The following is a 922,746-nucleotide window of genomic DNA, read 5'->3' on the forward strand; positions in this document are numbered from 1 at the left end:
ATAAAATCCATCATATAATTATCTCCTTATCTAAACTGAAAATTCCCTGCTAATTGATTGTCTTTATCTCTTAGTGAATTTGCTGCATCACTAATTTCGTCCCCAAATCTACTTAAACTTTTTTGTTCTTTTCTTAAAAGATGAATTAATTCTTCTGCTATGTGTACATCGTGAAAATAGTCATTTCCACCTTCTTTCGTTCTGGCAATTCGTGAGATGGCTTCATCTATTTCGTATGCTTCTAATAGATGATATTTCCCACCTGGCCCTGTTTCATATTTTAATTGACTTTTCAACTTTTGAACCGCTTCAGCTTCTCTTCTTTGAAACTCTTCTATATTTTTTGCGATATCTGATAATCGATTACTGAGCAATTGGATTTTTTGTGCTTGTCTTATAATATCTTCAGGCTCTAATTTTAATAGGGGACTTCCATTTGAATGAAATGTTCCTCTAAATGTATCTCTGCCGTGTCCGTCCATAGTTAAACGTGTAAAAAGTCCTTGTTTTGTATCGTTCTGTCTCACTGTGTATTGCTTACCAATTAGAGGTGCACCGAATTGAGTGTGGTTACCAATTGGGTCATTCTCATGTGTATAATCCGTAGCCTTATTTTCCATCTCCCCTTTATCTACTCGTTTTTTTGCTTCAGGACTTAGTATACGATAAGGATTTGGTGCAGCCCATGTAGTTGCATAACAATCTAATTCTGCAGCGATAAGGTCTGCTTCTGCACCACCTTTACTATGTCCAGTGGTATGAAGAGAAGAAGGGTTATATTTTGCTACGATGTCATTTTTTGCCCATTTTAATCCAGTATCAAATGATGTTTCAGAATTAGGTTTTATAGTTTGACTGTTACTTGGAGTAATTACTTTAGAATGTGTTTTAATTCCAAACGTAATCTGATCGATATCTGTTTCGAAATCTGCTAATTGCGTAGGCTCTGTTCCACGAAATGCTAGGATTATATCATCATAATGTGTTGCATTTTCTTTGTAATCTTTTTTCGGTACTACTGCAATAGCTTCTAATCCATTTTTTACTTTTTGACAATCTGCATTAATTGATTCTATAACTACCCATTTCTTACCATCGACCCCTTTTATTTCCGCTCCTTTGTGTAAAGAATCATCGTCATAAACGTTACTTGATAACTCGAAATAATCTTCATCTGTCGCAATTGGATTTTTTTTGAATTCACTCATATGTTTCAACTCGTTTCATGGTATATTTTAACTATATTTAAATACAAGGGGATTTTAAATGAAAAAGAAATTGGTAATTATTTTATCCATTATTTGTATTATAGCAGGAGGATATTTTACTATGGAATACTTAAAACAAAAAGAAGAAGAGGAAAAGTTTTGGAAAGTACAAGAAGTACGAGTAGAAAAGTATATTCGTTATAATATTCAGGATGTAAAATCTATCACATTTACAGAACATAAAGTAAATCCAATGGGTATTCCTTATATAAAAGGATATATAAATGATGATAAGGAATTGTGGTTTAATGCTAGTATAAGTACTACAGAAAACTTTGAAGATAAATTCTCGCGTTCTGGAGAACTTGGAAAACTAATAAAAGACCCTGAAAAATCAGTATCTGAAATTGAAAAAGAAGAGAAGGAAAAGAAACAAGAGTAGTCTTTGCACTACTCTTTTCTTCTCTTCTCTATCCCATTTTAAGAAGAATGCAATGGTAATTTTTTTATAAGGGGAATTTCTAATGAAGAAAGTAATGATTTTGGTTGTATCTGTTGTGGTGCTCATAGCAGGAGGGTATTTTACTATGGAATACTTAAAACAAAAAGAAAAAGAAGAAAAGTTTTGGAAAGACCAAGAAACACGGATAGAAAAGTATATTCATTACAATATTCAAGATGTAAAATCTATTACGTTTACAAAACATGATATAAGTCCGATGGGTGTTCCTTCTGTAGAAGGATATATAAATGATGATAAAGAATTATGGTTTGATGCTAGTATAAGTACTACAGATAATTTTGAGGATAAGTTTGGGTGTTCAGGGGAATTATATGATAAGTATGTAAAAAAACCTGAAAAATCAGTATCCGAAATTGAAAAAGAAGAGAAAGCAAAAAACCAAGAGTAGTTCTTGAAACTACTCTTGGTTTCTGTACCCTATTTTAGAAAGAGCATATGTTAACTAGCTTTGAATATAAGGGGATTTCTAATGAAGAAAGTAATGATTTTGGTTGTATCTGCTGTGATACTCATAGCAGGAGGGTATTTTACAATGGAATACTTAAAACAAAAAGAAAAAGAAAAAGAAGAACAATTTTGGAAAGTACAGGAAGCACGAGTAGAAAAGTATATTCGTTATAATATTGAAGATGTAAAATCTATTACGTTTACAAAAAAAGATGTAAGTCCAATGGGAGTTCCTTATTTAGAAGGCCATATAAATCATAATGAAGAATTAGATTTTATAGCTAGTATAAGTACTACAGAAAATTTCGAAGATGATTTCACACGTTCTGGAGAACTTGGAAAACTAATAAAAAAACCAGCAAATTCTGTATCCAAAATTGAAAAAGAAGAGAAAGAAAAAAGACAAGAGTAGTCTTTGAACTACTCTTTTTTTGTATCCCATTCTAAGAAAAATGCATTGGTAAGTGTTTTTTATAAGGAGAATTTCCAATGAAGAAAGTAATGATTTTAGTTGTATCTGCTGTGATGCTCATAGCAGGAGGGTATTTTACTATTGAATACTTAAAACAAAAAGAAAAAGAAGAAAAATTTTGGAATGAACAAAAAGACCGAGTAGAAAAGTATATTCACTATAATATTAAAGATGTAAAATCTATTACATTTACAGAAAATAAGATAAGTCCAATGGGAGTTCCTCATATAAAAGGCTATATAAATCATAATAAAGAATTAGATTTTATAGCTAGTATAAGTACAACTGAAAACTTTGAAGACAAATTTACGCGTTCTGGGAAATTAGGAAAACTTATAAAAAATCCTGAAAAATCAGTATCTGAAATTGAGAAAGAAGAGAAGGAAAATAAAAGAGTTGAAAATATGAAAGTAAACTAATAATAAAAAGTTTGCTTTCAAATTAGAAAAGGTTAGTCCCTCACTTCACTCCAGCTAAAAACCTCACACCCAAAAACAAAGGGGAACTCAATTGTTCAAACTCATATAAAGTTTCAATTTTGTCTAAGCATCCATTAGGATATACAATTGATCCTCTATTTTTCTTTACATAATCTCCAGATACAGTCCATATCAACTATAGATTCTTGTCTTATGCTAAATGTAATCAAAAAGCAAGTAGATAAAGATAATGACTAAAACATTAACTCTAGATACTTTTTTGATGAATATTAAAAATAAACAGGAGGTAATGAAAAATGATTAAAACGTTATTAGCAGGGACACTTTTAAGTACAGGATTGGTAGCGGGAGGTGCAGTAGGTGCAGATGATGCGAAAATGGACAATTTAAAGTCAAATGAAAATAGTTCAAATCAAGTAATTACACAGAGTGCAGATGGAACAACGTCTTTCTCACAAAACTTTGATTTACCTAAAGATGCAGTGCCAGCAACTCCTAAAGGAGACGCAAAAACTGTTGAAAGAACAGAAGGTACAGGTTCTCAAGAAGGAAAAATGGTACCAACAAAAGAAGGTACAGATTCTCAACCTGGATTTGAAATGGGAGCCCCTGAAAAACTAGAACATGCAAAAACTGTTGAAAGAACAGAGGGTACAGACTCTCAAGAAGGAAAAATGGTACCAGCAAAAGAAGGAAATTAAATAATATATAGTTATAACGAAGAGCATCCAAAAAGTGATGCTCTTTTTATATTATAGGGATCAACTGGTTTTACTTAATATAGAACTGTAGCGGGAATTCAAGCTAGAATATGGGTTACTGTCTCTTCAAATCATGGTGTTGGAAGCGCTAGTTTTGGTGGTAACGTTACAACATAAACATTTTATTAGAAATTTTTTAAATTTACATACACTCTAGGTAAACTACATATCAACTTCAGATACTTGTTTTATGATACAAGTAATCAAACAAAAGGAGGGCAATACAAAATGATTACAACAGTATTAACAGGGCACTCTTTTAAGTACAGGAGATTATTAACAGGTGGAGAAAATGTTGAAGATGTACAGACAGATCAACATATTCCATATGAACAAAATGAATTGCAGCGAACTCTAGAAAAGTACGATTCGAAGAAGTTTGAGTTATAAAAAGAAAATAGATAAATATAGTGAAAATAGATAAATTAACAAGAGGAAAGTATTTTGTGTATATAACAGGTGATTTTCATTTGGATATAGGACTTGAATCAAACTTTTATACTAAAATATATACGGTAAAAAGGAGGGAGTACATTGCACAAAATTATTTATGGAATATTAATTTTAATTTATACTTTGTATTCATTTTTTGTAAGTGATGGAAGTGAAGTAAGATTTATTATGGTGTTAACTATAGTACTTATCTTTTCTGTGGTTTTAGAAAAAGGAAATGCAAACAAAACGACTGATTAAAGGTCTTTTTGTTTGCATTTTTTAGTTGGCTATTAAAATCCAGATGTTTTAGAGATAGCACCAAATCGCCATCAAGCTTAAAGAACGATTTATCTCCAAACAATAAAAATGAGCCTTTTATTACAAGTTAGCACCAAATTTCGTTTTTGGGACACTATTAAATTTTTAGTTGATGAAAACACCCGCCTAAAATAGAAAACTTTTAATCTATTATCATTTATTCCGTAGCTTTTAAGGTATTTAACACGACTTTGGTTGCGTCTGCAATAAGTTTATCATCGTATTTAGCATCCTCTTTATCATGATTAGAAAGTATAGCAAGAACAATTGGTTTTTTATTTGGTGGCCAAATAATTGCGATATCATTTCTTGTTCCGTAAGATCCCGCGCCTGTTTTATCAGCTACTTCCCATCCTTTTGGTACGCCCGCACGAATCAATTTATCTCCAGTTGTATTTCTCTTCATCCAATCTACTAATAGTTCACGTTTTTCTATTGGAAGTGCAGTTCCTAATGTAAATGATTGAAGTGTCTTAGCTATCGCTTCTGGTGTACTGGTATCATGTGTTTCTCCTGGATGCACTTCATTTAATTCAGGTTCAAATCGTTCTGAAGTAGTAACAGTATCTCCCATTTCTCTCAAGATTTTTTCAAATTCAGAGGGCCCTCCTAACTGTTTAAGAATCAAATTATGTGCTGTGCTGTCACTATATCGAACTGAAGCATCTGCAAGTTCTTTTAATGTCATTCCTGTATCAACATGCTTTTCAGTAATTGGATTATAATTAGAAAGATCTTCATGAGTATACCTAATCTTTTGATCAAGAGCTTCTAATGAGTTCTTGATCAAAAGAGCGCCCACAGCTAATGATTTAGATGTAGATGCAAATGCAAAACGATCATCTGAATGATAAGCAACAGTTTGATTCGTACCTGTGTCCAGTGCATAAATACCAAGCTTAGCATCATATTCTTTTTCAAGTTTAGCAAAAGATTGATTACCTGTATTTTCTTGTTTAATTTGATTAGCTTGATTCGTTTGTTTAGGTGATTCAGATTGAGCATTACTATTGGAACAGCCTATAAGTGATACACATGAAAGTAATACTACAGGCACAATCTTTTTGTAATGTAAAATGTTAAAGAACTTGTTTAAAACGAACATAAATTTTCAACCTCTTTCAAGAATATATGGATTTTGTCTAGGTATTCTAAATACCAATGCAATTAAAGATGGCATAGGGGAACAATACTACTGCAGCTAAAATCTCACAGGTTAAATAACATCCAAAACGTTTATCCCGCATTAACGAGCAGCCCGATTGGTGAGGGCTGATTAAAGTTTCACTTTATATGATTGATAATTCACGGTTTGGGTTGTTTCTTTTTTGTTTTCACTTGTAATGGTTCACCTGTGAAAGTATTAAACTTGCAATACTTAACAGTAGTATTACGATGTATATTTTTCACTTTTTGGGATAATAAGTCCTTTCATTTTTTTGTAATACATAAAAATAGATGTCAAACGGGATATGTTGTATCCAATTTGGACAACTCATATTAGAAATACACTTATTAGACACTCTAAGTGATAAATTTGTTCCACTTTAAGATGAGGGAGAATTTTGGGTTTGTAAAATAACAATGGAACTACGTGTTTTTTCTTCATACAAAAACCTCTACATATAAGTAGAGGTTTTTAAATTATATATGAATGAATTATGCTTTTTTAGATAAACGAAGATAATAGAATACATAATTTTAACTAGATTTATTGTTAACTAATTTATCCCCGCCACCAAGCTCCGCCTCAATCTGCGAAGTCTTCGATGACTCATCCATACGCCAATACGTAATAAAGCTGATTGCGATACATCCAGCTACGTAGAAATAGAATAGTGATTCCATTCCGATACTCTTTAGCCATAATGCGATGAACTCAGCTGTTCCGCCGAATATCGCAACTGTTAGTGCATATGGTAAACCTACGCCGAGTGCGCGAATTTCAGTTGGGAAGAGTTCTGCTTTTACAATTGCGTTAATCGATGTGTAACCAGTAACGATAATGAGACCGACCATCATGAGTAAAAATGCTACGATTGGTTCTGTCGTTTTTTCCATGAAGAAGAAGATCGGTGCTGTTAGTAATGTTCCGAGAATACCGAAAGCCATTAATAGTGGGCGGCGTCCAATTTTATCGGATAATAGCCCCGCAATCGGTTGAAGTACGACGAAAATAAGTAGTGCGACAAAGTTAATCCAGCTTACAACTTCTTTCGGAAGACCGACTGTGTTTACCATGAACTTTTGTAAATATGTTGTGTATGTATAGAATGCGACAGTGCCTCCTAAAGTTAGGCCGACTACTGTTAATACTGCTTTCGGATGTTTCATAAGAGCGCTAATGGTTCCTGCGCTTTCGCTTTTTTGTGATTTTATGTTTGAGAATTGCTCCGATTCATCCATTGTGCGGCGAAGCCATAATACAGCTACTGCACCCATCGCTCCAATAATGAACGGAATGCGCCATCCCCAAGCTTTCATATCTGGTTCGCTTAGTAATTGTTGAAGAACAATTTGAACGCCTAACGCAACCATTTGTCCAGCAACGAGCGTTACATATTGAAAACTTGAATAAAAACCACGGCGGCCACTACTAGCCATTTCAGATAAATACGTTGCGGAAGTCCCATACTCTCCGCCGAGTGATAATCCTTGCAGTAAACGAGCAAGAACTAAAATAATTGGCGCCATAATACCGATGCTTTCGTAACTCGGTGTACAGGCGATAATTAAAGAACCACCGGCCATAACCGTAATGGAAAGAGTTAATGCTGCCCGGCGTCCGTGCCGATCTGCATATCGTCCCATTAGCAAACTGCCGATAGGGCGCATTAAAAATCCAACTGCGAAAATAGCTGCTGTGTTCAGTAACTGACTCGTTGGATCTCCTTTAGGAAAGAACTCTGCTGAAAAATAAACAGCGAAAGCAGAGTAAACGTACCAGTCGTACCATTCAATTAAATTGCCGACAGAACCTTTGAAAATATTACCGGCGACTCGGTTAGATTTTGCTTGAGCCATACTAATTCCTCCTCTTGCTTATAAATAAAATGATATTTATGAAAGCGCGTTCAATATAGTTGAATTGTACTGTTCATGAATTAAAATCTCAATATTATGACAATTTTATTCTTTTTGTACTTTATGAACATGGATATTTTTAATAGTTGCTTCATTTTCAGTTTTGTCATAATAATAGAAAAAGGAGATTGATAGTTTTGAATATTTTATCAAAGGATATGAAATATGAAGAAATCAGGCAAAGTATCATTGCAAACGAAAATAGTAAGCTTAATTATTACGTTAATTTTATTTGTCGTTCTCCTATTAGCAGGAATATTTGTTTACATTCAGTCCGTTGATACGAAACGTCAAGTGGAACAGCTAGCACTGCAAACGGCGAAGTCACTTTCTTTTATGCCAGCTATAAAAGAGGCCTTTCAATATAACGAGCATAAAAGTACCATTCAATCTATTGCGGAACAAGTTCGTGAGCAAGCTGGTGCAGATTATGTAATTGTGGAAGATCGCTATGGGGTTATGTATTCCCATTCTAATTCTGAGTTGATTGGAACAAAGAGTAACAACCCGTATAACTATGAGGCACTTACTTTTGGTGGTTATTATACACTCAAAGGAAATGGTACAAGTGGCCCAGCTTTAATGGCGAAGGCACCTATTATTATTCATAACGGAGATTACGATCAAGTAGTAGGCGTTGTGACAGTAGAGTTTCTAATAAAAGGCATTGAATCTAACATACTGAGCAGAACGAAAGAAATTATCCTCTTTTCCTTAGCGGTCTTATTAGCCGGAATTGTTGGTGGCATTCTTTTAGCGCGTAGCATTCGTAAAGATACACTCGGTTTAGAGCCCAATGAAATCGCAGCGTTATACCGGGAACGAAGTGCGATACTACTATCTATAAAAGAAGGAATCATCGCCATTGATCAAAACGGTTTTATTACGATGATGAACACCTCGGCAGAAGAAATGCTTCATGTAAATGATGATTATATGCAGCAGCACATTTCAAAAGTTTTACCTGATTTTAATATGGAAAGAGTGCTAGAAACCGATCAAGAAATCGCATTTCAAGATAAAGTGTTTATTTTAAACATGACGCCGATAATCGAAAACAACAGTACGGTAGGTGTTGTATGTAGTTTTAGAGATAAAACAGAACTGCAAAACCTTGTGAACACAATATCTGAGGTAAGAAAGTATTCAGAGGACTTACGTGCTCAAACGCATGAATTTACAAATAAACTTTTCGTCTTATCAGGATTACTTCAGTTAGGGCACTACAAAGAAGCGATTGAATTTATCCAGCAAGAATCTACTATTCATCAAAGCCAAAATCATATTTTATTTCATCAAATTCACGATGCAAAAGTACAAGCTATTTTATTAGGAAAAATCGGAACAGCATCTGAAAAGAAAATTGATTTTCATATTGAAGGAGATAGTGCGCTTCATCCGTTACCAGACCATATAAAAGTTTCGCACCTTATTACGATCGCTGGAAACATAATCGACAATGCATTTGATGCGGTGAGTGAACGAGAGGAAAGGAATGTTTCCTTCTTTGTTACGGATATTGGGCACGATATTGTGTTTGAAGTAATAGATAGCGGGATAGGAGTACCAGCAGAAAAAATAAGTACCATTTTTCAAAAAGGGTTTTCGACGAAAGGAAGAAATCGTGGCTACGGATTAGCAAACGTGAAAGAAATGGTAGATTTACTAGGGGGAACAATTGAAATTCAAAACGAGAAAAATGGGGGAGCGATTTTTACAATTTACCTCCCGAAAACATTGAGAGAAAGTACATGACAAACAGGGGGATGGGCATATGTTGAAGGTTGCAATTGCAGAAGATGATTTCCGCGTCGCGCAAATTCAAGAGGAATTTTTATTAAAAATAAAGGACGTAAAAGTGATTGGAAAAGCATTGAACGCGAAAGAAACGATAGAACTACTACAAAAGGAAGAAATCGATTTGCTTCTATTAGATAACTATTTACCAGATGGAATTGGTACCGACTTATTACCACAAATTCATGCTGACTTTCCAAACGTTGACGTCATTATGGTAACGGCGGCGAATGAAAACTATATGCTAGAAAAAGCAATTCGAAATGGCGTAAGCAACTACCTTATAAAACCGGTCACGTTAGAAAAATTTGTTCGCACAATTGAAGACTATAAAAGAAAGAAGCAACTATTACATAGTAACAATGAAGTGAATCAAACACTCATCGATAACTTCTTCGGCACTTCGCAAATACAAGATATGAAAAACTTACCGACAGGTGTCGATCCATTAACACTGCAAAAAGTGAAAGGAATTATAAAAGGATTCGAAGAGGGAATTACAATAGAAGAAATGGGAGAACAAATGGGAGCTTCCAGAACAACCGCAAGAAGATATTTAGAATACTTAGTAGCGACAAACGAATGCACAGTAGAGTACACATACGGCATTATCGGACGACCAGAACGAAAGTATCGAATAGGACGAGGACTATGAAAAAACGATTATTACTATGTATATGGATCATGACAGGAGTAATAGCTGGTTGTTCTTCGGAAAAATCCCATACGAATACAGTAAACATAGACAAAGTAGAAATCGTTGCGCCAAACGTTCAAGGAGCAGGATGGGACTTAACGGCACGAGCGATGCAAAAAACACTAACAGAAGAAAAAATCTTCACAAAGCCAATCACAGTCACAAACAAAGTAGGTGGCAGCGGTGATGTCGGATGGAAATATACGAAACAAAAAGGTGGTCACGTACTGGCAATTAACTCAAGCTTACTCATAACGAACAACCTACTAGGCCACAGTAAACTAACATATAAAGACTTCACGCCGCTCGCAACACTCGCATCGGACTGGGAAGTCGTTGTCGTATCAAAAGACTCGAATATAGAAAATGCAAAACAACTAATGGAACAACTAAAACAAGACAAGAAAAACTTCAAAATCGGCGTTGCCCCCGGCCTAGGAAACGACGATCACCTATCCTTCGTACAAGTAAGCAAAGCCTTCGGCATAAACCCTGCCGAACTACAATTCTTCGTCTACGAAAACAAAGAAAAAATCATAAACGCCCTAAAGAACAAACAAATAGGCGCCGCAACAATGACCCTATCCGAAGCCGAAAAACAATACAAAGCCAGCAAAATAAAAATACTAGCCGTATCCGCACCAAAACGACTAGACCGACTACCAGAAATCCCAACATGGAAAGAACAAGGAATCAACGTCGTCTTCCAGCACTGGAAAGGGATTATGGGGCCGAAGGATATGACGGAGGAAGAGGTTGCTTATTGGGATGGTGTGATTAAGAGGATGGTGGAGAGTGAGAGTTGGAAGGGGATTTTGAGGGAGCGGGGGTGGGAGAGTTTTTATAAGGGGAGTGGGGAGAGTAGGGGGTTTTTGGAGGAGAGTGATTTTAGGTACGAGGAAATGGTGAAAAAAGAGGCTTAAAAGGGAAGTGTTCAATCAGGCTTTATTTTTGTAGTTACTTCTATATAATATAAAAGAGATGAGAGTGTTAGGCTAATTACATTAAAAGAGCTAGATAGGGATAGATAAAATCTAGCTTACTGATTAAAAATATATTAGTCGTTAAAAGATATAAAAGGCATTTTTCAGTCTATAAAGTGTGGAAACATAAAGTATAGAGTTTCTGTGAGATTTAAGGAGGACATAATGAAGAAAAATATTTATGTTGTTGGAGCAGTAATTGTTCAAGATGAGAAAATTTTATGTGCACAAAGAGGACCATCTAAATCGCTACCTCTTATGTGGGAATTTCCAGGTGGGAAAATAGAAGAGGGAGAAACACCTCAAGAGGCGTTAAAGCGTGAAATTGATGAAGAAATGCATTGTAGCGTGCAGATTGGTGAGCAAATTGATTATACAGCCTATGAGTATGATTTTGGTATTGTTCATTTGAAAACTTTCTATTGTAAACTTGTTGAAGGAAGTCCGGTTCTAACTGAGCACGTAGCAATTAAATGGTTATATCCGAATGAACTAGCAGCTTTAGAGTGGGCACCTGCGGATATCCCGACTATTGAGAAATTATCAAAAGAATCGATTGTAAAGTAATTTGAAAAAAACTATTCGTTTTATACGGATAGTTTTTTATATTTGTAATAAATTTGCACTTTAAATCAGTGAGTAATACAATTAATATAAAAAATTGTCATAAATGGTGATCATATGGAGAATTTTATTCAAAAATTAGAGGGGTCTTTATATAAAGGGTTTATTGATCAAAAACATAATCATCCTGGAATATATAAGCCGAAATTATTAGTAAACAATACGAAAAAAAATGAAAATGTTTTAAGCTCATTATTGGAGGAGCTAGAAAATAGTACATCTTTTATTTTCTCAGTAGCTTTTATTACAGAAAGTGGGCTAGCGACTTTAAAATCACATTTCCTTGATCTTAAACAAAAAGGGGTTAAAGGACGTATATTAACATCTACATTCTTAAACTTTAATACACCAAAAGTGTTTAGAGAGTTAATGAAACTTGAAAATGTAGAAGTAAGATTAACAAATTTATCTGGTTTTCATTCAAAGGGATACATATTTGATAACAAAACACATTGTTCATTAATAGTTGGTAGTTCAAATCTGACTGCACATGCTTTGAAGGTAAACTATGAATGGAACGTCAAGTTAACATCGCATGAAGATGGAGAGATTGTTCAACATTTTAAAAATCAATTTGAAGAAGTTTGGGAGCATTCTCAAGTATTAACTGAAGAGTTAATTGGAAATTACGAAACAATATATGAACAAGTTGCAGAAAATAAGTTACTAGATCGAGTTATAGAATTACCTGGTCAATATCATAATTCAATTGAAGAAGCTTTGAAAATTACCCCAAATAAAATGCAACAAGCTGCGTTAAAAGAAATACAAACTATTCGAGACGCTGGAAAAGAAAAAGGATTAGTTATCTCTGCAACAGGAACGGGGAAGACATATCTTTCAGCATTTGATGTCAGAAGTTTTGCACCTAAACGGATGCTATTTATTGTTCACCGAGAGCAAATATTAAATAAAGCAAAATCAGATTTTCAAAAGGTTCTTGGTGGAGTAGATGAGGATTTTGGAATTTTATCAGGATCAAATAGGCAAATAAATGCTAAATATTTATTTGCGACAATCCAGACTATTTCAAAGGAAGAAAATTTACATCAATTTGATCCTGGGTTATTTGATTATATTTTAATAGATGAAGTTCATAAAGCTGGTGCTAGTTCTTATCATAGAGTCATTGATTATTTTAAGCCGAAATTTTTAATGGGAATGACCGCTACACCTGAACGTACAGACAATTTTAATATTTATGAGCTATTTGATTACAACATTGCTTATGAAATTCGATTGCAAGAAGCACTTGAAGAAGATATGCTTTGTCCTTTTCATTATTTTGGAGTTACTGATTTTGAATATAATGGTGAAAAGATAGATGACACTACTGTTTTATCTAAGCTTGTTACGGAAGAACGAGTGGATCATATAGTTGAAAAAGTAAAATATTACGGTTTTTCTGGTAAGAAAGTAACAGGACTAATGTTTTGCAGCCGAAAAGATGAGGCAGAACAATTATCACATGCCTTAAATAATAGAGGTTTTCGCACATTTGCATTAACCGGCGATCATTCCCAAGAGGAAAGAGAACTGCGGGTGAATCAATTAGAAAATGGCATACTGGATTATATTTTAACAGTAGATATTTTTAATGAAGGTATTGATATTCCGAGTGTGAACCAAGTTGTTATGTTGAGACAAACTCAATCAAGCATTATCTTTATACAGCAGTTAGGGCGTGGACTTCGAAAACACGATTCGAAGGATTTTGTTACGATTATTGATTTTATTGGAAACTATAAAAATAACTATTTAATTCCGATTGCCCTTTCAGGAGATAGATCACAAAATAAAGATAATATACGTAGATATACAAATGACACGAGTTATATTAAAGGTATTTCAACAGTTAACTTTGAAGAGATAGCGAAAAAGCAGATCTTTAAAGCGATTAACAATAGTAATTTAACAGCAATGAAAGTATTGAAGGAAGCTTTTGCTGAGTTGAAAAATAGAATAGGAAGAACTCCATATCTATATGACTTTATAGTAAACCATTCTATTGATCCAGTTGTACTTGCAGAAGGATATTCGAACTATTATCAGTTCTTATTGAAAATGAAAGAAGATGTCCCTGCATTAACAGAGTACGAAAATAAAGTTTTAACGATGTTTTCATTGGAAGTATTGAATGGAAAACGTAAAAACGAAATCGTTTTGTTAGACTTATTATTAAAGCAAGAAAAAGTTGATAAGGATGAGTATATAAAACAACTTGAAGAATCTAATTGCTTAACAGATGATGAAACGATTACTTCAGTACAACGAATTTTTGAATTAGAGTTTTTCTCACAAAACAGTCAAAAGAAATATGGAGAAAAGCCAATTCTCTCTTTACAGGACGATAAGATGTATATGTTTAATGATTCTATCCGAAAAAGCTTAGAACAAAATCAATACTTTAAGCGTATGGTTATGGACATTATTAAAAGTGCAAGGAAAAAGAGCAAAAACTATGAGTGTGATAGTAACCTTACTGTATATAAAAAATACTCAAGAAAAGATGTGTGTAAACTTTTAAATTGGCATAATGACGAGAGCTCAACTATGTATGGTTATAAGACAAAGTACTATACTTGTCCAATATTTATCACATACCATAAAAATGATGAGGTAGAATCCAGTGTGGACTACGGTGATGAATTCCTTAATCAAGATGTTCTTAAATGGTATACAAGAAGTAATAGAACATTAAAATCAAAGGAAGTTCAAACAATTATTGATGCTAAAGAAAATAATATTGACGTCCATATTTTTGTGAAAAAAGATGATGACGAGGGAAGCGACTTTTACTATTTAGGAAAAGCGACACCTGATAAAGCAAGTGTAGAACAAACTGAAATGAAAGATAAAAATGGAAAAGAACTACCTGTTGTTACGATGAATATGATTATGGAGAAATCAATTGATAATAAGATCTATGATTATATAAAGGACGGTAATGTTTTGTAGGTATATTAAATTTTTAATATCTTTATGTTTCTAAAATTATTAAGCGAATATAGATGGGGCTGTATCAAAATGACATCGGAGTATGCTTTTGATATGGTCTTTTTTATTGGAATTTAATATGTTTTTTATTAGATTTGTGGATTCATTTAATTGGTTTAAGCAGAATGTGGAGATGGGTCTTTCTAATCGAAGTAACCGATAACTAACCCCTCCTAAGCCCCTTCCAAGCCCCCACTAAGTAATAAATCACTAAGAAAAAACACAACAAAACAAAAACACCAACAAACACCGTAGTAGGAGTCAAAAAAATTTTGAAATAACACGCCAAAAACCTGGCCCTCCTTCCTATATATAGTACAAAGAGGGATTTTTCATTTTTGAATGGAGACAGGAGGAATTAGGATGGCGGTGTATCGTAATGTGCAGGTGAATTTTTGGCAGGATGATTTTGTTTTGGATTTGACGCCGGAGGAGCGGTATTTTTATATTTATTTGTTAACTTGTTCGAAGACGACGCAGTGTGGGATCTTTCCTTTTCCGAAGCGGTTAGCTGAGATGGAGACGGGGTATAACCGGGAGACTGTTGATAAGCTCTTGCAGCGCTTCATTGATTATGGAAAGATCCTTTATGATGCGGAGACGCGGGAGTTATTCATTTTAAATTGGCTTCGTTATAATCCTGTGACGAATACAAATGTGGAGAAGTGTGTGCTCCGTGAGCTGAAGGGTGTGAAGAATAAGGAGTTTATACATATGTTTTTGCAGAAGTGCGTAGAGGAGGAGCTGAATGTTCCGATGCTTTTAGCACATTTCGGTATGCCTAGTGATTTGGCTATGGATGATGTTGATTCAGTTTGCGAGGAAACAGTGGAAGAAGAGGTTATAGAGGAGGAAACGGGAAGTAAGGTGTTCACGTTTTATGAGCAACATTTTGGTAGTTTGTCTCCGTATACGGTAGAGGAATTGAATGCGTGGATGAATGATTTGTCAGAGGAGCTTGTGCTGAAGGCTCTTCAAATTTCGTATGAGAATAAAAACCGAAAGATGGCTTATGTGAAGGGGATTTTGCGGGGATGGCACGGGAAAGGATTTACGAAAGTGTCTGAGGTTGAGGCGGATACGGCAAGGTTTCGAAAGAAGGAGTCGTCTGTTAGTAGCGGAGAGACGGAGAATTTTTTGGCGAAGTGTGAGGAGTGGGAGAAGAATAAGCCGTCAGAGGAAGAGTTGCAGCGCTTTTTAGCGGAGCGCGGGTGGCGGCCGTGAGTATTCAAAATGTGGAGGCGGAAAAGACGGTGCTAGGTTCTCTATTACTTGATGGAGAGCATATGAAGGAGTGCCGTTTGAAGGAGCACTATTTTTCTATGCCCGTGCACAAGTCTATATTTCAGTTAATGCGAAAAATGGAAGAGGAAGGGCAACCGATTGATCTTGTGACATTCATTTCTAGAGTAGATCCGAATTTTTTGAAGGGGATCGGAGGAATGGAGTATTTTATAGGATTAATGGATGGTGTGCCTACAACTAGCAACTTCTCTTATTATGAGGGGCTTGTTAGAGGTGCCTGGAAAATGTATCAGGCGGGTGTTCTCGGGCACAAGATGGGAGAGCGTCTTATTGCGGAGAAGAATGAGAAAGTTATTGGTGAGACGATTACGGCACTTTGTGAGTTAGAGGAAAAAGACTGTGTATGTGAGTTTGATTTGAAGGATGCGTTAGTTGGTTTGTATGAAGAGCTTCATCAAGATACGAAGGAGAATACTGGTATTGAGACTGGTTATATATCGCTAAATAAGATGACGTGCGGATTGCAGGAAGGTGATTTTATTGTCCTTGGTGCGCGCCCTTCTATGGGAAAGACTGCGTTTGCGTTAAATGTTGGACTGCATGCGGCGAAGTCTGGAGCGGCGGTTGGATTGTTTTCGTTAGAGATGAGTAGTAAGCAATTGTTAAAAAGAATGGCTTCTTGCGTAGGGGAAGTGTCAGGTGGTAGGCTGAAAAATCCGAAGCACCGTTTTGCGATGGAAGACTGGGAAAAGGTGAGTAAGGCGTTTACGGAAATTGGGGAATTACCACTTGAGATTTACGATAATGCAGGCGTTACGGTGCAAGATATTTGGATGCAAACTCGTAAGTTAAAGAGGAAGCATGATGATAAGAAGCTTTTAGTCATTGTAGATTATTTGCAGCTTATTACGGGAGATCCAAAGCATAAGGGCAATCGATTTCAGGAAATTAGTGAGATTTCTCGTAAGCTTAAGTTATTAGCGCGTGATTTGAATGTTTGTGTAGTGGCGTTGTCGCAATTGTCTCGTTCTGTAGAGTCGCGTCAAGATAAGCGCCCTCTTTTATCTGATTTAAGAGAGACGGGACAAATTGAGCAAGATGCGGATGTCATTATGCTTATGTATCGAGAGGATTATTACGATAAGGAAACGATGCAGAAAGAGATGACGGAAATTCATGTGGCGAAGCATCGGAATGGACCTGTGGGGAGTTTTAAGCTGCGATTTTTGAAGGAGTTTGGGCGTTTTGTGGAGAAGGGGAATTAGTTTTGAAAATAGTATTTGCATGTGAACCAAAGTTGTAATGCCAATTTTATAAGTTATATAATAAAGAAAATGACAACTAATAGTTAAGGGGGATTAGCTATTGGCAGGGAATGATATTTCTTATCATAATAAAGACATTCTTATGAAGTTTTTAAGTGAATGTTATAAAGACAAAGGGCTTGAAGCATATGGATTAAAGGGTTTTCCAAGAATAAAAGAATTGATGCCAAATGAATTCTCGAGAATTCGTGCAGATCAAAGGCGCTCAGATACTTTATTTGAAATGGAAGACGGTTCAATCTTAATGTTAGAGTATGAAAGCAATGCCCGTTTCCTTGAAAATCATTTAAAGTATATGGATTACGCGAATCAAATTATGTATCGTTACTATAATAAGAACAAAGAGTTGCCTGATATTCGAATCGTGGTTATTTATACAAGCGAGGTAATGAATCCGATAGAAGAAATAGATGTATGTAGTATACGTTTAAATTCCAAAGCTGTTTTATTAAGCGAATACAATGGTGATGCTATCCTTCAAAAGGTTATTAGGAAAATGGAAGAAGGAAAATCTTTGACGGATGAAGAAATCATGAAATTAATACTTGTACCACTTATGCATAGTAGAGAGAAAAGACAAATTTTAATTGAAAAAACGATAGAAGTAGCAAAGTGTATCTCCGATGAGCAAGAACAAATTCAAGTTATTGCTGGGATTCTTGTAGCTACAGATAAATTTATTGATGAAGACTACGCGAAAAAGGTAAAGGAGTGGTTACGGATGACAAAAGTAGGTCGTTTATATGAGCAAGAGAAGCAAGAAGAAATTGATAAAGCACTTTCGGCAGCTGGAATGCTCTTTAAAGGAATGAGTGTAGAAGAAATAGCTGAAAAATTAGATGTAACAATTGAAAAGGTGAAAGAGTGGGAGAAGCGTTTATCTCATTAATCGCTGGGGTAATGGCAGCGTCTGTATAAATTTATATAAAAATAGCCGACTATTTACTATATAATAGTCGGCTATTTTTGTACGGAGAAGTTGTTAGGTTTAATACGCAAATTTTTTGGGTTGCTCTTGAATATGCTTCTTATTTTTCCATAAAGAAAGATTTTCTCTCTGCAGTAATCCATTGCTGCAAGTCATCTTGGCTACGTCGGACAAGTCGATTTACTAAAACATCATGCCATACGTAATCCTCTAATAAGTATATATGAACGGGGTCATCTGTATAAAAAGCAATATTACGCTCTTCAAGTGATGGTCCATAAATCATCTCTTTAGAATCTATCGATAAAACAAACCAATGTTCTGTAGACAAGGTTTCTGTATAAGGTGTTATGCGATGGGCTTCTAGATTTTTAATGGGATTTTCAACATGTAGGGTAATACCTTGTATTGTAACTTTATCAGCTACTTCAGATAGATCTTCTTTTAACGCTTCATACATCTCATCCCACATTGAAATGACAATACGTTGTTCTGCTTTTTTTATTAATGCCTGACAATAGCTAATGATTGTTTTATTGTCTTTTAAAGTAATCACGCGATTATCCGTTTTTTCCTCGGAAGTTTCTAGTTTTTTTAATGAATCACTTATTCCTTCATAAGTAGACTGCCATTCTGATTGAGCCTTCTGTAAAAAGATTTCAACAGGTAGAGGTGAATATCGAGTGGTGTCATTTATTTCTTCCTTCATGACAATTCCTTTTTCTACAAGGTTACCTAAAATCTCATAAATGCGCGCTCTTGGGACACCCGAATCCTTACTCACTTGATAGGCTGTGACAGGCCCCTGTTTAACAAGAGATACATAAGATTTAGCTTCATATTCATTGAAACCAATTTTTTTTAGCTGTTGCACTATGTAGTCCACTTTTTTCGTCCTCCGATGTTTGCTTTTATCCCGCTATTTGCCGGGCAGTAAGACTCCCACCTCAAAATTTAGCGGAAGCAAAGAAGTTAGGTGGGGGTCGGGCTGCCCGTAAAAGCCCGATTGGTGAAGGCTAATAATCAGTGGGGATGAACAAAACCCCCACTGATTAAAGTTTCACTTTATATTTCAACGTTACAATAACTGTTTACATTTAGCAAATTATTAGTTACTATTCCAATAGTGACTAAAGGGGAGGTTAATAGTATGGATTTTTATTTAGACCCATCCGTATTAATTATTTTGATTGCTTTTGGATTTTTAGCTGCATTTATTGATTCAGTTGTAGGTGGTGGAGGACTCATTGCTTTACCAGCTTTATTATTTACAGGACTGAATCCAGCAAGTGCAGTAGCTACGAATAAACTAGCATCGACAATGGGGTGTGCAACTAGTAATATTGTGTTTTATCGTTCTGGTAATCTTGATTTGAAATCGGCGTTTAAATTATTTCCACTCACTTTCATAGGTTCCATAATAGGGGCATGGACCGTTCATTTAATGAATCCAGAAATACTGAAGCCATTGATGCTGATCATGCTTGGTGCGGTGGCTATTTATACGATATTTAAAAAGGATTGGGGTAGTATTTCCACTCATAAAAAATTGTCTGGTCGACACGTCATTATTTTTACTTTTTTTGTTTTTACTATTGGTTTTTATGATGGATTTCTAGGCCCTGGAACAGGTTCGTTTTTAATGTTTTCTCTTTTATTTATTGGGTATGACTTTTTAAAAGCAGCAGGTAATGCGAAGCTTCTTAATTTAGGAAGTAATGTTGGTGCATTGTTGATGTTTATGTATGTAGGGCAAGTAAATTATGCGTATGGTTTTATAATGGGGGTTGCTCAAATTGCTGGAGGAATTGTTGGCTCCAAATTTGCTATAAAAAAAGGCAGTGGGTATGTTCGTGCCCTTTTCATTACAGTAACTTGTTTACTGTTAGCGAAAAATCTGTATGACTATATTCAGTAAGTAATTTTGAACATCTTCACTTCAAAGAACGTAGAAAAGGTAAAATATGAAGGCTACATAAAATATAAGAAGATACTAGTGGAAACTTCCTTTTAACATTTTTTAGATGCTACCTTATTCGAAGATAGCATCTAAAAAAAAAATCTAAGTGAAGAGAATGAAAATAATACAAACTCATATTTTTCTGGGTATGTTTATCTATCGTAGTAAAATATTTACTCCACATTCTTCTTATAATTAAGCCTCAACAAACCCTTAAAATCCATCTCAGCAATCAACACACTCAACAATATAAGCGTAGCCCCTAAGTATCCTTTTCCTGTCAGCGTTTCACCTGTGAAAACGAAAGCAAAACCTGCGGAAAAGACAGGTTCTAATGAAAAAATAAGTCCTGTATGTGTAGGCGTAGTGTATTGCTGGGCGATCACTTGCACGATGAATGCGACTGCGGTACAAAATATGCTTAAGGCTAAGATAATTAACCATGAGTTGGTTGTGCTAGGAAGTTTTGGCGTTTCTATAATGAATGAAAATATAAGACTAAATAGACCGACGAAACCGAGTTGTATGACTCCAAGTGCAATGGAGTTCACATGTTTCGTTACGCTTCCGGTAATGATGACGTGAATGGCATAAAATAAGGCTGACAGTATGCAAAATATATCGCCGTTACCGATTTTGAATTCGCTCGTTAATGTTAATAAGCCGATTCCTATTATCGTTAAAATGATTCCTACTATAACTTTCTTTTCCGGAATGTGTTTTAAAAATATAGCTGATAATATCGGAATGAAAATGACTGTTAGACATAGTAAGAAACCAGCATTAGAAACACTCGTATACTTTGTGCCGAAAGTAGCGAAAATGTAAACGATAAATAAAACAGAAGCGAGTATAAATGCATATTTTACCGTTTTAAAATCGATTTTGAATAAATGTTTGTAAAATATTAAACCTGATAAAAGAAAGGCAATAATGAATCGTAATGCGATTAAATTGTATTCTTCTATGCCTTCGAGTCCAACTTTTGTAAGTAAGATGGATGCACCCCAAAAGAATGTAACTAGTAGTAGCCCTAAATCTGCTTTTAATTGTAGTTTCATTTCTATTCCCTCGTTATGTATAAATTTTATGATCCCATACCCCTATCCCTATTTTTTTATTTTAATATCAATTCTGAATATTTAAAACGTAAATTTATCGACGGTTTTTTCTTTTCCGCATAATTGGGAAGTAATAGTGTGTATAAAAGCCTAGTTTAAGGGCTTTTTTCTATGTGAAATTTCATTTGTTTTGTTTACATAATATCTTTACAATTATTTGATAAAATAAAGTCAATTGCATATTGTGAGGGTGGGTGGTTATCCCTTCTTTCTATTTGGAAGGAAAGGAGGTGATAATATGGAGTTTTTGTTTGAACTTGTAGGAAAGTTTGTCAAAGCGACTGTGCGCGAAGTTTCAGCGCATTTTTTGCGGAAGCAACTTCTAGATAAGGACAACAAAAAACCCACTCCGCGCCGTAGGAAACAGAAGGGTGGGTTTCGTAAAAAGAAATAGCTTATAATAACTACCACCCATACCGTAGCAGTTAGGGAAGAGATGTTATCGCATCTCTTCTTTTATTATATGCCATTTTATTTGATGTCATACTTATATAGCATTCTACCGAAAATATATCATATTCCTATTTTGTGGTCAATTTGATTGCATAATTGAAAAGGTGTAGTCTTATTCCTCTTCAAACTGAAAAATATCCCGATTAATAAGTTGATGGAGATATTGGTCCATTTCAGCAGCAGAAACGCTTCTTTCATTTTTAAACCACCATGCGCTTAATGAGGTGATCGCCCCTGAATAAAATTCAATGATTAAATCATTTGGCATCGTATAATTTTTACAAAGTTGATTTAAAGCTTCTATTTCTTGTTTTCTCGTTTCGTGACTTAAATATTGTGCACGGCTAATAAATTGTTCATCAGACATTTGCGTTTCTAATATTTTACCGATTTCTTCATGATGTAGGAATTGTTCCATTACTTGAAATGGTTTACTTAATCGATCTGAAACCGGTATTTCAGCAATCATCTTGCCGTATCGTTTAAATCCAAATGTTAATAAAGCATCTTTATCTTCAAAGTGTTTATAAAAGGTTGTTCGGTGTACCATCGCACGATCACAAATTTGGTTAATCGTGATGGTACTATATTTTTGCTTTGATTGCGTCATTAATTCGAATAAGGAATCCCATAGTAATTTATGTGTACGTCTAATACGTAAATCAAGTTGTTTTTCATTATCATTCATCTACAATTCTCCTTTTTCGTAGATTAAGTATACAATGGCTGAAAATTGATTCTCCCTTTTTAATCTACATATGTATATTATATTACATGTGTTCGTGTTTATATAAAGCTTTTTAAGTAAGAAACAGGAGGAGAATTTGTAAATGAATATGACAACTAAGAGCCCTGCATGTGGCAAAGTTGATACTTCTAATATAAAACATACCCCCATTTTAATTGCATTACTTCTAGGGGCAATGGTTGCATTATTAAATGAAACGTTACTTGGTAATGCATTAACGGTATTAATGAAAGAATTTGACGTAACAGCTTCAACGATTCAATGGCTTTCTACAGCTTACATGTTGGTGGTTGGGGTTTTAGTCCCAATTACAGCGTTACTTCAGCAATGGCTCACAACGAGACAGATGTTTTTGATCGCTATGGTAACATTTTTAGTCGGTACATTAATTGCGGGATTCGCACCGACATTTTCTGTTTTATTAGTAGGCCGTATCGTCCAAGCTGTAGCGACCGGGTTAATTTCACCGTTATTAATGAATACGATTTTAATCATTTGTCCGCCTGAAAAACGTGGTGCCACAATGGGATTAATCGCACTTGTGATGATGTCTGCTCCGGCAATTGGTCCTACATTATCTGGAGTAATCGTTGACTCACTGAACTGGCGCTGGTTATTCTATATCGTTATTCCTATCGTGATCATTTCAATTATGATTGGGATGAAGTACATTCAAAATGTTTCAGAGTTAACAAGGCCAAAAGTAGATTATCCATCTATCCTTTTATCGACATTAGGATTTGGTGGGCTTGTGTATAGCTTTAGTGCATCGGGTGATTTAGGATGGTCTGATGCGAAAGTGTATGGCACTTTACTTGTTGGGCTTATCTCATTATTCATTTTTGTCGTTCGACAATTAAAAATCGAGAATCCAATTTTAGAACTACGTGCATTTAAAGTTCCGATGTTTACATTATCGGTTGGATTAATTGTCATTGTGATGATGTCGTTATTTTCAACGATGACTTTATTACCGATGTTCTTGCAAACAGTTTTACTCGTTACAGCTTTTAAATCAGGAATTATCATGCTTCCGGGAAGTATTATTAGCGCCATAATGGGACCAATCGCGGGTAAACTATTTGATAAATTTAGTCCGAAAGTTATTATCGTTCCTGGCATTGTGTTAGTAGGGATTGCAATGTTCTTATTTAAAGACATTACGCCTGACACATCAATGTTACAAATTATTGTCATGCATAGCGTATTAATGGTTGGACTCATGTTTGTCATGACAGCACAAACATACGGCTTAAATCAATTAACACCAGATCTATATCCGCACGGAACAGCGTTGTTTAATACGTTACAGCAAGTAGCTGGCGCAATTGGTACAGCTATATTTATATCGAAAATGTCTTCAGGAACAACTCAGTATATGGAAAGCGTAGCAAATCCAATGGACCCAGTGGAGAAGTTAAACGGTTTAACGTCAGGGTTCCAAGGTGCATTTGCACTTGGATTAATCTTTATTGTTGTTGCTTTTATCGTATCGCTATTCTTAAAAGAAGAGAAAAAGGGAGTAGAAGTAAAGGGGGTTTTACAGAACGAAAATTAAGGTTTATAAAAAAAGACATCTTTACGATTAAAGATGTCTTTTTTTATTTCTTTCGTAATAATAGTTCAAACAGCCGAGGGAAATGTGGTGTATGTATTGTCTGTTTTTTAGTAAGAAGAACTATTGAGAATAACGATGTAAAGCTTTACTAATAACTAAAAGTCCAATAATGAGGGAAAGTGTTCTTATAATAAGCTCTGCAACTAATAAGTCACCCATCGTTTTAGTGACATCATACATAGTCCCTGTAATGAGAATAGGTGCGATCATAATGGTAATGCCAATTACTATTTGAAGAAGTAAATTCACGTTTTTACTCAAGATAATCACCTCTAAAAATATTATAAAATAAAATATTGAATTTTCTGTATCATATATTTATTATACTGTGTCGAATTAAGATTATGGTAATGTTTCTAAAGTAAAAAAGAGGTGTCACATAGTTATAAGGTGACACCTCTTTGTAGCTAGTATAAATTAAAGATGCTTCAATAATATAGCGATCTGGGGCATCACCGATGTAGTTAAAGGGGTAACAAGTTGTTAATGTTAGTTTCTCTTTTTTTACAATGACAGTTCGATCTTCTGCATCTGTTATCCAATGGGTGTTAACCTTACATTTCCTCCGTAACATCATACCGCAACAATTGCCCCTGATCATAAAACTTCTCAAAAATAAGGCCCATTACATAGAAGAATACTAAACCGAAGCAAATGTGAATAAGTGTGAAAGTAGCTCCAAATGAAGAAAATTCATATACGATAATTGGTAATTTTGCAGTTGTCCAAACGCCTAAGAAAAATACGATGTATTTAATGCTCGCCCCTTTTTTCAAAAGTAATGCGGCGATTGGAAAGGCGACGTAGAGGGGGCCAGCTGCAATTCCGCCTAATAATAGAGAGAATAAGATACCATATATGCCCGATTTTTCGCCCATATATTTCATTAACGTTTCTTTCTTCACCCATTGATCAAGTAATCCTACAAATAGTAGGACAGGAGGAAGGAGAAACAGCATATCTAAAATGCTATTCCCTGTTAGTTGTAATGCCGCCTTGCCTAAAGATTGATTTATAAAAGTTAATATAAAGAGCCCCAGTAGTAAAACGAAAAAGAAGCGATATCTTTTTAGTTCGTTCATACCATCACCACCCAAATAATATAGGAGAATAGGAGAGACATGAGCAGAGCAGATGCATTACGTGCGTAAGCGAAGCTTCGCCCAAATATCTTTTGTTCCATCGGCATAGTTGTAAGCCCTACTGACATGAGTGTAGATATAAGTGCCGCAACTTGAGGAAGACCTGCACCATGTTGAACTAATGTATTTCCAAGAGGGAATACGACAAAGCTTGGGATGAGTGCCACAGAACCGAGGATTGCAGAATAAATAATACCTAACAATCCAGACTGCTCTCCAATGATGGAAGAGATGAAGGACGGCGTTAATACGGAAAGTGATAAGCCAACGAAAAGCATGATGGAGAGCATGGCAGGTAGAAGATTGCGAAACATTTTCCATGACTTAAATAGAGCATCTTTCGTTTTATTACGATCTTTTATAAAAGAAATTCCCGTAAGGACAATGGCTAAAGTGTAAAGGATCATACCGTTAATCATGATCGGATTCCTTTAAGTCTGTATATTTGTCTAGGAAAAAGGATAAGTTCTTCATTTTTTCTTCAATATCCATTTGAAAATCTGCTAATTGTTCCTTTCCAGCAGGGGTAATTTTGTACATCTTTCTCGGTTTATCTTGATGAGCTGTACTTACATAAGATGCAATCGCACCTTCGTTTTCTAATTTCTTTAGTGTGCGGTATAGGATGGCACTATCGATTGGATTGACCGGAAGTTCTTCTTCACACTTTTGCAATAATTGCCCGCCATAGTGATCCCCCTCGGCTAGAAATAATAAAAGGAATGCCCCTGTATGTCTTCCTGTATGTTTCATAAATAGACCTCCTAAAATAGATTGTTTTACTGTTGATGACAGTATACTGTTGTTAACAGTATATGGTGAATGAAATGCTATGTCAATTTTAAAATGTGCAATTTTTGAGAGGGAAAATAACAATAAATATGAAACAAACAATACAATGGGGGTGCACTTCATTGTGAAAGTAGCCTTTAGTGCTGGGAAATTACTATATGAAGTAATATGTATGTAGAACATAAAAAAAAGACACTCTCAAGAGTGCCTCTCCTTAGCAGCCGAATCCGCCGCCCCAACAGCTAGCTCCAACGATGATTAATAAAATAAAGAGTACAACAAGTAGGGCGAATCCGCCACCGAAACCACAGCCTCCACCACAACTACCGCCATAACCCATATTAACTCCTCCTTCCGTAATGGATTTAATTCACTTTATGTTTTTACGGATAAACTTGAGCAGGTCCTTTTGAAAAATAAAAGTACTTGGGATTTTATCCCGCATTAATGTGCAGTAAAACTCCCACCTCAAAATTTGGCTGGAGCAAAGGAGTTAGGTGGGAGTCGGGCTGATTAAAGTTTCACTTTATAAGAGTTGACAAACTTATTTTTGTCACCGGTATTTCGTCGTTTACATATTGTATTTTATTCTGTGTATTGGGAGAAGGAGGATCTTTATGGCTAATTCTGAGATGATTTTACGCTTACTTACAGATTTAAAGATTGAACAGCAAGCTTTAAGAGAACAGCTGGAGAAAATGCAAACAGCTTTGACTATTCTTGAAGAAAAACCAAATACTCCTGAAGAGAAATCAACTATTATTGAAGAAAAACCAGCTGTTACAAAGCAAAGAGCTTATTCTGGACGCCCAACATCTTTTCGTGATTGGAGAGCATCAACTCAAAAGAATTCATAAAAATATAAGAAAAGAAGACACCCATTAAGGTGTCTTCTTTTCCTTGTACAATCCAAATGCGATTAGAAGGTATATCCATATTGCTTTAAAACTAAGAAGAAAATAACAATTATCGACTCCAGTTTTAGTATAGCATGTAATAATAAATAATTTTATGTAATGTTGCATATATATAGATTAAAGAATGTTTATTCGTATATATTTTAGTTGTCTGTTATTTCTTTTAATTCATTTACTTATATTATTTTTTGAGCGCTCCAGTAATGGGGCCTTTTTTTAGTTATTATTCATGCAGTTCGATTGCTTTACATTGAAATTTTTATGATAGTTTTATTAAGAAATAGATTCATATCTTTTAGGGCAGAAATGAGAACTACTCAAATGCGGAATGATATACTTGAGTGGTTTTGTGTATGTAATATTATTTATAAAAGTTTACAACAATATAAATATATGACCTTTTACTTTTCTCCTATATCATATATGATATAGTCTGGGACGCCACTGCACTTATGTATATTTAGGAGAACTAGAATGAATAGGAATGATTACACTCAAAGGTTACTATTTAACGAACCTATTGTTTGAATATAAATCTAGTGTATTTAATATTCGGAAGATAGAATGTATAAAACAAGAGAGAAGTTAATTTTACTAATGCATTGTAGTAAGTTTCCGAAAAATCTGTTCTTTAATTTTGGTGGTATCAGATGCATGAAATGAATGTTCTATTTCATAAATCTGGAAGTGAAAAAATCATGTATAGGGGAGGAAGGTATTACTACTAATCTAGTAAAATATACCGTAATAACTATGACAAGAAATCTAGGAAAATACGTAATTACTTTAACAACAGGACTAACTTTATTATCAACTGTGCCATTAACAACTTTAGCAGAAGAGAGTGTTAATCAACCGAATCAATTGTCAATTGCAGACGGAGAAAAAGACGCACATGTTCATGGTGATATAGAGACCGTTAAAGAAGCTAAGACAGGAAAAGTCACGGAAGCGGAAGCTTTAAAAAATATTGAAAATGCGTTTAAAGATGTAGATGGTAAAGGAGATGGAAGCTCTCGCTCTATGCAACCCAAAATGCGTAGTTCTAACCGTATAGGGTATTCAGCAGCAGATCCATCAGCAACGAAGAAAAGTGGAACAATTAGTGGAATTCCGTTTGTAGAGTGGATTATACCAGCTGGTAACACAGATATTCGACCTGCAAACCCAATGAAAGCAAAGTATATTACGATTCATGAAACAGCAAATACGGCACCGGGTGCGAATGCTGAGAGTCATGCAAAGTATTTATACAATCAAGCAACAAGCGGTACTGTTAGAACGGCTTCTTGGCATTTTACTGTAGATGATAAAGAAATTTATCAGCATCTACCAACAAATGAAAATGGCTGGCATGCAGGTGATGGTGGTACAGGTACAGGAAACAGAGAATCAATCGGTATTGAGATAGCGGTTAATCAAGATGGCGACTATAATAAAGCGGTAGAAAACGCGAAAAAATTAGTAGCGCATTTAATGAAACAAGAAGGAATCAGCGCGAGTAATTTACGACGCCATGAACAATGGAGTGGAAAGAAGTGCCCTGATATTATTATCACAAGGGGGACTTGGAATTCATTTGTAGAAGGCGCTAATGGATATCTGAATGGGGGTACTGGAACGAATCCTCCGTTAGTAGACGAAAAAGAAGATGTAGATGGTAACGAAACAAACCCAGCTGAGCCAAATATTGAGTTAGAAATCACTGGTACAAGCGTGAATGTTCGTAGTGGTGCAGGAGTGAATTATGGAGTTGTCCGCATTGCTAAGAAGGGTGAAAAATACAAAGTGTTATCTATTAAAGATGGCTGGTATGAAATCAAGAAAGGTGAGTGGGTGAAATACGATCCAAGCTGGAGTAAGCTCACTAACAATGCTCAAGATAAAGACCCTAATACAACAAAAGAAGGTTGGGTATTTAAAAATAACAATTGGTATTATACAAACAGTGATGGCAAAATGGCTACTGGCTGGAAAAATGTTGGTGGTGCATGGTATTACTTAAATAGTAGTGGTGCAATGGTAACAGGTTGGCAATCAATCGGTGGTGCATGGTATTACTTAAATAGTAGTGGTGCAATGGTAACGGGTTGGCAATCAATCGGTGGTGCATGGTATTACTTAAATAGTAGTGGTGCAATGGTAACGGGTTGGCAATCAATCGGTGGTAAATGGTATTACTTAAATAGTAGTGGTGCAATGTTAACGGGCTGGCAATCAATAGGTGGTAAATGGTATTACTTAAATGGTGAAGGTGCAATGTTAACGGGCTGGCAATCAATAGGTGGTAAATGGTACTACTTAAATGGTGAAGGTGCAATGTTAACGGGCTGGCAATCAATCGGTGGTAAATGGTACTACTTAAATGGTGAAGGTGCAATGTTAACAGGTTGGCAATCAATCGGTGGTAAATGGTACTACTTAAACGGTGAAGGTGCAATGTTAACAGGCTGGCAATCAATCGGTGGTAAATGGTACTACTTAAATGGTGAAGGTGCAATGTTAACGGGTTGGCAATCAATTGGTGGTAACAAATACTATTTTGACCAATCGGGTAGTTGGATTGAAGGAAAACTCTAAATAAGTATAGGTCGATAAGGGAACTTGAAAGATAGTCGAGCTCAAGTTTGATATATTTTGTGTATAAAAGAGATAACTTCTATGAAAAAATAATGAATAGAATGTAAATAAAAAAGACACTGTAAAGTGTCTTTTTTATTTAAGTTATGCGCATTGCTTAATAAGACGCTAGTTCCTCAGTCTGACTATGAGTAACTATGTAGGGTGATTTAATTATAACATTTTAACCAGTAATGGGTCTATATGGAATTTTATCGATAATTTTGTTTGATTATTCAGAATGATACATGTGGTAAAATATATATATTACCTATAGTAATTGTAAAATATAATGATGTATATAACTAGCCTTGTAATGAATTTCTATTATATTTAAGATTGAAATATAATAGAAAAGTACAAAGAAGGGGCTGTGGAATATGGGCGCTTGGGGAACTGGGTTATTTGATGATGATACAACTTGTGATGTGAAAGAACAGTTTATTGAGTACTTAGAGGATAATAGTGTAGAAGAAGCAACTAAGCTCATTTTAGAAGAGTATTTAGATGAGTTTGATATAGATGAAGATTTAGAGGTTATGTCTTTAGTATATATTGGTCTTGCGGCAATACAATTGGAGAAAGGGTGTCTTCAGGATGAGGTTCGCAACAATGCGATTGCATTAATTGAGCGAGGGGCTGATCTTGAGCTTTGGGAAGAAGCAGATGCAGAAGATTATGAAGAGAGAAAGAAAGTTTTAAATACATTAAAACAACAGCTGATAAACTGTTAGTATATCGAAAAAGGAAAAATACTTTTTGAAATGATTAGTCTTTGTTTTCTCTTGTAAAAAAATGTTCAATAATTTATCATTGCAAACGCTTACTTGTTGTGTATAATAAAAGTAAGTTAATAAGTAAAAGGATTGTTACTGTTCGGCAGGCAAAACCTAAATTGATCTAGAGGCTACGGGTGTAGTGTAGCTTTTGGAATCAGTTTAGGTTTTTTTATTACCTTTTGTGACTTTAAGAAGAAGAAGGCGGAACAATATGAGAATCCATAAAATCTTAAATAACAATGTTGTTTGTACGATGAAGGATAATGAGACAGAAGTTGTACTTATGGGCAGAGGTTTGGGGTTTCAGAAAAAAGTAGGCGATGCGATTGATGAATCTAAGATAGAAAAGACCTTTGTGCTAGAAACAAGAGAATTATCAGAGAAACTCGCTAGATTACTAACTGAAATTCCTGTAGAAAATTTAGAGATTACAGAGAGAATTATTCAGTTTGCTAAGACAGTTTTGCCGGGGACTTTAAGTGATTATATTTATCTTACATTAACGGATCACTTAAGTTTCGCCTTAACTCGGCATAAAGAAGGAATGGATCTGAAAAATACTTTGCTTTGGGAGATTAAGAGATTTTATCAGAAAGAGTTTGAAATTGGTCTACAAGCTTTGAACATAATTGAAGAGGAGACTGGCTTTAGACTTTCTGAAGATGAAGCAGGGTCAATTGCCTTGCATTTCGTGAATGCGCAGCAAGGAGAGCCGGCAATGCAGCAAACGGTGGCGATGACGAAAATCGTCCAAGATATTTTAAATGTTGTAAAGTACCACTATAAGATGAACTTAGATGAAAATTCATTTAATTATAGTCGGTTCGTAACGCATTTACGATACTTTGCCCAGCGTTTAATGCAGAAGGAATTGCATTCGGCAGAGGATGATTTTTTATACGAGCAAGTGAAAAGTAAGTATGAAGAGGCATATTGTTGTACAGAAAAAATTGAAGCATACTTACAAAAAGCACATAATAGTCATCTTTCAAAAGATGAAAAAGTGTACGTAACGTTGCACATTCATCGTGTAACGAAACGCAATGAATTATGTAATTGAATAAACGGGATTGTTACTGTTTGGCAGGCAAAACCTAAATTGACTTGTAATGGAGTGATTCGTATGTATCACGTCGTTACGGTTAGTTTAGGTTTTTTCTTTTACCCACCTCAAAATTCGGCTGAGGCCAAGAAGTTATGTGGGAGTCGGGCTGCCCTAAATGCCCGATTGGTGAAGGCTAGTAATCAGTGGGGGATGAATACCCCCACTGATTACAGTTTCACTTTATAAAAATGATAAATGGGATGATTGTAGGGAGGCGAAATAACTATGAAGTATGAAAAATTAGCAAAGGACATACTGAAACATGTTGGCGGGAGAGAAAATATAAATAGCGTTGTACATTGTATAACTCGCTTACGATTTCAGTTAAAAGATGAGGGGAAAGCAAATACAGAAGTACTGAAAAGTATGGAAGATGTTGTGACTGTTATGAAAAGTGGCGGACAATATCAAGTTGTAATTGGTAACCATGTATCCGACGTATATAAAGCGGTTATTGCTGCTGGAGGGTTTCAAGAAACAGAGGAAGAAAGTGCGAGTGAGAAGAAAAAGAGTAGTCTTATAGATATTCTTTCTAGCATTTTCACTCCCATTTTAGGAGTACTAGCTGCAACTGGGATGATTAAAGGATTTAATGCACTATTTGTAGCGCTAGGCTGGTTAAGTACGCAGTCAGGAACGTATCAAATATTAAATGCAGTTGGCGATTCATTATTTTATTTCTTCCCAATCTTCTTAGGATATACAGCAAGTAAGAAATTTGGAGGATCACCATTCATTGGTATGGCAATTGGGGGAGCGTTAGTGTATCCGGCTCTATCCGGTTTAAAAGCAAGTGAGCCATTATATACGCTATTTGCAGGAACGATGTTTGAATCACCAATTCATATTACGTTTTTAGGAATTCCAGTTATTTTAATGAACTATGCATCATCTGTTATTCCAATTATTCTTGCTACTTATTTTGGAGCGAAAGTAGAAAAGTCTTTAAAGAAAGTCATTCCAGATGTTGTGAAAACATTTGTACTACCATTCTTAACGTTACTAATCGTTGTACCAGTTACATTTCTTGTTATTGGTCCGATTGCGACGTGGGCAGGTCAATTTTTAGGACAGGCTACACTTTGGGTTTATCATTTAAGTCCATTAGTAGCAGGGATAGTACTTGGTACTTTCTGGCAAGTGCTCGTTATTTTCGGACTTCATTGGGGAATTGTCCCGATTGGCTATAACAATTTAGCAGTGCACGGTATTGATCCTATATTAGCGCTTATATTCGCTACTTCATTTGCTCAAATTGGGGCTGTTCTTGGAGTTTGGATGAAAACGAAAGATCGGAAATTAAAAACACTTAGTATTCCAGCTTTTATTTCGGGTATTTTCGGTGTTACAGAGCCGGCGATTTATGGTGTTACACTTCCTCTTAAAAAGCCGTTTATTATGAGTTGTATTGCGGGAGGAATTGGCGGCGGAATACTTGGCGTATTCGGTACGCAAGCTTATATGACAGGTGGACTTGGTATATTTGCGCTTCCAACATTCATTAGTCCGAAAGAAGGGATTACAGCTGGATTTTGGGGCGCGATTATTGCGATGGTTGTCTCTTTAATATTAGGTTTTGTTCTTACTTATTTATTTGGTTTTACTAAAAAGAAAGATTCTACAGAATCAGCTGAAACAATTGATAAAATTGCTGCATCAAACGATGATGAGGCAATTCTGAGTCCATTTCATGGCGCCGTTATGCCACTTCAAAATATTGACGATGCTGCATTTGCATCAGGTGCGTTAGGTGAAGGGGTTGCGATTGAGCCTTCAGAAGGAAAGTTGTTTTCACCAGTTTCAGGTACGATTTCTGCACTTTTCCCGACGAATCATGCAGTAGGAATTACGGCGGATTCAGGTGCTGAAATTTTAATCCATATTGGAATGGATACTGTGAAATTAAATGGCGAATTTTTCTCCTCTCATATTGAACAAGGAGCGAGAGTAGAAAAAGGGCAATTACTTATTGAGTTTAATATAGCTGAAATTCAAAAGGCGGGTTATGTTGTGACAACACCAGTTGTTGTTACAAATTATAATAAATATAGTATTAAAAAAACTGAAGTAGAAAAGATTCAAGCTGGAGATTCCTTACTAGAGTTAGGAGTTAAATAGTAGTTACATTTCATACAGGTTCACACGAAGAAAGGTATTCTTTAAAACTTACAATGCCTTTCCTCGTTAATTCTTATATAAAGGAGTTTTTCTATATGTCTAAAGTTATTTTTCCTAAAGGATTTTTATGGGGTGGAGCAATCGCAGCCAATCAAGTTGAAGGAGCATATTTAGAAGATGGAAAAGGATTGACGGTAGTTGATCTATTGCCAACTGGTGAAAAACGTTGGGATATTATGAAGGGGAATATTCATTCCTTTACACCGGCAGAAGGGGAGTTTTATCCATCACACGAAGCGATTGATTTTTATCATCGTTATAAAGAAGATATCGCGCTGTTTGCAGAAATGGGATTTAAAGCGCTACGTGTATCTATCGCTTGGACACGTATTTTCCCAAATGGTGAAGATGAAAAGCCGAATGAAGCAGGATTACAGTTTTATGATAATTTATTTGATGAACTGTTAAAGCAGGGCATTGAACCAGTCGTTACGATGGCTCATTTTGATGTTCCTATTCATTTAGTAGAAAAGTATGGAAGCTGGAGAAGTAGAAAACTTGTCACTTTCTTTGAGACGTATGCAAAAACGATTTTTAATAGATATAAAGATAAAGTGAAATATTGGATGACATTTAACGAAATTAATATGCTTTTACATTTACCTTTCATGGGTGCAGGGCTAGCATTTAAAGAAGGTGAGAACAAAAAACAAATTCAGTATCAAGCAGCGCATCACCAACTTGTCGCAAGTGCGTTAGCTGTAAAAGCGTGTCATGAAATGATTCCAGACGCAAAAATCGGTTGTATGCTTGCTGCTGGTGCAACGTATCCATACACATGTAATCCAGACGATGTTTTTCGTGCGATGGAACAAGACCGTGAATCATTCTTCTTCATTGATGTACAAGCAAGAGGACAATATCCTGGATACGCAAAACGCTTCTTTAAAGATAACAATGTAACAATTGAAATGGAAAAAGAAGACGAGGAGATTTTAAAAGAGCATACAGTTGATTATATTGGATTTAGCTACTATTCAAGCCGAGCAACAAGTACAGATCCAGAAGTGTTAAAAAGCATAACGAGCGGGAATGTATTCGGTTCTGTTGAAAATCCATATTTGGAAAAATCAGAGTGGGGATGGACGATTGATCCGAAAGGCTTCCGTATTACAGCGAACCAACTTTACGATCGTTACCAAAAACCTTTATTTGTTGTTGAAAATGGTCTCGGTGCAATCGATCAATTAAATGGTGAAGACGAAGTGAATGATGAATACCGTATTGATTACTTGCAAAAACATATGATCGAAATGTCAGAAGCAATTCAAGATGGAGTAGATATTATCGGGTATACAAGCTGGGGCCCAATTGACCTTGTAAGTGCTTCTACTGGAGAAATGAAAAAACGTTATGGATATATATACGTTGATAAAGATAATGAAGGAAAAGGTTCATTAAAAAGATCGAAGAAAAACAGTTTCAATTGGTATAAAGAAGTAATTGAGACGAATGGTGAGAGTTTGGAGTCTTAAGTATGGAAAGGAGACATCTTAAATGATGTCTTCTTTTTTCATTGTAAATAAAGGATAGAGCTATATTTCCCTTTACACGAACATAACGGTATTATATAGTTAAGTTAAGTGAACTTAACTATATAACGAAACGAAATAACAGCATGGAGGAAGAATGCTATGACTAGATCGTATAAAGAAGTAATTAATGAAATGAACCGGGCTTATAATGAATTTTACATTTTACTATTTCAGGAGCTAAAAGATGAGTACGGTCTTACAGGACAGCAAGAGAGCATGCTATTTCATATTAATTTAAATGAAAATACGACAGCGAATCACATTGCGACTACTTTTAATATATCGAAAAGTGCTGTGAGCCAAGTTTTATCGAAATTGGAAAAACAGAAGATGATTTCGAAACAAGTAAACCCTAATAATAAACGGGAGTATTTCCTTACACTTGGTCCAAACGGTAGTAAGTATATAGAGCGGTTGTCTGATTTAGATGATGTATTAATTGAGAAGTACTTTTCGAAAATCGATATACATGCTTTAGAGCAAATGACCGATACGTTAACGAAAATAAATAAAGTTATATTAGAAGAAAAACAGAAGGATCTTGATTCTAATGAGTAAGAACGTAGATGAAGCAATTAGTAGAAAGGAGGAGAAGCATGTTATGAGTTACATACCAAATATGATTACGATAGCAAATTTTGTATGTGGGCTTTTGGCTATTTACGCTGTTTTCGTTCACGATATTTATTTAGGAGCAGTTTTTATTATTACAGGTATGTTATTTGATTTTTTTGATGGTATGGTCGCTCGGAAACTTGATGCTGTTTCGGAAATTGGCGGAGAGTTGGACTCGTTTGCGGATTTAGTTACCTTTGGTGTGGCACCGTCTATTCTTGCATATAGTGTCGCATTGAAAGATTTGCAGTCTATCGGGATGATATGTGCGCTTGCTTACAGTATTTGTGGCATGCTTCGGCTTGCGAGATTTAACACGCAGCAAAGCAAACTCCCGACATTTATCGGAATGCCAATACCATTCGCGGCAATGTGTCTCCTCATTTTATGCTTTTTGAATAATCCAGTTTCCGTGGCGTTTGGCACATGCGTACTCGCTTATTTAATGGTGAGCAAAATCAAATTCCCTCATTTTAAAAAAGATATATCGGAAAGCTTGAAGTTCGAAAGATGGGACTAATGAGAAAGGTAAGGAGCATTGCATGATTCGTATGGCATTAAGATCATTTAACATACAAATGTATTGTTTGCTAGGGGTGATGGTATTAGGATGGCTTATGACACCTTTTTCAGCCCAGTTTGTAGGGGGGGGCATTGGCCTTTTAGTGAGTATGTATTGCGCCTGGATTTTAGGAAGGCGTATTGAAAAGTTCGGAGACAGCATTGTGAAAAAAGAAAAAGCGCCGATGCTTGGAATGATAAATCGGTTTGCAGCCGCAATACTCGGCGCGATTATTATGTATGAAATTGAACATCATGATTTCATGTGGACATTTGCTGCTGGAATTATGGTTGGGTATTTCTTAATTATTATTAATTTAGGATATTACAGCATGAAAGATGTGAAGGAATAAAGAGTTGTGTGAATCACTAATTTGGATGACTTACATGTATAAACGTAAAAGCTTTCCTTTATGGAGAGCTTTTTTATTATAAAGAAAAGACACCCTGAGGTGCCTTTCTCCGACTTGAACCATTTTCATTTCATACGAATCTATCCGTATTACCCCTTTGTTATAAATGTAAACACACCCTATAAAACAGAATTGTTTATATACATCAGATTGTTAGTTCATAAAATAAAAGAGATTTGAGATCAGTATCGGAGTAACGCCACATCCCCTATAATGATTGATATGTTACGCCTGTCAAAAGAATCTGCTTTATAGAATATGTCCACAATTTATATTTTACTATATTTAATATTCATTAAGTGTATCTTTTCACTAATATGTATAATTACATAAAGTTTACGGGGAAAAGAGAGTATACTTTAATATTGTGTAATAAAGATAAAGGCCACCTACGGAAATAGGGGGCCTTTTAACGTAAAAAGAAAAGACACCCATATATGAGTGTCTTTTCCGATAGTTTTTTAGCAGAAGCAAGAAGCTCCAACGATGATTAATAAAATAAATAATACAACTAATAAAGCAAAGCCTCCAGAAAATCCACAGCCGCCACAACTACCACCAAATCCCATAATAGTTCCTCCTTTTAATAAGAGGGGAAAACAAAAGGTCACTCATGCATTTTAACGGATTCAAATTACTTTATGTTTTTTACGCAATAATTGAGCAGGTCCTTTTGAAAATAAAAAAAGACACTCTAAGGTAACTTTGTCCAACTTGAACTACTTTCATTTTAATAATATCGTTGTAAGTTTAAAAACTATAGAGATTTTTCCTGTGGGCTTTGTAAGTAGTTTTTACGAGATTATGAGTGTTTTTTATTTTGTATTTCAATTAATTCATCTTTAGTCATTTGTATATAATGTTCTTTTTCTGTTAGTTCAAATATAAATAATGCTTTTTTCATGTTATTCACAACATCTTCTTCATCATGTTGTTTAATCTTTAATAAATACTGACCTTTTAAATAGAATAGTTCACCTAATAGGTATAAAGTGTTTAGATTAATAGCTAATTTGATGCCCTTATCAAGGTGTTTTATTGCTTCTTCATGTTGATAGGTGAAGTCTAAACATTTTGCTAAATTTAAAATAATTTTTAATTTAATTTCTTTATCTCTAGGAAAATCTAACTTATTAAAATTAGTTAAACATTTTTTTAACATATTAATACTTTTTTCGTATTCTTTGTTTTCCGCATACAATATAGCAGTTGATTGCATAATATCTATTTCTCTTTCTGATAAACAATCAACATTGGTTAAAGTTAGTTTTAATGCATTATTAAGAAGAGTTAAAGCCGCTTTTGTTGAGTTATTCACACGATATATAGCAATTGCTTCATACCATATTAGAAATTGTTTATCTTCTGTTAATTGGAAATTGTTTTCGTTTTTCTCTTTTTTTACTATTTCATAAAGTTCTTTATATTGTTTTTGCTTTACACAATCTCTCATTACATATTTTACATTTTTTACGTATTTTAATTTTTTGTTTTGAGTTAGTGCAAATATATTATTTGGATCAACACCAAGTCTTTCTGATAATTGATATAACAATATGCTAGATGGATAAATCATACCTTTTTCTATCTTGCTAATTTGACTTTGTGAACATATGCCATGACATAATTCGGATTGTGATATATTTTTTTTAATTCGAAGTTCTTTAATGGTAATACCCAAATCACAAAATTCCATTTTTCCCCCTACTATTTAGCGCTTTATTAGTATAATAATATTCTCCATCCTTAATGTAATGTAAAATTAATATAGTTGCAATTATTGTTTTTTAAGGCCTTTTTATAAAATTTCATTATAAAAGGCTCCTTCTTCCGAATCGAACCATCATGCATAAGTATAAAATTACATAAAACCCACCTACGGAAATAGATGGGCCTTACTATTAGGTGTTACTCCTTCATTGTACAGAAGGGAATTTGCTAGCATATCCTTAAAGTTCTTACATTGAGAAATAAAGAAAAGACACCCTGAGGTGCCTTTCTTCGACTTGAACCATCTTAATTTTAATAATATTGGGATTCTCATCCCAATATTATTTTACCATGTTAAGTTATTTTATTCATTGAGAAATATGTTTCAAATATATATTTTATTGGGATTTTTTTATATAAGAGGCTATATTTAAACTATATGTAAGTTTTTTAATAATAATATCTTATGAAATTCTGTTTCTCTCCTTTAAATGTAACAATTTATGAGTATAAGAATATTTTTCAACTTTTAATATAATGTAAAATTAGTATGGAACTTATTTTATGAAAAAACGTTAACCGAAAGAGAGTTTGAATTGGCTATTTGAAGAAATTAATAATATCATGTGTGTTGGCTACATTCTGTCTAAATATGGTAGGATGTTCTAATAGTATGGGTACACTAAGGGATAAGTCTAAAAATTCAACAACTGTGAAGTGTGAACGTATCAACAAAGCGTGGTACAAACATATGTAATAGTTTAAAGAAATTTGAAACGGTTGATGTTAAAGGGCATAAGGAAAAATTAATTAGGCCGATAGTAGATGCTGATAATTGGAATAATGATAGTACTTAGAAATCCAATGAAAGCTTTTCTATTCATATTGTTTATTCCTCTCTTTTGTTGATCTACATAGTAAAAGCACTCATCTGAGTGCTATCACTTACTTCACTACTTTGTTCATAATCCCCTTATAAAGGTAATGTGAACTTTAAAAATGTTTATTGTAGATTTTTTGTTTTCATCTGTTCTTCATAAACAAACTTAGCTGTCATAAAATCGTTAGGAAAATCTTTTAATGCGTTTTTCATCATGTTCAATTCTTCTTGTGATTTTATTTCAATGCCATATAAGAAATCGTACGCTTTCGTTTGCTCACTAGCAACAAAGTTTTGAGTCATGTAATCATCTTTGAAGTATTGCTTCGCTTTTTCCTTCACTGGATTTGCAAATGAACCTGTAGATTGTTGTTGTTTAACTTCTTCTTTCTTTTCCGGTTGAGCAGCAGGTTGTTGCGTTTCGCGCTTTTATTCTTCTTTTTTAGGTTGTTCTTTCTTTGCTAATTCTTCTTTTAATCTTTTCACTTCAGCATCTAGCGTTTTATTTTGCGTTTCCAATAGTGATATATCCCCTTTTAATTTATCCCGCTATTTGTGGGGCTGCCCGTAAACGCCCGATTGGTGAAGGCTAATAATCAGTGGGGATGAACAAAACCCCCACTGATTAAAGTTTCACTTTATCAATCTCTTTAGATTTATCATCAGTTTCTTTATAAACGATATCTAATAGTATGTTGATCTTTCACATGAAAATTTAGAGCTAATACCATTCCTGTTATGATTAGCAAAATGAAGATACAGTTGATACTCCAAATACAGCCAACGGTCGTAGAAATGGTCTTTTAACATATTAATCCCCCCCTCAAGTATGGAACGATATACTAGAGGGGGGATGGGTGATTACAATCATGCTATTAATAAGAACCCCATAAATGATAAACCATTCCACTAACAAAAAACACTAATCCTAAAACCAAAACAATTATAGCAAGTATTCCATTTTGATTATGCTCCATAAAGTAGCTCCTTTGAGATTTATTTTTAACCCGCATTAACTGCCTGTAAAAGCCTGATTAAAGTTTCACTTTATATACAAAAAAGCCTTTAGTCGTAATTATGGCTAAAGGCTTTGAGCATTATACTTTTTAGTTTGGAAAATCTTATAAGAAGAATAACCTGTATGTTATATAGAGAAGAATTTATAATATTTTTATCAAATTTGGAACTGTAATGTACTAGCTTGATAATGAAGCTGGACTATTGGAATTGAAAAATTTTAGTTTTATTATAACTAATAGAAAGGAAAGTAGTGTGAATAGAAATCCACTCCAAATAAGCTGGTGAATACCTAAGTTTGAAATGAACCAGCCTCCAATAGTTGTTCCTAAAGTAATTCCGAGATTTGAGAATGAAACGAATAGGCTATTACCAAATTCAGGTGCTTCTTTTGCTTCACTTATTAACCATGTTTGACCAACAATTAATCCGCCAGCATGCACGATTCCCCAAATGAATACTATAAAAATCATTGGAACAAGGTAGGAACCTAAATAATAAACTAATATGTAAACGATAGAATATAAAATAGGGAAGGATAGTACTGTATTTACTATACTTTTTTGCAGGAGACTACCAAATAAATGATTACCTAAAATCATAACTATACCAAATATGAATAGCATAATACTGATGAGAGATCCATTCATGGAAGTTACTGTTGCAAGGTATTCAGCGAAGTAGCTGTATACGGAAAACATGGCTGCAAAAAGGAATGTGACGGTTAAAATATTTAACCATAATCCTGGTTTGCCGAGTATACGAATTTGTTTGCCGAAAGAAATTTTTTCTGTAACAGGCATAGAAGGAAGGTAGATTAGTATTCCAATGAATGCAAGAGTGTTAACGAATGCTCCGAATAAGAAAGCAATTTCTAGTGAAAATTGGTCTGCAAGGTAAGAGGTTAATGGTACGCCTAGAGCAAAACCAACTGTAATTCCCATGAAAACTTTTGTAACGGCTTGACCACTCTTCTCAGGAGGGACAAGTTTAGCAGCTGTTACAAGAGCGATTGAAAAGAAGAGTGGATGAAGCGCTGCCGGTAAAATACGAAAAATAAGCATGATTTCAAATTGTGTTGTATAAGCGTAGATTAAATTTGAAATAACAAATATGAAAATTGCTGTTAATAAAATTATTTTGCGATTAATCCCAGAGACGAGCAAAATTAAAAACGGACCAGAAATAGCAACAACTAGTGCGAATATACTTACTAAAAATCCTGCTTGTGCAGTTGAAATGCCGAATTTCTGAGTGATTTGTGGTAATACACCGACAATACCCATTTCGGTAGTAATAATTCCGAACACACCTATTGCGAGTGTCAGAATAAGTAAAGGATTTACTTTTTTCATTTATAAAACTCTCCATTCGTACTAGTATTTTGAAAGTAAATTCATTAACAAAGAAGCATTATTGCAAGCATGATTGGATGTCAATATTATTAGGACTATGTAATTTGAAATACAATAACAGATATCTAAATAATTAGATATGATGTGTTAAAAAAATTTCTCCTTTCCATGTTTCTTGCTTTTATAGGTAGTGCAATTTTATAAAAAAGCAGAATGTGTGAAGGCTAATAATCAATTGGTATGCTAATTGATTATTAGCTTTCACTTTATAATTCGTTTTGGACGTATTCAGAAAACTCTTGTATTGTTTTTTCATTTCGACGATAGTAAGTCCATTTTCCAATTCGGTCAGAGTCTAGTAGTCCTGCCTTTTTCATAGTTAATAAATAACTAGAAATAACCGATTGGGCTAAACCAGTTTTAAGCTGGATATCTCCTACACATACTCCAACTTGAAAGTTAAGGCCTTGCTCTAGATAAGGTTTTTCATCGAAATAGTTTTCTGGATTTTTCAACCATGATAAAATTTGACATCTTGTTTCATTTGACAATGCTTTATAAATTAATAAAGGTTCCATAAGGAAATTATATCTACTTTTACAGATTTGTAAATGGGTTTTGGTGATTTTAAGGGAAGAAGGTATAGTTGATCCCTTTGAATAGGCATAAGGTGTTCTTGATCTGTACTCTTTGTAAAGGACATTCTAAAAAAAGTTAGGTAACCTAAAAAAGATGATTTCTGTATGCGAACAGGAGTCATCTTCTTTAAATTCTATTGATAGCAAGAGTGATTATAGTACGTCATATATTTCTTAATTTCATGTTTTAACTGAACAAACGATTCACATGATTTTATATATGTTTCATCGATTAAAGTACTACGAGGATTACGTGCAAAAATGATAATCTTGTTACGTTCAAGCATGTTGTTGCCTAGCTATCAATGGCGGATTCCTAAGAAGAGTAATAATAAAACTCAACTGAAGATTTAAGAAAAATTTTATGTTTCCCCCACTTTTTATTTTAGAAGTTTTTCCTATCCTATAAATGAGTTACATCATGAAGGAGACTAAAAACGACAAAGTCATAGATGAAAATGTAAAGTTAGGGGATTCTGCATGCATACAGAAGTTTTGATGAGTTATTTGTATACTTATTTCTTTACTGTTATTTTTTGTATTGTATTTCAAATTGGATTTTATTTTAAAACGAAAAGAACTATATCTATTTGGCATTTTCTATGGGTGTATGTTTTTCTGTTTTACCTTTCGCTAGTGTATGGGGTGACGCAGATCGCGACAGTATGGGATATAAGTAGAAATGAAACGTGGATTCGTGTAAGTCAAATTAACTTGACTTTATTTGATACTGCAGGTAGTACTGCATACCTTTTGAACATTGTACTGTTTATGCCGTTAGGTTTTTTATTACCGACTATTTGGCCGCAGTTTAGAAAAATGAAAAATACTATATATGCGGGATTCTTTTTTTCACTTGCAATTGAGTTAAGTCAATTACTAAATAGTAGAATTACAGATATTGATGATGTATTTACGAATACTCTCGGGGCGATTATTGGGTATGTATTATATAGAGTTTTATTTAAACTGATAGATAAAAGAGAGGGGAAAAAGCTTGATACTAACACTTCTCTAGCTATACAATACGAAGCTGTTTTTTATTTGGTTTTCTCACTTGTAGGTGTGATGTTAATTTATTATCCTGGAGACCTGTAATCTTCCAATGAGATGATTACGAATTTATTTTTAACGCTCGTGCGATATTTCAATTTGTAAAAAAAGCCTTTAACTGGTTATAGCTAAAGGCTTTTCTCATCATAATTTTAGTTACCAATTACCCACTCCAACATCCGCATTCAACCACTTCACCCAATCCAAATCCTCTACCTTAAGCAAACTGAGCGAAACACCTTTCATATCTAAAGAAGTTAGAAGGGTACCGACTTTTACGAACTTCACATGTAATCCCTCCAGCTCACATAAACGGCGAATATCATTTGCGAAAATGTATTGTTCCATTAATGGTGTGGCACCGAGTCCATTAATGAGAATAGCGAAGTTGTCGCCTTTTCTCCAGCGATAAATGCTTTTTAGTTTGTTCATTAGTTCGATTGCTAATATTTCAGAAGAGGATAGTGCTTCTTTACGGTATCCTTTCTCTCCGTGAATGCCGACGCCGTAAAAGACTTCATCGTCGTTTAATGTGAATGAAGCTTTTCCTTTCACTGGATCGTTTGCAGGTGAAAGTGCGACTCCCAATGTGTGTAAGTTTTCGGTGATAGAGCGGCCAAGTGTTGTTAGTTCTTCTAAAGAATGTCCGCTCTCAGCAGCCGCACCAAGTATTTTTTGAACGAAAACAGTGCCAGCGACGCCGCGTCTTCTTTTATTAAAAGAAGCATCATCTTCAATTGAAACGTCGTCATTTACGATGATGTGGTCAATTTGTCTTCCTTCTTTTTTGGCAATTTGCTTCGCCGCTAGAAAATTCTCAACGTCATCTTTAAAGTTTTTAATGATGAATAAAATACTTTTATCCTTTGGTATAAGGTGAGTAGCTGCGACAATTTGTTCTACTGTAGGCGGAGTGAAAATACTGCCATTTACTGCCGCTGTAAGCATTCCTTTTCCTACATAACCAATATCAGCAGGTTCATGTCCGCTACCACCACCGCTTATAATAGCGACGTCTTGCTTCAGTTTGTCGATATCTTTTACATAAATGATGTTGTTTGTTTCGTCGTAATTTAATTTGTCGTTATGTTCAAAATAAAAGCCATGCAGCATATCTTGAACGATATGTTGTACATCATTCATAATCTTTTTCATTGCTTTTGCCACCCTTTAATTACTTTGCTGATTGCTCCAGTAATAGTAGTAATTGATTGTTGATCATATTTTTCATGAGAGAAGACATAATGGAAGGATCTACTTCGCATTTGCTTTCAATCCAATCCTTTATCGTTCCAACGAAGCCGTGACTATAAAAGGAGGCAATCGTATTTTTTGTCTCGTCAGAAAGGCTGAATCCACAGCTCACGGATAGTTCATCAATAATCTTCATATATAAGTTTTTCGTATGCTCAAATAAATAGTGATTAAACGAGTTTTGTTCAATGACTTTAAAAGCATTTCGGTAAAATTTTTGATTTTCATAAAAGTAATCAAATAATAAATCGAAAATGTTTTCCCACGTTTCATAGTCGAGAAAGTCGATAATGTTTTCTTTCGTTTCTTCTCTATAAATCCAGCTTAATAGTTCAAATTTATCTTTAAAATGATAATAAAAAGTTTGTCTACGCATTTGACAGTGTAACATAATATCGCTTACTGATATTTTATGAAACGACTCTGTTTCCATTAAATATTTCAATGAGTTCGCGATTATCTTTTTAGAAATTATAGAAGAGGTCATCTGAATCATCCCTAGAATGTTATTAATATAAAAATCCTATCTATAAATGAGAGCGGTGTCTTTAGACAGATTGTCCATTTTGTCCGTTTACTATAAAACGCTTTCATTTTAACATGGTTAGTAAGAAGAAGATTTCAAATATATCACAATATATTAAAGGAATTGAGGGAGAATCACAATGAAAAAGATTATAAACAAACCAGAAACATTAGTTATGGAAATGTGTAACGGAATGGTTATGGCTCACCCAGAGCTTGAGCTTTTGAAAAAATATAAAGTAATTAAGAAAAAAGAAATGAATGAAAATAAAGTAACGTTAATTAGTGGCGGCGGTAGTGGTCATGAGCCAGCACATGCAGGACTAGTCGGAAAAGGAATGTTAGATGCGGCAGTGTGCGGAGATGTGTTTGCTTCTCCTTCGCAAATTCAGGTATATCAAGCAATTAAAGAGACAGCTAGTAAAAAAGGTACGTTATTAATTATTAAAAACTACAGCGGCGATATTATGAATTTCAAAAACGGTGCGCATTTAGCCAAGGAAGATGGAATTGAAGTCGATTACGTAAAAGTTGACGATGATATTGCGGTAGAAGATAGTCTGTATACAGTAGGACGCCGCGGCGTTGCGGGCGTTATTCTCGTTCATAAAATTGCCGGCGCAGCAGCGGAAGCAGGTATGGATTTAGGCGCGGTGAAAGCTGTAGCGGAAAAAGCAGCGGCTAACGTGCGTACAATCGGTTTAGCGTTAACGTCTTGTACAGTTCCAGCGAGCGGATCACCTACTTTCACACTTGCGGAAGATGAAATGGAATACGGCGTTGGTATTCACGGCGAACCAGGAATTAAGCGTGAAAAAACGATGTCAGCTGATGAGTTAGCTAAACGTATGACAAATGATTTAATAAAAGATTTAGGAGTAAAAGATGGCGAGGAAATTGCGCTTCTAGTAAATGGTTTTGGTGGTACACCACTGCAAGAACTATACTTATTTAATAACGCAGTTACGAGAGAATTAGCTGCTAGAAACATTAAAATTAATAGAGTATTCGTCGGTAACTATATGACGAGTATTGATATGGCTGGTATGTCTTTAACAGTGATGAAGTTAGATGATGAGCTAAAAACATTACTATCGAAAGAATGTAATACACCAGCGTTTAAAGTAGATGGACCAGTTGAAAGTGTAGAGTACGTGAATGTACTTGAAGAGGCAGAAGAGAAAGAAGTTTCATTTGAAATAGAAACAGCGGAAGAGCACGCTGTGATTAAAGATAATATCATTACATTAAACAACATGATTTATCTCGTTGATAAAATGAGCGACATTATTATTAAAAATGAAGTACCGTTCTGTGAGTTAGATACACATGCAGGTGACGGCGACTTCGGAATGAGTGTTGCGAAAGGATTTAAGCAATTAAAACGTGAGTGGCATTCTATTGTAGAACAAGAAAATGTAACGATCGGATCATTCCTTGACGGTTGTTCCATGATTATTATGGAACATTGCGGCGGCGCATCTGGTCCAATTTGGGGCGGTGCATTCCGCGCAGCTAGTAAAGCAGCAGGCGAGAAGCGTGAGTTAACAGTGAAAGAATTTGCTGAAATGTTGCAAGCAGCACTGCAAGGCATACAATCTATCGGTGAAAGATCGTTCGGTAGAGGTGCAGTAGTTGGTGATAAAACACTTGTTGATGCACTTGCTCCATGTGTGGATTCTTGGTTAGCTAGCGCTTCAAACGAAGTAGACATGAAAACTGCCTTTGAAAAAGGTGCAGAAGCAGCCGTTAAAGGAGCAGAGTACACGAAAGAAATCGTAGCTCGCATGGGCCGCGCCGGTACAGTTGGTGAAAGAAGTTTAGGCTATCCAGATGCAGGTGCACATGCGCTTGGAGTTATCTTTACGGAGATTGCGGGTAGTTTGAAATAGGAATTAGAAGATCCCCTCTGCCTTAAGGTGGAGGGGATCTTTATTTATAATCATCATTCTTCCAGTGAAAAATTTTATTTGTTAGCCAATCTAGAAGCTGCTTCTTCAACTTCTTTATACGCATTTTGTAATACTTCATTTGGATCTAGTACTGCTGTTCCTTGTGCACGAACGATTTGATAATCTTCAATACCAAAGAAATTAAACATTGCTTTTAAATATTTATGAGAGTATTCCACTTCTGTATACCAATCATCATTTGTATAGATCCCGCCACTTGCTTGTATAACAAGCATTCTTCTTCCATCTTTAAGTAATCCAACTGATCCAGTTTCAGTATATTTAAATGTTTCACGTGCAATCATGATATTGTCCATGTAATCTTTTAACTTTGATGGAATATTAAAGTTGTGCAAAGGTAATACGATAACATACGTATTTGCACTTTTAAATTGTTGTAAAATCTCGGACATACGCTCTGTTACTTTTTGTTCTTCATCAGTTAACTTTTGTCCATTTCCTTGCTTTTCCCATGCGCTTAAAACAGTTTTATCTATCATTGGTACTACATCATCGTATAAATTAATCTGTTCAATCGTTTCATTATGAGGAATTAATTCTTTATAAGATACTAAAAAGTGGTTAAGAACCTTAATGCTGACTGATGATGGATCATCCACTTTCGGATGTGCGTTTATGATAAGTGTTTTGTTCATTTGTATTTCCCCTTTTTAAAAGTTTTTACGTTTTAATTGCCGACTAAGTTAATCGTCGATTAACTTAGTCTTTAATATAAGCTCTGAAATTATTTTTGTCAAATGAAATACATACTATTCTAAAAGAGCCTTTTTTTATTTGACTAAAATTCTAAATGGTCCTAAGATACAATTTGATAACCCTTAAAATAAAAAGCAGGTGATTTGTATATGCAATATAGTGTTGGGGTTGAATATGCCTTGCATTGCCTAGTTTATTTAATTAATACTCCTTCCAAGGAAAGTGTTGGAATAAAGGATTTGGCAGAGTTTCAAGGACTTTCTGAAACATTTCTTTCAAAAGTTTTCGGTAAATTATCTAAAGCTGGCATTGTGAATTCTGTCCCAGGTGTAAAGGGAGGGTATAGGTTAGCTAAGTCTCCAGAAGATATCTCTTTTTGGGATGTAATAGAAGCTGTCGAAGGTCCAAAACCTATTTTTCAATGTAAAAATATTGTGCAGAATGGCCTACTATATCGAGACGAGGCTTGTAATTCTTGTGAACCTAGCAATTCTTCTTGTACAATTAACTTAGTAATGCTTGAAGCAGAAGAACACATGCGTGAGTTTCTTCGTAAAAAGACTCTTGCATGGTTAGATAAAGAACTTGATATTGTTTTACCTGAAAAGATAAGGGGAGATACTCGTGAATACTTCAAACAAAAAAACTCTAACTAAATCGCCATGACGAATTAGTTAGAGTTTTTTTGTTTTTTAACATGAATGCCATCATGTGAGTTCCTAAAAATATGGAATTCACGTTGCTTAATTATATTTTTTAATCTTCGTGATCGATTTCTATTGTGCCTGTTCTAGCGCTAACTTTTAAAACATTCAATAGATTATCAGGTGTCTTGATTTCCACTTCATATTCGAATTGAGATTGTGTTAAGTTGTCATCTTCTAATTCAAATTCTTTTTTCACATGAATAATTTCTCCATTTGTTTGTGCTAAAGCAATTTCACGAACTTGTTTTTCTGTGTAGTTGTCATTCTTTTTTGCATAATTGTAACCCATACCAAAATATCCACCAACAATAGCAATACCAATTACTAAAGTAGCAATTACACTTATCATTATTTTCTTTTTATGTTTTAACATTTTCATTCACTCCTTAATGATTAATCATCTATTCCAAATCTTGCTTCAAGTGCATTTTCTGCTTGCTCTAATTGATCTTCTAGTATATCTTGTTCTCTTTCTTGTGTTTGATATTGTTCAACAGTTATCGTTCCAGCGCGATAATCTGCTTCTAGCTGATTATCAGATAAATCTATTTTGTCATCTAATTGGTCAATTTCTTTTTTTGCTGCTAAGTACGTATTTAAGTCCTCTTCTTTTGTTCCAACTGGTTTTGTGTTATGTGCCTTTTCTATAATAGATGAGACTTCATTTTTGAAATCTTGTATTTGCTTCGTATCATTCGTAGCAGGCTCTGTTTTGTTTGGTTCTTTTTGTAGTTGAGCAACTTCTTTTTGTAATTTATCATTTTCCGTTTTCAGTTGTTGTACTTCTGTATTGTTATCAGATTGAGTAGAACAAGCTGTTAAGAATAAACAAGACATTGCTCCAATTATCATCCAGTTTCTCATTATGTTTTCCTCCCTTTAATTGAGCACCTTATCCTTGCCTTTATATTACTGAACAAACATTAAAGGAAGATTAATGTGCCAAAAAATAAAATGATATAATTAAATCGTTTCTAATCTTTCTTTAATGTTTTGGAACTATAGTGATATATATAATAAGAAAAAAGGAGGATGCTAATGCGAGTTCTTATTGTCGAAGATGAACAAGACTTACAAAATATATTAGTAAAACGATTAAATGCAGAATATTATAGTGTCGATGGATGTGGGAATGGAGCAGATGCCTTGGATTATATAAGCATGGCTACTTATGACTTGATTGTGCTTGATATTATGATTCCCCGAATAGATGGGTTACAAGTGTTACAAAGATTACGCGCAGACAATAATACAACTCCTGTCTTGCTTCTTACAGCTAAAGATACAATTGATGATCGCGTAAAAGGACTCGACTTAGGTGCGGATGATTATTTAGTAAAGCCATTTGCTTTTGATGAACTATTAGCAAGAATTCGAGTGTTGATGCGAAGAAAAACAGGGAATACCTCTAATGTGTTTGAAATTGCTGATCTAGTGGTGGATTGCAATATGCATAAAGTAACAAGGGGAGAGCAGGTTATTAATCTTTCCAGTAAAGAATTTGCTATTTTAGAATATATGATTCGTAATAAAGAAGTTGTGTTGACACGAGATAAAATTGAGCAACATGTGTGGAATTACGACTATGAAGGTGGCTCAAATATTATTGATGTTTACGTCCGATACCTTCGTAAAAAAATTGATAGCCAGTTTGAAACGAAGTTAATTCATACAGTACGAGGCACTGGTTACGTATTGCGAGTAGAGTCATGAAAAAACTATCAATAAAAATGAGAGTAACCCTTTGGTATACGGGGTTAATTGTAATTATTATGGCACTCGTGTTAGCTTTTATTTTAGCTTCTTCAGATAAAGTTGTGCTTTTTAATATGAAAAATCAATTAAAGAGCACAGTAAAAGAAAGCATGGAAGATATCAAATATAAGCATGGGCAGTTAAAGATTGACGATGAGTTTGAAACTTTAGAAGATGGAGTAAATCTCCTCATTTATAGTAAGCAAGGTGAGCTACTGGCAGGAAATAGTCCAACAAGCTTTAATAAAAAGATATCGCTTAAATCCGATGAAATACAAACCATTAAAAATGGTAATAAAGAATGGATCGTATATGATTTTCTCCATAACGTAGGCGGCGATGAGCAAGTCTGGGTTCGTGGAATAATGACGATGAACCAATTATCATCAACGATGAATACGCTTATCGTGGTAACACTCATCTCTTTCCCATTACTTATTCTCATTGCGGCAGTGGGAGGATATTTTATTACGCAAAGAGCGTTTCGACCTGTGAAACAAATGAGTGATTCAGCTAGTGAAATTGGTGATGGTAAAGACCTTTCGAAGAGGATTAATTTACAAGGTTCATCGAAAGACGAAATTTATCATTTAGCACAAACCTTTGACAACATGTTTGAGCGATTGGAGAAATCATTTGAAAGTGAAAAACAATTTACATCTGATGCATCTCATGAATTAAGAACGCCAACATCTGTGATTATTTCGCAATGCGAATACGCCTTATCGCAGAGGAATAATCCGAAAGAAATGGAAGAATCTTTAGAAGTAATTTTAAGGCAATCACGTAAAATGTCCTCGTTAATCTCGCAACTTTTATTATTAGCACGAGTTGATCAAGGAAAGCATGATACTTTTCAATTTGAATGTATCAATATGAGTGAATTAACGGAAATCGTTGTAGAAGAGCTTTCATTAATGGTTCAAGAAGCCTCGATTGATATAACAACAAATATAGAGGAAGACCTGTTTATTAAAGCAGATCAAACATTGATGATGCGTTTATTAATGAATTTATTAACGAATGCGATTGCTTATGGTAAAGAGAATGGTAGTGTGAATATACAACTATGCCGTGATGGAACGAACATAATAGGTAAAGTCTCCGATAATGGCATAGGCATCAGCGAGCAACATATTACGAAAATATGGGAACGCTTCTATCGAGTTGATGCAGCACGAACATCTTCAAACATGGGAAACACAGGTTTAGGATTGTCGATGGTAAAATGGATTGTCGAACTACATGGAGGAGAAATTACCGTTGAAAGTAAATTAGGGGAAGGCAGTACTTTTACATTTAAACTACCAATTGAAAAACGAGCATAATGTATGCTCGTTTGTAGCTTTAGAATAAAGATGGATTTAAAAGCTCTCTTTAATCTTTATTTAAAAGTAAATGAAAGTAAATCGATTTAGTTATAAATTATGTTTTCAACATGATACAATACATTCCTTTTTAGTATGAAATTGAAACAACAAGAACAGATGATTAGTCTGTTTCTAACATCATAGATTTATATTTTCGAACGTGTTGCGCAAATGATTTCGGTGCGGAGTTCAAGGTTAAATGGGCTGAAGTTAATAAGTAGTCTGCTATATGTTGTCTATTAATTAGGAAAAGGGCACTCCATTGAGGGAGTGCCCTTTTCCTAATTAATGATGGTAACAGATAAAAAACTCTTTGTATTACCAGGAGTCACCGTGGCTTGATTGCATGTACATAATTGTACTAGATTTAGTCGAATCAACTTGTTTCTTAGAATCTGATTGTGAAGGGAATGCTAATCCAATAGATAATGCAACTGAAAGTGATAAACCTAAAATCGTTCCAAAAAGTTTTTTCATTATTTTAACGCTCCTTTTTCAAAAGTTTTTTCTTTAGCTTGATGACTAATATAAAAGTATTTACTAGCTTTTACAGTGTCGCTTTCTTCGTAAAACTTGATTGCTAATTTTTCAGTGTATTCTTGTGTGTAAGTATAGAGTTGTTGTGTGTCGAAAAATGAGATAGCTTCCAAAGATAATTCTTCGAGAATAGCAGCCGAAACACCTTTATTTATACAATCTAAAAGTTTGAAATGATATAGGTATTCTTTATTGTCTAGCTTCTCACAAATTGATAATCCTCGTTCGATTAACTCGGCCGACTGTTCAAGTTCCCCAATCTTTAAATGTTCTCTAGCCTTAAGAAAAATGGCCCTAAAATGCTCTGGAGTTTTAGTTGTTACTTCTGATAAGTGTCGAATTGCTAAAGCGGATAAGTTTTGGCTACTATATAAAAAACCTAAATTATTGCGGACTCTTAATATTAGGGAATCCTCATTATTTTTACGTAAAATATCTATTGCAGAATTAAATTTTTCTTCTGCTACAGGGAATTGTTTTATATTAATACATGCTAAACCGTATAAGTTCTCACAAGCGGCAACATTATTTTCATAGCCATTATGTTTAGAGAAGATTTCTTTAGCTTTAGTCACATGTTGAATTCCTAATAGAGGTTGATAGGTATGAAGATAGAAGTTAGCAAAACGATAGCTAAACTCGGCTATTTCAAGATCGTCATGAATATGTTGTAATAGTGTTTCGGCTTTTTCGTAGTATTCCCAGGCTTCATTGTTGTTGGAAATTAGTGTGGCATGAATCCCTTTGAAAAAGTGATAATAATAAGACAACGATTCATTTTTTGGTATATCCAGTGAATCAATTGCCTGGAAGCTTGTGGGTGTGATGCTTAAATGATCGAGCAAAACTTTAAAGCGAAAAGTAAGAAGTGAGTAATGGAATAGTAAATTTGGATCTTCATTAATACTTTTTATGTGTGTATCAATCTCTGTTTTTAAATGTTTTGCTTCTTTTAGGTGCTGGGCACGTATCTCTTGATACCAATTATTTAAAAGTTGTGTGATTATATCTTTTGGTTTTAGATGACTTACCATAATTCTCCTCGCTTTCTACTATATTTATTTGTATATTGATATGTATATACTAGCAAGAAATTAAGTGTGTTAGAGTGATAGATAGCAAGAAAAAACTTTTTCAATAATTTTCTGATAATTTAAAAGGTAATTAGAATATAAATAAGATTCCTTAGATGGTGATCATTTATTTATTGCCAAAAAATAAGTGCATCGAGCAAGTATGACTATTGTACTTAAAACAAATAACAGCCTGTTTGTATGTTGTATTTCCTTAGTATTGTAAATAAGCATTTTACTCCATCGCTATCCATTTGAAAGAACAAGTGATCCCACTTTATGGTTATATGCAAAACTTAAAAAACATAAATAAGCAGAACCTTTGTATTTTGCTATCTTACGTATTTCATCCTGCACAAAAAATATTTCTCAACATTTTGTCCGTTTAAAAAGATTGAATATTCGTATTATAACGAATATTATGTTGTTATCGACAAAAAAACGATAATTTGCAGACACTGGGGAGGAAATGCATTGAAAAAGGATAAGAAGTTAAAACCATTATCAGTTTTAGCAACAGCGGCAGTACTAAGTAGTAGTTTTGCTTTTGGAAGTCATGCAGCGTATGCTGATACGCCATCATCTCTACCGATAGATGAGCATTTAATACCGGAGGAGCGTTTGGCAGAAGCGCTAAAACAACGGGGCGTAATTGATCAATCTGCATCACAAGCGGAGACGTCAAAGGCTGTCGAAAAATATGTTGAGAAAAAGAAAGGGGAAAACCCTGGGAAAGAAGTCTTGACAGGAGATAGTCTTACGCAAGAAGCTTCTGATTTTATGAAAAAAGTAAAAGATTCAAAAATGAAGGAAAATGAACAGGCGCAGCAGCCAGAAGTAGGACCAGTAGCTGGACAAGGTGCAGGATTAAATCCAGGGAAATTAAATGGAAAAGTACCTACTACATCAGCGAAGCAAGCTGAGTACAATGGAGCTGTCCGAAAAGATAAAGTACTTGTTTTACTCGTAGAATTTAGCGATTTTAAGCATAACAATATTGATCAAGAGCCAGGATACATGTATTCTAAGGACTTCAATCGTGAACATTATCAAAAAATGTTATTTGGTGATGAACCGTTTACGTTATTTGATGGATCGAAGATTAACACATTTAAACAATATTATGAAGAACAATCTGGTGGTAGCTACACAGTTGATGGAACTGTAACGGAATGGCTTACTGTTCCAGGAAAAGCTTCAGATTATGGTGCGGATGCTGGAACTGGTCATGATAACAAAGGTCCTTTAGGGCCACGTGATTTTGTGAAAGAAGCATTAAAAGCAGCGGTAGCAAAAGGGATCAATTTAGCAGATTATGACCAATTTGATCAATACGATCAAGATGGTGATGGAAATAAAAACGAGCCAGATGGCATTATTGATCATTTAATGGTTGTACATGCTGGTGTTGGTCAAGAAGCTGGTGGCGGTAAATTGAAAGATGATGCAATTTGGTCTCATCGTTCAAAACTTGGGTCAAAACCATATGCGATTGATGGCACAAAATCTTCTGTTTCAAATTGGGGCGGAAAGATGGCTGCATACGATTATACAATCGAGCCTGAAGATGGAGCGGTTGGTGTGTTTGCGCATGAGTATGGTCATGATTTAGGCTTACCAGATGAGTACGATACGAAGTACTCAGGACAAGGTGAACCTGTTGAGTCTTGGTCTATTATGAGTGGCGGTAGCTGGGCTGGAAAAATTGCAGGAACAGAGCCAACAAGTTTCTCACCACAAAATAAAGAGTTTTTCCAAAAGAATATGAAGGGCAATTGGGCGAATATCGTTGAGGTAGATTACGATAAACTTCGCACGGGAGTCGGTGTTGCAACATATTTAGATCAAAGTGTTACAAAATCAAAACGACCAGGAATCGTTCGTGTTAACTTGCCGGACAAAGATATTAAAAATATCGAATCGGCATTTGGTAAGAAGTTTTACTACAGCACAAAAGGAAATGACATTCATACAACACTTGAGACACCAGTATTTGACTTAACAAATGCAACGGATGCTAAGTTTGATTATAAGGCATTCTACGAACTGGAAGCGAAGTATGATTTCCTTGACGTATATGCGATTGCAGAAGATGGAACGAAGACACGCATTGATAGAATGGGCGAAAAAGATGTAAAAGGCGGCGTGGATACAACTGATGGTAAGTGGGTTGATAAATCATACGATTTAAGCCAATTCAAAGGGAAAAAAGTAAAACTGCAATTTGAGTATTTAACAGATATTGCAGTAGCTTATAAAGGATTTGCATTAGATAATGCTGCATTAACTGTAAATGGAAAAGTTGTTTTCTCAGATGATGCAGAAGGCCAACCAGCAATGACACTAAAAGGATTTACGGTGTCTAACGGATTTGAACAGAAGAAACATAACTACTATGTAGAGTGGAGAAATTACGCTGGTTCTGACACGGCTTTACAACATGCGCGTGGTCCAGTATTTAATACAGGAATGGTTGTATGGTATGCGGATCAAAGCTTTACAGATAACTGGGTAGGGGTTCATCCAGGTGAAGGATTCTTAGGAGTAGTAGATTCTCATCCAGAGGCAATCGTAGGGACATTAAATGGACAACCGACTGTGAAGAGCAGTACGCGTTATCAAATTGCTGATGCTGCATTCTCATTCGATCAAACACCAGCATGGAGAGTAGATTCGCCAACTCGCGGTATCTTTGACTATAAAGGATTACCAGGTGTTGCGAAATTTGATGATTCTAAGCAGTATATCAACAGCGTGATTCCAGATGCAGGACGTAAGTTGCCGAAACTAGGATTAAAGTTTGAAGTAGTAGGCCAAGCAGAAGACAAGTCTGCAGGTGCAGTTTGGATTCATCGATAAAATAAGGTGAAGTGAAGAGGAGCTGTCTCATAAGTTGGTGAAACCGACTTATGGACAGCTCTTTTTTTTATTGTAGAAAAGGGACCTTTTAGGAACTAGTTCATGGAAAAGAATGATATAAAATTTATCCCGCTATTTGCCGGGCAGTAAGGCCCCCACCTCAAAATTCAGCGGAAGCAAAGAAGTTAGGTGGGGGTCGGGCTGCCTGTAAACGCCCGATTGGTGAAGGCTAATAATCAGTGGGGATGAACAAAACCCCCACTGATTAAAGTTTCACTTTATTTTCAATACGAGTGAACAAACGTAAACTTAAATATTAGAAAATATAGATGAAATTCCGCTATTATACCTTTCAATAAAATAATAATAGCATTATATATTATAAGGAATGCTTGTCCTTAATTGTAAATGAAAGGGGGAAATTGATATGAGTTATGGCTATGGTTATTCTTCTAAAAAATGTTGTAAAAATTACAATGAAACGTTATCAACGGGTGTATTACGTAGACATTCTGCTACTTTATTTCTTACTGTTGATGCTATGAATGTTGATCCAGATGATACTCATAGAGTAACTGTTGAAATGTTTGATTGGTCATCTGGTTCTCCTGTATTGTTACCATTAGTAGATCCTTCTACACGAACATTAGCACCTAATCAATATGTTACTTTTCGTTCGGCAGCTCTTCCTCCAGGACTTTTTGCTTACGAAGTAAGAATAATTCATCCAAATGATAGAGATGTTGTTACGAATGTTTTTGGTCTTAGTGCAATCGTATTTAATCCACAAGAAGGAAATAATGTTTTACAACATGATTTAGCAAAATTAGACCTTAAATAGATTTTATAAAAGTCTAAATATGGAAATGGTTAAGTAAAGGAAGTAGGATGTAAAGCTACTTCCTTTACTTAACATCAACTATATAAAAAAATTTAGTGTCATCATCGGTACATAGGACAGCACGATTTAGCAAATCAATATTAACGATAGTCATATAATTAAAGAGTAAATAACCGTCTCCATAATATATAATTAATATTTCTTCTTCGAATGATAAGGAGCATAACAATAGTATGTATTTCGTTTGCTTGTATAAAGCAAATTGTATAAAGAGAAGAAGGATCTCCTTAAAGGAGATCCTTTTTACGTTTTATCATTTTTAAAGAAATCTTTCATCATTTTAGAGTGTTTCATGTTTAATGTCACAGCTTCTACTTTACCTTTCTTCTCATCTTTAGCGATTGTAATTTGCTCCTTATTATCGATCCAGACAAGAAACTCTTCTTTTGCGTCATCTTTACATGTAACGGTTATAGTAGAATGTGCCGATTGTTTCTTTTTTTGATCTAATGTAATTGTTTTCGAGGTTCCATTTTGAACTGCCGAAACGATAGGTTTTATCATTTCTTCATTGTCTGTTTGAGATTTGGAAATAGTATTATTTGTTGTTTTCAGTATTTCAATGTCTGTAATATTAGCGGAATTTAATTGAAATGTATTTTGTGTATGTTCTTGCTTAACTTGTGAAGCTTTATCTGTAGCCGAGGAGCTTGTACAACCTATTAAAGTGAAAGATAGAGCGGTTAGAGCGCATATAGATATGATTTTTTTCATAGTATCCCTCCTTATGTTTAATTATAACAATTTTCTGTTAATTTAGGTAGTTATTGTAAGGAGAAGATGTTTTAAAGTGGTAAATGATGTTGTTCATTTTCTATTAAAATTAAAATTCACATAACTTTTTTCATATTTTATGTTTAACATTTCGAAAATAGGTGTACTACATATAATATAACAAATAATTCATTTTAAAGGAGGAAGTTAAAGATGGAAACGAAGTATAGTAAACCTTTTGTATATGAATTTATTACGGAGAAAGAGGTCATGAATGCGGCAAATGATCTAGTGAAGAAAGGAATAGAACAAAAAGATATTTACGTGTTAACACATGAGAAAGAGAGGACAGATAGAATCGCAGATAATGCAGACGTGAACACGATTGGAATAAAAGAGGAAGGACTTGGGACAAGCATTATTAATGTCTTTCAAAAAACGGGAGATCAGTTAAGAAATAAGATGCAAGAGTTAGGACTTAATGAGGAAGAAGCTAACTTTTATGAAGAAAAGCTGGATGAAGGGAAAATCTTGTTATTCGTTAAGGATTTAGAAAGAGTCGGTGAATGGCTACAAGAAAGAAGATGCACGTATTCTCTTTAAATTTGTATCCTTTACATCTATAAATCTATTACGAAAAGGAGATTGGAAATATGAGTGAGAGCGGTCTAAAAGAACAAATTACGGGTAAAGTTGAAAAGAAAAAAGGACAAGTAAAAGAAGGGATTGGTGAAGTTACAGAAGATAGAGAGTTGAAAAATGAAGGGAAGTGGGAGAAGACGAAGGGAACTATAAAAGAAAAAGTCGGAAAAGTGAAACAAAAGATAAGTGATGGATTGGATAATAAAGAATAATACATGTTTATCAAGCTTTGGTTACATACCAAAGCTTGATAAATCAAATATAAAAACAATATAGGAGGTTTAATTGTGGGACTTATTATTACGTGTATTGTAGGTGGACTTATTGGTGCGTTAGCTGGAATGATTACGGGGAAAGACTTTCCTTTAGGTATAGTTGGTAATGTAATTGCTGGTTTAATTGGATCTTGGGTAGGTAGTGCGTTATTTGGTCATTGGGGTCCTGAATGGGGAGGCATTTTTGTTCTTCCAGCGTTATTAGGTGCAATCGTCTTTATTTTAATCGTTACATTCTTCTCTAGAATGCTACGGAAAGCGTAAGTATGATAATGAATAGTAATCTTAAGTTTATTATATATAACTATAAAGTGAATGAACTGATAAATATACATAAAAAAGCATCCAATTAAACTAATTTGGATGCTTTTTTAATGTAATCTGCATAGGAATGAGCGGGGGATGAAGGCCCCCGCTCATTGAAATTACACTTTTTATTATGTATTAAATCATCGTTACTTTTTCACAATTATTTATTCTTACGACTTGCCTTGGCTCTATATGAGATAAGTCCTCGCTATTACCTATATCAACTACAATTGTATTTGTTAGTATGTTAATAATGGAACCAACTAACGTTGTAGCATGATCGTGTCGATAAGAAAATTGAACGAAATCTCCCTTTTTAAAGCTGTGCTCTTCCATAGATAGATCCCCCTAAAAATAATGTTTATACATTATACATACACAAATTTATAAGTTTTAAACATTTGATAGTATTTTTTAAGTGTTAAGCCGAGAAAGGTGTGGGGAATTTATTTATAATTAAAATAAAAAATATGTTTAAAACTAATTTTTATGGGTAATTAAATAGTAAAAGTTTGAGATAAGGGGGCGGAAATGATGAATTTGGAAATAAATATTTTGCAAAATGATGTAGGTTATACGGTACAACTTAATGGTGAGATTGATGCGTATACGGCATCAGATTTGAAAAATAAGGTAATGCCTATTACAAGTGAAAAAGAGGTTCATATTGTAGTAGATTTTCATAACGTAGATTATATGGATAGTACTGGTTTAGGTGTTTTTATAGCACTATTAAAAGCAGTTAAGAAAAATGATGGAAAGCTAGAGTTTATCGGTGTATCTAAAAGATTAAAAAGATTATTTGATATTACAGGGTTAACAGAAATATTAAACTTGAATTCGGATTTTGAAAAAGTAGAAAGAAGGTGACTAGGGATGATGGAGAAATTTGAAAAGATAGAAATGAAAATTCCTGCAAAGGCAGAATATGTGGCTATTATTCGTTTAACAATGGCTGGTGTTGCGAACCGAATGGGCTTTGCTTATGACGATATAGAAGATATGAAAATTGCTATTAGTGAAGCATGTACAAATATTGTACAACATGCATATAAAGAAGACGTTGGAGAAATTACAATTGTCTTCGGCCTATATGAAGATCGATTAGAAATTATGGTTGCGGATAATGGGGTTAGCTTTGATTTTAATAACTTAAAAAGGAAAGTTGGTCCGTATGATATTAGTAAACCAGTAGAACATTTGCCGGAAAATGGTTTAGGTTTATATTTAATTAATACGTTAATGGATGATATACAAATTATGCATGATGAGGGCATGACAGTTTTAATGACAAAATATATACAAAGAGAGCAGGTGGAGAATGATGGAAATCCAATCTCAACCTACAACTCTTACTAAAGAAGACGTTATTAAGCTAATTGCAGAATTCCAACAAAACCAATGTAATGAAGCACAGGAAAGGTTAGTTGATCATTATAAAAATCTCGTACATTCCATTGCATATCGCTATTCAAAAGGCGGGCCGATGCATGAGGATATTATACAAGTAGGGATGTTAGGGCTCTTAGGCGCAATAAGAAGGTATGATTATTCGATAGGGAATGCTTTTGAGCCGTTTGCAATACCTACAATAGTAGGCGAAATAAAGAAGTATTTACGTGATAAAACTTGGGGCATTCACGTTCCAAGGCGAATTAAAGATTTAGGCGGGAAAATTAAACTTGCGATAGAGGAGTTAACAGATCACCTGCAACGTTCACCGAAGATAATAGAGATTGCGGATCATTTAGGACTATCCGAAGAGGAAGTGCTAGAAATTATGGAGGCGAAAAATAATTATCGAGTATCTTCCTTAGATGATGTAGTTGAAAATTCATCTGATGGAAGTTCGGTAGCGAGAATTGAATCTGTAGGTGAAGTAGAGCAAGGATATGAACAGACAGAAAGACGTCTCGTTTTAGAGGATATTTTTAACGTATTAAATGAGACAGAAAAGAGTGTTATTCATTATATATTTGGAGAAAATTTAAATCAAAAAGATACAGGGGAACGGTTAGGTATTTCGCAAATGCACGTTTCTCGTATTAAAAGACAAGCGATAAGTAAATTGAAGCAAGCTGCATTTTTAGATACATAAAAATTTTAAATAATTATGTTTAAAACATGAGGAAAGGGGTACTTATTAAGTATAGGAGGAGATATGAAAATGTCACACGATGTGAAAGAACTAATCAAAGGATTGAATGAAGATTTAGCAGGAGAATACTCAGCAATTATTATGTATAACCATAATGCTGCTACAGTTTCTGGTATATATAGACAAGTGTTAAAACCTTTCTTTGAATCTGAAATTAGTGATGAACAAGGACATGCCCTATATTTAGCGGAGAAAATTAAGACGCTAGGTGGTACACCTACTACGATCCCTTTACCAGTGAAACAAGTGGAAGATGTTCGAGAAATGTTAGAATACGCTAGACAATCAGAATATGAAACAATTAAGCGTTATGAAACGAGAAAAGAACAGGCAGCGAAATTAAATATGACAGAGTTAGTTGTAAAACTAGAAGATATGATTGCAGATGAAACAAATCATATGGAAGAATTAGATCGTCTTTTAAATGATAAAGCAATGGTGTTAAATTAAAAGTGGAAATTTACCCCACTTTAATGGGCAGTAAGACCCCCCACCTCAAAATGCAGCGAAAGCAAAGAATTTAGGTGGGGGGTTAACTGCCCATAAAAGTCCGATTGGTTCAACTAATAATCAGTGGGGGATGAAGAAAACCCCCACTGATTAAAGTTTCACTTTATAGAGTGAAAGAACAAATTCCTATTTCTAGGGGTTTGTTCTTTTGTTGTATAAATATGTTTGAGTACGAAATTTTCATTTTGTAACTGAGTATGTAATACTAGAAAAATAGAAAATTATAATAGATTTACATTTTAAATAAGAAAAGGGGAAATAACTTGTGTCCATTTTAATTGTTGATGATAATCCGGTTAACATATTTGTAATTGAGAAAATTTTAAAACAAGCCGGATATCATGATCTTGTATCGCTCAATTCTGCACAAGAGCTCTTCGAATACATACAGTTTGGAAAAGATTCTTCCAGGCATAATGAAATTGACTTAATACTATTAGATATTATGATGCCTGAAATTGATGGACTTGAAGTTTGTAGGCGATTACAAAAAGAGGAGAAGTTTAAAGATATCCCTATTATTTTTGTTACAGCTTTAGAGGATGCAAATAAATTAGCCGAAGCTCTTGATATGGGGGCAATGGATTATATTACGAAACCTATAAATAAAGTTGAACTATTAGCGCGTATGCGTGTAGCATTACGCTTGAAATCGGAATTAAATTGGCATAAAGAACAAGAAGAAAATCTTCGGAATGAACTAGATTTAGCTACACAAGTACAAAGAAACTTATTAAGTAGCCCATTAAGAGAAGATCATATAAAAATTGAAGCAAGTTACTTACCGTCATTCAAACTAGCTGGAGATATGTATTATTGGTACAAAATCGATGAAAATCGCTACGGTATTATATTATTAGATGTGATGGGACATGGTATATCTGCTTCATTAGTTTGTATGTTTATTTCTTCTGTATTACGCGAAACAATTAAATGTTTAATTGATCCAGAACTCGTCATTAAAGAATTAAATAAATATATGACCCTTTTACATAATGACAATGATAATATTCCATATTATTTTACGGCCATATACTTAGTTGTTAATACAGAAGATAGAACGATTGAATATGTGAATGCAGGACATCCTGCTGGATATGTTTTAGTTGATGAAACAAATGTAGTTGAACTGAATCGCGGGAGTTGTGCAGTAGGGTTTTTTGATGAAATAAAGGTAGAAAAGACAGTCATACCTTTTAATAAGAACGCTCAAATATTATTATTTACAGATGGTGTTCTTGAAGCAATTGCAAATGATGAATTTGAGTCTGAAGAGAAATTACGTGCTTTTACAGAAAGAAAATGGGGGGATTTAGAAGAAGAGATAGAAGGGTTTTATAAGGAAGAACAGAAGAAAACACAATCAGATGATATATGTCTCATTATGATAAAAACGAATGCGAAATAAAAAGCGTATGAAATCCAAACAGAGGATTTCATACGCTTTTTATTGTATTTTTTGATAAATTTGTTCACTAGGATTAAATTGGGTATAATGCGGCATTATATTTGAAAAACGAAGAGTTTCTTTATTCCCCAAACATAGGAATCCATTGTGGCCTAAACTTTCATAAAATAGTTGCTGTACTTGATTTTGAAGTTTACTTGTAAAGTAAATTAAAACGTTACGACAAAGTATAATATGAAATTCGTTAAAAGATTGATCAGTTACTAAATTATGCTGTGCAAAAATAATGTTTTGTAAAAGTGATGGATTAAAATAAGCAAAACGATTATCTGTTGAATAATAGTTAGAAAATGCTTGTGTACCGCCAGCTTGTAAATAGTTTTTCGTATAAGTTTGCATTTTATTTAAAGGGAGGATAGCTTGTTTTGCTTTTTCTAACACATTTGTATTCATATCTGTTGCGTAAATAACCGACTTTTCACTTAATCCTTCTTCGTGAAGTAAGATGGACATTGATAATACTTCTTCACCAGTTGCGCATCCAGCATGCCAAATTCTAATTTCAGGATTCTTTTTTAATTCAGGAATTACATGCTCTCTAAGCGCTTTAAAAAAGGCAGGGTTACGGAACATCTCAGTTACATTAATCGAGAAGTCATTTAATAACTGTTCTAAAACCCCTTCCTCGTGAATTACTTTTTCAATTAATTTTGAAATGGTTGGGATATTAGAGAGCTGCATTCGATTACAAATCCTTCTATAAATAGATGTGCGAGCATATTGGCGAAAATCAAATCCTGATAGTTTAAATACCGCTTCTAATAGTAATTCAATTTCTAAGTTCGTGCGCTCATCCGTATCTACTGATGGATCAAAATTATAATACTTATTTTCCACTCCAACTAAACCTCACTTATTTTATTAACCATACACTCATTACCGAATAGAGTTGATGTAGATTTAATGGTTTACTTATATAATCTGAAGCGCCAGCAGATAAACATTTTTCCTTATCATTTGGCATTGCTTTAGCAGTTAATGCGATAATAGGTATTTCATTTAACCCTAAATTCATTCGGATATTTTCCATCGTTTCATAACCGTCCATATTCGGCATCATAATATCCATTAAAATAAGGTCAATATTTGTATTGCTTTTTAGTATTTTTAAACACTCTATGCCGTTTTGGGCAGTAATAATGTTGGCATTTTGTTTTTTTAATGCATTTTGTAAAGCAAATATATTTCGATGATCATCATCGACAATTAAAATGGTTTTCTCTTGGAAGACGTTATTTGTTTCGGTAGTAACGATAGTTTCCTCAATAACTTCAGCAGGAATAACATCTTCTATCGTTGCTGCGACTTCTAAATTGGATACTTGGATTTCATTTAAGCCATTTGGAAGGTTAGGAATATATACCGTGAAAGTACTACCTTCTCCTACATTACTCTCTAATGTAATCCAACCACCTAACAATCTAGCAAACTCTTTACAAATAGATAACCCTAAGCCTGTACCACCATATTTCCTAATTGTTGCTCCATCTGCCTGTTGAAAGGCTTCGAAAATAAGTTGATGCTGTTCTTTAGCGATACCAATACCAGTATCTTTTACTGAAATTGTAATCCAATCTTTACTTATAGACTGCATATCATGACTTAAATTGCTTGTTTCTATCGAATCGAAATGTAAAGAGACAGATCCTTTTTCTGTGAATTTAAATGCATTGGATAATAAGTTTTTAATAATTTGTTCAATCCGTTTTGCATCTGTATAAAACAGGTCAGGAATGGTGTCACTGTCTTCAATAGTAAATTCGACATTTTTTTGTGCAGCGATATGTAAAAAGTTTTGATGCATATTGGCTGCCATGTCACTTATGTTCGTTGCTTCAAAAATGATGTCTAGTTTGCCTGCTTCTACTTTAGATAAATCTAGTATGTCATTAATTAAAGTAAGTAAGTCTTTCCCTGATGAATGAATGACAGTTGCTAGTTCAATTTCATCATCCGATAAATGATTATCATGATTTTCTCTTAACATTTCAGATAATAGTAAAATACTATTTAACGGTGTGCGTAATTCATGTGACATATTTGCTAGGAACTCAGATTTGTATTTTGAGCTGCGTAACAACTCGCTTGCTTTTTCTTCTAATTCTGATTTGGTAATTTGTAAGTCAGCTGTCTTTTGTTCAGCTTCTTCAGTTCTAGACTCTAATTGTTCATTCGTTGTTCGTAATTCTTCAGCTTGCATTTGTAGTTCTTCAGCTTGCGTTTGTAATTCTTCTGATTGAACTTGTAACTCTTCTGTCATTGCTTGTGATTCATGTAAAAGAGTTTGAATTCGCATACGTCCTATAATGCTATGGATTGTTAAACCTAGATTATCAATAGTTTGTTGAATTAAATCTTGATGTAAGTCTGAAATCTCAGTTACACTTACTAACTCCATTACTGCAATTACTTCATCCTCAAATAAGATAGGGATGACTAGTAGATTTTTAGGACGTATTTCTAATACTCCGCTAGTGACATAACGAAACTCTTCGGGTATGTCACTGAGAATAAAACTTTTCTTTTCTAAGGCAGACTGTCCAATGAAACCTTCACCCATTTTAATAGATTGTTTTCCAATATCAGCACCTTGATCGGCGAAAGAAGCTTTTTTCACATAGTAGACAGTTTCTTCATATTCTTCACGTACATAAAATGCACCGCAAGAAGTTTGCGTTTTTTGTATAATTCCACTAAGAATTTTTTTACCTAACATCTCAATAGAAGATACACCTTGATACATTAAAATTAATTCTGCAAGCTCAGTTTGTAACCACTCTCTTTTCGATATTTCATCTAGTAGGTGATTTGTTGTATGAGCAAGATCTTTTATTTCATCATGTGTATTTACATGAATTCTTTCCGTAATTTTTTCTTTAGAAGAAATGGATTTAATAGCTTGAATTACATTTTTAATCGTTTTTGTAATGGAATTCGAAATATAGAGTGAAACGATAATGGAAATACAAGAAAGTAAGAACAATAAACTGTATAACCAAATCTCTAATTTATTATTTTCAATATCTAATTGTGCAGCTCTTTTTTTCGTTAGTTGCTCCTCAGTGCTCCGGAAGTTAGTTAGCTGCGACTGTAATGACTGAATTTGAGTCGTGTCGATTGTTTGTACATTATTACTATTATTATTTGTAATGAGTGGGTGAATCTCTTTATTAATCCAACTAGTAATGTTTTCGTTAATCTGTTTTAATTTTTCTTGCTGAGAGGGGTTATCCTCTAATAGAGCAAAAAGATCTTGATAATGTTTTTCGTAATCTTTTTCCGCGGAGTTAAGGGATTGCACGTAATTTGGGTTATTAGAAATGATAAACCCTTTCGCTTTATTTTCAATTGTTAGAAATTCTTTCTCCACTTGATTCGTTAAATTAAGAACTTTAAAATCGTGATCAATAATAAAATTACGAGATTTTTGTAAACTGGAAATCTCATTGTTTAGCATAATGAAAGAGATAAGTAAGAACAAAATGATAACTAAATAACCAGCCATAATTTTGTAGCGAATACTAAATTTTGCTTTCGAGTTCATTAAAAATTCCTACCTTCAAGGTTATTAAAACTTTTCTATTTTAAAGAATGAAAAACGTAATATATATTATATCAGTTTTCATAAGGCTAAACTAGAAATCCCCCTATTGTATTAGGGGGTTCTTTTTTAAGAGAGGAAATCATTTTGAAATATAAAACTATATATGAAAAGTAACAATCGAGGGAATAGGGGATAACAAAACTTTTAAGAAGGAAAGAGTGTTCTTAAAGCTCTTTTTGCATCTATTCCTTCAAAGATAAATAATACAAGCTCTCTCTTTTTTACAGTAAGGAAAAAGGATACTAGAGTGCTTAAGTTTTTAATAGAAGTAAGTGCTCCGTGTTTACCTATAAATACATTCGTTTGAAATGTTGTCATTAAAGCATAAAAATGATGGATCTGCGTTATTGTAGGTATTTCATTATAAGAAATAGTAGTAGAGTGAATGGCGTTCATTGCAATATTCCTTTCCATATAGTAAGCATAACAATATAAACATACCCGTTTTAAAAAATGTTAAACATATAAATAAGAAAAAATATAAGTATAGTTTTTTACGTTTAGAAAAGGTTAGGAAGGGTATACATATACTACAAAGAGATTGACTGAAGATGAATTGTAAGATGTCTATGTTTAGTAGATTAGTCTATCAAAATATACTTTTACTTTAAATAAAAAGGAGCCTGGTATACATGAATGAAATGATGATTGATATTACGTTTGATTTAATTTACTTGTTAAGTAGTTCGCTTGTAATACTGTTACTATTCGCTTTTTTCGTAAATGGTTATGTTAATAAGAAGATTAGTGTATACAGAAATGAAGAAGGATAAAGATGCATTATAAAAATAAAAGGGCGTATATGTATATAAAAATTTAGGAGGTTAATAGTTATGAATGTAGATAGAAAAATAGTAGGTGTTTTTAGAACAATTGATGATGCGGCACTCGTTATTAATGAATTAAATGATAAAGGATACTCAGCAGATAACATTTCAGCTATTGCGAAAGATCAAAAGGAAATTGAACATCTGGAAGAAAAGTCGGGTGAAAAAGTGAATAGCGAAACTGCACATAAAGCAGATATCTTTTCAGCGACAGGGCTTGTAGCAGGAGGTGTAGCAGGCGGACTCGGTGGTTTATTAACAGGTCTTGGTGTACTTGCCGTTTCTGGAATGGGTCCAATTGTAGCAGCAGGACCGATCGCGGCAGCTATTGGAGGAGCCGGTATTGGCGGAGGAGCTGGAAGTTTAATAGGAGCATTTATAGGGTTAGGAATTCCAGAAGAACATGCTAAAAAGTATGAAGAATATATTTACGATGGAAATATATTAATTTTAGTAGATGCAAAGTTAGATGATAAGTTAGAAATCTATAAAATATTTGATAAGCATAATGCCTATAACTCTGATTTCTTTAAATAATATGTACTTCATATATCAATTATGAAAAATGTGGAAATAGTGAATATCGTTTTTGATCTTACAACTTTGGCGCGGCCGAGGAGTCGTATGACTATAAGAGAGGAAGGGCTTATAGTAAAAGATCAAGTTCTATCATGTTATTTAAAAGGGAAGAGGTGCCTTTTCGTGATTGTAAAAATATTAAAGGATAGCAGTAATAGTTTCCTTTGTACAGTTCAAAACAAAAATGGAGACCAGTATGTGAAAAAATGGTTTAGTAAACATGAAAATAACAAAGAATTAGGGCGACCAACTTTTAAAGAAGTAGAAAAGGATTGGAAAGAAAATAGAGAATCGTTTATGTATCCCAATATTAAAGCGCTTTATTAAAATTAAACATAATGCGCGCTTTATTATTACAAAACTGTCACATTCCTGTAAGGTAATTCAATAGATTAGTTGCTTGTTCCATGCCATAATAAAGACATAAGAAAGCTAATTAAAACTACAACTTATTAGGAGAGTGTCAGTCATGATTGTAACAACAACGTCTGGAATTCAAGGTAAAGAAATTATTGAGTATATCGATATTGTAAATGGTGAAGCTATTATGGGTGCAAATATTGTCCGCGATTTATTCGCTTCTGTTCGTGATGTTGTCGGCGGTCGTGCTGGTTCTTATGAAAGCAAGCTAAAAGAAGCTCGTGATATCGCAATGGATGAAATGAAAGAACTTGCAAAACAAAAAGGTGCGAACGCTATTGTTGGTATTGACGTAGATTATGAAGTAGTTCGTGATGGAATGTTAATGGTTGCTGTAAGTGGTACAGCTGTACGTATATAAGTAAATAAAAAAACAGGCTCCCCCTCGAAGCTTATGCTTTGAGGGGATTTTTTTGTTTTCAATTTGTAGAAGTAAAGGAATGAGCTGGATCCTTTAGGAAAAAGCCCATTCTTTTCATTTAAGCTATTTTCGCTTCTATCTTTCTTTTGTTCATGACTAAAGTTAAAATGAACAAAACTAAGCTTAGAAGTGCCATTATAATAAAAATTTGCGTATAACTATTAAAATAGTCACGAGCGATTCCTGCTAAGACAGGAATGAATCCGCCCATAATGTATCCTCCTGACTGCATCATAGCAGTCCATGCACTCGCATCTTCGGAAGTTTTTGTTTCGTATAGCGGTAGCATGAGAGCGAGTGGAAATACGCCGCCGAGCCCGATACCTAATAAAATAGAAGGGATCCATGGTGTAGTTAGTGGGTAAATCATAAGCGATAAACCTGCGAGTACAAAGCATATACTCCCTAATAACCAAAGTGGTCTGTTTTTATAAATATCGGCTAATGTTGGAATTAAAAAGCTGCATATCATTTGAATAACTGTAAATACAGTTATTAGAGTACCAGCCTGTCCGCTACTGACACCCATACTTTGATTTGCTGGTGCTAGCCAAGTCGTAATGGAATAAAAGATTCCTGATTGTAGGCCGAAAAAGATTGTGAACAACCATGCTTTTTTATTTCTTAAAGGTAAATTATTATTCTTTTTATTTTGTATGCTCGTATTCTTTTTTCGTTTCATAACCGGATACCAAAATATAATAGCGATAATAGTAAGTACACCCCAAAAAGCGAGTGCCATATTCCAAGATCCTTTTAATACATGTTGTAAAGGAAGCGTTAATCCTGCGCTTAAAGAAGCGCCAGTTCCCATACCTACTGAATATATTCCAATCATTAAGCCGATTTTCGTAGGGAATTTTTCCTTAATAAAACCTGATAGTAACGGCCCTGCAAGTGCAATTCCAATGCCGATAAATAAAGCGCTTGTGAATAAGGTGAGAATGGAAGAAGTAAAAGCTCTCATACATGTTGCAAAGCCAATTAAAATAAGACAAGCCATAATTGCTTTTTCTGCCCCATATTTTTTAATTACCTTCCCGGTTAGTAAGGCGAATGTCCCCATACAAAAAACAGGAATGGCTGTTAAAAAACTAACGGAAAAATTGCTTATATTTAAGTCTTGTCGGATTGTTTCTAATAAAGGTGAAATAGATGTAATTCCGATACGTAAATTAATAGAAGTAAAAAATAGTGCTAGTATATACAAATAAGTTCGTTCTTGATGTTTCAATTTCATTTTCTCCTCTCTTAAACATCAGATGTTATTGAGTATATCATCTGATGTTTAAGTGTAATATATAAGGAGCTTATTTCAGCTCCAAATTTTGAACAACGTATGTTCGAGCCTCTTCGGCATTTTGTTTTAATATAGCTTGGAATAATTTTTCATGAATTTCAGAGTTATCTTCATAGTCAGCTGTATTTAATATTAATTGGCTTAAAATATGACGAAGGGCAGGCACGAAAGATTGATATAAATCAAGTAGAACTTCGTTTTTGCTCGCCGTTGCAATTGCTAAATGAAACTGAATGTCTGCATCTATGTAAGCTACATAATTTCCTTCTCGAAGGGCATTTCTTCTTTTATCCAAATGTCCTTTTAAGTATAAAAGATCCTCTTCGCTTCGGCGCTGTGCCGCTAACATAGCTACTTCTTTATCTAACATATTTCGTGCTTCATACACATGATTAATATTTGCTGCCTGCAATCGTTTTTCAAATGAATCTTGCGTAGTATTTAGTGAGACAATACGAGTACCTTGTCCTTGTCGAACTTCTAAGATACCAGCATGTACTAATATCTTTATGCTTTCTCGCAGCGTCGAACGCCCTACACCTAACTCTTCCATTAATTGGGGCTCTGTAGGGAGGCGATCACCAACTTCGTACTCGCCAGAAAAGATTTTTTCTTGTAGACGTTCCAACACTTCATCGACTAATTTTCGTCGAGAAACTTTTGAAAAAGATTTCTTTTCATTTATATTCATCTGCTCATCTCCTGTTATATTCGCTTTTATAATAACCAATTTAAGTTCTGTTGACAATGTTATTTTTTAGGTGGTTGAAGCGGAATACTAAAATCAGATTTATAAGGCATAAAAAAATCCATTTTGAAAAAAATCAATCAAAATGAACTCTTCAACCGCATTTAATAACTCGTCAAAAATACTTTTCCTTTTGCTTTCTCAGCAGACTGCACAACATCAACCGCAGTTTTCACATCCGCTAAGTCATACGTAGAATGTACTGTCATAAAACGTAATTTTTTATCCTCAACTAAACGAATTAAGTGACGAAACGTTTCTTGCCATTTATACGGTGACACGTCTGTATTCCAATGTCGTAAATGAAATATGTTAGCATGCACCTTTGCTTTCGTAACAATTTCGGCCCAGTTTATTTGTACGCCTGATAGAAGACCGATAGTTAAAAAGTGTCCATTTGGACGTACACAAAATGCTAATTCATTTCCATCGGATCCTCCAATAGAATCAATCGCAGCATCTGCGCCTATCCCGTTCGTTAACTCCAAAACGGTTTCATAAAGCGGAACAGTGGAAGTATCTATTACATATTCAGCACCGAGCTGAAGTAATTTCTCTGTATGTTTACTATTTCTAGTCACTGCAATGAGTCGAAAGTTTAAAATTTGTGATAACTGTGCAAAAAGATGACCGATAGCGGATCCACAAGCGTTTACTAATAAAACGTTATCTCGTTTTAAGTTTAGCGTTTCTGTACACGTAACCCAAGCTGTTAATGGGTTGATGTACATTTGTGCAGCTGTAAAATCATCAATTGAATCGGGAATAAGAACTACAAAATCAGCTGATGTCTTCACATATTCTTGCCAAGTACCTTCCCCGCGTAAAGGTAGCACGCGTTTACCGATAAGGTCTCTAGAAACACTCGCACCAACATCTTCAACAATACCAACACCTTCATAACCAGGTATGTTAGGCAAAGGAATTCTATGTGCATACGCTCCAGTTACAGGAATTAAGTCAGATGGATTAATCGGTCTAACTAACATACGAACTAGCACTTCATTATCTTTTACTGGTTCTATATTTTTATATTCAACTTGTAATACATCTTTTGGGCTACCAAACTTATGAAATTGAATGCATGTTCCGCGCAAAATAATGGTTCCTCCTTAATGTAGTCAAATGTATTATAGCATTTTTAGCTTGGCTACTTATTTCGTTATATATATAAGGGAATAGAAATTTTAAAGAGGGAGTAAACATGAAGAATTAGCCCAATAAAAACTAAAGTTAAAGGCACCCGAACGAGTGCTTTTATTTTGTTTTTACCAATATAATTTAAAGATTATACATAAATGGGGGAGTCAGCATGAATAAAAAGATAATCTGGGGAATTTTAGGGATTGTTGTGATCATGATAGCCCTTGTGAGTATGAATGTATTACAAAAAAATGCCAAAGAAGCAGAGGAAAAGAAGAAACGTGAAGCTAGCTATGTTCAAGCCGCAGCGGAATTTTATAATAATATTGAATTAATGGGATTTGTTGCTGATTTTGTTTTACCGCAATATTCAGAGTCCTGGTCTAAAGCTATTGATGAACGCCGAAATTTTAACATAGCTTTAAATGCTAAGAAAAAATCTCTAAATTCAATGGTGGCTCAATCTTCTGTAATATATAGTGATATGGAAGGGCAATTAAAAACGGTATCTGAAGCTGCGAAAGAAAATCCAAATAAGTACAAAGAACTTTATGATGAATACAAGAAGATGTATGGAATTATTACATCTTTAAAGGAACAAACAGAATCTCCTAGTGGAACTCTGATAACGTTTAATCAAAATGCAAACATGTTATTCCAAGAATACAAGAAATATAAAGGGAATATTGATGTGGCTATATCAGAGGATATAAAAAATGAAGTAGAGAAGATTCAAGAAAAAAACAAAAAATAATCGCAAAATAAAATATATGGCCTAAAAAGAACAATTTTAAATTCTATTATATAATGAGGGCTTTAAAAGTTTGTAATGGGGGAATTATAGATGGAGCTATTTAAAGGTAAAGTTGTTTGTCCAAGATGTGATGGGAATGGTCTCGTTTGTAAAGTTGAAATAAAAGACATTGATAAAGTTGTATATGTTTGTGATGAATGTGACGCAACGTGGTTACATAAGGATAGGTTTGGGATGAATAATTTTGTGAACTACGAGACGTTTCTTAGAGAAAATTCATTGTCTTATATGGAGGCTAATGTTGTTCGTTTAGGCTATGATTGGTACAAAGGATAAGCGATTTTTCAAATAGAAGAAGCTACTTTTAAAGTAGCTTCTTCTATTTGTCTATTAAGCCGAAGCCTTCTTCATTCTCTCAAGTAAACTAGATAAAATATGCGTACGATAAGATTCTAGTTTTTTACCTTCATAAGTACGGATACCTAATTTTTTAAGTTCTTTTACATACCAACCTTTGCTTCCGAAATACATGTGATCGCTCCCCTTCAACTTTGTTTTATTTGTTCTGATTGTACTTGGAGGTACAGGTAATATAATGAAGGAAATGAATTTCGTGCGAAAATGGTTAACTTTGTTGCAAAAGACATATATACTAAAGGTAGTATATAACGAGGTGGGCAAGACGTGATTATAGAGAAGCACGAAATTCAAATTGACCAAATTACGAGCGGTAAAGTGAATATCTTTACTTTCTATAGAAATAGAAAGCAAATTGATGATCATTTTTTACGTTTACAAGAACCATCGCTTACAGCAAACTACTTCTTCCATTTTCATTTTGATGCAGAGAGCTTACACCTTCTGCAGGAAGAGTTTCCGGGCATATATCCGTACGACGGTAGTGAAACGATTCATAACTGGACGGAAAAGATGAAGGCAGAATTGCAACATCAGATCCAAACAGGTAAATGGAATAAACGCGTACGTATCGGTAATCGCATTCTAGATGTGGAGTTTACGTGGTGCGACGAAGATATAGTAGAGTGAAAAAGAAGCGGATGACGCTTCTTTTTTTAGCGCTGGAATAAAACGAGCTTACCTGCAGAAGATGTGCAGCGATGTGTTTTTTCGTGCAATCCTTTTTCTTGTAAAATAGATTCACCTTTTGCTTTCGCTTCTTTTTCAGTTGCCGCCTCAAATGATTCGTCCAATGCTTTTGAACCATCTTTTTCAAAGACTGTTAGAACGTATACTCCCATGAAAATTCCCTCCAAAAATTAAAATCAGAATCTTATAACTATTTTGGCATAAATCACTAGAATATGCAAAGAAATATATGACATTGCATGTTACAATAAAGTGACACTTTAATAAGCAGGGGAGTTTTTCATCCCCTGCTTATTATTAGTGGAACCAATCGGGTATTTAAGGGCAGTTAACTTTCAGATTGCCTTCCTTGCCTATTGCCCGTTAGTACGGGATAAAATGAAACTTTTGAAATATAGAAAGGATCGTTATTTGTGAAACAAGTGAAGTTTATACATGCGGCTGATTTGCATTTGGATAGTCCGTTTAAAGGGATGGAAATGAATGTACCGCAGTCTGTTTGGGAGAGAATGAAGCAAAGTACGTTTGAATCGTTCGAACGTATTATTGATAAAGCGATTCAAGAGCGCGTTGATTTCGTATTACTAGCCGGGGATTTGTATGATGCGGAGACGCGAAGTTTGCGGGCGCAAGTGTTTGTGCGTGAGCAAATGAAGAGACTTTCGCAGTACGATATCCCTGTTTTTATTATTCATGGTAACCATGACCATTTAGGGGGGAGCTGGGCTGCAATTGAGTTTCCAGAAAATGTTCATGTGTTTACGGAGCCTTATGTAGAAGAGAAATCATTTTATAAAAATGGTGAACTGTTAGCTTCTATTTACGGATTTAGTTATTTGCAGCAAGCAGTAACGGATAATATGACAGCGCAGTTTACGAGAATGAGTGATGCGCCTTTTCATATTGGCATGCTTCACGGAAGTGTGGAAGGAGATGCAGAGCATAATCGCTACGCACCGTTTCAAATTCGTGAGCTGAAAGAAAAGCAGTTTGACTATTGGGCTCTTGGCCATATACATAAACGTGAAATTTTATCAGAAGAGCCGTACATTATTTATTCAGGTAATATACAAGGGCGTCATCGTAAAGAGACAGGAGAAAAGGGTGCGTACCTTATTGAACTTACGAAACAAGGAACGCATTGCTCATTTTTCCATACGGCAGATGTTGTATGGGATGAAATAGAAGTGAATATTGATGGACTTGAAACTGTTGATGAAATTATGACGAGCATATCTACTGCGATGAATGAGTGCCGAAGAGAAGAGGGAGGGACGCTTTTAACTGTCGTATTCACAGGGCAGGGCCCACTTTCTCCTTATTTGCGTGACGAAAAGCGTGTGGAAGAGATTTTTCACATTTTAGCATCTGGAGAAGAGCGAAAAGATTTCGTATATGCGATGAAATGGAAAAATGAGACGGTTTCTTTTGCAGAAATAGAGCGTTTGAAAGAAGAAAATCATTTTGTCGGTAGTGTACTGAAAGAGTTAGAAGCTTTCACAAATATGGACGGCGTGTTGCGCACCATTTGGACATCTCCTGTAGCGCGTAATAGTATTGAATCTTTTACAGAAGAAGAGAAGAAAGAGATTCAAAAGGAAGCGGAAAATATTATTTTAGAACAATTATTCCAGCAAGAGAGGGATAAGAAATGAGAATGGAAAAACTCCATATTTATGGATACGGAAAATTAGAAAATGTGGAAATGGATCTGTCGATACTGACGGTGTTGTACGGTGAAAATGAAGCGGGGAAATCGACAATTCGCTCATTTATGAAAAGTATTCTGTTCGGTTTTCCGACGAGAGGACAGCGCCGTTATGAGCCGAAAGAAGGCGGAAAGTATGGTGGTGCAGTTACTGTACAAACAGAGAAGTACGGCCGTTTGAAAATTGAACGATTACCAAAGACGGCAGCTGGTGAGGTGACCGTTTATTTTGAAGATGGAAAAACGGGCGGCGAGGAAATTTTACACGATATATTAAGCGGGATGAATGAAAGTTTATTTGAATCTGTTTTTTCTTTTGATATGCATGGGTTGCAAAATATTCATCAGCTTGGTGAAGCGGATATCGGAAATTATTTATTTTCGGCAAGCGCAGTTGGAAGCGATGCGTTATTACAGCTCGATAAAAAGCTAGAGAAAGAAATGGATCAGCGCTTTAAGCCGAGTGGTCGTAAGCCAGAGATTAATATGTCACTGCAAGAGATGAAGAAGCTTGAAGAGAAGATGAAAGAGTGGCAAGGGAAAATTGGCACGTATGAAAAACAGGTCGAGCAGTTAAAAGAGGATGAAGAGAAGCTTGCCTCTGTTCGTGCGGAGAAGGAGAACGCGGAAAAGCGAAAGCAAGATTATGAAATATTAGCAGCGCTTGAGCCTCTCGTTATTGAAAAGCATGCGCATGAGAAAGTGTTAGAATATGAAAAAAGGCAATTTCCTGTAAACGGAACGGCGCGCTATGAAGCGATAAAGGCGAAGATGGAGCCGCTTCAATTACAAGTTGATTCGCTCCATAAGAAAATAGAGACAGTGCAATCGGAAATTGCCTCGATTCAAATAGATGAAGAGTTTTTACAAAAAGAAAGTTATGTAGAAGAACTTCGCATGCAGCATATGTCGTATGAAAATGCACGCCAAGAAATGCGAGATATGACGGGGAATATTGCGAATATAAAAGAAGAAATAGCAGAATTAGAGCAACAAATTGGTGCTACTTTTGAAAAAGAAACAGTTCTTTCGTTTGATATGAGTTTGGCAACGAAAGAGCTAATTACACAAACAGTGCAAAAAGCGCGCGAATTAGAAACGCAAAAAGCACAGCTCGATGATCGCTTCAAAGTAGCGCAAGAGCAGTTAGAAGAACAAGAAGAAAATATAAGACAGATCAAGAAACAAATGTTAGCTGATGAAGAGCGTGCTACATTAGCTGAGAAAGAAAAATCGTTCCAAGACGCGGCGTTTATCGGTATGGGTGCGGATAGAATGAAGCGTAAGTATGAGGAAAAAGTAGGAGTGGCTACGCAAAAGAAAAAGCAGTGGCAAAGAGTTTGTCTTCTGTTACTTCTTATTAACACAGGTGTTTTATTCACGAGCTTATTTATAGATAACCGCCAGCTTTTATTTATTAGTGTCATTGTTTTTGTAGGGATTGTTCTCGCCCTTGTTTTATATAAAGATCCATCAAGCGGATTACAAGAAGAGCTTCTTACTCTTCAGCAAAGTGCTGGCGGAAGACAAAGTGAAGAAGCGATGTCCGTTCGCTATCAATTAGAAAAAGATGAAGAGATCCGTAAGCTATTTGAGCGCGAGTCATATAAGTTACAGCAAATGGAACGAGCTTATGATAAAGTCGTTTCATCGTATGAGGAATGGGAGAGAGAAACGTTCCGCGCAGGAGAACAAGTCGATGCGTATAAATCGCGCTATATGTTCCCTGAATTTTATACGTATGCACACATATTGCCGGCATTTGAGCGGATTGAAAAAATGCAGCAACTGTATCGTGAAGTAGAGAAACAAAGCACGCGGAAATCTTCATTATATGAAATGATTTCGCACTTTGAACATAAACTAGAAACTGTTATCGGTAGCGCGGAGTATAATAAGCTGCACGAGGCACAAAGTCGTATGCAAAATGAGAAAGAAAAGCGCCAGACTTGTAAGCAACTAAAAGAGAAGTTGACGGAATGGCAAGAAGAATATGAGTTCATGCAAGGGCAATTGAAACAGCTACTAGTAGAACGAGATAGTTTGTGGCATATTGCAGAGGCTACAGATGAAGAGATGTTTTTAGAAGCAGGTAAACTGGCAGAGAAATGTGAAGATGCAGAGAAACAAGTGGGGCGTTTATTACCGCAAATTGAGCTTTTAGAGCAGCGTTTAACGAGTTTGTCATTAGCTGAACATTATGAAGCTGAAGGTTATGAGGAAAAATTAAAGCGAGAAATGACAGTCGTGCGAAACTGTCTTGCAAAAGAGAAAGAACTGACAGAGCGCATTGCGAAACATCGTATGGAAATTGAGAATTTAGAAGAAGGCAGTACGTACGGTGATTTAATGCATGAATGGGAAATGAAAAAAGCGCAAGTGCGCGAACAAGTGAAAAGGTGGGCTGCTTATGCGGCAGCAAAGACGGTGTTAACGAAAACGAAGCAATACTATCATGAGGTACATTTGCCTCGTATTTTACAAAAATCAGAAGAGTATTTCGTCTATTTAACGGGCGGGCGCTATAGTAAAATCTTTTCACCGTCAGAGGCGGAGCCGTTCATTGTTGAACGTAACGACGGTATACGTTTTTACAGTCATGAACTAAGCCAAGCGACAGCGGAGCAATTGTATTTATCGTTACGATTTGCATTAGCGAAAACATTTGAGCATGATTATCCATTTATTATTGACGATAGTTTCGTGCATTTTGATGTGGTAAGGACGAATCGAACGATTGAACTAATAAAGGAAATTGCGAAAGATAGACAAGTCATCTTCTTTACATGTCATGCGCATTTGTTAACGTATTTCACAGAAGAACGGATTATAAAATTAACGCATAAGCGTAAAGAAAATGAGTTGTAGTGTGCTATACTAAAAGTAACTGATTTGGTGGAGGAATTCGAATGAAAAAGAAAATTGCAGAATATGAAGTTGGTGAACAAGTCGATGTTTTCTTGTTAATTAAAACAGCGACAAAAGGTCTCGCAAGTAATGGAAAGCCGTTTTTAACAGTAATTTTACAAGATCCAAGTGGAGATATTGAAGCGAAGCTATGGGATGTATCACCGGAAGTTGAGAAACAATATGTAGCAGAAACAATCGTTAAAGTAGCTGGAGATATTTTAAACTATAAAGGACGTATTCAATTACGTGTGAAACAAATTCGAGTTGCGAATGAAAATGAAGTAACAGATATTTCGGACTTCGTAGAAAAAGCACCAGTGAAAAAAGAAGATATGGTTGAGAAAATTACGCAATACATATTTGAAATGAGAAACCCGAACATTCAGCGTCTAACAAGACATTTATTAAATAAGCATCAAAATGAGTTTTTAGAATATCCAGCAGCGACGAAAAATCATCACGAGTTCGTATCTGGACTAGCTTATCACGTTGTATCGATGCTAGATTTAGCAAAAGCTATCTCGGCTCTATACCCATCGTTAGATAAAGACTTACTATATGCAGGCGTTATTTTACATGATCTTGGTAAAGTAATTGAGCTATCTGGTCCAATTTCTACAACGTATACGTTAGAAGGAAATTTACTAGGCCACATTTCTATCATGGTGAACGAAATTGGGAAAGCAGCAGACGAATTGCAAATTGATGCAGAAGAAGTATTAATCTTGCAGCACATCGTCCTTTCTCACCACGGAAAAGCAGAATGGGGTAGCCCAAAACCACCATTAGTAAAAGAAGCAGAAATTCTGCACTACATCGACAACTTAGATGCAAAAATGAACATGATGGACCGCGCATTAGGACGTACAAAACCAGGTGAATACACAGAGCGTGTCTTCGCACTTGATAATCGTTCATTCTATAAACCGACGTTCCATAATTAAGATTGTAAATAGAATGGCCTCATTAAGCGTTAAAAGCTTAGTGAGGCTGTTTTTGTATTAAAAATTGAATGAAATAGTTAAGAAGTACGCATGGGGTTAACGAAGAACGATTAAAACATATCTCACCACTAGAATGGGAGCATATCAACTTTAATATGGCAGATACTTAGAATCGCTTCAGCCTGTACAATAGGCCTAAAAATAAGAGTTGAAATTTGTTTAGCATATATTTTGGTTAAAAGGTGGGAGGGATCCCTATATAAAAAAGACACCCTAAGGTGCCTTTCCTCGACTAGATCGGAGTACCGCCAGCATTTCAGAAAAAATACAATAAGCTGTCCATATGGGCAGCTTATTTACATAATTCTCGTTCTCGGAAGTTGATCTTGTAGCGTTCTTTCTCGTAATTCACTATGTTTTCCAAAGAAAATAGTGAAAGGCAAGGCGCTGAATACATTTACAAAATGACAAAACTGTAAGAATACACGAATGTTTGTAAGAAAGTTCGATGTTTTCCTTTTTCTTTTTTTATTATAGTGAAAAAGAAGAACGAAATATTCTCTTATGTAGGAAAGGAAGATAATAATGATTGATCTATTAAATAAATGGATGTTAGAAAGTACAGGCAATTTCAATATCGTTGTAGGACTTACAGCACTTCTATTTTTGGGTTCAGTAATTGCACTTATTATTATTTACAAAAAAATTGGTAAACCATATGAAAGAACAAATGCTATTTATTTAAAAATTACTTCTCGTATGTTTACTATTCAGATTCTAATGAATGCTATATTTATTTCTTTAGTTGGTAAAGATATTGAGAATTTCCGTCAAATCTTTATATTATTTGAAGCTTTTGTATTCTTTATTGGAGCTATTTATTCGTTTAAATTATATAAACAGGAATGCAAATAATTCACTTATAAGAAACAATAAAAAATGTAAACTTTTCATTTTTAGTTAACTGTATATTCTATACATATGGGGTTAACATAACGTCTCATTATGAGGAGTCAATCTATCTAGAAACCTAGAAAAGCCCCTTCAGATTTTCTCAAGGGGCTTTTCGTTCATATAATCAGTGTTATCGGTAGTTAGGTCTCTTTAGTTGAATGGGAATATTTTGATCCAGTAGAAGAACGCAAAACCTCCAGCTACAAATAAAGCAGCTAAAATGAATGTTATTAGAGGTATTTTATTTTTCATACTTCCCTCCCTTTTTTCCTAATTGTACCATTTAGAGGAAGTGATATGTTGTATAATTTTGGTTGTATATGATATTCATGTAAGGTTAACATAACGTCTTATTATCGGTAGCAAGGACAAGGAGGATCCCCTATTTTCACAAGGGAACTTCCTTTTTTTTGTTTTATGGATCTATGCATTTTTTAATACATTCCTATCCTGGAGTGGCTTTAGAGTCCTCGTTTGTTGCTGAATTAGCTGAAAAACTGTACTTGCATACTCTTAGCGTGTTTTTTCAAAAATGCTGGCGATATCCTACATCCATCAACTTATGGATTTTATAATGTCCTCAAACCAAGAACCTCGCGTGTTTTTAGTCCAAGAACGTTAGTTATTAGATCTTAAAAGAACAGCCCTTCAAAATAAGGGATAGCACTAACAAAATCTATATTTTCTAGTTTATGGGAAATGTTTATTGTGATAAAACATCAGAAAAATCAAATAACATAAAGGAGATAAGGAATATGAACATATTAGAAAAAATTAAAGAAAACGTTTCAAAGGTTATTGTAGGAAAGGAAGGAGTAATTGATTTAGCGATGATTGCATTAGTTGCAAATGGACATGTTTTATTAGAAGACGTACCAGGAACAGGGAAAACAACATTAGCCAAAACTCTTGCGAAAAGTATTGATGGGGCTTTTTAGCGTGTTCAATTTACATCGGATACGTTGCCGGGTGATGTAGTAGGATTAGAATACTTCGATATGAAAGAAAGTGATTTTAAAACGAGTAGGCTATGCACCAGAAGATCTTCTCTGAGTTAGTATCTCTCATTTGTGGTAGGAAGAAAAATAATATAACTCCTCATCGCCATCAGATTAAGAATTTCATTATTCTCCAAAACGACAAAAGTACACTGAATTCTCATAAACAACCAACTGTGGTGAGATAAAATTTTTGTTTTGGGGCATGGGGAGCCTGGAGTCTTTAGCTTGATAGTGATGTGACGCTATCCCACATAGAGATTAATGATTTTACACCCTAAATGTTATTTAACTAAAAAAATATCTCAAATTCGAGATTTTTCGCTTGCTTTTTAATCACTTGAGTTGTAAAGTGATAGTAACGAAAGCAAATGAGTCATATGAAAAACATACACTCAGTTGTTTTCGTCTTACACAGTAAAATAATGTATGAATGAATTCAATGCAGCTTATTTAGTAAAAACTACGACTAAGTTATAAAAACATAATGAGAATAAATTGAAAAGCTAAGAAGCATATTATTTTTTTGGTTATCACTTGACTAGTAAAATGAAACGGAGGAATGACCGATGTATGAAATTAAAGGGCATCATCACATTTCAATGGTTACGAAAAACGCAAATGAAAATAATCACTTTTATAAAAACGTGCTTGGTTTACGTCGTGTGAAAATGACGGTAAATCAAGACGATCCGTCAATGTATCACTTATTTTACGGAGATAAGACAGGAAGCCCAGGTACGGAGCTATCATTTTTTGAAATTCCTTTAGTAGGAAAAACATATCGTGGTACGAATGCGATTACTCGAATTGGATTACTCGTTCCGTCAGAGGACAGTTTGCAATACTGGAAAGAACGATTTGAGGAATTTGGTGTGGAACATAGTGAAATGACAACATATGCAAATCGTCCTGCTTTGAAATTTGAGGATTTTGAAGGACTTCGTTTCGTACTACTCGTTTCAAACGGCGAAAAAGTGAAGCATTGGGAAACGTGGGAGAAATCAGAAGTTCCTGCAAAGCATCAAATTCAAGGAATGGGTGCTGTGGAAATGACAGTGCGTAGACTTGATAAAATGGCGAGTACACTTACAGAAATGTTTGGTTACACAGAGGTTAGCCGAAATGATGAAGAAGCAATTTTTCAGTCTATAAAAGGAGAGGCCTTTGGAGAAATCGTTGTGAAATATTTAGATGGTCCTTCTGAAAAGCCGGGCCGCGGTAGTATTCATCATTTAGCAATTCGTGTGAAAAACGATGCAGAGCTTGCCTATTGGGAAGAACAGGTGAAACAAAGAGGCTTCCATTCTTCAGGAATCATCGACCGCTTCTATTTTAAAAGCTTATATTTCCGTGAATCAAACGGAATTCTATTTGAAATTGCGACAGATGGACCAGGATTTACAGTTGATGGAGATGTGGAGCATTTAGGAGAAAAACTTGATTTACCACCATTCTTAGAAGATCAGCGAGCAGAAATTGAAGCAAATTTAGCTCCGATTGAAGAGAAGTAATAGAAGAAAAAATACAAATTTAATATATAAATGAAAACCATTGGAGGAATAGAAAATGAACCAATTAAAAGGAATTCACCACGTTACAGCGATTACAAGTAGTGCAGAAAAGAACTATGAATTTTTCACTCATGTTTTAGGAATGCGTTTAGTTAAAAAAACGGTAAACCAAGATGATATTCAAACGTACCATTTATTCTTTGCAGATGATAAAGGTAGTGCCGGAACAGATATGACATTCTTTGACTTCCCAGGTGTTCCAAAAGGAGTACACGGTACAAATGAAATTTCAAAAACTTCATTCCGTGTTCCAACGGATGCAGCATTATCATATTGGGTGAAACGCTTTGATCGTCTTGAAGTGGAACATACAGGAATTAAAGAGCAATTTGGTAAGAAAACTCTTTCTTTCGTTGATTTTGATGATCAACACTATCAATTAATCTCGGATGAAGTTGATAAAGGGGTAGAATCAGGTACACCATGGCAAAACGGGCCAGTGCCATTAGACTATGCAATTACTGGTTTAGGACCTGTATTTATTCGTATCGCAAACTTTAGTTTCTTTAAAGAAGTGTTAGAAAAAGTTCTATTATTTAAAGAGATTGCTCAAGAAGGAGAATTCTATTTATTTGAAGTGAATGAAGGTGGAAACGGTGCATCTGTCATTGTAGAACATAATACAGTTCTTCCTGAAGCACAACAAGGTTTTGGTACAGTTCACCATGCTGCATTCCGTGTAGAAGATCGCGCTGTATTAGAAGAATGGATTGAAAGAATAGGTAGCGTTGGTCTCCCTTCATCTGGTTATGTAAATCGTCACTTCTTCGAGTCATTATACGCAAGAGTTGCACCGCAAATTTTATTTGAATTCGCAACAGACGGTCCTGGTTTTATGGGAGATGAGCCATACGAAACACTTGGAGAAAAATTATCTTTACCTCCATTCCTAGAGCCAAAACGTGAAGAAATTGAAAAATTAGTTCGTCCAATTGATACAGTGAGAAGTACAAAGGAATTTATTAAAGAGTAAAAATAGAGATAATAAGTAGGAGAGCAAGTAGTTTTAGCGAATAGCTGAAATTGCTTGCTTTTTTATTGGTCGATAAAAATTCTGATAATTATTTCTCAAGTTTTGTAATAGGAAATGTTTAGTATAATAACAATAAAATATTAAAAATTCTGATAATAATTTTTCAATACATGCTAATGGGCGATGATATACAATTTGAATAATTGTATAAATATCCCAAATTTATAAATTGGGGCAAGGGGGACGCGAGGTATGGGAGCAGATGTAGTAACGAAGGAGCAAATGAAACATTTTTTAGATGATTGGTATCGTGTAATGTTGCAGCAACATATAGAGAAAGCTACAGAAATGAAAGAGGAGATTGATAGTAAGATTAGTGGTTTGGAAGTGGATCAAGATGTATCGCTTTATCATGCGTTATTGAAATTCAGATATGATGCATTAGTTGATTGGATTGCAGTTAGAGAAGATAGTTTTGATAAAGTAGAATCTTTCGGAATTCCGACAGAAGGCTTTCTAGCGTATTACTATCACTTCTTTAAAGGATTTCATTGTACATTAATTTCAAATTATAACGAAGCGAAAGAACAGTATGAAAAAGCTGAGAAGTTATTGAAATATATTGCAGATCCGATAGAGCATGCAGAGTTTAATTATCGGATGGGGAACTTTCATTATCATTCCTATCAACAAATTAATGCGATTGATTATTTGAAAAAGGCAAAAGAAGATTTTATGAAGCAATCAGGATATGAGATTAATTTTGCCTTATGTGAGAATATTTTAGGGTTATGCTATGTTGATTTAAATCAATTTGAGTTAGCAGAGGAGATATTTAATAATTCATTAAATGTTTTTCAACAAATTAATCATGAAAAATATATTTTAATGGTTAGAAATAACTTAGGGTTGCTATATGCAAATCAGAATTTATCTGAGTTAGCCATTCGCCATTTATCCGAAGTAACAAAGAAAGCTCCTAATCATTTTAGGGCACTGTACTTGGAGGCTGATGAATATTTAAAAATAAAAGAATTTGAAAAAGCGAGTGCCATAATAAGTAAAGGATTGCATATTTGTAATCAGTTGAAGAATCAAGAATATCAATACCGATTCATGGTTTTAAATGAAATGAATACAAATATTGATGCATTAGAAGAGGTTGTTATAGCAGGTATTTCTTACTTTGAAAGAGAAGAGTTATTTGACTGTATTCAGGAATATACAGAACGCTTAGCAGATAAATTTTATGATATAAACAATCATGAAAAGGCTAGTAAATATTATCGTATGAGTAAAGAAGCGAGGCAAAAACAGATGACAAAAGGGGCGTTAAAGTAATGAAAAAAATTGTGTTAACAGTAATTGGATTTGCATTTACTTTCTCAGTTTTAGGTTCCCATGATTTTAATGCTATTGCTCTTAATAAGGGAGATACAGGTGGAGCGCCAGCAGGACCAGAGTATTCTGGTTTTAATAAGGGAGATACAGGTGGAGCACCAGCAAGACCAGACTACGTTAACATTGGAGACACGGGTGGAGCACCTGCAGATAATAGAGGCGACGGCGGCGGAGTAAGCCAACTATAATAAAAATAAAGAAGGGACTTCATATGGAAGTCCCTTCTTTATTTTTTGGCCATGCAGAGAAAAGAATTGACTTACTTTTAATATGTAACTATAATAGTTACAAAGTAACCATCAGTAATAGAGATGAGTTATATTTTTTTTATATAATTGTAACTGATTCAGTTACAATTAAAAATCAATCATAAAACAACCAAAAAATGTAAAAACTTTAAATAGCAACATGAGAAAGGAGACGGAAATTTTGAAACGGTTTCAGTTTTATATGATTAGCGGTATTGTGCTCGTTTTGTTAGTAGTATGTAACTTCGTCGATAAGCCGATTGCGAAGGTTAGAGAAGTGAAAGATACTGTTATGATGAAGCTGAATACGAAAGAGAGTATGGCACAGATTGATGGGCAGACGATTTACTTTAAGCAAATTGGTGAGGGGAAGCCGCCTTTACTTATGCTTCATGGATTTGGTGGTTCTTCAGATGGGTTTAGTGATATATATCCGGAACTTGCGAGAGATCATACGATTATTGCAGTTGATATTTTAGGATTTGGGCGTTCTTCTAAGCCGGTTGATTTTCAGTATTCGTTTCCTGCGCAAGTAAATTTATATTATAAGTTAATGAAGAAGCTCGGATACGATCAGTTTGCGGTACTTGGTCATTCGATGGGGGGAGAGATGTCCCTTAATTTAGCGTATTTATATCCGGACGCAGTGACACATCTCGTTTTGGCGGATTCTACAGGAATCGAGTCTTTCCAGCAAAAAGAAAGTTATGAAGTGTCGCCCTTATCAACGGATCTTCAAACAGTAACAGAGATTACGGATTATAATAAAAATGAAGTGAAAAATAGTCGTGATGATAAAGAGCATTACGATCAGCTTACGAAAATGAGAGAGCGCCGCATTGCGATGGAGGCCGATAAAATTAAAGTACCGACTTTAATTATATGGGGACGACATGATAAGAGCGTTTCTTGGAAAAACGGTGAGCTGTATCATCAGTTATTTACAAATAGTACATTTCATATTATTGAAAAAGGATACCATGCTCCGTTCCGCCAAGAGCCAATCGAATTTATGGAATATGTACAAGCATTTTTCTCAAAGCATCCACAATAAAAAGTTTTTAAGCATAAATCCACTTCTTTCCTCATACAGTGAAACTAATAAGGCTTGTCTAAAGAAAGGAATGAAGTGATTTGGAAATTTTACCATGGTGGGTTTATCTTGTAATTGTTGGGATTGTACTAAGTGGCTACATGGTTTTATATACTTCAAAAAAAGAGCAAGAGATGGATAATGAGTTTATTGAAAAAGAAGGCGAAGTATATATGAAACGTTTAGAAGAAGAGCGTGAGAAACGTAATCAGGATAGTGATAAGGATTCGGTATTACTTTAATAGAAACTTTTGAAGAAGAGAAAAGAGTTTAGTTTCTCTTCTTTTTATTGTTCGGGAAATTATTATAGAAGAAAAATATAAAAATTTGCATGACATAAAGTGCGCAATGGCTCTATGTTAAGGTGTAACGCATAAGTTGCGTAGGTTATGCAACGATAACTAGCTTTACTCTTCATCATTTGTTTGACCATACTAGGCGTAGAGAGGTGATAAACGCAGTATGATTTTTAGCGAGCGTTTAAAAGAAGAAAGGGAAAAAAGAAATTGGTCGCAAAATGATTTGGCTGAAAAACTTCATGTAAGTAGGCAGTCTGTTTCGAAATGGGAAACAGGAAAGAACTATCCGAGCATTGAAATTATTATTCATTTAAGCGATCTGTTCGGTATTACGATTGATGAGTTATTGAGGAGTGATGAAGAGTTGACACAGAAAGTTATTGAAGATAGTAAGCAATTGGCATATCCAAAATGGAAGGTGTTTTTTGATAGTTTATTTATAATGGGCGTATTTTTGTTTGTTACAAAAATCGTTGTGTGGATGTTAAATAAGTTTGCAGGAGCGAGCATTACAATTGTAGCAGACGCACCGTATATGATGAACTTTCTACCTCTTATATTAATGATCGTAGGTGGCACGGTTTCTGATAAGTTGAAGAAAAGATATAAATAGAGGAAAGGTTTGAAAGAAATTCCCTACACTAGCTGTTCTTTTCATATAAATTGTGTACTATAAAGGATAGGATGATATAAAGAAGGGGACATTTAGAATGGAATTTCATGAACAAAAGATTTTGCCAGCAGTGAGGCAAATTAAAGACTTGGAAAAGCTATTACATAGTTCGTATGAATATATTGTTATTTTAGATATTCATGTTGGTCAATTGAAGAGTGTTGTTTCACTCGCGAAGCAACACGGTAAAAAGGTGTTTTTACATGTTGATTTGATCCATGGGTTACAAAGTGATGGGCATGCGACGGAGTTTTTATGCCAAGAATATAAACCGTACGGGTTATTGTCAACAAAGGCGAGCGTAATTATGAAGGCGAAGCAAAAGGGTGTCGTCTCCATTCAACGCATCTTTTTGATTGATTCTAGTGCGATGGAAAAGAGCTGTAATTTGTTAGAAAAGACGAAACCGGATTATATAGAGGTGCTTCCTGGTGCGCTAACGGATGTGATCGCTGAAGTGAAAGAGCGTACAGGTGTACCGATTTTAGCGGGTGGTTTTATTCGTACTGTGGAGGATGTTGAAAGAGCTTTACATGCTGGTGCGACAGCGATTACGACATCGAAAAAAGAATTATGGAAACATTACCAAAAAAAGTGACGAAAATGTGAAAAGATTCTGTTGACACCGCTTTCATTAACGGTTAACATTATAGACAAGTTAATAAACGTGACGGAGAAAAGAAGAGATCCACATTTCATTGTTTCTATATACTTTTATATAGAAGCGTGTAAGCTGTGGATCTTTTTCTTTTGAAAAAAACGAATGGCCATTCATTTTACCTCTATCACATTTGAAAGCATTTAAATTGATTGTGGAGGGATTTTATGTCAGCATTTTTAGGGGAATTAATAGGGACAGCGTTGTTAATCGTACTTGGTGGCGGCGTTTGTGCTGGTGTAAGTTTAAAGAAGTCGTTTGCGAAAGATTCTGGTTGGATTGTAATTACAATGGGCTGGGGCTTAGCGGTAGCGGTTGCAGCGTATGCGGTTGGATCAATTAGTGGGGCACATTTGAATCCAGCTTTAACGATAGGACTAGCATTTAAGGGAGCGTTCCCATGGAGTGACGTACCAGGTTATATCGCAGCACAAATGATTGGGGCAATTATCGGGGCAATTATCGTATATTTACACTATTTACCACATTGGAAAGAAACAGAAGATCCAGGAACAAAGTTAGGCGTATTTGCAACAGGTCCAGCAATTCCGAACACATTTGCAAACCTTTTAAGTGAAATGATTGGAACATTCGTTTTAGTATTTGGTATATTAGCAATTGGAGCAAATAAATTTGCAGATGGATTAAATCCATTTATCGTAGGTTTCTTAATTGTAAGTATTGGTTTATCATTAGGTGGAACAACAGGATACGCAATCAACCCGGCTCGTGATTTAGGTCCGCGTATTGCACACTTCTTCCTTCCGATTGCAGGAAAAGGCGGTTCAAACTGGAAGTATGCATGGATTCCAGTAGTTGGTCCGATTTTAGGTGGATCACTTGCAGGTTTATTCCATCAAGTTGTATTTGAAGGAAAACAAAATTCAGCACTTATTTATGTAATTATTGCAACTGTGGTTGTACTAGCAATCTCATATATGACAAGTAAAAAAAGTGGAAGCACTACAAATAATAGAAAAGTAGCATAGGGGGAAACCGATATGAAAAAATATATTCTTTCATTAGACCAAGGAACAACTAGCTCACGCGCAATTCTTTTCAATAAAGCAGGGGAAATCGTTCATTCAGCTCAAAAAGAATTTACGCAACATTTTCCAAAGCCAGGCTGGGTAGAACATAATGCACAAGAAATTTGGGGATCTATTTTAGCAGTTATCGCAACTTGCTTAAGTGAAGCGGATGTAAAACCAGAGCAAATCGCAGGTATCGGTATTACGAACCAACGTGAAACAGCGGTTGTATGGGATAAAACGACTGGTAAACCAATTTATAACGCAATCGTATGGCAATCTCGTCAAACAATGGAGATTTGTGATGAGTTAAAAGAAAAAGGTTATAGCGAAATGGTTCGTGAAAAAACAGGTCTTTTAATTGACGCATACTTCTCTGGTACGAAAGTAAAATGGATTTTAGATAACGTTGAAGGTGCAAGAGAAAAAGCAGAAAACGGTGAGTTATTATTCGGAACAATTGATACGTGGCTTGTATGGAAACTATCTGGTGGTAAAGCGCACGTAACAGACTACTCAAATGCATCACGTACATTAATGTTTAACATTCACGACTTACAGTGGGATGATGAGCTTCTAGACATGTTAACAGTACCAAAGAGCATGCTTCCTGAAGTACGTCCATCATCTGAAATATATGGTGAAACAATTGATTATCACTTCTTCGGTCAAAATATACCGATTGCAGGTGTAGCTGGTGACCAGCAAGCAGCATTATTTGGACAAGCTTGTTTCGGTGAAGGTATGGCGAAAAATACTTACGGAACTGGTTGCTTCATGTTAATGAACACAGGTGAAAAAGCAGTAGCTTCTGAGCACGGTCTATTAACAACAATTGCATGGGGTTTAGATGGTAAAGTAAACTACGCATTAGAAGGAAGTATTTTCGTAGCAGGTTCTGCAATTCAGTGGTTACGTGACGGAATGCGCATGTTTAAAGATGCAAGTGAGAGTGAAGTGTACGCATCACGCGTTGAATCAACTGATGGTGTATACGTTGTACCAGCATTCGTAGGACTCGGAACACCTTACTGGGATAGTGAAGTACGCGGCGCTATGTTTGGCGTAACACGCGGTACGACGAAAGAGCACTTCATTCGTGCGACGCTAGAATCTTTAGCATACCAAACGAAAGATGTACTTTGTGCAATGGAAGCAGATTCAGGTATCGAACTAAATACATTACGCGTTGATGGCGGAGCAGTTAAGAATAACTTCTTAATGAAGTTCCAAAGTGATATTTTAGAAGTTCCTGTAGAGCGTCCAGTGATCAATGAAACGACAGCTTTAGGTGCAGCATACTTAGCAGGTCTTGCGGTTGGATATTGGAAAAACCAAGATGAAATTAAAGCGCAGTGGCATATGGACAAACGCTTTGAACCAACGATGGAAGCGGAAACAAGCGAAGAGCTATATGCTGGATGGAAAAAAGCAATTGAAGCAACAAAAGCTTTCAAATAATCATAAACAGTGTTATAATGATGACAAGTTAATAATTCGGTAGGAGATTTGGAGAGACCACAACACGCTATAGAGGCGAAATCTATAGCGGAGTTCGTGGTCTCTTTTTTCGTTATCAAAGGGAGGAATTACCATGAAATTTTCAAGTAAACAACGTAAAGACGTATTAAACGGAGTAAATAAACAAGAGTTAGATGTGATCGTAATTGGTGGAGGTATTACTGGTTCTGGTATTGCATTAGATGGGGCAACACGCGGGTTATCAACAATTGTGTTTGAAATGCAGGACTTTGCAGCAGGTACATCAAGTCGTTCTACGAAACTTGTACACGGTGGTCTACGTTATTTAAAACAACTTGAAGTGAAAATGGTAGCAGAGGTGGGGAAAGAGCGTGCGATCGTATATGAGAACGGTCCCCATGTAACAACACCAGAGTGGATGTTACTTCCGTTCCATACAGGCGGTACGTTCGGATCATTCAGTACATCAATTGGTCTTCGTGTATACGACTTCTTAGCAGGTGTAAAACGAAGCGAGCGCAGAAAAATGTTTAACCGTGAAGAAACATTAAACAAAGAGCCTCTTGTGAAAAAAGAAGGATTAAAAGGCGGCGGTTACTACGTAGAATATCGTACAGACGATGCGCGTCTTACAATTGAAGTAATGAAAGAAGCAATTGAGCATGGTGCGAAAGCTGTTAACTACGCAAAAGTAGACAGTTTCTTATATAAAGATGGAAAAGTATGCGGTGTACGTGTAATCGATTTACTAGACGGAGAAGTGTACGAAGTTTACGGTAAGAAAATTGTAAACGCAGCTGGTCCTTGGGTAGATACACTTCGTGAAAAAGATAACTCGAAAAAAGGAAAAGTACTTCAGTTATCAAAAGGTGTTCACTTAGTAATTGATCAAAAACGTTTCCCATTAGGTCAAGCAATTTACTTCGATACACCAGATAAACGTATGGTGTTCGCGATTCCTCGTGGCGGAAAAACATACGTAGGTACAACAGATACGTTCTATGATAAAGATGCAGCTGTACCACACATGACAACAGAAGATCGCACATACATTATTAATGCGATTAACTACATGTTCCCAAGCGTGAAAATTACGGAAAAAGATGTTGAATCAAGCTGGGCTGGTGTACGTCCATTAATTTATGAAGAAGGTAAAAATGCATCTGAAATTTCTCGTAAAGATGAAATTTGGACTTCTGAATCTGGTTTAATTACAATCGCTGGTGGTAAATTAACAGGATACCGCAAAATGGCTGAGATGGTAGTAGACTACGTAACAAACTTACTACAAAAAGAAGGTCATAGTGCATATCCGAAGAGTGACACGAAACATATGCCAATCTCTGGTGGACATGTAGATGGTTCACACGGATTCCCAGCATTCGTTGCGAAAAAAGCAGACGAAGGTACGAAATCTGGTTTAACGAAAGCGCAAGCAGAAGAGTTCGCGAAATTCTACGGCTCTAACGTTGACGTACTATTCGACTTAGCGAAAAAACATAAAGACGAAGCGAAAGAATATAACATGCCGCTTGACGTTCTAATCCCACTTGTATACGCAATGGATTACGAAATGACAGCAAAACCAGTAGACTTCTTCGTACGCCGCAGAGGTGCTGTATTCTTCAACATCCACTGGGTATACGAGTGGAAAGAAGCAGTAATCAACTACATGGCTGCGAAACTAGGCTGGAGCAAAGAAGAACAAATGAAATACACAGCAGAATTAGAAAAAGCATTAACAGACGCTGTAATTCCTGTAGATCAACAAGAGCAGGCAGCTGCGTTAGCTTAAAATAGAGAACCACCTGAAGGAGAGCCCTTTAGGTGGTTTTTCTCTTGACTAAAAATAAATAAAATGTGTTACAATGATGATAGAGTATATAGTATGGATTTTGCATAAAATAAAGAAGACAGAAGCCTGAGAAACTTCTGCCTTGTGTAACCTAACTTGCTATTGTGGTGGTAGTAGGTGCGGTTATAAGACAATTACATTAACGTTTTAGCCGAGAACCGCCCTTACCTTTTCCACGAAGCAGGGTGGTTCTCGCTTTTTTGTATACAGAAATTAGCCACGGACCGACGTATCTTCTACCGATGACAACGCCAGCTCCGGTTAGGATACCATACACTAATTTAATTACAAACATCGCGATCATATTATCACCTCCCCCCTTTTTTCAAAATGGAAGAGATGATTACCACACCTACTAGTTATAGCGTTAGTAAGTTACTTTTTAATTGTATTATTTTTCAAAATAAGGGACAAGACATATATGTAAAAATAAATGACTCATTCGTGTGTAAAGTGAGGGGGCGATGAGCAAATAAAGATTGATTTTACTCATAGTAAAGAAAAATTAAGAGTTCAAAAAACGGTATGGACATTGCTAACCGTTCTTTTTTTTATGAATGTATAAAACTTTTCCATAGAGTGCGGCGTCTAATATATGGGAAGGAGGAAATAGTGTGGATGAATTAACAGTAGAGATGTTTGAAATAGAAGATAAAGAGGACACCTTGATGATGATCAAGGTGTTTTTGTTATATGTAAAAAGAATTCACTATTTTGATTAAGTACAAACGTAAATAGATAGCAAAAGAGGGTTATGATAAATAACCCTCTTTTCGTGTTTAAATAAGTGCACTTGCTTTTATAGAAGTACATAATTCAGAACGAGAGATTGATTCAGCTAGTTGTTGTAAATAGGCGTATTCTTCCGCATCTTTTTCAGAAGTGTTAGGATCTAATAAATGAGAAGAAAGAAGTACATCAATTGTCAGTATATCCGAATCATGAGAAATGACTTTATACCCTGCAAATACAGGGTATTTTAAATCTTTTACTTTTTGAATCATCTGATGGAAATTCGTAACGTTTATATTGATTTTTGCTAATGGAAAGCATTTTTCGGTAGGATTCTCGATGGTCTTTCTAATTTTATAATCGTATACGTAGCAGTACTTTTCTTGCTGCTCAAGTGCTTGTAATTCCTTCGTTAATAAGTGGTATTTATCTGTAAGTCCAGTTGTGAGTGCATCGTTTTCTTCTCCAACTACTAATGTGAAAAGTGTTGGTGATGAAATTGAAATGGTGCGGACGTTTAAATCAATAAAAGTGGGGTTCAATTGTAAAATGGTATGTAATTTTTCGGTAGGAAACTCACCGTCATAAATAGCAATGAAATAATGATTCATTTTTCCACTCCTTATTTTTTCTAAAATGATATATTCTATTTTGAAGTTGTAAATCCTGCATAAAAAAGAAACACCTTGATTCGTATCAAGGTGTTGTAATAAGTTCAAAGCTCTCTGAAGCAGCCCCGAGTATAAAAGGACTAACCTCGCCAACGCTATAAAGTTGTAATTCATGCATAGCTCGCGTACAAGCAGTGTAAAACAATCTACGAACGCTCTCATCACTGTACACATCTTTAGAAGCATTATAAATAATAACAGCGTCAAATTCGATACCCTTCGCTAAGTAAGCCGGGATCACGACAATACCTTGCTCATACTCGGCGGAGTTACTTTTCACGAGTTTAATATTCTCGATATGATTAAGTGCTTCGTAGGCAGCGGCACTTTCAGCTGCGGATTTACATATAATTGCGATTGTATTATGCTGTTGTTTTTGAAGTTCAGCAACTTTGGAAGAAATACAGTCGTGCAGTTCGCTATCATTCGCTACTTTCGTTACTGTAGGCTTCTCACCGTCACGTTCAAATGCGTTAATGTTTTTTCCTTGCGGTACGAGAGCGCGTGTAAATTCAATAATCGGTTTTGTGGAACGATAGCTACGAGTTAAGTTGATGCCGTTCGTTTCATCGGGTCCGTATAAGCTAGTAAGTGTATTGAAGTTCACTGTTTCACTCGCATGGGCAAATATCGCTTGGTTAAAGTCTCCGAGCACTGTCATTTTTGCGGCAGGGAAGAGACGTTTTAAAAACTCGAACTGAAACGGAGAATAGTCTTGCGCTTCGTCTACGAGTACGTGTTTAATCGATCTATTCGTTTGGAAGCCTTCAATTAGTTCTTTTAAAAGTAAAAATGGAGTCGCATCCTCGTAATATAATTTTCCTTCATCAAGCATGTTCACAGTTAATGAGCAAATGTCGTCCCATTCTTTTGGCTTTTCTCCAGTAACCCATGATGCATCTGTGAAGAGTTGTTTATATATGCCTGTAAAATTGATGAAACGTAATGTTTGAACGCCTTTACGTAACGGCTTCAATTTTTTACGGACAATCATACGTCCAAGTACTTTCGTTTCTTTCTCATAATCATTAAAGGAGTTATCTTCAAACTCGCCTTTTTTCTGTAAGTATTTATAAGCTTTTTGATATTCATCTTTACTAAGTAATTCAATTTCTTCTTCTACCCATGGCTTTTTCAGTTCTGTTTTTTCGATTGCGTCTATTTGTTTGTTTAGCCAATCCGTTAACTTCTCGATTCTATTATGGAAGCGGAGGGAGGAATCCGTATTATAAAATTGCTCTGTAATTTCTTTAGCAGAGGCAATCAATTTCCCTCTAAATTTCATTCCTCTAAATAGCATGCCTGAAGATTCAAGAGATTGTCTGTACGCTCTAATCATCTCGAAAAATTGAGTAGATGCTTTAAATCGAATGCTCGCATTTCTCGTTTTATAAGCAGGGCTATTCGTTTCAGTTAGCATATATTCTAGTTGTTCATAAGGATCTTCAACATCAAACGATTTACTTAGTCTATGGTTTAAATATTCTTGGAATGTGACTTGCTGCATATTTTCTTCGCCGAGTTCTGGCAGTACGTTAGATACGTAACTGTTGAACATAGAGTTAGGGGAGAAGAGAATAATTTGGTCCGCTTTTAGCCATTCGCGATATTTATATAGTAAATAGGCAATACGTTGCAGGGCAGCTGACGTTTTACCACTACCAGCAGCTCCTTGCACGATAAGGAGTCGGCCTTCATCGTGACGAATAATTTCATTTTGCTCGCGCTGAATCGTAGCGACGATACTTTGCATATGTTTATTCGTACCTTTTCCAAGCGCCTGTTGCAGAATTTCATCGCCAATTGTAAGGCTCGTATCGAACATAGAATCAATCTCGCCATTTTGAATAATGTACTGTAATTTTTTCTCCACATTACCGCGAACTACGCCTCCTGGTGTTTTGTATTCAGCTGGTCCTGGTGGATAGTCGTAATAAACGCTCGAAATAGGTGCGCGCCAGTCGTATATGAGGAAGTTTTCTCCGCTAGCATCGGTAAGCGTAGCGACGCCGATATAAATTTCCTCTGCGGCAGGTTCACCTTCTTCTGTAAAATCAATGCGTCCGAAGTAAGGGGCTTTATGCATACGTCTTAGTGCAGCGAGTCGATTGAAAGTGTGCTTATGTGTAATTTGTGTTACAGCAAGGGACTGAGCTTGTTGCCTTAAGTTGATAACTGTTTCAAGATAATCATCAAAAGTATCAGTATTCACTTTCACGTCATCCCAGAAATGTTTACGAATATGGATTACTTCTGCCCGGCGTCTGCCAGTTTCGTTTTCCAGTTTATCAATTTGCTGCGTAATCGTTTCGATTACGGTATCCAATCTTTTTTGCTCTAGATCAAGTTTTTTGTTCATACGGTAGCACTCCTTTAAAAGTGAAAAATAGAGGTTGACTGAAGATGTGTTTTGGTGTACAATTAAGATACGGATAAATACGTTCTTTGCGTTTTGTAAAATGTGTTTCTGTACTAATTTAACATAGTTTTTTCATTTAATCAATGATAATAAGATAAACCTTGGTTCCATGCTACGTGGATCAAGGTTTTTTTGTTTTTGTAGAGGGAGTCACGCTTGTTGTCGTTTTTTGTCGGTAAGTCGATATATTTCGAAAATCGCCGATATAATTCATTCAGAGGACCAACTATATAATTTCATTTACCGAATCTGGATATAACTCCCGAGAGAAGAGGGTATACAAAAAAGCTCAGGCCTAAGCCCGAGCTTTTTATTTCATTATTTCTTTTCTTCTTTTTTCTCGTCAGCTTTTTTCTCTTCGAAAAGATCTTTCAAATCTTTATCGTCAACTTTTACGTCAGCTTTTTTGATTTCTTTCATCATAAGATCGTTCATGAATGCGCCATCTTGCATTTTCTTCGCAATTAGTTCTTTTTTGATGTCAGCTTTAGATTGTTCGAATGATTTTTCTGGCTCTTTAATGTCTGTAACTTTAATGATGTGGTAACCGAATTGTGTTTTTACAGGTTCGCTTACTTCATCTTTTTTCAGTTTATAAGCAGCATCTTCGAATTCTTTAACCATTTTACCATGTTCGAAGAATCCTAAGTCTCCGCCTTTTTCTTTTGAACCAGTATCTTCAGAGTATTGTTTCGCTAACTCTTCGAAAGATTTACCTTGTCCAAGTTCTTCTTTAACTTTCTTCGCAGTAGCTTCATCTTTTACAAGAATGTGGCTTGCTTTAATTTCAGGTTTGTAGTTTTCTTTTAGTTCTTTATCAGTGATTGTTTTTTCAATTGCTTTTTCTTGAGCTAATTGAGCACGTAACATATTTTTAAATGTTTCTTCTTTCATACCTTGTTGTTTTAACAGTGTATCGAATTGATCACCAACTTGTTTTTTCGTTTCATCGAGCTTTTTATCTACTTCTTTGTCGTCTACTTTGTAGTTTTTGATAAGTACTTTTTCCATAACCATACCTTGTAAGACTTGGCTACCAGCTTTTTGCTTCATTTCATTGTAGAAATCTTCTTTCGTAATATCACCAGCTTTAGAAGTAACAACTTTGTCTGATGATGATGTTCCACATGCTGATAATGCGATTACACTTGTTGCGGCTAAGGCAAGCATAGCTTTCTTCATTCAATAAACACTCCTACTATTATGTATTTTTAATTTATCCTACACCAATGAACTTAAGTTCATAAGAGCCCGATTAAGTCTCACTGATACTTTTGCTTTTTATATTGTTAAAGCGCGCTTAACAGGGCTTACCGAGGCTGAGGATAAAGTTTTGATGGATGTTATTTGTTCTATAGTATAAGCAATATGTACAAAGTTTAATATATCATATTTCGACTCGTTTTCATATTGATAAAGAAAAATTAACCATATCGTGTCAGATTTTGAAAGTGTGCCATATTGGGCGGATGCCGCATATACAGAATAGAGGAGGGGATGGGGATGAATTCTCAACTTATTTTATTACTTGTACTGTTTATTTTATTGGTTATAGTAGGTATAATTTGCTTATAGAGGAAAAAAGTGAGGAAGGGGCTTTCCTTCCTCACTTTCCATGAAATATAATTTCTATATAACTAGAAATTAATAAAATTGTTATACATACATTAATAACCCGAAAGACACCGGGCTGGCGGCTCGCAGCTATTTGTTTTCGTTCACACAGTGTATGTGTCATGAAATTCGTGTAAAATATAACAAGAAGTGCGAATGCGACAAAAACAACTGTTATAAGTGTCATGAGGCGAGACCTCCTTTTGGCTAAAATACATATACTTTATATATTGTATCATACGATATTTTGTTCGTGTTATAAAATTCAGAAATAGAAGACTTTGTGTTAGAAAGTGAGGGAGAAAATGGACGTTGTTAGAAGATTAGAACAAGCTGAATACTACGTAGACCTACTATTTAAAATGATTGATGAAGAAAAGTGTCCATTTTATTCTTTAATCATAAAGAAAAAAGCCCGTAAAAAAGATATTGAACGTATACTGAAACTTTGTGAAACATTGAACGAACAATATGTAGCGGAGAAAGCAGAAGGCCTTTTATTGTTCGATGCGCTGTTAGATCAATTTGAAAAAGCGCTTCCACATCAGCTCGAAGTAAACGAAACTGCGGAAGCGCTAGCAAAACAAGGTTTATTTAACCCACTTATGAATGAATTCTTACGCATGAGTGCGAAAAAATAAATAGATTATTTCTTAACTAACTTCTGATCGGATTCCGTAAAATTCTCCTCAATATCTTCTAATGATTTCTCAAAAATATCGATGAAGTCTTGTCCGTAAATATTGCGCAAGATAGCAATCAGCTCGATATTTTCTGGGAACTTCCCATAAAAATTACGAAGTGCAAGAGCCCCATTAAACACTGAATTACTTTCAGGGTCATACTCCTCCATTAAGCGAAGTAGTAATTCTTCCCCTTTATCTGTAATTTCAATGTACGTATTTCGTTTATCATCTTCTTTTTTCGAGAATACAAGATAGCCGCGTTCCTCAAGCTTTTTCGAGAAGTTAAACGCCGTTGATACGTGCATAACTCCAAACTTAGCAATCTCAGAAATAGAAGCCCCTTTTAAATGATAAGCGATTGTTAAAATATGATGCTCATTAATATTTAAATCGTAAGGTTTAATCCACATTTGCCAATCTTTCTCTACACATTTCCATAACGCTTTCGATAATTGAGCAATGCGTTGGCTGAAAATCATCGCTTCTTTTACCGAGTAATCTTTTTCTCCACTTTTCATTTACTCACCCACTTTAACATTCTTTTTCATTACTATCTATTATGCCAGTAAAATAAAAATTAATAAAGTCTTTTTGTGAGAATTGTGAAAATTTTTTAAAAAAATGACATTCTATACAAATCATGCATAACTATGGAAGCGGTTTATGAGTCGTGAGTACATGTGTTGTCCTTACATGTTAACGGCTAACATATATTGTAAATGCATAAAAACACGGCATATCTATGTGATATGCCGTGTTAAGGTCAATTTATATAAAAAATATTTGTTATATGCAAAAACTAAGCAGGAATTTGTTTACGCTTTTTCTGGAACAGCTTCTTGTAGTTTCTCAATTGACTTTTGAATGTCCAAAATTTCTTTTTCAATATGGCGCTTGTTTTGAGAAATATCTTGTTTCCAGTTAGAAAGCGTGTCTTGCATGTCGTCTTTTAATTCTTGAAACACTTCTTTACCTTCTGAAGCAGTTTCAACGATTTGACGCTTTAATAACTTTGTATCAGCTGTAATATCAGCTAAAGTCTTTTTAATATCATTTCCTTTTTCTTTTAACTTGCCGCGCATGGCTTTGCCAGAAGAAGGAGTAGAGAAAAGAACTGCTAATCCAGCAACTGCTCCGCCGCAAAGGACACCTGTAATAAAGGATTTAGCTTTTGACATAAAAAGAGACCTCCTTATTTTTCGTTCGTATTCATGATGTGAAATAGTATGCATATCTTTAAAACAAGAGAAAGAAAAGAGAACTTTTCCTTCTTGTAAGTGCGCTATGCACAGAAAAGTATACCCCGGTATATGGAGTGAAGAAACAAGCCTTGCAATATGTAATTACTTCGGGGAATTGGCTTGTTTTATGTATTACGTCTTCTTATAGTGTCACTATTTCACACTATTTGCAATTGTGTTTGCGATGTTTTGTAAATTTTCCATTGTATATTCATTTTGGTGTGATTTCCAAACGGCACCGAAACCATCGTTTTCACCGTAGCGTGGAATTAAATGAAGGTGGAAGTGGAACACAGTTTGTCCAGCTTTTTCACCGTTATTGTTAAGTAGGTTAAAGCCAACTGGATTAAACTCTGCTTTAATCGCATTTGCGATTTTTGGAACGACAGAAAAAATGTGTGATGCGATTTCTGGCGTTAACGCAAAAATGTCTTGTTTGTGAACTTTCGGAATAACAAGAGTATGTCCTTTTGTTACTTGACTAATATCTAAAAATGCAAGCACATGTTCATCTTCGTATACTTTTGAGCAAGGGATTTGCCCGTCAATGATTTTACAAAAAATACAATTGTCTGCTGTATGATTCATTGATCTCATCCTTTCAAATATCCTTAGCCGTATTTTACCATAATTACATAAGAGAACAAACACGAAAAACAGGAAGCTGAGTCAGCTTCCTGTTTTCTGAAGAGGGATTGAAAAAGCATTATCGTAATTTACGTTTCGCAGACACCCCATTTATTTAAGAAATGCATGGTAAATCGGCTAAAGTTTCTGCCGTAGACACCCCATTTTCAAGTGAAATGAATTGCAATCTTTTTAAAATGAAATTGTTTATTTTTTAAAACAGTATATGCTCTTTCGGAGACACCCCGTTTCGAAAATGAAACAAATAATCTGGTTATGTGTAAATTTCATTGTCCAACATGGACACCCCATTTCATGATGACTTCACTATGTTGTTATACTCATCAATTGGTGGTTGCTTTTTCAATGTGTTCCTTCTTCACTAATTATGATGTCCGCTTTCGTAAAAATATATGCTAACAAATTTAAATTTTTTTTGAACACATCGATACTATGTAGTACAGCGCAATTTTTGGTAAGATGAATATAGAATGAATACTAATGAAGAAAGTGGTGTCGTATGAGCGAGTTATTGCGTGTAGAAAATGTTACAGGAGGATATACGAAACGACCTGTATTAAAAGACGTTTCGTTCTCTGTTAATAAAGGCGAACTTGTCGGCTTAATCGGTTTAAATGGGGCTGGTAAAAGTACGACGATTAAACATATTATCGGTTTAATGGAACCGAAAAAAGGAACTGTCACAATTAATGGGAAAACAATTCGTGATGATATGACAGCGTACCGTTCTAGCTTTTCATTCATTCCAGAAACACCGGTATTATATGATGAGCTAACGCTAGAAGAGCATTTGAAATTAACAGCGATGGCGTACGGTGTCGATGAAAAACAGTACGAAGAACGTGTAGGACAACTATTACAAGAATTTCGTATGAAAAATCGTTTAAAATGGTTTCCATCTCATTTCTCAAAAGGGATGAAACAAAAGGTAATGATTATGAGTGCATTTTTAGTGGAGCCATCTCTTTACATAGTAGACGAACCTTTCGTTGGACTGGATCCGTTAGCAATTCAATCTCTACTTCAAATGATGGATCAAATGAAAAAGAGCGGCGCAGGTATTTTAATGAGTACACATATTTTAGCGACGGCAGAACGTTATTGTGATTCGTTCATTATTTTACATCAAGGCGAAGTAAGAGCGATGGGAACATTATCTGAACTGCAATCACAGTTTAATATGCCAGGTGCAACGTTAGATGATATTTATATTGCCTTAACAAAGGAAGAAGATTATGAATAGTACAGCATTATGGAAAGAACGATTTCGTCACTTTCTAAAAGAAGTTCGTACATATAGTAAATACGTATTTAACGATCATTTGAAATTTATTTTCGTGTTTATCATCGGTGCGGGAGCGTATTATTACCAACAATGGTTACAAACGTTAACACCTTCGTTTCCAACTGCGCTCGTGATGGCAGTGTTAATTGGACTAGTTTTAACAGCTGGATCAATGCAAACGTTATTAAAAGAAGCAGACCTTGTTTACTTACTGCCAGTTGAAGAGAAGCTAAAGCCTTACTTCACAAAGGCCTTTCTCTTTACGTTTATGATTCAGTTATACATAATCGCAATCGTAGCAGCTGCGCTTGCCCCGTTATACTTCCAGCAAATGAAGCAAACAGGAGCGGCTTACATATGGATTGTAATCGCGTTTGTTATTGTGAAAGCTTGGAATTTATTTATAGCGTGGGAAAAGTCCTTTTTAACAGATCAAAATGTACAAAAGGCGGATTGGTTCATACGTTTTATCTTAAACGGTTTATTTGTATATTTCCTTGTAGAACGTACTTCAGTTCTTTTTATTGGCGGAATTGTTCTATTCATGGTGTTATACCTTGCTATCATGCATCAAATGGTGAAAGGGAAGCCACTGAACTGGGAGTATTTAATTTCTGAAGAAGGTAAAAAGATGATGTTACTGTACCGCATTGCGAATATGTTCGTTGATGTACCAGCATTAAAAGAGAGAGTATCCCGCAAGAAATGGCTTGATTTCATTCTTTCGATAATCGGCGAAAAGCGTACATATTTATACTTATATACGAGAACATTTTTAAGATCAGGTAACTATTTTGGATTATATGTGCGTTTGCTCGCTCTTGGAGGAGTTATTCTTTACTTCATTCCATTTTTATATGGACGATTCATCGTGAGTTTTATCTTCCTATACTTAATCGGCTATCAGCTATTAACTTTATGGAAACATCACCGCATGAAAATTTGGCTTGATTTGTATCCAGTAAAGGTAGATGAAAAGAAGAAAGATTTTCTTACTTTATTAAACGCGATTCTAATCATCGGGAGCGTAATCTTTACAGTTATATTTGCACTAGCAACGAAAGATTTCATGATGACAGGAATTTTACTTATCGTAAGCATATTATTTAGTATCGGTTTCGTTTACCAATACGGGGCGAAGCGCATTGAGCGTTTAAATTGAAAGGAATGAACCTATGATTACATATGAAGAGAAGGTTATAAAAGAATTGGAGCAGTGGAAAGCTACATTCATGAAAGATTCTTCTATGATGACACGGTTCTCCAAAAAAGTGCAGACGAAAGTACAACAGCTCATTCCGGCGAAAGTACAAAAGGTGTTAACAGAGACGATTCGTATGATGGTGCAAACGATCAGCGCCGGATCAAACTTTATAAAGCCGAAATTAAAAGAGACGACATGGTCACTGCAAAGACGTGACGATGAAGTACGCAAAAAAATGGATGAGTACAAAAAAATAGCAGCGGCGGAAGGGGCTGGGACTGGAGCTGGTGGTATTCTCCTTGGCCTTGCTGACTTTCCGCTTTTACTCGGCATTAAAATTAAATTTTTATTCGATGCAGCAACGTTGTACGGATTTGATACGAGTAACAAAGAAGAGCGCCTTTTTATCCTTCACGTTTTCCAACTCGCCTTTTCAAGTGATGATCATCGAAAAGAAATATGGAAAGCCATCGAAACGTGGGATACAGAAGAAGAAAATCATATGGACTGGGAAAAGTTCCAAACAGAGTACCGAGACTATATCGATTTAGCAAAAATGCTTCAGCTCGTACCGATAATCGGTGCCCCGGTCGGCGCATATGCGAACTATCAATTACTGCAAAGACTTGGAGAAGTGACGATGAATTGTTATCGTATGCGATTGTTGAATAGGGATTAAAAAGAAGGCGTCCTACATGTGTAATGTAGGACGCCTTTTCTTAGAAGCCAAGTCCACTATAGCTAGCTCCAACTATAATTAATACGATAAAGAGTACAATGATGAATGGAAATCCGCTCTTACCAGCTTGTCCAGCTTCACCGCCGCCAGTTCCGCCGCTACCGCCTTTACCACCAAGTCCCATATGAACATCCTCCTTATTGTTATATATTGCTTTTACTTTATGTTTTTCTACATTTACCAATAACCCCCCTTCTAAAGTGCTAACTAACTTGAAAATCATTTCGTTTCATTTTATAATTTACTTACCGACCGGTAAGTAAAAACAAGTGAGGTACAGTATGACAAAGAATTTACAAACATCGCAGAACATTGTAGAGGCGTCATTTAAACTTATGGCAGAGCACGGTATTGAGAAAATGAGCCTTTCCATGATTGCGAAAGAGGTAGGTATTTCAAAACCGGCCATTTACTATCATTTTTCTTCTAAAGAAGCGTTAGTAGATTTTTTATTTGAAGAAATTTTTTCTGGGTATCATTTCTCTTCTTACTTCGATAAAGATCAATATACGAAAGAAAATTTTGCAAAAAAGTTAATTGCAGATGGTTTACATATGTTGTCTGAGTATGAAGGACAAGAAGGTATATTACGCGTCATAAATGAATTTATCGTAACTGCGGCGCGAAATGAAAAGTATCAGAAACGTTTATTTGAAATACAAGAAGAGTTTTTAAATGGCTTTCATGATTTATTAAAGCAAGGTGTAGAACTTGACGTTGTGTCACAACATGCAACAGAAGAGAATGCTCATACGTTAGCGCTCGTTATCGATAATATGAGCAACTACATGTTAATGGGATTCCAGTTAAAGTATAAAGAAATTTGGATTCGAAATGTGAAAAACGTCATAAAGGAGGAGTAAAAGTGAAAATGCAAAAAAACTGGTGGCTCGGTTTTCTTGGATTCATTGGAGTGTATAAAATTCCAGGTATGATAGAGGCTTTTCAGGCGGATGGAAGTTGGCTGAAGTTAATCGGTTTCATTTGGTTACTTTGGTTCGGATATTTTATTCCAGAGAAGAAAGATAATTAAATTTCAATTTTCTGTAAAGTTATGTAAAATATAGATTGAGAGTATTCATATATTAGATTACTAGATTTGGAGTGGTTACATGGATCCATTGAAAAATGAAATTCACCCTGACATGGTCAAGGTGTGGAAAACGCGTTCCTTAATTGAGTTAGGAATTAGTATTATCGTCATTTTGGCATATCTTTTCTTTATGATTAAGTTTAATTGGTGGGCTTGGATTTTTTATGTGCTCATCGGATTAACAATTGTATATACGCCGCTTGATTACTTTACATTCCCGAAATTGCGTCAACGTTACTATAGCTACCAACTAAATGAAGAAGAACTTGAAATTCAGCACGGTCTTTTCGTCGTAAAACGTGTATTAGTACCGATGATTCGTGTGCAGCACGTTACAATTGAACAAGGGCCAATTATGAGGAAATACGGATTAGCAGAATTACACATTTCAACAGCGGCGACTTCTCATAGTATCCCAGGTTTAACGATGTATGAGGCAGAAATGTTGAAAACGAAAATCGCAGAATTAGCGAAAGTGAGTGATGAGGATGTATAAGAGGCAGCATCCAATCACGATGTTATTAGAATTAAAAATAACAGATTTTATACCATTTATTATTTTTCTTTTTAGTTTAAAAGGAAAGTTTCCATTTTGGTATTTAGTTCCTATCGGTTTTGCGGTAATCACGATTGTTTCAGCTATCGTAGGCTGGTACTACAAAGTATATTGGGTCGAAAATAACGTATTACATATTAAAGAAGGGCTCTTTGTGAAGAAGGAGAGCTACTTAAATAAAGAACGTGTTCAAACGATTAATACAAGTTCAGGCATGCTGTACCAAGTGTTAGGACTAAAGAAAATTAAAATTGAAACAGCTGGCGGAGGAAATGAGCCGGAAGTTAGTTTAGCTGGTATTACGGTAGAAGAGGCAACAAAGCTTATTACAATGTTAAATGAGCCAACCTCGGTAGTAAAAGTAGAAGAAACATCAGAAGAAGTAGTACAAAAAGAAATTATTACAGAGGAAAAACAAACGACAGAGTACAAGTTAACGTGGAAAGAGATTTTAATAGCGTCTGTTACATCTGGTCAATTTGGATTATTATTCTCTTTAATATTTTTCGTTTATAACCAAGTGGACGAGTATATTCCGAAATGGATCAAAAATAGCGTAGAGTCTTATGTTATGGATCATGATATATATGGCTGGATTTACATGGTAGCTATTTTACTTGTCGTTTCTTGGATTATATCTACAATTGGATATGCGTTAAAACATGGGGATTTCACAGTCAATCGAAAAAATGATGAAGTCCGTATTTCGCAAGGATTACTGGAGAAAAAAGAACTCGTATTAAAGTTACACCGCATTCAAGGTATTACGATAAAAGAAGGTATATTACGCCAACCATTCGGTTATTGTGCTGTGCAAGTAGAAGTCATTCAAAGTGAAGGAAAAGAAGAAAAAGTTACGCTACATCCTATCATTCGAAAAGATCGCGTGCAACAGTTACTCACGCATTTACAATTACCATATGAACTGAATACAAATATTATTTCATTACCAAAAGCAGCATTGCGGCGCTATCTCATTGATAGTTTCATCTTCTTCGCCATGCTAGCAATTCCGCTGACAGGAATCAGCATATACTTTGAAAAGTATTACATCATGTGGGCATTATTACCGCTCGCGATCCTCATCTTTACACTTGGATACGCAACATTTAAAACAAATGGTTACGGTGTAAACGGAGAACAAATTACATTTGTGTATCGTAGTATTGGAAAATATACAGGACTTGTAAGAAGAAGACACGTCCAATCAATGGAGAAGACACAATCATATTTCCAGCGCCGCGTAGACTTATGTACGTATAAGTTTTCTAGTGCATCATCGAATTATAAATTAGAGCATACGAGAGTAGAAGATGCAGAGAGAATGCAGGATTGGTATAAGAAGAGAATAAGTGAGGATTAGTTTAAAAAGGCTTGCCTAGTATGATAGGCAGGCTTTTTTATAGAGAAATGAGTAGTTTACAATTGAACTAAGTTTTCTTTAGTCCAATCCATATATGAGTACTACAGCGCACATAAATGAATATGTATCAGGGAAAAGGAAGTATACTTCTATTTCAGGGAAATTCGTGAAATATTTGATATAAATGGTATACTAATGTAGAAATAATATTAGGAGGCTATGTATGATAAGTCAGTTGAAAAGATAAGCACTTGATGCATTAAAAGGAAAATGGGGATTAGCGGTAGGAGCAACCTTATTAATTGGAATTCTTATTGGAGCTGTGGAATTTCTAACCACAGGTATTTTCTCAATGTTTTGGGGTTGGGAAGAAGCAAGTGATTCGCTTACAGTAACTATTATTGCAATGCTTATTATCGGTCCGTTAACAACGGGTGCTTATTACCTAGTTTTAAATGTAATTCGTGGAACTAATGCTAGTATTGGTCATGTATTTAGATGGTTTAGCGATGGAAGTAAGTTTATGAAGGCATTTTTAACATATTTACTAATGTATGTATACGTAATTCTATGGACATTACTTCTTATTATTCCGGGTATTATTAAATCATTTTCTTATTCTATGACGTATTTTATTTTGAATGATCATCCAGAATACACAGCGAATCAAGCAATTACCGAAAGTCGCCATATGATGAACGGACATAAAATGGATTACTTTTTACTATGCTTAAGTTTCCTTGGCTGGTTCATCTTAAGTATTCTTACTATAGGAATCGGTTTCTTATGGTTAGCACCTTACTTCTATTCGACATCGGCAGCGTTTTATGAAGAGATTTCAAAAGAATATTACAAAAAAGAAGGTACTACTTTCTAATAAAGTTCAACTAATCGGGTGTTTACGGGCAGTTGATTCCTCACCTAACTTCTTTGCTTTCGCTAAATTTTGAGGTGGGGGTCTTACTGCCCGCAAATAGCGGGATAAAACATCTAAACCGAATATAGGGAGCAGATGGTTTAGGTGTTTTGATATGTGTTCTGTTTTCGGAATTCACTTCAGGATAAGGTATAGGTTTTTATATAGAAATTCTTCCCTCTATGTTTTATCATAGAGGGTTATTTTTTTATGTGAAAATGATAGAAAATAGTGAATAATATATATGAAAGGAAAAAAGTGAGGTGAATGAGAGTGAGCAAATTTTTAATTCCGTATTCATTTTCTATATTAAGTTTCTTTATTTCAGCAACGGCACTTGATTTATATGATAGGATGGGAAAAAATAATGAGATGATTTCGCCGAACATACTTGGAAAGATAATTCAATCTATTTCGCAAATGGGAGTCCTTACATTGTATTTCGGAGTACCTATTATTTTAGGTGGATGTCTTCTTGGTGAGATATTGTTTAGAGGTATCATTTTACGATTTAAATTGAGCTATATTATATCTGTATTATTATATTTACTCTTAGCTTTTAGTATTGTTTTCATAACGGTAGGGATTCCAAATACATATGAAGATTCCAATATTTTTTTCATGGGGATAACTATGATTTGTGCTGTTACATTCTTTGTGGGTCGGGATATATGGGAGAAAAAACAAGTTAGTAATGGAGTGGGAACATGAAATACACTTGTCTTTGTTGTGGGTATAAGGTGAAACTTTAATCAGTGGGGATTTTGTTCATTCCCCACTGATTATTAGCCCTCACCAATCGGGCATTTATGGACAGTTGACCTCCCGCCTAACCCCTTTGTTCTAGCTGAATTTTGAGGTGGGAGTTTTACTGGCCGGCAAATAGCGGGGTAGAACAATAGAAGAAGAACCCCCAGGTCCAGAAAAACCGGAAACAACAGATCCAGAGAAGCCTGGAACACCAAATCCAGAAAAACCTGAAAAAGAATTACCGAAGACAGGACAGAAAATGCCTGTGGAACCATATATGGGAGCATTTCTTGTAATGATGAGTTTTGGATTACTCGTATTAGGTAGAAAACAGCAGAGATAATAAAAGTGAAAAGGTATCCTTCAAGTATTTGAGGATACCTTTTTTATTTTATTTGGCATAAAAAAAGCATCTAGCAAAAGTACTAGATGCAAATAAAAATACAAGGGAAGATAAATGTCCTCACGTTTTCATAGTGTTTTGTTGAAAAAAGGGCTATCTATTTAATTAATTTTAACGCGTAAGGAAAGAAGTTTCTTTCCTTACATGTTTGAAGGGGGATAGTCCAACGGTAGGTAGGGAAAATAATGTAAAAAAAAACTATTGTATGTTTAAAAACGTTATGTTACATTTGTGTTACAGATAAGTTACAAAACGTAACTTTTGTTACGTTTTGTTTTCTTATGTTTTCGATAGATTACGAGTTGTAGTTCGTATTTCCAATCAACTGAGAATATTTAAAGTTGAAGAAATAACAAACTATAAACTAAAAATGGTTTTTCTATGTGTATGAGAGTGTGTAGTAAAGATTTTGAGTGGGAGCTTTATCCGCATTATTAAAATTCTTTTCGGTCTTAAAAGAAGAAGACTACCAACTATTTAGGAGTTTTAAGTAATGATAGTAAATGAAATGTACTTCCTTTCCCGCACACAATGTAGTACATATTTTACTGTTAGTCTAAGTACTACACAGACTTTTATACATATGATGTTATTGTTTTAGGAGTATATAGGGGGAGAGAAAATGAGAAAGTTATTAACGGTAATTGGACTTACATTTTTAATGTTGGCTGGATGTAGTAATGGGAACTTTGAAAAAGCAATGGATGAGGGAAAGACTGCACTAACGAATAAAGAATATAAAACAGCCTTATCGTCATTTGAACGAGCGCTAGATGAGAAAAAAGATGATTCAGATGTAAAAGTACTTGTAGAACAAACGAAAGCAATGATTGAAGCAGTGAAGTTAAAAGAGGAAACAAAGGTAGAAGAGTCAATCAAGTCATTTGAAAAAGTAGAGAGCGTGAAGAATGGAAGTAATACGCTGTTAAAACAAGCGAAGGAAGAACGAACAGCATTACTAGCCATCTTAGAACAAAAAAAGAAATATAGCGAGCAACTGACGAAAAGTGAAGAGTTCATAAGTAAGAAAAATTATGCAGAAGCGAAAGAGATATTAGATAAGCTAGTTTCCGAAACGAAAGGTAACAAGAACTTTGAAGAATATAATAAAAAAGCTGTAGGATTAGTTACTAAAATTGGTGAAGAGGAAAAAACTGCAAAGAGTGAAACAGCAGCACCGAAGGCACAAAAAACAGATGCAGGAACGAGTCAAAAAGTGGAGCCTGAAAAGAATCAAAAGGTAGCAACAGAAAAGAACCAAAAAGTAGAGGCAGAAAAGAATCAAAAGGTAGCAACAGAAAAGAACCAAAAAACAGATCCAGAGAAGAATCAAGAGGTAGAGACAGGAAAGAATCAAGATGCATTTACTTTTGAGAAAGCTAAAGAATATATTAAAAATGAATATAAAGAAGAATATGATTACACGTTAGAGAATACGCAAGTAGAAAATGGAAAGAAATATTATCAAATAAGAGTGCGTACGACATATAAAATAGAAGGTGCAGCTGGATCAGGATTTACTGGTGTATTCAAAGTATTCGAAGATGGTACAATTGTTGAAGTGCACTAGATTGATGAAAAGAATATGATACAAAACAGTAATCTGTCAAAAATAGAGATAATAAAAAGGTATCCTTCAAGTACGAGGATACCTTTTTACATTTTAAATCGTTCTTTATGACTAATCTTTAATTATTAATCCGAGTAATGTTGCAAACTGAATAGCTTGATATGATGATACTTTACATCCTCTTAGATTGTTCACTGAAACGGTAAGTGTATCAAAATTAGAAGAACTAATATCTATTCCCTTCAGTGATGTTTGATCAAAATTTGCTTCGTCAAGGCTACATGAATTGAATTCAACTTTTTTTAGTTTACAGTCAAAAAAATCTGCATTATTTAATGAAGTTGCATTAAATATGATCTTTTCTAGTTTAGAATTTCCAAGTGAAGCTAAATTCAAAATTGAATTTTCAAATGTAACATTTCCTAAGCTAGATTCTGTAAAATTAACGCCAATTAATTTACTGTTTTTAAATTCGACTCTGTGAACAGAAGAGTTGCTTAAATTAACATTTGATAAATCGCAGTTCTCAAAACAAACATCTGTAATATCAATACTGCTAAAGTCTGTATTGGTAAACTTACAATTTTTTATCACTGCATTATATAAACGCACTCTATCTACAGATTCATTTTCAAAAGTGGAATCGATGATTTCACACATTTCTAATGTTGAATCTTCTTCATAAAAAATATCGTGAAAATTCTTTAAAGATAACTCTGGCGAAATTTTTGGTCTATCAATTTTCATATTATATCCTTCTTTCATTGAATTAGTTAGCTAGAAAAAATGGTATGTTCTATACATAGTTAGTACGCAGCGAGCAAGCGCCGTGTTGAAATTTCATCTCTTATTTTAAATGATTTTTTATGACTATACTTCGATTAACTTTAGCAATAAAAGCATACTCATGTATTCTCTAAAAATTAACGGTTCATTTCACGTTGTAGTATTTCAAAAAACAACGATACATGATAGCCATCTACTGTTGCATGATGAACTTTAATATTCACTGGCATTAGCAACTGTGAACCAACTTTTTCGTACTTTCCACTAGTAATCATTGGTGTTACATTATTTTTGATAGCTCCTTGATGAGATGAAAAATGTTCAAAATGCATCCAAGGAATGGATGAAAGATTTACCACGTTGGGCGGAACAACTCCCATTGGTGCGATATCTGTTGTGTTTGCATAGTTTTTTATAAGCCTTTTGTACTCACGATCAACTGATCTATAATCTGTTAATTCTTCCAACCATAAACTATAAAATAGCCCTGTTTCTTGATTAAAGTTCGTAAATGTCGGCACTAATTCTTGCCATTCTACTAATTGCTTATTTATGTGGGCATACTTCAAATTCGGAATCTTGTTAACCGATTTAGTTACATTAAAAATAGAGAAAAATAATGTAACAATTAAAAATTGCATTGAAGTGGAATTATTAGATGAGTTTTTTAGTACGGATTCTTACAGTTGCCAAATGCAATTGCTTATAGAGAATGAATGAAAACGAACTTTAGAGTATACTCAGAAATAATATAAACTAGAAAATGAAGCTGGATTATGTAAGTACAATTGTTGAAAAGGTATCCTCACATACTTTGAGGATGCTTTTTTAGTATAAAAAAAGGCATCTAGCAAAAGTACTAGATGCAAATAAAAAACACAAGGGAAGACAAAATTCTTCCCTTTTCCCGTATGTAATTATATCAAAAAATTTATAAAAAACTAGCTTTATTTTTTATATAATTGATGTGTGAAGCCGTGAAAGGAAAAGATTACACTATTTTCGTAGTTTTTTGTTAAAAAAAGGAGCTGTATATATGATTAATTTTAAACCAGAAAATTTAAATCAATTATTAAAAGTGACGCTCATAAGTGCGAATAAGTCTTATGATGCGATTAAAGATTATGAGTTTACAAAAGAAGCAGTAGTATTCCGTATAGACTTCAAATATATTGGCGTTTCTCTTATGATTGTAGATATGCTAGGAAGATCGGCGGCGAGATTTAACATTTTGCCATTTGCTAAACCAGATACGAATGAGATAGATTACATCCAGTTTCAAGTGTATTCGATTAATGAAGGGAATTTTAAAGAAATGCTTGATACGATGTAAAAAACTATAATTTTACAAAAATGTATATACCAACTAATATATAAGTAATACATTCATATAATTGGAGTGATGAGATGCAGCCGTTAGAAAGGGAGATTCATTCTAATATGCTGAAAGTGTGGCGAATTCACGCTTTAATTGGGGCGGCAGTTATACTAGCAGTCGTAATTGCGTATTTCTTTTTTATGATTAACTTTAACTGGTGGGGTTGGCTGTTCGGATTGTTAGTAACAGGCGCTATTACATTTATCCCGCTTGATTATTTTGTATTTCCAAATTTACGTCAACGCTATTATAGTTACAGATTAAATGAAGAAGAGATTGAGATTCAAAAGGGAATGTTCGTTGTAAAACGTGTACTTATTCCGATGATCCGTGTGCAGCACGTAACGATTGAGCAAGGGCCGATTATGAGAAAGTATAATTTAGCAGAATTACACATTTCAACAGCAGCAACTTCTCATAGTATTCCAGGTTTAACGAAAGAAGAAGCAGAACAGCTGAAAAGACAAATTGGAGAACTTGCGAAAGTGAGTGATAAGGATGTATAAGAGGCAGCATCCGATCACGATATTATTGAGTATTCGAATTTCGGGTTTATTTCCTTTTATCCTTCTTGTAATATTTCGCTCTGATGAAAATGAGCCTTGGTATTTATTTTATTTTGTTTTGTTGTTTCTTTTATTCGTGATGGCTATTTTCTCCGCTGTGAAATGGTATTTCAAAGTGTACTGGATTGAGAATAATATTTTACATATAAAGCATGGTGTGTTTGTAAAGAAAGAAAGCTACTTAAATAAAGAACGTGTGCAAAATGTTAGTACATCTTCTAACATCATTTATCAAATACTTGGACTTCCAAAATTAAATATAGAAGTTGCAGGCGGCGGTAGTGAGCCAGAAGTGATGTTAGCTGGTATTAAAGAAGATGAAGCGAAGGCACTAATTGCTTTATTGCATAAAGAAAGAAGCGTTGTGGCTGAAGAGGTGCCTGCGGAAGAAGGTAGTAAGACAGTTTATCAGTTAAAAGCGAAAGAAATTTTATTCGCATCTATTACATCTGGTAGATTTGGATTAGTGTTTTCTATGTTAGTAATCCTTTACACAGAGTTTAATCAATTTCTACCAGAATGGTTCATTAATAAAGTGGAAGCGTATGTGATGGATAACGGTGTATATGAATTAATCGTTATGGCAGCAATTTTAATGGCAATTTCTTGGGTTATTTCAACAGCAGGCTATGCGTTAAAATATGCAAACTTTAAAATTGAGCGAAACGGAAATGAAATTCGCATCGTACAAGGGTTATTTGATAAGAAAGAGTTTGTGTTAAAATTGCACCGTATTCAAGCAATTACTGTGAAAGAAGGCATTCTCCGTCAGCCTTTCGGTTATTGTTCTGTGGAAGTAGAAGTCATTCAAAGTATAGAATCCGCTGGGAATGAAGTGATGCTACATCCTTTTATGAAGAAAAAAGATGTGCAGCAGTTACTCGCATATTTACAGTTGCCGTATGAAATGGAAGAGGAAATCGTTTATTTACCGAAAGCGGCATTGCGCCGTTACATCATCATGGGCTGGATTACAACTGCTGTGCTCGCTGTGCCGATCGTTAGTGCGAGTATATATTTCAAACAATATATCGCGTTATTCACTCTTATCCCGCTATGTATCGGATTTACAATACTCGCATACGCTCGTTATACTAGCGGCGGTTATATGATGAGAGAAAATCAATTAACGATGGTGTACAGAGGTCTTGCGAAATATACAGGAATCATGCGTAGAAGGCATATTCAAGCGGTGGGGTACAATCAATCATATTTTCAAAAGAAAGACGAGTTATGTACAGCTGCCGTATCGGTAGCAGGGCATCGTTATAAAGTGAAGCACATGCGAAAAGAGGACACACTTCGTATATATAATTGGTACAAAGAAAAAGGAAACACCGGTGTGTAGTGGTGTTTCCTTTTTGTTATTAAATGGATATCTTTAGTCGAATCGTTGATATATTTCAAGATGTGATAGATATATTCGAAAAATCGTTGGTATAATTTCACGTACTCCTAGTGTTGTATTACTTTTTAATTAAACTAACACATCAAAAGTAGTCACAAAAGAAGGACGAGAGAAAATACTCTTTTGCTGTTCTGCATGTGGATGCGCCTGAGCCTGAGCCTGTGATTGTCCCTCTGCTTGTGCAGGACGTTTTTTATGAGCGTTTTCGAATGAACGTGATTCTGTCCAGTCTTTAAAGTTTTGCTCTGTTTCCCACATCGTTAAGATGACATATGTATCGTTACTTAATGGGCGTAGAACGCGGATCGCTTGAAATCCTGGTTCGTTTTCAATAAGGCCTGCACGGTTTTTAAAACGGTTTTCAAATACAGGGCGACCTTCGTCTGTGACAGAAATGTTGTTACAAACGATATAGCCAGGTTGTCCTTTAAATTCGCCAACAGCATCTAGTACGTCATATTGAAGAGATCCTTCTACAGATTCTTCTGTATTTTCTTTATAAAACATATCTTTTTCATTATTTTTTGCAGTGAAATGTGCTTGTTCTAGAGGTGTTTCGTATGAAATAATAGCCTTCATTTTAGTGCCCCCTTACTTATTTGTTTCTATTATATCAACTCTCTTAAAAAACTTCGAAGATTATATACATAAAGATACTTCTTTTTCAAATAATAAATGTACCATCATTTGGAAAGAAGGCCGATGTATGAAGAAAGTAAAGTGGACTTTATTAGGTGGGTTAGCGACGCTTGTATTAGCGATTGTAATCTATAAACTTATTGTGTTAGCTGGTGGCTATATGATGGATGAAAAGCAGCTCGTTTTCCACTCTTCATCACGTATCGTTGACCAGAAAGGGAAAGAAATTACGAAATTATACGTAGAAAATAGAGACCTCGTACCAATCGAGCAAATTCCAAAATACGTGCAGCAGTCGTTTATTGCGGTGGAAGATTCTCGTTTTTATGAGCATCAAGGAATTGATTATCCGTCAATATTCCGTGCTCTTTATAAAGACACGTTAGCTGGAGAGAAGGTCGAAGGCGGTAGTACGATTACGCAGCAACTTGCTAAAAACGTCTTTTTAACTCGTGAAAAAACATTTACGCGTAAGTTGAAGGAAGTCGCAATCTCCCTTCAATTAGAGCAAAAATATACGAAGCAACAAATTCTTGAAATGTATATGAATCATATTTATTTTGGACATGGAGCTTACGGTATTCAAGCTGCAGCAAAGTTGTATTTTAATAAAAATGTAGAAGATTTAACAGTAGAAGAAGGGGCAATGCTTGCAGGTCTTCCGAAGTCGCCAAACGGATATTCACCGTATTTTTCTCCAGAGAAGAGTAAAGAACGCCGTGATCTAGTATTGTCACTTATGCATAGACAAGGTTATTTGACTGCTGAAGAAAGCGTTCGCTATCAAGGAAAGACAATTGCTCTATATAAAAACTTAGATGAGAATGAACTCGCATATATGCCGTATATTGATATGGTCATAGATGAAGCGGCTCGTTTATACGGATTGTCTCATCAAGAAGTACTTCGCGGAGGATATACGTTTGTCGTATCGATGGATGAAAAGATTCAAAAGGTGGCGTATAACCAGTTTCAAGATGCGCGCAATTTCCCTGGTAAAGAAAATGGGGCGCAAGGTGCATTTTTATTAATGGATAATCGTACGGGCGGGATTAAAGCTGCGATTGGCGGAAGAAAGTATGTCCCGAGAGGATTTAATCGTATTTTTGCAAAAAGGCAACCGGGCTCTGTTCTGAAACCACTTATCGTTTATGCACCAGCATTAGAAACGAAAAAGTATAATCCGTATTCGTTATTAACAAATGACAAAGCTTCTTTTGAAGGTTATGAACCTCGAAATTACAATCGTCAATATACGAAAGAAATGACGATGTATGATGCGATTTTAGATTCAGCAAACGTACCGGCAGTTTCTTTATTAAATGAGTTAGGGGTCGAAGAAGGAAAGCAATATTTAGAGAAAGGAAATGTTCATATTGCAGATACTGGGTTAAGTACAGCGCTTGGTGGGCTGAAAAACGGTGTTTCACCATTTGATCTTGTAAAAATGTATCGTGCATTTTTAGCAAACGGCAATATTATTGAGCCACATGTTATTGATAAAGTGTTAAATAGACACGGCGCAGTCATTGGAGAATCGCCAAAAGTAGAGACGAAAGTCTTCTCGAAACAAACAGCATGGTATATGACGAAAATGTTAGAAGGAGTTGTAAAGGAAGGGACAGCCAAAGTAGGTGTCTATAACGGTGCGTTGGCTGGAAAAACGGGTACCACTTCAATTCCTAATGATGATAATGGAGCAAGGGATATGTGGTTTGTTGGATATACGCCGAATTTAGTGGGAGCAGTTTGGGTCGGCTATGATCACACGGATAAAGAGCACAAATTGCAAGGCGAAAGTGCAGCTGCAACGAAGTTATTTAAGAAAATTTTAACGAAGGCAAATGTAGAACAGAAAGAAAAGTTTATGCAGCCAGAAGGTGTAGAAACGATTGGTGCCCCAATTCGGTTGCGCAAGATTGAAGATGTAAAAATGAAACTATCATTTAGTCCTTTCGGTTTATTTAAAGCAAAATTAAGCTGGACACCACTTCCAGATGAAAGAATTATGTATCGAATTTATAGAGTGGAAAACGGAATTCATACGCATGTGAGTACTGTAACAGGTGTCGGAGAATATGAGGAAAAGTTTATTAACATATTCTCAAAACCGAGTTTTTACGTTGTGCCATTTAACACACAAACGAACCGTGAAGGAGAAAAGTCAAAAGTAGCTAAACCATAGATTTTCTCTGTGTTATAATAAGAATGTTGTGAAAATAGTAAGCGGTTTTACGAATGTTTGTGTCAATTTCATGAACAACGTACATAATGTTATGCAATTTGTTTTTACAAGCTGTATAGTAAAAAAAGATAAATATCGGAATAGAACGTATTTAAAGCAAAAGCATTGGTAGGGAAGGGAGCAAGGGTCTTGGTAAGAACTATAAATGAGACATTTTTAAAAGCATGTAGGGGGGAACGTACAGAGTATGTACCAGCATGGTATATGCGTCAAGCAGGTCGTTCGCAGCCGGAATATAGAAAGATAAAAGAAAAATATTCTTTATTTGAAATTACACACAATCCAGAGTTATGTGCTTACGTTACAAAGTTACCAGTTGATCAATATAACGTAGACGCAGCAATTCTTTATAAAGATATTATGTCACCACTACCTGCAATTGGTGTGGATGTAGAAATTAAATCTGGTATTGGACCAGTAATTGATAATCCAATCCGTTCTTTACAAGACGTAGAAAAACTAGGGGAAATCAATCCAGAAGATGACGTACCGTACATATTAGATACGATTCGTTTATTAACGACAGAAATGTTAGACGTACCGTTAATCGGTTTTTCAGGAGCTCCATTTACGCTAGCGAGCTATATGATTGAAGGCGGTCCATCTCGTAACTACCATAATACGAAAGCGTTTATGTATGCAGAGCCGAAAGCTTGGTTCGCTTTAATGGATAAGCTTGCTGATATGGTTATTACATATTTAAAAGCGCAAATTAACGCAGGAGCAAAAGCAGTTCAAATTTTCGATTCATGGGTTGGAACAGTAAATGTAGTAGATTATCGCGTATTTATTAAACCAGCAATGGAACGTATTTTTGCAGAAGTTCGTACGATGGGTGTACCGATGATTATGCACGGCGTAGGAGCTGCACATTTAGTGAACGAATGGCATGATCTGCCTCTTGATGTAGTCGGTTTAGACTGGCGTTTACCGATTGAAGAAGCGCGTGCACGCGGCGTTTATAAGGCGGTACAAGGTAATATGGATCCTTCGTTCTTACTTGCACCATGGTCTGTTATTGAAGAACATGTAAAAGGTATTTTAGATCAAGGGATGAAGCAGCCGGGTTATATCTTTAACTTAGGTCACGGTGTATTCCCAGAAGTAAATCCAGATACATTAAAACGTTTAACTACATTTATTCATGAGTACTCTAAAGAACAGTTAGCGAAGTAAAGGAGATTGGCTGTATGAAAAAGAAAATTGGTTTGCTTGTAATGGCATACGGAACGCCATATAAAGAAGAAGACATTGAACGTTACTATACACATATTCGCAGAGGAAGAAAGCCAAGTCCTGAAATGCTAGAAGATTTAACAGAGCGTTACCGTGCAATTGGTGGTATTTCTCCTTTAGCTACTATTACATTAGAGCAAGCTAAAAAGTTAGAAATGCGTTTAAATGAAATACAAGATGAAGTAGAGTACCACATGTATCTTGGTTTAAAACATATTGAACCGTTTATTGAAGATGCGGTACAAGCTATGCATAACGATGAAATAGAGGATGCAATCGCACTTGTTCTTGCGCCTCACTATTCTACATTTAGTGTGAAATCATATGTTGGACGAGCGCAGGAAGAAGCTGAGAAACTTGGAAACTTAACAATTCATGGCATTGATAGCTGGTATAAAGAACCGAAGTTTATCCAGTATTGGGTCGATGCAGTGAAAGGTATATATAACGGTATGTCAGAAGCAGAACGTGAAAAAGCAGTATTAATCGTATCTGCTCACAGCTTACCAGAGAAAATTATCGCACTCGGCGATCCATATCCAGATCAATTAAATGAAACAGCTGATTATATTGCAAGGGGCGCTGAAGTAGCAAACTATGCAGTAGGATGGCAAAGTGCAGGAAACACGCCAGATCCTTGGATCGGTCCGGATGTACAAGATTTAACGAGAGAATTAAATGAAAAGTACGGTTATACTTCATTTGTTTATGCACCAGTTGGATTTGTTGCGGAACATTTAGAAGTTTTATATGATAATGACTTTGAGTGTAAAGTGGTGACTGATGAAATTGGCGCGAAATATTATCGTCCAGAAATGCCAAACGCATCGGATGCATTCATTGATTGCTTAACGGATGTTGTATTAAAGAAAAAAGAATCTGTATTGTAAGAAGAAAGGGGGAGCCTGCTTGAGGAAAAAAGTTGTGATCATCGGCGGTGGTATCACAGGATTAACAGCTATGTATCACTTACAAAAAGACATTCGTGAGAAGGACTTGCCGATAGATACATTACTTGTAGAAGCGTCGGGTAAACTTGGCGGGAAAATTCAAACCGTTCGAAAAGATGGATTTACAATTGAACGCGGACCGGATTCTTTTTTAGCACGAAAAGAAAGTGCGTCTAGATTGGTGAGAGAATTAGGTCTTGGCGATGAACTTGTAAATAATAAGGCCGGTCAATCATTTATTCTCGTAAACAATCGGTTACATAAAATGCCGAGTGGATCAATGATGGGAATTCCAACGCAAATTACGCCGTTTCTATTTTCCGGGTTGTTCTCCCCAATTGGTAAATTAAGAGCTGGTTTTGATCTGTTAATGCCTAGATCAAAACCAGTATCTGACCAATCACTCGGGCAGTTTTTCAGACATCGCCTCGGAAACGAAGTGGTTGAAAACTTAATAGAACCATTACTATCGGGTATTTATGCAGGGGATATTGATGAAATGAGCTTAATGTCGACCTTCCCGCAAATGTATCAAATTGAGCAGAAACATCGTAGTATTTCACTCGGTATGCGTACGCTCGCTCCGAAAGAAGAGAAAGCTGAACCGAAAAAAGGAATCTTCCAAACGGTGAAAACAGGTTTAGAATCTATAGTAGAATCTCTCGAAGTGAAGATGCATGAAGGTACGATAATAAAGGGAACTCGCATTGAAAAAGTTGCAAAACTGGGGGATGGTTACACGATTACTCTTAGTAACGGAAAAGAAATAGAAGCGGACGCCATCGTAGTGGCAAGCTCACATAAAGTATTGCCTTCTATGTTTGCGCAGTATAAACAATTTCGTTTCTTCCGCAACATTCCGTCCACATCAGTTGCGAATGTAGCACTTGCTTTTCCGAAATCAGCCATTCAGCGCGATATTGATGGAACGGGATTTGTCGTATCACGAAATAGTGACTTCTCCATTACAGCATGTACGTGGACACATAAAAAATGGCCGCATACAACGCCAGAAGGTAAGGTACTTCTTCGCTGTTACGTTGGACGCCCTGGTGATGAAGCGATTGTAGAACAAACCGAAGAGGAACTCGTTCAGCTCGTACTAGAAGACTTACGAAAGACGATGGATATTATAGAGGACCCGGAGTTTGCAATCGTAAGCCGCTGGAAAGAAGCGATGCCTCAATATACAGTAGGTCATAACGAGCGAATGAAAAAGCTTACAACATTTATGGAGAAAGAATTGCCAGGTGTGTACTTAGCTGGAAGTTCTTACGCTGGTTCTGGTTTGCCGGACTGTATTGGGCAAGGTGAGTTGGCAGCGCAACGTGTGTTATCACATATTGAAAAAATAGTAGAATGTGAACGAGATGCTTTGAATGTATAAAAAACTACCACTTCCTAATGAAGTGGTAGTTTTTTATTGGAAAATAGAAGTTTGTACCTTACATATTCCATCTGTTTTTAGCATAAGTAATTTTTGTTTTAAACGTATAGCTGAGATTAATTTTTTGTAAAACTTGTCGAAATATAGTTCTATATAACGAATCATTTGTTATGATAGATATGCTGAGAAAATATGAAATAGGGAGAGGAAAATAGCTGTGAAGAAATTGTTAAGTGTCTTTTTATCATTATTACTATTACTATCATTTACTGGAACTTTAGCACAAGCAGAAGAAACTACTTCTATGTCGGTAGAAAAAGCAATTCAAGTATTCAAGCAGCAAGGGAAAACGAAGGGGATAGTGGAAGGATATATTGTCGGATATACGCAAAGTCCTTCTAAGTACACGAAGGATCCGGCTAAGTTTGACGACACAAATGTGGCAATTGCCGATTCACCAAACGAAACAAATCCAGATAAAATCATGCCTGTTCAGTTGCCAAAAGGCGATGTGAGATCGGCAGTGAATGTGAAAGATCATCCTGAAAATATTGGGAAGAAAGTTAGCTTAACAGGGACGCTTGAATTATATTTTAGTAGTCCGGGTTTAAAATCAGTAACAGCTCATAAGTTTCAAGGGGAAGAACAAAACCGTGTTAGCGATGTAGTGGCTTCACCTGGGGGCGGGGAAGTTGCGAAAGGAACAGCGGTAACATTAACAACGAATACAGAAGGAGCAACAATTTACTATACGTTAGATGGTTCTAATCCTACAAATAAAAGTGTTCGCTATAACGGACAAATTGTAGTGAATGAAAATAGTGTAGTGAAAGCAATCGCAGAGAAAGAAGGACTTACTTCTTCGGCGATTTCTACATTTTCATTTATTATTGTAAATAATGAACCAGTTCGTATTCATGATATTCAAGGGAAATCACATATTTCTCCTTACAAAGGGAAGAACGTATACAATGTGGAAGGCGTTGTAACAGCGCTTGATAAAAATGGTTTTTATATAGAAGACAATCAGCCGGATAATGATCCAGCTACTTCAGAAGGTATGTACGTATACAAAAAAGATGCAAATGTAGCAGTTGGAGACCTTATTCAAGTTGATGGAGAAGTAGAAGAATATGTTGGGCCTGGATATGCAGAAAGGTTTGAAACAGACTTAACAACGACGGAAATTAAGGCGAGTCGCGTTGCTGTAATCGCAAAAGATCAACCTTTACCAGCACCCATTGTACTCGGAGAAAACGGTGTGAAAATTCCTGATCAAATTATCGATAATGATGCATTCGGTTTATTTGATCCAAATGAAGATGCAATCGACTTTTATGAAAGTATAGAAGGTATGCGCGTTACGATGCCAACACCAAAAATTATTGCACCTCAGAAAAACGGAAATTTATATGTAACAGTAAAAAATAGCGGGGATAAAGTAGTAACGAAATATGGTACACCTCTTTTAGATGAAAATCAATTAAACCCAGAGCGTCTTTCTGTAAAAGTACCTCGTGATTATGTAGCAAAAGTAGGAGATACTTTCACAGGAGATATAACAGGGGTAGTAGGATATGATTACGGTTCGTTCCGTATTTCGCCAGTGACGGAATTACCATCTGTAGTGGACGGTGGGTTTAAGCGAGTAGGGGCAAATATTCAGCCACGTCTTGATAAATTAACAGTTGCTACATATAACATTGAAAACTTCTCAGCAAATAAAAAAGAAACGACGGACGAAAAAGTAAAAGAGTTAGCGTATTCTATTAAATACAATTTAAAAATGCCAGATATTATCGGTGTAGAGGAAATGCAAGATAATAATGGATCAATTAATGATGGGACAACAGATGCTTCATTAAGCGCAAAACGTATCATTGATGCAGTTCTAGAAATTCGCGGACCGAAGTATGAGTATGTAGAAATTGCGCCAAGCAACAATCAAGACGGGGGAGCGCCTGGAGCTAACATTCGCGTCGGTTTCTTCTATAACCCATCACGTGTGAAATTAGCAACAGTACCGAAGTTACTTGATAAAAATGTAGTTCGTATTGGAGACGAAAATGCATTATTTGATAGTACACGAAAACCGTTAGCAGCAGAATTTACATTCCAAGGACAAAACGTTGTTGTCGTTGCAAATCACTTAAACTCAAAACTAGGAGATGCAACGCCATTTGGAAAAGTGCAGCCGCTCGTATTAAAGAGTGAAGAAAAACGAATTCAATTAGCGCAAGAAGTAAATTATTTCGTACAAGGTATTCAGAAAAAGAATGCAAATGCACCTGTTGTTGTATTAGGTGATATGAACGATTTTGAGTTCTCGAAACCACTAAAAGCATTAGAGGGAACAATCTTAAAAGATATGCTAAACACTGTGCCGAAAGAGAATCGTTACACGTACATTCATGAAGGGAATGCACAAGTGTTAGATCATATTTTAGTAACGAACAACATCGCACCGCACACAGTTGTAGACCCAGTACACTTAAACTCAAACATTATGAAAGAGCATGGACGTGTAAGCGACCACGACCCAGTACTTGCTCAAATTGATTTGAAGAAAGCTTCTTAAAGTGAGAGAACGCTTAGGTAACTAAGCGTTCTTTTTTTGTTTTTGCATCGTCATTTAATTACAAAGAGGAGATTCCTTTTTTTGTAATCTGACGATATAATTAATAGAATATTCTGTTTTGTAGAAAGGGAGGTGTAGATATATGGTAGCCCAACTAAATGGGAAATTAATGAATCAACTAGCGATTTTTTTGAGTGTTTTTATATTGATTCAGTTTGTAGCTGATGTAACAGGTCTTACGCAATCACTAGGTATTCATTATTTAGGTACAATAAGACAGAGCATCACTTATACAGCATTTGGTTTAGCTGTGATTTTTACTATATTGGGTATGAAAAAGGAATTAAGTAAATATGCAATTATTTCTTTATGTTCGGCGATAGGAATACAAATAATTTATATAGTTGTTATTGTGGTTTTATGGATGTTGGCAGGGACACCGTAAAGTATTGTTCGTTTTTTTATAGAAAAACCTATTATTATGAAGTGCACCTCCAATTGTTAGACACGGTCTAACAATTGGAGGTGCACTTTTATTCCGATTATTAGTCTTCACCAATCGGGCTTTTACGAGCAGTTGATTTCCCACCTGACTCCTTGTATTCACTGAATTTTGAGGTGGGCATCTAGCTATTTAGAGCTTGATTTCTGTGGGGAATTTTAGGGTTTCTTAAGCAAACCGTAGCGGTGGTCATTTTATTTGGAAAATAGAGTGTAACTAATTGCAAAAGATTATATATAGAAACTCTTTTTTGTAAAATTCATGGTAAAATTAATTGAATATTCAGGTTTATAAAAGGGGGGGCAACGATGCAGGTACAATTAAATGGAAAATTAATGAATCAAATCGCAATCTTTTTTAGTAGTATTGCCATGCTTCAGTTTATAGCTGAGGTAACAGGATTTACGCAAAATTTAGATATTACGTATAACTTAATAAATACAACAACGTCATATATAACATTTAGCTTGGCAGTGATTTTTACTTTAATAGGTGCAAGAAGAGAATTGAGTAAATATGCAATTATTTTATTATGTTTAGTAGTAGCTATTAAATCGATTTATTTTGTAGCTATTGTTATTTTATGGGGATTGGCTGGTACGCCGTAAATGAATAAAAAACCTAATTTCCAAGAAGACATGAGGAAATTAGGTTTTTATGCTTGAAACGCTTTTCTACACCGATCCCTTCTTTGCAATCTTCTTTTGTACCTTTTTCTATCACGCTGTACGCCTTTTATATACATGCATAGGCTGAAGAAGAAGAAGAAGGCACATTGTATCGTTAATATATACGATGACATGCCCTGTAACGGTTGCTTTGGATCATATAAATGAATAGGTGCTCCGCCTATTGTAGGGAATATTGTATTGAGCAGGACGTAAGGAATGGAGGTAACTGCAAATGGAAACAGAATCGCCATATAGTCCTTTTGTGACCATGCAGATGCAGCAAGTCCTAAAAGAGCCATTAACCCTGCAAATAAAAAATTAATTCCGATATATACAATAATATAAGTGATGGGGGAGCCGTAATATAAGTTTGCGAACATCCCGTTGTCATTTATAATACCTGAACCCGCTGCGGGTGCTCCGTTTGGAATGGTTAATTTGCAAAATAATAATGATAAGATAAATGGAAACGTATAAAGAAGTCCTCCGCAAAAAAATGTAACGATATATTTCGTTACTGAATAAGGAAGTAACGAAATTTCTTTACTTATAAATGTCTTAAAACCATCTGATTTATCTGAGTTGTAACTTGTACTAAAGGGAAGACTTGCAATAACTGGCATTAATAATAAATAAACATCCATTTCATTGTCGCGAAATCCAATCCATTTAAAAGCCGTTGTTACAAACGCATCCGTTCCGTCTCCAATATAACGAATTACATAATAATAATGATAGATAGAGATAAGAGCTAATCCACTAAACATAATAATTAAAGAAACACGATTACAAAAAGCTTGCTTTATACTTAAACGAAGCGCACGCATCATGACTGAAAAAGCCTCCACTATTTTGATAAACTTGTCTATTTTCTATATTACTATTAATTGTAAAGATTTTCTTGTTTTTTTATTTGATTATTTGAAAAAGAGGAATTTTGTTGTTGTTAAGTAAGGTTTATCTATACATCTTAAGAACACCTTTTCTTTTTCTCTTTCCATCTGATACACTATGACAGTATTATATGAATGGACTGGAATTTTTTTATACTGGAAATAATAAAAAAGAGAACTTGTATAGAATGTAAGCGTGTGGTAATATCAAAGATGTACTAATTGACTATATTATCCAATTGGTCATTTTTGGAGGTGACGATGTGGCGATAGATCGAAAACGTTCTATTATTGAAGCTGCAACAAAGTCTTTTTCAGCGTTCGGTTATAAAGCAACAACGATGGATCAAGTAGCGAAATTAGCGAATGTAGGAAAAGGAACGATTTATACTTTTTTCAAAAATAAAGAAGAGCTATTTGGCGAAATTATTTCTAATTTAATTACAGAAATGAAGCAAGTTGCAGAAAACGCAATTCGTTCAGATGTTTCATTTTTTGAAAATGTACATAAAGCATTATATAGCATCTTAGAATTTAGAAAAGAACATCAGCTCATGATTAAGTTAATTCAAGAAGAGCGCGATATGGGAACGAAAGAAGTACAAGAAGTGATGCAACAAGTAGATGTGGAAATCGTTTCTGTCATTCAATCGTATTTAAAGATTGCGATTGAAAAAGGTGAAATTAGCAAATGTGACCCAGAAATTACAGCATTTATTATGCTTCGCCTATACGTATCGCTCATTTTTGATTGGGAAAAAAATCATGAACCGCTAGAAAAAGAAAAAATTGCAGAATTATTTGAACTTTATTTATTAAAAGGATTGTCAAACTAAGATAATCCTTTTATTATTATAAAAAATGACCAATTGAACAAAGTAGTCATATATTTATTTTAGGAGGGATAATATAAATATTCACTTCATAGTAAGGAACAGTTGCATAGTATAAATTCGGGGATAAGGCATATGTATGAATAAGTATAGCCTTTTTGTTTGGGTGAAAATGACTAAATGAACATTTTAGTCATTTTGATAAAGGGGGAGAAATGATGAAATGGAATCAGTTACTTCGTAAAGAGTTTACTGAAATTATAAAAAGTAAAAAAATATTAATTCCAATTATCGCGGTATTATTCGTACCAATTTTATATGCAGGTATGTTTTTATGGGCCTTTTGGGATCCGTATAAACAGTTAGATGATTTACCAGTTGCGGTAGTCAATTTAGATAAAGGTGCAGTATTTGATGGAAAACCAATTGAGGTCGGAAAAGGGCTCGTTGATAATTTAAAAGATAACACAAGTTTTAAATGGGAATTTGTAAGTGAAAAAGAAGCGAAAAAAGGAATGGAAGGTAGAAAGTATTACATGCTAGTACGCATTCCAAATGACTTCTCAAGTAACGCTACAACGTTATTAAAAGATGATCCCAAACCATTAAACTTAGAATACATTCCAAACGAAAGCTTAAACTTCTTATCTTCACAAATTGGCGGAACAGCCATTGAAAAAATTAAAGGTGAAGTAGCAAGTACGTTAACGAAAACATATGCAGAGAAAATGTTTGATTCCATTAAAGACGTCTCAAAAGGATTAGCAGATGGAGCGGAAGGTGCAAGTAAACTACACGACGGATCAAGTGAGCTGCATGATGGTTCAAGTAAAGTGACGGATGGCCTTCATACACTTCAAGGGAAGTCTGGGGAGATGAAGGATGGAGTTCAGAAATTAGCAGATGGATCAAATAAATTAGTAGATGGGTCAGGAAAAGTAACAGATGGTTTAAATACATTAAATAGCAAAACAGGTGAAATGCAGGTAGGTATAGGGAAATTAGTAGACGGGTCAGGAAAAGTAACAGATGGTTTACATGTATTAAATAGCAATACTGGTATCGGAAAATTAGTAGATGGCTCCGGAAAAGTAACAGGTGGTTTACATGTATTGAATAGCAATACTGGTATCGGAAAATTAGTAGATGGCTCCGGAAAAGTAACAGATGGTTTACATGCACTAAATAGCAAAGCAGGTGTAGGGAAATTAGTAGATGGCTCCGGAAAAGTAACGGACGGTTTAAATACGTTAAATAGCAAAACGGGTGAAATGCAAAAAGGAATTGGCGAATTACGTGATGGATCTGAGAAAGTGACGGATGGCTTGAACAAATTAGTAAGTAAATCTGGTGAATTTAAAACAGGAACAACTGATTTATCAAATGGTATGGAACAGCTGGTTGGGGGACAAAGCAAACTAGAGGAAGCTTCTCAAAAAATTGAAAAGGGTTTGCAAGATTTGAATAGCAAAGTGAAAAGTTCTGCTGCCGGTTTAGAGGAAATGCAGTCGAAAGGCCCTTCTATATTGAATACAGTAAAAGAAAAAATAGATGGAGCTGGGGCAAATGTAAATCAATTAAATGAACTTACGCAATCAACAGCAGGAGATGCAAAAAATGCAGCGCAAGATGTAGCGAATTTACAAAAGCAAATTGAAAGTTTACCGAAAGAATATCAAGAGCAGTTACAACCATTCATAACAACTGCTGTAAAAAGTACAGTGACAGTTCAGCAAAAAGCTGCCGGAGTAGCAGGTGGAACAAATAAATTAAATGAAGAAGTAAAACAATTAAAAGGTGAAATAGATCAAAGAACAAGTGATGCACAAAACAAACTACCGAATACAGCAGGATTGCAAACTTTAACGAGTGGTATTGATGAATTAGCTAGTGCACAAAAGGGGTTTGTTGAAAAGTTCCAAGGATTTGGAAGGAATTTAAATGTAGCAAAAGAAGGCGCAAATAAATTTAAAAACGAATCCGGCCAATTTATTGATGGAATAAATCAATTAGCAGATGGCTCAGGTCAAGTAACAGACGGTTTAGGTACATTATCTGAAAGAGCAAATCAAATGGCAGGTGGAATAAATCAATTAGCGGATGGCTCAAGCCAAGTAACAGGTGGTTTAGATACATTATCAGTAGGAGTATCCAAATTAGCAGATGGCTCAAGCCAAGTAACAGGTGGTTTAGGTACATTATCAGTAGGAGTAACAAAATTAGCGGATGGCTCAAGCCAAGTAACAGGCGGTTTAGATACATTATCAGTAGGAGTATCCAAATTAGCAGATGGCTCAAGCCAAGTAACGGGTGGTTTAGGTACATTATCTGTAGGAGCCAACCAAATGACAGGTGGCATAACGCAATTAGCGGACGGTTCAAGTCAAGTAACAACCGGATTAGGCACTCTAAATGGCGGCCTAAATAAAATGTCAACTGGCTCAACACAGCTAATCGACGGCGTAAATAAACTAGCAGATGGATCAGGAAAAGTAACAGATGGCCTCGTCAAAGTAAACGATGGTTCAGGTGAACTTGCTGAGAAACTTGGCGAAGGAGCAGAGAAAACTGGTGAAGTGAAAGGGACAAATAAAACGTATGATATGTTTGCAAACCCTGTAAAAGTGAAGACAGAGAAACTAGCGGAAGTTCCAAACTACGGAACTGGATTTACACCGTATTTCTTATCACTCGGTTTATTTGTTGGGGCATTACTATTATCTATCGTATACCCATTACGCGATACAGTCGGCGTTCCAAAATCAGGATTTAGCTGGTTTATTAGTAAGTTCGGCGTTTTACTATCAGTCGGTATTATTCAAGCGATAGTAGCAGATGTCATATTACTGTTCGGATTAGGTGTAGAAGTGCAAAGTATTCCATACTTTATATTATTTAGCATCGTTACAAGTTTAGCATTTATCGCATTAATTCAATGTTTAGTAACAGCATTCGGTGATGCAGGGCGTTTTATCGCCATCATCACATTAATTATTCAGCTTACAACAAGTGCTGGAACATTCCCACTAGAATTGATTCCGAAGTTTTTACAACCATTTAATACGTGGTTACCGATGACATACTCTGTATCAGGATTGAAAGCAGTCGTATCAAGCGGAGACTTTAACTTCATGTGGCAAAACATAGGAATACTCATGATCTTTATCGTCGTATTATCACTTGGAACAATCGCTTCCTTAACTTGGATGCACAAACGACAATTTAGAAATGTTGTTGAAAATCAATCGATTGAAGTTTAAAAAAAGCACCTTGTAGGTAAATATTTATAATAACGAAACATTGGAATGAAAAGCCTGTATCAATAATTACTCAGTGATTATCGATACAGGCTCTTTTTATTGGATCTGTTCATAAAGATTTTTGTTACTAGAGCATTTTTCTTTTCGTTCTTTCATTCCATTTTTATTCTTTTTCTTTTTAATGCTAATTCAGCTGCCATTTTCCCGTTATGTTGTCCGTGCTCTTTAACCCAATTTAGTTTTTCGCTAGCTGGCACATATCTATGGAAACCTAGAATTTCAGCCGCTCTCTCTTGTATCCACATATCCGATTCGTCCAAGAGGGGAAGTATTTCATGCAATTGTGCATAAGGAGTTAAAGTGATAATTGAAAATAAATATTGAGCTCTTTTTTCTTCCGTTAATTCAGGTTTTTTAAGAAGGTTTTTCAATTCTTCAATGGCTTGTACATCTTGCTGTAGTTGCAGTTCATCCGTATTTTCTTTGGAACAAGGATAATCTTTAACTTCTAATTGCAGTCTAAACGAAAGAAAAGGACTTACAGCAATTTACAGAGAAAACTAGAATAGGGGAGTTGATATGATGAAACAAAAATCTCGCTTCTATTTTATAATATATCCACTAATCACCTTCTTGGTTTATACACTATATCCGATTTTATTTCACAAAAAAGAACATACGAGCATGAAGGATATATTGGGAATGATTGTAACGTATTACATTTTAATTAGTGGATATTACTTTATTGATTTTTTAAGTGAAAGAATAAAGAAAAAAGGTAAAGAAAAACAGTAAAGTTTCACTATTTAAAAGCTGATGGAGGATAACAAAATGACCGAAAGCGAAATGAAATTTAGGGATACGAACATTCGTAACTTTTTCGATAAAGAGAATCGTTTAAAATCGATTCTCTTTATCGAAAAAGTTAGTGTTATTAGAACATTTGATTAGCAAGTTAAACGTTGAAAATCAATATACAGAGAAAGAAATAAATGTGTTCATAAAACAATATCATGATGATTTTTGTACGATTAGAAGAGAATTTATCGTGCATGGGTTTATGGATCGAGAGGATAATATGTACCATATAAATGGGAGAGAAGTTTGGACGAAGTGGGAGGAGTTATAAATGTAATGAGTAATTCCTAGTTTGCCTCTCTTATCTAAAGAAGGAAATATTATGGGCTTTGGTGGTAGTTGCGGTGAATTTGCTTTATTAGTTATATTGTTTATTTTATTAATCATCGTTGGAGCTGCTTGCTTTTGCTAAAAACTATGGAAAAGACACTCTTATAAGAGTGTCTTTTCTTTATGAAGACGTAATCCCACAAAAACATTTATTTATGGGGGCTTGCCAAATACTCATCAACCTAAGAAAATAGATCACTCCATAATGAAAAATTCACGTTTTTACAGTTAGTACTGAAAATTCGGCTCATCCTTTTCGTTTTAGAAAAAGTAATATTTTAAGTTGATAGATGTGTAATATTACCTATATTGTAACGTATAAGTGAATTTAATGACTTTAACTATACTTTTGTTTCGTTTCATTTAAAAATATTACGATTATATTACAAAAACTATTGATTATATCTAAATAGCGTAATATAATACTGTTTGTGGAAATAAAAACAAAAATTATTCATTATTTGGGGGATATGGAAAATGAAGAAAGTTATTTTACCAGTTTTAATGTCTGCTATGGTTATAGTTCCGGCAGTATCACATGCTGAAAAACAAGATAATGTGAAACAGACTACTGCAAAAGCAGAGCAGACAATTCAGCAAAGTGGTTGGGTAAAAGTAGGGGATACATGGTATTTCTATGACCAAAAAGGTATGAAGAAAACAGGCTGGTTACAAGATGGTGGAAAATGGTATTATTTTGATGGTAATGGAAAAATGCAAACAGGTCATATTGTATATCAATATGAGGGTTACTTACTGGGAGCAGACGGTACAATGTATGCCAATGAAGGTTGGATTCAGTATGGTGGAAAGTGGTATTATGTACATCAAGGTGGAAAGCTACATTACGGATTGCTTGAATATAATGGGAAAACTTATTTTTTAAATCCAGATAATGGGCAGATGTTTACGAAAGCTTGGATTGGGGAATATCATACAGGCAATTATTTTCTCGAAGATGGATCAATGGCAATAGGTTGGACTTCAATTGATAATAAGTGGTACTATTTTAACGATAAGGGGCTTAGTTATAATGACTGGCTAAGCTATAACGGAAGCTGGTATTATTTTGTAGGTGGTAAGATGCAAACAGGTTGGGTACAAGATAATGGAAAATGGTACTACATGAATACAGACGGCACAATGAAAACAGGCTGGGTAAAAGAAAATGGAAAATGGTATTATCTGAACTCAAATGGCACGATGAAAAGTTCAGAAAATGGATGGAAAGACTGTTGGTTAGATGAAGGAGGAAAGCGCTACTTTTTCGATGACAGTGGTGCTATGCGTACAGGGAAACTAGCTGAAGGCGGCACTTCATGGTATTTTAATCCAGATGGATCTATGGTGACTGGATGGAAAATAGTGGATGGTGACTGGTATTACTTTGATGAGAAAAGTGGAGCGAATCATGAAGGTTGGTTAAACTACAATGGCAAGTGGTATTACTTTTATGATGGCCCAATGACAACTGGTTGGGTACAAGTGAATGGCACATGGTACTACTTGAATGAAGATGGAACGATGAAAACAAATTGGTTACAAAAAGATGGAAAATGGTACTATTTACAATCCAATGGTGCAATGGCAGTGGGCAAACATTTCATTAATGGAAAATGGTATTCATTCAAAAATGATGGCGTTATGATGTAACAAAGATTTTTAATTGAATAAATGACAATAGATATCTATTTTAAGATATTTCTATGATGAAAAAAACACCTGTGAAGGTGTTTTTTTTCATCTTTACAGTTAGTTATTACTTATTCCTCTTATTCTTGCACTTTTCGTTTTCACTAGTTTATTAGCGAGCATGGCTGGATTTATGCAGGAAATATCTAAACTGTAAGGATATGTGGGAAGTAGAATTATAAAACTTTTGTTTCCAATCTTTCTTTCTGACGAAGATGATGTGCAAAATGCATAGAAATGAGCTGAAACCATTCTGCCGCATTTAAGTAACCAAGCCCAGGGTGTTCGACTTTACAAGCACTTCGAATAGAAGTAATTGTTGGTTCAATGTCTTTAACAACTGTAATTAATTTCAGAAAACGCTCTTGTACTTCTTCTTTGTTAATTGGATTTTCTGGCGTATATCCAGGATGATTTGGTACTTTGATTTGTATGTCTGGGAAAGCACCAAGTTTATATACTTTTTCATCCATATCCGTTTTTTTGTTAGTTACTGATGGTGTTTCGCCTTTACATTTTGTGATTGCATCTAATTGCATGTATGTGGAAGCAATTAGATGATTATACATTTGACCGAGAGACCATTCCTCACTAGAAGGCTTCATCCTAAATTGCTCTATAGAGTATTTTTCTAATTCCTCTATGTAGTACGCTGCTAACTCTTCAAAATTCTTCATATCACTAACTCCTTTTTATGAAAATGTATTTGTTACTACCTACTATAAAGAAGTAATGCTGACAACATTATGTCAGTAGTGAAATATAAAAATTAAAGTTTTAACATTTTTTTTGCTTCATCACGGATTTTCTCAGAAAGAATTTTTGGCTCAAGTACTTGCACTTGGCTCCCAAAGCTTAATACCCACTGAAATACTTCGTCTATGTTTCTTGATTTCAAAAAGACATGGAAACCATTATCTTTATGCTCGTATGAATCTATAAAAAAGTATCGGGATTCAATAATTTTATGTGCAATATGAGTTGGAAACAATAAATGAATCGTAACAATACGATTGTTTTCAGGTTGATAGTCTTGTAAAGAAAAGTCTTTCGGTTTTGTAAAAAATTCTTGTTTTTGCTGTAATGTATCCATACGGTCTAAACGAAAATTACGTATTTGTTTCCGAAGTAAGCAATGAGCAACGATGTACCAAATTCCTGAAATATTGACTAAACCGTAAGGATGAACAGTCCGCTCTATTTTTGTGGTTTCTCTTGGCTTACGATAAGAAAAAGAGATAGCTTGCTCGTTTTGAATTGCTTCTTGTAGCAAGAAAAGTTGGTTCTCTAGTTTTTCTTGCTCGGCTTGCTGGTTTGAAAATATAGGAGAAAGGAAACGGAAAGTACCTCGTAATCCCTCAACTTTCTTTTTTTGATCAGTAGGGAGGATAACCTCAAGTTTCTCTTTTGCTGATCGTGCATGTACAGAAAAAGAAGAAGTGAAAGTTTTCTCGATATAATCACCGCCTAATAAAAGAGTAACAGCCTCTTCAGGCGTAAGTTGAATGGGTGGTAAGAAATAACCATCCATTAATGAATAGCCGTAGCCAGGCATTGAATAAATAGGAACACCCGATTCGTTAAGTGCATCCATATCTCGATAAATAGTTCTTATACTAGTTTCGAATTTTTCAGCCAAGCTTTGTGCTGTAACAGTTTGTCTTCTTTGTAATTCAATTAATATCGCTAATAAACGATCTGTCCGATTCATGGAATATCACCTTCAAATTTTTATAAATATACCTACTGTAAATTTCTAAAAGCAGTATAAATTCCCCTGCATTAACAGACTTTTTCCTATGTATAATATTAATATAGTAAAATCATAACAACCGATATTGCAGTTTCCAATAATATACTATATAATCAATTTAAGAAAACGTTTTCATGCAAAGGGGGAGAATTTCGTGTCGACTATCGAGGACGTGGCGAAATTAGCGGGGTTATCAAGGACAACGGTTTCTAGGGTGATCAATAATCATCCATATGTTTCAGATGAGAAGAAAAAAAGGGTTCAATTAGCAATGAAGCATTTAGGCTTCGTTCCTAATTCTGCGGCGAGAAGGCTTCGTAAACAAAAAACAGAAACAATTGCGGTGCTTGTTCCAAGGATTACAAATCCTTTTTTTAGTAGATTTATTGAAGCAATCGAGATTGCTGCTTCTGAGCATAAATATAAACTGATTATTTGTCAAACAAGATATTTACCAGAAAAAGAGATGGAGTATTTACAATTATTATCTACGAAACAAGTAGATGGGATTATTCTATGTTCACTAGAAAATCCATGGGAAGATGTAGAGCCGTACTTACAGCACGGTCCAATCGTGTTATGTAATGAATATATTGAGGAAGCAAATGTTCCAACAGTGAAATTTGATCATGCACAAGGAGCATATATAGCTGCCAATCATGTATTAGAACAAGGATATCGTAATCTTATTTTTTGCCGTGGTAACGAAACCAAAGTTGTTAGCCAACAGCGGAAAATGGGCTTTTTACGTGCAATAACTGAGAAGAGCCGCCAAGTAGAAGCGATTGATTTTCTTGAAAACGCTTTCTCTTGGGATGATGGGAAGCGAATATTCCATGAAGTATTAAAGGACAAAAAAAATCCTACCGCGATTTTGGCAGGAGGCGACGAGGTTGCAGCTGGAATTATCTCAGAGGCGAAGCGCCATAACTGGAGTATTCCAGAGGATCTCGCTGTTATCGGTTTTGATAATCAAATTTTATCGCAGATTACTGAGCCAGGTATTACGACAATTGAACAGCCAATTGATGAAATGGCTCGAAAAGTTGTCGACCTGATGATGGATAAAATCCATACGAAAAATTATCGTAAAAAAGAATTGTATGAGTTTGAACTGGAGCTCTTGGTGAAAGGTTCAACGATGAAGGATACGATGTTATTAGCCTAGTAGACTATGTCTGCTAGGTTTTTTTTCTGTTCACAAACTACTACTCTTCGTGAACGCAGTCATCACATTTGTTATGGTATGCTTCGTGCTGCTCATCAATTTCTTTCCCGCAGTGCGCACAAGTTTTCGTCGGTAAATTTCTGAAAAACTCCATTGGTTGATCGATCATGTCAATTCCTCCATTTCCATTTCTTACTATCATTGTATTAGTACAAAAAAATAAAAGTCAACAACTGTTTTATAACAAATTGAAAATTAATGAAAAAGTTTAGGAAATGGATTATAGTTAACAATGTAGGATGTAAGTAAAAAACTTTCTCAAGTACGGAGAAAAACTGCATTCCTACTCGGTTTTAGAAAGGATGGATACATATGAAAATGACTGTTGTCGGCTTTTGGGGCGGCTTTCCAGAAGCGGGAGAAGCAACGTCGGGGTATTTGTTTGAACACGATGGTTTTCGTTTACTTGTAGACTGTGGTAGTGGTGTACTAGCACAGCTTCAAAAATATATAACACCATCTCATATAGATGCAGTTGTACTTTCGCATTACCACCACGATCATGTTGCAGACATTGGGGTATTGCAATATGCGAGATTAATTACAAGTGCGACAAAGGGACAACTACCGGAATTGCCAATATACGGTCATACGTTTGACGAGAATGGATTCCATTCTTTAACGCATGCACCGCATACGAAAGGAATCGCGTACAACCCAGAAGAAACACTTCAAGTTGGACCTTTTTCTATTTCATTCTTAAAAACTGTTCATCCTGTTACATGCTTTGCGATGCGTATTAAAGCTGGTAGTAACGCTGTAGTATATAGCGCTGATTCCAGTTATATTTCTGAATTCATTCCATTCACAAAAGATGCTGATCTTTTCATTTGTGAGTGTAATATGTATGCACACCAAGAGGCTGCAAAAGCAGGGCATATGAATAGTACAGAAGTGGCAAGTATTGCGAAAGATGCGAATGTAAAAGAACTTTTATTAACGCACTTACCGCATATAGGAAACCCATCTGATTTAGTAACAGAAGCAAAACAAATTTTCAGTGGCCATATTACGTTAGCTCATAGTGGCTACGTATGGAATTCATGAGGTGATACGATGTTATTTATTGATAATAAAGGGATTACAGATCCTAGAATAAACTTAGCGATTGAAGAATATTGTGTGAAGAATTTAGATATTAACGAAACATATTTACTGTTCTACATTAACGAACCTTCCATTATCATTGGTAAAAACCAAAACACAGTAGAAGAAATTAATGCAGATTACGTAAAAGAAAAAGGTATTCATGTCGTTCGTCGTCTATCAGGCGGGGGCGCGGTATATCATGATTTAGGAAACTTAAACTTCAGCTTTATTACGAAAGATGATGGAGACAGTTTCAGCAACTTCAAAAAATTCACAGAGCCTGTAACGAAAGCGCTTGGTAAATTAGGCGTAAATGCAGAACTAAGTGGTCGTAACGACATTTTAGCTGAAGGTAGAAAAATTTCAGGTAACGCGCAGTTCTCAACGAAAGGTCGTATGTTCAGTCACGGTACGTTACTATTTGACTCTGAAATCGATCACGTCGTATCGGCATTAAAAGTAAAAATGGATAAGATTCAATCAAAAGGAATTAAATCAATCCGTAGCCGCGTTGCGAATATTACAGAGTTCTTAAACGAAAAAATGACGACAGAAGAGTTTAGACAACTTCTTCTAGAAACCATTTTCGAAGGTGAAACAGAAATTCCAACGTACGAATTAACAGAAGCGGATTGGAAAGAAATACATAAACTTTCTGAAGAGCGCTACCAAAATTGGGATTGGAACTACGGAAAATCTCCGAAGTTCAACTTACAACATTCACACCGCTTCCCAGTTGGACAAGTTGACGTTCGTCTTGAAGTGAAAAAAGGAACAGTAACAGAATGTAAAATTTACGGTGACTTCTTCGGATCACTAGATGTTCATGACATTGAAGAACGCTTAACAGGCGTACAGTTCGATAAAGATGCATTCACTGCAGCTTTAGAAGGCGTAGATATCGCACGCTACTTTGGTAATATTACAACAGAAGATTTCTTACATTTATTCTTCTAAAAATGGGGGAGGCTGTCATAAAGGGCAGCCTCTTTCTTTTTGTGTGGATTGTCACTTTTGGTTTTGAGTTGCGGCTAATATAATTTCACTTATCACAAATATCTTCCTCAAAACACCACTCACGAGTCATCTGCCCCTTATAAAGGAATATACATAATAAAAGGAGGTGGATCAAAATGAAAAGAATAATGTGCGTTGTATTATTGCTCAGCTTCCTCATCGGGATGACAGCGTGTAACGATGAAACCTCCTCAAGTCGTACAACTTTATCTATTGGAAAACCAGCGAAGGATAATGTTATATATTATACGCATACGGATAACAAACGAAAGATAGATGATATACAAACTATGTTTCAAAGTAAGAAATGGAAAAGAAATGAAATGTTTAGTACTGTTGGTAAAATACCAGATGTTGTCTTGTCTATAGATGAAAACGATACAGGGTTACCGACAGTATATGTTACAGTGTACTTTCATGAAAATGGAGCGGACGCGATAAACTTGTATGGAGAGCATACAAGTTTAAATAAAGAAGAACTTGAAAAGCTTAGAGAAAAGATAGGTGCATATTATCCTAAAATGATTTCTGTCCTCGTTTAATAATTTGCTGGTAAGTGAAATCACTATATTTTTCCAAAGTTATTCAATAGGAAGTACGCCGTGTATATGCAGTTAATAGGATATTACTTGCCACTTTAATTTTCTTTTAATATAATTAATTTAGAATTTTTAAATATTCTAAATTTTATAAAGGTGGGGTTTGTGTGAATCTCGTTCAATCTTTGGCTGAAACGGCAAAACAGAAGGGGGATAAACCGGCTTATGTTTTTATGGATCAGTCGGTCTCGTATGACCAATTAAACAAAATGGTCACAAGGTTTTCTAGCAATTTAGCAGAAATGGGCATTGGAAAAGGGGACAATGTCGCATTAGTTGTTGGGAATTCACCACATTTTTTAGTCGGTTTATACGGAACAATGAAAGCTGGGGCAACTGTTATACCAGTTAATCCAATTTATACAGCAGACGAAATGCATTATATTTTACAAAATGGAGATGTAAAAACAATCATCGTACTCGACGTCCTTCTACCTGTTATACAATCTCTTACAACAAGACTTCCTTCACTAGAGAACATCATCATATGCGAAACCTCATCAGATTTTAATCATATAGAAACCGAAAAAATGAAAACGTTTACTAGTTTTATAGGAACTGGAGATGCGACTTACGAAGGTCCGGAACTAGATGAAGAAGATGTAGCGGTTATCCTCTACACTTCAGGCACAACTGGAAAACCAAAAGGTGCTATGTTAACAAATAAAAATTTATATAGTAACGCAAGCGATGTGGCGTCGTATTTACAATATACGGCCGATGATCGCGTCGTTGCGGCACTGCCTATGTTCCATGTATTCTGTTTAACAGTTGCGGTAAATGCACCGATTGTGAACGGGGCAACGATTTTAATGTTACCGAAATTTAGTCCGAAAGAAGTGTTCCGTATTTGTCGTACGTATGAACCAACGATTTTTGCTGGCGTACCGACGATGTACAATTATTTATATTTATTTGAAGAAGCAAGCGCAGAAGATGTGAAGACGCTTCGCCTTTGTATTTCAGGTGGTGCGTCAATGCCTGTTGCTCTTCTGCAAAACTTTGAAAAACGTTTTGACGTAATTGTTTCAGAAGGATACGGTTTATCAGAAGCATCACCAGTTACTTGTTTCAATCCGTTAGATCGCCCGCGTAAACCAGGGTCAATCGGCACAAATATTTGGCATGTAGAAAATAAAATTGTGAATGAACTTGGGGAAGACGTACCAGTCGGCGCAGTCGGTGAATTAATTGTTCGTGGACCTAATGTTATGAAGGGTTACTATAATGCACCAGAAGATACAGCTGCGACATTAAAAGATGGCTGGCTATATACAGGAGACTTAGCGAAAATGGATGAAGAAGGTTACTTCTATATCGTTGATCGTAAAAAAGATATCGTCCTAGTTGGTGGTTATAACGTCTACCCTCGTGAAGTAGAGGAGGTACTATATACGCACGAATCAGTAGCTGAAGTTGTCGTAATTGGTGTACCAGACGAAAACTTAGGAGAAGCAGTGCGTGCTTTCGTCGTTCTGAAACAAACGAACGTAACAGAAGAAGAGCTGATGCATTATTGCACGTTACATTTAGCAAAATATAAAGTGCCAATGAGCATAGAGTTTTTAACAGAATTGCCGAAGAATACGACGGGTAAGTTGTTAAGAAGAGCTTTGAGAGAAAAAGCGATGCAAGTGTAAGAATGGGGGGCAACCAGCTTTATGAAGTTGGTTGCCTCTATTTTTTTGCATTGGTTAAGCTATGACGCCATATATTTAAACCGTAATATGACTAGTAGGGAGGAGATATACATGGAGCAGAAGGAATTACGTTTGCGGCGAGTGCAATATCTTATTTGTGACATTATGGATGAAATGAACGCTGAAAATGAGAAGAAAAACTTAGAAACACTGCAGAAAGTAATTGACCAGCTTTCAGGAGCAATTGGTGATTTAGTAGATCCATCTGGTACGTATTCAATTGATTATTTGGAGAGGAAAGTTCATACAGCGCACTATTTATTATTTAAAAATGATCGTAAAGCATATTTGTGTAATAAATAAACATTCATCATTTGATGGGGTGTTTATTATTTTTGATATTTATTGATAATTATTATTAATAAAAGGATGAGTACAATGGGTTTAAGACGATAAATTAATCTGCTTATAATTGTACTTATAAATAATAAAGCTCGAAATAAAAGCCTTGCTACACGTTTGTAGTAAGGCTCTTTACAGTTGTTTTGTTCTTAATGAATGAAAGCACCTGCCACTTTTTAGTTGGAAAAGTTACTCATTAGAAGTGTTATTAATCGCTTGAATAGCAAGTTCCAAAGATTTAATCCTTCTTTCTAAAAGAGTTCTTTGAGGACTACCAACCTTTGACTTAACGTAAATTTTTTCAATTGATGGAAGCAAACCGATAAGAACATTGCGAGCTTCTGCTAAATCTTCCTGGTTGTAATGATGAGGTTTTTGATTCCAAACACTATCTAGCATTGCTAAGCCGATACAAGCTGCCTGGAGGCGTTTCTTTACTAACGTAGTATTTGAGCCTTTCTGAGTCATTTGTGACAAGGCACTTTCGAGTTTACGGATTGTTGACTGTAAGGATTTTATTGATTCCTCTTTATGTAAATCTGATACGTTTTCCATGTTAGTACCATCCTTTCTTCGTTTTTAAATGATTTTGTTTAATACGTGATAAAATCGTTAAGGACAGAAACTTACTCGCAATATTTTAACATAAATAATGAACTTTCTTTGAGAGGGAGTCTTAAAGAGCTAGCTCAATTGTTGAAAGTAAGGTAACGAACTATAAAAACCGAACCGTCATCTAAGTGGCGGTTCGGTTTTCTTTATTTTTTCTCTACCAATTTTTTATTCTTCCAATCTAGTGTAAATGATTTATTAAATGTTTTTTGATCAACATCTTTTACGTTGTTTCCAACCCAACCTGCATCGCAACATATTCAATATCAATATCAATTTCGCCTAACACGTAAGATTCTAAAATGCCCATTACAGCAGTTCCTAAAAATTTTAAAACGCTGTGCTTATCAATGTTTTTATTGTGAAGATTGCTGTGCTTAATATTTACGTTAAACGTGCATAACAAGTTATAATAGAAGAAATCAATAAGGAGGCTAGCTGTGAAGAATCTTCGTTATTTCAATATATTTACTATGTTAATTATATACACGCTACTTATGTTTTACATCGGCTGGAACGGATGGGTTTGGCTTCATGCAGTATTTGGCTGGGAGTCCTGGGGGTATTATGCTTTCGTAGTCGGATTTATTTCTTATGCGTATATTCTCGTGCAAGTGTTTAAGTTTCTCCCATTCCTTCGAACGATTGGTTCAATTTGGTTTGCAGTCATACAATACGCCCTTATGTTATTGCCGTTAGCTGATATAACAGTCTTTCTTTTACAGTTTTCGGTTGAGAAAGAAACAGCAATTATTTGGACAGGGGCGGCTGTGTTAGCTGCGTTTATCTTTATCTTTGCATATGGAGTATTTAATGCGTATAGTCCAGTAGTAAGAAAATACGAAGTGCACATACCGAAAAAGGTAGAGGGGCGTAAAAGTTTACGTATTGCGATGGCTTCTGATATGCATTTCGGTAAACTGTCTGGCGTTTCGCATTTGAAAAGACTTGTTCGTCATGTAAATGAAATGGAACCTGATATTATTTTACTGCCAGGTGATATTATCGATGATCATCCAGGAGTATTCATTCAAAAAAACATGGGTCATATTATGAAACAAATGAAAGCTCCATTAGGCGTATATGGTGTTTTAGGAAACCATGAGTACTACGGCAGAGCGGTTCCAGAGTTTTTACAAGAGATGGATAGGATTGATATTCGTATTCTTTTAGATGAAGTGATCACAATTGAAGATGACTTTTATCTCGTTGGAAGAAGAGATAAAACAGAGCGAGATCGCCAAAGCTTTGAACAATTAATGAGTACGGTAGATAAATCGATGCCTGTTATCGCAATGGATCACCAGCCATTCGAGTTAAAACAAGCAGCGGCGGCAGGTGTAGACTTATTATTATCCGGTCATACGCACCGCGGACAAATGGCGCCAAATCATATTGTAACGAGAAGAATGTACGAGCTAGACTGGGGATACGCACAAAAAGGCGCATTCCACGCAATTGTTTCTTCTGGATTCGGATTTTGGGGACCGCCGCTTAGACTTGGTAGTAGGTCGGAGATTGTGCAGGTAGAAGTTACGTTTGAATAAGGTTAAATAAAAGGGATTATACATGATTAATATGTGTAATCCCTTTTATTTTTTATTTCGTAATCGCGACCTTTACTTGAATATAATCTCAATTAGTTGTTGTGGATGTGCATTAATTAATCCATGAACAATAATAATTACCCATACCTTGCGATAACGCGCCCACAAATATCCAAGGAATAGACCTACGATACTATGGTTCACAATAACCGTAGCTGTATCAATATCCCAATGACCAGAGCCGTGTAATGCAATATGCCAGCTTGCCCATAATAATGATGTAAGAAGTATAGCCGGCCAAGTGCCTAGTAATAGTTCCAAACGTGTTTGCAACCAAACTCTATAAAAAAGCTCTTCCAGTACACTATTTATAAGAAATCCTACAAGTAAAATTAAGATTAAAATCGCGGGTTCCATTCTCGCTGAAACAAATGGTGTAGAGAATGTAGAAAAGAAGTTGAAGTAACCCCAGACTATAATGACAATAAGTGGTGTAAACCGATACCATCTATTACCTCCCGTTGATTTTACAGGCTTTTGTCGTTCTTTTTCGGGGTTACTTTTATAAAACAAAAGAAGCATGAATGGAGTGAATAATAATAAAATAATTTTAAATATCATAAACCACAATTGTAATGTCATTCCTTTAAAGTTCGTGGTGAGGAGACAAATTGTGAAGAGGAAGCCACTCAAGAATAAAATAACAGTTTGAATTATGATGCGCCTTAGTTCAAATTGTTGAAGGGGATTATAGTTTTTATGATGAGATGGTAAGAAACGAACAAGGAGTATACCGACAATAACAGGGATCCACTTGTTCCAAAAAGGCAGTGTGCCCGTATGATCCCCACTGTAACGAATGTTTGTTTCTCCGATCCATATAAGCCAAAGAGATGAAAGCAAAATAAGAAGTATAATGATTCCACCAATGAGCTTCCCCGCTTTTGGAAAATAACTACCCATAGTTATCCGACCTTTCATACTATAATGGTGAATCGATTTTCAATTATTTCTGTTTTTAAATGAATATGCATTTATAAATCTATTAAAACAAAAAAGAAGAACTGTGGAAATATTTTAATTTTTATGATTTAACTTGATGAGAATAGAGGACCGCTTTTTTGAAAACAGAACGTTCATATTGGAATGACAGAATAGCATATTTACTCTTCTTTAAAAAAGAGATACTATAAAAAGACTCTGCTTGAAAAGGGGGACTGTAAGTGATCATATCAGATGTACTATACGGAGAATTTGAAGTAGATCAAGTGTTAGAAGAATTAATTTTAAGTAAACCAGTGCAAAGGTTGAAGGGGATTCATCAAGCCGGAGCAAGTTACTTAATGAATGAGAAATGGAATGTAACGCGATTTAATCATTCAGTTGGTGTTATGTTGTTAATAAAAAAACTAGGTGGTTCGGTAGAAGAGCAGATTGCTGGTTTACTGCATGACGTATCACATACTACTTTTTCTCATGTAATGGATTACGTTTTTGATAATATGAATGAAAGTTATCATGAAGAGATATTTAGTTCTGTTGTGAAAAACTCAGAAATTCCAGCAATTCTTTCAAAGTATGGTTATAACTATGAAGATATTTTGTTAGATGATTCGAAGTGGACGTTACTGGAAAGATCCGCGCCGGAATTATGTGCAGACCGGGTGGATTACACATTACGAGATATGTATACATACGGATATGTTTCTTTAGAAGAAGTTCACAATTTTTTATCGGATGTCATCGAAGTAGATGGGAAAATGGTTCTTCAAAATATCAAAATGGCAGAATGGTTTACAGAAACGTATTACAAAGAAGTAATCGATTTCTTTATGCAACCAACTAATATTTACGGAAATGATATGTTAGCTAAGACGTTAAAGTTAGCTCTTCATAAACAAGTTATTCATGCAGATGATTTTCTTCTTGAAGATCATGAGCTTATAGTAAAATTGCAGCTATGTAACGATTCAGAAGTACATGCTTTATTAAGAAAAGTCCATCCAAATGTAAAAGTAAGAGAAGATAGAAGTGAGTATGATTTACATCAGAAAAATAAAGTCCGTCTTATTGACCCGCCATTACTTCGTGAAGGGAAAATCATTCAGTCATCTGTCGTATCAGAAAAAATAAGAGAGATGAGCGATATCGCTTATGAAAAATCGGTGAGAGGGATGTATGTGAAAGTGATTTCTAATTAAAAAGAAGTAGAGCATCACTTTTGGATGCTCTACTTCTTTCCTGTTAATTATCAAACCAATTCCACATCTCAATATCTCCAAGAGTCGCATAACGTACGTGCGGGGAGTTTTGTAATTTTAATAACTCTTTCGATGGGCCAGTAATAACAATTCCGTATACTTTTACACCGTTATCTTTTACATATTGATAACGTTTATCTAAGTTTAGTTCTTTCTCAGAAAGCGCAGCTATTTTGCTTACTGTTTTTTTATGGATAGAAAGGACGCGCATCATTTCGATTACTTGATCTTCTTGCGTTTTCTGCTTGTCAGTATCATTATCGAGGAATCTTACATGTTCTGGAAATCCTATAGCTTCTCCGCCATGTAGGATATAGTCATCTACATTTTTTCTGTCTTGCCCTGTATCTAAAGCGTACCATACAGGAGTTGGAGGGAGTTCTTGTGCTTCAAATATGCTATATAAAAGCGGTTCTAATTCTTTTAAAGTGTAAGATTTATCAAAAGAAATTGCTACTTCTGCAACGGTTCCATCATGTACTTTTGCAAGTGTATCCCATACTTTTTTTGAGGAATCCTTTAAATAATCACCCTGCTTTGTTTTAGGATGAACAAAGAAAAGCTTTGGTTGATAGAACGGATTCATCCAAGTTTGTTTCGTGACATCTACAGATGATAAGAAGCTTTTTGTTTCTACTGTACCGAGTGGCATTTCTTTTTTACCGACGGTTCTTACTAAATCAAAGCTGCTGTTCGTACGGAAAAAAGCTTCTACACTTGTTCCGCCCCCCATAACGCGGCTATTTGGGATCGTTGCTTCAAGTGCAAGTGAAGGAACCTCTCTAATTTCTTCTAGCCTTTTATCATTATTAGCTTGAAAATAAAAGGCTGATAATACCCCACCGATTATATATATAACGATGCAAATGGATAATATAAAACCAAACGTTTGTAATCGATGTTTCCACTTAATTCTCCAAAAAGGAACTTTAAGATCTTTTGGCGGTAATTTTTTCTTTACGGGTTCACTCTTCGTAAGCAATTCATCTAAATGAGCTTCACATTCTGCACAAGTTTCTATATGACTTTCTAACTGTTCTTGCTCATCACGTGTGAGCGTTCCTTTTTCATATTTCTCCCAAAGTTTTTTAAACTCTGCACAACCCATCTGTATCACTCCTTTATGCTTTTTGCTTCTTTTCGTCCGCGGTGTAATTCAATTTTTACTTTCGCTAATGAGAGACCAGTCATTTCTGCTATTTCCTTATAGGAGAATCCGTAGTAATCTCGTAGTAACAGGACATTTCGTCTTTCGAGCGGAAGAGAAGATAAACCTTCTAACCAACTAGCAATCTCATGTTTTACGAAATAAGAGTGCTCTGTACTTGGCACGTGTGGTAAATGGAATTCTTCAATTTTCGTTGTTTTATATTTTTTCTCTTTTCGGTACCAATCGATAAAGGCGTTGTAGGCAATTGTAAATAACCAAGGTCTAATTTCTTCTCCTTTATAATAGTCAATATGGACGAGCATTCGGTAAAATGTTTCTTGCATAAGATCTTCCGCGTAGTGGGAATCTCCGGTTAGGGAGAGAAGATAGCGAAATAAATCATGCATATGATCTGAATAAATGTCTTCTAATGATTGTTTGCGTTTCACTAATTTCCCTCCCTTCATACATAACAACGAAATACATATAAAAAAGTTACATTTGTTTTTAAAATTATAGTAAAAAACGTCAAGAATTGGATAGGATTCTCTTTTATCATAATACATATAAGGCGGGTGAACAGAGATGGAAAGCTATGAAACACAAATTCAAAGGTCCATTGATTATATTGAGGAGGATGTAATGGAAAAACAGACGCTGCGTAATTTAGCTCGCATTGCAGGTTTTTCTGAGTCGCATTTTCATCGTGTATTTCAGGCGTTAGTAGGTGATACAGTAATGGAGTATGTTCGAAAGAGGAGGTTAGCCCGGGCAGCTTATCAACTTTCTCATACGGATGAAAAAGTTATTGATATCGCGTTTGAGCATGGCTTTCAATCTCATGAAACGTTCACGAGAGCCTTTAAAAAATTATTTCAAATGACACCGAGTGAATATCGAAAACAAGAAATTGAAACACCGATGTATTACAGTGTGAATGTAAAACAAAGAAAATTAAATCCGTATTTAGGGGGCATACAAATGGAATATCGTATTGTAAATAAACCAGAATTTTTAATGGCAGGTTATGAACTGAAGACGACAAGTAAAGAAGGGAAAAACCACCAAGACATTCCAGCATTTTGGCAAGAATATTTACAAAAAGATCTTGGAACAACGATTCCGAATCGTAAAGATACGAGCCAATGGGTAGAACTTGGATTATGTACAGATTTTAATTTAGAAACAGGGGACTTCACTTATATTATCGGAATGGAAGTTACAGACTTTGAAAATGTACCAAATGAGGTTGCAAAGCGTACTTTCCCGGCAGCAACATATGCCGTATTTACAACACCGAAAGTTCCTCATGCAGAAATGGTGTCGTCTATTCATCAAACGTGGAATGCAGTATTTTCAGAATGGTTCCCGCATTCAGGATATGAACATTGCGGCGTTACAGAGTTTGAACTATATGATGAGCGTTGCCACGAAGATAAGAGTGAGTTCGCTCAAGTAGAGCTTTGGATACCGGTGAAGAAAAAATAATAATAGGGTAAAAGCGAATCATTGGGAGATGGTTCGCTTTTTAATAAAGGGGAAATGGGAAGATGTTCAAAAAACTAGAATGTGTATCTATACATACGAAGGATATAGAGAAGTCGGTTTCTTTTTATAAAGAAATGGGAATGAAGCAAAACTGGATTATAGAAAGAGAACTAGAAGAAGGGGTTATTTGGACGTTAATAGGATTGAAGTTTCTAGATGAAAAAAGTTCGGAGTTAGTAATAAGTAATCATCCGGATATTAATTTTATGGAAGTCGAAGTATTAGTAGAAGATGTACAACAAACGTATGGAAGTTTAAAAGATAATAAAGATGTAAAATGGATTCGTGAACCATTTCCAACAGAATCAGGACATGTTGCGGTAATGGAAGCGCCTGATGAGAATGTGTTTGTGTTAGTAGGGAAATAGGAGAGAAGACATAGTAAAAATTAACATGGACTTCGTCAAAAGCTTGAATATTTAAAAGAAGAGTTAGAAATACCATACCCATCGGAAGATATAGAAAGAATTGAAGAGGAATATAAGACAGATTCTTTTGTGGAGGATTTTTACAGTTATACGTCATTAATAGATGGGAATTTGAGTTATGTTCTTTTTTCTAAAAAAATTCTGGAATTACAAAGAGAGTTGTTGTATAAAAGCTTTTTACAAGCGTATCCAGAATATTTATTTATAGGTATATGGAACAATATGTGGAATTGAATCGCCAACTAAGCATATATGAACAAATCCGGAAGTTATTAATTGTTATAATAGAAGAGTATTAAAGAAAAGGTGCTTTTGTAAAGCACCTTTTTTATGAACGAAACGGAAATACAAGAACAATCGTCGTTCCTTTCCCGAGTTCACTATCAATAGAAATTGTCCCGTTATGGGCATGAACGAGCTGTTTCGTAATGGCGAGACCAAGTCCAGTTCCGATGTTGCTTTCTTCTGTATTAGTCCCTCTGTAATATCGCTCGAATAAAAGTTCTTTCGTTTTATCGTCCATTCCTTTTCCGTTATCTGAAATAGATAGTGTAAATGAATTTACATCCTGCGAAAGCTTTACGATTACATTTGTCGTTTCATTATTATGTTTCACAGCGTTTGCTAGTAAGTTTTCGATAATACGCTGGAACCATTTTTCTTCAATGAAATATTGAATTTTATTTGAGCTCGGTACGAATTCAATATTTTGATTTTGCAGTGTCGGATTATTAATAAATTGTAATAATACTTTTTGGACGAATTGATTCATTTCAATGTTTACGTGCTGGGCAGGAAGGCTGTTATTTTTTAATTGATACGTTAAGCTTAAATCGTCAATTAGTGTAGTCATATATTGAGATTTCTCTTTCATAACGCTGCCGAATTGCTGAATGTCACGATCAGTCCAGTTATACTGCTTTGATTCTAGTAATAATGCGTAGCCATATATAGAGCTAAGTGGTGTTTTTAAATCGTGCGTTAGACCGGTAATCCATTCTTCACGTGTTTGCTGCAGTACTTGCCTCATCGCATCATTTTTTTTGAGTGTAATTGAAAGGTGCTCTAGTGAGCTAGTAACATCTCTAAATAAGCGAAATGACCATTTTTCTTTACCAGATCGCCTGAATCGAACTGGTTTTCCTTTTTTACTAACAGGCTCTTCATATTTTCCACCAGCGATATTTTTAAGCCAACGCATTGCGTGTAGTAACGGTTTCCCAAACTTATTTCCGTACCAAATAGATAGAATGACTAAATAAACAAAGACGATAAGAAGGATTAATCCGCATCCGATTAGAAACTTCTTAGTAAATACATCCTCAATTTCGTCATCTGGGTAGTATCGTTCATTTTTTGCTGTAACGACGAGAAGCTGACCACTATTTGCATCGTAAAAGCTAGACGTGTTTTCTTTATGATTCCACGGTTCTTTTTCGTTAAGAGCAGTCTGTATTGTAGAAAGTGTTTTTTTCTTTCCAGTTGGATAGGAAAAAACCTCTTCGCCACTATGATTAAATATTTGCAGCGTTGCTTTTTCTTTAGAGAGTAACTGTTTTTCTTGTTCTGTTAATGTGAACGAATCTGTAGGTACAGAAGAGTGTTCTTTCTGAATTGTTTTTAGTAATGCATTACTTTTTAACATACCGCCGTAAATAACAAGTACGTTTTTTTCTTCTACTTCAATTTCCCAATATGTAAATGTATAAGGGCTTTCTATATGATTCTGTATATGTGCGAGTAAAGATGTTTTCGTATAAGAAGTTGGGACATCACTTGGTGTATTAAATTGATAGAGGACTTTCCCGTTTTCCTCTACAATCTGAATCCAATCATTTTTCTCTTTAATTAAATCTTTTACTTCCGTTTTTAACGTAATATCGCCATCTTCTGAAGAGATATATCTTGAAATTGTAAAACTATCAGAATCCGGAATATTAGGTTCGTATGAAATACTAGTAACAAGAAAAATTAAATAAGTGAAAGCAGCGACTACAGCAATAAGTAATGTAACTAAAACAAAAACGTGTTGCAGTATAAATTGGATGATAAGTCGTTTATTAAGATTCATATTGTCACCCTACTTTGTAACGAACTTATAGCCAAGTCCGCGAACAGTTTTTATGTATTCTGGTTTACTTGGGTCTTGTTCAATTTTTTCGCGTAGCTTTCGAATGTGGACCATAACAGTATTGTCATCGCCATTATAGGCGGGTGCTCCCCAAACTTTTTCGTATATTTCTTCTTTCGAAAATACGTAGTTCGGATTCTCACAAAAGAAGAGTAGTAGTTGAAACAGTTGAGCGGAACATTCGACAACGTGTCCATTTACTGTAAGTTCTGCGGAATGTTGATCAATTTCAAATCTCCCAAATGAAATGGAGTGTGCTTTTTGTTCGTGTGGTACGGTTTGTTTCATATGTCTTCGAAGTTGTGCTTTCATACGAGCTACGACTTCTAATGGATTAAATGGCTTCGTAATATAATCATCTGCACCGTATGAAAATCCAGATATTTTATCTAGATCAGATGCCTTCGCTGATAGGAAGAAAATCGGACAATCTGTTTGTTGGCGAATAATTGGACAAATATCAAAACCAGATTGTCCAGGAAGCATGACATCTAAAATAATTAAATCGTAATTGTTTTGTTCGATGAGAGATAAAGCTAATTCAGCTGATGTTGCAGTTGTAATATGAGAAAAACCTTCTTTTTCAAGAATGGTAGTTAGTAGTTGTAAAATTGCTGTTTCATCATCGACGAGTAATATATTTGCTTGATACATAAGAATCCCCCTTAATTTCCTCGAATATCATATCATCTTTTTGTAACATATGGAATTTTTAAGGAAAATTTAAGGTTTTCTTTTATAAAAAATTAAGAATCAAATGATATGATAAAAGTAACATAGGGGAGGAGATGAGTGTGAATCCGTTTCAAATGATGCGAGCTAGATATTTTTTAATTGTATTTGCACTATTAATTTTAGTAGCGAGAAGTAGTGAAAAATTGCTAGAAAGTACATTTCATATACAAAATTCATCTTTTATAAATATACTTATATTTTATATCCTTCCGATTGCATGGATTTTTTATGAGTATAGAAAGCACCGTGTTTCATTTTCATTATTTCTTAATAAAAATGAAACATTTAACTTGGTGCAAGTTATATACATTACGATTATGTTGTGCATGTTCAGTTACGGGTATCTGATTTTATACATGTACAGCTTTGCATGGATTACACCAGATTTTATTATGAATGCTTTACACAAACCGATTGTAGATAGTGCCGGGGGATATATATATCAATTTATTATGGTTGTATTTATCGCACCTATTATTGGAGAATTTGTTTTTCGTGGATTTTTACTTCAGCGCTTTGCTGCGAAATGGGGAACGAGTATAGCGATGATTGCAGTGGCACTTTTATTTGCGATATTACATGTCGATTTTCTCGGTGCCGCCGTATTTAGTATCGTATTATCAATCGTATATATTCGTACGAAAAGCTTACTCATGCCAATTGCGATACATATGTTAAATAATACATTTGTACTTTGTGCATCGTTCCTAGTAAGTAGAGAAAAGATCATGAGTTTTGCAGATTTCTCAAACTATACGACGTTCTTTCCAGGACTGATTATTTTTATAACAGGATTAAATTTAGTACTCATCTTTTTATTTGTTAACCGCAAATACTGGAGTAAAGAAGTGCCAGTTATATACGCAGAGCAGGTAGAGAGTTTTGCAAATGTAGTGGGAGATAAATGAGACGAAGAAAACGATTGAAAAAATATTGAAAGACATTATAGATGCTACGTCTATTACAGATATGTGTGATAAAGGCTTTTGTCATTGGCTTTTTAACCTGTAGTAGATACAATTGTGTTTCCGGAGTATTACTTATTTTCTAGTACTCATTTAAAAGAAAATATTATTTCTCTTCTTATTGTATTAGGGATTTTAATAATATTCGGTCTAATGTTAGAAGTAATGATGAAGCGTATCTTCAGAAAAAATGAAGAGAAGTATGTGCGGGTTCATAAAGTATTCGCGAAAGTAATGGGAGCTTTCCTTTTGTTTTATGGTATGAAAACAATCATTTACTTTATAGCTTTGAGACATCATTAATTCTAAATTTGAAAGGAATGTATAAAATTATATGAATGAAACAATATCATCAAATAAGTTTTTTTATTTGATTTTACTTAGCATAGTGCTAATAACGACAGTAAATGTTATTCTCCGCTGGGAGGAAGCCTACTTTTTCATGTATTTAGCGCTCCATTTATTAGGGGTCTTATGTATAAGTGGTGGCATGGTTACTGAAAAAAAGGGTGACGAAAGTGTTAACTATATGTGTGTGATCGGTCTTGTTTTACTTTTAGCTGTACAAGGTATTATGAAATATAGTTCTTTTTCGGTACAAGATTTCAGTTTGTTAATAGATGTACTGCCTTAAGGGGGATAAGTATTTATGTTATCGAAGAAACAAATAGGGTATATATTTGTTTTAGTAGGTTTTTTTACGATTATTATAACGACGCTATTTTTTCAAGACTATGAATATGTAAAAGGCGCTGGTTTAATGTGCTGGTTTGTAAGTGCTTTTCTTATTCCGAATTATGAACCGAGGAAAGTGTCTAAAAATAGGTAAAACTCTTCTTATGTAGAAGAGTTTTTTTTATCCCGCATTAACGGGCAGTAAGACTCCCACCTCAAAATTCAGTGACAGCAAAGAAGTTAGGCGAGGGATCAACTGCCCGTAAAAGCCCGATTGGTGAAGGCTAATAATCAGTGGGGGGATGAAGAAAACCCCCACTGATTAAAGTTTCACTTTATGTAAATAGAAGGCTCTCGAGCAATTCTCGTAATTAGCTTGTTCTAATTTAGCGTGTACGAACTTACAATAATAATAGACAGGCAGCATAGAGGAGGGAATAACGTGAGGAAAGTTATTGGGTGGTCGCTTTTTTTGTACGTTGGATTTGCGTTATTTATATATTGGTATTTATTTGGATGGAATCATGAACTCATTCCGGACATGTATAAAGGAACGAGTGCAGATCCAGAAACCTTTATGAATGCGAAAGAGCTTACGCTAAGCCAAGATTATTCGCGCGTGAAAAATTTACTGTTCTTTTTAGCGACGCCTCTTGAATGGATTATTTTATTATTTGTACTCGTGCTCGGTATTTCAAAAAAGTTTGAGAAATGGTCAACGGAAACGACTAAAATAAGTGTCTTACAAGTTGCGATTTATTTCTTTTATTTATCATTACTCACAACGGTACTGGCATTACCGATGCAATGGATTGGGCGTAAAGTGTCGGTTGATTACGGTATTTCCACGCAAAGTACACAAAGCTGGATAAAAGATCACGTTATCGATTTTTGGGTTAATTATGCGACGATGTTACTCATTGTTACAGTTCTTTTATGGCTTATCCGTAAATTCCCGAAGAGATGGTGGCTAGCAGGATGGGCACTCTCTGTACCATTTACAATCTTTTTAACGTTCGTACAGCCTGTTATTATTGATCCACTTTACAATGACTTCTCGACGTTGAAAAATAAAGAGTTAGAAACGAAAATTTTAGCGATGGCAGACAAAGCTGACATTCCTGCTAAACACGTATATGAAGTAAATATGTCGGAAAAAACGAATTCGTTAAATGCATATGTAACAGGAATTGGCCTTAACTCGCGTATTGTAATGTGGGATACAACGCTTAAGCAATTAAAAGATAAAGAGATTTTATTTATTATGGCCCATGAAATGGGACATTACGTAATGAAACATATATATTGGGGCGTTGCGAGTTATATTTTCATATCGTTTATAGGTATGTATGTAATTAGTCGTATTTTAAATATGTGTATTCGAAAATGGGGAGATACGCTGCAAATTTCCAAAATGGCATGTTTTTCAATTTTACCTTTGTTTTTCTTAATTTCCTCTTTATTATCTTTTGCATCACAACCAGCAACAAACTACGTTTCACGAATAGAAGAACGAGCGGCAGATCAATATGCTTTAAATATGACGAAAGATGGGAAATCTGGTGTGAGAACTTTTCAATATTTATCAAAAACAAGCTTAAGCCAAGTGAATCCACCTGTGTTAGTCAAATTTTTCTTATACACACATCCACCAATTTTCGAAAGAATTCATACGTTTGAACAATATGAGGAACAAAAAAACAAGAAGTAGCGATTATGCTACTTCTTTTTTATAGAAATATAAGTTTGGTATTGGGAATATTTATCATTGCTTTTTATTGAGATTTTGTAAATAATAAGCTATAAAATTCTAAAAATCTATATATAAAGGAATAAAGGTGGAAATATGTATTTTTTACAAAATTTAAAAGTGAAACATAAATTATTCTTACTTATCTCATTAGCAGTTTTGGGCATGACAATTATGAGCTGTGTAGCAATTAATTCTATTAATAAGATTAAGCGCGATACAGAGATTGTAGTAGATGATTATCAAAATTCTGCAGTTATATTAGAAGGTATGCTTCGTACACAAAATTCACTAGAATATAACTTACTAGAATTAATTACAACGTCACAGAATGAGGGGACAAATAAAGAAGGGATTATTAGTAATGTTGAAAAGGATCTTAAAAAATATGATTCTTTATTAAAAGAATATGATGATGGCGTTAATTTAAGTAAGCAAGAGGATGAGCTGTTTCAGAAGATGAAGAAATCTTTGCCAAGTTATATGGAGACATATAAGAAGTTGTTTGACAAAGCGAAGGGAACAAATGAATCTCAAATGGTAAACGAATTTCAAAAGGACTTAAAACCGAAGGGAGTAGAGTTAGCTGGTTATGCTGTAGATTTAGAAACTTATGTTTCAAACTTAGCTGACCAAGTATTTAAAGATTCTCAAAAAATGATAGATCGCTCTGTTATTACCTTTATCATTCTTGCAGTAGTTACTACAATCATTATATGTATAGTAAGTTATATTATTAGCAAACTTATAGTTGCTCCTTTACAAACGGTTAGTCGTATGATGGAAAGAGCAAAAGAGGGAGATTTAACTGTACATGGTGATTATAATGCTAAAGATGAATTAGGTGTATTAGTAAGTGATTTTAACGAGATGATTGCAGGGCTAAGAACAAATATGCAAGAAGTAGAGAATAATATTCAGCTTTTATTCCAACATGCAGACGGAGTAGTATCTGCATCAGAAGTATCTAGCGGTGCAGCAAAGAAAATCACTATGGATATTGAAGAAGTTGCCAATGGCGCAGAGAGCCAAATGCAAGCAATGGAACAAACTGCGGGTGCGATGGAAGAGTTGACACAAGGAATGCAGAGTATAGTGAATACATCATCCTCTGTAAATGAATTGTCTGCTCAATCAGCACTAGATGCAGAGAGTGGTAACAAATTAATGAAACAAATGATTCAACAGATGGATACAATCCAAAATTCAGTACATAGCGGTGTGAAACAAGTAGAGACTATGAAAGAACAATCAGAAGAAATTGTTAAAATCATTGATGTTATGCAAGGTATTACCTCTCAGATTAACTTATTAGCATTAAACGCCGCAATTGAGGCTGCACGTGCTGGAGAAAGTGGTAGAGGATTTGCAATTGTGGCAGATGAAGTACGAAAATTAGCAGAACAATCTAGTGACTCTGCTAAACAAATTGAGAAGCTTATTACTCAAGTTATGGGAACAACGAATCATACGGTACATATGATGGGGAAAGTAGATAATGAGGTACAGGCAGGTACACAAGTAGTAATGCATACAGAAAAAGTATTTGGAACTATTACAGAAAAAGTGCAGCAAGTATCTGAGCAAATTCAAACGGTATCTATGTCTACAGATGAAATTGCAGCGAGTAGTGAGGAGATTTCTGCTTCTACAGAAGATATGGCGCAAATTTCTCAAAGATCATCTGATCGAACTGATAGGGTAAAAGAGTCTATTCAACAGCAAGAAAAATCTGTTCAAGAGATTTCGACTTCAATTGAACATCTGCACAACGTAGCAGGAGGACTAAAACAGATAGTTTCCCAATTTACTCTTCAAAAATAGTAGAGTATATGTAAGTCTTCATAAATATATAGACCTCTCAATACATATAAAAAATCATCCTGTGGAATACAAAAGGATGATTTTTTATTATGAAAATTTTGTGTGGATGTCAATCGTTATATTCTAGTTTTTTACAATTTTTTGATTGTAATATATAATAATAAGTAATGTTTTTAGAATTTTTAGTTTTATAAGAGAGTGATTGTAGGAGGAGAGAAAGGGTGTACAATAAAAAATCACTGCCGGCTATAAAAATGATCCTTTCGATGTCTATTTTCGGATCAATTGGATTTTTTTCTGTCCAAACAGGTTTACCGTCTTTTGAATTAGTATTTGTTCGTTGTATTTGTGCAACTATATTTTTAGCGTTATGTTGGTTAGTGACAGGACAATATAAAAATGAAAAGTGGAATAAAAAAGAGATTGTGCAAATATTAGCGTGCGGCGTATTTCTCGTTTTTAACTGGGTATTTCTATTTAAAGCGTTTGAAGTTATGTCAATTACAATTGCAATTTCTGTCTATCATCTCGCTCCAATTATCGTATTAATGATTGGGAGTATCGTATTTAAAGAGAGGCTAACAGCGTTTGCCGTTATGTCCATTGTCATTTGTTTCCTCGGCACGGTTTTAGTAGCTGGAGTAGATGGAAGTGTGTCGCTCGAGAAACTCATGTCATCTGGAATGGTATGGGCACTACTTGCAGCGTTATTTTATGCTTTTACGACTTTATTAGGAAAAGGAATCAAGCATACGAGTGCATATGCGATGACATTTGTACAAACGTTTTTAGGTATATTTTTATTGTTACCATTTGTGGATTTCGGACAGTTTCAAGGTTTAACAGAGACGAACTGGATGATGATAACGGCAACAGGACTTATACATACTGGGTTTGTATATTACTTGTTTTTTGACAGTTTAAGAGATTTATCGACGAGACTTATTTCTGTATTAGTGTTTTTAGATCCTGCTGTAGCAATTTTGTTAGATACGGTCTTTACCGGATTTAGACCGACTAGTATGCAAGTTGTAGGGATTGTCCTTATTTTTGTAGGAATGGCACTCACTTTTCGTAAAGGAAGAGAAAAGGAGCTATCGGTGAAGGGAAGTGCTACCTCTGAAATGTAAAGTTGTATTTGATATAATTTCATTTTTAATTTTGGAAGATGTTACGAAAAGGCCGTTGTTGTATAACAGTGGCCTTTTTTGTATGGAATAGAGCACGAAAGAACGGCGTTTTCAAAAAAAATGAAATGAATTTTCAAAAAAAACTTCCTTTTCTGAAGATTTGTTATATAATATAAAACATAAAATCAAATCTGTTATAAAACAGTTTAAGAAGGGGATGCTAATATGTCGACGCGAACTTCACGGGTTACATTGCCCGGAGAAATGTTACCAGCGTACAACGAAATATTGACACCTGAGGTGCTTAGTTTTTTAAAGGAACTACATGAAAATTTCAATGAGCGCCGCACAGAACTATTACAAAAACGTGTAGAGAAACAAAAAAGAATTGATGCAGGGGAGTTTCCGAAGTTTTTAGAAGAAACAAAGCACATACGTGAAGCGGATTGGACAATCGCCAATCTTCCGAAAGATTTAGAGGATCGCCGCGTAGAGATTACTGGACCGGTAGATAGAAAGATGGTCATTAACGCTTTAAATTCAGGAGCTCATCTTTTTATGGCGGATTTTGAAGATTCGAATTCACCAACTTGGGAAAATGCGATTGAAGGCCAAATTAACTTACGAGATGCAGTAAAGGGAACGATCTCACACAAAAATGATAAAGGAAAAGAATATAGATTAAATGATAAAACAGCTGTACTCATTGTGCGTCCAAGAGGATGGCATTTAGAGGAAAAGCATATGCAAGTTGATGGGAAAAATATGTCCGGCAGCTTAGTGGATTTTGGTCTGTATTTTTTCCATAATGCGAAGGCGCTTTTAGAAAAAGGAAGTGGCCCGTACTTTTACTTACCGAAAATGGAAAGTTATTTAGAAGCGAGATTATGGAACGATGTATTCGTATTTGCTCAAAAATACATCGGTATTCCAAACGGAACAATTAAAGCGACTGTGCTATTGGAGACGATTCACGCTTCGTTTGAAATGGATGAAATTTTGTATGAGCTAAAAGATCATTCTGCTGGCTTAAACTGCGGAAGATGGGATTACATTTTCAGCTTCTTAAAGGGTTTCCGTAATCATAATGAATTTTTACTGCCAGATAGAGCGCAAGTCACGATGACGGCGCCGTTTATGCGCGCGTATTCTTTAAAAGTAATTCAAACATGTCATCGCCGTAATGCACCAGCAATCGGAGGAATGGCAGCACAAATTCCGATTAAAAATAATCCAGAAGCGAATGAAGCGGCTTTCGAAAAGGTGCGTGCTGATAAGGAGCGTGAAGCTTTAGACGGTCATGATGGGACTTGGGTTGCCCACCCGGGACTTGTACCGGTTGCGATGGAAGTATTTAATCACATTATGAAAACGCCGAATCAAATTTTTAGGAAACGTGAAGAAATACGTGTTACAGAAAAAGATTTATTAGAAGTACCAGTGGGAACGATTACAGAAGAAGGTCTTCGCACGAATATTAGTGTAGGTATTCAATATATTGCATCTTGGTTAAGTGGACGGGGAGCAGCGCCAATTTATAACTTAATGGAAGATGCAGCAACTGCGGAAATCTCCAGAGCACAAATATGGCAATGGATTCGTCATGAAGGCGGAAAGCTAAATGATGGCCGCAATATTACGCTCGAATTAATGGAAGAATGGAAAGAAGAAGAATTAGTAAAGATAGAAAGAGAGATTGGTAAAGAAGCCTTTAAGAAAGGGAGATTCCAAGAGGCGACAACATTGTTTACAAACCTCATTCGGAATGATGAGTTCGTACCGTTTTTAACATTACCGGGTTATGAAATTTTATAAAGTGAAAAGGGGATGGAATAAATGAAAAACGAAAGAATCGATAAATTACAAGAGAACTGGGAATTAGATACGAGATGGAAAGGAATAACACGTCCGTATTCAGCTGAAGATGTAATTCGTTTGCGTGGTTCGATTGATATTGAACATACAATAGCACGCCGCGGGGCTGAGAAGCTTTGGACATCGCTTCATACGGAAGATTATATTAACGCACTTGGTGCATTAACAGGAAACCAAGCGATGCAACAAGTGAAAGCGGGATTAAAAGCAATTTACTTAAGTGGTTGGCAAGTAGCGGCTGATGCAAACCTTTCTGGACATATGTATCCAGACCAAAGCTTATATCCAGCGAACAGCGTACCAGCTGTAGTAAAACGAATTAATCAAACACTTCAACGTGCGGATCAAATTCAGCATATGGAAGGAAGCGATGATACAGATTATTTCGTACCGATTGTAGCAGATGCAGAGGCTGGATTTGGCGGACAATTAAACGTATTCGAGCTTATGAAAGGTATGATTGAAGCGGGTGCATCAGGTGTACACTTTGAAGATCAATTATCTTCAGAGAAAAAATGCGGACATTTAGGTGGAAAAGTATTACTGCCGACACAAACAGCGGTACGTAATTTAATTTCCGCACGCCTTGCTGCGGACGTAATGGGAGTACCGACAATTATCGTTGCAAGAACAGATGCAGATGCAGCCGATTTAATTACGAGTGATATCGATCCGGTTGATAAAGCGTTTATTACAGGAGAAAGAACACCAGAAGGATTTTATCGTACGAAAGCAGGACTGGATCAAGCAATTGCACGTGGTTTAGCGTATGCACCGTATGCAGACCTCGTTTGGTGTGAAACGTCTGAACCAAATTTAGAAGATGCAAAACGATTTGCAGACGCAATCCATAAAAAATATCCAGGGAAATTACTCGCTTATAACTGTTCACCGTCATTTAACTGGAAACAAAAATTAGATGAAAAAACGATTGCGAGCTTCCAAAAAGAAATCGCATCTTACGGTTACAAGTTCCAGTTCGTAACACTTGCTGGATTCCACTCATTAAACTACGGCATGTTTGAATTAGCGCGTGGCTATAAAGAGCGTGGCATGGCAGCATATTCTGAATTACAACAAGCGGAATTCGCAGCAGAGAAACACGGTTACTCTGCAACTCGTCATCAACGCGAAGTAGGAACAGGTTATTTTGATGAAGTAGCACAAGTCATTACAGGCGGTACTTCATCAACGACAGCGTTAAAAGGTTCTACAGAAGAAGCTCAGTTTACGAAATAAAAGGAAGGTGATCACAATTAAGTGATCACCTTTTTTATTACTCTTTATATAAACTGATAACATCTTCTCCCGTTAAATATATTACGGTTACTTTTTTATTATCCTTCTCATAAACTTTCATTCCACCCTCTGCAAAAGTCTTATCCCATCCCTTTAATTTTATATGTATTTGATACCATATAGATAAACCTGATTCAAAACAATCGCCTTTATATACATACTCACCTATCTCCTCAGTAGTATGAATTAATTTAGCTTCATAAGGTATAGGGAATCCTTTAATTTCAGAATCAATAGTCTTATTAAAAACTAGAAGGTATGTTAACGTAATAATAGTAGCCAATAACAAAAATAAAATCTTTTTCATGTATGTAAATCCCCCATGGCAAACGGCCTTGTAATTTTATCCCGCTATTTGCGGCAGTAAGACTCCCGCCTCAAAAGTTGGCTGGAGCAAAGAAGTTACGTGGGAGATGCACAAAACCCCACTGATTAAAGTTTCCCTTTAACTAGTTGTATTATAATATAATATTTTTATAATGTGATTTTAATTATTATAAAATTTTTGTGAAACGAAAAAATGGGCTGAATTCTCTTACATAACTATAGAAAGCTAAAATTTCGTTAGGGGGTATCTCGAGATTTTAGCTTGATAGTTCCGGTAGGAAAAGAAACGATATGAACGATTATTCGGATATATGTAACATAACTTAAAATATATTTACTAACAAAAATAGAAATAATATTAGATCCATTCTTTCCCATGCTTACGAATAAACGTCATATCTTTTTCATAATGATCTAGATGTCCTTCATCAATCATTCTTTGGAAATTTCCGTCTCCTTCTTGTGCTTTTCTTTTCACATATGTACATAACCCTTCTAAACGTAGTAACACCATTTCGAAGTAATTTTCGTCCATATCTTTATCGTAGGACTGAGCAAACAACTTTACTCTTTCTTTAATACGACCTGCATGTTGCGATGAGTCGTAATGAATTGCCTCACCTGATTCCGTATAATACACTCGACTTAAAGGTACACAAGTATAAAGCGTATAAGCGATATCCCACATTCTTGGACCAGGAGCAGCGACGTCAAAATCAATAATACCGACTGGCTTTTCATTATTGAAAATAATGTTATATATAGCAAAATCATTGTGGCATAAAACCTCAATGTTATGTGGGGTATGATCCATCGGTTTCCAATCAGCTAATAACGGAAAGTCACTTACAGCATCATGGTACAGACGGAGCATCTTTGCGATTTCTTTCAGCACATCATTAGACCACATGAATTCTTTTAAAGGATAATTGCCTGCGTCGCCTTCTATAAATGATAAAATCTCTCTATCTTTTTCATCTATGCCCAAAAACTTTGGGGCATAATGAAATCCTTTGTTTTCTAGATGACGTAATAGCTTATGAATTTTTGTACTGTCTGGCTTTAATTCCCGCCGAACAGTATTTTCAGAACGATATACGTTTGAGACGTTTCCCCCTGTTAGCTTTTCTTCTTGTTCGTAGTTTGACATGTGAAAATTCCCCCTATAATTAAAAAATCCAATTCCAAATAGTGAATATACCGACAATAGCAGAGAAAAGAAGGAAAGCAAGGAATACTAGACACCCAAGAGAGAGTAACTTATCTTCCCATGTTTCTTTATATTCATATACTAATTCCTCTGCTACTTTTTTTTGTACTGGAGATAAAGGCTGCTCTTTATACAATTTCTTTATCTTGCTAGAATCGCCTTTGAATTTTAAAGCACGCGCAATATGATAAGGATCATTTCCCATTGATTTTTCAAATAATAAACATGATTCATGCATAATATCTGTTTTATGCTCCTCTAGATACCAATAACGTCCAGCCATTTCTGGATATTGTAATTTATAATAAATGTCTCCGATTTGTTTTCGAAGATGTAATTCATTTGGGTATGTAAAGATGAGACCGTGTAATCTTTCTCTTGCCTTTCCGAGATTATTATTTTCAATATCCTCTTCAATTCTCTTTAATGTTTTTTTAGGAATTTTGGTTGTCATGAATTCCTCCTTATATAGAATAGAGATAATTTTATTTTATAAGAAATACTAAAAATTAGAAATTCTATTTTCAAAAAAGATTGTACATTTTATTTTAAGTATGCTATGATGATGTCAGTTGAATAGTTAAATTAAGCAATCCATATATTATCAAGTGCCGAAAACGAACGAGAAAAAGTATGTGAGAACTAGTTTATGTTTCGTGTTTGATAATGTGTGGATTCTTTTTTTATACAGGAAGACTAAAATAATTTGTATTTTCTTAGGAGGAAATAATCATGGCAGTAACAGGACAAGTAAAATGGTTTAACAACGAAAAAGGCTTCGGTTTCATCGAAGTTCCAGGCGAAAACGATGTATTCGTACATTTCTCTGCAATCGAAACTGAAGGTTTCAAATCTTTAGAAGAAGGTCAAAAAGTTAGCTTCGAAATCGAAGAAGGCAACCGTGGACCTCAAGCTAAAAACGTAATCAAACTATAATTTTATAGTTGATGATGGAAAAAAGGATGGCTCATGCCATCCTTTTTTTGTTGTTGAGATATATGTAAATGAAGTTGTACTCGACGTTTATAGAGGTAATGAAGAAGAGTAAAAGGCTTTCCAAAAAGGAAGGCCTTTTACTCTTCTTTTCCTGCTTTTTTCTTCTCGCGTTTTTTACATTCAGGACATTTCGATTTACGAAATGGTTTAGCGAAGAATAGCAGAATGAAAAATAAACCGAATATAATACTAGCTGAGTTTTTCACGATAATGACGCTACTATTTTTCATTTGAATCGATGGTTGGATCTCTTTTTCTTCCATAAGGGCCCTCCATATATTGGATTTATATTTTAATTATAGCAAAGTTAATTGTTGTAATGATGTAAAAAGAGGAAGGGATAATAAATATTTATAGGTAGTATAAATGCTGTTTTTATGGTTATAAAACTATTTAATTTATATATCGTGATTTTATTGTTTGACAAATGTTTGATAAATGATAAAAAATTGTAAAAAAGCGGAACCTGTTACCTATTTCCTTTTCATAGGTGCTAAAATTATATATGCAGCTGCTAATATAAATAGAAAATGAAAAAAGGAGATAATAGGATATGGAAAGTAAAGTAGAACGCTATGTCGAAAATTATGTTGTAACTAAAAATACAATGGCCTTACTTCCTGTTATTCTAAGTGAAAAGAAAATTGTTACGCGAGTTGTTGAAATGGAAGATTCTTTTTTCGTATTTCAAAAGCCTCTAGATATTATAGAGAGAAGTTGTCGTAAGCATGGATCTAGTTTTTTGGGCAGAAAAGAAGGAACGAAAGAGTTAACGCACATTACACATAAAGCACCGATTGCAATCAGTCCGACAGATCAACTTTATTTTTTCCCTACTTATTCTTATTCTAGAAAAGAGTGCGCGTGGCTGTCGCATTTTTATATCGAAAGTAATCGAGAATTAAAAGATGGAAATCTTATGATTCGATTTATAAATGGCTTTGCTGTGAAATTAGAAATATCAAAAAGTAGTTTTGAAAATCAACAAAATCGTACAGCGAAACTGCGTACAGAATATGAAGATCGAAAGAAGAAACAAGGAAATCCTTGTTTTAAAGAAATTGATAAAAGAGATGAATCAACATTAAGACCAGCTTATGAGAAAGTGTATTTTGTTAGGGAAGAAGATGTGTGAGAGGAAAAGGATGAGGAGACTCATCCTTTTTTTATTTCATTATATATACAGTTTACGCTGTAAGATTCATAAATAAACCGAGTGAGATGTACAAATATATTGTTCTTTAATGGAACAATATAATGGTAATTTCCTTATATATATTTAATGTAGTGTGGATATATATCATTTTATATTTGTGGCATACATGATACTTCTTTCTATATAGGTAGAAATACCCTTACGTGCAGTAAGGGTATTTTTTTGAAAAAGACGAATTATTCCTTTCTGTAGTTTCTGCTTTTTCATCAAACGTAACCGTTAAGTTACAATTTGTGTATAGTGTCTAAATTATCTTCATATCCTGTCGAATATTGAAAGATTATCATAGCTAAATAATGAAGGAATTCTAATGAAGGACATGGAAACTTAATAATTACATCTCCATATGTCGTATCTACCATTTCCTCTTTCAGAAAAGCAATGATACAGTAGAGGTAGTAATTAGAGTAAAGGGGTAAAGTGTAGAATGGATTTTCAGTCAATCAAAGAGTATTTTTCACCAGAAAATATGGATCATATTGTTGAAAGTTATAAGGCGTTCGGACCGCTTCTTGGCATCGGTTTGCCGATGATAGAGGCGCTTATTCCAGCATTACCACTTATTGTGTTTGTACTAGCGAATGCTGTTGCATTTGGATTTTGGCTGGGTTTCCTTTATTCATGGCTTGGATCAGTAATCGGTGCTATGCTTGTTTTTTTCATTATCCGCCATTTTGGACGAAGCCGTTTCTTTTCTTTTGTAAATAAGCATGAGAAAGTGCGCAAGGCAATGGGGTGGATTGAAAGGAAAGGATTCGCGCCAGTGTTTGTTATATTTTGTTTTCCGTTTACACCGTCTGCGCTTATAAACGTTGTAGCTGGTTTATCTCGCATTAGCGTAAAACAGTTCGGACTTGCGCTCGCATTCGGGAAGCTTGTGATGATTTTTATTTTAACGTACATCGGTCATGATTTAATGTCGTTTATTCATAAGCCGGTGAAATCAGTTATTGTAGCGATTGTTATTTTTATTTTATGGTATGTCGGTAAAAGAATTGAAGTAAAGTTAGAACTACATTAAGAATAGTCTTCTTTGTCCCACTATTTGAGGGCAGTGAAACTCCCTCCAAAAAATTCGGCTGAAGCAGAGAAGTTAGGTGGGGATCAAACTGCCCGATCGGTGCGGGATGAACAAAATCCCCACCGATTAAGTTTCACTTTATAAATGCAAGCTTCATTATTAAAGGGTAAGGGGAGAAGCGGATGAAGAAAACTTTGAAAAAAGAAGGCCTAGAGTGGATACGAACAATTTTAATTGGTGTACTATTAGCTGTATTTTTTCGAACGTTTTTCTTTTCAACGTACGTTGTAGAGGGGAAGTCAATGATGCCGACATTGCAGGATGGCAATATGCTCGTTGTAAATAAGGTGAGTTATCAAGTGGGGGACTTGAACAGGTTCGATGTCGTCGTTTTTCATGCGAATAAAAAAGAAGACTATGTAAAGCGAATTATCGGTTTACCTGGAGACCATATTGAATATAAGCATGATAAGTTGTATATAAACGGTCAATTTATTGATGAGCCTTATTTAGAGAAGTACAAGAAAGAGATAAATGGAAGGCAACTAACAGGTGATTTTACATTAGAAGAGTTAACAAAAGAAAAGGTGGTGCCAGCTGGTCATATTTTTGTAATAGGCGATAACCGCCTTGGGAGCTGGGATAGTAGACACTTTGGCTTTGTGAAGGCTGATACAGTTGTCGGTAAAGTCGATTTAAGATATTGGCCAATTCAAGAGGTGCAAACGAATTTTTCAAAAGGTTGATATAATGAAGTAGAAGTATAGAAAAGACAAACAACTCCGTTTGTCTTTTTTCGTGTACTATAATACAATTATAGTGGCAAACTAACGTTCGTTGTGTAAGTGAAAGGTGGGGTTACATGTCACTTCGATTGGTGATTGGTAGAGCGGGAAGTGGAAAGAGTACACTTTGTTTACGAGAAGTGCAAGAAGAGTTAAAACAGCGCCCGAGAGGCAAAACAATATTATATCTTGTGCCAGAACAGATGACATTCCAGACGCAGCAGGCGTTAATTGAAAGTGAGGATGTAAGAGGTTCTATTCGGGCACAAGTTTTTAGTTTTTCACGATTAGCTTGGAAGGTGTTGCAAGAAGTTGGCGGAGCGAGTCGTCTTCATATTGATGAAGCGGGTGTGCATATGTTACTTCGTAAAATTGTAGAATCTCGTAAAGATGGATTATCGGTGTTCCAAAAAGCAGCGGAGCAAAACGGTTTCTTTGAGCATCTTGGCAGTATGATTGCGGAGTTTAAACGTTACAATGTGACGCCATCTAACGTATATGAAATGTGGCAACAATTAGATGCGCATAGTAGCAGTGCTGAGCAAAAGTTATTAGCGAATAAAGTATATGATTTACAGCTATTATATGATGATTTTGAACGTGCTTTAATCGGGAAATATTTAGATTCAGAAGACTATTTACAATTGCTAGTGGAAAAGCTTCCGCAGTCTGAGTATGTAAATGGTGCTGAAATTTATATAGATGGGTTTCATTCATTTTCTCCGCAAGAACTTGAAATTGTAAGACAGCTCATGATTTGTGGAGCGAGAGTCACAATTACGTTAACGATAGATGAAAAAACATTAGCGCAGCCAGTGAATGAACTGGATTTATTTTATGAAACGACGTTAACATATGAAAAAATAAAACAAGTAGCGCGTGAAGAGAAAATAGAAATTGAAAAAACAATTCCACTTATGGAACAACCGCGTTTTCATTCTCCGGCATTAGCTCATTTAGAAACGCATTATGAAGCGCGTCCGAATGAAAAGTATTATGATGAAGCAAGTGTAACAATTAGTACAGCGGCGAATTTACGAGCTGAAGTAGAAGGGGTTGCTCGTGAAATTCGTAGACTTGTCGCGGATGAAACGTATCGTTATCGAGATATTGCAGTACTTCTTCGTAACGGGGAAAGTTATTACGATGTGATGCGAACGTTATTTACAGATTATAATATTCCACACTTCATCGATGAAAAACGCCCGATGTCACATCATCCATTAGTAGAGTGTATTCGTTCTGCCTTAGAAATTATTAGCGGAAATTGGCGTTATGACGCGGTGTTTCGCTGCGTGAAAACAGAGCTTTTATATCCATTAGACGTAAGGAAAGAAATGATGCGTGAAGAGATGGATGAGTTCGAAAACTACTGTTTAGCGTACGGTGTACAAGGGAAGAGATGGACTTCTGAGGATCCGTGGATGTATCGCCGTTACCGTTCACTTGACGATACAAACGGAATGATAACAGATATTGAACGTGAAATGGAAGAGAAAATAAACAGGCTGCGTGATGTTGTAAGAACGCCAGTTATTCGCATGCAAAAAAGGTTAAAGCGTGCGGGAACAGTGATGCAAATGTGCGAAGCGGTTTACTTATTTTTAGAAGAACTTGACGTTCCAAAGAAGTTAGAAGAATTACGTATACGTGCAGAAGAGAGCGGAGATTTCTTATTTGCAACAGACCATGAACAAGTATGGGAAGAAGTAATGAGCCTTCTTGATACGTTTGTAGAAATGCTTGGTGAGGAGAAAATGTCACTATCTATGTTCACGGACGTTATGTCGACAGGACTTGAGGCACTTCAATTCGCTAACATTCCGCCATCATTAGATCAAGTATTAGTTGCCAATATTGATCACTCCAGGTTATCAGATGTGAAAGCTACGTTTATTATCGGCGTAAATGAAGGAGTTATTCCAGCAGCACCGATGGATGAAGGGATGCTTTCTGATGAGGAAAGAGAAGTTCTTGGTGCGGCAGGAATTGAACTCGCGCCAACGACGAGACAAACTTTATTAGAAGAGCAGTTCGTTATGTATCAGATGGTAACGAGAGCGTCTGAGAAATTATATATTTCATGCCCACTTGCAGATGAAGAAGGAAAGACATTACTTGCATCTAGCTTTATTAAGAAAATAAAAAGAATGTTCCCTAATGTGAAAGACTCGTTTATTACGAATGACGTAAACGACTTATCGCGTTCGGAACAAATTTCATACGTAGCAACGCCAGAAGTGACGTTATCTTATGTCATGCAGCAACTACAAACGTGGAAGCGATACGGATTTGAAGGGAATCTAGATTTTTGGTGGGACGTCTATAACTTCTACGTCACTTCGGATGAATGGAAACAAAAAAGTAGTCGCGTGTTATCGAGTTTATTCTATCGAAATCGTGCGCAGAAACTAAGTACGGTAGTAAGTAGAGATTTATACGGAGATAAAATAAAAGGAAGCGTTTCTCGTATGGAACTCTTCAACCGTTGTGCGTACGCTCATTTCGCGCAGCACGGTTTATCGTTAAGAGAGCGTGATATTTTTAAACTAGATGCACCAGATATCGGTGAACTATTCCATGCAGCACTGAAGAGAATTGCAGACAGGCTATTACGCGAAAACCGCACTTGGGCGGATTTATCAATAAAAGAGTGTGAGCATCTTTCTGTTTTAGTAATAGAAGAAATCGCACCGTTATTACAAAGACAAATTTTATTAAGCTCAAATCGTCATTTCTATTTAAAACAAAAACTACAACAAATCATTTTCCGTACGTCAATCATTCTTCGTGAACACGCGAAGTCGAGCGGTTTCGTACCAGTTGATTTAGAGGTGCCATTCGGTATGGGCGGTACGGGATCGCTTCCGCCGATGGAATTCTCATTACCAAATGGTGTGAAGATGGAAGTTATCGGCCGTATTGACCGTGTGGATAAGGCTGAAGATGAAAACGGAACATTCCTTCGTATTATTGATTATAAATCAAGTTCAAAAGCGTTAGACTTAACGGAAGTGTATTACGGATTGGCACTTCAAATGTTAACGTATTTAGATGTCGTTACTACAAATGCACAAACGTGGATGAAAAAAGGCCACGCAGCATCACCTGCTGGTGTACTGTACTTTCATATTCATAACCCGATTGTTGAAATGAAAGGTGACGCATCTGAAGCTGAAATTGAAAAAGAAATTTTAAAGAAATTTAAAATGAAAGGCCTCGTACTAGGAGATGCTGACGTTGTTCGTTTAATGGATAACAAACTTTCAACAGGAAGTTCAGATATTATTTCTGCTGGTCTGAAAAAAGACGGTAGTTTTAGTGCGCGTTCTAGCATTGCAAGTGAGCAAGAGTTTAACGTACTGCAAAAATATGTACACCATACGTTTGAAAATATCGGAAAAGACATTACAGAAGGTGTTATTGATATTGCTCCTTACAAAAAGGGGAATAAAGCGGCATGTACGTTCTGTAACTTCAAATCTGTCTGTCAGTTTGATGAATCACTTGAAGATAATCAATTCCGTACGTTAAAAGATATGAAAGATAGTGAAGCGATGGAGAAAATTAGAGAGGAGGTTGACGGAGAATGATAGAGAATTGGCCTAAAAAACCAGAAGGTAGTCAATGGACAGATGACCAGTGGAAAGCCGTTGTAGCGAATGGACGTGACATTTTAGTCGCAGCAGCAGCTGGATCGGGAAAAACAGCAGTATTAGTTGAACGTATGATTAAAAAGATTATTAATGAGGAAAATCCAGTCGATGTCGATCGCCTGCTCGTTGTAACATTTACGAATGCAGCGGCGCAAGAGATGAAAAATCGAATTGGAGAAGCGTTAGAAAAAGTACTAATTGATGAGCCAGGATCTCAACATGTAAGAAAACAGCTGAGCCTATTAAATAAAGCATCTATTTCAACGATCCATTCATTTTGTTTACAAGTAATTAGAGGGTATTACTACATGCTGGATGTTGATCCTCGTTTTCGTATTGCAAATCAAACAGAAAATGAGTTGTTAAAAGAAGAAGTGCTAGATGACATATTAGAAGAAGAGTATGGAATCGAAGATAATAGTATTTTCTTTGAATTAGTTGATCGCTATACGAGTGACCGTAGTGATGATGACTTACAAAGAATGATTTTAGCGCTTCATACAGAATCAAGAGCGCATCCAAATCCGGAAAAATGGCTCGATAAATTAGTAGAAGCATACGACGTGGAAGGAAAGACAATTGAAGATTTAGTGTATGCTTCTTACCTATTAGAAGATGTGAGATTCCAGCTTGAAACAGCGGAACAACATATTCGTAAAGCAACCGAACTCGCAATGCTTCCTGACGGCCCGGCGCCTCGCGTTGAAACCCTGCAAGCGGATGCAGCTTTACTTGGAATGTTATCATCAGCAGCTCGTGAATCGTGGACAAGCGTGTATGAAGCGATGCAAAACGTATCGTGGCAAACGTTAAAGCGTATTAAGAAAAGTGATTACAACGAGGATGTTGTAAAACAAGTAGACTCTCTTCGTAATAAAGCGAAAGATGAAGTGAAGAAATTACAAGAAGAGTTATTTAGCCGCAAACCTGAAAGTTTCTTACGAGATTTTCAAGATATGCATCCTGTATTAGAAAAACTCGTGAAGCTCGTAAAAGTCTTTACAGAGCGTTTCCAAGCGATGAAGCGAGATAAAGGAATGGTTGATTTCACAGATTTAGAGCATTTCTGTTTGCAAATTTTAAGTGAACAAAGTGAAAATGATGAAGTGAAGCCATCAGCAGTAGCGCTTCAATATCGTAATAAATTTGCAGAAGTACTAGTCGATGAATATCAAGATACGAACTTCGTACAGGAATCCATTATTAAATTCGTAACGAAAGATTCTGAGAGTGAAGGGAACTTGTTCATGGTTGGTGACGTAAAACAGTCAATCTACCGTTTCCGACTAGCAGAACCAGGCTTATTCTTAGGAAAGTATAAACGCTTCACGCAAGAAGGATCGGGCGGCGGAATGAAGATTGATTTAGCGAAAAACTTCCGTAGTCGTCATGAAGTACTAGCAGGTACGAACTTTATATTCAAACAAATTATGGGCGAAGAAGTTGGGGAAATCGATTACGATGCTGACGCTGAATTAAAGCTAGGTGCTAGCTATCCAATAGGTGAAGATGTAGCAGCTGAATTATTATGCATTCAGCAAACGGAAGAAGAAGTACTAGAGGGTGAAGAAGGTACGGAAGTCGAAAAGGCGCAACTGGAAGCTCGTCTTATGGCGCAGCGCATTAAAGCGATGGTCGATTCAGGTTATGAAGTGTATGACCGAAAAACGGATAGTATGCGACCAGTGCAATATCGTGATTTCGTTATTTTACTTCGCTCTATGCCGTGGGCACCGCAAATTATGGAAGAGTTAAAACTACAAGGAATTCCAGTATATGCAGACCTTGCGACTGGTTACTTTGAAGCGACAGAAGTAAATATTATGATGAACGTATTCCGCGTTATTGATAATCCGATGCAAGATATTCCACTTGCAGCAGTACTTCGTTCACCGATCGTTGGATTAAATGATGAAGAACTTGCGACGCTTCGTGCTCACGGAAAGAAAGGGTCATTTTATGAAGTAATGAGCTCATTCTTAAAAGGTGCACCGCTTGAAGAAGAACAAGAACTTCATGAAAAACTAGAATGGTTTTATAACTTACTACAAGGATGGCGTGAATTCGCGCGCCAACAATCACTTTCTGATTTAATTTGGAAAGTGTACGGTGAGACAGGGTATTATGACTTTGTCGGCGGTTTACCAGCTGGAAAGCAAAGGCAGGCAAACTTGCGTGTATTATATGACCGCGCAAGGCAATATGAAGCAACATCATTTAGAGGATTATTCCGCTTCTTACGTTTTATTGAACGTATTTTAGAACGCGGTGACGATATGGGGACGGCGAGAGCTCTTGGTGAACAAGAAGATGTTGTTCGCATTATGACGATTCATAAAAGTAAGGGACTTGAGTTCCCGGTCGTATTTGTAGCTGGACTCGGTCGTCGTTTTAATACACAAGATTTAATGAAACGTTTCTTACTGCATAAAGACTTCGGTTTCGGTTCACAGTTCATTGATCCGCGTAAACGAATTAAATATACGACATTATCGCAACTTGCAATTAAACGTAAAATGAAAATGGAATTAATTGCGGAAGAAATGCGCGTATTATACGTAGCTTTAACGCGTGCAAAAGAGAAGTTAATTTTAATCGGAACAGTTAAGGATGCAAATAAGGAAATGGAAAAATGGCTCGATGCGAGGGAACATAGTGAATGGTTATTACCAGATCACATACGTGCTGGAGCGTCTTGCTATTTAGACTGGATTGCACCTTCATTATATAGACATCGTGATAGTGAAATACTTCTTGAATTAGGACAAGGAAGTATTCCAGATGAAATTTACGGGTATGACACTAGCTGGAAAGTAGAAGTTGTGGACGGTAACACGCTACTTGCACCAGAGCCAGTTCAAGAAGAGAAACAAGAGTTGTTAGAAGCACTTCGTGAGAAAAAGGCTGTGCCATTACAAAGTGAACGAAAAGAAGAAGTGTACGATAGGTTAATGTGGAAGTACGGGTATGAGGAAGCAACCTCTCATCGTGCGAAGCAATCCGTTACAGAAATAAAGAGAAATTATCAGTCTGAAGAAGGCAGCGATAACGCCTTTATTAAAAAACTACGTGCACCAATTAAAACACGTCCGCGCTTTATGGAGAAAAAAGGATTAACGTACGCAGAGCGTGGGACGGCAGTCCATACCGTTATGCAACATGTAGATTTGAAGAAGCCGATTACGGTTGAAGTTCTTCAAGAACAAATTGCTGGAATGGTAAATAAGGAATTGTTAACATTCGAGCAGGCGGAAGAAATAGCGATTGAAAAAGTAATTTCATTCTTTGACAGTGACCTAGGTAAAAGGGTATTAGCGGCGAAAAGTGTTGAGCGTGAAGTTCCATTTACGATGATGCTATCAGCAGAAGAAGCATATCAAGATTGGCAAGGGAATAGCGGGGAATCGATTCTTGTCCAAGGGGTTATCGACTGCATGATTGAAGAAGAAGATGGTATTACGCTAATCGATTTCAAAACAGATACGATTGAAGGTAAATTCCCAGGCGGATTTGAACAAGCAAAACCAATTTTAGAAGATCGCTATAAAGTGCAGCTTTCGTTATATGCAAAAGCACTCGAGAAAAGCTTACAACATCCTGTGAAAGAGAAATGTTTATACTTCTTTGATGGGAATCATGTTGTGAATATTGAGGAATAGACAACAGAAAGGGGCTATAAAAAATGGCAACGTTAAGAACTTGTGAACAGGGACACGAGTACTATAAAAGTAGCGATTGTCCAACTTGCCCAACCTGTGAGAAAGAGAGAAAGCCAAAAGAAGGTTTTCTCTCTCTTCTTTCAGCACCAGCAAGAAGGGCATTAGAGCACCATGGTATTCACACTGTAGAAGAGCTCTCAAAATATAGTGAAAAAGAAATTTTAAAACTGCATGGTATGGGCCCCGCATCTTTACCAAAGCTTAGAAAGGCTTTGGAGGAGGGCGGATTATCATTTAAATAAATGGTGATGTGATGAATAATTTTCAAAGAAAAGATCCGTTACTATTTCATATAAAAAAGAGGTGTCACCTATAGGAGACACCTCTTTTTTACGCTGTTCCAATCTGATCTTGATCTGCCACATCAGAATCAAACGTATTTGTTGCACTAACACCGTTAAACGTATTCACGACAAACCCAACATTGGAAGCTCCAGATCCGTTATAGGCTTTCGTGTTTTCTTTCGGAGACACGTTATAAAAATCTCCTAAATTGAAAGAACCGTTACTGTTTTGAACGACGAGATTTCCAACAACAGAAGGCATACCATCCACCTACTTTACTAAGCTTTTTAATTACTATATGAATTATTGAGCGGAAGGTTCATCCGTAATATATTGGCGGATTTGCATAATACGAGAGTTATTAAAAACATAATCAACATTTCCAATTTGAAAGCAACCAGAATTTAAAAGTGTTCGCAATTCAACGTTATTTACTTCAATAAAAGGGCATTCATTTATAATATTTAATTTGACATCTGTCGTTCGCTTTGGGATTGTAATGTGTTCATCTGTAAAGATTTCAAATGCATCTAAGCGCCCTTCACCTTTTATATAACAAGGGATTTCCCTGTGGACGGCAAGAGCTCTACTTTTTAATTCCATTTGATTTGCATCTCCAACTTGAAATACAGCAGTAATCCCTAAAGAAATAATAGAAACATTTTGGACAATAGACACATGATGTAACATAATTTCTCAGTCTCCTTAACCTGGAGTAGGAGGGACATCTGTTACTAATGGTACAAATGGACCCTCTGTAACAGTTTCAAACGGTGTATCAAGAATAGAAGATAAAATGAGGAAATTTGCATCCCCAATTAAAAAGAGAGCGGACGAAGATACACCGTTCATTTTAATCTGTCCGACTTTTAACTCGCGATTTACAACGTTAAGATTCATACATACTTACTCCTTTCGGAAATTTCCCGGTATGTGCTGAATAAAGGATAGAAAGGCTTTGTCGATATCTTGTTTCATTGCTTGAATAATGAGGTCTCGTAAATAATCTGGATCTGTTGAAATACCTTCATATGATTGAGCTTGTGATAAATAATAAGGAAGTCTATGCTCCATCTGTTTTTTTATGTCATCAACCATCATTTGTCGATACATTTCATCAAGCGGTGTTCTCTCTTCTTGTTCAAAATGGAGAATTCGATTATATGCTTCTTCATCTAAGTAGCGATGCATTTCTTGAAGGATACCTTGATAAAAGTCAGGGTTGGTGTCAGTTTCAGGATTGACCTTCAATGTTTCTGTATCAACTTGAAAATCTTCAATTTGTTGTCCTTTTGTTGAAAATGGATTTAAACCAATATTTAAAGTACCATTTAAATTTTCTACTTTTAATTGATCGAATTTGTATTCCACTTTTCCTATAGAAGAGGAGGGGCGACTTTTTAATTCATTAAGCTCTTCTTGTAATTGGCGGACTTGATCTTCTAGGCTAAGGATGGTTGCTTGTTGTATTTGGAGAGCTTGCTGAAGTTGGTGTAAGTAAGTATATATATCTTGATTCATTTTGTGAAACCTCCTTTTCAATAGGGAGGGTAAATATATTCCTGCTATATATTTATGACAAGGATGCCTTAAGAAGAACTGTTTGATGGTTTGATAGAAATAATTTGTCCTTTCGCCTGTAATGGGCGAAGAGGTTCTGTAAATCCACCCGTATTTGAAAATTTAGATAGAGCTTTAATACTTCCGGCCGTACCAATTTGGAATACAGAAGAAGTCGTAATGCTATCGATTCTAATACTGTTAATGATAATACTTTGGTTCACGTAAAAATTCAATGCAATTGCCTCCTTTAAGTTGAACCAATTATCGCTTGATCGATTACATCTGAATCATTGACAGTCGTTGCGCTTTGATAATTGTAGACAGAAACATTATCTCCAACGTTAAAAGAGCCGGCCCCAGCGAAAGCACGTGAATAACTAATAGGCCTAATCGCAAATACATCTCCAATGTGAAAAATACCACTTGACCCAATATTGACGATACGAATATGTCCGACCATAGCTGGCATATAAAACACCTTTCGTTTTTAAAATTTTCTTTTCTACTATTGTATGGGCGTTTTCAATAAAATGTGTGTTTTTTTGAAATAAAAGAAACACACACGTTATTACGTGTGTGTTTCGAATGTTTGATTAGGTTGAAAATCCGTATGTACATGCCAAATTACATTTAAGAGCCTGTCCAGTTCTTGGCTACAATCCACTGTTTTTTGAGAAGTCATTCCGTAGCGTTCAGCAAAATAGATCATTTTTTCACGTTTTTTTTCAATAGCTTGCTCAAACATTGAAATCGGCTCCATCTCTAAATGAAATTTTTAGTATATATGTAGTACATATTATACAAAAATCCCATAAAAAAGAAACAACTTCGCTAAAAAAAGTAAAATTTCTACATTTTATGTCAAATAACGAATGGTAACGAATAAGGTGCGAGAAGAATATTGTAAAAATTAGCGTGCATGAGAAGGTTTTTTTCTTATAGATGCGAATACAATTAAATGGTATGAGTTTTAGGATGGAGAGTGGAAATATTGCGTTTTGTAACGGCGAAGAAAGAGGAAAAGGTATTTGTAGGTATTGTAGACGAAGAGGAAGAAAAAGTACTGCACTTAAGAGAAGCGCAAAGACAAAAAGGGGAAAAGGTTACGATTCCGATTACAATGTTAGAGTGTATTGAAAGAGGGACTGAATGTCTTGAGAAAATATGTGAAATTGTAAATTGGGCAAAGGAAAATGAAGGGGTAGCGTATTATCCGTTAACAGAGGTGAAAATATTAGCACCAATTCCAAGGCCAAGAAAGAATATACTTTGTGTTGGGAAAAACTATCGTGAACATGCAATCGAGATGGGCGGAGTAGAGTCTATTCCGGAAAATATAATGATTTTTACGAAAGCACCAACAACAGTTATTGGAATTGATGAGAAAATCAATGGGCATTCCCACGCAACGAATGAACTAGATTATGAAGGGGAACTAGCTATTGTTATTGGTAAGCGAGGGAAGCAAATAAAAAAAGAAAAAGCGCTTGACCATGTTTTCGGATATACAGTTATAAATGATGTAACCGCTCGTGACATTCAAAGGAAACATAAACAGTTTTTCCTTGGGAAAAGCTTCGATACGTTTTGTCCGATGGGACCGTATTTAATGCATAAATCAATGGTTGAAACGCCGAACGCATTACACATCGAAACAGTAGTAAATGGAGAAGTAAGACAAACTTCAAACACAAATAAAATGATTTTTTCAATTGAAGAAATTATTTCAACGATAAGTAAAGGGATGACATTAGAACCAGGCGATATTATCGCAACAGGAACGCCGTCTGGTGTCGGAAAGGGCTTTACACCACCGAAGTTTTTACACGCTGGTGATGAAGTGGTCATTACAGTAGAGGGAATTGGTACTTTGCGAAATGTAGTGAAATGAAGAAAAAAGCTATCTTGTATAAAGATAGCTTTTTTCTATGGTCTCGGGTTATAGAGGTAATCGATAACGGCAAAAGTGTAAAGACCAATTAATGCAAGTGTACAAATGCCAAATAATATAACCGCAAGTGCGCTTTTTTCTCGTCCAAATCCAATAATAGTAAGAATAACAGCAGTCCAAAATGATGCTTTCAGTAGTGTGAGTGTAGTAGGAGTTGAGTAATGAAGCCATGTTGTGGAAAGGATGAAACCAAAGAATGTAACTAAAATAAAAGCTGTAGCTAAATAGTTAATATGTTTACCATATCTTAATAGCATGTCGCACCTCCTTCTATGAATGAAAAAACAGAAAATTACAATTGAACTTTAATATAAATCACTATAAAAGGAAAGAGGTTGTCCTAACGTGTAGGACAACCTCTCTATCATTACGATAAAACAGCTTTAATTTTTTGGAATGCCCACTCTAAATCTTCTTCAGAGATTACTAGAGGTGGTGCGATACGAATTACATTTTCGTGTGTTTCTTTACATAACAGACCAGCTGCTTTTAGTTGTTCACAGTAAGGACGAGCTGGCTCGTTTAATTCGATACCGATGAATAAACCTTTACCGCGAACGTCAGTAATCATTGGGTTATCAATTTCTTTTAATTGCCCAACTAATTTTTCTCCTAATTGAAGAGAACGCTCTGTTAATTTTTCTTCTTCTAACACTTCAAGAGCTGCGATAGAAACAGCACATGCAAGTGGGTTACCACCGAATGTAGAACCGTGAGAACCTGGCTCGAATACACCTAAAATGTCGCGGTTTGCTGCAACGCAAGAGATTGGGAATACGCCGCCACCAAGTGCTTTACCAAGTATGTACATGTCAGGAGTTACATCGTCCCAGTCGCAAGCAAATACTTTACCAGTACGGCCTAAGCCTGTTTGGATTTCATCTGCTACAAATAAAACGTTTTCTTTTTTACATACTTCAAGAGCTTCTTTTAAGAAACCAGCTGGTGGAATGTTAATTCCTGCTTCACCTTGAATTGGCTCTAAAATGAATGCTGCTGTATTTGGTGTAATTGCAGCTTTTAACGCTTCTAAATCACCGTAAGGAATTACAATAATGCCAGGAAGCATTGGACCGAAGCCACGCTTGTACTCTTCGTTTGATGACATAGAAACAGCACCCATCGTACGTCCGTGGAAGTTATCTTCACAAACGATGATTTCAGCGCGGTTTGCTTCTACTTTTTTCACATCATAAGCCCAGCGGCGAGCTGTTTTAATTGCAGTTTCAACAGCTTCTGCACCTGTATTCATTGGAAGTACCATTTCTTTATTAGTTAGTTTCGCAACTTTTTCGTACCAAGGGCCTAATTGATCACTATGGAAAGCACGAGAAGTTAACGTAACACGATTAGCTTGGTCAATTAAAGCGTTAATAATTTTTGGGTGACGATGACCTTGGTTAACTGCAGAATATGCACTTAATAAGTCCATATAGCGATTTCCTTCAGGATCTTCTACCCAAACGCCTTCTGCTTTAGAAATAACGATTGGAAGTGGGTGATAGTTATTTGCTCCGTATGTGTCTGTAAGTTCGATAATATCCTTAGTTTGAATCATGATTGTTCCCCCTTTTGTTATTACAAGAAGTTTGTAAATACTCTAAATATTATATCATTTAAATGTAAAAAAGCGAAACATTTCCTGAAAATAAATGAACATGTTATCATATAGAGTGAAAAAGTGTGAAAAGAGGAGGTAGGGGATACGATGGTACATATGCATATTACAGCATGGGCGTTAGGTTTAATTTTATTCTTCGTTGCGTATTCACTTTATTCAGCAGGAAGAAAAGGGAAAGGTGTACATATGGGGCTTCGTCTTATGTACATTATCATTATTGTGACAGGTTTCATGTTGTACATGGGTATTATGAAGACTGCAACAAGTAACATGCACATGTGGTACGGTTTAAAAATGATAGCTGGTATTTTAGTTATCGGTGGAATGGAAATGGTTCTTGTGAAAATGAGCAAGAATAAGGCAACAGGGGCAGTTTGGGGATTATTTATTGTCGCACTAGTAGCGGTATTTTACCTTGGACTGAAATTACCGATTGGTTGGCAAGTATTCTAATAAAAAATAAAACCACCGTATCTCTCAAATGTTTGGGGGATACGGTGGCTTTTATTTTTATGTCGCATCGATATGCAACTCTTCTCCATTTACTTTCGTAAAACGGAAAATATTTTTATTTGAAGAAGAGTGACGAACGAAATGGTGCTGCAGTGTACAGATCATCTCTTCATTATCAAATAAAAGAATATTTACGCCCTCGCATGCTTCCTCTTTCGGTAAGAAGGATAAATAATTATGGCAATACATGCAATCATATAGAGAGTAATGAAGTGATTGCAATGATTCTGTTAATAACGCAAAAACAGAATCGGGTAATTCCTCAAGCCATTCATGATAGCTAAGGAGTAATTTTTTACGAATGCGTATCATTTCCCCGTTTTGGAGGGGGTGTTGTTCATTTGCGATTTGCAATATGTTTTGTTCATAAAAACGAGCTGGTAGCCAGTTGTTGTTATATAAAACCTCAAAGCCATCTTCGGCAATATCTTCTAATAAAAATGCTTCGTCATTTTCATCATCAAAGAATACCCATTCATTGTTTATATATTCTACATTACCGACTGAATGAGCACGAGGCTGGTTATATAAAATATGTTTACGTTGTATCATACACGATTTCTCCTTTATGAAAAGTAGTTATTCTTGTTATAGACAGTTCGCGCGTTCTTTATAACTAGACACATCCGGACATAGGTGGGCATACAATAAAACACGTTTTACTGAGTGAAATTACTATTCCGTATACGGATGGTAGGTTATCGTCAAGTTTGTCATTTTTTTGTATCCGCACTTTTAGAGTGGGGATTACTGCACGTTCAGGAAAAGTAATAAGATGGAAGGATGATTTATATGTGCGGGATTACAGGATGGGTGGATTATAAACGCTCATTAGAAGGAGAAAGGGCCGTCGTTATGAAGATGGCTGAGACGTTAGCGAAGCGTGGCCCAGATGATAATAAAGTTTGGATTAAGGGTAATGTCGCGTTTGGGCATAAACGGTTAATCGTTGTTGACCCTGAGGGTGGTAAACAGCCGATGACTTGTTTAAAGGATGAAGCGAATTATGCAATTTGCTATAACGGCGAACTTTATAACACGGAAGACATTCGAAAGGAACTTTTAAGAAGAGGATATACGTTCAAAGGTCATTCTGATACGGAAGTATTATTAGCATCGTATATTGAATGGAAAGAAGAATGTGTCGATCATTTAAACGGTATATATGCGTTTGCTGTATGGGACGAACGGAAAGAACAAGTATTTATTGCAAGAGATCGATTAGGTGTAAAACCGCTATTTTATAAATATGATAGTGGACGATTACTATTTGGCTCAGAGTTAAAAGCGATACTAGCGCATCCTGATGTGAAGGCTGAAGTAACGTTAGAAGGGTTATCAGAAATATTCGGCCTCGGACCATCTAGAACGCCTGGTCACGGTATTTATGCTGGTATAAAAGAATTACGACCGGGCCACGCAATGACATTTTCAAAAAATGGTTTATGTATATGGAGATATTGGAATGTAGAAAGCAAAAAACATGAAGATTCCTTTGAAGAAACAGTAGAGAAAACACGCTTTTTATTACAAGATGCTATTACAAGGCAACTCGTTTCTGATGTACCGTTATGCACTTTTTTATCAGGTGGTGTAGATTCAAGTGCTATAACAGCAATTGCCGCAAAAGAATATGAAAGATCAGGGAAAGGGCCATTACACACGTATTCTATTGACTATGAAGATAATGAAAAATATTTTAAAGCAAATGCATTCCAACCCAATTCAGATGCGCCGTTTATTAACTTAATGACTGAAACGTTTCAAACGACTCACCATCGTTGCGTCATTTCAAATGAACTGCTAGCAGAGTGTTTAACAGAAGCGGTGCTCGTTCGTGATTTGCCTGGTATGGCAGATATCGATTCCTCATTATTATGGTTTTGCCGCGAAATTAAACAAGACTTTGTCGTCGGTTTATCTGGAGAATGTGCAGATGAAATCTTCGGTGGGTATCCATGGTTTTATAGAGAAGATGATTTACAATCAAGTGCATTCCCATGGATGCGCTCTACAGAAGCACGTGAACAACTTCTGAAGAAAGAATGGAGAAGTAAATTAAATTTACAACAATATGTACAAAGGCGCTATGAAGAATCCATTCAAGAAGTTCCTATTTTAGAGGGAGAAAGCCCACTGGAAGCGAAGAGACGACAATTATTTTATTTAAACATGGTATGGTTTATGACAACATTATTAGACAGAAAAGACCGCATGAGTATGGGAGCAAGCTTAGAAGTGCGCGTTCCATTTGCGGACCACCGACTTGTCGAATATGCGTGGAATATTCCTTGGGAAATGAAAATGTATGAAAACCGCGAAAAAGGTCTATTGCGTAAAGCTTTAGAAGGGATACTTCCACATGACATTTTATATAGAAAGAAGAGTCCTTATCCGAAAACGCATAACCCGCATTATACAAAAGCGGTAACAGTATGGCTACAAGATTTATTAACGGATAAAGGCTCAATTTTGCATGAATTGTTTGATAAAGAGCAATTGAATGGATTAATCCACTCAGGCGGAAGTGCATTCCAAACACCTTGGTTCGGTCAATTAATGACTGGGCCGCAACTTCTAGCTCATTTAGCACAAATTCACGTTTGGTTTAAAGAGTATGGGGTAAATATTAAAGAATAGCAAAAAAGCGGCTTACATGTACGTGAGCCGCTTTTTTTATTAAATAAATTGTCATATAAAATTAAAAATCACCTTATAAATAATATTTATTTAGAATTATTATTTTGACGTACTTATTATTGCTTGTTATAATTGGAAACAAATGTTCTTGAAAAAGATTCTCATTTTCAAAAATTGAGGTGTGAAATAGATGGCAAAGAAAAAAATAGGTTTACTCGTAATGGCGTATGGAACGCCGGAGTCATTGGATGATGTAGAAGCGTATTATACACATATCCGTCATGGGCGTAAGCCAACAGAAGAAGCGCTCCAAGATTTAATCGGGCGTTATAAAGCAATTGGTGGAATATCACCGCTTGCGAAAATTACGAAAGAGCAAGCGCATAAATTAACGGATTCAATGAATAATATATTTACAGAGTATGAATTTACTTGTTACTTAGGATTAAAACATATTGCACCAGTTATAGAAGACGCAGTAGAAGAGATGAAGAAAGATGGGATTGAGCATGCGATTAGTATCGTATTAGCACCGCATTACTCTACATTCAGCATTAAAGCATATAATGAACGCGCGATTCGTCTTTCAGAAGACATTGGTGGCCCTGTTATTGAACCAATTGAAAAATGGTACGATGAACCGAAGTTTATTTCCTATTGGGCAGATCAAATAAAAGAAACGTTTACAAAAGTTAAAGATAAAGAAAAAGCAGTCGTAATTTTTTCGGCGCATAGTTTACCAGAGAAGATTATTGCAGCAGGTGACCCATACGTAGAGCAATTACGGCAAACAGCAGATTTAATTGCTACAGAAGCAGGTGTAAAGCACTATACAATTGGTTGGCAAAGTGCAGGAAATACACCAGACCCATGGATTGGACCAGATGTGCAAGATTTAACGAGAGATTTATTTGAAGAGCATGGATATGAATCTTTCGTATATTGCCCAGTTGGATTTGTGGCAGAGCATTTAGAAGTTTTATATGACAACGACTATGAATGTAAGGTTGTAACGGATGAATTAAACGCCCAATATTTTAGACCGAATATGCCAAATGCACAACCTGTATTTATTGATTGTTTAGCTGAAATTGTTTCCAAAAAAATGAAGGGAATAGTTGACAAAGATTTAGTTTTGAATAATAATTAGTTTATAATAATTTTAAATAAATAATAATTACTACGAAAGAAAGAGGAGGATCCCCAGATGAATCCAAATAATCGCTTAACAACAAACCAAGGTGCTCCAGTTGGAGATAATCAAAACTCTCGTACAGCTGGTCGCCGTGGACCGGTATTGTTAGAAGACTATCATTTAGTAGAAAAACTTGCACATTTTGATCGTGAACGTATTCCAGAGCGTGTTGTGCATGCGCGTGGTGCAGGTGCTCACGGTGTATTCGTAACGAAAAACAGCATGAAGCAATATACGAAAGCCGCATTTTTACAAAATGAAGGAACTGAAACGCCTGTATTTGTTCGTTTCTCAACGGTTATTCATGGTCAAGGTTCTCCGGAAACAGCTCGTGATCCACGTGGGTTCGCTGTTAAATTTTATACAGAAGAAGGAAATTACGATATCGTAGGTAACCACTTACCAGTCTTCTTCATTCGTGATGCAATTAAATTCCCTGATATGGTGCATTCTTTAAAACCAGCACCTGATACAAACATTCAAACGCCAGATCGTTACTGGGATTTCATGACGTTAAGTCCGGAATCTACACATATGATGACGTGGGTATTTTCTGATTACGGTACACCAGCGAGTTATCGTGAAATGGAAGGTTTCGGTGTCCATTCATTTAAATGGATTAATGCAGAAGGTAAAATCGTCTATATTAAATATCACTGGAAACCACAGCAAGGTGTACGTAACTTAAATGCAAAAGAAGTGCAAGAAGTGCAAGGGAAAGACTTCAACCATGCAACTCGTGACTTGTTCGATGCAATCGAAAAAGGAAATTATCCGAAGTGGGATTTACACGTACAAGTGATGCAACTAGATGAAACGGATTCTTTAGACTTTGATCCACTAGATCCAACGAAAGTATGGCCCGAAGATCGTTTCCCATTAATGGAAGTAGGAACAATGACGTTAAATCGTAATCCGAAAAACTTCTTCGCGGAAGTAGAACAAGTGGCGTTCTCTCCGAGTGCAACTGTAAATGGTATTGAACCATCTGAAGATAAATTATTACAAGGACGTTTATTCTCTTACCCAGATACACAGCGTTATCGCCTTGGTGCAAACTACTTACAAATTCCTGTAAACTGCCCATATGCAGCTGTTCATAACCAACAACGTGATGGTGCAATGCAAGTAAATCAAAACCCATCTACGGTAAACTACGAACCGAGCCGTCATACGGAAAATCCGGTTGAAGATCCAACTTACCGCGATTCAACTATGAAAGTAGAAGGCTACGTATCTCGTGAAAAAATTGAGAAACCAAATGACTTCAAACAAGCAGGGGAGCGTTACCGTTCATTTTCTAAAGAAGAGCAAGATAACTTAATTGCAAACTTAACAAACGACTTAAAAGACGTAAATGAGCGCACGAAATTATTAGCTGTTTGTAACTTCTTCCGTGCAGATCAAGAGTACGGTATGCGTTTAGCTCAAGCGTTAAATGTTGATATTACGCAATATGTAGGGAATGCTCCGAAATAAATAGAAAAAGACGACCGGTTTTCGGTCGTCTTTTTATGTGTAAAATAAGCTTTACACGGGGTATTTTTCGTTTTCATCATGTCGGAATTTGTTGGTAAATCGATATTTTGTGTCGAAACGTCGATATAATGAAAGAATCGCTGATATATTTAAAAAATCGTCGATATATCCGAATAATCGCTGATATATTCATGAATATACCAACTAGGGTATACCACCGACAGTATAATAAAAAGAGATGCAATCTACTAGTAGTAGATTGCATCTCTTTTTTAATTCACTCGCTCAGTATACTCATAAGCCTTCTCACCGTGCATCGAAATATCAAGTCCCATATGTTCTTCGTGCTCATCTACCCGAACAGGGAGGAAGTAGTTGATCGCTTTAATAATGGCGTATGTCATTATAATTGTGAATGCATATGTTGCTCCGATTGCGACAAGTTGTTTAAATAGTAAAGCTGCGTTTCCGTAAAACAGACCGTTAGCGCCATCACCGTTTACAGTAGTAGTTGCGAAAAGTCCAGTTGCAATACCGCCCCAAGTTCCTCCGATGCCGTGACATCCGAATGCATCAAGTGTATCGTCGTACCCAAATTTCGTTTTCAAGAAGAAGACAGCACCGAAACATAATACGCCCCCGATTGCTCCGATAAGAAGGGCGGAGAAAGGTGTAACAAATCCGCAAGCTGGCGTAATTGCGACTAAACCGGAAACAACCCCGCAAGCAGCTCCCATCGCAGTCGGTTTCGATTGGAAGAACCATTCAGATAGCATCCAAGTTAGAGCAGAGGCAGCGGCGGCTATATTTGTATTAATAAATGCAGTTAAAGCGACGTCGTTTAATGATAATGCACTCCCGACGTTAAAACCGAACCACCCGAACCATAGTAAACCTGCACCTAACATCGTAAATGGTAAATGGTGAGGAGAGGTACCGTTTATGTTTTTTCGTTTTCCGAGGAAAATCGCTAATACAAGACCAGCAACACCAGAAGTGATATGAACGACATTACCACCGGCGAAGTCTAACGCGCCAAGTTCTCTTAGCCATCCGCCAACGCCCCATACCCAATGAGCGACGGGATTGTAAACGAGTGTTGTCCATAGAAGAATAAAAATAAGAAAGGCAGAAAAACGCATTCTTTCAGCGAATGCACCTGAAATTAAAGCTGGAGTTAAAATAGCGAACATGAGTTGGAACATCATAAATAAATTGTGAGGAATAGTAGATGAGTAGTCTGGATTTGGTGCGTAGGTAACTCCGTTTAAGCCGAACCAATCGAGATTGCCTATAAGTCCGTGCCAATCTGGTCCGAAAGATAAAGAATAACCGATTACAATCCACTGAATTGAGACGATAGCCATTGCGCTGTAGCTGTGCATCGTTGTGCTCAATACATTTTTACTACGAACCATGCCTCCGTAAAAAAGTGCTAATCCTGGTGTCATTAACATGACCATTACTGTCGTTATAAACATAAAAACTGTATCTCCCGTATTCATTCAATCCCCTCCTATAATGTTAGAAAATATTACATTATTTGTTATGTTTCATATCATATTCGAAATTGAGGTGAAAATCAACTGAATTTTTAGAAAATTTTATTAATCATGTAAGAAAGTCTAACATTATGTATTTTTGAAGGAATGAAATCAGCGTATGCGATTTGCTTGGATAATTGGTATAATATTCTTACAATTAAAAAACTTGGGGGATGCGTGTGGAAAAAATATGGACTAGGAACCTATTCATTTGTTTTTGTTTAGCTGTCGTTTTGTTTGTACCAATACATACTTTTGCAGATGAAAAAAGAGAGTGGCGAGATGAAGTCATATATTCGATTATGATTGATCGCTTCAATAATGGAGAACCGAAAAATGACAAGCAGTTAGACGTTGGTAATTTAGAAGGTTATCAGGGCGGAGATATAAGAGGGATTATAAAAAGGCTGGATTATATAAAAGAAATGGGTTTTACGACTGTTATGCTTTCGCCGCTTTTTGAAAGTGGACAGTATGATGGATTAGACGTGCGAAATTTTCAAAAAGTAAATGAACATTTCGGAACAGAAAATGATGTGAAAGAGCTTGTAAAAGAAGCTCACGAAAAAGGAATGAAAGTTGTATTTCAATTTCCATTTGGAGAAAACGAACAACAAGTAATCGACTCGATGAAATGGTGGGTAAAAGAAGTCGATTTAGATGGAAGTTATGTAATACATAGTGAAAAAAAGCCGCGTTCTTTCTGGGGTGACGTTCAAAAGGATATGCAAGTGATAAAGAAAGATTTTCGTATTATGACAAAAGAAGATAGTGAATACAATGAAAAAATAGTAGAATCGTTTTCCGAAGCGGATGTATCGGTGAAATCGTTATATGATGTGAGTAAAAAAGAAGAGGAGTTTGTTACGTTTTTAGATAATCAAGAAACAAAAAGGTTTGCACGTATCGCAAAAGAAAATATGTATTATCCGCCATCACGTTTGAAACTAGCTCTTACCTATTTATTAACATCACCAGGGATTCCGAATTTTTATTACGGAACTGAAATCGCATTAGATGGAGGAAGCGTACCGGATAATCGCCGATTAATGGATTTTAAATCAGATGAAAAGTTTATGCAGCACATAACAAAGCTTGGCGAACTTAGACAAATGAGACCATCTTTACGACGTGGTACGTTTGAACTTTTATATGATAAAGATGGAATGAGTATATTAAAACGAAAGTACAAAGATGAAGTAACATTAGTAGCAATTAATAATACGAAAGAAACACAAAAAGTTTCCTTACCTGCAAGTGCAATTGGTGAAAAACAACAGTTAAGAGGATTGTTAGAAGACGAAATTATAAGAGAAGAAAACGGGAAGTTCTATCTCGTTTTAAAGCGTGAAGAATCGAATGTGTATACTGTTAGTAAAGAAACAGGTGTGAATTGGTTATTTATCTCCTTAATCGTCGGTGTGAACGTATTATTTATTGCGTTTTTAATTGCGGTTAAAAGGAAACGTAGATGAGGTGAGATATTTGCAGAAAAAGAAGTTGCTCGCTCTATGTTCATGTCTTCTTATCGTATTTGTAAGTTTGTATTTTGGGGACATCGGTGACGATAGGGAATTTGTTCGGTGGGGTGATAGTATTCATTCTGTTGACACAGCAGCTCTTAAGAAAAATAATATTCAATACAAAATCGAAAATGATAAAGTATATATTCCGAAAAAATCATTTGATAAAGCGATATGGTGCTGCTCTTAATAAATACAAAAACTCCTCTAATTAAGAGGAGTTTTCTTTTTAGCGATAGTTAATGAATTGTACGTCAATCGGTAAGTCAGCACTGCGAACGGCTACGATTACTGCTTGTAAGTCATCACGGCTTTTCGCTGTAACACGTACTTGATCATCTTGTACTTGTGTTTTCACTTTTAATTTCATTTCTTTAATGATGTTGTTAATTTTTTTCGCGTTATCTTTATCGATACCTTGTTGTAACGTTGCGCGTTGGCGAACAGTGTTACCAGTCGCAGCTTCCACTTTTCCATAGTCCAAGTTTTTAATTGGAACGTTACGTTTTACAAGTTTAGAAATTAAAACGTCTTTTACTTGGTCTAATTTGAACTCGTCGTCAGAAGTTAAAACAAGTACTTCTTTTTCTAGTTTAATATCACTTTTACTTCCTTTAAAGTCATATCGGTTTTGGATTTCCTTTAATGCGATGTTAATTGCGTTTGTTACTTCAGGTAATTCTACTTTCGAAACGATGTCAAAAGAACTATCTTTTGCCATAGTTAGCACCTCCAAATAAATTTCTAATCTTTTTATGTACTGTACATACTAAAGTATAGCTGAAAACGAGCTTAGACTTAAGTGTTTTCATACTGATATTCATGTAACCTCACTTTATTATAGTGAATTTTGGGCAGTTGGACAAATAAAGGAAAAATCGTGTTATAATTAACTTTTGTTTGGAATGATAAAAAAGATAACTTTATATATATAGAAGGGAATTAAAAAATATGTATTTGCAATTAGGATCGATTGAACAGGTAACTGTTTTACGCGAAACGGAAATCGGATATATGGTTGGGAATGAAGAGGAAGAAATTTTCCTACATAAAAACGAAGTAGCTGGAGAAATTGAAGAAGGCGATACAATTGATGTATTCTTATACCTTGATCACCAAAATCGTATTTCAGCAACAATGAAGGAGCCAATTATTACAACACATGATTGGAATTGGGTAAAGGTTGTAGAAGTTATTCCTAGTTTAGGTGTGTTTGTTGATATTGGTGTATCAAAAGATATACTAATTCCACTTGATGAGTTCCCGATTTATATGCCAGTATGGCCAGAAGTAGGCGACGAATTATATTGTACGTTAAAATTAACGAATCGTGATCGTTTAATCGCTCTTCCAGCAAGAGACAGTGATATGCAAGAAATTATCGTAGATGCGACGCCATCTATGCGTAATAAAAACGTCAATGGACGTGTGTATCGTTCACTTCAAGTTGGTTCATTCATACTAACTGATGAGCATTTCCGTGCTTTCTTACACCATACAGAAAGAAAAGAACAAGTCCGCATCGGTGAGCGTGTAACAGGTCGTATTATTGACGTGAAAGATGACGGTACAATCAACATTTCACTTCTTCCTCGTAAAGAAGAAGGAATGGAAGATGATGCTGCAGTAATTTATGAATATATGGAAGAAAGAGGCGGAGCAATGCCGTTTTGGGATAAGAGCCACCCAGAAGACATTAAAGAACGTTTCAATATGAGTAAAGCTGCGTTTAAGCGGGCGCTTGGTAAAATGATGAAAGAAGAAAAGATTTACCAAGAAGAAGGTTGGACTTACTTTAAGAAATAAAGTGAATGAAAAAGAACTATTTTTTCTCTAAATTTTTAAGAGAAAAAATAGTTCTTTTTTTATTATAAAGTAGATAAAAAGTAAATAAGGTGTAATAAAACGTTTAATCTACAAATATTTTACTGTATTTATAAGGAAAAAAGAATATAAAATAGTAAATTGCCGGAAGATATACATTTTTAGAAAAAAAGACACAATATTGTCATTTTTATATTGAAGTCCCTCAGAAAATTCTTTAAATTGTTAATTGTAAGAATGAAAACAGATGAGAACGGCCACGTACGTACGTATATCGCACCGAATGATGCTAGTGCAACGTAGAATTATGATCAAACAGGGAAACTATCGGATTTAGCTATTGTAACAACAAAGCAAATGCTACTATTAGAGAAATATGAGTATGATAAAACAGGAAACCGTACGAAGATTAAACATGAAAGTTCTGATGGGAAAATAACGGAAACAAATTACGTATACGATCCAATTAATCAATTATTAAAAGAATCTACACCAAATGGAACAGTTAGAGACTACAGGTATGATGGATTTGGCAATCGTACGTGTGTGAAAGTAACAGAGAATGGAAAAGAGACGAAATCAGTAATCGCAACATTTAACAAAGGAAATCAACTTCTAAAATTCGGAAACGAATCGTTAACGTATGACGCAAATGGTAACCGTACATCAGATGGGAAATACACATACACATGAGACGAAGCAGACCAACTTGTTGCTGTAACGAAAAAAGGGGAGGGCAAACCGTTCGCAACATATAAATACGACAACGAAAACCGTCGTATTGAAAAGAACGTAAACGGACAAGTAACCCGTTACTTCTACGACGGTGACAGCATTAACCCGCTATACGAAACAGGCGGGAACGGAAAAGTCCTCCGTCAATACGTTTACAACAAAGGCGGTGTCCGCCTAGCAATGAAAATCCAAGATCAATCGGTATACTACCACTACAACCCGCGCGGTGACGTAATAGCAATGACCGACAAAGATGGACAAATAGTCGCAAGCTATGAATATGATGCATGGGGTAACGTCCTAAAGAGCGAAGCGAAAGGAATCGCAGCGGCCAATCCATTCGGATATAAGGAGAAAATATGGATAAATATATTGAAATACACAAACCTGCAACAGAAAATAACGAATATTTTCTAGTGTTAGATGAACATGATAATTTTGAATTGGTTATCAACGATTAATAGATATATAGTTGATGTTGATACAAGCATGGAACAATTTATGGAAACAATGATGTCGAAATTTCATTTATATCTTTTAGTGGATTGTGAAGGGGTTCAAGAAGAATTAACAAAGGTGCAAAATTATATTTGGGAAAAAGAATTAAAAGAGTTAAACTGGAAAAAGTCGACCGTAAAGAGCGCAATTTTAATAAAACAGAATGATCCTGCAACTGATATTTTCGATGTGATTTCTCCTGTATGTATGGAGGGAAGCCTCATGTTCCTTTTCTCTGAAAAGGAAGTAAACGAAAATGAATTAGAGAGTATTATAAAACATATAAAATTTGATCGGACAAGAGTATATTTCAATAAAGAAACAATTGAACTGGCGGGGGGAATGGGTTATATAGTAGGGCATTTTGAAGATGAGTATTATATAGTATCTTTACGTTCGGAAAAGCAAGTATTTGTTTGCTTTGCAGAAGAATGTATCATAGGCTAGAATACAAGCAATAAAACATGAAATAAAAAAAGCACAGTCTTATCTTTTTAAATAAGACCGTGCTTTTTTTAGTTTCCCCGCTCAAATATAAGAGAAAATGTATCGTTTAATTCACTATCATTTATTTTAATATTTGCCTTTTTTAATTCGTCTTGTAATAGTTTTTGACTGAATGTAGGGTCAGCGATACGTTCTTCTTCTAAGTTTTTACGAATGGAGTCTTTCACTTCATCGTAAGGCTTTAAATCCTTTTTATCAGTTAATTTAATAATGTGATAGCCGTTCGTTGATTTGACGGGATTGCTAATTTCGCCAACTTTTAATTTGTAGGCAGCTGTTTCAAATTCAGGCGCCATTGTACCTGAATTAAAGTATCCGAGGTCTCCGCCTTTTTCTTTTGATAGTAGATCTTGTGATTCTTGTTTTGCTAATTCTTCAAATGAAGCACCAGCGTCTAGTTTTTTCTTTATTTCTTTCGCTGCATTTTCATCGCTTACTAAAATGTGACTCGCTTTAATTTCTGGTTTATAGTGGTCTTTCACGTCTTTTTCTGTAACGCTTTTCTTAACGGCTTCATGCAGAGCGAGTTTGAACTTCATTTGATTTTTGAAATCAGCCTCATCTTTTAAACGATTGTTTTCTAAAAATCCTTTGAATTGGTCTCCAAATTGATTTTTTACTTTTTGGACCTCGTTATCTACATCATCGTCAGATACTTTATATTTTTTTGTAATAACGTCGTATGCCATCATTTCGTATAGCATGTCTTTTCCGTAACGATCTTTCAATTGTTTTTCGAAGTCGCTCTTCGTAATGGTTGAGTCTGTTGCTGTAGCGACTGTAGCTGATCCATTCTTTTGTCCGCAAGCAGAAAGCATTAATATACTTATTAGTGCAGTAATAATGAAAATATGTTTCCCTCTCATGCTAACACCTCATCCGAATATGTTATCGCTATTGTAGAATATAGAAGTGAACATGAAGTGAATTTTTAATGTTTTTTCCTGTGAAATGTAAAAAAAGTACATCAACAATTATGTTGATGTACGATGGGATCAAAGGTGATCAGTCTTCTTGGAATATGCGCGCTTGCCCTGCTGAATATTTTTTTGCTCTTGCTCATTTTTTTGCGTGCGTTTTGCATTATTATCGCGAGCTTTTTTGTCGTTATCACTCGTATGTGGCATATGTATCAACTCCATTTCTAAACGTTGTACGTTTATCATTTCCTTTTTCGTAAAGACTATGTATAGCGGTGCATTTATGAAGGGTAAAGGTGGATTAGAGATGGATTTGAAGTTGAATTATACCGAACTTATTAAGAAATTAATCGTTGTAATTATCGCAGGTTTATTAAATGCGATTGGAATGAATTTGTTTTTAACACCAGCGAAAGTGTACGCGAGTGGCTTTGCTGGATTGTCTCAATTACTATCACAAATATTAGGTGATTTTTTATCTATTCATATATCTACAGGGGTGTTGTTTAGTTTATTTAATATTCCTGTCGTTATTTTAGCGTGGAAAAAGGTTGGGAAGGCTTTTACGTTTTTTAGTTTTCTATGCGTTATATTTATGACCTTGTTTTTAGAAATTATCCCAGTTCGAGCGGTTTCGAACGATATTATACTAAATGCAATTTTTGGCGGCATTATTTCAGCGATTGGGGTAGGGGTTGCATTAAAATGGGGTGCTTCTACAGGTGGTTTAGATATCATTGCGATGATTTTATCTAAGATAAAAGATAAACCTGTCGGTACATACTTTTTCTTTTTTAATGCAATTATTATTATCGCTGCGGGTTATGTATATGGGTGGGAGAAAGCGTTATATACGTTAGTAACTTTATATGTATCAACGAGAATTATTGATGCCATCCATACTCGCCATGTGAAAATAACAGCGTTAATCGTTACGAAAAATGGTGCAGACGTACGAAAGGCGATTCACTCACGATTAGTGAGAGGGATTACAACTATACCTGCAACAGGTGCTTACACAAATGAAAATAAGGAAATGTTAATGATGGTTATTACTCGTTACGAGTTGTACGAATTAGAAAGGGTTATTAAACAAGTAGACCCAGGTGCGTTCACAAATATACTGCAAACGGTCGGGGTATTCGGATTGTTTCGAAAAGATTAAAGAGGACCAAAGCTGGTCCTCTTTTTTAATGCAAATTCGTAATGTTTTGCAACTGCTCCTGCATCTCGCGTAGCTGAACTTTCTCAGCAGTTGAAGAGTTTGCGTAAGCGGATTGCAAAGCGTTTTTTGCTGTATATACGAGATCTTGTTGTTCAGCGCCGCTTGAACAAGATACGGCATTTGCAACAGCATCTCTAGCTTGTTGGAATAGTAAGTTCCCCATTTAAACCCCTCCAAAAGAAGAGTTACTTCTCGCTTTTTCTGCCTCAGCTAATGTACCTCTGTACGGGAATCTTGCATCATGCTTCATAACAGCATCGGCTCCTTGTTGGATAAAACGTTTTGATTTGTTCTTTTTACCCATTCGAAAAACCCCCTTTATTTAGCTGAAAACAATTGACGCGTTAACTCGGCGTCTAATTATAGTATGAGCGTTTGGCGAGAAACTATAAGCAGGGAATTTTTAGATTACAATCCAAGAACCTCTTCTAAATATAGAGCGATGCCATCTTCTTCATTTGTTAATGTCGTATGATTGGCGAGTGATTTTAATTCAGGTATTGCATTACCCATTGCGATACCGTGACCAGCAAATTCAATCATTTCAAAATCATTATCTTCATCACCGAAAGCGATAATGCGCTCTTTTGGAATGTTGTAATGACTAGAAATTTTTTGCAATCCGACCGCTTTATTTAATCCACTTTTTACAATTTCAATAATTGGCCAAGGTGCGCCCCATTTTCTATGATCGATCACTTCAGCGTGCATATCAGTTAAATGTTGACGAATTGCAACGGAATGATCATCGTGTGCGTCAATTAATAAACAAGTCGGATGGTCGTTTAAAATATTTAATAAATCTCCTGTGAAAATCTTTGGAGAACCAAATTCGAAAATGTGTTTTTTATCTTCATCAATTTCACGAACGTACACATCATCCATCACTTCAGCGTATATATTTTTTACGCCGAAATCAAAGCAAGCTCGGACAATTTCTTGGGCTGTTGCTAGCTCAAGTGGAGAGTGATGTGTGCCCCAATTTGAATCAAGAGGGTGATGCACGTAAGCACCATTAAAGTTTACAATCGGTGTATTAAGATTAAGTTCTTTATAATAATCAAAACTAGCACGGAATGGACGTCCTGTTGAAATGACGACGATATGCCCTTGTTCCTTTGCTTTTGTAATTGTCTGTTTCGTTCGAGTGGAAATTATTTTGTTGTCTGTTAATAAAGTGCCGTCTAAGTCTAATGCGATTAAATGTTGTTTACTCATAATTTCACCTCTTATAATAATTTTTTTGTATCTATCTGTATTTCCGTTTTTAATATGCAGAAATAAGAGGTTAGACTGGGTGAGACCACCATAGATGGAAAGTTCACTATATATCCATCTTACGTCGCAAAGTACGGTGGTGTCTACTATTTCTCGTTGGAAATCAAGAAAAGTCAATATTTTTTTAGAAAGTTCAAACAATGTTTCTTTCATTATGTACAAATTGTGAAAAGGGTTACATTGCCCGTATGAGGAGGCTTATAATAAACATGTAATCTTCTCGTATATGTTTGACTCTCCTTTGAAGCTAGCCTACAGGTAGGTTGGTTTCTTTTTTTTCTACAAGTAAGGAAGTAATCCCTGCTTAAGCTTGTGTAATTATATATATTGTAAATCGGTGAACTGTAGTACTTGTTTCCTAAACATGACAGAAAAGCTTTCTTTTAAAATGGATATACTAATGAGGCAAGACGTCATGGAAGGAGAATGAAGATGGGACAAAATCGCAGGTTTCGTTCTGGACAAAAAGCGCCAAATGATGGCGTTTACGTAGAAATTGGTGAAACGGGAAGTATGGTAAAAAATCCGCAAATGGTACAATTAAATGCCGGTGAAAAGTTTCCAGATAACACGAATCATAACCGTCAGTGGACATATAAAAGAAAACCGTAACAGAAGCCGCAATCTTTATTGCGGCTTTTTTTTGTTACATAATATAATTTCATTTACTGTACTTTTTTAAGTAGCATAATGAATGCTCCCTTTTTCTTTTTCCAATAATAAGTTTGAAAATACATAGGCAAATTTATTGTATAAAAAAGTAAGTTGGCGTATAATCAAATCAAAGGTCAAAGAAAGTCAAACTTTTGGAGGGCTGTAAAGATGGACTTAAATCAAATGACAACGAAAACACAAGAGGCGATTATGAGTGCCCAATCTTTAGCGGTATCTCATCATCACCAAGAGGTGGATACTGTTCATCTATTACTTGCATTATTAGAGGAGCAAGATGGATTAGCAGTACGTATATTTCAAAAAATGAATGTTGATATAGAAGCATTGAAGCAAGATGTAGAAAATGTAATTAAAAAGAAACCTTCTGTAACGGGAAGCGGAGCAGAAGTTGGGAAATTGTATATAACAAGCAATCTGCAGCAACTGCTTGTAAGAGCAGGGAAAGAAGCAGAAAAACTGCAGGATGATTACATTTCAGTAGAACATGTATTGCTTGCTTTTTCTGAAGAAAAAGGCGATATCAATCATTTATTTACAAGATTGCATATTACGAAAGATAACTTATTACAGTCTTTAATGACAGTTCGGGGGAATCAAAGAGTGACTAGTCAAAATCCAGAAGCAACTTATGAAGCGTTAGAAAAATATGGCCGTGATTTAGTGGCGGAAGTGAGAGCAGGGAAAATTGATCCTGTTATCGGACGAGATAGTGAAATTCGCCGCGTTATTCGCATTCTTTCACGTAAAACGAAAAACAACCCTGTTTTAATTGGTGAGCCAGGTGTTGGTAAAACAGCAATTGTTGAAGGATTAGCACAGCGTATCGTGAAAAAAGATGTACCAGAAGGGTTAAAAGATAGAACAATCTTTGCATTAGATATGAGTGCACTTGTAGCCGGAGCAAAATTCCGTGGTGAATTTGAAGAGCGCCTGCAAGCTGTATTAAATGAAATTAAAAAGAGTGAAGGCCGTATTTTATTATTCATTGATGAACTTCATACAATCGTCGGTGCTGGTAAAACAGAAGGTGCGATGGACGCAGGGAATATGTTAAAACCGATGCTTGCTCGTGGTGAACTGCATTGTATCGGGGCAACGACATTAGATGAATATCGTAAATATATTGAGAAAGACCCAGCGTTAGAAAGACGTTTCCAACAAGTATTAGCAGAGGAACCGACTGTTGAAGATACAATCTCCATTTTACGTGGTTTAAAAGAGCGTTTTGAAATTTATCACGGTGTAAATATTCATGACCGCGCGATTGTAGCAGCATCTGTTTTATCAGATCGATATATTTCAGATCGCTTCTTACCGGATAAAGCAATTGACCTTGTTGACGAAGCGTGCGCAACAATTCGTACAGAAATTGATTCTATGCCAACAGAATTAGATGAAGTAACGCGCCGTATTATGCAGCTGGAAATTGAAGAAGCCGCTCTTGGAAAAGAGAAGGACTTTGGTAGCCAAGAACGTCTAAAAACATTGCAACGTGAATTATCGGATTTAAAAGAAGTTGCAAGTAGCATGAGAGCGAAATGGGAGAAAGAAAAAGAAGATATTCACAAAGTTCGTGACTTACGTGAACATTTAGAGCGTCTGCGCCGTGAATTAGAAGAAGCAGAAGGTAATTACGATTTAAATAAAGCAGCTGAACTTCGTCACGGAAAAATTCCTGCAATTGAAAAAGAATTAAAAGAAGCGGAAGAAATGAGCGCACATAATAAACAAGAAAATCGTTTATTACGCGAGGAAGTCAGTGAAGAAGAAATTGCTGATATCGTTTCACGCTGGACTGGTATTCCTGTCGCAAAACTCGTTGAGGGTGAACGTGAGAAATTACTACGCTTAGAGCAAATTTTATCAGAGCGTGTCATCGGACAAGAGGAAGCGGTAAGTTTAGTATCAGACGCAGTTCTTCGTGCACGCGCTGGTATTAAAGACCCGAACCGTCCAATTGGTTCCTTCATTTTCTTAGGACCGACAGGTGTTGGTAAAACAGAACTTGCAAAAACGTTAGCGCAGTCTTTATTCGATAGTGAAGAGCAAATGATTCGTATCGACATGTCTGAGTACATGGAGAAACATGCTGTGTCACGCTTAATTGGTGCACCTCCTGGATATGTTGGATATGAAGAGGGCGGTCAATTAACGGAAGCAGTAAGACGTAAACCGTATTCCGTTATTTTGTTAGACGAAATCGAAAAAGCGCATCCAGAAGTATTCAACATTTTATTACAAATGTTAGATGATGGACGCATTACAGATTCGCAAGGACGTACAGTAGACTTTAAAAACACGGTTATTATTATGACTTCAAATATTGGATCTGCTCATTTATTAGATGGATTAGAAGCAGATGGTTCCATTAAAGAGGAATCAAGAGAACTTGTCATGGGACAATTAAGAGGACATTTCCGACCAGAGTTTTTAAATCGTGTCGATGAAATTATTTTATTCAAGCCTCTTACAACGAATGAAATTAAAGGTATTGTTGATAAAATTGTAAAAGAATTACAAGGTCGTTTAGCTGACCGTCATATTACGGTAGAATTAACGGATTCTGCAAAAGAATTTGTTGTAGAAGCTGGCTTTGATCCGATGTACGGAGCTCGTCCATTAAAACGATACGTACAGCGTCAAGTGGAAACGAAATTAGCGAGAGAATTAATTGCAGGCACAATTACGGATAATAGTCACGTAGTTGTTGATGTAGAAAATAACGAATTAGTTGTTCATGTGAAATGAAAATAAAAAAGAGTTCGGATAAAATCCGGACTCTTTTTAGTGTTGTTCTACTGGCTCGTTTGGAATTGCAGCTGAAATCGCTAATACTAATACCGCAAGAACAACTGAGAAAATAGACGCTTGGTTAAAATCGTATGTACCGCCAGTCATAGAGCCGATTACGTAGCTCATCATATGTACAAGCGCGAACGACCAAATTAATGCCCAAATGAAACGCATATTTTACACCTCTATTCGTTCAATCTGTCCTTATTGTAACACAATTGAAAAAAGAATATAGAAAAATATTTGTAGATTTTTCAACGCAAATTTGCATTACGTTCATACATTATAAAAGAGTGGTTTTATACGTTTAGAAAATAAGGCGGGGGAAAAATGAGTATTACGGAACGTTTTTTTTACTTAGAAAAAGAACCATGTGTCATTTATTTACCGGAGAAGCCAAATGGGTTTTCAGTTATGCTCCTCGGTGATTACAACTACTTTATTGAGAATGGTACAAGTTTATGGACACAGCATGCGGGAAGATCTTATTTTTTACATGGCCTTATTGAGGAAGGCTACACGGTCTTTTCTTCTAATTTATATGGAAGACACTGGGGGAATGACCAATCTGTTCGTCTAGCGAAACGTTTATATGATGTTGTTTTGAGAAAAGAGACATTAAATACGAAAATGCACATTATGGCAGATGGTATGGGTGCGCTTGTAGCGCTTGAGATGATGAACAAATACCCTGAAAGTATACGTTCTGTCATTATGTTAAATCCGTGTTTAGATTTGCCAGAATATGTGGAGTTCGAAAAAGAGCATAAGTTTTTTTACAAAAGATTAGTGAAGGAATTAAGTTTGGCGTACGATTCCAAAGAAGAAGAATTAGAATCAAAAATAAATAAGAAATCTTTTACGCTTCTTCCGTCTTGTGTACCTGTTAAAATTTTCGTATCAACACAAGAAAAAAGAGGAAGAAAACAGTTGTTACGTAAATACGAGAAAATGAGGCAATTCAATCAATGTGATACTTCTGTCTTATTCCATCTCCAAGATGTGAAATATAAAATGGTTAGACAAACAACGGATTTCTTTAAAAAATATGAAGAAGAATTGTGAGGCTCCCATATACATAAATGAGGAGCTATTTGTTTCAAGGGGAAAGGGTTGGTGGTATGGAACGCGTGCTGATTATAGGTGCACTTACGTTTGTAGGTTATCACCTTGTGAATAAAATGATTGCAGAAGAAGTAGAAGTGTATGGTCTTGATTTTGATGAATATGATAGTATGACAAAAATTAATGAAGAGAAGTTATTGTTAATTGGGCGAAACGCTTTATTTACGTACTATCCAATAAGAGATGAAGATGGATGGAGATCAGTAGAGGAAGAGAATTTCGATGCAGTATACTTTTGTTTGTGTGAACCAAACCAGCAAAGTGGCTTTCGGAATGAAAGAGTCATATTACAATATTTAAAGCGGATTATAAAAATGTGTGAAGAAAATAAAGTAAAGCTAAATCTAATTTCTTCTATTGAGGTAGGATGCACAGGGGAATCCGAAAATAAACGCCTATTTTCGAAAGTAGAAGAAGGGTTAAAAAAAGGGGAATTACAATATAGTGTATTTCGAGTTCCTACATTATATGGTCCGTGGCAACCATCCTTTATGATGTATCATCAGCTCATTTTATCAGAACTGGATGAGAAAGAGTGCCGTTGTACGAGTGAGGAAAAAGGAAGCGATTTACTTTACATTGAAGATGTATGCGAATACTTATGGGGAAATGGAACGAACGGAGAGCATCTCGGTATATACAATTTACTTAGTGGTAAACGGTCGTTATGGGAAAAAGGGATGAATCTTTTACGTGCAGATGATAAAGTGAATAAAAATAATAAGGAAGAAAGAGATGAAGCGGCCGAGGATATTCCGATAAAAAGAAATACCCCGTTAGAATACGGTTTAAATAAACAATTGGCACATATGAAAAAATATAAAGAGTTATACGAAGGATAGTGCACGTGTTACACTATTGTATGGATTATGAATTGAAAGTTTTAAAGGAGAGGAAGAGTATAATATGAACGAAAAAAGCATGCAATTTTTACAAATCGCAATGAAGCATTTACCAGAGGCAAAGGCAATTTTAGATTCGAATGGAATTGAGCTTGATATGGAGAAGGCACAACCAGTGTTAGAGTTATTAATGAAAGTTATGAATGAAGCATATGAGCTTGGGAAAGCAGACAAAGAATAAAACCCTTCTTTTTGAGGGGAGAGAGGCTCGAACCGTGAGTAGAAGCGGTTCGGGTCTTTTTATATTTCGAGCGAAGTAAGGGGAAGAATAGTGGAAGGTATGTTTTCGTTGTTTTTACTGAAAAATAAAGAGAATAAAACGCTAGCTTTCTGTTTTAGCTGAAATATATTCTAGACAAAAGTAAATTTATGTTTTAAAATTAGTACCAAGTCATAATAATTGATATAAAACGGAGGGCTGCGATGTGAACGTGGGCATTTTAGGGATCGGAAGATATGTGCCAGAAAAAGTAGTCACAAATCACGATTTAGAGAAAGTAATGGATACATCCGATGAATGGATTCGTACGAGAACGGGAATTGCAGAGAGACGCATTGCCGATGAGACAATAGATACTTCATATATGGCCGTAGAGGCTTCTAAAAAAGCACTTGAAGATGCAGGGATTAGCGGAGAGGATATCGATCTTATTTTAGTGGCAACAGTAACGCCAGATCGTGCTTTTCCAGCAGTAGCTTGTGTGATTCAAGAGGCAATTGGAGCGAAACACGCAGCGGCAATGGATTTAAGTGCAGCGTGTGCTGGTTTTATGTACGGAATGATTACAGCACAGCAATTTATTCAAACTGGAACTTATAAAAATGTATTAGTAGTTGGTAGTGATAAACTATCTAAAATTGTAGACTGGAATGATCGAAACACAGCAGTACTATTTGGAGACGGAGCTGGCGCTATCGTAATGGGAGCTGTTTCAGAAGGAAGAGGCGTTTTATCTTTCGAATTAGGAGCAGACGGAAGTGGCGGCAAGCATCTTTATCAAGACGAGTATGTTATGATGAATGGCAGAGAAGTCTTTAAATTTGCTGTTCGTCAACTTGGAGATTCTTGTCTTCGTGTGTTAGATAAAGCTGGTCTTACGAAAGAGGATGTGGATTTCTTAGTACCACATCAAGCGAATATTCGTATTATGGAATCTGCGAGAGAAAGATTAAATTTACCACAAGAAAAAATGAGTATGACAATTGAAAAGTTCGGTAATACATCAGCTTCTTCCATTCCAATTGCAATGGTAGAGGAATTGCAAAATGGACGTATTCAAGACGGCGATTTAATTATACTTGTTGGTTTCGGCGGTGGATTAACATGGGGAGCAGTAGCTCTTCGTTGGGGTAAATAAGGATTGAGAGAAAAAAGGAGTGTATTTTGTATGGAAAAAAAGAGGGTCGTAATTACAGGACTAGGAGCTGTTACACCGATCGGAACAGATGTTGAAACAGCTTGGGAAAACATAAAAAAGGGTGTATCTGGAATCGGGCGACTTACAAGAATTGATCCGGAACTATTTCCAGCAAAAGTAGCAGCAGAAATTAACGACTTTGAAGTCGAGAAATATATTGATAAAAAAGAAGCGCGCCGTATGGATCGCTTTACACAATATGCAGTAGCAGCAGCGAAAATGGCAGTTGCGGATGCAAAGCTTGAAATTACAGAAGAAAACGGACCTCGAATTGGCGTATGGATTGGTTCTGGTATTGGTGGTATGGAAACATACGAAGAACAATTTAAGATTTTTACTGAGAAAGGTCCACGCCGCGTGAGTCCATTCTTCGTACCGATGATGATTCCAGACATGGCAGCAGGTCAAGTATCTATTGCGACTGGAGCGAAAGGAATTAACACTTGTTCTGTAACGGCTTGTGCATCTGGTGCAAACTCAATTGGTGATGCATTTAAAGCAATTCAGCGCGGTGATGCGGATGCAATGATTACAGGTGGAGCAGAAGCACCGTTAACAAGTATGGCATTTGCAGGATTTAGTTCAGCGAAAGCATTAACATTTAATGAAGATCCAGCAACTGCTTGCCGCCCATTTGATAAAAATCGTAGCGGTTTTGTAATGGGTGAAGGTTCAGGGATTCTAATTCTTGAAGAATTAGAGCATGCATTAGCACGTGGTGCTCACATTTATGCGGAAATCGCTGGTTATGGCGCAACTGGAGATGCATTCCATATTACAATGCCTGCTCCTGGCGGTGAAGGCGGAGTGCGTGCAATGCGTCAAGCTTTAGCGGATGCTGGTCTAGAGCCAGAAGATATCGATTACATTAATGCACATGGTACAAGTACAGATGCAAATGAAAAATACGAAACGATGGCAATTAAAGAAACTTTCGGTGAGCATGCATATAAAGTAGCCATTAGCTCAACGAAATCTATGACAGGTCACTTACTAGGTGCAGCTGGTGCTGTTGAAGCGATCTTCTCTATTAAATCAATTACGGACGGAGTAATTCCTCCAACAATTAACTATGAAACACCAGATCCAGAATGTGACTTAGATTACGTACCGAATAAAGCGAGACAGCAAGAAGTAAAAGCTGTATTAAGTAACTCACTAGGGTTTGGTGGTCATAACGCAGTATTAGTATTTAAATCGTATAAATAATAGATAAAATAAGGTGTTTTTTCGTAATAAACTACGAAAAAACACCTTATTTATTTTTACGCCTTTTTCTTCTTTTGCATATACATAAGAAAAAGGGGGGGGATAAAGATGGGGGTTGTTGAAACAGCCGAGTGGTTACATCTATATTATGGACGGCCAGAAAAGCTTTGTGAGAAATTTACGAAGTATATTCCACTACCAAAAGAAAGGTTGTATCGTTTTTTAATTTCTAAAGGTATGTATCGCCCAGTAATGCGAGGAGAACGTGAAATTAAAGAATTAGAGAAAAAAGAAATTTGGAAAGAGTTACGTATGGAGTATGATAAATTGAAAAATTGGTTAAAAGGTCCGGATGTCCCTATCTTTATTTTATTATCAGATTCGTATAATCGAACTGTACAAGAAGAGTATAACGGAAAAGCTGGATTATCTATGCGTCACGTTATTTTCTTATTCGTATGTGGACGGAATTCGGTGGAAGAATTAAAAGTGTTATTGGCACATGAATATCACCACATATGCAGGTTACATCAAATTGAGACGAAAGAAACAGAGTATACGTTACTTGATACGATGATTATGGAAGGGTTAGCTGAGCAAGCAGTAACGGAAAGATATACAGAAAAAAATAATGCACCGTGGACGAAATATCTTTCAAAAGAAGAGGCGATTTATTTTTGGCAAAACGTTGTTCAAGAAAGAATAAGTATAAAGCGAGGAACGAGGGAGCATGACGTATTATTAAACGGAATTCATTCTTATCCGAAAATGCTTGGTTATGCGCTTGGATTTCACATTGTAAAAGATTGTGTAGCGTTTGAAGGGGAAGATACACTGTCTTTATTACCTATAGATGCGAAAGAAATATTGAGTAAAGCAAATACATTTCGTATTCCATGAAAAACAGGAGGTCTATCTCCTGTTTTTTTAGATATTATAGAAGGAAAAATAATAATTAGAATATATTTCCTTAAGTGGAATAAAGTTAAGCGAAAATGAACATAATGATTGGTACAAACAGTAGTGAAGTGAGGGATAGAGAATGTTATATCTACATGATGTATGGGTAAATTGGTTTGAAGGTGAAGAAAATGGGTATAACGTTTGTCATTTTTACGAATGGCGGAAAGATGATACGATTGAACTATTAGATCAAGTGCCATTATTAAAAGTAGATGCCACATTATATCATTACATCGAGAACGAATTGTTAGAGCTTCCGCAAAAGTTGTTGGAAGACGTACATCATAAGGCTTATATTCGTAAAAATCATGAACGTTTGCAGCAAGAGTATTGCTTTGTTGTTACAGATGGAAAAGGAATTATTGCGATTGATACAATTGGTTACAATGTACCAATTAGAAAAAGTAGACTTATACCTCGCCAAGAGCAGATGGTATATGAGATGGTGGAAAACGTACAAGCAGAAAAGTATGAGTTCCAAGTAGAGGAAACAGAAAAGGAACATCATATTTTATCACCATCGCCTTTCATTATGAATGGCTTAACTCGTAAAGAGAGACAGCTAAAACAATTATTATTTATGGCGTTAGATCAATTACATACAACGAAAAACACAGCGGAAATTCGCTATTGGTACACAGAATGGGATCCGTCAGCATATGGAACGGTCCAACATATGGAATTTGAAGATATTTGGGCAAGACTATATGATGAAGCGAAATCAGGCTGGTCTGAGAAGCACGAACAATTATGCGAGCGCCTTGTAAAAGGACAGCCGTTTTTTGAAAAGTTATGGGAAATGGAAAATGAGCAAAAGGTAAATTAAAAAACCGCCAATTGGCGGTTTTTTAATTTGATGAAATCTAGCTTCAGCGGCAAGAATGTGCCTTCCTGCGAGGCAAAAAGCGCCTCTACGTCAGGAGCTCCATCCCCCTCACATTCTAAGCGAGCCGCTTCCGCTTTATATAGAAATCCAGCTTCAGCTCCTAGCCCTTCGCGTCTAAGAACTTTCCCCACTAGAAGGTAAAAAGCACCTTCTGTGGGAAAGAACCTTAGCCGTCAGGGCTAAACAGTCGCCTCCGCTTTATATGAAATCCAGCTCCAGCAGCCACCGAACATTATAAACGAGCCGCCTCTGCTTTATATATTATCTACGTTTTCTGCTTAGTCCCATTGCGTTTTCTACTTTGCGTAGTTGTTTGAATGCAACGCGGTTTGCTTTTTCGGCACCTTTGTCTAGAATTTCGTCTAGTTCTGGGGAGCTGATTAGTTCGTTATATTTGTCTTGGATTGGGCGAATTGCTTCTACGACTACTTGTGCTAGGTCGCCTTTGAAGTCGCCGTATCCTTTTCCTTCGTACATTGCTTCTATTTCTTCAACTGTTTTTCCTGAGAATGAAGAGTAAATTGTTAATAGGTTAGAGATTCCAGGTTTATTTTCTTTATCGAATTTCACGATACCTTCTGAATCTGTTACAGCACTTTTAATTTTCTTTTCAATTGTTTTTGGTTCATCAAGCATACTGATCATTGATTTTGGATTCGGATCAGATTTACTCATTTTTTTCGTAGGTTCTGTTAATGACATAACGCGAGCTCCTACTTTTGGAATACGAATTTCAGGAACTATGAATACTTCACGGAAGCGTTTGTTGAAACGCTCTGCTAGATCACGTGTTAATTCCATATGTTGTTTTTGGTCATCACCAACAGGTACGATTTCTGTGTTATAAAGTAAAATATCAGCAGCCATTAATGGTGGATACGTAAGTAATCCAGCTGGAACTGAATCTCTACCTGAAGCTTTATCTTTATATTGTGTCATACGCTCTAATTCTCCAACGTAAGCAACAGATTGCATGATCCATCCTAGTTGAGCGTGTGCAGGTACTTCTGATTGTACAAATAAAGTAGCTTTTTCAGGATCGATGCCGCATGCTACATAAAGTGCAGCAAGACTACGAATGTTTTTGCGAAGTTGTATAGGATCTTGAGGTACTGTAATGGCATGTTGGTTTACAATACAGAAATAGCAATCGTGTTCGTTTTGAAGCTCTGTAAATTGCTTCATAGCCCCTAAATAGTTTCCAAGTGTAATCGTTCCGCTTGGCTGAATACCAGAAAAGATAACTGACATAATTATTTCCTCCTAAATTTGAATGCGTGATAGGGAAGAGAAGGCAAACAAAAAAGCCCATTCATCCCAAAAAACTATAGGGACGAATGGACCGCGGTACCACCCTAATTATTTCACTACTGTGAAATCTCTCTAATCCATAGTAACGTCTGGATATAACGCCAAGGCCTACTACTTTCGGTTCGGTTTGGTGCTCAAAAGCCCATTCCACATTGTACAATTACTTGTTCACACCAGCCACAAGCTCTCTGAAATTGTTTCAATATGTACTCTTCTTTATCATCGCATACATATAAATTTATTTATTGTTAACTGAGCTCTTTTAATATGAAAGAACTAAAGTTTTATAACAAAATGTTTTGCTGATAATTATATCATATGGGATAGTGTTTGCAAACTACATCAAAATAGTAAAGCTAATGAGAGTCGAGAACGCTCCGAGTATGATACCTGTAATACAAATAGGATATGTCCATTTGAATGAATATGTTTTATAAATACGTTCTTTCTTATTCACCGGTTCCTCGGATTCTTCAATTAACGAGTCTATTTTTTTGTTCGTGCCAAATACTCTCTGGAAAGCGTAAAGAGTTACATTGAAAAATCCATTTTGAAATATGAATAAAAAACCACCTATCAGAATAAAAAATAGCGCGATATAAAACGAGATGTTGACAAAGTTCAACAAAAATTGAGATGAAATGAGGAATGCACCAATACTAGAAGCAATCATCGCTATAAAAATTAGTATACAAGTATGAAAAAAAACTTTATTCAAAATATTCCCCTCCGTCAAAATATTACTAGAATTATTATACTATAAAAGCTATAATAAGTACTAGAAATAATTTTTTGAAAATTATACGCAATTAAAGGTCTGATTTTAAGATGATGGTAGCAATGTTAACGTATCTCTTTACGAAAAATTAAAAATATAAACATTTTATTAAAAATTTTAACAAAAAAACAAAAAACTATATTCACAATCGTCGTATTATATGTATAATGAAAATTGTAGAAACTTGGAGATTATTCTTTCAATTCTACTTTTTAACAAGTGAGGGTACAGGAAGTGCAATTAGGGGAGGCAACACAACATGAAGAAAAAGATACCGTTATTACTTGCATCAACTTTAACTGCAAGTATGTTGCTTGGCGCGTGTAGCTACCAAAAAGATGACGCAAAAGCAAAAGGGAAAGAGAACGCTACGAGTAGTAGTAACGGAAAACAGATTCTTAATTTAACAGAGTTATCTGAAATTCCGTCAATGGATGCATCATTAGCATCTGACTCTTCATCTTCTACAGCATTAAATAATACGATGGAAGGTTTATATCGTATTGGCAAAGATCAAAAGAGAATGCCTGGCGTTGCAGAAGATGTCGAAAAGCTAGATGATGGGAAGAAATACATATTTAAATTAAGAAAAGATGCGAAATGGTCAAATGGGGAACCTGTAACAGCTAAAGACTTTGTGTATTCATGGAAAAGAGCCGTAAATCCAGATACAAAAGCAACGTATTCGTACATTATGTTCGATATTAAAAATGCAGAGAAAATTCATAAAAAAGAATTACCTGCTGACCAATTAGGTGTAAAAGCGATTGATGATTATACATTAGAAGTGGAATTAGACAATCCCGTTCCTTACTTTATCGATTTAACAGTTTATCCAGTATTTTACCCGCTAAATGAAAACTTTGTAAAAGCACAAGGTGATAAGTTTGGTTTAGAGGCAAATACAACATTATATAACGGTCCATTCGTTATGAGTGATTGGAAACATGAACAAAGTTTCCAATTCAAGAAGAATCCTTCATATTGGGATAATAAAACGGTTAAAATCGAAGAAATCAACTTTAATATTGTAAAAAATACAGCAACTGATGTAAATTTATATGAGACAAACGCGATTGATCGTGCGGCTTTAACGTCTGAATTTGTTGATAAGTTTAGACAAAGCCCAGAGTTCCAAACAAGAAAAGAAGCAGGGGTTGCTTACTTAAGATTTAATCAAAGTAATCAGTACTTAAGTAATAAAAACTTAAGAAAAGCAATTTCAATGTCCTTTGACCGTGATAACATTGCGAAAGTTATTTTAAATAACGGTGCAATTGGAGCTTACGGATTTGTTGGAAAAGATTTCGCTGAAGGTCCGAATAAAAAAGATTTCCGAGCTGAAAATGGAAAGCTAGTTGAAACAAATCCAAAAGAAGCGAAAAAGCTTTGGGAAACAGCGAAGAAAGAGCTTGGAACTGATAAAATCGAACTAGAATTCTTAAACTTTGATAATGAAGATGCTAAAAAAGTTGGTGAATTCTTAAAAGGTGAGATAGAAAAGAACTTACCAGGTTTATCAATTAAAATTAAACAGCAACCATTCGCACAAAAAAATAAATTAGAAGATTCTCAGCAATATGATATTGCGTTTGGTATTTGGGGACCAGATTTTCCAGATCCAATCTCATATTTAGATATGTTTGTTACGAATGGTTCTCAAAATAAAACAGGGTATTCTAATCAGAAGTATGATGAGTTAATCCTAAAAGCTAAAACAGATACAAAAGATTTACAAGCTCGCTGGAACAACCTTCTAGAAGTAGAGAAGATGTTAATTAAAGAGGATGCAGTTATCACTCCAATCTTCCAAAAAGGTTCAGCGTATGTAGTAAAAGGTGCCGTAAAAGATATTATCCCAATTAACTATGGTGGTAAATTAACTTACAAATGGGCATCTGTTGAACAAAAATAATCTTTTTTTTCCATCGTTTACAAGGGTATATGCCTATGATGGGCATATGCTCTTATTTTAAAAAAATAAAAGTAAGAATATTTTAAACTATCTTATTGCTTTTGAGAAAAACGGGGAGGTGCTTGACTATGGGACGTTATGTATTAAAACGTTTCGTGTACATGGCTTTGACATTATTTTTAATTACTACACTGACTTTCTTTTTGATGAAATTACTTCCGGGTTCTCCGCTTAAAAACCAGGAGAAGCTATCACCGGCACAAAAAGAAATCATTCTTGAAAAATACGGATTAAATGATCCGGTACCAGTTCAATACGCACGTTACTTAGGTAACTTAGCAAAAGGTGATTTAGGGGTATCATTCCAATATGATAACCGCCCAGTAACAGACATGATTGTGGATCGTATTGGACCATCAGCCCAATTAGGTTTACAAGCGATTATATTAGGGACATTTATCGGTTTAATTTTAGGTATTGTTGCCGCACTTCGTAATAATACGTGGGTGGATTATAGTGCAACAGTTATTTCGGTACTCGGAATGTCGGTACCATCATTCGTATTCGCCGCATTACTACAATATTTCGTAGGGGTAAAACTTGGTTGGTTCCCGGTAGCATTCTGGAAAGGACCAGAGTTTACTGTAATGCCTACAATTGCATTATCGATGGGAGTTATCGCAACAATCGCACGTTTCTCTCGTGCAGAATTAATTGAAGTTATGCAGTCAGACTATATTTTAACAGCGAAAGCAAAAGGAATTAGTCAAGGCGTTATCATTGTAAAACACGCACTTCGTAACGCGTTAATTCCAGTTGTAACAATTTTAGGACCAATGGTTGCAGCATTAATTACAGGAACACTTGTTATCGAGCAAATTTATGCTGTACCAGGACTTGGGGAACAATTCGTTAAATCGATTACTTTAAATGACTATACAGTTATTATGGGAACTACGATTTTCTATAGTGCAATCTTCATTTTAGTTATTTTCATTGTCGATATTTTATACGGAATTATTGATCCTCGTATTCGTTTAGCGGGAGGGAAAAAATGATGAAAGATGTACAAAAATTATCTCCAGATTTATTTCAACAAGCCAATCAAAATAATGTTGATAATGAAGTCATTGCCCGTCCAAGCTTAACGTTTTGGCAAGATGTAAGAAGACGTTTGTTCCAACATAAAGGTGCGATGCTTGGCCTTGTATTATTAGTAATCATTGCGCTATTGGCGATTTTTGGACCGATGGTAAGTAAACACTCGTATAAAGAGCAAGATTTAGGTCGTGCGAAATTACCACCAAAAATTCCAGTTATTGAAAATGTTCATTGGTTACCATTTGACGGTACAGATCAATATGGTGTTGACCAATATGAAAAACGTGATATTAAAGAGTACTTCTGGTTTGGTACAGATGATCTTGGCCGTGACTTATGGACAAGAACATGGGAAGGTACACGCGTATCATTATATATCGCTCTTTTAGCAGCAGCAATTGACTTAGTAATTGGGGTTGCATACGGAGGTATTTCAGCATTCTACGGCGGTAGAGTAGATAATATTATGCAACGTATTATGGAGATTATTAACGGTATTCCATACTTAATCATCGTTATTTTAATGGTAATCATTATGGGATCTGGTATTTGGTCGATTACACTCGCGATGGCGATTACAGGTTGGATAGGGATGTCGCGGATTGTTCGTGGACAAATCTTAAAGTTAAAAAACCAAGAATATGTATTAGCATCTCGTACATTAGGTGCAACGAACACGCAATTAATTGTAAAACACTTAATTCCAAACGTAATGGGACCTATTATCGTAATGACAATGTTTACAATTCCATCAGCGGTGTTTGGTGAAGCGTTCTTAAGTTTCATTGGTTTAGGAATTCAGCCACCATTCGCGTCACTTGGTTCTCTTGTAAATGATGGTTATAAATCTATTCAAACGTATCCACACATGATGTTCATCCCTGCGGTTGTCATCAGTATGTTAATTCTAGCATTCAACTTAATGGCAGATGGATTACGCGATGCGTTAGATCCAAAAATGCGTAAGTAAACGAGGAGGGAGAAGTAAAAATGAAAACATTGTTAGAGGTAAAAGATTTACAAGTCTCCTTTGATACACATGCAGGTGAAGTACAAGCAGTGCGCGGAGTTACTTTTGATTTGAAAAAAGGGGAAACATTAGCGATTGTAGGAGAGTCTGGTTCTGGGAAATCAGTTACTTCTAAAGCGCTAATGGGGTTAATCCCAAATCCTCCAGGCCGTATTAAAAATGGAGAGATTATATTTGACGGTCGTGATTTAACGAAATTAACGGAAAAAGAAATGCAGCAAGTTCGTGGTAAAGATATCGCAATGATTTTCCAAGATCCAATGACATCATTAAATCCAACGATGACAATTGGGAATCAAATTATGGAAGGTCTTATTAAACACCAAGGGATGAGTAGAGGAGACGCACGTAAAGTTGCGTTAGAATTAATCGACCTTGTAGGTATTCCAAATCCAGAAGCACGTTTAAAACAATATCCTCACCAATTCTCAGGTGGTATGAGACAGCGTGTAGTTATTGCGATGGCGTTAGCTTGTAACCCGAAATTATTAATTGCCGATGAGCCGACAACAGCGCTAGACGTTACGATTCAGGCGCAAATTTTAGAGCTTATGAAAGACATTCAGCAAAAGACAGAAGCAGCAATCATTTTCATTACGCATGACTTAGGTGTAGTAGCAAACGTTGCTGACCGAGTTGCGGTTATGTATGCTGGTAAAGTTGTTGAAATTGGAACTGTAGATGAAATTTTCTACAACCCAAAACATCCGTACACATGGGGCTTAATCGCATCTATGCCAAGTTTAGATGGATCAGAGGAAGAGCTATATGCGATTCCAGGAACGCCTCCTGACTTATTAAAACCGCCAAAGGGTGATGCTTTTGCACCACGTAACCCACAGGCGCTGAAAATTGATTTTGAAATGGAACCGCCTTTATTTAAAGTAAGTGATACACACTATGCGGCAACTTGGTTACTTCACGAGCAAGCACCAGAAGTAAAACCGCCGGCAGTTGTTGAAAAACGTATTCTTCAAATGAAAGCAGGTGAACAACATGACTAAACAACGTGAGAAATTAATTGAAGTAAAAAATGTAAAACAACACTTCGACGTGAGTGGTGGTGTTGTCAAAGCGGTTAATGATATTTCATTTGATATTTTCCGCGGAGAAACATTCGGGCTTGTAGGAGAATCTGGTTGTGGTAAATCAACAACTGGAAGAACGATTATTCGTTTATATGATGCAACTGCTGGTGAAGTGTTGTTCGATGGTGAAAACGTACATGGTAAGAAATCACGCGCAGAACTGAAGAAGTTCAACCGTAAAATGCAAATGATTTTCCAAGATCCATATGCATCATTAAACCCTCGTATGACAGTAGGGGATATTATTGCAGAAGGTATTGATATTCACGGATTAGCAAAAAGTAAAAAAGAACGTATGGACCGTGTTCATGAACTGTTAAACACAGTTGGTTTAAATAAAGAACACGCAAACCGTTTCCCGCACGAATTCTCGGGTGGACAACGTCAACGTATCGGTATCGCTCGTGCGCTTGCTGTAGAACCTGAATTTATCATTGCCGATGAGCCAATCTCAGCACTTGACGTATCGATCCAGGCGCAAGTTGTAAACTTACTGAAACAGTTACAAAAAGAAAAAGGTTTAACATACTTATTCATTGCCCATGATTTATCAATGGTAAAATACATTAGTGACCGCATCGGCGTAATGTATCGTGGTCAAATCGTTGAACTAACAACAAGTGATGAGTTATATGCGAATCCAATTCATCCATATACAAAATCACTATTATCAGCGATTCCGCTTCCAGATCCAGATTATGAGCGCAATCGTAAACGTATCGTATACGATCCATCGCAGCATGATTATGGTAATGAAGCACCAACAATGCGTGAAATTCGCCCAGGACATTTCGTATTATGTTCTGAAGCAGAGTACAAGAAATATAAAGAGATTTATCAATAAAAAAAAGGTCATTCTTCCGTTACGGAAGAATGACCTTTTTTACTATATTTGTCGATAAGTCGATATATTTAAAGAATCACCGATATAAAGTGTATTTATCAATAAATGCACCTTAATCAAAGAAGTGCTACTGCGCCTGAACAGAAACATTCTCTTCTTGCTCATTCGGTTTAACAAGTGTGTAACTTTCCCATGCTCTACTTCTCCAGCGGAAGAACATAATAATTGCCCGCGTCCATTCATCGATAGCAATCGCTAGCCAAATACCAACGAGTCCCATATCTAAATGGAAGGCGAAAAAGTAACCGAGTGGCAAACTCATTAACACCATAGAGAACGCACCAATTAAAACTGGATATTTTGCATCACCGGCTGCACGAAGGGAATTAATGATGACGATGTTCATCGTACGTCCTGTTTCGAGTAGTACACTTAGTAAAAGAACGCTTGCCCCTAGAGCGATAATATGAGGATTATCAGTAAATACCCCCATTAATTGTGTGCGGAATGTAATAACGAGAGCGACCATAAATAAAGTCACACCAATTGCCCATTGTACACTTTTCCATACACGTGTGTATGCTTCATCTTTTTCATTTCCGCCAACTAGGCGTCCCACGATAATAGCTGTTCCCATACCGATTGCAATTGCGAATAAATAAGTAAACATGGAAATGTTAGTAGCATATTGTCTAGCAGCTAACGATTCTGTTCCTAAGTAAGTTGCGTAGTACAGGAAGACAATTTGGCAAGCTTGATACATGACTTGTTCAAAAGCAGATGGAATGCCAATTTTTAAAATTTTCCCCACGTATTCTTTTGATAAGGTGAAGTAATATTGTAATTTTACACGGTATTCCATAACGCGGTATAGTAACCAGAAGAACACAATCAGTGCCAGTAGTCGACTGACAGCGGAAGAAATCGCGGCCCCTTGTACACCAAGTTCAGGGAAACCGAACTTCCCGAAAATAAGTACGTAGTTTCCGGCGATATGAATAATATTCATTCCAAGCGAAACAAACATTGCTTGCTTTGTAAAGCCGTGAACGCGAATAATTGCGGCTAACGAGTTAATAATAGCTTGAAGGAAAATGGCTCCTCCGACGATGGATAAATAGCTTTGTGCATACGTTAGTACATCGCCTTGTAAATTCATTGCCATCATCATATGTTTTGAAAATAAAAGAAAACCAGCACTTATAACGAGTCCGACCACTAAATTTAATGTGACGGCTAATGCTGATATTTTAGATGCTTCCATAAAACGTTTGGAACCGAGGTATTGAGATACGACGATCGCAGCGCCATTCCCGATTACTTCTAGTACCAAAATAGCGATATGAAGATATTGATTCGCTGCACCAACCCCAGATACAGCATCGTCTGATAATGCACTTAACATGAAAGTATCAGCGATCCCCATCAACATAAAAAGAAAAACTTCTAGAAAAATAGGCCATGTTAATAAGAATAAACTTAATTTTTCTGTCGGCCCGTTTTTTGAGTGAATTGCTGTCATGTCCGTCCCCTCTTTACCGATATCTATTTTTAGCAAAGTGTATCGTAACATACTTTCTTATCCTTTGCACTCATTTTAACCTACATATTTTTAATATGAAGAGACCTTCATTTTATGCTAAAAAGAGAAGGATAATTATACAAAAAATATTATAAAATATAAAATTTGTTTTTCTCTGATAATTTAGAAAAGTTTAAAATTTGTTATTTCCGACACTTCAGTCGGGTAAACTGGTAATATGAAACGTTTTCAAAGATTTATTTTTTCACAGGAAATTTTAATAAGATAGAAATATAAATATACAAAAAATATATTTGTGTGTATAATATGAATTATTAGAACATATATATATTTCTTTTTGTTTGAAAATGAAAGGGCTAACATTTTTATGGAGGGTGGAAATATGAAAAAAAAGATGCCGGTTTTTGTATTATCAACGGTAGCAATGAGCATGATTTTAGGGGCATGTAGTTATCAAAAAGATGAACAATCGCAAGCGAACGCAAAAGGGGATAGCGGGAAGAGCGGTGCGAAGCAAGTTATTAACTTAATTGAAACGCAAGAAATTCCAACGATGGATCCAGCATTATCAGCTGATGCAGTTTCTTCAAGAGTAATGACTAATACGATGGAAGGCTTATACAGTTTAGGAAAAGATGATAAGCTAGTTCCAGGTGTAGCGAAGGAATTCAAAAAGTCAGAAGACGGTAAAAAATATACATTTAAATTACGTGAAGACGCAAAATGGTCAAATGGTGAGCCTGTGACGGCGAAAGATTTCGTGTACGCATGGCAAAGAGCGATTAACCCAGACACAGCTGCGAAATCAGCGTACATTATGTATGATATAAAAAATGCAGAGAAAATTAATAAAAAAGAGATGAGTCCAGACCAATTAGGCGTAAAAGCAATTGATGACTATACATTAGAAGTGGAATTAGACAATTCAATTCCATATCTTGTAGATTTAATGGTATATCCAATCTTCTATCCTGTGAATGAAAAGTTTGTAAAAGAGCAGGGGACGAAGTTTGGTTTAGAAGCAAATACAACACTATATAATGGACCGTTTACACTAAGTGATTGGCAACATGAACGTAGCTTTAAAATGACAAAGAGCCCATCTTATTGGGAAAATAAAGAAGTGAAGATTGAGGAAGTAAACTTTAATATTGTAAAAGATACGTCTACGCCAATCAATTTATATGAAACAAACGCAGTCGATCGAGCGACGTTATTAGCAGAGTTCATCGATAAATATAAAGGAAAACCAGATTTCCAAACAGTAGAAGATACATCTGTATTCTTCCTTCGTTTAAATCAAAAAGATCCAGCGTTAGCAAATAAAAATATTCGTAAAGCAATTTCTCTTGCTTTTGAACGTAAGCCGTTTGTTGACACGCTATTAAATAACGGTTCTAAGCCAGCGACAGGATTAATTCCTGATAACTTCATTAAAGGACCGGATAAAAAGGACTTCCGTGCTGTAAATGGAGATATTGTAAAACCAAACGTGAAAGAAGCGAAGAAGTATTGGGAAGCTGGTAAAAAAGAGCTTGGTAAAAATGAAATCGAATTAGAGCTATTAAATGAAGACGTTGAATTATCGAAGAAAACTGGTGAATATTTAAAAGGTGAGTTAGAAAAGAATTTACCAGGTTTAACAGTGAAAATTAAACAACAACCATTTGCACAAAAACTAAAATTAGAAGATGCGGGCGATTACGTCATGTCATTCTCTGGATGGAGTGCAGACTTCCCAGATCCAGTTACATACCTTGATATGTTTGTAACGGACGGATCACAAAATAAAATGAAATATTCTAATCCGAAATATGATGAGATTATCATGAAAGCGAAGAAAGATGGAAGCGATGTAAATGCTCGTTGGAAAAACTTACTAGAAGCAGAGAAAATGTTACTTGATGATGCTGCGATTGTTCCAGTATATCAACGTGGTAGAGCATACTTACAAAGAGATTCAATTAAAAATATGTACAACCATAAATATGGTGGCGATTTAAGCTTTAAATGGGCGTCAGTAGAGAAATAAGAAAAAAGCAGGTGATTACCTGCTTTTTTTTAATACGTACGTTTCTTATAAATACCTTTCCCACCAACTTGGTTCCATCCGGATTGTACATCCAAACTTTTGTTAACAAACTTCATTTTTTCTTTTCCGCCAAAGAGTTTTTCACCGATGCTATTTGAAATGACACCAATCAATGCTGTGATTCCGATGATGAGGGCAGCAACAGTAACAAAATCAATAAAAAAAGCAATCATTTGCAAATTCCCCCTTTGCCTGTCTGTATTTTTATTGTATGAGATAAAAGATAAAAAAGAAAGAAATGTCAGAAAAATATTTGGTTTACTTTAGAAATCGTGTAGACAGGAGGGAGAATGTTTGTTAAAATAAGAACAAATGTTCCTTTTGATTCTCATTTATATAGTCTTACATTTCTTAATTGATTTATCAAGAAAAAGTAAGAAAACGTTCTCTTTTTTTTAGGTGAAATTATAGATAAATAACTATATATTATATGAAAAATCAATGGGAAGTGAGTATTAAAAGGTTTGAAGGCCATTGTTAAAGTACAGCTAAAGTGAGCGTAATCATGTTACATAGCAGTGGAATACGCGGAAGAGTTTTCTCAACTAGTAGGAAATTTACTGTATATTTCTTGCAAAATCTATTGTATAATGATTATAGAAGTTACTTATTAAAAGTAATTGTTGTTTATTATAAGTTGTTGCTTACATGAAATGCGATTTTTGTACTTTGTTATAAGACAAGTTATCGCGAAAAATTACTGAAGTTAGAATTTTAAACTGTAATTAGTACAGAATTTGTACTCTTTAAGGAGAGTGAGCTTTGTATGGTAACATTATATAGTTCTCCAAGCTGTACGTCTTGTAGAAAGGCGAAATTATGGCTAGAGGAAAATCATATTCCTTATACAGAACGTAATATTTTCTCAGATCCATTAACGATTGAGGAAATTAAAGAGATTTTACGTATGACAGAAAGCGGAACAGATGAGATTATTTCTACTCGTTCGAAAGTTTTCCAAGAATTAAATGTAAACTTAGAGTCTTTACCACTTCAAGATTTATATAAGATGATTCGTGACTATCCAGGGATTTTACGTCGTCCAATTATGATTGACGAGAAGCGTCTTCAAGTAGGTTACAATGAAGATGAAATCCGTCGTTTCTTACCACGTACAGTAAGAACGTTCCAATTACGTGAAGCACAACGTCTTGTAAATTAATTATAATAATATGAAAACCTTCTACCTATTATATAGTAGAAGGTTTTTTTTATTGTTTCACATTTCGTATGCGAACTTGTTGAACGATAATACCGATGCATAGAACAGTGAAAATGAACAAGAAAGGAATGCTTGTAGTGAAACTTGGGTTGTTATGAAAAAAGGTTGCAAGTCTGTCTTCGTGTGTAATCATCTTTCCAGCTGTATAGGCGAGTATCGCTGCTCCGCAATAAATGAGAAGTGGAAAGCGTTCCATAAGGATTAAAATAAGTTTGCTGCCCCAAATAATAATCGGAATAGAAATGAGTAACCCGATTATGACGAGTAATAATCTTCCGTGAGCCGCACCTGCAATAGCGATGACATTGTCAAACCCCATAACGAGATCCGCGAATACAATTGTACGCACAGCTTGGAATAAAGTTGTTTTCCCTTGAATAGAAGAAAGATCGTTGCTATTATCAGTTAATAAATTTACTGCAATGAATGTAAGTAAAACGCCGCCGATAAGCTGTAAAAATGGAATGTCGAGTAAGTAGACAGCTATTATTGTAAGAAGAATTCGTAGCACAATTGCTAAAAGAGTACCGATCAAAATGGCTTTATTTCGTTTTGCTTCAGGTAAATTCCGGCTAGCTAATGCAATGACAATTGCATTGTCACCACCTAATACAACATCAATACCGACAATCATTAGTACAGATGTTAAAAACTCTAAGTCCATTCGTCTGCCTCCATTTATGATGTTTTAATAAGCGAAATATATGTATGTGATGAAGAAAGTGGGAACTAAATAATCTCCTCTAATAGAAGTCTCACTTTATTACAGTGTACGGGGGAATATAGAAATGTATGTCCAAATTTTTCGTGTGTAAAGAATTGTCATAATGATATATTTATGTAGACAATCGAATAAAGATAGGCATATAACTATTTTTGTAAAATAAATCGATTTTATTTCCCTTCTGGAGAATCTTATCATAAAATGAGAGTACAAGAATCTATTGATTTGTCATATGAGTGGGGGATCCCTTCATAACAATTCTAAACAGGAAGGGAGAGTTGTATTTTGGAAATTGAAAGAATTAACGATCATACGATGAAGTTTTTTATTACGTACATTGATATAGAGGACAGAGGGTTTAATCGTGAAGAAATTTGGTATGACCGCGAACGTAGTGAAGAGCTCTTTTGGGAGATGATGGACGAAGCTCGTGATCATGATGACTTCTTTATTGATGGACCGTTATGGATTCAAGTGCAAGCAGTCGATAAAGGGATTGAAGTACTTGTCACAAAAGCCGAGCTCTCAAAGGATGGACAAAAGCTAGAGCTACCGATAGGTGTAGACAAAATTATAGACATTCCTTTAGATGAGGGTATCGAGTCATTATTCCAGCAAGAATTAGTGGAAGAGGTAGAAGAACAAACAGGAACAAACTTTAATGAAGATGGTACGTTTGGCTTTTTAATTAAGTTTAATGATTTTGAAGATGTTATTTCATTAAGTCATCGTCTTATCTTTGAAGATATAAAAGATGAGCTGTATTCATTTGATGACCGCTATTATGTATATGTGGAATTCGATGAAGTGCTACATGATGAAGAAGAAATTGATCGTATTTTAAGTATTATTTTAGAATATGGAGAAGAATCAACTTTAACAATTCATCGTGTGAGTGAGTATGGGAAACAAATTGTGAAAGAGCGTGCGCTTGAAACAATTCGCAATAATTTTCCTGCTAAAACGTAGGCCGATTTCTGTAGTATGAAATCGGCTTTTTATATGAAGAATAGGAAAGCTTTCTTAGTAAGGAGGTAAGAGATGAAAAATACGTTAAAGTTGATTTTCTTTGTTCTACTATTGTTCGCATTATTTGTTTCGTTACGTATGTTTATTGATGTAGCATTTTATTCGGATGTAATTGGGATAAAAGATGTTTCGATTTTAGGTATTATTAGTATTTTATTTACGGTATCTGCATTTTTAATTGGCTGCGTTATTTTCTTAGAAAACCGTCACCCGTCTAAAACACTTACATGGCTCATTGTGTTAGGTATTTTTCCGGTATTTGGATTCTTCGCTTATTTATTATTTGGACAAAACTTTCGGAGAAAGAGAATGTTCCAAAAGAAGGCGTTACTGGATGAACAGGCGTTTTTACAATATAAGGGGCATGAAGATTATGAAGAACGGATGTTACGTAATCATAAGCATCAAGAGCTGTTATTTCGTTTAGCGGACCGCTTAGGTGCTTTAAATATTTCATTTCAAACGGAAACGAGAACATTAACAAATGGGGATGAAACGTTTCAGGCCATTTTAGATGGATTAAAACGAGCGAAACACCACATTCATATGGAATATTACATTGTGCGTGATGATAAGCTTGGAACAGAAATTAAAGATATTTTAATACAAAAATCAAAAGAAGGCGTAGTCGTTCGGTTTTTATATGATGCGGTTGGAAGTTTTAGGTTATCGAATTCGTATATTGAAGAATTAAATGACGCAGGTGTCGAAATGATTCCGTTCTTTCCTGTGCGCTTTCCAATTTTAAACGATAAGATTAATTATCGAAACCACCGGAAAATCGTTGTTATTGATGGAAATGAAGGGTTTGTAGGTGGGTTAAATATTGGAGATGAATATTTAGGGAAGGATAAATATTTCGGTTTTTGGCGAGACACACATTTATATTTGCGTGGTGAGGCTGTTCAAAGTTTACAGCTTATTTTCCTTCAAGATTGGTTTTATATGACTGGTGAGGCAGTGCTGGCTCCAGAATATTTACAGGCAAAAGCAGTTGAAGGTGATCATTGGGGCGGAGTTCAGCTAATTGCAGGTGGACCAGATAATAAATGGGAAACGATTAAACATTTATATTTTGCAATGATCTCTTCTGCTCGGAAATCTATTTGGATTGCAACACCGTATTTCATTCCGGATGATGATATTTTATCTGCATTAAAGGTAGCGGCACTTGCTGGTATTGATGTTCGTTTATTAATGCCGAGTAAGCCTGATAAGCGCACTGTCTTTTATGCATCAAGATCATATTTCCCTGAGCTTTTAGATGCAGGAGTAAAGATATATGAATACGAAAAAGGTTTTCTTCATAGTAAAGTTGTCATCGTTGATTCTGATTTAGCTTCAATTGGGACAGCAAATATGGATATGAGAAGTTTTCATTTGAACTTTGAAGTGAATGCCTTTTTATATGATACAGATAGCATTCGAAAACTCGTTCAAGACTTTAAAGATGATTTAGAAGAATCAAGTGAAATTCATGTCGATCGTTTTCATAAAAGACGTCTTCATAGACGAATTGTTGAATCGACATATCGATTATTATCACCTTTATTATAAAAAGAGATGTCCGAAATTGGGACATCTCTTTTTTAAAAGGGATTTGTAATAAATTGTAGAATATAAGGAGCTGAAAGGGTGTGATTATAATGTTTATCGCTAAAAGAGAAAACGGAGAGAAAATTCATCTACTCTATAATCGAAATGAAGAGCTTTTACAACGTATGCGTAAAAGGGAGCGTTTCTTTTGTATAGCTTGTGGAAAGGAAGTGCAAATGAAATTAGGGAAACAAAAAAGTTGGCATTTTGCTCATAAGAAAGTGGAGTCATGCCTTGCTTTTTATGAAGCAGAATCTATATATCATATGCACGGTAAAGAATTGCTATATAGATGGTTGAAACGTCAAAATTTCCATGTGGATATAGAGCGTTACCTTCCAAAAATCCAGCAAAGACCAGATATTTTCGTAGAGAGAGCAGGTAGGGAAATTGCGATTGAATATCAATGCGCCAATCTCTCCATAGAACAACTTTCTAAACGAACATACTCGTATTGGCAAGCGGGCATTCAGGTCATCTGGATCATTGGTGGAAATCAATTAAAAAAGCAAGCTGCATATTGGATGAAATTTTCCTCACTTCTGGCTTTCTCCTTACAATCTTATCCTCAGCCATTTCTCATTTTCTTCTGTCCGAAACAAAAATCATTTATGAAATGTGCCTTTATCACTCCGTTTTCTACAAACGTCTCTTTCTCACATATTATGTATTTACCAAACGATACAACTACTTTTGAATTACTCTTTTCCCCTGTTCCTTTCCGGAAAGAAATATTAGGACAGGAATGGAAGAAGCGAAAGGACTACTTTCGGCAAAATGCCCTGTCTATTTGGAATTATAATCATAAGTCACTATTACGCCTCTTATATCAATTTAAATGTACTCCAGCGAGCTTTCCTTCTGAAATTGGTGTGCCACTCCCGTCTTCATTTGCTTTTCAAACAAATCCATTTACATGGCAAGCATTTCTATACATGAAGTGTATAGAAAAGCTTGCGGTAGGGAATTGTATTTCCCTTCAATATGTGTGTAGTTATGTAAAAAAATATACGAAAAGGCGCTTACTTCCGTACTTTTCACAACATATATGGAAAGTAGCGGTTACTGAATATATGACTTTTTTATGTTTTGTAGGCGTGTTGCGTAAAGTAGGAACTTATACGTACCGAAAAATGAGGAATATAGTTATGTTACAGACGGAGGAGGAAGTTAGGAAATATGATGAGATTTGCCTAACTTATGCGCTATCTCTATTTGAGACAAAGTTCAACATGGGAGAAGAAAAAGGGGATATAATAAAGAATGAACGTGAAGGAATTACATAAGAAAAACAGAATTGTACTTAAGTAGAGATATTTAAAGGAGGGCTTACAGAATGTCTGAACAAAATAAAGCAAAAACATTACCAGATCGCAATGAGATTGAAGAAGCAAGTACGTGGCGATTAGAAGATATTTTCCAAACAGATGCAGAATGGGAAAAAGAATTTCAAGCGATTAAAGAGTTACTACCGCAGTTAACTGAATTTAAAGGGAAGCTTGGTGACTCTGCGAACAACTTACTTGAGGCACTGCAATATGAAGATGAAATTTCAATGCGACTAGGTAAGCTATATACATATGCTCATATGCGTTACGATCAAGATACAACAAACTCTGTGTATCAAGCTTTAAATGATCGTGCGACGAATTTATATTCACAAGTATCTAGTAGCACAGCGTATATCGTACCTGAAATTTTATCTATTTCAGAAGATACACTGCAAGCATTTTTAAAAGAAAATAGAGACTTAAGTGTATATGAACATGCATTAGAAGAAATTACACGTCAACGTCCACACGTATTATCTGAGGCTGAGGAAGCTTTATTAGCGGAAGCATCTGAAGTAATGAGTTCATCAAGTAATACATTTGGTATGTTGAATAATGCGGATTTGAAATTCCCGTCTATTAAAGGCGAGGACGGAGAAGAAATAGAAATTACGCATGGTCGTTACATTCAGTTTTTAGAAAGTGATGATCGTCGTGTTCGCGAAGATGCATTCAAAGCTGTATTTGAAACGTATGGGAAATTTAAGAACACATTTGCAAGTACGTTAAGCGGAGCGGTGAAACGTAATAATTTCAATGCACGTATTCGTAAATATGACTCTGCTCGCCAAGCTGCATTGAGCAATAATAATATTCCTGAAGCAGTTTACGATCAACTCGTTGAAACGGTAAATGATCACTTACATTTATTGCACCGTTACATCGATATTCGAAAGCGTGCGCTAGGACTTGATGAACTTCATATGTACGATTTATATACACCACTTGTACAAGAAGTGAAAATGAATGTGAAATATGAAGAAGCACAAGACATGTTATTAAAATCTTTAAACGTACTTGGTGATGAGTATGTTGAAATTTTGAAAGAAGCATATGAAAATCGCTGGGTAGATGTGTATGAGAATAAAGGAAAACGAAGCGGAGCATATTCATCTGGTGCATACGGAACAAATCCTTATATTTTAATGAACTGGCATGATAATGTAAATAATTTATTTACACTTGCTCATGAGTTTGGTCATTCTGTGCATAGTTATTACACAAGAAAGACACAGCCGCACGTATACGGTGATTATTCAATCTTCGTTGCAGAGGTAGCGTCAACTTGTAATGAAGCGCTTCTAAATGATTATTTATTAAAAACGACAGAAGATAAAAAAGAGCGCCTATATTTATTAAATCATTATTTAGAAGGATTCCGTGGTACTGTATTCCGTCAAACGATGTTCGCAGAGTTTGAGCATATTATTCATAAGAAAGTACAAGAAGGACATGCTGTTACGCCAGATATGTTAACGGAGATCTACTACGATTTAAATAAGAAATATTTCGGTGACGCTTTAGTAATCGACGAAGAAATTGGGTTAGAATGGTCTCGCATTCCGCACTTCTACTACAACTATTACGTATATCAATATGCAACAGGATTTAGTGCAGCAACGGCTCTATCTAAACAGATTTTAGAAGAAGGGCAACCAGCGGTAGAACGTTACATTAATGAATTCTTAAAAGCAGGAAGCTCTGATTATCCAATTGAAGTGCTGAAAAAAGCAGGAGTTGATATGGCATCTCCTGAACCAGTGAAAGAGGCACTACAAGTATTTGAAGAGAAATTAAATGAATTAGAAGCGTTATTATTTGAAGAAAAGTAATGAGAAAAGACGAGGGATTTTATCCTCGTCTTTTTTGTTTAAAAATACAATTTGTCGATATTTGTCGAAATGAAAATCGATTTTCCTTACTATTTCTAAATTTGAAGACAGTTTTATAGTTAATTTTTGAATTCAAAATCCTTTAAATCGTTTTCTATGGTTGAAATAAGAGAGAGCGATGACGATGACTCCGAATAAAAGAGGAAAGGCGATAATTTTAGGAAAAGCTTGTAATAGAGAGAGAATGTACAAGAAAAAAGAAACAAGGACACATGAAAAAATTAGTAAAATATAGGATTTCTTTATGAAAAACACCTCCTAAAGGGCTTTTATATAGCTTATTCAAAAATGAAAACGTTTAGAATGTGACAAAAGTGTGAAATTCGACAAAAGGGGTTGTCATCTGACGTCGAATCTTGTAATATAATAAGCGTGAACGAATTCACATACAAACATATACCCCTTTGTTTGAACGTGAAAATTTCTCCCATCCCCTTTAATATTTTTATAAGCCGTAAAGAAAAAGACCTGGTGTTTACACCAGGTCTTTTTCTATTGCTATCCATTTCCAATAACGCTCACATTTTACGTCAATCATTTGTACTTTGCGTTTCAGTTGTAATTTTTTTAGTTCGCGCTCGATCTCTTGTTGCGAGCAGTCATATATAAATGCTACTTCTTTTGAAGATATAAATTGCGTTGCTTCTAGTAACATTTCTAAAGGCGGTAATGGTTCTGTCTCGATTTCACATTTTACGAGCTCTTTTAATAATTGTACGTATACATCATAGGAATAAGTTCCAGCGATTTTAATGCCTTCTTCATCTGAGTTCGCATGAAAAAAGACGAGGGAAGGTATTTCTGTAATATGCATTTCATTTGTGAATTTTAAGTCACATTGGAAAGCTTTTTTTGCGCTGGCGGAATGTAGATCTTTTTTAAATTCTTCTACATCAATATTGCTATCTTTTGCACATGCAAGCAATAATTCGCAGTCAGGGTTTGATACATTTTCAAGGAAAATGTATTCTTGGAGTTTTCGCAAAAACTTCGAACCTGCTTTTCGGCCTTGTAACTCCGCTGCTTTAATTGCCATCGAAACTAAATATGGTGTTGATGATGCCTCTTGCATATGTACTTTTCCATCACATGAAAAACCTTGTAAACTTGTCGTCTTTTCCCACACAAATCGAATATTAGCAGGTTTATTCCATTTGTGTGAGGAAGCGTTCGTTCCGTCCACTTTTCCAGTTACAATATGACGAATAGAGAAGTATTTCCCGTATTCAAGCCATAGTTTAATAATAAAGGGTTCAATTTCCCAGCAATCTTTACAAAGTGGATCAATAAATAAATATGCTTCTACAGACTTATGCTCACATGCGGAAGGAGATGGCATATTGATATGCTTTGCTTCCTGTTTATCCATTATATTTCACCTGTTTCGTTTGGAGTATTAACCATATGCTGAGCAGTTAATGCTAAACGTTCAAAAACGAACTCTCTTATATGACCGTGTACTCCTGTGTCATCCATTGCTTGCTCCATACATGATAGCCAAGCCTCTGCTCGTTTTGGCGTAATCTCAAACGGAAGATGGCGTGCTCTTAACATAGGATGACCATGTTCTTCAGTGTACAAATTAGGACCACCTAAATATTGTGTTAAAAATTGTTTTTGCTTCCTAGCTGTTTCTGTTAAATCATCCGGGAAGATGGGAGATAAGTCAGGGTGTTTACTGACATAGGAATAAAATGTGTCTACTAATATTGCAATGCATTGTTCACCGCCAATTGCTTCAAATGGTGTCATCGGTTGCTTGCTCATCCTTTATAAACTCCTTTTTCCATGAAATGTATATCTATTGTAGCAATGGAATGTTCGAGAGGGCAAATAAACAGCCTTCCTAACATTCTTTGCTTCTTCTACAGGTGTAAATGAACCTTTTACTTTTTAAGAAGTGAGATGTATCCACTAGTAGAACGGATTCACTAGTGGAATTTTCACTTTAGCGTGCTTTGTTTTGTTTGGCAAGGAAAAAGCGTTTTACTTTGTTATTTGTATGGCGAACTGGTACGTTATGCTGTGTTAACAAATGAATAAATGCAGCTTTTCCTGTTTCTTCGTCTTGCACTTCATATTCAATTTCATAATCATCGTGATTGTAATAGAAACTATGATCAAAGACAAGCGTTCCGCCTTCAAATAATGTTTCAGCTCTTTCAGTTGTTAAACTGCCCATATAAGTTAAAGCGGAAACAGGAATTTGTAATTTGTGTAGTTGGTCTACTACAGCACCTTGAATGATTGTGTTTGTTTCCATCATCATTTTTGCTTCGGCCTCGGTTACAACTTGATGCGTTTCTAACAAGCCGATTTCTGCAGGTTGTTTTAACGTTAATGTATAAGTTTCCCCTTTATGACGAATACGAAGTGCAGAACCAGCTTCTTTTAATGAAAAGTCGGGCGTTTCAAAGTAGTGATTCACTTGTTTCGTGAAAGCTTCAATAGAAAAAGATTTGCATAATGATTGGAATTCTTCTTCTGTAACGATATTTTTAAATTCAATTTCAATTTCTTGTGTCATTGTATGCGCTCCTTTTGAAAAATAATTCTTTACACATTATCGCTTTTTCACAAATTTGGTTCAATGTTTTATTTGTTTGCGTCCATGTTATGATACAATAATACTGTTAAGTAAGACAGGAAGTTGAGATGGAGGAGTTCGAGCATGCAAAATAAAATTCAAGTAAAGAGCGTAGAAATGAGAGAGAATGCGCTTATTTTTTGTGCGGAAAATACTGAAATAGAGGTAAAGGAGTTAAGTGCGCGTAATCACGTACTTGTAGACTCAGACAATTTATCATTTTTATATATCTTAGAAAACGAATCATCTTTCATATATGTAAGTATTCCGCATACATGCTGGGAAGCGATGCGTGAAGCAATGAATAAAGATACAGCGATGTTTATTCAAGTGAATGATGTTGAAATGGAATTAGAAGGTTTAAAAGAAGAAGTAGAATATTTAGTTGAAAATATTGAAGGTAATGCAAATTACGGAGAAGAACTAGTAACTGCTGTAGAAAAAGTATTTCTATAAGCAAATGGATTGATTTTGGTGGTGGTTGAAATGAATCGAAATTGGGAAGAATTTTTAGCACCTTACCATCAAGCGGTGGCAGAGCTGAAAGTGAAACTAAAAGGAATGCGTACTCAATTTGCAATGTTAACAGAGCATTCTCCAATTGAGTTTGTAACAGGAAGGGTAAAGTCGGTTGCAAGTATCATTGATAAAGCGGAGAAGAGGAATGTACCGCTAGACCGGCTCAGAGAAGATATGCAGGATATCGCGGGCCTTCGAATGATGTGTCAATTTGTTGATGAGATTAAGCCTGTTGTAGAATATCTCCGAAAACGAAATGACTTTGAAATCGTGGAAGAGCGTGATTATGTTACGCAAAAGAAAGATAGCGGTTATCGCTCTTATCACGTTGTTATTAGTTATCCTGTTCAAACGATTCAAGGGGAACAAAAAGTATTGGTAGAAATCCAAATACGCACGCTAGCAATGAACTTTTGGGCAACGATTGAGCATTCTTTGAATTATAAATATAGTGGGCGTTTTCCTGAAGATATTAAAATACGCTTGCAACGTGCAGCGGAAGCGGCGTTTTTATTGGATGAAGAAATGTCTTCTATTCGTCTTGAAATTCAAGAAGCACAAAAGGCTTTTTCAAGAAAGCAAGAAACGAAAGATTCCGAATCATAAACTAAAGGGTGTTGGCGATGAAATTTACAATTATGTCAAAGGGAGATCAATCATCAGATACACTAGCAAGCACGATGAAAGAGTACTTGCTAGATTTTGGATTCATTATGGATGAAAAGGAACCCGATATTGTAATTTCTGTTGGGGGAGATGGAACGCTTTTATATGCGTTTCATCGTTATTATAATCGATTGGATGAAACAGCATTTGTTGGTGTACATACAGGGCATTTAGGTTTCTATGCAGATTGGTTACCGACAGAAGTAGAGAAATTAGTAATTGCGATTGCTAAAACGCCATTCCAAGTGGTGGAATATCCGCTTTTAGAAGTGATTATTCGCTATGTGAATGGAAGTAAAGAGTCACAGTATTTAGCGATGAATGAAGCGACTGTAAAAAGTGCAGAGGGCACATTAGTAACAGAAGTGGAAATACGGGGAGAGTACTTTGAAACATTCCGCGGGGATGGTCTATGTATCTCAACTCCTTCAGGAAGTACTGCCTATAATAAAGCACTTGGCGGTGCAATTATTCACCCTTCTATTGAAGCAATTCAAATTGCAGAAATGGCATCCATTAACAACCGTGTGTTTCGTACTGTAGGCTCGCCGCTTGTATTGCCGAAGCATCATACATGTGTGTTGAAGCCGGCTCCAGGGATGAACTTACAAATTACGGTGGACCATTTAACGATGGTTCATCAAGATGTGAAATCAATCCAGTATCGCGTTGCAAACGAGAAAGTGCGATTTGTTCGTTTCCGCCCGTTCCCATTCTGGAAACGTGTCCGTGACTCGTTTGTTGCAGATAAATAGAAGGGGTTTATATATTGAACAGATTTACATTGAAATGGGATATAGAGTCAGCTGAAGAGGGAACTTTAGTTAGAGAATTTTTGAAAACAAAAGGGATTTCTAAAGCTGCTTTAACGGATATAAAATTTCATGGCGGAGCCATTGAAGTAGATGGTCAATATGCAAGCGTTCGTCATCAACTACAAGCGGGCGAACAGTTACGTGTTTTTTTTCCAGTGGAAGAAAGAAGTGAAGGGATGATTGCGGAAGATATCCCACTATGCATTGTATATGAAGATGATGCAGTTCTTGTCATCAATAAAGAAGCGAAGATGTCAACGATTCCGTCTAGAGAACATCCAGAGGGAAGTGTTGCTAACGCGCTTTTGTCTTATTATGATAAGCAGCATCTTGCCAGTACGGTGCACATTGTAACAAGGTTGGATCGTGATACGTCAGGACTCATGCTTATTGCAAAAAATCGTTTCGTACATCATCTTTTATCGAAACAACATCAACAAAAAGCTGTGAAACGAACGTATGAAGCAATTGTTCATGGAGAGATGATAAAACGTGAAGGAACGATTGATGCACCGATTGGTAGAAAATCAGATAGCATCATTGAACGAACAGTTTGTGAGGATGGACAGAGGGCAGTTACTCATTTTAGAGTGATTCATAGCTCCTCGCAAAAGACGCATGTATCTCTTGAACTTGAGACAGGAAGAACGCATCAAATCCGCGTGCATATGGCTCATATGGGACATCCGTTACTTGGTGATGACTTATATGGAGGAAGAAGGGATGAAATGAAACGACAAGCACTTCACAGTACATCTTTGGCGTTTTATCATCCTATTTTAGAAAAGGAAATGTCTTTTGCTACGACGATTCCAAGCGATATGCAGCAGTTATTAATGCACGCTTAAAAAGGGACCAAAATTCTTATGTAATGAAGAATTTTGGTCCCTTTTTTCTTAGCGGAATAATATTAAAATTTGATTATCATCCGTACGCTTAATAACGAAAAATCCACTTTCAGCTTTTGTAGCAATGCCGTCATCATTTGGACGACAATATCCATGCGGTTCGCAAGTGCCATCATCACGTACTAACATTTGTCCAATTAATCCGACAGGAAGCCAATCAGAACGGTCTTTTCTTGCTATATATTTGCAAGCTGGATCCCATTCTGTATTTAAAAGTGGTTGTATTTCTTGTGTTTCTGTACGTACATATTGACGCTTTCCAAAGTTATCTGTTTTATAGCGCTTTTGCCAACTTAAAGCACCACTATTTCCTATAATAGCGGGGGTTGCACTAGATATTCCTAAAATGAAAGAATCGTTTGAAGTAGCTATCCGAATTTTTTCTTCGCTACTAAATGTAACGAAATAACCGACATCAATAGCTTTATGGTCCGCGGTTTCAAACATTTGTGCAAAATCCGTTCCGCCTGCATTGTAAGAAGCACCCTCAATGTACATTTCTCCATTATGAGCAAGCCATTTAGCACCGATATTATGATCGGTATCTTTTGTTCCATTTGCAATAAACCAAGAATAGGCTTCTTCGGCCGTGCCGAATCGTCCCATAATATGGCTTCCTGCAAAATGAGCTGTTGATGTATGATTACCTTCCGCATGAGAAGAGAATCCATTAGCGATAGTTGCGGTTCCTTCTGCGTGTGCTGCTTCGCCTAAAGCAATCGTATGTTTACCTTCCGCGTGAGAATAAGAGCCGCCTGCTGTCGTTTCACTTCCTTCACTATGCGAACTATGTCCAGTTGCTTTTGTTTTCGATCCTTCTGCATGGGAGCAAGTTGCTTTTGCGTGTGTAAGAAGTCCTTCTGCATGTGAAACTGTACCCTCTGCATGAGAGTGAAGCCCCTCTGCATGTGAATATCGGCCTTCTTTTTTTACTTTCGTATTTTCAGGTGCAGGAGTCTGAATTATGATCGTTTTTTCTGTTTGTATATTATTTGATGGAGTTAATGCTTCTTTTATTTTTTTTACTTGGTTTATAATATCGGTTGGAATTTCTGGTTGTATTTTTTTATTTATTGCTACAGGAATGTTCTCTTCCGTATTTTCCTGTTTTTCTTCAGAATGCAGTATTTGTTCATCGTGATGAGAGAGATGTTTATTTTTTTGTTGCATCTTTACTTTTCTACGATTGATTATGCGACTCATTACAGCATTTTCTAAAGAGACATATTTTGTTTTAGCTTTGCTCTTTTTTGATGACTCTTGTTCTTCTAGTTCTTCTATAGCTGCAGCTCGAATGCCGCACCAGTTGTTAATTCCATACATGGGCTGATATAAAGGGTGGAATTTTCTTTTTTGTTTAGAAGATTTTTTCTTCATTCTGTCACCTCCTGCGACATTATATGTCGTGCAATTAAAAAAAGATGCACTTTATTGCATCTTTTTTTAATTGCTTTACCTAGATTTATATAGGATACATCTAGAAAATATGATAATCTCTCGTTATTCGTGAATTGTACGAAGTAGAGAGGATTATGAAATTGGGCGGAATTTCTCAGGGACAAAAGGAAGGGAAGAAGGGACAGAAACGGTCTCCATTTCAGGGTAACGTAATCCAGTTAGTTTACCTCCAAATACAGCGCCAGTATCGATATTGACTGTATGATTTACAAAACGAGGTTCTTTTACTGGTGTATGTCCATATATAATCCAAGCGTCGCCCTTATATTCTTTCGCCCAGTCGCGACGGACAGGAGAGCCATCATCATGTTTTTCACCTGTAATATCGCCATATAATACAAACGTTTGTACTTTTTTATCTTGCCTTCCGATGTAATCTTTCCGAATGCCAGCGTGACATACAATTAACCTTTTCTCATCGAGCACGTGATATAAAGGGGAATTTTCATAAAGGGTGATGAACTTTTCTTTTATGATTTGCTGTTTTTGAAAAGATAGTGCTTCGTATTCAGCAGCAGTTGTTTCAAGTCCGTGAGCGATTGTCACATTACGTCCGAGGAAAAATCGGTACAGCTTATTACAGTGATTTCCAGGAGCGTAATAAGCCTCTTTTTTATGTATGACAAGTTCCCATACAAGTTCAATCATATGTAATGAATGAGGGCCACGGTCTGTAATATCACCAACGAATGCCAGCTTTCGCTCGTCGGGATGAACTGGCATTCCACTATTCCATTTATATCCTAGTTTCGTCGTTAAGTTTTGAAACTCTTGGAAGCAGCCATGAATGTCACCTATAATGTCATATTTCATATGTAAACCTCCATCCTATTTTTCATTAGTATAACTAAAAAAGGATAGAGATAAAAATATCGTTTTTTGCACGATTTATTTAAACATAAAAACTTTCGTTCGTGAGCGAACGTTTAAAATAAATCCAATTGCAATCATGTATGTAAGCAACGAACTTCCTCCGTAGCTCATAAGGGGTAATGTGATTCCTGTAATAGGTAGTAATCCGATTGTCATCCCGATATTTTGAAATACTTGAAAAGTAAACATTCCGATTGTACCAGCGCAGATGTAACTACCGAAAGGGTCATTACTTTCTAAAGCGATATGAATCATGCGGAAAATAAGTAGGAAAAAAAGTGCAATAATGACACTTGCGCCTAAAAATCCGAATTGCTCAGCGACATTAGTGAAAATAAAATCTGTATGTGGTTCTGGAAAGTATACTTGTCCATTTTCCCAACCTTTTCCTTGCATTTCTCCTGATCCAGTAGCTAAAAAAGCTTGTCTTAATTGATAGCCTTGCGCGTCATATTCGTAAGGGGCCAGCCAACCATAGAAGCGGTTTAATTGGTATTCTTTTAAGATATACTCCTTAAAGAATTCTGTATGAGCAATATAAATATACGTTAAGGTAACACCTGCTGTGAAAATAACGGAGACTAATCCGAAAATAAAGCGCCAACGTATACCGGAAACTAGTATCATTGCTGCCAGCATCGCTGAAATTACCATTGTGTTTCCTAAATCAGGTTCTTTTGCAATAAGTAGTAGCGGTGGCAAACTCGTTGCGAATATTTTTCCGAGTAAGATAAAATCTTCACGAGGTGTTCGAAAAAAATATTTTTCGTTATGATTAGCTATAATTCGTCCAATGACGATAATTAAAAATAATTTCATAATTTCTGAAGGTTGAAAATTTCCGATGCCTGGGAGCCTGTACCAAGCGGTAGCCCCTTTAATTGTAACGGCACCTGGAACCTGAAGTTCTAGCCCGATAAGTAATATCATTGCAAAGCTATATAAATACCAAGCAATTTTTTGATACCGATCGAAATCGATAATCATAATAACACTAATAGCGACAAATCCAATGAAGTACCATTGTATTTGCTTGAGTGCAAAATTTACATTTTGTAAAAATGGTGGTAAAGAGGTTTGCGCACTTGCAATAGCAAAGCAACTAACAGTCCCAATGGCAAATAAAATGAATAGTAATACGTAGTCTATTTGATATTGAGAATTCGTATCTTTCACTGTATGTAATCCTTTCTATCGCCTAGTAAATATGTTGATGACGTCATTCTAAAAGTAATATAAGCAGACTGTCCATACATTTATTCCACTATTTATGTAAAGTCATACATAATAGGGAGGAATAGCTCCTCCCTTATGCAAAGCTATCGTGGATTTAGCTCTTTTATAATTATATTTAAACAACGAGAAAGACGTATATGTGCATCTGGAATGAGATTGGGGTATTGCTTATAAAACTCGAATGCACCCATACACCACTCATAGGCTTTGAGCAGACTAGTTCTATAATCATTGAAATCTTGTAAGAAACCATACTTTTTTGAAGTTAAAACGAGATGTGAAAAATCTTCAGATCCTTCAAGTAATTTATGGTGTACTTGCTGTCCATCATGAAAGCGAAAGGAACTTAAAGGTTCAGTGATATAAAATGCATCACCTTTTGAAAGTAAACCCATCCAAGAGGCCATATCAACACTACAACAATAGTTCCTTTCATTTAGAGTACCAAAAGGTTCTGTTAATAGTCGCCTTCGAAAGAGTACAGTCGTAGGTTCACCAATAATATTCTGTCCAGATAAAAGCATATGGTTTCCAAAATCTATCCCACTTAGCAGGGTATCTTCGCTATACAATCTATTTACAGCGGGATGGTTTTCAATTATATCTCCATTTTCATCAATCCAAGTGCGATATGATGTAATAAGTGCGAGTTTTTGATTTAAGTCTTGTTGGAAATAGAACATCATTTTCTCAATTTTATTACTATGGAATAAGTCATCGTCCATTAAGAAGTTTATGTATTCGCCACTAGACTGTTCTAAGAGCATGAGGTCATTATGGAATTGTCCTAAAGTAGTACTATTCCGGATATATGTTATATGGGAATGGTTTGGTAAGTATTTTTCATTCATTAATTTTTCAGTTTCATCATTCGTACTATCGTCTCCTACAATAACTTCAATGTTTGGATAAGTTTGTGCCAAAGCACTTTCTAAAGCGATTTTGAAATAATGTGGTCTATTATAGGTGGGAATAAGGATGGAAACAAGAGGTAGATTTTTTTCATTTGTCATACGTAACTTCCTTTCAGAAGCTTTTTTTTGTAAGAACAATATCTTGATAACTCGTATATTCATGTCGGCCGCACCATAAACCATAGTGTGGTTTATTCATTACCTCTAAGCCATATTTATTCAATAAAGCGCAAATATCTGTTTCAGGATAAGCAACTGCGAAATTAGGAATATCTTTATTTACGACATAACAATTTTCAATTTGATGATAAAATCCTAACGTACTTAGTCCTGCATTTAAATAATAGGATGACTCAGGGTTTATTAAAAAGAACGTAATAAAACATCTCCCGTCTTTTTTTAATACACGTGCAATCTCAGATACGTAATGTTCTAATTCTGTTGGGAGAAGGTGCGTAAATACAGAAGTTAAAAAGATGAAATCGAATGTCGCGTCTTCATATGGAAACTTATAGTGAGAGGCATCTTCTTTTCCTTCTGGATTGTAAAATTGATTGTATATGTCAACGTGTTCAAAATGAAAATTATTACGGGTAGTTGTAATATTATTTTTACACCAAGTGATACCTTCTTTAAACAAATCAAATCCATAATACGCTCCATCATCAGTTAAGTAATTCATTAATGGAACAGCCATTCGGCCGACGCCGCAGCCTACATCTAATACTTTTTCGTTTGACTTTAAAGCCCCAATTTGAATGAAATGCTTTAGGAATTCTTTACCGACCTTTTCAAAATCGCCACCTACATATTGGACGAGTTCAGGAGGGGGGAGTAATTTTATTTCTTTTTCAAGTTCGCTCATAAATACACTCCTTCCTTGTAGTAAAAAGGCAAACCAATACGGTATCCATATTATCTCGATATTTACAGACGAATCTCACCTCAAAACGAAGAGTATGGGGAAATTAAAGTTTTATTTGATAGCGAAAGAGGATAAGATGTGACCGCTTATTACATACAAGGAGATTCCTAAAACGGTTCATGTATTCAAGTATTAGATTAATAGGAATGGAACCTCCTTATAATCAAAATTTCTCTTATTCTTTTCGCCAATATACACCAAAGATATCAATTTTAGTAATAGGAGCTTTTAAGTTTCTTTGATTTCTAAAGTCCGTCACAGCTTCTGCACAAGCTGGTAGTCCATAGTCATCAATAATAATATAGCCACCTGTTGAAACTTTATCGTATAAGTTCACGAGACCATCCATCGTAGATTCATACATATCCCCATCAAGTCGTGCAATTGCAATCTTTTCTATTGGTGCTGTTGGTAAAGTATCTTTAAACCAGCCTTTTAAAAATTTTACTTGATCATTTAATAAATCATATTTTCTAAAGTTTCCTTGTACTTGTTCTAAAGAAACACGTAAATAATCGAATGTGTGTAAATAATCACCGTAGTCTTTCGGATATTGTTCTAAATTCGGTGCTGGCAAACCTTCAAATGAATCTGCAACCCAAATATTACGATCCGTAATGTTATTGGCTTGTAAAAAGCCATTCATAAAAATGCAAGAACCTCCGCGCCATACACCTGTTTCGATAAAATCTCCTTCTATATTTTCACGAACAACGGTTTCCATTGCCTCATGTAACTGATTCATACGTTCTCGGCCAATCATACTATGTGCTGCTCTTGGCCAATCCAGTCCATCATGACGTTCACTTTTTGAAACATCTGGCTTTACAATTTTTAAGCTATGATTTTCGGCATATTGCTTAATGAATAAAGGGAGTGGTACGGTAACTGGCTCGAATTGAAGTTCTTTTGATATATGTAGAGATGCAGGTAAGTACTCCTCATATTCTAACCATATTTCAAATAAAATTGTTTTCTTTAGCAATTCGAGATAAAGCTGAACAGCAGATTTATTTTCCATATTTATGCCTCCTGCAAAATGTCATACAACAATATGATTATGTAGATAGTAAAGATTTCATGATTGAATTCGAAATAGAAAAAGCAGTAAAACCAATATCAGTTTTACTGCTAAGTAAAAGATTAAGCGATTTTCTCAATAATAATAGATGCACTTGTACCAAGAGCTAGAGATAACCCAAGTCCTGTAACAACAGCTTCAACCATTGATGGAGTTATTGTAATTTGTGTAATTGCCTGGATAACGAGAGGCGCTCCAACTGAGATTAAGCTTGTGCCTGCACCTGGTACATTAACGCCATTAACTTGAATTGCAAGGCTACCTAATACACTTACTAATGCAGTATATGCGATAACAGTAATCTTGTAGAATCCAGTTTCACTTATGATGAAAGTATCAGCGTCCAATTGAGAAATTGCAGTACCAAACTGAGATCCAACCGTGTTAAACGGTACAGGATCATTAATTCCAAGAGCTAAAGAAACTGTAGCAGAGTTAAATGCATACAATCCTGCTGGAAGTCCTAATCCAGATGGCCCAGTCGGCCCAGTAGGTCCAGTTGGCCCAGTCGGCCCAGTAGGTCCAGTCGCACCAGTGGATCCAGATGGCCCAGTAGGTCCAGTTACGCCAGTACCTCCAGTCGGCCCAGTAGGTCCAGTTACGCCAGTACCTCCAGTCGGCCCAGTAGGTCCAGTTGCACCAGTACCTCCAGTCGGCCCAGTAGGTCCAGTTGGCCCAGTCGGCCCAGTAGGTCCAGTTGGCCCAGTCGGCCCAGTAGGTCCAGTTGGCCCAGTAGGTCCAGTCGGTCCAGATGGCCCAGTAGGTACGGTAGGTCCAGTAGGTCCAGTAGGTCCAGTCGGCCCAGTTGGCCCGGTTGGAAGTGTAAACGGTGGTATTGGTGGTAAAGTTGGACCTACAAGATTAGGATCAAATGCACTAGCTGATAATGATTCATCAGGATTTAAGCCATCTGAATAATTATTATTTGACATAAATTCACCTCCATAAAGCTTTCATTATATAGTAGATGCAAAATCGCAAGAAAATGACACGGACATTTGAATTATTGAAAAGAAATCTAAAATAACTTGAACAATATAAAAATGTGGAAAGTTTCGCGTTTGTATAACATATGATTGAGTTGGAAGAAGGTGATTATATTGAACAAGCAAGGCATTACAATTAGTTTATGTATGATAGTCCGAGATGAGGAAAAGACAATAGCTCGATGTTTGGATGGGATTGAAGAAATTGTTGATGAAATTGTAGTAGTTGATACAGGTTCTGTTGATCGAACGAAAGAAATTGTAGAGAAATACACTCCTAATATATATGATTTCCAGTGGATTGATGATTTTTCGGCGGCTAGAAATTTTGCTTTTTCAAAAGCGACGCAACAGTATATATTATGGCTAGATGCAGATGACGTATTATTAGAAGATGCTCAAGAAGCATTGAAACAATTAAAGGGCCAATTAGATTCTAATGTGGATGCTGTTTCGATGCCTTATCACCTCGTAATGGACTCTAACGGGAAGCCTTTATATTGCACAAGAAGGTATCGGCTTGTAAAGCGCGAAAAACAGTTTCAATGGTTTGGTAAAGTACATGAGTATTTAGCGGTTTCCGGTGAAATTTTTAATAGCAACATTGCTATTACACATAAAAAGGAAAAAGAAGTAACGGATCGTAATTTGAAAATTTTTCAAAATGCTGTAGCAGCTGGAGAAGAATTGAGTCCGAGAGATTTGTTTTATTATGCAAATGAATCTATGGATAATCAAAAATACAATGATGCGGTTCTTTTATATGAAACATTTCTGAATCAAGATGAAGGATGGTATGAAGAGAAAATCTATGCATGTGGTAAGTTAGGGGATTGTTATGCGAAGCTCGGACTGTGGGAGAAAGCAGTTGAGGCTTGTGCAAAATCGTTTCGGTACGATGTTCCTAGAGGAGAGAATTGTACAAGAATAGGATATATATATATGGATCAACAAAAGTATAATGAAGCGATATTTTGGTTTAAATTAGCAACGGAAGTGCCGCTGGCAAAGGATAGTCCGTTTCACAGTCCAGCTAGCTACACATGGCTTCCTTATTTACAAATGTGTATTTGCTACAGCAAGTTAGGGGAGCAAGACAAAGCTTATTATTACAATGAATTAGCAGCTTCTTATGTTCCGAATAATGCTGCAATCGAGTATAACCGTAAATATTTTCGAGGTGTTTTTGATAAACAATATAAGGTGTAATGCATGCTATTTTTAGGAAATAACTTGTCACGATTCTAATAATGATAGATTGGCTATATATTAGAGTATCGGCAGGGATGGTATTGGTTATAAAGTGTATTTTGTTCATATGAGATGTATATTTCAAATTCAATTTACATAAGGAGTGTGTGAAATGAATCGGGAAAAAAGTTCTTTATATGAAGAAAAATCTGATTTTTATTATAATGCAGCGAATCCAAATTTATTGAAGCATATAAAAAAGGAATGGAAAGAAGTTCTTGATATTGGTTGCTCGAGCGGTGCATTAGGAGCGGCTATAAAAGAAAATGGTACACGTGTATCAGGAATTGAGGCATTTTCAGAAGCAGCGGAAAAAGCAAAAGAAAAGCTAGATCATGTTGTTTTAGGTGATATAGAGACAATGGATATGCCGTATGAGGAGGGCCAATTTGATTGCGTCATATTTGGTGACGTATTAGAGCATTTGTTTGATCCATGGGCTGTGGTAGAAAAAGTGAAACCATATATCAAACAAAATGGTGTGATTTTAGCTAGTATACCGAACGTTGCTCACATCTCGGTGTTAGCCCCCTTACTCGCTGGAAACTGGACGTATACAGAGTATGGTCTGTTAGATAAAACGCATATTCGTTTCTTTACTTTTAATGAAATGTTAAGACTGTTTTTAAAAGCTGGATATTCAATTAGTAAAGTAGATCGTGTATATGTTGATCATAAAATATATGAGCCACTTATTGAAGAGTTATATGGAATTTGTAAAAAGTATCGTCTTGGAAGTGGCTTCATGGCTGAGACGGTTGTATTTCAATATATTATTGAAGCAGAAAAATCACAATTATGAGTGCGGCAGACAAAACAATATTATTTGTTACATGTATAAATGATCGGAAATTGTATGCACAATGTGCGCGACATATATTGAAATTGGCAGTACCTCCTGGATATACTATACAATTCATGCCGATTCGAAATGCAAAAAGCATGACGAGCGGATACAATCAAGCCATTTCACATCCAGCAAAGTATAAAGTGTATTTACACCAAGATGTATTTATTATAAACGCAGCCTTTTTATACGGATTAATTCAATTATTTGAGGAACATGAACATCTTGGAATGATTGGGATGGTTGGATCGCAATATGTTCCTCCAACTGGTGTATGGAACGAAGGGCGTGGGATTGTCGGGAAAGTCATTGGTTATATGAACGATTTGTTTTATATGGCAAGTTTAGAGCAACCATTTCATGAATCAAAGACGTTTATTCCTGTTGAATGTATTGACGGTTTGTTAATGGCAACACAATATGATATCCCGTGGCGAGAAGACTTATTTGACGGATTTGACTTTTATGATGTATCTCAATCATTTGAATTTAAAAAAGCAGGATATACAGTCGGTGTACCTGTACAGCGCGATGCTTGGTGTATTCATTATCATTTCGATGTGAATATGACAAACTATGAAAAATATAGAAAAGTATTTGTAGAAAACTATATGTCAGATGTGAATAAGGAAGAATAGAGGGGCTACAAAATGAAAGATCACACAATATTAGTCGTTGTTTGTGTAAATAATGAAAAGCTTTTCGAGCAATGCGAGAGGCAAATAAGAAACATTTTTGTTCCCCCTGGCTATGCTGTGCAAATTTTCCCGATACGAGATGCAAAAAGTATGGCAAGTGCATATAACCGTGCTCTTTCATTTCCAGCAAAGTATAAAGTATATATACATCAAGACACGTACCTTATTAATCGTGATATGTTTTATAATCTTATTTCTCTTTTTAAAGAAAATGAAAAACTTGGTTTAATTGGAGTCGCTGGTGCTCAGTTTTTACCGAGTAACGGGATATGGTGGGAAGGGAAAAATTTAGTGGGGAAAGTGATTGAGTATAGAAGACGGAATTATCAATTATTAAATTTAGATCAAGGGTTTTATGGAAATCAATCTTTTATGTCAGTGCAGGCAATCGATGGTTTACTCATGGCAACACAGTATGATATTCCGTGGCGAGAAGATTTATTTCAAGGATTCCACTTTTATGACGTTTCACAGTCTTTAGAGTTTCAAAAGGCTGGCTATCTAATTGGCATCCCTAATCAAGCAAATTTATGGTGTATTCATTATAACGGAGATGAGTTTGATGCCGATACATACGAGAAGTATCGGAAAGTGTTTGTAGAACAGTATAAAGATATACTATCTCCATCATAAGGGAGAGATGTAGGATGAAAGGGATTATTTTAGCGGGCGGAACTGGATCGAGACTATATCCAATTACGAAAGTCACGAATAAACATTTGCTTCCTGTTGGACGGTATCCAATGATTTATCATGCAGTATATAAGCTAAAACAATGCGGGATTACAGATGTTATGATAATTACAGGTAAAGAGCATATGGGAGATGTTGTTAGCTTTTTAGGAAGTGGCCACGAATTTGGCGTGTCTTTTACGTATCGGGTGCAAGATAAAGCGGGCGGGATTGCACAAGCTTTAGGTCTTTGTGAAGATTTCGTCGGAAATGATCGTATGGTAGTTATATTAGGAGATAATATTTTTTCAGATGATATTCATCCGTATGTTGAAGAGTTTACAAAGCAAAAAGAAGGTGCGAAAGTGCTATTGCAATCTGTAGAAGATCCTGAAAGGTTTGGTGTAGCGCATATTCAAAACCGAAAAATAATTGAAATTGAAGAAAAGCCGAAAGAGCCGAAAAGCTCTTATGCTGTTACGGGAATTTATTTGTATGATTCGAAAGTCTTTTCTTATATAAAAGAATTAAAACCTTCCGCAAGGGGAGAACTTGAAATTACAGATATAAATAATTGGTATTTAAAACGAGGAGTACTTACTTATAATGAAATGAGCGGTTGGTGGACGGATGCGGGAACTCATGCTTCTCTTCAAAGGGCGAATACGTTAGCACGGGATATGAACTTTGGGAAACAGTTTAACGGAGAATAGGTGAGAATATGAAAGTTGTAGAAACAAACTTTACCGATGCAAAATTGTTAGAACCGAGGTTATTTGGAGATGAGCGTGGCTTTTTTACTGAAAGTTATAATAAGAAGGTGCTAGAAACATTAGGGGTTACGTATTCATTTGTACAGGATAATGTTTCTTATTCAGCAGAAGCGGGAACAATTCGCGGATTACACTTTCAAAAAAATCCGAAAGCACAAACGAAACTTATTCAAGTTATGCAAGGAGCAATCTATGATGTTATCGTTGATTTGCGAAGAGATTCACCAACCTTTAAACAGTGGAGAGGATATATTTTAAGCGCAGATAACCACAGGCAATTATTAGTGCCAAAAGGATTTGCACATGGTTTTTGTACACTTGTCCCGCATACTATTGTTATGTATAAAGTAGATGAATATTATAGTGCTGATCATGACTCTGGTGTGCTTTGGAACGATAAAGAATTAGCGATTCCATGGCCAGTAACAAGTCCTATTTTGTCTGATAAAGATCGAATATTACCGTTACTTCAGGAATGTGAAGATAGCTTTTGAGTAGGAGAGTTGTTTATGAATATATTAGTAACAGGTGGGGCCGGATTTATTGGAAGTAACTTTGTCCATTACATGTTACAAAGCTATGAAACATATAAAATAATAAATTTCGATGCATTAACATATAGCGGGAATTTAAATAACGTAAAGTCTCTTCAAGATCATCCGAATTACTTTTTTGTAAAAGGGGAAATTCAAAATGGAGAGCTGCTGGAACATGTTATTAAGGAACGTGACGTGCAAGTAGTTGTAAATTTCGCAGCTGAATCACATGTAGATCGTAGCATTGAAGATCCGATCCCTTTTTATGATACAAACGTAATCGGGACAGTCACTTTATTAGAATTAGTGAAAAAGTATCCGCATATTAAGCTCGTACAAGTATCAACAGATGAAGTATATGGTTCTTTAGGGAAAACAGGAAAGTTTACTGAGGAAACCCCATTAGCTCCAAATAGTCCGTATTCTTCAAGTAAGGCGAGCGCGGACATGATAGCTTTATCTTATTATAAAACATATAAATTACCAGTTATAGTGACGCGTTGTTCCAATAACTATGGGCCGTATCAATATCCCGAAAAATTAATTCCATTAATGGTTACGAATGCGCTGGAAGGAAAAAAACTACCGTTATATGGTGATGGATTAAATGTAAGAGATTGGTTACATGTAAAGGATCATTGCAGTGCAATTGACATCGTTTTGCATAAGGGGCGTTTAGGAGAAGTATATAATATAGGCGGAAATAATGAAAAAACAAATGTAGATGTTGTGGAGCAAATTATTACTCTCTTAGGTAAAACAGAAAAAGATATTGAATTTGTTACAGATCGTTTAGGTCATGATCGTCGTTATGCAATTGATGCACACAAAATGAAGAATGAGTTTGATTGGGAACCGCAGTATACGTTTGAACAAGGGCTAAAAGAAACAGTGGAATGGTATGAAAATCATATAGAATGGTGGAAACCACTAAAAGAAAAGTAAGGGGCATGAAAATGAAAGAGCGGGTTATTATAACAGGAGCAAATGGTCAGTTAGGAAAGCAACTGCAAGAAGAGTTAAGTCCTGAAGAATATGACATATATCCTTTTGATAAAAAGTTACTAGATGTAACAAACATATCCCGAGTTCAACAAGTGGTACAAGAGATAAGACCACATATAATCATTCATTGTGCAGCTTATACGAAGGTGGACCGTGCTGAGAAAGAACAAGATCTTGCTTATTTAATAAATGCAATAGGAGCTCGAAATGTAGCGGTTGCTTCACAATTAGTAGGGGCTAAGTTAGTTTACATTAGTACCGATTATGTATTTCAGGGCGCAAGACCGGATGGGTATGGGGAATTTCATAATCCAGCGCCGATAAATATATACGGGGCCTCTAAGTATGCGGGGGAGCAGTTCGTCAAAGAGTTACATAATAAATATTTTATCGTTCGTACATCGTGGCTGTATGGTAAATATGGAAGTAATTTTGTGAAAACGATGATGCGATTAGGTAAAGAAAAAGATGAAATAACCGTTGTAGCGGATCAAATTGGCTCTCCTACGTACGTGGCAGATTTAAATATGATGGTTAATAAGCTCATTCACACTTCTTTATACGGTACATATCACGTATCCAATAGAGGATCATGTTCTTGGTTTGAATTTGCACAAAAAATATTTTCTTATGCAAATATGAATGTGAATGTATTACCTGTTTCAACGGAAGAATTCGGATCGGAGGCTGCGAGGCCGAAATATTCTATTTTTCAACATAATATGCTACGATTAAATGGTTTTTTACAAATGCCTTCTTGGGAAGAAGGATTAGAACGTTTTTTTATAGAAACAAAAAGTCATTAACAAATTTATGTTAATGACTTTTTTGTTTGCCTTTAAGCGGTTTTATGGTACTATAATTATAGTATCAGGTACTAATAACAAGTATAAGTATTTCTGGGAGGATATATCATGGAACTATTACAAGGGAAAACATTTGTTGTTATGGGCGTTGCGAACCAAAGAAGTATTGCATGGGGAATTGCTCGCTCTTTGCATAATGCAGGTGCAAAATTAATATTCACATATGCAGGAGAACGTTTAGAAAGAAATGTTCGTGAATTAGCGGACACATTAGAAGGACAAGAATCACTTGTATTACCTTGTGATGTAACGAATGATGAAGAACTTACAGCTTGCTTTGAAACGATTAAGCAAGAAGTTGGTACAATTCACGGTGTAGCACATTGTATTGCTTTTGCAAATCGTGATGATTTAAAAGGTGAATTTGTAGATACTTCTCGCGATGGATTTTTACTTGCACAAAATATTAGTGCATTCTCTTTAACAGCTGTAGCAAGAGAAGCGAAGAAAGTAATGACAGAAGGCGGAAATATTTTAACGTTAACATACCTTGGTGGTGAGCGCGTTGTGAAGAATTATAACGTTATGGGTGTTGCGAAAGCTTCATTAGAAGCGAGCGTAAAATATTTAGCAAACGATTTAGGCCAACATGGCATTCGTGTGAACGCTATTTCTGCAGGACCAATTCGTACGTTATCTGCGAAAGGTGTAGGCGATTTTAACTCAATCTTAAGAGAAATCGAGGAGCGTGCACCACTTCGTCGTACTACAACGCCAGAAGAGGTTGGAGATACAGCAGTATTCCTATTCAGTGATTTAGCACGCGGTGTAACAGGAGAAAATATTCACGTTGATTCAGGATATCATATTTTAGGATAAATATTGATTATAGTTTTTAAAGGACAGTCTCTAAAAGTTGAGGCTGTCCTTTTTTATTGTTCTCAGAAAGAACGATTTTTAACGAAAGTTCTTGCCACGTTATGAATATAACTATAATAGTACACGATTTATTCAGCGACGTATGGAAGTGGGAGGGACGAGTGTGAAGAATAAAAATAAAAGTTCAACAGTTGGAAAACCGTTGTTATATATTGCGCAAGTAAATTTAGAACTTGCTGCACCGAAAATAAAACGAATTATATTAACGAATTTTGAAGATGAGGACCGAGAAGAGAAAAGTAATAGAAACGAAAATGTTGTAAGTAGTGCTGTGGAAGAGGTGATAGAACAAGAAGAGCAGCAAATAGAAGAAAAAATAGAAGAAGAGGAACAAGAAGAGCAAGAAGAACAACAGCAAGTGAGAGCCGTCCCGTACAATAAATCATTTAAAGATATGAATAATGAAGAAAAAATTCATTTTTTATTAAATCGTCCTCATTACATTCCGAAAGTAAGATGTAGGATAAGAACGACTACCGTCTCATATATAGGATCGATTATATCGTATCGTAATGGCATTGTATCCATTATGCCACCAAATAGTATGAGAGATGTTCGGTTATCTATAGAAGACATCAAATCGATTGATATGGCCGGCTTTTAAATATGTAAAGGTGGTAGAAAGCTTCTACCACCCCAATAGTTTTTTAGTTTACTTAACTTATTAGATAGTAACGTCGCGTAGGCATTGAATCGCACAGAAGCAGCTTAAATCAACAGTAATGCAAGTAGATGTCGAGATTAATCTTGCATTTGGTACAGCTAAAAACGTACAAATTGGATCGTCACCAGGCGGTACAGGAGAACCGTCACCTAATACTACAGTTAACACACGCAGTACAGCACAGCTATCATCATCTACGCTTTCCACACGGAAAATTGGAGAACGGCAGCTAGTAAGGCTTGAAGATGGTGCAAATGCTTCAAAAGGTTCACCAGTTTTTGTGTATAAAATAAAAGGGCGTGTATTTGCTACTGATGCAGTATTGTGTGCTCCTAAAAATGGGATTTCACAACCAGATCCACACGTAGTAGTAGAGCAATCTTGTAATTCATTGATGAATTTTACAACGTCAACTACACAATGAGAAGAGCTATGGTGTTTATTTTCGTTACAACTCATTAATGTCACTCCTTATCTTCTTGTTTGTATTTACATTAATAAGATATTGGAGTCGGAGAGATTTGGTCACAATCTCAAGACCTTTTTTTTTAAATAGGCGAAAGAAGATAAGGGAAGGTGGATTCATGCTATTTACAAGCTGGCTTTTATTTTTTATATTCGCGTTAGCTGCTTTTAGGCTCACTCGTTTAATTGTTTATGATAAAATTACAGCTTTTTTGCGAAGACCGTTTATTGATGAATTAGAGATTACGGAACCGGATGGAAGCTTATCAACTTTTACAAAAGTAAAAGGTAAAGGATTAAGAAAATGGATTGGCGAATTATTAAGTTGTTATTGGTGTACAGGTGTATGGGTCAGTGCTTTTTTATTAGTTTTATATAATTGGATCCCGATCGTTGCGGAGCCATTACTTGCATTATTAGCTATCGCAGGTGCAGCTGCAATTATTGAAACAATTACAGGATATTTTATAGGAGAATAATATAGTTTCAAAATGTGAGAAAAAGCGGAGTTTAAAAGAATGAGGGAACGGATATAAGAAGTTGTTCATATAGTGAATAGACAGAATTGACAGTAGAGGAGATGTTTGCTGTGAGCAGTAATCAAAGGCAAAATTCATATGACCTGCAGCAGTGGTATCACATACAGCAACAACACCAAGCACAACAACAGGCATATCAAGAACAATTGCAACAACAAGGATTTGTGAAGAAAAAGGGATGTAATTGCGGGAAAAAGAAGAACAAAATAAAACAATATGAAGAATGAAACACTCATGTTACTGTGAGTGTTTTTTATTATAAATATAAAAAAGCGGTATTCCTGTTTTAGAAATACCGCTTTTTACTAGCTAATTTGTGCAACTGTTAATGCTGCCGCACGGACGTCTACAGTTCCAATCAATTCAACTGGTACGATTTGAATTAAGTCACCAGGGTTTAAGTTAATAAGAATAACACCACTGGATACGTCTACTTCACCAGTACCAATAACGTTAGAACGAACCGCTGTACCTGATCCAGGAATAATGTTAGCCGGCGTACCTAATGATAAGAAGAAACGACCAGCTTCTGGTGCCGTAGGAACGTTATCAAGACTAATTGTTAATGTATAACTAATTTGATAAATACCAGCTCGTAGAATTCGAATACCATCTCCGACACTTACTGTATCATTTATTACAGGAACAGTAATATTTGGGTTTGGACTTACGCTAGGTAATAGTAATGGTGTAAATAGTGAAGCGAACTGAGGTGCAGAAGCGTTGAAAGCAAAACCGAAGGCAGGTAGTGTACTAGCTGGTTTCGCTTCGCAATCAATCTTAGTAAATTCGCAATCAGAAGAGAACATGTTTTTCACTCCTTTATCTGTTTCTACTTTCAGTTAATGAAAAGGACAGGTTCTATGTTCTAGACAAGTTCCCAATTTTATAAAAAATACATAATAATACCTTTTAAGCATGGATTGGGTGGCAGAATTCTCTGCCACCCAATCCATGCTTAAATCGTTATTTAGTTTTAAATCGTAACATCACGTAAGCATTGAATAGCACAGAAGCAACTTAAATCAACCGTAAGACAAGCAGGGGTTGATACTAACCTTGCATTTGGTACATTTAAAAACGTACAAATTGGATCGTCACCAGGTGGTACAGAGGAGCCATCACCTAATACTACAGCTAATGCACGTAACACAGCACAATCATCATCATCGATGCTTTCAACGCGGAAAATTGGAGTTCTACAGCTAACAAGGCTTCCTGATGGTGCAAATGCTTCAAAAGGTTCTCCAGCCTTTGTGTATAAAATAAAAGGACGTGTATTCGCTACTGATGCAGTGTTATGTGCTCCTAAAAATGGAACTTCGCAACCAGATCCACATGTAGTGGTTGCGCATTCTTGTAATTCATGTATAAAACGAACGACATTAGATACACAGTTGAAATCAAAATCATGGTGATGATTATCTTCGTTGCAATTGCAGCTCATTATGTTCACTCCTTATCGTGAGTTCTGACATACACTATTACAATATGAACGGGATATGGTTGATATTACGTTAATTCTTATGATAAAAGCAGGTAATTTGAATAGGAGGGGGGAGTACGAGAAAAGACATCCTTATTTAGTGGATGTCTTTTCAGGTAAGTCTTTTCTTGTAGTATATAAAAAACGAGATATGTCTAATTTCTTTCCTCTGAAAAATTGCGGAGAAGAAATGTAAAGTTCTTCTTTCGCACGTGTAATTGCGACATAGAGTAATCGTCGTTCTTCCTCTAGTGCTTCAGAAGTTTCCGTTACACGGTCATTTGCGTCTTTTAAAGAAGAAGTATGCGGCAAAATACCATCGCTCGCTCCAAGTAAAAAGACGCATGGAAACTCAAGGCCTTTTGCGTTATGAATGGACATAAGCGAAACGGCATCTTTTTGCGGCATAGTTTTTAATGCTTCCATTTCTTTTTGACCTTGAATCGCCTCGTCGATAAATTGTAAGTAAGCTGGAATATCGGTGAAACGAGTTGCAGACTCCATTAATTCTTCTAACATTTCTTCTTGGATGTCTTTATGCATCGTAAAGGAAGAACGATCGTTACTTTGTAAGTACTCTAAATATTTTCCTTTACCATGAATAATTTCTTTTAATGCTTTTTTCGGTTCTAGTTCTTTTATAAATTTAATAAAATCAATGCGCTCATTTACCTTTTTTACTTGAAAAGGTTTCAAGCTCGGATTTAATAATAAGAAATGAAGAAGAGAAGGGAAACGACCTTCACCATATTTCCATTGCTCACGTTCAATAAAGGAAATGCACTCATCTCGGCCGATATACATAGTTGGTAATATGTTAGAAAGAGATTCTAGGCGAAACGGTTCAATCACGAGTCGTAAATGATCTAATACAGGTCTAATTAAAGAGTGCTCGTAAAAGGATTGACTCGCACCGTGTTTAATAAACGGGATTTTATGAATTGTAAGCTGATCAAGTAACGAACGGCTTACAGAATGTGTGCGATACAGTAAACAAAAATCTTTATAGTTTCGTTCGCCACTATCTACTTTCTCTTGAATGAGCTGTAAAATTTGATTTGCTTCATCAAGAGTTGTAGCTGGTCGTGCGTAAAATGGTTGTACACCTTCTTCACGAACAGAATATAGCTCTTTATCAAAACGCTCTTGATTTAGTTTGATAACTTCATTTCCAAGTCCAACGATAAATGGATTGGATCGATAATTCGTATTAAGCGCGATAATCGTTGTATTATCAAATTCCTTTGGGAAAGATAAAATAATTTGATGACTTGCTCCTCGCCAGCCATAGATCGCTTGATCATCATCACCTGCGATAAATAAATTATTTCTTGGCGTGGCTAACAATTTTACAATTTCATATTGTGCATACGATGTATCTTGGAACTCATCTACTTCAATATAGTGGAAACGTTGTTGTAATTGAGTAAGTAAGGGAGCGTTATTTTCTAACATATAATATGTTTCTAATAAGATGTCGTCGAAATCGATATAATTATATCGTTGTTTTACCTCTTCAAAACGTTCGTATACTTCTTTAAATTCTTGTTCAACTGGTGTTTTCGCTTTTACATCTTTCGGCCGATTTAAGTTGTTTTTTTCAAGGGAAATCATAGCGAGCATCGTTTCCGCATCATAACCGTCTTTTAAACGTAATTCTTTTAAAATTTTCTTTATCATAATTTGTTTATGTTTTTCATTTGCTAAAATTTGCTGATTATATCCTTGGCTACGAAGCAATTTTAAAAAGACAGAGTGGAATGTACCAGCAACAACATAGCTACTTGTGGCACGATTCATACCTGGTAAATTTGCTACACGACTTCGGATTTCTTCAGCCGCTTTTTGTGTAAATGTAAGCAATAAAATATTCCGTGGATGAACTTGTTTTACATTTACTAAATAACCAACGCGGGTTGTTAAAACAGATGTTTTTCCGCTTCCGGCACCAGCCAATGTAAGAACAGGACCTTCTGTCGTTCGCACAGCTTCTAATTGTTTTTCGTTTAGAAAAACATTTTGCTGTTCGAGAGCGCGGAAATACGCCGCATCTGCATCTTCTTCCATAATTAAATGGGTAGATGTTTTCGGAATATGATATGTCGCACGCGGAATATCAGCGTGTGTTAACGATTTTTGTGAAAATTTTTCTTGTGTCATATATTCACCTTCAAAACTATAGCATCAACATTTAACTTTAGCGGAAGAAAAAGAAAATAGCAATGTAAAAAACAGGAGGGGCTACCTCCTGTTTTCAAATTACAATTCTTTTATCATAACGATGTGAGGAATATTTGCTTCCATAAATACATCAGAACTCGTTACGTATCCAAGTTTTTTATAGAAATCTTCAGCATGTGTTTGGGCATGAAGTTTCAATTTTGGTAGCGAGTTTTTTTTTGCATATGCTTCAAGTGCATCCATTACAATTTTTCCAATGCCTTTTTTACGATGGGAAGCTAGTACGCAAATGCGTTCCATTTTTCCTATTCCATCAATGGTGCGAAAACGACCAGCACCAACTGGAACATCATTATCATATATAACAACGTGTGTTGATGTTTCTTCAAACTCATCATACTCTTCTTCAGCAGAAACGCGTTGTTCATTCACGAATACTTGCTTACGTACAGAGAATGCATCTCTTAGTTGTTCGTCTGTTTGTACGATCTGTGCGTGCAAATTAGTTGTTCCCCTTTCCAAGGTGGAATGTTTCGTGTACAGTCCATGTTCCGTTTTCTAATTGATATAGAAGATGGAAGCGATCAATTGGTTGTTCATAATAGAAATCTTTCATACGTAATCGACCTAATACATCAGCATGCTCTGCATCTGATAAACCTTGTCCGATTGTTAAATGAGGTACGAAAGCGTATTCGCGTTCTTGCGTGAATAATCCGCTATGCATTTCTTCATTTAAGAAAGTAAGTTCAGGTGTTTTTTCTACTTTAAAATAAAGAACATTATTAACAGGTGCGAATGAACCAACTTTTCCGACATGAAGGGTGAAAGGGTTCGTTTTATTTGCGATTGTATGTAGCTCGTTTACAATCGATTCTAATTGTTCATCTTGCGTCTCAAAGGGTGTTTTCAATGTAATATGTGGCGGAACTAATGCGTAGTGCGGATCATAACGCTTACGCAATCCGTTCGCTTTATCTTGAATCATTTTAGATGGAAAAATTACAATGCCTAATTTCATGTTCCAATTCCTCCCTTTGTAAGTCTAGTTAGATTTTGAGAAAAATAAATCTCTTTATCTATTATATCAAATTATTCTGAACACTGCTCTCTATTATTTCATTGATAGAATATGAGAGAAGGCTTTCGGTAAGTCAGCCTGCCAATACTTCCAAGTATGATTACCTTCAAACTCTTCGTAATGCGTGATGAAATTTCTATCTGTAAGAAGAGTATTAAGCTCACGGTTCGGTTCTACGAAATCAGATACTTGTCCATCAGTGCGCTTTACAGCTGTTTCTTCTGTACCAATGACGTGATAAAGTTCTAAAGCCTGTGGATCTTTGAATTCTTTTGCTAAGTTCATTACTGTTTCGTCAACAAATGGTGATTGCATAACAACTTTACCGAATGTATGCGGATACATAAGTGCAGTCATAAAGGAAACTGTACCGCCAAGAGAATCTCCAATTAAAACGCGACCTTTACCCATTTGATACGTTGGATAATTTTCATCGATATATGGAGCAAGCTCGTGAGCAAGGAAACGAATGTAAGCAGCATTCTTTACATCGCTTGGGAAATATTTTTCCTTACGATCGTGTACGTTTTTATATGGAATACCGACAATAATTGTGCGGTCAATTTCTTCAGTTTCACGAAGGCTTTCAATTACACGGTGTGCTTTACCGAGCTGAAAATAATCTCTACCATCTTGTGCAATTACAACTGTATGTTTGTGCAGTGGCGTGTAATTTACTGGTAAGTAAACTAAAAGCGTAACATCTTCTTGAAGTGATGCGCTATAAAATGAAATTTCCTCAATTCTCCCTATTGTTTGATTCATGTAGATCCCCCTAAATAAAAATTTACTGTAATGATTGTAAGGGCGACGCTTATAGTGAAAATGAAAGAACGATTCACTAATAGGTGCCTTAATTTCTATTTTACCATAATGGTACGAAGAATCTAAAAAATTAGTATTTAAGTTAGGAAAGAAAACGGATATAATGAAGTGGGATTTTTGACAGGTGAGAGGGGAGACAGAATTTGAAACAGGAAAGATCAATTGCACTACCGTTAGCCATTTCCATTATAGCTATTTCATTCGCAGCAGTTTTTGTAAAGATGTCCTCAGCACCATCTTCCATCTTAAGTATGTATCGTTTATGGATTATTGTACTTATTATGCTGCCTATCGTTTGGAAGAAGCGGGAAGAGTTCCAGAAGATTCAAATAAAAGATTGGGGATTTTTAATTGGATCTGGATTCTTTTTAGCGCTACATTTTCTTTTATGGTTTGAGTCTTTAAAGCATACAACAGTTGCTAGCTCGACAATTATTTTAGCACTTCAACCGATCGTGTCTTTAGTTGGAGGTTTTTTTCTATTTAAAGAAAGAACAACCTACTCAGCCATTGCAACGATGGGTATCGCTATATTAGGTGTAATGTGTATTGGTTGGGGAGATTTAGGTTTAAGTAAACAAGCAATTTATGGAGATATATTATCCTTTTTAAGTGTAATAGCGGTTGTCGGTTATTTATTTATCGGGCAAACGACAGTAAAGAAAGTCTCACACTGGATTTATAGCTTTACAGTTTTTGCATTCGCAGGTATTTTTATGGGGATTTATAATATCGTGCTGCAAGTGCCTTTTACAGGTTATACGAAGTGGGACTGGACCGTTTTTCTTTTACTTGCGATTGTACCGACAGTGTCACATGTCATTAATAATTGGTTATTAAACTACGTAAATGCAACAACAATTTCGATGAGTATTTTAGGAGAACCAGTTGGGGCGTCTATACTAGCATTTTTCTTACTGGGAGAAAAATTAAACGCAATGCAAATTATCGGCAGCACGCTCGTATTGTTTGGTGTATCTGTTTTCTTACTGCAGCAACAAAAAAGAACAGCAAAAAATGTGGTGAACGAGCCAGTGTATACACAGGATTTATAATGTTAGCGGAGAAAAGAGAAGTTAAGATACTTCTCTTTTTGTTTTGTAGAAATTTAGGTGAAGAAGGGGGGAGTGTAGTGGAATTTCCATCAAAAAAAGACGCATGGTTATATTCAATCTTTTTCATTATTTTAGGCGCCTGTTTTACTCCAATATTTGCAGGGAGAGAATATTTTCTTTTGTTTTTTACAATTCCATTGGCAATAGTATTTATTTGGAGTTGGTTTTCAACAAAATATATTGTCGGGGAAGAAACAATTACTATTAGATCAGGTCCCGTAAAAAAATGTATATTTATACGAGATATAAAACAAATTTCAAATACGAAAAACCCAATAGCAGCTCACGCATTATCATTCGATCGACTTGAAATTGTTTACGGCGTACATAAAACAGAGATTATTTCTCCTAAAGATAAAGAACAATTCATCAATCTCGTAAAAAGTAAAAATCCCCACATTGAAATAAAGTAAAAGAGTGGCTTCGTAGCCACTCTTTTACTTTGGGTTTGTCATATAAGGTTGTACATGAATGACGCATAGGTCACGAAATTTTCCTTCAGCAGTTGTAACAATTACGACTGCTCTTCCTGCACTTTTTCCAGTAATCGTTACCGTATCTCCTTTTGGATATATGGTAATGATGTCAGAATTCATATTTGTCCAAATAAGTTCTTTATTTGCTGCTTGCATTGGCAAAACGGAAGCTGATAAATCCGCACTTTGTCCAGTTTTTATTTTCAACTTATTTTTTTGCATATGAATACCGATAACGGAAATAACAGAAGGAGCAATTGAAATTTTGGGTGGATTAGGTTGAATGTTTAAACGAGAAGCAGAAGTATTTGTAATAGGTGAAAATTTTCTTATATGTTGTTGCTGGAAAGCTGCTAACATGTTGGAGTCCCCTTTCTGTATAAGTGCTAATACTAATACTATAAAGGAGTAGTGTTATGTTAAATTTAACGAAACATAAAGAATTTGTTAAATTTGAGAAGAAGATTGTCGAACTGTAAAAAAATCTCTGCTGTTACGATAACAGCAGAGATTTCTTTTTTATAGACTATCACTATGTTGTTTTTCGAAATTCTCAAATTGCTCTTCAACTTCTTTTGAAGGTTGTGTTAGTAAACTAACGATTACGATTGCTAGTAAACTAATTGTGAAACCAGGAATCATTTCATATAAGAAGTTTGTTAAGAATTTAAATTGAGTCCATATTATAACAGTAGCGGCACCAGAAATCATACCAGCAAGTGCGCCCCATTTCGTCATGCGTTTCCAATATAGACTTAATAAAATAGCTGGTCCAAATGAAGAACCAAATCCAGCCCAAGCGTATCCAACAAGAGCTAAAATCGTATCATTTTGTTTAAACGCTAATGCGCACCCAACTAATGCAATACCAAGAACAGCCATACGACCGACAAATACAAGCTCTTTATCAGAAGCAGAGCGTTTAAAGAAGGTACGATATAAGTCTTCTGTTACAGCACTTGAAGTAACGAGAAGTTGAGATGAAATTGTACTCATAATTGCAGCTAAAATCGCAGCTAATAAAAATCCAGTAATAAGTGGATGGAATAAAATTTTTCCAAGCTCAAGGAAAATTGTCTCTGGGTTAGATAATGTCAACTCTTGTTGTGAATAGTAGGCAATACCGATAAGACCAGTAAACATAGCTCCGACAACAGAGAAAATCATCCAGCTCATACCAATTCTTCGTGCGCTTTTCAGTTCTTTTACAGAAGAAATTGCCATAAAGCGTACGATAATATGAGGTTGTCCAACATAACCAAGGCCCCATGCGAATAAAGAAATCATTCCTAAAGTGGAGGCACCTTTAAAAATATCTAAACGTGTTGGATCTACAGAGCGAATTGTATCAAATGCAGGTCCAAGTCCGTTTGCATTCATAATTGTTACGATAGGAACAAGAATAAGAGCAACTACCATAATGATTCCTTGCACGAAGTCTGTCCAACTTACTGCTAAGAAACCACCAAATAATGTGTAAGCTACAACGACGCTTGCTACAATGAATAATCCAATATGATAGTTCATACCAAATGAATTTTCAAATAATACAGCGCCTGAAACTAACCCTGAAGCTACATAGAAAGTAAAGAAAATCATAATAACAAGTCCAGATACTAAGCGTAGCATGTGAGATTTGTCGTGGAAACGGTGTTCCAAAAATTCTGGGATAGTAATAGAGTTGTTTGCAATTTCAGAGTAGGTACGTAAGCGAGGAGCGACATATAGCCAGTTTGCGTATGCGCCTAGTGTTAGGCCAATTGCAATCCAACTACTACTTAATCCAACGCTAAACATTGCACCGGGTAAGCCCATTAAAAGCCAACCACTCATATCGGATGCTCCAGCACTTAATGCTGTTACTGCGGGGCCTAGTGTACGACCGCCAAGCATATAATCTGTTAAGTTGGATGTTCGTTTGTAGGCGAAATAGCCGATTACTAACATCCCGAGCATGTAAATAGAGATAGAAGTTAAAGTTAACATCTGCGTACTCATGTAGTTCCCCTTCCTTTTGTCATGTCTTTTGATGCATTTTGCATATTTATCCCGCATTAACGGGCAGTAAAACTCCCACAAGTTAAAATTGACTGGGCAAGGAAGTTAGGTGGGAGATCAACTGCCCGTAAATGCCCGATTGGTGAAGGCTAATAATCAATCGGGGATGAACAAAACCCCCACTGATTAAAGTTTCACTTTATAATCTATCATGATTATTCAGAAAAATCCATGCGCAAATACGAATTTTCTGAAATTTAAGCGTTTTTTGACAGTTCTTTACTTTTGGGATATATGACTTTCTAGCAAAAAACCTTAATTTTAATAGAGTATTTATTATATTTACATAAAAACACGTTGTTTTGTCAATATAATATTGAAAGAAGGGAAAAATATTTTTTTCGAAAAAAGTATTGACTTGTGAAAAAAGTTAAGTCTATAATGAGTGCAACTTAAAAAAATGCAAGCGTTGATGAAGAAGAGTACACATGATGAACATGTCAGAGAGCTGATGGTTGGTGCGAATCAGTATGGGATTGATGTGGAATGGGCTTCGGAGCTTCCAAACCGAAACGAAAGAAGTAGGCTTTGGCGACATGATCTCATCGATACAAGAGACACGTATTGTTTTTGATACGGTAAAGTGCGTTACATTCGTAACGAATTAAGGTGGCACCACGGGAGTACCCGTCCTTTCTATAGGATGAGTACCCCCTTTTTGTGTACAAAAAATTAAATATGTTAAATCGTTTAAGTAAGAAGAGTACGTATATTGGAGACGTTTTAGAGAGTCGGGGACTGGTGGGAGCCCGGTACGGTGCCATATACGGAATGGGCTTACGAGAGGTATGCTGAACAATTTTATTCGGTAGGCAACCCGGGTTCCGCCGTTACAAGGATAAGGTATATATTTTGTACCTGAATAAAGCGGGATGCTTTTGCGTCCAACATGAGGTGGTACCACGGTAAATTTATCGTCCTCTACATATTTCGATATGTAGGGGACTTTTTTATTTTTCAGAGTGAGGTGAAAGGCATGATGACAAAAGAGGAATTTATGAAGCAAAAAGAACAAGGAAAAACATTTTTAGTAATCGCTGAAGAAGAAGGAGATAGCATTACGCCAATTTCTTTATATAGACGTATGACAGGGAAGAAGAAGTTTTTATTAGAGAGCTCACAGCTTCATCAAGATAAAGGGCGCTATTCTTACTTAGGTTGTAATCCGTATGGAGAAGTGAAAAGCATTGGTATGGAAGTCGAACGAACGACACATGGGCAAACAGAAAAGTTGCAAGGTAACGTACTGCAAGTGTTAGAAGGGGTAATTGCATCATCGCAAGTAGAGAGCCCATTCCCATTTTGCGGAGGAGCAGTTGGTTATATAGGGTATGACGTCATTCGGCAGTATGAAAACATTGGAGCAGATTTACACGATCCATTAAATATTCCAGAAGTACACCTTTTACTATATCGTGAGTTTATCGTTTACGATCATTTACGCCAAAAGTTGTCGTTTGTATATGTATGCGGGCAAGATGATTCAGCAGATTATGAAGAAGTATACGAAAGGTTGCAAGTATACAAAGAAGAAGTGCTAAAAGGAGAAGAAGCGGAAGTAAAGGAAATACAATCAACATTATCATTCACTTCTTCTATAACGGAAAAAGAGTTTTGCATGATGGTAGAAACGGCGAAAGAGCATATACGAGCAGGGGACATATTCCAAGTCGTACTATCTCAGCGTTTGCAAAGCGAGTGTAAAGGTGATCCTTTCGCTTTATACCGCAAGCTTCGCATTGCGAATCCATCACCATATATGTTTTATATCGATTTTCAAGATTATGTTGTACTCGGTTCTTCACCAGAAAGCTTGTTATCAGTTAGAGACGATAAAGTGATGACAAATCCAATTGCGGGTACGAGACCGAGAGGGAAAACAAAGCAGGAAGATGCGGAAATTGAAAAAGAACTGTTAGAAAACGAGAAAGAACGAGCAGAGCATATGATGCTTGTGGATCTTGGACGAAACGATATTGGCAGAGTGAGTGAAATTGGATCTGTGACGATAGATAAATATATGAAAGTAGAAAAATATTCTCACGTCATGCACATTGTATCTGAAGTTTACGGAACATTGCGAAAACGAATGAGCGGATTTGACGCATTAGCGTATTGTTTACCGGCGGGGACGGTTTCGGGAGCTCCGAAAATTAGAGCGATGGAAATTATCAATACGTTAGAGCATGAAAAAAGAAATGTATATGCCGGAGCTGTTGGATATATTTCATTCTCAGGAAATCTTGATATGGCGCTCGCCATTCGAACGATGGTTGTAAAAGATGAAAAAGCATATGTTCAGGCAGGAGCAGGTATCGTCTACGATTCAGATCCGGTAGCTGAATATGAAGAAACGTTAAATAAAGCGAGGGCGCTTTTGGAGGTAATGAAATGATTGTACTCATCGATAATTACGATTCGTTCACATATAACTTGTACCAACTGTTAGGCGAATACGAAGAAGAAATTGTAGTCGTAAGAAATGATCAAATAACGATAGAACAGTTAGAAGAGATGAATCCAAAAGGAATTGTGCTTTCACCAGGACCAGGAAAACCAGAAGATGCTGGTATTTGTATCGAAGTTATTCGTCATTTCTATAAGAACGTTCCCATATTAGGGATTTGTCTCGGCCATCAGGCAATTATATCGGCATTTGGAGGAGAAATTGTAAGAGCGGAGCACATTAAACACGGAAAAACATCGCGTGTGAAACATAACGGAACGTCAATCTTTTCGTACGTGACGCAGCCACTAACAGCGATGCGCTACCATTCACTTGTTGCAGAGCAAGCGAGTTTACCACAATGTTTTGATGTGTTAGCAAATGCTATGGATGATGGAGAAATAATGGCGGTTCGTCATAATTATTATCCGCTTTTCGGGTTACAGTTTCATCCAGAATCAATCGCAACAGAAGAAGGCGGAAAGTTAATACGTGCTTTTTTAGGAGAAGTAAAAGAGGAGGAGAGAGTATGAATACCTATCTTCGTAAATTAGTGGAGGGACAACATTTAACAGAAGAAGAAATGTATGAAGCGGGACTTCTTTTATTAAGTGACAACATATTGGAAAGTGAAGTAGCAGCTTTCTTAGTATTACTGAAAGCGAAAGGTGAAACAGCAGAAGAAATATATGGCCTCGTTCGTGCTCTTCGTGAAAAAGCATTGCCGTTTTCAAACCATATAGAAGGCGCGATGGACAATTGCGGAACAGGTGGTGACGGTGCCCAAACGTTCAATGTAAGTACAACATCGGCATTCGTACTAGCAGGAGCAGGTGTAAAGGTGGCAAAGCATGGTAATCGTGCTGTTTCTAGTAAAACAGGAAGTGCGGATTTATTAGAAGAACTCGGTGTAAATATTAGCAGTACGCCAAGCGAAATTGATTATTTACTAGAGCATGTCGGTATCGCTTTCTTATTCGCACCAGCGATGCACCCAGCATTAAGGCGCATTATGAAAATAAGAAAAGAATTAAATGTGCCGACAATCTTTAACTTAATTGGGCCTTTAACGAATCCTGTTAACTTAGAAACACAATTTGTCGGTATTTATAAACGAGATATGTTATTACCAGTTGCGCAAGTATTACAGAAGTTAGGGCGGACACAAGCGCTTGTCGTAAATGGAAGTGGTTTTTTAGATGAAGCATCATTACAGGGAGAAAATCACGTAGCCCTTTTAAAAGATAATGAAATAGTAGAAATGAGTATCGATCCGGAAAAGTATGGTTTCTCAAAAGTGAAAAATGAAGAAATTAGAGGCGGGAATTCAATAGAAAATGCAAAGATTACGCTCGGCGTATTAAATGGAGAAAAGAGTGTTTACCGCGATACCGTTTTATTAAATGCAGGGCTCGCTCTTTTCGCAAACGGAAAAGCGGAAACGATTGAAGAGGGAATTAAACTAGCGACACATAGCATTGACTCTGGAAAAGCATTAGCCAAACTAAACTTATTAATTACAGCAAGCAACGAAAAATTAGAAAGGGTGAAGTAAGGTGGGGACGATTTTAGACAAAATTGTAGAGCAGAAGAAAAAAGAAGTTGCGGAGTTATATGAAACATATACACCAGGGAATGAAAAAAGAAAAACATACTCACTCGTAAAAGCTTTAGAGCAATTTACTGTCATTGCAGAAGTAAAGCGAGCATCACCATCAAAAGGAGATATTAATGTACACGTTGATGTACGAAAACAAGTGAAAACTTATGAAGAATGCGGTGCAGGAGCAGTTTCGGTTTTAACAGACGGTCAATTTTTTAAAGGATCGTTTCACGATTTACAAACTGCAAGAGCAGAAAGTAACATTCCGCTTTTATGCAAAGATTTTATAATCGATAAAATCCAAATTGATAGGGCGTATGAAGCTGGTGCAGATCTTATTTTATTAATCGTAGCGGCGTTAACGAAAGAAAAGTTAAAAGAGCTTTATAGCTACGTACTAGAAAAAGGATTAGAAGCGATCGTTGAAGTTCATGATGAACAGGAATTAGAAATTGCAATCCAATTAAATCCGCACGTTATCGGTATTAACAACCGTAATTTAAAAACATTCGAAGTCGATTTAAGCCAAACAGAAAAACTTGGAAAACGATTAAACGAGGAGAAATTACTTTGGATTAGTGAAAGCGGGATTCATTCAAAAGAAGATATTATTCGTGTCAAACGAGCTGGAGCGAAAGGTGTATTAGTTGGAGAAGCACTCATGACATCATCTTCTATTCGTACCTTTTTTGAAGATTGTAAGGTGAACATATGAAAGTGAAAATTTGCGGCATCACTGATGTTGAAACGGCAAACCGTGCTTGTGAATACGGAGTTGATGCACTCGGATTTGTTTTTGCAGAAAGTAAGCGGAAAATCACTCCAAGGCTAGCGAAAGAAATCATTCAGGAGATTCCAGCAAACGTATTAAAAATCGGTGTTTTCGTAAATGAATCAGTAGAAGAGATCCAGAAAATTGCAGATGAATGCGGGTTAACGCATGTGCAACTACATGGGGATGAAGATAATCATCAAATTAAAAGATTGAATATTCCGTCTATAAAAGCGCTAGGAGTAACTTCAGAGGCTGATATGAAAAACGCTCAAACATATGAAACGGATTATATATTGTTTGATAGCCCGAAAGAAAAGTTTCGCGGAGGAAATGGAAAGAAATTTTCATGGGCACTACTTGAGCATATGCCAAAAGAGTTGCGAGAGAAAACGATATTAGCTGGTGGATTAAACGCTCTTAATATAGAAGAAGCGATTCGAACTATTCAGCCGTATATGGTCGATGTAAGTAGCGGAGTGGAGACAGAAGGAAAGAAAGATTTAAAGAAAATAAAACAATTTATTAAAAAAGCGAAGGAGTGTTCCAAATGAACTACGCATATCCAGATGAAAAAGGCCACTACGGTATATACGGAGGACGATACGTTCCAGAAACGTTAATGCAATCTGTATTAGAACTAGAAGAAGCATATAAAGAATCGATGCAAGATGAAGCGTTTCAAAAGGAATTAAATCATTATTTAACAACGTACGTCGGAAGAGAAACACCGCTTTATTTCGCTGAAAATATGACGAAGTATTGCGGCGGTGCAAAGATTTATTTAAAACGTGAAGATTTGAACCATACAGGAGCTCATAAAATTAACAATACAATTGGTCAGGCACTTCTTGCAGTACGAATGGGCAAGAAAAAAGTTGTCGCTGAAACAGGGGCTGGACAACACGGAGTGGCAACCGCTACTGTATGTGCCCTACTTGGATTAGAATGCGTCATCTTTATGGGGGAAGAAGATGTGAGACGTCAAAAATTAAATGTGTTTCGAATGGAATTACTCGGAGCGAAAGTAGAAAGTGTAGCGGCAGGTAGCGGAACATTAAAAGATGCGGTAAACGAGGCGCTTCGTTACTGGGTTTCACATGTGCATGATACGCACTACATTATGGGATCTGTTCTCGGGCCACATCCATTCCCACAAATTGTCCGTGATTTCCAAAGTGTAATTGGGAAAGAAACGAAAAAACAATATGAGGCGTTAGAAGGAAAGTTACCAGAAGCAGTCGTTGCTTGTATTGGCGGTGGTAGTAATGCGATGGGCATGTTTTATCCGTTCGTACACGATGAAGAAGTCGCTCTTTACGGCGTAGAAGCAGCAGGGAAAGGCGTTCATACAGAACAGCACGCAGCGACTTTAACGAAAGGAAGCGTTGGTGTTTTACACGGATCGATGATGTACCTTCTGCAAAATGAAGAAGGACAAATTCAAGAAGCACACTCTATTTCAGCAGGACTTGATTACCCAGGTGTTGGGCCAGAACATAGCTTGCTAAAAGATATTGGCCGCGTTTCTTATCATTCCATTACTGATGATGAAGCGTTAGAAGCATTTCAATTATTAACGAAAAAAGAAGGGATTATTCCGGCTTTAGAAAGCTCGCATGCTGTCGCATATGCATTAAAATTAGCGCCGCAAATGAAGAAGGACGAAGGGCTTGTCATTTGTTTATCTGGCCGCGGTGATAAGGATGTAGAGAGTATAAAACGTTATATGGAAGAGGTGTAAAAAATGGGAGTAGAAAAAATTAAAGCAGTATTTGAAAATGGTAAAAAAGCATTTATTCCGTACGTAATGGGCGGAGATGGTGGACTTGAAAAGTTAAAAGAAAGAATTCGTTTTCTAGACGAAGCAGGAGCAAGCATCGTTGAAATTGGTATTCCATTTTCAGATCCAGTCGCAGATGGTCCAACGATTCAAAGAGCAGGGAAACGAGCGCTAGATAGCGGCGTAACAGTAAAAGGCATTTTTCAAGCGTTAGCAGAAGTAAGGAAAGAAGTGCAAATTCCATTTGTACTCATGACATATGTAAATCCAGTACTCGCATTCGGAAAAGAACAATTCATTGAGAGATGCTTAGAGGCAGGTGTGGACGGTATTATCGTTCCAGACTTACCGTATGAAGAACAAAATATTATTGCCCCGTTACTTCGAGAGGCAAACATTGCGCTAATTCCACTCGTTACAGTAACGAGCCCAATTGAGCGAATCGAAAAAATTACGAGTGAATCAGAAGGATTCGTTTACGCAGTTACAGTAGCAGGTGTAACGGGAGTGCGTCAAAACTTTAAAGAGGAAATTCATAGTTACTTAGAAAAAGTAAAATCACATACGCATTTACCGGTAGTGGCAGGGTTCGGTATTTCAACAAAGGAACATGTAGAAGAAATGATTACAATATGTGACGGAGTTGTCGTTGGAAGTAAAGTTATTGAGCTGTTAGAAAATGAAAAACGAGAAGAAATATGTGAATTAATACAGGCAACAAAACAAAAAGAAGAGGCGTAAGTCTCTTCTTTTTGTTTTGCGTAATAAATGTTAAAATATACAGAAAATACATATAATTTAGAGGGTGAGAAAGCATGCTAAGACGTAAACTACTATATCTTCTTTTAACTGTACCACTGTACGCTTGGCTTATTAGCATGACGAAAATAGAGTTGATGGCTCTATTTGTAGGGTATGTATTCATCTTTTCCAACTTAAATCGGATTCAAGAGCAATCTATTTTAGAAGTATGTATATTTTCAATTAGTATAGAACTATTTAGTATCGTTTCGATTGTATTATTAAATGAATTATTTCAATGGATTTATTCATTTTCATTAATGAAACTTGGGAATATTGTACTGCAAGCGATATGTGCTTACATTGTGTTTGTTGTGTTAGGAAAAATAATCGGACAGCAGACGGTTTTTGAGGATAATAGAAAATGGGAGTGAATCAAAAAGGAGCCAAACGGCTTCTTTTTGATTCTGTTGTAAAAACAATTGAAAAATATTACATCTGTTATATAATAGTTAAAAATTGTATTTTTAACGAAATGAGATGATAACATGGCCATATTGTTGGCACTTATCCCAATTATGATGATTTTCATTTGTTTATTTTTATTTAAACAAACGTCATTAAGGTCCTCATTAATTTCTTATGCGGTGTCTGTTGGAATCGTTTTACTCTCGCCAACGTTTCAATTAAGGATAAGTGAAACTGTGCATGCAACGATTAAAGGTTGGTTAATTTGTTTTATTGTCGGGTATGTTTTATTTTTCGGTATTTTTTTATTTCACCTCATGAACAAAATGGGGTACATCGATCAAGTAGCGCGTTTTTTAGAAGAAGTGACGCAAGATCGTTTATTACAAATGCTTCTTATGTGCTTTGGTATTTGCCCACTAATTGAATCGGTAAGTGGATTCGGAATTGGCTTCATGGTTGCAGCTCCTATCTTTCTTTCATTAGGCTATAAACCGTTTCAAGCTGTACTACTTTCATTTATTGGTTTACTAGCTAGTTCATGGGGCGCAATGGCAACTGGTACGATTATCGGTTCGCAGCTTATAAATATGCCGCTCACAACTCTTGGTACAAATACAGCATTATTAAGCATACCGATTTTCGCATACTTTATCATCCTTTCTTTATACGTTGTCGGTGGCTTTCAGGCAGTTATAGAAAAGTGGAAGGAAGGGATAGGATTCTTTCTATTATTTTCTCTCGGAATCTATCTTTCTAACGCATACGTAAGTGTTGAACTAGCAGGTATATTAAGTTCTATCGTTACCATTACATTTGGCTTTCTTATCATTAAACTAAAAGGGAAAAATGAGCAAACCTTTATAACAGAACATGCTGCGGCAACGGAGAGAGAAGTATCCATTATAAAAATTATTAGCCCTTATATCTTCTTAACAGTTTGTATTTTACTTTCTCGCCTCGTTCCACCATTACATGATTTGTTCAGATCATATGCAGTCCTTGATTTAAAATCATATTCTTACAAATTAGAAATGCTATATTCACCAGGTTTTTGGCTCGGCATGACTTGTTTATTTACAATTATTTTCTTCCGCATTCCATCTCATATTATGAAACAATCACTCTTGCAAACGATAAAACAATGGATTCCTTTTGCGATTACGACGACGATGTTTATCGCCATTTCAGAACTAATGGGTGCATCTGGTATGCATTCATTACTCGCAAAAACAGCTGGTGAAACATTTGGTACCTTTTTCGTTTTCGTTGCTCCGTTCATCGGTGGTATCGGTGGTTTTTTAACAGGTAGTAACGCAGGATCAAATGCGATGTTTATAAAACTACAAATGCAAACAGCACAAAACGTAGCACTCCCGTGGCAATACGTCACAACACTTCAAAACACCGCATCGTCAGTGGCGACAATCGCTTGTCCATCACGCATTACACTAGGTGCTTATTTATGTAATATCCCGTATCGTGAAAATGAACTATTAAAGAAGACGACGTTAATGATCTTTGGTGCGGTGTTACTTGTAGTGGTGGAGGTTATTTTTTGGTATATGTTGAGAAAATAAGAAATCCTCCTGAAAAAGGAGGATTTTCTTTTTATATGGATAATGCCTTAAGTATGAAAAGCTTCTACTAAATGAATAGGAGATGAAATGTATGCCCCTAAAAAACTACGGTGTGTTAAAAGGTACAGTTATACAATCAAAGATTGGAAAAGGGAAAACACCTCATTATCAAGTTCATTTACAAGGCGAAGCAGGAGTAGATTATCGTATTGCAATTAACGTGAAATCGCAAAGTTATCCGTCGGAAGTTTTATATTTTGCGAGTAACAATATTAGGTCAGAGGCGATTCATATTTTACCGACATTACCATTCGGTTTTACAGAAATAAAAAACAATGAACCGAAAGTAGCTTTAGATTATGTAAGAGGAAATCTATTTGACTCAAATCAAATGATCCCTTTACCACCTGAAAAAGCAGGAGCTGATAATGATTTAAATGAAAAAATTGAGCGGTATATAAAGCGAGCGATAGAAGAAAGTACGATTATTTACGCGTTCGGTGAAAGATGGGGGCCAGAAGAAAATACACCCGATTCTTACTTTCATTTTGAACCAGGAAACGGTATACATGATATTCATATGAATCAAGGAAATGTAGAAAAATGGCAAGGTGATGATGGTATATGGCAAGACGGAGGAATACTCATTCATTTTGAAAAGGAAGAAGAATGGATCGGTATCTTTCTTGCATTCCAGTCGCAGTCATGGTGTACGGATGAAGAAGGGCATGCTCGTGTTCCGGTTGAGAATTGTAATTATAAGAAAAATAATTGATGAAAAGAGCTCGTTCGACATGAACGAGCTCTTTTCGTTTCGAAAAAGAAGTAAATGGAAAAATCACACGTTACTTCTACGATGGTGACAGTATTAATCCGTTATACGAGACAGATGGTAGTGGAAACGTACTTCGTCAATATGTATACTCAATGGCCGGCGTTCGTCTAGCAATGAAAGCACAAGGACAAACGTTATTCTATCACTACAACCCAAGTGGTGACGTAGTAGCGATGACAGACCCAAATGGACAAGTTGTCGTAAACTATGAATATGATGCATGGGGGAACGTATTAAAGAGTGACGCAAAAGGTATCGCAGCAGAGAATCCATTTGGATACGCGGGATACATGTATGATAAAGAAATTGTTATGTATGGTGATCGCTATTGAAGGCATAGAAACTGTTCATGAATTATTAATAGTGGTATTTTTCATAATGATTGAAAATGATAACTTATAAAAGGTTTTTGATAGGATCAGAATTCATGGTCACTACTTTTTACTCTTTATAAGTCCTTTCTAATCCTTTGTCACATGTATGATTTATTAAGTGATTTTTACACATTGTGTAGTATTTGCATATGGTTACTTTTAATATAAGGGATATAGGGGTAGTCTGTAAATGATTTACGAGGAATTGTAGGAATATTTTCGTAATTACAAATGAAAGTGTTTCTACATGTAAAGTCTATCTTGTTTTTTTTATTCTTATCCTTTAATTTATGTAAGGGGATTGAACGGATGTTCTGTTTTTAATGGATAATAAAAAAGAATGGTAAGATAGTTTGGGAGTTTACTATATTATTCTAGACTTGTCTGTTTTCCACCCTGAAAGTCACAATTTTATGGATGCAGGAGGCTACATATATATGGGTACGAGGCAGAAAATTTTGATGCAAGCGATGATGCTTGTAGTCATGGTTATGATGAGTGTGGTGTTTAGTAAAGAAGTTGGTGCAGAATCAGAAAACAAGAGTGATTGGATCGATAGTGTTCATGTAACGCCAAGTGAGGTTTCTTTTGGTAATGAAATGAAAGTGAAAGTTACCGTCAAGGTTAATAATCCAAATGGCATAGGTTCTGATATAAGCATCAAGTATATCCTTCCTTATTTAGATGAAGAGGAAGAAGAAGTTTATGAGTATGTCAATTTAAAATATAATTCGGAAACAGATTTGTATGAAGGTGTATTAAATACTTATTTTGATTTTGAGCAGGTTGGAACTTGGGAAATTGATATGATCCATTCAGGAGTTTTGGGCTTAATAGCATATAACTCTAACGTTCATGAGCCACGAGATAGCTCAGAGAGAGAAAGCATGGAAGAACTGAGCAGTGGTAACATTACGTTATTGGAGCCAGTAGTTGGTTGGAATTATTTCAAGGAATATGGAGAAACACAAGGACACTGGTATTATTTTGATGAGAAAAAATTGGAATTTGTGACAGGTTGGTTTAAGGAAAATGGAAAACAATACTACTTGAATGACAACGGAATGATGGTAACAGGTTGGGTACTAGTAGATGGCAAGTGGTATTACTTGAAAGAAAACGGATCTATGGTGACAGGTTGGACGTTAGTAAATGGTGAGTGGTATTACTTAAGTGCAGATGGAGCAATGAAAACAGGTTGGACGCTAGTAGATGGCAAGTGGTATTACCTGAAAGAAAGTGGCTCCATGATGAAAGGATGGGCGTTAGTAAACGGTCATTGGTATTACTTAAATGCAGAAGGCTCCATGGCGACAGATTGGATATTAGTAAATAATACATGGTACTATCTAAACGCTAGTGGTTCTATGGTGACCGGTTGGTTACAAAAAGATCGAAATTGGTATTACTTACACTCTAATGGTGCAATGGCAGTAGGAAAACATTTCATTGATGGTAAATGGTATGGTTTTAAAGAAAACGGTGAAATGATGTCTGACTGGAAGAATGGAAAAACAGGATGGAGAATAGAAAACGGTAAACTGTATTATTTAAACCAGAAAGGTGTAAAAGTAACTGGGTGGCTACAAGATAGTGGAAAATGGTACTACTTTAATACAAAAGGTGAAGCGGTAATAGGTTCGGTGTTCAATAATGGTAAGGGCTATTATTTGCAAAATGATGCTTCGATGGCAATAGGGTGGATTTCTCTTGAGGGTGAAAAGTATTATTTTGATGAAAATGGAGTAAGGGCAGCAGGTTGGAAAGAGATAGATGGTAAGTGGTATTCTTTCTTCCCACCTACTGGAAAAATGAGCAAAAATACGTGGGTTGATAGCAAATACTGGGTAGATGCAAACGGTGTATGGACAAAGACAAGATAACTGAATAGTAGATAAAAAATACAAACCTCATTAAAAAGGTTTGTATTTTTTATGAGAACTAACAGGAATGGGAAAAATATATAATAAAGTAAAGAAGGGATTTTGTATGGGGCATGATCTGGGTGAAGAGGATGCCTCTGTAACGCAGAATGGGTATACGTATGGTGATAATAATCCAGTGATGCTGACAAATCCAGATGGACAGGCACCTTGGCTTATTCCTGTAGCGATAAGTGGCTATAGTGCTTATAAAGGATACAAAGGCAAATCACGTGTTAATTGATTAAGAAAGTCTTATAAGCAAATACGTCATACATTAAATAAAAAACGTTAGAAAAGGATGAAAAGCTACATGAATAGTATTAATATACAGTCTATATTAGATGATTTATGGGGCGCTACCATTTTAGAGACACATATAGATTTGTTAAATGATAATATTAAATTTACATTGCAGGTAATTGATAACGGAGTGATAAAAGATTATAAATTAGTATTGATATAAGTGTCATCGTTTTATTATGTTAAAGATGATGAAAAGCGTAGATTTGCATTTTATGATAGAGAAAAAGTAGATTATTTAGAATTAACAACGATTTATTATGAAGATCCAAATCTGAGTGAAGTTAAATTGAGTTTACAAAATGAGAAAGAATGGAGTAGCAAATATTCCACAGGAGTAAATATTATAATAGAGATTTGGGATTCTATTTTGTTAGTTGAAGCAAAACAATTTTCTCTTAATGGTAAAGTGATTAATCTTAAAATGTAGTTGTTTTTTAGTATAGTTATTTCGTTCGGAGCTGGGTATCGTTTAGGGGCAAAAAATTACAAGCTTGCCAACACACCTCCGTCCAATAAAAAGCACTTAAAACAGGGAATGCAAAAAGCTGGAACAAAACTAGAATTAAAAACAATGTGATTTAACATTTTCTTTGAGCAATTAGAGTGTAGTATATAAATTTATAATGGAGAGTAAGCATCAAATTTATTAATAATAAGAGGGTTTTGCAGCACCCTCTTATTAAAAAAGAAGAAGATGTACAATAAAAACTAACGAGCTGACTTTACAAATCAACTTTTTCCAATCCTTCTATGAACATGTTCCTTTATAAATTCCCCCTAAAAACTCAATATTAATAATTCGAATATTATACTATTAAATATCTGCAATGTTATAGTTGTTTTTTTCGTCTTCCTTGTTACAATAGTAGTTAGATAACTATTAAACTAAAAAATTAATAAAAGGAGTACTAGGAAGAAATGTTTAAAAAAGCTGCAGCAATTGTCTTAACATCTAGTATAATTTCTATTCCTATAACAGGTTTAGCTGAAACTGTAACAACTTCTAATACAGCAACTGTAAATGTAAATGCTGTAAAACAATCTGGATGGGTTCAACAAAATGGGAAATGGTATTACTTCAATCCAGATGGCACTATAAAAAAAGGATGGCTTCTTGATAATAATAAATGGTATTACTTAAATTCAAGCGGCATTATGCAAACTGGCTGGCTGTTTGATCAAGGGGTTTGGTATTATTTAAACGCTAGTGGAGCAATGCAAACTGGCTGGCTATTAGATCAAGGAGTTTGGTATTATTTAAATTCTAATGGTTCTATGAAAACGGGTTGGTTATTAGATCAAGGAGTTTGGTATTATTTAAACGCTAGCGGAGCAATGCAAACGGGTTGGCTATTAAATCAAGGAGTTTGGTATTATTTAAATTCTAATGGTTCTATGAAAACTGGCTGGCTTCTTGATAATAATAAGTGGTATTACTTAAATTCAAGTGGCGGAATGAAAATTGGTTGGCTACAAGATGGAAACAACCGTTATTACCTCCAAAATGATGGATCAATGAAAATCGGATGGCTGCAAGTGAATAATACGTGGTATTATTTAAACGCTAGTGGAGCAATGCAAACGAGTTGGTCATTTATAGATGGAAGTTGGTACTATTTACAAAATAATGGTGCAATGAAGACGGACTGGCTACAAGATGGCGATACATGGTATTATTTGCAATCCAACGGTATGATGCAAACTGGAACTGCTTCAATCAATGGAACGACGTACCATTTCGACAAGAGCGGTGCTTGGACTCCTGAAAATAACATCACTGCTACCACATATTTAGATCTTGATTTAACGTACGCTTCAAATGTGACTGGTGCAGAAATTGATGCTAATATTAAAAAATATCATCCAGACAGCCCATTAATTGGACATGGGAATGACTTTGTTGAAGCTCAAGCTAAACATGGTGTCAATGCTCTTTATTTAGCTGCACACGCTATTTTAGAATCGGGATATGGTAAATCTGAAATTGCATATCGTAAACATAACCTATTTGGGTTACGTGCTTACGATGCTGATCCATTTAAGTATGCGAAATATTTACCAACTTTCGGTGATAGTATTTCTTATAACGCAAACTACGTAAGAGAAAAGTACTTAGAAGCAAACGGATCATACTTTAACGGACCAACATTAAAAGGCATGAATGTCATGTATTCAACAGATCAAGAGTGGTCTGCTAAAATCGTAAAAATAATGGAACGTATTAAACCTTTCCAGAAAAAAGATTATGTATATGCGAAAAAATTACCTAAAAATCCAAACTCTTTAAATGTCGACGCCCTATCAAGTGATATTCCATATAAAACATACTCACAAGGAATGACAAAAACTGTTAAACTAGCTACTTCCTATTACGTTGTACCATATCCATTTGATGGTACAATTAAAAGTCAGTCAGTTACGAAAAATGATCAAGGTACATTAGCAACGGGTACACCTGTATTTATTTATCGTGAAGATCCAAACGGATGGATTGAATTCTCACTCACAATGAATGGAAATAAATATTGGGTATTAAAAGCTGGATTAAATATGTAAATAAAATACCCCTTTTAGAAAAAGCTAAAAGGGGTATTTTATATGTTTTAAATTATTAATAGGTTTGATGAGGTTAAAGTTGCTGTGCGCAAATATATGCACCTGTATAACTATCAAAGATTTCAAAAGAAATTAAATAACCTGAGTCCATATAAATATAGAACTCAGGTTGCTTAGTTGCGCTTTTTTAATACGGGGGCATTTCACAATGAACGCCCTCCTCTTATTTTATAAAACCCAAAACTAACAAGTGTAGAAATACAAGAGAACAGCAGTGCCACACTAGAAAATGCAATGAGATACATATTATATTTCATTACTTTCCCAATGAGTTGGTTACTGTCGTACTGAAAAAGTTCTGCTATTATATTAAATAAAAACAATACGATAAACATGACGATGACACCGTCAATGGATCCTTTAATGTCTGGTTTACTTAAAGCGATATGTGCAGAAATACAAATAGCGATAAATAAAAATAACCAAAAGGAAGGGTTCAATAAATTGTTTATTGTAAATAAGCTTTTCAATAATACGAACGTCGACAAGAGCATGTTTTGAACCATTTTTAAAGTAATAGAAGTAGATGCAATCGTCTTTTCGAGAGTTGTATTAAATAAAAAATATGACTCTGGTACGAAATAGCGCATGAAAAGGATTAATGCAGTAATACCAGAAATAATAGGGCCAATTCCAATGAAGAAATTCCCAATTCGTTGATATACACTTTTTTGATTGTATTGATGTTGTACGTAACCTAACGCACCTTGGCTCGTATCTGTTGGGAAGAACTGCGTTGCTACAATTTTATGACGAAATAGTACGCACATAATGGCATGTCCAAGTTCATGAATAGGAACACCAATCCACGCAGTCAAAAGAAATCCTTTTCTTCCGAAAGCCCTCGACCAATACATTCGTGTGAGAGATTCTAAATAACCTAATAGAAATCCGATTACAATGATGACTCCAATTAAAGAAAATAACTGGATCACGCTTGTAAGGAGTATTTGAAAAATTGAGTTTACAAATTCCATTGCCTTTCATCCAATCTGTTTAAAGTTTCACTTTAGTTGCTCTGTTTCATAATAGCATTATTTTTCTAGATTACTAGTCTATATATTTTCTTTCAAAAGCAGGATTTCATAATCTGTTTCTTGTAGTCATGTTTTATGTCCAAAGTCATATATTGAACTTGTAACATCTTATAAGATATATGCTTAAGGAGGGATGAGAGCGTGAAATGTCCAGCATGTCATACAGAAAATGCAGTAGAAGCAAAGTTTTGCGGGAATTGTGGACATTCGTTAACCGAAGAAGTAGTAGCAAGTGGTGTCCAAGAAGAAAATCAGCAATCATCGCATGCAGAGCAAGCGAAGGAAACTCGTCCAAATGAAACGGTAGAGCAAGCAAAGCGGTTTACGAGTGGCTATTTTCGGTTTTTTAAACAGGCATTTCAAGCACCGACAGCGATTATGCAAAGTGGCAATGTCGAAGTGCGAAATGGAATTGTCAGTCTTGTTCTTATTTGTTTTTTAGGAGCATGTATTTTTTATAGAATGATGAGTGCTGGTGCAGCTGTTACGAGAACGCTAGTGCCAGAAGTATATACTCCTACATTTTTTGGAGAATCTGTAACGGTATTTTTCTTTTTATTAATTTTAACTTTGTTTGTTGGATTCATTATTTTTATAAGTGGTAAGATGATGAAATCCTCTTTTTCGTTTCTTGAAGTATTTGGCATATGGGGAACGATAGCAACGCCGGTTATTGCTATATTAGTTCTTACTTTTCTTTTTAGTTTCTTATTAATCTTTTTCTTACCGATATTATTATCGTTAGCTACAACTTATATAGGGATTAGTATAATTGTAGCCATATTAAAATTAGATAATGGCGGATTAGATCTTGTTTACACACTTCTTATCGCAAATGTTTTCATTGGAATCGTAACATTTATTGTACTTTGGTCTTACATTAGCACTGTAATTCAAGCCTTTACACAGGGGTTAACTGGCTTCTAATGCAAAGGTGGTTGAATGGATGAATGTATGTACAAAGTGTGGAACGCAGTTTGTAGATGGTGTGCAATTTTGTCAAAACTGCGGTACCAAGAGAGAAATTCCAGTAGTGAAGAAGAAAATGGGGAGCGGTACAAAAATTGGCATTACATTTTTAGCACTACTTGTTATAGCGATTGTTGGATTGTATTTGTATGGATCATCGTATTATACGCAGGTGGCACAAGTAGACCGGATGATTACGATTTTACAAGAGAGAGATGGAGAAAAATTAGCTGAGATTATTACAACAGATGACCCATCGGTTATTGTAACGAGAGAGAGTTTCAAGCCTCTATTTTCATATATAAAAGAAAATCCGTCTTACGTGAATGAATTGAAACAATATTTAAAGCAAGGTGAAAAGCAAGGGGACGGAATTGAAAGAGCGGATTTTTCTTTAACGAAAGACGGGAAACATTACTTTATATTTGATCGATATAAATTGAAGGCAAGGACGTATTATACGACTTTGCTTTCAAATGAAAAAGGTGCATCTTTAAAAATGAACGGAAAAGAAATCGATAAGACAGAAGACAAAAATTTTCAGAAGCAATATGGACCATTTCTTCCAGGAGCTCAAGTGTTTCAAGTGGAATATAAAAATGACTATGTAAAACTATCACGCGAGGAAAAAGTTGTACTTATGAAACAAAGTCAAAATAATGTAACGATAGATTTAACGTTGCAAGGGCAATATATTACAGTTCAAACGAACGCGCCTGGTGCGACATTATATGTGAATCAAAAGCCAGTTACCGCATTGACCGGAGAAGAAATTACGTGGGGTCCCGTAGCAACTGATGGAAGTGCGACGATTTATTTAGAACGCAATGGAGAAAGCGGAAGGGAAACAACAAAAGTAGAAACGGTAACAGCACTTTCGGCTTATAACCTTCCATTCGAAAAGAAAAGCGTAGAAAAAACAGTCGTTTACAATGTTACTCCGCCACCTACGACTGGGTATGTATACAATGGTTTTATCTTCCCTGATAGTGATATTCGAAAATTAACGAATGCAGATTTAACGTATGTAACGAAAGAACAGTTGAAAATTGCTAGAAACGAAATATACGCAAGACATGGAAATATATTTCAAACGAAAGATATGCAAGCGTATTTTTCAAAACAGTCTTGGTACAGAGAAAATCCGTATTTTACAGGAAAGCTAACGGATATTGAAGCTTATAATGTTGAATTGATTAAATCAAGAGAATAGCGTTCGTGAAAAAGGTACAGTGTGTATTACTGTACCTTTTCTATGATTATTTAGCTGGACCAGGATCTCTTGAGAAAAAGATGTGAAAGAGAAATGTGACTTTACTTGCTTTTCCTGATGTACTAGCCTGTACGGCGGATAAAGAACTAGGTGATAAAGCTACTTCAGAATAGGGTGCTACGACTGTTTTGAGATTATGATCTGAATCTCCTGATGTAGTAACCGTTATTGTATCTGCAGATAAGTTAATAACTTTAATAGTACCACTTGGAAATATAGATTTACCAGCATGTGATGCTGAAGCGAAGCGAGTGCCTTTCCAAATATCTTGTGCGTAGGTATCGTTGTCAGATAACCAAGCACGAGCGCTGTATATGGTTGCGTTAATGGAAAATTCTTGGTCAAGTGGCGTGGCGGCTTTCGGTTCTTGCGGTTCATCTGGAGTTTGAGCGAGAAGGCCAGGGCACATGTATGTTTCACCTACTTTCAATAGTTACTGTTATAGCATATTAACCATGTTGGTTATAAGACACGACAGTTACCTATTCAGGCATAGGTTTGTGCACTAAATTTGTAGATGAAATATTATTTCTTTACAATGGGAATAGGTGTTATTTCTGTAAAATATGGAAATTGTAAAGAGTAGGTAAAAAAGAAGGAGTGGTAAAGTGAACTATGTCATTATTGGCGGAGATGCTGCTGGGATGAGTGCAGCTATGCAAATTGTAAGAAACGATGAAACTGCAAACGTTGTGACGTTAGAAAAAGGTGAAATCTATTCATACGCTCAGTGCGGATTACCGTATGTCATTAGTGGTGCTATTGCTTCGACGGAAAAATTAATTGCGCGTAACGTGAAGACGTTTCGTGATAAGTACGGAATTGATGCGAAAGTGCGACATGAAGTAACGAAAGTAGATACGGAAAAGAAAATTGTGTACGCAAAGCATACGGAGACGAAAGATGTTTTTGAATTTACGTATGACCGTTTATTAATTGCGACGGGAGTGCGTCCTGTTATGCCAGAATGGGAAGGACGAGAGTTACAAGGCATTCATCTTTTAAAAACAATTCCAGATACTGAGCGTATATTAAAAACGCTAGAAACGAACAAAGTTGAAGACGTAACAATTATTGGCGGCGGTGCGATTGGACTGGAGATGGCAGAAACATTCGTTGAACTCGGTAAAAAAGTGAGGATGATTGAGCGAAATGATCATATCGGTACGATTTATGATGCAGATATGGCGGAATATATACATAAAGAAGCGGATAAACATCATATTGAAATTGTAACGAATGAAAATGTAAAAGCGTTTAGAGGAAAAGAGCGAGTAGAGGAGATTGAAACGGATAAAGGTACGTATAAAGCAGATCTTGTTTTAGTATCTGTCGGAGTAAAGCCAAATACTGATTTTCTTGAAGGAACCAATATACGTACAAATCATAAAGGGGCAATTGAAGTAAATGCATATATGCAAACGAATGTGCAAGACGTATATGCTGCTGGTGATTGCGCGACACATTATCACGTTATAAAAGAAATTCAGGATCATATTCCAATTGGAACGACTGCCAATAAACAAGGACGACTTGCTGGACTCAATATGGTTGATAAACGAAGATCATTTAAAGGTACGTTAGGTACAGGCATTATTAAATTTATGGATTTGACACTCGCGAGAACAGGCTTAAATGAAAAAGAAGCGAAAGGGCTCAATATCCGGTATAAAACAGTTAAAGTAGATTCAACAAATATGGCGGGCTATTATCCAAATGCGAAACCACTTTACTTAAAATTACTATATCGCTCCGATACGAAGCAATTGTTGGGTGGACAAGTAATTGGGGAAGAAGGTGTAGATAAGCGTATTGATGTGATTGCAATGGCGCTTTTCAATAAAATGAGCATTCACGATTTAGAAGACGTCGACTTAAGTTACGCACCACCATATAACAGCGTTTGGGATCCAATTCAGCAAGCAGCAAGGAGAGCGGAGTAGCACTTTTAAAGTGCTACTTTTTTTGTAAAGGGAAGTAATCTTTTTTATTGAATAATAAAGAGGGGGATTTATAAAAATGGTTGTAGCACTTCAAAGAGTTCAAGAATCAGAAAAAGAAATATTACGTAATTTGTACGCATTATATCTTCATGACCTTTCCAAATTCACCACTAATATAACGATTGGAGTAAATGGTTTTTTTGGAATATAAAGATTTACACTTGTTTTGGAAAAATGACGGAATCACTCCATATTTTATAAAAATTGATAATAGTATTGTAGGATTTTTATTATTATTATTAGAACGTCCATTTTTGAAGAAAGAAAACGATTTTTGTATGAATGACATTTTCATATTGAATCAATATAGGGGAAAAGGAATCGGTAAACAAGTTATTGAAAATTTACTAGAAGAGAAACGAGGACAGTATTTCGTTATCGAACTTCTAAAAAATGTACCGGCAGTTTCGTTTTGGAAGAAAGTATATAGAGAGTTAAACATTGAATTTGATGAACGAAAACAAATGATTGATGATGAAGAATGCCTCGTTCAAACGTTTAAAATATAATGAAATAAGTGTTCCTCGTATATTACTTTGAAATTTAGCTTTATCCCGCTATTTGTGGGAGTCGGGTTGCTCGTAAACGCCCGATTGGTGAGGGCTGATAATCAGTGGGGGATGAACAGCCCTCCTACTGATTAAAGTTTCACTTTATTTTGAATATAAGGTTCACCCTTGAAAACAAAGTACGTATCGCTTATATTGTCATATAGTATTTGTTTTTTAACAAAGCAATGAACGAACCAGGGGGCGCAGTATGGCAATTAACATGAAAACAATCGAGGAATGGATTGCGGAATCAAACGCAAGACAGGAAGAAGATTTTGGACACGTTGTTGAAGAGATGAAAGAAGTATGTGTCGGACTTGATAATGCGACATTAATTTATACGAAAAATGTATTTTGCTTCGGTAAGAAAGTAGAAGTATTGTTTTTCTTCCAAGACCATGTCGTTATCGGACAAGAAAAAGACGAATATGTTGAGATTGAAAAATTAAAGTATGATGCCATTACAAATAGTAATTTAAAAACAAATGACAAAAATACAACGTTAGAATTAAAGTTTGCTAACGGACAAACTATCAATTTAGATAGTTTAAATGATAACTATGGTACGAAAAATTGGTTATTTGCAAGACAAATTAAGAGTATCTTTAAAGTAATCTAGTAAAAAAGCAGACTCTTAAGGGTCTGCTTTTTTACTTATTTCCGATTACACAGATACAACCTCTTTCTTCATAACATTTCACACTTTTAAATCCCGTCTTATAAAAAAGGTTTATTAATTCTTCCGTCGTTTTAAATTTCTTCATATGATATTGAATTTTGAAAGTTTCAGCCACTAATAAAAAGGATCCGTTCGGTTGTAAGACGCGAAGCACTTCTTTTATATCGTGTTCAACATCGGGCCAAAAATAATGAGTTTGAAAGGCGGTAATGAGATCGAAGAAGTTCGTATTGTAAGGAATAGAGGAGACGTTAGCTTGATGAATGATTACTTTCCCTGTTTTTACATCTTTCATATTTGCTTTTTTTGAGTTTTCAACAGCTTGATCGGAGTAATCAATCCCGTATATTTTCCCAAATGTAGTTCTTTTTGAAAGAGTGTGTATTGTTTTGCCTCCGCCACAGCCGATATCTAATATAACTGCCTCTGTCTTTATATGCACTTTTTGCAACGCCCACTTTGTTAATTTCGTATGTGCAGCGTTCATAATACAAAGCATGGAAGAACCAATTGTTCCACGAGGATTTTTTGCTTGCTGAATTAATTGTTGTAAAATGCTCAAATCAGACTCTCCTTTTATGTAAGAATATATACTTATTTCGCTTTTTATAAATTAAGTCCTTTAAAAAAGCACGCCGGTGGACGGCGTGCTTTTAATTATGCAAAGAACCTTTTAACCAATTCCGCACTCGATACGCCCCAACAGGAATTTGAATAAGTGATGTTTCATTTCCACCATCAATCCCGTACAATTGATCACAAGAATTTGTATCAAAACTTAGTAACGGATGACCACCCATCCCCATAGCGGTCGCAGCGAAAACGAGTTTATGAACGAGTATACCAGCTTCCATTTGGTGAATGCGATATCCTCTATAGCCTAATGCACGTGTGTAGTAATCCTTCTTTCCAACTACATGTAAGCAAAGTGGTACTTGAAAAAGGTTTACGTTATCCATCGTCATACTAGACTGAAGGGGGTAACGAAGGTCTCCATACCGAATTGGGTGTATGGAATGTGTTTTACTGTTATAAGCATAAGCCCCGTTTTCAATAGTTTTTACGTTATAAAAACATCCATATAAGGAGACGCGTGCATTTTCATTTATATACTTGCCATCAAGGTCGTTGTAATAGGGGAAGGAGAGACTCGCTTCTTGTAGTAAAGTAGCGAGCTCAGCTGCATCCCATTTCGTTAAAGTAAAGTCATCGTTAGGGGAGTACCGTTCTTTACAAAGTTGTAAGAAATTATACGATAAACGCTCTACTTTCGGTAGCTGTACAGTGTGCGCATGATGTTGATAGTACTCTTCATGAGCTAGTGTTTGGAAGTGTTCTGTCGATTCAATCATAGATGCTTCATTTATTTTTGTTATCATTGGATATCCTTCCACATGTTTGGAACGAATGAAATGCTCATGTGCTAAAGGTGGAATTTGCTGCAATAAGTCATGAGAAGTAACGGTTTTATTTTTACGATAATCATCGTGGAACCAATCTATATTCGGTTCTGTACTTAAAGGAATAACAGCATACACACTTTCTTCTCCTTCGGTCAGTCCGAGTAAATGATTGATTGCACGGTCTAGAAATTGAAAGTATATGCCATTTTTGTAACCGAACTGTTTCGCACATTCGAGTAATTGACCGATGAGAACGCCGCTATCTAATCCTTGCAGACGATACGAAAAGTTATTGTATTTAAAAAAGTTTTTCCAAAACATAGTGGATACAAATGCAGCACCAAAGCAAGAATGTATGTTACAGCGATTGCCGAGTGTGTCTATAAGATAAGAATCAAAATTTCCTTCGCGAAGTAAGATAAGTCGGTGATGCGCAGCGTCATAATGGTAAATGCCGTCTGGATAATGATTCAATTTTAAATATATATACAATTCATTCGGATATAAAGCACCACCTGAAGGGATAGACCTCCGGAATAAATTTCTTTCGCTATTGAGCTGACATAATTGGGTTATACCAAATGAATACAAAAGGTAAGCACCAATCTCATCCAAAGTAGGTGTAGTAGAAGAGTTTGGCAAAGATATTGGGATTTCTGAAGAGAGAGGGATGACAGGTACATTTCGATATAACTTATAAGGAAGCGGTGCGTCTTCCCAGTCCACCTCATGATTCGGCATAATTTCATCAATAGTGAAATGGAGATGATATAAAAAAGTATCTAGCTGCATGAAATCCCCCCTTTACTATGGAAATGGATGAGGATGTGGATTTAATTGTTCGTTTGTTAAAGGCTCAGCCCTATATCCAAGTGTCATCGGTACGGTGTACACTCTATCCAGTCCGGTAACACGAGTGAGATGGTGACCGAACGTCATCGGTAGCATGCCTGGGATCATGACTTTTACACAATGTAATCCGTTCTGCTCTATAAGGGGGACGGTTTGATCTACAACGATTACTTCGAGCCCAGATTGATGCAAACGATTTAAAAGTTGATGAAGATCAGATGTCAAATCCATATCAAACGATTGTAATGCATTCATTTCTTGGAACGATTGCACCGGAGCATCGTCACGTAAAAGGAAATGAAGACGTTCTTCCGTTTCTTTTAATCCGTACAGCATACTATGGTCTTCCATTTTATTAACGAGATAAGGATCTTGTAAGCATTTTTCGTAGTACTCTCTTTTTTGCTCGAGCTCATCATCTGCTATTAGTAACATGCCTGCTATTTCGTGAATTGCACTTTTTATAGCTCGAATAGGATCTAAATGAGAGCCCCCTGCACAAACAACGTTCATTCCATTTGCACGCGTATTTTTCGCAATTACCCATAAACTCGGGATGCCATGTTCCATCGTCGCGTTAAAAACGTGTAATTCATACCCGGTAATCGTGCGTAACCGCTGAATCATTAATTGTAATTCCGTATCGTTTGCTGAGCTAAGATCAAGGCGGGGAAGAGGTAATTCAGCATACCAAGTGAGCAAGAAGGCATCACGCTCTACAATTTCTAAAATGCCGTGAAAAATTGCTTCTTCTAAACTACCACCAATTGCACAACCATTGGATGTTTCATACACGAAAGCATCCCGATGACCGAGGCTATAATAAGCGATTGATTCTGGAACTAAAAGTGGCTTGTTTTGTGATAAAGAATAGCCCCATACCCAGTTTTGTTCATAGTCAGGATCAAACGGCTTAAACGGAAAACTATCACGATTATAATGTTCATTTGTATGTACACCGAGTGTGAGGGGATTCAGTGTATGATCCTCTAAATCATGAAAACTACCATGCACATTTGTCTTTTTTCCTCGAGGTGACATACCACAATATCGTTCTAAACCTTCTAAAATAGCAGTTGCTTCACTCAGTGCAAATGAATGGGTTCGACCTGCAACACCTTCATTCCCAAACATTAACGGCATGTTTATAATGACGTCAGCGAATGGTAATAAAGAATGCTGCATTTTTCCATTCAACATACCAACCCGGTAATCTAAATAGTCTCTCGTTAAAAATGTATTTAGTTCATGAATAGAACGACAGCGATACGTTTCAGCACTTGTTTTTAAGCTCGGTTGTAAAGAAATCTGTGCCGCATCCGCAGTATCAGTAGGTAAATTACTACATATAGGACAGAGAGGATCTGGAAGAAAAGAATGCCGCGTACATTGCAGTGTTTGTAAGTTTAGTAAAATGAGTTCATTTTCTAAAGAAGAATGTCCGTGAGCTAATATTTTCTCCGTTTCAGCATGAATGAGCTGGCACATTTGCAGAATGCCATTTTGGGTGGCGCGTACATCACGCCTCGTTACGTGCTCTGATTTCAATGCATATTTCCGCTGTAATTCCCACATTTCTTGTTGATCAAATCCGGCGATAAAGCGTCGTCCATCGGCACAATGGGTGCATCCCGTTGCAAGAGGATGAATATAAGGTCCGATAACACCTTCACCAAATGAAGTAAACGCACGTAGCCACGGAATATGATTGGAACGAAAAACAAGCTCAGCATCATGATGAATAGTAGAAGGAGAGCCGTCATGTAATACGAGAGCGAGGTTGATATTTTCAGGGAGTTCGTCTGTAATTGTATGTTGGCGAATGATGGAATATTGTTTGCGTAATTGATCATGTACATAGTCTGCAAGTAGGCCATCTCCTATAAGCAATATATGTTGAGTCATAGACCGTCCTCCTTTGCAATTAATACCCCGTACACACCATCTAAATTTTCTTTCAAAAATGATTCAATCGCTAAATCAAACACGAATGGATAAAAATTATGTTCTCCTAAATGCTGCAAGGCAAGCTGTAAAGATTGCACATCTGGAATTTCTTCGTCCGCTTGTATTTCTATTCGAAAAGAATCAGTGTCATATAAAATAATAGATGATTCAGGCAAAACAGTAGCTCTGTATGGAGTTTCTTCATTTTGAATGTGAAGAAGAGATAGTTGTAGTGCGTTACGTAACGCTAACGTCATATTAATACTGGATGCGCCATACCATCTATCATTTACACCGACCCAAACGACTGGAAAACTAAGAATCTCTTCACTCATTGCTATTTTAGGTGCTTCATGAATTGTAGAGAGAGCATCGTAATAAAACTTACAATGTGTATCATGAATTTCAGCTAGGTCGATCGTTGTAATTTCTTCTAGCATATGTGATTGCCGCTCATATAGTTTATTGTTTAAATGTTGTTGTAGTGCCCGGTATACACCTTCTGTCATCGTTTCCCCAGCACCAATACCGATATCGTTATGTTCAGGAATAAGGCGATGAATGATTTCAGCTACATATGTTTCAATTCCTGTTAAACCAGCTTCACGGCGAGCTTCATTATGAGTCAAACCAGCGCAAGTCATAAGAGGCAGGAGGGAAGCGGGACCATCGGATAGTGGTGTAGCTACTTGAATATTGCATTGTGATAACGGTAGTTGATATGAATTTTGTTCATCCCACACATGGAATATACCAGCTTCTTTAGAAGTTAATGAGTCGAAAAAACGGAACAATTCAGTTGAAGTATGTTGGTTGGACCGCTGCGCAAGTTTTTCGGTAAGATTTTCTATTGTATCAATTGTAAAACTTTCATCAGTTGCGAGAGGATGTTTTATAAAAGGATGCCATGTCCCTTCGAGTGTTTCACAGTTTAATAAAAAGAATTGTGGCTCTTTTTCTCGATATGAATCATCAGCGACGTGTTTAAATAATTCAAAAACAATTATATTTGCTAACATTGCGCCAGTAATTGGTGAAAAAGGAGCTGATGCATTTTCATTTTGCAAAGTAGTTTCATGTAGCCGATGCCAAGCTGATTCCCAGCATTCTTCACGATCAGCTGTTACGACAGGACCAGCCAAACCGAATGTTGATAAACAAATGGCGGGTATGAAGTTCTTTCCTACTTCCTTGCAAATCGTGTGAACTGTTCTTAAGCCTTCAATGTCTCCATTTTGAGAAACGTATAAAATCCAGTCAAAGGGTTCGAACACTTCATGCAGGGGGCGGTCAATTGTAGTATCTATTTCTTGAACAAGTACATTGTCATCAACTTCATATGCACGTTCTACTAGTTCATGAATTCGGTCGTAATTTGTTTCCATATAATCTGTGACAAGGTAATGAAATGTAGGTAATCCGGATTCTAGTAAAGAAGAAACTAAGGAAGTAAGCATATCCCCAGAACCAAGTATAAGGACATTTGCTGCGCGGTACGTCTGGAATTTTAAAGCACCTGAATGAGAATCAGCTTCTAGAAATTCAATTTGCGAAGCATACCTATCGAGTAATGCACTGTTTAATTCATGAGGTGCATCTTGACTTACATCACGAACAAAACCATTTTCATATAAAATCTCTCCAATTTCAAATACACGATGTTGATAGGGGAGAGGAAGACCATCGGTTACTTCTGCTAAAGAATGATCACCATTAAACATAGGCATTAATTTTTCAATCCAGTTATAAATTCCATCACCGTCCATGCGGAATGAACTGGCGTTATTTCGAAAATAGACACCCCCGTTTGAGTCGGGAAGGAAGAAAGTATCCTTATTTGCTTTAAGCTTTGCATGAGCTGGAAGGTTATTCATTTTAATCCTCCTTACGTTTTAAGCATACATTATTAGCTTATGTCATGAAATTTGTCCCGTATGAACGCAATAAAAAAAGGCTGTAGAATGATTTATTCTACAGCCTCTAATAGACTATTAGTCTATCAACCTTCTAATAATAATGATTTTGGATCTTCAAGCATATCTTTAACAGCAACAAGGAAGCTAACTGCTTCTTTACCATCAACAATACGGTGATCGTAAGATAGTGCAAGGTACATCATCGGACGATTTTCCATACGTTCTGCATCAATTGCAACGGGTCTTACTTGGATTTTGTGCATTCCTAAAATACCTACTTGTGGGCTGTTTAGGATTGGTGTTGACATTAGAGAACCGAATACACCACCGTTTGTAATTGTAAATGTACCACCTTGTAGCTCTTTTAATGAAAGTTTATTATCACGTGCTTTCATACCTAAATTACGAATTTCGCTTTCGATTTCAGCGAAGTTTAATTGGTTAGCATCGCGTACAACTGGAACAACTAATCCATCTGGAGCTGCTACTGCAATACCGATATCATAGAATTTTTTAATGATAAGCTCGTCGCCTTGAATTTCAGCATTTAATAATGGGAATTGTTTTAATGCTGCAACAACTGCTTTTGTGAAGAATGACATAAAGCCAAGACGTACATCATGTTTTTTCTCGAAAGCATCTTTACGCTCTTTACGTAATTCCATGATTGCACTCATATCAACTTCGTTAAATGTTGTTAACATTGCAGATGTTTGTTGTACTTCTACAAGACGTTTTGCAATTGTTTGACGGCGGCGGGACATTTTTACGCGCTCAACTGGTTTTTCAAATTCCGTTTTTGCAACTGGAGCAGGAGCTGGACTTTTTGGAGCAGCTGGTGCTTCTTTTGGTGCTGCAGCATGAGCTTGTACATCATGTGGTCTCACACGTCCAAGTGGATCTGTGCTACGTACGTCGTTTAAGTCGATTCCTAATTCACGAGCCATTTTTCTAGCAGCTGGTGATGCGATAGGACGGTTCGTATTTGGTAAACCTTGTAGAGCCGTAGCTTGTTCAGCAGTTGGAGCAGCAGCTTTCGGTGCTTCAGCTGTTTCTTGTTTTGGTTGCTCAGCCACTGGTGCAGGTGTACTTACTGCCACTGGTGCGCCATTTGCATCTAAAATTGCGATAGTTGCGCCAACTTCAACTGTATCCCCAGGCTCGCCTAGTAACTTTGATACAATACCTGAATCTTCTGCAATGATTTCTACATTGACTTTATCAGTTTCAAGCTCAACAACGCTGCCACCTTTCTCAACTTTGTCACCTACGTTGATAAGCCATTGTGAAATAGTTCCTTCTGTAATAGATTCTGCAAGCTCAGGTACTTTAATTTCGATCATTTTAAATGTCCTCCCCTTATTTGCCTAACGGTGTGTTTTGTCTTCTTTAATCTTCGGTAATCTCCATTTGTTAGCTCGACTTGGGCAGAATATCTGCCCAAGTCGAGCCGGGAAAAATTCATTGTTACTTTTAGTTGCTATAAACTTCAATTTCTTGTTTATCTTGACGGAAGTTATACTTCACATCTAAAGCGTGCGCCACAATTAGTTCTTGCTCAGCTTTGTGAGCGAACGGATCGCCACCAGATGGGCTAGAACGATCTGGGCGTCCAATGTAACCTGTTTTCACTGTATCTCCAGCTAGTTCGAACAGAATTGGAGCCATGTAATGCCATGCACCCATATTACGAGGTTCTTCTTGAACCCAAATAATTTCTTCTAAGTTTTTAAAGCGTTTCATAATAGATTGAACTTTTTCAGCAGGGAATGGATACAACTGTTCAATGCGAACGACATGAACTTCATCTAAGTTGTATTCATGTTTACCAGACTCGATTTCCGCTGCTAAGTCAATCGCCATTTTACCTGTACTTAAAACAAGACGTTTAACTTTATTTGGTTTCATGCCAAGGTTTTCTTGTTCTAAAGCAGGTTGGAAACGTCCTTCGCTTAACTGACTAGCAGTTGAAAGCGTAAGTGGGTGACGTAATAAACTCTTCGGCGTCATAAGTACTAAAGGTCGAACAGCTTCTGTTCCTAAAATAGATGCTTGACGACGCAAGATATGGAAGTACTGTGCTGCGCTCGTTAAGTTTGCAACTGTCCAGTTGTTTTCAGCAGCTAACTGTAAGAAACGCTCTGGACGTGCACTAGAATGCTCTGGTCCTTGACCTTCATAACCGTGTGGTAATAGAAGAACTAAACCAGATTTTTGACCCCATTTTGCTCTTCCAGCTGAAACGTATTGATCAAATAATGCTTGCGCAGTATTTGAGAAGTCACCATATTGCGCTTCCCACATAACAAGAGTTTCTGGAGCAAATACGTTATAACCATACTCGTAACCAACAACAGCAGCTTCTGATAACGGACTGTTATGAACAGAGAATGAAGCGTTAATGTTTGGTAAGCGATGTAATGGTGAATATGTTTCATTTGTATCAGTATCGTGTAATACGATGTGACGATGCGCGAATGTACCACGCTGTGAGTCTTGACCAGTTAAACGAATTGGTGTACCTTCTTGTAAAATAGAAGCGAATGCTAATGACTCAGCAAGTGCCCATTCAATTTTACCGTTCTCTTCAAGAGCATCTTTACGGCGTTCAAGAATTTTCTTCACCTTCGGATATACGTTAAAGCCTTCTGGCCAAGATAATAGACCTTCATTCATTGCACGAAGTGAGTCAAGTTCAACACCAGTATCAATTGGCTGAATGCCTTTTGCAACAACATCTGGTACTTTAACGTGAATTGTTGCATCGCTCGTATCAGCTGGTGGTACTTGTGCATAATCAGATTTTAATTGTTCTTGTATAAATTGAGTAATTGTTTCAACCTCATCTGCATTTAGAACACCAGCAGCTTGTAATTGATCTGCATAAATTGCTCTTACAGTTGGGTGATTTTTAATTTTTTTGTACACTTGTGGTTGCGTAACTGCTGGGTCATCCATTTCGTTATGACCGTAGCGACGGTAACCAATTAAATCGATTAAGAAGTCTTTTTTGAACAACGTACGATATTGAATAGCCAGGTTAGCAGCAGCAAGACAAGCTTCTGGATCATCAGCGTTCACGTGAACAATCGGAATATCAAAACCTTTTGCAAGGTCGCTTGAATATTTCGTAGAACGAGAATCATAGCTATCAGTCGTAAAACCAACTGCATTGTTTGCGATAACATGAATTGTTCCGCCCGTTTGATACGCGTTCAATCTGCTTAAGTTTAGTGTCTCAGATACAATACCTTGACCAGGGAATGCAGCGTCACCATGAACTAAAACTACGAATGATTTAGAAGTATCTTGTTCTGGAAGACCAGACTTTTTACGATTCTCTTGAGCTGCACGTGCGAAACCTTCCACAACAGGGTTAACGAACTCAAGGTGACTCGGGTTATTCGCTAATGTAACGCGAGTGCTAACTTCTTCATTCCCAACGACTTGTTCTCTACCTAAATGGTATTTCACGTCGCCAGTCCATCCAGCATTTGCCACTGCGCCTTCTATTTTTGCATGTTTGAATTCAGCAAACATGTGAGTATATGGTTTTTCTAATACGTGAGCAAGTACGCTTAGACGCCCGCGGTGAGCCATACCAATCATGACATCTTCAACGCCGCCTTTAGCACCTTCAAGGACAATTTCATCTAGAACAGGTACAAGCATATCAACGCCCTCGATAGAGAAACGCTTTTGCCCAACGAATGTTTTATGCAAGAATTGCTCGAAACCTTCAACAGCTGTTAAACGTTTTAAAAGAGCAGTACGTTTTTTATTTGATAATGGTTGACGCAATGAATTTGATTCCACCATTTGATGCAACCACGCGCGTTCTTCACTATCTTGTATATGTGAGAATTCATAAGCTAAAGATTTTGTATAAACGTCTTTTAATCTATGAATTACATCAAGTGCAGTGTGAATACCCTCTGGTGCATCTTGCCATACTGTTTTAGCTGGAATCGCTTTCAAGTCAGCATCGCTCAATTCGTTCATTGCTTTCTCAAGAAGAGATTGTCCGTTTGCAGCATCTTCCATCGGGTTGATGTGAGCCAACGTATGCCCGAAAGAACGAATCTGTTCAACAAGTTGAACGACTTTAAGAATTTTTTCAATGTTACCTGTGTTTTGAGGAGAAAAATGTGTTGCTGTGTTGTCCCCTGTTACGACATCATCTTGAAACGAAGGAGCTCCAAAAATTTCAAAAAGCTCTTGTAATTCCGGATCAACAGAACCTGCTCCAGTTACGTAAAGATCATACTGTTCAATAACATAACCAAGGTTCGGACCATGGAACTTGGCCCAAGGGTTTGTCGTTGTATTCTTCCTCGTCATTTGTTTAAACCTCCCAATGCATATAATCCTTTTCCTATACAAAAGGTGCATTTTGCTCTTTTTCAATAATTGATGAACTAATAATTAATGTAAATGTTGTCTTTACTCTTATGTTATTACAATAATTTACATAATACCAAACACTATTACTTATCTGTTTTGTAAAAAAACATTCACAATAACTTATCACCCAAGTTAATCTTTCATGTTATAAAGTAATTTTACAGAAAAATGGAGTGGATATATTTGGTATACCTACACTAACAACTATAATTGTTGCATTTACATATAGGTATAATAGTTAGAATGTTTCGATAAAATAAAGTTCGAATTATGTATATTGAAATAATAAGCGCTTTCATTGATATTATACAACAATATAACGGAATATAGTATAAAAAATAAAAGATTATGAATTTAGAGTAAACTTTATTTCGGTAGTGTTAAATATTGAAAGGAAAACGAAGGATTTCTACAAAAAAAGTGGCTAAACATAAAAAATGCTTCATAAACCGTTAGTTTCTATTAATATGCCGAAAAATACCGTAAAACAAATAACGCATTTCATCTAATAAAGCGGCAAATGAAATATTTTAAAAGGATAAAACAAATATGGAGATATTAAATTTTTATAAAAATGGAGAAGGGATATAGTAACGGATATATACATTGTTCCATGTTGCATTACAAAATAGACGTGCTGAAATTGAAAAAGTTTCTTCTATAATAAAGTGAAACTTTAATCAGTGTGGGGTTTGTCCATCCACCACTGATTATTAGCCTTCACCAATCGGGCAGTTATTTCCCACCTAAATTCCTCGTATTCACTGAATTTTGAGGTGGGAGTCTTACTGCCTGTTAATGCGGGATAAATAGCGTGAAACAAACTGAAATATATGTAATGGAAACTTGACGTAAAGTTTACTTTACATATATACTCGATATAAGGGAGGAGGGAGAAATTTCCTTGGAAAATAAAATGGTCGAATATCGAAAAAAATTTGGACTATCTCAAGAAAAATTGGCTGAGAAACTTGGAGTTTCCAGACAAACCATCATTTCAATTGAAAAAGGGAAATATGATCCATCACTTCCATTAGCATTTGAAATAGCGAAAACATTTCAAACAACGATAGAACATGTATTTATTTATGAAGGAAAAGAAGAGGGGGAGAAAGGATGAATGATTCACAAAAGTATTTTGTTATTATGGGAATTATCTTTTTAATTATGAGTGGATTTATGATACTAGCAGGTATAATGACACATTCAGCACCACCAAGTCCTACTTATACGTTACTAGCAATGATGATTATGTGATTCTGCTTAAGTTACTTACACCCGCAATTTAAAGAAAAAGATGAGCGAATGAAACTCATTCGTTATAAAGGGATGTTCTTCAGTTTTTTTGCATTAACAGCGTATTATCTCCTTTTCTCTATCGGCTTAAATTTAAAAGTAATGACACTATCTGCGGTTGAACTATTACATATACTTATGGCACTTACAATGAGTACCGTCTTTATCTCATTTGTTGTTTTGGCAAAAAGATATTAAGATGGAAGAGAGAAAGGAAGATTAACATATGCAAATGATGTATGCTTTTGGTATGGGGATCGTTTTATTTTTAGCGGTGTTCCTATTCATTCGTAAAGACGTTCAAGGCGGGACGTTAACGAAACGAGGATTTTATAAAATGATTGGCTGTTTAGTTGTTATGTTTATAGCGATCATCGTAATGATTGTATTAATTACTCAATCATTATAAATTTTAAAAATGAAACCTTACTTTTTGTAAGGTTTTTCTTTTTGTATAAAAACCTAAAAATTACCACAAAAACCATTTACTACATGGAAGCTATATTGTATAATCCAATAAAATAATAGAAAAGGAGAATAGTATATGAATAAAAAAGCTATCTTCTTTTTATTAACAAGTCTACTACTTGTAGCTAGTATTACTTATATAATATGTAACACACGAGAACAAGTACCACCTATATTAGTATGGGAGGACCAAGAATACTACGTTACGGATGAACCTGCTCAAGCAGAAGAAGTCGGGCAAAGGCTCGGAGAAGTGACAAAGAAAATTGAAGCAAGTAAAGCACCTACTAAAAATAGTGAATCTAATACATTACAAGAAAAAACAGAAGTATTCACAATGATTGAAGAAAAAAAAGATGATCAATCGCCTTTAATCATAAAGGAACCTTATGGTGATGAATATAGAATAGTAAGGCCGATGTTAAAGCAAGTACTATAATAGAAAAGGAGACTCATATGCAGACAATAGCTTCATATCCGTGGTCGTTAAGAAAAATATTTGTCTTTTTCCTTTGCTTTATTCTGCCTCCTATCGGTTTCATTTATATTTTGATGAATAGAGAAGCACTACAAAAGGGAGATTTCATTTTATATGTATTATTTGCTGCTATTAATATATCGCTTTGGTTATCATTGATGATTTTTGATAGGAGTATGTGGATGGTAGCGGGGCATGATGTGCTTAGCGTAATTGTTATTATTGTTTCGAATATGAATAAGGGATAACCCAGCAATTTTAAAGTTGCTGGGTTTTATTTTGATATTTATAATGAAATAACAAATCTTTAATAGAGAGTAGTGGCATTATGAGATGGAGAGCAGGAACGTTTGAAAAAATAGAAACAAACCATGCATCTATTGAACAAATTATAAATACATATAAGAAACAAAACTTAAATGGTGGAGCGGTTATAAGCTGTTTTAAAGTACATAACGAAAACTTTTTCAAAGAAATACCACATGGAGAAGATGGACACGAGCACTTTTTCAGAAGAATCTGCAACTCTTTAGATATAATCAATAACTTAGAAGAATTAAAAATACATACATCAGATAAATATAAGTTTCGTTTTAAAGAGCATCAGGCAGTCATGCTTGATGGTAGCATTGCCGCTCAAATTTTGTGGGGCGGAGCGTATGAAGCATTTCAAGAACGGCCGGTTGCTGCGAAGCAATTAGCGATTAATGTATGCCAATATATGTTCCAAGATCGATACGAAGATATTAAAGTGTTTGAAAGTGACCACCCTTGGACAGATTGGTTTTACGATGTTGTATGGGATGCTACTTGGATGGTATTAGATAGTAAGGAGCATAAAATGTGGTTAATTTGTGCTACGGATACGGATTAAAAGATAAAGAGTCTTGTAGAAATGCTACAAGGCTCTTTATCTTTTGGGAAAGAATAGAAAATAAATCGTATAAATGTTATACTAAAAAATGTTTGTAATGTAAGTTTTATACTGTTGTATAGTGATGGCTTACTAGAAAAGAAAAGGTAAGGTAAGAGGAGAATGAACGTGAAAAAGGTAAAGAAATTATTGCTACTAATGATGGTAATAGGGTTAACAGTTGGTGTTTTAGCAGGATGTGCAAACCCGAAAGATACTGCTGAAGAATTTTTAACAGCAATACAAAAAGGGGATGTAGAGAAGGCTCGTACATTCGTTGAAAGTGACAAGGAATTTAATAAACTAAATGAAAAAACAGATGATGCTGAAGCAAAAGAAATGCTAAGCGCAATTACGAAAAACTTTAAATTTGAAAAACTAGAAGAAGTATCAAAAACAGATGATAAAGCAGAAGTGAAAGTGAAAATTACATCTGCTGATCTATCTGTTGCCGTAACGAAAGCAATGGGAGAAGTTATGCCAATGGCCTTCGCTAGTGCCTTTAGCGAAGATAAAGAGCAATCTGAAAAAGCAATCGAAAAAACAATGACATCAGCTATCATTAAACATTTATCAGATAAAGATGCAATAATGGCAACACGCGAAGTTACATTGAACTTAAAGAAAAACAAAGATGGTGACTATAAAATCGTTGCTGATGATAACTTGAAAGAAGTATTGTTTGCGAATGCTAAAGCTTTGGAGAAGATGTTTGGTGGGAAGTGATTGACTTACATAAAAAAGAGACATCATATCACGTAGTAGGGTGATATGGTGTCTTTTTTTATGACCATGGAGAGGTTTGAACTCACGATATCCATTCTAAAAATTTTATATCATGTTTTTATAAATATATAACATAAAGCTAGTTGTAACAGGGAAGATACTGTATTCGATGTTTTCTTAGGCAGATCCTGTAACGTAGAAAAGTGAAATTTCTAGACCAGATTTTAATTAGTTTTCTTTCAGTTTTAATGAGGAGATGTACGAAGATGTTGTGACTATGCCTGCTGAATACTATTAATTGTGAAGTTAAATAAGACAACAATTTATTAGAGGAAGATTAGTTAGTTTAATTATAAGATTTAGGTGTTTAACAGGGTTACTAATTAATTTCAGTTCTCCCATGAAAAATTAAAGAAAAAGTATTGATTAACAAATTCGTGTTTTAAGTGAATGTGGGGGCTTCTTTAAATAAAGGTGGTCAACACTATGTAAATAATTAGGAGTGCTAAAATATGCAAAATTGCATATTAATTATTTTAAATCTTATGCTAACCTTATAATGCGAAATATAACATTTGTTGGTAATGATTCATTTTTGAAGGATAAAAAATGAGATATTACAGTGAATTGTGTGCCATCGTCCTATATTATAAACGATAATAACGAAAGCTATTTGAAGTCCTTTGAGGGAAATAAGTTATTAAAGAAGATACCATATAGAAGATTTTTCGGAATTTAAGATGTTACAAATGTCATCTTATTTTTAATGTCTGATAAAAGTGATGCCATTAGAGGGCAAAATATTGTGGTTGACTATGGATATACAATTGTATAAATAAATCATCTTGGGAATTAAGGTTGTGGATAATGAGTTTACTAATTAAAGATTTAACAAAGAAATTTGACGAGCATGTTGCAGTGAATAATTTGAATATCGAGATACCGAAAGGTGAAATATTTGGGTTCTTGGGCGGGAATGGAGCAGGTAAAACGACTACATTTCGAATGATACTTGGACTTTTATCGAAATCAAGCGGAACCATTTCATGGAATGGTAAACCTATAAATTATGATGTTACAGATAAGATTGGGTATTTACCAGAAGAACGTGGTCTTTATGCGAAAATGACTGTCAAAGAACAAGTTAACTTTTTTGCAAAATTAAAGAATATGAAAAGTAAAGATGCAGAAAAAGAACTGCACTATTGGCTGGAGCGTTTTAATATAACTGAGTATCTGAACAAAAAGGTAGGAGAACTTTCAAAAGGGAATCAGCAAAAAATTCAGCTGATAACAGCGATTATACATAAGCCTGAACTCTTAATTTTAGATGAACCATTTAGTGGTTTAGATCCAGTAAATGTTGAAATGTTAAAAGAAGCTGTTCTTGATATGCAAAAACAAGGGTCGTCGATTCTTTTTAGTTCACATCGTATGGAACATGTGGAAGAATTATGCCAACACATTTGTATCATGCACAAAGGAGTATCTGTTGTTCAGGGAGACATTGCCAAAATTAAAAGTGACTTTGGTAAAAAGAATGTTGTAATCGTTGGCGATCATGACTTTGATCATTTAAAAGAAATAAAAGGTGTGGAAAGTATGAAGAAACGTAAGAATGCAGTTACTCTTAAAATTTCATATGAAGAAGTTTCGCATGTTTTATTTAAAGAGATAACGAAATTAGGGTATGTTAAAAAGTTCGCAGTGGAAGAGCCTACACTAAATGACATCTTTATTGAGAAAGTAGGTGCACAGCATGAATAGTTTCTGGACGATTTTTTTACAAAACTATAAATCTAAGGTAAAAGCTAAATCATATATTGCTATTACAATCATAATTTCTATGTTAATTATAGGACTGATGAACTTTGACAAAATTTATAACTATTTTGTAGGTAACGAGGACGAGCAAGTTGTCATTGTTACAGAAAAAGAAGAATTATATACAACTATTCATCAAGTGTTTAAAAATGTCGATAGTAAGATGCATGTTAAACATAGTACGGATAAACAAAAAGCAGAATCGGGCGTTAAAAATGGTGATTATTCATATGCTATCGTTGTAGAGGAATTGGAAAATAAACAACTAAAGGCTACGTATATAACTGAGACAGATGTAAATCAGCAAGATGTTAGCAAGGTTCAAACGATTTTATCTCAAATACAATCTTCTAATTTCGCTCAGCAATTGAATCTATCGCAAGATGAATTAAAGGTGTTAACGACGCCAGTAGAAATTCATACCAAAACTGTTTCAGATAAGGTTAAAGATGGAGAACATACAGAGGGTGTAGGAATTTTAATTAATACCTTTATCATGCTAAATTATTTTATGATATTATTGTATGCTGCGCAATTAGCTACAGATGTTGCAACAGAAAAATCTTCTCGTGTAATGGAGTTAGTTGTTTCAAGTATTTCGCCTACAAAACATTTATATGCGAAGCTATTCTCAACATTATTGGCAGGTATTACACAAATGATAATTTGGGGCTTGGTCGCAACTGTTGGGTATAAAATAGCAATTAATGAATCGAAAAATGATATTTTAAATAGTATTGATTTAAACTCTGTTGCTCCTACTCTAGTGGCGTATGGGATTTTATTCTTCACATTAGGATTCTTATTATATGGCTCATTATCTTGTCTACTCGGCTCTATTATTAGTCGTATAGAGGAGTCTTCTCAAGCTGTTATGCCACTGATGTTTATGTTAATTGCTGCTTTGTATATCGCACTTTATGGAATGTCAAATCCAAGCAGCACGGTTGTTACCGTTACTAGTTATATACCTTTCTTTACTCCTATTGTTATGCTCGTACGAATTGGATTCCTCAATATTCCAGTATGGGAGATTGCGCTTACATTAGCAATTCTATTAGCAACAATATGTATGATGATTGGTTTAACGAGCCGTGTTTACCGCGGCGGCGTATTATTATATGGTAAAGGTGCATTTAGTAATATAAAGAAGGCAATCAAGTTAGGGAAGAAATAAGATTAGCTCATTCATTTTTGAGACTTATATTTACAAAGAACTACATGGTTAATCTATGTAGTTCTTTGTTTTTTGTAAAATGTATATAAATAAATATAAAAGAATGTGTTGTCAATTTAGAAAGCGTTGATAATTTAAAAAACCTTATGTTGTAAACGATAGAAAAAGAAGAAGTAGGATCATAAACACATATGCACCATTAGGTAAATACGTGGAATTTATAAAATAGGTAAGGACTGTTTCGTTCCCTACCTATCCATTTCTGAATATTAATATTCAATTTTATATATAAAAAAATAAGCTCCGAAAAGCTTATTTTTTCATGATTATTCTCCTCTTCCTATAACTGTCATTCCTGCTGTGTAAATTGTATCTACAGAACCATCAGCGCTTACAATTTCAACTTTGTAACGGTATGTTCCATTATCTCCAATATCTTCGCCATATCCTGTGAAAGTAGAAATTTCATCATTACTTCCAGCTGGAACCCATTGATTTTTCCAATTGAAGAAAGTATCATATTCTCCCCAGCTATCTCCATATTTCTTTTCGATGCTGACATTGTAATGAATATCCTCAGTTCGGTCATTTGTAATTCTTGCAATTACGTTTTGCCCAAATCGGTATTCCGTAGCGTGTACTTGAACTGTAACACCATTCACCGTTTCGCTAGGTCCACAGATATAACGACAGAACTCGCTTGCTCCGTCGGCATGTGCTTTAGTTGTATCAATGTTCATAACCGTGAAACCGCCCAAAGCTAAAGCTCCTGTTAATAATACTTTACCAAATGTTTTCACTTGAAATTCCTCCTAAGTATATTCTCAATTCGTTCAATAGATATCACATTAAGTAGTTTTATAACATGAATCTAATCGAACGCTGTTTTTCCTCGAATGTATTCGCTAGTAATCTTGTGTCGTGTAGTAATCTAATCTCTACATAAAATTCCATAGTTTTGATTCCATATATGTATCATGATTTACATAGAATAAATCTGTTAATACGTTTTGGGTATTTACTTATCCCACCTTCCTCTTTACCTTTTATTGGTAAAATATTATTTTTATTATATACTACTATTACCTATTTACAAGAGAAAATAATCCTGTATGCAAAAGTGCATAATAAAAAACGAACCAATACTATAGTTCGTTTTTCATCATGCTAAGTCTGATAAAGTCTCATTAACATTTTCTTTAATTTTTTGATGATACGATTTTTTAACATCTTCAATTATAGATTTGTACCCTCATTCCATATCCTTTAACCATTCTTCACGTAGAAATATACTCGTGCCTTTCGTCCGTCTGATGGGTTTGATTTGTCCCTTTTTCAATAGCGCATTCATACGAGCCATTGAAATCCTCAATATTTCAGTCACTTCCGAAGTCAATAAAATTTCTGTTTTGGCAAATTCCCTTTTATCGAATGGTTGCATTATATATACGTCGATCATAGCAATTACTCCTTATAAAAAATGGGCCTATGTCAAACATAGACCGTTGTATACCATTGTGCTGAGTAGGTGCTTGGGTTACCTCGTGAGATATGTTCAATTTGCTCAGCGGATTGAAAATCAAACAATTTTATTACATGCAGTAAATCACAGCATCTCGTTTCCTTGAGAATTTCCGCTACCAAACTTGCATCTTCTAACGGCCCCATTTCTACATAGCGCTCCATTGTTCTGATTCCTATTTCTGTATCTTGATGCACGTAAATATGGCCATCAAAGCATACACATTCATTTTTTAATCAATAAACCCAGTCATAAATAAAATTTGTTGTAATATCGGTCATATAGAATATTTGAGCATTTTGTGTTCCATGAAATGCTTTTATACTATTAAACATAAGAAGGAATTGATTCAATGATGTTGGGGCGTGAATTCTGTTTTACTTTACTATCAATAAATCTTTCGAATACGCGTTCAACAGAATATTCTTTTGAAATTTTGCTAGTTTTCCGTTTGTGGGGTTGTCGTTTTTTTACGATTTCTTTTTCTGTGAAGTATGTTAAAGACATAAAAAAACTCCTTCATTCTCATTTAGAGTTAAAGGAGGAGTCACGATCAAAACTTGAGCGGTACTCACCGTTAGTTTTGCTCAAAATATGAAATTATCAACAGTTGATACAAAAGGATATGACCCCGGAGAGGCTCGAACTCACGACCTCCACCCTGTCAAGGTGGCGCTCTCCCTGCTGAGCTACGGGATCTTCAAAAATACTTATGTAATAGCATCTTTAATAATAATGCTAAAGCAATTATATATAATTAACTGAAATTTTACAATATTTATACAGGAAGTTTTTAAAGATGGATCTTGTACAATCATGCTAGAAGTGAATAAAGGAATAATTAATAAGAAGGAAACTGAATAGAAAGTAGGTTTTAAATGTAGAGGTTATATTATTTACGATATTTATCCAAAGGGTTTTCATCGCTTAAATCAACAAGTAAAGGACATAAGAATAGCAAAGGTAAAGCAGCATTAGCATGATGAAAGGTATCGTTAGAAAGGTATTGCCTTCCAAAACAATACGGACAATCTTTTTCAAATGTCACAAGTATCGACCATACATCTTTTATTTTCCACTTCGTCTTACAATATGTACAATGTGCCATAGAATTCCTCCTCATTTTTAGTTTTTTTAATATATTCCATTTGATTGTACGAAAGCAAAGTGTATTTGATGTGATAAAATGAAAGTTGTGTTGTTTTTATACGGATGTATTTAGTAATGTATGACAAATTGTATAACGTGTGATGGCTATGTAGAATAAGGGATTTTCACTTTCGATATTCAAATTGGCCAATATATCCTTTTTACAATTTACTTAAAATCATGTATAACAGAGATACAAGATTTTTTTACCCCGCATTAACGGGCAGTAAGATCCCCGCTCAAAATTCAGCGAAAGCAAAGAAGTTAGGTGGGAGATCAACTGCTCGTAAAAGCCCGATTGGTGAAGGCTAATAATCCGTGGGGGATGAAGAAAATCCCCACGGATTAAAGTTTAACTTTATAAATATTCAAGAGTAGAGGGAGAATTATTGTAATGGTAAGAAAAACGTTCAAGATGCGCGTTTCTAGAAATAGAACGATTTCGATTAATGGCTCGATTCTTGATGTAGATGTTACGCATGATGAGTTTTTGCAAGAGCTTGTTGAGTGGGTCGATTCTAAAGGTTGGTCATTTATGGGGATGACGGATGAGATTACGCCTGAGGAAGCAAGTCAGAAGTTAATAGATTCGTTAATTGATGAGAAGGATAAGAAAGAGTAATTCCTTCTTATTTTTATTGTATAATTATGTCCTTTATCGTAAAAATATGATATAGTAAAAAATAGTGATTTTTCTTCCAATTTAATACAAATTACATATAGATTGGTAGATTCATTTTTTATTTGTAGGAGTAAAGTGAAAAGGGAGAGTCATATGGTAAATTTCAAGAAAATTTTGGTTTTTATTACAGTTATTAGTTTGTTTTTATTGACACCTATGACGTTGCGTGCTGAGACGAATATTGGAGTGAATCCGGAGCAAGTGGCACCACCACCTAAGGAAGGGCCAAATGTTTTTAGTCAGTTTGCAGCTACGATTGATGCGAAAACAGGTGATTTGTTGTATGACAAAAATGCACATCATCGTGCGTATCCAGCTAGTGTGACGAAAGTGTTAACAGCGATTTTGTTAATGGAGCATACGAAGCCAGAGGATCAGTTTACATTTTCGCAATTAGCATTAGATCAAGAGAAGAGCAATTATCAAATTGAGTTTCAACCCGGTGAGACGGTGAATAGAAATACCGCGCTTATGATTTTAATGGTGTTAAGTGCGAATGATGTGTCGTATGCGATTGCAGAGCATATTGGTGGAAGTGTTGAGAATTTTGCTAATATGATGAATGAAAAGGCAAAACAGTTAGGTGCTACAGATAGTCACTTTGTAACACCAAATGGACTGCATGATCCGAACCATTATACGACGCCGTATGATATCGCTATGATTACGAGAGGTGTGCAAAAGTATCCTGAAATTTTGCAAGCGATGAATACGAAAAGAACGACAGTTACTACATCTAGGCAGACGGTGTCTATTTTTAATAAATCTATTTATTTTGAGAACCCATATAGTATCGGCGGTAAGACGGGGTTTACGAATGAGGCACGTAATACGCTCGTTTTATTAAATGAGAAAGATGGAAATCGTATTATAAATGTAGTAATGGCTTCTCAAAGACCTGAAATCTATGAGGATTTAAAGCAGATGGCGGAATATTCTTTTGGGCAATTTACGAAACAAACGGTGCTAGATAAACATAGTTGGCATCAAAAGACAACGTATTTAAATAAAGATATTGATAGCGAACTTGAAAAAAGTGCAGAGCTTGTGCTTAAGAAAGATGAAGGGAAAAATGTGAAAACTATTTTTCGGGCCGCTTCATTAGATAAAGACTCTTTGTATCATAAGGGAATCCATCGTGGTGAGGTAGTTGGTGCAGTCGATATTACGAAAAATAATCAAACAATTGCGACGATAAATGTTCTTTCAAAAGAAGATGTTACTTTTGCGATGCCTAAAAAGGATACAATTGAGCCTGAAATAACAGAGTCAAATGTGAAAGTGATAAGTATTGGGATAGGTGCGATTGTATTAGTTGGAGTCATTTTATATGCTGTGGTGCGCCATAATAGACAAGGAATAAAATCAGAAGAAAAGTAAAAAAGCATGAGGACTGTGAAGAGATTTTGTCACAGTCTTTTTTATATACGGAAAAGAAGTTTAACTAATAATTGTAAATTTTCTTATTGCAATAACTCAAAGTTCGTTATATCATTTACTTGTGTTCTTGTTAAAGAACACAAGAAGCATTGCATACTTCAAATAATATAAAACAACGGAGAGGGAGAGAGACGATGAAATTAATTTGGAAGATAATTAGCAACGCGATCTCATTTGTTTTATTTGCATTGATGGTTTTCTTAGCTTTTGTAGTCATTTCTTCAAAAGCGAGCGGTGGGGATCCGACAGTGATGGGATATCAGTTTAAGAGCGTTCTTTCAGGATCGATGGAACCGACGTTTTTAACAGGATCAATCATTGCAATAGAGCCAAAGAAAGATGGTTCTAAATATGAAAAAGGTGATGTTATTACCTTTAAAGAGAAAGATCAAAAAATTATCACTCACCGTATTATCGGTGTGAAAGATACAAATGGAAAAGTAATGTATGAAACAAAAGGGGATAACAACAACGGACCAGATTTAGAACCAGTACTTGCAGAAAATGTAGTTGGGAAATATGCAGATATTACAGTTCCGTACGTTGGTTATTTACTGAATTATGCGAATTCAAAAGCGGGAGCAGCATTACTTCTTATTATTCCAGGCGTCTTTTTACTTGGTTATTCCGCGATTTCTATTTTTGGCGCTATTCGTAGCATTGACGGAGAAAAGAAAGATAAAAAAGTAGAACAATCCGTCTAGATCGTTTGGTTATACTTTCCGTTTAGGAAGTTAACAAATATATATATATTAAGGGGATATGGACATGACTTTAAAGAAAAAGTTAGGAATGGGTATCACATCAGCAGTACTAGGAGCAGCATTAGTTGGTGGAGGAACATTTGCGTTTTTCAGTGATAAAGAAGTGTCAAACAATACATTTGCGGCTGGTACACTTGATTTAGCATTAAATCCATCAACAGTTGTTAATGTATCGAATTTAAAACCTGGTGATACAATTGAAAAAGAATTTAAACTAGAAAATAAAGGCTCCTTAAATATTAAAAAGGTTCTACTGAAAACAGATTATAATGTAGAAGATGTAAAGAAAGATAATAAAGATGATTTTGGTAAACATATTAAAGTAACATTCTTAAAAAATGTAGATAAGCATGAGACAATTGTGAAACAAACTACATTAGATAAATTGAAGGGTGACACACTTACAGCCGTAGATAATGATTTAGCTGCTTGGTTCTGGGATGAAAAAGGTATTTCTGCAGGTAAATCTGATAAATTCAAAGTGAAATTTGAGTTCGTTGATAATGGGAAAGATCAAAATCAATTCCAAGGCGATAAGTTACAATTAAATTGGACGTTTGATGCACAACAAACAGCAGGTGAAGAAAGATAATAATAAAAAAGGGCTATCATATGGATAGCCCTTTTTCTATTTTTCTAGTATATAGCTATCATTTTATATAGTTCTTTATTATAATAAAGATAATGTTCTGTATAAAGAACGGAATGTTCGATGGGAGAGATTAAGATGCTGAAAAGACCACGTAATTTAAAAAAGATGCTTATATTGCCGTGTATGTGCTCTATTACGTTTTATTTAGGATCTCAAGTTATGACGCATACAGAAGCGGCATTCATTCATGAAACGAAAGTAGAAGCGAGTATTTCTACAGCAATTATATTTCCGAAAACAGTTACTACATTAAAAGAACAGGCTGAGCAACATAAAAAGTTTATTGAGCATGAGTATGGAACAATGAAGGGGAAACTGAAAGTAACTTCTATTGAAGAAATAAAACAGGCAATTTCTGTATGGCAACAAGGTCGTGAGAAAATTGTTTCTGAGAAGGAAGCCTTGCAAAATGTATATACTGAAATAGAAGCTCCTTACAACCAAATACAGGAAGAATTAAAAGTAACTAAAGATGAGTCGATTCAAAAAGTAGCCTTATATGTGAATGAAGGCTTTCAGATTATAAAAGAGAAGCGAGATTATATTGAGAAAGAAGTTAGTTTGAAAGCTATTGATGAGCAAATTCAGGCTCTACAGCAACAATTAAACGTTGCACTTGAAGCGGAAGGACAAAAGAAAGTAGAAGAACAGAAGAAAGTAGAAGAACAGAAGAAAGCAGAAGAACAAAAGAAAGTAGAAGAACAGAAGAAAGTAGAAGAACAGAAGAAAGCAGAAGAACAGAAGAAAGCAGAAGAACAGAAGAAAGTAGAAGAACAAAAGAAGGCAGAAGAACAAAAGAAAGTAGAAGAACAGAAAAAGCTAGAAGAGCAGAAGAAAGCAGAGGAACAGAAAAAATAGAAACAGATAAAAGCGGGGTAACTGCTTTAGTGAAACAGCTGGAAAACAAGAATGTGGTGCAAGAGATAACGAGCGAATAAGCAAAACGATTAATGTTTTATAGGAGTGTGAGGGAACGTTAGCCCTCACCTCTTTGTCTTTCTTTTTTCTTATAATATGAAATGTATTTGCGTGTGAAAAAAGTTATAAATTAGTATAAAGTAGTATATATTATTTTCTGAAAAATCAAAATAATATTGAGAAATAAAAATAATTGAAAATACTAAAAAATGTTGTTGTATTTACATAAGTTTGTTCGTTATAATGAACTTAAGGTTTTTGAAAAAGAACAAATATTAGCATCGCTAATATAGTTTTATTTACATCTCTTAATTTATATGAGAGATAGCAATGTAAAAATACAAAAAACAGCTAGGGGGAATTGATTGTGAGTCTGAAAAAGAAATTAGGTATGGGAGTTGCATCAGCAGCATTGGGGTTATCTTTAATTGGTGGAGGAACGTTTGCATTCTTTAGCGATAAAGAAGTATCAAATAATACATTTGCAGCTGGGACGTTAGATCTTACATTAAACCCTAAAACGCTTGTGGATATTAAAGATTTAAAACCAGGGGATTCTGTTAAGAAAGAGTTCTTACTAAAGAACGATGGTTCGTTAACAATTAAAGACGTTAAATTAGCAACAAAGTATACTGTGAAAGATGCAAAAAATGATAATGCTGGGGAAGACTTTGGCAAGCACATTAAAGTAAAATTTATTTGGAACTGGGATAAACAAAGTGAGCCTGTATATGAAACAACTTTAGCAGACTTACAAAATGCGGATCCAGATCTTTTAGCTAAAGACATCTTTGCTCCTGAGTGGGGAGAAAAAGGTGGATTAGAAGCTGGTACAGAGGATTATCTATGGGTACAATTTGTATTCGAAGATAATGGTCAAGACCAAAATAAATTCCAAGGTGATACATTGAATTTAGAGTGGACATTCAATGCTAACCAAGAAGCTGGGGAAGAAAAATAAAAAAAAAGCGGGTATCCCCCGCTTTTTTTTATAAAGAAAAAGAAGTGCCAGTTTGTAAGCACTCCTTTTTATATATTATTTTTGATTTTTCTTCCACTGTGTAAATTCAAGAAATTCACGAAACTGTTCTTTAGAGACACCAGAGTTCATTGCGTCTTTAACGAGCTGTGTCCATTCGGAGTCTAGGCGAGCTTCCTTTTCTGTTTCGTCATGAAGTAAAGTATCAACTGGAATTTGTAGAACTGCTGCGATTTTTTCAAGAAACTGAATGGAAGGGTTTTTTTGTAAATTTCGTTCTATAGAACTAATGTAAGATTTAGCAACACCAGCTTTTTCGGCAAGTTCAGTTAATGAAATACCTTTTTGTAAACGAAGGCGTTTTATACGTTCTCCAATCATGTTTGCGCACCTTTCTATCAATATGTCGTCGTCTTATGATGTCATTATTATAACATAAACTTCGTTAAAAAGAACAAGGCTATTGAGCTTGACTTGATGGCTTCACACGTTGGAAAAAGTGTTCGATATCTTGCAGGGCGATACCAGCATCTAGAGCTTCAAGTATTAAATCAATCCATTCTTGATCCAGTGTGTCCGTCTTATCTTTGTACAATTGTAATTCCTCCCTAATTATCGGTCATAACTGCTGCTACAGAATAAATGATAATAAAACCGAATTTTTTATTTTATGTATCGAATTATCAAATATTGTGTAGGTAAAACAAAGATAAAATCCCCATTAAACTCCCTCGATGGAAATAATTATAAATTGTTCGATAAAAACTTTCAATATTTTCAGAAAACATTGTTGAATTGTGATATATCCGTATACTAACTATGAAATTTTTACAAATATATTAAAAAAATTACATAATATAACTAAATATTGAAAAAATATTGAATTTTTAATAAAATTCAAATTGTAATACATATTATTTATTAGGGGAGGAAATAAGGGATGAACAAGAAACCATTCAAAGTATTATCATCAATTGCTTTGACAGCTGTATTAGGTCTTTCATTTAGCACGGGCACTCAGTCTGTGTACGCTGAAACGCCTGGGAATAAAGCAGCTACAAGCCCAGTTGATGACCATTTAATTCCAGAAGAGCGTTTAGCAGATGCACTGAAAAAGCGTGGGGTAATTGATTCGTCAGCTTCAGAGAAAGAAACAAAGAAAGCTGTCGAAAAGTATGTAGAGAACAAAAAGGGTGAAAATCCTGGGAAAGAAGCAACGAATGGGGATCAACTTACGAAAGAAGCATCAGACTTTTTAAAGAAAGTGAAAGATGCGAAAGCAGACACGAAAGAAAAACTAAATCAGCCAGCAACAGGGACACCTGCAGCGACAGGCCCAGTTAAAGGCGGATTAAATGGTAAAGTACCAACTTCTCCAGCAAAACAAAAAGCATATAACGGCGATGTTCGTAAAGATAAGGTACTTGTTTTACTTGTAGAGTACGCTGACTTTAAACATAACAACATTGATAAAGAACCTGGTTATATGTATTCGGAAGACTTTAACAAAGAACACTATGAAAAAATGTTATTCGGTGATGAGCCATTCGCATTAGAGGATGGAAGCAAAATCGAAACGTTTAAACAATATTACGAAGAGCAATCCGGTGGTAGTTACACAGTGGACGGAACAGTTACAAAATGGTTAACAGTTCCTGGTAAAGCTGCTGATTACGGTGCAGATGCTGCTACAGGCCATGATAATAAAGGACCAAAAGGACCACGTGATCTAGTAAAAGATGCATTAAAAGCAGCTGTAGATAGCGGTCTTGATTTATCACAGTTTGATCAGTTCGATCAATACGATGTAAATGGTGATGGAAATCAAAATCAACCGGATGGTTTAATCGATCACTTAATGATTATTCATGCGGGTGTTGGACAAGAAGCTGGCGGTGGTAAATTAGGTGATGATGCAATTTGGTCACATCGCTGGACAGTTGGACCAAAGCCGTTCGCAATTGAAGGTACGCAAGCGAAAGTTCCATATTGGGGCGGAAAGATGGCAGCATTCGACTACACAATTGAACCAGAAGATGGTGCGGTTGGTGTATTCGCGCATGAATATGGTCATGATTTAGGTCTTCCAGATGAGTATGATACAGACTATACGGGTCATGGTGAGCCAATTCAAGCTTGGTCTGTTATGAGTGGCGGTAGCTGGGCTGGTAAAATCGCTGGAACAACGCCAACAAGTTTCTCACCACAAAATAAAGAGTTTTTCCAAAAAACAATCGGTGGTAACTGGGCAAATATCGTAGAAGTAGATTACGAGAAATTAAATAAAGGTATTGGTCTAGCAACATATTTAGACCAAAGTGTTACGAAATCTAACCGACCAGGTATGATTCGTGTTAACTTACCAGATAAAGATGTAAAAACAATTGAGCCAGCATTTGGTAAACAGTATTACTACAGCACAAAAGGTGACAATCTTCACACGAAAATGGAAACACCACTGTTTGATTTAACAAATGCAACGAATGCGAAATTCGATTTCAAATCATTATATGAGATTGAAGCTGAGTATGACTTCCTTGAAGTACACGCTGTAACAGAAGATGGACAACAAACGTTACTTGAAAGACTTGGCGAGAAAGCAAATAGCGGAAATGCAGATTCGACAAATGGAAAATGGATTGATAAATCATATGATTTAAGTCAATTCAAAGGTAAGAAAGTAAAATTAACATTTGAGTACATTACAGATGGTGGTTTAGCATTAAATGGTTTCCTACTTGATAATGCATCATTAACAGTAGATGGTAAAGTTGCATTCTCAGATGATGCAGAAGGTACATCACAATTTAAATTAGATGGTTTCGTTGTTTCTAGCGGAACAGAGAAGAAAAAACATAACTACTATGTAGAGTGGAGAAACCATACTGGATCAGATAGCGCATTGAAATTTGCTCGCGGTCCAGAATATAACTCAGGTATGGTTGTATGGTATGCAGACTCAGCTTACTCAGATAACTGGGTTGGTTTACATCCAGGACACGGTTTCCTTGGTGTAGTTGATTCTCATCCAGAAGCAATTGTAGGAACTTTAAATGGTAAGCCGACAATTGACAGTAGTACACGATTCCAAATCGCTGATGCGGCGTTCTCATTCGACAAAACGCCAGCTTGGCAAGTTGTATCTCCAACGCGTGGAACGTATACGTACAATGGCTTAGCTGGTGTACCGAAGTTTGATGATTCGAAAACGTATATTAATCAACAGATTCCAGATGCAGGACGTATTTTACCGAAGCTTGGTCTTAAGTTTGAAGTAGTAGGACAAGCTGATGATAATTCTGCAGGTGCTGTTCGTTTATACCGTTAATACCGTAAAACTACCGAGAGATTTTCTTTCGGTAGTTTTTTGTGAGCAATGAATTTTATATAAAAGAAAAAATTATATATAATGTAATTTTACGAGTAAAAAAGTTCTATATAAATAATGAAAGAATTGGATAAAAATAGTGGGAGAAGGTGAATAGATGAGCATTTCTTCTATTGTAAATAAACAAAAGCAATATTTTTATAATGGATATACGAGAAGTATAGAAACAAGAAAAAATAATTTAAAAAAGCTTTATGATGGAATTCAGCGTTTTGAAGAAGAGATATTTCAAGCATTGAAATTAGATTTAAATAAGTCAGTTCATGAGGCGTTTACAACGGAAGTGGGATATGCATTAAAAGAAATTTCTTTTCAATTGAAACATATGTCATCGTGGAGTAAACCGAAGCGAGTTCGAACAGCATTAACTCATTTCGGATCGAAGGGGAAGGTAGTACCAGAACCGTATGGTGTGACGCTTATTATTGCGCCATGGAACTATCCGTTTCAGTTAGCAATTGCACCCCTAGTAGGAGCGCTGGCAGCTGGGAATACAGTTGTTTTAAAGCCGTCAGAGTTAACGCCTAACGTTTCAAAAGTGCTTACGAGAATGTTAGAGGAATTATTCCAAGAAGAGCTTGTAGCGGTAATAGAAGGCGGGATAGAAGAGAGTACGGCATTGTTAAAGGAAAGGTTTGATTATATTTTCTTTACAGGTAGTGTTGGTGTTGGAAAAGTTGTGATGGAAGCAGCAGCCAAAGAGTTAACGCCGCTTACGTTAGAACTTGGCGGAAAAAGCCCATGTATTGTACATAAAGATGCAAAAATAGATGTAACAGCAAGGCGGATTGTTTGGGGTAAGTTTTTAAATGCAGGGCAGACATGTGTAGCACCGGATTATATGTACGTTCATTCTTCCGTGAAAGAACAGTTAATCGAGGCGTTAAGACATGAAATTACGGAGCAGTATGGAAAAGAGCCACTGAACAATGACAATTACGTAAAAATTGTGAGCGAGCGTCATTTTGAACGATTATGTCGATTCTTACAAGATGGTCAAGTCGTAATTGGCGGGAACTATAAAAAAGATACATTACATATTGAGCCGACAATAGTAACAGATATCACGTGGCAAGATGCTGTTATGGAAGATGAAATTTTTGGTCCGATTTTACCGATTATAGAGTATGACAAAATAGAAGATGTTATTGGCACAATTCAGCAACATCCGAAGCCGTTAGCGCTATATGTATTTTCTGAAAATAAAGAAGTGCAAAAGAAAGTGACGAGTAATATTTCATATGGCGGAGGGTGCATTAATGATGTTGTCTATCATCTTGCAACGCCATATTTACCTTTTGGGGGCGTTGGAAGTAGTGGATTAGGTAGTTATCATGGGGAAGAAAGTTTTCGGACTTTTTCACATTATAAAAGCATTTTAGCCCAATCTACGGCATTCGATATGAAAATTCGTTACTCTTCTACAAAAAGTGCTTTAAAATTCATACGAAAGTTGTTAAAATGATGATGGTGTTTATCAGTAGGCGTAGCCGTATGATAATAGCCCCTTCGCAATGGAAGGGGTTTTTCTGTTCGACATTATGTATCATGAAAAAATGAATCAAACATACTACATAAAGAATAGAAGTGAACGCTTGCTAAATAACCATTTTGTTTGGATCGAAACAAAAAATAGTCTATAAAACATAAATATTTATTCATGAATATAAAAATTAAAATTTAAGGTAGATAGGACGGGAAAATGAAAAAAATTATTAAAGTTGAAGCAGTAGAAAAACATTTTGGAAATCAAGTGATTATCCCACCGCTTTCTTTAGATATTAAAGAAGGAGAGTTTTTAACAATTTTAGGGCCGAGTGGTTGCGGGAAAACGACGTTACTTCGTATGATCGCAGGATTTGAAACTCCAACTAAAGGGAATCTTTTATTAGATGATGAAAAGATTAACGATTTGCCGCCATATAAGCGTCATATGAACTTAGTGTTCCAACATTATGCACTATTCCCGCATATGAATGTGGAGAAAAATATTTGTTTCGGTATGAAAATGCAAAAAGTACCAGCGGCAGAACAGAAAGAACGTGCTGAAGAGGCAATGCGTTTAACGCAGTTACTAGAGTTCCGTAATCGTAAACCTATGAAGCTGTCTGGTGGGCAGCAGCAGCGTGTAGCAATTGCGAGAGCGATTGTAAATAACCCACGTGTATTACTATTGGATGAGCCACTTGGAGCGCTTGACTTTAAGCTAAGAAAAGATTTGCAACGTGAATTGAAAAACTTACAACGCAATTTAGGGATTACGTTCATATACGTAACGCATGATCAAGAAGAAGCGATGAGCATGAGTGACCGTATTGTCGTTATGAATAAAGGACATATTGAACAAATCGGAACACCGAAAGAAATTTATAATAAGCCGAAAACGTTGTTCGTTGCGACATTTATCGGTGAAAATAATATTGTGAAAAACGGGGAAGACTACGTAGCAATTCGCCCTGAAAATGTAAAGGTACGTTCGGTTGAAGAACCAATTTTAGAAGATTACCATCTTGGACATATTGAAGACATTGAGTTTGTTGGAAATATGGAAAAGCTTTATGTACGTGATGAGAAAACAGCAGAATTATTGATGGCGTATCAAACAGCTGAAGAAGCAGCACAGTGGAGCATTGGAGATAATGTATATGTAGGATGGGAGCAAGAGGACGAGGTGACCTTAAATTGAAAAAAGGGAAATTACTCGCACTACCTACAGTCGCGTGGCTGTTAATCTTCTTCCTAGTTCCACTTGTATTCGTATTGGGTTTTGCCTTCATGCAGCGCGGAGCATACGGAACAGTGGAAATGCAATTTACGTTAGATAATATAGTACGTGTGTTTGACCCATTGTATATGAGAACATTATGGGAAACAGTAAAGATTGCTGTTATTACAACAGTACTTTGTTTATTAATTGGTTATCCATTTGCGTATACAATTACAATTGTTGATCGTAAATATCGTTCTATTCTTTTATTATTGGCAACGATACCGTTTTGGATTAACTTCCTTGTTCGTTCATATGCGTGGATTGTTATTTTACGTTCACAAGGTCTTGTGAACACACTGTTATTAAAATTAGGTATTATTAGTGAACCGTTAAATTTACTATATAATACGCCTTCTGTAATACTTGGAATGGTATATTCTTTATTACCATTTATGATTTTACCAGTGTATGCAGCAATTGAGCAGCTGGATAAGCGTAAGCTAGAAGCAGCTTATGATTTAGGTGCAACACCAGTAAAAGCATTTTGGAATGTAACAGTACCAATGACGATGTCAGGAATTGCTACTGGTTCTATTTTAGTATTCGTTTCTTCTATCGGAATGTTTGTTGTATCAGACGTGATGGGTGGATCGAAAGTAGCATTAATCGGAAACGTAATCCAAAACCAATTCTTAGGTGCGCGTGACTGGCCGTTTGGATCTGCGTTATCTATGATTGTTGTTCTATTCTCTGTTCTGTTAATTTACTTATATTATCGTGCAACGAAAGTATATAAATATGATGGGAACGGAGGGGAATAGGCAAAAATGAAAAAGTTTTTAGTTTCTTATTCTTGGTTAATTTTATTGTTCTTGTATTTTCCAATGATGGTTTTAATGGTATATTCCTTTAATGATTCTCGAATTAATGCGGAATGGGAAGGCTTTACATTCCATTGGTATACAGATTTATTTCAAAAACAAGATGTTATTGATGCGTTTGTAAATAGTATGACGATTGCAGTTATAACAACAGTTGTAACAACGATACTTGGTATGTTTTTTGCGATAGCATTACATCGTTACAAATATCGTTTTGAAGGGGCCATTAATGGTCTTGTATATTTACCTATTTTAATTCCTGATATATTAATGGGATTATCTTTACTTATCCTATTTAGTCAATTAGGTATGGAACTTGGACAAACAACAATTATTATCGCACATATTACATTTAGTATTTCATTTGTTGTTGTTATTTTAGCGGCCCGTCTTTCTAGCATGGGACGTGATTTAGAAGAGGCTGCAAATGATTTAGGAGCAACGCCATGGCAAACGTTTCGCCATGTGACGTTTCCGGCAATTGCACCGGGAGTTGTTTCAGCAGCGTTATTAACATTCACATTATCAATTGATGATTTTGTAATTAGTTTCTTCGTATCAGGACCAGGATCAACAACATTGCCATTATACATTTACAGTATGGTTAAGCGCGGAGTATCACCTGAAATTAATGCCCTTTCTACAATTTTAATTGTTGTTATTGTAGGATTAATGGTGCTATCGGAAATCTTCCGTAACAAAGGTGCAGATGGTGAAGAAAACTCTGGAGGACACCTTCCTTTATAATACGAACGATATAAAAAGTACGAGGGGGTAAAACCGATGAAATTAATGAAAAGAATAGCTGGCGCAGCAATTAGTTTTAGCCTTGTTGCTGGTGTACTTGCCGGTTGTGGTGAAAAGAAAGAAGAGTTAAACATTTATAGCTGGGCTGACAATTTTGATGAGCAAGTGCTAAGAGATTTTGAAAAGAAATATAACGTAAAAATTAACTATGATAAGTATGCAAGTAACGAAGAAATGCTTGCGAAATTACAAGCTGGTGGCGCAAAGTATGACTTAATTCAGCCGTCTGATTACATGGTTAAGACAATGGCGAAAATGGATTTATTAGCGCCGTTAGATAAGAAGAATATCCCGAACATCGAAAATATGATTTCTAATTTCAAAACGCCAGCATTTGACCCAGAGAATAAATATTCTTTAGTATACACTTGGGGCGTAACAGGGATTGCATACAATAAAAAGTATGTGAAAGAAGCACCTACAAGCTGGGCTGACTTATGGAACGAGAAATATAAAGGACATGTAACATTACTAAATGATTCTCGTGAAGTATTAGGAATGGGTCTTAAGAAGCATGGATTCTCAAACAGCACGAAAGACGATGCAGAGTTAAAGACAGCAGCTACTGATTTACAGAAGCTACTTCCAAATTTATTAGCATTTGATACAGATAACATTAAACAAAAGTTCATTACAGAAGATGCTTGGATCGGAACAGTTTGGTCTGGAGATGCAGCATTTATCGCAAAAGATAATAAAGATGTAGAGTACGTTGTACCAAAAGAAGGCGGCACAATTTGGGCCGACACGTTAGCAATTCCAAAAGGTGCAAAAAACAAAGAGCTTGCAGAGAAGTTTATGAACTATTTATTAGATGAGAAAGTAAGTGTGAAAAACTACGAGTCAATTGGGTACAGTAATCCAAATGAAAAAGCCCACCCTCTTCATAGTAAAGAATATCGTGAGAACCATATGATCTTCTTAACGAAAGAAGAATTAGATCGCACAGAATGGCTTGTTGATGTAGACGATAAGTTAAAAGACTATGATCGTTACTGGACAGAATTAAAAACAAAAGGTAAATAAGTAAGGAAATGCGGTTTCTAAAGTAGAAATCGCATTTTTTCATAGTAGGAGGAAATCGTTTGAAGAAGAAGTTACATCAGTATGAGGTAATGTGTGTTATTTTATTACTTACGGTATTTAGTATTATTGCTTGGCGCGTACATGCAGGTGGCGTTACAGTGATGGATACATATGTCCGCGGATTAGTAAAGGGGTTACAAACGGAGAGCTCACTTACTTTTTTCTCATACTTTACAAAGTTAGGATCAGCAATTGGAATTGTAACTATACTTATTATAAGTTTGCTTGTTTTTTGGCAGAAACGTTATTATGCTGCAATGATCGTGTATCCAATGGGGGTTTTGATCACACATCTCGTTAATAAAGGAATAAAAGAAATTGTGAAAAGGGAGCGTCCGTCGTTAAATGAAGCATTAGATGCACTTGGGTATAGCTTCCCTAGTGGGCATGCAATGTTATCTATTATGACATTCGGTTTTCTTACTTATATCATTGCGGCAAATTTGAAGAGTGTAACTGGGAAATATGTTATAACCATTTTGATGGGTATATTAATTGTATCGATTGGATTAAGTAGAGTTATTTTAAATGTACATTATCCAACTGATATTTTAGCAGGTTATTGCGTAGGTGGTATTTTGTTAATTATCGCGATTTATTATCATCGTTTACTTACTAAGAGGCTTCAGCTCAATAAAGAGAGATAAAAAACGTCTGGAAAAACTATCATTATAGTGTTTCCAGACGTTTTTTGTTTGTATGAAGATGTGATACAGTATAAGTGATAATTGAATTATTTAAAGTAGGTGAAAATGTGTGAAGACAAATGTACATAAAGTGGATAAGTGGGGGAAGTTAGGAACTTTCTTGTATCAGTTTCGTTATACAGTAATTGTAGCGCTACTATTGCTTGCGATAGCACTCGGTATTTTTGCTCCAAAGCTACCGGGAGTATTAGGTGGTGATGGTTTTCAAACGGAAGGGGACTATCAAAAGACGAAAGAAATTTTAGATAAAGATTTTAAGAGGTCTCAAGATACGCTCCTACTCGTTTTTGAAAGGAATAAGGATGCTTCACATGAGGATTTTAAAAAGCAAATAGAGAGCATTGTAAAGAAGGTTGAAGAGAACGAGAAATATGAATCTTTCCATCATCCAGTGCAAAATAAAGAAATGTTACAAGATAATATCGGTTATGCGACAATATTATTTTCCGGGAAAACAACTAAAGAACGTATGGAAAAGACATTACAGTTCGCTGATACTATTGAGAAGGAAAGTAATACAGCATTAAAAGTAACACCTACAGGATTTCCAAAAATTAATCAAGAGATTAATGAAAGAACACAAAATGATTTAAAAGTAGCAGAGATGATTGGTTTACCAATTGCATTTCTCGTATTACTATTTTCATTTGGTAGCCTTTTGGCATCTATTTTACCGATTGTAAATGGCGCGCTTAGTGTCATTAGTACGATGGGGATTTTATATTTTATAGGTAGCGACAAAGAGTTATCTATTTTCGTATTAAATGTTGCACCGATGATTGGACTTGCACTATCCATTGATTTTGCACTGTTATTTGTGAATCGTTTTCGAGAGGAAGTTGCGAAGAGAACGGTGAAAGAAGCGATAGCGATTACGTATCAAACGGCAGGACGTGCGATCGTATTTTCAGGATTATGCGTATTCGTTGGTTTATCAGGCTTATTTTTCTTTAAAATTGATTATATTCAGTCTGTTGCCATAAGCGGGATGATTGTTGTGATTATGAGTATTTTATTCTCACTTACACTTCTTCCAGCACTATTATCTTTAATTGGAAAACGAATATTAAAAAAGAATCAAGTAGCACATACACCGGCAAAGGCATGGCGTAAATTTGCACAATTTGTAATGAAACATCCAATCATAATGATTATTGCTGTTACAACATTTATTGTTATTTGTTTATTACCGCTACGTACAGCTAATTTGCAGTTTCCTGGTGTTGAAGCGTTACCTGAAAAGAGTGACACTAGAGTTGCTTATGAGAAATATGAAGAAGCATTTAATAAAACGGTCCAAACACATGCTGATGTTACATTAGTAGTAGAGACGAAAAAAAATATAAAAGAAAAAGAGAGTTTACAAAAGATAGAAGAAGTTGTTCAAAAGTTAAAAGATGATGAGAAGGTATATGAGGTAAGAAGTTTATACGATGGGTTAACCGGAATGAAAGCAGATCAAGTTGCTGGTATATTGCAGTCGCCAGAAGCGGCAAAAATAGCTCCTGTATTTGAAGCGTACTCAAAAGGAAATAAGACAATAATAGAAGTCTTTTTGGATACGAAGCCTCGTACAGAAACTGCGAAACAGTGGGTTCGTGATTTCAAAAGTAATTATAAAGAAAATGATGTTACGTACTACCTAGGCGGAATGACGACGTTCCAAAAAGAGTTAGAAGATGAAATTAAAGATAAAGTTGCAATTGGTATGTCAGTTATATTCGGATCAACCTTTGTCATTTTATTATTCGCATTCCGTTCTATACTCATTCCAATTAAGGCAATTATTATGAACGTACTTAGTTTAAGTGCAACAATTGGAATTGTCGTTTGGTTATTTGAGGGTGGTCATTTTGGTTTAGAAGCGAGTCCTGTTTTATTTGTATTACCAATCTTCATTTTCGGCCTTGTATTTGGGCTTAGCATGGATTATGAAGTATTTCTTATTTCACGTATTCATGAGCTTTATGAAGAAACAGGAGATAATGATCAAGCAACGTTAGAAGGGCTCGTTTCAACGAGTAGAATTATAACGTCAGCTGCTTTAATTATGATCGTTGTAACGGGTGCGTTCGCATTTACTGATATTTTACCAGTAAAGCAAATGGGTCTTGGCGTGGCATTAGCGATATTCCTTGATGCAACCGTTATTCGTCTTATGCTTGTACCAAGCTTAATGAAGTTGTTTGGAGACTGGAATTGGTGGCTGCCATTTCGGAAAAAACGAGAAAAATCATCATAAAAAATACTCATCTTATAGATGAGTATTTTTTTATGAATAGCAAGGCCTACATTTTGCAAATAGTATGTGATAAGAACATTACATATAAGTAGGTGAAGGCAATGTTTCGTTATTTCAAATTTAAGCTAAATGATACAGTACAATTTTCAGAAAACGATGGGCATATGTATCGCATTGTCGGTTATCGATTAGAAAAAGGATTTTATCCAAAAGATGAATGGACTCATATCATTTATGAACTGCTTAGAGAGTTTGATGGATATACGATGGACGCAGAAGAGGAGGAACTTGTAAAGGTTATTCAAGTAGAGGATGAGTATTACAAAATACAAGAGCTATCGGGCTATCGGTATCCAGTAAAAATGAAGCAAAAGCAGCAAGTTATGAAAGGAGAGAAAATAGACGACTTATTAGATACATACAATGACTATAAACGATTGGCGGATTTCTTCAAAGATTTATCGTATGAGCAAAAAGCTGAAGAAGTATTGCAGGAAATGAAAAGGCTTAGAGCGTGAGGGGCAGTCGATTATAAGGCTGTCCTCTATTTTTGACGATGCATCAAAGCGTGTTTTCCGTTACAATGAGAGAATCAATAGAAATAAGGTGATATAGTATGGAAACAAAGAAGAAGGGCGAATGGTGCGAAATTACTGTACCGGCTAAATGGAATGGTATAAGTATCGAATCGTTATTAAAAGTAGAATGGGAACTACCGAAAAAGTTATTACATCAGCTTCGTATGGAAAAAGGTGTTACTGTTAACGGTGAACAGAGAAGATGGAATGAGCTTTTAAAAGAGGGCGATAAATTCCAAGTTCACATGTTTATGGAGGAAGAGTACGGTGTAGAGCCAGAATATGGTGAGTTACATGTAGTATATGAAGATGATCACGTACTTATCGTAAATAAACCAGAGAAAATGGACACACACCCTGCCGAAAAAGGTGGAACGGGAACACTTGCAAACCTTGTTGCTTTTCATTTTCAAATGCAAGGTTTAGAGACGAAGGTTCGCCATATTCATCGTTTAGATAAAGATACGACAGGTGGTGTCGTGTTTGCTAAACATAGAATTGCTGGCGCGATTATGGATCGTTTATTAATGGAACGAAAAATAAAAAGAACGTATGCTGCGCTTGTTGAAGGGAAAGTGAAAAAGAAGAAGGGTACAATTGACGCTGCTATTGGAAGGGATCGACATCATGCTACGAGACGTCGTGTTTCCCCAAAGGGTGATGAAGCTATTACATACTATAAAGTAGAAAAGTATTTTAAAAAGCACAATACAACCTTTGTAACCTTACAATTAGAAACAGGTAGAACGCATCAAATTCGTGTGCATATGAGCCATAATGGTAATCCGCTAGTTGGGGATGTGTTATATGGTGGACAAACAACATATATGTCAGGGCAAGCGTTACATGCAATGAAAATTAATTTCTTGCATCCAATTACGAAAGAAGAGATCGAAATTGATGTACCGTTTCCTACAAAATTAAACAATATAATGAAAGAATTTCAAAGGGAAAATGTGTAAAGTGTAAGTTTTAATTTGAGAAAAGTAAATTTTTGCAGGAATTTCTCTAAAAGAAGCGAAGCCGTAAAGAGAAAAGAGAGGTGAGAATTACTTGGTCAAATATAAATATATACTAGGAATATTTTTCGCTTGTCTTTTATTTACCCTATGCATCTATCCATATTTACCAGAACGTTTGGCAGTACATTGGAACGAAAATGGTGGGCCGAACGAATTTATGAGTAAACAAGTTGTTGTTGCATTTATTCCGGTTCTTATTATTTTTTTACATGGATTTGTGTATATTATTTCACATAATATATATAAGTTTAATGGAGGAGAGCATTTCATTATAGGCGGATTTATAAAGACGATTACTTTATTTATGTTGTTTATTCATATGCTTATTCTCGTTATTAATTTTGGAAGTTTTATATCCTTTCAGACAGGATTAACGATCGGGATTAGTATGTTTCTTTTTATGCTTAGCAAAGATTTTAAAAAGATAAAGGGTAAAGAAAAAGATCCAATTAAATTACAAAAAATTCGTTTAGTGAGTAGACGAATTTTTCAAGTGATGGCATGTGGTATACTGTTTTCCTTGTTTTTGAACTTGAAGTGGGGATTTTATGTATTGCTTAGCGTAATAAGTTGCGGATCTATTTTGTTTATGTCCTACATTTTATATTCATACATAATAGAAAGTTACGAAACTTAAAAGAGTCTTCTCATTATGAGAAGACTCTTTTTATCTATTTACTTCGTAATAAATTGTTGTGTCCAGTAGTTACCGCTTTCTACATAACCAACACCGATGTGAGTGAAGCCGTTATTTAAGATGTTTGCACGGTGTCCAGCACTGTTCATCCAAGCTTGTACTACCTCTTCAGGTGTACGTTGGCCTTGAGCGATGTTTTCACCTGCAGATGTATAAGAAATACCAAATTTCTTCATCATGTCAAACGGAGACCCGTATGTAGGGCTGTTATGATCAAAGTAGTTATTTTTTTGCATATCTTCAGATTTAACACGCGCTACTTTGCTTAATTCAGTATCGATTTTTAGTGCTGGTAAGCCTTGTTTTGTACGCTCAGCGTTTGTTAATTCAACAACACGTTGTTCGAACTCGCTTAAAGATTTTGCTTCTTCAGCAGGCTTTTGCTCAGCTGGTTTTTGTTCTGTAGGTTTTTGCGTATTATTGTTTTCAGCAGGCTTTTGAGCTTCTGGCTTTTGTTCAGCAGGCTTTTGCTCAGCTGGTTTTTGTTCAACAGGCTTTTGAGTTTCTGGCTTAGCTGTTGGTTGCTCAGTTACAACATTTTCAGTAGGTTGTTGAACAGGAACGAAGCAATTTGGTTGGAAGTTTCCTTGTTGCCATTGTGCTAATGATTCAACTCCCATAGATTGTAAGAATGCTTGTAACTCTTGTTGGTTCATTTGCTTCATCATCACTTTTGAATGCTGAATATTTTGAACCTTTACGTTAGATGGTTGTACTGTTGCAGCTTGTGCATCTAAAGAAGATACTCCTAAAGTAAGAGCTGTTGCAGCAGCTACAGATAATAAAACACGCTTTTTCATGATGTGTGTCCCCCTATATAAAGTTTTAATTTGTTTTCACACGATTTGTTTTTGACAGCCTGTCTGACTGACAAATCCATCGTAGCATACAATTTACGAGAAAAAAGATGGAAAAAAATTCATAGACTTAAAATTTACCTAATTTATCCTAAGGAGAGAAAAGGAGAGAAATAAGAGAAACGTAGAGTGTAAAAGGAATTTTCAGCATTTTTATACTTCGTTTTAATAGGAGGTTTTTGGATAAATGTACCTATATTGAAAATGAAGAATCCTATTGTATCAATGGTTTGAACGTTTTTTTAAGGAATATACTGGATTGTTTTTTACAAAACTGTAATGTTTCTGTTGTTCTTTTTTATAATAAAGTAACATATTTTTAATGTTGTAGCAGACAAAAAAGCGGCTATCTCTTTACATAGACGAAGGAGATAGCCGTTTTCCTATTATTACGTATGTTACGAGTTATTACGAGTTAGTTTCAATTGCTTCTAATAATAAATCTACAATGTGAATTCCTCTCATTTTATGAGAAAGACCTTCACGTTCAATACCTAGTTTCATTTGTAATAGGCACCCTGGATTTGCAGTGACAATTGTTGCTGCATCTGTTTCATGTACACGGTCCATTTTATAATCTAGAAATTCCATTGATAATTCTGAGTGTACAATGTTGTATATACCAGCCGAACCACAGCAGCGATCCGCATCTTTCATTTCACGGTATGTTGCGCCTTGAATGGCTTCTAGTAGCATACGAGGTTCAGAAGATGTTCGCATAACGTTACGTAAATGGCAAGAATCTTGATACGTAATAATTTGCGGCGTGAGTCGTAAGTCAGTTCGTTTATGGAAATCTAGTTCTACTAGAATAGCGGTAATATCTTTAATTTTAGTAACAAACTGCTTTGCACGTTCAGCCCATTCTGGATCATCTTTTAGAAGATAATCATAGTCTACGAGGTAAGCCCCGCAACCACCTGCATTCGTAATAATATAGTCGATGTTTAAGTCTTCGAATGCTTTTATATTTCGTTTCGCTAATTCTTTTGCTCCACTCTTTTCACCAGCATGTCCATGTAATGCACCGCAGCAACTTTGTGTTTGCGGGATAACGATATCACAACCGGCTAATTGAAGAAGTTTCATCGTTGCGTTATTTGTTTCTAAAAACATCGTATCCATTAAACAGCCTGTGAAGAATGCAACTTGTTTTTTCTTTGTACTTTCAGCAGATAAAAATGTAGGACGATCTTTCATTGCTTTCATTTTAGGGACTTTTGGTAAAACGAGATCCATCGTTGCAAGTGTTTCAGGGAATAACTTCATAATACCTGTTTTATGAGTTAACGTTTGTAAGCCGGAACGTTGGTAAAATCCGATAAGTCCAGTTAAAGTTCTCATTCGATTTTGATGTGGGAATAATCCTTCAAAAACGATTTTACGAACGGCTTTCACGGGCATAGAGAATTTTTTATTTTGATTAATAATATCACGGGCTTCTTCTAATAAATGTCCATAATTCACACCAGATGGACAAACAGGTTCACAAGCACGACAGCCAAGGCAAACGTTTAAAGTATTTTCAACATCTTCATCTGGCTCGATTAAACCATCAACGACAGCTTTCATTAATGCGATACGTCCGCGCGGCGAATGTGATTCTTTATACCCAGATTGAATGTAAGTAGGGCAAGTAGGTAAGCAGAACCCGCAGCGCATACAGTTTAGTAGCTCATCTTCACTTAATCGTTCTTTAAATTCCTTTTGAATGTTTTCTTTATTTAATGTTGTCATCGCTCAACCACCACTCTTTTACGAGTGTCTTTCGCGAACATCTTTCCAGGATTCATAATGTTATTTGGATCGAAGGCTTGTTTAATCCCTTGCATAGCGGCAATACCTTCTTTACCTAATTTCATTTCTAAATAGGGAGCTTTCATCGCACCAACACCATGTTCACCAGTAATCGTACCACCAAGCTCAATTGCTTTCGCAAATATTTCAGCAAAAGCTTGTTCAGCACGGTGCATTTCTTCTTCATTACGGGCATCTGTCATACAAGTTGGATGTAGGTTTCCATCACCAGCGTGTCCAAACGTACAAATAGGAATATTAAATTTTTTTGCGATGGCATTAATAGCTTCAACCATCGGAGCAATTTGTGAACGAGGTACTGTTGCATCTTCTAATATTGTCGTCGGTTTTAATCTTGCAAGTGCTGATAGTGCGCTACGGCGTGCTGTACGAAGTGCATCTGCTTCCGCTTCATCTTTTGCAACGCGAACATCAACTGCATTCATAGAGTGGCAAACGTTAGCCATTTTTTCAATATCTCGATCGACCACTTCGGGTGGACCATCTTGTTCAATTAATAAAATTGCTTTTACGTCAGTTGGTAAACCGATTTGTGCAAACTCTTCTACAACTTCAATTGTCGGTTGGTCTAAAAACTCAAGTGTCGCTGGAATAATTTTATTTGCAATAATAGAAGAAACAGCACGTGCAGCTTCATTAATATCTTCGTAGAGTGCCAGCATTGTTTTCTTCGTTTCAGGCATAGGAACAAGTTTTAATATCGCTTCTGTTACTACTCCAAGTGTTCCTTCAGAACCGATAAATAGACGAGTTAAATCGTAACCAGCAACATCTTTTGCTAATTTACCACCAGTACGAATGATATCACCATTTGGTAAGACAAGTTCAAGACCCATTACATAATCACGTGTTACACCATATTTTAACCCACGTAATCCGCCTGAGTTTTCATTAATATTACCGCCGATTGTAGAAATTTTCATCGAGCTTGGATCTGGCGGATAAAATAATCCCTTTTCTTCTACTGCTTTAATAATATCAAGTGTAATGACACCAGCTTGTACGGTAATTGTTAAATTTTCTTCATCAATCTCTAAAATATTGTTCATATGGCGGAAAATAAGGACGATACCGCCTTCTAGTGGACAAGTTCCTGCACAAAGGTTTGTTCCAGAACCACGAACATACACAGGGATTTTGTGAGAGTTACATACTTTTAACACTTCAGCTACTTCATTTGTATTACGAGGAGCAATGACTGCATCAGGCATTGCTTGGAAGTTTGGAGTGGCATCATAACTATAAGTTAAGCGCCCCATATTGGATGTATCTACATTATCTTCGCCAACAATGGATACGAATGAATGAATAATTTGCTTTTCTAACATTGGAAATCCCCCTCAAACTGTTAACGTGTTTAGTCATAATAAAAACGTTGTAACAGTGCTTTCATTATAATGATAAAAAAGTTGGAGGATTCTTTCTATGTATAATCATCTGAAGATTAATCTGTTTTATCGTTCTTTTTTGTATGATTATCTAATAAAAGGAGTGCGAAGTATAAAACATTTAAATCTTTGAATTGTTTCGGATCAAGTCCGGTATGTTCTTCAATTTTTTTTAGTCGGTAATGCAATGTATTAATGTGTATATGTAATTGCTCAGCTGTCTGTTTATAAGATTGGTTATAATCGATAAATAAACGTAAAGTGTGCATGAGCTCAGGAGATTGTACTAAGTTTTCAATGGTACGCTCTAGAAACTGTTCTCGCGTTTCGATAGAAATATCTTGTAAGCACATTTCTAAACGTAAATCTTCATTAAATACAATTTTTTTCGTTTCAAGTGACACAGAAAGCGCTCGTAGTGCTTGTTCATATGATATGTGCATCTTGCTTGGCGTAACGGTTTGCCCAATCCCGATATATAAAGGGATAGAAAATAAAGTTTCACAGTCATGTTTTAACCGTTTTAAAAATAGGTAAGTTTGTTCTTTAGAGCTCATCGCTGAAAATAAAATAAATCGATCATTTCCCCAGCGAACAAATAGATGGTCTTTTGCTAATAGATTGCGAATATGTTGCCAAACTTTACGCTGGAGCATCGTATCATTTTGATCAATCGAAAACAAAATAAGTTGTTTCTTCTTATATAAATCAACGCCAAGTGTTTTTGCACGATCGAGAAAACTTGAAGACCAGTCTGTATTTTGAAGCCAATCAAAGACAAATGCTTCATAAGAACGGTGTTCAAGTTCTAATTGCTCTAAAAAGTAGTTTTCATGAATTAATAATTCGGTCATCTTCCGTAATATTTCTCCGTATTGTGAAATATTGTCGGGTTCTCCTGTAATTCCAATAACACCAATTACTTCGTCATGAAATAGTAAAGGAAGATTCATCCCGGCTTTTACACCTTGCAACCGTCGTTCATCTTCTTTTGTAATGATGACGGTTTTCTTTTGTTTCGCGCAGCGGAGTGCTCCCTCATGAAATTGACCGATTCTTTTTGCATCTGTACTGGCGATAATAACACCTTGTATATTAATGATAATAATATTTTCTGTAATTAGTCTGCGTACTTCCCGTACAATTTTATTCGCTAAATCAGGAAAAAGCATAATTTGCACACCTCAAATTCTATTTGTTGTACATTATATATGTAAGTTGAATAAGAAAGGAAGATTTCACACTTTCCACACATTTATTTGTTATTTTACAATTATAACGAAATCATTCGAAAATGGAGGGAATCTTTTGAGAAAGTATGTTTTTCTTCTCTGTTTTTTATTTCTATTAGTAGGGTGTCAAGGAAGTTCATATACACCAATTACTGAAGATAAAAGTATTATTATAACAACGAATATAAAAGAAGGCAGTATTAGTTTTATTGATAAAAAAACTAATAAATTAATTACGACATGGGAATTAAATGAACCGATGGCAGGAATTGCACTACTTCCAAACGGCGAGGACATACTTGTATATGGTAAGCAGTTAGAATACATGTATGTATATTCACTAGCAGAAGGAAGGCAAGTGGAAAAATATAAAACTGGAAAAGGCATTGTAAATGTGGTTGTATCAGAAGATAAAAAACAATTGTTTGCCGCCGATCAAAATGCACAAAAGATAAGGTTCTTTACGATAGAAGGGAAAGAGACAGAAAGTGTTTCAACAGGAAAAGGACCGATAACCCTGGTAGAGTATCATAACCAGTTATCTGTACTAAACTTTTATGATACGAAGCTAACGACAATTGATACAAAGAAAAAAGAGGTTATACAATCCTTTATGATTCCACCAGCATCAACAGGAGCAACGATTAGTCCGGATGGAAAAGAGATATGGATTGGCGGACATGGTGATGGAAATCAAGTGAATGAGAAAGTATTAGTGTATTCTTTACAGAGCGGCGAAATGGTACGTTCTTTACACGCCCCGTTTATGCCTGTGAACATAACGAAAGATAATAAGTACGTATATGCATTAAGCCATGGTTCGAATACGCTTAGAAAATTTGATATTAGTACGTATAAAGAGGTAGCTTCCGTTGAAGTAGGCTCAAATCCATTTGCATTTTTGAAAAGCGGGGCAGAAGGATATGTAGCAAGTTATGATAGTGATGAAGTGTGCGTCATGGATATGAAGAGTATGAAAATAAAACAAACAATTAAAGTCGGAAAAGGACCATTTCAACTCATAGAGAGGGAAGGGAAGGACAATGGGTAAATATAGAGTGCTAGTTGTAGATGATGAAAGTGACATGAGGCAACTTGTCGGAATGTACTTAGATAACTTCGGATACGAGTGGGGAGAAGCTGAAAATGGAAAAGAGGCTCTAAAAAAATTAGAGTCAGATCATTATGATTTCGTTGTATTAGATATTATGATGCCAGAGATGGATGGACTTTCAGTTTGCAAAGAGATTCGAAAAACGTCAGATGTGCCAATTATATTTTTAACGGCAAAAGGTGAAGAGTGGAATAGGGTGAACGGTTTACGCATGGGAGCAGATGATTACATTGTAAAGCCGTTTAGTCCAGGTGAATTAATTGCTCGTATGGAAGCTGTACTAAGACGTTATACAAAGCAAGAACAGCAAGAGGAGATTCAATTTGGTCCCATTCTTATTAATGAAAAAAGTAGGAGGATTGAGGCAGATGGCGATCCGATTTCTCTTACAGTAAAGGAGTTTGATTTACTATATTTCCTTTGCCAACATACAGGACAAGTATTTAGCCGGGAACAATTGCTTGAAAAGGTGTGGGGGTATGATTATGCGGGAAGTACAAGAACAGTAGACACACATGTGAAAACGATGCGTTTGAAACTTGGAGAAAGTGGAAACTACATTCAAACTGTTTGGGGTGTAGGCTATAAATTTGAGGTGTAACGTATGTTTACGATGGTACAAAAGCTTTGGCTTACAGTAGTATGTGCAGTATGTGTAACAGTTTCCTTTCTTTATTTTGTATCTTTATACTCGTATGAAAAGTTATACGTTGATAATTTAAAAGACTCATTAGTAATGGAAGGAAAGCGTCTTGCAACGCAATATGATAAGAATGAAGGAATGTCAACTTTTGAAGAGAAAGTAAGAGCATTTGATCAAATATCTAGTTCAGACGTTCTTTTCGTTTCCAATCCTCGTGATCTAAGCGCATGTTTGCCTTTTGATGTGCATCATCATTCTCTTATAAGTGAAGGGGATAGACAAACACTACTAGATGGTAAAACGGTGACAAAGGTAGGATATGAAGAACATTTTGATCGGAATATTATGGGGGTTGTTATCCCTGTTTTAGATAATAAAAAGTTAGTTGGAATTGTATATTCTTATATTCCTTTAAAAAGTATAAAAGACTTAATATATGATATGGGTCTTATTTTAGCCCCGCTAGCAATTGCTATGATTTTAATTACGATATGGATTGGGAGAAAAATTATTATAGCGATTACGAAGCCGCTTTCGCAAATGGAGCGGGTTGCCAATCATTTCGCTACTGGAGATTTCTCGGAGCGGATTACCATTTCTTCAGAAGATGAAATTGGACGATTAGGAAAAGCATTTAATAAAATGGCGCATTCTTTAGAAACAGAAGATGTAAAGCGTAAGGAATTTTTGGCTAACGTTTCGCATGAACTTAGAACACCGCTTAGTTATATAAAAGGGTATAGTGAGGCTATCTTAGATGGTGTAGCAAAGGGACCGCAGCAAGAAAAAGTGACGCAGCTTATTCATAAAGAAGCGGATCGTATGCAGCGTCTCGTTCATGATTTATTAGATTTAGCGCAACTAGAAGGTGAACATTTTCCTCTAAAGAAGCAACCTATTGTGTTCTCGCAGCTTATTGAAGATGTGTTAGATACGTATGAACTAAAGTTTATAGAAAAAAAACTTCGTATTTCAACGAATTTAAATCCTGAAATTATCGTAATGATTGATGAAGATCGTATGCAACAAGTTCTTCATAACGTGTTAGATAATGCGATACGGTATACAAATCAAAACGGGAATATCATAATAACGCTAGAGCAAATAGACGATTACTGTGAGTTGAAAATAAAGGATACAGGAATAGGTATTGATGCAGAGCATTTAGAGAATCTTGGTGAGCGTTTTTACCGAGTTGATAAAGCGAGAAGTCGCCAACATGGTGGAACAGGTTTAGGGCTTGCGATTGTAAGGCAAATTGTTCATATACATGATGGTGAGTGGAAAATAGAAAGTGAAAAAGGTAAGGGAACAACAGTATTTATTAAGTTAAAAATACAAGATGAAGGAAGCATGTTCTAATGTAAAGGACATGCTTTTTCAATTGAATATAAATGAATATAGGAATAGATATAAATTAATAGCAAATAAATATTAAAAATTTGACTATTTTATGAACAAAACATTTGTACTTCTTACCAATTCGTTCTAAAATAGGTATGGATGCTAAGTTCTTATAAATCGTTTCAATTGTTGTTTGGAAGATACTGAGGTGATTTAACTGGAGTACAAATCTATTAAACCGAAAAAAATTTACGAAGAAGTATCTGAAGCTATTTTAACAATGATTAAAAATGGTACGTTAAAACCTGGTGACAAGCTACTTCCTGTGCATCAATTAGCTGAGCAGTTTCAAGTTGGCAGATCTGCTGTTCGTGAAGCGTTAAGTGCGCTAAGAGCGATGGGCTTAATTGAAATGAAGCAAGGAGAAGGCACATATGTGAAGAACTTTGATTCTTCTTCATTAACAAAATCATTAAACAATAGATTATTAATGAAGAAAGAAGATATTTTGAATTTATTAGAAGTGCGAAAGGTGCTTGAAGTGGGGGCAGTTCGAGCAGCAGCGGCAAAACGTACGGAAGATAATTTGCAAAATATGAAACATTGGTTAGATGAAATGGCAAAGAGCATTGGAGATGAAAAGGCTGGCGAAAAAGCAGATTTTCAGTTCCATATGGGAATTGCAGAGTCTTCGCATAATAGCATTTTGCTTGAACTCATGAATCATGTTTCAGAGATGATTGCTGAAACGATTGGTGAATCAAGACGCATTATTTTATATGGTGAACAAACGACATCAGAACGACTTATAGAAGAGCATCAAGTTATATATGATGCGGTTTTAAAACAAGATGTAGAATTAGCGCAGCAAGCAATGCTAGAGCATTTAACAAATGTAGAACATATTGTCACAGGTAGAAACGATATAAATTCGTAATTTAATCTTCAAAAAATCTAATTTTCTGATAAAATAGAGAAAGATTAAGTAAGCGTTTTCTTTAGAAAAGGGAGAGGATAGGCCATGGTTGAGCCTATTTCTTCTCTCTTAAGTCATCTGATGACCATATGTTTGTTGGCGAAGTTGTAAAGAGGGGGAGTAATAATTATGAAAGTTACTTTATTTGTTACTTGTTTAGTCGATATGTTTGAAACAAATGTCGGTAAAGCAACAGTTGAAGTATTGGAGCGTTTAGGTTGTGAAATTGAATTTCCGGAAGCACAAGTTTGTTGTGGTCAGCCTGCTTATAATAGCGGCCATGTAGAAGCAGCAAAAGAAGCGATGAAACATATGATTGAAACTTTCGAAGATGCAGAATATATCGTTACGCCATCTGGCTCTTGTGCGACAATGTTTCATGAGTATCCGCATGTTTTTAAAGATGACCCGAAATGGGCTAAACGTGCACAAAAGGTTGCTGATAAAACATATGAATTTACACAATTTATTGTAGATGTTTTAAAAGTGACAGATGTTGGTGCAAGTTTACCAGGAATAGCTACTATTCATAAGTCTTGTCATATGACACGCCTGCTTGGAGTAAAAGAGGCACCAGGAATTTTATTGTCTAATGTAAAAGGATTAACTGTGAGAGAACTGCCAAACGTGCAAAATTGTTGTGGGTTTGGGGGAACGTTTTCAGTTAAGATGACTCCGATTTCTGAGCAAATGGTAGATGAAAAAGTAGATAGTGTAATGGAAACAGGTGCTGATTATTTAATCGGTGCAGATTGTGGGTGTTTGTTAAACATTGGCGGACGTATTGAGCGTTTAGGAAAAGAAGTAAAAGTAATGCATATTGCTGAGGTACTGAATAGTCGCTCATGAAGGGGGAACATAAGCTATGTCTATGAAAATCAGTGAGAAAAAATTTAATGATCGCGTAGGCGATGGAATTCAAGATTCGTTTATGCGTGGAGCAGTATCTTCTGCACAAACGCGTTTATATACGAATCGATTAAAAGCAGCGGACGAATTGGGAAACTGGGAAGAGTGGCGTGAACTAGGTGAACAAATTCGTCAACATACGTTAGAAAATCTTGATTATTACTTAATGCAGTTAAGTGAAAATGTATCAAAAAGAGGCGGCCATGTGTACTTTGCGAAAACGAAAGAGGAAGCAGCAAAGTATATTCAAGACGTCGCGAAAAAGAAACAAGCGAAAAAAGTAGTGAAATCAAAGTCGATGGTAACAGAAGAAATTAGTATGAACCATGCGCTTGAAGAAATTGGTTGTGAAGTGTTAGAAAGTGACTTAGGAGAGTATATCTTGCAAGTAGATAACGATCCACCTTCACATATTATTGCGCCTGCACTTCATAAAAATAGAACGCAAATTCGCGATGTATTTAAAGAAAAACTTGGCTATGAAAATTCTGATGATCCATATGAGATGACAAAGTTTGTTCGTAAACAACTTCGTGAGAAATTTATGGATGCGGAAATTGGTGTGACGGGTTGTAACTTCGCTGTTGCAAATACGGGATCTCTTTGTTTAGTAACGAACGAAGGTAATGCGGATCTTGTTATGTCAATTCCGAAAACACAAATAGCAGTAATGGGTATGGAACGTATGGTTCCGACAATGGAAGAGTTAGATGTTTTAGTTGGTTTACTATGCCGTAGTGCGGTAGGTCAAAAGTTAACAAGTTATGTAACAGTAGCAGGACCAATTCAAGAAGAGGAAGTTGATGGACCTGAAGAGTTCCATTTAGTTGTTGTTGATAATGGTCGTTCTCAAATTCTTGGATCTGAATTCCGTTCAGTATTGCAATGTATTCGTTGCGCAGCTTGTGTAAATGTATGTCCTGTATATCGTCACGTTGGTGGACATTCATATGGATCGATTTACTCAGGACCAATCGGTGCGGTATTAACACCACTTTTAGGTGGATATGATGATTACAAAGAGCTTCCTTATGCATCTAGTTTATGCGGAGCATGTACAGAGGCTTGTCCAGTAAAAATTCCATTACATGATTTATTATTAAAGCATCGCCAAGTAATCGTTGAACAAGAAGGACGTGCGCCACTTGCAGAAAAATTAGCGATGAAAATGTTTAGTATGGGTGCTTCTTCAGCTGCATTATACAAAATGGGCTCAAAAATGGCACCAGCAGCAATGAGTCCATTCACATCTGGTAACCGTGTATCAAAAGGTGTTGGACCACTTAAAAACTGGACGGATATTCGTGAATTCCCAGCGCCAAGTAAAGAAAGATTCCGTGATTGGTATAAAGATCATAAGAAAGGCGGGAATAAATAATGGCAGGATTAATTCAAAACCGTGATTCCTTTCTAGATAACATTGCAAAAGAACTTGGGCGTGCGCGTAAAAGAGAAGGTGTCGAGCGTCCAGTATGGAAAAGTAATGTGAATATAGAAACGTTAAAAGATTATTCACAAGAAGAATTACTAGAAGTATTTAAAAAGCAATGTACAAACATTCATACAACTGTAGTAGAAACGACAAATGACCGTTTGTATGAAGACCTTCAAAAAGTAATCATGGAAAACGGCGGGGGACCTATTTTATTATCAGCAGATGAACGCTTTGATGCATATGGTTTAACATCTTTATTTAAAGAAGAACTTCCAAAGCGAGATATTGAAGTAAACGTATGGGATCCAGAGAGAAAAGACGAAAATATGCGTATAGCTGAAAAAGCGAATATCGGTATTGCATTTAGTGATTATACATTAGCTGAATCTGGTACAATTGTTGTACAAAGTCATAAAGGGCAAGGACGTTCTTTACACTTTTTACCGACTGTATACTTTGCTATTATTCCACGTGAAACACTTGTGCCTCGTATTACGCAAGCAGTTCAGGATATGAACTCACGTGTAGAAAATGGCGAGACAGCGGCATCTTGTATTAACTTTATTACAGGACCTAGTAACTCTGCTGACATTGAAATGAATCTTGTTGTCGGAGTACACGGACCATTAAAAGCGGTATATTTCATCGTATAAAAGAGGGGAAAGCAGGCCAGAAAATGGCCTGCTTTTTTAGTAGAATAAAGGATAATATGAAGTAGAAGTTCTCTCCTTTTTTTGTTATGTTCTTTTGGAAAGGAGAGGAAGGGATGTTCACTTATATATATGCATTGTTAGTGGGTATGGTGTTTGGTTCTTTTTTTATGCTAATCGCAATAAGGGTTCCTTTAGGCGAGTCTATTATTACACCGCGTTCGCATTGTCATTATTGTAAGTATGTACTAAAGCCAAAAGAACTAATTCCAATCATTTCATTTTGTATACAAAGAGGGCGCTGTACGAATTGTAAGAGGGGAATTCCGATTCTGTACGTAGTATTTGAATTTGTAACCGGTACAATATTTTTTCTTACTGTATATATGATTGGAGTAGAACGAGAGCTTCTCATCATTTTATCGCTTTTTTCGTTACTTCTTATTATCTCCGTTACAGATTATATATATATGTTAATTCCTGATCGTATTTTAATTTCGTTTGCTTTTCTGCTTATTTTAGAATGTATTTTTGTACCGTTAGTTACGTGGATAGATAGTATAGTTGGTAGTGGGGTTATACTCTTTTTGTTATATTGTATGCAAAAGATATATCCAGAAGGGCTTGGTGGAGGGGATATAAAATTACTCTCGCTACTTGGATTTATAGTGGGATTGAAAGGGGTTTTTATTATTTTATTTTTAGCGTCTTATTGTAGTCTTTGTTTTTTCGGGATGGGTATTTTATTAAAGCGTATAGAAGCAAGTAAACCAATTCCATTTGGCCCTTTTATTAGTCTTGGAGCAATATGTTATGTATTAATTGTGTATTCAAAATAGAGGGGGATAGAGAATGAATATATATATGGATGATCAAAGAGGTTGTCCGTTTGGATATGTGCCCGCAACTACAGTAGAAACTGCCTTGCAATTTGTTAGGGAGAATGAGGTAAATATTATTTCTCTCGACTTTAATATGGGATGGCGGCAGAGTAATGGATTTGATTTCGTAAATATTTTTTGTAAAGAGGGATTATATGTTAAGGAAATCCACTTTCACACAAATGATGTCATTGGTATGGATAAGATGAAACAAAGAATAGAGGGTGGAAAAAAACAAGGAGAGATTGAAGCAAGTATTATTGTGAAATATATGGGGAGCTAAAAACTCCAAAGTCTAACTTTGGAGTTTTTAATGTTTCATATGTGCTTGTAAAGGAATAATCTCTTCTTGTTGAGCTGCTGCGATTACAGTCTCTTCCTGTTTAACATCAGGTGTTTTCTTTGTTAAGTAGTGATATACCATACCGACAAATACGGACCCGCCAATAATGTTACCGATTGTAACTGGAATTAAGTTATGAATAGCGCCTGCAAAAGAAATTGTCTCAGGATGTGGTGATACTAAAGATAAAGCAAACAGTGATAAGTTTGCAATGCTATGCTCATAACCAGATAAAAAGAAAGTGAAAACGAGCATCATCATCATTAATATTTTGGCTGTGTCACCTTTCACTTGAGAAGGTAAGAAGCAGGCAAGACAGACAAGCCAGTTACATAAAATTGCTTTAAAGAATAATTGCATTGTAGGTGTATTCATCTTTCCTTCAACTACTTTATTCATTAAATGACCGTGATCAATCGCTTCGAAAATGCCAGTTGCGTAAAATAGTAAGGCAAAGAATAAAGCACCCGCTAAGTTACCTGCATAACATGCAATCCAGTTGCGAAGTGTATCAGAAATCGTTGTTTCTTTTCTTAAAGTTGCTACTGTGAAGTACATTGTATTTCCAGTAAATAATTCAGCACCACCATATATAATAAGTACGAGGGCAATCCCGAAAAACATGGAAGCAGCTAAATAAGTTGCTGGTGAATCTGCAATGTGAAAAAAGTTACCTAATTTAAAACATAGTACAATAATAAAACCGATATAAATGCCCGCAAGTGCAGCACGAATGAAATATTGCATCGGATTTATATCTAGCATTTTCTTTTTGCTCTTAGCCAGTTTGACAACATAATCTAATCCTTGTTCTAGCATGAGTCATACGCTCCTTTAGTAAATCTTCTATAAATACTCCTTATATGAATAAAGTACATGGATTCGTTCACAGTTTCAATAAGTTTGTTCAATGTTTCACAAAAAGGACATACATAAAATAAGAAAGCGATTACAAAAGGTAGTATAATGGAATTTTTTCTAAAAATAGAGAGGGAATTGAAATAAAAAAGAAAAAGCGCTGTAATTACAGCGCTTTTTCGTCTAAATTCTTTTCTACTTTTACTTCTACTTCTTTCGAGAAGAACCAACCGCCAACTGCGATTCCAACTAATACAATCCAGAATGTAAGTTTCCACGGAGTAGATTCTGGGAATGAATGCGGAATTACATTTAATGCAGGGTGTGCTAATGTATAGATTGCTAACTTCACACCAACCCAACCTACAATTAAGAATGCTGCAGTTTCAAGTCCTGGTTTACGTTTTAATATTTGTACGAAAGCAGTTGCTGCAAATCGCATAATGATTAATCCAATAAGTCCACCTACAAAGATGACAACGAATTGCCCAGTATCAAGACTACCAATTGTACCTAGTCCTGTTTTCGGTAAAGTCATTGCTAATGCAACAGCAGCTAAAATTGAATCAACTGCAAAGGCGATATCAGCAACCTCGACTTTAAATACAGTCCACCAAAAATTCTCTTGTTTTTTCTTTGCTTCTTTTTCTTCTGTGTCTTCATCCGTATTCTTTTTAACATACGTTTTAAATAAGTGATTACCAGCGATAAACATAAGGTAAATAGCACCGATTGCTTGCACTTGCCATACATCGACTAAGAACGAAATCATAAATAACGATCCGAATCGGAAAACAAATGCCCCCGCTAATCCGTAAAATAGTGCTTTTTTACGTTTTTCTTCTGGTAAATGTTTTACCATAATTGCAAGAACAAGCGCGTTATCAGCCGCTAAAATCCCCTCAAGTGCAATCAGGATGAGTAATACCCAACCATACTCCAATAATAATGATACATCCATGTACATTCTCCTCTCATTTCTATAAGTACTAAATAAGTGAAGAATTTCCCCACTATTTAGTTTCCCCATACTCCTGCCTATTAACTTCGGAAGAATTTGGTAATGAATACAAAAAAGACCTCTGCCGTTAATAGGCAAAGGTCTTGCTAGACATATGTAATAAAAATGCCAACAAAGCCGGAAGAACTAAGTTCTACGTAATGACGACTTTGTTTCCAAGAAATATTCTTGGACGCTACTCCCCTTTGGAGATATGCTATTGTACTCTCATTATATGGATAATTTATACGGTTGTCAACCTGTTAAAATATCTTCGTTCGGATATTTTATTTTCCGGTTCTTTTTGCGTGCAAATGAAAAAGCCAATGTTAATGGTCCCATTTTTCCAAAAAACATCATAAAGATAATAATAGCTTTTCCAATTATCGTTAAGTGTGGCGTTAAATTCATACTGAGACCGACTGTTCCAAATGCTGAAAATACTTCGAAAGCACTCATCAATAGAGGAACTCGCTCAGTAATACTTAAAATTAAAATAGCAGCAAAGATAAATGAAATGGAAATAATAGTAATGGTCAATGATTTGACAATGAGCGTATCTTTAATGGATTTTTTAAACACAACAATATCATCTTGTTCTTGTAAAAATTTAAATACGCCAAAAAACATAATTAAAAATGTTGTTAACTTAATTCCACCACCAGTTGAAGCACTACCAGCACCAATAAACATAAGAAGCATCATTAATAAAAGGGAAGGTTTTGTTAATGCAGAAATATCAACGGTATTAAATCCGGCAGTGCGCGTTGAAATTGCTTGGAAATAAGCAGCCATTCCTTCTTCAAATGGGGTAAAACCTCTCATAGAAAGAGAATTATGGAACTCGAATATGAAAATAAAAACGGTAGCAATAATATTGACGATTAGAGTAGAAGAGAGCATGAGTTTTGAATGTAATGTAAGGTTTTTAAAGTTCTTTTTTCTTTTTATATCTATAATCACTGTAAAACCGATTCCACCTAAAATTATGAGAGAAGAAATAACGAGATTGACGAGAATACTATGAGAATGGGACATTAAATTATCGCTCCACACAGAAAAACCAGCGTTGTTAAAGGCAGAGATCGAATGAAAAAAACTATAATAGAACCCTTTAGCAATTCCGTATTTTGGTACCCATTCAAAAGAGAGGAGCAAAGTAGCAATACATTCTACTGTAAAAGAGAATAGAAATAATGCTTTGGCAAGACGAATGACACCGCCGATATTCGTTTGATTTAGTGCTTGTTGTAACAAAATGCGATTCTGAAGACCGATTTTTCTGCCAAGCATAATTGCAATTAAAACAGCGAAGCTCATAATGCCAAGACCGCCAACTTGTATAAGTGTTAAAATTACACATTGACCAAATAAGGTAAATACTTTTCCAGTGTCCACAACACCAAGCCCTGTAACTGTACAAGCAGAAACCGTTGTAAATAAGGCATCGAGCCATGAAATAGATGTTGTTGTAGCAATTGGTAGTTTTAATAAGCATGTGCCGACAATTGATAATACAATAAAAGATAAAGTAAGAACACGAGGAGGGCTCATGCTAATATTAATCCGTTTCATCTCACATATCGTTCCTTTCAGTTTGTTCTTACTAGTATGTGAAAAAGCGCTATTATGTATGTTGCAAATAGAAAGAGGCAGAGAATATCTGCCTCTAAGCCATATGTTATAGTATTATCCGCGTAATTGTTGTTGAGCTAAAGCAACAAGACGTTTTGTTACTTCACCGCCAACGGAACCGTTAGAACGAGATGCTGTATCTGAGCCTAAGCTAACACCGAATTCTTGTGCAATTTCATATTTAAATTGTTCAAGTGCTTGTTCTGCACCTGGAACTAGTAATTTGTTTGTTTTTACCATGTTGACACACATCCTTTTGAGTAGTCCAGTTCAGCCAAGTTAAGTACTATCTAAACTGGTAACGTTATTTTATGTGGAAACGATGTACTCATACCCGGAAGTAATCGGTGTGATTAGAAGTTCTTGGATAGAAAAAAGAGTAGCAAATTTGCTACTCTTTTTTCAGTATTGTCGCTGTACCTTCCACGACAATATCATCGGATTGATTGTAGATGTTTGTTTGTAATGTAATGATTTTCTTATCATCACGTTTTTTAATGACTTCTGCCACTACACGAAGTGTATCGCCGATTTTGACAGGAGCACGGAATGAAACGTTTTGGGATAAATAAATCGTATTTTTTCCTGGGAGTTTCGTTCCAAGAACAGTAGAAATAAAACTTGAAACGAGCATACCGTGAGCAATACGTTCTTTAAACATTGTCGTTTTTGCAAAAGAGTCTAAAATATGAATAGGATTTACATCTCCAGTCAATTTTGCAAAATTGATAACGTCCTCATCCGTAATTGTTTTTGTTAGAGATGCTTGATCACCGACTTGAATCTCATCATAACGAAGCTCTGGAACAGTTTGTGCTTCTTGAAATGGATTCATTTTGTCCTCCTTCTTTTCCATATCGAAAAATGTAAGCCATCTTGATGTAGTAGGAGGAAGAAAGAGTTTTGTTTGTGCTGCAGTTAGTTGCCACATTTTTCTTACTTGATGGAAGTAAATAGATTTTTTGAGTTTTCCTCGAACTGCTTTGCGAGTTCTAGTTGTTTGGACTTGAACTCTCCCAAAAAAACTTCTAACTGTTTTTGAACCTCTTCGCGTTGCGATTGTTGTTGTTCAATAAAGTGTTTTGTTGTTTCTTCAAATTGACCGCTAGTTTGAGTAAGAATAGACAAAGATGTTTTTGTAGGAGAAACAGTAAGTTGATGCATTTGAGTAGAAAGCTCATTCCATTTCCCTTGCCACTCGTTAATTTGATCATTTAAGGAGTTTCCAGTTAATTGCTTCACGTAATCTGTATATTGGTTATTGAACTGAGCTGTGAATTGTTGTAGTTCTTTTTCTAGTTCATTTACTCCTGATGTTAATTTATGCAAAGCGTCTTGTTGTTGTTTTAACGTTTCTAAAGTAAGTTGCTCTAATTGTTTCCCAGCTGAAGAGAAGAGGGAAAGAGATTGAGACCAGTTTTTCCAAAATGCATCGACTAATTCGTATGGTTTAGTTTCCATTGTTTGACCTCCAAATGTTTTTTTGCATATTGTGAACGCAGATTACTCTGCTGTACCACCAGGTGAAGATGAAGAATCCTTTTCATCCTTTTCTGGAGAAGTAGAAAATGGAAAGAATGCATTGGTGTATAACGTGAAAAACGTCCGCAACATATTTTGATAATGTTCAAAAGAAGTCGCACATGTTGATAAATATTGCTCTCCATATTCAGTTAAAGAATAAATTCTTTTTGCTGGCCCTCCATCGCTTGTATCCCAAGTAGAAGAAATAAGGTTTTCTTTTTCTAACTTGCGTAGTGTTCTATAAACATTACCTTGGTCAACAGAAGAAAAGCCGATGTCCATTAGCATTTGAATGAGTTTGTAACCATGAAGACTCCAGTCTTTTAGACAGAGAAGTAAGAAAGGAACTAAGAAGTTTTTTGGCATGGAGTTTGGTTGTTTCGCTTGGTTTTTTTCCAAACTTTCTGGGTGTTCTGGTTCATTATGTAGCATGATTGTACATCACCTCATGAATCAGTTAGATGGAATTTTTTGCTTATAAGTGCAATTTACACCTATCTGTTTTTAATGTCAATACATTTGTTGGAAAATAAAGAAAAATAAAATATAGACTTGAAGTTTTATTCAGAATATTAGAAAATAGTGAATAGGTTGAATTGTTTCAAAAACAAAAAAGGGAGTGTAGGCGAAGTGATTGATCAAAAATTCGATCCATTGCAAGCATGGAAAAATGCTTATGAACAAACCGAAACATTTTGGGGAAAAGCGCTCAATGAAACAATTAAAACAGAAGAATATTCTGCTTGGATGGGCAGCGTTCTAGACTTGAATTTGTTTTATCAAAAAGCATTAAATGATACGACAAAAAGTTATTTAGAACAAGTGAACGTGCCAACGAAAGAGGATATCGCTAGAGTAGCTACGCTTGTTATTAACTTAGAAAATAAAGTTGATAATATTGAGGAAGTTCTAGAAGAGAAAGTGGATTCGTTAGGACAAGCTCCTACATTAAAGCGTGATGTTACGAAAGTAAAACAAGATATTCGCACGTTAGAAACGAAAGTTGATCAAATTTTAGAATTGCTAGAAAAGCAAAATGCAGTACTAGCTAAACTACAAGTACCTGTAAAAGAAGAAGTAAAGCCGGCGAATAAGCCAGAAAATAAAAAATGATAATAGCGTTTGTTTACAACGTGTAAAAGAGAGAGGGAGAATCTCGTTTTCACGTATAAACAACGAAACATAATTAATATATGGACTCTATTAGTATGGGTACCAAAATGATTCATAATAATCGTTCACAAATTCATTTAAGGGGGAAAAGAAATGGTTCAATTAAATGGCAAAGTAGCAATCGTAACAGGTGGGGCAAAAGGAATTGGAAAAGCAATTACAGTAGCATTAGCACAAGAGGGAGCAAAAGTAGTTATTAACTATAACAGCAGTAAAGAAGCAGCTGAAAACTTAGTAAATGAACTAGGAAAAGAAGGGCATGACGTTTATGCAGTTCAAGCGGATGTTTCTAAAGTAGAAGATGCAAACCGACTTGTAGAAGAAGCTGTGAATCATTTTGGTAAAGTGGATATTCTTGTTAATAATGCTGGTATTACAAGAGATCGTACATTCAAAAAATTAAATCGTGAAGATTGGGAGCGCGTAATTGACGTGAACTTAAGTAGTGTATTTAATACGACAAGTGCGGTACTTCCATACATATCGGAAGCAGAAGAAGGAAGAATCATTAGTATTTCTTCTATTATTGGTCAAGCTGGTGGATTTGGACAAACAAACTACTCAGCAGCAAAAGCAGGTATGCTAGGATTTACAAAATCATTAGCGTTAGAACTTGCAAAAACAAATGTAACTGTAAACGCAATTTGCCCAGGATTTATCGATACTGAAATGGTAGCAGAGGTACCAGAAGAAGTGCGTCAAAAAATCGTTGCGAAAATCCCGAAAAAACGTTTTGGACAAGCTGATGAAATTGCAAAAGGTGTAGTATACCTATGCCGTGACGGTGCGTATATCACTGGTCAGCAATTAAACATTAACGGTGGATTATACATGTAATGAAGTAAGAAAAAAGTGCATACCCATATCAGGAATGCACTTCTTTTTTTAGAAAGAAATCGACCGAAAAGGAGATAGAAAAATGACTACATTCGTAACAGAATGGGAAAAGCAATTGGAGTTGTACCCAGAAGAATATCGCAAAGCATATCGCCGTGTGAAAAGAGCGAGCGAAATTTTATTACGCGAACCAGAACCACAAGTTGGTTTAACACCGAAAGAGGTTATTTGGACGAAGAATAAAACGAAGCTTTATCGTTACATTCCAAAACAAGAAAAAACACAGAGAGTCCCAATCTTATTAATATATGCTCTTATTAATAAGCCATATATTATGGATTTAACTCCTGGAAATAGTTTAGTGGAATATTTAGTAGATCGTGGTTTTGATGTGTATATGCTTGATTGGGGTACATTTGGTTTAGAAGATAGTCATTTGAAATTTGATGATTTCGTGTTCGATTATATTGCAAAAGCAGTGAAAAAAGTAATGCGAACTGCAAAATCGGATGAGATTTCTTTACTTGGTTATTGCATGGGTGGAACGCTAACGTCTATTTATGCGGCACTTCATCCGCATATGCCAATTCGTAACTTAATTTTTATGACAAGTCCTTTCGATTTCTCTGAAACAGGATTATATGGTCCTTTATTAGATGAGAAATATTTCAATTTAGATAAGGCGGTTGATACATTCGGAAATATTCCGCCGGAAATGATTGATTTCGGAAATAAGATGTTAAAACCAATTACGAATTTTGTTGGTCCATACGTTGCTTTAGTTGATCGTTCAGAAAATGAGCGCTTCGTCGAAAGCTGGAAATTAGTTCAAAAGTGGGTTGGCGATGGCATTCCGTTCCCGGGTGAATCATACAGACAGTGGATTCGTGATTTTTATCAAAATAATAAATTGGTTAAAGGTGAACTCGTTATTCGTGGACAAAAGGTAGACCTTGCAAATATTAAGGCGAATGTCTTAAATATTTCCGGGAAACGTGATCATATCGCTCTGCCATGTCAAGTAGAAGCTTTACTAGATCATATTTCTAGCACAGATAAACAATATGTATGTTTACCAACAGGGCATATGTCTATCGTTTACGGTGGAACAGCTGTAAAACAAACATATCCGACGATTGGAAATTGGCTTGAAGAGCGTTCCAATTAAAAATAAAAAATCCAACTAGCGTTGTGTTAGTTGGATTTTTTTATGGAAAATAACAAAACATAGAAAGGAGAAATTTACATTTTAGGAGTATAATTATGAAGCTTATGACTGGTAAGTTGTTTTGGAATAGAGGAGTTTCTGTACCTTGTTATCCAACGTTAGAAAATGATATGATATGTGATGTGCTCGTAGTCGGAAGTGGCGAAGCGGGTGCTCATATAGCGTATTCATTAGCGAAGATAGGAATGCGTGTTACGCTCATTGAAAAAAGAGCAATTGCATGTGGTAGCACAGCTGCCAATACAGGTTTATTACAATTTCTTCATGATAAATCGTTAACCTCTCTTATTCATACATTTGGGAAAGTAAAAGGGGTACGGGCATATAGGCTTTGTTATGAAGCCCTTAGAACAATGGAGAAGGTTGTACCGACTCTCGATATTGATCCCCATTTTATTCCGCGAAATAGTTTGTATTATGCGAGTAGAGATGAGGATATTTCATTTTTACAAGAAGAATATAATACGTTACGCTATTATGAATTTCCAGTTGAATATTTTACAGAGTCTGATATTAAGAAACGTTATTCATTTGCAAAACAAGCAGCATTATATACAAGCGGTGACGCAGAAGTGAATCCATATTTGTTAGCACATAGTCTTTTGCATAAAGCAAAGCAAATGGGTGCTACTATATATGAACATACAGAGGCAATACATATTAAACAAATTCAAAATGATTTAATTTGTTACACAAAAACAGGAAATAAAATAGTAGCAAAGAATATTATTATGGCGACAGGTTATGAAGCGCTTTTTGGAAAGAAAGAAAAAAATACAACAGTAGAAACGTCTTATGCAGTCGTTACAAATAAGATAGATCAGTTCGAAGGTTGGCATGAGAAATCATTAATTTGGGAAACGGCACGGCCTTACCTATATTTTCGAACGTATCAAAACCGCATTATTGTAGGCGGATTAGATGAGGCGTTGAAAATTCAAAATATCGGCGATACGAAATTATTGCATAAGCGTGATATCCTTATTAATATTGTAAAAGAAATGTTCCCGCAGTTTAATAATATACAGGCAGAGTATTATTGGGCAGCAGCATTTGGTGGTAGTCATGATGGTCTCCCTATTTTAAAAGAAGATAAAAAGATACATAATTTATATTACGCACTGCCATATGGGGGAAATGGAACTGTATACGGAATGGTATTTGCAAAACTATTTCAGCAGTTATTTACAAATAAAGAAAGTGATGATTTTTCTTTATTTAATCGATAGAAAAAAGGTAGCGAAGTGATGGAATGAGAGATATAAAAAAGTTTTTACAAAAATTACGCCCCGTACAACTTATTGTTTTGTTTTATTTATTAGCAGTAGTCGTATCGGTAATATTACTTAGTTTACCATTTGTTACGAAGGATGGTGTGAAATGGACATTTATCGATGCCCTATTTACATCTGTTAGTGCGGTAAGTGTTACAGGACTTTCAGTTGTTACGATTTCAGATACGTTTACAACAGCAGGAATTATTGTATTAGCTCTAATTTTACAATTAGGCGGATTAGGCATCATGGCACTTGGCACATTCGTTTGGATTATAACGGGTAAAAAGATTGGTTTGCAGCGAAGAAGATTAATTATGGCAGACCATAATCAAGGAAATTTATCGGGTCTTGTAGAATTAATGCGTTCTATTTTAATTGTAATTATTTCGATAGAAATCATTGGAGCCATCCTGTTAGGTACAAGATTTTTACTGTACTTTCCGACTTGGCAAGAAGCTTATTTTCACGGTTTCTTTGCCGCTGTTAGTGCAACGACGAACGGTGGATTCGATTTAACAGGACAATCGCTAATCCCGTACAAAAAAGATTATATCGTTCAAATGATTCATATGTTACTCATTATTTTAGGGGCGATTGGCTTCCCTGTGTTAATGGAAGTGAAGCAATTTCTTAGTAAGAAGAGAGAACAACTTTTTCGTTTTTCGTTATTTACAAAATTGACGACAACAACATTTTTTGCACTTGTTGTTGTTGGAACCATCATGATTTTTTTACTAGAACGAAATCATTTTTTAGTAGGAAAGTCATGGCATGAAACGGTTTTCTATACGTTATTCCAATCTGTGACGACGCGAAGCGGTGGACTCGCTACAATGGATATACGTGAATTGTCACAACCAACGCTTTTATTTATGAGTATATTAATGTTTATTGGAGCATCTCCAAGTTCGGTTGGGGGCGGGATACGTACGACAACATTTGCGGTTAGTATATTATCGTTATATACATTTGCAAGGGGCGGTAGAACGGTTCGAGTCTTTAAACGACAGCTACATGAAGAGGATGTATTAAAAGCATCTGTCGTTATGACGATGGGGATATTATTATGTGCCACGGCACTATTTATTTTATCCATTACGGAAAATGTACCGCTTATGAGCTTGATCGTTGAAGTTTGTTCTGCTTTCGGGACGACAGGTTTATCGACAGGTATTACGCCAGATTTAACAACTGTGGGTAAACTTGTACTTATTGTACTTATGTTTATCGGACGCGTCGGTATTTTAACATTTATATTAGCTAGTGGTGGAAGAGAACAACCACCTCGCTATAAATATCCGAAAGAAAGAATTATTATTGGATAGTATGAAACCATTCTACCTGCGTTAGGTAGAATGGTTTTTTTAATCGTTAATTCCGAATTGGGGATGCATAAAAGCGTCGTTTTTATTATCAACTTCTTTTTTAAGTAATTCTTGATTTTCTTCTGCAATCCACCCGATATCATTTGTAGGATGGATCCATTCATCCCCAGCCATAATGGCAGGGTCTACCTCATCACTCCAATTGTTTAAGGGGCTGTTCTCGGAATTGTATTTACTGTCTCCAATTACAACATCATATTGATTTACAAAAGGTTGTTGCATCTTTTTTCCTGTTCCTTTAAAAGAAGGGAAGTTCATTTGATGAGGGAGCGTCTCGTCTAAAATTGGCGATTGGATTGTTTCTTTCTCTTTCAAAGTAATCGCTCCTTTTTGTAAAGGTTTGTTCGTATGTAGTATTTCCATCTATAAGCTCTTATGTACTTGTTAACACTTGCCAGTAATAGTTATTTCAGATTGCTCCAAACTAGAGTAGAAAGTAATTTCTTGAGAGCAGGTGAACGTATTGGTAAAAAGAAAAGTGAAACAAAATGCAGCAATTAACAATAATAAAACTCCGAAAGAAAGCTTACCAGATGCAGAATTTGCATTAGAGTATGAAGGAGAAAACAGTGCAAAGTATGCAAATCGAAATTCAAAAAAAGGTAAACAAAAATGAGGCGTTTTTTACAAACGCCTCGTTTTTTTGTGGGATTATAAAGGTTTTTTAAATTATTTGTAAATTTAATATTTTCTATTAGCAGAAAAATGTAAAAAAACATAGAAGTAGCAACGTATTACACAAAAACAAACAACAAACAAAAGATTAATGTTGGTTTAATACTGCTTTTACACTAATTGTTTATATTTGAGTTGTACATAAGATTTGTAAAAGGAGAGAGAGACAGTGAAAAAAACAATCTTTAAAGCTGTAGCAACTGGAATGGTATTTTCGTTATTAATGGGGTGTGGTGCAAAGAAAGAAGAAAGTGCTGGAGCAAAAGTGAAAGATGATAAATTATCTGGATCGTTAACTGTTTATACAGCGATTGAAGAAGAGCTTGTACCGATTTATCTTGATTCTTTCAAAAAGAAATACCCGGATGTGAAGTTGAACATTGTTCGTGATTCAACAGGAGTTATTACAGCGAAATTGCTAGCTGAAGGAAAAAATACACAAGCAGATGTTGTGTGGGGAACTGCGGCGTCTAGTCTATTAGCTTTAGAGAAAAAAGATATGTTAAAAGAATACTCTCCAAAAGGAGCGGATCGTGTCCTTCCGCAATTTAAAGATGATAAGAAACCTGAAAAATGGGTAGGTAATACTGCGTTTATGACGGGGATTGCTGTAAATAAAGAAGAATTAAAGAAGAAAAATTTACCGATGCCAGAATCATATGAAGATTTAACGAAACCAGAATATAAAGGAACACTTGTTATGCCACATCCAGCTTCTTCTGGAACAGGATTTTTAACAGTTTCTGCATGGTTGCAAATTATGGGTGAAGATAAGGGCTGGGATTACATGAAAAAACTTCATGATAATATGGCATCTTATACGCATTCCGGTTCAAAACCAGCGAAATTAGCAGGTGCAGGTGAATATCCAGTTGGTGTGTCAATGGTTTATAGCGCTTTAAAAGAGAAACAAAAAGGTGCACCAGTTGAAGTTGTACTGCCGAAAGAAGGACTAGGCTGGGAAGTAGAAGCGAATGCACTTATTAAGAAAGATAATGCGAAAAATGATAAATTAGCACAAGCGTTTTTAGACTGGGCAATTACAGATGATGTAATGAAGTTATACTTCGAGAAAAATGGATTTGCGACAATTAAAAATAACTATAAACTTCCAGATGGATTCCCGAAAGATGTGACAGAAAAGTTATACAAAAAGAATGACTTTAAATGGGCAGCAGAAAATCGCGACAAAATTTTAGAGCGTTGGGAAAAAGAGTTTGGTCAAAAAGCAGAACCGAAAAAGTAAGTGAGTGGGAGAGAGAAAAATGAGCGAATATTTATCAATTCAACACATTCAAAAACAGTTTGATACATTTACAGCGTTAAAAGATATTTCTTTTACAGTGAAAAAAAATGAGTTTGTTTGTTTATTAGGCCCGAGTGGTTGTGGGAAAACGACGTTGCTTCGCATTTTAGCAGGGTTAGAAGAAGCGACAACAGGTAGTATAGCTGTGAATGGAAAAGATATTACAGCATTGCCGCCTGGTAAGCGGAACTTCGGAATGGTTTTTCAATCGTATGCATTATTTCCGAATTTAACGGCGCTTGAAAACATTGAATACGGCTTAAAGACAAAAAAATATGAAAAAGCAGAAGTAAAAGAGAAAGCGCTATTGGCGTTAGAACTTGTTGACTTACTGAATGTAAAAGATAAATATCCTGCTCAAATATCTGGTGGACAACAGCAGCGAGTAGCACTTGCACGTGCGCTCGCTCTGTCTCCCGATATTTTGTTACTAGATGAGCCGTTATCTGCTTTAGATGCAAAAGTGCGTGAAAAGTTGCGTAGAGAAATGCGTGATTTGCAAGAAAAAGTCGGAGTAACAACTATTATGGTAACGCATGATCAAGAAGAGGCATTAACGATGGCTGATAAAATTGTTGTAATGAATCATGCGGAAATTATGCAGATTGGAACACCAGAGGAGATTTACCAAAGACCAGCCAATCCGTTTGTGGCAGATTTTATTGGTTCTATTAATTTCTTTTCGAAAAATAATGAAGAACACGCAATTCGTCCTGAACATGTAACAGTTGTGCACAATAATGGTATGAAAACTGTTGTAGAAAGCATGGAATTCCGGGGGGCTGTATACCGGACGGAAGTGCGGGTCATAGAAGAGAAAACACACCTTTATAACGAGAAAATCGTAGTGGATATATTGGCATCAGAAGTAGAAGCAACTTCTATTAGGAAAGGAAAGCAAATTCAAATCTCTTTCTCAGAAAATCATATGTTGTCATATGGAAAGAAGGTCATTGTATAGATGGAGATGTTAGAAAATTATCAGGTAGAAAATACGAAAAAAAAGATTAAGAGACGTATCGGTAAAGAAGAGTGGATACAGAGACTAGTAATTATCGGTATGCTTCTTTCATTTCTTATCATACTTGTATTGCCTTTATTACAATTGTTTACACAAGCCTTTTACGATAAAGATGGAGCTTTCGTTGGTGTTGCGAATTTCAGTAAATATTTCACAACATCAACTTTAGTTCAATCATTACAAAATACGATATGGATTTCGGGCGCGACAACAATTATTTCCGTTACACTCGCTTTCATTTACGCATATGCGATCGCTCGTACGAATGTTTTTGGAAAGCGCATATTTCAGTACGTAGCGTTATTACCATTATTCGCGCCAACGATGATGCACGGTATAGCACTTACATATTTATTTGGTAATCAGGGGCTAGTAACGAAAGGAATGTTTGGTTTATTTGAAGGTATACAAATCCCTTTATATGGACCGGTAGGAATTGTAATGGCTGAAGTTATGTATACATTTCCGCAAGCATTCCTTATTTTATTAATTGCTTTTCAAGGATCTGACTATCGTTTATATGAAGCTTCTAATATGTTAGGAGCGAGTAAAACAAAGCAGTTTCTTACTGTTACTTTACCTAGTGTAAAGTACGGATTAATTAGTGCAATGTTCGTTGTATTTACACTTAGTTTCACTGATTTTGGGGCGCCAAAAATTGTAGGAGGACAATATAATGTGCTTGCTACTGACGTATATAAACAAGTAATTGGACAGCAAAATATGCCAATGGGGGCAACTGTCGGAATGATTTTATTAATCCCAGCTATCTTTGCTTTTGCAGTTGATCGTATTACGCAAAGAAAACAGGCGAATTTTTTATCTTCAAAAGCAGTACCTTACAGAATAATAAATAATAAGAAAAGAGATGTTATTTCGTTCGTATATTGTAGCGTAATAACGCTTATGATTATTCTTTTATTCGTTGCAGTTGGTATTGCTGCAAGTGTAAAAGTATGGCCGTATAATATGAGTTTTACATTTGAGCATTTTAATTTTTCAAGTTTAACGGGAGATGGACTTGAAGCGTTTAAAAATAGTGTAATTGTTTCAGCGGTTACAGCGGTTATTGGGGCAATTTTAACATTTGTGTTCGCGTATGCAATTGAGAAAATAGACCAGCTACAATTTTTCCGAAAAACAGGTTACTTTTTCTCTATCGTACCTTTAGCAATACCAGGTTTAGTACTTGGGTTAGGCTACGTTTTCTTCTTTAGTCAACCAACAATACAAATATTTGGACTTTCCGTAACGAACCCGTTTCATTCTCTATACGGAACAATTGCTGTGTTAGTACTAGTTAATATCATTCATTTTTATTCTGTAACATTTGTTACGGCAACGACAGCTTTAAAGAAATTAGATCGAGAGTTTGAACTAGTTTCACAGTCGATGGGGATCCCGTTTTATAAAACATTCTTTCGAGTTACGGTACCGATGTGTCTACCAGCCATTTTAGAAATGGTAATGTACTATTTCGTAAATTCCATGGTGACTGTCTCGGCAGTTGTATTCCTATACGCAGCTGATTTTAAACTAGCTGCTGTGTCAATTGTAAATATGGATGATGCAGGAAATGTGGCACCAGCAGCTGCGATGAGTGTACTTGTTGTTGTTACTAATATTGTAGTAAGAGTTGTATATGAATGGGGAACGAAAGCACTTCGTAACCGAACGTCAAAATGGCAACAAAGATAAAGTGAAACTTTAATCAGTGGGGGCATCCCCCGCTGATTAATAGTTGAACCAATCGGACTTTTAAGGCAGCATGATTCCCGCCTAACTTCTTTACGAGGGGGAGTCTTACTGCCTGGCGAACAGCGAGATAAATAAGAAGGGTGATGGATAGAATGAAAATAGAAGCAGTTATTTTTGATTGGGCAGGTACGACAGTTGATTACGGTTGTTTTGCACCACTGGAAGTATTCATGAAAATTTTTCATAAACGTGGTGTTGAAGTTACAGCAGAAGAAGCACGTAAGCCAATGGGATTATTAAAAATAGATCATGTAAGAGCACTAACAGAAATGCCTCGTATTGCGAATGAGTGGAAGCGTGTTTTCGGACAATTACCAACAGAAGCAGACATTCATGAGATGTATAAAGAATTTGAAGAAATTCTCTTTGCTATTCTGCCAAACTATGCCACGCCAATTGATGGGATAAGAGAAGTGATGGCTTCATTACGTAAAAGAGGCATTAAAATTGGCTCAACAACTGGCTATACGAGAGAAATGATGGATATTGTTGCAAAAGAAGCAAAATTACAAGGGTATAAACCTGATTTTCTTGTGACGCCAGATGATGTTCCAGCAGGTCGTCCGTACCCGTGGATGTGTTATAAAAATGCGATGGAACTTGGTGTGTATCCGATGAATCATATGATAAAAGTGGGAGACACGGTGTCAGATATGAACGAGGGCAGAAATGCTGGGATGTGGACTGTTGGCGTAATTCTCGGTAGTAGCGAGCTCGGCTTAAGCGAGTGGGAAGTTGAAACTATGGATCCGGTAGAACTTCATGAAAAGATGGAAGTAGTTCGTAATCGTTTCGTTGAAAACGGAGCTCATTTTACGATTGAAACGATGCAAGAACTCGAGAACGTAATTGAACATATCGAGAAACAAGAACTTATTATTTCATAAAAGGGGCAAAGGATCATGAATGGAAATCACTACTTATTATTAACGCCAGGACCATTGACGACAACAAAAACGGTAAAAGAAGTTATGCTATACGATTGGTGTACATGGGATGTTGAATATAACACAATGGTGCAAGATGTAAGAGCTAAACTTGTATCGTTAGCAACGAAAGAAGAAGAGAAATATACAACGGTTTTAATGCAAGGAAGCGGTACGTTTTCAGTTGAAGCAGTGATTGGTTCTGTCGTTCCTAAAAATGGAAAGCTTCTTGTTTGTGCAAATGGTGCATACGGTAAGAGGATTGTGCAAATGGCAGAGATGTTACATATAAATGTGGTCGTGAGTCAAACAGAAGAGTGGGAACCTACTAATATTGCAGAAGTAGAAAAGTTATTGCAAGAAGATAAAGAGATTACTCATATTGCAGTAGTTCATTGTGAAACAACTACAGGTATTATTAATCCAATTGTAGATGTATGTAAATTAGGAAAGCGATACGAGAAGGTTACAATTGTTGATGCAATGAGTAGTTTCGGCGGGATTGAAATAGACATTGCTGATTTGCAAATTGATTTTTTAATTAGTAGTGCGAATAAATGTATTCAAGGTGTTCCTGGATTTGGTTTTGTTATCGCAAATCGTGAGGAATTACTAAAGTGTAAAGGGCAAGCACGCTCTTTATCTCTTGATTTATATGATCAATGGGAAACGATGGAAGAGCAAGATGGGAAATGGCGTTTTACTTCACCTACGCATGTTGTACACGCTTTTTATCAAGCCTTGCTTGAACTAGAAAAAGAGGGCGGAGTAAGAGCACGTTGCAATCGATATTATAACAATCAAAAATTATTGGTCAACAGAATGAAAGAAATTGGATTTAAGTCATTAGTAGATGAAAAATATCAATCTCCTATTATTACATCGTTTATTTACCCAGAGGGATTTGAATTTCAGGAGTTATATAACGAGTTAAAGAAGTATGGATTTGTAATTTATCCAGGGAAAATTTCGAAAGTAGATACGTTCCGTATTGGAAATATCGGTGATGTACATGAGGAAGATATAAATCGTTTAGTTGATAGTATCGCCAAAGGAGTTGTTATAGGTTGAAAGTATTTTGCTTAGGTGGAGCAGGTAAAATTTGTCGTGAAGCGATTTTGGATTTAGTTCAATTTTCATCTTTTGAGACGATTACAGTAGCCGATTTTAACGAAGAAGAAGGTCGTAAAGTAGTAGAATGGCTCAACGATCCTCGTGTTGATTTTGTGAAAGTCGATGTGACAAATCATGAGGATACAGTTGCAAAAATGAAAGGCTATGACATTGTAATGGATGGTACGACGATAAAGTTAAATGGATTGTCTACTCGTTGTATTGCGGAAGCTGGGTGTCACGGTGTGAATTTGAATGGATTTGGTGAAGAAAATGAATCACATGCTATATTTGTTCAAAATGAAAAAACATGTTTACCCGGATTTGGTATGACACCAGGTGTAACGCAAATGATGGCCATGCATGCAGCAAATCAGCTAGATACTGTAGAGTATGTTCGTGTAAGTCACGGTTCGTATCGTCCAATTGCTTTTTCTGCATCAATTACAGAAACAACGACATATGAATATGATCCAAATTTACCATCGCGTACAGTATATGAAGATGGTAAGTTTAAGCAAGTACCTCCTTTTGCGCGACCAAGAGAAATTGAATTGCCAGCGCCTTATGGTAAAACAATGCAGTATATCATTCCGCATTCTGAAACGATTACGTTAGCAAAGGCACTAGAAAATAAAGGTGTCAAACTGATAGAGACGAGAGGAACTTGGCCAAAGAAAAATATGCAGCTCGTACGTGCTTTATATGATTACGGCATATTGCGTAATGATCAAATTGAAATAAACGGGAAAGAAATTGGCATTATGGATTGTATTTCGCAGTATTTATTACAATCGAAAGAAGGTCAAGAGACGGAAGTATACGGTTATGCACTTCATGTAGAAGTAGTAGGTATGAAAAATAATGAGAAACAGAGACATGTATTATATCATACACATCCGTTATCTGATGGATCTATTGTAGGATGGGAAAATTTAAGAGCTTATACGAGAAACGTCGGTATTCCATTTGGAATTGCTACCGAGTTAATTGCAAATGGGAATGTAAATAAAATGGGTGTTGTTACGCCTGAAGAAGCTTTCGAAAATCCACAACTTGTTTTTGATGAACTAGAAAAGCGCGGCATTTATATTCATGAAGAGGTTTCTACTTACAAAGAAAATTATAATTTTGTATAAGCAAGGAACTTTATGAGGTAGATACAAATGGGGTGAAGCTATGTCTGTAGTAGGAGAAGAAAGAAAGCGGACTATTCTTGAAAAAGTAGAGTTTAAAGGAAAAGTAAAGGTTTCAGAATTAGCGAGAGAATTCGCTGTATCAACAGAAACAATTCGTCGATATTTAGAAGAGTTAGATCGTGAAAAAAAGTTGAAGAAAGTGTATGGTGGAGCTGTTCAACTTCCAGGTGCCGGGATAGAGGCGCCGATGTTAGAAAGAGAAATGCTACATATAGAAGAGAAGAAAAGAATTGGTTATAAAGCAGCAACATTTGTAGAAGATGGTGATGTCATTGCAATTGATGACGGAAGTACACCACTTCAGATGGTTCCATATCTTGTTCATCGAAAAAATTTAACGATTGTTACGAGTTCTTTTCCAGTAGCGACACAATTAATCTCTTCTATTAATAAAAAGATGTTTCACGGTGAAGTTTTATTTATTGGTGGAAAAGTATCACCAAAGCATTCGCGTGTATCAGGATCTATTTCTCAGCAAGTGATTCATCAATTTCATTTTCATAAAGCGTTTGTTTCGATTGATGGGTTATTACCTAGTTTTGGCGTTTCCAGTTTTGAATTAGAAAAAGCAAAACTGTCGGAAGCGATGATGAAATTAGCTGAGAAAACATATATTTTATGCGACCATACAAAAGTAGGTGTAAAAGGGAATTATAGAATAGCAGGATTTTCTCGTATTCAACATGTTATTTGTGATAAGAAAATGCCATATAGTTTTGAAGAAGAAGTTAAGAAGCATAATATTCAATGGACAGTGTGTTAAATAAAGTGAAAGCAGTAATGAAATAAAAGGTTTGCATTCATGCAAAAAGTGGACACATTTTCTCATTTCCTTCATATAATTTACCAATATAAAAAAAGTTGGCTGAAGGAAAGAAGGGGGAATATGTCAGAACGCATATATAATAAACTTGTATTGTATGCAAATATTTTACAAAAAATTGGTTTTATTAATGAGAAAGAAAAAAGTGAAATTCTTCATACGATAGGTAAAAAATCCCTTTGAATAAAGGGATTTTTATTGTGTATCGCTAGAAACATATTTTACATGTAATATTGCAGTTATCAATATAAGGGAATTTTATTTTGAAAAAATTATATTAAGGCGCTAGTAGTAGCAACATTAGGCGACAAAGAAACAGAGAAAGCAGATGATAACTCTAATTCATGCTATACGGAAACAAAGAATCAAGTGGATAGCCAAAATATGATAACAGATAAATAATTAAGAGAATTTGTTAATAAAAAAGTATGTAATAGAAAAGATTTAAATACACCAATTACGAAAGAAGAGTTATTGCAAGTAAAGGACTTGTTTTTAAATACGAATGAGATTATTGATTATCGTGCATTGAAATATATGCCGCATTTTAAATTTTTAACAGTTGCGAATGCGAAGATAAAAGATCCGTCATTCTTTACGAACTTAAAGCAAATGAGAAAAATACGTTATTCTTTCATTAGAAGAATAACGTATTTTTTATTGTAAAATGAAGTAGGACATGGACGGCGGGATTGGTATGTGAGTAGCCTATTTTTACGAGGAGCGTTGAAATCATATTGACAAAAAAGCATTCTCATGTGATAATTCAATTAAATTTTTAGAATAATCAAAAAATATTCCTTTTACATAGAAAGGATTCGAACATTATATAAATATTACGACGGGGGTGACGAAATGTTATTTTTTCTGAAGAAATGGAATGAATTAAAAGATGTGAAATCTGAATTGGCACTTCGTGATTGGTTTTATGGTACAAAAATTAGTTTATCGTTATGTACGTCAAAAGAGCCATTAACATTTTTAGTGAATGTCGAGGGAAGAGATAAAGGATTGTTTTCAGAAGAGGATTTTATTGTTGTCAATTGCATGTGTGAGCCAGTGTTTGAAAACGAGGAAAAACCAGCGGCAGAGTCATTTATGCATGCGGATATTTATAAAAAAAGCAGTGCGGAATGTATTTTACAAGTACAGACTGTAGATAGCCATTTAATATCAGAGTTATACGGAGAAGAAAGAGAAGTAACATTCGATAAACGTAGCGTGGAACGTGTTTTTGGAAAAGAAGGTATAACAGAAATGACAATTCCAATTGTAGAAGATGAAAAGAAATTTGCTGATTTGTTAGAAAGTAATGTTCCGAATTTTATTGAAGGTGGAGGAGTAGTTCTCGTTCATAATTACGGCATGATTGTGTGGGGGAAAACGCCAGAAGAAGCGAAAAAATGGCTAGAGGGTATAGAATATTTAATGAACTATCATGTAAAGTTGTTAATGATAAAAGGTGCGAAGAGCTCTGTTATATAAAAATGTTTGCGATGTTGTTACAATTCCATAAATAAATGAAAGCGTTTTAAAAATAATTTTACTCATAAAATATAGGTCTCCTTATTATATATAGATTACATGTTGACATGTAAGGAGGAACATATTTTGCGAGTTAAATATCATTTTCTGCCAAAACAGCAGGTGACTTATTGCAAGATAAATGATACTGGTGAAAAAGCATTACAAATTATGAATGAAACGGGATTTCGAGCAATCCCTGTATTAGCAGAAGATGAGAAGCTATTCATGGGGATTATTTATAAAGTAGATTTATTAGAAAAGAAGTGTAATAGCGGATTAAAGCATGTAAGTACAGGAGATATGTTAGAAAATTCCTCTGCATTTATTTTTGAAAAGGATTCTTTCTTCAGAGCTTTTTATGTGATTCGTCGTCTCCCATTTTTAGCGGTGCTAAATGATTATAATGAATTTGTTGGTATCTTAACACATTCCAATGTATTTGATGTTATTGAAGACTCATTCGGTATGCGGACGGGTGGTTATATATTAACAATTGCAACACAAGATTGTAAGGGAACGATTAAAGAGCTTGGGACATTGTTAAAAGCATATAATATCGGTGGGTTGTTTACGCTAGATAACGGTGATCAATATATTCGCCGTATTATCGTAAATATATCAGATGAGTTAGATGAAAAAAGATTAAAGAAATTAATCGAAAAAATAGAAAAAAAAGGATTCAGAGTGAGTCATGTAGATTATATTTAAGTGAAAAGGAAAGGTACCAATCTGCTATATGTAGAGTGGTACCTTTTTTTCGTGTAAGTGATGAATTGTCTCCCACTATTTTTGTGAGCACCGCCGCCCGTAAACGCCCGATTGGTGAGGGCTAATAATTAGTGGTGAATGCCCCACTAATTAAAGTTTCACTTTATTTTGAAACAGCAGGTGGAGATAATGCTAAATCAGACAAAAAAATAAAGTCTGCATGCTCGCGAATTTTGGGAATAGAGGTTTCTATAACACGTGATGTAATTTCACCTGGAGGCCCAACGTGTCCGATAGCTACCATAATTGGTTTTTCTTGAATTTTTTTGATAAGTAATTGAGCTTGTTTTGAAATATGTCCTGCTGTATAAACATCATCAAAAAATAGTTGGTTTTCAATAATAGGCACCCCTAATTCTTTTCCGATTTGTGGGACGACACTATTAGGGTTTGTTTTGCTATCTAAATAAAATAAACCGTGTTTTTTACAAGCTGTAAGTATAAGACGTACAATTCTTTCGTCAGCTGTTACTTTTGATCCCATATGATTGTTCATTCCAATTGCATGCGGTACTTCTTTAATCGCTTGTTCGAGTCGGTTGTTTATTTCTTCATCGCTTAAATCAGTTGTAAGTGCTTTTGGTCCAAGCCATTCTTTTTTACCTTTAATAGGTTCCATTGGCATATGTATAATAACTTCATGGCCTTTTTTATGGGCTGCTATTGCATCTTCTTTTGTAGAAGGAAGGAAAGGCATAACAGCAACAGTCAGTGGAATGGGAAGTGATAACATTTTATCAGTTCCCTTCATATTATTTCCGAAGTCATCAATGACAATAGCTACTTTATTTGTATGGGCATTGGCTTGAATCGGAAACAAGAAGGATGGTAAGAACATAGTAAAAATGAGCAATGCAATCGTATATTTGCGCATATAAATATTTCCTCTCTATTTTATCCCGCTATTTGCGGGCAGTAAGATTCCCACCTCAAAATTCGGCTGGAGCAAAGAAGTTAGGGGGAAGATCCACTGCTCGTAAACGCCCGATTGGTGAGTGCTAATAATCAGTGGGGGATGAACAAAACCCCCCCACTGATTAAAGTTTCACTTTATCAATCATCATTATGTTTTGCTTTTTTATATAAATTAAACAAAAAATGTCGAAGAAAAGTATATGGTAAATAGAGAAACCGCTATTTAATTGGTATTTGTAAAAAAAGAAGATGAAAAAAATGTCTATTATTGCGAATGTATTTACAAAGATAGAATAATTTGTAATAATTCTCAAAGTGAGGGTAAAGATTTGTAAATTACAGGGAGAAAATGTTTAATTTTCTGATTCTTCAAATTTGAATATGATTAAGCAGGTAAAAGGTCAATAGTGAAGTGAAGTTGAGAGCATGGAAGAATAATAAGGGGGATATGGATGTTTACTGTAAAAAGGAAGTACACATTAGAAAAGCTTTCACGTGATATTCATATGAAGCGTGAAGAAATGATTCAACTAGGATTAACAAGCGGGTTAACTAGTAGGGAAACAATTCAAGTTAGTCAAGAATTGGACAAGCTTATTTTACAATACCAGCGCTATAAAGAAAAACAAACACCAAAATGGTTTTCCATTATAAAGGTACCTATTTTCCAAATCGGATATGAAGGAAAATCGAATAATTTTTGGCGAATGCTTGTGGCGGGTTTTATGAAATAAGTATAATTACCCTTTTGTGATAAGGATAATTATACTTTATGTAACGGTATTTCGATATGAACTGTCGTTCCTTTGTTTTCTTTACTGTCAATAAAAATATGCCCATCGTACATCTCTACAATTCGTTTACATATGACAAGTCCAAGACCTGTTCCAGTATCTTTATTAGTAAAGAACGGATGAAAGAGGTGTTTTTGAATATGTTTTGGAATACCTTTTCCAGTATCAATAATTTGCAATTGTGCGTGTGTTTCATTGTCTGTTACGACAATGGTTAGTGTGTCACTAGAAGTCATGGCTTCAATTGCATTTTTTGTAATGTTTAAAACCACTTGTTTCATATGGTCTTTTGAGCAACGGATATGAACAGGATGGTCTGGCAAATGTAGATGGAATACAATGTTATGTAGATTCGCCTCAGATTGAATAATCAATGCTACCTCATTTAGAATAGTTCTCACATCATATGTTTGTTCAATGATAGCAGTTGGCTTTCCAAGAATAAGAAATTCACTTACAATTTCATTAATTCTCTCTATTTCTTGTTCGATGATGGAAAAGTAAAACTGATCCTGTTCATCTTTATATTTTTCTTTTAATAGCGCAACGAGTCCTTTAATTCCCGTAAGAGGATTGCGGATTTCGTGGGCTGTACTCGCTGCAAAAGTTCCAACCAATTCAATTTTTTGCAGTTCATTTTGTTGTCTTTCCAGCTTTGTTTGCCGTTTTAATAACATATATTGAGCGAGTAAAAATAAGATAGACATTAAAAATAAAGTAGCTATACATTCTATTGCAACCCATTGGTATAAAGTTTGCTTGTGGATAGGTAATGGAGAAACAGAGACCTTCCAATTTAACCTTTGGAGTGGGGTAGTGAGCATATTAGAATGCGCATCGCTTGTTTCATTATTGTCATCAGTTAGAAAAACTACATCATGTTTATCAGTTACTTCGAAATGGTATTGTGGTTTAATAGCATTTAAAGAAGATGAAATGTAGTCAAAGCGTAAACTTGCTAACAATAAGCCTGAGAGTTCCTTCTGTTTGTTAAATATTGGGGAAGCGATTATAATAGCTTGATGTCCAAGGACGCGATCTGTAATGACGGATGATACAGTTGTTTTCTTAGTTTGTAATGCGTCTTGAATATACTTGCGGTCTGAGACGTCTACAGGTCTTGATTCGCTTTCTGATGCGATGGTAATGATTCCTTCTGGTGTAACGTAATATAGACCAGAAAAGCGCGCATCGTTTCCATCTGTATCATGCACAATTTGTTTAATCCCATTTATGTTACCAGTCTCGGTACCTACGACTTTTGCAAGCATTTCTAAGGCAGAAATTGCTTCACCAAGGTGATGATCTAAATAGTCTCTATATAAAAAGAGAACCGTATGAGCAGATGTTTTGTTTTCCTGCTTCATTTTATACGTATGATAGGAATAAAATGTAGCACCAATCACTATCGTTGGTAGGATAACAAGCAATATATATAAAACTATGCTTTGGAATTTGACTTTCAAATGTGGTACTCCTTCTTTTTTTATTATCATTATATATAAACTATGTTAAAATTGTCATGTTTTTATTCAAGAATGATTCGTAATATATTAGGGGAGAAGAAATGGATGAGTGAATGCTCATTCGGAACTCACATGAAGTATTAAGCTGTATTTTCTTTTTATTGCTGAGAATTTAAGTGAAGGGTTGAAAGTTGTATGACATCAAATAATGAACGAGAAGATATTTCTCAATCTTTAAAAGTATTTATTGCATTATCTCGTGTACACCGTTCTGTTATGGATACTACAAATAAATCTATACAAAGTAACGGGTTAAATCCAACTGAATTTGCTGTATTAGAACTGCTATATCATAAAGGTGGTCAACCACTTCAGCAAATTGGTGAGCGCATTTTAATAGCTAGTGGCAGCATTACATATGTTGTAGATAAGCTGGAAAAAAAGGGATTAGTAAAGAGAATCCCATGTCCGAATGACAGACGTGTTATTTATGCGCAATTAACGGAGTCTGGGGAGAGTTTTATTGCTTCTATTTTTCCGGGGCATGAGCAAGTTATACATCAGTCTTTTGAAATGTTAACGAAGGATGAAAAGGATGAATTACTTGATTTGTTGAAAAAAATTGGAAAGTATGAAAAGTGATACTATGTTCCAAAGGAGCTTTGGATAAAAAATCCAAGGCTTTTTTGCATATAAGTAAGTAAGATGGCAGCTGCCGAATTTTGTTGAAAACTAAGAGGGGATTTGGGAAGAAGTATTGAATTATAGTAAAGGTATACATAATGGAGAGGAGGCTCGTTCATGTCATTTAAAGACTATGAATATAAACGGCCAAATATTGAAGAATTAAAAGAGAAATTTACTGTTGCTTTAGAGAAATTTGATAACACAAAAACTGTAGAAGAACAAAAACAAGTTATCAATTCAATTAATGAAATTCGCAATGATTTTGGTACAATGGGGAATCTTTGTTACATTCGTCATTCTGTTGATACGACAGATGCTTTTTATAAGGAGGAGCAAGATTTCTTTGATGAATACTCTCCAGTTGTACAAGGATATGGAACAAAATATTATAAGGCGTTAATTAGTTCTCCATTTCGTGAAGAATTAGAAGCCTATTACGGAAAGCAATTATTCGCTCTAGCAGAATGTGATTTAAAAACATATTCAGATGAAATCGTGAAAGATTTACAATTAGAGAATAAATTGTCTTCACAATATACACAGTTGTTAGCATCTGCAAAAATTGACTTTGCGGGAGAAGAAAGAACATTATCGCAACTGATTCCATTTATGCAAGGAAAAGAAAGAAGTGAACGTAAATCAGCAAGTGAAGCATACTACGGATTTTTAGCTGGAAATGAGGAAGAACTAGATCGTATTTATGATGAGCTTGTTAAAGTAAGAACGAAAATTGCGAAATCTTTAGGTTTCAAAAACTTTGTTGAACTAGGATATGCAAGAATGTATCGTACAGATTACAATGCGGAGATGGTTGCGAATTATCGTCAGCAAGTACTTGATTATATCGTTCCAGTTACAACGGAATTAAGAAAGAGACAAAAAGCACGTATCGGTGTAGAAAAGCTAGCATATTACGATGAAAACTTTGAATTTGCTACAGGTAATCCAACTCCAAAAGGAGATGCAGATTGGATTATTAATCATGGGAAAACGATGTATAAAGAGTTATCAGCTGAAACAGATGAATTTTTCAATTTCATGTTAGATAATGATTTATTAGACTTAGTTGCGAAAAAAGGAAAAGCTGGTGGCGGATATTGTACATATATCGAAAATTATAAAGCGCCATTTATTTTCTCAAACTTCAATGGAACATCTGGTGACATTGATGTATTAACACATGAAGCTGGTCATGCTTTCCAAGTATATGAAAGTCGTAAATTTGAAATTCCAGAATATAATTGGCCAACATATGAAGCGTGTGAGATTCATTCTATGAGTATGGAATTCTTTACATGGCCATGGATGAAACTATTCTTTGAAGAAGATGCAGATAAATATTATTTCTCACACTTAAGTTCAGCACTTCTGTTTTTACCATATGGTGTATCTGTCGACGAATACCAACATTATGTATATGAAAATCCAGAAGCATCACCAGCAGAGCGTAAGACAGCATGGCGTAACATAGAGAAGAAATATTTACCGCATCGTGATTATGAAGATAATGATTATTTAGAGCGCGGTGGCTTCTGGCAACGTCAGGGGCATATTTATAGCTCGCCGTTCTACTATATTGACTACACGTTAGCTCAAATTTGTGCACTGCAATTTTGGAAGCGCGCAAGAGATAATAGACAAGAGGCATGGGAAGATTATGTGAACCTTTGCCAACAAGGTGGAAGTAAATCATTCTTAGAATTAGTAGAAGTGGCAAATTTAACATCACCATTTGCTGAAGGTTGTGTGAAAAGTGTCATTACAGAAATTGAAGCATGGTTACATGCGATTGACGACACAAAATTGTAAAAAACATGCGCTTTTTTTCACATGTTTAACATCGACATAATGGGAAAATGATGAGATAATAAAAGAAAATTCAGAATACTAAAGAGGTGTTTCTAATAAGGAGCACCTCTTTTCACCAACAAAAAGGGGGGAAAGAAGTATGCTTCAATCTAATATGGATGTGAGTTTAGAAAGTTTGGTGAACTTATTGCAGTCTACCCGAAGCACGCTATTATCAGAAATTGAAATGTTAAATGATACAGAAGTGAATGTAAAGCCACGCCGTGATAAATGGAGTATTATTCAAATTTTACATCACTTACATTTAGTTGAACAATCTGTCACATCTGCCCTTGTATATGCTCTACACAAAAATGAAAGAAATGCGACTCCATTTAAAGACCTCCAACTTACGCTTGATCGCACACATAAAAGAGAAGCTCCTCAGCAAATGCAACCAACAGAAACTTTAATGAAAAAACAGCAAGGAATTCAATTGCTAGAACATTCACGACAAGAACTATTACATGCGCTTCATAGTATCATAGATGAAAAAGAATTAGTTGAAAATGGATTAAAGCATCCTGTTTTTAATGATTTGAATTTGTATCAGTGGGTTCAATTTCTTGATTTACATGAACAAAGACATCTTACACAGTTAAAAGAGGCGAAATACGCAATTTTGCAGCGATAAAGTGGAAGAAGTGGGAAACCACTTCTTTTTTGATACATGCATAGTTTTCTTTCTTACTTTGGAATACTACATGGAGAAAGAAAAGAAGGAGTTGAAAAGTATGTCCAAGAAAAAGAGAGAAGAAGAGCGTGCTTGGAAAGCACGTAAAGAGAATCAAAAACCACATGGAAAAGTGAAAGCTTTTGCTGAATTAGTTGAAGGAACAGAAAAAACGTGATGATTATTTCATCACGTTTTTTGTATGAGTGGAAAGGTTAATAAGAAGGTTGTACCGATTCCTTTTTCACTTATAATATCAATTTTTCCATTCATAGCTTGAACAACACTGAATACAACCATCATTCCAAGACCAGTCCCTTTTTCTTTCGTTGAATAGAAAGGAGAACCGAGGCGCTTCACCTGTTCTTGATCCATGCCAACTCCTGTATCTTTTATATATAGCTGGATATGCTTATGATCAGGAACTAATGTGAAATAAAGATCGCCACCTTTTGGCATAGCTTCAATGCAGTTTTTTAAAATATTTAATAAGCATTGGTTTAGTTTTTGCTTCTCTCCAGCGATAAAGAAAGAAGTACTTTGCTTTATGTAATGAGTACGGACATTTGTTAAATTGGCAAGTGGTGTAATTAAAGATAGTGCATGCAGTAATTCTTCCTCGAGTTGTAGTGTTTGTTCTTTTTCAATACTCGGTTTTGCAAAGGTTAAATAGTCTGTGAGAACATGATTTGCTTGCTCAATACCATTAATGGCAATATCGATATATAATTTCCGTTCTTGCTCGGTACATGTATCAGACTGCAATAGTTGTAAAAATCCTTTCGTTGAAGTTAAAGGATTGCGAATTTCGTGCGAGATGGAAGCTGCCATTTCACCGATTAAATGAAATTTCTCAGCGTTCATAAGCTCATTTTGGAGACGAACCTGAGTTTGTAATATGTGTAGTAAATATAAAATAAGGATCGTACCAAGCATCGTACATAACTCATACACAATAATATGGGGTATATAATCTACCTTATTTGTAACTTCTGAAAGGAAGAAGGGTATCCAGCTAAATCCATATGTGAGACTGTAAATAATAGCAAGTGCTATTTTTATACGATTAGAAGTTCGATTGAAAAATTTGTACGTTAATAGTAGAACAATAAATAGAACAATAGAAGCGATAAGGGATGGGAAAACACCTATTCCTCCTAATAAGAAGCGATATATGTTTAATACAGCTAAAATAGAACCACCAGCAATAGGCCCTCCTGTCAATGTACCGACAATTAATACGATATGACGCATATCAAATTGAAAACCATTATTTGTTTTTGCTGCAAAAGTGATACATAGTATTGTAGCGAGGCAACACAGTACAATAAATATAGCTGAATTTAATTTAGGAGACCGTTTCCCTTTTTGATTCCAAAATAAGTGATAAATAAGCATTGTAACGAGAATGGATAAAATATTTAAAAAGAGGTAAATAATAAAGTGTTTCAGTGGGATGCCTCCTCTCTCCGAATAGTAAATTAATCATACTATAAAATGAAAGAAATGGAATATAAAATAGCGGAAAAATCAGAAATTTTTTCTGGTAGTATACAATATGTTACAATATGTTTTGTCAATGAAAGAAGAAATTCCATGCACCGCATGGGAGAGGTTCGCGAACTCCCTCTATAAAAAACTATGGAAACAACAATATCCTTAGGTATTGTTTTGTTTTTTTATTGTGACAGTTCAAGAACGTTCTTTCTTCTTATTCGTAGTAGAGAAGGAGAATGAGTGAAATGAAAAAAGAAAAAGCAGTTGTTGTTTTTAGTGGTGGACAAGATAGTACAACATGTTTATTTTGGGCAATAGAGCAGTTTGCAGAAGTAGAAGCTGTAACATTTAATTACAATCAACGTCATAAATTAGAAATTGATTGTGCAGTGGAAATTGCGAAAGAGCTAGGAATTAAACATACGGTACTAGATATGAGTCTATTAAATCAACTTGCTCCAAATGCGTTAACGAGAACGGATATGGAGATTACACATGAAGAAGGTGAATTGCCATCGACATTTGTAGATGGACGAAATTTACTATTCTTATCATTTGCTGCTGTATTAGCAAAACAAGTTGAGGCACGTCATATTGTAACGGGTGTATGTGAAACTGATTTTAGTGGTTATCCAGATTGCCGTGACGTGTTTGTGAAATCGTTAAACGTTACATTAAATTTATCTATGGATTATCCATTTGTCATTCATACACCACTTATGTGGATTGATAAAGCAGACACGTGGAAATTATCTGATGAACTTGGCGCATTCGAGTTTGTTAGAGAAAAAACATTAACATGTTATAACGGAATCATTGGTGATGGTTGCGGTGAATGTCCAGCATGTCAACTTCGTAAAGCAGGATTAGATACGTACTTACAAGAACGCGAAGGAGCGAACAACTAATGGATAATTTCTTTGGATTTCGCATCGTAGAAAATTTGCAAAAAATGGACAAGGATATTCAACGTAAACAACTCAAATATCATAATAAAAGAGTAATGGTCAGCAAGGAATTTACATTTGATGCAGCGCACCATTTACACTGTTATGAAGGAAAATGTAAAAACTTACATGGTCACACATATAAAGTTGTATTTGGGATTAGTGGATATGTAAATGAAATAGGCCTTGCAATTGACTTTGGAGATATAAAAGAAATTTGGAAAAACGAAATTGAAATATATTTAGATCATCGTTATTTAAACGAAACATTACCAGCGATGAATACGACTGCTGAGAATATGGTCGTTTGGATTTATGAAAAGATGGCAGAAGCATTAACGAAAGATAATCGTGTGAACGAATATAAAGGAGCTCGTGTTGAATTTGTTCGTCTATTTGAGACGCCAACTAGTTATGCGGAAGTAAGACGGGAGTGGATGCTCGATGAGTAAAATTCCTGTCTTAGAAATATTCGGTCCGACTATTCAAGGAGAAGGCATGGTTGTCGGGCAAAAGACTATGTTTATTCGAACTGCTGGCTGTGACTATAGCTGTTCTTGGTGTGATTCTGCTTTTACATGGGATGGATCGGCAAAAGATCAAATTAGACAAATGCCAGCGGAAGACATTTGGAATGAGCTTGTTGAAATTGGAGGAGAAAATTTCTCTCATGTTACGATTTCGGGTGGGAATCCTGTTTTATTGAAAAATATTGAGTCGCTTCTTTCTATATTAAAAGAGAATGGGATGCGAACGGCGATAGAAACACAAGGGAGTAAATGGCAAGATTGGTTACTTCAAATTGATGAGATAACCATTTCGCCAAAACCACCAAGTTCGGGAATGAAAACAGATTATCAAAAGTTAGATGCTGTAATTCAGAAACTAGCAGGAAAAGATATTAGTTTAAAAGTAGTAGTATTCGATGATCGCGACTTTGAATATGCAGTTAAGATGCACGAACGTTATCCATCTGTACCATTTTTCTTACAAGTAGGGAACGATGATACGAAAACAGTGGATGATGCAATGCTTATTAAAAAATTATTAGATAAGTATGAGTGGCTTATTGAAAAAGCTGTTAATTGTAAAAAAATGAATGATGCGAAAGTATTGCCGCAGCTTCATGCGTTAGTATGGGGAAATAAACGAGGCGTATAAAGAGAAGGGATGTTTAAAATGGCAGGAAGATTAGATGAAGATTTAAAAGATGTAACATTATTAGGAAATCAAAATACAAAATATTTATTTGAATATAGCCCAGAAATTTTAGAGGTATTTGATAATAACCATCCAAACCGTGATTACTTTGTAAAATTCAATTGTCCTGAATTTACAAGCTTATGCCCGAAAACAGGACAACCAGACTTTGCAACAATTTATATTAGCTACATTCCTGAACAAAGAATGGTAGAGAGTAAATCTTTAAAGTTATATTTATTTAGCTTCCGCAATCACGGTGACTTCCACGAAGATTGTATGAATGTAATTATGAATGATTTAATTAAATTAATGGATCCGCGTTACATTGAAGTATGGGGCAAATTCACACCACGTGGTGGTATTTCAATTGATCCATATTGCAACTACGGTCGACCAGGAACGAAGTATGAACAAATGGCAGATTACCGTATGATGAACCACGATCTATATCCGGAAACGATTGATAATCGTTAATAGAAAGAAAAGTCCTGTATACTATACAGGACTTTTCTTTCTATTATATTATGCATTTTGATTAATGACAGTATAGTTTTTATGACTTACAACTGTAAGAGGTTCCATATCTAGTTCTCTAAAATTCTCCATAATTGTTATATCAACAATAACAGAGTTTTGATTTACCTTTTGAACACGGCCTTGCATTCCACCTTTAAATTCGATGATATCTCCAGTTTCTGCGATCTGCATAAGCAACTCTCCTTGTTACAGTTTTTCCAAAAAAGAATAATTTGGGATTTTTTATTTTCCTTTATTTTGAACTATGTTTCCTGTTTTGTAAATGTTTTCAAAGGAAAAAGTCGAAAAATATTCATATTTTATAAGATAATATCCATATTTCATATGATGCTGGAGAAAAAGTGTTTATATCTTTATAATGAAAATGGATGTTGGTCTGTTTAATAAGGGGGAAATAGGAGCGGTAAAATAATGTTTGAAATTATGGGGAGCTTTATAGCTTTGTTCTTATATTTATTTTCTTATACACAGTTGAAGAAAATTCGTCAACATGAAACGAATACATATTTTGATGGAATAGATGCTTCAGTTACTCATAGTAGTGGCGGAGATATGTAACAATATGTAACTTTTATTTTCAGCATGTTATGATGAATGTAAGAAATAGTACATAATATAGTTCGTAAGTGATGAATGGAGAGTGAAAAGAATGTGGATATCTTTTATTCGTCATGGTCGCTTGAATAGTATTATAGAACCGATGACAATTACTTCATTTCATGAATGGCTGAAGAGATATGATGTAGATAGTATGAGTAGGGAATGTAACATACCGATTGAAACAATTGAGGCAGTAGAATCGGCAAATTTAATTGTATCGAGTGATCAAAGACGTGCTGTACAGTCAGCAGCGGAATTAATGAATTCTTTGTCCTTTGTGCAAAATTCTCTTTTTAGGGAAGTAGAAGTACCGTCGAGTTTTTTTGCACCAGAATGGTTTAAATGTAAGCCGGGGACTTGGTTTTTTATTGGACGTGCTTTATGGATGGTTGGGTATCATAAAGATGTTGAGTCGTATAAGGAAGCAAGGGGAAGGGCAAAAGAAGCTGCTAACATGTTACATCACTATGCAATGGTGCACGGGAAAATCGCGATAGTAGGACATAGCTATTTTAATACGATGATTGGTGCGGAACTGAGGGCGATGGGATGGTCTGGACCTCCTATTTTTCATCGGAAGCCGTGGGGATATACAAAGTATACGTTCCATGAGGCGATGAATGGAAGTGTATTAAATACAAAATTAACTTAAAAGCACACGATTTTATATAAAATCGTGTGCTTTTTTTTAAGATATAGAAACTAATGTACGTAATGGTTTTATTAGATGAGCATAAGGTTCGCCAACGAGCATTACGGTTTTATCTTTGTTGTAACCTAGTTTTTCATACAGTGAAAAAGCACGCTTGTTTTCTAAATTAACAAGTAAGGCGATTTTTTCATAACCTGTTTCAGCTGCATGAAGTTCAGCTGCATCGATTAACTTAGAGCCAATGCCACGTCCGCCGTACATATTTGAAACTGACAACGTGTCAATATAATACTCATCAAGTTCAGCTTCTTTTTCTAACGTAATGGATTCATCTTCATGTAGTTCTCTTAAGTGGCGTATGATTGGTGCATCAAGTTGTTGAGCGTCACTACCGTGATAAGCGACAATAACCCCAACTACCTTTCCATCTTGTTCCGCCACTAAACAGTTTTCATAGCTCAATCGATTATTTTCTTTTACGAACCATTTTTCAAGTCCTAGTAATACATTTGCTTCAACTGTGCTACCAGTGATTTTTTCAGCAATTTCATGCAGAGCATTATACAATAAAGGAGATATTGCCTTTGCATCTGTCTTTGTTGCTTTCCGAATCATAGTATCCCTCCTAGTTCTATTTGTATATTGTAACATAGTGGTATGGAACTTTGTATGATTGAATGCCAAAATGTTTGATATAGAGAAGTAGCTATGTTAGTATATGATATTTAGTGGACATATAATAAAGCAATACTGCTTGTAAAATAATGAAAGTGAAATGAAGGCATAGCAACAGGAAAAATTTACAGTTGTTGACCTATAAAAGATACGATAAAATAAAATATTGCATAGAGGTGAAATACATGGATGAACAATTAGCAAATACAATTTTGGATCAGCTGAAAAATGGTGAGATAAAGGAGTATGTTGCAACGAAAGATGTATTTTATACGTTTAGGAAAGTTGTAGTAAGTCGAGAAGATTTTAAACATATTATTGGGAATGCACAACGCGGCGGACAGGTAATTTATACATATTCAAAAACGCCACGTTCATAAATAGAAGATAAAGGGGAGGAGAATTATGGGCGATTTTAAACAAGGCATTTTACCGCATTGGGATTATATGTGGAAAGATAGAGCCGGAAATAGATGTATGGGAATGGTTATGTATCCAGAGAAACGAAAATGTTCAACAAAAATGCTTCAGAAAATAAAAAGGGCGTATGAGCAAGCGGCAGAAATTAAAGTAACTGTACAAGTTCAACAGACATATGAGTACATAGAAGGAATGATCGTATACTTTGATGAAGAAGCTCCTGTATGTACAATGCTTGATAAAGATGAGAATCCGCATCACATATTTGTAAAAGATATTTTGCGTATTGAGCACTCTGAATAAACTTTTCATAAATAAATTGAAACGCCATAATAATAATCTTTTTCTATAATAGTTATCTTTTAGTATGTAACGAGCAACGAAAGTATATGTATAATATTTAATAAAGTAAAATTGATAAATGTAATCGTTTGTTAGAACAGATTATCGTTTCATGTCTGTTCTTTTTTGCGTGATGCTGGAGAAATATATTCCTCCAGCATTTGCCGTTTTATGACAAAATATATTGTTAACTTTTTTTAAAATGAGGTTAAATTCGTTGACAACTTTTTTGAAAAGCACTTTATTGACATGAGTTTTAGAATGTTGTTTCATAGTCATTGTATTGAAAAAAATCGGCGGTCTTGTCGAAAAGTAAAAGTTAAAAAAAGAAAGAATTTATACATATATCTTGTGTCTTATTTTGAAACGTAATACAATATATAGAGAAATCAAGAAATGACATACAAAGAGTATAGATTGGAGAGGGAGGGTCGGAAATGTTAGTTGCATATGATTCTATGACAGGAAACGTGAAGCGTTTCATTCACAAATTAAATATGCCGGCCGTTCAAATTGGTGAAGATCTAGTAATAGATGAAGACTTTATTCTTATTACGTATACAACAGGTTTTGGCAATGTACCAGAACGTGTTTTAGAATTTTTAGAGCGCAATAATGACAAATTAAAAGGCGTATCTGCAAGCGGCAATCGTAACTGGGGAGACATGTTCGGTGCAAGTGCTGACAAAATTTCTGCTAAATATGAAGTGCCTATTGTATCAAAATTTGAGTTATCAGGAACAAATAACGATGTAGAATATTTTAAGGAAAGGGTGCGGGAGATTGCGACACATTGAACTGAATAATGAAATCACGCAAATGCAGGACGGTTTTTATCAGCTTCATAAAGATAAAGAGGCATTAGAAGTCTTTATGGAAGAAGCTAGAGAGAATACCGTTCCTTTTAATAGCGTGGCAGAGCGAATGGAGTATATGAAAGAACATGATTACTATTACAATGTTCTGGACGAGTATAGCTTGGAGGAAGTAGAAGGAGTATATAACATCGCTTATGGTGAAAACTTCGAATTCCAATCTTATATGGCAGCATCTAAGTTCTACAAGGATTATGCGTTAAAAACGAATGATCAAAAACAATACTTAGAAAGCTATGAAGATCGTGTAGCAATTGTGTCATTATACTTAGGACGCGGTGATGTTGCGAAGGCAAAACAATTCGCAAGCATGATTGTAAAACAAAACTACCAACCAGCGACACCAACCTTTTTAAATGCGGGAAGAAGCAGAAGAGGAGAAATGGTGTCTTGTTTCTTGTTAGAGATGGACGATAGCTTAAATTCAATCGGCTTTAACATTAATACTGCAATGCAATTATCAAAAATTGGCGGGGGAGTAGCTTTAAACTTATCTAAGCTACGTGCGCGTGGTGAGCAAATTAAAGGGATTGATAACGCTGCAAGTGGTGTAGTACCTGTTATGAAATTGCTTGAAGATTCGTTTTCATATGCGAATCAACTTGGCCAACGAAAAGGTGCTGGTGCAGTATACTTAAACATCTTCCATTGGGATATTATCGAATTCCTTGATACAAAGAAAATAAATGCCGACGAGAAGAGCCGTATTCAGTCTCTATCAATCGGAATTATCGTTCCAAGTAAGTTCTTTGAGCTTGCTGAGAAAAACGAACCTTTCCATGTTTTCGCGCCTTATACGGTGTTTAAAGAATATGGCAAGCATTTAGATGATATTGATATTGATGAAATGTACGATGAATTAATGAGCAATCCGAAAGTGAAGAAGAAGCCGCTAGATATTAGTGCACGTGATATGCTTATTAAAATCGCAATGATTCAGCTTGAGTCTGGTTACCCATACTTAATGTTTAAATCAAATGCAAATAACCAGCATCCACTGAAGGATATTGGAACTGTGAAGATGTCGAACTTGTGTTAAATATGTAGCACCTTCTAGTAGAAATGCTAGTCGAAAACTCCGTTAAACGGGGAAAGCCTCAAGTTTGAGGTAACCTACCGTGCTAAATCTTATCTTAGAATGAGCATAGAAAAGTTCAGAATGTATCTTATTATTTTGTATAGCAGAGTGATCAGACAACATAAAGTAATAAGAGACTTTCTGAAAGATTAAGATAAGTAAAAGCCTAACGACTATCCCTTATGGGAGTAGAGCGCAAGCGATTGGCGTTCGAAAAGCGGAGCACCTAATCAGGTAATGCTGTAGGTGATGATATAGTCTGTCCTGTATGGTGACATACAGCAGTTGCATGAGCAACGGACTGAGGAGTAGCGAACTCGGTTGAACATTCGAGACAGAAATCTTCCAGCTACAAGAAACTTCTGAAATAAATGATTACGGTACAGATGACATTATCCGCCGCGATATTAACTGTAACTTAGGATCACTAAATATCGTAAATGTAATGGAAAATAAAGAAATTCGTGAAGCAGTTCATGCAGGAATGGAAGCTTTAACAGCTGTTTCTGATATGACAATCATTCCGAATGCACCAACTGTGAAAAAAGCAAATGATGAGCTTCATTCAGTTGGACTTGGAGCAATGAACTTACATGGATATTTAGCAAAAAATAAAATCGGTTATGAAAGTGCAGAAGCGAAAGAGTTCGCACGTACATTCTTTATGATGTTAAATTACTACTCTATTGAGAAAAGTATGGAAATCGCTAAAGAAAAAGGCGAAACATTTAAAGACTTCGATAAGTCTGATTATGCGAACGGCACATACTTTGAGAAGTATGAAACGACAGATTACAGCCCAGTAACTGAAAAAGTTCAGCAACTATTTGAAGGAATTCATATTCCAACAAAAGAAGATTGGACAAGTTTAAAAGAGCAAGTGCAGAAGAATGGATTATATAATTCATACCGTCTTGCTATCGCTCCAACACAATCTATCAGTTACGTTCAAAATGCAACTTCAAGCGTAATGCCGATCGTAAGTCAAATCGAATCAAGAACGTATGCGAATGCGACAACGTATTATCCAATGCCGTATTTATCAAAAGATACGTTCTGGTACTATAAATCTTCTTACGATATGAATCAGTTTAAATTAATTGATTTAATTGCAGAAATTCAAGAGCATATTGACCAAGGAATTAGTACAATTCTTTACGTCAATAGTGATATTTCAACACGTGAGTTAGCACGTTACTACATCTATGCACATAAAAAAGGCTTAAAGAGTCTGTATTATACGAGAACACGTAAATTAAGCGTGGAAGAATGCGTAGCTTGTACCGTTTAATATAAAAAAGTGAGACATTATGAGCAGGGTTTTCTGAACCCTGCTCATGCTTAGTTATCAATTTTTCATGTTTATTTAGAGAAGGGGCGATTGAATGCGTGCGGTAAACTGGAACAAAAAGGAAGATGATTTTAGTTTAATGTTTTGGAAGCAAAACATCGCTCAGTTTTGGACAGAAGAAGAAATCGCGGTGTCTTCTGACAAAAATACTTGGGCACAATTATCAAAAGAAGAGCAAATTGCTTATAAGCGTGTATTAGGTGGTTTAACACTTTTAGATACGAAACAAGGTGGCGAAGGGATGCCACTTGTACTTGTTCATCTTGAAAATTTACAAGCAAAAAGTGTATTAGCTTTCATGGGAGCTATGGAAGAAGTACATGCGAAGAGTTACAGTCATATTTTTACAACGTTAGCTACGGAAGAAGAAATTGATGATATTTTTGAATGGGTAGACAATCATCCATTACTTGAGAAAAAGGCTGGTATTATTACTCGTTACTATCGTCGTTTATTAAAGCCTCAAGTAACGAAAAAAGAGTTATACATGGCAATGGTAGCAAGTGTGTTCTTAGAAAGTTACTTATTCTATAGTGGATTCTTCTATCCACTTTACTTAGCAGGTCAAGGTAAATTGACGGCAAGTGGTGAAATTATTAACCTAATCATTCGTGATGAGTCCATTCACGGCGTATTCGTCGGTATTTTAGCACAACAACTTTTCGCAGAGCTTTCTGCAGAAGATCAACAAGAAGTGCAAAAAGAAACGCAAGAGTTATTAATGGAACTATATGAAATTGAAATGGCATACACAGAAGAAATTTACACTTCTATCGGTCTTGTAGATGATGTAAATCGTTTCGTTCGCTACAATGCGAATAAAGGACTTATGAATTTAGGACTTGAGCCGAAGTTTGAAGAAGAAGAAATTAACCCAATCGTTTTAAATGGTCTACGTACAGATACGAAAAACCATGATTTCTTCTCTGTAAAAGGAAATGGTTACGTAAAAGCAACGAACGTTGAAAAGTTATCTGACGATGACTTCGCATTCAATTTTTAATATCGTGTCATAGAAAAAGCTGTCTTTATAGAAAAGACAGCTTTTTTCTATGGATAGTTTACATAATGTTATTATTTCATGGAAATATTCCTATCTCATAAAAACCAAATTTGTAAGGGAGTGAAAATAAAAAACACGAATTAAAGTTTTATTTTTTATATTTAGCAGTATGAGAGATTGAATAACTTATGTCAAAATGAATAAAAAATGAGAAGAAGTGAGGCCTCATTCCACCTATATGTTTTCTTTCGAATTGAATTTTTTAATTACATACATTTTGGCTCGAAAATTGCATGATATTTAAAAACAAAAGGGAACTGTAATAGTTGGTGTGATGTATACAGCTATTTGAAAGCGTTTCCTTTTCGCTGTCGATTTTCAAATGAAAATGAGATAGAGAAAGTAGGGGGAATGATAGGTGGGAAAAGTAGTTGGTTTAAAACGTTCGTTAGGGCTTTGGTCAATTGTTATGCTAGGGGTCGGGTATATGACACCGATGGTTGGATTTGATACGTTTGGAATCGTTTCGGAAAAAACAGGTGGGCATGTTCCAGGAGCTTATTTGATTGCATTAGCAGGGATGTTGTTTACCGCTGCAAGCTACGGCAAAATGGTAAAGGTTTTTCCTACCGCAGGATCAGCTTATACGTATACACAGAAAACAATTAGTACAAGACTTGGGTTTCTTGTTGGATGGTCCGCATTATTGGATTATTTGTTTCTGCCGATGGTGAACGCACTATTAACGAGAATTTATTTGTCAGCATTTTTTCCAAGTGTTCCTAATTGGATATGGGTCATTGGTTTTATTCTACTGATTACACTTATAAATGTTATTAGCGTAAATGTTACTGCTAACTTCAATACGTTTTTAGTAATATTTCAAGTGTTAGTAATGGCCGTGTTTGTTTTTCTAGTTATAAAAGGTTTATTAGCGGGAGAGGGAACAGGAGAAGTTTTTTCCATTCAGCCGTTTTTTCAATCAGATATACAAATATCACCGTTAGTTGCAGGTGCAACAATTCTTTGTTTTTCATTTTTAGGTTTTGATGCAGTAACTACATTTTCGGAAGAGACACCAAACGCGAGGAAGACAATACCTCGGGCTATTTTTCTTACTGCTTTAATCGGTGGAGTTTTATTCATTACAACTACGTATTTTACACAATCTTTCTTTCCAGATACATCTGTATTTAAAGATAAAGAATCAGCGTCTCCAGAAATTGCGCTATATGTTGGTGGAAAACTATTTCAAGCTTTCTTTTTAGTAGGAACGCTTATGGGGACACTCGCGTCTGGTTTAGCTTCTCATACAAGTGTGTCTAGATTATTGTACGTAATGGGTCGAGATAATGTCATTCCGAAAAAAATATTCGGATACATTCATCCTCGTTGGCGAACGCCAGTATATAACATTATTATTGTAGGAGTTATTTCACTCTCTGCGATATTCATTGATTTAGAAACGGCAGCATCACTTATTAATTTTGGAGCGCTTATTGCATTTACATTTGTTAATTTATCTGTAATTTCCTACTATGTAATTAAGAAAAAAAGATATAAAACGATAAAAGACTGTTTAAATTTTTTAGTGATGCCTATTTTAGGTGCTGGTACTGTAGCAGTACTATGGTTTAATCTCAATGTTCATTCACTTATTCTCGGTATTTGCTGGGCTGCTATTGGAATGGGATATCTTTTATATATTACAAATATGTTCCGCTTAGCTCCTCCGCAAATGCATTTTGAAGAAGTGCAGGAAATGTAAAAAGCAAAAGACATCGGATAAATCCCGATGTCTTTTGCTTTTTATATTTAATAATCATGCAGTATTGCATAAGTCATTCAAAGCATCATAAGTAGGAGGGTGACACAATATGATTACCGTAGCATTTTCACTTGGCACGATTATTGCTTTGTATAATTAGTAAAAATAAAAAGCGAGGTGTTATCGTGCCGATTCAGTCAGAAAAACATACAGGTGAGGTTGAAAATCCTTTAGAGGAATTTCAAGCTATATTAAAAGAGGCGCTTCATTTTTTACATTATCCAGACGAAGTATTTGAATTTCTGAAAAAACCAATGCGTTTTTTAGAAGTAAGTATTCCTGTTCGTATGGATGATGGAACAACAAAGGTATTTCAAGGGTATCGTGCTCAGCATAATGACGCAGCTGGGCCAACGAAAGGTGGTATTAGATTCCATCCAGATGTTACGGCAGAAGAAGTAAAAGCACTTGCTGGCTGGATGAGCTTGAAATGTGGAGTGACAGGACTGCCATATGGAGGCGCAAAGGGCGGGATTATTTGTAATCCACAGGAGATGAGTTTTAGAGAATTAGAGTCATTGAGTCGTGGGTATGTAAGGGCAGTAAGTCAAATTGTGGGACCGACGAAAGATATTCCGGCTCCTGATATGTACACAAATGCGCAAATTATGGCTTGGATGCTAGATGAATATGACCATATTAGGGAGTTTGACTCTCCAGGCTTTATAACCGGGAAGCCATTAATGCTAGGAGGATCACAAGGACGGGAAACAGCAACTTCTAAAGGTGTATTGTATACGCTTCAGTTAGTAAGTGAGTTAAAACAAATTCCACTACAAAATATGAGAGTTATTATTCAAGGATTTGGGAATGTTGGAGGGTATTTGGCGAAATATTTATATGATATTGGTGTGAAAGTAGTTGGGGTATCAGATGCTATAGGAGGAATTTATAATCCAGACGGTTTAGATGTTCCTTATTTATTAGAAAACAGAGATTCTTTCGGTGTAGTATCGAATCTCTTTAGTAAAATAATTTCTAATCAGGAGTTGTTAGAAAAAGAATGTGATGTACTCATTCCAGCGGCAATTGGGGGAGTCATTACGAAACATAATGCAGGAAAGCTTGGATGTAAGATTATCATTGAGGCTGCAAATGGTCCAACAACAAAAGAGGCGATAACGATGTTAGAAGAAAAGGGAGTTTTGGTTGTTCCAGATATTTTAGCAAACTCGGGTGGTGTTATTGTTTCTTATTTTGAATGGTGTCAAAATAATCAAGGATATTATTGGACAGAGCAATATGTTGATCAATGTTTAAAGGAGAAAATTACATCTAGTTTTTCTAACGTACTTGACACTTCAAAACACTTTGGAGTAAATATGAAAATTGCTGCTTATATTGAAGGAGTTCGTAAGATTGTAGAAGCATCGCGCCTAAGAGGTTGGTTGCATTTTTAACCTAAAGGAGGGCTCAAATGAAACTGGATATTTTATTAGAAGAAGTGGAGAGACAACCAATCGGTTATTATTGTGTTTTGTCGAAAAGTCATCGTTACGATATAGCTGTTACGTATTCACAACAGTTTCTTGGAAAAGCAATGGTTACCTCTATTCAAAATGGGAGAATGATTTTATTAAGTCAAGAAGATATTGTAGAGGAACAATATTGGGCACCGAGGTTAGGAATTGAGATTGAAGACATAGAAGAGTTTCAAAGCTTTTTTTATATGATTCTTCAGTCACAAAGGTTAGAAGAGCAATATTAATAGAATAAAAGAAGGGGATGATTGATTATGTACTATGATATTATTACGAGTCCATGCTATGGAACAATTGAAAAAGTTTCTATTGTTAAGGATTCTCGAGTTTATGAATGGGAGCCATTATTTTCGATTAAAGATATGAATGGTAAACTGGAAGTAATTAAGATGGGATGTAGCGGAGAAGTTCACTCTTTAGAAGTAGAGGCAGGAGATAAAGTAATTCCAGGTATGGTATTAGCTTATATTCAAGAAGACCTTTTCGTTAGTGGTAGTGATTAATGATAGAACAATGAGGAAGATGGAGGTGCTCATCTTCCTTTTTTTATTAAGTAAAGGAAAGAATGTTTTGTTTTCAGATTAATTAAAAAAATCTGCATTTAATGATACAATACAAATTAAGTAGCCCAAAGGAGGAATAGCAGAATGTTTTCCATTGCTCGTAATAAAATTAGACCTATTGTTTCTCTACCTATCGATCAATCCGAAAAGGAATGGAATATAGACGTTGAAAATATAAAAGAACCTTTTCTATTTTTAAAAAGGGGAGAGAAATTATTTGCATACGTTCATGTCAAGGATCTGCTATCAAACAGTAAGGACTTACATTTCAAGGCATTGCTTGCAAATGCAGTTTCGCTAGATACAATATGTTATCTTAGTAAAAATATTTCTTTAACAGCTCTGTTTCAAATTATTGGAGCGCCGATTGCGATAGTGAAAAATGAAATGGATGAGTTAATAGGATATATAAGAAGAGAAGATGTTTTTGCAGAACTATTTAAACAAGAAAATCAGAGTGTTGATATATTAAAAATTATTTTAACGTCTATTCCAATGGGGATTTTTGTAGTGGATCGTGAAAAGAAAATTGTAAATTGCAATGAATCCGGTTTGAAGATGATTAAATCTACACCTGAAAGAGTAATGAATGTACCAGCAGAACAAATTTTTAACGAAGGACATATTAATAACGTATTTGCAACGGGAAAGACAATTTTGAATCAATTACAAATCACAAATGAGATGGGTGTATTAGTTGACTATAGTCCCATTCCAAACTTTGATGGAAATATTGAAGGAATGGTTATTATCGTACAAGATTTGCCGATGGTTGAGGACATGGCAATGGAAATTGAATATATAAAGGATTTAAACAAAGATTTGCATGCAATTTTGTCTAGTATTTATGATGAAATATTAGTTGTTAATCATAAAGGGGAATTAATTCGTTACAGTGAAACCGTTATTAATGATTTTTGGGGGAGTAATTTGAAGGATCTTTTAGGTAAAAACCTTTTAGACTTAGAACAGAAAGGGTTATTTAGTCCATCTGTTACGCGATTAGTATTGGAGCAACAAAAAAAGGTATCAGTTGTACAAGAAACAAAAAGTGGAAGAAAAATATTGGCAGTTGGAAATCCTGTATTTGATGAAAACGGAGAGCTTCATCGTATTATTATTGCTTCAAGAGATATTACAGAAGCTACGAGATTAAAGACGGAATTACATGAAATAAAGAGAATATCAGAGCAATATAAGAAGGAATTAGATGATTTTAAAAATAAAGATCGTTTTCTTAAGAAACTTATTTACTGTAGTCCGAAAATGGAGCATATTATAAACCAAGCTAAAAAAATAGCAGATTTCTCTTCCAATGTTCTTATTTCCGGAGAATCGGGCGTCGGGAAGGAAGTAATTGCTCAAGCAATTCATCAACTTGGAAAGCGATCTGCAAAGCCATTTTTAAAATTAAATTGTGGTGCAATTCCAGAAACTTTGTTAGAAAGTGAACTATTTGGTTATACGAAAGGTGCTTTTACAGGAGCAGATAAAAATGGAAAAGAAGGATATTTCAAGCGAGCTGATCAAGGTATTTTATTTTTAGATGAAATTGGAGAAATGCCTCTACATTTGCAGGTGAAATTGCTTAGGGTCCTGCAGGAACAAGAAGTAATTCCTATTGGAAGTACAATACCTACGAAAATAAATGTACAAATTATTGCCGCTACAAATAAAAGTCTGGAAAAGATGGTAGAGGCAGGAACGTTCCGTGAAGATTTATTTTATCGCTTAAATGTAATTCCATTGCAAGTGCCTCCTCTACGAGAACGAATGGAAGATGTCCCAGTACTCGCTTTTCATTTTTTACAACAGTTAAATGAAAAATATAATAAAAACTATCATTTAACTCCGGATGCACTTAACTTACTAGAGTTTTATTCATGGCCAGGAAATGTACGTGAATTACAAAATATGATTGAACGTTTAGTAGTATCAGCAGACGATCCAGTAATTGAAGCTGAGTTTGTTAGTAAGTTTTTAACCCCCGGTTATGACTTTAAAAAATCAAAACCAGTTATTACGAGAGTATTACCGTTACAAGAAGCACTACATTCTGTAGAAGAACAATTGATTTTACTTGCAATGAAGCAGTATAAAACAACGACTAAGGCAGCAAAAGCTCTTGGCATTAGCCAATCTTCAGTGAGTCGAAAATATCAAAGGATTGTCAGTGAAAAAGGAATGCCAACTGATATAATCTCGTATTCCTAAAAAAGGAGAAGGTCACATAGACCTCTCCTTTTTTGTTAGTTTAGCGAGTTTTCCACTATTCGTGGGTGGCAAGTACTATCATCTCACATTTCAGCAAAATGAAAGATGGTAATGGTACTGATATACGTTTTGTTTTATGCAAAATGGAATAGTGTATGCAACAACGCATATTTCTTTTTTATTACACGTAAGAATATAGTTAGTTTTTATAGGATTCCTTTGTGTTTTAAATGTTGGCATGAAACTTGCTTATAAATATATAAACGATCAATAAAGGAGGATTCAATATAGTGCTAGATTTAAAAATGTATGTAAACGGTGAATGGAGAGAGTCTAGTAATCAAGAAAAAAGAACAATAATTAACCCTGCGAATGGCAAGGGTATAGCATATGCACCTGAGGGAACAATTGAGGATACAAAATACGCGATCGAAGTGGCAAGAGCGACTTTCGATAGTGGAATTTGGTCAGAAACATCCACTGCTGAAAGGGCGTCATATTTATTTAAAATAGCAGATGAAATTGATAAAAATATGGAAGAGTTAGTGTATCTTGAAACAATGGATAATGGAAAAACATACCGTGAGGCAGAAGGAGATATTGGAGATGCAGCGGCTTGTTTTCGCTATTATGCTGGATTGATTACAAAGCCAGATGGGCAAACATATCATGTAGCCGATCCAATGCAAGCAATGGTTGTAAGAGAGCCAGTTGGTGTTTGTGGATTAATTGTTCCATGGAATTATCCGCTATTGATGAGTGTATGGAAAATTGCACCTGCTTTAGCAGCTGGAAATACAATTGTGTTTAAACCTTCTGAAGTGACACCAATTACTGCGACAAAGCTATTTGAAATCCTTGAAAAAGTAGGGCTACCAAAAGGTGTTGCTAATATGGTAATGGGGGCCGGCCCAATAGTAGGAAATGAAATTGCAGCGAGTAGTAAGGTGGATATGATTTCCTTTACAGGTGGAACAAAAACAGGTAAGCACATTATGAGAACGGCAGCAGATAATATGAAAAAGATTTCCCTAGAACTTGGAGGCAAATCACCGAATATTATTTTTGCAGATGCAGATTTTGAAACAGCTATTGATTATGCACTATTTGGTATTTATGCAGGTAGCGGACAAGTATGTTCAGCAGGATCGAGAATCCTTGTTGAAGAAAGCGTTTACGATAAATTTATTAATAGTTTTGTGGAGCGAGCGCAGCAAATTAACGTTGGGCCTGGTGATAATCCTGAATCAGAAATGGGACCACTTGTAAGTCAAGAACATATGAAAAAAGTATTACGCTACATTGAAATTGGGAAAGACGAAGGCGCAGACATCGCTTGTGGAGGTAAGCGAATACTGACTGGTGGAAAAAGTGAAGGTTTCTTTATTGAACCAACGGTCTTTGTCAATGTAAAACCCGATATGCGCATTGTACAGGAAGAAATTTTCGGTCCTGTTGTAGTAATTCAAAAGTTTAAAAATGAACAGGAAGCAATTGAGTTAGCAAATGGTACAGATTATGGCTTAGCTGGAGGGGTATTTACAGTTGATGGTGCGAAAGCAATGCGTGTAATTCGCAAGCTTCGCGCAGGAATTACGTGGATTAACAGCTATCATCCAACATACAATGAGGCACCTTGGGGTGGATATAAGCAAAGTGGTATAGGTCGTAGTCTAGGAACGTTTGGTTTAGAGGAATTTCAAGAAATTAAGCAGATTAATATAAATCTAGAAGTAGAACCTATTGGTTGGTTTGCAAATAAAAAGAATATAGGAGTGAAATAAATGGGAACGAACGTGGAAAATAAATTGAATGAACAAGATGTAAAAGGTTCAAATGTAAATGAGTATATTACGAAAGTACTACAGTTAATTGAAAAAGAAAAAGTTTCTGAAGAAGAAGCAAACTGGATTCAAAAAGAAACAGTAGATGGATTTAGAGAGCATGTGAATCCTGGTTTTCTAGCATATAGAAAAACAGTAACAAAGGATGGACAATTTGCGGCAGTAGAATGGTCTGATGAAGGATCTTGTTTTATGGATATTAATGGTAAAAAATATATTGACTGTTTAGGTGGATTCGGAATTTACAATGTTGGTCACCGTAATCCGAAAGTAGTAAAAGCTGTGACAGATCAACTAAAGCGTCAAGCATTACACAGTCAAGATTTACTAGATCCACTTCGAGCGATTCTTGCAAAGATTTTAGCGGATATTACACCTGGTGATTTGAAATATGCCTTCTTCACAAATAGTGGAACTGAAAGTGTAGAGGCAGCATTAAAACTAGCAAAAATGTATAGTGAACGAACAACTTTCATTTCTACAACTCGTGCTTTCCATGGTAAGAGCCTTGGTGCTTTATCTGGGACGGCAAAAGGAATGTTCCGCAAGCCATTTTTGCCATTAATTCCGGGTTTCCGTCATGTCCCATTTGGCGATATTGATATGATGAGAAAAACATTTGAGACATGCGCATTAGTGGGAGAAGATGTTGCAGCAGTTATTTTAGAACCAATTCAAGGAGAGGGCGGTATTATTTTACCTCCAGAAAATTATTTGAAACAAGTACGAGAGCTTTGTGATGAGTTTGGATCACTCCTTATTTTCGATGAAGTACAAACTGGAATGGGACGTACAGGGAAAATGTTTGCAGCGGAATTATATGATGTTGTGCCGGATATTATTTGTCTGGCGAAGGCATTTGGTGGAGGCGTCATGCCAGCAGGAGCTATCGTTGCGAAAGAAAAAGTATTCCAAAGTTGGTTTGAAAATCCATTTATGCATACAACAACATTTGGAGGGAATCCGCTGGCATGTGCGGCTGCAATTGCAACAATCCATGTATTATTGGAAGAGAAATTACCAGAACGTGCTGCTGAAGTTGGGGCGTATTTCTTAAATGGATTGAAACAAGCAGCAGAAGGGCACGAGGATAAAATCTTTGAAATTCGTGGTCAAGGTTTAATGATTGGTATTGAATTCCATAAAGACGAGATTGGTTACGAAGTGTCAAAGGCAATGTTTGATCAAGGTATTCTCGTTGCTGGAACGTTAATTAACTCAAAAACAATTCGTATCGAACCATCTCTTACAATTAGTTATGAAGAGGTAGATACAGTTATTAATACGTTTAAATCTGTACTAGCGCAAGTAAAAGGAAAGTAATTTTTGTATAAAATTATATACGGATTCAAACTAGTAAAACTATCATATTTTTTACTGTACTAGTTTTGATTGCAAGGAGGCAGTGTAACGAAAGTTGCACTGCCTTTTTATTACATTTTATTTGTAAGTATTTACATATACTCTGTCTTAGTGTACTATTTAACTAGTACACTAAGACAGAAGGAGGGAAGAAATGAAAATAGAATTTTCTCCAAATACACCCATTTACATTCAGGTAATGGAATACATAAAAAAAGAAATTGTAGTTGGGCATTTATCGCCTGGTGATAAAATTCCCTCTGTACGTGAATTAGCGAGTGAATTACAAGTAAATCCAAATACAATTCAACGAACATTTCAAGAATTGGAACGGGATGGTGTTGTTGTAACGCGTAGAGGAATGGGACGATATGTAACGAATGAAGGGGAGAAAATTATGGAGCTGCGCAAAGATATGGCGAAAGAATTACTTCATTCTTTTATAGATGGAATGGATAACTTAGGGTTTTCAGAAGACGAAATCCTTTCAATTCTTCGTTCTTCCTTACATGAGAAGAGGGAGGAGAGCGAATGACAGAACTATTAAAAATAGAAAACTTATGGAAGAGATACGGGTTAAAAGCAGTGATTCGTGAATTAAACATAGAGATTACGGAAGGAAAAATTATAGGGCTTGTTGGAGATAACGGGAGCGGGAAAACGACGTTATTGAAAATGATTGCAGGTTTGCAGCACCCTTCTGAAGGTAGCATTACAATTAACGGTAAAAAAGTTGGGTTAGAGACGAAAGAAATTGTTTCATTTATGTCCGATAAGCCAGTCTTTGATGATTGGATGACTATAAAAGATGCTTTATTTTTCTATCGAGATTTTTATAAAGACTTCGATATTCAAAAAGCGGTAGATACGATTGCGGAATTTAAAATACCGTTAGAAGAAAAAATTAAAGCATTGTCAAAAGGGATGATTGAGAAGCTACAAATCATTTTAACATTTTCTCGAAAAGCGAAGTTATACGTACTGGATGAACCGCTTGGCGGGATAGATCTCGTTTCTAGGGAACATGTACTTGAGCTAATCCTTAAATTTTATCGTGAAGATTGTACGTTGCTTATATCGACTCATTTAATAAGAGAAATCGAAAATATATTTGATGAAGTAATCTTTTTGAAAGATGGAGAAATAATATTGCATGAAAATGTGGAAGAACTACGATTTCAAAAAGGGAAAGCAGTACATGAGCTGTTTAAGGAGGCCTATGAGAAATGAATCAGCTTTTTCGTTATTTGTATAATTGTAATAAGAGAAAGATAGCCATTATTTACTTCGGATTTATTACAGTTTCATTAATTCTTTTATTTAATATGAAAGGAGTTTCAGGAGCTAGAATTTCAGGTAGGCAAGATATAATCATTATTATATTTTTTATCGTACTAGGTATAAATGGATTTGCAATTTTTCTAACAGGTATATCGTCTTTTCGAAAAATGCTAAAAAACTCTATGCTACGTTGTACTTCTATTTCAGCACAAAAGTATATAAGTGCAAATGTTTTATTTTCTGTACTACTCTTTATGATTTTACTAGGAATAGGAATCATTTTTCTATACTATTTTTCTTTAAATATTTACAATGGAAAAACAAATTTAGGTGTTCAGCAAGCGATCCACAGTTTATATGATTATGGAATATTCCATCATATGTTATCTATTTTCTTATGGGGACTAGATTTTGTTAATATGCTAGTTTCAGTTTATTTAATTATAGTAATTGTGAAGCTATTCAATGTGAAATCATCGATGAGTAAGATTGTTTGCGTAGTCTTATTCTTCATTTTTATCGCATTTAATGGGGGAATAACGTATATCTTTCAGCAAATAGAAAAGTATGTGTTTGCCATAAATAATATTGGATTTATAGATCAAAATGGCTTTTTAAATACATCATTCTATTCTGGTACAGATATTACAGTTTTAAATCTATGTTTTAATTGTTTATTAACAATTATATTACTAGTCATTACAGGTCGCATAATCGACAAAAAACTAGAAGTCTAAAGGAGGAATCGGCATTGGGAAATGTAGTAGTAAAATTAGAAAATGTTCGAAAAAAGATTGGTAGAACAGAAATCATTCGAGGTTTATCATTTGAGGTGCGAGAAGGGGAAGTGTACGGATTCCTTGGACCGAACGGTAGTGGTAAGACGACGACAATTCGTATGATGACAGGTCTTATTTCTATGACGGAAGGCGATATTACAATTTGTGGTCATAGCATTCGCACGGAACGTGAAAAGGCGTTAGAGCAAATTGGAGCGATTGTAGAAAATCCGGAACTATATGATTATATGACTGGTATGCAAAACTTAAAGCATTTTGCGAACATGGCAATTACACCTATTAATAAAGAGCGCATCGCTGAAATTGTAAAGCTTGTTGAATTAGAGCATGCAATTCATAAAAAGGTAAAAACATACTCACTTGGTATGAAACAACGTTTAGGAATTGCGCAGGCGTTACTTCATCAGCCGAAAATATTAATTTTAGATGAACCGACAAATGGATTAGATCCAGCTGGTATTCGCCAAATTCGTGATTATTTACAACGACTAGCGAAAGAAGAGAATATCGCGGTAATCGTATCGAGTCACTTATTAAGTGAAATTGAATTAATGTGTGATCGCGTCGTAATTATTAAACAAGGTGAGTTTGTACAAGAGTACAACTTACATGAACAAGCGAAACATGATGAGACAGTAGTAGTAGCGTTTGAAGTAGATGAAGTTCAGAAAGCGAATGAAATTATTAAAGGTAAAGCACAGGAGAATGTAATTGTGGCATCTGTAACAAAAGAGAGAATTCCACAGCTTGTAAAAAAACTTGTGCATGCTGATGTGCTTGTATATGGTGTTACCGTTCAAAATAAAACGTTAGAGGATGAATTCTTAGCGATTACTGGGGGAGTGAAAGCGTAATGTTTAAATTAATTCAAAATGAATTTTTAAAGTTACATGCGAAAAAAGGTATGTATATTTTAATCGGTGTCATTGCGGCACTCGAAATTTTAGGGAATTTAGCAATGATGAAGTGGGGAAAAGGTGATGAGTTTAAGGGGTCGTATTTAGATTATGCAAACTCAGAGATTGGTTTAATCGTTTTATTCGCAACAATTTTTGGGATCACACTTGCAGCCCGTACTCTTACTGATGAGTTCCAAAAAGGTACAATTAAACAATTGTTAATTCGTCCAAGAAAACGACTTACAGTTTTATTTTCTAAATATATTACTGTGTTATTAGCGATGCTATTTATCATATTTGCTGGTATGTTCATTGCAACGATTATTGGTGGTATTGTAATGGATGGTAGTAAAACAGATTTAACGTTAGGAATTGTTTTAAAAACGATGTTATATCAGCTTGTATCACCATTTTTCTTTGCAACACTTGCCTTTTTCTTAGCAAATGTATTTAGAAAATCCGTATTGCCATTAATTATTACGTTGTTCTTATATTTCTTGCAAGGAGCAATTACTATTGCACTAATGATGTTTGCAAAAGGTGTAGCGAAGTTTGTAGTATTCTTCCATTTAGATTTAAGAGCTTACGACAGTAATAAATTGGTAAGCGGTGGAATGGAGCCACCATTTGCAGAATTTACGTTTACAACTTCATTATTACTTTTAGCTGCATATTTTGCTGTATTACTTGTAGCATCAAGTGCATTATTCCAAAAACGTGACGTATTGTAATAAAAATCCCCGTTTGTAAAAACGGGGATTTTTATTACATAGTTTTTTACATTTCTAGTATTCTGTATTGTTAATTTGAGATGCTGTTAGCGATAGAATACCGGATCTTCTCCAGCTATTTAAGTACAGCAAATGTAAGTTGTAACGAAGTTGAAGAACTGTGATATGGTATATCCAATAAATTCGTTATTATATATGTTAAGAGATACGTTGCTCGAAAGTATTTGAGAAAAACAGGAAGATTTTCAACTATGTTCATATTATAATATAGTTATCCTGCTATTTGTAGGAGAAGGGTTCCCTATAACTGATTAAAGTTTTACTTTAACAATCTTTGGAGGTGTGCAATATTGCAATATGCATTTTCACGTATAAGACTACGTAGCTTTTTTGGATGGATGATGATAGGGTTGTTTCTTACGATGATTCCATTAGGTTTATCAAATGTTTCTGATAGCACGTTAGAGGTTATTTCACAAATAACTGTATTTTTTGTATTTCCGTTATTTTGGTTGTACGTAAAAGCGAATAAAAATAATGTTGTTTTTAAAAGTTTCTTTGATAAGCCAGGACGTTTACCGTGGGGACTCATTTTATTAGCAACGATAATGGGAATGATTTTTTCAGTCGGTATATCTCATATTCAATTTTACATATTAGCACATACGTTACCGAATTTCTTAGTTACCATGTTAGAAGATGGAACTGTTATTAATACGAGTAACATATATATGACGATATTTACTTTCATTTCAGCATGTGTATTAGCACCTATTATGGAAGAGATTATTTTTAGGGGATTCTTTTTACAGCGAATGGCTTATAAATGGGGGATTAAAAAAGCTGTAATTATATCTTCACTTATTTTTGGTTTAGGACACTTTGATGTTATTGGTGCTTTCATGTTTGGTGTTGTTATGTGCCTTTTATACATAAAAACGAAAAATATATGGACGAATATTGCTGTGCATGCTCTTAATAATTTAATTGCGACAAGTATGCAATTTGTCGGTGGAGAAGAAGATACTGCAATCTCAATTCCTGAATTACAAGCACAAAGTAATTTATGGATTGGTATCGGTCTTACAGTTGTTGGGTTACTTTGGTTAATTCCTTATGTTTGGAAACAATGGCGTACAGTAAAAGAAGTGGGTGTGCCACCAGTGCGCTTCATAAATGAAGAAAAGGTAGTGAATGCATCACAAGAAAATGAATTGTATAGTCAAGTGATCGTAACAGATAGATTGATGGCTGTAGAACTACCAGATGAAGCGGTAAATAAGCTTCGGTTAGAAGAAAATGATTATGTAACAGTTTCTGTAGAAGAAGATAAAATCGTTATAAAAAAAGCACATGATAGATAATTAAAAAACATCTCTCCTGTATAAAAGGAGAGATGTTTTTTAATTCGTAATAATTTCTACACGAAAATTATTACCGTTCTTTACATATTTAATATCTGTAACAGTGCGGACAGTTTTTAAAAGCTCCACTTTTTCACCAATTCGAGGGATCGTCGGAACATTGTCCCAAATACCAAGCAAGTCATCTAATTGTGCTGTTTTTTCATAAAACCAGATTTTCAATGTAAAGCCCCTTTCTCGAACTTTATGTATTTTAATACATAATATATTATTTTTATTCTTTTTGTAAGGGGTTTTTAGATTTTTTGTGAATAAAGTGAAACTTTAATGAGTTGGAGTTTTATTCATCCTCACCGATTATTAACCTTCACCAATTGGGCGTTTACGGGTAGCCAGACTCCCTATTAACTTTTTGGCTGCAACTGAATTTTGAGGTGGGAGTTTTACTGCCAACAAATAGCGTGATAAAAATAAATTAATTTTCTGGGAAGATATGCTCAATGTCTGGAGTAAGAGATACTTCTGATAATACGATATGAGAAACTGTCGTTGCATATGAAGAAACATCATTGATAAATTCTTCAAGTTCAACGAGTGAAGGAACAGAAATTTTTACAATGTAGCATAAGCTTCCTGTTACTCGGTAACAAAAACTTGCAGATGGATAAGATTGGATAAACTGTTGCATACGTGTTGTATCACCATTTTTTAAAGTGATTTCTAAAATACAATCTAAAACAAGTCCTGCTTTTTTATAATCAATATCGATTGTGTATTTTTGAATAATTCCTTCACTTTCAAGTTTACGAACACGTTCTGTAGTAGACGGAGCGGATAAGTTTACTCGCTTTGCTAATTCGCGCATGGAAAGGCGACTATCATTATATAATTCATTTAAAATCTTTCGATCAACACGGTCTAGTTGCATTTGTAAATATACCTCCAGCAAAATGATAATTTTTGTAAAGAAAAAATATGAATTAAGATTCATATGAAATGTAAAGTGAACTTCATTTATTTTACAATAAAATAGAAGGAAATAGGAGGGGAAATGATGGAGAGAATTTCATTATCAAATGTAGGAGATACAAAGTTTCAAAAGTTATTAGGCCATAATCCAGATATATTACATTCGTGGAGTACGTTAGAGGATACACTGTACAATAAAGGAACACTTTCAGCAGAGTTGAAGGAGCAAGTGAGAAGAACATTAGCGTATGGGAATGAATGTCCGTATTGCATGGCAAAGGGAAGACCTGATGATGTGCAAAAGGCAGAGAAGATTAGTGTAGCCGTTACTTTTGCGCATACATTTGTTCATGATCGAAAGGCGATAGATGATAATATGTTTCATGTATTAAAACAATATTGGACGGAAAAAGAAATTGTAGAACTTTGTGCTTATATTTGTTTTATTACTGCGTCGCAGCAATTTGGTTTTGTATTTCAACTACAACCAAATTAAGGAGAAAATGATGATTAATCAAATAGCACTTATCATAATTGATGTACAAAAGGCGTTTCAATTACCATACTGGGGGGAGCGAAATAATCTTTTTGCTGAAGAAAATATGAAAAGTTTATTAGAAGAATGGAGAAGAAGGAAGCGACCAGTTTTTCATATTCAACATGTAAATAAAGAAAATGTTCAGTCGATGTTTTATCAACAAGCAGAAACAGTAAACTTTAAAGAAGAAGTGAAACCACTGCGAGATGAAATAATTATCCAGTAATCCGTTAATAGCGCGTTCATTGGGACAAATTTAGAAGAACAATTAAGAGAGAAAAAATGTAATACGGTAGTGATTGTAGGATTAACAACAAATCATTGTGTGGAGACTACAACACGGATGGCAGGTAATTTAGGATTTACAACGTATTTAGTGAGCGATGCGACGGCTACATTCAATCGGAAAGGTCTGGACGGGGCAGAGTATAGTGCAGAGGACATTCACAATATGACACTTGTAAACTTACATGATGAATTTGCTAAAATCGTTACGACTGAAGATATCTTAAAATTATTTTAAGAAAATAATTACGGAATTATGTAGAAAAAAATAAGAATATTTCGTATAATCTAAGTATAATCATTTTGAAAATAGGGGTGGCATCATATGGAGCAAATTTCAGTAAAGAAAATAGAAAAAGTACTCGTTTTAGCAGGTGAGGATAAACAAAAGCAAAAGGAATTTTATGAATTGCTCTTATCAACGGAGTTTTATGTTGCTGGTTCACTTGAAGCAGAAGACGGGGCAACGGAAGGAACACTTCGTTTGCGTCATTTCCAAGGAGAGGGTAGATGGATCGTTCCGTTCTTTACACAATTGAAATTTGTAAAAGATGTGTTGCCAGAAGGTACACCCCTTATTACGATACGTGGAAAAGAATTATTTGGTGGCATTGAGAAGGATGCAACAGCTGTATTAAATGTTGGTACTGATATAAGTAAAACATTTATTCCGGAAGAAATTGCAGATATCGCATCTGGACGAATTTTTAATTATTATAAGTAAAAGGAAAAGCTTAATCGCTTTTCCTTTTTAATTTAAACATGGAGTGCTACGCCTGAAGAAATAGAGAGTGTTTTATTATTTGTATTTATTGTTGCTGTAGCTCCAAGGGGAATACCGATATTTGGATTTATATGTCCAATCGGTAAACCGAATAGGACAGGTATATCATATGGCATGAAATATTCATATAATATTGTTTGCAATGATGGAGATGGTTTAGAAGGGGTGCAATCATGACAACTTGAAAAAATAACGCCATTGCATTCATTAAACTTTCCAGATAAAAGTAGTTGATTTAACATACGATCGATGCGGTACGGTTCTTCCCCGATATCTTCAAGCAATAAAAGTGTATTGGCTGTACTTATTTCATAGGGTGAACCAATTACACTCGTTAAAACAGCTAAATTCCCTCCAACTAATGTACCGGTAGCTGTACAGGCTGAGCTAGGTACGATACATTCTGATGCAGATAAGATAGAAGAATACGGGTGGAAGAGCTGATTGAAAGAAGATAAAGAGAGAGAATCTATACCTTTGCCTACTTCTTCAATCATCGGACCATGAAACGTAACAAGCTTTGCATAACGTGAAAAAGCAGTATGTAAAGCTGTAATATCGCTGTATCCCCAAAAAATTTTTGGATTTTGTTGAATGATTTCATATTGAATGTGAGGGAGAAGACGAGCGCTTCCGTAACCACCTCGTGCACAGAAAATTGCTTTTACTTCATTATTTGTAAAGGCTTCATGTATATCATCAAGACGAACTTGGTCACTTCCAGCTAAATACCCATACTTTTCATAAATACTCTTCCCAATTATTACGGATAATCCCATCTCTTGTAATACATTTACACCTTTTAATACACTTTCAATTGTAGGTGGACCAGACGGTGCAATAATCATTACTGTATCACCATGTTTTAACGCATTTGGATAAATCATTGTTTTCAGCCTCCTTCTCTTTCAATATATTCGCTTCATATGAAGTTCAACCCTTGTAAAAGAAGGGGAAAGCTTGTCAAATAAAGAAGATATAAGGGGGATAGGAGGGGAAATGATGTTCACAAGTCGAGTAATAGACATATTGCAAATTAAGTATCCCATCATTCAAGCAGGTATGGCGGGTGCCATTACAACGCCAGAACTTGTTGCAGCTGTAAGTAATAGCGGAGGATTAGGAACGCTTGGAGCAGGCTATATGAGCCCAGAACAAATTCGTAAAGCGATTTATAAAATAAGGGAACTAACAAATAAGCCTTTCGGTGTTAATTTACTGTTAACGAAAGAGGTGCAGATAGAAAAAGAGAAGATAAATGAGGCGAAAGTCTTACTTAATGGAGTGAATAGAGAGTTAGGTATTGAGGAAGAGGATGTAGTAAATCTTCCAAAAAGTTATAAAGAACAATTACAAGTGTTAGCAGAAGAAAAGGTACCGGTCGTTAGCTTTGCATTCCAAACGTTAGAACAAGAAGAAATAGATGAATTAAAAAGAAGAGGAATAAAAGTCATCGGAACAGCGACTCATGTAGCAGAAGCGAGAGCACTTGCCGAGCTAGGAGTAGATATTATCGCCGGGCAAGGTAGCGAAGCAGGAGGTCATAGAGGAACGTTTATCGGGAAAGAACAAGATGCAATGATTGGTACGTTTGCGTTAATTCCGCAGTTAGTAGCGGCAGTTCCGCATATCCCAATTGTTGCAGCAGGTGGTGTAATGAACGGACAAGGGCTTGTTGCGGCATTTGCGTTAGGGGCAGAAGCTGTTCAAATGGGATCAGCTTTTTTAACGAGTGAAGAAAGTATTACACATGACGTATATAAAGAGGCTGTATTAAAAAGTACAGATACGAGTACAATTGTAACTCGTGCGTTTTCCGGGAAATATGCACGGGGTATTCGTAATGAATTTATAGAGAGACACGAAGGAAAAGAAGAAGGGCTTCCGATGTATCCAGTGCAAAACGTATTAACTTCTAAAATACGCCAAGAAGCAGCGACGCAAAACAAGGGAGAATATATGTCACTTTGGGCGGGACAAGCATCGGCATTAGCAAGAATTGAGCCAGCTCAGCACGTAGTGGAGCGGGTCGTGAAAGAAGCAGAGGATGTAATGGAACAATTACAAAATGTATATAGAAAAAGACCACTTGAATAATTCAAGCGGTCTTTTCATTAGTTTGCTTTATAAAATTGTTGGATGGCCTCGTCGATGTAAACCCAGCCTTTCCAACCTAAGTGCATATGATCTTTTAAGAAGTATTTATCATATTCATGGTTTGAGAAGTCGGCAATTGGATAACCAGCTTTCTCAATTTGCTCATGAACTTTCTTATAGTACGCTTCGCGGCGTTCTTTCGGGAATCCAGCGTAATCGTACCAAGGACCTTTTACAGGAACAGAAATGAAGAGTGGTTTTGCACCAGATTGTTTTAATAAATCAAGTACAAGTTGTAAGTCTTCATACTCTGGTGATTGGTCATAAGCATCATTTTTTAAGTAGCCTTCACGCTGCTTTAATTTCTTCTTAATTTTGCTATTGAAGTAATCGTCTTCAATACCGTATTCATTAGACCCTGATTCTGCTGCACCTGTTTGATCCGCATGTTTACGAGCTTCATCCCAGTTCATTTGTTTTAATGAAGGGTCAAGTTTTTCTTTATGCGGTTTAATATCAAACATTGCTGTAAATAAATCTTTACGATCTAAAATGTTACGATACACATAAGCGAAAGGTTTAGCAGCAAGTGCTTTTACTTTATGCTTTGTATCATCATAAGCGATACCTTCAAGCGAAACTTTAAGTAAAGTTTCTTTCTTAACGATCTCAAAGTTTAATAAACGTTTTGCAATTTGTTTTTTCATTTCAGGCTTTAAGTCATCATTGAAAAGGAAATGATAGCCTTGTTGTTTTGAAAAGTTAGGTGCAAAGTGTGTTTCATCAATACCTTGTGGCACAAACCATTGCGGAGAAAGAACGAATACCATTTTCTTGTCTTTCAATTGATCCATTGTAGATGCAAAGTTTAATACGTGTACAAGGTCTTGTGTTCCGCCGCGTCCAAGAAGGAATGGTGTGAACCCTTCAGGCTTTACTTTGAAATAATTTGATGGATGGAAAGCATCCATACGTGCGAATTCCGATGAACCGTACATCGGAAGATATTTCGGATCTGCTAACATCTTTTGCTGTAAAATCATACTTTGAATCTTTTCTTCTTTCAAAGAAGTTGCAGCTTGTTCTACTTTTTCATCACTTAAAAGTGGAAGTAGGAAGCGCGTCGGAATAAGTAAGAATACAGCAAAAAGGGCCAATGCTAAAAGCATCGGACCAAATTTTGCTTTGTTCATCGGATTTCTTCCAACTTCTTAATAACCATGTTTGGTGTAGCCCACTCGTCACGGTCAAAATCAGAAATAGAAACTTCAATATCTAAACGCTCTTGGAATTCAACTAATAAAGATACTACAGCGAAAGAATCAAGAATACCTTCTTCAAATAATTGAACATCTAAGTTTTCTTTCACAATATCGTTTTCACATACTTCTTCTAAAATATCTAATACTTGCTCTTTGAATTCTGCCATTTTTAAAATCTCCTTTATATCCGAATATATTATATGTGCAACTTCTTAATAGAATAAGAAGGGTGCATTAAAAGTATCTGTTAAGGTGTCCAGAGAAAATAAGGAAACCGAAACATACAACGTGGAACGTAATCACAATCGCAAGGACGTGTGTAAATTTATTGTTTGGCCAAAACTTATGCTTCTTGTTTTTTCGTTCGAAAATATCGAATAGAATAAACAGTGCGGCATGATATAGACCATAAATAACATACTGCGCAACAGCGCTTCCTTGGATGTGCCAAATTCCCATAATGAAGAAGTTTAAAAATGCACCGATATACGAAATAGTGTAACGGTTCTTAATTAACTTTTTCTTCGTTGCAAAAAAGACGAAACGCATGTAAATAAAGTCACGGAACCAGAATGATAAACTCATGTGCCAGCGGTTCCAGAAGTCTTTAATGTTACGACTAAGGAATGGCTTATTAAAGTTTTCTGGCGTTTTAATTCCCATCATGTAACTGATACCAATTACGAACGCACTATAACCTGCAAAGTCAAAGAATAATTGCATGCTAGTAGCGTACATGAAAATCGCATTAGATAAAAGTGTATCTTGATTGGCGAATACTGCCTTTACAAGATATGTTGTTATCAAGTGCGCGATTATAAATTTATACAGAAAACCTTGGAAAATACGGTTAAGCCCTGTATATAGTAACTTTTGATATTCCTCAGCACTAGGTGGCTTTTGGATATCTTTTTGGAATCTACGGTAACGATCGATAGGTCCACTTGAAATCGCAGGGAAGAATAAAACAAACTCCCAGAAATTAAAGAAGGAAAGTTCTTTAATTAAATTATCACGAACTTCAAAGACCATTTGTACAGCTCTAAATGTTACGTAAGACATACCTGCGAAAACAATAAAATGCAATTCAGGTACAAATGGTGCGATTTTTGCCAAAATAAGTGGCAAAATCGATAAAATAACAGCTATACAAAACATGAATGTACTATTATTTTGTTTTCTTAAAATTAAATAGCCTTTAATAAGGGCATATTGCCAAATAATAAATGCGGCTAACATAATCGCTTGCTTTGGTTTATCCGAGAAGATAATAGCAATCATGACTAATGTTAAAACGGCATTATATTTACGCAACATTTTACCTTTTAATCCAGCTATGATAGTAGGTATTAATAAAATGCCCACTATAGCGAAAAAATAAAATGATCCATATGCGGTCATGCTGTAACCTCACTCAATAATTTTTTGCGATCTACCTTTCCATTTGGTGTCATTGGAATAGAAGATTGATACATGAATTTACGTGGAATCATGTAGTTTGGTAATCGCTCATTGAGTTCTTTTTTAATTGCAGATGTTAATTTGAATTCTTTTTCAAACGAATGTTCTCCAGGAACAACAACCGCTAATAAATAATCGTATTTCTCACCTTTTTTAATCGGAACAATAACTGCTCCTTCTACGTAAGAACACGCACGAAGATGATGCTCAATTTCTTCTAATTCCATTCGATAACCATGAAGCTTAATTTGGAAATCAAGACGACCATTATAGAATAGAAGACCATTTTCTACATAGCCAGCATCGCCTGTTTTATAGGCGCGCTCACCGTCAATCATAGTAAATGCTTTTTCTGTTAATTCAGGGCTTCCTAAATATCCAACGCTTACACTTGGACCGACAATTACGATTTCACCTTTTTCACCATCAGGTGCAATTGTACCATCTTCTTTCATAATAAGAAGGCGACAGTCTGATTTACAGTAGCCAACTGGAAGTGATTTGTATTGATCAAGCACTTCTTCTGTAACGTGAATACCTGTTACAGCAACAGTAGCTTCTGTTGGACCGTACGTATTCATAATCGTTGCTTTCGGGAAACGCTCAATTAGTTTTCTAGCCACTTCATTTGGTAACACTTCACCGCAGAATAAGAATGTTTTCATGTTTGGTAGCATACTCTCAGAGAAAGATGCTTCCATTAAACACATTTCAGCGAAAGATGGTGTTGAAGTCCATACTTGAGTATCCGATTGCTCTAGAGAAGCAAACAAGTCTTTTGGACGTGCAATCATATCTTTATCGATTGCCCAAAGTGTACCGCCTGTTACTAATGATGGGTAAATATCCATTACAGATAAATCGAATGAGAAAGGTGCTTGGTTTAAGAATACTTGCCCTGTTTGTAAGTTGAAATCTTCTACAGCCCATTTTGTAAAGCTAACAAGGCAGTTATAAGTAATCTGAACCCCTTTCGGATTACCTGTACTTCCTGATGTGTAAATAATGTAGAAGTTCTCATCACCTTTTACCGCATGTTCAGGATTTGGAATGTTCCCTTTATGAGTAAAGAAAATATCTTTTAAGTTGTCTTCACTTACGATGCGAACTGGTAAATCAGTTACAGTTACTTCTGCAGCTGATAAAAGTAATTTCGCACCAGAATTTTCAGCGATACGTTGTACGCGATCAGCTGGGATAGATAAATCTACAGGAATGTAAGCATGTCCAGCTTTTACACACCCTAAAAAGTTTATAATCATTTCAGGTTGCATATGGCCATACACCATAATTGGTGAACGATCATCTGGATATTCAGAAGAAATCCAATGTGCTAACGCATCAGAATCTTCCTTTAATTGTTTGTACGTAATTTTCGCATCTCGCCAAACAAAAGCGGTTTGATCAGGCGTTTCTGCAGCCCACTTTTCAATTTGTTCTAATAACTTCATAACGTTCCCACCCTAGAATTCATTGTAAATAAATGTACTTGTGTTTGTATCATGGAATCCATACAACCAAAGTAATGCAAATAAAATTGCAAGATAATAAACCGTCTTTGCAACCCATTGTGTGAGTGGTCGAGACCATATCTCTTTTAATCTTTCCATGTCTTTCCCTCTCTTAATGAAATAATAGCTCTTTGTAGGTATCATGTCCTACATTATTGTGAAAAAAACAAAATTCCACATTTTAGGTAAAAATAAGACAAAAGGCTCTTTTCTGATATTAGCACTAAATACTAAAAAAGAAAATCCCTAACTTAGCAATTATATTACATTCGGCATGAATTTGTAATGGGTTTGACATGTAAATAGAAAGTGGATTGTATGAATACATAAAAGTGGATTGTGAGAAGGCGTGAAAAATATAATATTTGTTTTTTCATGCAATCAACAAAGGCTGAGTAAACTTTAAATTTCTAGCTCTTTTTTAAAAGGAGGAAATTATCATGAATAGAGTGTGGAAGAGTCTTATTTCAGAAGAAAATATTATGAAATGGAGACGGCATTTTCATAAGTATCCGGAATTATCGTTTCATGAAAAAGAAACTTCGCAATTTATATATGATACGTTATGTTCATTTTCTTCTTTTGAAGTAACAAGGCCAACGAAATACAGTGTTTTAGCAATTAAAAGGGGTGTGGAACAAGGTAAAGTAGTTGCGATTCGAGCTGATATTGATGCTTTACCAATTCAAGAGGAGACAAGTAAATCTTATACATCTGTTCATAAAGGAAGGATGCATGCGTGTGGGCATGATGCACATGCGGCTATTTTGTTAAGTACAGCAGAGGCGCTGTCAAATATGAAGGAAGAGTTTGTAGGGGAAATTCGTCTATTCTTTCAGCATGCAGAAGAGGTATATCCTGGTGGTGCTAGGGAAATGGTTGAGGCGGGTGTGATGGACGGTGTTGATTATGTAATAGGTTTACATGTTATGTCTGGATTGGAAAGCGGGAAGATAGGAATTGTATATGGGCCGATGATGGCAGCGCCAGACGTATTTACAGTTGAAATTCACGGTAAAGGAGGGCATGCAGCGCGGCCAGAAGAAACGATAGACCCTATTGCTATTGGAGCGCAGATTATTACAAATTTACAACATATCGTATCAAGAAATACAAGTGCTTTTATGCAGAGGGTAGTTTCAGTTACGCAATTTCATGGGGGAAAGGCTGACAATATTATTCCCAATACGGCAACTTTAATGGGAACTGTGCGTTCTTTTAATAAAACGTTAAGATTGGAAGCAGAAGAGAAAATTGAACAAATCGTGAAAGGAATTACAAAAGCACATGGAGGGGATTACACATATACGTATCGTTACGGATATGATCCTGTTATTAATAATGAATATATTACAAAAGTGGTAGAAGAAAGCGCACTATATTTGTTCGGGAATGAGCGTGTTGTGAAGCTTGAACCTTCTATGGGGGGAGAAGATTTTTCAGCATATTTAAGAAAAGCACCGGGTTGCTTCATTAAATTGGGGACGAGGAATCAAGAGGATAATACTTGTTATCCGCACCATCATCCAAAATTTGATGTAGATGAATCGGCTTTAATTTATGGAGTGGAATTATTTTTAGAGGCGGCCATAAGACTACTAAAATCATAGGTGCATATAAAAAAAGGCAACTGCGCTCTATCGCAGTTGCTTTTATTTCTTTCCGTCAGAGAGGGCTGAGAAAGAACTATGCTCATTTATAGTATATGAATAGCTAACGGACAAGCTTGTACATTTTAATCATTTTTTTAAAAATAGTTATTGACTTTGATAATCAATTTCAATTAATCTAATGTTACAGTTGAAATTGATAATTATTATCAATAGAATGGATGCGACATGTTAATGAGAAAAAAATATCACCTTCTGCGAAGGGGATTAAAAAATAAAAATAAAGATGTTGATCAGCATATGGAATGGCAACGAAATGTAATTCGTTCTGAATATGTAGATGAGAAGAATAAAATGCAAACAGAAAAAGCGATACATAGTAAAGGGAGAGATTCAGTTGAGTAAGCTAGTAATGATTTATGCAAGTATGAGTGGAAATACAGAGGAAATGGCAGATCATATTGCAGGCGCCATTCGTGAAACAGAGAATGAGATTGAAGTTATTGATATTATGGATTCACCAGAAGCTTCTATATTAGAACAGTATGATGGTATTATTTTAGGCGCTTATACTTGGGGAGACGGGGATCTTCCAGACGACTTCTTAGATTTTTATGATGCAATGGATTCTATTGATTTAACTGGTAAAAAAGCAGCGGCATTCGGTTCTTGTGATTCGGCTTATCCAAAATACGGAGTAGCGGTTGATATTTTAATAGAAAAGCTGCAGGAACGCGGAGCAGCAGTTGTGTTAGAAGGACTAAAAGTAGAATTAACGCCAGAAGATGAAGATGTAGAAAAATGTTTACAGTTTGGAGCTGAATTCGTAAAACACCTTTCTTAATGGCAGAAGGGAGATGAAGAGCAATTGCATGAGAAAATCGCAATAAAAACGATGACAGATTATCATTTGTATGATTTTATGCGTTGTCCACATAAATTTTATTTCCGTCATATAAAAAGAAGAGAACCTTCTTCATTTGAATGGCAACAAATAGCACAAATGATTGTGAATCAAATTATTAATGAGTATTACACGCTACCTGCGAGCCAACAAACGAAAATTGTACTTTTAATATTAATAGAAAAGTATTGGAAAAAGGTAAGGATTAGTATGTTTGCTTCGAAGACGGAGTACTATATTGTATTAGCAAAGCTAACTGATCACTTATTACAGTTTGTTGAAAGAGATGATAGTCAGACGCCACCATTGTTTTTGTATGAGAAGTTTCAAACATATATGGAAGAGTTAGGTGTCCACATGTCATTGACATTTGAAGTTGGTGAGTGGAGTACAGAGTCATTTGTAATTAAAAAATATGTTATTGATGCGGATGAGGAAATGCTAGCTCTTTGTCAGAAGTTAATGACAGTATTCAGTTATAAAGCTTTCGGCATTCTTCCAGGGAAAATTGAAATTATTAATTTAATAGAAGGAACTAAGTATGAATACATTCCGAAACAGGAAGATATTATAACTGGAATGGATGATTTATTTAGAATGAAAGAAATGTTACAGCAACCTGAGCACTATACAGAGCGTCATTTTCGTTCAGAGTGTACGAGTTGTGCTTTTCGTAGTGAATGCCAGGGGGAAGAAGTAAAGGAAGAAGCGAAGCAGAAGGAAAATATCGTACATTAAAGGATGCAAATTTGCATCCTTTTTGTTATTGACATGAAAAGCTTTTCATCATTTACGGTATATTTGCAGCAGATTTTAATGCGGGCTAATAATCAGTGGGGGATGCCCCCGCTGATTAAAGTTTCACTTTATAAGAGGAGGAATAATCAATGAAAGATGAAACGAAAGTATTTCAATGGTTAAAAGAACAAAATGCTCCTTTTGGAATTCAACTGCAAATTTTACAGGCATTTCAATTGTACAAAGTTATTGTTGAAATGGATAAAAAGTTAATGATGTATGAGGAGAAAGAATATAGGGAGAGAATTTAATCTCGTCCCTGTAATATCGCTTTTAGCTGTTCTGTATCTGCTATGAATTTAAGCGCATTCTTTGTTTCAAAGTTATAAATAATATTATGTAGTAAAGGGCTGTATTGATAAAAACTAGTGATACGGTGAATGAGTAATGGATCGTGGTGAGAAATAATTGTACTGTATTGTTCGTATACAGATGTAGTAAATTCACGTCCGAAATCATAATAGAGCCCGGCAAAATCAAAGGCAGGATCTCCAATTTGAGCATCACCAAAATCGATAATCCCTGAAATACTCTTGCTCTGCTTATTAAATAAAATGTGATGATGTGTAAAATCGGCGTGAATAATTGTATTTTGAAAAGTGGATGTAGCTATACAGGCAAAGAAATTTTCGAATAAATGATGTAAGGCTGATTTCTGTAATGAAGTAAACATGTTAGTAAGATACTGATTTAATTTTGTTTGTAGCTCTTTCCAGTAGGTAATTGTTTTTTCAATTGGAAATCCTAACGTTGTAACTTGTTTTACAGGAATATTATGTAGTGCCACAAGGAAAGTAGCTAATTGTGTAATGATTGCTTTCAATTCTTTTTTCTCTAGTGTGGTAACTATTTCTTTTTGTAACGGTTCACCATGAATGAGAGTATAGTAACTACAAAGCGGAATAGTATCAGTATCCTTTTTATATAATAGGTGATACTTTGGAACCTCAATTTCTTGTAGCGAATGAGAGAGAAGTGTGCATAGTTTTTTTTCTAACGGAATTCGTTTAGCATATTCCTATTTTCGTGGAAAACGAAACAGTAGGTCGTCATTAATTATAACCGCTATATTATCCCATCCTTCTTCATTTTGTTTATATGAATGTATAGAAAGATTAGGCAGAGCCTGTTTTATATACTGTTTGTAAGAGTCCATAATCGTTCCTCGTTTCTAAGTGAAAATTCTGATATTCCATTTTATAATATCAGAATTTTCATTCTATATGTTAATATGTAACTAACATTATGAATAGGGATGGGGTGTATGGTGAAGAAAAGAATAGTAATCATTTCTATATGTATCGCTTTTGGTTTGTTTTGGTCATATAAAGAGGCGGTTTTCGCTACCTTTAAATCGATAGATCAGTACGAGTTAAATAAGGAATTAAAGAATAAAAGTATAGAAACTTTAACTCATAAAGAAATGAAACAGGTAGGAGAGCACTTTGTGACAGCACAATTATCAGTGTTTGAGTTTCATAATAAAGAAGATGTGAAGCGAAAAGGCGAAGAGATATTTGTAAGTAGGGGATATGAACAATTAATACAAAATTATTATCCAAATCGTTTTCGAGATTTAGAGTATAAATTTACAAACGAGGAGATACGTGAAGTGACGGATGAGAGTTTTCTCTATCATGCTGTAGCGTATGTTGCGGGTACTGAAAATGGTAAGAGAAGTGAAATGAAAGTAAATTATGACGTGAAAGTTGTAAAGGTTAATAATATATTTAGGGTGCTCGAACAAAAGCAGTACGTACAATAAAGTGAAACTTTAATCAGTAAGGTGTTCACTCTTACTGTCCACAAATAGCGGGATAAAAAGCCCCCTCGAGGAGTAGAGGGGGTTAAAGATTTTCATTTTGTTGACCAAGTTCTTTTTGAGCAATGTATACATTTCCTTGCTCCACTTGTTTCTGTGTATAAACAGAATCGCCTACATATCCTTTTTCCGTTTTCACAGTTCTTTTTGAGTGATTTGAATCTTGTTTCTTCATATAATATGTCACCTTTCCTTAAAAATAGACGAAAATAATGAGTACGAGTAATACAGCAGCGAAAATAGTAATACCCATTAAAAACGAAGCGTTTTTATATTTAGGTGGTTTATGTATATCTTGCTGGTATCCAGGTGAGATTTCAGGGGCGAATTCTTCATCGAATGATTGATCTGTTTCTTTTTCGTCCATATGATATGTATCCACCTTTCTTTTTCATTATGTTATACGTTACAAGAAAAAATATGCATAAAGAAAACAGCCGCTCTAGCGTTAGCGGCTGTTTTGTGTTGTATATTTTCTTTGAACTTGGAAGAGACGGATTAGAAGGAAGCTAGCACCAAATGCTAGACCGATAATAAGACCAATCCAATATCCTTTTGCTGCCCAGTCAGTGTACGTTGCTAATATGTAACCGAGAGGGAGACCGATTACCCAATAAGCGACTAATGTCATAATTAACGCAACATTTACGTCTTTGTAACCACGTAGTGCTCCTTGTACAGGAGTTGCAATTGCATCTGAAATTTGAAATAAAATCGCAAATATAAGGAACTCTTTTGCTAAATGGTGAACATTTGCATCTGTCGTATAAATAGATGCAATTTCATCATCAAAGAAATAAAGAAGAATCGAATAGAAAAGAGCGAAAGCAAGGGCTAATCCAATGCCGATAAATCCATATTGTTTTGCGTTATCATATCGTTTTGCTCCAACTTCAAATCCAACTGCTATCGTCATTGCCATTGCTAAACTTAAAGGAGTCATATATAACAAGGAAGCGAAGTTCATAGCTGCTTGATGCGCTGCAATTGTTGTCGTACTAAAGTTACTCATCATTAGTGTAACTGCAGCGAAAATACTCGTTTCAAAAAAGATAGCAAATCCGATAGGGACGCCAAGTTTTAAAAATGATTTCCAACTCGAAAGAGAAGGACGATATAACTGTTTAAAAATATTAAAAGATGCGAATGGCTCTTTCGTACGAATAATAATGACGGTAATAATTAAAATGCACCAATAGGTTGCTGCAGAAGCAATTGCTGCACCGACACCACCGAGTTTAGGGAAACCAAAGTTCCCAAAAATTAATACATAATTTAATACTACGTTAATCGGTAATGATAGTAATGTAATGATCATCGTTGTTCGAGTTTTTCCTAATGCATCAATAAATCCACGCAAAACAGTATAAGTAAATAATGGGATAACTCCAATCGCGATAATACTTAAAAATTGTGCTGCAATACGTTCAACAGGTTCTTCTAATCGCATGCCATTTAAAATAGGTGGAACAACGAAGAAGCCAATAAGGATAACAACGAAGCTAGCGCAAACTGCTAAATAAACTGCTTGTATGACAACGTGAGGAACATCCTCTTTTTTCTTGGATCCAATGAGTTGGGCAACAATAGGAGTAGTAGCCATTAAAACCCCTGTTAATCCTGTACTAACTGGGAGCCATATACTCGTTCCGATAGCCACACCTGCTAAATCAATTGGACTGGCATGTCCGGACATTGTCGTATCAAAAAAGCTCATTGCAAATAATGACATTTGGGTTACGAAAATCGGGAAGAATAGTAATACAAAGTGTTTTAGCTTTTGTGAGAATGAAGTAGTTTCTTTCATAAAATCCCCTTTCCGATAAAAAAACAATCCTTCCTATCATACAATTTAATCAAAAAATAAAAAAGAAATACGCACCAGTATATATAAAAGCAATAAAAAAAGGATGCACATTGAAAAGGGATAAGGTATTATGATAAGGTGTGAAAAAATTACATATTCGTTATTAAGGAGGCACTACTCGTGGCTGATTGGTTAATTGGAATAATCATGGGTGCTGTTGAAGGTTTAACAGAATTTTTACCAGTTTCATCAACAGGACATATGATTTTAACAGGTCATTTACTTGGATTTGACGACGAGAGAGCGAAAGTTTTCGAAGTTGTTATTCAATTGGGATCGATTTTAGCAGTTGTTGTTATATTTTGGAAGCGTTTATGGTCTTTAGTTGGCATAGGTAAAGTAACAGACGGACCGTCGTTGAATTTATTACATATTATTATTGGGATGATTCCTGCTGGCATACTTGGCGTATTATTCCATAGTACAATTAAAAAAGTTTTATTTGGTCCAGGACCAGTTGTCATTAGCTTAGTAGCTGGTGGTATTTTAATGATTGTTGCTGAGAAATTTTCAAAACCAAGTACAGCAAGAACGTTAGATGAAATCACATATAAACAAGCATTTACAATTGGAATGTTCCAATGTTTAGCGCTTTGGCCAGGGTTCTCTCGTTCTGGATCAACAATAAGTGGTGGTTTATTAGCTCGCGTGTCTCATACAGCAGCAGCTGAATATACGTTCATTTTAGCAGTTCCAATGATGGTGGCTGCAAGTGGTTTAGATTTAATTAAAAGTTGGGATATATTAAGTACGGCTGATATACCGTTATTTGCAACAGGATTTATTACAGCATTTGTTGTTGCGATGTTTGCAATTGTTTCATTCTTAAAATTATTAGCACGTGTAAAACTAACACCGTTTGCTTACTATCGTTTCATTTTAGCTGCGGTATTCTATTTCTTCTTCATTATGTAAGAAGAAATCACCAGAAATACCCTATAGATTAGACGCTTGAAAAAGTCTACTCTATAGGGTATTTCTTTTATAGCAGGAGAAAATAAAGTTTTTGCTCTCATTTACTTGTATTTCACTATGTAAAATATGACATAATGATTTTGTTACATTAATATAGAGAAAATTTATAGGGTATTTGAGAGGAGCAGTTTAGTGAGTTTTGCAATAGAGATAGTAATTCCGGCACCAATTGATGTTGTGTTTGATTATGTACATAATGACGAGAAAATACTAGAATGGAGTACCTTTATGGTAGAAAATAGGTATCCTTCAAATATAGATGTTGAAAAACCTCGTGAAGGTGATAAATATATATCTGTGCAAAAAATGGGGAAGAAAATATATGAATTTGAGGCGGAAATTTTAGAGTATGATGAACCGTATATCGTATCAGTTGGATGTGAAATGAAACAAGGTTATACTGCTGCAACTTATATGTTAGAAGAGGATGAAGAAGGTACATCGCTTACTTTAATCGTAGAATTTGAACCGAAGAACTTTATATATAAGATTATGTACAAGTTGACTGGCTGGATGACGCGTGCGGTATATATGGGTGAGATGGAGCGTTTAGCAGAGTGCGTAGATGTTGCATATTCTCAGAAAAAAAGATTATGATTTTGCAAAAAAAACTGCCGATTTCGGCAGTTTTTTTATTTTACTATTTTTTCAATCATACTTTCCATTACATGTTCCCAAAGAGAAGTATCATCAGCTAATGTAGCACGGAAATTAGCATACATTTCTTTCTGTTTTTCTTCAAATGTTGGATCTTCTTTTTCAGGCAATGTAGCGCGCATTGAAGTTACTAATTCTTGTACTTTTGGAGCGCGTGGTCCAAAGACAGCTTGTTCATTTCCGTCTTTATCAATGAAAATAAAGATTGGAATTGCACGTGCTGTTCCATTTGTTAAGTATTGATCCATTAATTCTAAGTTTTCATCACGAATTAATAAGCTCATATCAATATTTGCAACTTCAGAAATTCGTTTCATAACAGGTACGCATAAAAGAGCATCTCCGCACCAGTCGGCTGTTAATACGATAACACGCCAGCCATCATTTTGGCGTTCTTCTAAAACTGGGAGTAATTCATTTGGAATTAAAAAGTTATTGTAAATATGTAATAGCTCATATTGGTTTACTTTCATTTCATTTACATATGTATCAAAGGACATACCTTTATCAGCCCATTGTTGTAAGTTCATAATTAACACCTCTTTAGTATGATTTGCTTTTATTGTACCAATTTTTATATAGAAAAGCTTGTATTCTTACTCTTTCTTATCACTAAATAATATATTTAGTGTGTAAAGGAATAGTGCGACACATAGTTCAGCTATGTTGGACATTTGTACGCTCTCTATCCAGTCGTCGGCAGTATGAATGACGAACCAATCTAGTGTAATTTCAATAATGGAGAGAAGAGCAATTGAGACCAATTTGGCATACTTGTCATCATTGGCTGTAGGAGCGATTTAAAGAAAATGAATATAAAATATGTAATACCATCTAATAAAAGAATAAGTAAAAAAAAGAGTAGTATAGCTGTTCGTGATGAGTATTCTATACCCGTAATTTGAAAGATTCCTACATATACAAAAAATATAAATGTAAATGTAAAAAATGTAATGAGAATAAAAACAACAAAACTAATAACGATAGTCCTATCTTTTAGACTGAGATTAGAAAATTTGTCTTCCTCACTCACTACCTCAACTCCTTTTTCTGGAAAATCAAGTTCATTGTATCACGAAATGCATATTAAAAAGCTACGAATTATGGGAAAATAAGGTGACAAAAAGTAAGATTTCATGTAAAATTATTAATAAGGTTTTTATTTAACTAAATGAAATAAAAGGGGCTGTCAAAGTTGTCTCAAAATAGAGAACAATTAATGGAAGAACTATCGACAAATGTTTTTGCGATGTTTCGCACGTTGCGTAATGACATTGGAAAAATATTTGGTGGTTACATACCGTGGAATGAGTTCATCGTCCTTAGAATATTGAATCGTACAAATAAAGAAATGGTATCACGTGTCGCTAATGAGTTAAATGTGTCGAATAGTCATATTACAGCTGTTACAGAAAAATTAATTAATAAAGGTTTCGTAACCCGTTCACGTTCTACATCAGATCGCCGAGTTGTATATTTAGAGATTACAGAACAAGGGAAAGATTTAGTTGCGAAAATGGAAGAGGCGAAAAAACGATACTTACAAGAAAGATTTTCCGCACTTTCAGAAGATGAAATGAATGTAATGATTTCTATTTCCCAAAAACTTATTTAATTAATTACAAACGAGAAAACGTTTACCTAGTGGAAAAGAAGACCTTCCTTATATGTGGAAGGTCTTCTTTCTTGTGTAATAGCTTATAAAAATAAAATGTGTATGAAAAAAGATAGAGCGCCATACTACTAATAATGGAAGGAGGGAGAAATATGACGAATCGTAATGGTAGTAAAGGAAGCGCGAATCAAGGTTCACCAAAATCAGGAAAGTTTAATCAGGAATTTAGTACTGAATTCGAAACTGGTAACGATAATAAAGGGAAAGAATATCGTTCAAAAAAAGGAAGTAAATCAAAAAAGGAGTGAATCATTTCACTCCTTTTTTGATTTAAGATGCTGCCGATTGATCTGTATTATATTTTTCTTCTGATTTTGCGACAATCATTGCGCAAATTGCATCACCGGAAATATTTACAGCTGTTCTAGACATATCTAGGATGCGATCAATACCGATAATTAAAGCAATACCTTCTACTGGTAGGTTTACTTGATTTAAAACCATTGTAAGCATTACAAGTCCAACACCTGGTACACCAGCAGTGCCGATACTAGCTAGTACAGCAGTTAATACGACCATGGCTAATTGTGCTAATGTAAGTTCAACTCCGTACACTTGAGCGATAAATACAGTTGCCACACCTTGCATAATGGCAGTGCCATCCATTAGTGGTTGTACAAAGGAGCTTATCGCTTTTGGAACTCCAAGTTTTTCTTGTGCCGTTTTCATTGCGAATGGAAGAGATGCATTAGAGCTAGATGTACTAAATCCAATTGCCATTACTGGTCCGAAATGTTTAAAGAAACGAATAATACTTTCTTTTGCTAATATCTTTAATAAGCCGCCATATATGAAGACACCGTGAATAATGAGTACTAACATAACGACTATCATATACTTGAACATCGCAGCGACGCCTGCAAGCCCCATTTTACCAACGGATGAAGCAAGCAAACCAAATGTTCCAATTGGGGCTAATTTCATAACGAGATTAACAAGATACATCATTAATTCGTTGCCCTGTTCAAGTAATGAATGGATACTTTGAACTCGTTTTCCTAAAACAGCTAAACCGAGTCCGATTAATGCAGCAAAGGCAATAATTTGTAACATGTTACCATCAGCCATCGCTTTAGCTGGATTATCTGGCACAATATTCAGCAATGTATCGACGAAAGATGTTTCAGTTTTTGCACCTTCATACGTAAGCCCGTCTGTTTTAAAGTTACCGCCAGTTCCTGGTTTGATGATAAGTGCAAATGTCACTGCAATAGAGATAGCAACTGCTGTTGTGACGAGAAAGAATGAAATTGATTTTAAACCGATTCTTCCAAGTTGTTTCGGATCTCCAAGACCAGCAGCCCCTAGTACGATGGAAATGAATACAACAGGAACAACTAGCATTTTAATGAGTCGAATAAACAGTTGGCCAATTGGGTTAAACACATATTGATTTAAAGGTTCAAAAATAGATGGTGCAGCTAAATTTAAAGTGAGTCCAACAATTAGACCAAGAAACAATGCAAGTAAGATCGCTTTTGTTTGCTTCAATAAAATCCCCCCTTGTTTTTGTACAATTACTTTCTAAATGAATTGTACCGAAAAAATCCCTGTTTTGACAATATTTTCTGAAAAATTCGCAAGGTTTTATTTGTTTTTATATGAATAGTCTGATTTTTCTGTAGTTTATAGAAAGAATAAATTTCAGAAAATAAAATAGACCATCACATAGGATGGTCAAAGGAAGGGGACAATTTATGTCAATTTAATTAGGGATGGAAGCTATTCAGAGACACTGGGGAATGTCTTAAATTAGGGAGGAACAGCTTCGATACATATACTATAAAAGATAGATGTGACCCTCGTGTGAACATAGAGTGAAAGAGAGAGGGAGTTTAAAAAAGGATAGAAAGACAAAAAAATAAGACCATCGTATAAAAGATGGTCAAAGGAAGGGGACAATTTATGTCAATTTAATTAGGGATGGAAGCTATTCAAAGACACTGGGGAATGTCTTAAATTAGGGAGGAACAGCTTCGATACATATACTATAAAAGATAGATGTGACTCCCATGTGAACATAGAGTGAAAGGTATGGGGATTTGAAAAATAGTACATATAAAATTATTGTTGCAAGAGTTGTAGAGTTAAGAGAAAGATAATAGAAAGTTTTTCTGTCATAAAATGAAGTAAAGTTCGAATATAAATAAAAGTTGAAATCTATGAAAAAAAGGATTATGCTCAACTATGTTATGAGAATATAAGGTTTATCCCGCTACTTGTAGGTTCTTAAAAACCTGTATTTATGAGAGGATAGAAGCTTCACTTAATAAAGGGAGTTAGTGATATGAAAGTAACAAAAAGACAAAGTTTGTATAATCGTTTTATACAATTAAACCCACCACAAATATTAGCATTAGGTTTTTTCTGCTTAATTGTGGCCGGAGGTTTGTTATTAAAGTTACCATTCGCAACGAAAGTACATATTAGTTGGGTAGATGCTTTTTTTACAGCAACGTCGGCAGCGACTGTAACGGGTTTAGGAGTAGTAGATACTGCAAGTACGTTTACGATGTTTGGTGAAATTGTTATTATGTTTCTAATTCAAACAGGTGGTTTAGGTCTTATGACAATTGCCATTTTAATTGTTTGGGTACTAGGTAAAAAAATTGGCTTACGCCATCGATTATTAATTGGAGAAGCATTTAATCAAACAAATATAGGTGGTCTTGTAAAATTAGTAAAACGTGTCTTTATTTTTTCTATTTGTATTGAATTCATTGGAGTCATCTTTTTATCGTTTCGCTTTATTCCAGAGTTTGGTTTTGGGAAAGGTTTATACTATAGTATTTTCCATGTAATTGCTTCCTATAATAATGCGGGGTTTGCTCTTTGGCCAGATAATTTAACAAGGTATGTAGGAGACCCTATTATTAATATTGGAATTTGTTCCTTAATTGTAATAGGAGGACTCGGTTTTACCGTATTAATTGATATATGGTATAGTCGTAGTTTTCGAAAATTATCACTTCACTCAAAAATAATGATTATTGGAACAGTAGCGCTAAATGTTATAGCAATGATTGTGATTTTTGTATTGGAATATAATAATGTGAAGACGTTAGGGAATTTATCTTTAAATGAAAAGTTATGGGCGTCTTTCTTTCAAGGTATTACACCTCGTACAGCTGGTTTTAATACAGTTGACTATGGAGGGATGGAAGAATCATCTATATTATTTACGATGGTTTTAATGTTTATCGGTGCAGGAAGTGTATCAACGGGTGGAGGTATTAAATTAACGACGTTTGTTATTTTAATTACATCTGTCCTTTCTTTCTTTAGAAAGAAGGAGGAAATTGTTTTATTTCAGCGTACAATTAAAATGTCGACAGTAACGAGAGCGTTAGCAATTGTCGTTGCCAGTCAAATACTTATTTTTACAGCAGTATTTGTATTAATGCTTACAGAAGACTTTAGCTTTATTCAGCTACTATTTGAGACAATTTCAGCATTTGGCACAGTTGGATTAACGATGGGGATTACTGCGAAGCTATCAGCATTTGGAAAATGTATTATTATGTTTGTTATGTTTTGTGGATTAATTGGACCGCTAACACTTGTGTTTTCTTTAGCACGCCCAGCAAAACAAAAAATAAAATATCCATCAGAAGATGTATTTACAGGATAAGGTATCTCGCATAAAGCGAGATACCTTTTTCTTTTTAAAAAAGGGAGAACAATAAACCGATAAGTGCTACACGGAATAAAATCGCGATGAGTGCAGCAATTCCACCAACAATGGCAGCGATACCACCAGTTACAGTAGCTCCGCGATTATAAGCGTAAATTCCTAGTAACACAGAAACAAGACCAAATAGTGTTGGGAAGGTGAAGAGTGATAATATAGATAAGGCAAGAGCGATAAAACCGGCAGTTGATCCAGCGGCAGACGATCTTACATCATCTTTATCTTCTTTCTTATCGTAATCATAATCAATGCGCTGTGGTGCAACTTCAGCTGCATATTCTTCTTTATAGTCACTATAATCACTATCTATTCTATCTCTTTTTTTGTAATCATCAAATTTCTCAGTCAAAGTCATGACTCCTTTCATAACAAGGTTCAATAGTAGTATGTATCTCTTTTTCTTTTTTATCCGAGGATAGGCAGGGAGTAATATCCATGTAGAAGAAAATTGTTTTTTTGAAATAGGAAAAGTTAGTATGACTTCCTCTATTTTGGAAAGTATAAAAAGGAATAATGAGGAAAGGGTGCAGTACATAATGGAACATCCAATTGAAAATTTAATGAAAACAGCAATGACAAATTTAAAAGAGATGGTAGATGTAAATACGATTGTTGGAAGTCCGGTTTCGACAGCTGACGGAAATGTAGTATTAACAGTATCTCAAGTGGCGTTTGGTTTTGGAGCTGGTGGAAGTGACTTTAAAGGGGATTTCATTACTGAAAAATATAATGGTGGACAAGGTCAGCATAAAGAGAATAAGCCAGGGCATCCATTTGGAGGCGGAAGTGGGGCTGGGGTTTCCATTAGTCCCGTTGCTTTTTTAGTAGTTGGTTCTAACGGAGTACAAGTATTGCATCTTAACAGTAGTACACATTTAATTGAAAAAGCTTTAAACACTGTACCAAGTACTGTAGATAAATTTGTGAATGGTCGTCAAAAGTGAACTTGCAATTTTTAGGAATTGTGATATATTAGAAAAAGTGCGCTTTAGGATGATCGGAATAATTGAAATGTAAATATATAATAAGATGTGTGGAATAAGGGAGAGGAATGTATGATTAATATTAAAAACTTAGTAGTTGGCTTATTTATGTTAGTAAGCGGCTTTGTTGTATATGTAATAAAAGAAAAAGCTCCATTCTAAAACAGACAAACCGTTACTGTCTGTTTTTAATTTGTAAAAAATATTGACAAGTTACTGTATTGGTGTTAAAATTTTAATTCGTGTCTCGGTTACAGCTAGTGTAAAGTAAATATCTCTTATGAATACAATACGAAAAGTTTGCGAAAGATCGGGTAATTTTATCAACAACTTTTGTGAACAAACCCTATAAATTGTATTTGTAAGCCATATATGTATACTAGTGAATCAAGGAGCGGTCATTGGAACCGTAATGATGAGAGAGAGGTAGGGCTTTCATCCAGTATATGTTACTTTCCCGTTAGGTGAATATAAAAAAGAGGACTCCTTTTTTAAAAGGAGTCCTCTTTCTTTTGTGTGTTATACCATAATGAGAAATGACTTTTAAATACGGTTCTCAACTTGCTGACAAATTTCATCTGTTGTTAAACCATGAGCTGTAATTATCGATCCTTTTATTGATGTATCTGCAATCCCCATCACATTAGAATCTTGCCCAGTTACAACACAACAATCGCAGCCTTGTGCATCATTTTCTGAGTTAAGTGTAACGACTTCATGTCCTTGTTGCTGAAGAGCTTGTTGAACATCTGTTAATGAGTTTTCAACGCCAATTCTAGCCATAATTCTCACCTCCTACCATCTAGTTGCTAGTATGCTCAAGTCTATAGCATATATTTATGAAAAGATGGTAGGAAGCATATATTTGTTTAGTCGTTATAAACACCAGTAAGCATTTGACTAACGAATTGATCGTTTAATGTATCCTGTGCGGAAGAAGGATTAGATTGAATATCGATTGAAGCGATAAAATTATTATGTTCTTTGTTATTCGGTTCTACCTCTACATAATTATCGAATTTACAAAAACCTTTCGTATCCATTAGATCAAATAGTTGTAGCATTTCAACTACCTCTTGTCTCGTTCCTTTAATTTGTACACACGCCATATTTATTTCCTCCTTCATTTTGACAAATTGTTTTTTTAAAATAGGATTATGATTTCGAAATGAAAAATATGAATGTTATTTTTACACAGCACTAATTTTTTTATTTTCCCCCTTTTTCAGCAAAAGTCGTTATATATTCCCGAATTTATAAAATCGGACGTCCGTTTATTGAATACAATAGATTCGTACCTCTTAGAGAAAATCCTTCTTTTAAACAAATATTTTTTTTAGTGGAAATTGGCGAAAAAAATTTTTTGACTTTTTGTAAACGTTAACAATGTTGTTAAATCAATATGATTAAAGATGTACGTACGATTAAAAATTAAAAATTTTCTAAAAATTCACTTGATTTATTTAGAAAGGAGAGTAAACTAGGAAACAATAAAAAATTCATAGAACATAGGAGGCGCTTTCCAGTGAACGAACAATGGATTTTCTTAAATGGAGAATTTGTTCCAAAAGACGAAGCAAAAGTTTCAGTATATGATCATGGCTATTTATATGGCGATGGAGTGTTTGAAGGCATTAGAGTTTATAGCGGTAATGTTTTCCGTTTGAGAGAGCATCTTGTCCGGTTATATGAATCAGCGAAATCCATCATGTTAGAAATTCCATATTCGTTAGATGAAGTAACGAATATTGTTGTTGAGACGATTCGAAAAAATAAATTATCTAATGGATACATTCGCCTTGTTGTATCGAGAGGAGCAGGAAATCTTGGGTTAGATCCTGATTCTTGTAAGACACCGAATGTAGTAGTAATTGCAGAACAACTATCTTTATTCCCACAAGAATATTATGAAAAGGGGATTCCAGTTGTAACAGTTGCAACGCGCCGAAATCGACCAGATGTTTTATCACCTCAAGTAAAATCTTTAAATTATTTAAACAATATTTTAGTTCGTATTGAAGCGAAATTAGCTGGAGTACAAGAAGCACTTATGTTAAATGATCAAGGATACGTAGCTGAAGGTTCAGGAGATAACGTATTTATTGTAAAAGGAAATAAATTAATTACACCACCAAGTTCTGCTGGAGCGTTAGAAGGTATTACACGAAACGCAATTTTAGAAATCGGCGAAAAACTTGGGTATGACGTAAGAGAAGAGTTATTTACAAGACACGATGTATATGTAGCTGATGAAGTATTTTTAACAGGAACAGCTGCTGAAGTTATTGCTGTTACGACAGTAGATGGTAGGACGATTGGTTTAGGAAAAACGGGACTACATACGAATCGTTTACTAGAAGAATTCCGTAAATTAGTTGTAGAAGATGGAGAGAAAATTTACGAAGAAAATAAAGTTGGATAATAACTCTTTATGAAATGAGAAAGCGTTGATAGGGAGGAGTAGTTGATTGTGAAGCCTCACAGAGAGTCGGTGGTTGCTGGAAACCGATGGTTCACGTCGACGAACATCGCCCTTGAGTGCTAAGCTGAAGCATTTGGTTAGGCTTAGACGGTAGCTCCGTTATTAGCTAGACTCATTTATGGGTCACTGAGGCAAGAGTATTCTTGCGAAGAAGGGTGGTACCGCGAAATCTTTCGTCCCTTCAGCACATAGCTGGAGTGTGGACGTAGGATTTTTTTTATTTATAAATTTTTTTAAAAAGGGGGCTTATAAGAACAATGTCTTCAAAAACGGAAGAGAAACTGGCAACTGGTGCACAGCTATTGTTAGAAGCGCTAGAAAAGGAAGGCGTAGAAGTGATTTTCGGTTATCCGGGTGGTGCCGTTTTACCTCTTTATGATGCGCTTTATGACTGTGAAATTCCGCATATTTTAACAAGGCATGAGCAAGGGGCCATTCATGCAGCTGAAGGGTATGCCAGAATTACTGGAAATCCAGGGGTTGTAATTGCAACAAGCGGGCCTGGTGCTACAAATGTTATTACTGGTCTAGCTGATGCGATGATTGATTCATTGCCACTTGTTGTATTTACAGGGCAAGTAGCAACAACGTTAATTGGAAGTGATGCTTTCCAAGAAGCGGATATTATGGGGCTTACGATGCCAGTAACAAAACATAATTATCAAGTGCGAAAGGCCTCGGATTTACCTCGAATTATTAAAGAAGCATTTCATATCGCTAGAACTGGAAGACCAGGTCCAGTCGTAATTGATCTTCCGAAAGATATGGTAGTAGAACAAGGGGAACGATGTAGTGACGTGCAAATGGATTTACCAGGGTACAACCCTAATTATGAACCGAATCTACTCCAAATAAACAAATTATTACAAGCAATTGAGATTTCAAAAAAACCGTTAATTTTAGCTGGAGCAGGTGTATTGCATGCGAAAGCTTCGAAAGAATTAACAAGTTTTGCTCGTAAATATGAAATTCCTGTTGTGCATACGTTACTTGGTCTTGGTGGTTTTCCGCCAGATGATGGACTATTTCTAGGGATGGGAGGAATGCATGGTTCTTACACAGCCAATATGGCGCTATATGAATGCGACTTACTGATCAATATTGGTGCGAGATTTGATGATCGTCTTACTGGGAATTTAGCTTATTTTGCTAAAGAGGCGACTGTTGCACATATCGATATTGATCCAGCAGAAATTGGAAAAAATGTGCCGACTGAAATTCCTATTGTTGCAAGTGCTAAGCGAGCTTTGAAAGTATTACTTCAATCAGAAGGGAAGAAAGAAAATCATCATGATTGGCTCATTTTATTAAAGGGTAGAAAAGAAAAATATCCACTCTCTTACAAACGAAATTCTGAAAGTATTAAACCTCAATACGCAATTGATATGTTATATGAACTTACGAAAGGAGAAGCGATTGTAACAACAGATGTTGGGCAACATCAAATGTGGGCCGCACAATATTATCCGCTGAAAAATCCAGATAAATGGGTAACTTCAGGTGGATTAGGAACGATGGGCTTCGGATTTCCAGCAGCAATTGGGGCGCAAATTGCAAAGCCTGAGGAACTAGTTATTGCAATTGTCGGTGACGCTGGATTTCAAATGACCCTGCAAGAATTAAGTGTCTTAAAAGAACATTCCTTACCTGTTAAAGTTTTTATTTTAAATAATGAAGCTTTAGGAATGGTAAGACAATGGCAAGATGAATTTTATAATCAAAGATACTCGCACTCTTTACTGTCGTGTCAACCAGATTTCGTCGCTCTTGCGAATGCGTATGGCATAAAAGGAGTTCGCATAGATGATCCACTTCTTGCAAAGAAGCAAATACAGCATGCGATTGAATTACAAGAACCGGTCGTAATTGATTGCCGTGTACTTCAATCAGAAAAGGTAATGCCGATGGTTGCGCCAGGGAAAGGTGTTCACCAAATGGAGGGAGTGGAAAAAAGGTGAAGAGAATTGTTACAGCGACAGTTCGAAATCAAAGTGGTGTGTTAAACCGAATTACAGGTGTTATGACACGAAGACATTTTAATATTGAAAGTATTTCAGTAGGTCATACAGAATCATCGGACATATCACGGATGACAATTGTTGTACACGTTGAAAATGAACAGCAAGTGGAGCAGTTAATTAAACAACTTCATAAGCAAATTGATGTTTTGAAAGTGTCAGATATTACAGAAGAAGCGATGATCGCAAGAGAACTTGCACTTATTAAAGTCGCAACATCAGTAGCAAGAGCAGAATTATATAGTTTAATTGAACCGTTTCGAGCCGCTGTAATAGATGTTGGGAAGGATTCCATAGTTGTGCAAGTAACTGGTACGCAGGAGAAAGTAGAAGCATTAATTGAATTACTTCGTCCATACGGTTTGAAAGAAATTGCTAGAACGGGTGTAACAGCATTTACGCGTAGTATGAAAAAACAAGATAAGCAAGTTATGTTAATTCAATAATCATTTAAATATAGGGGGAAATGAAAATGGCAAAGGTTTATTATGAGAAAGATGTAACGGTAAATGTATTAAAAGAAAAGAAAGTAGCAATCATCGGATATGGCTCGCAAGGTCATGCGCATGCGCAAAACTTGCGTGATAACGGATTTGATGTAGTAGTAGGTTTAAAAAAAGGTAAATCTTGGGATAAAGCGAAAGAAGATGGATTTTCTGTATATACAGTAGCAGAAGCAGCGGAGCAGGCTGATTTAGTAATGATTTTATTACCTGATGAACTGCAGCCAGAAGTATATGAAGCGGAAATTGCACCAAATTTACAGGCAGGAAATTCTCTCGTTTTTGCACACGGATTTAATGTTCACTTTGATCAAGTGAAACCACCAGCTAATGTAGATGTATTTCTAGTAGCGCCTAAAGGTCCGGGGCATCTTGTACGCCGTACGTTTGCTGAAGGCGGAGCCGTTCCTGCATTATTTGCCGTATATCAAGATGCGACAGGAGTTGCGACTGAAAAGGCACTTTCTTATGCTGATGGAATTGGAGCGACGAGAGCGGGCGTATTAGAAACGACGTTTAAAGAAGAAACAGAAACAGATTTATTTGGAGAGCAAGCTGTACTTTGCGGCGGAGTAACTGCGCTAGTAAAAGCTGGATTTGAAACGCTAGTTGATGCAGGATACCAGCCTGAACTTGCATATTTTGAATGTTTACATGAACTGAAACTTATTGTTGACCTTATGTATGAAGGTGGACTTGAAAATATGAGATATTCAGTTTCAGATACAGCGCAGTGGGGCGACTTCGTATCAGGACCACGTGTTGTAACGGAAGATACGAAGAAAGCGATGGGTGCAGTGCTAGCCGAAATTCAAGATGGTACATTTGCAAGAGGTTGGATTGCAGAGCATAAAGCAGGAAAACCAAATTTCCATGCGACAAATGAGAAAGAGAATGAACATGAAATCGAAGTAGTTGGACGTAAATTACGTGAAATGATGCCTTTCGTACAGCCGCGAGTAAAGGCAGGGGTCAAATAATATGAAGCAGATTTTGTTCATGGATACGACGCTACGTGATGGCGAACAATCACCAGGAGTGAATTTAAATGAACAAGAGAAATTGCAAATTGCAAGGCAATTAGAGAGACTAGGTATTCATGTCATGGAAGCTGGCTTTGCAGCAGCTTCCGAAGGCGATTTTCAATCGGTAAAGCGCATCGCAAATACCATTCAAAATGCTACAGTTATGAGTTTAGCTAGAGCGAAAGAAAGTGATATTCGAAGAGCATATGAAGCTGTGAAAGGTGCTGTATCTCCTCGTTTACATGTATTTTTAGCTACGAGTGATATTCATATGAAATATAAACTTTGTATGTCAAAAGAAGATGTGTTAGATAGTATTTATCGCTCGGTTACGCTTGGGAGATCTTTATTTCCGACAGTGCAATTTTCTGCAGAAGATGCGACAAGAACATCAAGAGATTTTTTAGCTGAAGCAGTAGAAGTTGCGATTCGTGCAGGAGCGAATGTAATCAATATTCCAGACACAGTAGGTTATACGAACCCAGAAGAATACTATTCCTTATTTAAATACTTACAAGAATCCGTTCCTTCATATGAAAAAGCGATTTTCTCTTGTCATTGCCACGATGATCTTGGGATGGCGGTGGCAAATTCGTTAGCTGCGGTTGAAGGTGGAGCACTGCAAGTAGAGGGAACGATTAATGGCATTGGAGAAAGAGCAGGGAATGCTGCACTAGAGGAGGTCGCAGTTGCTCTTCATATTAGAAAAGATTTCTATAAGGCGGAGCCTTCGATGACGCTAAAAGAGATTAAATCGACAAGTACATTAGTAAGTAGGTTAACGGGTATGGTTGTACCGAAAAATAAAGCGATTGTGGGAGCGAATGCTTTCGCTCACGAATCAGGCATTCATCAGGATGGTGTTTTAAAAGAAGTGACAACATATGAAATCATTGAACCAGCACTTATAGGAGAATCTCAAAACCTATTTGTACTTGGCAAACATTCTGGGCGTCACGCATTTACAGAAAAAATGAAAGAACTAGGCTATGAATTTACAAACGAAGAACGCGATGTGGTGTTTGAAGCGTTTAAAAAATTAGCTGATCGTAAAAAGGAAATTACGGAAGAAGATCTACGTGCACTTATGCTTGGTGAAGCAGCTTTTGCAGCGCAGCAATATAACATTACGCAATTGCAAGTACACTTCGTATCGAATAGTACACAGTGTGCGACAGTTGTATTGAAAGATGAGGCGGGAACTATATACGAAGATGCAGCGACTGGTTCTGGAAGTATTGAAGCAATATACAATGCAATCCAAAGAATTTTAGGATTAGAATGTGAATTGGCAGATTATCGCATACAATCTATTACACAAGGTCAAGACGCACTTGCTCATGTTCATGTTGAATTAAAAGAAGGAACGCATCAAGTATCAGGTTTTGGTGTTGCGCAAGACGTATTGGAAGCATCGGCGAGAGCATATGTTCATGCAGCTGGAAAATTGAAATCGTTTATAGCGCTTGTAAAATAAGGGTTTGATAGGTGAGTGAAGCTTTCCTCACCTATCAAAATAAAGTTCTGAAAATTCGGTTAAAAGGAGTGTTAAAATTGGAAAAACGTATCGTTTGTTTAGCTGGTGATGGTGTCGGCCCGGAAATTATGGAAAGTGCAAAGGAAGTATTGCATATGGTAGAGAGACTATATGGGCATCATTTTCATTTGCAAGATGAGCACTTTGGTGGTGTTGCTATTGATTTAACGGGGCAACCATTACCACAGCGAACACTTGCCGCTTGTTTAGCGAGTGATGCGGTTTTACTTGGGGCAGTTGGTGGACCTCGTTGGGATGGTGCGAAAGAAAGACCGGAGAAAGGATTATTAGCTTTAAGAAAAGGACTTGGTGTATTTGCGAATGTTCGCCCTGTAACGGTAGAAAGCTCAACTTCGCATTTATCCCCATTAAAAAATGCTGATGAAATTGACTTCGTTGTCGTTCGTGAATTAACAGGTGGTATTTATTTTTCTTATCCGAAAGAGCGAACGGAAGAAGTCGCAACGGATACACTTACGTATCATCGCCATGAAATTGAACGTATCGTTTCTTATGCTTTTCAATTAGCGAGTAAGAGATCGAAAAAAGTAACGTCTATTGATAAGGCGAATGTTTTAGAATCTAGTAAATTATGGAGAACTGTTACGGAAGAAGTCGCTCTTCGTTATCCTCATGTTGAGTTAGAGCATATTTTAGTAGATGCAGCTGCTATGGAGTTAATTCGGAACCCAAAGAGATTTGATGTTATCGTAACAGAGAATTTGTTTGGTGATATTTTAAGTGATGAGGCTTCTGTATTAGCAGGGTCATTAGGAATGCTTCCATCAGCGAGTCATGCGGAAAACGGGCCTTCTTTATATGAGCCTATTCACGGTTCAGCACCGGATATTGCAGGGAAAAATAAAGTGAATCCAATTGCGATGATGCGTTCGGTTGCGATGATGCTTGGGCAATCATTTGGATTAACGAGAGAAGGATATGCGATTGAAGAGGCAATTTCTGCAGTTCTTCAATCTGGAAAATGTACAGTTGATATTGGGGGAGATGAGACGACAACTTCATTTACGAAGGCGGTTGTTCAAGAAATGGAAGAGCAGGCACTAGTAGGGAGAGGAAGATAATGGGGAAAAGGTTGCTAGATAAACTTTGGGAAAGGCATGTAGTTACAACAAATGAAAATGGATTGGATTTATTATATATCGATCTTCATCTTATTCATGAAGTAACTTCACCGCAAGCCTTTGAAGGCTTGCGGCTTGCAAATCGAATTGTTCGGAGACCGGAATTAACGTTTGCAACGATGGATCATAATATTCCAACGAAAGATATTTGGAATATTACCGATCGCATTGCGAAGCAGCAATTGGATACACTTCGTGAAAATTGTAAACAATTTGAGGTGCGATTAGCTGATATTGGTGATGAAGAGCAAGGAATCGTTCATGTTATCGGGCCGGAACTTGGACTCACACAACCAGGGAAAACGATTGTTTGTGGTGATAGCCATACAGCAACTCACGGTGCTTTCGGTGCGCTAGCGTTTGGTATTGGTACGAGTGAAGTAGAACATGTATTAGCAACTCAAACGTTGTGGCAACGAAAACCGAAAGCGATGGGGATTGAATTAACAGGAAAGTTACCGAAAGGCGTTTATGCAAAGGATATTATTTTACATCTTCTCTCAAAGTACGGTGTAGCGGTTGGGACTGGGTATGTAATGGAATTCTACGGAGAGACGATTCGTGATATGGGAATGGAGGAGAGAATGACACTTTGTAATATGGCAATTGAAGGAGGAGCGAAAGCAGGCATTATTGCACCGGATGAAAAAACATTTTCTTATGTAAAAGGGCGTAAATATGCACCAAAAGACTATGAATCTTTCACGGAAAAATGTTCGGAGCTTTATACGGATTCAGATGCGATTTATGATTTACATATTTCAATAGATGTTACGAGTCTAGCTCCATACGTAACTTGGGGAACAAATCCTAGTATGGGTGTTCCTATTGATGAAAAGTTACCAGAAAAGCATAACGAAAATGATGAAAGAGCATTTTCATATATGGGATTGAGTCCTGGACAAAGTACGTTTGAAATTCCTGTTAAGCATGTCTTTATTGGTTCTTGTACAAATTCACGTTTATCTGACTTAGAAATTGCTGCATCCGTTGTAAAAGGGAAAAAGGTAAAAGAAGGTGTGCGGGCACTCGTTGTACCAGGATCAAAAAGTGTGAGAGAGCGGGCAATGCAAAAAGGCTTACATCACATATTTGAAGAAGCGGGGTTTGAATGGAGAGAGCCTGGATGCTCAATGTGCCTTGGGATGAATCCAGATCAAGTACCTGAAGGAGAACATTGTGCGTCTACTTCAAATCGTAATTTTGAAGGAAGGCAAGGGAAAGGGGCAAGGACACATTTAGTAAGTCCAGCTATGGCAGCAGCTGCTGCATTATATGGGCATTTTGTTGATATTAGAAAGGAGAGTTACGATGGAGCCATTTCGTATTCATAAAGGTACTGCCGCAGTACTTATGAATGATAACATTGATACAGATCAAATTATTCCGAAACAATACTTAAAGAGAATTGAAAGGACAGGATTTGGAAAGTATTTATTTGATGAGTGGCGTTACGATAATGAGCGCCATGAAAATCCTAATTTTCCCCTTAATGCACAAGAACGAAAGGGAGCAAGTATATTAATTACAGGTGATAATTTTGGATGCGGTTCTTCAAGAGAGCATGCTCCGTGGGCCCTTGCTGATTATGGTTTCCGCGTTATTATCGCAGGGGGATTTGCAGATATTTTTTATATGAATTGTATGAAGAATGGTATGTTACCGATTGTAATGGATAAAGAGATGCGTAAACAACTTGCTAAAATAAATGCGAGAGATCAAATAGAAGTCGATTTAGAGAATGAAGTCATTACTACAAATACGCACAGGTTTCATTTTACAATCGAGAAAATGTGGAAAGAAAAATTATTAAATGGTCTAGATGAAATTGCCATTACGATGCAATATGAACAAGAAATTGAAGAGTATGAAAGAAAAGTAGCTTTATATTAAGAAATAACGGAATATTAAAAATGTATTTACATTCAGAATTAACTGTTATATAATATGGAAAAATCAGAGGAGAAAGGGAGTAAGTATTATGAATATCGTACAATCTATTAAAATGCTTACACAACTACATCATCATACATGAAACCCTTGAACCTAACGTGAAAACGTGTAGGCACAAGGGTTATTCCCGTTGTACCTACACTCTACTAAAGAGCCTTGTAGGTATTTTGTCTACAAGGCTCTTTTTATTTTCGGTTTGGGTGAATGGAATGGGCATACATTAGAAAGGGAAGGGCGTGTGAATTCAGATGACAAAGTGGAAGCGGGCAAATCCGAATGGAACGAGAGATTACTTATTTGAAGAATGTACGTTAATTGAAGAAGTGGAACAAAAATTAAGACGTACATTTTTAGAGAGAGGCTATGAGGAAATAAGGACACCTACAATTGAATTTTATGATGTGTTTGCTTTTCAAAATCGGCCGATAGATGAAGAGAAGATGTATAAATTTTTTGATGAAAAGGGACGGATTATCGTGTTACGTCCAGATATGACGATTCCTTTAGCGAGAGTAATTGGAACGCAAAGGTGGGATACGCCTCTTAAGGTGACATATAGTGGAAATGTATTTCGGGCGAATGAGTCTCTGTCTGGAAAATATAATGAAATTGTACAAAGTGGTATTGAAATTATCGGGATTGATAATGTAAGAGCTGAAATTGAATGTGTGATAAGTGTAATGCAAGCACTACAAAGGTTGAAGGTACAATCTTTTACAATCGAAATTGGGCAGGTAGAGTTATATAAATGTATTGTAAAAAAGCTCTCTATTCATGATGAAGAAGAGAGAGTACTTAGAACGTATATAGAAAGCAAAAATTATGCTGCTCTCTCAAATTTTATCGGAGAAAAGAAATTAGATCGGTGCGATGAAACAGTAAAATTACTTGAGAAATTACCAAGGTTATTTGGGAATTTAGAGGTTATTGAGGAAGCAGAAAAACTCGCCTCAAGTAATGAAATGAAAATGGCCATTGCAAGAGTGAAAGAAATATATGAAGCGGTTGAAAGGCTAGGCTATGGACCTTATATATCCATTGATTTAGGCATGATTCAACATTTGGACTATTATACGGGTATTATTTTCAAAGGGTATATATATGAAATTGGAGAAGAGATTGTTAGTGGTGGAAGATACGATGAGTTAATTGGGAATTTTGGAGAGATGGTGTCAGCGGTTGGCCTCGCGGTGCAAGTAAATCAAATAGTCAAGGCACTTCAAGAGCAACAAGAATCTTATGAACGAGAGCCAATAGATATGATGATACATTATGAATTAAATAGATTAGCGGAAGCTGAAAGGTTAAGAAACTTACTTCGAAAGGACGGGAAGAATGCCCAGTTATCTTTATTCTCTAATTTAAACGACACATTTCAATTTGCAAGAAACAATAAAATAGTAACGGTCGTTGAGGCAAGGAATGAATCATTGGTGGAATATGTATGGAAAGAGAAATGGGTCGTTCAGAAAGAAGGGGAGACTTCATGCGTAACATTCAAATTGCGTTAACGAAAGGAAGATTAGAGAAACATGTTATTCCGCTGTTTGAGAAAATTGGAATTGATTGTTCAGAGCTTAAAGATAAAGGGAGAAAGCTTGTCTTTCAAAGTAAAAATACAAACATTTCATTTATTTTAGTAAAAGCGGTTGATGTTGCTACTTATGTAGAACATGGAGTAGCTGATATTGGGATCGTTGGAAAAGATATTTTAATGGAAAATGAAAAAGATATATATGAAATGTTGGATTTAGGAGTGGGTATGTGTAAATTTTGTGTCGCTTCTATTCCTACGTATAATCCGAAGAGTTACCGAAAGAAACGAATTGCTACGAAATATCCACACATCACTTCCAATTATTTTCACGAAAAGGGAGAAGATATAGAAATCATAAAAATAGAAGGTTCTGTAGAAATTGCTCCGCTTCTTGGATTAGTAGATGCGATTGTTGATATTGTTGAAACAGGAAAAACACTACAAGAGAATGGGCTCATTGTATTTGAGGAAATGTATTCTATATCCGCTCGAATGATTGTAAATAAGGCAGCTTTAAAAACTAAAAAAGACGAAATATTCAGTATTATAAATATGATGGAGCAAGAAATTTTATCAGGGAAATAGGAGGGCTTACAATGGAGATCATTTATGAAGACTTCAAGGAGGCATTATCCAAAATAAAAGTGTTGCGAGAAAACGCTAATATAATAGAAGAAACTGTTCAAAGAAGTGTAAGGGAAATCGTTCAAAACGTAAGAGAAAGTAAAGATGAGGCTTTATCTTTCTATACAAAAAAGCTTGATGGTGCGGATGTTAAAACTTTTCGTGTAAGTGAAGAAGAAATAAAACAAGCAAGTGCGTTTGTAGAACTTTCTTTTTTAGAGGCGCTACAAGAGGCGAAGAAAAACATTATCTCATATCATGAAAAGCAAAAGAGGCAATCTATGTTTGATTGCGAAAGTGATGGGATAATTAGAGGGCAGCTCATTAGACCGTTAGAAAATGTAGGTGTATATGTGCCAGGCGGGAAGGCATCGTATCCCTCTTCAGTATTAATGAATGTATTGCCAGCCAAACTGGCAGGTGTGAAAAAAATTGTAATGGTAACACCGCCAAGGCAAGGAGGAATTGACCCGCATATATTAACTGCCGCAGGTCTTGCAGGTGTAGATGAAGTTTATATGGCTGGTGGTGCCCAGGCAATCGCTGCTTTAGCGTATGGGACGGAATCGATTCCGAAAGTGGATAAAATAGTTGGACCGGGAAATTTGTACGTTGCTTTAGCGAAGCGAGAAGTATACGGAATAGTAAATATCGATATGATTGCTGGGCCATCAGAAATTGTAGTTATCGCTGATGAAACAGGCAATGCCAAATATATCGCTGCTGATTTATTATCGCAAGCAGAACATGACGAGAGGGCAACAGCGATTTGTATTACAACGAATATAGAACTAGCTAAAGAAGTAGGAAGAGAGATAGAAAGACAGTTAGAAACATTACCAAGAAGTGAAATCGCTCGTGAATCAATAAAAAGAAATGGAGCCATTTTTATCGTTTCTTCTTTAGATGAGGCACTAAAGTTATCAAATGAAATAGCTCCAGAACATTTAGAGTTACATATAAAAGAGCCAATGAATGCTCTAGCTTATGTGAAACATGCAGGCTCTATTTTCCTTGGGCCATATGCACCAGAGCCGCTCGGCGATTATTTGGCAGGACCGAATCACGTTTTACCGACAAGTGGAACAGCAAGATTTTTCTCCCCGTTATCAGTCGATGATTTCGTAAAAAAATCAAGCTTTCTTTCTTATACAGAGGAAGCGTTAAAAAATGTACAACATCATATTGTAGAACTTGCAAATAAAGAAGGTTTATATGCACACGCAAGAGCAGTCCAAATGAGATTTGAGGAGGAAGAATAATGCGACAGTCGAGTCAAGTACGTGAAACGACAGAAACAAAAATTAAATTAAGTTTGCAGCTTGATGAAAGTACGAATGTTTCTATTCAAACAGGAGTAGGTTTTTTTGATCATATGCTAACTTTATTTGCAAGGCATGGACGATTTGGTTTACAAATTGAAGCTGAAGGTGACGTGTTTGTCGATGCACATCACACGGTTGAAGATGTTGGAATTGTACTCGGAAATTGCTTGAAAGAAGCACTGCAAAATAAAGAGAGTATTAATAGGTACGGTTCCGCATATGTACCGATGGATGAATCTTTAGGTTTTGTCGCAATTGATATAAGTGGACGTTCCTATATTGTGTTTCAAGGCGAGTTAACAAATCCGAAATTAGGCGATTTTGACACAGAATTAACGGAAGAGTTTTTTAGAGCAGTTGCTCATGCAGCAAATATTACGTTACACGCTCGTATTTTATACGGAAGTAATACACATCACAAAATTGAAGCTTTATTTAAGGCATTTGGTCGAGCGCTTAGAGAGGCAGTCGAAAAAAATGACAACATTACTGGTGTAAATTCAACGAAGGGGATGTTGTAATTGATTGCTATTGTAGATTATGGGATGGGAAATATTTGTAGTGTGGAACAGGCATTAAAATATATTGGAGCAGAGTATATCGTAACGGATGATAGAGAGGAAATATTGAGAAGTGATGGCGTTATTTTACCAGGAGTAGGGGCATTTCCGAAAGCGATGGACGTTCTAGAAGAAAAAAAATTAGTATTTGTGCTAAAAGAGATTGGGAATTTAGGGAAACCGTTCCTTGGTATATGTTTAGGTATGCAACTTTTATTTGAAAAAAGTGAGGAATTAAAAGACTGTAGCGGATTAAGTTTATTGCCAGGTGTTATTCGGAAATTAAAAGTGCCTTATAAAATTCCACATATGGGATGGAATGAATTGAAGAAAGAAGGAGAAATACCACTTTGGAATGGAATAGAAGACGGTTCTTTCGTATATTATGTCCACTCTTATTATGCAGATTGTCCAAAGGGGATTGTGTATGGGGCAAGCGAGTATGGGGTGCAAGTACCTGGTTTTGTAGCGAAAGGAAATGTATTTGGAGCGCAGTTTCACCCTGAAAAAAGTGGGGAAGTCGGAATACAAATTTTAAAGAATTTTAAAGGGGTGGTAGAAGCATGGAAATTTTCCCAGCTATCGATTTAAAAGAAGGGCGATGTGTCAGACTTTATCAAGGAGAGTTTAGTAAAGAAACGGTTATGAATGAAGATCCGGTTGCGCAAGCGATCATATTTGAAAAGCTTGGAGCGAAAATATTACACATTGTTGATTTAGACGGTGCAATTGCTGGAGAGTCTTTAAATTTGTTTATCATTGAAAGAATATGCAGGGCGGTACGTATTCCTGTGCAAGTTGGAGGAGGGATTCGATCGCTTGTAGCAGTGGAGAAGTTATTGTTAGCAGGTGTAGAAAAAGTCATTTTAGGAACAGCTGCTCTTTATGATAAGTCATTTTTAGAGGAAGCAGTTCGGCTATATAAAGAGAAAATAATTGTTGGAATTGATGCGAAAAATGGTTTCGTAGCAACGAGAGGTTGGCTTGATGTGTCTGAAATTTCTTATATTCATTTAGCGAAGCAAATGGAGAGTATAGGTGTTCAAACGATTGTATTTACAGACATCTCGAGAGATGGGACACTTGCAGGACCAAATTTTGAGCAATTAGGGTTACTGCAAAAAAGTGTGGGTATTCGTCTCATTGCTTCTGGAGGAGTGGCGTCTATTCAAGATGTGAAAAGGTTAAATGATATGAATATACATGGTGTTATCATTGGTAAGGCTCTTTACGAGAATACAATTGATTTAGAAGAAGTGCTAGAGGTAACAAAGCTATGTTAGCGAAACGAATTATTCCATGTCTAGATGTGAAAGAAGGGCGAGTCGTAAAGGGTGTAAATTTTATAGGATTACAAGATGTCGGTGATCCTGTTGAAATAGCGGCTTTATATAATGATGCGGGAGCAGATGAAATTGTATTTTTAGATATTACTGCGACACATGAAGGGCGAAAAACGATGATAGATGTTGTAGAAAAAACTGCCTCAAAAATATTTATTCCTCTTACAGTAGGTGGGGGGATTTCTAATGTTCAAGATATATACAATCTGCTACGAGCCGGTGCGGATAAAATTTCAATTAATTCAGCAGCAGTACGGAATCCAAAACTAATTCAGGAAGGTGCAGAACATTTTGGCTCGCAATGTATTGTTGTAGCAATCGATGCTAGAAAAGTAGCAGAAGGTAAATGGAATGTATACGTAAATGGCGGGAGGGTTGATACAGGAATGGATGCAATCGAATGGGCGAAGCACGCCGTACAATTAGGGGCAGGAGAAATTTTGCTAACGAGTATGGATGCAGATGGAACGAAGGATGGATACGATCTTCAGTTAACAGAAGCAATTTCAAGTAGCGTTTCCGTCCCGGTAATTGCATCAGGAGGATGTGGTCATGCGGATCACATTATAGAGGTATTTAAAAAGACAACAGTCGACGCAGCGCTAGCAGCATCAATCTTTCATTATGGTGAAGAGACTGTGCAGGATGTAAAGAGAAAATTAAGAGAAGCAAACGTTGAGGTGCGACTATGAAGCCTAACTTCTCAAAAGGGTTATTACCAGCAGTGGTGATAGAGGAAGATACGAAAGAAGTTTTAATGCTCGCTTACATGAATGAAGAAGCGTATGAAAAGACGTTAGAAACAAAAAGGACGTGGTTTTATTCTCGCTCAAGACAATCGTTATGGAATAAAGGAGAAACATCGGGCAATATGCAGTATGTTCAATCCCTTTATTTAGATTGTGATCAAGATTCAATTGTAGTTGTTGTAAAGCAAGTAGGACCTGCTTGTCATACGGGAGAGAAAACATGTTTTCATTATAAAGTTATATAGGGGGATGAAGATGGAAGATGTCCTTAAATTATTATTTGAAACAATTGAAGACCGAAAGGAAAATCCAGTGCCAGAATCATATACAAATTATTTATTTTCAAAAGGAGAAGATAAAATTTTAAAGAAAATTGGGGAAGAGTGCTCTGAAGTGATCATTGCTTCTAAAAATAATGATAAAAAAGAACTAGTAAAAGAAATGGTTGATGTGTTTTATCACTGTTTTGTTCTATTAGCCGAAAAAAACATTTCACTAGAAGATGTTATGGAAGAAGTGAAAGAAAGAAATGGAAAGCTTTCGAGAGTAGGGGAACGAAAAGAAATAGATACGTTATAAGGGGGAATATGTATGAAAGTGGATTATCATCTTCATTTAGAAGAAGGGCCTTATTCAATAGGTTGGCTTGCCAAAATAAATGAAACGCTACAATATTATGAGCCGCTTCAAGAAGAAAGACATTCTATCGAATGGCTTATGAAGACGCAAGAACGCCTGCAAAGACGTGTGAAGGAAGGACCATTTACAGCGAAATGGATTGATTTATATTTAGAAGAGGCATTGCGAAAAGGTATAAAAGAAGTTGGGATTGTGGATCATTTATACCGCTTTCATGAGTCGAAAGTATATTATGAAAAATATGTGAATATTAGTGATTCGAAGCTTGGGCGTTTACAGAAGGAATGGTTAGACCAAGTAAGAGTAGTTTCACTATACGATTTTACAAAGTCGATTGAAGAGGCGAAAGAACGATGGAGTAAAAGAGGCGTTACACTTAAACTTGGAATTGAAGCGGATTATTTTATTGGCTGTGAAGAAGAGCTAAAAGAATTGTTAGCACTAGGAGACTTTGATTATGTAATTGGGTCTGTTCATTTTTTAAACGGCTGGGGGTTTGATAATCCAGATACGAAAGAATATTTTGAAGAGCATGATTTACATATACTATATGATACGTTTTTCAAAACAGTTGAGAGTGCAGTTCGTTCCGAGTTATTTGATATTATAGCCCACCTTGATAACATAAAAGTATTTAATTACAGGTTGGATGAGAATGAACAGCTTTCTTATTATAAGAAAATAGCCTGTGCATTAGTAGAAACCAATACCGCAACAGAAATAAATGCGGGATTGTACTATCGTTATCCTGTACGGGAAATGTGCCCGAGTCCACTGTATTTACAAGTGTTAGCTAAACATGGTGTTCCCATTACTATTTCTTCAGATGCTCATTATCCGAATGATTTAGGGAAATACGTAAAAGAAAATGTGCAAACATTACGAACTCACGGTATTACTCATATCGCAACATTTACGAAACGAGCAAGAGTAATGAGACTACTTGAAGAAGAAGTAACAATTTCAAAATGAACCACGATTTTTTGATGAAAACATTCCTTTTTGTTCAAAATAAGAAAGAAAAAAAGGAGGGTAAGAAATGGCGAAACAACAAAATAAACAAAATGTACAAGGTGCACAGCAACAAGCTTATACTTCTGAAACGAATGCTACATCTCAATCAGTTATTGAGGAGCAAATTAGCGATACAGTTGCAGAAGGAACAATTGATGTGAAGCTCGGAAAAGAATCGCAGGAAAAAGCGTAAGAAGAGGGGGGAGTTGCATCTCCTCTTTTTTCATGGAAAAGTGTCGATTTTCAAAACTATAATCAAATTCCTTGGTTTTTATAAGTGGATTTCTTACAATGAAATATAAGAGATATCTTATTTTCTATAGAAGAGGTGTTAGTAGTGGCAAAAATATTAGTAGCAGGGAAAATTCCAGAAATCGGATTAGAACTATTAAAAGATCATGATGTAGAAATGTATGATAAAGAAGAGTTAATTTCTTTAGATGAATTAACAGAGCGTGTAAAAGATAAAGATGCATTGTTAAGCTTACTTTCTACAAAGGTGACGAAAGAAGTTATAGATGCGGCACCTAATTTAAAGATTGTTGCAAACTATGGTGCTGGCTACGATAATATTGATTACTTGCATGCAGGAGAAAAAGGGATTGCGGTAACGAATACACCGAAAGTATCAACTGAAGCGACAGCAGAATTAACATTTGCACTTCTTTTAGCAGCAGCACGTAGAATTCCTGAAGGAGATACGTTATGTCGTACAACTGGATTTAACGGATGGGCGCCATTATTTTTCTTGGGCCGCGAAGTACACGGTAAGACAATTGGAGTTATCGGTCTTGGAGAAATCGGGAAGGCAGTTGCAAAGCGTGCGAAAGCATTTGGAATGAACGTTTTATATACAGGACCAAATCGTAAGTTTGAAGCTGAATCTGAACTAGAAGCGACATATGTAACATTAGAAGAGCTGTTACAAACGGCAGATTTTATTACAATTAACTGTGCCTATAATCCAAAATTACATCATATGATCAATGAAGAACAGTTTAAAATGATGAAGAAGACAGCATATATTATAAATGCTTCGCGTGGACCAATTATGAATGAATTAGCACTTGCTTATGCATTAAAAACGAAAGAAATTGAAGGAGCAGCTCTTGACGTATTTGAATTTGAACCGAAAATTACGGAAGAACTAAAAGGATTAAAGAATGTGGTACTTGCTCCTCACGTAGGGAATGCAACATTCGAAACTCGTGATGCGATGGCTGAAATGGCAGTAAGAAATATTTTAGCTGTATTAAACGGTGAAGAACCTGTAACACCTGTAAATCCAAAAGTATTAGTTACAAAATAAAGTGAGACTTTCATTTGTAAGGCCTCCCGATTAATCAGGTTGTCCGCAAATAGTGGGATAAAAAGAAACCTTCCGAATACGGAAGGTTTTTGTTTTTATTATTTTTCTTTATTCGCTTTTTTAGACGGTCTTTGTCTAATAAATTGAGATAGCATATACAAAATATATAGTGGAATAGCAATGAATAAGAAAACAGAAAAATTACCGATCCCTGTTTGATACATTGTGATAATGATTCCAACTAAAAATAATGTAATAATGATGCTATATCTTGGAATTGGTACATCTTTTAAACTTGGGATACGAATACGACTCACCATTAAAAATGCGAACGTTACAAAGACTGTAATAAGAACGATTTTGGGAATGGTATGTGAAAATAATGTTAAGAAAGCAACAAGCCCTCCCGCTGCTGTAATCGGTACTCCAGTGAAATATTTCATTGAAGTAGAAGATGGTGTTACATTAAATCGTGCTAAACGATATGCTCCGAAAAGAGGGAATAATCCCGCTATGTATAATCCGATGATTCCGTAGTTTGAGAAAGATGTGTAATACATTAAAACAGCTGGTGCTGCACCAAATGTTACGACATCTGCGAGTGAATCAAGCTCTTTTCCCATTTGTGAATCAACGCGTAATAAACGAGCAACACGACCATCAAGACTATCTAACATCATCCCGATAAGTACTAAAATAGCAGCTGATTTATAATATCCTAAAGATGCATAGCCGATTGATAAAAATCCGCTATATAAATTTCCGAGCGTAAATAAGTTTGGAATAGCTGCTCTATACAAAATCTGATCCCTTGCTTTCTGTAATAAATTCTTAATTAGTGTATGAAAGTTTACTTATTTTATCATACCATAAATTTCTTCCTCATACGAAAGAAATTACCAATTTGTGAAAGATTTCATGGGAGAATGATTTGGAAAATAAGTAGAAAAAGAAGCAACTTTTATAAAGTTGCTTCTTGCACTATTCAAATTTTGTTGTCATCGTTCCGGTTTTATATCGATTGTTAGGATCGAAACGTAATAAATCTCCATAAATGAGTTTATCGGATAATTTTAATTCTGTTTTTGCTTTTTCAATATACGGCTGACATAGTGATATAGCAGCTTCTTCACCTGTATTTCGTTTATAGCACATGTTTTTTGTATAAACATAATCTTCCGAAACAAAACTACCATCACGCATTACCATAAGTGGATCTTTTTCTTTAATAAATAAGTCCGTTCCAAATTCAACGGATTGATTTGTTTTAATCCCAAGTAAATGAAGGAGCGTTGGTTTAATATCAAGTTGACCGGATACTTTAGAAATCGTTTTTCCTTCTTGACCTGGCACATGAATAATGAGAGGGACGCGTTGTAATTGCATAGAATCAAACGGTGTAATAGCGTCTTTCCCAAGGAACTGGGCCATAGCTGCGTTATGGTTTTCAGAAATACCGTAATGATCACCATAAATGACAATAACTGAATTATCATACAGTCCTTCATCTTTTAACTGTTTAATAAATAATTTAAGAGCTTCATCCGTGTAACGAACAGTTGGAAAGTAACGGTTTAAAACACCACTGTCCGAATTAAACTCATCAACATATTGATCTTCTGGATTTAGAAGAAATGGAAAATGGTTTGTTAAAGTGATAAATTTTGTATAGAACGGTTGCGGTAAAGATTTTAACTTTGGAATAGATTGTTCAAAGAACTCTTTATCTTTTAATCCCCAACCAACAGACATTTGTTCCGTACCTACGTAATCATTTAAATTAAAGTAACGGTCATAACCAAGCGCAGGATACATTACGTCACGATTCCAAAACGTTTTATCGTTTGAATGGAAGACAGCAGAAGAATATCCGTATTTCTTTAATTGTTCTGGTGTGGCAGTATACTCATTTGTTGCATGAGTAAAGAATACAGAACCACGGTCTAACGGATAAAGTGAATTTTCAACGATAAATTCAGCATCAGAAGTTTTACCTTGTCCCGTTTGATGATAGAAGTTATCGAAATAAAAACTATCTTTAATAAATTCATTTAAAAATGGAGTAATTTCTTTTCCATTTATTTTTTTATTAATAACAAAACTTTGTGTAGATTCCATTGAAATTAAAATTACATTTTTACCTTTTGCAGCTCCAAATAAGTTTTTATCAACTTGCTTATCTTTTGCATCTGTATAGTTTTTAATTTCAGAGAATCCGTCGCCACTTGCGAATACACGTTCAGCCGAAGACTTAGATTGAAGCGTAATATCAAATAGATGATATGTGTATAACCCTAAATTTTTCACGACAGTTTGACGGTCAAATGAGCGTGAGAACATTTGTGGCTTATAAATAACTGAAACAACAATTTGTAGTGCTAATAACGCAGTTACACCGCTAAAGAAAGTTCTCTTCTCAGATCGTGAAAGTGGTGTTTTATCACCAAATGATGGGAATTTACGTGAAATAAACATTAAAATAATTGCATCTGCAAATAAAAGTAATGTTTTGTACGTAAAGAGCTCTTTTATGCTCGTCCCTAAATCAGCCATATTATTTGTTTGGAATAAAACCGGGAAGGTAACGAAATCGTTATAAAACCCATAAAACATTGCATTTCCAAATAAAATAAATGACAGTATAAAACTAATTCCAATTATAATTCGATTTCGATGCTTAGATGCAAATAAAGCTAAACCGAAAAATAAAAGTAACGCAGCTAGTGGATTAATAAACAGCATAAATTCTTCAAAGAAGTTATCAATTTTAATATCAAACGCTAGCTTGTACACAATATATGTTTTAATCCATAATAAAACGACTGCAACGAGTGCAAATCGTAATTTTGGAAACAGATGTTGTAGCATAATATACTCCTCTCCTAGAAAGCATGACAGTTCTTGCGAGCCGGTTTGATTAGCGCCTCACTTTATATATACGAACAGTCTTTTGTTATTATGATTATTATACTATGAGTATCATTATACGAAAATTAAAGAGGGTTGTGGGCTTTTTTTGCAACAATTGAGTAGAAAAAGAGAAGTAGGAGACAATAAAATAGAATTTCTATGCGCGATTATTGTAATTCATTAAACATAGAAAGTATCGCGTAATGGTGCGGAGGTTATAATGCGAAAATTATTTTATCTTATAATGTGCAGTATTTTTATACTCTTTGCTTCACCGAGTGTATCAGTAGCTCAGTATGATGCACCTCTTATGGAAGATGCACTTTATTCTGTTTTATTTCCGAAAATAAATAAAGCAATTGAAAAACAATATGGGAGTTTGAAACCTTATCAATGTCCTAAAATTATTAGTTTAAAAAAAGTGTATAGTGGTACATATTTATTTCAAACGGTTATTGAAGTGACGAAGTACGAACAGATTGGTGGGAAAATTGTTCCACCATTTGAAAAAGTAACTATTACGTTTAATAATGAAGAAGGCGAATGGGAAGTAACGAAGATAATAGTAAAGCGCTTACCAAATGATACGAAATTAAACTGTAAAAAAACAATATAAAAAATTGTTTGACAAATAAAATGGTCCTTTGGTATTGTTAATAGCAACAATTAGATGTTTGAAAATTAAATAGACTTACCTCATCTACTCTCAAAGGTAGAGGCCGCGATAGGAAAGAGTAAGCTATGGGAGATTTAGTGGAATCTGTGACCATGGGTTGAAAGGGACTATTGCCGAAATATAAGAATAACCACCTTATTCATATATTGGGACTGCATTGAATAAATGTAGTACTGTCATAAGATTTATTTTATGGAGAGCTATTTGGAGATGTTGATGCGGTTTCTTATTTTGAGAAGATAACAACTTGTTTATTTTTTCAATATATATTTTTCCTAATAAGAAACGCGTGTGAACATTGTTCCGCGCGTTTTTTGTCTATCTAAAAGCGTGCTGCAATGAATAGAAGATTGGGGTTATGAGTTTTAGAGGAAATAAGGGAGGAATTCAAATGTATTTACACGGCACAAGCCGAATCAATGGGCAAGGACACTTAGAAATTGGAGGGTGCGATACGACGCAGCTAGCAAAACAATACGGAACACCACTTTATGTATACGATGAAGAGTCTATTCGAGGGAAATGTCGTGCGTTTCATCGTGCTTTTAAAGAAAGTGGTTTCTCTTATCAAGTAGCATATGCAAGCAAGGCGTTCTTGTGCATGGAGATGTGCCGAGTAGCTCGTGAAGAGAACATGTCATTAGATGTTGTTTCGGGTGGGGAATTATATACTGCGCTCCAAGCAGGATTTCCAGCATCACGTATTCATTTTCATGGAAACAATAAAACAGAAGAAGAGATAGTGATGGCTCTTCAGGCGAATATCGGTTGTTTTGTAGTAGATAATTTCTTGGAATTAGAAGTTTTACACGATTTAGCAATGCAACATGGGAAATTTGTAAACATATTAATTCGTGTAACGCCTGGAGTAGAGGCGCACACACATGAATATATTACGACAGGCCAAGAGGATTCAAAATTTGGATTTGGCGTTTCAAATGGTCAAGCGATGCAGGCAATTGGGCTTGCTTTACAAAAATCAAATTATAATGTGTTAGGGATTCATTCACATATCGGATCACAAATATTTGAAACGGCTGGTTTTGTTCGAGCGATTGAAGTTCTTCGTAAATTTTTGGAAGAGGTGAGAGAGCAAACGAACTATGTAGTAAAAGTATTAAATGTAGGCGGAGGATTTGGAATACGCTATACAGAGTCAGATACACCATTAACTCTTGAGACATATGTGCGAGCTGTAACAAGTGCAGTGAGAGAACAATTTACAGTATGTGAATATCCATTGCCAGAAATATGGGTTGAACCAGGCCGTAGTATTGTAGGTGATGCGGGAACGACAATTTATACAGTTGGATCTGTGAAAGAAATTCCTGGCATTCGGAAATATGTATCCGTCGATGGTGGAATGACAGATAACTTAAGACCGGCTTTATATAACGCTCGTTACGAAGCGATGTTAGCGAATCGAGGAAATGATGAGAATGAGGAACTCGTTTCAATTGCTGGGAAATGCTGTGAGAGTGGAGATATGCTAATTTGGGATATTAATCTACCGAAAGTTGCTTCTTCTGATTTACTAGCAATTTCTTGTACGGGAGCATATGGGTACTCGATGGCGAATAATTATAATCGAATTCGGAGACCAGCCGTCGTCTTTGCGAAAGGTGGCACATCGCAAATTGTTGTGGAACGTGAAACGTACGAAAATATCATTGGGAACGATCGCATACGTATTAAAGAGCTTGTTTAAATAAGGAAAAGGAGTTGTTCGAATGGGCAATTCCTTTTTATAAAGTGAAACTATAATCAGTGGGGGGGATTGCCCGCAAATAGCGGGATAAAATAAAATAATTAAAATATATCGGAAAACTAGGATTGAAAAAAATCAGAATTGTGATAAAATACAAATACAAAGCTTATCAAGAGAAGCGGAGGGAACTGGCCCGAAGAAGCTCGGCAACCTGCTTATAGAAAGCAAGGTGCTAAATCCAGCAAAATGGAATCCATTTTGAAAGATAAGGTAAAATATATTACCGAACAGTCTTTTCGAAATGGGAAAGATTTTTTTTATGAATAAAAAGGGGGGGCTGTTCGCGTGAGCGTACGGGAACATTTTGATGAAGTATCTGAGAAAATTCAAGCGATGCTTGCTGATATGAAATATGGTTCAATTACAATTGTGGTGCAAGATGGAAAAGTAATTCAATTAGAGAAAAGTGAAAAAGTACGTTTAAAGTGAAAAGCGCTGACTAGAAAAACTAGAGGCGGTTTTAATCTATTTTAATAGATTAAAACCGTCTTTTTGCTTTTACAGGGGGAAAAAACATGTTGACGTATGAAACGTGGGAAGAAAATCGTGTTTCATTTTCAGAGGAAGATGAAACGAAAGGCGCGCTATCCGTATTAAGTTGGGCTTATAAAGAATATAAAGATGAAATTGTATACGCGTGTAGCTTCGGAGTGGAAGGCATGGTTTTACTGCATCTTATAAACCAAGTAAATCCATCTGCTAAAGTTGTATTTTTGGATACAAATGTTCATTTTCAAGAAACGTATGAATTAATTCAAAAAGTAAGAGAACGATTTCCTTCATTAAATATTATAGAAAAACAGCCGGAACTTACACTCGATGAACAAGCGAAGTTGCACGGTGAGAAACTATGGGAAAGCAATCCGAATCTCTGTTGTAAGATTAGGAAGATTTTGCCGTTAGAAAAATCACTTACAGAGGAAAAAGCGTGGATATCGGGCTTAAGAAGGGAACAATCAGAAACGCGTAAGCATACAAAGTTTATAAATCAAGATCATCGTTTTCAATCTATTAAAGTTTGTCCGCTTATTCATTGGACGTGGAAAGAAGTATGGCGATATGTATACAAACATAACTTGCCATACAACCCATTACATGATATTGGATATCCAAGTATCGGGTGTGAGAAGTGTACGTTACCTGTAGGTGCCGGTGGTGATTCAAGAGATGGTAGGTGGACCGGGAAAATGAAAACCGAATGCGGTCTTCATTACCAATAAGATGTATCTTGAAATAAAGCTAAGAGGGGATATAGAAAATGACTACAAGAAACGAATTAATAAACCGTGTAGATGAGACATACGACGTATCACAAATTGAAAAAGAAATTGAATTAGACAACATTGCATTAAGTGATTTAGAACTGCTAGCGACAGGGGGATATAGTCCGCTTACTGGTTTTTTAGGGAAAAAAGACTATGATTCGGTCGTAGAAACGCTTCGTTTAGCAGATGGAAGCGTATGGAGTATACCGATTACATTGCCAGTAACAGAAGAAGTAGCAGAGGGACTGAAAGCTGGAGAGGAAGTAAAACTTGTTAATGATAGAAATATATATGGTGTCATTCAAATAGAAGATATTTTTGCACCTGATAAAGAAAAAGAAGCTTTACTTGTATATAAAACGACGGATGAGGCTCATCCAGGCGTGAAAAAATTATATGAACGACCAGATGTTTATGTTGGAGGAGCTATTACGCTTATAAAACGCTTGGAAAATAAGCAATTTCCTTCTTATCATTTAGACCCAATTGAAACAAGAGAAGAATTTAAAAAACGTGGCTGGAAAACAGTAGTTGGATTTCAAACGAGAAATCCGGTACATCGTGCCCATGAGTATATTCAAAAATCTGCTCTTGAAATTGTAGATGGTCTCTTTTTAAATCCGCTCGTTGGGGAAACAAAGTCAGATGATATTCCTGCTGATGTAAGGATGGAAAGCTACGAAGTGTTGCTTCAAAACTATTATCCGAAAAATCGTGTCTTTTTAGGTGTATTTCCTGCAGCGATGCGCTACGCAGGACCAAGGGAAGCGATATTTCATGCATTGGTAAGAAAGAATTTTGGGTGTACCCACTTTATTGTAGGACGTGATCATGCTGGGGTAGGAGACTATTACGGAACATACGAAGCGCAGGAAATCTTTACGAACTTTACAGTGGAAGAGTTAGGGATTACGCCGCTATTTTTTGAACATAGCTTTTACTGTACGAGATGTGAAGCGATGGCTTCAACGAAAACGTGTCCGCATGGAAAAGAGGACCGTGTCATTTTATCAGGTACAAAAGTAAGAGAAATGTTAAGAAATGGTGAGATTCCGCCAAGTACATTTAGTCGTAAAGAAGTAGTGGAAGTGTTAATTAAAGGTTTGAAAAAAGAAGTAGTAACAGAATAGGGAGAGAACGAGATGGATACGAATATTACTTGGCACACAGCTTCTGTTTCGAAAAATGAGAGAAGAGTGAAGAATGGGCATCATAGTTTTGTAATTTGGTTTACTGGTTTATCAGCTTCGGGTAAATCTACAGTAGCGAATGCGGTTGCTCGTAAACTATTTGAAAAGAATATTGGAAATTATGTGTTAGATGGGGATAATATTCGCCATGGTTTAAATAAAGACTTAGGTTTTTCTGAAAGTGATCGTATGGAGAATATAAGGCGTATTGGCGAAGTGGCGAAGCTATTTGTAGATCAAGGTACTGTTGTTCTTACAGCGTTCATTTCACCATTTCGAGTAGATCGAAAACAAGTTAGGGATCTATTAGCGGCAGATGAGTTTATAGAAGTGTTTGTAAAATGTCCAATTGAAGAGTGTGAAAAACGTGATCCAAAAGGGTTATACAAAAAAGCGAGACAAGGTGATATTAAAGATTTTACAGGTATTGATTCACCGTATGAGGAACCAGATCGAGCGGAATTAATTGTAGAAACGCACAAGTATTCTATTGAAGAATGTGCAGAACAAATCGTGAAGTACTTACAAGAGCGTAGTTTTGTCCCGTTGTTTGCTGGGAAGTAAAACGCCCACCTCAAAATTTGGCTGGAGCAGGCTGTAAATGCCCGATTGGTGAGGGTTGATTAAAGTTTCACTTTATATAGGGGGATTTAAAAATGAGTTATGAAAAAGTATGGGCTAATAATGAAAAATTAAATCAGACTGAGAAAAATAAATTAGCAAAAGATGGTTTGGAAATTTTTAATGATATTCCTTACTATGCGGAAAATGGATTCGAATCTATTCCGAAAGAAGAGTGGGACGCATTTAAATGGGCAGGATTGTATTTGCAAAGACCGAAAGAAGCTGGCTATTTTATGATGCGTGTAAATATTCCTTCAGGGATTATTACAAATGCGCAGGCGGAAGTGCTTGCTTCTATCGCTGAGGATTATGGACGTGATGTAATAGATATTACGACAAGACAGGCGATTCAGTTTCACTGGTTAGAAATTCAGCAAATGCCAGATATTTTTAAAAGATTAGCAAGAGTTGGGTTATCTTCAGCAGGGGCGTGTGGTGATATAACACGTAATATTACAGGTAATCCACTTGCAGGAATTGATGCGAATGAACTGTTTGATACAACGCATATTGTGAAGGAGGTATATGACTATTTCCAACATAATGAAGAGTTTTCTAACTTACCACGTAAATTTAAAATGTCTATTAGTTCTAACGTTTATAACTCGGCAAACGCAGAGATTAACTGTGTTGCATTTACACCTGCTACGAAAGAAATAGATGGTGAGAAAAAAGTTGGTTTTCATATAAAAGTAGGCGGTGGATTATCAGCCCGTCCATATTTAGCTGATGAATTAGATGTGTTCGTTTTACCAGAAGAAGTGAAGGCGGTAGCAATTGGGATTGCTACTATATTCCGTGATTTTGGATATCGCGAGAAACGTCATTTAGCTCGTTTGAAATTTCTTGTTGCAGACTGGGGAGCAGAGAAATTTAAAGAGAAACTAATAGAGTATACAGGACCATTGCAAAGTAAAGGAGAAAGTGCACTTAAAGGATGGAATGCAGGCTATTTTTATGGTGTTCAAGATCAAAAACAAGATGGATTAAAATATGTCGGTTTTAATGTGCCGGTAGGTCGTTTACATGCAAAAGAAATGTTTGAGATTGCAAGAATTGCAAAGCAGTATGGAAATGGACAAATTCGTACGTGTAACTCACAAAACTTCATCATTCCGAATGTTCCACCAGAAAATGTAACGGGTTTATTAAGTGAACCGTTGTTTGAAGCGATATCTGCAAGTCCGAAATCATTTATTGGTCATGCGGTTTCATGTACTGGTATTGAATATTGCAATCTTGCTCTAGTAGAAACGAAAGAAAGATTACGGAAAATTGCAGAATACTTAGATACAGAAATTGCACTTGATGTTCCAGTTCGAATTCATATGGTAGGATGCCCAAATTCATGTGGTCAACGTCAAATTGCTGACATCGGATTACAAGGGGTAAAAATGAAAACGAAGGAAAAAGGGATTGTTGAAGCATTTGAAATATATGTAGGTGGAACGTTGTTAGATGGCGGTGCCTATAATCAAAAGTTAAAAGGGAAAATAGATGGCGAGGATTTACCGGATGTACTCGCATCATTTATAAGTTATTTTAAAGAGAATAAGTTACCTGCCGAAACATTTTATGATTTTGTCGGACGTATCGGTGTAGATACATTGCAAATAGCTTTAAATAACGTGTTAGAAGAAGTAATAGCGTCTTAGGAGGGGCAATATGGAATTATATCGATTTGAAGCTGTGTTAGCGAATAATATCGTTCCGATTGTTGTTGTTGCTCAAAGTGAAGAGCAGGCATTTAAGCTTGCGGAGATTGAGCTTGAAAAGCATTTTTTACCGTTGCCAGAAGTAAAGGAAATCTCCTTATTTGAAAAAAAGAAGATTCGAAAAGGTGCGGCATTTGTTGTTCATGAGTAAATAACATTGAAATACGAACGTATACTAACTTCCATTCATGCATAAGGATGGAAGTTTCATTTTAATAGTAGAAATGAGGAGAGATGATGGGGAAGGTGTATATAGTTGGAGCGGGTCCTGGCGATCCGGATTTAATTACTGTTAAAGGATTGAAATGTATTGAGAAGGCAGATGTTATTTTATATGACCGTCTCGTGAATAAAGAATTGCTTTCATATGCAAAGCCTGAAGCGGATTTAATTTATTGCGGGAAACTCCCGAATTATCACACGATGAAGCAAGAGACAATTAACACATTTCTTATTAAATATGCGAAAAAAGGAAAAGTTGTAACGAGGTTAAAGGGCGGTGATCCATTTGTATTTGGTAGAGGGGGGGAAGAAGCTGAAGCGTTAGCAAAGCAGGGTGTACCATTTGAAATCGTTCCTGGAATTTCAGCTGGAATAGCTGCACCTGCTTATGCTGGTATTCCGGTGACGCATCGTGATGCAAGTGCGAGTTTTGCGGTTGTGACAGGGCATAGAAAAGAAGGTGCTGAAGAGGAAGTGAAGTGGGAAAATTTAGCGAAAGGTGTAGAGACCTTGGCAGTATATATGGGAGTTAGTAATTTGCCCTACATATGCGAACAACTTATGAAGCATGGAAAAGATAAAGGTACACCTGCTGCTATTATTGAACGGGGAACGACGTCTATGCAGCGTACAGTTGTCGGGACGTTAGGGACAATTGTAGATGTTGCGAGAAAAGAACAAATTCAAAATCCGAGTATGATTGTAATTGGAGAAGTTGTCCGTTTTAGAGAGAAAATTCATTGGTTTGAAAAACAAACGGAACAGACTTATCAAGTAAGCGGAGTGTTATAAAATGAAAGCCATCTTATATATATGTCATGGAAGTCGTTTGAGGGCAGCGAAAGAAGAGGCAATTCAATTTATTACGACATGTATGAGCCGTATAGAAGCGGCTATTCAAGAAGTTTGTTTTTTAGAGCTGGCGAATCCTTCTATTGAAGAAGGATTTCGTACATGTGCGAAGCGTGGTGCGACAGAGATTATTGCTATTCCTGTTTTCTTATTAGCAGCAGGCCATGTGAAGAATGATATTCCTTTTGAATTACAAAAGTTAAATAATCAATACCCTAATATTAAAGTGACGTATGGTAATCCGTTTGGTGTATCAGAGACGCTTATAAAGTCGGTATATAACGGAAGTGGTATTGAAGAATATAAAGATGAAGTAACACTTTTACTCGTTGCAAGGGGTAGTAGCGATCCTGAAACTTTACAAGATATAAATCGGATCGCTACTTTATTTCAAGCAGAAGAAAAAATTGCTAAAGTAGAAGTTTGTTTTTTAGCAGCTGCGGAGCCGAAATTTGAGGAGAAATTAAAGGAAGTTGTAGAGCGAAAAGAAGGGTGTATTATTGTATTACCTTATTTGTTATTTACAGGCTTACTTATGAAACATATTGAGAAAGAAGTGCGTCAATATGAGTTGGATGAGATAAAAATAAGTCCGTATTTAGGAAAAAATGAAGTGGTTCAAGATATGTTAATTCAGAAAACGAAGGAGTTATTGAAGGGAGATTCATATGTATCCACTTACAGTGCAAGTTAATAAGAAACGGGTTGTTGTCATTGGTGGAGGAAAAGTTGCCGGATTTAAAATAATTCCTTTACTCAAACAAGGTGCGGATATAGTAGTAGTAAGTCCAGAATTAGATGTAAATTTAGTGAAACTTGTGGAGGAGAAGAAAATTCGTTGGTATCAAAGAGAGTATGAAAAAAGTGATATTAAAGATGCTTTTTTAGTTGTTGCGGCGAGTAGTGATTCTATATTAAATGAACAAGTTGCTGAAGATGCTGCAAAGAATCAATTGGTAAATGTTATTACGAACCCGGAAAGTGGCAATGTTCACTTTCCGGCAGCGATTCATCGTGGGTTACTTAATATAGCGGTTTCTACCGGAGGAGCAAGTCCAAAACTCGCAAAAAAAATTCGAGATGATATCGCGAATAAATACGATGAAACATACGAAATATATTTAGATTTTTTATATGAAGTAAGGGTGAAGTTAAAAGACTTACAGTTAGAAAAGAAAGAACGGCATATATTACTACAAGAAGTATTGAAATCAGCATATGTGCAAAATGAGAGAAAAAGAGAACAGTTTTTACAAGAATTAGAGGAGAGAGTTCTAAAGAGATAAAAAGTAAATAGCGCTTTACAAGTATAAAAATATAATTTATAATCACAAGTAACTTCAATAGATGAAATCGATGAGCAAGAAGAGTACGTATATTTGATGCGTTCAGAGAGCTGGGGTAAGGTGTGAGCCCGGTACGATAAAATATACAGAATGGGCTTGCGAGAGGTATGTTGAACATTGTAGTAGGCAACCCGGGTTCCGCCGTTAAAAGGATAGAGTATCGGAATGATTCCTGTACTTGAACAAGTGGGATTTATCAGTCCAATTGAGGTGGTACCACGGTATTTACATTACATATATCGTCCTCTACATGCATATTTGCGTGTAGGGGACTTTTTTATTTTCTAAAGGAGGTGTGCGAGTATGAAATGAAAGTGTATAATTGTTAAAAGTTTAAATATTCAGAAAAGGGGAATTTATGATGAAAGAAACACAGCAATGGACGTCGAAAATAGGCTTTGTACTCGCAGCAGCCGGAGCAGCAGTAGGTCTTGGTGCGATATGGAAATTTCCATATGTTGCAGGTAATGGCGGGGGAGGCGCATTCTTCCTAGTCTTCTTACTATTAACTATATTTATTGGGATGCCGCTATTACTAGCAGAATTTGTTATTGGTCGTAGTACACAAAAAGAGGCAGTTACAGCGTATAAAGTATTAGTGCCAAATAGTAAAGTATATCCTTGGATTGGTCGTATGGGAGTTGTAACATGTTTTAGTGTACTCTCTTTCTATAGTGTTGTAGGTGGATGGATTTTACTGTATTTATACTACAGTGTTACAGGTAGTTTCTGGAATGGTGTTGTCGATTATGCGAGTGTGTTTGGTGAGGCGATTTCAAATCCAGTAAGTGCGATTGGAGCGCAATTTATCTTTATGCTTTGTACTATTTTTGTCGTAAGTAAAGGTGTAGAGAAAGGTATAGAAAAGGCAAGTAAGTATATGATGCCATTATTATTTATTTTATTTATCGCGATTATTATTCGTGCGTTGACACTTGATGGTGCTTTTGCTGGAGTAGAGTTCTTCTTAAAACCTGACTTTTCAAAGCTTACAGCAGATACGATTTTATATGCGATGGGACAATCTTTCTTCTCACTAACAGTAGGTGCCTCGGTAATGGTAACGTATAGTTCGTATTTAAAGAAAGAAGAACATTTAGCGAAATCAGCAACATCTATTGTAAGTTTAACTGTTTTCGTTACAGTACTTGCGGGATTAGCGATTTTCCCAGCGATTTTCGCATTAGGAGTTAAACCGACGGAAGGACCGGGATTACTGTTTATCGTCCTTCCAGCCGTATTTGCAAAAATACCATTTGGACAATTTTTCTTTATTATGTTTTTAATTTTATTCTTCTTTGCGACTTTAACATCAGCTATTTCAATGCTTGAAATTGTAGTAGCATCTGTTGCGAAAGGTAATGAAAAGAAGCGTCCTTCAGCATCATTATTAATTGGTATTCTTATTTTTGCAGTTGGAATTCCGTCAGCATTATCGTTTGGAATTATGAGTGATGTGAAAATATTTGGGAAAACATTCTTTGATTTCGTTGACTTCTCGGTAAGTAATGTATTGCTGCCGCTAGGGGTACTAGCTATTTCGCTATTTGTACCAAATAAAATGAGTAAAGAGTTATTAATGAAAGAATTAGAAGTTACGGAAACGAAAGGGAAGACGTTATTTAACATTTGGTTCTTCTTGCTTCGTTATGTTATTCCAGTAACTGTAATTATCGTATTTTTAAATGCGATAGGCGTATTTAAAATGTTTGCATAAAAAAGACGGGGGTCCCCCGTCTTTTTTATGCTGACATTGATGAATGTAATAGACGATTATATGCTTTGTAGGCTGTAACGACTGCGATGAAAGAACCGATTAAAAACAATGCTGAGCCGCCAAATGTAAATAACCGGCCAATATACGTTTCTCTAGCTTCTTCTATTTTTTGTTGTAATTGTGTATCCATCTTTGATCACCCCGTAAACGATAGGCATTTAGTTATAGTCTATGTAGAATGCCTATAGTGTGTGAAGTGTAAAGAAAAAAACTCGGTATGCACCGAGTTTTTTATAATCCGATATATGAAGATGGATCAACTGCGTTTGTCTTGCCGACATTCCATTCTCCAAGGTGAAGTTCGAAGTGTAAATGTTGCCCGTATGATTGGCCAGTATTCCCCATGAATCCAAGTTGAGTGCCTTGTTTTACAGTTTGTCCATTTGATACAGAACGGCTACTCATATGTGCATATACTGTCGTGTATGTCTTTCCGTTTATACGGTGAGATAAGTACACAACATTTCCGTAACTAGATGAGAATTCCGAGCGGATAACTACACCATCTGCAGCAGCAATAATTGGAACCGTTCCCGAAGCGGCAATATCGATACCTTTATGGTTATCTAAAGAACGTGTACCAAACCCAGAAGTTTTTGATCCAGCTGCTGGTTTAATAAAGCCGCCAGTATTTGTATCGTGTGGCGGTGAAGCTGCTTGAGCTTTTTGAGCAGATGTAGTAGCTTGTTTAGCTTCTTCTGCCTTGCGGGCTTCCTCGGCTTTACGAGCCTCTTCTGCACGTTTTTCTTCTTCAATTGCTTTTTGAACAGCTTGACGCTGATTTTCTAAAATGCCTTTTGATTCTTCTAGTCCTTCAATCTCTGAATCTACTTTTGCTACTTTCGTATGTAGATCATTAATAAATGATTGTTGCTGTTGCTGGTTTGTTTGTAGCTCTTGTTGTTTTTGGATTAATCTTTGTTCGGCCTCTTTTAGTTGTTGTTCTTTTTTCTCAACAGCCTCTTTTTCTGTCGCCACAGCATTTTGATCGGTTGTTTGTTTTTTCACAATATCTGTATCATTGTTTAAAATTAAACTGACGGAGTACATATTATCAATAAGGTCAGCAATGTTTGCAGAGTTTGTTAATACCTCTGTAATGATGTTTGTACGTGGTTTTTCTTGCATAGATTGTAATCGTTGTTTAATAACTTCCTGACGTGTATCTATGTTTGTTTGTAATTGTTCTATATGTTTCTTTTTGTCAGCAATTACTTGTTGTGTTTTGCTAATTTCTTTTTTTGTATCGTTTAATTCAGCCTCGTTTTTATTAATAGAAGTAGTTAATTCGTCGATTTTTTTCTGTAAATCTTGGATTTCTTTTTCTATTTGTTCTTTCTCAGCTGATTTATTTTGTAAGTCATTTTGTTTGCCGTCTAATTCTGATTGTATATTCGATAATTTATCTTGATTTGTTTCAGCGTATACGGGTGAAAGTAATGGGGAAGCAAAAATCGTTCCTGCTGCTAAAACACTAAACGCTGCAAATTTCTTTTTCATGGTTGTCTGGCTCCTTTCCCTATGAATGTTATATATCATAAGAAGAAGTGTGTCTATCGTTGTAATCATAATGTAAAGAAAATTTTATAAAATTGCTAAGTTTTGTCGGAATTTATCATTTTTCAACAGTAATTGTCATGAAAGTTATATTTTTTTACATATGAAATAAAGGTATATTTAGGTATTTTTATAAAATAAAGGAATAAACAGAATTGTTGTATATAGCGAAAAATTATGTAGGGAGTCAATTAAACACTAGTAAGGAATCGTTCTCATGTTAGGTTTTCTGACATGGGTTTTATTTTTGTCAAGAAAATTATTTGCGTTCGGGAAAAGTTATTTTGTTGTCAGATTTAATTTTTTGATTTATGATTTTTAACAGGGACAAAATGTAGTGAATTGTCGAATAATATATAATACTCTTAATTTCTTAGTTTTATAGAGATAGAATGAGGGATAGAGTGATACATCGAAGAGGGGGTTACAACAAATATGAAAAGAATAGGACTTGCATGGCAAATATTAATAGGTCTTGCGTTAGGTATTGCAGTTGGTGCGATTTTCTTTGATAATCCAGCAGTTGCGAAGTACTTACAACCAATTGGTGATGTTTTCATCCGATTAATTAAAATGATCGTTGTACCGATTGTTGTAGCAAGTATTGTTGTTGGGGTTGCTGGTGTTGGCGATGTTAAGAAGTTAGGTCGACTAGGCGGAAAAACAATTATTTACTTTGAAATTATTACAACACTTGCAATTGTAGTGGGTCTATTAATAGCGAACATTTTCCAACCTGGAAAAGGCGTTGATATGGATAAGTTAACAAAAACAGATATTTCTAAATATACACATACGACAGAGCAAGTACAAAGTCATTCGTTTGCGGATACGTTTGTAAATATTGTTCCGACGAACATTATGAAATCATTAGCTGATGGTGATATGCTTGCTATTATTTTCTTCTCTGTATTATTTGGTTTAGGTGTAGCAGCAATTGGTGAACGTGGTAAACCAGTTCTACAATTTTTCCAAGGTGTAGCAGACGCAATGTTTTACGTAACGAACCAAGTTATGAAGTTTGCACCATTTGGTGTATTCGCATTAATTGGTGTTACAGTTTCTACATTCGGTTTAGCTTCATTAATTCCGTTAGGGAAATTACTAATTGTAGTATACGGAGCGATGATCTTCTTCGTTGTAGTTGTCTTAGGACTTACAGCGAAAATATTTGGAATTAACATTTTCCAATTCTTTAAGATTTTAAAAGACGAGCTGATCTTAGCGTATTCTACAGCAAGTTCAGAAACAGTTTTACCGAAAATCATGGAGAAAATGGAAAAGTTCGGTTGTCCGAAAGCAATTACATCTTTCGTTATTCCGACAGGTTATTCATTTAACTTAGATGGATCAACTTTATATCAAGCAATTGCGGCTATTTTCTTAGCACAAATGTACGGTATTGATTTATCTATTTCTCAACAAATTACATTATTACTTGTATTAATGGTTACATCAAAAGGTATCGCAGGTGTACCGGGCGTATCATTCGTTGTATTATTAGCAACGCTTGGTACAGTAGGTATTCCAGCAGAAGGTTTAGCCTTTATTGCAGGTATTGACCGTATTCTAGATATGGCTCGTACAGCAGTTAACGTTGTAGGTAACTCTTTAGCAGCTGTAGTTATGTCTAAGTGGGAAGGTCAATATGACGCTGAAAAAGGACAAGCCTATTTAAAAGAGATATCTGAAAAGGGTCAAGCAGCTTAATTATAATATGAACAAGCTCTCACATAATATATGTGGGAGCTTTTCTATATATAGAAGAGGAGCGGGCGTAATGAAACGTAAATATGGTGACGGTTCTTCGTGGAAGCGACTAATAGAGAAGGATTATATGGTTAAGCAAGTAGAAGAGGGCATGCTAGGAATACTGGACATAAAAAAGGTGAGAGAACCTAGTTATAAAGAATATGATGGTAAAGAAATTTGTATCGCAGGTAATGAGTATACGTGGATTCAGTATTTCATAAAAGGGAAAAACTTTGCGATTACAGCTATGTTAGATAATAAGGGGAATTTAGTACAATATTATATTGATGTGACGAAAGAATACGAAATAGACGACCGGGGTTTACCGTATTTTGATGATTTATATTTAGATGTAGTGCTATTGCCGAATGGTAAGATGTATGTATTGGATGAAGATGAGTTAGAGGACGCTTATAAAAATAGTGATGTTACAAAGGAAGAATATGAATTAGCCTGGCAAACAACGAAATGGATCATGGAAGCGATAAACAATAGTGAATTTTATTGGATTTCAATATTAGATAAAGAAATCGAAAAGTTAAAATGATGGGTGTATTCATATTTTTGTATAATTACCAAAAAAATCTATACAAAAAATAATTGACTTTTGTTTTGTAAGCGAGTAAAGTTAGGGAAGAAATTATTATTAAAAAATAAATATGAAACCTTCTTATAAAGAGAGGCGGAGGGACTGGCCCTACGATGCCTCGGCAGCGGACTCGATTTTAGAGTGCTGTGCCAAATCCAGCAAGCATGTGCTTGAAAGATGAGAAGAGCGTTCCTTATAGATGTATAAGACCTCTTCTCGTTGGAAGAGGTCTTTTGTTATTCATTAGAAAAAAGGTTGAAACTAGGGAGAGATGGTACTTTGAAAGAAACGAGAGGAAATGGTTTAGCTTTATTACCACTTGGGATATTTTTAGCACTATTTATTGGTTCTGGAATTATTACGGGTGATTTCTATAAATTGCCGATACTTGTAGCGATTTCAATTGCTGTAGGAATTGCTTTGGTGATGAATCGTAAAGAAAGTTTTAATGTGAAAGTAGAAAGATTCGCTAAAGGTGCAGGAAATCCGGATATTATGATTATGGTATTAATTTTTGTACTTGCAGGTGCATTTTCTGAAACAGCAAAAGGAATGGGCGGAGTAGACTCAACTGTTAATTTAGCGTTAACTATTTTGCCACCAGGATTTATCGTAGCTGGAATTTTTGTTATAGGTGCGTTTATTTCATTAGCGATGGGAACTTCAATGGGAACAATTGCAGCGTTAGCACCGATTGCTGTAGGTATTAGTGGACAAACTGATATCTCAATTGCACTTACGATGGCTACTGTTGTTGGTGGAGCGATGTTTGGTGATAATTTATCATTTATTTCAGATACAACAATCGCAGCTGTTCGTTCGCAAGGAACAGAAATGAAAGATAAGTTTAAAACGAACTTTTTAATTGTATTGCCAGCTGCTATTATTACAATTGTACTATTAGTAATAATTACTTCAGGAAGTGATACGCAGGTTAAAGCTCATAGTTTTGATTGGATAAAGATTTTACCGTATGCAGGAGTACTTATTACCGCGCTACTTGGCTGGAATGTACTTATTGTGTTAACTGGTGGAACTGTATTATCTGGCGCTATCGGTCTTATAGATGGAAGTTACACGTTGGAGAGTTTCTTTAAAAGTGTAACGACTGGAATGGGCGGTATGATGGAGTTAGTATTACTTGCTATTTTAATCGGTGGTATGGTTGAACTAATTCAATATAATGGTGGGATTCAATATTTAATGAATCTTTTAACGCGTAATATTCGTTCGAAAAAAGGCGCAGAGTTCAGTATTGCTGGTTTAGTGAGTATGACGAATATGTGTACAGCGAATAATACGATTTCAATTATCTTTACAGGCCCGCTTGCGAAAAACATTGCAGATCAATATGAAATTGATCCCCGTAAATCAGCAAGTGTATTAGACCTTTTCTCATGTTGTGTGCAAGGATTAATTCCGTATGGTGCTCAAATGTTAACTGCGGCAGGGTTTGCTGCTTTATCTCCGATTGAACTGTTACCGTATGCATTTTATCCAATTTTAGTTGGGGTATGTGGAATTGTTTCGATTTTGATTGGATTTCCGAAGTTTTCGAAAGTGGCGGAGAAAAAAGAGTATCATAAAACAGCATAATTTAATATGAATGATAACTTTAGTAATTGAAACCGTGCAGAGAATATTCTCTGCACGGTTTTTTTATGTGTGGTAAAAGAGTGAATCATCCTATTCTACCTTATGTTTTTTACAGAAGGCTGAATGTATCTCGGTCTTAAGTCTGAGTTGAAAACGGTTCTTAAGCTCGTTATGGAAAAATGAAAAAATAGTTAAGATAAGAGTATCAAATCGAAGGGAGGCAAGCACAAGATGAAACAATTTCTAGCGTTTATCGCGGCCGGTATTTTGGCTTTAATTGCTCTTGGTAGTCTTGCTGGTATTGTAGGATTCGCAATCGGAGCAGGAGTTGTGTACTGGAGCTATAAATCATTTGTGCGAGCTAAATCATTTTTTGGAAAGCTAGCTTGGGGCATTGTTGGTTTAATCGGTTTATCCATTGCACTTTCTCATTCACCAGCATTAATTGGTATCGCTGCATTGGTAGTTTTGTACTACGGATACCGTGAATGGAAAAAAGAAAAAGATGTAGTTGTTGATTCAGCTTCAGAAAGTTCTAAACCATATAGCAACTTTGAAGATGAGTGGAACAAATTAATGAAAAACTAAAACAATAAACCAATAAAACAATAAATTATAAATAAAGTAGAAGAGAGGAAGATTTATAATGAAACAATCTTTATTCGGACGTGTACGCGATGCAATTTTAGCTGATTTTCATAATGTGTTAGATGAGAAAGAAAGAAAAAATCCAATTGCAATGTTAAACCAATATTTACGCGATAGTGAGCGTGAAATAACAAAAATTGAGAAGTTAATTCAGCGTCATAAAACATTAAAATCTAACTTCGCTCGTGAGCTTGAGCAAGCACGCTATTTTGTTAACAAAAGATCAAAGCAAGCTATCATTGCTCAAGAAGCAGGCGAATTACAACTGCATGAACGTGCATTAGAAGAAGTGGCGTATTATGAAGGGCAAGTAACTCGCTTAGAAGAAATGTATGCTGGTGTTGTAGAGCAAATTGATGAGTTAGAGCGTCGTCTTTCAGAAATGAAAAATAAATTAAAAGAAATGAACGCAAAGCGTATGGAATTAATGGCTCGTGAAAATATGGCGCATGCAAACCGCCGTATGAATACTGCTATTCATAAAATGGATGAAAATAATCCGTTCTTACGATTCGAAGAAATTGAAGATCACATTCGTGACATAGAGCTTCGTATAAATGAAGAGCATGAGCGTGATACATTTGATATGAAAATTGCAAAGCTTGAGCGTGAAATGAAAGAGAAAAATGAAGTATCGTTAACGAAAGAAGTAACAAAATAATTGTAGTATATTATAAAACAGGCTTATGATATAGTGATAGGAGAAAAGGTGTTGGAAAGCAATGCCTTTTCTTCTATGTATATGTGACAAGGAGGGGGGAGCTGAAATGAAGAAGCGCTTTTCAAAAACACAATTAATGGGGATGCTCCTCATCATATTTGGATTCGGTCTATTTCTTGATATGATACTTGGACATTTTGAACCAGGTGGTCTAATTTTTGCATTTATTATGCTTATGTTTGGAAGACATTATCGAAAGAAGAATCGTTACGTAAGAGGGAATGTATTTTTATTTGTCGGTGGTATAGTATTCTTGTTCTTCTTATTTTCATCAGCAGCGTTTGTACTTGTCGTATTTGCTTGTTTAGCTTTAATTGGTTATCAACTGATTCAACAAGGACATCGGCAAAAAGTAATGAAAGTTGAAATTAAAGAAAAGGGATATATAGATGAAGAAAAACAAATATATCGTACAGAACCGTATATAAAAAATATGTTCGTAGGTAATGTACGAATGATGGATCATATTTATGAACTTGAAGATATTAATGTCCAATATGGTGCTTGTGATGTCGAGATTGATTTAACAACTGCTATGATTCCGGAGGGGGAAACGGTAATTGTTATTCGAGGTGTCGTTGGTAACATTCGTTTATATGTACCGTATGATATTGAATTGTCTTTAAATCATTCTGTAATTGTTGGGCGAGTACTCCTGCCAGGGCATGAAGAAACAGGTTTTAATCGTAATGTTACATTTAGAACAGAACAGTATAAAGAAGCTCCTCGTCGTATAAAAATCATTTCTTCACTTGTAGTAGGTGATACGGAAGTGAGGAAAGTATAATGAAAAAACAAAAAAATATTTCGTGGATGTATATTCGTTATTCGATGTTATCCTCAGTGAGTATCGCACTTATTTGTACAATTGTGTACGTATGGAAAAGCGAGCAACAAGTTTATGATTTATTATGGGAAGAATCCATCGCTTCTGTTCCAATTGGCTTGTTTATTATGAGCACAAGTCTCCTTATCGGGGGGATTATAGGATATGCAATCGGCTATTATATTGAGCAGCGTATACAAGGATTAAATACGTTTCTATTTGAAGTAGAACGAGGGAATTTTCCGAACGATGTTTCATTTACTGCGGATGATGAATTCCATGAAGTGGAACGAAAAGTAATCGGCCTTGCTCGTCGATTAGAGGAGCAAGCGGGATTATTTCAAAAAGTAACGAATGAACGAGCCCATTGGAATGAAGAGATGAGGCAAGAGGCGATTTCTCAAGAAAGGCATAGATTAGCAAGGGAACTGCATGATTCAGTAAGTCAGCAGCTTTTTGCAATGTCGATGATGATGTCAGCCATTAATGAACAAGTAGCTGAAATTCCAGACACGACAAAAAAACAATTACAACTTGTTGAAAATATGGTCGTAAATGCACAATCAGAAATGAGAGCATTGCTCTTACATCTACGCCCAGTACAGTTAGAAGGTAAGAAGTTAACAGAGGGTATAGAAGAATTATTAACAGAACTGTCTAGAAAGCAACATATGAAAATTGAATGGTTAATTGAGCCAATTGAATTAAAAAAAGGTGTAGAAGATCATTTATTCCGTATTGTACAAGAAGCTCTATCAAACACGTTACGACATGCGAAGGCAAAGAAAACGGAAGTACGTCTTCGTAAAATAGATCAATATGCGATTTTAAAAATTATTGATGACGGTGTTGGCTTTGAAGTGGGAGTGAATAAAGCGGGTTCATACGGTTTACGATCAATGCAAGAGCGTGTTCATGAAATTGGTGGAACATTAAAAGTACTTAGCTTTCCGGCAAAAGGTACGCAAATTGAAGTGAAAGTGCCAATTATGATTGAGAAAGGGGGAGAATCATGATAAAAGTATTACTAGTTGATGATCATGAAATGGTTCGAATGGGAGTATCAGCATATTTATCAACGCAGCCAGATATTGAAGTAGTTGGTGAAGCTGAAAATGGAAGAAAAGGTTCAGAGCTAGCGTTGCAATTAAGACCAGATATTATTTTAATGGATCTTGTTATGGATGAAATGGACGGGGTTGAAGCGACACGTGCTATTATTCAAGAATGGCCAGAAGCGAAAATTGTAGTTGTAACGAGCTTTTTAGATGATGAAAAGCTATATCCTGTTATCGAGGCAGGAGCGACAAGTTATTTATTAAAAACATCCCGAGCAAGTGATATTGCAGACGCTGTAAGAGCTACTTATGATGGAGAAACGGTATTAGAGCCGAAAGTTACTGGCAAAATGATGTCTCGTATGCGCCAGAAAAAAGAACAACCTTTACATGAGGAGTTAACAGAAAGAGAGTCTGAAATTTTGTTATTAATTGCAGAGGGGAAAAGTAATCAAGAGATTGCAGATGAGTTATTTATTGCCCTCAAAACAGTAAAGACACATGTGAGTAACATATTAAATAAGCTAAATGTAAGTGATCGTACACAGGCGGTTATTTATGCATTTAGACATCAATTAACGAAATGATAAAGTGAAACTTTAATCAGTGGGGGGTTATTCCTACTGATTATTAGCCTTCACCAATCGGGCTTTTACGGGCAGTTATCTCCCGCTTACCTTCCTCGTATTCGCTGGATTTTGAGGGGGAGTCTTACTGCCCGTTAATGCGGGGGAAAGTGAAATTTTAATCAGCGGGGGAGATTCCTCGCTGATTATTAGCTTGCATCAATTTGGATTTGGCAGTAAAATCGTTGCATCTTTTTATTGACGATAAATAATGTAAGCGTTATCATTAAGCTGTTAACAGTACATACAGAGGGGAGAATGTATATGTTAGTTCAAACTATATTCGAAATGGATAAGTCTAAAAAATTAGGGGACTATGTGAACGCATTACAAGCGCTTTGTGAACAATATAATGTTGAAACAGATAAAATTGCAATTATTGAGGCGACAGAAGAGTATTATTTATTTTTAGTAAAGCAAGAAGATTGCTATGATGTTGTCAAAGTAGAGACAGTTGATACAAATATTGAATATTATACGAAAGCGTATAAAATAAGCAGTTTTAATCATACTGCTTATCAAATGTAAAAAAACTCCCTTTCGGGAGTTTTTTTAGGATGCTTTTGCTTCGCTGGATTCGGTTAGTAGGGGAACTTTTTTCGCACCGCTTAGCTTAGCGATAGTAAGGCCGATAAGAGCTCCGGCTAATGCTGGTACTAGCCAGCCTATTCCTTCATTATATAAAGGGATAAATTCAAAATAGGGTGTGATAAATGAAACTGGAATACCGCCTTGTTTTAATCCGTCAAATACGCTCACAACTGCTGCCCCGAATAAAGCACCTACATAAACAGATCGATAACCGCCGAAATATTTATGTAGTAAAGATAGGAGAACGAGTACAATCGCAATTGGATATACAACAAGTAGAATTGGAACAGAGATGGCGATAATTTTTGTTAAACCTAAGTTAGCAACTAGTAACCCTAATGCGCAAATGATACTCGCGAATGCTTTATATGAGAATGTAGTCAATAATGTTGCGAAATATTGACTGCATGCAGATACGAGTCCAACGCATGTCGTTAAGCAAGCGAGTGTAACGATAAGAGACAATAGAAGAAGACCATATGGACCGAATAGTTGTTGTACGATAACAGTAAGTAGCTGTCCACCATTTTTTGCGTATCCGAGAGAGACGCTAGTCGCACCGAGCCAGCCAAGTGCGCCATATACAAGTACGAGTCCGGTAGCAGCAATAAATCCTGCTTTTGCTGTTGCAATGGCAATGGTTTTACGATCATTCACACCTTTAGAGCGAATGGCATTTACAACGATAATCCCAAATGCAAGTGCTGAAATAGTATCCATCGTTAAATATCCTTCCATAAAACCTTTGAAGATTGGGGAAGTTTGATATTCTTGCATTGCTTGTCCGGATTGCCCAAGTGGTGTAAATACACTTTTAACAAACAATAAGAAAATAGAGAGTAATAAAATAGGTGTTAATATATTTCCGATACGGTCAACAAGTTTAGATGGATTTAAACTAAGCCAAAATACGATAGCAAAGAAGATGACTGTGTATAAAAATAACGTTAGGCTACTAGAGCGAATTGTTTCTGGTAAGAAAGAACTAACACCCATTTCGTAGGCGACGTTAGCGACGCGCGGAATCCCCATAGATGGACCGATTGCAATATATACAACTACGGTAAAGAAAATTCCGAATAATGGGTGAACATGACTTGCAAGTTGTTGCATACCGTTTCCTGATAAAGAAATTGCAATAACAGTTAATAAAGGTAAGCCGACTCCTGTTAGTAAAAATCCAATCATTGCAGGCCAAAAGTTTTCACCTGCATTTTGTCCAAGCATGGGAGGGAAAATTAAATTACCTGCCCCAAAAAATAAAGAAAATAGCATAAGACCTGTGAAAAAAATATGTTTTTTTGATACAGTGTTCATTGTTTTTTTCCTCCTTTTTTAAAATTCATTTGTAAGAACACAAAAAACTCGCCCCTAAAGAAAGGGACGAGTTATATTTACCCGCGATACCACCCTAATTTATACATGTAGAAATAAATCTATATGTATACGGCTTTGCAACGTACAACATGATACGTGTTCCTTGTAACGGGGGACAGCCGGTAAGAACTTACTGTAACATTCGGTTCTACTTCTCGGAGATGATTTTCGGCTACGCACTGAACGTTGGCTTTCAGCAAATCGCCAACTCTCTGGGGAACAGTCTTATAACGTACTCGTTCTCGTCAATGAATTTTAGTTCAAGTATTCTGACAGTATTGTTGCATGTTTTTTTTTGAAAGTCAATATGTTTTTTGGAAGATATATTTATATGCGGAAATATCGAAGATGATATTTGTTATTGTGAAGGAAATGATGAAGTGTAAAACGGGAGTGAATAGTTGTAGAGAATTGTAAAATTTGTAGAGAAAGTTGATATTTATAGGAGTAAAGAAGGTATTAATAGAATTTACAGAGAATAATAAAACAATCCACTTGCTGGAAAGAACAAACCAAAAGAGGTGACTGAAATGCTTGCGATGGGAGTATTATTTGGCATTATTGCTATAATTGGTTTTATGTGGTTATATTATTCGCGTTCGTTTAAACAAGCAGAAGTTTTACTCTTTCAAAAAGGTAGTTTGTTGACAAATCAGTCTAGATATTTAGTATGTCCGAAGTGTGGGAGTGCACAGGCCAGAAGTGGAGGATATCAAGAGTGTTGCAAAATTAGATTATGAAAGAAGGAAGCCTCACATTCATTTGTGAGGCTTCCTTCCTTACAATTTCCTGCCGCTCCAAATTGTCCACCGATCTCTTTCAATAATAGGAGAGATGTTTTGTAATGCGATTTGGATATGATGTAGAAGTTGAGCAAGCTCATGATCTGTTAATTCGTATAGAATGGATCGTCCGGTTCGAGGAGATAAGTCTTGTAGTAATGCTGCTACAGAATCGTGTATTTTTCGTACTTCCCATTGTGTTTGCGAAGGGAACACGTGAAGAGAATGCTTTTGTAATTCTTGCTGTATAGTAGCAGTTTTTGGTCTTCTTTTTGATTCGATTTCAATGAGTTTTGGAAATACCGAGAAAAAATATCCGCGAATGTGTTCAGGGCTTCCTGGAATTGTACAATCTTCAATGGTTCGATCTTGTAAAATAAGTACACCGTTTTTCTTTAATATACGAGAAGCTTCACGTAAAAATGTAGGAATGTCTTGTAAATGATGAATAACTGCGCGCGAAATAACTATGTCGAATGTTTCATCAGGATATGGGATGCTATGTGCATCACCGTGAATGAATGAAATGTTTGGAAAGCCGCTACAATTTTCTTTTGCAGCTTGTAATATCTCTTTTGAAAAATCAAGTCCAACAACATTTTTGGCTCCCATAAGAGCAAGTTCTTTCGTGTAAATACCACCGCCGCAGCCTATGTCAATTATTTGTTTGTTTTGTATATCTGTAATGTTTTTTATCATTTCCTCCCAAGAAACATGGGCATTTCTAGTTGCATATGTGTACTTATTATTTGCATCATGAAAATTAATGGACATTGTAAAATCCTCCCTTCAGTGTATAGTATAGCTTATTTAATATGATCTCATGTTTTTGTTTCTTATATGAAGGTTATAAGGATTTCTTATTAGAAAAGAGGGATTGAGTTGAAAGTGAAGTATGTAATGGTTTTATGTGTGATTTTACTAGCATCGTGTGGTCAAGCAGAACAAAAGAAAGAAACGAAACAAGTAGAGGAGACGGTGAATGAAGTGGAAGAAACAATAGGGATAACTGTTATACAAAAAAAACATAAAGAGAAAAAGTTACAGGAGTCAGAAGTTAAGGCCGTAATAGATATTATAAATAATGCGGAAAAACAAGAAATAACAGGTAGCTTTGGTGAACCTGAATATGAAATACAAATTAGTAGAGATGGGAAAAAAGAAAAGTATTATGCATGGTTAAGAGGAGAAGATCGACGAGGGTGGCTGCAATATAAGAAGGCTATGTACATGTTGAACGAAAAAGATACGGAAAAACTTTTGTCTATATTTCCAAAGATTCCAGAACAAAAAGAAGACGAGATACAGGTTGATCCTTTAACAGAAGTAACGAAAAAAGATTTGCAGATTACAGCGTTTCATATTAAAGCAGGGGATCAAAAAATGAATTATAAGGTACGTTATACGATTTCGCAATCACTTTACAACAAGTTAGCACAGGAACAAGAATATTATTTGCAATTGATTTTCCCGGAAAAGGTTCAAAAATTAATTGGAGCAAAAGAGAGTGAAATGATTTCAGGTGAAAAAGTAAAGGAGGGGTATAAACAGTATGAATTGAATGTTACTGTTCCGATAAAAGATGCTTCATTATCACAATTAAAAGCATTAGAAACATATTATGAAAATTATGATTTGAAAATATTAAATAATAAAAAAGAAAAAATAGGCGTTTTTCAAAATATCATTCAAATTGTTAAAGAGTATGGTGAAAAAATGGATTTACAAAGATAAAGTGAATAGGAAAGTCTATATGGACTTTCCTAGGAAATGATAATAGAGAGGGGAGAGAATCCCCTCTCTATTACTTTGCTTTTGCAGATGGCTCATTTATGGATTTTCGTGTAATAAGAAATGAAATCATAAGAGCGGATAGAATCATAAGAGCGATGAATAAGTGATTTGGCAACCAATCTAATAATAATAGGTAGCTAACGGTATAAAAAATAAGAGTTGAGGCTAAGAAAGAGAGAGCACCTATAATGAGAGATTGTAATTTCATTTGTATCTACCTCCTTTCATTTGTATTTTTGTCTAAAAATGGATGATATAAACATTATTTCTAAGAAAAGAAAAAAATGTGTCATAATAGAGAATAGAATAAACTGAAATGGGTGCATATAGCTCATTTCAATAAGATAAAGGAGAGGGACATGAGAAATAATAAAAAAGGATTATGGGGAATTATTGTTGCAATAGGGTTATTTTTACTATCTAAGCTAAAGTGGGTATTCGCAATCTTTAAATTAGCAAAGTTTTCAACTGTATTTAGTATGTTTCTATCACTTGGTGCATACGCAGTTATATATGGTTGGAAATTTGGAGTAGCACTTGTTTATTTGTTATTTGTTCATGAAATGGGTCATTTATGGGCGGCAAGAAGAAAAGGGATACCTACATCACCGGCAATCTTCATTCCATTTATGGGGGCTCTTATTGGAATGAAAGAGATGCCGAAAAACGCAAAAGATGAAGCGTATATTGCTTATATGGGGCCTCTTTTCGGATTACTTTCATTTTTACCGGCTATTCCACTTTATATGATCACGAAAGAGCCGTTTTGGGCACTTGTTATTTTGCTTGGAAGTATGATTAATTTCTTTAATTTAATTCCCGTTTCACCGCTAGATGGTGGCCGGATTATTTCAGTTGTAAGTACGAAAATTTGGGGAGCAGGGCTTGTTTTATTGCTAGGCTATTCAATTTACTTTAAAAGTATTTTGGGAGGATTTATTTTCATTATCGGCTGTATGGAACTATATAGAGTAATAAAGAGAGATGAGCCGATTAAAGAATTAGGTTATAGAATTGATGGAATGAAAGAATATGTTGCTAAGCTTGAAGAGGAACTAAAAGAAACTGGTGCTGTGCATCGGACTATATACATGATGCATCATGAGATGAATGTATTAAGACAAAGAGAGCATGCAAAAGAATTAAAAACAGGGGAACTTCAAAGAATGGAAGTGTTAGAGCATCTTTTGCCGAAGTTTGAGCCGCTAGACTATGTTCCATATGAGGATGAAAAAGACGAGTATACAATTTACATCAGGGAGGCATTTGAAGTAGCGGAAAGACGATTAAATGAATGGGAAAAAGAAAAAGTACAAAAAGAAAACTATTATAAAGTTGATGCGAAAACGAAATGGACAGTATTCGCTTGTTATATCGGATTAATAGCTATACTTGGTTATACAGCTTATGAAGGTTATATTGTTTTACAGGAGCATTTGCCAAGGCGAAATGTGTAGAAAAATAGTGTCGAAATGATAGGAAGAATTTAAACAGGAATTGTATTTCTACGAGCGAATGATAGAAGTGAAACACTCTATTGTAATATTCATAGTAGAAAAGGAGTTCTGTATATGAGGAAATTGCTAAGTGTGTTCAGCATTATAATCGTGATGATCATTGCGAGTTATAGTCTTATGAAAGTGCTATTACATTATGCGAATAAGCCCGCTGGGGTAAATACAATAGCTCAAATAGAAGCGGTACAAGAAGAGACAAAAGTGCTTGATTTTATTCGTACGACACATGAAAGTTATAATAATTTCTTAAATTATGGTAAGGCAGAGAATTATACAGACGGGGACTGGAACCATTTAAAGAAATGGTTTCAAGAACAAGAATCATCTTTAAAAAACATACATACAGAAATAAAAAATGAAAAGATCAAACGTGATGTAAATAGAAGTTATGAAATTGTAAAAAAAGGTGTGGAGCTTCAAAATATTGAGTATGTAGTTTATGCCCATCGTGTATACCATGACTTAGATATTATCGTAAATAAATATAGAGGCGAAACGAACATCTGGGGGTATACAGAATTTGGAGATGGGAAAGATATAAGGGTAATTGAACAAGCAATACAGTCCAAATAATAAGCTAGCTAGCATTCTAGTTGGCTTATTTTCTTTTTGTAAGTGCAATGTTCATATATTTTTCACAAAAACACCGTGTTAATAGTGATTAAAATCACAATGTGTATAATACAATTCAGTTAAACTAAAAACAGTTAAGGAAATAGAGGAGTGGGATACAATGTTAAGTGCAAAAACAATTGAAATCGTAAAATCAACAGTACCATTATTACAAGAAAAAGGCGTTGAAATTACAACGAGATTTTATCAAATTTTATTTGAGGAACATCCGGAGTTATTGAATATTTTCAACCACACGAATCAGAAAAAGGGAAGACAACAACAAGCGTTAGCAAATGCTGTTTATGCAGCTGCGATGTACATTGATAATTTAGAAGCAATTATTCCAGTTGTAAAACAAATTGGTCATAAGCATAGAAGTTTAGGTATTAAAGCGGAACATTATCCGATTGTGGGTACATGTTTACTACGAGCGATTAAAGAGGTCGCAGGTGCACCTGATGAAATTTTAAATGCATGGGGAGAAGCGTATGGAGTCATTGCTGATGCATTCATTAGCATTGAAGCAGAGATGTATGAAGAGGCTGCACATAAAGAAGGTGGATGGAAAGATTTCCGAAACTTTGTAGTTGTTAAAAAAGTGAAAGAAAGTGACGTTATTACATCATTTTATTTAAAACCTGAAGATGGCGGGAAAGTTTCTTCATTCATCCCAGGACAATATGTAACAATTCAAATAAATATTGAAGGTGAAACATATACACATAATCGTCAATATAGCTTATCTGATGCTCCTGGAAAAGAATATTATCGTATTAGTGTAAAAAAAGAAGAAGGTGTAGATACACCAGGTGGTAAAGTATCTAATTACTTACATGATCATGTAGGGGAAGGAGATATTCTGCCAGTAAGTGCACCAGCGGGAGATTTCGTATTAAATATGGATTCAACATTACCAGTTGTACTAATTAGTGGTGGAGTAGGTATTACACCGATGATGAGTATGTTAAATACGTTAATTGAACAAGACTCAAAACGTAATGTATATTTTGTTCATGCAGCGATAAATAGTACTACACATGCGATGAAAGAACACGTTAAGGCAGTAGACAATGAATACGAACAAGTTAAAGCATACACTTGCTATTCTGCGCCGACTGAAAAAGATTTGGAAATAAAAAACTTTGATAAAGAAGGATTCATTGAAGGTGAATGGTTACAAACTATTATTCCGACAACTGAAGCAGAATTTTATTTCTGTGGTCCAGTGCCATTTATGAAGCATATAAATACTGCACTAATTGATTTAGGTGTGAAACAAGAGCATATTCATTATGAATTTTTTGGTCCAGCAGCAAGCTTACAATAGGGTGAGTTTGAATAAGCAAAAAACGAGGTATTATTTTACCTCGTTTTTTATTTGTTCTCTTAACAGCCGATTTACTGTTTCACGGCGTATACCTATCAGTTGACCAATTTCAGTTTGCGTTAATATTTCATATATAGGAATGTCACCTAAATATAGTGTGAACCACTCTTGTAAACGATGAAGACGTTCTTTCGGAGAGACGGTTGACAATTGGTCAATCCGCTGTTGCATCATTCTTAGTTTCGATTGTAATTGCATAGCGATGTCGGCATATGATTTAGGGTTTGCTTGAAGTCTATCGTACCATTCGCTACTAGTAATCGGTTCAACTTCTGTTTTTATTAAAGCAATAGCAGTACCGTGATATTCCTTCGGCGAAATTAAAGAATGGTGAGGTATCGTTTCACCTGGAACGATAATGTTGAATAGAAATGGTGTTCCGTCTTCTTCTAGTCGAACCACTTTTAATAAACCTGTTTTTATAAAATATAAAGGACCGTCCTCGCCTTGACGGAATAGTACATCTCCTTTGTGTAGAATCAATATTAGCCCCCCATTTAAACAGTTCTAGTTCTTCTATTTTAGCGTATATGTATAAAGACAATATGCTATTTAAACAGCAATTTCATTGACGAAATGTATGCTATTACAGTAGTATACTATTTAGTGTGTAATAGTACTAGCAATGAATACGCTGTAGGGGGTTTAGTATATTGTTAGATGCGATGAAGATGACGGATATGAGAATACCGGCGAATGCTATCATTCATGTAGAAGAGATGAAAGGTGGAGTCGTTCTATCCGTTGAAATAGACGGCCAAATTATTTATACGATGGCCTATGATGAAGAAACAGATAGTTATGCTGAATTATATGATCGAAACGATAAGAGGGCGTGCCAAGTACATGAAGACTTTATGGGATGGTCACTTCTTCACTAAAAAGATGTCAATATGACATCTTTTTTTATTGAATCGATAGATTATACAAGGAAATGAAATAAAAGGATAAAATTTGTAATAAATGATTTTGCATTGTTAGCACTTTGTAACTGCATGCGAACTGTTTTTTCGCTATCATAAAGATAACAGTCGCAGCTATAGGAGTGATCAACTTGAAGAAGGTACATATTTCAAATTTTATGCTATTAAGTGTTTGTTTAGTTTTATTTGTTCTCCTAGGAGCTTTTTTATATTCATGTGTATAAAAAAACGCATTCTAGAAAGAACGCGTTATAAAAGTGAAGTAATGATTAATCTAGTTCCAAGAATTATTAATGTGATACGTAATAAATTAATTACGGCATTACCGCTTAATTTTGTATTAATATAAGCCCCGATTTTTCCGCCAATCCATGCACCAGGAATAAGAATTAATGCATAAGTCCAGCTAACATTTCCAAGAGAGATGTGAGTTGCAGAACTTACAATTGCTGATAAAAATACGATAAACATCGAAGTTGCCACAGCAATGTGTGCTGGGAATGCAAAAAGAAGCATCATCGCTGGAACGAGTAAGGCACCGCCACCAATTCCAAATAATCCAGATATAAACCCAACTATAAAGGCGATAAAGATAGCAAGAAACGGTGGGAATTGATAGTGTACAGTATTTCCTTTGTTATCTGTAAAAGACCGCTTAATGACAGACATATTTGATAAGGAAAGAGGTTTTAATTTGTCTCGTAGCATAAGAAGAATGGAGACTAAAATAAGGAAAATCCCAAAATATAAAGAAAATGTATCTTGGTTTAAAAATTTATTTGCCCATGATCCGATAATACCACCAGGGCCACTCCCGATAAATAAAATAAGTCCACTTTTATAATCCACCCGTTTATGCTTCATATACGTAAGGGTGGAAGCCAGTCCTGTAAAAACGACTGTTACCATAGAAGTTCCTACTGCGAGTTGTGGTGATAAACTGTGTAATCCAATTAATAACGGAACGATAATAATTCCGCCCCCAAGCCCAACTAGGCTCCCGACGGTCCCGGCGATTAATCCGATGAAAAGTAACATGATGTATTCCAAAATTGCCAACTCCTCTATATAACTTGTCCATCAATTATTATACACGCTTTTTAATAAGAAATAGGCTTGTTCACAAAAAAGTCGTCTTCCTAGAAAAATAAGGAAGACGACTTTTGATTAAAAGATTAAGTGTAATAAGTAGTAAAATAACGCAGCTAATGAAGCTGAAATAGGAAGTGTAATAACCCAAGTAATTAACATGCGTTTTGCAGTTCCCCATTTTACACCTTTCACACGATGAGAAGCACCAACCCCTAAAATAGAAGAAGAGATAACGTGCGTTGTACTAACTGGCAAGTGAATGAATGTTGCACCGAAAATAACAAGTGATGATGATAAATCAGCAGCTACACCATTTACAGGACGAATTTTCATAATTTGTCCACCGACAGTTTTAATAATTTTCCATCCACCGACAGAAGTACCAAGACCCATTGCAATTGCACAAGATAATTGTACCCAGAACGGGATGTCGCTAGAAGTATGATAGTTATTGGCCATAAGAGCCATCGTAATGATTCCCATTGCTTTTTGTGCATCATTTGTACCATGTGTATAAGCTTGTAATGCAGCAGTGAAAATCTGGAATATACGGAAGTTTTTATTCGTTTTCGTTAAGTTAAAGTTTTTAAAGACCACTTTAAAAATACTGTATACGATATAACCAATAACAAAAGCGATAATCGGTGAAATGATTAAAGCTTCAAGAATTTTAATGAATCCTTTAAGGTTTAATGAACTAATACCAGCAGCAGCAATAGCTGCACCTGCGATTGAGCCAATAATTGCATGCGAAGAACTACTTGGGATACCGTAGTACCAAGTAATTAAGTTCCAAGCTATCGCCGCAAGTAAAGCAGCTAAAATTACAAGAGAACCATTTTGTAAAGCAAATGGGTCAACGATATCTTTTGTAATCGTTTTTGCTACACCTGTAAATGTCATTGCACCTAAAAAGTTCATAATAGCTGCCATAATAATTGCATGTCTAGGCTTTAGAGCTTTCGTTGAAACAGCCGTTGCAATAGCGTTTGCTGTATCGTGAAATCCATTGATAAAGTCAAAAGCTAAAGCGCAAATGACTACTAAAACGGTCAGTATCAAGAGTGTATCCATGATCAAACTCCTTACGCGTTCTTCATAATAATTGTTTCTAATACGTTTGCAACGCTTTGGCAGCTATCAGCTACTTCTTCAAGCTCTTCGTAAATCTCTTTGTATTGAATAATCTTAATCGGATCTTTTTCACGAGAGAATAAGTGTTTAATCGCATGACGACGAATATCATCGCATTGTGATTCGTAATCCTTAATCTTAATCGCGTTCGTACGAATGTCGACCAACTTCTTTTTAGACAGTAGTTCAACAGAGTTTGCAATTTCAATTGCACATTGATTAATTGCTTCTACGAATTTAATCATGTATTCATCAGCTTCTGTAATAGAATACATTTCGAACAGACCAGCACCGTGATCTAATCCGTCTAATACATCATCCATACTCATTGCAAGTTGTAGGATGTCCTCACGTTCAATAGGAGTAATAAACGCTTTGTTTAGCTCCATAATGATTTCGTGAATAAATGAGTCACCTTTTGACTCATATTCTTTCATGCGCATAGAAAACTCTTTTAAATCGCTAGCATTTTTAATTTTATACTCCACGAAAAATTGCGCGCCTTCTTTTAAATTTTCAGAAACATTCATTAACATTTCAGAAAATTTATCTTTTTTTGATTTAAAGACCATTATTAGTTACCCCCACAAAAGTAATATATGTAAAATATATTGGCTAGTCAATTCTAACAAAAAACTGTCGTTTTTTAAAACATTTTATCGAAAAGTTTACAAAAACTTAACATAACTCTCATTGTTGTATTAATAATATTAATAATCGATATTGAATATCTTACTTGTAGAATGTCCTTTTCTTGCAAAAAGTATGAATGTGAAAGAAAAGCTTTACACTATAGGAAGGACTACGTTATTATATTAAATTTAAAAGGAGGTATATTCTTCCTTTTGAAAAGAAGAGTGTAAACAAACGAAGGAAGTGAACGAATGAAATTGAAGAACACTCACTTTAAAAAAACGCTTGAGTGGTTCAATAAGAGGAAGAAACTACGCAATTCATTAATCGTATTGGGCAGTTTACTCGTTACTCTATTTATTGCTATAAATATAATAATTTCCATTCAAGACATATCTGAATTAAAACAAGCTGTTCCGCAACCGACTTTAATTTATGATGCAAACAATGAAGTTGCGACTAAATTGGCTTCTTCTAAAACAGAAGGCGTAAAAAGGAAAGATATTCCTAACATTATGGTTCAGGCAATTGTTGCAGTAGAAGATAAGGAGTTTTTTAACCATCACGGTATTTACTATAGTGGAATTATAAGTGCGGTTTTTAAAAATATTACAGCAGGAGAAGTTGTAGCAGGGGGAAGTACAATTACACAACAACTTGCGAAAAATGTATTTTTGACACAAGACCGCACGTTCTCACGTAAAATAAAAGAATATTTTCTAACTAAAAAAATAGAACGTACTTATACAAAAGATGAAATTATTGAAATGTATATGAATCAAATTTATTTTGGTGAAGGGGCTTGGGGTATAAAAAGAGCAGCTAAATCTTATTTTGATAAAGATGTAAAAGATTTATCAATTTCAGAAGCTGCAACGATTGCGGGCTTGATTAAAGCGCCGTCTGCGTATTCGCCTTATAAAAACTTTAATAAATCAATTGAACGACGTAATGTCGTATTAAGTTTAATGAAAGAGCAAGGGTATATTTCTGAAGAACAGTACAATAAAGAAAAAGAGTCCGGTCTTGTATTAAAACGTGGTGTTGATGATAAATACAAAGGTAAATATTCTCAATATGTAGACTATATTGTTAGAGAAGCAATGGACAAGTACGAATTAACACAAAATGAGATTTTAGCAGGTGGTTATCGTATTTATACAGAGCTTGATTCGAAAAAACAACAGGCTGTAGAAGATGTTGTGAATAATGATAACTATTTTAAAGATAGTGGTTCAGATCAGCTCATGCAAACAGGAGTGGTCCTTGTGAATCCAAAAACTGGTGGTGTTCCAGCTTTAGTTGGAGGCAGAGGGCCGTATCAGTTTTTACAATTTAACCATGCTACTCAATTAAAAAGGCAACCAGGTTCAACGTTAAAGCCTCTTGCTGTATATGTACCAGCGTTAGAACAAGGGTATGAAGTATACGATATATTAAAAGATGAACCATTTAGTATTAAAGAATACGAACCGAAAAATAGTGATCTTACCTTCCATGGTAATGTGACAATGTATGAAGCGGTGGCAAAGTCGTATAATGTTTCAGCAGTTTGGCTGTTAGAACAAATAGGATTAGATAAAGGATTGAAATCTTTAGAGAGATTTGGTATTCCAATAGTGCCAGAAGATCGTACGTATCCGATTGCTTTAGGCGGAATGCATGTAGGTACATCTCCATTTGTAATGGCCCAAGCATATAGTACATTTGCAAATGATGGTGTTCAAGTGGAGGCTCATGCAATTAGAGAAATTCAAAACGCTGAAGGTGAAACGATTGGGAAATGGTATAAGAAAGAGACGCGGGTGACGAGTGAAAAAATTGCTCAAAAGATGACATATTTATTAAAAGGTGTTGTCGAAAAGGGAACAGGTGAAAAAGCGAAAGTTAATAATGTTGATACGGCGGGTAAGACAGGTACTACTCAAATTGTAAATGGTCCAAGCAATGGTGCAAAGGATTCATGGTTTGTTGGATATACGCCAGATTTAGTAGGTGCGATTTGGGTAGGATATGATAAAACAGATAGCGAGCATTATGTTCCAGGAGGGAGTCAAATTACGACGACGATGTTCCGGGATATCATGAAAAAAGCAAATGCAAATCCAGCTCAAAAAGCATTCCAGTTATCACTAATACCAGAGGCTGACTACAAAAAACAATTGCAAACAATCGAAGAGGAAAAACGAAGAAAAGAAGAAGAGAAGAGAAGGAAAGAACAGGAACAACAAAGAAAACAAGAGCAGCAAGAGTGGTTTGATAAAGTGAAAGAGTGGATTCCATCACTTTGGTAAAAGAAGAAAGAGGCGAATAACGAAATCCGCCTCTTTTTCGTATGAAAAATAAAGTGAAACTTCAATCATTAAGGGATGTTTATTCACCGCTAATGATTAGCCCATACCAATTGGGAAATGATATTACTCGTTTAGTATAATGTTCGTACTGCCAGAGGATTGAGAATCATATGTGATAATGATTTTGCCTTTACTAATAGGTTCGTAAGGTAATTCTTCTTCATAACTACCATTATTTTCATTATGGATAGAAAGCGTGATTTCATCAATTTCTTTATTTATATACTGATCTTTAATCGTTTCAGCAATTTGAAGTAGCGTTTCGTAACTAGAAGCTTTCGTAATAAGCATTCCTTTTATAACCTTTTTTTCATTATTTGCTGCATTGGAATAAGGGATGTTACTTTGTTTTGTATACAAAAGCTTGTATGGAACTGTTTTTCTCTCTGCTTTTGATATAGTGGAATATTTTAGAGTTAAAAAAAATCCTACACATAAAATAATGCATACCATAAAAGCAACCCAGATGCGTATCAGTGACATAACTCTCATTTTCATCCCTCTTTCATATCTTTGACTTCACTATTTATCATACAAAATGAGGATTAAGATAGAGTAAATTTGAGGTAAAGAAACGTAAAGAAGGAGCACTTATCCTCCCAAATAAGTGCCCCGTTCTATATAAAAAGAGAAATTTAATTTACAGTCAAATGATGCATATTATTATAAATACGCTTATTTAGTGAAATTAGTAAATTCGGAAAACAGATAGTGTTGCTGTTGTATCACCTGTGTTAGGAATAGAAATAGTATTTGCTGTAGGTTGTACAGCGATTGTTGTACCAGTTTGTAAAGTAACGATTGTAGAGAAAGAAACAGCACTACTGATAACGTTAGTTGAAAAATTACGAGTAGGTGGTTGACCATTGAAGGAAATACCGAACCCAAACGGTGAAGAGCCTGGGAAAGTTGTAGACGCTGAGAAATTAATATCATATACGCCTGTTTCTAAAACTGTTAAAGTGTCTGAAGTGTCATTAAAAGTGATAGTATTTATTTCAAAAACTTGATTAAATTGGATGTTTGTTCCAGGAGATATAGTTTGTGCGTTGGAGTTTCCGATGGACGCGATAGTTACAGGAATTGGAGTACCCGCTGGACTGTCGCACCAGTAGCACCTTGAGCGCCCGCCGGTCCTTGGACACCAGTTAAGCCCCTTGAGTCCTACTATCACCTCCTCCAAGGCAATCTGATCCGTATTGAACTAGGAATAGTTTGGATCTCTGTTATGAGTTTAACTAATTTGTCGATAGTACAACAATCTACTTTAAATAACTTAGCAAGCTTTGTAGCTCAACGTACAATGCTCCGCATGAGAAAGGTGTTGTTCTTAAAATAGTTAATAGATTAGTGATAATAGAATTTCCGATTTGTTTTTGTGCCGGAGATAAATCTAAGCAATTGAGGAACTTTTGTAGATTATTTAGGGCATCAATTAGATTATCTATATTATTTTGAGAAGGGGTTTGAAAGACAGCTTGAATAGCTTGACCAAGTGCTTGAAGAAGTCTAACAAACTCTTTCAGTTCGGACTTAGAGATATTAATATGACTGCAAGCTCTTACTTCGCAACAATCATTACCATAAAATACTTTTCCTTTATTTATATTGTTTATCTTTTCATTCCTTTCTTTCATAGAATCAATAGTCGTTACTATATATTAAGATGAGATTTATACTAAATTCGTGATGGACAAACTACTATTTCTAAAAAAATAAGAAGTTTGCCTACCAAGCAAAAACAATTAAGTTATGGAGAAAGATTTATAGAAATTAAAGAAGATTAGTTCAACATAAAAAAGCATGTCAATTGTTGAGAGTATCTAACAATTGGCATGCGGTTTGTGGAGGAATACCTCATTTGTATTCATTCATTCTTTCATGGTTTGTTTTAGATAAAGTTGGAATAGAAATAGTGAAAGTTGTACCAGCTTGATTACTAGTCATTTTTAATGTGCCGTTATGATTTTGAATAATTTTCTTTGTTACTGATAGGCCCAGTCCTGTTCCTGAATCTTTTGTTGAGAAGAATGGATCAAAGATATATTCTTGAATAGCTGGAGGAATACCAGTTCCATTATCTGTGAAAGTAATCCGAACGAAGTTATCTAGGCGATAACTAGTGATTTGAATAGAAAGAGGTTTTTCACCTTGAGCATCAACGGCGTTTTGAAATAGGTTTAAAAACACTTGAACAAGTTCATGGCGATCAATATGGACTAAAATATCATCTAATTCATTAGAAAAATTATAATCAATTGAAATGTTATGCAAAAAGACCTCACTTGCTAGTAGCTGTTGAATATATTCACGTAAAAATATATTGATGGGAAACGGTTCTCTTTTAAATTCGCGTGTTTTCGATATAGATAAAAATTTTGTAATAATACTATTTGCACGATCTAATTCAGGAATAAGTAAGTGTTTAAATAATTCTTTATTGGATGGAGATACACTCTCTTGTAAAAACTGTAAGTATCCCCGTACTGTTGTAAGTGGGTTGCGTACTTCATGTGCAATCCCGGCGGCAATTCGTCCTGCTAATGAAAATTTCTCTGCATCACGTTCTGTGTTTAAATAATGAAAAACGCTAATAACTCTAAAAATCTCTCCATTATAATCGCGAATAATTCGATTATTAATAATGCCATAGTTTTTGTCTAAAACCTCTTCATTATATATTTCGGTTCCTGTTTTTAAGGTTTCAATAGTTTTAATTTTTTCTTCAGGTAAGTTAAGTAATTGTTGAATTGGCTTTCCAATTATTTCGTTTCGTATTACAACAAAATCATCTGCAGCAGCTTGATTACATAATGTAATATTCCCCTTATTATCAATAAAGGTTACATGATGTGAAAAAGCATCAAAAATATGAACAAAGTGTTTTTCAAGTTGTTCAAATAAAAATAATGAATCGCAAGTAAGTTGAAAATCAGCTTCTTTATTCTCTTTTCGTATGTTTTGAATGGAATGATTTGTTCTTGTTTTCTTTATTTGCAAACCAATATGTGGATTTTTATATGTGAAATGATGCGGCAATTGATTCACAAGTTCTTCATAAAAACGTACTTTATTTTCTAGTTCTTCTATTCGTTTTTCATGAGATAAAATATCATCGGTTGGAAGCATAAATAAATAACCCCTCAATTTAAAAATTCTTCCATTTAGTATATCATATTTTTATACGGATACTCTTAAAGAAAGAGTTACTTAATGAATTTGATTGTCCAAGATGATTGGGAAATCAGTAGAATGAATATAAGATGAAAACTGAAAGGGAGGAATATGATTGTTTTTCATTGGAGTGACAGGGTGGGGAGATCATGATTCTTTATATATAGATCCCTATGAAAATAAAAATAAATTACGAACATACAGTGAACATTTTCCTATTGTCGAAGTGGATAGTTCATTTTATGCGATGCAACCGGCACGAAATTATACGAAATGGGCGATGGAAACACCGACAGACTTTTCTTTTGTCGTAAAAGCGTATCAAGGAATGACAGGGCATATGAAAGGAGAAACTCCTTTTTCTACGTTTGATGAGATGTTTGATGTGTATAAACAATCGATTCTTCCTTTAATAGAAGCGAATAAATTAAAAATAATTTTATTTCAATATCCACCATGGTTTGATTGCAAAAAGAAAAATGTAGATTTCCTTCGATATACGAAAGAGAAAATGGAAGGTTTACCGTGTGCGATAGAGTTTCGAAATCAAACATGGTTTTATCCAGAAATGAGAGATAAAACGCTACAATTTTTAGAGAAAGAAAAATGGATTCATACAATTTGTGATGAACCGCAAGCGGGAATTGGTTCGGTTCCACTCGTATTAGAGGCGACGGATTCGGATATAACATTAATCCGCTTTCATGGTCGAAACGTTCATGGCTGGCTGGATAAAGGGGAAAATTGGAGGGCGGTTCGCTGTTTATATCGCTACAACAATAAAGAATTGGAAGAATGGGTAGAACGACTAGAGCAACTAAAAAAGAAGACAAAGGACATATACGTATTATTTAATAATAATTCGGGCGGGGATGCAGCGGATAATGCGAAACAACTTATGAAAATGATGAACATTACATATGGTGAGCCAAAGCCTGAGCAATTAAATTTATTTGAACGATGATAAAACAAGAAAGGCACTGTACAAACAGGGGGAATGTACAGTGCCTTTCTATATGAAAAAGAGGGGTAACAATGTTACTGAGCGTTTGGTTGATTCATCAATTGTTGGCTTCATAATAAATGATAATGGTTATCATTATCATTGTCAATGATTTTTCGGAAAATAAGTAAAATTTTTTTGTATTTTAAATAGCAATAAAAAAAGAACAGCATTAATGCTGTTCTTTTCCGTTAATAAATTGTTGTAAATCAAAAGGAGTTATCGCTTGGATAAATTCTTTTGAGATAAGTGTTTGAACGAGAGTGCTCTCAGAAATGCTAGCACCTGTTTTCTTTTCATAAGCTTGTTTTAATAAATCGAGTTTTTCAGCCGTTTCTTGCGGTAATTCAATTGTAAGTGTGTTCATAATTTCTCCCCCTTATTATTAGAGTACCACTACAATATAAGAGAGACAAGAAAAGAAAAGAGAATATGAAACATAAAAAAGGTTACCATTTTTTAAATGGTAACCTTTTTTATGTATAAGAGGTATTAAGCGATACCGATATACTTTAAAGTTTTTGATGGAGTACTATGATCAAAGAAGTGTTGTAAAAATGCAATGTCAACACCTGATTTGTATGCACAATAGCCCCAAGTTTTTCGAAGTGTATGTGAGCTAATCCCTTCTAATCCAACTTCTTTTGCAGCTTTGTTTAAAATGTACCATGCATGTTGTCTCGTAATAGATTTTGTTCCTTTTTGAGACTTTAATAATGGCTCATTGCGTTTCCAAGTTTTACGTTCTTTCATGTAGTCTTCGATTGCGTGCTGTAAGTCTTCATTTACAGCAAACCATTTATGTTTCTTTACTTTTTCATTGTAAAATAAAATGGAATGGCGAACATTTTCGTTTTCATCGATGACATCGCTAACTTTTAATTGTAAGATTTCGCTTACTTTTAAGCCAGAATTTACGGCTAATACGAATAATAAGCCATCACGTTTCGAAGATTGTAAAAGTATATTTTTGATAGTTTCTAATTGTTTTTCACTTTGAATAGGTTGTCCTGCTTGTTTCATTTCACGCACTCTCCTCTTTTATATGTGTAAAGGAAAGGATTAACTTGTTTCTTACTATAAAGGGAGAGTGTGAATTTCATGTGAACTCCTAGTGAAATTAAGACAAATTATTTGACTTCTTTTACATTTGGTAAATTAAAATAGAATACAACGCTATTATTCGTATTATATACACCGTACTTGGCATGATGGAGATCTAAAATGTTTTTTACAATAGATAACCCGAGACCGGTACCACCAGTATGACGACTGCGTGATGCATCTAAACGATAGAAGCGATCCCAAATTTTTTCAAGACTTTCTTCTGGGATAGGATTTCCTGTATTCTCGATTTCGACTTTTACTGTATCTTCGGTTTCTATAACAGAGACTTGTATTCTTTCTCCATCGGGCGTATAGCGAATTGCATTGCTAAGTAAGTTCACAACTACTTGCTCAATACGACTACGATTCGCTTTAACAAATATAGAAGTGTCTGCATCGACGTCCACTTGTAACTGCTTTTCCTCCATGCTAAATAATAACTTTGTATGGACTTGCTGAATTAATTCACCGATTGAGAATGTTGTCATTTCTAGTTTGTACGTACCCGATTCTAGTTTTGCTAATTCTAACATTTCAACAATAAGTCTGTTCATATTTTCTGTTTCTTCTAAAATAACATCTGTATAATACGTTGTATCTTTACTAACACCATCTTGAATCCCTTCTGCGAAACTTCTAATTACACTAAGTGGTGTTTTTAATTCGTGGGATACACCAGAAATGAATTCTTTCCTCGTCTTCTCTAATTGACGTTCACGTTCAATATCTTGTTGTAATTTTGTATTGGCAACATTTAATCGATCAATTCTGTCTTTTAAGTTTACAGATAATGTATTGATACTGCCGGAAAGCCCGCCAATTTCATCGTCTGCTGTAACAGGTAGTTTCTCGCTAAAATCAAAATTAGCCATTTTCTTTGTAACGCGATTAATCTTAATTAATGGTTTCACAATAATTTTTGAATAGTAGAAGGATAATAAAATAATCACGAGAAACACAATGATTAAGGCATAGACATAATAATCTTTTAAAACGAGCATCGCTTCATTAACAGGTTGCAAAGATACTATCGCAAAGGCGTACTCTGTAACCATATTGTTTTCCATAATAGGTTTTACAAAGATGCGGCTTTGTAAATTTTCTTCAACGCCTAATGGGTATATAGTTAATTTATTTGAATCAGAAGTACCCTGCCTAATTGTGTATGTAAAATATTGAACGGCTCGTAATGTTTCAATGTCATTTGCAAGCCGAACCTCAGCTTTGGATGGGAGCTGTAACTTAGATATAACACCAGTAAGACGGATATTAGTTGTAGTTTTGTATCGATTTGTAAGTCCATTTTTAGGAGGATTACTATTAATTGATTGGAAATCCGAATTGAAATGTTCGTTTCGCCATCGATTATAATGTGTTGACAATTCTATTGGTGTTATAATATTCCCCTGTAAGAACCCCAAGACGCTGATTGGTCCATCTTTTTTTAAACCTAAATTTTCGAATTTAATATATTCTTCGGGTGTTAAAAGATTATTAAGTGGAATGGAATACGTACTTTGAGTTTTAGAATCAATAACATCAATGTAGAAATTGTTTTCACTTTTAATAATGCCATTAGAATCTAAAAATTGCATTTCAGCATTTGTTTTATCATGAAATTCTTGTTTTAGTTTTCTAATTTCCTCATAACTTTTGCCGCTTTTTTCGTAATTATCTACGAATTTTTCAAAGGCAGTTTGAACGGTTTTTACTTTTTTATTAATATAAAATTTCTCTAAAAATAGAGACTGTCCTAGGAAAAAGAGGAGGAATATGATTGTAAATAATGTTGATGTTAATAAAAATAGTTTAAAGACGATACTTCTGTTTTTCACTGCTTCACCTCTTATGAGAAATACTGTAAATGATTTCACTTTATTATAACAAACGTGACAAGAAAGTAGAGGGAGAAATCTGTCTCTTTCTAAAGTAGTTTTTTATAAAAAGTCACATAAAAAGAACTCGACAGACGTATGACGAGTTCTTTAATGTATTATTGTTGAATTGCTGCATCTAAAGCGATTTCAATCATCTCGTTAAATGTAGTTTGACGTTCTTCAGATGTTGTTTCTTCACCAGTGAAGATGTGATCGCTTACTGTTAATACAGATAATGCATTTACACCATATTTCGCTGCTAATGTGTAAAGAGCAGTTGTTTCCATCTCTACTGCTAATACACCGTAATCTGCAAGTTTTTTAACCATGTCCATGCTTTCACGATAAAAAACATCTGCTGTTAAAACGTTACCAACACGAACGTGTAATCCTTTTTCAGTTCCTGCATCGTAAGCTTTCTTTAAAAGGTCAAAGTTTGCAGCTGGTGCAAAATCAAAACCTGGGAATGTTAAACGGTTCATATTCGAATCAGTACAAGCTGTCATTGCAATAATAACGTCACGTACTTTTACGTCCTTTTGAATTGCACCGCAAGTCCCAACACGAATTAAATTTTTAACTCCGTAGCTTTGGATTAGTTCGTTTACATAAATAGAAATAGAAGGAACACCCATACCTGTACCTTGAACAGATACACGTTTTCCTTTATAAGTTCCAGTGAAACCTAACATACCACGCACGTTATTATAGCAAGTAACGTCCTCAAGAAATGTTTCAGCGATATATTTTGCGCGTAATGGATCACCAGGTAATAGAATAGATTCAGCGATTTCGCCTTGTTTTGCTTCAATATGTACACTCATGAAAAGTCCTCCTTATAATGTATTGATAGAAATCAATATCATTTGCATTATACACTACGAATCCGTTCAATTAAAATCTTTTTAATTATTTGTAATATGTGCAAAAGAGGAGGATTTCATAAATCATAATCTAGAATATATATGAAAGAAGTTTTGTATAAACAGAGACAATAAAAACGGTAGGTGATTTTTTGAAAAATCTTGTCATTGGACTTGTAGCTTTGGTACTTATTGTGGCGGGAGGATTTTACATAAAAAAATATCAGGAAACCGTAGAGACGGTAGGAGATGTTCAAGAAGTAAAATGGGATGTATCAAATGGAAAAGGAAATGATAAAGTAGATATTTTGTTTCAATTACTAAATAAAAAGAATAATGAGGTTCGTGGTGTAAATGATCAAATTCGGGCAGTTATTGTAGATGAACAGTTAAAACATATACAACAGATTAAACCTACATTTGCAGGGAATGGATCATATAAGTTATCTTCCAAAATAGCGAAAGATGAAGCGTATACAATATTTTTATATGAAAACAAAAATAAGTCAGTAGAATCATTCGCGAAGACAGATTTTGGGAGAGAAAAAGAAGAAAAAAATAAGAAGAAGGTGAACCTGCCAGTCGATAGTGTACTTACAAAAAAAATTGGAGAGCATGAAGTTTCTCTTTTATTCGGTGCATTACATCCGAATGAGCCGGTGACGTTAACATTTCAGTTTCAAGCAAAAAAGGGTGAAAAATTGAAATTACATTCAGAGAGAGGAGAAGAGGAAACTCTTTATATCGTAGATGAAACGAGGGAAAACTTTTTATACGCTATGCCTGTTGATACGGATGAGCAATTACAGTATCGTATTACATTTCCTGCCCAAGGCACGTATAAACTGTGGGGAACTTTTTATATAAATGGTAAGAAATATGAGAAGGATTTTATCGTACAAGTTCAAAAAAGAAAAAACAGCTAAATTTTTAGCTGTTTTTTCTTTTTCCTATTAGTTTTGTTACAGAGAGCATCGTAATTGGTAAAGAATGATTCTTCCTAAATGCTAAATATTTACCGCTCCATGCTGGTTTGTATTTCTCTTTAAAATGTCGTAATCCGCTGAAACTATACGTATAACGAACGTTATTAAAGATTGCAGCAGCAACTCTTTCAGACCAAAATGATTGTGTTGATAACCCAACATTGGAAAGTGGCGCCATACCAATATTAAAGGAGTGATATTCATTTTCTTTTGCCCATTGGAATAAGTGGATGAAAATTGCGTCCATAATTCCACTAGGTGCATCTGGATAATAGCGCATTAAATCAACAGACAATGATCCGTTTTGATATACGGGCATAAAGGTTGTGAATGCGATAATCTTTCCATCCGCATCAGATAATGTAGCGATAGGAGCACGGCTAATATATTCACGATCGAAGTATCCGAGTGAAAAACCTTTCTCTTTTTTTCCACCGAGCCATGCATCAGAAACTTTCCGTAACTCTTCGAATAATTCGTCTGAGAATGGCGGCTGATGAATAGAGAATGTATAGCCTTCTCTTTCAAAACGATTGAAAGTCGCTCGCATACCAGCGCGTTTCTTTCCTGTTATTGTAAATGTATTTAAATCAACGACAGCTTCTTCACCAAGTTTAAAGAAGTTATAACCAAAATCATGATATAAACTCATCCATTTACTTTCGATTTGATAAAATACACAAATGTATCCGAATCGATCAGCTTCAGCTAAAAACTCTTGCAACACATTACGATAGGAGGAAGGGTTGCCAATTGGATCACCTAATACAACAAGACGTTTTCCAGTTATGGAGAAGAGAAGGAGCGCCTTCCCATCACTGCTAAAGAAGAATTGTTTATCTCCTAAATAACCTAAATGACTAAGTACATTTCCACCGTGTTCATCTAAGAAGTTTTGTAACCTTTTATCATTTGCTGGTTGCCCGGGAAATTCATTTCGATAACGATTGGCAATGAGTGAGCCAATTAGTAAAAAAGTAGGAACGAAAAAGGCAGCTGCTAATGCACTTCGTTTCACTTGGGTAATATTACGAACGACGAAATCAGGTTTAAAAGCTTCTTTTGCACCTGCAAATAAAATACCTAAGTTTTTATATAAATATAACGTTACAAGTAAGAATATAAAAACTTTTACGATATCAGAAAGTGAGACTTCCATTTTCTCGCGTACGAATCTTTTACGAAGCATATATAATACAGCGAGTACGATTAACAAAATAAATGTTTCTTCAATATCAATTCCTTTTAGCGTATTAAAGATAGCGGCTCCAATTAAAGAAATAATTGTCATATAATAAGAACGTTTTGTTCCGTAATATATTCCCCTTGAAAGGATTAGAAGGAGAATACCGAATGTTAGCGATAAGCTAAAAGAAAACTGAATCAGATGCTTTGGAGCTAAAATATGTAAGGCGTGTGCCCGGTTTATACTTGTTGGTAAAATAGTCGATAAAATAACCATTAAGCCAGCAAATACTGTTAAAGCAGCAGATGCCCATGAACCTAATTTCCCTAGAAAGTCACGCTGCAAAGTCCATATAACGCCAGTGGTTTCTAATGCAGGCGCAATAAAAGGTTTATCTTCAAACTTTTTAATGGCCACTCCTGTCATTTCGAAAGCCGCAAAAATGAGACCAAGGCAGAATGGTAAAATGTAATAGACGAGGCGATATAGTAACATAGCAGGCAGTAAAACACCTGTATCAATGCCGTATTGTCCTAGTCCAGTTAAGAAGACAAGGTCAAATGAACCAAGCCCACCAGGGACAAGACTAACGACGCCAGCTAAGGCAGCAATTACATATACACCTAAAAACTTTTGAAAGTCAACTTCAATTCCAAACAGTATTAAAATGACGTACATAACGATACCAGCAGATACCCATTCGACTAATGAAACTAATGAGTATAAAACAGTTGGATTTTTCTCTTCCTCTTCTTGTCCTTCGGTTTGCGTTGTTTTTCTATTTTTAAGTTTAGAAAAGCCGATGTATATAGGGACGAAAAGGGCAAAGAAGATAAGGACAGGCCATAACCACGGTTTTTCATGCAAAATAAATCTTGTGTCTAATATTCCGATAAGACCGAGGAATGAAAGTATGGCTAATCCGTTAATAAAGGCAGTCGTCATCCAGGCAATACTTTTAATAAGTTTTCCATTTTCTTTTATGTATGGACGATAAAGCATTGTTCGTACACCAGCTCCAACGAGGCCACCAAATCCAATAAAACCATTTAAAGTATTCGCAATCCATGAGATACGGAAAATCTTTTGGACAGGTATATCAGCTTTTAAGTAACGAAGCATAACATAATCATAAAAGAACATCGTTGATACAGCGAATGCACCAAGTGTAATTGCTAAAAAGACTCCTCCAGTTGGAATGTTTTTAATTGTATCAATCGCTTCTAAAAAAGAAATGCCCGCTAATTCTTTTTTTGCTTGAAAGAATACAACTGTTAATACAACAAATGGGAAGATAATTTTCCCGATTTGTAAGAAACGTTTCCATGAAAACGACATAAATACAACTCTCCTTGTATAAGAAAACTGAGACAATAATATTATTATGACAAACTTCAAGAAAAATAAAAAGGTAAATTCCTGTATAGGTAAGCTATTTTTTATATAGGTATATTTAAAAGAATATTTCGTTTATCAGAAAGTTAAGTTAAAATGGAGTGAAAGAAGGAAGAGAGGGGAAGTATATGATTATAATAGGTTATGCGGGGCATGAGTTAGAGAAAGCAAAACCTAATACATCAGAAGATTTTTTTAACAGATCTGAAGTGACATATATATTAAATGATAAAGAGAAAACTTTTTCAGTTTTATACGTTCGCTATTTTGAAGAAGTTATACAAGAAATTACTCCTTTTGAAGGAAATCCAGTGTGTAAAGTAGAAGAACAAGACATATATTTACGGGATATTGTAGCGATATGTTGTTTAGTGAAAGATAAGGAGCTCCGTGCGCAAAAACGTTTATATTTAAATAATATAGAAGAATTTCAACAATATTTTGATGAGAGAACAGTGTTGAAAGTACAAGAAATATTGGCTGAATTACATAAAAATAAAAGAATAGAAATAGCGTGAAATGGAAAGGGAGAGGGAAGAAATGTCTAATTTGATGGTTGAAAATCAAACAGAACAAGTTTCTATATTTTTAGAAGATGCGATTACTTTGATAACCAATTATGTAAATTATCATACGTTGCCTTTTTTATTAGAAGAGACACCAGCTGGGAACGAGCAATATTATAAAGGGTTATTAGCATCAATGAGACGTCTTCTCGTTTTTTGCGAAGAAGGACATGATGCATGTTTTGTTTTGCTGAATAGCCAGCCATTTCGAAAAACAGCAGCTGAAAAAATTTTATATAAGATATATCATCAAGTAATTGCAGAGTTTTTTTCCCCGAAGAGTGATCATTGGTATGAAAATAGTCGATCTGCATATACAGGAAAAAATTCTATCGTTTTTCAACAAACACCACCTTCATCTATAGAGAAAGTGATGAAGAATTTAGAAGGTAAATTTCAATTGATGCGTGAAGAACTAGAATATTATGAGACAGATTACCAAACGAAGATGTTACACAAATACTAATTAAGGAAAAGAAGCTAAGGAGACTTAGCTTCTTTTCCTTTTGTACAGTTATATAAGGGATTTTCATTGAATATATTTAAGTGGATAGCAATAAGGAGGTGTAACATGAGTCAGCAAGGTGTATTTACAGATTACTTTCATGAAGTAGAAAGTTGGTGTGAAAGTGTTCTTCACGTATTAGATAGCCGCGCAATGGAAGTGTATGATGTCCATATGCTTGCTTATAAAATTCAGACATTATTAGAGCGTATGAAAGAGCATGAGTACGAAACGGATGCGGAGTTTATGTATGAAATAAGCGATGATGTAGAACATATTCAACATCATCTGCAGGAAGTATTTATGCAAGAAGAGGAATATGAACTATATGAAAGAGGGGATAGTGAACGAGCTGTTCCAATTGGAGGGCATACACTCCCGCCATTACCTTATCCATATAACGCGTTAGAGCCGTATATTTCTAGAGAAATTATGATGTTACACCATGATAAACATCATCGTAGTTATGTAGAAGGGTTAAATAAAGCAGAGAAGATGATGGAGGAAGCGAGAAAAACCAATCAATTTGATTTAATTAAGCATTGGGAACGAGAAGCGGCTTTTCATGGATCAGGACATTATTTACACACGATATTTTGGAATAACATGAAAAAAGATGGTGGTGGAAGTCCAAGAGGGGCTTTTTCACAACAAATTGAACAAGATTTTGGGAGCTTTTTACGTTTTCAAAAACATTTTACGGAAGCAGCCTCTAAAGTAGAAGGTTCGGGCTGGGCGATTCTCGTTTGGGTCCCCCGATCCGGAAGGTTAGAAATTTTGCAGAGTACACTTCATCAATTGTTTACACAATGGGATACGATACCGCTCCTTGTACTAGATGTATGGGAACATGCGTATTATTTACAATACCAAAATCGAAAAGATGAATATATTAAAAACTGGTGGAATGTTGTGAATTGGCCTGATGTAGAAAAAAGATTTGAAACTGCGAAACAAATTGAATGGACACCATATTAGACGCAAATTCTTTGCGTCTTTTTTAATGGGAGCAGAAGGAAGATTTCGTTCATATTTTAAAAGGCCAAGCATACACTTGTACAAAAAGTGCCAAAAGGACGTGGGGGGAAATATGAGACGAATTTGTGTAATCATTACGCTTCTTATTATGTACGCAAGCGTTATGCCGATTCCTACATATGCAAAGATGAACAGTAATGTTAGCGCTCGAAATGCTGTATTAATGGAGCAAAGTTCTGGTCGTGTATTATACGGAAAAGCAGAACATGAGCCACAAAAAATTGCTAGTATAACAAAAATTATGACAGCCTTGTTAGCTGCTGAATCAGGAAAAATGAAAGAAATGGTATCAGTTAGTAATGAAGCAGTCAGGGTGGAAGGATCGGCGATTTATTTAAAACCTGGACAGAAAGTGAAGCTAGAGGATTTAGTATACGGACTTATGCTTAGATCAGGTAATGATGCAGCGCAAGTAATTGCTGAAAATGTAGGAGGGAGTATAGAGGGGTTCGTATATTTAATGAATGAAAAGGCGAAACAAATTGGAATGAAAGATACTCACTTCTCAAATCCTCATGGTTTGGATGGAGATGGCTCTCATTATTCTTCGGCTTATGATATGGCACTGTTAACGAAATATGCAATGGGGAACGAGACCTTTAAGAAAATTTTTGGCACAAAAACGTATAAATCAAATTCATGGGATTATCCGTGGAAAAATAAACATAAGCTTGTGACATCCTATTATGAATTTGCAACAGGTGGGAAAACAGGTTTTACGAAAAAAGCAGGACGAACGCTTGTTACAACGGCATCAAAAGATGGACTAGATTTAATTGTCGTAACTTTGAGTGCTTCTAGTGATTGGGATGATCATATGAATCTATTTGACAAAGGGTTTGAACGTTTTAAGCAAACAAAAGTTTTAGGACAAGGAGCGCTTGCTGAAATAAATGAAAAGAAATATGCCAATCATGTTTATACGAAAAATAGTTTTTCGGTACCGTTAACTGAAGAAGAAAAAAAGAACGTAGTATTAAAAGTTGAACTCGATAAAAGTGCAAAACTTACGGATGGAGTAAAGGTTGGGAAGACGGACATTTATGTTGGTAATGAAAAAGTCGGAGAACGGAATTTATTTTATAGTAAACGGAAGTTAGTAGCTGCAACGGGTATGTACTGGAACAATGTGAAAGAAATTTTTTCTTACATGATAGGTGTTGGGAACGATGGTTAATCTCGTCTGGGCAGCGATGGCGGTCATAGGGATTGTGTATGCCATGATAAACGGAACGATGGAAGAAGTAACGAAAGCTGTATTTGACGGGTCAAAAGATGCGGTAACGATTTGCATAGGACTTATTAGCGTTTTAGTATTTTGGCTTGGCTTAATGAAAATTGCAGAGGAAGCAGGGTTGTTAAAAAAGTTAGTTACACTTTTTATGCCGATAGTAAAAAGGTTGTTTCCAGAAATACCGAAGGATCATCCGTCAATGGGATTTATTCTATCGAATATGATGGCGAACTTTTTTGGACTAGGTAATGCAGCAACCCCTCTTGGTATTAAAGCGATGGAACAACTGAAAGAATTAAATGGAGGAAAGGATTCGGCCAGTCGCTCTATGGTGACGTTTCTAGCATTAAATACATCAGCTATTACTTTAATTCCTACTACCGTCATTTCGATTCGAATGACTTATGAATCAGCAAATCCTACTGAAATTGTTGGGGTAACATTCATTGCACAAGTGCTCTCTATGATTGGGGCAATTTGGATTGACCGCTATTTTTACCGAAGAAGGAGTAGAAAGGGGCGGAAAAAATGAGTATTGTAAATACAATTTCATTATGGGTAATCCCTTGTGTAATTGGTTTTATCCTTTTATATGGCACGATAAAGAAAGTCCCAACGTATGAATCGTTCGTTGAGGGAGGAAAAGAAGGGATTCAAATTGCAGTTTCCATTTTACCGTTTATGGTTGGAATGCTTGTATCCATTTCTATTTTTCGGGCATCAGGTGCTTTAGATGCGATGATATCTGTAATGAAGCCGATGTTAGATTTAATTCATGTCCCAGCAGAAATCGTTCCACTTGCGCTTATACGTCCAATTTCGGGTTCTGCTGGTTTAAGTATTACGACTGATTTAATTGCAACATATGGACCAGATTCGTTTATTGGGAGATTAGCTTCTACGATGCAAGGGAGTACAGATACGACTTTTTATATTTTAACAGTATACTTCGGAGCTGTTGGGATTAGAAAAATGGGGGATGCATTAAAAGTAGGACTTTTTGCAGATTTAATCGGGATTATTTGCTCAATTGTGTTTGTTTCTTTATTGTTTCAGTAATACTATTCATTTTTTAGGCTATTTCGCTTATAATACGTATACGACCACTATTAAGGTGTAGCTTAATAGTGGTTTTTTTATGCAGTATTTTTGACAAAATGATGAACTTTTATTGTGAGAAATATGAAAAATATGGACAATAATAAAGGATAAAAACATGATTTGCCCTTTATATGTTTAATATCATCGCTATGTTGTTTAAGTGAGACGAGGCGAACAGTCGTAAAACGTATGCGGTTGCCAAGTCTTTCTAATGTAAGGTAAGATAAATTCGAGGTGAAAAAAAGAAATGGAACGATTACAAAAAGTGATTGCACAAGCAGGTATTGCATCGAGAAGAAAGGCTGAGGAATTAATTCAGCAAGGAAAAGTGAAAGTTAATGGAAAAATAGTGAAGGAGTTAGGAACAAAAGTAACTCCTCAAGATAAAGTAGAAGTAAATAACATCCCTCTTGAAAAAGAAGAACCTGTTTATTTTTTACTATATAAACCAACTGGCGTAATTTCAAGTGTATCAGATGATAAAGGAAGAAATGTTGTAACAGACTTTTTCCCTGAAATTACACAACGTTTATTCCCAATCGGACGCTTAGATTATGATACGTCTGGCGTATTATTAATGACAAACGATGGGGACTTCGCTAATGTATTAATGCACCCGAGATATAAAGTTGAAAAAACATATGTTGCAAAAATAAAAGGGCCATTAACAGGTGAGAAAATTCGCATGTTAGAACGAGGTGTTACATTAGAAGACGGAAAGACAGCACCAGCAAATGTGAAAATTATTTCTTGGGACAAGCGTAAAGAGATGGCGATTGTACAATTAACAATTCACGAAGGCCGTAACCGTCAAGTACGTCGTATGTTTGAAGCGTTAGACTGTAAAGTAGTGAAATTAAAACGTGAACGTTATGCCTTTTTAGAAGTGGGTAGTTTGCGACCTGGTGATGCAAGAGAATTGACACCACATGAGGTAAAACAATTACGCGCGCTTGCTTCTACAAAGCCAAGATAAGCTATAGAGTTAAAATTTCACCAGTGGAGTGCTCTGCTGGTGATTTATTCAATATAACATTTACAGAAAAGAATACATACCATTTACCGAGGAGAGGGGAGACAAGATGAAGAAAAATCGCTTATTATTTCGTGTTATCATCCTGCTCATTTTAAGCGGTGCTGTAGGATTTACCCTTTATCAAGGGTTTTTCACTGATAAAGAGAAAATGCAAATTGGGAAAGAAGCACCTAATTTTGTTGTGACGGATTTGGAAGGAAAGAAAATTGAATTAAAGGACTTAAAGGGTAAAGGTGTATTTTTAAACTTTTGGGGAACTTGGTGTAAACCTTGTGAAAAAGAAATGCCTTATATGAATGAATTATATCCAAAGTATAAAGAAAAAGGCGTTGAAATTATTGCGTTAGATGCAGATGAAACAGATATTGCTGTTAAGAACTTTGTGAAACAATATGATTTGAAATTCCCAGTTGCCATTGATAAAGGAACAAAAATCATAGGCACATATGGAGTAGGTCCATTACCGACAAGCTTTTTGATTGATAAAGATGGAAAAGTAGTGGAGCAAATTATAGGTGAACAAACGAAAGAACAGTTAGAAGGCTATTTGAAGAAAATTACTCCGTAATAAAGAAAGCCTTTACATAAGAGGTGCATGTCTATAGCGCCTCTGATTTAAAAATTCTGAGTATTGCGGTAACTTGAGGTTAGAATATACAATAGTACATATAGATACAGGGGCGGTGAGAGTGTTGAAAGAAATTAAATGTGAGTGTGGACATGTTAATCCGATAGGAACCATTTTTTGTGAAGCTTGTGGGAAACCATTTGAAAGCAATGAAAATGTAAAACTATTGGATATGCGCTATGAGGGGAGTGCGCGGAGATCTCTCACGCAAACAAAAACGATAGTCGATAAAATTTGGAGCTTTTTCTCTTCTGTAAAAGTAGGTGTATGGCTAATCGTAATAACTTTAGCTGCATCAGCGATAGGAACAATTTTTCCGCAAGAAATGTACATAACGCCAGGAATTGCACCAGCTGAATATTATAAACAGGAATACGGATTTTTAGGGCAATTATACTATCAATTAGGATTTAATAATTTATACGGTTCATGGTGGTACATGATTTTAATTGCTTCTATCGGTACTTCACTTGTGATATGTAGTTTAGACCGTGTTATTCCCCTTTATAAAGCTTTAAAAAAACAAGGGGTAAAAAGACATCCTAGCTTTTTAAAGAGACAAAGATTATACGGGACTGGTACTCCGCAAGATGGTGACTTGGAAAGAGTGCAAAAGAATTTAAAGAAAAGAAACTATAACGTGAAAGTGGAAGACGGAAACGTTTTAGCGGAAAAGGGACGTTTCTCACGTTGGGGTCCATATGTAAATCATATCGGCCTTATTATCTTTTTATTCGGTGCGATGCTTCGTTTTTTACCGAGTATGTACGTAGACGAAGCTCTTTGGTTACGTGATGGTGAAACGAAAGAAGTACCAGGGACGGATGGTCAATACTATTTAAAAAATGAGAAGTTTATAAAAGAAGTTTATGATAAAAGTAAGGATAAGGAAGTTTTTGATGAAGCGATAGACCGTGTTGGGGATAAAATGATTGCGAAAAACTTCCAAACGAATGCAGTATTATATAAAGCGGTAGGCGAAAATATAGCAGGGCAAAAACCGAAATTAGAAAAAGTAAAAGAAGCGGAAATTCGCGTGAATGAGCCATTGAAATTTGATCAATTTGCAGTGTATCAAGTGGATTATAAAGAAAGTGAATTTAAAAGTATGTCCTTCCACTTGCAAAACAAAGAAAATAATCAAAAGTGGGGACCAATTAAAGTAGATTTAGCGAATCCTACAGAAAAATACGATTTAGGAAATGGTTATTCTTTAGAACTATTAAGCTATTTTCCAGATTTTTATTTTGATGAGAATGGAAAACCGAATACAAAAACAAAATTACCAAACAACCCTGCATTCGTATTTAAAATGTTTACGCCTGAGACGCCAGATGGTGAAGTGAGTTTCGTTGGTATTCAGCAAAATATAGAAGCAGATGGAAACAACAAATATAAAATGTCATTTGCAGGTGTTGAAATGCAAAATGCGACAGCTCTAACGGTTAGGAAAGATTTAACGCTTTGGATTCTTGGTATTGGAGGATTTATATTTATGGTTGGTGTCATTCAAGGTATGTATTGGAATCATCGCCGTATTTGGATACAACGTGTTAATGATGAATGGTGGATTGCAGGACATACGAATAAAAATTGGTTCGGTTTAAAGAAAGATATTGAAAGAATACTAGAAGGTACAGCAATTCCACAGCCAAATGATAAAGTAATTGATAAAAAAATTAGTTAAGGTGGGGAAACGATATGGTGCAAATAAGTAGTAACTTTCTCTTTACCGCATTTATTTTATATTTAATAGCAACTCTATTTTTTGGGGGAGCAATTAAAGAAAAGGGTCATAAATGGGCAAATGTAGGAATAACGATTACAATTTTAGGATTTATAGCACAAACAGTATATTTTGTTACAAGGTGGATTGCATCAGGTCATGCGCCAGTTAGTAACTTTTTCGAATTCGGTACGTTTTTCGGTATGATGCTTGTCGGAGCATTTATTGTAATGTATTTTATGTACCGCGTAAGTATAATGGGACTATTTGCATTACCAGTTGCTCTTTTATTAATTGCCTATGCAAGTATGTTCCCGAGGGAAATATCCCCGCTTATCCCATCTTTAAAAAGTAACTGGTTACACATTCACGTGACGACTGCAGCAGCAGGACAAGCAATTTTAGCAATTAGTTTTATTACGGGCGTTATGTATTTATTGAAAAATGTAGATCAATCAACGAGAAGTAAACGTACATTTTGGTTAGAAACGGTAGTGTTCACACTTGTTTGTACAGTTGGATTTATTGCGGTAACGACAGTATTCTCCAGTATGAAATATGAAGCTAAGTTTCAATGGATTGATAAAAATGAACAACAAGTCGAGATGAAGTATAATCTCCCAGCTTTAGTTGGACCACATGAAGGGAAGTTACTGACAGAAAATAAATTAGAACCGACAGTCGAAGTTCCAGCGATTGTAAATGCGAAAAAATTAAATACTGTTATTTGGTCAGTAATAGTTGGAACACTACTTTATGTTGTATTAAGACTTGTTTTACGCAAACGAGTATCAGCGGCACTTCAGCCACTAGTAAAGAATACGAATAGTGATTTACTGGATGAAATCGGATATCGATCTATTGCAATTGGATTCCCAGTTTTCACATTAGGTGCGCTAATTTTTGCGATGATTTGGGCTCAAATAGCATGGACGCGTTTTTGGGGGTGGGATCCGAAAGAGGTTTGGGCACTTATAACGTGGCTCTTTTATGCGGCAGTATTACATTTACGATTATCTAAAGGATGGCATGGGGAAAAATCAGCGTGGCTTGCAGTAATTGGTTTTGCGATCATTATGTTTAACTTTATTGTAGTGAACTTAATCATTGCGGGTTTACATTCATATGCATAGAGAAATAAAATAGGAGAGTGTATGTCACTTTCCTATTTTATTTTTGTCAAATTTTCTTCTTTTTTGAGAAAAACATGACAAAGTAGCGGTTGATTTTGTAAAATGATGTCGAGGACATAATATACTGTTCAAATAAAATACATAGTTTTGGAAAAAAATTGAACAAACTTTATTATTCTTGTGAAGCATAATAGTGGGAAGTGAAACATTTAGAGGAGTGCTTAAATAACCGAGAATAGCGCAACATAATAGTGTAGAAGGGTAGGTGTGAACCGCTGATGTGAAAATATGCAGCGGGTAGAAATGGAAAATGAATTTAGAATTTTAATTGTAGACGATGAGGATCGCATTCGTCGTTTATTGAAAATGTACTTAGAAAGAGAGCAATACACAATTGAGGAAGCAGATAATGGTGATACAGCTTTAGAAATGGCGTTGCAAAATGATTATGATTTAATCTTATTGGATCTTATGATGCCTGGTAAAGATGGTATCGAAGTGTGCAAAGGGGTTCGTGAGAAAAAAGCGACACCAATTATTATGTTGACGGCAAAAGGTGAAGAAGTAAATCGGGTACAAGGATTTGAAGTTGGAACGGATGATTATATTGTAAAACCATTTAGCCCACGTGAAGTAGTGCTTCGTGTGAAAGCGGTGTTACGTCGTGCTGTACCAACAACATTCTTTACACAAGATACAACGACGAAAGATGTTACTGTGTTCCCGCACTTAACAATTGATAACGATGCACATCGTGTTACTGCAGATGGTAATGAAGTGAACTTAACGCCGAAAGAATATGAATTACTATTATTCTTAGCGAAAGCTCCTGATAAGGTATTCGATCGAGAGCAATTGTTGAAAGAAGTATGGCAATATGAATTCTTCGGAGATTTACGTACAGTGGATACGCATGTAAAGCGTTTACGTGAGAAATTAAGTAAAAAATCACCAGATGCTGCGAAGATGATTGTTACCGTTTGGGGCGTGGGTTACAAGTTTGAGGTTGTGAACGACTGATGCTTTGGAGAAGTGTAGTAGGGAAGTTATGGATGACCATATTACTTCTCGTTTCGTTTGTTCTTGGATTTGTTGCGATTTTACTTTCACAGTTTTTTAGAACGTATTATGTTGATATGAGTGAAGCTAGGCTTCAGAAAGTTGCAACAAGTGTTTCAGAGTTAATTGAAGAAGGTGCCGATGTAAAAACGATTGAGAATATCGCGTATAAATTCTCTGACCCACTTTCAAGAATCATTATTGTAGAAGATGGTAAGGAGATTTCATCTTCTCCGAAACAAGAAGGATTAGTTACGCTAACAATAGATGATTTAAAAGAAGATAAAGAATTAGCTGCTGTTTTTAAAGATAAAAAAGAAATTAAAAACAACATAAGAAAAGCTTCTAATAGTAGGAAGAATAAAAATACTGAAAATGATATTATGATTGTCGGAAAACCGGTGCAATCAAAAAATCAAAGTGCAGTGTTCGTATATGAATCTTTACAAGTACCAATACAAGGTATGGAGAGAACGACTGATTTTATTTTCTTATCGGCTGGGATTGCGATTATATTAACAACTTTCTTTGCGTTCTTCTTATCTACTCGAATTACCGCACCGCTTCGTAAAATGCGTGAGGTTGCTTTTGAGGTGGCACGTGGGAAGTTTGATGCAAAGGCCCCTATGGTATCTCAGGATGAAATTGGTGAGCTTGCAACGGCCTTAAATCAAATGGGTAAACAGTTGAAGTTTAATATGAATGCTTTGCAGCAAGAAAAAGAACAGTTAGCTAGTATTTTGAGTAGTATGGCAGATGGAGTTATTACGTTAAATCAAGAAGGTGAAGTCGTAGTTATTAATCCACCGGCTGAAAATTTCTTACAAGTTTGGCAAGAAGAAAAAGAGATAGAGCTAAGTAAAAAACTACCTTCTGAACTTGTGGAACTATTCCATCGCGTTGTAGAAAGTGAGCAACAACAAGTTGTTGAAATTAATTTGCAAAAAGGTAACTACGTAGTTCTTATGACGCCGCTTTACAATCAAACGAAAATTCGTGGGGCTGTAGCAGTGTTGCGTGATATGACGGAAGAACGCCGTCTTGAGAAGATGCGTCAAGACTTTATTGCCAATGTATCACATGAACTTCGTACACCAATGGTCATGCTTCAAGGGTATAGTGAAGCGATTTTAGATGATATTGTGCAAACGAAAGAGGAAATTAATGAGTTTGTTCAAATCATTTATGATGAATCCGTTCGTTTAGGTAAACTTGTAAATGAATTATTAGATTTAGCTCGTATGGAAAGTGGCCACGTAGAGTTACATATTGGTGAAGTAGATATTCATCCATTTGTCGAAAAGATTGGCCGTAAATTCCAAGGGATTGCAAAGGATAAAGAAGTTGAACTAACAGTAGATTTCCAAAGTCCAATTGAACAATATCCGTTTGATGCAGACCGTATGGAACAGGTGTTGACGAATTTAATTGATAATGCAATTCGTCATACGAATGCAGGTGGACATGTTGCACTTGTAATTCATACGGAAAATAATGGTCTTACTTTCGAAGTGCAAGATTCAGGTGCTGGTATTCCAGAAGAAGATATTCCATTCTTGTTTGATCGTTTTTACAAAGCTGATAAAGCAAGAACACGCGGGAAAAAGGGTGGAACAGGACTCGGGCTTGCGATTGCTAAAAATATTGTTCAAGGCCATGATGGGAAAATTTCTGTCTCAAGTGTTGTTGGAGAAGGAACTACATTCTCTGTATATTTGCCGAATCGTATAATTTAGATATATGTTTTTAAAGTTAATAATAAATAAAGTTCTACTGTTTTTTATTTTTTTGTAAAATCAATTAAATAAATTATAGTAGAACTTTTTTCTATCTTAGTCGAATTAAGAATATCGAGAGAGGTGCTGTGAAGAAATGAAATTATATACGAAAACAGGAGATAAAGGGAAAACAAGTGTAATAGGTGGCAGGGTGGATAAAGATAATATTCGTGTAGAAGCATATGGCACGATAGATGAGGCGAATTCTCATATTGGATATGCGATGACTAAGCTACAAGGCGGGGCATTTGGAGATGTTTACAATGACCTTGAAAATATTCAACATGAACTATTTGATTGCGGGGGAGATTTGGCGATAGTGGAGGAGAAAATCCCTTATAAAGTAACGATCGAAATGGTCGAAAGCTTGGAAAGAAGGATTGATTTGTATATAGAAGAAGCGCCACGATTAGAACGCTTTATTTTACCAGGTGGTAGCGAGGCATCGGCTACCATTCATATTGCACGTACTGTTGTAAGAAGAGCAGAGCGCTCTATCGTGTCGTTGAAAAAAGAAGTGGAAATAAATGAAGTTGTTCTAAAGTATGTAAATAGATTATCTGATTATTTGTTTGCAGTAGCTAGAGTAATAAATACTCGATTACAAGTAAAAGATGTGGAGTATAACCGTAGCGCATTAGTTTTTCGTGATAAGAAAGAGAAGGAAGTGGAGTAATTCACTTTCTTTTTTGTATACTTTTTTCTGTAATATACCAAAATAGAGAAGGTATGGTGGTAATTAGAAAACGGAGGATGTATATGAAAGTGTTAAAATGTAGCGTCATGTTATTGACTGTACTGTTTTTATCTCAATTACATGTTTACGCAGAAGAAAATCGATGGACATGGCCTGTGGAAGGACAGATAAGTGATTATTTTGGGACAAGGCATGGAAAACACTACGGTATTGATATAGCTGCACCGATCGGAGTACCTGTGGCAGCTATTCAAGATGGTAAGGTGACAAAGTCTTATTATTCAAATAGTTATGGGAACGTTGTATTTATTAAACATGGAGAATATGAGGCTGTGTATGCACATTTAAATAAGAGACACGTAGTTCAAGGGGATTATATTTCAAAAGGAGAAATAATTGGAGAAGTAGGAAACACAGGAGAATCACGAGGTGCACATTTACATTTAGAACTTCATCAAGGAAGATGGACGATGGCGAAAAAGAATGCAATGAATCCATTACTTGTTTTAAATGAACAAAGAAATGAAGTTGTTTCTTCCTCATTATATGTTGTACAAAAAGGGGATACTTTAGTTAATATTGCAAGGAAATTTAGTATGACACTTAAGGAAATAAAAGCAAAAAATGGATTGCAGCAAGAGCGAATTTATCCAAATCAACAATTATACGTAAAGTAAAGAAGAGCTAGTTTAACTAGCTCTTCTTTTACCAAAAAATAAAGACACATATAAATCCAGAAATAGCTAAGTAGCTATATAAGTAAAAAACTTTTGTTCTTGTTTTTTCTTTTGTTCGAAACAGTACAATAGTCGGTTCAATTAAACCGATTGTCAAACAAAGTAAGCCAAGAAGCATACAACCAATCGAAAGAGAGTACAGGGCGATTTGTGGTGCTTGAAATGGAATCATCCATTTTAATAAAAATGCAATAAGTGCAGTGTAACAAATGCTGCCGATGTATTTATTCAACGGTGTATTAGAACGAAAACCAGGAAGTTTTTTTAAGAAAGAGCGAGAAACAACTTCTGTTTGTAAAGATGTATGCTCTTCGATAATTTTTTGAGCTTCTTTTCCTTTTTGGAAAAGGGATAATATCCAGTTACGCTCACCTTGAAAAATAAATTGAGAAGTTGTCAAATAGTGATCAACCTTCACTTTATTCCAACTCTTCCATGGATGACGCTCGCACAATTTTAATTTACTTTCTGTTTTTTTATCATACTGATAAATACTGATGCCATCTTCATCGAAAGCAGCATAGTATGTCTCGCTTGAGAATGTGCCTAAATCAATTGGACAGTAGAAAAGTAATTCTTTTTTTAAGTAAAAGTATTCTTTTCTTAAGTTTTTTTTCATTGCTTCTCGAATAGAGTGTCTTTTATCTTTCTTCATGACATTTCCTCCATAACTCAGAAAATGTTCTTATCTTAACAATTCAACATCTTATCACTTTTCATTATATATGACTAGGGAATTCAAAAGAGAAATGCCTAATAATAAAAAATATGGGGTGTATTGTAAAATATTTTGCAATTATTAATGGGTTATAAAAAATAAATAACTAATTTTAAATAAGTTACAATTTTTTAGTTCACAATGTTATTAGGTTGTTGTATAATGAAGGGGAAAATAGAATATCGGTCTATCTTCGGGGCAGGGTGAAAATCCCGACCGGCGGTGATGAACTATTTATGATTTCGTTCTAAGCCCGCGAGCCGTTAAGGCAGGATTTGGTGTGATTCCAAAGCCGACAGTATAGTCTGGATGGGAGAAGATGGAGGTTCAAGCGTTCAAAAAAGATAGGAATTTGAACGTCTGTTTGATATGCCTTAAATTCTCCCTTTGTGTAAAACACAAAGGGTTTTTTCATTCTATGAAAAAATAGGCATAGCAGAACCTTTCCACTTTCCATGAGATGATCGATGGAAAAGGAGAGAGAACGATGAAACAAAAAAACAGTGTAGTAAAGATGGTGAGTGTAGCAATGCTAAGTAGTATTGCATATTTACTAATGATGTTGGATTTCCCGTTCCCAGGGCTTCCGCCATTTTTAAAAATTGATTTTAGTGATGTGCCAGCTCTAATTGCTGCAATTATTTTTGGACCAATTGCGGGGATAATTGTAGAGGGAATAAAGAATATTTTACATTACGGGATTCAAGGTAGTTTAGTAGGAGTGCCAGTTGGAGAAATTGCAAACTTTATTGCAGGATGTTTATTTATTGGACCAGCAGCTTTCTTATTTAGAAAGTATCGTACTGTAAAGAGTTTAACGACAGGACTAATGTTAGGGACAATTACAATGGCGCTAATTATGAGTGTATTAAACTATATCATCATATTCCCAGCTTACACTTGGTTTTTAAATGCACCTGCTATGTCTAGTGAGGCTATAAGAACGACTGTTGTAACAGCGATCTTACCGTTTAATTTAATTAAAGGAATTGTAGTAACAATTGTATTTGTAGCATTATTCTCACGCCTGAAAGTATGGGTGTTTGCAAAAATGAAAAATGCATAACATATAAAATAAAACCATTAGTAGTGTGAAACTACTAATGGTTTTTTGTTAAGTAGAATGAAAATAGGGAACAAAAAATGCCCCTCATCAATATGAGGGGCATTTTTTGAAGTTAATAAAAGACTATTCGAATTTTAAAGCGTCGCCGTCAAATGATTCGTCAGCAACTTTAATTGAGTCAGTTGGACAACCTTCGAATGCATCCATCATATCTTCAATTAATACATCTGGAATTTCAACGATACCTTGGTTATCATCTAATGTTACAAATGCAATACCTTCATCATCATAGTCATAAATGTCTGGTGCAGCAGCGCCGCAAGCACCACATGCGATACAAGTATCTTTATCAACGATTGTATATTTTGCCATCTTTTTTCCCTCCTGATAATATGTATGTGAAAAGCTCGCCATAAAAATTATAACCTTATTGTAAAACGGTTTGTAAAACTTTTCAACATAAAATTATAATGATAATGCTTATCAATTAGAGTGTCAACTTATTTTTGAATTATGTCATAAGATTTTCAAAATACGTAAATGTTATTTCGTTTGGTACAATAGAGTATGTACAAGCATATGGTACCGATATGATAAGGTTAATGAGTAACAGTAGACGTTGTAATCATATTGAAAAAGAATTAAGTTAAATTGGAAAGGGGAAGCGGTAATGCAACTACAATATACTTTATTGTATTGTTTAAAACAATTGAATGGCGAAAGGACCGTTTCTTCTATTTATTATTTATTAAAAGGAAAGAGGTCATCGCAAACATTACAAGATGGGAATATGTTTCAAATTTCTTTTTTGTTTGGGATTTATAAATCTTTGAATAGAGCTGATTATGATCAAGAAGTTGCAAAGTTGGTACAAACGGATTTAGTTCAATCTATACATGAAAATACATACGTAGTAACGACTGCTGGTAACATGCAATTAAACAAATGGAAAGATGACTTTGCTTTTCCGACGTGTTTACATGGTTTACACTATGGTGAAATAGGTGAAACGTTTTGGAAGAGATTATCATTAATCGTTCAAACCATTTCGAATTTACAACAGGTGAATACGAAATTTATTCCAATTCAGCAAGATACAGAAATAATGATGTGGGTGAAACGTTTTCTCACTGGAATACCATATATGAGAAGTGAATTGGCTAAAAGGTTGTGGAAGGAGATGTATACTCTTTTACAAAAAAATAAACCATTAGAGGCGACAATCGTAACATATCGCTTAACGGGCTATAAACGCATCGGTTGTACGTTGCAACAATTAGCGGAAATTACGAAACAAGATGTATTTCGAGTGTATTTTTTATTTTGGGGTACAATTCATTTCATTATTCAAGAAGTTCGTAATAAAGAAAGTGAGTTTCCGTTATTAGCTGAAATTATATCTTATCCAAATGAGAAGGCTGATTTATTTAGCATATCTACGAAAAAAACATATAATCTTTGGAGACAAGGACGCTTTCTGGAAGAAATAGCAACAATTCGGAATTTGAAGGTTGCAACGATAGAAGATCATTTTGTAGAAATCGCTTTACGAGAAAAAGAATTTTCAATTGAGATGTTTATGGAGAAAGACAAAATAGATAAAGTAAAAGAAGTAATTGAGACATTACAAACACGTAAGTTACGTGTCTTGAAACAAGCGGTTGGGGAAGAGATATCTTATTTTGAAGTCCGTCTTGTATTGGCACGGATGGAGGGTATAAATGAAACTTGAGGAATATTTATATAAGTGGTTTGGATATTCTGAATTTCGTCAAGGACAAAAAGAAGTTATTACAGACTTATTAGAAGGAAAAGATGTTATAGCGATGCTTCCGACTGGAAGAGGGAAATCTATGTGCTATCAACTCCCAGGGCTAATGCAAGAAGGAACAGTGCTTGTTGTATCACCACTATTATCTTTAATGGAAGATCAAGTTACACAATTAAAGTATGTTGTGAAAAATCGAGTGATTGCATTTAATAGTTTTCGGACATTAAGTGAAAAAAGAGAAGCGATGAAAAAATTGGCTTTTTATAAATTTATTTTTGTGTCTCCAGAAATGTTGCAATCGGATTTATTAATAAGAGAATTGAAGAAAATTCATATTTCAATGTTTGTTGTGGATGAGGCCCATTGTATTTCGCAGTGGGGGTATGATTTTAGACCGGATTATAAAAAATTAAACGTAGTAATTGAGAACATTGGATCTCCTACGGTACTAGCATTAACAGCGACAGCGACAAAGGATGTACTGCAAGATATAGCAGAGAGTTTAAGTTTAAAGAATGTCTCGCAGCATGCATACTCTATTGATCGTCCAAATATTGCAATGGAAGTGCAATTTGTAGAGACGATAGAAGAGAAGAAAGAAGCACTTTTGGAACATGTGATGTATTTACAGGGGCCTGGGATTGTATATTGTTCAAGTAGAGCATGGACAGAACGTTTAACGGAATATTTAAGAGGAAAAGGCTGTACTGGTGTGGCTTTTTATCATGGTGGTATGGAACATGAAGAGCGTATGTTAATTCAGCAGCAATTTATGAATGATCAATTGCAAATTGTAATATGCACAAGTGCTTTTGGTATGGGAGTAAATAAGTCGAATACGAGATATATTATTCATTTCCATTATCCGACTAATATAGCTTCCTACTTGCAAGAAATCGGAAGAGCTGGAAGAGATGGCGAACCGAGTATAGCCTTTTTATTATGTAGTCCGTTGGATCACGATTTGCCAATTTCAATTATTGAAGATGAATTGCCAAGTAAGTCGCAAATACAATTTTTATTTTCTTTACTACAAGAAAGAATGTTTCAAACGAAAGAATTACCAATAGAAGATGTAGAAGAAATTTGTTATAATGCAGCAAGATTTAATGAACAATATTGGCGTTTCATCCGCTATCATCTCGAACGGCTTGGGATCATACAACGGCGAAAACTAATATTAGAGAGCTTGTCAGATGAAATCATGAACAGATTAATAGCTGAAGTAGAAATAAGATTGCGTAATAAATATAGTGAGCTAGAAAACATGAAGTCATGGATACAAGTTAAAGGATGTAGGCGTGAATATGTACTTCAACAGTTCGGTTATAGAAAAGAGACAGAGTTGAAAAATTGCTGCGATTATTGTGGTATTACAAAAACGGAGTATAAAAAAAGACGAGCGCAACAATCCGATTTCGACTATAATTGGGAAACAGAGTTACAAAAGCTTTTCGGCCTAGAAAAGATGGAGGAATGATGAACATTCAAAGGCATAATGTTGAAGATATGAGTCCGAAAGAAATAAGGCTGAATCTGTATATAACACAGCTAATTATTATTGGTATTGGTTGTTTGCTAGCATATATATTATTTCGAGATACAAAAGAAGTTTTTAGTCTTTGGAAGTGGGAACCTGTACGAATACTTATAGTAGGTAGTTTATTAGCGATTGGTATTGTGTTATTAGATTATGTTGCAATGCGAGTATTTCCAGAGTCTTGGTTTGATGATGGTGGTATTAACGATAAGATGTTTCAAGGAATGTCAGTTATGCATTTACTCGTTATTACGTTCGTTATTGGCTTTGCAGAAGAATTTTTATTTAGAGGTGTAATGCAGACTCATTTCGGAATTATAATAGCAAGTTTAGTATTTGCAGTCTTACATATTCGGTATATAACAAAGCCATTTTTGTTTTGTTTCGTCTGTTTTATTAGTTTTGTCTTTGGTTATGTATTTGAATGGACAGAGAATTTATTTATAACAATCTTTGCACACTTTCTTGTTGATTTTATAATGGGACTCCAACTAAGAAAATAAATGGAAGGTGGTGGTGAACAACATGAGGAAACGAATTCCTGATTTTGAAGAGGAATTAGAAGTTGAGCAAGTGGAAGAAGATGAAAGTTTACCGCCGCGAAGTGAACTTCATAGAAATAAAGAGAAAAAGCAAAAGTTTAAAATGAATCACATTTTTGTCCGAGTATTAACGTGTCTATTCATATTACTACCAATTAGTATTTTATGGTATACGGATAAATATATTCAGGTGAAAAGTGATAGTAGTAATGCTGGTAAAAGTGCGTTTGAAGTAATTTTTTTTGATTCAGCCAAATCTGAAACTCAGAAACAATCTGAGAAGGTGGTAACGCATACTGTGAAAAAGGGAGAAACTTTAGAAAGTATAGCGAAGCAATATTTTTCAGATGAAAGTGGGATTGAAGTTATTAAAAAGTATAATAACTTAGAAGAAGATGAAGTGAGTGCAGGTCAAGAATTAAAAATTCCGATAAAAGATAAGTCCGTAAAACAAGAGAGCTAGTAAATTAAGCAATTCGTAGCTTGTTATAAAAACTGAGGATTATCTTTATGAGTAGGGGAGTAAAAATATGATATGGATTACAATATTAAGTACTCTCATATGTATAGGTATAATATTTCTTCTTGTAATGTATAAAGAAGCGATGCGTAATACGGTATTGGAACATACTTTAGAATTTAAAGAATTCCCGCAAAGTTTTCAACAGATGAATATGTTTTTTATTTCTGATATTCATAGAAGAGTCGTTTCAGATTCGTTAATTGAGCGAATAAAGGGAAAAGTAGATCTCGTTATTATTGGTGGTGATTTAGCGGAAAAGGGCGTACCTTTATCAAAAATCTCTGCAAATATTCAAAAGTTAAGAGCGATAGCTCCTGTATATTTTGTATGGGGAAATAATGACTATGAGATTGAATACCATGAATTAGATGCGTTGCTATTAGAAAATAATGTAAAAGTTTTAGATAATACAAGAGTTGTATTTGAATCTGAGTTAGGAGAGAAAATTTGCTTACTCGGTGTAGATGATGTTGGATTGGAACGTGATCGTTTAGACTTAGCATTGGCTGATTGTAAAGAAGAGGGATTTCGTATTTTAATTAGTCACAACCCTGATATAATAAAAAAAATGTCTGGAAAAGAACAAATTTCACTTGTGTTAAGTGGACATACACATGGAGGACAGATTCGATTATTCCCATCTGAAAAATATTTAAAAGGTGGCGTATATAATCATTCAAATACGACTCTCTTTGTTAGTAATGGATACGGAACAACATTGATTCCACTTCGTTTTCGAGCACCTGCTCAAACACATATTATTACGTTATGTGGAGGGAAATGATGCCAACTCTAAATGGAAAATATAATATAAAAGCTGTTTCGAATATTATTGGAGTTCAACCGAGTACGCTTCGTGCATGGGAAAGGCGATATCAGATTATTGCCCCAAAGCGGAATCAAGCTGGGCATCGATTATATACAGAAGAGCATATTCGAATTTTGAAATGGTTAATGGAGAAGGTTTCTTCCGGTATGATGATTGGACAAGCAGTGCAGTTATTAGAAGGGAATCGTTTGCAGAGTAATGCCCAAAAAGAAATACATTACGATAAAGAAGTTGTTTTAGTGGACGATTTACTACAAGCTTTGTTAGAATTTGATGAAATTACAACTTCTGCATTAATAAATGAGGCTTTTAGTATTTATTCAACAGAAAAAGTTATCACCGGTATTATTCTTCAAGTGACAAACAAATTGTTGACACTAAAAAATAACAATGAGATTGCAATGACGCAATTCCAATATGCCGTATCATTTTTACAAACTCGTCTAGGAATGGTGTATCATAATGCTTCAACGTTTTCTTCCATACACAAAGTAATTGTGTTAGAAAATAATACATTGAAAGGATTTATTTTCTCAATGTATTTACGTTTAAAAGGATATGAGGCGATACATATTAGGACAAGTTTAGAGGGAGATGGCATGTTATTAGCGGTTGAGCAAATACAGCCAAAACATTTATTTGTCTCTTTTGAAAATGGCCTAGAACTGAAAAGGGCGATGAATGTTGGGGATTTATTGCAAGAAAAAAATGAGAACCTTTCTGTTGGGGTTATAGGGGAAATAAGCGCTCGAGATCAGTTGAACATTCAAACAATCCTAATCGGCGATACGAAAGAAGAATGGGATGAATGGTTAAAAATGTTAGAATAGTTGTTCGGAAAGAACCATCTATTTTCTATTTCATATAATAAAAATTAGATTCAATGGTTACGTAGGGAGGGTATGAGATGAGGCTGGAACGATTAAATTATAATAAGATAAAAATTTTCCTAACATTTGATGATTTATCTGAACGAGGATTAACGAAAGAGGATTTATGGAGAAATGCACCGAAAGTACAGCAACTATTTCGTGATATGATGCAAGAAGCAAATAAAGAATTAGGATTTGAAGCAGATGGTCCGATTGCAGTTGAAGTATTTTCTCTACAAGCACAAGGCATGGTTGTAATAGTAACGAAGGAAAATCAAGAAGTGGATACAGATGATGAGTTCCGTGACGAGTTTATTGAAATGCAAGTGACTCTAGATGAGAGCGAGCACATACTTTATGAGTTTGCTACACTAGACGACGTAATTAACCTGTCGAATCGCTTATATAACCTTGGTGTAACTGGCGGAAAGTTATATACATGGGATGGGCGTTTCTATCTTTGGATGGAAGAAGAAGAGCAAATACAATTATTGAAGGCGGATTTTATAGCTATTTTAGCAGAATACGGTAATCCGTCTACGGCAACCATTTACCGTGTAATGGAGTATGGTAAAGAATTAATGGCTTCTCAAGCAATTGAACAAGTATACAATTACTTTGTGAAAAAGCAAAACCTCAGCTAATATAACATAGCTGGGGTTTTGCATTTTATTTGGATAAGAGGAGTAAGGCTAGGGTCAATTATAAATATTTAAACAAACGTTTTCTTAATTAAATATACCGTTTCGCGACGCTGTATTCGAGTGAGATAAAAAATATTTAAATATTTAAGTATTTTACTTTTCTAAAAGCAATAAAAGGACTATAATAATAGTGAAAACGCTTGCAATACGAAATAAGTTGTATATATTTGTTAGCGTTTTCTATTGCATTCCAAATTTAACGGTGTATACTAGGCAATGAAGGTTTACTAAACAAGTGAAATTACAGGGGGTTTACTTACTATGGTAGCCGAAAAGGGAACTCAAACAAAAACACAACAACAAAGGGAACAACATTTTGAACTATTGAATTCGACACAAATTGTTATTAGTGAAGCATTAGAAAAATTGGGTTATCCAAACGAAGTATATGAATTATTAAAAGAACCAATTCGTATGATGACAGTGAAAATACCAGTTCGTATGGATGACGGGACTGTTAAAATATTTACAGGATATCGTGCGCAACATAATGATGCTGTTGGTCCAACGAAAGGTGGAATTCGCTTCCATCCGAATGTAACAGAAAATGAAGTGAAAGCACTTTCGATCTGGATGAGTTTAAAATGTGGTATTGTTGATTTACCGTATGGTGGAGGTAAAGGTGGAATTATCTGTGACCCACGTGAAATGTCATTCCGTGAATTAGAAAGACTAAGCCGCGGTTATGTACGAGCAATTAGCCAAATCGTTGGTCCTACAAAAGATATTCCGGCTCCAGACGTATTTACAAACTCTCAAATTATGGCATGGATGATGGATGAGTATAGCCGTATTGATGAATTTAATTCACCAGGATTTATTACAGGTAAGCCACTTGTATTAGGTGGATCACACGGACGTGAAACAGCAACAGCGAAAGGTGTAACAATTTGTATTCGCGAAGCTGCAAAAAAACGCGACATTGATATTAAAGGTGCGCGTGTTGTTGTTCAAGGGTTCGGTAATGCGGGTAGCTTCTTAGCTAAATTTATGCATGATGCAGGTGCGAAAGTAATTGCAATTTCAGATGCTTACGGTGCATTACATGATCCAAATGGATTAGATATTGATTATTTATTAGACCGTCGTGATAGCTTCGGTACAGTAACAAAACTATTCAATAATACAATTTCAAACAAAGAATTGTTAGAACTTGATTGCGATATTTTAGTTCCAGCTGCAATTGAGAACCAAATTACAGAAGAAAATGCTAATAATATTAAAGCAAAAATTGTTGTTGAAGCTGCAAATGGTCCAACAACTTTAGAAGCAACTAAAATTTTAACAGATCGCGGAATTTTACTTGTTCCAGACGTATTAGCAAGTGCTGGTGGAGTTACAGTATCTTACTTTGAGTGGGTACAAAATAACCAAGGTTACTACTGGACAGAAGAAGAAGTAGAACAACGCTTAGAAAAAGTAATGGTAAGATCATTTGATTCTATTTATGAAACAGCACAAGTTCGTAAAGTGAACATGCGCTTAGCAGCTTATATGGTTGGTGTTCGTAAAATGGCTGAAGCAAGTCGCTTCAGAGGTTGGGTATAATATTATATCGTGAAAAAACGTGATTCCTTTCGAGGGAATCACGTTTTTTTGTTGGAGTATTAGTGTGAGGTGTTGTATATGGAAAATGAAATGATGGAACGAGTAGAACAATTAGAAGAAAAGGTTAAGAGCTTAGAGGGAGAACTCTCAAGAACGATGAAAGCCCGAAAAACAAGTGTCGTTCGGATGTTCGGAGAAGGCTTATTGTTTTTAATATTTGGTGTGGTTGTAGTAGGGCCGATAATCGCTTTTATATTCACGATTATTACTTGGCTTGTTGAAAAATAAAATAAAAAAATAAAAGAACGCTTGTTCTATACGAACAAACGTGCTATACTCTCCTTAGATAAACAAAACGGAAATGATTTTAAGGAGAGATAAATGATGAAAATGACAGTAGACCAAAGATTTATGATGCCAGCAGATGTTGTAGAACGAGTGGAAGTATTACGAAACAAAAAAAGTAAGCGTGGCACATTATTACAATCAGTAAATAAATTTTTCGGCTTAGATACGAAAGAAGATTGTGTTTGGTTTTACGGTTTTTATGGAGTCGCTGTAAGTATTTTGTTATTTATGGTGTTCACATCAAATATTTTCGATTTTCTCTTCGTGTAAGAAATATGCGATAAGGACATTGCTACCGAATACATATATAAGGAAGTAAGGTAATTTTCTAAAGCGGGAGTTGGTAGTAATGGCGATGTTTCCTATAGAGCGTAACTATATTGGATATGGAAGTTCACGACCGGGAATTCCTCTTTCTAAAGTAAGGTTTATTGTAAGTCATGATACAGGAAATCCTGGTAGCAATGCAATAGGAAATCGGGATTACTTTAATGAAATACAACCGAAAGCTTCGGCGCATACATTTATAGATGACAAAACAATATTGGAAATTGTTCCTATAAATGAAGTTGCGTATCATGTTCGATATGGTGTGTCGACGGATAATGACTTATATGGTTATGATGCGAATAAGGCTGCCATTGGTGTGGAACTTTGTTATGGCGGTGATGTTAACTTTTGGGAAGCGTATACGCGTTTTACATGGTATCATGCTTATTTATGTCAAAACTTTGGCTTGAATCCGAAAAAAGATATCGTATCACATAAAACACTTGATCCAGCTAGAAAGATTGATCCTGAAAATGTATTAGGGAAACAAGGTATTAAATTTCAACAGTTTTTAGCAGATGTCTATCGGATGTACGTTTCGTTTAGATGACAAACGTATGAAAAATGAATACAATAAAGATAGGTGCCTACTGTTGTAAGTAGGTTTTTTCTTGTTTTTATAAATAGTGCAGAGGTAGAAGACTAGGAGTGAACCGAGTATGCAGAAAGAAACAGCTATCATAATTGGAGGCGGTCCGTGCGGATTAGCAGCAGCAATTTCGTTGCAAAAGGTAGGGATTAATCCGTTAGTAATTGAAAAAGGAAACATTGTAAATGCGATTTATAATTATCCAACTCATCAAACATTTTTCTCCTCTAGTGAAAAATTAGAAATTGGTGAAGTAGCTTTTATTACCGAAAACCGTAAGCCAGTTCGAAATCAAGCACTTGCGTATTATCGCGAAGTAGTAAAGCGTAAATCTGTACGCATAAATGCTTTCGAACGAGTAGAGAAAGTTCAAAAAGATGGAGAAGTTTTTAAGGTTGAGACGACGAAACGTGACGGACATAAAGAAATATATATAGCGAAATATATTGTTGTAGCCACTGGATATTATGACAATCCAAATTATATGAATGTTCCAGGTGAGGAACTGAAGAAAGTAGCTCACTATTTTAAAGAAGGACATCCTTATTTTGATCGAGATGTAGTAGTTATAGGTGGAAAAAACTCAAGTATAGACGCTGCGTTGGAACTTGTTAAAGCAGGAGCGCGTGTAACGGTACTGTATCGTGGAAGTGAGTACTCGCCGAGCATTAAGCCGTGGATTTTACCGGAATTTGAGGCGTTAGTACGAAACGGTACAATTCAAATGCATTTTGGGGCTCATGTGAAAGAAATTACTGAACATACATTAACGTATACCGTTGATGACGGGGCATTTACAATCCAAAATGATTTTGTATTTGCGATGACGGGTTACCATCCTGATCATAGTTTCTTAACGGAGATGGGCGTTCGAATTGATGAAGAAACTGGGCGTCCGATTTATACAGAGGATAGAATGGAAACAAACACTGAAAATATTTTCATTGCAGGTGTAATTGCCGCTGGGAATAATGCAAATGAAATATTTATCGAGAACGGTAGATTTCATGGAGATGCGATTGCGCAAACCATTGCGTCGAGAGAAAAATAAAAAGAAGCTGTCGAAAAATTCGACAGCTTTTTTTATTCGTGCATAAACATATTTTGGATTGTTTCATGTGATTTTGTATTCTCTAATGCGACTAGTAATTTAATACGTGCTTTTTGAGCGTTTAAGCCGTATGTGAATATAACGCCCATATCTTTTAATTGTTTGCCGCCACCTTCATATGAATATACGTCTTGAACGATACCATTGAAGCAACGTGAAACTAATACGACTGGAATTCCTTTGCTTATTAATCGTTCTAAACTAGGGAGTGTACGTGGAGGCAAATTACCTTGTCCAAGCGCTTCAATGACAATTCCGTCAACTGGAAGGTTTTCAATTGCTGCTAACAATGTATCATCCATACCAGCATATGCTTTTAGAACAACTACGCTTTTAGAGATGTTATTTACTGTATACGTTTCATGATGTACTAAAGCGTGATGGAAAACAACACCACGTTTTGTTACCATTCCAATTGGTCCATATTGTGGACTTTGGAATGTTGCAACATTACTTGTATGTGTTTTCGTTACATTTGTAGCGCAATGAATTTCGTCGTTTAATACGACTAGAACACCTTTTTCTGCAGCTTCATTACTGCTAGCTACTTTTACAGCTGATAAGAAGTTATATAGACCATCAGCACCTAATTCATTACTAGAACGCATTGCGCCTGTTACTACGATTGGAATAGTTGCTTTGACTGTTAAATCTAGGAAATATGCGGTTTCTTCTAATGTATCCGTACCATGCGTAATGACTACGCCATGAATGTTGTCTTGTTTTACTCTTTCATCAATGATGACTTGTAATTGTAACATCTCGCTTGGTGTCATATGAGGAGATGGTAGATGGAACACATCTTCAACGATTAAATCAACATCGCCTTCTAAATCAGGAATGAATTTTAAAAGAGGATTTTTTTCTCCTGGTTGTACGACCCCAGTTTCTTTATCTTCCTCCATTGCAATTGTTCCACCTGTGTGTAAAACTAGGATTCTTTTCAATGCTTATACCCCTTTCAAGTTGAAAAATACATTTAGAACATAACATGTTTTGAGTAAATTCGACAATGAAAATGTATAAAAGCATGCTTGGAATATGACAATAAATTTAATTGCGCTATGTACGTTGTATAAAATCATGAAATGTAATGTGTAAGTATATGGTGGGAAGGAGTGGATATCTTGAAGAAGGTGGAGAAAATTATCATTCGTATATTAATAATTCAATTTATTTGTCTTTGTGTTGTGCAATTGTTATTTATACATAAGTCATCAATAAAATATCTATCTAAAATTGTTTATTATGAAGGTGTCGTCGCGAAAAATAAAGAAGAAATCTTACAGGTGAGTAGGTAGTTTTCGTTTTCTTCTAGGAAGGATTATGCTACAATAATTGAGGATTTAATGACGTGAAGCAAATGAGAAGAAGCAGGGATGAATACCTGCTTTTCGTTTTGTTTTATAAGTGAAAAAATGAGGTGTTACAATGGATAAACGAATTTCAATTGCTATAGATGGTCCAGCAGCTGCTGGGAAAAGTACAGTTGCAAAAGTTGTGGCAAAGAAGCTTTCTTACGTTTATATTGATACAGGCGCAATGTACCGTGCTATTACATATGCAGCCCTTGAACAAAAAGTGGATATTGAAAATGAAGAAAAGCTAATGGAAGTTGTAAAAAATGTGAATATTGAATTTCAACAAGGAGAAAATACACAACTTGTATTTTTAAATGGACAAGATGTTTCGGAAGTTATTCGTACGCCTGATGTGACGAATCGAGTATCTATTGTGGCAAAGCATCGTCTTGTTCGTGAAGAAATGGTTCGTCGTCAACAAGAATTAGCGGAAAAAGGCGGCGTTGTAATGGATGGCCGTGATATTGGTACACATGTGTTACCAGATGCTGAAGTGAAAATCTTTATGCTTGCTTCTGTAGAAGAAAGAGCGGAAAGAAGACATTTAGAAAATATAAATAAAGGTTTCGATTCTAATTTAGAGCAGTTACAAGAAGAAATTGCTCAGCGTGATAAATTGGATTCAGAACGCGAAGTTTCTCCTCTAAAAAAGGCTGATGATGCATTGGAATTAGATACAACTTCTTTATCAATTGAAGAAGTCGTCCAAAAAATTATGGGTATTGTTTCAGGAGTATTTGCGAAATAAAGAAAGGGGATTATCCTCTTTCTTTTTTTGTTTGTATAGAAATGTAAAGGATACGTGAATTGTGAGTCTCTTTCCTTGACAAATGAGCCGATTTATAAGAAGTTAGTTAAAGAGGAATAAAACTGTCAGAATATATTCGCTATTATATTTCAAAACATACTTTCTTCAAGATGATTTTGCTGTATACTATTTATATAGGATTAATATATTTTCTTATGAATGCTATTGAAAAAGAGTATGTGATGATAAATTCTTAAACATGCAAATGAAAACATTTGTTTTCATTTCGTATATACATAAAAATGCTTTGTCAATTCTGTAGGGAGGTATTTCCATGGTAGAGAAAATGAATGAAGAAGTTATGGATTCAAAAGAATTACAAGTTGGTGACGTTGTTACAGGTTCTGTAACGAAGGTTGAAGAAAAACAAGTGCTTGTAAATGTTGGATACAAAACAGATGGCGTAATTCCAATTAGTGAATTAGCTAACGTTCATATTGAAAAAGCAAGCGATGTTGTAGAATTAGATCAAACACTAGAATTGAAAATTATTAAATTAGAAGAAGATGATCTTGTTTTATCTAAACGTGCTGTTGATGCAGAAAAAGCATGGGTAGAATTACAAGAGAAATTTACTTCTGGTCATGTATTTGATGTTACTGTAAAAGATATCGTGAATGGTGGATTAGTTGTGGACCTAGGCGTTCGTGGTTTTATCCCAGCTTCACTTGTAGAAGTACATTATGTAGAAGACTTTTCTGACTATAAAGGAAAAACATTAGCGGTAAAAATTGTTGAATTAGACCGCGAAAAAAATCGTGTAATCCTTTCGCATAAAGCGGTAGTAGAATTAGAACTAGATTCTAAGAAAAAAGAAGCAATCTCTTCGTTAAAAGAAGGGGATATTGTTGAAGGAACAGTACAACGATTAACGGATTTTGGTGCTTTCGTTAACGTTGGTGGTGTGGACGGTTTAGTTCACATTTCGCAAATTTCACACGAACGTGTGGAGCAACCATCTGAAGTGCTAGAGCAAGGTCAAAAGGTAAAGGTAAAGGTGCTATCTGTTGATGCTGATACGCAACGTATCTCTTTATCAATTAAAGCAGCTCAGCCGGGACCTTGGGAAAATGTTGCTGGTGAAATAAAAGCTGGTGATATTCGTGAGGGAGTAGTAAAACGTCTAGTTACATTCGGTGCTTTCGTTGAAATTTTACCTGGCGTTGAAGGGCTTGTGCACGTATCTCAAATTGCAAATCGTCACGTGAAAAATCCAAATGAAGTATTGGAAATGGGACAAGAAGTAAAAGTGAAAGTACTTGAAGTACATGTAGCGGAAAAACGTATTTCTTTAAGTATAAAAGAAGCACTTGAAGAAAATAATGTAACAGAAGATTATAGCAAATATGAGCCAAATGCTGATTCTGCTACTTTCCAATTAAGTGATATTATTGGTGAACAACTGAAAAAATTAAAGAAATAAAGAGGGGTACGAGTGGTAAGGGCAAAACGTAAATTAGATCATATTGAATATGCTCTTTCTACTGGTCAGTCTCGTACGCATGGCTTTCATGATATTGATTTTGTGCATCAAAGCTTGCCAAATTCAAGTTATGATACTATAACATGTGAAACAAAAATCGGCGAACTTTCACTAAGTTCGCCGATTTTTATCAATGCGATGACTGGTGGTGGAGGAGAGCAAACGTTACATATTAATGAGCAACTAGCATATGTAGCGAAACATCATAATCTCGCTATGGCTGTAGGTTCGCAAATGGCAGCGTTAAAAGATGAGCGTGAGGCGGCTTCTTATAAGGTCGTTAGAAAGATAAATCCAAATGGGATTTTCTTTGCGAATTTAGGTAGTGAGGCAACTGTCGAACAGGCAGAGCGTGCCGTTGATATGATTGAAGCAAACGCACTACAAATTCATTTAAATGTTATACAAGAGTTAACGATGCCTGAAGGAGATCGTGATTTTACGGGGGTACTTCAGCGGATTGAACAAATTGTTTTAAAGAGTAAAATTCCTGTCATTGTAAAAGAAGTTGGATTTGGGATGAGTAAGGAAACAGTGCAACAGTTAGTGAGTATAGGTGTAACGGCAATTGATATTGGTGGACAAGGTGGTACAAATTTTGCTGCTGTTGAAAATGAAAGAAGACAGCGAATGCTTTCTTATTTTAATAACTGGGGCATACAAACAACTACCTCGATTATTGAAGCAACCTCTACAAATAACAACCTCTCTTTTATTGCATCTGGGGGCATACAAACAGCGCTTGATGTGGCGAAGGCAATCGCATTAGGGGCGAATACAACCGCATTTGCTGGATACTTTTTACGTATTTTAATGCAAGATGGTATCGAGAAGTTAGTGGATGAAATTGATTTTTTACATACAGATTTAAAATTTATTATGACAGCTCTTGGTGCGAAGACGATAGAAGAGTTGCAATCTGTACCTCTTGTTGTAAAGGGCGAAACGTATCATTGGTTAATGCAGCGTGGTATTGATACAACGCATTATAGTAGGAGATAAAAAACCAACCGAACGGTTGGTTTTTTGTTTTCTATTCTTTTTTGTAATATAAAGTAGGGAACGGAATTAGTATTCTATAAAAAACAGACGTTTAATAAGATTAATTGTATATAAAAATATTATTGGGCGGAATTTGCAATTGAAAAAGAGGTTGCAAAAATGAGAAAATATAGAAGAGGTGATGCTGAATTATTAGAGAGAGTTTAAATTTCCTATGGGAAATAGGTGAAGGTGAAATTAAGTCATGGGAAAATTAGTATATAAAATATTATTTCAATATAAATAAAAATCATTAAAATAATTATGAAAAAAGACGGTTTCGGACAATATGGAAACCGTCTTTTTGTATGTTTAGTGCTGATTTTGCTTGCGAGCTTGCTCCGGTGTATCAAGACTTGTTGCACCAGGATATTGAAGTGATTGGTCGCGATCCGATTCAACGCGGCGTGATTCTCTTAGTTTTCGTTCTTGGCGATCTTTACCCATTGTGAATAGCACCTCCTTATTAAAAGTGTTGCTGTTATATGAAAAAACTATGCGTAAAGAAAGGGGGATTAACTTTCATAAAAAGTTCCCATAATGGAAAACATAGGAGGTGAAATGATGGATGGGAGTACTTTTTATTTTGTAGCTTGGATAGGGTGGGTTATCGTAACTTTCTTTATGAAAAAGGAATCTATTCGATGGAAGTTAAGTGCTTGTATATTGATTTTTATAATTTGCTCTCCGTTACATGTAACGATTGCTTCATTCACGGTATCAATAAATGCTCTTTTACTTTGTATTATTTCTTTTATAGGGATTACGCTATATTCTATTTGGAAAAAAATATATACCTTACTTTCGGCGCTTATTATTGCAATGTTATATACAAGTTTTCATTTGTTAGAAGTATATGACCCGATTTGGATTGTGGTGGATAGGTTGTTTCTGTTAAGTGGTGCCCTTGTGTATGCATCAGTTTTATTGCATGGAGATCGTTTCCTGCGATTATGTTCTTTATATATAGGGATGTTGCAAGGAGAGTTGTTAGTGACACTTATTTTTCGAAAACTAAACTTCCCTTATGATTACGGTAGTTTAGCGTTTTTTGATATCATCGCCGTTTCTACATTGTTTATGACAATTTTATTTTGGATTGCAAAAGTATCAGTATACATGGAACAGTTTAAGCGGAAAACACGTAAAAGAAAGGCGAGGGTAATACATGACTGAATATACACCAGCCATTTTATGTGGCGTAATAGCAGGGACGGTAACGAGAGTGTTAATGCTTCGCACGGATACGCGGCAATATCCAACGAGGCTTCATGGGAAAATTATTCATATTGCGATGGGGTTAATTGCCGCAGCTTTAGGAGCGATTGCAATCCCGTCTATTTTGAAAAAAGATTTTTCTGCCATTACATTTCTTACGTTAGCAGCGACGCAATTTCGTGATGTGCGTAATATGGAAAGAAATACGCTTCAACAATTAGATGGATATGAGCTCGTACCGCGTGGAAATACATACATTGAAGGAATTGCATTAGTTTTTGAAAGTCGCAACTATTTGGCGATGTTAACGTCGTTTGCAACGACGTTTGCGTATATAGGGTTCCATTCATGGATTGCTGGAGTAATTATGGCTATAATAGCATTTTTTATTGCGAAAAAATTAATGTCAGGCAAAAGGTTACATGATCTTGTTGATATCGAGCATGTACCGCTTCGCTTTGAAGGAGCGGGGCTTTATATTGATAATATTTATATTATGAATATTGGATTGCCGGCAAGGCAAGAAGAAATTATGAAATATGGAATGGGTTTTATTTTAAAACCGAAATCAATTGATGCGATGGTTACAATTGCAAATTTAGGACAACGGCAAGCTATTTTACATGATGTCTCTGTTGCTCTAGGGATATATAGGGATTCAGGTACACCAGCACTTGTACCGTTAGCAAAGCGTGATTTAGAAGATGGAAGAGTTGGCATCTTTGTCTTGCCGCAAGACCAAGATGCCGAGAAAGCGATAGGTGTCATAGGGAATGTGCCAACGCTAGAAAGTGCCGTTCATATGTCATCGGAAGCCCCGAAAGGAAGGGGAGATAAAAGATGATGTTAGAAAGTGTTATTCTCGCGGTAATTACAACGACACCGGAAAAGTTTGCAGGCGGAGCTCCCTTATTTACTTGTGAGACGAAAGAGGAACTAGAATTTGTTGCAAATAATTTAGAGGCGATATTAGATGGTATTGCGCATCGCTTACAAGAGAATGTATATATTATTGTGAAACATTAGCAACGTGTGTTATAATATGAGGTGTTTTGATACGTTGAGAAATATTCTGGAATGCAAATCCCTTCTTGCACAAAGAAGGGTTTTTTACATAATAAACAGAAGCAAGTTGAAAGGATGAAAGTATATGCCGAAACCAGTAATAGCAATAGTAGGCCGCCCGAACGTAGGAAAATCTACTATTTTCAATAGAATTGTTGGAGAAAGAGTTTCAATCGTAGAAGATATACCAGGTATAACGCGAGACCGTATTTATAGTGCGGGAGAATGGTTAAATCATGAGTTTAACATTATTGATACAGGTGGAATTGATATTGGAGACGAGCCGTTCTTGACACAAATTCGTCAACAGGCGGAAGTAGCGATTGATGAAGCAGATGTTATCATTTTTATGACGAATGGTCGCGATGGTGTAACTGCAGCAGATGAAGAAGTTGCTAAAATTTTATATCGTTCTAAAAAACCTATTGTACTTGCGGTAAATAAGGTTGATAATCCAGAAATGCGTAGTGACATTTATGATTTCTATGCATTAGGATTCGGTGAGCCATTCCCGATTTCAGGTACACATGGTTTAGGACTTGGTGATTTGTTAGATGAAGCTGCAAATCATTTTCCGAAGATTGAAGAAGAAGCGTATGACGATGAAACAATCCGTTTCTCTTTAATTGGACGTCCAAACGTAGGGAAATCATCACTTGTAAATGCACTTCTTGGTCAAGAACGTGTAATTGTAAGTAATATAGCAGGAACGACACGTGATGCTGTTGATACACCATATAGCAAAGATGGTCAAGATTATGTAATTATCGATACAGCTGGTATGCGTAAAAAAGGGAAAGTATACGAAAGCACAGAAAAATATAGTGTACTTCGTGCGCTTAGAGCGATTGAACGTTCTGACGTTGTTTTAGTCGTTTTAGACGGAGAAGAAGGAATTATTGAACAGGATAAAAAAATTGCTGGATATGCTCATGATTCAGGACGAGCTGTTATTATCGTTGTAAACAAATGGGATGCAGTGAAAAAAGATGAGAAAACAATGAAAGCATTTGAAGAAAATATTCGTGCTCATTTCCAATTCTTGGACTATGCACCGATTGTATTCTTATCTGCGAAAACGAAAAAACGTACACAAACATTGTTACCAGTTATTAATGAAGTAAATGAAAGTCATAGTATCCGTGTACAAACGAATGTATTAAATGATGTAATTATGGATGCTGTAGCGATGAATCCAACGCCGACTCATAATGGTAGCCGTCTGAAGATCTTCTATGCGACACAGGTTGCGGTAAAACCACCGACATTTGTTGTGTTTGTAAACGATACAGAATTAATGCACTTTTCATATGAGCGCTTCTTAAAGAATCGTTTACGTGAAGCGTTCGGTTTTGTAGGAACACCGATTCACATTATCGCTAGAGCAAGAGACTAATGGAGAGGATGTGATTTTATGACAAAAATCACAGTAATAGGAGCAGGTAGCTGGGGAACAGCGTTAGCGATGGTATTAGCTGACAATGGACATGATGTACGTATTTGGGGAAATCGTTCTGAACTTATGGATGAGATTAATGCGAAACATGAGAATAGTCGATATCTTCCAGGAATTACATTGCCAAGCACAATCGTAGCCTACTCTTCTTTAGAAGAAGCATTAGTAGATGTAAATACAGTACTGTTAGTAGTACCGACGAAAGCGTACAGAGATGTATTACAAGAGATGAAAGAAATTGTTACAGAACCAGTTACGTGGATTCATGCAAGTAAAGGGATCGAACCAGGTACGTCAAAACGTATTTCGGAAGTGATTGAGGAAGAAATTCCAGAGAACTTGATTAAAGATGTTGTTGTACTGTCTGGACCGAGTCATGCGGAAGAAGTCGGCTTACGTCAAGCGACAACTGTTACATCGGCAGCGAAGCGTATGGAAGCGGCTGAGGAAGTACAAGATTTGTTTATGAATAGCTACTTCCGTGTATACACAAATCCTGATATTGTTGGAGTTGAGCTTGGTGGTGCTTTAAAAAATATTATCGCATTAGCTGCAGGGATAACGGATGGTCTTGGATTAGGTGATAATGCGAAAGCGGCATTAATGACACGTGGTTTAACGGAAATTGCTCGTTTAGGAAGAAAAATGGGCGGAAATCCTTTAACGTTCGCTGGTCTAACTGGTATGGGAGACTTGATAGTAACTTGTACAAGTGTTCATAGCCGAAATTGGCGTGCTGGAAATATGCTCGGAAAAGGGCACTCTTTAGAAGAAGTGTTAGAAAGTATGGGGATGGTTGTAGAAGGCGTAAGAACAACGAAAGCTGCTCATGAATTGGCAGAGAAGATGGAAGTTGAAATGCCGATTACAGCTGCTTTATATGACGTGTTGTTCAATGGGAATGATGTAAAGGATGCAGTAGGCTCATTGATGGGACGCGTTCGAAAACATGAAGTGGAAGCTATACCTGATTTACTTTAAATAAAAGCGACAGAAGTACAATTTGTACTCCTGTCGCTTTTTTATTTTTTGATTGGGTCTTTTCACCATTTTTTTATTTTTGCATAGGATGAAATGTAACTTGAGGAGAGGGTGAAAAGAATGGATAATAACATTTTTAATAATATTGAGAAGGAAGCGAAAGTGAACAAAGAGGATATTTTTAAATTAGCGTCATCTGTACAAAATGCGAATTTACGTGATGAAACTGTGCTTCGTCAATTGATTCATCAAGTAGCTCTTATGGCAGGACGTGAGGTGCCGAAAGAGCAAGAGGATCAAATTGTAAAAGCGATTATTAACAATAATATGCCAGCAGATTTTGGCTCGTTAAGCAAAATGTTTAAAAAATAAATTATGAGAAACAAAGAGATTGTAGATTGCATATGATAGCCATGAAAGAATGGGAATAGAGCTGGTAAGGGCATATTTGGTCAACCGAAGCGCAAAATAATGCGCTTCGGTTTTATTTTTGTACATAAATTTTGTTAATTTACATTAAAATGATGAATTGTATTTGTTTAAAGATTTTAATTTGTTAAAATAGTATAAAAATAGATTGGAAGTAAAGGGGTGTATATATGTCAGAAGGGCTTATAAAAATGTGGTTTTCCTTAGGGGCAATGGGATTTATGTTTGTTGCAGTAGTTTTTATTTTATTAAGTAGGCATAAAATGAAAAATAAATTTCTGAAAGGGATTACAGCGTTAGTAGCGTACACCCTCATGATTGTGTCGGGTATTGTTATTTTTCTTGTTGTATTTAGTGGACCTGTGGAGCAGTAAGAGGAGTGTATCTCAAAATGTTACATAAGGAGTAAGTTATACTAGCGTGAAAAGGTGATTGTTAGTGAAAAAAATCCATATTATTTTAATGTTTTGTTGCATCAGCGTTTTAACAGGGTGTATGTATCCGAAAGAAAATATGAAACAAAATGCTGTTCCTTATGAAGATCAGTTACAAGTTGTTCAAAAAGCTATTACGACATATAAGGAACAAAATGGTGGGATATTGCCAATTAAAACGCGTGATATGAGTACACCTATTTATCAAAAGTATCCAATCGATTTTCAAAAAATTGCTCCGCGCTACATACAAGAAGCACCAGGGAATGCGTATGAAAGTGGAGGGGTATACCAATACGTATTAATAGATGTTGAAACAAATCCGACCGTAAAGTTAATTGATATAAGGATGGTTGAACAAATTCAGGAATTATCATTAAAACTAAGGATGTACCGTGATGAACATAGATATCCACCGTTTAAAAAAGTAATTTCAGACGGGGTATATGAATTGGATTACAAAAAACTAGGATATAAAGATGTACCGCAAGTGACAAGTCCGTATTCTGGTAAAGGACTTCCTTTTGTAATCAATGAAAAAGGAGAAGTATTTGTTGACTACAGAATCGACTTATATGAAGTGTTGAAAAAAAATGAAGGGCAATTTAAGGAAGGAGAAGATATTCGAAATATACTATCGAAAGACTCCCCATTTGTTCCCGCATATTCTTTACCGTATACGGTGAAGGACGGAGAACCAATTTTTTTTAAATCATAAGTCATGAACCTTTCTTTTAGCGAATAAGTTCTAGAAGAAAGGTTTTTTATGTTATACAACTTGTGATGCAAACAAAAAGTATTTTTTAAATAGTCATATGAAATTGGACAAAATTATTTGATATATTGTCCGAACTTCTAGAATACCATTATATTATATCAGATATTATAGGCAACGTTAGAGAAGGTATTAGTTGACTATATACGCGGAATTATTCCCAAAAATTTTGAGGGAGGGAATCACTTGGAAAAGGTAGATATTTTTAAAGATATTGCGGAACGCACAGGCGGTGATATTTATTTTGGAGTTGTAGGAGCTGTTCGAACAGGGAAATCAACATTCATTAAAAAATTTATGGAACTTGTTGTTATTCCGAACATTGAGAATGAATCTGACCGCCAAAGAGCGCAGGATGAACTGCCTCAAAGTGCTGCTGGTCGTACAATCATGACGACGGAACCGAAGTTTGTTCCAAACCAAGCGGTTTCTATCGAAGTAGATGAAGGACTTGAAGTAAATATTCGATTAGTAGATTGTGTTGGATATACGGTTCCAGGAGCAAAAGGCTATGAAGATGAGAATGGCCCGCGTATGATTAATACTCCTTGGTATGAAGAGCCTATTCCATTCCATGAAGCTGCAGAAATCGGCACGCGCAAAGTAATTCAAGAACATTCAACAATTGGTGTTGTAATTACAACGGATGGAACGATTGGCGAAATACCAAGAAGAGATTATATAGAGGCAGAAGAACGCGTTGTAAATGAGTTAAAAGAAGTTGGAAAGCCTTTCATTATGATTATCAATACTGTACAGCCGTATCATCCGGATACAGAGCAATTACGCCAAAGTTTATCTGAAGAATATGATATACCAGTAATTGCGATGAGTGTAGAGAGTTTAAGAGAAACAGATGTATATAATGTACTTCGAGAAGCGTTATTTGAGTTCCCAGTATTAGAGGTGAATGTAAACCTTCCTAGTTGGGTAATGGTGCTAAATGAAGGGCATTGGTTACGCAAAAGTTATCAAGAAGCAGTTCAAGAGACTGTGAAGGATATAAAACGTCTTCGTGATGTGGACCGTGTCGTTTGGCAGTTTAGTCAATATGAATTTATTGATCGGGCAAGTCTAGCTGGCATTGATATGGGGCAAGGTGTGGCAGAGATTGATTTATATGCGCCAGATGAATTGTACGATCAAATTTTAAAAGAAGTAGTAGGGGTAGAAATTCGAGGGAAAGATCATTTACTGAAGCTTATGCTCGACTTATCTCATGCGAAAATAGAATATGATCAAGTGGCGGATGCCCTGCGTATGGTAAAGCAAACAGGATATGGTGTAGCAGCACCTGCACTAGCTGATATGAGCTTAGATGAGCCGGAAATCATACGTCACGGTTCAAGGTTTGGTGTGAAATTAAAAGCGGTAGCTCCATCTATTCATATGATTAAAGTAGATGTTGAATCGACGTTTGAGCCGATTATTGGTACTGAAAAGCAAAGTGAAGAATTAGTTCGTTATTTAATGCAAGATTTTGAAGATGATCCATTATCAATTTGGAATTCCGATATATTCGGACGTTCGCTTAGCTCTATTGTTCGAGAAGGAATTCAAGCAAAACTATCTTTAATGCCAGAAAATGCTAGATATAAATTAAAAGAAACACTAGAAAGAATTATTAATGAAGGATCTGGCGGATTAATTGCGATTATATTATAAGAAAAAATCCCTCTCATTGTAGAGGGATTTTTTTATTTTTTACGTATGGAATAGAAAAATAAACAGTCATTATCTAATACATTGTTGTAAATTGTCAAGTTTCATCAGATTTTCACATTTTAAGAGTAACAATTTCCTTAAAAATATTGAATTATAAAGGAGAATCGTATAATATAGGCGTTGATAATGATTTATCTACATCTTTGTAGTATAGAATTTGTAAAAATTGCCTACAAATGAAAGTAAGACTCATTTTATGATCATTATACAGTCTTATCTTTGGGAGGAGGTGAATGGCATGAACAAGACAGATTTAATCAATGCTGTTGCAGAAGCAAGTTCCCTTTCTAAAAAGGACGCAACAAAAGCAGTAGACGCTGTTTTTGATTCTATCTTAGAAGCTTTAAAACAAGGTGATAAAGTACAATTGATCGGATTCGGTAACTTCGAAGTTCGTGAGCGTGCGGCTCGTAAAGGTCGTAACCCACAAACAGGTGAGGAGATTGAAATCGCTGCAAGTAAAGTACCTGCATTCAAACCTGGTAAAGCGTTAAAAGATGCGGTTAAATAATCCTTACATATTAACAGGGAAGAAGAGTTTCCTTTTTGGGAACTCTTCTTTTTGCTTTTAAAAACATAAATATGCTAGAATGTGTTCGTATCACTTTTAGGTTTTCGGGAGGGCTAGCGGATGGCAAAAGTTAATTTAGAACAAATTGAACACGCAGTACGCCTTATTTTAGAGGCAATCGGAGATGACCCAAATCGTGAGGGAGTACTTGATACACCGAAGCGCGTTGCAAAAATGTACGCAGAAGTGTTCTCGGGGATGCATGAAGATCCAAAAGAGCATTTGCATAAAGTATTCGGAGAAGATCACGAAGAGCTTGTACTAGTAAAAGATATACCATTTTATTCGATGTGTGAGCATCATCTAGTTCCATTCTATGGAGTTGCTCACGTTGCATATATTCCGCAAGGCGGAAAGGTGACGGGGTTAAGTAAATTAGCTCGTACTGTAGATACAATTGCATGTCGTCCACAACTACAAGAACGTATTACATCAACAGTGGCTAATTCTATCATGGAAGTACTAGAGCCGCATGGTGTAATGGTAGTAGTAGAAGCAGAACATATGTGTATGACGATGCGTGGTGTGAAAAAACCAGGTGCGAAAACGATAACGACGGCAGTACGTGGTGTGCTTGAAAATGATGCTGCAGCGCGTAGTGAAATTTTATCTTTTATTAAAACGAAGTAAAGAAAAGCGGGAAACTGCTTTTCTTTTTTTTACAAGTAAATAAATGATATAGTGTTAGTTGGGCAGAGTGAGAATAGAAAGATTGCTTACATCAATGGAAGGTGTAGCCAAGTTTTGGTTATAGAAAATAGAATGTATGTGTTATAATAAGTTTTATGAATTAGAAAACAAGGGTGATTTTTTGTGTGTGACATCTACGGAGGGTATGCGGGTATAAAAGAGAAATTGATGGAGAAATTACGCCATCCTTATTTCATAAACTATATTGAAGAACCATGTATTGATGAAGAGAAAATAGCATTGTTATATGGAGCTTTAAAAAGTGAAAATTTACATATAGAACAAATTGAGCATTATGTAGTAACGATTATGCTTGTGCAAATTGCGCTTGATACACATGAAAGAGTATCAAACAAAGCGGGGGAAGAAGCGATTGAATCGCATAAACGCCGCCAGTTAACAGTACTTGCAGGTGATTACTATAGTGGGCTATATTATTACTTATTGTCTATGAATCGTGATATTGTTTTAATTCGCGCGCTTGCTGAAGGAATTAAAGAGATTAATGAACATAAAATTATGCTATACCAAAAAGCGCATGACAAGATGGATAACATAATGGAGAGTGTAGTAACGATTGAATCTGCGCTCCTTCAAAAAACATGTGATCATTTCCATTTATCACATTGGAAACCATTTATAACGTATGTATTAGGGAAAAATCGTCTCCAAAAAGAATGTCAACTGTATGCTGATAAACAACATTCACCTGTTTTTCAAGCAGTGCAAGAGGCTTTAGGGGATAAAGCTGATGCAGAAACAGTTATTAATGAATGGATGATGGAATTACGAAAGAAAGAAGATCAATTTTTAGAAGATCACACAGACATAAGTGAAATAAATTCTGTGTTAAGAGATAAATCGAAGACATAAGCAATTTTACATTGGAAGAAGGTACGAGCATGCAACAATCAAAAGAAGAAAGAGTACATGATGTATTTGAGAAAATTTCAGATAAATACGATGTGATGAATTCTGTAATTAGTTTTCAAAGACATAAAGCATGGCGTAAAGAGACGATGCGTATTATGGATGTAAAACCTGGCAGTAAAGCGCTTGATGTGTGCTGCGGGACAGCGGATTGGACAATTGCGCTAGCAGGAGCTGTAGGTGAGCAGGGGAAGGTTGTTGGTCTAGACTTCAGTGAAAACATGTTATCTGTCGGTAAACAAAAGGTAGAGGCGTTACAATTAAAACAAGTAGAACTTCTACATGGAAATGCAATGGAACTTCCATTTGAAGATCATACATTTGATTATGTAACGATTGGATTTGGTTTGCGTAACGTACCAGATTATTTACACGTATTAAAAGAAATGACACGTGTAGTAAAACCAGGTGGTAAAGTAATCTGCCTAGAAACATCGCAACCAACAATGATTGGTTTTCGACAAGGGTATATTTTATACTTTAAATATATCATGCCGTTATTTGGAAAGATGTTTGCGAAAAGCTATAAAGAATATTCATGGCTTCAAGAATCCGCTAGTACATTCCCAGGGATGAAAGAATTGGCTCAAATGTTTGAGGAAGCTGGACTTGAACGTGTACAAGTGAAACCATTTACTTTTGGAGTAGCAGCGATGCATTTAGGTATGAAACCAGAATCAAAATAGAAAAAAGAAGTTTTAGGTTAAGGTGAACAATATGAAGTTACAACTTATGTACTCTTTTTTACGATCGGATATTAATGTAATAGAAAAAGAATTAAAAAAGACAGTTGCTTCTGAACAGCCATTAGTAGAAGAGGCGGCATTACAACTCATTGAAGCTGGTGGGAAGCGAATTCGTCCTGTATTCGTGTTGCTTGCAGGGAAATTCGGGGATTATAAGTTAGACGCAATTAAGCACGTCGCTGTTGCGTTGGAACTTATTCATATGGCTTCTCTCGTTCACGATGACGTTATTGATGCAGCGTTTTTACGACGCGGTAGTGCGACTGTGAATGCGAAATGGGGAGATCGTATTGCAATGTATACAGGAGACTATCTGTTTGCTAAGTCTCTTGAATGTGTAACAAATATCGAAATTCCAGAGGCGCATCAGGCACTGTCGCATACAATTTTAGAAGTATGTAAAGGTGAAATTGAACAAATTAAAGATAAATATAACTATGACCAAAATTTACGAACGTATTTAAGAAGGATAAAGCGAAAAACAGCATTATTAATTGCTGCGAGTTGTCAGCTAGGGGCGATTGCTGCTGGTGCTAATCGTGATATGGTAAATCGTTTGTTTTGGTATGGGTATTTCGTAGGAATGTCTTATCAAATTATTGATGACATTTTAGATTTCGTTTCAACAGAAGAGAAACTTGGAAAACCTGCTGGTGGTGACTTACTACAAGGAAATATTACGCTGCCTGCTTTATATGCGATGGAAGATCCAATACTCCGCAAGAAAATCACTTCTGTACATGAAAATACAACAGCAAGTGAAATGAAAGAAATTATTGATGCTGTAAAAAATAGTACAGCTATTGATCAAGCATTTGCGTTTAGCGAACGTTATTTACATAAAGCATTGGAAATAATAAAACCACTCCCACGTGGGCAAGCAAAGTATGCATTACAAAATGTTGCAAAGTATATTGGAAAACGAAAATTTTAGTGTTTATTCTAAAAAATAAAATAATCTCTCTATTTCAAAACTATTGCACAATTGTGATAAGGGTGTTAATATGTGTGTGGGGATATACAATTACATACATAATTCAGAAGTGGAGAGATTTTTTATGGAAAAAACATTTCTAATGGTAAAACCAGACGGTGTACAACGTGCCTTCATTGGGGAAATTGTAGCTCGTTTTGAGAAAAAGGGCTTTCAATTAGTTGGTGCAAAATTAATGCAAGTCACTCCGGAAATTGCTGGACAACACTACGGTGAGCATAAGGAAAAACCTTTCTTTGGTGAATTAGTAGACTTTATTACATCTGGACCTGTATTTGCAATGGTATGGCAAGGTGAAGGTGTAGTAGATACAGCTCGTAATATGATGGGTAAAACAAGACCACATGAAGCGGCTCCTGGAACAATTCGTGGAGATTTCGGTGTAACTGTTGCGAAAAACATTATCCACGGTTCTGATTCTTTAGAAAGCGCAGAGCGCGAGATTGCTATTTTCTTTAAAGAAGAAGAATTGGTAGACTACTCAAAATTAATGAATGAATGGATTTACTAATTATTTTGAAATAATTTGTAAACGCTTTAATCACTGTGATAATAGTAAAAAGTGCAAGAAGAATAGGGGTATTCTTCTTGCACTTTTTTTATTTGGATTAGTTACGAAGTTAGAGCGGTTATGATATATTGATATGTAAAGTAAAAGGCCTATCGGAGAATAAGCGAATGGCTGATCAATCATATAATTTCTTTCATATTTTTAGAGTAATGAAAGATAATATCATTGCTTAATATAGCGAGATAAATACATATACGAAAAGAGGAATAACGTATGCGATATATTACAGCTGGTGAATCTCATGGTCCACAACTTACAACGATTATAGAAGGTATTCCAGCAGGACTGCCTTTAGTAGCGGATGATATAAATGAAGAGTTAGCTAGAAGGCAAAAGGGATATGGGCGTGGTAGACGCATGCAAATTGAAACAGATCAAGTGCAAATTGCAAGTGGTGTTAGACATGGAGAGACATTAGGTTCTCCAATTGCACTTGTTGTTGAAAATCGTGATTTTGCACACTGGACAAAAATTATGGGTGCAGAGTCGTTAACGGAACAAGAAGAAAAAGAAATGAAGAGGAAAGTAACAAAACCAAGACCTGGACATGCTGATTTAAATGGTGCGATTAAATATGGTCATAGAGATATGAGAAATGTACTTGAACGTTCTTCAGCACGCGAAACGACAGTGCGTGTTGCTGCTGGTGCGGTTGCTAAAAAAGTGTTAGCGGAACTTGGTATTACAGTGGCAGGCCATGTAATTGAAATTGGCGGTGTACAAGCTAAGGAGATTACGTATCGTTCAATTGAAGAATTAAAAAGTATTGCAGAAGCATCACCTGTACGTTGTTTAGATGAAGAAGCTGGCAACCAAATGATAAAAGCAATTGATGATGCGAAAGCAAATGGTGATTCAATCGGTGGCATCGTTGAAGTAATTGTGGAAGGAATGCCAATTGGAGTAGGAAGTTATGTGCATTATGATCGAAAACTGGATGCGAAATTAGCAGCCGCGATTATGAGCATTAATGCCTTTAAAGGTGTTGAGATTGGAATTGGTTTTGAAGCAGCGCATAGACCCGGAAGTGAAGTTCATGATGAAATTCTGTGGAATGAAGCACGTGGATATACACGAAGAACGAATCATGCAGGTGGATTAGAAGGCGGTATGACGACTGGAATGCCAATTGTTGTGCGCGGTGTGATGAAACCGATACCTACACTATATAAACCTCTTCAAAGTGTGGATATTGATACGAAAGAACCTTTTACAGCAAGCATTGAACGTTCAGATAGTTGTGCTGTACCAGCAGCTAGTGTCGTTGCAGAAGCTGTTGTGGCTTGGGAATTAGCGACTGCTTTAATAGAACAATTTGGATTAGATCGTATGGATCTTATTCGTGAAAATATGGAGAAACATAATGAATATGCGAGGGGATTTTAATGGAAAACATACATATTCAAACGAAATCAAAAGAATATGATGTACATGTTGGGAAAGAGGCATTATTACATTTGACAACATTTGTTCAAAATATGCAGCCAGTTGTATCTAACGTAATGATCATTTCAGATGAAGTTGCTGCATCTTTACATTTACAGACAGTTGTGAATGCATTGCAAGTAGAGCAAGAAGTATTTTCATTCGTTGTACCGAGTGGTGAAAAAGAGAAGTCTTTTGAAAATTTCTATGCGGCTCATACGTCAGCTCTTGAAAATAAATTAGATAGAAATTCTTTAATTATCGCACTTGGAGGCGGAATGATTGGAGATTTGGCTGGTTTTGTTGCTGCGTCGTTTATGCGTGGCATTCGCTTTGTCCAAGTTCCAACGACTTTATTAGCTCACGATAGTGCAGTAGGCGGGAAAGTAGCAATTAACCATCCGTTAGGGAAGAATATGATTGGTGCATTCCATCAGCCAGAAGCGGTTGTATATCATACACCATTTTTATACTCTCTTCCTGAAAAAGAATGGCGTTCAGGTTTTGCAGAAGTGATAAAACATGCTTTGATTGGTGATGTTGAACTGTATCATTGGTTAAAAGAAGAAGTGCAAACATTGGCGGATCTTCGTGATGAGAAGTTAATTCACATATTAATGAAGGCGATTCCTGTAAAAGCAAATATTGTATCACAAGATGAAACAGAAAAAGGTGTACGTGCTCATTTGAACTTTGGACATACGCTAGGGCATGCTCTTGAAAAAGAGATTGGATATGGAAATATTACTCACGGTGACGGAGTAGCAGTTGGGATGTTATTTGCTTTATTTTTAAGTGAGCAAGTGTATAAAGTTGATCTTGCTTATGAAGAGATAAAGCAGTGGTTCTTGCAATACGGCTATCCAAAAATGCCAAGCGATTTGAATGTAGAGCGCCTCGTTCAACTGATGAAACAAGATAAGAAAGCGAATGCTGGAACAATTCATATGGTACTTATGCAGGAATATGGGGTGGTGAACGTCGTATCTATTCCTGATGAGACTGTTCATATTGCGTTAGAAGCATTTCAAAAGGATATGGCTTAAAAATATAGGGACAGTTATGAAGTGCTTATTTAGAGGTGTTTTCGTAATAGTGACGGTTATGATAAAAGATTACAGTAAGGGATTATAATCCCTTACTGTAATCGAATTCAATAAAATGACTGGGGGAAGAAAAATGAGAGTGAAAGAGCAATTGTTAACTTTGAGAGCATATGTACCTGGGAAAAATATTGAAGAAGTAAAAAGAGAATATGGATTATCAAAAATTGTGAAATTAGCATCGAACGAAAATCCATTCGGTTGTTCTACAAATGTGACAGAAGCGTTAACATCATTAGTGAGTCAATACGCTCTTTATCCAGATGGATATGCTTTTGAACTTCGGACAAAAGTAGCTGATCATTTAGGTGTAAAAGCGGAACAACTGTTATTTGGTAGTGGGTTAGATGAAGTTATTCAAATGATTAGCCGTGCCTTACTACATGAAGGAACAAATGTTGTAATGGCGAATCCTACATTCTCGCAATACCATCACCATGCTGTTATTGAAGGGGCAGAAGTTCGTGAAGTATCACTTAAAGATGGCATTCACGATTTAGATGCAATGTTACAACAAGTAGATGATAAAACGAAGATTGTGTGGATTTGTAATCCGAATAACCCGACAGGTACATATGTAGAGAAACAAAAATTACTTTCATTTTTAGAATCAGTACCTAAGTCAGCGCTCGTTATTATGGATGAAGCATATTATGAATATGCGGAAGCAAAAGACTATCCGCAAACATTGCCACTTCTTGAAAAATATGAAAATCTTATGGTATTACGTACATTTTCAAAAGCATATGGCTTAGCTGCTTTTCGAATTGGATATGCGATTGGTGATGCGAAGTTAATCGGGCAGTTGGAAGTAGCAAGGTTACCGTTCAATACATCGACTGTAGCCCAAGCTGTAGCAATAGCTGCATTAGAAGATCAAACATTTTTACAAGACTGTGTGCAAAAAAATGCTGAAGGGTTAAATCAATACTATGCATTTTGTAAGGAATATAACGTATTCTATTATCCGTCTCAAACAAATTTCATTTTCTTAAAACTTGGTATTTCTGGTAATGAAGCTTTCGAACGATTAATGAAGAAAGGATATATTGTTCGTTCTGGTGCTGCATTTGGAATACATGATGGCATTCGTATTACCGTCGGATTGAAAGAAGAAAATGATGAAATTATAGAATTACTGAAAGAGCTTGTAAATGAGCAAGTTAAGAAAGAAGAAACCTATTCTTAAGAAATTGTGAAGGCTCCTTTTATAGGAGTCTTTTTTATCCCGCATGAACAGCTCCTAAAAGCTTGGTTGGTGTTGCTTCATAATTAATAAGGGAAGTTATTTGCACGGTCATGAAAGAAAACGGTACAATAGAAAGTAGTGAGGGATCGGTGTCACATCCGAACTTTTTGAACAAGTAGCTACGCTATAAGAAAAAGTACAAGAAGGAGCATGCCCATTCTAAAGGTTGCGTTATAATAGTGCGTTGCTTATGATAAAGTGAAACTTTAATCAGTGGGGGATGTTTATCCCCCGCTAATTATTAGTTGAACCAATCGGGCTTTTATGGGCAGTTGATCCCCAAACTAACTTCTTTGCCTTAGCTGAATTTTGAGGTGGGGGTCTGACTGCCCGTTAATAGCGGGATAAATGAACAGAAGAGAATATTTTTTAGAATTAAAGGAGACGTTTATGCAAAAGTTTGAACAAGCTGTGTCATATATTGAAAATGGTGAAGCGGAAAAAGGATTACAATTATTAAAAGAACAATTACAAGTTGCGAATGATGAAGAGAAGTATGATATCGCTCGCTACTATCATACACTTGGGTTTACGGATGAGGCGCTAGTAATAACAGAAGATTTACGTTTGCTATATCCGGAAGAGAGTGAATTTACGGTATTTTTAGCAGAATTATATATTGATTTAGATAAAGAAGATGAAGCGATTGAAGTACTTCATGATATTCCAGAAAATGATGATTTATATGTTCAATCGTTATTGCTTGTTGCAGATTTATTCCAAATGCAAGGTTTTGATGATGTAGCAGAGCAAAAACTATTAAAGGCGAAAGAATTGATGCCTGACGAACCTGTTATTACGTTTGGATTAGCAGAATTATATAGTAGTAAAGGTGAAGAACAAAAGGCAATTACTTATTACGAGTCGCTATTAGCGGAACATAAAGTAATGGGGGGTGTTGTCATTGCACTTCGTCTCGCAGAAACGTTAAGTGCAATTGGAAACTGGGAAGAAGCGATCTCTTACTATGAAGCAGGCTTAGAGGAGCAAAAAGATATTCACTCCTTATTTGGATATGCTTTCACATTATATCAAGGAGAAGAATATCAAAGAGCAATTGGTGCTTGGCAAGAACTAAAAGAATTAGATCCTGAGTACGCATCACTATACATGTATTTAGCGAAAAGCTATGAAAAAGAAGGAATGCTGCAAGAAAGCTATGAAACACTTCAAGAAGGAATTAAAGTAGATGAGCTTGCTGTTCCGTTTTATGTAGAATTAGCGAGCATTGCAGCTAAATTAGGAAAAGTAGCAGAGGCAGAGGAAGTGCTTCAAAAAGCGCTTGAGTTAGATCCAGGACATTTAGGTGCAATATTAAAGTATGCATATATTTTAAAAGGACAAGAAAAGTATGAAGAGTTAATCACAGTTGTAGAGCGTGCTATTGATAGCGGAGAGCCAGATACACAACTACTTTGGGATCTTGCGTTTGCAAAAAAACAATTAGAAATGTATTCGGATGCATTAAAGCACTATGAAAGTGCATATACTTCTTTTAAGAATCATCCAGACTTCTTGGAAGAGTACGGTTATTTCTTATTGGAAGAAGGAATGCGAAAAGAGGCCAAAGAAGTGTTTACTCAGTTATTACAACTAGACCCGACACAAATTCATATTGAAGAGTTGTTATATAATTTAGAGGATTTTTCATAAGTTGGAAGGAAACTGAATGCCGCTTCTTGAATCTAAAAAGAAAAGAGAAAGACAGAGGAGGGACTTAATTGCTATGAATACCCCTGTTTCTGTAAACGAGAAGAAGGATTTTGTGAAATGGTTTTTGAATAATTACCAACTGAAACAGCGTGAATGTGTATGGATTTTGAATTATTTAATGAGTCACGACCAATTAATGCATAAAGTCCACTTCGTAGAGCATGCAAAATATTGTCCGCGTGGTTTAGTAATGTCAGCAAATTGCGTGAAAGACACACCGTTTCACTTTTTTAAACAAAATGTTATGACAACAGATGCTGAAAAATCGTTTCATGATATTCGTTTAAATCGAGATGAGGATATTTATATTCAACTCAACTTTAAATCATCGTTCCAAAACGCAAACTATGTAGCTGTATTAGAAGACAATCCATATTTACCAAAGCATATTGAAGTAAATGAAAAAGATCGTTTACTTGCAGAGAGATTTTTAGAAGAGAGTGTATTTTCATTTAGAAGAGAACGTCTTTTGAAACAAATTGATGAAGCATTGGATAAGCAAGATAAGGAAGCGTTTCATAGGTTAACGGCGGAGTTAAAGACTTTATAGGATTTATTTGAATTATTAAATTTTTACAAATTTCGGACTTTTTTAAGAAAAACTACCTATCTTGGGTGGTTTTTCTTTTTTTACCCCTTTTAGTATGGTTTAATATATATAAAGTGAAAGTTCTGTCATTTTAGCTGGAGGGAGGGAAGAAATGTGAAATGGATTGTAAAAGACGTGGAACAGTTTGAGCAAGCAAGGGAGTATGTAGATACAGGGGTAATACCTCTTTTGTCAATTTCAGCAGCAAAAGAAATGAAAACGGTAGTAGAACAAGGTGAATTTATTGAATTGTTGAGTATGGAGTTGGAAAGAGAATATAAAGGAAGAGTGCTTTTACTACCTGCATTTACGTATTTAGTAGAAAGTCAAAAGAATGAAAAAGCTCGTTTGCAAGAATGGACAGATCATTTACAAAGTCAAGGCTTTAAACATATTGCTTATGTTACAAGTGATTTTTCATGGAAAGAAGATATGCAAGAGTTACAGGGGGATTTATTTTGGTTACCCTCATTAGCGTTAGAACAATTTAGTGATCAAGCGAAGAGAGAAGTCATTCACGCTCATATAAAAAATATAATGGTAATGTTAGAAGAAAAATGGGGAAAATAGCAATAAACAGAAAGTTCTTATTATTATGAGTAGTATGATATTGACCTGTGCATGAGGGTATTATATCATGATAGTGTCCTAGTATTTATTTTTTATATTATTTTTCACGAGGGGACAATTTCTGATAGAGGGGGGAAATTTTCGTGAGCGAGAAAGAACATCGTGTGTCAAGAAGACAGTTTTTAAATTACACACTTACAGGAGTAGGAGGCTTTATGGCAGCGGGTATTTTAATGCCGATGACGCGATTTGCGCTTGATCCGGTGTTAAGAAAAGAAGCGGGAACAGATATGGTTGCTGTTGCGCAAGTAAAGGATATTACAACAGAGCCGAAGCGTTTCGACTTTAAGGTGAAACAGGTTGACGGATGGTACAAGTCTGAAGAGCCAAAATCTGCTTGGGTGCATAAAGATGAAAGCGGAGACATCGTTGCATTTTCTCCAGTGTGTAAACATTTAGGGTGTACAGTGAACTGGAATTCGGACAAAGCACATCCGAATCAATTCTTTTGCCCTTGTCACGGAGGACGTTATACAAAAGATGGTATGAACATTAAAGGCACACCGCCACTTGCTCCGCTTGATGTGTACGAGTCTAAAGTGAAAGATGGAACGCTGTATTTAGGAAAAGCGAAGCCAAAAGGGGGTGCAAAGTAGATGCTAAATAAAATTTATGATTGGGTAGATGAACGTTTAGATATTACACCGATATGGCGCGATATCGCTGATCATGAAGTACCTGAACATGTAAACCCGGCACATCACTTTTCTGCATTCGTTTATTGCTTTGGAGGACTTACCTTTTTCGTTACTGTAATTCAAATTTTATCTGGAATGTTTTTGACGATGTATTATGTGCCTGATATTAAAAATGCGTGGGAATCTGTTTACTATTTACAAAATGAAGTTGCGTACGGGCAAATTGTTCGTGGTATGCACCACTGGGGTGCTAGTCTCGTAATTGTAATGATGTTTTTACATACACTCAGAGTTTTCTTCCAAGGTGCGTATAAAAAACCTCGTGAGTTAAACTGGATTGTTGGTGTTCTTATTTTCTTTGTTATGTTAGGTCTTGGTTTTACCGGATATTTATTACCGTGGGATATGAAAGCGTTATTTGCTACGAAAGTAGGGATTCAAATCGCAGAGCAAACGCCGCTCATTGGTCCTTATATTAAAACATTACTCGCTGGTCATTCCGAAATTGTTGGCGCTCAAACATTAACTCGCTTCTTTGCTATTCACGTCTTCTTCTTACCAGCAGCACTTCTAGGTTTAATGGCCTTCCACTTCATCATGATTCGCAAACAAGGTATTTCCGGTCCACTATAAGAGATTGCTAAATTAAAGGGGAAAGAACTAAAGGAGGGAGATTATGCATCGCGGCAAAGGAATGAAATTTGTAGGAGATTCTCGAGTACCAGTAGCTCGGAAACCAAATATTCCAAAAGATTATTCTGAATACCCAGGAAAAACAGAAGCATTTTGGCCGAACTTCTTGTTAAAAGAATGGATGGTTGGTGCAGTTTTTTTAATCGGTTATTTATGTTTAACAGTGGCACATCCGTCACCGCTTGAGAGAATGGCGGATCCGACAGATGCCGGATATATACCACTTCCAGATTGGTATTTCTTATTTTTGTATCAGTTACTAAAGTATTCTTATGCTTCTGGTTCATTTACTGTAATTGGAGCGTTTATTATGCCAGGGATTGCGTTCGGAGCATTGCTGTTAGCTCCATTTCTCGATCGAGGTCCAGAAAGACGCCCGTTGAAGCGTCCTGTAGCCACTGGATTTATGCTTTTAGCAATTGCATCGATTATCTTTTTAACTTGGGAATCTGTAGCACACCACGACTGGGAAGCTGCAAAGAAACAAGGCGCAATTGTAAAAACAGCACCAGTTGATAAAAATGATGACGGCTACAAGTTAATGCAAAAAAATACTTGTTTAACGTGTCATGGTGATAATTTACAAGGCGGGGCGGCAGCACCAGCTTTGCAGAACTTAACTTTAAAACCTGAAGAAATCGCTAAAATTGCGAAAGATGGAAAAGGTTCCATGCCTAAAGGTGTATTTAAAGGTACGGATGAAGAACTGAAAAAGCTTTCGGAATTCGTTGCAAAGTATAATAAAAAATAATAGAAAAGCTGACTACAAATTTTGTGGTCAGCTTTTTATTTTGATGACAGAAAGTTTACTATATAATAGAGTAGAGTTTGAGGAAAGAATGAAAGGTGTTGGACATACAGCTTGGTTTACTTGTATGCAATGTTAAGACAACGCTCAGTATTATTATTTTTATTGATTGTTAACATACTAGGTACAATTTACGGATTTATATGGTATGGAAATCAATTAAAAGAAACGTCACCTATATTTTGGCCGTTTGTACCAGATAGTCCTATGGCGACTCTCTTTTTTGTCTTTGTTTTAATTGCTTTCTTGGTAAAGCGAAACTGGGGATTAATAGAGGCGCTGGCAATTGTAACTTTAATAAAATATGGTATATGGGCTGTTGTTGTAAATGTGGTTATGATTTATGTAAAAGGTCCTATTGGCTTGATGGGGTATATGTTAATGCTATCGCATTTTGCAATGGCAGTGCAGGGAGTGTTATATGCTCCGTTTTACCGTATAAAAAAATGGCATTTTGTAGTAGCAGGTATATGGACATTACATAATGACGCAATTGATTATTTATTTTGGCAAATGCCGAGATACGGAATTATGCATTTGTTTGTAGAGAAAATTGGTTATTTTACATTTTGGTTAAGTATTGTCGTACTGTGCATCACATACTATTATTGCTTACGTGAGCGCCGAAAACAGTTTTCTTTATGATGGTGTGAACATTTAGGGGGAGAAAATGAAGAGAAGTAAGAGTGGAAAAATATTGGATCGATTGATTACGTTAGTTGTTTCATATAGCATAGCATTTTCTATTTTTGCACTTGCAACAATGGCAGTTATATATGGAAAATGGCTGTATTATTTTGAAATTGATTTTTTAAACATTCCAGATTTAGCGGATATGACAAAAGATGAAATTAAGAGAAATTATGATGTGCTAATTACATATTTATCTCCGTTTTATGACGGAGCATTACATTTACCGACATTAGATATGTCTACAAATGGTCGTATTCATTTTGTAGATGTTAAAAATATTATAGTAAAGATTCAATATGTGATGTATGCGACAATTATGATTGTAGTGATAGGCGGCGTTTATTTATTAAAAAGAAAAAACGAAAAATTTTTACTGCATGGATCGATTGTAACAATTATATTTCCGATAGCACTGGTGTTGCCAATCGCTATTAATTTTGAAAAGAGTTTTGTATTATTCCATAAGCTGTTATTCAGTAACGATTATTGGATGTTTGATATTGAATCGGATCCGATTATTTTAATGCTACCAGAAGAATTTTTTATGCATGCGGCGTGTGCTATTTTAGTATTCATTTTAGGTGGTAGTATACTTTGTTACAGCTTGTATAGATATTTCGTAAAAAAGAAAAGGATTTCAAAGGAAAAATTCTCTGCTTAAAGAGAATTTTTTTGTTTGTAAAACGATAATATATTTTTCGGGGCAGTTCTGTTCTATTCTTGTCCAATTCCACATATTTTGTACTAGTAGTTATAGGGGGGACCGGGATGAAGAGAACATTAATTGGATTGATAGCATTTCTAATTATAATGTTTCCGTTACGTATATATGCTGAAGAGTGGAGTGAACTAACGGGGTTGCTAGACGACTCGTTACAGTTAGTGAAGCGTAATGAAGATGAAAAAGCAGTACAAGTATTACAATATTTCTCGGAGCAGTTTTTAGTGAAGGGGAATGAAAAGAAGCAAGAAGTAACACCAGATCAAATTAGAGTCATTTCTTTAGCTTACGACAAAGCGAAACAATCTCTCTCGGAAGAAGATTTAGGTAAGCAAGTTAAAATTGATAATGTGATAGCATTACAACTTGCTGTTGATGCGCAAGTATCGAAATATCAACCGCTTTGGATGGAAAGAGAAGGGAAAGTAATGGATGCTTTTTCTCAAATGGAAAAAGCGATGAAAAAAGAAGATACTGGACAGTTTCAGCAAACGTTAAATACATTCTTAAATGAATTTAATATTATTTACCCAAGCCTAATGATTGCTTTGCCAGAAAACGAGGTGCAACGTGTAAATGCTCATTTATCTTATTTGGATGAATTTCGTAACGTTATGTTAAAAACGAAAGGTGGGCAAATGCAATTAGGAATCATTAAAGGAGATTTGCAAAAGATATTTCACACAGTAAAAAAAGATGAAATTGCCCCCTCTCTCATTTGGTTTATGACAATTACTGGAGGACTTATTTTATTCACATTAACTTATGTTGGATGGAGAAAGTATAAAGGTGAGCGAGAGAAAAGAAAAAGTAATGTACATTCTAAAAATAGATAATGCGATAAAGTGAAACTTTAATCAGTGGGGAGGTTCATACCTCATTGATTATTAGCCCTCATCAATCGGGCGTTTACGGGCAGTGGATATACCGCTTAAGTTCTTTGCTCCAGCAGAATTTTGAGGTGGGAGTCTAACTGTCTACAAATAGCGGGATAAATAAAGATACGGATTGTAAGGTTTATTCATTGACAATGGTGGCAGAAAAAAATAGAATGAGAAGTACTATAATTAAAACTTCAATGGAGGTTCATGATGTTTTATTTAATTTACTTCGCGATCATTTTGATCATACCGTTGTATGCACAGTCAAAAGTACGTAGTGCCTATAGCAAGTATTCACAAGTTTATTCAACATCAGGTATGACAGGAGCAGAAGTGGCTCGGAAAATTTTAGATGAAAACGGATTATACAACGTAGCTGTAGAAGAAACGCCAGGTCATTTATCAGACCATTATGATCCAACTGCCAAAACAGTTCGATTATCAACAGATAACTACTATGGCCATTCAGTTGCTGGTACAGCAGTAGCAGCACACGAAGTAGGGCATGCGATTCAAGATGCAAAAGATTATAATTTCATGCGTGTTCGTCATTCATTAGTACCAGTTGCTAATTTTGGCTCGAATATGTCTTGGGTTTTTGTCTTAATTGGTGTGTTTGCACAAATGTCTGGTTTATTGTTGCTAGGAATTATTTTGATGGCAGCAGGTGTTGTTTTTCAACTTGTTACATTACCAGTTGAGTTTGATGCATCAAAACGCGCAATGCAACAAATTGAAGCACTTGGTATCGTATCGACAGATGAGTACGGCCAAGCTCGTAAAGTATTAAATGCGGCAGCATTAACATATGTAGCAGCTGCAGCTGTAGCGGTATTTGAATTATTACGTCTTGTATTAATATATACTGGTATGCAGCGTAGCGACGACTAAAGACTATCAATTTTGATAGTCTTTTTTATTATCTGTAATAAATGGACAGGATAAAATGAAAGAAATATTGTAGGGAAATCATAATTAAGTAGCATACGATGAGGGGGGAGATAATGGAATATCCAGACTATATAGTAAAGCAAGTGAAAGAGCGTAGTGCTTCGTATCAGCTAGAAGGTTTTCTAAGTGGACAAGGCCCTGGAACCCCCAAAATTATGCTCGTTGGTGAAGCACCTGGTGAAACAGAAATTCATAATGGGATTCCGTTTAGCGGTAGAGCTGGAAAACATTTAATGGAGTTTTTAGAACGTATTCATGTTACAAGGGAAGAAGTATATATTACGAGTGCGGTCCGGAGTAGGCCATATAAATGGCGAGAGAAAAAAGAACGAAATGGCGAAAAAATACAGAAAAAGTATAATAGAACACCAAATCAAGGAGAAATACTTGCTCATGCACCTTTATTAGATTATGAGTTGGAACATATAGACCCTCCTGTTATCGTTACGCTTGGTAATATTGCATTACAGCGTTTAGTCGGTAAAAATCATAAAATTACAGATGTTCATGGAGAATTGTTAAAACAACCCGTGCAACAATTGAAAGATAGTTGCTGTACAGAATTTGTATGGACAGAAAAAGAATATTCTATTTTTCCGACCTTTCATCCAGCTTCTATTTTTTATAATCGGAGTTTGTTGGAGCTTATTTATGAGGATTGGGAGAAGCTTAAAAGATATGTAATAAAAAACTAGAAAAGCTAAAGAGCTTTTCTAGTTGAATTTAATTATGTAACGGATTTTTATTTTCATCTAATGTAAAACCTTCACCAACTACATCATGTACGTCACTTACAGCAACAAAGGCATGAGGATCTACAGAAGTAATAATATTTTTTAATTTCACGATTTCATTTTTAGCGACAACGCAATACAATACGTTCCGTTCCACTTTCGTATACGATCCAACAGCTTTTAAAAAGGTTGCTCCGCGCTCCATGTCAGATAAAATTTGGGCAGCAATTTCATCGTTTTTATCTGAGATAATAGTTGCTCCTTTTGCCGCATAGGCTCCTTCTTGCATAAAGTCAATGACTTTCGCTCCGATAAAAACAGCAACTAACGTATACATGCCTTCGCGGTATGATAAATAGGTAAGAATAGAGACGATAATGACGATAGCATCAAACATAAACATTGTTTTCCCCATACTCCAGCCAACATATTTATGAGCGAGTCTTGCGATAATATCTACACCGCCAGTAGTCCCCCCATATTTAAATATTATGCCAAGACCGATACCGATAAATGCCCCGGCGAATAAAGCCGCGAGTGTCATATCATTTTGTAAGTTTAAATGTAAGTTAAGAACGTGGTAACGCTGAAAAATCCATAGAAATAAAGATACGCTGAATGTGCCGATTAGTGTATAGATAAATGTCGTTCTTCCAAGTAACTTCCAGCCAATAAAAAATATAGGGATATTTAAAATTAAGTTTGAATAAGAAGGGTCAAACTTAAATAGAAAATACAATAATAGTGTAATACCGGTAAATCCACCTTCTGCAAGGTGATTTTCAATATTGATATTCACAATACCGAAAGAAAAAATAGCGGAACCGATTAAAATGAAAATGATATTTCGAATCTTCAAACTTGATGTCATATAGAAATCCCCCTAATTATGTAGATTGCATTGCTCCGCTGAAACGGTAAAACATAATGATAAGTAATTTCTAGTTGTTAATAAAAATAGTGAAGGCTATAAAAAAACAATTGATTTTAGCTGATCTTTTGCCAAAACCGCAAAAGAAAGTTTCACTTCATTATAGTCTATCCAAAAAAGGGTCGCAAATAGGTGTTTGGCGGGGAATAATATTTGTCAAATCGCGATGAATTGGCTAACATGAAAGAGGAAGGATTAGAGGTGATTAGTATGGAAGCAAAAACGATGAAAGATATGCAGAAAGAAGTAGATGCATATATTGGTCAGTTTAAAGAAGGTTATTTCAGTCCGCTTGCAATGATGGCTCGTTTAACGGAAGAAATGGGAGAGCTTGCGAGGGAAGTAAACCATTACTATGGTGAGAAACCGAAGAAAACAACTGAAACAGAACGTAGTATTGAAGAAGAGCTTGGAGATGTATTGTTTGTTATGATTTGTATGGCAAATAGTTTAAATATTGATTTAGAAACAGCGCATAACATTGTAATGGAAAAATTTAATACACGTGATAAAGATCGCTGGACACGCATTGATGAGGGAGAGAAAGAATAATGAAAGAAATTAAAGTAATTATCGCTGGACCAAGAGGACGTATGGGACATGAAGCAGTCCTTCTTATGGAAAGAACAGAACATTTCAATTTAGTAGCAGCAGTAGACTATAAGCACGCTGGAGAAAAGATTTCAGACTTACCTGGTATGCCGATGTTAGATACACCGATTTATGCAGATTTACATACTTGTTTAGATGAAGTGGAAGCAGATGTATTATTAGATTTAACAACACCAGAAGTTGGAAAGAAACATGTGACACTTGCAGTTGAACGTGGACTTCGATCTGTTATTGGTACAACTGGATTTACGGAAGAAGAACTAAAGCAATTAACAGAAAATGCAAAAGAAAATAAAGTAGGAACAATTATCGCTCCAAACTTTGCAATTGGTGCAGTTCTTATGATGAAATTTTCACAAATGGCAGCGAAGTACTTCCAAGACGTTGAAGTAATTGAATTACACCATGATCAAAAATTAGATGCACCATCTGGTACAGCTGTCAAAACAGTAGAATTAATTCGTCAAAATCGTGAATCAAAGCAGCAAGGTCATCCAAACGAAGTAGAGCAACTAGAAGGTGCTCGTGGTGCAAATGTAGACGGTATTCACATTCATAGTGTACGTTTACCAGGACTTATTGCACACCAAGAAGTAATGTTCGGCGGGGATGGACAAATGTTAACGGTTCGCCACGATTCATTCAATCGTGCATCATTTATGTCAGGTGTAAAACTATCAATTGAAACAGTAATGAACATTGATCATCTTGTGTACGGTTTAGAAAACATTATCGACTAAAGGGGAGAAAAACGGATGAAAATTGCCTTAATCGCACATGACAAAAAGAAAAATGACATGGTTTCGTTTGCGTACGCATATAAACCGATTTTTGAAAAACATGAATTATTTGCAACAGGAACGACAGGACTTCGCATTATGGAGGCAACTGGCTTAGATATAACAAGATATCAGTCGGGTCCTCTTGGTGGCGATCAAGAAATCGGAGCCATGATTGCAAAAAACGATATGGATATGGTGATTTTTTTCCGAGATCCACTAACTGCTCAGCCGCATGAACCAGATGTAAATGCATTACTTCGTTTATGTGATGTATATGCGATTCCACTTGCAACGAACATGGCAAGTGCTGAAATGTTAATGCACGCATTAGAACGAGGGGATTTAGATTATCGCAAGTTAAGAAAATGAGGGGAACAATTATGAGTGGATTACATATATTAGCGTTTGGTGCTCATGCCGATGATGTTGAAATCGGCATGGCGGGTACCATTGCAAAATATACGAAGCAAGGGTTTGAAGTAGGTATTTGTGATTTAACAGAAGCTGACCTTTCTTCAAATGGAACGATAGAGTTGAGAAAAGAAGAAGCAAAGACCGCAGCTCGTATAATGGGAGTAAAAACGAGACTGAATTTAGCGATGCCAGATCGTGGCTTGTATATGAAAGAAGAGTTTATACGTGAAATTGTAAAGGTAATCCGTACATATAAACCAAAACTCGTTTTTGCACCATATTATGAAGATCGTCATCCAGATCATGCAAATTGTGCAAAGCTTGTGGAAGAGGCTATTTTTTCAGCAGGAATCCGTAAATATATGCCAGAACTTCCACCACATCGTGTGGAGTCTTTTTATAATTATATGATTAATGGTTTTCATAAACCGAATTTTTGTATAGATATTAGTGAGTACCTATCGCAAAAAGTGGAAGCATTAGAAGCGTATGAAAGTCAGTTTTCAACAGGGAGTGATGGTGTTAAGACGCCGTTAACAGAGGGTTACGTTGAAACTGTGGTCGCTCGTGAGAAGATGTTTGGGAAAGAAGTTGGAGTCTTGTATGCCGAAGGATTTATGAGTAAGAAACCGGTTTTATTACATGCTGATTTAATAGGGGGATGTAAATGAAATTAAAAATAGGTATTACATGTTATCCTTCTGTAGGTGGTTCTGGAGTTGTTGGAACAGAATTAGGAAAGCAATTGGCGGAACGCGGGCATGAAATTCATTTTATTACATCGGGTTTACCATTTCGATTAAATAAAGTGTATCCAAACATTTATTTTCATGAAGTGACGGTGAATCAATACTCTGTATTTCAATATCCACCATATGATTTAGCATTAGCGAGTAAAATGGCAGAGGTTGCACAAAGAGAAAGTCTTGATATTTTACATGTGCATTACGCAATACCACATGCAATTTGTGCTTATTTAGCGAAACAAATGATTGGAGAGCGTATTAAAATTGTTACAACCTTGCATGGAACAGATATTACTGTGTTAGGTTCCGACCCTTCGTTAAATAATTTAATTCGTTTTGGTATTGAGCAGTCTGATGTTGTTACTGCTGTCTCGCATTCATTAATTGACGAAACGCATGAGCTTGTAAAACCAAATAAAGACATTCAAACGGTATATAACTTTATAGACGAACGTGTATATTTCAAGCGTAATATGTCTCAATTAAAGAAAGAATACGGTATAAGTGAGAGTGAAAAGGTACTTATTCATATTTCAAATTTCCGTAAAGTGAAACGTGTGCAGGATGTTGTTCAGGCATTTGCTAAAGTTGCTAAAGAAGTTGATGCGAAATTGCTTCTTGTTGGAGACGGACCAGAATTTTGTACAATTTTACAGATAGTGAAGAATTTACATATTGAAGATCGCGTTTTATTCCTAGGGAAGCAAGATAATGTTGCAGAACTGCTTGCGATGAGTGATTTAATGTTGCTTCTATCAGAGAAGGAAAGTTTTGGTCTTGTTTTATTAGAAGCGATGGCGTGTGGTGTACCTTGTATCGGAACAAGGGTTGGAGGTATTCCAGAAGTCATTCAACATGGTGAAACAGGATATTTATGTGAAGTTGGCGATACAACAGGTGTGGCCAATCAAGCCATTCAGCTATTAAAGAATGAAGAGCTTCACCGTAATATGGGAGAGCGAGCAAGAGAAAGTGTTTATGAGCAGTTCCGCTCAGAAAAAATCGTCTCACAATATGAAGCAATTTACTATGACATACTAAGGGATGACAAAAATGGAAAGATTTAAAAAAGCTAGTTCTATTATTGAGATATTAAAACAACAAGGACATGAGGCTTATTTTGTTGGTGGGAGCGTACGAGATCTTATTATCGATAGGCCGATTGGAGATATTGATATTGCGACATCTGCTTTACCAGAAGAAGTAATGGATATATTCCCAAGACATGTTCCTGTTGGTCTTGAGCATGGAACTGTAATTGTTGTAGAAAATGGTGAACCTTATGAGGTAACCACTTTTCGAACAGAAAGCGAATATGAAGATTTTCGAAGACCTAGTAGTGTTCAATTTGTTCGTTCATTAGAAGAGGATTTAAAACGTCGTGATTTCACAATGAATGCGATTGCCATGACAGAAGAAGGCGAAATGGTGGATTTATTTGCTGGGCAGGAAGCGATTCAAAAGAGAGAAATTGTGACAGTTGGAAATGCAGCGAATCGTTTTCAAGAAGACGCACTAAGAATGATGCGTGGCATTCGGTTTGTAAGTACGTTAGGGTTTTCTTTAGAAACGAAAACGAAGCAAGCGATTGAAACGTATGGACACTTGCTAGAACATATAGCAATTGAGCGCATCACAGTAGAGTTTGAGAAACTGTTAACTGGTACCTATTGTGTGAAGGGCCTCAAAGAATTAGTAGAGACGAAGCTATTTTCTCATTTGCCCTATTTACAAATGTCAGAAGAGAGACTGTTAAAAGCTACGCAGTATAAATGGGATTCTTTTGAAACAGACATTGAGGCATGGGCATTTTTCTTATATTGTATCGGAGAAGAGCATCCATCTGTATTTTTACGTCAATGGAAGTTTTCGAATAAAAAAATAAAAGATATTGTCGCAGTTTTATTAACAATTCGTACGAGAAAGGAGAAGGATTGGGATACAGTCCTTCTTTATAAAACGGGAATTCATATCGCTGAAATGGCAGAGAGAGTATATGAAGCGATGATTGAAAACTATAACCCTACATCTGTTAAACGAGTACAATCAATGTTTCATGCATTGCCAATCAAGGGTCGTCAAGAAATGAATGTGAGTGGGAATGATCTATTAAACTGGGCGAATAAAAAGCCTGGTCCGTGGGTTGCTGAAATGCTTCAAAAAATCGAAGAAGCGATCGTACAAGGAAATGTAGTTAATGAGAAAGAGAGTATAAGGGAGTGGCTGCAAAGATGCAATCTACTATAAGAAAGCAGTTGTTGCAAGTTTTTTCTGAAGCGGATGGAGAGTTTGTATCTGGCCAAACGATTAGTGATAAACTTGGTTGTTCAAGAACCGCTGTGTGGAAACATATGGAGGACCTTCGGAATGAGGGATATGAACTTGAAGCTGTGCGTCGATTAGGTTACCGCATTGCGGGGAAGCCAGACAAAGTAACTGCTAATGAAATTCAGTTAGGATTACAAACAGAGCGTATCGGTAGAACGGTTTATTTTGAAGAATCAGTTGAATCTACTCAGCATATTGCAGCAAAACTTGCTTATGAAGGAGTAGAAGAGGGAACAATTGTCGTTGCGGAAGAGCAAACTGCAGGTAGAGGCCGTTTAAGTAGAAAGTGGCATTCGCCAAAAGGAACAGGAATTTGGATGAGTATTATTTTGCGTCCATCGATCCCGGTTCATCATGCCCCGCAGCTCACTCTGCTAGCGGCTGTTAGCGTTGCACAAGCAATTGAAAAATGCACAGGTGTAAATGTAGGAATTAAATGGCCGAATGATATTTTAATTCAAGGTAAAAAGGCTGTAGGTATATTAACAGAAATGCAAGCGGATCCTGATAAAATCAATGCTGTCATTATGGGAATTGGTATTAATGCGAATCAAAAACAAGAACATTTTGATAAGGAAATTCAGCAAATTGCCACTTCTTTAGCGATTGAATCAGGTAAGCCAATTGTTCGTGCGGAACTTATGCAACAAATCTTTTTACAACTAGAAAAATTATATGAAGAGTATTTACAAAATGGTTTCTCTGTAATTAAAATTCTTTGGGAAAGTTACGCTGTGAGCATCGGGAAAGAAATTACTGCCCGAACGATGAGACAGACGATTACGGGGCTAGCAAAAGGGATTACAGAAGAGGGTGTATTGCTTCTGGAGGACCATGAAGGGAAAATACATCATATTCATTCTGCGGATATCGAAATGAAGTAAAAGAAGTTCCTTTTTTGGAACTTCTTTTTTATTTCAATATTTTTGAGTAGGCTTTGTAATGTGACAATACACTTTTTACAACTTAAGTTGTATGTAGAGTAACGTTCGATTAGCGCTGCTTATTATTTGATTATTACTTTTCCTTCCATTCCTTTAAGGAGATGGTATCTACATATTAATTCATATGTACCAGTATTTTTAGGTTTTACGGTAATGTTTTTTTCTTTTCCTGACTCAACTACGACGTCAATTCCGAGTTTTTTCACTGTAAAGGTGTGCTCGTTCTTACCTTTATTTTTTAATAACAATGTTGTTGTTTCTTCAATCGGAATAGTGATGACATTCGGATTAAAGTAATCATCGTTAAGTTCGACTTCAATCACTTTCGTTGACTCAATAGGTTGTGTTACGACGTTAGCTGAGGCAACTACGTTGATGGAGTCTAAAGTTATCACACTCACAATCATTACAAACAAACCGAGTAATGGAAATAACCACTTGTTCATAGACATTCGCAATTCTCCTTTTCTAAGTGCTTTTCTTCAATTAACCTGCATCATTAGTTTTAGGCTTATACTATACAGTCAAATAAAATATCAGTATCTTTAAATCAATTTTTTGCATTTAAATGGATTACAAAAGAAATTAACTTGGAGTTGTAAGGTATGTATGGGAAACACACCCACTTATTTTTTAGGACTGAATTCTCTGTAAAAACTATATAGCATATACACTATCTAGTTAAATTTCACATACCGTAATGGAAATAAAAAATTATTTCTTCAAAAAAATGTAGTAATTTCTTTTTGTACTTTGCTATAATTAGTTCGAATGTGGGCAGTATCAGAGCGAACTGCACCATGATTCGAAGCAGTACAAAAAATAATAACTTGGATTCTGCCTTGATCCAATAACGGACTGGGACAGAGGGATGAATAATGCCGACTAACACACAACCCTTCTGCCCTTTTATGGCCAGAGGGGTTTTTTATATGATTTCGGCCATCGCCTCTCTCCTGCATAAAGGAGGAGTAGTTTTTGAAAACAAAAACAGATTTTTTGAAGATGAAAGAGCAAGGTGAGCCGATTACGATGCTAACGGCGTATGATTATCCTTCTGCTAAATTAGCAGAAGAAGCTGAAGTTGATATGATTTTAGTTGGAGATTCTCTTGGGATGGTTGTACTCGGATATGATTCAACAGTACCTGTAACAGTAGAGGATATGATTCATCATACGAAAGCTGTACGCCGCGGAGCGAAAGAAACATTTATTGTAACTGATATGCCGTTTATGTCTTATCACATATCGTTACAAGAAACGATGGTGAATGCACGCCGCATCGTTCAAGAGAGCGGAGCACATGCACTGAAAGTAGAAGGTGCTGGAGAAGTTATATCAACGATTCATTATTTAACGAATGCAGGAATTCCTGTCGTAGCGCATTTAGGTTTAACTCCTCAATCTGTGGGAGTATTGGGTGGATATAAAGTGCAAGGAAAAGATGCTGAAAGTGCAAAGAAATTAATAGACGATGCAAAGAAATGTGAGGAAGCTGGTGCGATAGCACTTGTGTTAGAATGTGTGCCAATGCAGTTAGCAGAATTAATTTCGAAGCAATTAACAATTCCAATAATAGGGATTGGAGCGGGACAAAAAGTAGATGGGCAAGTTCTTGTATATCATGATCTCATCTCATATGGGGTAAATCGTGTTCCGAAATTCGTAAAACAGTATACGTCTGTTCAAGAGGAAATTGTACGTGGGATTTCTCAATATGTTGCTGAAGTGAAGACAGGGCAATTTCCTGAAGAGAAACATTCGTTCACAATGAAAGAAGAAGAATGCTTAGCGTTATACGGGGGAAAACAGTAATGAAAATCATAACTACAGTGCAAGAGATGCAGCAAATTACGAGCGAACTTCGTACAAGTGGAAAGAATATTGGTTTTGTTCCAACGATGGGGTATTTACATGAAGGGCATGCTACTTTATTACGCAAGGCAAGAGAAGAAAATGAAATTGTAGTTTTAAGTGTGTTTGTAAACCCACTACAGTTTGGGCCGAACGAAGATTTAGAGCGATACCCTCGTGATATTGAGAGAGATGAAAGTGTAGCAAAAGAAAACGGTGTGGATTATTTATTTTATCCGAGTGTAGAAGAAATGTATCCGGCAGAACAAACAACAACAGTAGAAGTTGTAAAGCGTACTGACGTATTATGTGGAAAACAAAGACCTGGTCACTTTTCTGGAGTTGCGACTGTACTAATGAAATTATTTAATATTGTAATGCCAAATCGTGCTTATTTCGGTATGAAAGACGCACAACAAGTTGCTGTAATTGAAGGATTTGTAACTGATTTCAATATTCCAGTAACGATCGTACCAGTTGATATTGTAAGAGAAGAAGATGGATTAGCAAAAAGTTCTCGTAATGTGTATTTATCACAAGAAGAACGTGAAGAGGCTTCTCATTTATACCGCAGTCTATGTATAGCGAAAGAAAGAATTGAGGCAGGCGAACGTAATTCAGAAATCATTACAAATTTTGTGAAAGAACATATTGAGACGTATACGAAAGGTACTGTAGATTATGCGGATTTATATGCATATCCGTCATTGGCAATAGTAGGGGAAATGGAAGGAAGAATCATTTTAGCTATTGCAGTTAAGTTTGAAAATGTAAGATTAATTGACAATATAACATTAACGGTTAAATAAGGGGGAGCATCTATGTTTCGCACAATGATGAGAGCAAAGTTACATCGTGCAACTGTAACGGAGGCAAATTTAAACTATGTAGGTAGTATTACAATAGATGAAGATTTAATGGATGCAGTAAATATTGTAGAGAATGAAAAAGTTCAAATTGTAAATAATAATAACGGTGCGCGCTTAGAGACATATGTTATTAAAGGCGAACGCGGTAGCGGTGTTATTTGTTTAAACGGTGCTGCAGCAAGGCTTGTACAACCGGGAGATAAAGTAATTATAATTTGTTATGGCTTAGTTACGGAAGAAGAGGTTCATAAACAAGAACCAAAAATTGCAGTGTTAGACGATCAAAATCAAATTGTTGAAATGTTAGGTGCTGAAAAGGCTGGTACAATATTATAAAAGGGGAAAGCTATCTCTATATCAGGAGATAGCTTTTTTGTGCATCTTTTCATTAAGATGAGATAAAACGTGGTATAGTAACATTATATGAATTATTGTTGTTTGAAAGGTAAGAAATTGAGGTGTTACATATATGAGTAAACGTTATGTCGTTGTTGATTTAGAGACGACAGGAAACTCCTGGAAAGACGGGAAAGATAAAATTACCCAAATTGCAGCTGTTGTAGTAGAAGATGGAGAGATATTGGAAATTTTTTCATCTTTTGTTAACCCAAAGAGAGAGATTCCCGTATTTATTACAGAATTAACAGGGATTGATGAAAGTCTCGTAAAACAAGCCCCGTTATTTCAAGATGTAGCCCCGATGATTGTTGAGCTATTACAAGGTGCCGCTTTCGTTGCGCATAATGTTCACTTTGATTGGAATTTTTTAAACGAAGAATTAAGGCAGGCTGGATATACAGAAATACATTGTCCTAAAATCGATACGGTTGAATTGGCACAAATTCTTTTGCCAACAGCCGATAGTTATAAATTACGTGATTTAGCTAAGAAACATGAACTCGAACACGATCAACCACATCGTGCGGATAGTGATGCTCTTGCGACAGCAGAGTTGTTTTTACAATTTTTAAATGAAATTGAAAAATTACCACTTGTTACATTACAATCACTTTATGAATTGAGTGATGTTTTCCAAAGTGATATAGCTGATGTGCTTTCTGAAAATATTTTAAAGAAAGTAATGCATGGTAAAGAAATAAAAGCGGAATATGAAGTGTATCGCAATATTGCACTGAGAAAACGGAACTATTCCTTAAGTCTTGGAGAAACATATTCATTAAAATTTGATGCTTTCTTGAATAAAACGATGGATAAACTGGAATTACATATGCCGAAGTTTGAAAGAAGAGAAAGTCAGCAAATGATGATGAAAGAGATATATACGGCGTTAAGAGATTCTCGTTTTTCTCTTATTGAAGCAGGTACAGGGACGGGAAAGACTCTTGCTTATTTACTTCCTAGTCTTTATTTTGCGAATAAAAAAGAAGAACCTGTCGTTATCAGTACACAAACGGTACAACTTCAACAACAAATACTTGAAAAAGAAATGCCGTTATTGCAAAAAATAATGCCATTTTCATTTGAGACAGCTCTTCTAAAAGGGAGAAAGCATTATCTTTGCTTACATAAATTTGAATATGCTTTGCAAGAGGAAGAAAAAAATTACGATATGGCACTTACGAAGGCGAAAATTTTAGTTTGGTTATTAAAAACTGAAACAGGTGACCGAGATGAATTAAATATTCCAGAGGGCGGAAAGTTACTTTGGAATCGTATTTGTAGTGATGCGTATAGTCCGGGCGGTATGCAAAGTAATTGGTTTAGTCGATGCTTTTATCAGCGAGCGAAAAATAAAGCTTTATTTGCAGATATCGTTATTACAAATCATGCATTATTATTTCAAGATTTTTCAAGTGAAGAACCACTGTTTTCTTCATGTGAACATATAATTTTTGATGAAGCTCATCATATTGAAGAAGCTGCGAGTAGAACACTAGGTGAGCAGTTCTCTTGTATGTATTTTCAATTGATTTTATCTCGACTTGGTACACTAGAAACGGATGATGTGCTTTCTAAAGTATATAAAATGATGAAAAAATCAGAGCAAGCATCTCGTTCTACTTTCCGTATGATAAGCCATAGTTTGAAGGAACTTAAATTTGATGCGGATGAACTATTCCAAATGTTACGTACTTTTATATTTAAACAAACAAAGCAAGAACAAGGAACAAACAATATGCCGCTCATTTATCGATATAACACGGAAGTAGAGCAAGGTAAGTTGTGGGATAGTATTGTTGAGTTAACAAATCGTTTTGTATATGAATTAAGAAGAATAGTGACCATATTTGAGAAACAAGTAGATATATTGCAAAGTAAGTTAGAGTGGGAAATGCATGTTGTTACGGGTGAATTTATGCATTTAAGTGGGTTACTGAGAAAGATGGCAGAATCATTACAGTTGCTCATATTGGAAAAAAATGCATATGTAACTTGGATGGAGACGGAGACGAAAGGAACGATTCATTCAACCATTTTATACGCGCAACCAGTTCATATTGGAGAAAGGTTTGCTGATGAATTTTTAACAGAAAAAAAGAGTGTTATCTTTACATCTGCAACATTAACAGTTAACGATACATTTGACTATATAAAAGAAGAGCTTGGCTTACATGATTTTGCTCCAAATACTTTACAGGTTCAATCGCCATTCCATTATGAGAAACAAATGAAATTAATGGTTTCAACGGATGTACCGTTTATTAAGCGAGTAAGTAATGAGGAATATATTGAATCTGTATCGGAACATATTGCCAAGATAGCAAAAGTTACAAAAGGGAGAATGCTCGTTTTATTCACTTCGTATGAAATGCTGAAAGAAGCGTATGCGAATTTGAAAAGCAATGATGAATTAGAAGGCTATCTATTATTAACACAAAGTGTAAACAATAGGAGTCGAAGTCGCTTAATTCGAAAGTTTCAAGAGTTCGACAAGTCAATATTGTTAGGCACGAGCAGTTTTTGGGAAGGAATCGATATTCCAGGAGATGCCTTGAGTTGCCTTGTCATTGTCCGTCTTCCTTTTACACCTCCTCATCAGCCGATGATGGAAGCGAAAGGTGAATGGCTAAAAAATCAAGGTGAGGACGTATTCGCAAAATTAACGCTCCCGCAAGCAATATTACGTTTCAAACAAGGATTTGGGCGTTTAATTCGAACGAATACTGATACGGGGACGGTAGTAGTGTTAGACCGTCGATTGACGAGTTCTTCCTATGGAAAAAGATTTTTACAATCAATTCCTAATGTACCTCTTTATGAAGGACCGTTAGAAGAGTTGTTGGTGCAATTAGAAGAACCGTCAAATGAATAAAAATTGGAAGAAAAATACGCCTGAAGTACTTATGAGCTTCAGGCGTAAAAAATGTGGGTAGGAGGAATTTTATTTTTCTTACTTCTTGTATACAAAATGTATTGGTTTTCGACTTGAAACCTTTTTTTGCTGTACATGTCCTGCTATAATAGATGGGTGATGAAGCAGGGGTTGTAAAGAATGTACTCTTATTGTAACCGCATTGCGTTCTTCTATAATTAGAAATTTTTGTGTAACGGAGGAGTTTTTTCATGGAGAAGAAAATCGAAGTACTATCAACGACGCGTATTAAATATTCGTCAGATTTGTATAAAATTGTTGATAGTTTGAATCGTACGTTAAAAGAGCAGGACCTCATGTTCGGATTAGCATTAGACGAAAAAGACAAAGAAACAGCTGTATTTACGATTTACAGAACGTAGTGATACAATGAAAAAGTGGATCTTTGCAATCATTATCGTTATCGTTGCTAGCGGAATATATGGGGCGTATGTTTATAATAAAGCGATGGATAAGAAAATTCCCAAAGAGTCGAAATCTGTAGAAATTGCTAAAGAAAAAGCAAAGCTTACAAAAGTGACATCTGTTGATTATTACAACGGAAAAGCTGCATATACAGTCGTACAGGGTACAGATGAAAAGGGAGAACATCTTATCGTTTGGGTGCCTGAGAAAAAAGGGGATACCGTAGTAAGGAAAAAGAGTGAAGGTATTTCCGAAAAAGAGGCTATACAAAGAACAATAGAACAAGTCGGCGATAAAGAATCAAAAAGAAAGCCGAAAGAAATTCTGAAAGTGAAATTAGGCTTTGAAAAAGGTATTAGAGATGGTGTACCAGTAGAAGTACCATTATGGGAAGTTACATATATTGATTATGACAATCGTTATAATTACTACTATCTTGAATTTAAAGATGGGTCGTTTTTAAGACGATATAGCGCTCAAAAATAGATGTAGGGGGAACTACAAATGAAATTAGCAAAGCGAGTAGCTGCTTTAACACCGTCTTCAACTTTAGAAATTACAGCAAAGGCACAAGCGTTAAAGGCAGAAGGTCATGATGTAATTGCATTAGGGGCAGGAGAACCTGATTTTAATACACCAGAGCATATTATGGAAGCTGCGCATAAAGCGATGTTAGAAGGACATACGAAATATACGCCAACAGGTGGATTACAATCGTTAAAACAAGAAATTGTGAAGAAATTTACGCGCGATCAAGGAATTCAGTATGATCCATCTGAAATTATTGTATGTAATGGTGCAAAACATGCATTATATACATTATTCCAAGTGTTGCTTGATGAAGGAGATGAAGTTATCATCCCAACTCCTTACTGGGTAAGCTATCCAGAACAAGTAAAGCTTGCTGGCGGTAATCCGGTTTATGTAGAAGGTTTAGAAGACAATAAGTACAAAATTACAGCAAAGCAGTTGCGTGAGGCAATTACAGAGAAAACGAAAGCAGTTATTATTAATTCACCGAGCAATCCAACAGGAATGATTTATAGCAAAGAAGAATTACAACAGCTTGGAGAAGTATGTTTAGAACATAATATTTTAATCGTTTCAGATGAAATTTATGAGAAGTTAATTTATGGTGGTGCGGAATATACTTCAATTGCCCAGCTTTCTAATGCATTAAAAGAACAAACCCTAATTATTAATGGTGTATCTAAATCGCATTCTATGACAGGATGGCGTATTGGATATGCAGCTGGAAATAAGCAGCTGATTAAAGCGATGACGAACTTAGCGAGTCATAGTACGTCAAACCCTACTTCAATCGCTCAATACGGCGCAATCGCGGCATATGCAGGCTCACAACAACCTGTAGAAACAATGCGCCAAGCATTTGAAGAGAGATTAAACATTATTTATGATAAATTAATTCAAATCCCTGGCTTTACTTGTATTAAACCGCAAGGCGCGTTTTACTTATTTCCTAATGTAAAAGAGGCTGTAGCTTTATCAGGATATGATACAGTTGATGAGTGGGCGAAAGCTTTATTAGAAGAGGAAAAAGTTGCTCTTGTGCCGGGTACAGGATTTGGGGCTCCAAATAACGTTCGTTTATCATATGCGACATCTCTTGAACAAGTAGAGAAAGCATTAGAACGTATTCATACGTTTATGAAAAGTAAAGTGAAAGCTTAATTGTATATTTCGTTAATACAATAAAAAACCTCTCTATATAATAGGGAGGTTTTTTTGACGAATTGTGGCAAAAAGAAATAGCGAAAGGTGTGTTATACTAGAGAACGAGGTGTTTGGTGATGAAAAAGAAAATGATGTTACAGTGGTTTGAACAGGGAAGCATTGCGATTCCAAAATTACTTATGATGCATTATAAAAAATTAGGGTTAAATGAAACGGAATTTATGGTTTTACTTCATGTGCATACATTTTTAGAATCGGGAAATTCGTTTCCGACTCCGTCGGAGATTTCCGAACGAATGACAATAGCGGAAATGAAATGTATGGAAGTAATTCAAACATTGATTCAAAAAGGTTTTTTATCACTAGAAGGTGGACAAAGATCAGAAGCGATGATGTGTGAAAGTTATTCTTTACAACCGCTATGGGAAAAAATATTGCATTTCTTAATGAATGAATCAATAGAGGAAGAACAAAAAGAAAAAAAACAACTGCAAGTAAATTTATATACAGTATTTGAAAAAGAATTCGGAAGACCACTTTCTCCATTTGAATGTGAAACATTGGGAATGTGGGAGGATCAAGATCAACATCATCCGAATTTAATTCAAGCGGCTCTACGAGAAGCTGTGATGAGCGGTAAACTGAACTTCCGATATATTGATCGTATTTTATTTGAGTGGAAAAAGAATGGAATTAAAACAGTAGATCAAGCTCAAAATCAAGGACGGAAATTTAGAGCAAATCAGCAACGAGCGCAACAAGTAACAACACAAGAGACGAAATTTACTGGGAAAGTGCCTTTTTATAATTGGTTGGAGCAGTAATGTAGGAGGAAGTCAATGTTAAATAAAACGCAAATTCGTTATTGTTTAGACACAATGGCGGATATGTATCCAGAAGCACATTGTGAATTGATTCATGATAATCCATTCGAACTTGTAATTGCAGTGGCATTATCTGCACAATGTACAGATGCACTTGTAAATAAAGTGACGAAAAATTTATTTCAAAAATATAAAACACCAGAAGATTATTTAAGTGTTTCTCTAGAAGAGTTACAACAAGATATACGTTCTATTGGATTGTATAGAAATAAAGCAAAAAATATTCAAAAATTGTGCCGAATGTTATTAGATGATTACAATGGAGAAGTGCCGAAAGATCGAGATGAGCTTACGAAGTTACCTGGTGTAGGACGGAAGACAGCAAATGTTGTAGTATCGGTAGCATTTGGGATACCGGCAATTGCTGTCGATACGCATGTAGAGCGGGTGAGCAAACGATTAGCGATTTGTAGATGGAAAGACTCTGTATTAGAAGTCGAAAAAACATTAATGAAGAAAATTCCGATGGATGAATGGGGCGTTACACATCACCGTTTGATTTTCTTTGGACGTTATCACTGTAAAGCGCAGCGACCACAATGTGAAGAGTGTCTATTGCTAGAAGTGTGTCGCGAAGGAAAGAAGCGAATGAAGGGGAAATAAAGGATGGAGCGAGTTATAGGAGTACCGAAAGAATTTCGGTACTTACCATTTTTTCAAAAAAACGCAAATTCGATTAAGTATCATACAGACCAATCTTTTGAAGAAATCATACAAAATACTTACTTTATATTTGATATAGAAAGACAATATGAGCCGTGGAATGAAATTGAAAACAGTATTCCGGTAATGTTGAATGTATGGAAAAATAAGCATGAAGACATTGCCACATTATTTCGAAACAGAAAGAAACAAGAAGCTGAAGGCCCGATGATTCTTTTTGCAGCACATTTGTTATCAATTGTATATTGGCTAAATGAGCAACCTGTTCATAGTTTGAATGAAATGGAAGATTACACGAGTGAATTGGAAGTACAACCAGTTAATTTTATGGAGCGATATTCGTTCATTATAAAGAAACCAAATAATTATCATTCTTATATTCAGTTAGCACAGTTGTATATTGAAATAGAAAAGTTATATGTAAAGAAAATGATAACAAAAAAGAAGTCCTTTCCTCGTTAAGAGAAAGGACTTCTTTTTTTGTATTAAGACTCTGTTGTAACAACATTTCCGTCTGCGTGAGGTGTATCTTCACCTGTATTTTGTTGTTTCTTAGCCTCTTCTTCAGCTTTCTTTTGAGCCTCTTCTTCAGCTTTTTTCTTAGCTTCTTCTTCGGCTTTTTTCTTAGCTTCTTCTTCAGTTTTTTTCTTAGCTTCTTCTTCAGCTTTCTTTTGAGCCTCTTCTTGTTGTTTACGTTGTTGTTCTTGTTGCTCTTGTTGTTTACGCTGTTCTTCAGTAGCCTTTTTCTGAGCTTCTTCTTGTTTTAGTTTATCTTCATTAGCTTTTTTCTGAGCTTCCTCATCAGCTTTTTTCTTAGCTTCTTCTTCGGCTTTCTTTTTGGCTGCCTCTTCCTCAGCTTTCTTAGCGTCTGGAGTTCCACCAGGGGCAGTGAAGGATGCACCAACTGCAGGACTTGTTCCAGTACCTTTTTTCGCTACTACAGAGAAGCTGTAAGTAACACCAGGCTTAATACCACCAAGAGTAGCTGTTGTACCGCTAACTGATAAGCTACCGCTAGAACCGTCTGTAGCTTTATAAGTTGCCGCATAAGCATCAACTGCTGTTGGGCCAGACCAGTTTAGTGTAACTGTACTAGCTCCATCGAAAGCGACATTAAGGCCACTAGGTGGATCTACTTTAATTTCTTTAATTGCATCTTTTTTCGCACCTTTTACGTATAACTCGCCGTTTATTTCTTGTACAGAAGAAGGGCGTTCGAAACGAGATTTATCTGTAGCGAATTTGCTCATCATTACTTGGAACATTTGTTGCGCAATTTTAGTATAACGATCGCTAATGTAATTTTCTGGACCATTCTTTTCGTAACCAGTCCACACAGCCATCGTATATTGTGGTGTATATCCAGCGAACCAGCTATCTCTGTTAGCATCAGCTGGGATGCCATATTTTTTTACATCTCTTGCATCAAAGTTTTGTGTTCCTGTTTTACCAGCAACGTCAAAGCCAGAAACATATGCTGTTGGCCCTGTACCGCCGGAACCAGGTTTTACTACGTCACGAAGAACGTCAGTAACCATGTAAGCTGTATGGTCGTGCATTGCACGTTGTTCTTTCGGTTTAAAGCTTTTCTTTTTTCCGTCTGGGAAAATAACTTCTTTAACGAAATGAGGTTTATTGTATACACCGTCATTTCCAAATGCTGCATAAGCCCCAGCGACATCTAACGGAGAGCTTTCATTACTACCGATTGCAGTAGATTCATGTGCTATCCCATCTTTAAACGTCATGCCTAAACCTTCAGCAAACTCTTTTGCCTTAGGAATACCGACTGCTTGAGCTGTTTTTAAAGCCGGGATGTTTAATGACTTCTTCAATGCTTCACGAAGTGAAACGTCACCTTTAAAATTACCGGTAGCATTTTTAATCTTTGTGCCATCAGAGTAAGTATATTCAGAGTCATTTAATTGATGATAAGTAGACCATTGAAGGTTTTCAATTGCAGGACCATAATCGAAAATTGGTTTCATTGTTGAACCAACTTGGCGTTTTAAATCAACAGCCATATTATGACCTTTGAAAGTAGACTTACTTTCTTTACGCCCAGCACCAATTGCTCGAACTTCTCCAGACTGTGTATCCATAAATACAAATGATCCTTGGAACTGATCGTTTGGATACTTAATGAGATTGCCATCCATAATTTGTTCAGCGTACTCTTGAGCACCTTGATCAAGGGTTGTATGAATCGTTAAACCATCTGAACCGATATTTACATCAGGGTATTCTTTTTCAACTTCTTTTACGACAGCATCTAAAAATGCTTGAAACTTCATTTCAGTTAGTTCTGATTTTTTTAGACCCTCAGTTACAGGGATCTTTATTGCGTTATTCATTTCTTCTTTTGTTATATAGCCGTGTCGATTCATTAATGTTAATACAATATTACGACGATTTGTTGCTCGTTCAACATTTTCTGGTTTTGTTGGATCATAAATGTTAGGACCTTGAGGTAAGCCAGCGAGCATCGCAGCTTCATGTAATTGTAAGTCCTTTAAATCTTTTTGATAATATTTTTGAGCCGCTGTTGCAATACCGTAAGAGCGATTACCTAGATTAATCTTATTTAAGTACATTTCTAAAATCTCATGTTTAGAGTATTGTTGCTCTAATTTGTAAGATAAGTACCATTCTTGCACTTTTCGTTTTGCGGTTTTTTCCATCGTTAGAAAATAGTTTTTAACTACTTGTTGTGTAATTGTACTACCACCTTGGGAACCGAAACCACCAGTGACATTTTCCATAACTGCTTTTGTAGTTCGTTTAAAATCAATTCCATTATGGTCATAGAAACGTGAATCCTCAGTTGCAAGGAATGCATTTTCAACTACTTTTGGAATTTGATCGTAAGTAACATGGGTTCGTTTTTCCGCACCATATTCATAGAAAAAATCTCCGTTCTTATCAAGAAATTTTGTTGATAAAGGATTGACAAGTTTTGATTTGTCTAATTTTGGAGCGTCCTTTACCATAACAAAGAAAGCGGAAACGCCAGCTACGAGACCAACGATACCAAGAAGTAGACAACCTATAAGGAACTTCTTAAAAAAGGAGCCTTTTTTCTTTGGTTTTTTTTCTTTATTTGTTTCTTCCGTTTGATTTTTCGCATGATTTCGTTCTGTACGAGAACGATAATTATCTGACATTATACTTTCTCCTACCTTTCATTCTCTCCCTCAAAAGTCGAAAAAAGAGCCTTAGTGATGACTCTATCACGAAAAATAAACCGTGTCTAGTACACGGATATAATCAATCCGAGGGTGATAACCGCATGATAACAATGATCCATGCGCTTCTATTTCTTCTTTAGTAATTGACTTACGCCCACCATTATTTTGACGGTTCCAAAATGCAATAATATGTTTCGCATCGAGTAAATAAAATTCATCAAAAAGTGTAAATTTAATAATAACAAATGCAACTCCATTATGAGCAATTACTTGCTTCATATGTTCAATTTGATGAAGGTGGAAGTTTTGAAGTGGGAAACTAGTTTTGTTTTTTGTTTCCTTCGCTTCAAAATCGATGTATTTCCCTTTGTATACACCGTTGTAATCCGTTGTAGAAGGTTGTTTAAAATACGCTTCTTTTACCACTGCAGCACTTCGAGCGGGGTAATCTACTTTTACAATTTGAAGAGGTGTAGGTTTTTTATGTACACATGCAATATTATGGGTTAAGTAATATTGATTTGTTTCATTCAATTCCTCTTCAAGGGACATACCTCTATTACTATAAGTATGTTTTTTTATTGGTGTTTTAGGAGGTAGTGAAGCTTGATTGTACCTTTTTCCATTTGGGTAACGAATGGTCATAGTGTGTCCACTCCCAACTTGTTAAGAATTACTTACAAAGGTGATTATATCAAAAAATGAAAAAAGATGTGACCTTTTTGAAGAAAGGCATGATGACTTATTTATGTTTACATGGAATGATTACGAAAAAATAAAACAATATCGTAAAAATATGGTTTGTACAAAAGAAGAAAAAGCAATCATTCACACTATTAAAAAGAAAACAGAAATAGCTAATATGGACAACATTTCTCGGACACAATCGTATCAAAAATTTTATGTAAGAAATAGTGAAATCAGGTGGTCTTTTTTAGCGAGTATGGTTTCGAGAAATGCAGGCTGGAATATGACTGATTTAGAAGGAAGATATTATGCTACTGTTTTGCCTCGATTAGTAAAAAAACATTTGTTTCTCATATATGAACAGGCTAATTGGATTATTTTCTTAGATGCATTTCCTCAGTTACTACTATATGAAGAAAGCAAGAGGAGACGTATACCTCTCTTTCATTTGTTGCAATTTTTCAACGTATCACTTTTCATGGAAAAAGAATGGACATTTTTCTGGGAGAAAAAAGATATGAATAGGCTTATGGCAGCGCTTATTATAAATGAGCAAAATAAAATTCAAAAACCAGTTATTGAGAATAGCTACTTTAAAAAACATGTATTTCATACGGCGCTTTTTAAAGTTCAAGACATGTTGCATATTAGTGCAGTTATTTTTCCAACCATTGAAGGGGGGATGTATGGGTTTTCAGTTTATCAATTTGAAACGTTGCAAAAGCGTATAGAGCTTGGGAAAAAATTAGCGTGGTTATTGTTTCATCCGACTTATAAACGTTTATTTTATAATTTTGCACTGCAAACTAAACATACTGGCTCTAGAGAAGATTATGAATATTACTTAAGGGGAACTAGAAAATCCTATACACCTGCACTAAGAGATGTGTATTCTCTTGTTGCACATGAGGAAATAACAATGAGGGATTGGTTGTGTGAAGATTCGAAAATGAATGCATTGTTTTTATTTGAAGAACCGAAGGATGAAGTTAATATAAAGGAATGGTATAGAAGAAAGAGGGAGCAGATCTATGCTGTTTCTATCGTGAATCGTTTTGTTAAAAGAATAGACGAGTTCATGATATAATAAAAAAGAAGTCCCATCTTTATAAATGAAGATGGGACTTCTTAATGTGAAGAAATCCTGCTAAGTGTGTTAAGATTTTAATCTCAAAACTGAATGAAAGTAGAAGATTAAGGGGGATTTAGAAATTAGTAGTTTGGAAAAGCCCCATTAATTAAACTTTCACTTTATGTAGCAGGGAAGTTTGGGCCATCAAGCTTTGGATTACCAGTCTCGGGTTTATTTTGTTGTTTGTTTTGTTTTTTCTTTTTTTCGTTTTTGTTCTTTGCCATCTTCATACACCTCCTTTTTGTATTGTTACCATTTCTATAAATGACATTCAAAATGATTTCTTTGACGAATAACAACTAGTTTTGTCATGTGTGCAGGAGTGAAGAATTATCCGGCGAAATTACATGACAAAGGAAAAGCAAAGAAGGGGGCGTTTTGTATATGGCGATGGTTCAGAAAGTAGATGTAATGAAAAAAATGGATCAAATGTTAAGTTCTCTCGATTTGCTGGAAATGAATATAGGAATTAGAATAAATCATGCATTGAAGGATAAGAGCGAAAAAATATGTAATAAGATAGAAATAACAGAAATGCATATTGAGCATATGGAAAATAAATTAGTGCATCACGAAGAAAAAGGGAATTGGGTGAAGACGTTTCAAAACATCGTAGTGAGTGCATAATAAGGTGGGAATGAAATGGAGTATGAAGCATTAATACAGTCTTCAGAAAAACTCATGCAGTATAATAATGAAGCGAATGTAAAAAAAAGAGAAATAATTGAATATGACTTTTATAAGGATATGAAGCCGTTTGTAGACATAGTAGATGAGGAATTAAAGGTGTGGAAAGAATTAGCTTATACGTGGATTAAGGAAGAAAAACCGAAGTATATACATGTACAGCAAATTGATCAAGTGTACGATAATTTACAAACGAATGTGTTACAATGTTTTGTAAATAAAGGAAAAGGTAAACGTTTTTTTGAAACACATCAAGCCATTTCGTATACTTTGCAAAATATAGTTGAGCAATGTAAATAACAAGAGGGGAAACCCTCTTGTTATTTTTAAGCTTCTGTCATTGTTGTAGGTTTTGTTGCACCGTTTATTTCTAATTCTTTTATTAATGTTCGGTAATCCGATATACATATTTTTCCTTCGAGATAACAATGTCTCGCAAAGTCTAATAATTCATTTACATTCTCTGTGTAATACCCCTTCTTTTGAGAAAACGCTTGTTTTAAATCCCCTAATACCATGTTGATTCCTCCCCCATGAGAATCTTCTTCTTAATTATCATAGCATGGAAGGGTTTTCTTTTTTAATTTTTTAAAAATTTAAACTTCCGACAAAAATAGACAGATACTCCGTCACACAAATTATTTTACAAGTACATATTATATATGTAGAAACTTATGTGAAGGAGGAGAGAATGCATGTTTCAACAATCTAACGTATATCAGCAACCAAATCCATATGCACAGCAAAATATGTACCAATATAATACGGATACATATTTACGGTATAATATGTATCCTTTCGAGCCTCATTATGGAAATCAAAATTATTACCAGCCATTTGAAGTATCGTTTATGAATCAACAGCAACAACAGCAACCCTATATGAATCAATCGCAACAAGAGCAACCCTATATGAATCAGCAGCAAACTTATATGAACTCACAATATTATATGCCACCATCACCATCTCCCTATGGAAATCAACAAGCGATGTTTTATCCGCCAAAACAACCGTATCCGACGATGAATAAACAAAAGCAACAACAGCAACCAAGTCAGTTTTCGAGCTTTGTTTCCCAATTTAAAAATTCAGATGGTAACTATGATGTGAATAAAATGATGAATACAGCTGGACAAATGATGAATGCGATGAATCAAGTGACGGGGATTGTTAAGCAGGTTGGAGGGTTCTTTGGTAAGTGATGATGGATTGTTGTCCATAATGAAATAGCATGAATGAAGTGTAGCACTAGACAAATTTCCATGAAACAAATGGGTATATATAACAAACGGCTTCACCTCTTTTCTCATATTGTAAAGTGTAATCAGATTTTCTTAACGAGAGAGGAGAGAAAAAACTATGCATCATTGTCATCCTTGTTTTGGAGGGCATAAGCCTGTAGGACCTATTTGTACGACTGCTCCTGTCATTCATCCGACGAAACAGTGTGTAACACATTCTTTTTCAACAACGGTGGTGCCACACATTTTCCCAACGCATACGACACACGTACACCATCAACAAATTAAAAACCAAAACTTCTTCCCGCAAACAAACTCAAATGTAAATGTTGTAGATCCAATCGATCCAGGATTTGGCGGTGGATGTGGACCATGTGGTCATGGTCACCATCACCACGGTCATCAAATATCTCCATTTGGACCAGGGCCGAATGTATCTCCATTTGGACCAGGACCGAATGTATCCCCGTTTGGACCAGGACCGAATGTAGGACCAAATGTTGGACCAAACGTTGGTGGAATATTTAAAAAGTAAATGATATGTTAGAACTAGCAAAATGCTAGTTCTTTTTTTGTAATTGGAGTGTTGATATGAAAGTTGTTGCTGTAACAGGATATAAGCCATTTGAACTTGGAATATTTAAAAAGGATCATCCAGGAGTAGACTGCATAAAAAAAGCGCTGCATCGTAAATTAACTGCTTTTGTAGAAGATGGTTTGGAGTGGGTTATTATAAGCGGCCAGCTAGGTGTAGAATTGTGGGCTGCTGAAGTTGTTTTTGAAATTCAAGTAGAATATCCAGATTTAAAATTAGCGGTATTTACTCCTTTTTTAGAACAAGAAGAAAATTGGAAAGAAGATAACCGTGAATATTACGAATTTATTCTTTCACAAGCAGATCACATTGATAGTATTACGAAACGGAAGTACGAAAGCCCAGAGCAATTTAAATTAAAGAATCAATTTTTTATTGAAAAAAGTGATGCTCTTTTAGCTGTATATGATGAAGAAAAGCCTGGGAGTCCTAAATATATTGTAGAAGTAGCTAAGAAAAAAGGAGAAATAGAAAATTATCACAGTTATTTCATTCTTTTTTCTGATTTACAAGATATAATAGAAGAGGAACAGTGGAATAATGCAGAGTAATATGTAATATTGTACTCGTATATATGATTGACAAAAGGCATTGTTTCTGAAAAAATTTAGTTAATGAAAGTTTTGGCAAAAATTTGAGGTGAAGAAAATGATTTCGGATAAAATTAAATTAACGGCGAAAGATATTTTGGAAAAAGAATTTAAAACAGGTATGAGAGGTTATCAACAAGAAGAAGTAGACAAGTTTCTTGATATGATTATTAAAGACTATGAAGCTTTCCACAAAGAATTTGATCAATTGAAGCAACAAAATGTTCGTTTAAAACGAGAATTAGAAGAACAAAAACTAGCTGCAACACAAGCTCCACAACAACCTGTACAAACACCAGTTGCACAACCGGTATATAACAACACGAATACGGATATTTTAAAACGTTTATCCAACTTAGAAAAAGCTGTATTTGGAAGTAAGTTATACGAATAAAATAAGGTGGAAACAAGGTTGGGGCATTGTACATAGAAAAAAACATTGCAAAATCTTTTTGTTTCCACTATACTAATGGATGTCATAACGTTTGGGCAATCGCTGCAACGCCAACGTTGTAGAGGAAAGTCCATGCTCGCACGGCCTGAGATGGCTGTAGTGTTCGTGCCTAGCCAATTCATAAGCTAGGGTATTCTGGCTGTAAGGCTGGTTTAACGGCAGGGAAAAAACCTAAGTCCTTTCGGATATGGTTTGACTACCTTTAAAGTGCCACAGTGACGAAGTCCTTGAAGAAATGATAGGAGTGGAACGAGGTAAACCCCACGAGCGAGAAACCCAAATAATGGTAGGGGAATCTTTTCCAAGGAAATGAACGACGGAAAAGGACAGGTTTTCATAACCTGTAGATAGATGATTGCTACCGGAGTACGAGGCGTGGGCCGTTTGCAGTACAAAGGAACAGAACATGGCTTACAGAACGTTATGAACCAACTATGAAATAACTCAGCTCTCCTTTGTTAGAGGAGGGCTTTTTATTTGTATGAAGTTATAAATTATGAGTTACAATGGTTAATGAGAAAAATTTTCGTAAAATGTAATGATTAATAGGACAAATTGCTATTAATTATTGTTTGAATATACATAAGAGGTGAATGCAAATGGGAAAAGTTACTTTAATTGCAACAGCGGCAATGGGTATTGAAGCGTTAGTTGCCCGAGAAGTTCGCGATCTTGGTTATGAATGTCAAGTAGAAAACAGCAAAGTAACATTTGAAGCAGATGAAAAGGCGATTTGTCGCACGAATTTATGGTTACGTACTGCGGACCGTGTGAAAATTAAAGTTGGTGAATTTAAAGCAACAACATTTGATGAGCTATTTGAAAAAACGAAAGCATTAAACTGGGGAGATTATATTCCAGAGAACGGAGAATTCCCTGTTATCGGTAAATCTCTAAAATCTGAGTTATTCAGTGTTTCGGATTGCCAACGTATCGTTAAAAAAGCTGTCGTTGAAAAATTAAAAACAACATATAAACGTACAACTTGGTTTGAAGAAGATGGTCCGTTATTCCGTATTGAGATTGCAATGTTGAAAGACATTGCAACATTAACAATCGATGCGAGTGGTGTTGGACTTCATAAACGTGGGTACCGCATGGATCAAGGGGAAGCTCCTTTAAAAGAAACATTAGCTGCGTCTCTAATTAAGTTAACGAACTGGAAGCCAGATCGTCCTTTCGTGGATCCTTTCTGTGGATCTGGAACAATTCCGATTGAAGCTGCATTAATTGGACAAAATATCGCACCAGGATTTAACCGAGGCTTTGCATCGGATGAATGGGGCTGGGTTGGTAAACAAAATTGGCGCGAAGCTCGTCAAGAAGCTGAAGATTTAGCAAATTATAATCAACCATTACAAATCATTGGATCTGATATTGACCATCGTATGATTCGAGTTGCACAAGAAAACGCAGAAGAAGTAGGTTTAGGTGATTTAATCACATTTAAGCAAATGCAAGTAAAAGATTTCACAACAAAAGAGGATTATGGCTACGTCGTAACGAATCCTCCATACGGAGAACGTTTAAGTGAAAAAGCACTCGTTGAACAACTGTATAAAGAAATGGGACAAGTATTTCGCCCATTAGATACATGGTCAGCGTATGTATTAACGAGTTACGAAGCATTTGAGAAGTGTTACGGAAAAGATGCATCGAAGAAACGTAAACTATTTAACGGATTTATCCGTACAGATTACTACCAATACTTCGGAAAACGTCCACCGCGTAATTCATAGTATAAAACTCCTCCAGCACGCATATACTGGCTATTATGTAATGCGTAAAGGAGGCAGTGATATGGATAGTTTTCAATTATCGATGATTCAAAAAGCTATTCACCGTACGTATGATGAGCTCGGAAAAGAAGTGGATAGTCAAGGCGTAATTGTAGATGAAATACAAAAAGCGCAAGAAGAATATTTATCAGCTCTTTCACATGAAACAGCGATTGATAAACGGTATTTAAAGTCATTAATATAGAAGAAAATTTTCCTTTTTCGAAAGGAAAATTTTTTTTCGTGTATTTCTAAGTATTGCAACAGGGGAAAGTGGCTGTACACATATGAGTAGCAGTTACTATATCGTTTTATAGAAAAACTTTTTGGTTGGAGGCTAAGGATGTTTACTGAGAAGAGATTACCATTTGAAGTAGGAAAACAAGATAATTTTTATGATAAGTTGAATGAGTGGATTGGAGATGTATTTTACGACATCCTTCCGGAAAAAGGCTTTGAAGAGCGTGATGAACAAATCTTTATGGCGTTTCAATTAGAGCGTGTTTTCCAAGAGAAAAAAGTTATGTTCGCAGAAGCGGGTGTAGGAACAGGGAAAACAATTGTATACCTTTTATATGCAATTTGTTATGCGCGTTATACAGGAAAACCTGCTATTATCGCTTGTGCAGATGAAACATTAATTGAGCAGCTTGTGAAAGAAGAAGGGGACATTGCTAAGTTATCAGAAGCATTAGGACTATCTGTTGACGTAAGACTTGCGAAATCGATGGATAATTATTTATGTTTACGTAAACTTGAAGATGTTATGAGTGGACGAGCTCCAGAAGTAATTGAAGACGTATATTATGAATTACCACAGTTTGTATTTGATCATGGTACGATGCAAAACTTTACTCACTATGGTGACAGAAAAGAATTTCCACTTTTAAATGATGAGGAATGGTCAAAAGTAAACTGGGATTACTTCCAAGATTGCTTCACTTGTGATTCACGTCATCGTTGTGGACAAACTCTTTCTCGTGAACATTATCGTAAAGCGGCAGATTTAATCATTTGTTCTCAAGATTTTTATATGGATCATATTTGGACGTACGATGCTCGTAAACGTGAAGGACAAATTCCGTTATTACCTGAAAGTAGCTGCGTTGTATTCGATGAAGGACATCTTGTAGAATATGCAGCTCAAAAAGCTTTAACGTACCGTTTAAAGCAAACGATGATGGAGCAGCTTTTAACGAGATTGTTACAGAACGATATTCGTGAAGAGTTTGCACATTTAGTAGAAGAAACAATTTGGCAAACAGAGCGATTCTTTGATGTGTTACAAGAGAATAAAAAGGAAATTGAAGGTTCTGATCGTTTAGAAATTACTGTGACAGAAAAAGTAACCGCAGAAGCGAAAAGACTTTATGCAAAAATCGGTGAAGTCGGTGATGCACTAGTATTTGAGAGTGAAATGCATACAGTAAACACATACGATTTAAATATCGTTGATGAACATTTAGATGTGTTAGAACATTCACTTCGTCTTTTCATGCATGAGAAAAATGTAATTACGTGGGGTGAAGAAGGTGATGGTGCCTTCACGTTAGTTATTATGCCGCGTGCAGTTGAAGAAGTGTTACAAGAAAAAGTATTCTCGAAGAAAATTCCATACATTTTCTCTTCTGCGACATTATCGGACAACGATTCGTTCGCATTTACTGCAAATAGCTTAGGGGTAAAAGATTACTTATCATTCTCAGTTGCCTCACCGTTTAATTATGAAGAGCAAATGGCAGTAAACTTACTATCGCATACGAAAGAAAATGAATGGGAAAGAAAGTGTCAATATACACTTGAAAATATACAGAAAACGAATGGACGTACGCTTGTATTATTCCGTACAACGCAAGAACTTGCAGCGTTCAAAGAATATGTAAGTAAAGAGCAAATGTCAGTTCCGTTCTTATATGAAGGGGATCAAGAAATTAGTCAGCTCGTTTCTCGTTTCCAAAATGAAGAAGAGACTGTACTTTGTGCCGTTCATTTATGGGAAGGTTTAGATATTCCGGGTTCATCATTATCACATGTAATAATTTGGTCATTACCATTCCCACCAAACGATCCTGTGTTTGAAGCGAAACGTAAGCACGTAAATAATCCATTCTGGGATGTAGATGTGCCATATATGATTTTACGCCTTCGTCAAGGGATTGGACGTTTAATTCGTACGAGCGACGATAAAGGTGCTATATCAATCTTCCTATCAGATACGGAAGATGAAAAAGTGATAGAAGCAGTGAAAAAAGTACTTCCGGTAGAAGGTAAAGAATTATAAGGAAAAGCTTGGCGCTTGCCAAGCTTTTTTTCTATTATAAAAGGAATTTATGTTTTCGTGTCGAAATAAGTTTGAGGTAGAAAAAGGAGGTCTTTTATACGATGACAGTTGCTACATATGAAGTAGAAAAACAATTTTTAACATATGTGAAGAAGATAGAAAATTACGGAGAAGCATTAAGCTTAATGTTTTGGGATTTAAGAACGGGTGCACCAAAAAAAGGTGTGGATCAGCGTTCAGAAGTCATAGGGATGCTTTCGTCAGAAGTGTTTGCTATGTCGACTTCAGATGAGATGGGGAACTACTTAACTGAGCTTGAAGCTTTAATATCTGAAGATAAACTTTCTGAAACGACGAAGAAAATGGTTGAAGAGTGTCGTAAAGAATATGATAGAAATAAGAAAATTCCACAAGCTGAATACGAAGCGTATGTGAAATTAGAAGCGAAAGCGGAAAGTGTGTGGGAAGAAGCACGCGAAAAATCTGATTTCGAAATGTTCCGTCCGTACTTAGAAAAAATTGTTGAATTCAAAAAGAAATTTATTACATATTGGGGTTACGAAACATATAAATATAATACATTATTAGACATGTATGAGCCTGGTATTACAGTAGAAGTGTTAGATCACGTATTTGGTCAACTTCGTGAGCGTATCGTGCCGCTTGTAAAAGAAATCTCAGAGTCTAAAAAGGGATTAAAAACAAGTGCTTTATCGGAACACTTTTCGAAAGAAAAACAAAAGAACTTTACATTAGAGTTATTAAAGCAATTGAATTATGACTTTGAAGCAGGGCGTCTTGATGAAACGGTACATCCTTTCGAAATTACATTAAATAGAGGGGATGTTCGTATTACAACACGCTATGATGAGAAAGATTTCCGTATGGCTGTGTTTGGAACAATTCATGAATGTGGTCATGCTGTATATGAACAAAATATTGCAGAAAAGTTTGAGGGTACACCGCTATGTAGTGGAACATCTATGGGTATTCATGAATCGCAATCATTATTCTTTGAAAACTTTATCGGTCGTAATAAATCATTCTGGAAGAAAAATTATGATTTATTAAAAGAGTATAGTGACGGTCAATTTAACGATATATCAGTCGATGAGTTTTATGATGCGATTAACGAATCGAAGCCTTCATTCATTCGTATAGAAGCAGATGAGCTTACATATCCGCTTCATGTTATGGTTCGTTATGAGCTTGAGAAAGAATTATTTGATGGTACACTACAAGTGAAGGACTTACCAGCGGCTTGGAATGATAAGATGGAAGCATATTTAGGAATTCGTCCAGAAAATGATGCACAAGGTGTATTACAAGATGTTCACTGGGCTGGTGGCTCATTTGGATACTTCCCATCTTATGCGCTTGGTTACATGTATGCAGCGCAATTTCAGCAAAGAATGCTAAAAGATATTCCAAACTTTGATGCATTATTAGAAGAAGGTAACGTGACGCCAATTCGTGAGTGGTTAACAGAAAACATTCATCAATATGGCAAAACGAAAAAGCCACTTGAAATTTTAGAAGATGTAACAGGTGAAGGGCTAAATGCAAACTACTTAGCTGATTATTTAGAAGCGAAGTATAGAGAGATTTACGAGTTATAAAAAAGAGCTGCTTAATTGCAGCTCTTTTTTTAAAGGGGATGGGAGAATGGATTATACATTTACAGTAATGAACCAAAAGGAAGCAGAGGAAATTGCATACAACTGGCATTATGAAGGGAAATATTCCTTTTATGATATAGAGGCAGATCAAGAAGATTTAGCAGAGTTTTTAAGTACTGAAATGAGAGGAGATGATACGTTTGCTGTGAAGGAAAATGGTACTCTCATTGGTTACTTGAGTTTTTCTAAAATGAATAATCAAACGGTTGATATAGGACTTGGAATGAGACCTGATATAGCTGGCAATGGATTAGGGTTAAAGTTCGTGAAGGCTGGACTAGATTTTAGTGAAGAAAAATACGGCTGCAACTATATAACACTATCAGTAGCGACATTTAATGAGAGAGCGATTAAAGTATATAAAAGGGCAGGATTTGAAGCAGTTGGAACGTTTATCCAGGAGACGAACGGTAGTTGTTTTGAGTTTTTGAAAATGAATTATATATGTAAAAATGACTAAAAAACAGAAGAGAGTTCTTCTGTTTTTTAGTTTAAAGTTTTTTTTGTAACTACATTAACTTTCAGTTGCTAGCATGTGTACAGCTGCTTCATGCATCTCTTTCAAACCTGACACTTGAGCATATTCAGCAACAGTGATACTACTTGTTGTTAGAAGTTCGATAATATGTTCATCCATTCTTGACCAAGTTTTACCACCAGCATTGTCATAAGAGCTAATTAACTTTGTTAGTCCATCTTTCCCAAAGAGCAGATAATGTGATGTGAAATCTATAGAAACATCAGCTATCCCTACTTCTGTCCAATCGATTAAGCCAGTTACATTATTTTTCTTATCAATCAGGATATGACCTGGATGTATATCCCCATGCGTTACTCCTACATGAGATGGCCAAAAAGAATCTTCAGTTAGCCATGCTTGCCAACGATCCCATAATTTTTGATTGACATAGTATTGTTCCTTCACTCGATTCATCCTTTGTTCCATAGAAGCTCTTAATTCATTAGCAGTAAGAATTTCAATACCGATATTATTAAATTCTTGTTGAGGTAATGAGTGTAAATTCGCTAGAACTTTTCCTAATGAAATATGGTATTCAGATGGTGCGTTTTTTTCATTAAAGCTCCATATATATCCTTGTTGTTCTATATCAATAGTGGCGGCAGGAACGCCACTTAGTTGCTTATAGGCAATTAAGTCTTCAGTGAATATAGACCAATCAGGAACTTGGAATCCTGCATGGTTTTTTATGATTTCCAATGCCTTTTTTTCTTGTAGGACATGTCTCATAGATTCTGGTCTACGAGGAATTCTTAGTATCCATTTATCTCCGTTTTGTTCTTTAGCGTGTGCTACTTGAAAGTCAACACCAGATTCATTGATTTTTATTGAATCTTCTAAGATATTTAGGCCTTCCTTAGTTGCTAATTGTTTAATTTTAAGTGTGTTCATTTTTATTTCCTCCAAATGCTTATTTTAATCTTAATGCTTGAGTACGTATTCTGTTACCATTTTCCCCCTAACTACACCAATAGGATCAAATTAGTGAGATATAAGAAGATGTAATCATAAAAAAACCACAGACGGGCTTCTGTCTGTGGTTAAGAGTAAACGAGGATATAAGAAATAGAGGTCTCTCTTTGTATGAAAAAACATGCGACAAAAAGACAGATATATATCTGCCTTTCTCCATGCAGAAAGTGTACTTTTCCGTTGAAGATTATTAAAAATGTGCAGACTAATCCCGTTTACTCTGCTTTATGAAAACAGAGCCTTTGAACATATTAAGTTACTTAGTGTTCAAAGTTTGCTGACGTAGTCTTCCTGCATGCATCATTTTTAAAAACCCTCCTTTTAATAGTATAGTAACAATATACGTTGTTTATAAGTGAATATCAATAAAAAACACTAAATAAACATCCAAAAAATGTATATTAAAAAATAGAAATAAATGATGTTTGCTTTTGTAATTGGAATTTTTGCTAGAGGGTGTGTATGATTGAACTTTAGTAGCAAATAGCAAGCTTAGCAAGGAGAGGTAGAATGATTACAATTAAAACGAAAAGTGAAATAGATTTGATGCATGAATCTGGGAAATTACTTGCTTCATGTCATAGAGAAATAGGAAAAATGATAAAACCAGGAATAACAACACAAGAAATTGAGACGTTTGTTGAAGCGTATTTAGAAAAGCATGGTGCAACATCTGAGCAGAAAGGTTACAACGGGTATCCATATGCGATATGTGCGTCTGTAAACGATGAAATGTGTCATGGGTTTCCGGCCGATGTTCCTTTAAATGAGGGAGATGTTGTCACAATTGATATGGTAGTAAACTTAAATGGTGCGCTATCAGATTCTGCATGGACATATATAGTAGGGGATGTTTCTGACGAAACAAAAAGGTTATTGCTAGTGGCTGAGAGTGCTTTATATAAAGGAATTGATCAGGCGATAATCGGTAATCATGTAGGGGATATTGGTTTTGCAATTGAAAGTTATGCAAATGCTGAAGGTTTTTCTGTTGCAAGAGATTTTACGGGGCATGGGATTGGTAAAGAGATTCATGAAGAACCAGCAATTTTTCATTTTGGTAAACCGGGACAAGGACCTAAGCTGCAAGAAGGCATGGTAATTACAATTGAGCCGATTGTAAATGTAGGTATGCGCTATTCTAAAGTTGATTTAAATGGATGGACTGCAAGAACGATGGATGGGAAATTATCTGCTCAATACGAGCATACAATTGCGATTACAAAAGATGGGCCAGTCATTTTAACGAAGTTGTAATAGAGAATGTAAGAGTTTGCAAAAATCGAACGAAAATAGTGTTTTTATAAAATTTGTACGTGTTTTATTAATAAATACTTTTCAAAGTATAAAAATTGCGTTATAATCCTTCTATAAAATAAATAGTTAGCTACACTCATATAATCGCGGGGATATGGCCTGCAAGTTTCTACCGAAGTACCGTAAATACTTTGACTATGAGTGAGGACGAATATATTTGCTTGTTAAGCATTCTTTTTTGCGAAACTCCAAAAGCACGTCTCTCACTTGTAACGAGTGGTGGCGGCTTTTGGAGTTTTTTTATTGCATAAGAGGAGGAACAAACATGAAAGTATTACAAGAAAAGATTTTGAACGAAGGAAAGGTTTTATCTGGTGACGTATTAAAGGTAGATGCATTTTTAAATCACCAAATTGATCCGGTACTTATGCAAGAGATTGGAAAAGAATTTGCTAAACGTTTTAAAGAAGAGAACATTACAAAAATCGTGACGATTGAATCTTCTGGCATTGCACCAGCAGTTATGGCTGCATTAGAGCTGGGTGTAAAAGTAATTTTTGCAAGAAAACGTAAATCGTTAACGTTACAAGATAATATGTATGTTGCAAACGTATATTCATTTACAAAACAAGAAACAAATGAAATTTCACTATCTCGCACTCATATTGATGAAAATGATCGTGTATTAATCATTGATGACTTTTTAGCAAACGGTCAGGCTGCTTTGGGTTTAATGAGTTTAGTAGAGCAAGCTGGAGCAAGCATTGCGGGAATTGGAATTGTTATTGAAAAAGCATTTCAAGATGGAGGAAAGAAGCTTCGTGAACAAGGCGTTCGTGTTGAGTCACTAGCAGAAATTGCATCACTTGATAACAGCACAGTTACATTTGTACAGCAAGAAACTGCGGAGGTGAAATAAGCGATGAAGCAACATCCATTTAAAATCGCATCGCTAGGTATGCAGCATATGCTTGCTATGTATGCCGGTGCAATTATCGTTCCACTTATTGTGGGAGGCGGACTTGGCTTAAATCAAAAAGAGTTAACATATTTAGTCTCAATTGATTTATTAATGTGCGGCGTTGCAACAATTTTACAAGCATTATCAAATCGCTTTTTCGGTATTGGACTTCCAGTTGTACTAGGTTGTACATTTACAGCGGTTGGGCCGATGATTGCAATTGGAAAACAATACGGCGTGTCTTCTATTTATGGAGCAATTATTGCTGCCGGTTTGTTTGTTGTTATTTTTGCGAAACTATTTGGAAAGCTTGTAAAATTATTTCCCCCTGTCGTAACAGGGTCTGTTGTTACTGTAATTGGAGTTACACTTGTTCCAGCGGCGATTAATGATATGGCTGGCGGAGTAGGAAGCAAAGATTTCGGAAGTCTTGAAAACTTAGCGTTAGCATTTGGCGTATTATTATTTATCATCATTATGTATCGTTTCTTTGATGGGTTTATCCGTTCTATTTCTATTTTATTAGGTCTTTTGTTCGGTACAATCGTTGCAGCGTTTATGGGGAAAGTAAGCTTGCAAGCTGTTGGAGAAGCAGATTGGTTCCACGGTATTCAGCCGTTTTACTTCGGTACACCGACATTTGAATTAACGCCAATTATTACGATGATTCTCGTTGCTTGTGTAGGGATTGTAGAAGCAACAGGTGTATACTTTGCGTTATCTGATATTTGTAATAAAAAGATCGGTGAAAAAGAATTAACAAAAGGCTATCGCGCAGAAGGGTTAGCGATGGTGTTAGGTGGTATTTTTAACGCATTTCCATATACAACTTACTCTCAAAACGTAGGACTTGTTCAATTAACAGGAGTAAGAAATCGCGTTATTATTTATACTTGTGGTGGTATGTTAATCGTTCTTGGGTTCATTCCAAAAATCGCAGCTATTACAACAATCATTCCGAAATCAGTACTTGGTGGTGCGATGTTAGCGATGTTCGGTATGGTTATGGCATATGGTATTAAAATGTTAAGTAGCGTTGATTTTGGAAAGCAAGAAAACTTATTAATTGTTGCATGCTCTGTGGGAATTGGGCTTGGGGTTACAGTCGTTCCTACATTATTCTCACAACTTCCAGAAAATATTCGTATTTTAACAGATAACGGAATTGTGCTAGGAAGTGCATCAGCAGTACTTTTAAATATTGTATTTAATATGGTGCCGCAGCGAAAAGGGAAAGTAAAAGAAGAGCCAGTTTCGATGCAAAATGCAGTAAGAGAAGCATAGAAAAGCAAGGTCTCATTATGAGACCTTGCTTTTCTTTTTAAGTGGCATCATTTTCCCATACGTACCAAGCCGCCAAATGTACTCAAGTGGCCCGTATTGATAATGTGAAAGCCACCAGCGGCTAATAAAGATTTGTAACGTATAAAAACTGATGCAAAATAGAGGTCCTACCCATAATGGAGCAAGATAATCGTTTTTGAACAATAGTCCGAATACAAGTAATGTAACAATTGTATGTGAGATGTAATTTGTTAACGCCATTCGTCCAACGTATTGGAATGGGCGTAATAATGTTTGCCATTTTTCTTTTTGTAATAAACGCATTAGCGTGAAAATGTAGAAGATGAATAATGTTTTTCCACTGAACATTGTAAAGGCCTGCATATAAATTGGTTCATAAAATGGTTTTGATAAGAAGTAACGAACCATGAAGAACCACATTGGTAATGTTAAAATGAACGTAATAATTTGCCATTTTTTAAGTTTTGTATCTACCTCTTTCGTGCGGCGGAAAATATCCTTTTTACCGGCGTATAAACCAAGTAAAAATAGCCCAACTGTTTCTGGGAGCATTGTAATATTTAATACTATTCCATCAGCATAAAATGCATGGAAACGATTTTGTATTTGTGACACCCAGTCTTCAAGTGGCATGACTGGTAAGGAGAATCCAAGTTCAGCCTTTGACATTAAGGCAACACTAATACTAGCAATTAGTATAAGAAATTGAAAAATACTTAATAAAGCAATTGCCCATATTAAAATGGTACGAGGTTCTCTCTTATAAAATAAAAATAAGAAAAATCCAGCGATTGCATAAGTATGTAAAATGTCTCCGTCCCATAAAAGCACATAATGTAAGAAACCAAATAATAATAAAATAAGTAAGCGACGAGCAAATAAAGTTTTTGGTCGATCTGTTTTCGCTTCAGCACGAGTCATAAAAATATAAAAGCCTAGTCCGAATAAAAACGAAAAGATAGTATAAAACTTTGTTTGAATAAACATATCGTAAATTAGACGGATATAACTATCTAGTCCCTCATAAACTCCTGAAAGATCACGTGAGTCAATTCCAGCAATAATAGGCCAGTTAACAAGAAAAATACCTAGTACAGCTATTCCCCTAATGATATCAATTGAGTGTATCCTCTCGCCTTGCGTGAGATTTTGTGTCATTATTTTCCTCCTTAATAAGTAATTCCCTTTTATTATACAAAATGTAAGGGGGAGGGGATAGAGGGGATTTCCAATTTTTAAAACTGTTAAGATGTGTATTATGAGATATAATAAGAGTGCACAGCAAGTTTTAAACTTCTTTAAAACAGGCAGTAAAGCTCCTTTTCCCGAAGGAGCTTTCTTTTTTAGAAATTTGTTGATAATGATTCTCTTTAATGATAAAATGTATTCAAAAGTGATAATCATTATCAAAAAAAGGTTGGTGCGCGAGTATGGTATATGCATTAGTAGCAGGTACAGTCGCTGTATATGCAGTTATTGCGAAATATGTTTTAAATGGAGTAGGAACAGCAAAATGAATAAAATGACATAAAATCCCTTTCATTTTTAAAAAGAATGAAAGGGATTTTTTATTTTTAATGAGAATATGCTGAAAATTTAGTATGATAGTAAAGTGAAACTGTAATCAATGGGGAGATGCATCTCTCACTGATTAAGAGCTCGCAAATAGCGGGAAAAAGTATATACATCTTGGATAAAGGGGAACAAGGGGATGACAAACATAGTACAGACAAACGGTATGAAAAAACTTGTTTGTTTTTATGAAGAGTGGCAAAAACACGGCGATGCAGAGAATAGCTTAAAGTTGTTTGAAGTGATTCAAAAATATAAACAAGAGCAGCTTATGATAGCATTCTGCGGCCACTTTTCGGCAGGGAAATCAACGATGATGAATCATCTATATAAAGCGCAGTTGTTACCAACAAGTCCGATTCCGACAAGCGCTAACGTCGTCAAAATTGAAAAGGGATTAGATCGTGTTGTTGTAACGGTCAAATCTGGAGAACAGTACGAATATGACGGTGCATATTCAGCAGAAGAATTAAAACAGATTTGTAAAGATGGCGATGAGGTAATTGGTGTTCATATTTATCGAAATGATGCGCCAATTCCTGAGGGAGTTATGTTAGTTGATACACCAGGAATTGATTCGACAGATGATGCCCATCAACTAGCGACAGAATCGACACTTCATCTAGCAGACGTAATTTTTTATATGATGGATTATAATCACGTCCAATCGGAAGTGAATTTGCAATTTGTTAAAGAATTGAAACAACGTAATAAAACGGTTTATCTCGTTGTAAATCAAATAGATAAACATAAAGAAAATGAATTATCATTTGAGGATTATAAAGATAGTGTGAAACAATCGTTCTCTAACTGGGATATTGAAGTAGATGGAGTTTATTATACGTCATTACGAATGATGAACCATCAACATAATGAAATTGGAAGTTTAGAAACATTAATTACTTCTATTATGAAAGAAAAAGAGCAGTATGTAAGAGAGGGAATGGAGCGAGAAACAGAATATTTAATGGGAGAACATTTCTCGTTTATTGTTTCTGAAAATGAAAAAGCTCTTTTGACATATGAGGAAGAGTTAGCATCACCGCTTTCGATTTCAGAAATAGTTGAAAAGAAAGAAGAGCTAACGGAAACTAAACATCGCGAGGCTAGTAAAGAATCTCATGTGAGAAACGAATTTATAAAAGGTTTACAAGCTATATTAGATAACGCGTATTTAATGCCATTTGAAATGAGAGAATTGGCAAATGCATATTTAGAAACGAAATTAACAAAGTTTAAAGTTGGTTTGCTATTTGCGAAAGGAAAGACGGAGCAAGAAAAACAAAGACGTGTAGAGGCGTTTTATTCTGCCCTTCAAAAGACTGTTGAAACGCAACTTGATTTTCATGTGAAAGAATTTATTGTAGCCTTCTTAAAAGAAGAAGGATTGTTCACGGAGGAAATTGGGAAAGACATATATGCTTTAGAAATTGCTTTTGGACCAGAAATGTTAGCTGAAGTCATTAAACAAGGTGCAGGTTTCACAGGTGATTACTTACTTCTTTATACAGCGGATGTAGCGAATGAACTGAAGAAACGTTATTTTACAAAAGCACAGCAAATTTTTGATAAAAGTGCAGTCGTTTTAAAGCAAAAAGTGAAGGAAGCAGTTGCTCGTATGGAAGAAGAGATTGAAAAATATACGATGTTGCAAACGGCAAAAGAGACGGAATTACAATACAGTAACAGTTTAGAGACATATGAAAGTTATTTACAAAATGTTTGGCACGAGCGTGTTGCTACACCAGAAGGATTGCAAATAGAGGAGATATTGCAACGTGAAAAACAAATTGTTAGTGAGAAATTCACACTACAAGAGCAGGAAATTGTAAATGATAATGTAGCGGCTCATGAAGAAGAGATAAAAGGAACGGCAACTTTAAATATTCAGCGTATATTAGAGAAAGTGAAGAAAGCTGAAATGATATTAGAGCCATTGCCAGCGCTGAAACATGTACAGCAAGAGGTGATAGAAAAAAGGCGTCGCGTGGAAACGAAACAATTTACAGTAGCGTTATTCGGAGCTTTTAGTGCTGGGAAATCATCATTTGCCAATGCCTTACTTGGTGAGAAGGTACTTCCTGTATCACCAAATCCGACGACGGCAACGATTAATCAAATTTTGCCGGTTACAGAGGAAAAACCACACGGAACAGTAATGGTTCAATTCAAATCAAAGCAAGCTCTATTAGAAGATATGAAAGCTGTTTATAAGCTGTTTCATTATGAGATTACTACGTTAGATGAGGCGTTAGCACAAATTGATAAAGTTATGAAATATCCTTCACCGACTGGGAAGCAAAAAACAACATTTAGCTTTTTACGAGCGGTACAAAAAGGGTATGATGCAGTTTCTACTTATTTAGGAGAACAAGTACAAGTCACATTAGAAGAGTTCTCTGATTATGTAGCGAATGAAGAAAAATCATGCTTCGTTGAGTATATGGAGCTTTATTATGATTGTGCTTTAACAAGGCAGGGAGTAGCGCTTGTAGACACACCTGGAGCGGATTCTATTAATGCTCGCCATACTGATGTTGCATTCCAGTATATTAAAAACGCAGATGCTATTTTATTTGTAACATATTATAACCATGTATTCTCTCGTGCTGATCGTGAATTTTTAATTCAGCTTGGTCGTGTAAAGGATACTTTTGCTCTTGATAAAATGTTCTTCTTAATTAATGCGGCGGATTTAGCAGAGTCTGAAGAAGAACTTGAAATGGTAAAAGGTTATATCGCAGATCAGCTACTGCAATACGGTATTAGAAATCCGCGTTTATTTGCAATTTCAAGTTTATGTGCGCTTGAAGAGAAACAAGGAAAGAATGTTAAAAAAGAGAAGTATGGTATTTTACAAAACTCTGGAATTACTAAGTTTGAGGAATCATTTACGTCCTTTATGATGAGAGATTTAATGCTTGTTTCTGTGCATGCTCTATATGGTGCGTTGAAAGGGGCAGATCAGCTTTTAGTAAACATGATAAATGGTGCAAAGCAGGGGAATGAAGAGAAAGAGAAGCAAACGAAAAAATATGAAGCAGAGCGTGATCAACTACTTCATATCATTTCATCATATAGTGTACTTGCTGAAGAACAGGCGATGCAAAATGAAGTGAAAGAGTTGCTTTATTACGTGCAACAGCGTCTATTCCTACGTTATAACGATGTGTTTACTGAATTTATTAATCCGGCGTCACTTCGAACGGATGGAAATGTGAAAACACAATTGCAACAGTGTGTTATGGAATTAGTAGCATTTATTCAGCATGATTTATTACAAGAAATGCGTGCGACATCATTACGTCTTGAAAAATGGATAGACGAAGCGATGAAGCGTGCAAAGGACGAAATTGTAGTGAACTGTAAAGTAGAAAATCAATCAATTTCTATGAATGGAACAGTGGAGTATGAATATAAAGATATTACACATAAAGAACCGTTCCCTTCAGTTGAAATAAAAGATTTCAAAAAAGCACTGGCACATTTTAAAAATGAGAAAAGCTTTTTTGAAAAGAATGACAAAGCTTTTATGCAAGAAGACGCTAAATCTGTATTAGAACCGCTTGTATCAAACTATGTAGCCGATGAAAAAGATTTATTTGTTCATCATTATAAGCAAGAATGGGATATGAAGTGGAACTTATTCCAAAAATTGATGCAACAAGATGTGATGAACTATTATGAAAGTATATTGTTTGCATTGGCTGAAACGATCGATGTATTTCTATATGAACAAAGTAAAGAACAATTGCACAAGCAGTTAGTAGAGATTGAAAAAGAAATTTATGTTATATAGTCGTTATGAGAAAAAGATTCGTTCAATTTTCTTTTGCAGTACAGTATCTAAAGATTTGACAAATCCAGCAAATTCATCGGTAGAAATCATATGAGTAAGAACGAGTCGTCTGCCATCTGGTGTTTCACCGCATAAGACGAATGAAGAAAATTCGTATGTTTTATTTTCAACTACTAATTTTGGATAGGAATACGTGTCGCTTTTCTTCTTCTTTCCATCAATAGAGATGACGTTGCATTTTTTCTCATTGTTGTCCATGGTGAATCCCTCCTTTCTATTATTTATGGTAGACAAGGAGGGTTTAGAACAATAGAGATGGGGGGATTTTTTATGTCTTTTGTAATAGAACGTATTTTAAAAGAGGCTATACCGAAGTCTTTATTGCTACTTGCTGATCCAAGTGAACGGCAAATAGCTATATATGTACAAAGAGGGTTAACATACGTAGCAAAGCAAGGGGGCAGCGTCATCGGTGTGTATGTTCTTTTGGAAACAAGGCCGAAGACGATGGAAATCATGAATATTGCGGTTGCAGAGCATTTGCAAGGAAAAGGGATTGGGAAGAAGCTATTAAGGCATGCCGTAGAAACTGCTAAAGGATATGGTATGTCAAAACTTGAAATTGGTACAGGCAATTCTAGTGTTTCACAACTTGCTTTATATCAAAAATGTGGATTTCGTATTTTTTCTATTGATTTTGATTACTTTTCGAAGCATTATGAAGAAGAGATTATTGAAAATGGCATTGTATGCTGTGATATGATTCGGCTTGCAATGGAATTGAATTAGAACGTATAACTTATTTAGGGGGAAGAGAAGATGGAAGTACATAAAGCAATTACAGCACATTCTCGTAAACAAAATGAAAGTGTAAAAGCATGTTTACAATTAGATGCGCAGCGTGAAGCAGCTATTGAAGCAGCCGTATCTCTTGCGTCAAATGGGAAAGAATTTTCGGTTGATGTCATTAATGTTGTAACAAAGCAAATTAATGATCTTGCAAAAAATGGTGTTACCTTACAGCGTAAATATGTTACAGAAGAAATGGTTATGGAGTATGTAAGTCGTTTACAAGAGAAAGAAGGTCGTTAAAGATGATAGTTACAGTCGAATGGTTACGTGAGCATATAGAAGATGAGAACGTCCGTGTAATCGATTGTCGTTTTGATTTAGCGAATCCTAATTGGGGTAGAGAAAAGTATGAAGAAGAACATATTCCTCATGCGTTATATTTTGATTTGAATTTAGATTTATCAAGTCCTATAGCAGAACATGGTGGCCGCCATCCGTTGCCAAGCATTGAAGAGTTTGCGGACAAGCTTTCGGAGGTTGGTATTGATGAACATACGACAGTAATTGCGTATGACAGTCAAGCTGGTGCAAATGCTGCTCGTTTATGGTGGCTATGTAACTATGTAGGACATGAGAAAGTATATATATTAGATGGTGGTTTCCCGGTTTGGAAAGAGAATGGACTACTGACAACAACGGAAATTCCTGTTGTTATACGAAAAACATTCAAAACAAACATACAAGATCATATGCTTGTATCGATGGAAACAGTAAGAGAGAATATCCAGGCAGGTGCAGATGTTACGTTAATTGATTCAAGAGAGCCGAAACGTTATGCTGGTGTAGAGGAACTTGTCGATCATAAAGCAGGACATATTCCGACAGCAGCAAACTATTTTTGGAAGGATGGAATGTTGCAATCAGGACAATTTAAGAATGAAGCTGAGCAACAAGAACGATTCCAAAATCTGTCGAAAGATAAGGAAACCATTGTATATTGTGGTTCTGGTGTTACGGCATGTCCAAATATCATTACGTTAAAATTGGCTGGATTCCAAAATGTTAAATTGTATGCAGGTAGCTGGAGTGATTGGATTTCTTATCCAGAAAATCAAATTGCAAAAGAAGAAGATTAATCACTTGCATGCAAAAATAATTTGTATTAAAATAAGGTCACAAGCAAGAGGTTGCTCGAAAAACTTTGTATTTTACACATTGGAAACAATGTGATAATATAACGACAAGTAAATAATACATCCTGCGGTGTACGTAACTTATTTATGTCTAAAACCGATGTTAGTTATACGGAAGCTCAATATTTAGCGACCATCATCAAGCCTTCCTTGTGGAGGAAGATGTACGGTAACTGTGAGGGCATCCACCTGCGAGTAGCGGGTTTTTGGACATTTACGAGGAGCGGCACGTGCGGGGGGTCTTATTTCAACTAACCTTATATAAAATTCCTACGGTGTACGTAGCTTATGCATGTCTTAAACCAATAAGTTTAATATGGAAGTTTAATATTTAAATGTAGCTAACATGCCATCTTTTTAAGAAGGAAGTTACAAACATTTGTGAGAGCATCCACCTGTGAGAGCAGGTTTATGGACATCTAGAGAGAACGGCATATGTGGGGCTATATAAAAACCTTACGTTTTATACGTAAGGTTTTTTGTTGCATAGATATATCAATATTATCTTGATTCACCTGTGAAGTTTCCGTAATAAATGTAGCACTTTCTGTCTTCATCAATCTCTCTTGAATCCAAGGAGAATTCCATAGACATGCCGTCTCGCTGAATATATATAATATCTGAATGAAGAGATGGTAAAATTTCTTCGTAGTTCCATACATCTTGACTATCTACTAAGCTTGAACTCGTTTCACTTAGTTCTCTAATTTCAAAACCGATGTGGGAGTATGTAGGGTCTGAAGGGTCATTGGCGAAAACTTCTTTTTGAATATAAATAACTGCTGTTCCGTCTGGATCAACCGAAGTTGCAGTAACGACATAAGTATTTTTCTCTTTAATAAAATATTCACAAGTCATGCGTGCGATAATTTCAGAATTAGAAATATTGGCGTAGTTCCATAAAGCAGGATACCCCTTCGTTTCATCATTAAGTCGATATTCTAAGCGCATTTTATCCGATACGATAAACTTAACTAAATCTATATAATTCAATCAAATTTACACAAGTTAGTGCTTCATCGTGTTCTCGCAACCCCGAAGGGACGAGGGGTGTAACACTCCACACGAGGCAGTATCGTTACCTCCTATTATCAAGCATTTATTTTACCCATCTTGATAAATTTATCGCAGCATTTACATCCCTATCATGATGGCTATTGCACCTAACACAACGCCACTCACGAATCTTTAAACTCCACTGTCCTTCTGATTGAACTGAATGGTCGTATTTAACTCCGCAACATGAGCAAATCTTGCTTGAAGCGAACCATTTATCAGCTTTTACATACTCAATGCCATACTTCTCGCACTTGTATGACAAACATTGAAAGAAGAAGTTTAATTTTTGAAAGGAAAGTGCCTTCGATAGTTTTTTGTTTTTTAACAGGTTTGAGATAGATAAGTCTTCCACAACAATCCTCATTGGTTTGGTTTTCACCAATGTAGCTGTTGCTTGATGGATATGGTTATTTCGGATATTCGTAATTTTCCTAGATAACCGCAGGTGCTCAGCTTTCGCTTTTTCATATCCGGCAGACTGAATTTTTACACCATTTTTAAATCTCCTAGACATATCTCTTTGTGCTGACTTTTTCCTTTTCAAAAGTTTTTTAACCTTAGCATCTTTGTTTATATTTCGTTCTTTCATACCATTAGAAGCTACAAAAAGCTCTTTTAAACCAACATCCACACCAATCGACTCATCGGTTAGTTCTTGGAATTCAAAGGATTCTTCAAACCCTACACTAATCCACCAGTGACGACCATCAAAGGTAACTCTTGGATTTGATGTTTTTTTGTTCCTTGGTAGTTGTTGGCTTGTTTTCACTTCTCCAATAGACTGAATATGAACTACTTTTTTTCCTATAATCAGTCTTTCATAATTGGCATAAAATCCCTGGGTTAAATCTTTTTTAGATTTATAAGAAGTGTGAAAACCATTTTTGTACTTTTTGAACGAATTTTTCCTCGCCGTATCAAAATCTTTTGAAGCCTGTTTAGGAACTTGTGCGTTGATGTCATTTAACCACTCATATCTCTTTCGCTTCTTGATCTTTGTAAATCGTTTCTGTAAAGCTAACTGTGAAACAGATTTTCCAAATAGCTTATAGTATCTATCACTCATTCTTTTACAATAGTTATAAGCGAATCTTGCAGCGCCAGCATGGGTTTCTAAGCACTTTTTCTTGTTCAGGCGTTGGAATTAGTCTGACTTTCTTCGCCAATATCATCAGAAGCCTACTCCTTTACTGTGCGATTATTCGGACACTCACCTTTTAGATAATGAAAGATGGATTCCTCTGAATAGTAGCGTGTTCCACCAGCATTCTCGTAAGACTACTCGGATGCAAACCTGTTAATTCTGATACTTGACTAACTCGTAAAAATTTCATTATTATTCAAACCTTATTGAACCTACAATAGAACGTATGTTCGATATATTCAATGAGGTTTGATAGATTTAATTAAATTTATCTCGTTCAACTAAGGGCGCAATTCCTTAGCCAGTTCTCTTATGAACTTCTCATGTTTTCACATGAGCGCAGACTATATGTTTATCTCTTTAGAGATAGAGGATTTTTCCAGCACCATAGGCTTGTGATGTACTCTCGTCAGTTATACGAGATAGTCGTTGAACGTTCATCTTATCACTTTTGACTTAGATGATTCGAGGCGGAAGACCCATTGTTCTAATGTTTAGGATTTAACCTTGCATCATCTGATTGATTTTTTCTGCTTTCGCGACATTCACGCTCGCTATTTCTAGCCACGTTGTAGTTCAATCAGCTTTAGGGATTGCCCGCAGTTAACCCTCACTACTAGCCAATCACTTGACTAGCAGGGCTTACTGATATATTTAATTAACATTGGTTATAATCGGTTAAATAAATCGTAACAGTTAGTTACCCTCTTCTTCCTTTTTCTTCTACTTTATCATGCCATCCTATATAATAGGAATAGAATTTAAAAAGGGGAGTGCGAAGGTGACAAAAACGAAATGGCTAGTAGGTGGTGTCGTAACGTCTTTAATGACTGGCACTTTATTTGGTTGCGCACAAGATCTTCCCCCAAAACCGAATGATAATAGTTGTTCTGATTGGGATTGGGATGATGAACTTGGGGTATGGCAGTGTGATGATAGTAGTTCAGGTTATCGTGGGCATTATTTCTATGGTGGGCGATACTATCAAAATAAATCCACTTTTAAAAATTCATCGGCGTTTAAATCGTATCAATCGTCTGCTGAATTTAAAGGTGGAATTGGAAGCGGTTCAAAGGGAGGATTTGGAGGCTAAAATATGTCGCAATACATAAGGGATCGAAAAGAATTTTATTTAAAATATCCGAATTTTTGGTCGGATTTATATGAATGTGAATATAGTTTGTTTCATGTTTTTTCTATAACAAATCAGACTTTGGAACAATTACACTTAGCGACTGAACGAATGGGTAAAATATTTTTTAAGACTGCTAGACTTTTGCGAAATTTAAGTGACGAACAGCTTCTTGAGCTTGGTTTTCCTCCTGCGAGCTTATCATTCATTAGAATGATAGGATTATATCCTGAATCTGTTATTTCACGATTTGATTTCGTTATAACGGTTGATAACCAAATTAAAATGCTTGAGTTTAATAGTGATACACCAACTTTTATTATGGAATGCTTTCAAATGAATGGAAAAGTTTGTGAAAACCTAGGTTATGATGATCCAAACTCGGATCAAGAACGATTACTATCTTCTGGTGTTACGAAAGCTGTAATGGAAGCGACAAAGGGATTAGACAATCCAAATGTTGTTTTTACAGCACATCATGAACATATTGAGGATTGGAATACGACTATGTATTTAAGTCAGTTATGCCATGTTGAAAATAAAGTAGTGCCAATGTCAGAACTTAGAATTACGAAAGATGCTCTAGTTGATAAAGATGGGGCGAAGATTGATGTTTTATATCGCCAAACGTATCCGATAGAAGATTTAATTGAGGATCAAGATCCTGAAACAGGAGATTTGGTAGGTGTGGAACTGCTGCAACTTGTAAAAGACGGAAATCTCTTTATTATAAATCCTTTGTCTGCCTTTTTACTTCAGCCAAAATCAATTCAGTGTCTTATTTGGGGATTAGCAGAAGAAGGGGCTTTTTATACAAATGAGGAACAACAGTGGGTTAAAGAATATATGCTACCTACATATTTAGAACCAGATTTATTTTTAGGAAAAGGTTCTTTCGTTCAAAAACCTTCGTTTGGTAGGGAAGGTGACACAATTACAATTCGCGATAAAGACACGAATATTATGATTCGAAATGCACATGAAACATATAAAACGTCATTGCCGATATTTCAAAAGTATATAGAGCTTCCAGTTGTATGTTTGGAAACTGAAAAAGGAGTGGAGAAACTATCGTATGTGTTTGGGGCGTTTTTAATCGCTGGAAAAGCGAGCAGTATCGGTATACGTGCTGGGGAAAAGATTACAGGAAATGAATCTTATTATTTACCAGTAGGTATTACGAAGGGGGAAAATAAATGATTAATTTTTTACTATATTTAGCAGTATCACTCGTACTTTTATGTATAGGTTTGTTCCTTATGGAAGTGACAACGAAAGTGAAAGAATTTAAGTTAATGGCTCAGGGTAACAAAGCGGTCAGTTATGTACTTGGAGGAAGGGTACTCGGGCTAGCTATCGTTTTATATTCAACGGCCGCTAATTCCATTTCACTTTTGGATATGGTTTCGTGGGGAGCGGTTGGTATTTTGGCCCAAATTATTGTTTATTATTTAGCTGAGTGGCTTACACCACGCTTTAATATAAATAAAAGCCTTGAAGAAGATAATCAAGCAGTCGGCCTGTTTCTTATGTTTTTATCACTTTCAATTGGTATTGTAATTGCTGGTTGTGTAACTTACTAAAAACTTACGTTTTATACGTAAGTTTTTTTCGTTCGCTAACTTGTACTATATATGAGAAAATAGGCTAACAACAGAGAGGGCTTTTCTGTAATAAGGAAAAGTTTCCATACAAAGTGTTGACATCTATTTTAAATAAGAGTAACATTTTCTATGTAATTAAAATAAGTCTCTGTTAGGTGAGGCTCCTGTATAGAGAAATGCTACTGCCCAAAAATGTCGAGAGACGCCAATGGGTCAACAGGAATGATCGAATTAAGGTTTTTCTTAACGTAGCTGGTAATGAACCTATGCTATACAGTGCTAAAACTCGGCGAGGGAGAGGTCCGTAGATTTCTAATTATATTAGGAATCGTTTATTTGTGTATGCAATGACCTTTGCTCTCTTATGAGTAAGGGTCTTTTTTGTTACCAATCTATGAGTCATTTCATAATATAAACTATAAAAATAAACGAGGAGGTGAGGAGCATGTCAAATTCTGACTCGGTTCCGTTACCCATATACTTCAAATCAAAAATATATGATGTAGGCAGGAAACGACTTGTTCCTCCCTCTATATTTATCATAATGTAGCGTTTATATACATAATTAAGCGCTAGACACTTTCACGGTAAAGTGGATAAATTGAGAAACAAAGCGTTTCTTCCTATGTTGTAAAGGAGGAGACGATAATATGTTATATGTAAACAAAACTGTGGGTAACACGTCATATAAACAAAGTAAAAAATCAATGAAAGAACAAACAATGCTTCAAAAAAATAAAGATTTATTAATTGAAATTGCAACAAGAGATGTAAAATCTGTATTTGCGTATTTTAAAACAACAAGAGACGGATTATCTATGAAAGAGGCGCAAAAACGTATTCAAGTATACGGTCGAAATGAATTGACTTCAAAAAGAGCGCGTATTGCAGAAGTAATAATGAAGTTAAGTGGAATGATTCCAGGTTTTTCAAAACAACATGTGCGTGATCAATTGCAATGTGAAACAATTACTGTGTCTAGAGTAGAATGTGCTAGTAGTACAGGGCTAAATAACGAACTGAAAATGATGAAGTTACCAGTACAAGAACTTGTACCAGGAGATATGATTTTTCTTTCAGAAGGTGATATAGTACCGGCAGATGTACGTATCATTTATGCAAATGATTTATTGGTAAATGAATCTGTGTTGACAGGGAACGATGCAAATGTTGAGAAATTTGAAAGTTGCTACCACCTTGAACGTAAAAGATTTATTCCATTAAAACGGATGAAAGACTATAATCCACTTGAACTTGAAAATGTATGTTTTAAAGGTACTAATATTATTGGTGGAAATGCAAAGGCTGTAGTTGTTTCAACAGGTAAAAATACGTATTCAGGAATACTTCATACTTGTTGCAGTAGAACGTCTTAATGTGTTAATGATGCTAAATATATAAAAACAATGTATAATAGACAAAGTTGAAAAAACGTAGAATGGTAATCTATTTATATAACCTTACGTGATAACGTGAGGTTATTATTTTTTGTTAGTAGGAGAGGAATTATGAAAAAAGTATTATTAGTTGATGGTATGGCACTATTATTTCGTGCTTTTTACGCAACAAGTGTCTACGGACAATTTATGAAACGACAAGATGGTACCCCGACGAACGGGATTCATGGTTATATGAAGCATTTATTAACAGCAACACAAGCAATCGAACCAACGCACATTGTAACGTGCTGGGATATGGGAAGTACGACATTTAGAACGGAATCTTTCTCGAATTATAAAGCAAATCGTGCAGCACCGCCAGAAGAATTAATTCCGCAATTTGATTTAGTGCAAGAAATGACTGCGAAATTATCTATGCCTGTAATAGGCATGAAAGGTTATGAAGCGGATGATTGTATTGGTACGCTTGCAAAACAATATTGCAATGAAGCAGAAGTTTATGTTTTGACAGGTGATACAGATTTACTTCAACTTGTTGATACGAATGTTACAGTTATGCTTCTTCGTAAAGGAATTGGAAATTACGAGTATTACACACCGGAAAAAATCATGGAAGAGAAAGGTGTAGAACCTTGGCAAATTGTCCATGCGAAAGCTTTCATGGGAGATACGAGTGATAACTATCCAGGCGTAAAAGGTATTGGTGAAAAAACAGCGTATAAGCTTATTCAAGAATACGGCACAGTATCGGCAGTACTAGAAAATATAGCATCATTAACGAAAGCGCAGCGTACAAAAATTGAAAGTGATTTAGAGAATTTAAATATCTCTTTACAATTAGCGCAAATTCATTGTGAAGTTCCAATTTCATGTTCGTTAGAAGAAGGGTTACACACAATGGACGAAGAAAAACTACGCTTTGTATGTAACGAAATGAATTGGGGAAGACCTGAAATATTAATAAACATGTTATAAATACTAGAAAGACCGATTTAGAATGAATCGGTCTTTCTTTTTTTGTTCACAAAGTTGTCAGAAAATAAACGGAATTTTCATGTGAAGTTCAAATGGATTTCACAACAATCAATTATTATAAGTCTACACAGATAAATCCTTATCCCGCATTAACGGGCGGTGGGAATTCTATATCAATATTATCGCTGAATAAAGAGTGATGATGGAAGAGTAACTCCCTGTAAAGGCCCGATTGATGTAGGCTAATAATTAGTGAGGGTACATCCTTTCATTGATTAAAGTTTCAAGTTATCTTTTATATAAACCATCCCCCAAGGAGGAAAATAAACATGCGAAAAAAAGTGAGAAAATCCTTTAAACAATTATTAATAGAAAATAAACAATCCCTACTAACTAATAAAGAGAATATGAAAGAAATTGAAGAACGGATTGAGAAACGACATGTAGCATATAGTGCTGCTAGCAATTGATAATTTTGTTTATGAAAAAAGCTTGTAGGTTGGATATTATCCGAACTACAAGCTTTTTCTTTTTGATTAACGCCACCAAATCCAAGTCCAAAAGTAATTTCGTATATTTCGAGGAGTAATGCGTATGAAACGTTCACCGTCAAAGAAGCAATTAAAATTTGGTAGTGTTTCATCTGGATTTTCTGGAATAAAGGTGACGATGTTTTCGTTACTTGTAACGGTTACTGTAATTGGTGGATCGGTAGGCGAGATTTGAAGTTGTAAAGAAACGTTTGCTGTGTTTTTAAATTCATTATGAATAGGTGGACTTATCACTTGTACTGTGAATAACACGATAATTGTTTCGTTCGGTTCCAAATTAGTAGCGACTAGGAAACCGATATTCGGGTTCGCTAATGGCGAGCGTTCCCCATTAATGAAGACAGTGCCGTTTATAAATTGTAAACCTGCTGGAATGGTGTCTTGTAACGAGATATTTGAAAGTGAAATCTCGGAAGTATTCGTAATACGCACCGTGTAATCAAAATATTGATTTAAATAAGCTGAGCTGACGGAAGCGTTTTTCGTGACTGTTGCAGTTGCAAATTGAACTGGTATACGAACAATATTTGAATTAACAATGAAAGTAATAATTGGATCCTGTGGTGTCAATTGAAAAGCAGCGGTAACTATTGCAGAATTTATAATTGTACTGTTAGAAGGAATAGAAGTTACGAGAACTTGAAATGTTATAGTTGCTACTGCATCTGCAGATAAAGAACCAATATTAATACCAGTGTCTGGACGAACATTTTGAACCGGAGCACCGTTAATTGTTACGCTGTTTTCTATAAATGTTGTACCAGCTGGAATACCGTCTATAACAGAAGTACTGATTGTCGGGATTGGGGAGTGATTAAATACCGCTAATGTGAATGTAATGATATCTCCTATAACGGCGATAGATTTGTCTGCTGTTTTTTCAATGCGAACCATCGGATCAATGACTGTCGTTGTAACGGTATTTGTTTGTTTTGTAATTGTAATAGGTGGTTTTGTTGGATCAATGATAACGGTATAGGAAACAGAAGCATTATTATTAATTGTAGATTGAAGAGTAGAAGAAGATATTGTCACTTGGAACGTAATAATAACAGATTCATTAGGAGCAAGATTTCCTAATGTAATACCATTTTCAGGATTCTCATTAGGCTGATTGATTCCGTTAATCGTAACACTACCAGCAACAAAAGTCGTATCTATTGGTAAGGTGTCTCTGGCAAGAAGGTCTTCAATCGTTACATTACCGCTATTCGTAATCGTAATTGTATACGTTAAAGTTTGACCAGGTAAGGCATTTGTTACATCAACAGATTTTATGGCAATGACATTATCATTTTGGACAGTAGTTGTGACGGTATTTGTTGTAGTCGTATTTGTAACAGGGACGTTATTTGGGTTGACTATATAGTTAAAAGTAGTAATTGCGTTGTTGTTTAGTTCGTTTGGTGTTGGAATAGAAGTCACAGTTACTTGGAATGAAACGATAGCATTTCCACCTACCATTATAGTGCCAATTGGTATGCCGCTTACTGGATTCACTCCTGGAAGAGTTTCTCCGTTTACAATGACGCTATTTTCAATAAACGTAGTACCTTGAGGAATAATATCTTGAATAACTACATCATTTGCTGCAACATTACCAGTTTGATTTAGGGTAATCGTATACGTTAACGTATCACCGACCGTTGCAAATGCAAGGTCAACAGCTTTATTACTATTTAAATTCGCGTGATGAATTTCTGTTACGGCAGCTGATGAAATAATAGTCTCGGTAATAGGTGGTTGATCTGGTACTGTGTATTCATATTGAATTGTACTCGTGTTAGAGATTGGGTTTGTTTGCGGAATGGAAGTAACCCGTACTTGGAATAGAATAGTGGCTGTCGTATTAGGCGGAATGTTATCAATTTGTATACCGTTAAGTGGGTTATCATTTGGACGAGCGTTGCCATTCACAATAACACTATTCTCTATAAAGCTCGTATTTGCTGGAATGATATCTGTAACGATAATGTTTTCCACTTGTATATTTCCGTTATTTATGATGGAAATTGTATAAGGAATGATAGTTTGTAGGTCAGCATATTGGATAGGTGTTGTTTTTGTCGCAATTACATTAGCAGAAATAACTTCAGTGAAGGTAATGTTACTATTCGATATTTGTTCTTCCCCGTTTATCGTATAACGAGAAGTTGATTGATTTTGAACATGGCCGCTAGCTGGAAGAGCTACGACTGTAACAGAAAATGTGACTGGGATAGAAATATTAGGAGCAATCGTTCCCACAAGTATACCGGTACTTGGATTGGCGTTAAGCTGTGGAATGTTATTTACTAAAACGCTACCGTCTATAAAGGTTGTTCCATCAGGAATGTTGTCTGTAAATACAACAGCAGTAGCATCCGTATTTCCTGTATTCGTTAAAGTTGTTGTATAAGTTAAAATGCCACCAATCGTTACAGAAGTCAAATCAACAGTTTTAAGTGAAACGATATCAGCATCATTAATTTGAACGAAAGTAGTGTTGGAAATAGTAGATTTTTGAATTGGTGCAAAGTCAGGGTTGAAAATAAAGTCGTAGACGATGTTTGCAGTATTAGGTGTTGGATTTACAGCTGGTAAATTCGTAACGGAAACTTGGAATGTTATTGTAGCCATTTGACCTGATGCGATATTAGGAATGGAAAAGCCGATATTCGGGTCTGCTGCAGGAAGTACAGTATTGTTAACTATGACACTTTCTGGAATAAATACTGTTCCATCCTCTATAGTATCTGTAAAAAAGATGGAGTTAGTTGTAGTGGATCCGTTATTTTGAATGAGTACTGTATATTCAATGGTTTCATCAATATTAGCTAATACTGTATTAGCGGATTTTGTAGCGATAAGAATAGCATCAATAAATTGTATATTTGTAGTATTGGAGGAGGTCGTTTCTGAAATTGGTGGTAAGCTTGGGTCTGGTTGATACTCATAGTGGATGACGGCGATATTATTAATGTTATTTTGAGAAGGTGTAGAGACTACATTTACCTGGAATGTAACGATAATCGTATTATTTGGAAGGATAATATTAAGGGTGATTCCAGTAATTGGATTTTCATTAGGCCTTGATATGCCATCTACAAGGATGCTATTTGGAACGAATGTGGTGCCAGCTGCAATCGCGTCAATTAGGAGAGTATTTGTAATAGGTACTGTACCAGCGTTTGTAACTGCGACTGTATATGTGATGATTTGACCGATGCGTGTAATGGATCTATTGGTGGATTTAATTGCACGAACATTAGCCGTCCGCACTTCCGTGTTTACTGCATTTGATAACGATCTACGCTGAATAATTGGAGAACTAGGGTCAATTTGGTATTCATATGAAGTGTCTGAAATGTTAATGACTGTATTGTTCTCTGGTATATTTGTAAGTTGTACTTGGAATGAAATAGTGACTGTTTCATTTGGTTGTATCGTGCCAAGAATTACTCCGTTTTCAGGATTTGCTCCAGGCTGAATCACATTATTTATTGATAAGCTATCTTCGACGAATATAGTACCTTCTGGAATGTTATCAATGAACACGGTATTGTTAGCTGGAACGGTTCCTATGTTTTGTAGTGTATTTGTGTAGGTAATAGTTTGCCCAATTGCTACGAAAGTTACATCCGCGCTTTTGACAGAAATAATATTTGCATTTTGAAGTGATGTTGTAACAACGTTAGAATTTGCAGAGCGATTCACCGGTGGAGCTGTAGGAATACTTACATATTGGTAAGTTGCTGAAGATTGATTTACAATTTCAGTTTCAGTAGGTGGATTATTTGTTTGCACTTGAAATAGTATCGTTTTGGAACTGTTTGCTGGAATTGTTCCAATCGGTATTCCGTTTTCTGGATTTACACCTGGCTGCAGGACACCGTTAATTGTGACACTATCGGGAACGAATGTAGTCCCAGCTGGAATAGAATCTGTGAAAATAATATTTATTGCATCAACATTACCGATGTTTTTCACTTCAGAAATATAAAGTATAGTTCCACCAATATCTACAGTTGTTGGATTGGATGTTTTTGTAATTGTCAATTGTGCTTGCACGAAATTTGTAATGACGATATTACTTGTAGATGTTTCAGTAATAGGCGGTTGCCCTGGATCTGGTTGAATTGTATACGTTGTATTGGATTGATTTGTAATTGATTCTTGCGAGAATGAATCATTAATAAGAATTTGGAACGAAATAGGGTGAGTAGCGTTTGCTGCTAGGTTAGGCAAAGTAACACCTACATTTGGATTTGCACCAAGTATAGCTGTTCCGTTAAGTGTAAAACTATTTTCTACGAATGTAGTCCCTTGGAGGATAGTATCCGAAAATATGAGATTAGTAGTTGGAATATTTCCGGTATTTTCTAGTGTTATCGTATAAGTCAAAATATCACCTGTTGTTGCTTGTTGTGCATTGACTGCTTTTAAAGAAAGAACAGTCGCGTCCGAAATTTGTGTGAAAGCTGGATTAGACGTAATTGTTCGAGAGATGATAGGAGCGGTCGGATCAGAGATAAAAGTATAGTCAATACGGGCTGTATTAGAAATTGGATTCACGCTTGGAATGGATTGGACGATAACTTGGAATGTGACGGTGACGATTTCTGACGGTGCGATGGAGTTTAATGGTATTCCTACGTTTGGATCGGCACCTGGAACTGAGATGTTATTAATGGTCACGCTATTCTGGATAAATGCAGTTCCTTCTGGGACTAAATCTGTTAAAGTAACTGTATTTGCAGTTGTATTTCCGTTATTTTGAACGACTACTGTGTAAGTGATTGTACCGTCAGTAGATTGTACGAGAGAATCTGTATTTTTAATTGCAGATAACGATGCATCAACGACAGCTGTAGTCACCGTATTAGATGAGGATGTTGCTGTAACTGGAGGTTGACTCGGATCGACGATATACGTGTAACTTGTAATGGCTTGATTTATGATTGCCCCTTGAGGTGGAATAGAAGTTGCAAGAAATTGGAACGTAATAGTAGCAGAATTACCTGGTGCGATAATACCAACTGGAATACCGAGTGTTGGACTTGCATCTGGGAGTGAAATCCCGTTAAGCGTAACACTATTTGGAACAAATAATGCCCCTTCAGGAATCCCATTAATGAGTAATACAGAATTTGCAGGAAAGTTTCCAGTGTTTGTTAATGTTGCTGTATACGTAATTACATCTCCGATAGATACGATTGTTCGATTTGCTTCTAAAACCGTTGTAACAGTAGCGTTATTAATTTGTGTTGAAGCGCTATTAGAATTTATTGTGCCTGTAACAGGAGGGGCTGCCGGGTCAACAATAAATGCGTATTGAATAGATGCTACGTTTGTAATTGGGTTTGAAGGTGGAGTAGATGTAACTATGACTTGGAAAGTAACAGTTAAGGAACTACTCGCGCTAACGGTTCCGATATTAACTCCATTATTTGGATTTGCCCCTGGAATGATACTGCCATTTACAGCAAAACTATTTTCAACAAAGATCGTTCCTGCTGGAATCAGGTCTGAGAAGTTTAGATTCGTAGCGTTTGTATTGCCGCTATTTTGAATCAAAACCGTATAAGTGATCGTTTCTCCGATATTCGCAAAGGCTGTACTAGCAGTTTTTACAGCTGAAAGTATTGCTGAGTTAATAGAAGTAACGAAGACGTTCGTTTCCACGTTGCCAGGCTGAGCCTGTAATGCATTGCCTACGTTATATTGGAAGTTAACAAACCCTAAGTTTTGGAGTTCAGGTGTGAACGTTGTTGGATTGCTTACGATTTGCACTTGGAATATGATTGTTACAGTTTGATTTGGATTGATTGTATTTATACCAACACCGTCAATAATGGAAGCAGATGGTAATGGAGTGCCATCAACAACAACGGATCCTGCAACAAATTGTGTCCATGTCGGTAAAGGGTCTGAGAAAACAACGTTGTTAGCTGGAATATTTCCTGTGTTCGTAATAGTCGTTGTATACGTAATCGTATCACCAATCGTTGCAAATGCTTTATCTCCTATTTTCATAGTGTTTAAAATAGCACTTTCAATTTTTGTTGTAACACTATTGGAAGTAATGTTTTTTGAAACTGGAGGATTGGCTGGATTAACGATATGTTGAAAGCTAACGCTAGCTTGATTGGTAATAGGATTTATAGGCGGAATTTCATTGGCATTAATATGAAATGCTACAACGGCAGATTCGTTTGGCGCGATATCACCAATTGGAACGCCTGTAACTATATCCGCATTTGGGATGCTAGTTCCGTTAAGTGTAAAACTATTCGGTTCAAAGGAAGTTCCGTCTGGAATAAGGTCGGTAAAAATAACATTCGTTGCACTAACATTTCCGCTATTTGTAATTGTAACGGTGTAGGTAATATCCTGCCCGATATCTACCGTAGATACATTTGAATTTTTTTGTGCAGTAAGGATAGCACTATTAATTTGTGTTGTCGTTGTATTAGATTGATTGGAAGTTGTAATAGATGGCTGGCTAGGGTCAACGACGTAATGATATGTGGTAGAAGCAGAATTAGAAATGGGATTGAGTGTTGGAAGTGTAGTAACAGTTGCTTGGAATGTGACGATTGCCGCATTACTACCATTAATGGAGCCTATATTTACACCAGTGGATAAATCAGCGTTTGGAATGGTTTGCCCATTAACTGTGAAACTGTTTGGAACGAAACTTAAATTGCTATCAAGAATATCGATAATCGTTACATCAGTTGCAACCACATTCCCTGTATTAGGAAGGTTAAGTGTAAACGTTATTATATTACCAATATCCGCAAAAGTAAGATTCGCTGTTTTTGTACTAATAATAGTCGCGTTGTTTATTTGAAGAAGCGTAGTGTTAGAATTAGCTGTACTTGAAACAGGAGGATTATTTGGATCAACAGTAAACTCATAATTAGTAGATGCTGTATTGGGTGTCGGATTACTAGGTGGAATACTGTTCACTGTAACTTGAAAAACAATACTATATATTTCATTTGGTGGAAGTGTTGCAAGTAATACACCTGTATTTGGGTTTGCATCAGGTTGTAAAATACCATCGACAGTTAATGTGTTAGGAACAAACGTGAGTCCACTTGGTAATACATCTGTGAATACAATATTCGTTGCATCCGTATTGCCTACATTCGAAATAGAAGTGGTATAAAAAGCAGTTTGCCCGATATCTGCAAAGGATACACTTTCATTTTTCGTCATGGATAATATGGCTTCTTTAATTTGCGTTGAAACAGGATTACTAATTGAAGTTTCCGCATCAGGTGGTGAGACTAATTGATACGATGTCGATGAGAAATTTACAATTGGGTTTTCGGTTGGTAATGAGATTACGTTTACTTGGAAGGAAACATTTACTGTAGTCCCGGCTGTTATAGGACCAATATTTACACCGTTCGATGGATCCGCACCACTTTGAGGAATTCCATTAATAGAAAATGTGTTTGCAATAAATGTAGTTCCGCTCGGTATTGTATCTGTGAAAATAACATTTTGTGCGGATGAGTTTCCGTTGTTTGTTAAAGTGACAGTATAGGTGAGTGTATCTCCAATACGACTAAAGGACTTATCGACTTGTTTTAGTGAAAGAATGGTAGCTGTATTAATTGTAGTAAACGTTGTATTTGAAGTAACATTTCTTGAAACAATTGGTGCATTTGGATCAGCGATGAATGTGTACGAAGCAGTAGCGGAATTTGCAATAGGATTTTGAACTGGTGTAGAAGTAGCGGTCACTTGAAATGCTATAGATATTGAGCTGCTAGGAGCAATTGCTCCAATCGTAATACCTGTATTAGGATTAAGACCAATTTGCGTGATGCCATCTATTGTAACGCTATCAGTAATAAACGTTGTACCATCTGGTATAAGGTCAGTGAAAGTAATATTCGTTGCATTTGTATTTCCGTTATTCGTTAAAATGGTCGTATAGGTAATGGTATCACCTAGCGTTACAAGTGTTTGATCGACTGATTTAATCATCGTTATCATAGCATCTAATACTGGGTTTGTGACAATATTCGTTGAAGTAGAAGTAGTAGCAGGAGTTCCGTTTGGATCAACAGTATAAGAATATAAAATTGTATCGTTACCCATAATTGAACTTGAAGGGGGAACAGAAATAACATTTACTTGGAAGGTAACAGTTACTGTTTCACCAGGCGCGATATTTGGTATATTTACTCCGAGTGCTGGCTGTGCACCAAGCTGTTGGATGCCATTTATTGTGACGGAATCTGGTATAAAAGTAGTACTAGGAGGAATTGCACTTGTAAAAGTTATATTTGTAGCTGGTGTATTTCCTGTATTTGTAATAGTTGTTGTATACGTAAGTGTATCCCCGACGGAAATAATAGATTTATCCACACTTTTTTGGGTTGTTAATATCGCACTGTTAATAGTTGTCGAAACCGTATTAGATACATTCGTTTGTGATACGGCAGGTTGGCTAGGATCAATCACATGTGCAAATTGTACCGAACTAAAATTAGAAATTGGATTTATACTTGGAATGTTTGTAACAAGTACGTTGAGAGTAATAATGGCCGTTCCGCTTGGATTTATGTTTTCAATCTGAATCCCGCTAGCTGGATTTCCAATTTGCTGTGTACCAGAGTCATTTGTAAGAGTGCCAGATATAAATGTCGTTCCATCAGGCAAAATATCCGTGAAGATAATATTTTGTGAAGTGACATTTCCAGGGTTACTTAATGTAATTGTATAAGAGATTGTATCTCCGATCGTTGCGAAAGTTTTATCTACAGATTTAACAAGTGCAATTTCCCCGGAATTTATTTGTGTCGAAACAGGATTGGATGTCGTATTTCTTGAAACGAGTGGTAAATTGGGTTCTGTCATAAATTGATAATCAATGGAAGCCCCGTTTACAACCGGTGAGTTTGGTCCCCCAGGTCCAATTGTGAAAATTGGATTTGGAATGCTAACTACTTGCACGCGGAAGGTGACGTTTATAAAATCCTCTGCGATAATATCCCCAATTGGTATCCCGTTTGCTGGATTTACTCCAGGTAATAAAACGCCACCTACTCGAACGCTATCTTCTATAAAGACTGTATTATTCGGAATTGGATCTGTAAAAATGATATTCGCAGCAGTTGAATTACCTATATTTTTCAATAAAACAGTGTACGTTAAAAATGAATTTCCAGGTGCTACGTCAGAAAATATTCGATCCACACTTTTCGTTGCTTGAATAATCGCTTCGTTAATTTGAACTAAAGTTGGATTACTTGTAGCTGTTTCTGTCACCGGCGGCTGGGTAGGATCCACAATGATAGAGTATGTTGTGCTAGATTGGTTCAATGTTGGATTTGTAGCTGGAATTGAGCCAACGATAGCTTGAAAGCTAATTGTTGTCGTTCCTCCAACTGGAATTGAGTCTAAAGGAACCCCGTTATCTGGCCTAAATCCAAGTTGTGGGACGGTATTAATTTGTATGCTATCAGGAGCGAATGAAAGTTCAGGTGGTAATATATCGATAAAAATAGGTGTGTTTGCGGTAGTATTTCCGCTATTAGTGAGAGTAGTTGTATACGTAATTGTATCTCCGACAGCAGCAAATGCACTGCTTGCAGTTTTTGTTGCGATAACGGAAGCTGTATTTACTTGTGTAAAAGTTTTATTAGATTGAACTGTTCGTGAAACAGGTGGTTCATTTATATCAACAATAAAACTATATTGAAGCGATGATTTGTTCGGAATTGGATTAGGGTTTGGAAGCGTTGTAATGTTTACTTGAAAACTGAGTGTAATCGATGCATTTGAATTCAAGTTACCAATATTGATACCGTTTTGTGGATTTGCATTCGGGATAGTTACGCCGTTTATTTTAAAGCTATTTGGGACAAAGGCAGTACCGTTTGGAATTGTATCTGTAAAAACAATGTTGTTCGCAGTAGTATTTCCTGTGTTTGTAACAAATGAAGTGAATGTAATCGTATCACCAATCGTAGCGAAATTTGTACTCGCATTTTTAATTAAAACTAAAGTAGCGTCAACAATTGGGGTAGCAGTCGTGTTTGTTACAGTACTTCCAACAGCAGGTGTTTGGTTTGGATTCACTGTATATTCATAATTTACAAGGGCGTTATTCGTTAAAGTACCGCTAGGAGGAATCTCAAGAATTTTTACTTGGAATGTAATAAAAGTAGTTCCTCCTGGTGAAATATCGTCTAAATGAATACCTAATGAAGGATCTAATCCAGGTTGGGATACGTTATTTATCGTAACAGAATTTGGGATGAAGGATGCACCTGGTCCAAGTCCGTCTGTTAAAACGGTTGCACTAGCAGGGATATTCCCCGTATTTGCCATTGCAATCGTATAGGTTACGATATCTCCAATTGCAGCTGTCGGTGTATTCACTGATTTAGTAGCGACGATTGTAGCGTTATTAATTTGAGTTGTTATTACGTTACTTACCGCATTGGCGGATGCTGGAGGTAAGCTAGGATTTACGACATATTGGTACGCTGTATTACTTTGATTCGGGATTGGATTCGGATTCGGGATGGTATTTACTTGCACTTGGAACGAGATGATTGTATTTGTATTCGGGTTTATTGGATCAATTGCAATTCCGCTTGCTGGACTTACATTAGGGAGTGTCGTACCATTTACTGTTACACTATTTGGAATAAATGACGTCCCACTTGGAATGGCATCTGTAAATACGATATTTGATGCAAGTGTGTTCCCGCTATTCGTTAAAGTAGTCGTGTACGTAATAATATCATTTACGTTAGCAAATTGTTTATCTGCAGATTTAGTAGCGGCAATTGAGGCGTTATTAATAGTTGTCTGTACCGTGTTAGAAGCAACCATCTGCATTACAGCTGGTTTGGATGGATCGTACGTATATTGGAATGTAGTGCCTGATTGATTTGTAATCGGATTTACAGCAGGGATACTTGGTACGAAAATCTGAAATGAAACGATACGTGATGCATTCGCACCTATCGTACCGATAAAAATGCCGTTAGCAGGATTTGCATTGGCTATAGGGACATTGTTAATCGTCACAGTATTAGGGATGAAGAGGGTACCTGCTGGAATGATATCTGTAAATGTTACATTAGAAGCAGGGATATTTCCGTTATTCGTTAAAATAGTTGCATATAATATGACATCACCAACATCAGCGAAATTTGTGCTTGTTAGCTTCGTAGCAACAATATTAGCAGTATTAATTTGTGTAGTTACTATATTACTAGTAGCGTTTCTCACAACAGCAGGTAAATTTGGATCGGCGATAAAGCTATATTGAAGTGCAGCGCTGTTTTGAACTGGATTTGGTAAAGGTAAACTATTTGCACTAATTTGGAAGACAATTGTTGTAATACCACCTGCTGGAATAGTACCAACTTGAAGACCAACGCTTGGATCCGCACCTAACTGTAAAGCACCACCTATAAAAATACTATTTGGTACGAGAGTCGTACCAGTAGGAAGTATATCGGTAACAACTACATTATTTGCTGGAGTATTTCCAGGGTTAGCTAAGGCAATTGTATATGTGATTGGTTGCCCAACATCTGCGATAGTTAAGTCTACATCTTTGAAAATAATTACATTTGCTAAATTAATTTGTGTACTTACAGCATTGCTTAAAGATGTTTCTATAGTTGGTGGATCGCCCGAATTTAGAATAAAGCTATATTGTGTACTAGATGAATTTACTGTTGGATTTTGTGTTGGTAAAGAGGTGACAGTTACTTGATAAGAGACGGTAAGTGAGCCGTTAGCAGGAATGCCAGGTAACGGAACGCCTATATTTGGATCTGCGTTATTTTGGAGTACACCGTTAATAAGGAAAGTGTTTGGAATAAAGGTAGTGCCATCTGGATTTGTGTCTACGAAAGTTAGACTATCAGCAGAAACACTTCCTGCATTTGTCAAAATAACGGTATAAGTTAATATATCCCCTACGGTAGCAAACTCTCGATCTACTGTTTTTGCAGAAATGACATTTGCATCGTTTACTTGAGTAAATGTAGTAGTTGAAGTTGTATTTTTACTTACAGGTGAAGCGTTTGGATCAACGATAAAGTTATAGGAAATGGAGGCACTATTTGAAATAGGATTTGGGTTTGGAATGCTAGTTATTAATACTTGGAATGAAGCTGTAATTGTAGCATTAGCATTGATGCTACCAATATTGATGCTAGCTGGTGTTGCGCCCGGTTGAGAAACACCGTTAACTATAACACTGTTCGGTACAAAGGCAGTACCATTCGCAATTGAATCGGATAGTAATACATTATTCGCGGCAACATTTCCATCGTTTGTAAGAGAAAAGGTATAAGTTAATACATCTCCAACTTCCGCAAACGTTTGACTTACAGATTTATTAGCATGAAGGTTTGCTAGTCTAATTGTTGATGTAACAGAATTAGAATTTGCTGTTTTTGAAGTTGGTGGTAGGCTTGGATTTACAGTGTAAATATAAGAGGCGAAAGCATTATTAATGATAGGGTTTTGTGCAGTAATGTTAATGACTGTTACTTGGAAGGATAAGGTGAAAGTAGCACCGCCAGGAATTGTGCCGATAGGTAAAGCAACGAGAGAATCTACATTTTGTAAAACGCCATTGAGCGTTACAGAACCTAATGTTAAAATCGTTCCATTTGGAAGTGGATCTGTTAGTTGAACGTTATTAGCCGCCGTATTTCCACTGTTTGTAATAAGGATTGTATAACTTATCGTTTCGCCAATTGTAGCAAATTGTTTGTTTGTTGATTTTGTTAATGTTACATTCGCATTGTTAATTTGAGTGGAAACAAGATTAGAGGAAATATTTTTTGTAACGGGTGATTGGCTAGGGTTGACGGTGTACTGATAAGAAGCGCTTGATCCGTTAGGTACGACATTTGATGCGGGTATTGCACTTACTACTACTTGAAATGAAACATTTTTGGTTGTACCAGTTGGGATGGATCCTATATTCACACCGTTAGCCGGATTTGCTCCAACTTGTGTCGTGCCATCTATTGTTAAACTGTTTAGGACAAAAGTTGTTCCTGTAGGAATGACATCTGTAAAAATAACATTGTTCGCATTCGTATTACCTGTACCTGTAAAGGAAACGGTGTACGTTAGTGTATCACCAATATCTGCAAAATTTTTATCCACTGCTTTTGCCATAGTTACAGTAGCGTTATTCACTTGAGTAGATACGATATTGGTCGTATCAGTTCCGCTTACTGCCGGCTGATTTGGTACAGGAATGTATTGATATGTTGTTGTACCACTATTTAATATTGGGTTTGTTTGAGGGATAGACGGAACGAATACTTGAAATGAAATAGTAGTAGTGGAATTTGCGGCAATCGATCCAATTGATATACCGGTAGCGGGATTCGCTCCTGCTTGAGTAACTCCGTTAACAGTTACACTTCCTGGAATGAAAGTAGTCCCGCTAGGAATCGGATCCGTATATATAACGTTCGTTGCGGCGATATTTCCTATATTAGCTAAGGAAATACTGTATGTTAACGTTTCACCAATATCGGTAAAAAGTTTGTTAACTGATTTTGTACCATTAATATCTGCGAGGTTAATTTGTGTTCCAGCAGAGTTACTTGTTGCAAGACCGTTAAAAGTCGTTCCTCCAGCAATTGGTGTATATTGAAATGTAATATTAGCAGTGTTAGAGATAGGGTTTTGACTTGGAAGAGAAACGACAGTAGCTTGGAAAGTTACTGTACGAGAAGCACCATTATTAATTGTTCCAAGAGATATACCAGCGGCCGGATTTGCGTTTGTTTGCGGGACATTATCAATTGTTACAGTGCCAGGTATAAAGGAAGTACCGTTAGGGAGAATGTCTGTAAAAATAACGTTATTGGCCGGAAGAAGCCCGGTGTTAGGGATAGTAACTGTATAAGTGAGAACGTCTCCAATTGCTGCAACACTTTTATTCACGCTTTTCGTTGCTTGTATGTTAGGTGAATTTATGTTGATTTGTAAACCGACTGTATTCAACATATACGCGTCTCCGTTAGTTGTTAAACGGATTGCGGCGGACACTTGAGAATTTGTTAAATAAGGAGAAATATCAATGGAAGTAATGTCCCAGCCCTGTCTTCCAGCGGAGATGTTTGTGCCTGTAGAAGCGCTTTGATTTCGCGTTCCAAATGTCCCCGTTGTATCTAAGTTCCCTGCGGCATTATTAATTTGAGAACCGAAGAAATTATTTACAGCATTATTTGGCCCAGATAAAGCATTTAATGAACTGAAATTTGGTCCAAATAATGCTTGATCCCCTGTTAAATCTGCATCTCCTTCAGTAGAACTTAAAAATAATCTCCCGCTTACTGGTCCTCCTGCAGGTGTTAAAAATCCTGAAACAGCTACATCTGCACTACCAGTATCAGCAGAAACGCGGTTACCAGCTACGTAAATTGTTAAGTTTCTTGCAGGTAATGTCCCGTTTTGATAAGCGACGATAAGTGTCCATCCAGCCGAATTAATTGTTCCATTAGAAGCATCAATAGGATCTACAAGTCCAGGGACAGCCCCCGTAGTATAGGAACCAGAGCCTCCAGCTTGAATAAGAGTTGTTACGTCTGCTGAACGAGTGTAAAAGCCAAATGTAATAGAGTTTGAAACGAATGTTTGATTTGAAGCTGTAATAGCTGAAGGAGTAATCGAGTATGTTGAAACAGGTGTTGTAAAAGAAACTGGATTTCCTAATACATTCGTAATGTTTTGATCACGAGATAAATAGTTTCCACCCCAAACGAGTTCTGCGTAAAGAATCGTACTACCAGCAGGGATATTTAAAATAGCGGTAGAACTATTTTGTGTATAGTTTAACGTTGTACCAGCAGGAAAAGTAGGTACTTGTAAAGCAGTATTCGTAGTTACGAATGCACCAATTGCCCCGATTGTACCAGCACGGTTTTGATTACTAATTTTACTTAAGCCTAAAGTATTTCCTGTAATAGCGAGTGCGCCGTTAGTGGTGGTAGAAAATCGATTCGTAATGGGCATGTTGTCACCTCATTTACAATATAGTCTTGGTCAAAATAAGATATGTGTGTGATAGATAAAGGGAAACATGTACAAGTTGATTTAGTAATAATGATTTAAATGTCTAGATAAGGGGATGGAGTATGATTGAATTGGAAATTAGGGTGGATCGTCTTAGGGAAGAAGAAATAGGCGATATTGTAGCATTATCTTCTTATATTGGTTGGGATTATAGCAGAGAAGAAATTGAAACGATTTTTAACGCAGGCATTGTATACGGCGTGTGGAATGAGAGAAAGAAACTTATTGCTAGCGCGGCAATAATATTATATGGGGAGAAAGTAGCGTCTATCGGAATGGTAATTGTACATCCAGATTATAAGGGAAGAGGAATTGGAAAGGCGATAACGCATTCATGCATGAATAGCGTATCAGCTCGAACACCAATTATGCTTATTGCTACAGATGAAGGGAAGTATTTATACGAAAAGCTAGGATTTAGGGTGGTAAGCTATGTTTCTAAATACATATGTAACTCGTACAATACGAATTATAAATGTGCAAGAAATGAAGAATATATGATGGATTATGAAGAGGGTGATTTAGAAGAAATAATAAAAATAGATGAATATGCGTTTGGAACAAATAGAAAAGAGTTTTTAAAGAAAAGAATGATGCAAAGTGAACAGTGCACTGTTGTGAAGGATAAGGAACAAAATATACTAGGATATGGTTTGAGTATACAAACGCCGGAAAATAAAATATTAGGACCGGTAGTTGCTAAAAATGATGAGATGGCAATAAATATTGTTCATTATTTAGCAAAAGGGCATAATGGGAAATTAAGAATAGATGTACCAGAAGTAAAGAAAGATTTTGTGAAAGAATTAGAGGTTACTGGTTTTAAAAAGGTGAATACACCACCAATTATGATGAAAAATAGTGATCAATTTTTGAAAAGAAATGGAGAACTATATAGTATTGCAGCACAAATTTTTGGGTAACAAAGAATCCTTCTGAATGAAGGATTCTTTGTTTATTAATCACGATATTGGTCGTGAGTTGGTTGGAAGAGGTCTTCCTCGATATCTCTCACCATAGAAAAATGATCAACGTTATAATGACCGTGTAAAATTTTATTGTGATGACCAATAATTTGCTCTGCAGACAATACGTTAGAATCAGTTGTGGAATGACCGTTTTTAATTAATGTAACGTCAAATCCTTGTACAGTTGCTGTCCTAACAGCTGTGTCAATACAATGTTCAGTTTTACATCCACCTATCACAATATGGTTAATTTTTTCTTCTTTTAAAAGTTCAAGTAAAGAAGTGCCATAGAATGAATTCGTTGCTGCTTTATTAATAAGGATTGCAGACTGAGGTACTTGAATTTGATTATGTACTTCAAATCCCACGCCGCTACCAGAAGCAACATCGATATCTCTTACGAAAACAATAAGGGCATTTGAATCAATTGCTTTCTGTACAGCTGTATTTAGTGTAGCTAATAACTCAGTTTTACGAAAAACTTCATTTTCTTGCTCATTTCCATCAATTAATTCTTGTTGAGCATCGATAATTAATAGTGCTTGTTTCATCGTGTCTCCCCTTTAATATGAAATAAGTTCCACTGTACATATTCCTTCAGATTGTTAGGAAATCCTCCATTGCAAGCGAAGTAAACGATTGATTTACAAAGTTGTCAAAGAAATTTCATTCTCATAGTGTGTAAAAACATGTATGATAGGAAGTGGAGAATTTTTGAGTAGGTGGGAATATCATGCAAACAGTAGAAGATTATCTTTCATTCTTACATACGAAAGGATTTAAATTATCAGAGGAAGCACAAGGGTTTATTATGTTCGGGCAAGGATATACTGGTGCATCTGATGGAATTGTGAACGCAGCAATAGAAGCGACAATTAAACATCAATTACAGTTTGATGGCAGTTATTTTGTTGCGTTATTAGAACGATTGAAAGAAGAAGAAATTACAGATAAAAAAAGCGCTAAGGCTTTTATGCGGAAGTTACAAGCGTAACTTCACGCGGCCTGCGCTTCTTTTTTTATTTTGGAAGGTAGCTCAACAAAAATCATGCCTAGAAAAATACATAGACATCCGAAAATAGCAGACATAGAAAGTTGTTCGTTAGCAACGAGAACGCCTGTTAATGCAGCAAAAACGGGCTCCATTGCGAAAATAATTGCTACTCTCGTTGGGGAAGTATGTTTCTGAGCTGATGTTTGAATGAAAAAAGCAATGGATGTCGCAAATAAGGAAGTTAGAAATAGGGCGAATAAAAAGGAATGATTTGTCCATAGCGATACTGAAAATAATTTTTCCCAATCTTCAAACAAAAAAGCGCAAATAGAAGAAAATATACCTACAGCTAATACTTGAGATGTGCTTAGTAATAAAGGTGATATTTTCTTAGAAAAGAAACCGTTAATGAGAATATGGGCAGCGAATGCGATTGCGCAACCGAGAACAAGTATATCTCCTATATTTAATTGAAAAGAATCAGCAGCTGTTAATAAATATAAACCGGCTGTTGCCACAGTGATACCGAGTACGACGAAAATGGTAGCCTTTTGTTTTAAAAAGATAAAAGATAAGATTGGAACCATAACAATGCTTAGTCCTGTTAAGAAACCTGCTTTTGAAGAAGTTGTATAGAGTAAGCCGAATGTTTGTAATAAATAGCCAACGCATAAAAAGAATCCAACAATTAATCCGGCAAAACTACTCTGCTTTATATCTTGTTTCGAAGTTTTTTGTGAGAAAATCATTTGAACAAATAATAAAATAATTCCGGCGAATAAAAAGCGAAGGCCATTAAACGTAAATGGACCAACGAAAGACATAGCATTTTGAACGACAACAAACGTAGCTCCCCAAATAAAAGAGACAAATAATAAAGCGAGAGGAGCAAGCCACTCTTTTTTCACACTCATACCCCCGTTAATTTTGTAAGATAGCTTTTCTAGCTAATTCATCAGCGACTTTATTTTGACTACTTGGAATCCACTTAATAAAAAAGAGATCGAAACTTTTTATGTACTGTAGTGCTTCCTCTAATAGTGGTGCAAACATTTTATTTTTTGCGTATTCTTTTTCAACAGCTCGCTCGACAAGTTGCGAATCTGTACGAAAAGAGACAATGTTATAATTATGCTCCGTGCAATACTTTAATGCTGCAAGTAAAGCATGATATTCCGCTTCATGATTGGACATTGTTCCAAGTGGTAATGATAATTGTACAGGTGGCTGTATGCCTTTAATAAATACTCCCGCACCAGAAGGACCAGGATTTCCTTTTGATGCACCATCAATATACACTTCAATCAAAATGAGAAACCTCCAAATTATAAGATTATCCCCTACTTAAATGTTTTTTTGAAGTAGGGGATAGAGTACTTATCCCGCGTTAACGGGCAGTAAGACACCCACCTCAAAACTCGGCTGAAACAATGAAGTTAGGTGGGTGATCAACTGCCCGTAAATGCCCGATTGGTGAAGGCTAATAATCAGTGGGGATGAATATCCCCCACTGATTAAAGTTTCACTTTATCCGATTGTGATGCTGTAACGGCATGTAAATGTTTCATTCGCTTGTAAAGATTGAATTCCTTTTTTTTCCTTGAAATCTTTTGCTGGATTTATTTCATCAGCGATTCCATACCAAGGTTCAATACATAAGAAAGGTGCGTTATCTCCTGGTGTCCATACGCCGACAAATGGAAATCCTGCAAATTCTACTTTTACAAATTTATTATGTTTATGAGAACGAATAGAAATTTCATTCGTATTCATATTTTCAAAAATAAGTGCATCATTTTTGAATAAATCGTATGTAAGTGGCAATTCATTCGTATTTTCAGCGATTAATTGTTTTTTACTTGAAAGATAAGGTCCTTCTAATACACTTGTTTCTAAGCGTTCAGAACCGTTAAATGATAGATGATAATCTGTAAATGATTCGCCGTCTAATAGTGGGAAGTTGAATCCAGGGTGCGCTCCGATTGAGAAGAACATCTCTTTTGAAGCAGGATTGTTTACTTCATATGTAACATGTATATTTTGTTCTTCTACCTCATAAGAAATGAGTAGTTCAAATTCGTAAGGATATTTTTTTAATGTTTCTTCATTACTAGTAACGATATAAGTGATTTTTGTTTCACTTTGTTCTTTTACAGAGAACGTAAGATCACGAGCGAAACCGTGTTGAGTTAAAGAATATGGTTTACCATCTACGTAGTATGTATTATCTACTAATCGGCCGACAATTGGGAATAAAATTGGTGCGCGACGTCCCCAATAAGTAGAATCACCTTGCCATAAATATTCTGTGTTATCTTCTTTTAAGCGAACGCTTTGCAATTCTGCACCTTTGTCAGAAATGGAAACGATTACTTTTTCATTTTGTATTGTTGCTGTCATGAAGTGAAACCTCCTAAATCTTTCATATGTTTCATTATACGTTGTCTAAAAGAAAAAAGGTAGTTGATGATAGGAATCTATTGACGAAAGAGTGTCTAATGCGTAGAATATAATCTTGTTGCTTAAAAAACGAATAACGTGGTTCGAAACCATCCCACGTAAAAAAACTAAGGAGATTTTGTCATGAATATAAGAACAATAGTTGGTAATGGTATTATAGCGGCATTATATATTGCTGTTTCTATACTTATTCAGCCATTTGGCTTTACAGGTGTACAGTTTCGTATTTCAGAGATGTTTAATCATCTCGTTGTATTTAATAAGAAAGCAAGTTACGGAATTGTATTAGGTGTATTTTTAACGAATCTCTTTTTCTCACCTATGGTCGCTTATGATTTAGTATTTGGAGTAGGGCAATCTATTCTTGCATTAGTTGCAACGATTATTTCTATGCGATTCATTAAAGGTGTTTGGGCTCGTATGATTTTTAATACAGTTATCTTTACGATTACAATGTTTATGATTGCAATTGAACTTCATCTTGCATTTGATTTACCATTTATGTGGACTTGGTTAACATGTGCAGCAGGTGAATTCGTAGTAATGGCGATTGGTATGCCTGTAATGTACTGGATTAATAAGCGAGTACAATTTGAAAGATTTATGTAATAGATGAAAGAGCTATTCCAATGGGATAGCTCTTTTTGTATGTGATTATATTGAATATAATACTGTGACTCTTGATAAAATATAATAAAATATAAATAAGAATTCTTATATAAGGGGAATTTAGCATGAAATATAAAATTCATTGGTTATATAAAACAAAACGCGGATTGCAGACGGAATTAACGACAGATTATATGAACATAGAAGAAGTACTTCAATTTGCGGAGGATTTTGAGAAAACAGGAAGAGCGAAAGAACTTTTATTTTACGATGAAATGGATGCAGAATGGTCATTAAAAGAAATGAAGAAGCTGAGTAAACAAGTGGAGGAAGAGATTCAAGAAATACATGTTTATTTTGATGGTGGGTATGATCTTCAGACGAAAGAAGCTGGAGTAGGTATATGTGTGTATTATAAAAAAGGAAATATAAACTACCGAATTCGCCGCAACGCATATATAGAAGGTATATATGATAATAATGAAGCCGAATATGCATCATTATTATACGGTATAAATATACTCGAAGAATTAGGGATTAAGTATGAAGCAGTTACGCTTCGTGGAGACTCTCAAGTTGTACTGCAGCAATTGGCTGGAGAATGGCCTTGCTATGATGAGCATTTAAATCATTACTTAGATCAAATTGAACGAAAGGCGAAGCAAATGAAATTAAAGCTTGTATGTGAGCCAATATCTAGAAAACAAAATAAAGAAGCACATCAATTAGCAACGCAAGCATTAGAAGGGACAGTCATTGATAGTCATAAAGAAATAACCGAATAGAGAGGTGCAAAGGTGGATAAAAAGCAACTCATTACAGAGGTAAATGACTTATTAGAAACGTATTGTGAAGGATGTTTTTTACGAGAACATAATCGGAAAACGAATAGTAAATATTATGCCCATTCATTTTGTATTAGGCAATGTACAGTTGGAGAAACGTTGAAAAAATATGGAGAACAGTTGTCATAAAAAACATCCAGAGAAAACTCTCTGGATGTTTTTTTAGTGCTTCGCTTCATGTAATTGATGCTCGCACTTACTTAATTTCTTTTCCTCATTCATTAAAAATGGCTCATCTAAATCTGTTGCAACAGATTTCATAATCTCAAGTTGAGAGCGAGCTGCTTCTACTGCAGTAGTGGCATGCTCCAGTGTGTCTGGATCCATTGAAATTGTTGCAGAACCTACCATTTTTTGTGCTGTTTCTACACGGAATTTCACTTCTTCAAAATCATTTACTTCTGAACCCATTGTAATTGCCTCCTTTGTGAATTGCGCATTTCACATAGTTTTCGCTCTGTAAAACGGAAATATACAAAGGAATAACAAAGGAGGTTACCAAGTAAGGTAACCTCCTGTCATATGTTGGATTAAAGTTTTACTACGTTAGCAGCTTGAGGTCCACGGTTTCCTTCAGTGATATCGAAAGATACTTCTTGACCTTCTTCTAAAGCTTTGTAGCCGTCACCTTGAATAGCAGAGAAATGTACGAATACATCGTCAGCGCCGTCCATTTCGATAAATCCAAAACCTTTTTCGTTGTTAAACCATTTTACTTTTCCTTGCATGTTACAATTCCTCCTAAAAACATTTGCTTTTTTCATTTAGTGAAATTCATTTGAAAAGATAATATAAACTAAAAATGCTATAATCTTGAATATTCTGCTAAATGATTAATTTAAATATACACGAATTGGTAGAAATTAGTCAAGTAAGCGATTTTATTTTTTGTATTTTTAAATAATTTTCTGGTCAAATGTTCAAAAAGGTATAGGACAGGCTGGTTATGTAATATTCTTTATTGAATGCTATACATAATGAGGTGAAAGAATGAACGAGTCGTACTTATTAGATAATGAAGGAATGAGAATGAGAACGGATATACCGAATTGGGTTGCAAAAGAATTTCAAAATTTTTCAAGCGTCGTGTTAGATGCAACTTTCCCATGTTATTTCGGTTTAACAGCGTTGAAAAAGAATGAACTTCGTTATTCATTTCTTTCTCATAATGATTGGAGTCATTTGCCACATACAATGTTATCTTTTTTAGAGTTAATGAAAGAGCGACCGATTGTAAGAAGAGGCTTTTTTCTTTTTGTGGAACCGGAATGTGAAGAACAATCACTTGAATATTATCGTGATTACTTTTGGAAAGTACTACAGTATTTACATGAACACGATAATCAAACATGGCCGCAGCAAGTTCCTGAAGATCCAAATCATTATTTATGGGAATTTTCATTCGGTGGTGAACCGATATTTGCATTTGGGAATGCACCGGCTTATAAACAGAGAAAGACTAGGCATTTAGGAAATTCACTCGTTATTGGATTTCAGCCACGTACCATTTTCGATGGATTAGAAGGTGATCGTCCCAAAGGGGCGTATTCAAGACAAATGGTTCGTGAACGAGTTGAAAAGTGGGATCAGCTGCCGAAACATCCTAACATTAGTCATTACGGTGATCCTGACCATCGAGAATGGAAACAATATTTTATTGGAGACGATATTGAGCCAATAAAAGAGAAATGTCCTTTTCATCATAAGGTAGAGAAATAAGAGCCATCATCTAGATGGCTCTTTTGTATATTTTGGATAAAAAAGGGTATTTTATTATGAAAGCTAGTCTATTTTTAAAGGTTACATCATTACTTAATAGTAAAGGAAGTAGAAAGGATAGAGCGATGTTTGGAGCAATTATACAGCAAATTGTATTAGGTATTTCATTAGCGGCACCAGTAGGTCCAATTAATATTGAAATGTTAAAACGAGGAATTGAACGCGGGTTTTGGCATGCGTGGGTTGTTGGAATTGGTGGAATGACTGCAGATATTTTGTTTATGCTTCTCATTTATTTCGGTTTATCTTCTGTGTTTATGTATACATACGTACAAGCTTTTATGTACTGCACGGGGTTTTTCTTATTATTTTATTTAGGATTTCAAAGTGTAAAACAAGGAATTTCCCACTCGAATATGGAATATAAAAAAGAAGAGGTAGGTGGCCTTAAACAATCGTTTATGGCAGGATTTTTAATTGCTATATCCAATCCATTAAATCTTGTTTTTTGGTTTGGTATATATGGAAGCACACTTAGCTCATTGCTTACGAAGGTAACGAAACAAGAAGCTTTCTTGTACAGTCTATGCATTATTGTTGGTATTATTTTATGGAATTTAAATATTGCTTTTTCTGTACATTTTGGAAGGACTTTATTAAAACAGAAAGCACTTGGCTACATAACAGCCGGAGCAGGTATTATTTTAGTAGGATATTCTATCCATTTTGCATACAAAGCTTTACAGTTGTTCACATAAGATTGAAGGGGAGATTTTTATGTATCGAACCACTATTGACGGAAAAGAAATTATTATTACGTTAGCACCAAAAATCCGAAAAGAAATTACTGATAGGGATCCATTATATGAAGCGGTATTTAATACTGCAGCCAGATTGCTACAAACGAAACAACCAACGTTTGCAGTAAATCATGAAGTATTTGGACTCATTATTGGAGAGGTACAAAGGGGAGAAGTAACAGTGTTTGCAGTAGAACACATTATTCCGAAGCAAAATATATTTGGAACAAACAATTTTTTCTCGACAATAGAACAGCGGGCAAATTTGTAAAGTGAATAGAAAAGAAATAGTCGTAACGATACGTTGCGGCTGTTTTTTTTGAAAAAGGGGAAGTAAGATGAAGAGAGTAGGGAAAGAGTTCTTTTTACAGCATGATATTGTTATTATGTATAGTATTTTATTTATTTTCATCATTATTTTAAAAATGCAATTTTTCACATGGATCGGTATGTTAGCGTGTCTGTTTGGTATTGTTTTTTATTCCATTTAAAGCCGCCTAAAAACGTATTTTTATTAAAAATGTTAAGAAGATTACATTATGATCATCACGTATACCCAGATGATTTGAAACTTTTATTTTTGCCTGTATGGTTTAGTGTACCTAGCTTTACTATATATTTACTTATATCATATGGTATTACAAAAAGTGTTACCGTTACACTTTCATTTGGAATCGGATTGATTATCATGCTCCTTGTTTATGAATGGAAACGTTATATTGCACATAAGCCGATTCGTCCCGTCACTAAGTTTGGAAGGTGGCTAAAAAAACAGCATATATTACACCATTATAAAAACGAAAAGTTTTGGTTTGGTGTTTCAAATCCAGTATTCGATTTTATATTTGGAACGCTTAAAGATGGAAAAGACGTTGAATTAAGCACCACTTCTTTCTTAACGAGGAAAAAATGTGTACGGGTATTTGTTAGAATCGGGCTAATAATCGGTGTGGGGTGTACGAAACCCATACGGATTTAAGTTGCACTTTATTGTGAAAAAGTATATTAAAAATTTAGAGAAAATTGACGAAAAATGTCTACCGAAAAATCTTTGCAGGAATGTATGGATTGTCTAAAATGAAATTAAGTTTCTGAATATTTATAAAATTTAGTCTTTGTGTATACGAAGGGGAAGTGTATTTCGAGTTGGAGAGGGGAGTAGGGGATGAAACGAGATGATACGTCAGCACGTAAGTTGCAAAATGAAGTGAATTATACAGAGGTTGTTCAGTCAGAAGAATTTCAATTGTTATTAAATAAGAAGAAGAAGTTTATCGTTCCAATGAGTATTTTCTTTTTCAGTTTTTTTATTGCGCTACCTATTTTAACATCGTATTCGAAAGTGCTTAATACACCAGCATTCGGTGATGTGACATGGGCATGGGTATTTGCTTTTGCGCAATTTATTATGACATGGTCATTATGTATGATTTATAGTAAGAAAGCTCAATCCTTTGATGAAATTTCGCGGAAAATTCTACAAGATATGCAAAAAGGGAGGAGTTGAATTTGAATACTACTGCGTTTGCACTATTTTTAATTATTGTTCTTGGTACGCTCGTCATAACCTATTTTGCATCGAAAAAAACGAAAAATGCGAGTGAGTTTTATACGGCTGGAGGGGGATTAACGGGTTGGCAAAATGGTCTGGCCATTGCTGGGGATTATATGTCTGCTGCGTCATTCCTCGGTATTGCTGGAGCGATAGCGTTAACTGGATTTGATGGATTTTTTTATAGTATTGGATTTTTAGTTGCGTATTTAGTTGTATTATACCTAGTTGCAGAACCGCTTAGAAATTTAGGAAAGTACACATTGGCAGATATGATTGCAGCGCGTTTTGATGCGAAAAAAGTTCGCGGTATTGCTGCCCTGAATACGATGACAATTTCAATTTTTTATATGATTGCCCAATTAGTCGGTGCGGGTGCACTTATTAAATTATTATTAGGAATAGAATATACGACAGCAGTTTTAATCGTTGGCACATTAATGACAGTGTACGTTATTTTTGGTGGTATGACTGCTACGAGTTGGGTACAAATTGTTAAGGCTGTATTACTAATGGCTGGTACATTTATTATTTCTGTTATCGTTTTTGCAAAATTTAATTTTAGTGTGACTGAAATGTTTGCTCAAATGAAAACAGCTACACCATTAAAAGATTCGTTTTTAAATCCAGGAGTAAAGTATAAAGATGGTCTTGATACACTGTCTTTAAATTTAGGACTAGTCCTTGGTACAGCTGGATTACCACATATTCTTGTGCGCTTTTTTACAGTGCGAGATGCAAAAACGGCACGTCAATCTGTTGTGTATGCGACATGGTTAATTGGCGCATTTTATATTATGACAATTTTCTTAGGGTTTGGAGCAGCAGCGTTTGTAGGAAATGAGGCAATTATTAAAGCAAATCCAGCTGGTAATATGGCAGCACCTTTATTAGCTAAAGCATTAGGCGGGGACTTCTTATTTGCATTCGTATCAGCCATTGCCTTTGCAACCATTTTAGCTGTAGTAGCAGGACTTGTATTAACAGCAGCATCAGCATTTGCGCATGATTTTTATAACGAGATTATCCGTAAAGGAAAGTCTACGGAAAAAGAGCAAGTGTCAATGGCTCGTTATGCTTCGATTGGAGTAGCTGTAGTATCTATTATACTTGCGTTATTTGCGCAAACCTTAAACGTAGCATTTTTAGTTTCATTAGCATTTGCAGTCGCGGCTAGTGCAAACTTACCAGTTATATTATTTACAATCTATTGGAAGCGTTTTAATACAACGGGTGCCATTTCTGGTATGGTCGTTGGACTCGTATCAGCAATTGTTCTTGTAGCGTTAAGTCCAAACGTCTGGAACCCTGTAGCTGGAAAAGCTATTTTTGTTGGAGAAGCCTTATTCCCATATACGACACCTGGCATTATTTCGATTCCGCTTGGTTTCCTAGCAGCATATTTAGGAACTATTTTCTCTAGTAAGAAAGAAGATGTAGCGAAGTTTGATGAAATTCTTGTGAAATCGAATACTGGTCATGGTATTAGCGACGCATCTTCACATTAAAAAAGAGGAGCTTTTCGTATTAAAAGAAAAGCTCTTTTTCTTTTGTCATTTTCTTATAAAGTGAAACTTTAATCAGTGGGGGGCATGCTCACTGATTATTAGCCCGCACCAATCGGGCTTTTACGGGCAGTTAATCTCCCACCTAACTTCTTTGCTCCAGCTGAATTTTGGGGTGGGTGTGTTACTGCCCGTTAATGCGGGATAAATATTACTGTGTTGTAAGTAGGATTTGTCATAATTTTGTGGAATGAAAATAAGCAGGGAGAAATTTAAATCATCATGGCACCAGCGCAGCTTTTGTGAAAAATAAGTTGTTATGGAAGGTGGAAGAAATGATGAAAACGAAACAAACTGACGAATTATTAGCAAAAGATGAGCAATATGTTTGGCACGGCATGCGTCCCTTTAGTCCAAGTAGTACAATGGTAGGGGCAAAAGCAGAAGGGTGCTGGGTTGAAGATATACATGGAAAAAGATATTTAGATGGTATGAGTGGTCTTTGGTGTGTGAATAGTGGGTACGGAAGAAAAGAACTCGCAGAAGCGGCTTATGAACAATTACAAACATTATCGTACTTTCCGATGTCGCAATCACATGAGCCAGCAATAAAGCTTGCTGAAAAGTTAAATGAGTGGCTTGGAGGAGAATATGTTATTTTCTTCTCAAATAGTGGGTCAGAAGCGAATGAAACAGCTTTTAAAATAGCAAGGCAATACTATGCACATAAAGGTGAACCACATCGTTATAAATTTATGTCACGTTACCGAGGATATCATGGAAATACAATGGCGACAATGGCAGCGACGGGACAAGCGCAGCGTAGATATCAATATGAGCCTTTTGCCTCAGGATTTTTACACGTAACACCGCCAGATTGTTATCGTATGCCAGAAATGGAATCACAAAATATTTATGATGTAGAGTGTGTGAAAGAAGTAGATCGTGTTATGACATGGGAATTAAGTGAAACGATAGCCGCATTTATTATGGAGCCGATCATTACAGGCGGAGGTATTTTAATGCCACCACAAGACTATATGAAAGCTGTTCATGAAACATGTCAAAAACACGGTGCGCTACTCATTAGTGATGAAGTGATTTGTGGTTTCGGGCGTACAGGAAAAGCATTTGGATTTATGAACTATGATGTTAAGCCTGATATCGTTACGATGGCGAAAGGTATTACGAGTGCATACTTACCATTATCAGCAACAGCTGTGAAAAAAGAAATTTATGAAGCATTTAAAGGAACTGGGGAATATGAATTTTTCCGCCATATTAATACATTTGGTGGAAACCCGGCGGCTTGTGCATTAGCACTTAAAAACTTAGAGATTATGGAAAATGAAGATTTAATTGGACGCTCTGCACAAATGGGCTCACTTTTATTAGAGCAATTAAAAGAAGAAATCGGGGAACATCCGCTAGTTGGAAATATTAGAGGGAAAGGTCTATTAGTAGGAATTGAACTAGTAAATGATAAAGAGACGAAAGAACCAATTGATAACGACAAAATCGCGACTGTTGTAAATGCTTGTAAAGAAAAAGGTTTAATTATAGGACGAAACGGTATGACAACAGCAGGGTATAATAATGTTTTAACATTAGCGCCGCCTCTTGTTATTTCAAGTGAAGAAATTGCTTTCGTTGTTGGTACGTTGAAGACAGCGATGGAGCGTATTTAATCAAATAAAAGAACAAAAGTGAGCTGTAATATAAGGCTCGCTTTTGTTTATTACGTGAAATATGGTAGTTTTTTAAAGGGAGGGGATATGAATGGAGAAATATGATCCTAGTCAACATTATCACATCGGATATTATGAAGATGGATATGATTTAGAAGTGACAGCGTACAAAAGAATAAAGGAACCAGTTTGGGATGCTTATATTCCGCACTATGAGGTAGACGATTTTTATAAGAAAGTGGAGGAAATGAAGCTAGGTGAATATATCGATGACTATGGCATTAAAGTATATTCATTTCGTGATAATATTGATGATGAAGAAGCAAGGACTATTTTTGAAAAATGGTTAAAGACGAATGAGATTGTTTAAAGAGAAAATGAAAAAGGAGATTACTATTTTATAAAATAGTAATCTCCTTTTATTATAGTAAACTTATTTACTTGCTTTCATTGCTTTATCTTTGGCACCAAAAGTGTATTTTAACATTGGTGGTGTAATCATTGTAGTTAAAATAACGACAATAACGATAGCTGTAAAGTAATCTTGTGCTAATAGTCCAGAAGAAAGACCTGTTCCTGCGATGATAAGTGCAACTTCACCACGTGAAACCATTCCAGCACCGATAATTGCAGAAGACTTTGCATCAAATCCAGTCATGCGTGCACCAAATCCACAACCGATTAGTTTTGTGAAGACAGCGATAACTGTTAATGCTAAGATGAACCAAATTTGATTACCAATACCATCAAATGTAATATTCATACCGATACTAACAAAGAATACTGGAACGAACATTGCGTAAGCAATCGGTTCTACTTTCTTTTCTACTTCATGTTTGTAGTTCGTTTGAGAAATTGCGATACCAGCTGCGAAAGCACCGATAATACCAGCAATTCCTAATAATTCGCCGAAATATGCGAATGAGAAACAGATAATAAGAGCCGCGCTCACGATAGACTCAGATACGCGTAGTGGTGATAACCAACGCATAATCGCTGGAACACCTTTCCATCCGATTAAAATAATAGAAGCGAAGAATACGACCTTCTTCAAGATAACCATTGTTAAGTTAACATCGTCTGTACCTAAGAAGCTCATTGCGAATGCTAATAAAATAACAACAAGAATGTCATCAAATACAGCTGCTCCAAGCATCGTTGTACTTTCACGTGTTTTCATCTTACCTAAATCGCGAAGTGTTTGAACGGAAATACTAACACTTGTCGCACATAGAAGTAATCCTAAAAATACAGCGTTCCCTTGTTCCATTCCCATAACAAGACCGGAAACATAACCACCTACGAATGGAAGAATGATACCTCCGAGTGCAACTGCTAAAGAAGAGTTACGATTTGCATTTAATTCTTCTAAGTCTGTTTCAAGTCCAGCCATAAACATTAAAAGAATAACACCAACATTACTTAATTGTGTTAGAAGTTCTGAGTTTTCAATCCAACCAAATACGGCTGGACCGATAACGATACCGACAATTAATTTACCGAGTACAGAAGGTTGACCTAATCTAACACTAAGGTCACCAGCAAGCTTTGTACTTAATAAAATAAGTGCAATTTGAAAGAAAAATTCGAATTCCATTTGATCCTCTCCTTATCACTTTGTATTTTTATTAAACGATTTCTCGGAATTTGCCTAATGAAAATATGTAAAAACCATTAAACAAAGGTTCAAATTACAAGTTCTTTTGAACTTGTAATTTGAACCTGTAATCAATATATAATAAAATTTATAAAAAATCAATGAAAAAATAGCAGATTTTCATGATGAGATTCGATTTAGGTATAGAGGGAATCAATATATAATAAGAAGAAATAAGGAAACATTTTTAATGAATTGGAGAATGGAATATGTTAATAAACAAACGCTTTACAATTGGAGAAATGGCAAAAATGCATAATATCGCAGAATCTACATTAAGGTATTATGATGAAAAAGGAATTTTTCACCCGTCTATTGTCGATCCGCAAACGAATTATCGTTATTACACAATTGATCAGTTTTCACTGTTAGATACGATTAAATTTTTACGACAGTTAAATATTCCGTTAAAGGAAATTAAGAAATATATTGATGAGCGGAACCCATCTTATGCGCTTAATTTACTTGAAAAGCAACAAGAAATGATGTTAAAGAAGCAAAGAGAAATTGAGTATGCTTTAGCAAAAATGGAACATAGAATTTATGTAATTAAGGAAGCGACGAAAGTAAAAGCTGAAAAAATCATAGTTAAAGAAATCCCGCAGCGAAAGATTACAGCGATTGCGGTTGCACCAAATACAACAGATGATATGTTTGAGTATTATATCCATTCGTTGCAGAAGAATATGAAACAAATAGATAATAGCTTATTCTCTGGAGATATCGGTGTAACGGTTGCCAAAAAAGCATTAATTCAAAATGAATTTCAATCATACAATAGTGTTTTTATTCTTTTGGATTATATGCCTTTTCAAGTACATAGTTCAGATGAAATTAAAGCAGGTATATTTGCGTGTGCTTATCATCATGGACCATATGAAGAAACAGATGAAACATACAAGGAGTTAATGAAATACATCTCTCAAGAGGGATATGAAGTGAGCGGAGATTCGATTGAGATTGCATTAATTGATTGGTCTGTAACAGAAAATCCAGAGGAGCAAGTAACGGAAATTCAAATCCCTATAATGAAAAAACAATGAAATAAGGTGTAAGACTCGTACTAATTACAAATCGGCATCAATGACGATAATTAAGTTACCTATTTTTAAATTCTCTCTTGACCTTCAAGTTACTTGAAGGTTTAAACTGTGAACAGAGCGTTGAAAAAAGGAGCATATTAGTATGGAAGCAACAGAAAAATTAAGAGAAAAACCGATAAAAAGTTTATTTATTTCATATTTAATACCAGCAGTTCTCGGAATGGTATTAATGTCAGTTAATATTGTGATTGACGCGGTCATGATTAGTAGGGGAGTTGGAGCGAACGGTTTAGCGGGAGTAAACGTCGCTATTCCAGCATTTTCGATTTTCTTCTCCATTTCATTATGGATTGGAATGGGCGGAGCAACATTATATTCGATTGCACTAGGCGAAAATAAACTTGAAAGAGCAAGGTCTATTTTTACGCAATCTATGACTGTAGCAGTTATTATCGTAGGCGTTTTAGCGGCTATTTGCGTATGGAGAATAGAAGATTTAGCATACTTATTCGGTGCAAATGAAGTGATTTTACCGTATGCGTTAGACTATTTACACGTGTTATTAACATTTGGAATGATATACGTGTTAGAAAATATTTTAAGTACATTTATACGAAATGATGGAAATCCTAATTTAGCAATGGCAGGTCTTGTTGTAACGGCTGTATTAAACATAGTGTTTGACTATATCTTTATTTTCATCTTTGGATGGGGTGTAACAGGTGCTGCTTCAGCGACTATTCTTTCGGCAGCAATTGGTTTCCTTGTATTATTAACTCACTTCTTTAGAAAGAGTAGTATTTTAAAGTGGACGAAATTCCATTTTGAATGGGATACAGTTAAACAAATAATGGTGATTGGTTTCCCAAGTTTTACAGCAGAAAGTACAGTAGCAATCGTAACGATTGGTTTTAACATCGCATTCGTTCAATATGCAGGAGAAGTAGGAGTCGCTTCCTATGCAATGGTGAATAGCATTCATGCGATGGCATTACTATTATTCTTTGGTGTTGGAGCAGCATTACAACCAATCGCAAGTTTTCATTACGGTGCAAATTTATCAGAAAGATTGCGTGAAGGATTACAGTTTGCTGTGAAGATTGCGGTTGTACTCGGAGGCATTGCGATAATTGTCGGATTATTCTTCGGGAAATATATCATTGGTCTATTTGATGTCCAATCGCCAGAACTATTGAAGTTAACGTTAACAGGTATTAGCTTGTTCTTTATCCAATACGTATTTTTAGGCTACAACATTGTGTATGGAGAGTACTTCCAATCAGTGCGACAAACGAAGAAATCAGTACTTATTATAATGAGCCGAGGGTTACTATTTATTATTCCGTTGTTATGGATTATGCCAAAGTTATTTGGAATAAACGGAATTTGGCTCGTTATGCCGGTTGCGGAAGTATTGACAGCAATTATCGTATTTACGATGAATCGTATGAAACATCCTGTTCCGTTACATATAGCAGGAAAGAAAGAAGCAATATAATGAAGAAAATCCCCTTGAGCAAGTAAGGGGATTTTTCATTCTTTTAAACTAATTGCAAAAGACCCATCCGTTTCTTGAACAGACGCAAAGGCCACATTTTTAATATTTGTGATGCCTTTTTCTTTTAACTCTTTATATAACCACTTTTCGTCTTTATGGATCAACTTTAAGTTATCGTATTGAATTTGAGAATCGACAATAAGGGCGATTGGTAATCCAGCATACTTAACATGTATATTCATATCCTTTGGAGTCAATGGTACAAGTTCTCGCTTTGGTAAAATGCTAATGGCTCCATTCGCTTCTAAAATAGCGTATTCAATTTCATGAACACTTGGATATCCGGCGACGCGAAGGTTAGAAAGCAATTCGGGTATGGGATATCTACTTTTTTGTAAGTTCTCAAAAATAATATCACCATGTTTAATTAAAATAATGGGGTGTCCGAGAATGAAACGATTTAGTTTGTTGAGTAAGCTTAATTTTGTAAGAAGTAAGTGCAAACATGTAATAACGACCATACCGAGAAATGCTTGTAAAGCACCAGCGACTGGTATGGCTTGAAAAGCTAAATAAGATAAAAAAATAATAGCCCCAAAATCATGAGGAGTTAGTTGTGCTAATGCAGATTTACCGAGTAACTTAAGCGATAGTAAAAATAAAATAAAAAAGAATGATACGTTACATAAAAAGAGAAGCAATAGGGACACTCCTTCGTGCGAAGTTGTACTTACTATTCCCAAAAATAATAGAAATATTACCTTTTAGAGGATAAATAAGGGTTATTTGGAATTTGTCTGTATACAAACGAATAAATGGATATTATGATGAAAGAAGCAAAGAACATAGGAGTATATGGATATGAGAAAGAAGAAAATAATTAAGTATATTATAGCAATTATAACGGTTTGCGCCGTGTACGCGGTTTTTTTACAATATAACATTTATAAGCATGGGCATATGAAAGCTACCGACGATGCTGATTATATCATTGTATTAGGCTCGAAAGTAAATGGTACGAAACCATCGTACTCATTACAATATCGTATTGATAAAGCAGCTGAATATTTAAAATCACATGAGAAAACAATCGCTATCGTATCTGGCGGACAAGGAAAAGGTGAAGATATTTCAGAAGCATTAGCGATGAAACAAGGATTAATGAAACAAAATATTGCAGAAGACCGTATTATAATGGAGGATAAATCAACGAGTACAGATGAGAATATTACATTCTCAAAACCGTTAATTCCAGCCAATATGAAAAAAGGTATGATCGTAACAAACGATTTCCATATGTTTAGAGCGAAAAAAATAGCAGCAAAACAAGGTTTGCAATTAGAAGGGCTTCCTGCCAAAACACCGAAGCCAATTATCATCCCATCGAATGTCCGAGAATATTTAGCCATTACGCAATATTGGTTTATGAATCGAATATAGTGAAAGTAATCCCGCCCGAAATTCGAGGCGGGATTTATTTTGAGGAAAATCTTACAAAACTGTCATCTTAATGAAAGGTAAAGCGATAGTTTCTAGAATGGATTCCTGACATAATAAAGATAACAAAAACTATTTAGAGGTGAATCGGATGAAAGGAAATAATATTCTATCTTCACTATGTTACTTTAGTATCTTTTTTGCACCATTTTTACTGCCAATTATCGTGTACTTCGTTGCGGAAGATGAAGTGAAATATCACGCGAAAAAAGCATTTTGGTCACATGTTTTTCCGTACGCAATCTTATTTGCTGGATTAGCAGTATCAGGCGTATACGGTTTAGGCTTCGATCAATCTGATGGCGCGGGAATTGGGATGGCTATCACATATGCAGTATTCATTCTTGTAGGAATTTACTACTTCATTTGGAATATCGTAAAAGGTATTAAAGTTTTGAAAGCAGCGTAATAAGACAAGAAATAAATTGGTGTAATCCTGTCGTTATTTGTCGATAAATCAATATTTCTTGTCGAATCGTCGATATATTCGAAAAATCGTTGATATAGTGCAAGGAATCGTTGATATATTTAAATTATCGTTGATATAATTTCATTTACCGTATTGATAGACATTTTAAAAAGAGCAATTCAAAAAGAATTGCTCTTTTTGTGCTTATAAGTTGTGAATATTGAAAAAGATATGTTAATTTTTCATTATGAAGAGAAAAAAGGAGTGTTTTTCATGAATGAGATCATACATAAAATGGAGCAACACGTTTCAGTTCGTAAATATAAAGAAGAATCCATTCCGAAAGATGTAGTAGAAAGAATGGTTCAAGCTGCGCAGCATGCCGCTTCCTCGCATTTTGTACAGGCCTATTCTGTTGTATATGTAACCGATCAAGACCTAAAGGCTAAACTAGCAGAACTATCCGGAAATCGTCACGTGAAAGAGTGTGCAGCATTCTTTGTTTGTTGTGCAGACTTAAAGCGACTTGAAATGGCGTGTGAAAAGCATTGTACAGAGATAAAGCATGAAGGGGTGGAAGATTTTATCGTTGCGACGGTAGATGCTTCACTTTTTGCGCAAAACTTAGCACTAGCAGCGGAATCATTAGGATACGGTATTTGTTATATTGGTGGTATTCGTAATAACCCGAAAGAAGTGAGTGAATTGCTTCATTTACCGGATAAAGTATATCCTGTGTTTGGAATGACAGTCGGTGTGCCAGATGAAGAACATGGAGTTAAACCACGTTTACCGGTAGCAGCAATTCTTCATGAAAATGGATATGATGAAAAGAAATATGATGAATTATTAAACGAATATGATGAAACGATGAGCGCATATTACAAAGAAAGATCATCAAATCAAAAAAACATAACATGGACGGAATCAATGAGCTCATTTATGTCCAAAGAGAAAAGAATGCATATGAAAGAGTTTTTAAGTGAGAAAGGGTTAAATAAAAAATGAGTAAAAAGACAAACCTGAGACGTTAGTTTAAGTTATAACATTACTTGTAAAACCGAAGCTGAGAAAGTGGGATTCACTTTTTTAACTTCGGTTTTTTATTTGTTATTATATAAAGTGAAAATAAAAATTAATAAATTTTTACAAAAGTGATAGAAAATGAGAATGAAATGCCAATAGTAAGTAAAGGCAGCTGCTAAAGGGGAACTGAGGAAGGAAGATGCTTATGATTTTCGATTCTGAAGAGGATTTAATTATAGCAATGAAAAAACGTGATCAAGATGCTTTGAAAGAAGTGATTGATTAATATGGAAAATTAATTCTGTACATTATTCATAAATCATTAAGTACCCCTATTGAAAAACAATATGTGGATGATTGTTATAATGATGTATTTACTATCATTTGGTTTCAAATCGAACAATTTGATATAGAAAAGGGCAACTTAAAATCTTGGATGATTGGTATTACTAAATTAAAGGCATTGGAATATAAAAAGAAAGTATATAAAGAGAATAAAATTGATAAAGACGTAGAAATAGATGCAGGTATCCATGATAAGTATGAAATAGAACAAGAAGAGATTATGGAAATCGTACAAGATTTAAATACAAAGGAACGATATATCTTTTTAAAGAGGTATATTGATGGATATTCCATTGACGATATTGCAAAAGAATTAAAAGTAACGGCTGACTATATATACAATCGAATCTCTCGTGGAAAGAAAAAACTTCAAAAACTGTGGAAAGGGAGTGTGTAATATGGATAAAAGATTATTATCGATGTTAAATGAGCTCCAATATTCAGAAGAAGAAATTACACGTTTAGAGAAAGAAGCGAATGAGTCTATAAATATAGATAAGTATTATGTGAGAAATGGAGAGTTATTAAAAAAATTAACTTTACAAATGTTAGAAGAATCAATTCGCAACGAATTACAAGCTGGTGAAGAAATTCAGAAGGAACTATTAGTAGATGAAGGATATATGGCAAATAACAAAGTTATACCGAATATATATTACGTAGGAGCTACTTTTTATTATTATATCGTTTTAACGAATAAAAGAATGATAATGAAAGGGTTAGATTGTTATTTCAAAAAAACAAATGAACATAGCATGCCAATAGGAGATATACAATCTATTTCGCAACATAAAAAAATGAAAAACGTTTTTGAGATTAAATATAATAACAATTATATACAGTTTGGAAGTATTGCGTATGCACATGAAGTTGCGATGATTATTATGGAGTTGAAAAAACGCGGAGTAAAAGTAGAAAAGTATACAGATTTCGAAAAAGGTTTTTTCTTATTCTTTAATATACTCGTGATAGTAAGTTCAGGTCTTTGCTTTATAAAATATTTAATGTAAAAGGCGGCATAATAGCCGCTTTTTATCGGATGATTTTGTAGCTTAAAAATACAACAATAATTTCATTTAAACCAAGCTGTTATTGCGCAATCTAAAGCATTTTCTATAACAAATGCAAACTATCAATAAGAAGATAAATACCTGTACAGCTCAAAAGGATATATGTAAATATTTTAAAAACTTGTTGATTAAGCCATTTGAAAATAATTTGACCTATAAACAAACCTAAAAATACAATTGGAATTGCATAAAAACTTGATTTCCAAATTGTTATGTTCGTTCCAGTAAAGAGTATTTGAGTTAGTAGACTAATGAAATATATATACAGATAAAAAGCCAAAGTAGTTGCTCTCAACTTCTCTTTTTCAGTATCAGTTCATGTAAAGTAAAGTAACAAAGGAGGTCCGGGCATACCGATACTCGTCGTTAAAAGCCCTGATAATCCACCAACTACGAAATCTCTAAACGGTGTTGATCTAACTTTAACATTGCATATTAGCAACAATGTTAATAGTAAGAGTAGGATGCTAATTGCTAATTTAAAAGTGTTTATGTTAATGGAGATGAAGAGTAAAATACCAAAAGGTACACCAACTATACTTCCAAAAATAAATCTTTTCAGCAAAATAAAGTCAATGTCCATTCTTATTTTCCAAATGAGTGATATTGAAATAATTAAGGATAGAATAATGTTTATTTGTATAGCTTCTTGTGGCAAGAATAACATGAGTAAGAAAGGTGTTGCCATTATAGAAAAGCCAAAACCTGTACTGGCTTGCAAAACAGAAGCCACCAATATTATACATATGAAAATTAATGTAATCTCCAAAATAGCCCTCCTATTTAATCAAATTCAATACATATTTTATTACTACGAAAATCGAATGTAGCTGTTTTGAGCCTATAGAATAAGTGCAATCTTTCACAATCTTACTTTTATTTTAACATAAATATTTGATTTCCTCTCAAATGGTGTTCAAGTAAAGGGCCTTTTAATGAAATGAAATGACTTGTATTTTATTTAATTTGATTGTTATATAACGATAACAAATGAGAGTAAATAAAAATTAGCAGTGAGCTATATAGTATCGGTAGGATCTTCACTAAGCTTCCCGCGATAAAATAAGAAAAGCCATATAAAACTAACAAAAATACAACATATAGCTAACAGGCAACCAATTACTTGCGGAGAAAGGGTTTCTAAAAGCCAGCCTGTAATAAACATAGCTAGCTGAATGAGAGAACCATATATGGAATAATGAAATGAAAAAACTTTACCAATCATGTTTTCTTCGGTATACATTTGTAATAAGGTTGTGTCTAAAGGGACGATAATGCCCCCTGCGATACGCATGCAGAGTAAAGTAATAATACCGATAATAAGCTGATTGGATAGAACGAATCCGAGAAAGAAAAATCCTTGTAGTAAGTACGCCAAGCCAAATGCTTTTTTCATTGTCTCCTTATTTTTACATACATATAGATTAACGAATAGACTACCAATAATAAGACCTAATCCTTGAACACTATATAAAATTCCAATATTAGCATGGAAGATCCTTTTGGCATAAATTGTTAAAAGAAGTTGATAAGCACCACCAATAATCCCCCATGAAATTCCGACAAGAATTAATGCTAATATAATTTTTTTCTGTAATATGTACGTGTATCCATCTTTTATATCCACAAAAAATGACTTTTTTATGTTAAATTTTTTGTGAGAAGGGATATTCAACTTATAAATGATTAAAGCGGAAACAAAGTATGATAGGCTATTAATGATAAAAGCAATTTCTATACTTAAAGCCTGGGCGATAATCCCACCTAATGAGGCGCCCATAATTGACATAAAGCCATTAACTGTACTAGAAAGTGTATTTGCAGTTACTAAATGTTTTTGCCTAATAATCATTTTTAAAGTTGATTGTTTAGCAGGCTCAAATAAGCAAGAGAGGACCGACAAACATATATTAGCTACGAAAATAATTTCAATCTTATAGGTTGCTAATAAGTAAGTGAGTACAATAACTCCTCTTAAAACATCGGTGGAAATCATAATCTTCTTTGTTGGAAATCGATCCACAACCCCTCCAATAAAAGGACTAAGAAGAAGTTGAGGTAACCCTTTACTCATAAAAGTTAGTGCGATCATAAACGGAGATTCTGTTACGCTATAAACGAATGTGAATAAAGCTACCGTATGAAACCAATCTCCCAGTACACTTAATGTTTGACCATAAAACAGCTTTCTAAAGTTTGTATTTGTTTTAAGCAGTGTGGAATAAGAAACTGACATAAAAGATTAATCCTCATGTATTAATGATGCTTGAACTTGTCTTTTCCATTCACTTAAATACATGTTCTCTGCTGCAGAAAGTTCAACAGGTAATTGTGCAATCAATTCTAAACTATTTCCATCAGGATCGTTAAAGTATACGGAGGCGTGTGCCAATTCTGGAAAAACGATCGGTTCAATTGGCTCCATTCCAAAGTCTTTTCTTGCTGAAATTCCTTTTTGACTTAGCCAATGTATTGCATTTTCTAAATCAAGCAAGCTTACTTGGAAGGCAATATGTCGCAAAGATGGGTGATAAGTAACTTTGTATTCTGTTCCTTCCCAAAGTCCGAGCCAACTCTCATTTTCTTTAATCCAAAAGAAAGCAATATCGTCACCTCTTTTATATAATTTTAGCCCTAGTGATTCATAAAAAGGTATTGATACTTCTAAGTTACGGACGGGTAAATGTGCCTCATAAAGACCTTTAATCATTGTAATCCCCCTTAGTAAAAATGTTTCTGATTTCATAGTAAACGATATTTTGTTAGATCAAATCAGAAATAAGAGGGATATAAATTCATACGAAAGTATGAAAAAACAGCTCAAATATGAGCTGTTTTCGTATAGTTTTTAATTCATTTGGTAAGGATAGGATGATTAATATCCGTATCCGCCGCCACCCCAGCAGCTACATCCGATAATGATTAGAAGGATGAATAGTACGATAAGCAAAGCAAATCCACCGCCGAAACCAGCACAACTACCACCATAGCTCATGTGTTTTCCTCCTTTTTGTAAATTAATCTATATAATTTATGGACTACTATATACAATATGTTTTTCATGTGGAAAAGGAGCCAGTCTGTATTTGAATTAGACAAATGTCTGTGTGATTCAGGTTTTTCTATATTACATGTGCGGGAAATCTTACAAAATAAAGCGTTTACGGATTAAGAGTATGTTAAAAACGTAAAAATTGTAAAAAAAACCATTTTTATATTTTTTTATGAGGGAATATGTACTATAATTTTACAAGTAATATTATGGGAAAAGGGAGTTTTAGTTTAGAGATGGAGATGGGACGATTACAAAATAAAATAGAAAACAAAAAGAAAGAGTTAATTCAACTTGTTGCGAGACACGGATTGGATCATGATAAAGTTTTGTTATTTAGCCGAGATTTAGATATGCTAATTAATAAGTTTATGAATGTAAAAGATAAGGTCCATGAATGAATAATTTATAGTTTTTTATATTAAGATATTCAACGAAAGAAAGGGGAGAAACGTTATTGGAACATTTACAAGATGAGCTTTATAAGCAAATAAAAGAAGAAAAAGGTACTGTTACAGTTTTCTTAAAGAGTGGTGTGAGAATAGTCGGAGAAGTTGCTGGCGTAGACAAATTTACAGTTTTAATGTTAGTAGATGGAAAGCAACAGCTGATTTACAAGCAGGCAGTATCAACAATAATGAAATAAGACACTCTAGTAGAGTGTCTTATTTCATTATTTCTTACAAGATTCAACGTCAATGCCAGCAGCTAATAACTTCTTTTCTCCATCTTGTTCAATAAGTTTTTGTAATTTAGAGAGGAAAGAGTCAAAGTTTGTATGTTTTGCGACTTGGAATGTCATTTTATGTTCAATTGGTAGCCACGTATTAATGTCAGCCTCGTTATGCTGAATTTTTACTTCCAGTTTATCAAGCGCATTAGCAACTTTTGCTTCGTACGTTTCTTTCGCTTCAAACTCCATCCATAAATTATATAATTCCTCACCGAGAGAACCTTTTAATGTTTGTTTAATATTTAAAATTGCTTCTAGTTCATTTTTTTGTTTTTTTAATTGTAATTCGTGACTATTCATTGTATCAAAAGCAGGGATATCGCCAGCTTCAGCTTCGACTAGGTCGTGAATAATAACCATTTTAAGTAACTTTTCAATACTTACTTTTTCATCTAAATAAGGCTCAACTAAAATGGCCATTAGAGACATGCGCCATGTATGTTCGGCAACACTTTCTTGGCGTCCGTTAGAAAGCCAGCTATGTCGCATTTCGTATTTTAGTTTTTCTGCTAATGCAATGACTTGTAAAATGTTATGTTCCATCGTGATCCTCCTCTTATTTCCATACCATAATTCTAATATGGAAATGAAATGTGTCAATTTTATGAGTATATTGCGATAAATAGATGATAAGCGTATAATGAACGTTATATGTGAAAACGCATTATTAAAATAAAAAAATGTTTTATAAAAATGAAAAGGAAAGGGCAGGAATATGGGAGACGAAAAACAAGTATTTGCTAGACCAGAAAGAAAAAAAAGGAAGTTTGATATTTCTAGTCCAATGGGCATTATAGTAGGCTTCGCTATTGTAATAGCGGCGATCGTACTTAGTGGCGGTGGAATAAAAGCTTTTAAAAACTTCTTAGATATTCCATCTATTTTAATTGTCATAGGGGGAACGGCAGCGACAATTGTTGTGGCGTATCGATTTGGAGAAATAAAAAAATATACGAAAAGTATTTTTACTGTTTTACATAGAAGAGAAGAAGATTTAGAACAGTTAACGGATTTGTTCGTTGATTTTTCGAAAAAGTCTAAAAAGAACGGTTTACTTTCTTTAGAAGTTGATGGAGAACAAGTAGACAACCCTTTTATTCAAAAGGGGATTCGTTTAATGTTAAGTGGCTACGATGAAGATGAATTAAAAGAAGTGTTAATGAAAGATATAGAAACAGAAGTGTATGAGCTAAGAAAAGGGGCAACATTATTAGATAAAATTGGTGATTTCGCTCCAGCTTGGGGTATGATAGGGACTTTAATTGGTCTTATCATTATGCTTCAAAATTTGCAAGATACATCACAAATTGGTACAGGAATGGCAGTGGCGATGCTAACGACATTATATGGATCAGTACTTGCGAATATGATCGCAATACCTCTTGCGGAAAAGGTGTATCGTGGTATTGAGGATTTATATACAGAGAAGAAGTTTGTAATTGAAGCAATTTCAGAATTGTATCGTGGGCAAATTCCTTCAAAATTAAAGTTGAAACTTGATACGTATGTGTACGAAACGAAGATAAAAAAAGAAAAACGAGCAGCCTAATATTTCAAGGAGTGGTATGATGATAAAACGATCGCAAAAGGGATCGCCTCGTTGGATGACGACTTTTACAGATTTAACGATGTTATTATTAACTTTCTTTGTATTACTAGTTGCTACATCAAAGCAGGATGCAGTAAAATTGTCAAAGATGCTTGAAAAGTTTAGCGATGCGGAGCAAGTAGATGCAAAAGTAATGGAAAATACAATACCAGATATAACACATGAAAAAAATGATGAAAAAATGATCTCAAAAAAGAGAATGGATGAATTATATAAAAAGTTAAAAGCATATGTAGATAATAACGGTATTAGTCAAGTGAATGTATATCGAGAAGATACAGGGGTAAGTGTCGTTATCGTAGATAATTTAATATTTGATACGGGTGATGCGAACGTTAAACCAGAAGCAAAAGAGATAATGAGTCAATTAGTCGGATTTTTCCAATCAGTACCAAATCCAATCGTTGTGGAAGGACATACAGATAGTAGACCTATTCATAATGAGAAATTCCCTTCTAACTGGGAATTATCTTCAGCGCGAGCAGCTAATATGATTCACCACTTAATCGAAGTGTATAATGTGGACGATAAGAGGTTAGCTGCGGTAGGATATGCAGACACAAAGCCAGTTGTACCAAATGATTCACCGCAAAACTGGGAGAAAAATCGTCGCGTTGTTATTTATATAAAAGAATAGTATATTATTATTTTAATAATAAAATAATAAAAATACGAAAATTCTTTTAAAAAAATATTAAATTTTATCATTTTATTTTGTATAATGAGTGAGAATGATAAGGTGAAATATTAAGATATATTTATACATAGAAGGAGAGAATCAAAAAGAATGGCACATAAAATTTTAGTTGTAGACGATGCGATGTTCATGCGAACGATGATTAAAAACTTATTAAAAAGTAATTCTGAATTTGAAATTATCGGTGAGGCGGAGAATGGAGTAGAAGCAATTCAAAAGTATAAAGAACTTCAACCTGATATTGTAACATTAGATATTACTATGCCAGAAATGGACGGACTTGAAGCATTAAAAGAAATCATTAAAATTGATTCAAGTGCAAAGGTTGTTATTTGTTCGGCAATGGGACAACAAGGTATGGTATTAGATGCAATTAAGGGTGGGGCGAAAGACTTTATTGTAAAGCCATTCCAAGCGGATCGTGTAATCGAAGCTTTAACAAAAGTAGCAAATAGCTAATATAAAAGGGGTGCCACAAGGAATCAAAACAGTGATAGAGGATACACGTGTGGCCCCCTTTTTTCTCGTTTTAAAACACTAAATTGTTATACATAAATGAAATGTTTGTTAGACAGGTAGGGGATTAAAATGCAAACAGATCTATTGAATATATTTTTTGAGGAATCAGAAGAACATTTACAATCGCTAAATGAAAATGTGCTAACTTTAGAACAAAATCCAGCTGATATGGATGTTGTAGGAGAAATATTCCGCTCAGCCCATACATTTAAAGGTATGTCTGCAAGTATGGAATTTGCGGAAATGGCGGATTTAACGCATAAGATGGAAAATGTGTTAGATGAAATCCGTCATGGGAATATCGTGGTCAATGCGGATATTATTGATGTGATTTTTGAGTGCATTGATAATTTAGAGAAGATGGTTGCAGATGTACAACAAGGCGGAATGGGTAATATTGATGTAGTTTCTACTAAACAGAAATTAGAAGCATTATTGCACGGTAATGTAGTAACTCCTACAGAACATATAGAGCAAGATCATATAGGTAACGATGGTGGAGTTTCGCATGAAGTACATATAATGGTAGAACAGCAAGCTATTTTAAAAGCAGTACGTGCCATTATGTGTATAGAAGCATTGCAAAATGTAGGTAATATACAAAAAACTGTTCCGAGTATTGAAGAAATTGAAGCGGATGCTTTCGGATTTGAGTTCACAGTATTTATGGATACTGATTATAATGTAGAAGAATTGAAACAAGTAGTGCTTCATATTTCTGAAATTGAGAAAGTAGAAGTGAAGCAAGGACATACATCACAAGAAGCTGTGCAAATAGAGAAAATGATACAATCTTCTGCAGTTGCGCAGGTTGTATCACCTGTAGAAGCACCGAAACAACCAGCTAATACTACACCAGCTAAAAGCACAGTAAAAACGAAAAATGCTAAAGTGGAGAATCGCTCCATTCGTGTTCAATTAGAGAAAATCGAAACATTAATGAATATGTTTGAAGAAAGTGTAATTGAGCGTGGGCGCATTGATGAATTGGCACAAACGATTCAAAACAAGGAATTAATTGAGCATTTAAATCGATTAGGAGATATTTCAAAAGATATTCAAAATGTACTTTTAAACATGCGCATGGTTCCAATTGAAACGGTCTTCAATCGTTTCCCACGTATGGTACGAATGTTAGCGAAAGATTTAGGTAAAAAAATCGATTTACAAATTACAGGAGAAACTACTGAAGTTGATAAAATTGTAATTGATGAAATCGGTGATCCGCTTGTTCATTTAATTCGAAATGCAATTGATCACGGTGTTGAGACTGTTGAAAAACGACGTGATGCAGGTAAAAATGAGACAGGAACGATTAAATTAGAGGCGTTTCATAGTGGAAATCATGTCGTTATTCAAATTACGGATGATGGAAACGGTATTAATAAAGGGAAAGTATTAGAAAAAGCGATTAAAAATGGTGTTGTAACAGAAGCAGATGCGAATAGATTAACAGATCGTGAAGTGTTTGATCTTATATTCCAACCAGGATTTAGTACAGCTGAAGTTGTATCGGATCTTTCTGGGCGTGGTGTTGGATTAGATGTTGTAAAACATACGATTCATAGTTTAGGTGGACATTTAATTATTGATTCTGAGGAAGGAAAGGGAAGTACATTCAGAATTGAACTTCCGTTAACTTTGTCTATTATTCAATCTATGCTTGTTCAAACGAACGATAAGCGTTATGCTTTACCTCTTGGAAATATTGTGGAAGCAATTCGAATTAAGAGAGAAGACATCCAATCCTTACAAGGAAAAGACGTGTTAAATTATCGTAACCAAATTATTGAAGTGAAACATTTAAGTACAGTATTTGGTGAAAAAACAGTAGATGAGGCGTTTGCGTCATATGATGGTCAAATGGTTCCTGTGTTAATTGTTCGTAATACACATCGTAGCTATGGGCTTATTGTAAACACAATTATCGGTCAAAGAGAAATCGTCTTAAAGTCATTAGGTGACTTCTTTGCAGAGAGTTCTAACTATTTCTCTGGTGCGACGATTCTCGGTGATGGACGAGTGGTCCTCATTTTAAACCCAGAAGGTTTATAATAGGAATGAAGGAAAGCTCCCCACTTGTATACAATTGGGGAGCTTTTTGGTTAATTATTATGAATGTATAAAAATAATTATATAACTGGAAATAAATACAGAGTAACGATTTGTATAATCAGTTTGTTAAAATATAATGAGTGTAATAAGTTGAGAGTTTATCCTGCTAGTTGCGGGTTAATAATCAGTGAGGAATGGATAGAAGTCCCACTGATTAAAGTGTCACTTTATATCATTTGATAGAAAAACAGAAATGAGGAGGCAGGGAAAATGCCTGAGCAACACACAAACGGGGAAACGAGCACAATTGTGCTAGAAAAAGAAAATGAGCATTTAACACCTCAAGAATGCGATATTCTTGGCGAAATCGCAAATATATCATTTGGTTCAGCTTCGACTGTATTATCAACAATTTTAAATAGGCAAGTAAACATTACTGCTCCTCGTGTAGAATTGGTAGATTTATATGATACAAGTGATGTTGAAGTTCCACATGTTGTGTTAAATATTCATTTTACAAAAGGATTAGATATGGAAAACCTTCTTGTTCTTAAGCAAGATGTTGCACTATCAATTGCTGATTTAATGATGATGGGGACAGGTGAAGTGGAAGAAGGAAAAGAACTTGGTGAATTAGAGCTAAGTGCTGTACAAGAAGCGATGAATCAAATGATGGGATTCGCAGCTACATCTATGTCGGAATTCTTCCAAGATACAGTAGATATGTCTCCGCCGACAATTAAAGTCGTAAAGCTATCAGAAGAGATGGAGAAAATCTCTGAAATAACTGGAAATAACACAATAGTTAAAGTATCGTTCGATCTAAAAATAGATAATCTTGTAAACTCTAAACTTGTACAAATTGTTTCGGTGGAACATGCGAAACGAATGATAAATAAATTACTGCAATTATCTGGTGAAGTAGAAGAAAGAGATGAACCGGCGGAACTGGTTGAAACTGAGATTGTAGAGGAACATGTTGAAAAAGAGTATTTAACACAAGAAGAGAAAGATGTACTCGGTGAAATTGCGAACATTTCAATCGGTTCAGCTTCAACGGTATTATCAACGCTTTTAAATCAGCCAGTCACGATTAGTACACCAAATGTAGAGGCGATTAATGTTCGTCATTATGATGGAGTACCAGTGCCATTTGTCATTTTAAATGTCGACTTTGTTGAAGGGCTAAAGAATGAGAACGTATTCGTATTTACGAAAGATGTTGCCTTAACAATGGTAGATTTAATGATGATGGGAACAGGGGAAGTTGATCCGGAAAAAGAGCTTAGTGAATTAGAACTAAGCGGTATTAAAGAGATCATGAACCAAATGATGGGGCATGCTGCAACAGCGATGTCGGAAATGTTTCAAGAAAAAATGGACATGACGCCGCCAAATGTCAAATTTGTAACGCTAAAAGAAGAAATGGAATACTTGGGAGAGTCAATGGAAGTGGACGAACTCGTTCAAATTACGTTCAATCTTGAAATTGGCGATCTTCTTCAATCGAAAATGTATCAAATTTTACCCATTTCCGAAGCGAAAGAAATGGTAAGAAGACTTCTGTATCCAATGGTGGAGGAGCAAGAAGAGATTGTCCCGGAAGAAATTGAAGAGGAAGAAATTGCGGCACCAGTTGTACAACCTATTGAATTTAAAGAAGTAAAACAAATTGAGCCAGTATATATGGATACATCCATTCTACAAAATGTAGAAATGAACGTGAAATTTGTATTTGGAAGTACTGTGAAAACCATTCAAGATATATTAAGTTTACAAGAAAATGAAGCGGTTGTACTAGATGAAGATATTGATGAACCGATTCGAATTTATGTGAATGATGTATTAGTGGCATATGGTGAACTTGTAAATGTAGATGGGTTTTTCGGAGTAAAAGTGACGAAATCGCTATAAGGCGTTGAAATAGGAGTTTGAACGAGTAGATGAAAAACGTAAAGTTTTTTCTAATGAGTTGGCTATGTATATATGTGTGTTTGTTCTTCCCCCTGCAAAGTCAGGCGGAAGAACAAATTGAGCCAGAGCAAAAAATGAATAAATTGGAAGTAATAGAAGAAAATAAGAAACTTCAAGAACAGCCAGAGCAAGTAGAAATAAATCAAGGTGAAGATGAACAAAAAGAAGTGACGAATGAACAAAAGAGCGAAAGAAAGATAGAAACGGATCAAGGTGTTATTACAGTAAATAAGCCAGAGCTAAAAGTTGGCGAAGAAATGCGGATTACTGTAGAACCAAACGAGAAAGACATTCAAAGTATGAAAGGTATATTGCAGTTACAAAGAAATGGCGAGCAGTATGCACAAGAAAGAATGCTATCTTTTGAGTATGATGAAGAAACGAAGCGATGGATTGCTAACTATAAAGTCGAGAGTTTTGATTTACAAGGTGATTGGAATCTTCATCTCGTTCAAAGTTACAAAGAAAATGAGAAGGAAGAGCTCATAGAAAATGAAGTGAAAGTCCCGCTCGTTCGTATTGGAAATGAAACACCAACTATAGATAAAGAATTGCCGAAGTTACATAAAGTTACTATTGATGAAGCAAAAGAGAACTTAATTGAACGGAAACAGGGAGATTCTATACATATACGAGTGAAAGCTGCCGATGTAGAATCTGCTGTGAAAGAAGTGCGCGTTACATTAAAAGGGAAAGATGATAAAGAAATTCCCTTTTTATTAGACTACAACAAGCGTGACATGGATTGGCAAAAAGTATTTGAACTAACTGATGCCTTGCCAAATGGACAGTATAAACTATTTGTAGAAATAGTGGATGCTGCAGGCAATAAACTTGTTGCGGAAAGTGAATATATCGTTTCTGTTTTGGGACAAAAAATGGAAGATGATAAAAAAACAGAAGAGCAAGAGAATGAAAATAAAGTAGAAGATAAGAAAGAAATTAGTAAGCAAGAAGATTCGAAAGTAGAGATCGTGCTTCCAGAAGAAAAACTTCCAGTTGTTCAAATTCCGAAGCAAGACGAGAAAGTAAATGAGTTTATACAAGAAACATTGAAAGAGAAAGAGGAATTCCCTCACGTTATAAAAGACCCATTGGCAGATAATAAGGAAGTAAGTAATGTAAAGGCTCAAAAAGAGAAAACAGGTAAAAATGACAAGCAAGACGTTTCGAAAAAGAAAACAGAGCCAGAAGATAAGAAAGAAGAAAGAAGTGAACAAGGAGTACAAGCTTCTAATGTGTTTACTATTATGTCAGGTTTATTTGTACTATTTTTAGTTTTAAAGAGTAATAAAGAATGGGGCTAATCATTTCGTAGTAGTGGAGGCATTTAAATGGAAATTAACCGTACGACAGTTGAAAATAAGACGCTACAACCATTAAAACAGCCTGCAGCTATTTCGGAACATGAAATTCAGAAAGAACGAAAGCATAGTAATTTAGTGTTTAGTGGGCAGTCTAAAATCATTTCGAAAAATAATGAAATAGGCATTTTACTTGCAAGTTTAGGCGATGGAAAGATTATGAAGGAAATACTTTCTAAAGAGATGGATACAGTGTTACAACTCTTTAAAAAGTTACATACGTTATCTGGAGAAGGTAAGCAAACAGAAAAAATATTTGAACAAGTAATTAGAAGTTTACAAGGACTTGTTAAGCAGGCGCATATAAAAGATCTTCCTTTATTAGATGGAACGTATGATTTCGCTGAAGTACAACTATCATTTGGTAGAAAGGTACATATTCCGTTATTAGATGTAAGTGCACTTATCTCTAGAGTGGAGAGTGATTCTTCAGAAGGAAATATAAATTTAATGGTAACGGTTATTACTGCTTATATAACGAAATTGTCTAACGAAACCATTTTAATTAGCGTTACAGACCGCACGGCAAAAGATCGGGATGTCAGTGTATGGAGAGCGCTCGCAGAAATGAATATGACACAATTGTCACAGGCGTTGAAACATACAATGCAAGAACATAAATGGTCTATGACGTTTCTTTTTCTTTTTATATGGATTGTTGGTATCATTTTAATTCGAGTTATATAAAAAGGTCGTCACTTCATTGTGACGACCTTTTTAATCCCGTAAAAGCCCGATTGGTATGTGCTGATTAAAGTTTCACTTTATATTTTTTCATAGAAGAATGTATCAAACCGCTGAAGGTTGTAACGTTCGGGTGTTAAAATTTGTTCTGTACTACCAACAAATAGTACACCGCCTTTTCGTAAAGAACGACTAAACTTTTCATAAAGCTTTACTCTTGCTTCTTCTGTAAAGTATATCATTACATTACGACATATAATTAAATCGTAATTTGTATCGAATGACTGCATTAAGAGGTCGTGTTGTTTGAACGAAACGTTTTGCTTAATGTTTTGATGCAATGAATATGTATCATTCTCTTTTGTGAAATGACGCTCTTTCAAATCGATAGGTAATTCTTTTAAAGAACGTTCTGTATATTGACCGCGTTTCGCAGTTTCTAAAATATGAAAATCAAGATCTGTTGCTTGAATTTCATAGCGAAATGGAGAAAGATGTTTCGATAAAATTAAAGAGAGTGTATATGGTTCTTCACCAGCAGCGCAAGCAGCACTCCATACTTTTAATTTCCCGTTATTTTGTTCAAGTAATTTTGGCAGTGCTTTCGTCTCTAACGTTTGCCAACGTTCTTTATTTCTGAAAAACTCTGAAACGTTAATTGTAATATAGTCAATAAAACTTAAAAATAAATTTTGATCAGCACGTAAATGATTTAAGAAATTTGCGTAGTTGTCAAATCCTTTTCTTGAAATGAAAGCATCGATTCTACGGCGCATTCTATCCTGTTTATACGAAGCGATATCCATATTGTATTGTTGTTTAAAACTCGCGATAAAATGATCATAATCTTGTTCAAGTATCATATTTACAATGGGCACAATAACGATATTGTGCCTCCCCCTTTACATCATACGAATTTTTTGTTCAAAGCTTTTTTTCATCTGTTTTTCATGTAAACCCGGTAAATCATAAATAACAGCATCAATACCTGCTTCTTTTGCAACGTCAATGGGAATGACAGATGTATGTTTGTCCCCGTTATAAAAACAGAGAACTAAATCGGTATCTTCAATAATTTGTTTTACAAAAAACATAAAATCTGATCGATAAATGGAGTCGGAAGGATGATCAAAAGCAACATACTCGGCTCCGTGTTTTTTTAAGTAATGAACGACTTCTTGAAATTCATCTGTTAATGCTTGTAACGGTTGTAGCGTGTAAAGGCATAAATTTTGAGCGAGTCTTTCGTTTTCAATGAAAAAACGAAGAACTTCATTTTCGATAGATTTATAACATAATATGTAAATTTTATGTTTGTGAGCATAGTCAGTTAGAAATTTTTTAATTTCATCTTGATCTAATGCTGTTAATTGATTTGAACCACAAAGAAAAATATTCATAGAATTGTGCCACCTCATGCTAAATTGTAACATATCTTTTATAAAAAATAACTGCAAAATATTACTGTTCAGAGTATAATTATAAATAACTGGATTTTACGATTAAGTTTAGGAAGAAATAAAAAAATAAATAGGTGATATATATGCTACGTTCTATCTCGCATAATCCAATTTTATCGCATATACCGCCTGCTACTCAAATGCCGAAAGAAGCAAATGTCAGGACAGGACTTGCATTTTCGGATAATTTGCATGCAGATCCGAAAAAAGATAAATTGCTAGAACAAATGGAAGCGTTTGTCGATAATATTGGAGAAATAAAAGAGAAAATTGAAATGGAATTAACGCTTGATAATGTCATGGAATACAAAAATACAGTGAAATCATTTTTGAATTTTTACGTAGATAATGTATTGCAATATAAAGACGTTATGTCTCGTCATCCGCGTTACGGATATTCACAGAAAATGACGATTGTGAAACAAGCAGAAATGGGATTAAATGAATTAGAAGATGTGATGAACTTAATTAATACAAAAACTGGACATTTAGAAATGTTAAATCAAATTGGAGAAATCCACGGTTTAATTGTAAATTTAGTCTTGTAAAAGGAAGGAAGCTATATGTACATACAATTATATGAGAAGCTCGTTATTATTCAAAAAGCATATGAAAACATTCAAACGCTTGGAGAACAAATATATGAGAATTTAAAACATAAAAATGTAAATGCAGTTCAAAAGTTGCAAGTAGAGCAATTGCAGTACATTGATGGTTTAAAAGGATTATCGAGCGCATTTGAAGAAATGGTTGTTCAGTTTTGTAAAGAAAAGGGCGCTGAGCCATCTCGCGTGAGTGCATTATTTTCGTATTTTTCCCATGAAGAAATTGAAAAAATGGAAAAAATACAAAAAAACTTAGTTGAATTAGAAGAGAATGTAAAAATGATTCTTTTAAAAAATCAATATTACTTAAACGTACTATTAAAAACTACAGAAAGTATTGTGGATTCCGTTTCTGAATATAATTTGGAGCGAAACAATAATTCGCAAATCTTTATGAATGAACTATTGTAAAGGAGAAGTGAAGCTTTATGAGATTATCTGATTATAATACACCGCTATCAGGTATGTTAGCGGCTCAAATGGGGTTACAAACAACGAAACAAAACTTGTCTAACATTCATACACCGGGTTATGTGCGTCAAATGGTGAATTACGGATCTGTTGGAGCAAGCAATGGTCATACGCCAGAACAGAGAATTGGATACGGTGTACAAACGTTAGGTGTCGATCGTATTACTGATGAAGTGAAGACGAAACAGTTTAATGATCAATTATCACAACTCTCTTACTATAATTACATGAATTCAACGTTATCACGAGTAGAGTCTATGGTAGGGACGACAGGAAAAAATTCATTATCTAGTTTAATGGACGGCTTCTTTAATGCTTTTCGTGAAGTGGCAAAAAATCCAGAACAACCAAATTACTACGATACATTAATTTCTGAAACTGGGAAGTTCACAAGCCAAGTAAATCGTCTTGCGAAAAACTTAGATACAGTGGAAGCACAGACGACAGAAGATATTGAAGCACATGTTAATGAATTTAATCGTCTTGCCGCAAGTTTAGCAGAAGCGAATAAAAAAATTGGACAAGCAGGCACACAAGTACCGAATCAACTGCTAGACGAACGTGATCGCATCGTTACAGAGATGTCTAAGTATGCCAATATAGAAGTATCTTATGAATCTATGAATCCTAATATCGCGAGTGTTAGAATGAATGGTGTTTTAACAGTAAATGGACAAGATACATATCCACTTCAATTAAATAAAGAAAAAGACCCAATGTCAGTTGAGATTTACGGTTCAGAAATCTCTGTAACTAGCGGAGCGATAAAATCAGCGATTGATACGAAAGCGAAGATTGTTGAATATAAAAAAAACCTTGAAGGTTTAATGAGCTCAGTGAAAAATCAAGTGAATACAGTGATGGGAAAAGATTTCTTCGTTGGCGATTATGCGAAAGATATGAAGTTAAATCCAGAATTTGCAAAAGATATTTCGAAAATGAAAATATCTGCTGAAACAGCAAATAAACTAGCAGCAATTACAGATGGCGATTATAAAGAAGGCCTTTCTAATAAACAAGCATTAGACCAATTCATAGTAGGTGTAGCTTCTGATAAAAGTGCAGTGAATGCTTATCAAAAAATTCATGGAGACTTATTAGAAGGTATTCAGCAAGAAAAGATGAGCGTCGAAGGTGTGAATATGGAGGAGGAAATGGTAAATTTAATGGCCTTCCAAAAATATTTCGTGGCGAACTCTAAAGCGATTACTACGATGAATGAAGTGTTTGATAGTCTATTTTCGATTATTAGATAATGCGAATTAGAAAAGAAATCTCCTCTTTTTTATGGTTAGAAAGAGGATCTGCGGATGGTAGAGGCGTTCAATGCCTATCATTGGCCTAATCGATGTGAGACTAGAAATATAAAATGGTTGTAGGGTAAGTGAGTTAAGAGGATAGCGATAGGTAGCTGTGGATTCTTCTTAACGCCAATTCAAATATAGATAAAGGAGAAGAGAGAGATGAGAGTATCTACATTTCAAAATGCAAGTTGGGCAAAGAATCAGTTAATGGATTTGAACGTGCAACAGCAATATCACCGAAATCAAGTAACTTCGGGGAAGAAAAACCTTCTAATGAGCGAAGACCCACTTGCAGCGAGTAAATCATTTGCGATTCAACATTCATTGGCAAATATGGAACAAATGCAAAAAGATTTAGCCGATTCGAAAAATGTATTAACACAAACTGAGAATACTTTACAAGGTGTTTTGAAATCTTTAACGAGGGCAGATCAATTAACAGTACAAGCGTTAAATGGAACAAATAGTGAAAAAGAATTGAAAGCCATCGGTGCAGAGATTGATCAACTTTTAAAACAAGTTGTATATTTAGCGAATACGAAGGAGCAAGGTCGTTATATTTTCGGTGGAGATAGTGCGGAGAAGCAACCATTTACAGAAGATGGTACATACCAAGGTGGAAAAAATGATGTGAATTGGCAACTAAATGACGGTTATGAATTAAAAGCGTTTCGTAACGGAGAAGCATTATTATCTCCCGTTATAAAAACGTTGAAACAGATGAGCGAAGCGATGCAAAAAGGTGACCAAAAAGCGTTACAACCGTTATTAGGAGAAAACAAGAAAAACTTAGATGGCATCATTAACCGTACAACTGAAGTTGGTTCAACAATGAACACAATGGAAACATTTAAAACAATTTTAAGTGAACAAAATTTAGCGCTTCAAGAAAATCGTAAAGAAATTGAGGATGTCGATTTAGCGGTAGCAATTTCTGACTTAGCGTATATAAATGCGACGTATGAAGCGACGCTTAAAGCAGTTAGTACGATGAGTAAAACGAGTATTTTAGACTACATGTAATCTATAAGGAGTGAGAAAAATGGCAGGAACAACGATGACAGGTATTGGTGGTAGACAACAAATTTGGAACCTCGGAAATAATATAATCGATACTTCTAACTTAGTAGAGTTAGAAATGCAAGCGTTAGATATGAGAAAAACACCATATACTACCGAGAAGCAAAAACTTACGCAAGATAAACAAGTATATGCAAGTTTAAAGACACAATTTACTCCTTTTACTCAAGTGTTTAAAGATTTAGCAGCTTTTAAAGGGAATGAGAAAAAAGTCACAACGACACAAGACGGCTACATTAATGTGAAAGCTGATGGTGGAGCGATTGCAGGAACTTTTAATATGACGATTACACAGCTTGCACAGCGTCATCAAATAGCGTCTAATAAGATTGCTGATATAAATGCGAAGCTTCCTAAAGATGAAACATTACAACTAGGTGGGAAAACACTCAAAGTAACAACTGATATGACATATAAAGATTTAATTAATAAAATTAATGACGGAGATTATGGTATATCGGCTTATACACTTGGAGATAAAATCTTTATGTCCTCGAAAAAAGAAGGAACAGATGGGAAAATTGATTTTTCAGGGAATACATCTACACTGTTTCAAGATATGGGTTTAGCTAAGGCGGATGGGACAGCAGTCAATACAATTAATGAGGCACAAAATGCTAAATATAGTATTAATGGTATTGAAGCTGAAAGTTTTACTAATACAATTGAAGCTCTTCCGGGCGTGAAAATTGAATTGCTAAAAGTAACTGAGCCGAAAGTAGAAGGAACAACAGATCCAAAAGTAAAAGGTGTAGAATTAAAATTTACAGTAAGTGATTCCAATGTAACAGACACAGCTAATATTATTAAAAAGATGGTAGCAGAGTATAATAAAGCAGTTTCTACAGTCGATCTTTTTGCTGGGAAAGATGGAGTTTTCCAAGGGCAGGTAATTATGCAAAGCGTACGTCAAGCGATGAACAATGTTGCAACATTTTCTCAAGATGGTAATTATTTATTCACATTTGGTATTCAATTAAAACAAGACGGAACGATGGAAGTTAATGATGAAAAATTAACACAAGCATTAAAAGAAAAACCCGATGCAGCGAAGCAATTTTTCTTTAGTTCTAACGGTTTAGGAAAAATGATGGAAGAGCCACTTGATAAAATATTTGGTGATAAAGGTGTAGTCGGTGAGAGAGTAAAAACTATTGATTCGCGTGTAAGTGATTTAGATAAAAAGATTAAAGATATTGAGACGCAAAACTTGCAAAAACAAGATGAAATTGTAAAGAAGTATCAAAAATTAGAAAGTACATTAGCGGCGCTTGATAGCCAGCTCAAAACAATTAAAGCAATGACAAAACAAAAAAGTGATGATTAATGAAAGTTGAGGAAGTGATCGTATGCAAGCATGGCAACGTTATATGCAAAATGATATTATGACGAGTAATCCGATTAAAAATACAATTTTTATTTATGAAAGATGTATTGTAGAGTTTCGTAATTTAGAAGAGCTTTTAAACACTTTTAAACTACAAGAAGGAGATGCGCTTCTTGAAAAGTTAGAACGTATTTTTGAAGAATTGAAGCTTCAATTGAACCCTGAAATTACGAAAGATTTATATGATAGTCTTTATGGTTTATACGATTGGATTAGCATTCAAATACAAACGATGAAAGTAACGCGTGAAGCAAAAGACATGGATGCGATTGTGAAAGTGTTACAAGATTTAATAGACGGTTACCGCGGAGCACTTGAAAATGAACAATGATATTTATCGGACGTTTGTCGGCTGTTTTAATGAAATCGGTGAATTGCAAGTGTCAGATGGAGAGTTTGCTGAGAAGAGTGAGATGTTAAATCGCTGGATGATGACATTGGATGAAGAAACGCGTGCGCAAGTTGCAGCAGAAGTAAGTCCATTCATTATTAAGGCAGCGCAGCATATTCGAGATAAGCAAAAGATTTTGGAAGAAATGATTATGACAAATGATGGACGAATGAAAGCTAATTCATTTTACGGTAAATATTAATAATACAGTTTACAAATGGATTTCCCCTTTTTAAAGGGGATCCATTCCGTTGTTTAAGTAAATAGTTCCGCTGATTGAGGTTTCATTTTATGACTGTAATGAGAAAATAGTAGTAATCTAAATAATATAAAAATGAACTTTAATGTGTAGTGCATATATGAAAATAGTTCACGGATCACTGTTTGTATACAGTTTTTTGTATTCTTTTTTATATTTTTGTATTTTTCTAAAGACAACAATGGAAAAATGGAATAAAATATGTAAGGGTACATAATAGTTAATATTTTAATAAATACATATAATAAAATAAATAATGAAGTGAAACTTCCATCAGTGGATCATTAAGGTAGAAAAGGAAGGGTGTGGAATATGCCAGATTTAGTGAGTGATGTAAGCCATTATATGAACTATTTAGTAACGAAACGAAATACTGTTTCTAGTAATATTGCAAATGCGAATACACCTGGCTATAAAGCACAAGATGTAACATTTGCTGAGCAGATGAGTAAGAGCAGTGCGTTATATAAGAACAATGCGGCTGATTTAAAGAGCAATCCAGATTTATATCAAACGAATGAAATGCACTTACCGACAGTAAATATGAAAAATACGTATGCAAAGATTCAAACGAAATCAATGCAAAAGAATCAAGATGGAAATAGTGTGGATGTAACGACAGAAATGCTAGATTTAATGAAAGCAAATCAGTTATACGGTATTTCAATTAATGCAATTAATACACAATACGCAATTAACCAAGCGGCACGTGGACGTTAAAGGTAGAAGGAGAGACAACGATGTTTCAGGCAATGAATGCAAGTGGCTCAGGACTAACGACAGCGAGAAAGTGGATGGAAGTTACTTCAAACAATATTGTAAATGCGAATACGACAGCCGCTCCGGGGGCAGATTTATATGAGCGTCGTAGTGTGGTGCTAGAATCAAATAATAGTTTTGCAAGTATGTTAGACGGGGCTCCTACTAACGGAGTGAAAATAAAAAGTATTGAAGCAGACAAAACGGAAAACTTAGTGTATGATCCGACGCATCCGCATGCAAATGAAGAAGGATATGTACGTTATCCAAATATTGATGTAACTGCTGAAATGACGAATGTTATGGTTGCTCAAAAAATGTATGAAGCAAATACAAGTGTATTAAATGCGAACAAAAAAATGCTCGATAAAGATTTAGAAATTGGACGAGGATAAGGGGGAAGATAGGGATATGAAAATTCAACCAATGTTACATACACAGCCATTTGGAGCAATTCAGTCAATTGGTGCACCGAAAACTTCGGAAACTTCTGTAGCTCCGGGAAAAAAGTTTATTGATTTATTGGAAGATATGAATCAAACGCAAAATAATGCGCAAACAGCAGTATATGATTTATTAACAAAAGGGGTAGGAGAAACACATGACGTTTTAATTCAGCAAAAAAAAGCTGAATCTCAAATGAAAACGGCTGCTCTCGTACGTGATAATCTTATTGAAAATTATAAGTCACTAATTAATATGCAAATTTAGGAAAGTGGACGGGTGTGTTTAAATGGAAAAGATAAAAAATGTTATCCAATCGTTAAAAACGTGGCATAAGTTAGTAATCGGTGCTGCGCTTTTAGCGGTTGTAACAGGAGCACTTTTATACTTCACCTTGCCAGATAAATATGTTGTTGTATATCAAAATTTAAATGATGCAGATAAGCAAGAGATTACAGCAGAATTATCGAAGTTAGGTGTCGATTACCAATTAGCGGCCGATGGTTCAATTCGTGTGCAAAAGAATGATGCTCCATGGGTTCGAAAAGAAATGAATGGAATGGGCTTACCGTTTAATTCTAAGAGCGGCGAGGAAATATTATTAGAAAGCTCGCTCGGGTCAAGTGAGCAAGATAAAAAAATGAAGCAAATTGTCGGTACGAAAAAACAATTGGAGCAAGATATTGTACGAAATTTTGCGACGGTTGAAACGGCAAATGTTCAAATTACATTACCTGAAAAAGAAACAATTTTTGATGAAGAAAAAGCAAAGGGAACAGCGGCGATTACTGTTGGTGTGAAGCGTGGACAATTATTAACAGCTGATCAAGTTGCTGGTATACAGCAAATGATTAGTGCGGCAGTTCCTGGCGTGAAAGCAGAAGAAGTAAGTGTTATTGATAGTAAAAAAGGTATCATCTCAAAAGGAGCAGATGAAGCGCATTCTAACAGTTCCTCTTCTTATGAAAAAGAAGTAGAGATGCAGCATCAAATTGAAGGTAAGTTAAAGCAAGATATTGACGCAACGTTAATGACGATGTTTAAGTCAAATGAATATAAAGTGAATACGAAAGTGTCTGTAAACTACGATGAGGTTACACGTCAGTCAGAAAAATATGGCGATAAAGGTGTACTTCGTAGTAAACAAGAGCAAGAGGAAAGCTCTACTGCACAAGAAGGAGCAGATACGAAGCAAGGTGCTGGTATTACAGCGAACGGTGACGTGCCAAACTACGGTACGAACAATAATCAAAACGGTAAAGTTGTATATGATAATAAAAATGGTAATAAAATTGAAAACTATGAAATAGATAAAACAGTTGAAACAATTAAGAAACATCCAGAATTAACGAAAACAAATGTTGTTGTATGGGTAGATAATGATACGTTAGTAAAACGAAAAATTGATATGACTACTTTCAAAGAAGCGATTGGCACAGCAGCTGGGCTTCAAGTCGATCCGAATGGAAACTTTACAAACGGTCAAGTTAACGTTGTAACTGTTCAGTTCGACCAGCCGAAAGTTGAAAAAGAGAAAGAGCCAGAAAAAGGTGGTATGAACTGGTGGTTATTCGGTGGAATTACAGCTGGCTTGTTAGCACTAATTGGTCTAGTATGGTTCTTCTTAGCAAGACGTAAGAAAAAGAGAGAAGAAGAGGAATATGAAGAATACTTAGCCGAAGAGGAAATTGCCGCAAGTAATGAAAGTATTCTGGAAATTCCTGAAGAAAAAATAGTGCCAGAGCCAACACCGGAACCAGAAGGACCGAAAGAACCAACGTTAGATGATCAAGTGCAGGAAGCTACGAAAGAACATGTAGAAGGTACTGCAAAAGTAATTAAAAAATGGTTAAACGGACAGTAAGGGAGGAACAACGATGTTAGATGAAATCTCCTCCAAAGAAAAAGCTGCCATCCTCATTCGTACATTAGACGAAGGGGTGGCAGCAAAAGTCATTGAATATATGACAGCTGAGGAAAAAGAAGTATTACTTCGTGAAATTGCGAAGTTTCGTGTATATAAACCAGAAACGTTAGAAAATGTGCTAGGGGAGTTCTTATATGAATTAAATGTAAAAGAATTAAACTTAGTCACTCCAGATAAAGAGTACATTCGTCGCATATTTAAAAACATGCCCGAAGACGAGCTGGAAAAATTATTGGAAGATCTTTGGTATAACAAAGATAATCCGTTTGAGTTCTTAAATTCACTTACAGATTTAGAACCACTTCTTACAGTGCTCAATGATGAATCACCACAGACGATTGCGATAATTGCTTCTTACATTAAACCGCAACTTGCTTCTCAATTAATTGAGAGATTGCCAGATCATAAACGAGTAGAGACGGTAATGGGTATTGCAAAACTAGAACAAGTTGATGGTGAATTAATTAATCAAATTGGTGAGTTGTTAAAAGCGAAATTAAATAATATGGCATTTAGTGCAATTAATAAAACAGATGGCTTGAAAACGATCGTGAACATTTTAAATAATGTTTCACGAGGTGTTGAAAAAACAGTCTTTCAAAAGCTGGATGAAGTCGATTATGAGTTATCTGAGAAAATTAAAGAAAATATGTTTGTCTTTGAAGATTTACTTGGTCTTGAAGATCTTGCGCTTCGCCGTGTATTGGAAGAAATTTCAGATAACGGTGTTCTTGCGAAAGCACTTAAAATTGCAAAAGAAGAAATTAAAGAGAAATTATTTACATGTATGTCTTCAAACCGTAAAGAGATGATTCTAGAAGAATTAGATGGCTTAGGACCGCTTAAGATGACGGATGCTGAAAAAGCGCAGCAAACGATTACAGGTACAGTTAAAAAGCTAGAAAAAGAAGGAAGAATTATCGTTCAAAGAGGTGAAGGGGATGTCCTTATTTAAAAACAGAATTCCGAAGAATTCTGTTTCTTTTTCTGAAGAAACGTATGAATTACAATTTCCAAAACCAGCTTCAGTCCAAATAGAAGAGGAAGAATTACAAGCTGATCATGCAGAGCTTCGCGCCCAGCAAGAATCATTACATATGGAAATGAATCAGTTAAGACAAGGGCAGCAAATGCTAGAACGAGAGCGTCAGCAGCTAGTACAAGATAAAGAACAATTTCAAATGCATATTCATGAACAAATGGAACAGATGGAAGCAGCACGTATGCAGTTTCAAAAAGAACAACAGGAAACAGCATACGAATGGACAGAGTTATTGTGGGATCAATCTTTTCATCTAGCAGAAAAAATCGTAAACCAAGCGGTAGATTCGCGATTACTTGATGTGTTACCAATTTTAACTGGCATCGTTCAAACGTTGCCTACTTCATTTGAAAAATTAATAATAACAGTACATCCAGAAACGTTTGAACGTATTCAAGAAGAGAAGGAAAATACGAAAGAGTATTGGTTACTACAATTAGTAGAATGGAAATATGATTTCTCCCTGCAGTTCGGTGAATTTGTTTTGGAGGAAGAGAAAGAGTTTTTTGAATTTAAATTTGCACCTATATTTGCGAAACTTCGTCATAAATGGGAAGAAGAGAAGTTGTTTGAGGAGCAAAATGTATGAACAACAAGCTCATAAATGAACAAAATAAGTGGAATACGTTTATCGACACACCGTTTTATACGAAAATTGGTAAAGTTCATAGTGTACAAGAACAGTTCTTCGTAGCGAAAGGACCGAAAGCGAAAATTGGAGATGTTTGTTTCGTTGGAGAACATAATGTTTTATGTGAAGTAATTGCGATTGAAAAAGAGAATAATATGTTACTCCCATTTGGACAGACAGAAAAAGTATGTTACGGGGATTCAGTTACATTAATTGCAGAAGATGTTGTCGTACCTCGTGGTGATCATTTACTTGGAAAAGTGTTAAGTGCGAATGGTGAAGTGTTAAATGAGGACGCTGAAAACATTCCACTACAGAAAATAAAATTAGACGCCCCCCCTATTCATGCATTTGAGCGTGAAGAGATTACTGATGTATTTGAAACGGGAATAAAATCAATTGATTCTATGTTAACAATTGGTATCGGTCAAAAGATTGGTATTTTCGCTGGATCAGGTGTTGGTAAATCTACTTTACTTGGAATGATTGCGAAAAATGCAAAAGCTGATATTAACGTTATTAGTTTAGTAGGAGAACGTGGCCGAGAAGTAAAAGACTTTATTCGAAAAGAATTAGGCGAGGAAGGTATGAGGAAAAGCGTTGTTGTTGTAGCGACGTCAGATGAAAGCCATCTGATGCAACTTCGCGCGGCAAAGCTTGCAACATCTATTGCTGAATACTTCCGTGATCAAGGCAACAACGTACTACTTATGATGGATTCTGTCACTCGTTTTGCTGATGCGCGTAGAAGTGTTGATATTGCAGTGAAAGAGTTACCGATTGGTGGTAAAACACTGTTAATGGAAAGTTATATGAAGAAGCTGTTAGAGCGATCTGGTAAAACAAAAAAAGGATCTATAACAGGGATTTATACCGTACTCGTTGATGGAGACGATTTAAACGGTCCTGTACCAGATTTAGCACGTGGTATTTTAGATGGGCATATTGTATTAAAGCGTGAGCTTGCTACGCTTAGTCATTATCCTGCCATTTCAGTGTTAGATTCAGTAAGTAGGATTATGGAAGAAATTGTGTCGCCTAACCATTGGCAACTTGCAAATGAAATGAGAAAAATCTTATCTATTTATAAAGAAAATGAATTGTACTTTAAATTAGGGACGATTCAAGAAAATGAAGAAAATGCTTATATTTTTGAATGTAAAAATAAAGTAGAAGATATAAATACGTTTTTAAAGCAAGGTCGATCGGATAGTTTCCAATTTGATGATATCGTTCAAGCGATACACCATATAGTATAAGGCCTCTACTAAAGGGGTCTTATTTTTTTGTTTTTTAATATTTCACAGATTTTTTTGGAAAAAAACTATATAATAGAAAAAGAGAGCGTTATAATAGGAAGGGGCTATGAAAATAGGTGGATAAACAGCAGTACGACACGATAAAATTGCAAATAAATCAAGAAAAAGAACATATTTTAAAAGAAGTGTACGAACTAACAGCTGAAAAAAGAAAAATAGAACAAAAAAAAGAATATGATTTATACGTTGTGAAATCACGTAGCAAAGTCGTACAAACTGGTCAACGTATTATGGCTGGCATGCTTTCTTCACATACGTTTTCACCTGAAAGAATAGAAGAATGGAATCGAAAAATTAAAAAAACAGAAGGTTTTATTCAAAAAAATGAAAGCCTTTTAGAACAAGTAAAAGAAAAAGAACGTGTCATTGATGAAATGTATCAAGAAGATTGTAAGAAGCTTGCAAAAGTGCAAGAAAAGCTAGAAGAAAAAATGCTTCTTGATTTAAAAATGTGTATGAATGGATGAGGTGAATGTAGTGATACAGTCTGTATTACCGGTGCAACAAAGTTTACCTCCGCAAAAAGAAAAAGGGCTAGAAATACAATCGAAAAATGAAAATCCTTCATTTGATCGTACGTTGAGAATGGAAAATAAACAGCAGCCGAAAACGGAGAAAACGAAACGAGAAGAAGCACCAAAAGAAGAGAAAAAAGAATATAATCTTTCTAAACCATCGGTAACGAAAGAAGAACCAAGTGTAAAGAAAGAAGAAAAAAAAGAGACAGAACAGTTGTTATTAGCTGTATCTGAGCAAATGGTTGCAATTGAGCAATTACGTGTGCAACCAGAATTGTTATATCAATACATACAAAAAATACAAGAGCTGTATAAAGAATATGGAAATATAAAACTTAACGAATTACCCGCAGGTGAATTACAACAATTACAAGAGCTCCTTTCAAATATGAATATTAAAAATGCTATATGTTTAGAAGATACAATGCAAATGGTGTTAGACAAAGTGAAGATGCCAGAGCAAATGATGCAGGCTTTGAAAGTTGTAGAGACAGAAACTTGTAATATTGCAAAAAAACAAGAAGAGTCTAAAGATGTAGATCTTCTGAAATCAGAGAGCGATGATGTGAAGGTAGAGTTGCCAGAAGTCGATTCGTTAAGTGATTCGAGTTCCACGGGTGCGGAGTTATTAAATAAAGCGACGAGTACTGATCAAATCGGAAAATCAAATAGTGGCGCTGAGAAGGTTACATTACCTGACTTAGGAAAGAAAATGGAAGCGCAAGTAGAAGCATTGCAAAAATTTGTAGTGAAACAAGAACGTGTTTTATTCCAGCTAAATCCAGAAAAATTTGGAACGTTAACTGTATTTATGAAAAAGCATGGCGACCAAATTGATGTGCATGTAGAAATGGAAAAACACGATGCAAAAAAACGTGTTGAAATCATTTTTGATGAATTGAGGCTAAAGCTAAAAGAAAAAGAAATTAATATTCAAATTAGCTATTCGGATAAAGATGAAAACCGTAAAGAACAGCGAGAACAAGAACAAAGACAAAAGCAGAAATTAGCAAGTACGCAACATGAGAAACAACAATCAAAAGAATTTGCGGGATTATTGGAGGAATAAAGCGTGCCAACAGTTGGGTTAAATACAACGAGTACAAATCATATTCCGTTACAAGCAGGAGCGCAAGCAAAAAACGCATCTGTGAATGGTGTACAATCGCCAGTTCAACAAACAAACGGAGTTTCAGCAGGAGCACAAAAGACTCCTGGGGTAATGGGGAAAGATGACTTCCTAAAATTGTTTTTATCAAGTTTCCAACATCAAGATCCATTTAATGCAATGGATATGAATCAAATGATGAACCAGACAGCGCAGTTATCTCTTATGGAGCAAGTGCAAAATATGACAAAAGCAGTTGACTCTTTAAGAACGACGATGTATTCGACAGCGCTTGATGGCGGTATGAAGTTTTTAGGGAAGTACGTAAGAGGTGTTGACGGCGACGGAAACAAAGTAACTGGTCAAGTAGAGACGGTTCGCCTTGCAGAGAATAATGATGTACAGCTCATTATTAATAATAAAGTCGTATCTCTTCGTTTCGTTGAGAGAGTGTCTGATAAACCGATTGGAGAAACGAATCCAGAGGATGTCAAGAAAGAAGAGCAAAAAACAACTGAAGAAGTAAAAACTACAAATTCATGAGGAGTGTCCATACGTTATGATTAAAGCGTTATATACAAGTATTACAGGAATGAATGCAACACAAAATGCATTAAGTGTAACTTCAAATAATATTGCTAATGCACAAACCGTTGGTTATAAAAAACAAAAAGCAATGTTTGATGATTTACTATATAACAATTCAATTGGTGCAAAAAGTGACGGTAAATACGCAGGAACGAATCCGAAAAGTATCGGTAACGGTGTGAAAATGAGTGGTACGGTTACGGATTATAGTGATGGTACAATTACGTTAACAGGTGGTAAAACACAAGCAGCAATGGAAGGTAATGGTTTCTTCGTTGTAGGTGATTCAAAAGGCGGAAATATGGAATTTACTCGTAAAGGTACGTTTGGGATATCTTCAGATTACTATATTACGAATACTGAAGGTCAATACGTATTTGCATACCCTGCAAATGAAGCAACTGGTGAAGTTGATTTATCTGGAATCCCAGGACCATTGCAAATTCCAATGGGAACAGCAATTGGTGGTATTCGAACATCGAAAGGGACAATTAAAGGGAATATTCCAACTGGTGAAAAACAAATTACACAAGATTTACCTGTATATGATAATGCGGGGAATACATGGACAATGCGTGTAGAGTTTAAACAAACGAGCGAACATAATTATACATATAAAGTACAGATGCGTAATGACTCGAAAAAAGAAACAGAGTTTAAGGATGTTCAAGGTGCAGGTGGTAATATGACATTTGATGCTGTTGGAAATCCTAATCCGAAAGAGCAAAGAGCCAATATTCCATTTGATGGCGGCTCTATAAATTTAGACTTAAGTCATTTAACAAACCATCCAACAGATAAAACATTATCAGTAACAGACGTAGATGGTAGAGCAGCAGCGACGGTTAAAGATTGCTTCATTGCTGACGGTGGATATGTAATGGTAAAATATTCTGATGGAAGTATGAAATCTGCTGGCCAATTAGCTGTTGCGATGTTCCCGAACGAAGGCGGTCTAATGAAAACAGGTAATGGTAACTATACAGCGACGAATACAACAGGTATTTTAGCACTTGGAGCATCTGGTCAAAACGGTGCAGGTAAAGTACGTGGTGGCGCACAAGAAGGGGCCAATGTAGATTTATCTGTTGAGTTCGTTGACTTAATGCTGTATCAACGTGGATTCCAAGGAAATGCGAAAGTAATTAAAGTATCAGATGAAGTATTAAATGAAGTTGTAAACTTAATTCGATAATATATTATAAAGAAAACTTGTAATGTAGTAGAAAGGGTTTTTTATTCGTATGACAAGACAAGAGCGAGTTTTACAATTGCCTTTTTTCGAAAATAAACGTGAACTTGCCGAGCAAGTGCTAAAAATGGAACGAGAAGAGCATGTATATTTACCGGATCAATTTGAAATTAAGCAAGTGCCTCAGTATTCATTTGGTGAAAAGGAAGCCATCATTGGCCGTATTCATGAGTTTTATTTCGTAAGTGTTGGTAGTGATGGAGTTTGGAAGTATCAACTGTTTAAGGACGAGATGAAGTGCCGTGAGTTTTTTGTTACGTTATCAGGGATAACGGATCAGCAAATTGCGTTTTGGTTCAATAATATCGAGTTGTTGAAAAACTCTTAAAAGCACTTAAAAGCTCTTTTTTAGGGTTGGATAGTGGATCCAGCAATGTTTTGGAGCGGTTAGTACCTAATAGAGTCTCGACAGGTGTGTAAGGACAGGGATATGGAGAGTTACTAATGTAGTTTAAGCTGTGGTAAGCGAAGTGTAGTTATAGTATGGGTGATATCTTTGGTCCTGAGGGGCTTGGAGATGTAAAAATAGAGCTATGGAAGGGTACTGGTATGGTTGGGGATGAGATAATCGTTTCGTAGCAGGAGAGTGCCTTTTGGATAGTTTGTGCTGATACATTTTTATAAAAGGAGAGGTGAGGAGGATGGCGCAGAATAAGTATCGCGTGACATTCATTTCGCCGAGTGAGGTTGAGCAGCGGACTGTAATGGCGGCGAGTAGTTTGCCAGATCTAATTCGTAAAGTAGAGAGTATTATCGCAGATCCGAACGGTTATTTTGTGAATGATAAAAAAAATAATTGCTATTTTAAAGTGATTAAAGAAAATGTTACGTTTATTCAATACGAGCTACTATTTTCGGATAAGGAAATTCATATTGAAAAATTAAAACATATAGCGCCGGCTATATTAAAACAATTATTTAAAAAAATAAACGATCCAGAACTATATGCACTCGCGTTACTTGATGTTGATATAGCGACGAAACAATATGTACTCGAAGAAATGAATCAAGAGTTAAGAATGAGAGTAGAAACGGAACTTTCAAAAAAATGGGAAGCAATGCCGACAGAAATTGTAGGGGCACAAGAAGTGTTATTAGAGGCACTTGCTTCATTTATACAAGATTAAGCGTAAATAAATTGTTCGACTATCTATATTTTTCATATAGGTAGTTGACTTTTTCTCTTTTATAAAGCTTAATAATTAAATATACGGAATTAATGGAAGGGGAGCGACACCTTTATGTCACAAGCACAAAGTATTTTATTAGAAAGTGGAACAAATGAATTAGAGATTGTCACATATACTGTTGGTGAAAACCTATTTAGTATCAATGTAATGAAAGTACGTGAAATAATTAATCCATTCCCTGTTACAACTGTGCCAGAATCTCATCATGCAGTTGAAGGTGTTGTTCAAGTACGTGGTGAAATTTTACCTGTTATTAACTTAGCAACGGCTCTTAATTTAAAATCAACAAAGCCACTTGATCAAACGAAATTCATCATTTCAGAATTAAACCAAATGAAAGTTATTTTCCGCGTTGACGAAGTACATCGTATTCAACGTATTTCATGGGAACAAATTGATGAACCAGCTTCCTTATCAATGGGACTAGAAGAAACAACATCTGGTATTGTAAAACTAGATGGGAAAATCATTTTACTATTAGATTATGAAAAAATTGTATGTGAAATTAGCGGTACTGGTTATGACAATAAATCACTTTCAGGATTAGAACAAAAAACAGATCGTGCTGAAAAAGTTATTTATATTGCAGAAGATTCAGCAATGCTGCGCCAAATACTAGAAGAAACATTATCATCAGCTGGATATACGAAAATGAACTTCTTCAGCAATGGCGCGGAAGCGTTAGCACAAATTGAAAAATTAGCGAAAGAGCAAGGGGAAAAAATGTTTGAACACATTCACTTGCTAATTACTGATATTGAAATGCCAAAAATGGATGGACATCATTTAACGAAAGTGGTTAAGGATGGTGAAATAATGAATCGTTTACCGGTCATTATTTTCTCTTCATTAATTACAAATGAATTATTCCATAAAGGTGAAGCTGTAGGAGCAAATGCTCAAGTAAGTAAGCCAGATATTCAAGAGTTAATTGGCTTAGTTGATAAATTAGTGTTGTAAAAGAGTTTTAAAAAGCTTTTTTTTGCTGGAATAGAACCTCTAGCGAAGTTTGGAAGCGGTCAGTGCCTAATAGAGCTCTGTACGATGTAAGACCAAAGATATGGAGTGGTTTCAAGTAAGCAGGAGAAGAGAGCTTTCGACTGAGGGTTGGAAACTCTCTTCTATTAGTGGGGAAAAAGGAACTAGCCATGTATAGTAGTACTGGCTAGTTCCTTTTTAGTATTCTATATGCGGTACAGGTAGAAGGAGTATTTGTGGTTGTAAGAATCGTCTCTATTTCGAGATTTTCAATTGGTTTAATTAATAAGTAACGTTTTTTTGTTTAAAAATATAAGAGAACGTATTTTGGTTTATGTTAGTAATATTTCGTGGTAGCGCAAACTTTTTCGGTGAAAATATATTAAAAATACCATATAATATAATTATATGTAATTAATATGTATAATTGCATATTAATTAAAAAATACTCTTTCTTTTTTACACTTTTCATACGTTTTTGTATGTTAATTATTTGACAGACAATTTCGAAATGTTATAATATGGATATGTAAAAATTGCTATTTCTTAAAAGACATGGGAGTCAGATGAGAATTGTGAAAGGATGAGGGGGAGTGGCACAGATTATGTATCACCACACAGCAATCAATGTATTAAAACTTTTACAAAACATGTCAAATAATAAAATGAATGATATGAAATTAGAAACGGAATTTAAAAAAATAGAGAAACAATTCCGAGTGGAGTATGAAGAGTTAGTCGATTTATATAATAGAATGGTTTTATTCCAAATAGATATAGAAAAACATGGCGGTATGCGAGCTTATGAAAAATCAACAATTACATGGCTGAAGTCTGAGCTAGAGTTACTGTATGAAGTGTATCAATTTTGTCAACGTCACGGTTTAAACATTTTAAATATTTCAAAATACGTTAGTAAAAATGAACTAAATCTTTTTCCGAAAACAGAAAGTCAATTGCAAAATACGTATTATAAATTGAAAAAACGTGAAATACCGTTTGAAAATATTGAAAAACAAAAACCGGGAAGAAAGCGAAAATATACACCTGTAAAAGAACAAATCGTTGAAATGAAAAAAGAAAATAAGCAAGAAGTAAGAAAAGAAGTTCAAAATACAGAGAATGAAAAAAGCCTTGTAACAGTTATATCTGGTATTGTTGATAATTTTGAAACAATTAGTCAATGTAGTGAAAGAAAAGAAGATGAACTCCATCAGTTTATGGAAGGCATTTATAAGCTTTCAAGTATGGCTGCTGGGCGTTCGGAAAATGAAAAGGATGTACGTGGTCTCGAAGGCGAATTACATGTATTACGAGCTGAAAATGAACGACTAAAGCGTGAAAAGGAAGAGCTTGTTCATGATATAAAAGAAATGACGCATCATTTAATTCATTTCATTACGAGTTCTGATATTGATCAAATTCGCACATTGCCTGTCTTCGTAAAAGAATGTAAACAAGATTTGCATAAATTAGGATTATATAACGCACAAGACGGGAAAATGAAAATTATGGTAGATCGCAGTGGACAAGTTATGACTGTAACACAGTAATAAAATTTGGGTACAAAATAAAAGGGAGATACATAGTTTATATGTATTTCCCTTTTGTTTTGTGTGAAATCGTTCCAAAAAAGGAAGATGAATGTTTACGATTGTAGTAATTTAGAAACCATTTGCGGAATTTGATTAGCCTGTGAAACCATACTGAGCGCAACTTTAGTTAATAATTTAAACTTTAAAAAATCGCTCATTTCCTGCGCCATATCCGCGTCTTCAATTCGAGAAGAAGCATCTGTTAGGGCCATACTTTGACTATTTAAATTTTCAATATTAAAGTGTAAACGATTTATCATAGCCCCAAGATCAGCACGATGAAGTGATACATTTTGCAAGGCTTCTTCAATTTTACGAATTGCCGTTCTTGCTTCTTGTTCTGTTGAAATCTTGATGTCATGTTGTGTAGGGGAAGGGGGAATATGTTTCGTTAGATTTACTGTATGACCGATATCGTCTAATGTAACAGGACGGTTTTGGTCGCCAAATACGGGCAAATTATTAAACTCAGTTGTCTCACCAATATAGCTAATTTGCTCTGTTAAAGATTGAAACTCTTTATTTAGTGAATCACGGTTTTTATTTGAATTTGTACCGTTCGCAGATTGAACAGCTAAATCACGCATACGCTGCAAAATATTCGTAACAGTTTGAAGGGCAGCTTCTGCTGTGCGAAGCATCGATAGCGCATTTTCATTATTACGAATTGCCACGCGCATACCACTTGCTCTCGCATGCATACGAGTCACAATCGCAACATTAGCGGGATTATCGGAAGCGTTATTCAACTTCTTATCAGTCGTCAAATGCTCCATCGCAACATTCATACGTTTCTCATTCTCATACAACGACTGCCTAGCATTCATACTTAAAACATTCGTACCAATACGCATAATAGACACTCCTTATAGATTGATATAGTTAGTGTTCTAAAGCTAATAAACGGCTATGGATAGATAAAAAGGCTTATGCTCATTTGCTGTTGTTCTTTTAACATAAGAGGGGATCAAAATAGGCACTGACCGCTTCTACATATCGCGGATGCTCCCGTCCATCTAAAAAAAGAAGCGTTTTACAAATAATTTATTTATATAGAAAAATAAACCTCTCCGCAAGCAGAGAGGTTTATTCAGGAAACTAGCTCAAATGGCTTATTGTAATAATTTAGAAACCATTTGTGGCGTTTGGTTTGCTTGAGAAAGCATGCTGATTCCAGCTTCGTTCAAGATTTTGAACTTAGTCATTTCAGACATTTCTTTCGCCATATCAGCGTCTTCGATTTGAGAAGCAGCTGAAGCCATAGCAGAAGATTGGCTCTTAAGGTTGTTTACATTAAAGTCAAGACGGTTTAATGTAGCACCTAGAGTTGCTCGGTTAGAAGCAACCATTGTTAACGCATCATCAATTTGTTTAACAGCAGTTAGTGCGTCTGCACTAGTTGCTGCGCCTGCTGCAGGTAAAGTGGCAGCAGCAGCAAATGCAGTTTCAATAAGTTTAGCAGCATCATCTTTTTTTGTAGTATCTGCCGTAGCATAAGCTGCAAATGCATTTTCAACTGCTGTAACCTGAGTTTTGTCTGTGATAAATCCTTTGACCTTATCGAATGCTTCTTTAGCATCTTGAACGTCTTTATCCCTAACTGTAGCATTTGCATTTGGAGTTTTAACTCGTGACATTGCTTCTTTAACAATATCTAAATCTTTTTGTTCTAGTTTATCAGAACCAATGTTTACGTCATTAAGACCTAGTTTATTCAGGGTAACAGCATTTAAGTTAATATCAATTTGTTTGCTGGCTTGATCAGAATCAAGTGTTTGAATTTTAATAACGTTATCGCCTTTTAGTAAATCTTTATCATTAAACTGTGTGTTTTCTGCGATATAAGTGATTTGCTCTTTTAATTGAGAAAACTCTTTGTTTAAAGCAATTTTATTCGCATCTGTGTTTGTTTCATTTGCAGATTGGTTAGCAATATCACGCATACGAAGTAAGATGTTAGATACTGAATTCATTGCTGAATCTGCAGTACGGATTAGTGCCATACCGTCTTGTGTATTATTAGCAGCAACACTTAATCCGCTTTCACGAGCACGCATACGAGTTGCGATTGCAAGACCTGCTGCATCGTCAGAAGCGTTGTTAATACGTTTACCACTTGATAAACGGTCCATAGCGTTACTCATTTTAGCTTGGTTTTGGCGCATGTACTCTTGCGTACGCATGCTGTTAATGTTTGTATTAATTCTCATGTTAAGAACCCCCATTTTTTTATATTGACTTTTCTGCAAATTGAAAAACGGTAATATGCGAAAAAATCAATTTCGAGATTTATTGTAATCCTTGATACAACGGGTGTCAACTAAAAATTCGAATTAATAAATATAAAAAAATAACAGTTTAACAATATATTCATTTTTTTATTACATAATTATTAAAAGGATTATTGCAAACTTTAAAAAAAAACTCTAATATTAGATTATCTTTGTTTACCGAAAAGGTGATATTATGGTAGTTGGAAATATAGTAAAAGAAGTGCTTGCCTATAAAAAAGGACAAATTCAGCAAAAGCTAAGTAGTCCACAAGCATTCGTTAGTAGTCGTTTTCAAGAGAAGTTGCAGAGTGAACCTGCGAAGGAGACGAAGGGTACTACGCAGCCGGCAAACATAGAAGATATGAGTCAGCCGGTACAATCTACGAAAATAGAAACGGTTGTTAATAAGCCGGAACAATCTATCAATAAAGTAGAGGAAGCGAGTAAGTCTGAAGAAAAAGCTGAAACGAAGAAAGTAGATGAAGTGCAAGTCGCGCAAAAAGAGTTTGAACGACGTTTTCCAGAAACGAAAAATGAGGCTGTTGATACGTGGGAATTAACGAAGAAGTATAATATTCAAAAAATACGTTCTTCCAATGAAGGTAAGTATGAGGATATTATTGATCGTGTAAGTCGTACATACGGAATTCCGAAAACGTTAATTCAAAAAATGATTGAAGTAGAGTCTAATTTTAATCCGAAAACGGTGTCACATGCAGGTGCGATGGGGCTTATGCAGCTTATGCCAGCGAATGTGAAGGAGATGGGTGTGAAGAATCCATTTTCACCAGCTGAAAGTATTGAAGGCGGCGTGAAAGAGTTAAGCGGTTATTTAAAGAAAAATAACGGTGACTTAGTATTGGCGCTTGCTTCTTATAATGCTGGTCCTGGTAATGTGAGAAAGTACGGAGGCGTACCACCATTTAAAGAAACGCAAGGATATATTAAAAAAATATTAAATATCGACGTTTCAAAATAAGAAATTTCATATATAGAGAGAACATGAAATTTTCGTGAACATGATATGGGAGTTGGCTAGATTTGAAATTACAAGATGATATTCCGTTAACAATTTATTTTGAAATCGGAAATACGAAAAAGAAAATTGAAGATCTGCTTCATATTACGAAAGGTACATTGTATCGTCTTGAAAATTCAACGAAAAATACGGTGCGTCTTATGCTTGAGAATGAAGAGATTGGAACCGGAAAGATTTTAACGAAAAACGGGAAGATGTATGTTGAAATCGTTGAATTGAAAAGGTAGGGAAGGGGATTGTCATGAGTGGCGAAAAATTAAGCCAAGAGCAAATTGATGCCCTGCTGAAGGCGGTAAATGAAGGCGAGGAAATGCCAGCTTTTGCACAAGAAGCAGGGAAGCAAGAGAAATTTCAAGAGTATGATTTTAATAGACCAGAGAAGTTCGGTGTTGAGCATTTACGTAGTTTGCAAGCAATTGCTTCTACGTTTGGAAAACAGACGTCACAGACGTTGTCAGCTCGTATGCGTATCCCGATTGAGCTAGAGCCTTCAACAGTTGAGCAAGTTCCATTTACGAGTGAGTATGTGGAGAAAATGCCGAAAGATTATTATTTATATTGCGTAATTGATCTCGGTTTACCAGAGCTTGGAGAAATTGTTATTGAGATTGATTTAGCATTTGTTATTTATATTCATGAATGCTGGCTTGGCGGAGATAGTAAGCGTAACTTTACGATGCGCAGACCGCTAACGGCGTTTGAGTTTTTAACGCTCGATAATATATTCTTGCTTCTTTGTAAAAATTTAGAGCAATCATTTGAAAGTGTTGTTGCGATTGAACCGAAGTTTGTAACGACGGAAACAGATCCGAATGCACTAAAGATTACGACAGCGAGCGATATAATTTCGTTACTTAACGTAAATATGAAAACAGATTTTTGGAATACGACGGTGCGTATCGGGATTCCGTTCTTATCTGTTGAAGAGATTATGGATAAGTTAACGTCTGAAAATATTGTCGAACATTCTTCAGATAAACGTAAAAAGTATACGTCTGAAGTGGAAGTGAAAGTAAATCAAGTGTACAAACCTGTTCACGTTGCGATTGGTGAGCAGAAAATGACAATGAGTGACATTGAACAAATTGAAGAAGGCGATATTATTCCGCTTCATACGAAAGTTTCGGATGAATTACTTGGCTATGTAGATGGAAAGCATAAATTTAATTGTTTTATCGGGAAAGATGGAACGCGTAAGGCGCTCCTATTTAAAAGTTTTGTAGAGTAGGAGGATCCATATGAAGCATGAAGTATCTCCTGTGTCATTAATGGGATTAGAAGAGTTTGCAGGGAAACGAAATGAAGCGAGTAAAGCACATATTGATACTGTTTCAGATATTTCGATCGAACTTGGCGTAAAGCTTGGGAAGTCATCTATTACGCTCGGTGATGTGAAGCAGTTAAAAGTTGGCGATGTTCTTGAAGTAGAAAAAAACTTAGGACATAAAGTAGATGTGTATTTAAGCAATATGAAGGTCGGCATCGGTGAAGCGATCGTAATGGACGAGAAGTTCGGCATTATTATTTCTGAAATTGAAGCTGATAAGAAGCAAGCTGCGCTTATGAAGGCGCAAAGTCAAGTGCAAGATAAAGAGTAGAGGAGGAGTCATATGTCGTATATGACGACCTTATTTCAAGTCGTTTTACTGTTTGGTGCACTCGGTTACGGTGCATTTTATATGACGAAAAAGACGCGCAAACAGCAGTTTTTTAAGCAAGGTGAAAATGGCCATATTCAAGTAAAAGACGGTGTATATTTAAATCATCAAACGAGCGCCTTTTTATTTGAAGTGGATGGCAAGCAAGTATTCACTGTTATTAGTAATAATGGTGTGCAGTCTGTGCAATTAACAGGAACAGGAAATCAGTTTCAACAAGCGCTAGAAGACGCGGTGAAGAGTGAAACGAAAAAAGTAGAGGATCCATCATGAGAATAAAGAAACAGTTATCATTATTAGCCGTTATTTTCGTATTTTCTATCGTTTTTTCAATTATTTTTGTAAATCCAGCGTATGCAGCCCCGAACGGTTTTATTAATTTCGAAAATGGAAAAGAGTTTACGAGTAATTCAAGTGTACAGTTATTTGCACTCGTTACCCTTCTATCATTATCTTCTTCTATCGTTCTTTTATTTACGCATTTTACTTATTTTATGATCGTTCTTGGAATAACTCGTCAAGGACTTGGGGTAATGAACTTACCACCAAACCAAGTGCTTGTTGGACTTGCTTTGTTTTTATCACTATTTACGATGCAACCGGTGTTAGGTCAGTTAAAGAGTGATGTGTGGGATCCGATGACGAAAGAAAAAATAACTGTAAGTCAAGCTGCGGAGACGACAGCTCCAATTATGAAAGATTATATGGCGAAGCATACGTATAAGCATGATTTAAAAATGATGCTGAAAGTACGCGGTGAAGAGTTGCCGAAAGATTTGAAAGACCTTTCATTATTTACGCTCGTACCATCCTTTACGTTAACGCAAATTCAAAAAGGATTATTAACGGGGATGTTCATTTATTTAGCGTTTGTATTTATAGATTTGATTATTAGTACACTTTTAATGTACCTCGGGATGATGATGGTACCGCCGATGATTTTAAGTTTACCGTTTAAAATACTCGTTTTCGTATATTTAGGTGGATATACAAAAATCGTCGATATAATGTTTAAAACGGTCGCCTGAAGCGTTTGATGCTATGTGATAGGAGTCATATAAATGAATACGTCACCAATTATAGATATTTTTCAAACCTTTTTTTATAAAGGGGTTATGATTTTAATGCCGGTTGCCGGTGTAAGTATGATTGTCGTTATTATCATCGCTGTCATTATGGCGATGATGCAAATTCAAGAGCAAACGTTGACGTTTTTACCGAAAATGGCGAGTATAGTGCTCGTTATTATCATTTTAGGTCCGTGGATGTTTCAAGAGTTAACGACACTTATTTTAGATTTATTTGATAAAATTCCATCGCTATTGCGTTCGTACTAAGATAGGTGAACTGAAATGAATATGGAATTATGGGCGGCGACGTTTTTTGCGTTTTGCCGTATTACTTCATTTTTATATTTTTTACCTTTCTTTTCAGGACGTTCGATTCCTGCAATGGCAAAGGTTACATTTGGACTTGGTCTTTCGATTACAGTGGCCGATCAAGTTGATGTCTCTCACATAAAGACAGTTTGGGACGTCGCAGCTTATGCAGCAACGCAAATTGTAATTGGATTATCCCTTGCAAAAATTGTAGAAATGCTGTGGAACATTCCGAAAATGGCCGGACATATTTTAGACTTTGATATCGGTTTATCACAGGCAAGTTTGTTTGATGTAAACGCAGGGTCGCAGTCTACTTTACTATCAACAATTTTCGATATATTTTTTCTCATTATTTTTATTTCACTTGGCGGCATTAACTATTTCGTTGCCACGATTTTAAAGTCGTTTCAATATACAGAGGCGATTTCAAAATTGTTGACGACTAGTTTTTTAGATAGTCTACTCGCAACGTTATTATTTGCGATTACATCAGCGGTCGAAATTGCTTTACCGCTTATGGGAAGCTTATTCATTATTAATTTCGTCCTAATTTTAATCGCAAAAAATGCACCGCAATTAAATATTTTTATGAATGCATTCGTCATTAAAATTACATGTGGTATTTTATTTATTGCAATGAGCGTACCAATGCTCGGTTATGTGTTTAAAAATATGACAGATGTATTACTGGAAGAGTATACGACACTATTTAACTTTTTCTTAACGAAGTAGGGGGACGCGTATGGCAAAGGATAATAAAACAGAAAAGGCCACCCCGCAGAAGCGTAAAAAATCGCGTGAAGAAGGGAATATCGCCCGGAGTAAAGATTTAAATAATTTATTTTCTATTCTCGTATTAGCAGTTGTCGTTTATTTTTTCGGAGATTGGCTAGGGTTTGAGATTGCCAATTCTGTAGCGGTGCTGTTTGATCAAATCGGAAAAAGTACAGATTCGACCGAGTATTTTTATTTAATGGGGATTTTGCTACTAAAAGTATCAGCTCCTATATTAATACTCGTATATGCTTTTCATTTATTCAATTATATGATTCAAGTCGGTTTCTTATTTTCTTCTAAAGTCATAAAGCCGAAAGCATCACGTATTAATCCGAAAAACTATTTTACGAGACTGTTTAGTCGTAAAAGTTTAGTAGATATTTTGAAATCACTGTTTTATATGGGATTAATCGGTTACGTTGCGTACGTTCTTTTTAAAAAGAATTTAGAGAAGATCGTGAGTATGATTGGATTTAACTGGACTGCGTCACTTACTGAAATTATTAGGCAAATTAAATTTATCTTTTTAGCTATTTTAATTATTTTAATCGTTCTTTCTATTATTGATTTCATTTATCAAAAGTGGGAGTACGAGCAAGATATTAAGATGAAAAAAGAAGAAGTAAAACAAGAGCATAAAGATAATGAAGGGGACCCACAAGTAAAGGGGAAACGAAAAAACTTTATGCATGCCATCTTGCAAGGGACTATTGCGAAAAAGATGGATGGTGCAACGTTTATTGTAAATAACCCGACGCATATTTCAGTCGTACTTCGTTACAATAAACAAGTTGATGCGGCGCCAATTGTCGTTGCAAAAGGGGAAGATGAGCTCGCATTATATATACGGACGCTTGCCCGTGAACAAGAAATACCGATGGTGGAAAACCGTCCGCTCGCTCGGTCTTTATATTATCAAGTCGAGGAAGATGAGACGATTCCAGAAGATTTATACGTAGCTGTAATTGAAGTTATGCGCTATTTAATTCAAACGAATGAACTTGAAGTATAATAGCGCGTTTGGAGGGGATCTCTTTGTTTAAGATGGATTCTGCAAGAACCTATTTTTCTATCTTTTTAGCAGCGTCATTCGTTGTGGCGCTCCTAATTCCACTTCCACCATTTGTACTTGATATCGTTATCGTTTTTCTACTAAGTATGTCAGTACTTATTTATATGCGAGCGACAAGTATTAACGAGTGGGATGAATTAAAGTCATTTCCGACGATGTTGTTATTAATCGGGATTTTCCGCGTATCGATTAACGTTTCGACGACGCGAGCGATTTTAACAGACGGAAATGCAGGTCATGTTATTGAAGAGTTCGGTCAGTTCGTAATTGGCGGAAACTTATTAATTGGTATCGTTATTTTTATCGTTTTAATCATTTTCCAGTTTATCGTTGCAAACGGTGCATCTCGTACAGCTGAAGTAGCAGCTCGTTTTACACTTGATTCTTTACCAGGGAAACAAATGTCTATCGATGCGGATTTAAACCAGCGTATTATTTCAGAAAAAGATGCACAAGCAAAACGAAAAAAATTAAATATGGAAACAGAGTTTTACGGGGCGATGGATGGTGCCGGGAAGTTCATTAAAGGGGACGTTATTTTCGGGATTGTCATTTTATTCGTAAATATCATCTTCGGTTTAATTGTCGGAATGATGCAGCAAGGAATGAGCTTTGCAGATGCGGCTCTTCATTATACACAGTTAACTGTCGGTGACGGAATCGTAAACCAAATCGGTTCGTTAATGCTTGCGATTTCAACAGGTATTATCGTAACGCGTGTATTTGATGGTTCACCGGATACGGTAACAGAAGGAATCTTTAAAGAGTTATTAGCGCATGAAGTTGTTGTATATGCGCTCGGTGGTTTGTTTATCGCAATGGGTATTTTTACTCCGCTACCATTCCTACCGTTTGCTCTCGTTGGTGGAACAATTATCTTCTTAGGAATTCGCAATAAAAAGCGAATAAAGAAAGAGAAAGAAGACGAGCTCCAAAAAGAATTAGAAATGATTCAAGGCGAGGATGAGCAATTACAACAAGTGGAAGATTCATTTGGAGTCTTTACAGATAAATATCCGATTATTGTAGAACTCGGTTTAGATTTAGCGGCACTTGTAAAGCAGAAAATTAATGGGGAAACAGCTCGTGATAAAGTTGTTCTTATGAGGAAATCGATTATTACTGACCTTGGTATTAACGTTCCTGGCATTAACTTTAAAGATAATACGAGTTTTAGACCACGTGGTCGTTACATTATTCGTATTAAAGGTGCGAAGGCGGCTGAAGGTGTTTTAAAATCAGGTTATTTATTAGCACTAAAAACACCGAACGTAATGGCTGATCTAGATGCAGAACCAGCGAAAGATCCAATCTTCGGTGAAGATGGATATTGGATCTTAGAGCATATGGTGCAAGATGCGCAAATGAAAGGCTATCAAGTGTTAGAGCCACTTAGTATATTAATTACACATTTAGATGTTGTCGTTAGACGTAATCTTCATGAGTTAATTCAGCGTCAACATGTGAAAGACTTAATTAACTCGCTTGAAAATGATAATGGCGTTTTATTAGAAGAGATTAAGAAGAAAGAAATCGATTTATCACTCGTTCAAAATGTTATTAAACAACTTCTAAAAGAAGGTATTTCAATCCGTGATTTACCAACGATTATTGAAGGTATTATTGACGGAAAAGAAGTGTATCAAAATCATGTTGATGGTGTAACGGCATTCGTCCGTGAATGTATTTCAAAAGTTATTTGTGAAAATGCGAAAAATCCGGACGGGAAAATTTATGCGGCGCTTTTCTCTGATTCAATAGAGCTAGATGCGGATGTTGTGAACAATTCCTATCAAGGTTACTTATTAAACTGGGATTTAGATTTAGAAACACGTGTCATTGAGCAAGTACAGCGCGTCTTTAAACAAGCCCGTTTAATGGGAAGAGAGCCAGTGTTATTAACGCGTAGAAAAGATTTCAGATTTGCGATTGTAAGACTGCTAGAACGTTATCAAGTGGAAGCACAAGTACTGTGTATTAGCGAATTAGCACCAGAAATTGTTGTAGATCAAATTGCCTATATTGAATAGTAGGGGGTGAAGTAATGGAAAGTACAGAAAAGAAAGAAGCGTTAATGCGAATAAAAGCAGCTTCGAAAAATGAATTGTATCGAAAGTTATTTGACCAATATGGTACAGATTATTATTACGTTGTCGATGAAAGTGTAAAACGAAATATCCCGTTTTTTTGGAAAAAGGATTATGAAATGTTAGTTGCTTTTCCAGAGGATAAACAGGAAGAAGTGAATGAAGGAACAGCACAATTTCATGAACAATTAATGGATGTTGTGAATGATCCTTCAGAACAAATTGTGAAGGCGAATGGAATTCAATCAGTACTGCACAATTTAGAAAACGTAACGACTTCTATGTCATACGCGGCAATGCAAACAGGAAATAGTGAAGAATGGGCAAGAAAAAAAGAGAAACTATTAAAGCTGTTTGAAAAAGGAATCGTCGTGGTGAAACAGACGGAAGAAACGAAAGTAACGAAAAAGCAAAAAGTTGTGAAACAAGTCGTTCCGGCGAAGAAAAAAGAAGTAGTTGCAAAGAAAGAAAATCAAGAATCTGTACCGTTTATTATTCAAAAAGTAATTCGGATGCTAGAACAAAACGATGTAGAACAATATTTCATTCATGCATATGCTGAAAAGTTAAAAGTGAAGTTTGAAAATGCAACGATGATTACAGAAGAGGAAGTAATCGGGTATATATTAGAAGATATGAGATCTCACTTCAACACTGAAAATGTATTTGAAAAAGAAGTACAAACAATTGCATTAATCGGTCCAACTGGCGTTGGGAAAACGACGACGCTTGCGAAAATGGCATGGCAATTTCACGGTAAGAAAAAAACGGTTGGCTTTATTACGACGGATCACTCTCGCATTGGGACAGTACAGCAACTGCAAGATTACGTAAAGACAATTGGATCAGAAGTAATCGCTGTGCGTGATGAAGCGGCAATGACAAGAGCACTTACGTATTTTAAAGAAGAAGCACGCGTCGATTATATTTTAATTGATACAGCCGGAAAAAATTATCGTACGTCAGATACAGTAGAAGAAATGATTGAAACGATGGGACAAGTAGAACCAGATTATATTTGTTTAACGTTATCAGCTTCTATGAAAAGTAAAGATATGATTGAAATTATTACGAACTTTAAAGATATTCATATAGATGGTATCGTGTTTACGAAATTTGATGAAACAGCAAGTAGTGGCGAATTGTTGAAAATTCCAGCAGTTTCATCAGCTCCAATTGTATTAATGACAGACGGACAAGACGTAAAGCAACATATACATATCGCTACAGCTGAACATTTAGCGAAACAAATGTTACAAACATCGTAAGAAAAGAGGTGAAGAATAAGGCGGTTGCCTTATTCAAAGGAATATGAACGGTCTTTATATAGGTTCTATGGGAATGATGAATTACATGCAGCGTATTAATGTTCATTCGAATAACGTTGCAAATGCCCAAACGACAGGATTTAAAGCAGAAAATATGACTTCTAAAGTATTTGATGTACAAGACACATATCGCCGCGGAGATGGGGCTATGACAAATATCGGTTCGGTCGATTACGCTGTAGTACCAGCTGCGACGCATGTGAACTTAGTACAAGGAAATGTACAAATTACAAATAGTGCTACAGATTTCTTTTTAGATGACGGTGCGGCAGGCACATCATCATTTTTCGTTACATCTAAAAATGATGAAACGTTTTTAACGAGAGATGGAAGCTTCACATTAAATAGTGATCGTTATTTGCAAACATCGTCTGGTGCATATGTTATGGATGTAAATAATGAACGTATTCGTATTCCTGAAAATGTGAATTTCTTCGTATCTAATAATGGAGAAATTTATAGAGAAATTAACGAGGGAACTTTGCAAAAACCAGATATTAAGAGAATCGTAATTGCACAGTTGCAAACAAAAACAGTAGATGCAGAAACAAATGCTCGTCTCGTGCAGCGTGAAAACAAAAGCTTTACACTAGCAGAAGGAAATATTGCTAATTTACCGAATGGAACAGGAATAGTAAAAAATCATATGCTAGAAAATTCAAATGTAGATATGACGAAAGAGATGGCAGATCTTATGTCGAGTCAAAAAATGATTCAAGCATCTCAGCGTATTATGACTTCATTTGATAAAATTTATGAAAAAGAAGCGAATGAAATATTGAGATAAAGGAGACTTCCCGTTAAGGGGAGTCTTTTTTTGGTTGCTTTTATTACAGTTACAACATAAAATGATATTGATAATCATTATCATTTTATGTTGTTTAATAAGAATGGAAGTTGTGATGGTCGTATCAATTGTTTAACTAGGTGAATTAAAAACGAAGGGGAAGGTGTATTTATGTCTACTAAAAAGAAACTTTGCATTGGATTATGTTTAATTTCTAGAAAGAAAGAACAAGAGAGTATGTTTAATTCAGGGATAGATGAACAAGTAGAGTTGGCACTACAGGCAGAAGAGGCTAAGTTAGATTTTGTTTTTAAAGCAGATTATTTAGTGGCGCACCCGGATTTAATCGCTCGTAATAAGGGGAATGTAATGTTAGATCCGACATTATTATTTACTGCTATTGCGTATGCAACAGAAAAAATTGGAGTGGTTACGACTGCCTCCACATCGTTTTATCCACCATACATACTTGCGAGGCAATTACAATCTTTAAATTGGATTAGTAATGGCCGAGTAGGTTGGAATATTGTCACATCCATTGATGGTGCAGAAAACTTTGGTGAGACAGGGATGCCGCCATCTGAGGAACGATATGCGAAAGCTGCCGAATGTACAGAGTTAGTAAGGAAACTTTGGAGAAGCCATCCTTATGAAGTTTTGAAAGTAGATAACACTGAAGTCATTAGAGAGATGGTAAAGCCTATTGAGCACAGTGGTGAATACTTTGAGGTGAAAGGACCACTTAATATTCCGCAGCATATTTCAGGAGAAATGCCATTATTTCAAGCGGGTGCTTCAGAGGCTGGCCGGAATTTCGCTGCTTCTGTTGCGGATGCGATTTTCGCCGCGATGCCAGATATAGAATCAGGAATCGAACTTCGTCAAAATTTAAGAAGAAGAGCAGAAAAGCATGGCCGAAAGCAAGATGATGTACGGGTATTACCTGGATTGTATTTCTTTATCGGTGATACATATGAAGAAGCGCTAGAGATGCATAGGCAAGCTCATCAACATCTCACAATGGAGAAGAGATTGGCTTTACTTGAAATGGTACTCGGATTAGATGCTAGAGGAATTTTACTAGAAAGTAAGATAAAGGAAGATATGTTGCCAAGTAGAGAGCAAACTGTACGTAGTAAAACACATGCCGAATTATTACGGAATTTCATCATTAAAAATGAACCAACTGTTGAACAAATACTAGAACGACCAGAAGTTGTTTGTTCTGCTCATTGGGTTGCGATTGGTACACCACAAGATGTATTCCAGCAAATTATGGAAAGATTTGAAGCAGGAGCACTAGATGGATTTATTGCAATTCCAGGTGGGCCTCAGAAATCATTGGATCTATTCTTTAGTGAAGTTATTCCGTTATTTGTGAAGGCGGGTATATTTAGGGAAGAATATACAGGTTCAACTTTGCGTGAACATTTAGAGGGGACTTCATTAAATACTTTGCTGTTAAAATAAGTAGAATACTATGTAGAAAATGCCTTTCATAAGAAGGCTTTTTCTTTTTTGTTAAAATTTCAGAATTATCAATTGACTTTATAGGTCTTCTTTTTTTATATTAGTAGGTATAGTAATAACTACTAATATAAAATGAATGCATCGTTTTCAAATGAGAGCTATGTAGATTGTGAGGGGTTACCGATGGATGAAATAATAAAAGAGTTACAAAAGCTAGGTTTTTCCCAATATGAATGCAAAGCGTACATTGGATTATTAAAACATTCCCCAGTAACAGGATACGAAGTGAGTAAACAAACAGGGGTACCTCGTTCGATGATTTATGAAGTACTTGGCAAGTTGATGGATAAAGGAGCGGTGCATATCGTTCCTTCTGAACCAGTGAAATATGTACCAGTGCCAGCTACGGAATTAATGGATCGAATGCGAAAAGACTTTGAAAAGTCCTTTGCATTTTTAGACCAGAAATTAAATTGTTTAGAACAAGAGCGGCAAATTGATGTAATTTCGCATATTCGCTCAAATGATCGTGTTTTGAAAGAAATATGCAATATAATTAATAGAGCAAAAGAAGAGCTATGGATTTCAGTATGGGAAGATCAAGTGCACGAGATTGAGCCGTTCATTCATCAAAAGGAAGAGGAAGGCGTACATATTTTTTCCATTTTATTTGGTGCTCCAGAAACAAAAATAGGAGCGACATTTCATCATAATTATATGACACCTCACGTCGTTGAAAAGAGAATGGGAGGTCATTTAACTGTTATCGCGCGTGATGGGGAAGAAGTATTAATTGCTAACTTTTCAAATGATAGCACTTCATGGGCGGTGACAACGTATGATCCAGCTTTAGTACTCGTCGCTACAGAGTATGTTCGGCACGATATTATGGTGGAAGAGATTACGAAGGAGTTTGGAGCTGATAAATTAGATACATTATGGCGTGAAAACATAGATTTAGTTCATGTCGTAACAGGCAAACGCACGATGGAAGAAATGGAGGGAGATAATGGTGAATAAAGCTCAAGCACATATGAAACTGCAGAGCGATGATTCATTTCAGCAAGGTGTAAAGGATTGTTTACCAACTGTATTTGGATATTTGAGCATTGGTATAGCAGCTGGTGTTATTGCGAAAACAGCAGGTTTTTCGGTCATAGAAATCGCCTTTATGTCCACGTTAATTTACGCAGGTTCTGCTCAGTTTATATTAGCGGGGATGTATGCAGCAGGTGCCCCAGCTTCAGCAATTATTTTTACCGTGTTCTTTGTTAATTTACGTCACTTATTAATGAGTGCGGCACTTGCGCCTTACTTCACGAAGATACCTCTTTTTAAAAATGTAATAATTGGTTCGCAAATTACAGATGAAACTTTCGGCGTTGCAGTGCAACAAGCAGCGCAAAAAGGATATTTAGGCGAGAAATGGATGATGGGCCTTAATGTAACAGCGTATTTAAATTGGATTCTTGCTACAGTTATCGGGGGGCTTTTTGGTGAGTGGATACCAGACCCTCATACGTACGGGATGGATTATGCATTACCAGCGATGTTTATCGGATTATTTGTACTTCAGCTAATAAGTAGTAAACCGAAACTAGCAATTCATCTCAGTGTAGCAATTGTAGCGATTATTATCGCATACGTTTTACACTTATTTATGCCAGATAGTATAGCAGTTATTATTGCAACATTACTAGCTGCGACGATTGGAGTGCTGATTGAAAAATGGAAATGAGATTAGATGTATTATTACTATTACTAGCGGCAGGAGCTGTCACACTCGTTCCGCGTATTTTGCCTCTTCTCGTATTTAGTAAAATACAAATTCCAGACTGGGGTTTAAAATGGTTAAATTACATACCAATTGCGATATTAGCAGCACTTTTAGCACAAGTATTATTTATGCATGAGACGATGCAGTGGGATTATCTTATCGCCGCAATTCCAACATTTCTTGTCGCAATCTATACTCGTAGTCTATTAGGAACCGTATTAACTGGAGTGATTGTGATTATTTTGTTACGTTTCTTTTTCTAGAAAGGATTCGGCTTATATAATAGCGAAAGGTGTAATAATAAGAAATATATAGGGGTGGTGTTATGATACTTTTAACGATAGGAGCAATATTGTTAACGTTGTTTATTTTCTTTATTATCGGCTTTATTACGTTTATGATGTTTGTTGATAAGGCGACACCTCAAATTTATTATACACCTTGTGAATCAGTGACAGTGAAGTCTAAAGGTAAAGATAGAAGGAAGAAAAGTTGATGTCGTGCTTTTCTTCCTTTTCTTTTACATTCCTGAAAGAACTAACAACAACACTCCGAATAGAAAACTAATAAAAGAAAGAAAACCGATACATATCGAGAACACACGATTATTTCTCCATTCGCGCCAGAAGACGATAAATCCTAAAATGCAAAGGAAAAACCAAATGGGTAAAAATATGAACTCACTCATTTTCTTGGGGAGTAACGAATAAAAAGTTGTTACATATAGTACCCAATTTGTCAAAAATAAAATACAAACGATAATGGATTGTGAATAGGGACGTTTTAAAAATTTCTCATTTTTAACTGTTATAAAAATGAGAGTTAGCGCTGATATAAAGGCAATGATTATGAAAATAAGTAAGAGTAATGTAAGGGGCATTAGAACCTCCTTTATAAGAGTGCATTCATAAGAAATGAATCTATTAAATTGTATACTTGTTTTGTAGAGTGTTCGTTATATTTTTCAGTGTATGGATTTAAAAATCCATGCTCACCTTGTAGTTGTTTTATTTCTAATAAAGGATTATCTTGTTGCTGTAATGTTTTCGTTAAGGAGGATACTGAAAAACTAATTTCTTTTTCAGGAAAAATCAGTAATGTAGCGCATGCAGGCTTCATGTGAACATAATCACGTATACGAGAGCCGTAACATCCAATAATAAAATCTAGTTTTGGATTGTTACTACATAGCCATGAGATGGTAGCTCCAACGCTAAAGCCGATAAGTCCAATATGTGCGTAACGATTGGAAAGGCTATGAATGAGTTCCTCAATTTGCTTTTTTCCACCATCAAATCCAATGTGGTTCATAAAATATTGGTATGCTTTTTCTTCATTATTATAATGAAATGCCTGTTGTAATTTTAGAAGATTCGGGCAGAATACATCTATTTGAGATGAAGTGAAGTGGTCAATTACATGATGCATATGATCATTTACACCATATATTTCATGTGAAACAACGAGAGCTAATTTTTTCTTCATCATTACAAAATTTCTCTTTGAAACTTGTATTCTTTCTCTACAAGGCAAACACGCAAGTGGAAGTTTTCATACCATTGCTCACGGCCTCTTTTTTTCGCTTCTTTATGTAAGGCGTTCTTTTTCCAATTTTCAATTGCTTCAAGTGATTCCCAATAAGAGATTGTAATGCCGAGGCCCGAATTATCTCGTGCACTTTCTACACCTAAAAATCCAGGTTGCTGTTTCGCAAGTTCCTCCATTGTTTCGGCAACGGTACTATAATCTGTTGTATCATTTGATAAATTAGAAGTGAATATAACTGCATAATAAGGTTTGTTTTTTTCTAAATCAGATTTCATTGTCTTTCCTCCTTAATGTATAGTACGAATAATTCATCCATAGTTTGTATTTTAGCAGGTCACAAAAAGAAAAGAAGTAGAAAATTCTAATTTTTTCATCCCATGTAAAATAGAAGATAGAAGAAATTTATAATAAATAATCTAAAGAAAGAAAAACGCCACTTCAAAAAATTGAAGTGGCGTTTCTTATATTTCCTCTAAGCTATTAACTGGAACAGTTAATTCGCGACCTGGATTTTTTACTTCATATATGCGGGCGGTTTCGTTGCTTTCGTCGACGTGTTGAATCATAACAGGCATGCCTTGAAAACTGACATTGGTATGTTCCGCTGACACAGAAAGCTCTTTTGCACGTTGAATATTCATTTATATTCCTCCCATCATTATTATCTTTGCTAAAAAAGAGGAATAATATACCATTTCGAGACATTCTTAAAGTTTTTGTATTATTTGTAATGTTTCTTTAATAAATGAAGTGAAGATGGAATCAGGATAGGACTGTACGATTTCATATGCTTCTGTTACTTCTTCAAGAGCTCTTTTTTTATCATTAAGTTTGACATAACAAAGAGCACGATATGCCCCAGCTGTTGTAAGCCGTGCGTGATCAAGTGGATGGTTTATATAATCTGGTATGATAGCACGTTGTAATGTTTTTAAAGCTTCTTCGTATTGTTTTAAACCATACAAAGCTTTTCCTTTTTCAAGATAATACGATCCATCATCTTGAAAAATTCGCTCATCTTTTAGTTTTTCTCGAAATTGTTCTACATGTTCTAATGCAATAGTATATTCATGAGTAATTGTGTTGTAGTAGTAAGCTTTTAAAAGATTAATAACCGCTGCAGATAAAGTATCTTCTGTAAAAATGGCAAATTGCTCTGATTTTTTTATGTAATGTAAATATTGTTCTTTATCAGCCGTTAGGACTTTTTGGTAAGATAAAATACGGTAAAATTCATCTGTTTTATAATACACTTGATGTTTTTTTGAAAATGCAAGTGCATCTAAAATGACACTTTCACATTGTTCGTAATTACCATATGCAAGAAAAATAATCGCCTCATATAAATATAACTCGATATGTATAATGAGATCCATTTCTAAATGTTTCTCTTCATAGTCATTTCGGATGCTAGCAATGAGTTGTAAACATTCAGCATACTTTTTACGTGTGAATATCGTAAAGGATAATTTTAATTTTGTTTCCGTACTTTCCCGGTATAACGTATATTTTTCAAAAATAGAAGTAGCCTTTTCCACGTAATGTTCAATATTGTAATCTTTCATTTTAGCCGCAGCTGTTACAAATTGTTTATATAAACGAGCGGTATTCAAAGTAGGAGGTAGCTCTTTTTGAACGATAGGTAGTAAGATCTCATATACTTCATCGTACTTATTTGCTTTTATTAGTTGTTCCATTTGTTGAATGAGTTCTATCGTTTCCACATCATCATCTTCTAGTAAAAAACTCGTTTCGCATCCAAGTTTTTCAGCAATATATTGTAATGTTTTCATGGAAGGTGTAGCTTTTCCGTTTTCAATTTGGCTTAGCATACTTTTTGTCAGTTCTGAACCTGCTAAATCAGTTTGAGTAAGCTTTTTTTCTTTTCGTAACGTTTTAATTTTTGCACCGAGAGTAGCCATTATATGCTCCTTTATAATTTAAAAGTTAAACACAATTAAACTTTTTATTGTAAAAATTGGAAAGTTGATTATATAATAAGTTTAACACAATTTAACTTTTAAGGGGAGAGTGTCATAATGGGGGATGTAAGTATAGGTCAACATGATTGGAAAATGAAGATTGCAACGAGAAATATTATTTTAATGATGATTGGAAAAATGACGTCCTTGTTAGGGGCGGGTATTTATACGTTTGCAATGGGGTTATACGTATTAAAGACAACTGGTTCAGGAATGGGGTTTGCAACTACTCTTATTTGCGGATCAATACCAAGAATGATCTGTGGCCCAATTGCAGGTGCTGTAGCTGACCGCGTCAATCGAAAATGGCTTGTCATTGGCACAGATTTATTAAGTAGTTTAACGATGCTTATTATGTTTATTCTTGCAACTACTTTTGGGCCATCACTACTGTTTATTTATGTATCAGCGGCATTATTATCAATTTGTGCAAGTTTTTATTCTGTAGCATTAACTTCGTCTATTCCTAATTTAGTAGATGAGGAGCGTATTCAAAAAGCGAGTGCTTTGAACCAGACTGCAGCATCATTATCGAATATTTTAGCACCAATTATTGGCGGAGTTGTATTTGGTTTCTTTTCAATTAAATCGTTCTTTCTGTTAAATAGTATTACATTCTTTTTAGCGGTAATTGTACAATTATTTATCGTATTTGATTTATATAAAAAAGAAATGGTTGAAAGTAAAGAGCATTTCTTGATGAGTATAAAAGAAGGTTTTTCATATATAAAAAGACAGCATGAAATATATGGTTTAATGAAAATAGGGCTATGGGTAAACTTTTTTGCAAGTGCACTGTTCGTTTCACTACCATTTATTATTATTCAAAACCTGCATTTATCCTCGAAGCAACTCGGTGTTGTAGAGGGAATGTTAGCAGTCGGGATGCTAATTGGTGCGATTGCATTATCAGTACGTAAAGAAGTGAATAATCCGTTTCGCTCTGTTTATATTGGGCTGTTTTTATTTGCGGGTTTAAGTTTATGTACAGTCTTCCCATTGTTAGTTACCATTCCGAAAGTAGTAAGTTTTATGTACTATATTGCTTTTATGATTTTAACGGGTATATCAATGATGGCTGTAAATATCCCGATGCAAGTACATTTGCAAAAGACGACAGATCCAAGTTATTTAGGCCGCGTTTTCGGTTTGCTTGAAACAATTGCTACTGCCATTGCACCGCTTGGTATGATTGTATATGGATTATTATTAGATATGTTACCGACTAGCATTGTTATGATGACAATAGGCGGAGGATTATTGTTAGTTGTTTTAGTTGGAGTGAAGAAGCATGTAGCAAAAAAGCAAGTGGATGTGTCAGCCTAAAAGAAAATTTGACTTAATGATAAAAAATGACCAAATTAGTATTTTAGTTTTTGAAACTCTTTTTCATGTATGTTACAGTAAAGTGAGCAGACAAAGAAAAGGAGAAAACATCATGAAAAAAATAAGTTTTGTTATGCTTTTTCTGTTAGTTGTAATGGCTGGATGTAGCAATTATGACACGTATATTGAAACAGGTATGCAATCATTGAAAGATGAAAAATATAGTGATGCAACAATGTGGTTCGAAAAAGCAGAAAAAGAGAAATCAGGAAATGAAGCGAAATCATATAAAGAAATTGCCGAGATAATGGATCACGGAGCAACAGCATTAAAAGACGGTAAGTATTTAGAAGCGAAAGATATTGCAAATGAAGTGTTACAAAAGAAAAAAGATGATGAACTTGAAAAATCTGTAAAATCAAATGCAGAGAATATGCTTCAAAAAGCAAAAGATGTGGAAGAGAAAGTAAATGAAAGAGTGGCAAAGCGGAGAAAAGTAGAAGAAGAAGGAATCGATAAACTTATTAAAGCTGTCGATAGTATAGATGAAGTGAAAAAAAAAGAGAAAAAAGTTTCAGAAGCATTAGATAAGGCTGAGGAGGCACAAGCAAAAATTGAGGCGAAGAAAAATAAATAGAGTTTTAGTTTAAGAGGCTGTCGTGTATAACGACAGCCTTTTAATTTTTGGCTGCGAAAGAAATGATGCTATGTAGTAAAAAAGAAATGATTTTAGAATTCCATCTGTCCTCATGATGAATCGTATAAATGTTACGCTGAAATTCAAATCTTGGAATTGGTATATAGCATAGCTCATTTCGCTGTATTTCTTGTTCAATAGCAAGTTTAGAAATAAAAGCGACGCCATTCCCGTATTTTAAAATTTGTTTCATCGTTTCTAATGAATCTAGTTCAATTTCAGATTGGAATGTGATGTTATGTGCTAGTGTCCATTGTGTAAGTAAATCTCTCGTTGTAGATGGATTACGATGCAATAATATACGTTCTTTTTCGATATCTTGTAATGATACATTTGTCTTTTTAGCAAAATGATGTTCTTTGGAAAAAGCGAGAACAAGTGTATCAGGCATTACATTCGTTTGTTTTAAAAGTGGTTCATCAAATGGTGCAGCAGAAATTACTCCGAGATCAATTTCATGATTTTGTAGCATGATTCGAATTTCAGGAGCTGGTTTTACCATGAGTGTTATTTTTATATTAGGAAATTCGCATTGAAATTGGTGAACAACTTCTGGTAAAAGATAAGTCGCTGGTACATAACTAGCACCGATTGTTATAGCACCTTTATGAAAATCTTTAAACTCTTGTGTGACCCGCCTAGCTTCTTTCATAAGTGCATCTATTTTACAAGCATAATGATGCAATGCCTCGCCAGCCTCTGTTAAGAAATACCTTCCGGAACGTAATTCAAATAAAGACACACCGAGTTCCTCTTCTAAGCTTTTTATATGAAATGTAATAGTAGGTTGTTTCACGCCAAGTTTTTCTGCAACAATCGTAAGCTTTTTGTATTTCTTAATAAGTACTACAATTTCTAATTTTAAGAGATTCATTATGAATTGCCCGCCTTTTTTATTTTAACTATAGAAAAAATCTATAGAAATAAATAGTTTATTAGAAGTTTTTTAATTTAATCTTTACAGTACATTAACATTCAGTATAAATCCTCCATATAGAATGAAAGCAGGTTAAGAATGAGGGGAGAGAGGTGAAACAATGGATATTAAAATTCACGGATTAGAAAAGACATTTGGACAAACACAGGCGTTAAAACCACTGCAAATTGTCATGAAACAAGGGGAATTTACCACACTTTTAGGACCTTCTGGATGCGGAAAAACGACTTTACTTAGAATGATTGCAGGGCTTGAAGAGCCGGATAAAGGTGAAATATATTTTGGAGATAAGTGTATGTATTCTGGTGCGAAAAAAATAAAAACATCTCCTCATGAACGGAATATCGGTATGGTATTTCAAGATTTTGCTTTATGGCCGCATATGACTGTGTTTGAAAATGTTGCATTTGGATTAAGGGCTACAAAGCAAACGAATCATTTACGAGAAAAGGTAGAAGATGCGATAAAACGAGTTCGCCTGCAAGGTATGGAGAAAAGATATCCACACGAACTTTCTGGTGGACAGCAGCAACGTGTTGCATTTGCTAGAGCAATTGTAACAAAACCTCATTTTATTTTGTTTGATGAACCGCTTAGTGCACTCGATGCAATTTTGCGTGAAGAAATGCGCTTAGAGCTTATGGATATCGTTCATTCTATTGGCTTAACGGCATTGTATGTAACGCATGATCAAACGGAAGCTATGTCAATGTCAGATCAAATTATTGTCATGAAACAAGGAGAAGTATTACAAAAAGGAACGCCAGAAGATATTTATGTGAAGCCGTCTCATGAATTTGTTGCAAAGTTTGTTGGTAAGGCAAATTGGCTTGTAGAGAATAAACAAATGGTTCGTCCAGAGCACGTGAACTGGGCAAAAAATGAAGTGTGCGATACGTATACAGGTGAAATTCAGCACGTTACATATGTAGGAGAACGTTATGAAGTGAAAGTAAACATGGGGACACTCGGTGTATGGACAGCTTATCACAATAGTAAGCTAAGCGTCGGTAAACCGGTATCGTTATATGTACCCAAAAAATGTATTCATCATATAGGGGGAGAGTCGTATGAAGAAATTCAGTTCGCTTAAGTCTTTATTTGTATGTACTTTACTATTTTCAGCTGTAGTAACAGGTTGTAGTTCAAAGACAGGTAGTGCAGATGCAAAAAATAAAAATTCTAATGAAAAGAAAATTGTTGTATATAGTGCAGGACCGAAAGGATTAGCAGAAAAAATTCAAAAGGACTTTGAAAAGAAAACCGGTATAAAAGTGGAAATGTTTCAAGGAACAACAGGTAAGATTTTAGCGAGAATGGAAGCTGAAAAGAAAAATCCAGTCGTTGACGTTGTCGTACTCGCTTCTTTACCAGCGATGGAAGGACTAAAGAAAGATGGTCAAACGTTACCTTATAAAGAAGCGAAACAAGCTGATAAGCTACGTTCTGAATGGTCAGATGATAAAGGACATTATTTCGGATATAGTGCTTCCGCATTAGGAATTGTGTACAACACAAAAAATGTGAAAACAGCACCTGAAGATTGGAGCGATATAACGAAAGGAGAATGGAAAGGAAAAGTGAATCTTCCAGATCCAGCACTTTCAGGTTCAGCTTTAGACTTTGTAACAGGATATGTGAAAAAGAATGGACAAGATGGATGGAAATTATTTGAACAACTTAAGAAAAATGAAGGTACAGTAGCGGGGGCAAACCAAGAAGCGTTAGACCCAGTTGTAACAGGTGCGAAAGATATGGTAATTGCGGGTGTTGATTATATGACGTACAGTGCAAAAGCTAAGGGTGAACCGGTTGATATCGTATATCCAAAAAGCGGAACAGTTATTAGTCCACGTGCAGCAGGCATTATGAAGGGTAGTAAAAATGTAGAAGGTGCAAAAGAGTTTATTGATTATTTATTATCAGATGATGTACAAAAACAAGTTTCTAAAGCGTATTTATTGCCAGGTAGAAAAGATATAAAAGCTGAAAATAGACCGAATGTAGAAGAGATTCCAGTATTACATATTGACTGGAAAACAGTTGAGAAAGAACAAGATGCAATAGGAAAACAATTTAAGAAAGTATTTCAATAAGATGGTGATTACATGGTAAATCGATTCGTGTCAGTAAGACAAGTTGGAATGACAGTAGCGTTGTTACTTGTGGCGATGTTAATCGTCATTCCGCTTTTTCTCATTTTATTTTCTAGTGTATATGAAAATAGCAGTTGGAATTTTTTAAAGCCTTTTGAAGTCATGCAGAGTGGCGGATTAGCTGGGATTTTTCTGAATTCGATGCTGCTAGGTGTACTCGTTGTAATAGGAGCTACAATATTTGCATTTCCATTGGCGTTCATTATGAGTAAAACAGATGTAGGAAAGTATAGTAAGTTAGATATTGTTTTTATGATTCCATTTATGACCCCGCCTTATATCGGATCGATGGGATGGATTTTGTTCATGCAACCTAAGGGCTATTTTGAACAATTTTTTCCGATGCTAAAGACGATTTCATCATCGTTTTTTAGTTTAGGAGGTATGGTCTTAATTATGAGTCTGCATTTATTCCCATTCCTTTATTTCATGTTGAAAAACACGTTACTTCAGATTGGGAGTAGTAAAGAAGAAGCGGCAGCAGTTCATGGTGGGAGCTTTTTCTATCGTTTACGAAAAATAATATTGCCGTTATTAGTATCAAGCTATGTCATGGGTGCTTTACTCATTTTCGTAAAGACGATTGCTGAATTTGGAACACCAGCTACATTTGGGCGTAGAATAGGATTCCACGTGTTAACATCAGAAATCCATAAATTTATTTCGAGTTGGCCGATTGATTTTAGTAGTGCAACAGCATTATCTTCTTTATTACTTAGTGCATGTATGCTCATTTGGTATATGCAAAATGTATTGAATCGAAAGTATTCATATGCAATGGTTAGTGGAAAAGGTGTGAAATCTAAAAGGTATACTTTGTCTATATTTGCGCGCGTTGTAGCATGGGTTTATGTGATTAGTTTGCTAATCGTATCAATTGGTATCCCATACTTTTCTATACTAATTGCTTCATTGTCGAAATTAAGAGGCGGTGGATTACATGTAAATAACTTTACAATAAGTCATTATGAAGCATTGTTTACAATGGGTTCTCCAGGATTAGAAGCTTTATGGAACAGTTTTCTTTTTTCGCTCGTAACAGCGGTTGTTGCTGTAATGATTGGAGTCTTTTTAGCACTTATGATTCGAAAGGGGAAGAAGTCTTCTGAAAAATGGCTTGATATGTGCGGTATGTTACCGAATATGGTACCAGGAATAGTGATGGTTGTAGGTCTTATTTTATTTTGGAATTCACCATATATGCCTATGTCCATTTACAATACACCTGTTATGGTTATCGTAACGTATGTTGTTCTTTTTTTACCTTATACAGTGCAGTATGTAAAATCATCGCTCGGACAAATTGATGACTCTCTTGTGCAGGCAGGAAGTATTTTTTCCGGGAATTATATTTATATTTTTAGGAAAATAATATTGCCTCTTATTATTCCTGGCATTCTCGCTGGATGGGCGATGACATTTACGATTTCAATACGAGAGTTAGTAGCATCGCTTCTCGTATTACCTCCATCAGTAGAAACGTCAGCAACGTTTATTTTTGCTCAATTTGAACAGGGGGAAGTATCTATAGGAATGGCGATGGCAGTTGTTTCTGTTGGACTTACAACACTATGCTTATTACTTCTGCAACATATGGAGCAAAAAAGAAAAGGGGTCGCATGATGAGGGTAGAAGTATGGGGAGGAGCAGGAGAGTACGGTCGTTCCTGCTATTTTGTAAAAAATAAAGAGACAAAAATCGTATTTGATTGTGGTATTAATCGATCGTATGAAGATAGTTATCCAAAAATAGAAAGAGAAGTCGTTCCATTTTTAGAGGCGGTATTTTTATCGCATATTCATGAAGATCATACGATGGGTTTACCTTTATTAGCGAAGTATGGATATAAGAAAAAAATTTGGACAACTCGTTATACAAAGGAACAACTTTCAGCTTATTTTGAAAAATGGAGAAACTACAATCTTTCGCAAGGGTGGAATGTACCTTATAACGATCAAAATATAAAAGATTTAAATTATGTATGTATTGATGAGATTAGTAATCCAAATGAATGGATACAGATTACTCCTACATTGCGGTTTCAATGGGGGTATAGTGGGCATGTATTAGGAGCGGTTTGGTTTTTAGTGGATATGTGTAATACATACGTATTTTATTCTGGTGATTATTCCGCAGAATCTAATATACTACGAGCTAATTTACCTGAGAAGTTGCGAAGCAATATAAAAATTGCAATTGTAGATGCCGCTTACCATACTGATGATGTTTCGCAAAATGAAAGATTAGATGATCTATGTGCAGAAATTGAACGAGTTATGAAAAATAAAGGAATAGCATTACTACCGCTGCCGCAACTTGGTAGGGCGCAAGATATAGTATTGTATTTATATGAACGATATAAAGAATTTCCGCTTATAGTAGATAAAGAAATTTTGGCTGGATTTGAAGAGATGTTCCTATATAAAGATTGGATAAGAAATAATGAAGAACTTCAATGGGTTATGGAGAGTTTAAAAAGAAACATAATCGTTATGGATCATGACATTAGTATACAAAATAGTTACGGAATAGTTGTAATGAGTGATGCGAATATGCAAACGAAACGCGCACAGTTATACTATGAACAACTTCGGCATGAAGAACGGAATTCCATTATTTTTACAGGACATATTGCGAAAGAGAGTTTTGCAGAAAAAGTTATGAAAGAGCATGTAAGGAATACATGTAGGGTGAATCGAGTTCCGTATAAAGTTCATCAAAGTATGGGTGATGTTAAGGCCATGTTAAATATATTATTACCGGAACATACTTTGTTAGTGCACGCTCATAAAGAGGATACGGATCGATTACAACAAAAGCTAAGTACAGCAGGATATGAAAATATATATTCACTTGCAATGGAACGTATAGAAGTCATTTAAAATGTAAAGGGGATAGGTATATGAAAAAAGTATTTGTATTCGTAAGCATTTTCTTTTGTTGTTTCCTTTATAACGTGATGGAAGGGTTTGCTGCTAGTCCAATGAAACCTGGTTTTGAAGTGAAGTTATTATTAAAGCCAGAACAAGTATTAGGTTATAACAAAGAGATGAAGCAAGAGGTACTAGAACATTTCCAAGCTGGTACAAATGATGAAAGAATACAAGTGCAATTTTTAGATACGGCGAATAAAAGTTTAAGTAACGAAGGTTGGTTTGCGAGAATTCGAAAGAAAGAATTTAGTAAAGATTTTGAGCTAACATATAAAAAAAGATATCCTATTCAAAATGGTGTAATTCAAGATGCACTAGAAGTAGCTAAAAAAGAAGGATTTGATAGTAAAACTGATAGTTATGAGGCGGAAATAGATTGGGGATTTGGGAAGAAAACGTTAAGTATTTCAAATAAGAAAAGTTACAGTGCGAAAGGATATGGGGTACTTGATTTACCAAATGAACAAGCTTCTCAAAATATGTTAATAGAAAAGTTACCAGGGAAAATGAACAAATGGTTGTATACGAATTGGGGAGAAGAAATGTTAAGGGATTCTCACATTTACGGTCCTGTATTAATGAAACGATATACAGGTGAATTTGAAAATATAAAAACGAATATTGAAATTTGGCCATTAAGTAATACTGGGAAGATAGAAGATGACTTCGTAATAGAAGTGTCGTTTAAAACAAATGAGGAAAGTATTGCGACAAAACAAAGAGAATTATTAATGGCGAGTATAGAGAAAAAAGGATGGTTGTTACCGAAAGATAGTTTGAAGACAGAGCTTATTTTTCAGTAAATGAGAAAAAAGGAATCCATATTTCGTGGATTCCTTTTTCTAATATATGAGTATTAAGCTAAGTCAGCTGACACGAACATATCACTATTTTGAAGATTTTTAGAGCGTAAACTATAAGCAACTACCTTCTTTTTATGTTGTTTTACAACATCAACATGCTCCTCGTGACTATAAATATAAAATGTAAAATCCTTTTTGCCACGTTTTGCATTGATAATTAAAGGAGTGCCTTCATTGTGAGGCGGTGCATAATAGCGATCTAAAAATAAACCTTCATTAAAATCATGAATGATTTGAGACTTTTTTTCGTCTTCTACGCTCTTCCCATTAATAGTAACAGTCACATTCTCTTCTTCAAGTTGTGGATGTGTTTCGTACTTGCTAATAATGGATTCAATAACAGAGTTAGGAAGGCTAGAAACGATAATTTTAAATGCCCCAAATACAACTAACAGTACAATAAACCAAGTCGTCATAGTATATCATCCCCTTTATTCTATTTAATAATATAACTCATATGGTAATAGTACATATGGTGAAGTTTTGTATAATTTGTGAAAAATATGCCATTTTTACGAACGAAATATTAGAAAAATCAATTTTGTTACAAAAAGTTGAAATCGAAGTATTTTAAAAGAAAAAGGTTTATAATAAAAATATAACTAATAACCACATTACTAATTATAAGGAAGTGTAACTATGAGTACTGTAGCAATCGTGTATGGTATTATTCTTTCTACAATTATTGTTTTATTTTTCGTTGGAGTTTCACGTTATATTCATAAATGGAAAGAAGGCGTTGCGAAATTAAATCACATTGAAGAAGAACTTAGTGATTTAATGTTACATCATGGTAAGTAAAAGAGTTATTATTTAACTAAACAATGTGAAGGCTATCACAAAACATGTTTTCCTAATGAAAGCATGTTTTTTTATTATGTGCTGAATAGGCACATATCATCTATTTTTTCCATACGATACATCGTTAAGTACAAAATGTTAGGAGCGGAAAAGAGGGATGATATGAGTACGTCAGGTTATGTTCCAGATAATAAAAATTTAAAGAAAAGCTCAGGAACTCCAAACCTTTTCTTTGATTCAAGAAAAAATGTCTTTTTTAAAAGGGATGAGAAAAACGTTGCATATGAAGTTACTTCAACGCAGTTACCAGCAATGATTGGAGGAGCATTTGTTGATTTATTTATGACGAAGGGACATATGCGAGAACCGCATTGGCATCCGAATGCATGGGAATTAGATGTTGTTGTATCAGGAGAAGCAGTTACATCCATTTTAAATCCTGAAACGAATCAATTGCAAAATTATCATGTAAAAGCGGGGCAAACAGTCTTTATTCCAATGGGATGGTGGCATTGGATCACAGCCATAACAGAGGAAGTACAATTACATTTGTTCTTCAATAACGATCAGTTTGAAACAGCAGAAGGATCAGACATACTTAGATTAACACCACCAGAAGTATTTCAAGCTGCATACGGTGTAAGTGCAGAGAAATTAGAGAAGGACCTTTCGCCAATTAAGGAGTCGGTTGTAATTGGTCCACCTAACTCCAAACGGCTAAAAGAAGTTAAAGAAAGTGACGAATCAAATATAGTCGTTACGTTAAATGGACAAATAACTTCATGTGAAATAGAGTAACTCTTTCTTTTTTAGGAAGAGTTATTCTGTTTTGTATAATTTTGTAATTAAATTTGTTATAATAATTATATAGAAGGGAATGTATCTGGCATTAACGGGCAGTAAAACTCCCACCTTAAAATTCGGCTGGAGCGAAGATGTTAGGTGAGAGTCGGGCTGCCCGTAAACGCCGATTGGTTCAACTAATAATCAGTGGGGGTATATTGTGAACATATTTAAGATTATAGGAATTGTTGCAGGAGTGATTCTAGTAGCTGTTATAGCTTTCTTTGTCATTATGAAGTACTATTTGTCAAAAGAAGATCCTGATTACGTATTAAAGTACATAAAAGAACATAAAGACGATGAAACATGTTCATTATTTATTAAAAGAAATGGAGAAGTATTAACTTCTATAAATGCAAATAAAAAATTACCATTGGCGAGTACGGCGAAAATCGTAATAGCAGTTGAATTTGCTAAGCAAGTATCAGAAGGGAAAATAAGTCGAGATGAACAAATTTCATTGCAGGAGCTAGAAAAATATTACGTTAAAAACACTGATGGTGGAGCGCATCCTAACTGGTTAGAAGATGCTAAAGCGAGAGAGTTAGTGAAAAATGGACAAATCGCTTTGGAAGAAGTCGCTAAAGGGATGATTCATTATAGTTCGAATGCAAATACAACATATTTGTTAGAAAAGCTTGGAATAGAAAGAGTAAATGAAAGTATAAAAGAGTTAGAGCTTACTAGTCATGACAAGTTCTCTTCGTATACTGCTTCACTATATATGAGAGGGTATGTAGAAAAAGAGCTTCATGAGCCAGAAAATCAATCTTTAGAAACGATACGTAACATGTCAAAGGATGAGTATAATAAACATGTGTTACAAATACATGAATGGATGAAAGATGAAGAAGAATGGAAAAAACGGGATATCCCATTAAAGGTAGATATGGAATTTCAGCGAATTTGGTCAGATCGATTAGTGGGTGCAAACGCTAAAGATTATATGAGTATAATGGGGAAAATAAATAGTAGAAATTATTTTCCAAAATCAATGCAAGATGAAATTGAGAATGTTTTTAACGGAACAGTTAAAAATAGTAAGTTTGAATATGCTGGACAAAAGGGTGGTTCTACCGCATTCGTATTGACAAAAAGTTTGTATACTACGGATAAAAACGGCAATAAGGTGGAAGTTGTAATTATGTTTAACGATATAGATGATCAAGTTACATATCAAAAACTTAGAAATAACATAGATTATTTTATTCAAGATTTTATAACAAGTAAGGAATTTAGAAATAAATTATAATGAAATAATTTTATTATGTAAACAAAAGAGTGCTTTTTAAAAAGCACTCTTTTCTATAAATGATACAGGATTTTCTAATTATGCCATTGAATATAGATTGAAAATAAGAAAGGAAGTTGAAGAATGACGACAATATATTTCGTTCGCCATGCCCACTCAACATATACAAAAGAAGAACGTGAACGGCCTTTATCTGAAAAGGGACACTGTGATGCAGAAAATGTAACACGCTTATTAAAAGATGGACATATTGATGTTGTGATCTCTAGCCCGTACAAAAGAGCAATTCAAACTGTACAAGGAATTGCGAATACATATAATGTATCGATACAAATAGAAGAAGATTTACGGGAAAGGTTATTAAGTTCAGAGCCAGTAGAAGATTTTAATGATGCCATTGAGAATGTGTGGGAAGATTGGACTTTTGCATATGAAGGCGGAGAATCAAATGATGTAGCACAAAAGCGTGCTATATTATGCATGCAAAATATATTGGGAAAATATAAAGGGAAGAATATTGTAATAGGTACTCATGGGAATATTATGGTGTTACTTATGAATTATTTTGATTCGAAATATGATTTTCAGTTTTGGAAAACAATTCAAATGCCTGACGTGTACAAATTAACTTTTGATAATAATCGTTTCATTTCTGCTGAAAGAATAGAGGAAGCAGGTCATCGGATAAATATTTTGTAAAAGTTTATCAAAAAAAGAGGAAAGAGAGAAGTTATTGTAGAAGTATGACTTTGTAACATAAAAAATATATGTTAAAGGAGGCTGTTTACATGTTTGAGAAAGAGAAAGAAGGGCTTATTGAAGTTCACAACGTATATGAAATTGCACCAGCAGATGGAACAATTATTGGTATGGCAACGGAAGAAGAAATGGAAATTGCTGCTGAGCTAGAGTTACAGTACTGTGCCCATTCTCGTTTGTTAGAAGCAAATATTCAGTTAGACGGTTCCTCCTATAAAGAGTTACTTCAGGAGTTCCAGGAGTATGAAAGAAAATCGATGAACTTTTGGCGAGCATTACATAAACGTTTAGCTGTGCCATGGGCATGGGTACTACGTATTGATGTTGCGAATGGTCCTATATATGTAAGCAATGGGTATTCGTATTATGAAGAAATTGATGATGAAGAAGATTATGAATAGATAAGTAAGGAAGCAGCTTTAGTTGCTTCCTTTTTTTGTGTGTAATGAGTGAATAGCTTCAATGATAATATCTGGTCGATCATTTTCTATTCCGTGACTAGCATGTTCAGCTAGAATATATTGACTGTTTATAGAGAGGTGAAATTGTTCACGAATTAGTTTTTGCCACGTCGATTCAAGTTGTGTTGCTTCCTCTTTTGGCATGCCGCCCTCAATCATTTGAGTAATAGAATAATGAGGATCTCTACCGATAACGATTAATGGTATTTCTAATATTATATCTAGCTCTTTTATTGAACGAGCACAGTTTTTCCACTCGGATAGTTCAGAAACCGTCGCTTTATATAATGAGGGTGATGTAGAGAATTCTATATAATGTTTTGGTTTGTTGACGAGCATAGGTTTTTGTTCATTATAAAGTGTGTCGACATCCATTTTGGAGTACGTATTATATTTTTGAAGCCACATATCATCAGAATCAGTTTGATCAGAAATCGGTAAATGAAGTTCGTCTAATCGGTGTAAGTTCATGGAAGTAGAATCAACTAAAAGAATTGCTTGTAGCCTATCTTCATGTAACATCGCAAAATGTTGTGCACATAATCCTCCATAGGAATGACCGATTAGAATGATTGGCTCATGAATATATAGTTTGTCTAGTAACATATGTAGTTCTTTTGTTACTTGTATCGTGGTACGCGGATACATTCCCAACTCACTTTTTCCGTAACCTGGGCGATGGTATGAAACGACTGTAAAGTGCTCGGAAAGCTTTTTCATAATGGGAAGCCAATCATAAAAGGAGCAAGTCATTCCAGTTTGAATGACTATAGTTTGTTTACTACTTCCTTTTATATATACTTCTATATTTTGTCCCAATATCTCTACAAATTTATGAATAATAATTCCTCCTAAGTTTGAAATAATTTTTGGCAAGCAAAAACGATACACCAAGCACCTATACCGAGTAGGACAGATGTACTAAGTGCAAATGAATTTTTTAAACTAATATAGACGATAAATAGTAGTAGTGCTGATGCAGGAAATCCATATAATACACCTAAAGCAAATTGACTCAATTCTTGTTTGTTACCACCTTCGAAAGAAATCCAAAATAGACTAAGTAAACTTACAAGAGGAAGGGCAGCGATAAAGCCGCCTATCGTACTATAATGTTTAGCGACTTCAGTAATGATACCGATAATAAGTGCCGAAACGATAACTTTAACGAGGAAATGCATATTTTGCCTCCTTCGCTAATAAAGAAAAGGCTTTTTCAATTAATTGTTGTTCTTCTTTTGATAACTGTGATTCTAATATTTTTATCTTTTCTTTATCTAGTAAAGTATGCTTTTCTAATACTTCCATTCCTTCGGTTGTTAATGTAAGATTTACGACCCTTTCATCTTGTTTATTTCTCTCTTTAAGGAGGAAATCCTTTTGAATAAGGCGCTTTACGTGTTCAGATGCTGTGTTATGAGAGAGACTAAGCTCAGAAGCAACTTTTCCAATTGTTATATTTTTCTCCCGGGAAACGATTTGTAAAATACGAATTGCTTGGTGGGAAAGGTTGTCCTCATATTCACATCGTAAGTGATAATAAATGCTCTCCCAATGTTGATTGATGTCTTTCATAATAATAAATCCCCCTATTTTTATATCGTATAATAAGATATATTCGTTAATGCAGAAATAAAATCCTTTTATTTGGATAAAAAATATTGAAAAAGTTTATTTTTATTGAAATATAAGGTAATCTATGTGTAAAGGTATACATTTAGCAAGAGAGAGGATGATAGCTGTGAATACATTTAAATGGATTAGTCATGAACAGATGTATGTAGATGAAATACATGTTGAAAAATGTGGTCCTCTTTCAGTCGGCGTATACGGTGGAAACCAAGAAAGTGATGCATATGAAAGAGGAGATGCGGTGCTTGCTTGGTGGGATCCTGAATTACAATTTGAATTTGTTATGATTTTTGATACACATCATAAAACGAAAAATATCCATTATATAATAGAAGCAATTTCAGAAAGAAAAGAGAAACTAAAAGAATTATTTTCATACCCAATACATTTAGCTTTTCATCATACACATATGTACTTATTAGCGTTATTCACAGATGAGTTATTTATTGAAAAATGTGATCAAAATGATGAAGAACTTGCATGTTTAATTTGTTTGCGAAAAGGCGAGTTCTTATATTGGCTATCAGTTGGTGATTGTTTCGCATACTTATTCCATTCTGAGCAAACGAAGAATGGAAAAGGACGATTAAATAAACGGAAGAATTACGAATATATTGGCAGGAAAAATATTTTCGCAGCAAATACACCTTGTTTTACTTCAGGTGTGAGGGGATTAGAAAAAGGTACGAACCACATTGTAATGGCAACGGACGGTATTTTAGAGTGTGATAAACGAAGGTTTGATGATGATCAATCTTTAGTAGAAATATTACACGACGGAAATAGCTTACAAATTGAGCCGGTATTAACAAATGTACTGCAGTGGAAAGGTAGAGATTGTGCCACGATTATCGGATGGTCTATCGATACTGAAAATAAACAATGCGCTAATTAATAACAAAAAGGAGTTCAAGGTTTGTTGTCCTTGAACTCCTTTTTGTTAAGCAATATGAATATGATACGTTTTCAACCATTCATTTACTTGTAGCATATACTCCATAGCACTCCTCGCTTCAAAAGTGTTAATCTCTTTATTACTTTGATCAGCAATTGAAAGTAGAATGGAATGGTTAATGAGTGAGAAAATAGGATTGTTTTTATTACTACACATATCAAGTGTTAAATTACGAATTGTTTGTAAGTAGTGTGGATCTTGTGAAGTTGGATAAGCGCTTTTTCTTCTATTTCGTATATCGTCAGGTAAAGCTGGTTTTAGTGCTCTACGTAAAATGCCTTTTTCAATATTATCAATACTTTTTATGTTGAAAGGAACGTTCCATAAATATTCAACTAATCTATAATCGCAAAACGGTACACGAACTTCAAATCCTACAGCCATGCTCATACGGTCTTTACGATCAAGTAAGAACGGGAGAAATCTCGTTAAAAATAAATAAAACATTTGGCGTTGTTTCGCGGATTTTTTACTTTCCCCTTCAAGAGTAGGTACTTCAAGAACAGCTTCATGGAATCGTGTATGAATATAATGCTCAGGATTACATTGCTTTGATACGTCGTTTAATAATAGAGAAGATGTGTTTTTCCAGTTTGTTAACCATGGAAACTTATCTACATATAATAGTTCTTCTTGATGAAACCAAGGATACCCACCGAATACTTCATCGGCAGATTCCCCGGATAAAGCTACAGTTGCATCTTTTTTCATTTCGCAAAATAGTAAATATAGTGAAGTTTCCATTTCGCCTGCACTTGGTAAGTCTTTCGCATGAAGGGGAACGAATAAGTGATTTGCTAATTCTTCAGCATTCACAATAATGTCATGATGCGACGTCCCTACATGTTCAGAAACACGTTTTACCCAAGGAGCATCTAGACCAGTTCGAGCAAATGTCAGTTCGAAATCTTTCGCGCTATTTAAAAAGTCGATTGAATATGTGTGAAGTGTTTTGTGTTCCTCTGCAAATTCTTTCCCCGCAAGTGCAGTAATACCACTAGAATCTAATCCGCCTGATAACATACAAACGAGTGGAACATCGGCAATTAATTGTCTTTTTACTGTATCTTGTAAAATAGATAAAATATGAGAAGATGTATCTTCTATAGAGTCTGTATGGATCTTACTTTCTAAGTTCCAATACTTCATAACTACTTTTTTATCACGTGTAAATGTTATAGAATGTCCAGCACGTACTTCTTGAATATGCTTAAACACACCACATCCTGGAGTTCGAAATAACCCTAATCCAAATATTTCATTTATTCCATCCGCATCAATTTCAGCAGGGACAGATGGATGCGCTAATAATGCTTTAATTTCAGAACCGAAAATAATACTGTCATTTCTTTCTGTATAAAAAAGTGGTTTTACACCTAAATGATCGCGTGCTAAAAATAATTGTTGTTTCTGATCATCCCATAAGGCGAAAGCGAAAATTCCATTTAAATGTTGTACGCAGTCTTCTTTCCATTCTAAATAAGCATGTAGTAACACTTCTGTATCTGAATGAGTTTCAAATGCATGTCCACATTTTTGAAGTTGCTCTCTCAGCTCACGGAAATTATAAATTTCTCCATTATAAGTAAGAGCATACGTATAATCACCAGCACGGAATGTTTTTGGTTGTGTCCCGCCTTCTGGATCAATTACAATTAATCGCCGGTGTGCAAAAGCCGCTCTAGGTGAAAACCAAAATCCTTCAGCATCCGGACCACGATGCTCAATGCTATTCGCCATCTTTTCTAAAACAACATGTTCATTGGAAAGGTCCTTCTTCCAATCTACCCAGCCTGTAATTCCACACATACACATCTCATCTCCTAATTTAAAATAATTAAAAGTAGATTAACAAAATAAAATGTACACTAAGTTAAAGAACGACTACATAAATAGTGTACTACATGAATTAAACTGTAGACTTGAGAAAATTTTCTTCAAATGCAAAGTTATATGAGACAATGGCTGAGGAAAAGTATTCCATTACATAAAAAAATAATAAAAAAGATGAGAGAAAACATTTTTCAGGACGTTATATAGGGTGTAAAAGCTTTTACAAAAAAATAAGGGGAATCGCTACATGAAATCAAATGAGAAAAATTTTATAAAAAGATTACAGCGGCAAAAAGAAGATGCCTTAGAATTTGTTGTTGATACATACTTACCACTCATAAAGGGGATCACGCATAAAGTTCTTCTTCCAGTTCAAAATGATGGATTGATGGAGGAATGCATAAATGATATATTTCTTTCCATTTGGAATAACGCAAATAAATTTCATGGAGAGCCGAGTGACTTTAAAAAATGGATTGCGGCAATTGCAAAGTTTAAAGCAATTGATTATTACCGAAAAGCGAATAAAAAAGTAGAAATCATTTCAGATGAGTTTCATATTAGTACCAAAAAATCGGCAGAAGACGAATTAATCGTTATGGAAGATAGGGAAGAATTATTGAATCTTATTAATCAATTGGAACCGTTAGATCAAAAAGTATTCATTATGAAATATCTTCTCGGTATGAAGACAGAAGAAATAGGAGACAAGTTAGGGTTAACTCGGGCAGCGATCGATAATCGCGTGTACCGTGGGAAAAAGAAACTACAACAAAATGCTACGAATATTAGTTTTGGAGGTAGTGCAATATGAAAGATATTTATGAACTATTAAATGATATTGATATAGATGAAAAAGAACTTGAGGAAATTGGGACTTCTGAAATTGAAAAAGAAAAAGTGAAGCGTAACTTAAAACAGTCGATACGTACGAAGAAAAAGATGAAAAGTTGGAAAAAAGGTGTTGCTGCAGCATCTATTTTAGTCGGCGTATCGGTTGCCATGCTTGGCATCGGATTTCCTACATACGCTGGAGGACTACCAATAGTAGGGGACATATTCCGATTTTTAGATAATGGTAGAACAGGGTTATATGAAAATTATAAAGCTGACGTAGAGAAGACGGCGGAGCTTCATAATAATTATAAACAATACGCTATAGTACTAAATATGATAAAAGAAAGCAATGGAATTAAGATAACGGTAAATGATGCGATTTTCGATGGGAAGACAGTATCAATAAACTACTCTATAGAAAGTAACAGAAATTTAGGCAAAAATCCAAGTACATTGGATTTTTTAACTATTAAAGGAGCAGGTGCCCAATCAGGAAGCAATGAAATTACTAAAGTCGCTGATAGAAAATATACAGGTTTAATAAAAACAAGCAGCGATCTAGTTAGTAGTAAAGAAACTACAGTGAACATTGAATGGAGTATAAAAAGTATAGACATTTTAGAAACAGAAGAAACGATAAAAGGGGATTGGAATTTTAATATTAATCTAAGAGGAATAGAAAATAAGGAGCAATTGATTAGAGGTAGTACAGAAAAAGATGGTGTAAAAGTAAATATGGAGAGAATGGAAATAACACCAATGTCGTTTATTTTATACTACAATCAAGAAGTATCTCAAGAAATAAGGGGTGTATGGGATGGAGTGGATATCGATTTAGAAGTGAGGGATGATTTAGGTAATCAGTATTCTGGGGAAGGAAATGGAGGCTCAGGTGAGAATTCTTATAATTTTAATTGGAGTAAAACATTCCAACAACTCAATGAGAATGCAACCAAGCTAATAATAACGCCTCACGTTAATTTAAGAATTCACACTCCTGAAAATTATGGTTCGGTAACAATAGTTGGAGGACAAGTAAAGGAGAGTTTCGTGTCTCGAAAACTGGGAGGCAATAAGGGTATTGTGTTAGATGATATTGTAATTGATTTAAAGAAATAAAAGAGAGACTGCCTAAAAACATTAGGCAGTCTCTTTTTCGTTAAAAACTAGTTATGAGTAAAGCATGCGGATGCTGCGTTTTATACTCATCTTTCCACGGAATGTTTAGTTGTTCCCACGATTCGCCGCTATCATTGGATTGAAAGACGCCATTGTTATTTAAAGTGTAAAACGTATGTGGTTCTGCTGGATTTGTCGCAAACATCGAAATGACTGTACCGATTGCAGACGGTAGTCCTTGCTGTACTTGCTCAAAAGGAGTATCTTTCGTTTTTCGATATATATAAGATTCATAAGGAATACGGTGATGAGCGAGATCGGCACTTGGCGCAGCAGAAACGAGAACAGTATCGCAATCAGCTGGATCGATAGCCATGCTGTATAAATAATGATGCTCAAGTCCTTCACTACATGAGATCCAGCTGTTTCCACTGTTATAACTTTCAAGATAGGCACGATCAGGTCCGCCCATAAATCCGTCACCACATGATGCATAAAGGCGATTGGGGGCTTCGGGGTGCATGAGTAATTGATGGGCGTCGATAGGAGCACCGAATTTTTTATCAATCCATGTATGCCCTTTATCGTTACTTTGAATAACAGCACCAGCTTCGATTGAAACGTGAATTGTATTTGGATTGTTTGGATCAACTGTGATCCAGCGTACGTGATGGGTAAAAGGTCTAGGCGGGAAAGCCCACGTATAAGAAGATAATAATGATTTCATATTTTTAAGTTCCGTCCACGTTTCACCACCGTTTTCTGAACGGAATAAAGCGCTCGGTTCAGTCCCTACATAAACGACTCCATATTCGTTAACTTGTTCATTAGGGCTTATCGTTATAGAAGTGATAGAGGAGTGTAAAATACCATCTTCTTTAGGGAAATCAAAGTAGCGATAGGAATCCCCAATTGGTCTCCACGAATCTCCGCCATCGTCGCTTAACCATAAACCTCGTCCAAATGTTCCGCAATATATACGATTTTGTTGGAACGGATCAACGGCAATACAGGTAGGTTGCATATTTTGCAAGTGACAAGTCGTTTCGTAGTTACCATCTTGTTCTTTCACTACAACAAGTTCACGCTCCATACAGAGAAATAAACGTTTCATTTTCGTAACCTCCTTAAAATTTCTTTCAATAGTAAACAATATGAAAATAAAAAAGAAGTAGTCTTGTTTTTATTTGAGAAAAAGGGATTGTTTAAAAAGTAGCGAAGTGTGTATACAGAGGAAGCGGGGTTTACGGGCGGTCAATTCGGGATAAAGATGGGGAGTTTGTTTCATACTAACATACAGGTATGGCACTTAAAGGAGTATAAGTATGGGACATTCACATGATCACGGGCATTCTAAAAATAAAAAGGCGTTACTACTTGCATTCTTACTAACAACAAGCTTTATGGTTGCTGAAGTTATTGGCGGATTTGTAACAAATAGTTTAGCACTATTATCTGACGCGGGGCATATGTTAAGTGATGCAGTATCCTTGGCTTTAAGTTTACTTGCGTTTAAGCTTGGAGAAAAAGTAGCGACGACTGCAAAAACATACGGGTATAAGCGCGTCGAAATGTTAGCGGCATTATGTAACGGTGTCGTTCTTATCGTCATTTCTATATACATTTTTATTGAAGCAATTCGTCGTTTTAAAGAACCAGTTGAGATTGCTAGTAATGGGATGCTCATTATTGCTGTACTTGGTTTGCTTATTAATATTTTATCAGCTTGGATATTAATGAGAGGCGGAGATGTGAAAGGTAATTTGAACTTAAGAAGTGCTTTCTTACACGTACTAGGTGATCTATTAGGGTCAGTTGGAGCGATTATTGCTGCGTTACTTATTAAATTTTTCGGATGGAATGTTGCAGACGCAATTGCTAGTATTCTTGTGTCTATTTTAGTCGTTATTAGTGGGTGGCGTGTAACACGTGATACAGTCCATATATTAATGGAAGGTGCACCGCAGCACATAGATATGGATGAGGTGAAAAATACATTATTAACGATTGCGATTGTAAAAGAAGTTCATGATTTGCACATATGGTCTGTCACATCGGATTTTCAAGTATTAACTTGCCACCTAATTATAAAAGGTAATGAAACGCAAAGTGTATTAAAAGAGGCTACGGATGTATTAAAGGAGAAGTTTCATGTAGAACATGTCACCATCCAAGTAGAAATGGAAGGTGAGTTTTATCATAGCGAGACAACTTGCAAAGTATGAAAGAAAAAGGATCAGAAAAAGTGTCATAACATTTTTCGCAGGGCATACATATATATAATGTGGCCACAAATACTTTGTAAGGTAAATATTTCATAAGATTACTTTACTTATTAAGAATCATCTTTTATAATCAAAAGTGGTAATTGATAAAGATTATCATTTTCAATGATCGTAGAAAGGAGTTTTTTAAAAGATGAGTAGTCAACTCCGTTTTGCTGTTGAAAATCGTAAGAGGCATTTAATTGATGAGTTAATTGGAGCAGGGGTGTTTAAGATTCGCGACAGACAATTATACGAGCTATCTTTAGAGGAATTGGAAAAAGAGTACGAAGATATTGAAGATTACGCGAATATTCAGGCATAGCATATAGATTAGTAAAGAGGGAGCTGGTTACACTTTTGTGTAACCAGCTTTTTTATTCTTTCATAGAAATCATTTTTTGTATTTCTTTCATGGGACGGAGCCAGTTTTGAGCCATCATTTGTTCCATTTGTTTTTCGTCCTGCTTTTGAAGTGCTTGAATGATAGAGTGATGTTCTTTAATAGATTGACTTGCAGGCACAAAGTTTTGGAAAAACAAATATTCAAGTCGTAAAACGTGAAGCTGCATATTTTCTAGAAAAGGTTCAATATATCGGTTTTTAGCAATAGAAGTAATTGTATTGTGAAATTGTATATCTAGTTTTAAAGCTTTTTTTGAATCTTTTTCATGTATAGATTGTTGAAAAGTATCATTTATCTCGGAAAGTAGTTTAATATCAGCATCTGTAACTTTTTGAAGTGCTTGTTTTCCTATAATTGAGTGAAGACCGGCCAGCGTCTCATAAATGATAGATACGTCTTCTAATTTAATAGGAGCAATTTTCGTTTTTTGACCGGGAATCATTTCTACTAGCCCAGAAAGCTCTAAAATTTGTAAAGCTTCTCTAACTGGTGTTCTGCTTACACCTAGTGCTTCCGCCAATTCCCCATCATTAATTTTTTCATCTGGTTGTAATACACCTTCTATAATCCAATCTTGTAGTTGGGTTAAAACGAGTGACTTTGCGGAAACTCTTCCAGGTTTTTTATAATTTTGAGGGACAGGCATAAATAATTCAATCCTTTCATTGTATGTTTTGTTTTTTTCTACTCATAAGTTTTAGCTTCGGTTTTCCTTCATCCGGCTTTTGGCTTAATATAAGCACCATTACAATGACACAAAAAGCACCTAATAACTGAAAAGATTGAAACGGTACGTGCAAAATAAGTACGGAAGAAATAATAGCTGCGAGCGGCTCTGTACAACCAAATAACGTTGTTTCTTTCGGCGTAAGGTATCTTATACTATCTAAGTACAAATAAAATGCTATGAGTGTCCCGAAAATGACTACAAATGTAATGAGCGGGAGGGTACTTAGTTTTACATACTTTATAGTGGATAATAAAATGAATTCGTTTGTGGAAACAAAGTGTAAAATCGTTACACCAATACCCCCAATAATCATACCCCAGCCAACGATAACAGATGAAGACCACTTTTCTAACAATTTTTTTGAATACAAACTATAAAATGCAAGAGATAGTCCAGATAAAATGCCCCAAATGATAGCTGGTGTAGATACAGCTAAGTTATGCATAGACCCGTTTGTTAATAAGAGAAAAGTCCCTACTAATGAGAGTGTAATTGAAATATAATCAATTTTTGATGGACGAACGTTCCATTTGAAAAGTAAGTATACAGTGATAAATATAGGGGCTAAATATTGTAACAAAGTTGCAACAGCAGCGTTTCCTTCTTTAATAGAGGCGAAGTACGTATACTGTACAGCAAGCATGCCGAAAAGACCGAACAAAATCATTTTACTAGCGTCGGATTTTTGCTTCCAGATGGCAAAAATCTCTTTTTTTCTCGTTCCGAATGATGAAATAATGAGTAGAATAACCCCAGATATAAGCAAACGGATCGTAACTAACCATTCGGTTGAAACATTTTCATATTGAAAAAGTTGTTGCGCAGCTGTTCCGGACAAGCCCCATAAACAAGCACCGATTATGACCATTATAATTCCTTTTAATCGATTTGGATCCATAAGACATATAATCCTCCTTCCAAAAATATATATTGGATACAATATGCAATATATCACAAAAAAGAGCATCAATAAACTGAAACTTCTAATTAGATGAAAAGTTATTAATAATGGAGACGAATTTTTTTTGTACGTGGTAAAATATTGTAGAGAGGGTGGTATTGAAATGCTAGCAGGATTTTTGGTTTGTTTATTTGTTGGATTACTTATCATTTTTTTAGGGTATCAAATACATGTGAAAAAGAGATTGTTTTTGCTGGCAGGATATCAAGAAGAAACGTTTGTTGGAGATAAAAATAAATTAGCGAAGCTTTCAGGAGTATTTTCCTATATAGTCGGAGTTGCTACTATACTATTACCGTTTGGCTTAGAAAAAATAGGTGATGTAGTTGGTGTCGTATATGCTACCTTAATTGTTTTCGGTACAATGGTGTTTCTTATGAAAGCAAATATGTTAAATAAGAGTACTACAAAGTGAAAAAAGGCTCCATGCTACGGAAGCCTTTTTTCACTTTGTTATGAAGTATAAGTAAAAGCTGGAATAGGATCAACAAAGTTATTCCAATCTTGTTTCATTTCTTTTTCTGTTAATAGACAACTATCTAATGATTGTTCAATTAAAGAACGATCCATGTCAATTCCGATAAATACGAGTTCAGTTATTCGATCTCCATATTGTTCATCCCAGTTTTTCAATACTTCTGGTTCTTCTGTAATGATTTGATTTTTTTCCGCCTCAGGTAATGCCGCTATCCATTCACCAGCACCTTGAATTGTAATAGAGGAACCAGCTTGTGATAGAAGCCCTATCATAGTATTACGAGAGGCGAGCCAGAAAAATCCTTTCGCTCTTACAACATCTAATGGCCATTTTTCTAGCCAATTCATAAAGCGTTCAGGATGAAAAGGATATTTACGACGGTACACAAAGGAATGAATACCGTATTCTTCCGTTTCAGGTGTATGATGGTCACTATTTAATTCTTGCATCCAGCCAGCCGATTGACTGGCCTCTTCATAATTAAATAAATTTGTGTTTAAAACTTCTTGCAATGGTACTTTGCTAAATGAAGATTCAATAACCTTGGCGCTAGGATTTAATTTCTTTAGTAAATGATGGAGTTCTATCACATCTTCTTTTTCTAGTAGGTCTATCTTATTAAGAATAATTACATTTGCAAACTCAATTTGATCTATTAATAAATCAATAACTTCCCGAGTATCAGTTTCATCGATTGCCTGTTTTCGGTCTAGCAAACTTTCTCCATCTGCAAAATCATCCCAAAATCTATGTGCATCTACAACTGTAACCATCGTATCGAGGTGACAATTTTTCGTTAAATCAATGTTAAGAACTTCATCTGTATAAGTAAAGGTTTGGGCAACTGGAATAGGCTCACTTATACCAGAAGATTCAATAACTATATAGTCAATATCACCATTTTCAACAAGACGATTCACTTCTATCATTAAATCTTCTCGTAGTGTACAACAAATACAACCATTTTGAATTTCTACTAGTTTTTCCTCTGTGCGTGAAAAACCACCTTTTTTTATAAGGGACGCATCAATGTTTACTTCGCTCATATCATTAACGATAACAGCTACTTTTAAGTTGTTCTTATTAGTCAAAATGTGATGTAGTAAGGTAGTTTTTCCAGATCCTAAAAAACCACTTAATACAGTGATAGGTACTTTTTTCATGAAATAATCTCTCCTTCAAATCGTAATCATTACGTTTTATAATAAATGATGGGAAAGGAAAAATCAATAATAAATCATAATGATTACGATTTAAGGTTGGGATATACCATAAAAATTGTGCTGTATTAGGAATCATTTTGACAATCATCCGGCTTAAAGTGAAGGCGAGACAATGAATCTTTAATTGAATTTCAAAAGAATAAATTCTGCATATTTTTATGAAATATAATCATAATCGCAATGAAAAAAAAATAAAGATAAGAGTAATTTGGTTTGTTAAAAATATGTGTATAAGGAGATATGCAATGAACTGGGTTACTCATAAACCATCGTTTGACTTTGAAAAATTTAGTCCTATTATTCGGTCACAATCTGCGTGGAGTGGGCATTTAAATTTCGCATATGACTTAGTACGATTTGAAAAACCAGCAACTTTAGTTGAGTTAGGTACACATCTAGGTGCTTCCTTCTTCAGTTTTTGTCAGGGAGTAAAAGATGGTGGGTTAACTACAAAATGTTTTGCTGTAGATACCTGGGCTGGAGATGGGCATACAGGTCCATATGGAGAAGGGGTTTTTCAAATAGTAGAAAAAGTTGTGAGCGCTAACTACCTTAATATAGGAAAATTAATTCGGTCTACTTTTGATGATGCTATAGATCAGTTTCAAGATGAAACGATAAATCTTTTGCATATTGATGGCTATCATACGTATGAAGCTGTTTCTCATGATTATAAAACGTGGTTACCTAAAGTTTCCAAAAACGGTATTGTATTATTTCATGATATTGAAGTGAGAAGTGGTGATTTTGGCGTGTATAAGTTTTGGGATGAGATCAAGGCGAAGCACCCTCATTTTCAGTTTGGACATTCATACGGACTCGGAGTATTATTTCCAAAAGGGTGTAGTGATAAGTTTTCGGAGATACTTAAAAATAAAGAAGAAATACAAAATTTGTATAAATAAAAGTGGAGCATGCATCATTTTAATGATGTGTGCTTTTTTTGGGGAGAAAAATGGTAGTCCTTAAAAGGTGAAGATAATAGTAAAAAATCTTATTGTGGCAAATATTAAAAAAGTTATTCTTAGATTATTCTATCTAAATAAAAATGTAACATTTTTTATATTTTCCATTGCGAAAAGTAACATCTACTTTTACAATAGAAAAGGTGTCCAATATATTATACTGGAAAAATAAATCGAAATAATATGAAAATTTTGTTTTGTCTTCGCTAATTGTATACTACATACATGTAAGACGACATACATCATGTTATCGACTTGTAAGGAGAGAAAAAAATGAAAAGTGTAAGATTACCATCGATACCAGAAATTATCGTTCTTTTAATGCTATTTCTTGCTGTCGTCTTTTCCTTCCAAACGATTTTTGATCTCCCAATTCAATTAGCGCTGTTTATTTCATGGTTTTTAGTTATTGCGCTTGGATTAAGGTTAGGATTTCGTTATCAAGAATTGCAAGATGCAATTACAAAAGGAATTTCTAATGGATTAGAAGCTATTCTTATTTTAGTTGCAGTAGGGGCTTTAATTGGAACATGGATTGCTGGTGGGGTTGTACCAACATTAATTTATTATGGATTAGAATTTATCCACCCAAGCATATTCTTACTGGCAACTTTAATTATTTGTTCTATAACTTCTATTGCGACCGGAACATCATGGGGAACAGTTGGAACAGCTGGTATAGCTATGATGGCGATTGGTGAAGGGCTTGGATTACCACTGCCGCTTGTTGCTGGTGCAGTTCTTTCGGGAGCTTATTTCGGAGATAAATTATCACCACTTTCTGATAGTACAGTTCTTGCAGCTTCTATGGCCAAAGTAGATGTTATTGCTCACGTTCGAGCTATGCTTGTATTAGACGTTCCAGCGTATATTATTACTAGTATTATGTTTACTGTAGCTGGCTGGATGTACGGCGGGGATAATGTAGATTTGAACCGAGTAGAGTTTTTAAAAGAAGCTTTATTAAAGCAATTTGATATTAAAATATGGATGCTTGTTCCAGCGGTCATTGTTATCGTTCTATTAGCAATGAAGAAACCGTCGATGCCAACAATTGCAATGGGAGCTTTAATCGGTGCAATTTGGGCAACTCTTTTCCAAGGGATGAACTTTGGGGAGGCAATTGGAACAGCTTATAATGGATTCTCAATTCAATCTGGTGTTGAGTTTGTCGATAAGTTATTAAACCGTGGTGGAATTAACGGTATGCTTGGCTCAGTAGCCGTTATTATATTTGGCTTAGGTTTTGGTGGATTACTTGAAAAGCTAGGTGTTCTTAAAGTAATCGTATCGAAATTTGAGAAGAAATTAAATTCTGCAGGTAATGTAACGTTGTCTACATTAATCGTTGCATTTTTAGCGAACGTATTTGGTTGTGCGATGTACGTATCACTTATTTTAACGCCGAAAATTATGGAAGATAGCTATGATAAACTAAAAATAGACCGTCGTGTATTAGCACGTAACTCAGAAGTAGGTGGAACGTTAACTTCAGGTATGGTTCCATGGTCGGATAATGGTATTTTTATGGCTGGTATTTTAGGGGTAGCAACGTTATCATATATTCCATTTATGTGGTTAAGTTTTGTATCGTTAATTTTAGCAGTTATTTACGGATATACAGGCAAGTTCATTTGGTATGTAGATGATGCGGATAAAGGAAAGCAAGCATCATAAATGAAAAATCACCTTCTACACATTGTAGAAGGTGATTTTTTTATTTTGTATTTTGAGCTATTGAGGTTATTTCATGCTCATATTTAGTGATTTTTTGTTGTATCTTTTTTAAGTTCTTTTCAGTATCTTGAATGTGCTGTAAAACATTTATCTTTTGTTGTTTCATTAATTCTAATCGTTGAAGGATAGTAGATTCTCCATCCATGGACCAGTCAATAAATTGTTTTATTTTTTGAATAGGCATACCAGTTTCTTTTAAACATAAAATCATCTCTAAATATTTGAGTGCTTCTTCGTTAAAAACTCGATCTCCTTTTTCATTTCTTTGAAGAAAAGGGAACAGTCCTTGTCGATCGTAATAATGTATTTGAGAAATAGTTAAGTGGTGCATTTTGGCGACTTGACCAATTGTATAATACATGCGATTCATCCTCTTGTTACCAGGGTATAATTCCGTTTTTATTTAATATTTTACCATTATAGTTTGTTGCACTTAATGCATATTTAATAATAATCTTAGCACTTTCATTGGTTGTATGGCCACCAGGTGCATTTCCATTAAGGTCGGTAGTTGTAAAACCAGGTGTTACCCCGAAAACTGCTGGACCGTTAGTACCAAATTCTTTGCTAAAAGCTAATGTTAAAGCGTTAATAGCTGTTTTTGAAGAATTATATCCTAAAGCATTAATTGGATGTGTTTCACCATTAGCGAACATTGTTTGTGAAGCCATGTCAGTTGTTACATTTATTATTTTGCTGTTGTTTGACTTCTTTAATGATGGTAAAAAGGCTTGCATCATTTGGAAAGTTCCAAAAAAGTTAATTTCAAATCCTTGACGTAAAGTTTCAATATTTAATTTGCTAGGTAGCGTATTGAAGTCTAGTGCTATACCTGCGTTATTGATTAGTAAATCTAAGTGATCAGTCGTTTCATACATTTTTTTCATTGCTTTTTGAATGGATTGTGAATTTGAAATATCTACTTGAACATAAGAAACGTTGGAAATATTTAAAGATTTCACAGCTTCTTGACCAAGTTGTTCATTGCGAGCACCTAAAAATACGTGATAGCCTTTCTCTGCTAATTGGCGAACGAGTTCATATCCAATTCCTTTATTTGCACCTGTTACAAAAGCGTATTTTTTCATATTGAATTCCTCCAGTATCTTTTTAGTAGGTCACAATGGAAAGGATACAGCCTAAACTTAAGTTTAGGTCAAGAGGAATTTTAAAAAATAAATATCAAATATTTATATATACGAGTGAGAATCCTTATCATTTGAAGGGAAGTCTGTTAATATAAGAAATGTAGGTATTAAATTTTCAAGGGGATGAAAAAATGGAGTACAGAATTGAAAGAGACACATTAGGAGAAATAAAAGTTCCGGCTGATAAATTATGGGCAGCGCAAACACAAAGAAGTAAAGAGAACTTCCCAATTGGAACAGAGCAAATGCCGCTTGAAATTGTAAAAGCATTTGCGATTTTAAAGAAAAGTGCGGCCCTTAGCAATCAAAAACTAGGGAAGTTATCAGAAGAGAAAGCAAAAGCAATTGTGGAAGCTGCTGATGAAGTGATTGAAGGGAAATGGAATGAGCATTTTCCACTTGTCGTATGGCAAACGGGTAGTGGTACACAATCTAACATGAATGTGAATGAAGTAATTGCAAACCGCGGGAATCAAATTTTGAAAGAAAAGGGATCTGACGTACATATTCATCCGAATGATGATGTGAACATGTCTCAAAGTTCAAACGATACATTTCCAACAGCGCTTCATGTAGCATGTGTAATTGCGGTAGAAAATCACGTATTACCAGCAATTACGAAGTTAAAAGAAACTTTAGCAGAGAAAGCAACTGCATTTGAACATATTATAAAAATCGGTCGTACACATTTACAAGATGCAACACCGTTAACTTTGGGACAAGAAATTAGTGGATGGCACCGTATGCTTGAAAAAACTGAGCGTATGATTGCTGAGAGCAATACATATATGAAAGAGTTAGCAATTGGTGGTACTGCAGTTGGAACGGGTATTAATGCTCATCCTAAATTTGGTGATATGGTATCTGAGGAAATTAGCCAATTTACAGGTAAGAACTTTATTTCTGCACCAAATAAGTTCCATGCATTAACGAGCCATGATGAAGTTGTATATACTCATGGTGCATTAAAGGCATTAGCGGCTGATTTAATGAAGATTGCTAACGATGTACGTTGGCTTGCAAGTGGTCCACGTAGTGGTCTTGGAGAAATTATTATTCCAGCAAATGAGCCAGGAAGCTCGATTATGCCAGGTAAAGTAAACCCAACACAAAGTGAGGCGTTAACAATGGTTGTGGCGCAAGTGATGGGAAATGATACAACAATCGGATTTGCTGCGAGCCAAGGGAATTTTGAGTTAAACGTATTTAAACCAGTTATTGCTTATAACTTCTTACAATCAGCGCACTTATTAGCGGATGCAATTGTTTCGTTTAATGATAATTGTGCAGTTGGTATTGAAGCGGATGAAGAAGTAATTAACGAAAACGTGAATCGTTCATTAATGCTTGTTACAGCATTAAACCCTCATATTGGGTATGAAAATGCAGCGAAAATTGCAAAACATGCTCATAAAGATGGTTTAACTTTAAAAGAGGCAGCATTGCAATCGGGATTATTAACAGAAGAGCAATTTGACGAAATTGTAGATCCGAAAAAAATGATCGCTCCAAAAGAATAATAGAAGAAGCCCAGATTCGAAATTTCGAATCTGGGCTTCTTTCTCACATATAAATTTTAATCCCTTTTTATGTTTTCTTCAACTGCACAACTGTAAGTTCTGAAATATTATTTGGTAGTGGTCGAATGGATTACTTTTATATGTGGGCAGTTCTCTTTTAAGAGTGAAATGAATTTTTCTTCGTCTTGTGGTACGAAAGTTTTCACGGAATCAAATAAATTGTAATCAATTTCTAATTGCTGTCGAGTCCATTTTTCTGAACGGAGTTTTTTTCCAGAGTATTTAATGTGACGAATGTCTTCAAATGGAATTTCAGTGCGCAGTATGAACCCGTGTTTTACAACAATTGATGATTTCGTTATATTATAGTGTGAAAAATAGAATGAAGAAAGATTCACGATATTTAACAGCATCATAAGAGTAAAAAAAATAGAATTTTCATTTTGGAAGAATAGTGAAATGAAAAAAATAATTATAAATAATATAATGAAAATGACGTGAAATGGATTTTTTTTGCTTTAAATTTCAAGTAAGTCACCTCGATAAAAGTGTTCTTTAAATAAATTAAATCACAATATCTTAATGAATCGCAAAAATATGCAAGATTGCATATTTTTGGGGTTTGTTATTCGTGTAAAATTTTTTGATAGGATAAATGTAAATAAAGTTTTTTTATAGTGGAGTGGCATGAAGTGGCTTATAAGAATAGAAATGTAGCGCTAGTCATATTTAGTTGTATAATGATTATGAGTGGCTGTTCAAATAAAATGGTTGAGGATGGAAACCGAAAACATGTATTTATAGAGACAAGTAAAGTTTTAGTAGAGGTTGTTTACAAAAAATATAAAAGATGAAAGGGTGCTTCCATAAAAGGAAGCGCCTTTTTTGTAGTTAAAATGGAATATTTGATAGGGGGTAAATAGAGGGTTTGTTTCATTTCGGATATCACTTTAATTAAGTTATTACAGTTTCTCCATGGAATAATAATTTCATTATAGTTAGCGGTTATTTGAGAAATTTATAGATGATTTTATAAAAGTTTGCAAAATAGGTAAACGAAACATTGAAATATCTGATTTCTGTATGTTAAGATGATGAAGTGATAATAAACGTAATTGTAATTTGTTTGTTTTTAAATAAACATTTTGAAGGAGTGTTTAGTGTGAACGATATTTCAGAGAAGTTTTGGGATGCGTCGGTAGAGGAATTGAAAAAAGGGTATGTGTTTGATGAGGAAGCAGAGGAGTATATTTGTTTAGCATGTGGAGAAGCGTTTATTAAAGGAGTTATTTATCAACATAATCAAGTTTTGTATGAAGCAGAGAAGTTTGTCCAATTGCATATGCATAGTGAGCATACGTCTATGTTTGATTATTTATTAAATCTTGATAAGAAGTTTACTGGTTTAACCGATTTACAAAAGAAGATGGTTCAGTTTTTCCATATGGGACTGAATGATAAAGAAATTGTAAAAGAGATGGACGGCGGTAGCACATCGACGATTCGTAATCATCGTTTTACATTGCGAGAGAAGATGAAGCAAGCAAAAGTATTTTTAGCGTTAATGGAATTATCAGAAGAAAAATCGAAGGTACAAACGAAATTTGTACCAATTCATAGAACAGCAACGATGGTGGATGATCGATATAATATTACGGAAGAAGAAAATGATGAAGTATTAAAAACTCATTTTATAGATGGATTAGATGGGCCGCTTTCTAAATTTCCGAAGAAGCAAAAGCGTAAATTAATTATATTACGTCACTTAGTGAAAAAGTTTGATAGTAATCAAAAGTATTCCGAAAAAGAAGTGAATACAATTTTAGAAAATGTATATCCAGATTTCGTGACTTTAAGAAGATATTTAATTGAATATGGATTTTTAGATAGAACAGTAGATGGAAGTCAATATTGGGTGAAGTTATAATAATGCGGAAAGAAAATGAATAGAAGCAAATCATTATAACAACTATACAAAGAGATAGAGATGGAAAAAAGATTTTTAATAAAAGGAGAAATGTAATTTGAAACCACCTACAGATAACAATAAAGAAGGTGTGGAGTCACATAAGTTAGAAAGTGAGAGTAAACCGATTTGGAAATCGATGTCTATGTTTTTAGTACCGTTATTATTAAGTAATGTACTTCAATCAGTTGGACAATTATTTGGTATGGTCGTAGTAGGGAGATGGCTTGGTGTCAATGATTTAGCAGCTATATCAGCATTCTTTCCGTTATTTTTCCTACTCGTTTCATTCGTAATTGGAATTGGGTCGGGTAGTTCTATTTTAATTGGTCAGGCGTTTGGCGCTAAAAATGAAGATCGTTTAAAAGCTATCGTTGGTACGACACTTACATTTACGTTTATTATCGGAGTTGCATTGGCGATAATAGGCAGTATTTTTGCAATGGATATTATGCGTCTAATGGGAACGCCAGAAAATATAATTGAAATAAGTGTACATTATGCAAGAATTTTATTTATATCGATGCCAGTATTATTTTTATATTTTGCATACACAACATTTATGAGAGGGACAGGAGATTCTAAAACGCCATTTTACTTTTTAATTGTAAGTACAGCGCTAAATATGATCTTATTACCAATTCTTATTTTTGGCTGGTTAGGAGCTCCGAAATTAGATGTGTATGGAGCAGCATATGCTTCTGTTATATCGACAGTTATTACGTTTATTGTCATGCTAGTGTATTTAAAGAAGAAAAATCATCCACTACAACTAGATGGAACGGTAAGGAAATACCTTCGAATGGATGGTGAGTTGTTAAAGCTATTGCTACGACTCGGTATTCCAGCGAGTATTAATATGATATTAGTTTCATTATCTGAAATTGCGGTAATCGCGTTTGTAAATCGTTATGGTTCGGATGCAACAGCTGCTTATGGCGTCGTGAATCAAGTTGCCAGTTATGTACAAATGCCAGCCGTTAGCCTTGGCATTACAGTCTCTATTTTTGCGGCACAATCAATTGGTGCAAATCAATTTGATCGATTGCAGAAAGTTGTAAAGGCTGGAATTATTATGAACTATGTTATCGGTGGTATGTTAATATCTCTTATTTACTTGTTCTCAAGAGACATTTTATCACTATTTTTAACGAGTCAAACTACAATTGATATTGCTCATAGTTTAGTTATGATTACATTATGGAGCTATTTAATTTTCGGTCATGCACAAATTATTAGTGCGACAATGCGAGCGAGTGGTACAGTATTATGGCCAACTGTTATTGGTGTTGTATCAATTTGGCTAGTTGAAGTACCAGTAGCATATTATCTTTCTTACCATACAAGCCTTGGAATTGAAGGGATATGGATTGGATACCCAGCAGCATTTATTGTTAGTCTCATATTACAGTATGCATATTATAAGCTTTCATGGCAGAAGAAACGAATTACACGATTAGTTAGTTAAATAGTGAAAATGTCCCTAAGTTATTATACTTAGGGACATTTTTTTGAAGCGTATGTTTATCTCGCAAAAGCCTGATTGATGAGGGCTAATAATTAGTGGGGATGAAGAAAACCCCCACTGATTAAAGTTTCACTTTATAAATAGCTTTTTAAAGTGATATCAAAATGTTGTCTAATAAGTTTTTTATCACTCATATAAAACTCCCACGCTTTTTCTGGTGCACCGATAATTTCAAAGGATTCTTCTGTAATATATAAAGCGCAATCATCTTCTAGTGCAATCCCCTCTATATTACCTTGGTGATTTTGTAAAAAGGAATGAAAAGCATTCATTCTATTTAATTGATTATAATGTGGGCAAAACCTTTTGTTAACAATCCCCCAGCCGTTACTTTCTACATAACCAGAACCTTCATAATCTGATCGGATACTAGATGTGAACCAACACATAGCACCAGCACTATACCCTGCAATGAGTGTTCCTTGCTCGAGAGCCAATAGTAATTTCTCATCTAGTTTATGTTCTTTCCATTGTGTAAGCATTTCAACATAGTTTCCACCACCAAGGTAAATGAAATCGGCTGAATGAATCATCTCATCTATTTCATATTTAGAAGGCATATCGGTTATTGTACGTAAAATTTGTACATCACAATGGAATTGGTTTTCAAACGTGTCTAAAAATAATTTTATATAGCTTTCATCATCATGACTAGCTGTTGGAATGAATAATATTTTTGGGTACTGTTTATTTGTTAATTCTATAAGTCGTTCATTAATATGAAAGTGATTTAAATCTTGTAAATCACCACCACCAATGACAGCTAATTTCATAGTAAAGCACCACCTAATCATTTTTGTTATGTAAAAATTCGATAGAAGAGAGTTACATTCCTTCTCTAATGTAATGAATAAAGAGAAAATACAGTTTAAATATATTGGAATAGTAAAGGGAATGATGATTATATAGAGTGATGAATTAGAAACAGTTTATTGATATATAATATTGCATACTATTGTTTCAAAATATGGAAACAATATGGTTAAATGGATATAACGACTCATTAATTAATATTGAATGAGTGTATATATTTTATAAAGGCGTCGGAAATACTAGGGATTTTACAAACGTATTTTTTACTTTTTATAGGAACTTGTATTACAATATGGTAAAATTATATTAATATATTTATTCGGTATAGAATGAAAAAAGGAGCGTGAAAAAAGTGGATTTTCGATTTGAATTTACAACGAAGTTGAAAGAATACTTAGATGATGAGAAGGATGAAAAAGTAATAAAAGATGGACATAGAGATATAATTTTTCATTATTTATATGCATTAGAGAGTGAAATTGGCGTCGTTAAAAATCCTAACTTTACTTTTTTTGCATCAGGAAGACGTTCACATATAGTATTGGAGAATGTTGAATTTAAAACGGAAGTCAATGTGAAAAGTAATATAATTGAAATTACAAAAATAGTGGATAATGTAGCTATTCCGTTAGACACTATCGTAGCGAAAAATCGGGAATTATTTGCACTTGGGCGTAATGAGAAGTTTAGTGTACAAATATTAGAGCAGTATCTATTTGATACATTTGGAGAGAAGTTAGGTTTACAATGAATGGATATTCATAATTAGTGGATAGCAGTTTATATCATTCGTGTTTGACCTTTCATTTAATTTGTACTACAATCTGTAGTGTGAAAGGAGCCATACTATGTTTACTCAAAATTATAAGTTAAATGAGCAAGGGTTAAATCACTTCTTTGGACCACTTGAAGCGAAAATAATGGAGATTGTTTGGTCCACTGAAGGTATTACCATTAAAGAAGTACAGCAGAAATTAAGTGAAGAATCACCGGTGAACTTTAATACTGTTATGACAGTTATGAACAGGTTAGTAGAGAAACTACACTTAGAAAAACAGACTGTGAGAAGAAGTGGCATATATCATGCTGTACAAACAAAAGAAGAATTCTTATCCAATCAAACGAAGAAAATGACGCAGGAATTAATGGGGGAATTTGGAGATTTAGTTGTAAATCATATGTTAGATGAGTTAGAGCAGGCTGATCCGACTTTACTAAAAAAATTAGAAGATAAATTGAGTCAGTTAAAAAAAGAGGATCGATAAAATGAAATGGCAAATGCGTAAAATCGTATTGTTAGCAGTAATTGTTAGTACTCTCTTTTTTTGTATGTTAACGTATTACGTTACATATCCATTTCTTTTTCAAAATAAGGCGTTCTTTCTTTCAAAGTTTTGCTTGTTTCAGTTAGAAAAACATATGAAAGAACTATCGTTGATTCGTATCATAATAGCTGGATTATTATTACTTACTGTACTGATAGTGTGCAAAAGAGTTTGGCGGCAATTTTTCTATAGTAAAAAATTACAAAAAATACTTGTACCTTTTATTAGAAAAGGAAAACAAATATATATATTACCGACCGAGGAAATTGCAGCATTTACAATTGGATTATTTCGTCCGAAAGTTGTCATGTCAGAAGGGATAATTCACACGTTTTCAGAGGAAGAAATTGATGCGATTGTTTTTCATGAAGAATATCATCAAAACAATCGGGATCCACTAAAATTATTTTGTTTTACGTTATTAGCAGAAGGAATGTTGTACATCCCGATATTAAAAGGGCTGCTACAGCGATACCATACGTATCAAGAGTTAGCAGCAGATAAATATGCGATGCAAAAAATGAAATCCTCATTCGAGTTAGGTAGCGCGTTATTAAAATTAATTAAAATAAAGACAATGGAAAATCGATGTGTGACAGCTTCATTTGCAAAAACAGCAATAAATTTACGAATTGAGCAAGTGTTAAATGAAAAAGTTGTGAAGCTTACTATCCCGTTACATACAAATTCGGTATATGTAACGCTAGGTTTATTCTGTATGTCGATTGTACTTATTGTCGGAGAGTGCATATAGCCTCTTTTTTTAACAATTAACACTACTAGGTGTAGTGTTTTTAGGGGGAATAAAATGAACGCAGCAGATTTAACAATTTGGCTTGTAGCTGGGGCGGGAGTATTGTCATTTATATCGCCATGCTCTTTACCTCTATATCCATCTTATTTATCTTATATTACAGGTGTTTCAATTCAAGATTTAAAAGAGAATCGTGGGATTATGCAAAAATCAGCGATTATACATACCGTATTTTTTATGATTGGATTTTCGGTTATATTTTATGCGTTAGGTTTGTCGGTAAGCTGGATTGGAATAACATTCTCATCTAACCAAAAATTGATTCAACAAATTGGTGGGGTTTTTATTGTTTTGATGGGGTTATTTATGACTGGATTGTTTCAGCCTAAGTGGCTTATGGCAGAGAAAAAGGTGCAGTATAGAAGTAAATCGACTGGATATATTCGTTCGATATTAGTCGGTATGACATATGCAGCGGGATGGACGCCATGTGTTGGGCCGATATTTTCAGCTGTACTCATGCTTGGCGCGACGAATCCTGAAGGGGCACTTCTTTATATTACAGCGTATACTCTTGGGTTTGCGGTTCCATTTTTCGTGATGGCATTCTTTATTGGGAAGGTAAAATGGATTGTTACATATGCCAATGTCATGATGAAAATTGGCGGTGGAATGATGATTGTAACAGGTGTTTTATTGTATACAAATCAAATGACGAAAATTACAGCGTTCTTTATTCGCCTATTTGGTGGATTTACAGGATTTTAAAAAATGAGGAGGAAGAAAAGTGAAGAAACTAATTGCTATTATATTAGTAGGAGCACTCGTTTGGGCGGGTGTTAACTTTTATAATTCAAAGAAAGAAGAAAAGGAAAGAAAAGCGAAACAAGCGGAGTTAAAAGAGAAAGAAGTATTACCACAAATAGGGTTTAAAGCACCAAATATAACATTAAAAGGATTAGATGGAAAGTTGTATTCGCTAAATGATGCGAAGGGAAAACCATATATTATTAATTTTTGGGCATCGTGGTGTGGACCATGTGAAATGGAGGCACCTGACTTAGTTCGTTTTTATGACAAATATAAAAAGGATATTGAAATCTTTGCAGTAAATGCAACTGTTAGTGACCCAGTACAAGAAGCAACTGCATTTGCGGATCGCTATGGATTTGAGTTTCCAGTTCTTCTAGATATGGATGGAGTAGCTGGATTAGATTATAAAGTATTTTCTTTACCAACGACATTTTTTGTTAATAAAGATGGAATTATAGTAGATCATGTACGAGGGGTATTACCTCCAGATCAATTAGAAAAGAAATTTCAAAAATTAATTGAGGGTTAAGAGGGGATTTTGCAGCGATGGAGTGGATCATGAGGTTACAACCCGTATCTCTTATAATTGGAAGTCTATTTGGATTTATGCTGATGAAACGAAAGATGAAGCGTCAAAATGTACCGTATGAAAAAATGATGGATGCTGTAACAAATGCGTTTCTTATTATCGTATTTGTATGGAAATTTGCACCGGCAATTTTAAATCCAGTATGGGCTTTTAGGTCGCCATTGCAAGCATTACTAGCTGTAGGAAGCATGCAGCACATTTTAATAGGGGGCATAATTGCGAGTGCATACATTGTTTGGAAAAGTAAAAAGGAGCAATTTTTGCTTCATATTTTACTTGATGCATTGCCTTTTGCATTGTGCGTGAGCAGTATCTTTTATTTTCTATTCCATCGAGAAGTAGGTGTACAAACGACACTACCATGGGGAATGAAAATATATGAATCTAAATTTTTATATCATCCTATTTTCGCATACGAGATCATCCTCGCCCTTTGTGTAATTGGTTTGTTATGGATGAAAAATGAAAGATTAGGAACTGGAAAAAATATAAGTGTTTTTCTAATTTGTGAGGGGACTGCTCATATTGTTATTTCGCTTATTAGTGAACAAAACTCGGTTCTATTTGGCCTGTCAATACAGCAAATACTTAGTTTTTGTGTTATTAGTTTAGGCATTTTGTTCATGCCGAAAAAATAAAAATAGCCATGTACGGAGAGTATCCGTGCGTGGCTATTTTTATTTTATATATTAAAAAATCGGCGGGGTAACAGAAAATAAGACAATTGCATTTTTCTCGAATTGATTTACCCATTTATGCTTTAAATAAGCAGGTATTTTTACACTATCACCAGTTTCTAATGTGTACTCTTCTTCATTTAAATACAATGTAATTGTTCCGTCTAATACAAATGCTAATTCTTCACCTTTATGTTCTAGAATATTATCTGATGAAGAAGTATTTGGGGGAACAGTCATAATTGCTGTTGCTAAATTACCTGTGAAATCAGGCGATAGCATTTCATATGATAAATTATCGATAATCATTTTTTTTCGTTTATGAGAGCGCACGATTAAATCGTCTGTATTTGTTTCTTCAAGTAGAAAACTAAATGTTGGAACATCCAGTGCCTTTGCGAGTACCTTTAACGTTTGAATAGAAGGGTTAGCAGAACCACGCTCAATTTGACTTAACATAGATGGTGTAATTTCAGCCATATTTGCTAGTTGTTTACTAGTTAAACCTTTTTCTTTTCTTTGCTTTTCAATCTTTTTACCAATATCTATATTTTCCATAAAACATTCTCCTTAATGATTATTAAATTATATTTAAATAAATTAAATTAAAATTAACTAAAATGAATAATTTATGTTAAACTATATTAAAATTAATTTAATTATAATTTATTGTATAGCAAGCTACAAGGATATGAGGAGGAAACGGAATGAAGGAAATAGAGGTATTAAAAGCAGAGTATCCATTAGTTAACAAGCTTATTGCAACAGAAGAAATATTTTGGATAAACCCGAATATAGAAAAATATGAAACAGCAATAACAGCTTCACCACTTAATGAAGAAGATGTCAAAGACGCGGAAGAGAGATTAAAGCGTTTTGCACCATATATTGCGAAAGTTTTTCCTGAAACGAAAGAAACGAATGGTATTATAGAATCACCTTTAGTAAAAATACCTTCAATGAAACAGTCTTTAGAGAAAAATTACGGGCAACTTATACTAGGAAAATTACTATTAAAATGTGATAGTCATCTTCCGATATCAGGATCAATTAAAGCTAGGGGCGGGATTTATGAAGTGTTGAAACATGCTGAACAATTAGCTCTGCAGCATGGAATGTTAACAGAGGAAGATAATTATTCTATTTTAGATAGTGACACATGTAGAGAGTTTTTTGCAAAATACTCAATTGCGGTAGGTTCTACAGGTAATTTAGGGCTAAGTATTGGGATTATGAGTGCGAAACTAGGTTTTAACGTAACTGTCCATATGTCAGCAGACGCAAAAGAATGGAAAAAAGATTTATTAAGAAATAAAGGTGTAAATGTTATTGAATATGAAGCTGATTATAGTAAAGCAGTAGAAGAGGGGCGTCAGCAAGCAGATGCAGATCCTAGCTGTTATTTTGTAGATGATGAAAACTCACATGATTTATTTTTAGGATACGCAGTAGCAGCATCTCGTTTACAAAAGCAATTAGAAGAGTTAGAGATTATAGTAGATGAAGAACATCCTTTATTCGTTTATCTTCCGTGTGGAGTAGGTGGGGGACCTGGCGGGGTAGCATTTGGTTTAAAGTTATTGTATAAAAACAACGTCCATTGTTTCTTTGCAGAGCCAACACATTCTCCATGTATGTTACTCGGGTTAATGACAGGACTTCATGATAAAATCGCCGTTCAAGATATCGGGATTGATAATATAACAGACGCGGACGGACTGGCAGTAGGAAGACCGTCTGGATTTGTCGGTAAAACGATAGAACCATTTTTGAACGGAAATTACACAGTAAGTGATGAAGAGTTATATAGATTATTAAAAGAACTGGCTGATAAGGAAAATATTAATTTAGAGCCTTCTGCATTAGCTGGTATGGTTGGGCCAGTGAATGTATGTAAAAATGAAAACGAGTATTTACAAAAGCAACAGTTAACAGAGACGGTGAAAAAAGGTACTCATATTGTGTGGGGAACTGGTGGGAGCATGGTTCCAGAAGATGTGATGAATGGGTATTATAAGAAAGGTTTGGAATTAACAATATAAGAAAAATGAGGCTAGTTGTAGCCTCATTTTTTCATGTACATAAAAATCTTTGTTATTTTCACAATAGTTCTTTATAGTATAGATATGAAGGATTACTAATATCGAATAAATATAACAAAACAGCTTTATTTTACATAATAAGAGGATGTGTGTATACGATGTCATTACAGACTAAATATATAGCGGGTATTTCGCTTGGGGTTATGGGAGTAGGCTTTGCTGCTTCTATCCCTTTTCAAGGAACGATAGCTGGAGAGATTATACAAGGGGGATTTGAAGCTGGATTAGTTGGCGGACTTGCGGATTGGTTCGCGGTTACAGCATTATTTCGTCATCCGATGGGAATCCCAATTCCGCATACAGCTTTGTTACCTAAAAACCGTAAACGAGTAACGAAAGGGCTCATTCATACGTTAGAAAATGAGTGGCTGACGAAAGAAAGTATTACGAATAAAGTAAAAGAAATGCAGTTAGCGCAAATGGTGCTACAAATTGCTGAGAGAGAAATGCAGTCTGATGCTGTGAAAAAGGGAATTGTAACGATTGCTGAGAAAGCGATTGTTTCAATAGATACAGAAAAGTTAGCTGTTATTATTGAAAAAGAACTTAAAACATATTTGCATACAATTAATACGAGTAACATCTTACAAGTGCTTGTTGATCAATTAGTTGTGCAAGAATATGATGAAAAGACACTTGATTACATATTAGTAAAAGTGAAAGATTGGACAGCGCAAGATGAAGCTCGTTACCAGCTTGGAAGCTTAGGTATGAAGGCGATGGAAAACATAAAAGTAGATGGATTCTTACAGTTTACTTTGAAATCGTTTATGAATATTGTAGATGAAGATAAAATTGGCGGCATTTTGCAGAAATTTATTATTAGCAATATTAACAGCTTACAAGATGCAGATAATGGCACAAGACAACTTATCTTATCAAAAATTCGCCAAGAAATTATAAATGTAAAAGAAAATGAAGCTTTACTACAGGAATTAGAAAATTGGAAAGAAAAGTGGATTGCGAATTGGGATGCTACTGACAAAATAAAAGAGGTGCTGGAGCAAGTACAACAAAGAGCAGTTACCTTTGTAAACAAAGAAGAATTTGCTGATACATATGTTATTCCATTTTTACAAACGCAAATGAATAAAATAAAAGAAGACGAAGTGACGGTTCAAAAAATAGAAGATTGGTTACAAAAGCAAGTTGTCACACTTGTTGAAAAGAATCATTCGAAAATTGGAAAACTTGTACAAGAAAACCTTGATAAACTAGACGATAAAACATTAATTGAAATGATCGAAAATAACGTCGGTAAAGATTTGCAGTGGATCCGAGTGAACGGGGCTGTTTGCGGATTTATGATTGGCTTAATTTTAGAAGGAATTAAAGCGATTATATGAGAAAAACCTTCCACATTTGTGGAAGGTTTTTCTTATTTTTCGATAACGTTCATATTCAAATTATAAGCTTTCTCAATATTTAATTTGTACGTTCCATTTCCAGTTTTAATCGAATTTTTATACCAATGTTCTCGGTCGATTAATTCTGGATTTTCTTCTGAAGTATTATTTTCTTTTTTCGTTAAATCTTCAACTTGTTCCCAAGGTGTGTTTCCATGTGTTTCTTTTTGATTTGTTACTGCTGTTAAAGATACATCACTCTCTTTTGCAAGATGGACAGACACTCTTGAGCTTTCTTGTACAAACCAATTATTTTGTAATTGACCTGGATAAAGAGATAGTTCGTTATTTGAAGCACGGATTTCCACATTTTTATTTTGCGGAAGAACAAGCGTTGGTTTCACCTGTGGTGCCGAGTTAAATAACGTATGCTGAACAGGTAATGATTTTAATGTGATATGCATCGTTTCTCCAGCCGTTTGAACGGAAAGGAAATCATCTCGTTTTAAATTGAGTTTTTCATTTGCTTTCGTCGTCATTTCATACGTTCCCAAAAGATGAATTTGATTTGTATTATTTCCCTCTATCGTTAGAGGCTGATGTCCTGCATCTACTACGATTTTTTTGATAGATTCAGGTATATCAAGTGGTCCGTCTGGAATATTACTCGTTTGCCTCGTTGTATTCATAGAATGACGAACTTCGTCTAGTAATCCAGTAGATAATAAACAGTAAAAAGCAATTCCAACACTTCCTAAAACGCCGATAAAGAAAATACTAAAAATATCATATTTAATAAATGATTGTTCCTTTTTAGAAAATAGAAGGTATAGTAAAATTTCAGCGCCAAGTATAATAAGTAAAACAGGCCACCATGCTGTTAATGTATCCAATACTTGGGTGCCTTTAATGACTGAAAATAGTAAGAAGCAACCTAATGTAATAATGGAAAGCCCCATTGAGAATGTTCCAACGCGCCATGTTCTCATTCGTTTGTACCACCTTTATTTTCTTTATTTCCAAGTAACAATTTAAAGCCGCCGCCAATTAAAAGGAGAGCAACGATAGACGTTTGGAAATAGCGATAATATAGTTCGCTAAGATGAATATTAAATATAGTTGCAAAATAGTCATTCAAAATAGGAAGGACTGTTTGATCTAATAAATAATAACCACCTAATACAATTAATCCGATACCGATCCATCTTTGATGATTTATAAAATAATCTATGATAGGTTCGTCATTAACACGTTCTTTTCCGTATTTTGCAGTTTGCTGTAACGCATCAAAAAAGCTATAGAACCAAATGATTGGTACTAAAAATAAAAACGCAGAAAGTCTTAATAAGTCGAGCAAATAAATGGATAGTAAAAAGGCTGCCATAAGCTGAAGACCACGGCGCTGTAAGCCTAAATACATATGTCCTGCTCCAGGAAACATCGCTAAAATGGAAGCGAATGTTTTATTTTTCTTTCCTTGTTCTCGGTGCTCTTCAAACTCTTCAAAAATAGTACGGTCATCTAGTTGCTCTCCGCGTTCTTTTTTCTGTAGTTGTTGAACAACATCGAAGAAATTATAAATCCATAAAACAGGTAACGTCACGAGAAAGATAAGGAAACTTTCTTGAGATGTTAAAAGGGCAACGAAAATGATCATACTTCCGATTCCTGTACAAGCTACTAAAAATGTAAGGCCACGTTGCATAAGTCCTAATTGAAAATGACCAAGTCCAGGGATAATTGATAGAAGAATGATATAAAATCGTTCGCTCTCTTTAGAGGACTCTGTAAATTCTCCGGCCGCTTGTTTTTTCGATTGATTAATAATAGTGATAACTAAATCTAATAAATTGATCGCCCATAACACGACTAGTAAAAATAGAGAAAGAAAAGCAATATCACGCTCTCCTAATGCTATTGTGCAAAATGCTGCAAAGATAAATAGAAATACAGCCCCTCCGCTATATAAAATAAATCGTCCAAACTTCTTTAAATATAAATGTCCAAGCCCAGGAATTAGCCCTAATACAAGTGCTAAAAAGGGGTTTTTATTCATGCTTTGAACCTCCGTCCTTTGTTGATGTGTCTACCGATTTGTTTACAATTTGTTGTGAGATAGAAGACTCGTTATGTTTTGAAGATTTCTCGAAATTTGATGTCGCTGTAAAAATATATTGGAATAAACCACTTACCATAAAAATAATTGTAGCCGCAGTCGCAATTATGTAGTGAATAATTGTGCGTTTTAGTGAGTTTGTTTTTATATATTCATTAGACTGTAGTGTTTCAAAATTAATTTGCGTCATAACTTCGTTCGTAAATGAATCATCATTTATCATTGGAAGGTTTTCATGTTGTTCATCAATACTTTCCATATAAAGTGCTAAACAATAATCACATTCAAAAAGATGTTCTTCCATAGATTCACGTTCATTGCTTTCTATAAAATCTAATGTATAATTGCGCCAATCTTCTTTTGAATAATGCATCATAGAAACTCTTCCTCCTTCCAATGTTTTTTAATCCATTTTCTTGCCCGATACAGTTTCATTTCGACTGTTTTCACTTCGATGTTTTCCTGCAAAGCAATTTCTTGATAACTTTTTTCTTCTAGATAATGCGAGAGAACGACATCACGGTAATTTTCAGGAAGTTCTCTTAGTTTTTGAGCAATGAGTAATTTTTGCTCTTTCGTCAATAGTAAAGCTTCAATGTTATGAGAGGATTTTATATTTTCCTCAGTTTCTTTACATAAGGAGAGTTCTTCGTGTTCTCTAGCTTTCTTCCTTTTATAATCAATAGCGTGATTGGTGGCAATACGCGCCATCCACGTTTTTAATCCGCGAAATTGATAATTTGGGAGAGAGGCGTGAATTTTTACGAATACTTCTTGTGTAACATCTTTCGCATCTTCTTCATGTCTTAAAATAGAAAAGATAACTTGAAAAATATAATGACGATACGTTTGTACAAGGATACGAAAAGCATGTTCGCTTCCTTGCTGTGCTTTTTCAATTAATTGTTTTTCCTCAATGGGTCTCTCCCTCCTTTTTGACGCATTCTATTATATAGACGTAAGAAATGATAAGTCACCCTACACATGTTGTAAAAAAAGAATAATATATTTTTAGAAAGGAGGCTATATGAAAAAAGGTGTGAAAAAATGGTAAAAAGGAGTATATAATGAGCAAAGAGGAAATGTTACGCGGAGAAAGGATGTGAATGTTAGTAGGAGGACGTCCATACTAACAAACATGAAAATTAAAATATTAATAGCAGATGATAATTCTTTTATTAGAGAAGGCATGAAAATTATTTTAAATACATACGAAGAGTTTGAAGTGTTAGATACTGTAAATGATGGAAAAGAAGCTGTAGCATATTGTAAGAAACATGAAGTCGATATTGTGCTTTTAGATGTCCGCATGCCAAACATGAACGGGGTAGAGGCGACAAAGTTAATTTGTGAAGAGACGAAAACGAAGCCGCTTATTTTAACGACGTTTGATGATGATGAATATATATTGGACGCAGTAAAAAACGGAGCAAAAGGTTATTTATTAAAAAATAATGATCCGGAACGTATTCGTGATGCGATAAAAGGAGTGTATAACGGTCAAACTGTTATGCAAGATGTAGTACTTGATAAAATTAAATCTAATTTAATGGAAAGTAAAGAGGAAGAATGTAAAATAGATAAGAGTCTTTTTACAGAAAGGGAGCTTAGTATTATCGCATTAATTGCGAAAGGTTTCTCGAATAAAGAAATTTCAAAGCAGCTTTTCATATCAGAGGGAACAATCGCAAATTATATTACATCGGTTTTAGGGAAAACTGGACTAGAACATCGCACACAAATTGCGATTTATTACTTAACAGGGAAAGTAGATTAATGATATGGAATTTTGGTTAATTGTAAGTAAATTAATTGTTTTTATATATATTGTGTTTAGTTACATTTATTTAAATGTCGCGAACTTACCATGGATTATATTTACTTTGCTTTTATATCTTTCTGTAAACGTACTGATTTCTATATTTAAAAAAGATACGTACAAAAACATATTAACTTCTGTGTCAATTGGCGTAGTTATGTTATTTACATGGAAGATTCATCCGCTTTTTATTTTGTTTTTACCATTGAATTTATATGAACTTGTATTTCGATATATAGAGAAGAAATGGCAGCTCTTTATCGTTATGATGATTCCTATTATCTTTACAGATGAAAGTATTCGAATGACATATGGATTAATTGTTGCATTTTCTTTCATTGTATTAACTATGGCAGAACGGTATATATCGCGTGTATTAAAGCTTGAATCACAAAATGATAAGATGCGAAAAGATATGCAGCGGCTGACGAAAAGCTTACATGAAAATAAAGAGTACATAAAGCAATCAGAATACACATTTAAGTTAGAAGAGAGAAACCGGCTATCACAAGAAATTCATGATAAAATTGGCCACTCGATGACGGGTGCACTAATTCAAATGGAAGCAGCAAAGAGGTTAATGGAAATAGATAAAGAAAAATCTGCCGAGTTATTACAAAATGCAATTCACATTTCAAAAGATGGAATTGAAAGTATTCGCATTACATTAAAAAATATGAAGCCACCAACTGAGCAAATTGGAATCCATCGTATGAAATTATTCATAGAGGAATTTGCCGGTAAGCATGATGTAAATATTCCTTTCGTATATAAAGGTAACTTAGATATGATTTCTCCTATTCAGTGGAAAATTATCGGTGAAAATGTTACAGAGGCACTTACAAACGCAATGAAATATGCTGATGCGACAGTCATTTCCATAGATATTCATGTACTTAACAAGATGGTGAAAGTACAAGTGAAGGATAACGGAAAAGGTGCAGCTCTCGTTAAGAAAGGTCTCGGAATTATGGGGATGGAGGAGCGAACGGCATCAGTAAACGGAAAAATTATTGTAGATGGGACAAGTGGTTTTTCAGTAACAATGTTGCTGCCGATATAAAAGAATGGGACGAAGATGAATCATCTCATATGAAAAAAGTGAATAATCTCATATGAAAAGAATGAACTTCTGCACTGAGCAGGTTCATTTTTTTTGTTTATAATAAATAGCAGAGAAACCGAAATAGGGGTGAAATGATGAATACATTAGAAATTAAAAATTTAACGAAAAAATTTGGTGATTTCATCGCAGTTGATAATATGTCTTTATCTATTAAAGAAGGAGAGATATTTGGATTTTTAGGATCAAATGGTGCTGGTAAAAGTACAACGATAAATATGATTGCTGGGTTGTTAAGAAGTAATGAAGGTGAAATTAGCATATTAGGAAAAAATATAAAGAAGCATAATCGGTTTGCGAAGATGAATATTGGTATCGTTCCGCAAGATATTGCAATTTATGAAGAGTTAAATGCCTATGAAAATGTGAAATTCTTTGCTGGACTTTACGGGTTAAGAGGAGCTGAATTAAAAGCGAGAGTAGAGGAAGCACTTCAATTTGTGGGGCTTAGTGATAAACATAAAAATTACCCGAAAAACTTTTCTGGCGGGATGAAACGAAGACTGAATATCGCTTGTGCGATCGCTCATAGACCGAAGTTAATTATTATGGATGAGCCGACAGTTGGAATTGATCCACAGTCAAGAAACTATATTCTCCAGTCTGTTCGAAAATTAAATGAAATGGGAAGTACCATTATTTACACGAGCCACTACATGGAAGAAGTAGAAGAGATTTGTACGAAAATAGCAATTGTAGATCACGGTAAAGTGATTGCAGAAGGAACGAAAGAACAGTTAAAAGCAATTATTACCGACACGAAAGATATTTGGATTGAAGTAAAGTCGGTAGAAAAATTAGATGTAGAGCAGTTAAAAGAGATAAACGGTGTGAAAGCTGTTCAAATTGAAGAGAACGTAATTAAAGTAAACTCGGATGCAGGATTAAACAATTTAAATAAAATTATTCAGCATTTCATTAATCATGACATTGAAATCCGTTCGTTAGAGGAACAGGCTCCAAACTTAGAAACAGTATTCCTTACGTTGACTGGAAGAAACTTACGAGATAAATAAAAGGTAAATGAAGAAAAGGTAAAGGGAGGTTCATCAATTGAACATCTTCAATATTGCAGTTATGCATATTAAAAGAGATTTCAGGGACGTAAGAACTTTAGTTTTTATGTTAGCATTTCCTATTGTGCTTATGCTTGTGCTAGGGACAGCGTTAACGAATGCATTTAATAGTGATAGTCAATCGATTAAGGATATACAAGTGCTATATAAAGATGAAGCGAGTAGCACATTTTCTCAATCGTTTGAAGCATTTACGAAAGAAGTCGATAAATCGGGTATTCATTTTAAAAAAGCTTCTGAAGGTATAGATGGGAAAGAGGCAGTGAAGCAAAATAAATATGCTGCTTATGTAGAATTAAATAAAGATGGTGCAAAGTTTTACGGAAGTGACAAAAGTAGTATTGAGGGAAGTATTGTGGAAGGTATGCTTACAACATTTGTTGATAAGTACAATGTAGCAACCGAAGTGGCAAAAGTAGATCCTAGTAAGGTGAGCGCAGTTATTTCAAATGGGAATCATAATGATTATATAAAAGAAACATCTTTACAAGCTGCGAAAAAGCCAGGTTCTATGGATTACTATGCGGTTGTAATGACGACGATGATCGCACTATATGCTGGGATGGGAGCGAGTTCTTTAATTCGAGGAGAACGAATACGTAAAACAGGAGATCGTCTCATTGCTGCGCCTATAAGTAAGGCTGAAATATTCATTGGAAAAGTACTTGGTAGCCTAGTAGCAAACGCCCTTTGCGTATTACTTGTCATGTTATTTAGCAAATTTGTATTTCAAGCGAATTGGGGCGACCATCTTGGAATTATATTTATTATTTTGTTAACACAAGTCTTTCTAGCAATTAGCTTCGGTTTAGGGATCGGGTATATTACGAAAACAGCTGAATCATCGAGAGCAATTATTCTTGTTGTTATACAGTTAGCTTCTATTTTTGGTGGTGCATACTTCGTAGTAGAAGAAAATTTCGTTACGAACTTATCACCATTAACGTGGGCAAACACAGCTGTCATGAAAATTATTTATGCAAACGATGTAGGAGCGGCACTGCCGGTAATATGTTTAAATCTTGGGATTTCAGCACTCTTTTTATTAATTGCAATTATTGCATTACGTAGACGGGAGGGGCTATAGTATGAAAGATATTTTATGGCTCATACAAAAAACACTATCTGTCCTTTTGAAAAATAAAAAAGGATTATTCATTATTATTAGTTTGCCGATAATCGGAACGCTCATCTCTTTTTCGATATACGGAAATGCGGGGCAAGGCACGTTAAATATCGGGATTGTAAATAAAGAAAATGAGCCGATAGCAAATGATACGATAAAGTTTTTAGAAGGATTAAATCATGTGAAAGTGAGTAAGGTTAAGGAGTCGGAAGTAGAAGATAAACTCACTTCCAAAAAACTTGATGGAGTTATTACATTACATTCTGGTTTTTCAAAAAGTGTTCGAGAAGGGAAACCTAATCATATCGAGATTGCATCGATTAAAGGTGATCAAGTAACAGCATTTATAAAATCATATTTATATAACTATATTGATAATGTAGCAGCTATTAGTAAAGTAGCAGGAACAGATCAAAGTACATTTGATAGTATGTACGCAGGGTATCAAAAAAGTTCATTTAAAATGAAAACTGAGACGCTAGAAGATACTTCGAAAAATAAAGATATGACAAACCAAACGATGGGTTACCTTATTATGTTTATGCTGTTTTCAGCAGTGAACTTATCAGGATTTATTTTAAAAGAAAAAGAGAATAGAACGTACTTTAGATTATTATCAACACCAATTGATGGAAAGAAATTTATATTGTCCAACGTCGCGGTAAATATGATGATACTAACATTGCAAATTGTCATTGCAGTATTATTTATGACGAATGTTTTTCATACAAATATTAATATGCCTTTCATAGTAATGATTGGTGTGCTTATGATATTCGCTTTAATTGCAATTGGTTTATCATTAGTCATTGTGTCTTTTTCAAAAAGTTCGGCTGCTTCAAATGCAATGCAAAATCTAGTGATAGTACCAACATGTTTGCTTGCTGGATGTTATTTTCCATATGACATTATGCCAAAAGCGGTACAAAAAGTAGCTGATTTCCTACCGCAGCGCTGGTTACTAGATACGATAGCAAAACTACAGCAAGGTATTCCATTCTCTGAGTTGTATTTGAATATTTTAATCTTATTCGCCTTTGCAATAGCATTTTTCTTAATTGCAATTTATAAGTTTGGAAGAAATAATGATGCGAGGAATTTTGTTTAATGTGAAATGGGTGTGACGTTAAGTCGCATCCTTTTTTGTATGAAGCATGAAATCTAAACTTGAATGACAAAATAGAAGGGTGGAAAGAAAATGATCGGAAGGAAATCAAAATGATTAAAAAAATATTACGAGTTACTTCTATTATTATTGCTATTTTCGTTTTTATTTTAATTTGGATGCATATCGATGTTACCCTAGGTAGGAAAATGGAAGCTTGGAAAAACATGCCGACAGAGTATACACCTCATTATAGTGACTTTCAATTATATGTAGAAGGGAAGTCATTATATGAGCAGCTATTTGAAGATATTAAAAAAGCGAAAAGCTCCATCTACACTTATTTTTTCATTTTGTCGGATGATAAAAGTAGTCATATTTTTTTAAACTTATTAAAAGAGAAGGCGAAAGAAGGAGTAAACGTCTATTTATCGGTTGATCGCATTAATGATTTATCATTTGAAAGAAAGATGAAAAATGAATTGCAGGAAAGTGGTGTGCATTTTACATATAGTAGAAAACCTGAATTACCATTCGGGTTTTATTCTCTTCATCATCGTAATCATCGCCGTATTACGACGATTGATGGGGAGATTGGCTATACAGGCGGATTTAATATAGGAGATGAGTACTTAGGGAAAGATAAGCGATTTGGATATTGGCGTGATTATCATGTACGGCTTAAAGGAGAAGGAGCAAAAGATTTAGAACAGCAATTCGCTTTAGATTGGAAACGAGATACGAAAGAAGATATAAAGAGGAGTACGAATAAAGCTAGTAAAGGGAATACATTACATACTATGACTAGTTACAATGGGCATTACGTTGCTGAAAAATATATAGAGCTCATAAAACAAGCTCAACACTCCATTGTAATTGCAACGCCGTATTTTATAGCAAAAAATAAAGAATCCATGAATGCTTTAATCGCAGCACAAAAGCGTGGTGTTACAGTAAAAATACTTTGGTCATATAAACCAGATCTACCTCTTATAAAAGAAGCGGCGTATCCATACATACGTCAAGCTGTTAATAATGGGATTACTGTATATGGGTATAAAAAAGGAATGTTTCATGGGAAGTTAATGTTAATTGATAATGAATTAACTGTTATCGGTACAACGAACTTTACTGCACGTAGCTTCTATATTAATGATGAGATGAATTTGTATATTCATGGTGGATCTATCGTCTCAGAAGTGAATGAGGCGTTAACGCAAGATTTTCATGATTCGAAAGAAATGACGAAAGAATTTTTTGAGAAGTTATCATTTTGGGAGCGTTGTAAGGAGAAGTTGGGGGGATTGGCTGATTTTTATTTATAAAGGTTAATGAAAAGGGTGTCTTTTATAGACACCCTTTTCATGAGAAATAACTATTATTCATGCACAAGCATCGAAACATCATCATTAATCAATGTCCCCACATGTTCCCCTAAACATATTTTCTTCATCACCCCAGGCTCATTGAAGTTAAAGACATGTGCTGGTAAATTGTAGTCCCGAGCAAGCAATAAAGCGGCTTGGTCCATGACTTGTATGTTTTGTCTAACAACATCGTTATAGTTCAGCTTTCGATACATTTTCGCTGATTTGTTATGTTTTGGGTCACTTGTAAAGACACCGTCTACTCCTTGTTTTGCGACTAATATGGCGTCACTATTCATTTCGATTGCTCTCTGTACACTTGGGTAATCTGTCGTAACGAAAGGTTGCCCGTTACCGCCTCCAAAAATAACGACATAACCGTTATCTAAATGATGGACTGCACGCAAGCGAATATATGGTTCAGCTACTGCGTTAAAAGGGATGGAAGTCATAACGCGTACTTCTTTATTTGTTTTACTAGTTAAAACACCGCGGAGCATTAAGCTATTAATGATCGTACCTAACGTACCGATATTATCAGCTTCTACACGATCAATTCCCCATTCTTCAGCTAGATGACCTCTGAAAATGTTACCGCCACCGATAACGATGGATACTTCGATACCTAAATCAACAATGGATAAAATTTCGTTTGCGATATGTTCTAATCGTTTGGAGTTAAAGCTATTTCCAGTTTGATCGGCAAGAGCGCCGCCGCTTAGTTTTATTAAAACTCTTTTATATGGCCTCATAACAATTCCCCCTATATAGATCGCAATAAAAAAGGAACAAAGGCGAATGCCTTTGTTCCTTTTTAAGAAAATGAAAAAGAAAAGAAGAAGATAGGACGAATTGCTTTGTGTAGTTTTTCATACTATCCACTCCTTTTCATTTCGATTTGTTTTAAGTATATATCTTTTTGATTATACGAAACAATCTGATTACTTATCAAGTATATTTTATCGTTTTTTAACAAAATGGTGTCAATGAAAAATAGAAGAAAAATATTTGAAATTTTTGTGACAAACTTGTAGGTTTTTGTATGATTTTGTAGGTTCGCTTATATGATGTGTGAGTAGCTTTTATAAATTCAAATTGAAAGCGTTCGCATGAAGGGGATGAACATAAATGAAAAAATTCGGATTGGCAACACAAATTTTTGTCGCGCTTGTTTTAGGGATTGTAGTAGGGGCAGTCTTTTATGGCAATAAAACGGCGATTTCTTATATCACACCAATTGGGGATATATTTATTCATTTAATTAAGATGATTGTAGTACCAATTGTTATTTCAGCATTAATTGTTGCGGTAGCTGGCGTGGGAGATATGAAAAAGCTTGGGAAACTGGGCGGTAAGACAATTCTTTATTTCGAAATTATTACGACGATTGCTATTTTAATGGGATTACTTGCAGCGAATATATTCCAACCAGGTACTGGCGTTGATATGAGCAATTTACAGCAAAGTGATATTTCTTCTTATAAACAAACTGCAGATGCAACAGAGAAGAAAGGATTTGCTGAAACGATTGTTCATATTGTACCGAAAAACGTATTTGAATCTATCTCACAAGGTGACTTATTACCGATTATATTCTTCTCCGTGTTATTTGGTTTAGGAGTTGCGGCAATTGGAGAAAAAGGAAAGCCTGTCTTTAACTTTTTTGAAGGTGTACTCGAAGCAATGTTTTGGGTTACAAATCAAGTTATGAAGTTTGCACCATTCGGTGTATTCGCATTAATTGCTGTTACGGTTGCAAAATTTGGTGTAGCAACACTACTTCCGTTAGGAAAACTAGTGCTAGCTGTATACGTAACTGTTATACTATTCGTTGTGATTGTATTAGGTATTAATGCACGAATGGTTGGCGTAAACATTTTTACATTAATAAAAATTTTAAAAGAAGAACTTATTCTTTCATTTACGACAGCAAGTTCAGAAGCTGTTTTACCTAATATAATGAGAAAAATGGAAGAGTTCGGTTGTCCAAAGGCAGTTGCCTCTTTCGTAATTCCGACAGGTTATACATTTAACTTGACTGGATCGGCTATTTATCAAGCGTTAGCGGCATTGTTTGTTGCACAAATGTATGGTGTACACATGTCACTGACGGAGCAAATAACGTTATTATTCGTTCTCATGTTAACATCCAAAGGTATGGCGGGAGTTCCAGGTGCATCGTTCGTTGTTGTATTAGCAACGTTAGGTTCAATGGGGTTACCACTAGAAGGTATCGCGTTAATTGCGGGAATTGACCGCATTTTAGATATGATTCGCTCATCTGTCAATGTATTAGGAAATGCATTAGCGGCCATTGTTATGTCGAAGTGGGAAGGCGAATTCGATAATGAGAAAGCAAAACAATATGTAGAAACAGTCAAAGAAACAAAAGCAGCATAAGAAATCGTTAAGGAGTGAATAATCATGGCAACATTAACTGAAGTTAAAAATGGTGTGCGAATTGAAAAAGATTTTTTAGGTGAAAAAGAAGTACCAAATTATGCATACTACGGCGTACAAACAATGCGTGCAGTAGAAAACTTCCCAATTACAGGTTACAAAATTCATGAAGGTTTAATTCAAGCATTCGCAGTTGTAAAAAAAGCAGCAGCACTTGCAAATACAGATGTAGGTAGATTGGAATTGAATAAAGGCGGCGCGATCGCAGAAGCTGCTCAAGAAATTCTAGATGGAAAATGGCACGATCATTTCATCGTCGACCCAATTCAGGGCGGTGCGGGTACTTCAATGAACATGAATGCAAATGAAGTCATTGCCAATCGTGCTCTTGAATTATTAGGAATGGAAAAGGGAGACTATCATTATATTAGTCCAAATAGCCATGTAAATATGGCACAATCAACAAACGATGCATTCCCAACGGCGATTCATATCGCGACATTAAATGCATTAGAAGGCTTATTACAAACGATGGGTTATATGCATGATGTATTTGAATTAAAAGCAGAACAATTCGACCATGTTATTAAAATGGGTCGTACGCATTTACAAGATGCTGTACCAATTCGTCTTGGACAAGAGTTTAAAGCGTATTCTCGCGTACTAGAACGTGATATGAAACGTATTAAGCAATCACGTCAACATTTATATGAAGTAAATATGGGAGCAACTGCAGTTGGTACAGGCTTAAATGCAGATCCAGAGTATATTGAAGCAGTTGTAAAACATCTTGCTACAATTAGTGAATTACCGCTTGTTGGTGCAGAAGATTTAGTGGACGCGACGCAAAATACTGATGCGTACACAGAAGTATCTGCAGCACTAAAAGTATGTATGATGAATATGTCTAAAATTGCGAATGACCTTCGCTTAATGGCATCAGGTCCACGTGTTGGTTTAGCAGAAATTATGTTACCAGCTCGTCAACCAGGTTCTTCTATTATGCCAGGGAAAGTAAACCCTGTTATGCCAGAAGTTATTAACCAAATTGCGTTCCAAGTTATTGGTAACGATCATACAATTTGTCTTGCTTCAGAAGCAGGACAATTAGAATTAAATGTTATGGAACCAGTACTTGTTTTCAACTTACTTCAATCTATTAGCATTATGAATAATGGTTTCCGTGCCTTTACAGATAATTGCTTAAAAGGAATTGAAGCGAATGAAGATCGTTTAAAAGAGTACGTTGAGAAAAGTGTAGGAATTATTACAGCCGTGAACCCTCATATCGGTTATGAAGCAGCAGCTCGTGTTGCGAAAGAAGCAATTGCAACAGGTCAATCCGTTCGTGAACTTTGTGTAAAAAATGGTGTATTGTCACAAGAAGATTTAGAGTTAATTCTAGATCCATTCGAAATGACACATCCAGGGATTGCAGGAGCAACTCTTTTAAAGAAAAATTAAAAGAAGAGGGGGACAATCCCCTCTTTTTTGTTTACAATATAGAAATGCTATATATGAATAGAGGTAGGGATGTTATGAGTAAGTTTACAGTGGCTTCTAATGGTGCATTAGAAACAACATTAAGAGGAGCAGAAGTATTATCAACACCACTTTTAAATAAAGGGGTAGCTTTCACACAAGAGGAAAGAGAAGAGTTAGGTTTAAAAGGTTTATTACCGCCAGCTGTTTTAACATTAGAAGAACAAGCACGCCGAGCATATGAACAATTTAGTTCTCAGCCGGATGATTTATTAAAAAATGTATACTTAACGGCGTTACATGATCGAAATGAAGTATTATTTTATCGTATATTAACAGATCATTTACGTGAAATGTTACCGATTGTATATACACCAACTGTAGGTGTAGCAATTCAAAGGTATAGTCATGAATACCGTAAACCACGTGGTATTTATTTATCAATTAACGATCCATCAGGTATTGAAGATGCATTTGCCAATATCGGTGCAACAGCTGAAAACATTGATTTAGTCGTTGTAACGGATGGAGAAGGTATATTAGGAATTGGTGATTGGGGTGTTGGTGGAATTAACATCGCAATCGGGAAATTAGCTGTATATACGGCCGCAGTTGGAATCGATCCTAGCCGTGTATTACCGGTAATTTTAGATGTAGGTACAAATCGTGAGGAATTATTAAACAATCCATTTTATATTGGAAATCGTCATCCTCGTATAACAGGTGAAGCGTACGATGAATTTATTGATACGTTTGTTCAAGCGGTAAATAAACAATTCCCGAAGGCGCTTCTACATTGGGAAGACTTCAGTTCTCGAAATGCACGAAAAATTTTAGATAAATATCGTCATGACGTTTGTACATTTAATGATGATATTCAAGGTACAGGGGCAGTTTCACTTGCTGCTGTATTATCGGCAGTAAAAGCTTCTGGTGTACCGCTAAGTGAGCACCGTGTTGTTGTGTTTGGTGCTGGTACGGCTGGAATCGGTATCGCAGATCAAGTAAGAGATGCAATGGTTCGCGTCGGCTTATCAGATGAAGAATCTCATAATCGTTTCTGGTGTATTGACCGTAACGGATTAGTTACAGATAATATGGAAGGTCTTCTTGATTTCCAAATTCCATATGCAAGAAAAGAAGCGGAAGTAAGTGATTGGAAACAAAATGATGTGATCGGGCTTGCTGAAGTTGTGAAACATGTAAAACCGACAATTTTAATTGGAACATCAACAGTTGCGGGCGCATTTAAAGAAGAGATTATTAAAGAAATGGCTTCTCACGTAGAAAGACCAATTATTTTACCAATGTCGAATCCAACACCACTTGCGGAAGCGAAACCAGCAGATTTAATCGAGTGGACAGAAGGAAGAGCGTTAGTTGCAACAGGAAGTCCGTTTGAACCAGTTACATATAACGGTGTAACGTATGTGATTGGACAGTCAAATAACGCACTTATTTTCCCGGGACTAGGTCTTGGTACAATTGTTGTTCGTGCAAGCGTCATGACGGATGGAATGTTCGCAGCAGCAGCTGAAGCAGTTGCAAGTATGGTAGATACAAGTCAGCCAGGAGCACCTATTTTGCCAGAAGTTGAAGAGTTACGTAATATCTCTGAACTAGTTGCAATTGAAGTAGCGAAAGTTGCAGTTGCAGAAGGTGTTGCTAGAGAAAACTTAAGTGATAACGATATTAAGATTGCAGTGAAAGAAGCAATGTGGAAGCCTGAGTATCGTCAAATAAAAGCGGTAGAAAAGGTTAGTATATAGAGAAAAAGCCCGTTTATAATAATAAACGGGCTTTACTTATACATTTTGAAAAATATATAGGAAGTGGCAGCTTTGAATTGGAATCAATTATGGAAGAAAGATATGTATCTTTTAATTATATTAATGGTAGTTGTCCCAATTGCTGGAGAGCTTAATTTTCATCCTTTTAATGATATGTTTCGTGTTAGCTTCGGGACACCGCTTTTCTTCTTTTTATTATTATTTTTAAGAAGAATACCAGCAGCAGCTGCAGGTGTTCTCGTCGGTATATCTGTAGTTTTATTCCGTGTAAGTCTTGACTGGGTATTGCAAGGTTCATTCCATATGACAGAATCATTTTATTTGCGCTATCCTGTGTTCTTTTATTATTTTATTTATGGAAGCCTCTTTTCGTTTTGTAGGGTAAATAAGTTTCATCAGAAGCCAATTGTTATTGGGTGCCTTGGAATTTCAATTGAAATTATTGCAAGTATGTCAGAACTTGCGTTTTATCATATGCTCGTACTAGGCACAACGATAACAGTTTCTGAAGTGAATAAACTAATCATTATAGCTATTTTCCGTAGTTTCTTTGCGCTCGGTTTTTTAAATATGATGAATTTATATGAAACGAAATTAAAAGAATCCCAAGTTCGAAAAGAAAATGAAAATATGTTAATGTATCTCTCTAATTTATATGTGGAATCTGTCCATTTGAAAAAAACGTTACAAAATGCTGAGTTAATTACACAGGAAGCATATCAACTATATCGAAACTTACAAGCGAACGATGACTTAAATAGCAAAACAGCTTTAAAAATAGCAGGAGAAGTGCATGAAATAAAAAAGGATAATCAAAGGATTTTTGCAGGGTTATCTAAACTGTTATTAGATAAAAATGTGGCTGAGTATGTAGAAGGACATGAATTAGCGGAAATAATTGTAAGAATAAATGAGAAGTATGCTGAAATGCTAGGAAAAGATATACGTTTTTCTAAACATATAGAAGGTGAGCACGCTGCATATCACGTGTATACAGTTCTATCAATTTTTAATAATTTAGTTGCAAATGCAGTGGAAGCAATTGAGGATAGAGGTCTCATTAGTATAAAGCTATATAAACGAGATAAACATATATTCTTTGAAGTAATTGACGATGGTCCTGGTATTGCACAGAAGTATAAGAAATTAGTATTTAAGCCAGGGTTTACTTCAAAGTATGATCAAACGGGAACACCGTCAACAGGTATTGGACTTTCTTACATAAACGAAATGGTAACAGAGCTAGGTGGAGAAGTGAGATTAGAAGAACGAGAAACTGGTGGCGGGTGTAAGTTTATCGTTTGTTTACCGGAGTGCAGTTTAAAGCGGGAAGGGGAATAATGTTGTTTTATTATATCGTAGATGATGATGAAGTTTTCCGTTCTATGCTTTCGCAAATTATTGAAGATGGAGATCTTGGGGAAGTAATTGGAGAGTCGGAAGACGGAGCTTTTATTGAAGCGGACCAACTGAATTTTAAAAAAGTAGATATTTTGTTTATTGATTTATTAATGCCAATGCGAGACGGAATTGAAACAGTTCGTCATATTGCGTCCGCTTTTACTGGGAAGATCATTATGATTTCTCAAGTTGAATCGAAGCAACTTATAGGTGAGGCGTATACACTTGGAGTAGAATATTATATTACAAAGCCACTGAATAAAATTGAAGTTGTATCTGTTGTACGAAAAGTAATGGAGCGTATTCGTTTGGAGCGTTCTATACATGATATTCAAAAATCATTGAATAACGTTTTTAAGTGGGAACAGCCGCAAGTTCGAAATGAGCCAATACAAGAAGGGAAGAAAATAGCGGATTCAGGGCGCTATTTATTATCAGAACTCGGTATTGCGGGAGAGAACGGAAGCAAAGACTTGCTTAGTATGTTGGAATATTTATATGGGCAGGAAAAGGCACAAACATTTGAATTTGGATTTCCTGCATTAAAAGATATTTTCCATCATATTACAATAAGGAAATTAGGGGATGTAGCTTTAGATACGGATATTGATAAAGAGAAGAAAGCATCTGAGCAAAGGGTAAGAAGGGCGATTTATCAATCGTTAAATCACTTAGCTTCCCTCGGGTTAACAGACTTTTCGAATCCGAAATTTGAAAGCTATGCTCCGAAATTTTTTGATTTTACTATAGTTAGAAAACGGATGACAGAAATGACGAAAGATGAAGTAGCGGCTTCTGGTCATATACGTATTAACACGAAGAAGTTTATTCAAGTGTTGTATTTTGAGGCAAAACGGTTGATGGAGATAGAATGAAAAGAGATAAGTGTTTCAGATTGTAGACAAAGTCTTGTTCAAATGACATTGAGTTTCTTGGTGCTCAACACGCTTTTGACTCTCTTTTTTCATTAGAGTTGGAATAGAAGCAAAAAATAAATATAATATGGTTAATGCACCAACGGGGAGGAGGACAGGGCATGAATAAAGAAGAAAAGATCATAGTGGGTTTCAGGGACTTATATAATAAGATTGTTTGGCTTAATAAGGATAAGATGGAAGACAGTCTTAAGGGGTATAATTCTTCTGAAGTACATTGTATCGAATACATTGAAAAAAATGTAGATTCTAACGTGACAAAACTTGCGGAGTCCTTTTATATGACTCGCGGTGCCATAAGTAGAATAACAAAAAAACTTATAAAAAAAGGCCTTATCGAAAGTTATCAGAAGTCGGATAATAAGAAAGAAATCTATTTTAGGCTTACTGAACAAGGGAAAGTAATTTATAAAATACATGAGGATCTGCACAAAGAGTTTGAAGAACGGGATAAAGTTGTGTTTGATCAAGTAACCGAGGAAGAATTTGATAGTATACTTAGCTTTGTGGAAAAGTATAGTAGACATTTAGATACAGAAATAAAGAAACAAGGTGTACATATTAAGTCGTAATCTATTTAAAAAATAAAAATGAAACGAAAGGCAGTCCAAGGATGGATTGCCTTTTTTATTGTTGTAATTTTGTTGACAGGGAAACAAAATGGAGTTATTGTTTTGTTGATAAGGAAACAAAAATAACTGTTGGGGTGAGAATGTAAATGTCCAAATTCAGATCACATAATGAACATAATACGGAAAGAGTCATAGATAAACACGCCTTACTATTCGGTCTTATCTCTGTGTTTCTTTGTGGAATAGGATTCAGCATTATAATACCTGTCGTTCCATTTTTAGTGCAGCCGTATACAAGTAATTCGGCAGAACAAGCGGTCTTCGTTACGCTATTAACTTCTGTTTATGCAGTCTGCGTATTTTTTGCGGCTCCCGCACTTGGAGCTTTGAGTGATAAATATGGTCGTCGTCCATTACTTTTAGTATGCCTTTTCGGTTCCGCAATCGGGTACTTAGTTTTTGGCATAGGAGGAGCTCTATGGATACTATTTGCTGGGCGCATAATAGAAGGTATAACAGGAGGGAGCATAAGCACTATCTTCGCATATTTTGCAGATATTATTCCTCCAGAACAAAGAACGAAATACTTCGGATGGGTAAGTGCGGTTGTAGGAGTAGGCACTGTTATTGGACCAACTATAGGTGGATATCTTGCCAAGTTTGGTTATTCTGTACCTATGTATTTTGGAGTAATCATAACTTTATTAAATGTTGTTTATGGAATCTTATATATGCCTGAGAGCCTTGACAAAAATAAAAGATTGAAAGAGATTACCTTTGTAAGATTGAATCCATTTACACAACTTGCAAATATACTTTCCATGAAAAATTTAAAATGGCTACTTGTCTCAGCATTCTTACTTTGGATACCAAATGGATCTTTACAGGCAATTTTTTCACAATTTACAATGGATACTTTTAGTTGGAAGCCTGCGTTAATCGGACTTATGTTTTCAATTATGGGATTCCAAGATATCATTTCACAAAGTTTTATAATGCCAAAACTTTTGACAAAACTTACTGATAAACAGATAGCAATTCTCGGAATGGTTTCGGAGATTATAGGTTATAGTCTTATTGCAGCATCAGCTTTGTTCTCATTTTATCCGTTTCTTATCGCTGGAATGTTTATATATGGTTTTGGTGATTCCATCTTTGGACCTTCATTCAATGGGATGCTCTCGAAGTCTGTCGATTCTAGTGAACAAGGAAGGATTCAAGGAGGTAGTCAATCTATTCAAGCTTTAGCAAGAATGATTGGGCCGATTATTGGAGGTCAAATTTATGTTTCACTTGGGCATGCCGCACCTGCTTGTATGGGGATCATCCTTATACTAGCCGCAATAACAGTCTTATATAAGGGCACGCATGAAAATATGTAAATTATCTACTTTATCCTCTTATTATAGACAGTAAGCCCCCTGCATCAAAATATGCACATCCATCTCTACGGTGTGTGTGTGAAAAACCTTTATCACTCTTCTTCATAAAATCATATCTTTTAAATTGTTGATGCGATGGCCAGTAAAACTTTTACATGAAAAATGTAGAAAATATTTAAATACTATGCTGGAACCTTTCAGAACCGCCTGTATAATAGGCGGTTTTAAGAGTTTAGGGACAAGTGCTGAAACTCTATTTGCTTACAGTCTGAGGCGTTTATAAATAAGTATCTTTTTTGTTAAACCAGCATTTTATATTTTCTCGTGAAGCATGTAAAATGTTAAGTAAGAGAAAATGGTTTTACAGTAAGGAAGTGTCAAAGCAATGAGTTTTACGTTAAATAAATCGATTATTAAAGAAGTGTGCGGAGAGACCTCATATAAAAGAGGCGAAGCTTATTATAAATCAAATAAAGTAATAATAAATCATTATGATGAAAATAAAGAAATTTGCGAGGCGACAGTAAAAGGAAACGAAGATTTTCATGTTACAGTCGAAAAAATTAAAAAGGGTGATGTTGTTGCGAAATGTAGTTGTCCGTCATTAGCGTCTTTTCAAACGTACTGTCAACATGTTGCAGCAGTATTGATACAAATAAATTATAATCAGCAAACGGGTGGAATGCGCCCAGCTAGTAGTGAACACATGAGCGGGAATGATCAATTAACAAGTGGGATGTTTCAGTTGTTTGCAGACAAGCCACTGAGACCGAAAAGTAAACAACATCGTTTTGATACACGTGAAATACTTCATGTTGAATTTATTTGTACACCAGTAGTTACGAAACAAGGTGGAGCGCTTCTAGGAATGCAGCTGAAACTTGCCAAAACGTATTTCGTAAATCAGATTAGAGAATTTCTTTTTAAGGTGGAGAGAAGAGAACTTTTTAATTGTTCCAATGAGTTTACATATACACCAGATGTACATAGCTTTAAACAAGATACAGATGCGATTATTCAGCAACTTATTAAAATTCATCATAATGAAAAAATGTATGAGGATACGCTAGAAGTACATGCAAAACAAGATGATAGCATGATTTTAATACCGCCAGCGTCTTGGGGGGATATGCTTTCTTTACTTTCTAAAGTTGAGTGTGTGAGACTGAATCAAAATGGACAATCTTTTCATGGTTTACAAATTTCAAAAGGACTCCTTCCATTACATTTTGAGTTTAATAAAGGGAGTAACAGTGGGTTTACGCTTTATATTGATGGCTTACAACGAGTTGAGGTAATGGATACGTATAGTTATGCTCTATTTGGAGGGAAACTGTATCAGTTGAACGCTGAGGATTGCAAGCGGCTTATCGAATTACAAAAAATGATGAATCGCTCTAGTAGTAACCAATTATACATTCCGGCAGATAAGATGGAATATTTTGTAGCAAAAGTTGTACCAGGTTTAATGAAGCTAGGAACTGTACGAATTGATGAGGTAGTATCAGATCGTGTTGAAACACCCGTATTAAAAGCGAAATTATATTTAGATAGAGTGAAAAATCGCTTGTTAGCAGGTCTTGAATTTCACTATGGAAACGTCATAATTAATCCGTTAGAAGAGGATGGACAGCCGTCTGTTTTTAATCGTGATGAGAAAAAGGAAAAAGAGATTTTAGATATTATGAGTGAAAGTGCCTTTGCGAAAACGGAAGGCGGTTACTTTATGCATAATGAAGAAGCTGAGTACAATTTTTTATATCACGTCGTTCCAACATTAAAAGGTTTACTTGATATTTATGCGACGACAGCAATCAAATTACGAATTCATAAAGGAGATACAGCTCCTCTTATTAGAGTTAGACGAAAAGAGAGGATAGACTGGTTGTCATTTCGTTTTGATATAAAAGGAATACCGGAGGCGGAAATTAAAGGAGTATTAGTAGCTCTTGAAGAGAAACGGAAATATTACCGATTAGCGAACGGTTCTTTATTATCACTGGAGAGTAAAGAGTTTAATGAAATTAATCAATTTGTAAAAGAAACGGGTATTCGGAAAGAATTTTTACATGGGGAAGAAGTGAATGTTCCGCTTATCCGGAGTGTAAAATGGATGAACGGACTTCACGAAGGTAATGTTTTAAGTTTGGATGATTCTGTTCAAGAGCTAGTAGAAAATATTCAAAACCCGAAAAAATTGAAATTTGCTGTGCCAAATACTTTACAGGCAGAAATGCGAGAGTATCAAGTGTATGGATTCGAGTGGATGAAAACACTCGCCTATTACCGTTTTGGAGGCATTTTAGCAGACGATATGGGACTCGGGAAAACACTGCAAAGCATTGCTTTTATAGACTCTGTTTTGCCTGAAATTCGAGAGAAAAACATGCCTATATTAGTAGTCTCTCCGTCGTCCCTCGTCTATAATTGGCTGAGTGAATTGAAAAAATTCGCCCCGCATATTAGAGCAGTTATTGCAGATGGAAATCAAATAGAGCGCCGGAAAATTTTAAAAGATATAGCAGAATTTGATGTCATAATTACGTCATATCCATTGCTGAGAAGAGATATAAGGTTGTATGAAAGGCCGTTTCATACACTATTTCTTGATGAAGCACAAGCGTTTAAAAACCCTACAACGCAAACTGCAAAAGCGGTGAAAACGATTCAAGCGGAGTATCGTTTCGGATTAACAGGAACACCTGTAGAAAATTCGTTAGAAGAGCTATGGTCTATCTTCCATGTCGTCTTCCCAGAATTATTACCAGGAAGAAAAGAGTTCGGTGATTTAAGGCGTGAGGATATAGCGAAGCGAGTGAAACCATTCGTATTAAGACGATTAAAAGAGGACGTATTAAATGAGTTGCCAGATAAAATAGAGCATTTACAGTCATCGGAGTTATTACCAGACCAAAAGAGATTGTATGCAGCTTATTTAGCGAAATTAAGGGAAGAAACGTTAAAACATTTAGACAAAGATACGTTACGTAAAAATAAAATTAGAATATTAGCTGGTTTAACGAGATTACGACAAATTTGTAATCATCCTGCTTTATTCGTTGATGATTACAAAGGCAGTTCAGCTAAATTTGAACAACTGTTAGAGATTTTAGAAGAATGTAGAAGTACTGGGAAGAGAATTTTGATCTTTTCTCAATTTACGAAGATGCTTTCCATTATTGGTCGTGAGTTAAATCGTCAAGCGATTCCATACTTTTATTTAGACGGGAGTACACCAGCGCAGGAACGTGTAGAGCTATGCAATCGGTTTAACGAAGGTGAAGGCGATTTGTTTCTTATTTCTTTAAAAGCTGGTGGTACGGGTCTTAACTTAACTGGTGCAGATACAGTGATATTATATGATTTATGGTGGAATCCAGCTGTTGAACAACAAGCAGCAGATAGAGCATATAGAATGGGACAAAAAAATACGGTGCAAGTTATTAAGTTAGTAGCCCACGGAACAATTGAAGAGAAAATGCATGAACTACAAGAAACGAAGAAAAATTTAATTGCTGAAGTAATTGAGCCAGGAGAAGGGAAATTATCCTCCATAACTGAGGAAGAAATTCGAGAAATTCTTATGATTTAAAATAAAAAAAGCTATGCTTTCAAATTTATGAGAGCATAGTTTTTTTGTTTTAATAATTATATTTTGTTTTGAACAAAGTAAAGAAATCAAATGGTATTTAAATTACTTCTTTGTGCCTTTACTTTTATATGGCTTTGCTGCTTTCTTTTTCTTTGCACTTGATTGCCAACGGTTCCATCCTTTACTTCCTGTACCTTGTCCTACACCTTTTTTCGGTTTCGCTTTCGTTTTGCTCATATGATCACTCCGTTATATAAAAATCTTGTTTGATAATAGTCAATGAATTAGAAAATACTCTTGATAAATGACTATGTTTGCTTTAAGTAAAAACAAACTGCTTGAATGCTATAGTATATCATGAAATTGCAAGTAAACTGAAAGGAATTACAAAGAAAATGAAAATAATAAGAAATACTGCGGATTCTATATTTCGAACGATTACACTAATTGTTGTGTATACGTTAGTTTCGGTTAGTGAAACATTTTTTGGATTGACGAGGCAGAAGAAGTAAAGATGTTAAATTAACAACAATCAATAAAGCCGTAAAATATAGAATTGAAAAATATTTTAAAACTTTTTGTTGACTTTCTTTATTTTTTGTATAGAATAATCATTAATAAAATGTTTCAGAGATGTGACAACAAAACGACTATGAAAGGACGAGTAGTAGTAGGACGTAGTCTAAGCGAGTCAGGGGTGGTGTGAGCCTGATACGAAGCCTATTATGAAGAACCTCCTGGAGTTGCTAACCGAAACCCTTTATAGGAAAGTAGACTTAGCCGGGCACTTCGCCGTTACAAGAAGAACAGTATCGAGATCTTCATCTCCGTACTGTATAAGTGAGCAACCTCTGTTGCTAATTTGGGTGGTACCGCGGAACCAAAGCCTTTCGTCCCAGTTTTTTGGGGAAGAAGGGCTTTTTTTGTTGGCTTCTTTTCACAACATCCAAACATTTTAGGGGGAAACCACCATGTATCAATCATTAATGACAGTAAGAGAGACTCAAATCGCAATTAAGGAAGTTAAAACATTTTTCGAAGACCAATTAGCAAAACGTCTTGAACTATTCCGCGTATCTGCACCATTATTCGTAACAAAAAAATCAGGATTAAACGATCATCTAAACGGTGTAGAACGTCCAATTGAATTTGATATGTTACATTCAGGAGAAGAATTAGAAATTGTTCATTCACTAGCAAAGTGGAAACGATTTGCACTACATGAATATGGATATGAAGCTGGTGAAGGTTTATATACAAACATGAACGCGATTCGTCGTGATGAAGAACTTGATGCAACACATTCCATTTACGTCGACCAATGGGATTGGGAAAAAATCGTTCAAAAAGAATGGCGCACTGTAGATTACTTACAAGAAACAGTACGGACAATTTATGGAATATTCAAAGATTTGGAAGATCACTTATTTGAAAAATATCCGTTCCTTGGAAAGTATTTACCAGAAGAAGTTGTTTTCATTACTTCCCAAGAGCTAGAAGATAAATATCCAGAATTAACGCCGAAAGACCGTGAACATGCAATTGCAAAAGAACACGGTGCAGTCTTCATTATCGGAATTGGTGATGCACTTCGTTCAGGTGAAAAGCATGACGGACGCGCAGCCGATTATGATGATTGGAAATTAAACGGTGACATTTTATTCTGGCACCCAGTATTACAAGCTTCATTCGAATTATCATCAATGGGAATTCGTGTTGATAGTAAATCACTTGATGAACAGTTAACAAAAACGGGTGATGATTTCAAACGTGAGTATGATTTCCATAAAGGTATTTTAGAAGATGTACTACCATTAACAATTGGTGGTGGTATTGGACAATCAAGAATGTGCATGTACTTTTTACGCAAAGCACATATCGGTGAAGTTCAATCTTCTGTATGGCCTGACGATTTACGTGAAGCTTGTAAGAAAGAAAACATTCATCTGTTTTAATTAATATAAGTGAGGGGGAGAGTAGCTTGAAAATAGAGTTACTCTCCCTTTTTTTATTGTGTAAACTAGTGGTTTACAGTGCGTGTTACTAATAGTTTCTTTCTTTTTTATCTCCCTTTATGTAATAATTTGCTAAAGGAGGGGACGTTATGAGTATAGGAGAACAGCTAAAAAAACTAAGAGAATCAAAGGAGTTTTCGCAAGAGGATGTTGCTAAAAAAATTGGTGTGACGAGGCAAGCGGTTTATAAGTGGGAAAATGATAAAAGTTACCCTGACATTGATAATTTAATTTTACTGAGCGAAATGTACAACGTTACGTTAGATGAGTTAATAAAAGGGAATCAAAGCTTTAAAGAGAAAATACATATTGATGAAGAAGAGGCGGATTTTGAGAAAGAGAATGAGTTTGGTTTTTATATTGGATGTGGTTTGCTCATTATGAGTGCGTTCATTGAGTATGAAAAAATACAGGTGGTTGTATTAGGAATTGCACTATTCATGATGGTCTTTTACTCGGATGTGAAGAAAATTATTTTCAATGAATATAGATCATTTTTTCAAGGGAAAGAGAGAAACGATATGTGTGATAAGAAGTAAGAAGAGTCAACTATATTTCCTAGGAAAGAGTTTAAAGAATAATTTCATTGTTTTATAATGATTTTTGGATATCGATAATATATTAAAAAGCTGTTTGCGTAGAGTCTTGAAATCTATGCAAACAGCTTTTTATTTATATAGGAAAGAAATAGATTAATATGTTTTTGTAAGTTGCAATAAAAATATTAAATTAGCTCATTTGCACTAAAGGCTCAATTTTCGCCATAAATGATTGATGAAGTGCTTCCACACCTGTTACTAAATGAAGGCGGTCAATAACGACAGACACTTTAATTTCAGATGTACTTACCATTTTAATATGAATATCTTCTTCTTTTAAAGTAGTGAACATATTCGCAGCAACACCTGGATTAGATACCATACCAGATCCTACAATTGATACTTTTGCTAAATGATTTTCATGTTCTACAGACTCATAGTGAAGATCTTCTTGGTTCTGTTCCAATACTTCTAGTGTTTCTTGTAAGTCATTAGAATGGATAGAGAAGGAAAGATGAACAGTTCCTTCATTTGTAATACTTTGAATAATAATATCTACATTAATATGTGCGTTAGCTAACGTAGAGAAAATTATTGAAAGTGAACCTTGTTCCAATCCTTTCACTGTGACACGTGTAATATTATCTTCAAAAGCAATACCTTTAACGATTGATTGTTGTTCCATGTTACATTCTCCTTTTACAATTGTTCCGTTTTCTTGTTCCATACTTGAGCGAACTTCTAAAACGACATGATGATTTTTGGCAAATTCAACAGCACGTGGATGTAATACGCCGGCGCCGAGGTTTGCCAGTTCTAACATTTCATCATAAGAAATTTCATCTAATTTGTAAGCTGTCTTTACAACTCGTGGATCCGTCGTGTATACGCCTGTTACATCCGTATAAATATCACATTTTTTCGCTTTTAGTGCCGCTGCTAATGCAACAGCTGTCGTATCAGAGCCACCACGTCCAAGCGTTGTAATTTCATTTTTTTCACTGATTCCTTGGAAACCAGCTACGATAACAATCGTGCCTTCAGTAAGATAAGACTGAATACGCTCAACGTTAATGTCAGTAATCCGTGCACTACTGTGTACAGATTCTGTCGTAATACCAGCTTGCCATCCTGTTAATGAAATTGCGTTATAACCTTTTGCTTGTAGTACCATTGTTAATAATGAAATAGTTACTTGTTCTCCTGTAGATAGAAGCATATCCATTTCACGTTTACTCGGATTTTCCGCAATAGCGTTAGCAAGTGCTGCAAGTTCATCTGTGCTTTTCCCCATTGCTGAAACGACAGAGACGATACTATGTCCTCGTTCATATTCTTCAATAATTAAATTTGCCACATGTTGAATGCGCTCAACACTTCCGACAGAAGTACCACCAAATTTTTGTACAATCGTTTCCATTACGAATTCCTTCTTTCGTCCATTTTTAAGAATAGATTAGGACATATATAAATCCCAATATTCCTGTAGTTACCAGAGAGAAAAACAAAAAACACCATCTCAAATAAGTGAGGATGGTGCTGTTACAGGAAAAGGGAAACAGAAAACGGAGCTAATAAAAAAACCGCCAAAAAAGGAATACCATGAAAATGATATCTCTTTTTTGTAGATAGCTCTTCATACGTACATGTCTGTACATATGACAGTTCTGTTTCTATTCGAAAACAGCCCCAATTGATAAATGCAGAGAAATTTATCAATTTCGGCAACACTTCCTTTCATCCAATTTCATAGACATCTCTGTGTCTCCATTAGAATACTCATAAGTATTGCAACCTCTATCTCACGTTTTAGGCGAGAGTGTTTGATTTATGAAGTTGTTGGTAACATTTGTTTTATAATAATTTAAATTATTCAGGGAATCAAGTGTTTTATATGTATTTTCAAAATTCTTTCTTTTTAGAGATAAAGTTTGTGAAAAATGTAGCAAAATACATATATTACATGTACATTAAAAATATAGAGTGTAGGAGGTCGGAGTATGAAAAGAAAAAGGCCTATTTATGTTGCAACAGAAATGAAAACTACAATAGAGAAATTATGGGAATATACGCAAGAACCAGACCTACATACAGAATGGGATGCTCGTTTTACTGAAATTTCGTATTTAGAGAAAAAAGAGGGAGAACCACAGAAGTTTTTATATAAAACAAAGATAGGATTTGGGCTTGAAATAGGCGGAGAAGGGGAATCGATAGGTGAAATAAGAAAAGAAACTGGTGAACGGATTTCTTCTTTGAAATTTTGGACAGACAATACATTATCACTTATACGAATAGGGCGTGGTTATTGGAAGTATACACCGCATAAAGAGTGTATTCATTTTGAAACGCAATATGATTATGATACGAGATATGGTCGTATAGGAAATGTGATTGATTCATATATGTTTCGTCCATTATTAGGTTGGGCGACTGCTTGGAGTTTTGATGCTCTCAAATTATGGTTGGAAAAAGGTTTGCATCCTAGTTTGCTAATTAGAAGAACGATGACGTATTGGCTCGTTTGTTTTTTATTTGCTTTTGTATGGATATATCAAGGGATAGTGCCAAAACTACTGTTTACTCATTCAGAGGAAGTAAAGATGCTTTCTTTATTAATCGGTTCAAATGAAAGTAGTGTATGTATACTTAAAATAATTGGGGTGTTAGAAATAATTTTCGGTGTCGTATGGCTGTTGCCAATAATAAAACGAAAATTATTTATACTGCATATTATTGTATTACTAGTTTTAACGTTAGCGGCAGGATTTACGAATATCGCAAGCTTTACAGGGCCGTTTAATCCGATTACATTAAATGTTCTTCTAATGGGGTTATCAATTGTCGGTTATATAAATAGTTTCGATTTACCAAGCGCGAAAAATTGCAAGAGGGCGAGAAAGGGACAAGTGTATGGCTAATATGTATGAACGATTATTAGGGGATACCTATAAAAATCTTCATCCTGAATTGCAGAAGCGTTATGCGATTACAGAAGAGAATAGTTTTACAGGGGAAGGAAAGATGGATGAAATTTACGGTGGCTCTTTTTTCGTAAAATTTATATTGAAAATTGCATCGAAGTTTCGAATGTTTTTCTCGGAACGAGGAGAGGAAATTCCATTTACGATACAAAACATAGCTGAGCGAGATGAATATGGACAAGAATTAGTAAGGTGGAACCGTACTTTTTATTTTCATAATAAGAAAAGATATTTTAACGCAGTTATGCAATTGGATGAAAACGAAAATGAAATTGTAGATTATTTTGGCGAACCACATTTACTCGTTTCTACACTGCATCTTCATATCGATGAGTTAGGGGCAATGCATATTTCTTCAAAGGAACAATGGTTTTATATGTTTGGAAGAAAAATGCCGTTACCAAAATTTTTGTATGGTGAGGCAAAAATTGTTGAAAGTTATGATGAAACACTTAAGTGTTTTCGAATTCATGTACAAGTACGAAACCCGTTAATTGGTTCGCTTTTTTCATACAAGGGAACATTTGTAGAAAGGGAATAAACGATATGAAAAATATAATATTTGGGCTTGCTTGTTATGTTGTTTTTCTAATATGTGAGTGGTCGAATATAAATCCTGTTGAAGCAATTATATTATTATCTGTTTTATTATTTATACCGATGTCTTTTTGTATTATTGATAAAAGAACAAGAAATGGATCGTATTTATTATTTTATAAATTCGTATCGTTTTTATATCCAATCGCAGCAATTTGCGCAATGCTAGCTTTCGTCACAAATCACTATTTATTTGCGCTAGTTTGGTTTGTATATACAGGAATTGTTGCGTTATTTGGTGTAAGTAGATTGCTAGAAAGAGGATGGAAGCCGTTAGAGGAGACCGTCATAGATAGTGCGTTTATTTATTTGTTTTTAGGTGGTTTTTGGTTTTTTGCTTCAGTAGCAAAACTTTCAATTATGCATTTTAGCTCTGACATTGTTTTACTCACAGCTGCACATTTTCATTATTCGGCGTTTTTATTGCCATTATCAGCTGGTTTAATAGGGAGAAAAAGAGAAAAGAGAAGTAAAGTGTATGATGCTATTATGTTTATCATCATGATTTCACCTATGACAGTTGCAATAGGAATTACATATTTGAGGATATTTGAATTTTTTGCAGTTGTGATATATTTATGTGCTATTTATGGATATGGTATTTACGTTTGGAAAGCGAAATTTAATGCTATTCGTGCAAAGGTTCTCTTAATCATTTCGTCTAGTACGCTCATGGTTACAATTATGTTCTCACTCATATATTCATACGGAAATTTAAAACAAGTACTGACGATTACAATTGCTCAAATGGTTTGGATTCACGGTGTGGTAAATGGTATTGGAGTAGCATTACCAGCATTTGTAGGTTGGATGATTGAAAAGAGTGCTCCAAATTATAAGTACTATGGGAAACCAATGAGTAGATTAAGAGGAAGCGTGAGAATTGGTGGGACATTTTTACAGAATGGAAATTTAGTAGATAGTAAGGAATACAACGGTTTAGTTGATAAAATAAATGATTTTCATAGTAAGTCATTTGACGTGACGAAGGTTCCTTTAAGTATAATTCGTTTTTATGAAAATACAGCAGCGTATGAGTTACAATCGAATATTAAATGGGCTCGTTGGTTCCGTCCATTTGCATTTTGTTATACGAAAATGAGTAAACGAGTAGGACAAATACATTTAGGGATGGGCGATAAGTGGGAAACAATGTATGGTTCTATCATAGGTGTAAATGATGAGAAAGATGGGAGAGAGAATGTAAGGGCTTGGCTAAGGGAAAATGAAGCAGGAGAGTCTATTTTTTTGGCTCTGTATTCAAAACATACGCATAAGAACGAGACATATATGAATATTGCATTGCCTTTACCTTATTCGAATATGACAGGTATTTTAAAAGTATGTAATGATAGCAATGATTTAATCATTACTAGTAAGTTGAGAGAAAATAGTAAGGGAGATGAGGGGATTTATTTACATACTGGTTTCTTTACAATCCGTTTACCGTTAACAGAGATTTTTATCATTAAAGAGGGAAAGGGTCACATGCTAACTGCTCACCATAAAATGTGGATATTCGGAGTTAAGTTTTTAGAAATTGATTATGAGATTAAGAAAATAGAGGTGAAGTAAGAAAAGCTTGGAAGGATTCCAAGCTTTTTTACGTATGGGTAATTGTCATAGCGACTTGTTTATCTAAGTCTCGGTCCCAAACACGTTGAATTTCAAACGTACCTTTTTCAAAAAATAAAGGGAATCTTTCTTTAAACCAATCTTGCATAGGAAGATTGAGTGCTGTATCGATTGGCACCCATACTAATTCACCCTCAGGAGGATTAATAAGAAGCTCGCCTTCAAATGAGTCGGTCCAATAGTTGAATACCATATATCGAACATGCCCCTTAGGATTTACATATTCGTCTACCCCTTTAAAAGTTAAATTAGAAACGTGTAGTCCAGTTTCTTCTTTTACTTCTCGTATAGCAGCTTGGACGATACTTTCTGGAAAATCTACTTTTCCGCCAGGAGCTATATAGCCAGGAAAGCCTCGATGATTGGGACGTTTTAAAAGTAAAATTTCATTGTTACGCTGGATCATACACATTGTATAGATCTGGTGCTCGATGTTAGGTGAATTGGAAGGCATGACCATATTTTCTCCCTTGTATTTTTTTGATAATTTTACCATAAATATAGTAGTTTCATATTATAATTTAAAATAGAATATTAATATTTTTCAGATGTTTATTATAGAGTTTATAGTTAAGTGAAAAGAGGTGAGGAAAATGCAGGGAGAAATACAAACCAAAAAAGGTTTAGGATATGTCGGAAAATTACTGTTGCCAGTCAAAGTATCACGGCATTTTAAGTTTTTGTGGATTGGACAATTGCTTTCAACTTTAGGGAGTTCTATAACAATGGTTATTTTGCCAGTCGTTGTTTACTCACTAACTGGTTCAACAGTTGTAATGGGGATGACTATGGCAATGTATATGCTACCTAATATTCTTGCTTTACCGTTTGCAGGGTTAGTTGTAGATCGAATTGATCGAGTAAAATTAATGTTATTTACGGATATAATCCGCTGTATAGTAATGCTATTACTTGCATCACTTATATTTACGGATTTGTTAACGATTAGGCTGTTATATGTCCTCGTTGCCGTATATGGACTTATGGAAGGGATATTTCAGCCAGCATATTCTGCTGTGAGGGCGAAAGTATTCGTACCTGAAATTCGCAATGCAGCTAATGCATTAACGCAAATGAGTAATCAAGGCATACGGTTAATTGGACCAGCACTTGGTGGATTAATCGTTTCAGTTGCATCTGCTGGGATAGGATTTGGATTAGATGCAGCAACGTACTTATTATCATTTTTATGTTTATTATTTTTAAAAGAAATTAAGTTTAAAAAAATAAAATCGATTGAAAAGAGTAAGGTCGATTATAAAAAGGAGTTTATGGAGGGTGTTTTAGTTTTAAAAAGTCATCCGTGGCTTTGGATTACAATCTTCGTTTTTTCTTTCGTAAATATTTGTTATGCCGGCATTATCGTCGTATTAATTCCATGGTTATTTAATATTCATCATCATTTTGAAGCTTACGTTTACGGACTGGGAATGGCATCTTCTGGTGGCGGTGCTGTAATTGCCGCATTAATATTTGGTGGGAAAGAGCGGTGGCACAAGAGAGGGTTACTGGCCTATGGAGGTGTTTTAATTAGCGGCTTCGCTCTATTAGTTATGCCTTTTATTTCTTGGGCGCCTGCTTTAATATTCTTAATGGCAATTGAAGGATTCGGTATGATGATATTTGGACTCATTTGGGAAACGAGTTTACAAGAGCTCGTACCGGAAGAAGCTTTCGGAAGAGTAGCAAGCCTTGATATGTTAGGTTCTTTTGCTTTATTGCCATTAGGATATGTAGTTGTTGGTTGGTTAGCGAATGTAATAGGCGGAGAGGTAACTATATTAATGCTAGCATTATTCGTAATCTTTACAATTGTAATAGCGCTATCTGTCCCAAGTATTCGTAAGTTTGATTAAAAATTTGGATGAATAATGAAAGGAGTTATCTTATATGGTTGTAGATTGCTTCAACGAATTTTTAGAATCGGAACTACAAGGCGAATATGTTGTAAAAGAACAGGTATTTAATACGAAGAATTTTACTGTATATATTGTGACTCCTGTTGATAATAAAATAGAGTATGAACGGTTCATATTATTGAAGCATCTTTCTAATGAAGAGCCTTCTGTACATATATGGGAAACATGTATTTGCAAGAAAGCAACGAAAATGGCAATTGCAAAAGAAGTGACAGAAGCAATCCAATCGGATTTCATAAAAAAAAGACTAAGCCATACTTAAAATAAGGCTTAGTCTTCATTAAATACAAATGTTTGTTTCATTTTTTTACCCTCATTTACCGGATGACCATTGTAAGAGAAATTCTTTTCTTCCCAAGTAATAACGACTTTAAAATTATGGCTATTAAAATCTAATGGAAATACCATGTAGTCAAAGCTTGTATGACTTTTTGAAATGTTTTCATCAGATGTAGTAGGTGTAAAGGTAGCTTTAGATGTAGGCGTGTTATCAAGTATTTCTACAGATACATTTGAAACATCAGTACCGATATTTTTTACGAGTAAACTATACGTATCATATACACCTTGTTTTGACCGGATTATTTGTTCGTTTGAGTTATGAGATTTATCAATTTCGATATACCATTGTTTAGACTTTAACACAATTGGTAGCGATTGAAATGTGTAAGCGCTAGCTTGCATTGGTAGTACTACACAAATAAGCACAAAGAGAGAGAATATTTTTCGTTTCATTTTTGAGAACTCCCATTCTGTAACGGATTTATTTGTTATTATCTTCTCTTTATAAGAGGATATACCATTTAATGTAAGGGTGATTGTTAAGAATTATTACATTTGATCCATATGCTAATACACATCATGAAAGCTGTGAGCAATAGAAAAGGGAATATCGAGGTAGATGTAAAGTTAGAGTGAAAAACTGTGTAGAGATTCTCCTGCACAGTTTTTTGTAATATGAAAAATTTACCAAAAATATGTTAAAATAATATTATCATACAACAAGGGGGATTTGTTTTATGGGAAATGGGCATCTTGCTAAAGTAGATTTAACGAAAAAAATTGAATCAAAATCTAAGTACAATAAGAAACTCGAAAAATATCAAAGGCGCTTATTAGCATTACAGCAAATTTTAAAAGAAGAAAAAATCGCGGTTATGCTCGTTATGGAAGGTTGGGATGCGGCAGGTAAAGGTGGAGCGATTAAAAGAGTGACGGAGCATCTTGATCCACGTGGTTTTCAAGTAACTCCAATTGGAGCACCTGCACCTCATGAAAAACGTTACCATTATTTGCAACGTTTCTGGCGGAAACTTCCTCAGTATGGGCAAATTACTATTTTTGATCGCTCATGGTACGGTCGTGTGTTAGTTGAGCGTGTGGAAGGATTTGCTACAAAGGAAGAGTGGATGAGAGCATATGATGAGATTAATGATTTTGAAAAACTACTAACAGATGACCATTACATAATAGGGAAGTTCTTCTACCATATAAGTAAAGAGGAGCAGTTAAAGAGGTTTAAAGATAGAGAGAAAAATCCTTTGAAAAGATGGAAAATTACAGACGAAGATTGGCGTAATCGTGAAAAATGGGATGAGTATGTTGAAGCAATGGAAGACATGTTTGAAAAAACAAGTAAGCCAAATGCGAAGTGGCAAATTATCGCGAGTAATGATAAATTATATGCACGTTTGAAAACATTGAAAGTGATTATTTCATTAATTGAGGATTATTTCTTAGAGCATGGTATAGAATTACCTTCTTATTATTATGAAATGAAAGAAGGTAAGGCAGAGGACTTTGAAAATAATCAAGATGTAGTTGTAAAATAGCCTAAAGTTTGAATGTGAGATATAGGATGGTTTTTCATTTAGAAACATTTTACAATTAACAAAAAAAGGTATATGATCAATAATCATATTAACAATGTTAATATGATTATTGATTATATACTGTATGGGGGTTTTAGTTTGAAGGGAAGAGATGTTGTTTTAGGTTTATTAATGGGAAAAGAAATGTCTGGTTATGATATTAAAATTGTGTTCGAAGATGTATTTACGCATTTTTTTGATGGGAGTTTTGGAATGATTTATCCAACGTTACGACAACTAGAGAATGAGGGGAAAATAAAAAAAGAAGTTGTAATGCAAGAAGGAAAACCGAACAAGAAAATGTACTTTATTACAGATGAAGGACGTGAAGAGTTTTATCAATACATGCAAACGGACGTAGAGAAAGATGTGTTGCGTTCAGATTTTTTAATGAGGATGTATTTCGGAAATTATAGCGATGATAAGGCGATAAAAAAATGGATTGAAGACGAAATTAAACGAAAAGAAGCATATATTGCGGATCTTCGATTGAAATATGAAAAGTGGAGAGTAGGTATTACTTTCGTTGAAGAAATTTCGCTCGATGTAGGTATTGCTTCGTATAGTGCGCAAGTGGAGACGTTAAAGAGAAAATTAGAACAGTTAGAGGCAAAGGGAAATAATAAAACAGAAGAATGAAAAAAAGTTCACAATAAATAAAGGGGTAGATAAACATGGAGCAATCAAAGGGTATTAAGATTGTCTTTTTAATGTGTCTAGGTATTTTTCTTTGTATGATTGATACGACAATTATGAATATAGCTTTACCGGCCATACAATCGAGTGTAAATACTTCATTAGAAAAGATGTCTTGGGTATTAAATGTCTATACAATGACGATTGCAGTACTCGCCATTCCGCTAGGACGGATAGCTGATATTTTTGGGAAAGCAAAGATGTATATTCTTGGTCTGGTGATTTTTGGTGGTGGATCAGTACTTTGCGCTTTTGCTAATACAGGCGATTTTCTCATTTTTTCTCGTTTAATACAAAGTATTGGGGCAGCAATTTTATTTCCAACGAGTATGGTAATAGGTGTATCAGCTATGCCATTAGCAAAGAGACATGTTGCACTTGCGATTTTAGGAGTTACACAAGGATTATCAGCTGCTATGGGACCAGTAATAGGTGGAATTATTACGCAAAATTTAGGATGGAGATGGGTGTTCTTCGTTAATGTTCCGGTTTGTATAATAGGAATCGTGTTATGTTGCATCATGCTACAAATAAAAAATGAAGAACGTATTATCTCAAAAATAGATTGGATAGGACTACTATTAAGTAGCACAGCAATTTTTTCATTTACTCTCATATTAGTAAAAGGTAATACATGGGGATGGCAAAGTAATATTGCTTTGTCTTGTTATGCAATTAGCACTATTTCTCTTATTCTATTTGTTTTAGTAGAACGAAAGATTCATAACCCAATGGTGAATTTAAAGTTATTTCAAGATCGAATGTTTGTCGGAGCGTCTATCGTTGTTATATTAAGTAATTTATTTTTAATTGGAGTTACTGTATTGCTTCCAACGTTCTTGACGAAACTACAAGGTAGAACGGAAATTGAAGCGGCTTTTTTAGTGACACCTATTTCAGCAATGATATTTTTTGTCTCACCAGTTGCAGCAACTTTAATTAAAAAACTCGGAAAAGTAACTATTATTTTGTCAGGATTTCTTGTTATGGGGCTTTCCTACTATTGGTTGCAAATGATTGATGTTGATTCAACAAATATAGAAATTATTATTCCGTGTATGATATTAGGTGTTGGATATGGTTTAGTAGTGGGGCCAATTACAGTTTTAAGTGCGTCTTCCTTTGAAGGAGAATTATTAACTGCTTCTCAAAGTGTTGTATCAATGTTACGACAAGTTGGAATTGTATTGGCGGTCGCAATATTTGTCTCTAACTTAACTCACAATTTAACTGTAAATAAAGAAAATGTATATCGTTATGCAGAAGAAAAGGTGCGTAATATTCATGTGAATAGTGCTGAGCAAACTGAAATTTTACAAATGACTAAAGAAAAAATACAGAATCAAAGTTTAGAGTCAAATATAAATAAGAAACAAAATGCAATGATAATGGGATTAAGTAAAGAGAAAAAGGAAGAATTGATTCGCGACAAGACGGATGAAATATTAAGAGAAGTTCCAGTAGAATATAGAGATGTAAAAAGAGAAGAAGTTATGAGGCAAGTGACAAAAGAAGTTGAAAAACAAGAAGAAAGTATAAAGAAAGAGGTACTCACATTTTCGAATGATGTGAATCATTATGCCAAGAATCAGATGGCTATGAGTTTTACAGATTTATATACAGCAAGTGTGCCAATTATTTTAATTTGTGCTTTCGTAAGTTTGTTGTTTTGGGAAGGGAAAGCTTTGAGTAAAAAGAGAAGGGGAAGATTAGTGGAAGAAGCGTAAAGAAAAACAGGCTATAGCAGCCTGTTTTTTCATTGTTTTCTCCTTGTATATTGTGAATAGCAGTATTTTTAATGTAGCATGGGATAAGTCGAGTATGATTAGAAAGTTTTTTAGAATGAAAGGAACGAATCGAAATTGCCATTGAATATGCAACGTTAAACATAGTACATTAACAAGAGGGCTTAACTTTAAAAGGAGGATGGGGAATTGCTATATAAGGCAGGGGCTTTAATAGATAATCATGTGTACACAGAAGAAGAGCAACAAAAATTATACAAACGAACGTTAATAATCGTCAGCATTTCACAAATGTTTGGCGGTGCAGGACTAGCTGCTGGTATTACAGTGGGAGCACTTCTTGCGCAGCAAATGCTTGGAACAGATGCATTTGCAGGATTACCGACTGCTATGTTTACATTGGGATCGGCATTAGCAGCCTTCATAGTAGGGAAGCTTTCGCAACGATATGGACGCCGGATAGGTCTTGCAACAGGGTTTATAGTAGGTGGATTTGGAGCAATTGGTGTTGTAATGGCAGCTTTAACAAATAGCATTATTCTTTTACTTATTTCTTTACTCATATATGGTGCAGGTACAGCGACGAATCTACAAGCTCGTTATGCTGGTACCGATTTAGCAGATAAGAGACAACGAGCAACTGCTATTAGTATTACGATGGTTATGACGACTTTCGGTGCAGTTGCAGGACCGAACTTAGTAGGCGTAATGGGAGATTTTGCCCATTCAATCGGAATTCCTAACCTTGCAGGTCCGTTTATATTATCAGCAGCGGCATTTATACTGGCGGGTCTTGTCCTTTTTATTATGCTTCGTCCAGATCCATTAATTATTGCTAACATAATAGAAACATATAAACGAGAACATACATATAAAGGGCAACCAGTAACAGAAGAAGTGAAAGAAAACAAACGAGGTATTACAGTTGGAGCAATCGTTATGATACTTACTCAAATAGTGATGGTTGCGATTATGACGATGACGCCAGTTCATATGGGGCATCATGGTCATGGTTTAAGTGCAGTAGGGCTTGTAATTGGTTTTCATGTAGGTGCAATGTATCTTCCGTCTCTCGTTACAGGAATGTTAATTGATAAAATCGGACGAACTACGATGAGTATAGCTGGTGGAATAATTTTATTAGCGGCGGGTGTCATAGCTGCGATGGCGCCGAGTGATTCTTTACTATTATTAATTGTTGCTCTGTCTTTACTTGGGTTAGGTTGGAACCTCGGTTTAATAAGTGGCACAGCTCAAATTGTTGATGCAACTATACCTTCTACACGTGCAAAAACACAAGGCAAAATAGATGTATTTGTTGCGTTAGCTGGGGCTTCTGGTGGAGCGATGTCAGGTATGATAGTAGCGAATTCCAGTTATGCCGCATTATCATTAGCGGGAGGAGTGCTAGCATTATTGCTTATTCCTATTGTGATATGGTCTCGAAAAGGGGCGAGAAATTAAATGAGAAAGAGGTTCTAGTTACTAATTAGAACCTCTTTTTCAATACTTAACTTAAATCCCACTCCACAATAAGCCCTAAATGCGTAAGTCCACCGCCAAATCCGTATAGCAAAAGTGTATCTCCGTTATTTAATCTTCCTTTTTTTCTAGCTAAATCTAAAGCGAGTGGAATAGAGACGGAAGATGTATTCCCCATATCTTCCACACTCGTTAATGTTTTTTGAATAGATATTTTTGATTTTTCGCAAATAGATTCAATCATTCTTAAGTTAGCACTATGTGGTATGAACCAGTCTATATCATCTATTTGCAAATTTGCAGTATGTAATAGTTCTTTTATGCCGTATGGTACTGTTCGTACAGCCCATTTATATACTTCTCTTCCGTTTTGAACGATTTTTTCATTTGTTTGTAGTGGTGTGCCATTCATAGTAGTAGATAAGTTTGTTCTGTATAGATGAATACCACCGTCACCGTTTGTTCCCATGTGAGCAGCAATAAAGCTTGGTTTGTTTTCATCTCTTTCTAATAAAATAGCTCCAGCGCCATCACCGAACAAAATACAGGTCGTTCTATCGGTGTAATCAGTAACTTTAGATAATGTCTCTGTCGCTATGACGAGTACTTTTTGATGTGATCCAGAAGTGATTAAGCTATTACCGACATGCAGTCCGTATGTGAAACCAGCGCAAGTCGCATTTAAATCAAAAGCTAGTGTATGAGGTATGTTGAAGTATTGTTGTATTTGGCAAGCGACACTAGGAAAAACATAGTCAGCAGTAGTTGTAGCAACGATGATACAGTCAATATCTTCTAAGTTTTTCTTATATGTTGTACACAAATTTTCGACTGCTTTAATGGCTAAGTGTGAGGAGTATTCGTCTTCGTTAGCAATTCTTCTTTCTTTCATGCCTGTTCTTTGCACAATCCATTCATCATTCGTATGGACCATTTTTTCTAAATCGTTATTAGACAATATTTGATTTGGAACATAAGTACCAATTGCGGTAATACGAGATTTAGAATTCATAGGGACATCTCCTAACTTATTTTTATAACCTGATACTAATATCAGGTTATAAAAATGTCAATAAAGACTTTTATTGTATGGAAACGATACCGTTTAATTTACTCTAGAGGAATTTGACGAGTAGCGTAAAAATAATATACGAGAAGCTTTTGAAATTGATAATGAAGGGAGTGGGGCTCCTTGAAAAGAATTTTGCGCATGTTGCCTGTTGTCATTATTTGTAGCTTTATTCTTATTATTTTTCCAGAGAAATCTCATGCCTGTGATTGTATTAATGTAACAGCAGAAGATGCATTTCAAAAAAATGATGTAGTGTTTGAGGGGAAAGTAATTGAGATTGGAAGGAAAGAAGGGATTGGGATTGAAGTATTATTTGAAGTGAAGAAAATATGGAAAGGGACAACTTCTTCGCAAATTATCGTATATACAAATGGTGGTGATTGTGTGTTTCACTTTGTAGAGGGAGGAGAGTACTTAGTGTTTTCTTCTCAAAGGGGATCAGAAAAACAATTACACACACATAGTTGTAGTGGAACGAAGAGATTGGATGAGGCAGGGGTGGACAAAGCGGCTTTAAGTCATATTGCAAAAGAGTCTGTTCCGACGAAGAAAGTGAATTTAAAAGGTGGAATGGTGAGTGGTTTCAGTTGGTGGCAAGTTGCTATCATATCCATAGGTCTGCTATTGATCATTGCTGTTGTTAGTTTTTTTGTGAGAAGAACACGCAAAAAATGACGATTAAAGTAAAAATATAAAGATTTTCTTTCTGTTTCTATAGGGGGGTTAACCTTGTGAAAGCGAATTACTTATGCTACACTTTATATAACTTAAAATGAACGGAGGGGCTTCCTTTGATCTTAATCAGATTACGTCTCAATACTTTGTGCCGATAATTGAATAGCGCTCAAAGGCTCTGTCTGTGTACAGAGTGAACGGGATTGGTCTGCCTATTTTAAAGGAACCCTTTATTAAGCTTATATGTGAAAAAGAGGGAGGGACGAATACGCCCTCTTTTTGTTTTGCCTTTAAAATTAGATTGGGATCGTATAGGTGAACACTTGTTGTGGATTCGTATATGATCTTGAGACTTATTGACTATGAGATAGGATGAAAGTATAACTTTCTTCTATTTCTTTGGTGAACCCTTATCCGTTTACGAAAACACAGGCAGCGACCTGTGTTTTTTATTTTACGTAATCGAAATGGAGGAATAAATATATGGAAGAATTATTACAAAGAGCAGTTTTAGTTGGAGTGAATTTAGGAAATGAAGATGATTTTATATATTCTATGGAAGAGTTAACGAATCTTGCAGAAGCTTGTGATGTAGAGGTAATCGGGCAAGTGACGCAAAATTTACAACGAGTAAATCCATCACATTATATTGGAAAAGGAAAGATTGAAGAAGTAGCAGCCTATGTAAATGAAGTAGATGCGAATATGGTAATCTTTAATGACGAATTATCTCCTTCACAAATTCGAAATTTAGAGGAAGATTTAGACTGTAAAGTTATTGATCGTACCATTTTAATTTTAGATATTTTTGCGCAACGTGCGAAAACGAAAGAAGCGCAGCTGCAAGTAGAAGTAGCGCATCTTCAGTATATGATGCCTCGTTTAATCGGTCTTCGTGAATCATTAGGAAGACAGAGCGGCGGCGTTGGTACGAAAAATAAAGGTGTCGGTGAGAAGAAATTAGAGTTAGATCGTCGTAAAATTGAAGAGCAAATTTCAGTTTTAAATAAAGATTTAGAAGCGCTTGTTGCTCAGCGTCAAACGCAGCGAAAGCAACGTAAGAAAAATGAAGTACCAGTTGTAGCATTAGTAGGCTATACGAACGCAGGAAAATCAACGACGATGAATGCAATGCTGGAAATTTATAATGGTACGGAAGAAAAACAAGTATTTGAAAAAGATATGTTATTCGCGACATTAGAAACATCTGTACGAAATATTGATTTACCAGATAATAAATCATTTTTATTAACGGATACGGTTGGATTTGTAAGTAAATTACCACATCATCTTGTGAAAGCGTTCCGTTCAACGTTAGAAGAAGTAGCAGAAGCAGACTTACTTATTCACGTTGTAGATTACGCAAATCCAAATTATGAACAATTAATTGATATTACAAATGAAACGTTAAAGAAAATTGGAGTAGAAAATATTCCAACGATATATGCATATAACAAATCAGATATGATAGATGTTGAAATTCCAAAAGTACAAGAAGACCGCGTGTATTTATCTGCGAAGAAGCATGTTGGAATTGAAGAGCTTGTAGAAATGATTCGCTCGTATATTTATAAAGAGTATACGAAGTGTGAAATGTTAATTCCATATGACCAAGGACAGGTAGTTTCGTATTTCAACAATCATGCGCACGTTTTATCTACGAGTTATGAGAACGAAGGTACAAAAATTGAACTAGAATGTAAGACGAGTGATTACGAAAAGTATAAGCGTTTTGCGATTTAATTTGAGAGGCAACCCAGTATGTGATTGGGTTGCCTTTTTCTGTAATGTTTTACCGCTGAAAGTTACAAGGATGCAAGCCAATGACGGAAGTTAAGTTATATTTCTGGAAAAAGAAATGAAAGCAGTATAGAATGGAAATGTTTCAAAAGTCAGAATTTATTACACCTACTTTAATAAATGCTTTGTACAGAAAGGGGAGATTCACATATGCAGGCAGTTTCACAAAAAAAAACTGTAGAAACACTGACAATATACCGAATATTATTTGCGATTAGCTTCGGACATTTTTTAAATGATTCGATGCAAGCAGTTGTGCCGGCGTTGTTTCCTATTTTGGAAAAAACGATGAATTTATCCTATATGCAAGTAGGGTGGATTGCGTTTGCGTTAAATATGACGTCATCGATTATGCAACCGGTGTTTGGTATGTATTCAGATAAGAAGCCGTCACCATTTTTATTACCACTCGGCATGTTTTCGAGTATGCTTGGAATGATTGGACTCGCGTTTGCACCAAACTTTATTATTGTTATTATTTCTGTTTTATTTATTGGCTTAGGTTCTGCAGTCTTTCATCCAGAAGGCGCTCGTGTTGCGTATATGGCGGCAGGTGCAAAACGAGGGTTAGCGCAAGCGATTTATCAAGTTGGGGGAAACACGGGGAATTCCTTAGCTCCCATTTTTACAGCGCTAATTTTCGTTCCGCTTGGTCAAATTGGTTCTTTAGGTTTTACAGCATTTGCAGCAGTAGGAATTATATTATTAATTTTCGTATCGAATTGGTACAAAAATGAATTAGCAACCGGCGCTGTAAGAAGGAAGAAGAGAGCTGCACTTGAGGCGGAAAATGCAATTGTAAGTACACACATTAAATTCGTTATTATACTTCTTGTTTTTCTTACTTTTGTGCGCTCTTGGTACGGTGCCGGTATCGGGAATTTCTATCAATTTTACTTAATTGAGCATTATGATTTATCTATAAAAAATGCCCAGTATTTCGTATTCGCATTTATGATTGCTGGTGTGTTAGGAACTTTCTTCGGAGGACCGTTAGCAGATCGATTTGGTAAGAAAAACATCATCGTATTTTCAATGTTAGGTTCAGCGCCACTTGCACTGTTATTACCACATGTCTCACTTGTGTGGGTCGTACCTTTATTTTTATGTATCGGTTTTATTAGTTCAAGTAGTTTTAGTGTAATTGTTGTATACGCGCAAGAGCTTGTTCCGGGAAAAGTAGGGATGGTATCAGGTCTAATTGTAGGTCTTGCGTTCGGCCTTGGTGCTCTAGGTGCTGTAGTACTAGGAAAGTTAGCTGATATATATAGCCTTCAGTTCATTATGATATTATGTAGTTGTTTACCGTTAATTGGACTTACTTCATGGTTATTACCAAGTGATAAGAAAACGATAGAATAGGGGATGTACTATGAAATTATGTGAAAACGTAACAGAATTAATAGGAGATACACCTGTCGTCCGATTATCTAAATTTATTCCGGAAGACGCAGCGGATGTGTATGTGAAACTAGAAATGTTTAACCCATCACGTAGTGTGAAAGACCGTGCTGCTTATAATTTACTTCATGTTGCAGAAGAAAATGGTCTCATTAAACCAGGGGATACAATTATTGAACCGACAAGTGGGAATACAGGAATTGGTTTAGCGATGAACGCAGCTGCTAAAGGGTATAAAGCGATTTTAATTATGCCAGACAATATGTCAAAAGAGCGTATTAATTTATTGAAAGCATACGGGGCAGAAGTAGTTTTAACACCAGCAGAACAAAGAATGCCAGGAGCAATTGCGAAGGCGTTAGAACTGCAAAAACAAATACCGAATAGTTTTATCCCGCAACAATTTGAAAATCCAGCTAATCCGAATATTCACCGTTATACGACTGCACTTGAAATTTACGAACAAATGGATGGAGAGCTTGATGCTTTTGTTGCAACGGCAGGAACAGGCGGAACGATTACAGGGACTGGTGAAACGTTAAAAGAGAAATTACCAAACTTATATATTGCAGTAGTGGAACCGAAAGGATCTCCCGTTTTATCAGGTGGTGTACCAGGTCCTCATAAACTAGTAGGAACAAGCCCAGGATTTATTCCGAAAAACTTAAATACAGAAGTGTATAACGAAATTATTCAAATTGCAGACGAAGAGGCTTTAACGACAATGAGAAACTTAGCTAGACAAGAAGGCTTATTAGTAGGGCCGTCTTCAGGAGCTTCTGTGTACGCAGCAATTATGATAGCGAAGCGCCTAGGCGCTGGTAAAAAAGTTTTATGTATTGCACCTGATACTGGTGAACGTTATTTGAGTATGGGGTTATTTGAATAAAAATGATAGAAACCCCTTAATGGTGAAATAGAGCTATTAAGGGGTTTGTTTTAGGGGATTAAGAGGGGGAAAGCACGATGAAACTATTAAAACCAACGCATAAATATAGTGAACAAATTATAGAGTATCGGGAGGCTTTTTTACATGCAGGAGAACAACCACACGGTAGTAGCTCTTTACAAAATTTTGATTCCCTAGCTGAATGGTTTGAAAAAGTGAGTATACAAGAAGTAGGAGAAAACTTACAAGCGAATCGAGTGCCATCTAGTCAGTTTTTAAGTTTTGAAAAAGGGGAACTTATAGGTTTTGTGAATATTAGACATAGATTAAATCCAGAATTATTAAGGGAAAGCGGTCATATTGGATATAGTGTCCATCCGAATAAACGTCGCCACGGTTACGCTACGAAACAACTAAAGCTTGCATTAACTGAAGCGCAAAAATTAGGATTGCAGAAAGTATTAATAACTTGCGATAAATCCAATATCGGTTCTGCTAAAACGATTCAAAAGGTTGGCGGTGTGTTAGAAAATGAGGTAGTTTCTTCTCGTACTGGTGAAGTTGTTCAGCGTTATTGGGTAGAAATTTGATTAAGTGTGAATTTGAAAAGGTAATATAATATGCAATATCGAAATAGATAAATGAAGAGTAAGGGGAGTACTGCAGTTTTAGGGGGGGATGAAATGGGATTAAGAGAGAAAGCGATAGAAATGTCGGAGATTTATAGAAAAAACCCGAAAATCGAAGCTATTATTTTAGCAGGTTCAGTAGCTAGAAAATTAGAGGATGAACATTCAGATATTGAATTACATATTTTATGGTCGGAACCACCAGAGGATGAGGATCGTAAAGAGCCTATTAATCATATTGGTGGAAAAATTTTATCATATTATCCTTACGAGGAAGAAGAATGGTCGGAGACGTATTTGACGAAAGAAGGAATTAAACTAGAGATTAGTAATTTTTTAACAGTGACCGTAGAAAAAATTATTTCAGAAGTTGTAGAGCGGTATGATATCAATTATGAGAAACAATGTATTGTATCATCCATTCATGATGGTGTGAGTTTGTATGGAGAAGTGAAAGTACATACTCTAAAAGATAGAGTTGAAGCGTATCCAGAAGAATTGGCGCAAAAAATGATTGCAGAAAACCTTTGGTTAAGCAATCGTTGGCATAATCGAGAGGCTCTTTTAAAACGAAAAGATTGGCTTATGCTATATGATGTTATTTGTGAAGTTCAAAGAAATATATTTGGAGTCTTATTTGGTCTGAACCGCATGTACGTGCATCATCCTGCATTTAAATGGATGCCATATAATGTGGAACGAATGGGGATTAAGCCTGAAAATTTATATGAGCGTATGGCGAATATTTTAATAGGACATCCAGAGAATAGTGTGAAAGAGTTAGAATTGTTAATGGGAGAGGTATTACATTTAGTAAAACAATATACTCCAGAATTAAATATTGCGGAGCAACAAAAACGCATTCAATATGCAAAGTAAAAACAAAAGATGTAACAACGAGTTACATCTTTTGTTTTTTTATTTTACTAATTTTCCTAGTACAGGTAAACGTTGAATACGATTACCAAGAATATGTGAAGCGAGTCCACTCGTTAATACGAATAAAAGGTAAACAAGCCCTCCTGCCGCACCACATATAAATACAATGAGCAGTGATTCGATATAAGATTGGCCAGGAATAATCCAGCTTATAATTGCTTTTAATGCAATTACAACAGCAGACATTGCTGCGGAGTATATCGTAATAAGAAATACTGTTTTCACCGTTTCACCAATTTTAAATTTCGCAAACTTAATGATGCAATACAACATAATAATATTCGAAACGAGGTATCCGAGAATTGTTCCAAGTACAGCACCGTGTCCACCGAATAAGTGTAAAAGTGGTATGTTTACTACAATCTTCACAAGAATACCGATTGAGAATGCAATCATTGTTTTTCTTTGATAATCAATGCCTTGTAATATAGCTGCAGAAACTGTGAAAATCGCACCTAATATAGCAGAAGGTGCAAATGAAATTAAATATTGTGATCCATCAAGTGCAATTTTAGGATCTACATAAATCATTCGAAATGCATCGTAAGCGATGCTAGCAAGACCAAATGCAGCTGGGATAGTGAAGAATAACAATACTTGGAATATCTTTGAAATTTGTTCTTGTAATTCTTCTAGTTTTCCGCTTGTAAATGATTTCGTTATAGCCGGAATAATTGTTAATGAGAATCCAGTTGCAAGTGAAGCCGGAATCATAATTAACTTTTGTGCATAGTTCGTTATATAAGCGAAAACTGCATTCGCGGTTTCTAAAGGCTCTCCCATAACTCTAAGGACATCAGCTACGGTATATTGATCTACTAACGTATAGAGTGGAATTGCAATACCCACAAATACAATTGGGATTGCATATCGAAGTAATTCCATATAAATATTTCGTAATGGAATATCGGATGCCCTTGACTTTAATTCACCTTCAGGAGGCTTTAATCCGTTATACTTTTTCCAGTACAGCATTAAAATAGAGACGCTGGCAAGTGCCCCGATAACAGCACCGAATGTAGCAACAGCAACAGAAGAGGCTACGGAACCTCCTAATATTTTGGAAACGATGAAGCTACCAACTAAAATGAAAACAACGCGTGCGATTTGTTCTACGACTTGAGAAACAGCACTTGGTTTCATATGTTGAAAACCTTGGAAATAGCCGCGTGTAACACTCATAGCCGGTACGATAATAAGTGCGAAACTTAATGCCCGCATTGTAAGTGTTACGTCAGCGATAAATTGTGGATTTGGCGTTTTAGAGCGAATAATAAATTGTGATATGTAAGGCGCTCCAATAAATAAAATTAAAAATCCTAAAAAGCCCATAAATAGCATTAATTTTATGCTCGAGCTATACAATTTTTTACTTGTACTATAATCACCGAGTGCATTATGTTTTGCAACAAATTTGGAGACGGCAATAGGAATACCGGCAGTTGAAAAGCTTAATAAAATACCATACCAAGTATATGCATATCCGTATAAAGCGACCCCTTGTGTTCCAACTAATAATTGAAAAGGGAAGAAGTATATAAAACCTAAAATACGTGAAATCATTGTTGCACCGCTTAGTAAAGCAGTACCTTTTAAAACTTTTGAAGTAGACAAAATTTGTTCCTCCTACTCATGTTGCCTTGCATGTATCTCGCTCTTTGAGGGCAGTAAGACTCCTACCTCAAAATGAGGCTGGAGAAAGAAGTTAAGTGGAAGCCCTGCTACTACGAGTAAACGCAAAATTGGTGAAACTTTAATCAGTGGGGCATCCTCCGTTGATTAAAGTTTCACTTTACCGTATACTACTATAAACCTGTTAGAGAAGTTAATACAGTATAAACCATATAAGTTCAAATACTATTCATACAAAAGTCATATTTCAAATTTTTAAATAGAATATAAGACATAAAAACTTAAAATATAAGTTGACACTATTTTTAATGTGTGATAAAAATGATAGTAATCAATTCGGAAAATAATATTTGGGCAATGAAAGGGTATAGTAATGAAAATCTCCCTATTTCAGAGAGCTGATGGTTGGTGTGAATCAGTATATAGATTATTCATGAAGTTCGTCCTGGAGCATCTTTCATAAATCTCACATTATGAGGAAATGGAAGACGGTAGTTTATACCGTTATCAAATAAAGTGGTGAAGATTTTTTCACAACTAGGGTGGTACCGCGATATTTATCGTCCCTACGTATTTACGTAGGGACGTTTTTTATTTAGGTCCTAACTTTGCTGTGGCTTCATAACTAGGGTGGTACCGCGATATTTTATCGTCCCTACGTATTTACGTAGGGACGTTTTTATTTAGGTCTTACTTTTGTTGTATCTTCATAACTAGGGTGGTACCGCGATATTTTTGTCGTCCCTACGTATTTACGTAGGGACGTTTTTTTATTAGGGAGGAAGTGAACGTATTAGAAAAAAGTATTGATAGAACAATATAAACACCAAATTATAAAACAGAAAAAGATAAAGAGAGGAGATTAACAGATGAATTCACAGCAATGGACATCGAAATTAGGTTTCGTATTAGCTGCAGCAGGTTCAGCAATTGGTCTTGGGGCGATTTGGAAATTCCCATATATGGCCGGCATCGGAGGAGGCGGCGCATTCTTCCTTATTTTCATCGGTTTCACATTATTAATTGGTTTACCGCTATTATTAGCCGAATTCGTTATTGGGAGAAGTACACAAAAAGAGGCCGTTGATGCGTATAGAGAAATCGCACCGAAAACGTTATGGCCGTGGTTAGGTAAATTAGGAATTGTAACATGTTTCATATTACTTTCTTTCTACAGTGTTGTAGGAGGATGGATTTTATTATATTTATGGAATGCAATTACAGGTAGACTATGGGAAGGAAATGGGGCGTACGAAGCTACGTTCGGTGAAATCATTTCCAATCCGTATTTAGCAGTCGGATCACAACTATTATTCATCCTTATTACTATTTTCATCGTAAGTAAAGGTGTACAAAATGGTGTTGAAAAAGTAAATAAATATTTCATGCCAGCATTATTCGTTTTATTCTTTGTCTTAATTGTTCGTGCACTTACATTAGACGGTGCTGGTGAAGGAGTTCGCTTCTTCTTACAACCTGATTTCTCAAACGTAACGTCAGAAATTATTTTATATGCGATGGGGCAATCGTTCTTCTCATTATCTGTCGGTGTAGCCGTTATGGTAACGTATAGCTCATACTTACCGAAAGAAGAAAGTTTACCGCGTTCAGCATTTTCTATTGTAGCTTTAACGCTCGTTATTACATTACTTGCAGGACTTGCGATATTCCCGGTTGTATTCGCATTTGGAATGGAACCATCTCAAGGACCAGGATTATTGTTTATCGTATTGCCAGCTATTTTCAGTAAAATGGCGTTCGGAAAATTATTCTTCATCGTTTTCTTATTACTATTCTTCTTTGCTACTATTACATCAGCAATTTCGATGTTAGAAATTAGCGTTGCATCTTTAACTGCAAAAGGTAAAGGGAAACGTGAAAAAATGGCTTTAATCGTTGGATTATTAATCTTCGTTGTTGGAGTACCATCAGCATTATCATTTGGTATATTAAGTGATCTGAAGATTTTTGGAAAGACTATTTTTGATTTATCGGACTATGCAGTTAGTAACGTATTAATGCCGCTTGGTGTTCTATTAGTTTCTATCTTTGTTCCTTTAAAAATGAAGAAAGATGTATTAATGAAAGAGCTTGGTGTAAGTAAAAATAAAGGCTATAAACTATTCGTATTATGGTTATTCTTACTTCGCTATATCGCACCAATTGCGATTATTATCGTATTCCTAAATGTGCTTGGAATTATTTAACAAAAAAGGTAGCGTATCGTTATATGATACGCTACCTTTTTTATCCTTTTATTTGCCGGGCAGTAAGACCCCCACCTCAAAACTCAGCGAAAGCGAAGAAGTTAAGTGGGGGATGGGCACCCCCCACTGATTAAAGTTTCACCTTATTTTGCTCTTTTTTGCAGTTCATTTACTGTGACGAATTGATATCCCTCTTTAGATAAAGAGTCTAAAATACCTTCAATGGTCTGTAAATTTTCATTAGATTTATCATACATAGGGTGTAATAAAATGATAGAACCTGGTTTTACATTTTTATTAACGTAGTCAATTTTATCAGCTGTAGATTTATAAAAAGTATCAGGCTCAAGATCCCACGTAATCGTTTCGATATTATTTTTATTTAAATAATAGGGTAGCCCAATTAATTTTTTTCCGTTAGGGGGTCTAAAATCAATTTCGTCTGTAAATCCTGTTTGCCGGATTAATGAATTCGTTTTTTCTATTTCATCTTTAATAAAAGAAGGTGTTTTGAAAACCATTCTATTATGAGAATATGTATGGTTTCCAAGTTGGTGCCCAGATTGCGTGATAGCTTCTCCTAATGATAGATTTTTCTCTAGTTCATTTCCAATTAAAAAGAAAGTAGCTTTAGCGTTGTATTTATCCAGTAAAGGTAATATTTGTTTTACATTGTTAGTAGGGCCATCATCAAAAGTTAAAGCGATTACTTTTTCATTTGTTTCTACGCGTTGTGTTAAATCTCCAAATAATTGAAAGTTTCTTGCGTTCATCAATTTGTATGTTCCGAATAATACTGTGATAATAAAGAATAGTGTAACGATTGTAATGATAATTTTTTTCTTCATAATGTAACCTCACAATGATTTTTGATTTGATTAAAAAGTATTATATCAAACTAAGTAATTTCGTGCTTTAAGAAGGGTGTGGATGCAAGGAGAGGAAATTTATCATATAATAAAATGCAAAAGGTATATTAGGAGGTGTTTATATGGCGATTATAATTCAATTGCCAGACACTGCAACGTCTCATGCAAAGCCAAGTATGGAAATGGCGATACTTTGCGTGAGGTAGACAAGTAATATACAATCGCCTAAATGAGCTCGTATCATTTTTTATATTTGGCTTTGCACCTTATTGAAATGAACCATAAAAAATAAGGGGCGAGCAGAAATGAAATACGTAAAGGCTGCGGCAGTTTTACCAGAAAGTTTAATTGCTGAAATTCAAAAGTATATACAAGGTGAAACAATTTACATTCCAAAACAAGAAACGAAACATTATAAATGGGGTACACGATCTGGAGGAAGAAAACAATTAGATGAAAGAAATAACGCGATTAAAGCAGCATTTAAAAGCGGAATTGCTATTCATCAACTTGCAGAAGAATATTTTCTTTCTGGGGAAACGATTAAAAAGATTGTGTATTCTAAATAAGAGGAAAAGAGTCTGATTCATATATTACTTTGAATCAGACTCTTTTTGTTTTATATGTATTGGATATATGAGGTGTGAACGGGCATGATAATAGAAAAAATGTGCCGTTTTTTTTATTAAATGGTATACAGAGCACTTGAAAAGTAGAAAGGTGAACATATATGAATCATATTGGACAAATAACGATAGAGCTTTTAGTTGGTTTTTTTGTTCTATTAATTGCTACAAAAATATTAGGGAAAACACAAATATCTCAGCTAACGCCCTTTGATTTTATTTCTGCAATCGTCCTAGGTGAGCTCGTTGGAAATTCAATATATGATCCTAAAATTAAAGTATGGTCTATTTTGTATTCAGTATTTGTTTGGGTAATTTTAATTTATACTATAGAAGTGATAACACAAAAAATAAGGGGAACAAGAAGGTTTTTTGAAGGATATCCTTCAATTATTATTCGTAATGGAAAGATTGATCGTGAACAATTAAGCGTAAATCATTTGGATATAAACCAATTACAACAAATGCTTAGGCAACAAAAAGATATATTTTCAATTCGAGAAGTTGAGTATATGATATTGGAACCTAACGGAAACATAAGTGTATTGAAAAAAAGTAAATATGGATCTCCTACTATAAATGATTTAAGTTTAAAACATAAGCCTGTATACTTACCGATTTCATTAATTAGTGATGGGAAAGTAGTTAAGGATAATTTGAGGGAAGCAGGTTTTGATGAAGGATGGCTTTATAAACAAATAAAGCAAAAAGGAATTACTAAATTTGAAGACGTATTATATGCAGAATGGAAAACAGACGATGGTTTCTTTTGTCAGGAAATGCAGCGGTAGAGAATAGGCGATGTATGTAATGTTTGTTTCTAAGTTATCTTTTACATATCAAAAAACTGAATCATTGTATACAATAAAACTAGATCAACAATTTGTATGGAGTGATAAAGATGGAAGCGTTTATTAGAAGTGATCAATATAATTTTATAAAATCACAAGCTTATATTTTAGCAAACGGGCATGCAACGGCAAATGATAGAGGAGTAATTCAAGCGTTAAAATCACTTGCAATTGAAAAGATAATACATGTATTTGAGAATGTAACGGATGAACAGAAAGAGTTAATTGATACGGTAGTAACGGTTAAAAATAGAGAAGATGCAGAAGCGTTTTTAATGAAAATAAATCCGTATGTAATTCCGTTTCAGGAAGTTACAGCACAAACGTTAAAAAAATTATTTCCTAAGGCGAAAAAATTAAAACTTCCTGATATGGAAGAACTGGATATGAAAGAAGTATCCTATTTAAGCTGGATTGATAAAGGATCCAGTAGGAAATTTATTATAGCGAAAAATGATAAAAATAAGTTTGTTGGTCTGCAAGGAACTTTTCAAAGTTTAAATAAAAAAAGCATTTGTTCATTATGTCATGGGCATGAAGAAGTAGGAATGTTTTTAGTGGAAATTAAAGGTGATATACCAGGAACTTTCGTTAAAAAGGGAAACTATATTTGCAAAGATGGTGTAGCTTGTAATCAGAATATGAAATCACTTGATAAATTGAACGATTTTATTGAACGATTGAAGAAATAAAGAAGGAACCTCTAGTATTTAAACTGGAGGTTTTTATTTTTTGAAGAAGTAATAATAGGCTTCTTTTGTAGCTGTAAATTTATAAAAAAAGTTGGGTCATTTATAATGAAATTAGATAAAAATATCTATTTGGATACAGTTGCTTATATGCAAGGAGGAAAAAGATGAATTACATTTCACCGAAAGAAGAAATGTTAAAAGCGAAACGGTGGCCTAAAGATACGATAGCGGCAGGTCGTGGTCATACCGTTGCTCTTAAATTGGATGGCACGGTAGTAGCAGTGGGGCGAAATAAAGAAGGAGAATGCAATGTAAGCAGCTGGTGTGATATTGAAGCAGTCGCAGCGGGTAATGTTCATATGGCGACGAACACGGGTAATGCACATACAATCGGTCTTGCATGTGACAGTACTGTGGTAGCTGTGGGTTGGAATAAGCATGACCAATGTAATGTACACGATTGGCATAATATTGTCTCGGTTGCGGCGGGATGGCGTCGTACTATTGGCCTTAAATTGGATGGTACGGTAGTGGCGGTGGGCCGAAATAAAGAAGGAGAATGCAATGTAAGTGGCTGGCGAGATATTGTGGCGGTTGCGGCGGGTGACTGGCATACAGTCGGTCTTAAATTGGACGGTACAGTGACGGCAGTGGGGAATAATCGATATGGCCAATGCAATATAAGCAGCTGGCGAGGTATTGTATCGGTCACAGCGGGTTATCTTCATACTGTTGGTCTTAAACGAGACGGAACGGTGACGGCAGTGGGGAATGGTAAACATAACCAGTGTGACGTGAGTGGTTGGAGGGGTATTGTAGCAATAGCAGCTGGTACGAATCATACAATCGGTCTTAAATCAGACGGAACGGTGGCGGCAGTAGGTTGGAATGAGTATGGCCAATGTAATGTAAGTGATTGGCGAGATATTGTAGCAATAGCGGCTGGTTGTGCACATACGGTCGGACTTAAATCAGACGGAACGGTGGTAGCGGTAGGTAATAATGAATTTGGCCAATGCGATGTAGGTAGCTGGAGCGGTATTCTCCTGCCGGGTAATTAGTTTTTTACGACTGGATGATTCAACCGTTTTATTCGTCTTAATATTTGTAGGGCAATCAAAATATTAAAATGCTAATAAATATCCAGTAATATTATTCTATTTCGGGAGTAAGTATGGAATAAGATATGTGGAATATAATAAACCTTAATTTTGCTGAATAAGATAAGAATCCTTTTCAAAATGGATTCTTATTTTTTTTTGTTAAATGAGGGTTTATATGACATTTTTGAACAAGTTTTATTTCACAGTTACAGTAGGAGACGTAGTTTAAAAGCATAAGAAGAGGTGAAGAAATGCTTAAAAGATTTTTGCTTTTTTTACCAAATTTTCTACTTGTATGTATCGTACTCTATATAACATATACAACTTCTTTAGTTTTGGACAGATGTTAGTAATTTCAATTGCAATTGGAATCATTGGTACTCTTGTTATAAGAATTTGTACGGATGTATTTATGTTCATCAAGTGGGCAATTAAACAAAGGAAATCTTGAATATGTTTAATAACTATTAGGAGAAGATGAAATGACAAATAAAAAGAATAGAGTGAAAAACGAAATAATAATTTGGACATTAACAGCGATTGGTTTTGTAATTGTATGGTACCTGTTTCAAAGATAAAAATGCATCGTACTTGTAAAGAAAGCACGATGCATTTTTATTATTTTTTTTGCCAATTTTCTTTAATAAAATCTTCACGACCAGATTCCTTTTGCTCAGTAGCATATTTCTCTGGGTTCTTTTTATAGAAATGTTGGTGGTATTCCTCTGCTTCGTAAAAAGGTGCAGCAGGACGAATTTCAGTCACGATTGGATCTTTAAACATACCGTTTTCTGCAAGAGCTTGTTTTGATTTTTCAGCAAGCGCTTTTTGTGTTTCGTTATGATAAAAAATAGCGGTACGATAAGATGGACCACGGTCAAAAAATTGTCCGCCATCATCAGTTGGATCGATTTGTGGCCAATATAAGTCTAGTAATTTCTGATAAGGAAAAATAGAAGGATCGAATGTAATTTGAACAACTTCTAAATGTCCAGATGTTCCAGCTTTTACTTGTTCATATGCTGGATTTTCTATCTGACCTCCTGCATAGCCAGAAAGCACTTTATGAATACCTGGAAGTTCATCAAATGGTTTTACCATGCACCAAAAGCAACCGCCTGCGAAGGTTGCGAGTTCGTATGTTTTTTCGGACATTACTGTAATCCTCCTAAATGTATATATTTTATATAGTATTATATAAATTGTTTTATTGCGCAATAAAAAAGATTTGAAAATATATGTTTTTTATAAACAAGATCCTCCGCTCACATCAATTAATTGTCCAGTAACCCAGCGGCTGTCTGGAGAAGCGAGAAATGCAGCAGTATCGGCAATGTCTTCTACTTCACCTAAGCGATTGAAAGCGGAAATAGTAGTAGCGTACTGCTTCATCATCGGGTCGCTCAAGAGTTCTGCATTCATATCTGTTTTAATAAATCCTGGAAGTATTGCATTCACCGTTATTCCTCGTGCTCCAAGCTGTTTTGCTAGCGTAAAAGTCATTGTATTAATAGCGCCTTTCGTCATACTATATGCAACGAAATCAGGTAAAGAAATGCGGGTCGCAGCGGATGAAATATTAATAATTCGGCTATTGTCACGTAAACGTGGCAGTGCTTGTTGAATGATAAAGAATGGTGCTTTTGCATTTACTGAAACAATTCTATCAAAAAATTGTTCAGTCGTTTCTTCAATAAAAGCACCAGGACCAATGCCGGCATTGTTTATTAAAATATCAAATTGTGTTTCACCAGTGCACTTTTGTAATTCAGTATCTAAAGCGTTATAAAGGTTTTCTACACCGTGTAAGGATTCTAAATTTGCGCCGATAGAAAAAGCTTGGCCACCATTTGATCGAATTTCATGAACAGTTTCTTCAGCGTCATCTTTTCGATTACCGTAATGAACAGCAACCAATGCACCGTCATTTGCTAAACGTTTAGCAATAGCACGTCCAATTCCTCGGCTTGCTCCTGTAACTAACGCTACTTTTCCTTTTAACATATTATTCTCATCTCCCCATAAATTTTATATGTTTGTCAGTAGTTTTTCTTTATGTAGTAATGCGAACATACTTAAGTAATATATGAGTATGTGTAAGAAGTTCATTCCGATTTTGTTTTGAGAAAAAATAAATAGATTTCTAGTAAATAGAATGAATTTTATTTTTTTTCTAAAAACATGTTGACAATGAAAAGAACAACGTCCTATAATACGTGTAACAAATAAAAGTGAATTAAGAATTTTCTAACTTTATATGTTGTATATGCAAAGAAGAGGAAAGTAGATGATTATGATCGTTTCAGAGAGCTACTCCTAGGCTGTGAGAGTAGTAGCAATCGAATCATTGAAGATCACCTCGGAGCATCGCTTGCGAAAGGGAAACTGAGTAGAGGGCGGCGGCATCGTCTCCGGTAAAAGGACGGGGGTCTGATTGGACCTACAGAGCTTATATTTCGCGAGAAGTATAAGGAAGCTGAGTGGTAACGCGAAACTCTCGCCTCAGCAATCAAAGCTACTAAGTTGTAGTAGTTGATTGCTGAGGCGAGAGTTTTTCTTTTATAAAAATAGAATAAAAGAATGCGTGGAAGAGGAGAGTAAATGATATAGATTGTTTCAGAGAGCTGCCCCAAGGCTGTGAGGGTAGTAACAATCGAATCATTGAAGATCACCTCGGAGCACTACTTTTGAAAACTAGTAAAAAGTAGCGGAATTGTTTCCGATAGAAAAACAAAAGTCTAATTGGACTTGCAAAGCTTATATTTCGTGAGAAGTGTAAGGAAGCTGAGTGGTACCACGATTCCCTCGTCTCAGCAATGGATTGCTACAAGTATGTACGTAATCGATTGTTGAGATGAGTATATTTTTAAGATTTATATACTGAATATTCTGTTAAAATACTTATCTCAGCAATCGATGTAGAAATAGATTGCAAAAATAGAGAGAAAAAAAGAGGAGCGATGTGAGATGGGTAACCAGTACATTTATATGAATGGGGAATTTGTAGAAAAAGAAAAGGCAGTTGTTTCAGTATATGATCACGGTTTTTTATATGGAGACGGTGTATTTGAAGGGATTCGTAGTTACGGAGGAAATGTATTTTGTCTAAAAGAACATGTGAAACGATTATATGAATCGGCGAAATCTATTTTACTGACGATTCCAATGCCGGTAGAAGAAATGGAAGAAGCCGTTTTACAGACACTTCAAAAAAATGAATACGCTGATGCCTACATTAGATTAATTGTTTCAAGAGGAAAAGGGGATTTAGGGCTTGACCCGAGGAGTTGCGTGAAACCGAGCGTAATTATTATTGCAGAACAATTAAAGTTATTCCCTCAGGAATTTTATGATAATGGACTAAGCGTTGTATCTGTAGCATCAAGACGTAATACGCCAGATGCATTAGATCCACGTATTAAGTCAATGAACTATTTAAATAATGTACTTGTAAAAATTGAAGCAGCGCAAGCAGGCGTACTCGAGGCGCTTATGCTTAACCAACAAGGATATGTTTGTGAAGGGTCTGGAGATAATGTTTTCATTGTGAAAGATGGAAAAGTGCTAACACCTCCTTCGTATTTAGGGGCGCTAGAAGGTATTACGAGAAATAGTGTTATCGAGTTATGTGAGCGTCTTAATATCTCGTGTGAGGAAAGGCCATTTACTCGCCATGACGTATATGTAGCAGATGAAGTGTTTTTAACAGGAACGGCAGCAGAGTTAATTCCAGTTGTAAAAGTTGATTCTAGAGAAATTGGAGATGGGAAACCAGGAAGTGTAACGAAACGATTAACTGAAGAGTTTAAAAAATTGACGAGAGAAAGAGGAGTACGTGTTCCAGGACTGGCGGAAAGTTTAGCGTAGAAAGGGAGAGGAGTTAATCGAAATGGAGGAACAGTATACAACATGTGAGAAATTACAGTGCGAAGAAGTGACAGGTGCCGGACACGTTATTCAATGCTTGAAAAAATTAGGTGTAACGACTGTTTTCGGTTATCCGGGCGGAGCGATTTTGCCAGTATACGATGCGTTATATGGAAGTGGATTGAAGCACGTTTTAACTCGTCATGAGCAAGCTGCCATTCATGCGGCTGAAGGGTATGCGAGAGCTTCTGGAAAGGTCGGGGTAGTCTTTGCTACCTCTGGGCCAGGAGCGACGAATTTAGTTACGGGCTTAGCAGATGCTTATATGGATTCGATTCCTTTAGTTGTTATTACAGGGCAAGTTGCAAAATCTCTCATCGGAAAAGACGGATTTCAAGAAGCAGATGTTGTCGGGATTACAGTACCTGTTACGAAGCATAATTACCAAGTTCGTGATGTGAATCATTTATCACGTACTGTACAAGAAGCTTTTTACATCGCCGAAAGCGGGCGACCAGGACCAGTATTAATTGATATTCCAAAAGATGCTCAAAATGAAAAGGTAACAAGTTTTTATAATGAAGTAATTGAGATTCCAGGATACAAAATAGAGCCTATGCCAGACAGTAGGAAGCTTAGAGAAGTGGCTAAAGAAATTTCAAAAGCTAAACGCCCACTTCTATATATTGGAGGAGGCGTCATTCATTCAGGTGGATCTGAAGAACTCATCAAGTTTGCGAGGGAGAACCGTATTCCTGTCGTTTCCACTTTAATGGGACTTGGTGCATATCCGCCGGGAGATTCATTATTTTTAGGAATGCTCGGCATGCATGGAACGTATGCTGCAAACATGGCAGTCACTGAATGTGATCTACTACTTGCTTTAGGTGTTCGCTTTGATGATCGTGTAACAGGAAAATTAGAACTCTTTTCTCCGCATTCGAAAAAGGTACATATTGATATAGATCCTTCGGAGTTCCATAAAAATGTAACTGTGGAATATCCGATTGTTGGAGATGTGAAAAAAGCGTTACACATGTTGTTGCATATGCCAATTCGTACACAAACAAATGAATGGCTTACGAAAATAGAGGAATGGAAGGAGGAATATCCTCTTTCCTACAATCAAAAAGAAGGTGAGTTAAAACCACAGCATGTTATTAGTCTAGTAAGTGAATTAACGAACGGTGAAGCGATTGTTACGACAGAAGTAGGACAGCATCAAATGTGGGCTGCACATTTTTATAAAGCGAAAAACCCACGGACTTTTCTAACATCTGGCGGACTAGGAACGATGGGGTTTGGTTTCCCGGCGGCAGTTGGTGCTCAGCTTGCGAAAGAAGAAGAACTCGTCATTTGTATTGCAGGCGATGCTTCTTTTCAAATGAACATTCAAGAATTACAAACAATTGCTGAAAATAACATCCCTGTAAAAGTATTTATTATAAATAACAAATTTTTAGGGATGGTAAGGCAATGGCAAGAAATGTTTTATGAAAATCGTTTGTCAGAATCAAAAATTGGATCGCCAGACTTTGTGAAAGTCGCAGAAGCTTATGGAGTGAAAGGATTAAGAGCGAAAAATTCAACCGAGGCGAAACAAGTGATGTTAGAAGCATTTGCTCATGAAGGTCCTGTCGTAGTTGATTTTTGTGTAGAAGAAGGTGAAAACGTATTTCCGATGGTTCCGCCAAACAAAGGGAATAATGAAATGATGATGAAGAGGTGGGAAGAATGAGTCATACTTTTTCACTAGTTATCCATAACGACCCAAACGTCTTATTACGCATAAGTGGAATTTTTGCTCGGCGTGGTTATTATATTTCTTCATTAAATTTAAATGAAAATGAAATGGAGTTAACAACAGTTTGTACAGAACAAGAAGCAACATTACTCATCAGTCAGCTGAAAAAATTAATCAATGTACTACAAGTAAACAAATTATAAGGAGTGTATGGAATATGAAAACGTATTATGAGCAAGATGCAAAAGTAGAGTTATTACAAGGGAAGACAGTTGCGGTAGTCGGATATGGATCTCAAGGTCATGCCCAAGCACAAAATTTACGTGATTCTGGTGTGGAAGTTGTAGTTGGTGTTCGTCCTGGTAAGTCATATGAAGTAGCGAAAGCTGATGGGTTTGAAGTAATGTCCGTTTCAGAAGCGGTTCGAACCGCACAAGTTGTACAAATGTTATTGCCGGATGAACAACAAGCACATGTTTATAAAACAGAAGTAGAAGAGAATCTTCGTGAAGGACAAATGTTACTTTTCTCACATGGATTTAATATTCACTTCGGACAAATTAATCCGCCAAGTTACGTAGACGTAGCGATGGTCGCACCAAAAAGCCCAGGTCATCTCGTTCGCCGTGTATTCCAAGAAGGAAATGGTGTTCCGGCATTAGTTGCAGTGCATCAAGATGCAACCGGCACGGCATTACATGTAGCTCTTGCATATGCAAAAGGTGTAGGTTGTACACGTGCAGGTGTAATTGAAACGACATTCCAGGAAGAAACAGAGACAGACTTATTCGGTGAGCAAGCTGTGCTTTGCGGCGGAGTAACTGCACTTGTAAAAGCTGGTTTTGAAACGTTAACGGAAGGCGGATATCGTCCTGAAATTGCATACTTTGAATGTTTGCATGAATTAAAGTTAATTGTTGATTTAATGTACGAAGGTGGATTAACGAACATGCGCCATTCTATTTCAGATACGGCAGAGTTTGGAGATTATGTAACAGGATCAAGAATTGTTACAGATGAAACGAAGAAAGAGATGAAACGAGTACTTACAGAAATTCAGCAAGGTGAATTCGCGAAAAAATGGATTTTAGAAAACCAAGCAGGTCGTCCAACATACAACGCGATGAAAAAAGCAGAACAAAATCATCAGTTAGAAAAAGTAGGAACAGAGCTTCGTGAAATGATGAGCTGGATTAAGGAACCAGAAAAGAAAACGTTAGTAAAGAAATAGATTAAGAGAATATAAGTGAAAAATACGTAAGAGGGGATTTGACAAGATGAGAAGCGACATGATTAAAAAAGGTTTTGATAAAGCGCCACATCGTAGTTTATTAAAAGCAACTGGTTTGAAAGATGAGGATTTTGATAAGCCGTTTATTGCGATTTGTAATTCTTTTATTGAAATTATTCCAGGGCATAAGCACTTGAACGAGTTTGGGAAACTTGTAAAAGAAGCCGTTCGTGCAGCAGGTATGGTACCATTCGAATTCAATACAATTGGAGTAGACGATGGTATTGCGATGGGACATATCGGTATGCGTTATTCGCTTCCGAGTCGTGAAATTATTGCAGATTCAGTAGAAACGGTTGTAAATGCACATTGGTTTGACGGCATGATTTGTATCCCAAACTGTGACAAAATTACACCAGGTATGATGATGGCATCTCTTCGTATTAACATTCCGACTGTGTTTGTTTCAGGTGGACCGATGGCAGCTGGGAAAACATCTAAGGGGGAAGTTGTTGACCTTAGTTCTGTTTTTGAAGGGGTAGGAGCTTATCAATCTGGGAAAATTTCAGAAGAAGAATTAAAAGATATTGAAGATCATGGCTGTCCATCTTGTGGCTCTTGTTCCGGCATGTTTACAGCGAACTCTATGAACTGTTTATGTGAAGTATTAGGTTTAGCCCTTCCTGGAAACGGTAGTATTTTAGCAATTGATCCAAGACGTGAAGAGTTAATTAAACAAGCAGCAGAGAAACTGAAAATTTTAATTGAAAGAGATATTAAGCCGCGTGATATTGTAACAGAAGAAGCAATTGACGATGCTTTTGCACTTGATATGGCGATGGGTGGATCAACGAATACAGTATTACACACGCTAGCACTCGCACAAGAGGCAGGGCTAGATTATGATATGAGCCGTATTGATGCTGTTTCAAGACGTGTACCGCATTTATGTAAAGTAAGTCCAGCTTCTAACTGGCATATGGAAGATATTGATCGAGCGGGCGGAATTAGTGCAATCTTGAAAGAGATGAGCAGAAAAGAAGGGGTACTTCATTTAGACCGTATTACGGCTACTGGGCAAACATTAAGAGAAAACATTGCTCATGCAGAGATTAAAGATAAGGAAGTGATTCATTCTCTTGAAAACCCTCATAGTGAAGAGGGGGGCTTACGTATTTTAAAAGGAAATCTAGCGAAAGATGGAGCGGTTATTAAAAGCGGGGCAACCGAAGTAAAACGATTTGAAGGACCTTGCGTTATTTTTAATTCACAAGATGAGGCATTGGCTGGCATTATGCTTGGGAAAGTGAAAAAAGGAGATGTAGTTGTCATTCGTTATGAAGGGCCAAGAGGCGGACCGGGTATGCCTGAAATGTTAGCACCAACATCAGCAATCGCTGGAATGGGATTAGGTGCTGAGGTTGCATTATTAACGGACGGACGTTTCTCTGGAGCTTCACGTGGCATTTCGGTAGGGCATATTTCACCAGAAGCAGCTGCGGGTGGAACAATCGCACTACTTGAACAAGGGGATATTGTATGTATTGATGTTGAGGAACGCTTGCTAGAAGTAAGAGTGAGTGATGAGGAATTAGAAAAACGTAAAAAAGAATGGAAACGACCAGAACCGAAAGTGAAAACGGGCTGGCTTGGACGATATTCTCAGATGGTAACATCGGCGAATACAGGTGCAGTTTTAAAGGTGCCGAATTTTGATTGAGTCAAAATAAAAGAGATAAGGATGATAGAAAATGGTGCAAAATGTGAAGGAGAGAGTGAAGATTGAAGATATCCTTATGGCTCATAACTGTATGAAGGATATCGTCATGAAAACGCCCTTGCAACGTGATAAGGTTTTATCTGAAAAATACGAATGTGAGGTGTATATTAAACGAGAAGATTTGCAAGTAATTCGGTCTTTCAAAATTCGCGGTGCATACAATTTAATTCAAAGTTTGTCGAAAGAACAATTACAAAATGGTGTTGTTTGTGCAAGTGCTGGCAATCACGCACAAGGAGTTGCGTATACGTGTAATTTATTAAATATTCCATCGAAAATCTTTATGCCAACAACGACACCAAAACAGAAAGTATCACAAGTTCAATTTTTTGGTGGTAGCTTTGCAGAAATCATGTTAGTTGGTGATACATTTGATGGTGCTTTTCAAGAAGCGCAGCGCTATTGTGAGGAAAATAGGATGACATTTGTGCATCCGTTTGATGATCCGTATGTAATTGCAGGGCAAGGAACAGTAGCTGTTGAAATTATGCACGATATGGATAAGGCAGTTGATTATCTCTTTACAGCAATTGGCGGCGGTGGGTTAGCATCGGGTGTAGGTACATATGTGAAAGGTGTTAGTCCAGCTACAAAGGTAATTGGTGTAGAGCCGATGGGGGCTGCATCTATGAAAGAGGCTTTCCTTCAAAACGAAAATGTAGCATTAGAGAAAATAGATAGTTTTGTTGATGGAGCAGCTGTCAAAAAAGTAGGGAAGTTAACATTTGAAACTTGTAAAGATGTCATTGATGACATTGTTTTAGTACCAGAGGGAAAGGTTTGTACGACGATTTTAGAACTGTATAAGAAAAATGCAATTGTAGCTGAACCGGCTGGTGCACTCTCTATTGCAGCACTTGATTTATACAGGGATGAAATAAAAGGTAAAACAGTTGTATGTACGCTAAGTGGTGGAAATAATGATATTGATAGAATGCAAGAAATGAAAGAACGTTCTCTCATTTACGAAGGGTTAAAGCATTATTTCATCATTGAATTTCCGCAGCGTTCAGGTGCGCTAAGAGAATTTCTTGATAAAGGATTAGGACCAGAAGATGACATTACGCGCTTTGAGTATATTAAGAAACATAATAAAGAAAATGGTCCAGCGCTGGTCGGGGTAGAATTAAAACATAAAGAAGATTATGAGCAATTAATTACTCGTTTTAAAGAAAATAATATTCAATTTGTGGAGCTTAATAAAAATCCTGTTTTGTTTGATTTGCTTATTTAGTAAAAAAAATAAAAAAAGATAGATACAAGCAAGGAAAATGCTACTTGTTCTATCTTTTTATAGTGAAACGAAATACTCTCCAAATTCATGAAGGAGAAAGTTAGTTAACCAAAAATATATCGCGATACGAATGATTATGTACAATGAAAATTCAAAGGGAGAAAGTTTTCTTTCTCCCTTTATTTTTTTAGTAGTCTAACAGAAAAAAGGAGCATAAAAGCAGGATTGCTATAGATACTTTATATACGTTTTCTAACAAACTTATATTTTCTAACAAGTCTTTCAGCATGTCTATCACCTATTCTGTAGTATTTGTTACAGAGAAATAGATTTCGTGCTGTTTAGTTACGTGTGTTTATTATTTTTCCAGTACTATCAATTTCTACATCAGTTGAAACCGTTTGTAAATATTGTAGAGCTTTTTTCTTTTCTTCTTCATTTACTGGGGAAACTTGGTTATTACGAATGATGTAAGGGTTAAATGACATTTGGACATCCTTTCCTTTAAAAGTTAAAGTTAAGACGCCAGTTTCTGCACTTTTTCCATTCACATAACTCGGGAACAAAAAGTTACCTAATGAGTAAGCAATAGGAACTTTATTATAATACTCAAACCCTTGTAACCAATGCGGGTGACTTCCGACAATAGCGTCAGCACCTGCTTCAACCATTTTAGGTACATATTGTTTTTGGTATTCTACTGGACGATTTGATTTTTCAACGCCCCAATGCATATAGACGATTAAATAGTCTGCATCTTGTTTTTGCTCCTTAATTGTTTTAGTTACAAGATTTAAATCATATCCGTTCGCAACGCCAGGTTTATTGTCACCAGCTACCCAATTAGAATCAGGCATAAATCGAACGAAGGAAAGAAATTTGAACTTTTTCCCTTTTACGGTCATTTCTCGTGCAGTATATGCATCTTTTGCATTTTTTCCGGCCCCGATGTAAGGGAACTTTAATTTTTCTACGTGAGAGATAGTGTCTAATAATCCATCTTGCCCATAATCAAGTGTATGGTTATTCCCAATATTTACGATGTCATATCCAGTGTTTTTAATGGCTTGTAGTGTAGATGGATCACTTTTAATCCAAAACAATTGCCCAGGTGCTTTCTTTTCTCTCGTTGTAAAGGCCGACTCTAAATTAACAAAGGAAATATCTGCTTTTGTTATTTCTTCTTTTACATGTTGGAATGGATAATCAGCCCCGTTTTTTTCGATAATAGGACGTAATTGCCAATCGAACATTGTATCACCAGAGAAAGTGAGTGTAATTTCCGGGTCTTCTATTTTCTTTTTGCTTTTTGTAACTGTTTTACTAGATTTGCTTTGCAAATCGGGTTTGTCTTTCGCTTTTGAAATAAAAGAGTAGTTGATTAATACAACAATTGGTGTAATACAAAAGGCTATTAACAGAAATCGTTTTAGTAAAGTTTTCATATATACCTTCCTTTTGAGTTTATCCCGTTATTGAAAACTTCCGCATTTAGATTAAAATGAATCCACTAAAGGTAGTTATTGAAATATGTATAGTTACAAAAAAACGGGTTATAGTAGTGAAATTCATTTGTTAATATTCTCAATATTAAGTTAACATATAGATAACTTGTAAATCAATGTGTAAACCAAAATATAGAAATAAAGAATTCGAAAGGTGAAGAATGAGAAATGGTTATATTAGGGGCAGTTGTAAATGGCATTTGTATTATATTCGGTACTTTACTTGGTAAATTATTTAGTAAGATTCCAGAAAGTATGAAGGGAACAATTATGCATGCAATCGGTTTAGCGGTAACTGTACTTGGCCTTCAAATGGCATTAAAAAGTGAAAACTTTCTTGTTGTGATTCTAAGTTTAGTTATTGGTACTGTAATTGGGGAATGGTTACAATTAGAAGAAAAGTTAAAACTGTTAGGAGATTGGTTAGAAAATAAAGTTGGATCGAAGGGGAAAGGGAGTATATCAGAAGGGTTTGTAACAGCGACGCTTATTTTTGCAATTGGCGCGATGGGGATACTTGGTGCATTGGACAGTGGAATTCGCGAAAATCATAATATTTTATTCACAAAGGCGATTATCGATGGATTCATTTCGATTATATTAACGACAACTCTAGGAATCGGCGTAGTATTTTCAGCGATTCCAGTTATTTTATATGAAGGTGCTATTGCCATTTTTGCAACACAGATTAATAGTTTTGTCCCGAAAGAATTAATGAATCAATTTATAGTGGAAATGACAGCTACGGGCGGCATTATGATATTCGCCATTGGATTAAACTTACTTGGATTTATTAAAATTAAAGTAGCGAATTTACTTCCAGGTATATTGGTAGTTGGAATAATTGTTTCAATTATTTATGGTTACGGTTTGTTAGTAAAGTAGTTGAGGATGGAGATACATATGGGGGAATTCCAATTTACAAAACGTGTTCATAAAATACTGGAGATTGCGGCAAAAGAGACTAAATATAATATAATTCAACCAGTTCATCTTTTTATCGGCATGTGTAAAGAAGGTACAGGAGTGTGCGCAGAGTTATATATGTATTTGTTTCGTAAAGTTGGCACGGATTTTTTAGAAGAACTTTCTTTACAAGAACAATATGAAATAGAGTACATAAAAATAGAACAATATAAATTAGCTAATAAAACGCTAGAAATTTTGCAAATAGCGAAGAAACGTATGGAACGTTTTCAGCAAGTATTAATAAATGAAGGACATGTAATATATGCATTATTTCGTTTAGGTATAGTGAGTGAAAAAGTTATAAACAAAGAAATACAAAAAGATGTGTTACGTATTATAGCTGAACCAAGAGATTTGGCGGTGGATTTAAAATGCTTTGATCCCATTTATAATAAATTATCTTGTAATGTTAGAAGAGCTAGCTCTGTTGATTTTGAAACATTAGTACGTTTTGTTACGTGGAAATTTGGTGAACGCTGGTTACAGTCGATAGATTATGGGTTTCAAACATATAAAGAAAAGGTACCTATTTATATTGCACAGCAGGGTGAAGTGATAGTAGGTTTCGCTTGTTATGATGTAGTCAGGGGAAAGAAAGGACTATTTGGTCCGATGGGGACAGCGAAACGAAATCGTGTGAAAGGTGTAGGGAAAGAATTGTTGCATCATTGTTTATATAATATGAAGCAAGACGGATATGAATATGCAATTATTGGACAAGCAGGTCCGATTGAGTTTTATGAGAGAAGTTGCAATGCTCGTTTAATACCGCTAGAAGATAATTGACCAACTCCATATAGGGGAGTTGGTTTTATTATGAAAAAAATGTGGAATTTACATGGTTTTTGCTAGGAAATAGCGGCTTTTGTAATGAATATTACGTCTAAATCAAATTACTAAACTTTTTACAAGAAAAGGTGTAGAATGGGTATCGAATGAAAGAAGGTGTGAAAATGGCCAGCTGGAAACGAAATTTAATGATTTGTTGGCTAGGTTGTTTTACCACTGCAGCCGGTATGAGTTTAGTAATTCCTTTCTTATCTTTTTATATTGAGGAATTAGGAGTGACTGGCACTTCGAGTATTGCACAGTGGTCGGGACTTGCATTTGGTGTAACATTTTTAATGGGTGCGATCGTATCACCAATATGGGGAAAGCTTGGTGATATACATGGACGGAAATTGATGCTTATACGTGCTAGCCTTGGTATGGCGGTTATTATGACGCTTATGGGGTTTGTAACGGATGTGTATCAACTAGTCGCACTTAGATTTTTGATGGGAGCAGTATCTGGTTTCCTTTCAACCGCAATGACATTTATTGCAGCAGAAACTCCGAAAGAGCATTCAGGTTGGGCAATTTCCACAATTTCAACCGGGGGCGTGAGCGGCTCATTACTCGGACCATTACTAGGCGGTTATTTGTCTGAGTTAATTGGAATGCGTCATGTCTTTCTTGTTACAGGAGCTTTCTTATTCCTTTCCTTCCTCATCGTCTTTTTCTTCCTACATGAAGAAAATCACTCTGCTCAAGCAAAAAAGGTACAGCAAAAAAAAGTATGGACGATGGTCCCAGCAAAGCATGTAATTATTAGTTTATTTGTAACAACATTTATTATTCAACTTGCCAATATGTCAATTCAACCTATTATTACATTGTACGTAAAGAATTTGGAAGGACCAGGAACAGCTCATATCGAAATGATTGCAGGGGCAGTTATGTCTGCGACAGGATTAGCAGTTATTTTGGCAGCGCCTAAATTAGGAAGATTATCAGATCATATCGGTCCTCAAAAAACATTAGTAGTAGCATTGTTTGCTGCAGGGATTATCTTTATCCCGCAAGCATTTGTAACCTCAGCTTGGCAACTATTAATTCTTCGATTTTTATTAGGTATCGCACAAGCAGGATTATTACCTTCCGTACAAACTCTACTAAAACAACATACGCCAACCCATGTAACGGGACGAATATTTGGATATAATCAGTCGTTTCAGTTTTTAGGAAATATGATTGGTCCAGTGCTTGGGGGGCAAATTGCAGCTCATGCAGGCTTCCAATATGTTTTCTTCTCTACATCATCACTATTATTTATTGCATGCATTTGGGTTTATTTTCATAATAAGAACGAAGAGGTATCAGAGAAACAACATTTGGAAGTTAGTTAACTAAGTGAATGAAATAGAAAAAAGGATGAAGCAATGAATGCTTCATCCTTTTTCTTTAAAATTGAAGGCAAAGATAACTTAATGTACCAAGCTCGTAACTACGGTGAATGACTTTTCCGTCACTTTCACCACTGCCCATAGCGATAAATAAAGGAACAAAATGTTCTGCTCTTGGTACTGCTAATTGTGCATGAGGCGCATTTTTCTCCCAATTAAACAATGCATCTTTATCGTTATTCTGCATATGTTTCATAATCCAGTCATCAAATTCAATTGCCCATTTTTCAGGTGTAGTTTGATTCCATTTCAGGGCTCGTAAATTATGAACGGTAACGCCACTCCCGATTACTAAAATATCTTCTTGTCCAAGTCCTTTAAGTGCTTCTCCAATCTCAAATTGTTCTTTTGCAGGAAGGAAGGGATTGACTGATATTTGTACGACAGGAATATTTGCTTCTGGATACATGCGATGCAAGAGTGTCCATGAACCATGATCTAAACCTCTCGTCATATTATGATGGACTGAAATACCTTTGTTCTTAAATTTTGTTTCTAACATAGATGCAATGCTAGAAGAGCCTTTCGCACGATATTTGATTTCGTATAACTCAGGGGGAAAACCTCCAAAATCATAAATTGTTTCGTACTCGTTATCTGATGAGGAAATCGTTAATACTTCACTTTCCCAGTGAGCAGTGAAAATAACAATTGCTTTCGGTTTATATGTTTCTCCAAGTGTTTTTAAAAATCGTGTATAGTCTGTATCTTGAATAGCAAGCATTGGTGAACCATGTGCTAAAAATAGTGATGGCATCATAATAGAAACCTCCTAAAAATATAATAATTACTTTATGTAAGTAACTATATAATTTTATTGGTTATTCGTCAACATAATAGTTTGATAGCTAATCGGAAAAGTACAGTATTTGTCATAATGAAAGCAATTGCATATAATACATAATAAGAATAATGAACGGATATTCATTATTTTGAGATACATAATAGAGTTGGGGGCTGACGAAATGAACGTACAGGAAAGTTTCGTTACGGCATTGGATGGATCGGAAATTTATTTGCGTAAGTGGTTACCAGAAGGAGATCCGAGAGGAATTATTCAAATTGCACATGGCATGACAGAGCATGCAGGGGTGTATACAGAATTTGTAGATGCTTTATTGGAAGCAGGGTATGGTGTTTATGCGCATGATCATAAAGGACATGGGAAAACAGTAAAAAAAGAAGAAGATTATGGTCATTTTGAACCAAATATAGGGTGGAATCAAGTTGTATCGGATGTTATCTTTGTTTCAGAAAGGATAAAAGAAGAGCAGTCAAGTCCTTTGTTTTTACTAGGACATAGTATGGGTTCTTTTTTATCAAGACGTGCTGTACAACTTAGGGGTGAACTATATGATGGATTTCTGATTTCAGGAACAGGTGGAAATCCAGGGCTTTTAGGGGCTATTGGTCATAAAGTAGCAACAATCGAAATGAAATTGCGTGGGGCAAAAACGAAAAGTCCAGTGCTAAACTTTTTATCTTTCGGAAACTTCAATTCGAACTTTAAGCCAAATCGTACGAAATTTGATTGGTTATCTTCAGATATAAATCAAGTTGATAAATATATCGCGGATCCGTTATGTGGATTCATTTGTACGACGAGTTTTTATAGAGAACTGTTTTCTGGTGTATTAGAAGTAAATAAACTAGAAGAATACAAGAAGACGCCAAAACATCTTCCAATACATATATTCTCTGGTGATCGTGATCCTGTTGGAGATATGGGAAAAGGTGTAAAAGAAGTTTATGAAAACTATAAAAAATGTGGTGTGAAAGATGTTACACTACGTTTATATGAAAATGGAAGACATGAAATGTTCCATGAAGTGAATAGAGATGAAGTGTTTAAAGATTTAATTTCTTGGTTAGATGCGCATAATAAATGAGAATGAAAGCTAAGCCCAAACTGTTTGTAGTTCGGGCTTATATTTATAGATAGTACGGATAGTCGCTAATGGAGTTTGCGTAGCGGCTATATATATTTGAAGATCGATTGAATGCCTATATAAGTTTTATATATAAATTTAGTGAGGAGACGAGTGTATGAAATTTGGAATTATTGGGCCATCAGAAGATGAAATTATGCCTTTTATTGAAGATATGTCTAATAAAAAAATAACGAATCTTGCGATGTTAACGTTTCATAGTGGGACATATGAAAATGTAGAAGTTGTTGCATTATATTGTGGTGTATGTAAAGTTAATGCAGCTATTGCAGCTCAAATATTAATAGATAAGTTTAATGTGACGCATATTATTGTAACAGGTGTTGCAGGAGCAATCGATAAAGTATTAAAAATTGGAGATACAGTCATTTCAACAGAAATTGCGTATCACGACGTGGATGAAGGAATATTAACTGAATATCATCCATGGATGGAAAGTGTATATTTTAAAACGGATAGTAAACTTCTTGAATTAAGCCGAGCAGTAATCGAGAACAATCAATTTACCCAAAATGTTTATTTCGGAAAGATAGTTACTGGAGAGGCTTTTATAAGTGAGAGTGGCCGTACAGAAATAATTTCTACATACAACCCACTTTGTGTAGATATGGAAACAGCAAGTATAGCTCACGTTTGTTATGCCAATACGATTCCATTTATAGCAGTTAGATCTATAACAGATACAGAAGAAGCGTCTAGTATTGAAGCATTTGAAGATAATTGTGTTTCGGCTTCACATCATTCCATTCATTTTGTTAAAAAGTTACTAGAATCGTTGTAAAAGACGTAGCTCTACTTTGAGAAAAAGCGAGCACTGAACTATAAGGAGCACGTGTAATACTGCTCTGTGTTGAGTGTTCGCTTTTATTTTATGAACTAAATGCGTGGAGATGTAAGTATTGCAGCGAGGGATAGTAAAGATATTTATAGAATAATTGTAAAATATCATATTTTACTATGGAATGTGAAAATAGAACTACAAGTAATAAAAGAGAGGATAAATAAACTATGCAAATACGAGAAGCTGCATTAGCAGAAGCAGATGAATTAAGTGAACTCGCACTACATTCAAAAGCAACGTGGAATTATAGTGAAGAATTCATACTTTCTTGTAAGGCAGATTTAACAATTACAGAAGAGTACATAAAATATAATTTTGTATATGTTTTAGAAAAAAATAATATGAAGATTGGATTTTTCTCATTTTTACGTAATGAAAATGCTCTCGATTTTTTATACATTCATCCTCGCTACAAAGGAAAAGGTTACGGGAAAATACTTTGGAAGTTTGTAATAGAAAAAGCAAATGAATTAGGAATAAAAAGGTTTACGATTGATAGTGATCCGAATGCAAAAGGCTATTACTTGAAAATGGGAGCAAAGCTAATTGGAGAGACACCATCAACAGTATGTAAGAATCGATTTTTACCTCTTTTGCAATATGATGTGTAAAACTATTAATGTCAGGGGAAGATGAGAGTGGATAATGTGAAGACAAAACAAATATATGAAATGTTAAAAAAATCGTGGTCGATTGAAACAAGTTCAAAGTGGACGAGCGAAAATCCGGCAAAGGGACAATGTGGTGTAACAGCTCTAGTCGTTCAAGAAATATACGGAGGGAAAATTAAAAAGACGAAAGTAGGAGAGGTGTGGCACTTTTATAACTGTATAGATGGGAAGGTGTTTGATTTTACAGAGACGCAATTTAATGAAAAATTGAAGTATATGGGGGTGGAATCAAATCGTGAAGAAGCATTTGCAGATACAGATGAAAAGCAATATGGCATTTTGAAGGAAAAGATAACGAAAGAATTAAAATTATCTTTTGACTCTTAATCTTTAATAAGTTACTATAATGGTGGTAACTTATTAAAGGGAACTTCATAGAGTTGAAAGGGGAAATACTTTTGAAAACAACTTATGTAAACGCTACAATTGCAACGATGAATGAAAAAAATGAAGTGTTAGAAAATGGATATATCATTGTAGAAAATGATCAAATTATAGAAGTAAATAGCGGAGAATTCGCTAACGATTTTGAAGTAGATGAAGTAATTGACATGAAAGGGAAGTGGGTTTTACCAGGGCTTGTAAATACACATACACATGTTGTTATGAGTCTTTTGAGAGGTATTGGCGATGATATGTTATTACAGCCATGGCTTGAGACGAGAATTTGGCCACTTGAAAGTCAGTTTACTCCAGAGCTTGCGGTCGCTAGTACGGAATTAGGATTACTTGAAATGGTGAAAAGTGGTACGACATCATTCTCTGATATGTTTAATCCAATTGGAGTAGATCAAGATGCAATTATGGAAACGGTATCAAGGAGTGGGATGCGCGCTGCTGTTTCAAGAACTTTATTTAGCTTTGGAACGAAAGAAGATGAAAAGAAAGCAATTGAAGAAGCCGAGAAATATGTGAAGCGTTATTATAACGAAAGTGGAATGTTAACTACGATGGTTGCACCGCATAGTCCATATACATGTTCCACAGAACTGTTAGAAGAGTGCGCACGTATTGCAGTAGAAAATCAAACTATGGTTCATATTCACCTTTCGGAAACAGAGCGTGAAGTACGTGATATTGAAGCGCAGTACGGAAAACGTCCGGTAGAATATGCAGCCAGTTGCGGACTGTTTAAACGCCCAACAGTTATTGCGCATGGTGTAGTATTAAATGAAAATGAGCGTGCATTTTTAGCAGAACATGATGTTCGAGTAGCTCATAATCCGAATAGTAATTTAAAACTAGGTTCTGGTATAGCGAATGTGAAAGCGATGCTAGAAGCAGGAATTAAAGTAGGGATTGCAACAGATAGTGTTGCGTCTAATAATAATTTAGATATGTTTGAAGAAATGCGCATTGCAACTTTATTACAAAAAGGTATTCATCAAGACGCAACAGCATTGCCAGTAGAAACTGCTCTTTCTCTAGCGACAAAAGGAGCTGCAGAAGTAATTGGTATGAAACAAACTGGATCACTTGAGGTTGGAAAGTGTGCTGATTTTATTGCGATTGATCCGTCTAATAAACCGCATTTACAACCAGCTGATGAAGTGTTATCACACCTTGTATATGCAGCTAGTGGAAAAGATATAAGTGATGTAATTATTAACGGAAAACGTGTTGTTTGGAATGGTGAATGTAAAACGTTAGATGAAGAGCGTATTATATTTGAAGCAAGTCGTTATAAACGAGGTTTACAAAGATAGGTATGTGCAAGTTGTTTGAAAAAGCTGTCCTTTTTTAAAAAGGACAGCTTTTTTCTTGAGCGAATAAATATTCAATATAATGTCGCATCTTTCTGTTAATATTTCTGTTATAATATATAACGTTTATAATATTTTATTTTTAAGGAGAACAATTCATGAAGCGAAAAAAGAGCCATTTAATGGTAATGGCAATTATTACATCTTTATTTTTAACAGCTTGTAATAATAAAGCGAATAAAAGTGATGCAGAGGCTAAAAAACAAGTGTTAAATGTAACAGTATCAGAAGAAATTCCTTCACTTGATACTGCAAAAACGATGGATGGGACATCATCACACGTTATGCAAAACATATTTGAAGGGTTGTATGTGCTAGATGATCAAGATCATCCTATTCCAGCAGTAGCAAAATCGTTTAAAAGAAGTGAAGATGGTAAAAAATATACATTTGATTTGCGTAAAGATGCAAAATGGTCAAATGGAGACAATGTAACAGCAAATGACTTTATATTTGCATGGAAACGTGCAGTTAACCCGCAAACGGCATCTCAATATGCGGACATGTTCTTTCATGTGAAAAATGCGAAAGAAATAAATAAGGGAACAATGTCACTTGATGAACTTGGGGTTAAAGTTATAAATGATTATAAGTTAGAGGTTGAACTTGAACAGCCAATTCCGTATTTTTTACAGTTGTTAGCACTGCCTATATACTTACCACAGCATGAATCATTTTTGAAAGAACAAGGAAATAAATACGGATTGGAACCTAGTAATCTCATATATAACGGCCCATTTGTATTAGAAAAATGGAAACATGAACAAGAGTTCCAATTAAAGAAGAATGCTACATATTGGGATCAAAAGAAAGTGAAATTAGACGAAATAAATTTTCATATTGTAAAGGATGCAATGACGGCTGTAAATTTATATGAGGCCGGCGATTTGGATCGAGTACCTATTAATTCTCAAGTTGTAGACAAGTATAAAGGGAATAAGGAATTACATATGTCAAGTGATCCTGGAATCGCTATGCTACGTTTTAATGAGAAAAATAATGCGTTAGCCAATAAAAAAGTACGTCAATCTATCTCATTAGCATTAAATAAAGATGATTTTGTTGCTCACTTTATTAATAACGGGGCAAAACCTGCAAATGGACTTGTACCAGTTGGTCATATGAATGAAGAGACTGGCAAAGATTTTAGAAAAGAAAACGGAAATATTTCTTCATATGATTTGCAAAATGCGCAAAAGATTTGGGAAGAAGCGAAAAAAGAGCTTGGAGTAGAGCAAGTAAACCTCGGGTTTTTAACGTTTGAACAAGATAATGCAAAACGTATGGCAGAATATATAAAAGGTGATTTAGAAAAGAATTTGAATGGATTAACGTTACAAATTAAACAGCAGCCATTTAAGCAAAAGTTACAGTTAGAACAAACAGGTGATTACGATATAACGATGGCAAATTGGGGACCTGACTATAAAGACCCAATTAATTATTTAGAGTTATTTACGACGGGGAATCCGAATAATAAAATGAGTTACTCGAATTCTCATTACGATGATTTAATAAGGAAAGCGAAAAATGATTTTGTACTTGATCCGGAGAAACGATGGGAAGCGTTGCGAGAGGCTGAGCAGGTCTTATTAGAAGACGCTGCCGTGGCACCGCTTTATCATCTTGGTTCAGCTTATGTACAAAAGGATTATGTAAAAGGAATTGCAAAACATCAATTTGGTGGCGTTTATACTTATAAGAATGCTTATGTTGATAAGAAGTAAATAAAAAAACCTTACTTTTAAAAGTAAGGTTTTTTTACAGAGTGTTGGGAAACCCTTTAGGGTTGTTGCCAGCACATAAAAAAGATGAATGCGTAATTGTTGTTACGTATTCACAAAAAGTTGCAAAAAAAATCAGATTGAGCAGTTTATTTAAGTAAAAAGAAGTTAGTAGTAAACGAAATTAAATAGCTAAGAAAAAAGCTCAATTTCTTACTTTTAATACTGAGAAACTGGTCAGTTATTAAAAAATTAGGGTATATTAACGGGGATTCATATTGGAACTAAGGTAGATCCATTTGGCTGTATTCTTAAGTTGTGGACTTAGAGATTGAAGCTGGAATTAATTATTTAATTCCTATTTCTGTACATAATATCGTGGGGAAGAAGGTAGTACTTTGAGAACAACAGAAAATTTTAACGACAAGGCCGATATATATGCGAAATATCGCCCCGATTACCCTAATGCATATATTGATTATTTGTTTTCGGCTAACCAACTGAAAGAGGACCGAATTGTGGCTGATATTGGTTCAGGTACGGGGATATTTAGCCACCAGTTGCTTGAAAGAGGTTTAAAGGTTATTGGAGTTGAGCCAAATGATGACATGAGAAAGATGGCTGAGCAATCGTTAAAACTATATGCTCGTTTTCAATCAATAAAAGCAACAGCTGAAAATACCACTTTAAAAGAGCATAGTGTGGATTTAGTAACTGTTGCTCAAGCATTTCATTGGTTTGATAAAGCAGCTTTCAAAATGGAATGCCAACGAATCTTGAAACAAAAGGAAAATGTTGCTCTCGTTTGGAATAGTAGAGATTTAACTAGTTCGATTATGAAAGAGAATGCAGAAATTTGCCAGAAAACCTGCCCGACTTTCAAAGGGTTTAGCGATGGAATAGAGGAAACTCCCGAAGTATTTAACACCTTTTTTAAGGATGGAAAGTATGAGTTTAAAGCGTATCAAAATGATTTACTTTTTGATTATGAAGGTTTTTTGGGAAGGAATTTATCAGCGTCCTATGCTCCGAAAAAGGATGAAGAAGAATATAAAAAATTTGTTTTTCTCCTGTCAGAGTTATTCGAAAAACATAGTAAGAATGGAAAAATTGTTCTTCAAAACATGACGCGAAGCTATCTAGGAAATGTCTAAACAACCGGACATAAAGGGACTTTAATCGAAGTGCCTATTTGAATTGTAGATTATCATGTACTAATTAAGATCTTCAACAAACGGGAGCGATTGTTGAACAACAATTAAAAGGGCGATACATATTATTCATGCATAATATGTATCGTCCTTTATTTTTTATGACCTTTTACAATTTAAGTCTTCTAACTAAAAAAAATCTGTTGAAGAAAGCCGCGATGTTTATAAAAAGTTGTGAAGCTTTGCCCTTTTAGATCATTTAGTCTAAAGGGGTGTTTATATTTTTAACAAAGAGCTTTTGTGATTGTTGAAGAGGAAGGTAGAAACATTAGATTAATAGCAGTATAGGGGCATTATTATGACTGAAGATTTTTATTTGTGATACATCTCACACCATAAATACATATATAACTTTACAATTAGAATATCAATTGATGGGAGGGTTAATCTTGATTAATCGTGATTTTAATGAAAATCCGTTTATTGTGATATGGGAGTTAACAAGGGCATGTCAATTAAAATGTCTGCATTGTCGTGCAGAAGCACAGTATCATCGTCATCCTCTAGAGCTAACATTCGAAGAAGGAAGAAAACTAATTGATGATATATATGAAATGGAAAATCCAATGCTTGTATTTACTGGTGGAGATCCATTAATGCGTCCAGATGTATATGATATCGCGGAATATGCAGTGAAAAAAGGTGTTCGAGTTTCTATGACGCCAAGTGCCACTCCAAACGTGACGAAAGAAACGATTCAAAAAGCAAAAGAAGTGGGACTTGCTAGATGGGCATTTAGTTTAGATGGACCAACAGCTGAAATACACGATCATTTTAGAGGGACAGAAGGATCATTTCAATTAACAATGAATTCCATTCGTTATTTGCATGAATTAAAAATTCCTATTCAAATTAATACTGTTGTTTCTAAATATAATGTGGATGTACTTAAAGAAATGGCAATGTTAATAGAAGAATTAAAATGTGTACTTTGGAGTATATTTTTCTTAGTTCCAACAGGACGAGGTAAGGAAAAAGATATGATTTCACCAGCCCAACATGAAAGGGTATTCCATTGGCTATATAAGCTTAGTAAAAAGGTTTCTTTTGATATTAAAACAACAGCTGGTCAGCACTATAGACGGGTTGTGCTTCAAGAAAAAATGAAAGAAAATAACAAGACAAATCAGATCATTCAATATCAGGATGTATTGATGAATGGGACGACAGGGCGAATTGATGGGCTTGGTCGTGCTCCAAAAGGGGTGAATGACGGAAACGGTTTTGTATTTATTTCTCATATTGGAGATGTATATCCAAGTGGATTATTGCCTATTAAAACCGGGAATATTAGAACGACAGCACTAGCTGAAATCTATCGAAACTCCCCTGTTTTTCAAAACCTTCGTAATCCGGACAAGTATAAAGGAAAGTGCGGTGTTTGTGAGTTTCGATATGTTTGTGGGGGATCTCGTTCTAGAGCATATGCGATGACGGGGGATTACATGGAAAGCGAACCTTTCTGTGTATACATTCCAAAAGCATTGCGAAAACAGAAAAAGAACGTAAAAACGGGAAATAAGTAAAAGTTTGCTCATTTCCCGTTTTTTTAGATTTTATAATGTATTGTACTTCGCATCAATCGTACGATAATCTAAGAAATGAAAACCGATCGTTTTTTTCCATCCCTCATTAAAAATCTACTATTTGGATCCGTTGTACGGATACGAATTCTTCACACATAAATTCTATTAAACCGATTTTAATAAAGCATAAAAATTCGTATCATATGGAATATCATCTTGATACATATAATTTTTTAGAACGCCTTCTTTTTCAAAACCTAATTTTAATAGCACCTTATTTGAAGCTTCATTTTCAAGAAAGACAATTGCACCAATACGTTTTAAATGAAGCGTGTGGAAACCGTATGATATAACCTCAGAAACTGCTTCCGTAGCATAGCCATTTCCCCAGTGTTCAGGGAGAAAGGCATAACTTATATTTGCTCGTTTATGCTCAGAAGACCAATCGTGAAAACCAATTGTTCCAATGAGTTCTTTTTTATCTTTTAATTCGATGCCCCATTTTATACCGTTTCTTGCATTGTAACTCAACTTGAAATTATTAATAATTTGCTTTACTTGATCTACATTCTGTAATGGTTTTTGGCCATAATAGCGCAGTACATCAGTATTAGAAAAGCATTGTAGTATACCCGGTGCATCTTTTTCCGTAAGTTCTCGCAAAATGAGTCGGTCAGTTTTTAATATAGGAAACATATTTTCACTCCATTTCTTATGAAACTAGAATGCATTTGTTATTATATAATTTAAACTGAAAATAAAGATTATTCAAGATGAAAGGGTAGGTTTGATTTATGTTAAAATGGGATGTGGAATATATTTCAAAAAAGAGGTTTAGAAATGGAGAAAAACTCAATATTAATTGTAGATGATGATCTAGATATTGTTCAATTTATTAATGTGAATTTAACGCAAGAAGGTTTTACTGTTTTTAGTGCTCATAACGGAGAAGAGGCATTAGAGATAATAAATAATAACAGTATTCAACTTGCTATTCTTGATATTATGATGCCTCAAATGGATGGTATAGAACTGTGTAGAAGGATTAGAGAGAAATATAGTTTACCAATTATGTTTTTAAGCGCAAAATCATCGGATGTAGATAAAGTAATTGGATTTAGTACTGGGGCAGATGATTATATTGTGAAGCCGTTTAGTACAATTGAATTTATAGCAAGAGTGAAAGCTCAATTAAGAAGGTATACATATTTTAATCAAATTGCTGTCCAAGTAATGGAAAAGAAAATAAACATTAAAGGTTTAGAAATAGATGAAATTTCTAGAGTAGTAAAGATATATGGACAAACAATTAATGTTACAAAAACTGAATATGATATTTTGCACTTAATGGCAGCTGCAAAGAACCGTGTGTTTACGATTGAAGAAATATATGAAAGTGTTTGGAATGAAAGGGCCTATGAAAGCAATAATACGGTAATGGTTCATATTGCGAGATTAAGAAATAAAATTGAAGAGAATCCAAAAGAACCGAGGTTTATACAAAATGTTTGGGGAGTCGGGTATAAAATTGGAGATTAAATCATTACAAGGAATTAGAGCTAAATTCTTTTTTGCATTTATATGTAGCATTCTGTTAGCTACGGTAAGTATCATATTAGTTCAAATTTTATTTGGAAGTATATATAGTGACGTTGTCGCGCTAGAAGAAAAATATTCGTTTTTTTATTTTATGTTTTTTCTGCTGTTAACCACTATATATTTTGCATTACTGACAAAGACAACTATAAAAAGATTGAATGAGATCAATAAGAATGTGAAGGAAATAAGCAATGGTAACTTGGAAATACATATACCTATTTCGAAAAGCGATGAGATTGGTGAGTTAGCGACGAATGTCAATAGAATGGCCAAAAGTTTAAAAGAGTCTATTGAAAATGAAAAAAAATCACAGGAAATGAAAAATGAAATGATTAGTAATATTTCACATGACTTACGAACGCCTGTAACATCTCTAATTGGTTATGCGGACTTACTAGGAAATAAGCTTCATTCACATGGAGAAGAATGTGGACAATATGTAAGCATATTAAAGCGAAAAAGTTATGAATTAAAAAATCAAGTTGAAGATTTATTAGAATACTGTCAAATAAACTATAGAGAGATTGAATTACATAAAAATGTAGTAGATATGAAAGCATTAATTGAACAGGTCATGATTGATTTTTTACCACAGTTAGATGATGCCAATATGAGTTTTTATATTAAAAGTAATGAAGAGCTATATGTAAAAATTGATGTAGCGATTATAGTGAGACTATTTGAAAATATAATTAGTAATAGCATTATGTACGGGAAAGATGGAAAAGAAATTTCAATTCAAATTTCCCAAAGAGAAAGGAATGTTGAAGTAGAAATTAAAAATTTTGGACAATGTATTCCGACAAAGAGTCTTCCTTACGTTTTTGAGAAGTTTTATCGTGGTGAAAAATCACGTAGCTCTCATACGGGTGGGAAAGGAATGGGACTTGCAATTTCGAGAAGTATAGCTCAGCTCCATAAAGGAGATATAACTGTATGTAGTAACGATAAAGAAACAATTTTCACTGTGAAATTACCACAGTATAAAAAAGTAAGAAAGTCGTAAGTATTTCTTTCATATGCCGTAATTTTTACTTCGTATCATTGAGAACAAAGATATGAGAGTAGGGATACAGCATGTGGAAGAAAAGTTTGTTAGCAATTATAGTTTCTTTTTTAATTATAAGTTGGAGTGTAGTTTATTTAGCTCATGGTATTATATCAGTCGTTGTTTGGTGGTGGATACAAGCATTTAGCGTAGTTTCGATTTTTGTTTTGATAGGATCAATAGTAATGTTTGCTTGGAAAGGCATCTTTAGAAAGCGAATAGATAGAATGCTACTTTTAATAGTTCTGTTCTCTATCATTGGAGCTTGGCCTGTCGGGTGGTTCGCTAACATTGGGAGAATTGCATACCCAGCAGATGTACAGTCTACGAGTCCTAAAATAGTCGTTCGTTTTCCTTTGAATGAGCGGGCGTTAGTAGGGTGGGGTGGTGATCGCCTAGAGAAGAATTATCATGTGATAAAACCAAATGAAAGATGGGCATATGATATTCTCATTCCACCTGCTGAAGTGAAAAGTAGTAAGTTAGAGGATTATGGAATATACGGAGTGACAGTAATGGCGCCAGCTTCTGGAACAGTTGTATCAGTTAATAATGATGAAAAAGATTTAGTTCCAGGATCAGATGATTTTCAGTCAATGGCTGGGAATCATATTTATTTACGGTTAGATGAAACAGGGACATTTTTGATTCTCGCTCACTTAAAGAAAGGGTCAATTAAAGTTAAAGAAGGACAACATGTAAACGAAGGCTTCGTTCTTGCCCAAGTTGGTAACTCTGGAAGTTCAAGTGAGCCGCATTTACACATCCATCATCAAAGAGAGAATCCATCCGAGGTGAGTATGTTTTGTACGGAAGGCTTGCCACTTTATTTTCGAACTAAAAAAGGTGCGCTGATGCCGGAAAGAGGTACATACGTAAAAGGTAATTAGAAGAGAATTATTTTACTAAAAAGGGTATTCCATTTTTGATTGGAATACCCTTTTTCATTACCCTATAAATGTTTGATACAGTAAGAAAATATTTAAAACGATAACGAGTGCAGCAATTATCCAAGCGATGAAAGTTGTTATACGGTGGTTAACGAGTGCCCCCATAATCTTTTTACTACTTGTAAACATAATAAGCGGTACTAATGCAAAGGCAATACCAAACGATAAGACAACTTGGCTCATAACGAGAGCATAAGTTGGGTTTACACCTAAAGCAATTATAACTAGAGGTGGAATCATTGTTATAAATCGGCGTAAATATAACGGAATATGCATGCGAATGAATCCTTGCATAATAATGTCACCAGACATTGTACCGACAGACGAGCTAGATAATCCCGCTGATAAAAGTCCGATTCCAAATAAAGCAGCGGATGCAGGACCGACTAAATTACTGAATTGGTTGAAAGCGACGTCAAGGTCTTCAACGTGCAAGCCGTTTTTAAAGAATAAAGCAGCTGCTACAATTAACATACTCGCATTAATGGCTCCAGCGATAACCATTGCAATAATGATATCAATGAATTCGAAACGGAAAATCTTTTTCTTTTGTTCATCATTTGTTCCGACTACACGGCGCTGTGTTAAGGCGGAATGTAAATATATTGCGTGTGGCATAACTGTCGCACCTAAAATACCAGCTGCTAAAAGAATACTATCCACGCCTTGGAATTTTGGGATAAATAGTCCTGAAAGAAGAGGGCTTAATTCCGGCTTTGCATAAAAGACCTGGACACCAAAAGCGATAACAACGATAAAAATCATCCCTGTTATGATTGCTTCTAATGGACGAAAGCCTCTGCGTTGAAATTCAAGAATAATAAACGATCCAGCTGCTGTAATTAAAGCTGCTGGTAACATTGGAATTCCGAATAACAAGTACAATCCGAGTGCTGCCCCAATAAATTCAGCTAAATCAGTTGCCATAATAACAAGTTCACCTTGAATCCATAAACCGATGGAAACAGGTCTCGGGAAATTTTCACGAGCTATCTCAGGAAGGTTGCTCCCAGTAGCAATTCCTAATTTAGCTGATAAAGTTTGAATTAATACAGCCATTAAATTAGAAGCGAGAATTACCCAAAGTAATAAATAACCATATTGTGAACCAGCAGCAATATTCGTTGCGAAATTCCCAGGATCAATATAAGCGACTGAAGCGATGAAAGCAGGCCCTAAGAATGGTAATAGTTTTTTTAAGCCTTTCGTTTGTCCGCTTAGCGCTAAATGTGCTGATTGAACAGTTGTACTTGGAGAAGGGATTTGTTCGTCTTTTGATATATCTTTATTCATAGTAGTGTTCCCCTTTGAAATCTTAACTTGATGAAATTATTGTATTTATTCTTACTCATTATTTCAATACATTTATATATATTATGTGATGATTTTATTTGAACATAAAAGTTTCCTCAATGCAAATTATATGACTTTGTGCAATTAATGGTGTGGAAATACAAAAATGTTTTGGAAGTTTATGGGCGTTGAATAAAGGAGAAGATAATAAATTAAAGGGCTATTTTTGAAATTTATGTGAACAAAAAGCCTATCATACAGCATATTAATTGATGGAAATGGATTTGTATGATATATAATATATTGGGATTGCAACATAACCATAGTGTTTTGGTGTGTAATCTTGTTTTTTATTTTTGTTAACTTATAGAAAATAGTATAAAGAGAAGAAAATGGGATGCATAAAACTTTGGATACATTTTCTTATTATATATGTTTTGATATGAACGTTAACTTATACATGATTTTAAAAATTAGATAGGTGGTAGAAATACATTGGCAACTACAAAACCATATAGAGTATTACTTTATTACATGTACACAACAATTGAAAACCCTGAAGAATTCGCTGCAGAGCATTTAGAATTTTGTAATTCACTTGAATTAAAAGGTAGAATCCTTGTAGCAAAAGAAGGTATTAACGGAACTTGTTCTGGAACTGTAGAACAAACAGAGAAATACATGGAAGCAATGAACAATGATCCACGTTTTGATGGAATCGTGTTTAAAATAGATGAAGAAGAAGGCCATGCATTCAAGAAAATGCACGTACGTCCGCGTCCAGAATTAGTTACACTTCGTCTAGAAGACGATATTAATCCAAAAGAAATAACTGGAAAATATTTAGAGCCAAAAGATTTTTATGAGGCGATGAAACAAGAAGATACAGTTATTATTGATGCACGAAATGATTATGAGTTCGATTTAGGGCATTTTAAAGGTGCAATTAAACCAGATATTGAATCATTCCGTGAATTACCAGATTGGATTAGAGAAAACAAAGAAACACTTGAGGGTAAAAAGATTTTAACTTACTGTACAGGCGGAATTCGATGTGAGAAGTTTTCTGGTTGGTTAGTTCGTGAAGGCTATGAAGATGTAAGTCAGCTTCACGGCGGAATTGTAACGTACGGAAAAGATCCAGAAGTACAAGGCGAGCTATGGGATGGACAATGTTACGTATTTGATGAGCGTATTGCTGTACCAGTAAACCAAAAAGAACATGTTATTGTTGGTAAAGACCACTTTACAGGTGAACCTTGTGAGCGCTATGTAAACTGTTCAAATCCAGAATGTAACAAGAAAATTTTATGTTCTGAAGAAAACGAAGCAAAACATTTACGTGCATGTTCTCATGAATGTCGTGTAAGCCCACGTAACCGCTACGTAATACAACATGAATTAACGGAAGAACAAGTAGCTGCTGCATTAGAGAAAATCGAAGCAGGTAAGTAAGCTGAATTCGTGTAATAAAAAAGGGTACTCCAAACTTTATTTTGGAGCCCCCTTTTTATATTGTTAGGTTCTGTCTTTTGTCGATTTTTGTCGGTAAGTCGATATATCTGAAAAATCGCCGATATATTTAAAAAATCGCTGATAAAAATTTCATTTACTGAAACGCATCATGTATTTGTAATTTAAAAAGAATCGTCTTTAATTTTTATCCTCTTTTTCTTTCACAGCAGAAAGTACAGTTTGTTTTACCCACGCTTGTCTTCTTCGATGCTGTATACCCCATTGGTATAAACTTTGTACACCTAAAATAAAGGAAATGACTATACCGCTAATTGCTATTAACAGTGCAAAAAATTCAAGAGGAGATGATATTTTGTTTGAATCTGTATTTCTTAAAAGGTCAATCATAGTAAAACCTAACATTTGGCCTACTACAGAGTAGAGCGTTAAAATTAATAATAAAAGGCTATCTTTTTTAGCGGCGACATTTTCTTGATATTTAAACAAACTATCAAGATTTTGTTTCGCGTTTGAGTATAAAATTTCAATGTTAAAAAGTTTTCTTAAGCGGAAGAAAATATCTTCACTTTGTGATTGAGATACTAATTCTAAAGAAAAATAATTGGCTGTAAACGAATTGATTGAATAAATTAATTTCTCTATTTCATTTGTATCTTGTTCAATATTTAGCTCAGCATAAGCATTCGCCATCTTTAATAAAACAACTTTATGAAATAGGTTTAATAATAAAGCGTAATAAAATTCTCCGTACATTTGACTAGCAAGTTTAGTGACTTCTTTTTCACCTTCATTTGTTATACATGTGAAAATATGTTCTTCCATAATAAAATAACGGTTAGGAGCCCATCTTTGATAAGAATGCTTTGTTAAATAATCGTGAATATAAGGAACATTATTTGCACTAATATACGGCTTACCATCGTCTGTTAATCCGGAAAGACTGGAAGCTCGATATACATCAACTACATGAAGGTCTGACTTTTTGTTAATAGATAATAAGGTTTGTACATACATTCGTTGGTCTTCAAAGAAGGGGAATGTTTGAAAGTATGAACTCCGCAACCTCTTATTCTCAAAGAAGTCTGTTAAGCCATGATATAAATCGCCGAATATAAGTTTTTCTACTTGTGAATATTTTTTCCCATCACATTCAATACAAATGGTCTCGGTTGTATCATTTCTAGTTTCAAGCACACGGAAGCGAGAAGCAAATTCGATGGCTTCTGATAATGTCATGTTTGGGGCGGTTTTGACTTCTGTTCGAATTGTTAAGAAGCCAAGCTCATAAGGACAAAGTGTTACATCAATAGAATGTATCTTGAATGGAACGGAAATAAGATTTGTTGTTAAATGTCCATTTAAATTAAGGTCTTTAGAATAGCGCTGTAGTCCCTTTTGATGTTCTGAATGAGGAAAAAGAATTTTATTCGTAAATGAAAGATAGTATGCTTCCATATTTTGATGTGAAACTTGAAACTGCCCGTAATATGTATTTTCATCTTCAAGATGATCAAGTCGAAAAGGACGGAAATTATTTTTTTGTAAGAAAGGGAACATATTTTGTTCATATCCAGTTTTAAACGAAAACGGGAATATAAATTGAAATATAGCTGTTGTTACATCTTTTTCTTCGATTGTTTGTATTGCCTCCATTTACATTGTTTCCTTTCCGTATAAGCTATAGAAACAACATGCCCAATTTTTCTTGAAAATAACCTTGTTTTTTCAATAGATTAAGAATGAAAATTCAGCTAATTTAACAAGGGACATGTATAATGTTATGTATACTAAAACTAGTATAATTGTGTGAGGAAAAGGGGATGTTGTATGCGCATTTTAGTATTAGGAGCTGGTGGCGTCGGTGGATTTTTTGGTGGCCGATTAGTAGAAAAGGGAGAAGATGTTACATTTCTCGTTCGCAGCAAAAGAAAACAACAATTAGAGGAAAAAGGACTTGTTATTCGTAGTGTGAATGGAGATTTTTCCTTTCAACCGAAATTGATAACGAAAGAAGATAGAACTTCTCCATTTGATGTGATTTTATTTTCAACAAAGGCGTATCACTTAAACGAGGCAATTCAAGATTTGAAGCCGTTTGTTGGCGAAAATACTGTAATCATTCCATTGTTAAATGGTATCGCTCATTTATCGCTATTACAAAAAGAATTCGGCGGGGAAAAAGTAATGGGCGGTTTATGCTTTATTGAGACGACGTTAAACGATCAAGGAGAAATTGTACAAACTAGTGCTGCCAACAGACTTGTATTTGGAGAAATTAAGCCTCAAGATTCAGAGAGAATAAAGCGTATTACGAAAGCATTTATAGGTACGAAAGCTAGCTTTGTTTTAAGTGAAAATATTACGCAAGATATGTGGCATAAATATTTATTTATTACTGTCATGTCAGGCGTTACAACATTAATGCGTGCACCGATAGGACCAATTCGTGAAAGTGAAGGTGGACGTGAATTTATCCGAAATTTATTTGAGGAATCTGTGCAAATTATGAGGGTATTAGGAGCTCCAGTTAAAGATAATATTGCCCAGGAACATATGAAAACGATTGATAAAATTTCTTATGATATGAAGTCCTCTATGCAGCGTGATATGGAAAAAGGTTCGTTTATTGAAGGGAAGCATTTGCAAGGATACTTACTAGATGTAGCAGAACAATTTTCTTTAGAAGCACCATTACTAGGAGTGGTATATCAAAATTTGAAGGTGTATGAAGAAATGACATTTAACAAACCCGTAATAGAATTAGATGTATGAAATAATAAAAAAGATAGCAATATATAAGTGTATTGCTATCTTTTTTATTTGCGTATGACAAATTATTTGTTTCTTTTAATTCTTTCTGTCAAGTTTATTTCCTGTTCACGTTTACCATATAACTGATTAATTTCATTTGCTACTGCATCTAAATATGAATCGGAAAAAAGCGGTTTCTTCTTTTTAGACATACGGGTCTCCTTTAAGGGTTTTTTAGTATTCATTATGTATATTTATCAGCGGATTATGCGCAATCATTTTAAATTTTTTCTTTTTAAAAATTTTTGTTTACATTTTGAAAATAAAGGAGTATTATAATCCACAGTTTCAATTTTCTAAATCGCTGAAACCGCATGGTACGGGGGACCCGTTCTTACGGATTAGTACATAATCCGATGGGGTGAATCCTTAAAAAAAGGTAGGGCTACTCATAGGCCCGAATCCGACAGCTAACCTCGTAAGCGTTATATTGAGAAGGAAGGTGGAGCTTGTGCGACAAAAAAAATAATGTCTACAAGTCTATTTCGCTATGGCTTGTAGACATTTTTTGTTTTCTGAAGAAATAGTTTGCTGGCTGTAACAAGCAGAATCGTTCGTACAAAATTATTGGAGAGTGGACAGCTGTGGTTTCATCTATTAAAAGATTTTTAATTGGAAGGCCGTTAAAATCAACTGAGTTAGGAGAGCAAAAGCTTAATAAAACGAAGGCGCTAGCCATTCTATCTTCTGACGCATTGTCATCAGTTGCATACGGACCAGAGCAAATTTTAATCGCTTTAGCAGGTCTTGGAGCGATTGCGTATTGGTATTCCATTCCGATCGCTATTGGGGTATTAGTATTATTGACAGCTCTTATTTTATCTTATCGTCAAATTATTTTTGCCTACCCACATGGCGGGGGCGCATATGTTGTATCAAAAGAAAACTTAGGGATGAATCCAGGCTTAATAGCTGGAGGGTCTTTATTAGTGGATTATATTTTAACTGTTGCAGTAAGTGTATCAGCAGGTACAGATGCGTTAACATCTGCTTTTCCTAGCTTACATGCACATAATGTAATCATTGCGATTATATTTGTTATATTTATAACCATATTAAATTTAAGAGGTGTAACAGAGTCAGCTTCCGTTTTAGCATATCCTGTTTATTTATTCGTTTTAGCACTATTTATATTAATTGGTGTAGGGATATACAATATTTTAACTGGTCACGTTTCACCGACCTTACACACGCCGATTGGAACGCCGGTTGCGGGAATTAGTTTGTTTTTACTGTTAAGAGCATTTGCATCAGGTAGTTCGGCTTTAACAGGTGTTGAAGCGATTTCAAACGCAATTCCAAACTTTAAAGATCCTGCACCAAACAATGCAGCGAAAACTTTGCTTGCGATGGGTGCATTACTTGCTGTGTTATTTTCAGGAATTGTATTTTTAGCTTATTATTACGGAATTACACCGAGTAAAGAAGTAACTGTTGTTTCCCAAATTGCTGAACAAACATTTGGACGTAATTTCATGTACTATTTCATACAAGGCACAACAGCTTTAATATTAATTCTTGCTGCTAACACAGGGTATTCTGCATTTCCATTATTAGCAGTTAACCTTGCAAAAGATAAATTCATACCGAGAATGTTTACGATTAGAGGAGACCGTCTTGGTTACTCAAACGGTATTATTATACTTGGAATTGCTTCGATTATTTTAATTGTAGCTTTCCAAGGTCAAACAGAACATTTAATTCCGCTATATGCAGTAGGTGTGTTTATTCCATTTACACTTTCTCAAACGGGTATGGTATTAAAATGGCTTCGTGAAAAACCTGAAGGATGGGCTTTAAGATTAACGGTTAATTTAATTGGTGCAGTCATTAGTTTTATCGTTATGAGCATGTTCTTTTTAACTAAATTCGCTCAAGTTTGGTCGATCCTTATTTTCTTACCTGCTATTATCTTCTTGTTCCATCGAATTAAGAAGCATTATGATGCAGTCGGTGATCAATTAAGTTTAAAAACTTGTGAGCCTCTTATTCCGATTGAGGGGAATGTAATTCTCGTTCCTGTAGCTGGTATGACTCATGTAGTAGAAAATTCATTGAACTATGCGAAGGCTCTTTCTGCAGATCAAGTTATCGCTGTATATGTTGCTTTTGACAGAGAAGAGGAAAAGAAATTTGAAGAGAAATGGAAGAAGTGGCAACCTGAAGTAAGGCTTGTTACATTGCATTCTCATTATAGAAGTATTATTCAGCCGCTAACTAAGTTCATTGATACAGTGCAATATAAAGCGAGTGAATCAAATTATCGAGTTACGGTCGTTATACCACAGTTTATTCCGAAAAAAGGCTGGCATAACATTCTTCATAATCAATCAAGTTTACTCATACGTGCGTATTTACTCTATAAGAGAAATGTTGTTATTACGACAGTTCCATATCATTTGAAAAAGTAAGAAGATTTTTTAAGGATAGTTTCACGAAAGTGAAGCTATCCTTTTTGTGTATACGCTATGCATTATTGCATATTTAACTAAAAATTATATTAATATAATTTTATCCGTTGTGAGTAAGTAGTGTTTTCTGTTGTGATATATGGATATTTTAATCGGGAAAGTGAAACGAATTTTATTTTGGGATAAGGACATGAGAGCTTGAAAATAAAGGGAATGAAAATACTTCTTTACGTTATATAAATAGCTGTGTTTAAATGACCTTACAGTACAAAACTTACTTGAAAACAAAACGAAATTTCATACTTTTATACGTGGATTAGTTTAAAATGAATAATATTTTTATGTAATATATTCACTGTATGAATGTGAAAATTGCAATAGAATAGAAATTTTATACAAATCTATTCATACTAAGCACATATGAAAAGGTATGAAATGTTTTATAACAATAAGTAAGTACTGTAGAAAAAAGTTAGGAGAGATGGTTCGTACACGAATCACGGTGAGAATGTTCTCTATTTTAACCATCTCAAATTAATTGCAAGAAAATAGAATAATAAAATGCGATAGTAATAGTTGCTAATACATAGGAGGAGTTAAAGTGAAAAAGACTTTAATTACAGGGTTATTGGTTACAGCAGTATCTACGAGTTGCTTCATTCCTGTAAGCGCTTACGCTAAGGAGGGGCAAACAGAAGTGAAAGCAGTATATGCACAAAATGTAATTGCTCCAAATACATTATCCAATTCAATTAGAATGTTAGGATCACAGTCACCGCTTATACAAGCATACGGATTAGTTATTTTACAACAGCCAGACATTAAGGTGAATGCGATGAGTAGTTTGACGAATCATCAAAAGTTTGCAAAGGCAAATGTAAGAGAGTGGATCGATGAATATAATCCGAAGTTAATCGATTTAAATCAAGAGATGATGAGATATAGTACTAGATTTAATAGTTATTATAGTAAGCTCTATGAACTAGCAGGAAACGTAAATGAAGATGAACAAGCAAAAGCAGATTTTACAAATGCATATGGAAAATTACAACTGCAAGTACAAAGCATCCAAGAGAGTATGGAGCAAGATTTATTAGAGTTAAATCGATTTAAAACAGTATTAGACAAAGATAGCAATAACTTATCGATTAAAGCTGATGAAGCAATAAAAACACTGCAAGGATCAAATGGGGATATTGTGAAATTAAGAGAAGATATTAAAAGAATTCAAGGGGAAATTCAAGCTGAACTAACTACTATTTTGAATAGACCGCAAGAAATCATTAAAGGTTCTATTAATATCGGTAAACAAGTATTTACAATTACAAATCAAACTGCACAAACGAAAACAATCGACTTTGTTTCTATCGGTACTTTAAGTAATGAAATTGTAAATGCTGCAGATAGTCAAACGAGGGAAGCAGCTCTTCGTATTCAACAAAAGCAAAAAGAGCTATTACCACTTATTCAAAAGTTATCACAGACTGAATCAGAGGCGACTCAAATTACATTCGTTGAAGATCAAGTAAGTAGCTTTACAGAACTAATTGATCGCCAAATCGCAACTTTAGAAACGTTATTAGCGGATTGGAAAGTTTTCAATAATAATATGATCCAAATTCAAACAAATATTGAAGAAGGCACGTATACAGACAGTAGTTTACTTCAAAAACATTTCAATCAACTTAAAAAAGTAAGTGATGAAATGAATAAGCAAACAAATCAATTTGAAGATTATGTTACAAACGTTGAAGTACATTAAACAGAAAAATAATTAGCGATATAGGGAGAGAAGAAAAATGACAAAAAAACCTTATAAAGTAATGGCTCTATCAGCACTTATGGCAGTATTTGCAGCAGGGAATATTATGCCGGCCCATACGTATGCAGCTGAAAGTACAGTGAAACAAGCTCCAGTTCATGCTGTAGCAAAAGCTTATAATGACTATGAGGAATACTCATTAGGACCAGAAGGCCTAAAAGATGCAATGGAAAGAACAGGTTCAAACGCTTTAGTAATGGATCTGTACGCTTTAACAATTATTAAACAAGGTAATGTTAACTTTGGTAATGTATCGTCTGTTGATGCGGCTTTAAAAGGGAAAGTGATTCAGCACCAAGATACAGCTAGAGGAAATGCGAAGCAATGGTTAGATGTATTAAAGCCACAGCTTATTTCAACGAATCAAAATATCATTAATTACAATACGAAATTCCAAAACTATTATGATACTTTAGTTGCTGCGGTAGATGCAAAAGATAAAGCGACTCTTACGAAAGGCTTAACTAGATTATCAAGTAGTATTAATGAAAATAAAGCACAAGTAGATCAATTAGTAGAAGACTTGAAGAAATTCCGCAATAAAATGACGTCAGATACGCAAAACTTCAAGGGAGATGCAAATCAAATTACATCTATCTTAGCTAGTCAAGACGCTGGAATTCCGCTATTGCAAAATCAAATTACAACGTACAATGAAGCAATTAGTAAATATAATGCAATTATTATCGGTTCATCAGTTGCTACAGCGTTAGGACCAATTGCAATTATCGGTGGTGCAGTAGTTATTGCAACTGGTGCAGGAACGCCGCTAGGAGTCGCGTTAATTGCAGGTGGTGCGGCAGCTGTAGGTGGTGGTACAGCTGGTATTGTTTTAGCGAAGAAAGAGCTTGATAATGCACAAGCAGAAATTCAAAAGATAACAGGACAAGTTACAACTGCGCAATTAGAAGTAGCAGGATTAACGAACATTAAAACACAAACAGAGTATTTAACAAATACAATTGATACTGCAATTACAGCGTTACAAAATATTTCAAACCAATGGTACACAATGGGATCAAAATACAATTCTTTACTTCAAAATGTAGATTCAATTAGTCCAAACGATCTTGTTTTCATTAAAGAAGATTTAAACATTGCGAAAGATAGCTGGAAAAACATTAAGGACTATGCAGAAAAGATTTATGCTGAGGATATTAAAGTAGTAGATACGAAAAAAGCATAATAGTAATTGAACTGTTACAGCATTACGTACAGATAAATGATTTTTAAATAATAGAGAGCTCCTGTTCAGTAGTGAGCAGGAGCTTTTTTTACCTCTAACGTTTCATATCCTCATAAAAAGAATAGGTGATAATTATGCGTAATAAATTCTATAAAAAATGTCTTTTAACGATAATGATTGCTGGATTCGCAACAAGTAACGCGTTTCCTTTACATCCTTTTGCAGCGGAACAAAACGTAAAAACATTGCAAGAAAATGCGAAAAATTATTCTCTTGGACCAGCAGGTTTCCAAGATGTAATGGCGCAAACGACATCGAGCATATTTGCAATGGATTCATATGCAAAATTAATTCAAAATCAGCAAGAGACTGATTTGAGTAAAATAAGTTCAATTAATAGTGAGTTGAAAGGAAATATGGTTCAGCACCAAAGAGATGCAAAAATTAATGCAGCGTATTGGTTAAATAATATGAAGCCTCAAATTATGAAAACGGATCAAAATATTATTAATTACAATAATACTTTTCAAGCGTACTATAATAGCATGCTAGTAGCGATTGATCAAAAGGATAGCGGTAAATTAAAAGCGGATTTAGAAAAGTTGTATGCGGACATTTTAAAAAATCAAAATGAAGTAGATATTTTATTAGGGAATTTAAAAGCATTTCGCGATAGAATGGCGAAAGATACAAACAGTTTTAAAGAAGATACAAATCAATTAACTTCGATTTTGGCGAGTACGAATGCTGGTATTCCAGCATTAGAGCAACAAATAAATACATATAATGATTCGATTAAAAAGAGTAATGATATGGTTATTGCTGGTGGTGTACTTTGCGTAGCGTTAATAACATGTCTTGCTGGCGGACCGATGATTGCGATTGCGAAAAAAGATATCGCAAATGCAGAAAGAGAAATAGCCAATTTAAAAGATAGAATTTCTGGCGCACAAGCAGAAGTCGCAATTTTGACAGATGTGAAAAATAAAACAACAAATATGACAGAAACAATTGATGCAGCAATTACAGCACTACAAAACATATCAAATCAATGGTATACAGTAGGTGCAAAATATAATAATTTACTACAAAACGTAAAAGGAATTAGTCCGGAAGAGTTTACGTTTATAAAAGAAGATTTATATACAGCGAAAGATAGCTGGAAAGATGTAAAAGATTATACAGAAAAATTACATGAAGGTGTGGCGAAATAAACAGTGGACTAGTTCTGCTGTTTATTTTTTTATCCTGTTTTTTGTGAGAGTTGAACTTGTCGTTTGATATATAAGTTTGCCATGTGTTTTATCAATATGGCTTTGGGATAATGTTTAGCCAAATTGATACTAATAACCCAGATAAACTTCTGATCAAGCCTTTTATATGTAATGTTTTAATGAAAAAAGCTATACTGTAAGCAAAACTAAAAATTAGAAAGGAAATCTTAGAACATGGAAAATTATTTATTATTTATCCTTACAGCAATGCTAATCATAATTATGCCTGGTCCTGGTTTTGCCTTAGTTACAAAAAATACTATCTCGCATGGTAAAAATGGTGGGATAAAGACCGTCTTAGGAACGATATCTGGAATGATGATTCATACAATAATGGCTACGCTAGGACTCTCTGCCATCCTAATGAAATTTGCTATGTTATTTACATTTATAAAATATGCTGGGGCTTTTTATTTAATGTACTTAGCTGTGAAGTCAATTAAAAGTGCTTTTTCTAGAAAAGAAGATATGTCAGGTTCAGTAGAAATGGACTATAAAGATATTGGAGCAATTAAAAGTTTTAGACAAGGATTTACTACGGCAATTTTAAACCCAAAAACTGCTGTATTTTTCCTAAGTTTTTTACCCCAATTTATTGTGAGCAATCAAAGTCATTTCTTCCAATTTCTTTTGTTAGGACTCACATTTACGACTTTGACAGCAATATGGTATTTGCTTTATATCACGCTAATACGTCAATTAAGAACTTTTTTAAGAAAAGAAAAAGTGAACCGTACAATAGAGGGTATTACTGGCACAGTATTATTAGTATTTGGAGTTAGGTTATTTTTCCAAAAATAAATATGTAAATGAAATGAGAAATAAACAATGACGGTAATTTCTCGTTTCATTTATTCTAAAGCTACCATTTTATAATTGATTTCACACCTTCATACCAATTTTCTTATCTCAGGATATTTGCTTTTCTTAGTTTAATTGTGATGTGGGTCCCCTATATAAAAAAAACCACAGTTTACATCCAAACTGTGGTTTTTTGACGTGCAAGGAATTACACAAATCATTAGTCACTATCTAAATTGCACTCCCCATTTATTAATATCTATTTCTATTTTTTAACTCTGCAACAGAAACAAGTCTAGTTTAGAATGAAAGTAATGCCATTGTTTAACATATGTCTCACTATGACATGTACATTTGAATGAAAGCAATAGAATTATTTAATACATGTATCGCCATAACATATGCAATGGATCTGTTAGAAATAAGATAAGCCGCAGTAAGAATTACCGATCCAGGTAAATAAATAGCAATATCCGAAAGCTGGTTCGTATGAAGTACTGTAAAAATTATAATTGAAATGATAGATGCAATAGCAGTACCAACATAATGCGAAAAACGATTTAATAATATATAGCGAAACATAATTTCTTCAATTACTGGACCCATAATTCCAAATAGGAGAAATGTGAATATAATAGGAATCTCTGCCCCTTGTGTAAGGACCTGTTCTTGGTTCTCTGGCTGACCTGTATTTAGAAAATGCATAATAGAATTTTCCACAATTACCATAAATAAAACCACTATAGGAATACTTACTATTTTCAAAATTTTCTTCTCTTTAAAATAAGTAAAACTTTGAATAATTTCTTTCCTAAAGAACATTACTCCTAGAATAGTAGGTATAGTCAAGCTCATGGCACCAAGAGCAAATTCTGATTCAACTAAATTGACATTAGTTAAAAGTGATATGCCAAATAATATGAACAAGCCAATTTGAAATAGTGTAAACATTGGATAAACTAGTAGCATAATAAGTTCTTTTTGATTCATTTTAATAAAGTTCACCTTATTACCTCCATAATTAAATTACTTAGAATCTTTGATTTTTCTTTCTGCATAAGGTTCTCCTTCTAATTTATACAAGATTCCGAACCGAACCGTTCGGTTCGGAATCTAATGATACTATAAGTTTCTAGTTTTTTAAACCCTTTTTACAAATTATTAACAAAATCAAAATAGTAAAAACCGAGTATATTTATATATCGGTTGTTTATTTACAATCAAATTACAGCAATCATTAATGATTACCCTTTTATAGAATGAAATGAAAGTGGGAGTAGCTCATCCCTTTAGCTAAACATATTAATAAAAATTATATATAATAGTTATATGTCTAAACATTAAAATTAACTATATATTTTTACTTCTTCTATGGTTTTAAATAGAATTAGTTGTATAATATGACTGAATTAACCGATTGTTCACATTGTTATTAACAGAAAATTCATTCGAATGTTATAGATAACATAATTTAATGAACCTCAAACTGTATTGTTTTAGGTTCCTATAAGATAGGGATTGATAAGATATTTTTGCTTCAAACTTATTTATACTTACAATAAAAATTCAAAAAAATCATAGTAAAAATCACCTTGAATATTAAGTTCGTTTTATTAGGAGGACCACAAAGCATGACTAAAGTTGATAAGGTAAAAGAAAAGATTATTGAAACATCTTTATATTTATTTAATACTAATGGAATAACTTATACATCCATTCAGGATATAATGACAGCTACTGAACTATCTAAAGGAGCTATTTATCGTAGATTCAAAAATAAAGAAGAAATTGTCCTTGCTGCCTACGACAAAAGTGGTGAGATTATGTGGAACCATTTTCATAAAGCGATGGAAAATAAAAAGACAGCAATCGATAAAATCCTTGCAATATTCCTTGTATATCAAGATGCAGCTAATAACCCCCCTATTGCTGGAGGCTGTCCATTACTTAATAGCGCAATTGAAAGTACTGGAGTATTTCCAGAATTACAAAAAGCAGCAGCAAAAGGTTATGATGATACAGTAATGTTAATGGCCTCTCTCATAAAGGAAGGAATAGAGAAACAAGAATTTAAAGAAGATTTAGATATTATATCGCTCGCTTCTTTTCTTGCATCTTCAATGGAGGGAGCTATTATGGCAAGTCGAGTATCTAACGATAATATACACCATCATTATTTTATTGAACAAATAAAACATCATCTTTTCTCTTATTCTAAATAAGTGAGAACTTGCATTGTTTCCATCCAATTTTTATAGACTTAAATTGAATGAATACCCCTCATAAACAGTATCTTCAGTTTATGAGGGGTATTTGAATAGTTTTTAGACGATGTTTCATGTTTCTTATTGAACGGCTTTGTTATCGTTACTACAGAAAAAGAAAAAAGAATGAATTACATATAAATCGATTTATATGTTTCAAGTGTATCTATATTGAGTTTGTAAATCTACACAAAAAGGTTTCATTGTATATACTAAGTGAAGTAGAAGTTCAGTTAGTAAAAATTCGGTAGTCGAATTTTTTTGCATAAAGCTGTATAATGCTTGTAACGAAAGGGAAATACAGGAAAGGGTTTGTAATAAGTTATTATGGAAAAAGATAAACAACAATTAAGCGTTGAAGTTGCAAGATTATATTATCAATCCGATTATAGTCAGCAAGAAATTGCTAACAAATTAAATATTTCAAGACCGACGATTTCTAGATTATTAAAGTACGCGAAAGAAAAAGGATTTGTTCAAATTAGTATAGCCGATCCATTTGCTGATTTAGATAACGTTGGGAATTTATTGAAAGAAAAGTACAACTTGTTAGAGGCGCATGTAGTATTTTCTCCAGTGCCAGAATATGCAACGATTACTGAGTATATTAGTAAATATGCGGCTGAGTACATGGAAAAGACAGTGAAAAACGGTGATATCGTCGGTGTAAGCTGGGGAATGACGATGTATGAAATCGCTAGGAAAATCGTACCACAACATGTGAAAGGTGTAGAAGTTGTCCAGCTAAAAGGTGGTATTAGTCATTCGAGTGTAAATACATATGCGAATGAGACCATTGCTTTATTTGCAGAGGCTTTTCAAACGACACCAAGAAATTTACCGCTCCCAGTTATATTTGATAATGCGGTGACAAAAGAATTAGTAGAGCAGGATCGACATATTCATCACATTATTGAAATGGGGAAACAAGCAAATATTGCAGTTTTCACTGTCGGAACAGTGCGTGATGAAGCGTTATTATTCCGATTAGGATATTTAGATAAGGATGAAACGAACATTCTGAAAAAACAAGCTGTCGGTGACATTTGTTCACGTTTCTTTGACGGAGACGGAAATATTAGTAGTGAAGAAATTAATAAGCGTACCATTGGAATTGAGTTAGAGGAACTTAAATTAAAGAAACGTTCTATTTTAGTTGCAGGTGGTAATAGAAAAATACAAGCAATTGATGGTGCGTTACGTGGCGGGTATGCAAATGTATTAATTATTGATCAGCATACAGCAAAAGAACTGTTACATTATCAAAAAGGTTAGAAATAAAAGGCTTTCTCAAGATGTTAATTTTGAGAAAGCCTTTTATTTTGTTATGTATGAATTATGGGAGTGTTTTTTGAATACAAATTGCCTTTTTAAAAATAATTATGGATATTGAGATACATACTACCATTGTTAATATAAAAGTTTTGATTTTAAATGTGAATTGTTTCTTAGTTAGAATGCGCTTTATTTACTACAAGAAAATTCCTTTTAAAAAAGAATGAACAAAATTTCAAAAGTGTATTTACATTTGTTCAACTAAGAGTTAGAATGAAGTTGTTAAAAGATATGAGGAGTGATAATAATGAATATTGCAAAGTTAATTGACCATACAATTTTAAAAGCTAATTCTACAAAAGAAGATGTTATGAAAGTAATCGAGGAAGCAAAGGAATATAAATTCGCTTCTGTTTGTATTAATCCTACATGGGTAAAGCTAGCTGCTGAAGAATTAGCTGGACATGATGTAGACGTTTGTACTGTAATCGGTTTCCCATTAGGAGCAAGCACTACTGAAACAAAAGCATTCGAAACAAAAGATGCTATCGCAAAAGGTGCAACTGAAGTTGATATGGTAATCAACGTAGGTGCTTTAAAAGATGGCGACAATGAGTTCGTTGAAAAAGATATTTATGAAGTAGTACAAGCAGCAAAAGGAAAAGCTCTTGTAAAAGTAATCATTGAAACTTGCCTTCTAACAGACGAAGAAAAAGTTCGTGCTTGTGAATTATCAGTAAAAGCTGGCGCTGATTTCGTAAAAACTTCAACTGGATTCTCAACTGGCGGAGCAACTGCTGAAGATATCGCATTAATGCGTAAAACGGTAGGACCAAACGTTGGTGTAAAAGCATCTGGCGGAGTTCGTACACGTGAAGATGCAGATAAAATGGTAGCTGCTGGAGCTTCTCGTGTTGGAGCAAGCGCTAGTGTTGCAATCGTATTAAACGATGCAAAAGGTGCTACAGATAACTACTAATTAATAAAGTGTGAAAAGCGATAGATACACAAAGTATAGTGTATCTATTGCTTTAACAATTGAAAAGAATGTAAGCGGATACGAATGGGAGGAGACGGCTTATGAAATACTTAATCGGTGTTTTTGGCCTCGTATTGATTTTAGGTATCGCTTGGCTTGCTAGTAATGATAGAAAGAAAGTCAAATATCGTCCAATCATAACGATGGTTATATTACAATTCATTTTGGGGTTTTTACTATTAAATACAAGTGTAGGGAATATATTAATTAGCGGAATAGCAGATGGTTTTGGGGAATTATTAAAATATGCCGCTGATGGTGTGAATTTCGTATTTGGTGGATTAGTAAATCAAAAAGAGTTTTCATTCTTTTTAAGTGTATTAATGCCAATCGTATTTATATCAGCTTTAATAGGTATTTTGCAACATATTAAAGTATTACCTATTATTGTGAAATCTATCGGTCTAGCATTAAGTAAAGTAAATGGAATGGGTAAACTAGAATCATATAACGCGGTAGCTTCTGCGATTTTAGGACAGTCTGAAGTGTTTATTTCAGTTAAGAAACAACTAGGATTATTGCCAGAGAAAAGAATGTACACATTATGTGCATCTGCAATGTCTACAGTTTCTATGTCTATCGTTGGATCATACATGGTGTTATTAAAACCGCAATATGTTGTAACCGCTTTAGTGCTTAACTTATTCGGTGGCTTTATCATTGCTTCTATCATTAACCCGTATGAAGTTACTGAAGAAGAAGATATGTTAGAAGTGCAAGAAGAAGAGAAGAAGACTTTCTTTGAAGTATTAGGGGAATACATTATCGATGGATTTAAAGTTGCGATTACAGTAGCAGCTATGTTAGTTGGTTTCGTTGCTCTTATCGCATTCATTAATGCAGTATTTAAAGGTGTAATCGGTATTTCATTCCAAGAAATTCTTGGTTATGTATTTGCACCATTTGCATTTATTATGGGTGTTCCATGGCATGAAGCAGTTAATGCCGGTAATATTATGGCAACAAAACTTGTATCGAATGAATTTGTCGCTATGACAGATTTAGCGCAAGGGAACTTTAATTTCTCAGACAGAACGACAGCGATTATATCTGTATTCTTAGTTTCATTTGCAAACTTCTCTTCAATTGGAATTATTGCAGGGGCAGTTAAGAGCTTAAATGAAAAGCAGGGGAATGTAGTCGCAAGATTTGGTTTGAAATTACTTTTCGGTGCAACGCTAGTAAGTTTCTTATCAGCAACAATCGTTGGCTTATTATTTTAATAGATTCATATCATATAAAAAGGAATGGTGATTGTAATGAGAATGGTAGATATTATTGCAAAAAAACGTGACGGCAAAGAATTAACGACTGAAGAAATCAAATTCTTTATTAATGGATATACAGACGGAAGTATTCCTGATTATCAAGTGAGTGCACTTGCAATGGCAATCTTCTTTAAAGATATGACAGATCGTGAACGTGCAGATTTAACGATGGCAATGGTGGAGTCTGGAGAAACGATCGACTTATCAGCAATTGAAGGCATTAAAGTAGATAAGCATTCAACTGGCGGTGTTGGTGATACAACTACATTAGTATTAGGACCATTAGTTGCTGCTTTAGATGTACCAGTAGCAAAAATGTCAGGTCGTGGTTTAGGACATACGGGCGGAACAATTGACAAATTAGAAGCAGTGGAAGGATTCCACGTTGAAATTACGAAAGAGCAGTTCATTGATATTGTAAACCGTGACAAAGTAGCTGTTATCGGACAAACAGGAAACTTAACACCTGCTGATAAAAAGATTTATGCATTACGTGATGTAACAGGAACAGTAAATTCAATTCCTCTAATCGCAAGTTCAATTATGAGTAAAAAAATTGCAGCTGGTGCTGACGCAATCGTACTTGATGTAAAAACCGGTGCAGGTGCATTTATGAAAACGGAAGAAGATGCAAAAGAATTAGCACATGCAATGGTACGCATCGGAAATAATGTAGGACGTCAAACAATGGCTGTTATTTCAGATATGTCACAACCTCTTGGCTTTGCGATTGGTAATGCCCTAGAAGTGAAAGAAGCAATTGATACGTTAAAAGGTGAAGGGCCAGAAGATTTAACAGAATTAGTACTTGTATTAGGAAGTCAAATGGTCGTACTTGCGAAAAAAGCAAATACGTTAGAAGAAGCTCGTGAAATGTTAATTGAAGTTATGAAAAACGGAAAAGCAACTGAGAAATTTAAAGAGTTCTTAAGCAATCAAGGTGGAGATAGCTCAATTGTAGACAATCCAGAAAAAATGCCACAAGCGAAGTATATAATTGATGTACCTGCTAAAACTTCAGGCGTGATTTCAAACATTGTTGCAGATGAAATCGGTATCGCTGCAATGTTACTTGGTGCAGGCCGTGCAACGAAAGAAGATGAAATCGATTTAGCTGTAGGTTTAATGTTACGTAAAAAAGTTGGCGATGCAGTAAAAGAAGGCGAGCCATTCGTAACGATCTACGCAAATCGTGAAAATGTAGAAGATGTAAAAGCAAAAATTTATGAAAATATTTCTATCGCTGAAACAGCAGTGGCTCCTAAATTAGTTCATACTGTTATTACTGACTAATCAACATTACATTTACTTTGAGGAGGAAATAATATGGATAAGAAAAAATATATTGAAGAAGCAAATAAGATGTTATCGAAAGCGTATATTCCGTATTCAAAATTTCCGGTTGGTGCTGCATTAGTTACAAAAGAAGGTAAAATCTATACTGGTTGTAATATAGAAAATGCTTCTTACGGTTTATGTAACTGTGCAGAAAGAACAGCAATATTCAAAGCAGTATCAGAAGGGGAGCGCGACTTTAGTTACTTAGTCATTACAGGAGAAACTGACGGACCTATTTCACCATGTGGTGCTTGTAGACAAGTGATTGCTGAATTTTGTGATCCGAAAATGCGAGTTTTACTAACGAATGTAAAAGGTGACGAAAAAGAAGTGACTGTTGAGCAGTTACTGCCTGGTGCTTTCACAATTGATGATTTAAAATAAGTTGAAAAGCCATTCCGCAATTAATAATTGTGGAATGGCTTTTTTGTTCTTTAAAAATAGAATGTAATATTTTGTTCATATTCCGTTCATAAACTTTGCGTAAAATGATTGCAGCGAATATGGAAAGTTTACAGCAGGAGGAATAGAATGAAGAAATTATATAATGCAGCATTCATTTACTTAATTATTGGTTTATTATCAGGAGTATTTGCGCGAGAGTATACGAAAGCACAAGGAATTAAAGGTTCCACTATGTTGCAATTAGTACATACACACGTACTAGTGCTTGGATTCATATTCTTTTTAGTCGCTGTTGCTTTAGTTAAAGTATTTCAAATACAAGAAACAAAAAGTTTTCATGCCTGGTTTGTTGTATATAATACAGGATTAATTATTACTATCGTAACAATGGTATGTAGAGGTCTTCTACAAGTAAATGGAACTGACTTTAACGGTTTAAGCCATATGGCTGGATTAGGTCATGTTATTATAAGTATCGGTTTCGTTTGGTTTATGATTTTACTCAAAAAGTCTATTAAATAGATAGGAGTGGAGAGTATGAGTGTAGCACTTTTATCAAGTATCGTAGCAGTTTGTATGGCCGTTGGTGTTATGTTTCTTCGCTTTAAGTCAGCGAAAAAGCCGGTTACGAAAAAGAAAATTATTTTGCCGCCAATTTTTATGAGTACTGGCGCCATGATGTTCTTCTTACCGGAATTCCGATTAACATCGTTAGAAATAGTAGAGGCAATTATCGCAGGACTTATTTTCTCTATATTTCTTATTAAAACAACTAAGTTCGAAGTAAGAGGCGAACATATATATATGAAACCGTCAAAAGCATTTATATTTATTTTAATTGGTTTATTAGCTGTACGAGTCGCATTAAAATCATATTTAAGCCAAACACTTGATTTGGCGCAATTAAGCGGGATGTTTTTCTTACTCGCATTTGCGATGATTGTGTCGTGGAGAATTGCGATGTATCGCTCGTATGTTACATTGCAAAAACAACAATATTAAGTAGAAAAAGAGCTGGAATTTCATTATGAAAAGTCCAGCTCTTTTATGTTTTATACAATTGTTTCTTTAGCTTTAATTTCATTTGCTTAATTTCAAACGAATTTGAGCATCTTGTAATGCAACTGGTGTAACATTAAAACCATTTGAATCGACAATTTTTGTGTTTAATAAAATGGAATCTAAACTTCCACGAAATGTTTTTGTATAGTTTTGACGTAACATTTGTTGTTCTTGTTTTTCATCAACTGTTAATCCAGATGTTTTTTCTTTTTTTGATAATTCGTTAATACGGAATAAAATGTTTTTCATTTGTTTTCACCTCAAGTTAGATTTAATTACATTAGTTACTTACTAATGTATAGTTATTTTAACCTATCTTTCAATGATTGTCAACGCCTATAAAAATCCTTTTTTTGTAAGTGTAATGGGTGATGAAAAATGGAAAAATTACGAATACTTGAAATGGAAAAGATATTAATATACAATACCTTAGTAGGGTATATTGAATTTTGTTTTACATTGTGAGAGTAGTAAGTAAAGGGAGTATGTAATAATGAATGCAGTAATTTCAAAAAAAGAAACAATCATCTCATATACGATTGCTATTTTCTTTATTTTAGCTATGGTTACAGCGGGTGTGTTATTAAATGATCCGGAAGTCATTTTGCCGGAAATAGCAGCGATGGCAATTGCTTTATGGACGTATCGTGAGCCAGGTTGGTTAAGGCAGCCAGAAAAAATCTTTATTGCACCGTCAATAACAGCTGGTATTGGTTTTATCGTGAATCAAATGGATTTAGTTTATATAGCAAAAGTAAGCGTAACACTTATATTCATGATGCTGTTTTTACGTATTATACAATCAAATTTAGCACCATCTATTGCGACAGGTTTATTACCTTTAGTGACAAATGCGACTGAATGGTCATTTGTTATCTCAGTCTTCGTTTTAACATTTATTTTAATGCTTGGTGTCCTTGTTTTTAAATTGAATAGCGGTATTGAGAGAAAAGTTAACATCCAATATAAATATATGGCTGTATTTCTAATACTAAATTTCATTTGGATAAGTATATGCTGGATCACTGGTCATGAACAATTAGCGGTTATTCCGCCAATATTAGTTGTTGTGTATGAATCACTTCAAAAACCGATGTACAATGAAAAAATGGTATGTAAACAAATAGTAGTATTAACTACATCTGCAACTGTTGGAACTTTATTGTACTTTGCAATCGACTCATGGATTATAGTCACTTTATTAAATATGATTTTAATGCTTATTTTATTAAAAATAGTTGGTGTACGTATTCCAGCAGCATATGCATTTCCATTACTGCCGCTCGTATTTCCAGATGAAATGATAAAGACGTTACCAGTAGGTTCATTTGTTGCGGGGGTATTCTTATTTGGTGCAGTATTACTGTATAAAAAGTGGGAGATGAAGCAAAAGGGAATGCAAATGTAGAGAAGAACATACAATCCTTAGTTAGCATAATAAATAGACACCCGCGGGTGTCTATTTTCATTAAATGAAATTTAGCTTAACGCATGTAAACAATTCACAAGTTCTGTTGCTTTTGAAAAGAAGGGAGAATGATCAGCTTCTAAAGTAATAATCTTCGAGCATGGAGTTTCTGTATTCATTCGGCGCTGAAAATCAATTGGAATCGCTCTATCTAGAGTTGTTTCAATATAAATGCGATCTACAGTTCCGAAGTTTTCTTCAGAAATTTTTAGCTGTTGTTGAAATGGTCCTAGTGGCTGAGGACGCATTTTTTTGGAAGATGCTTCTTTAATCTCTTCATTTTCGGTAGCATTTAAAAATGTTTTTTCAATTTGATTAGGTATAAGTTCAGCTGTCATGTCGTTCTCATTTATTGAAAATTGTGGACCAGCTTCACCATCTAATTTACTGCCAAGGCTTTCTCCGTTTTGTGGTAAGAATGCACAAAGATATACTAATTTATCGATTTTATTCGGTATAAGTTCAGCGGTTTGGGTGATCACAATTCCACCCATACTATGTCCAACAACAATAACTTTTTCAGTTTGTTGATTTATAGTAGCTGTTACTGCATCAACATAGGAATCTAACGTTATATTTTGTGAAGGAGTTGTATCTTTCCCGCTTCCAGGTAAGTCTAGTGTAATAACAGTGTGACCTAAAGCCTCTAGTTGAGGTTTTACTAATTCCCATGCCCATTCACCTTGCCATGCTCCATGTACTAAAACGTAAGTACTCATTTAATCAACACTCCTCTAATGTTTATATGCTTTATTTTTTTGTAAAATTGATAGTGTATACTTAGTGTATAGGAAGTAGTTTGATAAATATAATGAAGGTTATTTATAGATGATATAAATATCTTTTATATAAGGAGAACAGAATGAACGTCTTTGATTTTAAAGTTTTTAAATATGTGGCTCGGTTGAACAGCATTAGTTTAGCAGCTAAGGAATTACATATGACACAGCCAGCAATAACGCATATTATAAACAAACTAGAGAAACGATATGCTTTAACTTTATTTGAGCGCTCTAGACAAGGAACGATGTTAACTGAAAATGGAAAAGAATTTTTAGTTTGTGTAGAACGACTTCTAATGGAGTATGAAAATCTTGAAGAAACAGCTTTACACTTGAAGAATAAAAGTTTGTATAAGATTGTATTAGCTACGTATCCTTCCGTTACTGTATATTGTTTGGCAGAGTGTATCCAATTAGGTAATATTGATCAAAGTCAGTACGTGCTTGCAGTTAGAGAGGGAAGCTATCAAGAAGTTTTAAATTGGCTGTCTGCTGGAAGTGCTGATTTTTCTATTTCTATAAAAGAAAATCTAATACCAGGATTTCACTATGAAGTTATTGGTGAAGATCCTTATGTTATCGTTTCTTCAAAGAATATTCCACCTAATCTTACTAGTAAAGAATTGAAAAATTATCCTTTTATTATGCCACTTTCTGGTTGTAAAGAAGTACTTGAACCATACTTAATGAAAAACGAAATAACAGTGAATAAAGTGATGGAGTCAGAGTCAATTAGCTCGGCATTAGCACTTACTTTACAAGTTAACGGTATAACGATCGTTCCGTTATCAGGACTTCATAAACAAATTATTCATGACTTTATCGTGCAACCGATAGACATTGAAATCCCGCGGCAACTCATTATGCAGTGGTCGCCTAAAAAAGAGAAAGATCCATTGTTTCTCGCGTTTGTTACGAATTTGTTAACACAATTACAACAAAAGAAAAATGAATAAAATGATACAAAAGGTAAGCTCATTTCACTGAAGCTTACCTTTTGTATGTATTACCAATATAGGGCGGTATCATAAAGTCCGATTAAAACGAGAAGTACACCAGCTATACGCTGAATATTTCCCCCTATTTTTCGGCTCTTTTTAAGTAGTGTTCCATTTAAGCCTAGGTAGGAGATAATGGACAGTAATACAACGACAGGTAGAGCAGTTCCTATAGAGAAAAAGGTAGGAAATAAATACCCGTAATTAGATGTTAAAGAGAGTGGTATTAATGTTCCGAAAAATAGCACAAACATAGTAGGGCAGAAAGCTAACGAAAAGAAAAACCCAAGCAAAAATGAGCTGACTTCATTTTGTTTTCGTATAGATGTGATAGGGAAGATGGTAGAGAAGAAGTTTCTACCTTTTATAATACCTGATAATATTAACCCCATTATTATTAATAAAGGTCCGATCAGTTTACGTAACCATGGGAAATACAAAGTTAATATTTGCTGAATTTCTTTTCCTAACACGCATACTAATAGTCCAAGCGTCGTAAAAGCTATTATTTTTCCTAAAATGAATAACAATATATGTTTCCAGATATGTCCCTTTTGTAAAGATTGATTGCCATAGATTGTAATGGCGCTAATGTTTCCTGTTAATTGGCATGGAGCAAGGGTACCTACTATGCCTAATAAAAACGCAAATAAAAGAGGAATTGATTTCGTAGCATTCGTGACATCCATTAAAGGAGACATGAGTTGATAACTCCACTCGCTAATTGTTGAAAACACGTTATATTCACCTTTCTAATTAAATTGTAATAAGCCATTTTTTGTAATCTGTTTCCACGTTTTACCGTTATCTGTGGAAAGGAATACATTTGCTTGCATTGTAGCAAATACTATTTCAGATGAATTTTGAGGGTTTTGTGATATATACATAATTGTATCTTTAGAATCTAAAGATGGAATCTGTAAGTTTGTTTCTTCATTTGTAGCAATTGATTTCTTCGTTATCATTTGCTTATTGATAGGGGCGTAAAAAACATCTTCATTACTTAATGTAACTGCTGTCGATTCAAGTGATGTAGAGAATAGTTCAAATGTATTCCCGTAATCTGTAGATAAATAAATACCATCTTTAGCACTTACTGCGACTACACTCGCTTGATCCGGATGTACTGAAAATGTATGGATTGTACTTGAAAGGCCTTTTAACTTACTATTTTTCCATTCTTGTCCGTTGTTTGTACTGAAATAAAAACCTTGTTGTAATTTAGAATTTGGACGCTCGTTATATAAATAAATCGTTTCTGTATTATATCCGACAGCAAGGTTATGAAAATCAGATTCTCCATAGAATGCTAGCTTTTCAAGGTTATTGCCGCCATCAGAACTTTTCATTAATCCTAAAGGATTTTTTAAATTTGCACCTGGTTCTGGGTGCCCACTAGCAAAAAATCCATTTTTAGTTGCCTGAAAGCCCATATAATCGTGTAACTGTGTAGCAGTTTCAAACCATTTTCCATTTTGATAAACTTTTATACCACTATGAGTTGCGATAGAAATACCAGGCATATTTCCTGCATAGCCAATTCCGTGAATGTGCGCTATTTTTCCAGATGTAATTTCTTTATAGAAGTTTTGCGGAATCGTATTTGCGTTATCTTTATTTTGGGGCTGAGATTGAACTGTTTCTTTTTTTACTGGTGGTGTTTCTACGTTATTAGAGCATCCTGTAATGATAAATAATGAAGTAATGGCTAGTCCTACGTAATGTTTCACGTTTGTAGGCTCCTTTCTTATATATATGAGATATTAAGTATATGGAATAAATGTCAAGAAATTGTGGAGTGATTAGATGCCTAGTAATGAAAGTTTATCTTCTATATAAACATTATTAATTGACGAAAAATTATAACAATAATAGAATGAATTATATTGGATAATCAGTTTCAAAATTATACATAGAACGCTAGGGGGATTATTATGAAATCAACATTTTTTGCTCAAAATAGAGAACGATTAGCGAAAACATTACATGATGAATCGATTACGATTTTATTTGCTGGACAAGCACCTCATATGTCAGCAGATGCCCATTATAAATTTGTGCCGAATCGAAATTTTTACTATTTAACGGGAATCGATGAGCCCAATGTTATTTTCATGCTGAAAAAGTTTGGAAATAGTGTGGAAGAAACTCTTTTCATTGAAAAATCAGATCCAGTAATGGAAAAATGGGTCGGTAAAACAGTTTCTAAAGAAGATGCAGAACGAATTTCAGACATACCAAAAGTTGTATATATAGAAAGCTTTGAGAAGACAATGGCACATACACTTTTCGCAGAAAATGCGCAACATGTGTATTTAGATTTAGAGCGTCGTGAGTGGAAGGGTACTGAGACGAAAACGTTAGCGTTTGCTAAACATGTAAGAGAACAGTACCCACACATAACAATTGGTAATGTATACCCGGAAATTTGTGAATTACGAGTGTTTAAAACAGAGGAAGAAATTGAAATCATTAAAGAAGCAATTGCTGTAACGAAAGACGGTATTTACAATGTGTTAAAGCATGCAAAAGCAGACATGATGGAATATGAATTAGAAGCTCAGTTTGATTTCACACTGAAGTCATCTGGGATTAAGCATCATGCGTTCAATACAATTTTGGCAAGTGGGAAAAATGCAACAGTTCTTCATTATGAAGATAATGATGCACAAATTCAAAATGGTGATTTAGTACTGCTAGATTTAGGCGCTCAAAAAGACTATTATAACGCTGATATTAGTTATACTTTCCCGGCAAATGGAACATTCTCTAGTCGCCAAAAACAAATCTATAATATTGTATTAAAAGCATTGAAAGAAACAACAGAGATTATTAAGCCAGGCTTAAATTTTGCTGCATTAAATGAGCATACAAAAAAGGTACTAGCAGAAGAGTGTAAAGCTATTGGTTTAATTCAAGAAGATGAGGAACTATCTAAATATTATTATCATGGTGTCAGTCACTTTCTTGGTTTAGATACTCACGATGTTGGAACATACAAAGAAAGAGTATTAGAAGAAGGTATGGTTATTACGATTGAACCAGGTCTATATATTGAAGAAGAATCAATTGGTATTCGTATTGAAGATGATATCCTTGTAACAAAAGATGGCTATGAAAATTTGTCAAAAGATATCATTAGAACAGTTGAAGAGATTGAAGGGTTTATGAGTAACAATAATGTAAATGTAAAAGAAGATGAAGTTGTTACAAAATAATAGTTAGAAGAGGCGCTCAATTTTGGGTGCCTTTTTATTTTGCTCATTTTATATCTCCATATTTTCTTGAAAATTATCTTCTATAATAATCTTGAAAAAGAAAAAGGAGGGATTTTCTATGAAGGGATTTGTATTAACAGCAGTTACAGTCTCCGTAATATCTTTAATTGCTGCATGTTCTGCGACCACAAATAAAACAAATGATCATAAAAATATGAATGATAAAAAAACAACACAGACTGAAACGGCTACAAAGCCATTGAAAGTTGTAAAAGGGCCAGAAGTTACTTTAGTAGCGAAAGAAGAAAAACAAAAGCTAAGTAGCGGTGTTATTGTTCCAGTCTGGACATTTAATGGTTCATCCCCGGGTCCGGAAATTAGGGTGAAAAAAGGTGAAAAGGTTAAAGTGACATTAAAAAATGAATTACCTGCACCAGTATCTATTCATTGGCATGGGTATCCTGTCCCAAATAACATGGATGGAATTCCAGGCGTGACACAAGATGCGGTTGAATCAGGAAAAAGTTTCACCTATGAATTTGAAGCGAACGTACCAGGAACGTATTGGTATCATTCACATCAAGATTCTGTAAATCAACTAGATAGAGGCTTATATGGTGCTCTTATTGTAGAGGATACAAATGAAAAGTATGATAAAGATTACACGTTAATGTTAGATGAATGGATAACAGATAAAGAAGAAATTAATAAGCAGTTAAAAGAAATGACAAAAGCGCAAAAAGGTAATAAATCTAAGGATAATGAAAATGCAAAAAAGAATGATGATATGAAAGGCATGGATCATTCAGGTATGAACATGGGTAGTGATAAAAAAGACTCTGGTAATATGGCAGGAATGGACCATGGAAATATGAAGATGGAAGGTCATGATATGGGTATGTATAACTTATTCACAATCAATGGTAAAAGCGGTGATTTAGTAGAGCCGTTAAAAGTGAAAAAGGGTGATAAAGTTCGTCTTCGACTCGTTGATGCAGGTTATCTATCACATGATATACACGTTCACGGTCATGATATAAAAGTAGTTGCGACAGATGGTCAACCAATAAACGATCCAAAAGCTATAAAGGATAAGGTAATTTCAATCGCACCGGGTGAACGTTATGATGTTGAATTTACTGCTAACAATCCTGGGAAATGGTATGTTGAAGACCATTCAGCAAATAAAAGTGCAAAAGGAATGAAAACCATTATTGAATATGAAGGTAGTAAAGAGATGAAAGACAGAGCAAATGAAAAAGAAAAACTACCGAAATTAGATATGACGAAATATGGTGAGAAAAAATTAGGTAATTTCACACTAGAGCAGCAGTATACTGCCACATATAATATGGACTTGAATACGAAAATGAATGGAAATGAAATGGTTTATACAATTAACGGAAAAGTATTTCCAGATATTGATCCAATTCTAGTGAAAAAGGGTGACTTAGTAAAAGTGAAATTAGTAAATCGCTCTAAAAGAGACGATCACCCGATGCATTTGCACGGTCATTTCTTCCAAGTATTAAGTAAAGATGGAAAACCGATTGAAGGTTCTCCAATTGTTAAAGACACATTAAATCTGAAACTAGGAGAAGAATATGAAGTAGCCTTTGTAGCAGACAATCCGGGTGAGTGGATGTTCCACTGTCACGATCTACACCATGCTTCAGCAGGGATGGTAACGGAAGTAAAATATACAGATTACACATCTGATTATGTTCCAAACCCTAATATTCCTAATAAGCCGGAATAATGTGAAATTCATGTAGTTTATCATAATGTAAAGCAGTTATCTTAGTAGATTGCTGCTTTTATATGTCATGTTGTGAATTGGGAATATTATTTTTATAAAAGTTTAGACAATAAGAGAGCTATCCTGTAGGAAGAGTTTACAAGGTGAAAATGTTTTTTGGTTATTTAGAGATTAAAAAACATAATTATTTATGATTAGATTAGAAATGGATAAATGTAATGTATTGTAGTTACAAAAGGCTAAATACTTATATTTGACCTTTCTTTTATTTTATACTACAATTCGTAGTGTGAAAGGAGAGCAGGTATATTTAAGCAAAAGTATAAGTTAAATGAAGAAGGCCTAAATTATGATTTTTTTATTTTTGTAGTATTAATTATAGGTGATTATTAGTAGCTATTTTTTTTGGAAATTAAAACTACATTGTGTAGTGTTAGATTGAAGCAATGAGAGAATTTTCAAAGTGTAATGGATTTAAGTTTCTTTTATTACTAGGTATAGATGGTGGATAATAAAAGGATACTTTTCCTGAATAGTTAGAATGAAAAGAAATGGAAGTTAACATAAAAACATAATGATACTTGAATATGTTTGTAGGAAGGTGTTTTATACTTATGAAAAAAATTTTAGCTAGTGTAGCAGTAGCCTCTGTTACAGGAAGTGTATTTATTAGTACTGCTCAAGCGAAAAATACTGTTATACAAAAAGACACGAAGCATGAGCAAACTATTGATGTAGTAAAATATGAAAATCAAGTAACAGTAAATACGAATGTTCTACGTGTCCGCACACAGCCAAATACGTCTAGTGCAATTATGGGACGCGTGTATGAAGGGGAAGTTTTACAAGTTATTGGAGAAGAAAACAGTTGGTTGAAAGTCAATCATAACGGAAAAATTGGCTACGTGAGTAGTGAATTTATTTCGAAAAATGGCGTACTAGCAAAGACGAATATAGGTAAGAGTCGTAGTAAAATTGTAACTGCTAATGTATTACGTGTTCGCACACAGCCAAATACATCTAGTGCAATAATGGGGCGCGTGTATGAAGGGAAAGTTTTACAAGTTATTGGAGAAGATAACGGCTGGTTGAAAATTAACCATAATGGAAAAGTGGGTTATGTAAGCAGTCAATTTGTGAAAGACAGTGGCTCAAATGGAAGCGACAATAACAATGGGAAATTTCAAGTAGCGAGTGGGGATTACAAAGTTAACGTATCCTCCCTCCGCGTTCGTACAGGTCCAAGTACTTCCCATACGATTTTAGGCTCTATGTATAAAGGACAAGTAGTTCGAGTGACTGGTGAAGTACAAAATTGGTTGAATATTAACTATAAAGGACAAGACGCCTATATTAGTATCGAAAATAATAGGTATGTCTGAATCACTAGTTTCAAAAAAGCCTTCACGCAATGATGATTGCATGAAGGCTTTTGATGTTTTCTTATTTTTTTGTCTCGTTGACCCATGTAATAATGTCCTGGATGACGTACTCGGGAACATTAGCAGGGATTTCGTATTCACTAGGACGACTTAATTCCCCGTCACCCTCCGTGAAGAAATGATTCAATTTCGGGTATTTTTTGAAATGAACATTCCTGCGGTTTGAAAGTCCTTCTTGCCATTTTGTATATTCATCTTTTACTGTTACTTGATAATCGCGTGCTCCTTGCAGAATGAGTAAAGGCTCTTTTCGTGATTTTGCCTCTTCAACTGGACGCCACCTAGAAACATCATACATAAAATAAGGTGACCCAAAATTGTAGCCAGCTGGAGGATGGTCAGGATTGAAAGTAGGATCCTGAATAAAAGCAACCTGTCTTTTTAGTTCATCGATTTCTTCCTTTGGTTTCCCAAGGTATTGATACTGATCAATGGCAATGTCAGTCAAAGGGCGTGCAGGTGGTGCGAGTAAGATACTTCCTCGGACAAGTGAGGAAGGCGCTTTGCTCAGTATACGTGGCATTGTACCGGCTCCTAGACTATGTCCAAGAATGAAAATATTACTTGGATCAATTCCTTCTTGCTGCGCTGCTGATTTTGCTGCATATATGGCATCATCTGTAGTATCACGGTCTAACGTAACAGGTTCTGCACTCATCTTTAATGCGTGTTCTAAGGTGCGTTTTTCATAGCGCAACACTGCAATTCCGTTGGATGAAAGGCCCACCGCAAGATCGCGTAAGATTTTTGTTCCCATATATGTGCTATCGCGATCATGGATGCCAGCACCGTGAACAAGAACAACTACGGGTAGCTTTTCACCAGGATGATGTTTCGGAACCGTTAATGTCGCTGGTAACGGATAGGTAGAATTTCCAATGACGATTTCACGTTCTTGATAGGAGTCAGGTTGATCATAGCTAGGATGCGGGATGGTATAAGGTTCCTCGGGTGGTCTTTCTCCAATTTCATCTACTTTCCCGCCAGGTGTAAATTTAAGGAGTAGCGGTATGGTAGTTCCTTCGGTAGCTGCTGGCATTTCCACCGTCTGATGGACCAAGTTTCGTTCTTTTATCACGGGGGTTCCCATGCTTTTTAACCCGCTCCAGCCACTTTGTGTCCACCAGTTTTGTAATGTGGTTGCTGTAAATTTGGATTGAAAAGCAGCAGATGTCAACTGGAGTGCCTCTGCATACTTACCTTGCTGGAGATATTCAAAAAATAATGATGTACGCTCCGTTAAAGAGACTAGTTTCTTTTCAGCAGATTGTTCCTCGCGTGTATCTGCGTGAATAGTTGTTGTAAGCGGGAAAGATGAGACGCCTAAAGAAAAGAGCAGGGTAAAGGTAAGTGCAGATCTTTGTATTTTCTTTTTTTTATTCATGTTTTAACCTCCAATATGTGATGGTAAAAAACAGGTATGGTAATTAGGATCCTGGTGCAAAAACTTCAAAATATTTGCAAGTAATCTCCAAAACTTGGACACACTGATATTATTACTCTAAAAAAACCGTAGATTTCTACTTTTTCCACATGCATATAAACTTCAGAAATAATCTTTCTTCCTTCACTTTATATTTTGATTATAGGAAACAAAGCTCTCGTTTTTCTTACTTGATACTTACAAATTCCTTAAGTAGGGGATATTTTACAATCTTAGGTTGATGTTGATGTGGCGGTACCTTATATGATGGAGATTCACATTTTCGAATTTCCCAAAAAAATGCGCCATTCTATGCAAATGACGTCATACGCGAACACACAGCATATCATTTTAAGAAAAGGTATTTATAAAACGAAAAATCAACTCATCCGGCTGACACGCTATTTTCTCTTCGATAATTCTCCCACCACAGAACGATAGAATTATCGAAGAGAATTATGAGCCTTACTTGACGAAACAAATGATAGGAAATTCATGATGATATATACATATTCATTATTGAAATTAGTAATAATAAAATGTATTATTGAAAAGCACTATTTATAATTCAAGTAATCAAGGCTATGTATCCATAATAATTTGAACATTCAGAAATTATAATATTATCTAAAAATGGGGTGAGGTTAATAGAAACAGTACATATTAAATGGTATGGATTGTATAGTTTAAATGATTTTTATAATAGAGAAGAAGCTTTTAAGAAGGGAATATTTGCAATCTCTAGAGTATATGCTAAGAATGAAACATTAATCTATATAGGAAAAACCAAAAGAAGCTTTATACAAAAGATAAGGGAACTTAATAAGGATTGGATTTTTGATGAAAGCGAATTAAAGATTACATTAGGAATAATAGAGTTTCCTAGTGGTGAAAGTTACTCTGAGAGAAAGGTAAAAGAGATAAAATCCCTTTTGATTTTACGACATACCCCAGTAGAAAACAACACATCTTTATTGTACCATAGAGGGCAGTTTAATTTGAAAATTATAAATAAGGGAAGAAGAGGCTTAATTGTTAAAAAGATTTCTACAGGAGATCTAATGTGGACGTAATTGGAATCACCTTTGAATAAAATTGAAGGTTTCTTACGAACAGATGCTTATCAATTTTTAATGTATTAAAATATTTTTGAATAACATATGTCAGATGCTTGAAAAAACACAAATTTTATTATGATATGAAATCTTGTATGGGAATTGTAATTCATTTCCATCGTTTAATAAAAATATTAAGAATTATAAGGAATGCATAAAGATTAGAAGAGAAAATAAACTCGGAGGTTTAAAAAATGGGACAAGTAAGCAGGTTTCAAGAAAAACAACAAAATCGTCGTAAAAAGGTGATTTTTAATATTGCATTTACTTTGGTATTAGTGACAGTTGGTGTAGTGACATACCAGTTGTTTTCCCCTTCTGATACATCAAAGAAAGCAATTGCTCAAGAAAAGAAAGCAACAAAGATAGAAGAGAAGAAACGTAAAGAGAAAGAAGCAGCGCAGTTAGAAGAGAAGAAACGTGAAGAGAAAGAAGCAGCGCAGTTAGAAGAGAAGGAACGTGAGGAGAGAGAAGCGGCACTGTTAGAAGAGAAGAAACGTGAAGAGAGAGAAGCAGCACTGTTAGAAGAGAAGAAAAATGAAGAGAAAGAAGCAGCACTGTTAGAAGAGAAACAAAAAGCAGAAAAATCGGTATCTCAAGAAAAGGGTTCTCAAACTAATCCTTCTTGGAAGCCAATTGGTACAAAGCAAGGAACAAAACCTGAAATGAAATTTAAAGAAGGAACAGTAGATTGGAGTGAGATGAAAGAAGCAATTTCTTATGCTGTTGATGTTCCAGAGAGCCAATTGATTTTCGATTTTATTGGGAATAATGGTAATAATAAAGCTTACGGTAATATACGAGATAAACAAAGTAATAAAAAATATAAGGTTGATATTGATTGGGTAGAGAATCAGGGTTGGAAGCCAGTATCTGTCCAAGTGGTAAAATAGATAATAGAATTTTAATTAGGTGTTTAAAAGTTTACTTTTGTAAAAATTCAAAAAAGAGTCCTTATCAATCAGGACTCTTTTTGGTATGTTGACAGCATTAATTACGTTGTACGAGAAAAAAAGAAAGGAATGAAATATTCTCCTCGTAGTAAACGACTTAGTGGTACCAATGTTTATATGACCAACACTCCTGCTTGAAAACATTAGAGATGTACAGAAACAAAAGCAGCAAGGTTTTTTCGGTTTGTTTAAAGACTAATTAATTGATTAAATGACTCTTCCAAAAAAAACTTAAATCTATTAAATAGTCTAAGCACTCTTTCGTTTTTTTTATATTATATATTGAAAAAAATAATAGAAAGGGTGATCAAATGCCGCCAAAACCAAAACCAAATGATAAAGAAGTTCAAGTGAATAACCCTGCTGTTGATATCGCTAGTTTTCCAAATATAACTCAAAGCGAGACAAGCCTTGCGCGTTTTAAAGATTTTATTTTGTATGGATTTAATGATACCAATAATGCCACAGGGGTAGCTGGGGCATCAAGTTATTCAGGGTTTTCCTTTTCAAAAGATTTAGGTAAAAATTGGACCGATGGTGGGTCAATACCAGCCAATCCTGGAGGTCAAAATTTTGGTGATCCATCTTTAGCAGTTGATAGAAATGGAGTATTTTATTATTCACAAATTGGGGATGAATTGATTGGAGGCAGGCAAGAAGGTGTAATCACTGTTTCAACCGGAACGATCAGTCCAAACAAAACAATAACTATGAACCTTCCTCAAGTTGTTGGGCGAGGGCAGACTCCAGCTGCTAGTGATTCAGGAAATCAAGATAAAGCGTGGATTACAGTAGGTCCTGATGCTGATAATCCAGGAAATGAGGCTTTATATGTTGTATGGACTGACTTTGGCCCTCCTAATGTAGGTACAAAAATTCGTTTTTCAAAATTTGGAACAGGTGTAACATTAACTCCTATTATTCCAAGTCAAACGATTGTCGCTGGGGCTAATGCAGTGTTTGGAGCCTTTCCGGTAGTGGATAAAGCGGGGAATATATATGTTTTTTATGAAAGTCGTTTGCCAGGCACATTTGCTCAGCTAAATACTGCGAACCGTTCCATTCGTATGGCTAAGTCAATCGATGGAGGAAATACCTTCCCAATAAATGTACAAGTCTCTGCTGGCCTATTTGCAGCAGCGGCTACGGATGTTGTACCATGCGGACCAGCCAATGAACTCCGTCCTGTTATATTAACAGAGCAGCAACGGGTGATCAGGATGTTTGAGATCCCTCAAGCAGGTATAGGACCAGATGGTACGATTTATGTAGTATGGAATCAACGTAGAAATATTGGAGGTACAATCTTTATCGATGTCTTTTTAGCCTATAGTCAAAACGGAGGAAATAACTGGACTCAAGTGAATATCTCCAATAATTTGCCCCTTTCATTCTTTCCATCAGTAGCTGTCAATAAAGAGGGAGCTCATGTTCAATATAACCGCTTTAATGATCCTAATAATGTTGGCGGCATAGGTAATGGAACGTTTGGTGTGTTTATGAAAACTTTCTCTTTTCATAAGGGTGTTGGTAAAGTAGGTAAAGAAAGTATGGTTAGCACTGCATTTTCTCAAGTGCCTAATAATCATATACCAAGCGGCGGGGTTTTCGTGAATTTTGATCCAAGAGTATTTTCTTGTTATATGGGTGAATACAATCAAGTTATTACAGGTCCAGGCCATTCATTGCTCCATGCTTGGGGTGACAATCGAAATATTTTGAACGGACAGAATAATCCTGATGTATTCTTTAGAAAAACCGAGTCAAAGCCATAACCTAGTAAATTTCTCTAATTGGGGTCACCATACATGCCCATCAACTTAAGAAATTGGTAGTTCCCCAAAACGAAGAAAATTTTCGTTTTGGGGATACTTCAAAATATTAGCTTGATGGGCATGGGATAGTAACAACAAAACGCAAATTTTCAAAACGGTTTACCAATAATCGCTATACACCAGCTTGATACAATAATATTTGGTGTGAGTTCAATACATATTATTAAAATTAAGATGGTTTAAGTCGAAGGAAGGTACCTTAGGGTGTCTTTATATATATATGTTATACCGTCAGCATTTCGGAACAAAACAGGAGGTTCCCTTGCGAGGTTAGGATTCTTCCTTGTACTCGCTACTGATGAAATTACAAATTAACGAATTATATAATTTATTAGACACATTTAAAGAAAAAGAACTATCTATTGGATATAGTGGATTAATAATTTATAGTAATAGTGCATTAGAAAAGGAACAATTGGGGTATAGCATAGATAATAAAGGAGATTGGAGACAGTCTTGGTTTGTCATAGGGCACGAGGAGGAATATGGAAACCCTATCTTTGTAGATATGAGTAGAAGATATTTACCAATATATACTGCGGAACATGGCGAAGGTGAATGGAATCCAAGGATAATAGCATCTTCATTAAAAGGATTTATTAAGACATTAAACTACCTATATGATTTATCAAAAGACAGGGAAAATCCGATTGAAAATAAAGATAATGCTTTGTCTGTATGCGATAAAGCAAAACTCCTTACTAAAATCATAATTCAAACAAAGCGACTAAACATCCGTTTTTGGCTAGGATATTTTCTAGAATGAATATTAGAGGGTTAAATTCCGATAACGATAATTATGTAAATGAGCTGTCCATATGGGCAGCTTATTTTATTTTTCCGCATAGCTTACGTTATTTTGAAAAATACTTGCGGTACCCTTACTAGTATTCTTGCATTTAAATTATTTTTAATATATTATATCTATATGTTAATATAAATATAATATACAAAAAGGATTCAAATCTATTAATAAGATGTAAGTCCTTTTCAAAGATAAAAAGGTTTTACCAAAGCGTAATATAACTTATGCCTGTCTTTTTAATATGTATCTAGTAAAAAGACATTTTTTATCAATACAATTGTGTTTTCAATAGAAATGGAAACTTTTAAATAGAAGTTTATTTACCTTTCAATGATAGGAGTTAATGTTTCCTAGAACATAGAGAAAAAAGGCGCCATACAGAGTAATCTGACAAACCTGAGAGGTATTGTATGTAGTTTGCTCATCTCATACAAAACAAAAGAGCCTTACCTCTCTAGGCAAGACTCTACTAGTTTAGTTGTATAATATTTACATAGTAACTAAGAAACAGAAAACATATAGGACTAAGTAGCAGAACCCTAACATTCCTCCTACAGCTAATACCTGTTTAACCCAACCCTTAAATTTTAGATTACTGTCAATCTCTTGCACTCTTTCCATATTTCCTCCTATTAAGGAGAACCCTTAAAGACTCTCACCTCGTTATGGTACCATTAAAGAATGACTAATAGAGGTCTAATTTTGTCTAAACGTATAAATATGCAATATTGCATACAGAAATGTATTGTTATAATTGTAAGCGCTTACTATAATAAGAGTATAAAGATTAACCACATCTTAATACGAAAAAAGAGGAGAGAATAATATGGAAATCGCAATGGCAGTTTTAAAATTTATAGGTGGAGCAATCCCATTAGTTCAAGAACTTCTAAAAGCATTTATGTAAATTCACTATTTAGCAATTATTTATAAAAATTATCATACAAATGATCTGTATATCAAAAATGAATTGATTTACAGATTATTTGTGTGAGTAAGGTCCCTTTAACATTATTAAGGGACTTTTTTTAATTTCTAAATACTTAAGGTTACGTCACATCAACATCAAATTAAAAGTACTTTTAAAACATTAAAAAGTGCTCTTTATTTATTATAAATATGAAAGTTAATTTTTGAATATTCGTTCATTTTCGTTTCAACACATAAATGTTCGTAATTACATACATTCTATTATCGCTAACAATATGATTCTCAAAAAATCCTAAATATTAAAAGCTGTTTGAAAGACATAGATCATCAAGTCAATATTGCAAAAAGCAAACGTCCCGAATGTAAAGAACCTCTTATTATAACAGGTACTCAGTATACAGAAGTGACAACAAAATGGTTAATAAATCTGAATTCCGTATAATTAACATAACATTTGACCTGAATTTCCCCATAATGCGCCGTTAAAAAATTTCACGTACCATATGTTTAATATGTTTATATAGATAAATAAATGCCGAATCTTGCTTTAATCGCTAATATTGACTAAGATAACTCTTATAACAAAGAGGCTATGTATTCTGTGTTTCATAAGCGGAAAGACAAAGAGTTGCATCGTCATCTTTTGGCTAGTTGGTCTAATTTATCCCACATTAACTGCTCGTAAAATCCCGATTGAATCAACTAACAATCAGTGAGGAGAGTAATATCTACTAATGAAAGTGTCACTTTATAATATTGAGTATTTATTTTAGTTTTGCAACGCCCTCATTGTTAATGTTTGATAGATAAATAGCTCGAGAGAAGGGGAATATTAGATTTATGAAACAGAATATAAAAGTTTTAGCTATGGCAGTCGGTCTCACAGTGATGGGATCAACAGTAGCTACTTATACAAGTGCTGATACAGGTTGGAAACAAACTGGATCAGTATGGAATTACTATAATGTAAACGGTGTGAAGCAAACAGGTTGGCAGCAGGTAAACGGAGCATGGTATTACTTTAACGGAAGCGGAGCGATGCAAACAGGTTGGCAACAGGTAAACGGAGCATGGTATTACTTCAACGGAAGCGGAGCGATGCAAACAGGTTGGCAGCAGGTAAACGGAGTATGGTATTACTTCAACGGAAGTGGAGCGATGCAAACAGGTTGGCAGCAGGTAAACGGAGTATGGTATTACTTCAACGGAAGCGGGGCGATGCAAACAGGTTGGCAGCAGGTAAACGGAGTATGGTATTACTTCAACGGAAGCGGAGCGATGCAAACAAATTGGCAGCAGGTAAACGGAGTATGGTATTACTTCAATGGAAGCGGAGCGATGCAAACAAATTGGCAGCAGGTAAATGGAGCATGGTACTACTTCAATGGAAGTGGGGCGATGCAAACAGGCTGGATCCAAGATAATGGTAAACAGTACTACCTTGAAAGTAATGGTGTTTGGAATCCAAATACTACATCTGCAAATAATAATTCACGACCTGACGGGAAACTATTAGACGCATTTCAAAATGAAATAAAAACTCATATTAATAATCAAAAAGAAAATATAACGATGACATATAAATCCCAAAACTCTAATATTAATGAGGTTCTAAATACACTTGTTAAAGAATATGACAAGGCAGTCGAATCTAACGAATATTTGAATCATAATATTTCGCATACGCAATATTCCGTTCGTGGTATTCCAGGAAATTACACGTTTACAGTAAAGATTACATATCGTGAATCCAAAGGACAAACGGACTATGTAAAGGCGCAAGCGAAATCAATTATTAATTCCATTATCAAAGCTGGTATGGATGAACACGAAAAAGTAAAAGTAATCCATGATTATGTCGTAAAGCATGTTTCTTATGATACTTCTTTCCAAGCTTATACAGCATATGAAGCTTTAGCAAACCGCTCTGCTGTTTGTCAAGGGTATGCATTATTAACGTATCAATTGTTAAAAGAGGCTGGAATAGAAACTCATATTGTAACCGGAACTGGAAATGGACAACCACATGCTTGGAATCAAGTGAAAATTGAAGGGAAATGGTACCATCTTGATACAACTTTTGATGATCCAATTCCAGATGTGCAAGGACGAGTAACTTATTCATATTATAATCTGTCTGATGAACAAATCGCTAGAAATCATCAGTGGGATCGTAATAAATTTGCGCCGGCAACAACAAACTATGCTAATGAATTAGCAAAAAAAATCCAGTCGGGTAGCTCAAAAACATGGGAATATCAGGAAATATCAAAAATCATTAAACATTAAAATTAATGTTTTGATGTAACTGCTTTAAAACACTTACTTAGGCATACAGAGATTATGAACCTACAGAGGTAAGTAATATCCGTATGAAAAAGTACATGTATTCACGTTGAGGGTGTTGCAAAACCAAAATGAATATTCTTATAATCAATAAAACTAGTTAAACATAAAATATATAGTGATTTAGTTTTTGTGATAGCAGTGGCTGTTGAAGCTGCAATTTAATTTGTCAAAATGGAATTAGGTTAAAAAAATGAAATAACCTTAGTAGAACAGTTCAATTGATTTGAACTGTTCTACTTGTGTTTGTAAGGTAAACGTCAAGTAACTCCAAAATATACAATAAAACTGGATTTTGGAGTTGTTTTTTGTGTGCTTCACTTGTTTCCATAATGGTTACTTCAGCTGGTTTGATGTACATCCGAGGGTTTATTAATAAAGGGGGCTAGATCATAGGGGATGGGCATTGGAAGGTCCAGAGCTATTATGGCCAATTTAGGGATTAGCTCTGTTTGGCGCTACAATTGCTTATTATTATCGGAGGTGTGGTATGTGCAAATATTGCAAACGGATATAAAGTGAACATTTATTAAGTGTGGAAGTGTATTGCCAATGAATAGCAGGATAAATAATTTGTTACAGGAAAACAAAGCTCTTTTATAATTTAATTTTGACGGAATCGATACTTTTTTCCTTTTATCAGCTTGTGAAGTAGTATGGAAATTAGATTTATAATATAAAAGTCAGGCTAAAGTAATTGCAATAAGCAATTTGAATAGTAATCTTAAGTAAATAAAAAAGAGAGAAGAGCTCACAAATGTTCTTCTCTCTTTTTAAATCTAATTAGGGTTTCCATAACTGTAGATATCGATGGTGTAAATTAGTGAATATTGTCAAAGTAGTACTTCAAGTTAAGAGTATAAAAAGAAGTTTCTTTTTTCTGAAAATGTATATTAATACAAAATTAATTATTAATATCAATAAATGATTTTATGTTTCATTAATGGATTCATTGTCATCTACATTTATTATTTATTGCAACAGCTTTCATTTCCAAAATTAGATGTTTTAACAAAGGACAATATAAGTATCATTATAATGACTTTCCAATATAATCAATGTGTTAATGAAAGGAACTCTGTGTTATTTTTGCTTTTCTAGTAACTAATACAGCTTCAAACAAAGGACACAATTGCTACATGCTAAGTGTAATCTATTACTCATTCAAGATTCTGTTTATTCAATCTTTCTAAAAATAAAAAAATATTGAGCTCATAAATATACAAGCTATAATGAGGGCGTCGAGAGAGAATTTATTACCTTTAGAGAAAGTATCAAACCTAGTTTTTTGCAAAAATTCTAATGACATTGCAAGTAATCTTTTAAAATTGGACATACTGACATGATTACTCTAAGAAAGGTATGTGATTAAAAGGAAGTGTATTTGACACGAGAATGAAAACGCATTCAATGAGGTCTTGTTTTGAATCAGTCATTTTAATAACTTAGATTTAACTGCAATTAAAAATAACAAATTATGGGGGTGTTTATATGAATATGAATGTAGCATCTATTAAAGAAAAAAAGATTGTTAAATACAAAAGTTGTTTTGATGTGATTGGGCCAATAATGATAGGTCCTTCAAGTTCACATACTGCAGGTGCCTTGGCTATTGGAACAGTTGCCAATAAATTATTTCAAGGTCTTCCAAAAAAAGTTGTGGTAAAGTATTATGAATCATTTGCTGAAACCCATAAAGGTCACGGAACTGATTTTGCAATTATTGCTGGGATATTGGGATTTGCTGCCGATGACAGCAAAGTGCCAGATGCTATTAAAATAGCAGAATCTAAAGGAATTGACATTACCTTTATTGAAAAAGCGGGTGATAGTCCTGCTGGTCATCCAAATACGGCAGATGTACATTTAGAGGATGAAAGTCGAAGTATTAGAACGATGGGTATTTCGGTCGGTGGTGGATTGATTGAAGTCAAACATGTTGAAATTGACGGATTTAGCTTAGATCTGCAGGGGCCATTGCCAGTTATTATTGCGATTTCTGAAAGAGCTGACTTTGAATTTGTCTTACGAAGGATCTTTAAACAATATGATGTGGAAATTAACAACTTTCATAGTTTAGAAGATAACAAGAAATATTTATATGCATTCGCTTTGGATTCTCTATTGCCTGGTAATGCGCAGAAGGAATTGGGAAATTTAAGTAATATAGCTAACCTTATTATTCTTTAGTTCCATTAAGGAGTGAAAAAAATGTATATGACCATAAAAGAAATTGTGGATACAGCTAATAAAAGCCAAAAGCCAATTTATGAATTAGCAATGGAACAGGAAATCAAACAAACTAAAACTTCTTATGAAGAAGTTTGGAGTAAAATGGAACGAAATTTAGCGACTATGGAAAATGCCATAAATAAAAGTATCGAGGGCGACGGGGTATTTTCTCCAACCGGTTTAACCGGAGGTGATGCTGTTAAGATTAAAAATTATCGAGAAAACAGGAAAACACTTTCTGGCGATTTGATGGTGTTAGGGATTCAAAGTGCTATCGGTGTTAATGAAGTAAATGCTGCATTAGGGGCTATTTGTGCAACTCCAACAGCAGGTGCGAGTGGGACAATCCCGGGAGTCTTATTTAGTATTAAAGATACGTTGCAGTTAAGTCATGAAGATATGATTCATTTTCTATTCACTTCAGCGTTATTTGGAACGATAGTCGCAAACAACGCTTGTATTTCAGGAGCGTACGGAGGATGTCAAGCTGAAGTGGGCAGTGCCTCAGCAATGGCGGCTGCAGCAGCGGTAGAAGCTGCCGGAGGAACACCACAACAATCTTCTGAAGCTTTCTCAACCGCATTACAAAATTTACTCGGTTTAGTGTGTGATCCGGTCGCTGGTTTGGTAGAAATTCCTTGTGTAAAGAGAAACGCCATTGGAACGGCAAATGCTTTAGCAGCAGCGGATATCGCATTAGCCGGCGTAAACAATATCATCAATGCTGACGAAGTTATTGAAGCGATGTATAGAGTTGGAAGACAGATGCCTCGCGAGTTAAGAGAGACAGGTTTAGGCGGAATTGCCGCTACACCTACAGGGATTTCCATTAAAAATAAAATCTTTGGAGAGAAACAATCAAATCAATAAATAGTTATCGGATATATTGTGAAAAGTGTAACAAATTTATTCTCTATTGTTTGCCTAAGGATATCTGTATATTGGGGGAATTACCACTAAAATATACTACTATATAATTGAAACATTTTGTAAGTGGTAACAAACCCATCAGGTTGATGACTAGTGGAATTTTTGATTTTGATTAACTGAGAAGAAGGATAAACGATGTGGCGCACTTTTTAAGTAATTCATTTTTCAAGAACGATCTATATTCCTAAGTCTAAAAAGAGACGTAAGAATAGGACACAAGGAGGAAGTATTATATGAATGGGAATACTGCAAAAAACATAGAATTTCAAGCTGATAATACTGTAGCAGTAAAAAATGATAAATATCCAGATCCTAAAAAGTGGAATAAGCAGGATACTACCTGGGCATTGAGCCTTTTTGGAACAGCAATTGGAGCAGGAGTACTCTTTTTACCTATTAATGCAGGTTCAGGTGGTTTATTATCATTACTACTAATTACCATACTGGCATATCCCGTAATGTATTACTCACACAGGGCGCTTGCTAAAATGATTTATGCTTCTAATTCTGCTGATGAGGGGATTACAGGGACAATAAGAGAGTATTTCGGAAATAAGGCAAGTATTATTTTTAACATAGTATATTTTGTTTCAATTTATACGATCGTGCTGATGTATTCGGTTGCACTTACAAATACTGCAAGTAGTTTTATCGTGCATCAATTGCATATGCCAGAGCCTCCAAGAGCCATTTTATCGCTTGTATTAGTACTTGGTCTTATCGCTATACTAAATTTTGGTCAAGATATCACTGTGAAAATAATGAGCATGCTCGTATATCCTTTCATAGCTTCTTTACTTTTTATCGCAATATCTTTGATTCCACAGTGGAATACGTCAATGCTTAGTTTTTCAAATGTTTCTACTGCTTCAACAGGAACAGGATATTTTGGAACGATATTGATGATTCTACCAATCATTGTATTCTCGTTTAATCATTCTCCAATGATTTCATCATTTGTTATGAAACAAAGAGCTACCTATGGAATAGAAGCTACTGATGCCAAGTGTGCTCAAATACAAAAGGTTTGTTATATTATGACATTCTCTGTTGTTATGTTCTTTGTTTGGAGCAGTACCTTAAGTTTGACTCCAAATGATCTCATGATGGCAAAAGAACAGAACTTATCAATCCTATCATATCTTGCTAATGAGCTTAATTCGCCTGTAATTACTATTGCAGCTCCTATCATTGCTTTTACGGCCATAACAAAGTCTTTCCTTGGACACTATATAGGAGCATATGAAGTAATGCGTGACATGATTATCAAGTCCAGTCAAACACGCGGGAAAGATATAGGAGAAAAAACAGTTAAGACAATCATCCTTACTTTTGTCGTATTAACATGCTGGTATGTTGCTTATGCAAATCCAAGTATTCTTGGACTTATTGATGCTCTTAGCGGTCCGTTAGTAGCTGCTATCTTATGTCTATTACCGATGTATGCAATCTATAAAGTACCGGTACTAGCTAAATACAAAGGGAAAGCGAGCAATGTATTTGTCATTATTATAGGTATCCTTACTGTACTAGCAAGTATTAAATCATTATTCTAATCCACTATTTTGGGTTCTCATGTGAAAATCGTGAGATATGAAAAAAGAAAGATTGCTAGCGGAATTGAATTTTATATTGTGAAATCAAATAGATTATGGTTTTGGACAAATTTCTCACCTTGGAGAGTTTGTCCTTTTTTGATCATATGCTTAACTTCTATTCCAGCAATTACTTTTTTAGCTGCTTACACTGATTATAATTCAAGCATATTAGACTGCTGTCCCATACCTATCAAGCTAATATTTTAAAGTATCCCAAAACGAAAAATTCATATCACTACAACAGTGATTTATGAGAATGTACTGTTTTTTTGTTTTGGGGAACAATCAATTTCTTAAGTTGATATGCATGGGCGGTACCTCTTGTATGTCTTCCTTTATTTTTGGATTAATTATGACTTTTATTTTAAAGTTTGGCGCCCATTAAAGATTTTTTAATAGAAATGTAGAAATATCCTTTAAAGTGATATAAAACATATAATTATACATACATAGAGGAAACTCATTCAAAATGGAAGAATAGAGAAATAACTGTTGTTATATTTATGGAAATGTTAGAACTAAAGAAAAACACCTTTTATAAAAATATGAAGGAATATGAAGAAGTAAATTAGGGCTTTTCCTATAAAGCGTACGACCAACACTTTAACGAAACGCTAGCAAACCATCCGAATTTAAAATCTGTACGTATCAACCTTGATGATGTAGTAAAAACTGTAATTAGAAGAAATTATAGAGATTTTATTCATAAGAGAATAAAATTAGATATACAAGATATTGATGAGATTGTATATAGTGATGGAAAATGGGTTGAATTTATTATTAATCAAATAATAGGAAATTCTATAAAGTACTCAAATAACAAAGAACAAATGATACGTATATACTCAATTAAGAAAACTAACTCAGTAATACTAACTATAGAGGATAATGGAGTAGGGATAGTAACTAAAGATATAAATAGAGTTTTTGAGAAAGGATTTACTGGAGAGAATGGAAGAAGATTCAGCAAAAGTACAGGAATGGGCTTGTATCTATGCGAAAAACTGTGTTCAAAATTAGGATTGAAAATTGGCATTGAATCTGAAGTGAATAGAGGAACTAGCGTTACATTAATATTTCCCTTGTCAGGTATGGTAACTTTTGAGCCCTGGTTATAAAAGGGATGCTGCCATCTTTCCACGAATTTCGTATGAAACTTATAAACAAATGTAAAACGGTATGAAAAGAGTAGAAATTCACTTCATACCGTTTGTATTATTTAGCCATTTAACATATTGGTATATGTAATTGTGAATCGGATGGATGTTAATCTGGATTAGTCATTACTATTTTTGATATCCACTAATACTTAAAGTAAGATTTGGTTCGGTTGCTACACAGACCTCGTAAGCGAGAAATTGTACACGATATAAAACAGTAAAATAAACATCCGATCCCCTACCGTACAAGGAATCGGATGTTTTGTGTCTAAAATGTGTCCAAACGTACAATTTTCTTTTTTTGATATGGGACCCCAAAGAGGCAAAAAGAGATAGTTCATGAGGCAGATCAAGTTATCCAATTTGTAGGAATAAATCAAAAAAAGGAATCGCACTTTTTAGGAGAACTCTTCTCTGCAATACTGAATAAAAAGGTAATAGAAATCAATGATTGTAGCTATGGTAACAATCATTGAATCATTTAACACTTAAGATTATTAATTACAAATAGAAATTGGTATTGCTTTAGTTGGGATTTAGACAAAAAAGAATTTCGAAATTTCCGTTGTGACTATATTCAATATACAAAGTATGAAGATGAGGAAAGCATTCCTTTTACTGAAGAGACAATTAGTTCGTTATATAGAAAACAATTCAATACACAACGACCTTTTTCTTTTAAAGTTAGTGAGAAAGGGGTTGAACAATTCTATAAACGCATTTACGATAACATGTCTCTTCAAGAAGAATAACAAAACAAATACATTATTGTGACTTTTGGAGAAAAGGAGATGGATTTTCTGGTTCAGTATTTTTTGTCTTTCGATAAAGAAATTAAAATAATTCCTCCGGAAATGCTACGCTCCAAATATAAGGAATATTTAAAAGAAATATTGGTGGATTGTTATGAAATAAAAAATAGTTCATCTGCAAATTAGCAGGTTAAAATAACATTCCTGATTTAATTTCAATTAGGTTTTTGATGCAATTTTAAACTAGCCCACTGTTATAAAGTTAATATTTATGATGTTCCAAGAACGAAAAATTGTTGTCTTTTATAGCAATAGGATTTATTTTTATTACAAGTTAGGACAAAATCTCGTTCTGGAGTAGTTGTATTTTCTTAGCTTAATAGCGATGGGGTGGGACCCCTTTTAGCAAAAACGGAGTGGAAATGATGAGTATAAATAGTTTTGTGGGATTGATAAAGGACGAATTATTAAAAGAGGTAAGCATAAGAAGTGAGGATGAATTCGAGCCTGTAGTAGTTAAAGATATTCCTAGACTTTGGAAGTGTTTAGGGACAGGTAATTATGCTGCAGTATTTATGCACAAAGAACACAAAGGTTGGGTAGTGAAAGTTTATGCGCGAAAAGGAGAAGGAATTGAAAAAGAGTCAGAAGTATACCGAAGAATCGGAAATCATCCTTCTTATTCGAGGCTTATATATAAAGGAGAAAATTTCATAGTATTGAAACGTTTAAAAGAAATTACCTTATACGATGCTATTCATAAGGGGATTAAAATTCCTAAGCAGGTAATCCTCGATATCAATGAAGCTTTAGAGTATGCAAGAGAACAAGGATTAACTCCTTGTGATGTTCACGGGAAAAATGTGATGATGGAAAACGGAAGGGGATATGTAGTCGATGTATCTGATTTCTTAAAAACAAAAGAAGATAGTAAGTGGAGAGATCTAGAAAAGGCATATTTTACATTTTACTTGCCTTTCATTTATAAATTGCCTCTCCCTGTTAAAATACCGTATTTCATGTTAAACATTGTTAGACGTTCATATAGAAAATATAAGAAGCTTAAAAAGAAATTCAAATTGTAAAAGGACCACATACTTATCTTTAGGTTAGATAAGTGAACCACTAGTAAACAAAAGGGATGTACATTTTAGATTAGTAGTCAACGGTGCATAAAATTTTCGTTCTAGAGGTACTTTAAAATCTTAGGTCGATGGGCATGTAGCGATACTCCATGCCCATTAACTTAAGAAAACAAATCAACCCCAAAATGAAAAAAGAGCTTTTTATTACATATTAGGACAAAATCTAGTTCTGGGAGTAGTTATATTTTCTTAGCTTGATAGGTGTGTGGTGGAACCCAAGAAGGAGATATAGTTGTTGAAGCTCGGATGAATCGATTAGCTAAAAATTTAAAACACATGTTAGAACTCGCTCAAAACTTGGAAAAGCGAAATGTTCATATAGTTAGTCTGGATTATAATTTTGATACAAGAATAGCAACTGGAAAAATGCTCCTTCATATTATTGAAGGTGTTGCTGAATGGGAACGAGAGTTATTGAAAGAAAAGCAAAGAGTCGGATTAGACATTGTTAAAAAAGGGGGACAGCGGGGTTGTCCTCGTAAGTGTGGGAAGAAACATGAAGGGATGGAACATGCTATCCATTTATATATGGAAGGTTATTTCATCCCCTATATTTGGATATGCAAAATTACATAAAAAAATATGTTTAAATAAGACGTGCTTTTATATATAACTAGAGGTAGAGAAGGAAAATTATTGTTTAGGATCAATTTAAAACTTTTAATTTGATCGATGTGTGGTGGTATTCCTTTAAGACAAAAATTAAGCAGTTAGCCTTTGCTCATTGTTCTTTTATTAGAGCTATTTAACTGTGGTTATTAAGATGAATATCCGCATAAGAATCTTTATATTTAGAAAGGAATATAAAATGAAAAAAATCGTATCAACACTATGTATAGCTGGAGTGACTTTAACTATTTTAGGAGTATGTCCTCAAAGTAGCTATGCTCATCTCGATCAAATTGATTTAAATGAGAATGATCCTATTACTGCAAGATGGTCTGCAGAAGCTCCGTATCATTCTGATAAAAGTACACATTTATGGATTGCAAAACAAGCTATTGAAATTATGAAAACAGAATCTAATATTGAAGCAAATAAGCAGGCTGTGGACTTTTTAAATTATCCACAATATAAAGATTTATTTTCTAAAGGATTATATGATGCAGATTATAATGCAGAGTTTAACGATGGTGGTACAGGAATAGGTGGCGTTTTTAAAGGCGGATGGAAATCTCATTTTTATGATCCTGATACTAAAGAAAATTATAGAGGAGAAACAAATCCAACGGCTCTTACACAAGGTAAGAAATACTTTTATGAATCTGGAGAACATTTACGAAATAAGGACTATGAAAAAGCTTTCTATTACTTAGGAGTAGCCACGCACTACTTTACAGATGCTACTCAACCTATGCATGCAGCAAATTTTACCGCAATTGATACGAGAGCTATAAAATATCATAGCTACTTTGAAAATTATGTTACAACCATTCAAAATCAATTTGCAGTCAATACTGGAGGGAATTATAACAATTCTCTATCTACACCTGAAGAATGGATTGATTATGTAGCTCGAGTAGCTAAACCTGAAATCCAAAATATTACTAATGATAAAACATTTAAGTATTATAATAGTGGTAAGGCACAATTGTGGCAAGAAATGGTTACCCCAGCTGTGCAGCGGAGCTTAGGAGAAGCTCAGCGTAATACAGCAGGTTTCTTAAATCTTTGGTTTAAAACTTTTACTAAAAATGTGAAAGCTCCAAGTATAGAGACTGCATTAATCTATGATATTGAAGGAAATGTCATAGAAGCAGGGAAAAACTATTATATCGTACCAAGTGAATCTCCTTATCAAGGTCTAACTTTTGAATGGTATTTAGCAAATCGTTACGATTATGTCACACTTGCAAATAAAGAAAACAATGCTTTATTTGGTACACCTATAGAGTTTGAATTCTACAAAGAAAATGATGCAAAGCTACACCACGGAGAGAGTATATATCTTCGCATGAAGCACTCAAATTACGACCAATTCCAATATTTAAATTGGTCCAATTATTCTAGTTGGATTCACCTTGCTCAAAAATCTGATAGTTTAGCTGATTTTAAAATTAAAATTAACCTGGATAATCCTACAGAATATAATATTTTTACAGATGACTATCCATTAAATTATGAGAATATAAATGCAAAGAAAAATTGGATTGTACTAGGTGAAAAAAAACAAAAACCTAGCTCATGGAAGTTTATCCCTGTCAGATAACCTAAAAAGAAAAACACTCGTCCTTAATCAGAACGGGTGTTTTTCTTTTTAGAAATTATAACCCAGAAATTTAATGTTAAAATTTTATCGTTTTCCGAAAGAAGACTTCTTCCTCAAAAATGAGAAGGTGTGAAATACCAATTTTAGATAATCAAAAATTAGAACATATAAATGAAATAGTTTGTTTTGTAATTGCTGAAAATAAGCAAGTATACAGTTCATATCAAATACAAAGGATGTTCCAATCGTATAACTTGTTTGGGGATTTATTTCATGATTTTACATTTGTAACCATCCACGTTTTTTGAGCTCTTTATACAAATTACTCACGTGGCACCCCATTTCCTTTGCAATATCTGGATAATTTACTCCTTGATTATATAAAATTATTGCTTGTTTGCACTTTTCATCCCATTTTTCTTCTATCGATTTTACTTTTGTCGATCTCTTTCTAAATTCTTTTTTACCCAGCGTAATAAGTTTTTTTCCTATGTCGCATTGTTCAATACAATACTGTTCTACATCCGTTTGATATTTACAATTTTTACAATATTCATCCTGCAAACGTATTATTTTTACTTTTTTCGCGACCGCTCTCATATCGTATTCACTCCGATTTGATTTATATATATCATAATTTTACGAGCGTACTCTTGCAATTTACGTTAATCTCACAATTAATTCCAATAAAAGCTCTACCAATAGTCTTATTCCCTGTCCTTTCTTAGCAAAATTTCCTGTTGGCAAATATCATTCCACTTTAATTTCCTAAAGGGTAATTTTATTTAGAATTGTTAACTTGGAACTGATAAATATCCAAAAATGAATGCATTAATAATTCTGTATTCCTAGAAGAATGATAGTAGCCATCACTATCTTTGAAATGGAATAAATTACTAGTACAATAACTAAATGAAAGGAAAATAAATCCAAACAACAGGTTTTATTTGCTTTTGTAGGCATTCTAACAATAGGAGGTGTTTCGTCTGTTACAGGTTGCCCGCCAATCTGTAGTAAAGCTTTACTTAAATGTTTTCTCTTGAAAACTGTATTTTAAATGTACTCTATACGTAAATTGATTCATTTTTTGCATCCGTATTCTTTGTTTCGTGTATCTTTTGCCTTGTCTTTAATGCTTTATATTTTCAATGATTGCTTTTTCTTTTGATTTAATAATTTCTATCTGATATATATTACTATTAACTTCCTAATATTTTTATGCTTATCTATATAATAAAAAGAATTTTAAGAATTGAGACCAGCCAATTATATATATATTTTCTCAGCCATTGTGAATGCTTCATCCCTTGCCACGGATTTTTACAATGTTATATTTTTTTTACTGTGTTTATTTTATTGTTTAGCAATAATTCTAATGAAAAAACAACAGATTGATTTACGGAATCAGTCTGTCCAAAACGAGAAAGAATTCATCCATTAAAAATAGAATCTTATATTGATAATCATATATTATGATTATCAAACTTAATTTTATTGAAAATTGAAATATTAAGTAGTATTCCTATTGCTATTAAATTAACCATTAAAGAACTTCCACCAAAACTTACAAATGGAAATGGGGTACCCGTAAGAGGAAGTATTCCCGTAATACCGCCTAAATTAACAACAGATTGCATACCAATCATACAGCCTATACCAATTGCTATAAAACTTCCAAAGGGATCTTCACATAGCTGTGCAATTTTTAGTGAGCGAAGAACTATAGCTAATACTCCGGTCATTATAATGAATACACCAATAAATCCTAATTCTTCAGAAACGATTGCCATTATAAAATCAGTATGTGGTTCTGGGAGATAACCAGTTTTTTGAATGCTATTTCCGAATCCACGTCCAATAATTCCTCCTGAGCCAATGGCAATAAAAGAATTTACAAGCTGATATCCATTCCCTTGTGCATCAACAAAGGGATTGAGAATCGTAGTAATACGTGTCTTTTGAACTTCTGACAAACTAAATTGAATCAAAAAATATAAAATAGGTAACCAAAAAATAGAACCGAGTATAGTTCTTTTAATTAATAGATTTATATTTATTCCCGAGCAAAGAAATATGCTACAACCTATACCTAATATTAAAAGAGCAGATCCTAAGTTTGGCTGTTTATAGATTAGGAAAAAAATTGTAGCTAAAAAAAATAAAAGTTTTCCGCCCCCAAACCAAATTTGTTTAACTGGTCCTTGTCGCAATGCAAAAAAACGGGCTGTTACAAGTATTGTTCCTAATTTAAGAAATTCAGCTGGCTGTATTCCAAAGATCCAAGATTGAGCATTATTTACGACCTTTCCTTTCCATAAAACCATAATTAACAAAAAAATTCCCCCAATCATAATACAGGTTGAGACTATTCGTTTTTTCCATATTTCATATGGGAGAATAGCACAAACTATTAGCCCAATTGTTCCTAAAAATAGCTTTGTTAATTGAGAATCGACAAAGTGCCTACTGTTATAACCGTAATGTTGAACAGCTACAATGGAGCTCGCGCTATACATCATGATAATACCTAAAGTACATGTTATGAATAGAGGGAGGAGCAATAGATAATCGAGTTTTAATATTTTTTTCATTTTTATATCCTCCTGATTTACATTAACACTTAATATTACATTTGCTAATGAATAGAATCTTGTTCTCACCAATTAATAAATAGTATTTTTGTTTTGAGAGATCCTATCGCTTACACCCTGTTTTCTTACGTAAAAATCCCCCTAGTTACATACTAGGGGGATTTCAAAATGGCATGATTAAATAAAGCTTTTCTCCCCCTAGTAGAGCTTTGGCACTATACAACGTAAAGTAATGGAAATTCATTACTTAGCTATCTTAAGAAGAGCCTTAATCCGACAATTCCTGTTCTACCCATTGGCGTCTTTCGACATTTTTGGGCAATAGCCTGTGTTTGTATAGGAGCCTCACCTAACAGGTTTAGCAATATAAATTTTATGTGTTAGTTTCGTGTAGCCAGCATAAATACTTTTTTTTTGCCTGTCAAGTAACGTATTGCTAACTTTATATTCTTTATTGCTTTATAAATCTTTGAGAAATGATATGAGAAATTGTATTTAATTGTCTCATATAGATACATATTTGCGATTTGGAATGTATAATTTGATTAAGTAGTTTAACCATATAAATTTGATAAACAGTAAAGAAGATTTTAATCATAAAATAAGATTTTTTGAAGAATGTTCTTTTGAAGTAGGGTATGATTAATGATGCAACTTCTGCTATAAAGTTACAAATTAATTATAAACAATAAGTTTCTTATACGAAATTTCATATGTTTTATAACGTTTTTTTGAATTAATTGTATTTAAATTTCAAATTTGTAATAGAATCTAATTACATTTCTCTAAAAAAGAATTTTTTATGAATCAAATCGAAAGTTAGTTGACAAATATTAAATTCTGGTTTAAATTTTGAAGTAATTCAATAATCTTTGTTAGGTGAGGCTCCTGTATAGAGAAACGCTGCTGCCCAAAAATGTCGAGAGACGCCAATGGGTCAACAGGAACGGTCGGATTAAGGCCCTTTTTAATGTAGCTGGTTATAAAAACCTATGCTATACAGTGCTAAAACTCAACGAGGGAGTGGTATACGATTTGATAGAAAGGCACCTCTGGGATTTTTGCAGAGCTGTCTTAATAATCATTTATTTGTATTGTAAAAAAACCTTACTCCTTTTTGAGTAAGGTTTTTTTGTTTAATGTTATTTATTTTTATCTTGTCTATATTCAAAAAGGAGGTAGTTCTTAATAAATTGATTGCAATGTAACTATTAATGCTCTAATCAAAATTTTAGACAGATAAAATAATACAAAACCACTCATGAAACTCTAGAGTCTCCCTTAGCAATATGAGGAGGAGTTAACATGAAGAAATTATTAAATGAATTACTTGTAACCCAAAATGATTTGGATGCAGATAAAGTTTTACGTCATCCGTCGTATGATGTTGCGCAAGAAATAAAACGGTTTTCAATTGAAGATCAAGTCATATTACTAGATAAGATTCCTGTATTAAAAAGCTCAAAAATTCTTCAACATTTGAGTATAGAAGAAAAATATAATATCTTAATTCACTTATCTGAAAACAAAGCTAAAAAATTACTAAATTTACAACCGATTGATGAAACAGTAGATCTACTTCTTGCGGTTCATCCGGAAAAACAAGCTCAATTAATGGCGTATCTAAATAAAATTACAAAACATAATGTAAAAAAGTTAATGGCTTTCAAACCTGAAACGGCAGGAAGTCTTGTCACAAGTGATTATGTTGCAGTTAGAGGGAATTGGTCAGTAAAAATGACATTGAAGTACATTAGGGAACATTCTGAAAATGTAGAATCAATTTCTTATATTTATGTTCTTGATAGTCATGGTTATCTTAAGGGAATCGTTTCCATACATGAATTATTACTAGCAGCAGATGAAGAGATATTATCTAATATCATGATTCGAGAGGTGATTTCAGTACCCGCTGAGGTTGATCAGCAAGAAGTTGTAAAAAAGCTACTGAATTATAATTTAGCAGCAATACCCGTAACAACAGCAAATAATGAAATGATTGGTATTATAACATTTGATGACGTAATGAATGTTATGGAAGCAGAGGCTACAGAAGATATCCAAAAGTTAGGTGGAAGTGAACCATTAAATCAATCTTACTTTGAATCTAGTATTTGGAGCATTTTCTTTAAACGCCTACCATGGTTATTGCTTCTTTTTGTTGCTGAAGCATATACAGGTACAGTACTAAAGTATTTTGAAGACGAAATTGAAACAGTAGTTGCCCTTGCTTTCTTTGTTCCATTATTAGTAGGTACTGGAGGGAATACAGGAACACAGGTTGTAGCAACAATTACTCGTGCAATCGGTATTGGAGAGGTGAAATTTAAAGACATTTTCCGTGTAATGAAAAAGGAATTTGCAATTGGTATGCTTCTCGGACTTGCACTTGGGGTAGCTGGGCTCATTCGTGCTTATATGTTAGGGGTTGGAACAGAAGTTGCACAAGTTGTAGCAATCACTTTATTATTTATTGTTATTTGGGCTTCGCTTGTCGCAGCTGTTTTACCTTTAATTTTGAGAAAATTTAAATTAGATCCTGCAGTCGTTTCTGGTCCATTTATTACAACATTTGTTGACGGAACAGGATTAGTAATATATTTCTTGGTTGCAAAAACGTTATTAAATTTGTAAATATACACTGAAATAAATACGAAATGTAGAATAAGTATTTTGCCTTGCTTGCTAAGACATAGTGGGGAACTCGGGAATAAGGAGAACAAACACTTTTGTCTTTAGGTAAATAATATTTTAAAGGATTCATTGAATGTAATTAATGCCGGAGGATAAAACTATGAAACATCTAAGAAAAATCTTCAAACGAATTTTGCTCCTTCTTTCTATTTTCATGCTTATTGGCATAGGAATATTATTTGGTACTAACTATGGCCGAGATTTTCGTGTAACAATTGCTGGGAGTATACTAACTTCTCAGCATCCACAATATGCGAAATATACATTCCTATCCCAAAAGGAACTAGATAAATTACAAGATAGAATTAATCATCCAAAATGGTTAAATAGTGATGAGAATATTTATAAAAAAATAGCAGGAAAAAGATTAGAAGAATTAAAAAATCAGCCAATAAAAATTGACGTAGAAACGATTAAAAGTAACAAAGATAGTCGCTTTCTTTTCGAAGGAAAATTAGTCACTATTAGTAACCCTTTCAATGTTAAACTTGTTAGCCATCAAGGAACACAGGGCGATAAAAGAGGAGAAAAAATTAGCGTAATGGCAAAACGTAATCATGCACTTGTTGCTGTGAATGCAAGTGGATTTGCCGATGAAACAGGAAGGGGTGGAGGAAATATTGCAACTGGAATAGTAATAGAAAATGGGAAAGCAATTGATACAAATATAGATAAAAATACCCCTACAATTATTACGGGCTTAACAAAGTTTGGACAAATGATAACAGGGAATTATTCTACCCAACAACTTTTGGATAAACAAGTCGTTTCAGCAGCAGGATTTATGCCACAGTTAATTGTTAATGGAGAAAAAATGATTACAGAAGGAGACGGTGGTTGGGGCTCTGCTCCCCGAAGTATTATGGCGCAAAAAGAAGATGGCACAATAATGTTTCTAGTGATTGACGGTAGGCAGACACATAGCATAGGAGCTACGTTAAAAGAGTGTCAAGATATTCTATATGAAAAAGGAGCAATAAATGCAATGGCTATGGATGGAGGTTCTTCTGCTACGCTATATTTAGGAGGAAAGGTTATAAATTCACCTTCTACATTATCCCATGAAGATCGTTATTTACCGAATGCTTGGATAGTAACAGCAAACCAAAAACAAGAAATAAGGGTGACAATAGATGGGGAAAAAATAGATACTAAAAAATCAGATGAATTTGATGCAAATATTTCAACTGATTTATAAATTCTTAAATAAATGAAGGTTTAATTAAAGTTTAAAAACTAACATACAAAGAGTGTAATAAAATTGAAAGTTTTATCATTTAACATTCATTAAAGAAAAGCGTATAGAGATACTCAATCATATGGAAAATCTCCAAGAAGTTAAAAGAAGGATAAATAATGTATACAGCTTACACTCATATTCAATTATATGCTTTTAATCTTATAGTATTTGCTACAGCTATGTGAAATGGACAACCTGTAAAAATAATTGTTGTGATCAGATGAGTAAAGATTAATGTGCAGAGTGAATTAGAAATCATACCTGAAGACATTTCATCAAACATCAAAGCAACACATTAGTCGCTTTGATGTTTGTAATGATAAAAGGGTGATAAAAAACATAAACAATAGGTGTATCAAGCAAAGGGATAATACACCTTAAAACTACATTGTTAAACAACATGCGTCATCGTGTAGTATATCTTATTTATCTTTAATTATTTTAGGTTCAATATTACATCTTATAAATCGTTTTTTCTATGATTTCCTAATTTCCAACTCTCGTCTTTTTATTCAATCATAATTACTATTTTAAGGATGTTAAAGTAACTCCAATACTAAACGTAAAAGGAATAATAAAAGGCATATGGCATTTTGTGTCACTCTTTTTTACACTTCATAACAAATAAGGATAAAAGAACAAAGTAAGTTATGCTTTTAACCTTTACTGATAGGAGAAAATGTTTGTATAGACCCACATACTTATTATTTGGTAATGTATGAAAGAAATTAAAATGATGAGATATAGACTTATAACTAAACAATTGAATTAAACAATAATATTTTGAAACAAGAGTAAAGTTAAGGTGGGGATAACTATGAATGCTAACCAAAAAACGTCCTTATTGGCAGCATGGATTAGTGTAATTAGCAATATATTTCTGACTCTCATCAAAATTATAGTCGGTTTACTTTTCAAAAGTCAGGTATTATTAGCCGATGGGATTCATAATGCTGCCGATGTTGTAGCATCCGTAGCCTCATTGGGATCAATGAAAATTTCAAACCAGCCAGCTGATGAAGATCATCCTTATGGACATGGTAAAGCAGAAGTTATATCATCAGGAATTGTAGCTGTGATTTTAATTTTAGCGGCTTTATTTATGGCTTATGAATCGATAAAGTCATTATTTGAACCAGCGACAGAACCCCATATAATTGCTTTTATAGCAGCGATTATTTCATTAATATGGAAGCAAATTTTATATGTATACACAATACGAATTGGTCGAAAAACAAGAAGCAACGGGCTTATAGCAACTGCTTATGATCATCTTGCTGATGTTTATGCCTCAATTGCAGCTGTAATTGGAATTGGTATTGCTTTGATAAACAATATCTATTCCATTCCATATGCAGCTTATGGGGATCCTTTAGCCGGTATTATTGTTTCTTTTTTCGTATTAAAGTTAGCGATTAGTATGGGGAAAGAAGCAATATATATATTAATGGAAGGTGGTATTCCTACCGAGAAATGTAGTGAATATAAGAGAGTAATTCAGGCCCATCCTTTTGTAAAAAGAATTGATAGAATGCGCGCACGTGATCATGGTCACTATGTATTAATTGATATTAGAATTAGTGTTCCGGCACATTTAAGCATCCAGCAAGGACATGATATTTGTAGGGATATAAAAACTACTATTATTAATCAGAACCCAGAAATATATGAAGTACTAATTCATTTAAACCCATGGTATGAGGAGAAGTAGGTTTAATGAATTATAGATAGATATAAGTAAGTAAGTAAGTAAGTAAGTAAGTAAGTAAGTAAGTAGTTAAACCGTCCTTTTTAGATATTGGAGAATTGGTCGACTTGTATAATGTCCATAATTAAAAAACATTTATAGTTATGAGTACAATACATCTCAACTATATTATTTATAGAAGAAAAAACGTCCTATTAAAATATAGGACGTTTTTATCTATGATTTACTAATTTCCCAACCTTCGCGTGTTTTCTCTAATTCAATTATAATTACCTTTTTAGAATCTTTTTTATACAAAGCATCAACAAAATCTGAAAGATAAATATTATTGAGGGGAATGAATTAATATATGAGGGTTCATTTTCAATATTTAGCTCTCAAATGAAGCAACTTTAGTATTCACTCAAAAGTCCATTGTCTATGAAACAACTAAATTTTTAAACGGCTTTAATAGACATCTGCCATTTACATAGACGGATGTCTATTGTATTTTTGGCGGCAAGATTAAATAGCTTTTTTGTTACTTTACAATAAAGTATACTTAATATTAGTAATTCATGTAATTAGGAGTGGTTTCTATATTTAGAGAAAATACAAAAAGGATACTTCTGTCATTAGTAACAAATCCAATACTAATAATTGTATACGGGATTTTTTGTTATGAGTTAGCCTTATACTGTAAGTACGGAAGGATGAATTATAATATTTATATTTTGTTATTATGTATAGTACTTTTTATATCCATGACTACATTTACTACAATGCGGGTGATAAAAAATAGAGAATATGAAACTAAAAAATTAACTAATTCAATAGCATGGAGATCCATTTCTATTATCATTATTGTTGCAATTACATCATTTTATGGGATGCAGATTTATAAAAGTGCAATAAATTACAATGGCAAATTGGCATGGTTTGTAGAAAAGTTAAAACATGAAAGGTCAGTTAAACTTAAACATAATAATATATATAAATCTGGAGTAGAAGGTATTTTTGAAGATATAAATAAAAAATATCCTTTGCCAAAGAAATTGTATATGGCAACTGATTTTGATCTTACATTTCATTCAGATGGAACAATTACAGCGTTTGATACATTTGTTTATGGGAAAAATGTTGATGGGAAAGAAGAAACTTATTTAATCTCTTATAATGAGAAGAAATCAGAAGATATTACTATAATACGAGACGGATACGCAAAGCCTGATTATAATGATGATAAATTAGTAGAACCTTTAATTAAAACGGTTAAGGCGATTCCAGTTAAGCAAACGGTCAAAAAATGGAATGAAAGTAAGTATGGGTTGATTTATTATGGAAAAAGAAATTGGGGATCCAATACAGAGGGAATTATTAATATTACTGAGGATGGTAAGGGGCAGAGTCTTAAAGAAGCAGCTTCTGATATCATTGGATATACTGTATCTATATTTGTCCCTGGAAAAGAGAAAGAGCTAGTCCCTGCTAGATATAATTTAATAAGTGACGCAAGTTGGAGTAAATCAAAGACGCCTCCAAAAGAAGATAGGCTTAAAGAGAAGGAACAACAAGATTTAAAGAATGAAAAAGAACAGTTTTTCCTATCGAAAGAAGTTGGTTATAAACTAAATATGACAGATAAAGCATTAGGGAGCGCCTTTTATTCATTAAGCAGGACTAGTGATGAAGGGGAAACATGGGAGGTTATTAATCCAGACCCATTTAATAGGGGGATTGGTAGTGTATCAGGAATCACTTTTATAAATGATAAACTTGGTTTTTTAGGAGCAGTTAGACCTTCTGGTAATGAGGGAGAGTTATATCGCACAGATGATGGGGGGGTATCTTTTAAAAAGGTAGAATATCCGCCGCATGAAGTGAAATTAGATTATACACAGTCCGCAATAAGTCCTTTTGATTCTCCTAGTATGCCATATGAGAAAGATGGGGTTTTTAATATGTTAGTTGGACAAGGGGCAGATGGAGACTACAATGGCGATAGTAGTGCACTTTATCAATCAAAAGATAACGGAGAGACATGGGAATTTGTAGAAGAAGTGAAAAAGAAATAGTCAGAATGTTCTTTTGAAAAATAAGGTAACTACTCAGCTATACATTTTATTTAGAAGTTTGGTAAGGAGTATAATTCCAGCGATGAAGATAAAAATGGACCTACACCTCGCTGCCTTTCTTTGTTTTAAAGCTTTGCGCGTGGCAGGAAAAGGCACTGACTGCCTCTATGCATGGCCAGTCCCTCTCGCCCATTTAAAAAGATGCTTTTCTGGCTTTTTTCATAGAGGGGCTGAGTAGTTACTAAAAGTAAATAATTTAAATCGAACCATAAGCTTGCCGGCAAATTTATGGTTCGATTTTTTTTAGGGCAAAGATATCGTTCTAAACGGGTATCACCACATCGCTATCAACTTAAAAGAGTGAACACCAAAAAAATGAAAAAAGAGCTGACTTTTGATGAGTTTATTTCTGTAAATCTAAAAAATTTTAGTTTAAACTTTCTTGTTTAAATAGTTTGGAGTTTCATGTCTTTCTACAACAGATGGGGGAAGGGGTTAATCCCCATTTTCCCGAGTTTACGTTAAATTCACATTTAACGTAAACAACAATTGTAGGAATCTAAAATTTTCATTTATCTAATCTAACAAGAGACCGTTTTTATATACTAATTAAAGTAGAATTTTAACTATGTATTTTTTATATAATAAAATTAAATATGTAATGAATAATGCATGACATTTTAAACCACTACTCTAACAGAGAAAATAATGAAAGTTCAGCAAGTTTGCATTGCTGAACTTTTATTATTTATTTTTTCCTATTCTGCCTAAGCTATCTTTAATAGTTGTTTCTCCAAGCTGTGTGTATAATAAGGCCGTATCTTGGCTGGTATGCCCAAGTTGTTGCATCACTTGTAACGAATTTTTGTCTTCCATATATAATTTATTTGCCAATGTGTGTCTTAATTTATGAGGATACATTTTTTTCCATATTCCTTAGTATATTTTTCTACTATATCTTGGATAGCCCTAACGGAAAGAGGCTGTGCAGTATGTTTATACTTTGATAAAAACACATTTTTTAATTCTTTTCCTAGAACATATTTGTTATCTCTAATTTCCATATACTTTTCAAGGGCATTTAATGCAATTGGGGTAATCCATACAGAGTCTTCTTTGTTTCCTTTTCGTATTACATCAATTAGCCTTTCTTTTAAGTTTATATCTTCCATACGAAGATCGGCCAATTCACTTAAACGAATACCACTACCAAGAAAAAAAGAAAGGATTGCTACATCACGATGTTCATCTCTTAGGAAATAGAATAACTGATGTTTTGTTAAAGATTTTTCATGCTCATACTTAACATAATTCAAAAATACTTAATCGTCATCATGATGAAATGTCTTATTTTTAGCGTGAAAGCTGTTATGAAAAATAATACATATAGATGATAAGGAATAATGTTAGAACATGTATAGGTAAGATATTGAATATTAAATAGTAATATGTATTTAAATTTATTTTTTGGAATAAAGAAACTTTTGTGCGCTGTCAAATTCCTATCAAATTAATACAACTAAATGTTATTAAAATAAAAAATAATCAATTATAAAAGTGATTTTGAACGTAAGGAATTTGTAAGGAAGAGGTAAGAAAAAAGAGATTTTCATTGTGTATGATTAAAATATAAAGAAGAGTGAGAGGAGAAAGACCATATATTTATATAGGGAAACAAATCAATTAATAAGACCTGTATGGAGGAAACGAGACATTACAAAAGTTAACATACATCTCAAACAAAGGATAGACTATTTTTTAGGTCAGAAAGCCGTTTGTAGAATAACGGATATAAGAGTGATTACAAATACAATGTCGTCCTTTTGCAGTTGGTTAAGAAGAAAGCTGTGTGATTAGTTCCAAACAGAAAATAAACATTTATACAATATGAATAGGGGAGAGGAATATTTTGATGAAAAAGCATCGTCAAATTACATTTACAGGTTTAGCCCTTTTAATAATTGGAGGTTCCCTGTTTTATACAATTCCAACCTCAAGTGTAAAAGCGGAGCTCACTCAAAATCTATCTAGTTCGTTACCAACAAGCAACCAAAGAGATCGAAATTCCGTCAAAGAGGCAATGCGGGATACATTGAAACTTGGATATCCAGGGATACTTGCTAAAACTTCTGAGGGCGGAAAAACATGGAGTTATGCAGCTGGGGTAGCGGATCTAAGTACCAAGAAACCAATGAAAACAGATTTTCGATTTCGAATTGGCAGCGTGACAAAGACGTTCACTGCAACAGTTATACTTCAATTAGCGGGAGAAAACCGCTTGAATCTAGACGATTCCATTGAAAAATGGTTGCCTGGTGTCATTCAAGGAAATGGATATGATGATAAACAGATTACTATCCGGCAATTATTGAACCACACAAGTGGTATTGCTAATTACACAACGTCAAAGGATTTTAATATGATGGATACAAAAAAATCTTATACTGCTGAAGAATTAGTAAAGATGGGAATATCCATGCCTCCAGATTTTGCTCCAGGAAAGAGCTGGTCGTATTCAAATACAGGATACGTATTACTAGGGATTCTTATTGAAAAAGTAACTGGGAACAGCTATGCGGAAGAAATTGAAAATCGAATTATTGAACCACTTGAATTATCGAATACATTCTTACCCGGAAATTCAAGCGTTATTCCAGGAACCAAGCATGCCCGTGGATATATCCAATTAGACGGAGCAAGTGAGCCAAAAGATGTTACTTATTATAACCCAAGTATGGGGAGCTCGGCCGGAGATATGATTTCTACAGCTGATGATTTAAACAAATTCTTCACTTATTTACTTGGGGGCAAATTACTGAAAGAACAGCAACTAAAGCAAATGCTTACAACAGTCCCTACAGGAACAGATGAACTTGGCGATTCCGGGCTTGGAATTTTCAAAATGAAGCTTTCAAACGGTGTATCGATATGGGGGCATGGAGGAAGCATTCCTGGATTTTTAACTTTTGCTGGGGGCACACTTGGAGGCAAGCATACATTGGCCATCAATTTGAACAGCCTTAAAGCTGATAGTCCTGACCCTTTTAAAAATATTTTGCTTGCTGAATTTAGCAAGTAGATAAAAAGGAAAACGGATAAATTTTGTCATAGTTTTTATAGTTGAAAATATACTTTTCTAGTTCAAAAAACAATTTTTATGAAAAATATTTTGGGGTAAAGCAAGTTCTTAATTTGATGGACATTTGGTGGTACCCCATCGCTATCAAGCTAAGAAAACAAATTAACCCCAAAACAAAAAACCTTCACATTATATGTGATAGAAAAGGATAGATAAAGGCATTTTAGCCTTATCTATCCTTTTCTGTAATACAAATGATTACGTTTATTATTCAAAAGTAGGAATTTTTATTTTTATAAATCATAAAAATTTTAATTTGGATGCCGGTTTACCTGTATACCTTTGGTCGGCTACATGTGATTCAGCTTGGTCCTTCCATGCCACTCAAAAATCCAGTCAAAAAAAGAGGGAGAAGGCATTTTTTATTGAAGTTTGTTAATAGTAGCTTTTTAATTTGTTAGGGGGGATTGTAAAGTAGACTATTAATCTCTTTGATAATTTTAATTTTTCTTATAGTACAGGGCAAGCTGTATAAAAAAATTTAATTTCGAAAGGAGAATCAATAAATATGAGCACGAAAAGAAGGATAGGGAATAGGTTATTACTTGTTAGTGCAATTTGTACAATAGCTATTCCTTCAGTTTCATATGCGGAGGAAGTAATTTCACCTGAAAATTTTGTGAATGATTCAAGTTTGTATGAGGGACGGAATACGGATGTATTAAAATCAAGCTTATATCCTGGTACATATAAAAATTCGTTCAATCACCAATTTATTTCGACATTAAAGGAAACAAACAACAATATAAAAAAAATAGACAATCCTGAAAGTGAAAATCCTGTTATAGCTACTACCCTTTCATTTATCCGTTATATGGATACAGAAGACTATAAATCTGCAATTGATTTAACTTCTCGATCATTACAGAAAGTAATATCCGAAGAATGGCTGAAGAGTTTTTGGAAGGAACTCCCTGCGCAATTACAAGCAGGTTCTTTTAAGGAGATTGGAGAGGTAACACAAAAAGAGACAAATTCTGTTCATACAAATGTAGAGATTAAATTAGTTTTTGAACAATTTACAGTACCTTTATTAATTAAGCTAGATCCATCTGGAAAAATAGATGATTTTCAACTTAGTATGTCGTTTAGTCCAGTTGCAGAGCGTCCGTCATATAGTAAGCCTGAATCCTTTGTTGATAAAGAAGTAGTGGTTGGAAGTGGTGCGTTTCCATTACCAGGAACATTGTCTGTTCCGAAGGGGAAGGGTCCTTTCCCAGCGGTTATTCTTGTTCAAGGATCTGGAGCAACCGATCAGGATGAAACAGCGTTTGCTTTAAAACCATTTCGTGATTTAGCTGAAGGTCTTGCCTCAAAAGGAATTGCTGTCCTTCGCTATAATAAACGAACTTATGAACATGGATTGAAAACACAATCCAGTCCTTTTTATACAGTGGATAAAGAGACAACAGATGATGCTCTTCTTGTGACTCATTTTCTTAAAAATGAACCTCTGATAGATAAGAATCAAATTTATATTCTTGGTCATAGTCAAGGTGGAATGATGCTTCCGAAAATGATTGAAAAAGACCAAAATCAAAATATTGCTGGGGCGATTGTGATGGGAGGACCAGCCCGTACGATTCAAGATGTTGTTTTAGATCAATTTGAGTATCTTTTTTCTATTGGAGCAATGAAACCGGATGAATATAAATTTTACAAATCGCAATTTGAATTATTAAATGATCCCAACTTCTCTAGTCAGAATCCTCCAAAAGGTTTTTATTTAGGATCAGCAGTATTTTGGGATTCTATTCGTAAAGTTAAAGCAGCAGAAATGTCAAAAGAACAAAAGACACCGCTTCTAATTATTCAAGGAGAAAGAGACTATCAAGTTCAATCAAAAATCGAAATTCCTCTTTGGAAAGAACAATTAAAAGAACGAGATAACGTTGATTATCGACTATATCCAAAGTTAAATCACTTCTTTACAGAAGGAGATGGAGAATTAAGTAAACCGGATGAATATTATAGTCCTGCTAATATCCCTGAGTATGTAATAAATGATATTGCTACTTGGGTGCAAGGGAGATCGAAATAAAATTAGCATCCTGCTTTGTGCCTCCGCCATGTTTCAAATACGCCAATTACTCCTCCCAAAGAAGAAACGAGAATGAAGCGAATATAAAGCGATTTATATCATAAAAGAGTACTTTCTACTTATTTATTATTCTTTACAAAAAGAAGCCAAAGAATGAACAAAGATATTATTTCATCTCTTCAATCGCTAACATAAAAACAGACAAAGATCTTTAATAGGTATGAGAAGTATTGTTTGGCTTCTGGTGAAAAGACGTGAAACTAGTTTCGATATAGTAATAATAAAGATGTTTAATTTTGATATAGAATATAATAGCCTTACTACATATTGAATGTAGTAAGGCTATTTAAAGATTTGAAAACAGGATAAACTTATTCAAAATTGCCTACCAAAAACGATAAAAAATTAGATTTATAGTCTTATTCCTTACTGCATCTTGTAACTACAGCTTAGCTAGCTCTAAAGAAATAACAAACCGTTTTCTCATTCGATAATTCCAATTTCTAGAGCCTTCTGGACAGCTTCTTCCTTGTTACGTACTCCTAACTTTGTGTAAGCCGAGGAAGCATAGTTTCTGACCGTACCATTCGATAAATATAGCCTTGAAGCTATCGTATTGTATCGAAGTCCTTTTGCTACTAGCTGCAATATTTCTATTTCTCTGGCTGTTAGTTCATAAGCAGTTGCTTTTGATTGTGGTGTCTCGTTTTGCTCATCAAACTGCTCAAATATTTTGTGAGACATACCTTGATCAATCAGCGTCCCACCGCTATGAATAAGTCGGATCGTATTAGCTAGCTCTAACGTTTCAATGGATTTAAGTAAAAAACCATCCGCACCGTTACGAAGCGAGTCCAACGCCTGTTTCGTATCCTGAAACGTTGTAAAAATCAATACGCGGATATGTGGCCATTGTTGCTTAATTTTTTTTGTCGCTTCGACTCCATCCATTTGCTGCATATCTAAATCCATGAGTACAACGTGAGGTTGAAGGCGCCCACACAAGTCGATGGCTTGATCGCCATCTTCAGCCAAACCGACTACATTTATATCTTCATACCTGTCGAGTAGTGTACTCAAACTTTCTCGAACAAATGGCTGATCGTCGACAATTAACAAACGAATAAGTCCATCTTTTATTTCAGTTTGTCGCGGTATGGTACATGTAACAAGCATTCCTTCCTCTGGCTTTGTATATACAGACAATTGACCTTGCAAATTCATTGCCCGCTCTTTCATCGTATTCATACCGAAGCCTTCCTGCCATTCTACATTGCCCCTTCCATTATCTTGCACTTCTAATCTCGTATATTGTTGTTCAAACTGCAATGAAACTATAATTTCAGTCCCTTGACCATGACGTACCGCATTCGTAAGGGACTCTTGTAAACAACGAATGAATGCTATCTTCGCTTGTCGAGACAGTTGATATTCCTCTCCGAATGTTCGGAAGCTTACATCCACCTGAGCGTGCTCCTGAAATTCAGCTCCAAGATTTTGTAGAGATTGAATCAAGGAAGGCGATTGACATTGAGGATCCATTTGATGTAGGTAACCTCTCACGTCCTCGATGCTTTTACGTCCCATTTCAAGCAGGGAATCTAGCCTCTGTACACCCATTTCGGTAGCAAGATCGGTTCGCAACGTTTCCATCCCCATAATAATGGAAGTATAGGCGTGGCCTACTGTATCATGCAGCTCACTAGAGAGCCTGTTTCGTTCCTCGGCCAGTGTAATGCGTTCGATTTGAGACATATATTGCTCAAGTACCGCGTTTTGTTTACGAATTACTTCATTTTGTTTATGATTGATGATTAATAAATGGAAAGCGAATCCCATTACATAAGCGAATCCGTAGTAGGTGACCATAATCCAATAGCTATTACTTGGCGCAACTGCATAGAAAATCCCGGTTATTACAAAAACTGTTGTTGGAGCTGTCCAATAATAGGACAAATGCTTACTATTTGCTGCGATAAGAAACACCGATATAAGAAAAATATTGTAAGCTTCTGGAAATAAAGAGGTTAAATATATACATAGTCCACCATATAGCAATATTTCTGTGAATAAGTAATATTTGTAATTGAACAGTAAGGCCACCCATGGAATAGAGAAGGCAATAATTTCCCAAAGAATAATAATCCAAAGTGGTAATGTTAAACCATCCTGAAAATTTAATGTTGCTAGGATGGTAGACACACTAACAAGTAGACGGATTCCTAACATAATCCAATCATACCAAAACCAATATTTAACCATATCAAACAATTCATTTACCCCCTAAGTAGCCTTCTTTCTCATTTCCTATAGTATAGAATAATCCTTCTTGCATTGTTATATTTTTAAGTTTAAACTGCCTACTATTCGTAGACTACAAACTTCTATCGATTTAGTTGCTGAATCATACTGCGTGTATAACCTCCAAATTTTTTCGTTAAACCATCTACCATTTTAATACTTATGGCGGTAAACACTATACCCATAAACATTATAAGGAGTGACTTTGGAAAAGTATCTATCTGTATGAAAATAATATTCATATCGATGTATCGATACAATAATGGTGCTAACAGGAACATAAGTGGCATTACATAAAAAATGATTGCACTAATGAGACTGAAAATGCCAATCACAAATTTCTGCATTAACCAAAAGACAGCAGACCAAGTGCGGCGATCCGTAAGTCCTAATTTCACTTGAGCCCAGTCCGATGTATCCGTTGTTACACTTCTATCGTAAGAGTCTGTCGAAATATCAGTATAAATTTTCGTTTGTATGCGCTCGAATTGGATAAAAGTTTTGGTAGTTTGTAGTACGCGTATAATTAATGGAATCCCAACTACCGTAAATGAAAGGGTGAAACTGAATAGCAGAGCTATTAAGTAAAAACAAAAATAAAACAAACCTGTAATGAAAGTTAGTAATAAAAAATAACCATTCTGGATGAATCTTGATCTCATAAAGTGCATCGCTCCTATCTATGTAATAAACGCATCATACTGCTTTTTTTGTCAAACTCACTAGTGTAAAAATGTCATATGACATTTTTACATGATGATAAAAGGGGGGATTAGCCTATTCTTAGTTAAAAATAAGATTATTTTATTAATCATCTACAAAATAATCCCGTTCTTGGATCAGCAAGAAGGGATTGTTTTGTACTTTTATTTAATATGAGATGGACTTGTTTTTCGGATATGAAAAATAATATCGAATTGCTCAAGCAATGAAGTATCAAAGTATAACGAACCGTCTGGGAGGAGTTGTCCCCCTATACTTAGTAATGGCCTTTTTGCTCTAACCCATTTCTCTGCGTGTCCTTTAAGGTGACGGTTATCCAATAAAAACATTTTATATGGTACTTTTCCGAGGGTGTAATTGAAACTTTTTACATTTTGTGGAATAGTATCTGTTGCAATCTTACCTCCGGTGGAAGGATTATATTCGCTGTATAAAGTGAAATTTCCCTCCGTAGTTGTACTACCAATTGTGACATAATTATTGTCTAAACGTTCCTTCAAAAACTGCCCCGCAGCATCAGGGTATAATTTCTCATCGATAATTCCTTTAGCCATATGAATATTGTGTGCCCATACCATAGTTTTACCACCAAATGTCTCTTGTGCCCACATTGCATGATCGGCCAAGTATTGCTCGTGTAGCTTTATTACATTTGGGTAGTCATTAGAAAGCAGCATTGTGGTAAATTTCTCTATTGCATTCGCTGTTGCTTTTACCCAGATGTACTCGGATGAACCTACATCTTTGTTTGTCTGTTCCTTCTCATCTTTTAGTAATTGGGCTATTTTCTCAGCGTTTGCCTTGAACTTTGCTTTCATTTCAGGAGCAAGATTCATATATTCCTGTATACTTCCAGTGAAAGAAGAAAGATCTTTATAGTTTTCTTCTACTTCTGCCCGCAAATCTGGTCGATGCTGCTTTACATAATCAATTACTTTATTAAAGACACTTTGGTCCATTGTTTTTAAGTCAAGTCCGATAAATTGGATTTTCTTTTTATTGGATGGATCAGCATTATAATCTTTCATCCACTCAATCATGGCAATAATTTCATCAGTAGGATATAACAATTTCAAAAACTCCCTAGGGTTTCCTTTTCCTGTTTGTATATATTCATTTAACTTTAATCCGTTTCCCCAATCTTCTTCCATTGTGAAATTTGTAAAACCCATCTCAGTAACCAAATATTTCACAAGTCGAAACTTCATAGTGAAAATTTCAGAGCTTCCATGAGTATTCTCTCCTAATCCTACATATTGTGCGCTCCCAATCATTTTCTTAAGTGGTTTTAAATCCTCAAATGGTTTTGACGGTTCTGTCGTTTTTAATGGATGCGCCTGTGATTGTATTGATTTAACGATATTTTTTTGGATTGATTGAGCTGAATCTTCAACTGCAACTGTTTGTGCTTTTCCTACTTCTCCACCTCCTGCGACTAATATAGCTGTACTAACCATTGCAACCATTCCACAATACCTCTTTTTTTTATTCATTTTTTTCACCTCAATTGAATTATTTTCAAAAGCAAGATTGATTCATGTACTTGCACGAATCAATTGCCGTAATTCAATTTTTATTTATTCCATATCATATTTTCTAGTTACATATTGTCACGAGATTATTTGACACAGGTCATAGGTTAAACATTACAGTTTCGTACTATCGGTTATGACAACTTATGAAGAATAATTACATGATTGAATCGTAAGTAAGGCTAGATTATGAATTTAAGAGGGGGGATTGATTAATCAATATGAAAAAACATCTTCATTCTGTGTTGTATTTCTCGAAATGACAGGAAGTTGATTAGATAAACAAATTAATAAAAGGGGAAGGACGGATTACAATGATATTACATGCAAAATCATTCCACAATATGGATAAAGTCCAACGTGCTAAAAAAGGACTGCAACTGTTTTTAAGTATTTTGTTCATTACTTCTATTCTTTTAAATGTAGTAATAATGATTACGAAAAGCATGCCGCTAATTGTGGTATATATGTTTACTCCTGCAATTTCTTCTATTCTAACTCGTATCATACTGCGAGAAGGCTTTAAAGATGTATCTTTTAGTCTAGATAACTTAAAGATATGGAAGGGGATTACTTTGGCCCTGATAATACCTATGATAATATGTGGAATTACATATTCGATTGCCTGGTTTAGCGGATTTGCGAGGTTTCAGCTCCCACAAGGTGGTATGCTAGAACCTATCTACAATATACTTGGACTTCAGTATCTACCGATACCATTACGTTTCATTTTTATAGTAGTATTGAGCGGAATTTTAGGAAGCTTGCTTAACTTAATCCCAGTTATGGGAGAAGAGATGGGTTGGCGGGGTTATATGCTCACAAGGCTAGTCGATGCGGAATTTTCACGTCCAATCCTTATTAGTGGATTAATATGGGCAACATGGCATGTCCCAATTGTTATTGCTGGTCTATATGTAGAGGGAACATCTGTCTTTCTCTCTGTACTTGGCATCTATTTTTGTATTGTACCATTCAGTTATATTACAGCTTATTTACGACTTATCACAGGTAGTGTTTGGCCGTCGGTTATCATCCACACCACTTGGAATGCTATTATTCAAGGGCCTTTTGCACGTGCAACTACAGGATATCAATTAGAGATTTGGATTGGAGAAGCTGGCTTGATAACCGCTCTTATTATTTCGATTACTGCAATAATTGTGTATCGGATCATAAGGTTTACTAAACGTGTATAACTTTGAAATAAAAGTATGATATTTAAAAAATGTAATTTTGTTACTTTTAATTGAGCATTCACAGCATGGGATAGATTAGGAGAGTCCTCAACCCATATTTTAAAATCTTGAGTAAATGAATCCGTCTCGCTCCAAACATAATTATGTTTGGAGCGAGACGGATTCTTATATGAGAACTAATCGTAATATCAAATCACATTTTTTTACTTCAAGGACATATAGAAAAGAGAAGTCTCATCTTTTGAAATGTAGTAGCTAATTTAGATGTGAATAGATTTAGAATTATTTATAAAATCATGAAATCTAGAAATACCAATTACCATGTTACGAAAGACGAATTAAGAGAGGATACTTGGATAATGCAACTCTCCTATTGTGAAGCAATAAAGAAAAAGCGTATAATATTATAGTTATCCCATTTTTGGGAGCGACCCGCGAATGATAAATAAGATTGTTGTTTTATCATCGCTTCTAAACATATATACAATGAAAGTAACACTGGAATACAGATAGGGAGTTATACAATGAAATTAATTATTGCCGAGAAACCAGATCAAGGTTTGGCTCTTGTTTCACAGTTTAAATATCGCCGAAAAGATGGATATTTAGAAGTAGAAGCAAATGAGTTATTTCCAAATGGAGCGTACTGTACATGGGCAATTGGTCATTTGACGCAGTTATGTAATCCAGAACATTATCATGCAGAGTGGAAAAAATGGTCACTTAATACGTTACCGATGATTCCAGAACGTTTTCAATTTGAAGTAACAAAGTCAAAGTATAAGCAATTTAATGTAGTGAAACAGCTGTTACATAATCCGGGGGTAACAGAAATTATTCACGCAGGCGATGCTGGGCGCGAAGGGGAATTAATTGTACGAAACATTATTAATCTTTGTAACGTGCAAAAGCCGATGAAACGTCTTTGGATTTCATCTTTAACGAAGCAAGCCATTTATCAAGGATTTAAAAATTTACTAGATGAAGCAGATACGATTAATACGTATTACGAAGCATATACAAGATCTTGCGCCGACTGGGTTGTTGGTATGAATGCATCGCGTGTTTTTAGCATTTTGCTAAAGAAAAAGGGAATGAATGATGTGTTTTCCGCCGGACGTGTACAAACACCGACACTCGCATTAATCGTAAAGCGTGAGAAAGAAATTGAAGACTTTAAGTCAGAGCCGTTTTGGGAAGTGTTCGCAACCTTTAATATTGAAGGGAAGAAATATGATGGGAAATGGGAGAAGGATAATGAATCCCGCTTAAAAGACCCTGATATGGCGAATAAAATTGCGGCTTTTTGTCAAGGGAAACCGGCAGAAGTGAAGGAAATGAAAACGGAACGTAAAGAGTTTCAGCCGCCGCTTTTATTTAATTTATCAGCACTGCAAGCGACAGCAAATAAAGCTTTTAAATTTTCGCCGAAAAAGACGCTTGATATAACGCAAGCACTATATCAAAAAGGGATAGTTTCTTATCCACGTTCGGATTCTAACTATGTTACACAAGGAGAAGCAGCGACGTTCCCTGATATTTTACAGAAATTAAGTCAGTTTGATGAATATAAAGGTTTATTACCGGCTCCGGTTGAATCGATTATGAACAATAAGCGTTATGTGAATGAAAAGAAAGTTACAGATCACTACGCAATTATACCGACAGAACAAGTTACCAATCCAAGCAAATTATCAGGCGATGAAAAGAAAATTTACGATATGATCGTAAGACGACTTATTGCGGCGCATTATGAAGTAGCAATCTTTGACTACACAACAATTACAACTCTTGTAGACGAACGTGCTGCGTTCATTTCGAAAGGAAAACAGCAAATACAAGAAGGTTGGCGTAAAGTTATTTTCCAAGACGATAAAGATGACGAAACGATTCTTCCAATTGTAGCTGAAGGTGACCAAGGAAAAGTTGTAAAGGTGAAAGTGAAAGAAGGAAAAACACAGCCACCGAAGCGTTATACAGAAGGACAACTTATTACGTTAATGAAAACGGCAGGTAAGTATTTAGAGAATGAAGAGCTGGAGAAAGTATTAAAGAAAACAGAAGGTTTAGGTACGGAAGCGACTCGTGCCGGCATCATTACGATGCTGAAAGACCGTAAATATATAGATGTGCAGAAAAACCAAGTGTATGCGACTGATAAGGGAAAAGTATTAATTACAGCAATCGGCGACAAAATACTAGCTTCACCGGAAATGACTGCAAAATGGGAACAACGTCTTGCAGAGATCGGAGAAGGTACCGCTTCACCAGCTACATTTATGGAACAAACGAAAAAGCTATCAGCTAAAATTATTGAAGATGCGGTAGAAATGTCGGAGAAATGGGATTTCACTGGATTACATGTTGAATCGATTGATCGAAAAGGATCGAAATTTACGACAGGTAAAAAGGTTGGAAGTTGTAAAAAATGCGATGGTGATGTAATTGATAAATCTACGTTTTACGGTTGTTCCAATTACAATACAACACAATGTGACTTTACCATCTCGAAGAAAATATTAAGTAAAACAATTTCGCAAAAGAATATGACAAAGCTCTTAAAAGGTGAGAAGACCGATTTAATTAAAGGCTTTAAAAAGGGCGAGAAAACGTTTGATGCGAAGTTAGAGTGGAAAGATAATAAGATTAATTTTGTGTTTGAGAATTAAGTAGTTTCAACAAGTGACAAAGCTCTTTCCCGAGTAAAATGTTCTGTATTCGATTTGAAAATATAGATAGAAAAGAAAAAGCATGACAATTTTATGTCATGCTTTTTTATTTTATATTTACAGGGTTTTGTATACTAGCACTAAAATTTATTTGAAATAATTGTTTGAAAAGGTGGTATGAAATAGTGTTAAGTAGCAATAAAGTCTTTTAAAATATAAAAAAGTTTAAAGATTCTTCTTTAACTAAACGGCAGTTTAGTTTTAATACAATGTTTGTTTTATCATTTAACCAAAGTGATAGAAGGTCAAAGAAAAGGCAGTAATAAAGAAGTGCCATTCCTAATGTGGACTGGCACTTGATAAGGTGCAAAATTCATTATTTGATTTCGGCTGAGGAATTTGATTCATCTATTTTTCCTGTACTTTATTATGATTCCTTGGGCAGCCTTTTCTGTTTTAAATACCCATTGTTGGAGAGGTGGTTGATAATACGGTATCATCCACCCTAAAATTTTGCCGATAAAATAGGCGGCAATTAGTGTGCCAATTCCTATTGAGCCTAATGATTGAATAAAAATTATACAAAGTGCACCAGCTACACAAATGTTTATTAAATCGCTCAAAATTTTTGCTTTACCGAATTTTAAATTAAATTTTTCACTAATTGCATAAGTTAATGCATCATACGGCATTAATGGCAGTTTCGCTGTTGTATAGCCCATTAAACCGACTGCTATAACAAATAAACTAACAATCAAATATACACTTCGAGCAAGGAGAGTTTCAGGTGCAGGGAAAAGTTGGACAAGGAAGAGCGTTGCATCCATGAAAAAACCAAATAAAAACGAAATAATGAATTGACTCACAAATTCATTTAACTCCATTCGTTTACTTAATATCACTTGAATGATAATGTATAAAACATTTGCAAGCGCCATTGTCACACCAATCGATAAACCAATCGTTAGCGTACTTGCATATGCTAATGATGACACAGGCGATACACCAAATCCTGCTTGAATCGACATGCTAATGCCAATCGACATAAAAAATAACCCGAGCACGTATAAGAAGATGCGCTTCAAGGTTCTGTTCCAATGATTCATAGTATCTCTCACTTTCTAGTTAATATTATCAATATAAAGACTATAGCTATAGAATTAAATATAACGCCAAATTCGACATATGAAAAATATATATATGATAAACTAATCATATCAAAAAACATATGACGGAGAGATACAATGGATTTCAGGCAATTATATTACTTTAAAGAAATTGTGAAACAAGGAAGCATTTCTAAAGCAGCAGAAGTGCTCCATATCGCGCAGCCCCCGCTTAGCCAATTATTAAAAAAGCTTGAAACTGATCTTGGCACAACTTTAATTCATCGATATCGTCAAAAATGGGAGCTTACAGCAACAGGTGAAATACTATACCAATATGCCAATCAAATGTTAATGCAAATTCAAGATGTAAAGCAGCAAATTCAAGAAATTGAACAAGGTATAGGCGGAACAGTAAGTATCGGTGTATCGTCTACATGTTCGAATATGCTCATTGACTATGTTAGTACGTTTAGAACACAATACCCTAATGTCAAAATAAAAATAGTAACTGGAAATTCAGAAGAATTATTAAAAAAACTAGAACAAAGAGAAATTGATGTTGCCTTACTTTTACGATTGGGCAATAGTGAACAATATGAGATGAAAATATTAAAAAAACAACCAACCGCTGTGATTATTCCATCAAGTTGGGCAACATCGTTTTCATCACAGCATGTGACGATCGAACAGATTGCCCAGTTCCCATTCGTTATGCTAGGAGCAATGGAAGGGCTCTCCTTCAATGAAGACCTTTTCAAGGTGTTTGATGAACATCAAGTCAAGCCAAATATCATTATCGAGTGTAAAGATATACGGATGGTTGTAGCACTTGTTAGTAGAGGACTAGGATTATCCGTTATTCCAAGAATGGATTACACATCATCATTTTTAGAACATACAACGCTTTTTGAATTGAAACAATTTGATTTTCATTTAGAACCTGTAATAGTAAAATTAAAAGACCAAAGAATTTCCAAAGTAGCATCTCAATTTTGGGAAATGGTTGATTAGGAGATATGAACAAAGCAAAAATAGTCTTCAATCAAGTAATAAAGACATCTTACGAAAAATTGAGCCGGGATAAAAAGTTCTTTACTTGAGGAAGTTTCAAAACTGACTGTAGCTTACACCGATGTTTATAAAAAGTTATAGAGCATTTCTTTGAATGAGGAATGCTTTTTGTTTTTGCTTGGAATAAAAATATACAACAAAAATATCACCTAAAATAATAAAAATTTATTGTAAAACAATAAAATTTATATTAAAATCAAAATCAGAATAAAAAAGCGAGTTGCTTTTTATGGAAAAGGTAACAACGTTGTTTTTTATAGAGGAGGTAAAACTATGAACAGTCACAATTTGATTATTGAAAATATGGATAACCCTCATGAGTTGGAGAGAATGTATAGAAAAGACCCGAAAGCTTTTAAAAAGTCATTCTCACAAGCATGGGAACAAAATCCGGATTCTCAGGTTCTGGGTATTTGGTATGAAAGATTACATTTCAAGGAGAAGGGAAATACAAGAAAGCCCTCCTTGATTCAAAAGGGTTTCTTATTCATGGGCATGTTAGCTATTCTAGCCGGATTAAGCACCAGAATCATTTTCCACTTTGTCGAACAGGAAGCAATTGCTCCCATTAATCTGGCTTTTGGTATAATCCCTTTTATTGCTGCCTATTTTGTTTACAATAATACTCCGAAAAAAAGTATTATTTATTCCCTTGCAGCGTTGTTCCTAATTTCTGGGCTTTATCTTAATATGCTGCCATTAAATGATAAAGACAGTATTATCCTTGCTTATTTACACCTTCCTATATTCTTATGGGTATTGGTAGGGCTTGCGTTTACAGGAAATGAATATTCAAAAGGCAGTACAAGGTTAGCTTATATTAAATTTAATTTGGAATATTGTATTCTTTACGCCAGCATGGCAGTTAGCGGAATGATACTAGCAGTATTCACCATGCGGTTATTTAGTTTTGTTGACTTGGATATAGGAGAGTTCTATTTTAGTAATGTTGTTTTATTTGGTGCTGCCGCTCTCGCTATTGTGGCTGCATACTTAGTATCAATGAATCTTAAGTTTGCTAAAAATATTACCCCCTATATAGCTAAAATTTTTAGTCCGCTTGTCCTGATCACCTTGTTGATCTATCTTATAACGGTTATATGGGTTGGGAAAAATCCATTTTTGGACCGCAATTTCTTGATGGTCTTCAACGGAATACTTCTTGTTGTATTGGCTGTTACTATATTTTCCATTGTTGAGAGCGACTCAGATGAGAAAAAGAACATTTCAGATTATATAAATTTTGTCTTAATTGTTCTTGCGCTTATTATTGACAGTGTGGCTTTGTCAGCTATCGTGTTCAGACTTTCTTCCTATGGTATTACGCCTAATAGACTTGCTGTTTTAGGAGTAAATATACTGATTTGGGCAAATCTAATTTGGATTATGCTCTCTTATATGCGTTTTCTACAAAATAAATCCGGACCTTTACCTATCCAAGATGCCGTTACGAAGTATTTGCCAATCTACGGACTTTGGGCAGCGTTTGTTATATTTACTTTTCCTATCCTTTTTAATTAAAAAGGATCTGTTAATGTAACGAAAAGTCAATCTTCTATAACGTATAAAATTTTTAGAGCCGATAATTCAATTTTGCATTTATATAATTTCTCGACAATAAAAAGCGTCCCAAAGTGGGACGCTTTTTATTATGCGTATTGCCGTTTTTTCTTAATAAGTAACAACACTTGTGAAACACAAGCAAGTACTGGTAACTCAATTAACGGTCCAATAACGAGTGCAAGTGCGATAAGAGGCTCGTCTGGAAAAGCAGTCACAGCAATAGCGAGCGCAACAGGCGAGTTTCTTGCTAATGTTGTTAAGCTTAAACTTACTGTATCTTTATAAGATAAATGCAGGATGCGCCCGATAAATTGTCCTAGTAAAAAATTAATGATGAAGAACAATAGAACAGGAATGAGTAATAATAAAACAACATTCATATTTTGGAGTAAATATTTACCTTGTGATGCAAACATCGCTACAATTGCTAAACTTAAAAATACAATTTGAGCAGAGCTGAAAAACGGAATGATTTTATTCTCGAGTGTTTCAGCGTTTTTCATTTTATTCATAATGAATTTTGTAGCATGTGCAAGTAAAAATGGTAAGACGATAACGATTACGATACTTTCTATTAGAATAGAAACCGCTACAGTCTTCATTACACCGGCAAATAAAAATAAATAAACAGGTAGCAATAATACTTGTAAAATTAAGTTTACAGGCAAAATCGCTGTGGAAAGCGCTACGTTTCCTTTCGCTATTTCAGTAAATATTAAGTACCAATCTGTACATGGAGTAACCATTAACATTATAAACCCAACCCAAAGTGCTGGGTGATCTGAAAGAAATAATGCACCTAATCCCCAAGCGAGGAAAGGCGTCCATAAAAAATTAATGGTAAGGCTTGTTCCTGCAAATTTTAAATTGCGAAATCCGTTTTTAATCTCTTTCAATGGGATGCTGAGGAATAATCCATATAACATGAAAAATAAGAAGGGGACAATAAATTTGTCTGAATACATATGTATGATATTAAATTGTCCGAGTACAATGCCGCATGTAACAGCAAATAGAATAATAAAAGTTTGAATCTTTTCTATAGTGCTCATGAATAAATCCTTTCTAAATATGAATTTCCCTCTCTAAGTTAATTATACAAGTAATAAAGTAGTATTTGGTGTTTTATTATTATTTTCAATTCGAGACTTTATTTTTTATTAAAAGTTACTTGACTAAAGTAAGTGACTATATTACAATAACTTATATAAGGTAATTAAATAACAAAAAGTTATAGATTCCTGAAATGAAGGTCTCTATTCGAACTTTTTCTTAGAATAAGAATTTTTATGATGATGAATAATGAATATGAAAAGAAAGATTAGGTGAAGAAAATGGGACTATTTAGCTCATTATTTGGTAAAAAAGAAGAAATTACGAAAGTAGAGGAGAATAAAACAATGTCAAAAGTATTATTTGTAAAAGCGAACGATCGTCCAGCGGAGCAAGCAATTAGTTCAAAAATGTATGAAACATTTGTAAGTACTTATAAAGAAGCGAACCCAAATACAGAAATTACAGAGTTAGATTTATTTGCATTAGATCTTCCTTATTACGGAAATATCGCAATTTCAGGTGGATATAAACGTAGTCAAGGAATGGAGTTAACAGCTGAAGAAGAGAAGGCTGTAGCAACAGTAGATCAATATTTAAATCAGTTTTTAGAAGCTGATAAAGTTGTATTTGCGTTCCCATTATGGAACTTCACAGTACCCGCACCATTAATCACATATATTTCATACCTTTCTCAAGCTGGAAAAACGTTTAAATATACAGCAAATGGTCCGGAAGGTTTAGCTGGTGATAAGAAAGTAGTTGTACTAGGTGCTCGTGGTTCAGATTATTCTTCAGAGCAAATGGCTCCTATGGAAATGGCGGTTAATTATGTAACAACTGTACTTGGATTCTGGGGAATTACAAATCCAGAAACAGTGGTAATTGAAGGACACAATCAATATCCAGATCGCTCACAACAAATTGTTGAAGATGGTATAGAAAACGTTAAAAAAGTAGCTGCGAAATTTTAATTACTGATAGTAAATGGAAAAACCAACATGGATGACCATGTTGGTTTTTTAGTCTATATTCTATGTTAAAAAATGTATATTCATAAAATAAAAGAAAAGTTTGAAAATAGTATTGCAAAATATTATATAGCGAATTATAATGAGTTCAAGAATAGTTAATACTTAAATTAAATATTCAGAAAATTCAATTAGTTAAAATTGGAAAATGAGATAAGGAAATTTGAATGGGGGTTATATTATGGCGAATAAAGTACCGTTTTCGTTCATAGTAGTTATTGGATTAATGTTATTTGCACTATTTTTTGGAGCCGGAAATTTAATTTTCCCAGCTATGCTAGGTCAATCGGCAGGAGAGAATGTATGGATTGCTAACGCTGGATTTTTAGTAACAGGTGTTGGATTACCATTACTAGGTGTACTAGCATTTGGTTTTTCGGGTAAAGATGATTTACAGTCATTAGCAAGTCGTGCTCACCCAGTATTCGGGATTGTGTTTACAACAGTTTTATACTTAGCGATCGGTCCGTTATTTGCAATACCAAGAACGGGTAATGTTTCTTATGAAATTGGTCTTAAGCCTTTTATGCCAGAAGGATTAGGTTCTACACCTTTAATTCTTTTCACAATTATATTCTTTAGCATCACTTGTTTTTTTTCGCTAAATCCTGCGAAAATTGTCGATATTGTTGGAAAAATATTAACGCCAATTAAATTGACATTCATCGGTATTTTAGTAATCGTTGCTTTTATTCATCCAATTGGAGATATGCAAGCACCAGTGGAAGGGTATACATCACATGCATTCTTTAAAGGATTCCAAGAAGGATACTTAACAATGGACACGCTTGCATCATTCGTATTCGGAATCATCATCATTAATGCAATTAAAGAAAAAGGTGCGAAAACGAAAACACAGATTATGGTCGTTTGTGCAAAAGCGACAATCATTGCAGCATCTATTTTAGCAATTATTTATACAGCACTTTCTTATATGGGTGCTTCAAGTGTTGCAAAGCTTGGACATTTAGAGAACGGCGGAGAAGTATTAGCGAAAGTTTCTAACTACTATTTCGGATCATATGGCGGAGTATTATTAGGATTAATGATTACAGTAGCTTGTTTAACAACTAGTGTGGGACTTGTATCAGCATGTTCTTCATTCTTCCATAAGTTATTCCCAAATGTTCCTTACAAAGCAATTGCAATTACGCTATGTGTATTTAGTGCAATTGTTGCAAACGTAGGATTAACACAATTAATCGCAGTTTCTGTTCCAGTATTAACAGCAATTTATCCACTAGCAATTGTATTGATTTTCTTAACATTCTTCCATTCACTATTTAAAGGAAGAGCTGAAGTTTATCAAGTGAGTTTAATCATAACATTTATCATCAGCTTATTCGATGGATTAAGTGCAGCTGGAGTTAACATTGAAGTAGTAAGCCAAGTGTTCACTAAATTCCTTCCGATGCAGGAAGTAGGATTAGGCTGGATCTTCCCAGCGATTATCGGTGGATTTATCGGATATGGCATTAGCGTTTTAAAAGTGAAAAAACAAGTTCAACCTGCAACTAGAGCGGACAAGAAAATAAGTTAATTGAAAAAGTTATAGAACTTGTTTCTATAACTTTTTTTGTTACTATTAATAAGGAGTAAAAAATAAAGTAGTAGGGGAAATAAAATGAAAAAAACAATTGATCATATCGGAATCGCAGTTCGTGATATAGATAGTACGATACGTTTTTATGAACAGGTTCTATCAGGGAAATTAATAGATCGTTACGTAAGTGAAGCACCAGGTGTGGAAAGTGAAGTTGCTATTATAGAAGTGGATGGAGATAGAATTGAACTACTTGCACCGACGAATAATACGACGTCGCCAATAGCACGCTTTATAAAACAAAAAGGGAAAGGTGTTCACCACGTTGCGTATCGTGTCGATGATTTAGATGTGGCTTTAGAAGAATTAAAAGAACAAGGTATTCGAACATTAGAGCATACACTTCGAATGAATAAACATGGTAGACGATTAATTTACCTGAACCCAGCGGATACAGAAGGAACGATTATTGAGTATTGTGATTATCCGGAAGAGAAATAGAAGAAGGATATTTTTTAAAAGGTGTTACGTTATTACGTAACACCTTTTAATTTATCCTGCTATTTGTAGGAGTCTTACTGCCCGTAAAAGCGCCATTGGTGAGGGCTGATTAAAGTTTCACTTTATGTATTTCACATTTTCTTCACAAATGATTCACGAGAACTTTTCTTCTTAGGGAACTTACATAAATATATTTTATGATATAATTACAATCTACTTTAAAAATATAAGTTGTTTTAATTAGGGTAGTTACTATTATATTGGTAGTTTAAAAGCGGGGAGAAAGTAAGTATTATATAGCATGGAAATTTATACTTAATCAGGTTAATATTTCGTCAGAAAATCAAACTAGGAAGTATAAAGTAATGAAAGTGTAGCGATGAAGAAGAAAGAAGTGAAATGAGTGTGAAAGTAATGAGAAGGTTAGGGGCATGGCTAGTAATAGCATGTGTGCTTATTATATTGATACCAAAAAGCGCGTCTGCTCATGCATATGTTGTGAAATCAAATCCTATGGAAAATGAAACGTTGAAAAAAGCACCAACTGTCGTGAAAATCGAATTTGATGAGGATATACAAGTTTCACATTTTAATACATTGTTTGTAAGAGATACCTCAGGTAAAAGAGTAGATTTAAAAGATGCTCATATTGATAAAAGAAACAAAAAACTATTAGAGGCAGGGGTAAAAGAGAATCTTAAAGACGGTCTCTATTCTATTCAGTGGAAAGCTATTTCAGCTGATGGACATCCAATTCAAGGAGTTATTCCGTTCCAGATTGGGTTAACCGAAGCGGGAGCAGATGATGTACAAGTAGAAGAGATGGGGTATGTCCCGCAAATCGATATGATTATGGAACGCGGGGTTCTATATACAAGTTTCTCACTATTTTTAGGAGTTCTATTCTTTAATCTTATTATATATAAAGGGAATGTAATAGAAGTTCACTCAAGGAGTAAGAGAATAATATGGATATCATTAATAGGTATATTCATTAGCTTACTATGCAATCTACCATTGCAAGCGAAAATAAATGCTGATGTTTCGTGGTTAGAAGCATTTGATCCACTATTATTAAAAGAAACATTGCAACTATCTGTTTTTGGTTATGTATGGATTACTCAAATGGCTCTTATTAGTCTGCTTATCATTGTTACTTATTTTGCTGTGAAGCGTGAGAAACTTTCATCGTTTAAAGTATGGAGCATTCCAATATTACTTTTTATTGGGTTACTCGTTATGAAAGCCTTTAATAGTCACGCATTTGGTTTGAAGTTTAAAGACATTGCTGTCGTTATGGACTTTCTACATTTATTCGCAGCTTCGTTATGGGTTGGCGGTCTATCATCAATTATTCTTCTTTTACGTAAAGAGGATGACAAGTGGACTACATATTGGGATGCAATTAAGCGTTTTTCAACATGGGCAACAGGTGCTGTCATAGTCATTGTATTAACGGGTCTTTTTAACAGTACATTTTTTATTCCCACGATTCATTCCCTATTTGATACGAAGTATGGATTAGCATTATTAGCAAAGATACTTTTATTCGTTTTCATGGGGATATTGGGAATTATTCATTATGTGAAAGGGAAAATGCGAGCCCGGCAAGGATTAGGTGCTACGCTGAAAATAGAGTTGATCATTGGAATTATCGTTTTCATAATCGTAGCTTTTATGACAAACGTGCAAACACCGCTGATGCCTCCTACTGGACCTTTTACAGAGAGTAAACAATTAGATAATGGATATGAACTTACTTTACATGTAAGCCCTAATAAGGTAGGACAGAATACATTTCATATTACTTTGAAGGATGAGAATGGACAGCCTGTTACTAATATGGAACAAATTATATTGACGACTCAATCGTTAGATATGAATATGGGCCAAGGTTCATTTAAAGTTTCAGCAATTTCACCGGGAGAATATGAAGCGGAAGGTATGTATATTAACATGACAGGAAATTGGAATATACAAGTTCACGGGTTAACAAAATCTCTTGATAGCTTCGATACTGATTATAAATTTATTGTAGGTGGCAGATAAAGTGAAACTTTAATCAGTAGGAGGGGGCATCTCCCACTGATTATTAGCCTTCACCAATCGGCTTTTACGGGGGCAGCAGGGCTTCTACCCAGATTCTTTGCTCCAGCAGAATTTTGGGGTAGGAGTCTTACTGCCCACAAATAGCGGGATAAAGAGACGTTACAGATGAAAAGGAGTTAATAGAAAATGAAGCGTATAAAAAAATTAGGAACAACAATGATCGCAACAATAATTGCAATGGGAATTTTTTCGTTACCTGTTAGCGCTCACGTAACTGTGCAACCAGCAACTTCGGATGCTAACTCATGGGAGACTTACACGATAAAGGTACCAGTTGAAAAAAATGTGGCAACAACAAAAGTCACACTAAAAATACCGTCCGGCGTTGAGTTTCAACAGTATGAACCAGTGTCAGGATGGAAAGTGGAAGAGCAAAAAGATGCAGCTGGAAAAGTTAAAACTGTAGTATGGGAAGCAACAGGAGAAGGGATTTTATCTGGTCAGTTCCAACGATTTACTTTCGTTGCTAAAAACCCAGATAAAGAACAAAAGATAGCTTGGGATGCATATCAACAATATAAAGACGGAGAAATTGTTGAATGGACAGGCGATGAGAAAGCTGAAAAACCGCATTCAGTTACTACAATTGCAAAAGGTAAGTCCTTAACTGGGGAACATGGGGAAGTATCTAGTGTGGGAAAGAATGAAAGTACAAGTAATATGCAAACAATAGCAATTGTGTTATCAGTTTTAGCGATTGTATCTTCGGTAAGTACGTTTGTTTTTGTAGTACGTCGTAAAAAGTAAGGTATAAAAAAGAGCCTACAAATAGTAGGCTCTTTTTCACGTTTATTTATTTCACTTCAACTTGTTGCCCTACAGCAAGTGTTTTCGGCTTTATATTTACAAAGCAAATACTCACGACAATAAATAATAGACCGATAAACAAGCTCATTGTAATGGCCTCATGTAAGAAAATTGAACTTACAATAATAGCGATAAGAGGGATAAGGAACGTGTAAGCTCCAACTTTACTTGCTTCACCAGCTCCAACAAGTGTGAAGTAAGCGAGCCATCCCATTGCAATAACAAAGAACGAAATAAAGAGTAGCACACTAACAAATGGCATACTCCAAGCGATACTAGACCAGCTTTCAAACTCTGATCCAAATCCAACTAAGCAAACACCTCCAATAATAAGCTGAAGTGTTACCATCCAAATAGCATTAACGCGGTGCCCGGTTTTTTTAATAAATACTGTACCCAGTGCCCATCCAATCGCACAACCTAATGCGAGAAGGATTCCAATGATAGAAATATGGCCGGTTAAGCTACTAGAGCTAATAACCCCCACGCCAATAAATCCTAGAATTAAACCGAAAATTTTTAAGCCATACATTGATTCTTCAAGCCATATCCACGAGAAAATGCCGAGTAAAACAGGCTGTAGAAATACAATTGCGGAAAATAATCCAGCGGGCATGTATTGAAGACCGACAGTTTGTAGTCCGTAAAAGATAATGATGTTAAGTACAGAAGAAATAACGTATAAATGCCAAGTTTCTTTTAAATGTAGCTCTTTGTATTTCGGTAATGCGAAAATAAGTAAAATGAATCCCCCAATTAAAGTTCTAACGCCTGCAAATAAAACAGGTGGTGTATAATGCAAGGCAAATTTAGATAAAGGCCAATTAATTCCCCACATAATAACGAGAAAAGTAAGGATTATGGCCGTTTTTGTTCGAGAAAGCTGTGTCACGGTAAGACCTCCTTGTTGTATTTCATTTCACTATGATATGATATCGACTGTGATAAATAAAATGAATCTTTTTTATAAGGGGTATAAGTGATTAGTTATGACCATTACACAACTACAAGTTTTGATTAAAACGGTTGAATTAGGTAGTTTTACGAAAGCAGCAAAAGCACTTAATATGACACAGCCTGCTGTCAGTCATGCCATTTCAAGTATTGAGTCAGAATTAGATATTACGATTCTTATACGTGATAAGAGAGAAGGTTTAATTGTTACTGACGTAGGAGAGAGAATTCTTGTTCATATTAGAGAAATATTGAATGGAATTGAGAAAATTGAGCAAGAAGTTGCGATGGAGAAAGGACACGAAGTTGGGACGATTCGAATTGGGAGTTTTCCGAGCGCTTCTGCACATTTCTTACCCAAAATGATAAACCTTTTTAAGGAGAAGTATCCGAACTTAGAAGTCGTTCTTTGTGAAGGAACGATTAAAGAAGTTGAAGATTGGTTAGTATCGAGGGTTATTGATATAGGAATTGTTATTTTGCCTAATAAAGATATGGAGATTGTTCCATTAGCGAAGGGGAAAATGGTTGTTATCTTAAGAGAGGATCATCCTCTCTGTAAGAAGGACGCTATTACAATTAGTGATTTAGAGAATGAACCGATCATATTATGTAAGGGTGGATACGAACCACCCATTATTGATATGTTTAAACAAGCAAACGTACCACTTCGGGCTGAGTATGTAATTTCGACAGTTACTACAGCTTTAAATATGATTCAAGAAGGATTAGGCATTGCAATATTGGCTGAATTATCTTTAACGAATTTACCAAAAAATGTGCAAACGAGAGAATTGGAACCACAAGTATGGAGAGAAATTGCTTTAGCTGCTCCTTCATTAAAGGATTCTTCAATCGCTGTGCAGCTATTTATTGAAGAATTTCAAGCGCTATTTGCAGAATAAAAAGAGGTGTCTCATATATCATAATGGGACACTTTTTAATTTACTTATAAAAAATCTGTGAAAAGGATTGACTTATTTTTTAGTTGTAACTATAATGATTACATCGAGGTGGTGATGACGATGAAAATTAGTAGCCGCTTTTCTATAGCTGTTCATATTTTATCTATTTTGAAAAACAATCCATCTTCACTTTGTACTTCAGACTATATGGCTGAAAGTGTAAATACAAATCCGGTAGTAATCCGTAAAATTATGTCGTACTTGAAACAAGCTGGATTTGTTTACGTAAATCGCGGGCCAGGTGGTGCGGGATTATTAAAGGATTTACATGAAATCACATTGTTAGATGTGTATCATGCAGTGAACGTAGTCGAAGAAGACAAGCTATTTCATATTCACGAGCAACCAAATCCAGATTGTCCAATTGGAGCGAATATTCAAGTGGTGTTAGAAGTTATATTAATTCAAGCACAATCCGCGATGGAAGAAGTTTTGAAAAATATTTCGATGGAGCAGTTGTTTGAATCTTTACAAGAGAAAATGAATGCTTAAAATATTATCTATATTTTTTTATTATAGATGTAACTATATTGATTACAACTATAAAGGTAAGGTGTAAAAATTATGACTGTAAAAATGAAAGTATACTCAGACTTTATATGTCCGTTTTGTTTTTTAGCAAAAGGTCCATTAGATGAGGTAGTGAAAGAGAAAGATGTAGAGATTGAATGGATGCCATTTGAATTACGTCCAAGTCCATATTCAAAAATAGACCCATGGAATGAGCCAGAAAAATTAGGTTCATGGGATGCTTTCATTCTTCCGACAGCGAAGAAGTTAGGAATTGATATGCGTTTGCCACGTGTTTCCCCACATCCATATACGCATTTAGCTTTCGAAGGATGTCAATTTGCGAAAGAACGTGGACTAGGTAATGAGTATCATCACCGCGTATTCACAGCATTTTTCCAAGAAGAGCAAAACATTGAAGATATTGATGTGTTAACAAAATTAGCGGTAGAAGTAGGACTTCCTGAGGCGGAATTTAAAGATGCTTTAGTAACTCGTAAATATAAAGAAAAGCATCAAGAAGCAATTCAGCACGCATATGATGAAGCGAATATTATGGCTGTTCCAACTGTCATGATTGGAGATGAAGTCATTCAAGGGCTTGCTAGTAAAGAAACACTAGAAAGGGTCATTGATAAAGAAATTGAAAAGGATAAAACAAATTCATTTGAAGGTGTGCAATGTAATACCGATGGATATTGCTAATTCGATTGTTATGAAATAACAAAATAAATAATAAAACAAATATTTGGAGGAATTAAAATGTCAGCAACTACAACAAATTTAAAAGAAGCAATCGTGAACCGTCGTTCAATTCGTAAAGTAACAAAAAACGATGCGATTACGAAAGAAAGAATTGAAGAAGTGTTAAAAACAGCTTTACACGCACCAACATCTTTTAATATGCAAAGTAGCCGTATGGTTGTATTAATGGATGGAGAGCATGAAAAGTTTTGGGATATCGTAAAAGAAACGCTTAGATCACGCGTACCAGCAGAAAACTTTGAAGCGACTGTAGAAAGACTAAAAGGTTTCCATACAGGTGTAGGTACAGTTTTATTCTTTGAAGACCAAGCAACTGTAGAAAAAATGCAAGAAAATGCACCGTTATATAAAGATCAATTCCCATTCTGGTCTCATCAAGGTAATGCAATGTTACAACATACTGTGTGGATGCTATTATCTGCTGAAGGAATTGGCGCATCACTGCAACATTACAACCCAATCGTAGATGCTGATGTAAAAGAAACTTGGAACATTCCAGCAGAGTGGAGCTTAGTAGGTCAAATGCCATTTGGTGAACCAAATGAACAGCCAGCAGAAAGAACATTCTTACCTACTGAAGATGTAGTGAAATTTTATTAAGAAATACAATATGTAACGATAAGGAAGCTGTGCTTAGAAACAGCTTCCTTTTTTGTATTAGTGTTAATTTATAAGCATTTAGGGAAGGAATATAACAAATAGTCAGGTGAGAAAGGAAGTAGGAAAATGAATGACGAGAAAAAATATACAGTGGTAGGTACTGATGTCGAGGAAGTAAAACGTTTAAATAAAAATTCAGGATTAACGTATAATCAAGTGAAAGAAATGTTAGCGAAGCAAATGCAAAAAAAGAAGTGATTAGATTGAAATCATTCATTTTTTCATTTAACATTTTGATTGGAGAGAGTTAAGTAAAAGGTAACTCTCTTTTTTATATAACTGAGCAACTGTAAGAGTGGAGGAAGCAACATGAAAAAGTGGGTAAAGATAACGTTGTCTATCGCCGGAGGTATTGTCCTATTGGTATGTGCCGGTGGATATTACGTGTATAAAAATTATTTTCCAAAGGAACCAGAGCGTATTGTATATGATAAAGACAGAGTGTTAAAGCCGATACATAACCAGCTTAAAGGGATCAACATAGATAATGTAAAGATAAAAGAAAAAGCAGTTGTAAATGCAACTGTGGATGAACTTCAAAATATGGTCGATGATGGAAAATTATCATATGAAGAATTAACGAGTATTTATCTCTTTAGAATACAAGAACATGACCAAAATGGAATATCATTAAATGCTGTTACAGAGATTAATCCAAATGCAATAGAGCAAGCACGAAAGTTAGATAAAGAGAGGTCGTTAAATAAAAAATCGAACTTATACGGCATTCCTGTCATCGTAAAAGATAATGTACAAACTGCAAAAGTGATGCCGACAAGCGCAGGCACTTTTGTATTAAAAGATTGGGTTGCAGATGAAGATGCCACGATTGTGAAGAAGTTGAAAGAAGAGGGGGCATTTGTTTTAGGTAAAGCAAATATGTCTGAATGGGCGAATTATTTATCTTTTACAATGCCAAGTGGATATAGCGGGAAGAAAGGGCAAAATTTAAATCCGTACGGTCCAATTACATTTGATACATCAGGATCCAGTTCGGGGTCTGCTACAGTGGTTGCGGCCGATTTTGCACCGCTTGCAATTGGGACAGAAACGACGGGATCTATTGTCGCACCAGCGACGCAGCAATCTGTAGTTGGGTTACGTCCATCGTTAGGTATGGTTAGCAGAGCTGGCATTATCCCATTAGCTGAAGCACTTGATACTGCAGGGCCAATGGCAAGAACGGTAAAAGACGCGGCAACGTTATTTAATACAATGGTAGGTTATGATGAAAAAGATGCTATGACAGAAAAAATGAAAGATAGAGATAGAATAGATTATACGAATGATTTATCAATAGATGGATTAAGAGGAAAAAAGATAGGGATTCTTTTTTCTGTAGATCAACAAGATGAAAATAGAAAAGCAGTAGCAGAAAAGATTAGAAAAGACATTCAAGATGCCGGTGCGATATTGACTGATGATATTCAGTTAAGTAGCGAGGGTGTAGATAATCTGCAAACATTAGAATATGAGTTCAAACATAATGTTAACGACTATCTTTCGAAGCAAAAAAATGTGCCTGTAAAATCGTTAGAAGAGATTATAGCGTTTAATAAAAAAGATAGTAAAAGAAGAATGAAATATGGACAAACATTAATTGAGGGCTCTGAAAAATCTGCTATAACGAAAGATGAATTTGAAAAAGTAGTTCAAACGAGTCAAGAAAATGCAAGGAAAGAGCTAGATAGATATTTAGTAGAAAAAGGATTGGACGCTTTAGTCATGATTAATAACGATGAAGTTCTTTTATCAGCTGTAGCTGGTTATCCTGAATTAGCGGTACCAGCAGGCTATGATAAAAATGGAGAGCCAGTAGGTGTTGTATTTGTCGGGAGGCAGTTTGGTGAAAAAGAACTTTTCAATATTGGATATGCGTATGAACAACAGTCTAAAAATAGACGTTCTCCTAAAATATAGAATTTAAAAATAGTTTTTAGGAAAGGATTAGATAAAAAATCAGACATTAAAAAAGAAAAAAAGGATTCTTCCAAATTAGTAAGAAAGATTGTCTATAGAAGTTCATAAAATGTAATAGTATTACAATGAATACGTTCGTTTTGTAATATATCAAATTTACATCCATAGAAGGGGGAGGTTAAATCTTAATGAATGAAGTGAAAAATTTTTTTCGAAGTAGAGGGTTTCAACGGTTTATCGTTTTAATAATATTAGCGTTTGTATTATATGGATTAAAAAGTATGATCAATTTAATATTAATTACGTTTATACTGACATTTTTAATGGATCGGTTTCAACGTTTTATTTCAAAGAAATTGAAAGTGAATCGAAAAATTGTTATCGCATGTTTGTATATAATATTAGTTTCCTTTATCGGCACGACATTGTATAAATATTTGCCTGTGCTAACGATACAAATTTCACAATTGATTTATCAATTTAAACTGTTTTTTCAAAATCCACCGGATAATGAGATCATTAAATATGCACTTTCGACAATTAATGGAATGGAAGTATCAAAATATATAGAACAAGGTGTAGATGTCATCTATCAATCGATAGCGAATATAGGAAAGGTGAGTTTACAAATATTATTGTCTCTAATATTAAGCTTATTTTTCTTATTAGAAAAAGAGCGTATTATTACATTTACTTCTAAGTTTAAAGAGAGTAAACTAAAGATTTTTTATGAGGAGATTGCATATTTTGGTGAAAGGTTTGCAAGGTCGTTCGGTAAAGTAATTGAAGCACAATTTTTAATTGCAGTTGTAAATTGTATCCTGACTGTCATTGCATTAATCGTTTTAGGATTTCCACAGCTTCTCGTATTAGCTGTTATGATTTTCTTATTAGGGTTGATTCCTGTTGCCGGCGTAATCATTTCACTGTTTCCACTTTGTATCATTGCCTATAACGTAGGTGGGGTTATGTACGTTTTGTACATACTAGTGTTCATTACAGTGATTCACGCTCTTGAAAGTTATTTTTTAAATCCAAAATTTATGTCTGCAAAAACGAATTTGCCTGTCTTTTATACATTTATGATTCTCATCTTTTCAGAGCACTTCCTCGGAATATGGGGGCTTATTATCGGGATACCGATCTTTATCTTTTTATTAGATGTACTTGACGTAAATAATGATAAATTGATTAAAAGCAATAAGTGATAGAAATAACCGATGTTGTCTTTTTTGAAAACATCGGTTATTTCTTATTTTTTTTTGGAGGAGGTAGTTTTATAAATTTATTTGCAATTAAAGCTATAATAACAGCAGCAAAAATAAGGACCGCGATTATGCCAATCCCCATACCTGCCCATCCTCCTATAAGGAACATACTTATCGGTATTGCTAATAAGCTTAAAATAATAAGGATCAACCCGAGATTCTTATCATATTTTTTAGTTGGAAATAGCGTTCTGATGATTAAAAAGAGAAAAAGTATTAATGACGCTACAGCTAGTAAGAGGATGACAATTGTCCAAGAATCATCCATAAAATCACTCCTTTCTATTATGGATAATATTACGGTTTAGATTGAGGGTGAACAATAAAAATATAAAAAAGCAATCCAATATGAATTGGATTGCTTTTTTGAATGAAATATACGATTAAAGAACGGGAGCCATTGTTTCTTTCAACACTTGAACAGAGTGATCGAATTTTAATTCTTCGTCTTCACTTAATTCTACTTCTAAAATTTCACGAACACCGCCACGATTTAAAACAGCAGGTACGCCGATATAAACATCTTTTTGACCGTATTGACCTTCTAAGTATGCTGAAACTGTTAATACGCTATTTTCGTCGTTTAAAATAGCTTTTGTAACACGTAGAAGTGACATACCAATACCATAATAAGTTGCACCTTTGCGCTCAATAATATGGTAGGCTGCATCACGAACATTTATGAAAATTTTGTCTAAATCTTCTTGTGTGTATGTGTTGTCTTTATCAAGAAGCGTTTGTAGTTTTTGAATACCAACTGATACGTGACTCCATACTGGAAGTTCTGTATCGCCATGTTCTCCGATAATATAAGCATGAATGTTGTGTGGACCAATGTCGAAGTACTCACCTAACATATAGCGGAAACGAGCAGAGTCAAGCGTTGTACCAGAACCGATTACTCGTTCTTTTGGTAAACCAGATTCTTTCCAAGTAACGTACGTTAAAATATCTACAGGGTTTGTTGCGATTAAGAAGATGCCATCAAATCCGCTATCCATAATACTGCGAACGATTTGTTTAAAGATTTTAGCGTTTTTCTCAACTAAATCTAAACGTGTTTCACCTGGCTTTTGTGGTAATCCAGCTGTAATGACTACAAGATCAGCATCTTTACAATCTTCGTAGCTACCTTTCCATACTCTAGTTGGAGCTGGTGCAAATGGAACAGCGTGACTTAAATCCATTGCTTCTCCTTCGGCTTTTGCTTCATTTACATCAACTAAAACAAATTCTTCAGCTACAGCTTGGTTAATCATGCAGTAAGCATAGCTACATCCAACTGCACCTGTTCCTACTAATACAACACGGTTAATACCTTTTTTCATTTCACAATTCCTCGCAATTTCATTGATTTTATTATGTAAGATAATACGTCCTACTTCTATAAATTCATATCTAGTTTATTACATTTTATAAAAGATATTCAAGTATTTGAAAATGTATCCGTTCAAATTTGCGAACAAAACATAGGAATTCAGTTAACTGAATATAATTCAGTAAAATCCTTTTTAAAAGGGGAAATGGTATGGGGAATCCATTATCGATGGAACAAATGCTTCAAATTGTTCATGAAGGGCTTGCCAAAACGAATAACCCCAAACAAATTACAGTTGCCGGTGCAGGGATTTCTGGATTAGTTGCAGGTTCTTTATTGAAAGAGGCTGGACATGAAGTAACGATTATAGAAGCAAATAACAGAATAGGTGGCAGGGTGTATACGATTCGTGAACCGTTTAGTGCGGGTTTATACTTTAATGCAGGACCGATGAGAATTCCTGATACGCATGAGTTAACTTTAGCGTATATTCGTAAATTTAAACTACCGTTAAACCTTTTTATAAATAAAACTTTTGCAGATATCATTTATACGAATCATATTCAAACGAGATTGAATGTGTTTGAAAATGATCCAAGTATACTTGAATATCCGGTTTTGGATAAAGAAAGAGGAAAAACGGCAGAAGAGCTAATGCTTGAAGTATTAGAACCAATACTAAATTATATTAAGAAGGATCCTAATAAAAACTGGTTTATCGTTGAAAAAAAGTATAAAACGTATTCGCTTGGTTTATTTTTAATGGAGTATTATTCGGATGGAGCAATAGATATGATTGGTGTACTTCTTGATATGGAAGCATATATGGGAATGTCTTTAATTGAAGTATTACGGGAAATGATTTTTTTTACTTCAACGGCGAAATATTACGAGATAACGGGCGGGATGGATGCATTACCAAATGCATTTTTACCACAGCTAAAGGATAATATTTTTATGTCCTATAAAGTAGAAAAAATAATACAAGAAGATAATAAAGTGATGCTGCAAGTAAAACATGAACAAACGTTAGATCCATTTACAATAACAAGTGATATTGCTATTATCACAATTCCGTTTTCGGCGTTACGATTTGTAGAAGTTCAGCCATTTCATTTATTCACTTATTTTAAAAGACGAGCAATTCGTGAATTAAATTATATTGCTGCAACTAAAATTGCGATAGAGTTCAAAAGTAGATTTTGGGAAAGAGTCGGGCAGTATGGTGGGAAATCTATTACGGATTTACCGATACGTTTTACATATTATCCGAGCTATGGCATTCAGTCACCAGGGGCAGCTATCGTTATAGCAAGTTATACGTGGGCGGATGAGGCTTTAACATGGGATAGTCTCCCGCATAGAGAGCGTATTCGTTACGCATTGAAAAATTTAGCGCAAATATATGGGAATGTAGTCTATAGTGAGTTTATAACAGGGGAATCTTTTAGCTGGAGTAAGAGTACGTATTCTTGCGGAGCATTTACAGCTTTTGAACCAGGCCAAGAGCTAGAATTATTTCCTTATATTGCGTCGCCGGCTGGAAACGTACACTTTGCAGGAGAACATACAACGTTGACACATGGGTGGATGCAGGGAGCGATTGAGTCTGGAATTAGAGTTGCTCATGAAGTAAATGAAAAGTGAAGATAGAAGATATATTTACAAATTGTTATTCTTTTAATAAAATGATAAATATAAATCGTAATTATTACGCTTTGAATACGTTTGAAATAAAGAAATGGATGGTTGATCAAATGAATAAAGTGGAAATTCATATATTAGGTGGTTTTTTAGGTAGTGGAAAATCAACATTATTACAAAATTTATTAGTAGCGGAGAAGAAGAAGAATAGAAAAGTTGCTGTTTTAATGAATGAAATTGGTGAATACTCAGTAGATACAGATATTATTGGTAAAGAGAATGTGTTAAGAGAATTACTAAAAGGATGTATTTGTTGTACGTTAAAGGAAGAACTTGAAATACAATTGCATTCATTATATCAGCAAGAAAGACCAGATGTAATTTACATAGAAACAACAGGCGTCGCACATCCAATTGAAGTGTTAGATGCATGTGTATCACCAATTTTAGCACCTTTCTTAGAAGTGAAATCAATTGTAGTCGTTTTAGATGCAGTAAGATGGTTAAATCGAAGTATATTAAGTGCAAATGTGCAACAGTTACTGCATGAGCAAATGAAATTTAGTAGTCACCTTCTTATTAATAAATCAGATTTACTAACAGAAGAAGATAAGAACAAAGTACTTGAAGAAGTGAAAGCAATAAATAATCATGCGAAATTGTTTGAAACAAAATATTGTAATATATCTTTAGATGATATAGAAGAAGCTGAATTTGTGAGTGCTGGGGAACACGAGACACTTCATGTTAAACAGCATTTACATATACAAACGATGACGTATCAATTTACGAAATCGATTGATCAAGACAAATTATATGAATGGCTTTCGAATTTACCAGATAGTATTTATCGAGTGAAAGGTTTTGTGAAATTCCATGGAGATAAATACCCTCATCTATTCCAATATTCGTTTGGCGTACCAACTTTACTAGAGCAAGATTTTGGTTTCCCGACAAACTTGGTAGTAATCGGGGAAGGGCTAGATAAGAAACAATTGGTTGAAGGGTTAGAAAAGGTAGAAAATAATTAAGTGCTTTTTATGTAGGCTGCAATAATTAACTTAAGTTAATTATTGCAGCTTTTTTCGTGATGAATACTGTAATGAAACAGTATTTTCAATTGGATAACGGAATATATATTGATTGTATGTTCATTTCCATTTAATAGGAAGGTGATTATAGATTTGTGCCGAATGTAGAGGATACTACAAGAGTTTTCCATTATCTATCTTATAGTTTAAAAGTCATGATTACGGGCAGGGGAATTTGGCGTGTTTGATTCTATCAGAAAGTAAAGTATGGGGAGGATCACAATGTCGATGAAAAAACGTAAGTGGCTAAAAACGATGTTTACTGGTTGTGTTTTAGGTTCGTTATTAATAACGGCAGCTTGTTCAGGAAAGAAAACAAGTACAGAGGATGAAAAAACGATTAAGGTAGGGGTTCTTGCATCATTAACAGGTCCATTAGAATCGTATGGAAAGCAAACAGTGAACGGATTTGAATTAGGGTTAGACTATGCAACTGGTGGAACAGGAAAAGTGGAAGGGAAAAAAATTAAGTTTGTAGTAGAAGATACGGAAACGAAAGCCGATGTAGCGGTAAAGAAAGCTACGAAATTATTAGAAGAAGAGAAAGTTGATTTCTTAGTCGGATCGTCTAGTTCAAGTGATACGTTAGCGGTTTTACCACTTGCTGAAGAATATGAAAAAATTATGGTTGTAGAACCGGCAGTTGCTGATAGTATTACCGGGAAGAACTGGAATAAATATATTTTTAGAACTGGAAGAAGTTCCTCACAAGATGCGATTGCAGGAGCAGCAGCAATTGCGAAAAAAGATGTAAAGATTGCGACGTTTGCTCCAGATAACGCTTTTGGTCGTGAAGGGATTGCGGCATTTAAAGCGGGTGCGAAAAAATTAGGAGCAAACATTGTAAACGAGCAATACGCTGACACGAATTCAACAGATTTTACGGCAAATATTCAAAATATCATTAGCTCAAAACCAGATTACTTATTTATCGTTTGGGCAGGGGCAAATTCACCTTGGAAACAGTTGAAAGATATGAATGTGGAAGCGCAAGGTATTAAAGTCTCTACTGGTGCACCGGATATACCAGCATTAAAAACGATGGATGCATTAGTAGGAATGCAAGGTTTTTCTGTTTATTATCATGCACTTCCAAAAAATAAGGTGAATGACTGGTTAGTTGAAGAACATAAAAAAAGATTTAATGGTGCAGTACCAGATTTATTTACAGCAGGAGGAATGTCAGCGGCAATTTCCATTGTGGAAGCATTAAAGAAAACAAATGGTGATACAGATGTAAATACATTGATTAAGAAAATGGAAGGAATGGAATTTGATACACCGAAAGGAAAGATGAAATTTAGAGAGAAAGACCACCAAGCGATGCAGACGCTATATTCTATCACGTTGAAAAAGCAAGATGGTGTTGATTATCCGGTACCAGTGTTAGAGCGAGAATTAACGATGAAAGAGACAGAACCACCAGTTCAAAATAAATAGACTGAATTTTCTGTTGTTTTTGTATAAAGAGGGGATATCCTCTTTATACGTATTTCTTTCATACTGAAAGCTTTAAAGGGAGGGATTTCGTGACACATTTGTTAGAGACGAAAAATCTTTGTGTATCTTTTGGTGACCATCATGTTATTAAAGATGTTAATTTAACGGTACAAAAGGGAAAGCTCATTTCAATTATTGGACCGAATGGTGCCGGCAAGACAACGTTATTTAACTTACTAAGTGGACAAATTTCTCCGACGAAAGGTGAAGTGTATTTTAAAGGAAAAGAGATTACAAAATTATCGATTTCAGACCGAACAAGATTAGGAATCGGGCGCTCTTTTCAGCTTACAAATATATTCCCAGAGTTAACGGTACTTGAAAATGTACGTTTAAGTGTTCAATCATTCGTTCAAGATTATTACAGTTTTTTCCCGAATGTAGCTAAGTTAAAGCAGCAAACTGGAGAGGCGAGACGTCTTTTAAAAACAGTGCTACTTCATGAGAAAGAGGGGGTATTAGCAAAAGATTTAGCTCACGGGGAAAAAAGAAAGTTAGAGCTTGCTATGTTATTAGCATTAAAGACAGATGTATTACTGCTTGATGAGCCAACTGCGGGTATTTCAGTTGAGGAAGTTCCGGCTATTTTACAAGTGATTGAAAATATTAAAAAACATCCAGAGAGCACAATCGTACTCATCGAACACAAAATGGATATGGTACTAGGTTTGTCGGACCATCTTATCGTTTTATTTCATGGCGAGTTATTAGCGGAAGGGTTACCAGAAGAAATGATGAAAGATGAGCGTGTACAAAGTGCTTATTTAGGGGGATTATATAGTGGCTCTATTACAAGTGAATAATATAGAGACGTATTTAGATCAGTTTCATATTTTACAAGGGGTATCACTCACTGTTGAGAAAGGGACGATTACTGTACTGTTTGGAAGAAACGGGGCGGGAAAAACAACAACGTTGCGATCGGTTATGGGATTTCATCGGATAGCAAATGGTGAGATTTATTATGATAGTACGCAGGTCAATGGATTATCTACACATTTAATTTCAAGAAAAGGAATAGGCTATGTACCAGAAAATCAAGGGATTTTTCATGATTTAACAGTAGAAGAGACGTTCGCACTTGCGAGTGGAAAAGGAGAAGAAGTTCACGAGAAAATAGATTGGATGCTCGAGCTATTTCCTGATTTAAAGCAGTTTTGGAATAAGAAAAGTGGGCTTTTAAGCGGGGGACAAAAACAAATGTTGGCTATTTCAAGAGCGTTTATTAATAGTGATGGACTATTGCTTATTGACGAGCCAAGTAAGGGGCTATCACCAATTATGATAGAAAAATTAATGGTAGCAATTTTGAAAATGAAGGAGAAAACGACTGTTTTACTTGTTGAACAAAATTTTATGATGGCTAGTCAAATCGGTGATTATTTTTACATTATGGATAATGGGCGTATTGTGCATAAAGGTTTTATGAATGAACTGCGAGAGGATAAAGAAACATGTCATAAATATTTAGGTATTTCTTAACATTGATACGGGGGGATAGAACGTGGATGTGTTAATTAACTTATTTGTAAACGGCGTTTCAACCGGGATGCTTATTTTTTTATTAGCATCAGGTCTTTCACTTATTTTCGGCCTAATGAGCGTTTTAAACTTTGCACATGGTGGTTTATTTGCATGGGGAGCTTTTACAGGCGTTTGGTTATTTAATATGACAGGTAGTTATGTGTTAGCGTTAGTTGGAGCGGTTGCTATGGGAATGTTGCTTGGTTTTATTTTAGAACGATTTCTTATTAGGCCAGTGTATGGAAACCATGTTCGCCAGCTACTCGTTACACTCGGAGGAATGCTCGTTCTTAGTGAGTGTATAAAAATATTTTGGGGACCGAATCCAATTAGTGCAAAGTTACCGATATGGTTACAAGGTAGCTATACATTTGGAGGGGTTATATTAATAAAATACCGGTTGTTCGTTATTTTAGTTGGGATACTAATTTACATTGCTCTACTATTACTACTCAAAAAAACAAAGATAGGTCTTATGATCCGCGCTGGTGTAATGGATAAGGAGATGGTTCAAGCACTCGGCATTAACGTGAAAGCTATATTTTCGTTCGTCTTTCTATTAGGAGCAGGAATGGCAGCGTTAGGTGGATTCTTATTTGCACCATATTCAGGCGTTGTTTTCGCCGAAATGGGTATGCAATATGCAATTTTAGCTTTCATTGTAGTAATAATTGGAGGGTTAGGTAGCGTCCAAGGTTCAGCTATCGCTTCTTTAATTGTCGGATTAGCCGGAGCTTTTACAGCATATTTCATGCCAGATTTATCACTTGCAATCAATATGTTAATGTTACTGTTTTTCTTAATAGTGAAGCCAACTGGACTTGTTGGTGAAAAGGGGTGAAATGGTGAACAACACATCGAATCGAATTAAAGTATACTTCGGAGTATTTATGCTCATTTGTTTAAGTGTATTTCCGTTCGTAAATGATTCACGGAGCTTGTTAATTTTGTTCACTCAAATCTTCATCTTTGCTATTTTTGCAATGAGTTTTGATATATTGCTTGGTTATACAGGAATTGTATCGTTCGGCCACTGTATGTTCTTTGGAATAGGAGCATATGGGGTAGCACTTTTATTCGATCGACAAGGTGTATCAATAACAAACTTTTTCATAGGTATAATAGCGGCAATTATCGTTTCAGCAATCGTTAGTTATATAATCGGCTTGCTTTCTTTACGGTTGAAAAGTCATTTTTATGCAATGTTAACGCTCGCTATTTCACAGTTGTTTTTCGTACTTGCTGAAAAATGGCGTGGGCTAACTCACGGAGGAGATGGATTTACATTTGGAGTACCAGAAATATTCCGTGATCGTTTTACATTTTATTATGTAACGTTTATATGTTTAATCAATATTTTCATTTTGCTACGTCTTTTCACCAAATCTTCAATTGGGAAAGTATTAAAGGCAATTTCACAAAATGAACAAAGAGTTGAAGCACTTGGTTATAAAGTTCTTCATTATAAAATTATCGCAAGTGTAGTGGCGGGAATAGTTGCAGCGATTAGCGGTGGTCTATTCGTCATCACATTACGCTTTGTAAATACCACTGTATTTTCAATTGAAATGACGTTAAATGCATTATTAATGACAATGATTGGAGGGGTTGGAACGTTAATCGGAGCCATTGCAGGAGCTGGTATCATTGAATCACTAAAATATTATTTATCAGAATTAGCGACGGAGTATCCGATTTTTGAAAGATGGACGATTATTCTAGGGTTATTGTATATAATCGTGTTACTAGTTTTTCCGAAAGGATTAGTTGGAACGGTTAAGCAGTTGAAGAGTGTTAAAAGGAGTAAGAAGGAGAAAAGCGCAGGTGTGGAGCAGAACGTGTGAAAAATCAATTGTATATAAAAAAACCCCCTCTTTTATATACGTTCAAGAGGGGTTTTTATTTTGAAAAAAGTTTGTAAACAAAGTCATTCTATTACTCAAATAGTTCATCAGGGGTATGCTTAATAAAGTTTCGATTCGTAAAAAAATGAACAGCTAATTTCTCTATTGGAACATTTTCAATTGTTACTAACTTATCATTTTTAATCGGTAAAAAAGCTATCCCATTTCCCTCAACGATAAATTCTTCCATAAGCGAATAAGAATCTAACTGTTGAAGTTGGCGCTGAGATAGATTGTTTTCTTTTAAAAATTGTATTGTCTTATTTCTAAAAGGGCACTTCTTGTCATTACTAACGAAGAAAAGTTCTTTTGAATAGTCAATGGTACACTTTTCTTTCGCTTTTAATAAACCTACAGAAATTGAAGTGGTGAATACTTTTTTAAACGCTGCGTCAGGATAATCCTCATAAGTTATGACCATATCAACTTTTTGTTGCTGTAACAGTGTTTGTAAGTGGCTACTACTTTCAATGTATAGTTGGTAACTCCTAAAATTTTCTTTAATGCGCATACTTAAATAATTTGTCAAAATAGATTGTGATGTCGCAATTACATAAGAAGAACCACTCGTTTTAATTTCATTTTTTGCTTCTTCTAACAGAGTTAATATTCTATTCGTGTAGTCTAATAAAATGTCACCAGAAGGTAACAATGAAACACCTTTGTTATCTCTATGTAGTAATGGTGTTTCTAACTCTTGTTCTAATTTTTTTATTCGCTCCGTTATATTCGGTTGTACATAACCTAGCTCTTTAGCAGCTTTACTAATAGAGCCTTCATTCGCTACAGTTTTAAATATGATAAGATCATTTATTTCCATTCATTTCAGCCCCTTATACGGTATCATTATAAATGATACCAAACATAATTTATACCTATTTTACGTTAGTTAGCCATCGGTTTATCATTATGTATATAAGATTGAAAGTGAGTGATAAACATGATTGGAATGCAATATAAGGTTATTTTGCCAAAGGATTATGATATAAGGATTATTAGAGAAAGGGTAAAAAAGAATGGTCATAAAACAGATGGTTTTCAAGAGTTGAAATTTAAGGCCTATTTAATTACTGAGGCAGGTAAGGACGGGAATTTCTATAATTGCTATGCACCTTTATATATTTGGAATGGTCATGAAGGGATGAACAAATTTATCTTTGAAGGGTATTACGATAATATTTTACAATCGTTCGGGTGGCAACAAATAAATATAGGTGTTCCATTCGTTGTTAATGTAAGTAATGACTTTAGAAAAAGTAGATATGTTGTTGAATATGTAGGGAGTATTTCTCAAATGGATTCATTGATTGGGGCTCAATTTAATATTTCGAATCAGAATGTCCAGAATACAGAAAATTGTATAGGGAATGTAATAGTCTATAACCCAGATAAGTGGGGATATAGTCATTTTGATTTTTATGAAGAAAAGCCTGAAATTGAAGCAATGAAGGATATTACAATATATGAAGTTCTACACATTTCACAGTAGATGTGGAATTGAAATATAGATTAATTATTTATAAAAAATCCATTTTGATTCAAGTAAAAAGGTTCAAAATGGATTTTTCTTGGTTATCTTATGTATACTCAAAACAAATTACTGCTTTTCTTAATTCTTTATTGAAGAATAAGTATATACGATCTGCACCATAAGCTTGAAAATAATATCCTGTAACAAATCCAACATACGTAAATGGATGACCATATTCATCTTTTGGCACATATAGAAGATTAGTATAGTCAAAAGATTCAAATCTTCAATTAATTTATAGACCTGATGTTATGTCTAAGGAGGAAGTAAAAGTGGAACTTAAGTAATTTATCCCGTAAAAGCCCGATGGGTGTAAACAAGGGTCTCTTATGCAAACCTATACAAGTTTTACATGAAGACGGTAATCTTGAATGAATTTACGGTACGATAAAAGAAAATAATAGGTTAGATGGTGTGAATTTCAAACATACCGTTTTGGAAAACAAAAATAAATGCATGATAAGGATTAGGCGTTGGAGCTTAATCCTTTTTTTATGGAGATGTAGAGAATGGTAAGTAGACCTAATACTACACGAGTAATACCTTTGGTTAAGTTCAAGTAAGTTGAGTTATATAAAAAAATGTAATTATCACTTGCATTAACATCACTTGCGTAGTAAAGTGATAATAAGATAAACGCTAGGAAGTGATAAAACATGCGTGATAATACGATAGGATCGTTAATATGGTTACGTTTAATACGATTTACGAATCAAAGTAATCAAATGTCAAATGAATTTTTAAAACGGTTTGATTTAACGACAGCCCAATTTGATGTCCTTTTGCAAATACGGACATATCAGCCGTTGACACAAATGGAGTTAGCTGAAAAGGTTACTGTTACGCAAGGCGGTATTTCTCGAATGTTAACTCGTCTTGAAAAAGAAGGATATATTGTGCGAAAACAAGATTGGAAAACAAAAACAATTAGTCTTACAGAGCAAGGAGAAGCAGCTTTAGAGAGAGCATTGCCAGAGCAACTTGCATTTCAATCTTCGTTTTTTGATGATGTATTAAATGAAGAAGAGCAGAAAATATTATACGAGCTGATGACGAAAGTTCATAAGCATAGTGAAAAAAAAGAATTACCGCAAGAGTAATTTTTTTATACTATCAATTGACTAATCAAGTGATGGCGTAGGTAATACGGAGATACACTTGACTTACCAACGTTTTTAGAAAAAAACTAATACTACTTTATTAAAGGGGAGAGTAACTATGGAAAAATACCGTATAGATACAAGAAAAGGAATTGAGTTTGGATTATATTCAATCGGTGATCATGTTTTAAATCCACATAATGGGGAGAAAATTACGCCAGAGAAAAGAATTCACGAACTAATTGAAACAGCTAAGTTAGCAGATGAGGCAGGGCTTGATGTGTTTGCTGTCGGCGAAAGTCATCAAACACATTTTACAACGCAAGCTCATACAGTTATTTTAGGTGCGGCCGCGCAAGCTACGAAAAATATAAAAATTGCAAGTTCCGCAACGATATTAAGTACATCTGACCCAGTTCGAGTATATGAGGATTTCGCTACCATTGACTTGATTTCTAATGGTCGTGCTGAAATTGTAGCTGGTCGTGGATCTCGTATTGGAGGATATAGTTTACTTGGTTACGATGTAAATGATTATGAAGAGTTATTTGAAGAGAAGATGGATCTTTTATTAAAAATTAATAAAGAGGAACATGTCACATGGAATGGGCAGTTCAGAGCACCACTTGAGCATGCTTCAGTTATTCCTAGAGCTAAAAACAATAACCTGCCAATTTGGCGTGCGGTTGGTGGACCGCCAGCTAGTGCAATTAAAGCAGGACGTGCAGGTGTGCCAATGATGATAACAACACTTGGTGGTCCAGCAATTAACTTTAAAGTGTCAGTAGATGCTTACCGCGAGGCTGCTCAGCAAAGTGGATTTGATCCAGCTAGTTTACCAGTTGCGACAACGAGTTTATTTTATACGGCAAAAAATTCACAAGATGCACTTAGTGAATATTACCCTCATATTAATGCTGGTATGCTTACACTGCGCGGTGGTGGGTATCCGAAACAGCAATTTACAAATGCAATAGATTACCGTGATGCTTTAATGGTTGGTAGCCCACAACAAATCATTGAGAAAATGCTTTACCAATATGAATTGTTTGGCCAACAACGCTTTATGGCACAAATTGATTTTGGCGGTGTACCATTTGATAAAATTGAGAAAAATATTGAATTAATTGCTACTGAAATTTTACCAGCCGTTAGAAAACATACAGCAAAATAAATAAAAAAACTGAGAGTCTAATTGACTCTCAGTTTTTTATTTGTTCTGGAAAAATGACAAAAAAATGAACTTTTAGTCGAGGGAGAGGGAAGTAATTTTTCTATTTTTGAATAACATTATTTCGAGTTTGAATTTTGAAAATACATTTTTCTCTTGACAAAAAATAAGCATTTATCCAGGGTGGTTTCGAGGACATTTTTCCGGGTAAAAGTCAAGTGTATGAAGAAAAAACGATTGTTTTATAGATATAAAAGTAAGCCGTATATTGAAAAAACACATTCTGCTAATGAGAAAAATCTGATTCAAAAAAATGACAAAAGACATATTTCAGACAAAATGATGTCAATAATACGTCAAAAATAACCTGAATTTACTATGCAGGTATATTATACAATTCGATTAACGAATCAAAACACTACAGAAATAGTGAAAAGATAAAAATAGCATTGCAATAGTTTGAAAAACTGAAATTTTGCATTTTTCGACAATACATACAAGATGTTTTTGTCTTTTCGCATTTCTTAATAATTGAGTTTTTTAAGATTGCTCAATTAATTTTAATTATAAAAACTATGAAGGAAGTGATTTTAGTATGGAAACGCTCGAATTGGCACGAATACAGTTCGCATCAACAACGATTTTCCATTACTTTTTTGTTCCGCTGTCAATTGGTTTAGCTTTTATTATTGCAATAATGCAAACGTTGTATGTGGTAAAAGGACAAGAAGTATATAAGAAGATGGCGAAGTTTTGGACGCAATTATTCCTTATTAACTTTGCAGTAGGTGTAGTAACAGGTATTTTACAAGAATTTCAGTTTGGTATGAACTGGTCCACATATTCACGTTTCGTAGGTGATGTATTTGGTCCATCACTTGCAATTGAAGGATTACTAGCATTTTTCATTGAGTCTACATTTTTAGGTTTATGGGTATTCGGTGAAGATAAACTACCGAAGCGAATTCACTTACTATGTATTTGGCTCCTTTCAATTGGAACAATGTTATCAGCGTTTTGGATTTTAACTGCAAGTGCATTTATGCAGTCACCTGTAGGGTATGAAATGGCAGCAGATGGCCGAGCGCAAATGAATGACTTTTTAGCGATTATTCAAAATCCACAATTATGGGTACAGTTCCCGCATACAATTACAGCGGCAATTGCAACAGGTGCATTCTTTATTGCGGGTGTAAGTGCATGGAAAATTACAAAAGGACAAGAAACTGTAGTATTTAAAAAATCGTTCCGAATTTCTATCATTGTTGGAACGATTACAACAGCGCTTGTATTGTTCTTCGGTCATGCACAAGCACAACAATTAATTAAGACACATCCAATGAAAATGGCTGCAGCTGAAGCGCTATGGAATACGAGTGAGGATCCAGCGCCATTTACAGTATTTGCGAAAATTGATACAGAGAAGAAAGAAAATTCATTTGAAATTCAAATCCCTTATATGCTAAGTCTATTGTCGTATGATAAGTTTAGCGGTCAAGTTGAAGGGATGAATCAAATTCAAAAACAATATGAAGAAAAATACGGACCTGGAGATTATATTCCTCCAGTGCATACGATGTTTTGGAGTTTTAGAGCAATGGTAATGAGTGGAACATTCATGTTACTTCTAGGAGCTTACGGATGGTTCTTATCAAGAAAAGATCGTTTAGCTGAAAAAACGTGGTATTTAAAAGTAATGGTGTATGCAATTTCTCTTCCGTTCATCGGTAATACAGTAGGATGGATTATGACTGAAATGGGTCGTCAGCCTTGGGTAGTATTTGGTGTAATGAAAACAGAAGATGCTGTATCACCCAATGTAACATTCGGTGAAGTATTATTCTCACTTATTTCATTCACATCAATGTATTTAATTATGGGTGGAATTTGTGTGTACTTATTTGTTCGTGCTATTAAGGGACATACGAATAAGAAAACGAAAAAGGATTATCAAAGCCATGATCCATTTGATAAGGAGGAAGAGTATGTTATCTCTTAATGAGTTGTGGTTTTTAGTTATTGCAATCTTATTTGTTGGATTCTTCGTACTGGAAGGTTTCGATTTTGGTGTAGGAATGGTTTCAAGGTTTTTAGGAAAGAATGATTTTGAAAAACGAGTTTACTTGAATACAATAGGACCGTTCTGGCACGCGAATGAAGTATGGCTTGTTTGTGCTGGTGGCGCTATGTTTGCGGCATTTCCGCACTGGTATGCAACTTTATTTAGTGGTTTTTATGTTCCCTTTGTATTTATGCTACTTGCTTTAATTTTAAGAGGTGTTTCCTTTAAATTCCGGGCGAAAATAGATAATCATAAATGGAAGAGTGCATGGGATTGGGGTATGTTTATTGGAAGTATGCTACCTCCGATCCTTTGGGGAGTTGCGATTGCAAACTTTATGGTAGGTGTACCTATCGATGAGAGTAAAAATGTTGTAGGTGGATTCTTGCAATTACTTCATCCATTTGCGTTACTTGGAGGAGTAATGTTCCTTCTGCTATGTATTGTTCATGGACTACAATTCCTTACAATACGTACAACGGGTAAATTGAGAGAACGTGCACGAATTGCTGCAATAAAAATTGCACCATTTTCATTAATAACACTTCTTATTTTTGCTGGTATAGGGTTATGGAAAACCGATATTTTCACTGCCCATGGTACAGAATGGATTATGGTACCAATTGGAGCTTTTGTAGCACTATTAGCGTCCACTTTATTAAATAAAAGAAGAAGAGATGGTTGGGCTTTCTTTATGACGAGTTTAACAATCATTTTACTAAGTGCGAGTGTATTTATCGGTATGTTCCCACGTGTTATGATTAGCTCTTTAGGAGCAATGAATGATTTGACAATTTACAACGCAGCATCAGGAGCTTATGCATTAAAACTTATGACTTACTTTGCGATTGCTATTTTGCCTTTCGTTATCGGAAGTCAAATATGGAGTTATTATGTATTTAGACAACCTGTTAAGTCAGACAATGATTTGGAGTACTAATGAAAAGAAAAAGAGGACTTCCGTCTTATCCCGGTAGCCGTATGTTATATGTAGCGTTAACGATTATTAGTATTTTAGAAGCTTTTAGTATTATTGCGCAAACAGTGTTTTTAGCGAGAGCTATTACGTTTTTATTTAATGGAGAAACAGTGCAATCTGTGTTGAATGAAACTGTTTATTTTGGGGTCATGTTTGCAGCGCGCCACATGTTGGTTCGAATATCACAAATTTTAGTGGAACGTTTCGCTGAAAAAACAGGATCGTTGCTAAGAAAGCAATTAATAGAGGCATATTTCACGTTAGGACCAAGATATGTTCAAACTGTCGGAACAGGTCATCTGGTTACCTTATCGATTGAAGGGATTGAAAAATTTAAAACATATATTGAATTGACAATCCCTAAAATGATTAGAAGTAGTATCGTTCCGGGATTAATTGTACTATATGTTTTTACGCTGGATATTAAGTCTGGAATTATTTTAGTTGTAACGATTCCTATTGTAATCATATTTATGATTCTTTTAGGATTAGCAGCGCAGAAAATGGCTGATAGTCAATATGAAACATATCGTGTACTTTCTAATCATTTTGTAGATACGTTAAAAGGGTTAGAAACATTAAAGTATTTAGGGAAAAGTAAACAGCACGAAGGAAAGATTGAAAAGGTTAGTAAAAGATATAGAAAAGCAACGATGCGTACTTTGCGAGTTGCTTTTCTTTCTTCTTTTGCATTAGATTTCTTTACAAGTTTATCAATTGCGTTTGTGGCAGTAGGTTTAGGAATTCGTTTAATAGACGGAACGATTCTTTTATTGCCTGCTCTTACAATATTAATTTTAGCTCCGGAATATTTTCTACCGATTAAGCAAGTTGGAGCGAATTATCATGCTACATTAGATGGCCAACTTGCGATGGAACAAATAGAGGGAATTCTACAGCAACAAAAAGAAATAGAAAAGAAAGATTCAAATGTAGATATAGTATGGAATTCTTCAAGTAGCTTGAAATTACAAGATGTAAAAGTAAATAACGATGAATCTAAAAAGGCTATATTAGAGGGAATTGACTTTGCTTGGCAAGGTAACGGTGCTATAGGCATTATTGGTGAAAGTGGGGCAGGGAAATCAACGTTAATCGATGTGTTAGCAGGATTTCTCTCTCCGTCCGGTGGGAAAGTGTTAGTAAATGGTGTGGGAATTGACGGATCTACTCGTGAAGATTGGCAAAAAAATATTGCTTATATTCCACAGCAACCATATATTTTCCCACTTTCATTAAAAGATAATATTTGTTTCTACGAGACAAATACAACGGATGAAGAAATGAAGAAAGTTATTCATGATGTAGGGCTTAGCTCACTCATTGCATCCCTTCCAAATGGGATGGATGAAAGAATTGGAGAAGGTGGACGTATGCTTAGTGGCGGACAAGAACAACGTGTCGCTATGGCGCGTGCACTTTTAAGTAAAAAACCAATCATTTTATTAGATGAACCTACGGCGCATCTTGATATTGAAACTGAATTTGAAATAAAGCAATCGATGTTACGTCTGTTTGAAGGTAAGTTAGTATTTCTTGCAACACATCGTCTGCATTGGATGAAACAAATGGATCATATTTTTATTTTAAATAAAGGGAAAATTAAAGAAAGTGGAACGTATGAAGAACTGTTAAAGAAAGAGACATTACATTTTCATAGGGAAGAGAGGGGAGAGAAATGAGTAACTGGATTAAACCTTATATACAGCAAAATAAAGGTAGAATGACTTTAACTATTTTCCTTGGGCTTCTTGGAGTTAGTTCAGGTGCGATGTTACTTTTTATTTCAGGTTATTTAATCTCTAAATCTGCTCTTAGACCAGAAAATGTAATGGCTGTATATGTTCCGATTGTTGCAACACGTGCGTTTAGTATAGGGCAAGCTGTTTTCCATTATATAGAGCGTTTAGTGGGACATGATGTCGTACTACGCATATTAGAACGAATGAGAACGAAACTATACAGAATAGTAGAACCACAGGCGTTATTTTTCCGTTCGCGATTTCAAACGGGTGATGTGTTAGGCGTACTATCCGAAGATATAGAGCATTTACAAAACCTATATTTACGTACAATATTCCCTAGTATATTAGCACTAGTTGTATATAGCATTTTCGTACTTGTTATCGGTACATTTGACTTCGTATTTGCACTGATTGCTGGTTGTATGTTAGCTATTATCGTTTTTCTTCTTCCATTCGTATCATTACTATTGATGAGGCGACATCATGTTACTTTAAAGCAGGGAAGAAGCCGTTTGTATCAACAACTAACAGACGCAGTCTTTGGATTATCGGATTGGCAGGCAAGTGGTCGAAAAGATGAATTTATTAATGAGTATGTAGAGCAAAATAATCGATTGTTAAAAACAGAGAAGAGATTGAAACGCTGGTATCATATTCGAGACAGTCTCATTCATTTAGTAGTAGGTATTGTAGTTATTTCAATGATTATATGGACTGGGAATGAAGCGGCAAGTGAACAGATTGCACCTACAGTTATCGCGGCCTTCGTATTAATGACTTTATCTGTAACGAATGCGCTTATTCCGATTTCAGATGCCATCGATCGAATCCCATCTTATGTAGAATCTGCTCATCGTCTGAATCGTGTAGAAAGTGATAGTGTTTTACATGATGAAATGGATTTGCATGAAGATAAGGATTACGGTGCACCAAAACATGTAGATATTGAACTGAATCATATATCGTATAGTTATCCAGATAGTAACGAGACTGTATTAAAAGATATATCGTTACAAATAAAAGCAGGAAAGAAAATTGCCATTTTAGGTAGAAGTGGGACAGGGAAATCTACTTTACTAAAATTGTTAACAGGGGCGTTAAGTCCGGTACATGGCCAAGTTTTATTGAATGGTGAACAAGCCCATACGAATCTTTTATCCAAATATATTTCTGTATTAAATCAAAAACCGCATTTGTTCGATACGACAATTGGAAACAATGTGCGAATCGGTAAACCAGAGGCTAATGATGAAGAGATATGGAATGCTTTAGAGAAAGCACAATTAGCTTTGCATATCGCTTCTCTTCCAGATGGATTACAAACAAAAATGCATGAAATGGGGAAGAGATTTTCTGGTGGAGAAAGACAAAGGGTTGCTTTTGCTAGAACGCTTATGCAAGAAGCGCCGATTATTGTACTTGATGAACCTACTATCGGGTTAGATCCAAAGACAGAGTTATCTTTAATAGAAACAATGTTTTCTGCAACGGAAGAAAATACAGTCATTTGGATTACGCATCATCTTGTAGGAATTGAACATGTAGATGAAGTTATATTCCTTGATCGTGGTCAAATTGTAATGCAAGGAAGTCATGAGCAATTACTTAAAGAAAATGAGAGATATCGTATGCTTTATGAGCTAGATAAAGGAATATAATTTGATTAAGTACTTATCGTAAAAATAGCTGCACCTTATGGTGTAGCTATTTTTTGTTAAGAAATATATATTCATTTCAACGTATAGATTTATTTGGCTCAATACTGCTTTAGGATGGTAATCATTATGAATGGAAAGCTGTAAATCAAATGTCTGTATTATTGAATGTGTATATATAGGAGTGAAAAGTAGGATATTTTGTTACGCGCTTGCATAAAAGTATAAAGGTTCCATACGGTTTTAGTCATGTGATTTTGTGTCGCGTATATAAATAATATGCGAAAAGGTGGAGGAATAAGATGAGAGGTCATTTTGAAAAAAGTAAAGAGGCGATAGATCGAATGCCATTGGTGAGTGTATTAATTCCTACTTATAATCGTCCTCACTACTTTGAAAAAGCATTATGTAGTGTGTTAGAACAAACATATCCTAACATAGAAATTATTATTGGAGATGATAGTACGAATGACGAAACAGAAAAGGTATTACAAAAATATTTGTGTAAGTATTCAAATATTAATTATATAAAAAATAGCTCAACTCTAGGGCAATTTGAAAATGCACTTATGTTATGTAATGAGGCGAACGGCGAGTATATTAATTTTTTAATGGATGATGATATATTTCATGTTAATAAAATTGAAAAAATGATGAAATATTATGTCAATGATTTAAATCATGAAATTAAGCTCGTAACATCCCATCGCCAAGTAATTGATGATGAAGAGAACGAATTAAGACATATTTATTCAACAGTACGTCTATTTGAAAATGACACAATAGTAGATGGGGTGGAATTAGCAAATAGGGTAATTGTAAATCAAAAGAATTATATAGGAGAACCTACAACGGTATTATTTCGTAAAAATGATTTGAAAGAACCGTATGGTATGTTTGATAAAAGGAGGTATCTATGCAACGTAGATATCGCCTCATGGTTATCCTTATTAAGTAAAGGAAAAGCAGTATATATAGCGGAGACACTTAGTTACTTCCGATTACATCCAGGCCAACAGTTAAATGAATCTAATAAACTTATGGATGGATTAGAAGATTTTTCACATAGTATTATAGTTGGAGAAAAATATGGTTTTTTAGCTAATGAAACAGAGTTAGACAAAGCAATAACTAATTTTCTAGACTATGCAAGAAGAATAGTTCCATCATCACTATTATATACATTAGATTTTTATCAACAAATTAAGCTAAAGAAAATTAATATAGAAAAGAAAAAACAATATATGAATTATAACTCTCATTTACCGAAAGTTAGCATACTTATTCCTGCCTACAATAAACCTCATTATTTGGAATTAGCTCTCAAAAGTGCTTTGAATCAAAAATATGAAAATATTGAAATAATAATTTCTGACGACAGTACGAACGTTGAAGTTCACGCGATGATCCAACCATATTTACGTGAATATGAATGCATTACATATGTTAGAAGTGAAACCCCATTAGAAGCTGAGAACTTTAATAAATGTATAGAACTTGCAACTGGAGAGTATATAAACTTTTTATTAGATGATGACTTATTTCATCCTGAAAAGATTAAAAGAATGATGAATTGTTTTTTTAGAATGGAAAACATTTCGTTTGTGACATCATATCGGGAACTAATTGATGAGAATGGAGAGGTTTTACCACCATCAACATTGAATATGAAAATTGCCAAAGAAACTACACTTTTTGAAGGGAAAGAATTAGGGAATTATATGTTAAAAAACTTGAAAAATGTAGTTGGTGAACCTACAACAGTTCTGTTTAATCGGAAGTTTTTTGGAGGGGAGTTTGGTTGTTTTAAGGGGAAAGCTTATTCTGCTATTCATGACATTGCAACATGGCTCGATATGATGAAGAAAGGTAGAGTCGTTTATATACAGGAACCTCTTAGTTATTTTAGACAGTATAGTGGACGAAATCAAAAGGAAAAGCAGTTTATATTCATGACAATTGGGGAATGGATTGAATTAATAATAGATGCATATAATAGTGGATTTTTAAATGATGAGCAAGATTATAAAGAGTGCTTGACTTATTGTTTGGAAAATGCGGTGTTCATAATGAAAGATGCAGTAAGAGGTGGGCAATTAAATGAAATTGATAATGGAAAGATAGAGAAGGCACTAAATAAGGTAGTTACTCGTATATTTGAGAAAGAAGTATGTTATTGTCAATATTGCAATCAACAATTTGCAAAATTTTCCCCTTGGCCAGCACATTACGATTTTCCAAAATATAAATTCGAGATGTGGAATAAAGATACGGGGATTTGTCCGGTATGTGATTCGATGGATCGTGAAAGGTTATATCGTGTTTATATTGAAATGGAAACTGATTTATTAAGTGGAAATGATACTGTACTTCATATTGCACCGGAAGCAAAGGTAAGAGGATGGTTTAGTCAGTATAAAAACATTACATATGTATGTGGAGATATTGAACCGAAGGATCCGTTAATGAAAGAAATAGATGTTACAAGAATTGTATATGAAAATAACACATTTGATGTGATTTTATGTAACCATGTATTAGAACGCGTTTTCGATGATGAAAAAGCGATGCGAGAGTTATATAGAATATTAAAGCCAAATGGATGGGGAATTATTCAAGTGCCAATCGTAATGAATGTAGATTCTATTATAGAGAATGAATTAATTGTAACACCGAAATTAAGAAAATTAGCTTTTGGTCATGAAGATCATGTAAGAATTTATAATCAATCAGGATTTATTCAACGATTAATGAATGCAGGATTTAAGGTGGAACTGTATAACATAGCTGAAAAACAAGGAATGAAAAGCGCTAAGAAATTTGGGTTATCTGAAACAGATATGCTCTATATTGTCCGAAAATGATAGGCAAGAGATGTGTATTGAGGGGAAGTGATATCCCCCATCTACAGGGGGGAAGGACCTTTAAAACAACGTTTTGAAGAAGCGTTCATTCTTTAAAAAAAGAATGAATGCTTCTTATTTTAATTATAGAGCAGCGTGTATCGTATTTTTAGGTTTTAAATTTAGTTGACCAAGGCAATACTGAGCCATAGTGAATGTAAAGTTGGAGGGCGAGTGTATATGTTTGATGAGGATGGGATTGTTTTAATTATGGAACCAGCTGATGAAAGAAACTTGAGGAGATTTATTTTTACAGTGCCAAAGTCAGTTTATGAAAAGAAGGGGCTGTCATTACACTATGGAACAGCTATAGGACAAGGATATATGGATATAATTGAAGATATTATTAGCGTACATATAGAAATTGATGTTGTAACAATAATAGGGCATGTAAGTGGGTAAATTGCTATTTGAAAAAAGGTTATAAGCAATTAAGCTAGAAGTTATGAAGGGAAGCTTACAGACAATTATAAAGACGAAGGGAATCTAAAATGAAAATAAAATCAACTTTATTAGTATTGATAGTTTCAATTGGTTTAATAGGTTGTTCGATAGTAGAGGAAGGAAAGAACTCATTAGATTATGCTCAAAAGGCAACAGACTATGTGAATGAAATAAGCGCATTTGCAAATGAAGCTCCAGCGTTAGCGGAAAAGGCTGTTAATGATAAAGAAGCCCGAAAAGAATTGGAAGCGAAGCTAAATGAAATTAAACAAGATATACCAGCTTTTAATGAATTAACACCACCAGATGTTGCGAAGGATCTTCACCAACAAATCGTCGGATATAATGAAAAGTTAAATACATTAATTGATACGTCTATGAAGAAGGTAGAGGAAGGGAAAATTGATGTAGAGCAATTTAAAAACTCTGAGCTTATGCAGACGATGGATCAAGTGCGAGATTTGAAAGATAAGATACAAAATTTAGGTCAATAATGAAAAGCTCCGTTTTTCATAAACGGAGCTTTTCATTGTTTTCTAACGGTAAGTTCATTATATTTTCTTCCTATAATATAAGTGTGCTTAGACCGTCCATTTTTCTAAAATATGTATCGTTTTATTGGTCGCATCCAACTTAATTGGAATACCTATGGGCATAGTGATCATTGGATGCGTATGACAACAATCAAAGTCAGCTAGAAAAGGGATTCTTTGATTTTGTAGTACTTCTAATAGTATTTCGTAAGGTTTTCGATTCGTACCGCAATCATCAAATTGCTCATGTTTTCCAAGAATGATACCAGAGACTTTATCAAATACTCCGTTAAGTTTAAGTAAGGAAAAGCTTCTTTCAATAGTAGCTGCATCTTTTGAGCTATCTTCAATAAATAGAATATCACCTTCTTGAATAGGTGGCATATAAGGACTACCCCAAATTCCTTGTATTGTATTTAAGTTCCCGCCAATCATACGCCCAGTAGCTTGTCCATTCGTTACAGAAATCCAATTATTTGGTCTAAGTTCTTTTTCTTTCATTTTTTCTTCCCAATTAATAAATTCATCTGACCAAAATAACGGTTGCTTTATATTGTAAGGAAGAGGTTGATCGTTTAGTAATGTTTCTGAAAAATATTTGTATGTGTCATCTACAAAAGGCTCAAATTCTCCAAAAGAAGGAACGAGTGCAGGACCGTAAAATGTAGGAGTTCCTGTTTTTGCATAAATTCCTAGTAATAAAGCTGATACGTCTGAATATCCAATCATTATTTTAGGGTTATTTCGAAAAGTATCATAATCGATATAAGGTAATAATGAATTGGAATTCATCCCACCAATTGTTGACATGATACAAGAAATATTTGGATTTCTTATCAAATCATTTAGTTCATCAGCACGCTCTTGTATGCTGCCAGAACGATAATAATCATATTGATTTGTAAGTGAACCTTCCAATATATGAAACCCTTTCTGTTTTAAGTAAGATTTTGCTCGTTCAAACCTTTTTGGGGAAGTGTAGGTTGCTGGTGAAGAGGGCGAATAAATCCCAATAGTATCGCCGTATTTTAATGGTTTTGGAAGTATCATTTGTATGAATCCTTTCTATTAAATAGTTTGTTTATGAATTTATCATTGAATATTCTTATATTTCAGTATTCATAGTGTAACATAAATAGATTGAAATAATAATTGTTGTATATGAATAAATATACTTTTTACCTTGACGATATGCAGGAATTGTTGTTATGGTTGACTGTGAGTGTATAAAAGGTTTGCTAAAGGAGTTTTGAAATGAATCGGTTGAAATGGGGAAGAGTAACAATCCTATTAGTCATTATTTTAGGGATATGTTGGTTCTTATTCCAAGGAACTCAAAAGAGTACAACAAATGTAGAGGGACCACCTTTACAAGTGGCAGAGCTACCTAAAACTGGGTTAACTGAAAAAGTAGTTCCGTCAAAGTACATCCCACCAAAAGTTGATGCAAAAGCAGCTATGATTATCGATGCGAGTAATGGAGATGTTATTTATCAACATAACGAAAATGAAGCTTTTGCGCCAGCTAGTATGTCTAAGATGATGACAGCGTACCTTTTATTAGAGAGTGTACATAATGGGAAAGTTCGCTGGGAAGATCCGGTGAAAATGAGTGAGAAAGCAGCGCAAACAGAGGGTGCGAGAATCCCAGTCCAAGTGAATGACACATTGACTGTGAAAGACTTGTACCATGCATTAATGATTGAATCGGCAAATAATTCGGCGGTGGCGTTAGCAGAACATATGGCAAAGACGGAGAAAGATTTCGTTCAACTTATGAATGCAAAAGCGAAACAGTTAGAAATGTCGGAACATGCTAAATTCGCAAATGCATCAGGGCTACAAGAGCCTGATGGAAGTGAGACTAAGATGACAGCTGCCGATGTAGCAAAACTGGCGTATCATCTTATAAAAGATTATCCGGAGATATTAGAAGTGACTCACTTACGTCAAAGTCAGTTAGCATTTAATAATATTAATGTTATCAGTACAAATGACATGCTAAACAAAAATAATAAAAGTTTATATATAGAAGGAATAGACGGATTAAAAACAGGATTTACAGATAGTGCAGGGTACTGTTTTACAGGTACTGCAAAACAAGGAGATACTCGAATTATTACAGTAGTCATGGGGACTTCCAGTAAAACAAAACGTTTTACAGAGACGAATAAGTTAATGTCATATACATTTGGATTAGTTAATTAAGTAAAATGCTAAGTTAGAACATTACATGAGGAAGGCAGTTTATTGTTACTTATTTTTAGTAACGATAAACTGCTTTTTTATTTAAAACACGGGAAGTAAAAAGGTAAAAAATGTGAGAGTTATTATTTGAGTTTATCAATGTTTATTGATAGTATAAAGTTATAAACTTATTAATAATAAGTTTGAAGGGGCGTTGTATGATGTATACATATGAAATAGCCTCAATTGAAAATTGGAGGGAATTATGATGGCAAAAGATTTTTACTCAGCAATTGAAGACAGAAGATCTATTTATGCAATTAGTAAAGAGCAAGTAGTTTCTGATGAGAAAATTCAAGAAGTGATTTATCATGCTGTAAAACATACACCTTCAGCTTTTAATTCTCAAAGTGCTCGTGTTGTTGTTTTGTTAGGAGAACAACATGATAAATTATGGGATCTTACGAAAGAAACATTACGGAAAATTGTACCTGAAAATAACTTTGCACCTACAGAAGAAAAAATGAATGCATTTAAAAGTGGTTATGGAACGGTTTTATACTTTGAAGACAGTGAAGTAGTGGAAGGGCTTCAAGAAAAATTTGCACTATATAAAGAGAACTTTCCAACTTGGTCACAGCAATCCTCAGGGATGTTACAATTTGCAATTTGGACAGCTTTAGAAATTGAAGGATTTGGTGCTACATTGCAACATTATAATCCATTAATTGATGAAAAAGTAAGAAAAGAATGGGATATTCCAGAAAACTGGAAACTCACTGCGCAAATGCCATTTGGTAAACCAGTAGTACTTGCTGGCGAAAAAGAGTTCCAACCATTAGAAAATCGTGTGAAAATTTATAAATAAGGTAGAAATTATAAAAGGTGAACAGAGATACGACCTGTTCACCTTTTATTATCCCGCATTAACGGCCCGCAAACGCCCGATTGGTGAAGGATAATAATTAGTGGGAGATGCAAAAAATCCTTACTACTTATAAAGTTTCACTTTATAAGTAGTAAGGATTTTTTTGTTGGCAATTTTTCATCTGATTTTTCAATTCTTTTTTACGTGTTTCAATAGTTGATATTTTTTGTAATGTTATAAATGAAACGAACTGAATAGAGGCGTAGTATAATTCTATATTTTTGTTTATGTGATCGTCTATTATGTTTTTCACAAATGCACCTCCTTGTTCATTACTAGTAAGACTACAATTTGGAATGGTGGAAGTCGGCAGTCCTTGCACATCTCTTTGTTGATAAGAGTTTCATATTATATGATTATATAAATAATAACGGAAATATTTCAAAAATTCCATAGTTAGTAAAAAAATAAATAGTCAATGGAGTGTGTATTTTCTTTAACATAGAATGAGGTTTTGAGAACTAAATCTTACAATTCGTCAAATTATTTAAAAAACATAGATCGTATAGGAAATTAGTTTTCTGAAAATATTATACTATTGATTAATTAAGTAATTTTTGCCATGATAAGAGTACGCTTCATGTAATTCATTTTATCAAGAAAACACATAGTTTGTTTTGTATTCGTTAATAAATTTTTTTATTGGATAGAAAATAAGTATTCTATATTGAGATAATGAATGGAATGTCGAATTTTCATGCGATACATAAGAAATTTGAAGAAAATCGTTGCAAAATTACTATGTTTAATGATAAAGTTCACATGAAGTTCACACGGAATTCACTTCATGCATTTAAAATGAAATACGTGTGAAAAATAAAACTCTTGTTAAAAAATGGAACTTGATGAATATTTTACTTTGATAATATTGTAAAGTATTAAGTTTATATGTTTTTTTAAGAGGATAGTAGGGAAAGGAAGTAAAGACAACTTATGAAAAAAGTAATTGCAGGTTTAGCAGCAGCTTCAGTAGCAGGTGTTGCAGTTCCAGGTATGGATTCTGCTCATGCACAAGTTTCGAACGAAGCGCTAAAAGAAATTAATGGACAAACTCAAACACAAACTCAAACGACTGTAACTGAAACAAAAAAAGTAGAAACAACTTCTGAATTAAAATACACAGTAACTGCTGATGTATTAAATGTTCGTTCAGGTGCTGGTACAGGACATAACGTTATTTCTAAAGTAAAACAAGGTCAAGTACTACAAGTAATTGGACAAGAAAACGGTTGGTTCAAAGTAAGTGTAAACGGCCAAACAGGTTATGTAAGTGGTGACTTCGTAACAACTGGTGGTAACAAAGGAACAACTGTTCAACAAGGAACAGGTACTTACACAGTAAACGTTTCTTCACTTAACGTACGTACAGGCCCAAGTACTTCTCATACAGTATTAGGTTCTGTAAATAAAGGGAAAACAGTACAAGTTGTAGGTGAAGTACAAGATTGGTTTAAAATCAACTTCAACGGTGGAACTGGATACGTAAGCAAAGACTTCGTAACAAAAGGTGGTTCTGCTGTATCTAACGAAACACAAAAACCAGCTACAAACAACAACAATACTACTACAGTTCAAACTGGTGGTTCTTATGTTGTTAACACTGGTGCTTTAAAAGTACGTACAGGCCCAGCTACATACAATGCTGTAATTGGTGGGGTAACAAACGGTAAAGTATTAAACGTAACTGGCGCAGAAAATGGTTGGTACAAGATTAACCATAATGGCCGCACAGGTTACGTAAGTGCAGACTATGTTAAGTTTGTAAAAGGTGGAGTGACTGGTGGTAACCAAGGTTCTAACCAAGGTTCTAACCAAGGTTCTAACCAAGTACAAAAACCAACAGCACCTACAGGTGGAGATACGTCTTCAATCGCTGGATTCGCTAGATCTTTAAATGGTTCACCATACAGAACTGCTGGTACAACACCTGCTGGTTTTGACTGCAGTGGATTCATTCACTACGTATTAAATCAAACTGGTCATAAAGGCGCTCGTCAAACAGTTGCTGGATACTGGAGCTCTAAAACAAAAACTAGTAATCCACAACCAGGTGATTTAGTATACTTCCAAAATACTTATAAACCAGGTCCTTCTCACATGGGTGTTTACTTAGGAAACGGTCAGTTCATTAGTGCAGAAACTGATGCAACTGGTGTACGTATTAGTTCTGTAAGCAACTCTTACTGGAGCAAGCACATTTTAGGTTACACAAAAGCATACTAAGAAAAAGTATTTTATACTTTTCGTATAGAGAAAAGGCTTTCCAAGGAAACTTGGGAAGCCTTTTTATAGTTGAATAAATTGGAAGTTTAGTAGTTTTTATTTTAACTTTCCATTTAAAAATCGATCATATAAGTCATGAAAATAGTTAGGACGAAATAAGTTTGCAGCATGTCCTGCTAAAGGTATTTCCTTATATAGAACGTTTGGCAGAATAGATTTTAAATCAAATAGGCAAGATTTATAGAGATGATCTTGTTCACCCATTACCCATAATATAGGGTGGGGAAGTGATTTTAATTTAGATTTTAAATCGAATTCTAACCGGTGTCGTAATGATTGGGCAATTATGGATGAATGTAATTGTAATCCGAAACGGTAGTAAATATTTCTTGAAATGACTGCGAACGGATTCGCTTTTAATATGCCGCTTGGAAAAATAGTATTTGCGTATTGAGAGAGCCATTTAGAGTATTCGTCTCCTCGCTTCTCCCAAAATTTTTGAAATACGTTATATAAAAGGGATGGATTATTATAATGTCCACCAATATGACAAATGCTTAATACCTTTTCCGGGTGCATTTGTGCAAAAATAGTGGAGATATAACAGCCATAGCTTAAAGCGCAAATATGAGCCTCTGTAATACCTTCTTTTTCATATAATTTCAATAATTGATCTACGAGGCGCTGTAATGAAAATTCAATAGCTTCTCCTTTATCGTCGCCGTGACCTAATAAGTCATAAGTTATAATGTTGTAGGAGGCAGAAAATCGTTTATGCTCTTTTTTGAAGGCACGACGATTGCCAACTAAGCCGTGAATAAAAATGATTGTTTCCTTTTCAGAATGTATATTTGTTTGCAAAAAGGATACTCCTTTCAATAACTGGAGATTTATATAGTATTTTAAATTAGTTATCTATAATTCACATACAATAATATTAAGTACCAGGTAATAATATCAGATGTTTATATCTGTTGTAAAGATGAGTTTTTATGTATATTTTGTAAAAATAGAAAAAGTGTGTTTACATTCAGTTTACATTTGTACTGTATTCTAGTTTTAGAAAGAGCAGTTTGGCTTAACACGAGGAGATGAACAGGAATGGAAGTTAGAAATGAAATGAAGAAGAAAGGAAGTTGGAGGCAGTTTTTACGCCTTATTCGAGATACAAATCCTCCGAAAGGGATTCTTGTTTTTGCATTGTTAATGAGTTTGCTTTCTACAGGAGCGAGTTTATTTATTCCGATGTTAACAAAAGGATTAGTAGATAATTTTTCGCTTTCGTCAATTAGTACAGGACAAATTGTTGGGCTAGTTGCCTTCTTTGTCATGCAAACCATTGCTGCAGGATTGTCTATTTATTTACTAAATTATATTGGGCAGAAGATTGTAGCTGGACTGAGAGAACGTTTGTGGAAAAAGGTGCTTGTTTTACCAGTATCTTATTATGATCAAAATAGAACAGGCGATACGATTAGCCGTATGACAAATGATACAGGTGTTGTGAAAACATTAATTTCTGAGCACTTGTCAAATTTATTAACAGGCGGTATTTCAATTGTTGGATCATTAATTGTATTATTTGTTTTAGATTGGAAAATGACAGCTTTACTCTTAACGGTTATTCCGTTGTCTGTATTAATTTTAGTTCCTCTTGGACGAAAAATGTATAAGATTTCAAAAGCGCTTCAAGATGAAACAGCATCTTTTACAAGTGTGTTAACACAGGTGTTATCAGAAATTCGTTTAGTGAAATCTTCAAATACAGAAAAAAGAGAATATGAGACAGGTAATACAGGGATACAAAAGTTATTGCAATTTGGTTTAAAAGAAGGAAAAGTGCAAGCATTAATTTCACCAGTTATGTCGTTTGTTTTAATGGCACTGCTTGTTATTATCGTAGGCTATGGTGGAATGCGAGTTTCTAGTGGTGCATTAACAACAGGTGAACTTGTAGCATTTATTTTATATTTAGTTCAAATTATTATGCCAATGAGCCAGTTATCTATGTTCTTTACACAATTCCAAAAGGCAATTGGTGCAACGGAAAGAATTCATGCGATTTTAGAATATGAAGTAGAAGATCATGAAACTGGTGTGAAGGTTTCGAATGCTAAGCAGTCGATAGTTCTTGAAAATGTACATTTTGAGTATAACGAAGATGAGAAAGTATTGAACAATATTGATTTCACAATTGAATCTGGAAAAGTAACAGCGATTGTAGGTCCAAGTGGTAGCGGAAAAACAACTTTATTTTCATTATTAGAACGTTTTTATGAGCCAACTGGTGGTGCTATTAAATTAGGAAAAGAATCAATTACGAGCTATTCATTGCAGTCATGGCGACGTCAAATTGGTTATGTATCACAAGATAGTCCGTTAATCGATGGAACGATTCGTGATAATATTTGTTACGGTGTTGAGGGCGAAGTGACGGATGCAGAAATTGAAAAAGTAGCAGCTATGGCATATGTTGATGCATTTATTCATGATTTACCAAATGGATATGCAACAGAAGTTGGAGAGCGCGGTGTGAAGCTTTCTGGAGGACAAAGACAGCGAATTGCGATTGCCCGAGCATTACTTCGAAATCCGCAAATTCTTATGTTAGATGAAGCAACTTCAAGTCTAGATAGTAAATCCGAGTCTGTCGTTCAAAAGGCATTAAATAACTTAATGAAAGGCAGAACAACTTTAGTTATTGCACATAGGCTTTCTACGGTTGTAGATGCGGATAAAATTATCTTTATTGAAAAAGGGAACCTTACAGGAAGCGGTACGCACGATGAATTATTACGTACACATGACATGTATCGTGAGTTTGCAACGCAACAATTGAAAATTAAAGAGGGTGCATTATAAAATGAATAATCAGTGGAGGTTGTACTCCGCTGATTATTCATTTTAAAAAAATATAAAAGATGCTTAGTAGAAAGGAAATGGTTCCTTTGATACCTAAAATTTTAATAGTAGACGACGATCCACATATTAGAGAACTCGTTTCTGTTTTTTTAGAGCGGGAAGGCTTTCAAACATATGAGGCAATTGATGGCATAGATGCACTTAGGAAAATGGACGAAGTAAAAGTCGATATGGTTATTCTTGATATCATGATGCCAAATATGGATGGATTTGATGTATGTTTTGAATTAAGAAAATACTATGATATCCCGGT

Annotated in this window: 916 protein-coding genes, 1 tRNA gene, 3 other RNA genes, 42 pseudogenes, 13 riboswitches and 10 other annotated features (2 of these 985 cut by a window edge); of the genes and pseudogenes, 687 read left to right on the forward strand and 275 right to left on the reverse strand. The window is 35.2% G+C overall.

The genetic code is table 11. From position 1 onward, the window contains the following. Together MHB70_RS03850 and MHB70_RS03855 are read right to left on the reverse strand one after the other, a co-directional pair. A protein-coding gene (locus MHB70_RS03850; protein WP_000968640.1) for a hypothetical protein crosses the window boundary here: on the reverse strand, positions 1-14 show its start. It extends 370 nt beyond the left edge of the window; the window shows 14 of its 384 coding nt (coding positions 1-14); its start codon is at positions 12-14; the stop codon falls past the left edge of the window. Between the two features lie 12 nt (positions 15-26). Next, complete coding sequence (locus MHB70_RS03855; RefSeq protein ID WP_061529547.1) at positions 27-1,208, reverse strand: cytoplasmic protein; 1,182 nt, start codon at positions 1,206-1,208, stop codon at positions 27-29. A gap of 58 nt (positions 1,209-1,266) precedes the next feature. On the opposite strand from MHB70_RS03855, the gene MHB70_RS03860 reads away from it, so the two are divergent. The 7 genes from MHB70_RS03860 to MHB70_RS03890 all read left to right on the forward strand — a co-directional run bounded on the left by MHB70_RS03860 (position 1,267) and on the right by MHB70_RS03890 (position 4,544). Then, positions 1,267-1,650, forward strand: coding sequence for a DUF1433 domain-containing protein (locus MHB70_RS03860; RefSeq protein ID WP_000728331.1), 384 nt, complete (start codon positions 1,267-1,269; stop codon positions 1,648-1,650). Between the two features lie 82 nt (positions 1,651-1,732). Beyond that, complete coding sequence (locus tag MHB70_RS03865) at positions 1,733-2,119, forward strand: DUF1433 domain-containing protein (protein WP_000757437.1); 387 nt, start codon at positions 1,733-1,735, stop codon at positions 2,117-2,119. An 81-nt stretch (positions 2,120-2,200) separates the two neighbouring features. Further along, positions 2,201-2,590, forward strand: a complete 390-nt coding sequence (locus MHB70_RS03870; RefSeq protein ID WP_000757423.1) for a DUF1433 domain-containing protein — start codon at positions 2,201-2,203, stop codon at positions 2,588-2,590. Between the two features lie 77 nt (positions 2,591-2,667). After that, a complete protein-coding gene (locus MHB70_RS03875) occupies positions 2,668-3,069 on the forward strand; it encodes a DUF1433 domain-containing protein (protein ID WP_000757424.1) in 402 nt (133 codons plus the stop codon). 317 nt (positions 3,070-3,386) lie between these two features. Next, on the forward strand, positions 3,387-3,791 hold the full coding sequence (locus MHB70_RS03880) for a hypothetical protein (protein ID WP_000598102.1): 405 nt from the start codon (positions 3,387-3,389) through the stop codon (positions 3,789-3,791). 288 nt (positions 3,792-4,079) lie between these two features. Further along, positions 4,080-4,241 (forward strand): hypothetical protein, encoded by a 162-nt coding sequence (locus tag MHB70_RS03885; RefSeq protein ID WP_000633634.1) that lies wholly within the window; start codon positions 4,080-4,082, stop codon positions 4,239-4,241. A gap of 144 nt (positions 4,242-4,385) precedes the next feature. Next, positions 4,386-4,544: a hypothetical protein gene (locus MHB70_RS03890; RefSeq protein ID WP_002105584.1), complete on the forward strand. Its 159-nt coding sequence runs from the start codon at positions 4,386-4,388 to the stop codon at positions 4,542-4,544. 217 nt (positions 4,545-4,761) lie between these two features. Here MHB70_RS03890 and blaIII read toward each other — a convergent pair whose 3' ends face one another. Continuing rightward, positions 4,762-5,709: a class A beta-lactamase BlaIII gene (gene blaIII, locus MHB70_RS03895; protein ID WP_000497831.1), complete on the reverse strand. Its 948-nt coding sequence runs from the start codon at positions 5,707-5,709 to the stop codon at positions 4,762-4,764. A gap of 596 nt (positions 5,710-6,305) precedes the next feature. Then, a complete protein-coding gene (locus MHB70_RS03900) occupies positions 6,306-7,628 on the reverse strand; it encodes an MFS transporter (RefSeq protein WP_061529548.1) in 1,323 nt (440 codons plus the stop codon). A gap of 225 nt (positions 7,629-7,853) precedes the next feature. Here MHB70_RS03900 and MHB70_RS03905 point away from each other — a divergent pair, with 225 nt between their 5' ends. From MHB70_RS03905 to MHB70_RS03940, 8 genes are all read left to right on the forward strand, one after another. Further along, positions 7,854-9,443, forward strand: a complete 1,590-nt coding sequence (locus MHB70_RS03905) for an ATP-binding protein (protein ID WP_061529549.1) — start codon at positions 7,854-7,856, stop codon at positions 9,441-9,443. Positions 9,444-9,462: 19 nt separating this feature from the next. Beyond that, on the forward strand, positions 9,463-10,140 hold the full coding sequence (locus MHB70_RS03910; protein WP_000921508.1) for a response regulator: 678 nt from the start codon (positions 9,463-9,465) through the stop codon (positions 10,138-10,140). Beyond that, on the forward strand, positions 10,137-11,105 hold the full coding sequence (locus MHB70_RS03915) for a tripartite tricarboxylate transporter substrate binding protein (RefSeq protein ID WP_061529550.1): 969 nt from the start codon (positions 10,137-10,139) through the stop codon (positions 11,103-11,105). The genes MHB70_RS03910 and MHB70_RS03915 overlap by 4 nt, the downstream gene beginning before the upstream one ends. A gap of 225 nt (positions 11,106-11,330) precedes the next feature. Beyond that, positions 11,331-11,732: a (deoxy)nucleoside triphosphate pyrophosphohydrolase gene (locus MHB70_RS03920; RefSeq protein ID WP_000739608.1), complete on the forward strand. Its 402-nt coding sequence runs from the start codon at positions 11,331-11,333 to the stop codon at positions 11,730-11,732. Positions 11,733-11,846: 114 nt separating this feature from the next. Beyond that, the gene (locus MHB70_RS03925) at positions 11,847-14,747 is read left to right on the forward strand and encodes a DUF3427 domain-containing protein (RefSeq protein WP_016107937.1); all 2,901 of its coding nucleotides are present in this window, start codon (positions 11,847-11,849) and stop codon (positions 14,745-14,747) included. Positions 14,748-15,149: 402 nt separating this feature from the next. Further along, on the forward strand, positions 15,150-16,010 hold the full coding sequence (locus tag MHB70_RS03930; protein ID WP_061529551.1) for a DnaD domain-containing protein: 861 nt from the start codon (positions 15,150-15,152) through the stop codon (positions 16,008-16,010). Then, positions 16,007-17,296 (forward strand): replicative DNA helicase, encoded by a 1,290-nt coding sequence (gene dnaB / locus MHB70_RS03935; protein ID WP_061529552.1) that lies wholly within the window; start codon positions 16,007-16,009, stop codon positions 17,294-17,296. Before MHB70_RS03930 ends, dnaB begins: the two co-directional genes overlap by 4 nt. Before the next feature lie 100 nt (positions 17,297-17,396). Further along, positions 17,397-18,245 (forward strand): hypothetical protein, encoded by an 849-nt coding sequence (locus tag MHB70_RS03940; RefSeq protein WP_061529553.1) that lies wholly within the window; start codon positions 17,397-17,399, stop codon positions 18,243-18,245. Positions 18,246-18,384: 139 nt separating this feature from the next. Here MHB70_RS03940 and MHB70_RS03945 read toward each other — a convergent pair whose 3' ends face one another. Further along, positions 18,385-19,170 carry a TrmB family transcriptional regulator gene (locus MHB70_RS03945; RefSeq protein WP_061529554.1) on the reverse strand — a complete coding sequence of 262 codons (786 nt, stop codon included), beginning with the start codon at positions 19,168-19,170 and terminating at the stop codon, positions 18,385-18,387. Positions 19,171-19,434: 264 nt separating this feature from the next. Here MHB70_RS03945 and MHB70_RS03950 point away from each other — a divergent pair, with 264 nt between their 5' ends. Next, positions 19,435-20,202 (forward strand): TSUP family transporter, encoded by a 768-nt coding sequence (locus tag MHB70_RS03950; protein ID WP_061529555.1) that lies wholly within the window; start codon positions 19,435-19,437, stop codon positions 20,200-20,202. Between the two features lie 215 nt (positions 20,203-20,417). Here MHB70_RS03950 and MHB70_RS03955 read toward each other — a convergent pair whose 3' ends face one another. Next, the gene (locus tag MHB70_RS03955) at positions 20,418-21,305 is read right to left on the reverse strand and encodes a DMT family transporter (protein WP_061529556.1); all 888 of its coding nucleotides are present in this window, start codon (positions 21,303-21,305) and stop codon (positions 20,418-20,420) included. 298 nt (positions 21,306-21,603) lie between these two features. Between MHB70_RS03955 and MHB70_RS03960 the strand changes: the two genes are divergently transcribed. Further along, positions 21,604-21,759 carry a hypothetical protein gene (locus MHB70_RS03960; protein WP_080451805.1) on the forward strand — a complete coding sequence of 52 codons (156 nt, stop codon included), beginning with the start codon at positions 21,604-21,606 and terminating at the stop codon, positions 21,757-21,759. A 171-nt stretch (positions 21,760-21,930) separates the two neighbouring features. On the opposite strand, the gene MHB70_RS03965 is transcribed toward MHB70_RS03960, so the two are convergent. Then, complete coding sequence (locus MHB70_RS03965) at positions 21,931-22,506, reverse strand: TetR/AcrR family transcriptional regulator (RefSeq protein WP_000999316.1); 576 nt, start codon at positions 22,504-22,506, stop codon at positions 21,931-21,933. A gap of 142 nt (positions 22,507-22,648) precedes the next feature. Between MHB70_RS03965 and MHB70_RS03970 the strand changes: the two genes are divergently transcribed. Continuing rightward, entirely contained in the window at positions 22,649-24,124 is a 1,476-nt protein-coding gene (locus MHB70_RS03970; RefSeq protein WP_001057511.1) for an MDR family MFS transporter, read from the forward strand. Positions 24,125-24,244: 120 nt separating this feature from the next. Here the strand turns inward: MHB70_RS03970 and MHB70_RS03975 are convergent, their stop codons facing one another. From MHB70_RS03975 to MHB70_RS04000, 6 genes and pseudogenes are all read right to left on the reverse strand, one after another. Continuing rightward, positions 24,245-24,445, reverse strand: a complete 201-nt coding sequence (locus MHB70_RS03975) for a hypothetical protein (protein WP_000042281.1) — start codon at positions 24,443-24,445, stop codon at positions 24,245-24,247. A gap of 154 nt (positions 24,446-24,599) precedes the next feature. Further along, positions 24,600-24,740, reverse strand: a pseudogene (locus MHB70_RS03980) (sortase domain-containing protein); the annotation flags it as partial. Then, on the reverse strand, positions 24,739-25,266 hold the full coding sequence (locus MHB70_RS03985; protein WP_001004197.1) for a permease: 528 nt from the start codon (positions 25,264-25,266) through the stop codon (positions 24,739-24,741). The pseudogene MHB70_RS03980 and the gene MHB70_RS03985, both read right to left, overlap by 2 nt. Beyond that, positions 25,263-25,745 carry a hypothetical protein gene (locus tag MHB70_RS03990; protein ID WP_061529557.1) on the reverse strand — a complete coding sequence of 161 codons (483 nt, stop codon included), beginning with the start codon at positions 25,743-25,745 and terminating at the stop codon, positions 25,263-25,265. Before MHB70_RS03990 ends, MHB70_RS03985 begins: the two co-directional genes overlap by 4 nt. Further along, on the reverse strand, positions 25,738-26,079 hold the full coding sequence (locus MHB70_RS03995; protein WP_000683177.1) for a PadR family transcriptional regulator: 342 nt from the start codon (positions 26,077-26,079) through the stop codon (positions 25,738-25,740). Before MHB70_RS03995 ends, MHB70_RS03990 begins: the two co-directional genes overlap by 8 nt. Positions 26,080-26,332: 253 nt before the next feature. Continuing rightward, complete coding sequence (locus MHB70_RS04000) at positions 26,333-26,458, reverse strand: YjcZ family sporulation protein (RefSeq protein ID WP_000540377.1); 126 nt, start codon at positions 26,456-26,458, stop codon at positions 26,333-26,335. A gap of 277 nt (positions 26,459-26,735) precedes the next feature. Here MHB70_RS04000 and MHB70_RS04005 point away from each other — a divergent pair, with 277 nt between their 5' ends. The 9 genes from MHB70_RS04005 (at position 26,736) to MHB70_RS04045 (ending at position 36,780) form a co-directional block, all read left to right on the forward strand. Continuing rightward, on the forward strand, positions 26,736-26,975 hold the full coding sequence (locus tag MHB70_RS04005) for a hypothetical protein (protein ID WP_000013684.1): 240 nt from the start codon (positions 26,736-26,738) through the stop codon (positions 26,973-26,975). 813 nt (positions 26,976-27,788) lie between these two features. Further along, on the forward strand, positions 27,789-29,615 hold the full coding sequence (locus MHB70_RS04010; protein ID WP_341343682.1) for an N-acetylmuramoyl-L-alanine amidase: 1,827 nt from the start codon (positions 27,789-27,791) through the stop codon (positions 29,613-29,615). 419 nt (positions 29,616-30,034) lie between these two features. Continuing rightward, positions 30,035-30,388 (forward strand): DUF4259 domain-containing protein, encoded by a 354-nt coding sequence (locus tag MHB70_RS04015; protein WP_000501497.1) that lies wholly within the window; start codon positions 30,035-30,037, stop codon positions 30,386-30,388. Positions 30,389-30,644: 256 nt separating this feature from the next. Then, on the forward strand, positions 30,645-31,493 hold the full coding sequence (gene licT / locus MHB70_RS04020) for a BglG family transcription antiterminator LicT (protein WP_001219859.1): 849 nt from the start codon (positions 30,645-30,647) through the stop codon (positions 31,491-31,493). Positions 31,494-31,763: 270 nt separating this feature from the next. Further along, positions 31,764-33,656 (forward strand): beta-glucoside-specific PTS transporter subunit IIABC, encoded by a 1,893-nt coding sequence (locus MHB70_RS04025; RefSeq protein ID WP_061529558.1) that lies wholly within the window; start codon positions 31,764-31,766, stop codon positions 33,654-33,656. Positions 33,657-33,751: 95 nt separating this feature from the next. Next, positions 33,752-35,191 (forward strand): 6-phospho-beta-glucosidase, encoded by a 1,440-nt coding sequence (locus MHB70_RS04030; protein WP_000048730.1) that lies wholly within the window; start codon positions 33,752-33,754, stop codon positions 35,189-35,191. Positions 35,192-35,350: 159 nt separating this feature from the next. After that, positions 35,351-35,809, forward strand: a complete 459-nt coding sequence (locus tag MHB70_RS04035; RefSeq protein ID WP_000198623.1) for a MarR family winged helix-turn-helix transcriptional regulator — start codon at positions 35,351-35,353, stop codon at positions 35,807-35,809. Further along, entirely contained in the window at positions 35,802-36,386 is a 585-nt protein-coding gene (pssA, locus tag MHB70_RS04040; RefSeq protein WP_000042261.1) for a CDP-diacylglycerol--serine O-phosphatidyltransferase, read from the forward strand. Before MHB70_RS04035 ends, pssA (MHB70_RS04040) begins: the two co-directional genes overlap by 8 nt. Before the next feature lie 22 nt (positions 36,387-36,408). Next, entirely contained in the window at positions 36,409-36,780 is a 372-nt protein-coding gene (locus MHB70_RS04045) for an ATP synthase subunit I (protein WP_000620621.1), read from the forward strand. A 521-nt stretch (positions 36,781-37,301) separates the two neighbouring features. Here the strand turns inward: MHB70_RS04045 and MHB70_RS04050 are convergent. From MHB70_RS04050 to MHB70_RS04075, 6 genes and pseudogenes are all read right to left on the reverse strand, one after another. After that, the gene (locus MHB70_RS04050) at positions 37,302-37,409 is read right to left on the reverse strand and encodes a YjcZ family sporulation protein (protein WP_000505673.1); all 108 of its coding nucleotides are present in this window, start codon (positions 37,407-37,409) and stop codon (positions 37,302-37,304) included. Between the two features lie 233 nt (positions 37,410-37,642). Then, the gene (locus tag MHB70_RS04055) at positions 37,643-38,536 is read right to left on the reverse strand and encodes a helix-turn-helix domain-containing protein (protein ID WP_000393590.1); all 894 of its coding nucleotides are present in this window, start codon (positions 38,534-38,536) and stop codon (positions 37,643-37,645) included. Between the two features lie 1,017 nt (positions 38,537-39,553). Beyond that, positions 39,554-39,973, reverse strand: a pseudogene (locus MHB70_RS04060) (Branched-chain amino acid permease); the annotation flags it as partial. Positions 39,974-40,626: 653 nt separating this feature from the next. Then, complete coding sequence (locus MHB70_RS04065) at positions 40,627-41,802, reverse strand: MFS transporter (RefSeq protein ID WP_061529389.1); 1,176 nt, start codon at positions 41,800-41,802, stop codon at positions 40,627-40,629. Between the two features lie 266 nt (positions 41,803-42,068). Continuing rightward, on the reverse strand, positions 42,069-42,380 hold the full coding sequence (locus tag MHB70_RS04070) for an ArsR/SmtB family transcription factor (RefSeq protein ID WP_000433544.1): 312 nt from the start codon (positions 42,378-42,380) through the stop codon (positions 42,069-42,071). A 194-nt stretch (positions 42,381-42,574) separates the two neighbouring features. Further along, positions 42,575-42,676: pseudogene (locus MHB70_RS04075) on the reverse strand (TetR family transcriptional regulator); the annotation flags it as partial. Between the two features lie 244 nt (positions 42,677-42,920). Between MHB70_RS04075 and MHB70_RS04080 the strand changes: the two are divergent. Continuing rightward, entirely contained in the window at positions 42,921-43,538 is a 618-nt protein-coding gene (locus tag MHB70_RS04080) for a VanZ family protein (protein WP_154698687.1), read from the forward strand. Between the two features lie 111 nt (positions 43,539-43,649). Here MHB70_RS04080 and dhaQ read toward each other — a convergent pair whose 3' ends face one another. Continuing rightward, on the reverse strand, positions 43,650-44,648 hold the full coding sequence (gene dhaQ / locus MHB70_RS04085) for a DhaKLM operon coactivator DhaQ (RefSeq protein ID WP_000723336.1): 999 nt from the start codon (positions 44,646-44,648) through the stop codon (positions 43,650-43,652). A 19-nt stretch (positions 44,649-44,667) separates the two neighbouring features. After that, positions 44,668-45,234: a dihydroxyacetone kinase transcriptional activator DhaS gene (gene dhaS / locus MHB70_RS04090; RefSeq protein WP_000204220.1), complete on the reverse strand. Its 567-nt coding sequence runs from the start codon at positions 45,232-45,234 to the stop codon at positions 44,668-44,670. Positions 45,235-45,412: 178 nt separating this feature from the next. On the opposite strand from dhaS, the gene dhaK reads away from it, so the two are divergent. After that, positions 45,413-47,164 carry a dihydroxyacetone kinase subunit DhaK gene (dhaK, locus tag MHB70_RS04095; RefSeq protein WP_000720706.1) on the forward strand — a complete coding sequence of 584 codons (1,752 nt, stop codon included), beginning with the start codon at positions 45,413-45,415 and terminating at the stop codon, positions 47,162-47,164. A gap of 74 nt (positions 47,165-47,238) precedes the next feature. On the opposite strand, the gene MHB70_RS04100 is transcribed toward dhaK, so the two are convergent. After that, the gene (locus tag MHB70_RS04100) at positions 47,239-47,880 is read right to left on the reverse strand and encodes an FMN-dependent NADH-azoreductase (RefSeq protein WP_001044341.1); all 642 of its coding nucleotides are present in this window, start codon (positions 47,878-47,880) and stop codon (positions 47,239-47,241) included. A 210-nt stretch (positions 47,881-48,090) separates the two neighbouring features. On the opposite strand from MHB70_RS04100, the gene MHB70_RS04105 reads away from it, so the two are divergent. Further along, entirely contained in the window at positions 48,091-48,597 is a 507-nt protein-coding gene (locus MHB70_RS04105) for an RrF2 family transcriptional regulator (RefSeq protein WP_061529388.1), read from the forward strand. Positions 48,598-48,697: 100 nt separating this feature from the next. Here MHB70_RS04105 and MHB70_RS04110 read toward each other — a convergent pair whose 3' ends face one another. Further along, positions 48,698-49,021, reverse strand: coding sequence for a PepSY domain-containing protein (locus MHB70_RS04110; RefSeq protein ID WP_000912147.1), 324 nt, complete (start codon positions 49,019-49,021; stop codon positions 48,698-48,700). A gap of 20 nt (positions 49,022-49,041) precedes the next feature. Further along, positions 49,042-49,512 (reverse strand): hypothetical protein, encoded by a 471-nt coding sequence (locus tag MHB70_RS04115; RefSeq protein ID WP_052943382.1) that lies wholly within the window; start codon positions 49,510-49,512, stop codon positions 49,042-49,044. A gap of 174 nt (positions 49,513-49,686) precedes the next feature. On the opposite strand from MHB70_RS04115, the gene MHB70_RS04120 reads away from it, so the two are divergent. Then, complete coding sequence (locus MHB70_RS04120) at positions 49,687-50,361, forward strand: response regulator transcription factor (RefSeq protein ID WP_001264540.1); 675 nt, start codon at positions 49,687-49,689, stop codon at positions 50,359-50,361. Beyond that, positions 50,358-51,731, forward strand: a complete 1,374-nt coding sequence (locus MHB70_RS04125; protein ID WP_000736484.1) for a sensor histidine kinase — start codon at positions 50,358-50,360, stop codon at positions 51,729-51,731. The genes MHB70_RS04120 and MHB70_RS04125 overlap by 4 nt, the downstream gene beginning before the upstream one ends. A 360-nt stretch (positions 51,732-52,091) precedes the next feature. Here the strand turns inward: MHB70_RS04125 and MHB70_RS04130 are convergent, their stop codons facing one another. Further along, positions 52,092-52,250 carry a hypothetical protein gene (locus MHB70_RS04130; RefSeq protein ID WP_000732343.1) on the reverse strand — a complete coding sequence of 53 codons (159 nt, stop codon included), beginning with the start codon at positions 52,248-52,250 and terminating at the stop codon, positions 52,092-52,094. Next, positions 52,250-53,344 carry a response regulator aspartate phosphatase gene (locus MHB70_RS04135; RefSeq protein WP_000253569.1) on the reverse strand — a complete coding sequence of 365 codons (1,095 nt, stop codon included), beginning with the start codon at positions 53,342-53,344 and terminating at the stop codon, positions 52,250-52,252. Before MHB70_RS04135 ends, MHB70_RS04130 begins: the two co-directional genes overlap by 1 nt. Before the next feature lie 513 nt (positions 53,345-53,857). Here MHB70_RS04135 and MHB70_RS04140 point away from each other — a divergent pair. Then, positions 53,858-56,242, forward strand: coding sequence for an immune inhibitor A domain-containing protein (locus MHB70_RS04140; protein ID WP_000710824.1), 2,385 nt, complete (start codon positions 53,858-53,860; stop codon positions 56,240-56,242). Positions 56,243-56,669: 427 nt separating this feature from the next. Then, positions 56,670-57,083 (forward strand): hypothetical protein, encoded by a 414-nt coding sequence (locus MHB70_RS04145; RefSeq protein ID WP_000120220.1) that lies wholly within the window; start codon positions 56,670-56,672, stop codon positions 57,081-57,083. A 64-nt stretch (positions 57,084-57,147) separates the two neighbouring features. Here the strand turns inward: MHB70_RS04145 and MHB70_RS04150 are convergent. Beyond that, positions 57,148-57,315 (reverse strand): annotated as a pseudogene (locus MHB70_RS04150) (YolD-like family protein); the annotation flags it as partial. Positions 57,316-57,386: 71 nt separating this feature from the next. Further along, positions 57,387-57,857, reverse strand: a complete 471-nt coding sequence (locus tag MHB70_RS04155; protein ID WP_061529386.1) for a hypothetical protein — start codon at positions 57,855-57,857, stop codon at positions 57,387-57,389. 213 nt (positions 57,858-58,070) lie between these two features. Between MHB70_RS04155 and MHB70_RS04160 the strand changes: the two genes are divergently transcribed. From MHB70_RS04160 to MHB70_RS04170, 3 genes are all read left to right on the forward strand, one after another. Beyond that, positions 58,071-58,460 carry a general stress protein gene (locus MHB70_RS04160; RefSeq protein ID WP_000448820.1) on the forward strand — a complete coding sequence of 130 codons (390 nt, stop codon included), beginning with the start codon at positions 58,071-58,073 and terminating at the stop codon, positions 58,458-58,460. Positions 58,461-58,510: 50 nt separating this feature from the next. Further along, on the forward strand, positions 58,511-58,711 hold the full coding sequence (locus MHB70_RS04165) for a CsbD family protein (protein WP_000004263.1): 201 nt from the start codon (positions 58,511-58,513) through the stop codon (positions 58,709-58,711). A gap of 75 nt (positions 58,712-58,786) precedes the next feature. Beyond that, positions 58,787-59,038 (forward strand): GlsB/YeaQ/YmgE family stress response membrane protein, encoded by a 252-nt coding sequence (locus tag MHB70_RS04170; RefSeq protein ID WP_000522903.1) that lies wholly within the window; start codon positions 58,787-58,789, stop codon positions 59,036-59,038. Positions 59,039-59,218: 180 nt separating this feature from the next. Here MHB70_RS04170 and MHB70_RS04175 read toward each other — a convergent pair whose 3' ends face one another. Beyond that, positions 59,219-59,419 (reverse strand): hypothetical protein, encoded by a 201-nt coding sequence (locus MHB70_RS04175; RefSeq protein ID WP_000391024.1) that lies wholly within the window; start codon positions 59,417-59,419, stop codon positions 59,219-59,221. A gap of 195 nt (positions 59,420-59,614) precedes the next feature. Here MHB70_RS04175 and rsbV point away from each other — a divergent pair, with 195 nt between their 5' ends. From rsbV to MHB70_RS04200, 5 genes are all read left to right on the forward strand, one after another. Further along, positions 59,615-59,953 (forward strand): anti sigma b factor antagonist RsbV, encoded by a 339-nt coding sequence (gene rsbV / locus MHB70_RS04180; RefSeq protein ID WP_002106052.1) that lies wholly within the window; start codon positions 59,615-59,617, stop codon positions 59,951-59,953. A gap of 6 nt (positions 59,954-59,959) precedes the next feature. Next, positions 59,960-60,442, forward strand: a complete 483-nt coding sequence (gene rsbW / locus MHB70_RS04185) for an anti-sigma B factor RsbW (RefSeq protein ID WP_000970214.1) — start codon at positions 59,960-59,962, stop codon at positions 60,440-60,442. After that, entirely contained in the window at positions 60,405-61,181 is a 777-nt protein-coding gene (gene sigB, locus MHB70_RS04190; protein WP_002155283.1) for an RNA polymerase sigma factor SigB, read from the forward strand. The genes rsbW and sigB overlap by 38 nt, the downstream gene beginning before the upstream one ends. A gap of 69 nt (positions 61,182-61,250) precedes the next feature. Beyond that, positions 61,251-61,691 (forward strand): ferritin-like domain-containing protein, encoded by a 441-nt coding sequence (locus tag MHB70_RS04195; RefSeq protein WP_000017770.1) that lies wholly within the window; start codon positions 61,251-61,253, stop codon positions 61,689-61,691. A gap of 325 nt (positions 61,692-62,016) precedes the next feature. Further along, positions 62,017-63,159 (forward strand): fused response regulator/phosphatase, encoded by a 1,143-nt coding sequence (locus MHB70_RS04200; protein WP_000025509.1) that lies wholly within the window; start codon positions 62,017-62,019, stop codon positions 63,157-63,159. A 39-nt stretch (positions 63,160-63,198) separates the two neighbouring features. On the opposite strand, the gene MHB70_RS04205 is transcribed toward MHB70_RS04200, so the two are convergent. From MHB70_RS04205 to MHB70_RS04215, 3 genes are all read right to left on the reverse strand, one after another. Further along, positions 63,199-64,056 (reverse strand): CheR family methyltransferase, encoded by an 858-nt coding sequence (locus tag MHB70_RS04205; protein ID WP_000429037.1) that lies wholly within the window; start codon positions 64,054-64,056, stop codon positions 63,199-63,201. A 16-nt stretch (positions 64,057-64,072) separates the two neighbouring features. Beyond that, the gene (locus MHB70_RS04210) at positions 64,073-66,763 is read right to left on the reverse strand and encodes an ATP-binding protein (protein ID WP_061529385.1); all 2,691 of its coding nucleotides are present in this window, start codon (positions 66,761-66,763) and stop codon (positions 64,073-64,075) included. A gap of 204 nt (positions 66,764-66,967) precedes the next feature. Further along, complete coding sequence (locus tag MHB70_RS04215) at positions 66,968-67,219, reverse strand: hypothetical protein (RefSeq protein ID WP_000991346.1); 252 nt, start codon at positions 67,217-67,219, stop codon at positions 66,968-66,970. 236 nt (positions 67,220-67,455) lie between these two features. Between MHB70_RS04215 and MHB70_RS04220 the strand changes: the two genes are divergently transcribed. The 4 genes from MHB70_RS04220 to MHB70_RS04235 all read left to right on the forward strand — a co-directional run bounded on the left by MHB70_RS04220 (position 67,456) and on the right by MHB70_RS04235 (position 69,010). Next, the gene (locus MHB70_RS04220) at positions 67,456-67,596 is read left to right on the forward strand and encodes a hypothetical protein (RefSeq protein ID WP_001004563.1); all 141 of its coding nucleotides are present in this window, start codon (positions 67,456-67,458) and stop codon (positions 67,594-67,596) included. 60 nt (positions 67,597-67,656) lie between these two features. After that, positions 67,657-68,187: a general stress protein gene (locus MHB70_RS04225; protein ID WP_001100091.1), complete on the forward strand. Its 531-nt coding sequence runs from the start codon at positions 67,657-67,659 to the stop codon at positions 68,185-68,187. A gap of 165 nt (positions 68,188-68,352) precedes the next feature. After that, entirely contained in the window at positions 68,353-68,556 is a 204-nt protein-coding gene (locus MHB70_RS04230; protein WP_000635853.1) for a DUF4028 family protein, read from the forward strand. A gap of 142 nt (positions 68,557-68,698) precedes the next feature. Further along, entirely contained in the window at positions 68,699-69,010 is a 312-nt protein-coding gene (locus MHB70_RS04235) for a YbjQ family protein (protein ID WP_000637510.1), read from the forward strand. Between the two features lie 118 nt (positions 69,011-69,128). Here the strand turns inward: MHB70_RS04235 and MHB70_RS04240 are convergent, their stop codons facing one another. From MHB70_RS04240 to MHB70_RS04250, 3 genes are all read right to left on the reverse strand, one after another. After that, the gene (locus tag MHB70_RS04240) at positions 69,129-70,310 is read right to left on the reverse strand and encodes an MFS transporter (protein ID WP_000768276.1); all 1,182 of its coding nucleotides are present in this window, start codon (positions 70,308-70,310) and stop codon (positions 69,129-69,131) included. Positions 70,311-70,380: 70 nt separating this feature from the next. Next, entirely contained in the window at positions 70,381-71,061 is a 681-nt protein-coding gene (locus MHB70_RS04245; protein WP_001024476.1) for a FadR/GntR family transcriptional regulator, read from the reverse strand. Between the two features lie 161 nt (positions 71,062-71,222). After that, entirely contained in the window at positions 71,223-72,218 is a 996-nt protein-coding gene (locus tag MHB70_RS04250) for a zinc-dependent alcohol dehydrogenase family protein (RefSeq protein WP_079519153.1), read from the reverse strand. A 212-nt stretch (positions 72,219-72,430) separates the two neighbouring features. On the opposite strand from MHB70_RS04250, the gene MHB70_RS04255 reads away from it, so the two are divergent. Then, on the forward strand, positions 72,431-73,015 hold the full coding sequence (locus MHB70_RS04255) for a hypothetical protein (protein ID WP_001034988.1): 585 nt from the start codon (positions 72,431-72,433) through the stop codon (positions 73,013-73,015). Between the two features lie 90 nt (positions 73,016-73,105). Continuing rightward, positions 73,106-73,351: a hypothetical protein gene (locus tag MHB70_RS04260; protein WP_000418550.1), complete on the forward strand. Its 246-nt coding sequence runs from the start codon at positions 73,106-73,108 to the stop codon at positions 73,349-73,351. A 54-nt stretch (positions 73,352-73,405) separates the two neighbouring features. Here the strand turns inward: MHB70_RS04260 and MHB70_RS04265 are convergent, their stop codons facing one another. After that, positions 73,406-73,546 (reverse strand): YflJ family protein, encoded by a 141-nt coding sequence (locus MHB70_RS04265; protein WP_000273535.1) that lies wholly within the window; start codon positions 73,544-73,546, stop codon positions 73,406-73,408. A 153-nt stretch (positions 73,547-73,699) separates the two neighbouring features. On the opposite strand from MHB70_RS04265, the gene MHB70_RS04270 reads away from it, so the two are divergent. Further along, on the forward strand, positions 73,700-74,062 hold the full coding sequence (locus MHB70_RS04270; RefSeq protein ID WP_000582774.1) for a hypothetical protein: 363 nt from the start codon (positions 73,700-73,702) through the stop codon (positions 74,060-74,062). A 26-nt stretch (positions 74,063-74,088) separates the two neighbouring features. On the opposite strand, the gene MHB70_RS04275 is transcribed toward MHB70_RS04270, so the two are convergent. Then, complete coding sequence (locus tag MHB70_RS04275; protein ID WP_000539550.1) at positions 74,089-74,274, reverse strand: YhzD family protein; 186 nt, start codon at positions 74,272-74,274, stop codon at positions 74,089-74,091. A gap of 261 nt (positions 74,275-74,535) precedes the next feature. Between MHB70_RS04275 and MHB70_RS04280 the strand changes: the two genes are divergently transcribed. The 16 genes and pseudogenes from MHB70_RS04280 to glpD all read left to right on the forward strand — a co-directional run bounded on the left by MHB70_RS04280 (position 74,536) and on the right by glpD (position 92,863). Next, positions 74,536-75,777, forward strand: coding sequence for a metallophosphoesterase family protein (locus MHB70_RS04280; protein ID WP_000815716.1), 1,242 nt, complete (start codon positions 74,536-74,538; stop codon positions 75,775-75,777). Continuing rightward, positions 75,774-78,698 (forward strand): ATP-binding protein, encoded by a 2,925-nt coding sequence (locus MHB70_RS04285; protein WP_001242183.1) that lies wholly within the window; start codon positions 75,774-75,776, stop codon positions 78,696-78,698. Before MHB70_RS04280 ends, MHB70_RS04285 begins: the two co-directional genes overlap by 4 nt. A gap of 41 nt (positions 78,699-78,739) precedes the next feature. Next, complete coding sequence (gene yhaM, locus MHB70_RS04290; RefSeq protein ID WP_000726648.1) at positions 78,740-79,684, forward strand: 3'-5' exoribonuclease YhaM; 945 nt, start codon at positions 78,740-78,742, stop codon at positions 79,682-79,684. Between the two features lie 585 nt (positions 79,685-80,269). Then, complete coding sequence (locus MHB70_RS04295) at positions 80,270-80,599, forward strand: hypothetical protein (protein WP_000566287.1); 330 nt, start codon at positions 80,270-80,272, stop codon at positions 80,597-80,599. 794 nt (positions 80,600-81,393) lie between these two features. Further along, positions 81,394-81,660: pseudogene (locus MHB70_RS04300) on the forward strand (AAA family ATPase); the annotation flags it as partial. A gap of 545 nt (positions 81,661-82,205) precedes the next feature. Beyond that, complete coding sequence (locus MHB70_RS04305) at positions 82,206-83,150, forward strand: ring-cleaving dioxygenase (RefSeq protein WP_000272968.1); 945 nt, start codon at positions 82,206-82,208, stop codon at positions 83,148-83,150. 55 nt (positions 83,151-83,205) lie between these two features. Further along, positions 83,206-84,183, forward strand: a complete 978-nt coding sequence (locus tag MHB70_RS04310) for a ring-cleaving dioxygenase (protein ID WP_001072583.1) — start codon at positions 83,206-83,208, stop codon at positions 84,181-84,183. A gap of 252 nt (positions 84,184-84,435) precedes the next feature. Then, positions 84,436-85,524 carry a response regulator aspartate phosphatase gene (locus MHB70_RS04315; RefSeq protein ID WP_061529384.1) on the forward strand — a complete coding sequence of 363 codons (1,089 nt, stop codon included), beginning with the start codon at positions 84,436-84,438 and terminating at the stop codon, positions 85,522-85,524. Further along, on the forward strand, positions 85,524-85,772 hold the full coding sequence (locus tag MHB70_RS04320) for a hypothetical protein (protein ID WP_000725083.1): 249 nt from the start codon (positions 85,524-85,526) through the stop codon (positions 85,770-85,772). Before MHB70_RS04315 ends, MHB70_RS04320 begins: the two co-directional genes overlap by 1 nt. Before the next feature lie 241 nt (positions 85,773-86,013). Next, complete coding sequence (locus tag MHB70_RS04325; RefSeq protein ID WP_061529383.1) at positions 86,014-86,886, forward strand: alpha/beta fold hydrolase; 873 nt, start codon at positions 86,014-86,016, stop codon at positions 86,884-86,886. Positions 86,887-86,966: 80 nt separating this feature from the next. Continuing rightward, positions 86,967-87,167 carry a sporulation YhaL family protein gene (locus MHB70_RS04330; RefSeq protein WP_000404439.1) on the forward strand — a complete coding sequence of 67 codons (201 nt, stop codon included), beginning with the start codon at positions 86,967-86,969 and terminating at the stop codon, positions 87,165-87,167. A gap of 220 nt (positions 87,168-87,387) precedes the next feature. Further along, the gene (locus MHB70_RS04335) at positions 87,388-87,837 is read left to right on the forward strand and encodes a helix-turn-helix domain-containing protein (RefSeq protein ID WP_000577654.1); all 450 of its coding nucleotides are present in this window, start codon (positions 87,388-87,390) and stop codon (positions 87,835-87,837) included. A 97-nt stretch (positions 87,838-87,934) separates the two neighbouring features. Continuing rightward, positions 87,935-88,495: a glycerol uptake operon antiterminator GlpP gene (glpP, locus tag MHB70_RS04340; protein WP_000394289.1), complete on the forward strand. Its 561-nt coding sequence runs from the start codon at positions 87,935-87,937 to the stop codon at positions 88,493-88,495. Positions 88,496-88,722: 227 nt separating this feature from the next. Beyond that, complete coding sequence (gene glpF, locus MHB70_RS04345) at positions 88,723-89,544, forward strand: glycerol uptake facilitator protein GlpF (RefSeq protein ID WP_001272191.1); 822 nt, start codon at positions 88,723-88,725, stop codon at positions 89,542-89,544. A 12-nt stretch (positions 89,545-89,556) separates the two neighbouring features. After that, positions 89,557-91,047 carry a glycerol kinase GlpK gene (glpK, locus tag MHB70_RS04350; protein ID WP_000759975.1) on the forward strand — a complete coding sequence of 497 codons (1,491 nt, stop codon included), beginning with the start codon at positions 89,557-89,559 and terminating at the stop codon, positions 91,045-91,047. 133 nt (positions 91,048-91,180) lie between these two features. Next, positions 91,181-92,863, forward strand: coding sequence for an aerobic glycerol-3-phosphate dehydrogenase (gene glpD, locus MHB70_RS04355; protein ID WP_000672820.1), 1,683 nt, complete (start codon positions 91,181-91,183; stop codon positions 92,861-92,863). A 199-nt stretch (positions 92,864-93,062) separates the two neighbouring features. On the opposite strand, the gene MHB70_RS04360 is transcribed toward glpD, so the two are convergent. From MHB70_RS04360 to MHB70_RS04385, 5 genes are all read right to left on the reverse strand, one after another. Then, entirely contained in the window at positions 93,063-93,227 is a 165-nt protein-coding gene (locus MHB70_RS04360; protein WP_000561154.1) for a hypothetical protein, read from the reverse strand. A 475-nt stretch (positions 93,228-93,702) separates the two neighbouring features. Continuing rightward, entirely contained in the window at positions 93,703-94,266 is a 564-nt protein-coding gene (locus MHB70_RS04365; protein ID WP_061529382.1) for a hypothetical protein, read from the reverse strand. An 85-nt stretch (positions 94,267-94,351) separates the two neighbouring features. Beyond that, positions 94,352-96,685, reverse strand: coding sequence for an RNA polymerase recycling motor HelD (helD, locus tag MHB70_RS04370; RefSeq protein ID WP_001035451.1), 2,334 nt, complete (start codon positions 96,683-96,685; stop codon positions 94,352-94,354). Between the two features lie 378 nt (positions 96,686-97,063). Then, entirely contained in the window at positions 97,064-97,927 is an 864-nt protein-coding gene (prsA, locus tag MHB70_RS04375; RefSeq protein ID WP_000710079.1) for a peptidylprolyl isomerase PrsA, read from the reverse strand. 424 nt (positions 97,928-98,351) lie between these two features. Then, the gene (locus MHB70_RS04385) at positions 98,352-98,546 is read right to left on the reverse strand and encodes a hypothetical protein (RefSeq protein ID WP_000172690.1); all 195 of its coding nucleotides are present in this window, start codon (positions 98,544-98,546) and stop codon (positions 98,352-98,354) included. Between the two features lie 118 nt (positions 98,547-98,664). Between MHB70_RS04385 and MHB70_RS04390 the strand changes: the two genes are divergently transcribed. After that, on the forward strand, positions 98,665-99,000 hold the full coding sequence (locus MHB70_RS04390; RefSeq protein ID WP_000383648.1) for a DUF1878 family protein: 336 nt from the start codon (positions 98,665-98,667) through the stop codon (positions 98,998-99,000). 5 nt (positions 99,001-99,005) lie between these two features. Here the strand turns inward: MHB70_RS04390 and MHB70_RS04395 are convergent, their stop codons facing one another. From MHB70_RS04395 to MHB70_RS04405, 3 genes are all read right to left on the reverse strand, one after another. Then, on the reverse strand, positions 99,006-99,563 hold the full coding sequence (locus tag MHB70_RS04395) for an HTH-type transcriptional regulator Hpr (RefSeq protein WP_000834919.1): 558 nt from the start codon (positions 99,561-99,563) through the stop codon (positions 99,006-99,008). A 297-nt stretch (positions 99,564-99,860) separates the two neighbouring features. After that, a complete protein-coding gene (locus tag MHB70_RS04400) occupies positions 99,861-100,223 on the reverse strand; it encodes a YtxH domain-containing protein (protein WP_000030306.1) in 363 nt (120 codons plus the stop codon). Positions 100,224-100,439: 216 nt separating this feature from the next. After that, positions 100,440-100,874, reverse strand: coding sequence for an HIT family protein (locus MHB70_RS04405; protein ID WP_001016837.1), 435 nt, complete (start codon positions 100,872-100,874; stop codon positions 100,440-100,442). A 559-nt stretch (positions 100,875-101,433) separates the two neighbouring features. On the opposite strand from MHB70_RS04405, the gene ecsA reads away from it, so the two are divergent. The 3 genes from ecsA to ecsC are packed head-to-tail and all read left to right on the forward strand — an operon-like array spanning position 101,434 to position 104,102. Then, the gene (gene ecsA / locus MHB70_RS04410; RefSeq protein ID WP_001292604.1) at positions 101,434-102,177 is read left to right on the forward strand and encodes an ABC transporter ATP-binding protein EcsA; all 744 of its coding nucleotides are present in this window, start codon (positions 101,434-101,436) and stop codon (positions 102,175-102,177) included. Further along, on the forward strand, positions 102,170-103,381 hold the full coding sequence (ecsB, locus tag MHB70_RS04415) for an ABC transporter permease EcsB (RefSeq protein ID WP_001089113.1): 1,212 nt from the start codon (positions 102,170-102,172) through the stop codon (positions 103,379-103,381). Before ecsA ends, ecsB begins: the two co-directional genes overlap by 8 nt. Positions 103,382-103,394: 13 nt before the next feature. Further along, complete coding sequence (gene ecsC / locus MHB70_RS04420; RefSeq protein WP_000634139.1) at positions 103,395-104,102, forward strand: ecs operon protein EcsC; 708 nt, start codon at positions 103,395-103,397, stop codon at positions 104,100-104,102. Between the two features lie 40 nt (positions 104,103-104,142). Here ecsC and MHB70_RS04425 read toward each other — a convergent pair whose 3' ends face one another. After that, a complete protein-coding gene (locus tag MHB70_RS04425) occupies positions 104,143-104,286 on the reverse strand; it encodes a YjcZ family sporulation protein (RefSeq protein WP_079519487.1) in 144 nt (47 codons plus the stop codon). 157 nt (positions 104,287-104,443) lie between these two features. Here MHB70_RS04425 and MHB70_RS04430 point away from each other — a divergent pair, with 157 nt between their 5' ends. From MHB70_RS04430 to MHB70_RS04465, 8 genes and pseudogenes are all read left to right on the forward strand, one after another. Further along, the gene (locus MHB70_RS04430) at positions 104,444-105,025 is read left to right on the forward strand and encodes a TetR/AcrR family transcriptional regulator (protein ID WP_000164841.1); all 582 of its coding nucleotides are present in this window, start codon (positions 104,444-104,446) and stop codon (positions 105,023-105,025) included. 2 nt (positions 105,026-105,027) lie between these two features. Then, on the forward strand, positions 105,028-105,195 hold the full coding sequence (locus tag MHB70_RS04435; protein WP_000783814.1) for a hypothetical protein: 168 nt from the start codon (positions 105,028-105,030) through the stop codon (positions 105,193-105,195). A gap of 79 nt (positions 105,196-105,274) precedes the next feature. Beyond that, a complete protein-coding gene (locus MHB70_RS04440) occupies positions 105,275-105,751 on the forward strand; it encodes a PH domain-containing protein (RefSeq protein ID WP_000371350.1) in 477 nt (158 codons plus the stop codon). Continuing rightward, the gene (locus tag MHB70_RS04445; protein WP_000278182.1) at positions 105,744-107,174 is read left to right on the forward strand and encodes a PH domain-containing protein; all 1,431 of its coding nucleotides are present in this window, start codon (positions 105,744-105,746) and stop codon (positions 107,172-107,174) included. The genes MHB70_RS04440 and MHB70_RS04445 overlap by 8 nt, the downstream gene beginning before the upstream one ends. A 223-nt stretch (positions 107,175-107,397) precedes the next feature. After that, positions 107,398-108,051 (forward strand): annotated as a pseudogene (locus tag MHB70_RS04450) (DUF975 family protein). A 306-nt stretch (positions 108,052-108,357) separates the two neighbouring features. Then, the gene (locus MHB70_RS04455) at positions 108,358-108,801 is read left to right on the forward strand and encodes a hypothetical protein (RefSeq protein WP_002038107.1); all 444 of its coding nucleotides are present in this window, start codon (positions 108,358-108,360) and stop codon (positions 108,799-108,801) included. A gap of 202 nt (positions 108,802-109,003) precedes the next feature. Further along, positions 109,004-109,183: pseudogene (locus MHB70_RS04460) on the forward strand (LPXTG cell wall anchor domain-containing protein); the annotation flags it as partial. A gap of 682 nt (positions 109,184-109,865) precedes the next feature. Beyond that, positions 109,866-110,813 (forward strand): hypothetical protein, encoded by a 948-nt coding sequence (locus MHB70_RS04465; protein ID WP_001228812.1) that lies wholly within the window; start codon positions 109,866-109,868, stop codon positions 110,811-110,813. A gap of 111 nt (positions 110,814-110,924) precedes the next feature. Here the strand turns inward: MHB70_RS04465 and MHB70_RS04470 are convergent, their stop codons facing one another. Both MHB70_RS04470 and MHB70_RS04475 read right to left on the reverse strand, forming a co-directional pair. Further along, on the reverse strand, positions 110,925-111,560 hold the full coding sequence (locus MHB70_RS04470) for a pentapeptide repeat-containing protein (RefSeq protein ID WP_000687253.1): 636 nt from the start codon (positions 111,558-111,560) through the stop codon (positions 110,925-110,927). Positions 111,561-111,736: 176 nt separating this feature from the next. Continuing rightward, positions 111,737-112,240, reverse strand: coding sequence for a CatA-like O-acetyltransferase (locus MHB70_RS04475; RefSeq protein ID WP_002093822.1), 504 nt, complete (start codon positions 112,238-112,240; stop codon positions 111,737-111,739). Here MHB70_RS04475 and MHB70_RS04480 point away from each other — a divergent pair. The 4 genes and pseudogenes from MHB70_RS04480 to MHB70_RS04495 form a co-directional block, all read left to right on the forward strand. After that, a pseudogene (locus MHB70_RS04480) lies at positions 112,206-112,319 on the forward strand (MerR family transcriptional regulator); the annotation flags it as partial. The gene MHB70_RS04475 and the pseudogene MHB70_RS04480 sit on opposite strands and share 35 nt — an antisense overlap. Positions 112,320-112,635: 316 nt before the next feature. Beyond that, a complete protein-coding gene (locus MHB70_RS04485) occupies positions 112,636-112,932 on the forward strand; it encodes a hypothetical protein (RefSeq protein ID WP_000606832.1) in 297 nt (98 codons plus the stop codon). A gap of 74 nt (positions 112,933-113,006) precedes the next feature. Further along, positions 113,007-113,483, forward strand: coding sequence for a PH domain-containing protein (locus tag MHB70_RS04490; protein ID WP_001182713.1), 477 nt, complete (start codon positions 113,007-113,009; stop codon positions 113,481-113,483). Then, a complete protein-coding gene (locus tag MHB70_RS04495) occupies positions 113,476-114,891 on the forward strand; it encodes a PH domain-containing protein (RefSeq protein WP_061529381.1) in 1,416 nt (471 codons plus the stop codon). Before MHB70_RS04490 ends, MHB70_RS04495 begins: the two co-directional genes overlap by 8 nt. Before the next feature lie 129 nt (positions 114,892-115,020). Here MHB70_RS04495 and hmoB read toward each other — a convergent pair whose 3' ends face one another. Beyond that, positions 115,021-115,530, reverse strand: a complete 510-nt coding sequence (gene hmoB / locus MHB70_RS04500) for a heme-degrading monooxygenase HmoB (RefSeq protein WP_053446471.1) — start codon at positions 115,528-115,530, stop codon at positions 115,021-115,023. 127 nt (positions 115,531-115,657) lie between these two features. Between hmoB and MHB70_RS04505 the strand changes: the two genes are divergently transcribed. The 7 genes from MHB70_RS04505 (at position 115,658) to MHB70_RS04535 (ending at position 125,096) form a co-directional block, all read left to right on the forward strand. Continuing rightward, on the forward strand, positions 115,658-117,775 hold the full coding sequence (locus tag MHB70_RS04505) for a transglycosylase domain-containing protein (protein WP_000756256.1): 2,118 nt from the start codon (positions 115,658-115,660) through the stop codon (positions 117,773-117,775). A gap of 189 nt (positions 117,776-117,964) precedes the next feature. Next, positions 117,965-119,011 (forward strand): uroporphyrinogen decarboxylase, encoded by a 1,047-nt coding sequence (hemE, locus tag MHB70_RS04510; RefSeq protein WP_000252625.1) that lies wholly within the window; start codon positions 117,965-117,967, stop codon positions 119,009-119,011. A 14-nt stretch (positions 119,012-119,025) separates the two neighbouring features. Next, positions 119,026-119,961, forward strand: coding sequence for a ferrochelatase (hemH, locus tag MHB70_RS04515; RefSeq protein ID WP_000726795.1), 936 nt, complete (start codon positions 119,026-119,028; stop codon positions 119,959-119,961). 19 nt (positions 119,962-119,980) lie between these two features. After that, positions 119,981-121,408, forward strand: coding sequence for a protoporphyrinogen oxidase (gene hemY, locus MHB70_RS04520; protein ID WP_001228058.1), 1,428 nt, complete (start codon positions 119,981-119,983; stop codon positions 121,406-121,408). 211 nt (positions 121,409-121,619) lie between these two features. Further along, positions 121,620-123,986: a DUF6359 domain-containing protein gene (locus tag MHB70_RS04525; RefSeq protein ID WP_033657321.1), complete on the forward strand. Its 2,367-nt coding sequence runs from the start codon at positions 121,620-121,622 to the stop codon at positions 123,984-123,986. A 142-nt stretch (positions 123,987-124,128) separates the two neighbouring features. Next, positions 124,129-124,431, forward strand: a complete 303-nt coding sequence (locus MHB70_RS04530; RefSeq protein WP_000226526.1) for a hypothetical protein — start codon at positions 124,129-124,131, stop codon at positions 124,429-124,431. A 365-nt stretch (positions 124,432-124,796) separates the two neighbouring features. Continuing rightward, positions 124,797-125,096, forward strand: a complete 300-nt coding sequence (locus MHB70_RS04535; protein ID WP_001198066.1) for a hypothetical protein — start codon at positions 124,797-124,799, stop codon at positions 125,094-125,096. Positions 125,097-125,143: 47 nt separating this feature from the next. Here the strand turns inward: MHB70_RS04535 and MHB70_RS04540 are convergent, their stop codons facing one another. Next, a complete protein-coding gene (locus MHB70_RS04540; protein WP_000984181.1) occupies positions 125,144-125,989 on the reverse strand; it encodes a hypothetical protein in 846 nt (281 codons plus the stop codon). A 326-nt stretch (positions 125,990-126,315) separates the two neighbouring features. Here MHB70_RS04540 and MHB70_RS04545 point away from each other — a divergent pair, with 326 nt between their 5' ends. Then, on the forward strand, positions 126,316-126,888 hold the full coding sequence (locus MHB70_RS04545; RefSeq protein WP_000963370.1) for a TetR/AcrR family transcriptional regulator: 573 nt from the start codon (positions 126,316-126,318) through the stop codon (positions 126,886-126,888). Positions 126,889-127,103: 215 nt separating this feature from the next. Then, positions 127,104-130,145: a YhgE/Pip domain-containing protein gene (locus MHB70_RS04550; protein WP_061529380.1), complete on the forward strand. Its 3,042-nt coding sequence runs from the start codon at positions 127,104-127,106 to the stop codon at positions 130,143-130,145. A gap of 152 nt (positions 130,146-130,297) precedes the next feature. On the opposite strand, the gene MHB70_RS04555 is transcribed toward MHB70_RS04550, so the two are convergent. Beyond that, a complete protein-coding gene (locus tag MHB70_RS04555; protein WP_015000210.1) occupies positions 130,298-130,450 on the reverse strand; it encodes a LacI family transcriptional regulator in 153 nt (50 codons plus the stop codon). 274 nt (positions 130,451-130,724) lie between these two features. On the opposite strand from MHB70_RS04555, the gene MHB70_RS04560 reads away from it, so the two are divergent. The 5 genes and pseudogenes from MHB70_RS04560 to MHB70_RS04580 all read left to right on the forward strand — a co-directional run. Further along, positions 130,725-130,940 carry a hypothetical protein gene (locus MHB70_RS04560; protein ID WP_000977615.1) on the forward strand — a complete coding sequence of 72 codons (216 nt, stop codon included), beginning with the start codon at positions 130,725-130,727 and terminating at the stop codon, positions 130,938-130,940. Positions 130,941-130,976: 36 nt separating this feature from the next. Next, a pseudogene (locus MHB70_RS04565) lies at positions 130,977-131,274 on the forward strand (DUF2087 domain-containing protein). A 51-nt stretch (positions 131,275-131,325) separates the two neighbouring features. Next, on the forward strand, positions 131,326-131,415 hold the full coding sequence (locus MHB70_RS04570) for a YjcZ family sporulation protein (RefSeq protein WP_000505668.1): 90 nt from the start codon (positions 131,326-131,328) through the stop codon (positions 131,413-131,415). A gap of 395 nt (positions 131,416-131,810) precedes the next feature. After that, positions 131,811-132,986 carry an N-acetylmuramoyl-L-alanine amidase family protein gene (locus MHB70_RS04575; protein WP_000755824.1) on the forward strand — a complete coding sequence of 392 codons (1,176 nt, stop codon included), beginning with the start codon at positions 131,811-131,813 and terminating at the stop codon, positions 132,984-132,986. Between the two features lie 109 nt (positions 132,987-133,095). Further along, positions 133,096-133,182 (forward strand): annotated as a pseudogene (locus MHB70_RS04580) (YIP1 family protein); the annotation flags it as partial. A gap of 19 nt (positions 133,183-133,201) precedes the next feature. Here the strand turns inward: MHB70_RS04580 and MHB70_RS04585 are convergent. Both MHB70_RS04585 and MHB70_RS04590 read right to left on the reverse strand, forming a co-directional pair. Continuing rightward, complete coding sequence (locus MHB70_RS04585) at positions 133,202-133,702, reverse strand: DinB family protein (protein WP_061529378.1); 501 nt, start codon at positions 133,700-133,702, stop codon at positions 133,202-133,204. A gap of 92 nt (positions 133,703-133,794) precedes the next feature. Continuing rightward, complete coding sequence (locus MHB70_RS04590) at positions 133,795-134,736, reverse strand: helix-turn-helix transcriptional regulator (RefSeq protein ID WP_061529377.1); 942 nt, start codon at positions 134,734-134,736, stop codon at positions 133,795-133,797. A gap of 196 nt (positions 134,737-134,932) precedes the next feature. Between MHB70_RS04590 and MHB70_RS04595 the strand changes: the two genes are divergently transcribed. After that, positions 134,933-135,946, forward strand: coding sequence for a LacI family DNA-binding transcriptional regulator (locus MHB70_RS04595; RefSeq protein WP_000103728.1), 1,014 nt, complete (start codon positions 134,933-134,935; stop codon positions 135,944-135,946). 40 nt (positions 135,947-135,986) lie between these two features. Here MHB70_RS04595 and yhfH read toward each other — a convergent pair whose 3' ends face one another. Further along, positions 135,987-136,115 carry a protein YhfH gene (yhfH, locus tag MHB70_RS04600; RefSeq protein WP_000567010.1) on the reverse strand — a complete coding sequence of 43 codons (129 nt, stop codon included), beginning with the start codon at positions 136,113-136,115 and terminating at the stop codon, positions 135,987-135,989. 203 nt (positions 136,116-136,318) lie between these two features. Between yhfH and MHB70_RS04605 the strand changes: the two genes are divergently transcribed. From MHB70_RS04605 to MHB70_RS04625, 5 genes are all read left to right on the forward strand, one after another. Continuing rightward, positions 136,319-137,053, forward strand: coding sequence for an MBL fold metallo-hydrolase (locus tag MHB70_RS04605; RefSeq protein ID WP_000784683.1), 735 nt, complete (start codon positions 136,319-136,321; stop codon positions 137,051-137,053). Positions 137,054-137,062: 9 nt separating this feature from the next. Continuing rightward, on the forward strand, positions 137,063-138,052 hold the full coding sequence (locus MHB70_RS04610; RefSeq protein ID WP_000897263.1) for a lipoate--protein ligase: 990 nt from the start codon (positions 137,063-137,065) through the stop codon (positions 138,050-138,052). Positions 138,053-138,228: 176 nt separating this feature from the next. After that, complete coding sequence (locus MHB70_RS04615) at positions 138,229-138,654, forward strand: hypothetical protein (RefSeq protein WP_000822232.1); 426 nt, start codon at positions 138,229-138,231, stop codon at positions 138,652-138,654. A 164-nt stretch (positions 138,655-138,818) separates the two neighbouring features. After that, positions 138,819-140,351: a fatty acid--CoA ligase family protein gene (locus MHB70_RS04620; protein ID WP_001055206.1), complete on the forward strand. Its 1,533-nt coding sequence runs from the start codon at positions 138,819-138,821 to the stop codon at positions 140,349-140,351. A 111-nt stretch (positions 140,352-140,462) separates the two neighbouring features. After that, entirely contained in the window at positions 140,463-140,714 is a 252-nt protein-coding gene (locus MHB70_RS04625; RefSeq protein ID WP_000435466.1) for a hypothetical protein, read from the forward strand. A 228-nt stretch (positions 140,715-140,942) separates the two neighbouring features. On the opposite strand, the gene MHB70_RS04630 is transcribed toward MHB70_RS04625, so the two are convergent. Next, positions 140,943-141,308 carry a hypothetical protein gene (locus MHB70_RS04630; protein WP_000432649.1) on the reverse strand — a complete coding sequence of 122 codons (366 nt, stop codon included), beginning with the start codon at positions 141,306-141,308 and terminating at the stop codon, positions 140,943-140,945. A gap of 280 nt (positions 141,309-141,588) precedes the next feature. After that, on the reverse strand, positions 141,589-141,771 hold the full coding sequence (locus tag MHB70_RS04635; RefSeq protein ID WP_061529376.1) for a hypothetical protein: 183 nt from the start codon (positions 141,769-141,771) through the stop codon (positions 141,589-141,591). Positions 141,772-141,805: 34 nt separating this feature from the next. On the opposite strand from MHB70_RS04635, the gene MHB70_RS04640 reads away from it, so the two are divergent. Further along, on the forward strand, positions 141,806-142,912 hold the full coding sequence (locus MHB70_RS04640) for a metallophosphoesterase (protein ID WP_061529375.1): 1,107 nt from the start codon (positions 141,806-141,808) through the stop codon (positions 142,910-142,912). 72 nt (positions 142,913-142,984) lie between these two features. On the opposite strand, the gene MHB70_RS04645 is transcribed toward MHB70_RS04640, so the two are convergent. After that, a complete protein-coding gene (locus tag MHB70_RS04645; RefSeq protein WP_000536084.1) occupies positions 142,985-143,875 on the reverse strand; it encodes a CPBP family intramembrane glutamic endopeptidase in 891 nt (296 codons plus the stop codon). 260 nt (positions 143,876-144,135) lie between these two features. On the opposite strand from MHB70_RS04645, the gene MHB70_RS04650 reads away from it, so the two are divergent. Beyond that, positions 144,136-145,113 (forward strand): HD domain-containing protein, encoded by a 978-nt coding sequence (locus MHB70_RS04650; protein WP_000587050.1) that lies wholly within the window; start codon positions 144,136-144,138, stop codon positions 145,111-145,113. Positions 145,114-145,156: 43 nt separating this feature from the next. Here MHB70_RS04650 and MHB70_RS04655 read toward each other — a convergent pair whose 3' ends face one another. Together MHB70_RS04655 and MHB70_RS04660 are read right to left on the reverse strand one after the other, a co-directional pair. Next, on the reverse strand, positions 145,157-146,281 hold the full coding sequence (locus MHB70_RS04655; RefSeq protein ID WP_000501642.1) for an anti-sigma factor: 1,125 nt from the start codon (positions 146,279-146,281) through the stop codon (positions 145,157-145,159). Positions 146,282-146,286: 5 nt separating this feature from the next. Next, complete coding sequence (locus tag MHB70_RS04660) at positions 146,287-146,790, reverse strand: RNA polymerase sigma factor (protein ID WP_002038125.1); 504 nt, start codon at positions 146,788-146,790, stop codon at positions 146,287-146,289. A 118-nt stretch (positions 146,791-146,908) separates the two neighbouring features. On the opposite strand from MHB70_RS04660, the gene MHB70_RS04665 reads away from it, so the two are divergent. The 3 genes from MHB70_RS04665 (at position 146,909) to MHB70_RS04675 (ending at position 148,533) form a co-directional block, all read left to right on the forward strand. Beyond that, positions 146,909-147,811: an AraC family transcriptional regulator gene (locus MHB70_RS04665; protein ID WP_000446845.1), complete on the forward strand. Its 903-nt coding sequence runs from the start codon at positions 146,909-146,911 to the stop codon at positions 147,809-147,811. Between the two features lie 62 nt (positions 147,812-147,873). Further along, positions 147,874-148,239 carry a VOC family protein gene (locus tag MHB70_RS04670; protein WP_002109566.1) on the forward strand — a complete coding sequence of 122 codons (366 nt, stop codon included), beginning with the start codon at positions 147,874-147,876 and terminating at the stop codon, positions 148,237-148,239. 99 nt (positions 148,240-148,338) lie between these two features. Next, positions 148,339-148,533, forward strand: coding sequence for a YxiJ-like family protein (locus tag MHB70_RS04675; protein ID WP_230305545.1), 195 nt, complete (start codon positions 148,339-148,341; stop codon positions 148,531-148,533). Positions 148,534-148,627: 94 nt separating this feature from the next. Here the strand turns inward: MHB70_RS04675 and MHB70_RS04680 are convergent, their stop codons facing one another. Continuing rightward, complete coding sequence (locus MHB70_RS04680) at positions 148,628-150,370, reverse strand: ATP-binding response regulator (RefSeq protein WP_001052537.1); 1,743 nt, start codon at positions 150,368-150,370, stop codon at positions 148,628-148,630. 9 nt (positions 150,371-150,379) lie between these two features. After that, positions 150,380-151,084: a response regulator transcription factor gene (locus MHB70_RS04685; protein WP_000283866.1), complete on the reverse strand. Its 705-nt coding sequence runs from the start codon at positions 151,082-151,084 to the stop codon at positions 150,380-150,382. Between the two features lie 140 nt (positions 151,085-151,224). Here MHB70_RS04685 and MHB70_RS04690 point away from each other — a divergent pair, with 140 nt between their 5' ends. The 10 genes and pseudogenes from MHB70_RS04690 (at position 151,225) to aceA (ending at position 160,623) form a co-directional block, all read left to right on the forward strand. Then, positions 151,225-152,073 (forward strand): CPBP family intramembrane glutamic endopeptidase, encoded by an 849-nt coding sequence (locus tag MHB70_RS04690; RefSeq protein ID WP_001067943.1) that lies wholly within the window; start codon positions 151,225-151,227, stop codon positions 152,071-152,073. Between the two features lie 61 nt (positions 152,074-152,134). Beyond that, positions 152,135-152,433, forward strand: a pseudogene (locus MHB70_RS04695) (malate synthase). 31 nt (positions 152,434-152,464) lie between these two features. Continuing rightward, positions 152,465-152,764, forward strand: a complete 300-nt coding sequence (locus tag MHB70_RS04700; protein ID WP_002105543.1) for a hypothetical protein — start codon at positions 152,465-152,467, stop codon at positions 152,762-152,764. 15 nt (positions 152,765-152,779) lie between these two features. Beyond that, entirely contained in the window at positions 152,780-152,959 is a 180-nt protein-coding gene (locus MHB70_RS04705) for a hypothetical protein (RefSeq protein WP_341343683.1), read from the forward strand. A 288-nt stretch (positions 152,960-153,247) separates the two neighbouring features. Continuing rightward, the gene (locus MHB70_RS04710; RefSeq protein ID WP_001233277.1) at positions 153,248-154,516 is read left to right on the forward strand and encodes a M48 family metallopeptidase; all 1,269 of its coding nucleotides are present in this window, start codon (positions 153,248-153,250) and stop codon (positions 154,514-154,516) included. Positions 154,517-154,651: 135 nt separating this feature from the next. Continuing rightward, positions 154,652-155,431 (forward strand): annotated as a pseudogene (locus MHB70_RS31085) (MCP four helix bundle domain-containing protein); the annotation flags it as partial. 156 nt (positions 155,432-155,587) lie between these two features. Beyond that, on the forward strand, positions 155,588-156,379 hold the full coding sequence (locus MHB70_RS31090) for a methyl-accepting chemotaxis protein (RefSeq protein WP_404841128.1): 792 nt from the start codon (positions 155,588-155,590) through the stop codon (positions 156,377-156,379). A 221-nt stretch (positions 156,380-156,600) separates the two neighbouring features. Next, entirely contained in the window at positions 156,601-157,509 is a 909-nt protein-coding gene (locus MHB70_RS04720) for a DMT family transporter (protein WP_080451785.1), read from the forward strand. 225 nt (positions 157,510-157,734) lie between these two features. Next, positions 157,735-159,324: a malate synthase A gene (gene aceB, locus MHB70_RS04725; RefSeq protein ID WP_000107647.1), complete on the forward strand. Its 1,590-nt coding sequence runs from the start codon at positions 157,735-157,737 to the stop codon at positions 159,322-159,324. Positions 159,325-159,345: 21 nt separating this feature from the next. Further along, positions 159,346-160,623: an isocitrate lyase gene (gene aceA, locus MHB70_RS04730; RefSeq protein WP_000787333.1), complete on the forward strand. Its 1,278-nt coding sequence runs from the start codon at positions 159,346-159,348 to the stop codon at positions 160,621-160,623. Between the two features lie 37 nt (positions 160,624-160,660). Here the strand turns inward: aceA and MHB70_RS04735 are convergent, their stop codons facing one another. The 3 genes from MHB70_RS04735 to MHB70_RS04745 all read right to left on the reverse strand — a co-directional run bounded on the left by MHB70_RS04735 (position 160,661) and on the right by MHB70_RS04745 (position 162,674). Further along, a complete protein-coding gene (locus tag MHB70_RS04735; RefSeq protein ID WP_000721808.1) occupies positions 160,661-160,990 on the reverse strand; it encodes a hypothetical protein in 330 nt (109 codons plus the stop codon). A gap of 378 nt (positions 160,991-161,368) precedes the next feature. Further along, on the reverse strand, positions 161,369-162,160 hold the full coding sequence (locus tag MHB70_RS04740; RefSeq protein ID WP_000073821.1) for a phosphotransferase: 792 nt from the start codon (positions 162,158-162,160) through the stop codon (positions 161,369-161,371). A 19-nt stretch (positions 162,161-162,179) separates the two neighbouring features. Beyond that, positions 162,180-162,674, reverse strand: a complete 495-nt coding sequence (locus MHB70_RS04745; protein ID WP_000208488.1) for a DUF6584 family protein — start codon at positions 162,672-162,674, stop codon at positions 162,180-162,182. Positions 162,675-162,952: 278 nt separating this feature from the next. Between MHB70_RS04745 and cspA the strand changes: the two genes are divergently transcribed. Then, entirely contained in the window at positions 162,953-163,156 is a 204-nt protein-coding gene (gene cspA, locus MHB70_RS04750) for an RNA chaperone/antiterminator CspA (protein ID WP_000301522.1), read from the forward strand. Between the two features lie 137 nt (positions 163,157-163,293). On the opposite strand, the gene MHB70_RS04755 is transcribed toward cspA, so the two are convergent. Then, complete coding sequence (locus MHB70_RS04755) at positions 163,294-163,479, reverse strand: hypothetical protein (RefSeq protein WP_000391370.1); 186 nt, start codon at positions 163,477-163,479, stop codon at positions 163,294-163,296. A gap of 290 nt (positions 163,480-163,769) precedes the next feature. Here MHB70_RS04755 and MHB70_RS04760 point away from each other — a divergent pair, with 290 nt between their 5' ends. From MHB70_RS04760 to MHB70_RS04785, 6 genes are all read left to right on the forward strand, one after another. Continuing rightward, a complete protein-coding gene (locus MHB70_RS04760; RefSeq protein ID WP_061529374.1) occupies positions 163,770-164,351 on the forward strand; it encodes a competence protein ComK in 582 nt (193 codons plus the stop codon). A 508-nt stretch (positions 164,352-164,859) separates the two neighbouring features. Beyond that, the gene (locus MHB70_RS04765; protein ID WP_000347508.1) at positions 164,860-165,453 is read left to right on the forward strand and encodes a TVP38/TMEM64 family protein; all 594 of its coding nucleotides are present in this window, start codon (positions 164,860-164,862) and stop codon (positions 165,451-165,453) included. A gap of 182 nt (positions 165,454-165,635) precedes the next feature. After that, entirely contained in the window at positions 165,636-166,199 is a 564-nt protein-coding gene (gene lepB / locus MHB70_RS04770) for a signal peptidase I (RefSeq protein ID WP_000751914.1), read from the forward strand. 116 nt (positions 166,200-166,315) lie between these two features. Further along, positions 166,316-169,831, forward strand: a complete 3,516-nt coding sequence (addB, locus tag MHB70_RS04775) for a helicase-exonuclease AddAB subunit AddB (protein WP_061529373.1) — start codon at positions 166,316-166,318, stop codon at positions 169,829-169,831. Beyond that, positions 169,828-173,553 carry a helicase-exonuclease AddAB subunit AddA gene (gene addA, locus MHB70_RS04780; RefSeq protein ID WP_000572319.1) on the forward strand — a complete coding sequence of 1,242 codons (3,726 nt, stop codon included), beginning with the start codon at positions 169,828-169,830 and terminating at the stop codon, positions 173,551-173,553. The genes addB and addA overlap by 4 nt, the downstream gene beginning before the upstream one ends. A gap of 23 nt (positions 173,554-173,576) precedes the next feature. Next, positions 173,577-173,855 (forward strand): RNA polymerase alpha subunit C-terminal domain-containing protein, encoded by a 279-nt coding sequence (locus tag MHB70_RS04785; protein ID WP_000224035.1) that lies wholly within the window; start codon positions 173,577-173,579, stop codon positions 173,853-173,855. Between the two features lie 88 nt (positions 173,856-173,943). Here the strand turns inward: MHB70_RS04785 and gerPF are convergent, their stop codons facing one another. The 7 genes from gerPF to MHB70_RS04820 all read right to left on the reverse strand — a co-directional run bounded on the left by gerPF (position 173,944) and on the right by MHB70_RS04820 (position 176,206). Next, complete coding sequence (gene gerPF / locus MHB70_RS04790; RefSeq protein WP_001141566.1) at positions 173,944-174,159, reverse strand: spore germination protein GerPF; 216 nt, start codon at positions 174,157-174,159, stop codon at positions 173,944-173,946. A gap of 42 nt (positions 174,160-174,201) precedes the next feature. Next, on the reverse strand, positions 174,202-174,588 hold the full coding sequence (locus MHB70_RS04795; RefSeq protein ID WP_000902326.1) for a spore germination protein GerPE: 387 nt from the start codon (positions 174,586-174,588) through the stop codon (positions 174,202-174,204). Between the two features lie 15 nt (positions 174,589-174,603). Continuing rightward, on the reverse strand, positions 174,604-174,798 hold the full coding sequence (gene gerPD, locus MHB70_RS04800; protein ID WP_001052804.1) for a spore germination protein GerPD: 195 nt from the start codon (positions 174,796-174,798) through the stop codon (positions 174,604-174,606). A gap of 6 nt (positions 174,799-174,804) precedes the next feature. Next, positions 174,805-175,419, reverse strand: coding sequence for a spore germination protein GerPC (gerPC, locus tag MHB70_RS04805; protein WP_001070753.1), 615 nt, complete (start codon positions 175,417-175,419; stop codon positions 174,805-174,807). 68 nt (positions 175,420-175,487) lie between these two features. After that, positions 175,488-175,694 (reverse strand): spore germination protein GerPB, encoded by a 207-nt coding sequence (gene gerPB, locus MHB70_RS04810; protein WP_001012514.1) that lies wholly within the window; start codon positions 175,692-175,694, stop codon positions 175,488-175,490. A 14-nt stretch (positions 175,695-175,708) separates the two neighbouring features. Next, on the reverse strand, positions 175,709-175,930 hold the full coding sequence (gene gerPA / locus MHB70_RS04815; RefSeq protein WP_001111187.1) for a spore germination protein GerPA: 222 nt from the start codon (positions 175,928-175,930) through the stop codon (positions 175,709-175,711). A 99-nt stretch (positions 175,931-176,029) separates the two neighbouring features. Further along, positions 176,030-176,206, reverse strand: a complete 177-nt coding sequence (locus MHB70_RS04820) for an aspartyl-phosphate phosphatase Spo0E family protein (RefSeq protein WP_000462849.1) — start codon at positions 176,204-176,206, stop codon at positions 176,030-176,032. Positions 176,207-176,452: 246 nt separating this feature from the next. Here MHB70_RS04820 and MHB70_RS04825 point away from each other — a divergent pair, with 246 nt between their 5' ends. Next, positions 176,453-177,352, forward strand: a complete 900-nt coding sequence (locus MHB70_RS04825; protein ID WP_001213082.1) for a fumarylacetoacetate hydrolase family protein — start codon at positions 176,453-176,455, stop codon at positions 177,350-177,352. A 35-nt stretch (positions 177,353-177,387) separates the two neighbouring features. Here the strand turns inward: MHB70_RS04825 and MHB70_RS04830 are convergent, their stop codons facing one another. Together MHB70_RS04830 and rocD are read right to left on the reverse strand one after the other, a co-directional pair. Beyond that, the gene (locus MHB70_RS04830) at positions 177,388-177,669 is read right to left on the reverse strand and encodes a hypothetical protein (RefSeq protein ID WP_000926856.1); all 282 of its coding nucleotides are present in this window, start codon (positions 177,667-177,669) and stop codon (positions 177,388-177,390) included. Positions 177,670-177,779: 110 nt separating this feature from the next. Continuing rightward, positions 177,780-178,970, reverse strand: a complete 1,191-nt coding sequence (gene rocD / locus MHB70_RS04835) for an ornithine aminotransferase (RefSeq protein ID WP_000616647.1) — start codon at positions 178,968-178,970, stop codon at positions 177,780-177,782. Positions 178,971-179,120: 150 nt separating this feature from the next. Here rocD and MHB70_RS04840 point away from each other — a divergent pair, with 150 nt between their 5' ends. Then, a complete protein-coding gene (locus tag MHB70_RS04840; RefSeq protein WP_000233490.1) occupies positions 179,121-179,486 on the forward strand; it encodes a YisL family protein in 366 nt (121 codons plus the stop codon). A 57-nt stretch (positions 179,487-179,543) separates the two neighbouring features. Here the strand turns inward: MHB70_RS04840 and MHB70_RS04845 are convergent, their stop codons facing one another. Beyond that, positions 179,544-180,098: a DUF2777 domain-containing protein gene (locus MHB70_RS04845; RefSeq protein ID WP_000616037.1), complete on the reverse strand. Its 555-nt coding sequence runs from the start codon at positions 180,096-180,098 to the stop codon at positions 179,544-179,546. A gap of 240 nt (positions 180,099-180,338) precedes the next feature. On the opposite strand from MHB70_RS04845, the gene asnB (MHB70_RS04850) reads away from it, so the two are divergent. From asnB (MHB70_RS04850) to katB, 3 genes are all read left to right on the forward strand, one after another. Continuing rightward, positions 180,339-182,186, forward strand: coding sequence for an asparagine synthase (glutamine-hydrolyzing) (gene asnB / locus MHB70_RS04850; RefSeq protein WP_000333956.1), 1,848 nt, complete (start codon positions 180,339-180,341; stop codon positions 182,184-182,186). Between the two features lie 190 nt (positions 182,187-182,376). Continuing rightward, positions 182,377-183,336 (forward strand): ferrochelatase, encoded by a 960-nt coding sequence (gene hemH, locus MHB70_RS04855; protein ID WP_061529372.1) that lies wholly within the window; start codon positions 182,377-182,379, stop codon positions 183,334-183,336. Between the two features lie 57 nt (positions 183,337-183,393). Further along, a complete protein-coding gene (gene katB, locus MHB70_RS04860; RefSeq protein ID WP_001069169.1) occupies positions 183,394-184,860 on the forward strand; it encodes a catalase KatB in 1,467 nt (488 codons plus the stop codon). A 272-nt stretch (positions 184,861-185,132) separates the two neighbouring features. Here the strand turns inward: katB and MHB70_RS04865 are convergent, their stop codons facing one another. Continuing rightward, a complete protein-coding gene (locus MHB70_RS04865) occupies positions 185,133-186,365 on the reverse strand; it encodes an ammonium transporter (protein ID WP_001091643.1) in 1,233 nt (410 codons plus the stop codon). Between the two features lie 218 nt (positions 186,366-186,583). Here MHB70_RS04865 and MHB70_RS04870 point away from each other — a divergent pair, with 218 nt between their 5' ends. Both MHB70_RS04870 and MHB70_RS04875 read left to right on the forward strand, forming a co-directional pair. Further along, entirely contained in the window at positions 186,584-187,879 is a 1,296-nt protein-coding gene (locus MHB70_RS04870) for an alpha-amylase family glycosyl hydrolase (RefSeq protein ID WP_000412001.1), read from the forward strand. A 10-nt stretch (positions 187,880-187,889) separates the two neighbouring features. After that, complete coding sequence (locus tag MHB70_RS04875; protein ID WP_001169968.1) at positions 187,890-188,117, forward strand: hypothetical protein; 228 nt, start codon at positions 187,890-187,892, stop codon at positions 188,115-188,117. A 39-nt stretch (positions 188,118-188,156) separates the two neighbouring features. Here the strand turns inward: MHB70_RS04875 and MHB70_RS04880 are convergent, their stop codons facing one another. After that, the gene (locus MHB70_RS04880) at positions 188,157-188,648 is read right to left on the reverse strand and encodes a YajQ family cyclic di-GMP-binding protein (protein WP_001040147.1); all 492 of its coding nucleotides are present in this window, start codon (positions 188,646-188,648) and stop codon (positions 188,157-188,159) included. Positions 188,649-188,878: 230 nt separating this feature from the next. On the opposite strand from MHB70_RS04880, the gene MHB70_RS04885 reads away from it, so the two are divergent. From MHB70_RS04885 to MHB70_RS04895, 3 genes and pseudogenes are all read left to right on the forward strand, one after another. Further along, on the forward strand, positions 188,879-189,733 hold the full coding sequence (locus MHB70_RS04885) for a CvfB family protein (RefSeq protein WP_000281281.1): 855 nt from the start codon (positions 188,879-188,881) through the stop codon (positions 189,731-189,733). Between the two features lie 252 nt (positions 189,734-189,985). Then, a pseudogene (locus MHB70_RS04890) lies at positions 189,986-190,834 on the forward strand (RHS repeat domain-containing protein); the annotation flags it as partial. 11 nt (positions 190,835-190,845) lie between these two features. Beyond that, positions 190,846-191,431 (forward strand): annotated as a pseudogene (locus tag MHB70_RS04895) (hypothetical protein). 68 nt (positions 191,432-191,499) lie between these two features. On the opposite strand, the gene prsA (MHB70_RS04900) reads toward MHB70_RS04895, so the two are convergent. Together prsA (MHB70_RS04900) and MHB70_RS04905 are read right to left on the reverse strand one after the other, a co-directional pair. Next, a complete protein-coding gene (prsA, locus tag MHB70_RS04900; RefSeq protein WP_001214219.1) occupies positions 191,500-192,357 on the reverse strand; it encodes a peptidylprolyl isomerase PrsA in 858 nt (285 codons plus the stop codon). A 129-nt stretch (positions 192,358-192,486) separates the two neighbouring features. Next, positions 192,487-192,618 (reverse strand): DUF3941 domain-containing protein, encoded by a 132-nt coding sequence (locus MHB70_RS04905; RefSeq protein WP_001120851.1) that lies wholly within the window; start codon positions 192,616-192,618, stop codon positions 192,487-192,489. Between the two features lie 100 nt (positions 192,619-192,718). Between MHB70_RS04905 and MHB70_RS04910 the strand changes: the two genes are divergently transcribed. Further along, the gene (locus MHB70_RS04910) at positions 192,719-193,576 is read left to right on the forward strand and encodes a YitT family protein (RefSeq protein WP_000364440.1); all 858 of its coding nucleotides are present in this window, start codon (positions 192,719-192,721) and stop codon (positions 193,574-193,576) included. 25 nt (positions 193,577-193,601) lie between these two features. On the opposite strand, the gene MHB70_RS04915 is transcribed toward MHB70_RS04910, so the two are convergent. The 3 genes from MHB70_RS04915 to MHB70_RS04925 all read right to left on the reverse strand — a co-directional run bounded on the left by MHB70_RS04915 (position 193,602) and on the right by MHB70_RS04925 (position 194,854). Continuing rightward, positions 193,602-193,799: a DUF3813 domain-containing protein gene (locus tag MHB70_RS04915; RefSeq protein ID WP_000527396.1), complete on the reverse strand. Its 198-nt coding sequence runs from the start codon at positions 193,797-193,799 to the stop codon at positions 193,602-193,604. Next, positions 193,800-193,940, reverse strand: a complete 141-nt coding sequence (locus MHB70_RS04920) for a hypothetical protein (RefSeq protein WP_000516816.1) — start codon at positions 193,938-193,940, stop codon at positions 193,800-193,802. A gap of 104 nt (positions 193,941-194,044) precedes the next feature. Beyond that, positions 194,045-194,854 carry a Cof-type HAD-IIB family hydrolase gene (locus MHB70_RS04925; RefSeq protein WP_000043171.1) on the reverse strand — a complete coding sequence of 270 codons (810 nt, stop codon included), beginning with the start codon at positions 194,852-194,854 and terminating at the stop codon, positions 194,045-194,047. Between the two features lie 492 nt (positions 194,855-195,346). Here MHB70_RS04925 and MHB70_RS04930 point away from each other — a divergent pair, with 492 nt between their 5' ends. Together MHB70_RS04930 and clpB are read left to right on the forward strand one after the other, a co-directional pair. Continuing rightward, a complete protein-coding gene (locus MHB70_RS04930; RefSeq protein ID WP_002093816.1) occupies positions 195,347-195,526 on the forward strand; it encodes a YjzC family protein in 180 nt (59 codons plus the stop codon). A gap of 210 nt (positions 195,527-195,736) precedes the next feature. After that, positions 195,737-198,337, forward strand: coding sequence for an ATP-dependent chaperone ClpB (gene clpB, locus MHB70_RS04935; RefSeq protein WP_000365397.1), 2,601 nt, complete (start codon positions 195,737-195,739; stop codon positions 198,335-198,337). A gap of 36 nt (positions 198,338-198,373) precedes the next feature. On the opposite strand, the gene MHB70_RS04940 is transcribed toward clpB, so the two are convergent. Continuing rightward, on the reverse strand, positions 198,374-198,556 hold the full coding sequence (locus tag MHB70_RS04940; RefSeq protein ID WP_001211112.1) for a YjzD family protein: 183 nt from the start codon (positions 198,554-198,556) through the stop codon (positions 198,374-198,376). 156 nt (positions 198,557-198,712) lie between these two features. Here MHB70_RS04940 and MHB70_RS04945 point away from each other — a divergent pair, with 156 nt between their 5' ends. The 7 genes from MHB70_RS04945 (at position 198,713) to MHB70_RS04975 (ending at position 204,825) form a co-directional block, all read left to right on the forward strand. Then, entirely contained in the window at positions 198,713-199,447 is a 735-nt protein-coding gene (locus tag MHB70_RS04945) for a hypothetical protein (protein ID WP_000028709.1), read from the forward strand. 29 nt (positions 199,448-199,476) lie between these two features. Continuing rightward, a complete protein-coding gene (locus tag MHB70_RS04950; RefSeq protein WP_000486174.1) occupies positions 199,477-200,349 on the forward strand; it encodes an NAD-dependent epimerase/dehydratase family protein in 873 nt (290 codons plus the stop codon). 64 nt (positions 200,350-200,413) lie between these two features. After that, positions 200,414-200,590, forward strand: coding sequence for a ComZ family protein (locus MHB70_RS04955; RefSeq protein ID WP_001003338.1), 177 nt, complete (start codon positions 200,414-200,416; stop codon positions 200,588-200,590). Between the two features lie 244 nt (positions 200,591-200,834). Continuing rightward, entirely contained in the window at positions 200,835-201,767 is a 933-nt protein-coding gene (fabH, locus tag MHB70_RS04960) for a beta-ketoacyl-ACP synthase III (RefSeq protein WP_001100553.1), read from the forward strand. 30 nt (positions 201,768-201,797) lie between these two features. Beyond that, entirely contained in the window at positions 201,798-203,036 is a 1,239-nt protein-coding gene (gene fabF / locus MHB70_RS04965; RefSeq protein ID WP_000412641.1) for a beta-ketoacyl-ACP synthase II, read from the forward strand. Positions 203,037-203,144: 108 nt separating this feature from the next. Then, positions 203,145-203,936, forward strand: coding sequence for a DUF2268 domain-containing protein (locus MHB70_RS04970; RefSeq protein WP_061529371.1), 792 nt, complete (start codon positions 203,145-203,147; stop codon positions 203,934-203,936). Positions 203,937-204,078: 142 nt separating this feature from the next. Next, positions 204,079-204,825, forward strand: a complete 747-nt coding sequence (locus MHB70_RS04975) for a YjbA family protein (RefSeq protein ID WP_000966122.1) — start codon at positions 204,079-204,081, stop codon at positions 204,823-204,825. A gap of 321 nt (positions 204,826-205,146) precedes the next feature. On the opposite strand, the gene trpS is transcribed toward MHB70_RS04975, so the two are convergent. Both trpS and MHB70_RS04985 read right to left on the reverse strand, forming a co-directional pair. Continuing rightward, on the reverse strand, positions 205,147-206,136 hold the full coding sequence (trpS, locus tag MHB70_RS04980; RefSeq protein ID WP_000110979.1) for a tryptophan--tRNA ligase: 990 nt from the start codon (positions 206,134-206,136) through the stop codon (positions 205,147-205,149). A 75-nt stretch (positions 206,137-206,211) separates the two neighbouring features. Further along, positions 206,212-206,428 (reverse strand) — a binding site (T-box leader). Positions 206,429-206,533: 105 nt separating this feature from the next. Next, entirely contained in the window at positions 206,534-206,914 is a 381-nt protein-coding gene (locus MHB70_RS04985) for a DUF3899 domain-containing protein (RefSeq protein WP_001045000.1), read from the reverse strand. Between the two features lie 319 nt (positions 206,915-207,233). On the opposite strand from MHB70_RS04985, the gene MHB70_RS04990 reads away from it, so the two are divergent. The 5 genes from MHB70_RS04990 to MHB70_RS05010 all read left to right on the forward strand — a co-directional run bounded on the left by MHB70_RS04990 (position 207,234) and on the right by MHB70_RS05010 (position 212,952). Then, positions 207,234-208,889 carry a peptide ABC transporter substrate-binding protein gene (locus tag MHB70_RS04990; RefSeq protein ID WP_000727209.1) on the forward strand — a complete coding sequence of 552 codons (1,656 nt, stop codon included), beginning with the start codon at positions 207,234-207,236 and terminating at the stop codon, positions 208,887-208,889. A gap of 128 nt (positions 208,890-209,017) precedes the next feature. Continuing rightward, positions 209,018-209,947 carry an oligopeptide ABC transporter permease gene (gene opp3b / locus MHB70_RS04995; protein ID WP_000534168.1) on the forward strand — a complete coding sequence of 310 codons (930 nt, stop codon included), beginning with the start codon at positions 209,018-209,020 and terminating at the stop codon, positions 209,945-209,947. Beyond that, complete coding sequence (opp3C, locus tag MHB70_RS05000) at positions 209,944-210,960, forward strand: oligopeptide ABC transporter permease (RefSeq protein ID WP_000974107.1); 1,017 nt, start codon at positions 209,944-209,946, stop codon at positions 210,958-210,960. Before opp3b ends, opp3C begins: the two co-directional genes overlap by 4 nt. A gap of 20 nt (positions 210,961-210,980) precedes the next feature. Further along, positions 210,981-212,024, forward strand: coding sequence for an ABC transporter ATP-binding protein (locus tag MHB70_RS05005; protein WP_000854338.1), 1,044 nt, complete (start codon positions 210,981-210,983; stop codon positions 212,022-212,024). Beyond that, the gene (locus MHB70_RS05010; RefSeq protein ID WP_000166337.1) at positions 212,017-212,952 is read left to right on the forward strand and encodes an ABC transporter ATP-binding protein; all 936 of its coding nucleotides are present in this window, start codon (positions 212,017-212,019) and stop codon (positions 212,950-212,952) included. Before MHB70_RS05005 ends, MHB70_RS05010 begins: the two co-directional genes overlap by 8 nt. A gap of 127 nt (positions 212,953-213,079) precedes the next feature. Here MHB70_RS05010 and MHB70_RS05015 read toward each other — a convergent pair whose 3' ends face one another. Beyond that, positions 213,080-214,525 carry an MATE family efflux transporter gene (locus tag MHB70_RS05015; protein ID WP_002047529.1) on the reverse strand — a complete coding sequence of 482 codons (1,446 nt, stop codon included), beginning with the start codon at positions 214,523-214,525 and terminating at the stop codon, positions 213,080-213,082. 352 nt (positions 214,526-214,877) lie between these two features. On the opposite strand from MHB70_RS05015, the gene MHB70_RS05020 reads away from it, so the two are divergent. Beyond that, entirely contained in the window at positions 214,878-216,527 is a 1,650-nt protein-coding gene (locus MHB70_RS05020; protein WP_000728607.1) for a peptide ABC transporter substrate-binding protein, read from the forward strand. 29 nt (positions 216,528-216,556) lie between these two features. Here MHB70_RS05020 and MHB70_RS05025 read toward each other — a convergent pair whose 3' ends face one another. After that, a complete protein-coding gene (locus MHB70_RS05025; protein WP_000559975.1) occupies positions 216,557-216,760 on the reverse strand; it encodes a hypothetical protein in 204 nt (67 codons plus the stop codon). Between the two features lie 593 nt (positions 216,761-217,353). Here MHB70_RS05025 and spx point away from each other — a divergent pair. Further along, the gene (spx, locus tag MHB70_RS05030) at positions 217,354-217,749 is read left to right on the forward strand and encodes a transcriptional regulator Spx (RefSeq protein ID WP_000258267.1); all 396 of its coding nucleotides are present in this window, start codon (positions 217,354-217,356) and stop codon (positions 217,747-217,749) included. A 49-nt stretch (positions 217,750-217,798) separates the two neighbouring features. Here spx and MHB70_RS05035 read toward each other — a convergent pair whose 3' ends face one another. Further along, on the reverse strand, positions 217,799-218,473 hold the full coding sequence (locus MHB70_RS05035) for a TerC family protein (protein ID WP_000362596.1): 675 nt from the start codon (positions 218,471-218,473) through the stop codon (positions 217,799-217,801). Between the two features lie 345 nt (positions 218,474-218,818). On the opposite strand from MHB70_RS05035, the gene mecA reads away from it, so the two are divergent. The 4 genes from mecA (at position 218,819) to pepF (ending at position 224,321) form a co-directional block, all read left to right on the forward strand. After that, positions 218,819-219,502 (forward strand): adaptor protein MecA, encoded by a 684-nt coding sequence (gene mecA / locus MHB70_RS05040; protein WP_000402125.1) that lies wholly within the window; start codon positions 218,819-218,821, stop codon positions 219,500-219,502. Positions 219,503-219,574: 72 nt separating this feature from the next. After that, positions 219,575-221,119 carry a cardiolipin synthase gene (locus MHB70_RS05045; RefSeq protein ID WP_000799211.1) on the forward strand — a complete coding sequence of 515 codons (1,545 nt, stop codon included), beginning with the start codon at positions 219,575-219,577 and terminating at the stop codon, positions 221,117-221,119. A gap of 80 nt (positions 221,120-221,199) precedes the next feature. Beyond that, a complete protein-coding gene (locus MHB70_RS05050; RefSeq protein WP_002093814.1) occupies positions 221,200-222,444 on the forward strand; it encodes a competence protein CoiA in 1,245 nt (414 codons plus the stop codon). Positions 222,445-222,494: 50 nt separating this feature from the next. After that, entirely contained in the window at positions 222,495-224,321 is a 1,827-nt protein-coding gene (gene pepF, locus MHB70_RS05055; RefSeq protein ID WP_000003362.1) for an oligoendopeptidase F, read from the forward strand. 535 nt (positions 224,322-224,856) lie between these two features. Here pepF and MHB70_RS05060 read toward each other — a convergent pair. The 3 genes from MHB70_RS05060 to MHB70_RS05070 all read right to left on the reverse strand — a co-directional run bounded on the left by MHB70_RS05060 (position 224,857) and on the right by MHB70_RS05070 (position 226,908). Continuing rightward, a complete protein-coding gene (locus MHB70_RS05060) occupies positions 224,857-225,750 on the reverse strand; it encodes a ClpXP adapter SpxH family protein (RefSeq protein ID WP_061530732.1) in 894 nt (297 codons plus the stop codon). Continuing rightward, the gene (locus MHB70_RS05065; protein ID WP_000043381.1) at positions 225,750-226,148 is read right to left on the reverse strand and encodes a globin domain-containing protein; all 399 of its coding nucleotides are present in this window, start codon (positions 226,146-226,148) and stop codon (positions 225,750-225,752) included. Before MHB70_RS05065 ends, MHB70_RS05060 begins: the two co-directional genes overlap by 1 nt. 181 nt (positions 226,149-226,329) lie before the next feature. Continuing rightward, a complete protein-coding gene (locus MHB70_RS05070; RefSeq protein WP_000191111.1) occupies positions 226,330-226,908 on the reverse strand; it encodes a CYTH domain-containing protein in 579 nt (192 codons plus the stop codon). Positions 226,909-227,052: 144 nt separating this feature from the next. Here MHB70_RS05070 and MHB70_RS05075 point away from each other — a divergent pair, with 144 nt between their 5' ends. The 4 genes from MHB70_RS05075 to MHB70_RS05090 are packed head-to-tail and all read left to right on the forward strand — an operon-like array spanning position 227,053 to position 229,816. Further along, positions 227,053-227,424, forward strand: a complete 372-nt coding sequence (locus MHB70_RS05075) for a UPF0738 family protein (RefSeq protein WP_001180013.1) — start codon at positions 227,053-227,055, stop codon at positions 227,422-227,424. A gap of 30 nt (positions 227,425-227,454) precedes the next feature. Continuing rightward, entirely contained in the window at positions 227,455-228,093 is a 639-nt protein-coding gene (locus tag MHB70_RS05080) for a GTP pyrophosphokinase (RefSeq protein ID WP_001081482.1), read from the forward strand. A gap of 17 nt (positions 228,094-228,110) precedes the next feature. Continuing rightward, positions 228,111-228,908 (forward strand): NAD kinase, encoded by a 798-nt coding sequence (locus tag MHB70_RS05085; RefSeq protein WP_000673191.1) that lies wholly within the window; start codon positions 228,111-228,113, stop codon positions 228,906-228,908. Between the two features lie 14 nt (positions 228,909-228,922). After that, on the forward strand, positions 228,923-229,816 hold the full coding sequence (locus MHB70_RS05090) for an RluA family pseudouridine synthase (RefSeq protein ID WP_016090930.1): 894 nt from the start codon (positions 228,923-228,925) through the stop codon (positions 229,814-229,816). Positions 229,817-229,864: 48 nt separating this feature from the next. Here MHB70_RS05090 and MHB70_RS05095 read toward each other — a convergent pair whose 3' ends face one another. The 7 genes from MHB70_RS05095 to MHB70_RS05125 all read right to left on the reverse strand — a co-directional run bounded on the left by MHB70_RS05095 (position 229,865) and on the right by MHB70_RS05125 (position 237,295). Continuing rightward, positions 229,865-231,253: a peptidase G2 autoproteolytic cleavage domain-containing protein gene (locus MHB70_RS05095; protein WP_061530731.1), complete on the reverse strand. Its 1,389-nt coding sequence runs from the start codon at positions 231,251-231,253 to the stop codon at positions 229,865-229,867. A gap of 153 nt (positions 231,254-231,406) precedes the next feature. Then, entirely contained in the window at positions 231,407-232,147 is a 741-nt protein-coding gene (gene prpE / locus MHB70_RS05100) for a bis(5'-nucleosyl)-tetraphosphatase PrpE (RefSeq protein ID WP_000872707.1), read from the reverse strand. A gap of 75 nt (positions 232,148-232,222) precedes the next feature. Next, positions 232,223-233,383, reverse strand: a complete 1,161-nt coding sequence (locus tag MHB70_RS05105) for an FtsW/RodA/SpoVE family cell cycle protein (RefSeq protein ID WP_000655682.1) — start codon at positions 233,381-233,383, stop codon at positions 232,223-232,225. 143 nt (positions 233,384-233,526) lie between these two features. After that, complete coding sequence (locus MHB70_RS05110) at positions 233,527-234,456, reverse strand: glycosyltransferase family 2 protein (protein ID WP_002038165.1); 930 nt, start codon at positions 234,454-234,456, stop codon at positions 233,527-233,529. A 13-nt stretch (positions 234,457-234,469) separates the two neighbouring features. After that, on the reverse strand, positions 234,470-235,222 hold the full coding sequence (locus MHB70_RS05115) for a class I SAM-dependent methyltransferase (protein ID WP_001292084.1): 753 nt from the start codon (positions 235,220-235,222) through the stop codon (positions 234,470-234,472). Between the two features lie 235 nt (positions 235,223-235,457). Continuing rightward, positions 235,458-236,303, reverse strand: coding sequence for a TylF/MycF family methyltransferase (locus MHB70_RS05120; protein ID WP_061530730.1), 846 nt, complete (start codon positions 236,301-236,303; stop codon positions 235,458-235,460). 122 nt (positions 236,304-236,425) lie between these two features. Continuing rightward, on the reverse strand, positions 236,426-237,295 hold the full coding sequence (locus MHB70_RS05125) for a BclA C-terminal domain-containing protein (protein WP_061530729.1): 870 nt from the start codon (positions 237,293-237,295) through the stop codon (positions 236,426-236,428). A 165-nt stretch (positions 237,296-237,460) separates the two neighbouring features. On the opposite strand from MHB70_RS05125, the gene MHB70_RS05130 reads away from it, so the two are divergent. The 10 genes from MHB70_RS05130 to MHB70_RS05175 all read left to right on the forward strand — a co-directional run bounded on the left by MHB70_RS05130 (position 237,461) and on the right by MHB70_RS05175 (position 245,480). Beyond that, positions 237,461-238,558: a glycosyltransferase gene (locus MHB70_RS05130; protein WP_033657385.1), complete on the forward strand. Its 1,098-nt coding sequence runs from the start codon at positions 237,461-237,463 to the stop codon at positions 238,556-238,558. A 154-nt stretch (positions 238,559-238,712) separates the two neighbouring features. After that, a complete protein-coding gene (locus MHB70_RS05135) occupies positions 238,713-239,402 on the forward strand; it encodes a class I SAM-dependent methyltransferase (RefSeq protein ID WP_001078421.1) in 690 nt (229 codons plus the stop codon). Next, positions 239,399-240,085, forward strand: coding sequence for a glycosyltransferase family protein (locus MHB70_RS05140; RefSeq protein ID WP_001271194.1), 687 nt, complete (start codon positions 239,399-239,401; stop codon positions 240,083-240,085). The genes MHB70_RS05135 and MHB70_RS05140 overlap by 4 nt, the downstream gene beginning before the upstream one ends. A gap of 12 nt (positions 240,086-240,097) precedes the next feature. After that, on the forward strand, positions 240,098-240,778 hold the full coding sequence (locus MHB70_RS05145; protein WP_000651532.1) for a glycosyltransferase family protein: 681 nt from the start codon (positions 240,098-240,100) through the stop codon (positions 240,776-240,778). A gap of 14 nt (positions 240,779-240,792) precedes the next feature. Further along, positions 240,793-241,530: a sugar phosphate nucleotidyltransferase gene (locus MHB70_RS05150; RefSeq protein WP_000676186.1), complete on the forward strand. Its 738-nt coding sequence runs from the start codon at positions 240,793-240,795 to the stop codon at positions 241,528-241,530. A gap of 8 nt (positions 241,531-241,538) precedes the next feature. Next, a complete protein-coding gene (gene rfbC / locus MHB70_RS05155; RefSeq protein WP_000869430.1) occupies positions 241,539-242,084 on the forward strand; it encodes a dTDP-4-dehydrorhamnose 3,5-epimerase in 546 nt (181 codons plus the stop codon). 15 nt (positions 242,085-242,099) lie between these two features. Next, a complete protein-coding gene (rfbB, locus tag MHB70_RS05160; protein WP_001024154.1) occupies positions 242,100-243,071 on the forward strand; it encodes a dTDP-glucose 4,6-dehydratase in 972 nt (323 codons plus the stop codon). Between the two features lie 11 nt (positions 243,072-243,082). Further along, positions 243,083-243,937 carry a dTDP-4-dehydrorhamnose reductase gene (gene rfbD, locus MHB70_RS05165; protein ID WP_000664678.1) on the forward strand — a complete coding sequence of 285 codons (855 nt, stop codon included), beginning with the start codon at positions 243,083-243,085 and terminating at the stop codon, positions 243,935-243,937. Between the two features lie 108 nt (positions 243,938-244,045). Then, positions 244,046-244,816: an enoyl-ACP reductase FabI gene (fabI, locus tag MHB70_RS05170; RefSeq protein ID WP_000421885.1), complete on the forward strand. Its 771-nt coding sequence runs from the start codon at positions 244,046-244,048 to the stop codon at positions 244,814-244,816. Positions 244,817-244,958: 142 nt separating this feature from the next. Continuing rightward, on the forward strand, positions 244,959-245,480 hold the full coding sequence (locus MHB70_RS05175) for a spore coat CotO family protein (protein WP_002038172.1): 522 nt from the start codon (positions 244,959-244,961) through the stop codon (positions 245,478-245,480). Between the two features lie 60 nt (positions 245,481-245,540). Here MHB70_RS05175 and exsY read toward each other — a convergent pair whose 3' ends face one another. Further along, positions 245,541-245,999 carry an exosporium assembly protein ExsY gene (gene exsY, locus MHB70_RS05180; protein ID WP_001277750.1) on the reverse strand — a complete coding sequence of 153 codons (459 nt, stop codon included), beginning with the start codon at positions 245,997-245,999 and terminating at the stop codon, positions 245,541-245,543. Between the two features lie 125 nt (positions 246,000-246,124). On the opposite strand from exsY, the gene MHB70_RS05185 reads away from it, so the two are divergent. Then, positions 246,125-246,484 (forward strand): DUF1360 domain-containing protein, encoded by a 360-nt coding sequence (locus MHB70_RS05185; protein WP_000899656.1) that lies wholly within the window; start codon positions 246,125-246,127, stop codon positions 246,482-246,484. A gap of 101 nt (positions 246,485-246,585) precedes the next feature. Continuing rightward, a complete protein-coding gene (locus MHB70_RS05190; protein WP_033657318.1) occupies positions 246,586-246,771 on the forward strand; it encodes a hypothetical protein in 186 nt (61 codons plus the stop codon). A 78-nt stretch (positions 246,772-246,849) separates the two neighbouring features. Here the strand turns inward: MHB70_RS05190 and exsF are convergent, their stop codons facing one another. From exsF to MHB70_RS05220, 6 genes are all read right to left on the reverse strand, one after another. Then, positions 246,850-247,353: an exosporium protein ExsF gene (exsF, locus tag MHB70_RS05195; protein WP_000492940.1), complete on the reverse strand. Its 504-nt coding sequence runs from the start codon at positions 247,351-247,353 to the stop codon at positions 246,850-246,852. A gap of 167 nt (positions 247,354-247,520) precedes the next feature. Beyond that, on the reverse strand, positions 247,521-247,991 hold the full coding sequence (gene cotY, locus MHB70_RS05200) for a spore coat protein CotY (protein WP_001277720.1): 471 nt from the start codon (positions 247,989-247,991) through the stop codon (positions 247,521-247,523). A 132-nt stretch (positions 247,992-248,123) separates the two neighbouring features. Further along, a complete protein-coding gene (locus MHB70_RS05205; RefSeq protein WP_000191189.1) occupies positions 248,124-250,190 on the reverse strand; it encodes an ATP-dependent helicase in 2,067 nt (688 codons plus the stop codon). Between the two features lie 99 nt (positions 250,191-250,289). Further along, the gene (locus tag MHB70_RS05210; protein WP_000543300.1) at positions 250,290-250,712 is read right to left on the reverse strand and encodes a GNAT family N-acetyltransferase; all 423 of its coding nucleotides are present in this window, start codon (positions 250,710-250,712) and stop codon (positions 250,290-250,292) included. Position 250,713: 1 nt separating this feature from the next. After that, the gene (locus MHB70_RS05215) at positions 250,714-251,232 is read right to left on the reverse strand and encodes a YjcG family protein (protein ID WP_000765873.1); all 519 of its coding nucleotides are present in this window, start codon (positions 251,230-251,232) and stop codon (positions 250,714-250,716) included. Positions 251,233-251,325: 93 nt separating this feature from the next. After that, the gene (locus tag MHB70_RS05220) at positions 251,326-252,057 is read right to left on the reverse strand and encodes an alpha/beta hydrolase (protein WP_001076855.1); all 732 of its coding nucleotides are present in this window, start codon (positions 252,055-252,057) and stop codon (positions 251,326-251,328) included. Between the two features lie 203 nt (positions 252,058-252,260). Between MHB70_RS05220 and MHB70_RS05225 the strand changes: the two genes are divergently transcribed. Both MHB70_RS05225 and MHB70_RS05230 read left to right on the forward strand, forming a co-directional pair. Further along, positions 252,261-253,172 (forward strand): DMT family transporter, encoded by a 912-nt coding sequence (locus MHB70_RS05225; protein ID WP_000808239.1) that lies wholly within the window; start codon positions 252,261-252,263, stop codon positions 253,170-253,172. A 77-nt stretch (positions 253,173-253,249) separates the two neighbouring features. Further along, on the forward strand, positions 253,250-253,645 hold the full coding sequence (locus MHB70_RS05230; protein ID WP_000395641.1) for a PH domain-containing protein: 396 nt from the start codon (positions 253,250-253,252) through the stop codon (positions 253,643-253,645). A gap of 24 nt (positions 253,646-253,669) precedes the next feature. Here MHB70_RS05230 and MHB70_RS05235 read toward each other — a convergent pair whose 3' ends face one another. Together MHB70_RS05235 and putP are read right to left on the reverse strand one after the other, a co-directional pair. After that, positions 253,670-254,068: an Ig-like domain-containing protein gene (locus tag MHB70_RS05235; RefSeq protein ID WP_000878713.1), complete on the reverse strand. Its 399-nt coding sequence runs from the start codon at positions 254,066-254,068 to the stop codon at positions 253,670-253,672. A 159-nt stretch (positions 254,069-254,227) separates the two neighbouring features. Further along, a complete protein-coding gene (gene putP, locus MHB70_RS05240) occupies positions 254,228-255,706 on the reverse strand; it encodes a sodium/proline symporter PutP (RefSeq protein WP_000107200.1) in 1,479 nt (492 codons plus the stop codon). 460 nt (positions 255,707-256,166) lie between these two features. Continuing rightward, positions 256,167-256,404, forward strand: a binding site (T-box leader). A gap of 42 nt (positions 256,405-256,446) precedes the next feature. Continuing rightward, positions 256,447-256,691, forward strand: a binding site (T-box leader). 51 nt (positions 256,692-256,742) lie between these two features. On the opposite strand from putP, the gene trpE reads away from it, so the two are divergent. From trpE to MHB70_RS31095, 16 genes and pseudogenes are all read left to right on the forward strand, one after another. After that, positions 256,743-258,161, forward strand: coding sequence for an anthranilate synthase component I (gene trpE, locus MHB70_RS05245; protein ID WP_002109560.1), 1,419 nt, complete (start codon positions 256,743-256,745; stop codon positions 258,159-258,161). Beyond that, entirely contained in the window at positions 258,158-258,745 is a 588-nt protein-coding gene (locus MHB70_RS05250) for an aminodeoxychorismate/anthranilate synthase component II (RefSeq protein WP_000636351.1), read from the forward strand. Before trpE ends, MHB70_RS05250 begins: the two co-directional genes overlap by 4 nt. Next, positions 258,742-259,767: an anthranilate phosphoribosyltransferase gene (gene trpD, locus MHB70_RS05255; protein ID WP_061530728.1), complete on the forward strand. Its 1,026-nt coding sequence runs from the start codon at positions 258,742-258,744 to the stop codon at positions 259,765-259,767. Before MHB70_RS05250 ends, trpD begins: the two co-directional genes overlap by 4 nt. Before the next feature lies 1 nt (position 259,768). Further along, entirely contained in the window at positions 259,769-260,530 is a 762-nt protein-coding gene (trpC, locus tag MHB70_RS05260; protein ID WP_000536706.1) for an indole-3-glycerol phosphate synthase TrpC, read from the forward strand. Beyond that, positions 260,527-261,141: a phosphoribosylanthranilate isomerase gene (locus tag MHB70_RS05265; RefSeq protein ID WP_000865150.1), complete on the forward strand. Its 615-nt coding sequence runs from the start codon at positions 260,527-260,529 to the stop codon at positions 261,139-261,141. The genes trpC and MHB70_RS05265 overlap by 4 nt, the downstream gene beginning before the upstream one ends. Then, complete coding sequence (trpB, locus tag MHB70_RS05270) at positions 261,138-262,331, forward strand: tryptophan synthase subunit beta (protein WP_001105049.1); 1,194 nt, start codon at positions 261,138-261,140, stop codon at positions 262,329-262,331. Before MHB70_RS05265 ends, trpB begins: the two co-directional genes overlap by 4 nt. A 3-nt stretch (positions 262,332-262,334) precedes the next feature. Then, positions 262,335-263,111: a tryptophan synthase subunit alpha gene (gene trpA, locus MHB70_RS05275; RefSeq protein WP_000537847.1), complete on the forward strand. Its 777-nt coding sequence runs from the start codon at positions 262,335-262,337 to the stop codon at positions 263,109-263,111. 74 nt (positions 263,112-263,185) lie between these two features. Continuing rightward, complete coding sequence (locus MHB70_RS05280) at positions 263,186-263,545, forward strand: DUF4029 domain-containing protein (RefSeq protein WP_000946157.1); 360 nt, start codon at positions 263,186-263,188, stop codon at positions 263,543-263,545. Positions 263,546-263,659: 114 nt separating this feature from the next. Next, positions 263,660-265,159, forward strand: coding sequence for an L-lactate permease (locus MHB70_RS05285; RefSeq protein ID WP_000996267.1), 1,500 nt, complete (start codon positions 263,660-263,662; stop codon positions 265,157-265,159). 91 nt (positions 265,160-265,250) lie between these two features. Continuing rightward, a complete protein-coding gene (locus tag MHB70_RS05290) occupies positions 265,251-265,934 on the forward strand; it encodes a DUF2278 family protein (RefSeq protein WP_001128599.1) in 684 nt (227 codons plus the stop codon). 35 nt (positions 265,935-265,969) lie between these two features. Next, positions 265,970-266,311, forward strand: a pseudogene (locus MHB70_RS05295) (RHS repeat-associated core domain-containing protein); the annotation flags it as partial. A gap of 494 nt (positions 266,312-266,805) precedes the next feature. Then, positions 266,806-268,251 (forward strand): hypothetical protein, encoded by a 1,446-nt coding sequence (locus MHB70_RS05300; protein ID WP_000537249.1) that lies wholly within the window; start codon positions 266,806-266,808, stop codon positions 268,249-268,251. A 106-nt stretch (positions 268,252-268,357) separates the two neighbouring features. Beyond that, positions 268,358-268,534 carry a hypothetical protein gene (locus MHB70_RS05305; RefSeq protein ID WP_000509719.1) on the forward strand — a complete coding sequence of 59 codons (177 nt, stop codon included), beginning with the start codon at positions 268,358-268,360 and terminating at the stop codon, positions 268,532-268,534. Between the two features lie 69 nt (positions 268,535-268,603). Next, positions 268,604-269,023, forward strand: a pseudogene (locus tag MHB70_RS05310) (YxiG family protein). 491 nt (positions 269,024-269,514) lie between these two features. After that, complete coding sequence (locus tag MHB70_RS05315; RefSeq protein WP_061530727.1) at positions 269,515-271,152, forward strand: glucosaminidase domain-containing protein; 1,638 nt, start codon at positions 269,515-269,517, stop codon at positions 271,150-271,152. Positions 271,153-271,206: 54 nt separating this feature from the next. Next, positions 271,207-271,329 carry an IS3 family transposase gene (locus MHB70_RS31095; protein ID WP_225989269.1) on the forward strand — a complete coding sequence of 41 codons (123 nt, stop codon included), beginning with the start codon at positions 271,207-271,209 and terminating at the stop codon, positions 271,327-271,329. 26 nt (positions 271,330-271,355) lie between these two features. Here the strand turns inward: MHB70_RS31095 and MHB70_RS05320 are convergent, their stop codons facing one another. Beyond that, entirely contained in the window at positions 271,356-272,189 is an 834-nt protein-coding gene (locus MHB70_RS05320) for a hypothetical protein (RefSeq protein ID WP_061530726.1), read from the reverse strand. 201 nt (positions 272,190-272,390) lie between these two features. Between MHB70_RS05320 and MHB70_RS05325 the strand changes: the two genes are divergently transcribed. Next, positions 272,391-273,176 (forward strand): zinc ribbon domain-containing protein, encoded by a 786-nt coding sequence (locus MHB70_RS05325; protein WP_000650065.1) that lies wholly within the window; start codon positions 272,391-272,393, stop codon positions 273,174-273,176. 19 nt (positions 273,177-273,195) lie between these two features. Continuing rightward, positions 273,196-274,431 carry a TcaA 3rd/4th domain-containing protein gene (locus tag MHB70_RS05330; RefSeq protein WP_001099924.1) on the forward strand — a complete coding sequence of 412 codons (1,236 nt, stop codon included), beginning with the start codon at positions 273,196-273,198 and terminating at the stop codon, positions 274,429-274,431. 46 nt (positions 274,432-274,477) lie between these two features. Here the strand turns inward: MHB70_RS05330 and MHB70_RS05335 are convergent, their stop codons facing one another. Beyond that, complete coding sequence (locus MHB70_RS05335) at positions 274,478-274,900, reverse strand: hypothetical protein (RefSeq protein ID WP_000336278.1); 423 nt, start codon at positions 274,898-274,900, stop codon at positions 274,478-274,480. Between the two features lie 199 nt (positions 274,901-275,099). Here MHB70_RS05335 and MHB70_RS05340 point away from each other — a divergent pair, with 199 nt between their 5' ends. The 3 genes and pseudogenes from MHB70_RS05340 to MHB70_RS05350 all read left to right on the forward strand — a co-directional run bounded on the left by MHB70_RS05340 (position 275,100) and on the right by MHB70_RS05350 (position 277,664). Continuing rightward, positions 275,100-276,434 (forward strand): CoA-disulfide reductase, encoded by a 1,335-nt coding sequence (locus MHB70_RS05340; protein WP_061530725.1) that lies wholly within the window; start codon positions 275,100-275,102, stop codon positions 276,432-276,434. 76 nt (positions 276,435-276,510) lie between these two features. Further along, positions 276,511-277,003: pseudogene (locus tag MHB70_RS05345) on the forward strand (GNAT family N-acetyltransferase). Positions 277,004-277,253: 250 nt separating this feature from the next. Next, entirely contained in the window at positions 277,254-277,664 is a 411-nt protein-coding gene (locus tag MHB70_RS05350; protein WP_000996796.1) for a DUF3908 family protein, read from the forward strand. Between the two features lie 31 nt (positions 277,665-277,695). On the opposite strand, the gene MHB70_RS05355 is transcribed toward MHB70_RS05350, so the two are convergent. From MHB70_RS05355 to odhA, 6 genes are all read right to left on the reverse strand, one after another. Then, a complete protein-coding gene (locus MHB70_RS05355; protein WP_000025730.1) occupies positions 277,696-278,286 on the reverse strand; it encodes a class I SAM-dependent methyltransferase in 591 nt (196 codons plus the stop codon). A gap of 91 nt (positions 278,287-278,377) precedes the next feature. Next, positions 278,378-279,919, reverse strand: coding sequence for a SagB family peptide dehydrogenase (locus tag MHB70_RS05360; protein WP_061530724.1), 1,542 nt, complete (start codon positions 279,917-279,919; stop codon positions 278,378-278,380). Positions 279,920-279,934: 15 nt separating this feature from the next. Further along, entirely contained in the window at positions 279,935-281,884 is a 1,950-nt protein-coding gene (locus MHB70_RS05365) for a TOMM precursor leader peptide-binding protein (protein ID WP_061530723.1), read from the reverse strand. Then, positions 281,881-283,800 (reverse strand): putative thiazole-containing bacteriocin maturation protein, encoded by a 1,920-nt coding sequence (locus MHB70_RS05370; protein ID WP_061530722.1) that lies wholly within the window; start codon positions 283,798-283,800, stop codon positions 281,881-281,883. Before MHB70_RS05370 ends, MHB70_RS05365 begins: the two co-directional genes overlap by 4 nt. A 125-nt stretch (positions 283,801-283,925) precedes the next feature. Continuing rightward, positions 283,926-285,185 carry a 2-oxoglutarate dehydrogenase complex dihydrolipoyllysine-residue succinyltransferase gene (gene odhB / locus MHB70_RS05375; RefSeq protein WP_000569924.1) on the reverse strand — a complete coding sequence of 420 codons (1,260 nt, stop codon included), beginning with the start codon at positions 285,183-285,185 and terminating at the stop codon, positions 283,926-283,928. A 130-nt stretch (positions 285,186-285,315) separates the two neighbouring features. Next, complete coding sequence (gene odhA, locus MHB70_RS05380; RefSeq protein WP_000197133.1) at positions 285,316-288,183, reverse strand: 2-oxoglutarate dehydrogenase E1 component; 2,868 nt, start codon at positions 288,181-288,183, stop codon at positions 285,316-285,318. A 967-nt stretch (positions 288,184-289,150) separates the two neighbouring features. Here odhA and MHB70_RS05385 point away from each other — a divergent pair. From MHB70_RS05385 to MHB70_RS05430, 10 genes and pseudogenes are all read left to right on the forward strand, one after another. Then, positions 289,151-289,366 (forward strand): helix-turn-helix transcriptional regulator, encoded by a 216-nt coding sequence (locus tag MHB70_RS05385; RefSeq protein WP_000428507.1) that lies wholly within the window; start codon positions 289,151-289,153, stop codon positions 289,364-289,366. Then, positions 289,363-289,740: pseudogene (locus tag MHB70_RS05390) on the forward strand (permease). Before MHB70_RS05385 ends, MHB70_RS05390 begins: the two are co-directional and overlap by 4 nt. Before the next feature lie 28 nt (positions 289,741-289,768). Further along, the gene (locus MHB70_RS05395) at positions 289,769-289,951 is read left to right on the forward strand and encodes a DUF3976 domain-containing protein (protein ID WP_001178305.1); all 183 of its coding nucleotides are present in this window, start codon (positions 289,769-289,771) and stop codon (positions 289,949-289,951) included. Between the two features lie 135 nt (positions 289,952-290,086). Continuing rightward, positions 290,087-290,449: a hypothetical protein gene (locus tag MHB70_RS05400; RefSeq protein ID WP_001034135.1), complete on the forward strand. Its 363-nt coding sequence runs from the start codon at positions 290,087-290,089 to the stop codon at positions 290,447-290,449. A gap of 17 nt (positions 290,450-290,466) precedes the next feature. Continuing rightward, positions 290,467-290,736 carry a hypothetical protein gene (locus MHB70_RS05405; protein ID WP_061530721.1) on the forward strand — a complete coding sequence of 90 codons (270 nt, stop codon included), beginning with the start codon at positions 290,467-290,469 and terminating at the stop codon, positions 290,734-290,736. 80 nt (positions 290,737-290,816) lie between these two features. Beyond that, on the forward strand, positions 290,817-291,362 hold the full coding sequence (locus tag MHB70_RS05410) for a hypothetical protein (RefSeq protein ID WP_001267648.1): 546 nt from the start codon (positions 290,817-290,819) through the stop codon (positions 291,360-291,362). A gap of 168 nt (positions 291,363-291,530) precedes the next feature. Continuing rightward, positions 291,531-292,127 (forward strand): DUF4878 domain-containing protein, encoded by a 597-nt coding sequence (locus tag MHB70_RS05415; protein ID WP_000756068.1) that lies wholly within the window; start codon positions 291,531-291,533, stop codon positions 292,125-292,127. A gap of 766 nt (positions 292,128-292,893) precedes the next feature. After that, positions 292,894-292,962 carry a hypothetical protein gene (locus MHB70_RS05420; RefSeq protein ID WP_131232464.1) on the forward strand — a complete coding sequence of 23 codons (69 nt, stop codon included), beginning with the start codon at positions 292,894-292,896 and terminating at the stop codon, positions 292,960-292,962. A gap of 32 nt (positions 292,963-292,994) precedes the next feature. Further along, the gene (locus MHB70_RS05425) at positions 292,995-293,894 is read left to right on the forward strand and encodes an ABC transporter ATP-binding protein (protein ID WP_000054720.1); all 900 of its coding nucleotides are present in this window, start codon (positions 292,995-292,997) and stop codon (positions 293,892-293,894) included. Next, complete coding sequence (locus MHB70_RS05430; RefSeq protein ID WP_001084155.1) at positions 293,887-295,128, forward strand: ABC transporter permease; 1,242 nt, start codon at positions 293,887-293,889, stop codon at positions 295,126-295,128. Before MHB70_RS05425 ends, MHB70_RS05430 begins: the two co-directional genes overlap by 8 nt. Positions 295,129-295,454: 326 nt before the next feature. Here MHB70_RS05430 and MHB70_RS05435 read toward each other — a convergent pair whose 3' ends face one another. The 6 genes from MHB70_RS05435 to MHB70_RS05460 all read right to left on the reverse strand — a co-directional run bounded on the left by MHB70_RS05435 (position 295,455) and on the right by MHB70_RS05460 (position 297,758). After that, positions 295,455-295,928: a hypothetical protein gene (locus MHB70_RS05435; RefSeq protein WP_000846643.1), complete on the reverse strand. Its 474-nt coding sequence runs from the start codon at positions 295,926-295,928 to the stop codon at positions 295,455-295,457. Between the two features lie 452 nt (positions 295,929-296,380). Continuing rightward, positions 296,381-296,587 (reverse strand): hypothetical protein, encoded by a 207-nt coding sequence (locus MHB70_RS05440; protein ID WP_000568080.1) that lies wholly within the window; start codon positions 296,585-296,587, stop codon positions 296,381-296,383. 32 nt (positions 296,588-296,619) lie between these two features. Next, positions 296,620-296,814, reverse strand: a complete 195-nt coding sequence (locus tag MHB70_RS05445; protein ID WP_000443121.1) for a hypothetical protein — start codon at positions 296,812-296,814, stop codon at positions 296,620-296,622. A gap of 163 nt (positions 296,815-296,977) precedes the next feature. Continuing rightward, positions 296,978-297,157, reverse strand: coding sequence for a hypothetical protein (locus tag MHB70_RS05450; protein ID WP_000060405.1), 180 nt, complete (start codon positions 297,155-297,157; stop codon positions 296,978-296,980). 119 nt (positions 297,158-297,276) lie between these two features. Further along, positions 297,277-297,349 (reverse strand) — tRNA-Val (locus tag MHB70_RS05455). A gap of 193 nt (positions 297,350-297,542) precedes the next feature. Beyond that, entirely contained in the window at positions 297,543-297,758 is a 216-nt protein-coding gene (locus MHB70_RS05460; RefSeq protein WP_000929646.1) for a hypothetical protein, read from the reverse strand. A 435-nt stretch (positions 297,759-298,193) separates the two neighbouring features. Here MHB70_RS05460 and MHB70_RS05465 point away from each other — a divergent pair, with 435 nt between their 5' ends. The 6 genes from MHB70_RS05465 (at position 298,194) to calY (ending at position 303,216) form a co-directional block, all read left to right on the forward strand. After that, a complete protein-coding gene (locus MHB70_RS05465; RefSeq protein WP_000251867.1) occupies positions 298,194-298,421 on the forward strand; it encodes a hypothetical protein in 228 nt (75 codons plus the stop codon). 153 nt (positions 298,422-298,574) lie between these two features. Further along, on the forward strand, positions 298,575-299,861 hold the full coding sequence (locus MHB70_RS05470) for a D-alanyl-D-alanine carboxypeptidase family protein (RefSeq protein WP_000247036.1): 1,287 nt from the start codon (positions 298,575-298,577) through the stop codon (positions 299,859-299,861). Between the two features lie 194 nt (positions 299,862-300,055). Next, complete coding sequence (gene sipW, locus MHB70_RS05475; protein WP_000767788.1) at positions 300,056-300,625, forward strand: signal peptidase I SipW; 570 nt, start codon at positions 300,056-300,058, stop codon at positions 300,623-300,625. A 64-nt stretch (positions 300,626-300,689) separates the two neighbouring features. Then, a complete protein-coding gene (locus MHB70_RS05480) occupies positions 300,690-301,277 on the forward strand; it encodes a CalY family protein (RefSeq protein WP_000172853.1) in 588 nt (195 codons plus the stop codon). A gap of 135 nt (positions 301,278-301,412) precedes the next feature. After that, positions 301,413-302,195, forward strand: coding sequence for a DUF4047 domain-containing protein (locus tag MHB70_RS05485; RefSeq protein ID WP_061530720.1), 783 nt, complete (start codon positions 301,413-301,415; stop codon positions 302,193-302,195). A 427-nt stretch (positions 302,196-302,622) separates the two neighbouring features. After that, on the forward strand, positions 302,623-303,216 hold the full coding sequence (calY, locus tag MHB70_RS05490) for a biofilm matrix protein CalY (RefSeq protein ID WP_000053720.1): 594 nt from the start codon (positions 302,623-302,625) through the stop codon (positions 303,214-303,216). A gap of 75 nt (positions 303,217-303,291) precedes the next feature. Here calY and MHB70_RS05495 read toward each other — a convergent pair whose 3' ends face one another. Together MHB70_RS05495 and MHB70_RS05500 are read right to left on the reverse strand one after the other, a co-directional pair. Beyond that, the gene (locus MHB70_RS05495) at positions 303,292-303,615 is read right to left on the reverse strand and encodes a helix-turn-helix domain-containing protein (protein ID WP_000578873.1); all 324 of its coding nucleotides are present in this window, start codon (positions 303,613-303,615) and stop codon (positions 303,292-303,294) included. Between the two features lie 79 nt (positions 303,616-303,694). Further along, positions 303,695-303,829, reverse strand: coding sequence for an anti-repressor SinI family protein (locus MHB70_RS05500; RefSeq protein WP_061530719.1), 135 nt, complete (start codon positions 303,827-303,829; stop codon positions 303,695-303,697). Between the two features lie 345 nt (positions 303,830-304,174). On the opposite strand from MHB70_RS05500, the gene inhA1 reads away from it, so the two are divergent. From inhA1 to MHB70_RS05555, 11 genes are all read left to right on the forward strand, one after another. Further along, positions 304,175-306,562 (forward strand): M6 family metalloprotease immune inhibitor InhA1, encoded by a 2,388-nt coding sequence (gene inhA1, locus MHB70_RS05505; RefSeq protein ID WP_001035956.1) that lies wholly within the window; start codon positions 304,175-304,177, stop codon positions 306,560-306,562. Positions 306,563-306,719: 157 nt separating this feature from the next. Next, complete coding sequence (locus tag MHB70_RS05510) at positions 306,720-308,087, forward strand: aldehyde dehydrogenase (RefSeq protein ID WP_000028364.1); 1,368 nt, start codon at positions 306,720-306,722, stop codon at positions 308,085-308,087. A 237-nt stretch (positions 308,088-308,324) separates the two neighbouring features. After that, positions 308,325-309,308: a spermidine/putrescine ABC transporter ATP-binding protein PotA gene (gene potA / locus MHB70_RS05515; protein ID WP_000720326.1), complete on the forward strand. Its 984-nt coding sequence runs from the start codon at positions 308,325-308,327 to the stop codon at positions 309,306-309,308. Beyond that, positions 309,305-310,153 carry a spermidine/putrescine ABC transporter permease PotB gene (potB, locus tag MHB70_RS05520; RefSeq protein WP_061530718.1) on the forward strand — a complete coding sequence of 283 codons (849 nt, stop codon included), beginning with the start codon at positions 309,305-309,307 and terminating at the stop codon, positions 310,151-310,153. The genes potA and potB overlap by 4 nt, the downstream gene beginning before the upstream one ends. Before the next feature lie 6 nt (positions 310,154-310,159). Next, positions 310,160-310,960, forward strand: coding sequence for a spermidine/putrescine ABC transporter permease PotC (gene potC, locus MHB70_RS05525; protein ID WP_000714202.1), 801 nt, complete (start codon positions 310,160-310,162; stop codon positions 310,958-310,960). 36 nt (positions 310,961-310,996) lie between these two features. Then, entirely contained in the window at positions 310,997-312,046 is a 1,050-nt protein-coding gene (gene potD / locus MHB70_RS05530) for a spermidine/putrescine ABC transporter substrate-binding protein PotD (protein ID WP_000772488.1), read from the forward strand. Positions 312,047-312,105: 59 nt separating this feature from the next. Further along, entirely contained in the window at positions 312,106-312,753 is a 648-nt protein-coding gene (locus tag MHB70_RS05535) for a phosphatase PAP2 family protein (RefSeq protein WP_000727808.1), read from the forward strand. 109 nt (positions 312,754-312,862) lie between these two features. Further along, the gene (locus MHB70_RS05540; protein WP_000856447.1) at positions 312,863-315,055 is read left to right on the forward strand and encodes an MMPL family transporter; all 2,193 of its coding nucleotides are present in this window, start codon (positions 312,863-312,865) and stop codon (positions 315,053-315,055) included. Positions 315,056-315,156: 101 nt separating this feature from the next. Beyond that, on the forward strand, positions 315,157-315,573 hold the full coding sequence (locus MHB70_RS05545) for a hypothetical protein (RefSeq protein ID WP_000490306.1): 417 nt from the start codon (positions 315,157-315,159) through the stop codon (positions 315,571-315,573). Positions 315,574-315,671: 98 nt separating this feature from the next. After that, complete coding sequence (locus tag MHB70_RS05550; RefSeq protein WP_000448340.1) at positions 315,672-316,595, forward strand: RluA family pseudouridine synthase; 924 nt, start codon at positions 315,672-315,674, stop codon at positions 316,593-316,595. A 91-nt stretch (positions 316,596-316,686) separates the two neighbouring features. After that, positions 316,687-317,292 (forward strand): DUF1648 domain-containing protein, encoded by a 606-nt coding sequence (locus MHB70_RS05555; RefSeq protein WP_000241828.1) that lies wholly within the window; start codon positions 316,687-316,689, stop codon positions 317,290-317,292. Between the two features lie 38 nt (positions 317,293-317,330). Here the strand turns inward: MHB70_RS05555 and MHB70_RS05560 are convergent, their stop codons facing one another. The 4 genes from MHB70_RS05560 to MHB70_RS05575 all read right to left on the reverse strand — a co-directional run bounded on the left by MHB70_RS05560 (position 317,331) and on the right by MHB70_RS05575 (position 322,587). After that, positions 317,331-318,152 carry a CAP domain-containing protein gene (locus MHB70_RS05560; RefSeq protein ID WP_061530717.1) on the reverse strand — a complete coding sequence of 274 codons (822 nt, stop codon included), beginning with the start codon at positions 318,150-318,152 and terminating at the stop codon, positions 317,331-317,333. A gap of 465 nt (positions 318,153-318,617) precedes the next feature. Next, entirely contained in the window at positions 318,618-319,946 is a 1,329-nt protein-coding gene (locus tag MHB70_RS05565; protein ID WP_061530716.1) for a (Fe-S)-binding protein, read from the reverse strand. Beyond that, the gene (glcD, locus tag MHB70_RS05570) at positions 319,943-321,355 is read right to left on the reverse strand and encodes a glycolate oxidase subunit GlcD (RefSeq protein WP_000890749.1); all 1,413 of its coding nucleotides are present in this window, start codon (positions 321,353-321,355) and stop codon (positions 319,943-319,945) included. Before glcD ends, MHB70_RS05565 begins: the two co-directional genes overlap by 4 nt. A gap of 116 nt (positions 321,356-321,471) precedes the next feature. Then, on the reverse strand, positions 321,472-322,587 hold the full coding sequence (locus MHB70_RS05575; RefSeq protein WP_000898653.1) for a CdaR family transcriptional regulator: 1,116 nt from the start codon (positions 322,585-322,587) through the stop codon (positions 321,472-321,474). A gap of 136 nt (positions 322,588-322,723) precedes the next feature. On the opposite strand from MHB70_RS05575, the gene MHB70_RS05580 reads away from it, so the two are divergent. From MHB70_RS05580 to MHB70_RS05620, 9 genes are all read left to right on the forward strand, one after another. After that, positions 322,724-323,698 (forward strand): YncE family protein, encoded by a 975-nt coding sequence (locus MHB70_RS05580; protein ID WP_061530715.1) that lies wholly within the window; start codon positions 322,724-322,726, stop codon positions 323,696-323,698. After that, entirely contained in the window at positions 323,691-324,362 is a 672-nt protein-coding gene (locus tag MHB70_RS05585) for a response regulator transcription factor (protein WP_000521658.1), read from the forward strand. The genes MHB70_RS05580 and MHB70_RS05585 overlap by 8 nt, the downstream gene beginning before the upstream one ends. 3 nt (positions 324,363-324,365) lie before the next feature. Further along, entirely contained in the window at positions 324,366-325,766 is a 1,401-nt protein-coding gene (locus tag MHB70_RS05590; protein ID WP_000494805.1) for a sensor histidine kinase, read from the forward strand. 229 nt (positions 325,767-325,995) lie between these two features. Continuing rightward, on the forward strand, positions 325,996-326,685 hold the full coding sequence (locus MHB70_RS05595) for a FadR/GntR family transcriptional regulator (protein ID WP_255253890.1): 690 nt from the start codon (positions 325,996-325,998) through the stop codon (positions 326,683-326,685). A 168-nt stretch (positions 326,686-326,853) separates the two neighbouring features. Next, positions 326,854-327,573, forward strand: a complete 720-nt coding sequence (locus MHB70_RS05600) for a (Fe-S)-binding protein (protein ID WP_000869145.1) — start codon at positions 326,854-326,856, stop codon at positions 327,571-327,573. A gap of 16 nt (positions 327,574-327,589) precedes the next feature. After that, entirely contained in the window at positions 327,590-329,011 is a 1,422-nt protein-coding gene (locus tag MHB70_RS05605) for a LutB/LldF family L-lactate oxidation iron-sulfur protein (protein ID WP_000061931.1), read from the forward strand. Then, positions 329,011-329,721: a LutC/YkgG family protein gene (locus MHB70_RS05610; protein WP_000907756.1), complete on the forward strand. Its 711-nt coding sequence runs from the start codon at positions 329,011-329,013 to the stop codon at positions 329,719-329,721. The genes MHB70_RS05605 and MHB70_RS05610 overlap by 1 nt, the downstream gene beginning before the upstream one ends. A gap of 86 nt (positions 329,722-329,807) precedes the next feature. Beyond that, entirely contained in the window at positions 329,808-330,557 is a 750-nt protein-coding gene (locus tag MHB70_RS05615) for a prepilin peptidase (protein WP_002038259.1), read from the forward strand. 13 nt (positions 330,558-330,570) lie between these two features. Next, a complete protein-coding gene (locus MHB70_RS05620; RefSeq protein WP_061530714.1) occupies positions 330,571-330,882 on the forward strand; it encodes a cyclic-phosphate processing receiver domain-containing protein in 312 nt (103 codons plus the stop codon). A gap of 27 nt (positions 330,883-330,909) precedes the next feature. On the opposite strand, the gene MHB70_RS05625 is transcribed toward MHB70_RS05620, so the two are convergent. From MHB70_RS05625 to phaQ, 7 genes are all read right to left on the reverse strand, one after another. Further along, complete coding sequence (locus MHB70_RS05625; protein ID WP_000893032.1) at positions 330,910-331,761, reverse strand: formate/nitrite transporter family protein; 852 nt, start codon at positions 331,759-331,761, stop codon at positions 330,910-330,912. Positions 331,762-331,966: 205 nt separating this feature from the next. After that, on the reverse strand, positions 331,967-332,761 hold the full coding sequence (locus MHB70_RS05630; RefSeq protein WP_000383309.1) for a TerC family protein: 795 nt from the start codon (positions 332,759-332,761) through the stop codon (positions 331,967-331,969). Between the two features lie 90 nt (positions 332,762-332,851). Then, positions 332,852-333,017: riboswitch (yybP-ykoY riboswitch) on the reverse strand. A gap of 38 nt (positions 333,018-333,055) precedes the next feature. Continuing rightward, positions 333,056-334,375: a TrkH family potassium uptake protein gene (locus MHB70_RS05635; protein ID WP_000822351.1), complete on the reverse strand. Its 1,320-nt coding sequence runs from the start codon at positions 334,373-334,375 to the stop codon at positions 333,056-333,058. A 114-nt stretch (positions 334,376-334,489) separates the two neighbouring features. Further along, positions 334,490-334,675 carry an alpha/beta-type small acid-soluble spore protein gene (locus MHB70_RS05640; protein ID WP_000241211.1) on the reverse strand — a complete coding sequence of 62 codons (186 nt, stop codon included), beginning with the start codon at positions 334,673-334,675 and terminating at the stop codon, positions 334,490-334,492. Between the two features lie 151 nt (positions 334,676-334,826). Further along, positions 334,827-335,270: a MaoC family dehydratase gene (locus MHB70_RS05645; protein WP_001067920.1), complete on the reverse strand. Its 444-nt coding sequence runs from the start codon at positions 335,268-335,270 to the stop codon at positions 334,827-334,829. Positions 335,271-335,371: 101 nt separating this feature from the next. Next, entirely contained in the window at positions 335,372-335,896 is a 525-nt protein-coding gene (gene phaP / locus MHB70_RS05650) for a polyhydroxyalkanoic acid inclusion protein PhaP (protein WP_000448600.1), read from the reverse strand. A gap of 42 nt (positions 335,897-335,938) precedes the next feature. Continuing rightward, positions 335,939-336,391, reverse strand: a complete 453-nt coding sequence (gene phaQ / locus MHB70_RS05655; protein WP_000903016.1) for a poly-beta-hydroxybutyrate-responsive repressor — start codon at positions 336,389-336,391, stop codon at positions 335,939-335,941. 198 nt (positions 336,392-336,589) lie between these two features. On the opposite strand from phaQ, the gene phaR reads away from it, so the two are divergent. The 5 genes from phaR (at position 336,590) to MHB70_RS05680 (ending at position 341,799) form a co-directional block, all read left to right on the forward strand. Continuing rightward, positions 336,590-337,072, forward strand: a complete 483-nt coding sequence (gene phaR / locus MHB70_RS05660; RefSeq protein ID WP_000566960.1) for a polyhydroxyalkanoic acid synthase subunit PhaR — start codon at positions 336,590-336,592, stop codon at positions 337,070-337,072. A gap of 153 nt (positions 337,073-337,225) precedes the next feature. Continuing rightward, complete coding sequence (locus MHB70_RS05665) at positions 337,226-337,969, forward strand: acetoacetyl-CoA reductase (protein ID WP_000250411.1); 744 nt, start codon at positions 337,226-337,228, stop codon at positions 337,967-337,969. A gap of 82 nt (positions 337,970-338,051) precedes the next feature. Continuing rightward, on the forward strand, positions 338,052-339,137 hold the full coding sequence (gene phaC / locus MHB70_RS05670; RefSeq protein ID WP_000206839.1) for a class III poly(R)-hydroxyalkanoic acid synthase subunit PhaC: 1,086 nt from the start codon (positions 338,052-338,054) through the stop codon (positions 339,135-339,137). Between the two features lie 95 nt (positions 339,138-339,232). Next, positions 339,233-340,426, forward strand: coding sequence for an NAD(P)/FAD-dependent oxidoreductase (locus tag MHB70_RS05675; protein WP_000772554.1), 1,194 nt, complete (start codon positions 339,233-339,235; stop codon positions 340,424-340,426). 23 nt (positions 340,427-340,449) lie between these two features. Further along, positions 340,450-341,799, forward strand: a complete 1,350-nt coding sequence (locus tag MHB70_RS05680) for a TrkH family potassium uptake protein (RefSeq protein WP_001204701.1) — start codon at positions 340,450-340,452, stop codon at positions 341,797-341,799. A gap of 39 nt (positions 341,800-341,838) precedes the next feature. Here MHB70_RS05680 and MHB70_RS05685 read toward each other — a convergent pair whose 3' ends face one another. Continuing rightward, complete coding sequence (locus MHB70_RS05685) at positions 341,839-342,222, reverse strand: DUF3905 domain-containing protein (protein WP_000404293.1); 384 nt, start codon at positions 342,220-342,222, stop codon at positions 341,839-341,841. A 100-nt stretch (positions 342,223-342,322) separates the two neighbouring features. Here MHB70_RS05685 and MHB70_RS05690 point away from each other — a divergent pair, with 100 nt between their 5' ends. The 11 genes and pseudogenes from MHB70_RS05690 to cbpA all read left to right on the forward strand — a co-directional run bounded on the left by MHB70_RS05690 (position 342,323) and on the right by cbpA (position 352,915). Continuing rightward, complete coding sequence (locus MHB70_RS05690; RefSeq protein ID WP_000240799.1) at positions 342,323-342,475, forward strand: hypothetical protein; 153 nt, start codon at positions 342,323-342,325, stop codon at positions 342,473-342,475. A gap of 228 nt (positions 342,476-342,703) precedes the next feature. Continuing rightward, positions 342,704-343,780: a putative 2-aminoethylphosphonate ABC transporter substrate-binding protein gene (locus MHB70_RS05695; protein WP_000750904.1), complete on the forward strand. Its 1,077-nt coding sequence runs from the start codon at positions 342,704-342,706 to the stop codon at positions 343,778-343,780. A 19-nt stretch (positions 343,781-343,799) separates the two neighbouring features. Next, a complete protein-coding gene (locus MHB70_RS05700; RefSeq protein WP_000006203.1) occupies positions 343,800-344,801 on the forward strand; it encodes a putative 2-aminoethylphosphonate ABC transporter ATP-binding protein in 1,002 nt (333 codons plus the stop codon). After that, on the forward strand, positions 344,802-346,559 hold the full coding sequence (locus tag MHB70_RS05705; RefSeq protein WP_000425539.1) for a putative 2-aminoethylphosphonate ABC transporter permease subunit: 1,758 nt from the start codon (positions 344,802-344,804) through the stop codon (positions 346,557-346,559). Positions 346,560-346,711: 152 nt separating this feature from the next. Beyond that, on the forward strand, positions 346,712-347,506 hold the full coding sequence (phnX, locus tag MHB70_RS05710) for a phosphonoacetaldehyde hydrolase (protein WP_000687390.1): 795 nt from the start codon (positions 346,712-346,714) through the stop codon (positions 347,504-347,506). A gap of 15 nt (positions 347,507-347,521) precedes the next feature. Further along, positions 347,522-348,616 carry a 2-aminoethylphosphonate--pyruvate transaminase gene (phnW, locus tag MHB70_RS05715; protein WP_001014011.1) on the forward strand — a complete coding sequence of 365 codons (1,095 nt, stop codon included), beginning with the start codon at positions 347,522-347,524 and terminating at the stop codon, positions 348,614-348,616. Continuing rightward, positions 348,613-349,797, forward strand: a complete 1,185-nt coding sequence (locus tag MHB70_RS05720; RefSeq protein WP_000862167.1) for a saccharopine dehydrogenase family protein — start codon at positions 348,613-348,615, stop codon at positions 349,795-349,797. The genes phnW and MHB70_RS05720 overlap by 4 nt, the downstream gene beginning before the upstream one ends. A gap of 40 nt (positions 349,798-349,837) precedes the next feature. Beyond that, a complete protein-coding gene (locus tag MHB70_RS05725) occupies positions 349,838-350,620 on the forward strand; it encodes a DeoR/GlpR family DNA-binding transcription regulator (protein ID WP_000117656.1) in 783 nt (260 codons plus the stop codon). 357 nt (positions 350,621-350,977) lie between these two features. Continuing rightward, positions 350,978-351,304: pseudogene (locus tag MHB70_RS05730) on the forward strand (NEAT domain-containing leucine-rich repeat protein); the annotation flags it as partial. Positions 351,305-351,535: 231 nt separating this feature from the next. Beyond that, complete coding sequence (locus tag MHB70_RS05735) at positions 351,536-352,165, forward strand: class II aldolase/adducin family protein (protein WP_000895994.1); 630 nt, start codon at positions 351,536-351,538, stop codon at positions 352,163-352,165. A 126-nt stretch (positions 352,166-352,291) separates the two neighbouring features. Further along, positions 352,292-352,915: a cyclic di-AMP binding protein CbpA gene (cbpA, locus tag MHB70_RS05740; protein ID WP_001264228.1), complete on the forward strand. Its 624-nt coding sequence runs from the start codon at positions 352,292-352,294 to the stop codon at positions 352,913-352,915. Between the two features lie 163 nt (positions 352,916-353,078). On the opposite strand, the gene MHB70_RS05745 is transcribed toward cbpA, so the two are convergent. Then, positions 353,079-353,849 carry a divergent polysaccharide deacetylase family protein gene (locus MHB70_RS05745; RefSeq protein WP_001234113.1) on the reverse strand — a complete coding sequence of 257 codons (771 nt, stop codon included), beginning with the start codon at positions 353,847-353,849 and terminating at the stop codon, positions 353,079-353,081. Between the two features lie 493 nt (positions 353,850-354,342). Here MHB70_RS05745 and MHB70_RS05750 point away from each other — a divergent pair, with 493 nt between their 5' ends. Next, a complete protein-coding gene (locus tag MHB70_RS05750) occupies positions 354,343-354,624 on the forward strand; it encodes an aspartyl-phosphate phosphatase Spo0E family protein (RefSeq protein ID WP_000495542.1) in 282 nt (93 codons plus the stop codon). 29 nt (positions 354,625-354,653) lie between these two features. On the opposite strand, the gene MHB70_RS05755 is transcribed toward MHB70_RS05750, so the two are convergent. Beyond that, entirely contained in the window at positions 354,654-356,150 is a 1,497-nt protein-coding gene (locus tag MHB70_RS05755) for a DUF3149 domain-containing protein (RefSeq protein ID WP_000865077.1), read from the reverse strand. A 195-nt stretch (positions 356,151-356,345) separates the two neighbouring features. On the opposite strand from MHB70_RS05755, the gene MHB70_RS05760 reads away from it, so the two are divergent. From MHB70_RS05760 to MHB70_RS05775, 4 genes are all read left to right on the forward strand, one after another. Beyond that, positions 356,346-356,792 carry a MarR family winged helix-turn-helix transcriptional regulator gene (locus tag MHB70_RS05760; RefSeq protein WP_000203343.1) on the forward strand — a complete coding sequence of 149 codons (447 nt, stop codon included), beginning with the start codon at positions 356,346-356,348 and terminating at the stop codon, positions 356,790-356,792. Between the two features lie 159 nt (positions 356,793-356,951). Continuing rightward, on the forward strand, positions 356,952-358,646 hold the full coding sequence (locus tag MHB70_RS05765) for a M3 family oligoendopeptidase (protein ID WP_000008590.1): 1,695 nt from the start codon (positions 356,952-356,954) through the stop codon (positions 358,644-358,646). Between the two features lie 139 nt (positions 358,647-358,785). Then, positions 358,786-359,319, forward strand: a complete 534-nt coding sequence (locus MHB70_RS05770; protein ID WP_061530713.1) for a DinB family protein — start codon at positions 358,786-358,788, stop codon at positions 359,317-359,319. Positions 359,320-359,419: 100 nt separating this feature from the next. Next, positions 359,420-359,536, forward strand: a complete 117-nt coding sequence (locus MHB70_RS05775) for a DUF6254 family protein (protein ID WP_000038354.1) — start codon at positions 359,420-359,422, stop codon at positions 359,534-359,536. 11 nt (positions 359,537-359,547) lie between these two features. Here MHB70_RS05775 and kinB read toward each other — a convergent pair whose 3' ends face one another. Further along, positions 359,548-360,756, reverse strand: a complete 1,209-nt coding sequence (kinB, locus tag MHB70_RS05780; protein ID WP_002038243.1) for a sporulation sensor histidine kinase KinB — start codon at positions 360,754-360,756, stop codon at positions 359,548-359,550. A 207-nt stretch (positions 360,757-360,963) separates the two neighbouring features. Beyond that, a riboswitch (PreQ1 riboswitch) is annotated at positions 360,964-361,007 on the forward strand. A gap of 93 nt (positions 361,008-361,100) precedes the next feature. On the opposite strand from kinB, the gene queC reads away from it, so the two are divergent. From queC to queF, 4 genes are read left to right on the forward strand one after another with little or no spacing between them, the layout of a single operon-like run. Continuing rightward, complete coding sequence (queC, locus tag MHB70_RS05785) at positions 361,101-361,763, forward strand: 7-cyano-7-deazaguanine synthase QueC (protein WP_000711602.1); 663 nt, start codon at positions 361,101-361,103, stop codon at positions 361,761-361,763. Beyond that, positions 361,763-362,254 (forward strand): 6-carboxytetrahydropterin synthase QueD, encoded by a 492-nt coding sequence (queD, locus tag MHB70_RS05790; protein ID WP_000368413.1) that lies wholly within the window; start codon positions 361,763-361,765, stop codon positions 362,252-362,254. Before queC ends, queD begins: the two co-directional genes overlap by 1 nt. Continuing rightward, positions 362,247-362,963, forward strand: coding sequence for a 7-carboxy-7-deazaguanine synthase QueE (gene queE / locus MHB70_RS05795; protein WP_000036310.1), 717 nt, complete (start codon positions 362,247-362,249; stop codon positions 362,961-362,963). The genes queD and queE overlap by 8 nt, the downstream gene beginning before the upstream one ends. Positions 362,964-362,981: 18 nt before the next feature. Beyond that, entirely contained in the window at positions 362,982-363,479 is a 498-nt protein-coding gene (queF, locus tag MHB70_RS05800; RefSeq protein WP_000918895.1) for a preQ(1) synthase, read from the forward strand. A gap of 48 nt (positions 363,480-363,527) precedes the next feature. On the opposite strand, the gene MHB70_RS05805 is transcribed toward queF, so the two are convergent. Next, the gene (locus MHB70_RS05805) at positions 363,528-363,713 is read right to left on the reverse strand and encodes a YkvS family protein (protein ID WP_001165081.1); all 186 of its coding nucleotides are present in this window, start codon (positions 363,711-363,713) and stop codon (positions 363,528-363,530) included. 240 nt (positions 363,714-363,953) lie between these two features. On the opposite strand from MHB70_RS05805, the gene MHB70_RS05810 reads away from it, so the two are divergent. Beyond that, the gene (locus MHB70_RS05810; protein ID WP_000461689.1) at positions 363,954-364,100 is read left to right on the forward strand and encodes a hypothetical protein; all 147 of its coding nucleotides are present in this window, start codon (positions 363,954-363,956) and stop codon (positions 364,098-364,100) included. 91 nt (positions 364,101-364,191) lie between these two features. After that, the gene (locus MHB70_RS05815) at positions 364,192-364,794 is read left to right on the forward strand and encodes a histidine phosphatase family protein (protein WP_061530712.1); all 603 of its coding nucleotides are present in this window, start codon (positions 364,192-364,194) and stop codon (positions 364,792-364,794) included. A gap of 36 nt (positions 364,795-364,830) precedes the next feature. Here MHB70_RS05815 and MHB70_RS05820 read toward each other — a convergent pair whose 3' ends face one another. Further along, positions 364,831-365,409, reverse strand: a complete 579-nt coding sequence (locus MHB70_RS05820; RefSeq protein ID WP_000619577.1) for a GNAT family N-acetyltransferase — start codon at positions 365,407-365,409, stop codon at positions 364,831-364,833. A 245-nt stretch (positions 365,410-365,654) separates the two neighbouring features. Between MHB70_RS05820 and MHB70_RS05825 the strand changes: the two genes are divergently transcribed. From MHB70_RS05825 to MHB70_RS05915, 19 genes and pseudogenes are all read left to right on the forward strand, one after another. Then, positions 365,655-365,849 carry a hypothetical protein gene (locus MHB70_RS05825; RefSeq protein ID WP_000344285.1) on the forward strand — a complete coding sequence of 65 codons (195 nt, stop codon included), beginning with the start codon at positions 365,655-365,657 and terminating at the stop codon, positions 365,847-365,849. Between the two features lie 25 nt (positions 365,850-365,874). Continuing rightward, entirely contained in the window at positions 365,875-366,192 is a 318-nt protein-coding gene (locus MHB70_RS05830) for a hypothetical protein (protein WP_000502192.1), read from the forward strand. Between the two features lie 476 nt (positions 366,193-366,668). Next, complete coding sequence (nrdI, locus tag MHB70_RS05835; RefSeq protein WP_000959449.1) at positions 366,669-367,028, forward strand: class Ib ribonucleoside-diphosphate reductase assembly flavoprotein NrdI; 360 nt, start codon at positions 366,669-366,671, stop codon at positions 367,026-367,028. After that, positions 367,015-368,142: pseudogene (locus tag MHB70_RS05840) on the forward strand (ribonucleotide reductase N-terminal alpha domain-containing protein); the annotation flags it as partial. The gene nrdI and the pseudogene MHB70_RS05840, both read left to right, overlap by 14 nt. A gap of 382 nt (positions 368,143-368,524) precedes the next feature. Further along, positions 368,525-369,475 carry a ribonucleotide reductase gene (locus MHB70_RS05845; protein ID WP_073990709.1) on the forward strand — a complete coding sequence of 317 codons (951 nt, stop codon included), beginning with the start codon at positions 368,525-368,527 and terminating at the stop codon, positions 369,473-369,475. 94 nt (positions 369,476-369,569) lie between these two features. Continuing rightward, the gene (nrdF, locus tag MHB70_RS05850) at positions 369,570-370,538 is read left to right on the forward strand and encodes a class 1b ribonucleoside-diphosphate reductase subunit beta (RefSeq protein WP_001203010.1); all 969 of its coding nucleotides are present in this window, start codon (positions 369,570-369,572) and stop codon (positions 370,536-370,538) included. A gap of 418 nt (positions 370,539-370,956) precedes the next feature. Further along, entirely contained in the window at positions 370,957-372,306 is a 1,350-nt protein-coding gene (locus tag MHB70_RS05855; RefSeq protein WP_000521249.1) for an APC family permease, read from the forward strand. A 185-nt stretch (positions 372,307-372,491) separates the two neighbouring features. Then, the gene (locus tag MHB70_RS05860; protein WP_002106094.1) at positions 372,492-373,766 is read left to right on the forward strand and encodes a Glu/Leu/Phe/Val family dehydrogenase; all 1,275 of its coding nucleotides are present in this window, start codon (positions 372,492-372,494) and stop codon (positions 373,764-373,766) included. Between the two features lie 17 nt (positions 373,767-373,783). After that, positions 373,784-374,074, forward strand: coding sequence for an SAV0927 family protein (locus tag MHB70_RS05865; RefSeq protein ID WP_000762558.1), 291 nt, complete (start codon positions 373,784-373,786; stop codon positions 374,072-374,074). A 27-nt stretch (positions 374,075-374,101) separates the two neighbouring features. Next, on the forward strand, positions 374,102-374,350 hold the full coding sequence (locus MHB70_RS05870; RefSeq protein ID WP_000291046.1) for a hypothetical protein: 249 nt from the start codon (positions 374,102-374,104) through the stop codon (positions 374,348-374,350). 144 nt (positions 374,351-374,494) lie between these two features. After that, entirely contained in the window at positions 374,495-376,624 is a 2,130-nt protein-coding gene (locus MHB70_RS05875) for a sigma 54-interacting transcriptional regulator (protein WP_061530711.1), read from the forward strand. Positions 376,625-376,914: 290 nt separating this feature from the next. Next, positions 376,915-378,408 carry an aldehyde dehydrogenase family protein gene (locus tag MHB70_RS05880; protein WP_061530710.1) on the forward strand — a complete coding sequence of 498 codons (1,494 nt, stop codon included), beginning with the start codon at positions 376,915-376,917 and terminating at the stop codon, positions 378,406-378,408. Beyond that, positions 378,409-379,791 carry a putrescine aminotransferase gene (locus MHB70_RS05885; RefSeq protein WP_000537092.1) on the forward strand — a complete coding sequence of 461 codons (1,383 nt, stop codon included), beginning with the start codon at positions 378,409-378,411 and terminating at the stop codon, positions 379,789-379,791. A gap of 193 nt (positions 379,792-379,984) precedes the next feature. Further along, complete coding sequence (locus tag MHB70_RS05890) at positions 379,985-380,365, forward strand: GntR family transcriptional regulator (protein WP_000687520.1); 381 nt, start codon at positions 379,985-379,987, stop codon at positions 380,363-380,365. Continuing rightward, a complete protein-coding gene (locus tag MHB70_RS05895; RefSeq protein WP_000137719.1) occupies positions 380,362-381,060 on the forward strand; it encodes an ABC transporter ATP-binding protein in 699 nt (232 codons plus the stop codon). The genes MHB70_RS05890 and MHB70_RS05895 overlap by 4 nt, the downstream gene beginning before the upstream one ends. After that, positions 381,057-381,848 carry a hypothetical protein gene (locus MHB70_RS05900; RefSeq protein WP_001072489.1) on the forward strand — a complete coding sequence of 264 codons (792 nt, stop codon included), beginning with the start codon at positions 381,057-381,059 and terminating at the stop codon, positions 381,846-381,848. Before MHB70_RS05895 ends, MHB70_RS05900 begins: the two co-directional genes overlap by 4 nt. 14 nt (positions 381,849-381,862) lie before the next feature. Then, positions 381,863-382,765 carry an ABC transporter ATP-binding protein gene (locus MHB70_RS05905; RefSeq protein ID WP_000528809.1) on the forward strand — a complete coding sequence of 301 codons (903 nt, stop codon included), beginning with the start codon at positions 381,863-381,865 and terminating at the stop codon, positions 382,763-382,765. After that, complete coding sequence (locus MHB70_RS05910; protein WP_000475420.1) at positions 382,765-383,541, forward strand: ABC transporter permease; 777 nt, start codon at positions 382,765-382,767, stop codon at positions 383,539-383,541. Before MHB70_RS05905 ends, MHB70_RS05910 begins: the two co-directional genes overlap by 1 nt. A gap of 350 nt (positions 383,542-383,891) precedes the next feature. Further along, entirely contained in the window at positions 383,892-384,905 is a 1,014-nt protein-coding gene (locus MHB70_RS05915; protein ID WP_001198833.1) for a CPBP family intramembrane glutamic endopeptidase, read from the forward strand. 39 nt (positions 384,906-384,944) lie between these two features. Here the strand turns inward: MHB70_RS05915 and MHB70_RS05920 are convergent, their stop codons facing one another. After that, complete coding sequence (locus tag MHB70_RS05920; RefSeq protein WP_000707110.1) at positions 384,945-385,127, reverse strand: DUF3913 family protein; 183 nt, start codon at positions 385,125-385,127, stop codon at positions 384,945-384,947. A gap of 253 nt (positions 385,128-385,380) precedes the next feature. Continuing rightward, positions 385,381-385,833 carry an Lrp/AsnC family transcriptional regulator gene (locus tag MHB70_RS05925; protein WP_001175506.1) on the reverse strand — a complete coding sequence of 151 codons (453 nt, stop codon included), beginning with the start codon at positions 385,831-385,833 and terminating at the stop codon, positions 385,381-385,383. A gap of 126 nt (positions 385,834-385,959) precedes the next feature. Here MHB70_RS05925 and MHB70_RS05930 point away from each other — a divergent pair, with 126 nt between their 5' ends. The 3 genes and pseudogenes from MHB70_RS05930 (at position 385,960) to MHB70_RS05940 (ending at position 387,421) form a co-directional block, all read left to right on the forward strand. Beyond that, on the forward strand, positions 385,960-386,370 hold the full coding sequence (locus MHB70_RS05930) for a carboxymuconolactone decarboxylase family protein (protein WP_000439734.1): 411 nt from the start codon (positions 385,960-385,962) through the stop codon (positions 386,368-386,370). A gap of 10 nt (positions 386,371-386,380) precedes the next feature. After that, positions 386,381-386,935: pseudogene (locus MHB70_RS05935) on the forward strand (cysteine hydrolase family protein). Between the two features lie 87 nt (positions 386,936-387,022). Next, positions 387,023-387,421: an SseB family protein gene (locus tag MHB70_RS05940; protein WP_000435260.1), complete on the forward strand. Its 399-nt coding sequence runs from the start codon at positions 387,023-387,025 to the stop codon at positions 387,419-387,421. 32 nt (positions 387,422-387,453) lie between these two features. Here MHB70_RS05940 and MHB70_RS05945 read toward each other — a convergent pair whose 3' ends face one another. Further along, positions 387,454-388,368 (reverse strand): S66 peptidase family protein, encoded by a 915-nt coding sequence (locus MHB70_RS05945; protein WP_002109548.1) that lies wholly within the window; start codon positions 388,366-388,368, stop codon positions 387,454-387,456. A gap of 115 nt (positions 388,369-388,483) precedes the next feature. Between MHB70_RS05945 and MHB70_RS05950 the strand changes: the two genes are divergently transcribed. Next, on the forward strand, positions 388,484-389,578 hold the full coding sequence (locus MHB70_RS05950) for an NAD(P)H-dependent flavin oxidoreductase (RefSeq protein WP_000495235.1): 1,095 nt from the start codon (positions 388,484-388,486) through the stop codon (positions 389,576-389,578). A gap of 17 nt (positions 389,579-389,595) precedes the next feature. On the opposite strand, the gene dltD is transcribed toward MHB70_RS05950, so the two are convergent. From dltD to MHB70_RS05975, 5 genes are all read right to left on the reverse strand, one after another. After that, positions 389,596-390,771, reverse strand: a complete 1,176-nt coding sequence (gene dltD, locus MHB70_RS05955; RefSeq protein ID WP_001030274.1) for a D-alanyl-lipoteichoic acid biosynthesis protein DltD — start codon at positions 390,769-390,771, stop codon at positions 389,596-389,598. Then, the gene (dltC, locus tag MHB70_RS05960) at positions 390,768-391,007 is read right to left on the reverse strand and encodes a D-alanine--poly(phosphoribitol) ligase subunit DltC (protein WP_000807310.1); all 240 of its coding nucleotides are present in this window, start codon (positions 391,005-391,007) and stop codon (positions 390,768-390,770) included. Before dltC ends, dltD begins: the two co-directional genes overlap by 4 nt. 67 nt (positions 391,008-391,074) lie before the next feature. Continuing rightward, entirely contained in the window at positions 391,075-392,241 is a 1,167-nt protein-coding gene (gene dltB, locus MHB70_RS05965) for a D-alanyl-lipoteichoic acid biosynthesis protein DltB (RefSeq protein ID WP_000127922.1), read from the reverse strand. Beyond that, positions 392,238-393,752 carry a D-alanine--poly(phosphoribitol) ligase subunit DltA gene (gene dltA, locus MHB70_RS05970; protein WP_000770500.1) on the reverse strand — a complete coding sequence of 505 codons (1,515 nt, stop codon included), beginning with the start codon at positions 393,750-393,752 and terminating at the stop codon, positions 392,238-392,240. The genes dltB and dltA overlap by 4 nt, the downstream gene beginning before the upstream one ends. 12 nt (positions 393,753-393,764) lie before the next feature. Continuing rightward, on the reverse strand, positions 393,765-393,911 hold the full coding sequence (locus MHB70_RS05975) for a teichoic acid D-Ala incorporation-associated protein DltX (RefSeq protein ID WP_000440293.1): 147 nt from the start codon (positions 393,909-393,911) through the stop codon (positions 393,765-393,767). Between the two features lie 341 nt (positions 393,912-394,252). Between MHB70_RS05975 and MHB70_RS05980 the strand changes: the two genes are divergently transcribed. The 5 genes from MHB70_RS05980 to MHB70_RS06000 all read left to right on the forward strand — a co-directional run bounded on the left by MHB70_RS05980 (position 394,253) and on the right by MHB70_RS06000 (position 397,375). Then, positions 394,253-395,422: a M20 metallopeptidase family protein gene (locus MHB70_RS05980; RefSeq protein WP_001082804.1), complete on the forward strand. Its 1,170-nt coding sequence runs from the start codon at positions 394,253-394,255 to the stop codon at positions 395,420-395,422. Positions 395,423-395,656: 234 nt separating this feature from the next. After that, on the forward strand, positions 395,657-395,827 hold the full coding sequence (locus tag MHB70_RS05985) for a hypothetical protein (protein ID WP_001228174.1): 171 nt from the start codon (positions 395,657-395,659) through the stop codon (positions 395,825-395,827). Next, positions 395,820-396,266 (forward strand): flavodoxin, encoded by a 447-nt coding sequence (locus MHB70_RS05990; protein WP_000041161.1) that lies wholly within the window; start codon positions 395,820-395,822, stop codon positions 396,264-396,266. Before MHB70_RS05985 ends, MHB70_RS05990 begins: the two co-directional genes overlap by 8 nt. Positions 396,267-396,290: 24 nt before the next feature. Further along, positions 396,291-397,064 (forward strand): hypothetical protein, encoded by a 774-nt coding sequence (locus MHB70_RS05995; RefSeq protein ID WP_000544543.1) that lies wholly within the window; start codon positions 396,291-396,293, stop codon positions 397,062-397,064. A gap of 149 nt (positions 397,065-397,213) precedes the next feature. Then, on the forward strand, positions 397,214-397,375 hold the full coding sequence (locus MHB70_RS06000; protein WP_000651091.1) for a hypothetical protein: 162 nt from the start codon (positions 397,214-397,216) through the stop codon (positions 397,373-397,375). On the opposite strand, the pseudogene MHB70_RS06005 reads toward MHB70_RS06000, so the two are convergent. Then, positions 397,372-398,280 (reverse strand): annotated as a pseudogene (locus tag MHB70_RS06005) (aminoglycoside phosphotransferase family protein). The gene MHB70_RS06000 and the pseudogene MHB70_RS06005 sit on opposite strands and share 4 nt — an antisense overlap. Before the next feature lie 99 nt (positions 398,281-398,379). On the opposite strand from MHB70_RS06005, the gene MHB70_RS06010 reads away from it, so the two are divergent. Continuing rightward, positions 398,380-398,889: a hypothetical protein gene (locus MHB70_RS06010; protein WP_002038211.1), complete on the forward strand. Its 510-nt coding sequence runs from the start codon at positions 398,380-398,382 to the stop codon at positions 398,887-398,889. Between the two features lie 82 nt (positions 398,890-398,971). On the opposite strand, the gene MHB70_RS06015 is transcribed toward MHB70_RS06010, so the two are convergent. The 3 genes from MHB70_RS06015 to MHB70_RS06025 all read right to left on the reverse strand — a co-directional run bounded on the left by MHB70_RS06015 (position 398,972) and on the right by MHB70_RS06025 (position 400,753). Then, a complete protein-coding gene (locus MHB70_RS06015; RefSeq protein ID WP_000743730.1) occupies positions 398,972-399,121 on the reverse strand; it encodes a hypothetical protein in 150 nt (49 codons plus the stop codon). Between the two features lie 18 nt (positions 399,122-399,139). After that, on the reverse strand, positions 399,140-399,313 hold the full coding sequence (locus MHB70_RS06020) for a hypothetical protein (protein WP_000343564.1): 174 nt from the start codon (positions 399,311-399,313) through the stop codon (positions 399,140-399,142). 81 nt (positions 399,314-399,394) lie between these two features. Further along, on the reverse strand, positions 399,395-400,753 hold the full coding sequence (locus tag MHB70_RS06025) for an MATE family efflux transporter (RefSeq protein ID WP_000665536.1): 1,359 nt from the start codon (positions 400,751-400,753) through the stop codon (positions 399,395-399,397). Between the two features lie 180 nt (positions 400,754-400,933). On the opposite strand from MHB70_RS06025, the gene uppP reads away from it, so the two are divergent. Together uppP and MHB70_RS06035 are read left to right on the forward strand one after the other, a co-directional pair. Then, positions 400,934-401,728, forward strand: coding sequence for a bacitracin resistance undecaprenyl-diphosphatase (gene uppP, locus MHB70_RS06030; RefSeq protein WP_000796245.1), 795 nt, complete (start codon positions 400,934-400,936; stop codon positions 401,726-401,728). Positions 401,729-401,920: 192 nt separating this feature from the next. Further along, positions 401,921-402,385, forward strand: coding sequence for an SRPBCC family protein (locus MHB70_RS06035; protein ID WP_000006430.1), 465 nt, complete (start codon positions 401,921-401,923; stop codon positions 402,383-402,385). 35 nt (positions 402,386-402,420) lie between these two features. Here the strand turns inward: MHB70_RS06035 and MHB70_RS06040 are convergent, their stop codons facing one another. Next, positions 402,421-403,008: a thioredoxin family protein gene (locus MHB70_RS06040; protein WP_073990710.1), complete on the reverse strand. Its 588-nt coding sequence runs from the start codon at positions 403,006-403,008 to the stop codon at positions 402,421-402,423. Between the two features lie 54 nt (positions 403,009-403,062). Beyond that, positions 403,063-403,478, reverse strand: a pseudogene (locus tag MHB70_RS06045) (YrvL family regulatory protein); the annotation flags it as partial. 162 nt (positions 403,479-403,640) lie between these two features. Here MHB70_RS06045 and MHB70_RS06050 point away from each other — a divergent pair. Further along, the gene (locus MHB70_RS06050; RefSeq protein ID WP_000081437.1) at positions 403,641-404,060 is read left to right on the forward strand and encodes a MarR family winged helix-turn-helix transcriptional regulator; all 420 of its coding nucleotides are present in this window, start codon (positions 403,641-403,643) and stop codon (positions 404,058-404,060) included. Positions 404,061-404,212: 152 nt separating this feature from the next. Further along, positions 404,213-404,368, forward strand: coding sequence for a hypothetical protein (locus MHB70_RS06055; protein WP_000184925.1), 156 nt, complete (start codon positions 404,213-404,215; stop codon positions 404,366-404,368). 22 nt (positions 404,369-404,390) lie between these two features. Here the strand turns inward: MHB70_RS06055 and MHB70_RS06060 are convergent, their stop codons facing one another. Then, positions 404,391-405,611, reverse strand: coding sequence for a dicarboxylate/amino acid:cation symporter (locus tag MHB70_RS06060; protein ID WP_061530709.1), 1,221 nt, complete (start codon positions 405,609-405,611; stop codon positions 404,391-404,393). Between the two features lie 796 nt (positions 405,612-406,407). Between MHB70_RS06060 and MHB70_RS06065 the strand changes: the two genes are divergently transcribed. Next, positions 406,408-407,751, forward strand: a complete 1,344-nt coding sequence (locus tag MHB70_RS06065; protein WP_000869131.1) for a TrkH family potassium uptake protein — start codon at positions 406,408-406,410, stop codon at positions 407,749-407,751. A 34-nt stretch (positions 407,752-407,785) separates the two neighbouring features. Here MHB70_RS06065 and MHB70_RS06070 read toward each other — a convergent pair whose 3' ends face one another. Beyond that, a complete protein-coding gene (locus MHB70_RS06070; protein ID WP_002038267.1) occupies positions 407,786-408,178 on the reverse strand; it encodes a hypothetical protein in 393 nt (130 codons plus the stop codon). Between the two features lie 109 nt (positions 408,179-408,287). Here MHB70_RS06070 and ytfJ point away from each other — a divergent pair, with 109 nt between their 5' ends. Both ytfJ and MHB70_RS06080 read left to right on the forward strand, forming a co-directional pair. After that, positions 408,288-408,755 (forward strand): GerW family sporulation protein, encoded by a 468-nt coding sequence (gene ytfJ / locus MHB70_RS06075; protein WP_061530167.1) that lies wholly within the window; start codon positions 408,288-408,290, stop codon positions 408,753-408,755. A 111-nt stretch (positions 408,756-408,866) separates the two neighbouring features. Further along, positions 408,867-408,956, forward strand: coding sequence for a hypothetical protein (locus tag MHB70_RS06080; RefSeq protein ID WP_000608227.1), 90 nt, complete (start codon positions 408,867-408,869; stop codon positions 408,954-408,956). A gap of 381 nt (positions 408,957-409,337) precedes the next feature. Here the strand turns inward: MHB70_RS06080 and MHB70_RS06085 are convergent, their stop codons facing one another. Both MHB70_RS06085 and MHB70_RS06090 read right to left on the reverse strand, forming a co-directional pair. After that, positions 409,338-409,577 carry a YkuS family protein gene (locus MHB70_RS06085; protein ID WP_000101012.1) on the reverse strand — a complete coding sequence of 80 codons (240 nt, stop codon included), beginning with the start codon at positions 409,575-409,577 and terminating at the stop codon, positions 409,338-409,340. Positions 409,578-409,663: 86 nt separating this feature from the next. Further along, positions 409,664-409,903 carry a DUF3911 family protein gene (locus tag MHB70_RS06090; RefSeq protein ID WP_000752506.1) on the reverse strand — a complete coding sequence of 80 codons (240 nt, stop codon included), beginning with the start codon at positions 409,901-409,903 and terminating at the stop codon, positions 409,664-409,666. 59 nt (positions 409,904-409,962) lie between these two features. On the opposite strand from MHB70_RS06090, the pseudogene MHB70_RS06095 reads away from it, so the two are divergent. The 21 genes and pseudogenes from MHB70_RS06095 to MHB70_RS06195 all read left to right on the forward strand — a co-directional run bounded on the left by MHB70_RS06095 (position 409,963) and on the right by MHB70_RS06195 (position 428,554). Next, positions 409,963-410,178 (forward strand): annotated as a pseudogene (locus MHB70_RS06095) (hypothetical protein). 141 nt (positions 410,179-410,319) lie between these two features. Continuing rightward, complete coding sequence (gene ilvE, locus MHB70_RS06100) at positions 410,320-411,216, forward strand: branched-chain-amino-acid transaminase (RefSeq protein WP_001005494.1); 897 nt, start codon at positions 410,320-410,322, stop codon at positions 411,214-411,216. A gap of 16 nt (positions 411,217-411,232) precedes the next feature. Continuing rightward, positions 411,233-411,460: a binding site (T-box leader), on the forward strand. 73 nt (positions 411,461-411,533) lie between these two features. Beyond that, positions 411,534-413,234 carry an acetolactate synthase large subunit gene (gene ilvB, locus MHB70_RS06105; protein WP_000095847.1) on the forward strand — a complete coding sequence of 567 codons (1,701 nt, stop codon included), beginning with the start codon at positions 411,534-411,536 and terminating at the stop codon, positions 413,232-413,234. Next, complete coding sequence (ilvN, locus tag MHB70_RS06110) at positions 413,231-413,740, forward strand: acetolactate synthase small subunit (protein WP_000822948.1); 510 nt, start codon at positions 413,231-413,233, stop codon at positions 413,738-413,740. Before ilvB (MHB70_RS06105) ends, ilvN begins: the two co-directional genes overlap by 4 nt. 26 nt (positions 413,741-413,766) lie before the next feature. Beyond that, positions 413,767-414,777, forward strand: coding sequence for a ketol-acid reductoisomerase (ilvC, locus tag MHB70_RS06115; protein ID WP_001151718.1), 1,011 nt, complete (start codon positions 413,767-413,769; stop codon positions 414,775-414,777). Between the two features lies 1 nt (position 414,778). Next, on the forward strand, positions 414,779-416,299 hold the full coding sequence (gene leuA / locus MHB70_RS06120; protein WP_000809591.1) for a 2-isopropylmalate synthase: 1,521 nt from the start codon (positions 414,779-414,781) through the stop codon (positions 416,297-416,299). A gap of 77 nt (positions 416,300-416,376) precedes the next feature. After that, entirely contained in the window at positions 416,377-417,441 is a 1,065-nt protein-coding gene (gene leuB / locus MHB70_RS06125) for a 3-isopropylmalate dehydrogenase (RefSeq protein ID WP_000415349.1), read from the forward strand. Further along, positions 417,441-418,835, forward strand: a complete 1,395-nt coding sequence (leuC, locus tag MHB70_RS06130) for a 3-isopropylmalate dehydratase large subunit (protein WP_000520118.1) — start codon at positions 417,441-417,443, stop codon at positions 418,833-418,835. The genes leuB and leuC overlap by 1 nt, the downstream gene beginning before the upstream one ends. Beyond that, complete coding sequence (gene leuD / locus MHB70_RS06135; protein WP_000433201.1) at positions 418,813-419,394, forward strand: 3-isopropylmalate dehydratase small subunit; 582 nt, start codon at positions 418,813-418,815, stop codon at positions 419,392-419,394. Before leuC ends, leuD begins: the two co-directional genes overlap by 23 nt. A gap of 308 nt (positions 419,395-419,702) precedes the next feature. Further along, complete coding sequence (locus MHB70_RS06140) at positions 419,703-420,965, forward strand: ATP phosphoribosyltransferase regulatory subunit (protein ID WP_000170307.1); 1,263 nt, start codon at positions 419,703-419,705, stop codon at positions 420,963-420,965. Beyond that, positions 420,941-421,576: an ATP phosphoribosyltransferase gene (gene hisG, locus MHB70_RS06145; protein ID WP_061530166.1), complete on the forward strand. Its 636-nt coding sequence runs from the start codon at positions 420,941-420,943 to the stop codon at positions 421,574-421,576. The genes MHB70_RS06140 and hisG overlap by 25 nt, the downstream gene beginning before the upstream one ends. Positions 421,577-421,587: 11 nt before the next feature. Continuing rightward, on the forward strand, positions 421,588-422,877 hold the full coding sequence (hisD, locus tag MHB70_RS06150) for a histidinol dehydrogenase (RefSeq protein WP_000402925.1): 1,290 nt from the start codon (positions 421,588-421,590) through the stop codon (positions 422,875-422,877). Beyond that, on the forward strand, positions 422,877-423,461 hold the full coding sequence (gene hisB / locus MHB70_RS06155) for an imidazoleglycerol-phosphate dehydratase HisB (protein ID WP_001249957.1): 585 nt from the start codon (positions 422,877-422,879) through the stop codon (positions 423,459-423,461). Before hisD ends, hisB begins: the two co-directional genes overlap by 1 nt. Further along, positions 423,462-424,091 (forward strand): imidazole glycerol phosphate synthase subunit HisH, encoded by a 630-nt coding sequence (hisH, locus tag MHB70_RS06160; RefSeq protein WP_000560639.1) that lies wholly within the window; start codon positions 423,462-423,464, stop codon positions 424,089-424,091. It begins immediately after the preceding gene. Beyond that, positions 424,064-424,783, forward strand: coding sequence for a 1-(5-phosphoribosyl)-5-[(5-phosphoribosylamino)methylideneamino]imidazole-4-carboxamide isomerase (hisA, locus tag MHB70_RS06165; protein WP_000402302.1), 720 nt, complete (start codon positions 424,064-424,066; stop codon positions 424,781-424,783). The genes hisH and hisA overlap by 28 nt, the downstream gene beginning before the upstream one ends. Further along, entirely contained in the window at positions 424,777-425,535 is a 759-nt protein-coding gene (hisF, locus tag MHB70_RS06170) for an imidazole glycerol phosphate synthase subunit HisF (RefSeq protein ID WP_000880098.1), read from the forward strand. The genes hisA and hisF overlap by 7 nt, the downstream gene beginning before the upstream one ends. Then, on the forward strand, positions 425,532-425,837 hold the full coding sequence (gene hisI, locus MHB70_RS06175) for a phosphoribosyl-AMP cyclohydrolase (RefSeq protein ID WP_000803970.1): 306 nt from the start codon (positions 425,532-425,534) through the stop codon (positions 425,835-425,837). The genes hisF and hisI overlap by 4 nt, the downstream gene beginning before the upstream one ends. A gap of 10 nt (positions 425,838-425,847) precedes the next feature. Continuing rightward, the gene (gene hisE, locus MHB70_RS06180) at positions 425,848-426,171 is read left to right on the forward strand and encodes a phosphoribosyl-ATP diphosphatase (protein WP_000390407.1); all 324 of its coding nucleotides are present in this window, start codon (positions 425,848-425,850) and stop codon (positions 426,169-426,171) included. 12 nt (positions 426,172-426,183) lie between these two features. Continuing rightward, complete coding sequence (locus MHB70_RS06185) at positions 426,184-427,203, forward strand: histidinol phosphate phosphatase domain-containing protein (protein ID WP_061530165.1); 1,020 nt, start codon at positions 426,184-426,186, stop codon at positions 427,201-427,203. Between the two features lie 67 nt (positions 427,204-427,270). Then, positions 427,271-427,438: a YozQ family protein gene (locus MHB70_RS06190; RefSeq protein ID WP_001118881.1), complete on the forward strand. Its 168-nt coding sequence runs from the start codon at positions 427,271-427,273 to the stop codon at positions 427,436-427,438. 144 nt (positions 427,439-427,582) lie between these two features. Next, entirely contained in the window at positions 427,583-428,554 is a 972-nt protein-coding gene (locus MHB70_RS06195) for a 2-hydroxyacid dehydrogenase family protein (protein WP_001062842.1), read from the forward strand. Between the two features lie 98 nt (positions 428,555-428,652). On the opposite strand, the gene pssA (MHB70_RS06200) is transcribed toward MHB70_RS06195, so the two are convergent. After that, on the reverse strand, positions 428,653-429,354 hold the full coding sequence (gene pssA, locus MHB70_RS06200; protein ID WP_000285424.1) for a CDP-diacylglycerol--serine O-phosphatidyltransferase: 702 nt from the start codon (positions 429,352-429,354) through the stop codon (positions 428,653-428,655). 181 nt (positions 429,355-429,535) lie between these two features. Next, positions 429,536-431,422 (reverse strand): LTA synthase family protein, encoded by a 1,887-nt coding sequence (locus tag MHB70_RS06205; protein ID WP_000939071.1) that lies wholly within the window; start codon positions 431,420-431,422, stop codon positions 429,536-429,538. Between the two features lie 262 nt (positions 431,423-431,684). Here MHB70_RS06205 and MHB70_RS06210 point away from each other — a divergent pair, with 262 nt between their 5' ends. The 12 genes from MHB70_RS06210 (at position 431,685) to MHB70_RS06265 (ending at position 442,839) form a co-directional block, all read left to right on the forward strand. After that, entirely contained in the window at positions 431,685-432,080 is a 396-nt protein-coding gene (locus MHB70_RS06210; RefSeq protein ID WP_001228518.1) for a DUF3888 domain-containing protein, read from the forward strand. Positions 432,081-432,169: 89 nt separating this feature from the next. Continuing rightward, positions 432,170-432,351, forward strand: a riboswitch (Lysine riboswitch). A 180-nt stretch (positions 432,352-432,531) separates the two neighbouring features. Beyond that, positions 432,532-433,848 (forward strand): diaminopimelate decarboxylase, encoded by a 1,317-nt coding sequence (lysA, locus tag MHB70_RS06215; RefSeq protein WP_061530164.1) that lies wholly within the window; start codon positions 432,532-432,534, stop codon positions 433,846-433,848. 163 nt (positions 433,849-434,011) lie between these two features. Further along, a riboswitch (SAM riboswitch) is annotated at positions 434,012-434,120 on the forward strand. A 73-nt stretch (positions 434,121-434,193) separates the two neighbouring features. Further along, positions 434,194-434,337, forward strand: coding sequence for a YezD family protein (locus tag MHB70_RS06220; RefSeq protein ID WP_000116159.1), 144 nt, complete (start codon positions 434,194-434,196; stop codon positions 434,335-434,337). Positions 434,338-434,423: 86 nt separating this feature from the next. Next, positions 434,424-435,128: a phosphoadenylyl-sulfate reductase gene (locus tag MHB70_RS06225; protein ID WP_000959007.1), complete on the forward strand. Its 705-nt coding sequence runs from the start codon at positions 434,424-434,426 to the stop codon at positions 435,126-435,128. A gap of 38 nt (positions 435,129-435,166) precedes the next feature. Further along, positions 435,167-436,303, forward strand: a complete 1,137-nt coding sequence (gene sat / locus MHB70_RS06230; RefSeq protein ID WP_000213327.1) for a sulfate adenylyltransferase — start codon at positions 435,167-435,169, stop codon at positions 436,301-436,303. A gap of 12 nt (positions 436,304-436,315) precedes the next feature. Continuing rightward, positions 436,316-436,927: an adenylyl-sulfate kinase gene (cysC, locus tag MHB70_RS06235; RefSeq protein ID WP_000380522.1), complete on the forward strand. Its 612-nt coding sequence runs from the start codon at positions 436,316-436,318 to the stop codon at positions 436,925-436,927. Positions 436,928-437,019: 92 nt separating this feature from the next. Next, positions 437,020-438,642 (forward strand): nitrite/sulfite reductase, encoded by a 1,623-nt coding sequence (locus MHB70_RS06240; RefSeq protein ID WP_000119600.1) that lies wholly within the window; start codon positions 437,020-437,022, stop codon positions 438,640-438,642. Positions 438,643-438,652: 10 nt separating this feature from the next. After that, positions 438,653-438,853, forward strand: a complete 201-nt coding sequence (locus MHB70_RS06245; RefSeq protein WP_000424930.1) for a DUF3906 family protein — start codon at positions 438,653-438,655, stop codon at positions 438,851-438,853. A gap of 86 nt (positions 438,854-438,939) precedes the next feature. After that, the gene (gene cobA, locus MHB70_RS06250) at positions 438,940-439,716 is read left to right on the forward strand and encodes a uroporphyrinogen-III C-methyltransferase (protein WP_000521277.1); all 777 of its coding nucleotides are present in this window, start codon (positions 438,940-438,942) and stop codon (positions 439,714-439,716) included. A 1-nt stretch (position 439,717) separates the two neighbouring features. After that, entirely contained in the window at positions 439,718-440,470 is a 753-nt protein-coding gene (locus MHB70_RS06255; protein ID WP_000644376.1) for a sirohydrochlorin chelatase, read from the forward strand. Beyond that, positions 440,445-441,062 carry an NAD(P)-binding protein gene (locus MHB70_RS06260; RefSeq protein WP_000283324.1) on the forward strand — a complete coding sequence of 206 codons (618 nt, stop codon included), beginning with the start codon at positions 440,445-440,447 and terminating at the stop codon, positions 441,060-441,062. Before MHB70_RS06255 ends, MHB70_RS06260 begins: the two co-directional genes overlap by 26 nt. Before the next feature lie 61 nt (positions 441,063-441,123). Beyond that, positions 441,124-441,372: a binding site (T-box leader), on the forward strand. A gap of 111 nt (positions 441,373-441,483) precedes the next feature. Next, complete coding sequence (locus tag MHB70_RS06265; RefSeq protein WP_000665429.1) at positions 441,484-442,839, forward strand: sodium-dependent transporter; 1,356 nt, start codon at positions 441,484-441,486, stop codon at positions 442,837-442,839. A 25-nt stretch (positions 442,840-442,864) separates the two neighbouring features. Here MHB70_RS06265 and MHB70_RS06270 read toward each other — a convergent pair whose 3' ends face one another. Beyond that, entirely contained in the window at positions 442,865-443,029 is a 165-nt protein-coding gene (locus tag MHB70_RS06270) for a hypothetical protein (protein ID WP_000380940.1), read from the reverse strand. A gap of 101 nt (positions 443,030-443,130) precedes the next feature. Continuing rightward, positions 443,131-444,399: a murein hydrolase activator EnvC family protein gene (locus MHB70_RS06275; RefSeq protein ID WP_000726073.1), complete on the reverse strand. Its 1,269-nt coding sequence runs from the start codon at positions 444,397-444,399 to the stop codon at positions 443,131-443,133. A 492-nt stretch (positions 444,400-444,891) separates the two neighbouring features. Between MHB70_RS06275 and gltP the strand changes: the two genes are divergently transcribed. The 9 genes from gltP to MHB70_RS06320 all read left to right on the forward strand — a co-directional run bounded on the left by gltP (position 444,892) and on the right by MHB70_RS06320 (position 452,800). Next, the gene (gene gltP / locus MHB70_RS06280) at positions 444,892-446,166 is read left to right on the forward strand and encodes a glutamate/aspartate:proton symporter GltP (protein WP_000821124.1); all 1,275 of its coding nucleotides are present in this window, start codon (positions 444,892-444,894) and stop codon (positions 446,164-446,166) included. A gap of 70 nt (positions 446,167-446,236) precedes the next feature. Further along, positions 446,237-446,755, forward strand: a complete 519-nt coding sequence (locus tag MHB70_RS06285) for a DUF402 domain-containing protein (protein WP_000824636.1) — start codon at positions 446,237-446,239, stop codon at positions 446,753-446,755. Between the two features lie 120 nt (positions 446,756-446,875). After that, positions 446,876-446,981: riboswitch (SAM riboswitch) on the forward strand. A 95-nt stretch (positions 446,982-447,076) separates the two neighbouring features. Continuing rightward, positions 447,077-448,393: a Na+/H+ antiporter NhaC family protein gene (locus MHB70_RS06290; RefSeq protein ID WP_061530163.1), complete on the forward strand. Its 1,317-nt coding sequence runs from the start codon at positions 447,077-447,079 to the stop codon at positions 448,391-448,393. A gap of 231 nt (positions 448,394-448,624) precedes the next feature. Then, the gene (locus MHB70_RS06295) at positions 448,625-448,981 is read left to right on the forward strand and encodes a lmo0954 family membrane protein (protein ID WP_000808637.1); all 357 of its coding nucleotides are present in this window, start codon (positions 448,625-448,627) and stop codon (positions 448,979-448,981) included. 58 nt (positions 448,982-449,039) lie between these two features. Beyond that, the gene (locus tag MHB70_RS06300; protein ID WP_000814140.1) at positions 449,040-449,702 is read left to right on the forward strand and encodes a PspA/IM30 family protein; all 663 of its coding nucleotides are present in this window, start codon (positions 449,040-449,042) and stop codon (positions 449,700-449,702) included. Positions 449,703-449,808: 106 nt separating this feature from the next. Continuing rightward, the gene (gene liaF / locus MHB70_RS06305) at positions 449,809-450,549 is read left to right on the forward strand and encodes a cell wall-active antibiotics response protein LiaF (protein WP_061530162.1); all 741 of its coding nucleotides are present in this window, start codon (positions 449,809-449,811) and stop codon (positions 450,547-450,549) included. Beyond that, positions 450,549-451,604, forward strand: a complete 1,056-nt coding sequence (locus MHB70_RS06310; RefSeq protein ID WP_000744314.1) for a sensor histidine kinase — start codon at positions 450,549-450,551, stop codon at positions 451,602-451,604. Before liaF ends, MHB70_RS06310 begins: the two co-directional genes overlap by 1 nt. Next, a complete protein-coding gene (locus MHB70_RS06315; protein ID WP_000598709.1) occupies positions 451,601-452,233 on the forward strand; it encodes a response regulator in 633 nt (210 codons plus the stop codon). Before MHB70_RS06310 ends, MHB70_RS06315 begins: the two co-directional genes overlap by 4 nt. 228 nt (positions 452,234-452,461) lie before the next feature. Next, positions 452,462-452,800: a DUF3992 domain-containing protein gene (locus MHB70_RS06320; RefSeq protein ID WP_073990711.1), complete on the forward strand. Its 339-nt coding sequence runs from the start codon at positions 452,462-452,464 to the stop codon at positions 452,798-452,800. Positions 452,801-452,824: 24 nt separating this feature from the next. On the opposite strand, the gene brnQ3 is transcribed toward MHB70_RS06320, so the two are convergent. Next, entirely contained in the window at positions 452,825-454,180 is a 1,356-nt protein-coding gene (gene brnQ3 / locus MHB70_RS06325; protein WP_001099155.1) for a branched-chain amino acid transport system II carrier protein BrnQ3, read from the reverse strand. A 59-nt stretch (positions 454,181-454,239) separates the two neighbouring features. Next, positions 454,240-454,498, reverse strand: a binding site (T-box leader). A 272-nt stretch (positions 454,499-454,770) separates the two neighbouring features. Between brnQ3 and MHB70_RS06330 the strand changes: the two genes are divergently transcribed. Further along, positions 454,771-454,980 (forward strand): hypothetical protein, encoded by a 210-nt coding sequence (locus tag MHB70_RS06330; RefSeq protein WP_000880630.1) that lies wholly within the window; start codon positions 454,771-454,773, stop codon positions 454,978-454,980. Between the two features lie 39 nt (positions 454,981-455,019). Here MHB70_RS06330 and MHB70_RS06335 read toward each other — a convergent pair whose 3' ends face one another. Further along, on the reverse strand, positions 455,020-455,796 hold the full coding sequence (locus MHB70_RS06335; protein ID WP_000026266.1) for a class I SAM-dependent methyltransferase: 777 nt from the start codon (positions 455,794-455,796) through the stop codon (positions 455,020-455,022). Positions 455,797-455,904: 108 nt separating this feature from the next. Between MHB70_RS06335 and MHB70_RS06340 the strand changes: the two genes are divergently transcribed. Beyond that, positions 455,905-456,756: a hypothetical protein gene (locus tag MHB70_RS06340; protein ID WP_000865656.1), complete on the forward strand. Its 852-nt coding sequence runs from the start codon at positions 455,905-455,907 to the stop codon at positions 456,754-456,756. A 70-nt stretch (positions 456,757-456,826) separates the two neighbouring features. Here the strand turns inward: MHB70_RS06340 and MHB70_RS06345 are convergent, their stop codons facing one another. Next, positions 456,827-457,024: a hypothetical protein gene (locus MHB70_RS06345; RefSeq protein WP_000776284.1), complete on the reverse strand. Its 198-nt coding sequence runs from the start codon at positions 457,022-457,024 to the stop codon at positions 456,827-456,829. Positions 457,025-457,175: 151 nt separating this feature from the next. Here MHB70_RS06345 and MHB70_RS06350 point away from each other — a divergent pair, with 151 nt between their 5' ends. The 3 genes from MHB70_RS06350 (at position 457,176) to hmpA (ending at position 460,275) form a co-directional block, all read left to right on the forward strand. Continuing rightward, complete coding sequence (locus tag MHB70_RS06350; protein ID WP_001245427.1) at positions 457,176-458,273, forward strand: site-2 protease family protein; 1,098 nt, start codon at positions 457,176-457,178, stop codon at positions 458,271-458,273. 114 nt (positions 458,274-458,387) lie between these two features. Further along, entirely contained in the window at positions 458,388-458,906 is a 519-nt protein-coding gene (locus tag MHB70_RS06355; RefSeq protein ID WP_001228785.1) for a hypothetical protein, read from the forward strand. A 160-nt stretch (positions 458,907-459,066) separates the two neighbouring features. Next, positions 459,067-460,275 carry an NO-inducible flavohemoprotein gene (hmpA, locus tag MHB70_RS06360; protein WP_000947322.1) on the forward strand — a complete coding sequence of 403 codons (1,209 nt, stop codon included), beginning with the start codon at positions 459,067-459,069 and terminating at the stop codon, positions 460,273-460,275. A gap of 30 nt (positions 460,276-460,305) precedes the next feature. Here the strand turns inward: hmpA and MHB70_RS06365 are convergent, their stop codons facing one another. After that, a complete protein-coding gene (locus tag MHB70_RS06365) occupies positions 460,306-460,818 on the reverse strand; it encodes a Crp/Fnr family transcriptional regulator (RefSeq protein ID WP_000600584.1) in 513 nt (170 codons plus the stop codon). Between the two features lie 170 nt (positions 460,819-460,988). Between MHB70_RS06365 and MHB70_RS06370 the strand changes: the two genes are divergently transcribed. Next, on the forward strand, positions 460,989-461,216 hold the full coding sequence (locus MHB70_RS06370) for a hypothetical protein (RefSeq protein ID WP_000883004.1): 228 nt from the start codon (positions 460,989-460,991) through the stop codon (positions 461,214-461,216). A gap of 291 nt (positions 461,217-461,507) precedes the next feature. On the opposite strand, the gene MHB70_RS06375 is transcribed toward MHB70_RS06370, so the two are convergent. From MHB70_RS06375 to MHB70_RS06385, 3 genes are all read right to left on the reverse strand, one after another. Next, complete coding sequence (locus MHB70_RS06375; protein WP_000455753.1) at positions 461,508-462,308, reverse strand: sulfite exporter TauE/SafE family protein; 801 nt, start codon at positions 462,306-462,308, stop codon at positions 461,508-461,510. A 117-nt stretch (positions 462,309-462,425) separates the two neighbouring features. Then, entirely contained in the window at positions 462,426-463,424 is a 999-nt protein-coding gene (locus tag MHB70_RS06380) for an inorganic phosphate transporter (RefSeq protein ID WP_000380277.1), read from the reverse strand. Between the two features lie 11 nt (positions 463,425-463,435). After that, a complete protein-coding gene (locus tag MHB70_RS06385; protein ID WP_000231444.1) occupies positions 463,436-464,056 on the reverse strand; it encodes a DUF47 domain-containing protein in 621 nt (206 codons plus the stop codon). Positions 464,057-464,368: 312 nt separating this feature from the next. Between MHB70_RS06385 and MHB70_RS06390 the strand changes: the two genes are divergently transcribed. Beyond that, on the forward strand, positions 464,369-466,411 hold the full coding sequence (locus tag MHB70_RS06390) for a transglycosylase domain-containing protein (RefSeq protein ID WP_000769258.1): 2,043 nt from the start codon (positions 464,369-464,371) through the stop codon (positions 466,409-466,411). A gap of 123 nt (positions 466,412-466,534) precedes the next feature. On the opposite strand, the gene MHB70_RS06395 is transcribed toward MHB70_RS06390, so the two are convergent. The 4 genes from MHB70_RS06395 to MHB70_RS06405 form a co-directional block, all read right to left on the reverse strand. Beyond that, the gene (locus MHB70_RS06395) at positions 466,535-466,963 is read right to left on the reverse strand and encodes a hypothetical protein (protein WP_001265580.1); all 429 of its coding nucleotides are present in this window, start codon (positions 466,961-466,963) and stop codon (positions 466,535-466,537) included. 196 nt (positions 466,964-467,159) lie between these two features. Beyond that, the gene (locus tag MHB70_RS31100) at positions 467,160-467,645 is read right to left on the reverse strand and encodes a Gly-Xaa-Xaa repeat protein (RefSeq protein WP_370114585.1); all 486 of its coding nucleotides are present in this window, start codon (positions 467,643-467,645) and stop codon (positions 467,160-467,162) included. A gap of 88 nt (positions 467,646-467,733) precedes the next feature. Further along, positions 467,734-468,108 carry a collagen-like repeat preface domain-containing protein gene (locus MHB70_RS31105; protein ID WP_002047645.1) on the reverse strand — a complete coding sequence of 125 codons (375 nt, stop codon included), beginning with the start codon at positions 468,106-468,108 and terminating at the stop codon, positions 467,734-467,736. 220 nt (positions 468,109-468,328) lie between these two features. Continuing rightward, on the reverse strand, positions 468,329-469,600 hold the full coding sequence (locus tag MHB70_RS06405; RefSeq protein ID WP_061530161.1) for a PAS domain-containing sensor histidine kinase: 1,272 nt from the start codon (positions 469,598-469,600) through the stop codon (positions 468,329-468,331). A 160-nt stretch (positions 469,601-469,760) separates the two neighbouring features. Here MHB70_RS06405 and MHB70_RS06410 point away from each other — a divergent pair, with 160 nt between their 5' ends. After that, entirely contained in the window at positions 469,761-470,609 is an 849-nt protein-coding gene (locus MHB70_RS06410) for a DUF72 domain-containing protein (protein ID WP_000465099.1), read from the forward strand. A gap of 211 nt (positions 470,610-470,820) precedes the next feature. On the opposite strand, the gene MHB70_RS06415 is transcribed toward MHB70_RS06410, so the two are convergent. The 4 genes from MHB70_RS06415 to deoD form a co-directional block, all read right to left on the reverse strand. Then, positions 470,821-471,015, reverse strand: coding sequence for a DUF3924 domain-containing protein (locus tag MHB70_RS06415; RefSeq protein ID WP_001094863.1), 195 nt, complete (start codon positions 471,013-471,015; stop codon positions 470,821-470,823). 125 nt (positions 471,016-471,140) lie between these two features. Then, positions 471,141-471,671: a tyrosine-type recombinase/integrase gene (locus tag MHB70_RS06420; RefSeq protein ID WP_000806240.1), complete on the reverse strand. Its 531-nt coding sequence runs from the start codon at positions 471,669-471,671 to the stop codon at positions 471,141-471,143. Positions 471,672-471,778: 107 nt separating this feature from the next. After that, complete coding sequence (locus MHB70_RS06425; RefSeq protein WP_000797528.1) at positions 471,779-473,590, reverse strand: sensor histidine kinase; 1,812 nt, start codon at positions 473,588-473,590, stop codon at positions 471,779-471,781. A 158-nt stretch (positions 473,591-473,748) separates the two neighbouring features. Next, on the reverse strand, positions 473,749-474,456 hold the full coding sequence (gene deoD, locus MHB70_RS06430; protein ID WP_000110704.1) for a purine-nucleoside phosphorylase: 708 nt from the start codon (positions 474,454-474,456) through the stop codon (positions 473,749-473,751). A 191-nt stretch (positions 474,457-474,647) separates the two neighbouring features. On the opposite strand from deoD, the gene MHB70_RS06435 reads away from it, so the two are divergent. Then, positions 474,648-475,421 (forward strand): hypothetical protein, encoded by a 774-nt coding sequence (locus tag MHB70_RS06435; RefSeq protein WP_061530160.1) that lies wholly within the window; start codon positions 474,648-474,650, stop codon positions 475,419-475,421. A gap of 4 nt (positions 475,422-475,425) precedes the next feature. On the opposite strand, the gene mprF is transcribed toward MHB70_RS06435, so the two are convergent. After that, positions 475,426-478,005 carry a bifunctional lysylphosphatidylglycerol flippase/synthetase MprF gene (gene mprF, locus MHB70_RS06440; RefSeq protein WP_000010883.1) on the reverse strand — a complete coding sequence of 860 codons (2,580 nt, stop codon included), beginning with the start codon at positions 478,003-478,005 and terminating at the stop codon, positions 475,426-475,428. 185 nt (positions 478,006-478,190) lie between these two features. Here mprF and MHB70_RS06445 point away from each other — a divergent pair, with 185 nt between their 5' ends. The 14 genes from MHB70_RS06445 (at position 478,191) to MHB70_RS06510 (ending at position 491,240) form a co-directional block, all read left to right on the forward strand. Beyond that, on the forward strand, positions 478,191-478,580 hold the full coding sequence (locus MHB70_RS06445) for a hypothetical protein (protein ID WP_000583780.1): 390 nt from the start codon (positions 478,191-478,193) through the stop codon (positions 478,578-478,580). A gap of 22 nt (positions 478,581-478,602) precedes the next feature. Continuing rightward, positions 478,603-479,094, forward strand: coding sequence for a YpuI family protein (locus MHB70_RS06450; protein WP_000067559.1), 492 nt, complete (start codon positions 478,603-478,605; stop codon positions 479,092-479,094). Positions 479,095-479,199: 105 nt separating this feature from the next. Next, the gene (locus MHB70_RS06455) at positions 479,200-480,111 is read left to right on the forward strand and encodes a superoxide dismutase (protein WP_000082676.1); all 912 of its coding nucleotides are present in this window, start codon (positions 479,200-479,202) and stop codon (positions 480,109-480,111) included. 112 nt (positions 480,112-480,223) lie between these two features. Next, entirely contained in the window at positions 480,224-481,348 is a 1,125-nt protein-coding gene (gene dacB, locus MHB70_RS06460; protein WP_001252633.1) for a D-alanyl-D-alanine carboxypeptidase DacB, read from the forward strand. Next, on the forward strand, positions 481,341-481,937 hold the full coding sequence (gene spmA / locus MHB70_RS06465) for a spore maturation protein SpmA (RefSeq protein WP_000247802.1): 597 nt from the start codon (positions 481,341-481,343) through the stop codon (positions 481,935-481,937). Before dacB ends, spmA begins: the two co-directional genes overlap by 8 nt. Next, the gene (spmB, locus tag MHB70_RS06470) at positions 481,934-482,464 is read left to right on the forward strand and encodes a spore maturation protein SpmB (RefSeq protein ID WP_000029515.1); all 531 of its coding nucleotides are present in this window, start codon (positions 481,934-481,936) and stop codon (positions 482,462-482,464) included. Before spmA ends, spmB begins: the two co-directional genes overlap by 4 nt. A 289-nt stretch (positions 482,465-482,753) precedes the next feature. Beyond that, positions 482,754-483,482: a 23S rRNA pseudouridine(2605) synthase RluB gene (gene rluB / locus MHB70_RS06475; protein WP_000440550.1), complete on the forward strand. Its 729-nt coding sequence runs from the start codon at positions 482,754-482,756 to the stop codon at positions 483,480-483,482. A 106-nt stretch (positions 483,483-483,588) separates the two neighbouring features. Beyond that, positions 483,589-484,110 carry a thiol-disulfide oxidoreductase ResA gene (gene resA, locus MHB70_RS06480; protein WP_000742208.1) on the forward strand — a complete coding sequence of 174 codons (522 nt, stop codon included), beginning with the start codon at positions 483,589-483,591 and terminating at the stop codon, positions 484,108-484,110. A gap of 121 nt (positions 484,111-484,231) precedes the next feature. Further along, positions 484,232-485,857 carry a cytochrome c biogenesis protein ResB gene (resB, locus tag MHB70_RS06485; RefSeq protein ID WP_000910514.1) on the forward strand — a complete coding sequence of 542 codons (1,626 nt, stop codon included), beginning with the start codon at positions 484,232-484,234 and terminating at the stop codon, positions 485,855-485,857. A gap of 14 nt (positions 485,858-485,871) precedes the next feature. Next, on the forward strand, positions 485,872-487,029 hold the full coding sequence (gene resC, locus MHB70_RS06490; RefSeq protein ID WP_000250098.1) for a cytochrome c biogenesis protein ResC: 1,158 nt from the start codon (positions 485,872-485,874) through the stop codon (positions 487,027-487,029). A gap of 303 nt (positions 487,030-487,332) precedes the next feature. Then, positions 487,333-488,049 carry a DNA-binding response regulator ResD gene (resD, locus tag MHB70_RS06495; protein WP_000426665.1) on the forward strand — a complete coding sequence of 239 codons (717 nt, stop codon included), beginning with the start codon at positions 487,333-487,335 and terminating at the stop codon, positions 488,047-488,049. Continuing rightward, positions 488,049-489,824: a sensor histidine kinase ResE gene (resE, locus tag MHB70_RS06500; protein ID WP_000964658.1), complete on the forward strand. Its 1,776-nt coding sequence runs from the start codon at positions 488,049-488,051 to the stop codon at positions 489,822-489,824. Before resD ends, resE begins: the two co-directional genes overlap by 1 nt. A 136-nt stretch (positions 489,825-489,960) precedes the next feature. Continuing rightward, positions 489,961-490,542 (forward strand): cob(I)yrinic acid a,c-diamide adenosyltransferase, encoded by a 582-nt coding sequence (locus MHB70_RS06505; RefSeq protein ID WP_061530159.1) that lies wholly within the window; start codon positions 489,961-489,963, stop codon positions 490,540-490,542. Positions 490,543-490,625: 83 nt separating this feature from the next. Further along, positions 490,626-491,240: a peptidoglycan DD-metalloendopeptidase family protein gene (locus MHB70_RS06510; protein WP_000866135.1), complete on the forward strand. Its 615-nt coding sequence runs from the start codon at positions 490,626-490,628 to the stop codon at positions 491,238-491,240. 28 nt (positions 491,241-491,268) lie between these two features. Here the strand turns inward: MHB70_RS06510 and MHB70_RS06515 are convergent, their stop codons facing one another. After that, complete coding sequence (locus MHB70_RS06515; protein WP_000710843.1) at positions 491,269-491,955, reverse strand: hypothetical protein; 687 nt, start codon at positions 491,953-491,955, stop codon at positions 491,269-491,271. Positions 491,956-492,203: 248 nt separating this feature from the next. Further along, positions 492,204-492,343, forward strand: a riboswitch (FMN riboswitch). Positions 492,344-492,505: 162 nt separating this feature from the next. Here MHB70_RS06515 and MHB70_RS06520 point away from each other — a divergent pair. After that, a complete protein-coding gene (locus MHB70_RS06520) occupies positions 492,506-493,084 on the forward strand; it encodes an ECF transporter S component (protein WP_000810844.1) in 579 nt (192 codons plus the stop codon). A gap of 123 nt (positions 493,085-493,207) precedes the next feature. On the opposite strand, the gene MHB70_RS06525 is transcribed toward MHB70_RS06520, so the two are convergent. Continuing rightward, positions 493,208-493,456 (reverse strand): ferredoxin, encoded by a 249-nt coding sequence (locus tag MHB70_RS06525; RefSeq protein ID WP_001151993.1) that lies wholly within the window; start codon positions 493,454-493,456, stop codon positions 493,208-493,210. Positions 493,457-493,754: 298 nt separating this feature from the next. Here MHB70_RS06525 and MHB70_RS06530 point away from each other — a divergent pair, with 298 nt between their 5' ends. The 12 genes from MHB70_RS06530 (at position 493,755) to MHB70_RS06585 (ending at position 503,731) form a co-directional block, all read left to right on the forward strand. Continuing rightward, positions 493,755-494,816 (forward strand): helix-turn-helix domain-containing protein, encoded by a 1,062-nt coding sequence (locus MHB70_RS06530; protein ID WP_001176982.1) that lies wholly within the window; start codon positions 493,755-493,757, stop codon positions 494,814-494,816. Then, positions 494,806-496,335 carry a RecQ family ATP-dependent DNA helicase gene (locus tag MHB70_RS06535; protein WP_000762984.1) on the forward strand — a complete coding sequence of 510 codons (1,530 nt, stop codon included), beginning with the start codon at positions 494,806-494,808 and terminating at the stop codon, positions 496,333-496,335. The genes MHB70_RS06530 and MHB70_RS06535 overlap by 11 nt, the downstream gene beginning before the upstream one ends. Then, the gene (locus MHB70_RS06540; RefSeq protein ID WP_001025773.1) at positions 496,335-496,898 is read left to right on the forward strand and encodes a CPBP family intramembrane glutamic endopeptidase; all 564 of its coding nucleotides are present in this window, start codon (positions 496,335-496,337) and stop codon (positions 496,896-496,898) included. The genes MHB70_RS06535 and MHB70_RS06540 overlap by 1 nt, the downstream gene beginning before the upstream one ends. Positions 496,899-496,920: 22 nt before the next feature. Next, positions 496,921-497,400: a LysM peptidoglycan-binding domain-containing protein gene (locus tag MHB70_RS06545; RefSeq protein ID WP_001231536.1), complete on the forward strand. Its 480-nt coding sequence runs from the start codon at positions 496,921-496,923 to the stop codon at positions 497,398-497,400. 67 nt (positions 497,401-497,467) lie between these two features. Further along, entirely contained in the window at positions 497,468-498,244 is a 777-nt protein-coding gene (locus MHB70_RS06550; protein ID WP_000637912.1) for a metallophosphoesterase, read from the forward strand. Continuing rightward, positions 498,244-499,119: a MerR family transcriptional regulator gene (locus MHB70_RS06555; protein ID WP_001142655.1), complete on the forward strand. Its 876-nt coding sequence runs from the start codon at positions 498,244-498,246 to the stop codon at positions 499,117-499,119. The genes MHB70_RS06550 and MHB70_RS06555 overlap by 1 nt, the downstream gene beginning before the upstream one ends. Before the next feature lie 77 nt (positions 499,120-499,196). Beyond that, a complete protein-coding gene (locus MHB70_RS06560; protein WP_001235404.1) occupies positions 499,197-499,805 on the forward strand; it encodes a genetic competence negative regulator in 609 nt (202 codons plus the stop codon). Positions 499,806-500,126: 321 nt separating this feature from the next. Beyond that, positions 500,127-501,413, forward strand: coding sequence for an NAD-specific glutamate dehydrogenase (gene gudB, locus MHB70_RS06565; protein WP_000225171.1), 1,287 nt, complete (start codon positions 500,127-500,129; stop codon positions 501,411-501,413). A 78-nt stretch (positions 501,414-501,491) separates the two neighbouring features. Beyond that, positions 501,492-501,701 (forward strand): hypothetical protein, encoded by a 210-nt coding sequence (locus tag MHB70_RS06570; protein ID WP_000426777.1) that lies wholly within the window; start codon positions 501,492-501,494, stop codon positions 501,699-501,701. A 93-nt stretch (positions 501,702-501,794) separates the two neighbouring features. Then, entirely contained in the window at positions 501,795-502,031 is a 237-nt protein-coding gene (locus MHB70_RS06575) for a DUF3961 domain-containing protein (protein WP_002038314.1), read from the forward strand. 79 nt (positions 502,032-502,110) lie between these two features. Then, positions 502,111-502,641 carry a peptidoglycan recognition protein family protein gene (locus MHB70_RS06580; RefSeq protein WP_001240651.1) on the forward strand — a complete coding sequence of 177 codons (531 nt, stop codon included), beginning with the start codon at positions 502,111-502,113 and terminating at the stop codon, positions 502,639-502,641. Positions 502,642-502,750: 109 nt separating this feature from the next. Beyond that, positions 502,751-503,731: a YpdA family putative bacillithiol disulfide reductase gene (locus tag MHB70_RS06585; protein WP_001168501.1), complete on the forward strand. Its 981-nt coding sequence runs from the start codon at positions 502,751-502,753 to the stop codon at positions 503,729-503,731. A 32-nt stretch (positions 503,732-503,763) separates the two neighbouring features. On the opposite strand, the gene ansA is transcribed toward MHB70_RS06585, so the two are convergent. Then, positions 503,764-504,738, reverse strand: coding sequence for an asparaginase (gene ansA, locus MHB70_RS06590; protein WP_000822005.1), 975 nt, complete (start codon positions 504,736-504,738; stop codon positions 503,764-503,766). 180 nt (positions 504,739-504,918) lie between these two features. Between ansA and MHB70_RS06595 the strand changes: the two genes are divergently transcribed. The 4 genes from MHB70_RS06595 to MHB70_RS06610 all read left to right on the forward strand — a co-directional run bounded on the left by MHB70_RS06595 (position 504,919) and on the right by MHB70_RS06610 (position 508,445). Further along, positions 504,919-505,092 carry a DUF5359 family protein gene (locus MHB70_RS06595; protein ID WP_000754950.1) on the forward strand — a complete coding sequence of 58 codons (174 nt, stop codon included), beginning with the start codon at positions 504,919-504,921 and terminating at the stop codon, positions 505,090-505,092. 130 nt (positions 505,093-505,222) lie between these two features. Continuing rightward, the gene (gene cmk / locus MHB70_RS06600; RefSeq protein WP_000361259.1) at positions 505,223-505,900 is read left to right on the forward strand and encodes a (d)CMP kinase; all 678 of its coding nucleotides are present in this window, start codon (positions 505,223-505,225) and stop codon (positions 505,898-505,900) included. 334 nt (positions 505,901-506,234) lie between these two features. Then, entirely contained in the window at positions 506,235-507,383 is a 1,149-nt protein-coding gene (gene rpsA, locus MHB70_RS06605) for a 30S ribosomal protein S1 (protein ID WP_000229553.1), read from the forward strand. A 12-nt stretch (positions 507,384-507,395) separates the two neighbouring features. Beyond that, entirely contained in the window at positions 507,396-508,445 is a 1,050-nt protein-coding gene (locus tag MHB70_RS06610) for a type 2 isopentenyl-diphosphate Delta-isomerase (protein ID WP_000251048.1), read from the forward strand. A 351-nt stretch (positions 508,446-508,796) separates the two neighbouring features. Here the strand turns inward: MHB70_RS06610 and MHB70_RS06615 are convergent, their stop codons facing one another. After that, positions 508,797-508,931, reverse strand: coding sequence for a YpzI family protein (locus tag MHB70_RS06615; protein ID WP_000513901.1), 135 nt, complete (start codon positions 508,929-508,931; stop codon positions 508,797-508,799). A 117-nt stretch (positions 508,932-509,048) separates the two neighbouring features. Between MHB70_RS06615 and MHB70_RS06620 the strand changes: the two genes are divergently transcribed. The 29 genes from MHB70_RS06620 (at position 509,049) to MHB70_RS06760 (ending at position 533,858) form a co-directional block, all read left to right on the forward strand. Beyond that, positions 509,049-509,660, forward strand: a complete 612-nt coding sequence (locus tag MHB70_RS06620; protein WP_000349114.1) for a YphA family membrane protein — start codon at positions 509,049-509,051, stop codon at positions 509,658-509,660. Next, positions 509,653-510,546 carry a YIEGIA family protein gene (locus MHB70_RS06625; protein WP_000141591.1) on the forward strand — a complete coding sequence of 298 codons (894 nt, stop codon included), beginning with the start codon at positions 509,653-509,655 and terminating at the stop codon, positions 510,544-510,546. The genes MHB70_RS06620 and MHB70_RS06625 overlap by 8 nt, the downstream gene beginning before the upstream one ends. After that, a complete protein-coding gene (locus tag MHB70_RS06630) occupies positions 510,543-510,728 on the forward strand; it encodes a capping complex subunit for YIEGIA (RefSeq protein ID WP_000979055.1) in 186 nt (61 codons plus the stop codon). The genes MHB70_RS06625 and MHB70_RS06630 overlap by 4 nt, the downstream gene beginning before the upstream one ends. Before the next feature lie 124 nt (positions 510,729-510,852). Beyond that, positions 510,853-512,163 carry a ribosome biogenesis GTPase Der gene (gene der / locus MHB70_RS06635; protein WP_001125887.1) on the forward strand — a complete coding sequence of 437 codons (1,311 nt, stop codon included), beginning with the start codon at positions 510,853-510,855 and terminating at the stop codon, positions 512,161-512,163. An 18-nt stretch (positions 512,164-512,181) separates the two neighbouring features. Continuing rightward, entirely contained in the window at positions 512,182-513,204 is a 1,023-nt protein-coding gene (locus MHB70_RS06640) for an NAD(P)H-dependent glycerol-3-phosphate dehydrogenase (RefSeq protein ID WP_000161758.1), read from the forward strand. A 120-nt stretch (positions 513,205-513,324) separates the two neighbouring features. After that, positions 513,325-513,576 (forward strand): stage VI sporulation protein F, encoded by a 252-nt coding sequence (locus tag MHB70_RS06645; protein ID WP_000369753.1) that lies wholly within the window; start codon positions 513,325-513,327, stop codon positions 513,574-513,576. A 227-nt stretch (positions 513,577-513,803) separates the two neighbouring features. Then, the gene (locus MHB70_RS06650; RefSeq protein WP_001289001.1) at positions 513,804-514,007 is read left to right on the forward strand and encodes a DUF2768 domain-containing protein; all 204 of its coding nucleotides are present in this window, start codon (positions 513,804-513,806) and stop codon (positions 514,005-514,007) included. A 64-nt stretch (positions 514,008-514,071) separates the two neighbouring features. Then, positions 514,072-514,785, forward strand: a complete 714-nt coding sequence (locus tag MHB70_RS06655) for a hypothetical protein (RefSeq protein ID WP_061530158.1) — start codon at positions 514,072-514,074, stop codon at positions 514,783-514,785. A gap of 243 nt (positions 514,786-515,028) precedes the next feature. After that, entirely contained in the window at positions 515,029-516,507 is a 1,479-nt protein-coding gene (gene spoIVA, locus MHB70_RS06660; protein WP_000416518.1) for a stage IV sporulation protein A, read from the forward strand. Between the two features lie 298 nt (positions 516,508-516,805). Further along, positions 516,806-517,078 (forward strand): HU family DNA-binding protein, encoded by a 273-nt coding sequence (locus MHB70_RS06665; RefSeq protein WP_001043860.1) that lies wholly within the window; start codon positions 516,806-516,808, stop codon positions 517,076-517,078. Between the two features lie 120 nt (positions 517,079-517,198). Beyond that, positions 517,199-517,768, forward strand: coding sequence for a GTP cyclohydrolase I FolE (folE, locus tag MHB70_RS06670; RefSeq protein ID WP_061530157.1), 570 nt, complete (start codon positions 517,199-517,201; stop codon positions 517,766-517,768). 183 nt (positions 517,769-517,951) lie between these two features. Further along, positions 517,952-518,701, forward strand: coding sequence for a heptaprenyl diphosphate synthase component 1 (locus MHB70_RS06675; RefSeq protein WP_000332836.1), 750 nt, complete (start codon positions 517,952-517,954; stop codon positions 518,699-518,701). A 29-nt stretch (positions 518,702-518,730) separates the two neighbouring features. Beyond that, positions 518,731-519,444 carry a 2-heptaprenyl-1,4-naphthoquinone methyltransferase gene (gene menG / locus MHB70_RS06680; protein WP_001187664.1) on the forward strand — a complete coding sequence of 238 codons (714 nt, stop codon included), beginning with the start codon at positions 518,731-518,733 and terminating at the stop codon, positions 519,442-519,444. A 31-nt stretch (positions 519,445-519,475) separates the two neighbouring features. After that, positions 519,476-520,438 (forward strand): heptaprenyl diphosphate synthase component II, encoded by a 963-nt coding sequence (gene hepT, locus MHB70_RS06685; RefSeq protein ID WP_000776088.1) that lies wholly within the window; start codon positions 519,476-519,478, stop codon positions 520,436-520,438. 124 nt (positions 520,439-520,562) lie between these two features. After that, positions 520,563-521,009, forward strand: a complete 447-nt coding sequence (gene ndk / locus MHB70_RS06690) for a nucleoside-diphosphate kinase (protein WP_000415890.1) — start codon at positions 520,563-520,565, stop codon at positions 521,007-521,009. Between the two features lie 273 nt (positions 521,010-521,282). Next, the gene (gene aroC, locus MHB70_RS06695; RefSeq protein ID WP_061530156.1) at positions 521,283-522,455 is read left to right on the forward strand and encodes a chorismate synthase; all 1,173 of its coding nucleotides are present in this window, start codon (positions 521,283-521,285) and stop codon (positions 522,453-522,455) included. Continuing rightward, positions 522,455-523,540, forward strand: coding sequence for a 3-dehydroquinate synthase (gene aroB / locus MHB70_RS06700; RefSeq protein WP_061530155.1), 1,086 nt, complete (start codon positions 522,455-522,457; stop codon positions 523,538-523,540). The genes aroC and aroB overlap by 1 nt, the downstream gene beginning before the upstream one ends. Positions 523,541-523,673: 133 nt before the next feature. Further along, complete coding sequence (gene hisC / locus MHB70_RS06705) at positions 523,674-524,786, forward strand: histidinol-phosphate transaminase (protein WP_001264040.1); 1,113 nt, start codon at positions 523,674-523,676, stop codon at positions 524,784-524,786. 450 nt (positions 524,787-525,236) lie between these two features. Then, entirely contained in the window at positions 525,237-526,499 is a 1,263-nt protein-coding gene (locus MHB70_RS06710; protein ID WP_001168690.1) for a tetratricopeptide repeat protein, read from the forward strand. A 73-nt stretch (positions 526,500-526,572) separates the two neighbouring features. Next, positions 526,573-527,109, forward strand: a complete 537-nt coding sequence (locus MHB70_RS06715) for a ReoY family proteolytic degradation factor (protein ID WP_001095919.1) — start codon at positions 526,573-526,575, stop codon at positions 527,107-527,109. Between the two features lie 153 nt (positions 527,110-527,262). Further along, the gene (locus tag MHB70_RS06720; RefSeq protein WP_000871316.1) at positions 527,263-527,718 is read left to right on the forward strand and encodes a YpiF family protein; all 456 of its coding nucleotides are present in this window, start codon (positions 527,263-527,265) and stop codon (positions 527,716-527,718) included. A 143-nt stretch (positions 527,719-527,861) separates the two neighbouring features. Beyond that, positions 527,862-528,374: a menaquinol-cytochrome c reductase iron-sulfur subunit gene (gene qcrA, locus MHB70_RS06725; RefSeq protein WP_001290419.1), complete on the forward strand. Its 513-nt coding sequence runs from the start codon at positions 527,862-527,864 to the stop codon at positions 528,372-528,374. Then, the gene (gene qcrB, locus MHB70_RS06730) at positions 528,375-529,049 is read left to right on the forward strand and encodes a menaquinol-cytochrome c reductase cytochrome b subunit (protein WP_000932700.1); all 675 of its coding nucleotides are present in this window, start codon (positions 528,375-528,377) and stop codon (positions 529,047-529,049) included. A gap of 43 nt (positions 529,050-529,092) precedes the next feature. Next, entirely contained in the window at positions 529,093-529,860 is a 768-nt protein-coding gene (gene qcrC, locus MHB70_RS06735; RefSeq protein WP_000554601.1) for a menaquinol-cytochrome c reductase cytochrome b/c subunit, read from the forward strand. 111 nt (positions 529,861-529,971) lie between these two features. Then, a complete protein-coding gene (locus MHB70_RS06740) occupies positions 529,972-530,562 on the forward strand; it encodes a DUF1405 domain-containing protein (RefSeq protein WP_000262817.1) in 591 nt (196 codons plus the stop codon). A 25-nt stretch (positions 530,563-530,587) separates the two neighbouring features. Then, positions 530,588-531,271 carry a lipoprotein intramolecular transacylase Lit gene (lit, locus tag MHB70_RS06745; RefSeq protein ID WP_061530154.1) on the forward strand — a complete coding sequence of 228 codons (684 nt, stop codon included), beginning with the start codon at positions 530,588-530,590 and terminating at the stop codon, positions 531,269-531,271. 107 nt (positions 531,272-531,378) lie between these two features. Continuing rightward, positions 531,379-532,167, forward strand: a complete 789-nt coding sequence (gene ypjB / locus MHB70_RS06750; RefSeq protein WP_000831603.1) for a sporulation protein YpjB — start codon at positions 531,379-531,381, stop codon at positions 532,165-532,167. A gap of 255 nt (positions 532,168-532,422) precedes the next feature. Next, on the forward strand, positions 532,423-533,103 hold the full coding sequence (locus MHB70_RS06755; protein ID WP_000499539.1) for a zinc metallopeptidase: 681 nt from the start codon (positions 532,423-532,425) through the stop codon (positions 533,101-533,103). A 113-nt stretch (positions 533,104-533,216) separates the two neighbouring features. Continuing rightward, complete coding sequence (locus tag MHB70_RS06760) at positions 533,217-533,858, forward strand: uracil-DNA glycosylase (protein WP_000456307.1); 642 nt, start codon at positions 533,217-533,219, stop codon at positions 533,856-533,858. A gap of 28 nt (positions 533,859-533,886) precedes the next feature. On the opposite strand, the gene MHB70_RS06765 is transcribed toward MHB70_RS06760, so the two are convergent. Then, positions 533,887-534,768, reverse strand: coding sequence for a YitT family protein (locus tag MHB70_RS06765; protein ID WP_061530153.1), 882 nt, complete (start codon positions 534,766-534,768; stop codon positions 533,887-533,889). A gap of 270 nt (positions 534,769-535,038) precedes the next feature. Between MHB70_RS06765 and MHB70_RS06770 the strand changes: the two genes are divergently transcribed. Genes MHB70_RS06770 through MHB70_RS06800 form a run of 7 tightly spaced genes read left to right on the forward strand, consistent with a single transcriptional unit; the run spans position 535,039 to position 540,594 of the window. Continuing rightward, the gene (locus MHB70_RS06770; protein ID WP_044810165.1) at positions 535,039-535,380 is read left to right on the forward strand and encodes a nucleotide pyrophosphohydrolase; all 342 of its coding nucleotides are present in this window, start codon (positions 535,039-535,041) and stop codon (positions 535,378-535,380) included. Beyond that, the gene (gene dapB, locus MHB70_RS06775) at positions 535,380-536,180 is read left to right on the forward strand and encodes a dihydrodipicolinate reductase (RefSeq protein ID WP_000658795.1); all 801 of its coding nucleotides are present in this window, start codon (positions 535,380-535,382) and stop codon (positions 536,178-536,180) included. The genes MHB70_RS06770 and dapB overlap by 1 nt, the downstream gene beginning before the upstream one ends. Positions 536,181-536,195: 15 nt before the next feature. Further along, positions 536,196-536,591, forward strand: a complete 396-nt coding sequence (locus MHB70_RS06780) for a methylglyoxal synthase (RefSeq protein ID WP_061530152.1) — start codon at positions 536,196-536,198, stop codon at positions 536,589-536,591. An 11-nt stretch (positions 536,592-536,602) separates the two neighbouring features. Further along, positions 536,603-537,307: a bacillithiol biosynthesis deacetylase BshB1 gene (gene bshB1, locus MHB70_RS06785; RefSeq protein WP_000015658.1), complete on the forward strand. Its 705-nt coding sequence runs from the start codon at positions 536,603-536,605 to the stop codon at positions 537,305-537,307. Then, complete coding sequence (bshA, locus tag MHB70_RS06790; protein WP_000768312.1) at positions 537,304-538,449, forward strand: N-acetyl-alpha-D-glucosaminyl L-malate synthase BshA; 1,146 nt, start codon at positions 537,304-537,306, stop codon at positions 538,447-538,449. The genes bshB1 and bshA overlap by 4 nt, the downstream gene beginning before the upstream one ends. Beyond that, positions 538,436-539,629, forward strand: a complete 1,194-nt coding sequence (locus tag MHB70_RS06795) for a CCA tRNA nucleotidyltransferase (RefSeq protein WP_000439298.1) — start codon at positions 538,436-538,438, stop codon at positions 539,627-539,629. The genes bshA and MHB70_RS06795 overlap by 14 nt, the downstream gene beginning before the upstream one ends. Beyond that, positions 539,614-540,594: a biotin--[acetyl-CoA-carboxylase] ligase gene (locus MHB70_RS06800; protein WP_001192039.1), complete on the forward strand. Its 981-nt coding sequence runs from the start codon at positions 539,614-539,616 to the stop codon at positions 540,592-540,594. Before MHB70_RS06795 ends, MHB70_RS06800 begins: the two co-directional genes overlap by 16 nt. Positions 540,595-540,716: 122 nt before the next feature. On the opposite strand, the gene MHB70_RS06805 is transcribed toward MHB70_RS06800, so the two are convergent. Further along, positions 540,717-541,106, reverse strand: coding sequence for a cupredoxin domain-containing protein (locus tag MHB70_RS06805; protein WP_000062349.1), 390 nt, complete (start codon positions 541,104-541,106; stop codon positions 540,717-540,719). A 526-nt stretch (positions 541,107-541,632) separates the two neighbouring features. On the opposite strand from MHB70_RS06805, the gene panB reads away from it, so the two are divergent. The 10 genes from panB to MHB70_RS06855 all read left to right on the forward strand — a co-directional run bounded on the left by panB (position 541,633) and on the right by MHB70_RS06855 (position 550,820). After that, complete coding sequence (gene panB / locus MHB70_RS06810) at positions 541,633-542,469, forward strand: 3-methyl-2-oxobutanoate hydroxymethyltransferase (protein ID WP_000851101.1); 837 nt, start codon at positions 541,633-541,635, stop codon at positions 542,467-542,469. Continuing rightward, positions 542,469-543,317, forward strand: a complete 849-nt coding sequence (panC, locus tag MHB70_RS06815; protein ID WP_000692375.1) for a pantoate--beta-alanine ligase — start codon at positions 542,469-542,471, stop codon at positions 543,315-543,317. The genes panB and panC overlap by 1 nt, the downstream gene beginning before the upstream one ends. Positions 543,318-543,329: 12 nt before the next feature. Next, positions 543,330-543,713: an aspartate 1-decarboxylase gene (gene panD, locus MHB70_RS06820; protein WP_000490175.1), complete on the forward strand. Its 384-nt coding sequence runs from the start codon at positions 543,330-543,332 to the stop codon at positions 543,711-543,713. A gap of 133 nt (positions 543,714-543,846) precedes the next feature. Further along, positions 543,847-546,651, forward strand: coding sequence for an ATP-dependent DNA helicase DinG (gene dinG / locus MHB70_RS06825; protein WP_061530150.1), 2,805 nt, complete (start codon positions 543,847-543,849; stop codon positions 546,649-546,651). A 251-nt stretch (positions 546,652-546,902) separates the two neighbouring features. Then, positions 546,903-547,073, forward strand: coding sequence for a YpmA family protein (locus tag MHB70_RS06830; RefSeq protein WP_000412179.1), 171 nt, complete (start codon positions 546,903-546,905; stop codon positions 547,071-547,073). A 7-nt stretch (positions 547,074-547,080) separates the two neighbouring features. Next, positions 547,081-547,602 (forward strand): cell wall elongation regulator TseB-like domain-containing protein, encoded by a 522-nt coding sequence (locus tag MHB70_RS06835; protein ID WP_000758736.1) that lies wholly within the window; start codon positions 547,081-547,083, stop codon positions 547,600-547,602. A gap of 18 nt (positions 547,603-547,620) precedes the next feature. Further along, on the forward strand, positions 547,621-548,808 hold the full coding sequence (gene aspB / locus MHB70_RS06840) for an aspartate transaminase AspB (RefSeq protein WP_061530149.1): 1,188 nt from the start codon (positions 547,621-547,623) through the stop codon (positions 548,806-548,808). A 119-nt stretch (positions 548,809-548,927) separates the two neighbouring features. Next, the gene (gene dnaD, locus MHB70_RS06845) at positions 548,928-549,635 is read left to right on the forward strand and encodes a DNA replication protein DnaD (protein ID WP_000728536.1); all 708 of its coding nucleotides are present in this window, start codon (positions 548,928-548,930) and stop codon (positions 549,633-549,635) included. 15 nt (positions 549,636-549,650) lie between these two features. Next, entirely contained in the window at positions 549,651-550,298 is a 648-nt protein-coding gene (gene nth, locus MHB70_RS06850) for an endonuclease III (RefSeq protein ID WP_061530148.1), read from the forward strand. Positions 550,299-550,301: 3 nt separating this feature from the next. Beyond that, entirely contained in the window at positions 550,302-550,820 is a 519-nt protein-coding gene (locus MHB70_RS06855; protein ID WP_000442696.1) for a YpoC family protein, read from the forward strand. 23 nt (positions 550,821-550,843) lie between these two features. On the opposite strand, the gene MHB70_RS06860 is transcribed toward MHB70_RS06855, so the two are convergent. Together MHB70_RS06860 and recU are read right to left on the reverse strand one after the other, a co-directional pair. Then, positions 550,844-553,522 (reverse strand): PBP1A family penicillin-binding protein, encoded by a 2,679-nt coding sequence (locus MHB70_RS06860; protein WP_061530147.1) that lies wholly within the window; start codon positions 553,520-553,522, stop codon positions 550,844-550,846. 66 nt (positions 553,523-553,588) lie between these two features. After that, positions 553,589-554,191 (reverse strand): Holliday junction resolvase RecU, encoded by a 603-nt coding sequence (gene recU / locus MHB70_RS06865; protein WP_000155587.1) that lies wholly within the window; start codon positions 554,189-554,191, stop codon positions 553,589-553,591. A gap of 103 nt (positions 554,192-554,294) precedes the next feature. On the opposite strand from recU, the gene MHB70_RS06870 reads away from it, so the two are divergent. The 3 genes from MHB70_RS06870 to MHB70_RS06885 all read left to right on the forward strand — a co-directional run bounded on the left by MHB70_RS06870 (position 554,295) and on the right by MHB70_RS06885 (position 556,352). After that, a complete protein-coding gene (locus tag MHB70_RS06870) occupies positions 554,295-555,320 on the forward strand; it encodes a DUF2515 domain-containing protein (RefSeq protein WP_061530169.1) in 1,026 nt (341 codons plus the stop codon). 429 nt (positions 555,321-555,749) lie between these two features. After that, positions 555,750-555,992: a hypothetical protein gene (locus tag MHB70_RS06880; protein WP_001252045.1), complete on the forward strand. Its 243-nt coding sequence runs from the start codon at positions 555,750-555,752 to the stop codon at positions 555,990-555,992. 15 nt (positions 555,993-556,007) lie between these two features. Next, positions 556,008-556,352 carry a YppE family protein gene (locus MHB70_RS06885; protein WP_000455491.1) on the forward strand — a complete coding sequence of 115 codons (345 nt, stop codon included), beginning with the start codon at positions 556,008-556,010 and terminating at the stop codon, positions 556,350-556,352. A gap of 26 nt (positions 556,353-556,378) precedes the next feature. On the opposite strand, the gene MHB70_RS06890 is transcribed toward MHB70_RS06885, so the two are convergent. Next, positions 556,379-556,570 carry a YppF family protein gene (locus MHB70_RS06890; protein ID WP_000242658.1) on the reverse strand — a complete coding sequence of 64 codons (192 nt, stop codon included), beginning with the start codon at positions 556,568-556,570 and terminating at the stop codon, positions 556,379-556,381. 177 nt (positions 556,571-556,747) lie between these two features. On the opposite strand from MHB70_RS06890, the gene MHB70_RS06895 reads away from it, so the two are divergent. From MHB70_RS06895 to MHB70_RS06940, 10 genes are all read left to right on the forward strand, one after another. Beyond that, positions 556,748-557,254, forward strand: a complete 507-nt coding sequence (locus MHB70_RS06895) for a YppG family protein (RefSeq protein WP_053446506.1) — start codon at positions 556,748-556,750, stop codon at positions 557,252-557,254. A 157-nt stretch (positions 557,255-557,411) separates the two neighbouring features. Further along, positions 557,412-557,828 (forward strand): spore coat protein, encoded by a 417-nt coding sequence (locus MHB70_RS06900; RefSeq protein WP_000546285.1) that lies wholly within the window; start codon positions 557,412-557,414, stop codon positions 557,826-557,828. Between the two features lie 56 nt (positions 557,829-557,884). Then, on the forward strand, positions 557,885-558,439 hold the full coding sequence (locus MHB70_RS06905; RefSeq protein ID WP_000869384.1) for a DUF1273 domain-containing protein: 555 nt from the start codon (positions 557,885-557,887) through the stop codon (positions 558,437-558,439). 97 nt (positions 558,440-558,536) lie between these two features. Next, entirely contained in the window at positions 558,537-558,872 is a 336-nt protein-coding gene (gene gpsB / locus MHB70_RS06910; protein ID WP_000622427.1) for a cell division regulator GpsB, read from the forward strand. Between the two features lie 87 nt (positions 558,873-558,959). Next, positions 558,960-559,351: RNase P RNA component class B (gene rnpB / locus MHB70_RS06915), an RNA gene on the forward strand. A 180-nt stretch (positions 559,352-559,531) separates the two neighbouring features. Further along, a complete protein-coding gene (locus MHB70_RS06920) occupies positions 559,532-560,671 on the forward strand; it encodes a THUMP domain-containing class I SAM-dependent RNA methyltransferase (protein ID WP_000521231.1) in 1,140 nt (379 codons plus the stop codon). A gap of 61 nt (positions 560,672-560,732) precedes the next feature. Then, positions 560,733-560,915 (forward strand): DUF3921 domain-containing protein, encoded by a 183-nt coding sequence (locus MHB70_RS06925; protein ID WP_000376898.1) that lies wholly within the window; start codon positions 560,733-560,735, stop codon positions 560,913-560,915. Between the two features lie 138 nt (positions 560,916-561,053). Beyond that, positions 561,054-562,991, forward strand: coding sequence for an ATP-dependent DNA helicase (locus MHB70_RS06930; protein WP_061530146.1), 1,938 nt, complete (start codon positions 561,054-561,056; stop codon positions 562,989-562,991). A 101-nt stretch (positions 562,992-563,092) separates the two neighbouring features. Continuing rightward, entirely contained in the window at positions 563,093-564,610 is a 1,518-nt protein-coding gene (ypwA, locus tag MHB70_RS06935; protein WP_000215061.1) for a carboxypeptidase, read from the forward strand. Positions 564,611-564,656: 46 nt separating this feature from the next. Beyond that, on the forward strand, positions 564,657-565,130 hold the full coding sequence (locus MHB70_RS06940) for a GNAT family N-acetyltransferase (protein WP_000386699.1): 474 nt from the start codon (positions 564,657-564,659) through the stop codon (positions 565,128-565,130). Positions 565,131-565,184: 54 nt separating this feature from the next. Here MHB70_RS06940 and mphL read toward each other — a convergent pair whose 3' ends face one another. Beyond that, positions 565,185-566,081, reverse strand: coding sequence for a macrolide 2'-phosphotransferase MphL (gene mphL, locus MHB70_RS06945; RefSeq protein WP_001094126.1), 897 nt, complete (start codon positions 566,079-566,081; stop codon positions 565,185-565,187). A 591-nt stretch (positions 566,082-566,672) separates the two neighbouring features. Here mphL and MHB70_RS06950 point away from each other — a divergent pair. From MHB70_RS06950 to pbuX, 3 genes are all read left to right on the forward strand, one after another. Continuing rightward, entirely contained in the window at positions 566,673-567,419 is a 747-nt protein-coding gene (locus MHB70_RS06950) for a type I methionyl aminopeptidase (protein WP_000628448.1), read from the forward strand. A 116-nt stretch (positions 567,420-567,535) separates the two neighbouring features. Then, positions 567,536-567,637, forward strand: a riboswitch (purine riboswitch). A 107-nt stretch (positions 567,638-567,744) separates the two neighbouring features. Next, the gene (locus MHB70_RS06955; RefSeq protein WP_061530145.1) at positions 567,745-568,338 is read left to right on the forward strand and encodes a xanthine phosphoribosyltransferase; all 594 of its coding nucleotides are present in this window, start codon (positions 567,745-567,747) and stop codon (positions 568,336-568,338) included. Between the two features lie 3 nt (positions 568,339-568,341). Continuing rightward, on the forward strand, positions 568,342-569,664 hold the full coding sequence (gene pbuX, locus MHB70_RS06960) for a xanthine permease PbuX (RefSeq protein WP_000809217.1): 1,323 nt from the start codon (positions 568,342-568,344) through the stop codon (positions 569,662-569,664). A 15-nt stretch (positions 569,665-569,679) separates the two neighbouring features. Here pbuX and MHB70_RS06965 read toward each other — a convergent pair whose 3' ends face one another. Continuing rightward, a complete protein-coding gene (locus MHB70_RS06965; protein WP_061530144.1) occupies positions 569,680-570,843 on the reverse strand; it encodes a DUF418 domain-containing protein in 1,164 nt (387 codons plus the stop codon). A gap of 553 nt (positions 570,844-571,396) precedes the next feature. On the opposite strand from MHB70_RS06965, the gene MHB70_RS06970 reads away from it, so the two are divergent. Next, positions 571,397-575,056, forward strand: coding sequence for a dynamin family protein (locus MHB70_RS06970; protein ID WP_053446511.1), 3,660 nt, complete (start codon positions 571,397-571,399; stop codon positions 575,054-575,056). 3 nt (positions 575,057-575,059) lie between these two features. Here the strand turns inward: MHB70_RS06970 and MHB70_RS06975 are convergent, their stop codons facing one another. Next, complete coding sequence (locus tag MHB70_RS06975; protein ID WP_000369740.1) at positions 575,060-575,314, reverse strand: DUF3931 domain-containing protein; 255 nt, start codon at positions 575,312-575,314, stop codon at positions 575,060-575,062. A gap of 72 nt (positions 575,315-575,386) precedes the next feature. Here MHB70_RS06975 and MHB70_RS06980 point away from each other — a divergent pair, with 72 nt between their 5' ends. From MHB70_RS06980 to ssrS (MHB70_RS07000), 5 genes are all read left to right on the forward strand, one after another. Then, positions 575,387-575,845, forward strand: coding sequence for a GNAT family N-acetyltransferase (locus MHB70_RS06980; RefSeq protein ID WP_000011413.1), 459 nt, complete (start codon positions 575,387-575,389; stop codon positions 575,843-575,845). A gap of 30 nt (positions 575,846-575,875) precedes the next feature. Next, positions 575,876-576,148, forward strand: a complete 273-nt coding sequence (locus tag MHB70_RS06985) for a YpbS family protein (protein WP_000451820.1) — start codon at positions 575,876-575,878, stop codon at positions 576,146-576,148. Positions 576,149-576,150: 2 nt separating this feature from the next. Then, entirely contained in the window at positions 576,151-576,984 is an 834-nt protein-coding gene (locus tag MHB70_RS06990; protein ID WP_000637578.1) for a sulfurtransferase, read from the forward strand. Between the two features lie 116 nt (positions 576,985-577,100). Next, a non-coding RNA gene (gene ssrS, locus MHB70_RS06995) (6S RNA) lies at positions 577,101-577,284 on the forward strand. A 21-nt stretch (positions 577,285-577,305) separates the two neighbouring features. Further along, a non-coding RNA gene (gene ssrS, locus MHB70_RS07000) (6S RNA) lies at positions 577,306-577,489 on the forward strand. Positions 577,490-577,542: 53 nt separating this feature from the next. On the opposite strand, the gene MHB70_RS07005 is transcribed toward ssrS (MHB70_RS07000), so the two are convergent. Both MHB70_RS07005 and MHB70_RS07010 read right to left on the reverse strand, forming a co-directional pair. After that, positions 577,543-577,992, reverse strand: coding sequence for a hypothetical protein (locus tag MHB70_RS07005; RefSeq protein WP_001235522.1), 450 nt, complete (start codon positions 577,990-577,992; stop codon positions 577,543-577,545). Between the two features lie 148 nt (positions 577,993-578,140). Further along, positions 578,141-579,272: pseudogene (locus tag MHB70_RS07010) on the reverse strand (RNA-guided endonuclease InsQ/TnpB family protein). 753 nt (positions 579,273-580,025) lie between these two features. Here MHB70_RS07010 and MHB70_RS07015 point away from each other — a divergent pair. From MHB70_RS07015 to MHB70_RS07040, 6 genes are all read left to right on the forward strand, one after another. After that, on the forward strand, positions 580,026-580,337 hold the full coding sequence (locus MHB70_RS07015) for a hypothetical protein (protein WP_000169030.1): 312 nt from the start codon (positions 580,026-580,028) through the stop codon (positions 580,335-580,337). A 3-nt stretch (positions 580,338-580,340) separates the two neighbouring features. Next, on the forward strand, positions 580,341-581,576 hold the full coding sequence (locus tag MHB70_RS07020; RefSeq protein WP_000084944.1) for a glutathionylspermidine synthase family protein: 1,236 nt from the start codon (positions 580,341-580,343) through the stop codon (positions 581,574-581,576). Beyond that, positions 581,573-581,959: a DUF350 domain-containing protein gene (locus MHB70_RS07025; RefSeq protein WP_000606853.1), complete on the forward strand. Its 387-nt coding sequence runs from the start codon at positions 581,573-581,575 to the stop codon at positions 581,957-581,959. The genes MHB70_RS07020 and MHB70_RS07025 overlap by 4 nt, the downstream gene beginning before the upstream one ends. Before the next feature lie 161 nt (positions 581,960-582,120). Further along, positions 582,121-582,286, forward strand: a riboswitch (M-box (ykoK) riboswitch). A 344-nt stretch (positions 582,287-582,630) separates the two neighbouring features. After that, entirely contained in the window at positions 582,631-583,356 is a 726-nt protein-coding gene (locus MHB70_RS07030; protein ID WP_000967618.1) for a P-type ATPase, read from the forward strand. Between the two features lie 132 nt (positions 583,357-583,488). Beyond that, the gene (locus MHB70_RS07035; protein ID WP_000757079.1) at positions 583,489-584,355 is read left to right on the forward strand and encodes a 5'-3' exonuclease; all 867 of its coding nucleotides are present in this window, start codon (positions 583,489-583,491) and stop codon (positions 584,353-584,355) included. 329 nt (positions 584,356-584,684) lie between these two features. Beyond that, positions 584,685-584,825 (forward strand): FbpB family small basic protein, encoded by a 141-nt coding sequence (locus MHB70_RS07040; RefSeq protein ID WP_001228051.1) that lies wholly within the window; start codon positions 584,685-584,687, stop codon positions 584,823-584,825. A gap of 66 nt (positions 584,826-584,891) precedes the next feature. Here MHB70_RS07040 and MHB70_RS07045 read toward each other — a convergent pair whose 3' ends face one another. Further along, positions 584,892-599,924, reverse strand: coding sequence for a DUF11 domain-containing protein (locus MHB70_RS07045; protein ID WP_061530143.1), 15,033 nt, complete (start codon positions 599,922-599,924; stop codon positions 584,892-584,894). A 122-nt stretch (positions 599,925-600,046) separates the two neighbouring features. Here MHB70_RS07045 and MHB70_RS07050 point away from each other — a divergent pair, with 122 nt between their 5' ends. Next, entirely contained in the window at positions 600,047-600,907 is an 861-nt protein-coding gene (locus tag MHB70_RS07050; protein ID WP_000571005.1) for a GNAT family N-acetyltransferase, read from the forward strand. A gap of 35 nt (positions 600,908-600,942) precedes the next feature. On the opposite strand, the gene MHB70_RS07055 is transcribed toward MHB70_RS07050, so the two are convergent. Beyond that, the gene (locus MHB70_RS07055) at positions 600,943-601,503 is read right to left on the reverse strand and encodes a cysteine hydrolase family protein (protein WP_000806314.1); all 561 of its coding nucleotides are present in this window, start codon (positions 601,501-601,503) and stop codon (positions 600,943-600,945) included. Positions 601,504-601,685: 182 nt separating this feature from the next. On the opposite strand from MHB70_RS07055, the gene MHB70_RS07060 reads away from it, so the two are divergent. Next, positions 601,686-601,946 (forward strand): DUF6123 family protein, encoded by a 261-nt coding sequence (locus MHB70_RS07060; protein WP_001195212.1) that lies wholly within the window; start codon positions 601,686-601,688, stop codon positions 601,944-601,946. A gap of 2 nt (positions 601,947-601,948) precedes the next feature. Here MHB70_RS07060 and MHB70_RS07065 read toward each other — a convergent pair whose 3' ends face one another. From MHB70_RS07065 to MHB70_RS07075, 3 genes are all read right to left on the reverse strand, one after another. After that, complete coding sequence (locus MHB70_RS07065) at positions 601,949-602,854, reverse strand: DMT family transporter (protein WP_000712625.1); 906 nt, start codon at positions 602,852-602,854, stop codon at positions 601,949-601,951. A gap of 13 nt (positions 602,855-602,867) precedes the next feature. Then, entirely contained in the window at positions 602,868-603,254 is a 387-nt protein-coding gene (locus MHB70_RS07070; RefSeq protein ID WP_000573867.1) for a reverse transcriptase-like protein, read from the reverse strand. A gap of 219 nt (positions 603,255-603,473) precedes the next feature. Then, positions 603,474-604,346, reverse strand: a complete 873-nt coding sequence (locus tag MHB70_RS07075; RefSeq protein WP_000127408.1) for an aldose 1-epimerase family protein — start codon at positions 604,344-604,346, stop codon at positions 603,474-603,476. Between the two features lie 132 nt (positions 604,347-604,478). After that, a riboswitch (PreQ1 riboswitch) is annotated at positions 604,479-604,523 on the forward strand. A 6-nt stretch (positions 604,524-604,529) separates the two neighbouring features. Between MHB70_RS07075 and MHB70_RS07080 the strand changes: the two genes are divergently transcribed. From MHB70_RS07080 to MHB70_RS07090, 3 genes are all read left to right on the forward strand, one after another. After that, positions 604,530-605,015: a QueT transporter family protein gene (locus tag MHB70_RS07080; protein ID WP_001026462.1), complete on the forward strand. Its 486-nt coding sequence runs from the start codon at positions 604,530-604,532 to the stop codon at positions 605,013-605,015. 125 nt (positions 605,016-605,140) lie between these two features. Further along, positions 605,141-605,800: a ribonuclease H family protein gene (locus MHB70_RS07085; RefSeq protein WP_000875536.1), complete on the forward strand. Its 660-nt coding sequence runs from the start codon at positions 605,141-605,143 to the stop codon at positions 605,798-605,800. Positions 605,801-605,812: 12 nt separating this feature from the next. Further along, positions 605,813-605,989: a zinc-finger domain-containing protein gene (locus MHB70_RS07090; RefSeq protein ID WP_000358801.1), complete on the forward strand. Its 177-nt coding sequence runs from the start codon at positions 605,813-605,815 to the stop codon at positions 605,987-605,989. A gap of 33 nt (positions 605,990-606,022) precedes the next feature. On the opposite strand, the gene MHB70_RS07095 is transcribed toward MHB70_RS07090, so the two are convergent. Both MHB70_RS07095 and cspB read right to left on the reverse strand, forming a co-directional pair. Further along, a complete protein-coding gene (locus tag MHB70_RS07095) occupies positions 606,023-606,271 on the reverse strand; it encodes a DUF2564 family protein (protein ID WP_000534393.1) in 249 nt (82 codons plus the stop codon). A 119-nt stretch (positions 606,272-606,390) separates the two neighbouring features. Beyond that, a complete protein-coding gene (gene cspB / locus MHB70_RS07100; RefSeq protein WP_001161728.1) occupies positions 606,391-606,588 on the reverse strand; it encodes a cold shock-like protein CspB in 198 nt (65 codons plus the stop codon). A 262-nt stretch (positions 606,589-606,850) separates the two neighbouring features. On the opposite strand from cspB, the gene MHB70_RS07105 reads away from it, so the two are divergent. The 8 genes and pseudogenes from MHB70_RS07105 (at position 606,851) to MHB70_RS07140 (ending at position 613,494) form a co-directional block, all read left to right on the forward strand. Beyond that, complete coding sequence (locus MHB70_RS07105) at positions 606,851-607,579, forward strand: YqcI/YcgG family protein (protein ID WP_001005935.1); 729 nt, start codon at positions 606,851-606,853, stop codon at positions 607,577-607,579. A gap of 125 nt (positions 607,580-607,704) precedes the next feature. Further along, complete coding sequence (locus tag MHB70_RS07110; RefSeq protein WP_000466560.1) at positions 607,705-608,337, forward strand: LysE family transporter; 633 nt, start codon at positions 607,705-607,707, stop codon at positions 608,335-608,337. 19 nt (positions 608,338-608,356) lie between these two features. Continuing rightward, on the forward strand, positions 608,357-608,650 hold the full coding sequence (locus MHB70_RS07115) for a hypothetical protein (RefSeq protein WP_000286358.1): 294 nt from the start codon (positions 608,357-608,359) through the stop codon (positions 608,648-608,650). A gap of 67 nt (positions 608,651-608,717) precedes the next feature. Beyond that, positions 608,718-609,358: pseudogene (locus MHB70_RS07120) on the forward strand (sterol desaturase family protein). 186 nt (positions 609,359-609,544) lie between these two features. Continuing rightward, a complete protein-coding gene (locus tag MHB70_RS07125) occupies positions 609,545-609,886 on the forward strand; it encodes a DUF485 domain-containing protein (protein ID WP_061530142.1) in 342 nt (113 codons plus the stop codon). Between the two features lie 2 nt (positions 609,887-609,888). After that, positions 609,889-611,439, forward strand: coding sequence for a solute symporter family protein (locus MHB70_RS07130; RefSeq protein WP_001098226.1), 1,551 nt, complete (start codon positions 609,889-609,891; stop codon positions 611,437-611,439). A gap of 335 nt (positions 611,440-611,774) precedes the next feature. Beyond that, positions 611,775-613,124: an aspartate aminotransferase family protein gene (locus tag MHB70_RS07135; protein WP_000850992.1), complete on the forward strand. Its 1,350-nt coding sequence runs from the start codon at positions 611,775-611,777 to the stop codon at positions 613,122-613,124. A gap of 91 nt (positions 613,125-613,215) precedes the next feature. Continuing rightward, positions 613,216-613,494 (forward strand): DUF3986 family protein, encoded by a 279-nt coding sequence (locus MHB70_RS07140; RefSeq protein WP_000417075.1) that lies wholly within the window; start codon positions 613,216-613,218, stop codon positions 613,492-613,494. Between the two features lie 63 nt (positions 613,495-613,557). Here the strand turns inward: MHB70_RS07140 and MHB70_RS07145 are convergent, their stop codons facing one another. Continuing rightward, complete coding sequence (locus MHB70_RS07145; RefSeq protein ID WP_000393883.1) at positions 613,558-614,721, reverse strand: cation:proton antiporter; 1,164 nt, start codon at positions 614,719-614,721, stop codon at positions 613,558-613,560. 269 nt (positions 614,722-614,990) lie between these two features. On the opposite strand from MHB70_RS07145, the gene MHB70_RS07150 reads away from it, so the two are divergent. Together MHB70_RS07150 and MHB70_RS07155 are read left to right on the forward strand one after the other, a co-directional pair. Beyond that, on the forward strand, positions 614,991-615,824 hold the full coding sequence (locus tag MHB70_RS07150; RefSeq protein WP_000906738.1) for a MerR family transcriptional regulator: 834 nt from the start codon (positions 614,991-614,993) through the stop codon (positions 615,822-615,824). Positions 615,825-615,966: 142 nt separating this feature from the next. Beyond that, positions 615,967-617,322, forward strand: coding sequence for an MATE family efflux transporter (locus MHB70_RS07155; protein WP_000388385.1), 1,356 nt, complete (start codon positions 615,967-615,969; stop codon positions 617,320-617,322). A 35-nt stretch (positions 617,323-617,357) separates the two neighbouring features. Here the strand turns inward: MHB70_RS07155 and MHB70_RS07160 are convergent, their stop codons facing one another. Continuing rightward, a complete protein-coding gene (locus MHB70_RS07160) occupies positions 617,358-618,023 on the reverse strand; it encodes a DUF421 domain-containing protein (protein ID WP_000923918.1) in 666 nt (221 codons plus the stop codon). A 160-nt stretch (positions 618,024-618,183) separates the two neighbouring features. Between MHB70_RS07160 and MHB70_RS07165 the strand changes: the two genes are divergently transcribed. From MHB70_RS07165 to MHB70_RS07185, 5 genes are all read left to right on the forward strand, one after another. Continuing rightward, positions 618,184-618,762: a YdcF family protein gene (locus MHB70_RS07165; protein WP_001227661.1), complete on the forward strand. Its 579-nt coding sequence runs from the start codon at positions 618,184-618,186 to the stop codon at positions 618,760-618,762. Positions 618,763-618,910: 148 nt separating this feature from the next. Beyond that, positions 618,911-619,228, forward strand: a complete 318-nt coding sequence (locus MHB70_RS07170) for a DUF4870 domain-containing protein (RefSeq protein ID WP_000678050.1) — start codon at positions 618,911-618,913, stop codon at positions 619,226-619,228. A 273-nt stretch (positions 619,229-619,501) separates the two neighbouring features. Further along, complete coding sequence (nfsA, locus tag MHB70_RS07175) at positions 619,502-620,236, forward strand: oxygen-insensitive NADPH nitroreductase (RefSeq protein WP_001002405.1); 735 nt, start codon at positions 619,502-619,504, stop codon at positions 620,234-620,236. Positions 620,237-620,552: 316 nt separating this feature from the next. Then, on the forward strand, positions 620,553-620,996 hold the full coding sequence (locus tag MHB70_RS07180) for a sigma-70 family RNA polymerase sigma factor (RefSeq protein WP_229170005.1): 444 nt from the start codon (positions 620,553-620,555) through the stop codon (positions 620,994-620,996). A gap of 1 nt (position 620,997) precedes the next feature. Then, a complete protein-coding gene (locus MHB70_RS07185; RefSeq protein ID WP_000361358.1) occupies positions 620,998-621,609 on the forward strand; it encodes a PH domain-containing protein in 612 nt (203 codons plus the stop codon). A 103-nt stretch (positions 621,610-621,712) separates the two neighbouring features. Here the strand turns inward: MHB70_RS07185 and MHB70_RS07190 are convergent. From MHB70_RS07190 to MHB70_RS07205, 4 genes and pseudogenes are all read right to left on the reverse strand, one after another. Continuing rightward, positions 621,713-622,438: pseudogene (locus tag MHB70_RS07190) on the reverse strand (sulfite exporter TauE/SafE family protein). Between the two features lie 249 nt (positions 622,439-622,687). Beyond that, entirely contained in the window at positions 622,688-623,905 is a 1,218-nt protein-coding gene (locus tag MHB70_RS07195; protein WP_061530141.1) for an MFS transporter, read from the reverse strand. Between the two features lie 6 nt (positions 623,906-623,911). After that, a complete protein-coding gene (locus MHB70_RS07200) occupies positions 623,912-624,379 on the reverse strand; it encodes a VOC family protein (RefSeq protein ID WP_000589701.1) in 468 nt (155 codons plus the stop codon). A 165-nt stretch (positions 624,380-624,544) separates the two neighbouring features. After that, positions 624,545-624,664 (reverse strand): YjcZ family sporulation protein, encoded by a 120-nt coding sequence (locus tag MHB70_RS07205; RefSeq protein WP_000120179.1) that lies wholly within the window; start codon positions 624,662-624,664, stop codon positions 624,545-624,547. Between the two features lie 239 nt (positions 624,665-624,903). Between MHB70_RS07205 and MHB70_RS07210 the strand changes: the two genes are divergently transcribed. Both MHB70_RS07210 and hfq read left to right on the forward strand, forming a co-directional pair. Continuing rightward, a complete protein-coding gene (locus MHB70_RS07210; protein ID WP_061530140.1) occupies positions 624,904-625,122 on the forward strand; it encodes an aspartyl-phosphate phosphatase Spo0E family protein in 219 nt (72 codons plus the stop codon). A 56-nt stretch (positions 625,123-625,178) separates the two neighbouring features. After that, positions 625,179-625,367 carry an RNA chaperone Hfq gene (hfq, locus tag MHB70_RS07215; protein WP_000400654.1) on the forward strand — a complete coding sequence of 63 codons (189 nt, stop codon included), beginning with the start codon at positions 625,179-625,181 and terminating at the stop codon, positions 625,365-625,367. A gap of 27 nt (positions 625,368-625,394) precedes the next feature. Here the strand turns inward: hfq and MHB70_RS07220 are convergent, their stop codons facing one another. Further along, complete coding sequence (locus tag MHB70_RS07220; RefSeq protein WP_000400750.1) at positions 625,395-625,997, reverse strand: HD domain-containing protein; 603 nt, start codon at positions 625,995-625,997, stop codon at positions 625,395-625,397. 172 nt (positions 625,998-626,169) lie between these two features. Here MHB70_RS07220 and MHB70_RS07225 point away from each other — a divergent pair, with 172 nt between their 5' ends. The 7 genes from MHB70_RS07225 to MHB70_RS07255 all read left to right on the forward strand — a co-directional run bounded on the left by MHB70_RS07225 (position 626,170) and on the right by MHB70_RS07255 (position 634,359). Next, positions 626,170-627,003 (forward strand): flagellar motor protein MotP, encoded by an 834-nt coding sequence (locus tag MHB70_RS07225; RefSeq protein ID WP_000502107.1) that lies wholly within the window; start codon positions 626,170-626,172, stop codon positions 627,001-627,003. 19 nt (positions 627,004-627,022) lie between these two features. Beyond that, positions 627,023-627,700, forward strand: a complete 678-nt coding sequence (locus MHB70_RS07230; RefSeq protein WP_000596068.1) for an OmpA family protein — start codon at positions 627,023-627,025, stop codon at positions 627,698-627,700. A 150-nt stretch (positions 627,701-627,850) separates the two neighbouring features. Continuing rightward, positions 627,851-628,219, forward strand: coding sequence for a response regulator (locus MHB70_RS07235; RefSeq protein WP_000940571.1), 369 nt, complete (start codon positions 627,851-627,853; stop codon positions 628,217-628,219). 129 nt (positions 628,220-628,348) lie between these two features. After that, a complete protein-coding gene (locus tag MHB70_RS07240) occupies positions 628,349-630,334 on the forward strand; it encodes a chemotaxis protein CheA (protein ID WP_061530139.1) in 1,986 nt (661 codons plus the stop codon). 270 nt (positions 630,335-630,604) lie between these two features. Beyond that, on the forward strand, positions 630,605-632,248 hold the full coding sequence (locus MHB70_RS07245; RefSeq protein WP_061530138.1) for a flagellar motor switch protein: 1,644 nt from the start codon (positions 630,605-630,607) through the stop codon (positions 632,246-632,248). 29 nt (positions 632,249-632,277) lie between these two features. Continuing rightward, complete coding sequence (locus tag MHB70_RS07250) at positions 632,278-633,615, forward strand: hypothetical protein (protein ID WP_061530137.1); 1,338 nt, start codon at positions 632,278-632,280, stop codon at positions 633,613-633,615. 27 nt (positions 633,616-633,642) lie between these two features. Beyond that, complete coding sequence (locus MHB70_RS07255) at positions 633,643-634,359, forward strand: hypothetical protein (RefSeq protein ID WP_000405178.1); 717 nt, start codon at positions 633,643-633,645, stop codon at positions 634,357-634,359. Between the two features lie 77 nt (positions 634,360-634,436). Here MHB70_RS07255 and MHB70_RS07260 read toward each other — a convergent pair whose 3' ends face one another. Continuing rightward, the gene (locus tag MHB70_RS07260; RefSeq protein ID WP_061530136.1) at positions 634,437-635,219 is read right to left on the reverse strand and encodes a CheR family methyltransferase; all 783 of its coding nucleotides are present in this window, start codon (positions 635,217-635,219) and stop codon (positions 634,437-634,439) included. A 39-nt stretch (positions 635,220-635,258) separates the two neighbouring features. After that, positions 635,259-635,756 (reverse strand): hypothetical protein, encoded by a 498-nt coding sequence (locus MHB70_RS07265; protein ID WP_001020087.1) that lies wholly within the window; start codon positions 635,754-635,756, stop codon positions 635,259-635,261. A 143-nt stretch (positions 635,757-635,899) separates the two neighbouring features. Here MHB70_RS07265 and MHB70_RS07270 point away from each other — a divergent pair, with 143 nt between their 5' ends. From MHB70_RS07270 to MHB70_RS07375, 22 genes are all read left to right on the forward strand, one after another. Next, on the forward strand, positions 635,900-636,364 hold the full coding sequence (locus MHB70_RS07270; protein WP_000946323.1) for a YaaR family protein: 465 nt from the start codon (positions 635,900-635,902) through the stop codon (positions 636,362-636,364). A gap of 15 nt (positions 636,365-636,379) precedes the next feature. After that, complete coding sequence (gene flgN / locus MHB70_RS07275) at positions 636,380-636,832, forward strand: flagellar export chaperone FlgN (RefSeq protein ID WP_061530135.1); 453 nt, start codon at positions 636,380-636,382, stop codon at positions 636,830-636,832. A gap of 17 nt (positions 636,833-636,849) precedes the next feature. Beyond that, entirely contained in the window at positions 636,850-638,148 is a 1,299-nt protein-coding gene (flgK, locus tag MHB70_RS07280) for a flagellar hook-associated protein FlgK (RefSeq protein ID WP_061530134.1), read from the forward strand. Between the two features lie 207 nt (positions 638,149-638,355). After that, on the forward strand, positions 638,356-639,219 hold the full coding sequence (locus MHB70_RS07285) for a flagellar hook-associated protein 3 (RefSeq protein ID WP_001266438.1): 864 nt from the start codon (positions 638,356-638,358) through the stop codon (positions 639,217-639,219). 19 nt (positions 639,220-639,238) lie between these two features. Beyond that, positions 639,239-640,603 (forward strand): flagellar hook-associated protein 2, encoded by a 1,365-nt coding sequence (locus tag MHB70_RS07290; RefSeq protein WP_000929289.1) that lies wholly within the window; start codon positions 639,239-639,241, stop codon positions 640,601-640,603. Positions 640,604-640,625: 22 nt separating this feature from the next. After that, positions 640,626-640,994: a flagellar export chaperone FliS gene (locus MHB70_RS07295; RefSeq protein ID WP_001149525.1), complete on the forward strand. Its 369-nt coding sequence runs from the start codon at positions 640,626-640,628 to the stop codon at positions 640,992-640,994. Then, positions 640,984-641,256 (forward strand): hypothetical protein, encoded by a 273-nt coding sequence (locus tag MHB70_RS07300; protein ID WP_001058081.1) that lies wholly within the window; start codon positions 640,984-640,986, stop codon positions 641,254-641,256. Before MHB70_RS07295 ends, MHB70_RS07300 begins: the two co-directional genes overlap by 11 nt. A 369-nt stretch (positions 641,257-641,625) precedes the next feature. Then, on the forward strand, positions 641,626-642,033 hold the full coding sequence (flgB, locus tag MHB70_RS07305; RefSeq protein WP_001113112.1) for a flagellar basal body rod protein FlgB: 408 nt from the start codon (positions 641,626-641,628) through the stop codon (positions 642,031-642,033). 20 nt (positions 642,034-642,053) lie between these two features. Further along, positions 642,054-642,467 carry a flagellar basal body rod protein FlgC gene (flgC, locus tag MHB70_RS07310; protein WP_000484909.1) on the forward strand — a complete coding sequence of 138 codons (414 nt, stop codon included), beginning with the start codon at positions 642,054-642,056 and terminating at the stop codon, positions 642,465-642,467. A 16-nt stretch (positions 642,468-642,483) separates the two neighbouring features. Continuing rightward, complete coding sequence (fliE, locus tag MHB70_RS07315; protein WP_000701668.1) at positions 642,484-642,783, forward strand: flagellar hook-basal body complex protein FliE; 300 nt, start codon at positions 642,484-642,486, stop codon at positions 642,781-642,783. 22 nt (positions 642,784-642,805) lie between these two features. Beyond that, positions 642,806-644,380, forward strand: coding sequence for a flagellar basal-body MS-ring/collar protein FliF (gene fliF / locus MHB70_RS07320; RefSeq protein WP_061530133.1), 1,575 nt, complete (start codon positions 642,806-642,808; stop codon positions 644,378-644,380). 13 nt (positions 644,381-644,393) lie between these two features. Beyond that, positions 644,394-645,398 (forward strand): flagellar motor switch protein FliG, encoded by a 1,005-nt coding sequence (gene fliG, locus MHB70_RS07325; RefSeq protein WP_000883355.1) that lies wholly within the window; start codon positions 644,394-644,396, stop codon positions 645,396-645,398. After that, positions 645,385-646,074: a FliH/SctL family protein gene (locus MHB70_RS07330; protein ID WP_061530132.1), complete on the forward strand. Its 690-nt coding sequence runs from the start codon at positions 645,385-645,387 to the stop codon at positions 646,072-646,074. Before fliG ends, MHB70_RS07330 begins: the two co-directional genes overlap by 14 nt. Next, on the forward strand, positions 646,071-647,375 hold the full coding sequence (gene fliI / locus MHB70_RS07335; RefSeq protein ID WP_001060539.1) for a flagellar protein export ATPase FliI: 1,305 nt from the start codon (positions 646,071-646,073) through the stop codon (positions 647,373-647,375). The genes MHB70_RS07330 and fliI overlap by 4 nt, the downstream gene beginning before the upstream one ends. A gap of 116 nt (positions 647,376-647,491) precedes the next feature. Next, positions 647,492-647,902, forward strand: coding sequence for a hypothetical protein (locus MHB70_RS07340; RefSeq protein ID WP_000360857.1), 411 nt, complete (start codon positions 647,492-647,494; stop codon positions 647,900-647,902). 10 nt (positions 647,903-647,912) lie between these two features. Next, positions 647,913-649,022: a flagellar hook-length control protein FliK gene (locus MHB70_RS07345; RefSeq protein WP_061530131.1), complete on the forward strand. Its 1,110-nt coding sequence runs from the start codon at positions 647,913-647,915 to the stop codon at positions 649,020-649,022. 3 nt (positions 649,023-649,025) lie between these two features. Continuing rightward, positions 649,026-649,604, forward strand: a complete 579-nt coding sequence (locus tag MHB70_RS07350; protein ID WP_001143458.1) for a flagellar hook assembly protein FlgD — start codon at positions 649,026-649,028, stop codon at positions 649,602-649,604. 16 nt (positions 649,605-649,620) lie between these two features. Further along, positions 649,621-650,844 carry a flagellar hook protein FlgE gene (locus tag MHB70_RS07355; protein WP_000588328.1) on the forward strand — a complete coding sequence of 408 codons (1,224 nt, stop codon included), beginning with the start codon at positions 649,621-649,623 and terminating at the stop codon, positions 650,842-650,844. A gap of 49 nt (positions 650,845-650,893) precedes the next feature. Further along, positions 650,894-651,229 carry a DUF3964 family protein gene (locus MHB70_RS07360; RefSeq protein ID WP_000198190.1) on the forward strand — a complete coding sequence of 112 codons (336 nt, stop codon included), beginning with the start codon at positions 650,894-650,896 and terminating at the stop codon, positions 651,227-651,229. A 313-nt stretch (positions 651,230-651,542) separates the two neighbouring features. Continuing rightward, on the forward strand, positions 651,543-652,028 hold the full coding sequence (locus tag MHB70_RS07365) for a hypothetical protein (protein ID WP_000068319.1): 486 nt from the start codon (positions 651,543-651,545) through the stop codon (positions 652,026-652,028). 114 nt (positions 652,029-652,142) lie between these two features. Further along, entirely contained in the window at positions 652,143-653,051 is a 909-nt protein-coding gene (locus MHB70_RS07370) for a chemotaxis protein (protein ID WP_000075949.1), read from the forward strand. A gap of 623 nt (positions 653,052-653,674) precedes the next feature. Further along, positions 653,675-654,622, forward strand: a complete 948-nt coding sequence (locus MHB70_RS07375; protein WP_061530130.1) for a DNA-binding domain-containing protein — start codon at positions 653,675-653,677, stop codon at positions 654,620-654,622. Positions 654,623-654,717: 95 nt separating this feature from the next. On the opposite strand, the gene MHB70_RS07380 is transcribed toward MHB70_RS07375, so the two are convergent. Beyond that, positions 654,718-655,518 (reverse strand): flagellin N-terminal helical domain-containing protein, encoded by an 801-nt coding sequence (locus MHB70_RS07380; RefSeq protein ID WP_061530129.1) that lies wholly within the window; start codon positions 655,516-655,518, stop codon positions 654,718-654,720. A gap of 258 nt (positions 655,519-655,776) precedes the next feature. Continuing rightward, positions 655,777-656,874: a flagellin N-terminal helical domain-containing protein gene (locus MHB70_RS07385; RefSeq protein ID WP_061530128.1), complete on the reverse strand. Its 1,098-nt coding sequence runs from the start codon at positions 656,872-656,874 to the stop codon at positions 655,777-655,779. A gap of 733 nt (positions 656,875-657,607) precedes the next feature. Here MHB70_RS07385 and MHB70_RS31110 point away from each other — a divergent pair. The 17 genes and pseudogenes from MHB70_RS31110 to MHB70_RS07470 all read left to right on the forward strand — a co-directional run. Then, positions 657,608-657,895 (forward strand): annotated as a pseudogene (locus tag MHB70_RS31110) (lytic transglycosylase domain-containing protein); the annotation flags it as partial. Positions 657,896-657,978: 83 nt separating this feature from the next. Continuing rightward, positions 657,979-658,203: a flagellar motor switch protein FliN gene (locus MHB70_RS07395; RefSeq protein WP_000775712.1), complete on the forward strand. Its 225-nt coding sequence runs from the start codon at positions 657,979-657,981 to the stop codon at positions 658,201-658,203. Positions 658,204-658,217: 14 nt separating this feature from the next. Continuing rightward, positions 658,218-659,204, forward strand: coding sequence for a flagellar motor switch protein FliM (gene fliM / locus MHB70_RS07400; RefSeq protein ID WP_000012359.1), 987 nt, complete (start codon positions 658,218-658,220; stop codon positions 659,202-659,204). Between the two features lie 10 nt (positions 659,205-659,214). Next, a complete protein-coding gene (fliN, locus tag MHB70_RS07405) occupies positions 659,215-659,574 on the forward strand; it encodes a flagellar motor switch protein FliN (protein WP_061530126.1) in 360 nt (119 codons plus the stop codon). Positions 659,575-659,586: 12 nt separating this feature from the next. After that, on the forward strand, positions 659,587-659,907 hold the full coding sequence (locus tag MHB70_RS07410) for a hypothetical protein (RefSeq protein WP_000121169.1): 321 nt from the start codon (positions 659,587-659,589) through the stop codon (positions 659,905-659,907). Continuing rightward, entirely contained in the window at positions 659,904-660,662 is a 759-nt protein-coding gene (locus MHB70_RS07415; RefSeq protein WP_001220581.1) for a flagellar type III secretion system pore protein FliP, read from the forward strand. The genes MHB70_RS07410 and MHB70_RS07415 overlap by 4 nt, the downstream gene beginning before the upstream one ends. A gap of 33 nt (positions 660,663-660,695) precedes the next feature. Beyond that, on the forward strand, positions 660,696-660,971 hold the full coding sequence (locus MHB70_RS07420; RefSeq protein WP_001098085.1) for a flagellar biosynthetic protein FliQ: 276 nt from the start codon (positions 660,696-660,698) through the stop codon (positions 660,969-660,971). Positions 660,972-660,986: 15 nt separating this feature from the next. Next, the gene (locus tag MHB70_RS07425) at positions 660,987-661,748 is read left to right on the forward strand and encodes a flagellar biosynthetic protein FliR (protein ID WP_001055699.1); all 762 of its coding nucleotides are present in this window, start codon (positions 660,987-660,989) and stop codon (positions 661,746-661,748) included. Positions 661,749-661,758: 10 nt separating this feature from the next. Beyond that, complete coding sequence (flhB, locus tag MHB70_RS07430; RefSeq protein WP_001030095.1) at positions 661,759-662,805, forward strand: flagellar type III secretion system protein FlhB; 1,047 nt, start codon at positions 661,759-661,761, stop codon at positions 662,803-662,805. Between the two features lie 23 nt (positions 662,806-662,828). Beyond that, the gene (gene flhA / locus MHB70_RS07435) at positions 662,829-664,895 is read left to right on the forward strand and encodes a flagellar biosynthesis protein FlhA (RefSeq protein WP_000475628.1); all 2,067 of its coding nucleotides are present in this window, start codon (positions 662,829-662,831) and stop codon (positions 664,893-664,895) included. A gap of 14 nt (positions 664,896-664,909) precedes the next feature. Beyond that, positions 664,910-666,220, forward strand: coding sequence for a flagellar biosynthesis protein FlhF (flhF, locus tag MHB70_RS07440; RefSeq protein WP_000446160.1), 1,311 nt, complete (start codon positions 664,910-664,912; stop codon positions 666,218-666,220). Between the two features lie 43 nt (positions 666,221-666,263). Next, the gene (locus tag MHB70_RS07445; protein WP_001013924.1) at positions 666,264-667,067 is read left to right on the forward strand and encodes a flagellar basal-body rod protein FlgG; all 804 of its coding nucleotides are present in this window, start codon (positions 666,264-666,266) and stop codon (positions 667,065-667,067) included. Between the two features lie 171 nt (positions 667,068-667,238). After that, positions 667,239-668,537, forward strand: a complete 1,299-nt coding sequence (locus tag MHB70_RS07450) for an NtaA/DmoA family FMN-dependent monooxygenase (protein WP_000104860.1) — start codon at positions 667,239-667,241, stop codon at positions 668,535-668,537. A gap of 183 nt (positions 668,538-668,720) precedes the next feature. Beyond that, positions 668,721-669,557, forward strand: coding sequence for a TrmB family transcriptional regulator (locus MHB70_RS07455; protein ID WP_000343347.1), 837 nt, complete (start codon positions 668,721-668,723; stop codon positions 669,555-669,557). After that, positions 669,547-670,275 carry an AzlC family ABC transporter permease gene (locus MHB70_RS07460; protein ID WP_061530125.1) on the forward strand — a complete coding sequence of 243 codons (729 nt, stop codon included), beginning with the start codon at positions 669,547-669,549 and terminating at the stop codon, positions 670,273-670,275. Before MHB70_RS07455 ends, MHB70_RS07460 begins: the two co-directional genes overlap by 11 nt. After that, positions 670,266-670,577 carry an AzlD domain-containing protein gene (locus MHB70_RS07465; protein ID WP_000425939.1) on the forward strand — a complete coding sequence of 104 codons (312 nt, stop codon included), beginning with the start codon at positions 670,266-670,268 and terminating at the stop codon, positions 670,575-670,577. Before MHB70_RS07460 ends, MHB70_RS07465 begins: the two co-directional genes overlap by 10 nt. Positions 670,578-670,639: 62 nt before the next feature. Then, entirely contained in the window at positions 670,640-670,810 is a 171-nt protein-coding gene (locus tag MHB70_RS07470) for a DUF3951 domain-containing protein (protein WP_000602233.1), read from the forward strand. A gap of 24 nt (positions 670,811-670,834) precedes the next feature. Here the strand turns inward: MHB70_RS07470 and MHB70_RS07475 are convergent, their stop codons facing one another. From MHB70_RS07475 to MHB70_RS07495, 5 genes are all read right to left on the reverse strand, one after another. Then, a complete protein-coding gene (locus MHB70_RS07475; RefSeq protein WP_001131598.1) occupies positions 670,835-671,194 on the reverse strand; it encodes a hypothetical protein in 360 nt (119 codons plus the stop codon). A gap of 11 nt (positions 671,195-671,205) precedes the next feature. Continuing rightward, complete coding sequence (locus MHB70_RS07480; protein WP_033657381.1) at positions 671,206-671,799, reverse strand: dienelactone hydrolase family protein; 594 nt, start codon at positions 671,797-671,799, stop codon at positions 671,206-671,208. 2 nt (positions 671,800-671,801) lie between these two features. Then, a complete protein-coding gene (locus tag MHB70_RS07485; protein ID WP_000834001.1) occupies positions 671,802-672,137 on the reverse strand; it encodes an antibiotic biosynthesis monooxygenase family protein in 336 nt (111 codons plus the stop codon). A gap of 186 nt (positions 672,138-672,323) precedes the next feature. Beyond that, positions 672,324-672,503, reverse strand: a complete 180-nt coding sequence (locus MHB70_RS07490) for an H-type small acid-soluble spore protein (protein ID WP_061530124.1) — start codon at positions 672,501-672,503, stop codon at positions 672,324-672,326. Between the two features lie 66 nt (positions 672,504-672,569). Beyond that, a complete protein-coding gene (locus tag MHB70_RS07495; protein ID WP_000212333.1) occupies positions 672,570-673,784 on the reverse strand; it encodes a helix-turn-helix domain-containing protein in 1,215 nt (404 codons plus the stop codon). Between the two features lie 117 nt (positions 673,785-673,901). Here MHB70_RS07495 and MHB70_RS07500 point away from each other — a divergent pair, with 117 nt between their 5' ends. Then, a complete protein-coding gene (locus MHB70_RS07500) occupies positions 673,902-675,170 on the forward strand; it encodes an MFS transporter (RefSeq protein ID WP_000503120.1) in 1,269 nt (422 codons plus the stop codon). 112 nt (positions 675,171-675,282) lie between these two features. Then, entirely contained in the window at positions 675,283-675,807 is a 525-nt protein-coding gene (locus MHB70_RS07505; protein WP_061530123.1) for a DUF4398 domain-containing protein, read from the forward strand. Between the two features lie 40 nt (positions 675,808-675,847). Here the strand turns inward: MHB70_RS07505 and MHB70_RS07510 are convergent, their stop codons facing one another. Beyond that, a complete protein-coding gene (locus tag MHB70_RS07510) occupies positions 675,848-676,741 on the reverse strand; it encodes a LysR family transcriptional regulator (protein WP_001050617.1) in 894 nt (297 codons plus the stop codon). Between the two features lie 163 nt (positions 676,742-676,904). On the opposite strand from MHB70_RS07510, the gene MHB70_RS07515 reads away from it, so the two are divergent. From MHB70_RS07515 to MHB70_RS07535, 5 genes are read left to right on the forward strand one after another with little or no spacing between them, the layout of a single operon-like run. Further along, positions 676,905-677,897, forward strand: coding sequence for an ABC transporter ATP-binding protein (locus MHB70_RS07515; RefSeq protein WP_000351785.1), 993 nt, complete (start codon positions 676,905-676,907; stop codon positions 677,895-677,897). Then, the gene (locus MHB70_RS07520; protein ID WP_000714709.1) at positions 677,875-678,900 is read left to right on the forward strand and encodes an ABC transporter substrate-binding protein; all 1,026 of its coding nucleotides are present in this window, start codon (positions 677,875-677,877) and stop codon (positions 678,898-678,900) included. Before MHB70_RS07515 ends, MHB70_RS07520 begins: the two co-directional genes overlap by 23 nt. A 12-nt stretch (positions 678,901-678,912) precedes the next feature. Beyond that, entirely contained in the window at positions 678,913-680,583 is a 1,671-nt protein-coding gene (locus MHB70_RS07525) for an ABC transporter permease (RefSeq protein ID WP_000248157.1), read from the forward strand. Further along, complete coding sequence (locus MHB70_RS07530; protein ID WP_061530122.1) at positions 680,580-681,842, forward strand: MBL fold metallo-hydrolase; 1,263 nt, start codon at positions 680,580-680,582, stop codon at positions 681,840-681,842. Before MHB70_RS07525 ends, MHB70_RS07530 begins: the two co-directional genes overlap by 4 nt. Positions 681,843-681,862: 20 nt before the next feature. Continuing rightward, complete coding sequence (locus MHB70_RS07535; protein ID WP_061530121.1) at positions 681,863-682,696, forward strand: hypothetical protein; 834 nt, start codon at positions 681,863-681,865, stop codon at positions 682,694-682,696. 53 nt (positions 682,697-682,749) lie between these two features. Here MHB70_RS07535 and MHB70_RS07540 read toward each other — a convergent pair whose 3' ends face one another. Beyond that, complete coding sequence (locus MHB70_RS07540; protein ID WP_000214566.1) at positions 682,750-683,172, reverse strand: YfmQ family protein; 423 nt, start codon at positions 683,170-683,172, stop codon at positions 682,750-682,752. 41 nt (positions 683,173-683,213) lie between these two features. Here MHB70_RS07540 and MHB70_RS07545 point away from each other — a divergent pair, with 41 nt between their 5' ends. The 6 genes from MHB70_RS07545 (at position 683,214) to MHB70_RS07570 (ending at position 686,812) form a co-directional block, all read left to right on the forward strand. Beyond that, positions 683,214-683,330: a hypothetical protein gene (locus MHB70_RS07545; RefSeq protein WP_002011946.1), complete on the forward strand. Its 117-nt coding sequence runs from the start codon at positions 683,214-683,216 to the stop codon at positions 683,328-683,330. 65 nt (positions 683,331-683,395) lie between these two features. Then, positions 683,396-683,557: a hypothetical protein gene (locus MHB70_RS07550; RefSeq protein ID WP_000108701.1), complete on the forward strand. Its 162-nt coding sequence runs from the start codon at positions 683,396-683,398 to the stop codon at positions 683,555-683,557. Positions 683,558-683,719: 162 nt separating this feature from the next. Further along, positions 683,720-684,355 carry a cupin domain-containing protein gene (locus tag MHB70_RS07555; RefSeq protein WP_061530120.1) on the forward strand — a complete coding sequence of 212 codons (636 nt, stop codon included), beginning with the start codon at positions 683,720-683,722 and terminating at the stop codon, positions 684,353-684,355. Between the two features lie 205 nt (positions 684,356-684,560). Continuing rightward, positions 684,561-685,652, forward strand: a complete 1,092-nt coding sequence (locus MHB70_RS07560) for a serine hydrolase (RefSeq protein WP_001019994.1) — start codon at positions 684,561-684,563, stop codon at positions 685,650-685,652. A gap of 123 nt (positions 685,653-685,775) precedes the next feature. Further along, positions 685,776-686,351, forward strand: a complete 576-nt coding sequence (locus MHB70_RS07565; RefSeq protein WP_061530119.1) for a histidine phosphatase family protein — start codon at positions 685,776-685,778, stop codon at positions 686,349-686,351. Between the two features lie 89 nt (positions 686,352-686,440). Further along, a complete protein-coding gene (locus MHB70_RS07570; protein ID WP_000461765.1) occupies positions 686,441-686,812 on the forward strand; it encodes a hypothetical protein in 372 nt (123 codons plus the stop codon). A gap of 18 nt (positions 686,813-686,830) precedes the next feature. On the opposite strand, the gene MHB70_RS07575 is transcribed toward MHB70_RS07570, so the two are convergent. From MHB70_RS07575 to MHB70_RS07585, 3 genes are read right to left on the reverse strand one after another with little or no spacing between them, the layout of a single operon-like run. Then, on the reverse strand, positions 686,831-687,763 hold the full coding sequence (locus MHB70_RS07575) for an alpha/beta fold hydrolase (RefSeq protein ID WP_061530118.1): 933 nt from the start codon (positions 687,761-687,763) through the stop codon (positions 686,831-686,833). After that, complete coding sequence (locus MHB70_RS07580) at positions 687,724-688,053, reverse strand: DUF3147 family protein (RefSeq protein ID WP_000545617.1); 330 nt, start codon at positions 688,051-688,053, stop codon at positions 687,724-687,726. The genes MHB70_RS07575 and MHB70_RS07580 overlap by 40 nt, the downstream gene beginning before the upstream one ends. Further along, positions 688,037-688,447 (reverse strand): MarR family winged helix-turn-helix transcriptional regulator, encoded by a 411-nt coding sequence (locus tag MHB70_RS07585; protein WP_000651923.1) that lies wholly within the window; start codon positions 688,445-688,447, stop codon positions 688,037-688,039. The genes MHB70_RS07580 and MHB70_RS07585 overlap by 17 nt, the downstream gene beginning before the upstream one ends. Before the next feature lie 124 nt (positions 688,448-688,571). Between MHB70_RS07585 and MHB70_RS07590 the strand changes: the two genes are divergently transcribed. After that, entirely contained in the window at positions 688,572-689,399 is an 828-nt protein-coding gene (locus MHB70_RS07590) for a protein phosphatase 2C domain-containing protein (RefSeq protein ID WP_002047737.1), read from the forward strand. A 45-nt stretch (positions 689,400-689,444) separates the two neighbouring features. On the opposite strand, the gene asnB (MHB70_RS07595) is transcribed toward MHB70_RS07590, so the two are convergent. Beyond that, complete coding sequence (gene asnB / locus MHB70_RS07595; RefSeq protein WP_061530117.1) at positions 689,445-691,268, reverse strand: asparagine synthase (glutamine-hydrolyzing); 1,824 nt, start codon at positions 691,266-691,268, stop codon at positions 689,445-689,447. Positions 691,269-691,539: 271 nt separating this feature from the next. Between asnB (MHB70_RS07595) and MHB70_RS07600 the strand changes: the two genes are divergently transcribed. Then, positions 691,540-692,106 (forward strand): sigma-70 family RNA polymerase sigma factor, encoded by a 567-nt coding sequence (locus tag MHB70_RS07600; RefSeq protein ID WP_000840025.1) that lies wholly within the window; start codon positions 691,540-691,542, stop codon positions 692,104-692,106. Further along, the gene (locus MHB70_RS07605) at positions 692,103-693,248 is read left to right on the forward strand and encodes a DUF4179 domain-containing protein (protein ID WP_061530116.1); all 1,146 of its coding nucleotides are present in this window, start codon (positions 692,103-692,105) and stop codon (positions 693,246-693,248) included. Before MHB70_RS07600 ends, MHB70_RS07605 begins: the two co-directional genes overlap by 4 nt. Positions 693,249-693,288: 40 nt before the next feature. Here MHB70_RS07605 and MHB70_RS07610 read toward each other — a convergent pair whose 3' ends face one another. Further along, positions 693,289-694,362, reverse strand: a complete 1,074-nt coding sequence (locus tag MHB70_RS07610; RefSeq protein ID WP_000825308.1) for a WD40/YVTN/BNR-like repeat-containing protein — start codon at positions 694,360-694,362, stop codon at positions 693,289-693,291. Between the two features lie 211 nt (positions 694,363-694,573). Here MHB70_RS07610 and MHB70_RS07615 point away from each other — a divergent pair, with 211 nt between their 5' ends. Continuing rightward, a complete protein-coding gene (locus MHB70_RS07615) occupies positions 694,574-695,473 on the forward strand; it encodes a cation diffusion facilitator family transporter (protein WP_000510056.1) in 900 nt (299 codons plus the stop codon). A gap of 193 nt (positions 695,474-695,666) precedes the next feature. After that, positions 695,667-695,837 carry a Fur-regulated basic protein FbpA gene (fbpA, locus tag MHB70_RS07620; RefSeq protein WP_000098300.1) on the forward strand — a complete coding sequence of 57 codons (171 nt, stop codon included), beginning with the start codon at positions 695,667-695,669 and terminating at the stop codon, positions 695,835-695,837. Positions 695,838-695,889: 52 nt separating this feature from the next. Here fbpA and MHB70_RS07625 read toward each other — a convergent pair whose 3' ends face one another. Both MHB70_RS07625 and MHB70_RS07630 read right to left on the reverse strand, forming a co-directional pair. Continuing rightward, positions 695,890-696,564, reverse strand: a complete 675-nt coding sequence (locus MHB70_RS07625) for a GntR family transcriptional regulator (RefSeq protein WP_001145066.1) — start codon at positions 696,562-696,564, stop codon at positions 695,890-695,892. Positions 696,565-696,580: 16 nt separating this feature from the next. After that, on the reverse strand, positions 696,581-697,546 hold the full coding sequence (locus tag MHB70_RS07630; protein ID WP_000371442.1) for a DMT family transporter: 966 nt from the start codon (positions 697,544-697,546) through the stop codon (positions 696,581-696,583). A gap of 166 nt (positions 697,547-697,712) precedes the next feature. On the opposite strand from MHB70_RS07630, the gene MHB70_RS07635 reads away from it, so the two are divergent. Then, complete coding sequence (locus tag MHB70_RS07635; RefSeq protein ID WP_000879380.1) at positions 697,713-698,024, forward strand: DUF3784 domain-containing protein; 312 nt, start codon at positions 697,713-697,715, stop codon at positions 698,022-698,024. Positions 698,025-698,062: 38 nt separating this feature from the next. Here MHB70_RS07635 and MHB70_RS07640 read toward each other — a convergent pair whose 3' ends face one another. Then, on the reverse strand, positions 698,063-699,250 hold the full coding sequence (locus tag MHB70_RS07640) for a GTP-binding protein (RefSeq protein WP_000757683.1): 1,188 nt from the start codon (positions 699,248-699,250) through the stop codon (positions 698,063-698,065). A 305-nt stretch (positions 699,251-699,555) separates the two neighbouring features. Between MHB70_RS07640 and MHB70_RS07645 the strand changes: the two genes are divergently transcribed. Beyond that, entirely contained in the window at positions 699,556-700,215 is a 660-nt protein-coding gene (locus MHB70_RS07645) for a class I SAM-dependent methyltransferase (RefSeq protein WP_001104663.1), read from the forward strand. 333 nt (positions 700,216-700,548) lie between these two features. Next, positions 700,549-701,952: a Na+/H+ antiporter NhaC gene (gene nhaC / locus MHB70_RS07650; protein WP_000843971.1), complete on the forward strand. Its 1,404-nt coding sequence runs from the start codon at positions 700,549-700,551 to the stop codon at positions 701,950-701,952. Between the two features lie 40 nt (positions 701,953-701,992). Here the strand turns inward: nhaC and MHB70_RS07655 are convergent, their stop codons facing one another. Both MHB70_RS07655 and MHB70_RS07660 read right to left on the reverse strand, forming a co-directional pair. After that, entirely contained in the window at positions 701,993-702,373 is a 381-nt protein-coding gene (locus tag MHB70_RS07655; protein WP_000291852.1) for a MerR family transcriptional regulator, read from the reverse strand. 16 nt (positions 702,374-702,389) lie between these two features. Further along, positions 702,390-703,100, reverse strand: a complete 711-nt coding sequence (locus MHB70_RS07660; RefSeq protein ID WP_000759568.1) for an SDR family NAD(P)-dependent oxidoreductase — start codon at positions 703,098-703,100, stop codon at positions 702,390-702,392. Between the two features lie 191 nt (positions 703,101-703,291). On the opposite strand from MHB70_RS07660, the gene fumC reads away from it, so the two are divergent. Next, entirely contained in the window at positions 703,292-704,680 is a 1,389-nt protein-coding gene (gene fumC / locus MHB70_RS07665; RefSeq protein WP_000456622.1) for a class II fumarate hydratase, read from the forward strand. 107 nt (positions 704,681-704,787) lie between these two features. On the opposite strand, the gene MHB70_RS07670 is transcribed toward fumC, so the two are convergent. Continuing rightward, a complete protein-coding gene (locus MHB70_RS07670) occupies positions 704,788-705,174 on the reverse strand; it encodes a PH domain-containing protein (protein WP_050569262.1) in 387 nt (128 codons plus the stop codon). A gap of 668 nt (positions 705,175-705,842) precedes the next feature. Here MHB70_RS07670 and MHB70_RS07675 point away from each other — a divergent pair. Together MHB70_RS07675 and MHB70_RS07680 are read left to right on the forward strand one after the other, a co-directional pair. Beyond that, positions 705,843-706,607 carry a DUF2087 domain-containing protein gene (locus tag MHB70_RS07675; RefSeq protein ID WP_000997951.1) on the forward strand — a complete coding sequence of 255 codons (765 nt, stop codon included), beginning with the start codon at positions 705,843-705,845 and terminating at the stop codon, positions 706,605-706,607. A gap of 97 nt (positions 706,608-706,704) precedes the next feature. Then, positions 706,705-708,114 carry an MATE family efflux transporter gene (locus tag MHB70_RS07680; RefSeq protein WP_000804166.1) on the forward strand — a complete coding sequence of 470 codons (1,410 nt, stop codon included), beginning with the start codon at positions 706,705-706,707 and terminating at the stop codon, positions 708,112-708,114. 134 nt (positions 708,115-708,248) lie between these two features. On the opposite strand, the gene MHB70_RS07685 is transcribed toward MHB70_RS07680, so the two are convergent. Then, on the reverse strand, positions 708,249-708,947 hold the full coding sequence (locus tag MHB70_RS07685; protein ID WP_000762103.1) for a peptidase E: 699 nt from the start codon (positions 708,945-708,947) through the stop codon (positions 708,249-708,251). A 392-nt stretch (positions 708,948-709,339) separates the two neighbouring features. Between MHB70_RS07685 and MHB70_RS07690 the strand changes: the two genes are divergently transcribed. From MHB70_RS07690 to MHB70_RS07715, 6 genes are all read left to right on the forward strand, one after another. Further along, positions 709,340-709,738 carry a DUF3942 family protein gene (locus MHB70_RS07690; RefSeq protein WP_000347531.1) on the forward strand — a complete coding sequence of 133 codons (399 nt, stop codon included), beginning with the start codon at positions 709,340-709,342 and terminating at the stop codon, positions 709,736-709,738. 97 nt (positions 709,739-709,835) lie between these two features. Next, positions 709,836-710,252, forward strand: a complete 417-nt coding sequence (locus MHB70_RS07695) for a BlaI/MecI/CopY family transcriptional regulator (protein WP_000495072.1) — start codon at positions 709,836-709,838, stop codon at positions 710,250-710,252. A gap of 1 nt (position 710,253) precedes the next feature. Next, positions 710,254-711,066 (forward strand): M56 family metallopeptidase, encoded by an 813-nt coding sequence (locus tag MHB70_RS07700; RefSeq protein ID WP_000871944.1) that lies wholly within the window; start codon positions 710,254-710,256, stop codon positions 711,064-711,066. Between the two features lie 54 nt (positions 711,067-711,120). Then, positions 711,121-711,834 (forward strand): cytochrome c-type biogenesis protein CcdA, encoded by a 714-nt coding sequence (ccdA, locus tag MHB70_RS07705; protein WP_000990445.1) that lies wholly within the window; start codon positions 711,121-711,123, stop codon positions 711,832-711,834. A gap of 19 nt (positions 711,835-711,853) precedes the next feature. Then, entirely contained in the window at positions 711,854-712,408 is a 555-nt protein-coding gene (locus MHB70_RS07710) for a TlpA family protein disulfide reductase (protein WP_000733179.1), read from the forward strand. A 17-nt stretch (positions 712,409-712,425) separates the two neighbouring features. After that, complete coding sequence (locus tag MHB70_RS07715; protein ID WP_000454797.1) at positions 712,426-713,106, forward strand: prolipoprotein diacylglyceryl transferase family protein; 681 nt, start codon at positions 712,426-712,428, stop codon at positions 713,104-713,106. Between the two features lie 51 nt (positions 713,107-713,157). Here MHB70_RS07715 and MHB70_RS07720 read toward each other — a convergent pair whose 3' ends face one another. After that, positions 713,158-713,703 (reverse strand): helix-turn-helix domain-containing protein, encoded by a 546-nt coding sequence (locus MHB70_RS07720; RefSeq protein WP_000427659.1) that lies wholly within the window; start codon positions 713,701-713,703, stop codon positions 713,158-713,160. Between the two features lie 149 nt (positions 713,704-713,852). Between MHB70_RS07720 and MHB70_RS07725 the strand changes: the two genes are divergently transcribed. Both MHB70_RS07725 and MHB70_RS07730 read left to right on the forward strand, forming a co-directional pair. Further along, positions 713,853-715,187 (forward strand): D-serine ammonia-lyase, encoded by a 1,335-nt coding sequence (locus MHB70_RS07725; RefSeq protein WP_000658443.1) that lies wholly within the window; start codon positions 713,853-713,855, stop codon positions 715,185-715,187. Positions 715,188-715,345: 158 nt separating this feature from the next. After that, positions 715,346-716,593 (forward strand): DUF445 domain-containing protein, encoded by a 1,248-nt coding sequence (locus MHB70_RS07730; RefSeq protein WP_061530115.1) that lies wholly within the window; start codon positions 715,346-715,348, stop codon positions 716,591-716,593. Between the two features lie 32 nt (positions 716,594-716,625). Here MHB70_RS07730 and exsE read toward each other — a convergent pair whose 3' ends face one another. The 4 genes from exsE to MHB70_RS07750 are packed head-to-tail and all read right to left on the reverse strand — an operon-like array spanning position 716,626 to position 719,627. Continuing rightward, a complete protein-coding gene (exsE, locus tag MHB70_RS07735) occupies positions 716,626-717,582 on the reverse strand; it encodes an exosporium protein ExsE (protein WP_001261438.1) in 957 nt (318 codons plus the stop codon). After that, positions 717,579-718,649 (reverse strand): hypothetical protein, encoded by a 1,071-nt coding sequence (locus MHB70_RS07740; protein WP_001039103.1) that lies wholly within the window; start codon positions 718,647-718,649, stop codon positions 717,579-717,581. The genes exsE and MHB70_RS07740 overlap by 4 nt, the downstream gene beginning before the upstream one ends. Further along, positions 718,642-719,085: a hypothetical protein gene (locus MHB70_RS07745; RefSeq protein ID WP_000972343.1), complete on the reverse strand. Its 444-nt coding sequence runs from the start codon at positions 719,083-719,085 to the stop codon at positions 718,642-718,644. Before MHB70_RS07745 ends, MHB70_RS07740 begins: the two co-directional genes overlap by 8 nt. Next, positions 719,082-719,627, reverse strand: coding sequence for an RNA polymerase sigma factor (locus MHB70_RS07750; protein WP_255258374.1), 546 nt, complete (start codon positions 719,625-719,627; stop codon positions 719,082-719,084). The genes MHB70_RS07745 and MHB70_RS07750 overlap by 4 nt, the downstream gene beginning before the upstream one ends. Before the next feature lie 220 nt (positions 719,628-719,847). Between MHB70_RS07750 and MHB70_RS07755 the strand changes: the two genes are divergently transcribed. The 6 genes from MHB70_RS07755 to MHB70_RS07780 all read left to right on the forward strand — a co-directional run bounded on the left by MHB70_RS07755 (position 719,848) and on the right by MHB70_RS07780 (position 726,283). Beyond that, positions 719,848-720,486: a response regulator transcription factor gene (locus MHB70_RS07755; protein ID WP_000694089.1), complete on the forward strand. Its 639-nt coding sequence runs from the start codon at positions 719,848-719,850 to the stop codon at positions 720,484-720,486. Positions 720,487-720,490: 4 nt separating this feature from the next. Further along, positions 720,491-721,591, forward strand: coding sequence for a sensor histidine kinase (locus MHB70_RS07760; protein WP_000397635.1), 1,101 nt, complete (start codon positions 720,491-720,493; stop codon positions 721,589-721,591). Positions 721,592-721,728: 137 nt separating this feature from the next. After that, a complete protein-coding gene (locus tag MHB70_RS07765; RefSeq protein WP_001093803.1) occupies positions 721,729-722,667 on the forward strand; it encodes an ABC transporter ATP-binding protein in 939 nt (312 codons plus the stop codon). Positions 722,668-722,704: 37 nt separating this feature from the next. Next, positions 722,705-723,814, forward strand: coding sequence for an ABC transporter permease (locus tag MHB70_RS07770; RefSeq protein ID WP_001020185.1), 1,110 nt, complete (start codon positions 722,705-722,707; stop codon positions 723,812-723,814). 1 nt (position 723,815) lies between these two features. Beyond that, positions 723,816-724,961, forward strand: coding sequence for an ABC transporter permease (locus MHB70_RS07775; protein ID WP_000651853.1), 1,146 nt, complete (start codon positions 723,816-723,818; stop codon positions 724,959-724,961). A gap of 110 nt (positions 724,962-725,071) precedes the next feature. Then, complete coding sequence (locus tag MHB70_RS07780) at positions 725,072-726,283, forward strand: phospholipase D-like domain-containing protein (RefSeq protein WP_061530114.1); 1,212 nt, start codon at positions 725,072-725,074, stop codon at positions 726,281-726,283. 53 nt (positions 726,284-726,336) lie between these two features. Here the strand turns inward: MHB70_RS07780 and pyrH are convergent, their stop codons facing one another. Next, positions 726,337-727,077: a UMP kinase gene (gene pyrH, locus MHB70_RS07785; protein ID WP_061530113.1), complete on the reverse strand. Its 741-nt coding sequence runs from the start codon at positions 727,075-727,077 to the stop codon at positions 726,337-726,339. Positions 727,078-727,453: 376 nt separating this feature from the next. Here pyrH and MHB70_RS07790 point away from each other — a divergent pair, with 376 nt between their 5' ends. The 8 genes from MHB70_RS07790 to MHB70_RS07825 all read left to right on the forward strand — a co-directional run bounded on the left by MHB70_RS07790 (position 727,454) and on the right by MHB70_RS07825 (position 739,879). Further along, positions 727,454-728,725 carry a cation:dicarboxylate symporter family transporter gene (locus MHB70_RS07790; protein WP_000713298.1) on the forward strand — a complete coding sequence of 424 codons (1,272 nt, stop codon included), beginning with the start codon at positions 727,454-727,456 and terminating at the stop codon, positions 728,723-728,725. 24 nt (positions 728,726-728,749) lie between these two features. Further along, positions 728,750-730,189, forward strand: a complete 1,440-nt coding sequence (gene aspA, locus MHB70_RS07795; RefSeq protein WP_000224192.1) for an aspartate ammonia-lyase — start codon at positions 728,750-728,752, stop codon at positions 730,187-730,189. Between the two features lie 74 nt (positions 730,190-730,263). Continuing rightward, positions 730,264-731,976 (forward strand): oxaloacetate-decarboxylating malate dehydrogenase, encoded by a 1,713-nt coding sequence (gene malS / locus MHB70_RS07800; RefSeq protein WP_002093791.1) that lies wholly within the window; start codon positions 730,264-730,266, stop codon positions 731,974-731,976. A 63-nt stretch (positions 731,977-732,039) separates the two neighbouring features. Then, positions 732,040-733,338 carry a sensor histidine kinase gene (locus MHB70_RS07805; protein WP_002038412.1) on the forward strand — a complete coding sequence of 433 codons (1,299 nt, stop codon included), beginning with the start codon at positions 732,040-732,042 and terminating at the stop codon, positions 733,336-733,338. A 2-nt stretch (positions 733,339-733,340) separates the two neighbouring features. Then, entirely contained in the window at positions 733,341-734,273 is a 933-nt protein-coding gene (locus MHB70_RS07810; protein ID WP_033657313.1) for a response regulator, read from the forward strand. Between the two features lie 161 nt (positions 734,274-734,434). Then, on the forward strand, positions 734,435-734,905 hold the full coding sequence (locus MHB70_RS07815) for a MarR family transcriptional regulator (RefSeq protein ID WP_001030884.1): 471 nt from the start codon (positions 734,435-734,437) through the stop codon (positions 734,903-734,905). Between the two features lie 146 nt (positions 734,906-735,051). After that, entirely contained in the window at positions 735,052-736,287 is a 1,236-nt protein-coding gene (locus tag MHB70_RS07820; protein WP_000033171.1) for an MFS transporter, read from the forward strand. 385 nt (positions 736,288-736,672) lie between these two features. Beyond that, entirely contained in the window at positions 736,673-739,879 is a 3,207-nt protein-coding gene (locus MHB70_RS07825) for a DEAD/DEAH box helicase (protein WP_000011060.1), read from the forward strand. A gap of 102 nt (positions 739,880-739,981) precedes the next feature. On the opposite strand, the gene MHB70_RS07830 is transcribed toward MHB70_RS07825, so the two are convergent. Then, positions 739,982-740,116, reverse strand: coding sequence for a DUF3934 domain-containing protein (locus MHB70_RS07830; protein WP_000047591.1), 135 nt, complete (start codon positions 740,114-740,116; stop codon positions 739,982-739,984). Positions 740,117-740,522: 406 nt separating this feature from the next. Further along, positions 740,523-740,780 (forward strand) — a binding site (T-box leader). Between the two features lie 70 nt (positions 740,781-740,850). Here MHB70_RS07830 and asnA point away from each other — a divergent pair. Beyond that, positions 740,851-741,834: an aspartate--ammonia ligase gene (gene asnA / locus MHB70_RS07835; protein WP_000284901.1), complete on the forward strand. Its 984-nt coding sequence runs from the start codon at positions 740,851-740,853 to the stop codon at positions 741,832-741,834. Between the two features lie 149 nt (positions 741,835-741,983). After that, entirely contained in the window at positions 741,984-742,433 is a 450-nt protein-coding gene (locus tag MHB70_RS07840; protein WP_000021945.1) for a helix-turn-helix domain-containing protein, read from the forward strand. A gap of 190 nt (positions 742,434-742,623) precedes the next feature. Here the strand turns inward: MHB70_RS07840 and MHB70_RS07845 are convergent, their stop codons facing one another. Beyond that, a complete protein-coding gene (locus MHB70_RS07845; protein WP_061530112.1) occupies positions 742,624-743,853 on the reverse strand; it encodes an aspartate kinase in 1,230 nt (409 codons plus the stop codon). Positions 743,854-744,054: 201 nt separating this feature from the next. Continuing rightward, positions 744,055-744,241: riboswitch (Lysine riboswitch) on the reverse strand. Positions 744,242-744,433: 192 nt separating this feature from the next. Between MHB70_RS07845 and MHB70_RS07850 the strand changes: the two genes are divergently transcribed. The 3 genes from MHB70_RS07850 to MHB70_RS07860 are packed head-to-tail and all read left to right on the forward strand — an operon-like array spanning position 744,434 to position 747,589. Further along, positions 744,434-745,354, forward strand: coding sequence for a DoxX-like family protein (locus MHB70_RS07850; protein WP_000824131.1), 921 nt, complete (start codon positions 744,434-744,436; stop codon positions 745,352-745,354). Then, positions 745,347-745,958, forward strand: coding sequence for a DUF4166 domain-containing protein (locus MHB70_RS07855; protein WP_061530111.1), 612 nt, complete (start codon positions 745,347-745,349; stop codon positions 745,956-745,958). The genes MHB70_RS07850 and MHB70_RS07855 overlap by 8 nt, the downstream gene beginning before the upstream one ends. A 5-nt stretch (positions 745,959-745,963) precedes the next feature. Beyond that, the gene (locus MHB70_RS07860) at positions 745,964-747,589 is read left to right on the forward strand and encodes a YndJ family protein (protein ID WP_061530110.1); all 1,626 of its coding nucleotides are present in this window, start codon (positions 745,964-745,966) and stop codon (positions 747,587-747,589) included. Between the two features lie 28 nt (positions 747,590-747,617). On the opposite strand, the gene MHB70_RS07865 is transcribed toward MHB70_RS07860, so the two are convergent. Next, positions 747,618-748,103 carry an 8-oxo-dGTP diphosphatase gene (locus MHB70_RS07865; protein ID WP_001139831.1) on the reverse strand — a complete coding sequence of 162 codons (486 nt, stop codon included), beginning with the start codon at positions 748,101-748,103 and terminating at the stop codon, positions 747,618-747,620. A 139-nt stretch (positions 748,104-748,242) separates the two neighbouring features. On the opposite strand from MHB70_RS07865, the gene MHB70_RS07870 reads away from it, so the two are divergent. Beyond that, complete coding sequence (locus tag MHB70_RS07870; RefSeq protein ID WP_001161182.1) at positions 748,243-749,505, forward strand: MFS transporter; 1,263 nt, start codon at positions 748,243-748,245, stop codon at positions 749,503-749,505. 34 nt (positions 749,506-749,539) lie between these two features. Further along, on the forward strand, positions 749,540-749,830 hold the full coding sequence (locus MHB70_RS07875) for a hypothetical protein (RefSeq protein WP_061530109.1): 291 nt from the start codon (positions 749,540-749,542) through the stop codon (positions 749,828-749,830). Between the two features lie 8 nt (positions 749,831-749,838). On the opposite strand, the gene MHB70_RS07880 is transcribed toward MHB70_RS07875, so the two are convergent. Continuing rightward, positions 749,839-750,303, reverse strand: a complete 465-nt coding sequence (locus MHB70_RS07880; RefSeq protein WP_000823176.1) for a hypothetical protein — start codon at positions 750,301-750,303, stop codon at positions 749,839-749,841. Between the two features lie 284 nt (positions 750,304-750,587). On the opposite strand from MHB70_RS07880, the gene MHB70_RS07885 reads away from it, so the two are divergent. The 4 genes from MHB70_RS07885 to MHB70_RS07900 all read left to right on the forward strand — a co-directional run bounded on the left by MHB70_RS07885 (position 750,588) and on the right by MHB70_RS07900 (position 755,344). Continuing rightward, positions 750,588-751,400, forward strand: coding sequence for a polyphosphate kinase 2 family protein (locus MHB70_RS07885; RefSeq protein ID WP_061530108.1), 813 nt, complete (start codon positions 750,588-750,590; stop codon positions 751,398-751,400). Between the two features lie 138 nt (positions 751,401-751,538). Further along, entirely contained in the window at positions 751,539-752,078 is a 540-nt protein-coding gene (locus MHB70_RS07890; RefSeq protein WP_000678343.1) for a PadR family transcriptional regulator, read from the forward strand. 35 nt (positions 752,079-752,113) lie between these two features. After that, the gene (locus MHB70_RS07895) at positions 752,114-753,862 is read left to right on the forward strand and encodes an MFS transporter (RefSeq protein WP_000438121.1); all 1,749 of its coding nucleotides are present in this window, start codon (positions 752,114-752,116) and stop codon (positions 753,860-753,862) included. A 207-nt stretch (positions 753,863-754,069) separates the two neighbouring features. Further along, positions 754,070-755,344 (forward strand): MFS transporter, encoded by a 1,275-nt coding sequence (locus tag MHB70_RS07900; protein WP_000965835.1) that lies wholly within the window; start codon positions 754,070-754,072, stop codon positions 755,342-755,344. 46 nt (positions 755,345-755,390) lie between these two features. Here the strand turns inward: MHB70_RS07900 and MHB70_RS07905 are convergent, their stop codons facing one another. Then, a complete protein-coding gene (locus MHB70_RS07905) occupies positions 755,391-756,374 on the reverse strand; it encodes a ketoacyl-ACP synthase III (protein ID WP_001086330.1) in 984 nt (327 codons plus the stop codon). A 180-nt stretch (positions 756,375-756,554) separates the two neighbouring features. On the opposite strand from MHB70_RS07905, the gene MHB70_RS07910 reads away from it, so the two are divergent. From MHB70_RS07910 to MHB70_RS07935, 6 genes are all read left to right on the forward strand, one after another. Further along, entirely contained in the window at positions 756,555-757,109 is a 555-nt protein-coding gene (locus tag MHB70_RS07910; RefSeq protein ID WP_000821918.1) for a hypothetical protein, read from the forward strand. Positions 757,110-757,592: 483 nt separating this feature from the next. Then, positions 757,593-758,852 carry a GTPase HflX gene (gene hflX, locus MHB70_RS07915; RefSeq protein ID WP_000391889.1) on the forward strand — a complete coding sequence of 420 codons (1,260 nt, stop codon included), beginning with the start codon at positions 757,593-757,595 and terminating at the stop codon, positions 758,850-758,852. A gap of 207 nt (positions 758,853-759,059) precedes the next feature. After that, entirely contained in the window at positions 759,060-760,271 is a 1,212-nt protein-coding gene (locus MHB70_RS07920; RefSeq protein ID WP_061530107.1) for an MFS transporter, read from the forward strand. A 10-nt stretch (positions 760,272-760,281) separates the two neighbouring features. Continuing rightward, the gene (cysK, locus tag MHB70_RS07925; protein WP_000762271.1) at positions 760,282-761,199 is read left to right on the forward strand and encodes a cysteine synthase A; all 918 of its coding nucleotides are present in this window, start codon (positions 760,282-760,284) and stop codon (positions 761,197-761,199) included. A 77-nt stretch (positions 761,200-761,276) separates the two neighbouring features. Next, complete coding sequence (locus MHB70_RS07930) at positions 761,277-761,789, forward strand: GNAT family N-acetyltransferase (protein ID WP_000771309.1); 513 nt, start codon at positions 761,277-761,279, stop codon at positions 761,787-761,789. 93 nt (positions 761,790-761,882) lie between these two features. Next, a complete protein-coding gene (locus MHB70_RS07935) occupies positions 761,883-762,707 on the forward strand; it encodes a DUF4037 domain-containing protein (RefSeq protein WP_000524270.1) in 825 nt (274 codons plus the stop codon). Positions 762,708-762,746: 39 nt separating this feature from the next. Here the strand turns inward: MHB70_RS07935 and MHB70_RS07940 are convergent, their stop codons facing one another. Beyond that, complete coding sequence (locus MHB70_RS07940; RefSeq protein ID WP_061530106.1) at positions 762,747-764,381, reverse strand: putative polysaccharide biosynthesis protein; 1,635 nt, start codon at positions 764,379-764,381, stop codon at positions 762,747-762,749. A 366-nt stretch (positions 764,382-764,747) separates the two neighbouring features. After that, positions 764,748-764,970, forward strand: a binding site (T-box leader). 298 nt (positions 764,971-765,268) lie between these two features. Between MHB70_RS07940 and MHB70_RS07945 the strand changes: the two genes are divergently transcribed. Beyond that, a complete protein-coding gene (locus MHB70_RS07945) occupies positions 765,269-766,606 on the forward strand; it encodes a sodium-dependent transporter (RefSeq protein ID WP_001088192.1) in 1,338 nt (445 codons plus the stop codon). Between the two features lie 143 nt (positions 766,607-766,749). On the opposite strand, the gene MHB70_RS07950 is transcribed toward MHB70_RS07945, so the two are convergent. Next, positions 766,750-767,454, reverse strand: a complete 705-nt coding sequence (locus tag MHB70_RS07950) for a polysaccharide deacetylase family protein (RefSeq protein WP_000726868.1) — start codon at positions 767,452-767,454, stop codon at positions 766,750-766,752. Between the two features lie 326 nt (positions 767,455-767,780). Here MHB70_RS07950 and MHB70_RS07955 point away from each other — a divergent pair, with 326 nt between their 5' ends. The 5 genes and pseudogenes from MHB70_RS07955 (at position 767,781) to MHB70_RS07975 (ending at position 771,198) form a co-directional block, all read left to right on the forward strand. Beyond that, the gene (locus tag MHB70_RS07955) at positions 767,781-768,044 is read left to right on the forward strand and encodes a CD3324 family protein (RefSeq protein ID WP_000878303.1); all 264 of its coding nucleotides are present in this window, start codon (positions 767,781-767,783) and stop codon (positions 768,042-768,044) included. 161 nt (positions 768,045-768,205) lie between these two features. Beyond that, entirely contained in the window at positions 768,206-768,892 is a 687-nt protein-coding gene (locus MHB70_RS07960; protein WP_001015540.1) for a DUF421 domain-containing protein, read from the forward strand. 110 nt (positions 768,893-769,002) lie between these two features. After that, positions 769,003-769,644 (forward strand): FusB/FusC family EF-G-binding protein, encoded by a 642-nt coding sequence (locus MHB70_RS07965; RefSeq protein ID WP_000387083.1) that lies wholly within the window; start codon positions 769,003-769,005, stop codon positions 769,642-769,644. A gap of 164 nt (positions 769,645-769,808) precedes the next feature. Continuing rightward, positions 769,809-770,705 carry an RCC1 domain-containing protein gene (locus MHB70_RS07970; protein ID WP_001106793.1) on the forward strand — a complete coding sequence of 299 codons (897 nt, stop codon included), beginning with the start codon at positions 769,809-769,811 and terminating at the stop codon, positions 770,703-770,705. Positions 770,706-770,998: 293 nt separating this feature from the next. Then, positions 770,999-771,198: pseudogene (locus tag MHB70_RS07975) on the forward strand (hypothetical protein). 167 nt (positions 771,199-771,365) lie between these two features. On the opposite strand, the gene msrA reads toward MHB70_RS07975, so the two are convergent. Together msrA and MHB70_RS07985 are read right to left on the reverse strand one after the other, a co-directional pair. After that, positions 771,366-771,902 (reverse strand): peptide-methionine (S)-S-oxide reductase MsrA, encoded by a 537-nt coding sequence (msrA, locus tag MHB70_RS07980; RefSeq protein WP_061530105.1) that lies wholly within the window; start codon positions 771,900-771,902, stop codon positions 771,366-771,368. Positions 771,903-771,992: 90 nt separating this feature from the next. After that, on the reverse strand, positions 771,993-772,751 hold the full coding sequence (locus tag MHB70_RS07985; RefSeq protein WP_000911812.1) for an SDR family oxidoreductase: 759 nt from the start codon (positions 772,749-772,751) through the stop codon (positions 771,993-771,995). Positions 772,752-773,009: 258 nt separating this feature from the next. Next, positions 773,010-773,255: a binding site (T-box leader), on the forward strand. A gap of 68 nt (positions 773,256-773,323) precedes the next feature. Then, positions 773,324-773,563, forward strand: a binding site (T-box leader). Positions 773,564-773,714: 151 nt separating this feature from the next. Between MHB70_RS07985 and ilvE (MHB70_RS07990) the strand changes: the two genes are divergently transcribed. From ilvE (MHB70_RS07990) to ilvA, 6 genes are read left to right on the forward strand one after another with little or no spacing between them, the layout of a single operon-like run. After that, the gene (ilvE, locus tag MHB70_RS07990; RefSeq protein ID WP_000528146.1) at positions 773,715-774,614 is read left to right on the forward strand and encodes a branched-chain-amino-acid transaminase; all 900 of its coding nucleotides are present in this window, start codon (positions 773,715-773,717) and stop codon (positions 774,612-774,614) included. A 22-nt stretch (positions 774,615-774,636) separates the two neighbouring features. Then, a complete protein-coding gene (gene ilvB, locus MHB70_RS07995; RefSeq protein ID WP_000392596.1) occupies positions 774,637-776,352 on the forward strand; it encodes an acetolactate synthase large subunit in 1,716 nt (571 codons plus the stop codon). Continuing rightward, positions 776,349-776,561, forward strand: a complete 213-nt coding sequence (locus tag MHB70_RS08000) for an ACT domain-containing protein (RefSeq protein WP_000019908.1) — start codon at positions 776,349-776,351, stop codon at positions 776,559-776,561. The genes ilvB (MHB70_RS07995) and MHB70_RS08000 overlap by 4 nt, the downstream gene beginning before the upstream one ends. 14 nt (positions 776,562-776,575) lie before the next feature. Continuing rightward, positions 776,576-777,589 (forward strand): ketol-acid reductoisomerase, encoded by a 1,014-nt coding sequence (gene ilvC / locus MHB70_RS08005; protein WP_000861155.1) that lies wholly within the window; start codon positions 776,576-776,578, stop codon positions 777,587-777,589. 46 nt (positions 777,590-777,635) lie between these two features. Beyond that, the gene (ilvD, locus tag MHB70_RS08010; protein ID WP_001255831.1) at positions 777,636-779,309 is read left to right on the forward strand and encodes a dihydroxy-acid dehydratase; all 1,674 of its coding nucleotides are present in this window, start codon (positions 777,636-777,638) and stop codon (positions 779,307-779,309) included. A 31-nt stretch (positions 779,310-779,340) separates the two neighbouring features. Then, on the forward strand, positions 779,341-780,603 hold the full coding sequence (gene ilvA, locus MHB70_RS08015) for a threonine ammonia-lyase IlvA (RefSeq protein WP_000250553.1): 1,263 nt from the start codon (positions 779,341-779,343) through the stop codon (positions 780,601-780,603). A gap of 57 nt (positions 780,604-780,660) precedes the next feature. Here the strand turns inward: ilvA and MHB70_RS08020 are convergent. After that, a pseudogene (locus tag MHB70_RS08020) lies at positions 780,661-780,892 on the reverse strand (hypothetical protein). A 52-nt stretch (positions 780,893-780,944) separates the two neighbouring features. Further along, complete coding sequence (locus tag MHB70_RS08025; protein WP_000854523.1) at positions 780,945-782,048, reverse strand: CapA family protein; 1,104 nt, start codon at positions 782,046-782,048, stop codon at positions 780,945-780,947. A 228-nt stretch (positions 782,049-782,276) separates the two neighbouring features. On the opposite strand from MHB70_RS08025, the gene MHB70_RS08030 reads away from it, so the two are divergent. From MHB70_RS08030 to MHB70_RS08040, 3 genes are all read left to right on the forward strand, one after another. Further along, the gene (locus tag MHB70_RS08030; protein WP_000236014.1) at positions 782,277-782,993 is read left to right on the forward strand and encodes a DUF554 domain-containing protein; all 717 of its coding nucleotides are present in this window, start codon (positions 782,277-782,279) and stop codon (positions 782,991-782,993) included. 18 nt (positions 782,994-783,011) lie between these two features. Next, positions 783,012-783,863 carry a GNAT family N-acetyltransferase gene (locus tag MHB70_RS08035; RefSeq protein WP_000503622.1) on the forward strand — a complete coding sequence of 284 codons (852 nt, stop codon included), beginning with the start codon at positions 783,012-783,014 and terminating at the stop codon, positions 783,861-783,863. 167 nt (positions 783,864-784,030) lie between these two features. Next, a complete protein-coding gene (locus MHB70_RS08040; RefSeq protein WP_000179322.1) occupies positions 784,031-785,245 on the forward strand; it encodes a multidrug efflux MFS transporter in 1,215 nt (404 codons plus the stop codon). Positions 785,246-785,300: 55 nt separating this feature from the next. Here MHB70_RS08040 and MHB70_RS08045 read toward each other — a convergent pair whose 3' ends face one another. Further along, a complete protein-coding gene (locus MHB70_RS08045) occupies positions 785,301-786,062 on the reverse strand; it encodes a DODA-type extradiol aromatic ring-opening family dioxygenase (protein WP_000982909.1) in 762 nt (253 codons plus the stop codon). A gap of 205 nt (positions 786,063-786,267) precedes the next feature. Between MHB70_RS08045 and MHB70_RS08050 the strand changes: the two genes are divergently transcribed. The 8 genes from MHB70_RS08050 to MHB70_RS08085 all read left to right on the forward strand — a co-directional run bounded on the left by MHB70_RS08050 (position 786,268) and on the right by MHB70_RS08085 (position 794,987). Continuing rightward, on the forward strand, positions 786,268-787,191 hold the full coding sequence (locus tag MHB70_RS08050) for an alpha/beta hydrolase (RefSeq protein WP_001102585.1): 924 nt from the start codon (positions 786,268-786,270) through the stop codon (positions 787,189-787,191). A 157-nt stretch (positions 787,192-787,348) separates the two neighbouring features. Next, complete coding sequence (locus MHB70_RS08055) at positions 787,349-788,032, forward strand: 5'-methylthioadenosine/adenosylhomocysteine nucleosidase (protein WP_061530104.1); 684 nt, start codon at positions 787,349-787,351, stop codon at positions 788,030-788,032. Positions 788,033-788,259: 227 nt separating this feature from the next. Further along, on the forward strand, positions 788,260-788,703 hold the full coding sequence (locus tag MHB70_RS08060) for a GNAT family N-acetyltransferase (protein ID WP_016108164.1): 444 nt from the start codon (positions 788,260-788,262) through the stop codon (positions 788,701-788,703). A 27-nt stretch (positions 788,704-788,730) separates the two neighbouring features. Next, on the forward strand, positions 788,731-789,090 hold the full coding sequence (locus MHB70_RS08065) for a YunG family protein (RefSeq protein ID WP_000370955.1): 360 nt from the start codon (positions 788,731-788,733) through the stop codon (positions 789,088-789,090). A 53-nt stretch (positions 789,091-789,143) separates the two neighbouring features. Next, the gene (locus MHB70_RS08070; protein WP_141543677.1) at positions 789,144-790,469 is read left to right on the forward strand and encodes a bifunctional S-methyl-5'-thioadenosine deaminase/S-adenosylhomocysteine deaminase; all 1,326 of its coding nucleotides are present in this window, start codon (positions 789,144-789,146) and stop codon (positions 790,467-790,469) included. Between the two features lie 155 nt (positions 790,470-790,624). Continuing rightward, complete coding sequence (locus MHB70_RS08075; protein ID WP_061530102.1) at positions 790,625-792,253, forward strand: peptide ABC transporter substrate-binding protein; 1,629 nt, start codon at positions 790,625-790,627, stop codon at positions 792,251-792,253. A 395-nt stretch (positions 792,254-792,648) separates the two neighbouring features. Further along, complete coding sequence (locus tag MHB70_RS08080) at positions 792,649-793,404, forward strand: class I SAM-dependent methyltransferase (protein ID WP_061530101.1); 756 nt, start codon at positions 792,649-792,651, stop codon at positions 793,402-793,404. 431 nt (positions 793,405-793,835) lie between these two features. After that, on the forward strand, positions 793,836-794,987 hold the full coding sequence (locus MHB70_RS08085) for a TIGR04053 family radical SAM/SPASM domain-containing protein (protein WP_002047777.1): 1,152 nt from the start codon (positions 793,836-793,838) through the stop codon (positions 794,985-794,987). Between the two features lie 165 nt (positions 794,988-795,152). On the opposite strand, the gene MHB70_RS08090 is transcribed toward MHB70_RS08085, so the two are convergent. Next, complete coding sequence (locus MHB70_RS08090; protein WP_000483987.1) at positions 795,153-795,683, reverse strand: GNAT family N-acetyltransferase; 531 nt, start codon at positions 795,681-795,683, stop codon at positions 795,153-795,155. 144 nt (positions 795,684-795,827) lie between these two features. On the opposite strand from MHB70_RS08090, the gene MHB70_RS08095 reads away from it, so the two are divergent. From MHB70_RS08095 to MHB70_RS08105, 3 genes are all read left to right on the forward strand, one after another. Continuing rightward, positions 795,828-796,526, forward strand: coding sequence for a response regulator transcription factor (locus MHB70_RS08095; protein ID WP_000414522.1), 699 nt, complete (start codon positions 795,828-795,830; stop codon positions 796,524-796,526). Then, entirely contained in the window at positions 796,492-797,592 is a 1,101-nt protein-coding gene (locus tag MHB70_RS08100; RefSeq protein WP_002105408.1) for a sensor histidine kinase, read from the forward strand. Before MHB70_RS08095 ends, MHB70_RS08100 begins: the two co-directional genes overlap by 35 nt. Positions 797,593-797,663: 71 nt before the next feature. Then, on the forward strand, positions 797,664-798,524 hold the full coding sequence (locus MHB70_RS08105) for a M23 family metallopeptidase (protein WP_000265664.1): 861 nt from the start codon (positions 797,664-797,666) through the stop codon (positions 798,522-798,524). A 57-nt stretch (positions 798,525-798,581) separates the two neighbouring features. On the opposite strand, the gene MHB70_RS08110 is transcribed toward MHB70_RS08105, so the two are convergent. Next, complete coding sequence (locus tag MHB70_RS08110; RefSeq protein WP_061530100.1) at positions 798,582-799,877, reverse strand: Nramp family divalent metal transporter; 1,296 nt, start codon at positions 799,875-799,877, stop codon at positions 798,582-798,584. 495 nt (positions 799,878-800,372) lie between these two features. On the opposite strand from MHB70_RS08110, the gene trhO reads away from it, so the two are divergent. Further along, positions 800,373-801,332, forward strand: coding sequence for an oxygen-dependent tRNA uridine(34) hydroxylase TrhO (gene trhO / locus MHB70_RS08115; RefSeq protein WP_000246236.1), 960 nt, complete (start codon positions 800,373-800,375; stop codon positions 801,330-801,332). 198 nt (positions 801,333-801,530) lie between these two features. On the opposite strand, the gene MHB70_RS08120 is transcribed toward trhO, so the two are convergent. After that, positions 801,531-803,006, reverse strand: coding sequence for a hypothetical protein (locus tag MHB70_RS08120; protein WP_000387454.1), 1,476 nt, complete (start codon positions 803,004-803,006; stop codon positions 801,531-801,533). 174 nt (positions 803,007-803,180) lie between these two features. On the opposite strand from MHB70_RS08120, the gene panE reads away from it, so the two are divergent. Next, positions 803,181-804,125, forward strand: a complete 945-nt coding sequence (gene panE, locus MHB70_RS08125; RefSeq protein WP_001221919.1) for a 2-dehydropantoate 2-reductase — start codon at positions 803,181-803,183, stop codon at positions 804,123-804,125. Positions 804,126-804,187: 62 nt separating this feature from the next. On the opposite strand, the gene MHB70_RS08130 is transcribed toward panE, so the two are convergent. Next, positions 804,188-804,316: a hypothetical protein gene (locus MHB70_RS08130; protein ID WP_000038255.1), complete on the reverse strand. Its 129-nt coding sequence runs from the start codon at positions 804,314-804,316 to the stop codon at positions 804,188-804,190. 140 nt (positions 804,317-804,456) lie between these two features. Continuing rightward, positions 804,457-804,604: riboswitch (cyclic di-AMP (ydaO/yuaA leader) on the forward strand. 144 nt (positions 804,605-804,748) lie between these two features. On the opposite strand from MHB70_RS08130, the gene MHB70_RS08135 reads away from it, so the two are divergent. From MHB70_RS08135 to MHB70_RS08155, 5 genes are all read left to right on the forward strand, one after another. Continuing rightward, on the forward strand, positions 804,749-806,575 hold the full coding sequence (locus tag MHB70_RS08135) for an APC family permease (RefSeq protein WP_000254863.1): 1,827 nt from the start codon (positions 804,749-804,751) through the stop codon (positions 806,573-806,575). 601 nt (positions 806,576-807,176) lie between these two features. Continuing rightward, positions 807,177-808,337 carry a non-hemolytic enterotoxin NHE subunit A gene (nheA, locus tag MHB70_RS08140; protein ID WP_000751820.1) on the forward strand — a complete coding sequence of 387 codons (1,161 nt, stop codon included), beginning with the start codon at positions 807,177-807,179 and terminating at the stop codon, positions 808,335-808,337. Positions 808,338-808,374: 37 nt separating this feature from the next. After that, complete coding sequence (nheB, locus tag MHB70_RS08145) at positions 808,375-809,583, forward strand: non-hemolytic enterotoxin NHE subunit B (protein ID WP_000162968.1); 1,209 nt, start codon at positions 808,375-808,377, stop codon at positions 809,581-809,583. A 134-nt stretch (positions 809,584-809,717) separates the two neighbouring features. Beyond that, complete coding sequence (gene nheC / locus MHB70_RS08150) at positions 809,718-810,797, forward strand: non-hemolytic enterotoxin subunit C (protein ID WP_001244618.1); 1,080 nt, start codon at positions 809,718-809,720, stop codon at positions 810,795-810,797. A gap of 234 nt (positions 810,798-811,031) precedes the next feature. Continuing rightward, positions 811,032-811,658 carry a LysE family translocator gene (locus tag MHB70_RS08155; RefSeq protein ID WP_000432984.1) on the forward strand — a complete coding sequence of 209 codons (627 nt, stop codon included), beginning with the start codon at positions 811,032-811,034 and terminating at the stop codon, positions 811,656-811,658. 339 nt (positions 811,659-811,997) lie between these two features. Here the strand turns inward: MHB70_RS08155 and MHB70_RS08160 are convergent, their stop codons facing one another. Beyond that, positions 811,998-812,663, reverse strand: a complete 666-nt coding sequence (locus MHB70_RS08160) for a CPBP family intramembrane glutamic endopeptidase (RefSeq protein WP_061530099.1) — start codon at positions 812,661-812,663, stop codon at positions 811,998-812,000. A 626-nt stretch (positions 812,664-813,289) separates the two neighbouring features. On the opposite strand from MHB70_RS08160, the gene MHB70_RS08165 reads away from it, so the two are divergent. The 8 genes and pseudogenes from MHB70_RS08165 (at position 813,290) to MHB70_RS08200 (ending at position 820,278) form a co-directional block, all read left to right on the forward strand. Beyond that, positions 813,290-813,880 (forward strand): TetR/AcrR family transcriptional regulator, encoded by a 591-nt coding sequence (locus MHB70_RS08165; RefSeq protein WP_000169656.1) that lies wholly within the window; start codon positions 813,290-813,292, stop codon positions 813,878-813,880. Between the two features lie 369 nt (positions 813,881-814,249). Then, entirely contained in the window at positions 814,250-815,197 is a 948-nt protein-coding gene (locus MHB70_RS08170; RefSeq protein ID WP_000409788.1) for a sugar-binding transcriptional regulator, read from the forward strand. A gap of 307 nt (positions 815,198-815,504) precedes the next feature. Then, positions 815,505-816,176: a deoxyribose-phosphate aldolase gene (deoC, locus tag MHB70_RS08175; protein ID WP_001017434.1), complete on the forward strand. Its 672-nt coding sequence runs from the start codon at positions 815,505-815,507 to the stop codon at positions 816,174-816,176. Between the two features lie 101 nt (positions 816,177-816,277). After that, positions 816,278-817,459, forward strand: coding sequence for a NupC/NupG family nucleoside CNT transporter (locus MHB70_RS08180; RefSeq protein WP_000876190.1), 1,182 nt, complete (start codon positions 816,278-816,280; stop codon positions 817,457-817,459). 36 nt (positions 817,460-817,495) lie between these two features. After that, the gene (locus tag MHB70_RS08185) at positions 817,496-818,797 is read left to right on the forward strand and encodes a pyrimidine-nucleoside phosphorylase (RefSeq protein WP_002093789.1); all 1,302 of its coding nucleotides are present in this window, start codon (positions 817,496-817,498) and stop codon (positions 818,795-818,797) included. A 33-nt stretch (positions 818,798-818,830) separates the two neighbouring features. After that, on the forward strand, positions 818,831-819,226 hold the full coding sequence (locus MHB70_RS08190; protein WP_000358537.1) for a cytidine deaminase: 396 nt from the start codon (positions 818,831-818,833) through the stop codon (positions 819,224-819,226). Between the two features lie 147 nt (positions 819,227-819,373). Next, positions 819,374-819,769: a DUF2871 domain-containing protein gene (locus MHB70_RS08195; RefSeq protein ID WP_000737869.1), complete on the forward strand. Its 396-nt coding sequence runs from the start codon at positions 819,374-819,376 to the stop codon at positions 819,767-819,769. A gap of 15 nt (positions 819,770-819,784) precedes the next feature. Further along, positions 819,785-820,278: pseudogene (locus MHB70_RS08200) on the forward strand (CcdC family protein). 49 nt (positions 820,279-820,327) lie between these two features. On the opposite strand, the gene MHB70_RS08205 reads toward MHB70_RS08200, so the two are convergent. After that, positions 820,328-820,558: a DUF896 domain-containing protein gene (locus MHB70_RS08205; protein ID WP_000789785.1), complete on the reverse strand. Its 231-nt coding sequence runs from the start codon at positions 820,556-820,558 to the stop codon at positions 820,328-820,330. A gap of 244 nt (positions 820,559-820,802) precedes the next feature. On the opposite strand from MHB70_RS08205, the gene MHB70_RS08210 reads away from it, so the two are divergent. Beyond that, positions 820,803-821,717 carry a hypothetical protein gene (locus MHB70_RS08210; protein WP_061530098.1) on the forward strand — a complete coding sequence of 305 codons (915 nt, stop codon included), beginning with the start codon at positions 820,803-820,805 and terminating at the stop codon, positions 821,715-821,717. 71 nt (positions 821,718-821,788) lie between these two features. On the opposite strand, the gene MHB70_RS08215 is transcribed toward MHB70_RS08210, so the two are convergent. Continuing rightward, a complete protein-coding gene (locus MHB70_RS08215) occupies positions 821,789-822,496 on the reverse strand; it encodes an alpha/beta fold hydrolase (RefSeq protein WP_061530097.1) in 708 nt (235 codons plus the stop codon). A 143-nt stretch (positions 822,497-822,639) separates the two neighbouring features. Here MHB70_RS08215 and MHB70_RS08220 point away from each other — a divergent pair, with 143 nt between their 5' ends. Next, positions 822,640-823,515 carry a LysR family transcriptional regulator gene (locus MHB70_RS08220; protein WP_001100321.1) on the forward strand — a complete coding sequence of 292 codons (876 nt, stop codon included), beginning with the start codon at positions 822,640-822,642 and terminating at the stop codon, positions 823,513-823,515. A 50-nt stretch (positions 823,516-823,565) separates the two neighbouring features. Here MHB70_RS08220 and MHB70_RS08225 read toward each other — a convergent pair whose 3' ends face one another. Beyond that, positions 823,566-824,294, reverse strand: a complete 729-nt coding sequence (locus MHB70_RS08225; RefSeq protein WP_230306523.1) for an urease accessory protein UreH domain-containing protein — start codon at positions 824,292-824,294, stop codon at positions 823,566-823,568. Positions 824,295-824,309: 15 nt separating this feature from the next. Then, entirely contained in the window at positions 824,310-825,287 is a 978-nt protein-coding gene (locus MHB70_RS08230; RefSeq protein WP_000683854.1) for a F510_1955 family glycosylhydrolase, read from the reverse strand. A gap of 204 nt (positions 825,288-825,491) precedes the next feature. On the opposite strand from MHB70_RS08230, the gene MHB70_RS08235 reads away from it, so the two are divergent. The 3 genes and pseudogenes from MHB70_RS08235 to MHB70_RS08245 all read left to right on the forward strand — a co-directional run. Further along, positions 825,492-826,775, forward strand: coding sequence for an aminopeptidase P family protein (locus MHB70_RS08235; RefSeq protein WP_061530096.1), 1,284 nt, complete (start codon positions 825,492-825,494; stop codon positions 826,773-826,775). Positions 826,776-826,893: 118 nt separating this feature from the next. After that, positions 826,894-828,534, forward strand: coding sequence for a multicopper oxidase family protein (locus MHB70_RS08240; protein ID WP_000675768.1), 1,641 nt, complete (start codon positions 826,894-826,896; stop codon positions 828,532-828,534). Positions 828,535-829,148: 614 nt separating this feature from the next. Continuing rightward, positions 829,149-829,892 (forward strand): annotated as a pseudogene (locus tag MHB70_RS08245) (SH3 domain-containing protein); the annotation flags it as partial. 85 nt (positions 829,893-829,977) lie between these two features. On the opposite strand, the gene MHB70_RS08250 reads toward MHB70_RS08245, so the two are convergent. After that, positions 829,978-831,360: an alpha/beta hydrolase family protein gene (locus tag MHB70_RS08250; RefSeq protein WP_001035266.1), complete on the reverse strand. Its 1,383-nt coding sequence runs from the start codon at positions 831,358-831,360 to the stop codon at positions 829,978-829,980. Positions 831,361-832,037: 677 nt separating this feature from the next. Here MHB70_RS08250 and MHB70_RS08255 point away from each other — a divergent pair. The 10 genes and pseudogenes from MHB70_RS08255 (at position 832,038) to MHB70_RS08300 (ending at position 844,101) form a co-directional block, all read left to right on the forward strand. Continuing rightward, positions 832,038-832,472 carry a hypothetical protein gene (locus tag MHB70_RS08255; protein ID WP_002038451.1) on the forward strand — a complete coding sequence of 145 codons (435 nt, stop codon included), beginning with the start codon at positions 832,038-832,040 and terminating at the stop codon, positions 832,470-832,472. Positions 832,473-832,708: 236 nt separating this feature from the next. Beyond that, positions 832,709-833,407, forward strand: coding sequence for a YrrS family protein (locus tag MHB70_RS08260; RefSeq protein WP_061530095.1), 699 nt, complete (start codon positions 832,709-832,711; stop codon positions 833,405-833,407). Positions 833,408-833,778: 371 nt separating this feature from the next. After that, on the forward strand, positions 833,779-835,242 hold the full coding sequence (locus MHB70_RS08265; protein WP_001134790.1) for a hypothetical protein: 1,464 nt from the start codon (positions 833,779-833,781) through the stop codon (positions 835,240-835,242). Positions 835,243-835,585: 343 nt separating this feature from the next. After that, on the forward strand, positions 835,586-836,068 hold the full coding sequence (locus MHB70_RS08270; protein ID WP_000287105.1) for a hypothetical protein: 483 nt from the start codon (positions 835,586-835,588) through the stop codon (positions 836,066-836,068). A gap of 759 nt (positions 836,069-836,827) precedes the next feature. After that, a pseudogene (locus MHB70_RS08275) lies at positions 836,828-837,014 on the forward strand (hypothetical protein). An 863-nt stretch (positions 837,015-837,877) separates the two neighbouring features. Beyond that, positions 837,878-839,326 carry a transglutaminase domain-containing protein gene (locus MHB70_RS08280; RefSeq protein ID WP_000812373.1) on the forward strand — a complete coding sequence of 483 codons (1,449 nt, stop codon included), beginning with the start codon at positions 837,878-837,880 and terminating at the stop codon, positions 839,324-839,326. Between the two features lie 371 nt (positions 839,327-839,697). Continuing rightward, positions 839,698-839,900 (forward strand): annotated as a pseudogene (locus tag MHB70_RS08285) (hypothetical protein); the annotation flags it as partial. 974 nt (positions 839,901-840,874) lie between these two features. Continuing rightward, a complete protein-coding gene (gene sdaAB / locus MHB70_RS08290; RefSeq protein WP_001056997.1) occupies positions 840,875-841,573 on the forward strand; it encodes an L-serine ammonia-lyase, iron-sulfur-dependent subunit beta in 699 nt (232 codons plus the stop codon). A 21-nt stretch (positions 841,574-841,594) separates the two neighbouring features. After that, the gene (gene sdaAA / locus MHB70_RS08295; protein WP_000282015.1) at positions 841,595-842,485 is read left to right on the forward strand and encodes an L-serine ammonia-lyase, iron-sulfur-dependent, subunit alpha; all 891 of its coding nucleotides are present in this window, start codon (positions 841,595-841,597) and stop codon (positions 842,483-842,485) included. Positions 842,486-842,778: 293 nt separating this feature from the next. Continuing rightward, the gene (locus tag MHB70_RS08300; protein WP_001014214.1) at positions 842,779-844,101 is read left to right on the forward strand and encodes an aromatic amino acid transport family protein; all 1,323 of its coding nucleotides are present in this window, start codon (positions 842,779-842,781) and stop codon (positions 844,099-844,101) included. Between the two features lie 71 nt (positions 844,102-844,172). Here the strand turns inward: MHB70_RS08300 and MHB70_RS31115 are convergent. Beyond that, a pseudogene (locus MHB70_RS31115) lies at positions 844,173-844,283 on the reverse strand (IS6 family transposase); the annotation flags it as partial. A 507-nt stretch (positions 844,284-844,790) separates the two neighbouring features. Here MHB70_RS31115 and MHB70_RS08305 point away from each other — a divergent pair. The 5 genes and pseudogenes from MHB70_RS08305 to MHB70_RS08325 all read left to right on the forward strand — a co-directional run. Continuing rightward, positions 844,791-845,261, forward strand: a pseudogene (locus MHB70_RS08305) (ATP-binding protein); the annotation flags it as partial. Between the two features lie 542 nt (positions 845,262-845,803). After that, entirely contained in the window at positions 845,804-846,055 is a 252-nt protein-coding gene (locus tag MHB70_RS08310) for a WYL domain-containing protein (RefSeq protein WP_224992858.1), read from the forward strand. Positions 846,056-846,480: 425 nt separating this feature from the next. Beyond that, entirely contained in the window at positions 846,481-847,140 is a 660-nt protein-coding gene (locus MHB70_RS08315) for a serine/threonine protein kinase (RefSeq protein WP_000026521.1), read from the forward strand. Positions 847,141-847,401: 261 nt separating this feature from the next. Further along, the gene (locus MHB70_RS08320) at positions 847,402-847,776 is read left to right on the forward strand and encodes a recombinase family protein (RefSeq protein WP_000333841.1); all 375 of its coding nucleotides are present in this window, start codon (positions 847,402-847,404) and stop codon (positions 847,774-847,776) included. Between the two features lie 232 nt (positions 847,777-848,008). Next, complete coding sequence (locus MHB70_RS08325; protein WP_000725205.1) at positions 848,009-849,409, forward strand: zinc dependent phospholipase C family protein; 1,401 nt, start codon at positions 848,009-848,011, stop codon at positions 849,407-849,409. A 279-nt stretch (positions 849,410-849,688) separates the two neighbouring features. Here the strand turns inward: MHB70_RS08325 and MHB70_RS08330 are convergent, their stop codons facing one another. Beyond that, positions 849,689-850,009 (reverse strand): helix-turn-helix domain-containing protein, encoded by a 321-nt coding sequence (locus MHB70_RS08330; protein ID WP_001202916.1) that lies wholly within the window; start codon positions 850,007-850,009, stop codon positions 849,689-849,691. 361 nt (positions 850,010-850,370) lie between these two features. On the opposite strand from MHB70_RS08330, the pseudogene MHB70_RS08335 reads away from it, so the two are divergent. Then, a pseudogene (locus MHB70_RS08335) lies at positions 850,371-850,553 on the forward strand (ISNCY family transposase); the annotation flags it as partial. Between the two features lie 319 nt (positions 850,554-850,872). On the opposite strand, the gene MHB70_RS08340 reads toward MHB70_RS08335, so the two are convergent. Beyond that, positions 850,873-852,000, reverse strand: coding sequence for an FtsW/RodA/SpoVE family cell cycle protein (locus tag MHB70_RS08340; RefSeq protein WP_000722111.1), 1,128 nt, complete (start codon positions 851,998-852,000; stop codon positions 850,873-850,875). A gap of 187 nt (positions 852,001-852,187) precedes the next feature. Then, positions 852,188-852,364: riboswitch (M-box (ykoK) riboswitch) on the reverse strand. Between the two features lie 500 nt (positions 852,365-852,864). Next, a riboswitch (M-box (ykoK) riboswitch) is annotated at positions 852,865-853,032 on the forward strand. Between the two features lie 273 nt (positions 853,033-853,305). Here MHB70_RS08340 and mgtE point away from each other — a divergent pair. From mgtE to MHB70_RS08355, 3 genes are all read left to right on the forward strand, one after another. Next, positions 853,306-854,634 (forward strand): magnesium transporter, encoded by a 1,329-nt coding sequence (mgtE, locus tag MHB70_RS08345; RefSeq protein WP_000735192.1) that lies wholly within the window; start codon positions 853,306-853,308, stop codon positions 854,632-854,634. Between the two features lie 160 nt (positions 854,635-854,794). Then, the gene (locus MHB70_RS08350; protein ID WP_000681827.1) at positions 854,795-855,892 is read left to right on the forward strand and encodes a phosphodiester glycosidase family protein; all 1,098 of its coding nucleotides are present in this window, start codon (positions 854,795-854,797) and stop codon (positions 855,890-855,892) included. A gap of 859 nt (positions 855,893-856,751) precedes the next feature. After that, a complete protein-coding gene (locus tag MHB70_RS08355; RefSeq protein WP_000993338.1) occupies positions 856,752-857,645 on the forward strand; it encodes a cation diffusion facilitator family transporter in 894 nt (297 codons plus the stop codon). A 213-nt stretch (positions 857,646-857,858) separates the two neighbouring features. Here the strand turns inward: MHB70_RS08355 and MHB70_RS08360 are convergent. Beyond that, positions 857,859-857,948: pseudogene (locus tag MHB70_RS08360) on the reverse strand (DUF4878 domain-containing protein); the annotation flags it as partial. A 263-nt stretch (positions 857,949-858,211) separates the two neighbouring features. On the opposite strand from MHB70_RS08360, the gene MHB70_RS08365 reads away from it, so the two are divergent. Next, positions 858,212-859,696, forward strand: a complete 1,485-nt coding sequence (locus tag MHB70_RS08365; protein ID WP_080451884.1) for a WD40/YVTN/BNR-like repeat-containing protein — start codon at positions 858,212-858,214, stop codon at positions 859,694-859,696. 744 nt (positions 859,697-860,440) lie between these two features. Here MHB70_RS08365 and MHB70_RS08370 read toward each other — a convergent pair. Next, positions 860,441-861,051, reverse strand: a pseudogene (locus tag MHB70_RS08370) (tyrosine-type recombinase/integrase); the annotation flags it as partial. A 557-nt stretch (positions 861,052-861,608) separates the two neighbouring features. Here MHB70_RS08370 and MHB70_RS08375 point away from each other — a divergent pair. The 3 genes and pseudogenes from MHB70_RS08375 to MHB70_RS31120 all read left to right on the forward strand — a co-directional run. Next, a complete protein-coding gene (locus tag MHB70_RS08375) occupies positions 861,609-862,775 on the forward strand; it encodes a serine hydrolase domain-containing protein (protein ID WP_061530252.1) in 1,167 nt (388 codons plus the stop codon). Between the two features lie 568 nt (positions 862,776-863,343). Further along, positions 863,344-864,876, forward strand: a complete 1,533-nt coding sequence (locus tag MHB70_RS08380; RefSeq protein WP_061530251.1) for an alpha/beta hydrolase — start codon at positions 863,344-863,346, stop codon at positions 864,874-864,876. A gap of 1 nt (position 864,877) precedes the next feature. Further along, a pseudogene (locus MHB70_RS31120) lies at positions 864,878-865,030 on the forward strand (IS4 family transposase); the annotation flags it as partial. Between the two features lie 329 nt (positions 865,031-865,359). Here MHB70_RS31120 and MHB70_RS08390 read toward each other — a convergent pair. From MHB70_RS08390 to MHB70_RS08400, 3 genes are all read right to left on the reverse strand, one after another. Continuing rightward, positions 865,360-867,147: a helix-turn-helix transcriptional regulator gene (locus MHB70_RS08390; RefSeq protein ID WP_000460015.1), complete on the reverse strand. Its 1,788-nt coding sequence runs from the start codon at positions 867,145-867,147 to the stop codon at positions 865,360-865,362. Positions 867,148-867,260: 113 nt separating this feature from the next. Then, complete coding sequence (locus tag MHB70_RS08395) at positions 867,261-867,839, reverse strand: sensor domain-containing protein (RefSeq protein WP_001257618.1); 579 nt, start codon at positions 867,837-867,839, stop codon at positions 867,261-867,263. A 204-nt stretch (positions 867,840-868,043) separates the two neighbouring features. After that, positions 868,044-869,366: an erythromycin esterase family protein gene (locus tag MHB70_RS08400; protein ID WP_371399625.1), complete on the reverse strand. Its 1,323-nt coding sequence runs from the start codon at positions 869,364-869,366 to the stop codon at positions 868,044-868,046. 380 nt (positions 869,367-869,746) lie between these two features. Between MHB70_RS08400 and MHB70_RS08405 the strand changes: the two genes are divergently transcribed. Together MHB70_RS08405 and topB are read left to right on the forward strand one after the other, a co-directional pair. Further along, positions 869,747-870,631, forward strand: a complete 885-nt coding sequence (locus MHB70_RS08405) for a CPBP family intramembrane glutamic endopeptidase (RefSeq protein ID WP_000600478.1) — start codon at positions 869,747-869,749, stop codon at positions 870,629-870,631. Between the two features lie 524 nt (positions 870,632-871,155). Beyond that, complete coding sequence (gene topB / locus MHB70_RS08410; RefSeq protein WP_000766747.1) at positions 871,156-873,300, forward strand: DNA topoisomerase III; 2,145 nt, start codon at positions 871,156-871,158, stop codon at positions 873,298-873,300. Between the two features lie 404 nt (positions 873,301-873,704). On the opposite strand, the gene MHB70_RS08415 is transcribed toward topB, so the two are convergent. Next, complete coding sequence (locus MHB70_RS08415; RefSeq protein ID WP_001017072.1) at positions 873,705-874,406, reverse strand: YczE/YyaS/YitT family protein; 702 nt, start codon at positions 874,404-874,406, stop codon at positions 873,705-873,707. 138 nt (positions 874,407-874,544) lie between these two features. Here MHB70_RS08415 and MHB70_RS08420 point away from each other — a divergent pair, with 138 nt between their 5' ends. Together MHB70_RS08420 and MHB70_RS08425 are read left to right on the forward strand one after the other, a co-directional pair. After that, positions 874,545-875,420, forward strand: a complete 876-nt coding sequence (locus MHB70_RS08420) for a LysR family transcriptional regulator (RefSeq protein ID WP_000347550.1) — start codon at positions 874,545-874,547, stop codon at positions 875,418-875,420. A gap of 333 nt (positions 875,421-875,753) precedes the next feature. After that, entirely contained in the window at positions 875,754-877,001 is a 1,248-nt protein-coding gene (locus MHB70_RS08425) for a DUF4153 domain-containing protein (RefSeq protein ID WP_001084256.1), read from the forward strand. Between the two features lie 128 nt (positions 877,002-877,129). Here MHB70_RS08425 and MHB70_RS08430 read toward each other — a convergent pair whose 3' ends face one another. Beyond that, entirely contained in the window at positions 877,130-878,095 is a 966-nt protein-coding gene (locus tag MHB70_RS08430; RefSeq protein WP_000103793.1) for an arsenic resistance protein, read from the reverse strand. A 282-nt stretch (positions 878,096-878,377) separates the two neighbouring features. Here MHB70_RS08430 and MHB70_RS08435 point away from each other — a divergent pair, with 282 nt between their 5' ends. From MHB70_RS08435 to MHB70_RS08455, 5 genes are all read left to right on the forward strand, one after another. After that, a complete protein-coding gene (locus tag MHB70_RS08435) occupies positions 878,378-879,070 on the forward strand; it encodes an FMN-dependent NADH-azoreductase (RefSeq protein ID WP_061529880.1) in 693 nt (230 codons plus the stop codon). A gap of 238 nt (positions 879,071-879,308) precedes the next feature. Continuing rightward, a complete protein-coding gene (brnQ, locus tag MHB70_RS08440) occupies positions 879,309-880,667 on the forward strand; it encodes a branched-chain amino acid transport system II carrier protein (protein WP_001284765.1) in 1,359 nt (452 codons plus the stop codon). A gap of 84 nt (positions 880,668-880,751) precedes the next feature. Beyond that, positions 880,752-881,171, forward strand: a complete 420-nt coding sequence (locus tag MHB70_RS08445; RefSeq protein ID WP_000750859.1) for a VOC family protein — start codon at positions 880,752-880,754, stop codon at positions 881,169-881,171. Positions 881,172-881,570: 399 nt separating this feature from the next. After that, positions 881,571-883,220, forward strand: a complete 1,650-nt coding sequence (locus MHB70_RS08450) for a copper resistance CopC/CopD family protein (RefSeq protein WP_000114317.1) — start codon at positions 881,571-881,573, stop codon at positions 883,218-883,220. Positions 883,221-883,406: 186 nt separating this feature from the next. Continuing rightward, positions 883,407-884,027: a YcnI family copper-binding membrane protein gene (locus MHB70_RS08455; RefSeq protein ID WP_061529881.1), complete on the forward strand. Its 621-nt coding sequence runs from the start codon at positions 883,407-883,409 to the stop codon at positions 884,025-884,027. 46 nt (positions 884,028-884,073) lie between these two features. Here the strand turns inward: MHB70_RS08455 and MHB70_RS08460 are convergent, their stop codons facing one another. Beyond that, the gene (locus MHB70_RS08460; protein WP_000192823.1) at positions 884,074-884,979 is read right to left on the reverse strand and encodes a DMT family transporter; all 906 of its coding nucleotides are present in this window, start codon (positions 884,977-884,979) and stop codon (positions 884,074-884,076) included. 97 nt (positions 884,980-885,076) lie between these two features. Here MHB70_RS08460 and MHB70_RS08465 point away from each other — a divergent pair, with 97 nt between their 5' ends. The 7 genes from MHB70_RS08465 to MHB70_RS08495 all read left to right on the forward strand — a co-directional run bounded on the left by MHB70_RS08465 (position 885,077) and on the right by MHB70_RS08495 (position 891,069). After that, positions 885,077-885,946, forward strand: a complete 870-nt coding sequence (locus MHB70_RS08465) for a LysR family transcriptional regulator (protein ID WP_000156755.1) — start codon at positions 885,077-885,079, stop codon at positions 885,944-885,946. Positions 885,947-886,066: 120 nt separating this feature from the next. Continuing rightward, a complete protein-coding gene (locus MHB70_RS08470) occupies positions 886,067-886,498 on the forward strand; it encodes an Rrf2 family transcriptional regulator (protein WP_000704077.1) in 432 nt (143 codons plus the stop codon). 72 nt (positions 886,499-886,570) lie between these two features. Beyond that, positions 886,571-887,221, forward strand: a complete 651-nt coding sequence (locus tag MHB70_RS08475) for a DsbA family oxidoreductase (RefSeq protein WP_000216688.1) — start codon at positions 886,571-886,573, stop codon at positions 887,219-887,221. Between the two features lie 57 nt (positions 887,222-887,278). After that, on the forward strand, positions 887,279-887,881 hold the full coding sequence (locus MHB70_RS08480) for a nitroreductase family protein (RefSeq protein WP_001277038.1): 603 nt from the start codon (positions 887,279-887,281) through the stop codon (positions 887,879-887,881). A 126-nt stretch (positions 887,882-888,007) separates the two neighbouring features. Next, a complete protein-coding gene (locus MHB70_RS08485; RefSeq protein WP_000997344.1) occupies positions 888,008-888,139 on the forward strand; it encodes a hypothetical protein in 132 nt (43 codons plus the stop codon). 111 nt (positions 888,140-888,250) lie between these two features. Further along, complete coding sequence (locus MHB70_RS08490; RefSeq protein ID WP_061529882.1) at positions 888,251-889,861, forward strand: amidase family protein; 1,611 nt, start codon at positions 888,251-888,253, stop codon at positions 889,859-889,861. A gap of 188 nt (positions 889,862-890,049) precedes the next feature. Then, a complete protein-coding gene (locus MHB70_RS08495) occupies positions 890,050-891,069 on the forward strand; it encodes an AI-2E family transporter (protein WP_001006567.1) in 1,020 nt (339 codons plus the stop codon). Between the two features lie 37 nt (positions 891,070-891,106). On the opposite strand, the gene MHB70_RS08500 is transcribed toward MHB70_RS08495, so the two are convergent. Further along, positions 891,107-891,397 (reverse strand): YesK family protein, encoded by a 291-nt coding sequence (locus MHB70_RS08500; protein ID WP_000342830.1) that lies wholly within the window; start codon positions 891,395-891,397, stop codon positions 891,107-891,109. A 115-nt stretch (positions 891,398-891,512) separates the two neighbouring features. Beyond that, positions 891,513-892,457: an L-lactate dehydrogenase gene (locus tag MHB70_RS08505; protein WP_000715319.1), complete on the reverse strand. Its 945-nt coding sequence runs from the start codon at positions 892,455-892,457 to the stop codon at positions 891,513-891,515. Between the two features lie 200 nt (positions 892,458-892,657). On the opposite strand from MHB70_RS08505, the gene MHB70_RS08510 reads away from it, so the two are divergent. The 7 genes from MHB70_RS08510 to MHB70_RS08540 all read left to right on the forward strand — a co-directional run bounded on the left by MHB70_RS08510 (position 892,658) and on the right by MHB70_RS08540 (position 900,050). Beyond that, positions 892,658-894,094: a flavin monoamine oxidase family protein gene (locus MHB70_RS08510; protein ID WP_061529883.1), complete on the forward strand. Its 1,437-nt coding sequence runs from the start codon at positions 892,658-892,660 to the stop codon at positions 894,092-894,094. A 110-nt stretch (positions 894,095-894,204) separates the two neighbouring features. Then, complete coding sequence (locus MHB70_RS08515; protein WP_001044962.1) at positions 894,205-895,122, forward strand: CobW family GTP-binding protein; 918 nt, start codon at positions 894,205-894,207, stop codon at positions 895,120-895,122. 282 nt (positions 895,123-895,404) lie between these two features. Then, entirely contained in the window at positions 895,405-896,622 is a 1,218-nt protein-coding gene (locus MHB70_RS08520) for a substrate-binding domain-containing protein (RefSeq protein ID WP_000062008.1), read from the forward strand. 89 nt (positions 896,623-896,711) lie between these two features. Next, positions 896,712-897,485 carry an ABC transporter ATP-binding protein gene (locus MHB70_RS08525; RefSeq protein ID WP_000149304.1) on the forward strand — a complete coding sequence of 258 codons (774 nt, stop codon included), beginning with the start codon at positions 896,712-896,714 and terminating at the stop codon, positions 897,483-897,485. Further along, complete coding sequence (locus MHB70_RS08530; protein WP_001196711.1) at positions 897,463-898,164, forward strand: branched-chain amino acid ABC transporter ATP-binding protein; 702 nt, start codon at positions 897,463-897,465, stop codon at positions 898,162-898,164. Before MHB70_RS08525 ends, MHB70_RS08530 begins: the two co-directional genes overlap by 23 nt. Positions 898,165-898,186: 22 nt before the next feature. Further along, positions 898,187-899,047: a branched-chain amino acid ABC transporter permease gene (locus MHB70_RS08535; protein WP_000382809.1), complete on the forward strand. Its 861-nt coding sequence runs from the start codon at positions 898,187-898,189 to the stop codon at positions 899,045-899,047. A 49-nt stretch (positions 899,048-899,096) separates the two neighbouring features. Beyond that, positions 899,097-900,050: a branched-chain amino acid ABC transporter permease gene (locus MHB70_RS08540; protein WP_002093784.1), complete on the forward strand. Its 954-nt coding sequence runs from the start codon at positions 899,097-899,099 to the stop codon at positions 900,048-900,050. Positions 900,051-900,141: 91 nt separating this feature from the next. On the opposite strand, the gene MHB70_RS08545 is transcribed toward MHB70_RS08540, so the two are convergent. Beyond that, on the reverse strand, positions 900,142-900,930 hold the full coding sequence (locus MHB70_RS08545; protein ID WP_000404971.1) for a LysR family transcriptional regulator: 789 nt from the start codon (positions 900,928-900,930) through the stop codon (positions 900,142-900,144). Positions 900,931-901,050: 120 nt separating this feature from the next. Between MHB70_RS08545 and MHB70_RS08550 the strand changes: the two genes are divergently transcribed. Further along, positions 901,051-901,599, forward strand: coding sequence for a DUF4865 family protein (locus tag MHB70_RS08550; protein WP_061529884.1), 549 nt, complete (start codon positions 901,051-901,053; stop codon positions 901,597-901,599). Between the two features lie 88 nt (positions 901,600-901,687). Here MHB70_RS08550 and MHB70_RS08555 read toward each other — a convergent pair. After that, positions 901,688-901,861, reverse strand: a pseudogene (locus MHB70_RS08555) (siderophore biosynthesis protein); the annotation flags it as partial. Between MHB70_RS08555 and MHB70_RS08560 the strand changes: the two are divergent. The 10 genes and pseudogenes from MHB70_RS08560 to MHB70_RS08605 all read left to right on the forward strand — a co-directional run. Continuing rightward, positions 901,857-901,928, forward strand: a pseudogene (locus MHB70_RS08560) (DUF4352 domain-containing protein); the annotation flags it as partial. The pseudogenes MHB70_RS08555 and MHB70_RS08560 overlap by 5 nt on opposite strands. Before the next feature lie 369 nt (positions 901,929-902,297). Next, positions 902,298-902,741 carry a MarR family winged helix-turn-helix transcriptional regulator gene (locus MHB70_RS08565; RefSeq protein WP_001205523.1) on the forward strand — a complete coding sequence of 148 codons (444 nt, stop codon included), beginning with the start codon at positions 902,298-902,300 and terminating at the stop codon, positions 902,739-902,741. 118 nt (positions 902,742-902,859) lie between these two features. Next, positions 902,860-903,915, forward strand: coding sequence for an LLM class flavin-dependent oxidoreductase (locus MHB70_RS08570; protein ID WP_000417545.1), 1,056 nt, complete (start codon positions 902,860-902,862; stop codon positions 903,913-903,915). A gap of 592 nt (positions 903,916-904,507) precedes the next feature. Further along, on the forward strand, positions 904,508-905,911 hold the full coding sequence (cydA, locus tag MHB70_RS08575; RefSeq protein WP_061529885.1) for a cytochrome ubiquinol oxidase subunit I: 1,404 nt from the start codon (positions 904,508-904,510) through the stop codon (positions 905,909-905,911). Continuing rightward, positions 905,898-906,914, forward strand: coding sequence for a cytochrome d ubiquinol oxidase subunit II (gene cydB / locus MHB70_RS08580; RefSeq protein ID WP_000950090.1), 1,017 nt, complete (start codon positions 905,898-905,900; stop codon positions 906,912-906,914). The genes cydA and cydB overlap by 14 nt, the downstream gene beginning before the upstream one ends. After that, the gene (cydD, locus tag MHB70_RS08585) at positions 906,914-908,635 is read left to right on the forward strand and encodes a thiol reductant ABC exporter subunit CydD (RefSeq protein WP_000824052.1); all 1,722 of its coding nucleotides are present in this window, start codon (positions 906,914-906,916) and stop codon (positions 908,633-908,635) included. The genes cydB and cydD overlap by 1 nt, the downstream gene beginning before the upstream one ends. Continuing rightward, a complete protein-coding gene (gene cydC / locus MHB70_RS08590; protein ID WP_061529886.1) occupies positions 908,632-910,356 on the forward strand; it encodes a thiol reductant ABC exporter subunit CydC in 1,725 nt (574 codons plus the stop codon). Before cydD ends, cydC begins: the two co-directional genes overlap by 4 nt. A gap of 299 nt (positions 910,357-910,655) precedes the next feature. Beyond that, the gene (locus tag MHB70_RS08595) at positions 910,656-913,217 is read left to right on the forward strand and encodes a glycosyltransferase (protein ID WP_061529887.1); all 2,562 of its coding nucleotides are present in this window, start codon (positions 910,656-910,658) and stop codon (positions 913,215-913,217) included. 219 nt (positions 913,218-913,436) lie between these two features. Then, on the forward strand, positions 913,437-913,658 hold the full coding sequence (locus MHB70_RS08600; RefSeq protein WP_000459109.1) for a hypothetical protein: 222 nt from the start codon (positions 913,437-913,439) through the stop codon (positions 913,656-913,658). An 89-nt stretch (positions 913,659-913,747) separates the two neighbouring features. Then, entirely contained in the window at positions 913,748-914,194 is a 447-nt protein-coding gene (locus tag MHB70_RS08605; RefSeq protein WP_000695299.1) for a DUF6376 family protein, read from the forward strand. 87 nt (positions 914,195-914,281) lie between these two features. On the opposite strand, the gene MHB70_RS08610 is transcribed toward MHB70_RS08605, so the two are convergent. Next, a complete protein-coding gene (locus MHB70_RS08610; protein WP_000602822.1) occupies positions 914,282-915,283 on the reverse strand; it encodes a S66 family peptidase in 1,002 nt (333 codons plus the stop codon). A 204-nt stretch (positions 915,284-915,487) separates the two neighbouring features. Here MHB70_RS08610 and MHB70_RS08615 point away from each other — a divergent pair, with 204 nt between their 5' ends. Further along, entirely contained in the window at positions 915,488-916,441 is a 954-nt protein-coding gene (locus MHB70_RS08615; RefSeq protein ID WP_001080885.1) for a D-alanyl-D-alanine carboxypeptidase family protein, read from the forward strand. Between the two features lie 244 nt (positions 916,442-916,685). Further along, entirely contained in the window at positions 916,686-917,288 is a 603-nt protein-coding gene (locus MHB70_RS08620) for a nitroreductase family protein (RefSeq protein WP_176548844.1), read from the forward strand. Between the two features lie 142 nt (positions 917,289-917,430). On the opposite strand, the gene MHB70_RS08625 is transcribed toward MHB70_RS08620, so the two are convergent. Continuing rightward, on the reverse strand, positions 917,431-917,601 hold the full coding sequence (locus MHB70_RS08625) for a hypothetical protein (RefSeq protein WP_000789336.1): 171 nt from the start codon (positions 917,599-917,601) through the stop codon (positions 917,431-917,433). Positions 917,602-918,281: 680 nt separating this feature from the next. Between MHB70_RS08625 and entFM the strand changes: the two genes are divergently transcribed. Then, the gene (gene entFM / locus MHB70_RS08630; protein ID WP_061529889.1) at positions 918,282-919,571 is read left to right on the forward strand and encodes an enterotoxin EntFM; all 1,290 of its coding nucleotides are present in this window, start codon (positions 918,282-918,284) and stop codon (positions 919,569-919,571) included. A 96-nt stretch (positions 919,572-919,667) separates the two neighbouring features. On the opposite strand, the gene MHB70_RS08635 is transcribed toward entFM, so the two are convergent. Then, positions 919,668-920,432 carry an alpha/beta fold hydrolase gene (locus tag MHB70_RS08635; protein WP_001194291.1) on the reverse strand — a complete coding sequence of 255 codons (765 nt, stop codon included), beginning with the start codon at positions 920,430-920,432 and terminating at the stop codon, positions 919,668-919,670. Positions 920,433-920,672: 240 nt separating this feature from the next. Between MHB70_RS08635 and MHB70_RS08640 the strand changes: the two genes are divergently transcribed. Together MHB70_RS08640 and hitR are read left to right on the forward strand one after the other, a co-directional pair. Beyond that, on the forward strand, positions 920,673-922,433 hold the full coding sequence (locus MHB70_RS08640) for an ABC transporter ATP-binding protein (RefSeq protein WP_000453894.1): 1,761 nt from the start codon (positions 920,673-920,675) through the stop codon (positions 922,431-922,433). A gap of 86 nt (positions 922,434-922,519) precedes the next feature. After that, a protein-coding gene (gene hitR, locus MHB70_RS08645; RefSeq protein ID WP_000612405.1) for an envelope stress response regulator transcription factor HitR crosses the window boundary here: on the forward strand, positions 922,520-922,746 show its start. 451 nt of this gene lie beyond the right edge of the window; the window shows 227 of its 678 coding nt (coding positions 1-227); it begins with the start codon at positions 922,520-922,522; its stop codon lies off the right edge, out of view.

The sequence above is a fragment of the Bacillus sp. FSL M7-1020 genome (assembly GCF_038050415.1).
GTDB classification, from domain to species: domain Bacteria; phylum Bacillota; class Bacilli; order Bacillales; family Bacillaceae_G; genus Bacillus_A; species Bacillus_A toyonensis.

Bases quoted from the DNA above. Each gene is read 5' to 3' on its own strand.
- MHB70_RS03855 (WP_061529547.1), bottom strand. From the start codon at position 1,208: ATGAGTGAATTCAAAAAAAATCCAATTGCGACAGATGAAGATTATTTC.
- MHB70_RS03860 (WP_000728331.1), top strand. From the start codon at position 1,267: ATGAAAAAGAAATTGGTAATTATTTTATCCATTATTTGTATTATAGCA.
- MHB70_RS03865 (WP_000757437.1), top strand. From the start codon at position 1,733: ATGAAGAAAGTAATGATTTTGGTTGTATCTGTTGTGGTGCTCATAGCA.
- MHB70_RS03870 (WP_000757423.1), top strand. From the start codon at position 2,201: ATGAAGAAAGTAATGATTTTGGTTGTATCTGCTGTGATACTCATAGCA.
- MHB70_RS03875 (WP_000757424.1), top strand. From the start codon at position 2,668: ATGAAGAAAGTAATGATTTTAGTTGTATCTGCTGTGATGCTCATAGCA.
- MHB70_RS03880 (WP_000598102.1), top strand. From the start codon at position 3,387: ATGATTAAAACGTTATTAGCAGGGACACTTTTAAGTACAGGATTGGTA.
- MHB70_RS03885 (WP_000633634.1), top strand. From the start codon at position 4,080: ATGATTACAACAGTATTAACAGGGCACTCTTTTAAGTACAGGAGATTA.
- blaIII (WP_000497831.1), bottom strand. From the start codon at position 5,709: ATGTTCGTTTTAAACAAGTTCTTTAACATTTTACATTACAAAAAGATT.
- MHB70_RS03900 (WP_061529548.1), bottom strand. From the start codon at position 7,628: ATGGCTCAAGCAAAATCTAACCGAGTCGCCGGTAATATTTTCAAAGGT.
- MHB70_RS03905 (WP_061529549.1), top strand. From the start codon at position 7,854: ATGAAGAAATCAGGCAAAGTATCATTGCAAACGAAAATAGTAAGCTTA.
- MHB70_RS03910 (WP_000921508.1), top strand. From the start codon at position 9,463: ATGTTGAAGGTTGCAATTGCAGAAGATGATTTCCGCGTCGCGCAAATT.
- MHB70_RS03915 (WP_061529550.1), top strand. From the start codon at position 10,137: ATGAAAAAACGATTATTACTATGTATATGGATCATGACAGGAGTAATA.
- MHB70_RS03920 (WP_000739608.1), top strand. From the start codon at position 11,331: ATGAAGAAAAATATTTATGTTGTTGGAGCAGTAATTGTTCAAGATGAG.
- MHB70_RS03925 (WP_016107937.1), top strand. From the start codon at position 11,847: ATGGAGAATTTTATTCAAAAATTAGAGGGGTCTTTATATAAAGGGTTT.
- MHB70_RS03930 (WP_061529551.1), top strand. From the start codon at position 15,150: ATGGCGGTGTATCGTAATGTGCAGGTGAATTTTTGGCAGGATGATTTT.
- MHB70_RS03950 (WP_061529555.1), top strand. From the start codon at position 19,435: ATGGATTTTTATTTAGACCCATCCGTATTAATTATTTTGATTGCTTTT.
- MHB70_RS03955 (WP_061529556.1), bottom strand. From the start codon at position 21,305: ATGAAACTACAATTAAAAGCAGATTTAGGGCTACTACTAGTTACATTC.
- MHB70_RS03960 (WP_080451805.1), top strand. From the start codon at position 21,604: ATGGAGTTTTTGTTTGAACTTGTAGGAAAGTTTGTCAAAGCGACTGTG.
- MHB70_RS03965 (WP_000999316.1), bottom strand. From the start codon at position 22,506: ATGAATGATAATGAAAAACAACTTGATTTACGTATTAGACGTACACAT.
- MHB70_RS03970 (WP_001057511.1), top strand. From the start codon at position 22,649: ATGAATATGACAACTAAGAGCCCTGCATGTGGCAAAGTTGATACTTCT.
- MHB70_RS03985 (WP_001004197.1), bottom strand. From the start codon at position 25,266: ATGAACGAACTAAAAAGATATCGCTTCTTTTTCGTTTTACTACTGGGG.
- MHB70_RS03990 (WP_061529557.1), bottom strand. From the start codon at position 25,745: ATGATTAACGGTATGATCCTTTACACTTTAGCCATTGTCCTTACGGGA.
- MHB70_RS03995 (WP_000683177.1), bottom strand. From the start codon at position 26,079: ATGAAACATACAGGAAGACATACAGGGGCATTCCTTTTATTATTTCTA.
- MHB70_RS04000 (WP_000540377.1), bottom strand. From the start codon at position 26,458: ATGGGTTATGGCGGTAGTTGTGGTGGAGGCTGTGGTTTCGGTGGCGGA.
- MHB70_RS04005 (WP_000013684.1), top strand. From the start codon at position 26,736: ATGGCTAATTCTGAGATGATTTTACGCTTACTTACAGATTTAAAGATT.
- MHB70_RS04010 (WP_341343682.1), top strand. From the start codon at position 27,789: ATGACAAGAAATCTAGGAAAATACGTAATTACTTTAACAACAGGACTA.
- MHB70_RS04015 (WP_000501497.1), top strand. From the start codon at position 30,035: ATGGGCGCTTGGGGAACTGGGTTATTTGATGATGATACAACTTGTGAT.
- licT (WP_001219859.1), top strand. From the start codon at position 30,645: ATGAGAATCCATAAAATCTTAAATAACAATGTTGTTTGTACGATGAAG.
- MHB70_RS04025 (WP_061529558.1), top strand. From the start codon at position 31,764: ATGAAGTATGAAAAATTAGCAAAGGACATACTGAAACATGTTGGCGGG.
- MHB70_RS04030 (WP_000048730.1), top strand. From the start codon at position 33,752: ATGTCTAAAGTTATTTTTCCTAAAGGATTTTTATGGGGTGGAGCAATC.
- MHB70_RS04035 (WP_000198623.1), top strand. From the start codon at position 35,351: ATGACTAGATCGTATAAAGAAGTAATTAATGAAATGAACCGGGCTTAT.
- pssA (WP_000042261.1), top strand. From the start codon at position 35,802: ATGAGTAAGAACGTAGATGAAGCAATTAGTAGAAAGGAGGAGAAGCAT.
- MHB70_RS04045 (WP_000620621.1), top strand. From the start codon at position 36,409: ATGATTCGTATGGCATTAAGATCATTTAACATACAAATGTATTGTTTG.
- MHB70_RS04050 (WP_000505673.1), bottom strand. From the start codon at position 37,409: ATGGGATTTGGTGGTAGTTGTGGCGGCTGTGGATTTTCTGGAGGCTTT.
- MHB70_RS04055 (WP_000393590.1), bottom strand. From the start codon at position 38,536: ATGGAATTTTGTGATTTGGGTATTACCATTAAAGAACTTCGAATTAAA.
- MHB70_RS04065 (WP_061529389.1), bottom strand. From the start codon at position 41,802: ATGAAAAAAGTAAATCCTTTACTTATTCTGACACTCGCAATAGGTGTG.
- MHB70_RS04070 (WP_000433544.1), bottom strand. From the start codon at position 42,380: ATGGAACCTTTATTAATTTATAAAGCATTGTCAAATGAAACAAGATGT.
- MHB70_RS04080 (WP_154698687.1), top strand. From the start codon at position 42,921: ATGCATACAGAAGTTTTGATGAGTTATTTGTATACTTATTTCTTTACT.
- dhaQ (WP_000723336.1), bottom strand. From the start codon at position 44,648: ATGAAAAAGATTATGAATGATGTACAACATATCGTTCAAGATATGCTG.
- dhaS (WP_000204220.1), bottom strand. From the start codon at position 45,234: ATGACCTCTTCTATAATTTCTAAAAAGATAATCGCGAACTCATTGAAA.
- dhaK (WP_000720706.1), top strand. From the start codon at position 45,413: ATGAAAAAGATTATAAACAAACCAGAAACATTAGTTATGGAAATGTGT.
- MHB70_RS04100 (WP_001044341.1), bottom strand. From the start codon at position 47,880: ATGAACAAAACACTTATCATAAACGCACATCCGAAAGTGGATGATCCA.
- MHB70_RS04105 (WP_061529388.1), top strand. From the start codon at position 48,091: ATGCAATATAGTGTTGGGGTTGAATATGCCTTGCATTGCCTAGTTTAT.
- MHB70_RS04110 (WP_000912147.1), bottom strand. From the start codon at position 49,021: ATGTTAAAACATAAAAAGAAAATAATGATAAGTGTAATTGCTACTTTA.
- MHB70_RS04115 (WP_052943382.1), bottom strand. From the start codon at position 49,512: ATGAGAAACTGGATGATAATTGGAGCAATGTCTTGTTTATTCTTAACA.
- MHB70_RS04120 (WP_001264540.1), top strand. From the start codon at position 49,687: ATGCGAGTTCTTATTGTCGAAGATGAACAAGACTTACAAAATATATTA.
- MHB70_RS04125 (WP_000736484.1), top strand. From the start codon at position 50,358: ATGAAAAAACTATCAATAAAAATGAGAGTAACCCTTTGGTATACGGGG.
- MHB70_RS04130 (WP_000732343.1), bottom strand. From the start codon at position 52,250: ATGAAAAAACTTTTTGGAACGATTTTAGGTTTATCACTTTCAGTTGCA.
- MHB70_RS04135 (WP_000253569.1), bottom strand. From the start codon at position 53,344: ATGGTAAGTCATCTAAAACCAAAAGATATAATCACACAACTTTTAAAT.
- MHB70_RS04145 (WP_000120220.1), top strand. From the start codon at position 56,670: ATGAGTTATGGCTATGGTTATTCTTCTAAAAAATGTTGTAAAAATTAC.
- MHB70_RS04155 (WP_061529386.1), bottom strand. From the start codon at position 57,857: ATGAAAAAAATCATATCTATATGCGCTCTAACCGCTCTATCTTTCACT.
- MHB70_RS04160 (WP_000448820.1), top strand. From the start codon at position 58,071: ATGGAAACGAAGTATAGTAAACCTTTTGTATATGAATTTATTACGGAG.
- MHB70_RS04165 (WP_000004263.1), top strand. From the start codon at position 58,511: ATGAGTGAGAGCGGTCTAAAAGAACAAATTACGGGTAAAGTTGAAAAG.
- MHB70_RS04175 (WP_000391024.1), bottom strand. From the start codon at position 59,419: ATGGAAGAGCACAGCTTTAAAAAGGGAGATTTCGTTCAATTTTCTTAT.
- rsbV (WP_002106052.1), top strand. From the start codon at position 59,615: ATGATGAATTTGGAAATAAATATTTTGCAAAATGATGTAGGTTATACG.
- rsbW (WP_000970214.1), top strand. From the start codon at position 59,960: ATGATGGAGAAATTTGAAAAGATAGAAATGAAAATTCCTGCAAAGGCA.
- sigB (WP_002155283.1), top strand. From the start codon at position 60,405: ATGATGGAAATCCAATCTCAACCTACAACTCTTACTAAAGAAGACGTT.
- MHB70_RS04195 (WP_000017770.1), top strand. From the start codon at position 61,251: ATGTCACACGATGTGAAAGAACTAATCAAAGGATTGAATGAAGATTTA.
- MHB70_RS04210 (WP_061529385.1), bottom strand. From the start codon at position 66,763: ATGAACTCGAAAGCAAAATTTAGTATTCGCTACAAAATTATGGCTGGT.
- MHB70_RS04215 (WP_000991346.1), bottom strand. From the start codon at position 67,219: ATGAACGCCATTCACTCTACTACTATTTCTTATAATGAAATACCTACA.
- MHB70_RS04220 (WP_001004563.1), top strand. From the start codon at position 67,456: ATGAATGAAATGATGATTGATATTACGTTTGATTTAATTTACTTGTTA.
- MHB70_RS04225 (WP_001100091.1), top strand. From the start codon at position 67,657: ATGAATGTAGATAGAAAAATAGTAGGTGTTTTTAGAACAATTGATGAT.
- MHB70_RS04235 (WP_000637510.1), top strand. From the start codon at position 68,699: ATGATTGTAACAACAACGTCTGGAATTCAAGGTAAAGAAATTATTGAG.
- MHB70_RS04240 (WP_000768276.1), bottom strand. From the start codon at position 70,310: ATGAAATTGAAACATCAAGAACGAACTTATTTGTATATACTAGCACTA.
- MHB70_RS04245 (WP_001024476.1), bottom strand. From the start codon at position 71,061: ATGAATATAAATGAAAAGAAATCTTTTTCAAAAGTTTCTCGACGAAAA.
- MHB70_RS04255 (WP_001034988.1), top strand. From the start codon at position 72,431: ATGAATAAAAAGATAATCTGGGGAATTTTAGGGATTGTTGTGATCATG.
- MHB70_RS04260 (WP_000418550.1), top strand. From the start codon at position 73,106: ATGGAGCTATTTAAAGGTAAAGTTGTTTGTCCAAGATGTGATGGGAAT.
- MHB70_RS04265 (WP_000273535.1), bottom strand. From the start codon at position 73,546: ATGTATTTCGGAAGCAAAGGTTGGTATGTAAAAGAACTTAAAAAATTA.
- MHB70_RS04275 (WP_000539550.1), bottom strand. From the start codon at position 74,274: ATGGGAGTATACGTTCTAACAGTCTTTGAAAAAGATGGTTCAAAAGCA.
- MHB70_RS04285 (WP_001242183.1), top strand. From the start codon at position 75,774: ATGAGAATGGAAAAACTCCATATTTATGGATACGGAAAATTAGAAAAT.
- yhaM (WP_000726648.1), top strand. From the start codon at position 78,740: ATGAAAAAGAAAATTGCAGAATATGAAGTTGGTGAACAAGTCGATGTT.
- MHB70_RS04295 (WP_000566287.1), top strand. From the start codon at position 80,270: ATGATTGATCTATTAAATAAATGGATGTTAGAAAGTACAGGCAATTTC.
- MHB70_RS04305 (WP_000272968.1), top strand. From the start codon at position 82,206: ATGTATGAAATTAAAGGGCATCATCACATTTCAATGGTTACGAAAAAC.
- MHB70_RS04310 (WP_001072583.1), top strand. From the start codon at position 83,206: ATGAACCAATTAAAAGGAATTCACCACGTTACAGCGATTACAAGTAGT.
- MHB70_RS04315 (WP_061529384.1), top strand. From the start codon at position 84,436: ATGGGAGCAGATGTAGTAACGAAGGAGCAAATGAAACATTTTTTAGAT.
- MHB70_RS04320 (WP_000725083.1), top strand. From the start codon at position 85,524: ATGAAAAAAATTGTGTTAACAGTAATTGGATTTGCATTTACTTTCTCA.
- MHB70_RS04335 (WP_000577654.1), top strand. From the start codon at position 87,388: ATGATTTTTAGCGAGCGTTTAAAAGAAGAAAGGGAAAAAAGAAATTGG.
- glpP (WP_000394289.1), top strand. From the start codon at position 87,935: ATGGAATTTCATGAACAAAAGATTTTGCCAGCAGTGAGGCAAATTAAA.
- glpF (WP_001272191.1), top strand. From the start codon at position 88,723: ATGTCAGCATTTTTAGGGGAATTAATAGGGACAGCGTTGTTAATCGTA.
- glpK (WP_000759975.1), top strand. From the start codon at position 89,557: ATGAAAAAATATATTCTTTCATTAGACCAAGGAACAACTAGCTCACGC.
- glpD (WP_000672820.1), top strand. From the start codon at position 91,181: ATGAAATTTTCAAGTAAACAACGTAAAGACGTATTAAACGGAGTAAAT.
- MHB70_RS04360 (WP_000561154.1), bottom strand. From the start codon at position 93,227: ATGATCGCGATGTTTGTAATTAAATTAGTGTATGGTATCCTAACCGGA.
- MHB70_RS04365 (WP_061529382.1), bottom strand. From the start codon at position 94,266: ATGAATCATTATTTCATTGCTATTTATGACGGTGAGTTTCCTACCGAA.
- helD (WP_001035451.1), bottom strand. From the start codon at position 96,685: ATGAACAAAAAACTTGATCTAGAGCAAAAAAGATTGGATACCGTAATC.
- prsA (WP_000710079.1), bottom strand. From the start codon at position 97,927: ATGAAGAAAGCTATGCTTGCCTTAGCCGCAACAAGTGTAATCGCATTA.
- MHB70_RS04385 (WP_000172690.1), bottom strand. From the start codon at position 98,546: ATGACACTTATAACAGTTGTTTTTGTCGCATTCGCACTTCTTGTTATA.
- MHB70_RS04390 (WP_000383648.1), top strand. From the start codon at position 98,665: ATGGACGTTGTTAGAAGATTAGAACAAGCTGAATACTACGTAGACCTA.
- MHB70_RS04395 (WP_000834919.1), bottom strand. From the start codon at position 99,563: ATGAAAAGTGGAGAAAAAGATTACTCGGTAAAAGAAGCGATGATTTTC.
- MHB70_RS04400 (WP_000030306.1), bottom strand. From the start codon at position 100,223: ATGTCAAAAGCTAAATCCTTTATTACAGGTGTCCTTTGCGGCGGAGCA.
- MHB70_RS04405 (WP_001016837.1), bottom strand. From the start codon at position 100,874: ATGAATCATACAGCAGACAATTGTATTTTTTGTAAAATCATTGACGGG.
- ecsA (WP_001292604.1), top strand. From the start codon at position 101,434: ATGAGCGAGTTATTGCGTGTAGAAAATGTTACAGGAGGATATACGAAA.
- ecsB (WP_001089113.1), top strand. From the start codon at position 102,170: ATGAATAGTACAGCATTATGGAAAGAACGATTTCGTCACTTTCTAAAA.
- ecsC (WP_000634139.1), top strand. From the start codon at position 103,395: ATGATTACATATGAAGAGAAGGTTATAAAAGAATTGGAGCAGTGGAAA.
- MHB70_RS04425 (WP_079519487.1), bottom strand. From the start codon at position 104,286: ATGGGACTTGGTGGTAAAGGCGGTAGCGGCGGAACTGGCGGCGGTGAA.
- MHB70_RS04430 (WP_000164841.1), top strand. From the start codon at position 104,444: ATGACAAAGAATTTACAAACATCGCAGAACATTGTAGAGGCGTCATTT.
- MHB70_RS04440 (WP_000371350.1), top strand. From the start codon at position 105,275: ATGGATCCATTGAAAAATGAAATTCACCCTGACATGGTCAAGGTGTGG.
- MHB70_RS04445 (WP_000278182.1), top strand. From the start codon at position 105,744: ATGTATAAGAGGCAGCATCCAATCACGATGTTATTAGAATTAAAAATA.
- MHB70_RS04455 (WP_002038107.1), top strand. From the start codon at position 108,358: ATGAGAGTGAGCAAATTTTTAATTCCGTATTCATTTTCTATATTAAGT.
- MHB70_RS04465 (WP_001228812.1), top strand. From the start codon at position 109,866: ATGAGAAAGTTATTAACGGTAATTGGACTTACATTTTTAATGTTGGCT.
- MHB70_RS04470 (WP_000687253.1), bottom strand. From the start codon at position 111,560: ATGAAAATTGATAGACCAAAAATTTCGCCAGAGTTATCTTTAAAGAAT.
- MHB70_RS04475 (WP_002093822.1), bottom strand. From the start codon at position 112,240: ATGCAATTTTTAATTGTTACATTATTTTTCTCTATTTTTAATGTAACT.
- MHB70_RS04485 (WP_000606832.1), top strand. From the start codon at position 112,636: ATGATTAATTTTAAACCAGAAAATTTAAATCAATTATTAAAAGTGACG.
- MHB70_RS04490 (WP_001182713.1), top strand. From the start codon at position 113,007: ATGCAGCCGTTAGAAAGGGAGATTCATTCTAATATGCTGAAAGTGTGG.
- MHB70_RS04495 (WP_061529381.1), top strand. From the start codon at position 113,476: ATGTATAAGAGGCAGCATCCGATCACGATATTATTGAGTATTCGAATT.
- hmoB (WP_053446471.1), bottom strand. From the start codon at position 115,530: ATGAAGGCTATTATTTCATACGAAACACCTCTAGAACAAGCACATTTC.
- MHB70_RS04505 (WP_000756256.1), top strand. From the start codon at position 115,658: ATGAAGAAAGTAAAGTGGACTTTATTAGGTGGGTTAGCGACGCTTGTA.
- hemH (WP_000726795.1), top strand. From the start codon at position 119,026: ATGAAAAAGAAAATTGGTTTGCTTGTAATGGCATACGGAACGCCATAT.
- MHB70_RS04530 (WP_000226526.1), top strand. From the start codon at position 124,129: ATGGTAGCCCAACTAAATGGGAAATTAATGAATCAACTAGCGATTTTT.
- MHB70_RS04535 (WP_001198066.1), top strand. From the start codon at position 124,797: ATGCAGGTACAATTAAATGGAAAATTAATGAATCAAATCGCAATCTTT.
- MHB70_RS04540 (WP_000984181.1), bottom strand. From the start codon at position 125,989: ATGATGCGTGCGCTTCGTTTAAGTATAAAGCAAGCTTTTTGTAATCGT.
- MHB70_RS04550 (WP_061529380.1), top strand. From the start codon at position 127,104: ATGAAATGGAATCAGTTACTTCGTAAAGAGTTTACTGAAATTATAAAA.
- MHB70_RS04555 (WP_015000210.1), bottom strand. From the start codon at position 130,450: ATGTGGATACAAGAGAGAGCGGCTGAAATTCTAGGTTTCCATAGATAT.
- MHB70_RS04560 (WP_000977615.1), top strand. From the start codon at position 130,725: ATGATGAAACAAAAATCTCGCTTCTATTTTATAATATATCCACTAATC.
- MHB70_RS04570 (WP_000505668.1), top strand. From the start codon at position 131,326: ATGGGCTTTGGTGGTAGTTGCGGTGAATTTGCTTTATTAGTTATATTG.
- MHB70_RS04575 (WP_000755824.1), top strand. From the start codon at position 131,811: ATGAAGAAAGTTATTTTACCAGTTTTAATGTCTGCTATGGTTATAGTT.
- MHB70_RS04585 (WP_061529378.1), bottom strand. From the start codon at position 133,702: ATGAAGAATTTTGAAGAGTTAGCAGCGTACTACATAGAGGAATTAGAA.
- MHB70_RS04590 (WP_061529377.1), bottom strand. From the start codon at position 134,736: ATGAATCGGACAGATCGTTTATTAGCGATATTAATTGAATTACAAAGA.
- yhfH (WP_000567010.1), bottom strand. From the start codon at position 136,115: ATGATCGATCAACCAATGGAGTTTTTCAGAAATTTACCGACGAAAACT.
- MHB70_RS04605 (WP_000784683.1), top strand. From the start codon at position 136,319: ATGAAAATGACTGTTGTCGGCTTTTGGGGCGGCTTTCCAGAAGCGGGA.
- MHB70_RS04610 (WP_000897263.1), top strand. From the start codon at position 137,063: ATGTTATTTATTGATAATAAAGGGATTACAGATCCTAGAATAAACTTA.
- MHB70_RS04615 (WP_000822232.1), top strand. From the start codon at position 138,229: ATGAAAAGAATAATGTGCGTTGTATTATTGCTCAGCTTCCTCATCGGG.
- MHB70_RS04625 (WP_000435466.1), top strand. From the start codon at position 140,463: ATGGAGCAGAAGGAATTACGTTTGCGGCGAGTGCAATATCTTATTTGT.
- MHB70_RS04630 (WP_000432649.1), bottom strand. From the start codon at position 141,308: ATGGAAAACGTATCAGATTTACATAAAGAGGAATCAATAAAATCCTTA.
- MHB70_RS04645 (WP_000536084.1), bottom strand. From the start codon at position 143,875: ATGGGTAGTTATTTTCCAAAAGCGGGGAAGCTCATTGGTGGAATCATT.
- MHB70_RS04655 (WP_000501642.1), bottom strand. From the start codon at position 146,281: ATGGGTTGTGCAGAGTTTAAAAAACTTTGGGAGAAATATGAAAAAGGA.
- MHB70_RS04660 (WP_002038125.1), bottom strand. From the start codon at position 146,790: ATGAAGGGAGGGAAATTAGTGAAACGCAAACAATCATTAGAAGACATT.
- MHB70_RS04665 (WP_000446845.1), top strand. From the start codon at position 146,909: ATGGAAAGCTATGAAACACAAATTCAAAGGTCCATTGATTATATTGAG.
- MHB70_RS04670 (WP_002109566.1), top strand. From the start codon at position 147,874: ATGTTCAAAAAACTAGAATGTGTATCTATACATACGAAGGATATAGAG.
- MHB70_RS04680 (WP_001052537.1), bottom strand. From the start codon at position 150,370: ATGAATCTTAATAAACGACTTATCATCCAATTTATACTGCAACACGTT.
- MHB70_RS04685 (WP_000283866.1), bottom strand. From the start codon at position 151,084: ATGTATCAAGCAAATATATTACTCGTCGATGATGAAACAGCAATTTTA.
- MHB70_RS04700 (WP_002105543.1), top strand. From the start codon at position 152,465: ATGAATGAAACAATATCATCAAATAAGTTTTTTTATTTGATTTTACTT.
- MHB70_RS04705 (WP_341343683.1), top strand. From the start codon at position 152,780: ATGTTATCGAAGAAACAAATAGGGTATATATTTGTTTTAGTAGGTTTT.
- MHB70_RS31090 (WP_404841128.1), top strand. From the start codon at position 155,588: ATGCAAGCAATGGAACAAACTGCGGGTGCGATGGAAGAGTTGACACAA.
- aceB (WP_000107647.1), top strand. From the start codon at position 157,735: ATGTCGACGCGAACTTCACGGGTTACATTGCCCGGAGAAATGTTACCA.
- aceA (WP_000787333.1), top strand. From the start codon at position 159,346: ATGAAAAACGAAAGAATCGATAAATTACAAGAGAACTGGGAATTAGAT.
- MHB70_RS04735 (WP_000721808.1), bottom strand. From the start codon at position 160,990: ATGAAAAAGATTTTATTTTTGTTATTGGCTACTATTATTACGTTAACA.
- MHB70_RS04740 (WP_000073821.1), bottom strand. From the start codon at position 162,160: ATGTCAAACTACGAACAAGAAGAAAAGCTAACAGGGGGAAACGTCTCA.
- MHB70_RS04745 (WP_000208488.1), bottom strand. From the start codon at position 162,674: ATGACAACCAAAATTCCTAAAAAAACATTAAAGAGAATTGAAGAGGAT.
- cspA (WP_000301522.1), top strand. From the start codon at position 162,953: ATGGCAGTAACAGGACAAGTAAAATGGTTTAACAACGAAAAAGGCTTC.
- MHB70_RS04755 (WP_000391370.1), bottom strand. From the start codon at position 163,479: ATGGAAGAAAAAGAGATCCAACCATCGATTCAAATGAAAAATAGTAGC.
- MHB70_RS04760 (WP_061529374.1), top strand. From the start codon at position 163,770: ATGGAAAGTAAAGTAGAACGCTATGTCGAAAATTATGTTGTAACTAAA.
- MHB70_RS04765 (WP_000347508.1), top strand. From the start codon at position 164,860: ATGGATTTTCAGTCAATCAAAGAGTATTTTTCACCAGAAAATATGGAT.
- lepB (WP_000751914.1), top strand. From the start codon at position 165,636: ATGAAGAAAACTTTGAAAAAAGAAGGCCTAGAGTGGATACGAACAATT.
- addB (WP_061529373.1), top strand. From the start codon at position 166,316: ATGTCACTTCGATTGGTGATTGGTAGAGCGGGAAGTGGAAAGAGTACA.
- addA (WP_000572319.1), top strand. From the start codon at position 169,828: ATGATAGAGAATTGGCCTAAAAAACCAGAAGGTAGTCAATGGACAGAT.
- MHB70_RS04785 (WP_000224035.1), top strand. From the start codon at position 173,577: ATGGCAACGTTAAGAACTTGTGAACAGGGACACGAGTACTATAAAAGT.
- gerPF (WP_001141566.1), bottom strand. From the start codon at position 174,159: ATGCCTTCTGTTGTTGGAAATCTCGTCGTTCAAAACAGTAACGGTTCT.
- MHB70_RS04795 (WP_000902326.1), bottom strand. From the start codon at position 174,588: ATGTTACATCATGTGTCTATTGTCCAAAATGTTTCTATTATTTCTTTA.
- gerPD (WP_001052804.1), bottom strand. From the start codon at position 174,798: ATGAATCTTAACGTTGTAAATCGCGAGTTAAAAGTCGGACAGATTAAA.
- gerPC (WP_001070753.1), bottom strand. From the start codon at position 175,419: ATGAATCAAGATATATATACTTACTTACACCAACTTCAGCAAGCTCTC.
- gerPA (WP_001111187.1), bottom strand. From the start codon at position 175,930: ATGCCAGCTATGGTCGGACATATTCGTATCGTCAATATTGGGTCAAGT.
- MHB70_RS04820 (WP_000462849.1), bottom strand. From the start codon at position 176,206: ATGTTTGAGCAAGCTATTGAAAAAAAACGTGAAAAAATGATCTATTTT.
- MHB70_RS04830 (WP_000926856.1), bottom strand. From the start codon at position 177,669: ATGCTATTAAGATATGGTAAACATATTAACTATTTAGCTACAGCTTTT.
- rocD (WP_000616647.1), bottom strand. From the start codon at position 178,970: ATGATTCAAACTAAGGATATTATCGAACTTACAGACACATACGGAGCA.
- MHB70_RS04840 (WP_000233490.1), top strand. From the start codon at position 179,121: ATGGTACATATGCATATTACAGCATGGGCGTTAGGTTTAATTTTATTC.
- MHB70_RS04845 (WP_000616037.1), bottom strand. From the start codon at position 180,098: ATGATACAACGTAAACATATTTTATATAACCAGCCTCGTGCTCATTCA.
- asnB (WP_000333956.1), top strand. From the start codon at position 180,339: ATGTGCGGGATTACAGGATGGGTGGATTATAAACGCTCATTAGAAGGA.
- hemH (WP_061529372.1), top strand. From the start codon at position 182,377: ATGGCAAAGAAAAAAATAGGTTTACTCGTAATGGCGTATGGAACGCCG.
- katB (WP_001069169.1), top strand. From the start codon at position 183,394: ATGAATCCAAATAATCGCTTAACAACAAACCAAGGTGCTCCAGTTGGA.
- MHB70_RS04865 (WP_001091643.1), bottom strand. From the start codon at position 186,365: ATGAATACGGGAGATACAGTTTTTATGTTTATAACGACAGTAATGGTC.
- MHB70_RS04880 (WP_001040147.1), bottom strand. From the start codon at position 188,648: ATGGCAAAAGATAGTTCTTTTGACATCGTTTCGAAAGTAGAATTACCT.
- MHB70_RS04885 (WP_000281281.1), top strand. From the start codon at position 188,879: ATGTATTTGCAATTAGGATCGATTGAACAGGTAACTGTTTTACGCGAA.
- prsA (WP_001214219.1), bottom strand. From the start codon at position 192,357: ATGAGAGGGAAACATATTTTCATTATTACTGCACTAATAAGTATATTA.
- MHB70_RS04905 (WP_001120851.1), bottom strand. From the start codon at position 192,618: ATGCCACATACGAGTGATAACGACAAAAAAGCTCGCGATAATAATGCA.
- MHB70_RS04910 (WP_000364440.1), top strand. From the start codon at position 192,719: ATGGATTTGAAGTTGAATTATACCGAACTTATTAAGAAATTAATCGTT.
- MHB70_RS04915 (WP_000527396.1), bottom strand. From the start codon at position 193,799: ATGGGGAACTTACTATTCCAACAAGCTAGAGATGCTGTTGCAAATGCC.
- MHB70_RS04920 (WP_000516816.1), bottom strand. From the start codon at position 193,940: ATGGGTAAAAAGAACAAATCAAAACGTTTTATCCAACAAGGAGCCGAT.
- MHB70_RS04925 (WP_000043171.1), bottom strand. From the start codon at position 194,854: ATGAGTAAACAACATTTAATCGCATTAGACTTAGACGGCACTTTATTA.
- MHB70_RS04930 (WP_002093816.1), top strand. From the start codon at position 195,347: ATGGGACAAAATCGCAGGTTTCGTTCTGGACAAAAAGCGCCAAATGAT.
- clpB (WP_000365397.1), top strand. From the start codon at position 195,737: ATGGACTTAAATCAAATGACAACGAAAACACAAGAGGCGATTATGAGT.
- MHB70_RS04940 (WP_001211112.1), bottom strand. From the start codon at position 198,556: ATGCGTTTCATTTGGGCATTAATTTGGTCGTTCGCGCTTGTACATATG.
- MHB70_RS04945 (WP_000028709.1), top strand. From the start codon at position 198,713: ATGAGTATTACGGAACGTTTTTTTTACTTAGAAAAAGAACCATGTGTC.
- MHB70_RS04955 (WP_001003338.1), top strand. From the start codon at position 200,414: ATGAACGAAAAAAGCATGCAATTTTTACAAATCGCAATGAAGCATTTA.
- fabF (WP_000412641.1), top strand. From the start codon at position 201,798: ATGGAAAAAAAGAGGGTCGTAATTACAGGACTAGGAGCTGTTACACCG.
- MHB70_RS04970 (WP_061529371.1), top strand. From the start codon at position 203,145: ATGGGGGTTGTTGAAACAGCCGAGTGGTTACATCTATATTATGGACGG.
- MHB70_RS04975 (WP_000966122.1), top strand. From the start codon at position 204,079: ATGTTATATCTACATGATGTATGGGTAAATTGGTTTGAAGGTGAAGAA.
- trpS (WP_000110979.1), bottom strand. From the start codon at position 206,136: ATGTCAGTTATCTTTTCTGGTATTCAGCCAAGCGGAACGATTACACTT.
- MHB70_RS04990 (WP_000727209.1), top strand. From the start codon at position 207,234: ATGAAGAAAAAGATACCGTTATTACTTGCATCAACTTTAACTGCAAGT.
- opp3b (WP_000534168.1), top strand. From the start codon at position 209,018: ATGGGACGTTATGTATTAAAACGTTTCGTGTACATGGCTTTGACATTA.
- opp3C (WP_000974107.1), top strand. From the start codon at position 209,944: ATGATGAAAGATGTACAAAAATTATCTCCAGATTTATTTCAACAAGCC.
- MHB70_RS05005 (WP_000854338.1), top strand. From the start codon at position 210,981: ATGAAAACATTGTTAGAGGTAAAAGATTTACAAGTCTCCTTTGATACA.
- MHB70_RS05010 (WP_000166337.1), top strand. From the start codon at position 212,017: ATGACTAAACAACGTGAGAAATTAATTGAAGTAAAAAATGTAAAACAA.
- MHB70_RS05015 (WP_002047529.1), bottom strand. From the start codon at position 214,525: ATGTTACGATACACTTTGCTAAAAATAGATATCGGTAAAGAGGGGACG.
- MHB70_RS05020 (WP_000728607.1), top strand. From the start codon at position 214,878: ATGAAAAAAAAGATGCCGGTTTTTGTATTATCAACGGTAGCAATGAGC.
- MHB70_RS05025 (WP_000559975.1), bottom strand. From the start codon at position 216,760: ATGATTGCTTTTTTTATTGATTTTGTTACTGTTGCTGCCCTCATCATC.
- spx (WP_000258267.1), top strand. From the start codon at position 217,354: ATGGTAACATTATATAGTTCTCCAAGCTGTACGTCTTGTAGAAAGGCG.
- MHB70_RS05035 (WP_000362596.1), bottom strand. From the start codon at position 218,473: ATGGACTTAGAGTTTTTAACATCTGTACTAATGATTGTCGGTATTGAT.
- MHB70_RS05045 (WP_000799211.1), top strand. From the start codon at position 219,575: ATGAAAAATACGTTAAAGTTGATTTTCTTTGTTCTACTATTGTTCGCA.
- pepF (WP_000003362.1), top strand. From the start codon at position 222,495: ATGTCTGAACAAAATAAAGCAAAAACATTACCAGATCGCAATGAGATT.
- MHB70_RS05060 (WP_061530732.1), bottom strand. From the start codon at position 225,750: ATGGATAAACAGGAAGCAAAGCATATCAATATGCCATCTCCTTCCGCA.
- MHB70_RS05065 (WP_000043381.1), bottom strand. From the start codon at position 226,148: ATGAGCAAGCAACCGATGACACCATTTGAAGCAATTGGCGGTGAACAA.
- MHB70_RS05070 (WP_000191111.1), bottom strand. From the start codon at position 226,908: ATGACACAAGAAATTGAAATTGAATTTAAAAATATCGTTACAGAAGAA.
- MHB70_RS05075 (WP_001180013.1), top strand. From the start codon at position 227,053: ATGCAAAATAAAATTCAAGTAAAGAGCGTAGAAATGAGAGAGAATGCG.
- MHB70_RS05080 (WP_001081482.1), top strand. From the start codon at position 227,455: ATGAATCGAAATTGGGAAGAATTTTTAGCACCTTACCATCAAGCGGTG.
- MHB70_RS05085 (WP_000673191.1), top strand. From the start codon at position 228,111: ATGAAATTTACAATTATGTCAAAGGGAGATCAATCATCAGATACACTA.
- MHB70_RS05095 (WP_061530731.1), bottom strand. From the start codon at position 231,253: ATGAAGAAAAAATCTTCTAAACAAAAAAGAAAATTCCACCCTTTATAT.
- prpE (WP_000872707.1), bottom strand. From the start codon at position 232,147: ATGAAATATGACATTATAGGTGACATTCATGGCTGCTTCCAAGAGTTT.
- MHB70_RS05110 (WP_002038165.1), bottom strand. From the start codon at position 234,456: ATGACAAATGAAAAAAATCTACCTCTTGTTTCCATCCTTATTCCCACC.
- MHB70_RS05115 (WP_001292084.1), bottom strand. From the start codon at position 235,222: ATGAGCGAACTTGAAAAAGAAATAAAATTACTCCCCCCTCCTGAACTC.
- MHB70_RS05120 (WP_061530730.1), bottom strand. From the start codon at position 236,303: ATGGAAAATAAATCTGCTGTTCAGCTTTATCTCGAATTGCTAAAGAAA.
- MHB70_RS05125 (WP_061530729.1), bottom strand. From the start codon at position 237,295: ATGTCAAATAATAATTATTCAGATGGCTTAAATCCTGATGAATCATTA.
- MHB70_RS05135 (WP_001078421.1), top strand. From the start codon at position 238,713: ATGAATCGGGAAAAAAGTTCTTTATATGAAGAAAAATCTGATTTTTAT.
- MHB70_RS05140 (WP_001271194.1), top strand. From the start codon at position 239,399: ATGAGTGCGGCAGACAAAACAATATTATTTGTTACATGTATAAATGAT.
- MHB70_RS05145 (WP_000651532.1), top strand. From the start codon at position 240,098: ATGAAAGATCACACAATATTAGTCGTTGTTTGTGTAAATAATGAAAAG.
- MHB70_RS05150 (WP_000676186.1), top strand. From the start codon at position 240,793: ATGAAAGGGATTATTTTAGCGGGCGGAACTGGATCGAGACTATATCCA.
- rfbC (WP_000869430.1), top strand. From the start codon at position 241,539: ATGAAAGTTGTAGAAACAAACTTTACCGATGCAAAATTGTTAGAACCG.
- rfbB (WP_001024154.1), top strand. From the start codon at position 242,100: ATGAATATATTAGTAACAGGTGGGGCCGGATTTATTGGAAGTAACTTT.
- rfbD (WP_000664678.1), top strand. From the start codon at position 243,083: ATGAAAGAGCGGGTTATTATAACAGGAGCAAATGGTCAGTTAGGAAAG.
- fabI (WP_000421885.1), top strand. From the start codon at position 244,046: ATGGAACTATTACAAGGGAAAACATTTGTTGTTATGGGCGTTGCGAAC.
- MHB70_RS05175 (WP_002038172.1), top strand. From the start codon at position 244,959: ATGGAAGTGGGAGGGACGAGTGTGAAGAATAAAAATAAAAGTTCAACA.
- exsY (WP_001277750.1), bottom strand. From the start codon at position 245,999: ATGAGTTGTAACGAAAATAAACACCATAGCTCTTCTCATTGTGTAGTT.
- MHB70_RS05185 (WP_000899656.1), top strand. From the start codon at position 246,125: ATGCTATTTACAAGCTGGCTTTTATTTTTTATATTCGCGTTAGCTGCT.
- MHB70_RS05190 (WP_033657318.1), top strand. From the start codon at position 246,586: ATGTTTGCTGTGAGCAGTAATCAAAGGCAAAATTCATATGACCTGCAG.
- exsF (WP_000492940.1), bottom strand. From the start codon at position 247,353: ATGTTCTCTTCTGATTGCGAATTTACTAAGATTGATTGCGAAGCGAAA.
- cotY (WP_001277720.1), bottom strand. From the start codon at position 247,991: ATGAGCTGCAATTGCAACGAAGATAATCATCACCATGATTTTGATTTC.
- MHB70_RS05205 (WP_000191189.1), bottom strand. From the start codon at position 250,190: ATGACACAAGAAAAATTTTCACAAAAATCGTTAACACACGCTGATATT.
- MHB70_RS05215 (WP_000765873.1), bottom strand. From the start codon at position 251,232: ATGAAATTAGGCATTGTAATTTTTCCATCTAAAATGATTCAAGATAAA.
- MHB70_RS05220 (WP_001076855.1), bottom strand. From the start codon at position 252,057: ATGAATCAAACAATAGGGAGAATTGAGGAAATTTCATTTTATAGCGCA.
- MHB70_RS05235 (WP_000878713.1), bottom strand. From the start codon at position 254,068: ATGTTAGCAGCTTTCCAGCAACAACATATAAGAAAATTTTCACCTATT.
- putP (WP_000107200.1), bottom strand. From the start codon at position 255,706: ATGAGTACGCAGATGTTAACTTTAACTTCTATCTCTATTTACATGCTC.
- trpE (WP_002109560.1), top strand. From the start codon at position 256,743: ATGATGACAAAAGAGGAATTTATGAAGCAAAAAGAACAAGGAAAAACA.
- MHB70_RS05250 (WP_000636351.1), top strand. From the start codon at position 258,158: ATGATTGTACTCATCGATAATTACGATTCGTTCACATATAACTTGTAC.
- trpD (WP_061530728.1), top strand. From the start codon at position 258,742: ATGAATACCTATCTTCGTAAATTAGTGGAGGGACAACATTTAACAGAA.
- MHB70_RS05265 (WP_000865150.1), top strand. From the start codon at position 260,527: ATGAAAGTGAAAATTTGCGGCATCACTGATGTTGAAACGGCAAACCGT.
- trpB (WP_001105049.1), top strand. From the start codon at position 261,138: ATGAACTACGCATATCCAGATGAAAAAGGCCACTACGGTATATACGGA.
- trpA (WP_000537847.1), top strand. From the start codon at position 262,335: ATGGGAGTAGAAAAAATTAAAGCAGTATTTGAAAATGGTAAAAAAGCA.
- MHB70_RS05280 (WP_000946157.1), top strand. From the start codon at position 263,186: ATGCTAAGACGTAAACTACTATATCTTCTTTTAACTGTACCACTGTAC.
- MHB70_RS05285 (WP_000996267.1), top strand. From the start codon at position 263,660: ATGGCCATATTGTTGGCACTTATCCCAATTATGATGATTTTCATTTGT.
- MHB70_RS05290 (WP_001128599.1), top strand. From the start codon at position 265,251: ATGCCCCTAAAAAACTACGGTGTGTTAAAAGGTACAGTTATACAATCA.
- MHB70_RS05300 (WP_000537249.1), top strand. From the start codon at position 266,806: ATGGGTACGAGGCAGAAAATTTTGATGCAAGCGATGATGCTTGTAGTC.
- MHB70_RS05305 (WP_000509719.1), top strand. From the start codon at position 268,358: ATGGGGCATGATCTGGGTGAAGAGGATGCCTCTGTAACGCAGAATGGG.
- MHB70_RS05315 (WP_061530727.1), top strand. From the start codon at position 269,515: ATGTTTAAAAAAGCTGCAGCAATTGTCTTAACATCTAGTATAATTTCT.
- MHB70_RS05320 (WP_061530726.1), bottom strand. From the start codon at position 272,189: ATGGAATTTGTAAACTCAATTTTTCAAATACTCCTTACAAGCGTGATC.
- MHB70_RS05330 (WP_001099924.1), top strand. From the start codon at position 273,196: ATGAATGTATGTACAAAGTGTGGAACGCAGTTTGTAGATGGTGTGCAA.
- MHB70_RS05335 (WP_000336278.1), bottom strand. From the start codon at position 274,900: ATGTGCCCTGGCCTTCTCGCTCAAACTCCAGATGAACCGCAAGAACCG.
- MHB70_RS05350 (WP_000996796.1), top strand. From the start codon at position 277,254: ATGGCAATTAACATGAAAACAATCGAGGAATGGATTGCGGAATCAAAC.
- MHB70_RS05360 (WP_061530724.1), bottom strand. From the start codon at position 279,919: ATGCAGCTAGATACTTTTTTATATCATCTCCATTTCACTATTGATGAA.
- MHB70_RS05365 (WP_061530723.1), bottom strand. From the start codon at position 281,884: ATGACTCAACATATATTGCTTATAGGAGATGGCCTACTTGCAGACTAT.
- MHB70_RS05370 (WP_061530722.1), bottom strand. From the start codon at position 283,800: ATGAATAACCTTCCAGCTCATGCAAAGCTTAAAGCAAATAAGGATACT.
- odhB (WP_000569924.1), bottom strand. From the start codon at position 285,185: ATGATCGAAATTAAAGTACCTGAGCTTGCAGAATCTATTACAGAAGGA.
- odhA (WP_000197133.1), bottom strand. From the start codon at position 288,183: ATGACGAGGAAGAATACAACGACAAACCCTTGGGCCAAGTTCCATGGT.
- MHB70_RS05395 (WP_001178305.1), top strand. From the start codon at position 289,769: ATGCAAATGATGTATGCTTTTGGTATGGGGATCGTTTTATTTTTAGCG.
- MHB70_RS05400 (WP_001034135.1), top strand. From the start codon at position 290,087: ATGAATAAAAAAGCTATCTTCTTTTTATTAACAAGTCTACTACTTGTA.
- MHB70_RS05405 (WP_061530721.1), top strand. From the start codon at position 290,467: ATGCAGACAATAGCTTCATATCCGTGGTCGTTAAGAAAAATATTTGTC.
- MHB70_RS05410 (WP_001267648.1), top strand. From the start codon at position 290,817: ATGAGATGGAGAGCAGGAACGTTTGAAAAAATAGAAACAAACCATGCA.
- MHB70_RS05425 (WP_000054720.1), top strand. From the start codon at position 292,995: ATGAGTTTACTAATTAAAGATTTAACAAAGAAATTTGACGAGCATGTT.
- MHB70_RS05430 (WP_001084155.1), top strand. From the start codon at position 293,887: ATGAATAGTTTCTGGACGATTTTTTTACAAAACTATAAATCTAAGGTA.
- MHB70_RS05440 (WP_000568080.1), bottom strand. From the start codon at position 296,587: ATGATCGACGTATATATAATGCAACCATTCGATAAAAGGGAATTTGCC.
- MHB70_RS05445 (WP_000443121.1), bottom strand. From the start codon at position 296,814: ATGGAGCGCTATGTAGAAATGGGGCCGTTAGAAGATGCAAGTTTGGTA.
- MHB70_RS05450 (WP_000060405.1), bottom strand. From the start codon at position 297,157: ATGTCTTTAACATACTTCACAGAAAAAGAAATCGTAAAAAAACGACAA.
- MHB70_RS05460 (WP_000929646.1), bottom strand. From the start codon at position 297,758: ATGGCACATTGTACATATTGTAAGACGAAGTGGAAAATAAAAGATGTA.
- MHB70_RS05465 (WP_000251867.1), top strand. From the start codon at position 298,194: ATGGTAAGAAAAACGTTCAAGATGCGCGTTTCTAGAAATAGAACGATT.
- MHB70_RS05470 (WP_000247036.1), top strand. From the start codon at position 298,575: ATGGTAAATTTCAAGAAAATTTTGGTTTTTATTACAGTTATTAGTTTG.
- sipW (WP_000767788.1), top strand. From the start codon at position 300,056: ATGAAATTAATTTGGAAGATAATTAGCAACGCGATCTCATTTGTTTTA.
- MHB70_RS05480 (WP_000172853.1), top strand. From the start codon at position 300,690: ATGACTTTAAAGAAAAAGTTAGGAATGGGTATCACATCAGCAGTACTA.
- MHB70_RS05485 (WP_061530720.1), top strand. From the start codon at position 301,413: ATGCTGAAAAGACCACGTAATTTAAAAAAGATGCTTATATTGCCGTGT.
- MHB70_RS05495 (WP_000578873.1), bottom strand. From the start codon at position 303,615: ATGATTGGAGAACGTATAAAACGCCTTCGTTTACAAAAAGGTATTTCA.
- inhA1 (WP_001035956.1), top strand. From the start codon at position 304,175: ATGAACAAGAAACCATTCAAAGTATTATCATCAATTGCTTTGACAGCT.
- MHB70_RS05510 (WP_000028364.1), top strand. From the start codon at position 306,720: ATGAGCATTTCTTCTATTGTAAATAAACAAAAGCAATATTTTTATAAT.
- potA (WP_000720326.1), top strand. From the start codon at position 308,325: ATGAAAAAAATTATTAAAGTTGAAGCAGTAGAAAAACATTTTGGAAAT.
- potC (WP_000714202.1), top strand. From the start codon at position 310,160: ATGAAAAAGTTTTTAGTTTCTTATTCTTGGTTAATTTTATTGTTCTTG.
- potD (WP_000772488.1), top strand. From the start codon at position 310,997: ATGAAATTAATGAAAAGAATAGCTGGCGCAGCAATTAGTTTTAGCCTT.
- MHB70_RS05545 (WP_000490306.1), top strand. From the start codon at position 315,157: ATGTTTCGTTATTTCAAATTTAAGCTAAATGATACAGTACAATTTTCA.
- MHB70_RS05550 (WP_000448340.1), top strand. From the start codon at position 315,672: ATGGAAACAAAGAAGAAGGGCGAATGGTGCGAAATTACTGTACCGGCT.
- MHB70_RS05560 (WP_061530717.1), bottom strand. From the start codon at position 318,152: ATGAAAAAGCGTGTTTTATTATCTGTAGCTGCTGCAACAGCTCTTACT.
- MHB70_RS05565 (WP_061530716.1), bottom strand. From the start codon at position 319,946: ATGACAACATTAAATAAAGAAAACATTCAAAAGGAATTTAAAGAACGA.
- glcD (WP_000890749.1), bottom strand. From the start codon at position 321,355: ATGTTAGAAAAGCAAATTATTCATTCATTCGTATCCATTGTTGGCGAA.
- MHB70_RS05575 (WP_000898653.1), bottom strand. From the start codon at position 322,587: ATGCTTTTTCCTGATTTAGCGAATAAAATTGTACGGGAAGTACGCAGA.
- MHB70_RS05585 (WP_000521658.1), top strand. From the start codon at position 323,691: ATGGGTAAATATAGAGTGCTAGTTGTAGATGATGAAAGTGACATGAGG.
- MHB70_RS05590 (WP_000494805.1), top strand. From the start codon at position 324,366: ATGTTTACGATGGTACAAAAGCTTTGGCTTACAGTAGTATGTGCAGTA.
- MHB70_RS05600 (WP_000869145.1), top strand. From the start codon at position 326,854: ATGAAAGTTACTTTATTTGTTACTTGTTTAGTCGATATGTTTGAAACA.
- MHB70_RS05605 (WP_000061931.1), top strand. From the start codon at position 327,590: ATGTCTATGAAAATCAGTGAGAAAAAATTTAATGATCGCGTAGGCGAT.
- MHB70_RS05610 (WP_000907756.1), top strand. From the start codon at position 329,011: ATGGCAGGATTAATTCAAAACCGTGATTCCTTTCTAGATAACATTGCA.
- MHB70_RS05615 (WP_002038259.1), top strand. From the start codon at position 329,808: ATGTTCTTTTGGAAAGGAGAGGAAGGGATGTTCACTTATATATATGCA.
- MHB70_RS05620 (WP_061530714.1), top strand. From the start codon at position 330,571: ATGAATATATATATGGATGATCAAAGAGGTTGTCCGTTTGGATATGTG.
- MHB70_RS05625 (WP_000893032.1), bottom strand. From the start codon at position 331,761: ATGCTAGAACAAGGATTAGATTATGTTGTCAAACTGGCTAAGAGCAAA.
- MHB70_RS05630 (WP_000383309.1), bottom strand. From the start codon at position 332,761: ATGGATGTATCATTATTATTGGAGTATGGTTGGGTATTACTCATCCTG.
- MHB70_RS05635 (WP_000822351.1), bottom strand. From the start codon at position 334,375: ATGAAACGGATTAATATTAGCATGAGCCCTCCTCGTGTTCTTACTTTA.
- MHB70_RS05640 (WP_000241211.1), bottom strand. From the start codon at position 334,675: ATGGTAAAAACAAACAAATTACTAGTTCCAGGTGCAGAACAAGCACTT.
- MHB70_RS05645 (WP_001067920.1), bottom strand. From the start codon at position 335,270: ATGAATCCATTTCAAGAAGCACAAACTGTTCCAGAGCTTCGTTATGAT.
- phaP (WP_000448600.1), bottom strand. From the start codon at position 335,896: ATGGAAACTAAACCATACGAATTAGTCGATGCATTTTGGAAAAACTGG.
- phaQ (WP_000903016.1), bottom strand. From the start codon at position 336,391: ATGCTACATAATGAACCAGAACACCCAGAAAGTTTGGAAAAAAACCAA.
- MHB70_RS05665 (WP_000250411.1), top strand. From the start codon at position 337,226: ATGGTTCAATTAAATGGCAAAGTAGCAATCGTAACAGGTGGGGCAAAA.
- phaC (WP_000206839.1), top strand. From the start codon at position 338,052: ATGACTACATTCGTAACAGAATGGGAAAAGCAATTGGAGTTGTACCCA.
- MHB70_RS05675 (WP_000772554.1), top strand. From the start codon at position 339,233: ATGAAGCTTATGACTGGTAAGTTGTTTTGGAATAGAGGAGTTTCTGTA.
- MHB70_RS05680 (WP_001204701.1), top strand. From the start codon at position 340,450: ATGAGAGATATAAAAAAGTTTTTACAAAAATTACGCCCCGTACAACTT.
- MHB70_RS05685 (WP_000404293.1), bottom strand. From the start codon at position 342,222: ATGGAAATACTACATACGAACAAACCTTTACAAAAAGGAGCGATTACT.
- MHB70_RS05700 (WP_000006203.1), top strand. From the start codon at position 343,800: ATGAGCGAATATTTATCAATTCAACACATTCAAAAACAGTTTGATACA.
- MHB70_RS05705 (WP_000425539.1), top strand. From the start codon at position 344,802: ATGGAGATGTTAGAAAATTATCAGGTAGAAAATACGAAAAAAAAGATT.
- phnX (WP_000687390.1), top strand. From the start codon at position 346,712: ATGAAAATAGAAGCAGTTATTTTTGATTGGGCAGGTACGACAGTTGAT.
- phnW (WP_001014011.1), top strand. From the start codon at position 347,522: ATGAATGGAAATCACTACTTATTATTAACGCCAGGACCATTGACGACA.
- MHB70_RS05725 (WP_000117656.1), top strand. From the start codon at position 349,838: ATGTCTGTAGTAGGAGAAGAAAGAAAGCGGACTATTCTTGAAAAAGTA.
- MHB70_RS05735 (WP_000895994.1), top strand. From the start codon at position 351,536: ATGTTATTTTTTCTGAAGAAATGGAATGAATTAAAAGATGTGAAATCT.
- MHB70_RS05745 (WP_001234113.1), bottom strand. From the start codon at position 353,849: ATGCGCAAATATACGATTGCATTGCTCATTTTTACTATGTTCTTACCA.
- MHB70_RS05750 (WP_000495542.1), top strand. From the start codon at position 354,343: ATGTTTACTGTAAAAAGGAAGTACACATTAGAAAAGCTTTCACGTGAT.
- MHB70_RS05760 (WP_000203343.1), top strand. From the start codon at position 356,346: ATGACATCAAATAATGAACGAGAAGATATTTCTCAATCTTTAAAAGTA.
- MHB70_RS05765 (WP_000008590.1), top strand. From the start codon at position 356,952: ATGTCATTTAAAGACTATGAATATAAACGGCCAAATATTGAAGAATTA.
- MHB70_RS05770 (WP_061530713.1), top strand. From the start codon at position 358,786: ATGCTTCAATCTAATATGGATGTGAGTTTAGAAAGTTTGGTGAACTTA.
- MHB70_RS05775 (WP_000038354.1), top strand. From the start codon at position 359,420: ATGTCCAAGAAAAAGAGAGAAGAAGAGCGTGCTTGGAAAGCACGTAAA.
- kinB (WP_002038243.1), bottom strand. From the start codon at position 360,756: ATGCTTATTTATCACTTATTTTGGAATCAAAAAGGGAAACGGTCTCCT.
- queC (WP_000711602.1), top strand. From the start codon at position 361,101: ATGAAAAAAGAAAAAGCAGTTGTTGTTTTTAGTGGTGGACAAGATAGT.
- queD (WP_000368413.1), top strand. From the start codon at position 361,763: ATGGATAATTTCTTTGGATTTCGCATCGTAGAAAATTTGCAAAAAATG.
- queE (WP_000036310.1), top strand. From the start codon at position 362,247: ATGAGTAAAATTCCTGTCTTAGAAATATTCGGTCCGACTATTCAAGGA.
- queF (WP_000918895.1), top strand. From the start codon at position 362,982: ATGGCAGGAAGATTAGATGAAGATTTAAAAGATGTAACATTATTAGGA.
- MHB70_RS05805 (WP_001165081.1), bottom strand. From the start codon at position 363,713: ATGCAGATCGCAGAAACTGGAGATATCATCGAATTTAAAGGTGGAATG.
- MHB70_RS05810 (WP_000461689.1), top strand. From the start codon at position 363,954: ATGTTTGAAATTATGGGGAGCTTTATAGCTTTGTTCTTATATTTATTT.
- MHB70_RS05815 (WP_061530712.1), top strand. From the start codon at position 364,192: ATGTGGATATCTTTTATTCGTCATGGTCGCTTGAATAGTATTATAGAA.
- MHB70_RS05820 (WP_000619577.1), bottom strand. From the start codon at position 365,409: ATGATTCGGAAAGCAACAAAGACAGATGCAAAGGCAATATCTCCTTTA.
- MHB70_RS05825 (WP_000344285.1), top strand. From the start codon at position 365,655: ATGGATGAACAATTAGCAAATACAATTTTGGATCAGCTGAAAAATGGT.
- MHB70_RS05830 (WP_000502192.1), top strand. From the start codon at position 365,875: ATGGGCGATTTTAAACAAGGCATTTTACCGCATTGGGATTATATGTGG.
- nrdI (WP_000959449.1), top strand. From the start codon at position 366,669: ATGTTAGTTGCATATGATTCTATGACAGGAAACGTGAAGCGTTTCATT.
- nrdF (WP_001203010.1), top strand. From the start codon at position 369,570: ATGCGTGCGGTAAACTGGAACAAAAAGGAAGATGATTTTAGTTTAATG.
- MHB70_RS05865 (WP_000762558.1), top strand. From the start codon at position 373,784: ATGAAACTGGATATTTTATTAGAAGAAGTGGAGAGACAACCAATCGGT.
- MHB70_RS05870 (WP_000291046.1), top strand. From the start codon at position 374,102: ATGTACTATGATATTATTACGAGTCCATGCTATGGAACAATTGAAAAA.
- MHB70_RS05875 (WP_061530711.1), top strand. From the start codon at position 374,495: ATGTTTTCCATTGCTCGTAATAAAATTAGACCTATTGTTTCTCTACCT.
- MHB70_RS05885 (WP_000537092.1), top strand. From the start codon at position 378,409: ATGGGAACGAACGTGGAAAATAAATTGAATGAACAAGATGTAAAAGGT.
- MHB70_RS05890 (WP_000687520.1), top strand. From the start codon at position 379,985: ATGAAAATAGAATTTTCTCCAAATACACCCATTTACATTCAGGTAATG.
- MHB70_RS05895 (WP_000137719.1), top strand. From the start codon at position 380,362: ATGACAGAACTATTAAAAATAGAAAACTTATGGAAGAGATACGGGTTA.
- MHB70_RS05900 (WP_001072489.1), top strand. From the start codon at position 381,057: ATGAATCAGCTTTTTCGTTATTTGTATAATTGTAATAAGAGAAAGATA.
- MHB70_RS05910 (WP_000475420.1), top strand. From the start codon at position 382,765: ATGTTTAAATTAATTCAAAATGAATTTTTAAAGTTACATGCGAAAAAA.
- MHB70_RS05925 (WP_001175506.1), bottom strand. From the start codon at position 385,833: ATGCAACTAGACCGTGTTGATCGAAAGATTTTAAATGAATTATATAAT.
- MHB70_RS05930 (WP_000439734.1), top strand. From the start codon at position 385,960: ATGGAGAGAATTTCATTATCAAATGTAGGAGATACAAAGTTTCAAAAG.
- MHB70_RS05940 (WP_000435260.1), top strand. From the start codon at position 387,023: ATGGAGCAAATTTCAGTAAAGAAAATAGAAAAAGTACTCGTTTTAGCA.
- MHB70_RS05945 (WP_002109548.1), bottom strand. From the start codon at position 388,368: ATGATTTATCCAAATGCGTTAAAACATGGTGATACAGTAATGATTATT.
- MHB70_RS05950 (WP_000495235.1), top strand. From the start codon at position 388,484: ATGTTCACAAGTCGAGTAATAGACATATTGCAAATTAAGTATCCCATC.
- dltD (WP_001030274.1), bottom strand. From the start codon at position 390,771: ATGAACAAAGCAAAATTTGGTCCGATGCTTTTAGCATTGGCCCTTTTT.
- dltC (WP_000807310.1), bottom strand. From the start codon at position 391,007: ATGGCAGAATTCAAAGAGCAAGTATTAGATATTTTAGAAGAAGTATGT.
- dltB (WP_000127922.1), bottom strand. From the start codon at position 392,241: ATGACCGCATATGGATCATTTTATTTTTTCGCTATAGTGGGCATTTTA.
- dltA (WP_000770500.1), bottom strand. From the start codon at position 393,752: ATGAAGTTATTAGAACAAATTGAAAAGTGGGCTGCAGAAACGCCTGAT.
- MHB70_RS05975 (WP_000440293.1), bottom strand. From the start codon at position 393,911: ATGGAAAGATTAAAAGAGATATGGTCTCGACCACTCACACAATGGGTT.
- MHB70_RS05980 (WP_001082804.1), top strand. From the start codon at position 394,253: ATGAATAGAGTGTGGAAGAGTCTTATTTCAGAAGAAAATATTATGAAA.
- MHB70_RS05985 (WP_001228174.1), top strand. From the start codon at position 395,657: ATGAGAAAAAAATATCACCTTCTGCGAAGGGGATTAAAAAATAAAAAT.
- MHB70_RS06000 (WP_000651091.1), top strand. From the start codon at position 397,214: ATGAAAGATGAAACGAAAGTATTTCAATGGTTAAAAGAACAAAATGCT.
- MHB70_RS06010 (WP_002038211.1), top strand. From the start codon at position 398,380: ATGGGGTGTATGGTGAAGAAAAGAATAGTAATCATTTCTATATGTATC.
- MHB70_RS06015 (WP_000743730.1), bottom strand. From the start codon at position 399,121: ATGAAGAAACAAGATTCAAATCACTCAAAAAGAACTGTGAAAACGGAA.
- MHB70_RS06020 (WP_000343564.1), bottom strand. From the start codon at position 399,313: ATGGACGAAAAAGAAACAGATCAATCATTCGATGAAGAATTCGCCCCT.
- MHB70_RS06025 (WP_000665536.1), bottom strand. From the start codon at position 400,753: ATGAAAGAAACTACTTCATTCTCACAAAAGCTAAAACACTTTGTATTA.
- MHB70_RS06055 (WP_000184925.1), top strand. From the start codon at position 404,213: ATGACGAATCGTAATGGTAGTAAAGGAAGCGCGAATCAAGGTTCACCA.
- MHB70_RS06065 (WP_000869131.1), top strand. From the start codon at position 406,408: ATGAAAGTAACAAAAAGACAAAGTTTGTATAATCGTTTTATACAATTA.
- MHB70_RS06070 (WP_002038267.1), bottom strand. From the start codon at position 408,178: ATGAAAGGAGTCATGACTTTGACTGAGAAATTTGATGATTACAAAAAA.
- ytfJ (WP_061530167.1), top strand. From the start codon at position 408,288: ATGACTTCCTCTATTTTGGAAAGTATAAAAAGGAATAATGAGGAAAGG.
- MHB70_RS06080 (WP_000608227.1), top strand. From the start codon at position 408,867: ATGATTAATATTAAAAACTTAGTAGTTGGCTTATTTATGTTAGTAAGC.
- MHB70_RS06085 (WP_000101012.1), bottom strand. From the start codon at position 409,577: ATGGCTAGAATTGGCGTTGAAAACTCATTAACAGATGTTCAACAAGCT.
- MHB70_RS06090 (WP_000752506.1), bottom strand. From the start codon at position 409,903: ATGGCGTGTGTACAAATTAAAGGAACGAGACAAGAGGTAGTTGAAATG.
- ilvB (WP_000095847.1), top strand. From the start codon at position 411,534: ATGTCTTCAAAAACGGAAGAGAAACTGGCAACTGGTGCACAGCTATTG.
- ilvC (WP_001151718.1), top strand. From the start codon at position 413,767: ATGGCAAAGGTTTATTATGAGAAAGATGTAACGGTAAATGTATTAAAA.
- leuA (WP_000809591.1), top strand. From the start codon at position 414,779: ATGAAGCAGATTTTGTTCATGGATACGACGCTACGTGATGGCGAACAA.
- leuC (WP_000520118.1), top strand. From the start codon at position 417,441: ATGGGGAAAAGGTTGCTAGATAAACTTTGGGAAAGGCATGTAGTTACA.
- leuD (WP_000433201.1), top strand. From the start codon at position 418,813: ATGGAGCCATTTCGTATTCATAAAGGTACTGCCGCAGTACTTATGAAT.
- MHB70_RS06140 (WP_000170307.1), top strand. From the start codon at position 419,703: ATGACAAAGTGGAAGCGGGCAAATCCGAATGGAACGAGAGATTACTTA.
- hisG (WP_061530166.1), top strand. From the start codon at position 420,941: ATGCGTAACATTCAAATTGCGTTAACGAAAGGAAGATTAGAGAAACAT.
- hisD (WP_000402925.1), top strand. From the start codon at position 421,588: ATGGAGATCATTTATGAAGACTTCAAGGAGGCATTATCCAAAATAAAA.
- hisB (WP_001249957.1), top strand. From the start codon at position 422,877: ATGCGACAGTCGAGTCAAGTACGTGAAACGACAGAAACAAAAATTAAA.
- hisA (WP_000402302.1), top strand. From the start codon at position 424,064: ATGGAAATTTTCCCAGCTATCGATTTAAAAGAAGGGCGATGTGTCAGA.
- hisF (WP_000880098.1), top strand. From the start codon at position 424,777: ATGTTAGCGAAACGAATTATTCCATGTCTAGATGTGAAAGAAGGGCGA.
- hisI (WP_000803970.1), top strand. From the start codon at position 425,532: ATGAAGCCTAACTTCTCAAAAGGGTTATTACCAGCAGTGGTGATAGAG.
- hisE (WP_000390407.1), top strand. From the start codon at position 425,848: ATGGAAGATGTCCTTAAATTATTATTTGAAACAATTGAAGACCGAAAG.
- MHB70_RS06185 (WP_061530165.1), top strand. From the start codon at position 426,184: ATGAAAGTGGATTATCATCTTCATTTAGAAGAAGGGCCTTATTCAATA.
- MHB70_RS06190 (WP_001118881.1), top strand. From the start codon at position 427,271: ATGGCGAAACAACAAAATAAACAAAATGTACAAGGTGCACAGCAACAA.
- MHB70_RS06205 (WP_000939071.1), bottom strand. From the start codon at position 431,422: ATGCTACAACATCTGTTTCCAAAATTACGATTTGCACTCGTTGCAGTC.
- MHB70_RS06210 (WP_001228518.1), top strand. From the start codon at position 431,685: ATGCGAAAATTATTTTATCTTATAATGTGCAGTATTTTTATACTCTTT.
- lysA (WP_061530164.1), top strand. From the start codon at position 432,532: ATGTATTTACACGGCACAAGCCGAATCAATGGGCAAGGACACTTAGAA.
- MHB70_RS06225 (WP_000959007.1), top strand. From the start codon at position 434,424: ATGTTGACGTATGAAACGTGGGAAGAAAATCGTGTTTCATTTTCAGAG.
- sat (WP_000213327.1), top strand. From the start codon at position 435,167: ATGACTACAAGAAACGAATTAATAAACCGTGTAGATGAGACATACGAC.
- cysC (WP_000380522.1), top strand. From the start codon at position 436,316: ATGGATACGAATATTACTTGGCACACAGCTTCTGTTTCGAAAAATGAG.
- MHB70_RS06240 (WP_000119600.1), top strand. From the start codon at position 437,020: ATGAGTTATGAAAAAGTATGGGCTAATAATGAAAAATTAAATCAGACT.
- MHB70_RS06245 (WP_000424930.1), top strand. From the start codon at position 438,653: ATGGAATTATATCGATTTGAAGCTGTGTTAGCGAATAATATCGTTCCG.
- cobA (WP_000521277.1), top strand. From the start codon at position 438,940: ATGGGGAAGGTGTATATAGTTGGAGCGGGTCCTGGCGATCCGGATTTA.
- MHB70_RS06255 (WP_000644376.1), top strand. From the start codon at position 439,718: ATGAAAGCCATCTTATATATATGTCATGGAAGTCGTTTGAGGGCAGCG.
- MHB70_RS06260 (WP_000283324.1), top strand. From the start codon at position 440,445: ATGTATCCACTTACAGTGCAAGTTAATAAGAAACGGGTTGTTGTCATT.
- MHB70_RS06265 (WP_000665429.1), top strand. From the start codon at position 441,484: ATGAAAGAAACACAGCAATGGACGTCGAAAATAGGCTTTGTACTCGCA.
- MHB70_RS06270 (WP_000380940.1), bottom strand. From the start codon at position 443,029: ATGGATACACAATTACAACAAAAAATAGAAGAAGCTAGAGAAACGTAT.
- MHB70_RS06275 (WP_000726073.1), bottom strand. From the start codon at position 444,399: ATGAAAAAGAAATTTGCAGCGTTTAGTGTTTTAGCAGCAGGAACGATT.
- gltP (WP_000821124.1), top strand. From the start codon at position 444,892: ATGAAAAGAATAGGACTTGCATGGCAAATATTAATAGGTCTTGCGTTA.
- MHB70_RS06285 (WP_000824636.1), top strand. From the start codon at position 446,237: ATGAAACGTAAATATGGTGACGGTTCTTCGTGGAAGCGACTAATAGAG.
- MHB70_RS06295 (WP_000808637.1), top strand. From the start codon at position 448,625: ATGAAACAATTTCTAGCGTTTATCGCGGCCGGTATTTTGGCTTTAATT.
- MHB70_RS06300 (WP_000814140.1), top strand. From the start codon at position 449,040: ATGAAACAATCTTTATTCGGACGTGTACGCGATGCAATTTTAGCTGAT.
- liaF (WP_061530162.1), top strand. From the start codon at position 449,809: ATGAAGAAGCGCTTTTCAAAAACACAATTAATGGGGATGCTCCTCATC.
- MHB70_RS06310 (WP_000744314.1), top strand. From the start codon at position 450,549: ATGAAAAAACAAAAAAATATTTCGTGGATGTATATTCGTTATTCGATG.
- MHB70_RS06315 (WP_000598709.1), top strand. From the start codon at position 451,601: ATGATAAAAGTATTACTAGTTGATGATCATGAAATGGTTCGAATGGGA.
- brnQ3 (WP_001099155.1), bottom strand. From the start codon at position 454,180: ATGAACACTGTATCAAAAAAACATATTTTTTTCACAGGTCTTATGCTA.
- MHB70_RS06330 (WP_000880630.1), top strand. From the start codon at position 454,771: ATGCTTGCGATGGGAGTATTATTTGGCATTATTGCTATAATTGGTTTT.
- MHB70_RS06335 (WP_000026266.1), bottom strand. From the start codon at position 455,796: ATGTCCATTAATTTTCATGATGCAAATAATAAGTACACATATGCAACT.
- MHB70_RS06345 (WP_000776284.1), bottom strand. From the start codon at position 457,024: ATGAAATTACAATCTCTCATTATAGGTGCTCTCTCTTTCTTAGCCTCA.
- MHB70_RS06350 (WP_001245427.1), top strand. From the start codon at position 457,176: ATGAGAAATAATAAAAAAGGATTATGGGGAATTATTGTTGCAATAGGG.
- MHB70_RS06355 (WP_001228785.1), top strand. From the start codon at position 458,388: ATGAGGAAATTGCTAAGTGTGTTCAGCATTATAATCGTGATGATCATT.
- hmpA (WP_000947322.1), top strand. From the start codon at position 459,067: ATGTTAAGTGCAAAAACAATTGAAATCGTAAAATCAACAGTACCATTA.
- MHB70_RS06380 (WP_000380277.1), bottom strand. From the start codon at position 463,424: ATGGATACACTCTTGATACTGACCGTTTTAGTAGTCATTTGCGCTTTA.
- MHB70_RS06385 (WP_000231444.1), bottom strand. From the start codon at position 464,056: ATGGTCTTTAAATCAAAAAAAGATAAATTTTCTGAAATGTTAATGAAT.
- MHB70_RS06390 (WP_000769258.1), top strand. From the start codon at position 464,369: ATGAAATTGAAGAACACTCACTTTAAAAAAACGCTTGAGTGGTTCAAT.
- MHB70_RS06395 (WP_001265580.1), bottom strand. From the start codon at position 466,963: ATGAGAGTTATGTCACTGATACGCATCTGGGTTGCTTTTATGGTATGC.
- MHB70_RS31105 (WP_002047645.1), bottom strand. From the start codon at position 468,108: ATGAAAGAAAGGAATGAAAAGATAAACAATATAAATAAAGGAAAAGTA.
- MHB70_RS06405 (WP_061530161.1), bottom strand. From the start codon at position 469,600: ATGCTTCCAACCGATGATATTTTATCTCATGAAAAACGAATAGAAGAA.
- MHB70_RS06415 (WP_001094863.1), bottom strand. From the start codon at position 471,015: ATGAACACACTTACAATTGAATTACCGCAAGAAACGGCTGAAAAACTC.
- MHB70_RS06420 (WP_000806240.1), bottom strand. From the start codon at position 471,671: ATGAAACAAGCAGGACAACCTATTCAAAGTGAAAAACAATTAGAAACT.
- deoD (WP_000110704.1), bottom strand. From the start codon at position 474,456: ATGAGTGTACATATTGAAGCAAAACAAGGCGAAATCGCTGAATCTATT.
- mprF (WP_000010883.1), bottom strand. From the start codon at position 478,005: ATGTCGTTTTCATGGAAACGTTTCTTACAAATCGGGAAAATTATCTTC.
- MHB70_RS06445 (WP_000583780.1), top strand. From the start codon at position 478,191: ATGATTATAATAGGTTATGCGGGGCATGAGTTAGAGAAAGCAAAACCT.
- MHB70_RS06450 (WP_000067559.1), top strand. From the start codon at position 478,603: ATGTCTAATTTGATGGTTGAAAATCAAACAGAACAAGTTTCTATATTT.
- MHB70_RS06455 (WP_000082676.1), top strand. From the start codon at position 479,200: ATGAGTCAGCAAGGTGTATTTACAGATTACTTTCATGAAGTAGAAAGT.
- dacB (WP_001252633.1), top strand. From the start codon at position 480,224: ATGAGACGAATTTGTGTAATCATTACGCTTCTTATTATGTACGCAAGC.
- spmA (WP_000247802.1), top strand. From the start codon at position 481,341: ATGGTTAATCTCGTCTGGGCAGCGATGGCGGTCATAGGGATTGTGTAT.
- spmB (WP_000029515.1), top strand. From the start codon at position 481,934: ATGAGTATTGTAAATACAATTTCATTATGGGTAATCCCTTGTGTAATT.
- rluB (WP_000440550.1), top strand. From the start codon at position 482,754: ATGGAACGATTACAAAAAGTGATTGCACAAGCAGGTATTGCATCGAGA.
- resA (WP_000742208.1), top strand. From the start codon at position 483,589: ATGAAGAAAAATCGCTTATTATTTCGTGTTATCATCCTGCTCATTTTA.
- resC (WP_000250098.1), top strand. From the start codon at position 485,872: ATGGTGCAAATAAGTAGTAACTTTCTCTTTACCGCATTTATTTTATAT.
- resD (WP_000426665.1), top strand. From the start codon at position 487,333: ATGGAAAATGAATTTAGAATTTTAATTGTAGACGATGAGGATCGCATT.
- resE (WP_000964658.1), top strand. From the start codon at position 488,049: ATGCTTTGGAGAAGTGTAGTAGGGAAGTTATGGATGACCATATTACTT.
- MHB70_RS06505 (WP_061530159.1), top strand. From the start codon at position 489,961: ATGAAATTATATACGAAAACAGGAGATAAAGGGAAAACAAGTGTAATA.
- MHB70_RS06510 (WP_000866135.1), top strand. From the start codon at position 490,626: ATGAAAGTGTTAAAATGTAGCGTCATGTTATTGACTGTACTGTTTTTA.
- MHB70_RS06515 (WP_000710843.1), bottom strand. From the start codon at position 491,955: ATGAAGAAAGATAAAAGACACTCTATTCGAGAAGCAATGAAAAAAAAC.
- MHB70_RS06520 (WP_000810844.1), top strand. From the start codon at position 492,506: ATGAAACAAAAAAACAGTGTAGTAAAGATGGTGAGTGTAGCAATGCTA.
- MHB70_RS06525 (WP_001151993.1), bottom strand. From the start codon at position 493,456: ATGGCAAAATATACAATCGTTGATAAAGATACTTGTATCGCATGTGGT.
- MHB70_RS06530 (WP_001176982.1), top strand. From the start codon at position 493,755: ATGCAACTACAATATACTTTATTGTATTGTTTAAAACAATTGAATGGC.
- MHB70_RS06535 (WP_000762984.1), top strand. From the start codon at position 494,806: ATGAAACTTGAGGAATATTTATATAAGTGGTTTGGATATTCTGAATTT.
- MHB70_RS06540 (WP_001025773.1), top strand. From the start codon at position 496,335: ATGAACATTCAAAGGCATAATGTTGAAGATATGAGTCCGAAAGAAATA.
- MHB70_RS06545 (WP_001231536.1), top strand. From the start codon at position 496,921: ATGAGGAAACGAATTCCTGATTTTGAAGAGGAATTAGAAGTTGAGCAA.
- MHB70_RS06550 (WP_000637912.1), top strand. From the start codon at position 497,468: ATGATATGGATTACAATATTAAGTACTCTCATATGTATAGGTATAATA.
- MHB70_RS06555 (WP_001142655.1), top strand. From the start codon at position 498,244: ATGCCAACTCTAAATGGAAAATATAATATAAAAGCTGTTTCGAATATT.
- MHB70_RS06560 (WP_001235404.1), top strand. From the start codon at position 499,197: ATGAGGCTGGAACGATTAAATTATAATAAGATAAAAATTTTCCTAACA.
- gudB (WP_000225171.1), top strand. From the start codon at position 500,127: ATGGTAGCCGAAAAGGGAACTCAAACAAAAACACAACAACAAAGGGAA.
- MHB70_RS06570 (WP_000426777.1), top strand. From the start codon at position 501,492: ATGGAAAATGAAATGATGGAACGAGTAGAACAATTAGAAGAAAAGGTT.
- MHB70_RS06575 (WP_002038314.1), top strand. From the start codon at position 501,795: ATGATGAAAATGACAGTAGACCAAAGATTTATGATGCCAGCAGATGTT.
- MHB70_RS06580 (WP_001240651.1), top strand. From the start codon at position 502,111: ATGGCGATGTTTCCTATAGAGCGTAACTATATTGGATATGGAAGTTCA.
- MHB70_RS06585 (WP_001168501.1), top strand. From the start codon at position 502,751: ATGCAGAAAGAAACAGCTATCATAATTGGAGGCGGTCCGTGCGGATTA.
- cmk (WP_000361259.1), top strand. From the start codon at position 505,223: ATGGATAAACGAATTTCAATTGCTATAGATGGTCCAGCAGCTGCTGGG.
- rpsA (WP_000229553.1), top strand. From the start codon at position 506,235: ATGGTAGAGAAAATGAATGAAGAAGTTATGGATTCAAAAGAATTACAA.
- MHB70_RS06615 (WP_000513901.1), bottom strand. From the start codon at position 508,931: ATGGGTAAAGATCGCCAAGAACGAAAACTAAGAGAATCACGCCGCGTT.
- MHB70_RS06620 (WP_000349114.1), top strand. From the start codon at position 509,049: ATGGATGGGAGTACTTTTTATTTTGTAGCTTGGATAGGGTGGGTTATC.
- MHB70_RS06625 (WP_000141591.1), top strand. From the start codon at position 509,653: ATGACTGAATATACACCAGCCATTTTATGTGGCGTAATAGCAGGGACG.
- MHB70_RS06630 (WP_000979055.1), top strand. From the start codon at position 510,543: ATGATGTTAGAAAGTGTTATTCTCGCGGTAATTACAACGACACCGGAA.
- der (WP_001125887.1), top strand. From the start codon at position 510,853: ATGCCGAAACCAGTAATAGCAATAGTAGGCCGCCCGAACGTAGGAAAA.
- MHB70_RS06640 (WP_000161758.1), top strand. From the start codon at position 512,182: ATGACAAAAATCACAGTAATAGGAGCAGGTAGCTGGGGAACAGCGTTA.
- MHB70_RS06645 (WP_000369753.1), top strand. From the start codon at position 513,325: ATGGATAATAACATTTTTAATAATATTGAGAAGGAAGCGAAAGTGAAC.
- MHB70_RS06650 (WP_001289001.1), top strand. From the start codon at position 513,804: ATGTCAGAAGGGCTTATAAAAATGTGGTTTTCCTTAGGGGCAATGGGA.
- MHB70_RS06665 (WP_001043860.1), top strand. From the start codon at position 516,806: ATGAACAAGACAGATTTAATCAATGCTGTTGCAGAAGCAAGTTCCCTT.
- folE (WP_061530157.1), top strand. From the start codon at position 517,199: ATGGCAAAAGTTAATTTAGAACAAATTGAACACGCAGTACGCCTTATT.
- menG (WP_001187664.1), top strand. From the start codon at position 518,731: ATGCAACAATCAAAAGAAGAAAGAGTACATGATGTATTTGAGAAAATT.
- hepT (WP_000776088.1), top strand. From the start codon at position 519,476: ATGAAGTTACAACTTATGTACTCTTTTTTACGATCGGATATTAATGTA.
- ndk (WP_000415890.1), top strand. From the start codon at position 520,563: ATGGAAAAAACATTTCTAATGGTAAAACCAGACGGTGTACAACGTGCC.
- aroC (WP_061530156.1), top strand. From the start codon at position 521,283: ATGCGATATATTACAGCTGGTGAATCTCATGGTCCACAACTTACAACG.
- aroB (WP_061530155.1), top strand. From the start codon at position 522,455: ATGGAAAACATACATATTCAAACGAAATCAAAAGAATATGATGTACAT.
- hisC (WP_001264040.1), top strand. From the start codon at position 523,674: ATGAGAGTGAAAGAGCAATTGTTAACTTTGAGAGCATATGTACCTGGG.
- MHB70_RS06710 (WP_001168690.1), top strand. From the start codon at position 525,237: ATGCAAAAGTTTGAACAAGCTGTGTCATATATTGAAAATGGTGAAGCG.
- MHB70_RS06715 (WP_001095919.1), top strand. From the start codon at position 526,573: ATGAATACCCCTGTTTCTGTAAACGAGAAGAAGGATTTTGTGAAATGG.
- qcrB (WP_000932700.1), top strand. From the start codon at position 528,375: ATGCTAAATAAAATTTATGATTGGGTAGATGAACGTTTAGATATTACA.
- qcrC (WP_000554601.1), top strand. From the start codon at position 529,093: ATGCATCGCGGCAAAGGAATGAAATTTGTAGGAGATTCTCGAGTACCA.
- lit (WP_061530154.1), top strand. From the start codon at position 530,588: ATGAAGAGAAGTAAGAGTGGAAAAATATTGGATCGATTGATTACGTTA.
- ypjB (WP_000831603.1), top strand. From the start codon at position 531,379: ATGAAGAGAACATTAATTGGATTGATAGCATTTCTAATTATAATGTTT.
- MHB70_RS06755 (WP_000499539.1), top strand. From the start codon at position 532,423: ATGTTTTATTTAATTTACTTCGCGATCATTTTGATCATACCGTTGTAT.
- MHB70_RS06760 (WP_000456307.1), top strand. From the start codon at position 533,217: ATGGAATATCCAGACTATATAGTAAAGCAAGTGAAAGAGCGTAGTGCT.
- MHB70_RS06765 (WP_061530153.1), bottom strand. From the start codon at position 534,768: ATGACATCAAGTTTGAAGATTCGAAATATCATTTTCATTTTAATCGGT.
- MHB70_RS06770 (WP_044810165.1), top strand. From the start codon at position 535,039: ATGGAAGCAAAAACGATGAAAGATATGCAGAAAGAAGTAGATGCATAT.
- dapB (WP_000658795.1), top strand. From the start codon at position 535,380: ATGAAAGAAATTAAAGTAATTATCGCTGGACCAAGAGGACGTATGGGA.
- MHB70_RS06780 (WP_061530152.1), top strand. From the start codon at position 536,196: ATGAAAATTGCCTTAATCGCACATGACAAAAAGAAAAATGACATGGTT.
- bshB1 (WP_000015658.1), top strand. From the start codon at position 536,603: ATGAGTGGATTACATATATTAGCGTTTGGTGCTCATGCCGATGATGTT.
- bshA (WP_000768312.1), top strand. From the start codon at position 537,304: ATGAAATTAAAAATAGGTATTACATGTTATCCTTCTGTAGGTGGTTCT.
- MHB70_RS06795 (WP_000439298.1), top strand. From the start codon at position 538,436: ATGGAAAGATTTAAAAAAGCTAGTTCTATTATTGAGATATTAAAACAA.
- MHB70_RS06800 (WP_001192039.1), top strand. From the start codon at position 539,614: ATGCAATCTACTATAAGAAAGCAGTTGTTGCAAGTTTTTTCTGAAGCG.
- MHB70_RS06805 (WP_000062349.1), bottom strand. From the start codon at position 541,106: ATGTCTATGAACAAGTGGTTATTTCCATTACTCGGTTTGTTTGTAATG.
- panC (WP_000692375.1), top strand. From the start codon at position 542,469: ATGAAAATCATAACTACAGTGCAAGAGATGCAGCAAATTACGAGCGAA.
- panD (WP_000490175.1), top strand. From the start codon at position 543,330: ATGTTTCGCACAATGATGAGAGCAAAGTTACATCGTGCAACTGTAACG.
- dinG (WP_061530150.1), top strand. From the start codon at position 543,847: ATGAGTAAACGTTATGTCGTTGTTGATTTAGAGACGACAGGAAACTCC.
- MHB70_RS06830 (WP_000412179.1), top strand. From the start codon at position 546,903: ATGGAGAAGAAAATCGAAGTACTATCAACGACGCGTATTAAATATTCG.
- MHB70_RS06835 (WP_000758736.1), top strand. From the start codon at position 547,081: ATGAAAAAGTGGATCTTTGCAATCATTATCGTTATCGTTGCTAGCGGA.
- aspB (WP_061530149.1), top strand. From the start codon at position 547,621: ATGAAATTAGCAAAGCGAGTAGCTGCTTTAACACCGTCTTCAACTTTA.
- dnaD (WP_000728536.1), top strand. From the start codon at position 548,928: ATGAAAAAGAAAATGATGTTACAGTGGTTTGAACAGGGAAGCATTGCG.
- nth (WP_061530148.1), top strand. From the start codon at position 549,651: ATGTTAAATAAAACGCAAATTCGTTATTGTTTAGACACAATGGCGGAT.
- MHB70_RS06855 (WP_000442696.1), top strand. From the start codon at position 550,302: ATGGAGCGAGTTATAGGAGTACCGAAAGAATTTCGGTACTTACCATTT.
- MHB70_RS06860 (WP_061530147.1), bottom strand. From the start codon at position 553,522: ATGTCAGATAATTATCGTTCTCGTACAGAACGAAATCATGCGAAAAAT.
- recU (WP_000155587.1), bottom strand. From the start codon at position 554,191: ATGACCATTCGTTACCCAAATGGAAAAAGGTACAATCAAGCTTCACTA.
- MHB70_RS06870 (WP_061530169.1), top strand. From the start codon at position 554,295: ATGTTTACATGGAATGATTACGAAAAAATAAAACAATATCGTAAAAAT.
- MHB70_RS06880 (WP_001252045.1), top strand. From the start codon at position 555,750: ATGGCGATGGTTCAGAAAGTAGATGTAATGAAAAAAATGGATCAAATG.
- MHB70_RS06885 (WP_000455491.1), top strand. From the start codon at position 556,008: ATGGAGTATGAAGCATTAATACAGTCTTCAGAAAAACTCATGCAGTAT.
- MHB70_RS06890 (WP_000242658.1), bottom strand. From the start codon at position 556,570: ATGGTATTAGGGGATTTAAAACAAGCGTTTTCTCAAAAGAAGGGGTAT.
- MHB70_RS06895 (WP_053446506.1), top strand. From the start codon at position 556,748: ATGTTTCAACAATCTAACGTATATCAGCAACCAAATCCATATGCACAG.
- MHB70_RS06900 (WP_000546285.1), top strand. From the start codon at position 557,412: ATGCATCATTGTCATCCTTGTTTTGGAGGGCATAAGCCTGTAGGACCT.
- MHB70_RS06905 (WP_000869384.1), top strand. From the start codon at position 557,885: ATGAAAGTTGTTGCTGTAACAGGATATAAGCCATTTGAACTTGGAATA.
- gpsB (WP_000622427.1), top strand. From the start codon at position 558,537: ATGATTTCGGATAAAATTAAATTAACGGCGAAAGATATTTTGGAAAAA.
- MHB70_RS06920 (WP_000521231.1), top strand. From the start codon at position 559,532: ATGGGAAAAGTTACTTTAATTGCAACAGCGGCAATGGGTATTGAAGCG.
- MHB70_RS06925 (WP_000376898.1), top strand. From the start codon at position 560,733: ATGGATAGTTTTCAATTATCGATGATTCAAAAAGCTATTCACCGTACG.
- MHB70_RS06930 (WP_061530146.1), top strand. From the start codon at position 561,054: ATGTTTACTGAGAAGAGATTACCATTTGAAGTAGGAAAACAAGATAAT.
- ypwA (WP_000215061.1), top strand. From the start codon at position 563,093: ATGACAGTTGCTACATATGAAGTAGAAAAACAATTTTTAACATATGTG.
- MHB70_RS06940 (WP_000386699.1), top strand. From the start codon at position 564,657: ATGGATTATACATTTACAGTAATGAACCAAAAGGAAGCAGAGGAAATT.
- mphL (WP_001094126.1), bottom strand. From the start codon at position 566,081: ATGAACACACTTAAAATTAAACAATTAGCAACTAAGGAAGGCCTAAAT.
- MHB70_RS06950 (WP_000628448.1), top strand. From the start codon at position 566,673: ATGATTACAATTAAAACGAAAAGTGAAATAGATTTGATGCATGAATCT.
- MHB70_RS06955 (WP_061530145.1), top strand. From the start codon at position 567,745: ATGAAAGTATTACAAGAAAAGATTTTGAACGAAGGAAAGGTTTTATCT.
- pbuX (WP_000809217.1), top strand. From the start codon at position 568,342: ATGAAGCAACATCCATTTAAAATCGCATCGCTAGGTATGCAGCATATG.
- MHB70_RS06965 (WP_061530144.1), bottom strand. From the start codon at position 570,843: ATGACACAAAATCTCACGCAAGGCGAGAGGATACACTCAATTGATATC.
- MHB70_RS06970 (WP_053446511.1), top strand. From the start codon at position 571,397: ATGACAAACATAGTACAGACAAACGGTATGAAAAAACTTGTTTGTTTT.
- MHB70_RS06975 (WP_000369740.1), bottom strand. From the start codon at position 575,314: ATGGACAACAATGAGAAAAAATGCAACGTCATCTCTATTGATGGAAAG.
- MHB70_RS06980 (WP_000011413.1), top strand. From the start codon at position 575,387: ATGTCTTTTGTAATAGAACGTATTTTAAAAGAGGCTATACCGAAGTCT.
- MHB70_RS06985 (WP_000451820.1), top strand. From the start codon at position 575,876: ATGGAAGTACATAAAGCAATTACAGCACATTCTCGTAAACAAAATGAA.
- MHB70_RS06990 (WP_000637578.1), top strand. From the start codon at position 576,151: ATGATAGTTACAGTCGAATGGTTACGTGAGCATATAGAAGATGAGAAC.
- MHB70_RS07005 (WP_001235522.1), bottom strand. From the start codon at position 577,992: ATGCGCTTAGAATATCGACTTAATGATGAAACGAAGGGGTATCCTGCT.
- MHB70_RS07020 (WP_000084944.1), top strand. From the start codon at position 580,341: ATGTCGCAATACATAAGGGATCGAAAAGAATTTTATTTAAAATATCCG.
- MHB70_RS07025 (WP_000606853.1), top strand. From the start codon at position 581,573: ATGATTAATTTTTTACTATATTTAGCAGTATCACTCGTACTTTTATGT.
- MHB70_RS07030 (WP_000967618.1), top strand. From the start codon at position 582,631: ATGTTATATGTAAACAAAACTGTGGGTAACACGTCATATAAACAAAGT.
- MHB70_RS07035 (WP_000757079.1), top strand. From the start codon at position 583,489: ATGAAAAAAGTATTATTAGTTGATGGTATGGCACTATTATTTCGTGCT.
- MHB70_RS07040 (WP_001228051.1), top strand. From the start codon at position 584,685: ATGCGAAAAAAAGTGAGAAAATCCTTTAAACAATTATTAATAGAAAAT.
- MHB70_RS07045 (WP_061530143.1), bottom strand. From the start codon at position 599,924: ATGCCCATTACGAATCGATTTTCTACCACCACTAACGGCGCACTCGCT.
- MHB70_RS07050 (WP_000571005.1), top strand. From the start codon at position 600,047: ATGATTGAATTGGAAATTAGGGTGGATCGTCTTAGGGAAGAAGAAATA.
- MHB70_RS07055 (WP_000806314.1), bottom strand. From the start codon at position 601,503: ATGAAACAAGCACTATTAATTATCGATGCTCAACAAGAATTAATTGAT.
- MHB70_RS07060 (WP_001195212.1), top strand. From the start codon at position 601,686: ATGCAAACAGTAGAAGATTATCTTTCATTCTTACATACGAAAGGATTT.
- MHB70_RS07075 (WP_000127408.1), bottom strand. From the start codon at position 604,346: ATGACAGCAACAATACAAAATGAAAAAGTAATCGTTTCCATTTCTGAC.
- MHB70_RS07080 (WP_001026462.1), top strand. From the start codon at position 604,530: ATGAATATAAGAACAATAGTTGGTAATGGTATTATAGCGGCATTATAT.
- MHB70_RS07085 (WP_000875536.1), top strand. From the start codon at position 605,141: ATGAAATATAAAATTCATTGGTTATATAAAACAAAACGCGGATTGCAG.
- MHB70_RS07095 (WP_000534393.1), bottom strand. From the start codon at position 606,271: ATGGGTTCAGAAGTAAATGATTTTGAAGAAGTGAAATTCCGTGTAGAA.
- cspB (WP_001161728.1), bottom strand. From the start codon at position 606,588: ATGCAAGGAAAAGTAAAATGGTTTAACAACGAAAAAGGTTTTGGATTT.
- MHB70_RS07105 (WP_001005935.1), top strand. From the start codon at position 606,851: ATGAACGAGTCGTACTTATTAGATAATGAAGGAATGAGAATGAGAACG.
- MHB70_RS07110 (WP_000466560.1), top strand. From the start codon at position 607,705: ATGTTTGGAGCAATTATACAGCAAATTGTATTAGGTATTTCATTAGCG.
- MHB70_RS07115 (WP_000286358.1), top strand. From the start codon at position 608,357: ATGTATCGAACCACTATTGACGGAAAAGAAATTATTATTACGTTAGCA.
- MHB70_RS07125 (WP_061530142.1), top strand. From the start codon at position 609,545: ATGAAACGAGATGATACGTCAGCACGTAAGTTGCAAAATGAAGTGAAT.
- MHB70_RS07135 (WP_000850992.1), top strand. From the start codon at position 611,775: ATGAAAACGAAACAAACTGACGAATTATTAGCAAAAGATGAGCAATAT.
- MHB70_RS07140 (WP_000417075.1), top strand. From the start codon at position 613,216: ATGGAGAAATATGATCCTAGTCAACATTATCACATCGGATATTATGAA.
- MHB70_RS07145 (WP_000393883.1), bottom strand. From the start codon at position 614,721: ATGGAATTCGAATTTTTCTTTCAAATTGCACTTATTTTATTAAGTACA.
- MHB70_RS07150 (WP_000906738.1), top strand. From the start codon at position 614,991: ATGTTAATAAACAAACGCTTTACAATTGGAGAAATGGCAAAAATGCAT.
- MHB70_RS07155 (WP_000388385.1), top strand. From the start codon at position 615,967: ATGGAAGCAACAGAAAAATTAAGAGAAAAACCGATAAAAAGTTTATTT.
- MHB70_RS07165 (WP_001227661.1), top strand. From the start codon at position 618,184: ATGAGAAAGAAGAAAATAATTAAGTATATTATAGCAATTATAACGGTT.
- MHB70_RS07170 (WP_000678050.1), top strand. From the start codon at position 618,911: ATGAAAGGAAATAATATTCTATCTTCACTATGTTACTTTAGTATCTTT.
- nfsA (WP_001002405.1), top strand. From the start codon at position 619,502: ATGAATGAGATCATACATAAAATGGAGCAACACGTTTCAGTTCGTAAA.
- MHB70_RS07185 (WP_000361358.1), top strand. From the start codon at position 620,998: ATGGATAAAAGATTATTATCGATGTTAAATGAGCTCCAATATTCAGAA.
- MHB70_RS07195 (WP_061530141.1), bottom strand. From the start codon at position 623,905: ATGTCAGTTTCTTATTCCACACTGCTTAAAACAAATACAAACTTTAGA.
- MHB70_RS07200 (WP_000589701.1), bottom strand. From the start codon at position 624,379: ATGATTAAAGGTCTTTATGAGGCACATTTACCCGTCCGTAACTTAGAA.
- MHB70_RS07205 (WP_000120179.1), bottom strand. From the start codon at position 624,664: ATGAGCTATGGTGGTAGTTGTGCTGGTTTCGGCGGTGGATTTGCTTTG.
- MHB70_RS07210 (WP_061530140.1), top strand. From the start codon at position 624,904: ATGTACTATAATTTTACAAGTAATATTATGGGAAAAGGGAGTTTTAGT.
- MHB70_RS07220 (WP_000400750.1), bottom strand. From the start codon at position 625,997: ATGGAACATAACATTTTACAAGTCATTGCATTAGCAGAAAAACTAAAA.
- MHB70_RS07225 (WP_000502107.1), top strand. From the start codon at position 626,170: ATGGGAGACGAAAAACAAGTATTTGCTAGACCAGAAAGAAAAAAAAGG.
- MHB70_RS07230 (WP_000596068.1), top strand. From the start codon at position 627,023: ATGATAAAACGATCGCAAAAGGGATCGCCTCGTTGGATGACGACTTTT.
- MHB70_RS07235 (WP_000940571.1), top strand. From the start codon at position 627,851: ATGGCACATAAAATTTTAGTTGTAGACGATGCGATGTTCATGCGAACG.
- MHB70_RS07240 (WP_061530139.1), top strand. From the start codon at position 628,349: ATGCAAACAGATCTATTGAATATATTTTTTGAGGAATCAGAAGAACAT.
- MHB70_RS07245 (WP_061530138.1), top strand. From the start codon at position 630,605: ATGCCTGAGCAACACACAAACGGGGAAACGAGCACAATTGTGCTAGAA.
- MHB70_RS07250 (WP_061530137.1), top strand. From the start codon at position 632,278: ATGAAAAACGTAAAGTTTTTTCTAATGAGTTGGCTATGTATATATGTG.
- MHB70_RS07255 (WP_000405178.1), top strand. From the start codon at position 633,643: ATGGAAATTAACCGTACGACAGTTGAAAATAAGACGCTACAACCATTA.
- MHB70_RS07260 (WP_061530136.1), bottom strand. From the start codon at position 635,219: ATGATACTTGAACAAGATTATGATCATTTTATCGCGAGTTTTAAACAA.
- MHB70_RS07265 (WP_001020087.1), bottom strand. From the start codon at position 635,756: ATGAATATTTTTCTTTGTGGTTCAAATCAATTAACAGCATTAGATCAA.
- MHB70_RS07270 (WP_000946323.1), top strand. From the start codon at position 635,900: ATGCTACGTTCTATCTCGCATAATCCAATTTTATCGCATATACCGCCT.
- flgN (WP_061530135.1), top strand. From the start codon at position 636,380: ATGTACATACAATTATATGAGAAGCTCGTTATTATTCAAAAAGCATAT.
- flgK (WP_061530134.1), top strand. From the start codon at position 636,850: ATGAGATTATCTGATTATAATACACCGCTATCAGGTATGTTAGCGGCT.
- MHB70_RS07285 (WP_001266438.1), top strand. From the start codon at position 638,356: ATGAGAGTATCTACATTTCAAAATGCAAGTTGGGCAAAGAATCAGTTA.
- MHB70_RS07290 (WP_000929289.1), top strand. From the start codon at position 639,239: ATGGCAGGAACAACGATGACAGGTATTGGTGGTAGACAACAAATTTGG.
- MHB70_RS07295 (WP_001149525.1), top strand. From the start codon at position 640,626: ATGCAAGCATGGCAACGTTATATGCAAAATGATATTATGACGAGTAAT.
- MHB70_RS07300 (WP_001058081.1), top strand. From the start codon at position 640,984: ATGAACAATGATATTTATCGGACGTTTGTCGGCTGTTTTAATGAAATC.
- flgB (WP_001113112.1), top strand. From the start codon at position 641,626: ATGCCAGATTTAGTGAGTGATGTAAGCCATTATATGAACTATTTAGTA.
- flgC (WP_000484909.1), top strand. From the start codon at position 642,054: ATGTTTCAGGCAATGAATGCAAGTGGCTCAGGACTAACGACAGCGAGA.
- fliE (WP_000701668.1), top strand. From the start codon at position 642,484: ATGAAAATTCAACCAATGTTACATACACAGCCATTTGGAGCAATTCAG.
- fliF (WP_061530133.1), top strand. From the start codon at position 642,806: ATGGAAAAGATAAAAAATGTTATCCAATCGTTAAAAACGTGGCATAAG.
- fliG (WP_000883355.1), top strand. From the start codon at position 644,394: ATGTTAGATGAAATCTCCTCCAAAGAAAAAGCTGCCATCCTCATTCGT.
- MHB70_RS07330 (WP_061530132.1), top strand. From the start codon at position 645,385: ATGTCCTTATTTAAAAACAGAATTCCGAAGAATTCTGTTTCTTTTTCT.
- fliI (WP_001060539.1), top strand. From the start codon at position 646,071: ATGAACAACAAGCTCATAAATGAACAAAATAAGTGGAATACGTTTATC.
- MHB70_RS07355 (WP_000588328.1), top strand. From the start codon at position 649,621: ATGATTAAAGCGTTATATACAAGTATTACAGGAATGAATGCAACACAA.
- MHB70_RS07360 (WP_000198190.1), top strand. From the start codon at position 650,894: ATGACAAGACAAGAGCGAGTTTTACAATTGCCTTTTTTCGAAAATAAA.
- MHB70_RS07365 (WP_000068319.1), top strand. From the start codon at position 651,543: ATGGCGCAGAATAAGTATCGCGTGACATTCATTTCGCCGAGTGAGGTT.
- MHB70_RS07370 (WP_000075949.1), top strand. From the start codon at position 652,143: ATGTCACAAGCACAAAGTATTTTATTAGAAAGTGGAACAAATGAATTA.
- MHB70_RS07375 (WP_061530130.1), top strand. From the start codon at position 653,675: ATGTATCACCACACAGCAATCAATGTATTAAAACTTTTACAAAACATG.
- MHB70_RS07380 (WP_061530129.1), bottom strand. From the start codon at position 655,518: ATGCGTATTGGTACGAATGTTTTAAGTATGAATGCTAGGCAGTCGTTG.
- MHB70_RS07385 (WP_061530128.1), bottom strand. From the start codon at position 656,874: ATGAGAATTAATACAAACATTAACAGCATGCGTACGCAAGAGTACATG.
- fliM (WP_000012359.1), top strand. From the start codon at position 658,218: ATGAGTGGCGAAAAATTAAGCCAAGAGCAAATTGATGCCCTGCTGAAG.
- fliN (WP_061530126.1), top strand. From the start codon at position 659,215: ATGAAGCATGAAGTATCTCCTGTGTCATTAATGGGATTAGAAGAGTTT.
- MHB70_RS07410 (WP_000121169.1), top strand. From the start codon at position 659,587: ATGTCGTATATGACGACCTTATTTCAAGTCGTTTTACTGTTTGGTGCA.
- MHB70_RS07415 (WP_001220581.1), top strand. From the start codon at position 659,904: ATGAGAATAAAGAAACAGTTATCATTATTAGCCGTTATTTTCGTATTT.
- MHB70_RS07420 (WP_001098085.1), top strand. From the start codon at position 660,696: ATGAATACGTCACCAATTATAGATATTTTTCAAACCTTTTTTTATAAA.
- MHB70_RS07425 (WP_001055699.1), top strand. From the start codon at position 660,987: ATGAATATGGAATTATGGGCGGCGACGTTTTTTGCGTTTTGCCGTATT.
- flhB (WP_001030095.1), top strand. From the start codon at position 661,759: ATGGCAAAGGATAATAAAACAGAAAAGGCCACCCCGCAGAAGCGTAAA.
- flhF (WP_000446160.1), top strand. From the start codon at position 664,910: ATGGAAAGTACAGAAAAGAAAGAAGCGTTAATGCGAATAAAAGCAGCT.
- MHB70_RS07445 (WP_001013924.1), top strand. From the start codon at position 666,264: ATGAACGGTCTTTATATAGGTTCTATGGGAATGATGAATTACATGCAG.
- MHB70_RS07450 (WP_000104860.1), top strand. From the start codon at position 667,239: ATGTCTACTAAAAAGAAACTTTGCATTGGATTATGTTTAATTTCTAGA.
- MHB70_RS07455 (WP_000343347.1), top strand. From the start codon at position 668,721: ATGGATGAAATAATAAAAGAGTTACAAAAGCTAGGTTTTTCCCAATAT.
- MHB70_RS07460 (WP_061530125.1), top strand. From the start codon at position 669,547: ATGGTGAATAAAGCTCAAGCACATATGAAACTGCAGAGCGATGATTCA.
- MHB70_RS07465 (WP_000425939.1), top strand. From the start codon at position 670,266: ATGGAAATGAGATTAGATGTATTATTACTATTACTAGCGGCAGGAGCT.
- MHB70_RS07470 (WP_000602233.1), top strand. From the start codon at position 670,640: ATGATACTTTTAACGATAGGAGCAATATTGTTAACGTTGTTTATTTTC.
- MHB70_RS07475 (WP_001131598.1), bottom strand. From the start codon at position 671,194: ATGCCCCTTACATTACTCTTACTTATTTTCATAATCATTGCCTTTATA.
- MHB70_RS07480 (WP_033657381.1), bottom strand. From the start codon at position 671,799: ATGAAGAAAAAATTAGCTCTCGTTGTTTCACATGAAATATATGGTGTA.
- MHB70_RS07485 (WP_000834001.1), bottom strand. From the start codon at position 672,137: ATGAAATCTGATTTAGAAAAAAACAAACCTTATTATGCAGTTATATTC.
- MHB70_RS07490 (WP_061530124.1), bottom strand. From the start codon at position 672,503: ATGAATATTCAACGTGCAAAAGAGCTTTCTGTGTCAGCGGAACATACC.
- MHB70_RS07495 (WP_000212333.1), bottom strand. From the start codon at position 673,784: ATGGCTACTCTCGGTGCAAAAATTAAAACGTTACGAAAAGAAAAAAAG.
- MHB70_RS07500 (WP_000503120.1), top strand. From the start codon at position 673,902: ATGGGGGATGTAAGTATAGGTCAACATGATTGGAAAATGAAGATTGCA.
- MHB70_RS07505 (WP_061530123.1), top strand. From the start codon at position 675,283: ATGAAAAAAATAAGTTTTGTTATGCTTTTTCTGTTAGTTGTAATGGCT.
- MHB70_RS07510 (WP_001050617.1), bottom strand. From the start codon at position 676,741: ATGAATCTCTTAAAATTAGAAATTGTAGTACTTATTAAGAAATACAAA.
- MHB70_RS07515 (WP_000351785.1), top strand. From the start codon at position 676,905: ATGGATATTAAAATTCACGGATTAGAAAAGACATTTGGACAAACACAG.
- MHB70_RS07520 (WP_000714709.1), top strand. From the start codon at position 677,875: ATGAAGAAATTCAGTTCGCTTAAGTCTTTATTTGTATGTACTTTACTA.
- MHB70_RS07525 (WP_000248157.1), top strand. From the start codon at position 678,913: ATGGTAAATCGATTCGTGTCAGTAAGACAAGTTGGAATGACAGTAGCG.
- MHB70_RS07530 (WP_061530122.1), top strand. From the start codon at position 680,580: ATGATGAGGGTAGAAGTATGGGGAGGAGCAGGAGAGTACGGTCGTTCC.
- MHB70_RS07535 (WP_061530121.1), top strand. From the start codon at position 681,863: ATGAAAAAAGTATTTGTATTCGTAAGCATTTTCTTTTGTTGTTTCCTT.
- MHB70_RS07540 (WP_000214566.1), bottom strand. From the start codon at position 683,172: ATGACGACTTGGTTTATTGTACTGTTAGTTGTATTTGGGGCATTTAAA.
- MHB70_RS07545 (WP_002011946.1), top strand. From the start codon at position 683,214: ATGGTAATAGTACATATGGTGAAGTTTTGTATAATTTGTGAAAAATAT.
- MHB70_RS07550 (WP_000108701.1), top strand. From the start codon at position 683,396: ATGAGTACTGTAGCAATCGTGTATGGTATTATTCTTTCTACAATTATT.
- MHB70_RS07555 (WP_061530120.1), top strand. From the start codon at position 683,720: ATGAGTACGTCAGGTTATGTTCCAGATAATAAAAATTTAAAGAAAAGC.
- MHB70_RS07565 (WP_061530119.1), top strand. From the start codon at position 685,776: ATGACGACAATATATTTCGTTCGCCATGCCCACTCAACATATACAAAA.
- MHB70_RS07570 (WP_000461765.1), top strand. From the start codon at position 686,441: ATGTTTGAGAAAGAGAAAGAAGGGCTTATTGAAGTTCACAACGTATAT.
- MHB70_RS07580 (WP_000545617.1), bottom strand. From the start codon at position 688,053: ATGCATTTCCTCGTTAAAGTTATCGTTTCGGCACTTATTATCGGTATC.
- MHB70_RS07585 (WP_000651923.1), bottom strand. From the start codon at position 688,447: ATGAAAGACATCAATCAACATTGGGAGAGCATTTATTATCACTTACGA.
- MHB70_RS07590 (WP_002047737.1), top strand. From the start codon at position 688,572: ATGTGTAAAGGTATACATTTAGCAAGAGAGAGGATGATAGCTGTGAAT.
- asnB (WP_061530117.1), bottom strand. From the start codon at position 691,268: ATGTGTGGAATTACAGGCTGGGTAGATTGGAAGAAGGACCTTTCCAAT.
- MHB70_RS07600 (WP_000840025.1), top strand. From the start codon at position 691,540: ATGAAATCAAATGAGAAAAATTTTATAAAAAGATTACAGCGGCAAAAA.
- MHB70_RS07605 (WP_061530116.1), top strand. From the start codon at position 692,103: ATGAAAGATATTTATGAACTATTAAATGATATTGATATAGATGAAAAA.
- MHB70_RS07610 (WP_000825308.1), bottom strand. From the start codon at position 694,362: ATGAAACGTTTATTTCTCTGTATGGAGCGTGAACTTGTTGTAGTGAAA.
- MHB70_RS07615 (WP_000510056.1), top strand. From the start codon at position 694,574: ATGGGACATTCACATGATCACGGGCATTCTAAAAATAAAAAGGCGTTA.
- fbpA (WP_000098300.1), top strand. From the start codon at position 695,667: ATGAGTAGTCAACTCCGTTTTGCTGTTGAAAATCGTAAGAGGCATTTA.
- MHB70_RS07625 (WP_001145066.1), bottom strand. From the start codon at position 696,564: ATGCCTGTCCCTCAAAATTATAAAAAACCTGGAAGAGTTTCCGCAAAG.
- MHB70_RS07630 (WP_000371442.1), bottom strand. From the start codon at position 697,546: ATGGATCCAAATCGATTAAAAGGAATTATAATGGTCATAATCGGTGCT.
- MHB70_RS07635 (WP_000879380.1), top strand. From the start codon at position 697,713: ATGCTAGCAGGATTTTTGGTTTGTTTATTTGTTGGATTACTTATCATT.
- MHB70_RS07640 (WP_000757683.1), bottom strand. From the start codon at position 699,250: ATGAAAAAAGTACCTATCACTGTATTAAGTGGTTTTTTAGGATCTGGA.
- MHB70_RS07645 (WP_001104663.1), top strand. From the start codon at position 699,556: ATGAACTGGGTTACTCATAAACCATCGTTTGACTTTGAAAAATTTAGT.
- nhaC (WP_000843971.1), top strand. From the start codon at position 700,549: ATGAAAAGTGTAAGATTACCATCGATACCAGAAATTATCGTTCTTTTA.
- MHB70_RS07655 (WP_000291852.1), bottom strand. From the start codon at position 702,373: ATGTATTATACAATTGGTCAAGTCGCCAAAATGCACCACTTAACTATT.
- MHB70_RS07660 (WP_000759568.1), bottom strand. From the start codon at position 703,100: ATGAAAAAATACGCTTTTGTAACAGGTGCAAATAAAGGAATTGGATAT.
- fumC (WP_000456622.1), top strand. From the start codon at position 703,292: ATGGAGTACAGAATTGAAAGAGACACATTAGGAGAAATAAAAGTTCCG.
- MHB70_RS07685 (WP_000762103.1), bottom strand. From the start codon at position 708,947: ATGAAATTAGCTGTCATTGGTGGTGGTGATTTACAAGATTTAAATCAC.
- MHB70_RS07695 (WP_000495072.1), top strand. From the start codon at position 709,836: ATGTTTACTCAAAATTATAAGTTAAATGAGCAAGGGTTAAATCACTTC.
- MHB70_RS07700 (WP_000871944.1), top strand. From the start codon at position 710,254: ATGAAATGGCAAATGCGTAAAATCGTATTGTTAGCAGTAATTGTTAGT.
- ccdA (WP_000990445.1), top strand. From the start codon at position 711,121: ATGAACGCAGCAGATTTAACAATTTGGCTTGTAGCTGGGGCGGGAGTA.
- MHB70_RS07715 (WP_000454797.1), top strand. From the start codon at position 712,426: ATGGAGTGGATCATGAGGTTACAACCCGTATCTCTTATAATTGGAAGT.
- MHB70_RS07720 (WP_000427659.1), bottom strand. From the start codon at position 713,703: ATGGAAAATATAGATATTGGTAAAAAGATTGAAAAGCAAAGAAAAGAA.
- MHB70_RS07725 (WP_000658443.1), top strand. From the start codon at position 713,853: ATGAAGGAAATAGAGGTATTAAAAGCAGAGTATCCATTAGTTAACAAG.
- MHB70_RS07730 (WP_061530115.1), top strand. From the start codon at position 715,346: ATGTCATTACAGACTAAATATATAGCGGGTATTTCGCTTGGGGTTATG.
- exsE (WP_001261438.1), bottom strand. From the start codon at position 717,582: ATGAGAACATGGCGCGTTGGAACATTCTCAATGGGGCTTTCCATTATT.
- MHB70_RS07740 (WP_001039103.1), bottom strand. From the start codon at position 718,649: ATGAATAAAAACCCCTTTTTAGCACTTGTATTAGGGCTAATTCCTGGG.
- MHB70_RS07745 (WP_000972343.1), bottom strand. From the start codon at position 719,085: ATGATGCATTATTCAAAAGAAGATTGGCGCAATTATACATTAGATTTT.
- MHB70_RS07755 (WP_000694089.1), top strand. From the start codon at position 719,848: ATGAAAATTAAAATATTAATAGCAGATGATAATTCTTTTATTAGAGAA.
- MHB70_RS07760 (WP_000397635.1), top strand. From the start codon at position 720,491: ATGGAATTTTGGTTAATTGTAAGTAAATTAATTGTTTTTATATATATT.
- MHB70_RS07765 (WP_001093803.1), top strand. From the start codon at position 721,729: ATGAATACATTAGAAATTAAAAATTTAACGAAAAAATTTGGTGATTTC.
- MHB70_RS07775 (WP_000651853.1), top strand. From the start codon at position 723,816: ATGAAAGATATTTTATGGCTCATACAAAAAACACTATCTGTCCTTTTG.
- MHB70_RS07780 (WP_061530114.1), top strand. From the start codon at position 725,072: ATGATTAAAAAAATATTACGAGTTACTTCTATTATTATTGCTATTTTC.
- pyrH (WP_061530113.1), bottom strand. From the start codon at position 727,077: ATGAGGCCATATAAAAGAGTTTTAATAAAACTAAGCGGCGGCGCTCTT.
- MHB70_RS07790 (WP_000713298.1), top strand. From the start codon at position 727,454: ATGAAAAAATTCGGATTGGCAACACAAATTTTTGTCGCGCTTGTTTTA.
- aspA (WP_000224192.1), top strand. From the start codon at position 728,750: ATGGCAACATTAACTGAAGTTAAAAATGGTGTGCGAATTGAAAAAGAT.
- malS (WP_002093791.1), top strand. From the start codon at position 730,264: ATGAGTAAGTTTACAGTGGCTTCTAATGGTGCATTAGAAACAACATTA.
- MHB70_RS07815 (WP_001030884.1), top strand. From the start codon at position 734,435: ATGAATAAAGAAGAAAAGATCATAGTGGGTTTCAGGGACTTATATAAT.
- MHB70_RS07820 (WP_000033171.1), top strand. From the start codon at position 735,052: ATGTCCAAATTCAGATCACATAATGAACATAATACGGAAAGAGTCATA.
- MHB70_RS07825 (WP_000011060.1), top strand. From the start codon at position 736,673: ATGAGTTTTACGTTAAATAAATCGATTATTAAAGAAGTGTGCGGAGAG.
- MHB70_RS07830 (WP_000047591.1), bottom strand. From the start codon at position 740,116: ATGAGCAAAACGAAAGCGAAACCGAAAAAAGGTGTAGGACAAGGTACA.
- asnA (WP_000284901.1), top strand. From the start codon at position 740,851: ATGTATCAATCATTAATGACAGTAAGAGAGACTCAAATCGCAATTAAG.
- MHB70_RS07840 (WP_000021945.1), top strand. From the start codon at position 741,984: ATGAGTATAGGAGAACAGCTAAAAAAACTAAGAGAATCAAAGGAGTTT.
- MHB70_RS07845 (WP_061530112.1), bottom strand. From the start codon at position 743,853: ATGGAAACGATTGTACAAAAATTTGGTGGTACTTCTGTCGGAAGTGTT.
- MHB70_RS07850 (WP_000824131.1), top strand. From the start codon at position 744,434: ATGAAAAGAAAAAGGCCTATTTATGTTGCAACAGAAATGAAAACTACA.
- MHB70_RS07855 (WP_061530111.1), top strand. From the start codon at position 745,347: ATGGCTAATATGTATGAACGATTATTAGGGGATACCTATAAAAATCTT.
- MHB70_RS07860 (WP_061530110.1), top strand. From the start codon at position 745,964: ATGAAAAATATAATATTTGGGCTTGCTTGTTATGTTGTTTTTCTAATA.
- MHB70_RS07865 (WP_001139831.1), bottom strand. From the start codon at position 748,103: ATGCCTTCCAATTCACCTAACATCGAGCACCAGATCTATACAATGTGT.
- MHB70_RS07870 (WP_001161182.1), top strand. From the start codon at position 748,243: ATGCAGGGAGAAATACAAACCAAAAAAGGTTTAGGATATGTCGGAAAA.
- MHB70_RS07875 (WP_061530109.1), top strand. From the start codon at position 749,540: ATGGTTGTAGATTGCTTCAACGAATTTTTAGAATCGGAACTACAAGGC.
- MHB70_RS07880 (WP_000823176.1), bottom strand. From the start codon at position 750,303: ATGAAACGAAAAATATTCTCTCTCTTTGTGCTTATTTGTGTAGTACTA.
- MHB70_RS07885 (WP_061530108.1), top strand. From the start codon at position 750,588: ATGGGAAATGGGCATCTTGCTAAAGTAGATTTAACGAAAAAAATTGAA.
- MHB70_RS07895 (WP_000438121.1), top strand. From the start codon at position 752,114: ATGGAGCAATCAAAGGGTATTAAGATTGTCTTTTTAATGTGTCTAGGT.
- MHB70_RS07905 (WP_001086330.1), bottom strand. From the start codon at position 756,374: ATGAATTCTAAATCTCGTATTACCGCAATTGGTACTTATGTTCCAAAT.
- hflX (WP_000391889.1), top strand. From the start codon at position 757,593: ATGGAAGAATTATTACAAAGAGCAGTTTTAGTTGGAGTGAATTTAGGA.
- MHB70_RS07920 (WP_061530107.1), top strand. From the start codon at position 759,060: ATGCAGGCAGTTTCACAAAAAAAAACTGTAGAAACACTGACAATATAC.
- cysK (WP_000762271.1), top strand. From the start codon at position 760,282: ATGAAATTATGTGAAAACGTAACAGAATTAATAGGAGATACACCTGTC.
- MHB70_RS07930 (WP_000771309.1), top strand. From the start codon at position 761,277: ATGAAACTATTAAAACCAACGCATAAATATAGTGAACAAATTATAGAG.
- MHB70_RS07935 (WP_000524270.1), top strand. From the start codon at position 761,883: ATGGGATTAAGAGAGAAAGCGATAGAAATGTCGGAGATTTATAGAAAA.
- MHB70_RS07945 (WP_001088192.1), top strand. From the start codon at position 765,269: ATGAATTCACAGCAATGGACATCGAAATTAGGTTTCGTATTAGCTGCA.
- MHB70_RS07950 (WP_000726868.1), bottom strand. From the start codon at position 767,454: ATGAAGAAAAAAATTATCATTACAATCGTTACACTATTCTTTATTATC.
- MHB70_RS07955 (WP_000878303.1), top strand. From the start codon at position 767,781: ATGAAATACGTAAAGGCTGCGGCAGTTTTACCAGAAAGTTTAATTGCT.
- MHB70_RS07960 (WP_001015540.1), top strand. From the start codon at position 768,206: ATGAATCATATTGGACAAATAACGATAGAGCTTTTAGTTGGTTTTTTT.
- MHB70_RS07965 (WP_000387083.1), top strand. From the start codon at position 769,003: ATGGAAGCGTTTATTAGAAGTGATCAATATAATTTTATAAAATCACAA.
- MHB70_RS07970 (WP_001106793.1), top strand. From the start codon at position 769,809: ATGAATTACATTTCACCGAAAGAAGAAATGTTAAAAGCGAAACGGTGG.
- msrA (WP_061530105.1), bottom strand. From the start codon at position 771,902: ATGTCCGAAAAAACATACGAACTCGCAACCTTCGCAGGCGGTTGCTTT.
- MHB70_RS07985 (WP_000911812.1), bottom strand. From the start codon at position 772,751: ATGTTAAAAGGAAAAGTAGCGTTAGTTACAGGAGCAAGCCGAGGAATT.
- ilvE (WP_000528146.1), top strand. From the start codon at position 773,715: ATGGGTAACCAGTACATTTATATGAATGGGGAATTTGTAGAAAAAGAA.
- ilvB (WP_000392596.1), top strand. From the start codon at position 774,637: ATGGAGGAACAGTATACAACATGTGAGAAATTACAGTGCGAAGAAGTG.
- MHB70_RS08000 (WP_000019908.1), top strand. From the start codon at position 776,349: ATGAGTCATACTTTTTCACTAGTTATCCATAACGACCCAAACGTCTTA.
- ilvC (WP_000861155.1), top strand. From the start codon at position 776,576: ATGAAAACGTATTATGAGCAAGATGCAAAAGTAGAGTTATTACAAGGG.
- ilvD (WP_001255831.1), top strand. From the start codon at position 777,636: ATGAGAAGCGACATGATTAAAAAAGGTTTTGATAAAGCGCCACATCGT.
- ilvA (WP_000250553.1), top strand. From the start codon at position 779,341: ATGGTGCAAAATGTGAAGGAGAGAGTGAAGATTGAAGATATCCTTATG.
- MHB70_RS08025 (WP_000854523.1), bottom strand. From the start codon at position 782,048: ATGAAAACTTTACTAAAACGATTTCTGTTAATAGCCTTTTGTATTACA.
- MHB70_RS08030 (WP_000236014.1), top strand. From the start codon at position 782,277: ATGGTTATATTAGGGGCAGTTGTAAATGGCATTTGTATTATATTCGGT.
- MHB70_RS08035 (WP_000503622.1), top strand. From the start codon at position 783,012: ATGGGGGAATTCCAATTTACAAAACGTGTTCATAAAATACTGGAGATT.
- MHB70_RS08040 (WP_000179322.1), top strand. From the start codon at position 784,031: ATGGCCAGCTGGAAACGAAATTTAATGATTTGTTGGCTAGGTTGTTTT.
- MHB70_RS08045 (WP_000982909.1), bottom strand. From the start codon at position 786,062: ATGATGCCATCACTATTTTTAGCACATGGTTCACCAATGCTTGCTATT.
- MHB70_RS08050 (WP_001102585.1), top strand. From the start codon at position 786,268: ATGAACGTACAGGAAAGTTTCGTTACGGCATTGGATGGATCGGAAATT.
- MHB70_RS08055 (WP_061530104.1), top strand. From the start codon at position 787,349: ATGAAATTTGGAATTATTGGGCCATCAGAAGATGAAATTATGCCTTTT.
- MHB70_RS08060 (WP_016108164.1), top strand. From the start codon at position 788,260: ATGCAAATACGAGAAGCTGCATTAGCAGAAGCAGATGAATTAAGTGAA.
- MHB70_RS08075 (WP_061530102.1), top strand. From the start codon at position 790,625: ATGAAGCGAAAAAAGAGCCATTTAATGGTAATGGCAATTATTACATCT.
- MHB70_RS08085 (WP_002047777.1), top strand. From the start codon at position 793,836: ATGGGAGGGTTAATCTTGATTAATCGTGATTTTAATGAAAATCCGTTT.
- MHB70_RS08090 (WP_000483987.1), bottom strand. From the start codon at position 795,683: ATGTTTCCTATATTAAAAACTGACCGACTCATTTTGCGAGAACTTACG.
- MHB70_RS08095 (WP_000414522.1), top strand. From the start codon at position 795,828: ATGGAGAAAAACTCAATATTAATTGTAGATGATGATCTAGATATTGTT.
- MHB70_RS08100 (WP_002105408.1), top strand. From the start codon at position 796,492: ATGTTTGGGGAGTCGGGTATAAAATTGGAGATTAAATCATTACAAGGA.
- MHB70_RS08105 (WP_000265664.1), top strand. From the start codon at position 797,664: ATGTGGAAGAAAAGTTTGTTAGCAATTATAGTTTCTTTTTTAATTATA.
- MHB70_RS08110 (WP_061530100.1), bottom strand. From the start codon at position 799,877: ATGAATAAAGATATATCAAAAGACGAACAAATCCCTTCTCCAAGTACA.
- MHB70_RS08120 (WP_000387454.1), bottom strand. From the start codon at position 803,006: ATGGAGGCAATACAAACAATCGAAGAAAAAGATGTAACAACAGCTATA.
- panE (WP_001221919.1), top strand. From the start codon at position 803,181: ATGCGCATTTTAGTATTAGGAGCTGGTGGCGTCGGTGGATTTTTTGGT.
- MHB70_RS08130 (WP_000038255.1), bottom strand. From the start codon at position 804,316: ATGTCTAAAAAGAAGAAACCGCTTTTTTCCGATTCATATTTAGATGCA.
- nheB (WP_000162968.1), top strand. From the start codon at position 808,375: ATGACAAAAAAACCTTATAAAGTAATGGCTCTATCAGCACTTATGGCA.
- nheC (WP_001244618.1), top strand. From the start codon at position 809,718: ATGCGTAATAAATTCTATAAAAAATGTCTTTTAACGATAATGATTGCT.
- MHB70_RS08155 (WP_000432984.1), top strand. From the start codon at position 811,032: ATGGAAAATTATTTATTATTTATCCTTACAGCAATGCTAATCATAATT.
- MHB70_RS08165 (WP_000169656.1), top strand. From the start codon at position 813,290: ATGACTAAAGTTGATAAGGTAAAAGAAAAGATTATTGAAACATCTTTA.
- MHB70_RS08170 (WP_000409788.1), top strand. From the start codon at position 814,250: ATGGAAAAAGATAAACAACAATTAAGCGTTGAAGTTGCAAGATTATAT.
- deoC (WP_001017434.1), top strand. From the start codon at position 815,505: ATGAATATTGCAAAGTTAATTGACCATACAATTTTAAAAGCTAATTCT.
- MHB70_RS08180 (WP_000876190.1), top strand. From the start codon at position 816,278: ATGAAATACTTAATCGGTGTTTTTGGCCTCGTATTGATTTTAGGTATC.
- MHB70_RS08185 (WP_002093789.1), top strand. From the start codon at position 817,496: ATGAGAATGGTAGATATTATTGCAAAAAAACGTGACGGCAAAGAATTA.
- MHB70_RS08190 (WP_000358537.1), top strand. From the start codon at position 818,831: ATGGATAAGAAAAAATATATTGAAGAAGCAAATAAGATGTTATCGAAA.
- MHB70_RS08195 (WP_000737869.1), top strand. From the start codon at position 819,374: ATGAAGAAATTATATAATGCAGCATTCATTTACTTAATTATTGGTTTA.
- MHB70_RS08205 (WP_000789785.1), bottom strand. From the start codon at position 820,558: ATGAAAAACATTTTATTCCGTATTAACGAATTATCAAAAAAAGAAAAA.
- MHB70_RS08210 (WP_061530098.1), top strand. From the start codon at position 820,803: ATGAATGCAGTAATTTCAAAAAAAGAAACAATCATCTCATATACGATT.
- MHB70_RS08215 (WP_061530097.1), bottom strand. From the start codon at position 822,496: ATGAGTACTTACGTTTTAGTACATGGAGCATGGCAAGGTGAATGGGCA.
- MHB70_RS08220 (WP_001100321.1), top strand. From the start codon at position 822,640: ATGAACGTCTTTGATTTTAAAGTTTTTAAATATGTGGCTCGGTTGAAC.
- MHB70_RS08235 (WP_061530096.1), top strand. From the start codon at position 825,492: ATGAAATCAACATTTTTTGCTCAAAATAGAGAACGATTAGCGAAAACA.
- MHB70_RS08240 (WP_000675768.1), top strand. From the start codon at position 826,894: ATGAAGGGATTTGTATTAACAGCAGTTACAGTCTCCGTAATATCTTTA.
- MHB70_RS08250 (WP_001035266.1), bottom strand. From the start codon at position 831,360: ATGAATAAAAAAAAGAAAATACAAAGATCTGCACTTACCTTTACCCTG.
- MHB70_RS08260 (WP_061530095.1), top strand. From the start codon at position 832,709: ATGGGACAAGTAAGCAGGTTTCAAGAAAAACAACAAAATCGTCGTAAA.
- MHB70_RS08265 (WP_001134790.1), top strand. From the start codon at position 833,779: ATGCCGCCAAAACCAAAACCAAATGATAAAGAAGTTCAAGTGAATAAC.
- MHB70_RS08280 (WP_000812373.1), top strand. From the start codon at position 837,878: ATGAAACAGAATATAAAAGTTTTAGCTATGGCAGTCGGTCTCACAGTG.
- sdaAB (WP_001056997.1), top strand. From the start codon at position 840,875: ATGAATATGAATGTAGCATCTATTAAAGAAAAAAAGATTGTTAAATAC.
- sdaAA (WP_000282015.1), top strand. From the start codon at position 841,595: ATGTATATGACCATAAAAGAAATTGTGGATACAGCTAATAAAAGCCAA.
- MHB70_RS08300 (WP_001014214.1), top strand. From the start codon at position 842,779: ATGAATGGGAATACTGCAAAAAACATAGAATTTCAAGCTGATAATACT.
- MHB70_RS08315 (WP_000026521.1), top strand. From the start codon at position 846,481: ATGAGTATAAATAGTTTTGTGGGATTGATAAAGGACGAATTATTAAAA.
- MHB70_RS08325 (WP_000725205.1), top strand. From the start codon at position 848,009: ATGAAAAAAATCGTATCAACACTATGTATAGCTGGAGTGACTTTAACT.
- MHB70_RS08330 (WP_001202916.1), bottom strand. From the start codon at position 850,009: ATGAGAGCGGTCGCGAAAAAAGTAAAAATAATACGTTTGCAGGATGAA.
- MHB70_RS08340 (WP_000722111.1), bottom strand. From the start codon at position 852,000: ATGAAAAAAATATTAAAACTCGATTATCTATTGCTCCTCCCTCTATTC.
- mgtE (WP_000735192.1), top strand. From the start codon at position 853,306: ATGAAGAAATTATTAAATGAATTACTTGTAACCCAAAATGATTTGGAT.
- MHB70_RS08350 (WP_000681827.1), top strand. From the start codon at position 854,795: ATGAAACATCTAAGAAAAATCTTCAAACGAATTTTGCTCCTTCTTTCT.
- MHB70_RS08355 (WP_000993338.1), top strand. From the start codon at position 856,752: ATGAATGCTAACCAAAAAACGTCCTTATTGGCAGCATGGATTAGTGTA.
- MHB70_RS08375 (WP_061530252.1), top strand. From the start codon at position 861,609: ATGAAAAAGCATCGTCAAATTACATTTACAGGTTTAGCCCTTTTAATA.
- MHB70_RS08380 (WP_061530251.1), top strand. From the start codon at position 863,344: ATGAGCACGAAAAGAAGGATAGGGAATAGGTTATTACTTGTTAGTGCA.
- MHB70_RS08395 (WP_001257618.1), bottom strand. From the start codon at position 867,839: ATGAGATCAAGATTCATCCAGAATGGTTATTTTTTATTACTAACTTTC.
- MHB70_RS08400 (WP_371399625.1), bottom strand. From the start codon at position 869,366: ATGGTTGCAATGGTTAGTACAGCTATATTAGTCGCAGGAGGTGGAGAA.
- MHB70_RS08405 (WP_000600478.1), top strand. From the start codon at position 869,747: ATGATATTACATGCAAAATCATTCCACAATATGGATAAAGTCCAACGT.
- topB (WP_000766747.1), top strand. From the start codon at position 871,156: ATGAAATTAATTATTGCCGAGAAACCAGATCAAGGTTTGGCTCTTGTT.
- MHB70_RS08415 (WP_001017072.1), bottom strand. From the start codon at position 874,406: ATGAATCATTGGAACAGAACCTTGAAGCGCATCTTCTTATACGTGCTC.
- MHB70_RS08420 (WP_000347550.1), top strand. From the start codon at position 874,545: ATGGATTTCAGGCAATTATATTACTTTAAAGAAATTGTGAAACAAGGA.
- MHB70_RS08425 (WP_001084256.1), top strand. From the start codon at position 875,754: ATGAACAGTCACAATTTGATTATTGAAAATATGGATAACCCTCATGAG.
- MHB70_RS08430 (WP_000103793.1), bottom strand. From the start codon at position 878,095: ATGAGCACTATAGAAAAGATTCAAACTTTTATTATTCTATTTGCTGTT.
- MHB70_RS08435 (WP_061529880.1), top strand. From the start codon at position 878,378: ATGGGACTATTTAGCTCATTATTTGGTAAAAAAGAAGAAATTACGAAA.
- brnQ (WP_001284765.1), top strand. From the start codon at position 879,309: ATGGCGAATAAAGTACCGTTTTCGTTCATAGTAGTTATTGGATTAATG.
- MHB70_RS08445 (WP_000750859.1), top strand. From the start codon at position 880,752: ATGAAAAAAACAATTGATCATATCGGAATCGCAGTTCGTGATATAGAT.
- MHB70_RS08450 (WP_000114317.1), top strand. From the start codon at position 881,571: ATGAGTGTGAAAGTAATGAGAAGGTTAGGGGCATGGCTAGTAATAGCA.
- MHB70_RS08455 (WP_061529881.1), top strand. From the start codon at position 883,407: ATGAAGCGTATAAAAAAATTAGGAACAACAATGATCGCAACAATAATT.
- MHB70_RS08465 (WP_000156755.1), top strand. From the start codon at position 885,077: ATGACCATTACACAACTACAAGTTTTGATTAAAACGGTTGAATTAGGT.
- MHB70_RS08470 (WP_000704077.1), top strand. From the start codon at position 886,067: ATGAAAATTAGTAGCCGCTTTTCTATAGCTGTTCATATTTTATCTATT.
- MHB70_RS08475 (WP_000216688.1), top strand. From the start codon at position 886,571: ATGACTGTAAAAATGAAAGTATACTCAGACTTTATATGTCCGTTTTGT.
- MHB70_RS08480 (WP_001277038.1), top strand. From the start codon at position 887,279: ATGTCAGCAACTACAACAAATTTAAAAGAAGCAATCGTGAACCGTCGT.
- MHB70_RS08485 (WP_000997344.1), top strand. From the start codon at position 888,008: ATGAATGACGAGAAAAAATATACAGTGGTAGGTACTGATGTCGAGGAA.
- MHB70_RS08490 (WP_061529882.1), top strand. From the start codon at position 888,251: ATGAAAAAGTGGGTAAAGATAACGTTGTCTATCGCCGGAGGTATTGTC.
- MHB70_RS08495 (WP_001006567.1), top strand. From the start codon at position 890,050: ATGAATGAAGTGAAAAATTTTTTTCGAAGTAGAGGGTTTCAACGGTTT.
- MHB70_RS08500 (WP_000342830.1), bottom strand. From the start codon at position 891,397: ATGGATGATTCTTGGACAATTGTCATCCTCTTACTAGCTGTAGCGTCA.
- MHB70_RS08505 (WP_000715319.1), bottom strand. From the start codon at position 892,457: ATGAAAAAAGGTATTAACCGTGTTGTATTAGTAGGAACAGGTGCAGTT.
- MHB70_RS08510 (WP_061529883.1), top strand. From the start codon at position 892,658: ATGGGGAATCCATTATCGATGGAACAAATGCTTCAAATTGTTCATGAA.
- MHB70_RS08515 (WP_001044962.1), top strand. From the start codon at position 894,205: ATGAATAAAGTGGAAATTCATATATTAGGTGGTTTTTTAGGTAGTGGA.
- MHB70_RS08520 (WP_000062008.1), top strand. From the start codon at position 895,405: ATGTCGATGAAAAAACGTAAGTGGCTAAAAACGATGTTTACTGGTTGT.
- MHB70_RS08540 (WP_002093784.1), top strand. From the start codon at position 899,097: ATGCTCATTTGTTTAAGTGTATTTCCGTTCGTAAATGATTCACGGAGC.
- MHB70_RS08545 (WP_000404971.1), bottom strand. From the start codon at position 900,930: ATGGAAATAAATGATCTTATCATATTTAAAACTGTAGCGAATGAAGGC.
- MHB70_RS08550 (WP_061529884.1), top strand. From the start codon at position 901,051: ATGATTGGAATGCAATATAAGGTTATTTTGCCAAAGGATTATGATATA.
- MHB70_RS08565 (WP_001205523.1), top strand. From the start codon at position 902,298: ATGCGTGATAATACGATAGGATCGTTAATATGGTTACGTTTAATACGA.
- MHB70_RS08570 (WP_000417545.1), top strand. From the start codon at position 902,860: ATGGAAAAATACCGTATAGATACAAGAAAAGGAATTGAGTTTGGATTA.
- cydA (WP_061529885.1), top strand. From the start codon at position 904,508: ATGGAAACGCTCGAATTGGCACGAATACAGTTCGCATCAACAACGATT.
- cydB (WP_000950090.1), top strand. From the start codon at position 905,898: ATGTTATCTCTTAATGAGTTGTGGTTTTTAGTTATTGCAATCTTATTT.
- cydD (WP_000824052.1), top strand. From the start codon at position 906,914: ATGAAAAGAAAAAGAGGACTTCCGTCTTATCCCGGTAGCCGTATGTTA.
- cydC (WP_061529886.1), top strand. From the start codon at position 908,632: ATGAGTAACTGGATTAAACCTTATATACAGCAAAATAAAGGTAGAATG.
- MHB70_RS08595 (WP_061529887.1), top strand. From the start codon at position 910,656: ATGAGAGGTCATTTTGAAAAAAGTAAAGAGGCGATAGATCGAATGCCA.
- MHB70_RS08600 (WP_000459109.1), top strand. From the start codon at position 913,437: ATGTTTGATGAGGATGGGATTGTTTTAATTATGGAACCAGCTGATGAA.
- MHB70_RS08605 (WP_000695299.1), top strand. From the start codon at position 913,748: ATGAAAATAAAATCAACTTTATTAGTATTGATAGTTTCAATTGGTTTA.
- MHB70_RS08610 (WP_000602822.1), bottom strand. From the start codon at position 915,283: ATGATACTTCCAAAACCATTAAAATACGGCGATACTATTGGGATTTAT.
- MHB70_RS08615 (WP_001080885.1), top strand. From the start codon at position 915,488: ATGAATCGGTTGAAATGGGGAAGAGTAACAATCCTATTAGTCATTATT.
- MHB70_RS08620 (WP_176548844.1), top strand. From the start codon at position 916,686: ATGATGGCAAAAGATTTTTACTCAGCAATTGAAGACAGAAGATCTATT.
- entFM (WP_061529889.1), top strand. From the start codon at position 918,282: ATGAAAAAAGTAATTGCAGGTTTAGCAGCAGCTTCAGTAGCAGGTGTT.
- MHB70_RS08640 (WP_000453894.1), top strand. From the start codon at position 920,673: ATGGAAGTTAGAAATGAAATGAAGAAGAAAGGAAGTTGGAGGCAGTTT.